Annotated in this window: 853 protein-coding genes, 12 tRNA genes and 9 pseudogenes (2 of these 874 running past the window's edge); 464 read left to right on the top strand and 410 right to left on the bottom strand. The window is 66.4% G+C overall.

Features of this window, described 5'->3' with window-relative positions:
- Both MXA07_RS15890 and MXA07_RS15885 read left to right on the top strand, forming a co-directional pair.
- A protein-coding gene (locus MXA07_RS15890) for a hypothetical protein (protein WP_247729573.1) crosses the window boundary here: on the top strand, window positions 1-107 show its 3' end. It extends 580 nt beyond the left edge of the window; only the last 107 of its 687 coding nucleotides appear in the window; its start codon lies beyond the left edge, outside the window; it ends in the stop codon at window positions 105-107.
- A gap of 409 nt (window positions 108-516) precedes the next feature.
- The gene (locus tag MXA07_RS15885) at window positions 517-3570 is read left to right on the top strand and encodes a helicase-related protein (RefSeq protein WP_247729572.1); all 3054 of its coding nucleotides are present in this window, start codon (window positions 517-519) and stop codon (window positions 3568-3570) included.
- An 11-nt stretch (window positions 3571-3581) separates the two neighbouring features.
- Here the strand turns inward: MXA07_RS15885 and MXA07_RS15880 are convergent, their stop codons facing one another.
- Together MXA07_RS15880 and MXA07_RS15875 are read right to left on the bottom strand one after the other, a co-directional pair.
- Window positions 3582-4928, bottom strand: a complete 1347-nt coding sequence (locus tag MXA07_RS15880) for a DNA cytosine methyltransferase (RefSeq protein ID WP_247729571.1) — start codon at window positions 4926-4928, stop codon at window positions 3582-3584.
- Window positions 4929-4974: 46 nt separating this feature from the next.
- On the bottom strand, window positions 4975-7917 hold the full coding sequence (locus tag MXA07_RS15875) for a DEAD/DEAH box helicase (RefSeq protein WP_425492178.1): 2943 nt from the start codon (window positions 7915-7917) through the stop codon (window positions 4975-4977).
- Window positions 7918-8051: 134 nt separating this feature from the next.
- On the opposite strand from MXA07_RS15875, the gene MXA07_RS15870 reads away from it, so the two are divergent.
- Window positions 8052-9098 (top strand): HNH endonuclease, encoded by a 1047-nt coding sequence (locus MXA07_RS15870; protein WP_247729569.1) that lies wholly within the window; start codon window positions 8052-8054, stop codon window positions 9096-9098.
- Window positions 9099-9494: 396 nt separating this feature from the next.
- On the opposite strand, the gene MXA07_RS15865 is transcribed toward MXA07_RS15870, so the two are convergent.
- Window positions 9495-10466 carry a TIGR02391 family protein gene (locus MXA07_RS15865; protein ID WP_247729568.1) on the bottom strand — a complete coding sequence of 324 codons (972 nt, stop codon included), beginning with the start codon at window positions 10464-10466 and terminating at the stop codon, window positions 9495-9497.
- 577 nt (window positions 10467-11043) lie between these two features.
- Here MXA07_RS15865 and MXA07_RS18320 point away from each other — a divergent pair.
- The gene (locus MXA07_RS18320) at window positions 11044-11373 is read left to right on the top strand and encodes an HNH endonuclease (RefSeq protein ID WP_425492226.1); all 330 of its coding nucleotides are present in this window, start codon (window positions 11044-11046) and stop codon (window positions 11371-11373) included.
- Between the two features lie 130 nt (window positions 11374-11503).
- Complete coding sequence (locus tag MXA07_RS15860; RefSeq protein WP_247729567.1) at window positions 11504-11854, top strand: TATA-box-binding protein; 351 nt, start codon at window positions 11504-11506, stop codon at window positions 11852-11854.
- A 187-nt stretch (window positions 11855-12041) separates the two neighbouring features.
- Here the strand turns inward: MXA07_RS15860 and MXA07_RS15855 are convergent, their stop codons facing one another.
- Entirely contained in the window at window positions 12042-16172 is a 4131-nt protein-coding gene (locus MXA07_RS15855) for an Eco57I restriction-modification methylase domain-containing protein (RefSeq protein WP_425492177.1), read from the bottom strand.
- A 261-nt stretch (window positions 16173-16433) separates the two neighbouring features.
- On the opposite strand from MXA07_RS15855, the gene MXA07_RS15850 reads away from it, so the two are divergent.
- The 3 genes from MXA07_RS15850 to MXA07_RS15840 are packed head-to-tail and all read left to right on the top strand — an operon-like array spanning window position 16434 to window position 23184.
- Window positions 16434-20228 (top strand): helicase-related protein, encoded by a 3795-nt coding sequence (locus MXA07_RS15850; RefSeq protein WP_247729565.1) that lies wholly within the window; start codon window positions 16434-16436, stop codon window positions 20226-20228.
- An 8-nt stretch (window positions 20229-20236) separates the two neighbouring features.
- Window positions 20237-22189 (top strand): hypothetical protein, encoded by a 1953-nt coding sequence (locus MXA07_RS15845; RefSeq protein WP_247729564.1) that lies wholly within the window; start codon window positions 20237-20239, stop codon window positions 22187-22189.
- A gap of 50 nt (window positions 22190-22239) precedes the next feature.
- Window positions 22240-23184, top strand: coding sequence for a phospholipase D-like domain-containing protein (locus MXA07_RS15840; protein ID WP_247729563.1), 945 nt, complete (start codon window positions 22240-22242; stop codon window positions 23182-23184).
- Here the strand turns inward: MXA07_RS15840 and MXA07_RS15835 are convergent.
- Entirely contained in the window at window positions 23181-23963 is a 783-nt protein-coding gene (locus MXA07_RS15835) for an HhH-GPD family protein (RefSeq protein ID WP_247729562.1), read from the bottom strand. The two genes, MXA07_RS15840 and MXA07_RS15835, sit on opposite strands and share 4 nt — an antisense overlap.
- A gap of 176 nt (window positions 23964-24139) precedes the next feature.
- Between MXA07_RS15835 and MXA07_RS15830 the strand changes: the two genes are divergently transcribed.
- Complete coding sequence (locus MXA07_RS15830; RefSeq protein WP_247729561.1) at window positions 24140-26383, top strand: DNA cytosine methyltransferase; 2244 nt, start codon at window positions 24140-24142, stop codon at window positions 26381-26383.
- A 219-nt stretch (window positions 26384-26602) separates the two neighbouring features.
- Here MXA07_RS15830 and MXA07_RS15825 read toward each other — a convergent pair whose 3' ends face one another.
- The 8 genes from MXA07_RS15825 to MXA07_RS15785 are packed head-to-tail and all read right to left on the bottom strand — an operon-like array spanning window position 26603 to window position 38781.
- The gene (locus tag MXA07_RS15825) at window positions 26603-29677 is read right to left on the bottom strand and encodes a type IV secretory system conjugative DNA transfer family protein (protein ID WP_425492176.1); all 3075 of its coding nucleotides are present in this window, start codon (window positions 29675-29677) and stop codon (window positions 26603-26605) included.
- A 6-nt stretch (window positions 29678-29683) separates the two neighbouring features.
- On the bottom strand, window positions 29684-30874 hold the full coding sequence (locus tag MXA07_RS15815; protein WP_247729560.1) for a DUF8128 domain-containing protein: 1191 nt from the start codon (window positions 30872-30874) through the stop codon (window positions 29684-29686).
- Window position 30875: 1 nt separating this feature from the next.
- On the bottom strand, window positions 30876-34238 hold the full coding sequence (locus tag MXA07_RS15810; protein WP_247729559.1) for a VirB4 family type IV secretion system protein: 3363 nt from the start codon (window positions 34236-34238) through the stop codon (window positions 30876-30878).
- A 5-nt stretch (window positions 34239-34243) separates the two neighbouring features.
- Window positions 34244-35440, bottom strand: coding sequence for a TrbL/VirB6 family protein (locus tag MXA07_RS15805; protein WP_247729558.1), 1197 nt, complete (start codon window positions 35438-35440; stop codon window positions 34244-34246).
- Window positions 35441-35442: 2 nt separating this feature from the next.
- On the bottom strand, window positions 35443-36288 hold the full coding sequence (locus MXA07_RS15800) for a hypothetical protein (protein ID WP_247729557.1): 846 nt from the start codon (window positions 36286-36288) through the stop codon (window positions 35443-35445).
- 33 nt (window positions 36289-36321) lie between these two features.
- Complete coding sequence (locus MXA07_RS15795; RefSeq protein ID WP_247729556.1) at window positions 36322-38088, bottom strand: Ig-like domain-containing protein; 1767 nt, start codon at window positions 38086-38088, stop codon at window positions 36322-36324.
- Window positions 38089-38111: 23 nt separating this feature from the next.
- Complete coding sequence (locus MXA07_RS15790; RefSeq protein ID WP_425492175.1) at window positions 38112-38552, bottom strand: pilin; 441 nt, start codon at window positions 38550-38552, stop codon at window positions 38112-38114.
- Window positions 38545-38781 (bottom strand): hypothetical protein, encoded by a 237-nt coding sequence (locus tag MXA07_RS15785; protein ID WP_247729554.1) that lies wholly within the window; start codon window positions 38779-38781, stop codon window positions 38545-38547. Before MXA07_RS15785 ends, MXA07_RS15790 begins: the two co-directional genes overlap by 8 nt.
- A gap of 635 nt (window positions 38782-39416) precedes the next feature.
- On the opposite strand from MXA07_RS15785, the gene MXA07_RS15780 reads away from it, so the two are divergent.
- Entirely contained in the window at window positions 39417-40082 is a 666-nt protein-coding gene (locus tag MXA07_RS15780) for a ribonuclease H-like domain-containing protein (RefSeq protein ID WP_247729553.1), read from the top strand.
- On the opposite strand, the gene MXA07_RS15775 is transcribed toward MXA07_RS15780, so the two are convergent.
- Genes MXA07_RS15775 through MXA07_RS15765 form a run of 3 tightly spaced genes read right to left on the bottom strand, consistent with a single transcriptional unit; the run spans window position 40079 to window position 43090 of the window.
- Complete coding sequence (locus MXA07_RS15775) at window positions 40079-42181, bottom strand: type B DNA-directed DNA polymerase (protein ID WP_247729552.1); 2103 nt, start codon at window positions 42179-42181, stop codon at window positions 40079-40081. The genes MXA07_RS15780 and MXA07_RS15775 overlap by 4 nt on opposite strands.
- Window positions 42178-42432 (bottom strand): DUF8156 family protein, encoded by a 255-nt coding sequence (locus MXA07_RS15770; RefSeq protein WP_247729551.1) that lies wholly within the window; start codon window positions 42430-42432, stop codon window positions 42178-42180. The genes MXA07_RS15775 and MXA07_RS15770 overlap by 4 nt, the downstream gene beginning before the upstream one ends.
- On the bottom strand, window positions 42419-43090 hold the full coding sequence (locus MXA07_RS15765) for a hypothetical protein (protein WP_247729550.1): 672 nt from the start codon (window positions 43088-43090) through the stop codon (window positions 42419-42421). Before MXA07_RS15765 ends, MXA07_RS15770 begins: the two co-directional genes overlap by 14 nt.
- Before the next feature lie 166 nt (window positions 43091-43256).
- Here MXA07_RS15765 and MXA07_RS18315 point away from each other — a divergent pair, with 166 nt between their 5' ends.
- Window positions 43257-43805, top strand: coding sequence for an SHOCT domain-containing protein (locus tag MXA07_RS18315; RefSeq protein ID WP_425492174.1), 549 nt, complete (start codon window positions 43257-43259; stop codon window positions 43803-43805).
- Window positions 43806-44360: 555 nt separating this feature from the next.
- Here the strand turns inward: MXA07_RS18315 and MXA07_RS15760 are convergent.
- On the bottom strand, window positions 44361-44696 hold the full coding sequence (locus tag MXA07_RS15760; RefSeq protein WP_247729549.1) for a hypothetical protein: 336 nt from the start codon (window positions 44694-44696) through the stop codon (window positions 44361-44363).
- A 555-nt stretch (window positions 44697-45251) separates the two neighbouring features.
- Window positions 45252-45448: pseudogene (locus MXA07_RS18310) on the bottom strand (hypothetical protein).
- Between the two features lie 239 nt (window positions 45449-45687).
- Between MXA07_RS18310 and MXA07_RS15750 the strand changes: the two are divergent.
- Entirely contained in the window at window positions 45688-46485 is a 798-nt protein-coding gene (locus MXA07_RS15750; protein ID WP_247729547.1) for a hypothetical protein, read from the top strand.
- 225 nt (window positions 46486-46710) lie between these two features.
- Here MXA07_RS15750 and MXA07_RS15745 read toward each other — a convergent pair whose 3' ends face one another.
- Window positions 46711-48066 carry a class I SAM-dependent methyltransferase gene (locus tag MXA07_RS15745; protein WP_247729546.1) on the bottom strand — a complete coding sequence of 452 codons (1356 nt, stop codon included), beginning with the start codon at window positions 48064-48066 and terminating at the stop codon, window positions 46711-46713.
- A 60-nt stretch (window positions 48067-48126) separates the two neighbouring features.
- A complete protein-coding gene (locus MXA07_RS15740) occupies window positions 48127-48396 on the bottom strand; it encodes a winged helix-turn-helix domain-containing protein (RefSeq protein WP_247729545.1) in 270 nt (89 codons plus the stop codon).
- 529 nt (window positions 48397-48925) lie between these two features.
- Here MXA07_RS15740 and MXA07_RS15735 point away from each other — a divergent pair.
- Window positions 48926-49933 carry a tyrosine-type recombinase/integrase gene (locus MXA07_RS15735; RefSeq protein WP_247729544.1) on the top strand — a complete coding sequence of 336 codons (1008 nt, stop codon included), beginning with the start codon at window positions 48926-48928 and terminating at the stop codon, window positions 49931-49933.
- A 331-nt stretch (window positions 49934-50264) separates the two neighbouring features.
- Here MXA07_RS15735 and MXA07_RS15730 read toward each other — a convergent pair whose 3' ends face one another.
- The gene (locus tag MXA07_RS15730) at window positions 50265-51032 is read right to left on the bottom strand and encodes an NAD(+)/NADH kinase (RefSeq protein WP_247729543.1); all 768 of its coding nucleotides are present in this window, start codon (window positions 51030-51032) and stop codon (window positions 50265-50267) included.
- Window positions 51033-51228: 196 nt separating this feature from the next.
- Complete coding sequence (locus tag MXA07_RS15725; protein ID WP_247729542.1) at window positions 51229-52122, bottom strand: hypothetical protein; 894 nt, start codon at window positions 52120-52122, stop codon at window positions 51229-51231.
- Between the two features lie 369 nt (window positions 52123-52491).
- Here MXA07_RS15725 and MXA07_RS15720 point away from each other — a divergent pair, with 369 nt between their 5' ends.
- A complete protein-coding gene (locus tag MXA07_RS15720) occupies window positions 52492-53739 on the top strand; it encodes an RNA-guided endonuclease InsQ/TnpB family protein (protein WP_247731768.1) in 1248 nt (415 codons plus the stop codon).
- A 115-nt stretch (window positions 53740-53854) separates the two neighbouring features.
- Window positions 53855-54487, top strand: a complete 633-nt coding sequence (locus tag MXA07_RS15715) for a uracil-DNA glycosylase (protein WP_247729541.1) — start codon at window positions 53855-53857, stop codon at window positions 54485-54487.
- A gap of 178 nt (window positions 54488-54665) precedes the next feature.
- Here MXA07_RS15715 and cis13 read toward each other — a convergent pair whose 3' ends face one another.
- A complete protein-coding gene (cis13, locus tag MXA07_RS15710; RefSeq protein WP_247729540.1) occupies window positions 54666-55907 on the bottom strand; it encodes a CIS13 family contractile injection system protein in 1242 nt (413 codons plus the stop codon).
- Window positions 55908-56038: 131 nt separating this feature from the next.
- Between cis13 and MXA07_RS15705 the strand changes: the two genes are divergently transcribed.
- Window positions 56039-58309 carry a CDC48 family AAA ATPase gene (locus tag MXA07_RS15705; RefSeq protein WP_247729539.1) on the top strand — a complete coding sequence of 757 codons (2271 nt, stop codon included), beginning with the start codon at window positions 56039-56041 and terminating at the stop codon, window positions 58307-58309.
- A 5-nt stretch (window positions 58310-58314) separates the two neighbouring features.
- On the opposite strand, the gene cis12 is transcribed toward MXA07_RS15705, so the two are convergent.
- The 11 genes from cis12 to MXA07_RS15650 all read right to left on the bottom strand — a co-directional run bounded on the left by cis12 (window position 58315) and on the right by MXA07_RS15650 (window position 77902).
- Window positions 58315-60450 carry a CIS12 family contractile injection system protein gene (gene cis12, locus MXA07_RS15700; protein WP_247729538.1) on the bottom strand — a complete coding sequence of 712 codons (2136 nt, stop codon included), beginning with the start codon at window positions 60448-60450 and terminating at the stop codon, window positions 58315-58317.
- Window positions 60447-62378, bottom strand: coding sequence for a putative baseplate assembly protein (locus tag MXA07_RS15695; protein WP_247729537.1), 1932 nt, complete (start codon window positions 62376-62378; stop codon window positions 60447-60449). Before MXA07_RS15695 ends, cis12 begins: the two co-directional genes overlap by 4 nt.
- A gap of 2 nt (window positions 62379-62380) precedes the next feature.
- Window positions 62381-65497, bottom strand: a complete 3117-nt coding sequence (locus MXA07_RS15690) for a putative baseplate assembly protein (protein ID WP_247729536.1) — start codon at window positions 65495-65497, stop codon at window positions 62381-62383.
- Window positions 65498-65509: 12 nt separating this feature from the next.
- Window positions 65510-65908, bottom strand: a complete 399-nt coding sequence (locus MXA07_RS15685; protein ID WP_247729535.1) for a GPW/gp25 family protein — start codon at window positions 65906-65908, stop codon at window positions 65510-65512.
- A gap of 4 nt (window positions 65909-65912) precedes the next feature.
- Window positions 65913-66203, bottom strand: a complete 291-nt coding sequence (locus MXA07_RS15680) for a PAAR domain-containing protein (RefSeq protein WP_247729534.1) — start codon at window positions 66201-66203, stop codon at window positions 65913-65915.
- 55 nt (window positions 66204-66258) lie between these two features.
- Window positions 66259-66990 carry a phage baseplate assembly protein V gene (locus MXA07_RS15675; RefSeq protein ID WP_247729533.1) on the bottom strand — a complete coding sequence of 244 codons (732 nt, stop codon included), beginning with the start codon at window positions 66988-66990 and terminating at the stop codon, window positions 66259-66261.
- The gene (locus tag MXA07_RS15670; RefSeq protein WP_247729532.1) at window positions 66987-68009 is read right to left on the bottom strand and encodes a phage late control D family protein; all 1023 of its coding nucleotides are present in this window, start codon (window positions 68007-68009) and stop codon (window positions 66987-66989) included. Before MXA07_RS15670 ends, MXA07_RS15675 begins: the two co-directional genes overlap by 4 nt.
- A 118-nt stretch (window positions 68010-68127) precedes the next feature.
- Window positions 68128-68799: a CIS tube protein gene (locus MXA07_RS15665; RefSeq protein ID WP_247729531.1), complete on the bottom strand. Its 672-nt coding sequence runs from the start codon at window positions 68797-68799 to the stop codon at window positions 68128-68130.
- A 4994-nt stretch (window positions 68800-73793) separates the two neighbouring features.
- A complete protein-coding gene (locus MXA07_RS15660) occupies window positions 73794-74960 on the bottom strand; it encodes a hypothetical protein (protein WP_247729530.1) in 1167 nt (388 codons plus the stop codon).
- Window positions 74961-75515: 555 nt separating this feature from the next.
- A complete protein-coding gene (locus MXA07_RS15655; protein WP_247729529.1) occupies window positions 75516-76553 on the bottom strand; it encodes a DUF7958 family protein in 1038 nt (345 codons plus the stop codon).
- Between the two features lie 5 nt (window positions 76554-76558).
- Window positions 76559-77902, bottom strand: a complete 1344-nt coding sequence (locus MXA07_RS15650; protein WP_247729528.1) for an eCIS core domain-containing protein — start codon at window positions 77900-77902, stop codon at window positions 76559-76561.
- 160 nt (window positions 77903-78062) lie between these two features.
- Here MXA07_RS15650 and MXA07_RS15645 point away from each other — a divergent pair, with 160 nt between their 5' ends.
- On the top strand, window positions 78063-80252 hold the full coding sequence (locus tag MXA07_RS15645) for an ATP-binding protein (protein WP_247729527.1): 2190 nt from the start codon (window positions 78063-78065) through the stop codon (window positions 80250-80252).
- Window positions 80249-80869, top strand: a complete 621-nt coding sequence (locus MXA07_RS15640; protein ID WP_247729526.1) for a Pvc16 family protein — start codon at window positions 80249-80251, stop codon at window positions 80867-80869. Before MXA07_RS15645 ends, MXA07_RS15640 begins: the two co-directional genes overlap by 4 nt.
- Window positions 80870-80896: 27 nt before the next feature.
- Here the strand turns inward: MXA07_RS15640 and cis5 are convergent, their stop codons facing one another.
- The 6 genes from cis5 to MXA07_RS15610 are packed head-to-tail and all read right to left on the bottom strand — an operon-like array spanning window position 80897 to window position 84559.
- Complete coding sequence (gene cis5 / locus MXA07_RS15635) at window positions 80897-81349, bottom strand: CIS5 family contractile injection system inner tube adaptor (protein WP_247729525.1); 453 nt, start codon at window positions 81347-81349, stop codon at window positions 80897-80899.
- A gap of 39 nt (window positions 81350-81388) precedes the next feature.
- Window positions 81389-81622, bottom strand: a complete 234-nt coding sequence (locus tag MXA07_RS15630; protein WP_247729524.1) for a DUF6760 family protein — start codon at window positions 81620-81622, stop codon at window positions 81389-81391.
- Window positions 81619-82155 carry a hypothetical protein gene (locus MXA07_RS15625; protein WP_247729523.1) on the bottom strand — a complete coding sequence of 179 codons (537 nt, stop codon included), beginning with the start codon at window positions 82153-82155 and terminating at the stop codon, window positions 81619-81621. Before MXA07_RS15625 ends, MXA07_RS15630 begins: the two co-directional genes overlap by 4 nt.
- Window positions 82152-82310: a hypothetical protein gene (locus MXA07_RS15620; protein WP_247729522.1), complete on the bottom strand. Its 159-nt coding sequence runs from the start codon at window positions 82308-82310 to the stop codon at window positions 82152-82154. The genes MXA07_RS15625 and MXA07_RS15620 overlap by 4 nt, the downstream gene beginning before the upstream one ends.
- Window positions 82311-82316: 6 nt before the next feature.
- The gene (gene cis1, locus MXA07_RS15615; protein ID WP_247729521.1) at window positions 82317-82769 is read right to left on the bottom strand and encodes a CIS1 family contractile injection system inner tube protein; all 453 of its coding nucleotides are present in this window, start codon (window positions 82767-82769) and stop codon (window positions 82317-82319) included.
- 56 nt (window positions 82770-82825) lie between these two features.
- The gene (locus MXA07_RS15610) at window positions 82826-84559 is read right to left on the bottom strand and encodes a phage tail sheath family protein (RefSeq protein WP_247729520.1); all 1734 of its coding nucleotides are present in this window, start codon (window positions 84557-84559) and stop codon (window positions 82826-82828) included.
- Between the two features lie 339 nt (window positions 84560-84898).
- Here MXA07_RS15610 and MXA07_RS15605 point away from each other — a divergent pair, with 339 nt between their 5' ends.
- The gene (locus tag MXA07_RS15605; RefSeq protein ID WP_247729519.1) at window positions 84899-85498 is read left to right on the top strand and encodes an HAD family hydrolase; all 600 of its coding nucleotides are present in this window, start codon (window positions 84899-84901) and stop codon (window positions 85496-85498) included.
- Window positions 85499-85543: 45 nt separating this feature from the next.
- Here MXA07_RS15605 and MXA07_RS15600 read toward each other — a convergent pair whose 3' ends face one another.
- The gene (locus MXA07_RS15600; RefSeq protein WP_247729518.1) at window positions 85544-85948 is read right to left on the bottom strand and encodes a CBS domain-containing protein; all 405 of its coding nucleotides are present in this window, start codon (window positions 85946-85948) and stop codon (window positions 85544-85546) included.
- A 176-nt stretch (window positions 85949-86124) separates the two neighbouring features.
- Here MXA07_RS15600 and MXA07_RS15595 point away from each other — a divergent pair, with 176 nt between their 5' ends.
- Window positions 86125-86607, top strand: coding sequence for an 8-oxo-dGTP diphosphatase (locus MXA07_RS15595; RefSeq protein ID WP_425492225.1), 483 nt, complete (start codon window positions 86125-86127; stop codon window positions 86605-86607).
- 27 nt (window positions 86608-86634) lie between these two features.
- On the opposite strand, the gene MXA07_RS15590 is transcribed toward MXA07_RS15595, so the two are convergent.
- From MXA07_RS15590 to MXA07_RS15580, 3 genes are all read right to left on the bottom strand, one after another.
- The gene (locus MXA07_RS15590; protein WP_247729516.1) at window positions 86635-87606 is read right to left on the bottom strand and encodes a quinone oxidoreductase family protein; all 972 of its coding nucleotides are present in this window, start codon (window positions 87604-87606) and stop codon (window positions 86635-86637) included.
- Between the two features lie 178 nt (window positions 87607-87784).
- The gene (locus MXA07_RS15585; protein ID WP_247729515.1) at window positions 87785-88171 is read right to left on the bottom strand and encodes a type II toxin-antitoxin system VapC family toxin; all 387 of its coding nucleotides are present in this window, start codon (window positions 88169-88171) and stop codon (window positions 87785-87787) included.
- On the bottom strand, window positions 88158-88385 hold the full coding sequence (locus tag MXA07_RS15580; RefSeq protein WP_247729514.1) for an antitoxin VapB family protein: 228 nt from the start codon (window positions 88383-88385) through the stop codon (window positions 88158-88160). Before MXA07_RS15580 ends, MXA07_RS15585 begins: the two co-directional genes overlap by 14 nt.
- A 122-nt stretch (window positions 88386-88507) precedes the next feature.
- Between MXA07_RS15580 and proS the strand changes: the two genes are divergently transcribed.
- The gene (gene proS, locus MXA07_RS15575; RefSeq protein WP_247729513.1) at window positions 88508-89992 is read left to right on the top strand and encodes a proline--tRNA ligase; all 1485 of its coding nucleotides are present in this window, start codon (window positions 88508-88510) and stop codon (window positions 89990-89992) included.
- A gap of 305 nt (window positions 89993-90297) precedes the next feature.
- A complete protein-coding gene (locus MXA07_RS15570) occupies window positions 90298-90549 on the top strand; it encodes a HalOD1 output domain-containing protein (RefSeq protein ID WP_247729512.1) in 252 nt (83 codons plus the stop codon).
- 135 nt (window positions 90550-90684) lie between these two features.
- Here the strand turns inward: MXA07_RS15570 and MXA07_RS15565 are convergent, their stop codons facing one another.
- The 4 genes from MXA07_RS15565 to MXA07_RS15550 all read right to left on the bottom strand — a co-directional run bounded on the left by MXA07_RS15565 (window position 90685) and on the right by MXA07_RS15550 (window position 95086).
- Entirely contained in the window at window positions 90685-91410 is a 726-nt protein-coding gene (locus tag MXA07_RS15565; RefSeq protein ID WP_247729511.1) for an alanyl-tRNA editing protein, read from the bottom strand.
- A 167-nt stretch (window positions 91411-91577) separates the two neighbouring features.
- A complete protein-coding gene (locus tag MXA07_RS15560; protein WP_247729510.1) occupies window positions 91578-92843 on the bottom strand; it encodes an ABC transporter permease in 1266 nt (421 codons plus the stop codon).
- A 106-nt stretch (window positions 92844-92949) separates the two neighbouring features.
- Complete coding sequence (locus MXA07_RS15555) at window positions 92950-94314, bottom strand: FtsX-like permease family protein (protein WP_247729509.1); 1365 nt, start codon at window positions 94312-94314, stop codon at window positions 92950-92952.
- Window positions 94315-94321: 7 nt separating this feature from the next.
- A complete protein-coding gene (locus MXA07_RS15550) occupies window positions 94322-95086 on the bottom strand; it encodes an ABC transporter ATP-binding protein (RefSeq protein WP_247729508.1) in 765 nt (254 codons plus the stop codon).
- A 265-nt stretch (window positions 95087-95351) separates the two neighbouring features.
- Here MXA07_RS15550 and MXA07_RS15545 point away from each other — a divergent pair, with 265 nt between their 5' ends.
- Window positions 95352-95594, top strand: a complete 243-nt coding sequence (locus MXA07_RS15545; protein ID WP_247729507.1) for an Rdx family protein — start codon at window positions 95352-95354, stop codon at window positions 95592-95594.
- Between the two features lie 148 nt (window positions 95595-95742).
- Here the strand turns inward: MXA07_RS15545 and MXA07_RS15540 are convergent, their stop codons facing one another.
- The gene (locus MXA07_RS15540; RefSeq protein ID WP_247729506.1) at window positions 95743-96078 is read right to left on the bottom strand and encodes a hypothetical protein; all 336 of its coding nucleotides are present in this window, start codon (window positions 96076-96078) and stop codon (window positions 95743-95745) included.
- 376 nt (window positions 96079-96454) lie between these two features.
- Here MXA07_RS15540 and MXA07_RS15535 point away from each other — a divergent pair, with 376 nt between their 5' ends.
- Together MXA07_RS15535 and MXA07_RS15530 are read left to right on the top strand one after the other, a co-directional pair.
- Window positions 96455-98137, top strand: coding sequence for a spermidine synthase (locus MXA07_RS15535; protein WP_247729505.1), 1683 nt, complete (start codon window positions 96455-96457; stop codon window positions 98135-98137).
- A gap of 140 nt (window positions 98138-98277) precedes the next feature.
- Window positions 98278-99057 (top strand): E3 ubiquitin ligase family protein, encoded by a 780-nt coding sequence (locus MXA07_RS15530; RefSeq protein WP_247729504.1) that lies wholly within the window; start codon window positions 98278-98280, stop codon window positions 99055-99057.
- Window positions 99058-99138: 81 nt separating this feature from the next.
- Here MXA07_RS15530 and MXA07_RS15525 read toward each other — a convergent pair whose 3' ends face one another.
- Entirely contained in the window at window positions 99139-100713 is a 1575-nt protein-coding gene (locus MXA07_RS15525; RefSeq protein WP_247729503.1) for an HTTM domain-containing protein, read from the bottom strand.
- Window positions 100714-101077: 364 nt separating this feature from the next.
- Between MXA07_RS15525 and MXA07_RS15520 the strand changes: the two are divergent.
- A pseudogene (locus MXA07_RS15520) lies at window positions 101078-101655 on the top strand (RNA-guided endonuclease InsQ/TnpB family protein); the annotation flags it as partial.
- Between the two features lie 11 nt (window positions 101656-101666).
- On the opposite strand, the gene MXA07_RS15515 reads toward MXA07_RS15520, so the two are convergent.
- On the bottom strand, window positions 101667-102791 hold the full coding sequence (locus MXA07_RS15515; protein ID WP_247729502.1) for a DUF7344 domain-containing protein: 1125 nt from the start codon (window positions 102789-102791) through the stop codon (window positions 101667-101669).
- A 106-nt stretch (window positions 102792-102897) separates the two neighbouring features.
- A complete protein-coding gene (locus tag MXA07_RS15510; RefSeq protein ID WP_247729501.1) occupies window positions 102898-103536 on the bottom strand; it encodes a helix-turn-helix domain-containing protein in 639 nt (212 codons plus the stop codon).
- A 482-nt stretch (window positions 103537-104018) separates the two neighbouring features.
- Here MXA07_RS15510 and MXA07_RS15505 point away from each other — a divergent pair, with 482 nt between their 5' ends.
- Complete coding sequence (locus MXA07_RS15505; protein WP_247729500.1) at window positions 104019-104657, top strand: phosphatase PAP2 family protein; 639 nt, start codon at window positions 104019-104021, stop codon at window positions 104655-104657.
- Between the two features lie 656 nt (window positions 104658-105313).
- Here MXA07_RS15505 and MXA07_RS15500 read toward each other — a convergent pair.
- Entirely contained in the window at window positions 105314-106351 is a 1038-nt protein-coding gene (locus MXA07_RS15500; RefSeq protein WP_247729499.1) for a tyrosine-type recombinase/integrase, read from the bottom strand.
- The gene (locus MXA07_RS15495; protein WP_247729498.1) at window positions 106348-106521 is read right to left on the bottom strand and encodes a hypothetical protein; all 174 of its coding nucleotides are present in this window, start codon (window positions 106519-106521) and stop codon (window positions 106348-106350) included. The genes MXA07_RS15500 and MXA07_RS15495 overlap by 4 nt, the downstream gene beginning before the upstream one ends.
- 510 nt (window positions 106522-107031) lie before the next feature.
- On the opposite strand from MXA07_RS15495, the gene MXA07_RS15490 reads away from it, so the two are divergent.
- On the top strand, window positions 107032-107289 hold the full coding sequence (locus MXA07_RS15490) for an ArsR family transcriptional regulator (RefSeq protein WP_425492173.1): 258 nt from the start codon (window positions 107032-107034) through the stop codon (window positions 107287-107289).
- Here MXA07_RS15490 and MXA07_RS15485 read toward each other — a convergent pair.
- Window positions 107272-108057, bottom strand: a complete 786-nt coding sequence (locus MXA07_RS15485) for a hypothetical protein (protein WP_247729496.1) — start codon at window positions 108055-108057, stop codon at window positions 107272-107274. The two genes, MXA07_RS15490 and MXA07_RS15485, sit on opposite strands and share 18 nt — an antisense overlap.
- 352 nt (window positions 108058-108409) lie before the next feature.
- Here MXA07_RS15485 and MXA07_RS15480 point away from each other — a divergent pair, with 352 nt between their 5' ends.
- The 9 genes from MXA07_RS15480 to MXA07_RS15440 all read left to right on the top strand — a co-directional run bounded on the left by MXA07_RS15480 (window position 108410) and on the right by MXA07_RS15440 (window position 116129).
- Entirely contained in the window at window positions 108410-108889 is a 480-nt protein-coding gene (locus MXA07_RS15480) for a type IV pilin domain-containing protein (protein ID WP_247729495.1), read from the top strand.
- Window positions 108890-109143: 254 nt separating this feature from the next.
- Window positions 109144-109572, top strand: a complete 429-nt coding sequence (locus MXA07_RS15475) for a DUF8023 family protein (RefSeq protein WP_247729494.1) — start codon at window positions 109144-109146, stop codon at window positions 109570-109572.
- A 6-nt stretch (window positions 109573-109578) separates the two neighbouring features.
- Window positions 109579-110133, top strand: coding sequence for a hypothetical protein (locus tag MXA07_RS15470; protein ID WP_247729493.1), 555 nt, complete (start codon window positions 109579-109581; stop codon window positions 110131-110133).
- Window positions 110130-112067 (top strand): Env/VP5 family phage fusion protein, encoded by a 1938-nt coding sequence (locus MXA07_RS15465; protein WP_247729492.1) that lies wholly within the window; start codon window positions 110130-110132, stop codon window positions 112065-112067. Before MXA07_RS15470 ends, MXA07_RS15465 begins: the two co-directional genes overlap by 4 nt.
- 1 nt (window position 112068) lies before the next feature.
- Window positions 112069-112605 (top strand): DUF8063 family protein, encoded by a 537-nt coding sequence (locus MXA07_RS15460; protein ID WP_247729491.1) that lies wholly within the window; start codon window positions 112069-112071, stop codon window positions 112603-112605.
- Window positions 112602-113402 carry a hypothetical protein gene (locus tag MXA07_RS15455; RefSeq protein ID WP_247729490.1) on the top strand — a complete coding sequence of 267 codons (801 nt, stop codon included), beginning with the start codon at window positions 112602-112604 and terminating at the stop codon, window positions 113400-113402. The genes MXA07_RS15460 and MXA07_RS15455 overlap by 4 nt, the downstream gene beginning before the upstream one ends.
- Window positions 113399-114571 (top strand): AAA family ATPase, encoded by a 1173-nt coding sequence (locus MXA07_RS15450; protein ID WP_247729489.1) that lies wholly within the window; start codon window positions 113399-113401, stop codon window positions 114569-114571. Before MXA07_RS15455 ends, MXA07_RS15450 begins: the two co-directional genes overlap by 4 nt.
- A 154-nt stretch (window positions 114572-114725) precedes the next feature.
- Window positions 114726-115109, top strand: a complete 384-nt coding sequence (locus MXA07_RS15445; RefSeq protein ID WP_247729488.1) for a PD-(D/E)XK family putative nuclease — start codon at window positions 114726-114728, stop codon at window positions 115107-115109.
- Window positions 115110-115241: 132 nt separating this feature from the next.
- Entirely contained in the window at window positions 115242-116129 is an 888-nt protein-coding gene (locus MXA07_RS15440) for a hypothetical protein (protein WP_247729487.1), read from the top strand.
- A 70-nt stretch (window positions 116130-116199) separates the two neighbouring features.
- On the opposite strand, the gene MXA07_RS15435 is transcribed toward MXA07_RS15440, so the two are convergent.
- On the bottom strand, window positions 116200-116481 hold the full coding sequence (locus MXA07_RS15435; protein ID WP_247729486.1) for a DUF7692 domain-containing protein: 282 nt from the start codon (window positions 116479-116481) through the stop codon (window positions 116200-116202).
- Window positions 116482-116863: 382 nt separating this feature from the next.
- Here MXA07_RS15435 and MXA07_RS15430 point away from each other — a divergent pair, with 382 nt between their 5' ends.
- Window positions 116864-117526 carry a hypothetical protein gene (locus tag MXA07_RS15430; protein WP_247729485.1) on the top strand — a complete coding sequence of 221 codons (663 nt, stop codon included), beginning with the start codon at window positions 116864-116866 and terminating at the stop codon, window positions 117524-117526.
- A 404-nt stretch (window positions 117527-117930) separates the two neighbouring features.
- Here MXA07_RS15430 and MXA07_RS15425 read toward each other — a convergent pair whose 3' ends face one another.
- The 7 genes from MXA07_RS15425 to MXA07_RS15400 form a co-directional block, all read right to left on the bottom strand.
- Window positions 117931-119703, bottom strand: coding sequence for a DUF7845 domain-containing protein (locus tag MXA07_RS15425; RefSeq protein WP_247729484.1), 1773 nt, complete (start codon window positions 119701-119703; stop codon window positions 117931-117933).
- Window positions 119704-119886 carry a hypothetical protein gene (locus MXA07_RS15420; RefSeq protein ID WP_247729483.1) on the bottom strand — a complete coding sequence of 61 codons (183 nt, stop codon included), beginning with the start codon at window positions 119884-119886 and terminating at the stop codon, window positions 119704-119706.
- 2 nt (window positions 119887-119888) lie between these two features.
- Window positions 119889-120410 (bottom strand): DUF488 family protein, N3 subclade, encoded by a 522-nt coding sequence (locus MXA07_RS15415; protein ID WP_247729482.1) that lies wholly within the window; start codon window positions 120408-120410, stop codon window positions 119889-119891.
- A gap of 287 nt (window positions 120411-120697) precedes the next feature.
- Complete coding sequence (locus MXA07_RS15410; protein WP_247729481.1) at window positions 120698-121483, bottom strand: DUF6884 domain-containing protein; 786 nt, start codon at window positions 121481-121483, stop codon at window positions 120698-120700.
- Window positions 121473-122000 (bottom strand): PD-(D/E)XK family putative nuclease, encoded by a 528-nt coding sequence (locus tag MXA07_RS15405; RefSeq protein WP_247729480.1) that lies wholly within the window; start codon window positions 121998-122000, stop codon window positions 121473-121475. Before MXA07_RS15405 ends, MXA07_RS15410 begins: the two co-directional genes overlap by 11 nt.
- Window positions 122001-122112: 112 nt before the next feature.
- A complete protein-coding gene (locus MXA07_RS18200) occupies window positions 122113-122244 on the bottom strand; it encodes a hypothetical protein (protein WP_282102523.1) in 132 nt (43 codons plus the stop codon).
- Between the two features lie 413 nt (window positions 122245-122657).
- Window positions 122658-122731, bottom strand: a tRNA-Tyr gene (locus MXA07_RS15400).
- A gap of 106 nt (window positions 122732-122837) precedes the next feature.
- On the opposite strand from MXA07_RS15400, the gene MXA07_RS15395 reads away from it, so the two are divergent.
- The 4 genes from MXA07_RS15395 (at window position 122838) to MXA07_RS15380 (ending at window position 126000) form a co-directional block, all read left to right on the top strand.
- On the top strand, window positions 122838-123452 hold the full coding sequence (locus tag MXA07_RS15395; protein WP_247729479.1) for a double zinc ribbon domain-containing protein: 615 nt from the start codon (window positions 122838-122840) through the stop codon (window positions 123450-123452).
- Window positions 123453-123915: 463 nt separating this feature from the next.
- Entirely contained in the window at window positions 123916-124095 is a 180-nt protein-coding gene (locus MXA07_RS15390; RefSeq protein ID WP_247729478.1) for a ribbon-helix-helix domain-containing protein, read from the top strand.
- A 2-nt stretch (window positions 124096-124097) separates the two neighbouring features.
- The gene (gene ftsZ, locus MXA07_RS15385) at window positions 124098-125288 is read left to right on the top strand and encodes a cell division protein FtsZ (protein ID WP_247729477.1); all 1191 of its coding nucleotides are present in this window, start codon (window positions 124098-124100) and stop codon (window positions 125286-125288) included.
- A gap of 175 nt (window positions 125289-125463) precedes the next feature.
- Window positions 125464-126000: a DedA family protein gene (locus tag MXA07_RS15380; RefSeq protein WP_247729476.1), complete on the top strand. Its 537-nt coding sequence runs from the start codon at window positions 125464-125466 to the stop codon at window positions 125998-126000.
- Between the two features lie 45 nt (window positions 126001-126045).
- On the opposite strand, the gene ncsA is transcribed toward MXA07_RS15380, so the two are convergent.
- Both ncsA and MXA07_RS15370 read right to left on the bottom strand, forming a co-directional pair.
- On the bottom strand, window positions 126046-127011 hold the full coding sequence (gene ncsA / locus MXA07_RS15375; protein ID WP_247729475.1) for a tRNA 2-thiolation protein NcsA: 966 nt from the start codon (window positions 127009-127011) through the stop codon (window positions 126046-126048).
- A gap of 296 nt (window positions 127012-127307) precedes the next feature.
- Window positions 127308-128042: an alpha/beta fold hydrolase gene (locus MXA07_RS15370; protein ID WP_247729474.1), complete on the bottom strand. Its 735-nt coding sequence runs from the start codon at window positions 128040-128042 to the stop codon at window positions 127308-127310.
- Window positions 128043-128174: 132 nt separating this feature from the next.
- Between MXA07_RS15370 and MXA07_RS15365 the strand changes: the two genes are divergently transcribed.
- Window positions 128175-128825, top strand: coding sequence for a DUF7095 family protein (locus MXA07_RS15365; RefSeq protein WP_247729473.1), 651 nt, complete (start codon window positions 128175-128177; stop codon window positions 128823-128825).
- Between the two features lie 98 nt (window positions 128826-128923).
- On the opposite strand, the gene MXA07_RS15360 is transcribed toward MXA07_RS15365, so the two are convergent.
- The 3 genes from MXA07_RS15360 to MXA07_RS15350 form a co-directional block, all read right to left on the bottom strand.
- A complete protein-coding gene (locus MXA07_RS15360; protein ID WP_247729472.1) occupies window positions 128924-129736 on the bottom strand; it encodes a class I SAM-dependent methyltransferase in 813 nt (270 codons plus the stop codon).
- An 86-nt stretch (window positions 129737-129822) separates the two neighbouring features.
- A complete protein-coding gene (locus MXA07_RS15355; RefSeq protein WP_247729471.1) occupies window positions 129823-130692 on the bottom strand; it encodes a deoxyribonuclease IV in 870 nt (289 codons plus the stop codon).
- 138 nt (window positions 130693-130830) lie between these two features.
- The gene (locus tag MXA07_RS15350) at window positions 130831-131661 is read right to left on the bottom strand and encodes a lipoate--protein ligase family protein (protein ID WP_247729470.1); all 831 of its coding nucleotides are present in this window, start codon (window positions 131659-131661) and stop codon (window positions 130831-130833) included.
- A 103-nt stretch (window positions 131662-131764) separates the two neighbouring features.
- Between MXA07_RS15350 and MXA07_RS15345 the strand changes: the two genes are divergently transcribed.
- The 3 genes from MXA07_RS15345 to MXA07_RS15335 all read left to right on the top strand — a co-directional run bounded on the left by MXA07_RS15345 (window position 131765) and on the right by MXA07_RS15335 (window position 134673).
- A complete protein-coding gene (locus MXA07_RS15345) occupies window positions 131765-132229 on the top strand; it encodes a nucleotidyltransferase domain-containing protein (protein WP_247729469.1) in 465 nt (154 codons plus the stop codon).
- 642 nt (window positions 132230-132871) lie between these two features.
- Window positions 132872-133771 (top strand): serine/threonine-protein kinase RIO2, encoded by a 900-nt coding sequence (locus MXA07_RS15340; protein WP_247729468.1) that lies wholly within the window; start codon window positions 132872-132874, stop codon window positions 133769-133771.
- Window positions 133772-134136: 365 nt separating this feature from the next.
- Window positions 134137-134673: a hypothetical protein gene (locus MXA07_RS15335; RefSeq protein WP_247729467.1), complete on the top strand. Its 537-nt coding sequence runs from the start codon at window positions 134137-134139 to the stop codon at window positions 134671-134673.
- On the opposite strand, the gene MXA07_RS15330 is transcribed toward MXA07_RS15335, so the two are convergent.
- Complete coding sequence (locus tag MXA07_RS15330) at window positions 134670-135701, bottom strand: M48 family metallopeptidase (RefSeq protein ID WP_247729466.1); 1032 nt, start codon at window positions 135699-135701, stop codon at window positions 134670-134672. The two genes, MXA07_RS15335 and MXA07_RS15330, sit on opposite strands and share 4 nt — an antisense overlap.
- Before the next feature lie 335 nt (window positions 135702-136036).
- On the opposite strand from MXA07_RS15330, the gene MXA07_RS15325 reads away from it, so the two are divergent.
- The 8 genes from MXA07_RS15325 (at window position 136037) to MXA07_RS15290 (ending at window position 147258) form a co-directional block, all read left to right on the top strand.
- Window positions 136037-137035, top strand: a complete 999-nt coding sequence (locus MXA07_RS15325; RefSeq protein WP_247729465.1) for a DUF4129 domain-containing protein — start codon at window positions 136037-136039, stop codon at window positions 137033-137035.
- Window positions 137032-137781: a DUF7269 family protein gene (locus MXA07_RS15320; RefSeq protein ID WP_247729464.1), complete on the top strand. Its 750-nt coding sequence runs from the start codon at window positions 137032-137034 to the stop codon at window positions 137779-137781. The genes MXA07_RS15325 and MXA07_RS15320 overlap by 4 nt, the downstream gene beginning before the upstream one ends.
- Complete coding sequence (locus MXA07_RS15315; RefSeq protein ID WP_247729463.1) at window positions 137778-139025, top strand: DUF58 domain-containing protein; 1248 nt, start codon at window positions 137778-137780, stop codon at window positions 139023-139025. The genes MXA07_RS15320 and MXA07_RS15315 overlap by 4 nt, the downstream gene beginning before the upstream one ends.
- Window positions 139022-140689 (top strand): hypothetical protein, encoded by a 1668-nt coding sequence (locus MXA07_RS15310; RefSeq protein WP_247729462.1) that lies wholly within the window; start codon window positions 139022-139024, stop codon window positions 140687-140689. The genes MXA07_RS15315 and MXA07_RS15310 overlap by 4 nt, the downstream gene beginning before the upstream one ends.
- A gap of 182 nt (window positions 140690-140871) precedes the next feature.
- A complete protein-coding gene (locus MXA07_RS15305; protein ID WP_247729461.1) occupies window positions 140872-141447 on the top strand; it encodes a 50S ribosomal protein L15e in 576 nt (191 codons plus the stop codon).
- 158 nt (window positions 141448-141605) lie between these two features.
- A complete protein-coding gene (locus tag MXA07_RS15300; protein ID WP_247729460.1) occupies window positions 141606-142040 on the top strand; it encodes a universal stress protein in 435 nt (144 codons plus the stop codon).
- Between the two features lie 114 nt (window positions 142041-142154).
- Complete coding sequence (locus MXA07_RS15295) at window positions 142155-142670, top strand: CNNM domain-containing protein (RefSeq protein ID WP_247729459.1); 516 nt, start codon at window positions 142155-142157, stop codon at window positions 142668-142670.
- A 622-nt stretch (window positions 142671-143292) separates the two neighbouring features.
- Complete coding sequence (locus MXA07_RS15290) at window positions 143293-147258, top strand: CARDB domain-containing protein (protein WP_247729458.1); 3966 nt, start codon at window positions 143293-143295, stop codon at window positions 147256-147258.
- A 192-nt stretch (window positions 147259-147450) separates the two neighbouring features.
- On the opposite strand, the gene thrS is transcribed toward MXA07_RS15290, so the two are convergent.
- Together thrS and pyrE are read right to left on the bottom strand one after the other, a co-directional pair.
- Window positions 147451-149397: a threonine--tRNA ligase gene (gene thrS / locus MXA07_RS15285; RefSeq protein ID WP_247729457.1), complete on the bottom strand. Its 1947-nt coding sequence runs from the start codon at window positions 149395-149397 to the stop codon at window positions 147451-147453.
- Window positions 149398-149675: 278 nt separating this feature from the next.
- Window positions 149676-150209, bottom strand: coding sequence for an orotate phosphoribosyltransferase (gene pyrE / locus MXA07_RS15280; RefSeq protein ID WP_247729456.1), 534 nt, complete (start codon window positions 150207-150209; stop codon window positions 149676-149678).
- A 115-nt stretch (window positions 150210-150324) separates the two neighbouring features.
- Here pyrE and MXA07_RS15275 point away from each other — a divergent pair, with 115 nt between their 5' ends.
- Window positions 150325-151125, top strand: a complete 801-nt coding sequence (locus tag MXA07_RS15275; protein WP_247729455.1) for an alpha/beta hydrolase — start codon at window positions 150325-150327, stop codon at window positions 151123-151125.
- Window positions 151126-151189: 64 nt separating this feature from the next.
- On the opposite strand, the gene MXA07_RS15270 is transcribed toward MXA07_RS15275, so the two are convergent.
- Window positions 151190-151735, bottom strand: a complete 546-nt coding sequence (locus MXA07_RS15270; protein ID WP_247729454.1) for a CDP-2,3-bis-(O-geranylgeranyl)-sn-glycerol synthase — start codon at window positions 151733-151735, stop codon at window positions 151190-151192.
- 238 nt (window positions 151736-151973) lie between these two features.
- Here MXA07_RS15270 and MXA07_RS15265 point away from each other — a divergent pair, with 238 nt between their 5' ends.
- Both MXA07_RS15265 and MXA07_RS15260 read left to right on the top strand, forming a co-directional pair.
- Window positions 151974-152813 (top strand): proline dehydrogenase family protein, encoded by an 840-nt coding sequence (locus tag MXA07_RS15265; protein WP_247729453.1) that lies wholly within the window; start codon window positions 151974-151976, stop codon window positions 152811-152813.
- 173 nt (window positions 152814-152986) lie between these two features.
- Window positions 152987-153652 carry a DUF502 domain-containing protein gene (locus MXA07_RS15260; RefSeq protein ID WP_247729452.1) on the top strand — a complete coding sequence of 222 codons (666 nt, stop codon included), beginning with the start codon at window positions 152987-152989 and terminating at the stop codon, window positions 153650-153652.
- A gap of 141 nt (window positions 153653-153793) precedes the next feature.
- Here MXA07_RS15260 and MXA07_RS15255 read toward each other — a convergent pair whose 3' ends face one another.
- Window positions 153794-154414, bottom strand: coding sequence for a phosphoribosyltransferase (locus tag MXA07_RS15255; RefSeq protein WP_247731767.1), 621 nt, complete (start codon window positions 154412-154414; stop codon window positions 153794-153796).
- A gap of 209 nt (window positions 154415-154623) precedes the next feature.
- Between MXA07_RS15255 and MXA07_RS15250 the strand changes: the two genes are divergently transcribed.
- Window positions 154624-155895 carry an MFS transporter gene (locus tag MXA07_RS15250; RefSeq protein WP_247729451.1) on the top strand — a complete coding sequence of 424 codons (1272 nt, stop codon included), beginning with the start codon at window positions 154624-154626 and terminating at the stop codon, window positions 155893-155895.
- Between the two features lie 91 nt (window positions 155896-155986).
- Entirely contained in the window at window positions 155987-157048 is a 1062-nt protein-coding gene (locus tag MXA07_RS15245) for an NAD(P)-dependent glycerol-1-phosphate dehydrogenase (protein ID WP_247729450.1), read from the top strand.
- A gap of 27 nt (window positions 157049-157075) precedes the next feature.
- On the opposite strand, the gene MXA07_RS15240 is transcribed toward MXA07_RS15245, so the two are convergent.
- Together MXA07_RS15240 and MXA07_RS15235 are read right to left on the bottom strand one after the other, a co-directional pair.
- Complete coding sequence (locus MXA07_RS15240) at window positions 157076-157930, bottom strand: ABC transporter permease (protein ID WP_247729449.1); 855 nt, start codon at window positions 157928-157930, stop codon at window positions 157076-157078.
- On the bottom strand, window positions 157927-158910 hold the full coding sequence (locus MXA07_RS15235; RefSeq protein WP_247729448.1) for an ABC transporter ATP-binding protein: 984 nt from the start codon (window positions 158908-158910) through the stop codon (window positions 157927-157929). The genes MXA07_RS15240 and MXA07_RS15235 overlap by 4 nt, the downstream gene beginning before the upstream one ends.
- A 163-nt stretch (window positions 158911-159073) precedes the next feature.
- On the opposite strand from MXA07_RS15235, the gene MXA07_RS15230 reads away from it, so the two are divergent.
- The gene (locus MXA07_RS15230) at window positions 159074-159454 is read left to right on the top strand and encodes a MarR family transcriptional regulator (RefSeq protein ID WP_247729447.1); all 381 of its coding nucleotides are present in this window, start codon (window positions 159074-159076) and stop codon (window positions 159452-159454) included.
- A 78-nt stretch (window positions 159455-159532) separates the two neighbouring features.
- On the opposite strand, the gene MXA07_RS15225 is transcribed toward MXA07_RS15230, so the two are convergent.
- Complete coding sequence (locus MXA07_RS15225) at window positions 159533-161398, bottom strand: S9 family peptidase (RefSeq protein ID WP_247729446.1); 1866 nt, start codon at window positions 161396-161398, stop codon at window positions 159533-159535.
- 379 nt (window positions 161399-161777) lie between these two features.
- On the opposite strand from MXA07_RS15225, the gene MXA07_RS15220 reads away from it, so the two are divergent.
- From MXA07_RS15220 to MXA07_RS15185, 8 genes are all read left to right on the top strand, one after another.
- Window positions 161778-163718, top strand: coding sequence for an ABC transporter substrate-binding protein (locus MXA07_RS15220; RefSeq protein WP_247729445.1), 1941 nt, complete (start codon window positions 161778-161780; stop codon window positions 163716-163718).
- A 114-nt stretch (window positions 163719-163832) separates the two neighbouring features.
- On the top strand, window positions 163833-164789 hold the full coding sequence (locus MXA07_RS15215) for an ABC transporter permease (protein ID WP_247729444.1): 957 nt from the start codon (window positions 163833-163835) through the stop codon (window positions 164787-164789).
- 9 nt (window positions 164790-164798) lie between these two features.
- Window positions 164799-165854 carry an ABC transporter permease gene (locus tag MXA07_RS15210; protein ID WP_247729443.1) on the top strand — a complete coding sequence of 352 codons (1056 nt, stop codon included), beginning with the start codon at window positions 164799-164801 and terminating at the stop codon, window positions 165852-165854.
- On the top strand, window positions 165854-166945 hold the full coding sequence (locus tag MXA07_RS15205; RefSeq protein WP_247729442.1) for an ABC transporter ATP-binding protein: 1092 nt from the start codon (window positions 165854-165856) through the stop codon (window positions 166943-166945). The genes MXA07_RS15210 and MXA07_RS15205 overlap by 1 nt, the downstream gene beginning before the upstream one ends.
- Before the next feature lie 116 nt (window positions 166946-167061).
- On the top strand, window positions 167062-168489 hold the full coding sequence (locus MXA07_RS15200; protein ID WP_425492224.1) for an ABC transporter ATP-binding protein: 1428 nt from the start codon (window positions 167062-167064) through the stop codon (window positions 168487-168489).
- Window positions 168489-169022, top strand: coding sequence for a DUF7974 family protein (locus MXA07_RS15195; RefSeq protein WP_247729440.1), 534 nt, complete (start codon window positions 168489-168491; stop codon window positions 169020-169022). The genes MXA07_RS15200 and MXA07_RS15195 overlap by 1 nt, the downstream gene beginning before the upstream one ends.
- Window positions 169023-169107: 85 nt before the next feature.
- A complete protein-coding gene (locus tag MXA07_RS15190) occupies window positions 169108-170172 on the top strand; it encodes a glycosyltransferase (RefSeq protein ID WP_247729439.1) in 1065 nt (354 codons plus the stop codon).
- 144 nt (window positions 170173-170316) lie between these two features.
- Window positions 170317-171147 (top strand): DUF6498-containing protein, encoded by an 831-nt coding sequence (locus MXA07_RS15185; RefSeq protein WP_247729438.1) that lies wholly within the window; start codon window positions 170317-170319, stop codon window positions 171145-171147.
- On the opposite strand, the gene MXA07_RS15180 is transcribed toward MXA07_RS15185, so the two are convergent.
- The 11 genes from MXA07_RS15180 to MXA07_RS15130 form a co-directional block, all read right to left on the bottom strand.
- Window positions 171131-171385 carry a hypothetical protein gene (locus MXA07_RS15180; protein WP_247729437.1) on the bottom strand — a complete coding sequence of 85 codons (255 nt, stop codon included), beginning with the start codon at window positions 171383-171385 and terminating at the stop codon, window positions 171131-171133. The two genes, MXA07_RS15185 and MXA07_RS15180, sit on opposite strands and share 17 nt — an antisense overlap.
- 384 nt (window positions 171386-171769) lie before the next feature.
- Window positions 171770-172501: a class I SAM-dependent methyltransferase gene (locus MXA07_RS15175; RefSeq protein WP_247729436.1), complete on the bottom strand. Its 732-nt coding sequence runs from the start codon at window positions 172499-172501 to the stop codon at window positions 171770-171772.
- A complete protein-coding gene (gene folP, locus MXA07_RS15170; RefSeq protein WP_247729435.1) occupies window positions 172498-175131 on the bottom strand; it encodes a dihydropteroate synthase in 2634 nt (877 codons plus the stop codon). The genes MXA07_RS15175 and folP overlap by 4 nt, the downstream gene beginning before the upstream one ends.
- Before the next feature lie 107 nt (window positions 175132-175238).
- A complete protein-coding gene (locus tag MXA07_RS15165; protein WP_247729434.1) occupies window positions 175239-175631 on the bottom strand; it encodes a PIN domain-containing protein in 393 nt (130 codons plus the stop codon).
- On the bottom strand, window positions 175628-175840 hold the full coding sequence (locus MXA07_RS15160; RefSeq protein ID WP_247729433.1) for an antitoxin VapB family protein: 213 nt from the start codon (window positions 175838-175840) through the stop codon (window positions 175628-175630). The genes MXA07_RS15165 and MXA07_RS15160 overlap by 4 nt, the downstream gene beginning before the upstream one ends.
- A gap of 126 nt (window positions 175841-175966) precedes the next feature.
- A complete protein-coding gene (locus tag MXA07_RS15155) occupies window positions 175967-176206 on the bottom strand; it encodes a DUF8015 family protein (RefSeq protein WP_247729432.1) in 240 nt (79 codons plus the stop codon).
- 112 nt (window positions 176207-176318) lie between these two features.
- Entirely contained in the window at window positions 176319-179603 is a 3285-nt protein-coding gene (gene carB, locus MXA07_RS15150) for a carbamoyl-phosphate synthase large subunit (protein WP_247729431.1), read from the bottom strand.
- Window positions 179604-179863: 260 nt separating this feature from the next.
- Complete coding sequence (locus tag MXA07_RS15145; RefSeq protein WP_247729430.1) at window positions 179864-180397, bottom strand: DUF5815 family protein; 534 nt, start codon at window positions 180395-180397, stop codon at window positions 179864-179866.
- 139 nt (window positions 180398-180536) lie between these two features.
- The gene (locus tag MXA07_RS15140) at window positions 180537-180953 is read right to left on the bottom strand and encodes a DUF7124 domain-containing protein (protein ID WP_247729429.1); all 417 of its coding nucleotides are present in this window, start codon (window positions 180951-180953) and stop codon (window positions 180537-180539) included.
- Window positions 180954-181009: 56 nt separating this feature from the next.
- A complete protein-coding gene (locus MXA07_RS15135; protein WP_247729428.1) occupies window positions 181010-182014 on the bottom strand; it encodes a M23 family metallopeptidase in 1005 nt (334 codons plus the stop codon).
- Window positions 182015-182162: 148 nt separating this feature from the next.
- Window positions 182163-183401 carry an NAD(P)/FAD-dependent oxidoreductase gene (locus tag MXA07_RS15130; RefSeq protein ID WP_247729427.1) on the bottom strand — a complete coding sequence of 413 codons (1239 nt, stop codon included), beginning with the start codon at window positions 183399-183401 and terminating at the stop codon, window positions 182163-182165.
- A gap of 264 nt (window positions 183402-183665) precedes the next feature.
- Between MXA07_RS15130 and MXA07_RS15125 the strand changes: the two genes are divergently transcribed.
- Complete coding sequence (locus MXA07_RS15125) at window positions 183666-184283, top strand: DUF6149 family protein (protein WP_247729426.1); 618 nt, start codon at window positions 183666-183668, stop codon at window positions 184281-184283.
- Window positions 184284-184309: 26 nt separating this feature from the next.
- On the opposite strand, the gene MXA07_RS15120 is transcribed toward MXA07_RS15125, so the two are convergent.
- Complete coding sequence (locus MXA07_RS15120; protein WP_247729425.1) at window positions 184310-184546, bottom strand: DUF7123 family protein; 237 nt, start codon at window positions 184544-184546, stop codon at window positions 184310-184312.
- 664 nt (window positions 184547-185210) lie between these two features.
- Here MXA07_RS15120 and MXA07_RS15115 point away from each other — a divergent pair.
- From MXA07_RS15115 to MXA07_RS15105, 3 genes are all read left to right on the top strand, one after another.
- Complete coding sequence (locus MXA07_RS15115; RefSeq protein WP_247729424.1) at window positions 185211-186191, top strand: transcription initiation factor IIB; 981 nt, start codon at window positions 185211-185213, stop codon at window positions 186189-186191.
- A gap of 107 nt (window positions 186192-186298) precedes the next feature.
- Entirely contained in the window at window positions 186299-186988 is a 690-nt protein-coding gene (locus MXA07_RS15110) for a type I 3-dehydroquinate dehydratase (protein WP_247729423.1), read from the top strand.
- Window positions 186989-187019: 31 nt separating this feature from the next.
- Window positions 187020-187469, top strand: coding sequence for a zinc ribbon domain-containing protein (locus MXA07_RS15105; RefSeq protein WP_247729422.1), 450 nt, complete (start codon window positions 187020-187022; stop codon window positions 187467-187469).
- Between the two features lie 47 nt (window positions 187470-187516).
- On the opposite strand, the gene MXA07_RS15100 is transcribed toward MXA07_RS15105, so the two are convergent.
- Entirely contained in the window at window positions 187517-188695 is a 1179-nt protein-coding gene (locus tag MXA07_RS15100; protein WP_247729421.1) for a 3-dehydroquinate synthase II, read from the bottom strand.
- Between the two features lie 265 nt (window positions 188696-188960).
- Here MXA07_RS15100 and MXA07_RS15095 point away from each other — a divergent pair, with 265 nt between their 5' ends.
- Window positions 188961-189650, top strand: coding sequence for an HAD family hydrolase (locus tag MXA07_RS15095; RefSeq protein WP_247729420.1), 690 nt, complete (start codon window positions 188961-188963; stop codon window positions 189648-189650).
- Here the strand turns inward: MXA07_RS15095 and MXA07_RS15090 are convergent.
- Together MXA07_RS15090 and MXA07_RS15085 are read right to left on the bottom strand one after the other, a co-directional pair.
- The gene (locus MXA07_RS15090; protein WP_247729419.1) at window positions 189608-190189 is read right to left on the bottom strand and encodes a hypothetical protein; all 582 of its coding nucleotides are present in this window, start codon (window positions 190187-190189) and stop codon (window positions 189608-189610) included. The two genes, MXA07_RS15095 and MXA07_RS15090, sit on opposite strands and share 43 nt — an antisense overlap.
- A gap of 130 nt (window positions 190190-190319) precedes the next feature.
- A complete protein-coding gene (locus MXA07_RS15085; protein WP_247731766.1) occupies window positions 190320-190850 on the bottom strand; it encodes a SprT-like domain-containing protein in 531 nt (176 codons plus the stop codon).
- Window positions 190851-191111: 261 nt separating this feature from the next.
- Here MXA07_RS15085 and MXA07_RS15080 point away from each other — a divergent pair, with 261 nt between their 5' ends.
- A complete protein-coding gene (locus tag MXA07_RS15080) occupies window positions 191112-192050 on the top strand; it encodes a purine nucleoside permease (RefSeq protein WP_247729418.1) in 939 nt (312 codons plus the stop codon).
- Window positions 192051-192578: 528 nt separating this feature from the next.
- Window positions 192579-193424 (top strand): hypothetical protein, encoded by an 846-nt coding sequence (locus MXA07_RS15075; protein ID WP_247729417.1) that lies wholly within the window; start codon window positions 192579-192581, stop codon window positions 193422-193424.
- Between the two features lie 803 nt (window positions 193425-194227).
- On the opposite strand, the gene MXA07_RS15070 is transcribed toward MXA07_RS15075, so the two are convergent.
- The 4 genes from MXA07_RS15070 to trpC are packed head-to-tail and all read right to left on the bottom strand — an operon-like array spanning window position 194228 to window position 198182.
- Entirely contained in the window at window positions 194228-195016 is a 789-nt protein-coding gene (locus tag MXA07_RS15070; RefSeq protein ID WP_247729416.1) for a 2-amino-3,7-dideoxy-D-threo-hept-6-ulosonate synthase, read from the bottom strand.
- A gap of 36 nt (window positions 195017-195052) precedes the next feature.
- Window positions 195053-195913, bottom strand: a complete 861-nt coding sequence (gene trpA / locus MXA07_RS15065) for a tryptophan synthase subunit alpha (RefSeq protein WP_247729415.1) — start codon at window positions 195911-195913, stop codon at window positions 195053-195055.
- Entirely contained in the window at window positions 195910-197292 is a 1383-nt protein-coding gene (trpB, locus tag MXA07_RS15060; RefSeq protein WP_247729414.1) for a tryptophan synthase subunit beta, read from the bottom strand. The genes trpA and trpB overlap by 4 nt, the downstream gene beginning before the upstream one ends.
- Window positions 197289-198182, bottom strand: coding sequence for an indole-3-glycerol phosphate synthase (gene trpC / locus MXA07_RS15055; RefSeq protein WP_247729413.1), 894 nt, complete (start codon window positions 198180-198182; stop codon window positions 197289-197291). Before trpC ends, trpB begins: the two co-directional genes overlap by 4 nt.
- A 219-nt stretch (window positions 198183-198401) precedes the next feature.
- Here trpC and MXA07_RS15050 point away from each other — a divergent pair, with 219 nt between their 5' ends.
- Window positions 198402-198863, top strand: coding sequence for a methylated-DNA--[protein]-cysteine S-methyltransferase (locus MXA07_RS15050; RefSeq protein WP_247729412.1), 462 nt, complete (start codon window positions 198402-198404; stop codon window positions 198861-198863).
- Between the two features lie 483 nt (window positions 198864-199346).
- On the opposite strand, the gene MXA07_RS15045 is transcribed toward MXA07_RS15050, so the two are convergent.
- A complete protein-coding gene (locus MXA07_RS15045) occupies window positions 199347-200351 on the bottom strand; it encodes a CPBP family intramembrane glutamic endopeptidase (protein WP_247729411.1) in 1005 nt (334 codons plus the stop codon).
- A gap of 3 nt (window positions 200352-200354) precedes the next feature.
- Window positions 200355-202967, bottom strand: coding sequence for an ATP-dependent protease LonB (gene lonB / locus MXA07_RS15040; protein ID WP_247729410.1), 2613 nt, complete (start codon window positions 202965-202967; stop codon window positions 200355-200357).
- 189 nt (window positions 202968-203156) lie between these two features.
- On the opposite strand from lonB, the gene MXA07_RS15035 reads away from it, so the two are divergent.
- A complete protein-coding gene (locus MXA07_RS15035; protein WP_247729409.1) occupies window positions 203157-203678 on the top strand; it encodes a nicotinamide-nucleotide adenylyltransferase in 522 nt (173 codons plus the stop codon).
- Between the two features lie 13 nt (window positions 203679-203691).
- On the opposite strand, the gene MXA07_RS15030 is transcribed toward MXA07_RS15035, so the two are convergent.
- A complete protein-coding gene (locus MXA07_RS15030; RefSeq protein ID WP_247729408.1) occupies window positions 203692-204243 on the bottom strand; it encodes an NUDIX hydrolase in 552 nt (183 codons plus the stop codon).
- A gap of 591 nt (window positions 204244-204834) precedes the next feature.
- Window positions 204835-204919: transfer RNA gene (locus tag MXA07_RS15025), tRNA-Leu, on the bottom strand.
- A 119-nt stretch (window positions 204920-205038) separates the two neighbouring features.
- On the opposite strand from MXA07_RS15025, the gene MXA07_RS15020 reads away from it, so the two are divergent.
- Together MXA07_RS15020 and MXA07_RS15015 are read left to right on the top strand one after the other, a co-directional pair.
- Window positions 205039-205545, top strand: coding sequence for a helix-turn-helix domain-containing protein (locus tag MXA07_RS15020; protein ID WP_247729407.1), 507 nt, complete (start codon window positions 205039-205041; stop codon window positions 205543-205545).
- Between the two features lie 112 nt (window positions 205546-205657).
- Window positions 205658-206887 carry an alanyl-tRNA editing protein gene (locus tag MXA07_RS15015; protein ID WP_247729406.1) on the top strand — a complete coding sequence of 410 codons (1230 nt, stop codon included), beginning with the start codon at window positions 205658-205660 and terminating at the stop codon, window positions 206885-206887.
- Between the two features lie 463 nt (window positions 206888-207350).
- Here MXA07_RS15015 and MXA07_RS15010 read toward each other — a convergent pair whose 3' ends face one another.
- Complete coding sequence (locus tag MXA07_RS15010) at window positions 207351-208100, bottom strand: hypothetical protein (protein WP_247729405.1); 750 nt, start codon at window positions 208098-208100, stop codon at window positions 207351-207353.
- Window positions 208101-208117: 17 nt separating this feature from the next.
- Window positions 208118-211558: an outer membrane protein assembly factor BamB family protein gene (locus MXA07_RS15005; RefSeq protein ID WP_247729404.1), complete on the bottom strand. Its 3441-nt coding sequence runs from the start codon at window positions 211556-211558 to the stop codon at window positions 208118-208120.
- A gap of 254 nt (window positions 211559-211812) precedes the next feature.
- On the opposite strand from MXA07_RS15005, the gene MXA07_RS15000 reads away from it, so the two are divergent.
- Window positions 211813-212430 carry a hypothetical protein gene (locus tag MXA07_RS15000; protein ID WP_247729403.1) on the top strand — a complete coding sequence of 206 codons (618 nt, stop codon included), beginning with the start codon at window positions 211813-211815 and terminating at the stop codon, window positions 212428-212430.
- Complete coding sequence (locus MXA07_RS14995; protein ID WP_247729402.1) at window positions 212427-213197, top strand: hypothetical protein; 771 nt, start codon at window positions 212427-212429, stop codon at window positions 213195-213197. The genes MXA07_RS15000 and MXA07_RS14995 overlap by 4 nt, the downstream gene beginning before the upstream one ends.
- Window positions 213198-213287: 90 nt before the next feature.
- Here MXA07_RS14995 and MXA07_RS14990 read toward each other — a convergent pair whose 3' ends face one another.
- A complete protein-coding gene (locus tag MXA07_RS14990) occupies window positions 213288-213467 on the bottom strand; it encodes a hypothetical protein (protein ID WP_247729401.1) in 180 nt (59 codons plus the stop codon).
- 123 nt (window positions 213468-213590) lie between these two features.
- Here MXA07_RS14990 and MXA07_RS14985 point away from each other — a divergent pair, with 123 nt between their 5' ends.
- Both MXA07_RS14985 and MXA07_RS14980 read left to right on the top strand, forming a co-directional pair.
- Window positions 213591-213764, top strand: a complete 174-nt coding sequence (locus tag MXA07_RS14985; protein ID WP_247729400.1) for a protein translocase SEC61 complex subunit gamma — start codon at window positions 213591-213593, stop codon at window positions 213762-213764.
- Entirely contained in the window at window positions 213764-214201 is a 438-nt protein-coding gene (locus tag MXA07_RS14980; protein WP_247729399.1) for a transcription elongation factor Spt5, read from the top strand. Before MXA07_RS14985 ends, MXA07_RS14980 begins: the two co-directional genes overlap by 1 nt.
- Before the next feature lie 333 nt (window positions 214202-214534).
- Here the strand turns inward: MXA07_RS14980 and MXA07_RS14975 are convergent, their stop codons facing one another.
- A complete protein-coding gene (locus MXA07_RS14975; protein ID WP_247729398.1) occupies window positions 214535-214981 on the bottom strand; it encodes a hypothetical protein in 447 nt (148 codons plus the stop codon).
- Between the two features lie 158 nt (window positions 214982-215139).
- Complete coding sequence (locus tag MXA07_RS14970) at window positions 215140-215427, bottom strand: DUF7565 family protein (RefSeq protein ID WP_247729397.1); 288 nt, start codon at window positions 215425-215427, stop codon at window positions 215140-215142.
- A 189-nt stretch (window positions 215428-215616) separates the two neighbouring features.
- On the opposite strand from MXA07_RS14970, the gene MXA07_RS14965 reads away from it, so the two are divergent.
- Both MXA07_RS14965 and MXA07_RS14960 read left to right on the top strand, forming a co-directional pair.
- Window positions 215617-216378 (top strand): PHP-associated domain-containing protein, encoded by a 762-nt coding sequence (locus MXA07_RS14965; RefSeq protein WP_247729396.1) that lies wholly within the window; start codon window positions 215617-215619, stop codon window positions 216376-216378.
- A 360-nt stretch (window positions 216379-216738) separates the two neighbouring features.
- A complete protein-coding gene (locus MXA07_RS14960; protein ID WP_247729395.1) occupies window positions 216739-217263 on the top strand; it encodes a hypothetical protein in 525 nt (174 codons plus the stop codon).
- A gap of 119 nt (window positions 217264-217382) precedes the next feature.
- Here the strand turns inward: MXA07_RS14960 and MXA07_RS14955 are convergent, their stop codons facing one another.
- The 3 genes from MXA07_RS14955 to MXA07_RS14945 form a co-directional block, all read right to left on the bottom strand.
- Window positions 217383-217847, bottom strand: a complete 465-nt coding sequence (locus MXA07_RS14955) for a DUF5615 family PIN-like protein (protein ID WP_247729394.1) — start codon at window positions 217845-217847, stop codon at window positions 217383-217385.
- 98 nt (window positions 217848-217945) lie between these two features.
- Window positions 217946-219721 carry a DNA polymerase/3'-5' exonuclease PolX gene (gene polX, locus MXA07_RS14950; RefSeq protein ID WP_247729393.1) on the bottom strand — a complete coding sequence of 592 codons (1776 nt, stop codon included), beginning with the start codon at window positions 219719-219721 and terminating at the stop codon, window positions 217946-217948.
- Window positions 219722-219847: 126 nt separating this feature from the next.
- The gene (locus tag MXA07_RS14945; protein ID WP_247729392.1) at window positions 219848-220288 is read right to left on the bottom strand and encodes a DUF5788 family protein; all 441 of its coding nucleotides are present in this window, start codon (window positions 220286-220288) and stop codon (window positions 219848-219850) included.
- Window positions 220289-220425: 137 nt separating this feature from the next.
- On the opposite strand from MXA07_RS14945, the gene MXA07_RS14940 reads away from it, so the two are divergent.
- The 6 genes from MXA07_RS14940 to MXA07_RS14915 all read left to right on the top strand — a co-directional run bounded on the left by MXA07_RS14940 (window position 220426) and on the right by MXA07_RS14915 (window position 225874).
- Complete coding sequence (locus MXA07_RS14940; RefSeq protein WP_247729391.1) at window positions 220426-221364, top strand: rhomboid family intramembrane serine protease; 939 nt, start codon at window positions 220426-220428, stop codon at window positions 221362-221364.
- Window positions 221365-221485: 121 nt separating this feature from the next.
- Window positions 221486-222421 carry an endonuclease V gene (locus tag MXA07_RS14935; protein ID WP_247729390.1) on the top strand — a complete coding sequence of 312 codons (936 nt, stop codon included), beginning with the start codon at window positions 221486-221488 and terminating at the stop codon, window positions 222419-222421.
- An 88-nt stretch (window positions 222422-222509) separates the two neighbouring features.
- Window positions 222510-223028 (top strand): winged helix-turn-helix domain-containing protein, encoded by a 519-nt coding sequence (locus MXA07_RS14930; RefSeq protein ID WP_247729389.1) that lies wholly within the window; start codon window positions 222510-222512, stop codon window positions 223026-223028.
- A gap of 5 nt (window positions 223029-223033) precedes the next feature.
- A complete protein-coding gene (locus tag MXA07_RS14925; protein WP_247729388.1) occupies window positions 223034-223480 on the top strand; it encodes a hypothetical protein in 447 nt (148 codons plus the stop codon).
- A 65-nt stretch (window positions 223481-223545) separates the two neighbouring features.
- A complete protein-coding gene (locus MXA07_RS14920; protein WP_247729387.1) occupies window positions 223546-224502 on the top strand; it encodes an SDR family oxidoreductase in 957 nt (318 codons plus the stop codon).
- Window positions 224503-224518: 16 nt separating this feature from the next.
- On the top strand, window positions 224519-225874 hold the full coding sequence (locus MXA07_RS14915; protein ID WP_247729386.1) for a glycerate kinase type-2 family protein: 1356 nt from the start codon (window positions 224519-224521) through the stop codon (window positions 225872-225874).
- A gap of 39 nt (window positions 225875-225913) precedes the next feature.
- Here MXA07_RS14915 and MXA07_RS14910 read toward each other — a convergent pair whose 3' ends face one another.
- Together MXA07_RS14910 and MXA07_RS14905 are read right to left on the bottom strand one after the other, a co-directional pair.
- On the bottom strand, window positions 225914-227236 hold the full coding sequence (locus MXA07_RS14910; RefSeq protein ID WP_247729385.1) for an ArsA family ATPase: 1323 nt from the start codon (window positions 227234-227236) through the stop codon (window positions 225914-225916).
- 73 nt (window positions 227237-227309) lie between these two features.
- Window positions 227310-228410 (bottom strand): pyridoxal phosphate-dependent aminotransferase, encoded by a 1101-nt coding sequence (locus tag MXA07_RS14905; RefSeq protein ID WP_247729384.1) that lies wholly within the window; start codon window positions 228408-228410, stop codon window positions 227310-227312.
- 146 nt (window positions 228411-228556) lie between these two features.
- On the opposite strand from MXA07_RS14905, the gene MXA07_RS14900 reads away from it, so the two are divergent.
- Together MXA07_RS14900 and MXA07_RS14895 are read left to right on the top strand one after the other, a co-directional pair.
- Window positions 228557-229075 (top strand): CinA family protein, encoded by a 519-nt coding sequence (locus MXA07_RS14900; RefSeq protein WP_247729383.1) that lies wholly within the window; start codon window positions 228557-228559, stop codon window positions 229073-229075.
- A gap of 265 nt (window positions 229076-229340) precedes the next feature.
- On the top strand, window positions 229341-229826 hold the full coding sequence (locus MXA07_RS14895) for a metal-dependent hydrolase (protein WP_247729382.1): 486 nt from the start codon (window positions 229341-229343) through the stop codon (window positions 229824-229826).
- A gap of 21 nt (window positions 229827-229847) precedes the next feature.
- On the opposite strand, the gene MXA07_RS14890 is transcribed toward MXA07_RS14895, so the two are convergent.
- Window positions 229848-230783 (bottom strand): cell division protein CdpA domain-containing protein, encoded by a 936-nt coding sequence (locus MXA07_RS14890; RefSeq protein WP_247729381.1) that lies wholly within the window; start codon window positions 230781-230783, stop codon window positions 229848-229850.
- A gap of 246 nt (window positions 230784-231029) precedes the next feature.
- On the opposite strand from MXA07_RS14890, the gene MXA07_RS14885 reads away from it, so the two are divergent.
- From MXA07_RS14885 to MXA07_RS14870, 4 genes are all read left to right on the top strand, one after another.
- Window positions 231030-231311: a DUF5789 family protein gene (locus MXA07_RS14885; RefSeq protein WP_247729380.1), complete on the top strand. Its 282-nt coding sequence runs from the start codon at window positions 231030-231032 to the stop codon at window positions 231309-231311.
- A gap of 2 nt (window positions 231312-231313) precedes the next feature.
- Window positions 231314-232012: a CPBP family glutamic-type intramembrane protease gene (locus MXA07_RS14880; protein WP_247729379.1), complete on the top strand. Its 699-nt coding sequence runs from the start codon at window positions 231314-231316 to the stop codon at window positions 232010-232012.
- 90 nt (window positions 232013-232102) lie between these two features.
- Entirely contained in the window at window positions 232103-232561 is a 459-nt protein-coding gene (locus tag MXA07_RS14875) for a DUF302 domain-containing protein (protein ID WP_247729378.1), read from the top strand.
- A gap of 106 nt (window positions 232562-232667) precedes the next feature.
- A complete protein-coding gene (locus MXA07_RS14870) occupies window positions 232668-233747 on the top strand; it encodes an AI-2E family transporter (protein WP_247729377.1) in 1080 nt (359 codons plus the stop codon).
- Between the two features lie 70 nt (window positions 233748-233817).
- Here the strand turns inward: MXA07_RS14870 and MXA07_RS14865 are convergent, their stop codons facing one another.
- From MXA07_RS14865 to MXA07_RS14855, 3 genes are all read right to left on the bottom strand, one after another.
- Window positions 233818-234063, bottom strand: a complete 246-nt coding sequence (locus MXA07_RS14865; RefSeq protein ID WP_247729376.1) for a hypothetical protein — start codon at window positions 234061-234063, stop codon at window positions 233818-233820.
- Window positions 234064-234135: 72 nt separating this feature from the next.
- Window positions 234136-235440 (bottom strand): DNA repair protein NreA, encoded by a 1305-nt coding sequence (nreA, locus tag MXA07_RS14860; protein WP_247729375.1) that lies wholly within the window; start codon window positions 235438-235440, stop codon window positions 234136-234138.
- Between the two features lie 205 nt (window positions 235441-235645).
- Window positions 235646-236608 carry a transcription initiation factor IIB gene (locus tag MXA07_RS14855; protein ID WP_247729374.1) on the bottom strand — a complete coding sequence of 321 codons (963 nt, stop codon included), beginning with the start codon at window positions 236606-236608 and terminating at the stop codon, window positions 235646-235648.
- A 160-nt stretch (window positions 236609-236768) separates the two neighbouring features.
- Between MXA07_RS14855 and rnhA the strand changes: the two genes are divergently transcribed.
- Window positions 236769-237362, top strand: a complete 594-nt coding sequence (gene rnhA, locus MXA07_RS14850) for a ribonuclease HI (RefSeq protein WP_247729373.1) — start codon at window positions 236769-236771, stop codon at window positions 237360-237362.
- 79 nt (window positions 237363-237441) lie between these two features.
- Here the strand turns inward: rnhA and MXA07_RS14845 are convergent, their stop codons facing one another.
- Window positions 237442-237753 carry a hypothetical protein gene (locus MXA07_RS14845; RefSeq protein ID WP_247729372.1) on the bottom strand — a complete coding sequence of 104 codons (312 nt, stop codon included), beginning with the start codon at window positions 237751-237753 and terminating at the stop codon, window positions 237442-237444.
- 131 nt (window positions 237754-237884) lie between these two features.
- On the opposite strand from MXA07_RS14845, the gene MXA07_RS14840 reads away from it, so the two are divergent.
- Complete coding sequence (locus MXA07_RS14840) at window positions 237885-238598, top strand: DUF7108 domain-containing protein (protein WP_247729371.1); 714 nt, start codon at window positions 237885-237887, stop codon at window positions 238596-238598.
- Window positions 238599-238751: 153 nt separating this feature from the next.
- Here the strand turns inward: MXA07_RS14840 and MXA07_RS14835 are convergent, their stop codons facing one another.
- A complete protein-coding gene (locus MXA07_RS14835) occupies window positions 238752-239111 on the bottom strand; it encodes a PadR family transcriptional regulator (RefSeq protein WP_247729370.1) in 360 nt (119 codons plus the stop codon).
- A gap of 183 nt (window positions 239112-239294) precedes the next feature.
- Here MXA07_RS14835 and MXA07_RS14830 point away from each other — a divergent pair, with 183 nt between their 5' ends.
- Window positions 239295-239828: an inorganic diphosphatase gene (locus tag MXA07_RS14830; protein WP_247729369.1), complete on the top strand. Its 534-nt coding sequence runs from the start codon at window positions 239295-239297 to the stop codon at window positions 239826-239828.
- Window positions 239829-239966: 138 nt separating this feature from the next.
- Here the strand turns inward: MXA07_RS14830 and MXA07_RS14825 are convergent, their stop codons facing one another.
- The 3 genes from MXA07_RS14825 to purS all read right to left on the bottom strand — a co-directional run bounded on the left by MXA07_RS14825 (window position 239967) and on the right by purS (window position 242959).
- Entirely contained in the window at window positions 239967-241874 is a 1908-nt protein-coding gene (locus tag MXA07_RS14825; RefSeq protein WP_247729368.1) for an ATP-binding protein, read from the bottom strand.
- Between the two features lie 162 nt (window positions 241875-242036).
- A complete protein-coding gene (gene purQ, locus MXA07_RS14820) occupies window positions 242037-242711 on the bottom strand; it encodes a phosphoribosylformylglycinamidine synthase I (RefSeq protein WP_247729367.1) in 675 nt (224 codons plus the stop codon).
- Window positions 242708-242959 (bottom strand): phosphoribosylformylglycinamidine synthase subunit PurS, encoded by a 252-nt coding sequence (gene purS / locus MXA07_RS14815; protein ID WP_247729366.1) that lies wholly within the window; start codon window positions 242957-242959, stop codon window positions 242708-242710. Before purS ends, purQ begins: the two co-directional genes overlap by 4 nt.
- Window positions 242960-243216: 257 nt before the next feature.
- Here purS and MXA07_RS14810 point away from each other — a divergent pair, with 257 nt between their 5' ends.
- Entirely contained in the window at window positions 243217-244176 is a 960-nt protein-coding gene (locus MXA07_RS14810) for a formyltetrahydrofolate deformylase (RefSeq protein ID WP_247729365.1), read from the top strand.
- A 37-nt stretch (window positions 244177-244213) separates the two neighbouring features.
- Here MXA07_RS14810 and MXA07_RS14805 read toward each other — a convergent pair whose 3' ends face one another.
- Window positions 244214-245233, bottom strand: a complete 1020-nt coding sequence (locus tag MXA07_RS14805; protein WP_247729364.1) for a phosphoribosylaminoimidazolesuccinocarboxamide synthase — start codon at window positions 245231-245233, stop codon at window positions 244214-244216.
- 316 nt (window positions 245234-245549) lie between these two features.
- On the opposite strand from MXA07_RS14805, the gene cofH reads away from it, so the two are divergent.
- From cofH to MXA07_RS14780, 5 genes are all read left to right on the top strand, one after another.
- Entirely contained in the window at window positions 245550-246977 is a 1428-nt protein-coding gene (gene cofH, locus MXA07_RS14800; RefSeq protein ID WP_247729363.1) for a 7,8-didemethyl-8-hydroxy-5-deazariboflavin synthase subunit CofH, read from the top strand.
- 63 nt (window positions 246978-247040) lie between these two features.
- Window positions 247041-247814, top strand: coding sequence for a DICT sensory domain-containing protein (locus MXA07_RS14795; RefSeq protein WP_247729362.1), 774 nt, complete (start codon window positions 247041-247043; stop codon window positions 247812-247814).
- A 135-nt stretch (window positions 247815-247949) separates the two neighbouring features.
- Complete coding sequence (locus MXA07_RS14790; RefSeq protein WP_247729361.1) at window positions 247950-248654, top strand: CTP-dependent riboflavin kinase; 705 nt, start codon at window positions 247950-247952, stop codon at window positions 248652-248654.
- Entirely contained in the window at window positions 248638-249321 is a 684-nt protein-coding gene (gene ribB / locus MXA07_RS14785; protein WP_247729360.1) for a 3,4-dihydroxy-2-butanone-4-phosphate synthase, read from the top strand. Before MXA07_RS14790 ends, ribB begins: the two co-directional genes overlap by 17 nt.
- Window positions 249322-249457: 136 nt before the next feature.
- Window positions 249458-250387: a branched-chain amino acid transaminase gene (locus tag MXA07_RS14780; RefSeq protein ID WP_247729359.1), complete on the top strand. Its 930-nt coding sequence runs from the start codon at window positions 249458-249460 to the stop codon at window positions 250385-250387.
- A gap of 251 nt (window positions 250388-250638) precedes the next feature.
- Here MXA07_RS14780 and MXA07_RS14775 read toward each other — a convergent pair whose 3' ends face one another.
- Together MXA07_RS14775 and gdhB are read right to left on the bottom strand one after the other, a co-directional pair.
- Window positions 250639-250857 carry a DUF6199 family natural product biosynthesis protein gene (locus MXA07_RS14775; protein ID WP_247729358.1) on the bottom strand — a complete coding sequence of 73 codons (219 nt, stop codon included), beginning with the start codon at window positions 250855-250857 and terminating at the stop codon, window positions 250639-250641.
- Window positions 250858-251308: 451 nt separating this feature from the next.
- Window positions 251309-252604 (bottom strand): glutamate dehydrogenase GdhB, encoded by a 1296-nt coding sequence (gene gdhB, locus MXA07_RS14770; protein ID WP_247729357.1) that lies wholly within the window; start codon window positions 252602-252604, stop codon window positions 251309-251311.
- Between the two features lie 295 nt (window positions 252605-252899).
- On the opposite strand from gdhB, the gene MXA07_RS14765 reads away from it, so the two are divergent.
- The gene (locus tag MXA07_RS14765; protein WP_247729356.1) at window positions 252900-253283 is read left to right on the top strand and encodes a DUF5789 family protein; all 384 of its coding nucleotides are present in this window, start codon (window positions 252900-252902) and stop codon (window positions 253281-253283) included.
- A gap of 103 nt (window positions 253284-253386) precedes the next feature.
- Here MXA07_RS14765 and MXA07_RS14760 read toward each other — a convergent pair whose 3' ends face one another.
- Both MXA07_RS14760 and MXA07_RS14755 read right to left on the bottom strand, forming a co-directional pair.
- Complete coding sequence (locus tag MXA07_RS14760; protein ID WP_247729355.1) at window positions 253387-253977, bottom strand: YccS/YhfK family membrane protein; 591 nt, start codon at window positions 253975-253977, stop codon at window positions 253387-253389.
- Window positions 253974-256478 (bottom strand): penicillin acylase family protein, encoded by a 2505-nt coding sequence (locus tag MXA07_RS14755; protein WP_247729354.1) that lies wholly within the window; start codon window positions 256476-256478, stop codon window positions 253974-253976. Before MXA07_RS14755 ends, MXA07_RS14760 begins: the two co-directional genes overlap by 4 nt.
- A 1104-nt stretch (window positions 256479-257582) precedes the next feature.
- Here MXA07_RS14755 and MXA07_RS14745 point away from each other — a divergent pair.
- The 3 genes from MXA07_RS14745 (at window position 257583) to MXA07_RS14735 (ending at window position 261731) form a co-directional block, all read left to right on the top strand.
- The gene (locus tag MXA07_RS14745) at window positions 257583-259934 is read left to right on the top strand and encodes a BGTF surface domain-containing protein (RefSeq protein ID WP_247729352.1); all 2352 of its coding nucleotides are present in this window, start codon (window positions 257583-257585) and stop codon (window positions 259932-259934) included.
- Between the two features lie 209 nt (window positions 259935-260143).
- Complete coding sequence (dacZ, locus tag MXA07_RS14740; RefSeq protein WP_247729351.1) at window positions 260144-260962, top strand: diadenylate cyclase DacZ; 819 nt, start codon at window positions 260144-260146, stop codon at window positions 260960-260962.
- 1 nt (window position 260963) lies between these two features.
- Window positions 260964-261731 (top strand): mechanosensitive ion channel domain-containing protein, encoded by a 768-nt coding sequence (locus MXA07_RS14735; RefSeq protein ID WP_247729350.1) that lies wholly within the window; start codon window positions 260964-260966, stop codon window positions 261729-261731.
- Window positions 261732-261794: 63 nt separating this feature from the next.
- On the opposite strand, the gene MXA07_RS14730 is transcribed toward MXA07_RS14735, so the two are convergent.
- The gene (locus MXA07_RS14730) at window positions 261795-262634 is read right to left on the bottom strand and encodes a nucleoside phosphorylase (protein WP_247729349.1); all 840 of its coding nucleotides are present in this window, start codon (window positions 262632-262634) and stop codon (window positions 261795-261797) included.
- A gap of 55 nt (window positions 262635-262689) precedes the next feature.
- Here MXA07_RS14730 and MXA07_RS14725 point away from each other — a divergent pair, with 55 nt between their 5' ends.
- On the top strand, window positions 262690-263184 hold the full coding sequence (locus MXA07_RS14725; protein WP_247729348.1) for a DUF488 domain-containing protein: 495 nt from the start codon (window positions 262690-262692) through the stop codon (window positions 263182-263184).
- Between the two features lie 32 nt (window positions 263185-263216).
- Here MXA07_RS14725 and cdd read toward each other — a convergent pair whose 3' ends face one another.
- Window positions 263217-263621, bottom strand: coding sequence for a cytidine deaminase (cdd, locus tag MXA07_RS14720; protein WP_247729347.1), 405 nt, complete (start codon window positions 263619-263621; stop codon window positions 263217-263219).
- A gap of 151 nt (window positions 263622-263772) precedes the next feature.
- On the opposite strand from cdd, the gene MXA07_RS14715 reads away from it, so the two are divergent.
- Together MXA07_RS14715 and MXA07_RS14710 are read left to right on the top strand one after the other, a co-directional pair.
- On the top strand, window positions 263773-264411 hold the full coding sequence (locus MXA07_RS14715) for a hypothetical protein (RefSeq protein WP_247729346.1): 639 nt from the start codon (window positions 263773-263775) through the stop codon (window positions 264409-264411).
- Between the two features lie 20 nt (window positions 264412-264431).
- On the top strand, window positions 264432-265040 hold the full coding sequence (locus tag MXA07_RS14710) for a DUF2238 domain-containing protein (protein WP_247731765.1): 609 nt from the start codon (window positions 264432-264434) through the stop codon (window positions 265038-265040).
- Window positions 265041-265165: 125 nt separating this feature from the next.
- Here the strand turns inward: MXA07_RS14710 and MXA07_RS14705 are convergent, their stop codons facing one another.
- On the bottom strand, window positions 265166-266581 hold the full coding sequence (locus MXA07_RS14705) for a phosphohexomutase domain-containing protein (protein ID WP_247729345.1): 1416 nt from the start codon (window positions 266579-266581) through the stop codon (window positions 265166-265168).
- Between the two features lie 184 nt (window positions 266582-266765).
- Here MXA07_RS14705 and MXA07_RS14700 point away from each other — a divergent pair, with 184 nt between their 5' ends.
- Together MXA07_RS14700 and MXA07_RS14695 are read left to right on the top strand one after the other, a co-directional pair.
- A complete protein-coding gene (locus MXA07_RS14700; protein ID WP_247729344.1) occupies window positions 266766-267491 on the top strand; it encodes an Ntn hydrolase family protein in 726 nt (241 codons plus the stop codon).
- Window positions 267481-268257 carry an archaeal proteasome endopeptidase complex subunit alpha gene (locus tag MXA07_RS14695; protein ID WP_247729343.1) on the top strand — a complete coding sequence of 259 codons (777 nt, stop codon included), beginning with the start codon at window positions 267481-267483 and terminating at the stop codon, window positions 268255-268257. The genes MXA07_RS14700 and MXA07_RS14695 overlap by 11 nt, the downstream gene beginning before the upstream one ends.
- Window positions 268258-268312: 55 nt before the next feature.
- Here MXA07_RS14695 and MXA07_RS14690 read toward each other — a convergent pair whose 3' ends face one another.
- The 3 genes from MXA07_RS14690 to MXA07_RS14680 form a co-directional block, all read right to left on the bottom strand.
- Entirely contained in the window at window positions 268313-269359 is a 1047-nt protein-coding gene (locus MXA07_RS14690; protein WP_247729342.1) for a DUF7351 domain-containing protein, read from the bottom strand.
- Between the two features lie 100 nt (window positions 269360-269459).
- Complete coding sequence (gene moaC / locus MXA07_RS14685) at window positions 269460-270005, bottom strand: cyclic pyranopterin monophosphate synthase MoaC (protein WP_247729341.1); 546 nt, start codon at window positions 270003-270005, stop codon at window positions 269460-269462.
- Window positions 269998-271479, bottom strand: coding sequence for an NAD(P)H-hydrate dehydratase (locus tag MXA07_RS14680; protein WP_247729340.1), 1482 nt, complete (start codon window positions 271477-271479; stop codon window positions 269998-270000). The genes moaC and MXA07_RS14680 overlap by 8 nt, the downstream gene beginning before the upstream one ends.
- Before the next feature lie 111 nt (window positions 271480-271590).
- Here MXA07_RS14680 and MXA07_RS14675 point away from each other — a divergent pair, with 111 nt between their 5' ends.
- Complete coding sequence (locus tag MXA07_RS14675) at window positions 271591-272097, top strand: hypothetical protein (protein WP_247729339.1); 507 nt, start codon at window positions 271591-271593, stop codon at window positions 272095-272097.
- An 89-nt stretch (window positions 272098-272186) separates the two neighbouring features.
- Here MXA07_RS14675 and MXA07_RS14670 read toward each other — a convergent pair whose 3' ends face one another.
- Entirely contained in the window at window positions 272187-272465 is a 279-nt protein-coding gene (locus MXA07_RS14670; RefSeq protein WP_247729338.1) for an acylphosphatase, read from the bottom strand.
- A gap of 163 nt (window positions 272466-272628) precedes the next feature.
- On the opposite strand from MXA07_RS14670, the gene MXA07_RS14665 reads away from it, so the two are divergent.
- Window positions 272629-273636: an MBL fold metallo-hydrolase gene (locus tag MXA07_RS14665; RefSeq protein WP_247729337.1), complete on the top strand. Its 1008-nt coding sequence runs from the start codon at window positions 272629-272631 to the stop codon at window positions 273634-273636.
- Between the two features lie 34 nt (window positions 273637-273670).
- Here MXA07_RS14665 and MXA07_RS14660 read toward each other — a convergent pair whose 3' ends face one another.
- The gene (locus MXA07_RS14660; RefSeq protein WP_247729336.1) at window positions 273671-274573 is read right to left on the bottom strand and encodes a DNA-3-methyladenine glycosylase family protein; all 903 of its coding nucleotides are present in this window, start codon (window positions 274571-274573) and stop codon (window positions 273671-273673) included.
- A gap of 148 nt (window positions 274574-274721) precedes the next feature.
- Between MXA07_RS14660 and MXA07_RS14655 the strand changes: the two genes are divergently transcribed.
- Complete coding sequence (locus MXA07_RS14655) at window positions 274722-275285, top strand: DUF555 domain-containing protein (protein WP_247729335.1); 564 nt, start codon at window positions 274722-274724, stop codon at window positions 275283-275285.
- 270 nt (window positions 275286-275555) lie between these two features.
- Here the strand turns inward: MXA07_RS14655 and MXA07_RS14650 are convergent, their stop codons facing one another.
- The 4 genes from MXA07_RS14650 to MXA07_RS14635 all read right to left on the bottom strand — a co-directional run bounded on the left by MXA07_RS14650 (window position 275556) and on the right by MXA07_RS14635 (window position 278121).
- Window positions 275556-275798 carry a UPF0058 family protein gene (locus MXA07_RS14650; protein ID WP_247729334.1) on the bottom strand — a complete coding sequence of 81 codons (243 nt, stop codon included), beginning with the start codon at window positions 275796-275798 and terminating at the stop codon, window positions 275556-275558.
- A 599-nt stretch (window positions 275799-276397) separates the two neighbouring features.
- Window positions 276398-276577 carry a DUF7836 family putative zinc-binding protein gene (locus MXA07_RS14645; RefSeq protein ID WP_247729333.1) on the bottom strand — a complete coding sequence of 60 codons (180 nt, stop codon included), beginning with the start codon at window positions 276575-276577 and terminating at the stop codon, window positions 276398-276400.
- 95 nt (window positions 276578-276672) lie between these two features.
- Complete coding sequence (locus tag MXA07_RS14640; RefSeq protein WP_247729332.1) at window positions 276673-277647, bottom strand: transcription initiation factor IIB; 975 nt, start codon at window positions 277645-277647, stop codon at window positions 276673-276675.
- 189 nt (window positions 277648-277836) lie between these two features.
- Window positions 277837-278121: a DUF357 domain-containing protein gene (locus MXA07_RS14635; RefSeq protein ID WP_247729331.1), complete on the bottom strand. Its 285-nt coding sequence runs from the start codon at window positions 278119-278121 to the stop codon at window positions 277837-277839.
- A 153-nt stretch (window positions 278122-278274) separates the two neighbouring features.
- On the opposite strand from MXA07_RS14635, the gene MXA07_RS14630 reads away from it, so the two are divergent.
- Together MXA07_RS14630 and MXA07_RS14625 are read left to right on the top strand one after the other, a co-directional pair.
- A complete protein-coding gene (locus tag MXA07_RS14630) occupies window positions 278275-279597 on the top strand; it encodes an FAD-dependent oxidoreductase (protein ID WP_247729330.1) in 1323 nt (440 codons plus the stop codon).
- 178 nt (window positions 279598-279775) lie between these two features.
- Window positions 279776-280888, top strand: a complete 1113-nt coding sequence (locus tag MXA07_RS14625) for a DUF2092 domain-containing protein (RefSeq protein WP_247729329.1) — start codon at window positions 279776-279778, stop codon at window positions 280886-280888.
- Window positions 280889-280921: 33 nt separating this feature from the next.
- Here MXA07_RS14625 and MXA07_RS14620 read toward each other — a convergent pair whose 3' ends face one another.
- The 4 genes from MXA07_RS14620 to MXA07_RS14605 all read right to left on the bottom strand — a co-directional run bounded on the left by MXA07_RS14620 (window position 280922) and on the right by MXA07_RS14605 (window position 285616).
- The gene (locus MXA07_RS14620; RefSeq protein WP_247729328.1) at window positions 280922-281719 is read right to left on the bottom strand and encodes a VOC family protein; all 798 of its coding nucleotides are present in this window, start codon (window positions 281717-281719) and stop codon (window positions 280922-280924) included.
- A 73-nt stretch (window positions 281720-281792) separates the two neighbouring features.
- Window positions 281793-283532: a Na+/H+ antiporter NhaC family protein gene (locus MXA07_RS14615; RefSeq protein WP_247729327.1), complete on the bottom strand. Its 1740-nt coding sequence runs from the start codon at window positions 283530-283532 to the stop codon at window positions 281793-281795.
- 199 nt (window positions 283533-283731) lie between these two features.
- Complete coding sequence (locus tag MXA07_RS14610) at window positions 283732-284430, bottom strand: hypothetical protein (protein WP_247729326.1); 699 nt, start codon at window positions 284428-284430, stop codon at window positions 283732-283734.
- A gap of 73 nt (window positions 284431-284503) precedes the next feature.
- Window positions 284504-285616 (bottom strand): OBG GTPase family GTP-binding protein, encoded by a 1113-nt coding sequence (locus tag MXA07_RS14605; protein WP_247729325.1) that lies wholly within the window; start codon window positions 285614-285616, stop codon window positions 284504-284506.
- A 249-nt stretch (window positions 285617-285865) separates the two neighbouring features.
- Here MXA07_RS14605 and MXA07_RS14600 point away from each other — a divergent pair, with 249 nt between their 5' ends.
- Complete coding sequence (locus MXA07_RS14600; protein ID WP_247729324.1) at window positions 285866-286069, top strand: VNG_1110C family protein; 204 nt, start codon at window positions 285866-285868, stop codon at window positions 286067-286069.
- 155 nt (window positions 286070-286224) lie between these two features.
- Window positions 286225-286947 (top strand): DNA repair and recombination protein RadB, encoded by a 723-nt coding sequence (gene radB / locus MXA07_RS14595; protein WP_247729323.1) that lies wholly within the window; start codon window positions 286225-286227, stop codon window positions 286945-286947.
- 43 nt (window positions 286948-286990) lie between these two features.
- On the opposite strand, the gene MXA07_RS14590 is transcribed toward radB, so the two are convergent.
- Entirely contained in the window at window positions 286991-288148 is a 1158-nt protein-coding gene (locus tag MXA07_RS14590) for a CBS domain-containing protein (RefSeq protein WP_247729322.1), read from the bottom strand.
- 245 nt (window positions 288149-288393) lie between these two features.
- Between MXA07_RS14590 and MXA07_RS14585 the strand changes: the two genes are divergently transcribed.
- The 3 genes from MXA07_RS14585 to MXA07_RS14575 all read left to right on the top strand — a co-directional run bounded on the left by MXA07_RS14585 (window position 288394) and on the right by MXA07_RS14575 (window position 290480).
- Complete coding sequence (locus tag MXA07_RS14585) at window positions 288394-288756, top strand: lycopene cyclase domain-containing protein (RefSeq protein ID WP_247729321.1); 363 nt, start codon at window positions 288394-288396, stop codon at window positions 288754-288756.
- Between the two features lie 95 nt (window positions 288757-288851).
- Window positions 288852-289571 carry a CAP domain-containing protein gene (locus MXA07_RS14580; RefSeq protein WP_247729320.1) on the top strand — a complete coding sequence of 240 codons (720 nt, stop codon included), beginning with the start codon at window positions 288852-288854 and terminating at the stop codon, window positions 289569-289571.
- 96 nt (window positions 289572-289667) lie between these two features.
- The gene (locus tag MXA07_RS14575; protein ID WP_247729319.1) at window positions 289668-290480 is read left to right on the top strand and encodes a YihY/virulence factor BrkB family protein; all 813 of its coding nucleotides are present in this window, start codon (window positions 289668-289670) and stop codon (window positions 290478-290480) included.
- A gap of 43 nt (window positions 290481-290523) precedes the next feature.
- Here the strand turns inward: MXA07_RS14575 and MXA07_RS14570 are convergent, their stop codons facing one another.
- On the bottom strand, window positions 290524-291804 hold the full coding sequence (locus MXA07_RS14570) for a hypothetical protein (RefSeq protein ID WP_247729318.1): 1281 nt from the start codon (window positions 291802-291804) through the stop codon (window positions 290524-290526).
- A gap of 378 nt (window positions 291805-292182) precedes the next feature.
- Window positions 292183-292257, bottom strand: a tRNA-Val gene (locus MXA07_RS14565).
- 172 nt (window positions 292258-292429) lie between these two features.
- Here MXA07_RS14565 and trpD point away from each other — a divergent pair.
- Genes trpD through trpG form a run of 4 tightly spaced genes read left to right on the top strand, consistent with a single transcriptional unit; the run spans window position 292430 to window position 296576 of the window.
- A complete protein-coding gene (trpD, locus tag MXA07_RS14560) occupies window positions 292430-293443 on the top strand; it encodes an anthranilate phosphoribosyltransferase (RefSeq protein ID WP_247729317.1) in 1014 nt (337 codons plus the stop codon).
- Complete coding sequence (locus tag MXA07_RS14555) at window positions 293440-294096, top strand: phosphoribosylanthranilate isomerase (protein ID WP_247729316.1); 657 nt, start codon at window positions 293440-293442, stop codon at window positions 294094-294096. Before trpD ends, MXA07_RS14555 begins: the two co-directional genes overlap by 4 nt.
- A gap of 3 nt (window positions 294097-294099) precedes the next feature.
- On the top strand, window positions 294100-295965 hold the full coding sequence (gene trpE / locus MXA07_RS14550; protein WP_247729315.1) for an anthranilate synthase component I: 1866 nt from the start codon (window positions 294100-294102) through the stop codon (window positions 295963-295965).
- Window positions 295962-296576 carry an anthranilate synthase component II gene (gene trpG, locus MXA07_RS14545; protein ID WP_247729314.1) on the top strand — a complete coding sequence of 205 codons (615 nt, stop codon included), beginning with the start codon at window positions 295962-295964 and terminating at the stop codon, window positions 296574-296576. Before trpE ends, trpG begins: the two co-directional genes overlap by 4 nt.
- A gap of 41 nt (window positions 296577-296617) precedes the next feature.
- Here the strand turns inward: trpG and MXA07_RS14540 are convergent, their stop codons facing one another.
- Window positions 296618-296815, bottom strand: coding sequence for a hypothetical protein (locus MXA07_RS14540; protein WP_247729313.1), 198 nt, complete (start codon window positions 296813-296815; stop codon window positions 296618-296620).
- A 114-nt stretch (window positions 296816-296929) separates the two neighbouring features.
- Here MXA07_RS14540 and MXA07_RS14535 point away from each other — a divergent pair, with 114 nt between their 5' ends.
- The 5 genes from MXA07_RS14535 to MXA07_RS14515 all read left to right on the top strand — a co-directional run bounded on the left by MXA07_RS14535 (window position 296930) and on the right by MXA07_RS14515 (window position 302583).
- Window positions 296930-297808, top strand: a complete 879-nt coding sequence (locus MXA07_RS14535; protein WP_247729312.1) for an amidohydrolase family protein — start codon at window positions 296930-296932, stop codon at window positions 297806-297808.
- A gap of 511 nt (window positions 297809-298319) precedes the next feature.
- Window positions 298320-301433, top strand: coding sequence for an adenosylcobalamin-dependent ribonucleoside-diphosphate reductase (locus MXA07_RS14530; protein WP_247729311.1), 3114 nt, complete (start codon window positions 298320-298322; stop codon window positions 301431-301433).
- A 142-nt stretch (window positions 301434-301575) separates the two neighbouring features.
- Window positions 301576-301722: a DUF1328 domain-containing protein gene (locus MXA07_RS14525; protein WP_247731764.1), complete on the top strand. Its 147-nt coding sequence runs from the start codon at window positions 301576-301578 to the stop codon at window positions 301720-301722.
- A gap of 55 nt (window positions 301723-301777) precedes the next feature.
- A complete protein-coding gene (locus MXA07_RS14520; RefSeq protein WP_247729310.1) occupies window positions 301778-301927 on the top strand; it encodes an HVO_2523 family zinc finger protein in 150 nt (49 codons plus the stop codon).
- A 122-nt stretch (window positions 301928-302049) separates the two neighbouring features.
- Window positions 302050-302583, top strand: coding sequence for a response regulator transcription factor (locus tag MXA07_RS14515; protein ID WP_247729309.1), 534 nt, complete (start codon window positions 302050-302052; stop codon window positions 302581-302583).
- Window positions 302584-302618: 35 nt separating this feature from the next.
- Here the strand turns inward: MXA07_RS14515 and MXA07_RS14510 are convergent, their stop codons facing one another.
- A complete protein-coding gene (locus MXA07_RS14510; protein ID WP_247729308.1) occupies window positions 302619-303323 on the bottom strand; it encodes a VTT domain-containing protein in 705 nt (234 codons plus the stop codon).
- Between the two features lie 114 nt (window positions 303324-303437).
- Here MXA07_RS14510 and MXA07_RS14505 point away from each other — a divergent pair, with 114 nt between their 5' ends.
- Window positions 303438-303791 carry a DUF5830 family protein gene (locus MXA07_RS14505; RefSeq protein ID WP_247729307.1) on the top strand — a complete coding sequence of 118 codons (354 nt, stop codon included), beginning with the start codon at window positions 303438-303440 and terminating at the stop codon, window positions 303789-303791.
- Between the two features lie 108 nt (window positions 303792-303899).
- Here MXA07_RS14505 and MXA07_RS14500 read toward each other — a convergent pair whose 3' ends face one another.
- Window positions 303900-305063 carry a DUF7115 domain-containing protein gene (locus MXA07_RS14500; protein WP_247729306.1) on the bottom strand — a complete coding sequence of 388 codons (1164 nt, stop codon included), beginning with the start codon at window positions 305061-305063 and terminating at the stop codon, window positions 303900-303902.
- Between the two features lie 103 nt (window positions 305064-305166).
- On the opposite strand from MXA07_RS14500, the gene MXA07_RS14495 reads away from it, so the two are divergent.
- A tRNA-Met gene (locus MXA07_RS14495) sits at window positions 305167-305310 on the top strand.
- 127 nt (window positions 305311-305437) lie between these two features.
- Here MXA07_RS14495 and MXA07_RS14490 read toward each other — a convergent pair.
- The 8 genes from MXA07_RS14490 to MXA07_RS14455 all read right to left on the bottom strand — a co-directional run bounded on the left by MXA07_RS14490 (window position 305438) and on the right by MXA07_RS14455 (window position 314460).
- Window positions 305438-306361, bottom strand: coding sequence for a lysyl oxidase family protein (locus tag MXA07_RS14490; RefSeq protein ID WP_247729305.1), 924 nt, complete (start codon window positions 306359-306361; stop codon window positions 305438-305440).
- Window positions 306362-307035: 674 nt separating this feature from the next.
- Window positions 307036-307290, bottom strand: a complete 255-nt coding sequence (locus tag MXA07_RS14485; RefSeq protein WP_247729304.1) for a hypothetical protein — start codon at window positions 307288-307290, stop codon at window positions 307036-307038.
- Window positions 307291-307546: 256 nt separating this feature from the next.
- The gene (locus MXA07_RS14480) at window positions 307547-308734 is read right to left on the bottom strand and encodes a tail fiber domain-containing protein (protein ID WP_247729303.1); all 1188 of its coding nucleotides are present in this window, start codon (window positions 308732-308734) and stop codon (window positions 307547-307549) included.
- 723 nt (window positions 308735-309457) lie between these two features.
- Complete coding sequence (phoU, locus tag MXA07_RS14475; RefSeq protein WP_247729302.1) at window positions 309458-310129, bottom strand: phosphate signaling complex protein PhoU; 672 nt, start codon at window positions 310127-310129, stop codon at window positions 309458-309460.
- Between the two features lie 677 nt (window positions 310130-310806).
- Window positions 310807-311676: a phosphate ABC transporter ATP-binding protein PstB gene (gene pstB / locus MXA07_RS14470; protein ID WP_247729301.1), complete on the bottom strand. Its 870-nt coding sequence runs from the start codon at window positions 311674-311676 to the stop codon at window positions 310807-310809.
- A gap of 2 nt (window positions 311677-311678) precedes the next feature.
- A complete protein-coding gene (gene pstA, locus MXA07_RS14465; RefSeq protein WP_247729300.1) occupies window positions 311679-312569 on the bottom strand; it encodes a phosphate ABC transporter permease PstA in 891 nt (296 codons plus the stop codon).
- The gene (gene pstC, locus MXA07_RS14460) at window positions 312569-313492 is read right to left on the bottom strand and encodes a phosphate ABC transporter permease subunit PstC (RefSeq protein ID WP_247729299.1); all 924 of its coding nucleotides are present in this window, start codon (window positions 313490-313492) and stop codon (window positions 312569-312571) included. The genes pstA and pstC overlap by 1 nt, the downstream gene beginning before the upstream one ends.
- Window positions 313489-314460 (bottom strand): PstS family phosphate ABC transporter substrate-binding protein, encoded by a 972-nt coding sequence (locus tag MXA07_RS14455; RefSeq protein ID WP_247731763.1) that lies wholly within the window; start codon window positions 314458-314460, stop codon window positions 313489-313491. Before MXA07_RS14455 ends, pstC begins: the two co-directional genes overlap by 4 nt.
- Window positions 314461-314828: 368 nt before the next feature.
- Here MXA07_RS14455 and MXA07_RS14450 point away from each other — a divergent pair, with 368 nt between their 5' ends.
- Window positions 314829-315824 carry a phosphate uptake regulator PhoU gene (locus MXA07_RS14450; protein ID WP_247729298.1) on the top strand — a complete coding sequence of 332 codons (996 nt, stop codon included), beginning with the start codon at window positions 314829-314831 and terminating at the stop codon, window positions 315822-315824.
- 68 nt (window positions 315825-315892) lie between these two features.
- Window positions 315893-316447: a GNAT family N-acetyltransferase gene (locus tag MXA07_RS14445; protein ID WP_247729297.1), complete on the top strand. Its 555-nt coding sequence runs from the start codon at window positions 315893-315895 to the stop codon at window positions 316445-316447.
- 68 nt (window positions 316448-316515) lie between these two features.
- Here MXA07_RS14445 and MXA07_RS14440 read toward each other — a convergent pair whose 3' ends face one another.
- From MXA07_RS14440 to MXA07_RS14430, 3 genes and pseudogenes are all read right to left on the bottom strand, one after another.
- Window positions 316516-316887 carry a 30S ribosomal protein S8e gene (locus MXA07_RS14440; protein WP_247729296.1) on the bottom strand — a complete coding sequence of 124 codons (372 nt, stop codon included), beginning with the start codon at window positions 316885-316887 and terminating at the stop codon, window positions 316516-316518.
- Between the two features lie 833 nt (window positions 316888-317720).
- Window positions 317721-318170, bottom strand: coding sequence for an HVO_A0114 family putative DNA-binding protein (locus tag MXA07_RS14435; protein WP_247729295.1), 450 nt, complete (start codon window positions 318168-318170; stop codon window positions 317721-317723).
- A gap of 24 nt (window positions 318171-318194) precedes the next feature.
- Window positions 318195-318532, bottom strand: a pseudogene (locus MXA07_RS14430) (toxin-antitoxin system TumE family protein).
- A 178-nt stretch (window positions 318533-318710) separates the two neighbouring features.
- Here MXA07_RS14430 and MXA07_RS14425 point away from each other — a divergent pair.
- Window positions 318711-319160, top strand: coding sequence for a DUF2240 family protein (locus MXA07_RS14425; RefSeq protein WP_247729293.1), 450 nt, complete (start codon window positions 318711-318713; stop codon window positions 319158-319160).
- Between the two features lie 100 nt (window positions 319161-319260).
- Window positions 319261-319698, top strand: a complete 438-nt coding sequence (locus MXA07_RS14420) for a DUF7993 family protein (protein WP_247729292.1) — start codon at window positions 319261-319263, stop codon at window positions 319696-319698.
- A 35-nt stretch (window positions 319699-319733) separates the two neighbouring features.
- Here MXA07_RS14420 and MXA07_RS14415 read toward each other — a convergent pair whose 3' ends face one another.
- Window positions 319734-320408 (bottom strand): HAD family hydrolase, encoded by a 675-nt coding sequence (locus tag MXA07_RS14415; RefSeq protein WP_247729291.1) that lies wholly within the window; start codon window positions 320406-320408, stop codon window positions 319734-319736.
- Between the two features lie 225 nt (window positions 320409-320633).
- Here MXA07_RS14415 and MXA07_RS14410 point away from each other — a divergent pair, with 225 nt between their 5' ends.
- Window positions 320634-322526: a formate/nitrite transporter family protein gene (locus MXA07_RS14410; RefSeq protein ID WP_247729290.1), complete on the top strand. Its 1893-nt coding sequence runs from the start codon at window positions 320634-320636 to the stop codon at window positions 322524-322526.
- Window positions 322527-322641: 115 nt separating this feature from the next.
- Here the strand turns inward: MXA07_RS14410 and MXA07_RS14405 are convergent, their stop codons facing one another.
- Both MXA07_RS14405 and trkA read right to left on the bottom strand, forming a co-directional pair.
- Window positions 322642-324177 carry a TrkH family potassium uptake protein gene (locus MXA07_RS14405; RefSeq protein WP_247729289.1) on the bottom strand — a complete coding sequence of 512 codons (1536 nt, stop codon included), beginning with the start codon at window positions 324175-324177 and terminating at the stop codon, window positions 322642-322644.
- Entirely contained in the window at window positions 324178-325512 is a 1335-nt protein-coding gene (gene trkA, locus MXA07_RS14400) for a Trk system potassium transporter TrkA (RefSeq protein WP_247729288.1), read from the bottom strand.
- A 199-nt stretch (window positions 325513-325711) separates the two neighbouring features.
- Here trkA and MXA07_RS14395 point away from each other — a divergent pair, with 199 nt between their 5' ends.
- Both MXA07_RS14395 and MXA07_RS14390 read left to right on the top strand, forming a co-directional pair.
- Window positions 325712-327259, top strand: a complete 1548-nt coding sequence (locus tag MXA07_RS14395) for a TrkH family potassium uptake protein (RefSeq protein ID WP_247729287.1) — start codon at window positions 325712-325714, stop codon at window positions 327257-327259.
- Window positions 327260-327339: 80 nt separating this feature from the next.
- Window positions 327340-327759 (top strand): universal stress protein, encoded by a 420-nt coding sequence (locus tag MXA07_RS14390; protein WP_247729286.1) that lies wholly within the window; start codon window positions 327340-327342, stop codon window positions 327757-327759.
- Window positions 327760-327784: 25 nt separating this feature from the next.
- Here MXA07_RS14390 and MXA07_RS14385 read toward each other — a convergent pair whose 3' ends face one another.
- The 4 genes from MXA07_RS14385 to MXA07_RS14370 all read right to left on the bottom strand — a co-directional run bounded on the left by MXA07_RS14385 (window position 327785) and on the right by MXA07_RS14370 (window position 333198).
- Entirely contained in the window at window positions 327785-330166 is a 2382-nt protein-coding gene (locus tag MXA07_RS14385) for an amino acid permease (protein ID WP_247729285.1), read from the bottom strand.
- 203 nt (window positions 330167-330369) lie between these two features.
- Window positions 330370-331656, bottom strand: coding sequence for a cation:proton antiporter (locus MXA07_RS14380; protein ID WP_247729284.1), 1287 nt, complete (start codon window positions 331654-331656; stop codon window positions 330370-330372).
- Window positions 331657-331794: 138 nt separating this feature from the next.
- Entirely contained in the window at window positions 331795-332286 is a 492-nt protein-coding gene (locus MXA07_RS14375; protein WP_247729283.1) for a cation:proton antiporter regulatory subunit, read from the bottom strand.
- A 228-nt stretch (window positions 332287-332514) separates the two neighbouring features.
- Window positions 332515-333198 (bottom strand): twin-arginine translocation signal domain-containing protein, encoded by a 684-nt coding sequence (locus tag MXA07_RS14370; protein ID WP_247729282.1) that lies wholly within the window; start codon window positions 333196-333198, stop codon window positions 332515-332517.
- A 143-nt stretch (window positions 333199-333341) separates the two neighbouring features.
- Here MXA07_RS14370 and MXA07_RS14365 point away from each other — a divergent pair, with 143 nt between their 5' ends.
- A complete protein-coding gene (locus MXA07_RS14365; protein ID WP_247729281.1) occupies window positions 333342-334595 on the top strand; it encodes a cation:proton antiporter in 1254 nt (417 codons plus the stop codon).
- Window positions 334596-334640: 45 nt separating this feature from the next.
- Here MXA07_RS14365 and MXA07_RS14360 read toward each other — a convergent pair whose 3' ends face one another.
- The gene (locus tag MXA07_RS14360; RefSeq protein WP_247729280.1) at window positions 334641-335651 is read right to left on the bottom strand and encodes an ion channel; all 1011 of its coding nucleotides are present in this window, start codon (window positions 335649-335651) and stop codon (window positions 334641-334643) included.
- 112 nt (window positions 335652-335763) lie between these two features.
- Between MXA07_RS14360 and MXA07_RS14355 the strand changes: the two genes are divergently transcribed.
- Window positions 335764-336117, top strand: a complete 354-nt coding sequence (locus tag MXA07_RS14355; RefSeq protein ID WP_247729279.1) for a four-helix bundle copper-binding protein — start codon at window positions 335764-335766, stop codon at window positions 336115-336117.
- Between the two features lie 156 nt (window positions 336118-336273).
- Here the strand turns inward: MXA07_RS14355 and MXA07_RS14350 are convergent, their stop codons facing one another.
- The gene (locus MXA07_RS14350) at window positions 336274-337311 is read right to left on the bottom strand and encodes a M48 family metallopeptidase (RefSeq protein WP_247729278.1); all 1038 of its coding nucleotides are present in this window, start codon (window positions 337309-337311) and stop codon (window positions 336274-336276) included.
- 150 nt (window positions 337312-337461) lie between these two features.
- Here MXA07_RS14350 and MXA07_RS14345 point away from each other — a divergent pair, with 150 nt between their 5' ends.
- A complete protein-coding gene (locus MXA07_RS14345) occupies window positions 337462-337830 on the top strand; it encodes a sensory rhodopsin transducer (RefSeq protein WP_247731762.1) in 369 nt (122 codons plus the stop codon).
- A 133-nt stretch (window positions 337831-337963) separates the two neighbouring features.
- On the opposite strand, the gene MXA07_RS14340 is transcribed toward MXA07_RS14345, so the two are convergent.
- Entirely contained in the window at window positions 337964-339994 is a 2031-nt protein-coding gene (locus tag MXA07_RS14340) for a gamma-glutamyltransferase family protein (RefSeq protein ID WP_247729277.1), read from the bottom strand.
- Between the two features lie 337 nt (window positions 339995-340331).
- On the opposite strand from MXA07_RS14340, the gene pyrF reads away from it, so the two are divergent.
- Window positions 340332-341153 carry an orotidine-5'-phosphate decarboxylase gene (gene pyrF / locus MXA07_RS14335; RefSeq protein ID WP_247729276.1) on the top strand — a complete coding sequence of 274 codons (822 nt, stop codon included), beginning with the start codon at window positions 340332-340334 and terminating at the stop codon, window positions 341151-341153.
- Window positions 341154-341197: 44 nt separating this feature from the next.
- Here pyrF and MXA07_RS14330 read toward each other — a convergent pair whose 3' ends face one another.
- The 3 genes from MXA07_RS14330 to MXA07_RS14320 all read right to left on the bottom strand — a co-directional run bounded on the left by MXA07_RS14330 (window position 341198) and on the right by MXA07_RS14320 (window position 342947).
- The gene (locus MXA07_RS14330) at window positions 341198-341374 is read right to left on the bottom strand and encodes a hypothetical protein (protein WP_247729275.1); all 177 of its coding nucleotides are present in this window, start codon (window positions 341372-341374) and stop codon (window positions 341198-341200) included.
- A gap of 61 nt (window positions 341375-341435) precedes the next feature.
- The gene (locus tag MXA07_RS14325; RefSeq protein ID WP_247729274.1) at window positions 341436-342149 is read right to left on the bottom strand and encodes a metal-dependent hydrolase; all 714 of its coding nucleotides are present in this window, start codon (window positions 342147-342149) and stop codon (window positions 341436-341438) included.
- Between the two features lie 63 nt (window positions 342150-342212).
- Window positions 342213-342947 carry a ferritin-like domain-containing protein gene (locus MXA07_RS14320; protein ID WP_247729273.1) on the bottom strand — a complete coding sequence of 245 codons (735 nt, stop codon included), beginning with the start codon at window positions 342945-342947 and terminating at the stop codon, window positions 342213-342215.
- A gap of 363 nt (window positions 342948-343310) precedes the next feature.
- Here MXA07_RS14320 and MXA07_RS14315 point away from each other — a divergent pair, with 363 nt between their 5' ends.
- The 3 genes from MXA07_RS14315 to MXA07_RS14305 all read left to right on the top strand — a co-directional run bounded on the left by MXA07_RS14315 (window position 343311) and on the right by MXA07_RS14305 (window position 347938).
- Window positions 343311-344972, top strand: coding sequence for a GTPBP1 family GTP-binding protein (locus MXA07_RS14315; RefSeq protein WP_247729272.1), 1662 nt, complete (start codon window positions 343311-343313; stop codon window positions 344970-344972).
- A gap of 755 nt (window positions 344973-345727) precedes the next feature.
- Window positions 345728-346873, top strand: a complete 1146-nt coding sequence (locus MXA07_RS14310) for a methyltransferase (RefSeq protein WP_247729271.1) — start codon at window positions 345728-345730, stop codon at window positions 346871-346873.
- Window positions 346874-346951: 78 nt separating this feature from the next.
- The gene (locus MXA07_RS14305; RefSeq protein WP_247729270.1) at window positions 346952-347938 is read left to right on the top strand and encodes an NAD-dependent epimerase/dehydratase family protein; all 987 of its coding nucleotides are present in this window, start codon (window positions 346952-346954) and stop codon (window positions 347936-347938) included.
- A 53-nt stretch (window positions 347939-347991) separates the two neighbouring features.
- Here MXA07_RS14305 and MXA07_RS14300 read toward each other — a convergent pair whose 3' ends face one another.
- Entirely contained in the window at window positions 347992-348510 is a 519-nt protein-coding gene (locus MXA07_RS14300; RefSeq protein WP_247729269.1) for a double winged helix-containing putative transcriptional regulator, read from the bottom strand.
- 52 nt (window positions 348511-348562) lie between these two features.
- Window positions 348563-349495, bottom strand: a complete 933-nt coding sequence (gene mch / locus MXA07_RS14295; RefSeq protein ID WP_247729268.1) for a methenyltetrahydromethanopterin cyclohydrolase — start codon at window positions 349493-349495, stop codon at window positions 348563-348565.
- Between the two features lie 153 nt (window positions 349496-349648).
- Between mch and MXA07_RS14290 the strand changes: the two genes are divergently transcribed.
- The 4 genes from MXA07_RS14290 to MXA07_RS14275 all read left to right on the top strand — a co-directional run bounded on the left by MXA07_RS14290 (window position 349649) and on the right by MXA07_RS14275 (window position 352403).
- On the top strand, window positions 349649-350605 hold the full coding sequence (locus tag MXA07_RS14290; protein ID WP_247729267.1) for a DUF106 domain-containing protein: 957 nt from the start codon (window positions 349649-349651) through the stop codon (window positions 350603-350605).
- Between the two features lie 102 nt (window positions 350606-350707).
- Window positions 350708-351283 (top strand): (d)CMP kinase, encoded by a 576-nt coding sequence (gene cmk, locus MXA07_RS14285; protein ID WP_247729266.1) that lies wholly within the window; start codon window positions 350708-350710, stop codon window positions 351281-351283.
- Between the two features lie 37 nt (window positions 351284-351320).
- A complete protein-coding gene (locus MXA07_RS14280) occupies window positions 351321-352247 on the top strand; it encodes an RNA-guided pseudouridylation complex pseudouridine synthase subunit Cbf5 (RefSeq protein WP_247729265.1) in 927 nt (308 codons plus the stop codon).
- Between the two features lie 85 nt (window positions 352248-352332).
- Window positions 352333-352403, top strand: a tRNA-Pro gene (locus MXA07_RS14275).
- A gap of 213 nt (window positions 352404-352616) precedes the next feature.
- Here the strand turns inward: MXA07_RS14275 and MXA07_RS14270 are convergent.
- Window positions 352617-353456: an aldo/keto reductase gene (locus tag MXA07_RS14270; protein WP_247729264.1), complete on the bottom strand. Its 840-nt coding sequence runs from the start codon at window positions 353454-353456 to the stop codon at window positions 352617-352619.
- A 477-nt stretch (window positions 353457-353933) separates the two neighbouring features.
- Between MXA07_RS14270 and MXA07_RS14265 the strand changes: the two genes are divergently transcribed.
- The gene (locus tag MXA07_RS14265) at window positions 353934-354134 is read left to right on the top strand and encodes a hypothetical protein (RefSeq protein WP_247729263.1); all 201 of its coding nucleotides are present in this window, start codon (window positions 353934-353936) and stop codon (window positions 354132-354134) included.
- Window positions 354135-354190: 56 nt separating this feature from the next.
- Entirely contained in the window at window positions 354191-354454 is a 264-nt protein-coding gene (locus tag MXA07_RS14260) for a hypothetical protein (protein WP_247729262.1), read from the top strand.
- Between the two features lie 108 nt (window positions 354455-354562).
- Here MXA07_RS14260 and MXA07_RS14255 read toward each other — a convergent pair whose 3' ends face one another.
- Window positions 354563-355879, bottom strand: a complete 1317-nt coding sequence (locus MXA07_RS14255) for a tRNA(Ile)(2)-agmatinylcytidine synthase (protein WP_247729261.1) — start codon at window positions 355877-355879, stop codon at window positions 354563-354565.
- Window positions 355880-356243: 364 nt separating this feature from the next.
- On the opposite strand from MXA07_RS14255, the gene MXA07_RS14250 reads away from it, so the two are divergent.
- The 4 genes from MXA07_RS14250 (at window position 356244) to MXA07_RS14235 (ending at window position 361728) form a co-directional block, all read left to right on the top strand.
- Entirely contained in the window at window positions 356244-357212 is a 969-nt protein-coding gene (locus tag MXA07_RS14250) for a transcriptional regulator (protein ID WP_247729260.1), read from the top strand.
- Window positions 357213-357839: 627 nt separating this feature from the next.
- Complete coding sequence (locus tag MXA07_RS14245) at window positions 357840-358262, top strand: winged helix-turn-helix domain-containing protein (RefSeq protein WP_247729259.1); 423 nt, start codon at window positions 357840-357842, stop codon at window positions 358260-358262.
- A 2-nt stretch (window positions 358263-358264) separates the two neighbouring features.
- Window positions 358265-358534, top strand: coding sequence for a DUF7521 family protein (locus MXA07_RS14240; protein WP_247729258.1), 270 nt, complete (start codon window positions 358265-358267; stop codon window positions 358532-358534).
- Between the two features lie 287 nt (window positions 358535-358821).
- Window positions 358822-361728: an efflux RND transporter permease subunit gene (locus MXA07_RS14235; protein ID WP_247729257.1), complete on the top strand. Its 2907-nt coding sequence runs from the start codon at window positions 358822-358824 to the stop codon at window positions 361726-361728.
- A 19-nt stretch (window positions 361729-361747) separates the two neighbouring features.
- Here MXA07_RS14235 and MXA07_RS14230 read toward each other — a convergent pair whose 3' ends face one another.
- The 3 genes from MXA07_RS14230 to MXA07_RS14220 form a co-directional block, all read right to left on the bottom strand.
- Window positions 361748-361999 (bottom strand): glutathione S-transferase N-terminal domain-containing protein, encoded by a 252-nt coding sequence (locus MXA07_RS14230; protein WP_247729256.1) that lies wholly within the window; start codon window positions 361997-361999, stop codon window positions 361748-361750.
- Between the two features lie 83 nt (window positions 362000-362082).
- Window positions 362083-363558 carry an NCS2 family permease gene (locus MXA07_RS14225; protein WP_247729255.1) on the bottom strand — a complete coding sequence of 492 codons (1476 nt, stop codon included), beginning with the start codon at window positions 363556-363558 and terminating at the stop codon, window positions 362083-362085.
- A 634-nt stretch (window positions 363559-364192) separates the two neighbouring features.
- Entirely contained in the window at window positions 364193-364873 is a 681-nt protein-coding gene (locus tag MXA07_RS14220; protein WP_247729254.1) for a class I SAM-dependent methyltransferase, read from the bottom strand.
- A gap of 381 nt (window positions 364874-365254) precedes the next feature.
- On the opposite strand from MXA07_RS14220, the gene MXA07_RS14215 reads away from it, so the two are divergent.
- Window positions 365255-366031 (top strand): phosphatase PAP2 family protein, encoded by a 777-nt coding sequence (locus tag MXA07_RS14215; RefSeq protein WP_247729253.1) that lies wholly within the window; start codon window positions 365255-365257, stop codon window positions 366029-366031.
- Window positions 366032-366241: 210 nt separating this feature from the next.
- Window positions 366242-367426 carry a sugar transferase gene (locus MXA07_RS14210; protein ID WP_247729252.1) on the top strand — a complete coding sequence of 395 codons (1185 nt, stop codon included), beginning with the start codon at window positions 366242-366244 and terminating at the stop codon, window positions 367424-367426.
- Here MXA07_RS14210 and MXA07_RS14205 read toward each other — a convergent pair.
- Together MXA07_RS14205 and MXA07_RS14200 are read right to left on the bottom strand one after the other, a co-directional pair.
- On the bottom strand, window positions 367414-368292 hold the full coding sequence (locus MXA07_RS14205; protein WP_247729251.1) for an AAA family ATPase: 879 nt from the start codon (window positions 368290-368292) through the stop codon (window positions 367414-367416). The genes MXA07_RS14210 and MXA07_RS14205 overlap by 13 nt on opposite strands.
- Window positions 368289-368960 (bottom strand): class I SAM-dependent methyltransferase, encoded by a 672-nt coding sequence (locus tag MXA07_RS14200; RefSeq protein ID WP_247729250.1) that lies wholly within the window; start codon window positions 368958-368960, stop codon window positions 368289-368291. The genes MXA07_RS14205 and MXA07_RS14200 overlap by 4 nt, the downstream gene beginning before the upstream one ends.
- A gap of 382 nt (window positions 368961-369342) precedes the next feature.
- On the opposite strand from MXA07_RS14200, the gene MXA07_RS14195 reads away from it, so the two are divergent.
- Together MXA07_RS14195 and MXA07_RS14190 are read left to right on the top strand one after the other, a co-directional pair.
- Window positions 369343-370635, top strand: coding sequence for an O-antigen ligase family protein (locus MXA07_RS14195; RefSeq protein ID WP_247729249.1), 1293 nt, complete (start codon window positions 369343-369345; stop codon window positions 370633-370635).
- Entirely contained in the window at window positions 370632-371621 is a 990-nt protein-coding gene (locus MXA07_RS14190; RefSeq protein ID WP_247729248.1) for a glycosyltransferase, read from the top strand. The genes MXA07_RS14195 and MXA07_RS14190 overlap by 4 nt, the downstream gene beginning before the upstream one ends.
- A 48-nt stretch (window positions 371622-371669) precedes the next feature.
- On the opposite strand, the gene MXA07_RS14185 is transcribed toward MXA07_RS14190, so the two are convergent.
- Both MXA07_RS14185 and MXA07_RS14180 read right to left on the bottom strand, forming a co-directional pair.
- Window positions 371670-372680 carry a glycosyltransferase family 2 protein gene (locus MXA07_RS14185; protein WP_247729247.1) on the bottom strand — a complete coding sequence of 337 codons (1011 nt, stop codon included), beginning with the start codon at window positions 372678-372680 and terminating at the stop codon, window positions 371670-371672.
- Between the two features lie 37 nt (window positions 372681-372717).
- Complete coding sequence (locus MXA07_RS14180; protein WP_247729246.1) at window positions 372718-374046, bottom strand: glycosyltransferase; 1329 nt, start codon at window positions 374044-374046, stop codon at window positions 372718-372720.
- A 590-nt stretch (window positions 374047-374636) separates the two neighbouring features.
- Between MXA07_RS14180 and MXA07_RS14175 the strand changes: the two genes are divergently transcribed.
- Window positions 374637-375620 carry a DUF7972 family membrane protein gene (locus MXA07_RS14175; RefSeq protein WP_247729245.1) on the top strand — a complete coding sequence of 328 codons (984 nt, stop codon included), beginning with the start codon at window positions 374637-374639 and terminating at the stop codon, window positions 375618-375620.
- A gap of 68 nt (window positions 375621-375688) precedes the next feature.
- On the opposite strand, the gene MXA07_RS14170 is transcribed toward MXA07_RS14175, so the two are convergent.
- Window positions 375689-376123, bottom strand: a complete 435-nt coding sequence (locus MXA07_RS14170) for a cytidine/deoxycytidylate deaminase family protein (protein ID WP_247729244.1) — start codon at window positions 376121-376123, stop codon at window positions 375689-375691.
- Window positions 376124-376325: 202 nt separating this feature from the next.
- On the opposite strand from MXA07_RS14170, the gene dpsA (MXA07_RS14165) reads away from it, so the two are divergent.
- The 5 genes from dpsA (MXA07_RS14165) to MXA07_RS14145 all read left to right on the top strand — a co-directional run bounded on the left by dpsA (MXA07_RS14165) (window position 376326) and on the right by MXA07_RS14145 (window position 378733).
- The gene (dpsA, locus tag MXA07_RS14165; protein ID WP_247729243.1) at window positions 376326-376874 is read left to right on the top strand and encodes a DNA starvation/stationary phase protection protein DpsA; all 549 of its coding nucleotides are present in this window, start codon (window positions 376326-376328) and stop codon (window positions 376872-376874) included.
- Window positions 376875-376886: 12 nt separating this feature from the next.
- Window positions 376887-377468, top strand: a complete 582-nt coding sequence (locus MXA07_RS14160) for a ferritin-like domain-containing protein (RefSeq protein WP_247729242.1) — start codon at window positions 376887-376889, stop codon at window positions 377466-377468.
- Complete coding sequence (gene dpsA, locus MXA07_RS14155; protein WP_247729241.1) at window positions 377465-378046, top strand: DNA starvation/stationary phase protection protein DpsA; 582 nt, start codon at window positions 377465-377467, stop codon at window positions 378044-378046. Before MXA07_RS14160 ends, dpsA (MXA07_RS14155) begins: the two co-directional genes overlap by 4 nt.
- Window positions 378047-378275: 229 nt before the next feature.
- A complete protein-coding gene (locus MXA07_RS14150) occupies window positions 378276-378440 on the top strand; it encodes a hypothetical protein (protein WP_247729240.1) in 165 nt (54 codons plus the stop codon).
- Window positions 378440-378733 (top strand): amphi-Trp domain-containing protein, encoded by a 294-nt coding sequence (locus MXA07_RS14145; RefSeq protein ID WP_247729239.1) that lies wholly within the window; start codon window positions 378440-378442, stop codon window positions 378731-378733. The genes MXA07_RS14150 and MXA07_RS14145 overlap by 1 nt, the downstream gene beginning before the upstream one ends.
- 202 nt (window positions 378734-378935) lie before the next feature.
- Here MXA07_RS14145 and MXA07_RS14140 read toward each other — a convergent pair whose 3' ends face one another.
- A complete protein-coding gene (locus MXA07_RS14140) occupies window positions 378936-380843 on the bottom strand; it encodes an ABC transporter ATP-binding protein (RefSeq protein ID WP_247729238.1) in 1908 nt (635 codons plus the stop codon).
- Window positions 380844-381121: 278 nt separating this feature from the next.
- On the opposite strand from MXA07_RS14140, the gene MXA07_RS14135 reads away from it, so the two are divergent.
- On the top strand, window positions 381122-382618 hold the full coding sequence (locus MXA07_RS14135; RefSeq protein ID WP_247729237.1) for a sugar transferase: 1497 nt from the start codon (window positions 381122-381124) through the stop codon (window positions 382616-382618).
- Window positions 382615-383868: a glycosyltransferase family 4 protein gene (locus MXA07_RS14130; protein WP_247729236.1), complete on the top strand. Its 1254-nt coding sequence runs from the start codon at window positions 382615-382617 to the stop codon at window positions 383866-383868. Before MXA07_RS14135 ends, MXA07_RS14130 begins: the two co-directional genes overlap by 4 nt.
- Here MXA07_RS14130 and MXA07_RS14125 read toward each other — a convergent pair.
- Window positions 383843-385888: a class I SAM-dependent methyltransferase gene (locus MXA07_RS14125; protein WP_247729235.1), complete on the bottom strand. Its 2046-nt coding sequence runs from the start codon at window positions 385886-385888 to the stop codon at window positions 383843-383845. The two genes, MXA07_RS14130 and MXA07_RS14125, sit on opposite strands and share 26 nt — an antisense overlap.
- A gap of 212 nt (window positions 385889-386100) precedes the next feature.
- On the opposite strand from MXA07_RS14125, the gene MXA07_RS14120 reads away from it, so the two are divergent.
- Together MXA07_RS14120 and MXA07_RS14115 are read left to right on the top strand one after the other, a co-directional pair.
- Entirely contained in the window at window positions 386101-387138 is a 1038-nt protein-coding gene (locus MXA07_RS14120) for a hypothetical protein (protein ID WP_247729234.1), read from the top strand.
- Window positions 387131-387898: a dTMP kinase gene (locus MXA07_RS14115; protein ID WP_247729233.1), complete on the top strand. Its 768-nt coding sequence runs from the start codon at window positions 387131-387133 to the stop codon at window positions 387896-387898. The genes MXA07_RS14120 and MXA07_RS14115 overlap by 8 nt, the downstream gene beginning before the upstream one ends.
- 13 nt (window positions 387899-387911) lie before the next feature.
- On the opposite strand, the gene MXA07_RS14110 is transcribed toward MXA07_RS14115, so the two are convergent.
- Window positions 387912-389042: a glycosyltransferase gene (locus MXA07_RS14110; protein WP_247729232.1), complete on the bottom strand. Its 1131-nt coding sequence runs from the start codon at window positions 389040-389042 to the stop codon at window positions 387912-387914.
- A gap of 177 nt (window positions 389043-389219) precedes the next feature.
- On the opposite strand from MXA07_RS14110, the gene MXA07_RS14105 reads away from it, so the two are divergent.
- Window positions 389220-390575 (top strand): O-antigen ligase family protein, encoded by a 1356-nt coding sequence (locus MXA07_RS14105; RefSeq protein ID WP_247729231.1) that lies wholly within the window; start codon window positions 389220-389222, stop codon window positions 390573-390575.
- A 58-nt stretch (window positions 390576-390633) separates the two neighbouring features.
- Here MXA07_RS14105 and MXA07_RS14100 read toward each other — a convergent pair whose 3' ends face one another.
- The gene (locus MXA07_RS14100) at window positions 390634-391950 is read right to left on the bottom strand and encodes an O-antigen ligase family protein (protein ID WP_247729230.1); all 1317 of its coding nucleotides are present in this window, start codon (window positions 391948-391950) and stop codon (window positions 390634-390636) included.
- 120 nt (window positions 391951-392070) lie between these two features.
- Window positions 392071-393033, bottom strand: a complete 963-nt coding sequence (locus MXA07_RS14095) for a glycosyltransferase family 2 protein (protein ID WP_247729229.1) — start codon at window positions 393031-393033, stop codon at window positions 392071-392073.
- A 282-nt stretch (window positions 393034-393315) separates the two neighbouring features.
- Here MXA07_RS14095 and MXA07_RS14090 point away from each other — a divergent pair, with 282 nt between their 5' ends.
- Both MXA07_RS14090 and MXA07_RS14085 read left to right on the top strand, forming a co-directional pair.
- A complete protein-coding gene (locus tag MXA07_RS14090) occupies window positions 393316-394191 on the top strand; it encodes a homoserine kinase (RefSeq protein ID WP_247729228.1) in 876 nt (291 codons plus the stop codon).
- A gap of 307 nt (window positions 394192-394498) precedes the next feature.
- The gene (locus MXA07_RS14085; protein WP_247729227.1) at window positions 394499-400873 is read left to right on the top strand and encodes an outer membrane protein assembly factor BamB family protein; all 6375 of its coding nucleotides are present in this window, start codon (window positions 394499-394501) and stop codon (window positions 400871-400873) included.
- Between the two features lie 290 nt (window positions 400874-401163).
- Here the strand turns inward: MXA07_RS14085 and pdxS are convergent, their stop codons facing one another.
- Window positions 401164-402072 (bottom strand): pyridoxal 5'-phosphate synthase lyase subunit PdxS, encoded by a 909-nt coding sequence (gene pdxS, locus MXA07_RS14080; RefSeq protein WP_247729226.1) that lies wholly within the window; start codon window positions 402070-402072, stop codon window positions 401164-401166.
- Between the two features lie 172 nt (window positions 402073-402244).
- On the opposite strand from pdxS, the gene MXA07_RS14075 reads away from it, so the two are divergent.
- Entirely contained in the window at window positions 402245-402943 is a 699-nt protein-coding gene (locus tag MXA07_RS14075; protein ID WP_247729225.1) for a DUF1405 domain-containing protein, read from the top strand.
- Window positions 402944-402995: 52 nt separating this feature from the next.
- Here MXA07_RS14075 and MXA07_RS14070 read toward each other — a convergent pair whose 3' ends face one another.
- The 4 genes from MXA07_RS14070 to MXA07_RS14055 form a co-directional block, all read right to left on the bottom strand.
- Entirely contained in the window at window positions 402996-403346 is a 351-nt protein-coding gene (locus tag MXA07_RS14070; RefSeq protein WP_247729224.1) for a DUF7344 domain-containing protein, read from the bottom strand.
- A gap of 275 nt (window positions 403347-403621) precedes the next feature.
- Window positions 403622-406453 (bottom strand): valine--tRNA ligase, encoded by a 2832-nt coding sequence (locus tag MXA07_RS14065; protein WP_247731761.1) that lies wholly within the window; start codon window positions 406451-406453, stop codon window positions 403622-403624.
- Between the two features lie 465 nt (window positions 406454-406918).
- Window positions 406919-407419: a nucleoside deaminase gene (locus tag MXA07_RS14060; RefSeq protein ID WP_247729223.1), complete on the bottom strand. Its 501-nt coding sequence runs from the start codon at window positions 407417-407419 to the stop codon at window positions 406919-406921.
- A gap of 85 nt (window positions 407420-407504) precedes the next feature.
- Entirely contained in the window at window positions 407505-408155 is a 651-nt protein-coding gene (locus tag MXA07_RS14055) for a DUF8102 family protein (RefSeq protein ID WP_247729222.1), read from the bottom strand.
- 126 nt (window positions 408156-408281) lie between these two features.
- Between MXA07_RS14055 and MXA07_RS14050 the strand changes: the two genes are divergently transcribed.
- Entirely contained in the window at window positions 408282-411059 is a 2778-nt protein-coding gene (locus MXA07_RS14050) for an efflux RND transporter permease subunit (protein ID WP_247729221.1), read from the top strand.
- Between the two features lie 32 nt (window positions 411060-411091).
- Here MXA07_RS14050 and MXA07_RS14045 read toward each other — a convergent pair whose 3' ends face one another.
- The 3 genes from MXA07_RS14045 to MXA07_RS14035 all read right to left on the bottom strand — a co-directional run bounded on the left by MXA07_RS14045 (window position 411092) and on the right by MXA07_RS14035 (window position 414017).
- The gene (locus MXA07_RS14045) at window positions 411092-412612 is read right to left on the bottom strand and encodes an NAD(P)H-dependent oxidoreductase (protein WP_247729220.1); all 1521 of its coding nucleotides are present in this window, start codon (window positions 412610-412612) and stop codon (window positions 411092-411094) included.
- A 79-nt stretch (window positions 412613-412691) separates the two neighbouring features.
- Window positions 412692-413606, bottom strand: coding sequence for an HFX_2341 family transcriptional regulator (locus MXA07_RS14040; protein WP_247729219.1), 915 nt, complete (start codon window positions 413604-413606; stop codon window positions 412692-412694).
- A gap of 138 nt (window positions 413607-413744) precedes the next feature.
- Window positions 413745-414017, bottom strand: coding sequence for a hypothetical protein (locus MXA07_RS14035; RefSeq protein WP_247729218.1), 273 nt, complete (start codon window positions 414015-414017; stop codon window positions 413745-413747).
- Window positions 414018-414298: 281 nt separating this feature from the next.
- Here MXA07_RS14035 and MXA07_RS14030 point away from each other — a divergent pair, with 281 nt between their 5' ends.
- Together MXA07_RS14030 and dnaG are read left to right on the top strand one after the other, a co-directional pair.
- Complete coding sequence (locus tag MXA07_RS14030; protein WP_247729217.1) at window positions 414299-415213, top strand: ArsR/SmtB family transcription factor; 915 nt, start codon at window positions 414299-414301, stop codon at window positions 415211-415213.
- 198 nt (window positions 415214-415411) lie between these two features.
- Window positions 415412-416992 (top strand): DNA primase DnaG, encoded by a 1581-nt coding sequence (dnaG, locus tag MXA07_RS14025; RefSeq protein WP_247729216.1) that lies wholly within the window; start codon window positions 415412-415414, stop codon window positions 416990-416992.
- 57 nt (window positions 416993-417049) lie between these two features.
- Here the strand turns inward: dnaG and MXA07_RS14020 are convergent, their stop codons facing one another.
- Window positions 417050-418372 carry a DUF92 domain-containing protein gene (locus MXA07_RS14020; RefSeq protein ID WP_247729215.1) on the bottom strand — a complete coding sequence of 441 codons (1323 nt, stop codon included), beginning with the start codon at window positions 418370-418372 and terminating at the stop codon, window positions 417050-417052.
- Window positions 418373-418549: 177 nt separating this feature from the next.
- Here MXA07_RS14020 and MXA07_RS14015 point away from each other — a divergent pair, with 177 nt between their 5' ends.
- Window positions 418550-419155: an undecaprenyl diphosphate synthase family protein gene (locus MXA07_RS14015; RefSeq protein ID WP_247729214.1), complete on the top strand. Its 606-nt coding sequence runs from the start codon at window positions 418550-418552 to the stop codon at window positions 419153-419155.
- A gap of 104 nt (window positions 419156-419259) precedes the next feature.
- On the opposite strand, the gene MXA07_RS14010 is transcribed toward MXA07_RS14015, so the two are convergent.
- Window positions 419260-419466: a hypothetical protein gene (locus tag MXA07_RS14010; protein WP_247729213.1), complete on the bottom strand. Its 207-nt coding sequence runs from the start codon at window positions 419464-419466 to the stop codon at window positions 419260-419262.
- A 189-nt stretch (window positions 419467-419655) separates the two neighbouring features.
- On the opposite strand from MXA07_RS14010, the gene MXA07_RS14005 reads away from it, so the two are divergent.
- The 5 genes from MXA07_RS14005 to MXA07_RS13985 all read left to right on the top strand — a co-directional run bounded on the left by MXA07_RS14005 (window position 419656) and on the right by MXA07_RS13985 (window position 423223).
- Window positions 419656-420057, top strand: a complete 402-nt coding sequence (locus tag MXA07_RS14005; protein WP_247729212.1) for a DUF5778 family protein — start codon at window positions 419656-419658, stop codon at window positions 420055-420057.
- 302 nt (window positions 420058-420359) lie between these two features.
- Window positions 420360-421679, top strand: coding sequence for a glutamyl-tRNA reductase (gene hemA / locus MXA07_RS14000; protein WP_247729211.1), 1320 nt, complete (start codon window positions 420360-420362; stop codon window positions 421677-421679).
- A gap of 116 nt (window positions 421680-421795) precedes the next feature.
- A complete protein-coding gene (locus tag MXA07_RS13995; RefSeq protein WP_247729210.1) occupies window positions 421796-422104 on the top strand; it encodes a 4a-hydroxytetrahydrobiopterin dehydratase in 309 nt (102 codons plus the stop codon).
- A 140-nt stretch (window positions 422105-422244) separates the two neighbouring features.
- Entirely contained in the window at window positions 422245-422484 is a 240-nt protein-coding gene (locus MXA07_RS13990) for a hypothetical protein (protein ID WP_247729209.1), read from the top strand.
- A gap of 103 nt (window positions 422485-422587) precedes the next feature.
- Window positions 422588-423223: an HAD family hydrolase gene (locus MXA07_RS13985; protein WP_247729208.1), complete on the top strand. Its 636-nt coding sequence runs from the start codon at window positions 422588-422590 to the stop codon at window positions 423221-423223.
- 105 nt (window positions 423224-423328) lie between these two features.
- Here the strand turns inward: MXA07_RS13985 and MXA07_RS13980 are convergent, their stop codons facing one another.
- Both MXA07_RS13980 and MXA07_RS13975 read right to left on the bottom strand, forming a co-directional pair.
- Entirely contained in the window at window positions 423329-423976 is a 648-nt protein-coding gene (locus tag MXA07_RS13980; protein ID WP_247729207.1) for a helix-turn-helix domain-containing protein, read from the bottom strand.
- 188 nt (window positions 423977-424164) lie between these two features.
- Window positions 424165-426195 carry a molybdopterin biosynthesis protein gene (locus MXA07_RS13975; protein ID WP_247729206.1) on the bottom strand — a complete coding sequence of 677 codons (2031 nt, stop codon included), beginning with the start codon at window positions 426193-426195 and terminating at the stop codon, window positions 424165-424167.
- Between the two features lie 141 nt (window positions 426196-426336).
- Here MXA07_RS13975 and MXA07_RS13970 point away from each other — a divergent pair, with 141 nt between their 5' ends.
- The 7 genes from MXA07_RS13970 (at window position 426337) to speB (ending at window position 433427) form a co-directional block, all read left to right on the top strand.
- Window positions 426337-426690: an Hsp20/alpha crystallin family protein gene (locus MXA07_RS13970; protein WP_247729205.1), complete on the top strand. Its 354-nt coding sequence runs from the start codon at window positions 426337-426339 to the stop codon at window positions 426688-426690.
- 74 nt (window positions 426691-426764) lie between these two features.
- Window positions 426765-428381 carry an ABC1 kinase family protein gene (locus MXA07_RS13965; RefSeq protein ID WP_247731760.1) on the top strand — a complete coding sequence of 539 codons (1617 nt, stop codon included), beginning with the start codon at window positions 426765-426767 and terminating at the stop codon, window positions 428379-428381.
- Window positions 428382-428482: 101 nt separating this feature from the next.
- A complete protein-coding gene (locus MXA07_RS13960) occupies window positions 428483-429553 on the top strand; it encodes an enolase-like domain-containing protein (RefSeq protein WP_247729204.1) in 1071 nt (356 codons plus the stop codon).
- Window positions 429554-429675: 122 nt separating this feature from the next.
- Window positions 429676-430788: an aminotransferase class I/II-fold pyridoxal phosphate-dependent enzyme gene (locus tag MXA07_RS13955; protein ID WP_247729203.1), complete on the top strand. Its 1113-nt coding sequence runs from the start codon at window positions 429676-429678 to the stop codon at window positions 430786-430788.
- Window positions 430789-430957: 169 nt separating this feature from the next.
- Window positions 430958-432076, top strand: a complete 1119-nt coding sequence (locus tag MXA07_RS13950; RefSeq protein ID WP_247729202.1) for a zinc-dependent alcohol dehydrogenase family protein — start codon at window positions 430958-430960, stop codon at window positions 432074-432076.
- A gap of 122 nt (window positions 432077-432198) precedes the next feature.
- Complete coding sequence (locus MXA07_RS13945) at window positions 432199-432573, top strand: translation initiation factor IF-5A (protein WP_247729201.1); 375 nt, start codon at window positions 432199-432201, stop codon at window positions 432571-432573.
- Window positions 432573-433427 (top strand): agmatinase, encoded by an 855-nt coding sequence (gene speB / locus MXA07_RS13940; RefSeq protein ID WP_247729200.1) that lies wholly within the window; start codon window positions 432573-432575, stop codon window positions 433425-433427. Before MXA07_RS13945 ends, speB begins: the two co-directional genes overlap by 1 nt.
- Window positions 433428-433493: 66 nt before the next feature.
- Here speB and MXA07_RS13935 read toward each other — a convergent pair whose 3' ends face one another.
- Entirely contained in the window at window positions 433494-433934 is a 441-nt protein-coding gene (locus MXA07_RS13935) for a DUF2391 family protein (RefSeq protein ID WP_247729199.1), read from the bottom strand.
- 120 nt (window positions 433935-434054) lie between these two features.
- Window positions 434055-434999 carry an acetamidase/formamidase family protein gene (locus tag MXA07_RS13930; RefSeq protein WP_247729198.1) on the bottom strand — a complete coding sequence of 315 codons (945 nt, stop codon included), beginning with the start codon at window positions 434997-434999 and terminating at the stop codon, window positions 434055-434057.
- Between the two features lie 194 nt (window positions 435000-435193).
- Here MXA07_RS13930 and MXA07_RS13925 point away from each other — a divergent pair, with 194 nt between their 5' ends.
- The 6 genes from MXA07_RS13925 to MXA07_RS13900 all read left to right on the top strand — a co-directional run bounded on the left by MXA07_RS13925 (window position 435194) and on the right by MXA07_RS13900 (window position 442617).
- Window positions 435194-435496, top strand: coding sequence for a ribbon-helix-helix domain-containing protein (locus tag MXA07_RS13925; RefSeq protein WP_247729197.1), 303 nt, complete (start codon window positions 435194-435196; stop codon window positions 435494-435496).
- 1 nt (window position 435497) lies between these two features.
- The gene (locus tag MXA07_RS13920; RefSeq protein ID WP_425492223.1) at window positions 435498-436010 is read left to right on the top strand and encodes a PIN domain-containing protein; all 513 of its coding nucleotides are present in this window, start codon (window positions 435498-435500) and stop codon (window positions 436008-436010) included.
- A gap of 74 nt (window positions 436011-436084) precedes the next feature.
- Window positions 436085-436852, top strand: coding sequence for a Nif3-like dinuclear metal center hexameric protein (locus MXA07_RS13915; protein ID WP_247729195.1), 768 nt, complete (start codon window positions 436085-436087; stop codon window positions 436850-436852).
- A gap of 117 nt (window positions 436853-436969) precedes the next feature.
- Entirely contained in the window at window positions 436970-439261 is a 2292-nt protein-coding gene (locus MXA07_RS13910) for a PAS domain S-box protein (protein WP_247729194.1), read from the top strand.
- A gap of 226 nt (window positions 439262-439487) precedes the next feature.
- Entirely contained in the window at window positions 439488-440528 is a 1041-nt protein-coding gene (locus MXA07_RS13905) for a DUF7961 domain-containing protein (RefSeq protein WP_247729193.1), read from the top strand.
- A 346-nt stretch (window positions 440529-440874) separates the two neighbouring features.
- A complete protein-coding gene (locus MXA07_RS13900) occupies window positions 440875-442617 on the top strand; it encodes a DUF2254 family protein (RefSeq protein WP_247729192.1) in 1743 nt (580 codons plus the stop codon).
- Between the two features lie 99 nt (window positions 442618-442716).
- On the opposite strand, the gene MXA07_RS13895 is transcribed toward MXA07_RS13900, so the two are convergent.
- Window positions 442717-444036, bottom strand: a complete 1320-nt coding sequence (locus MXA07_RS13895) for a hypothetical protein (RefSeq protein ID WP_247729191.1) — start codon at window positions 444034-444036, stop codon at window positions 442717-442719.
- Window positions 444037-444342: 306 nt separating this feature from the next.
- On the opposite strand from MXA07_RS13895, the gene MXA07_RS13890 reads away from it, so the two are divergent.
- The 3 genes from MXA07_RS13890 to MXA07_RS13870 all read left to right on the top strand — a co-directional run bounded on the left by MXA07_RS13890 (window position 444343) and on the right by MXA07_RS13870 (window position 448254).
- Window positions 444343-445050 (top strand): rhomboid family intramembrane serine protease, encoded by a 708-nt coding sequence (locus tag MXA07_RS13890; RefSeq protein WP_247729190.1) that lies wholly within the window; start codon window positions 444343-444345, stop codon window positions 445048-445050.
- Window positions 445051-445805: 755 nt separating this feature from the next.
- Complete coding sequence (locus tag MXA07_RS13880) at window positions 445806-446321, top strand: hypothetical protein (protein WP_247729188.1); 516 nt, start codon at window positions 445806-445808, stop codon at window positions 446319-446321.
- A 553-nt stretch (window positions 446322-446874) separates the two neighbouring features.
- A complete protein-coding gene (locus MXA07_RS13870) occupies window positions 446875-448254 on the top strand; it encodes a tyrosinase family protein (RefSeq protein ID WP_247729186.1) in 1380 nt (459 codons plus the stop codon).
- A 449-nt stretch (window positions 448255-448703) separates the two neighbouring features.
- On the opposite strand, the gene MXA07_RS13865 is transcribed toward MXA07_RS13870, so the two are convergent.
- On the bottom strand, window positions 448704-449438 hold the full coding sequence (locus MXA07_RS13865) for an aspartate/glutamate racemase family protein (RefSeq protein WP_247729185.1): 735 nt from the start codon (window positions 449436-449438) through the stop codon (window positions 448704-448706).
- A gap of 255 nt (window positions 449439-449693) precedes the next feature.
- On the opposite strand from MXA07_RS13865, the gene MXA07_RS13860 reads away from it, so the two are divergent.
- A complete protein-coding gene (locus MXA07_RS13860; protein ID WP_247729184.1) occupies window positions 449694-449912 on the top strand; it encodes a hypothetical protein in 219 nt (72 codons plus the stop codon).
- A 132-nt stretch (window positions 449913-450044) separates the two neighbouring features.
- Here MXA07_RS13860 and MXA07_RS13855 read toward each other — a convergent pair whose 3' ends face one another.
- The 3 genes from MXA07_RS13855 to MXA07_RS13845 all read right to left on the bottom strand — a co-directional run bounded on the left by MXA07_RS13855 (window position 450045) and on the right by MXA07_RS13845 (window position 453719).
- Window positions 450045-450341 carry an Hsp20/alpha crystallin family protein gene (locus tag MXA07_RS13855; RefSeq protein ID WP_247729183.1) on the bottom strand — a complete coding sequence of 99 codons (297 nt, stop codon included), beginning with the start codon at window positions 450339-450341 and terminating at the stop codon, window positions 450045-450047.
- A gap of 1368 nt (window positions 450342-451709) precedes the next feature.
- A complete protein-coding gene (locus MXA07_RS13850) occupies window positions 451710-452900 on the bottom strand; it encodes a redox-regulated ATPase YchF (protein ID WP_247729182.1) in 1191 nt (396 codons plus the stop codon).
- Window positions 452901-452993: 93 nt separating this feature from the next.
- Window positions 452994-453719, bottom strand: a complete 726-nt coding sequence (locus tag MXA07_RS13845) for a helix-turn-helix domain-containing protein (RefSeq protein ID WP_247729181.1) — start codon at window positions 453717-453719, stop codon at window positions 452994-452996.
- Between the two features lie 75 nt (window positions 453720-453794).
- Here MXA07_RS13845 and MXA07_RS13840 point away from each other — a divergent pair, with 75 nt between their 5' ends.
- The gene (locus MXA07_RS13840; protein WP_247729180.1) at window positions 453795-454640 is read left to right on the top strand and encodes an ABC transporter ATP-binding protein; all 846 of its coding nucleotides are present in this window, start codon (window positions 453795-453797) and stop codon (window positions 454638-454640) included.
- On the top strand, window positions 454637-455389 hold the full coding sequence (locus tag MXA07_RS13835) for an ABC transporter permease (RefSeq protein WP_247729179.1): 753 nt from the start codon (window positions 454637-454639) through the stop codon (window positions 455387-455389). The genes MXA07_RS13840 and MXA07_RS13835 overlap by 4 nt, the downstream gene beginning before the upstream one ends.
- 33 nt (window positions 455390-455422) lie before the next feature.
- On the opposite strand, the gene MXA07_RS13830 is transcribed toward MXA07_RS13835, so the two are convergent.
- Window positions 455423-456322, bottom strand: coding sequence for an alpha/beta hydrolase (locus tag MXA07_RS13830; protein WP_247729178.1), 900 nt, complete (start codon window positions 456320-456322; stop codon window positions 455423-455425).
- Between the two features lie 155 nt (window positions 456323-456477).
- Here MXA07_RS13830 and MXA07_RS13825 point away from each other — a divergent pair, with 155 nt between their 5' ends.
- From MXA07_RS13825 to MXA07_RS13800, 6 genes are all read left to right on the top strand, one after another.
- The gene (locus tag MXA07_RS13825) at window positions 456478-456828 is read left to right on the top strand and encodes a VOC family protein (RefSeq protein ID WP_247729177.1); all 351 of its coding nucleotides are present in this window, start codon (window positions 456478-456480) and stop codon (window positions 456826-456828) included.
- Between the two features lie 94 nt (window positions 456829-456922).
- Window positions 456923-457426 carry an SHOCT domain-containing protein gene (locus MXA07_RS13820; RefSeq protein WP_247729176.1) on the top strand — a complete coding sequence of 168 codons (504 nt, stop codon included), beginning with the start codon at window positions 456923-456925 and terminating at the stop codon, window positions 457424-457426.
- A 175-nt stretch (window positions 457427-457601) separates the two neighbouring features.
- Window positions 457602-459035, top strand: coding sequence for an FAD-dependent oxidoreductase (locus tag MXA07_RS13815; protein ID WP_247729175.1), 1434 nt, complete (start codon window positions 457602-457604; stop codon window positions 459033-459035).
- 98 nt (window positions 459036-459133) lie between these two features.
- Window positions 459134-459766: a DsbA family oxidoreductase gene (locus MXA07_RS13810; protein WP_247729174.1), complete on the top strand. Its 633-nt coding sequence runs from the start codon at window positions 459134-459136 to the stop codon at window positions 459764-459766.
- 147 nt (window positions 459767-459913) lie between these two features.
- Complete coding sequence (locus MXA07_RS13805; protein WP_247729173.1) at window positions 459914-460993, top strand: S1C family serine protease; 1080 nt, start codon at window positions 459914-459916, stop codon at window positions 460991-460993.
- Between the two features lie 66 nt (window positions 460994-461059).
- Complete coding sequence (locus MXA07_RS13800) at window positions 461060-461380, top strand: DMT family transporter (RefSeq protein ID WP_247729172.1); 321 nt, start codon at window positions 461060-461062, stop codon at window positions 461378-461380.
- 56 nt (window positions 461381-461436) lie between these two features.
- On the opposite strand, the gene MXA07_RS13795 is transcribed toward MXA07_RS13800, so the two are convergent.
- Both MXA07_RS13795 and MXA07_RS13790 read right to left on the bottom strand, forming a co-directional pair.
- On the bottom strand, window positions 461437-462150 hold the full coding sequence (locus MXA07_RS13795; RefSeq protein ID WP_247729171.1) for a glycosyltransferase family 2 protein: 714 nt from the start codon (window positions 462148-462150) through the stop codon (window positions 461437-461439).
- Between the two features lie 117 nt (window positions 462151-462267).
- The gene (locus tag MXA07_RS13790) at window positions 462268-462915 is read right to left on the bottom strand and encodes a DUF502 domain-containing protein (RefSeq protein ID WP_247729170.1); all 648 of its coding nucleotides are present in this window, start codon (window positions 462913-462915) and stop codon (window positions 462268-462270) included.
- A gap of 188 nt (window positions 462916-463103) precedes the next feature.
- Here MXA07_RS13790 and MXA07_RS13785 point away from each other — a divergent pair, with 188 nt between their 5' ends.
- The 4 genes from MXA07_RS13785 (at window position 463104) to MXA07_RS13770 (ending at window position 466120) form a co-directional block, all read left to right on the top strand.
- The gene (locus tag MXA07_RS13785; protein WP_247729169.1) at window positions 463104-463793 is read left to right on the top strand and encodes a helix-turn-helix domain-containing protein; all 690 of its coding nucleotides are present in this window, start codon (window positions 463104-463106) and stop codon (window positions 463791-463793) included.
- Between the two features lie 52 nt (window positions 463794-463845).
- The gene (locus MXA07_RS13780) at window positions 463846-464286 is read left to right on the top strand and encodes a DUF7344 domain-containing protein (RefSeq protein ID WP_247729168.1); all 441 of its coding nucleotides are present in this window, start codon (window positions 463846-463848) and stop codon (window positions 464284-464286) included.
- 86 nt (window positions 464287-464372) lie between these two features.
- On the top strand, window positions 464373-465068 hold the full coding sequence (locus tag MXA07_RS13775) for a DUF2270 domain-containing protein (protein WP_247729167.1): 696 nt from the start codon (window positions 464373-464375) through the stop codon (window positions 465066-465068).
- Window positions 465069-465163: 95 nt separating this feature from the next.
- Complete coding sequence (locus MXA07_RS13770; protein WP_247729166.1) at window positions 465164-466120, top strand: hypothetical protein; 957 nt, start codon at window positions 465164-465166, stop codon at window positions 466118-466120.
- A gap of 45 nt (window positions 466121-466165) precedes the next feature.
- On the opposite strand, the gene MXA07_RS13765 is transcribed toward MXA07_RS13770, so the two are convergent.
- Complete coding sequence (locus MXA07_RS13765; RefSeq protein WP_247729165.1) at window positions 466166-466438, bottom strand: DUF3006 domain-containing protein; 273 nt, start codon at window positions 466436-466438, stop codon at window positions 466166-466168.
- A gap of 9 nt (window positions 466439-466447) precedes the next feature.
- A complete protein-coding gene (locus MXA07_RS13760) occupies window positions 466448-467641 on the bottom strand; it encodes a ComEC/Rec2 family competence protein (protein WP_247729164.1) in 1194 nt (397 codons plus the stop codon).
- Window positions 467642-467932: 291 nt separating this feature from the next.
- Here MXA07_RS13760 and MXA07_RS13755 point away from each other — a divergent pair, with 291 nt between their 5' ends.
- The 4 genes from MXA07_RS13755 to MXA07_RS13740 are packed head-to-tail and all read left to right on the top strand — an operon-like array spanning window position 467933 to window position 471330.
- Window positions 467933-469000, top strand: coding sequence for a hypothetical protein (locus tag MXA07_RS13755; RefSeq protein ID WP_247729163.1), 1068 nt, complete (start codon window positions 467933-467935; stop codon window positions 468998-469000).
- Complete coding sequence (locus MXA07_RS13750) at window positions 468993-469502, top strand: hypothetical protein (protein WP_247729162.1); 510 nt, start codon at window positions 468993-468995, stop codon at window positions 469500-469502. The genes MXA07_RS13755 and MXA07_RS13750 overlap by 8 nt, the downstream gene beginning before the upstream one ends.
- 24 nt (window positions 469503-469526) lie before the next feature.
- Window positions 469527-470297 (top strand): hypothetical protein, encoded by a 771-nt coding sequence (locus MXA07_RS13745; RefSeq protein ID WP_247729161.1) that lies wholly within the window; start codon window positions 469527-469529, stop codon window positions 470295-470297.
- Window positions 470298-470313: 16 nt separating this feature from the next.
- Window positions 470314-471330, top strand: a complete 1017-nt coding sequence (locus MXA07_RS13740) for a hypothetical protein (protein WP_247729160.1) — start codon at window positions 470314-470316, stop codon at window positions 471328-471330.
- Window positions 471331-471375: 45 nt separating this feature from the next.
- Here the strand turns inward: MXA07_RS13740 and MXA07_RS13735 are convergent, their stop codons facing one another.
- From MXA07_RS13735 to MXA07_RS13725, 3 genes are all read right to left on the bottom strand, one after another.
- The gene (locus MXA07_RS13735) at window positions 471376-471582 is read right to left on the bottom strand and encodes a DUF2196 domain-containing protein (RefSeq protein ID WP_247729159.1); all 207 of its coding nucleotides are present in this window, start codon (window positions 471580-471582) and stop codon (window positions 471376-471378) included.
- A gap of 94 nt (window positions 471583-471676) precedes the next feature.
- Window positions 471677-472081, bottom strand: a complete 405-nt coding sequence (gene msrB / locus MXA07_RS13730) for a peptide-methionine (R)-S-oxide reductase MsrB (RefSeq protein ID WP_247729158.1) — start codon at window positions 472079-472081, stop codon at window positions 471677-471679.
- Between the two features lie 90 nt (window positions 472082-472171).
- Window positions 472172-472342, bottom strand: coding sequence for a hypothetical protein (locus MXA07_RS13725; protein ID WP_247729157.1), 171 nt, complete (start codon window positions 472340-472342; stop codon window positions 472172-472174).
- Between the two features lie 235 nt (window positions 472343-472577).
- On the opposite strand from MXA07_RS13725, the gene MXA07_RS13720 reads away from it, so the two are divergent.
- Entirely contained in the window at window positions 472578-473525 is a 948-nt protein-coding gene (locus MXA07_RS13720; protein WP_425492222.1) for a phytoene/squalene synthase family protein, read from the top strand.
- A gap of 117 nt (window positions 473526-473642) precedes the next feature.
- Here the strand turns inward: MXA07_RS13720 and cruF are convergent, their stop codons facing one another.
- The 18 genes from cruF to MXA07_RS13630 form a co-directional block, all read right to left on the bottom strand.
- Window positions 473643-474515: a bisanhydrobacterioruberin hydratase gene (gene cruF / locus MXA07_RS13715; protein WP_247729155.1), complete on the bottom strand. Its 873-nt coding sequence runs from the start codon at window positions 474513-474515 to the stop codon at window positions 473643-473645.
- Window positions 474508-474651, bottom strand: a complete 144-nt coding sequence (locus MXA07_RS13710) for a hypothetical protein (RefSeq protein ID WP_247729154.1) — start codon at window positions 474649-474651, stop codon at window positions 474508-474510. The genes cruF and MXA07_RS13710 overlap by 8 nt, the downstream gene beginning before the upstream one ends.
- Window positions 474648-475535 (bottom strand): prenyltransferase, encoded by an 888-nt coding sequence (locus tag MXA07_RS13705; protein ID WP_425492162.1) that lies wholly within the window; start codon window positions 475533-475535, stop codon window positions 474648-474650. Before MXA07_RS13705 ends, MXA07_RS13710 begins: the two co-directional genes overlap by 4 nt.
- A gap of 5 nt (window positions 475536-475540) precedes the next feature.
- A complete protein-coding gene (locus tag MXA07_RS13700) occupies window positions 475541-477145 on the bottom strand; it encodes a phytoene desaturase family protein (RefSeq protein ID WP_282102522.1) in 1605 nt (534 codons plus the stop codon).
- Window positions 477146-477258: 113 nt separating this feature from the next.
- Window positions 477259-477831, bottom strand: a complete 573-nt coding sequence (locus tag MXA07_RS13695; RefSeq protein ID WP_247731758.1) for a hypothetical protein — start codon at window positions 477829-477831, stop codon at window positions 477259-477261.
- A 160-nt stretch (window positions 477832-477991) separates the two neighbouring features.
- Complete coding sequence (locus tag MXA07_RS13690; protein ID WP_247729153.1) at window positions 477992-478573, bottom strand: GNAT family N-acetyltransferase; 582 nt, start codon at window positions 478571-478573, stop codon at window positions 477992-477994.
- A 105-nt stretch (window positions 478574-478678) separates the two neighbouring features.
- Window positions 478679-478909, bottom strand: coding sequence for a hypothetical protein (locus MXA07_RS13685; RefSeq protein WP_247729152.1), 231 nt, complete (start codon window positions 478907-478909; stop codon window positions 478679-478681).
- Window positions 478910-479079: 170 nt separating this feature from the next.
- Window positions 479080-479841: an adenosylcobinamide amidohydrolase gene (locus MXA07_RS13680; RefSeq protein WP_247729151.1), complete on the bottom strand. Its 762-nt coding sequence runs from the start codon at window positions 479839-479841 to the stop codon at window positions 479080-479082.
- Window positions 479834-480853 carry a threonine-phosphate decarboxylase CobD gene (gene cobD, locus MXA07_RS13675; RefSeq protein WP_247729150.1) on the bottom strand — a complete coding sequence of 340 codons (1020 nt, stop codon included), beginning with the start codon at window positions 480851-480853 and terminating at the stop codon, window positions 479834-479836. Before cobD ends, MXA07_RS13680 begins: the two co-directional genes overlap by 8 nt.
- Before the next feature lie 3 nt (window positions 480854-480856).
- The gene (gene cobT, locus MXA07_RS13670; protein WP_247729149.1) at window positions 480857-481891 is read right to left on the bottom strand and encodes a nicotinate mononucleotide-dependent phosphoribosyltransferase CobT; all 1035 of its coding nucleotides are present in this window, start codon (window positions 481889-481891) and stop codon (window positions 480857-480859) included.
- Between the two features lie 106 nt (window positions 481892-481997).
- The gene (locus tag MXA07_RS13665) at window positions 481998-482690 is read right to left on the bottom strand and encodes an NTP transferase domain-containing protein (protein ID WP_425492161.1); all 693 of its coding nucleotides are present in this window, start codon (window positions 482688-482690) and stop codon (window positions 481998-482000) included.
- On the bottom strand, window positions 482675-483493 hold the full coding sequence (gene cobS, locus MXA07_RS13660) for an adenosylcobinamide-GDP ribazoletransferase (protein WP_425492221.1): 819 nt from the start codon (window positions 483491-483493) through the stop codon (window positions 482675-482677). Before cobS ends, MXA07_RS13665 begins: the two co-directional genes overlap by 16 nt.
- 55 nt (window positions 483494-483548) lie before the next feature.
- Window positions 483549-484505, bottom strand: coding sequence for an adenosylcobinamide-phosphate synthase CbiB (gene cbiB, locus MXA07_RS13655; RefSeq protein ID WP_247729147.1), 957 nt, complete (start codon window positions 484503-484505; stop codon window positions 483549-483551).
- A gap of 34 nt (window positions 484506-484539) precedes the next feature.
- Window positions 484540-485166, bottom strand: coding sequence for an HAD family hydrolase (locus MXA07_RS13650; RefSeq protein ID WP_247729146.1), 627 nt, complete (start codon window positions 485164-485166; stop codon window positions 484540-484542).
- A 136-nt stretch (window positions 485167-485302) separates the two neighbouring features.
- Window positions 485303-486508: a M24 family metallopeptidase gene (locus MXA07_RS13645; RefSeq protein WP_247729145.1), complete on the bottom strand. Its 1206-nt coding sequence runs from the start codon at window positions 486506-486508 to the stop codon at window positions 485303-485305.
- A gap of 198 nt (window positions 486509-486706) precedes the next feature.
- Window positions 486707-487849 (bottom strand): citrate synthase, encoded by a 1143-nt coding sequence (locus MXA07_RS13640; protein ID WP_247729144.1) that lies wholly within the window; start codon window positions 487847-487849, stop codon window positions 486707-486709.
- Window positions 487850-487994: 145 nt separating this feature from the next.
- Window positions 487995-488606, bottom strand: coding sequence for a translation initiation factor IF-2 subunit beta (locus tag MXA07_RS13635; protein WP_247729143.1), 612 nt, complete (start codon window positions 488604-488606; stop codon window positions 487995-487997).
- Window positions 488607-489189: 583 nt separating this feature from the next.
- Window positions 489190-489272, bottom strand: a tRNA-Leu gene (locus MXA07_RS13630).
- Between the two features lie 194 nt (window positions 489273-489466).
- On the opposite strand from MXA07_RS13630, the gene MXA07_RS13625 reads away from it, so the two are divergent.
- On the top strand, window positions 489467-489775 hold the full coding sequence (locus MXA07_RS13625; protein ID WP_247729142.1) for a transcription initiation factor IIB family protein: 309 nt from the start codon (window positions 489467-489469) through the stop codon (window positions 489773-489775).
- 26 nt (window positions 489776-489801) lie between these two features.
- On the opposite strand, the gene MXA07_RS13620 is transcribed toward MXA07_RS13625, so the two are convergent.
- Window positions 489802-490284 (bottom strand): phosphopantetheine adenylyltransferase, encoded by a 483-nt coding sequence (locus MXA07_RS13620; protein ID WP_247729141.1) that lies wholly within the window; start codon window positions 490282-490284, stop codon window positions 489802-489804.
- A 140-nt stretch (window positions 490285-490424) separates the two neighbouring features.
- Here MXA07_RS13620 and MXA07_RS13615 point away from each other — a divergent pair, with 140 nt between their 5' ends.
- The gene (locus tag MXA07_RS13615; protein ID WP_247729140.1) at window positions 490425-492671 is read left to right on the top strand and encodes an NADP-dependent malic enzyme; all 2247 of its coding nucleotides are present in this window, start codon (window positions 490425-490427) and stop codon (window positions 492669-492671) included.
- A gap of 381 nt (window positions 492672-493052) precedes the next feature.
- On the opposite strand, the gene MXA07_RS13610 is transcribed toward MXA07_RS13615, so the two are convergent.
- Both MXA07_RS13610 and MXA07_RS13605 read right to left on the bottom strand, forming a co-directional pair.
- Window positions 493053-493643: a hypothetical protein gene (locus MXA07_RS13610; RefSeq protein ID WP_247729139.1), complete on the bottom strand. Its 591-nt coding sequence runs from the start codon at window positions 493641-493643 to the stop codon at window positions 493053-493055.
- A 132-nt stretch (window positions 493644-493775) separates the two neighbouring features.
- Window positions 493776-494249: a hypothetical protein gene (locus MXA07_RS13605; protein ID WP_247729138.1), complete on the bottom strand. Its 474-nt coding sequence runs from the start codon at window positions 494247-494249 to the stop codon at window positions 493776-493778.
- A gap of 123 nt (window positions 494250-494372) precedes the next feature.
- On the opposite strand from MXA07_RS13605, the gene MXA07_RS13600 reads away from it, so the two are divergent.
- Window positions 494373-495896 carry a helicase HerA domain-containing protein gene (locus MXA07_RS13600; RefSeq protein WP_247729137.1) on the top strand — a complete coding sequence of 508 codons (1524 nt, stop codon included), beginning with the start codon at window positions 494373-494375 and terminating at the stop codon, window positions 495894-495896.
- Between the two features lie 125 nt (window positions 495897-496021).
- Here MXA07_RS13600 and MXA07_RS13595 read toward each other — a convergent pair whose 3' ends face one another.
- From MXA07_RS13595 to MXA07_RS13570, 6 genes are all read right to left on the bottom strand, one after another.
- Window positions 496022-496645 carry a ribonuclease H family protein gene (locus MXA07_RS13595; protein ID WP_247729136.1) on the bottom strand — a complete coding sequence of 208 codons (624 nt, stop codon included), beginning with the start codon at window positions 496643-496645 and terminating at the stop codon, window positions 496022-496024.
- Window positions 496646-496774: 129 nt separating this feature from the next.
- Window positions 496775-497161, bottom strand: a complete 387-nt coding sequence (locus tag MXA07_RS13590) for a DUF7268 family protein (protein ID WP_247729135.1) — start codon at window positions 497159-497161, stop codon at window positions 496775-496777.
- A gap of 9 nt (window positions 497162-497170) precedes the next feature.
- A complete protein-coding gene (locus tag MXA07_RS13585) occupies window positions 497171-498091 on the bottom strand; it encodes an ABC transporter permease (protein WP_247729134.1) in 921 nt (306 codons plus the stop codon).
- The gene (locus MXA07_RS13580) at window positions 498088-499101 is read right to left on the bottom strand and encodes an ABC transporter permease (protein WP_247729133.1); all 1014 of its coding nucleotides are present in this window, start codon (window positions 499099-499101) and stop codon (window positions 498088-498090) included. Before MXA07_RS13580 ends, MXA07_RS13585 begins: the two co-directional genes overlap by 4 nt.
- Window positions 499102-499184: 83 nt before the next feature.
- On the bottom strand, window positions 499185-500933 hold the full coding sequence (locus MXA07_RS13575) for an ABC transporter substrate-binding protein (protein ID WP_247729132.1): 1749 nt from the start codon (window positions 500931-500933) through the stop codon (window positions 499185-499187).
- Window positions 500934-501126: 193 nt separating this feature from the next.
- Window positions 501127-504180 (bottom strand): dipeptide ABC transporter ATP-binding protein, encoded by a 3054-nt coding sequence (locus MXA07_RS13570; protein ID WP_247729131.1) that lies wholly within the window; start codon window positions 504178-504180, stop codon window positions 501127-501129.
- A 104-nt stretch (window positions 504181-504284) separates the two neighbouring features.
- Between MXA07_RS13570 and MXA07_RS13565 the strand changes: the two genes are divergently transcribed.
- Both MXA07_RS13565 and MXA07_RS13560 read left to right on the top strand, forming a co-directional pair.
- Complete coding sequence (locus MXA07_RS13565) at window positions 504285-504773, top strand: DUF7529 family protein (protein ID WP_247729130.1); 489 nt, start codon at window positions 504285-504287, stop codon at window positions 504771-504773.
- Between the two features lie 70 nt (window positions 504774-504843).
- Window positions 504844-505752 carry a DMT family transporter gene (locus MXA07_RS13560; RefSeq protein WP_247729129.1) on the top strand — a complete coding sequence of 303 codons (909 nt, stop codon included), beginning with the start codon at window positions 504844-504846 and terminating at the stop codon, window positions 505750-505752.
- Between the two features lie 104 nt (window positions 505753-505856).
- Here the strand turns inward: MXA07_RS13560 and MXA07_RS13555 are convergent, their stop codons facing one another.
- Both MXA07_RS13555 and MXA07_RS13550 read right to left on the bottom strand, forming a co-directional pair.
- Window positions 505857-508085 (bottom strand): CDC48 family AAA ATPase, encoded by a 2229-nt coding sequence (locus tag MXA07_RS13555; protein WP_247729128.1) that lies wholly within the window; start codon window positions 508083-508085, stop codon window positions 505857-505859.
- A gap of 680 nt (window positions 508086-508765) precedes the next feature.
- Entirely contained in the window at window positions 508766-509374 is a 609-nt protein-coding gene (locus MXA07_RS13550; RefSeq protein WP_247729127.1) for a TetR/AcrR family transcriptional regulator, read from the bottom strand.
- 466 nt (window positions 509375-509840) lie between these two features.
- Here MXA07_RS13550 and MXA07_RS13545 point away from each other — a divergent pair, with 466 nt between their 5' ends.
- Window positions 509841-513047, top strand: a complete 3207-nt coding sequence (locus tag MXA07_RS13545; RefSeq protein WP_247729126.1) for an MMPL family transporter — start codon at window positions 509841-509843, stop codon at window positions 513045-513047.
- Window positions 513048-513137: 90 nt separating this feature from the next.
- Here the strand turns inward: MXA07_RS13545 and MXA07_RS13540 are convergent, their stop codons facing one another.
- Complete coding sequence (locus MXA07_RS13540; protein WP_247729125.1) at window positions 513138-513896, bottom strand: hypothetical protein; 759 nt, start codon at window positions 513894-513896, stop codon at window positions 513138-513140.
- Between the two features lie 178 nt (window positions 513897-514074).
- Between MXA07_RS13540 and MXA07_RS13535 the strand changes: the two genes are divergently transcribed.
- The 6 genes from MXA07_RS13535 to MXA07_RS13510 all read left to right on the top strand — a co-directional run bounded on the left by MXA07_RS13535 (window position 514075) and on the right by MXA07_RS13510 (window position 521259).
- Window positions 514075-515040: a beta-ribofuranosylaminobenzene 5'-phosphate synthase family protein gene (locus MXA07_RS13535; RefSeq protein WP_247729124.1), complete on the top strand. Its 966-nt coding sequence runs from the start codon at window positions 514075-514077 to the stop codon at window positions 515038-515040.
- Between the two features lie 138 nt (window positions 515041-515178).
- Entirely contained in the window at window positions 515179-516015 is an 837-nt protein-coding gene (locus MXA07_RS13530; RefSeq protein ID WP_247729123.1) for an RAD55 family ATPase, read from the top strand.
- Window positions 516016-516221: 206 nt separating this feature from the next.
- Window positions 516222-517100 (top strand): hypothetical protein, encoded by an 879-nt coding sequence (locus MXA07_RS13525; protein ID WP_247729122.1) that lies wholly within the window; start codon window positions 516222-516224, stop codon window positions 517098-517100.
- A complete protein-coding gene (locus MXA07_RS13520) occupies window positions 517093-517764 on the top strand; it encodes a DUF8135 domain-containing protein (protein ID WP_247729121.1) in 672 nt (223 codons plus the stop codon). The genes MXA07_RS13525 and MXA07_RS13520 overlap by 8 nt, the downstream gene beginning before the upstream one ends.
- Before the next feature lie 87 nt (window positions 517765-517851).
- Entirely contained in the window at window positions 517852-518175 is a 324-nt protein-coding gene (locus tag MXA07_RS13515; protein WP_247729120.1) for a transcription factor S, read from the top strand.
- A 174-nt stretch (window positions 518176-518349) separates the two neighbouring features.
- Window positions 518350-521259 carry an AAA domain-containing protein gene (locus tag MXA07_RS13510; protein ID WP_247729119.1) on the top strand — a complete coding sequence of 970 codons (2910 nt, stop codon included), beginning with the start codon at window positions 518350-518352 and terminating at the stop codon, window positions 521257-521259.
- Window positions 521260-521298: 39 nt separating this feature from the next.
- On the opposite strand, the gene MXA07_RS13505 is transcribed toward MXA07_RS13510, so the two are convergent.
- The 4 genes from MXA07_RS13505 to MXA07_RS13490 all read right to left on the bottom strand — a co-directional run bounded on the left by MXA07_RS13505 (window position 521299) and on the right by MXA07_RS13490 (window position 526580).
- Entirely contained in the window at window positions 521299-521856 is a 558-nt protein-coding gene (locus tag MXA07_RS13505; RefSeq protein ID WP_247729118.1) for a type IV pilin domain-containing protein, read from the bottom strand.
- A 136-nt stretch (window positions 521857-521992) separates the two neighbouring features.
- Complete coding sequence (locus MXA07_RS13500; RefSeq protein WP_247729117.1) at window positions 521993-522967, bottom strand: AIR synthase family protein; 975 nt, start codon at window positions 522965-522967, stop codon at window positions 521993-521995.
- 114 nt (window positions 522968-523081) lie between these two features.
- Complete coding sequence (locus MXA07_RS13495) at window positions 523082-523552, bottom strand: acyl-CoA thioesterase (RefSeq protein ID WP_247729116.1); 471 nt, start codon at window positions 523550-523552, stop codon at window positions 523082-523084.
- Window positions 523553-523700: 148 nt separating this feature from the next.
- A complete protein-coding gene (locus MXA07_RS13490) occupies window positions 523701-526580 on the bottom strand; it encodes a DEAD/DEAH box helicase (RefSeq protein ID WP_247729115.1) in 2880 nt (959 codons plus the stop codon).
- 572 nt (window positions 526581-527152) lie between these two features.
- Between MXA07_RS13490 and MXA07_RS13485 the strand changes: the two genes are divergently transcribed.
- From MXA07_RS13485 to MXA07_RS13465, 5 genes are all read left to right on the top strand, one after another.
- Entirely contained in the window at window positions 527153-527758 is a 606-nt protein-coding gene (locus MXA07_RS13485) for a DUF2589 domain-containing protein (protein ID WP_247729114.1), read from the top strand.
- A gap of 22 nt (window positions 527759-527780) precedes the next feature.
- Entirely contained in the window at window positions 527781-528518 is a 738-nt protein-coding gene (locus MXA07_RS13480; RefSeq protein WP_247729113.1) for a DUF2589 domain-containing protein, read from the top strand.
- A complete protein-coding gene (locus MXA07_RS13475) occupies window positions 528511-529398 on the top strand; it encodes a helix-hairpin-helix domain-containing protein (protein WP_247729112.1) in 888 nt (295 codons plus the stop codon). Before MXA07_RS13480 ends, MXA07_RS13475 begins: the two co-directional genes overlap by 8 nt.
- Before the next feature lie 47 nt (window positions 529399-529445).
- Window positions 529446-529772 (top strand): hypothetical protein, encoded by a 327-nt coding sequence (locus MXA07_RS13470; protein WP_247729111.1) that lies wholly within the window; start codon window positions 529446-529448, stop codon window positions 529770-529772.
- A gap of 281 nt (window positions 529773-530053) precedes the next feature.
- On the top strand, window positions 530054-530794 hold the full coding sequence (locus MXA07_RS13465) for an MBL fold metallo-hydrolase (RefSeq protein ID WP_247729110.1): 741 nt from the start codon (window positions 530054-530056) through the stop codon (window positions 530792-530794).
- A gap of 459 nt (window positions 530795-531253) precedes the next feature.
- Here MXA07_RS13465 and MXA07_RS13460 read toward each other — a convergent pair whose 3' ends face one another.
- Together MXA07_RS13460 and rqcH are read right to left on the bottom strand one after the other, a co-directional pair.
- Window positions 531254-532321 (bottom strand): mRNA surveillance protein pelota, encoded by a 1068-nt coding sequence (locus MXA07_RS13460; RefSeq protein WP_247729109.1) that lies wholly within the window; start codon window positions 532319-532321, stop codon window positions 531254-531256.
- Window positions 532322-532414: 93 nt separating this feature from the next.
- Window positions 532415-534619 carry a ribosome rescue protein RqcH gene (gene rqcH / locus MXA07_RS13455; RefSeq protein WP_247729108.1) on the bottom strand — a complete coding sequence of 735 codons (2205 nt, stop codon included), beginning with the start codon at window positions 534617-534619 and terminating at the stop codon, window positions 532415-532417.
- A 149-nt stretch (window positions 534620-534768) separates the two neighbouring features.
- Between rqcH and MXA07_RS13450 the strand changes: the two genes are divergently transcribed.
- On the top strand, window positions 534769-535005 hold the full coding sequence (locus tag MXA07_RS13450) for a hypothetical protein (protein WP_247729107.1): 237 nt from the start codon (window positions 534769-534771) through the stop codon (window positions 535003-535005).
- 85 nt (window positions 535006-535090) lie between these two features.
- Here MXA07_RS13450 and MXA07_RS13445 read toward each other — a convergent pair whose 3' ends face one another.
- Complete coding sequence (locus MXA07_RS13445; RefSeq protein ID WP_247729106.1) at window positions 535091-536755, bottom strand: tRNA uridine(34) 5-carboxymethylaminomethyl modification radical SAM/GNAT enzyme Elp3; 1665 nt, start codon at window positions 536753-536755, stop codon at window positions 535091-535093.
- Between the two features lie 194 nt (window positions 536756-536949).
- On the opposite strand from MXA07_RS13445, the gene mbhE reads away from it, so the two are divergent.
- From mbhE to mnhG, 7 genes and pseudogenes are all read left to right on the top strand, one after another.
- Window positions 536950-539325, top strand: coding sequence for a hydrogen gas-evolving membrane-bound hydrogenase subunit E (gene mbhE / locus MXA07_RS13440; RefSeq protein ID WP_247729105.1), 2376 nt, complete (start codon window positions 536950-536952; stop codon window positions 539323-539325).
- A 79-nt stretch (window positions 539326-539404) separates the two neighbouring features.
- Window positions 539405-539869, top strand: coding sequence for an MnhB domain-containing protein (locus MXA07_RS13435; RefSeq protein ID WP_247731756.1), 465 nt, complete (start codon window positions 539405-539407; stop codon window positions 539867-539869).
- Window positions 539866-540252, top strand: a complete 387-nt coding sequence (locus MXA07_RS13430) for a sodium:proton antiporter (RefSeq protein ID WP_247729104.1) — start codon at window positions 539866-539868, stop codon at window positions 540250-540252. Before MXA07_RS13435 ends, MXA07_RS13430 begins: the two co-directional genes overlap by 4 nt.
- 50 nt (window positions 540253-540302) lie before the next feature.
- A complete protein-coding gene (locus MXA07_RS13425) occupies window positions 540303-542003 on the top strand; it encodes a complex I subunit 5 family protein (protein WP_247731755.1) in 1701 nt (566 codons plus the stop codon).
- Window positions 542004-542044: 41 nt separating this feature from the next.
- Window positions 542045-542593: pseudogene (locus MXA07_RS13420) on the top strand (Na+/H+ antiporter subunit E); the annotation flags it as partial.
- 175 nt (window positions 542594-542768) lie between these two features.
- A complete protein-coding gene (locus tag MXA07_RS13415; protein ID WP_247729103.1) occupies window positions 542769-543056 on the top strand; it encodes an MrpF/PhaF family protein in 288 nt (95 codons plus the stop codon).
- Window positions 543057-543059: 3 nt separating this feature from the next.
- A complete protein-coding gene (mnhG, locus tag MXA07_RS13410) occupies window positions 543060-543476 on the top strand; it encodes a monovalent cation/H(+) antiporter subunit G (protein ID WP_247729102.1) in 417 nt (138 codons plus the stop codon).
- A gap of 69 nt (window positions 543477-543545) precedes the next feature.
- On the opposite strand, the gene MXA07_RS13405 is transcribed toward mnhG, so the two are convergent.
- Window positions 543546-545693, bottom strand: coding sequence for an OB-fold nucleic acid binding domain-containing protein (locus MXA07_RS13405; RefSeq protein WP_247729101.1), 2148 nt, complete (start codon window positions 545691-545693; stop codon window positions 543546-543548).
- A gap of 87 nt (window positions 545694-545780) precedes the next feature.
- Entirely contained in the window at window positions 545781-546047 is a 267-nt protein-coding gene (locus MXA07_RS13400) for a hypothetical protein (protein ID WP_247729100.1), read from the bottom strand.
- 240 nt (window positions 546048-546287) lie between these two features.
- On the opposite strand from MXA07_RS13400, the gene MXA07_RS13395 reads away from it, so the two are divergent.
- Together MXA07_RS13395 and MXA07_RS13390 are read left to right on the top strand one after the other, a co-directional pair.
- Window positions 546288-547004, top strand: coding sequence for a metal-dependent hydrolase (locus tag MXA07_RS13395; RefSeq protein WP_247729099.1), 717 nt, complete (start codon window positions 546288-546290; stop codon window positions 547002-547004).
- A gap of 191 nt (window positions 547005-547195) precedes the next feature.
- Window positions 547196-547576 (top strand): OsmC family protein, encoded by a 381-nt coding sequence (locus MXA07_RS13390; RefSeq protein WP_247729098.1) that lies wholly within the window; start codon window positions 547196-547198, stop codon window positions 547574-547576.
- Window positions 547577-547693: 117 nt separating this feature from the next.
- On the opposite strand, the gene MXA07_RS13385 is transcribed toward MXA07_RS13390, so the two are convergent.
- Together MXA07_RS13385 and MXA07_RS13380 are read right to left on the bottom strand one after the other, a co-directional pair.
- The gene (locus MXA07_RS13385; RefSeq protein WP_247729097.1) at window positions 547694-548794 is read right to left on the bottom strand and encodes an SDR family oxidoreductase; all 1101 of its coding nucleotides are present in this window, start codon (window positions 548792-548794) and stop codon (window positions 547694-547696) included.
- Window positions 548791-550374: a succinic semialdehyde dehydrogenase gene (locus tag MXA07_RS13380; RefSeq protein WP_247729096.1), complete on the bottom strand. Its 1584-nt coding sequence runs from the start codon at window positions 550372-550374 to the stop codon at window positions 548791-548793. Before MXA07_RS13380 ends, MXA07_RS13385 begins: the two co-directional genes overlap by 4 nt.
- A 123-nt stretch (window positions 550375-550497) precedes the next feature.
- Between MXA07_RS13380 and MXA07_RS13375 the strand changes: the two genes are divergently transcribed.
- The 9 genes from MXA07_RS13375 to MXA07_RS13335 all read left to right on the top strand — a co-directional run bounded on the left by MXA07_RS13375 (window position 550498) and on the right by MXA07_RS13335 (window position 558503).
- The gene (locus MXA07_RS13375; protein WP_247729095.1) at window positions 550498-550959 is read left to right on the top strand and encodes a DUF5799 family protein; all 462 of its coding nucleotides are present in this window, start codon (window positions 550498-550500) and stop codon (window positions 550957-550959) included.
- A gap of 280 nt (window positions 550960-551239) precedes the next feature.
- Complete coding sequence (locus tag MXA07_RS13370) at window positions 551240-551530, top strand: DUF7545 family protein (protein WP_247729094.1); 291 nt, start codon at window positions 551240-551242, stop codon at window positions 551528-551530.
- A gap of 125 nt (window positions 551531-551655) precedes the next feature.
- The gene (locus MXA07_RS13365; RefSeq protein ID WP_247729093.1) at window positions 551656-552303 is read left to right on the top strand and encodes a biotin transporter BioY; all 648 of its coding nucleotides are present in this window, start codon (window positions 551656-551658) and stop codon (window positions 552301-552303) included.
- 27 nt (window positions 552304-552330) lie between these two features.
- Complete coding sequence (locus MXA07_RS13360; RefSeq protein WP_247729092.1) at window positions 552331-553041, top strand: energy-coupling factor ABC transporter ATP-binding protein; 711 nt, start codon at window positions 552331-552333, stop codon at window positions 553039-553041.
- A gap of 4 nt (window positions 553042-553045) precedes the next feature.
- Entirely contained in the window at window positions 553046-553750 is a 705-nt protein-coding gene (locus MXA07_RS13355; protein ID WP_247729091.1) for an energy-coupling factor transporter transmembrane component T family protein, read from the top strand.
- A gap of 137 nt (window positions 553751-553887) precedes the next feature.
- Window positions 553888-554541 (top strand): helix-turn-helix domain-containing protein, encoded by a 654-nt coding sequence (locus MXA07_RS13350; RefSeq protein ID WP_247729090.1) that lies wholly within the window; start codon window positions 553888-553890, stop codon window positions 554539-554541.
- Between the two features lie 92 nt (window positions 554542-554633).
- Window positions 554634-554951 (top strand): HalOD1 output domain-containing protein, encoded by a 318-nt coding sequence (locus MXA07_RS13345; protein WP_247729089.1) that lies wholly within the window; start codon window positions 554634-554636, stop codon window positions 554949-554951.
- A 188-nt stretch (window positions 554952-555139) separates the two neighbouring features.
- A complete protein-coding gene (locus MXA07_RS13340; protein ID WP_247729088.1) occupies window positions 555140-555280 on the top strand; it encodes a nucleoside triphosphate pyrophosphohydrolase family protein in 141 nt (46 codons plus the stop codon).
- 136 nt (window positions 555281-555416) lie between these two features.
- On the top strand, window positions 555417-558503 hold the full coding sequence (locus tag MXA07_RS13335; protein ID WP_247729087.1) for a PAS domain S-box protein: 3087 nt from the start codon (window positions 555417-555419) through the stop codon (window positions 558501-558503).
- A 198-nt stretch (window positions 558504-558701) separates the two neighbouring features.
- Here MXA07_RS13335 and MXA07_RS13330 read toward each other — a convergent pair.
- Window positions 558702-558775, bottom strand: a tRNA-Thr gene (locus tag MXA07_RS13330).
- A 112-nt stretch (window positions 558776-558887) separates the two neighbouring features.
- Window positions 558888-559886: a class I SAM-dependent methyltransferase gene (locus MXA07_RS13325; protein ID WP_247729086.1), complete on the bottom strand. Its 999-nt coding sequence runs from the start codon at window positions 559884-559886 to the stop codon at window positions 558888-558890.
- Window positions 559887-560048: 162 nt separating this feature from the next.
- Between MXA07_RS13325 and MXA07_RS13320 the strand changes: the two genes are divergently transcribed.
- The 6 genes from MXA07_RS13320 to MXA07_RS13295 all read left to right on the top strand — a co-directional run bounded on the left by MXA07_RS13320 (window position 560049) and on the right by MXA07_RS13295 (window position 565799).
- The gene (locus tag MXA07_RS13320) at window positions 560049-560495 is read left to right on the top strand and encodes a Rieske (2Fe-2S) protein (protein WP_247729085.1); all 447 of its coding nucleotides are present in this window, start codon (window positions 560049-560051) and stop codon (window positions 560493-560495) included.
- A 91-nt stretch (window positions 560496-560586) separates the two neighbouring features.
- Window positions 560587-561570, top strand: coding sequence for an aldo/keto reductase (locus MXA07_RS13315; RefSeq protein WP_247729084.1), 984 nt, complete (start codon window positions 560587-560589; stop codon window positions 561568-561570).
- 248 nt (window positions 561571-561818) lie between these two features.
- Window positions 561819-562982 carry a tubulin/FtsZ family protein gene (locus MXA07_RS13310; RefSeq protein ID WP_247729083.1) on the top strand — a complete coding sequence of 388 codons (1164 nt, stop codon included), beginning with the start codon at window positions 561819-561821 and terminating at the stop codon, window positions 562980-562982.
- A gap of 169 nt (window positions 562983-563151) precedes the next feature.
- The gene (locus MXA07_RS13305; protein ID WP_247729082.1) at window positions 563152-563553 is read left to right on the top strand and encodes a RidA family protein; all 402 of its coding nucleotides are present in this window, start codon (window positions 563152-563154) and stop codon (window positions 563551-563553) included.
- A gap of 53 nt (window positions 563554-563606) precedes the next feature.
- Window positions 563607-564380, top strand: a complete 774-nt coding sequence (gene dph5, locus MXA07_RS13300) for a diphthine synthase (RefSeq protein WP_247729081.1) — start codon at window positions 563607-563609, stop codon at window positions 564378-564380.
- Window positions 564381-564506: 126 nt separating this feature from the next.
- A complete protein-coding gene (locus MXA07_RS13295; protein ID WP_247729080.1) occupies window positions 564507-565799 on the top strand; it encodes an MFS transporter in 1293 nt (430 codons plus the stop codon).
- A gap of 106 nt (window positions 565800-565905) precedes the next feature.
- Here MXA07_RS13295 and MXA07_RS13290 read toward each other — a convergent pair whose 3' ends face one another.
- The 3 genes from MXA07_RS13290 to MXA07_RS13280 all read right to left on the bottom strand — a co-directional run bounded on the left by MXA07_RS13290 (window position 565906) and on the right by MXA07_RS13280 (window position 567364).
- Window positions 565906-566220 carry an MTH1187 family thiamine-binding protein gene (locus tag MXA07_RS13290; protein WP_247729079.1) on the bottom strand — a complete coding sequence of 105 codons (315 nt, stop codon included), beginning with the start codon at window positions 566218-566220 and terminating at the stop codon, window positions 565906-565908.
- Window positions 566221-566367: 147 nt separating this feature from the next.
- On the bottom strand, window positions 566368-566712 hold the full coding sequence (locus tag MXA07_RS13285; RefSeq protein ID WP_247729078.1) for a HalOD1 output domain-containing protein: 345 nt from the start codon (window positions 566710-566712) through the stop codon (window positions 566368-566370).
- 581 nt (window positions 566713-567293) lie between these two features.
- Window positions 567294-567364 (bottom strand) — tRNA-Gly (locus MXA07_RS13280).
- A gap of 297 nt (window positions 567365-567661) precedes the next feature.
- Here MXA07_RS13280 and MXA07_RS13275 point away from each other — a divergent pair.
- The 26 genes from MXA07_RS13275 to MXA07_RS13150 all read left to right on the top strand — a co-directional run bounded on the left by MXA07_RS13275 (window position 567662) and on the right by MXA07_RS13150 (window position 584080).
- Window positions 567662-568537 (top strand): putative RNA uridine N3 methyltransferase, encoded by an 876-nt coding sequence (locus MXA07_RS13275; protein ID WP_247729077.1) that lies wholly within the window; start codon window positions 567662-567664, stop codon window positions 568535-568537.
- Between the two features lie 4 nt (window positions 568538-568541).
- On the top strand, window positions 568542-569564 hold the full coding sequence (locus tag MXA07_RS13270) for a 50S ribosomal protein L3 (RefSeq protein WP_247729076.1): 1023 nt from the start codon (window positions 568542-568544) through the stop codon (window positions 569562-569564).
- A 3-nt stretch (window positions 569565-569567) separates the two neighbouring features.
- Window positions 569568-570320 (top strand): 50S ribosomal protein L4, encoded by a 753-nt coding sequence (rpl4p, locus tag MXA07_RS13265; RefSeq protein WP_247729075.1) that lies wholly within the window; start codon window positions 569568-569570, stop codon window positions 570318-570320.
- Window positions 570317-570571: a 50S ribosomal protein L23 gene (locus tag MXA07_RS13260; protein ID WP_247729074.1), complete on the top strand. Its 255-nt coding sequence runs from the start codon at window positions 570317-570319 to the stop codon at window positions 570569-570571. The genes rpl4p and MXA07_RS13260 overlap by 4 nt, the downstream gene beginning before the upstream one ends.
- 2 nt (window positions 570572-570573) lie before the next feature.
- Window positions 570574-571296: a 50S ribosomal protein L2 gene (locus tag MXA07_RS13255; RefSeq protein ID WP_247729073.1), complete on the top strand. Its 723-nt coding sequence runs from the start codon at window positions 570574-570576 to the stop codon at window positions 571294-571296.
- Window positions 571293-571715, top strand: coding sequence for a 30S ribosomal protein S19 (locus tag MXA07_RS13250; protein WP_247729072.1), 423 nt, complete (start codon window positions 571293-571295; stop codon window positions 571713-571715). Before MXA07_RS13255 ends, MXA07_RS13250 begins: the two co-directional genes overlap by 4 nt.
- A gap of 7 nt (window positions 571716-571722) precedes the next feature.
- Complete coding sequence (locus MXA07_RS13245) at window positions 571723-572196, top strand: 50S ribosomal protein L22 (protein ID WP_247729071.1); 474 nt, start codon at window positions 571723-571725, stop codon at window positions 572194-572196.
- Window positions 572196-573182, top strand: coding sequence for a 30S ribosomal protein S3 (locus tag MXA07_RS13240; protein WP_247729070.1), 987 nt, complete (start codon window positions 572196-572198; stop codon window positions 573180-573182). Before MXA07_RS13245 ends, MXA07_RS13240 begins: the two co-directional genes overlap by 1 nt.
- Complete coding sequence (rpmC, locus tag MXA07_RS13235; protein ID WP_247729069.1) at window positions 573182-573391, top strand: 50S ribosomal protein L29; 210 nt, start codon at window positions 573182-573184, stop codon at window positions 573389-573391. The genes MXA07_RS13240 and rpmC overlap by 1 nt, the downstream gene beginning before the upstream one ends.
- 2 nt (window positions 573392-573393) lie before the next feature.
- A complete protein-coding gene (locus MXA07_RS13230) occupies window positions 573394-573900 on the top strand; it encodes a ribonuclease P protein component 1 (RefSeq protein ID WP_247729068.1) in 507 nt (168 codons plus the stop codon).
- On the top strand, window positions 573891-574334 hold the full coding sequence (locus MXA07_RS13225) for a 30S ribosomal protein S17 (protein ID WP_247729067.1): 444 nt from the start codon (window positions 573891-573893) through the stop codon (window positions 574332-574334). The genes MXA07_RS13230 and MXA07_RS13225 overlap by 10 nt, the downstream gene beginning before the upstream one ends.
- The gene (locus MXA07_RS13220) at window positions 574334-574732 is read left to right on the top strand and encodes a 50S ribosomal protein L14 (protein ID WP_247729066.1); all 399 of its coding nucleotides are present in this window, start codon (window positions 574334-574336) and stop codon (window positions 574730-574732) included. The genes MXA07_RS13225 and MXA07_RS13220 overlap by 1 nt, the downstream gene beginning before the upstream one ends.
- 4 nt (window positions 574733-574736) lie before the next feature.
- Window positions 574737-575093: a 50S ribosomal protein L24 gene (gene rplX, locus MXA07_RS13215; RefSeq protein WP_247729065.1), complete on the top strand. Its 357-nt coding sequence runs from the start codon at window positions 574737-574739 to the stop codon at window positions 575091-575093.
- Entirely contained in the window at window positions 575090-575971 is an 882-nt protein-coding gene (locus tag MXA07_RS13210) for a 30S ribosomal protein S4e (protein WP_425492160.1), read from the top strand. The genes rplX and MXA07_RS13210 overlap by 4 nt, the downstream gene beginning before the upstream one ends.
- Window positions 575968-576501, top strand: coding sequence for a 50S ribosomal protein L5 (locus tag MXA07_RS13205; RefSeq protein WP_247729064.1), 534 nt, complete (start codon window positions 575968-575970; stop codon window positions 576499-576501). The genes MXA07_RS13210 and MXA07_RS13205 overlap by 4 nt, the downstream gene beginning before the upstream one ends.
- The gene (locus MXA07_RS13200; protein ID WP_247729063.1) at window positions 576494-576670 is read left to right on the top strand and encodes a 30S ribosomal protein S14; all 177 of its coding nucleotides are present in this window, start codon (window positions 576494-576496) and stop codon (window positions 576668-576670) included. Before MXA07_RS13205 ends, MXA07_RS13200 begins: the two co-directional genes overlap by 8 nt.
- Window positions 576667-577059 carry a 30S ribosomal protein S8 gene (locus MXA07_RS13195; protein ID WP_247729062.1) on the top strand — a complete coding sequence of 131 codons (393 nt, stop codon included), beginning with the start codon at window positions 576667-576669 and terminating at the stop codon, window positions 577057-577059. The genes MXA07_RS13200 and MXA07_RS13195 overlap by 4 nt, the downstream gene beginning before the upstream one ends.
- 4 nt (window positions 577060-577063) lie before the next feature.
- A complete protein-coding gene (locus MXA07_RS13190) occupies window positions 577064-577600 on the top strand; it encodes a 50S ribosomal protein L6 (RefSeq protein WP_247729061.1) in 537 nt (178 codons plus the stop codon).
- Window positions 577601-577602: 2 nt separating this feature from the next.
- A complete protein-coding gene (locus tag MXA07_RS13185) occupies window positions 577603-578388 on the top strand; it encodes a 50S ribosomal protein L32e (protein WP_247729060.1) in 786 nt (261 codons plus the stop codon).
- Window positions 578385-578834 carry a 50S ribosomal protein L19e gene (locus tag MXA07_RS13180; protein WP_247729059.1) on the top strand — a complete coding sequence of 150 codons (450 nt, stop codon included), beginning with the start codon at window positions 578385-578387 and terminating at the stop codon, window positions 578832-578834. The genes MXA07_RS13185 and MXA07_RS13180 overlap by 4 nt, the downstream gene beginning before the upstream one ends.
- Entirely contained in the window at window positions 578834-579385 is a 552-nt protein-coding gene (locus tag MXA07_RS13175) for a 50S ribosomal protein L18 (RefSeq protein WP_247729058.1), read from the top strand. Before MXA07_RS13180 ends, MXA07_RS13175 begins: the two co-directional genes overlap by 1 nt.
- Window positions 579378-580028 (top strand): 30S ribosomal protein S5, encoded by a 651-nt coding sequence (locus tag MXA07_RS13170; protein WP_247729057.1) that lies wholly within the window; start codon window positions 579378-579380, stop codon window positions 580026-580028. The genes MXA07_RS13175 and MXA07_RS13170 overlap by 8 nt, the downstream gene beginning before the upstream one ends.
- Window positions 580025-580492, top strand: coding sequence for a 50S ribosomal protein L30 (locus MXA07_RS13165; protein WP_247729056.1), 468 nt, complete (start codon window positions 580025-580027; stop codon window positions 580490-580492). The genes MXA07_RS13170 and MXA07_RS13165 overlap by 4 nt, the downstream gene beginning before the upstream one ends.
- A gap of 2 nt (window positions 580493-580494) precedes the next feature.
- Window positions 580495-580983 (top strand): uL15m family ribosomal protein, encoded by a 489-nt coding sequence (locus MXA07_RS13160; RefSeq protein WP_247729055.1) that lies wholly within the window; start codon window positions 580495-580497, stop codon window positions 580981-580983.
- 3 nt (window positions 580984-580986) lie between these two features.
- Window positions 580987-582453, top strand: coding sequence for a preprotein translocase subunit SecY (gene secY / locus MXA07_RS13155; RefSeq protein WP_247729054.1), 1467 nt, complete (start codon window positions 580987-580989; stop codon window positions 582451-582453).
- 430 nt (window positions 582454-582883) lie between these two features.
- Entirely contained in the window at window positions 582884-584080 is a 1197-nt protein-coding gene (locus tag MXA07_RS13150) for a glycosyltransferase family 4 protein (protein WP_247729053.1), read from the top strand.
- Between the two features lie 20 nt (window positions 584081-584100).
- Here MXA07_RS13150 and MXA07_RS13145 read toward each other — a convergent pair whose 3' ends face one another.
- A complete protein-coding gene (locus MXA07_RS13145) occupies window positions 584101-585363 on the bottom strand; it encodes a glycosyltransferase family 4 protein (RefSeq protein ID WP_247729052.1) in 1263 nt (420 codons plus the stop codon).
- Between the two features lie 154 nt (window positions 585364-585517).
- Between MXA07_RS13145 and MXA07_RS13140 the strand changes: the two genes are divergently transcribed.
- Together MXA07_RS13140 and MXA07_RS13135 are read left to right on the top strand one after the other, a co-directional pair.
- Window positions 585518-586330 (top strand): mycofactocin-coupled SDR family oxidoreductase, encoded by an 813-nt coding sequence (locus tag MXA07_RS13140; protein WP_247729051.1) that lies wholly within the window; start codon window positions 585518-585520, stop codon window positions 586328-586330.
- A 146-nt stretch (window positions 586331-586476) separates the two neighbouring features.
- Window positions 586477-587520: a Gfo/Idh/MocA family protein gene (locus MXA07_RS13135; RefSeq protein ID WP_247729050.1), complete on the top strand. Its 1044-nt coding sequence runs from the start codon at window positions 586477-586479 to the stop codon at window positions 587518-587520.
- A gap of 46 nt (window positions 587521-587566) precedes the next feature.
- Here the strand turns inward: MXA07_RS13135 and MXA07_RS13130 are convergent, their stop codons facing one another.
- Window positions 587567-588271, bottom strand: coding sequence for a DUF2270 domain-containing protein (locus tag MXA07_RS13130; RefSeq protein ID WP_247729049.1), 705 nt, complete (start codon window positions 588269-588271; stop codon window positions 587567-587569).
- 206 nt (window positions 588272-588477) lie between these two features.
- Here MXA07_RS13130 and MXA07_RS13125 point away from each other — a divergent pair, with 206 nt between their 5' ends.
- The 5 genes from MXA07_RS13125 (at window position 588478) to MXA07_RS13105 (ending at window position 594710) form a co-directional block, all read left to right on the top strand.
- The gene (locus tag MXA07_RS13125) at window positions 588478-589842 is read left to right on the top strand and encodes an APC family permease (RefSeq protein ID WP_247729048.1); all 1365 of its coding nucleotides are present in this window, start codon (window positions 588478-588480) and stop codon (window positions 589840-589842) included.
- Between the two features lie 46 nt (window positions 589843-589888).
- Complete coding sequence (locus tag MXA07_RS13120) at window positions 589889-590908, top strand: DUF7972 family membrane protein (protein WP_247729047.1); 1020 nt, start codon at window positions 589889-589891, stop codon at window positions 590906-590908.
- A gap of 200 nt (window positions 590909-591108) precedes the next feature.
- Window positions 591109-591897 carry a sugar phosphate isomerase/epimerase family protein gene (locus MXA07_RS13115; protein ID WP_247729046.1) on the top strand — a complete coding sequence of 263 codons (789 nt, stop codon included), beginning with the start codon at window positions 591109-591111 and terminating at the stop codon, window positions 591895-591897.
- Between the two features lie 59 nt (window positions 591898-591956).
- Window positions 591957-593159: a glycosyltransferase family 4 protein gene (locus tag MXA07_RS13110; protein ID WP_247729045.1), complete on the top strand. Its 1203-nt coding sequence runs from the start codon at window positions 591957-591959 to the stop codon at window positions 593157-593159.
- Between the two features lie 360 nt (window positions 593160-593519).
- On the top strand, window positions 593520-594710 hold the full coding sequence (locus MXA07_RS13105) for a Gfo/Idh/MocA family protein (RefSeq protein WP_247729044.1): 1191 nt from the start codon (window positions 593520-593522) through the stop codon (window positions 594708-594710).
- 93 nt (window positions 594711-594803) lie between these two features.
- On the opposite strand, the gene MXA07_RS13100 is transcribed toward MXA07_RS13105, so the two are convergent.
- Both MXA07_RS13100 and MXA07_RS13095 read right to left on the bottom strand, forming a co-directional pair.
- Complete coding sequence (locus MXA07_RS13100) at window positions 594804-596114, bottom strand: glycosyltransferase family 4 protein (protein ID WP_247729043.1); 1311 nt, start codon at window positions 596112-596114, stop codon at window positions 594804-594806.
- Entirely contained in the window at window positions 596111-597526 is a 1416-nt protein-coding gene (locus MXA07_RS13095; protein ID WP_247729042.1) for a glycosyltransferase family 4 protein, read from the bottom strand. Before MXA07_RS13095 ends, MXA07_RS13100 begins: the two co-directional genes overlap by 4 nt.
- A 372-nt stretch (window positions 597527-597898) precedes the next feature.
- Between MXA07_RS13095 and MXA07_RS13090 the strand changes: the two genes are divergently transcribed.
- Entirely contained in the window at window positions 597899-599371 is a 1473-nt protein-coding gene (locus tag MXA07_RS13090; RefSeq protein WP_247729041.1) for a lipopolysaccharide biosynthesis protein, read from the top strand.
- Between the two features lie 60 nt (window positions 599372-599431).
- Here MXA07_RS13090 and MXA07_RS13085 read toward each other — a convergent pair whose 3' ends face one another.
- The 6 genes from MXA07_RS13085 to MXA07_RS13060 form a co-directional block, all read right to left on the bottom strand.
- Window positions 599432-600673 carry an inositol-3-phosphate synthase gene (locus tag MXA07_RS13085; protein WP_247729040.1) on the bottom strand — a complete coding sequence of 414 codons (1242 nt, stop codon included), beginning with the start codon at window positions 600671-600673 and terminating at the stop codon, window positions 599432-599434.
- Between the two features lie 135 nt (window positions 600674-600808).
- Window positions 600809-602164 (bottom strand): glycosyltransferase family 4 protein, encoded by a 1356-nt coding sequence (locus MXA07_RS13080; RefSeq protein ID WP_247729039.1) that lies wholly within the window; start codon window positions 602162-602164, stop codon window positions 600809-600811.
- Between the two features lie 2 nt (window positions 602165-602166).
- Entirely contained in the window at window positions 602167-603936 is a 1770-nt protein-coding gene (locus MXA07_RS13075) for a sulfatase (RefSeq protein ID WP_247729038.1), read from the bottom strand.
- Window positions 603933-604919 (bottom strand): glycosyltransferase family 2 protein, encoded by a 987-nt coding sequence (locus tag MXA07_RS13070; protein WP_247729037.1) that lies wholly within the window; start codon window positions 604917-604919, stop codon window positions 603933-603935. Before MXA07_RS13070 ends, MXA07_RS13075 begins: the two co-directional genes overlap by 4 nt.
- Entirely contained in the window at window positions 604916-605182 is a 267-nt protein-coding gene (locus tag MXA07_RS13065; protein ID WP_247729036.1) for a hypothetical protein, read from the bottom strand. The genes MXA07_RS13070 and MXA07_RS13065 overlap by 4 nt, the downstream gene beginning before the upstream one ends.
- 165 nt (window positions 605183-605347) lie before the next feature.
- Complete coding sequence (locus tag MXA07_RS13060; RefSeq protein WP_247729035.1) at window positions 605348-606328, bottom strand: DUF7972 family membrane protein; 981 nt, start codon at window positions 606326-606328, stop codon at window positions 605348-605350.
- Window positions 606329-606435: 107 nt separating this feature from the next.
- Between MXA07_RS13060 and MXA07_RS13055 the strand changes: the two genes are divergently transcribed.
- Together MXA07_RS13055 and MXA07_RS13050 are read left to right on the top strand one after the other, a co-directional pair.
- Complete coding sequence (locus tag MXA07_RS13055; protein ID WP_247729034.1) at window positions 606436-607941, top strand: glycosyltransferase family protein; 1506 nt, start codon at window positions 606436-606438, stop codon at window positions 607939-607941.
- Between the two features lie 77 nt (window positions 607942-608018).
- Entirely contained in the window at window positions 608019-608936 is a 918-nt protein-coding gene (locus tag MXA07_RS13050) for an NAD-dependent epimerase/dehydratase family protein (protein ID WP_247729033.1), read from the top strand.
- A 74-nt stretch (window positions 608937-609010) separates the two neighbouring features.
- On the opposite strand, the gene MXA07_RS18305 is transcribed toward MXA07_RS13050, so the two are convergent.
- Entirely contained in the window at window positions 609011-609778 is a 768-nt protein-coding gene (locus MXA07_RS18305) for a high-potential iron-sulfur protein (RefSeq protein ID WP_425492159.1), read from the bottom strand.
- Window positions 609779-610025: 247 nt separating this feature from the next.
- Between MXA07_RS18305 and MXA07_RS13035 the strand changes: the two genes are divergently transcribed.
- Window positions 610026-611381: a 4Fe-4S ferredoxin N-terminal domain-containing protein gene (locus MXA07_RS13035; RefSeq protein ID WP_247729032.1), complete on the top strand. Its 1356-nt coding sequence runs from the start codon at window positions 610026-610028 to the stop codon at window positions 611379-611381.
- Window positions 611382-611502: 121 nt separating this feature from the next.
- On the opposite strand, the gene MXA07_RS13030 is transcribed toward MXA07_RS13035, so the two are convergent.
- The 3 genes from MXA07_RS13030 to coxB form a co-directional block, all read right to left on the bottom strand.
- Complete coding sequence (locus tag MXA07_RS13030) at window positions 611503-611766, bottom strand: cytochrome C oxidase subunit IV family protein (protein ID WP_247729031.1); 264 nt, start codon at window positions 611764-611766, stop codon at window positions 611503-611505.
- 291 nt (window positions 611767-612057) lie between these two features.
- On the bottom strand, window positions 612058-614643 hold the full coding sequence (locus tag MXA07_RS13025; RefSeq protein ID WP_247729030.1) for a cbb3-type cytochrome c oxidase subunit I: 2586 nt from the start codon (window positions 614641-614643) through the stop codon (window positions 612058-612060).
- Window positions 614640-615590, bottom strand: coding sequence for a cytochrome c oxidase subunit II (gene coxB, locus MXA07_RS13020; protein ID WP_247729029.1), 951 nt, complete (start codon window positions 615588-615590; stop codon window positions 614640-614642). The genes MXA07_RS13025 and coxB overlap by 4 nt, the downstream gene beginning before the upstream one ends.
- A gap of 405 nt (window positions 615591-615995) precedes the next feature.
- Between coxB and MXA07_RS13015 the strand changes: the two genes are divergently transcribed.
- Entirely contained in the window at window positions 615996-616643 is a 648-nt protein-coding gene (locus MXA07_RS13015) for an adenylate kinase (RefSeq protein WP_247729028.1), read from the top strand.
- A gap of 70 nt (window positions 616644-616713) precedes the next feature.
- Here MXA07_RS13015 and MXA07_RS13010 read toward each other — a convergent pair whose 3' ends face one another.
- The 4 genes from MXA07_RS13010 to MXA07_RS12995 form a co-directional block, all read right to left on the bottom strand.
- A complete protein-coding gene (locus MXA07_RS13010; protein WP_247729027.1) occupies window positions 616714-619173 on the bottom strand; it encodes a DUF7289 family protein in 2460 nt (819 codons plus the stop codon).
- A 234-nt stretch (window positions 619174-619407) separates the two neighbouring features.
- The gene (locus MXA07_RS13005; protein WP_247729026.1) at window positions 619408-621879 is read right to left on the bottom strand and encodes a DUF7289 family protein; all 2472 of its coding nucleotides are present in this window, start codon (window positions 621877-621879) and stop codon (window positions 619408-619410) included.
- Between the two features lie 232 nt (window positions 621880-622111).
- Complete coding sequence (locus MXA07_RS13000) at window positions 622112-624544, bottom strand: DUF7289 family protein (RefSeq protein ID WP_425492158.1); 2433 nt, start codon at window positions 624542-624544, stop codon at window positions 622112-622114.
- A 380-nt stretch (window positions 624545-624924) separates the two neighbouring features.
- Window positions 624925-626436, bottom strand: coding sequence for a DUF7289 family protein (locus MXA07_RS12995; protein WP_247729024.1), 1512 nt, complete (start codon window positions 626434-626436; stop codon window positions 624925-624927).
- Window positions 626437-626706: 270 nt separating this feature from the next.
- On the opposite strand from MXA07_RS12995, the gene MXA07_RS12990 reads away from it, so the two are divergent.
- Window positions 626707-627366 carry a potassium channel family protein gene (locus MXA07_RS12990; RefSeq protein WP_247729023.1) on the top strand — a complete coding sequence of 220 codons (660 nt, stop codon included), beginning with the start codon at window positions 626707-626709 and terminating at the stop codon, window positions 627364-627366.
- Window positions 627367-627464: 98 nt separating this feature from the next.
- Here the strand turns inward: MXA07_RS12990 and MXA07_RS12985 are convergent, their stop codons facing one another.
- Window positions 627465-628481: a DNA methyltransferase gene (locus tag MXA07_RS12985; protein WP_247729022.1), complete on the bottom strand. Its 1017-nt coding sequence runs from the start codon at window positions 628479-628481 to the stop codon at window positions 627465-627467.
- Window positions 628482-628692: 211 nt separating this feature from the next.
- Between MXA07_RS12985 and MXA07_RS12980 the strand changes: the two genes are divergently transcribed.
- The 3 genes from MXA07_RS12980 to MXA07_RS12970 all read left to right on the top strand — a co-directional run bounded on the left by MXA07_RS12980 (window position 628693) and on the right by MXA07_RS12970 (window position 631605).
- Window positions 628693-629757 carry a hypothetical protein gene (locus MXA07_RS12980; RefSeq protein ID WP_247729021.1) on the top strand — a complete coding sequence of 355 codons (1065 nt, stop codon included), beginning with the start codon at window positions 628693-628695 and terminating at the stop codon, window positions 629755-629757.
- Between the two features lie 205 nt (window positions 629758-629962).
- Complete coding sequence (locus MXA07_RS12975) at window positions 629963-630955, top strand: glutathione S-transferase family protein (protein WP_247729020.1); 993 nt, start codon at window positions 629963-629965, stop codon at window positions 630953-630955.
- 179 nt (window positions 630956-631134) lie between these two features.
- Complete coding sequence (locus MXA07_RS12970; RefSeq protein WP_247729019.1) at window positions 631135-631605, top strand: MaoC/PaaZ C-terminal domain-containing protein; 471 nt, start codon at window positions 631135-631137, stop codon at window positions 631603-631605.
- Window positions 631606-631648: 43 nt separating this feature from the next.
- Here MXA07_RS12970 and MXA07_RS12965 read toward each other — a convergent pair whose 3' ends face one another.
- From MXA07_RS12965 to MXA07_RS12955, 3 genes are all read right to left on the bottom strand, one after another.
- Entirely contained in the window at window positions 631649-632281 is a 633-nt protein-coding gene (locus MXA07_RS12965; RefSeq protein WP_247729018.1) for a helix-turn-helix domain-containing protein, read from the bottom strand.
- A 120-nt stretch (window positions 632282-632401) separates the two neighbouring features.
- Window positions 632402-633058, bottom strand: a complete 657-nt coding sequence (locus tag MXA07_RS12960; protein WP_247729017.1) for an HAD family hydrolase — start codon at window positions 633056-633058, stop codon at window positions 632402-632404.
- Between the two features lie 100 nt (window positions 633059-633158).
- On the bottom strand, window positions 633159-634937 hold the full coding sequence (locus MXA07_RS12955) for a MutS-related protein (RefSeq protein ID WP_247729016.1): 1779 nt from the start codon (window positions 634935-634937) through the stop codon (window positions 633159-633161).
- A gap of 681 nt (window positions 634938-635618) precedes the next feature.
- Here MXA07_RS12955 and MXA07_RS12950 point away from each other — a divergent pair.
- Window positions 635619-635831 (top strand): hypothetical protein, encoded by a 213-nt coding sequence (locus tag MXA07_RS12950; RefSeq protein ID WP_247729015.1) that lies wholly within the window; start codon window positions 635619-635621, stop codon window positions 635829-635831.
- A gap of 52 nt (window positions 635832-635883) precedes the next feature.
- Here the strand turns inward: MXA07_RS12950 and gvpM are convergent, their stop codons facing one another.
- The 7 genes from gvpM to MXA07_RS12915 all read right to left on the bottom strand — a co-directional run bounded on the left by gvpM (window position 635884) and on the right by MXA07_RS12915 (window position 639826).
- Window positions 635884-636210: a gas vesicle protein GvpM gene (gene gvpM / locus MXA07_RS12945; RefSeq protein WP_247729014.1), complete on the bottom strand. Its 327-nt coding sequence runs from the start codon at window positions 636208-636210 to the stop codon at window positions 635884-635886.
- A 4-nt stretch (window positions 636211-636214) separates the two neighbouring features.
- Complete coding sequence (gvpL, locus tag MXA07_RS12940) at window positions 636215-637156, bottom strand: gas vesicle protein GvpL (RefSeq protein ID WP_247729013.1); 942 nt, start codon at window positions 637154-637156, stop codon at window positions 636215-636217.
- The gene (locus MXA07_RS12935) at window positions 637153-637512 is read right to left on the bottom strand and encodes a gas vesicle protein K (RefSeq protein WP_247729012.1); all 360 of its coding nucleotides are present in this window, start codon (window positions 637510-637512) and stop codon (window positions 637153-637155) included. Before MXA07_RS12935 ends, gvpL begins: the two co-directional genes overlap by 4 nt.
- On the bottom strand, window positions 637509-637985 hold the full coding sequence (gvpJ, locus tag MXA07_RS12930; protein WP_247729011.1) for a gas vesicle protein GvpJ: 477 nt from the start codon (window positions 637983-637985) through the stop codon (window positions 637509-637511). The genes MXA07_RS12935 and gvpJ overlap by 4 nt, the downstream gene beginning before the upstream one ends.
- Window positions 637985-638776, bottom strand: coding sequence for a hypothetical protein (locus MXA07_RS12925; RefSeq protein ID WP_247729010.1), 792 nt, complete (start codon window positions 638774-638776; stop codon window positions 637985-637987). The genes gvpJ and MXA07_RS12925 overlap by 1 nt, the downstream gene beginning before the upstream one ends.
- A gap of 172 nt (window positions 638777-638948) precedes the next feature.
- Window positions 638949-639203 carry a gas vesicle protein GvpG gene (gene gvpG / locus MXA07_RS12920; protein WP_247729009.1) on the bottom strand — a complete coding sequence of 85 codons (255 nt, stop codon included), beginning with the start codon at window positions 639201-639203 and terminating at the stop codon, window positions 638949-638951.
- Entirely contained in the window at window positions 639200-639826 is a 627-nt protein-coding gene (locus MXA07_RS12915) for a GvpL/GvpF family gas vesicle protein (protein WP_247729008.1), read from the bottom strand. The genes gvpG and MXA07_RS12915 overlap by 4 nt, the downstream gene beginning before the upstream one ends.
- A gap of 261 nt (window positions 639827-640087) precedes the next feature.
- Between MXA07_RS12915 and gvpA the strand changes: the two genes are divergently transcribed.
- The 3 genes from gvpA (at window position 640088) to MXA07_RS12900 (ending at window position 641583) form a co-directional block, all read left to right on the top strand.
- On the top strand, window positions 640088-640381 hold the full coding sequence (gene gvpA / locus MXA07_RS12910; RefSeq protein WP_247729007.1) for a gas vesicle protein GvpA: 294 nt from the start codon (window positions 640088-640090) through the stop codon (window positions 640379-640381).
- 22 nt (window positions 640382-640403) lie between these two features.
- Window positions 640404-641042 (top strand): gas vesicle protein GvpO, halophile-type, encoded by a 639-nt coding sequence (gvpO, locus tag MXA07_RS12905; RefSeq protein WP_247729006.1) that lies wholly within the window; start codon window positions 640404-640406, stop codon window positions 641040-641042.
- Window positions 641043-641244: 202 nt separating this feature from the next.
- Window positions 641245-641583 (top strand): CHY zinc finger protein, encoded by a 339-nt coding sequence (locus MXA07_RS12900; protein ID WP_247729005.1) that lies wholly within the window; start codon window positions 641245-641247, stop codon window positions 641581-641583.
- 42 nt (window positions 641584-641625) lie between these two features.
- Here MXA07_RS12900 and MXA07_RS12895 read toward each other — a convergent pair whose 3' ends face one another.
- Together MXA07_RS12895 and MXA07_RS12890 are read right to left on the bottom strand one after the other, a co-directional pair.
- Window positions 641626-643038: a helix-turn-helix domain-containing protein gene (locus MXA07_RS12895; protein ID WP_247729004.1), complete on the bottom strand. Its 1413-nt coding sequence runs from the start codon at window positions 643036-643038 to the stop codon at window positions 641626-641628.
- Window positions 643039-643154: 116 nt separating this feature from the next.
- Entirely contained in the window at window positions 643155-643649 is a 495-nt protein-coding gene (locus MXA07_RS12890) for a DUF7984 family protein (RefSeq protein ID WP_247729003.1), read from the bottom strand.
- A gap of 359 nt (window positions 643650-644008) precedes the next feature.
- Here MXA07_RS12890 and MXA07_RS12885 point away from each other — a divergent pair, with 359 nt between their 5' ends.
- Entirely contained in the window at window positions 644009-645946 is a 1938-nt protein-coding gene (locus tag MXA07_RS12885; RefSeq protein ID WP_247729002.1) for a beta-CASP ribonuclease aCPSF1, read from the top strand.
- Window positions 645947-645970: 24 nt separating this feature from the next.
- On the opposite strand, the gene MXA07_RS12880 is transcribed toward MXA07_RS12885, so the two are convergent.
- The gene (locus MXA07_RS12880; RefSeq protein WP_247729001.1) at window positions 645971-646945 is read right to left on the bottom strand and encodes an ABC transporter permease subunit; all 975 of its coding nucleotides are present in this window, start codon (window positions 646943-646945) and stop codon (window positions 645971-645973) included.
- A gap of 250 nt (window positions 646946-647195) precedes the next feature.
- Here MXA07_RS12880 and MXA07_RS12875 point away from each other — a divergent pair, with 250 nt between their 5' ends.
- Window positions 647196-648374, top strand: a complete 1179-nt coding sequence (locus MXA07_RS12875; protein ID WP_247729000.1) for an ABC transporter permease — start codon at window positions 647196-647198, stop codon at window positions 648372-648374.
- A gap of 35 nt (window positions 648375-648409) precedes the next feature.
- On the opposite strand, the gene MXA07_RS12870 is transcribed toward MXA07_RS12875, so the two are convergent.
- From MXA07_RS12870 to MXA07_RS12850, 5 genes are all read right to left on the bottom strand, one after another.
- On the bottom strand, window positions 648410-649315 hold the full coding sequence (locus tag MXA07_RS12870; RefSeq protein WP_247728999.1) for an endonuclease III domain-containing protein: 906 nt from the start codon (window positions 649313-649315) through the stop codon (window positions 648410-648412).
- 106 nt (window positions 649316-649421) lie between these two features.
- Window positions 649422-650360 carry a cation diffusion facilitator family transporter gene (locus tag MXA07_RS12865; protein ID WP_247728998.1) on the bottom strand — a complete coding sequence of 313 codons (939 nt, stop codon included), beginning with the start codon at window positions 650358-650360 and terminating at the stop codon, window positions 649422-649424.
- A 101-nt stretch (window positions 650361-650461) separates the two neighbouring features.
- Complete coding sequence (locus MXA07_RS12860) at window positions 650462-650914, bottom strand: DUF371 domain-containing protein (protein ID WP_247728997.1); 453 nt, start codon at window positions 650912-650914, stop codon at window positions 650462-650464.
- Window positions 650915-651025: 111 nt separating this feature from the next.
- Entirely contained in the window at window positions 651026-652369 is a 1344-nt protein-coding gene (locus tag MXA07_RS12855; RefSeq protein WP_247728996.1) for an alkaline phosphatase family protein, read from the bottom strand.
- Window positions 652370-652503: 134 nt separating this feature from the next.
- On the bottom strand, window positions 652504-652641 hold the full coding sequence (locus MXA07_RS12850; protein WP_247728995.1) for a hypothetical protein: 138 nt from the start codon (window positions 652639-652641) through the stop codon (window positions 652504-652506).
- Between the two features lie 166 nt (window positions 652642-652807).
- Here MXA07_RS12850 and MXA07_RS12845 point away from each other — a divergent pair, with 166 nt between their 5' ends.
- Complete coding sequence (locus MXA07_RS12845; protein ID WP_247728994.1) at window positions 652808-653371, top strand: DUF420 domain-containing protein; 564 nt, start codon at window positions 652808-652810, stop codon at window positions 653369-653371.
- A 59-nt stretch (window positions 653372-653430) separates the two neighbouring features.
- Here MXA07_RS12845 and purF read toward each other — a convergent pair whose 3' ends face one another.
- The 4 genes from purF to MXA07_RS12825 form a co-directional block, all read right to left on the bottom strand.
- Entirely contained in the window at window positions 653431-654939 is a 1509-nt protein-coding gene (gene purF / locus MXA07_RS12840) for an amidophosphoribosyltransferase (protein WP_247728993.1), read from the bottom strand.
- 100 nt (window positions 654940-655039) lie between these two features.
- Window positions 655040-656260: a hypothetical protein gene (locus MXA07_RS12835; RefSeq protein ID WP_247728992.1), complete on the bottom strand. Its 1221-nt coding sequence runs from the start codon at window positions 656258-656260 to the stop codon at window positions 655040-655042.
- A 302-nt stretch (window positions 656261-656562) separates the two neighbouring features.
- A complete protein-coding gene (locus MXA07_RS12830; RefSeq protein ID WP_247728991.1) occupies window positions 656563-656739 on the bottom strand; it encodes a 50S ribosomal protein L37e in 177 nt (58 codons plus the stop codon).
- Complete coding sequence (locus MXA07_RS12825; RefSeq protein WP_247728990.1) at window positions 656736-656951, bottom strand: LSM domain-containing protein; 216 nt, start codon at window positions 656949-656951, stop codon at window positions 656736-656738. The genes MXA07_RS12830 and MXA07_RS12825 overlap by 4 nt, the downstream gene beginning before the upstream one ends.
- Before the next feature lie 221 nt (window positions 656952-657172).
- On the opposite strand from MXA07_RS12825, the gene MXA07_RS12820 reads away from it, so the two are divergent.
- Complete coding sequence (locus MXA07_RS12820; protein ID WP_247728989.1) at window positions 657173-657457, top strand: hypothetical protein; 285 nt, start codon at window positions 657173-657175, stop codon at window positions 657455-657457.
- A gap of 40 nt (window positions 657458-657497) precedes the next feature.
- Window positions 657498-658457, top strand: a complete 960-nt coding sequence (locus MXA07_RS12815) for a zinc-dependent metalloprotease (protein ID WP_247728988.1) — start codon at window positions 657498-657500, stop codon at window positions 658455-658457.
- 311 nt (window positions 658458-658768) lie between these two features.
- Here the strand turns inward: MXA07_RS12815 and MXA07_RS12810 are convergent, their stop codons facing one another.
- Together MXA07_RS12810 and MXA07_RS12805 are read right to left on the bottom strand one after the other, a co-directional pair.
- The gene (locus MXA07_RS12810) at window positions 658769-659320 is read right to left on the bottom strand and encodes a hypothetical protein (protein WP_247728987.1); all 552 of its coding nucleotides are present in this window, start codon (window positions 659318-659320) and stop codon (window positions 658769-658771) included.
- 213 nt (window positions 659321-659533) lie between these two features.
- Entirely contained in the window at window positions 659534-660484 is a 951-nt protein-coding gene (locus MXA07_RS12805; RefSeq protein ID WP_247728986.1) for an AAA family ATPase, read from the bottom strand.
- 137 nt (window positions 660485-660621) lie between these two features.
- Between MXA07_RS12805 and MXA07_RS12800 the strand changes: the two genes are divergently transcribed.
- A tRNA-Ser gene (locus tag MXA07_RS12800) sits at window positions 660622-660706 on the top strand.
- Between the two features lie 212 nt (window positions 660707-660918).
- Complete coding sequence (locus MXA07_RS12795; RefSeq protein ID WP_247728985.1) at window positions 660919-661125, top strand: hypothetical protein; 207 nt, start codon at window positions 660919-660921, stop codon at window positions 661123-661125.
- A 1-nt stretch (window position 661126) separates the two neighbouring features.
- On the opposite strand, the gene MXA07_RS12790 is transcribed toward MXA07_RS12795, so the two are convergent.
- Together MXA07_RS12790 and MXA07_RS12785 are read right to left on the bottom strand one after the other, a co-directional pair.
- A complete protein-coding gene (locus tag MXA07_RS12790; protein WP_247728984.1) occupies window positions 661127-661477 on the bottom strand; it encodes a DUF192 domain-containing protein in 351 nt (116 codons plus the stop codon).
- A gap of 121 nt (window positions 661478-661598) precedes the next feature.
- Window positions 661599-664178, bottom strand: a complete 2580-nt coding sequence (locus MXA07_RS12785) for a methyl-accepting chemotaxis protein (RefSeq protein ID WP_247728983.1) — start codon at window positions 664176-664178, stop codon at window positions 661599-661601.
- Between the two features lie 272 nt (window positions 664179-664450).
- On the opposite strand from MXA07_RS12785, the gene MXA07_RS12780 reads away from it, so the two are divergent.
- On the top strand, window positions 664451-665008 hold the full coding sequence (locus MXA07_RS12780) for a DUF7097 family protein (protein WP_247728982.1): 558 nt from the start codon (window positions 664451-664453) through the stop codon (window positions 665006-665008).
- Here the strand turns inward: MXA07_RS12780 and MXA07_RS12775 are convergent.
- Window positions 665005-665202: a DUF5800 family protein gene (locus MXA07_RS12775; RefSeq protein ID WP_247728981.1), complete on the bottom strand. Its 198-nt coding sequence runs from the start codon at window positions 665200-665202 to the stop codon at window positions 665005-665007. The two genes, MXA07_RS12780 and MXA07_RS12775, sit on opposite strands and share 4 nt — an antisense overlap.
- Before the next feature lie 181 nt (window positions 665203-665383).
- Here MXA07_RS12775 and MXA07_RS12770 point away from each other — a divergent pair, with 181 nt between their 5' ends.
- The 5 genes from MXA07_RS12770 (at window position 665384) to MXA07_RS12750 (ending at window position 671011) form a co-directional block, all read left to right on the top strand.
- On the top strand, window positions 665384-666244 hold the full coding sequence (locus MXA07_RS12770) for a polymer-forming cytoskeletal protein (protein ID WP_247728980.1): 861 nt from the start codon (window positions 665384-665386) through the stop codon (window positions 666242-666244).
- A 232-nt stretch (window positions 666245-666476) separates the two neighbouring features.
- Window positions 666477-667340: an electron transfer flavoprotein subunit beta/FixA family protein gene (locus MXA07_RS12765; RefSeq protein ID WP_247728979.1), complete on the top strand. Its 864-nt coding sequence runs from the start codon at window positions 666477-666479 to the stop codon at window positions 667338-667340.
- 2 nt (window positions 667341-667342) lie between these two features.
- Entirely contained in the window at window positions 667343-668917 is a 1575-nt protein-coding gene (locus MXA07_RS12760) for an electron transfer flavoprotein subunit alpha/FixB family protein (protein ID WP_247728978.1), read from the top strand.
- Window positions 668917-670596, top strand: coding sequence for an FAD-dependent monooxygenase (locus tag MXA07_RS12755; RefSeq protein WP_247728977.1), 1680 nt, complete (start codon window positions 668917-668919; stop codon window positions 670594-670596). The genes MXA07_RS12760 and MXA07_RS12755 overlap by 1 nt, the downstream gene beginning before the upstream one ends.
- A gap of 40 nt (window positions 670597-670636) precedes the next feature.
- The gene (locus tag MXA07_RS12750) at window positions 670637-671011 is read left to right on the top strand and encodes a DUF8055 family protein (RefSeq protein WP_247728976.1); all 375 of its coding nucleotides are present in this window, start codon (window positions 670637-670639) and stop codon (window positions 671009-671011) included.
- Between the two features lie 109 nt (window positions 671012-671120).
- On the opposite strand, the gene MXA07_RS12745 is transcribed toward MXA07_RS12750, so the two are convergent.
- The 5 genes from MXA07_RS12745 to MXA07_RS12725 all read right to left on the bottom strand — a co-directional run bounded on the left by MXA07_RS12745 (window position 671121) and on the right by MXA07_RS12725 (window position 673620).
- On the bottom strand, window positions 671121-671315 hold the full coding sequence (locus MXA07_RS12745) for a cold-shock protein (RefSeq protein ID WP_247728975.1): 195 nt from the start codon (window positions 671313-671315) through the stop codon (window positions 671121-671123).
- 285 nt (window positions 671316-671600) lie between these two features.
- A complete protein-coding gene (locus tag MXA07_RS12740; protein WP_247728974.1) occupies window positions 671601-672053 on the bottom strand; it encodes a hypothetical protein in 453 nt (150 codons plus the stop codon).
- Window positions 672054-672308: 255 nt separating this feature from the next.
- Window positions 672309-672755, bottom strand: a complete 447-nt coding sequence (locus MXA07_RS12735; RefSeq protein WP_247728973.1) for a UPF0179 family protein — start codon at window positions 672753-672755, stop codon at window positions 672309-672311.
- An 88-nt stretch (window positions 672756-672843) separates the two neighbouring features.
- Complete coding sequence (locus MXA07_RS12730) at window positions 672844-673071, bottom strand: hypothetical protein (RefSeq protein ID WP_247728972.1); 228 nt, start codon at window positions 673069-673071, stop codon at window positions 672844-672846.
- A 147-nt stretch (window positions 673072-673218) separates the two neighbouring features.
- Window positions 673219-673620, bottom strand: coding sequence for a DUF5820 family protein (locus MXA07_RS12725; protein ID WP_247728971.1), 402 nt, complete (start codon window positions 673618-673620; stop codon window positions 673219-673221).
- Window positions 673621-674187: 567 nt separating this feature from the next.
- Here MXA07_RS12725 and MXA07_RS12720 point away from each other — a divergent pair.
- The 5 genes from MXA07_RS12720 (at window position 674188) to MXA07_RS12700 (ending at window position 682481) form a co-directional block, all read left to right on the top strand.
- Window positions 674188-676263 (top strand): PrkA family serine protein kinase, encoded by a 2076-nt coding sequence (locus MXA07_RS12720; RefSeq protein WP_247728970.1) that lies wholly within the window; start codon window positions 674188-674190, stop codon window positions 676261-676263.
- Window positions 676260-678548 carry a PrkA family serine protein kinase gene (locus MXA07_RS12715; protein ID WP_247728969.1) on the top strand — a complete coding sequence of 763 codons (2289 nt, stop codon included), beginning with the start codon at window positions 676260-676262 and terminating at the stop codon, window positions 678546-678548. Before MXA07_RS12720 ends, MXA07_RS12715 begins: the two co-directional genes overlap by 4 nt.
- Window positions 678539-679861 carry a YeaH/YhbH family protein gene (locus tag MXA07_RS12710; RefSeq protein WP_247728968.1) on the top strand — a complete coding sequence of 441 codons (1323 nt, stop codon included), beginning with the start codon at window positions 678539-678541 and terminating at the stop codon, window positions 679859-679861. The genes MXA07_RS12715 and MXA07_RS12710 overlap by 10 nt, the downstream gene beginning before the upstream one ends.
- On the top strand, window positions 679854-681932 hold the full coding sequence (locus tag MXA07_RS12705; RefSeq protein ID WP_247728967.1) for a SpoVR family protein: 2079 nt from the start codon (window positions 679854-679856) through the stop codon (window positions 681930-681932). The genes MXA07_RS12710 and MXA07_RS12705 overlap by 8 nt, the downstream gene beginning before the upstream one ends.
- Before the next feature lie 159 nt (window positions 681933-682091).
- Window positions 682092-682481, top strand: coding sequence for a secondary thiamine-phosphate synthase enzyme YjbQ (locus MXA07_RS12700; RefSeq protein ID WP_247728966.1), 390 nt, complete (start codon window positions 682092-682094; stop codon window positions 682479-682481).
- A gap of 58 nt (window positions 682482-682539) precedes the next feature.
- Here the strand turns inward: MXA07_RS12700 and MXA07_RS12695 are convergent, their stop codons facing one another.
- Window positions 682540-683046, bottom strand: coding sequence for a hypothetical protein (locus MXA07_RS12695; RefSeq protein ID WP_247728965.1), 507 nt, complete (start codon window positions 683044-683046; stop codon window positions 682540-682542).
- Window positions 683047-683172: 126 nt separating this feature from the next.
- Here MXA07_RS12695 and MXA07_RS12690 point away from each other — a divergent pair, with 126 nt between their 5' ends.
- The 5 genes from MXA07_RS12690 to MXA07_RS12670 all read left to right on the top strand — a co-directional run bounded on the left by MXA07_RS12690 (window position 683173) and on the right by MXA07_RS12670 (window position 688140).
- The gene (locus MXA07_RS12690; protein ID WP_247728964.1) at window positions 683173-683886 is read left to right on the top strand and encodes an SDR family oxidoreductase; all 714 of its coding nucleotides are present in this window, start codon (window positions 683173-683175) and stop codon (window positions 683884-683886) included.
- A 352-nt stretch (window positions 683887-684238) separates the two neighbouring features.
- Window positions 684239-685246, top strand: coding sequence for a branched-chain amino acid ABC transporter permease (locus MXA07_RS12685; protein WP_247728963.1), 1008 nt, complete (start codon window positions 684239-684241; stop codon window positions 685244-685246).
- Entirely contained in the window at window positions 685243-686589 is a 1347-nt protein-coding gene (locus MXA07_RS12680) for a branched-chain amino acid ABC transporter permease (protein ID WP_247728962.1), read from the top strand. Before MXA07_RS12685 ends, MXA07_RS12680 begins: the two co-directional genes overlap by 4 nt.
- A complete protein-coding gene (locus tag MXA07_RS12675) occupies window positions 686582-687439 on the top strand; it encodes an ABC transporter ATP-binding protein (protein WP_247728961.1) in 858 nt (285 codons plus the stop codon). Before MXA07_RS12680 ends, MXA07_RS12675 begins: the two co-directional genes overlap by 8 nt.
- Window positions 687436-688140: an ABC transporter ATP-binding protein gene (locus MXA07_RS12670; protein WP_247728960.1), complete on the top strand. Its 705-nt coding sequence runs from the start codon at window positions 687436-687438 to the stop codon at window positions 688138-688140. Before MXA07_RS12675 ends, MXA07_RS12670 begins: the two co-directional genes overlap by 4 nt.
- A gap of 325 nt (window positions 688141-688465) precedes the next feature.
- Here the strand turns inward: MXA07_RS12670 and MXA07_RS12665 are convergent, their stop codons facing one another.
- Entirely contained in the window at window positions 688466-689704 is a 1239-nt protein-coding gene (locus tag MXA07_RS12665; RefSeq protein WP_247728959.1) for an ABC transporter substrate-binding protein, read from the bottom strand.
- Window positions 689705-690183: 479 nt separating this feature from the next.
- Here MXA07_RS12665 and MXA07_RS12660 point away from each other — a divergent pair, with 479 nt between their 5' ends.
- From MXA07_RS12660 to MXA07_RS12610, 11 genes are all read left to right on the top strand, one after another.
- Window positions 690184-691728, top strand: a complete 1545-nt coding sequence (locus MXA07_RS12660; protein WP_247728958.1) for an acyl-CoA carboxylase subunit beta — start codon at window positions 690184-690186, stop codon at window positions 691726-691728.
- A 13-nt stretch (window positions 691729-691741) separates the two neighbouring features.
- Window positions 691742-692125, top strand: a complete 384-nt coding sequence (locus MXA07_RS12655) for a DUF8022 family protein (protein ID WP_247728957.1) — start codon at window positions 691742-691744, stop codon at window positions 692123-692125.
- A 198-nt stretch (window positions 692126-692323) separates the two neighbouring features.
- Window positions 692324-694165 carry an acetyl-CoA carboxylase biotin carboxylase subunit gene (locus MXA07_RS12650; RefSeq protein WP_247728956.1) on the top strand — a complete coding sequence of 614 codons (1842 nt, stop codon included), beginning with the start codon at window positions 692324-692326 and terminating at the stop codon, window positions 694163-694165.
- Window positions 694166-694469: 304 nt separating this feature from the next.
- A complete protein-coding gene (locus tag MXA07_RS12645; RefSeq protein WP_247728955.1) occupies window positions 694470-695852 on the top strand; it encodes a hypothetical protein in 1383 nt (460 codons plus the stop codon).
- A 187-nt stretch (window positions 695853-696039) separates the two neighbouring features.
- Window positions 696040-696696, top strand: coding sequence for a transcriptional regulator GfcR (gene gfcR, locus MXA07_RS12640; RefSeq protein ID WP_247728954.1), 657 nt, complete (start codon window positions 696040-696042; stop codon window positions 696694-696696).
- 128 nt (window positions 696697-696824) lie between these two features.
- Window positions 696825-698114 carry a mandelate racemase/muconate lactonizing enzyme family protein gene (locus tag MXA07_RS12635; protein ID WP_247728953.1) on the top strand — a complete coding sequence of 430 codons (1290 nt, stop codon included), beginning with the start codon at window positions 696825-696827 and terminating at the stop codon, window positions 698112-698114.
- Window positions 698115-698119: 5 nt separating this feature from the next.
- The gene (locus MXA07_RS12630) at window positions 698120-698803 is read left to right on the top strand and encodes a bifunctional 4-hydroxy-2-oxoglutarate aldolase/2-dehydro-3-deoxy-phosphogluconate aldolase (RefSeq protein WP_247728952.1); all 684 of its coding nucleotides are present in this window, start codon (window positions 698120-698122) and stop codon (window positions 698801-698803) included.
- Between the two features lie 349 nt (window positions 698804-699152).
- Entirely contained in the window at window positions 699153-699497 is a 345-nt protein-coding gene (locus tag MXA07_RS12625; RefSeq protein ID WP_247728951.1) for a glutaredoxin family protein, read from the top strand.
- Between the two features lie 247 nt (window positions 699498-699744).
- Window positions 699745-700326: a DUF7110 family protein gene (locus MXA07_RS12620; RefSeq protein ID WP_247728950.1), complete on the top strand. Its 582-nt coding sequence runs from the start codon at window positions 699745-699747 to the stop codon at window positions 700324-700326.
- 445 nt (window positions 700327-700771) lie between these two features.
- On the top strand, window positions 700772-701008 hold the full coding sequence (locus tag MXA07_RS12615) for a hypothetical protein (RefSeq protein ID WP_247728949.1): 237 nt from the start codon (window positions 700772-700774) through the stop codon (window positions 701006-701008).
- Window positions 701009-701469: 461 nt separating this feature from the next.
- Window positions 701470-703191, top strand: a complete 1722-nt coding sequence (locus tag MXA07_RS12610) for an alkaline phosphatase D family protein (RefSeq protein WP_247728948.1) — start codon at window positions 701470-701472, stop codon at window positions 703189-703191.
- A 66-nt stretch (window positions 703192-703257) separates the two neighbouring features.
- Here MXA07_RS12610 and MXA07_RS12605 read toward each other — a convergent pair whose 3' ends face one another.
- Both MXA07_RS12605 and MXA07_RS12600 read right to left on the bottom strand, forming a co-directional pair.
- Window positions 703258-704475, bottom strand: coding sequence for an aminotransferase-like domain-containing protein (locus tag MXA07_RS12605; RefSeq protein ID WP_247728947.1), 1218 nt, complete (start codon window positions 704473-704475; stop codon window positions 703258-703260).
- A 127-nt stretch (window positions 704476-704602) separates the two neighbouring features.
- Window positions 704603-705259 (bottom strand): phosphate ABC transporter permease, encoded by a 657-nt coding sequence (locus MXA07_RS12600; RefSeq protein ID WP_247728946.1) that lies wholly within the window; start codon window positions 705257-705259, stop codon window positions 704603-704605.
- A 264-nt stretch (window positions 705260-705523) separates the two neighbouring features.
- On the opposite strand from MXA07_RS12600, the gene MXA07_RS12595 reads away from it, so the two are divergent.
- Window positions 705524-706495 (top strand): phosphoadenosine phosphosulfate reductase family protein, encoded by a 972-nt coding sequence (locus MXA07_RS12595; RefSeq protein WP_247728945.1) that lies wholly within the window; start codon window positions 705524-705526, stop codon window positions 706493-706495.
- A gap of 324 nt (window positions 706496-706819) precedes the next feature.
- Entirely contained in the window at window positions 706820-707509 is a 690-nt protein-coding gene (locus tag MXA07_RS12590; RefSeq protein ID WP_247728944.1) for a YqjF family protein, read from the top strand.
- A 35-nt stretch (window positions 707510-707544) separates the two neighbouring features.
- Here MXA07_RS12590 and MXA07_RS12585 read toward each other — a convergent pair whose 3' ends face one another.
- Window positions 707545-708312 carry a hypothetical protein gene (locus MXA07_RS12585; protein WP_247728943.1) on the bottom strand — a complete coding sequence of 256 codons (768 nt, stop codon included), beginning with the start codon at window positions 708310-708312 and terminating at the stop codon, window positions 707545-707547.
- Window positions 708313-708490: 178 nt separating this feature from the next.
- Window positions 708491-709330, bottom strand: a complete 840-nt coding sequence (locus MXA07_RS12580) for an aldo/keto reductase (protein WP_247728942.1) — start codon at window positions 709328-709330, stop codon at window positions 708491-708493.
- A gap of 264 nt (window positions 709331-709594) precedes the next feature.
- Here MXA07_RS12580 and MXA07_RS12575 point away from each other — a divergent pair, with 264 nt between their 5' ends.
- Both MXA07_RS12575 and MXA07_RS12570 read left to right on the top strand, forming a co-directional pair.
- Window positions 709595-710503, top strand: a complete 909-nt coding sequence (locus MXA07_RS12575; RefSeq protein ID WP_247728941.1) for an RsmB/NOP family class I SAM-dependent RNA methyltransferase — start codon at window positions 709595-709597, stop codon at window positions 710501-710503.
- The gene (locus MXA07_RS12570) at window positions 710503-711081 is read left to right on the top strand and encodes a DUF7122 family protein (RefSeq protein WP_247728940.1); all 579 of its coding nucleotides are present in this window, start codon (window positions 710503-710505) and stop codon (window positions 711079-711081) included. Before MXA07_RS12575 ends, MXA07_RS12570 begins: the two co-directional genes overlap by 1 nt.
- Window positions 711082-711201: 120 nt before the next feature.
- On the opposite strand, the gene MXA07_RS12565 is transcribed toward MXA07_RS12570, so the two are convergent.
- Both MXA07_RS12565 and MXA07_RS12560 read right to left on the bottom strand, forming a co-directional pair.
- Window positions 711202-711597 carry a hypothetical protein gene (locus MXA07_RS12565; protein WP_247728939.1) on the bottom strand — a complete coding sequence of 132 codons (396 nt, stop codon included), beginning with the start codon at window positions 711595-711597 and terminating at the stop codon, window positions 711202-711204.
- Window positions 711594-712289 (bottom strand): SatD family protein, encoded by a 696-nt coding sequence (locus tag MXA07_RS12560; RefSeq protein WP_247728938.1) that lies wholly within the window; start codon window positions 712287-712289, stop codon window positions 711594-711596. The genes MXA07_RS12565 and MXA07_RS12560 overlap by 4 nt, the downstream gene beginning before the upstream one ends.
- Window positions 712290-712724: 435 nt before the next feature.
- Between MXA07_RS12560 and MXA07_RS12555 the strand changes: the two genes are divergently transcribed.
- The 3 genes from MXA07_RS12555 (at window position 712725) to MXA07_RS12545 (ending at window position 716214) form a co-directional block, all read left to right on the top strand.
- Entirely contained in the window at window positions 712725-713924 is a 1200-nt protein-coding gene (locus MXA07_RS12555; RefSeq protein ID WP_247731753.1) for an ABC transporter ATP-binding protein, read from the top strand.
- Between the two features lie 9 nt (window positions 713925-713933).
- Complete coding sequence (locus MXA07_RS12550) at window positions 713934-715139, top strand: carbohydrate ABC transporter permease (RefSeq protein WP_247728937.1); 1206 nt, start codon at window positions 713934-713936, stop codon at window positions 715137-715139.
- Between the two features lie 124 nt (window positions 715140-715263).
- Complete coding sequence (locus MXA07_RS12545) at window positions 715264-716214, top strand: carbohydrate ABC transporter permease (protein ID WP_425492220.1); 951 nt, start codon at window positions 715264-715266, stop codon at window positions 716212-716214.
- A gap of 105 nt (window positions 716215-716319) precedes the next feature.
- On the opposite strand, the gene MXA07_RS12540 is transcribed toward MXA07_RS12545, so the two are convergent.
- Window positions 716320-716619 carry a hypothetical protein gene (locus MXA07_RS12540; RefSeq protein WP_247728935.1) on the bottom strand — a complete coding sequence of 100 codons (300 nt, stop codon included), beginning with the start codon at window positions 716617-716619 and terminating at the stop codon, window positions 716320-716322.
- A complete protein-coding gene (locus MXA07_RS12535) occupies window positions 716619-718004 on the bottom strand; it encodes an ABC transporter substrate-binding protein (protein WP_247728934.1) in 1386 nt (461 codons plus the stop codon). The genes MXA07_RS12540 and MXA07_RS12535 overlap by 1 nt, the downstream gene beginning before the upstream one ends.
- A gap of 202 nt (window positions 718005-718206) precedes the next feature.
- Here MXA07_RS12535 and MXA07_RS12530 point away from each other — a divergent pair, with 202 nt between their 5' ends.
- The 7 genes from MXA07_RS12530 (at window position 718207) to MXA07_RS12500 (ending at window position 727827) form a co-directional block, all read left to right on the top strand.
- A complete protein-coding gene (locus tag MXA07_RS12530) occupies window positions 718207-719610 on the top strand; it encodes a nucleotide exchange factor GrpE (RefSeq protein WP_247728933.1) in 1404 nt (467 codons plus the stop codon).
- 368 nt (window positions 719611-719978) lie between these two features.
- A complete protein-coding gene (dnaK, locus tag MXA07_RS12525; protein ID WP_247728932.1) occupies window positions 719979-721919 on the top strand; it encodes a molecular chaperone DnaK in 1941 nt (646 codons plus the stop codon).
- Between the two features lie 350 nt (window positions 721920-722269).
- A complete protein-coding gene (locus MXA07_RS12520) occupies window positions 722270-723802 on the top strand; it encodes a hypothetical protein (protein WP_247728931.1) in 1533 nt (510 codons plus the stop codon).
- A 116-nt stretch (window positions 723803-723918) separates the two neighbouring features.
- Complete coding sequence (gene dnaJ, locus MXA07_RS12515; RefSeq protein WP_247728930.1) at window positions 723919-725088, top strand: molecular chaperone DnaJ; 1170 nt, start codon at window positions 723919-723921, stop codon at window positions 725086-725088.
- A gap of 209 nt (window positions 725089-725297) precedes the next feature.
- Entirely contained in the window at window positions 725298-726059 is a 762-nt protein-coding gene (locus MXA07_RS12510) for a hypothetical protein (protein WP_247728929.1), read from the top strand.
- Between the two features lie 145 nt (window positions 726060-726204).
- A complete protein-coding gene (locus tag MXA07_RS12505) occupies window positions 726205-726708 on the top strand; it encodes a YciE/YciF ferroxidase family protein (RefSeq protein ID WP_247728928.1) in 504 nt (167 codons plus the stop codon).
- Window positions 726709-726897: 189 nt separating this feature from the next.
- Window positions 726898-727827: a DUF7983 family protein gene (locus tag MXA07_RS12500; protein WP_247728927.1), complete on the top strand. Its 930-nt coding sequence runs from the start codon at window positions 726898-726900 to the stop codon at window positions 727825-727827.
- Window positions 727828-727940: 113 nt separating this feature from the next.
- On the opposite strand, the gene MXA07_RS12495 is transcribed toward MXA07_RS12500, so the two are convergent.
- Entirely contained in the window at window positions 727941-729818 is a 1878-nt protein-coding gene (locus tag MXA07_RS12495) for a S9 family peptidase (RefSeq protein ID WP_247728926.1), read from the bottom strand.
- Between the two features lie 139 nt (window positions 729819-729957).
- On the bottom strand, window positions 729958-730914 hold the full coding sequence (locus MXA07_RS12490; protein WP_247728925.1) for an outer membrane protein assembly factor BamB family protein: 957 nt from the start codon (window positions 730912-730914) through the stop codon (window positions 729958-729960).
- A 497-nt stretch (window positions 730915-731411) separates the two neighbouring features.
- Here MXA07_RS12490 and MXA07_RS12485 point away from each other — a divergent pair, with 497 nt between their 5' ends.
- The gene (locus MXA07_RS12485; protein ID WP_247728924.1) at window positions 731412-731807 is read left to right on the top strand and encodes a hypothetical protein; all 396 of its coding nucleotides are present in this window, start codon (window positions 731412-731414) and stop codon (window positions 731805-731807) included.
- Between the two features lie 70 nt (window positions 731808-731877).
- Here the strand turns inward: MXA07_RS12485 and MXA07_RS12480 are convergent, their stop codons facing one another.
- A complete protein-coding gene (locus MXA07_RS12480; RefSeq protein ID WP_247728923.1) occupies window positions 731878-733884 on the bottom strand; it encodes an AMP-binding protein in 2007 nt (668 codons plus the stop codon).
- A 300-nt stretch (window positions 733885-734184) separates the two neighbouring features.
- Here MXA07_RS12480 and MXA07_RS12475 point away from each other — a divergent pair, with 300 nt between their 5' ends.
- Window positions 734185-734763, top strand: a complete 579-nt coding sequence (locus MXA07_RS12475) for a GNAT family N-acetyltransferase (RefSeq protein WP_247728922.1) — start codon at window positions 734185-734187, stop codon at window positions 734761-734763.
- Window positions 734764-734788: 25 nt separating this feature from the next.
- Here the strand turns inward: MXA07_RS12475 and MXA07_RS12470 are convergent, their stop codons facing one another.
- Window positions 734789-735976: a TrkA C-terminal domain-containing protein gene (locus MXA07_RS12470; protein ID WP_247728921.1), complete on the bottom strand. Its 1188-nt coding sequence runs from the start codon at window positions 735974-735976 to the stop codon at window positions 734789-734791.
- Window positions 735973-737247 (bottom strand): potassium channel family protein, encoded by a 1275-nt coding sequence (locus MXA07_RS12465; RefSeq protein WP_247728920.1) that lies wholly within the window; start codon window positions 737245-737247, stop codon window positions 735973-735975. The genes MXA07_RS12470 and MXA07_RS12465 overlap by 4 nt, the downstream gene beginning before the upstream one ends.
- Before the next feature lie 242 nt (window positions 737248-737489).
- Between MXA07_RS12465 and MXA07_RS12460 the strand changes: the two genes are divergently transcribed.
- Window positions 737490-739175 carry an acyl-CoA mutase large subunit family protein gene (locus MXA07_RS12460; RefSeq protein ID WP_247728919.1) on the top strand — a complete coding sequence of 562 codons (1686 nt, stop codon included), beginning with the start codon at window positions 737490-737492 and terminating at the stop codon, window positions 739173-739175.
- A 106-nt stretch (window positions 739176-739281) separates the two neighbouring features.
- On the opposite strand, the gene MXA07_RS12455 is transcribed toward MXA07_RS12460, so the two are convergent.
- A complete protein-coding gene (locus MXA07_RS12455; RefSeq protein WP_247728918.1) occupies window positions 739282-739572 on the bottom strand; it encodes a hypothetical protein in 291 nt (96 codons plus the stop codon).
- A 262-nt stretch (window positions 739573-739834) separates the two neighbouring features.
- Here MXA07_RS12455 and mce point away from each other — a divergent pair, with 262 nt between their 5' ends.
- Entirely contained in the window at window positions 739835-740218 is a 384-nt protein-coding gene (gene mce, locus MXA07_RS12450) for a methylmalonyl-CoA epimerase (RefSeq protein WP_247728917.1), read from the top strand.
- Between the two features lie 327 nt (window positions 740219-740545).
- Here the strand turns inward: mce and MXA07_RS12445 are convergent, their stop codons facing one another.
- Window positions 740546-741469 (bottom strand): hypothetical protein, encoded by a 924-nt coding sequence (locus MXA07_RS12445; RefSeq protein WP_247728916.1) that lies wholly within the window; start codon window positions 741467-741469, stop codon window positions 740546-740548.
- A 253-nt stretch (window positions 741470-741722) separates the two neighbouring features.
- On the opposite strand from MXA07_RS12445, the pseudogene MXA07_RS12440 reads away from it, so the two are divergent.
- Both MXA07_RS12440 and MXA07_RS12435 read left to right on the top strand, forming a co-directional pair.
- Window positions 741723-741844, top strand: a pseudogene (locus MXA07_RS12440) (methylmalonyl-CoA epimerase); the annotation flags it as partial.
- Between the two features lie 72 nt (window positions 741845-741916).
- Window positions 741917-742312: a pyridoxamine 5'-phosphate oxidase family protein gene (locus MXA07_RS12435; RefSeq protein ID WP_247728915.1), complete on the top strand. Its 396-nt coding sequence runs from the start codon at window positions 741917-741919 to the stop codon at window positions 742310-742312.
- A gap of 84 nt (window positions 742313-742396) precedes the next feature.
- On the opposite strand, the gene MXA07_RS12430 is transcribed toward MXA07_RS12435, so the two are convergent.
- A complete protein-coding gene (locus MXA07_RS12430) occupies window positions 742397-743032 on the bottom strand; it encodes a ferredoxin--NADP reductase (RefSeq protein WP_247728914.1) in 636 nt (211 codons plus the stop codon).
- A 275-nt stretch (window positions 743033-743307) separates the two neighbouring features.
- On the opposite strand from MXA07_RS12430, the gene MXA07_RS12425 reads away from it, so the two are divergent.
- The 7 genes from MXA07_RS12425 to MXA07_RS12395 all read left to right on the top strand — a co-directional run bounded on the left by MXA07_RS12425 (window position 743308) and on the right by MXA07_RS12395 (window position 750447).
- A complete protein-coding gene (locus MXA07_RS12425; RefSeq protein WP_247728913.1) occupies window positions 743308-745065 on the top strand; it encodes a 2-oxoacid:acceptor oxidoreductase subunit alpha in 1758 nt (585 codons plus the stop codon).
- Window positions 745062-745925, top strand: a complete 864-nt coding sequence (locus tag MXA07_RS12420) for a 2-oxoacid:ferredoxin oxidoreductase subunit beta (protein WP_247728912.1) — start codon at window positions 745062-745064, stop codon at window positions 745923-745925. The genes MXA07_RS12425 and MXA07_RS12420 overlap by 4 nt, the downstream gene beginning before the upstream one ends.
- Window positions 745926-746094: 169 nt before the next feature.
- A complete protein-coding gene (locus tag MXA07_RS12415; RefSeq protein ID WP_247728911.1) occupies window positions 746095-746325 on the top strand; it encodes a hypothetical protein in 231 nt (76 codons plus the stop codon).
- Between the two features lie 153 nt (window positions 746326-746478).
- The gene (locus MXA07_RS12410) at window positions 746479-747588 is read left to right on the top strand and encodes a pyridoxal phosphate-dependent aminotransferase (protein WP_247728910.1); all 1110 of its coding nucleotides are present in this window, start codon (window positions 746479-746481) and stop codon (window positions 747586-747588) included.
- A 98-nt stretch (window positions 747589-747686) separates the two neighbouring features.
- Window positions 747687-748547 (top strand): UbiA family prenyltransferase, encoded by an 861-nt coding sequence (locus tag MXA07_RS12405; RefSeq protein WP_247728909.1) that lies wholly within the window; start codon window positions 747687-747689, stop codon window positions 748545-748547.
- Window positions 748548-748631: 84 nt separating this feature from the next.
- Window positions 748632-748916 carry a translation initiation factor eIF-1A gene (locus tag MXA07_RS12400; RefSeq protein ID WP_282102521.1) on the top strand — a complete coding sequence of 95 codons (285 nt, stop codon included), beginning with the start codon at window positions 748632-748634 and terminating at the stop codon, window positions 748914-748916.
- A 100-nt stretch (window positions 748917-749016) separates the two neighbouring features.
- Window positions 749017-750447, top strand: a complete 1431-nt coding sequence (locus tag MXA07_RS12395; protein ID WP_247728908.1) for an FAD-binding oxidoreductase — start codon at window positions 749017-749019, stop codon at window positions 750445-750447.
- Window positions 750448-750469: 22 nt separating this feature from the next.
- Here the strand turns inward: MXA07_RS12395 and MXA07_RS12390 are convergent, their stop codons facing one another.
- Window positions 750470-752158 (bottom strand): thiamine pyrophosphate-binding protein, encoded by a 1689-nt coding sequence (locus MXA07_RS12390; protein WP_247728907.1) that lies wholly within the window; start codon window positions 752156-752158, stop codon window positions 750470-750472.
- Window positions 752159-752254: 96 nt separating this feature from the next.
- Window positions 752255-753433 (bottom strand): redox-regulated ATPase YchF, encoded by a 1179-nt coding sequence (locus tag MXA07_RS12385; RefSeq protein ID WP_247728906.1) that lies wholly within the window; start codon window positions 753431-753433, stop codon window positions 752255-752257.
- A 151-nt stretch (window positions 753434-753584) separates the two neighbouring features.
- On the opposite strand from MXA07_RS12385, the gene MXA07_RS12380 reads away from it, so the two are divergent.
- Entirely contained in the window at window positions 753585-754004 is a 420-nt protein-coding gene (locus MXA07_RS12380; RefSeq protein WP_247728905.1) for a DUF2267 domain-containing protein, read from the top strand.
- Between the two features lie 7 nt (window positions 754005-754011).
- On the opposite strand, the gene MXA07_RS12375 is transcribed toward MXA07_RS12380, so the two are convergent.
- The 3 genes from MXA07_RS12375 to MXA07_RS12365 form a co-directional block, all read right to left on the bottom strand.
- On the bottom strand, window positions 754012-754743 hold the full coding sequence (locus MXA07_RS12375) for a bifunctional helix-turn-helix transcriptional regulator/GNAT family N-acetyltransferase (RefSeq protein ID WP_247728904.1): 732 nt from the start codon (window positions 754741-754743) through the stop codon (window positions 754012-754014).
- A gap of 159 nt (window positions 754744-754902) precedes the next feature.
- Entirely contained in the window at window positions 754903-756066 is a 1164-nt protein-coding gene (locus MXA07_RS12370; protein ID WP_247728903.1) for a DNA-methyltransferase, read from the bottom strand.
- A 341-nt stretch (window positions 756067-756407) separates the two neighbouring features.
- Window positions 756408-757007 carry a DNA polymerase V family protein gene (locus MXA07_RS12365; RefSeq protein WP_247728902.1) on the bottom strand — a complete coding sequence of 200 codons (600 nt, stop codon included), beginning with the start codon at window positions 757005-757007 and terminating at the stop codon, window positions 756408-756410.
- Between the two features lie 354 nt (window positions 757008-757361).
- Between MXA07_RS12365 and MXA07_RS12360 the strand changes: the two genes are divergently transcribed.
- Window positions 757362-758036, top strand: a complete 675-nt coding sequence (locus MXA07_RS12360; protein WP_247728901.1) for a hypothetical protein — start codon at window positions 757362-757364, stop codon at window positions 758034-758036.
- A 123-nt stretch (window positions 758037-758159) separates the two neighbouring features.
- Here the strand turns inward: MXA07_RS12360 and MXA07_RS12355 are convergent, their stop codons facing one another.
- Window positions 758160-759083 carry an HhH-GPD family protein gene (locus MXA07_RS12355; RefSeq protein ID WP_247728900.1) on the bottom strand — a complete coding sequence of 308 codons (924 nt, stop codon included), beginning with the start codon at window positions 759081-759083 and terminating at the stop codon, window positions 758160-758162.
- A 114-nt stretch (window positions 759084-759197) separates the two neighbouring features.
- Here MXA07_RS12355 and MXA07_RS12350 point away from each other — a divergent pair, with 114 nt between their 5' ends.
- Entirely contained in the window at window positions 759198-759521 is a 324-nt protein-coding gene (locus MXA07_RS12350) for a ribbon-helix-helix protein (RefSeq protein ID WP_247728899.1), read from the top strand.
- Between the two features lie 85 nt (window positions 759522-759606).
- On the opposite strand, the gene MXA07_RS12345 is transcribed toward MXA07_RS12350, so the two are convergent.
- The 4 genes from MXA07_RS12345 to MXA07_RS12330 form a co-directional block, all read right to left on the bottom strand.
- Entirely contained in the window at window positions 759607-760974 is a 1368-nt protein-coding gene (locus MXA07_RS12345; RefSeq protein ID WP_247728898.1) for a class-III pyridoxal-phosphate-dependent aminotransferase, read from the bottom strand.
- Between the two features lie 230 nt (window positions 760975-761204).
- Window positions 761205-761480 carry a PadR family transcriptional regulator gene (locus MXA07_RS12340; protein ID WP_247728897.1) on the bottom strand — a complete coding sequence of 92 codons (276 nt, stop codon included), beginning with the start codon at window positions 761478-761480 and terminating at the stop codon, window positions 761205-761207.
- A 448-nt stretch (window positions 761481-761928) separates the two neighbouring features.
- The gene (locus MXA07_RS12335) at window positions 761929-762075 is read right to left on the bottom strand and encodes a hypothetical protein (protein WP_247728896.1); all 147 of its coding nucleotides are present in this window, start codon (window positions 762073-762075) and stop codon (window positions 761929-761931) included.
- Between the two features lie 164 nt (window positions 762076-762239).
- A complete protein-coding gene (locus MXA07_RS12330; protein ID WP_425492219.1) occupies window positions 762240-762704 on the bottom strand; it encodes a DUF7528 family protein in 465 nt (154 codons plus the stop codon).
- A gap of 148 nt (window positions 762705-762852) precedes the next feature.
- Here MXA07_RS12330 and MXA07_RS12325 point away from each other — a divergent pair, with 148 nt between their 5' ends.
- Entirely contained in the window at window positions 762853-763575 is a 723-nt protein-coding gene (locus MXA07_RS12325) for a DUF7117 family protein (protein WP_247728894.1), read from the top strand.
- Window positions 763576-763592: 17 nt separating this feature from the next.
- Here the strand turns inward: MXA07_RS12325 and MXA07_RS12320 are convergent, their stop codons facing one another.
- The 3 genes from MXA07_RS12320 to glyA form a co-directional block, all read right to left on the bottom strand.
- Window positions 763593-764210, bottom strand: a complete 618-nt coding sequence (locus MXA07_RS12320; RefSeq protein WP_247728893.1) for a VOC family protein — start codon at window positions 764208-764210, stop codon at window positions 763593-763595.
- Between the two features lie 153 nt (window positions 764211-764363).
- Window positions 764364-765257 (bottom strand): bifunctional methylenetetrahydrofolate dehydrogenase/methenyltetrahydrofolate cyclohydrolase, encoded by an 894-nt coding sequence (locus tag MXA07_RS12315; protein WP_247728892.1) that lies wholly within the window; start codon window positions 765255-765257, stop codon window positions 764364-764366.
- A gap of 213 nt (window positions 765258-765470) precedes the next feature.
- A complete protein-coding gene (glyA, locus tag MXA07_RS12310) occupies window positions 765471-766718 on the bottom strand; it encodes a serine hydroxymethyltransferase (protein WP_247728891.1) in 1248 nt (415 codons plus the stop codon).
- Between the two features lie 118 nt (window positions 766719-766836).
- Here glyA and MXA07_RS12305 point away from each other — a divergent pair, with 118 nt between their 5' ends.
- The 11 genes and pseudogenes from MXA07_RS12305 (at window position 766837) to MXA07_RS12255 (ending at window position 779257) form a co-directional block, all read left to right on the top strand.
- Window positions 766837-769047 carry a hypothetical protein gene (locus MXA07_RS12305; protein ID WP_247728890.1) on the top strand — a complete coding sequence of 737 codons (2211 nt, stop codon included), beginning with the start codon at window positions 766837-766839 and terminating at the stop codon, window positions 769045-769047.
- Window positions 769048-769599: 552 nt separating this feature from the next.
- The gene (gene tbsP, locus MXA07_RS12300) at window positions 769600-770424 is read left to right on the top strand and encodes a transcriptional regulator TbsP (protein WP_247728889.1); all 825 of its coding nucleotides are present in this window, start codon (window positions 769600-769602) and stop codon (window positions 770422-770424) included.
- A 193-nt stretch (window positions 770425-770617) separates the two neighbouring features.
- A complete protein-coding gene (locus tag MXA07_RS12295; RefSeq protein WP_247728888.1) occupies window positions 770618-771319 on the top strand; it encodes an RNase P subunit p30 family protein in 702 nt (233 codons plus the stop codon).
- On the top strand, window positions 771303-772007 hold the full coding sequence (locus MXA07_RS12290; RefSeq protein ID WP_247728887.1) for a class I SAM-dependent methyltransferase: 705 nt from the start codon (window positions 771303-771305) through the stop codon (window positions 772005-772007). The genes MXA07_RS12295 and MXA07_RS12290 overlap by 17 nt, the downstream gene beginning before the upstream one ends.
- A pseudogene (locus MXA07_RS12285) lies at window positions 772004-772351 on the top strand (Rpp14/Pop5 family protein); the annotation flags it as partial. The gene MXA07_RS12290 and the pseudogene MXA07_RS12285, both read left to right, overlap by 4 nt.
- Window positions 772352-772662: 311 nt before the next feature.
- Window positions 772663-773418, top strand: a complete 756-nt coding sequence (psmA, locus tag MXA07_RS12280; protein WP_247728886.1) for an archaeal proteasome endopeptidase complex subunit alpha — start codon at window positions 772663-772665, stop codon at window positions 773416-773418.
- A gap of 246 nt (window positions 773419-773664) precedes the next feature.
- Window positions 773665-774390 carry a ribosome assembly factor SBDS gene (locus tag MXA07_RS12275; RefSeq protein WP_247728885.1) on the top strand — a complete coding sequence of 242 codons (726 nt, stop codon included), beginning with the start codon at window positions 773665-773667 and terminating at the stop codon, window positions 774388-774390.
- A gap of 303 nt (window positions 774391-774693) precedes the next feature.
- The gene (gene hflX / locus MXA07_RS12270; protein WP_247728884.1) at window positions 774694-775995 is read left to right on the top strand and encodes a GTPase HflX; all 1302 of its coding nucleotides are present in this window, start codon (window positions 774694-774696) and stop codon (window positions 775993-775995) included.
- A 74-nt stretch (window positions 775996-776069) separates the two neighbouring features.
- Window positions 776070-777332 carry an HAD family hydrolase gene (locus MXA07_RS12265; protein ID WP_247728883.1) on the top strand — a complete coding sequence of 421 codons (1263 nt, stop codon included), beginning with the start codon at window positions 776070-776072 and terminating at the stop codon, window positions 777330-777332.
- Window positions 777333-777446: 114 nt separating this feature from the next.
- Window positions 777447-778577: an acyl-CoA dehydrogenase family protein gene (locus MXA07_RS12260; RefSeq protein ID WP_247728882.1), complete on the top strand. Its 1131-nt coding sequence runs from the start codon at window positions 777447-777449 to the stop codon at window positions 778575-778577.
- 125 nt (window positions 778578-778702) lie between these two features.
- Window positions 778703-779257: an HAD family hydrolase gene (locus tag MXA07_RS12255; RefSeq protein WP_247728881.1), complete on the top strand. Its 555-nt coding sequence runs from the start codon at window positions 778703-778705 to the stop codon at window positions 779255-779257.
- 98 nt (window positions 779258-779355) lie between these two features.
- Here the strand turns inward: MXA07_RS12255 and MXA07_RS12250 are convergent, their stop codons facing one another.
- Window positions 779356-779595: a DUF5822 domain-containing protein gene (locus tag MXA07_RS12250; protein ID WP_247728880.1), complete on the bottom strand. Its 240-nt coding sequence runs from the start codon at window positions 779593-779595 to the stop codon at window positions 779356-779358.
- 124 nt (window positions 779596-779719) lie between these two features.
- Here MXA07_RS12250 and panB point away from each other — a divergent pair, with 124 nt between their 5' ends.
- On the top strand, window positions 779720-780532 hold the full coding sequence (gene panB / locus MXA07_RS12245) for a 3-methyl-2-oxobutanoate hydroxymethyltransferase (RefSeq protein ID WP_247728879.1): 813 nt from the start codon (window positions 779720-779722) through the stop codon (window positions 780530-780532).
- A gap of 28 nt (window positions 780533-780560) precedes the next feature.
- Here panB and MXA07_RS12240 read toward each other — a convergent pair whose 3' ends face one another.
- Window positions 780561-781346 carry an alpha/beta fold hydrolase gene (locus MXA07_RS12240; protein WP_247728878.1) on the bottom strand — a complete coding sequence of 262 codons (786 nt, stop codon included), beginning with the start codon at window positions 781344-781346 and terminating at the stop codon, window positions 780561-780563.
- Window positions 781347-781641: 295 nt separating this feature from the next.
- On the opposite strand from MXA07_RS12240, the gene MXA07_RS12235 reads away from it, so the two are divergent.
- Complete coding sequence (locus tag MXA07_RS12235) at window positions 781642-781890, top strand: DUF7127 family protein (protein WP_425492155.1); 249 nt, start codon at window positions 781642-781644, stop codon at window positions 781888-781890.
- The gene (locus tag MXA07_RS12230; RefSeq protein WP_247728876.1) at window positions 781887-784148 is read left to right on the top strand and encodes a CDC48 family AAA ATPase; all 2262 of its coding nucleotides are present in this window, start codon (window positions 781887-781889) and stop codon (window positions 784146-784148) included. The genes MXA07_RS12235 and MXA07_RS12230 overlap by 4 nt, the downstream gene beginning before the upstream one ends.
- A 167-nt stretch (window positions 784149-784315) precedes the next feature.
- On the opposite strand, the gene bcp is transcribed toward MXA07_RS12230, so the two are convergent.
- The 4 genes from bcp to MXA07_RS12210 all read right to left on the bottom strand — a co-directional run bounded on the left by bcp (window position 784316) and on the right by MXA07_RS12210 (window position 787571).
- A complete protein-coding gene (bcp, locus tag MXA07_RS12225) occupies window positions 784316-784768 on the bottom strand; it encodes a thioredoxin-dependent thiol peroxidase (RefSeq protein WP_247728875.1) in 453 nt (150 codons plus the stop codon).
- 71 nt (window positions 784769-784839) lie between these two features.
- On the bottom strand, window positions 784840-785763 hold the full coding sequence (locus tag MXA07_RS12220; RefSeq protein WP_247728874.1) for a DNA replication complex subunit Gins51: 924 nt from the start codon (window positions 785761-785763) through the stop codon (window positions 784840-784842).
- Between the two features lie 71 nt (window positions 785764-785834).
- Window positions 785835-787010 carry a DNA primase small subunit PriS gene (gene priS, locus MXA07_RS12215; RefSeq protein WP_247728873.1) on the bottom strand — a complete coding sequence of 392 codons (1176 nt, stop codon included), beginning with the start codon at window positions 787008-787010 and terminating at the stop codon, window positions 785835-785837.
- A 75-nt stretch (window positions 787011-787085) separates the two neighbouring features.
- Window positions 787086-787571, bottom strand: a complete 486-nt coding sequence (locus MXA07_RS12210; protein ID WP_247728872.1) for a GNAT family N-acetyltransferase — start codon at window positions 787569-787571, stop codon at window positions 787086-787088.
- A gap of 185 nt (window positions 787572-787756) precedes the next feature.
- Here MXA07_RS12210 and MXA07_RS12205 point away from each other — a divergent pair, with 185 nt between their 5' ends.
- The 3 genes from MXA07_RS12205 to MXA07_RS12195 all read left to right on the top strand — a co-directional run bounded on the left by MXA07_RS12205 (window position 787757) and on the right by MXA07_RS12195 (window position 791030).
- Window positions 787757-788185 carry an archease gene (locus MXA07_RS12205; protein WP_247728871.1) on the top strand — a complete coding sequence of 143 codons (429 nt, stop codon included), beginning with the start codon at window positions 787757-787759 and terminating at the stop codon, window positions 788183-788185.
- A gap of 148 nt (window positions 788186-788333) precedes the next feature.
- Window positions 788334-789473, top strand: a complete 1140-nt coding sequence (locus tag MXA07_RS12200) for a DoxX family membrane protein (RefSeq protein ID WP_247728870.1) — start codon at window positions 788334-788336, stop codon at window positions 789471-789473.
- 90 nt (window positions 789474-789563) lie between these two features.
- On the top strand, window positions 789564-791030 hold the full coding sequence (locus MXA07_RS12195) for an RtcB family protein (RefSeq protein WP_247728869.1): 1467 nt from the start codon (window positions 789564-789566) through the stop codon (window positions 791028-791030).
- Window positions 791031-791135: 105 nt separating this feature from the next.
- Here MXA07_RS12195 and MXA07_RS12190 read toward each other — a convergent pair whose 3' ends face one another.
- Both MXA07_RS12190 and MXA07_RS12185 read right to left on the bottom strand, forming a co-directional pair.
- Window positions 791136-791348 (bottom strand): hypothetical protein, encoded by a 213-nt coding sequence (locus MXA07_RS12190; RefSeq protein WP_247728868.1) that lies wholly within the window; start codon window positions 791346-791348, stop codon window positions 791136-791138.
- Window positions 791349-791430: 82 nt separating this feature from the next.
- Window positions 791431-792093 (bottom strand): helix-turn-helix domain-containing protein, encoded by a 663-nt coding sequence (locus tag MXA07_RS12185; RefSeq protein WP_247728867.1) that lies wholly within the window; start codon window positions 792091-792093, stop codon window positions 791431-791433.
- Window positions 792094-792288: 195 nt separating this feature from the next.
- Between MXA07_RS12185 and moaA the strand changes: the two genes are divergently transcribed.
- The gene (gene moaA / locus MXA07_RS12180) at window positions 792289-793338 is read left to right on the top strand and encodes a GTP 3',8-cyclase MoaA (RefSeq protein ID WP_247728866.1); all 1050 of its coding nucleotides are present in this window, start codon (window positions 792289-792291) and stop codon (window positions 793336-793338) included.
- Window positions 793339-793392: 54 nt separating this feature from the next.
- Here the strand turns inward: moaA and MXA07_RS12175 are convergent, their stop codons facing one another.
- From MXA07_RS12175 to MXA07_RS12165, 3 genes are read right to left on the bottom strand one after another with little or no spacing between them, the layout of a single operon-like run.
- Window positions 793393-793926: a DUF7519 family protein gene (locus MXA07_RS12175; RefSeq protein WP_247728865.1), complete on the bottom strand. Its 534-nt coding sequence runs from the start codon at window positions 793924-793926 to the stop codon at window positions 793393-793395.
- Window positions 793923-795920, bottom strand: a complete 1998-nt coding sequence (locus MXA07_RS12170) for a DUF58 domain-containing protein (RefSeq protein ID WP_247728864.1) — start codon at window positions 795918-795920, stop codon at window positions 793923-793925. The genes MXA07_RS12175 and MXA07_RS12170 overlap by 4 nt, the downstream gene beginning before the upstream one ends.
- Complete coding sequence (locus MXA07_RS12165) at window positions 795917-796867, bottom strand: DUF4129 domain-containing protein (RefSeq protein ID WP_247728863.1); 951 nt, start codon at window positions 796865-796867, stop codon at window positions 795917-795919. The genes MXA07_RS12170 and MXA07_RS12165 overlap by 4 nt, the downstream gene beginning before the upstream one ends.
- 566 nt (window positions 796868-797433) lie before the next feature.
- Here MXA07_RS12165 and MXA07_RS12160 point away from each other — a divergent pair.
- The 19 genes from MXA07_RS12160 (at window position 797434) to MXA07_RS12075 (ending at window position 810202) form a co-directional block, all read left to right on the top strand.
- Window positions 797434-797517: transfer RNA gene (locus MXA07_RS12160), tRNA-Ser, on the top strand.
- Between the two features lie 73 nt (window positions 797518-797590).
- Window positions 797591-798118 (top strand): 30S ribosomal protein S13, encoded by a 528-nt coding sequence (locus MXA07_RS12155; RefSeq protein WP_247728862.1) that lies wholly within the window; start codon window positions 797591-797593, stop codon window positions 798116-798118.
- Window positions 798118-798639 (top strand): 30S ribosomal protein S4, encoded by a 522-nt coding sequence (locus tag MXA07_RS12150; RefSeq protein ID WP_247728861.1) that lies wholly within the window; start codon window positions 798118-798120, stop codon window positions 798637-798639. Before MXA07_RS12155 ends, MXA07_RS12150 begins: the two co-directional genes overlap by 1 nt.
- A 1-nt stretch (window position 798640) precedes the next feature.
- A complete protein-coding gene (locus tag MXA07_RS12145) occupies window positions 798641-799030 on the top strand; it encodes a 30S ribosomal protein S11 (protein WP_247728860.1) in 390 nt (129 codons plus the stop codon).
- A 3-nt stretch (window positions 799031-799033) separates the two neighbouring features.
- Window positions 799034-799786, top strand: a complete 753-nt coding sequence (locus MXA07_RS12140; RefSeq protein ID WP_247728859.1) for a DNA-directed RNA polymerase subunit D — start codon at window positions 799034-799036, stop codon at window positions 799784-799786.
- Window positions 799787-799908: 122 nt separating this feature from the next.
- Window positions 799909-799993, top strand: a tRNA-Leu gene (locus tag MXA07_RS12135).
- Between the two features lie 54 nt (window positions 799994-800047).
- Window positions 800048-800401: a 50S ribosomal protein L18e gene (locus MXA07_RS12130; RefSeq protein ID WP_247728858.1), complete on the top strand. Its 354-nt coding sequence runs from the start codon at window positions 800048-800050 to the stop codon at window positions 800399-800401.
- The gene (locus MXA07_RS12125; RefSeq protein WP_247728857.1) at window positions 800398-800847 is read left to right on the top strand and encodes a 50S ribosomal protein L13; all 450 of its coding nucleotides are present in this window, start codon (window positions 800398-800400) and stop codon (window positions 800845-800847) included. The genes MXA07_RS12130 and MXA07_RS12125 overlap by 4 nt, the downstream gene beginning before the upstream one ends.
- Complete coding sequence (locus MXA07_RS12120) at window positions 800841-801239, top strand: 30S ribosomal protein S9 (RefSeq protein WP_247728856.1); 399 nt, start codon at window positions 800841-800843, stop codon at window positions 801237-801239. The genes MXA07_RS12125 and MXA07_RS12120 overlap by 7 nt, the downstream gene beginning before the upstream one ends.
- A gap of 12 nt (window positions 801240-801251) precedes the next feature.
- Window positions 801252-801446, top strand: a complete 195-nt coding sequence (locus MXA07_RS12115) for a DNA-directed RNA polymerase subunit N (protein WP_247728855.1) — start codon at window positions 801252-801254, stop codon at window positions 801444-801446.
- Between the two features lie 2 nt (window positions 801447-801448).
- Window positions 801449-801634: a DNA-directed RNA polymerase subunit K gene (locus MXA07_RS12110; protein WP_247728854.1), complete on the top strand. Its 186-nt coding sequence runs from the start codon at window positions 801449-801451 to the stop codon at window positions 801632-801634.
- Entirely contained in the window at window positions 801631-802836 is a 1206-nt protein-coding gene (gene eno, locus MXA07_RS12105; protein WP_247728853.1) for a phosphopyruvate hydratase, read from the top strand. The genes MXA07_RS12110 and eno overlap by 4 nt, the downstream gene beginning before the upstream one ends.
- On the top strand, window positions 802833-803624 hold the full coding sequence (gene rpsB / locus MXA07_RS12100; protein WP_247728852.1) for a 30S ribosomal protein S2: 792 nt from the start codon (window positions 802833-802835) through the stop codon (window positions 803622-803624). Before eno ends, rpsB begins: the two co-directional genes overlap by 4 nt.
- A gap of 136 nt (window positions 803625-803760) precedes the next feature.
- On the top strand, window positions 803761-803889 hold the full coding sequence (locus MXA07_RS18195; protein WP_282102520.1) for a hypothetical protein: 129 nt from the start codon (window positions 803761-803763) through the stop codon (window positions 803887-803889).
- Between the two features lie 96 nt (window positions 803890-803985).
- A complete protein-coding gene (mvk, locus tag MXA07_RS12095) occupies window positions 803986-804972 on the top strand; it encodes a mevalonate kinase (RefSeq protein WP_247728851.1) in 987 nt (328 codons plus the stop codon).
- Window positions 804969-805715 (top strand): isopentenyl phosphate kinase, encoded by a 747-nt coding sequence (locus MXA07_RS12090; RefSeq protein ID WP_247728850.1) that lies wholly within the window; start codon window positions 804969-804971, stop codon window positions 805713-805715. Before mvk ends, MXA07_RS12090 begins: the two co-directional genes overlap by 4 nt.
- A gap of 262 nt (window positions 805716-805977) precedes the next feature.
- The gene (locus tag MXA07_RS12085) at window positions 805978-807330 is read left to right on the top strand and encodes a ribonuclease J (protein ID WP_247728849.1); all 1353 of its coding nucleotides are present in this window, start codon (window positions 805978-805980) and stop codon (window positions 807328-807330) included.
- Window position 807331: 1 nt separating this feature from the next.
- Window positions 807332-808384 (top strand): geranylfarnesyl diphosphate synthase, encoded by a 1053-nt coding sequence (idsA3, locus tag MXA07_RS12080; protein WP_247728848.1) that lies wholly within the window; start codon window positions 807332-807334, stop codon window positions 808382-808384.
- A gap of 99 nt (window positions 808385-808483) precedes the next feature.
- Window positions 808484-810202: a glutamate--tRNA ligase gene (locus tag MXA07_RS12075; RefSeq protein ID WP_247728847.1), complete on the top strand. Its 1719-nt coding sequence runs from the start codon at window positions 808484-808486 to the stop codon at window positions 810200-810202.
- Between the two features lie 63 nt (window positions 810203-810265).
- Here MXA07_RS12075 and MXA07_RS12070 read toward each other — a convergent pair whose 3' ends face one another.
- The gene (locus MXA07_RS12070; RefSeq protein WP_247728846.1) at window positions 810266-810430 is read right to left on the bottom strand and encodes a DUF8014 family protein; all 165 of its coding nucleotides are present in this window, start codon (window positions 810428-810430) and stop codon (window positions 810266-810268) included.
- Between the two features lie 124 nt (window positions 810431-810554).
- On the opposite strand from MXA07_RS12070, the gene MXA07_RS12065 reads away from it, so the two are divergent.
- Entirely contained in the window at window positions 810555-811319 is a 765-nt protein-coding gene (locus MXA07_RS12065) for an SDR family NAD(P)-dependent oxidoreductase (protein WP_247728845.1), read from the top strand.
- A gap of 38 nt (window positions 811320-811357) precedes the next feature.
- Here MXA07_RS12065 and tmcA read toward each other — a convergent pair whose 3' ends face one another.
- On the bottom strand, window positions 811358-813733 hold the full coding sequence (tmcA, locus tag MXA07_RS12060) for a tRNA(Met) cytidine acetyltransferase TmcA (protein ID WP_247728844.1): 2376 nt from the start codon (window positions 813731-813733) through the stop codon (window positions 811358-811360).
- 345 nt (window positions 813734-814078) lie between these two features.
- Between tmcA and rpl7ae the strand changes: the two genes are divergently transcribed.
- From rpl7ae to MXA07_RS12030, 6 genes are all read left to right on the top strand, one after another.
- The gene (rpl7ae, locus tag MXA07_RS12055; protein WP_247728843.1) at window positions 814079-814441 is read left to right on the top strand and encodes a 50S ribosomal protein L7Ae; all 363 of its coding nucleotides are present in this window, start codon (window positions 814079-814081) and stop codon (window positions 814439-814441) included.
- 11 nt (window positions 814442-814452) lie between these two features.
- On the top strand, window positions 814453-814677 hold the full coding sequence (locus tag MXA07_RS12050; protein ID WP_247728842.1) for a 30S ribosomal protein S28e: 225 nt from the start codon (window positions 814453-814455) through the stop codon (window positions 814675-814677).
- A gap of 2 nt (window positions 814678-814679) precedes the next feature.
- Entirely contained in the window at window positions 814680-815162 is a 483-nt protein-coding gene (locus tag MXA07_RS12045) for a 50S ribosomal protein L24e (RefSeq protein WP_247728841.1), read from the top strand.
- A complete protein-coding gene (ndk, locus tag MXA07_RS12040) occupies window positions 815159-815623 on the top strand; it encodes a nucleoside-diphosphate kinase (protein WP_247728840.1) in 465 nt (154 codons plus the stop codon). The genes MXA07_RS12045 and ndk overlap by 4 nt, the downstream gene beginning before the upstream one ends.
- Before the next feature lie 313 nt (window positions 815624-815936).
- A complete protein-coding gene (gene sod, locus MXA07_RS12035; RefSeq protein ID WP_247728839.1) occupies window positions 815937-816539 on the top strand; it encodes a superoxide dismutase in 603 nt (200 codons plus the stop codon).
- A gap of 128 nt (window positions 816540-816667) precedes the next feature.
- Window positions 816668-816979, top strand: a complete 312-nt coding sequence (locus tag MXA07_RS12030; protein ID WP_247728838.1) for a DUF5827 family protein — start codon at window positions 816668-816670, stop codon at window positions 816977-816979.
- Between the two features lie 31 nt (window positions 816980-817010).
- Here the strand turns inward: MXA07_RS12030 and MXA07_RS12025 are convergent, their stop codons facing one another.
- A complete protein-coding gene (locus MXA07_RS12025; protein WP_247728837.1) occupies window positions 817011-817589 on the bottom strand; it encodes an MBL fold metallo-hydrolase in 579 nt (192 codons plus the stop codon).
- 119 nt (window positions 817590-817708) lie between these two features.
- Here MXA07_RS12025 and MXA07_RS12020 point away from each other — a divergent pair, with 119 nt between their 5' ends.
- A complete protein-coding gene (locus tag MXA07_RS12020) occupies window positions 817709-818932 on the top strand; it encodes a helix-turn-helix transcriptional regulator (RefSeq protein WP_247728836.1) in 1224 nt (407 codons plus the stop codon).
- Between the two features lie 64 nt (window positions 818933-818996).
- Window positions 818997-819071: transfer RNA gene (locus MXA07_RS12015), tRNA-Glu, on the top strand.
- Window positions 819072-820275: 1204 nt separating this feature from the next.
- Here MXA07_RS12015 and MXA07_RS12005 read toward each other — a convergent pair.
- Window positions 820276-821868, bottom strand: coding sequence for a PAS domain-containing protein (locus MXA07_RS12005; protein WP_247728835.1), 1593 nt, complete (start codon window positions 821866-821868; stop codon window positions 820276-820278).
- 269 nt (window positions 821869-822137) lie between these two features.
- On the opposite strand from MXA07_RS12005, the gene MXA07_RS12000 reads away from it, so the two are divergent.
- The 3 genes from MXA07_RS12000 to MXA07_RS11990 all read left to right on the top strand — a co-directional run bounded on the left by MXA07_RS12000 (window position 822138) and on the right by MXA07_RS11990 (window position 824179).
- Complete coding sequence (locus MXA07_RS12000) at window positions 822138-822872, top strand: SCO family protein (RefSeq protein WP_247728834.1); 735 nt, start codon at window positions 822138-822140, stop codon at window positions 822870-822872.
- Window positions 822873-822874: 2 nt separating this feature from the next.
- Window positions 822875-823444, top strand: a complete 570-nt coding sequence (locus tag MXA07_RS11995; protein WP_247728833.1) for a TlpA family protein disulfide reductase — start codon at window positions 822875-822877, stop codon at window positions 823442-823444.
- A 63-nt stretch (window positions 823445-823507) separates the two neighbouring features.
- Complete coding sequence (locus MXA07_RS11990) at window positions 823508-824179, top strand: cytochrome c biogenesis protein CcdA (RefSeq protein WP_247728832.1); 672 nt, start codon at window positions 823508-823510, stop codon at window positions 824177-824179.
- 67 nt (window positions 824180-824246) lie between these two features.
- Here the strand turns inward: MXA07_RS11990 and MXA07_RS11985 are convergent, their stop codons facing one another.
- Both MXA07_RS11985 and MXA07_RS11980 read right to left on the bottom strand, forming a co-directional pair.
- Window positions 824247-826835 (bottom strand): heavy metal translocating P-type ATPase, encoded by a 2589-nt coding sequence (locus MXA07_RS11985; protein WP_247728831.1) that lies wholly within the window; start codon window positions 826833-826835, stop codon window positions 824247-824249.
- Between the two features lie 159 nt (window positions 826836-826994).
- Complete coding sequence (locus MXA07_RS11980; protein WP_247728830.1) at window positions 826995-827189, bottom strand: DUF8131 family protein; 195 nt, start codon at window positions 827187-827189, stop codon at window positions 826995-826997.
- Window positions 827190-827288: 99 nt separating this feature from the next.
- On the opposite strand from MXA07_RS11980, the gene MXA07_RS11975 reads away from it, so the two are divergent.
- The 4 genes and pseudogenes from MXA07_RS11975 (at window position 827289) to MXA07_RS11960 (ending at window position 829964) form a co-directional block, all read left to right on the top strand.
- Window positions 827289-827504: a hypothetical protein gene (locus MXA07_RS11975; RefSeq protein ID WP_247728829.1), complete on the top strand. Its 216-nt coding sequence runs from the start codon at window positions 827289-827291 to the stop codon at window positions 827502-827504.
- Window positions 827501-828007 (top strand): annotated as a pseudogene (locus MXA07_RS11970) (cytochrome c oxidase subunit II); the annotation flags it as partial. The gene MXA07_RS11975 and the pseudogene MXA07_RS11970, both read left to right, overlap by 4 nt.
- A gap of 11 nt (window positions 828008-828018) precedes the next feature.
- The gene (locus MXA07_RS11965) at window positions 828019-829761 is read left to right on the top strand and encodes a b(o/a)3-type cytochrome-c oxidase subunit 1 (RefSeq protein WP_247728828.1); all 1743 of its coding nucleotides are present in this window, start codon (window positions 828019-828021) and stop codon (window positions 829759-829761) included.
- Complete coding sequence (locus MXA07_RS11960; RefSeq protein ID WP_247728827.1) at window positions 829761-829964, top strand: hypothetical protein; 204 nt, start codon at window positions 829761-829763, stop codon at window positions 829962-829964. The genes MXA07_RS11965 and MXA07_RS11960 overlap by 1 nt, the downstream gene beginning before the upstream one ends.
- Before the next feature lie 74 nt (window positions 829965-830038).
- Here MXA07_RS11960 and MXA07_RS11955 read toward each other — a convergent pair whose 3' ends face one another.
- The gene (locus MXA07_RS11955) at window positions 830039-830365 is read right to left on the bottom strand and encodes a winged helix-turn-helix domain-containing protein (RefSeq protein ID WP_247728826.1); all 327 of its coding nucleotides are present in this window, start codon (window positions 830363-830365) and stop codon (window positions 830039-830041) included.
- Window positions 830366-830626: 261 nt separating this feature from the next.
- Here MXA07_RS11955 and MXA07_RS11950 point away from each other — a divergent pair, with 261 nt between their 5' ends.
- Window positions 830627-830989, top strand: a complete 363-nt coding sequence (locus MXA07_RS11950; RefSeq protein ID WP_247728825.1) for a CGCGG family putative rSAM-modified RiPP protein — start codon at window positions 830627-830629, stop codon at window positions 830987-830989.
- A gap of 197 nt (window positions 830990-831186) precedes the next feature.
- On the top strand, window positions 831187-832353 hold the full coding sequence (locus MXA07_RS11945; RefSeq protein WP_247728824.1) for a TIGR04053 family radical SAM/SPASM domain-containing protein: 1167 nt from the start codon (window positions 831187-831189) through the stop codon (window positions 832351-832353).
- A gap of 86 nt (window positions 832354-832439) precedes the next feature.
- Here MXA07_RS11945 and MXA07_RS11940 read toward each other — a convergent pair whose 3' ends face one another.
- Window positions 832440-833186: a helix-turn-helix domain-containing protein gene (locus MXA07_RS11940; RefSeq protein WP_247728823.1), complete on the bottom strand. Its 747-nt coding sequence runs from the start codon at window positions 833184-833186 to the stop codon at window positions 832440-832442.
- 116 nt (window positions 833187-833302) lie between these two features.
- On the opposite strand from MXA07_RS11940, the gene MXA07_RS11935 reads away from it, so the two are divergent.
- The gene (locus MXA07_RS11935; RefSeq protein ID WP_247728822.1) at window positions 833303-835852 is read left to right on the top strand and encodes a heavy metal translocating P-type ATPase; all 2550 of its coding nucleotides are present in this window, start codon (window positions 833303-833305) and stop codon (window positions 835850-835852) included.
- Between the two features lie 144 nt (window positions 835853-835996).
- Here MXA07_RS11935 and MXA07_RS11930 read toward each other — a convergent pair whose 3' ends face one another.
- The 12 genes and pseudogenes from MXA07_RS11930 to MXA07_RS11880 all read right to left on the bottom strand — a co-directional run bounded on the left by MXA07_RS11930 (window position 835997) and on the right by MXA07_RS11880 (window position 845908).
- Window positions 835997-836635, bottom strand: a complete 639-nt coding sequence (locus tag MXA07_RS11930) for a hypothetical protein (protein WP_247728821.1) — start codon at window positions 836633-836635, stop codon at window positions 835997-835999.
- Between the two features lie 239 nt (window positions 836636-836874).
- Window positions 836875-837138: a hypothetical protein gene (locus MXA07_RS11925; protein ID WP_247728820.1), complete on the bottom strand. Its 264-nt coding sequence runs from the start codon at window positions 837136-837138 to the stop codon at window positions 836875-836877.
- Window positions 837139-837268: 130 nt separating this feature from the next.
- The gene (locus MXA07_RS11920; protein WP_247728819.1) at window positions 837269-838639 is read right to left on the bottom strand and encodes an LVIVD repeat-containing protein; all 1371 of its coding nucleotides are present in this window, start codon (window positions 838637-838639) and stop codon (window positions 837269-837271) included.
- A gap of 125 nt (window positions 838640-838764) precedes the next feature.
- Window positions 838765-839457 carry a hypothetical protein gene (locus MXA07_RS11915; RefSeq protein ID WP_247728818.1) on the bottom strand — a complete coding sequence of 231 codons (693 nt, stop codon included), beginning with the start codon at window positions 839455-839457 and terminating at the stop codon, window positions 838765-838767.
- Between the two features lie 117 nt (window positions 839458-839574).
- Window positions 839575-841359: a cytochrome c oxidase subunit I gene (locus MXA07_RS11910; protein WP_247728817.1), complete on the bottom strand. Its 1785-nt coding sequence runs from the start codon at window positions 841357-841359 to the stop codon at window positions 839575-839577.
- The gene (locus MXA07_RS11905; RefSeq protein WP_247728816.1) at window positions 841356-841907 is read right to left on the bottom strand and encodes a cupredoxin domain-containing protein; all 552 of its coding nucleotides are present in this window, start codon (window positions 841905-841907) and stop codon (window positions 841356-841358) included. The genes MXA07_RS11910 and MXA07_RS11905 overlap by 4 nt, the downstream gene beginning before the upstream one ends.
- A gap of 4 nt (window positions 841908-841911) precedes the next feature.
- The gene (locus tag MXA07_RS11900; protein WP_247728815.1) at window positions 841912-842061 is read right to left on the bottom strand and encodes a hypothetical protein; all 150 of its coding nucleotides are present in this window, start codon (window positions 842059-842061) and stop codon (window positions 841912-841914) included.
- 166 nt (window positions 842062-842227) lie between these two features.
- Entirely contained in the window at window positions 842228-843106 is an 879-nt protein-coding gene (locus MXA07_RS11895) for an ABC transporter permease subunit (RefSeq protein WP_247728814.1), read from the bottom strand.
- On the bottom strand, window positions 843103-844020 hold the full coding sequence (locus MXA07_RS11890) for an ABC transporter ATP-binding protein (protein WP_247728813.1): 918 nt from the start codon (window positions 844018-844020) through the stop codon (window positions 843103-843105). Before MXA07_RS11890 ends, MXA07_RS11895 begins: the two co-directional genes overlap by 4 nt.
- Before the next feature lie 173 nt (window positions 844021-844193).
- Window positions 844194-844619 carry a DUF7351 domain-containing protein gene (locus tag MXA07_RS11885; RefSeq protein ID WP_247728812.1) on the bottom strand — a complete coding sequence of 142 codons (426 nt, stop codon included), beginning with the start codon at window positions 844617-844619 and terminating at the stop codon, window positions 844194-844196.
- Window positions 844620-844653: 34 nt separating this feature from the next.
- Window positions 844654-845055: pseudogene (locus MXA07_RS18300) on the bottom strand (DUF7351 domain-containing protein); the annotation flags it as partial.
- A gap of 58 nt (window positions 845056-845113) precedes the next feature.
- Window positions 845114-845908, bottom strand: a complete 795-nt coding sequence (locus tag MXA07_RS11880; protein WP_247728811.1) for a LiaF transmembrane domain-containing protein — start codon at window positions 845906-845908, stop codon at window positions 845114-845116.
- Between MXA07_RS11880 and MXA07_RS11875 the strand changes: the two are divergent.
- A pseudogene (locus tag MXA07_RS11875) lies at window positions 845907-846352 on the top strand (universal stress protein). The gene MXA07_RS11880 and the pseudogene MXA07_RS11875 overlap by 2 nt on opposite strands.
- 81 nt (window positions 846353-846433) lie before the next feature.
- Here the strand turns inward: MXA07_RS11875 and MXA07_RS11870 are convergent.
- From MXA07_RS11870 to MXA07_RS11855, 4 genes are all read right to left on the bottom strand, one after another.
- Window positions 846434-847498 (bottom strand): aminotransferase class V-fold PLP-dependent enzyme, encoded by a 1065-nt coding sequence (locus MXA07_RS11870; protein ID WP_425492218.1) that lies wholly within the window; start codon window positions 847496-847498, stop codon window positions 846434-846436.
- Between the two features lie 83 nt (window positions 847499-847581).
- Entirely contained in the window at window positions 847582-848976 is a 1395-nt protein-coding gene (locus MXA07_RS11865; RefSeq protein WP_247728809.1) for an FAD-dependent oxidoreductase, read from the bottom strand.
- Window positions 848977-849125: 149 nt separating this feature from the next.
- Window positions 849126-850049, bottom strand: coding sequence for a universal stress protein (locus MXA07_RS11860; RefSeq protein WP_247728808.1), 924 nt, complete (start codon window positions 850047-850049; stop codon window positions 849126-849128).
- A gap of 39 nt (window positions 850050-850088) precedes the next feature.
- Window positions 850089-850535, bottom strand: coding sequence for a VanZ family protein (locus MXA07_RS11855; protein WP_247728807.1), 447 nt, complete (start codon window positions 850533-850535; stop codon window positions 850089-850091).
- A gap of 429 nt (window positions 850536-850964) precedes the next feature.
- On the opposite strand from MXA07_RS11855, the gene MXA07_RS11850 reads away from it, so the two are divergent.
- Window positions 850965-852221, top strand: a complete 1257-nt coding sequence (locus tag MXA07_RS11850; RefSeq protein ID WP_247728806.1) for an MgtC/SapB family protein — start codon at window positions 850965-850967, stop codon at window positions 852219-852221.
- Between the two features lie 8 nt (window positions 852222-852229).
- On the opposite strand, the gene MXA07_RS11845 is transcribed toward MXA07_RS11850, so the two are convergent.
- The 3 genes from MXA07_RS11845 to MXA07_RS11835 all read right to left on the bottom strand — a co-directional run bounded on the left by MXA07_RS11845 (window position 852230) and on the right by MXA07_RS11835 (window position 853841).
- Window positions 852230-852730: a DUF2267 domain-containing protein gene (locus tag MXA07_RS11845; RefSeq protein WP_247728805.1), complete on the bottom strand. Its 501-nt coding sequence runs from the start codon at window positions 852728-852730 to the stop codon at window positions 852230-852232.
- Window positions 852731-853003: 273 nt separating this feature from the next.
- Window positions 853004-853594: a DsrE/DsrF/DrsH-like family protein gene (locus MXA07_RS11840; protein WP_247728804.1), complete on the bottom strand. Its 591-nt coding sequence runs from the start codon at window positions 853592-853594 to the stop codon at window positions 853004-853006.
- 1 nt (window position 853595) lies between these two features.
- Window positions 853596-853841 (bottom strand): sulfurtransferase TusA family protein, encoded by a 246-nt coding sequence (locus MXA07_RS11835; RefSeq protein WP_247728803.1) that lies wholly within the window; start codon window positions 853839-853841, stop codon window positions 853596-853598.
- A gap of 253 nt (window positions 853842-854094) precedes the next feature.
- Between MXA07_RS11835 and MXA07_RS11830 the strand changes: the two genes are divergently transcribed.
- From MXA07_RS11830 to MXA07_RS11815, 4 genes are read left to right on the top strand one after another with little or no spacing between them, the layout of a single operon-like run.
- Entirely contained in the window at window positions 854095-855336 is a 1242-nt protein-coding gene (locus tag MXA07_RS11830) for an MBL fold metallo-hydrolase (RefSeq protein ID WP_247731751.1), read from the top strand.
- A 20-nt stretch (window positions 855337-855356) separates the two neighbouring features.
- Entirely contained in the window at window positions 855357-855899 is a 543-nt protein-coding gene (locus MXA07_RS11825; protein ID WP_247731750.1) for a YeeE/YedE family protein, read from the top strand.
- Entirely contained in the window at window positions 855899-856435 is a 537-nt protein-coding gene (locus MXA07_RS11820; RefSeq protein ID WP_343217245.1) for a DUF6691 family protein, read from the top strand. Before MXA07_RS11825 ends, MXA07_RS11820 begins: the two co-directional genes overlap by 1 nt.
- Before the next feature lie 47 nt (window positions 856436-856482).
- Window positions 856483-857658: an inorganic phosphate transporter gene (locus MXA07_RS11815; protein WP_247728802.1), complete on the top strand. Its 1176-nt coding sequence runs from the start codon at window positions 856483-856485 to the stop codon at window positions 857656-857658.
- A 26-nt stretch (window positions 857659-857684) separates the two neighbouring features.
- Here the strand turns inward: MXA07_RS11815 and MXA07_RS11810 are convergent, their stop codons facing one another.
- On the bottom strand, window positions 857685-858380 hold the full coding sequence (locus tag MXA07_RS11810; RefSeq protein ID WP_247728801.1) for a DUF2238 domain-containing protein: 696 nt from the start codon (window positions 858378-858380) through the stop codon (window positions 857685-857687).
- A 112-nt stretch (window positions 858381-858492) separates the two neighbouring features.
- Here MXA07_RS11810 and MXA07_RS11805 point away from each other — a divergent pair, with 112 nt between their 5' ends.
- Window positions 858493-859128, top strand: a complete 636-nt coding sequence (locus MXA07_RS11805; RefSeq protein WP_247728800.1) for a metal-dependent hydrolase — start codon at window positions 858493-858495, stop codon at window positions 859126-859128.
- 119 nt (window positions 859129-859247) lie between these two features.
- Window positions 859248-860255 carry a uroporphyrinogen decarboxylase gene (gene hemE / locus MXA07_RS11800; protein ID WP_247728799.1) on the top strand — a complete coding sequence of 336 codons (1008 nt, stop codon included), beginning with the start codon at window positions 859248-859250 and terminating at the stop codon, window positions 860253-860255.
- A gap of 68 nt (window positions 860256-860323) precedes the next feature.
- On the opposite strand, the gene hemH is transcribed toward hemE, so the two are convergent.
- From hemH to MXA07_RS11780, 4 genes are all read right to left on the bottom strand, one after another.
- Entirely contained in the window at window positions 860324-861385 is a 1062-nt protein-coding gene (gene hemH, locus MXA07_RS11795) for a ferrochelatase (protein WP_247728798.1), read from the bottom strand.
- Between the two features lie 153 nt (window positions 861386-861538).
- Entirely contained in the window at window positions 861539-862849 is a 1311-nt protein-coding gene (gene hemG, locus MXA07_RS11790) for a protoporphyrinogen oxidase (RefSeq protein WP_247728797.1), read from the bottom strand.
- 136 nt (window positions 862850-862985) lie between these two features.
- On the bottom strand, window positions 862986-863357 hold the full coding sequence (locus MXA07_RS11785; protein ID WP_247728796.1) for a hypothetical protein: 372 nt from the start codon (window positions 863355-863357) through the stop codon (window positions 862986-862988).
- A 125-nt stretch (window positions 863358-863482) separates the two neighbouring features.
- A complete protein-coding gene (locus MXA07_RS11780) occupies window positions 863483-864322 on the bottom strand; it encodes a universal stress protein (protein ID WP_247728795.1) in 840 nt (279 codons plus the stop codon).
- Window positions 864323-864434: 112 nt separating this feature from the next.
- On the opposite strand from MXA07_RS11780, the gene MXA07_RS11775 reads away from it, so the two are divergent.
- A complete protein-coding gene (locus MXA07_RS11775; protein WP_247728794.1) occupies window positions 864435-865190 on the top strand; it encodes a ZIP family metal transporter in 756 nt (251 codons plus the stop codon).
- A 203-nt stretch (window positions 865191-865393) separates the two neighbouring features.
- Window positions 865394-867037 carry a potassium channel family protein gene (locus MXA07_RS11770; protein ID WP_247728793.1) on the top strand — a complete coding sequence of 548 codons (1644 nt, stop codon included), beginning with the start codon at window positions 865394-865396 and terminating at the stop codon, window positions 867035-867037.
- A gap of 49 nt (window positions 867038-867086) precedes the next feature.
- Here MXA07_RS11770 and MXA07_RS11765 read toward each other — a convergent pair whose 3' ends face one another.
- The 3 genes from MXA07_RS11765 to MXA07_RS11755 all read right to left on the bottom strand — a co-directional run bounded on the left by MXA07_RS11765 (window position 867087) and on the right by MXA07_RS11755 (window position 869086).
- A complete protein-coding gene (locus MXA07_RS11765; RefSeq protein WP_247728792.1) occupies window positions 867087-867647 on the bottom strand; it encodes a DUF1684 domain-containing protein in 561 nt (186 codons plus the stop codon).
- A 46-nt stretch (window positions 867648-867693) separates the two neighbouring features.
- Window positions 867694-868131 carry a thioredoxin family protein gene (locus MXA07_RS11760; protein WP_247728791.1) on the bottom strand — a complete coding sequence of 146 codons (438 nt, stop codon included), beginning with the start codon at window positions 868129-868131 and terminating at the stop codon, window positions 867694-867696.
- 100 nt (window positions 868132-868231) lie between these two features.
- Window positions 868232-869086: a ZIP family metal transporter gene (locus MXA07_RS11755; protein ID WP_247728790.1), complete on the bottom strand. Its 855-nt coding sequence runs from the start codon at window positions 869084-869086 to the stop codon at window positions 868232-868234.
- 221 nt (window positions 869087-869307) lie between these two features.
- On the opposite strand from MXA07_RS11755, the gene MXA07_RS11750 reads away from it, so the two are divergent.
- A complete protein-coding gene (locus MXA07_RS11750; protein WP_247728789.1) occupies window positions 869308-869790 on the top strand; it encodes a cupredoxin domain-containing protein in 483 nt (160 codons plus the stop codon).
- 104 nt (window positions 869791-869894) lie between these two features.
- On the opposite strand, the gene MXA07_RS11745 is transcribed toward MXA07_RS11750, so the two are convergent.
- Complete coding sequence (locus tag MXA07_RS11745) at window positions 869895-870740, bottom strand: universal stress protein (protein WP_247728788.1); 846 nt, start codon at window positions 870738-870740, stop codon at window positions 869895-869897.
- Between the two features lie 474 nt (window positions 870741-871214).
- Between MXA07_RS11745 and MXA07_RS11740 the strand changes: the two genes are divergently transcribed.
- From MXA07_RS11740 to MXA07_RS11715, 6 genes are all read left to right on the top strand, one after another.
- The gene (locus MXA07_RS11740) at window positions 871215-871364 is read left to right on the top strand and encodes a DUF7512 family protein (protein WP_247728787.1); all 150 of its coding nucleotides are present in this window, start codon (window positions 871215-871217) and stop codon (window positions 871362-871364) included.
- A complete protein-coding gene (locus MXA07_RS11735; protein ID WP_247731748.1) occupies window positions 871364-872401 on the top strand; it encodes a sulfite exporter TauE/SafE family protein in 1038 nt (345 codons plus the stop codon). The genes MXA07_RS11740 and MXA07_RS11735 overlap by 1 nt, the downstream gene beginning before the upstream one ends.
- A 111-nt stretch (window positions 872402-872512) precedes the next feature.
- A complete protein-coding gene (locus MXA07_RS11730) occupies window positions 872513-872917 on the top strand; it encodes a helix-turn-helix domain-containing protein (protein ID WP_247728786.1) in 405 nt (134 codons plus the stop codon).
- A 9-nt stretch (window positions 872918-872926) separates the two neighbouring features.
- A complete protein-coding gene (locus MXA07_RS11725; protein ID WP_247728785.1) occupies window positions 872927-873214 on the top strand; it encodes a DUF7967 family protein in 288 nt (95 codons plus the stop codon).
- An 86-nt stretch (window positions 873215-873300) separates the two neighbouring features.
- Window positions 873301-874878: a dihydrolipoyl dehydrogenase gene (locus MXA07_RS11720; protein ID WP_247728784.1), complete on the top strand. Its 1578-nt coding sequence runs from the start codon at window positions 873301-873303 to the stop codon at window positions 874876-874878.
- A 175-nt stretch (window positions 874879-875053) separates the two neighbouring features.
- Window positions 875054-875671 (top strand): DUF2243 domain-containing protein, encoded by a 618-nt coding sequence (locus tag MXA07_RS11715; RefSeq protein ID WP_247728783.1) that lies wholly within the window; start codon window positions 875054-875056, stop codon window positions 875669-875671.
- A 24-nt stretch (window positions 875672-875695) separates the two neighbouring features.
- Here the strand turns inward: MXA07_RS11715 and MXA07_RS11710 are convergent, their stop codons facing one another.
- On the bottom strand, window positions 875696-876862 hold the full coding sequence (locus tag MXA07_RS11710) for an MBL fold metallo-hydrolase (RefSeq protein WP_247728782.1): 1167 nt from the start codon (window positions 876860-876862) through the stop codon (window positions 875696-875698).
- A 329-nt stretch (window positions 876863-877191) separates the two neighbouring features.
- Between MXA07_RS11710 and trxA the strand changes: the two genes are divergently transcribed.
- The 3 genes from trxA (at window position 877192) to MXA07_RS11695 (ending at window position 879110) form a co-directional block, all read left to right on the top strand.
- Window positions 877192-877551, top strand: a complete 360-nt coding sequence (gene trxA / locus MXA07_RS11705; protein ID WP_247728781.1) for a thioredoxin — start codon at window positions 877192-877194, stop codon at window positions 877549-877551.
- 11 nt (window positions 877552-877562) lie between these two features.
- Complete coding sequence (locus MXA07_RS11700; RefSeq protein WP_247728780.1) at window positions 877563-878600, top strand: NAD(P)/FAD-dependent oxidoreductase; 1038 nt, start codon at window positions 877563-877565, stop codon at window positions 878598-878600.
- Window positions 878601-878696: 96 nt separating this feature from the next.
- A complete protein-coding gene (locus MXA07_RS11695; protein WP_247728779.1) occupies window positions 878697-879110 on the top strand; it encodes a hypothetical protein in 414 nt (137 codons plus the stop codon).
- A 48-nt stretch (window positions 879111-879158) separates the two neighbouring features.
- Here MXA07_RS11695 and MXA07_RS11690 read toward each other — a convergent pair whose 3' ends face one another.
- The 3 genes from MXA07_RS11690 to MXA07_RS11680 are packed head-to-tail and all read right to left on the bottom strand — an operon-like array spanning window position 879159 to window position 881485.
- Window positions 879159-879608 carry a universal stress protein gene (locus MXA07_RS11690; protein WP_247728778.1) on the bottom strand — a complete coding sequence of 150 codons (450 nt, stop codon included), beginning with the start codon at window positions 879606-879608 and terminating at the stop codon, window positions 879159-879161.
- 60 nt (window positions 879609-879668) lie between these two features.
- Window positions 879669-880454 carry an ABC transporter permease subunit gene (locus MXA07_RS11685; protein ID WP_247728777.1) on the bottom strand — a complete coding sequence of 262 codons (786 nt, stop codon included), beginning with the start codon at window positions 880452-880454 and terminating at the stop codon, window positions 879669-879671.
- On the bottom strand, window positions 880451-881485 hold the full coding sequence (locus MXA07_RS11680) for an ABC transporter ATP-binding protein (protein WP_247728776.1): 1035 nt from the start codon (window positions 881483-881485) through the stop codon (window positions 880451-880453). Before MXA07_RS11680 ends, MXA07_RS11685 begins: the two co-directional genes overlap by 4 nt.
- A 138-nt stretch (window positions 881486-881623) precedes the next feature.
- Here MXA07_RS11680 and MXA07_RS11675 point away from each other — a divergent pair, with 138 nt between their 5' ends.
- Complete coding sequence (locus MXA07_RS11675; RefSeq protein ID WP_247728775.1) at window positions 881624-882385, top strand: sugar phosphate isomerase/epimerase family protein; 762 nt, start codon at window positions 881624-881626, stop codon at window positions 882383-882385.
- Between the two features lie 163 nt (window positions 882386-882548).
- Complete coding sequence (locus tag MXA07_RS11670) at window positions 882549-882971, top strand: universal stress protein (protein ID WP_247728774.1); 423 nt, start codon at window positions 882549-882551, stop codon at window positions 882969-882971.
- 55 nt (window positions 882972-883026) lie between these two features.
- Here the strand turns inward: MXA07_RS11670 and MXA07_RS11665 are convergent, their stop codons facing one another.
- Both MXA07_RS11665 and MXA07_RS11660 read right to left on the bottom strand, forming a co-directional pair.
- On the bottom strand, window positions 883027-883395 hold the full coding sequence (locus tag MXA07_RS11665) for a winged helix-turn-helix domain-containing protein (RefSeq protein WP_247728773.1): 369 nt from the start codon (window positions 883393-883395) through the stop codon (window positions 883027-883029).
- Window positions 883396-883532: 137 nt separating this feature from the next.
- Entirely contained in the window at window positions 883533-883679 is a 147-nt protein-coding gene (locus MXA07_RS11660) for a DUF7560 family zinc ribbon protein (RefSeq protein ID WP_247728772.1), read from the bottom strand.
- A gap of 198 nt (window positions 883680-883877) precedes the next feature.
- Between MXA07_RS11660 and MXA07_RS11655 the strand changes: the two genes are divergently transcribed.
- On the top strand, window positions 883878-884522 hold the full coding sequence (locus MXA07_RS11655; protein WP_247728771.1) for a helix-turn-helix domain-containing protein: 645 nt from the start codon (window positions 883878-883880) through the stop codon (window positions 884520-884522).
- Window positions 884523-884572: 50 nt separating this feature from the next.
- Window positions 884573-885037: a pyridoxamine 5'-phosphate oxidase family protein gene (locus MXA07_RS11650; protein ID WP_247728770.1), complete on the top strand. Its 465-nt coding sequence runs from the start codon at window positions 884573-884575 to the stop codon at window positions 885035-885037.
- Between the two features lie 231 nt (window positions 885038-885268).
- Here MXA07_RS11650 and MXA07_RS11645 read toward each other — a convergent pair whose 3' ends face one another.
- From MXA07_RS11645 to MXA07_RS11610, 8 genes are all read right to left on the bottom strand, one after another.
- A complete protein-coding gene (locus MXA07_RS11645; protein WP_247728769.1) occupies window positions 885269-885406 on the bottom strand; it encodes a DUF7560 family zinc ribbon protein in 138 nt (45 codons plus the stop codon).
- Window positions 885407-885802: 396 nt separating this feature from the next.
- Window positions 885803-886348, bottom strand: a complete 546-nt coding sequence (locus MXA07_RS11640; RefSeq protein ID WP_247728768.1) for a TlpA family protein disulfide reductase — start codon at window positions 886346-886348, stop codon at window positions 885803-885805.
- A 2-nt stretch (window positions 886349-886350) separates the two neighbouring features.
- Window positions 886351-887124, bottom strand: coding sequence for an SCO family protein (locus MXA07_RS11635; RefSeq protein WP_247728767.1), 774 nt, complete (start codon window positions 887122-887124; stop codon window positions 886351-886353).
- Window positions 887125-887190: 66 nt separating this feature from the next.
- Window positions 887191-887766: a plastocyanin/azurin family copper-binding protein gene (locus MXA07_RS11630; protein WP_247728766.1), complete on the bottom strand. Its 576-nt coding sequence runs from the start codon at window positions 887764-887766 to the stop codon at window positions 887191-887193.
- A gap of 110 nt (window positions 887767-887876) precedes the next feature.
- The gene (nirK, locus tag MXA07_RS11625; RefSeq protein WP_247728765.1) at window positions 887877-888905 is read right to left on the bottom strand and encodes a copper-containing nitrite reductase; all 1029 of its coding nucleotides are present in this window, start codon (window positions 888903-888905) and stop codon (window positions 887877-887879) included.
- A 401-nt stretch (window positions 888906-889306) separates the two neighbouring features.
- Window positions 889307-890956 (bottom strand): heme o synthase, encoded by a 1650-nt coding sequence (locus MXA07_RS11620; RefSeq protein WP_343217241.1) that lies wholly within the window; start codon window positions 890954-890956, stop codon window positions 889307-889309.
- Window positions 890953-891216 carry a DUF2249 domain-containing protein gene (locus MXA07_RS11615; RefSeq protein ID WP_247728764.1) on the bottom strand — a complete coding sequence of 88 codons (264 nt, stop codon included), beginning with the start codon at window positions 891214-891216 and terminating at the stop codon, window positions 890953-890955. Before MXA07_RS11615 ends, MXA07_RS11620 begins: the two co-directional genes overlap by 4 nt.
- 294 nt (window positions 891217-891510) lie before the next feature.
- A complete protein-coding gene (locus MXA07_RS11610; RefSeq protein ID WP_247728763.1) occupies window positions 891511-891744 on the bottom strand; it encodes a DUF2249 domain-containing protein in 234 nt (77 codons plus the stop codon).
- A gap of 155 nt (window positions 891745-891899) precedes the next feature.
- On the opposite strand from MXA07_RS11610, the gene MXA07_RS11605 reads away from it, so the two are divergent.
- Together MXA07_RS11605 and MXA07_RS11600 are read left to right on the top strand one after the other, a co-directional pair.
- Window positions 891900-892571, top strand: a complete 672-nt coding sequence (locus MXA07_RS11605; RefSeq protein ID WP_247728762.1) for a helix-turn-helix domain-containing protein — start codon at window positions 891900-891902, stop codon at window positions 892569-892571.
- A gap of 185 nt (window positions 892572-892756) precedes the next feature.
- Complete coding sequence (locus MXA07_RS11600) at window positions 892757-893740, top strand: deoxyhypusine synthase (protein WP_247728761.1); 984 nt, start codon at window positions 892757-892759, stop codon at window positions 893738-893740.
- Window positions 893741-893811: 71 nt separating this feature from the next.
- Here MXA07_RS11600 and MXA07_RS11595 read toward each other — a convergent pair whose 3' ends face one another.
- The 3 genes from MXA07_RS11595 to MXA07_RS11585 all read right to left on the bottom strand — a co-directional run bounded on the left by MXA07_RS11595 (window position 893812) and on the right by MXA07_RS11585 (window position 895561).
- Window positions 893812-894258 carry a hypothetical protein gene (locus tag MXA07_RS11595; RefSeq protein WP_247728760.1) on the bottom strand — a complete coding sequence of 149 codons (447 nt, stop codon included), beginning with the start codon at window positions 894256-894258 and terminating at the stop codon, window positions 893812-893814.
- A 97-nt stretch (window positions 894259-894355) separates the two neighbouring features.
- The gene (locus tag MXA07_RS11590) at window positions 894356-894907 is read right to left on the bottom strand and encodes a collagen-like triple helix repeat-containing protein (protein ID WP_247728759.1); all 552 of its coding nucleotides are present in this window, start codon (window positions 894905-894907) and stop codon (window positions 894356-894358) included.
- A 318-nt stretch (window positions 894908-895225) separates the two neighbouring features.
- A complete protein-coding gene (locus tag MXA07_RS11585; RefSeq protein WP_247728758.1) occupies window positions 895226-895561 on the bottom strand; it encodes a hypothetical protein in 336 nt (111 codons plus the stop codon).
- A 597-nt stretch (window positions 895562-896158) separates the two neighbouring features.
- Here MXA07_RS11585 and MXA07_RS11580 point away from each other — a divergent pair.
- The 3 genes from MXA07_RS11580 to MXA07_RS11570 all read left to right on the top strand — a co-directional run bounded on the left by MXA07_RS11580 (window position 896159) and on the right by MXA07_RS11570 (window position 900493).
- Window positions 896159-896827, top strand: a complete 669-nt coding sequence (locus MXA07_RS11580; protein ID WP_247728757.1) for a DUF7344 domain-containing protein — start codon at window positions 896159-896161, stop codon at window positions 896825-896827.
- Between the two features lie 858 nt (window positions 896828-897685).
- On the top strand, window positions 897686-899563 hold the full coding sequence (locus tag MXA07_RS11575) for a PGF-CTERM sorting domain-containing protein (RefSeq protein ID WP_247728756.1): 1878 nt from the start codon (window positions 897686-897688) through the stop codon (window positions 899561-899563).
- 375 nt (window positions 899564-899938) lie between these two features.
- Window positions 899939-900493, top strand: a complete 555-nt coding sequence (locus MXA07_RS11570; RefSeq protein WP_247728755.1) for a class I SAM-dependent methyltransferase — start codon at window positions 899939-899941, stop codon at window positions 900491-900493.
- 125 nt (window positions 900494-900618) lie between these two features.
- Here the strand turns inward: MXA07_RS11570 and MXA07_RS11565 are convergent, their stop codons facing one another.
- Both MXA07_RS11565 and MXA07_RS11560 read right to left on the bottom strand, forming a co-directional pair.
- Window positions 900619-901077, bottom strand: a complete 459-nt coding sequence (locus tag MXA07_RS11565; RefSeq protein WP_247728754.1) for a DUF7992 family protein — start codon at window positions 901075-901077, stop codon at window positions 900619-900621.
- A 346-nt stretch (window positions 901078-901423) separates the two neighbouring features.
- The gene (locus tag MXA07_RS11560; protein ID WP_247728753.1) at window positions 901424-901876 is read right to left on the bottom strand and encodes an acyl-CoA thioesterase; all 453 of its coding nucleotides are present in this window, start codon (window positions 901874-901876) and stop codon (window positions 901424-901426) included.
- 178 nt (window positions 901877-902054) lie between these two features.
- On the opposite strand from MXA07_RS11560, the gene MXA07_RS11555 reads away from it, so the two are divergent.
- From MXA07_RS11555 to purM, 3 genes are all read left to right on the top strand, one after another.
- Complete coding sequence (locus MXA07_RS11555) at window positions 902055-903809, top strand: TraB/GumN family protein (protein ID WP_247728752.1); 1755 nt, start codon at window positions 902055-902057, stop codon at window positions 903807-903809.
- Complete coding sequence (locus tag MXA07_RS11550) at window positions 903809-904450, top strand: zinc metalloprotease (protein ID WP_247728751.1); 642 nt, start codon at window positions 903809-903811, stop codon at window positions 904448-904450. Before MXA07_RS11555 ends, MXA07_RS11550 begins: the two co-directional genes overlap by 1 nt.
- Before the next feature lie 139 nt (window positions 904451-904589).
- Window positions 904590-905567, top strand: a complete 978-nt coding sequence (gene purM / locus MXA07_RS11545; RefSeq protein ID WP_247728750.1) for a phosphoribosylformylglycinamidine cyclo-ligase — start codon at window positions 904590-904592, stop codon at window positions 905565-905567.
- Window positions 905568-905625: 58 nt separating this feature from the next.
- On the opposite strand, the gene MXA07_RS11540 is transcribed toward purM, so the two are convergent.
- Window positions 905626-906135: a macro domain-containing protein gene (locus MXA07_RS11540; protein WP_247728749.1), complete on the bottom strand. Its 510-nt coding sequence runs from the start codon at window positions 906133-906135 to the stop codon at window positions 905626-905628.
- Window positions 906136-906231: 96 nt separating this feature from the next.
- Here MXA07_RS11540 and MXA07_RS11535 point away from each other — a divergent pair, with 96 nt between their 5' ends.
- The gene (locus tag MXA07_RS11535; protein WP_247728748.1) at window positions 906232-906399 is read left to right on the top strand and encodes a hypothetical protein; all 168 of its coding nucleotides are present in this window, start codon (window positions 906232-906234) and stop codon (window positions 906397-906399) included.
- An 85-nt stretch (window positions 906400-906484) separates the two neighbouring features.
- On the opposite strand, the gene dpsA (MXA07_RS11530) is transcribed toward MXA07_RS11535, so the two are convergent.
- Complete coding sequence (gene dpsA / locus MXA07_RS11530; RefSeq protein WP_247728747.1) at window positions 906485-907030, bottom strand: DNA starvation/stationary phase protection protein DpsA; 546 nt, start codon at window positions 907028-907030, stop codon at window positions 906485-906487.
- Window positions 907031-907268: 238 nt separating this feature from the next.
- On the opposite strand from dpsA (MXA07_RS11530), the gene MXA07_RS11525 reads away from it, so the two are divergent.
- A complete protein-coding gene (locus tag MXA07_RS11525; RefSeq protein ID WP_247728746.1) occupies window positions 907269-908477 on the top strand; it encodes an aminotransferase class I/II-fold pyridoxal phosphate-dependent enzyme in 1209 nt (402 codons plus the stop codon).
- A 117-nt stretch (window positions 908478-908594) separates the two neighbouring features.
- Here the strand turns inward: MXA07_RS11525 and MXA07_RS11520 are convergent, their stop codons facing one another.
- A protein-coding gene (locus MXA07_RS11520) for a M14 family metallopeptidase (RefSeq protein ID WP_247728745.1) crosses the window boundary here: on the bottom strand, window positions 908595-908652 show its 3' end. 740 nt of this gene lie beyond the right edge of the window; the window shows 58 of its 798 coding nt (coding positions 741-798); its start codon lies beyond the right edge, outside the window; it ends in the stop codon at window positions 908595-908597.

The raw sequence follows: 908652 nt of genomic DNA, 5'->3' as shown, positions 1-908652 counted from the left end.
GTATCGACGCGAGCGGATTCCGTGGAGACGGCACTCCCCCTGAAGAGATGGTTTCTGAACCCCGCGAGTTCCTTCACAAGTCAACTAATGGTTCCCCCGACTGCTGAATCGTCTCGTACTGTGTGTTTTTCAACTTCCATTTTAGTATGTGAGTCGCGCCGCACTTTGGTGCATTCTGGCCACAGTAGTCGATGACGACTGGTCTAAAATATGACGGCATTACGATAGAACGCTGGCTACTATCAAACCTTCTGAATTTGCTATCAACAGGTGCGCCTAGGAAAGACGATCTGAACGTCCCAGGAGATTATCCGTAAACCAGGAATTGTCAATTATAATCTGTTATTTAGCACCGTCCATCATCGTATCATTTCTGAAACCCATTCCTTTCCCTTCTGGAACAGATGGTCCTTTCGGCAATGCAGGCCTCGTTATCATAATTCACCTATGACACCGACGAGTATTAACACACCCCAAATTCAAGTACTCTTACCCCAAAGTTAGAATGATACCTGGATGTCATCTGCATTTGATATAGGGGATCAAGTGGCTTTCTACGGTGGAAAGGGTAACATAATCGATGTTAAAGGTCCAAATCTACAGATACTCACATCCGATGGTACAGTCCGTGAGATTTCTTCGGATCTCCCGATGGTGCGGAAACTGGAGGAAGCAGGTGAAGGAGACTTTGTCCAGTTTCCCGGCGGTCGAGCATGTGTAGTGTCGGTCCAGGAACGGGAGGGCCGCTCCGATCTCCTGTACCTGCGTACTGAGGGCGGCGAACTGAAGAAAGTTCCCGGTGATCTTGCGGGCATCGAACCTGGACGGTCGGTTCCGGACCGACTAGCTTCCGGTGAATTCGATGATCCAGTACGATTCAGCCTTCGTGAGCGGGCAGTTCGGCTGAGTCTGGCATATCGATCGAACCGGTTCCTCTCTTTATCTGGAAACCGGATTCGGATCGAGCCCTATCAGGTCGACGCTGCCCATCAGATACTGACTTCATATGAGCCGCGGTTCATGATTGCCGATGAAGTTGGGCTCGGGAAGACGATCGAGGCGGGAATCGTCATCGAGGAATTGATTGCTCGCGATCGAGCTGACCGCGTTTTAATTATTACTCCTGCCTCGCTTCGGGATCAGTGGCAGCGGGAGATGAAGACCAAGTTCGGCCGTGAGTATGTAACCTACGATCGGGGGTATGTCGACACACTACGCAACGCTCATCCCGGAACTAATGTCTGGACACACGACGACAAAATTGTCGTCTCCATCGATTTCGCAAAGCAGGATGGATTGCTTGACGACCTGCGAAGACTCGACGAACACTGGGATGTCGTCGTATTCGACGAAGCACATCATCTGACAGCTCGTGAGACCGGTGACGGTATCGAGCGGGTTGGACGTTACCGTGTAGCTGAGGCTGTAGCCGGCGACACCGATGCACTCCTCTTCCTGACCGGAACGCCCCACAAGGGTAAACCCGATCAGTTCTTCCATCTACTCAGATTGCTCGACCCGTACCGGTTCCGGGGTCCCGAAGATATCACTCCCGAGGAACTGGAGGACCTGATGATACGGCGGGTAAAGACAGATGACAGTATGATCGCAGCGGACGGAACACCGATGTTCCCTGACCGAGAGATAACCACCCTTCCTGTTTCACTGACTTCCGCTGAACGACGGTTGTACGACGATCTGACGGAGTACATCTCTGCGGTGTACACAGCCAACGCCGAATCCGACAGACATGCAGCGGGATTTACGATGGTAATTTACCAGAAGCGTCTCGTCTCGTCGATCCGAGCCATTGCTCAATCCCTCCAGAATCGTCTCGACGATCTTGAGGAGAAAACAACTGTGGGGAAGGATGTTTCGTCCCAGTTACATACTGTCGACGACACCGTAGAAACAGAGGCCGATGTTCTGGAGCAGTTAATTACGGCGGCAAACAATATCGGTGTCGACTCGAAGGGGAAGCGGCTTCGCGAATTCGTCGATGGCGTCCTTTCGGAAGATCCGGACGAGAAGATCCTGCTATTCACGGAGTACACGGACACACTGAGATACCTTCGTGACGAGGTCCTGTCTGAATACACGACAGTAGAAATCAGTGGCCAGATGGATCAGGAGGCACGGCGTGAGGCCATTGATGCGTTCCGAGATGACGCGAATATTCTTCTGGCGACTGACGCGGCCCGAGAGGGACTGAACCTCCAGTTCGCGCACATCATGGCGAACTACGACCTACCATGGAACCCTATCCGGATTGACCAGCGAATGGGTAGACTTCACCGGTACGGACAGGATCAGACCGTTCAGGTGTATAATCTGTTTGTTAAGGAAACCAGAGAGAGCGATATTCTCCAGTTGCTGGTGGACAAGATCGATCAGATCGAGTCCGACACGGGAATGCGATCTGACGTCCTTGGAACAGTTCTCGATGACTACGATGTCGAGGCTGCAATTATGGATGCGGTGACCGGTGAGCGAAGCTCCGATGCGGTAAAACAGGAGATCGACGCAGCCGTTGAGGAACGAAAAGAGGCCGTCGAGAAAATTGAACGTGAGTTTTTAATTCGAGACAAGTTCGACGCTGACGACCACGAAGCAATAGAGAACATTATCAATCTGAGTGAGGAGAACCCTATCAGTGAAGATGACATCGAGCAACTCGTTCGAGAGTTCTGTAAGGAGTTTGGAGGGCGAGTTACGAGCAGCCAGTCTTCTAAGGGATCTTCAGCTTCGCTTCTCCAGGTCCAAGTGCCCGACATCATCTCGTTGAATACAGAGGTCGATGAACAGTACCGTAAAGTCACGTTCTCACGGACAATCGCTCTGGATGAGCCCGATGCGGAGCTTATATCGCTCAATCATCCGCTCGTTCAGGCAATTACTGAATACTGCCTGGATGGCGACTGGATCGACGGGAAGGTGGCGGCACTGGTTGCGCAGGATCCCTCCAAGACCCCTGGTATCCTCGTTACCTACCGGCTCGGCTATGTGAGTGGGGCTGGTGAGGTGCCTACTGAAGACTACACGCATGTTTACATCGATGCTGAGGGAGAGATACATGCTGAACCTCCCTCGATAGTCGGTGTACTTCCCGCACAGGCCGCGAGCACCGGTCTAGAAACGGGGGAAATAGCAGGGAGAGTTGGTGAACTTCTGGAACAGGCGCGCAATGAAGCCACAACTGTTGTGGAGGGACTGATTGACGGTGTCCGAGAGGAACGGGCTCAGAAAGTGGATATCAAAGAACAACACGCAGAGCGGTATTTTCAGCACCAGATTCGCAAGCACGAGGACCGGCTCCGCAAGTACGAGAAGGACGCTACGGATACCGAGAAGGATATGCAGGTCGCAATCGACAGCACACGGGCGGAAATCCGAAAACTTGAGGAAAAATGGAATCGGGAACAGGAACGCCTCGAGCGCGAACGCCAGATCATCCCTGACGAACCAGAACTCGTGAACGCCGCTTTCGTTACCGAATCAGTTCCCGCCATTGAGGCAGATGTCATCTCCTCACCGGACGACATCGCTGCTGGTTCCTCTCACAATCAGTAATTTTTGAGCGGCTAGTATTCCAGAAGAACATCTCTAATTGCCTTTCCCACGGCGTGAGCTAGCCTCGGTGGCACAGCGTTCCCGACGAGCCGATATGCCTTCGTTCTGCTCTCGGGGAACCAGTAGGAGTCACGGAAGGACTGTAACCGTGCTGCTTCTCGGACAGTGAGTGAACGAGCCTCTGTCGGGTGTATGAACATATGTCCGTCCTTCTGAATATGTGCAAGAATCGTTGACGCCGGCTTCGACGGATCCTGCTTCTTATATTTGTCCGGAAAGACGTCGTCTCGATAGGGCTGAAGCTCCTGACTCACATCCCCGATGTTCCATCCCACACCGTGGCCAAGCAGTTTGTAGATCGAGAGGTCGAGGTGATTGTGCCATCGGCAAGTGTGGTTGCGCAGTACCTGGTCTTCCCAGTCCTCGTCCTCAGGAATGTCGCGTAACCATTTCTGATACGGGGAGACGGGAGGGAGCGTGTATTCAGTCGCTTCGCCTGGCGGCATACCTCCTCCCGGGGAAACCGGAGGCAGGTCCATAATCGCGTCAGCAACAGTCAGGTATGGCAGTCTGGTCGTCTCGCCACGAGTGAAGGGGGGAAGAGCGGGCCCCGTGTCGAACGTGGTCTGAGAGGAATCTGTGAACGCTCCAGGTTCCCTCCGGATTCGCATGGTTCGTTCTTGCTCATTCTTCGGTTCACGGTGGGTTCTCCACTGATCGAGGTCTGGGAGCGTATTCCCGTAACGGACACCAGTGAAAAAGACACGATTTCGATACTGTGGCACTCCAAAGTCGGCCGCATCGACCACCCCCCAATCCGCGTGATAGCCGAGCGCCTCCATCTCCTCAAGAATAATTTCAGGGACGGGCGTCTCCTGACCAACCGGTTTCCCGGGGGATGCTGTATCGGTCGGAAGTGACTGCTGAATCGTATCTGTCTCAACGAGCGCAGTGTCGTTGAGCAGTCCCGGGACGTTCTCCATAACGAAGGCACTCGGCTCGAAATAGTCGACATATCGGAGAAAGTCGCGGTAGAGGACGTTCCGGTTATCATTTTCGGTCGACCTCTCCTCCAGAGATTCAAGTTTCGCTCGACCGATTGTGGAGAACGAAGGGCAGGGCGGGCCCCCTGCCACAAGGTCGAGATCACCTGGCTTGATGTCCGGACCGTCGGTCGCTGGATCGGTTTCACGAATATCGGCTTCGACCACGTGGTCACCGATGTTCTGCCGGTAGGTTTCTACGGCAGCAGCATCGCTGTCAATCGCCCACTGGACGTCGAAGCCCGCTTTCCGGAGGCCCTGACTAAGGCCTCCGGCACCGCAGAACAGGTCAATAGCAGAAGGCCGCGTTTCCATCGTTCAGATATTGACAGGGGATGGGCAAAGCAGTTTGGAACCACTTTCAGCTCTCAAAGGCGTCGATAACAACGGCCATATTGACGAGTTCTGGTTCATCGGGAATTACCTGCCCCTCTTCTTCGAGTCGAGCCAGAGCATCGTCACGCTCATCCCGCAAGCTCTCGAGTTCGCTCCGGGCTTTTGCGATAACGACGCCCATATCCTCATCCGGCTTTGCACCACGTTCCTCGTACTTCTGGATGCGTTCCTCGAGGTCCTCGATACGGTATTCGAAGTAGTTCTGCGTGTGTTCGCGACGAATTCGCACTTCCCGTTCTCGCTCTTCACGTGCCTCATCGGCCAGATCTTCGATAACTTCCCAGGCAGCCGCTTCGGCGCTTTCTACGAATTCGTCGGCACTTGCCGTGATTGCGTCGACGGCAGGATAGTCGTCGACAGCTGACGGTGGCAGCCCACCAGTGAGATCGACCTCGCCAGTTATCGTGTCTTCGTCGGGGGTCACGTATACCTGGGTGAGACGTTCCGTCACGGTGTCGCCGGTCCCAGAGAGGTATCCGACCCGGAAGTGACAGAGCAGTCCAGGAGTATCCAGATTGCGACCTCCGGTCAGAACAGCTGTCTGTCCGCCAACTGCATCGGTGTCAAGACAGAACTGCATCATAGACCGGACGACCGGATGATCGAGGGCGATAAACTCCAGGTCCTCATCAACGACTGCATTCTCCCGGTCGAACGTCGCCCCGTCGTACCGGTCTTTCACCTCTCCTCCCGAGATTGGGTCGGGAACCACGAGGTCGAACACGTCACCACCATCGTCCGCGGGACCCGATCGCGCGTTCACGATACGACCACCAAACTCGTTGCAAACGGTCCTGACGAGGTATTCAACGTCCGCCTCGCTGATCGTATCCTCAGCACTCTCCTCTATGACGTCGAGTATCTCCCGGTCCTGTTCGCTCAGGTCGAAGCGATCGCGAATGAGCAGCTCTTTGTCGACCCGTCTGACAGCCTCCTCCTGATCTTCGACAATCGCGTCTATATCCGCTGCAACCTGCTTTGATCCATCCGGCTGGGCGACCGCCGTCATAATCTGGTCTTCGAGGTTGACGTCCTCCAGAATGAGTCCCAGTACGTCGGAACTCATTCCGAGGGTTTCTTCGATCTCATCGAGCTTGTTCATCAGCAGCTCGAGGATGTCGCTTTCCCGCGTGTCATCGACGAACAGGTTCCGGATCTCGACTGTTCGGTCCTGACCGTACCGGTGGAGTCGACCGATGCGCTGATCGATCCGCGTCGGGTTCCATGGGAGGTCGTAGTTGGCCATGATATGGGCGAACTGGAGGTTCAGCCCCTCACGGGCCGCATCCGTCGCGAGCATGATGTTCGCCTCCTCCTCGAATTTCTTGAGCTGGCGCTGACGTTCCGCCTGGGAGAGGTCGCCGTAAACCTGCGCGATGTCGTGCTCACTGAACACCCGATCCCGTAGGTATTCCAGTGTGTCCGTGTACTCGGTGAACACGAGCACCTTCTCGTCCGGTTCCTCGGCGAGGACACCATCAACGAACTCACGCAGCTGTTCTGCTTTCGAGTCGACGTCTATCGCCTTGGCCTGGTTATAGAGGTCTCGAACGATCGAAAGTTCCTTCTGGACCCTCTCTGGATCACTTGACGCCGCGACCCCACCGAGGTCCTCCTCGACCTTCTCCCGCTGGGCGTCGGTGAGCATATTCGGATCCTCCCGATACTGCGGCAGGAGACTCTTCGTGGCCTGGGAGAGGTCGCTCGGGTCCGCGCCGCCGGCCTGGATGGACTTCATCCGGTTCTTGAGGGATTTTCGGATCGCGTGAATCGACGAGACCAGACGCTTCTGATAGAGAACCATCGCGAACCCAGCTGTGTCATTGTCCTCGCGATGGGCAAGGTTGTAGTGTTCAGTAATGTAGTCGGTGACCTTCTCGTAGAGCTCGCGTTCGGCTGGCGTGAACGTGACTGGCAGCGTCTCGATATTCTTCTCCGGGAACATCTTCGAGCCGTCGGCCTCGTACATCTGGTCCTTCAGCCGGCGGATCATCAGGTCCCGGAGTCCCTCCTTGTTGACGTCGTGCTCGTCGCGGAACCGGTAGGGGTCCAGCAGCGAGATCATGAAGTAGAACTGGTCGCGCTTCCCCTTGTGGGGGGTCCCGGTCAGGAAAATGAGACCATCAGACGTCTTCGACACAGCTTCGCCGACCCTGTATCGCTCCGTCCTGTCGATTCCGCGCTTTCCCTCACGGCGAGCAGTAAGGTGGTGAGCCTCGTCGAACACTGCGATGTCCCACTCCTCCCCAAGATTGTCGAGCGCTGCGAGCATGTCCTCCTGCTTCGCGAAGTCAATGGATGTGATGATGCGATCGTCGTGCGTCCAGACGTTCTTGTTCGGGTGGGCTCCACGCTTCGCGTCGACGTAATCGCGGTCGTATACGACGTAGTTGCTGTCAAACTTCTCGCGGAGCTCCTCCTGCCACTGCGTCGTGAGTGGCGCGGGTGCGACGATCAGGACCCTGTCAGCCTGCCCACGGGCGGCGAGTTCTTCGATGACGATGGCTGCCTCGATCGTCTTTCCGAGCCCGACTTCATCCCCGATCAGGTAGCGGTGGTCGTACGATGTGAGGATGTCGTAGGCGGCTTTCACCTGGTGGGGCGCGATGTCGATCCGGCTGCTCTCCAGGGCGACGAACCGGTCCTGCCGGTGGGCGAGGTCGAGTTCTGCGGCACGAGCCCGGAGATTGAAACGCTCGGGGGTGTCGAACTCACGCTTGGCGAGTAGCGAATCGGTCCCTTCGACCTTCTCGACGACGGCGCTCGGACGTTTCTCCTGTCCAGCGTCGGTCAAGATCGTTACCAAGCACTGTCCGCTTGGTCGGTGGTTTACCTTTGCCACCTCGCCCTCGCCGCCCGCGAAACTAACGCGATTACCGACTTCGAATCCACAACTGCAACTGGTCACTGCTGAAACAGATGGGGCTTGTCCTCTTAATATCTTCGCGGAATTCACATCCAGGAACCGAAGATCGGTATAATTCCGGATATGGGCCTTTTTCGCGGAACCATTTAAGGCAAATACTCCCAATTACTGAAACTATGAGCTCCACATACACTATTGGCAACAGATATCGTGACACAGGGAGTTACAGAAAACAGGAAGATCAGTTCTTGCGCTGGATTCGCGGACCGCTGGATAGTGGGATTAAGAACGTCGGCGGAATTCGCGACCTCGGTACTAACCGTTCCGACATTCCTGCGGCCCTAGTACTCGTCTCGAACGATAAAGGAGTCTCCCAGCACGATGATCCGTGGGAGGATACCCTGGCTGTTGATTCGGGGTACATCAGCTACTGGGGCGATGCGAAGGCGAACAACCCCTACGACGAGTCTGATCAGAATGATAAGATCAAGGAAGCCTTCGACAGGAAAGCCTCGGGGCGGCGCGAAGAAGTACCACCGGTCCTCGTATTCCGAAAGCCGGAGTCGGGGACCGTAGAGTTCTGTGGCCTCTGTGTCCCCGACCATCTGGAGGTGCGTTCGTATCAGGACGATTCGGGTGCCCAGATTCCAAACTACCTTTTTCACTTCTCGATTCTCAACACGCAGTCCGTTCCTGTATCGTGGCTCCACGACCGCGCGCAGACGAACAGCGCCGAGCAGGCACCGGAGGTCTGGAAGCAGTGGGTGAGAACCGGAGAGGTTCAGCAGTGGCCAACCGGGGAGCTGCTCGATCCGGTCGGAGGAAACCTTCGGCGGTACGAACGATCGGAAGTGGTTGTCAGCGATGCGTTCCGGGCTGAAACGTTCGAGCGGTACGGATATGCATGTACCGTGACCGGCATCCAGGAAGAGCCTTTGCTCGACCTTGCTCACATTCTTTCCCGGAGCCAGCGCCCCGACCTCGCCGAACACCCCGAAAATGTATTCGTCATGAACTCGCTCCACCATCGAGCGTTCGATGCAAACCTGTTCACGATCGATAGCGACTATCGAATACGGGTCAGTCCTTCTTTTGACCCTGCACACCCGTTCCTCAAGGAAACCATCGTCAAACAACAGGGCGAACGACTAGCGTTACCTCCTAACGTTCAGATTCGGCCATTATTCCTCGAAGTGCTGAACGCCGGGATTTCATGGCTGTGATGATGTGAATCCGAAACCTGTCACAGGCGCCTTTGACCTGGTGTGTGGCGTGAAAAAGATTCGACTGCTCTTCAGAGCGACGAACCAGCCCTGTTGATGGGCGAGATCGCGTTCCGCGGCACGAGCACGGAGATTTAAACGCTCGGGGGAATCGAACTCTTGCTTTGCGAGCAGCGAACCACTACCTTAAGCTCTGTTGACGACGGTACTCAGGCGCTTTTCCTGCCTAATGTCGGCCAATATTGTTACTAGGCATAGTCCACTCGGTCGGTGGTTTACCTTCGACCTCGCCGCCCACGAAACTCACGGGCCTCCAACTTCGAACCCGCAATCGCAACCTGTCACTAGTAGGTCCGATGTGACTCGCGGATTTCATGTCTTTGTCGGCACAGAACGTTACTGGGCTTCCTGTTCGAGGGTCGTTGTACCGTATTGATCCAGTTTACGGAGCAGGAAGTTGAACAGGCAAAGGATATCTAGTGCATCGCGCTCGTCGATATCGTCCAGATACCGGTTACGGTCAGGGTCGCCTCGCGGATGACTCATTGGATTTCGCAGGGCCATGAACGCACCCGCGTAGAGCTGGTGCAACCCCCTCTGCTCACCATCATTATAGCCCCATTTGAAGACGGGATTGTCTACGTTGAATGTCTGGTTTGCGAGGTCGGTAGCATTGCTTGCTCGCTTCACAATCTCGTCTGAAGCTTTCGCTTGAAGCGTTTCCTCGAGTGCTGTTCCGGCCGCCTGAACCACGCCTGTACAGTCACCGTTGTCAAGACGTTCAAGACAGATTTCTCTGAGGTCAGGATGAACATGTGATTCCGAATCCAAGAGGTACTTCGTTGACTGGAGTACGTCGTCGCTCTCCTGTTCGATTCCCGCCATAAAGACCTCAATAAGGCTATAGAGGCGTTTCAGATGGCTGTTATCCCTGATGGTCTCATCGTGTATCTCTGTGGTGCAAGGGATATGTGTCGCGTTCGGCATTGGTCTGTTTCCCGATGCGAAAGGTAGTATCCGCAGCCCCTGAGAGGTAAATTCGACTTGCAGACGAGAGATTTCGTGATCTGTTGAGCTATCTTTGTATATTCCCTCGACTGGTCGTGTTGTCAGATTAGTCTGCTCCGAGTCAACTTTCTTTAGCCACTCGCCCAGTACAGACTGAATTTTACGTAATGTTTCAGCGTCCATTCGGCTGATCTCGATCCTCGTTAGCTCCTGTGTCTTCCCGTCACTTCCAGTCCGTTCCGTTTCGAGATCGAGTCCCACCTGTTCGCCCTGTTTGTATAAATGAACTCTCGACTTTTCACGCCCGTCCCAGGTCTGGGAATTATAGAAATCACAGGAGACAACATCGGCGATTTCCATCTACCTAGTGAATACCATTCTAAGGTGGTAAAACTATGTCTGCTATTTTAGTTGGCACTTTCGAAACAGATAATATATTAATTGAACAAATATATTGATCTGGTTCTATACATATACTAATATAATTATACTAGGTCGGTGTATCTTCACCACAATTAGGGACAGAACTGAAATTCAACGAAGTACCTGACAGGAAATCATTTGGCCGGCGCGGAGGAGATCTCCGGATTTCGAATTTTAGAAGCCACAGTTTGGAACGGTTGAGTTCTGCTAATCCTGCGTCACCGATTACGTCTGATACGATTCTGTCTAAATAATTCTGATATACCTTTTCCGAAAAATTTCTCACATCTCGATTCTCAACACGTAGTCTGTTCCTGTGTCGTGGCTCCACGACCGCACGCAGACGAACAGCGCCGAGCAGGCACCAGACGTCTGGAAGCAGTGGGTGAGAACTGGAGAGGCCCAGCAATGGCCGACAGGGGGAATTACTCGATCCGGTCGGAGGGAACATTCGACGCTATGAGCAACGGGAAGTCGTTGTTAGCGAGGCGTTCCGGACTGAAACACTCGAGCGATACGGGTATTCCTGTCCCATGACCGGCATCCAGGAGGAACCAATGCCCGACCTGGCTCACGTGCTACCCGGAGCCAGCGTCCTGATCTCGCCGAACATCCAGAGAACGTGTTCGTTCTGAATTCGCTCCACCATCGGGCGTTTGATGCTAACCTGTTCACGGTTGATAGCGACTATCAAATACGTGCTAGCCCGTCATTCGACCCCGGCCATCCATTCCTGAGGCAGACGATTATCGAGCGCCAGGGAGAACAGTTGTCGTTACCTCCTGATGTCCGGGTACGGTCCACGTTTCTAGAAGAGTTGAACGCTGGTCTGTATTGGCTCTAAAAGATCTGTCTTCCTTTGGAGAGTCGTCGGGTGAATATCTGGAGCGAGAGGAGTTCACAGGAAATGCCTCTATGAATTGGAGCAAAGGATGATGGAGATTGTCAACATCGTTTGATCAGGCTCGTTAGACATGGAGCTTGATCTAATAAATCTCGCCAATGATATCGGAGAGTCCGTCGCACGCTATGACCCTAAAAAGTATCCGGGGATGTACCTCCGATTTGGAGATGATGGACCATTAATAACGGTCTACAGGACGGGAAAGTATATTATCACCGGTGCAGATTCAGAAGAGGAACTGTATGCGCTCCGAGAGCGATTCCTTACACAGATCGCGTACTTTGGAACCATAGAGAAACCAGAAGATGAGTGGTTCTCTGTTCAGAACTACGTCTGCACTGGTGATCTGGGAAGAGCCCAGAATCTGACCGCTCTTGCAATAGGGCTCGTCTTGGAGAGGACAGAGTACGAGCCAGAGTAGTTTCCTGGCCTGATTTATCGTACTAACTCTGACGATTGTGCCGTTCTTATTTCCGCAAAGTGACAATTTGAAACCACCCGTGCGCGAGAGCTTGGCATAGCAGAGCAAGCATTTCACCAACTCCAAGATACGCTTTCCAAGCTGTTCCAATACGGTTTATATCAAGAGATTTATGACAGGATCACTTTCACTCACTGCTTGCTGCCCCCTCCACGATTTCAATCTCCTCGTCAGTGAGATTGTAGAGGTCGTAAACAATCTCGTCAATGAGGTGGTTGGTCTTCTCTATCTTCCCATCAAGTTCCTCTGCTCGGTCCTTGTTCTTGATGTAGTGTTCGAGATCGTCCTGAACATCGTCGATATCTGGGAGCATTATGTCCTTCAGGCGATCGATAAGGGAGTTCGTCTTCGTGGCATTGTCGCGGAACCCACCAATTTCCTCTTCGACAGCAACTGGCACGAACGCTTCCACGAGTACAGCTTCCTCATCGGTGAGGTCCGTAAGTGTGAACGCATCGAAGTACTCTGTTTCTGTGTAACCCCACTGGTCCGTCTCGAACGCCTCATCGTTCTTGGGCTTGTACCTCGCCGTCGCCTCAATAGTTACGGCGTGACCGTCACGCTTCGCGTGGACGTTCTCAACTTGGAGCTTCTCATACTCATCTGTCGTTGCATCGAGAATGTTTGGTGATGTCGGCTGGAACTGGCCGATATTTGGGAGCTTCGGACCTTCAGCGTAGTTGCCGAGGTAGTCAATGAGGGAGAGGTTGAGAGAGTGACGGTCGTTCGCCATCTCCGAAATCAGACTTGAGAGCTCCGAGATAATTGCGTGAGCGGCGTCGTCACCAGCCCTCAACGGATTGTTTTCCCGCAGGTATGTTTGAACCTCCGTAAAGTCTCCCGTTTCTTTAATTTGGTCTATCCCAGTAGACAGTTGCTCTGGTGTCTCCTGGTTCTGTACATTGAGAGTGGGAATTGGGATAGCTTCCAAATACTGAGTTGCGATGTGATTATCGACAAAACAAGCCCGAAAGAACTCGTTGATCAGATTTGAAGAGAGTATACCCATTAGGTAGTCAAGACTGAGTGATTCGTCTTCTAGTATAATCGCATTCGTTGTATTCAATCCGATATGTTTGTGATTATCTATAGCGGCGACAATGCGTTGGTCAAGGTGTACGTTCCGTATTTCTTGAACGAGGATCTTTCTTTCCGCCTCCCAGAATTTGGGTTCACGAGGCCGTGCTGCGGGGTCTTTGCTCAGGATATCCCTATCATACATTACCCATGTACCGGACCAATCACAGACGTACCGATCAATGTCCTCGCCTGCGATTGCCTTGCGATAACGCCCGTCTTCTTTCGAGTCGCTCAATCGTTTCGTATTGTTCCCTGTTCTGAGCCCTTGGACGGTGTCGACGAGTTCTCCAAGGAACCTCGTTTCGTCCGTCTCTATAAGTTTCCAGATCCACTCTCCCCCACGAACAACGAATGGATTCCCGGGGAGATTCTCGATTGCCGAGGCAGGGAACTCGGTCAAATACTTCTCTACTACAGCCAGTTCAGACGTCTCGATTAGGGCACCACGTAGAATTGGGGTATTTGACTTCGTATCACTTCTGCGAATACGAAGAATCATCGTCTCGTTGGATGCATCCTCGAAGACTGGCTCAGTAAAGTCAATCACGTCTATCTCATTCGATCTATCTATGAGATAGTGCCGGAGAGCGCCAAAGGAGTTGTTGTTGAGTAGGCTGTGAGGGATTATGTATCCGAATTCCCCCCCGCGTTTTGTTAACTCCATTCCGTATTCGGTAAATAAGCCGTACAGGTCGTATCGGTAATCCCATGTCGCAGAAACCTTTCGGTAATAATCCCGATGGTGCTCGGGGATAGAATCGATGAAGACGTACGGGGGGTTCCCGATGACGGCGTCGAACCCGGCGTCAGATTTCCTCTCACCTTCGTTGTCGTAGAAAGCAACAGGGAACTCAAGCTCCCAGTGGAAGAAGGACTCCTCTTCAGCAATATCTTGGGCACTCTGGAACCAATCTTCGTTCTCAATCTTGCTCCACGAGCCGTCTCGAAGTGCTTCAGCCATTTGCTCTTCGGCGTCTTGGGGGACGTCCAAGTCAAAATGCGCTGAAGTATGAACGTTTGCCATAGCGAGAAGGTGCTGGTAGAGAGGATCGTCACGAACCTCCTCGTATACTTCTTCCATTTGCTTAATGTCCTCGAGGGTCTCGTTGTCGATGCTGAGGAGGTCAGCAAAGCGTTCCATGACGTGCTCGATGGCACGCTGGCGAGCTTGGTCCAACCAATCCGAGAGCCGCGTCTGGCCTGACTGGGCGCCGTCGTTGTCGTTGGAGAGCACATCCTCGATGTCACTACCGACGAGCGAGTTTCCAGTCTTAAGGTGGTGGTCGAGGAACGCAAGCGGTTGCTCGGCAGCGAGGGTACGCAGCCACAGCGACACCTTTGCCAGCTCCGTTGCTAGGGGATTCAGGTCGACACCATAGATACACCTCTGAGCAACTTTTCGACGTGCCCAGTTGATGTCTCTGAGTTCTCCTTCTTCGGTCCGGGGATCGCTGATTGCGTCTTCATCGCCCCTCTTGACTGCTTGCTGATCCTGCCGTTCCTGTGCGTCGATAATCTCTCGTGCGAGGTAGTCGACCCCGTTGACGAGGAAGTGCCCACTACCCATCGCCGGATCGAGTACCTTCAGGTCAAACACGCGCTCGGCGAACTCTCCGGCAAAGCCACCCTCATGATACGACTCCGTTCCGACCAGCTCCTCTCGTATATCGTCGACAAGTGGTCCGAGCGTCTCGTCAACGATGTACTCGACGACATACTCAGGCGTGTAATATGACCCCGTGGCCTTCCGTTCACCAGCGTCCGTACGGAGATACACGTCGCCTTCAGCGACGGCGATGTCGTCATCACCATCAGCAGGGGAGTACTCGCCGTCCTCGACTGTCAATGGCTCATCAGCGACGTCGAGCTTGTACTCGAGAAGACCCTCGTAAATCGATCCGAGATGACGTTCGTCGAGCGACGAGTAGTCGACGAAAACTTGGCCGTCGCCCTCGTCCGAGTCACGGCGTGTCAGGAGGTCGATCACCTCTGCGAGATGGGCGTCGTCGGCCTCGTGAGTCGCGAGGAACTGGGCCTCTTCGCTATCGTCTGGGTCAGGGTTGGTTCGAAAGAGTCCACCGTTATAGGCCGGTATGTAGAGCTGGTCCTTCGGGATATTTTCTCCCTGGCTTCCCTGGTCGATAAGGACGAATAGCTCCTCCAGTCGGTCCCAGAGTTTTGTCTGCCAGTTCTGATAGTGCCGCTTCGTTTCGTCGCGATTGTCGGCAACCATTTGCTTCAGTTCATTCAGGCTGTACCCCTCACTGTAGATCTCGTTGTCAGTGGGTAGTAGGTCACGTCCCTCACTCTCCGCATACAGGACGAAAATGAGGCGATACAGATAGATTAGCGAACTGTCGTGGACTAACGGCAGGTCGTCCTCGCCGAGATCATCGTTCGAGTCTAAGAAACCCTCCGCGAGAACCCGAATCGCCTCATATATGTTGTCCTGAAGGTCCTCACCGATCGCCTCCGCGAAGACGCTCGATTCGTCGTAGACGTTGTCGAGGAAGCAATCACCAGACTGGTCCGGAAGGAACGCTTGTTGTCGGAAGAAGAGATAGAAGTCCTTGAAATCCTCGAGTTCTCCCTCCTCCTCAACATACTGGAGGATTTCCGGCAGATCGATCTCGAAGTAGGAGTCCAGCCGGTGGCTAGTCGGTCCGTAGTAGAGCCGCCATTGCTTGCCGTTAGTCAATACTGCCCACTGAACCGGGGTCTCTTGGAGGTAGGCGTGAATCTGGTAGCTCGGGTTCTCGAAGTCTCGCTTCTCTTCACCACGGGTGTCGAGCTTACGCCCCCATCGCTTGGCGTCTGCAACTGCAACCGCTTCTGCGTAGAAGTCGTCCCGATCAAAGGCGGCGTCCGCCGAATCCGCACTCGGGAAGAACCCGTAGTCTGGGCGGCGAGCGTTTCGCATCACCGTTTCCTCAATCTCGAACGGAACGTCGAGAATTTCGAAGATGGGACGAATAAAGTTTCGCTCCAGCTGGGCCTCGTTGTAGTCTTCTACTCGGCCTTTCTTCTCTTTCCAGAGGTCGCGGATCTCTTCGTAGGTGTCACGGACCTCATCCTGGTCCACGTCCTGCCAGGGTTCGGTCTGCCGGAGATGCTCTGTAAGATAGTGATTTGAAAAGAGGTCTCGGTTCGTTCGGTATGGGTGAGATTGTTGAGCCATCTGTGGTGATCTGGGGCCAGGCAAACGCTACCTGTGTATTACTGTACAACGAACACTACTGCCATATAACAATTGTTGAATATAATCTATCGGGACAGTTTTCGCATAGCGCGTGCGCGAACGCGAACGCGCAGCGCTCGAGCACGCACGTATCCGCGCGAGCGCTACTGTTCAGACCTGCGCCGATTCTACGAATCTAAAAGAGGCGCAGGTCTGACCCGAAGTTATTTAACAAATGGGGTGTATTTTCCTGATTACACTATGCCGGGTCGACAGATCGGTCGGGATGGCGGACCTCCCGACGACGAGGAACGCATCGCTCGTCACCTCCGAAAACGCATCACGGACCGCGTCAGCGGGAATCTCGATGATACACGCATCAAGCGAGACGCCCCGAGTGACCAGTTCTTCGCCGGAGCGCTGGCGCCGAAAGAGAACAGCGAACTCGAAGATAGTGACGATGACCTCCAGTCGAAGATGGAGCCCAGCACCGTTGGGACCATGACTCGCGTCCGAAACGGGTCTGCGGGTGATACACTCTCAATCGACATCACGGGGAGCGTATGGGTGCGTGTTAACCCGACCTACGAGGAGATGGACCGACGCGAGGAGTACGTCTCACTGGCAGATCACGACGATGACGAGATCGAAAACACCACGCTCCTTCCTGTTTTCGAACGTCTCGAACTGGCGGTGCCTTCGATCGAGATCCCCTTCGAGGCCCTCGCCGGCGGTACCCGAACGACCCCGGAAGTCGTTCGTGAGCGCGCCTCCGAAGCGATTCGAACCGCCGTGGAGGATGCTCGCGAGCGGGCCGTGGCACGCGACGATATCTACCTCGACAACGGTGACGAGAAACCCGACGAGGACGTCCCGAACCACGTTCTCGAGAACGAGACCGAGTACAACGAGTACCTCGAGGAACGAGACGGCACACCGGCGGTACCAGACTGGGATCTGTCGATAGAGATCATCGCCACCGAGGACCGGGAGAGTCCTGGTGACGAACTCCTGCTCGACATCGAGGTCACGAACACTGGCACGCAGTCGATCCGGGACTACGTATACACGCTCCGTGACCCAACGCTGTTCGAGGTTCAGCTCGACCTCAAAGCAGACGGTGATGTTGAATTTACTCCATTCACGTTCGACCCGCTTCCCGAAGACTTTCGCTACAACCGGGATCTCTGGGGTCACGGACGGAACTGCACGATCACCGCCCCCGACTACGTGGAGACGCACGGCGGTGCCACGCCAGGTCGATCCGCACCTCGTGCGGACCCGCACACGGACCACCTTCGAACGGAGTTTATCCCCGAGTACCGGCAGCTCGTCTACGAGTCTGCTGATCGGGGGGTGAATCCCGCGTTCAGCGAACTCGCTGACCTCCAGGGTGGCGGCTACGATGTGCTGGAATCGGTCGCGGATGCGATGGACACGTACCTCGAAACCGCCTACCCGGAAGCCCTCAGAGAATACAGCAAGCGCGGCGACTGGACGGACGCCGACCGCGAGGACTTCGAGGACGACAAAGCGTCGTTCGAGCGCGAAATCATCCGATTTCGCCGGGGAATTCGTGTGCTTCGCGAACACCCGGACACGGTCGGTCGCGCGTTCGAACTGATGAACGAGTCCATGGACCGGATGCACGACTTCGACACGTGGCGGCTGTTCCAGCTCGTCTTCATCGTCATGCTCGTCCCCGATATCGCGGGCCGCGAGTACGAGGAGTGGGACGAGATCAGCTGGCGTGACGAGGAGGACCTCTCAGAGCGGTTCGAGGAGGCCGAAGGGGCCCTCGACGTCGTCGACGTGCTGTGGTTCCCGACTGGCGGCGGGAAGTCCGAGGCGTTCTTCGGTGTTGCCGTCTGGAACATGTTCTTCGATCGCATCCGCGGCAAGCACTTCGGGGTGACGACGTGGACGCGATTCCCGCTCCGGCTCCTGTCGCTTCAACAACTCCAGCGGATGTCAGAGACCATCATGTACGCCGATCTCGTCCGCCGTGACCAGGACGTCATCGGTAGCCACCCATCTCGTCCCTTCAGTGTCGGTTTCCTTGTCGGGAAGAAGAACACGCCGAACGCACTTACGGGATACAATAACGACAAATACACCCGATACAAGCAGGATGAGAGCCTCCGAGAGGAATCGAAGGTCGTTCCGAGCTGTCCGGCGTGTGGCGCCCGGGTCGAGATGCGAGTCACTGAAGATATCCGTCTCGCACATGCCTGTACCGGGAATCCATTCGAATGCGACTGGCAAAAGCGCGAGACCACTGCTCAGGAGGTGTATGCTGAGGACGAACTCCCGATTCACGTCGTCGACAACGAACTCTACCGGTACGCGCCGAGCATTCTCGCCGGAACCATCGACAAGATCACCGCAGTCGGTTACCAGCGGAAGATGGCCCATCTTCTGACTGGGGAAATGGAGTACGAGTGTCCGACACACGGCTTTGCCAGCCTCGATGAGTGTACGGAGAAGTACGGCTGTGACATCGACAAGGACGAGTTCGAGATGATGGCATCGCCAATTGAGGTGTATGACCCGGCGCCGTCGCTGATGGTTCCCGACGAACTCCACCTCTTGGAGGAGAGCGTGGGAAGCTTCGACGGGCACTACGAGACGGGCGTCCAGACGCTTCAGGAGATTGTCGATGCCGGAAAGACCAAGGTGCTTGCCCCCACGGCGACGATCACGGCGTACGAAGACCAGGTGTACCACCTGTTCCTTCGGCCCGCAGAGCGCTTCCCGTCGCCGGGCCCCTTCCTCCGCGAGAACTTCTACGCGATGGAACAGCCCGAGACACAGCGTTACTACATGGGGCTCATCCCGCACGGGAAGACGCACATCAACTCCATCATCGACGTCCTCTTCGCCTTCCACGAAGAGGTCCAGGATCTCCTCCTGATGGCGATGGAATCCCCCGAAGACCTCCTCACGGGGGTCGCTCTAGAAGGAACCGACACCAGCGAGGCGTTGTCTACGGACTCCATCGCGGATATCATCGACATTCTCACGCTCTACAGCACGAGCCTCACCTATCTGCTGTCAAAGAAGGATGGTGACCGGCTGGATCAGTCGTTCGTCAGCCAGCTGAACGCCTATTTCCGTGGCGAGGGTCGTCCGCCACTCAACTCCGAGCGCATGACGGGCGGGACACCTTTCGAGGAGGTCCAGACGATCCTGGATCAGCTCGACAACCCGTGGCAAGAGGACGAGGACGAGTCGCTCCTGTACAGTCTTGCAGACGATGACCTCGTCGACGAGGAGGCAATTCCGGATATCATGAAACTCCGTGATGTTCTCGCGGCAGAACTCGATGAGGACAGGACATCGCGGACGGAGTTCCGGGTCGCTCTTCGCGCAGCGTCCTCTGATGTTCGCGAAGGACTCGCCTGGCTACTCGCGTACCGGCCCAATACGGTTACGGCTACCAGCATGATCAGCCACGGGGTGGACGTCGACCGGTTCAACATGATGGTGTTCTTCGGGATGCCGCGCGCCACTGCTGAGTACATCCAGTCCAGTTCCCGGGCTGGTCGCTCGCACCCCGGCCTCGTGTTCAATATTCTCCACCCCATCCGGGAACGCGACCTGAGTCACTACCACTTCTTCGAGAAGTACCACCAGTTCCTCGACCGGCTCGTCGAACCCGTCTCTGTGAACCGGTGGGCGAAGAACAGCGTCAAGCGGACGCAACCGGGGCTGTTCATGTCGCTCCTGCTTAACCACTACATGTACACCGACGATGGGGAACTGATGTACTTCGGTGACCGTGCCGAAGATTTCCTCTCAACAGTTGATGACGTAGACCTCGAGAACCTTCTCGTGGACATGTACGGTGGGTCGGAGGTTCCACCGGAGTTCAGTGACGACGTCAGGCAACTCACCCGCAGTGCAATTTCTGAGGTCCAGCTGAGTGACCGGCAGTGGACGAGCGAACGCCTCCCCGGATCTCCGATGCGGAGTCTCCGTGACGTCGACGAACAGCTCCCAATCGATCCCGAGTGGAAGTACAAGGATATCCTCAACACCTACAACAACCGATAACAATGTCAATGGAACGCAGCAAGTCACAGGTGCTTTACCAGTTCTTGCCCGAGAACACGTTCGACTACAGTGGACAGCGAGGCATCTGGAAGACCACGCGACTTGAGACAGGCGACGCGAGTGGTACCGTCAGCAAAGACTACATACTCGGACGCGTTCTCGCACGCGTCCGAAACTGGGATGGTGGCCAGAACGGGTTCGTCTCGAACAACACCGACCACTATCACTTCGGCGTCCCTGAGGCCGTTCGCGCCGAGCCGTTCCCCACCACCTACGAGTGCCAGAAGTGCGACAAAGTCCACGGGTACTACACCGCAGACGAGGTCAAGGAGGACAATCCCGACCTCACCTGTAAACGGTCTGGCTGCGATGGTGATCTGGAGCAGTATCAGTTCGTGAGCGTCCACACCTGTGGCGAGATACGCCGTCTGTACCCACAGAAATGTCCGACTCACGGTGATCAGCACGTCAGCCTTAATCGCCGGAACAGTCAGCGCGTCCGGAACTTCCACTGGAGTTGTGAGGTCGGAAACTGCACCTGGGAAACCCCGATCCGGAACTATCAGAACTGTAAATGTGACTACAGAGCGCCCGGCGCGGATGAGAACGACGGGATGTACACAACGGTCCATCGGGCAGGGAGTGTCTTCTACCCGCACTACCTCTCAACGGTGAATCTGCACACCGCGGGCATCGGACATCTTCGGAACTCCGAGGACGGCGCAAAGAAGGCGATTGCCAAACTGTTCGGTCTATCCGATGCGCAGTCCCTCCAGGACGTCAGCTTGCACCAGCGAACCGGTCAGGTGGAGGTGGACGATGAGAAGGTCGTAGAAATATATACCACGCACGACGACATTACCACGCTCGACGAGGCGAGAGATTACCTCCGCGAGCAAGGAACGCTGGAGAGTCAGACGATTCTGGAGCGTCTCGGCGAGACACTCGCACTGGATGCAGACGGCGAAACCTCCGAACTCACGGAAGCGGGTGACGAGATCCTTCAGTACGTCCTCAGCCGCGAGTCGCTCACGACGGATACGCTGGCCGAACTCGAGTCGGACGCTCGGGATCGCGGGTTCACGGACAAAGCTGACCGCATCAACAGCTACCACGACGATCTGGAGTCCCTTGGATTCGACGACGTTCGCGTCATCGAGGACTTCCCCGTACAGACGTTCGTCTACGGTTATACCCGTGGTAGCCGTGAAGAAAGCGAAGCACGAATCAACGCGTTCTCTCAGAGCGCAAGTGACGGAGATGGAACCCCGATCTTCGTCGATACGTCTGAAACGGAGGCGGTTCAGTTCGACCTCGATCCCGTGCAGGTTCTGCTGTGGCTCGCGCTCAACATCCCCGGTACGAGTGACCCGAACGCGGTCAACGGAGATATCGTGCTTCCGGAATTACGCAACCGTGACGACGCTGCACTCCAGCATGCCCGAAGCGAGATCGAGTCACTCTCCACCGATGAGCAGTGGGCTTTTCTGCTTAACCATCTCGCGCCCGTCGAACGATACGGAAAGTTCCAGACGGACCTCGACGACTCGGTAGAAGAACAGGTGACAGAACACGTGTTCCAGCTCGTCCACACACTGAGTCACATCCTGCTGAAGCAGGCCAGTACCATCAGTGGATTCGACCGCACGAACCTCAGTGAATTCCTCTTCCCGCGCGCACTCTCTGTCGTCATCTACGCGAACAACCGGGAGGAGTTCAACATCGGAGGAATGCACACGATGGTTGAACAGCAGCTCGATAACCTCCTGGGGCAGGCCGAGACTCACGGGAATGAGTGCGTCTACGATCCTGTCTGCTCCCAACGAGGAGGTGCGTGTCTCTCATGTCTGCACGTCAGTGAGATCAGCTGTTCGTACTTCAATCAGGTACTCTCCCGCGACTACCTGTTCGGGAGTCGGCCAAACACTGACAAGAACATCGATGGATACTGGACGCTATAACGTGTCCCTGATGCTGGACTCGCCAGCTACTCCACAAACATCCCACTGATATGCACGACGACGGATCTGAATCGAACTGGCTGCCCCTGGCAATCGCCGAATACGTGGACCGCGACGAGAAGCTTCTCTCTCAGCTTGAGGGGCTGCTGGTGCTATCCGGAGGCCGTGAAGAAGTGGTAACTCCGGCGGAGATCGCGAATCAAACCGACGTGCCCGTGTCGGCCACGACGGACGTATTTCGCCAGCTTTCTCAGACTGATGCTGTCGAACGGGAATCGTTCGAAACGAACGTCAGTAACAGTTCTTACCGCGCCGATGTCGAGATATGCCGTCAGATTTTCGAGACCGCGCGGTACGCGGCCCGTAGCGTCAATGCCTATCAGGAACGCCAGCCTCCGGCGACCCGGGCCACACCACTGGTCACGTTCCCGTCTGACCCGGCATTCGAGAATGTAAGTCCCACGTCCTTCGGGATGTCGTGGTTGATGCCGGCGCTCACACGACAGATTAAACGATCGGAGGAGTCTATTATCCTGCTGGCACCGTTCTTCGAGGAGGAAGGCTTCTCTCACCTTGAGGAGGTACTGCTCGCTGCCGTGGAACGCGGTGTAGAAGTCAGGGTGGTGTCCCGGTACCTCACCGATTCTGCCTCCTACAACCACGCCGTGCTGAAGTCGTTCGCCGAAGCCGCTCGAGAACGGAACATCGACAGATCCCTGCTCACATTCATCGACTATACCCGATGGAGTACCGGAACTCCACCTGAACAACGCCGGCAGGATGGGGCGACCCCTGCATTCACTCTCCACGCGAAAATCATCCTGTTCGACGACGCCGCGACGTACATCGGGAGTGCGAATGTCACTGACTATGGATTCGAGCACTATCTCGAATCCGGCGTTCTCTTGGAAGGGCCGCCTGTCGAAGGGTTCGTGGACCTCGTGGACTTCTTGCTGAATTCGGAAGGCGCGACGACGGTATCACTACTCGATTAATCACGGTTCGCCGCAGCGTACGTACAGGCTGGTGCCAGAGGACAGTTATTGCAGTCCGGATTTCCGCCAGTACAGATCAAAGCTCCAAGGTCGAGCAATGCCAGGTTGAACGCTCGTGCCAGTGATGGGTCGGCGGGAACGAGTGCATCGAGGAGTCGATAGAAACTGCTACTTTTGTGTGGTTGAGAGGGGAGAGGATAATCGAAAACTCGGCCGGTTATCCTCGCAGTATTGGTGTCAACGATCGCCAGAGGCTTTCCGAACGCGAATATCAAACTGGCACGAGCAGTGTACGGCCCTACCCGCCATGGTCGTTGCAGAGCATCGATATCCTCGGGAACGTCTCCGTTATGCTCCTCGACACAGAGCTCCGCCGCTTCTCGCAGCGTACGTTCCCGATGATTGACGAAACCGAGAGGGCGAACGGTGTCTCGGAGGCTGTCCTCGTCGGCTATAAGAAGAGCTCCGGGATCCGGATACCGCGTGAAGAAATCTGCGTAAATCTCGTCGACCGCGTCGCTCCGCGTCCGTTGTAGTAATATTTCGGTTGCATAAATCCGCCAGGGATCAGTAGTACTACGCCACGGATACTCTCGCCCATGCTCTTCAAGCCAGACGAGTAGTGACGGAAGGTACTCGATGAACGACTCAATTGCCTCTTCGGGATTCGATACGTCAGCTGACAATAGTTCTTCACTGGCAGTCTCAACGTCAATCCCCGCTCTCAGCTCAGCAACGGAAACCCGGGTTCGACCGAATGGGAGATCGACAGTTGACATCACTTCAGATAGGATCTGTTTCCGCTTGAGAGGTCCGGTCTCTGTAAGCGAATACAACATTTCAATCTCTGGTGACTCCCCGCGCCATTTCGGCGGAGGGCTTAGCGGGCCTTTCGTGATTGTCGTGGGCCGCGTGACCAGGAGGTTTAAATCATATCATTGTGAAAGAGACGCTTATGTCTGGATCGGTGCCTTCTTGCAGGTCTCCTTCGGAGCTGGTACGAACTGCGTCAGATGTTGAACGTAATCTTCACAGGCAGCTGGTTCTCGAAAACATCGAGTTTCTTATTGATACGCTGACTGCAGAACACATTCGCGGCCAGCGCTTCCCTCCCGTCGGTTGCCCTCGCTCAACGCCTGAAAACTTGGCGAGGAACCGGTCAAAAAGCGAGAGCTCTTGCCGCTATGAAGCTATCGAACGAGATGGTGGAGAGGCGGATGACGAGTGCCCGTGCAACGATCCTCTTATCGACAGTGATGATCCCCTCGATGCAGTTTCTGCTGTCGTTCTTGGTAGCGACACCATCCCTCCGTCGGAGCGTTTTTTTGACCGGATTCCCCGAAAGACGGTGTCCAATATTCGTGATGAGCACGGTACGTGGGAGGACATCGAAGCGCTAGCACGAGATGACCTTGAAGAAGCGCTTCAGATTGCGAGTCCGAGGAAAGGTATCAGTGACGAACGGGTCGACCGTTTGGAAACTCTTCTCGAAACAGTGCGAGAGACCCATTATACAGAAGGAGTTACACTCCGAGGCTTCTCCAGAGTCCAGTATACGAATTACGTCAAATTCCTCCAAACGGTTCCGGGAATTGAGGAAGGTGATGCATGGTGGCTTCTCCAGACCGCGTTTGACAAACCGGTGTGGCCAGCCGATCCTCTGGTTGATGAATTACTGCTTACTCTTGGTCTTCTCAGTCCTAGGGAGTATGCAGGTTCTCCAGACCGCCGTACCGACCTAGAAGACGAACTCATAGATCGGCAGATTCCCGTACTGTATCGAGCACTGGCGACACATGCAGTCAGTTCAGGAACTGACGCCTGCAGTGAAAACTGCGAGATACGGAAATTCTTGCTCACCCATCGGCTCCGTGAGCAGCGCAAAGAACACGAGGGTCCTAGCGTAGTCGACCTGTTTGCTGGAGCTGGCGGTCTCTCCCACGGTCTTTCTCAGGCTGGGTACCGAATCGACTGGGCAATTGACGTCGAACCCGACGCAGTTGCCACATACCGACTGAATCATCCGGAGATTCCCCATAAGAACGTAGTCTGTGGTGATGTCCGAGAAATCGATCTGCCTGCAGAGATACGGAAGGTGGTTCCGGAGCCCGATCTGATTGTCGGCGGTCCTCCCTGCCAGTCCCTCTCTCAGGCTGGCTTCCGTTCTCGCCGAGCGAAGGACGAAAACTATAGCGTTCTTGACGACGAGCGGACGTCGCTGTACACCAGGTATGTCGAGGCCGTCAGTGAGCTCCGTCCAAAGGCCATCATCATGGAGAACGTCGAAGGGATGGTCAATAAGGTGGGTAATACGGATATCCGCGTTATCGACTTGATAATTGAAGACCTCAACAGCATTGGCGAACAGGGAGAAGGTTACCAGGTCGAATTCTGCTTACAGGATATGACCGAACTTGGCATTCCTCAGGAACGCGAACGTGTCCTTCTCGTCGGTATCCGAGATGATCTTGTCGAAAACGATGATGAGGTCGAAGATCTATTGAACGGACTTTCGAGAACTGGTTCGGAACGATCTATCCTCCATGGCTTATCCGGACTTCCCCGTCTGCGTCGAGGCGAGGGCGGTCGAGTACTTGCAGAAATGGGCCGTGGAAACAGGAGCCACTATGTGAAAGAACATGCTCTTCAGGAGGGGACGGACATCTGCTTCAATCATCAGGCTCGCGAGCATCCAATGGACAAAGATCGCATTCTATTTGAAGAGGGCCTTGACCCGGGCGACACCGGATGGGACATCAAGTTTGACTCTGACGGTGAGTATGCCCAGTATATTGAGTATGACGTTGGAACCGCAGAGAACCCCAGGTTTCGAGATAAATATCGAAAGCTCGTATGGTCGGAACCTTCACCCACGATTGTAGCACATCTCGCAAAAGACGCGAATGGATTCGTACTTCCGGATTATTACGAACAGGCACGCCCAGATCCAGACCGTGCAGACCCGAAGCGGAATCGTGGAATTACGCCACGAGAGGCGGCCCGATTGCAATCTTTTCCTGATGACTACATTTTCCTCGGATCTTTTACTAGCTGGTTCCGACAGATAGGTAACGCTGTGCCGCCAGTCGCTGGGAAAGTGCTCGGCGAGGAACTTTCACCAGTAGTGATGTCAGAGTCGGAATCCACAATTCAGAACACGGGTGGATTGCCCGTGAAAGAAGTTGCATCTGACGATTGAGCCGGTTGGTGACAATCTCGCTGGTTGCCATTCCCGTTTTGGGAGACAATACGATCTATCATCTCGGTCGTCGCTTCTAAGGTTCAATGTCATTCTGGTCGACAATGGTCGCGTACCGTCGCTGAATGCGACACACCGTCAAACAGATCAATTAGCATCTGTACAAAACTCGCACCAGTATTGAAATGAGAAATCGGATTCCGAACTATTGACGAGTAATTAATTGCCCTCAGATTCATGTTTCTTCCGAGCCATCTTACTCACAAACTCCTTGATAATCTCCTTCTGTGAAAGCTTTGTATCCACTCTGGAAGCGTTATCTCGATCCAGAACAGCCTGGTCCTCCATCATTGTCCCCGTACTTCTGCTATCGGAGATTTCTTCATTGGAGTCTTCTTCGCCACTCGCCTCCGGCACATCCCCACCGACAACGCCTCCAGAGAGCACATTTCCAATATCATGTCCTCTATGAAGCGGCCGAATCTCCCCCTTCTTGTAGATCTGTGGCCCGTCGAAGGCATCATTATCGCCATCGGGGAAGACGACGAACGCGAAGTCGTCCTCCGTTGGCATTCGGTCGAATTCGTGTTCGGGGATGAACGGTGCGTAGAGGCGTTTCCAGTCGGCCTCGAGCTCGTCGCGAGAATTGTAGAGACGTTTCTCGCCTTCGGCCCAGACGATGAACTCCCCTTCGGCACGGTCGTACTCGTAGTACGCGGGGAAGGCGTTCGTCGACGGCTCCTCGAGGTCGTCTAGGTCGTCGAACTTGGCGTGGATCGTCCCGCTACTATCCCTGCAAACGACGCCCTCGTCCGTCTCGACCCACTCCAGAGTGATCGAGCGCTCGGTATCGCCATCGTAGGCTGGACGGAGTGCGTATACTCCCTCTCTGAACTCCACGAAGGATGCCGTGTTGTAGAAGTGCCGGTGACCATAGTCGTCGACGGCGCTCGCAAACGTCAGCCGGTCGTGATCGATCGCCGTTTCGGTACCATCCCGCCATGAATCGTAGAGCACTTGCTCGCCCCGTCGTCCCCAGTACGCGAACTCGTCCTTGGTGGCGCTCTCGTCCTTGATAGCGAATACACAGAACCGGTCCGCGTTGACGGCTTTCCGAAGGTTCGTCAACGTCTGCTTCGGCTTCTCGATCGTCGATGTCTCGGCTTCGATGTTGACGGGACGACCCCCGCTCAGCTCCCACAGCGCGGGGTACTCTTCACGGAGTTCGTCGCGACGGGCCTCGACCTCGGCCAGTGTCTCTCCATTCATCGGGTCGATCGGCAGCTCGGCAATCCCATCTGCAAGTTCGGTACCCTCTTGCGTCGGCAGGCTGGTGACGTACCCGAGTTTTGTGAACACCTCGTAGGACTTCTGCAGGATGATCCGATGATCGTCGCTGCCGCCGTTCGCGCTGCTTCCTGTGTCTTGGCCGAAGAGTTCCACGAGGCCAGCGTTGGTGAGCTTCACGACCGACTGCCCGCTGCGACGATCGACCTCGGCGTACTGTCCGTCGTAAAGCGTCTGCTCGATGACGTTCGACAGCTGAGACTTGTAGCCGGTATCGCCCATCCGGCGCTCGATCTCGCGCTTTGCGTCCTCGATCGCGACGAAGCCCTCCTCGTCGACGTCGATCTCCGAACGAATCTGCGCGGCGAACACGCCTTCGAGGATCCGATCGGTCGGGATGCTCTTGTTGTCCGCTTCCAGGTCGCTTCCCTCGTCGTCATTTTCAGCGGTGGCGATCTCGTTGTACTCGCCGTAGATCAGGTTCGACCGGATCTCCTGGTCCGTGAGGACGTCGGCGCCGTACCGCTGTAGACTTGCCTCGATAATCGCGTCGACGGCCTCGTGAGATCGGAGCGGCGGATAGGGCGGGAAGGTTTTGAGCTTCACCGGTTCGGAGTACTTCCCGCCTTCGAGCGGTAGCTTCGTCCATACGGTGTACTGGTCGGTCGATATGAGGTCCTCGGCCGAGTAGCCACGAAACCGCTTCATCAGGATCGAGGCGTCCTCGTCGTCGTTGACGCTGAACGTGACCAGATTGTCGCAGTTGTTCTTCATCGCCTTCACGACCGACTCCTCGAGCTGTGAGGGGTACTGTGAGGCGAGCGTGACCGAGAGACGCATCGATCGGGCCCGAGCGAGCATCGATTCGATGTCCAGGCTCTCGCTGGCGATGTCGTCGAACTCGTCCGCGAACACGAAGTAGGGCTTCGGCGTCTCGCGTTCCTCGTAGGATCGACGCTGGATCGCCGACCAGACGTTCCGCATTACGCCCAGAGTTACCATCTTCTTGATGTCCTTGTTCTCGACCGGCGTTCGGACGATCACGATGCGGTCCTCGTCGACGACCTCGCGGAAGTCGACTGTACTCTCCCGCCGGGCGATAATCCGACGGATGATCGCGTTCTCGACCCAGGACTTGATCCGCTTAGTGAGCGGCCGAACGACGTCGTCTTCCATCTCCGCGATCTCCTGGCAGAACTCGGCGATAAACGGATCCTCGACCTCCTCGGCGAACTGCTGGCGGCGCTCGGCGTTGAGGAGGATGAAGTACATATCGATCACCGAGAACTCCCGTTCGGACTTCATCATCGCCCGACCCATCGACTCGGTAATCGATTCCATGTTGATCCCCCAGTACTCGTCCGTGTCGAAGATCGCTTTCAGGTTCTCGATGCGATTCTCGATCTCGTTCTCGAGGTCAGCTTCGCTCTCCGCAGCCGGCGTTTCGAGGAAGTTGAGTCCGATACTCCGGTCGTGGTCGCTCGACCCTGGCTCGACCCAGATGACGTCTTCGAGGCGATCTTGAGGAAGGCGACGCAGTAGCTCTCGCGAATCCTTCCCCTTGGGATCGAAGTAGACGAACCCGTGGCCCTGGTAGGCGAGCTGGAGCATCGAGTTGACGAGCCACGTCGTCTTCCCGTACCCCGTCGTGCCGGCGATCCAGATGTGCCGGAAGAGCGAGTTGAACTTGATCGGTGCCTCTCGAAAGCCGGTCTGTGCTCCGTCGTCGTACCCGATCCAGATCGGCTTCTCGGGCTCGTCGAGACCGCTCTCGAACATCGTCCGAACGTGTGGGCCTGCGACGAGTCCCTCGTCTTCGGTGCTGGTGATGACGGGCTTGCCGCCGACACGAGTGTGGCCGCTCTCTACGATTTCGTAGGGTTCTCCGGTGATCGTCGTCGGCCCTCCGTCCTCGTTCTCGCTATCCTGTTCTGAGCCCGCCCTCGAGCTATCACTGTCGAGATCATCGTCCTCGTCGTCTCCCTTGCTAGTGAATCGATCGAACATGGTTCTTCACCCCTCGATCGGTTCTTCGGGTACCGACTCACCAGGATCCCCGCTCACCGACTCCTGGGGGTCCTCGGTTACTGATTGGAAATGCTCCTGGACGTCGGAAGCGTCGTCGAAGCGAGCGGCGTCTGCGGGGATTCGGTCGCCGCGCTGCGTGTAGCGCCAGTCGATTTTCGGCGTCTCGATATCGTCGTTCGGGATGTGGGCGACGCCGGCGAGCTCGTCGACGGTCATGATCATGCGCCGATCCAGCCAGTCACGCTCGACCATCCGCTGAATATGATTGCGGAAGCGACGGACACGGAACCGGTCCTGATGGTGCCAGACGGGGTTATCAGTGAGTCCCTGCTCGGTAGTCGCGTTGTAGTACTTCCTGTACATCCCGGCGACGCCGCGGGCCCGGGCTTCGGCTTCGTCCGGACTGTCCGAGATGGCGAGGATGCGAATGTTGACGTGGAACGCCTGTGAGCCACGCTGCTGTTCGATCGTCTTTGCGGCCTCCTTGTCTTTTGCCGTGGCAGGTCGCGTAGTCGGGTTCAGCCAGCCGACCGAGGTTCCCTGCCGAAGACTGTGGGCGAGATCGTCGACGCCGTTGTGTTTGAACCGGTCGCCATCAGTCCAGGTCTGCTTCGCGGGGCGAAAGACGACCTGGGTGACGACCTTGCTCTCCTCGGTCGACAACATCTCGCTGGTGATCTCGCCGTATGGATCCGTCTCCCATCCCTCGGCGTTGTGATGCCGGATCGGATAGTACGGCATCTTCTCCATCTCCATCCACGCACCGGCGACGTACTCGTCGGGCTCGATCACCGGGAACGCGTAGCCGTCTTCGACGGGGAACACCTCGCTGTTGGCGTAGCTGTTTCCGACGCGGCGTCGGAACTTGTCGGCGGCCGCCTCCGTCGCGGCGTGCATGTAGAACGCAATTTTGCCCTGGTCGTACCAGACCTCGAACGAGTGGTGATCGCTCGTGTTCTTCCCGCGGAAGTTCGTCGTCACGTCGTGGACGGACTGGAGCAGGCTGGCGCCGTCGACGACACCCTGGTTCTCCTTGTAGGGGCGAATGCGGAGCAGTGTTCCAGGTGCATCCGCCGGCTGCTGGACGAACGGCTCCTCGAGGTCGAGCTGCGTCGCGACGTACTGCGGCGAGCCCAGGAGGGCACGATTGACCCTGGATGCGAGTTTTCTGATCATACTACTCCTCCCGCTGATCCGCTGCTACGTCCCCATCTGCCGATTCTCCGCCGTCAGGTCGAACGATTGCTGCTTGCCGCGATTCGAGCATCTTCGAGGTGACCGCCTCGACGATATCTTGCTCGGAGATATCGTATTCGGTCAGCTCCGCGACCATCTCTTCGCTCAGGCCGAACCGGTTCTGTAGCGCGTTCCATCGCGATTCCTCTTCCACGAAATCCTCGAATTCGACCAGCTCCTCCGGAACGGTGTTGATCGCCTCCTCGATGATGGCCCGGTCATCGGGCGTGTAGTCGATCACGCGCTTCTCGAACTCGTCGGAAACGACGTGGAGCGGGTACGTCCCGTGTTCTTCGACGCAGACGAGTGCCTGTGAGTAGCCGAGCTCCTCTTTGCCGGCGTCGGCACCCCGGACGTACTGGCGCTGCTCGCGAGTGAGCCCGATCTTGTCGGCCGTCTCTTCGTCGAGGTCGGGGAGCTTGTGGAAGACCTTGATCGGGCACATGCTGATGATCTTCTCGGCCTGGTCGGTCTCGTAGAACTCCTGTGCAGTCTGGGAGAGCAGGACCATCCGGAGGCCAGCGTGGCGCTGGTGGCGGAATGCCGTCTCGAGAAAGTCGAGGTTGGCCTGGTCTTCGAAGAGGTAGTGTGCCTCGTCGATCGCGAGCTCGACGTGCTTGTCGGTCTTCTTCGCCTGCTGGTAGACCGTCGATAGCAGGAGTTGCATCAGGAACGTCTGGCGGTCGATCCCCGAAGCGGTGCCCTCGATCTGTCCGAGGTCGATGTAGACGACCTTGTTATCCCCCTCCAGAATGTCGATCTCCGATCGCTTGGATAGGTTCGCATACGAACCGCCTTCGCGGAACGGCTGGAAGGCGATGGCAAGTTCGTCGGCGTACTGTATCGCCCGCTCCCGAGCGGATTCGGACTCGGCAATGTTGTGGTCGTCGGGGTTCTCTGCAATGTCAGCGAGGACGCGGTGGACGTCGGCCATCGTCGGCGAGTTCTCTGGCGTGTGCGTACTCACGTCATCCTCGACGACACCGGCCTGTCGGTATGCCTCGTCAATGACGTACGAGAGGACACCCGTCTCGGTGCCGAGGTCGATGTCGCGAGCGGTCAGGAAGTTCTCGAGGATGGCCAGCACCTCGTCTTTCTTCGCCGACAGCGGAGAGGTTCGGTCATCGGATTCGAGAATCTCCGCTGGGGTCTCGCGAATCTCGAGCGGGTTCAATCGCGTGTCGCCGCCCACGGTGATCGTCTTCGCGTTGAGCGCGTCTGCGATTCCTTTGAACCCGCCGACGGGATCGACCAGGACGAGCATCGTATCCTGGCGCCGTTTCATCATCCGGAGGTGGCGCATGATCGCGCCGAAGGTCTTGCCAGCGCCGGGCATCCCGACGACGAGTTCGCTGTGGCCCGTCTCGAGTTCCCACGGATCGATCCGCACTGGCGAGCCGTTGTGGCCGTGGTAGCCGTACTCGACGCCCTCGTCCATCATCATGTAGTTCGACGAGAACGGGAACATCGCGCCGACCGCCTGGTTCGTCATCGTCGACATCCGGTCGCGACCGAGTTCGTTTCCACCCAGGGGCGACACGGTTGCCAGTCCCTTCTCCTGCCAGCGGTTAGCCACCTTGAGTGTACTGTTCGCGGGGGCGTCCTTGACGATCGAGCGCAGTCGCGTCGTCTTATTGTCGAGTTCCTGCGGGCTCTCGGCGGAGAGGCGGATGAAGACGCCGCCTCGGTAGAAGGAAGCCTTGTTCGCCCGGACGAGCGAGCGCATGTACTTCCCGCGGTCGATGTCCTCCTGGAGGTCTTCGGCCTGCAGGCTGTTCGAGTCGTGCTGGTTGACCTTGAGGTCCGAGATCCACTCGGCCATCATGTCCTCGGCCGACTGGCTGTCGAACGGGTCAAGGCGGATACTGATGTCCGTCTGGAGGTCGGTTTCCAGGAGCAGGCGCTCGAACATGCCGTCCGGCGGTTCCTCGGGGAACTGCTCGATCCAGAACGTCCGCACGTACGTCTCGTCGTTGATGACGGCGTAGGTGGTTTCCCAGTCGACCGTCGACGGCGCGATCACTGATTGGTGGATCGTCGACGGATCGTTGAGACGCATCTCCGGCGAACTCAAGTCCTGGCCGTCGCCGTCGTCTATAGACTCTTCCGCGTCATCGTCCAGCACTTCGAGCGGAAATCGCCACTCGTCTTCCGACTCGCTCGATTCGTCGAAGCTCACGGTTTGGGTGGCGTCTTTCCCTGCCCGCGGCTTCTCGTCGTCCACGGCGTCGAGGACGTCGTCCGGATGCGGGTTCGACGGAACGTTTTCGCTGATCCCGTGGGCAACAACGGGGAACGTCCCGAGCGCATCGGTGATGTCGCCGTATGTTTCGGGGTGACCGTTCCAGTATTCCGCGGTCACCTGGGTAAGATCGTACGCGTCGACGGTGTGCACCGAACACCGGTAGAGGGACGACCCGCCGCGACGGAGCTGGGCGAGGCGCGATTCCAGTTTCTCCGCTTTCAGTCGCTCGCGTTCAGCGTCGGTGAGACCTTCGGCCTGGAACCGACTGAATAGGCGCCCGAATACTCGCATGTCGGCGAAGTACGCCAGCACACTATCGCCGGTTTCGTCGAACTTCTCGACGTCCCGATCGCGAACGGCGGTGATGATGTAGTATTCGCGTTTGGTGGTCCGTTCGGAATCGACGTCGCCGTTCTCGTCTGTGTTCCTTGCGATGAACTCCTCGAGAAGTCGCCGTAGCACCGGTCGCGTTCGAACGTCTGCGTCACCGAGGCGGTGCTGGTGGTCGCGGACGACGTCGTCCTGGTCGACCTCGCGACTCGTGATGTAGATCTTCGCTGGGAAGTCGATCGTCGCGTTGACGAACTCGGAGAGCGAACGGACCGCCTTCGCCCACGCCTCCTCGTCCTCGAGCGCCATGTTCGCCGGTTCGATCTTCACCGCTCCGACGAGCGCGCCGTCGGTCCGCTCGATCCCGTGTGGATAGACTCGGTTGAGACGGGTCAGGTACCGCACCTCGCTGTCGTCCTCGCCGTGCGTGTACTCCTTGTTCTTTATTGCCCAGCCGAGGCGAGCGGCCAGCCACTCGGTGAGCCAGAGATGTGCGGGCTTGACCTTGTGGAGGATGGCTAAGAGGAGGCCAAGCATCAGGCCGAACCCGATGACCGGAATCGTGAGCGCCGCCGGGACGACGGCGGCTCCGATCAGCGTGACGAACGCCACGCCGATGAAGAGGAGTAGCTCGTCGATCGAGTAGCCGTGGAAGAAGGCGGTCGTACCGCCAAGGGTGTGGTGAATTCGTCGCGCGCTGTACTCGCCGTCGTCAGTGGTAGCTCCCATGTGAATCACCAGCGAGAAACCTTCTTTTTCGTGTTCCTGAACGCCTGCTTCGATCGGGCTTTCGTGATCTTCGACGTCTTTCCTGCGTCCACCTTCGCCTTGTCTCGCATCCGCCCTGTCTTGGTCTTCCGGAGGTTGTTATACCGGACTGCGTTGCTCTTGGCCGACCTGGCGGCGGAGCCGAGTTTGTACGCCTTCGAGCCGTCGCTGCCGAACTTCGCCTGTCCGCTCTTCGTGAGCGCTCCCGTCGCGTTCTGGGCGTATCCACGGTGGACGTTCCGAGCCCCGCGAACGCCCGATCCGACGCCACGCTTCGCGGCTGCTCCCGCTGCCGCTGGGTTCGTGTTGTGCACTCCCTTGTGCGCGATCGCCCGCATCGCCGGCGCGGACCAGTAGACGGTCATGATCGAGGCGATACAGGCAGCTGGAATGAGAGCGAGGCCCAGCAACAGACTGAACAGGCCGTCGACGCTGGCCGTGATGTCCATCTGCCAGCCGATCCGGAAGAGCACCGCGGCTGGAATCCCCGCCAGAATGAGACCGGGATACACGCCTGCTGCCCTTCGAGCGAGTTGGGATGCTGGGGAGACCGGCCAGACGTCCATCGCCCACAGGACCCCCAGTATCGGCATCAGCACCGTCAACAGGACGATGCCGAGCCAGCGGATCGCGAAGATGAACCCGGCGATGAACAGGAAGACGTTCGAGATGATCACGACGAGGAGCACGACGAACAGGCCGCCGACACCGGATTTGATCATCTCCTCGAACCCACCGGACATCTCCTCGATCGGGGCCAGGGCCAGCCCGACGTCGTTGACGAACTGGAGTGGAAGCGAGACGATCGGGAACCAGACGAACGTCCCCATGAATACGAGGCCGATACGCCGGAGCAGTCGCTTTCGTTTGTAGTTGCTAATCGAGCCGGATCGAAGCCCGATGTACGCGAGGGCGACGGTCAACAGCATGATCGTCAGCGGCAGGACGTACTGAAGATAGAAGTCCGAGTAGAGGGAGTCCCACGGGGCGTTGTCCGGTTCGCCGATGACGATGTATCGGGAGTCAGAGATCGGGGCTTCGACGCCGACGATCGGTTCGAGCAACGACGTGAAGAGATCGTCAGCGAACCCGAGGAAGGAGTCCTTGATGCTACCGATGACGCCCTCTATCGCGTCCTCGACCTCGTCTCGAAGCCAACCCACCGTCAATCCCCTCCAGTCGAAGACTCGACCGGGCCGCCGTCGACGATGGACAGTTCGCAGTTGTTTTGCGAACCGCCGTAATCGACCGTTTGCGCGTACGACGGGTTTTCACCTGCTTGGACGATCGCGGTTGCTGTGAGATCGACCGTATCGTACTCTTCGCAATTCAGTGACCCGTACCCTAGAGCGTATGTCGCGTAACTCGCCATTCCGTAGATCGTCGTCGTTTCTCCAGCCGGGAGGAGCGTGTTGTGGTACGATTCTGTCTCTTCCCGATGACCTATTAATGCCAATGGGGAATCGACCCAGCGTACTGATTTGAGATACGACGGCGCCGTTCCAGCGTTCTCGATCTCCAACGCGGCCTGATTCTCCCACCGGGACGAGTCTTTGTCCCAGTCCATGTCCGGATGGTCCGCAGCACGCTTTACGGCCGTAATCGTCAACTCGGGCTCGAGCGAAATCGTCGTCTCGTCGATGACGGATTCCCCGTTGGCCGCGACCAATTGATACTCACCGGGTTCGTAGCCGTCTGCAATCTCCCCGAGCAGCGTATACGACACTTCGGCGGTGTCTTTTGGGAAATCTCGTTTGACGGTTTCTCCGTTCGGATCGACGAGATCGACGTAACCAACGTCGGCGTCGCTCGCGATCGTTACGGTCAGCGTATTGCCTTCCCACTCGATCGTGGGGAACGTATCGGTTTCTCCATTTGACGGATCCCCCGTTGACGGATCGTCGTCACCAGAGGTGGTACACCCAGCGAGGACACTGACGAGCCCACACGCCGTTCCTGTGAGGTACGCTCTACGACCGCTTCTTCGCTTCGTTTGGGTCTGTTGAGTCATTCTGATTGGGTTGGGAGTTGTCTATTGTTCTGTTCACGATGATCGCTCGAGACCGAGTAGCTCGCCGTCGGTCACGTAATCGAGACCGAGAGCGAGGAGGCCAACTGGCAGGAACCACAGTAGGGTGACGACCAGTAGCTGGAGTAGCGACCGAAGATCTGGGAACTCTCCCGGGACGACGGCCGTGGTCTCAGTCGACGCGTAGAGCTGACCTGCTTGCCACCAGGTCTCGGGAACGTACTCGGCAGTGACGGTCGGACCTGGGTTGGTGATCGTGATGGTCGCCATCCCGTTCTCGTCGAGCGGTGCGGATTGATTCCCGATCGCTACGGTTCCTGTGGATACCGGGTTGCCACTGTTCGCATCCAGCACCTCCGCTCGAATGGTCGCCTGCGTGGAGTCCTCCTCGGGGAAGGAGAGCGAGAGATTTGCCTCACGAACTGTCTGCGGTTCGCCCAGTGTCACCGTCTCGGATTGCCCGCGAACGATCCCGGTGACGGTGACCTCCTGGAGTGCGTCCGCCTCGAGGACGCTCGATGTGAGCGCGACCGAGTCTGCATTCGTGTAGGGATCCGCCGTCTCGAGATCGATCACACCGGGGAGCTCTGGCCCAGTTCGTTCCTCGCCCCAGACCTCTTCGATTCGCAGTGGGACGGTCCCGTTCACGCGTTCTGTCGGCACGTAGGGTTCCGACTCGCTCGGGAACGCGTGGACCTGGACGGGACGAAACGAAGACGGCGACGTCGTCGACCCATCCGCCTTGTGAGTAACCATGTCCTGCCAGCCCGGCGTTCCGGCGGCGTAGAACCACCAGCTGCTACGGGCCTCGACGTCGCTATCCACGGCGATCGTCGCCCACTCGGAATCTGGGTGTACGGCGGCGCCGACTAGATCGTCGTCCGAGTCGAATGCAACTCGACTGCCTGTGATGTTCGACAGCTGGTTCACTTCGACCGACTGTGTATCCGAGACCGTCTGCTCGACGGAGATGGTGCGCTCGAACGAATCCCACGCCTCACAGCGCTCTGCAGTCGCATTCCAGTCGCTGCAGATCCCCGTCACCTCGTCTACCTCGGCGGTGATCCTGGCCTCGACCTCGAAGGTGACTGATCCCGAGAGGTCCGAGTATTCGAGTATCGATCGGTGGCCCTCGTCTGTAATCAGTGTCTCTCCATCAGCCTCGAGCGTGACTTGCTCCACCTGTGCCTCGCCGACGAACCAGTCTTCGCGCTTCCTGTCGCTCTCATTTCCTTCGGGGAGGCCGACCCGGAAATTGCTCACTGCCAGGACCTCGCCGTCCGGCGCGATGTACTGCACTGTATCCGTCGAATTCGACTCGTGGAGGATCGTCGACGGCTGGACGGCGGCGATACTCACGAATGCATCCTTGATGTACGGACCGTTGGTGAGCTCGGCGTTCGGAGGAGCGATCGAGGCCGACGAACCTCCTGATTCATAATCTCCGAGGTCGCCTCGAGTCCACTGTTCGGCGGCTTGTGGTGGCGTCGCGAAGGGAATGTCTGTCGACCGCGTGAGCGCACGTTGACCTCGTTCGCGAGGAGGGAGGTCGCCATCCTCGAAGTCACCCTCCGAGACGCTTCGATTGTCGACATCTCCCGACCAGAGCCGGTAGAAGTCACTACTGTTGACGCCGTAATCCGGCCCGTCGGGCGGAATCGTTGACTCGTCAGGGTCGTCACTCCCGGTGACAGCGTGGAGCGGAAGTAGGCCCGTCAAGAGCAGCCCGCCCGTACAGACGAGGACCGCTCCCAGGACGGTGATCGATCTGAGAGCTATCATAGTGGGGTAGCCTGCGGTCGTCCTCAGAACGGTTTCACGCAGTCAGAGAAGCCGAATCCCATCTGGTCACCGACCTTGGAGACCAGCTCCGGCGAAACCAGAGCGAGGACAATGATCCCGAACCCGACGCCGGACATGACGAGCTTCTGCTTCGCGTCGTTTTTCTTCTCGGGGTTTCCGCCCGCTCGCATATAGGACAGCCCAGCTCGCCCGGTGAAGAACGCCGTTGCGGGGAGGCCGAGCCCTGCGAGTGCGCCGAATATGAGCGTGATTCCGGTGTCGACGCCGGTACCACAGTAGACGTCGCCGACATCGCTCTGTGCCATCGCCGGGGTCACGGCGACCAAACACAGTGTCAGACCTGTTGCTAGGGTCAGGATTGCGATTCTTTTCTTGGAGGGGCCAGTAGTCGTGGGGGACTCGGAGGGCGATTCTCCTGCATTCGGTGACGTCGGCTTACTCATTGGATGTGGATTTGGACTGATTGCCGCGATCTTCGATTAGCGCTTCGAGGTCGTCGAGTCCCGTCGTTCGCTCACAGAGCTCCTCGAGGTCGCGGTTCTCGTCTCGGAGCGTTCGCTCGACGAGATCAACGAGTTGGTGTCGGTCGATGTTGCGGTACGACATCTGTTCGGACAGCGCCTCTCGAAAGAGTCCGGACGCGTTGATCCCCGTTGCCCAGCTGAGGAACAACGCATCGGCTGGTCGAATCGAGACTGAGGTTCTAACCGTGGTCCTTTCCATATTAGATCCGTCGCTCGATTATTATCCCGTTTTCAGCTTCTTTCGTCAGCAATTCTGTCCCTGCTGCTTGGAATCGTAGCGGTCGAATTGTCTTACGGTCAGTATCTTTCAACAACTATCACCTGACACAATTAGGGAATTTTATGGGGTATGTAATAACTCTATTTATCTAGCATGTATCCATCAATTTGACTCGGTGGATAGGTGATAAATGCCGCATCCGAGATCAGACGCGTGAAAGCCGCTCATTTCGTGACACGTGCCTCTCGGATAACCAATCTTACCGCGAACCAACCTGAGACGGATTTTTGGATACAGGCCGGGGTTAGCACGTGGATTGTGCGTCAGACTTGGATGTTCGGGGGGAACGTTTAAGAGTCACTGCTACTGAGTAGCCACACTCCAGTATCCTCACTATTTCTTTATCGAGCTTTGTTGAGGGCAACCCAGAGGTTGTAGCGAGTATTGGCCAATCGATCCGTAATACTGCCATACCGCCCCTCTGTGAATTGGATGGGACTGCAGCCAATTGACTGGCAAACTGGTACGATATCTATAAGTTAATCAATCACAACAGAAGTGGCATGCGGATTTCTCACGATGACAACGGGTATGATCGGATTGCGACGATCGACATAGAAACGACGCACTATGACGCCAGTCAGGGTGAGACTGTTTCGGTGGGAATCGGAATTCACGATCGAGGCGACCCGCTCTCTGAAGCCAGTTACGAGCTCTATCACCGATCAGGGGATGACGAATATACCCTCATCAGTTACGCACTTCGAGATCTCGATAACTTGGATGTCGACGGCCTGATCTCGTACCAGGGCCGTGAATTCGACTTCGAATTTTTGGCCGATCGGTGTAAGCATCTGGGGGAACCACCGGTAGAATCAGCGTTAAATACCCCGGCAAGCCACATTGACCTATTCGAAGGGAGAAAAGAGCGGTGTGACAGTACAGGCGAGAAATGGCCTTCATTGGAGGAGTGTCTCGAATCCTATGAACTTCCGACGCCAACAACTGTCTGGGGCGGCGCCGAAATCTCGAATACTCGGTTCGGAAAGGAAGTTGGGCCAGCATACCTCGATGCATTGAACGAGGGTAATAACGATCGCGCTGAGTCGATCAAACGAGCCATCAATCACTACCTCACCACCGACTTGGAGGCCAACATCGCACTCTACTACGCAGATATCGGCGAGAGTATAACACCGTCTCTCATTGCTACGGAACGAGAGTTCTAATACGCACCCAACGTCGACCTCACTCGATCAGAGAGGTATTGATCGATATTCTCTTTGCGCCACCCTAACGGGGACAGAACACTCTCGGCAGCCCGGACGAGTTCCGTCGCGTAGAACACCGCGTCGTAGTTGTCAATCTCCTCGTGCGGCAACTGCACTCGCTCGCGCCCCGATTTCGAATCGTCGACGACCACGTACTCGACGGGTTGTCCAGGTTCGCGACCGATCCCGGCGGCCTCGGCCCGTTCCAGCGCTGCGACCGATCGTGTGGACTGCGTGTACTCCTCCAGGCGTTTCGATGAGCGCACTTCGATGACGAGGTCCATCGGATTCACATCGCCCGATTGAAGCCGCTCTAACTGCCGATCGAGTCGATCGCAGACGGCCTCGGGCGACCGGGTCGAATCAAATATATCGATCAACTCCGTCTGGGACTCGGCGATGAACGCCGGCGTCGAGTGCTGGCGGACCTCGATGCCGCGGAACTTGTACTCGCCGTCGTGTTTCCGGCCGAAGTATTTCGTCAGCGCGCCAGCCTCGCTATCGGCCATTGGGACGAACGCCACCCAGTCGAAGCCTCCCTCGTACTCCAGCCGAATGTCGGCGTCGGCGGTGATCTCGCGAGCGACGTCTTCCAGATCAGTCTTTTCTATCCCCTCGCGAGCCTGCACCCAGAGACTATCGACAATCCCGTGGACGACGCGCCAGCCGTTAGCTTCCAGAGTCTGCTTCGCATCAAGCAGAATCTCGCGAGCGTAGGCGTTGATCGCCTCGTGGCATTCGATACGACCAAACTTCGCGTTCGAGAACCCCTGGTAGCCGAAACAGGAGACGAGAATCCACTTGATCGCGTCCGACTTCTGTTGCAGCGCTTCCTGTCGCTCCGGATCGTCCGTCTCTCGAATTTCGGCCTTGATCGCATCTCTGTCCGAGATCAATGGCTCGAGGACGTCCGCCAGATAGCCCTGCTCGTCGCAGACCGAGTAGCCCAGGCCAGGAACATCGGCCCGACCGTGACAATTACAACAGATCGTCTCCGGACTGATGTTCCGCGTCACGATGATATTCGGGTAGAGACTCGAAAAGTCGAGTTCGTGGACGTCCTCGTGAACGCCGACGTCGGGTGCGAACGTGTAGCCCCCGCGGTCGGCCTCGTGCAGCGTCCGCATCGACTTGAAGAACTCGTGGCGCCAGGACTTCCACGGCGTCAGGACGTCCCGCTCACGGGCCTCCGTAATCTGGATCGCCGTGAGGACGTTCCCGATCGACGCCCACGCGAGTTCCTGCAGCGGCTTCCCCGACCGACGCGCCAGATCGAGGATGCCCTGGAGACCGGATTGGTCGTAGAAGAACGTGTTCGAGCGGTCGATAATCGCCCGTCCGGGGACGTTGTATCGAGCTGGGGAGTGCCCGACTTGGCCGTAGCTCTCGAAGGTCGACGCACCGGCGAGCGTATGCCATCCTGATCGGCGACCCAGCTCGAACGACTCGCGACCACACGTGTCGGCTGCATCGTACAGCGCCGGCACGAGCTCGCTCGACGAGAGGATCAGCACGTCGGGGTCGATACGTTCGAGAGCGCGTTCGACGCCTTTCACGACTGCTTCGGGATCGTCAGTGACCTTCTCACCGTTAATGGACAACGTCGAGAGGACGTCATCGACCATCGCGGTCGCCGGCGCGGTGAGGTCGAGCGTCCGAAGGCCTCGCGCGGGAGCTGGTGTCTGCCCCGTTTCGAGGCAGTATCGGAACTCCCTCGAGAAGTCCACATTGAAGCACTTGACGTCTCCTAGCCGGCCGATATCTCTGAGGTAGTAGGCGAGTTCGTCTACCGCATCGATATCCGGGACGTCGATCCGGAGGACGGGCTCTGGATCGTGCCGCCAGCCGCGCCCCCACGGTTCGAGTTGCATCTCCACCGCGAGCGGATGCGGCTCGAGGCGATCGGCGAGATCTTCGTACGACAGGTCGCCATCCGCGATCGCGTAGATGGTCGGCGTAAACTCGGGGTTCGAGACGGTCTCGAGCCCGTCCGCCGTGGCGTGCCACTCGACGACCTCGCCGTCCAGATAGTCGACTTTGAACAGTCCCTCTGTCATGACTCAAGTTCGTCGAGCCGCTGTTCGAGATCGGCGATGCGTCGCTCTTGAGCGACGTGCATCGAGATGAGCAGCGCCACCATTGGGTCGGTCGGATTCTGGTACCCTGCCGCGTCGGCGTACTGGCGGCCGTGCTCGAACAACCGGTCGAAGTGCGATTTATCTTGCTCGCGAAGGGCGCGCCGGTAGTCGCCCCACCGCTCCTCGATCGCTCGCACCTGATCACGGTAGGTCGGATTAGTCCGCCCCATAGCTCGCCGCCTCCATCGGCGTCGCCGGGTAGAGCGGTTCGCGAGCGCGCAGCACCTCGGCCCAGAACGCCAGCGTTGTCTGGACCCAGCCGTCCTCCTGGGGGTAGACGAGCGTCTCGAACTCCTCGCCGACGAAGCGCGGTCCAAGTTGTGTCGACTCGCACCGCACCGTCTGCGACGCGAGTTCCGATACTGGTTCCGATAGTTCGTCATCGACGAGGCGAGTGACGAGCACCGGACAGTCGTGGCGCCGAGAGAGGCGTGCAAGTCGGGCCAGCGTCCGGAGGAGCAACTCTGTCGCCTCGGCCGATCGAAGGCTGTCGTCGCGGTACTGGCCATCGACGGCCGGCGCGACGACGAGCGACGGGTCGACGCGCCGTTCCGATAGCGTGGCGACGAGTTCGTGGTGCTGCTGGGGCGTGAAGCCGCGCGCGACGTCGATCCGGTCGAGGATACGGTCCGATGGAGAGACGTCCGTTAGCGTGTCCGTGCGGGCGTGACCGTGGCTGTCAATCCAGCACCCGTCGCCTCCATTAATGAGCAGGTGGTCGACGACGAGGGAGTGCAGTGGCGTGATTGAATCGTCGGATTCCAGCAACGTAACGCCGGATGTGAGGTCCGGGAGTTCCGGGATGGTAGGTTTATCGAATCGGTTCATGGTCTACGAGTTTGCCCAGAGGGCTGTATCAATCGGGGCCCGGTTTCCGAACTTTCCGAAAGAGGATGATGACTTACTTTTAGAATGTAATACTGGGGAAAAGATGAAGCCTGAGACAACTCCGATTGAATAACGATGGTCGATTGAATCTCATGAGTCGAGTTCGATGCAAGATCAGTGCCAGTACTGTAGTCGTTCGAAAGTGGTTCCAGTACATGACAAGCGAATTGAGCAGCGCTCCCGACCAGGAAATGCATATCGGAGATTTTGCCTAGCCTGTGACCGGTGGCTTCCGATGTGTTCCAAAGAGTACTATGACTCACACCCTCATCCACACGTACTTCCTATAGGAAGGGATCCTGAGAAGGGCAATATCGTCGAATTGGCCGAGTATGACAATGGAGCTGGACAGTCTGCTCGCTCACCTCAAGAATTGCGTCAAACGGAGCAAATATGTGACGACCTGAATATCACGACAACCTCACTGGACACCAGAGCGAATATCCTAAATTTGCTTGTTTCTTCCAGTGATGATAGCGAGAATCATCGCGTGGGTTCCACAAGTCTACGAATGACTAAATTGGCGGCGTCAAAAACCAGCGACTTTCAATACTCCATAGAACTTCTTCGAGCTCTCAAGAAATTGTATGATGAGGGGGTAATCACCTCTTCCGAATTTAACGGCCAGAAGAAGAAAATATTGAATCGTCTTTGACGCGGCCGAAACCAGATAGCGAGCGTTCATCGAAGCTATCCTAGGTGCAGGTTAGCAGTAGCTCCGCACATTTTTATACTATCACCAGGCCAGACACCCCGATGCAACTCAGCGATTCCGACGCACGTCTCTTGATCGAGGCACTGGCCTATCACTCATTCGGCTATTCTGAGGAGTCTAGACAGGCGATGCGCTGTCGCTCTCTGGTACGCGAGATTGCAGCTGAGCATGGGCTGCCCGATCCGTTCTCGTCGACGTCGCGGTAGGTGGCGATATTCGGCCATTAGTTAATTTCAGTTAGTGACGTCGCATCTGATTCGGCGAGGATACATCACCTACCTGCTGCAGGCCGGTGTGCCGACCGAGTTGTCGGTGACCGGTGTAACGTCCCCCCGAAGGTCATCAACCAGCACTACGACGTTCGGACGGAAGATCGATTGCAGGGATGTCGAAGTGACCTAGAGAGCCCTCTGCGGCGTTATTGAAACTTTTCAAGTTCAAGTTTGCCGTGCTCCATTCAGTCGATGGTTGACGGTCACCCACGAGATCGTGAGATCAACTATCCCGGGTATCACCGGATATCGCCTCTACGATCCCTGTAATGACGTGGCACTTATACCATCCGCTCACTTGTTCGACCTGCTCGACCCACTCGGTGAGTGAATGGGTTCCGAGATAATATGCATCGGACAGCTCGTCGTCGGCGATGACGTAGACTGCACCACCCTCCTCCGTGATGAACTCCCGGTTGTAGTCCTTTACGTAGTGATGAATCCGCCCTTCGACATCAGTTCCGATGACGATATGTGACCGGTAGATCCGGTCGGTCGGGCTGGGACGTTTCGAGATTGGTTCGCCAGTATCTTGGTTGTGCGTTGTATCAGTGCTCATGCTTCCTACTCCGGAAGCGCGGTCAGGCGTGCACCAACACGCCGCGGCCAATTTCTCGACCGACGTCCCGCGCTTGGCAGTTCCAGATATGCACTTGTGCATCTTAACAGTTTTGCATTGGTGCAAATATTTGCAATAGAGCAAACAATATGGCCTCTGCGGGGAAACCTTCATTTGCAATGGCGCAAAACTGGAGGTCGAAAATGGGACGGTATCGTGCGATCATGACGGATACAGACCGGGAATACATCTCAGGCGAGGGCGACCCATCGGAGTCCCAGCGCCTGCAATCCATCTCGCGAGTCCGGTCGCGGATCAACGAGGAGTTGGCTAGAGATATTGAGGTTCTAGAAGAACATCATCCTGAGCTCCTGAATGAACTTTGTGACGTCGTCTGCAAGGAGCGTCTAGCCGACGATTTAGACTAGACCGGTACTTGCAACCGGGATAAAATCGGCGCCAATGGGTTTTTTTTTGTTGGATGAGAATACTGAACGACGAGTTATTTTCATATCACTTTGGCAGAACCAGTCGGTATGTGAGTCTGCGCATCTATCAGAGGCGGCGGTATATCCGGAGAAGAAGCGAAGCAAGCGTTCCGACGCCGGGTACGCGAGACGAGAGGACGGCGGCACCGAGTAAGAAGAGTCCACTCCTCCGTCGGCCCTTCCAGAACTCGAGGGCGGCATTTACAGCGTCGTTGCGGTACTCGACTTCTTGAGCAGTCCCGACTGGGCGCGAGTTATTGACATGGTGTATCTAACACGAGAAGTGCTACCGATAAATCAGAACGGCCTTTACTTGCAAAGCGGAGACGGAGTGGTCGCGCCGCATCCGTCTCCATCTTGATCAACAGGTTGACTGCCAATATTAAGCGTTCGTCACCATTACAAACAGAGTAAAAGCGTGCGCTTTAATCGCGCCTTATAGTTATCAAGATGGGCGACACTCTCAATACGTTTCATTTCAAATCTGGCGATACTGCAGAGACATGCCGACGATCAATAAATACGTGGATGAGGATGGGTACTATATTCTGGCACGTCCCCCCGGTGTTGGGAACATTACGTACAAAATCGAACACGAAGGAAATCCAGTTGTCTGGAAACATGGCCTGAGAGATGGTGATGAGGTTTCGTGGTCAACAATCCAGTCGTTCAAAGCACTCGGGATCATTTATACGGACCAGTCTGGGACGCTTGGACCGGACGATTTCAGACCGGATCCCGATCAACTTGAGAAGACGGAGTTACCTGAGTCTGAGGCGGAGGAACTATTTTCGATTATTACGACTCAGTTTAATCTCTCGCCGGCGGAGAGTGCAGAGATCCGGACGATCCTTGGGCTGCCACCGGAGCAGGACTTCGAGCTGGTCGGAGACCAAATCAGGGCATATCTGGAAGACTATGTGGACAGTGAGGGACTTGCTGTTGGACCCGACCGGACGGTAACGGACGTTGCAGAGGTGGATATTACGACTTGGGTGAACGAGACTGGCTCAGAGGACTTCGATACGTGGGAACTTCATCTTCTGATTATTCCTGAGAATGGTGATGAGGCATATTTCACTGATCACTGTATCCACCTGTGTGAAAAGCATGGGCTGGAACAGTGGCATATTCGGGTTCCGGAGCAGCCATCATGGGATATTAAGCGGGTTGCAATCGTGCAACGCAGCGTGATCTTCCCGCGATTGCTCGATGAACTTCGTGCTGTCCAGTTCGATCTCGGTGATCCATCTGAGATGTTGGCGCCCCTAGTCGAGCGCTTCGAAAACGGATCTGCGTAATAAGCGATCCGCATTTTATCGTTTTTCCACGGACCGATCAGTACTACAGGCACTAATTAATTTAAATCTATCTAATATTTCCATTAAGTAGGATAATTTTGGCAGCAATTAGAGATATTGAAGGCGGTTTTGATAACTGCCTGCCCTGCATGGACCGGTTGATTGGGGCATAGAATGACAAGGTGATTCGAATAGGCTACTACCTGTCTAACACTCTGTCTTGAATTACTTCACAGCCACTGATACCGGCACACTCTTCGCGTCGAAAACGTGCTCATTGCCGGCTATCTTCTGCTCGACCGATGCCATCGCTTCGGCCATTCGCTCGTAGAGCCGCTTCTCTTCGACAGTTGCATCCTCCCTTTCCGCTCGAGTCTTCGCGTAGTGGAGCCGATTCGAGTGAAACACCTCCCAGTACTCCCGTCGCTCAGAACTACTCATTCCGACGGTGTGGTAGTTCTCCAGATCGAGCCAGACGTCCGTGGGCTCGGGTGTCAGTCGCTTCATGTGCGTCGGAAGACGGCGTCCGTGCGTTCGGTCGCTGCTCCCCGGAATGTCATCCGTGAGATCGACGATCCACTCCATATCCTCGTCGGGTGGGTAGTGGAGATGCTGGCCATCCTCACAACTGCGAACGAGCAAACAGCCGCCCTCGCGAACGGCTTCCCATAGGAGCGAGAGGACCGATTCCTGGTTCTGGAGGTGGTGAAACAGATAGGCGGCGAAAACGAGGTCGAACGTCCCGAGATCGGCTTCGGGGAGGTTGTTCACGTCGAGCCAGCGGTACTCGACGTTCGATGCGGCGTACTCCTCTCTGGCGATCGAGAGGGCAGCTCGCGACTGATCGATCGCGACCACGTCGAACCGGCTGTCATCTCCGAATCGACACTGGGTGACGGTTCCGTAGCCACAGCCTGCGTCCAGCACCCGATACGGGGGTTCCAGACCCTGCGCTTCGAGTCGATCGACCATCCGATCGATGTTCCGGACGTCCTGGTCGCGATGGATCTCGGCGGACAGTTGGAGCCGGTCGTGATCGACCTCGACGTCGTACTCGCTTGGTCCCTCGTGTTCCGTCTTCGTGATGTGCTGCCGCCGTGGATCCGCGAGGAGTTCCTCCATCAACAGGGAGAGGGATCGCTTCAGCCGACTCTCGTACTCCTCCAGCGTCGCGTACGTGAAGTAGCCAGTGTTCCGGCATTCTTCTTTGAACTGTTGTACTGCGGTGTACTCCTCGGGATCGAGCTGATGCGTCGGGATATTCTGTTCCGAGAATCCTATTATCGACGGCGTCTCTCCTTCGAGCGAGAGTCGACGTACCGTCTCGGCGAGGGACGTGCCACCGATGCGCGGGTCCTCGATCGTCGTCCAGAACGTCCCCAGGACGGCGTCGATATCGTCCGCGAGGGAGTTCGACTCGAGGTCGATGTGGGTAGCGGATATCGGCTGGAGATGGATATCCTCCTTCCGTCCGTTCGTCGAATTCCAGTCGATCACAACGTCTTTGGCGATCGGACGTTCCTCCTCGACGTCGTCCGGCATCGCGAGAAGGACGCGATAGATGGTTGCTTCGGTCGGCATTCTTGGTTCCAATACTAATCACTGGGTAAAATGGGTGGCGAATCGCTGATCGAATCCGCGTTAGACGTTGTCCGGGTCGAACGCTTTGAGCCGCTCCTTCTCCTCGTCTAACAGGGACTGATCCAGATATCGACGACCGAGGCCCGTGATTCGATAGTACCCGCCGGTCTCGTCTTCTTTCTCTATGAGACCAGCGGCATTAAGGATCCGGACGCGCTGCTGGACCGTTCCTTTGCTGATGTCCATGTTCTTCGCGATTGTGGAGGGCGGCGCGTGGAACGCGTCCAGCTCGTGGCCGTCGAGAAACTCGAGAATCGAGAAATCACTCATCCGCAACCACGCTATTTGCGTACGCATAGGACTGTCTGGATACCCTACTCTGTGAGAGCCTGAGCAAAAAAGCCTCTGTAAAGCCCAGTGTTGAGGCCGAATGCGTACGGGCTGCGTGAGATAAGCGTATACTGATGAATAGATAAGCATACACAATATTTAATACGACCAATGGCAAATACTCGCGACACCAAGGCTGTGAGAAAACTATCCCGCCCGTCCAAAGGGCGGCAAATTGACGAGCGATAGACCTCCCACCGTAGCGGCGTCAGAAAGGGTCCGACTGGACATCCGACCCTTCTGGTCCGAGACGCATATAGATTAACCTCTGTGAGAGGTATCTCCGCGTCTTTCGGGCTCCGAGTAAACCGCACTCCCAGCGCCAAAACGCGGTCAGAGAGCCACGTATGTCAGCAACGGACACCAGAAGAACCCTCTCGAACGGAGTAGAATCGACGACGGGACAACTCGAACCCGTGCGTAATGAAGCACACCGTCACAACTTTTCCGGGACTTCCGGTGACCTGTTGTGACCGATCTACAACCTCTATCACCGGAGGAAGGGGTGGATCGATTTCTCGACTACCGCGAACCGAGTATTCGGGAGACATCGTTTCAAAACGCGAAGCACCGACTCTCGGTATTTCTCGAGTGGTGCGACGAACGTGGAATCGAGAATCTGAACGAACTCGACGGACGGATGCTGAACGACTTCGTCAGGTGGCGACAGCCAGATATCGCCGCGATCACGCTACAAAAACAACTCAGTAGTGTTCGTCAGGCGCTCCGGTGGTGGGCCGATATCGAGGCCGTTGAAGAAGGCCTCTCGGAGAAGCTTCACGCACCGGAGCTACCCGACGGCGCACAGTCCAAGGACGTGTTTCTCGATCCAGAGCACGCCGAGATGGCGCTCGAGTACTACGATCGACACCATTACGGGAGTCGTGACCACGCACTCATCGCCCTCCTGTGGCGAACCGGGATGCGCCGAAGTGGCGTCCGGTCGATCGATGTGGACGACCTGGACGAGAACGACCACGCCGTTCGTGTCGAACACCGACCGGAGACTGGAACGACGTTGAAAAATGGCGACGACGGGAACCGCTGGGTCTACCTCGGGCCGGAGTGGTTCTCAATTCTGTCCGCCTATCTGACCAACCCGGACCGGACGCACGTCGTCGACGAGTTCGGCAGAGAGCCACTCTTCACCACAGATGCTGGATCGCGCCCGGTCGGCAACTCCATCTACAAGTGGACGGTACGGGCCCTCTTCCCCTGTAATTTCCAGGAGTGTCCACACGACAGATCGCCGAGTTCGTGCGAGGCAATCGGCGCGGATGGGACGTTATCTGAGTGCCCCTCGGCACGATCTCCCCACGCCGTTCGTCGGGGATCGATAACCCAGCATCTGAACCAGGACACGACCCCAGAGGTCGTCAGCGAGCGGATGGACGTCTCGCTCAACGTCCTCTACGAGCATTACGACGCCCGCACGGAGCGAGAGAAGATGGCCGTTCGGCGAGACAACCTGCCCTAACCAAGTCCATGAGTGAAATCCACAAAACCGCACGACAGCGTACAGTTTCTCCTTCCCAGCGAGTCCATCAACTTTCTTATCAATATCGAAGGGCCCCGTTAGACGGACCTATAGCGTCTCTATCGGTATTTTTCTCAAATAAGAAAGAGAATGAAAGATGCGATTTTGCGAAGGAGACGAAGGTATTTGATCCACCCCGTCGCTGTCGGGCGGTTTTACCGAGTGAAACAGGGTGGTCGGCGTGAGTCGAGCAGCTCATTTCGATGGAACCGACTCCGACGAACTGCGTCGGCGACGCAACACCCGACTGTCGGGGAGAGTCGAGAGTTGCTCACGATTTCGATGTTGGCGGTCGGACGAGTTCGACGTCTCGGTCGCTTTGCCTGATCGTGATCGGTTCGTTGACCCGGAGTTCGTACAGCTCCTCGGCGTTGTCGCGGGTGAGCACGGCCTCCGACGAGTGTTCGGACTCGATCACTTCGACCGTGACAGTTGCGTCGGGAGAGCAGTGGACGTACCGTGGTGCGTCCATCGGCGTGTGGACGTTGTTGAACGCGACCCCGAGTCCACACGAAACCGTTCCGCCGGTGATCGACCGGTAGTACCCGGTCGACCCGAACGGCGTCGCCACGAGGACGCCGTCGCCGATCAGCCGCTCGAATTCGTAGGACTGTCCCCGGTCGTCGATGCGAACGGCGAAGGTCGCTGCCAGAACGGGCGAGGAGTGATGCAGGCTGATCTCGTTCAGGGCGTGAAACCCGCCCTGGATCTCGGCTCCGTCTCGGTAGGCGGCGATGCAGCGCCGTCGCTCGATTTCGTACGCCTCGCCCCTCCGTCCGTGTTCCACCCGTTCGACGGCGTCGAGCCACTCGCCCGCGTCGAACTGCGTCTTCTCCCCGACCGAATCGCCGGATCGGATCGGTAGAATCGTCGGCCCTTGATATTGCCGCGCCGCGTGGAGGATCGTTCCGTCGCCGCCGAACGCGATGATGATGGCCCCTTCGTGATACGAGTCGTTGACGTCGTATCCTTCCGCTTCCAGTTGCTCCGCGTAGTGGGCTTCGACCGCCGGATCGTTCGACGTGACGAAGTAGCGCACGGGTGTCTTCGACTCGCGCTATACTGCGTGCTCCAGTGGTATGTGTCTGTGGTACGAGAGTCTCGTCGCGGGTGCGTCCCCTTCGGGAGCGCGCTCGCGGTCGCCGGCCTCCGTGTCGTCTCCGCGATCTGCTGCCCCACTGTTGGTCCGTCGACGAAGGTCGGTGCAACGTGACGTCCATCGTGCGCGAGGAGTTTCACGCATCGCCGGGTGAATCTCCGTCGGCGTTCCCGTTTTCTCCCGAGCTACTTTCGGGTTCCTCGCCGCCAGCATCCGCGCCGACGACCGTTTCTTCGCCATCGTCGTCGGGAGCGTCGGTCGCCCGCTCGTCGGCCGTCCCATCGCCGGCCGGCGCCTCGTCGTCGGCTCCGGCTGGTGCCACCGCTCCCTCGCCCGTTCGCTCCGGCGCGTTCGCCGCGCTCGGCTCGGGATCCGTGCCTTCCTGGGCGGGATAGGCCTGTTCGGGGTGCGGCCCGGTCGCTTCGCTGGCCTCGTCGGCCATCGCCGCCGACGAGAGGTCGATCTCGGTCGGTTGGTCGTCGGCGTCGGGGTGGAGCCGCGGATCGTGGGCGGTCTCGTCTTCCAGGTGCGTCCGTCGGTCGCCCGCATCGTCGTCGGCGTCCGCGACGAAATCGATATCGCCCGGTTCCTCGGCCTCGACGTCGGCCCGGTCGGACATCCCGCGCGGGTTGGGCGCCGCCTCCGACTGGTCGGCGCTCGCCGATTCGTCGGCGGTGCGTCCGGCGCCCAGATCGCGGTGGCTCTCCGCGTAGGCTTCGTCGGAGACGCGCTTGTCCCCGTGTTCGTCTCGCGGCGCGTCCGCTCCGGTCTCGACGTCTGCGTCGGCGCATTCGCGTCGTCGCTGTCGCGCGCCGAGTCCGAGGAGCGCGACGGCCGACAGCGCCAGCGGCGTCGCCCGGCCCGCGTTTCGTCGAACGCGGCGCAGCGCCGCCCCGAACGCGACCCCTCCTGCGAGTATCGCCAGCGATCCGTCTCGAGCGCGTCGCTCGATCGCCGAGCGGAGGCGGGCCGCCGTCGTTCGTGAACGATTCGTCGATCCGTCGACGTGTTCGGTGCTCGGTGCGGACATGGGTGGGACCGACGGCGCTCGAGCGCGCCGCGCGGGGGTGCTACACCGCGAAGCCGGTTGAACCTTGGCTCGACCGCCTCGGCGCGAGGACGGTCTCCGCAGGGGAAGCGACGTCGATCCGGGCCCGACGCCGACGCGGGCGTTCGTGAGGCCTCCGCGGCCAGGGTCGCGACGATGCCGGTTTCGGAACGTCGACGGTTGAAGGCGCGTCCGAATGCGCGACCGTGAGCCGTCGCCGTTCTCGAACCGAACGCAACAGCCGTCCTCACGTTACGGAAAATTCGAGGCGAAAGCCTCGGCCTTCAGGCGGGATGAAGCCGACTAACAGTATTCAACCGCCGACGATGGCATGGACAGGTTTCCAACGCAATCTTTAACCCGTCCGACACTTACGAATACCGTGGACAGTACAACGGTGTCGTTGGAAGCGCGACCGTTCAACAGGTCACGCGCAAGAACAGTGAAGTGTGGCGCTCGTTCTTTGCCCTCAAGGAGAAAGGCGAGTACGCCAACCCACCGTCGTACTGGCGCGACGAGGAGGACGGACGCGAACTCCGTACCTACATCCGATGCAACCAGTACACGATTGAGTGGGGCAAGCGTAGTCGTCTCGAAATCCCTGTCGGGCAAGAACTGAAAGACGAATACGGACTCGGCTACCACGAACGACTCCGTCTTGAAGTCCGTGGCAAGCCGAAGTGGAACGGCGAACAGGGTCGTCTGGAACTTGAGTACGACGAGGTGAGCGACACGTTCAGGGCTTTTCAACCAGTCACCGTACCTGATTCTCGACTGGATTCACCGCTGGCTTCGGAAGAAGCCGCCCTCGACGTTGGCGCGAACAACCTCGTCGCCTGTTCCACGACCACTGGGAACCAGTACCTCTACGACGGTCGGGAGTTGTTCGGACGGTTCCACGAGACGACAGACGAAATCACCCGCCTACAGTCGAAATTGTCCGAGAGACGGAGTCCCTCGGAATCAAGCGAAACCTCCGGTTTCGCGGACGTCGCGGAGCTTCGCTCCGCTCAGTCACGGAAGACTTCGTCTTCCGGACGACTCCGAGAGGGACGCTACAGTTCCAAGCGGATTCGGCGGCTGTACCGACAGCGGACGAAACGGCGTGACCACGCACAGAATGCACTGGTGCGCGACCTTGTGGAACGACTGTACGACGATGGCGTGGCGATGGTGTACGTGGGCGATTTGACCGACGTGCTGGAGTCGCACTGGTCAGTCAGGGTGAACGAGAAGACGCACAACTTCTGGGCGTTCAAGAAGTTCATCCACCGCCTCGCGTGCGTCTGTGAGGAGTACGGCATCAGTCTCGTAGTCGAGTCGGAAGCGTGGACGAGTCAGACGTGTCCCGAGTGTGGCAACCACGAGAAGACGTTTCGCCACGAGCATACGCTGACGTGTCCGTGTGGTTTCGAGGGACACGCCGACCTCACAGCGTCAGAGACGTTCCTTCGAGAAAACAGCGATACGGAAATCAGGCCGATGGCACGGCCCGTGCGATTCGAGTGGGACGACCACGACTGGTCGGGGAAACCACACCCTCACGAAAGTCCCAACGAAGTGCGCACAAACCCGCAAGTTGCCTCCGTGGGTCGGTAGCCGAACCCCCAACGGAGGAATCCTCGCGCTTTAGCGCGAGGAGGATGTCAACGGGGCGGACACTCACGCCGAGGGCCCCAAACGAAGGTTATCGAGAGCGGTGTAGGTCGGCGCGATGACCGACACACCGACAACCGACTGGTCGTTCGAGGCGGAATTCGCCGACGCGCTCGCGACCGTTCCGGCCGAGCAGATGGACCCCGAGCGATTCGTCCCCGGCGTCGGCCCGCTCTCGGCCGACGTGATGCTCGTCGGCGAGGCCCCGGGGAAGCAGGAAGTTGCACGGGGAGAACCCTTCGTCGGGCGGGCGGGGTCGCAACTCGATCGGGCGCTCGAATCGCTCGGACACGACCGACGCGACCTCTACATCACCAACCTCGTCAAGGCCCGGCCGCCGGAGAACCGCGACCCCCGCGTCGCGGAGATCGAGGCCTGGCGGCCGGTGCTCGAGGCCGAGATCGAGCGCGTCGATCCGGCCGTTCTCGTTCCCCTGGGGAGCTTCGCGACGGACGAACTCCTCGATACGGACGAGACGATCACCGACCTGCACGGCCGGGAGTTCGACCGCGAGATTGCGCGCTCTACCGATTCAGCGAGCGACGAGGAATCGCAGGAGCGTGCGAATGGATCGCGAACGCGTGAGAGACGGAAGGTCGTGCCCGCGTTTCACCCGGCGGCCGCACTGTACGATCGGAGCAAGGTCGACGCCGTCGAGTCCGACCTCCGGACCGCGCTGTCACTCGCGTGACGCTCCGATCGCCCGATGTCTGGCCGATCGGAAACGCCGGCGCGGAGTTCGATCGCTACGGATCGGCACGGAGCCAGCACTGTCCCTGCTCGCGAGGGACCGAGGGGATGGCCGCGGTCGTCTTCGATCCCGATCCGTCCCGCGTCGCGTTCGTCCGTCGCCGTCACTCCTGCCGTCCTCACCGATCCGGCACGACGTCGACGAGCGGTTCGATCGAATCGGCCGCCTCGCTGAGACTGTCGTCGGCGTCGACGGTGTCGATCAACCGCGCCTCGTCTTCCAGGGCGGCCTGGAGCGTCGAGACCGATTGCAGGTACCGCTCGAGCGATCCTTCGGTCGCGATGCCATCCAGCTCGTCGCCGATCTCGATCGCACGTTCGAGCACGTCGTCGAGCTGGTCGCGGTAGGCGGCTTCGGCCGCTCCGTCTTCGAGGATGTCGTCGGTTGCAGCCTGTGCAACTTCGCGCGCGAGCCGACTCGCCTCGCCGCTGAGGGGTTCGAGTCGATCGCTCAGCGCGTTGAAGAAGCGACGCCGGTCGTTGATCGTCTTTCGGAGCGTGTACTGGACGATCGTCGCCCGATCGTCCGCCTGTGCTTCGACCGTCGCCTCGAGGTCGGCCAGCCGCTCGTTCAGCGCCTCGATGTCGTCCGGGGGTGAGTCGATGGGTTCGGTAACCGGCGTCCGGTGTGGATTGTCGGTATCGGTCAGGTGCGATCCGAGCAGGCCGAACAGCATCGGCAGGTCGTAGACGTACTTTGGCGAGGGTGCGTCCGGCTGGGGGGACCAGCCGCTCGACCCTGTTCGCTGGAATCCACCCAGGTAGACGGCCGGATCGCCATCGTCACCAACGTCCTGTCGGTGGTGCTCGTGATACTGCGTCAGGATGGTCTGACAGATCGACTGCGGATCGGCGCCCTCCTCGATCGCCGCGGTGAGGTCTCCCGCCGGCACGACCGCTGGCTCCGACGGCGGAGACTCTCGATGGGTGACCTCGAATCGTTCGACGACCCGGTTCGGTACGGAGCCGCCGTCGCCGTTGGTTTCGGGGACGGGAACCGGCTCGACCGCCGTCTCGTCGTACTCGAGAAAGAGGTAGAGTTCGTCACCGTCGACGGCCGGCACCGAAGTCGACGTCGGCTGATCGACGACGATCGGTCGGCCGCGGCCGTCGAGGGCGAGTCCGGGTTCGACGGTGACCTCCAGTCCGTCGTCGGTCTCGACCGGTGGGTCGACGCCCAGCCCGCGGACGATCCCCGATCCGAAGAGGTACCGCATCAGCGTGTGCTGGCGATCGGTGAGGTAGCGCCGCTCGTTTTGCATCACCTGCGGCGTCATCAGTTTGCCTTCGAAGAATCGATTCTTGACGAACTGCGAGAGGTCGACGTCACCGCCGGCGGGATCCCATCCGTTTCCGCGCATATTGCGTTGTACATACCTATCTTTGTGAAGTAATAAACATCGCGATTTTGCGATCCGGTGACCCGAACGGGATCGTCGCGTCGGAAGTCGGATCGTTCATGAGCAATGAGATTTACGTAGAACATGTACGAATGAAATGTCGAGTCAAGCCGCTCAAACAGAAGGATGCCGGTCGTGGCCTCGCGGCGATCGATCGGGCGGCGAAGGAGGCGCTGGGGATCGAAAACGGTGATCACGTACGCATCGAGGGCGAGGACGGACCCGCGCTCGCGCGCGTCTGGCCGGGCTATCCGGAAGACAACGGACGGGGCGGACTCATCCGTATCGACGGGGAGATGCGCTCGGCGGTCGGCGTGGCCGTCGACGATCGGGTTACCGTCGAGGCAGTCGATGCGAGTCCGGCACAGGAGGTCGTGATCGCACTGCCGGACTCCCTGCGGATCCGCGGCGACGTGACGCCGATCGTTCACCGAAAGCTACGCGGTCGCGCGGTCCGATCGGATCAGCGCGTGAAGATCTCGCTCGGCGTCGGCCCGGGCTCGTCGAGTACGGCCCAGCGCCTGCCGTTTCGGATCGAGCGAACGGAGCCGGGTGGACCGGTCGTCGTGACTGATGGGACCCAGATCTGCCTCGCGGCGGAGGCGGCCGCGACGGTGAGTGCGTCGCCGTCGTCGGACGGCGAACCGGCAGCGGAGCCGGAGGCGCAGGCAGCCGATCGGCAGCCGGAGATCGTCTACGAGGACATCGGCGGCCTCGACGAGGAACTCGAGCAGGTCCGCGAGATGATCGAGTTGCCGATGCGCCATCCGGAACTCTTCCAGCAACTGGGGATCGAGCCGCCGAAAGGCGTGTTACTCCACGGGCCGCCGGGGACCGGCAAGACCCTGATCGCGAAGGCGGTCGCCAACGAGATCGACGCCTACTTCACCGATATCTCCGGGCCGGAGATCATGTCGAAGTACTACGGCGAGTCCGAAGAGCAACTGCGCGAGGTGTTCGAGGAGGCCGAGGACGAGGCGCCGGCGGTGGTCTTCATCGACGAGATCGACTCGATCGCCCCACAGCGCGACGAGACCGCGGGCGACGTCGAGCGACGCGTGGTCGCCCAGCTGTTGTCGCTACTCGACGGGCTCGAGGGTCGCGGCGACGTCGTCGTCATCGCGGCGACGAATCGCGTCGACGCCATCGACCCGGCGCTGCGTCGCGGTGGGCGATTCGACCGCGAGATCGAAGTCGGCGTGCCCGACGCTGCGGGTCGGCTCGAAGTCCTGCAGGTTCACACTCGCGCCATGCCGCTCGCGTCGGACGTCGACCTCGAGCGCTACGCCGAGCGCACGCACGGCTTCGTCGGGGCGGATCTCGAGCAGGTGGCCAAGGAGGGTGCGATGAACGCCCTGGCCCGGATCAGACCGGAGATCGACCTCGAACGCGACGAGATCGACGCCGAGACGCTCGAGTCGCTGCGGGTCACGGCCTCGGATCTCGACGCGGCGATCGGCGAGGTCCAGCCCTCCGCGTTACGCGAGGTCTTCGTCGAAGTGCCCTCCGTCTCCTGGGAGCAGGTCGGCGGCCTCACGGAGACCAAGCGACTGTTGCAGGAGGCGATCCAGTGGCCCCTCGAACACCCGGACGTCTTCGAGACACTCGCTCTCGACGACTCGACCGGCGTCCTCCTGTACGGGCCGCCCGGGACCGGCAAGACGCTGCTGGCGAAGGCCATCGCACACGAATCCCAGTCGAACTTCATCTCCGTGAAGGGCCCGGAGCTGTTGAACAAGTACGTCGGCGAGAGCGAGAAGGGCGTCCGCGAGGTATTCGACAAGGCGCGGGCGAACGCGCCGGCCGTCGTCTTCTTCGACGAGATCGACGCGATCGCCAGCGAGCGCGGGAGCGCCGGCGCGAGTGCCGGCGTGAGCGAGCGCGTCGTCTCACAGCTCCTGACGGAACTCGACGGGATGGAGACGCTCGAAGACGTCGTCGTCATCGCGACGAGCAACCGCCCGGATCGCATCGACTCGGCGCTCTTGCGCCCCGGCCGACTCGACACGCACGTCCACGTTCCCGTGCCGGACGAACCCGCTCGACGGGAGATTCTGCGCGTTCACGCCGAGAAGCGACCGCTGGCCGACGACGTCGACGTCGACCACCTCGCCGCCGAAACCGACGGCTTCGTCGGTGCCGATCTCGAAGCGCTCTGTCGGGAGGCGTCGATGGCGGCCGCGCGCGCAGCCATCGCGGCGGACGCTGACGACTCGACGCGCGACGCCGTCGAAGTGACGGCGGCGGACTTCGCCCACGCACTCGACGTCGTGACGCCGAGCGTCGACGAGGCGACGCGCGCCCACTACGCCGACGTCGAACGATCGTTCGGTCGCCCGGAACTCGACGCAGACGACCGCTGACCGGCTCAGTCTGCGTTCTCGCCGAGGTACGTCTCGCGACCGAGTCGAGCCTCACCCAGGCCGAACGATTCGGCGCCGAGCGTCGTGTTTCGACCGAGAAAACTCGTCGGGCCCAGGACGAGGTCGTCCGATAGCGCCAGGACCGTGGCGTCGACGTGTGCGGGCGTTTCCGTCTCGACGATGTGCTCGACCGCTCGCTCGTGGCGCGGGTCGTCGAACGGGCCGCCGAAGACGACGAACGAGTGATCCGTCGGCACCAGCGATCGATAACTCGATGCGGTCGGCCCGTCGGGGATTCCGTCGAGGTCGCTCGGTTCGAGGAAGAACAGTCGATGGTCGGTATCGGGGTCGTCGTCCCACGAGTCGCTGGAACCGGCGGCGTGGTGCAAGTAGAGCTCGATCGTCTCGCGCAGGCCCCGTCGCGTCCCCCGTCGGCGATAGCGTTCCGGCGCGCGAGCGAGGTACGCGCGGCGAGCGGGTGCCGGCCAGTCGCGATACTCGTCGGCGGCCAGCCACGACTCGAGCCAGGCGAGGGCGTCCGTCGGCGTCCCCGCCGGATCGAGGTACCGTGTGAATTCGTCGAGTTCGCGTTCGATATCGGAAAACGAGGTCTCGAAGACCGACAGGAACCGTTCGAGGAAGGCGGCCGACGCCTCGTCGCGTTGATACAGATCCGGCAGGTAGCGCAGATACGACGTTCGTGGACAGAACGCGGTCAGCGACTCGACGTGCGGCGTCGCCGCAGCCGTCCCGGTGAGTTCGAGCGCGACGAACAGGTAGCGCCCGGTCGCGCCTTCGAGCAGGGCGTCGGCGTCGTCGAGACGCGCCGTCGTCCAGTTGGCCTCGATCTCCGTCTCGATCGCGTCCATGGCGGCCGTTCTGGCGGTACGGAGCCGCGAACGTGAGAGCGACGTCTCGGCGACGAGCGTCTCAGGATCGGTCGTCACCAGTTCCCACAGACTCTCGAATCCGGCCGCGACGAGTGCTTCTCGTAGGTCCGGCGAGACGTCCGCGGCAACGGTGTCGGCGGTCGACTCCACCCAGACGAACGACTGGCCGGTCTCGGCTCCCCCTGCTGCTGTTTCGGCTTCCTGAGCCTCGGCCGCCAGCGAGAACAGCGTGGGTGAATCGCTCGCGTAGTAGCGCAGCGAGACGTCGGTGTCGATCGAGGAGCGAGCGACCTGGATCGCGATCCGGTGCCACTCGAGCGTCTCGGCCCCGGAGTCGTACCGATGCAGGGCGAGCGCCCGATGGTCGTCCGTTCGGGGGTGGCGCCTCGCCTGACCGTGTTCGACCGCGAGGATGCACTCCCCGTCCGGTTCGGTAATGGCCGCGACGACCGTTCGGTCCTCCGCGTTCGTCCCCGCCGCGATCGCCCGAACCGGCCCATCAACCCTGGTGAACGGCCGCAGCGAGGCTGCCGCGGCGTCGAATTCGAGAACGGCGTGGCCACCCTCGGGCAGGCTCGTCCCGAGGAAGAGTCGATCGTCGACGGTGGCGATGGCCGTCGGATCGATCGGTTCCCCCTCGAAGCGGAGTGGGCCGGCGAGGCGCTCCTCGCCGCCGCCCACCCCGCCCGAGAGCGCCCGAACGTAGGCGCCGTCGTCGTGGCGTTCGAGAACCATCGCGCGGTCTCCGTCGCCGGCGACGTCGCGTGGCTGCCCGCCGGCCGGGGACCCGGATGTACCGGCGTCGAGCGTCCGCACGCCCTCGTCGGTGCGGACGAGCGTCCGCGTTCGCGTCGTGCCGATTCGCGAAATCGGGTCGAGCCCGGTCTCCGTCCGGTCGATCGTCCGCTCTGTCCGGGGACGGATCCTGTGGACGGTACCCGTCGTCTCCGCTATCGCGAGTTCGCCCGCCGCCGCGTCGATCGCGCGGGCCTCGCCGTCGCCGTTCGCGGGGCCGACGGTCCGGTCTGTCTCGCCATCCTGGTCCGTGACGACGACCCGGCCCGTCCCGGTGACGTAGGCCACGTCCCCGTTCCGGGTGATCGCGACGTCGTGACACCCCGTCGCGATCGATCGGGTCGCAACCCGCGTCGTTCGGGCGATGGCGATGCCGCCGTCGCTGACGACCGCATTCTCGAGACCCCAGTCGCTCCAGTCGCGCGCACTCCTGGTCGTGATCGAGGACTCCGTCATCGTGACTCCCTCCCACGCACCATCGTGACGTCGACGGCTTCCAGCGTGAACAGTGCGGTGTCGTCGAGACGAATCGTTCCGTCCCCGGTGGTCCCGGCGCCGTGTGCGGTGATCGAGAGCGTGTCGACGTGATCGACGGCGTCGACACCCTCGATCACGTCGACGAGTGCCGCTTTCGACAGCGGCTGGCCGAACGGCCAGCCCGTGCCGTCGTCGCCGTATAACGGATGAAGGAACGTGCTGACGGCGTCCTCGATGGCGGCTTCGTAGCCGCTCTCTGCGTACTGCGGTCTGACGGTCCCCCGGACGGTGCACTCGAGCCTGGCGTACTCGGGGCCGCGAACGCGAATCCGGTCGGTGATGAGCGTCCGCTCTCGCAGCCGGCTCCGGACGGCCTCCAGAAACGGCTCGCTCGGCGTCGGCGTGGGGACGTCCGCCGGCGCGTGGGGCACGACCACGACGAGCGGGTCCGGTCGATCGACCCAGACGCCGGTCCGCCCGATCCGGAGTCCGGGCGTGGTGGCGACGAGACGACGATAGTCGGACTCGGTGACGGCACGGGCGGGCTCTCGTAACTCCCGACGGACCCGCCGAAACGCCTCGTCGATCGGTTCGGGGTCGCGGCCGCCGGTTGCGGGCCCCAGCGATCGAACCGGTATCGAGGCCGCCGACGCTGCGCCCGGTATCGCACACCCGTCGTCGACGAGTTGCCAGGTGGCCGACCCCGAGACGTTCGCGTCGGCGCCACCACCGGCCACGTAGTCGGCACGTACCGTCGCGCTCGGCGGCGGCACCCGCCCCGCCGCCCCGTCGCCAAACGTGATCTCGCCTCGCTCCCGGTCGAGCACGTAGTGTCGATCGTCCGGTCCGGAGGCGTCGAAGTCCGGTACTTCGCCGTACTCGATGCCGTCGACCGTGATCGTCGCCGACCGCACGGGCCGGTGTTCGAACGCGAACCGCTGGCCATCCAACACCGGTGACGCCCCGCGTTCCTGGCTCGCCTCGATTCGACGCAACGGCTCCGCGTCGACCCGGATCGTATTCGTCACCGTCACGGCATTCGGTCTAATCCCCGCGACCTGCGGTGGAACCTCCCAGCCGCCCGTCCGAACGCGACAGCGAACCCAGGGCCGCTCGGTCGAAATCGCCGCCGGCTCCGATCGCCCGTCGAGCCCCGCATCGGTTCCTGCGGGGGACAGTTCGATCAGCCCGCTGCGATAGAACGCCTCGGTGTCGTCGACCCGAACCGAGAGCGATTTCCAGTCGCCGTCCGCCGATCGATAGGCCCACGCGAGATCGACCGACGGGTCGAACGGCGGCACCGCGGCGGTCGACCCACCGGGTTCCGGGAGATTCTCGTCGTGATAGCTGACCGACAGCGTCAGCGCGTCGGCGCCGGCGAACGGATTCCCGTCGAAGCCGAGATAGAACGTCGCCGATGGGTCGGCCGTCCGACCGAACGGTCGGTAAAACGACGGGACCGTCCCGTCACCGTGATCCGTCACCTCGCCGTCGACGACCGTGAGCGCCCGTTCGATCTCGGCGTCGGTCAGCACGACGTCGCGCTCGGTCTCGAAGCGGTGTCGCGTCGCGGTCTCGTCCGTCACCGCCAGTCTGGTGCCCGCCGGCAGGCGAGTCCCCGCCGCCGATGCCGGCGGACGAAACTGCACCGTCGCCTCGGCCGGCCGCGAGCGACGCGGCCGCTTTCCGAGTAACTGGAGATGCTTCCGTCGGTGAGCGTCCGTAATCTGATCGAGCTGGTACGTGTGCGTCTCGGTAAGCCAGGCCAACAGCTCCAGAATCGTGATGCCGGGATCGTGCGGGTTGAAGTCCGTCCAGGTGTCGGAGTACGCCGGTACGAGTTTCTGCGCTCGCTCGAGCAGGTCGTCGTAGGCTCTGTCGTCGAGGTCGGGAACGTCGATCCCCATCGTCAGGCACCCTCCGTCCGAACAGTGATGTCGTGGCTGGCGCTACAGACCAGCGTATCCTCGGGAAGCGACGGGCGTCCATCCGACTCGGCGAGATCGTACGCCGTCTCGCCGACGCTGACCGTCCCATCGAGGTGGACGATCGAACCGACGGCCTCGAGTCCCTCGACGACGGCCGAGAGCGACGCCAGGTCCGGCAGCGCCTGGAACGACCATCCCTCCCCGTGATTGCCTGCGATCGGGTGCAGGTAGTCGTCCAGACTCGATTCGATCCGATTTTTCAACGCCGAGACGCTCCGGACGCCGGCGGCTCGAACCGTGAGATCGACCGATAGCGGTGCGTATCCCGGCCCACTGACTACGAGGGCCGACTCGTCGCCGGCGACGAACCCGGCCGGGGCGTGTTCGAGGAGCGTCTCCCGGACGCGGTGTTTGAGTGCTCGGGGCGGAACGGGCTTTTCGCGCTCGCTGTCCGGAACGATCAGCACGGTCACCTGCTGGCCCGACTCGCCGGCCGGCCGACACGAGACCCGCGCCAGTTCCGGAAATCTGGCCTGGGCCAGCGCCTCGTAGTCGGTTGCCGTCACCGCGCGGTTGCGATGTTTCAATCGCGTACTCGAGCGGTGAACGAGCGTTTCGGTCGATTCGACGTCCGTGCCACCGTCTGCCGGCAACGGGTTCGTCACCGACTCGACCATGGAAACCGAACTCTTGAGATCGGTGACGGCGCCGGCGTCGACGTTCCCGTCGGTTCCTCCGCCGGTCGTATAGCTCACCTTGACGTTATCGACGCCACGCGGCGGGATTCGACCGGTGTCGCCACCGCCGAACTGAACGGTTCCCTGGGTTCGGTCGACGACGTAGTGGCGATCCTGCGGCCCCGAATCGAGGAAGTCCTCGACGGCCTCCCACCGCACCCAGAACGCTTCGGGCTCGCCCCGCGAATCGTACGCCTCCTCGACGTCGTCCGGCCGGCGCTCGCGGAGCCGGCGTCGTTCGCCCGCAGAGAGGGTTTCGAACTCGTCGACCCACAGCGTCAGTTCGATGATCGGCGCCTGCGAACAGACGAACGACTGGTCGTGCGAGCCGTCGCTGGAACCGAGCACCTCGTCGGTGATCGTCACGGTGTTGTACGCCCAGGCCGTATTCACGGCGACGGTATCGACCGTCGGCGGCGACCGCGATCGGCTGTGATTCCCGTCGGCTGTCGGCGGCTCACTCGCGGTCGATCCCTCACCGGCGTCGAACGCGTCCGTGCTCGCGCGGGCGCGAATCCAGTGTGCCGACCGACCGAACAGGTCGAACGATTCCGTCGGCGTCGCGAGGGTCCACTCGACCGTTCCCCGCTCGGTCAGGCCGTCGGTCCCGTCGTCGAATTCGAGTTTCTCCCATTCCATCGTCGACGGATCCGGACAGTACTCCCACTGAATACCGGGGTCGAACGAGCGCGGATAGATGCGATCGTCGATGGCGACAAACAGCGAGAGCGGCCCGTTCTCGAGCGGGTGATCGAATCCGACGTACAGCGTCTGTTCGTCGTCCGGCAGTTCGGCGAACGGAACGACGGGCTCGCCCGCTGTCGGGCGGGTCGACCGTATCGAGCCGTTGTTCTCGGTGTAGAACCGCTCGAACGGCTGTGGTTCGAGCTCGTAGGCGATTTGGACGCTCCCAAATGCCGGTGCGGACGGCCCACCGACGACGCGGTCTGCGTCCGTCTCGACCGACGGATCGTACTGCGGGCGACCGTAGGTCCCGTCGACGAGCCTGGCCCGGATCCAGACGCTTTCGTGGCCCGAGACGGCCGTCGCTTCGATATCGTCAGGCACTTCGAATTCGACGGTTCCGGCGTGTCTGAACGCCTCGGTCCCGTCTCGACAGTCGGCCAGTCGGGTCCAGCCGTCACCGTTCCAGTACTCCCAGGAAAGCTCCGGTGGCCCGTCGAGGACGCCCATCGAGACCGGATCGGACTCGGCCGCACCCGATTCGTCAGCCCGCTCAGTCGCCGCCTCGGCTGCGCTCTCGGACGCTTCGCCGAACCGAAGCGTCACCGTCGCCCCCGGCTTCGTAAAGGCCTCCTGACACCCGATGAAGCAGGTCGCCGGCGGTTGCGGGAGTCGTCCGAACGGTCTGATCGTCGACGCCGCCGGATCGATCGGGACGTCGTTCGAGAGCATGACGTCCGGTTCACGCACACCGTCGGCGTCAGCTCGGCTGATTTCGATGGCAATCTCGTCGATCTCGATCGCCGGAATCGGTTCGCCGGCCGGAACCCGATAGCGGAGCCATCGAGAATCGACCTCACCGACCGTCGTCGCTACCGTCGGTCCCGGCAGTTCGAACGGCTGGCTCAGGAGGCCGGCTTCTCTCTCCGCCGATTCGACGTGTGAGGCAAACCGTTCGCGCAGCGCCTCGACGTCGACGGCGCCATCCCCAGGAGTGTCGGCGGGAACGCGCAGCCGGTGCCAGCCGGTCGTTCCCGAGTCGTCCTCGCCGTAATACTCCCAGATACCGTCGTCGAACAGCTGCCCCCTGTCGGCGTCGGTCCGAACGTGCAGCGTAAACGTCGACCCGCCCGCCAACTGCAAGCCAGTTTCGTGACTGACGTAGAAGCGATGTCGCTGCTGGTTCGTTCCCTCGAAGAGTGAGACCGCCGCTCCGTCGAGCAAGCGGCCGTGATCGACGATACTGTCGCGCGCCGGGTCGACTGCCATCACGTGCTCGATCGCTGCTGGCGTGGCCTCGAACCCGCCGTCCCGTGACAGTTCGAACTGGACCGTGCCGGCGTCCGGATCGTCTGCGACGGCTGCGGTTCCACCCGGAATCCGAACGTTTCGGTCGAGATCGCCGGAGAGCGAAAACCGCAGCGGCGTCCGGGCCGCCTGTGGAGGACGCCGATCGAATCCCAGCGCATCGAGGAATGCCAGGTGGTGTTTGCGCGGCAGGTCGTTGAGTCGCTGCCGGACGTCGTGTTCGAACGTCGAGAAAATCCGCAAGAGCGTGAGTCCAACGTCCGCGTGATCCGGATCCCACTCCTCGACGTACCGGTCGGTCCGCGCACGTAACTCCTCGAATCGGCGTTCGCGGTCGCTCTCGTCGATCGTGGGTGGGCTCTCACTCATCGGTTTCGGCCCTCATCCATCGCCCTCGGTAATGTGGAACGGATACACCATGTTCGCCAGACTGTTCGTCGTCCGAACGTAGTACTCGATCTCGATCAGAATCCGATTGGGTTCGTCCTCGTCACGGCGGGCGGTGATGTCTTCGACGTCGATCCGGGGTTCCCACCGGACCAGTGCCTCCTCGACGCTACTCTCGATAAGATTGAGCGTCACCGGCGACGCCGTCGAGTAGACGTGCTCGTAGATGTCACAGCCGAACTCCGGGCGCATCACGCGTTCACCCTTGGCGGTCCCGAGGATGATCCTGATGGATTCCTCGATATCCGTCTCGCTCTCCGAGACCGCGATATCGCCCTGATTGTCCGTCGTGACCGGATACGACCAGCCGGTTCCGATAAAGTCGTCAGCCATCTGCCTAGCCGATCAAGACCGTTGGACAGCCGGCGACGATGGTGTTCGGCGGCCCGCTCTCGACGATCGAGTCGCCGAGACGCGTTGCCGGCATATTGTTGATCAACACGCTCGTACTCCCCTTCAATACCGGACCGCCGACGTGCGGAACCGGGCCCGTGGTAAGCGGACAGCTATGTACGTCGGTGATCGACCGCCAGGCCGGGCGCCCGCCGATGAGTACGTTCGGACTCCCCGTTCCCGTAAGCGGCGTCCCGTGTGCGGTCTGATCGCCGAGTCGTGCAGCGGGTTTCATATAGTATTATCTGTATCCAAAGATGAATATATGTTTCTACCTGTGTCCGTCCGATTCAGTTGAGTCGAATAATCGCCCCCTTGACCGACAGCGGCCCCGTCGCGTTCAGTTTCATCACCCCGTTCGAACCGACCGAGAGCTGCCCCTTGGCGCTGAGGTCGACCGCGTTGCGACTCGACACGTCGACGCTGGTTCCGGCGTCGATCGTCACCGATTTGTCGGCCTCGAGTGTGATGTTCTTCGCCGACAGATCCAGGTCGCCAGCAGCCTCGACCGAGATGCTATCCGACGCCCCGTCGAGACAGATCTCGTTCGAGCCACTCTTGTCCCGGAGGGTTATCGTGTCCTTGCCGTCGTCGATGTGAATCTCGTGACCGGCGCTGGTCTCGATTGTGACGGTCCCGTCGTCCGCGTCGTCGAACGCCAGGCGGTGGCCGCTGCGCGATTTAATTTCGCGAGTATCGTTCGCGCCGTCGTTTTTCTGTGGCGGCCGCTGTGTCCCGTTCCAGAGTGCGCCAACGACGTATGGATTGTGAATATCTCCGTTTTCGAACGCGACGAGCACTTCGTCGTCGACTTCGGGGAGGAAATACGTCCCGTACTCCGTGCCGGCCATGGGAACGGCCAGACGGGCCCAGTAACTCTCGTCGTCGGCGTCCCGCCAGGGGAACCGGAGCTTCACGCGGCCGAGGTCCTTCGGATCCTCGTTATCCGTGACGATGCCGACGACGACGCCCTGCATCCCCCCGTCAGGAGTTTCACCGTCGAAGACGCCCGGACGACTCATGCGGCCACCTCCGTCGCTTCGAACGTCGTGCGATAGCCCATCTCTCCCATCCGATGGACGGCTTTGGTGACGTGATACGTCCCGGAGAACTTCTCACCGAGTTCCGCCAACTCGATCGTCTGCCCGGCACGGATCTCCGGGATCCCATCGGCTTCGCCGTGGGCCTGCACGAGGGCCTCCGAGTAGTGGTTCAGTTTGGTCTCTGCGATCTGTTCGGCCTCGTCGCGTGACAGTGCTGGCACTCTGAATACCTCCTTGTGTTTCGCGTCCGAACCGCCCGCGGTCGCAACGATCTCCGATTTGTTGTCGACGTCCCACGATCGGACCTCCACCTCTTGGGTCTCTCGCTGCTGGATCACCTCGCCGAAGAAGTCGTGAAGTTCTTCCCCATACCACAGTTCCGTCACCGGGGTTTCGGTGACCGCAGACGAGCGCGGGACGAACTTGACGGTATCTCGCTCGGCGAAAAACTCGAAGCCGTAGGTACTCGCCAGGTCGTCGACGAACCGGTAGTCACTACAGCCGTTTTGAATCAACTTCTCGCGTTTGACGTCGGCACCGTCGATCTCGACCGTCGCGAACGAGTAGCGTCCGAGCACATCTTTAACGGCATCGCCGATCGTCGTCTCGCTCCAGGAATCGGAGCGGGTCCCCTGCATCATCTCTCTCAGCAACCCGTATCCGGTGATCTGGGTCGACGGGCCCCGATCGACGGTGAACTCCCCGGTGATCGAGTGGATCTTCCCGGTCAGCAACTCGGTTAGCTCCCCGTCGGCACCGTACCCCATCGAAATATCGACGTCGGTTCCGATCTCGAAATCGTCCCACGACAGGCCGGCGAATTTGTCGAGTTCCTCGTCGAACGGATAATTCAACGTAAACGAGAACCGGTCGGCGCCCTCGTAGGACGTTTCGACCACCAGGTCGGCGATTCGGCCACCCGGCTCCTGAAAGGTCTCGCCGCCCACCGAGACGCGGAACCGTGGCGAGTATCGCGGGTGATTGTCGATCTGGCTCATCGGCTTACCTTCCTATTCAGTCGACCCCGGGTACGACCGTTCTGCGTTCTCACTCCGCCCGAATTCGCTACCCCATCACCGCACAGCCACTCGCTCGTCTCGGATGCTCCGCTCATCGTTACAGCGGCGGAAGTTCGAGGCGAGTGCCCGGCTCGATCGCTCGCGGGTTCTCGATGTCGTTGTGCGAGGCGATCGTTCGCCAGTGGGATGCGTCACTGTACTCTTCACTCGCGATCAACCAGAGCGTATCGCCTTCGTTCACCGTCCAGACTTTCGTCTTGTCGGTCGACTCGGGTGACACCTCCGATTTGTGGTAGTCGGCCGTCTTGAACTCCGTAAACACGATGGAGACCCGGGCCCGAATGGGAATCCCACTCGGGAGGAACTTGGTGAACTGCTTGTTCGCACGCTCGACCAGCGCGGTGAAGTCGATTCCGTCGCCCCAGACGAATCGACAGACCGGCGGTGCGTGGAGTTCACCGTCGACCGACAGCAGCAGGTCGATGTAGTCGGTATACTGCGTTCGAACGTCCAGTTGTTCGTTCGACGCGTTCTCCGACCCCATCTTATCGGTCGTATCGAAGAACAGCTCCATCGACAGCGTCTCCGCGTTGCCGTCGACGAACTGCATGATCGATGCGCCCGATCCCGTCGCCTTCAACTCGCCGTAGTTCACACTCTTTTCGAGTGTATACGAGTTCGGATTGAACTTACACTCGATCGTCTCCCCCTGTGCCTTCCCGTTCAGGATGCTGATCTGGGCCTTTTCTAATTTCCCGCCTGTTGTCATCGTTTACCCCTCCGTTCGCGCTCGATGCGCCGTTTTCGTTCGAGCTTTCGATAGAGCCGTTCGACCACGCGATCGACGTCCGCCTCGTAGTGGAACCCGTCGTCCGCGATCCCCACATCACGACGACCCCTGTCGGGTTGCCGTGCGTCCCTCTCGGAGCGAGCCGATTGGCGTTCTGCATCCGGCTCCGTGGCGCGTGGCGACCGCGGTCGATCGATCGACGTTCCGTCGACCGACTGGCGTCCGACCGATGATCGATCGGCGGCCCCATCACCGCGATCGTCCCCGCCTCGCACTTCGTGCAGTCGCCGTTCCCGACGAACCGTTGGGTCGATCGCTGTTTCAGCCGACGCCCCCGGCCCGTGCGCCCGGTCGCGATCCGGATCGATCGTTCCGTCACGCGCATGCGATCGTGCCGGGCTGCCACGGTCCCGATCGGGGCCGGCCGATTGCGGGGTCTCCGATTCGTCCGTCTTGACGGAGCGACTGGCGGAATCCGGGGTCCGGTACACCATCGCGGGCGATCGATCGGTGTTCGTCGTCGTACCGTTCTCATCACGCCCGATTGTGTTATATCTAACCATTTTCGACGTCGTACGAGAGGGCGATTCACCGGGCGACGTGTCCGCAGTCTCCGTCTTCGCTGCGGTGTTCGGCGGCTCGTGGCCGGTGTCGGACACCTGGTCCGCCTGACCCGGTTCGACACCCGCCGTCCGGGCCACGGAACTGCGGGAGGCGACCGCCGCGGCCAACCGCACCCTCGGTCGGTCGGTATCGCTCGCTTGGGCCGGCGCTCCCGATCTCGATGAGCCCGCTTGGCCTGCCTCGCCGCCGTGAGTAGCTGTTGCATTCGATCCACCCGTCCGGACCCGTCGATCCCTGGTCACCATCGGGGAATGCGGACTGGATTTGTCGCTTTCGTCTTCGCGACTGGGCGACGCCGAGGGACCGGTGCGTCGTGGCGTGGGACGGCGTGGGGCGTTCGTGTCCCTCGATCGGGTCGTCACGGCGATGGGTCGAATCATCGAACTCGGACTCCGCCCCATCGACCGGTTCGATTGCGGGGTCGGTGCCATCGGTTCACTCCTCGCTCTGGTCACCGTCGCCGGGCCCGTAGATTCACTCCCGTCCGCTCCAGGGGTTTCCGTTTCCTGTCTACTCGCCGCAGCCTCGATCTGGGTTGTCTCTTCATTCCCGGCTGACACGGACTGTCCCGTCGGTCGGAACCTGTCGGTCGGCGATCCGGATCGGTGGCCGATTCGTCGAGTGGAATCGTCGGTCGACGCTTTCGTCCGTCGGTCGGCGTCCCCTCGTCGGGTGATCCGTCCCGGCCCCGAAGCGTCAGGTCGGTTCGGTGGCCGTGAACCTCCGGTGTCACGAGGGGCCGTGCTATCCGGTGGCGACGGCAGATTGCCGAGGCGACCGCCGCCCCTGATTGGGTCGGTCGATGGGGTGGTGCCCGACCGGACCGCTCCGTCACTGAACGTCGCCGTTTCGTCCCGGTCTCGATCGAGGAGAGTCGGGGGAACGCTCCTTGCTCGGACTCCGTCCCCTGCGGGCCTCGATTGCCGCGTCGATGTAACCGGGTCCCTGCGGCGCTTCCCAGCGCGCCCGGGACCGTCCCCGGCAGAGCGCCCCACCGGCGATTCGGCAACCGAGCCACCACGGTCCCACGACTCGGCGACCGAGCCATCCCTTTCAGGCGAGTCGCTCTCCGCCGTCACGCTAACCGGACCCGCTCGGGACGCTTCGGTGCTCCCGGACAGGCGTTCGTCCACACGGACCCCTCCCAGATCGGTGGTGGTCCCCACCCCGTCCCGCAAGCCGATCGGAGTCTCACGCTCACTCGACGCTCCCCTCTCACTCCACTGAGCCGAGGAACGATCCCGACCGAGTCTCCCACGGCTCTTGTCCGTCGTGGCGCTACTGATATCCGTCCTTGCATCACCGGTGAACGGACGTTCTCCACCGGTGTGAGCGTTGATTCCGGATGCGCCTTCACCACCCGGTTGCCCGTTCGGTTCGGCATGCGTGACACGTCCTGTTTCATCGGGTTTCGTCTTCCTCGATCGATTCGCGATCCGAACGCGGTGGGCGGCTGGCGTATCCGGGTGCGCGGACGACGGTTGCCGTGGCGGCCGAGCGAACCGGTTCGAATCGTCGGCGGGTGGAGACTCTGTCCGGGTACGCATCACTTCAGTTCGCACGTTCTTTTCGCTTCGCGCCGCCTCTCTGGGCGGTCGTGGGAATCGTCCAGTTTCGACGTCTCCTGGGCCGGAAGCTGTCGTTGTAGCCTGCCCCGTCGTGCCGGACTGTGCGAGACGCGCGATCGATCGCCGGCGGTTCGCATTGCTGTGAGTCGTCACAGCCGTCTCTTCGACCACCCGGTCGGGTCCGGCATCCATCGGCGTCCGTTCGGCTGGTGTCGCCGTTCGAACGCCGGCCCATCCGGGCGAGCGGTCGCCTTCTGGTCCGTGGCTCCGTGATGCGTTTCTCGAGCGGAGAGCCTGTGATTCGGACACCGAAACCTCGCCCGCTGAGTCGTTCGCCGAACGTGAACCAGACCGCTCCCCTTCGACCCGGTGGGCGTCGACGCCGCTTCGAGTACCGAGCCGACTGCTTTGTTGGCTTCCCCCGACTGTCGCCCCCGGACGGGAGTCGGTCGGAGCCGTTCCGGACGGTAGCGCCGGGGTCAACTGGCCATCGACGGGACGGCGTTCGTCCGCGACATCGAAGCCCGATAGTGCTCCGACCCCGGTTACGTCGTCGGTCAGACCCGCCGCCGAATCCTGCGTCGTCGGTGTCTCGAGACTACTGAATCTGGCCGGGCGTGTATTCTCGCCGTCGCCGGAGTCCATCCCCGGTTCGGAACTGCTTCGACGTCGCGTCCGCTCGACCCGCTGAGGCGGTCCGTCCCCACGGCCGGGTGCAACGCGGACGCTACTTCGCATCCCGTGACCCGAATTCGGCCGCAACTGTGACCGTCCGGCCTCTGTGTCTTGCCGAACTCCCGAGAGGTGTGCGATCGGCCCTCTTCGCCGCTCAATTCCGCTCCCAGACGGCGATGGGCCCGGGCCTGCTGCGTCGTCGGTGGCGCGTCCACGCCGCGTGCTGTCGGGTCCGCTCGACGCGGTTTCGACGGACGAGGGAGTGTCGCGCTCGGAGCGGGGGACTGTAGTGGTGGTCTCGTGGGCTCCAGATCCGCGAAGGCCCTGAACGGTAGGCCACGTTCCAGTGACCGCGTCAGATCCATCGGGTTTCCTCCGCCCTGTCTGGTCCGCACCCAGCCATCGGTCCTCACCGTGTGTCTTCACGGGGGTATCCATGCTAGTTTCGGCCAGACCGCTCTGGGGAACTGCGTGTGTCCCCGACGGAGACCGACCCGCGGGAGTAGCATTGCCGCGTGTCGGTAGCGCCGACGGTTCGGCGGTCGAATTCACGCTACTGTTGTCGTTCTCCGTCTCGCCCCACCCCGTCTCCAGTGCGGCCGCGGGTCGTGGCCCGACTGCCGGTCGTTCCCCCTGACCGCCAGGGCCGGCGCTCGATGGGGCTCTCCTGGCGCCTGCTGAACGAGTCGTGGGATCCCGCTCTCTCACGTTCATGGACGGGCCTCCGAAACCGTCGGCCGGTACCGTCGACCGGGCCGCGTCGGATCGTCGGTCTCGTTCGACGGGGCCGTCGATCGGCCCGCGATCGAACGTCGCGTTGCGGTCCGCATCGACGCCTGCGGTCGACGTTTGCATCCGCTGCGTGACGTTGGTTTCTAACCGCCGGGTGCGATAGTGGCGTCGCACGAACCCGGCCCCGCCGAGTCTCCGCATACCTTCTCGGCGCCCCTCGTGACCCTGGTCGATCACCGCTCCGAGGTCTGGTCCGGGCGTCTGTGGCGTCTCCATCGACGCATCGATTCGTCGGCCGTCCTCCGTTTCGCGCACCGACCCATCGACGCTCGGCGTCGTTCCGGACCCGTTCCTGCTGGCGCGAGGCGTCGCGTCCGTCGACCGCTGCCGGTCAACGGGTGATACCGGTTCGCTGGTGCGATTTCTCGCTGAAGTGTCTCCGTCGACCCGCGTATCGACTACTCTCGATCGCACCGCCGTCGTTCGCCGATTGGAATCCGTTTTCGTGTTCCGAATCGCCTCTGTCGTCCGGTCCGGCACCCCTCTCGCATGTTCTACTCTATCCGACGCCCAGTTCGACACACGTTTCACTGGCCCTACTGCGTCGGCGCCGGGGGAGTCGCGCGCTGCAGACGAGCCATCACCATCCGGCCCGACCTTCGGGACAAGTTCGGGTGCAGTCCCGGGTTCGCGTCCCGTTTCCCGCTTGTATTCTGCCCCGCCGAGATCGGTCGGCGTCTGTGCGTTCTCACCGGTGGCAACATGCGGATCAGTATGCCGTGCGTTCGACGACGCACTCGAACCGGCGCCGTCTCCTCCGAACGAGTCCGATCGTCCGGTCATCGCTGGCCCGGAGCTGCCCGCAGGTGGGACAGTCGAACCCGAATCGGGTGCGCCGGACCGGACACGAGTCGACGAAATGATGCCGTCGGTCGACGCCGGCGTCGCGGGTCCATCGGTTGGCCCCCACCCTGATAGTAGGTCCAACTGTGCGCCCAGCGGGGCGGCCGCTGTTTCTTCGACGGTTGGTGGCGCCTCACCCTCCGCTGTCGGCGTCGAGCCGGTCCGCTCCCTCCGAACGGCCAGTGAGACGCCGGCCCGTCGCGTGAGTATCCGCTGGGCCAATCGACGGCTCAATGGGTCGAAACTCGCTATCGATCGACTCCGGCGGCCGACTCCTGGTGTATCGTGCCGTGCAGTCGGTCCTTCCTCACTGTCGGACTCGGTGTCGCTGAAATCGGTCACCTGTCGATCGGTCCGGCCCCAGCTCGATCCAATCGAGATATCTCGGATGACTGACTCACTCGGTTCGTCCCCGTCGTCGACTGGCGGATCGCGGTGTCGCATGGATGGTTGGGCGTTCGCGTTCGGGGATTAGTCCTGGCGGACGGGGTCACCGCCGCCCGGTGCGGTTCGATCGGTGCTCGTCTTCGAGCCGCCGGTTGCTCCGCCGACATCCTCGGCGAGATGCGTGGTACTATCACGATCGATGACCGCCGACGCCTCGTCCGTCCACTGGAGGTGGTGGACGACGCTATCGGTCGTGAAAATCGCGGGCGTTTCGGCACCGCGTTTGAGATCGTATCCGAGCGGCAGTTCGATCGCGTCGTGATTCGGCGGGAGTGCGAACGCGTCCGTAATTTCGAACGTCGCGCGCTGGCCCGGCTTGAGCGTCGCATCCAGCTCCGGCCGGTACAGGTTCAAATCCGTATCGCGAATCAGCGCCGAAGAGAGGTCGACCGTCCGTCCGGCCGTGTTCGCCACGGTGAGTTCGGTCGTCTCCCGCTCGGTCGACGGCTGGAGCGATTCGATCGTGAGATCCGTTCGTTCCGCCAGTGCTCCCTCGTACCGGTTGTAGGCAAGCAGCGTCACCACGACCCAGGTCAGACTGGCGATCACGAGGGGGACCCAACGCGTGACGCCTCCGAGCCACCAGTCAGCGAGTTCCGTGACGAGCAGTCCCACTGCGACCGCTGTGAGGATACTGACGATCGCCGCCAGCGTCCGCGGCTCGAGTCCGCGGGTGAGAACGTACGCGGTCCGAACCGACTCCCCGAGGCCCTCTGACCGTGGACTGCGGCGGTACCAGAGAAGCACCAGCCCGACGACGATCGGCCAGGTGAGCAGGATGGCCAGTACCAGCGACGTCACCGGAACGCGACCGAGCGCGACGCCGATCGTGAAATCCGCCGCCACGAGGAGGGCCGAAACGAGGCCGACGACCATCGACTTGACCCATGTCGAGTAGCCTCGCCAGCGGGCAGCAATCGCCGTCCGGTGTCGTCGATACAACAACCCAATCGTGCCGATGACGAGCCCGACGACGAACCCGATCAGAAAGAGCACCGTGGTCGATGAGAGTGGGTACTCGACGACCGGGATGGTAGTCGACGGCACCAGCTCCACCCAGTCCGTTACCATGCCGATTCCCACCGCCAGCAGCGCCACGACGACTCCGACCACGATGACCGGGGCGATCGGTCGCACCACCGCCCGAATCGGCTTGCGAACGGCGCCCCCGAGCCGCCCCATTCCACTCATCGTCGCCCGTCGCCCTGGCGACGACATCCTTCGCCCCCGGCTGCGGGATTCGATCTGAACGCAGTTCGCCCGTGGCCCCCTCGATCGACCGGAAGCCGCCGGCCGTCGTTCTCTTTGTCACACATGTTTCGTTACGGGATACTACTTTCATGCGTGCATAAATACTTTGATTTACTGATGACAGGGCCTTCAGATACTGTCCATATTGGGTTGGACTGATGGTGAATACGGGATAACTGCGATCGATTCGCGCGACTCAATGGTAAATTTGGCTCGATCGGTTTCCCTCGTTTGGCCCCTGGCGAGCAGAGCCTCGGGTGTACTCGTCGAGCCGGGTGTCGAGGGGCTCTCGTGGGCCGTCGTACGGCTCGTCTCGGCTGACGGTCTCGTAAAAGCCGGGCCTGCACTCGGAGGTCCTCGGGCGGCGTGCTGCCACAGCGGATAGCAATCCCGGATCAGACAACGCAGGTTGTAAACCAAAGCCCGTTGGCAGCCGGTGGGAGCGTCGTAGCAGTTGGAACCGTGACGGGGGAGATCACCCAAATCGTTGTCAGCTTAGCCAAGCAGTGACCGGACACTCCCCAGAATCGAGTCGTCGCCGAAGTAGCGGTCGTGTAACTTGCCGTGGAAGGTGCCGTCTTCCTGTGGCATGATGTAGTCCGGGTAGAAATCGACGCGCTCGTAAGCGGCGACCGCCTCGGCAGATCCGGTGCCGAGGACCTGAAAGTCCTCGGGTGGTGTGACGCCCATCCGGACGAAGCAATCGCGGATGCGGCAGATCAGATTCCACTCGACGCCAGCTCTGAACTCCTCGAACGAGTCCCACTCGAGGGGTGGCATCTCGACGATCGCGTCCGGCTCTCTATCGGGACCGATGGCAGTCGTGACCTGTCGGCGACCGTCATGGTCGAGATAGGCAATCTGGAGTTCGGTGATGGTATCGACGTAGGCACCGTCGACGAGATCTGTGACATCATCCTCGCTGATGCGGTCGAAGAATTCCTTGCCGAAGGCGGTCCAGGCGTCGAGACCGTCGGCGGTGAGGCTGGCGACGGGCGTCTCTTTGACGGTGTCCTGGTTGATGCCGAGGCCGTAGCGATCGGCCAACTCACGAGCCTCGGCTTCGTGATCGGTGTCGAAGGGATCGACGCCGAGGTAGAGTTCCTTCCGATAGAGGTGGTAGTCCTCGCCCTGGGAGTCGGCCGGCGCGTGGACGACTTTCTCGGTTCCAGCGTCGTGGTAGCTCTTGAGTTGCTGGTAGAGGTCTGCGAAGTTGGCCTCGAACTCGTCGCGGTCCATCTCGTCGACGGCACGCCAGATGAGTAGGAGGCGTATCGGATTCTCGTACCTGGGTTTTACCGTGTCGTAGCCGCGCTCCTGGAAGACGTAGTACTGGGCGTATCGGCGTGCTTGATTGCTGTATTCGTTCTCTTCAGGCGTCCGTTCAGCAGCCTTGTCGTGGTAGGCTTCGCAGTGGTGATAGACAATATCGTACGACTCTTTTTCAAAGGTAATCTCGTGCTCTGCGGTGTTGTTATCTACTATATCGACACCAATTCCCTCCTCATTTTCTCCCACGATTGTGGCCTCCATTTTGATCACCGAATTCCGTTGATGTCGTTACCACCGAAGTCGTCGCCATCCTGACTCCCACCGAGACTCTTGGGGAGGTGGCTTTTCATCGTCTTACCCCACTCCGAAAGCTTCCCTCCCGACAGTTGATCGGCCGTCTTCCCCATCGCGGAGCCGTACTGCCAGAGTGCCTCGGTGCCGCCCTTGGCGAACATGCCGGCTGCGATAGCGGCGAGCGGGCCACCGAGTCCCATGGCCATGAGGCCGCCACCGGCGGCGATGCCGGCCGTCTTCGAGACGCCTTCTCTGCTCGCGATATTCGCGACCGGTCCGGCCGCGTTCTGTGGTTCGACTTGCTCTGAGACGTACTGGCCGAGCTTTTGAACGTTCTCCTCGAGCGCGGCGACGCGCTCGGAAAGTGACCCGTCGGTCGCGCCCATCCCGGCGTACTCCTGGGCTTCGATCTCTTTCTCGGTCTGCTCGATGTCGCGGTTGAGCTTCACCATGTCCGTCATCGCGCTCAGCGCCGCTCCGGCCGAACTCACGACCCGCTGGACATGGACGTCCGTCCTGCGCATGGAGCCAACGCCGAGATCGCCGCCCTGCATCACCTGGCTCGCGACGTCGTCGGCCTCGCGCTCGGCAGCGGGGTCGGGATCGACCTCCATCTCGACCTGCGTCTTGGGCATCATGGAGATCGCCGCGTCGGGCTGCTGGAGGGTGTGAACGACCTCGTGGGCGATGAGGTGCTGGCCTTCCGGCGAGCCCGGATCGTACTCGCCGGGGCCGAACGCGATGTGATTGCCTACGGCGAACGCGCGCGCGTTGACTTCCTGGCACGCTTCCTGGGCTTTCGGCCCGGTGTGGACCTGGACGTGGTCCAGACTCTGGCCGAGGCGGTCTTCGAGTCCGGCCTTGACGTCGCCGTCGAGGCCCGTGCCCGGCGAGGAGACGACGTCTCGCACCGAACTCGGCACGCCGGCGTCGCCGGCGGCTCCGGTGTCGTACTGGGCCTTCTTGCTCCGGTGAAGCGATGCCTCGTTCTGTTGCTCAATGTCCGTTGGAACTTCGGGCGGGCGCTCGGCCTGGCGCTCGCGGAAGGCCTCCATGCTGCGCGTCGTGCCCATCGTCTCGACGGGAACACCCTCGTCGATCCAGGAGTGAACCTGGGCCGATCCGTGGGTCTTCGCGAGTCGCTGGAGACTGGCATCGACCTCGTCGGCGTATCCGAGGCCGAATTCGGTCGCCGGCGTGGCTGCCACCCCCGCCGCCCCACCACTGTCCGACTTCGTCGTCGGTGACTGTCCCGCCGGTGACGAGCGCTCGGACGCCGAATCGTCGGCGTTCGCCCTGGCAGATTGAAATGCCATCTTGATTGACCCTTCGGCGCGCCCCCATATAACGATTGTTCCTTTCGAGCGGCCGGATAGCTTTGGAGGATCTAAATTCGTAATTATCATTGCGTTGGCTCGTGAGATACACCTGCATCACACTCCAAACCGGTACAACGGGGTGGAACGGTGGGACACTATGACCTACGAGAACGCGACCGAACACCTGCTCGATGAACTCGAGCGAATCGAGACGCTACTACAGCGATACGCAGCAGCCACTGATGGGCAGACACTCCGGCACGAAATGGACGAGGACAGTGCTGGGAACACTACCAGTGTTGATGAACCGACCGAACTGGAATTTGCACTCCCGTCTCGTGATAGAGACGACCTCAGAGAGGCCCAATCGTTACTCGCGGAGAAGCGAGCTCACGCGCGCCAACACGGCGTCGAATTGCGCCTCGAAACCCTCGTCGAGGCCTTCGACCTCGCGGATATGCACCGTGACGTCGTCCTCCTGGCACTTCTCCCGGATGTCGATCCTGATGGAGCGCAGCTGTATCGAGAGGTACACGACGACAGCACGAGATCACGACTGACGGTTGGGCTACTCGCCGACCTATTCGCGAAGACGCCAGCCGAGTTCGTCACCGCGCTGGAATTGGTCGGGCCGGATTCGCCGTTGGTGTCCCACGATCTTCTGGTGCTCGACCAGCCAGCCGACGACGCATCGTCCTCGTGGCTCGAGCACTCGATTCGACCCGATCCGCGCATCCGCTCGTACCTTCTCGGCCACGACGGTGTCGATCCGGTACTGCAAGCGCACCTCGAAGCGCAATCCTCCGGGGACGCCGGCGTGTCCATCGGGACGGTTGCCGCAGGGACGACGCTAGGTGATCTTCTCATCGGGGATGCACTCCAGGAAGAACTGGCCGCGCTGCCGGACGGCGACGAGGGTGGCCGTCGCGTGTACTTCCACGGCCCCGACGGATCGGGCACCCACCGTGCCGTCGAGGCGCTCCGTGATTCGGACCGCTACCTGCAGGTCGACCTCCGGACCGTACTCGCTGCCGACGCGCTGGACGCACTCGTTCGCGAGGCGACCCTGCTCGATCGGCCCGTCCACCTGTCGAACGCCGACGCGGCCACCTTCGACGATCGCGAGACGGACCACTCGCTGGAGGCGGTCCTCGCACGCTTCGCCGATTTCGACGGCGACGTCTACGTCACTGGCCGGCGGGAGTGGACGCCGTCGAACGTCCGGGATTCACCCGTCGACGCGATCGTCGAATTCGACCGGCCGTCGATCGCCCAGCGCCGCCAGTACTGGCACGACGCGCTCGACCGCCTCGATCTCGACGCCGACGCCGAAGCACTCGCGAGCACGTTCGACCTCACGCAGGGCCAGCTCGAGGCCGCGCTGGCAACCGCCCGAGCGCTCGCGGGCGCGGACGATCTCACCGTCGAGCATCTGCGGGCGGGTTGTCGCGCCCAGTCCTCGGATGCCCTCGACGACCTCGCTCAACATATCGAGCCGCGTCACACCTGGGACGATATCGAACTCGACGAGGATACCGAACGCCAGTTGCGCCGGCTCCAGTCCCACATCACCAATCGTGGGACCATCTACGACGACTGGGGCTTTCGCGAGCGCGAGGGCACCGCCGGCGTCGTCGCACTCTTCAAGGGTCTGCCGGGGACCGGCAAGACGATGGCCGCGGAGGTACTCGCCAGCGCGGTCGGGATGGACATCTACAAGATCGACCTCTCCTCCGTCGTCTCGAAGTACATCGGCGAGACCGAGGAGAACCTCGAACAGATCTTCGAGGCCGCCGAGCAGTCCAACACCATCCTGCTGTTCGACGAGGCCGATTCGATCTTCGGCGACCGCGCGGAGGTCTCGGACGCGACCGACCGTTACGCCAACGTCGAGGTAAACTACCTCCTCCAGCGGATCGAAACCTACGACGGTATCGTCGTTCTGACGACCAACTACGCGACGAACATGGACACCGCCTTCGCCCGGCGGATCACCCACTCGATCCGCTTCGATCGACCGGACCAGGACGCGCGGGCGGAAATCTGGGCGAACGCGTTCCCCGAGGACACGCCGATCGAGGACCTCGACACCGAGTGGCTGGCCGGCTTCGAGTACAGTGGCGGGGAGATCAGCAAACTCGCCAAACACATCGCCGTGCGGGCCACCGAGCAGAACGCCGAGACGATCACCCAGCCGCTGGTCGTTCGGGCGCTCGAACGCTACAAGCGCGATCGCGATCAGTCCATCCGGGAGGCCGACTTCGAACCCTATCTCGATCACCTGGCCGGCGAGACCGAACGCGAGCGCAAGGAGGCCATCCACGCCCGGAGGCGACGGTCCAAATGAGTTTTACCGCCATCACCGACGTCAGTTCGCTGCTCGTCGAGGTACTTCGCGAGCGGGCGAGTCCCGAGTGGCACCCGATCGATCCCGCAGGGATCGTGGTGGCCTCGCCGGCCGACGTCGACGACCTCTCGAACGCACAGCTGGTACTCTATCCGTTCCGCATCGAGCGCGACGACCGCGCTGGGTCCGTCAATCCGACCGTCGACGACACCACGCGGGTCGACCCACCGCTGTCGGTGAGTGTGCGCTACCTCGTCGTGCCTCAGCGCGTCGGCGACGACGAGGACGCCACCGACGGTGGTGACGGGCTCGAACTCGCCGACCGGCTGGACACCCTCGGGGCTGCCCTCCAGCTCTTTCACGACCTCGGCCAACTCGACCCGACGGCGGGCACGACCGCGCTCTGGCAGGACGCCCCGCTCTCGGTCAGAATCGTCGACGAACCGCTCGAAGATCTCGTCTCGCTGTGGTCGCAGTTGGGCGACGTCAGTTACCAGTCCGCGGCGACGGTGGACGTCAGCCCCGTCCTGATCCCGTCGCTGAACGAGGAGACGTTCACGCGCGTCGAAGAACGAGAGACGGGCGTCGGGCGACACGCACCCGACGAGGACGCCTGAGATGCTACTCCAGAAGACCAGAGTCGACTACTCCGGGAGCCCCGAGAGGGTCTCGAAGCGTTCGTAGGTCAATTCGATCGTCTCGATGGCCATCCGGCGGTCGGCGCTGATGAGATCGGGGCCCTGCCACCGCGTCGGAAAGGCACCGGTGAACTCCCAGCCCCAGACGCTCTCGCTCTGAAACCCTTCCTGGAGTGTGATCACGACGTCCTTGCGGACGATCTGGCCGCTCATGACGTCCTGAATCCAGCGCCAGAACGACGTATCCTCGGTCATGCCGCGCTGTAAGACCAGATCCGCGTGCGAGAACGTCCCCGGAAGCGAGTGAACGTGATCGTTGACGCCACCCTCCTGATAGGGGACCGTCTCGAGTTGCATCGTGAGGCCGGAGACTTCCGAAAAGCCCGCCACGGGCTCGTCGTCGATCTGCACCTCGAAGTTGAACTGCGAGTACGGCGAGTCGGTATCGGTGTATGACATCTGTCGTGGGTACTTCGTAAGGGACTGCGTGATGGACCGCTAGAGGTCCTCGAGCGAGTTCTGAATGACGCCCTCGCCGCCGAGGATGCTGTCCGTCTCGGCAGTCGCGTCGTCGCTCTCGTTCATCCGTTCGTTGATCGCGCTGATCTCCTCACACCACCGGTGGCGCTCCCAGTGGGGGATGGTCAGTACCTCCTCGCGGCTCCAGCCGAAGTGATAGGCGACGAACGCGACCTCCTCGAAGAGGGTTTCGCGGTCGTAGATGCTGATCACTCGGTCGGATTTCCCGTGGGCGCATCACCCGCCGCGGCGTCTGTCTCTTCGGTTACATCCGCGTCGTCGGTCTGCTCCCCGGCCGAAACGAACGCCCCGTCCATTTCGGCTGACGAACCGTCCTCCATCGCGGTGGTCTCGTCGACATCGCTGTCGAGCAACGGCCTACCAGTCGTGACCTCGACTTCGAAGGCCGTTCCACACTCCGGACAGCCGGTTCCGATCGTGTTCCTGCCCGTATTGTTGATCCGCTCGTACATGGCTTGCAAGTACTCGAGGTCGGCCACGAACAGGTTTTCGATCACCGATCGGTCGACCGTCTCCAGCGTCCCGAGGTCGGTGACGACACGCGCCAGTAGCGTGATCGTCAGATACGACTGATTCGACTGGACCTGCGGGTCCTGTAGCGGCTGGATCTCGTCGGCTGCCGTCGCGAGTCGCATCCGCCCCTCCGAGTGCATGGTGCCGTCGTCGTCGACGTACCCGCGCGGGAGCGTAAATTCGAACTCGGTCTGTAGTGCTTGCTCGGTCATCGGTTGTCGGTTACGTACGTGATGGTAACGCTGTCGACGAGTTCGGCGCCGCTACCGACGTGACGGTACCCCTCGGTGTCGACCCGCCATCGATCGTCGTAGCGAGTTCGTTCGTACGAGTACGAGCGCTCGCTTGCAGCGGGATCGTTACTCATTGCTGATTAGAGCGTCTTGCGCTCCATCTCCTCGAACTCGACGGTGTACTTTTCGACCGCGATGGCCTCGGATCCCCCGCCGGCCTGCGCGTTGAGGGTCGGCGCTTCGTACTCGCGGATCCAGGCCTGGCTGAACTCGTAGCGGATCTTGGACTCGCCGGCCGAGTTCTTGAGGACGACTGCGATCTCCTTTCGTGCTTCCTCTTCTTTGCCCTCCTTGACCGCCTTGTGCCACTTGCGGAGCTGGTCGTTCTTCTCGTCGGCTCCGCGTGCAAGTTGCAGCGGCGAGTAGCGAACGTCGCCGAAGAGCTTTCGGCTGTGCTTTGCCTCGTTGCCTTCGCGGTAGTCGTACTCGTCGACTTCCTGCGTCGGGAGCTTCACTTCGAGGAAGCCCGGGACGTCGACGCCGTCGAGTTCTACTTTGAATTCGGTGCTGCCGAGTGGTCCGTGTCCTGGCATGGTTGTATGGTATATGTGAGTTGGTTTAAGCTATTCGATTGACGATACGAGTGGGGCTATGCATCCCCGGTGTCCTGAGCGATCCGGAAGACGACGAACTCCGCCGGTTTGACGGGAGCGATGCCGATCTCGACGATCAGTCGACCGTTGTCGATGTCGTCCTGCGTCATCGTCTCCTCGCCACATCGGACGAAGAACGCCTCGTCCTGGGTCGAACCCTGGAGACCGCCGTTTCGCCAGACGGTCTTCAGGAAGTTCTCCGTGGACTGACGGATGCGCGCCCACAGGTCCTTGTCGTTTGGCTCGAAGACCGCCCACTGGGTCCCCTCCTCGAGGGATTGTTCGATGTAGAGGAAGAGCCGTCGGACGTTGATGTACTTCCACTCGGGGTCACTCGAACAGGTCCGAGCGCCCCAGACGCGGATTCCCCGGCCCTGGAAGCTGCGGAGGCAGTTGATCCCCTTCGGATTGAGAACATCCTGCTCGCTCTTCGTGAGGGTATGTTGGAGTCCCTGCACGCCGCGAATGACCTCGTTGGCCGGCGCTTTGTGGACGCCGTGGTCGATGTCGCTTCGCGAGTAGATCCCCGCGATGTGGCCGCCCGGCGGCGCGAGCTTTTTCCGGTTCGTCACCGGGTCAAGCGCCTCGACCCAGGGGTAGTAGTACGCCGCGTACGACGAGTCGACGGGCGTCTCCATCTCCTGGGTCGGACCGGCCGTCTGGGGTGATTGCAGGATGGCCATCCGATCCCCCATGTTTTCACAGTGAGAGACGAGCGCGTCGGTCAGGCCGGGGACATCGTTTTCGTCCGGTGCGCAGACGAGCGACACTTCGTCGATCGCCTCGAGCGCCGCGAGCCCGGTTCGCATTCCGGGTTTGTCGACCCCTTCGTAGTCCTTCAGACTAACCTCGTCGTCGGTCTCGGTTTTCTCCGACGGGTCCGAGACGATCTCCAGATCGATCTCCTGTTCGCCGTCGCGAATCGCTTCGAGTTCGTCGATGAACTCCTCGGAGTCGGGATCGGCGTCGGTGTCGATCGGTTCGGCGAGGTCGGCGAGTTCGTCCTCGTCGAGTTCGTCGAGGTTCTCGGGAATGTGAAGCACTTCCTTCTCGATGGCACCGCCGTCGGTCATCAGGATGCCACCGTCCGTCATTACCTCGTGATTGTCTCGCTGGAGCCACCCCAGCCCGTTCGTCGGTCGACCGTCCGCGAGGTACTCGACCGTGACCAGCACGGAACTCGCGAGCTGTTTCTCGTAGAAGTGACTGGACTGTGGATCCGCCGTCATCCCTTCATAGACCTCTTCGACGTCCGGCGCCGGCTCCGGCCGGGCCGAATCGGGATCCATGACGTCGGCGCGGTCGCACGACCAGTATCGAACGATGAGATCGAATTGATCGGCATGCTGGGAGTCACGCACGATGACCGCGACGTTCGATCCCCAGTCGCCTGGTCCGTTGGCCTCGAACTCCATCACGTCGGTCCCATCCTCGTCGACCAGCCGCCGCGTTGCGACGTCGTTCGGGTCGGTTGCTGAGACGCGTGCGACGTAACATCGGCTGCCCCCGTTTTTAAAGAAGCCGTCGATGGCGACGTCCAGATTCGATCCCTTGGGGCTCGAACCGTAGATGCGCTCGAATTCGTTGTAACTCGTGACTAGCTGTGGCTCGACAGGCCCCCTGACGGTTTCGCCCAGGAACCCTGCGACACTCGTACTAACTCCTTCGACCGATTTACTGCCGGTGCTTTGCTCTTCGACGTACACACCGGGTGCCTGATATTCGGGCATTAATTTCCTCCGTCCATGCGCTACATTTCGGTAGAATGTTGATAGGGTATTGTAATTTTCGGTTCGTCCATCCGTTCATCAGAATGCGGCATCGTTCTAAATTCTCCCGGAACTGTATGGGGATAATCGATACGTAGCTGCCGGTACTTTCGGTTGATAGCGGATCCGATACGTGCGGTTACATTCGAACGGTCTGTCCTGGGCCGGTTCCAGTTCTGCTCGAACCCGGCTTCAGTACCCGTTCCCCTCATCAGTAGCGGTAGATCGACATCGTCCGGCGCCGGCTTCGCCAGAGTCAAATTCGGCGTATTTACGGTGGTCCGGGCGCCGTGCTTCGCCATGCGCGCGATCGTCTTCGATCTCGACGGAACGCTCCTCCGCCCGTCGGGTTCGTACGCTGAGGTTCTCACCGCGGCGTTCGAGACGACGACAGGGTTCGTCGACGACGACTGGTTCGAAACGTACGATACGGCCTTCTTCGAGGCGTTCGAATCGTTCGACCCGTCGCCGGTCGAGGCGGCCGTCGCGACGATCGACGGCGGGCCGGACCCCGGGGCGTTCGCCGACGCGCTGCTCGAAGCCGAGATCGAGCGGTTCGAACCGCCCCCTGGCACATTCGCGGCACTCGACCGGCTGGGAGCCGACTCAGAACTCGCGGTGTGTACGAACGGCGTCGGCGACTGGCAGCGGGCCAAGCTACGCGCCCACGACCTGCTCGCCCCGTTCGACGCGGTCGTTACCTCCTACGAGGTCGGCGCGCACAAACCCGACCCGGCGCCCTTTCGGGCGGTCGAAGCCGCGACGAGTGCGGACGCGTATCTCATGGTCGGGGACGGCGACGCCGACGTCGACGGCGCTCGCGCCGTCGGCTGGGAGACGGTTCGCTACGAGGGTGGCGATCTGCCGTCGGTCGCGGATGCGATCGGCCCATACCAGTGAGCGCTCGTCGATCCGGACTCTCCCTGGTCGGTTCGGGTTCCGTCCTCAGACGGCGGACGGGCGTTCGCGTTCGGAGAGGTACGCCGCGAGGTCCGAGGTCGAGACCATGCCGATGACGCCTTCGTCGTCGTCGACGATCGGCAGGTGGTGGACCCCTTCGTCGGTGAGGATGGCGGCGACCTCGCGGACCGATTGCTGGGCGCTGGCGGTGGTGACGTTCGCGGTCATGTACGCCGAGACCGGCGTCTCATCTTTGGGTTTGCGCTCTGCGACGATGTCGACGAAGTCGGTCGAGGTGAGGATCCCCTCGATCGCGTTTCGCTCGTCGACGACCACGACGGAGCCGATCTCCCGCTCGCGCATGGCCCGGGCGGCGTCCTCGACGAGGGTGTCGGGCGAGACGGTGTAGACGTCGGTCGACATGAGTCGGGCGACGAAAATGTCTTCCATACCTGATCCCTTCAGGGGCCCGGATAAAAGGCCTTCCGCAGGTGGCCATATTCGACCGGTCGCCGGCCGACCAGGGCATCGCGTACGGTGGCTGTGCCGAGCGATCGGAATCGACCGGTTTCCCGGCGTTTTTCCGCCGTCGCTCGAATGTGGCGGTGATGGCCGACTGGGATTCGGTGACGGAGGGGACGCTCTGTTTCGTCGTGCGCGACGGCGAGGTGTTACTGATCGAGAAGCAACGCGGGCTCGGCGCCGGCTGGTACAACGGCCCCGGCGGCAAGCGCGAACCCGGCGAGTCGCTGCGCGAGTGTGCGATCCGCGAGGTTCGCGAGGAGGTCGACATCGACGTCGATTCGCCCGCCCTCGAGCGCGTCGGCCGCCTGCAATTCTACCTGGACGGCGATCCGCAGATCGACTGTCACGTCTACCGGACGGACCGCTTCGAGGGCGAACCCGGTCCCACCGAGGAGGCCAGACCCGCGTGGTTCGCGATCGACGAGGTGCCCTACGACCGCATGTGGGACGACGACCACCTCTGGTTGCCCGGCGTCCTCGACGGAAAGTCGGTCCGGGGAACCTTCCACTTCGAGGGCGGCGCCCCCCTGGACGAGGCCGAGTTCGTCGATCACGACCTGACGTGGGACGTCGACATGTCGTAGACCGGTTTCCGTTTCGAACCGGCCGCTTCAGGGCACGAGGACGACTTTGCCGTGACTCTCTCGGTCCTCGATGAACTGGTGGGCGTCGGCTGCGTCGGCGAGCGCGAACGTCTCCCTGACGATCACCTCGAGCTCGCCCTCGGCGAGCGCGGCCGTCAGTTCCGGCACCGCGGCGAGCACGCGACCCGGATCGTGGGCGATCGCCTGGCCGAGGTGGAAGCCGACGACGCGCTTGTTCTCGAACAGCAGGCGGCGGTTCTCCGCGCTGGCGGGGACGCCGCTGGCGACCCCGTAGGTGACCAGCCGCCCGAAGTGGCCGAGCGCGTCGAGGCTGCGATCGAAGACGTCGTCGCCGACGCTCTCGAGGACGAGGTCGACGCCCGCGCCGTGGGTCTCCTCGTCGACGACCTCGCGGAAGTCGACCTCGGTGTACTGGATGGGGTGATCGCAGCCCAGCTCGGCCGCGAAGTCGAGCTTCTCCTGAGTACTCGCGGTGCCGAACACCTCGGCGCCGGCGTTCGAAGCCAGCTGGACGGCGGCCGTGCCGACGCCGCCCGCGGCGGCCTGGATTAGGACCCTCTCGTCCGCCTCCAGCCCGCCCCACTCGAAGAGGCAGTTGTGCGCGGTGAGGAACTGGACGGGAAACCCGGCGGCCTCCTCGAAGCCCATCCCCTCCGGAATCGGAAAGATGGACTGGGCGTCCGCGGTGACGTACTCCGCGTACCCGCCACCGCCGAGCATCGCGACGACGCGGTCGCCCTCGTCGAGATCGATCCCCTCGCCGGTCGCGTCGATCCTTCCCGCGGCTTCCATTCCCGGGACGTAGGGCGTGTCCGGTCCGCCGGGGTAGAGCCCGCGTCGTTGCATCACGTCCGCGAAGTTGATCCCCGCCGCCTCGACGGCGATGCGGACCTCGCCCGGGCCCGGTTCGGGTGTCTCGCGCTCGACGACGTCGAGGACGTCGCTGTCGCCGTACTCGCTCACTTGGATTGCTCGCATAGCCGGTCGTTCGAGAGCCGGCTCAATAAACGGTCCAGAACGTCGGGAAACGGCGGGTCAGTTCACACGTTGGTGGTGCGGGGACCTACTCTCACCGAGTAAACTGGATCACCAGTCTCCGTCTTCGAGGGCAAAAATCGCCACTTTCACCGTGGAGACCAGCGCACATCTTCGTCTGTCAGTCGATCAGTTCCACGTCGAGGTTCTCGACCCGTTCGAAGTGACCGTCTCGGGTGACGACCGTCGCACCAGCTTCACGGGCCACGCCGGCGATCAGGGTATCGAGCGAGTCGATCGGCTCGCCGCTGGCGTGGAGTTCGGCGTCTATTCGTGCAGCTTCGGCGGCGCCACCGATCGTCAGCGGGACTGGCTCGAGCCAGTCGAGATCCGACCGGGCCCGCTCGATGCCCGTCTCGCCCCGAAGCCGGGAAGCGCCGATGAACACCTCGAACAGCGCGGGGACCGGCGCGAACATCGGGACGGATTCGTGCGCTTCGATGAACGCACCCACTGCCGGATCCCCCTCAAGGTAGTCGATCAGGACGTTCGTATCAAGACAGTTCATCGACCCGCTCCTCGAGGTCGGCGTCGAATTCCGTCCGGTGTCCTTCGACCGCTCCGCGGAGGTCGGCTCCCTCCCAGGATCCGAACCCTTTCATCACGTCGCGCTCCGAGCCCGTGATTCGGAGGATCGCCTCGGTGAAACTCTCGTCGTCGCGTTTGTGGGCCTCGAGGCTCTCGTAGGCCTCCTCGGTGACGGTGATCGTCTTCGTACCCATACACGTACTTGTACACGTACTCCTTTAGGTGTGACGCCGGACGCGAGGACGGACGACCGAGAACCGGGTTCGCCCGTCGGTCCTTCGCATCGTTTAAGACCGCGGTGCCTGTCGTTCGAGGTATGAGTGGTGACGAGCAGGACCTCGGGATCACCGAGTCCAAATCGCACAAGCCCGGCGAGTGGTACGCGGAGGTCGTCCAGAAGGCGGGACTGGCCGACTACGCGCCGATGGGCGGCTTCATCGTGACGAAGCCCCGCGGCTACGCCATCTGGGAGAACCTCCAGGACGCGATGGACGGCTGGTTCAAGGAGACGGGCGTCGAGAACGCCTACTTCCCGCTGTTCATTCCGGAGAGCTTCCTCGAACGCGAGAAGGACATCGTCGAGGGCTTCGACCCCGAGGTCGCGTGGGTCACCCACGGCGGCCACGAGGAACTCGAGGAGCGACTGGCGGTGCGTCCGACCAGCGAGTCGATCATCGCACCCTTCATGGCCGACTGGATCCGCAGCCATCGCGACCTCCCGCTGCGGCTCAACCAGTGGGCGTCGGTCGTCCGGTGGGAGGCAACCGAGACCAAGCCGTTCTTCCGCACGAAGGAGTTCCTCTGGCAGGAGGGCCACACCGCCCACGCGACCGAGGGCGAGGCCTGGGAGGAGGTCTGGCTGCGACTCGACCAGTACGCCCGCGCGCTCGAGGAGGTCCTCGCGGTCCCCGTCCTCCGCGGGCGCAAACCCGACCACGACAAGTTCCCCGGCGCGAAGACGACGACCACGATCGAGGCGCTGATGCCCGACGGCAAGTCCGTCCAGAGCGGCACCAGTCACCACCTCGGCCAACACTTCGGCGAGGCGTTCGACATCACCTTCGCCGACGAGGACGAGGACGAGCAGACGGCCCACACCACCTCGTGGGGCCTGTCCTGGCGCGCGCTCGGCGCGATGATCATGACCCACTCCGACGACCAGGGGCTCGTCCTCCCGCCGACGATCGCCCCCACGCAGGTCGTCGTCGTCCCCATCTGGCAGGCCGACACGAAGGACGACGTGCTCGCGTACGCCGAGGGCATCGCCGAGGACCTCGAGGCCGCCGGCGTTCGCGTCGACCTCGACGACCGCGACGAGCGCAATCCCGGCTTCAAGTTCAACGAACACGAGCTCAACGGGATCCCCCTCCGGCTGGAGATCGGCCCGAACGAGGTCGAGGACGAGGAGGTCACCCTCGTTCACCGGCCCGACAGCGAGCAGACAGTGGCCGACCGCGACGGAATCGCCGACGCCGTCGACGCCCACCTCGACGCGATCTTCGAGAAGCTCTACGACGCGGCCGCCGAGAACCTCGAGGAGAACGTCCGCGAGGCCGATTCGCCCGAGGAGATTCTGGGGACGATCGGTCGCCACGGCGGCTACGTGAAGACGCCGTGGTGCGGCGACGAGGCCTGCGAGACGGTCATCAAGGAGGAGATCGCCGCCGAGATCGTCATGCAGCCCGTGGAGAACCAGGGCGGCGCCTCCGCCGGCGACCCGGTCCGCCCCGACGCGGACGCCACCTGCGGCGTCTGCGACGAACCGGCCGACGAGATCGCCTACTTCGCGAAGACGTACTGACGGGACCGCCGCCATCGCTGGCCCGAAGCCGTCCCCGGTTCGCCGCCGCGAACGCGGGATCGATGTCGATCTGGCCAATCGGCTCGGTCCGGAGCCCGCGGATGGGGGAGTTTTCGCGGCGAGCGTACCGGTTCAGATCCTTCGCTGCCATCGCCCCGTTTCAGGCTTCTCCGAACTCGATCGCCCACGATGGGGCAAAGTTGTTCGATTTCAGGCCGGACTTGTGCGTGCCAATTGAACCGATCTGTCAGGTTAACCATCCGTATCCCGGAACGTTTTTGCTCGATTAGCAAATGCCCGGTCGTATGGATACGTCCTCCTCGAGTCGACGAGTCGACTCGGTCGACTCGCCACCGAGTTATCGGATCGCCCGCACGGTGGCGGAGCGAGAAGAGACCGATCCGGAGTCGCTCGACCCGCCGCTGTTCGGCGTGATCGATCCGGAGGCGCTGGACGCGCTCGTCGAGAGCGCCGACGACTCGATGCGACTGACGTTCTCGTACCTCGGCTATACGATCACCGTCGACGGCACCGGCGACGTCGAACTCGATTCCTGAGCGCGTTCGGTGCGGGCGGCGGAGTCTCGCCTGCCTCGATCCGCGTCCGCCAGACTCGATTCACCACCGTCGGCGATCGATGCGGACACGGCTGCCGACCAGCCGTGTCCGCGCGCCGTCCGCACTCGGCGGAGATTACTCGTCGTGGAGCACGAACTCGATGCGGTCGACGTTCTCGCCCTTCGAGGTGCGATCCGTGAGTTCGATCCGGCCGATCTCGCCCAGGCGGTCGACGTGGGTGCCGCCGCAGGGACACATGTCCCAGTCCTCGATCGCGACCACCCGGAGCGGATCGACGTGATCCGGGATGAGCGAGAGCAGCGACCGGCCCTCGTCGACCTCGCGCTCGACGGCGTCGCGGGCCCGGTTCTCCTTCGTGACGGCGAGGTCGCGCTGGATCGCCTCGTTCGCGCGGCGCTCGATGTCCGCGAGATCCGCGTCGTCGAAGTCGGCGGGCTCGAAGTCGATGCGCGAGCGGTCGGGGTGGATCTGGTTGCCCGCGGTCGAGGCGCCGTACTCGTCGAGGACGACCCGCGAGACGACGTGCTGGGCCGTGTGCATCCGCTTCAGGCGCTCGCGACGCTCCGCGTCGACCTCGCCCCGGATTTCGTCCCCGTCCTCGGGCGCGGGCCCCTCGATGCCGTCGAGTTCGTGGCGGACGTCGCCGTGATCCTTCCGGACGTTCGTCACCGTTGCGCCGCCGCCGTCCCACTCGAGCCGGCCGCGGTCGGCGGGCTGGCCGCCGCCCTCGGGGTAGAAGTAGGTGCCGTCGAGGACGACGTACTCGTCGGTCGCCTCGGTCACGGTCGCCGTGAACGTCGTCACGTCGTCGGCGTCGGGGAGGTATCGGAGTTCGGTCATGCGAGCGCGTAGACGCGCGACGACCAAATACGGGGTGGTTGGGGCAACCCGCCGATCGCTCTCCGCGATACCTGATACCCGATCCGATCGGGGGTCGGTTGCCGACGCGACCCGATTCGATCGAGCGCTTCCGCCCGATCACTTCCCGTCGGGCCGCCCAGATCGACTCAGCCGCCGGACTCGAGCCGGTCGACGCTCGCGTAGCGACTCGCGCTGAAGCCCGCGACGAGGGCCGTCGCGCCGCCGACGCCGACGGCGACGAGGGCGCCGGCCGCGTAGACGGTCGGCGGCGTCTGGAGCAAGCCGTCGAACCCGACGAGCGAGGCGACGAACTCGTTCAACCGGCCGACGAGCGGCCCGGTCGCCACGAGCGCGACGGCGCCGCCGAGGAGGCCGATGAGCAGGCCCTGCATCCCGACGAGTCCGGCGAGGACCGGGCGAGCGAGGCCGATCGCCCGCAACGCCGCGAGTTCGGTTCGTTGCTGGTAGGCGACGAGGACGAAGCAGTTGACCGTCAGGCCGATCCCGCCGACGATGGCCAGGCCGACCAGCGCGGCCGCGCTGACGATCACGAGCGACCGGTCGGCGAGCATCGAGCGAAACTGCTCCTCGCCCGTCCTCACGTCGTAGGCGGGGTAGTCGGCCCCGAGATCGTCGCTGACGGCTTCGGGATCCGCGCCGGGTTCGAGGTCGGCGGTGACGAACGCCGCCCGGTCGGCTCCCCGGGCGCCGACGAGGCCCTGGAGTTCGTGCAGTCGCATCACCATCGTCGGCTGCCCGACGAACTCCGAGTAGCGATCGGCCGTGCCGACGACCGATACCGCGCGGGCGCCCGCTCCGTCCGGACCGGGCCCGACGTAGATCGTGTCGCCGGCCCCGACACTGAGTTCCGCGGCGAGGGACGGATCGAGGACGACGCCCGTCGGATCGCTGCGCGCCCCGTCGAGTGCGGTCGGCTCGACGATCGACGGACTCGGATCGATCGACGATTCGACGGCCGCTTCGTCGACGTCGAACCCGGACCCCTCCTCGAACTCGAACCCGCCGTGGGTCCGGGGGAGCCCGACCGACGTGATCGGCTGTAACTCGTCCTCGCTGGCGCCGACGTAGGCCGTGTACACGCCCACCGGCGCGGCCACCGCGACGTCGTCGTGTCGCGTGACGTCGGCCGCGACGCGGTGGGAGTCGACGATCGAGTTCTCGATGCCCTCGCCCCCGACCGCGGTGGAGCTGATCCAGACGTCCCGGTTCGTGTCGGCGACCGACTCCTGCCCCACCGAGACGACGCCGACGCCGAGGCTGACGAACAGCGTCACCGAGAGGACGGCCAGCGCGACCGCCAGGACGGCGAGTGCGGTCCGGCCCGGGCGCTGCCGGAGCTGGGCCGCTGCCAGGCCGAGGATGGCGACGAGCCGCGTACCCCGGCGCGTCACGGCCGCTCACCCCCGAACCGAGGTTGCGGGTTGTGCGGTCGGTCGCGGTGACCGTATCTCCGGCCCGCTCCGGGACGGGTTGGCCCGTCACGGTCGCGAGATCGAGTCATCCCGTCACCTCCGCGAGGACGTCGGTGCGCGCGGCGATCGCGAGCGGGTACGGAATCGCGAGAGCGCCGGCCACCGTCGCCACGGCGACGGCGTACGGGACGAACAGCGGGTGGGCGGCGACGACGCCGTCCCGACCCACGAACGCGGTCGTCAGCCACTCGAGCGCGGCGATCCCGCCCAGACCGAGGCCGACCCCGACGAGCGCACCGCAGAGCACCGTCACGAGCGTCGCGACGGCGACGATCGTCAGACAGCTGCGCCGCGAGAAGCCGACCGCGAGGAGGATCGCCAGGTTCCGGCGATCCTCCGCGACGGCGATCCCCGCGGTGGTCGCGACGAACAGTCCGCAGACGACGACGCCGACGAGCAGGGCGATCGCGCTCGTCGCGAGCGCAAGCCCGCCGTCGAACAGCGCCGTCGGGTGGGCGCCGGTGGCGGCGACGCTCGCGTCCGGATAGGCGGTCTCGCTCGCGGCCAGCGCCGCCGCCTCGTCGCCCCAGACGAGCACGCGATCGGCCAGGTCCGCTTCCGCGGCTCCCGAGTATCGTTGCAGCGTCTCGAGCGGGACCAGCGCGACGGGCGCCCCCCGGTTCGAGGCGGTCCCGTCGGACGACCCGGGCTCGACGGCCGTCACGGGGAGGGAGACGAGCTGGCTGCCGCGACGCACGTAGATCGCCTCGCCGGCGTCCACGTCGAGTCGGTCCGCCGCCGGTTCCGAGAGGACGATCCCCGACTCGGCCGGCGCGGCACCAGACCCGAGCGAACGAATCGGGAGCCCCGCGACCGAGCCGTCGACGTCGGCCGGCTCGACGCCGACGGCCAGGATGCGTCGGGTCTCGACGTCGCTCCCGGCCACCTCGCCACCGTTGCCGGCCCCGGCTGCGGACGAGCCGACCGCGCCGACGGGTTCGACGAGAACCGGGCTCGCGTGCGCGACGCCGTCGCGCGATTCGATCGCGTCCGCACCCGCACTCGCACCCGCGAGTCGGCGCTCCTCGATGCCGTCGACCGAAGGGAACGGCTGGGTGGCCTCCGGTTCGATCTCGACGGCCGCGTCGTGGGCGCTCGCCGGACCACCCGCGGTCAGCGCGAGCGCGAGTCCGGTCACGACGAGCAGGAGCGCCAGCGTGAACGCCACGGCGAGAACGATCGCCCCGGACCGACCCGGTGCCGCGCCGAGCAGCTGTCCGCGAACCCTGGCGGCGGCGAGCCGACAGCAACCGGCCAGCCGGGCTCGTCGAACGCCCGTCGGGAACCCCGGCGACGCTTGGCTCGACGGGTCGGTTCCCGCGCGGCGTGAGCCGCTCGCCTCCGGCTGATCGTCGCCACCGACGCCGTCGCGTCGGGGGTGATCGGTCACGGCTCGATCACCCGCGATCCGCGACGCGGCCGTCGGCTAGCGTGACGATACGGTCGCTGACGGCGAGCGTGGCCGAATCGTGGGAGGTGATGAGGACCGCCCGATCGGAGGCGACGTCGGTGAGCAGGTCGAGGACCCGCCGACCCGTCTCGGAGTCGAGTTCGCCGGTGGGCTCGTCGGCGACGATCACGGCCGGGTCCGTCGCGAGCGCGCGGGCGATCGCGACGCGCTGGCGTTCGCCGCCGGAGAGCTGTCCCGGTCGGTGGTCCGCCCGATCGTCGAGCCCGACGCGCGAGAGCAGCGTCGCCGCTCGATCCCGACGGGCCGACCGCGGGACGCCCAGCTGGACGAGCGGGAGGGCGACGTTCGCCCGGGCGCTGAGCGAGGGCAGGAGGTGAAAGTGCTGGAAGACGATGCCGACGTGATCGCGCCGGAGCGCGAGGCGCTCGCCGTTCGAACGCGCCGCGATGTCGGTTCCGAGGAGGTAGACCGATCCCTCGGTCGGGACGAGCAACCCGGCGATCGCGTGCAGCACCGTCGACTTCCCGCTCCCGCTCGGCCCGGTCAGCCCGACCACCTCGCCGGGTGCGACGGACAGACTGACGTCGTCGAGCGCGACGACCGGCTCGGGTGACTCCCCCCGGAACCGTCCGGTCGGGGCGTCGTAGACCTGACGGACGCCGTCGAGCGCCACGGCCGGCGCCGCCGCTGGCTCGGCTGGATCGGCCGCACGCGACTTCGACCGTCGGCGGGTGATCGGCCTCCGTACCATCGTCCCGACCGTCGGCCGTGTCGGCCATTGTTTTCCCCGCCCTACCCGCGACGCAGGTGCCACCTGTCCGATCGGGGCCAGGCACCCGCCCGTCGCCCGTCGAAACGCGCCGTCGATCGACGCGCGACGAAACCGATCCGTACGCCGGGCGCTCGACCGGTAGGCGTCGATCGTCCTCGCGCCCGATTCGCCGCCGACCGGCGCGTTCGCGGCGTTCGGCCCGGAAGGCGTAGCTTTACGGTCACGGAAGCCGGACCGTCGTCGTATGACGAGGGTCGAGATCACCTACTGCGTCCCGTGCGGCCACCTCGATCGCGCACAGTCGCTGCAGGAACGGCTCCTGTCGACGTTCGGCCGGGAGCTCGAGGCCGTCTCGCTCGTGACTGGCGATTCCGGCGTCTTCACCGTCCACGTCGACGGCGACCTCGTCTTCGACAAGGCCGACGACGAGTACGACCCGGACGCGATCGTCGAGACCGTCCGAGGTCGCGTCTCGGCGGCCGACTGAAACGGTCCGGCGAGGGCCGTCAGGGGTCCCCGATCAGCCGTCGCGGGGACCGGCGTCGGCCGCACGGGGACCGGCGCCAGCCGTCGAGGGTATCGGCCCAGCCGTCGCGGGTACCGGCGGCGGCCGTCGCGAGTACCGGCGGCCACACTCAGCGCCACCCGGGCGCGATCCACTCCAGGTAGTGGTGGTTCTCCTCGAGCCACCGCCGGAGGTCGCGATCGCGCCAGACGGTGGCCGTCCGGTCGAGTCGCCCGTCCCGGTCCACGCCCACGATCGCGAGCGTCGAGGGACCCGCTTCGTCCGCGACCTCGTGGACGAACAGTTCGCGGCCGTCGCGGCGGAACCCGACGACCCTGGAGCCGCGGCCGTGTGCCAGCGCGATCCGCTGGGCCATCCGCTCGACGTCGCCCTCGCGATCGGCGCGGCGCAGGTACCGTTCGATCGTTCCCTGTAACGCTTCGGCTTCGTCCGTGGCGAGTGGCATAAGGTGTCCATTATTTCCCGGACTCGTAAGCTCGACCGTCCGGTTTCCGCTAGTTCCGAAATAGCGCGGCGCCGGGGTACGCGGCGGTCGTGACGGCCGCAGACGCGGTGTCGAAACCGGTTCCGATACCGGCCGACCGCCGTCGGCACCGTCGGATTCGCGGCGGTCGTGATGCGGAGGATTCCGGCGCTCGGACCACCCCGCCCGAACGGGCCGGCGACACCGATCGGGCGGCCGGCCGACCGCCCGAGCGGTTCGAGTCGAACACCGAAGTGCGATCGTCCACCACGTCGGTCCGGGCCTGAACCGGTCACCGGCGTCCCGGGCGCGGTGTGGAAGTCGACAAGTTCTCACGTGTCCCGGTTCACGTCCCGATATGGCCGTCTCCCGGTTGGTCTCCCGGCCGAGCGATCCCGACCTGGCGGTCTTCGTCTCGGGCGTCGTCAGCATGGGCCTGGAGATCCTGGCCGGTCGGATCGTCGCCCCGCAGTTCGGCAGCAGCATCTACACCTGGGGCTCGATCATCACCGTCTTCCTGGCCGCGCTGAGTCTCGGCTACTGGCGCGGCGGCAAGCGCGCCGGCGAGGCGTCGACCCGGCGACTGATCTGGATCCTGCTCGCCACGGCGGCCTACGTCGGCATCGTCGTCTACGGCAGCGACCAGTTGCTCCTCTCGACGGCGCAACTCCCGCTGCCGGCCCAGTACGCCTCGGTGCCCGCCGTCGTCGCCCTCTTCGGCCCGCCGACGTACCTCCTCGGGTTCGTCAGCCCATACGCCGCCGAGCTCTCGGTGAAGGAGGGGACGGGCGAGGCCTCCGGACACGTCTACGCGCTCGGGACGATCGGCAGCATCGTCGGCGCGGGCGCGACGACGTACCTCCTCGTTCCGGCGCTCGGCATCGACGCGATCGGCCTGTTCTTCGGCCTCCTCTGTATCGGAACGGCGGTCGTCCTCGCGCTCGCGCCGACGGATCTCGAGTCGCTCGGCGCCAGCTTCGCCGTCGCGGTTCTGCTCGTCCTCGCCGTCAGCGCCGGGTCCGTCGGCCTCGACCACCGCGGCGACGTCGTCTACCAGACCCAGACGCCCCACCAGGAACTCGAGATCGTCGACGACGGCGACGTGCGGACGATGTACCTCGACGGCGCCCGCCACAGCGCGATGGATCTCGACGACCCCGATCGCCACGTCTTCGAGTACACCCGATACTTCCACCTCCCGATGCTGTACGTCGACGATCCCGCCGAGGTCGAGAACGTCCTCTTCATCGGGGGCGGCGGCTACACCGGCCCGAAGGACTTCGTCCGGAAGTACGACGTCACCGTCGACGTCGTCGAACTGGATCCCGAGGTGACGCGGGCGGCGAAGGAATACTTCGCCGTCGAGGAGAGCGAGAATCTGACGATCCACACCGGCGACGGCCGGCGGTTCCTCCGCGAGACGGACACCACGTACGACGTGATCGTCCTCGACGCCTACCAGAAGACCCAGGTCCCGCTGCACATGACCCAGCTCGGGTTCATGGAACTCGTCGCGGACCGCCTCTCCGAGGACGGCGTCTTCCTGGCGAACGTCATCGCCGCCCCGAGCGGCTCCGGCTCCGAGTTCTACCGCGCCCAGTACGAGACGATCGACGCGGCCTTCGCCACGACGGACAGCTTTCGCACCTCGCCGTACGACGCCGTCCAGAACATCGAGGTCGTCGCCACGAAGCGGGAGATGACGATCACCGAACCCGAACTGCGGGCGCGGAACGAGGCCCGCGACCTCGGGATCGACCTGCGAAGCGCCGTCGACTCGATGCTCCGCCCGCCGGAAACCGACGACGTCCCGATTCTGACGGCGGACCACGCCCCCGTCGACAGCCTCCAGGCCGCGACCGTCGATCAGGAGTACGTCATCGAGGAGACCGACGACGAGGGGTCGAATCCGCCGCGACCGGCCACGGGGATCGGACCGGCCGCCTCGACAGGCCCGGGGTCGGGACAGATCGACGCGATTCGTCCGGCGCCATCGTTCCGGATCGAGCCGAGTCGATCGGGACCCCACCTGGTTCCATAGCACCCGGTCGCAACTGTCCTAGCCAGTCGTTCCATCACCGACCGCTGGCGGAGGGCCCCGACTCCCAGCGGTTGCGGCGCTCGACCGGGGGACGTGATACGAGGTATTTTTGTCCCCTCGGTGAAATTTCCCGCCTGCCAATGATCGAGGGCACTGTCGGTCAGTTCCTTATCAGCGGTTTCAGCGCGGTGTTCGTGGTGGTTGGCGCCTATCAGCTGAACCGCGGCCGAATCGAGCGAGCGAAAAGTCACCGCATCGCACGCACGGAGACCACCGACATTCGGAACCTGCAGCCCGGAACCGCGGAAGTGAAGGGCCGTGTGCGTCCGGCCGAGGACGCGACGACGCTCTCGTCGCCGATATCGGAGGAACCGGCCCTTGCAACCCGCGTCGAGGTCGAAGAGTGGGAGAGCAGTGGCCAGGGTGGTGGTAGCTGGGAAACCACGCACGAGCAACGGAACGCGGTCCCCTTGCTGGTTGACGACGGCACGGGAACCGTGCGGGTGGAACTCCCCGCCGACGGCGAACTGAACGTCGAGAAAACGCGGACGGAGGTGGGGAGCGGGGACGAACCGCCGGCCGAAATCACTCGCTACCTCGAGCACGAGGCGGCGGTCGAGGAGGCATCGCGCCGCTCCATCGGACCGCTGAGCATCGGCGAGCGTCGCCGATACTCGGAGGGGTGGATCGCGCCCGACGAGGAGATCTACGTGCTCGGGCGCGCTCGCGAGGAACGCGGCGGGTGGGGCGAGCGAGCGTACGTGATCGACGAGTCCACCGCCTCGGGTGACTTCATCCTCTCGGATAAGTCCGAGGCCGAACTCGTCCGTGAGGGCAAGCGTGGCGGCCTCGTGACCATCGGAATCGGGGCGATCGTCACGCTCGTCGGACTGTTCGGCATGCTGGTGCCGTGGCTGTGAGGCGTCCGTTCGCCACCCGCTTCGAAGCCGCGTCGTTCCATTCGTCCTTGGATTCCGATCGATGGCCTGGATGGGAACCGGTCACTGGACGAACGGGCCCGCGCAGTCGTACTCGATGAGCGTGTACTCGCCCGTCGCGACGACGGTCCCGTCCGGATCGGTTCGTTCGGACAGGCGCTCGACGGTGACGCGCTCGACGTCCGTCTCGTGGGACCGGTTCCACGAATCACAGAGGTAGTTCGCGAAGTAGGACCGATGGTTCGTGTTGTCGCCCGATCGGACGTTCGAGAGGTACTTTCGCCACCGGGCGGACGGATAGGTCGCGTCGATGTCCGGCGGCCGGTCGAACGTCACCGACCGCTCGTACATGACGTCGATCTCGGTTCCGTCGGCGAGTTCGCCGGGTGCGGCGTGCCAGCTGGTGGTCCGAATCGGATTCGGCGCGAACATCGACCAGGACTGCTCCAGCCTCGCGGTGTCGAGCACCTCCTCCGCTGGATCGGGCACCTCGGCGTAGTCCACCGCCTGCGCGTTCGAGAGCACGACCAGCACGAGGAGGAACCAGGGAAGGACCGTCGCGAACAGCGTCCGACCGCGCCCGGCACTCTCGCGGATGGTTCGCCGGACGGCGCGTCGCGACGCGACGTCGTCGATCGCGATCGTCGGACCGGCGGGGCGGTGACGATCCAGCCCCGCGGCCAGGCGGCTCCCCCGTCGCGTCAGGCCGCGTTCGGTCGCCAGCCGCTCGACGCGGTCCCAGACTGTCGGTCCGTAGAACGGGATGAAGCCGACGATGACGACGATCGGGAAGATGTCGATCCGCATCGTCGCCGCCATGCCGAGGTGCATCCCGACGTACGCCGTGGCCAGCAGCGAGCGTCGCCAGCCCGTACAGACGAGCAACAGCGGCGCCGCGACGAGCAGGCCGAGCCAGGCGACGGTGACGACCCGAAGGAGGCCGTGGAACTCGCCGATGTGGTTGCCCAGGTAGACCGTGAACTGGTCGACCTGCATGATGTAGAGCACCGCCTCGCCCTCCATCCACAGGTCGCCCTCGGCCTTGTGGACCGCGTTCGTCGCGTACATCAGGACGATCTGCAACAACAGCGCCATCGTCGCGACGCTCGCAACCGCGTCACCGGTGTCGGCTCGCTCGCTCGTCGAGCGCACGGCGTCGACCGACCAGCGAGCGCCGAGCGGGAGGAAGATCGCCCAGAGGACCAGCATTCGAAACAGCGAATCACCCCCGTTGAGGACCATCGGGTTGCGCACGTGGAGCGAGTAAAGCAAGAGCCAGGAGCCGAGCGTCGCGATGCGCGTGCGGTATCCCACGGTCATCGCGACGGCGAACGCCGCGGCGATGGCGAAGAGTAGCGCGATCGCCCACGGTTCGCCCGAGAGCGCGTGCAGGGAGTAGACGTCCGAGTAATCGGCGAAGAGGACCTCCCGCGGCAACACGCCGTAATCGGTGTAGAACGCGACCAGCGACCGCGAGCGGAGGGCGAGGTCGACGAGCAACAGCGTTCCGAGGCCGATGCGAAACGCCGCGAGCGCCCGCGGGTCGATCTCGAACCGGCGCGCAATCGCCGCGCTACTGGTATCGACTGCAGTTGCGACGCGCTCCCGCGTCGTGCTGGTGGAGGGCAGGCTGGCCATGGGAACCTGTCGTCTGCTGTGGATTTCTCCCCCCGACACATATAAGCCATCCGTATGGTAAAGCGAGAATTTTACCGACGGCGGTCCCGAACGCGGGTCCGATGCGAAGCGGCTACTCCGACGGATCCGACCGGGTCGTCACTATCGACTCGCTGGTGCCTAGTCTGGACGGTGATCGGCGCGGTCCTCCTGACCGAACGCCGGATACTACGCCGCAAACGCCGCCGAGCGTAGCGAACGGGACCGTCGCGGCGGAGAGCCGGTCAGTCACGGCGGAGCGTGGGACCGTTGCGGGAGCGCGGGGGCTGACTGGCTCGTGGCACCCGGGACCGAGGGCGCTGTACACGGCCAGCCGACTGTCGTTCGCCGTCGCGTTGTGGAGTGTCACGCTGACCTCCGACGGAAGCGCCGCGACTTCTTGCACAAACTCTCGGCGTACTACGCCCGGGAGTACGACCTCGTGGCGGTCGAAGACCTGAACGTGAAGGGGATATGGAGTCACCGTCGAACAGCCGTAACACCGCCTCTGCTGCGTGGCGGACGTTCCTCTCGTTGCTTGAATACAAGTGCGAGCGAGCAGGGACGCATTTCGTGGCGGTCACCCCGAAAGGGACGACCAAGGCGTGCGCGGCGTTCGGTGTCTCGACGGAGAAGCCGTTGTGGGTCCGCGAACACTCGTGTCCCTCGCGCGGGTTCACTGCCGACCGGGACTGGAACGCGGTCGTCAGACTACGTCTGACGGGCAGCAAAATCGTGTGCGATTTTGCGACGGCGTGGAACATTCTTTCCCGCGGTGCGAAACAAGTAGGAGAGGGACGCTCCGAACCAACGCCTGTGAAGACTGCGCTCCCTACGGGAACCACCACGGTTCCTGCAAAGCGCGTCGTGGAAGCAGGAAACCCTACCCTCAAGGAACGAGCCGCGTCAGCGGCGAGTGAGTAGGGGAGGGTAGTTCACAGGGGGATCTGTTCGAGGAAGTCCTCGCTCTGGGCGTCCAGATGATCGAGGCGCGACCCGAGCAGTTCGCGCAGCAGCATGACGAGCGGATCGTCCGCGCCGGCGCCCGTGATGGCTTTCTCCTCGTGGTGGACGCCGTCGCCGGTCCCCTCGCCGAGCGTCCCGAGCATGATCGCTTCGCGGTCGGCCATCACGAGCCGGCCGACTTTTTCGTGCTCCGGCGGCAGGTTCAGCCAGTCCAGCTGCGGTTCCCAGATCGTCGCCTCGGGGACTTCCTCCCGGACGAGGTCGCGGACCTCCCGGGTCTGCGATCCGAGATAGACGTCGACCCCGCGGTCGGCGGCAGCCCGGAGTCGGCGCAGACAGCCATCCTCCAGCAGCCCGGTCGTCGTAAACATCAGGAACAGTTCCGACTCGGCCTGCTCGAAGAGGGATTGGCCGCGAGCGATGACGTTGTCGCGCCCGTCGATCGTCCAGATATCGTCCGGATGGGACGCCGTGGGGACGATGGCGCGCGGCGTTTCGTCCGGCCGGAAGTCCAGCCACTCGTCGTCCAGCGCCGGATGGCCAGTGTACTCGACCGTTTTCGTCTCGGCGTCGTAGCTGACGAGATCCGCCTCCCGGAGCTTCGGCAGGTGAACGTGATGGAGGGCCACCAGCAGGCCGTCACCGGCATCCGGTCCGAGGGGAGCGGAGTCATCGCGCTCCCGGGCGACCACACGTCGTGCCAGTTCCTCGCGTGTGAGCGCGTCCTCGGCGTCCATCAGCGTCGCGAGGATGATCCGGCGGCGCCTGGCGGCGAGCGTGGCCGCGACTGCCTCCCGGCCGGGCGCGTCCGTCTCCAGCAGTTGCTGGAATTTCGGGTCCGACAGCGCGGGGTGGTCCGTCGTGGTTGCGGTATCCATCGTCCGGTCCCAGTCGACGAGCCCCGAACCTTCAAGCTGTGGCAGGTGGACGTGGACGAGATCGGCCTGAATCGCGGCTACTTCGTCGGGCGTGACGTCCACCAGCTCCTGCTCTTCTTCCGCGGCGGCGAGGTTCGTCGCGAGCGCTCGCACGTCGATGGGGGCGGTCCGATCGTGGAGTATCCTGAGGATGTGCTGTCGACGAGCATTCCCCAAACCCGTTAACACGTTGTTATCGGCGGGGCGTATTGGCTTCACATGTGAAAGTCGCCATTGATACGGGTAAGGGGTCGACCTGACGACCTCAGGCTTTTAAGTGTGATCACTCCTCGAGGACGTCATCGTCGGTTACCAGCCTCGTTTCGACGAACTCTTCGATTCCGCGACGCAGGCGTTCGGACGCGGATTGGGTCGAGATGTCGAGTGCGTCCGCAACGTCCTCCATGTTCGCATCGCGGGGGATGGCGAAGTATCCTTCCGCTACCGCGGTAACCAGCGCTTCACGCTGGGGGGCCGTAAGGCCGCCCGCGAACTGTTTGGGGACGGTGGCTTGCGCCAAGTTGTCCAGGCGGAACGCGATTCCTGCGTCGGCGAGGTGGTCGCGGAAGATTTCGAACTGGTCGCGAGAGGCAAAGCGGATGGCGAGTCGCCAGTCATCGTCGACCGTTTCTGCGTGCAGGAGCGACGCCTCCGAGTCCAGCGTGATATCGAGGTGCTGCTTTATCTCCTCGGCCCAATCGATCTGGTAGAACGATTCGTTGTCGTAGTTCCGGGTCGTAATCACATCGTCGACGGTGGGGTCGGATTCGAGCGCCCCGTCGAACGCATCGAAATCACCGCCGGCAGCCCACAGGCACGGCATCACCCAGTGACGGCTGTGAGCCGCGAGCCGTTCGGCTTTCACCTCCATCTCCGGGGCCGCGCCGAGTGCGTGCCCCAGCGCGAAGTCGTCGATCGCCACCGAGATCTCCGCCGTGAACACGACCGGACACACGGGATGGAGCCGTAAAATACGATGACCTGACGACGGTCGACGAAACCGAGCGCGCTGCCGGCCGCACCAGGGACACCCGATCCGTCGTCGGTGCCGGTTCAGTCCCGAGCCGTTTACGGAAATCCTCGGGGTCGATATCGGCGACGCCGCGCGACCACTCGGATAGTCGACTCCGACGTCCGCCGAGGCCGCCGATCCGGGGGTGAACCCAGTTCTGCTTCCTCTTCGCCGGTCGATCCCTCGCCGAGCCCTCAGACTGATTTCTGAAAACACCGCTTACTGCGGACCCGAGTTCCGCTACACGTCGGCGAGAATCCGGCTACATCATCTCGATCTAGGGAGAGATAACCCAGATAGCGCCGAAACGTGCCGTCCTTCGAGCCTTCGACGAGTTCGTCGGGTCGACCTGCCGCGGGCCTTTTTCACTCGTATTACCGTAGGGGGGAACGATGGGGCCAGTATCCCAGACGATGGAGTACTACCCGTACGTCGTCCACCCGATCACCGTCCTCGGGGTCGGTATCGTCCTGCTCGTCCACCACGAGTGGGCCAGGCGGGACCTCGACCGGTCGGTACTCTGGCGCCGTATCGGTGCGTTCGCCGGGATCGGACTGCTCTCGCTCGCGCCCACCGTCGCGTACTTCCTCGTCGTCGGCGGTGGCGTACTCGAGGCGACGGGCGGGAACAGCGTCGTCATGGACGCGCTCGTCGCCAGCGGCCTCCTGATCGTCGCTGGATTGACCTGGCTCGTGTGGCGACGCTTCGACTGGGGGCCGCTCGTGCCGGGTGCGATGCAGGCGCTCGCCGCCGTGACGGTGCCGTACGCTCTCGTCTCGCCGTTCTGGAACATCTCGGGTCACGTCATCATCTCGCTGATGCCCGCGCTCTACCTGACGCTCGTCCACCGGCGGTTCTGGCCGTTGCTCGCCTTCCCAGTCATCATGGTCCCGAACCGCATCTACCTGAACGCACACACGTGGGAACAGTCGATCGGCGGGTTCCTCGTCGCAGCGCTCGTCGTTGGGGGCGTCTACTGGGTGCAGGCCTCCGGGTCGCTGCGACCGGAACTGGGCACGACGACCACCTGAGTGGAAACTCGGTCCCGCCGGGAGCCAGATGAAGGAGAACGCTCGTGGCTTCGCCGCTCGCACCGGCGTGAATCTCGCTCCGCTCGACCCTCGCAGTCCGCCCTCCCCGATTTGAACGCAGTGAGACGTTCCGGGCTGTGACTCGTCTGCTCAAATCGTATCGGTCGAATTTTCAGAGAAGATCCGCTTTCCCCGATTTGAACAGATGCGAGACGGTCGCCTCACTCCGTTCGGCGCTGCGACTCGCGTGTTCGTAATCGGGTCGGGAGAAACTTCTCACTGCTCACTTCGTTCGCAGGAAAACGCTCACGGCTTCGCCGCTCGCAACGACGAGGATCTCGCTACGCTCGATCCTCGCAGTCCGCCCTCCCCGATTTGAACACCGGAAGACGGTTCCGCTCGCTACGCTCACGGACTGCGACTTCCGAGCACGAAATCGGCTCGGTCTGATTTGCAAAGCAAATCCGCCCTCCCCGATTTGAACAGATGCGAGACGGTCGCCTCACTCCGTTCGGCGCTGCGACTCGCGTGTTCAAATCGGGTCGGTTGGACGTGCTTTCCGCTCACCGATTGGTTCGCGGAAAAGCAGTCCGCCCTCCCCGTATAGGGGAACTCGCCGGTCGATACTTCTCCTCGGTCAAGTTGGCTCGTGTCTCTCATAGTTCGAAGAACCTCCGTCGCTGCTCCGCTTTCTGCCGCTCGCTGCGCCTGTCGTAGTGCTTATCGAGTACCTCCTCGCTCGCGTTCATGCGATCCGAGACGAGTGAACGATCTTCGTCGGCGAGCCGATGCGCCGTCACTCGCCCGCTCCGAACGTCGTGCGGCGACCGGGCCGACGGGCAACTGCTCATCTTGGCGTAGTACGTCCACTCGCAACTCTCCGGGTCGCGATCGTGCGGACACTCTTCGCCGCGCCAACAGGGACGCGTCACCCGATACAGGGTATCTCGGCAGGTGGAGATGGCGACCCGGCCGTGACTGGTCGTAATGAGTGCGGCGCGGCCGTGGTCGTCGACGACTGTTTCGCGCGGCCCATCGATGTAGTCCTGGACCGTCGCCGCGACGTGTTCGCTGATCGCGTTCCACCGCTCTCCCCGTTCCTGATTTTTCAGCGGGGTTCCGGTTTCAGGACGGTGAACGAAGTGGACGGCCGGGCCGTCGGCCCGCGGTCGGTTCCCCTCCAGGTCGAGATCTCCCAGGTCGAGCGCGCGAAGCTCCCCGACTCGACAGCCGGTGTGCCACAGCAGTAAGACGATGATGTGGCGTCGGCTCGCGTACTCGAATCGTTCCAGGTAGTCGACGATGTCGACGGCGTGGTCGGGGGAAAGCGTCGAATCGCTCACGTCGGCCCCGTTCGTCCGTGGGAGCGGAACCTGATCGTACAAGTCCTCCGGTACTGCCTCGATTTCCCCACAGAACCGGAGAAATGCCCGCATCGTGGCCATGTCGCCCCGGAGCGTCACGTCGCGTAGTTCCTCCCCGGAGTAGCCGCCCTCTCGTCGCCAGACCCGATAGGCGAACATATCGCGGCCGGAGAGGTCGTTCAGGTTCGCGATGCCCTCCTCGTCGCACCACGTGACGAATGCGCGCAGGCGGTAGTCCTGCGCCTCCATCGTGTTTTCTGCGGCGTCGTCGCGCGCTTCCAGATAGAGGCTGACGGCCTCCTGGGGGCTGATCGGTTCCAGTTCGGTCACTGCCGACCACCGTCTCGACCGGCCCGATCGCAGCGCTCGGCTTCACGATAGGCGCGCTCGATCTCGCGGGCGCAGCTGGTGCAGACGTACCCCTCGGGCGTCACCGTCTCGGCCTGCCCATCGCAGCGGGGCGTATCACACTGACCGCGATCGACGGTCTGGACGCTCATGCGCCCACCTCGCGAGTGTTGCTGATCTGTCTGTTAGCGGTACGCTGAAGGGTCGTGCGCGTGTTTCGTAGCATGGTCTCACCGTGTGGGACCACGGACGTATCCGGGTGCGCTCCTTGCCACAGGATTCGGCGCACCCGGAGGCGGTCCGTCGGTCGATTGACTGCTTGTTGTGATGCCACCATAAGCGCGGGAGTTCGGCGTCCGATATTTCCGATACCGGTCTGAATGTGAGGATTAAATCCCCCGCCAGTCGAGTGAATCATGGTTCTCACGACGAGAGCCACCCGAAACCCGCGCGCCGACGCGGGATGATCACCTTCCTTCCGAATCTCCATCGCGCGAGTTCCGAATGGGCTCTGTCACCGCCATCAAGACAGTCACTTGTATTAAAACTTGACCCTATCTAGGCTCATTATGGCCCCATAAGAGTGTTAGTTGCCGACGTTTACCCTGTTATTATGGTACGAAAGTGTGAGCGCAAACTGAATGCGCCCGCTGGTGTCGTGGATGACTAAATCCGATCCGGTTATCGTCGAATTCTTCGGCGAAGCTGGGATAGCAATGCCCCCAGCGGTTGTCAATTACAATCTAGAAGGAATTTCAAAATCCACGCTGAAGCGAAGGCTTCCAGAGCTCGTAGAACGCGGCCTTCTCGAAAAGGTGGACGAGACCAAGGGCTACTACGAAATCACAGAAATGGGTCGGGACTACCTCGCGGGCGATCTCGACGCCGACGATCTCGAAAACTCAAACGAAGCCGAGTGACTCGGTCGCGGCCTGGCTGAGGATCACGTTCTTTTCGGAAACCCGAACAGGCGCATCGGCAACGTCTGCGATCAGACCGGCGAGGTCGCGTAGGTAGGCGTCGTTTCGTTCTTCTCGAAACGAAACGGTATCGTTGTGCGGCTCAGTCGCTCGATTTTCCAGATAGCATAGCACGAACGTCTCTCGCATCGAGTCGGGCGCCTCGTCGAGATACGCCGGGAGTTCGAGCCACTGCTCGGCCTTCGGACCGACTGGCGCCCCAAGCACCGCAAGGACGCGCCCGAGAACCGACGCGTCCTCTGACGGTCGTGCTTCGTCGGTCCGCCCATCGCGATCGTCGACGATCTCGTACTCGACACCGACCGCGTCAAGTGCGTCGGTGATGTGAAGGTGGCGACGGGTCGGATCGAGCGCAAACGATGGCTGATACCATGCTTCGGCGATCGATCCGCTGGAAAACACGTTCGCAACCAGCGCGTTCAACGCCTCGGCCATCGGTTCCCTGATCTCGACTTCCAGCCAGCCGCACTCCCGAGCCGTCTCGATCCCTCGGGCTGCGTCTGGTGCGCCGCCATCCAGCCACGTTCGAATCCGACCGCGCGGTATTTCGAGTGCGCCGGCGATTGCGCTGGAACCTTTATTTGGATGGCGAGATTTGTATTCCAGGACATCACGGTACTGCTCGACGATTTTCCACGTATCGTCGTAGTAGCCACCATCGTAGGTGCGCGCGAGATCTTTCGGACTGACTAACACTCTGCTGGTCACTATTCGATACAGGAACTGAATTGCCCAAAACCGTTATGGGTTTCCGGACGAGCCGCCAAACCTCCTGAATTCGGAACTCTCAGGGCCTTCAAGCGACCCTTGGAAGACTTCTACGATAGATTGGAAGTACCAATGGGAAACCATTTCTGATACGACGACTGTCAATTTTCCCAGATCGGCAGGAAGCTTTATATTAAACTGGTTACCTCCACATTGTCGTACCCGGCGCAGAACGGAATACCGCTCGGACGGTGTGATCGGGATGTCCCAGTCCCTCGCCCGACGCGTGTGAGCTGTCAAACGCTCACACGATAAGTTTTCCGTTCAGCCGCCGAGGACAGGTGTAAGACCAATGAACGGACAACAGGTGCGCGACAAACTGACCGAATCGGTGGATGAACGCGGGGTCTCGCTCGTCATAGGGGTAATCTTGATGGTTGCGATAACAGTGATTCTCGCAGCCGTGATTGCTGCCTTCGTGATGGGGATCGGGCCCGGTGGCGAAGCGCTAACGGCTTCAGCTGACATTTCTGGGTCACAGACTAGTTCAGTCGACATCGCTGTGACTGAGTCTGGAGAGGCGGATAAACTAGTAATAGTGGATCCAGATGATGGATCAATCGCAGCGGCTAATTCGGATATTAGCACTGGTGCAAATTATAACGTGGTGGCTGCCGGGGGGGACTTCACCGTAGATTCAAACCATAATGGTGGGAGTCTTCAGACGGGTTATGAGTACGATGTCTATGCGATTACTGGAAGTGCCGCAGAGGGAGACCCGCTCGAATCTGCTGAGGGAACAGTCTCCCTCGGGAGCTTCCAGCTGAGCTAATCCCCTCTTAAAATATAATCTTATAGATCGCAACTTATTATCGATTTTATCGATCATTACCTTCGACGTCAGACGGTCGAGCAGCCTCTCCTGTCATAGATGCGATATCAAGGTTGCGATAACCGTAATTAGATACTTTGTTATGGTCCTACGCGATATCCACTAATATGATATTAGTGTTCGATACCTTCCAACCTCGACGAATGTGAGGTATATACCCGAATGTCAGAAACTCGTCGCCTGGGTATCATCCCATGGCAACGAGACAAATTGCGATCGGCGGCGGAACGAATAACAACCAAATCGACCTGCTCGACGTGCTGGCGCTCGTCATCCTTCCGATCAGCTGGGCACTGCAGCTCAACGTGTTCACCTGGCAGATCAACGTCTTCGGCGGTTACGACTTCAACCAGGCGCTCTGGACGATCGGCGGCGTCGCGATCTCCCCGGCGCTGCTCATCACGCTGGCAGCGGTCGCCTGGGTCGTCGTCACGAACCTGCTGAACAGCGAGACCGAACACGGCCAGGAAGAGATGGCCGCGATCGGGACCGCGCTTGCGCTCCCGATCCTGTACGTCTTCGTGCCGGCCGTCGCGGACCTCGTGAACTACCACGACATCACCAAGCTCGCGGCGCTCATGTACGTCAGCGCAGCGACCATGTACGTCTCCTACCGGAGCTGATCGTCCATGCGAATGGACACGCACAACGCGGCGTCTCGGACGATCCTCGTCCTGCTGCCGATCGTCGTGCTGCTGGCGATGGTCGGGATCGGTCTCTGGGCGGCCTCCGGCGCGGCGATCGTCGACCAGGGCAACGGGACCGTCATCACGAACGAGACGGTGACCGTCGACAACACGACGACGACGGTATACGCCGACTTGACGGGCACTGACGCCCTGCAAAACGAGACGGAGGTGACGGCCTGGCTCTACAACGGGACCGACGTGGCGAACGCCTCGGTCGTCGGCAACGACACCGTGACGTTGAACGCGACGGTCAACGAGTCGTCGCTTCAGATCGGGGTCACGAACGCGACCGAGAACCTGACGAGTAGCACCGACTGGGCGCTCTCGATTCGCGGCACGGGCGACACCGCCGAGGTGTCCGTCCTGTCGTTCGGCACGATCAAAGACGGCGGCGGGGGCGGCGCACCCATCTCGAGCGGCGAGGCCGGCGGGATCGCGGCCGGCGTCGCGATTCTGGCCGTGACCGCCTTCGCGATCGCGCGGAGGGGATCATGACGGCGGCCCACAGCCCACAGCCTGACGGGGGTGGCGGCGTCGGCCGGCGCGAGCTACTCCGGCGCGGCGGCACGATCGCGGCCGGCGGGGCCGCGACGGTGTACGTCGGCGATCGGTGGGTGCCGCGATTCTCGCCGGTTGGTAGGGCCCACGCGTTCGGGCTGGTTGCAGGAGCGGTTATCCTCACCGCCGGAATCGGGATCGGCCTCGCGGGGGCCGGTATCGCCGGGATGAACGACCACGATGAAATCCAGGCTCAACGGGCCAAGGAGCTTCACGACCGGGTGTTTCTCGACGCGACCGAGATGGAGATGGCTCAGGCTCCGCTTTTGGAGTCGCTTGCTGGCGATGCCTCCATGATCCGGCAACTGTGCCGGGCTGACGCGGCGTTCGCGATCATGCAGGCGGCGAGCGACGAGGCGGGAGAGACCCAGGCAACGACCGACGCCAAAGACGCGGTGAGCTCGGCTGTCGCTGGAGTCGAGGCTAATTTCTTCGACGCCTGGACCTCGCAGTTCACCCGACTCCGAAGCCGTATCTCGCTTGTCAAAGATAACCCGGACCTCGACCCCACAACGCCGTGGAGTATGGAGGCTTCGAGCGATCCGCTCTCGCCGGGATGGTTGGTCGGAAACTCCGCCAACACCGATGACAACTTTGGCGGCACGGCCTCTGTCACCCTCGTTAACGGTGAGACGGCGCCTTGCGAGATAGTCCTGGGGACGCCTAACACCGGCCAGGGCTACATGATGGTCCCCTGGTCGGGTTCCAAGAGCTATACGCTTCCATCCGGCGAAACCACGACAGAGCCGTCATCTTACGGCAGTCACTATTCCTCGTATCAGGACGATAGTTGGTCGTTCTCGACCTCGTACGGCGTCAAGGCGTTCAGTCGGGAATCCGAGTCCGTTCAGGCGCTCCACTCGCCCGACTGGTGGGCAATTCACAACGAACTGATGACGATCCACAGCGAGGAGCTAACTCATGCCGAGACGATGGCGAGCAACCTCTATCAGCCGGCCGTCGATGGCGAGGTGAATTTCGCCGAGATCGCGAGCGGATCGGCGATCCTCGAAGAAGCGCGCGACGGCGACCTCGGCAACTGGAAACAGGTCGCCGGGATCTATCGCGCCCTGTGGATGCCGGAGGGCGAAAAGCCGGTCGTCGTCTCGCTCGAAAACGGTGTTGAGTTAGAAGGGTTGCTGTTCTGGACTGAGCCGAGTTCGGCCCTGTCGGTCGGTGAGGAGATCAACCCGTCGTCGACGATCGGGCGCTTCTACATGGCGGCCGAGATCAGTTACGTGCCGCCGGTGGAGTCGAGCGACCAGACGGCGACCATCGACGTAACGGTGCAGGATTCGTCGGGGTCGGCGATGACGGACGCGACGGTCGCAGTCAAAGGTCACTCGTCGGACTACACCGTCGACGACCAGGGCGTTGTGACGATCGACGTGCGGCCCGGCTTCCGAACGTTCTACGTGACGGACGCCGATAGCACGTCGAGCGAGACGGCGATAACGATGGAGGTTGCCGACGGCGACGACGTGACCATCACCCACGACGGATCGGACAACACAAGCTATCAGGCCGATCCGTTCGAGAACGAGCAACTGACGCCCGAAGACGAGGGAACGGCACTTCCGGCCCAGATGACCGAGCCGTTCACGATCGAGGGAATCGACGGCGGCGGATCGCAACTGGATTTCGTCAAACCGGACACCGTCGAACCGACCGACGACTTCGACAAGTTCTACCAGATGGTTCAGGACGCCGCCGAAGACGAGCAGGAGACGCGCGAGGAGACGCGCGAGATCATCGTCGAATCGGGCGGGTTCTCCTTCCCGAGTCTCGACGGCGCTGGCGGCGGCATCATCGCCGGCGCGATCGCGTTGATCGGCGTCGCCTGGGGGATCGGCAAGGCTGGAGGAGAGTGAGATGAGGCGGGTTTTCCTGTTTTCCGTCGTCGTAGCCCTGGCGCTGGCGATGGGGATGGGCGCCGTCGCCGCGCAGGGCGAGGCGAACGCGACGGCCGGGAACGAGACAACCGGGCCGACCGGCGAGACCGTCGACGACGAACTCACCATCACTGACTGGCACTTCGACGGCGACGCGTTCGTGCTCGAGCTGCACGCCGAGCGATCGATGGCGGTCACGGCGACACCGAGCCAGCAGATGAGCGAGGGCGCCCAGCAGGTGACGTGGGTCACGAAGGCGATCCCTCGAGGCAACAGCACGATCCGCGTGCCGGCCGAGACGGTCAGCGGCGAGGCGGCCGTCGTCGTCTCGACGCGCGACTCGCGACGCGACGGGCGGGCGGTCCAACTCGCGACGGGATCGGTCGGAGAGAATCCGTTTTCCCCGTTCGGTGGCACCAGCGGTGTCCTGTCGGGCGTCATGCTGTCGATCGGGATGGCCGGCGGCGCGGCCGCCTGGGTACTTCGAAGCGAGGAGTCCGGAGTGATCAAAGCATGAGCGAGCTATCTGCCACGTTCGGCAACTGGAAGGATCGACTGACCTACATCGTCGCGGAAGCCCAATTTCTCGTCGCGGGACTACTCGTCTCGACGGCGATCGCAATCGTCTGGCTCCGGCCGAGTCTGCCGGGCGTCCCGCCGATCGTTCTCGGCTGGATCGCCGCGCTGATGCTGTTAGGACCGCCCGTGTTCGGGTTCTTTGTCTGGCTCGTCCGGAAGCTCAGGATTCGGAATATGATCGCCGTGCACCACATCAACGGCGTCACAGACGAGCGAGAGAAGTATTACGTCGAGCCCGAGATCTGGAAAGAGAAGACCGTCGAGGGACCGAGCCCGTACGTCGTCAACGACGGCGACGCCTACGAGGTACGAGAATTCGAGTGGTTCGACGACCAGGGAGAACTGATCGTCACCGGCTGCCACTTCTCGCAGCTGGCCGACTCGAAGCTCATCACCGTCAAGGCGATGATGGAAGATATTCACGGCCAGCTCATCGAGACCGCGATCGCATACAACAAGCTCCGCGCTCGTATCTCGAGGATGGGCGTCGAGATCGAGAAGGACGTCGTGAACTTCCAGGCCGAAGCCGACGAGCGTGGGCTAATGGGCCAGAGGACGGCCGTGAAAGAACGGTTCGAAGCGGCCGAGAAGGAGGCGCAGGAGTGGGACACCGACGAGATTCGCGACCTCGGCGACTACGAACACGAGTTTGACCCGGTCGAGAATCCGGAGGGAATCGCGATCGACGGCAAGTCCGGCCAGCAGGCCGCCACCGACGGAGGTGCAGACCGGTGACCGACGAACAGGAGATCTTCACGGCGGCGCAACTCCGGGAGCACCAGGACGGATACCAGGCCCGCGAGAACCGAGAAACGCTTCCGCATACGGCGATCGTTCGTGACCCGAAGATCGAGCGGGCGCTGTCCGTCCGAGCGATTCACTACGACCCACAGTCAGCCGACCGGCCCGACCAAATGCCGGGTCACGCGAAGGACCTCGAAAAACATCGCCAGATCCAGTTGATCGAGGGCACGCAGGTAGCCCGCAAAGCGCTCGAAACCGGTGACATGGCGACGGTCAAGCACCTAACCGGTGATACGAACCAACGCGCGGACGTGAGCGGCATCCAGGCGATCGGCAACGTCGACGACCTCGTGACCGGTCCGGCGTCGATCATATACATCTACGCCGAACCGGGGTCGGGAAAGACGGATTTCGCTCTCTTACTCGGCCAGCGCTGGATGCACCACCAGCCGAGGGAGTCACTCGTCGCGTCGAACATCCAGACGCTCGAAGAAACGACCGAGTGGACCGACGGCGAGGGACGGCTTCGAGACGGCTGGATCGCGAACTACGGTGCGCTCGACGAGTGGATCAAACAGGACGGCGAACCCACCGAGAACGAGCAGACGCCGAAGCTGTTCATCTTCGACGAGGCGTCGAGTCACGCCGCTGGTGGCGGCGCACAGGGCTACGAGACGCGCCAGAAGATGGGGCCACTCGTCTACAAGATCCGCAAGTACGGTGGCTCGCTCATCATCATCGGCCACGACGGCGGCGACGTCCATCCGATGGTCCGAGAGCAGGCGAAGGTGGTCAAGAAGGACGGCAAGAAAGAGGCGACAATCTACGACTCGATTCGGAATCGCAAGCCCCAGGGGGAGATTGCGGGCATCACCGGAATCCCGCCGACTGACTGGCGCTTCGACACGCACGAGGCGACCGCGTGGAGTTGGCAGGACCTCCGGAGCGACGACGAGAACGACGGGCTCGACGAAACCGAAGCGGTCGAGCAGGCCGCGATCTACACCGTGATCCGGGCGAAGCAGCAGGGAATGAGCAATCGACAAGTCGCGAAATTCGTCCCCTGGAGCCACGAGACCGTCCGGAAGCGGTGGAACGAATATCAGAACGACGGACTCCACACCGACACGGTTGCCAACGTCGAGGGCGTAATCGCATGACTGCACGGAGGCGACAGCCTGTCAACGGCAACGGACACCCGGTAGATAGGGCCGCGGACTCACCTACTCGGCTCAAATCCTGCGGCCCACGGCTCAGAACCAGTGACAGGCGAGAGGAGTCGATATATAAAACGCGCGAGGCGCGTGATGCGGCGTGAACCGCTCGAAGCGGGCGAACCACTTCGGTACGATCTGCGAGAAGCGGATGGCCGCAAAGCGTCGGTTCGACCTCGAACGGGCGAGCTGGCACGACGCGACCTTCCAGAACGGGACGCCAGTCGAAATCAAGTCGACCATGCTCGAACACAGTGACGGCCAGCCGGGGAATTTCAAAGTCTATCGCGCCTACCACCGAAAGCTACGCCGTCACGACGGCTGGTACTGCTTCGTAGTCTACCGACCACACGGGCGCACCGGCTGCACGATCGTCAACGATCGGATGGTGAGGGCGGCGAATCTGCCGACGCTCCGGTGGCACGGTGGCGGCGATCACCGCGGAACGGAGCAGGCAAAGATCGCGATCGGCGATGTCTTCTAAGACAGTACTATTGAATTCCTAGCCTTCGGACAGATGAGACATGCTGAACACAGAGCGTGAGACCTAAAAATAGATCTACTATATTTCTCGGACCGCCACAACTAAATGGAATTAGTGAGAGAAAAATCGAATATGAGTAAATCAGAATGGAAACAAATAAAGTCAAATTATGACGAATACCTCCGTAGATACCCCGAGGAAGGCAACGTCCAAGGGGTGCTGGAATATCCTCTTCAATCCGCAGCTATTATCCAGGGAGGATATGTGGTAAATACATCCAGCGGGTTAAATCAAAACTTGTTAATTACTTCCGACAATTCATTGCCTGACATACAACAGTTATCTTTAGAAACCCTGGCAAAGCTCTCTACTGAATTGATGAATATTCTAAAAGTACAGATATCAACTGACCATCAAGAATATTGGAAATGGACCATTCAGGCTTTCGAAAAGGTTAACAAACAAATTTCGATATTACCCTCCGAATTAGTGAATAATTTGGAAATACTATTTCGCCTATCTGCTTGCTCCCCAATCCCAAGTCAAGTTGGTGAAGGCCTCTTACACCCAATTCAAGCAAGTTGGGATAGTGAGGGTCATGAAGCATACATAATTTATCGAGCTAAAACCATCGCGGCATATCTATCCTTCCCCCTTCTTGAAGGAGTAATTAAGGGAGTTTGTAGTGACTATATAAAACCAAATGGAGAAGTGAAAGATGGGAAACGCATAAAAAGGTTCTCAGGTGGATATAGCAATAATGTGTGTTATCGTCTTTCAGACCTTTTAACACATTTGGAGGAGGAATATGCAGATGACGAGTTTAAGAATTTGCTACGGGACATGAGGATCATGATTGGAGATTTCTACCATCGGAACCCAAAGAAAGTTTATAGTTTAATAGGCGAATGGCGTAACACTTCATTGCATGGTCAGAACCCACCAGATGCGGAATATGGAACTATCGCCAACATCATTTGTTTGATAATCTGGAACGAGATAAAATCCATTTTACGGTGACAGATACGCTGGTGGATGATTGTACATCAGGACGACTGGCCTGAAATTCCTTGATAATCCTTAGGCGGATCTATCCTTTGCAGGTTACGACCTCGGTCTCGATGTCGAACGTGATAGCACGCGTCGATAGCGTCTCGGCCATCTCCCGACGCTGCTCGGCGGTCAAGTCGTCCCGTTCGAGAACCTGGCGGGCAGCCGCGACCTGCTGCGTAAGATCCTCGCAGGCGTAGGCAACGGCGTCGCTCCGGTTACAGTCGTAGAAGGTGGCGGCCTTCTCGATACAGTCAAACCGCCACTCGTTGCCGTCGTCGGTTCGGATTCGGACGCTCGCCGGGGTCGTGGTTCGGCCCATACTCGTGAACACGGTCCGCAAATCCTAGATTTTTGCGGTCACTGGAACGGGTCTCGTTTAAGTAGCCCATAGCCCACGGCCGCGATCGGCGCGGATCGCGGCCTCGACCGTCGGCCCGATCGGCGCGATATGAACACGGCCGGCTCGCGCTCGTGTTCATATTCGGGAAATAGATTCTCGCAACGCGCAACCCCAAGGACGTGGAGGCAGTTATGGTATCGAAATAACTGACCTCCACAAATGTTGATCCCCTAGTCTCATAAGGTAGTAAGGATATCTCCCTGTAAGACGGATTTCATAAATTCAAGAAATGTCAGCATCACAGACACCGGTGGGGTTTTCGCATAATACCCTTTTGACCCGAATTATACCCGGCTCAATAGTGGTATTGCCCTTTTTGATAAATTTGCATCTTGATTCCTATTTTGCTATTTCTTCTGGTACAACATTTCTACTGGGCGTTGCCCTTACCACTCTTGTAATAGGAGAAGTAATAAACCATCTCAGGTCAGGCTTATTCCGTGTTCCACTGCCCTTCTCATATTTCTTCTATAATGCAACTGGTGAAATTTCTAAGTTACCAAAGTGGTTTCGAATTATTATCAAAATAGACGAAAGGCTTCCAGACAAGTTTAGCATTTTCAATGATGCGCCAGAAGGAACCACACTTGAAACACGCTTCCAATTTGATTTTTTAGATTCTATGAATAATAACTTCCAACTTGATCCGGAGAGAGCGCTCCCCCGAGACTATTATGATTGTCTATTACTAACACTTGCCGAATCAAAGTCCCCGCGGACAGAAAAATTTCGCGAGCTATGGGCATTTCGCCAAAATATTCGGATCGCACTAATGATTTCACTGTTTTTCTACATATGGTATATTGGAATGGAATTTCCAGATGCCACTGCTGTTATACTCCTATTGGCAGCTGGGCTAACCATCTTGCTTGTTGTGGTGATAGATCAGATGCTATCGGGAACTCCCCATTTATTTGTAGAGATGATATTCAAAGAATATTATATGGACCAGAGGAGTGAGTAGCTAACCTACCTCTTGGGGGATCGATATCCTTCTCAGAACATTCAGAAAATGAACTCTCTAAAGGCACATCAATGGTGAGTTTCGATGCTTCAATTGGAGATCGCGCAAGCTGGGGGCTGTAATTTTTTGGCTCTGTCCCCTGGTGACAGGACCGTGATAACCCATCGCCCTTGCTTCGGCTGTAGCGGTGCTGAGGCGTGGCGGTTACTTTGGGACCTTGGCCTTAGCCACACGTTCTAACACGAAAATCGACCCGCAGGGTCGAAGTTCGTCGTCGGCGCGATCGCGATCGGGCCGGCGTCCAGGCCGATCACCTCGGCCCAAACCCCACGGAAACCAGAATATCACGATGATCTACGCGAAACAAAGGGGTTTGAGTAGTGTTGCCACTCACGAGGACCGCGCTACCGGGTCGCGCGGCGTCGGTCAGCGCGGAACTGTTCTAACTCGCTTCGCTCCTCGTCGAGTTGCTGACGGCGGGAACATCGACGTCGACGGCTCTTCCCGATCTCGTCGTGGTCGGGAGCGCTCAGAAAGACCTGACTCAGGTCTCGCCAACGAACGATCGAACCGTCGGCCAGCTCGATCTTGATGTGAACACCGTGGTGTGACGAGAATCGCTCGCAGACCGCGCGATACGCCTCGCGAGCGATTTCTCGGGCGTGGTCTCGGTCGGTGGCCGAGAGTCGGGGCTTCAACAGCAGCCGGCAGTCCTCGCGGTTCTGCTCGATCCCCGCGTCGTACCGAGTTCGCCACGCATCCAGGGCGTCGCTCGCGATTCCCTGGGCGTCCTCGGCGACCTGCATGGTCGCGCTCCCGATCTCGCGCGTGAACTGCTCGGCCGAGGATCTGACCCGCTTGATGAGTGCCTCGGCCACGTAGTCGCTCTCGATCTCGAGCTGGCCGTAGGTGTGACGCACGACGCCTTCGAGGCGATCGACGACTCGAAGCACCGTATCGTAGCAGTATCCGGTCTTCTCGGCAGCGTCGGCCGGCGAGACCTCGCCACCGTCGGACAGTAGCGTCTCGGTCACCGCCCGCCCGGATGGGTTCATATCGCCCCACAGGCGCATCACGGCGGCTTCCTGCTCACTCTCGATCTCCGGCAGCGGACAGTCGACGAGTTTTAGCGTGCGCTGCTCGCGATCGTCCGGGTCGAAGTACTCGTCTTCGAAGTATCGATCTCCGCCGGTGACGTCGAACCCGGCCCACTCCAGGACGTTCGCCAGCGTCTCTTCCAGCTCGCGCCGAAGGTCCTGGCGGTCGAGTTCGTCGTCCTCCCGGTCCCAATACACCGTCTCGTCGGTCACGCTCGTCTGGAACGCGACTTCGAGCTTCGGATGGGACCCAAACTCGTCCTCGTCGTACGTGTCTGGGTCCTTCATGTAGTAGTGCTTGATCTCCTTGCCGAGTCGGTGACCGCGAATCAGTTTCCGCGCTCGGTCACCGTCGACGACCGTCGTCACCATGTCGCCCGGTCGGTCTCGGTTGTCCTCGACGTGCTTTCGGTACCCTGATCGATCGCCTTCGAGCAGACTGTGAATCCGCGCGAGCGGGCCATCGGGCGCGTAGATCGGCCCACTCTCGTCAGAGACGACTCGGGCGTACACTGCGGCGTCTTTGATGTTGCTCGACTCGGCGAATTCGTCGAAGTACCGGCGCGGGACATCAAACGCGGCTGCTGCTTCCGCGAGCAGGTCGGGGTAGCGTTCAAAATCGACGTTCGACGCCTGTACCTGGGCGTCGAGATACGGAACGCCCAGGTCCATGTACCCCTGTACCTTGCTCACCTGGCCCGTCTCGTCGTCTCGCTTCTTCATGTTCGGCCAGCGCGGTCGAATCGTCACGGTCCCGCCCTTCACCCGCTTCGAGCGATCCGCGCGTTCGTCGTCGTACGTCCCGTCGTCGCACACGAAGTATATCCGGTAGAGGTACGCCGAATTGAGGCGGTAACTCGGGTCCTCCCACGGAACGATCGGCTGGTCATCGAAATCGAGACAGGCGTGCCAGGTCTCGCCATCGATCTCGAACGTCGCGGTCGGTTTGCCCGCGTTCTTCCAGTCGTGATCCTTCCGCGTCCGATCCAGTCCGTAGTACGGTTTCAGGCCGTCTCGCACCATGTGAAAGTGGGCGTCGAACTCGTGGCACTGGAACCGAAGGAACTGCTGGACCGCCATCTACAGTCCCTCCCTGTCCCGGAAACAGTCGGGGCAGAGTGCGATCGACTGGCCCAGCCGCTCGCGAACGTCACGCGACCGCTGCCCACAGCCCACGCACTCGGGCCACCGGCTCGTCGGTTCCTCGTCGGTCGCTGGCGGGTCCTGCGGCTCCGTGACCCCGAAGGCCGTCAAGTCGGTCACGGTTAGGCCTCCGGAGTGCTGAAGTCCGCGAGAGCGGCGTTCGGGCTACTCTCTTCGTCAGATTCGTTGCGGCCGACGTCGAGCGTTGTCGGGTCGGGATGGTGGACGATCTCGACGTCGGCCAGCTCCGCGACGATCTCCTTCGTGAGCAGGCGACGGTGACACCAGCGGCAATCCTTCTCCCAACACACCAGCCAGATATCCCGCTCGCTCGCACGCTCGCGTAGCTCCTCGATGACCGCCTGCGGGCCCGGGAAGCTCCGAAGGTAGTTGAGATACCGCGGCTCGAATCTCACCGTCTGCCAGGCGACGTCACTCGGGAACGCGGCGCCGTCGGCCTCGGCACTCGCCTCGACCGTCTTGTAGGCGTCAAGCAGGTTTGCGGGCGGGGCCAGTGCCGGGACGTTCCGGTCGGTCACTCGCTCGACGAAATCCTTCGGATAGCGAACGACACCGATCACCTCGGCGTCGTCGGCGGGCTCGAACTGGCTGACCCCGCCGAAATAAGTCGTGTGGACCGTCACCGCCGCTCACCTCCGAAAGCGCCGCAATTCGGGCAGGCCTCGAAGGTGAACCGTTCGTGACCGCACTCCCCACACTCCGTTTTGTCCGACCCGTTACTCGACACGGGACTCACCTCCGTCGATCGATACCCGCGACCGGGCTGGCAACCGCCTCGGGCTGTACTGTCGCGATCGCGGATAGGCCGTCTGGCAGCCCACGCACAGGGTGAGACCGACGTCTTCGGACGGCGGAACGTACACCGTCGCGCGTCCCGGGTTCACCTGACCGTCGCACTCGGCGCACCGGGTCACGCCGACCACCTCCCGAACGTCGCCTGAATGGCTTCTGGCGGGTGTCCGTCGGGATCGGGTGTCTCGATCTCGACCGACGGGTCGGCCTCTCCCGTCGCCTTCTTGCGGCAGGTTTCGCACAGCCAGGCACCGTCGGCCGTCCACCATTCGGGTGCCATGCCGTTTCCCGGCGACGTGACTCGCCCCGGTTCGTAGACCTCGGCGTTCCGAGCCGCCCGCTCGCACGAATCACAGAACAGCGCGTTCAGCTCCAGGTCGTCGGGGTCGACACCCTGCTCGGCGGCGACCTGTTCTCGCGCCCACCGCATCTGCTGACCGTTCCCGCCCGTGGCGTCGAACGGGAAGCGGACAGTCACGTCGACGGTATCGTAGTCCGCAGCGACGTCGGCGAGTCGATCGCGGAGCGGATTCACGTAGGACTGGGCGTGTAGGACGACGATTTCGATCGCGTCCTCGTCGGTGTGGTAGTGAACTGTCTCGTCGACGTGGTCGGCAACGTGATCAGCCCACTCTGAAACGCTCTCGTGGTTCGGTTCGTCCTCGCCCGTGAACCCGGAGTTGGTGATCCGAAGGTCGTAGGGCTCGATGTAGGCGATCCACGGGATGACGCCCTTTGCCGAGAGAACCGAGTAGAAGTCCCCCAGCCAGACCGCGTAGGCCCGGTTCCAGCGGAACCAGCCCGACGTGTAGAGGTTGTAGGCGAGCGTATTGCGACAGTCTCGCTTCTGACCGCCGCACCCGACGAGGACGTAGCGGTATCGGTCAGTGCCGTTACTCGACACGCCGATCACCCCTGGAGAGGTCGACCGTCGCCGGATCGATCACGTGCGACCACGCCAGTTTCGCGACCGACTGCTCGGAGCGCTCGCCGTCGACATCGTACCATCGCTCCTTCAGCAGTTCGTCGACGAGCGTCGCCGGGACGAGCGCCCGCGCCTGGTTCGGTAGCCCTGGCCGCGGAACGTAGATCGCGAACAGGTACATCCCGGCCGCGTCGACGAGCTGCTGGTGCGCTCGGCGCTTGACGTAGAAGCGCCCGCGCGTCGATCGCGACCCGTTCGACGTCCGGACCTGGCAGGCTTTGATCTCGATCGGCGTCTCCGGCTCGACGACAACGATGCCGTAGAACGGCAGCGACGTCGACGCTTCGAGCAGTCCGGTCGTCTCCGCGTCGTGCCAGGTGGCCGTTCCGTCGCCCACGTACCGAAGCGCGTCGATCGACTGGATGACGTCGGCCTCGATCGCGTCCCCACTGGCCTTCGGGCTCTTGATCTCGCCGAGACTCGCGCGGGAACTCAAAGCACATCACCCCGAATCCGGCGAACCTCGCGAGCGCACGATGGACACAGCCGACGGGTTGCGGCGACGGACGTCTCGCAACGCTCGCACTCGTCGCGTTCAACAACTCGACTCAAGCCGGCTCACCTCCGGCTTTCTCGACTGCCTCGCGAACCTCGATATCGCTCGCCTGATTGGCCGGGTGGACGAGCGTTGATCGCGTCTCGACGTCGTACAGCGCCGAAGCGGGAACGAACGCGTCCATCACCGCCGCTCACCCCCGTCAGTCGCGACGCGTCGCCCGGCCCCGGGAACCAGATTCCGGCGCGGGCAATCCCAGTTGTGACCGACCTCGCGAGTCCCGTCAGTCAGCTGCGTACAGCGGCGCTTACAACTCTGGCACCAGAATTCCCGGCTCTTGTCAGGTACCGGGTGAGCGTAGTGTCGCCGGCGTAGTTCCTCGGCGTCGATTTCTTCGACGAGGGTGGCCAGCGACGTCACGCCGACCACCCCGGTTTTCGACTCCTAATTTCGCCCGACGGCGCCGACCCCCAACTGGAAACCCGTTCTACTCCACTTTTCGCGGTCGATCGCGCGAATCCTGACCCGTCGGTATACGCACTGAGAACAGCGTATACTACGGAATTGGGTACTACTACACTTCGGCGAGAATCCGGATCCGCCCTCCCCGATTTGAACGGGGGACAAGTCGATCTACAGTCGACTGCTCTACCAGTCTGAGCTAAGGGCGGGCAGTAAACTGTAGCAGGGCTTCCCCAAATAAGGGTTGTTATTCGCTGCTGGATCGGTCAGACGGGGAATAGTATTTATACGAGAATGTGGATGGCTGTCATACCGATGGGAAAGATCACGTTTCGCGCGGACGACGACCTCGTCGACGAACTCGAGACGTTCGACGTCTCGAAGAGCGAGGTCTTGCGCGAAGCGCTGCGATCCTACCTCCAGGAGCCCGCGTCCGACGCCGGCGGACCGGCCGGATCCGATTCGGGCGGCCCACCCAGATGTGATTCGGGCGAGTCGGTCGCGTCCGAATCCGAGACTCGGTCCGTCGACGACGTCCTGACCGAACGCATCGACGAAGCGCTCGACGAGCGTCTGTCCCGGGACACGAGCAACTCGACGGACGTCAACCTCCGTATTACGGTCGACCCCGCCGCGAACGGCGGGGTGTCGGCCGAACCCGCGGCGGGAGACGACGGCTGGGCCCAGGGCGCCGGTGCGAACATTTCCGCGGAGTACGACGATCGCGAGTCGAGCGGGTCCGCGACGGGCGGCAGCTGCGGCCAGTGCGGGATGGAGATCGACGCCTCGCACGTGTACTGCCCGAACTGCGGCGAGAAGGCCACCCACCGGGTGTTCTGTGAGTGCGGCGAGGAGGTCCGCTCCGACTGGGCGTTCTGCCCGGCATGCGGCCGACGGACGCCCGCCGCCGACGTTCTGGACTCCCGGTGAATTCGTCACCGCAGGCGGATTTAACCGGTCGACGAGTTCTCTCGCTCTCGTGGCGCCCGTTCGACAACGGTGCGACGTGCTGGCTCCGGCCGGGTCCGTCATCGTGCCGGCCTGCTCCAGCCGTCGCTCCCACACTGACGGGGCCCGGTTGTTCGACGCGGACTCCGTCTCGGCGCCGCGGGCTGATGCGGTCGTGCGACGTCGGAACCAGACTGCTTTTCACCCCGCGCGGGCAACTGCCCCTGCCCGACTGTCACACACGTTCGACCGTCGTAAGACGCGAACGGTCACGCCGCCGGTACATTTATATGGTAACGGAATATTGGTAGCAGGCACGTAAGACGGTCGTCTTACACACCGTCGCAAGTGGTCCAAACGGCCACGTCGGCGGCTCACGGGTGTAAGACGCGGTGTGCAGATGGGCGCACTCCGTCTTACTCGAAGCCAAACGGGGAATACAACAATGGAGCGTGTGACACTGCGAATTCCGAAGCAGCAAATCGACGAGGTCGAACAGCTGGTCGAAACGGGCGAGTTTCCGAACCGGAGCGAGGCGATCCGGTCGGCCGTCCGCGAGATGATCAACGAACAGGCCGAGAGCCGGCCGGAACGCACCGGCAAACGCAACTGGGCGAAGGTGTAACGATGCAAGACATCGTTCAGGACGCCCTCGAAAACGCGGAGGCCGAAGCCCGGGACATGGACGTCTCGATGGACGACGAGGAGTTCGGCGACCCCCGAATCGTCATCATCGGGGCCGGCGGCGCCGGTAACAACACGATCAACCGGCTGTACAACATCGGCGTCGAGGGGGCCGACACGATCGCGATCAACACCGACAAACAGCACCTGAAGATGATCGAGGCCGACACGAAGATCCTCGTCGGCAAATCGCTGACGAACGGCCTCGGCGCCGGCGGCGATCCGTCGATGGGCGAGCGCGCCACGGAGATGGCCCAGAGCACCATCAAGGACGTCCTCGGCGACGCGGACCTCGTCTTCGTCACCGCCGGCATGGGCGGCGGCACCGGGACCGGAGCGGCGCCGGTGTGTGCCAAGATCGCCAAGGAGCAGGGCGCCATCGTCGTCGGGATGGTCTCGACGCCCTTTAACGTCGAGCGCGCTCGCACGGTCAAGGCCGAGGAGGGCCTCGAACGGCTGCGCGAGACCGCAGATTCGATCATCGTACTGGACAACAACCGGCTGCTCGATTACGTCCCCAACCTGCCGATCGGCAAGGCGTTCTCGGTGATGGACCAGATCATCGCCGAGACCGTCAAGGGCATCTCCGAGACGATCACTCAGCCGAGCCTGATCAATCTGGACTACGCGGACATGTCCACGATCATGAACCAGGGCGGCGTCGCGGTGATGCTCGTCGGGGAGACCCAGGACAAGAACAAGACGGAGGAGGTAGTCAAGGACGCGATGAACCACCCGCTGTTAGACGTCGACTACCGCGGCGCCTCCGGCGGCCTGGTCCACATCACCGGCGGCCCCGATCTCACTCTCAAAGAGGCGGAAGGGATCGCGGACAACATCACCGAGCGCCTCGAGGCCAGCGCGAACGTCATCTGGGGCGCGCGGATCCAGGAGAACTACAAGGGTAAGGTGCGCGTCATGGCCATCATGACGGGCGTCCAGTCCGCGCAGGTGCTCGGTCCGACCACGCAGAAACAGGCCGACAAGTCCCGCGCCAGCATCGAGGGCGTCAACGACGCCGACTTCGACGCGAGCAACAACGTCGAGTCCGGTCGCGATCGCGGCCGCGGCGCCCACAGCGACGGCGGTCGCAACGAAGTCGAGCGCAACAACGGCGTCGACGTCATACGCTGACCGGCTCGAGGCGAGTACCGACCGCCGCACGGTTCGACGGTTGCCGGACGCAAACCCGGCCCGGAACCGCGGATAAGTAAGGATAGCTACTACTTACTGAGAATCCAATTCTTTTAGGGGGAACCGGGTCGACGCCTCTCCCGGAGGCTCCTGTCACCACCTTTCGATAGAGATAATGAATACGACCCTTCTATCGCTCGCGATCGCGGTCGGGTTCGGCCTCTTTTTCGTGAGCGAGGGGCTGGTCCTGGGCAAACTCCTCCAGCCGGCGGTGTTCTTTGTCGGCTACGTCACGATTGTCGCCCCGCCGCCCCTCTCGCTGGCCGTGGTGACCGCGGCGTCCGCCCTCGGCGCGACGATCGGGCAGTGGCTCCTCTATCTGACGGTTTCGCCCGACGAGTCGTCACCGGGCGCGACTCGCGTCTCGAGCGACCTGCTCGAACGCGTTCCGGGCATCCTCCGTCGCTGGCTCGGCCGTCGCTGGGTGGTGCTCGTCGAACGGCAGGTCGACCGGTTCGGCGTCTACGGGATCGCGTTCTGTTCGGCCCTGCCCGGCGTTCGAACGGTCGTGCCGATCGTCGCCGGGCTGGGCGCCCATCCGCGACGATCCTACGCGGTCGCCGCCGGCGTCGGAAACTGCTGTTACATGCTGTTACTCGTCGGGGCGGCCTACGGCGTCCTGGGGCTCAGCCGCGTCTTCGTCGGCGTGTGAGTAGATTGCGTTCCGTTTACGGACGATTCGTCCGATCGTGCGAACTCAGGCCAGCGCATCCAGTAGCGCACACTTCCGGCAGCGATCCCCTGCGGCGGAGGTCGTCGACCCACATTGCGGACACTCGGTGAGTTCGACGCTCGACTCTCCGCCGTAGTGATCCGCGGCGATATCGGCCAGTTCCTCGTAGCCGGCCATGATCGAGTGGCGGGTGCCCGGGTGGTTCTCCTCTAACTCGTAGAGCAATTCCTGGATCTCGCCGCGGTAGGCCTCGCTCGCGTGGGGACATTCGGTGATGTGGGCGGGCAGATCCGCGAGGTGGGCGTAGAGGGCGACTTCCTTCTCCGGCACGTCCCGGAGCGGCTTCGCGCGGGCGACGAAGTCGTCCTGGTCCGCGCGATCCTCGAGCGGGCCGAGGCTCGCGTCGAAGTGCTTTGCGATCTGGGCGACGTCGCCCTCGAGGACGTTCATCAGGGCCGTCTGGGCCTCGTCGTCTAAGTTGTGCCCGGTCAGTAACAGGTCCGCACCCAGCTCCTCTGCGTAACGGGAGAGGGCGTCGCGGCGAAAGACGCCGCAGTAGGCGCAGGCGGCCATGTTCTCGGGGTCGTCCTCGACGACGTCGTCCATTTGGACGCCGTACTCGTCCTCGTAGGTGACGAGTTCGTGGGCAATTCCGAGCTCGTCGGCCAGTTCGACGCAGGCCGCGACGCTCTTGTCGCGATAGCCCTCGATGCCCTCGTGGATCGTCAGCCCGACGAGTTCGATCCGCGGATCCGCGGCGAAGGTCTCGTGGAGAATGTGCGTGAGCACGACGCTGTCCTTGCCCCCAGAGAGGCCGATGACCCACGTTTGTGGGTTCTCGGGACTCGCCTCCTGCGAGACGAGCCCGTCCCGTCGAACCCGCCGGCGAACCCGCTTCTCGATCGACTTCCGAAGGTGATCGTCACAGAGGTGCGCCCCCGAGTAGGCCGCGTGCATGACCGCCTCCGCGTCGCATCGATCGCACTCCATCGGATCCGTCTAGCAAACGCCCGCGGAAACCCGTTTCGTTCCGCGCAGCCCGCGGCCTGGCACGACCGGTCGCGGTTGCCCGTCCAACGGTTGTCCGGGTACCGTCCGAACGCCGGGACCGGCTGCGGCGGGTGTCCGACGACAGTTCGACTGTCGTAGGACGCCGGTGGATCGTGTCTGAAACCGCTCGATACCCGTCCGACGCGACGACGGGGCCGCCGAGACGCCTCGAGCGGTGTCCCCTGGCCCGGTGCGATCGACGGCGCGGTTCTCGACACGCCAGCGTCGGGCCGTCTTCAGGCCGGTCGCGCCACCGGGGGCACCGCCGCCCAGTCTTCGACGGCGTCGGCGCCGTCGGTGAGCGCCGAGAGCAGCGGATCGACGTAGCGATCTCGAGACTCGCTGGAGAAGAGTTCGTGGCCGCCGTCGTAGAGGACGACGTGTTCGGGAGGCACGCGCTCGCCGATCGCGGCCAGGTCGACGACGGGGTCGCGCAGCGAACAGAAGACCACGGCGTCGTGGTCGATCTCGAGGGTCGTCCGCTGGGCGTGGAGCGTTTCGCGGACGAACGCCGGCGACACCCACCGCGGCTGGGTCGCGAGCTGGTGATCGGTCGCCTTCGAGCCGAGCGCGTCGCGGTCCAGCCCGCGGACGGGGAGGAAGGGAAAGTCGCTCGGAATCGCCGCGGCCAGGTCGAGCGCCTCGTCGTACCACATCGACCCGTACCCCCAGAACGGGGCGAGGTAGACGTGGTTCTCGGCGCCGTCGATCGCCTGCGCGATCAGGCCGCCGGCGCTGTGTGAGAGCAACTGGTAGGGTTCCAAGTCGTGGACGTACTCCGCGACCGGCTCCACCCAATCGGCTTTGAAATCGTCGATGTCGGTGGGGAGTTCGAACGCGTGGACCCGGTAGCCCGCGTTCGAGAGCGTCCCGATCAGCCAGCTGACGTTCTCGTGCGTGAAGCGATTCCCCCAGCCCATGACGAAGACGAGATCGTCTTCGCCCTCGTCGTTGAACACCCGGTTTCGCATGGTCCCGTCTTCGTCGACCGACCGCTAAAAGGTGTGCGTTCGTCGACCTGCTCCCCCGCGGCGACTCCCGAATCGACCGATCCCGTCCACCGACCGGAACCCGTTTGCCGCCGGCGCACCTAGGGATTCGCGATGGGATTCGAGCGGGCGGAAGCGGTCGATCGCGTCGAACGCCTCGTCGAGACCGTCGAGACCGAGCCGATGCCCGTTCCCGTACGGGAACTCTGGGTATACGGCGATCTGGCGATCGGTCTCGACCCGATCGACCGCCTCGACGTCTACCTCACGAAGGACATCCACCTCTCGAACGACGAGGGGGCTTCGGAGGCGTATTACGAAGAACACGGCGTCCGGGGCGTCGGCACGGCCGTCGACGCCGAGTGGGCCGAAACCCACCCCGAGTACGTGCGGGCGAACGAACACGGCCACGTCGCGCCCGAGCGCTGTCTCGCCGCGCACCTGCTCGACGGTGACGAGCCGATCCACCTCGAAGTCTGCAACGCCTCGTTCGAGGATAACGTCACGCAACGCCTCCGTGGCGCCCGCATGCGCGAGGACTACACCCAGCTGCTCGATCCCCGCGGCGTCTGCCTCTGGATCGACGGCACGCGGTCGCCCGAAGCGTTCGCAAAACTCCGCGAGAGCGCGTTCGCGATGCCGACGCTTTCGGACGCCCTCGAGATGCTCGGCATGGACGAGGCCGAAGCAGAACGCGCCGCGACGGACCTGCGCGACTGGCGAGCGGACCAGGTCGGCGCGACGGTTCGCGGCGACGTCGTCTGAGCGCGACCGTCCCTTTGGCCGGCGCAAACGCCGAAAAAATGGCGTTTACGTGGTGTTCTGTCCCTCGTCACCGTCGTCGGTCGCGACCGGCGAACGCGTCAACCGGCATCGGTCACGCGGCCGATCGTAACGTGAAACGGGACGGTCTCGGTGCGGCGATACTCGCCCTCGCGCATCTGCTCGACGACCGATCGGCCCATCCCGCGCCACGCGGTCCGCAGGTCGTCGTAGCCCTCGGTCGTCAACGAGCCGTCGAGCATCGTCTCGCGGTCGTCGGCCAGACCCGCGCCGGAGACCTTCCGTTTCGCGGCGCGGACCGCGTCGGCATCGTACGGCGGTTCGGTCGTTCTGATCCGGTCGTACCGGGCGGTTTTGATTACCTCGACGCCCGCCGCCTCGAAGACCGAGCGCGCCTTCTCACCGAGGGACACGTCCGTCTCGACGCCGTCGAGGTACGCCCGCCGCGCTCGATCGGCCAGCGCTGACTCCGCTTCGACGCTCGAGTCGATCTCCACCGCGGCGTTGTCCGGTTCGATCGCCGCGACCAACTCCGAGGAGACGCGAGCGAACTCGGCGACGGCTGCGGCCGGTTCGGGAAGGTTGATGAGCAACGCCTGACAGACGACGAGATCGAACGAACCGTCCGCAAACGGGAGCCGCGTGGCGTCGCCGGCGACGACGGGGACGAACTCGGCGGCGCGATCGAGCAAGCCCGCGTCCGCGTCGCAGCCGACTACCTGGCCGTCAGCCGGGACCTCCTCGGCGAGCACGCGACTGAGCTCGCCCGTTCCGCAGCCGACGTCGAGCACCCGCTCGCGGTCGTCCAGCGAGAGCCCGGACAGAGCCGCTCGTGAGTCGTCCCACATGCCCTCGCGCGTCCGGCGAAGGTAGTCGGCGGAGAACTCGCGCACGCTCCTGCGTTGAGGCAGCGTGGACAAAAACGAGTCGGTTATCGGACGGTTCGTCCGACCGCAGCCGATCGTGACGGCGTCGCCGATCAGTCTTCGCGCAACTGCTTCGTCTTCTCGATATTCCAGGCGAAGCCGCGACCGTCCTCGGTGGGCGTCTCGAGGGCGAACGGGAGGTCGCGCAGGTCGGGGTGGTTGACGATCGCGCGCATGCCGTCCTCGCCGATGTAACCCTCGCCGACGTGGGCGTGTTCGTCCTTGTGGGTCCCGACGTCGTGTTTCGAGTCGTTGAGGTGGACGTACTCGAGGTACTCCAGGCCGACCTCGTCGTCGAAGCGACCGATCGTCTCGTCGACCGCCTCGGGGGTCGTGAGGTCGTTGCCCGCGACCAGGGTGTGGGCCGTGTCGATGCAGACCCCGATGTCGGTCTCGGTCCGGTCGATGATCCCCGCGAGGTGGGCGAACTCGCCGCCGAGCTTGGTGCCGCTGCCGGCGTCGGACTCGATCAGGAGCCGGACGCCGTCGGGAACGTCGAGTTCGTCGATCGCGCTCGCCGCGTTGTCGAGGCCGCCCTCGACGCCGGCGCCGGTGTGGGCTCCTAGATGCGTGTTTACGTAGGGGATGCCGAGTTTCGCGGCCGCGTCGAGTTCGGCCTGCAGCGACGACAGCGACTTTTCGCGCAGGTCGTCCTTCGGCGTACAGAGGTTGACTAGGTACGAGGAGTGGATCACCCACGGCCCGTCGAGCTGCTCGTCGCTCGCCTCGCGAAAGCCGGCCGCGGCCTCGTCGTCGATCTCGGGCTCGGCCCACACCTGGGGCGAGGTGGTGAAGATCTGCCCGCAGTTGCCGCCGAAGGCGAGCTGTCGAGGGACGGCGTTGCGAATGTCGTCGTACGGGGGCGTCTCCTCGTCGGAGGAGACGCGCGATCCGGAGATGGAGACGTGTGCGCCTACCTGCATAGCGTACCCTGCGAACGGCGGACCCATAGGCGTATCGAAGCCAGCTACGCCCGCCGGTGGTTCCTCGGGCTGGCGGAAACGGTGCGATCCGCCGGATCCAACACTACGGGCGCACGATCGGGGCGTCGGTGCCGACGATCAGGGCGTCGGCGTCTCGCGGTGTTCGACCCATGCCTCGGCGTCGTACTTCTTCGCTGCGAGTTCGCGCGCCGCCGCCAGTTCGTCCGCCGACCACGACCCCTCGTCGGCGTCGCACCACTCGCCGAGCGCGTCGCCGAGGATCGAGACTGCCTCGTCGCGGACGAGGTCGCACTCGTCCGTAATACAACCGACCCGCTCGTCGAACCGCTCGACGGAGACGTCGTGATCGGCGAAGACGCCGAGGTGGTGCTCGGGTTCGCGGTCGAAGCTGATCGAGCCGTGCTGGATGACGGCGTCGCGACGGCGATACTGGGCGTTCCCGCTGACCTTCAGCGACGGTCCGCCGTCTGCGGGGTGAACGACGACGTCGTGGGCGGGGTTGACGTCTCGCAGGTAGCACGAGGGCCGGTGGATCGAGGCCTTCGGTACCTCGGCGAAGTCCGCGTCCAGCCCCATTCGGTCCAGCGCGTCGAGGATCGGTTCGCAAAACAGGGCGTAACACTCCATCAGGTCGCCCGGCACCTCTTCGGCGGGCGCGACGATCGTGTACGAGATGTCGGCGTATCGATCGTGATAGATGCCGCCACCGCCGGTCTGGCGGCGCGTCACGTCGATGCCCTCGCGTTCGCAGAACTCCCAGTCGACGCTCGAGGCCTCCTGTCGATAGCCCAGCGAGAGGGTGCTCGGCTCCCAGCCGTAGGTCCGTACCGTCCGGACGTCCGCCTCGTGTGCCGTCCGCACCGCGACCTCTTCGAGGGCCATCTGCGTCGCCCCCGGCCGCGGATCGTCCCGAATGAGCCGCCACTCCGGGTCTGCGAGTTCCGTCATGGATGACCGTTCACCCGGTACGGGCAAAGACATTCCGATGCCCATCGCGGTGAACGAATCCGGCACCACCTCTCTTTTCCGGCGACGGAACGAACTCTGTCCGATGACCCGGCTCGATCCTGCGACTCGCGAGGCGGTGCGAACGCTTCGTGATCGCCTCGCCGACGCCTCGATCGAGTGGGCGCTGACCGGTAGCACCAGTTTCGCGCTGCAGGGCGTCCCGCTCGACCCAGACGACGTGGACGTACAGACGACGGAAGCGGGTGCGTACGAGATCGAGGTGCGTTTCTCGGACGCGGTCGTCGATCCCGTCTCGGTCGCGGAATCGTCGACGATCCGTTCGCACTTCGGCGCGTTCGAACTGGATGGCGTTCGCGTCGAGGTGATGGGCGATCTCCAGAAGCGCGTGGACGGCGAGTGGGAGCCGCCAGTGGACGTGAGCGCCCACCGCGAGTACGTCTCCCTCGCCGGCGAGCCGGTTCCGGTACTCTCCCTCTCGTACGAGGCGATCGCGTACGACCGTCTCGGCCGCGACGAGCGGGCCGAACTGCTGCGCGAGTACGCGTAGACGACGCCGGGCTCCCTTCGTCGTCTTCGGTCTCTCACTCCGTCGCCCTTCCGTACCGCCGCTCCAGCGGATCGGAGCGGACCTTGCGAGGCGAATCTCGCGGCATCCGGCGGCACGGCCAGCCTGCCCGGACTCGCCGTCTCCGGATCCGCATCGTCCCTTCGACCGTATCCCCGACCTCCGATCCCCATTTGATATCGCGTTATACGGTTTACATTTGGCGATTCGCCGTCGCTGGCGGTGCTCGGGACGGACGAACCGCCCTCGCCGCGGTGGGCCGATTACGCGCCCACCGCTGCGGAGCTACGCCGCGAGGTTGGCCGGACGGTTCGACCGCGTGACCTCGACATTCGGTACCGGGGCAGCCAGGGTGACGGACGAGCGAACGCAGCTGGTTCTCGGGCCAAGAGGGGGACGGCACCCGGTCGGTCCGGTCGGTCGATCGACCGAGATCGCCAGTATCGGACGACTCGTTCGATGTGAGGTGGCATCGGTCGAACGGTTTCTCCGCCGTCTGAAACGGAACCGGTCAGTGTTGTAGAGGGGCCACCGCCGTCGTCCTGTGGGGTTCGTGGTGGCAGAACGCCTCGCTACGGGCGTTTCGGTCGCGCGCTTTTTACCACTCGGTCCGTTAGGCGCGGTATGGTTCGAAACGTCGCGTCCCTCCTTCCGGAACTCGACGACGAGGACTTCTATCTCCTCTCGGGCGTCGAGCAGGGGATGCGCTTTTCCGAGTGGGTCAACCGCGAGAAACTCCCCGAATTCGCGAGTCTCACGCCCGAGGAGGTGGACTACCGTCTCGAACGCTGTCTGAAACGGGGTCTGATCGAGAAGAAGACGATCCAGTACGAGGGCTATACCCTGCAGTTCGAGGGCTACGACGCGCTCGCGCTCCGCGCGCTGGTCGAACGCGACGCGGTCGCGGAATTCGGTTCGCCCCTGGGAGTGGGTAAGGAGAGCGACGTCTACGAGGTCAAATCCTACAAACCGCTCGCGCTGAAGTACCACCGCGAGGGCTACACCAATTTCCGCGAGGTGAACAAAGAGCGCGACTACACGTCCGATCGCGAACACGTCTCCTGGCTCTACACCGCCAGAAAGGCGGCCGAGCGAGAGTACGAGATCCTGGAGACGCTCTATCCGGACGTCTCGGTCCCGCGACCGATCGAACAGAATCGACACGCGATCGTGATGGAACGGATGGCGGGCGTCGAACTCTCGCGGGCGGCGCTCGAGGACGGACAGGTCGTCGGCGTGCTCGACCTGTTGCTGTCGGAGCTCGCGCGCGCGTACGATATCGGCTACGTGCACGCCGACATGAGCGAGTACAACGTCTTCGTCGACGAGAGCGGCGTGACCGTCTTCGACTGGCCCCAGGCCGTCCCGACCGACCACCCGAACGCCGACGAGTTTCTTCGGCGGGACGTGGACAATCTCGTCGGGTACTTCGAGCGGAAGTACCCGGGTGTGATCCCGGACTGGACGACGGACGCGATCGCGACGGACGTTCGATCCGGCTCGTTCGAATCGATCGCCGGATAACGGTCCGTCGGCGCGACCTGAACGCCGCGGTCCGTTCGAGACGTCGATGCCCGCAGCGAGCGCCGCCGCTTTTGGTGCCGCGGTTTCGCGCCCGTTTCTTTATATGGGGGCGTGGTTCGCCCTTCACATGTATTGAATATCGCTATACAAAATTCACCGTCTCGGGTTCGTTCGGCGTGAGCCGTAATCCGCGTCGAACGGTGGACAGACGCCGCGACGGACGGCGGTCGACCGGCGCCCGGACGCCGAGTCGACCGCTGAAGCGGGATGCGTGGACCAGCCGACCCGGTCACCCCCGACCCCGGTCGCGTCACTGGTGCTGAATAGGTAATCGCTATTTGTCGATCGAACGCGTAGCGACGGACATGAGCATCGATACCATTCCACAGTACGACGGCGTCGGCGTCTGGGGTGGCGGCGTGATCGCCGGGATCGTCGCGGGGATCGCGATGGGCGTGATATTGCACGTGGGGGCGGACCTGATCGCGGTCTTTGCGGGCCTCGCGCCGGTCCCGCTCGATTCGATCGGCCTGGGCTGGCTGATGCACTTGCTCGTGAGCCTCGGATTCGGCCTCCTCTTCGCCGGACTCCTCTCGCGACGGCCGGTTCGTCGAAACGTGACCGCGTTCGTCGACTTTGCGATCGTCGGACTCGTATACGGGGCCTTTATCGGTATCGTCGCCGGCGGCCTCGTGTTCCCGATCGCCATGGAGCGGGCCGGCGTCGCTTCGCTCCCGCTGTCGCTGGTGCCGATTTCGGGGGCTGCGGGCGAGTTCGTCGCGGCGGTCATCTTCGCCATCGGTCACCTGGTCTACGGTCTGGTCCTCGGCGCGACGTTCGCGACCGTCAACGGCGTCGTGCCCGCGCGAGTTAGAAACCGATTGCCGGCGTTCGGGAGCTAGGTCGTCCCGGTTTCGATTCGGCGTACCTGTTCGCGCAACCGATCGATCCGTTTTTCGACGGGCGGATGGGTTCGAATCTCCAGCCCCGACCCGATCCCGCCGGCGGTTTCGGTCGGCACGTCGAAGCCGTACGGGAGGAGACAGAACTGTCGGACGGCGTGGCGTTTGTCGCTCGACGGTCGATCGTCGGCGCGCGCGAGCGTCTCGAGGGCGCTGGCGAGGGCCGCCGGATCGCCGGTCAACCGACTGCCACCGCGATCGGCCACGAACTCGCGACAGCGAGAGAGCGAACCGGCGGTCAGCGCGGTCGCGGCCGCGAGGATCCCGAGGACGACCCCACCGACGCCGACCGTTACCGCCGTTGCGACGAGGAACTGCAGGAACCCGGCGGGCGTGACGACCGGCGCGTCGAGAACCGTTCCGGCGAGGACGGTCGCGAGAAGTGCGAGTGCGCCGACGGTCGCCGGTTTACTGTAACGGGGCAGCCCGTCGAACGGCGAGTACTCGTTGGCGACCAGCGCCGGGACGAACGTCGCGACCGTCATCACGACGGCGTCTCGATTCTTGAGGTGGACGAGTTCGTGTGCCAGCACGGCGTCGAGTTCGTCGTCCGCGAGCGTTTCGAGGAGCCCACGGCTCAGGACGACGGTCCCGGCCCCGAAACCCCCGATCGCCATGCTGTTTCCGGCGGCGGTGTCCGCGATCGCGATCGAGGGGACCGGCATGTCCGCCTGCACGGCGAGTCGGGTGAGCCGTTCCTTGAGCTCGCGGTCGTCCGCCCTGGCCACGCTGGCGTTCGCCTCGGCGAGCAGTTCTCGTCGGGTGTACCGGATCTGCATCGCGACCAGGACCAGGACGACACAGAGCGTGAGCGAGACGAATCCCACCGTCGACGTGATGCCGATTCGCGCGAACGTCGGCGTTACCCACGGTTCCAGCAACACGACGAGTCCGGCCGCGAGCAGCAGGTCGATGGTCAGAACCAGCCCGAGCGTCGCGGCGAGCCGGACCGTGAGGCGATCATTCATGCTTCCAATCTCGTGGCGCGTCCGTCACTCCGCCCGGTCTGTCCCGCTCAGCCGTGATTCCGCCTCGCCAATTGCGAGCCCGTTGCGCCGCGGCGAGTCCCGTTTGGATCGTCGGGTCGCCGGATCGTACGGTGGCGCGGACATCCGTCCGTGCGGTCCGGTCGCCGACGTTCCCGACACCCGCCTCGATGACGCTCCGAGGTACGGTGTCGACGACGGTCGCCGGTAGCCGAACCCCCCTGACTGCAGCCCTCTTCATTTCCATCAATTACTCCCTTCTCGGAAGGTATCGATCCGATACAAATAATTATGTTGGTGCCATTGCAAGACGCACCGTGATCCAGGAGCGTCCCATTCTCGTCTTCGGCCTCTGTCTGGTGGCCGTCGTTTTCGGCGCGAGTTTGTTCCCGGCCGCGGGGATCGGCGGCCTCGACTTCGGCGGCGGCGCCGAACCGATCGACGTGACACCGCCGGACGAACCGGGAGAGACTGAGGGATCGACAGCGAACGGTGAATCGACTGCGAGCGATGAGCCGACGGACGAGTCCGAGGAGGCGGAGAGTCACGACGAGGGGACGGATCGGAGCGAGCGAGACGTCGCAGGCGACGGAACCGACCAGGACCTGGACGGGTCCGACTTGCTCCGCGGGTTCGGTCTGCTGGCGCTCGTCGTAGCCGTGGCGCTGCACGTCGGTCGCAACGGGCTGTCGCGCGACGAGACGGACGGCGGTGCGATCGGCCCGACCGGCCCGCGGGGCCTAAGGTTCCGAATTCGGCGCATTCCGCGGAGCACGATGCTCGCGACCATCGCCGCTGTCAGGGGAGTCGGACGATTCGGCGCCGGGCTCCGGCGGGCGAGTCGCGGTCTCGGACGCCTCGTCGCTACCGGCGTGGGATCCGTCAGCTCGACCATCCGGTGGCCGTCCCTGCCGACCGGCGGGCTGTTTCGCCCGAGACAGTGGCTCACGTTGGTCCGATCGTCCGATCGGTCGAATCGATCGACGACGTCGGCCGGTCGGTCGCGACGGCGGGCGCGATCGACGGTGGATCCGGCCGAGAACGCGTCGGATCGGCCGGCCGAACCGGCCTCGGTCGAGGGGGTGTGGCAGCGATTCGTCGCCGAATTGCCGCTGCGTCGGCGGTCCGTTCGGACGCCGCGGGAGTGTGCGACCGTCGCCGTCGAGCGCGGCTCACCGGAAGACGCGGTCGAGACGCTCACCGAAACGTTCGAACGGGTCCGATACGGGGCCGCATCGGACGGTTCGGCCGATCTCGATCGAGCGCGCGCCGCCTACGCGGCGATCCGGGCGGCGACGGGAGGTGATCGGTCGTGAGGGGGCTCTCGGTGCCCGTCAGCGTGCTCATCCTCGGCGCGGCGGGGGCCGTGCTGGTGGCACCGATCGGTCCGCCGCCGGCGCCGCTCCGGACGATCGGTGTGTACGGTCCCGGGTTGCTCGCGGTCGGACTCGGTCTCTTCGTCTGGGTTCGACACGGACCGCTCGCGTCGCGCGTCGCAGAGACGGACCCTGATGAGCGGGAGCGCCGGACGAGTTTGCGCGGCGTCGTGGGGAATTGGATCGACCAGCGAATTCGGGACGGGACCGATTTCGGGGCTGGAACCAGAACGCGGATCGAGATCAAGGTCGAACGGGCGGTTCAGACGACGCTGGAGCGGGCCGAGGGACTGCCTCCGGCCGCCGCCCGCGAGCGGATTCGCGACGGGACGTGGACGGCGGACCCGCGCGCGGCGACGCTCCTGGCCCGGAGGGATCATCGACCGCCGGCCATGCGCCTTCGCGACTGGCTCACCGGCCGGGGATACCGGCGATGCCTGCGAGCCGCGATCGACGAACTCGACCGACGACGGGGCATCTCGACGTCGAAGACGGCGACCGATGCCGTTCGGCCACGAGCGGGCGCGAGGACGGACGCCGCGTCACCGAACCGATCTCGTGCGCCGGACGATTCCGCCGGGACAGTCGACGCGTCGGGGCGCGTCGAGCCGACGGGCGTCGGGGAGACGGCGACGGACGATTCGGGGGCCGACGCGACATCTCGCTCCCGGGAGGCGATTCGGTGACCGACCAACGGCGGTTCTGGGCGGGTCTCGCCGTCGCGCTGGTAGCCAGCGGGACTGGACTCCTCCTCGGTAATCCGGCGCTGTTCGCCGCCTCGCTCGTGGGGATCACGTACGCGACGTACACCAGCGTCGGAACGGCGTCGTCGCCGGCGCTCGCCGTCGAGCGAACGATCGAACCGGATCGCCCGTCGCCGGGCGAGACGCTCTCGGTATCGCTGTCGGTTCGGAACGAGGGGTCGGCGGTTCTGCCGGACGTCCGGATCACCGACAGCCCGCCCGAGTCCCACGCGATCGACGGCGAGGCGCGGGGGGCTGCCTCCCTGCCCCCCGGCGAAACGGTAACCGTCGAGTACGACGTCAGACCGCGCCGCGGCGAGGCCGCGTTCGGCGACGTGACAGTCGAGACGACGGCCGTCTCCGGCAGCGACTCGACGGTCGAGACGTATCCGGCAGCCCGGACGATCCGGGTCGAAGACGACGTGGAACGCGTCCCGCTCGCCGGCCGGACGATCGGGTACGCGGGTCGACTCGACGGCGAGGCGGGTGGCGAGGGCATCGAATTCTACGGGACGCGCCCGTACCAGCCGATGGATCCGGTCAACCGCATCGACTGGCGCGGGCTGGCTCGCTCCGGCACCCTCTCGACGGTCGAGTATCGCCAGGATCGGGCCGTCGCGGTGGTCTGTCTCGCCGACGCCCGCGCGAGCGCGGCGGTCCGTCGCCGTGCGGGCGAACACACGGCGCGCGCCCTGTGTCGACGGGCGACGCGTGCCCTGGCGACGAGCCTGCTCGACGACGACAATCGGGTCGGTGCGGCACTGTTCGGCGGGCGAGGACACTACCTCCTGCCGGGTGTCGGTCGCCCACAGCGAGCGCGGCTCGACCGATTCCTCGACGGGACGTGGGAGCGCTCGTTCGGTCACTCCGGCTGGCTCGAGAACGGACGTCGAGACATCGAGCGCTGCTGTCGCCACCTGTCCGAGAAGACCCACCTCCTCGTCTGTTCGCCGTTGCTCGACGACGATCCGGTCGCGGCGAGTCGCCGGTTCGCGGCGTTCGGCCACGACGTGACGGTCGTTTCCCCGGCGGTGATCCCGGAGACGCCGGGCGGCACCGTCATCGGTGTTCTCCGGGACGACCGCCTCGCGTCGCTCCGCGAGGCGGGCATCCACGTCGTCGACTGGTCGCCCGACGAACCGTTGCAGATCGCGCTCGATCGCGCGGAGCGGGGGTGGCGCTCGTGAGCGATTCCGGGCTGCTCGCGAGGCCGGCTCGCTCGCCGTTGCTGTTCGTCCTCGTCGTCTGTATCGCGCTCGTCCTCGGCGTCGGGAGCGGTGCGGGGTCGCTCGCACTGCTCGCCGTGGGCGCGGGGGTGAGTTTCGTCGGCGGCTGCTGGCTTCTCGCGCGCGGGCGGATACGCGATCGATTGTTCGGAACTCTCGCGACGGTTGCCGGGCTCCTGGGAACCGGCGCGAGCGTCGCGCTGGTAGTCGGCGGGATCGGCTCGCGCGCCGCCGTCAGCCCGCTGATCGCGTTCGGCGCGGTCGCGACGGCGTCGCTCGCCGTCACTAGTGCGGGCTGTGCGCTCGTCCCGGCCGATTCGTTTCGAGCGGCGCTCTCCTCGAGCGTCCGCCAGGCCGCCCTCGCCGTCGGCCTCCTCACGCCGATCCTCGCACTCGCACTGGCCGGTCACCTCTTCGATGGGGCGCTGATCGTCTTCCGCACCCTGCCCCAGCGAGTGAGTCGAACCCCGTCGATGGCGCTCCTGACGCTGCCAGCCCTCGCCCTGCTCGGATTCGTCGTACTGACGTCGACGGAGACGACTCGCGCGATACTCGCCAGGCGGGGCTACTCGGTCTCGTCGTCGACGGCGTGGTACGACCGGATGCGCGAGTGGTACGTCGTCGTCCCGATAGCTCTGATCGTGTACGGCTATGTCTGGACCGACGCCACGGTTCGGCGTGCGATCGATTCGGCCCTCGTCGCGCTGGATCCGGTCGGCCACCTCGTCGCCGCCGCGCTGACGAGCGGGTGGCCGGTGACGCTCGGTCTCGCGAGCATCGCGGCGATGCTCGCACTCTCGGCGGCCCGCATTCTCGAACCGGGTTGCAGAGCGTGGCTCGAACCGGTCCCGCTGGGGACGCTGGCGGGGGCGGCGGGCGGTGCGATCGTATCCGTCGGGGTCCTCGTGGGGGGACGGACGACGGACGGTGCGACCGTGGCCCCGCTCGCGACCACCCTCAGTGCGAGCGCGTGGATCGTGGTGGTCGCGCTGCGGCTGGGGCTTCCCCGTCGCGTGACGCGGCGGCTCGCCTCGAACGCGTGGCGTCGGCGGCTCGTCGGCCTGGCCGCCTGCTCGCTGTTCGGCGGGACGGTGATCGGCTCGATCGCCGGCCTCCACCCGGTCGGCGTCGTCGCCGGGGTCGCCGCGACGGTGCTCGTCTGGGATCTCGGGACGCACGGGCTGTCGATGCGGTCGGCGGTCGGCGCCGACGCCGGCGTGGAACCGGCCAGGAGCCACGCCGGTCTCACTGCCCTCGTCGTCGCCGTCGGGGGCGTACTCGCCGTCGGTGCGCTCGGCGCGTCGCGAATGGTCGGCTCGGCCGTCGACTCCTCGCTCGCGCCCGTCGCAATCGGCCTGACGGTCCTCGCCGTGGTGGTGCTCGCGGGCGGGTCGCTGCCAGCCGGATCGGTGCGGGGTTCGCTCTCGGGGGTGAGTCCCCTGGCCCGCAGCGTCCAGGCGATGTCACGGCTGCAGGCGATCGCGCTCTCGATCCCGATCTGGCTCGGACTCGCGGCCGCGGTCGACCGCCGGTTCGTGATCGTCGCGATCACGTGTCTCGTCGCGCTGGTGGTCCGTTCGCCCGGTCGGTGGCGTCGGTTCGACGACTGGGTCGAGCGGTACTGACGCGGCGTTGCGCTGGCCGGCCGCGAGCGTCGGTGCTTCGAAGCCCTTATGAAACGACGGTGGGTACTCCCGATAGCTACGCTGGGCGGCGGGCACCAGCGGGCACCCGTTCGACACACGTCACGGGTCGGGATGTGGACCGCGCGTGCGGTCTGAACCAGTGAACGCCCGCGGTGACACACATGGCACGAAGCTTCTACTCCCACATCAAGGAGGCCTGGAAGGACCCCGACGACGGGAAACTCGGGGAACTACAGTGGCAACGCAAACAGGAGTGGCGCAAACAGGGCGCCATCGAGCGCATCGAGCGCCCGACGCGTCTGGACAAGGCGCGCGAACTCGGTTACAAGGCCAAGCAGGGGGTCGTCCTCGCCCGCGTCTCCGTGCGCAAGGGGACCGCCCGAAAGGAGCGCTTTACGGCCGGCCGGCGCACCAAGCGCCAGGGCGTCAACCGTATCGGACGGCGCAAGAACATCCAGCGGATCGGCGAGGAGCGCGTCTCCCGCAAGTACCCGAACCTCCGGGTGCTGGCCAGCTACTGGGTCGGTGAGGACGGCTCCCAGAAGTGGTTCGAGGTCATCCTCCTCGATCCCGAGCACCCGGCCATCGAGAACGACGACGACCTCAACTGGATCTGCGGAGCCGACCAGAAGAACCGCGCGTTCCGCGGCCTGACCAACGCCGGCAAGACCAACCGCGGCCTGCGCACCCGCGGGAAGGGCGCCGAGAAGGTCCGCCCGTCGAACCACGGCGACTGATCGCCGGTATTGCGACGTGATTTTCCCACTCGCTACGTCGACGAGCGGCGGCCGAGATGGGCCGGGAGTGGCGGCCGCAGCGTGAGCGAACCGAGACGCTTCTCGCGACCGTGAAATCGAGACCAGCGTTTATCTCATCGCGGCGCCAACGTGCTAGCATGTCCGACCACGTACTCGTTCCGTTCGACGATTCCGAGCGCTCGAGCGACGCGCTCGACTTCGCGCTCGAGGAGCATCCGGACGCGACGATCACGGTCCTGCACGTGATCGACCCGGCGGATTTCTACGCGGCGACCGGGATGGACGGCGGCGCCATGGCCAACTACGACGCCATCATGGACCAGCAGACCGAACGCTCCGAGTCCCTGCTCGACGAGGCCCGCGACCGCGCCGCCGAGGCGGGTCGCGAGATCGAGACCGACCACGTCGTCGGCAGCGTCTCGCGATCCATCATCGACTACGTGGAGGATCACGACGTCGACCACGTCGTCATCGGCAGTCACGGCCGGACCGGCGCCCGCCGGATCCTGCTCGGCAGCGTCGCGGAGACGGTGACCCGGCGCTCGCCCGTCCCGGTGACGATCGTCCGGTAGCCCGGCGGCACCGGTCCACGGTCGCCTTCGGGCGGCCACGGGAACGCTATCGGCCGCCCGTCCCATCCCACCGTATAGCGACGGGTTGATGGGCCGTCCCGCCAGTGGACGGTCATGAGCAGCGTCCTCGTTCTGACCGCCGGAAGCGTCGCGATCGTGGTGCTCCTCTCGGTGAGCGCGTTCTTCTCGAGTTCGGAGACGGCCGTCTTCTCGCTGTCGCCGGCGTGGATCGAATCGCAGGCGACGGCCGGCGACGACCGGGCCGCGGTTCTCGACGACCTGTACGCGGATCCCCATCGCCTGCTCGTGACGTTGCTGGTCGGGAACAACGTCGTCAACATCGCGATTTCGAGTATCATGACGCTGCTGGTCGCGAGCTACCTCCAGCCCGGACCGGCCGTCGTCGCGACCACCGTCCTCACGAGCTTCCTGATCCTGATATTCGGCGAGATCGTTCCGAAAGCGTACGGCCTCGCACACGCCGAAGAGTGGGCGCTGACGATCGCCGGTCCGGTTCGACTCGTCGAACGACTCCTCGCTCCGCTCATCTCCCTCTTCGACGGAATCACTCGCCGCATCAACGCGATCATCGACGTCGACGGCGATATCGAAACACCGTATCTGGAGTAGCGCCAGTCGTCGGTCGGATCGGGAGGCGATACGGCTGGGTCCAGCCACGCGATCGGGCGGACGGTTCCGGGGTCTCCGATCGGTACCCGTAGTCAGTCCCGTCGACGGTCTGTACGAGGATCACGTCTCAGAATCCGACCGGCCCGCCGGATTCCAGTCGGTGTCCTCGCTCGTCACTGATCGTCGGCCTTCCGACTCCGCCTGCGTGGAGCGGCGAACGTCCCGCCGTCGCTCCCCCGCATACGTCCCGTCGGGCGGCGCCCGCCCGAGTTTTCGCACTCCTCTCTATTTGTTCCAATAGTGGGAAATAAACAAACCTCTCGTTTAAATGATGATTTTGTTATCGGAGTAGTGACTATGAAAGTAAGGGACTCGATACGTTCGACGAGGATGTACGCCGCTTTCGGTCGGTTCTCCGCTGCCTGATGACGCCGAAATTCGCTCCGTACTCGTCTCTCCTCAGTGCTGCACTCGTGGGGGTCGTTGGCCCATGATATTATCTCCCAAAACAATCAAAAAACCTTCCACTTAAGTTAGTTCTAATTAGAATTCTCGATGGATGAAGACTAATAGAGACAGGATATACGGCATTGCAATACTGCTGTTGACCGGCACAGTACTGATGACGGGGTTCGTCGGCGTCGGTCTCGCCGATGTCGACCTCGGCCAGTCCACTGCCCAGGAAGACGTGGCCTCGTCGACGACCGGACCGATCGAGACCTTCGAGGTCGTCGACGAGAGTTACACCGGGTACTACGGCTACGCGCAGTTCAGTATCGACTGGACGGTCGACGCCGAGTCCGGTGACACGGTCCAGGTTACCGTCACGAATCTCGACACCGACTCGGTCGTCGCGGAGTATTCCGGCGCGTCGGGATCGGAATCGCCCGTCGAGTACTACACCGACGGCGATCAGTACGAGATCGAACTGACCGTCACCGGCGACGGGCCCACCCAGTGTCAGCGCTACGTCGGCCCCGCCGACGGCACCGACAACCTCGAGTTCGAGGACTGCAGCGAGGGTGGCCAGCCCGCCATCGAACAGACCGGCGTGACCCTCACCGAGCAGGCGGTGACCGTCGGCGAGGTCGTCACCGTCGCGGCCGACTACGCGAACACCGGAACCGCGGAGGGAACGACGACCGCCGAGTTGCTGGTCGACGGGACCGTCGTCGATAGCCAGCAGCTCACGCTCGCGCCCGAGGAGAATACGACCGTCTCCTTCGATCGGACCTTCGACGCCGAGGGCGAGTACACCGTCGCCGTCGACGGCACGACCGCCGGCACGGTTACCGTCGCCCCGCCCGCGGATGGGCCGGCCATCGACACGCTCTCGGTGACCGACGACAGTGAGGAAGCCGGCTTTATCCGCAACGCCGAGACGAACCTTACCGTCGAGTGGGCCGTCCAGGGTAGTTCGATCACGGACACTACCGTGACAGTCGAGAATCTCCGGACCGGCGACTCGGCCGAATTTTCCGGTCAATCCGGCGTCGACCAGTACATCAAGGAGTTTCGGTTCGACAATCCGATGGCGGTGACCGTCGAGGCAACCACCGCCGACGGCACGACGCTCTGCGAGCAAGCGCTCGGATACAGTGACGGTACGGCCGACTTCACCAACCGCGACTGCGTCGAGAACGGCCAGCCCAACGTTCAACTGGCCGACCTTCGGGCCTCCGATACGGAGATCACTGTGGGCGACGCAGTCGAGGTCACCGCCGAGTACACCAACACCGGCGACGCCTACGACAACGCCACCGTCGAGTTCACCGGCGACGGACTCGACGAACCCGTGACGAAGGAGGTCGCCGTGCTGCCGAACCGGACGCGGACCGCCTCGATCGAACGAACCTACGAATCGGCCGGCACGCAGAACATCACGGTCGACGGCCAGACCGTCAGTATCGACGTGACGCGTCCCGACGAGGCCGACATCAGCGTCGTGAACGCCTCCCTCCCCGACGGGCAGTCAGGTTACATGGTCGGGGAACAGATCGAGGTCCAGGCGACCGTCGAGAACATCGGCTCGGCGGCCGGCACGAAAGAACTGGTGCTGACCGAAGAGGACAGCGACCAGCCGCTCGATAACGCGACCGTCACCGTCGACGCTGGAGCGAAACGGGCAGTGACGCTCGCGACGACCTACGACGAGCCGCAGGTAAACTGGACCTCCCTTCGGGTCAACGGCGTTCTCGCCGGCAGCTTCAATGTCCTCGGATCGGAGGTTTCGATCACCGAGGCGTACGACCTCCTGCCGTCGGAACCCGAAACGGTCGAGATGACGGTCGCGTACGACCTCGGCGCTGCCGGCGACTTCGAGGCGATACTCTCGGAGCTGGACAGCTCGTCCGTCACGATCACCGACACGACCGGCCTGTCGGTCGACGGTGAAACCGTCACCGCCGATGCAGCGACCGAGCAGGCGTCGGTAACTATCCAGAAACAGATCGACCTGAATAAGGATAGTCGGGGGATCACCGCCGACTGGGCGTTCTTCGACGATCTGAACCACGACGAACGAAGCCACGTGTTGGCCGTGAGAAACCGGACCGCGACCACCGACGTGACAGTCGGGGGTGGGTACGTCTACCTCGGTCCCCACGAGCGAGTGAGCGAGACGACCACGAAGCAGACCATCACCCTCGTCGTTGCGGATCATGCGGACATCGAGGAACCGCCCCAGCAGCTGCTGGAGGCGCTGACGACGATGTCTGAGGACTTCGAGGTCGGTACGACCATGAACGTGACCGGGTTCGGCGTCCCGGGCGACGTGAACGGTCCGGGTGGATTAGCGGGCAGCAACAGGTTCTGGTTCAAGTCCGACCCCTCGACCATGATCCACGAGTACGTCCACACCCGTCAGAGTGCGTCGGTCAAAAACTGGGAGAAGGAAGCGATCGCGGAGTTCTACGAGGGCAAGGCAACGTTCAGGTACGGCGGCAAGTCCTACGACGACGCGCGAGCGCACAACCCCGGCAACCCGGTCGATCTGGTAAACGGCGAGTGGTCAGGTATAGGGGGGCCGGATTACACGCACGGGTCGGACGTGATCAACGCCATCGACAGCCGCGTCATCGAGGCGACTGACGGCCAGCGGTCGTTTGAGGACGTCTTCGCCCGGCTGAACGATGGAGAGAACCTCACCGCCGCCTACGAAGCGGTCACCGGCGAGTCCCTCGACAACTTCTACGCGACCTACGTCGAGGGCGAAAACCGGCCGGCCTACGACAACAATCCCGAGAAGTACGACTTCACACAGACGGAGACCGTCTCTGGAACCCTTCCGCAAGTAGCAGTGGACTCTGGGGTCGTGTTCACCAGTTCGGTTTGGGAGCCGTTTGTGCAGTTCAACGCGAGTAATCTCCATCCCGAAACTGGTCTGATAGACAGCGACCCAATCTTCGGGGTTCACAGCTACACGTATCCGAACGCGACTACGTGGTCGACAGACGTCGTCACCGGCGTTCAGAACTCGATCTTCGACCGCAAGACCGGCTGGAACAACTACAGCGTTGGCTTTCTTCAGGAAGCCAGTGGCGGGGAGTCATTCCCGCGAGACGGCATCCCGGACCTGCACGCCCTTGGCACTGCCGAGGCACCTGGTCAGTTACCGACCGACGCGGAGCCAGTGACGATCGATGTCGTCGACGAGAATGGCCAACCGGTCGCCAACAGGACCCTCGCCGTCACGGTGAAACCGGCCCTCGATACCGACAATCAGCGGTTTGAGGTCGAGGACCAGACGACTACTGACGGCGAGTTCGTCCCCGGTAGCCAGCCGGGACTCGAACTCAGCGGCTCCTACCAGATTCGGTATCGGAATACGACCGACTCCAGCTACCGTTTCTACAACTTCGACACGAGCGCGAACGGATCCGAATCGGTCCGAATCGTCGATGGTGGCGTCGAACAGCCAATGGAGAGTTCCGTTGGCCAGTCGACGATTCGGTTGTTCGGGACCATCGTCCCCAACGCGTCCGTCGCTCCCGGTGACGAGGTTACCGTCGAAGCGCTGTACACCGACGCAGACGAGAGCGGATCCATTCCGGTGTACGTCGACGGTCAGCAGGTCGATACCATCGACGTCCAGGGCCCCGTATCGTCCGGCACGACCGCCGCGGTTACGCTGACGCTCGACAACCCCGGCGAACGGTCGATCCGCGTGGGCGACGGGCCCGCCCAGACCGTCACCGTCGAGGGCGATGTCGGCGACGCGCCGTCGATCGAGACCTTCGAGGTGACCGACGAGAGCACCACCGGTACCTACGGCTACGCGGAATTCGGCATCGACTGGGCCGTCGCCGACGCCCAGAGCGCGACCGTGACGGTGACGAATCTCGACACCGGATCGATTATGGCCGAGTTCAGCGCCACGTCCGGGTCCGAGTCGCCCTACGAGTATTACGCCGACGGCGACGAGTACGAGATCGAACTCACCGCCACGGCTGCGGACGGTTCCCAGGTCTGTGAGCGGTTCGTCGGGCCCGCCGACGGCTCGACGGCGACGCTCCAGCGTCAGGCGTGTTCGTCGTCGACTGCTGGTCTCGCGCTCACCGGCCCCGCAACCCTCCGCGGGCCCGCGTAGCGACCGGACCAACCGGTCCGCTTTTCTGAGCGAAGTGGGAGGCTGGCCACTCTGAGAGGGCCGACACAGCCAACCGATCGGCGGTTGTGGCCGCGTCGCTGTCCAGACCGCCGTGCAGGAATTCTCTGCCGGCTCCGGCCGCTCGCGCTGACGTGGATGGCGGGATGTGGCTCACCCCAGCGGGACACTGTCTCAGTCCTGCAAGAAGTCCGGCTCCGTCCGTTTCTCGTCGCGCTCCCCTACGAGATGTGAGCGGAAGTCCTCGATCGCGACGTCCTCCTCCTGGTCCTCGAAACGATCCCGGACCGAGATCGTCCCCTCGGCCGCCTCGTCGTCGCCGACGATGATCTGGTAGGGGACGCGGTCGTCGTGGGCGGCGCGGATCTTTCGGCCGAGCGTGGCGTCGGAGTGGTCGACCTCGACGCGGAACTCCTCGAACTCGTTGGCGACCCGGTGGGCGTAGCCCAGATTGTCGTCTGAGATGGGGAGCACGCGCACCTGTTCGGGCGCGAGCCAGAACGGGAAGTTGCCTTCGTAGTGCTCGATGAGCATCATGAAGAAGCGCTCGTAGCTGCCGTAGAGCGCGCGGTGGATCATGACGGGCCGGTGTTCCTCGTTGTCCTCGCCGACGTAGGACAGGTCGAAGCGCTCGGGCATGTTGAAGTCCAGCTGGACGGTCGGGCCGTCCCAGCTGCGTCCGATCGCGTCCTCGAAGGCGAAGTCGATTTTCGGGCCGTAGAAGGCGCCGTCGCCGGCCTCCAGGTCGTAGTCCATCTTCCGACGTTCGAGGACGGACTCGAGCTGGGACTCGGCGCGCTCCCAGATCTCGTCGCTGCCGACGGACTTCTCGGGGCGCGTGGCCAGCGCCACCTCGTACTCGAGATCGAACGTCGAGAGCACCTCGTCGATGGCGTCCATGATCGCCTCGACCTCGGCTTCGATCTGGTCCGGGCGGACGAAGAGGTGGCCGTCGTCGATCGTGAACGCCCAGACGCGCGAGAGCCCGGAGAGTTCGCCCCGCTGTTCCTTGCGGTAGACCTTGCCGTTCTCGGCGTACCGGACGGGCAGGTCGCGGTAACTCCAGGAGTGGTCCTCGAAGATCGAGGCGTGACCCGGACAGTTCATCGGCTTCAGACCGAACTCGTCGTCGCCGAGTTCGAAGACGAACATGTCCTCCCGGTAGTTGTCGTAGTGGCCCGACTGCTTCCAGAGGTCGGTCTTGAAGAGGTGGGGCGTCTCGACGTACTCGTAGCCCGCGTCCTCGTTGAGTTCCTCGACGAAGCCCGAGAGTTCGCGCAGGATGCGCTTGCCCGGCGGGTGATACAGCGGGAGGCCGGGACCCGTGACGTCCTGGATCGAGAAGAGGTCCATCTCGCGGCCGATCTTGCGGTGGTCGCGCTCTTTGGCCTCCTCGCGGCGTTCCAGGAAGTCCTCGAGGTCGCTCTCGCTCTCGAAGGCGGTACCGTAGATGCGGGTCTGCATCGGGTTGTCCTCGTCGCCGCGCCAGTAGGCGCCGGCGATCTCGAGGAGTTTCACGGCGCCGATCTCGCCCGTCGAGTCGACGTGCGGGCCGGCACAGAGGTCCTCCCACTCGCCCTGGCGGTAGAAGGTGACCGTCTCGCCCTCGTCGGCCAGTTCCTCGAGGAGTTCGAGCTTGTAGGGCTCGTCGGCCAGGCGCTCCTCGGCCGCCGCGATCGAGACCTCCTCGCGTTCGATGTCGTAGTCTGCGTCGACGATCTTCTCGATCTCGGCCTCGAGTTCGGGGAGGTCGTCCTCGTCGACGTCGAGCTCGTCGAAGTCGTAGTAGAAGCCGTCGTCGGTCGGCGGACCGATGGCGAGCTGGACGTCCTCGCCGAAGCGGCGCTCGACGGCCTGGGCCAGCGCGTGGGCGGCGGAGTGGCGCATGACCCGGAGGTACTCGTCGGACCCCTCGGTGACGATCTCGAGGGCCGCTCCGTCGTAGACCGGCTCCTCCTTGGCGACGAGCTCGCCGTCGAGTTTGCCGGCGACGGTGTCGCGCCCGAGGCCGGGACCGATCTCGTAGGCGCAGTCCTCGACGGTCGCGCCGGGGTCGACCGAGAGCTCTGATCCGTCTGGCAGTACGACCGCTATCTGTGGCTGTGAATCTGATGCTGACATGGGACGTATCGGTGTGGTACTTCGGTGAGAAGCCCGGATCGGCGTCCGCGCGGACCGCCCACTGCGACGCGGATTGCGACACAGCGGACGGTAGGTGAGTTAGAAGCGGGCGAACGGCCCTGTAAAGCGGACACCTACCATCGTGACTACGCGTAATTCCGACCGACTTAAAAACATTTTGGTGCCGTCCGCAGGCCGGGCGACCGACGCGCGATCCGATCGGTGTTCGGACCGTCGGCGAGGCCGTCGGACGTCCCGCGGGAGAACTGCTGTGACACCTACTGGCGGTCGGCGTCGGCGAGTAACTCGCTGGCCGTGACGAGGGCCTCCATTTCGACGCCGGCCTCCTCGACCGCCTCTCGGCCGCCCTCCTCGCGGTCGACGACGACGAGCGCGCGCTCGACCGTCGCGCCCGCTTCGCGGAGCGCCTCGACGGCCTCGACCAGGCTGGTTCCCGTCGTCACGATGTCCTCGACCACGACGACCGACTCGCCTTCCTCCAGGCGGCCCTCGATCAGGTTCCCCGTCCCGTACTCCTTGCGCTGCTTGCGCGCGATGACGTAGGGGACGTCCGCGGCGACGCTCGTCGCCGCCGCCAGCGGGACGCCGCCGAGCGCGACGCCGCCGAGTGTGTCGTCCGCGTCCAGCCGATCCGCGAAGGCGTTCGCGATCGCAGACAGACACGCCGGATCCGTCTCGAAGCGGTACTTGTCGACGTAGTACTCGCTCGTCCCGCCGTGGGACAGCTCGAATTCGCCGAACTCGACGGCCTCCGCGTCTCGGAGCGCGTCGATGAGGTCCTGATCCGTCATACGCGAAGCGATTCAGTCGACCGAGATAAACGGTGTGGAACGCACCCGACCGGGGCCGACCACATCTCTCCGTCGGTCGGAACGCATTTCACGTTCTTCTGTCACGAATCGGCACGTGAGCGACGTCACGGTCGACCGGGAAATCCGGTTCAAGCGTACCGAGGAGCGCGACCTGTTCGCAACTACGTACCTGCCGCCGGCGAGTGAGCGACTCGACACGACGATCCTGTTGGTCCACGGCGGTGTCTGGAACCGCGGCGAGCGCTCGTTCTTCGCGGAGCGCGCTCGCGCGCTGGCTGCGCGGGGGATCCCCGCGGTCACGGTCGACTATCGGCTCGCCGGCGACGCCACCTACCCGGCCGCCCTGAAAGACGTCAAAAGCGCCGTCCGGTGGACCAGGGCGGCGTCACCCGCGGGCCGACGACCGAGACGGGTCGTGCTCTGTGGTCACTCCGCCGGCGCGCACCTCGCCGCGTTGACCGCCGCCGCGCCGAACGATACTCCCCCGCCGGACGACGCGTTCGGTGACGAGCGGTGCGGGGTCGACGGTCTCATCGGCTTCGCGGGTCCGTACGATCTCCTCGGCGCGCGCGAGGATGGAGAGACGGCGGAGTTCATGGGCGGTCCGCCGTCGGCCATCGCGGAGCGATACCGGGAGGCCTCGCCGCGCGAACGAGTGACGCCGGACCACCCGCCGGCCCGCCTGTATCACGGTACCGAGGACGAGTGGCTCACGTTGCGCGAGACGCGCGCCTATCGCGACGCACTCCGGCTCGCCGGCGTGGACGTCGAACTCCGGACGCCCTCGGGCGATCACTTCTTCTTTCAGGACGATCCCTGGTTCGAGCGAACGGTCGACGACACGGTATCGTTCGTCGGGCAGCTCCGGATCGACTCGCCCGACTCCGGACGATAGTCCGTCGGAGCTTCCCTGAGACGGTCTCCGTGGAACTGATCGAACGGCCGAACGCCCGGCCTGGTCACCACGGCTCGTCTTTGAACCCGAGCCAGTAGGCGATGACGTTCGTCCCGACGTGCAGGATCGGCGTGAGGACGAGGACGGCTGCGAGCACCTCGATCGTGAACGTCTCGCGGAACCAGCCGGGCGCGGCGACGAACGCGAACGCGAGCGCGAGCACGACGAAGTCGAGCTGGTCGACGACGGGGAACGGGGCGCCTCGCCGCCGCCCGGTCCGGCGCTTCAGGAACGAGGCTGCGATGTCGCCGCACATGGCGCCGAACGGCAATGCGAGCGCGACCGCGAGGGGAAACGTCGGCAGCGTCGTCCCCAGCACCGAACCGATGTCGCCCGCGATCGCGTTCAACACGACCGCCAGTCCGGTCCCGACCGCCGTCCCGACGGCCGTCCCGCGCCAGGTCTTGCCGTCGCCGAGCAGCCTCGACTCGCCCCACGTGCGACCGCCGTCGATCGGACGCCCGCCGCCGGCCAGCACGGCCGCATTGTTCGGCACGTACGCGGGCAGCATCACCCAGAACGCGACGACGATCGTCGAGAGCACTCCCATTACCGGCGACGCACGGACCGCCCCCTCTTAACGGCACTCACTCGCGACGGGACCGATCGCGAGATCCTGACGCCACGTTCGACCAGCGTCGCAAGGGCGGTCCGACGTCGGGTTTCACCGGATCCAGTCCGACGACACGAGACGGCAACCGGCTCGTATCGGTCCGCCGATGCCGTCTCGGCGTCACGCGTACCGCCGAGTATCAACGCACAAATAGCCGGCCTCGAATGTCTCCCGTATGTTACCCCCGATCGCGAGTCGGTTCGTCGCCGGCGAGTCGCCGGAGTCGGCGATCGACCACGCCCGCGAGCTCAACCAGCGCAACGTCTCGGTCATCCTGAACCTCCTCGGCGAACACTACGACGAGCGCGAACCGGCCGAAGCCGACGCCGCCGCCTACCGCGATCTCGTCGACCGGATCGACGAAGCCGGGCTCTCGGCGTGCATCTCGATCAAGCCCTCGCAACTGGGGCTCGACCTCGGCGGCGACGCGTTCCGGGAGCTCGTCACCGACATCGTCGACCACGCCGCCGCGCGCGACGTCTTCGTCTGGATCGACATGGAGGACCACACGACGACCGACGTCACGCTCGACGTCTACGAGGATCTCGCGCGCAAGCACGACGGCGGCGTCGGCGTCTGCGTCCAGGCGAATCTCGAACGGACCCGCGAGGATATCGAACGCCTCGCGGACGTCCCCGGCAAGGTCAGGTTCGTCAAGGGCGCCTACGACGAACCGAAATCGATCGCCCACAAGGAGAAATCGCGCGTCGACGAGGCCTATCGCGACTTGCTCGCCTACGCGTTCGAACACTTCGAGGGCGGGATCGCCGTCGGCAGTCACGACCCCGCGATGATCGACTACGCGACAGACCTCCACGACGAGTACGGCACCGACTTCGAGATCCAGATGCTGATGGGCGTTCGCGAGGACGCCCAGTACGACCTCGTCGATCGGGGCTACGAAGTCTGGCAGTACGCCCCCTACGGCGACAAGTGGTTCTCGTACTTCTACCGCCGGGTTCGCGAACGCAAGGAGAACCTCCTGTTCGCGCTTCGGGCCGTGCTCGGTCGCTGAGTGACCCTGGCGCGCTGCGTACGTTCGGGGCCGCCCTGTCACTGATCGGACCGTCCGCGCTGCGCGCTCGGGACCGCCTTCGAGCCCTGATCGCGCCTGGGCGCGGTGTGCGATTCGGGTCTCCCTGTCACGAAATGGACACGCTCATAGTCGTCGGGTGAGTCCCCTCGGGTATGACCTCGTGGAAGCGAGATTTTGCGAGCGGCCTCGTCGTTCTCGGGCCGGTGCTGATCTGTCTGTTCGTCCTCTTCTGGCTCTACGGCTTTATCGCCTCGGTCACGCCCACGTTCATCGTCTCCGATCAGCTTCTCGAGGGGATCCTCGGCACCTCCGACGCCGCGAGCCAGCTCGCCGACCTCGTCCGCGTGCTCGTGACGCTGTCGGTGCTCGTCATCCTCGTCTTCGCGATCGGGTACCTGATGCGAACGACGGTCGGCGGCCTCGTCGAACGCGTCGTCGACAACCTCGCGAACCGCCTGCCGGGCCTCCGCGTCGTGTACAACGCCTCGAAGATGGCCGCGGAGACCGCGTTCGGCGAACAGGAGAGCTTGCAGGAGCCAGTCAAACTCGAGGTCTGGGAGGGCTTGCGGATGACGGCCTTTCGGACCGGAAAGACGGCCGATGACGGCCGCGAGATCCTCTTCCTGCCGACGTCGCCGAACATCACGACCGGCTTCGTCGTCGAGGTCGAGAGCCACCGCGTCGACGAACTCGACGAGGACGTCGAGGAGGCCCTCACCCGCGTCCTCAGCGCCGGCTTCGGCGATTCGAAGCGCGGGGCCGGACCGGGAGCCGGGATCCCCATCGACGTCATCGACGAGGAGGCCGTCGACGACTGAGGCTGCAGCGTGACCCCGATCGGCGCCGATGCCGTCCCCGTTCGCGAGAGTCGAGCGGGGCACACGCCTTTCTGTCGGCTACCCACTCGACGTCACCGTCCGTCGGCTACTCGCTCGAGGGAGCCCCGTTTCGCCGGCAACTCACTCGAGATAGTCCATCGCTTCGTCGTCACTGACCTGGGGGAACCGCCGGTAGAACTGCCCGACGGCCCGGAAGCTCTGGGGCGTCTCGAGCGCGACGACCGCGTCGGCTTCGTCGGCCAGTTCGTCGGCCGCCCGCGGCGACGAGACGGGAACGGCGAGCGTGACCGAGGCGGGGTCGCGCTCGCGAACCTGCCGGAGACAGGCCCTGGCCGTCGCGCCGGTCGCGACGCCGTCGTCGACCACGACGACGTGTCTGCCCTCCAGAGCCGGCAGGTCAGTCGTGCCGCGATAGCGTTCGAGCTTCGTTCGCGCGGCGTCGGCCTCTCGTTCGCGTTCGCGCTCGAAGTACGCCTCGGAGACGTCGAGCTGCTCGATCAGCGCGTCGTTGCGCCAGACGGCGCCGTCGCTGCCGGCGGCGCCGATCGCGAGTTCCGGATTGCCGGGGGCGCCGAGTTTCGAGGCGACGATGACGTCGAGGTCCGCGTCGAGCCGATCGGCGACGGGCCGTGCGACGGGGAGCGCGCCGCGGGGAATACCGAGGACGACGTCGGCCTCGACGTCGCGACGGTCGAGTTCCGCCGCGAGCCTTCGGCCGGCGTCCGCTCTGTCGTCGAACATCATGTGACTGGCTGCCACGCGGAGCGGCTTGGCCCTTGGGCCGTCGATGGACGACTTTGTGCGTGGCCCGAGGCAGTGCGCCGGGTTCGCGATGGTACGTCGGACTGACCGACTTCGCGACGGTATTCGGGGTTCGTGATGGTGCTCTGCCACCTCCTTCCCCTGCCGCGTTCGATGCCTTTAGGCCACCACACTCGAAGGGCCTGGGCATGGCGAAGGCGGGAGCCGTCGCGCGGTACTACCTGTTCAAGGCGACGGAGGCGGTCGAGTTCTACCGGCCGATCATGTACCTCTACGTTCTCTCGCAGGGCCTGTCGTTCACCCACATCGTGCTCTTCGAGGCGCTGTACAACCTGACGACCGTCCTCGGCGAGATCCCGACGGGCTACGTCGGCGACCGCATCGGGCGGCGCAACAGCCTGCTGGTCGGGACGGTCCTCATCGCCGCGACGCTGGTCGGCCTCGCGCTCGCGAGCTCCGCGGTGGCGTTCGCGATCCTGTTCGTCTGCTGGTCGCTGGGTTACAACTTCCGGTCGGGGACGGAGGACGCCTGGGTGTACGAGACGCTCGCGGACACCGACGAGACGGACGCCTTCACCCGAATTCGGGGCCGCGGCCAGTCGATCGCGCTCGCCGCCGGCGTCGGCGCCTCGCTCGTCGGCGGCTACCTCGGCGGGATCGACCTCGCGCTGCCGTTCCTCGCCGCGGCCGTGTTCACCGGTCTCGGCGCGCTCGTCATCCTCACGCTGTCCGAACCGGAGACCTACCGGGAGAGCGGATCGAGCGAACTGGGGCTGCGGGAGGCGATCGAGGTCACCCGCGAGGCCCTCGGGCAGCGTCGCCTCCGGTCGTTCATCGTGTACTACTTCGTGCTCTTCTCGGCGGTCACCTACCTCGTGTTCATCTTCCTCCAGCCGGTCTTCGAGGCGACCCTGGCTGAACTCGGGATCGACGTCACCCTGGTCGTTCCGTTCCCGGGAGGTGGCGCCTTCGAACTCGCCGTCTCGCCCGAGAACGTCGAGACGCTGCTCGGCGGGTTCTACGCGGCGATCAACCTCGCCTCCGCGGCCGTGAGCTATCGCATCGACCTGCTCCGCGATCGGATCGGGTTGGGCCGGTGGTTCGTCCTCGCGCCCCTGCTCGTCGGCGGGTTGCTCCTGGGGATGGCCGCCGTGCCGGCCCTCGCGTTCGTGGCGCTCTTCGTCGGCTGGGGTGTCGTCGAGCCGACGCGCGTCCTCGCCGGCCAGTACGTCAACGATCGGGTCGAGACGCTCGGCCGGGCGACCGTCCTGAGCGCGATGGCGATGGTGAGCGCGCTCACCGTGATCCCCTTCCAGCTGGGCAGCGGCGTGCTCTCCGACCTCGTCTCGCCGACCGCCGCGCTGTCGCTGGCCGGCGGCGTCCTGGTGGTCGGATCGCTCGCGATCCTGGCCTGGGAGCCGCCGGTCGAGGTGCCGACGGTCGGTTCGACCGGCGAGTGACCGGATCGGCGCTCGGACCAGTGAGGTGCGAAGCTGCCTGCGTCCGCGGACACGGGAAACACGTTTAATGCATCGGTGACTCTGTGGCGGTATGTTCGAGAAGTCCTCGTGGATCCGCCTGCCGCGCAACGTCGTGGTGGGCCACGGCGTGCTCGAGGAGGTCGTCCCGGTCGTCGAGGACCTGCACCTCGACGGCCGACCCCTGATCGTGACCAGTCCGACGCCGCGCGAGGTGGCGGCCGATCCGATCGTCGCGGACTTCGAGGCGGCCGGGATCGACCCGGCGATGGTGACCGTCGAGACGGCCTCGTTCGACGAAGTCGAGCGGGTCATCGAGACCGTCGAGGCCGAGGAAGCCGCGTACCTGATCGGCGTCGGCGGCGGGAAGGCCATCGACATCGCGAAGATGGCGAGTCATCACTGCTCGATCGGCTTTTGCTCGGTGCCGACGGCCGCGAGTCACGACGGGATCGTCTCGAACCGGGGATCTGTGCCGGAGGGCGACACTCGCCACAGCGTCGCCGCCAAGCCGCCGCTGGCGGTCGTCGCGGACACGGGCATCCTGGCGGAGGCGCCCTGGCGGCTCACCACCGCCGGCTGTGCGGACATCATCTCGAACTACACCGCGGTGATGGACTGGCGCCTGGCCCACCGGCTGAAGAACGTCGAGTACTCCGGCTTCGCCGGCGCGCTCTCGGAGATGACCGCCGAGATCCTCGTCGACAACGCCGACTCGGTCCGCCCCGGTCTCGAGGAGGCCGCCTGGATCGTCACGAAGGCGCTGGTCTCCTCGGGCGTCGCGATGTCGATCGCCGACTCCTCGCGACCGGCCAGCGGCGCCGAGCACCTCTTCTCCCACCAGCTCGACCGACTGGCCCCCGGCGCGGCCCTCCACGGCCACCAGGTCGGCGTCGGCTCGATCATGACCGCCTACCTCCACGGCGGCGAGAAGGGATTCTGGCTGGACATTCGCAACGCCCTGGAGAGCATCGACGCGCCGACGACGGCCGCCGAGCTCGGCATCGACGACGAGATCGTGATCGAGGCGCTGACGACCTGCCACGAGATCCGCGATCGCTACACCATCCTCGGCGACGGGATGGACGCCGACGCCGCCCGCGAGGTCGCGAGGAAGACCGGCGTGATCGGATAGCGATTCGATCGAGACGTGGCCGTACCTTCACCCCAGATCCGCACGTTCGAACTGCCGGACGCCGAGGGCGAGCGGGACGACGGTCCAGGCGAGCAGGATCGCGAGTGCGGTCTCGGGCTGGAGGTACCACACCAGATCGGCGGGATCGCCGGCGTTGGGCATGGCGGCGACGAGGTCGTCCGGAAACGCGAGCGTGGTCGAGGCGAGGTACGCTTGCGTCGGACTGATGAGCAATCCGACGAACTGGATCGGCTGGTCGCCGACGCCGAGCCCGAGGAGATCGTTCAACGCGTACTGCAGGGCGCCGAGGATTGAGAGCTGCCCGAACAGGATCAGCAGGTTCGTCACGAAGTAGACGGCGAGGGCGCCGCCCATCGCGCGGGACCGGCTGGCCGTCGTCGCGGAGACGGTGATCGCGATCGCGACGTAGGCGAGCGCGAAGACGATCGTGAGCAGCGACAGGCCGACGAAGACGTCGGCCGGGAACTCGTCGAACCAGACGAGTGCGAGGGCCGCGGCGACGACGAACGCGACGATCAGTGAGACGGCGACGACCGCCGCGCGGGAGACGTACTTGCCGAGGACGACGTCGCGTCGGCGGATCGGCGTCGAGAGGAGGTACTTGATGCTGCCCGACTCGCGCTCTCCGGCGACGGCGAGGTAGGCGGCGACGAGGGCGATCGCCGGGACGAACAGCGCGCCGACGAACGCGAAGTTCCACAGGGCCATGTAGACGCCCGACCAGCCGTCGGGCGGCTGGGCTTCCGTCCCCCAGTAGACGAAGGCGGCCGTGACGAGCGTGTAGAGGCCGGCGACGGCCCAGATGATCTTCGCACGACGGACGTCGAGGATGTCCTTGGAGACGACGTCGGCGACGCTCATCGGCCCACCTCTGCCGCCGTCTCGGCGCCGTTACCGGCGGAATCGGCCGCCGACGAATCCGGCTCCGCCGCGCCGTTGCCGGTGTAGGTGTTGAACAGCTGTTCGAGCGAGGTGTCCGTCGAGCGGACGTCGCGGACGGTGGCCCGCTCGTCGACGCGGCGGATCGCGTCGATCTTCCGGGTCGGGTCGTCGACCGAAACGGTGAGGGTCGTCCCGTCCGCCTCGACCGCGCGGACGCCGTCGACCGACGCGAGATCGAGGTCGTCCGGGACCGCGTCGACTTCGAGGCTGACCGACGCGTCCAGATCGAGGTCGTCCCGGAGCGCGTCGAGCGTGCCGGTCGCGACGAGTCGGCCCTCGTTCATGATCCCGAGGCGGTCGCAGACGGCCTCGACCTCGCCCAGGATGTGACTCGAGAAGAAGACGGTCGTTCCCGTCTCGGCCTCCTCGCGGATGATCGCCCGCAGCTCCTGCATGCCGGTCGGGTCCAGTCCCGAGGAGGGTTCATCGAGGATCAGCAGCTCCGGATCGCCGAGGATGGCCATCCCGAACGCGAGCCGCTGGGCCATCCCCTTCGAGTAGCCGCCGACCGGCCGCGAGCCCTCGTCCGGGGGGAGCCCGACGCGATCGAGCGTCGCGTCGATGTCGACCGTCTCGGCGACCCCGTTCGTTCGGGCGATCCAGGCGAGGTGCTCGCGGCCGGTCAGCCGGTCGTACAGTTCCGCGCCCTCGGGGAGGACGCCGATCCGTCGCCGGATCGCGGCCGATTCGTCCTGCGCGTCGCGGCCGAGGACTCGCGCGCTACCCGCCGTCGGGCGGACGAAATCCAGGAGGACGTTGATCGTCGTCGACTTGCCCGCGCCGTTGGGGCCGAGGAAGCCGAAGACCTCCCCCTCCTCGACGGTCAGGTCGAGGTCGTCGACGGCGACGACGTCCTCGCCGAAGCGCTTGGTGAGTCCGGTCGTCTCGATAGCTGGCATTCGGCTGAAACTACACCGCACGCACCGCTTAAAACCCCTACATTTAGCCGCGCCGACACGTGCGCGAGCGAGGGCCGCCCGCTGGAACCGAGCCGGGGCCGCGTCGCAATTGATGACCGCACTGACCACAACGTCTTTTACATTCTCTTACAAACAGTTACACGTGCCCGTCGACTTCGAGCAGTATCAACCGACGGATCTGCCGCGAGAGGAGACGAACGGCCGTCGAATCCTCGAGTTTCTGGCTGCGAACCCGGAGACGGGGTTCCGAACGACCGAACTCGCCGAGGAACTCGACATTCCGCGCGGTAGCGTCGGCACCACGCTCGCTCGACTCGAGTCCCGCGGATTCGTCCGTCACAAGGGCGTGTATTGGGCAATCGACCCCGACGGTTACGACGCCAACGCCGCGAGCAGTATCGGACTGGATACGGTCGCGACCGAATTCGCTGACGACTACTACGATCGGAATCAGGGCTGGGACGAGGAGTTACCCGACCTCGAAGAGGTGGAAGGAACCGGTGACGGGGCGGAGGAGCACTGATGTACGATCGCGGTGTGGTAGCTGTCGCAGCCGAGACGTGCGGTATCTCGCTCCGACGTAGCTGCATTTCAGCGGCTCCTACACGTGTTCGCCGAGGAAGTCCGACACCTGGGAGTAGGCCTCGATGCGGTTCTCGAGCTTGCTGAAGCCGTGGCCCTCGTCCGGGAAGATCAGCTTGCGGGTGGGAACGCCGCGTTCGCGGGCTTCCTCGACGATCTGTTCGGCCTCGCCGACGGGGACGCGCGGGTCGTTCTCGCCGTGGAGGACGAACAGCGGCGCCTCGATCTCGTCGACGTGGTTGATCGGCGAGATGGATTCGAGGAACTCGCGATCGTCCTCGAGCGAGCCGTACTCCGCCTCGCGCAGCGAGCGGCGCCAGTCGCCCGTGTTCTCGAGGAAGGTGACGAAGTTGGCGATGCCGACGACGTCGACGCCGGCGGCCCACAGGTGGGGGTACTCGGTGAGCGCGGCGAGCACCATGAACCCGCCGTAAGAGCCGCCCATGCAGGCGATGCGGTCGGGGTCGACCGCCGCCTGGTCGGACAGCCACTCGACGCAGGCCGCGACGTCGGCGACCGAGTCCATGCGATTCTCCGCGTCGTCGAGGCTCGCGTACTCGGTACCGTAGCCCGAGGAGCCGCGGACGTTGGGCTCGAAGTAGGCGTAGCCGCGATCGAGGAAGTACTGCTTGACGCCGGAGAAGGAGGGTCGGCGCTGGCTCTCGGGCCCGCCGTGGATGTCCACGATGACGGGTGCGCCGTCCTCGGCACTCGTCCTCGCGTCTTCGTTCGCACCCTGCGGCAGCGTGAGGAAGCCGGGCACCGCGAGTTCGTCGAAGCTCTCGACGTGAACCAGCTCCGATTCGTCGAACGTCTCGCGGGGGATGCCCGCGGTCGGGGCGTCGGTCCAGCGCTCGGCGTCGCCGGTCTCGACGTCGACGACCCAGACGTTCGCGTTGGTGGTGTCGCCCGTCGCCGTGCAGGCGAAGCGCTCGGCGTCGGGATCGAACGAGACGCCGCCGGCGACGCCCCCGGGAAGGTCGGGCTCGGGAAAGGTCTCGAACGCGGTTGGATCCGTATCGTCGAGTTCGCCGACCGTCAGTTCGGTGTAGCCCTCGACGTTGCGCGAGTAGACGAACCGGCCGGAGTCGTCGTCGAGCGCGATCCCGTCGACGTTCCAGCCGTCGCCGTCCTCGAGGACGGTGAGCGGGGTCGACTCGGCGCCGTCGCGGGCCGCGGCGCGCGCTTCGTCGAGGTCGAGGTACGCGAGCGAGAGGGTGTCGGTCTCCTGGTCGGTGACGAGGTAGAGCCCGTCGCCGTCGGGGGCCCAGCTGGCGCTCTGGTAGCGAACGTCGCCGTCGTGGGGCGTGAGGTGGTCCAGCTCTCCCGTCTCGAGATCGAGCACGTGGAGGTCTTGGTCGAAGCTCGCGTGGGCCTCCGAGACGAGCAGGCGCGAGTCGTCCGGGCTCCAGCCGGCGGGCGAGAGCCAGCCGTCGCCTTCGTAGACCATCGTCGCGGCGTCGCCCGTCTCGTCGCGACCCTGGACGTAGACGTCGAAGACGGCCTCGTCGCGGCGGTTCGAAGCGAAGGCGAAGCAGTCGCCGTCGTGGCTCCAGCCGCCCCAGCGGTGTTTGGCGTCCGGGCGGTCGGTGAGATTCTCGATCCGGCCGGTTTCCGCGTCGAGGCGGTAGAGCTGGGCGCGCTCGTTGCCGCCCTCGTCCATGCCGAAGACGAATTCCGGGCGCTCGGGCGACCACGAGGCGAAGGTGACGCGCTCGTCGTAGAAGGTCCGCTGCTCGGGCCAGCGCTCGGGGCCGTCGAGCGTCCACACCTGGTTCGTTCCCGTGGTGTTCAGCAGGAACGAGAGGCGTTCGCCGTCGGGGCCGAACGATGCACCCCCGGCCGATCGGACGTTGAGGTAGCGTTCGATGTCGTAGGCTGGCACGTCTCCTGCCTGGCGACGAACGGCCCTATGTGTTCCGGAGGCGGCGGGTTCGTCGGGTCGGCCGAGCGGTGGCCGAACTCCGCTCGTGGCGGACGGTTCACGCCCGCGCGCCGGGCGGATCGACGTCCATCCCGCCCGGCGATGGGCGCCCGTCGGTCGCTCGATGGAGTGCGTGCGGCCGGACCGTCCGGTTACCGCTGTAAGCGCCCCATACCCTGGCTGTATCGGTTTCGTACGTCATATCGGCCCGGCGTACGCCGGGGTAGGCGCTCCGTTCCGGCAACCCGTGCCGGCGATCGCGACTGTTAAAATATGGGAACGCGCGTTCACGATAAATTTAATTAGATTTACACTACCCGTCGGCCTGTATCGTGGGTGTATGTCACACGGTGGCTTCCTGTCGTCGACGCGGCGGCGGGTACTCGGAATGGTCGGCGGGGCGAGCGTGGCCGGGCTCGCGGGGGTCCCGGGGTTCTCGGCACAGGACGACGGCGACCTCGATCCGGTCCGCGATCGCGTCGAGGTCGATCCGGCGGACATCGTCGAGGGCGGGACGCTCCGGGTCGGCCTCGTACTCGATCCGGACACGTTCGATCAACCTCAGAGCGTCGAGGCGCCGGCCTCGATCGTCCACAACCTGTTCTGGGAGTCCCTGGTGGCGACCGACGCCGCCGGGCGGATCTACCCCTGGCTGGCCTCGTCGTACGAACTCGTCGAGACGCAGGCCATTGATCGATCGGCCTACGAGGAGTACATGACCACCGTCCCGATCGAGGACGGGGCGCCCGTCGCCGACGAGCAGGTCGTGGCGATCCACCCGAACATCGACCTCGCCGAGGACGACGAGGCGCAGGTGCTGACGGTGGACGAGGCGGGTGACGCCGTCGAGGACGGCACCTTCGGGATGCAGTATCGCTACCAGATCCACGTGGGGATCGAGTTCCACAACGGCGAGGAACTCACCGCCGAGAACGTCGTCCAGTCCTACGAGCGCTGGGAGCAGTCCGCGAACGCGGGGCAGGTCTTCGACCAGTTCCTGCACGCCGTCGCGGAGGACGACTACACGGTCAGCATCTACGCGCAGGTGCCCGACGCGGAGGCGGAACTCGACAACATCTGGCCGGTGTACCCCTCGATGCAAACCGACATCCCGCTCGGCGACTGGGATCCGATCGAGGGCAACCCGCCCGTCGGCACGGGCCCGTGGGTCTTCGAGGAGTACGAGGAGCAGAACTTCATCACCGTCTCGCGCAACGAGAACTACTGGATGGAGCAACTCGGCCTCGATTCGAAGGAGTGGTGGGACGGCCCCGACGCGTTCCCGGCGAGTCCCGTCATCGACGCGATCGAGATGGAGATCGTCCCCGAGGACTCGACCCGGGCGGCGGCCCTCGAAACCGGCGAACTCGATCTGACGTACAACCTGACCGCGGATCAGAAGACCAGCTTCGACCGGGCCGACGGCTTTCGCGTCCCGACGACCTCGGGCGGGTCGTACCTGTTCGTCCAGTTCCCGGTCACCGTGGAACCGTTCGACGACAGGCGGGTCAGGCGGGCCATCAACCACCTGATTCCGCGAACGAACATCGTCGAGACGATCGAACAGGGCTGGGCCGAGGAAGCCTGGGCGCCGCTGCCGGAACTCGCCGCTGACGTCGGGACGACCGACTACGATCAGCTCGTCGAGAATCTCCGGCCGTACAACGAGTACGACCCGCAACGGGCCCAGGAACTCCTCCAGGAGGCCGGCGTCGAGCCGCCGATCTCCGTCACCTTCCAGACGAATTCGGACAACGACGACCGCGTCCGGAAGGCCCAGTTCATCGTCGAGTCGCTCAACGCGTCGAACCTCTTCGACGCCACCCTGGAGACGCCCGGCGACCTCACCACGTTCGTCGGCATCCTGTTCGATCCGGAGTACTACACGCAGGGTAACGTCGCGATGGTGGGCCTCTCGGGGACGTTCAACCCGCACAGCTTCGTCGAGGCGATCCACCACCCGAACCAGTTCCTCGAGTGCTGTAACGGGAACATCCCGCCGGGCTCGCTGCCCGAGGACTTCGTCGAGCAGATGGACGCCGCCCAGTACGGCATCGAAATCGTCGACGATCCCCAGCTGCGAGCCCAGCGCTACGACGAACTCTGGCAGCGCTTCGTCGAGATCAACGCGAACTCGATCGTCGACTTCGAACTCCAGACGGCCGCGCTCGACGACGCCGCGCTCTACGGCTACAACATGTACCCGTTCGTCACGGGGCTGCTGAGTTACGGCCTCTGGAACCCGATGGACCAGCAGATAACCTACATCGACCGCAACTGATCGCGCCGCACCGACCCCCGACCACACGACCGAGCGGTCGCGAGCGCCGATCGCCGACGCCTGCGACCGATTCGGATCCGTCCCGACCCCGACCGACGCACACGCCCTATCGACATGAGTCTCAGACGCTTCGTCGCCAAGCGGATCGTCGTCACGATCCCCCTGCTGCTCGGGGTTTCGGTGGTGACGTTCGCGCTCGTCCACCTCACGCCGGGCGACCCGGTGAGTCAGATGGTCGCGCTGAACCCGGACATCACGAGCGCCCAGGAGACCCAGATACGCCGCCAGTACGGCTTGAATCGCCCCATCTGGGTACAGTACGTCGACTGGCTCGCGGGCGTCGTCCGGGGCGACTTCGGGGAGGTGATCGGAACGAACCGCCCAGTTTCGGACATCGTCTGGGCGCGCCTGCCCGAGACGATCGCCCTGGGGCTCTTCGGCTGGGTGTTCGCGATCGTGATCGCCATTCCGACCGGCATCTACGCGGCGGTCAACAAGGACCAGCTGGGCGACGACGTGAGCCGGGTCATCGCCCTCTCGGGCATCTCGATCCCGAACTTCTGGCTCGGCCTCCTGTTGATCCTGATCTTCGCCGTCATCCTGGGCTACTGGCCGGTGCTGGCGCCGCGCGAGCCGCTGTACCACCCGGACATGCTGTGGTACCTGATCCTGCCGGGGCTCACCATCGGGACCGCCTCGTCGGCCATCCTGATGCGGATCATGCGCTCGTCGATGACCGAGCAGCTCAACCGGGACTACGTGACGGCCGCGCGAGCGAAGGGGCTGCCCGAGCGGACGGTCGTACTCAAACACGTCCTCCGCAACTCGCTGATCTCGGTCGCGACGGTCGCCGCCTTCCTCACCGCGAGCATCATCTCCGGGTCGGTCGTCGTCGAGGTGGTCTTCAGCTGGCCTGGGCTGGGCCGGGAGTTCATTACCGCGATCCAGGCGCGCCAGATCGACCTCATCCTGGCGATCACCCTGTTCACCGGCGTCGCGATCATCCTGGCGAACCTGCTCGCCGACATCGCCTACGCGCTGCTCGACCCGCGCATCAGAGACGAGTACTGAGATCACACTATGGCTACCGAACGATACGTTCCGAACGAACGCGGCCGGATTCGAATCGAGGGATTCGAGCCGGAACGCGTGATCGAACGCGAACCGCTCTCGGACTGGAGCGAGGACGCCGGCGAGGAGACGCTCGGTCGCTGGCGACGGGCGCTCCGCCGATTCGTCCGCAACCGCAGCGCCATGCTCGGCCTGTTCGTGGTCCTCGTCATGTCGCTGCTGGCGATCTTCGCCCGCCCGATCGAGGTCGCCGGCGTGACCGTCCAGCCCTACGCCATCGCGCCGTACAGCCCCTCGGACATCGTCGCCTTCTACGGCTCGGACGCGGGCATCTACGCGCCGCCCTCGTGGCAGCATCCGTTCGGGACCGACGAGACGGGTCGGGACCTCTTCACGCGGGTGCTCTACGGCGGCCGGTACAGCATCTCGATCGGCTTCGTCGTCGTCCTCCTGACGGCCAGCTTCGGCATCGTCTACGGAAGCATCTCGGGCTACTTCGGCGGGTGGGTCGACGAGGTGCTGATGCGCTTCGTCGACCTCATCTTCGCGTTCCCCGGCCTGGTGCTGGCGCTGATCATCGTCGCCATGCTCGGCGGGGGCTACTGGCAACTCGTCGCCGCGTTCACGCTCGTGGGCTGGGCCTCCTACGCCCGCATCATCCGCGGCGAGGTCCTCTCGGTCAAGCAGAACGAGTACGTCCTCGCGGCGAAGGCGCTGGGCGCGCGCGATCGGTCGATCATCTTCAGACACGTCGTGCCAAACGCCCTCGCCCCGGTCGTCGTCCAGGCCTCGCTCAGCGTCGGCACGGTCGTCATCGGCGTCGCGGCGCTGGGCTTCCTCGGCGTCGGTTTCGACCCGGGCACGCCCGAGTGGGGCACCATGCTCGACGCGACCCGGGAGACGCTCATCGCCGGGCCGACCGGGTCGATCCCCTGGTGGGCGACGGTCTTCCCCGGCCTCGCGATCTTCCTGTTCGTGATGGCGATGAACCTCATCGGCGACGGGATCAACGACGCGCTCGACGCCCAGCAGGGCGGGGTCGCCGTCCAGGGAGGTGGCGGCTGATGGCCCTGCTCGAGGTGCGCGATCTCTCCGTCGAGTTCTACACCCCGGCGGGCGTCGTCAGTGCCGTCGACGGCCTCTCCTTCGAGATCGACGCCGGCGAGAAATTCGGCGTCGTCGGCGAGAGCGGCGCCGGCAAGAGCGTCACCGCCCTCTCGCTCCTCCGCCTGATCGACGACCCCGGCCGCATCGTCGACGGCGAGATCGTCTTCGACGGCCGGGACCTGCTCGAGTTGAGCGAGCGCGAGATGCGCGACGTCCGGGGGAATCGCATCGCCATGATCTTCCAGGACGCCCAGACGGCGCTCAACCCGGTCTACACCGTCGGCGAGCAGATCGCCGAGTCGATCCGCCACCACCTCGACTACGACCGCGAGGCCGCCAGGGCCCGGGCGATCCGCCTGCTCGACGACGTCGGCATCCCCGAGGCCGAGACGCGCTACGACGACTACCCCCACGAGTTCTCCGGCGGGATGCAACAGCGCGCGGTCATCGCGATCGCGCTCTCGTGCGATCCCGACCTGCTCATCTGCGACGAGCCGACGACCGCGCTCGACGTCACGATCGAGGCCCAGATCCTCGACCTGATCGAGGGACTGGCCGACGAGTACGATACGGCCGTCCAGCTGATCACCCACGACCTGGGCGTCATCGCGAAGGTCTGCGACCGCGTGCTCGTGATGTACGCGGGCAAGCCGGTCGAGAAGGCGACCGTCGACGAGCTCTACTACGATCCCAAACACCCCTACACCGTCGGGCTGATGAGTTCGATCCCGCGCGTCGGCGAGACGAGCGATCGCCTCCAGACGATTCCGGGGACGATGCCCGACCTCGTCGAACTGCCCTCCGGCTGTAGCTTCCACCCCCGGTGTCCATACGCCGAGGAGATCTGTCCCCGGAAAGAGCCGCCGCTGGCCGACGTCGAGACCGGCGAGGCGGCGCCCGCATCGCGCGGCCACACCGCGGCCTGCCTCGAGTACACCGGCGACCTGACCGAGGGCCTCGACTACGAGGTCCACGTCGAGGAGCGACCCCCGGACGAGTCGGAGCCGATCGACGACGCCCGACAGGATCGGGGTGGGCAGAATGGGTAGCGCCGAGGCCGCCCGACGCGAGCGAGGTGGGCGGAATGGGTAGCGCAGACGCGCCCGACCCCGGGCCGGGCGACGAGACGGCCGAGTACACGCTCGACGGGTCCGCCGCCGACGGGATCGCCGATCGAACGGGCGAGGAACCGCTGCTCTCGGCCGAGGGGCTGACGAAGTACTTCGACGCCTCGAGCGGGTTCGTCGACCGCCTGCTCGGCCGCGAGCGGACGGTGAAGGCGGTCGACGGCGTCGACCTCGAACTCTACGCCGGCGAGACGCTCGGCATCGTCGGCGAGAGCGGCTGCGGGAAGACCACCCTCGGCCGCGCGCTGTTACAACTGGTCGAACCCACCGCCGGCGAGGTCTACTACCGCGGCGAGGAACTGACGAGCGCCTCGGACGGGCGGATTCGCGAGCTCCGGCGGGACCTCCAGTACATCTTCCAGGACCCGTTCTCGAGCCTGAATCCGCGCCTGACCGTCGGCGACATCGTCGGCGAACCGCTCGACATCCACGACATCGCCGAGGGGCGAGCTCGAACCGACCGGGTCTACGAACTCCTCGAGATCGTGGGGCTGAACCCGAGTCACACCGACCGCTACCCCCACGAGTTCTCCGGCGGGCAGCGCCAGCGCATCGGGATCGCCCGCGCGCTCGCCGTCGACCCGGAGGTGATCGTCTGCGACGAACCGGTCAGCGCGCTCGACGTCTCCGTCCAGGCCCAGATCCTCAACCTGCTCGAGGACCTCCAGGACGAGTTCGACCTCTCGTACGTCTTCATCGCCCACGACCTCTCCGTCGTCGAGCACATCTCCGACCGCATCGGCGTGATGTACCTCGGCGAGATCGCCGAGATCGGCACGACCGCGGAGGTCTTCGCCCCGCCGTACCACCCCTACACCGAGGCGCTGCTCTCGGCGATCCCGGAACCCGATCCGCGCTGGGAGGCCGACCAGATCATCCTGCCTGGCGACGTCCCCTCGCCGATCGACCCGCCCTCGGGATGCCGATTCCACACCCGGTGTCCGCGCGTCATCCAGCCCGCCGAGTACGACCTCGAACAGCCGGTCTGGCGCGAGGTGATGAACCTCAAACTCCGATTGCGCGACGCCGAGGGGCTCGACGCGGTGACCGCCGTGGAGGATGCCCGGCAGAAGGGGCCGGCCGCAACCGCCGGTGATCCGGCCGCAGAGGCGGTCGAACCCATCGATCCGGAGACGATCTCGCGCGACCGCCTCGACGAACTCGTCCGCGAGGAGTTCTCGCTACCGGCCCGTCTCGAGGACCCGGACGCCGAGGACGCGCTTCGCGAGGCGATCGACCTGCTTTCGGCCGGGGAGCTCGACGCGGCGGCCGCGCACCTCGACGGCGCCTTCGAATCGCCCTGCGAGGTCCACCCGCCCGATCACTATCCGACGGGCGAGATCCACCGGATCGCGTGCCTGCTCTACGACGACCGCTACGACGGCGAGGCGTTCCGCGAGACCGGGACGGACGGTGGCGTCGACGCGGACCGCGAGACCGGGACGGGCGGGGGTGCGACCGACTGATGCGCCGGATCTACGAGTCGGCGGCGGTCGAACGCGACGAGACGCCCTTCACCCCCGGCCGGCGCGAGGCCGAACCGGAATCGTTTCGCTCGATCCCCGCGGCGAGCGCGAGTCGACTGCTCCTCCCCGATCGGCTCCGCTACCGGGCGATCTCGATTAGGGTCGAGGCCGGACGGGACCACGCCGCGGTCGGCGAGCGCCTCCCTTTCGCCGTCACGCTGCGGAATTCGATGCCGTTCCCCGTGACGATACCGACGGTCTCTCCCGTGCTGTGGACGTGGCGCGTCGACGGCCACGAGGGTGCGGCGAGGTACGACCGGGCGGAGCGAACCGACGAGCCGCGGGCGTTCACGCTCGGGCGCGGCGAGCGAAAACGCTTCGTACGCGGCTGGGACGGGCGCTTCCAAGTGAGCGAGTCGGAGTGGGAACCCGCCCCTGTCGGGACGTACGAACTCGGCGTCGCGGTGAACGTCGAGTCGCCGGCGCGCCGGGGCCTCACGGACGAGACGACGATCGAAATCCGCGAGGAGTAGGGGGCGTGCGACCTGGCGCGGCGGTGACCTGTCGGCCGCGACGAATGCCGTGAATTTATGCCCCGTCGCTCCGTGGCCGCCGACAATGCGCGTCGCAGCCGTCTCGCTCAGGACCGTCCACCACGAGCGAACGGCGGCGACTACCCGGTTCCAGTCGGTCCTCGAGTTACTCGCCGACGGCGGGTTCGACGTCCACGTCCTGTGTGCGAGGTGGTGGCCGGACGAGCGCGACGTCGTCGCCGAGGCGGGGATCACCTACCACGGCGTCGTTCCCGACCGCGACGCCGGCCGGTCGTTCCTGTGGCGCCTGCCGGTGGCGCTCCGCCGGCTGGGGCCGGACGTCGTCCACGCCGCCGCTCACCGCCCCAAACAGGTGACGGCGGCCGGCTGGGGGACGACCCTCTCGCGGATCCCGCTGGTCGCCGAGTGGCCGGGCTCGGACGGTCACGGCGACCCGGCGGACTACCGCAAGGCCGCCAGACGAGCGGACGCCGTCGTCACGCCGTCGCGACTGGTCCGCACCTGGGCGCGCGAACGCGGGGCCGACGGCGACGACGTCACCGTGATCCCCGACCCGATCGACCTCGATCGGATCCGATCGGTCGACCCCGCATCCGAGACGGACGTCGTCTACAGCCGGCGGCTCGACGAGGGCGCCAACCTCGAGAGCGTCCTCCTCGCGCTGGCGGAGCTGCGCGATCGCGACTGGACCGCCACCGTCGTCGGCGACGGCCCGCATCGCGAGATGTACGAGGAGATGGTGAGCGACCTCCGAATCGAGGATCGGGTCACCTTCGTCGGCCCGGCCGACCGCGACGAGCGCATCGCCATCTACCGCGCCGGCCACGTCTTCGCCCAGACCGCCGAGTACTGCCTCTTCCCGACGGAACTCGCCTGGGCGCTTTCCTGCGGCTGCGTCGGCGTCGTCGAGTACCACGTCGACTCGAGCGGCCACGAACTCGTCGAGGGCCGCGAGCGGGGCTTCCGGACGACCAGCGAGACGGAACTCACCGACGCCATCGTCAGCGCGGGCGACCTGGAGCGGCGGGACTTCGACGACGGGTTCGCCGAATTCGATCGCCGCGAGGTGCGCGAGCAGTACCGAGGGCTGTACGATCGGCTGCGCGAGGAATGTGGATTGATCGGCTGAGCGAATTCGACTGCGTGTATCTAGCTTCTGCGGACTGGTTTCTACATTCACAGCCTCACCTGCGCCCATCGGGGACACCGCGCTAATCAGGCGCTAGCCGAAGATAGTTTATCTTATGCCAGGGTGTGAGAAATAGCCGGCCGAATGGCCAGGCGCTTCGAGACGTCGCTTCGGTCGACCACACTGGTCATCGTGCTGGTGAACCTGTGTCCGCTGGCGGGATTCGTCGGTCTCGAGTGGACGTTTTACGAGGCGATGTTCGTCTACTGGATCGATATCGGACTCATAATTGCGTTCTATAACGTTCTGCTGGTGTTTGGCCAACAGCCGTCTCGTGTCGCAGATAAAGCGGGGCGAATGCACGCTGGAATGATTCCGTTTCCAAAGCGTGAGGGCTCGCTCAGCATCTTCGACCACTTTCCGCCGATCCGGTATCGAAATCTTCGGCTCCTCCCGCTCAATCTGGTTCTGACGCTCGGATTTTGGTCCCTCACGTCGAGACTGTTTCTCGAATACACGAACCCAGCGGTCAGTCTTCCTGCTCAACCCGAGGTCAGAGCGGTGTTTTCGGCGGTTCGGATGGCGTATTCCCCTGGTGGCCTCTCCGTGGCCATCGTTCTGTTCGTCGTACACGCCGCGGTCATCAGCCGAGAATTCTTCGGCGGATGCCAGTACGAGCGGTTCTCCGCGGCCATGCTCGCCGAGTTTTCGGGACGGGCGAGCGCGTTCTGGTTCGTCGCACTGATCGTTGGAACGTTCCTTACGACGATTCCGCGGCTCACCGGGAACGTGCTATTCACGCAGGCGACCGTCTTCGTCGTCGGCGTCGGCGGAAAGGCGGCCGTCGATGTCGCGCTCCTTCGAATTGGCCGCGGGCAGACAGATGGCTGTTTCACGAAGTGGTTCGTTCCGTACGAACCGGCGCCGCCGGATGAAACCGAGCCGACGGACGCCGAGCCTACCGACGCGACTTGATCGGATCGCGTGCTGCGCCGCTATCGGTTCGAGCCCCTTCGAATACGCTCCTGCAGATTTCTAGCATCCCGATGCCGGCCGCGCAGTCCCCGCAGAGGTGCCGCGAGACGTCCTCGAACGCGTTCGCGCACCGCCCGCCGTGTTCCGCGGAGAGGCGAATCCAGTGGCCGTCGGTGAGCGATCGATCGCACCGGTAGCACGTCCGCTCGTCGGATGGCTCGACTGGTGCTCTCGTCACTGCGATCCCTCCACAAAAACGACGCATCTCGTAGATTTCGAAGCCAGAAACGAGCAGAGCTTTCGCTGTCGGTACCACAACCCGGCGAGACCTTTTTGTCTCGGTAGCGTGTTTGCAATCATGGCGACCAAAATCCCACATGGGGAATTGGAAGCCACGCCCTGGGTGTCCCTGCACCCCGGGCATTTCGTACCCGTTCGGACGCGGCTTCCGTCGTGACAATTATCGCGACATTACATATAGTTACTGGATACTATCGCGGAAAACAATCCCTGGTTTCGGGAAGGTTCCGGGCCTGAAGACGAACTGTTCTACCCTGGTCAGCGATACAACTCTGATTCCGGGTCGAAGGGCTTCGTCACCCTACCGAATCCGATTCCGCGCTCACTCCCGCCGCGCGAGCAGGTAGCGCCACTCCCCGCCGCCGAGTTCGTCGCCGATGGTGCGGGCGTCCGCGACGGTGAAGCCGACCGCTTCGAGCGTTTCGCGGGTCCACGCCGCGTCGTGGAAGCTCCAGCGCATCGCGGCGCCGCCGTCGAGCCAGTCCGGATTCTCGCCCTCCCAGGCGCCGGTGCCGGTCGTCAGGAGGAGCCAGCCGCCCGCGTCGAGCACGCGGGCGAACTCGGCCAGGACGGCCTCGTGTTCGCCCGTCGGGACGTGGATGATCGAGTGCAGCGCGCAGATCCCGTCGAACGAGTCCGTCTCGAACGGCAAGCCCGTCAGGTCGCCCTGGACGCGCTCTGGCACGTTGCCATCCGCGCGTTCCGCGCCGACCTCGTCGAACGTCTCGCTCGCCAGCTCGAGTTGCGACCGGGAGACATCCAGTCCGACCACGCCGGCGCCCAGTTCGGCGAGCGGTCGCGACGCCGCACGGCCGTCGCCACAGCCGGCGTCGAGCACGCGCGGGGCCTGCTCGTCGATCCGGTCGAACAGCTCCTCGACGAGCGCGAGCTCGTCGGGATCCTGGTCGCGCTCGTCGGCGTAGGCGGTCGCCAGTTCGTCGTACCCCTCGCGAACCTGCCGGCGCTGTTCGATCGTGTCGTCGCGTGCGTCGGTGTCGTCGCGATCACCGCGTGCGTCACGTTCATCGCTTCCGTCGTTCGCGTTCGTCGTCATTCCCCGTCACCCCGCTCCCGCCGACGCTCGGCGTAGCCGATCGGATCCCGCGTCGCCAGCGCCGTCTCGACGGCGGCGACGTTCTCGGGGACGTCGTGGACGCGGACGACGTCGGCGCCGCGGTCGATCGCGAGCGCCGTCGCGGCGACGGTCGACTCCAGGCGCTCGCCGGCCGCCCGGCCCACCCAGTCGTACATCGACTTCTGGGAGTGGCCGACGAGGATCGGACAGCCAAGCGCCCGGAACTCCTCGAGTCGATCGAGGAGTTCGAACTCCTCGGGTTTCGACTTCCCGAAGCCGAGGCCGGGGTCGACGACGATCCGCTCGCGGTCGAGACCGGCTCGCTCGGCCAGCAAGACCGTCTCCGAGAGGTCCCGGAGGACGTCCCCGACGACGTCGTCGTAGGTCGCCTCGCGGTCCGGATCGACGGGCGCGTCGAGGCTGTGCATCACGACGAGTGAAGCGTCGTGCTCGGCGGCGACGAAGCGCATCTCGGGGTCGGCCAGCCCGGAGACGTCGTTGACGATCTCCGCGCCCGCCTCGAGCGCGGCTTCCGCGACCGCGGCCTTGCGCGTGTCGATCGAGATGGCCGCGTCGAGATCCCGGGTACGCTCGATGACGGGGACGACGCGGTCGATCTCCTCGTCGATCGGCACCGGCTCCGCGCCCGGCCGGGTCGACTCGCCGCCGACGTCGACGATCGACGCGCCCGCCGCGACCATCGCCTCGGCGCGCGCCACCGCGTCGTCGACCGAGTCGTACTCGCCGCCGTCGTGGAAGCTGTCGGGCGTGACGTTCAGGATACCCATCACGGCCGGTGCCTCTCCCCACGGGTAGGACGTGCCGGTGACGTCGATCCCGTGCGGGTCGGGGCCGCCGGATCTCCCGGCGCCGACCTGGCTGTCGTCGTCGCTGTCCCGTCCACCGTCACCGAACCCGAGCGTCCGGCGAATCTCCTCGCCGAGGGCGGCGAGGCCGTACGGCTGGGCGTCGAGTTTCGCGACGAGGCGTTTGAACTGCGAGAGCGTGGCCGTGCAGACGGCCTCGACGAGTTGCTCCTCGCGCTGGAGGCCGGAGATGGCGCACTCGCCGCCGAGGCTCAACAGCTCCTGTTTGAGGTAGGCGGCCTGGCGCTCCTGTACTCGCAGGCGGACCATCCGGTGGACGGCCTTTCCGCGCATCCGCCAGACGCCCTTCTCGGTCACGTTCGCACGTTCCAGGGTCCGCCGCGCGTCCCTGAGGTCCCGAACGCGGGTCTGGGCGCCCGTGAGCGTGTAGTGCGTGCGCGCCTCGGCGATGGCGTACAGCGAGCCGGCGACGACGACCGCGTCGCCAGCCTTTGCATCCGCGAGCGCCGCCTCGAACGCGTCGCGCACGGCCGAGATCGTCCGCACGTCGGCGACGCCTTCGCGCTCGAAGACCCTGGCCAGCACCGCGGGATCGACCGCCCGCTCGTTGGTCGGTCGGCAGGCGATCGCGGCGTCGGGCGTCGGCAACGACGCGATCATCTCGGCGTAGTCCTTGTCGCTCATCGCGCCGACGACGAGGTGCAGGTCGTCGTAGTCGAACGTCGAGAGCGTCGACGTCAAACGCGCACACCCCGCGGGGTTGTGCGCGCCGTCGAGGACGACCAGCGGCGCGTCGTCCATCACCTCGAAGCGGCCGGGCCAGTGCGCGCCGCGCAGGCCGCCGCGGATCTCCTCGTCCGAGACGGCTGCCAGCTGGCGCGCCAGCGTGACCGCTACGCCCGCGTTCTCGGCCTGGTGGGCGCCGATCGCCGCCATCCGACTCTCGACGGGATCAGCCCGGGGCCGAACCGGATGGTCGGACAGGTCGATCGTCACCGCGGCCTCGACGTGTGAAACCCGCCCGTCGTAGGTGACGTGGACGTCGGGCCGCGCGTCGGCGTCGTCGGACGGGTCGACGCCGTCGCCGACCGTCACCACCTCGCCCGCGACGTCGCGGATCGCCGCGAGCGCCGCGCCGTCGGCGGCCGTCACGAGGGCGTTGCCGTCGGTCGCGTTCGAGTTCCCTGCGTCCCGTTCCTCCCCCGCTCCGTCGACCGACGGGGCGACGTGGGCCACGTCGCGGGCGATCTCCTCGATCGTATCGCCGAGGACGTCCGTGTGTTCGAGTGCGACGCTCGTCACGGCGCCCGCGACCGGGTCGACGACGCTGGTGGCGTCCTTCTCGCCGCCGATGCCGACCTCGAGCACGGCGAAGTCGACGCCCTCGCGCGCGAAGTGCCACAGCGCCATCGCCGTCGTCGTCTCGAAGAACGTTGGCGAGGCGCCGTCCGCGCCCCGTTCCGTGAGGTACGCGCCGCACGTCTCGACGAATTCGGTCACCGCGGCCTTCGGAATTTCGCGCCCGTCGACGCGGACGCGCTCTCGCATGTCCTCCAGATGGGGCGAGGTGTAGAGGCCGACGGTGTAGCCCGCCTCCCGGAGGACGGACTCGAGCATTCGGGCCGTCGAGCCCTTCCCGTTCGAGCCCGCGATCTGGATCGCGTCGACCGACTCGTGGGGATCGTCGAGGTGGGCGAGCAAGTCCGCCGTCGACGCCGTCCCCGGGCGAATGCCGAACCGGCCGAGATCGTAGAGCCGATCGGCCGCCTCGTGGTACTCCATACGGGAGGATCAGTCCAGGATCGCTTTAGCGTGTTGAAATTGAGGCGATTCTCGTCCGAGTAGTTGTGTTTCTCCGGCAGCTCTGTCGAACGCCTCGTCACCGCCGTTCACAGAAAGTCCACGTCGAGTAGGTCGGTCATCCCCGAAACGTCGAAATCGTCGTCACTGACGACGAGTCGGTCGTCGTTGACCAGTGCGAACCCGGCGATAAGCGCATCACGCGCTGCGAGCGGTTGTCCCAGTTCCATGAGTTCCGTTTGCAGTTCGGCCGTCGTTCGAGCGAGTTCCGACGACGCGTTCACGACAGTTACCCATTCCAGTGCCCGATCGACGGCATCGAAATCAGGCGGTCCGGACCGGTATACTTCACCTTGGTACACTTCGAATACGACCAGCGGCGGGCCGATTGCACGGTCGTCTAAATTTGATTCGACGTACGAAAGCGCCTCGGGGGACCCATCGAGGTAGTCGATGAGAACGCTACTATCGTAGACCGTCATCGATTCCCAACGCCCTGCTTCATCTCACTTCGAGCCTCGCGAGCTTTCTCGGCCGCATCGGTCCCTTCCCAGAGGCCTGCACCTTCTCGTACTCGTTCGCGACGCTCTTCCAGTAATCTCGTCAGAAGCGAATCGAACGTTTCGTCTTCGCCCTTTAACGCTGCGAGCGCAGCGTGGGTGTCTTCCTCGACTCGAATGCTCTTGCTCATACTCGTTGTATACGACGCAGTATACAAGGCCTTTGTGCTGGGATGTTCTCCGGACCGGTTCGCAACGTCCGATCGGATCCGAGAAAATCCGTACTGCAGACTTGGGTAGCGATGTTCAGAGCAACCTCACGCTCCCTGTAGCCCGTTCGGCGGGCGCAGGAAGAGACCGTCGAGAAGCGTGAGCAGGCCGATCGCGCTAGCGGCGAGCATCGCCGACTCGAGCGGTACGCCGAACGTCTTGCTGGCCGTCGCCGCGCTGGCGAACGCCAGCGGGATGATCGCCAGCAGCAGGTCCCAGCGGGTGACCGTCTCGACGAACCGTCGCAGTCGCGCGAAACCAGGAAGGGTTCGGATGACTCTCTTCATGTCGATGCTCACCTCCACCCGTCTGTACGGGCGGACGGCTCAAAAAAGTAGCGGAAACGGATCGAAAGGGAACGCGAGTGGCTGCGAAGTGCTTAGAACTAGTCGATTGCCCTCACTCGCCTTTCGGCTGGCCCCAGTACTCGTCGCGCTGCGGACGGTCGCCGATGGCCGCGACGTCGATCGGTTCGTCCCTCAGTTCGCGGGCTTCGAGCGCGGCCGAGGCGGCTTCTTCGGTCGAGAAGTACGGTACCTCCTCCTCGACGGCGGTGCTCAGCAGGTCGCGTTTGCCGGAGACGATCAGGTCGATCTCGCCGCGCTTGGTCGCCTCGATCAGGTCGACCGCGTCCGAGAACTCGTAGTACTCGGTAAAGCCCTCGACCAGGGCTTCGCCGGCCTCGCTGTCGGGGTCGGGGAAGGCGCCGTCGGCCAGGTCGAGGACCATCGTCCCCGACTCGGGGATCTCGTTTCCGGCGGCCGACTGGGCCTTCTCGTAGGCCTTGCCGAACGTGTCGGCGGTCCCCATGACCTCGCCCGTCGACTTCATCTCGGGGCCGAGGCGCGGGTCGGAGCCCGGCAGGCGGTCGAACGGCAGGACGACCTCCTTGATCGAGGTCTGTTCGGGTACCTGCTCGGTGACGTCGAGTTCCGCGAGCGAGTTGCCGGCCATCACCTGCGCGGCGATCTTCGCGATCGGGACGCCGGTCGCCTTCGAGATGAACGGCACCGTGCGCGATGAGCGCGGGTTCGCCTCGAGGACGTACACGTCTTCGTCCTTGACGGCCAGCTGGACGTTGAGCAGCCCGACGGTGTCCAGCCCGCGCGCGATCTCCTCTGCGACCTCGCGGACGCGGCGGTTGACGTCGCGCCCGAGCGAGCGCGGCGGGATCATACACGCCGAATCGCCGGAGTGGACGCCCGCGCTCTCGACGTGTTCCATGATGCCGCCGATGAGGACGTCCTCGCCGTCCGCGACGGCGTCGACGTCCAGCTCGACGGCGTCCTCGAGGAACTCGTCGACGAGGATCGGCTTGTCCGGGCTGACGCGGACGGCCTCCTCGATGTACTCCTCGAGTTCGGCGTCGTCGTAGACGATCTCCATCGCGCGGCCGCCGAGGACGTAGGAGGGCCGGACGAGCACCGGGTAGCCGATCTCGTGGGCGAGTTCGAGCGCCTCCTCGAGGGAGGTCGCGGAGCCGCCGTCGGGCTGGGCGATGCCCAGCTCGTCCATCAGGGCGTTGAAGCGGTCGCGGTCCTCCGCGAGGTCCATCGCCTCGACGCCGGTGCCCATGATTTCACAGTCGAGGTCACGGCGTGCCAGCTCGTCCTCCAGCGGTTCGCCGATGTTGACGGAGGTCTGGCCGCCGAACTGGACCATCACGCCGTCGGCGCCGGTCGCCTCGGCGACGTCGGCGACCTCCTCGGCCGTGATCGGCTCGAAGAACAGGCCGTCGGAGGTGTCGTAGTCCGTTGAGACCGTCTCGGGGTTGTTGTTCACGACGTGGGCGTCGATCCCCAGTTCGCGCAGCGCCTGGACGGCGTGAACCGCGCAGTAGTCGAACTCCACGCCCTGGCCGATCCGGATCGGGCCGCCGCCGACGACGACCACGCTCTCGACGTCCGGATCGATCTCGAGTTCGCTGGCGAGCCGAGAGACGCGATCGTCCTCACTCGGGGTACCGTCGCCTGCGCTTCCCGCACTGCCGGCGCCCGGAACGGCCGCGCTCGCGAACTCCGACTGGCGCGCCGAGTAGTAGTACGGCGTCTCGGCCTCGAACTCGCCGGCGCAGGTGTCGACCTGCTTGTAGGATCGGCCGGGAACCTCCGCTTCGACCGACTCGACGTCGGCGCCGGCGGTCGCGGCGATCGCGTCGTTCGTCCGGCCCGCGATCGCCGCCTCGGCGAACTCCCCGTCGCGGGCGAGCGCGTCGGCGTGGGCGATCCGCTCGAAGCGCTCGACGTACCACTCGTGAATGCCGGTCAGGTCACACAGTTCCTCGACCGAAAAGCCGCGGTCGAAGGCCTCGATCATGGCGTACGGGCGGTCCGGCGACGGCCGTTCGAGGTACTCGGCCGAAAGCGTCGCGTCGTCGACGTCCTCCCAGTCGACGCTGGGTTCGTACTCCGAGGACCTGAGCGCCTTCAGCAGGCTCTCTTCGAAGGTGCGGCCGATGGCCATCGCCTCGCCGGTCGACTTCATCGCCGTCGTCAGCTCGAAGTCGACGTCGTCGAACTTGTCGATGGGCCAGCGCGGCACCTTCGTGACGACGTAATCGATCGCGGGTTCGAAGGCGGCGGTCGTCTGGCCCGTGATCTCGTTTTCGATCTCGTGGAGGCGCTTTCCGAGCGCGACCTTCGCCGTGACGCGCGCGATCGGGTAGCCGGTCGCCTTCGAGGCCAGCGCGGAGGAGCGCGAGACGCGGGGGTTGACCTCCACGACGCGGTACTCGCCGCCGGGCGTGCCGTCGTCGTGCCAGGCGAACTGGATGTTACAGCCGCCCTGGATCCCGAGGTCGCGGATGACGTCCAGCGCCGCGGTGCGCATCTCCTGGTGGCCGTCGTCCGGGATGACCTGGGAGGGCGTGACGACGGTGGACTCGCCGGTGTGGATCCCCATCGGATCCAGGTTCTCCATGTTGCAGATGATGATGCAGGAGTCGTCGGCGTCGCGCATCACCTCGTACTCGAGTTCGATCCAGCCCGCGATCGACTCCGTGATGAGCACCTCGCCGTTGCGCGAGAGGCGCAGGCCCTTGCGCACGCGCTCGATCAACTCGTCCATCTCCTCGACGACGCCCGACCCGGAGCCGCCGAGGGTGTAGGTGGTCCGCGCGATGACCGGGAGGCCGCCGACCGCGTCGACGGCCGCTTCGACGCGCTCGCGGAGGTCGTCCTCGGTGAGCGAGGCGACGTCCTCGCCCTCGTCGAGCGTGATCGTCGTCGAGGCCGGGACGGGCTGGCCGATCGACTCCATGCGCTGGCGGAAGAGGTCGCGATCCTCGGTCGCGTAGATGGTGTCGAGCGGCGTGCCCATGATCTCGACGTCGTACTTCTCGAGGACGCCCTCCTCGGCGAGCTCGGCGGTGACGTTGAGGCCGGTCTGGCCGCCGAGGCCGGCGATGACGCCGTCGGGCTCTTCCTCGCGGATGATCTCGGCGATCGCCTCGGTCGTGATCGGTTCGATGTAGACCCGGTCCGCCATCTCCGGGTCGGTCATGATCGTCGCGGGATTCGAGTTGACGAGGACGACGCGGGCGCCTTCCTCCTGCAGCGCCCGACAGGCCTGGGCGCCGGAGTAGTCGAACTCCGCCGCCTGCCCGATCTGGATCGGGCCGCTGCCGATGAGCAGGATCGTGCGCCCGTCCGGCTCGTCCCCGGTTCGGTTGTGCGCGGATGCCATTGGTCGTCCGTTCGAAGTTCGTACATCGTAATAAGCCCCACGATACGTTACGAAACCCGTAACAGATTTTCGAAATTCGCACGATCCGGGATCTCGCCCGCCGCTCGCTGTCCGAGCCGAGCGTCGCGAGGATGGTGCCGCCGTCCGGTTCGGGGCTGCTCGCTCGCGACCGGGGAACAGGCCGAAGAACGGTCGAGCGAGTCGAACGACGGTCCGGCGGCGCGGTTGCTCGCGCCGGCCGCGAAGCGGAATCTCGCCGGTCACACCCGCCGATCGCCGGGCGAATCGAAATCCCTGATCCCTCGATACTCCTCGACGAACGTCTCCACGTCGAACTGGGCGAGCTGTGTCTCGAACTGGGCGATCGTCGCGTCGTCGTCGGCGTGACTCACCGCGTGGTCCATCAGTTCGACGACGAGTTCGACGACGATCTCGTGGAGGCGGCGGGCGTCGAAGTCGGTGACCCACAGCATCGCGTAGCCGACGCCGCCGTCGCCCTCGGCGTCGTGGACGGCGACCCGGTCCGGGAACTCCTCGAGGACGATCCCCAGCAGGTGCGGCGTGCCGAATGCCTCGAAGTCGTCCTCGGGCTCGATCGTCTCGCGAAGGACGTCGACGAAGGACGACGGAAAGAAGCGCGTCGGCGGGTGGACGTCGAGGACGACCGCGTGGCGCTGCCCGCAGGGACATCGGTACTCGCGCATCCCGAGGTCGACCGCGCCCGGATCCAGGGTCTCGCCGCAGGGCAACTCGAGGCCGTCCGGTTCGTCGCCCGGGACGCGTGGCTGACTCATCGGGTATGGGTTCGGTTGGTGGTCCCGTAAGGGTGACGCTGGGGAACGACGACTGACCGGCCAACGCGGGCAGCGTCGGAGTACGTGGGCTCTCCCGGTGAAGGGCGCCGTCGGCCGATCGCCGCCCGGCGACGGTCGATCAGGGCCAGTCGTCGCGTTTCTCGCCCGCCTCGGTCTCGTCAACGTCATCCTCGACGGACGCGGCGACGGTCCAGTCCGCGGCGTCGGCGGCGTCCTCGATCGAGAGGTACTCCCAGTCGACTTCGTCGGCGAGCGCCTCGTCCGCCTCGCTCGTCCCGATGAAGACCTGTCGTTCGGTGGCGAACTGGTCTTTGACGGCCTCCAGGCTCTCCTTCTTGCCGCGTGGGCCGGAGAAGAAGTCCTGGCGAATGCGGTTCTTGCGCGTGAAGTTCGTCACGACGTACGTCGGTTCCTCGGAGACGACGCCCACGTACGTACTCCACGAGCGGGCGTCCTCGAAGACCTGCTCGGGGTAGGCGAGTTCCTCGAGCGCGGCCAGCTCGAACGCGAGGGTCATGTCGGTGCCGCCGTTCATACGTACGGGTTCGTCGGCCGACGCAAAACCGTGTCGATACGGGCGGTGGGGCCCCGCTATCGCTCCGGGGTCGCAGTCCTCGTTTCCCGGTCGGTACGCGGACCCTCGCGGCCGTGGGAAACGCGCTGGCCGGCCTCGACGTACGCCCGCTCTGCCGTCGTGGTGGTCCCCTCCGTCGGCCGTTCGATCCGGACTCGCTCGAACTCGATCGGAAGCCCCATTCCGAGGTAGAAGTTGGGGTGATCCTGCACGTGAAAGTGGAGGTGGGGTTCCGTCGAGTTCCCCGAGTTCCCGCACCGGCCGATCAGCTCGCCTCGCTCGACGCGCTGGCCCTCGTCGACGGCGAAACTACCCGGGGTCAGGTGCGCGAGGACGCTGTACACGTCACCGTGGTCGATCGTGACGTAGTTTCCGCGGATGTCTCGCTGGAACACGTCGAGCGACCCGCCCGGCCGCGGCCCGTCCCGATGGCCGTCCGCCACGTCGACCACGACGCCGCCGGCCGGTGCCCGGATCGGTTCGTCGAAACAGTAGTAGTCCTCGTTCTCGCGCCCGTCCCCGAGGTGAGTTCGCCCCTGCTCGTCGGTTATCAGGAAGTCGTAGGCGTAGCGCTGGGTGTACATCGACCACGAGTGGGAGTGTTCGCGACGGACGCTCCCGTTGATGACCGTCCAGGTCCCGTCGAACGGGAGGCGGTAGTCGACGGTCTGGGTTCGGTCCTCGGGGCCCGGCAGCCGGAGCGAGTAACGGGCGAGGATCACGAGTTGTCCGCCGATCTGTCCGAGCGAGGCCAGCACCACGTACGGGTTCACCATCGTCGGCAGCATCGTGAGGAAGTACGTCCCGTAATACCGCCGATCCCCGAGCTGGATCCAGTCGGTCGGGTCCTCGGCCGGGGAGGCTATCGACCGCACCGTCGACCCGAGCGGCCAGAACCAGAACAGAAAGAAGAACCCGAATATCGCGAGCGGCCGCAACGAGTCGACGAACCAGCCGAGTGCGGCGAGAAAGCCGAGATATCCGAGGTTCGTCGGGTCGAACCGGTACGAGTCCCAATCCATACGCCGTAAGACGGACGAACGTATATAACACGTTCGTCCAGTCGGTACCTATATGATAAATCCGGTACCGTTCGGTCGACGCCTGCGGGAAATCGCGGGACCGTGCGGCCGCCGACGCCACGGCGTTGCAGCCCGTTACGGCGAGGCGCTACTGCTCCTGTGCGGGTGCGAAGGCGTCGACGTCGATCTGCTCGTCCAGCAGCCGGTCGGTCTGCCCGCGGACGTCGCGCTGTTCGCGCATCAGCTGTTTGAGCGGCCGCTGCTGGGAGAGGTCGCCGATGAGGACGCCGCCGACGATCCGCCCGTCCTGCAGGGCGACGCGGCGCCACTCGGTCTCGCTGTAGCGCTGCTCGACGTGGTCGTCGCCGACCGTCGGGTGGCCGAAGGAGAGGAAGGGGAAGTCGAAGTGCGTGATCGAGTACGAGGAGACCCACTCGAAGCCTTCGGCTTCGTCGTCGGCGGCCATGTTGACGGCGGCCACGCGACCCTGTTCCTTGGCCGACCCCCAGGACCCGTTCTGGGCCTCTTGGCCGATGAGCGTGTCGAAAAAGCGGGTGATGTCGCCCGCGGCGTAGACGTCCTCGACCCCCGTCTGCATGAACTCGTCGACGGCGATGCCGCCGTCGCGCTCGACGTCGGTCCCGCGGAGGAACTCCGTGTTGAACGTCAGGCCGATGGCGACGCCGGCGAACTCGCAGGGGTAGCGCTCGTCGTTCGGGTCGACGGCGGCGGTGACGTGGCCGTCGTCGTCCACCTCGAAGTGATCGACGCCGCTGTCGAAGACGGGTTCGACGCCCATCTCGCGCAGCCCGTCGTGGATGATCTCGGCGCCGTCGCCCGAGAGCGCGTAGCGCCACCAGCGATCGCCGCGCATCAGGTACTTGCCCTCGACGTCCTGGGAGCCCATCACCGCGGCGAAGTCGATGCCCAGCAGACCGGCCCCGACGGCGACGCCCCGCTCGGCCGCCTCGGCGGCCTCCTTGATACCGCGGGCGTCCTGGAACGTCCAGAAGTGGTAGATGCCGTCGGCGTCGGAGTTGGGCACCGGGAGCTGGGTCGGCGTCCCGCCGGAGGCGACGAGCAGCTTGTCGTAGGGGATCTCCTCGCCCTCGTGGGTGCGCACCGTCTTCGCGTCGGTGTCGATCCGGGTGACGTGGGTGTTCAGCGAGAGGGTGATGTCCCGCTCGTCGTACCAGGACTCGTCGTGGATCGAGATCGGCGCTTCGGGCAGCTTTCCCTTGGCGTGTTCTTTGATCAGGATGCGATTGTACAGTGGTTCCCCTTCGTCCGTGATGACGGTGATCGAGGAGTCGGGATCCTCCTCGCGAAGGGTTTCGGCGGCGGAACTGCCCGCGATTCCGTCGCCGATAATGACGTACTCGCTCATGACCGCTGGTTCGAAAGCCGGGTTAAAGTGGGTTGCTATCTGCCGATAGCGAGCCCCCACGGCGCTCGAACCTACGATACGCGGTTTCTGTCCGCGCACGGGCGCTGTAGGGCCGTGATCCGGAATACTTACTGCGACGCGGATGGCCCGGACTGCGACGCGGATAGCCGGCGATGGGGGTTCGGGGCCGTCGGCTACGCGGATGGACTCCGACACGGACGAGCGGTCGAACCCCTGATGTGGCTCGCGACCGAACGGTGACCTATGAAGCTCCGCCAGAACGCGCGTCACTTCGCCTCCCGCAAGGCACTGGAACTCCCCGGCGTTCGAGCGGTGGCCCGTCGCGGCCTCGTCCGCCTCCACACGCGGGTATTCCTCGGGAAGGCCGACCCGGACCACGCCGAGGACCGCCGCGAACACCTCGAGGACCTCTTCGACGTGACGGTGGACAGCTACCTGGCCGCGCTCCGGGCGGGCCACGACGAGGCCGAGGCGCGGGAGATCACGCACCTCCAGGCCAACTTCGACTTCTACAATCACGGCTGGACGGAGATGATGGAGATCCCGTCCGACGAACTCGAGGCTCACTACGAACGGTACGCGCCCTTCTTCGAGGAGCGGGGGATCACGATCGACGATCCTCTCGGCGACTTCGAAACCGGGCCGATCGCGGCGGCGCCCTCGACGCCCGACCGGCTCGACGACCCGGTCCACCCCCACGCCGAGGGCGGCTTCGCGGACGACGCGTACGTCGAAGGCCCGGACGGCGAACTGACCATCGGCGGACGTGCGGAGCCGGAATCGGTGCCGCTATCGGACGCCGTCGGCGTCGGGCAGCGGACGGCTACGGGCGAGGACTCGGACGATTCCTGCCGGGACTGATCGCGAACGGTCGGTCCGCACGTCGATCAGTTGACCTCGACTTTCCAGGTGGTGCTCGAGGAGTAGCCCCACTTCTCGATGTCGATGTCGAAATCGCCCTCCTGCAGGCTGGTGATGTTCGACCCGACCTCCTTCGCGGTCATGCCGAGTTCTTCGCCGATCAGACGAGATTTGAAGTACGTCTTCGTCTGACCGCGTTCGCGGAGGTATTCGAGGATGCGGTGTTGCTTTCCCGAGAGGGTGCTCGCCATCGCGGAACTCATACTCGATGGGTGGACGACGAAGGCCTTGAGGGGTTTGGTACGTGCGGTAAATCGGCCGCAGTCTGGCGGTTTTCCCCGACGGTACCCTCGTATTGGCACCGCGTAGTGACGTATTACCGCTCTCCGCCGCGCCGTTGGTACAGGGAGGTAACCGACGAGTTCGGTCGGTCGTCTTCGCTCCATCGCCCGCGACCTGCCTCCCGCTGGACGGCCGGGCCATCGGCGGAATACTTCGCTGGTGTCGGCTCGGTTCCGTCCCTGGCGAGCGCACGATCGCTCCTCGCGCCCGTGCGCACTTCAGCAGCCGGCCACCACCGACGCCCATTTCTGTTTGTTTACTGTGATCAACTTCTCCGGTAATTGCATTTATAAAACTCCATGATTATATTATTATGCAAACGTAATCGCCGTCCTCGTGGCCGATATCGTCGATTCTGTTGAGCAACTGGCCGTCGAAACGAATCCCGGTCGGGTCGAATCGACGAGCGGTCCATTCTCCAATAAAAAACTTCCGGAATAGAATTCGCCTCCCGCCGAATTTCACGGCGTCCGGCCTCAGCGCCATACGATACCGAAATATTTAAGAGACGCGTCTGGAAACATAGGTAGCAACGAATCTGGCCGCGCGACGCACCTGTTCAGCCGGTCAGGCCACACCTCTCGCATGACGAACGCATCACAGTCCACACGAGTACGACGTAGCGAACAACGAACGACCGAGACCGAAGACGAATCCACCCACGATCACGTCACCTGCCCCGAGTGCAGCGGCCAGCTCGTCGCCGACGACGAGCACGGCGAGACCGTCTGTTCGGACTGTGGCCTGGTCGTCGCCGAGGATTCCGTCGACCGCGGCCCAGAGTGGCGCGCCTTCGACGCCAGCGAGAAGAACGAGAAGTCCCGCGTCGGCGCCCCGACCACCAACACGATGCACGACAAGGGCCTGTCGACCAACATCGACTGGCGCAACAAGGACGCCTACGGCAACTCGCTCGGCTCTCGCCAGCGCGAGAAGATGCAGCGCCTGCGCAAGTGGAACGAGCGCTTCCGGACGCGTGACTCCAAGGAGCGCAACCTGAAGCAGGCGCTCGGCGAGATCGACCGCATGGCCAGCGCCGTCGGCCTGCCGACGAACGTCCGCGAGACGGCGTCGGTCATCTACCGCCGCGCGCTCGAAGAGGATCTGCTCCCCGGCCGATCCATCGAGGGCGTCTCGACGGCCTGCGTCTACGCCGCCGCGCGCCAGGCCGGCGTCCCCCGTTCGCTCGACGAAATCGCCGACGTCAGCCGCGTCGAGAAGAACGAGATCGCCCGCACCTACCGCTACGTGGTGCGCGAACTCGGCCTCGAGGTCCAGCCCGCCGACCCCGAGAGCTACGTGCCGCGCTTCGCCTCGGGCCTGGATCTCTCCGACGAGTCGGAGCACCGCGCTCGATCGCTCCTGAAGAACGCCAAGGAGAAGGGCGTCCACTCCGGCAAGTCGCCGGTCGGCCTCGCGGCCGCCGCGGTGTACGCCGCCGCCCTCCTCACAAACGAGAAGACCACGCAGGCCGCCGTCAGCGAGGTCGCCGACATCTCCGAGGTCACGATCCGCAACCGCTACCACGAACTCCTCGAGGCCGAGGAGACCATCGGGATGGCCTGAGCGGGTGCAGTGACCTCGCCCCTCGGCTCCCCCGATCGCACCCCGTCGCGCCGGGCGACCGACCGCCGATCCGACGATTTTTGCCGGCGGGACCCTCGCATCTCCGTATGAACTTCGAATCGTTCGTCCTCGCGGCCGCCACGGACACGCTGGCCGACGCGTCGGCGCCGGCCGTTCGCGAGCACGCCGACGCCGTCGAGTTTCGGCTGGACCTGGCCGACGATCCCCTGACCGCGCTCCGGTCGTACGACGGCCCGCTGCCGATCATCGCGACCAACCGGGCCGACTGGGAGGGCGGTGCGTCGGGCGGACCGGATCGGCTCGACACCCTCGAACGCGCGATCGAGGTCGAGCCCGTCGCGGCCGTCGACGTCGAACTGGCGGCGATCCGGCGCGGGACGGCCCGCTCGCTCCTCGAACGGGCGAGCGAGCGCGGCGTCGCCGTCATCGCGTCGGTCCACGACTTCGAGGCGACCCCGTCCGAGCGGGCGATGGAGCGGCTGCTGGCCCGCGCGAGCGAGCACGCCGACGTCGCGAAACTCGCCGTCACGCCGGACGCGCCGGCGGACACGCTGGCCCTCCTGTCGGCGACGGCGCGGGCGACCGAGCGCGGCCTGTCGGTCGCGACGATGGCGATGGGGCAACTGGGGGCGCACACGCGCGTCGTCGCGCCCATCTACGGCTCGACGATCGGCTACGCGCCGGTCGACGCGGAGCGCGCGACGGCACCCGGCCAGCTACCGGTCGCCGAACTCGCCGGGCTTTACGAGCGATTGTGTTCGGAACGAGGGAATTAACCCCTTCGAGTGAGAACGGCAACCACTGCCGATGAGCTGGATCCGCGCCCTGGCGGCCGCCGCCCTTTCGCTCGTCTTTCCGGGGAGTGGGCACGCGCTCCTTCGCGACTGGGTACAGGCGTTTCTCTTCGGGACGCTCTTCGTCCTCTCTATTGCCCTGCTGCTGCCCGTCGACGAACTCGCGGCGCTCGCGAGCGACTCACAGATCTCGAGCGTGGCACAGTACCGGGCCTTCTCCACCGAGGTCTCGGCGACGATCGAGGCGAACACGGGTCTGCTCGAGCAATTTACCCTGTCGTTTCTCGCCCTGTTCGCCGCGATTCACGCGGGGATGCGGGGGCTGCAACTCACGGGCGAGCCGGAGTCAGGTGAGGCGACGCCCTCCTGTCCCCACTGCGGAAAGCCGCTCGACGACGACCTGACGTTCTGTCACTGGTGTACGACGCGACTGGACGAGGAGCCCGACCAGCCGCCCGTCTGACCGATCGCGGGGCTTGCAATCGGGCGCACCGAACGCGTCGGCCGCCGCTACTTCTCGATGATCTGTTCCTCGACCGCCTCGCCGAAGTGTCGCGCGGTCTCCTCGTAGTAGAGGGCGATCTCGTCGCCGGTCTCGAGGTCGGTGACGGCCGTGCGCCCCTCGGGCGTGGCGACCGAGACCGTCTCCGCGTTCTGCAACAGGGTTTCGACGCGGTCGCCCGACTCGGTTTCGAGCGCCACGCGGAACATGGGGCGCTGTTCGATCTTGACCCGGCCGACGATCGCCTCGCGGGTCCCGCCGTCGCGGTCGACCACCTGGACGGCGTCGCCGCTCGAGAGCTCGGAGAGGTACTTCGTCTCACCGCCGGGCGTGCGGACGTAGGCGTGGACGGCGCCCGCGTTGACGCGGAAGGGGCGAGCGGCGACGTAGGGTGAGTCGGCCGTCTCCGCCTGGACGAAGACGAGCCCGCGGGACATCGAGCCGACGAGCATCCCCTCGTCGTCGTCCATCAGGCTCCCCGTGTCGACGCAGACGCGATCGGCGGAGCCGATCTGCTCGATCGACCGGACCGTCGCCCACTCCAGGTCGAGCGTCTCGCGGTCGGTCTCGTCCCTGACTTCGACGGTCCGGCGGATCTCGTCGGGGTCGGCGCTGTCGAGGAGGACGGCGTCGGCCCCGAGTTCGAGCGTCTCGAAGGCGGTGCGGGCCTCCTCGGCGTTCGTGACGCCCGCGACGAGCTCGGTCTCCTCGCCGATGCGCGCGATCAGGTTCTCGAGCGGGATGATCGTCCAGTCCTCGCCGATGACGATCGTGTACTCGGCTTCGGCCGCGGCCGCCTCGGCGAAGGCCTCGTAGTCTTCGTTCAGGATGCGGACGTACGCCCCGGCTGGGACGGGCCGATCCCGCCGGAGCGTCGAGAGGTCGGCCGACCCCGAGAAGTCCCCGGGGAGATCGACCGTGCCGTCACCTTCGCCGTTCTTGCCGACGACCGCGACGTCGGGACTGCCGGCCGTCCCGTCGGCCTCGGCGTCGTCGATCAGCGAGACGTCGCCGTCGGTGCGGAAGGCGGCGACGTTGATCTCGCCGAGTTCGCGGACGCGCTCGACGTCCGCTTCGTCGACCAGCACCCAGTCCGCCCCCGCCTCGAGGGCGGCCGTCACGCGTTCGCGCCGGTCGTCCCAGTCGCCGACGCTGTCGTCGGCCTTGACCCAGACAGCTCTCGTCATACCTCGACCCTCTCGCGGTACCGGCTTGAACGTGGCGGAACGACTGACCGTTGCCGGGGGTCGGGAATGGCCGACGAAACCCGGCCGACCCGCGCGCCCGCTCGCCCGGCTGGCGCGGTGACCCCATCTTCCCCGCGGAACTGGTTTGCTGAACCGGGCGTGAGAACGCGTCTGTAGAAACGGGTGGGCGACCGTACCTGCAGAACGAGGTGTGGTAACGCGTCTCCCGAAACGGTAAGGACGGTGACCGGCCTACGAACGTTCGATGCGATACGACGCGGTCTGTTTCGACCTGGATCGGACGCTGTGCGTCTCGACGCAGGACGCGGAGGCCGTCCTCGCGAGCGCGTTCGACCGGGTCGGTTGCGAACCCTTCTGCGGGTACGACGACCTCTCCGCGCTCGTCCCGGAGGTCGCCGACGCGACGACCGATCTCGAGTTCCACCGGAACCTCTTCGAACGCGCCGCGACCGACGCCGGGGTCGATCCCGCCCACTCCCGGCCGCTGGCCGAGGCGTACCTCGACGCCTCCGACCCAGCCGCCGTCGCGTTCCGCGACGGGGCCGAGTCGATCATCGAGCGCGCGCGGGACCGAGCCGACGCGGTCGGGTTGATCACGAACGGCAGCCGGGAGACGCAGTCACAAAAACTCGAGACGCTCGGGATCGCCGACGCGTTCGACGAGTCGGTCTTCGTCGACCCGGACGCCGGCGTGCCGCCGAAACCCGATCCGATCCCGTTCGAACGGGCCCTCGCGGGGCTGGGAACGGAGCCGGAACGGACCATCCACGTCGGCGACACCGTCTACGCGGACGTCGCCGGCGCCAACGCCGCCGGGATGGATTCGGCCTGGCTCTCGCCGCCCGCGGGGGCCGATCAGATCGAGGAGGCGGACTCGACCCACCGCCCGACCTACGAGTTCGCCTCGCTCGACGGGCTCTCGTCCGTGCTGTGACCGTCGGGTGACGGCAATCGATCGCGGTGGACCACGACCCGGTTCTCAGCCCGATCCGTCGTTTCATTGAGCCGAACCAGCAACGAGGCGACGGTCTCGAACGACTCGGGCAGGGCGAACGCGTCCTCCTCGCGCTCGTCGCGGGCGCGGACCGTCTCGACGTAGGCGGCCAGCTCGCCCACCGCACCGAGGGGCAGGTAGACGACGTCCGGATCGTCGTCGAGCAGCGACTCCCAGTGCGTACAGAGCCCCTCGGCGACGTGTCTGGGTCGGTTCACGCGGGCGGCGATCCGCTCCGGGTCGGCCGCCTCGTCGTCGAGCGCGCCCCCGATCGCCTGCGTGAGGGACGCTTCGCGGTCCCCGGCCGCGTCGTCTGCCTCGAGCAGCTCCCTGAGGGCCCGACACTCGGCGTCGGAGATCGCGACCGCGTAGGCGATCACGTGGGTGTCAGTCGAGACGGTGAAGACGACGTCGTCGGGGTCGTAGTAGAACTTGCAGACGCCCGATTCCTCACCCCGTAACCGATCGAGTAGTCCCATACCCGCCGTTTCGAGCGGATCCCGATAAAGGCCGGCGAATGGGGTCGCCCCGCGCGTCGGGAGCGGCCGGCAGGAAGCGTTGGCGCCGGAATCGACGGCGCCGGGACGCGCTCGGCTACACGGACCGTCCCTACCAGTCGGCGCCGAGCGTCGAGCGAGTACTCTCGTAGCCCGCGGCGGACGTCCAGGTGCGCCCGCTCGCGACGTGTTCGACGAACAGGTCGCCGCCGCAGTCGCCGCAGCGGTACCGTTTGGGGTCCTTGATCGGTTTCGAGGCGCGGTGGCGATCGAGCGACCAGTCGCAGTCGCCGGCGCGACACCGTAGTCGGTAGCGCGGATCGGTGAACGAATCGCAGTGGATCGAGACGTTCAGGCGGTCTGCCACCTCGCGAAACCGCGCGCCGTGATCCGACTCGCCGAACGTCTGGAACTCCCAGGCGTGGATGAGTTCGTGCCTGACGACGGCCTCGAACGACGCCCGGTCGTAGGTCTCGTACGCCCGTCGCGAGAGGACGATCGTCGCCACCGCATCGTCGGCGTCCCACTTGCAGACGCCCGCCCGACGCTTCGCCCGCGCCGAGACGGCCCACTCGAGCGCGTCGAGGTCGACGTCGATCTCGTCGGCGACCGATCTCGCGTGAACGCGGGCGTGCGCGAGGATTTCTTCGTCCGTCGGTTCCGTGCGAGTTTCGGCCCGCTCTGATGCGTCCGTCGACCGACCGCCGCCGATATCGGCCTCGTCTTGCCGATCGGTCTCCGGCGGGACGACGTCGCCGCTGTCGCGACCCGACGAGCCGGCCGTTTCGTCGGTCGAGGCCGATTCGCGCGTCACAGGGCCGACCACGCAGGGCGGGTCCGTCACGGTTACGGTCCGCGATTCCGACCGCCACGTTTTCGACGCCGGCCCGCATCTGGCGCAGGTATGACCGGTTCGCTCCCGACGCCGAGGCCGCTCGACCCGACCGCTGCGGTGGAACCCGCGGTTCTCGTCCTCCCCGCGGTCACGTACGAGCCGCCATTCGACGAGCGCCGACGCTGGCTCGACCGGCTCTCCATCCGGGCGGCCTATACGATCCCCGGCGCCGAGAGCCCGCTCTACCTGAGCGAGGACGGCGTCGCGGTCACCACGACCGGTCTCGGGAAGGCGCCGGCGGCGACGACGGTGGCCGCGCTCTGGTGTGCGGACGGCCTCGATCTCGACGCGACGACGGTCATCTCTGCGGGGATCGCAGGCGCTCCGCCGGAACGGGCGTCGCTCGGATCCGTCTTCGTCGCGGACGCGGTCCTCGACTGGGATCGCAAGCACCGCTGGGACCCGGACGAAGTGGCGGACGCCGAGTCAGCAGACGACCAGGGCGACGGCCCCGTCACCGTCGAACCGCTCGCGTACGAACCCGAGGGCTCGCTCCACGAACCCGATCCCACCCTCGTCGAGCGCGCACGCGAGGCGACGAGCGGCCTCGAGCTCCATGTGAACGAGCGCGTGCGAGCGTTCCAGGACCGCTACCCGGCTGCACCGGACCACGGCCCCCGAACCGGCGCCGGACCGACCATTACCAGCGACGAGTTCTGGCACGGAACGAGCGTCGCTCGCGAGGTCGAGTCGCTCTGTGCGGCCTACGGCATCGACCCCTACGTGACGACGCAGATGGAAGACGCCGCGACGGCGACGGCTCTCGCGCGCTTCGACGCCGCCGATCGCTACCTGAGCCTGCGGGCCGTCGCGAACTACGACCGGCCGGCGCCCGACGAGCACGTTCACGAGAGTTTCGAGGGTACCGACGCGTCGGTCGACCTGGCCGCGGAGAACGTGGCGCGTGCGGGGATAGGTATAGTGAATGATTTATTAGGTTTGTTATAAAATACTCTGATGCTAAACTATTAATATGATAATTGAGAAGCGGAAATAGATTAATAACACCTGCTGACGTGGAGCAGATAGAGCGACTTCGTACTGAATTAACTCGGAGATTGTCTGTCGACATGACTTCGTGAAGGATAGATACGAAGATGACACAACTGCTGACACCGTAAAGCGAGAAGGAAAGTACCAGTCAACTGGCCATTGACGGGCCGAGAAGTGGAACATGGACAGAATTAATGGGCTCACTCGGACCCCAACGGCAATCGGACGCCAAATTCAATGTAGCAGATCGCAATTGTCCCATGAAACTCCCCGATGTCGATCAACGTGGATGATGTCGGAACCCGATAGTTGTTGATGGCGAGTTTGGCGTGATGCGCCATCAGAATTTCATTAATGCGTTTCCTTGACAGTTCGCCCACTACTATGATAGCAACCGGTAAACACTCAACGAAATAGACTATAAAAATCATTAAGAGTAATATCATAAGGTTTATACACCCGATTATATTCTTAGAAAATGCAATGTCCAACGAAAATTGCAATAATAGTGAGAAGAGAATGGGGACTTTGGCCACCTCGGCTAATCGACGCATCTTTGTCAAATCAGTAGCTGCAAGTGCCATTACCGCAACGGGATTGTCTACAACGGGGAGTGCCGAACCTGATGATGAGTCGGATACTGCCATTGCTCTTGATGAGGGCGGGGAAAATCCCAACACTGACTTCAATGGGTGCTACGGATTCGTTCTTGAAGGAAAAGAGGATAATACTGAATTTACTATTGTATTTAATGAAAGAATGCGGGAAGTTAGGCGACTACCTGGTTCTTCGTATGATAACCAGATAAACCATGATATGTTATGGGGTAACGCTGATGACGGGGAAGCTCATGGGTTTGTTAGTGAAAATGAGTGGATACTGGACGGAATTATAGTAGATGGTGAGGCAGTGATGCAGCTTGTGGCAAATCCAGAAGATAAAGAGAGTTGTAATATGGTTACTCAACCAGATCCAATTCACAATGTAGAATTCGAATTGGAGGGAAGTGGCGAGTATGCCTTCGGATTTTGGGACGCAAACGGGCCACTTTCCGAAGTGAGCATACCATCAGACGGAGAGTTCCAAACATGCATACCAGCAGGCAAAAACATCATTTGCTATTGGACCAACCATGGTGTTCAAACCGATGAATTTGACAGGGGTCATCCCGGTGATCCGAGTTACTATGATTATGCAGCTGGATCTCCGGATCCCAATGATCCACATATCTATACGGTGAATGGATACTCCATGGACATCACAGATGGCCCATCGTCCTACCACATCCGTGACATGGAAATGTTCTTCGATTGGGATTTTAAGTATTAAACCCATAATAAATAATCACTCTCCTGCCTTGATAGAAGGATAACTATGGCCCCCGTCTAGTTCAGAGCCTTCTCGGCTGGTGTTCGGCCAATCATCGCTTAATTCGGTTGGTGTGATGCCTGAAGCTTTTTATTTAGGGGCATGCGTTGACTGGACTGTCACGTAGAATGTTTGAAAGCGGTTGACCTGCTTGAGATAGTTTCAGACCACTTTTCGAGATGTGTCGGTCGATATTGGCGAGATAACAACTTCATTTGTGGCGTGGGCAGCTAGATAGCCGCAAGTATTGATGGTAATCTCGCCGATGTCGTGTTTCTCGGTTAAACCCTCTAAAAGCGCTACTTTGGGGTAAGGCCATCGGCGGTTGAAGATATTGATTTCGAGTAACAGCTTCAATTCAGTGTCGGTCGCAGTGTACAACCACGACTATTCGTCGTCATTTTAAATAAGATTCTGGTCGACCTCGACGCGCGATGAAGCATCCGTCGGCGAATCGCTCTGATCCTCCGAATATTTGTGCGGTTAGTTCCAGTTTGTTCTATAGGGACGGTTCAGGCGAATAAGTCGAACACGGGCCACGATTCCTCAAACCAATAGTTCATCGGTGTAAATCAATCCAAACATCTTGACGGGTAATGGTGTATACATATTCTCCCTACCCCGTCATAATCCACATCTAAGTTACCTCTGAGTGGGGTGATAGGTCACCGGTTGTCTTCTCGCTAGTATTTGCTCATTCCTCACCCTGAACTAGACAGTATCGGTGGAAATCGTAATATTAGGTGGCAACGTTAACTCGTCATCTAATGATTCACTTCTACCTTTTCTAACGAGGTATCTATTTCTACATTCTTGTGCACCACGGCCGAGACCGCGCGCGTGATCGCCCCGGGATCGTCGTGCTGGAAGATCGACCGGCCCATCGACACGCCCGCGGCGCCCGCGTCCATCGCGCCCCGAACCATCTCGAGCGTTTCGCGGTCGTCCCCGCGGGAACCCCCGGCGATCACGACCGGGAGCGCGGTGTCGTCGATCACCGACTCGAAACTCTCCGGGTCGCCGCTGTAGCCCGTCTTGACCACGTCGGCGCCGACCTCCTCGGCGAGGCGGACGGCGTGGCCGAGCGCGTCGGGTTCGTCGCCCTCGAGGTCCGGTCCGCGCGCGTAGGCCATCGCGAGGACGGGAATCCCCAGCCGATCCGCGTCGCCGGTCAGCTCGGCCAGCTGGGTCAGCTGGTCGGGCTCGTGGTTCGAGCCGACGTTCAGGTGGAAGGAGACGGCGTCGGCGCCCGCCCGGACGGCCTCCTCGACGCTGCAGGTGCGGCGCTTGTCGTTGCTGTCGGGGCCAAGGACCGTCGAGGCGTTGCAGTGGACGACGTAGCCCGCGCCGTTGCGGTTCGGGTGGACCCGCGGGGCCAGTCCCTTCTGGGTCAGCACGGCGTCGGCGCCGCCGCGAGTGACGGCGTCGACGGTCGACTCGATGTCGGCCAGCCCGCGAACGGCGCCGAGGGTGATGCCGTGATCCATCGGGACGATCAGGTACCGATCGTCCGTACGGAGCCGGTCGAGTCGCGCGTCGCGTCCGATCGTCATGCAGGCTCACCACCTCGCCGGATTCTGGTCGCCAGGTCACTCATCGTCTGGCCTCTCCGTGGCATCCGTCGCGGCGCCCGCAACCGCCCCGCGTTTGAGTTCGCGCACCGTCGCTTGGAGGTCGCGTTCGGGCTCGTCGCTCGCGGCCGCCAGCTCGACCAGCGCGCTGCCGACGACGACCCCGTCGGCGCCGGCGGCGACGATCTCGCGGGCGTGTTCGGGTTCGCTCACGCCGAAGCCGACGGCCGCTGGGACGTCCGCGTCCTCGAGGCGTTCGAGGCTCTCGTGGGTCGCCGTCGAGACGTCGGTCCGCGCGCCGGTCGTCCCCAGTCGCGCCTGGACGTACGCGAACCCGCTCGTCGTCGCGAGCAGCGTCTCGAGGCGCTCGCCCTCGGTCGTCGGCGCCACGATGGCGATCAGGTCCAGCCCCGCGGCCTCGCACGCTTCGCGCACGCTCCCCGCTTCCGACGCGGGCAGGTCCGGGATGATCACGCCGTCGAGACCGGCTGCGGCGGCCCGCTCGACGAACGGGGTGACGTCGGTGCCGGAATCGGCCGGGCCGTACTGCATCAGGAGGTTGGTGTATGTCATCACGACCAGCGGCGCCTCGACCGCGAGCGAGTCGACGAGGTCGAAGAACGAGTCGGGCGTCGTCCCCGCCTCGAGCGCGCGGGCGATCGCCGACTGGATCGTCGGCCCCTCCGCGATCGGCTCCGAGAACGGCAGGCCGAGTTCGATCACGTCCGCGCCGCCGCGGTCGAGCGCCTCGACGTAGCGCTTCGTCGCCTCGAGGTCTGGATCGCCCGCGGTGAGGTAGGGGATCAGTGCCGGGTAGCCCTCGCGGATCGCCGCCTCGATCGCCGAGTCCGTCTCGACGGCGCGCCCGTCGGCGCTCATCCGTCGAACACCTCCACGTCGGGCGCGGTCGGGATGTCGCGTTTGTCGGTCTCCTCCAGAACCGTCTCCAGGTCCTTGTCGCCCCGACCGGAGACGGTCACGACGACGAGGTCGCCGAGCGCGTCGTCCCTGCCCGACCCGTCGTCGTCCCTGTCAGACCCGTCGCCGCCGCCCTCGCCCGACGCGTCGGCGTCCGGCCCGCAGGTCTCCTCCAGGTACGCGAGCGCGTGACTCGATTCGAGCGCCGGGATGATACCCTCGAGTCGCGAGAGGCGATGGAACGCCGCGAGCGCCGCGTCGTCGTCGACCGTCGCCGGACGCACTCGGCCCCGGTCGACCAGTTCGGCCAGTTCGGGCCCGACGCCGGCGTAGTCCAGCCCCGCGCTGACGCTGTGGGATTCGACGACCTGGCCGTCCTCGGTCTGGAGGAGCTTGGTCAGCGCCCCGTGGAGGACGCCCTCGGTGCCGGTCGAGAGCGACGCCGAGTTCGGCGCCACGCCGGACGCCTCGTCGATGCCGAGGTCGGAGCCGCCGGCCTCGACGGCGTGGAGGGCGACGTCCGCGGTGGCGTCAGCTTCGGAATCTGCGTCGTCAGGCCGCTCGTCACCAACGAACGCGGCGAACGTCCCCATCGTGTTCGAACCGCCGCCGGCGCAGGCGACGACGTCGTCCGGGAGGCGTCCGGCCTCGTCGCGAATCTGCTCGCGGATCTCCTCGCCGATGACGGCCTGGAAGTCCCGGACCAGCGCCGGGAAGGGGTGCGGCCCGACGACAGACCCGACGGCGTAGTGGGTCGTCTCGACGCTGCCCGCCCAGTCGCGCATCGTCTCGTTGATGGCTTCCTTGAGGGTCGCGCTGCCCGCGTCGACGGGGGTCACCTCGGCGCCGCTCATCCGCATCCGGTAGACGTTGGGTCGCTGGCGGTTGACGTCGACCCGGCCCATGTAGATCTCGCAGGGCATATTCAGGTGGGCCGCGGCCATCGCCGTCGCGGTGCCGTGCTGACCGGCGCCGGTCTCGGCGATGACGCGCTCTTTGCCCATGTACTTCGCCAGGAGGACCTGCCCGAGGGCGTTGTTCAGCTTGTGCGCGCCGCCGTGGACGAGATCCTCGCGCTTGAGGTAGATCTCGCGGCCGTAGCGTTCACTCAGGGCGTCCGCCCGCTGGAGCGGCGTCGGCCGGCCGGCGAAGGTCCGCAGGTGCTCGCGCAGTTCGTCGCGAAAGCCGTCCTCGTTGTCCAGCACGTAGCGCTCGTGGGCGTCGACCAGTTCGGCTAGCGCGGGCACCAGCGCCTCGGGGACGTACTGGCCGCCGTAGGGGCCGAAGCGGCCGTCGGCGTCGGCCACCGCCTCGCGTCGGCCGATCGAGGCGTCGGTCATGCGACGTCCACCTCCGGGTCGCTCCCCGAACGAGACTCCGGGCCGGCGTCAGATGGCTCGTCCTCGGGCCGCCCGTTCCCCGCTCGCCCGGCCTCGACCAGTCGCCGGGTGTTCGCCTCGACGTCGCCGCCCATGATCGCGCTGCCGACCAGCAGGGCGTCGGCCCCCGCTCGGCGCATGCGGCGGACGTCTGCCGGCGTCGAGATTCCGCTCTCGGCCACGAGCGTGACGTCCGCGAGTCCTTCGGCGGGGCCGGACGTCGGAGACTCGTTCGCGGTCGCGTCGCCCCCGGCCGCCCCTACGACCCGTTCGAACGTCGATAGATCGACCTCGAGCGCGGCCAGATCGCGGTTGTTGACGCCGACGAACGCGGCGCCGGCCGCCAGCGCCTCGCGAAGCTCGTCGCGCGTGTGGACCTCGACGAGCACCTGGAACCCGCGCTCGCGGGCCGCCGCGAGCAGATCGGCGAGATCGTCGACGAAGCGCGCGATCAGCAAGATCACGTCGGCCGCGACGCGGTCGAGCTGGGCTTCTTCCAGCACGAAGTCCTTTCGGAGGACGGGGACGTCGACGGCCGAGCGCACTCGTTCCAGCGTCGCCGGCGAGCCGCCGAAGTGGTCGGGCTCGGTCAGCACCGAGATGGCGCTCGCCCCGCCGTCGACCATCCGGCGGGCGAGGTCGACCGGGTCGTCCTCGCGGACGCCGTCGGTCGTCGGACTCGTCGGTTTGACCTCCGCGACGATCGGGACGCGACCGTCGGCGTCGGCCGACGTGATCGCGTCTGGGAGGGACCGGGGAGTCACGGACACGGAGTCGTCGGTCGGCGGCGTTCGATTCCTGGCCGTCTCGAGGATCGATCGGACGGCCGGTGCCACGTTCGAATCAGTCATTATCGTACATCGATGTACTGGTTTGTACATAAGCCTTGCGCGTTACGACCGCGCTCGCCTCGATTCCGCCGGGAAGGCCGACTCACTTTCGATGGGAAGCGAGGCGACGACGGCGCGGTATCGCGGTCCACCGACCGGCGACGAATCGTCTGGCGCGGGGGCGACCGACTGGTCGGGACGAGCCGAATCTTCAAGGCGCTCGCCCGCTTTCGCTCGGACATGGAAGACGCGGGCATCTACGCCGTCGAGTCGCCGTACCTCGAGCGGTACGTCCAGGTGGGCATCGCGAGCGGCCGGGTCATCAGCGTCTCGTTCCCCGAGCTCCCGCCCGAGGACGCCGTGGACGACCACCCGATCCTCGATCGCGTTCTCGAGTACCTCGACGGCGTAGCCGCGGTCGACTTCGACGACGTGTCGATCGCGCTAACGGTCCCGACCGACCAGCGGGCCGTACTCGAACGCGTCCGCGACCTCGAGTACGGGACGGGGATCGACGTCGCCGAACTCGCCGGGCTCACCCCCGGTCTCGACGCCGACGACGAGGACGACCTGATCGTCGTCCGCACGGCCCTCGACGAGAACCCGGCCCCGCTCCTCATTCCCGATCACCGCGTCCGCGACGGTCCGAGCGCCGCGCCGCCCGCGATCGAACAGAAGCTCCGGTCGCTGGAAGGGCTCTAGCGACGCACCCAGACGACGTAGACGTACCCGCCCACGCCCGCGAAGATGGCCGCCGTCGAGAGGGAGTAGAGGATCGGGATGTCGACCCCGCCAAACTGCAGGGCCAGGTCCAAGAGCTGACTCAGCCCGCCGAGCGCCAGCAGTCCGCCGGACGCGTAACACCCGCTCGGTCGGTGGCGCCCGTCGCAGCAACACGACGCCGACGCCCAGCGCGATAAGGCCGAAGAAGATCTCGCTCGCCACGAGCGGCGCCGCCGACTCGGTGACGACCGCGGCGATCCAGACGACGAAGTATCCCACGACCGCCACAGCATCAGCTGCTGGATCCGCTCCGGCGCCTCCTGTAACGTCTGCATACGACGGCGAGTCACTCGCCCCGGTTACACCCGGGTGCTTTGGTCCGTCAGTCCGTCGCTGGGTCGGTCCGACCCAGCCGGGTGCCTTTCACGCACGACGTCGGTTGGTACCCTGCTCGCTCGCCAGTCACCCGAGCGGGTCGACGTCGAACCCCTCGTGGACGACGAACTCGCAGGCGTTCAGGACGTAGTGGGCCACCACGACGGTCAGGAGACTGCCGGTCGAGACGAACACCGCCGCGAGCACGAAGCCGAGGACGCCGGTGACGACGACCCCGGCCCGGCCCTGGATGCCGTGGCCGAGCGAGAAGACGATCGACGACCCGATCGCCAGCACCCAGGGCGAGACGCCGAAGCCGGCGGCGAACGCCCCGATCAACACGCCGCGAAAGAGCAACTCCTCGAAGAGCGCGACGACCGGTAAGACGATCCCGAGGAGCCCCGCCCATCCCTGGGCGCTCGTCGGCGCGAGACTCTCGCGCAACCACTCGTCGTGGTCGACGCCGAGGCGACGAGCCAGCCGACCGCCGACCTCGCTCGCGCCGTACAACCCCAGGCCGGCACCGAGTCCGACGAGGCCATCGTCGGCGCCGCCGACCAGTCCGAGCGATCCGCCCGGAACCTCCGCGTAGACGATCACGCCGACGACGAGGGCGAGAAACAGCGCTTGCGTCGCAGCGACGTTCAACAGCAAACTCCGTCTCGTCACCGGGGTCGGTCCCACGTACGCGACGACCTGCTCTCCGCCGGTACCGCGCCCCCGGCCGGCGGCTCGAGTATTCGATTCGTCGGGTCCGGGCGTCGACTCGTCCGGTCCGAACGTCGGTTCGTCGATCTCGTCGAGGAGAGAATTGGCGGAGACCCCGTCCGGCTCTGGGCCGATCGAGTCAGGACCGTCCGACTCCGCGTCGTTCGAGTCGGTGCCGACGCCGCCGTCACCGGCGGATTCCGAGCGGTCGGTCGGCGAACCGTGGTCGCCGTTCGGATCCGATTCGTTCCTCGCCCGCGGGGATCGTCCGTCGGGATCGCTCTGTCCGACGGGTCGCAACGTCTGCTGGGTCCGAACGGAGAGAAACGCCATCGCAACGGTCAGCAGGGTGACGATCGCCGCGAACGTCACCCAGTCGACCATCCGTTACTGCGGACTCGGATTCGAGCCGCCCCGCCCGCTCACCTGTCCGTCGAAGGCCGTGTTCGTGATCGACTTGAGGCGATCGAGCAGCGAGTCCTTCTCGGGCTCGCCCATCAGCGCGACGTCGAGCACCTCGCTGATGTTCGAGACCGGGATGATCTCGACCATCTCCTCGTACTCGTCCTCGATCATGACGTCCTGCTCGTTCGCCTTCGGGATGATAACCGTCTTGATGCCGGATTTGGCGGCGGCTTCGATCTTGTGGGTCACCCCGCCGACGGGCAGGACGTCGCCCCGAACCGAGAGCGAGCCGGTCATCGCGACCGACTGGTCGACGGGGACGTCCTCCAGCGCGGAGATGACGGCGGTCGCGACGGTGATCGAGGCCGAGTCGCCGTCGACGCCCTGCTGGCCGGCCTGGACGAACTGGATGTGGACGTCCTTGCCGGTGAGCGAGGAGTCGGGGTAGTCGCTCGCCCCGTAGCGATCCTCCTCCCAGCCGGGGACGCCCGTCGAGAGGTCCTCGTCCGAGAACTTCTTGATGATCGCGGAGACGTTCTGGACGGACTCCTGGGCCATCTCCTTGAGCTGGCCGGTCGCGATGACGCGGCCGGGGCCCTGCGCGGGCGTCACTTCCGCCATGACGGGGAGCATGATGCCCGAATCCTCGCCCATCACGGCGAGGCCGTTGACGCGGCCCTCGACGCCGCCCTCGTTGACCTGCAGCTCGTAGTCCTTGCGCCGGTCGATGTAGTCGTCGGCGAGTTGCTGCTCGATCGAGCGCGAGCGCTTCTTCGCCTGGAGGACGTCCTCGCGCGTGGTGTAGTCCCGACCCTCTGCGCGGGCGATGTCGCCCGCGACGCGGACCAGTCCGCCGAGGTTGCGAAGCAGGAGCGTCAGGTGGCCCTTCCGACCCGCCCGGCGCCGAGCTTCGAGCATGACTTCCTCGATCGCCTCGCGATCGAAGTGGGGCAGCCGGCCGTCCTTCTCGACCTCCTGGGCGATGAATCGGGCGTACTTGCGTCGCATCTCGGGCGTGTCCTCGATGGTGTCGTCCATGTACACCTCGTAGCCGTAGCCCTTGATGCGCGAGCGCAGCGCGGGGTGCATGTTCTCCATCGCGTCCAGGTTGCCCGCCGCGATCATGATGAAGTCCGTCGGGACCGGCTCGGTCTGGACCATCGCGCCCGAGGAGCGCTCGGACTGGCCAGTGATGGCGAACTCGCCCTCCTGGATGGCCGTCATCAGCTTCTGCTGGCTGCGGATGTCGAGCGTGTTGATCTCGTCGACGAACAGCACGCCCTTGTTGGCCTTGTGGATCGAGCCGGGTTCGACGCGGTCGTGACTCGGCGTCTCCATGCCGCCGGACTGGAACGGGTCGTGGCGGACGTCGCCCAGCAGCGCGCCAGCGTGGGCGCCGGTCGCGTCCTCGAACGGCGCCGTGCGCTGGTCCGAGTTGTCGATGATCATGTTCGGGACCATCGCGTCCATCCCGCGGGAGGTGTAGCGGAAGAACAGCCAGATGACTACCGCGGCGATGATGCCGAGGAGGAGGGGCCCACTGATGAACGCGTAGATCACCACGATGGCGATGATGACCCACATGAGGATCGAGCGCATCTGTTTGCGCTTTCGGGCTTCCTCTTTGTGGGCGTCGATGATCTGTTCGCCCTTGCCCGCCGGGACGGTCCGGACCTTCGGCTCGTTCCCGTCGTCCGGATTGTGGTAGACGAGGACGTCCTGGAGCTCCTCTTGCGGGAGGAGCTGGCTCATCGCCTTCGCCAGCAGCGACTTGCCGGTCCCCGGCGAGCCGATCATCATCACGTGCCGGCGCTGCTTGGCCGCCTTGATGATGATGTCCCGGGCCTCGTCCTGGCCGATCACCTGATCGACCAGCCGGTCGGGCACCTCGATGTCGTCCGTCGAGTCGATCTGGAGGCCGCCGAGCAAGTTGTCCTCCTCGTCCTCGTCGATCTCGAGTTGCTCGTCGACTTCGACCTCGCTCCCGAGGTCGTCGAGCGTCTCGACCGTCTCGATCTCGTCGTCACCGGTCGGCTCGTCGTCCCACTCGTCGTCGTCCCAGCCGTCGTCCGCGTCGTCGCCGTCGTCGGGCTCCTGGCGCTCCTGCTGGTCGACCGCGGCCCAGACGCTGTCGGCGATCTGCGACGAGGTGGTATCGGACGAGCCGGCGGTCGACTCGCTCCCGCCGTCGTCGGTCTTCGCCCCGTCGTCACCTTCGGCATCGTCGTCGGTGCTGGCTTCGTCGTCCGCCTCGGTGCGGGACTCGCTCACCGAATCCGCGATCCGGATCGAGTCGGACGATTCCGCTCCCGATTCGGTCGATCGGTCGTCCGCTTCGGTCGGTCGGTCAGCCGACGCCGTCGACTCGTCGTCTGATTCGTCCACGTCAGTCTCGTCGACCGGATCCGTCACCGAGCCGTCTGACCCGGCGTCCCTGTCGGTCCTCGACCCGTCGTCGACTGCCTCTGACACTTCGTCGTCGTTGGATGACGCCCCCTGATCTGCGGGAGTCTCGTCACGCACCGGGGCCTCCTCCTCGGTGCGTTCCTCGTCCTCCCCGTCGGGAGGGCCATCGTCGTTCGTGTCGTTACTCATACGGGGCTAGTTGCTACCTGAATCGAGGGGATTGCCACTGATATACTTTCTCCCTCGGGTTCGGCTGTTTACAGCCACCTCCGGCTCTCTAACGGCCGAATTCGACAACCCCGGAGAGCGGGCCGGCCTCGCCACCCTTATGCGAGACGCGCGCATCGGCCTCGGTATGGCGCGGGGCATCTACGTCGCATGAAGCGAGGCATCTACATCGGCCGCTTCCAGCCGTTTCACGACGGCCACTACAGCGTCGTCGAGCGGATCGCCGCCGACGTCGACGAACTCGTCCTCGGCATCGGCAGCGCGGACGCCTCCCACACGGCGCGAAACCCGTTCACCGCGGGCGAACGCATCATGATGCTCACCAAGAGCCTCGCCGACTTCGACCTCGTCACCTACGCCGTCCCCATCGAGGATCTGGAACGCAACTCCGTCTGGGTGAGCCACGTCGAGAGCATGAGCCCCGATTTCGACGTCGCGTACTCGAACAACCCGCTCGTCATCCAGCTCTTTCGCGAGGCGGGCGTCGAAGTGCGCCAGTCGCCGATGTACAACCGGGGCGTGCTCGAAGGCAGCGAGGTCCGCGAGCGCATGACCGAGGACGGCGACTGGGAGTCGCTCGTCCCCGACGCCGTCGTCGAGATCGTCGAGGAGATCGACGGCATCGAGCGGATCCAGATGGTCAGCGACACCGACGCGAACGGCGAGCCCTGACGAACTGGGACGGTTAGGCGGGGCCCACCGATCCGTGCTCGTCGATCGCCCGAAGCAGTTGTTTCGGTCCCGACGCTCGCACCCGCGGCGGATCGTCGACGATCGCCTCCCTGGCGACGAATCGGGCGTCGGCAGCGTCGCCGCCGACCACGATCTCTCCCGTCGTCGCCTCGCGCGCCACGGCGTAGTTGATCGACACCAGCGAGTGCCCGTCGTCGAATTCGAGATACCCCGTTCCCAGAAGTGACAGCGCGTCGGGAGCGACACGAACGCCAGTCTCCTCTTCGAGTTCGCGCGCGGCCGCGTTCGACAGCGATTCGTTCGCGTCGACGTGCCCGCCGGGCAATGCCCACGCGCCGATATCCGCCCCGGCACCCCGCTCGATGAGCAGGACGGATGCACCGTCGACGACCGCGACGCGCGCCAGCGGCACCGGATTGCGAAAGAATCGCCGCTCACACGCCTCGCAGTACGGAACCGAGGAGCCGTCGACGACCGTCGATCCGAGTCCGTCGCCGCAGGTCGGGCAATACGCCGGCCGCGGTCCCCTCGTCGTCCAGACCATCGTTCGAGCGTCGTATTCCACGGTCGAAAACGTACCGACGCCGAAGGCGTATCGACTCCGACGGCGATTCGACGGCGAACGCACCGACCATCCGGACGGGGGTTCGCCGCCGAACTGACGGTGCCGTCGCTGTCCGGGTGACGTCGAGAGTAAGTTGGTGCGTGGGTGCAGTCCCAAGGGACTCCACCTGCATCGACGCTCGGCGGCGTCTCACGGGCGCTTCGCGCCCATTCGACCGAAACGCGGAACCGGAACGGTTCCACGCGCCCCGCCTCGCGTTTCGTCGCCTTCGGCGACGCATGCGATGCGTGGGACCGGATTTGAACTTCCGTCACTCCGCTTTCGCTTCGTGACGACGTTCGCAGTCGCGATCGCGACTGCTCACCGGCGGACCCCGACGGGACAGCGCCGTCGCTGTTCAATATTGCCTTGGTAGGAAGATGGTGCGTGGGTGCAGTCCCAAGGGACTCCACCTGCATCGACGCTCGGCGGCGTTTCACGGGCGCTTCGCGCCCGTTCGACCGAAACGCGGAACCGGAACGGTTCCGCGCGCCCCGCCTCGCGTTTCGTCGCCTTCGGCGACGCATGCGATGCGTGGGACCGGATTTGAACCGGCGGACCCCTACGGGACAGCGCCCTCAACGCTGCGCCGTTGGCCTAGCTTGGCTACCCACGCTCGCTGTGCACTCCGCACCAAATCCTACCCGGGGGTCGATATAAAAACGTGTTCTTTTCCGGGCGCCCCGGGGTGGGTGGAGGCGGGCCATTCAAATGCCGGAGCGCCGAATTACCCGCATGGCCAAGTACTCGACCGGGTCCACCGGGGGCGGCGGTGGAACCACGTGCGAACTCTGCGGGACCGAGAGCGACTCGCTCACGGAGGAGACGGTGGCGGGGGCGCGGCTGTCGGTCTGTCCCGGCTGTGCGACACACGGCGACGGATCCAAGGGATCGACGTCGTCGTCCGGATCGAACGACCGAGACGAGCGGAATCGAAAGAAGAAGGCCGCCCAGAACGTCGCGAAGGCGACGCCCGTCTGGGACGGCGACTCGGAGCACTGGGAGCGCGAGGGGACGAACTACGACGACGACCCGCTGCCCTACCTGGTATCGGAGTACGGTGACGTCCTCGAATCTGCCAGACAGGACGCGGGACTCACCCGGGAGGAACTGGCCGAGGACCTCGGGGTTCCCGAATCCGATCTCCTGGCGATCGAACAGGGGCGAGCGACGCAGGCCGGCATCGGCGGCGGGCTGATCGACGCGCTGGAGGAACGACTCGACGTCGAACTCGCGGAGTGAGCCGGACGAAGCGAGGTGGTGCGCTGACGCCGAACTCTGGTGGCGAACCTGTCTTCCAGCGGAACGGTCGCGGCGAGCAGATTTTTATCGCCTCCCCTCCCACTGAGCAGTGATGAGCCCCCAACGGGCCGCTGCCGAACCGTACGGAACGCGGTTCGAATCGACGGTGGCGGCCGTCGACGGCCGTCGCGTCTGGCTCGAGACGACGCACTTCTTCGCTGCGAGCGCCGGCCAGCCGGCGGATCAGGGGACGATCGGCGACGTCCCCGTCGCCGACGTCCGCTTCGAAGACGGCGAGGTGGTCCACGTCCTCTCGGACGAGCCCCGTTTTCGGGCGGGAAACAGCGTCCTGTGCTCGATCGACTGGGAGACGCGCATGTACTGCATGCGCGCCCACACCGCGTGTCACGTCTGTTACGGCGCGGCCCGTCGCGTCCTCAACGACGTCGCCTACGCGGGCGTCGAGATCGGGGCCGAGCGCGCTCGCGTCGACGTCGAGACGAACGACGCCGTCGACGACGACGCGCTCGTCGAACTCGACGAACTGCTCAACCAGGTGGTCTGGGAGTCCCGGTCCGTCTCCTGGGATTCGATCCCCGTCGCTGAGGCGCGCGAAACGGACGATATCGCCATCTCCGAGGCGACGGACGACGGCGCCTTCGAGAAGGGCCGCGTTCGCGTGGTGACGATCGGCGACGCGGACAGCGGCGGGGCAAACACGATCAACGCGGCGAGTGATACCTGGGACGCCGCCGCCTGCGCAGGGACCCACGTCAGGAACACCCGCGAGATCGGGCCGGTGACGATCCTCGGCGCGACGCAGCCGCGACCGGGGCGGGTCGGGGTCGAACTCGCCGTCGGGCCGCGGGCGATCGACCGGCGCGCGACGGAAAAACGCGTGACGTTCGCCGCGAGCCGCCAGCTCGGCGTCCCGCTCGGCGAGGCCACGGGCGAGCTCTCGCGACTCGAAACCGAACGCGCGGAACTGGCCGACTCGGTCGACACGCTCCAGCGAGAACTCGTCAGAACCAGGATCGAGGGCGCCGAGGCGTTCGAACGCGACGGGCGCACCTGGGTGGCCACGACGGCCGGCGGCGTCGACGCCGACGAAGCGGGCGAGGTCGCGCGCGAGACGGCCGGCGAGGTGGCCGACGTCGTGGTGGTCGCCGGCGAGGAAGAGTCGCCGTTCGCCGTCGTCGCGGCGGGCGAGGACGCGGATGCAGCGGCAATCCTCCGGGCACTGACGGAGGAATTCGGCGGCGGCGGTGGCGGCTCCCCCGAACTCGCCTGGGGCGGTGACTTCGACGTCGAGCCGGAGGAGGTCGTGTCGGGACTGGAGTGAATTCTTGGTTCTTGTCGGGGTGAATTCGAACGAAAAACGTACTCTCGGTTAGTCTCCACACAGCGGATAGTGGCCCTCGTCGTAGAGCGCATCAGGAACGTACTCGCTGTCGACGCGGACGTCGATATCGTGCGTTCGGGCGAGTGCGACCAGTGCACTCGCTTCCCGTGAGACTCGCTGGATTGGTGGGGAAAACCCGACGTCGTTCCCGACGACATCTTCGACGTGAGACTCATTCGGACGTGTATGTTCTGCTTCCCGCTGTGCTGATTTTACGAACCACTATTTCGCCTTGCCCCCGCAGTTTTCACGTCGACGTATTCGGTCTGCCCATTCCGGGTGACGCCCAGGACGTAGTCGCCGTTACCGGGTTCCACCATCACGTCCGCACTGTCGTCCGCGTATCGGACGGCACTTGTGAACCCTCTCGTTACTCGGTGATTCCCCGGGTGCCAACCCTCTCCTAAGTGGACCCCATTCGTTCTCGATATTCCGTAGTACGTTCCGTTCTCGCGATCGGGATGCCGAGATGGTCTGCAACCTCGACACAGGGCGCTAGGCTGGAGTTGCACTGTTTCGGCGGCTCTCGGACGGCGAGGAAGACGCCGCCGGAATCGAGTTCCTCTACGAACCACGCGGGCGCCGATAGTACGCGATCGCGGCCGATCGTTTCGACGGTCTGGGAGTCGAACACGTTGTATTCATAGAGGGGTGGTGCATTGGATGTCGCCAGTTCTCGCACTGTCGAGTCCGAATCCACAGCCAGGTTTCCCCAGCGGCCAAATCCCCAGTTAGGGTCAAGTAATTCTGCGGCATACGCCAGCACCGACACGAACTGAAATCGTCGTCGATGAAACCCCTGATCCACGTCCTCCGTCGAGGGAACTCTGAACGGGTGAACGTGCTCGCTAAACACAATGTGAGGGACATTCGAGAGGCACTCGTCCTCGTGATCTGGACCGATACTTAGTTCGAATGAACCAAACTCGATTGTGACACTTGCCGCGTATCCTTTTCTGCAGGCTCGTGCCGCATCCATTGACGTTCCGACTTGTTTCTCCATACCTCCTGTTTCGACCCAGCACACGATGTCTAGCGAGCTGGCCGCCGAACTGCTATACGGATGCGATGCGAGAGATTCGAAGAGGGTTTCGAGCGCGTCAACTGTTAGTTGCTCCTCGAACACGTACGCAATTTCGATGAAATCCTTCATACTCTACTTCTAAACGTTCAGTCTGCAACGACTTCCCCTATGCTGTCGTCAATAACGCGGAGATCGATGGCCGCGTTGTTCCACTCGCCGCTTTCTCGTACGGTTTTTTCCCACGAGTCAACTATCCGTTGCACGTCGTCGACGTTGTTGACCTCCGCTGCTCGGATAGTTAACGTGTTCCCGTCGAGTTCCGTCGGATCGTGTTTTTTCATGGCCGTGAGTTTCTTCTTAATCTCGTTAAACGTTGACGATGGTTTCCTTCCAAAATTCGGTTTCGTTTCTACGACCTGACCGGATTTGAGTTTGATGTCCAATTCACCATCAACCCCTTTCGGTCCCACCTGGATATTCATTCGTTCGATGGAGTCTGCACCGATATCGGCTGCAACCGCAACCTCACGGAGTGCTCCATCGACGTTACCTCTCGAGTTCGCAGTGATAAAGTCCTTCACGGGACCGCTGTTGATCCCATCGATGTCAGATATCTCGTTGACGTGACGGGCGAACGCTCCGATCTCGTCCGCTGTGGCATATCCATCGGCGTGCTTGCGCGGGAACGCCGATCGCAACTCCGCGGCACGATCGACGTCGAGGTCCAGGACCGCCTGTAGCGAGTCGTCGTTGAGTTCCTCAATCAGCCGGATCCCAGCCCCGTCGGTGTACCACTCGTCCGGGATCGTGCATCGCCGTGACGTGATGCTCGGTCTCGAAGTTGATGCGCTGCTTGGACAGCCAACGTCGAGTGCACGTTTGAGTGCGGATTCGTCGCCACCGCGGGCGAGATACGAGCCGATGCCCTCGCGCTCTGCTGCCGAGAGCGATTCGAGCTGATCGCTATCGATGTCCGAGCGTCGTAACCGGTCGGCAACCTGCACTTGCCGACCGCTCGACCGCACTGGACCGAGTATTTGCTCGCCAATGTGCTGGCCCACGCCGAGTCCGGAGGTGATTCTCTGCGAAATCTGATAGCGCGAGTGACGAAGCACGGACGTCCGCGTGTGATCCGATCTGGAGGCGTACTTCGCCGCGCGCTGAATCTCCGAGGGACTGAGCCGATCGAGCGCGGAGTCGAGTCGATCGACGCTCTTGACCGCCTTCGCCGCCTCGCCAGCCGGGACGACCGCTTCGAACACGAACCACGTGACGTAGCCGGCGTACCAGCCCTCCCGGTAGGCCTGGTAGAGCTCCGGCTGTGCCTCCGAATCGTGCGGGTTGTTCAGTTCCTGCTGCTGGTGGACCTGCTCCGGGAGGGCCTCGATAATCTCGTCGTAGTTTTCGATGGCGTCGACGACCTCCCTGATCGACGGAATCAGACCGAGGGGGTCGTGGTACAGCAATCGGAGCAGATCGATCGTCTCGCCGAGGCCGGTCGAGGCCCCAGACATCGTGCCGAGGTGTCGCTCGATCTCGGGCGTCGTCAGGCCGTGCTCGCTCAGCCGGTGGGAGACGTCGCCGAAGACGTCATTCTGTTCGCGCGCGACCGCCGAGACTTCGTTCCCGTGGTAATCCGCAGCCTCAACGGTGATCGTTGCACCGGTGAACAGGTCCGTGACCGCGTCGACCGGGCCGAGTTCGAGGGTCGTCTCGAGGTCAGCCGTCGTTCCGGGGTCTTCGAAGCTGGCCTCCAGGTCCCCGTCGCGGCGAATCTCGACGGCCTCGATGCCGGTCGGGTCCTCGACGGTGACGTCGATTTGGTAGGAGGCGGAGACGTTGTCCGGCTCGAATGAGGTGTCGTCGACCTCGATCAGCGGCGGGCTCACCTCGAAGAGCGTCGGATCGTACTCGGCCGTACCGGCCTCGACGTCCGGCGACCCGTCGCCCGTCGTATCGTTCGATCGCGGGTCGGTCCCGAGGGCCTGTTCCTCCCTGTCGGAGAGACCGTCACCCGACGTATCGTTCCGGAGAGGATCGGTCGTCACCCACTCATGGGTCATGTAGGTTTCCGACGCTCGGGAGACGGCGCCGAGGTCCTCGGCGTCGCTGACGGCCTCGAAGAAGCCCACCGTGTCGTTGAGCGATGACGTGTACGCGATCTTCCAGCCGACGAGTTGCTCGTAATCGGTGAGTCCGTCGCCCGTCGAGTCGATCCGGGACGGGTGAGCGATCGCGTCGGTGACCGCGGCGTCGACGTGCGTCTCGTTGCCCGCCTCGGTGACCTCCCACTCGATGTCGAGGAGCACGTGATCGTGGATCCCATCCCCGCTCGAATCCCGCACCGTCGGATCCAGCTCGATCGGGTCGCCGGCTACGTCGGACCCGTCCTCGGGCATGTGCAGGTCCGCCGACGCCACGACGTCCGGGATACAGTCGTCGTTCGAGTCCGCCAGTTCGAGGTCCGGACACGGATGAACGTGGCCGAGGGTGCCGTGCTCGACGCGTGACCCGTCGCTGTCCGCCGACCCGCCCGTGTCGAACGCCGTGAGATTCCCGTCGTCGCTACCGACGACCAGGGTTCCGTCGACGACCGTCGGCGACGAGCGAACGGCCTCGTCGGCAGCGTCGAACCGGGCTATCTCGTCACCGGTCGTCTCGTCGACGGCGTACACGATACCGTCGTCCGCTCCGATGTAGACGGTGTCTCCCGCAACCGTCGGCGATGAACTGATTCCGCCCTCGGGGCCTTCGAACGGGAGTTCGCTAAACGCCCACCGGATCACCCCGGTTTCGGCGTCCACAGCGTAGAGGTTCCTGTCGGCTGATCCGACGTAGACGACCCCGTCGTCCACAGTCGGTGTCGACGGGATTGCACCGTCGGGCTGGTAGAACGACCACCGCTTTTCGCCGGTTTCGGCGTCTACGGCGTACAATGACTCGTCGTGCGAACCGACGAAGACGGTCTCGTTGGCGACTGTCGGCGAGGAGAACAGTTCTCCCTCGGGGTCCTCGAATTCCCACTGTTCCTTTCCGTTCCAGGCATCGAGTGCATAGAGCGACCCGTCGAGCGAACTCACGTAGACGGTGCGATTGACGACTGTCACAGACGAAGCGACGGGACCCATCGGTTCTCCATCGGAGCTGTGTCGATCACCCGAGAAACGCCATTCGAGGGTTCCGCTCGCCGTATCGACCGCATACACGGTACTATCGAGTGCGCCAACGTAGACGGTCCCACCGACGACCGTCGGCGACCCGTAGATCCAGTTCGAGGGTCGATCGAATGCCCAGCGCTGCTCACCGGTAGCCGCGTCGATGGCGTACAGCGTCTCGTCGTGAGAGCCCACGTAGACCACCCCGTTGTCGACGGTCGGCGAACCGGTGATCGCTCCGTCCGGTTCGTCGAACTCCCACAGCTTGGTTCCAGTCTCGAAATCGACGGCGTAGACCGACCCGTCACTCGAGCCGACGTACACAGTTCCGTTCACGATCGTCGGCGAGGATTCGATCGCTCCGTCTGCCCCGTCGAATTGCCACGTGGGGTCCAACGGCGTTGATCGATTGTCGTCCAGCCGCCCCTCCATCCCAATCGGCGAGGTGTTGTTATGGTCAATATCCGGCTTGTTGGGACTGATTCCGATATCGTACGAATTCCCTAACTCGCCAGCTATCACCGGTCCAGCCACCGGTGTCATCGCCAAAAGAATTGCAATGGCGACTGCTAGAAACCGATCGCGAGAGTTAATCATTAATGGAGGTATTTACCACAAACTGAAATATGTTACTATATGAAATTCTAAAAAGTAATTTATATAACGAAGCACTCTAAATTGTGGCTATGGGATTTAGCGACTGGAAATGGGTTGGCCAATCGGAACACTTCCACCAGAGCGAGACACGGGCGTTCGAAGGCGATCGATCACTCTTCGTCGATGGACAACGAAACCATTCCGCGAAAAACATGGCCATCCTCAAGCAGTCAATCGACGACTCACCGGCCGAAGCGCAGTTGGAAACACACGCATATTGTGGAAATTATGGCTCGTTCGGGATGGCGTTTAGGTGGCAAGACGAACATAACTTCTATGCTGTCGATTCGATGCGTTTCCTTGACAACTCCACTGCCGATCGAATTGGTTTATATAAGGAAACCAATGGAGATGGCACGACCGTCAAAAAGATTCAGATGCGAAACACCCCAAATCAAAATGGTGAGTGGTTTCAGTTTCGGTGCACGGTGTTCGAGTCGGAAGGCGACGTCCATGTTCGTCCGGAGTTCCGTGAATCGATGGAACATGAGTGGACTCGCTACAATGAGAATGAGGACTTAATCGATTCTAATCCGGGCCTTGCTGATGGTGGAGGCGTTGGTATGGTTTTCTATAATCCCTCGTCAGTGGACGGTCATTCCAGAAATCATTGGTTTGACCGGACGCGGATCTACTACGATAAATGAGGAGCGATGTGTCCAATCGCCGTCGCCGAATCCTAGGGGGTTTCGCTGGCCTCTGGCTCACCGGTACAGGTGCCGGTCAACAGGTATTTTCGGACAGTAACCAGGACGAAGAACCCGTCGAATTTTCGCTAAGCGTCTCGATTCGACAGTCAGAACCAACCGTCGGAGATGCGACGTTCATCGACATTACCGTACCGGACGAGCAGATTGAGGCCGTCGACACGTGGTGGATCGTGTTCGGGGACGGGTCACTCGCTCGTAGCGAGACGATCGACGGAATTGGTCACGAACTCGGCGAATCGGTCCCCGGAACCACGCTGATCAGTCGCTCTCACATCTACAACGGGCACGGTGAATTCCTGCTTCGCGTCTTGGCCGAACTTGATGACGGTACCCGCATCGAGGAGCGTGAAGCCGTGACCGTGAGCCGATACGGAAATCTGGTCTTCGGCGAGGATTGGTTTCCCGATCTCCTCGGGCCATTCGACGATCTGGTCCACGAGGACGGCTGGAGCCCGGACTTGCTTCCGTCGTTTGCCGCGCCAGTACACGAGGAATCGTGGGATGCGGAGCTGACTGACCCGAATATGACGCTGGCTCACGAATCGTCGTGGGATTCTTCGATCGTTCCACCGCTGGACGACCTCATAGCTCAGGAGGACTGGAACGGTATTAGCAGCCCCGCTTTCGGCGACCCAGTTCACCAGGAATCCTGGGAAACTGGGACGGCTCCCGATGGTAATGTCGCTTCGAGGGTTCCAGCGTGACGGACGCCGCGTAATCGACAGATCGAGGTCCCGGTTCGCATTCGAGCGGCTCCGCCGACGTGTTCACCGATCGGGAGGCGATGAAGAGCGCTACTCCGCTTCGTTCTCGCTATCTTCCTCGTCCCGTCGCGGCGCGCTCTGGGTGCCGACCGCCTCGTCGTCGGCGTCGACTTCGTCCGGATCGCGCCCGACGCGTTCGAGTTCGTCTTCGATCTCGGCCGCTCGTTCGGCTTCGAGTTCGTCCGCGCGGTCGGTATCGTCTTGAGCCATGGACCCGCTTCGAGAGCGAGACGCTTGATGGACCGGCAGTCAGGTGCAACGGTCTGGGCCGACGATGCGTCGATCGGCCGACGGAAAGACAGATAAAAGAGCGTCCACGTTGTTGATCCAGCTATGAACGTACCCTACGATCTCACGTCGTACGTCCGCGTGCTGAAGATGGCGACGACGCCGACGAAAGAGGAGTTCTACCAGGTTTCGAAGATCGCCGGCGCCGGCGTCCTCCTCGTGGGAATGCTCGGCTTCATCATCGGGGTGACCATGGGTCTGCTGACCGGTGGCATCTGATGGGCATCTACGCCGTGAAGACGACGGCGAGCCAGGAGCAGACCGTCGCGGACATGATCATCAACCGCGAGGAGGAGGAAGTCCACGCCGCGCTCGCGCCGGACTCCCTGACCTCGTACGTGATGGTCGAAGCCGAGGGCAACGCCGTCCTCGAACGCGTCCTCGAGGACATTCCCCACGCCCGGAGCATCGTCCCCGGCAAGTCTGACATCTCCGAAGTCGAACACTTCCTCTCGCCGAAACCGGACGTCGAAGGGATCGCCGAGGGCGACATCGTCGAACTCATCGCCGGCCCGTTCAAGGGCGAGAAGGCCCAGGTCCAGCGCATCGACGAGGGCAAGGACCAGGTGACGGTCGAACTCTACGAGGCGACGGTCCCGATCCCCGTGACGGTGCGAGGCGACCAGATCCGCGTGTTGGACAGTGACGAGCGGTGAACGGAGTGAACCGCTCGTCGGGGATTGCGAGCGGGGAGTGCGCGGCGCTACGCGCCGCGACCGTCGAGGCGGTGAAACCGCCTCGCAACGCCCGCGAGCCCAGTGACGAGCGCCGACGCGCTCGTCAAGCAGTCAGCGTGGCACTGCCGCGCTGAATATAGCGACGAACGATAGTTCGTCGGACCATGCGAACGGCGCGTCGCGCCGTGAGCAGACAGTGACGAGCGCTGAGGATCTGGCACACGTTTCACAGGCAGCCAGGCCTAACGGATAGAACTGGTGCGATAACGGCGCGGATCCGATAGACGCTTCGAACGCAGGTGTGCGCTCGACTCAGTGCGGTCGGCTTCGGGTCGTTTCGCCCCCGTCGTTTTCTATCACGTGAACGGTCTCCGGCGGTTGGCCATCGAAGGTAACGACGGCACGATATGAAATTTCCTGGTTGATATCTTCACACTCGGTACTCCCGACGTGCTCTCGGGTGACTCTGATCTCCAACCGGTCCGCGGCCTCGTCGTATGCTGGCTCAGCCAGGGTCGGGTTGTAGCAGTAGTTACCGATCGCGTAGGTTCCGATCACGACGATTTCGCCCGCTTTGAACGAGACGATCGGGTCGTCGGCTGTTTCTATAGCTGTGTCCACTCCTGTCTCGAACGTCGTTTGGATCTCCTCCGTCGACCGTTTTCCGGGCGTAGAATCGGCTGGCTCTTGAACGCAGCCGCCAACGCTGGCGACGGCAGCAGCCGTCGCGGACAAGATCGCCTCTCTCCTATATGCCATCGTATTCTAATTCCTGTATCTATCACTAATACGTACCACTTCGATGCCGCGCCTATTTCCATTACGCCCATATTCGAGACGTGGAGGTACACGTCTGCGGAGCCTGTGTCGGTGCGCTCGGAATACTCGCGGTCGAGGGGACGGGACCGTCGGGCGGGTCAGCCGTCGAGGCGGTCCGAGAGCGCTTCCTGATCGACGACGTCCGCGATCTCGTCGAGGAGCGATTCGCGACACCGGACGTCGGAGGAGTCGGCGCCGTAGGCGCGGACGTACTCGGCGCGGCTGTGTTCGGTGAAGGCGTGGTAGATCGCCAGGTAGCCGTCCGGGACGACGGACCCGCAGACCTTGCACTCGCGGCGCTCGTGGTCGCTCGCCTGGTGGACGATCGCGTCTTCGACGGTGTCGAAGCGCGAGCCACAGCCCGCGATCCCGCACTCCCAGACCATTCGAGCGTTGATTTACGGGCGGTCCTATTGGAACTTTCGCCCGTTTCGAGCGGCGAGGGCGTCCGTGTGTCATACCGCCGAACGTGTCCCGTCGAATGTCCGAGAGCGGTTCATCGGGCCACTCCGCGGGTGATCGGTCGCGCCGGGCCGACAGAATCGGAAACGATAACGTCCGGTACGCGAGAACGAGTGAGTGTGTCCGAGGAGTATCGCGTCGACCTCCACGTGAAAGTCCTGGACGAGGCGGTCGTCAGCCGGGCAAAGCGCGTCGGACTCAACGCGCTGGTGTACGCGCCCCACTTCACGCCGCTGGACCGAATCGAACGCACCGCGAGCGAGTACGCCGACGACGATCTCGACGTGATCCCCGCGCGGGAGATATTCACCGGGTCGTGGGCGAACCGAAAGCACGTGCTCGCGCTCGATCTCGACTCGCCGATCCCGGATTTCATCTCGCTCTCGACGGCGGTCGACGAGTGCGTGCGCCAGAACGCCGTCATCCTCGTTCCGCATCCCACGTTCGCGACGGTAAGCCTCGGAGAGTCTGAGCTACGAACCTATCACCACGCGATCGACGGGATCGAGCTGTTCAACCCGAAACATCTGCCGTTTCACAACCGACGCGCCAGTCGGCTGGCCGACCGCCTCGACCTGCCCGGATTCGCCTCCTCGTACGCCCACATCGGACGAACGGTCGGGGCTGCCTGGACCGCGTTCGAGGCCGTCGACGGGCCGGAATCGCTGTCCGACGCTCTCAGAACCGGCGGGCCGCGAACCGTCACGCACCAGCGGGGCGCCGCACGGGTGGCGACGACGATGACCGAACTCGCCCACCTCGGGTGGGAGAACACCTGGACGAAGGCGAAACGCCTCTTGCGCCCCGACCGCGTACCGACGCACCCGGGGAACCGTCGCTACCGCGGTCGCTTCGACGACGGCGCCGTCTACTGAGCAGCCGCCTCCCGCAGCCCGGCGACGGTCCGCGATGGGCGTCGCCCACGTCGGCGGATTTCAGTTGCTCCCGCGTCGATACGGTCGAGATGACGTCTCGGCCAGACTCGGGTCTGTCGAGGCCGCGATGCACGGAGGAATCCGGGACGAGACCGTCGTGCGAGCCAGCGGGCAACGAGCCCCTACTGCGACTGCTGTGAACGCGACGGCGGCACGGGCCGGTGGCGGCGCCGCGGCGGCGTTCCACCCGGTCTCCGGCGGCCGTAAGGAGCACCTGGGTGCTGGTAGGAAGCGAGTGTGATCGTCGGCTGCCGGAACAGGGGCTCCTTAGTAAACTGGCGGGAGGGGGTCGCGATCCATATGGATCGACGATCCGTCATCCTGGGAAGTGGTACCGCCCTCACGATCGCGCTCGCCGGCTGTATGAACGACGACGATGGCGATGCGGAGCCGACCGAGGACGTCCGGACGCGCGGCGGCGACGGGAGCGACGGCGGCGATGGCGGAAGCGGTGGCGACGGCGGGGATGGAGGCGACGGCGGCGACGTGCCGGGGATCGACGTCGACGACCTCAACGATCTCACCGAGCACGTGAAGATCCGGTCGATCAAACTCGACGGGAAGACCCTCGTCGTCACCGCCGACGTCGTTCGGGACGACCGGAAGAAGGCGATGGCCGAACTGGGTCGCGGATTGCAGAAGGGAGTCGATGACGTCGAATCGCTCGTCGAAATGGTCGACTGGCTCGAGGTCACGCTCTTCGACGGCGGTACGCGCGTGTTCACGACCACGATCAACGTCGACTGGGTCCGACGGCTCGTCGAGGAGGAGATCGACCCCGAAGAGCTCGCGGCCATGCTCGAAGACGAGATGGACGCCGACTGAGGGGCCGGCGATCGAGTGACGTCGGTCCGTTCGCGCGCATCGTCGCCGTGTTCGCCCTTCGTTCCCCGCGATTCCGTGGTAGTCACCGTTTCGTCGACGATTCCGTTCGTTCGGCCGGGTTACGCGTCGTTCACGTCCCGTTCGAGTGACGCGAGCGTCCGCCGAACTCGCTCCCAGTGACTTCCCCGCCAGAAGTGCTGCCCGCACTCGCGACAGCGCCAGGTGGATTCGTCGCTCGGGTCAGGCGCGTATTCGGGCGTCGAGTCAGCTGGATCGACCGGGACGAGCGGTCCGTTGCACGCGCCACAGCGGGTCGGCGCTGCGGGAAGGGTCAGGTCGACGCCGGCCGCCGCGAGCGCTTCGAGCTGTCCCGTCACGTCGCGGGCGTCGAGCAGGATCGACGACGCGGCCCGAGACGCGAGTTCGACGTCGCGCGTGAGGACCGTTCGCTCCTCGGCGTCCGCGACGGCGAGGACGTCCGCGTCGGCTTCCAGGCCTCGATCGCCCGCGTAGGCGGTATCGTGGCCGCACATCCGGAGGTAGGGGACGAGCCGCCCGCACATAACGTCGACGAGCAGTCGCACGTTCGGGCTTCGAGCGGAACCGGTAAATCTCCGATGGGTCGAACGGGACGGCGAACGCAGCACCCTCCGTCGGGCCCGGGACGAATCGTCCGTTCGTTTCAGTGGAGGAAGGCCTCGAGATCGGATCGCTCCCAGGTGTTGACGACGTCACCGGGTTCCGCCCAGCCCCGGCGAGCCGTGTGGACGCCCCAGCGGACGTATTCGAGGGTCGCGGGTCGGTGGGCGTCAGTGTCGATCGCGATCGGTGCCCCTTCGTCGATCGCCGCCTGGACGGCGCTCCCCCAGAGGTCGAGCCGGCGCGGGTTCGCGTTCACTTCGAGGGCGGTGTCGCTGGCCGCGGCCGCCTCGCCCAGCGCACCCGCGTCGATGGCGAGCCCCTCGCGTTCGTTCAGCAACCGGCCGCTGGGATGGCCGAGGATGTCGACCGCCGGGTTCTCGATCGCGCGGACGAGGCGCTCGCCCGCGCTGTCCGGATCCTGGTCGAGCGCGCTGTGGGGCGAGGCGACGACGACGTCGAGGGCGTCGATCACCTCGTCCCCGAGGTCGACCGCACCGTCGGCGTCGATATTGGCCTCGATGCCCGCGTAGACGCGGATCTCGGACTCGTCGTCGACGGCGCGGATCGCCTCGACCTGTTCGAGGATCTCCGCGTCCGAGAGGCCCATGCCGCCGACGACGCCGGGGCCCTCGGCGTGGTCGGCGACCGCGTAGTAGTCGTAGCCCCGGTCGGCGGCCGTCTCGACCATCTCCTCGATGGTGTTGTTGCCGTCTGACCACTCGGTGTGGGTGTGGAGGTCGCCGCGGATGTCCTCGACCTCGACGAGATCCGGGAGCTCGCCCGCCGCCGCGGCGTCGATCTCGCCGCGATCCTCGCGGAGTTCCGGCGGGATCCACGGCAGGTCGAGCGCGGCGTACATTCCTTCCTCCGTCTCGCCCGCCACTCGCTCGCCCGCTCGCGGCCCGCCGCCGACGTGAGTGGGGTCGTCGTCTTCGGCCGCGGCGAGGTCGGAGACGTCGAATGCGCCGTACTCGTTGAGCTTCATCCCGCGCTCGATCGCGTAGTTGCGAAGGCGGACGTTGTGGTCCTTGCTGCCGGTGAAGTACTGCAGCGCGGCGCCGAACTCCGCCGGGTCGACGACGCGCAGGTCGACCCGGATCTCGCCGACGCGGACGCTCGCCTTCGCCGGCCCGGACTCGATCTCGTCGTCGACGGAGTCCCACGCCAGGAGGGCCTCGACGACGGCCTCCGGCGCCTCGGTCGCGGCCAGCACGTCGACGTCGCCGATCGTCTCGCGCCAGCGACGGATGGAGCCGCCCACGGTGGCCCGCTCGACCTCTTCGACGTCCCGGAGGTAGGCGAGCACGTCGTCCGCGAGCGGCCGCGCCTCGCCCACCAGGTGGCGCTGGCCGACCGTCCGCGCGAACTCGAGGTTGTCGAGGATGTTCTGTTCGGTCTTCGCGCCGAACCCCTTGACCTCCCGGATTGCCCCGGCCTCGGCGGCCGCCTCGAGGTCGTCGAGCGTCTCGATGCCGAGTTCGCGGTAGAGCGTGCCGACCGTCTTCGGGCCGACGCCCTCGATACGGGTGAGGTCGGCCATGTCGACGGGCAGCTCCTCGCGCAACTCTTCGAGTTCTTCGATCTCGCCGGTCTCGACGTACTCGATTATCTTCGAAGAAATGGCGTCGCCGACGCCCTCGATGTCGTCGATGGCGTCCTCGTCGCCCGACTCGACCGCCTCCGCGATGGGGACGGGGTGGGCCAGGATGTTCTCGGCCGCGCGGCGATAGGCGCGGGGTTTGTACTCGACGTCGTCGGCCTCGAGCAGGTCCGCGAACTCCTCGAAGCGGGCGGCGAGCTCCGCGTTGGTCGTCATGGGCCTCACTTGGCGGGCCCGCCCCTTAGTGTCTTACCGCCCCGAGGGGCGGCCTCCAACTGCCCGGCCGATCACCGCCCGCGCCGGCTCGGCGCGTCGTCCCGATCGTCGTCCGCGCCGTCCAGGTCACCGCCCGCGACGGTTCGCCGCGTCGTCTTCGTTACCTAGCGCCTTCCGCAGGAAGGACATCCAGCGCTTGCGGTCGGCGACGTCCTGGGCCTGCCGTTCGCGTTCGAGGTCGGTCGGGCCGAGGTTCTCGAGCGCGTTGAGCGCGCGATCGATGCCGATGATCGCCCGCGCGAGCTCCTCGCCCTCCTCGAACGTGATGTCTCCCTCCTCGATCAGCTCCATTCGTTCGACGCGCTCTCGGCGCAGGTTTCGCTTCGCCTGCTCCACGCGGTCGCGCTCGCCCGGTGGGATCGTCTCCCGGCGCTTGATCTCGAAGACGAACGATTCGAGGTCGATATCCTCGCCCTGGATCTCGATGCGATCCGGGATGTCGGCGCCGACGGTCGCCCCGTCGCGGCCGACGCGTTCGACGAGCTGGGCGCGCTCGTACGGTTGCACGTTCGTCCCTCGACGGTCCGCGGGCAAAAATGATCCGCCGCACGGTGAATCGGTCCGCGGCGATGCGACGGTCCGAACCGGTTCGCGAGCGGTCGAAACCCCAAACCCCATAGCGATCCGGCGCAAACCCCCGCGCAATGGCGACGTGTGACGTGTGTGGGGCGTCGGTCAGTATGCCGTACAACTGCCGACACTGCGGCGGAACCCACTGCTCCGAGCACCGGCTGCCGGAAAATCACGATTGCTCCGGGCTGCAGAACTGGAACGATCCGGGCGGCGTCTTCGACAGCGGGTTCGACGAATCGGTGAACGGGTCGTCGGCGTCGACGACCGACCGTATCATGGCGAAGCTACCGATCGATACGGGGCCCGGGGGCCCGCTCGCGTACTTCCGCGGCAACGTGACCTACACGATCCTGCTGTTCATGTGGGTGACGTTTCTCGCGCAGTGGCTCACGATCTTTCTGGCTGGGCCGGCGATCCACCGAATGCTGTTCGTCCTTACGCCACAGCATCCGGAGTACGTCTGGACGTGGATCACCTCCATCTTCTCCCACGATCCGTCCAATATATTTCACCTCGTTTTCAATAGCATCGTGATATTCTTCTTCGGGCCGCTGCTGTCGCGGTATCTCAGCGACAAGCAGTACTGGGCACTCTTCCTGGGTGCGGGAGCACTCGCCGGGCTGTCCCAGATAGCGCTTCAGATCCTCACACCCGGTCCGGCCTCGGGCGTGCTCGGCGCCTCCGGTGCGGCACTGGCGATTCTGGGCGTGATTACGATTCTGCACCCGAACCTGAAAGTCTACTTTATGTTCTTCATCCCGATGCCGCTGTGGGTGCTGACGGTCGGCTTCGCGGTGCTGAGCCTGGGACTCGTCGGGTTCAATCTCTCGGGTCTCGGCGGGATCGCACACGGGGCCCATCTGGTCGGCCTGCTCGTCGGCTTCGCCGTCGGCGAGTACGTAAAGCGCACGCAAACGATCCGCGGGCCGAACCAGTTCCAGCTGGGCCCGGGCGGTCCCGGCGGCCCGGGTGGACCGGGTGGACCCGGCGGCGGGCGCGGCCCGTTCTGATACCGTCCCGCGTTTCACCCCGACACTGAAGCCAACCGCTGTCGACGCTGATACCAACCGAAGCCGACACCGGACCTTCCAACCACGACGCTATTATCAGCCGCACCAGACCATTCCACCCATGCCAGCGCCCCGCCCGGACCTCGCACCCGACCCGTCGCTCTCGCGTGACGAAATGGAGACCATGCAGCGCGAAATTGCCCGGAGCGCCGTCTTCGCGGACGACCTTGATTTCGATCCGTCGCTCCTCGGCGACCCGCTCGCCAGGGCGACGGCCGACGCGCAGGCGGCGTCCGCCCGTTCGACCACCGAGTCGCGGCCCGATGCCGACGCCGCCGAACCCGCGGACCCGCCGCTCGTCGCCGGCGTCGACCAGTCGTTCCTCTTAGAGCAGGATCGCGCGCTCTCCGCGATCGTCGTCCTACAACCCGCAGGCTCGGAGTGGGACGTCGTCGAGCGCGTCCACGCCGTGACCCCGCTCGAGATCCCCTACATCCCGGGATTGCTCTCCTTCCGCGAGGGCGGCGCGATTCTGGCGGCGATCGAGGAGCTCTCCGTCGAGCCGGACCTGTACGTCTTCGACGGCAGCGGACGCATCCACTTCCGGCAGGCGGGCATTGCGACGCACATGGGCGTCGTGCTCGATGCACCCAGCATCGGCGTCGCGAAGAGCCTCCTCTGCGGCGAGCCGGTGGCCTCGACCGACGGGCTCGCGGCCGGCGAGCGGGTGGCCATCGAGGCGAACGCGGACGTCGAGGGGCCCGACGAGATCGAGGGAGAAGGTGGCGAATCGGCGGACGCCGTGAACGTCGCCGCGGCCGACGATACCTCTACCGACGATCCCGACTGGCCGACGATCGGTTACGCCGTCCAGACGAAGCAGTACGACTCGCCGAATCGCCACGTGAACCCCCTGATAGTGAGCGCGGGCCATCGCGTCTCCGCGACGACGGCGGCGGACGTCGCCCTCGCGTTCGCCGCCGGGTACAAGCTTCCCGAACCGACGCGGCTGGCCGACGCGTACGCCGACGAAGTGAAAGAGGAGTATCTGCGCTGAGTATTGTCGAGCGGATGTCGCCCACTAGGGGTCCAATAATTTGGGCATGATCCCAATCTATATGGGGAAACGGAATCGATCTATCCGCATGGAATCGTGGAGTGACTCGGCGACGGCCCGAGAACGCGTCGAGACGATCGCGACGACACTCTCGCGGCCGCGGACGGCCAACTGCGTCGCCGACCAGGCGGACGTCAAGTGGGACACTGCCAAGAAGTACCTCGACGAACTGGTCGACGCGGGCGAACTGCTCGTCACCGACTCGGGCGAGTACCTCCCCGATCCCACGCGGGCGTACTTCGACCGATTGCGAGAACTCGTGCTGACGAACGACAGGGAGTCGCTGCGCGGCGAGCTCGAGGCGATCGCCGACCGCATCGACCGCTGGAAACGGGAGTACGGCGTCGATTCGCGCGACGAACTCGAACAATCGCTCGCCGGGGATCTCGACGCCGAGGCGATCCGTGACCGGCGGCGCGTGATCCGCCGCTGGGAGACCAGCGAACGAACGCGGGAGACCATCGCCTCGGCCTTGTCTATCTACGACGACGTGACGACGCTGACCGACGAGTTGCCGGATTCGGCGACGCTCGAAACGGCCGGGTGAGTTCGGTGGGTCCGATACGTGGCGTCTGGGTTCCCTCGGAGCGCAAACTCCTCGAGCGGGTCCACGATCGGTTGGTGCGGACGGCCGGGTGCGAGTCGGTCCGGTACGTTCCGTCCCGACTCGACGCGAACGAGGTCGTCTGTGAGGTCGATCCGATCGTCTTCCTCGGCCGGTCGGACGATGCGCCGGCGAGGCTTCGGGTCGAATTCGATCTCACCGGTGACCGGCCGCACTACTGGATCCAGTGGTGGGAACCGGATCGCGATCGAGGATTCGGCTGGCACTGCGACGAAACGGAACCCGAGCACGGTCCAGTGCACTTCCAGGTTACCCGTTCGGACGGGTCGACAGAGCGCGAGCCGGCACCCCACGTCGAGGACGAACATCCGTACCGGACGTTCAGGCGGCGATTCGCCTCGATCGACGGGCGGCTCGACGACCTCGACTGGTGATGCACCCGGTCCGCCGGCGGAGAAAATCGGCGGGACTTACGTATCAGGGTGTGAAGTGGACGCGTATGACCAGTGCGACGGCGGCCGACGCGCGCGAGTCGGCCGACTCGACGCGAACGGGCCGGACGGAGCGATCGGACGAGCGCGCCGGAACGGACGACCGTGCGCTGACCGAGGAGCGACTCGACGAAGACCGATACACGCGAAAGCGGAGCGTCCTGATCACCGGCTGTTCGTCCGGGATCGGGCGCGCGACGGCCCTCGCCTTCCTCGACGAGGACTGGACCGTCGTCGCGTCGGCGCGCGACCCCGGCGACGTGGCCGACCTCGCCGAGGCGGGCTGCGAGACGATCACGCTCGACGTCACCGACTCGGCGCAGGTGACGACGGCGATCGAGCGCGTGATAGAGGAGACGGGCGGGCTCGATTGCGTCGTCAACAACGCGGGCTTCGCCCAGATGGGGCCGCTGGAGGACGTCCCGACCGAGGACCTGCAGTCCCAGTTCGACGTCAACGTCTTCGGCCCGCACCGCCTGACGCGGGCCGCGCTCCCGCACATGCGCGCCCAGGGCGAGGGCCGGATCATCAACGTCTCGAGCATCAACGGTCGGATCGCCGTCGCCGGGTCCGGCGCCTACGCCGCCTCGAAGCACGCGCTGGAGGCGATGAGCGACGCGCTGCGCGTCGAGGTCGACCCGTTCGATCTCGACGTCGTCCTGATCGAACCCGGCCCCGTCGAGACGGGGTTTACCGAGCGCGTCGAGGACGAACTCCCCGCCGAACGGACGGCGGACTACGCGGACCTCTACGAGGTCCTCGAGGATACACGGCTCCTCGGCGGCAGCGGTCCGCTGGCGAGCGCGCCAGCGGACGTCGCCGACGCGATCGTCCACGCCGCGACCTGTTCCGATCCGCCGGCGCGCTATCCCGTCGGACCGGTCGCGACCTACGGCGCCTACGCCCGCTTCCTGCCGGATCGAATGCGCGACGCGATCTACGGCGTCGTTCGCAAACTCGTCTGACCGCCGTCCCATCCCGATGTTCGAAAACCGCGATCGCCACGCCCGAACGCCAGCCCACGAGGTCGCCCTCGATTGCCTCGAGGCCGGCATCGCCGCCGCCCGACCGGCGCGACTCGTCTCCGAGGCCGTGACGGCCGAGGCCGAGACGCTGCGCGTCGGCGACTCGACGTACGACCTGTCTCGCTTCGACCGCCTGCTCCTCCTCGGCGGCGGCAAGGCCGCCGACGGCCTCGCCCGCGCGCTCGCGGACGCTCTGGGCGATCGGATCGACGGCGGCTCGATCGTGACGACGCCGAAACCGGAGGACGGGCTCGATTCGCCCGCCACCGTCGACGTCGCCGACGGCACGCACCCGGTACCGAGCGAGGCCAACGTCGCGGCCACGCGACGGATCCTGTCGCTGGCGCGCGAGGCCGGCGAGCGGACGCTCGTCGTCGCGATCGTCACCGGGGGCGGGAGCGCGTTGCTCGCGGCGCCGGCGCGCGATCTCGAGCTGTCCGATCTCGAACGAACCACGTCCGCGCTTCTGGAGTCCGGCGCGTCGATCGACGAACTCAACGCCGTTCGCAAGCACCTCTCCGCGATCAAGGGTGGCCGACTCGCGCTTGCGGCCGCCCCGGCGACGGTCTGCACGCTCGCGATCAGCGACGTGGTCGGCGACGATCCGGGCGTGATCGCCAGCGGCCCGACGGTGCCCGACCCGACAACCTACGCGGACGCGCTGGCCGTCCTCGGTCGGTACGGCCTGCGCGACCGGGTGCCCGACGCGGTCGTCGACCACCTCGAGAGCGGCGCGGCCGGTAACCAGGCGGAAACCCCGACAGAAACGGATCTCGATTTCGACGCGACCGACTGGCACTGCCTGGCGAACGGTCGGACGGCGATCGAGGCCGCTCGCGAGGCGGCTCGCGACGCGGACTATCGACCGCTCGTCATCTCGAGTGCGATCGAGGGAGCTGCCGCCGAGGCCGGACGGTTCCACGCCGCCGTCGCATCAGAGTGCGCCGTTCGTGGCGAGCCGATCGACCCACCCGCCGTCCTGCTCTCGGGGGGCGAGGTCACGGTGTCGGTCGACGGCGACGGCACCGGCGGGCCGGCCCAGGAACTCGCGCTGGCCGCGGCGATCGACCTGGCCGAGGCAGACATCGACGCCGTCCTCGCGAGCGTCGACACCGACGGCGTCGACGGCCCGACGGACGCCGCCGGAGCGATCGTCGACAAGACGACGCTCGCGGATCGGATCCCCGACGCGCGAGACGCACTCGACCGACACGATGCGGCGACGATGCTCGATGCCGAATCCGCGCTGGTACGAACCGGCCCGACGGGGACGAACGTCAACGACCTGCGCGTCGTCGTGATCGACGACTGACACCGAACGACGGTTCTCGCGGTGATCGTCGGTCGTTCGTTACCCCCGGAGACACGCCGCGACCACCGACAACATCGACTCGCCGCGGACCTCGTCGGCGAACAGCGGGACGCGCCGGACGTCCGTGCCCCGGAAGAGGTCCTGCGCTTCGGCCAGGGCGTCCTGCTGGACGTCCCACCGCCGTTGACAAAATTCGCAGTCGTCGAGATTCGGGCTCAGGAAGTTCTCGCCCGACACCTCGTCGGTCACGTCGGCCAGCGGCTCCATCACGCGGTTGACGACGACCGTCCCGACCGGTATCCCCGCCGACTGGAGTTGCTCGCGCAGTCGCTTCGACTCGAGGACGCTCATCTCCTCGGGGACCGTGACGATCCGGAAGTCGGTTCGCGACGGATCCTGGAGCGCCTCCCGGAGGCGTTCGATGCGATCGCTCAGCGCGCGGAGCTCCTCGACGTCGAGGCCATCCTGGCCGGATTCGCCGCCGAACATCCCCTTGATCCCGTCGATCATGTTGCCGATCCGCTGACGAACCGTGAGGACCTTGCCCACCATCGAGTCGAGCAGTTCGGGGAGTTCGAGCAAACGGAGGGTGTGACCGGTGGGCGCGGTGTCGACGACGACGCGGTCGAAGCGATCGTCGTCCAGGTACTCGAGCAGGAGCTGGACGGCCGCCGCCTCGTCCGCGCCGGGCATCGTCCCGCCGAGCAGACCCGCCATCGGATTCTCTCCCTCCATCGCCGCCGCGAGCCCGCCGAAGGGACCCCCTTCGTCCCCGAACGGTCCGCCGTCTGCGCTGGCGGACGGTCCGCCTCCCCCTGCGTCGCCAAAGGGACCGGCTCCCCCTGCGCCGAACGGCCCGTCGCCAGTCCCGTCGTTCGCCCCCTCGCCGGCGCCCTGGGCGTCCATCCCGGCGTCGCCGAACGGGTCGCCCGGGCCGCCGAACGCGGTCTCGCCGGCCTCCATCGCGGCCTCCGGGTCGATCTCGACGCCGTAGAGCGGAACGTCCTCGCGCAATCGCTCGGGCGAACTCGGGACGTCCGTCTCGAGCGCGTCCGAGAGCGAGTGGGCCGGATCGGTCGAGACGACGAGCGTGCGAACGCCGTCGCGAGCGCTCGAGATGGCCGTCGCGGCGGCCATCGTCGTCTTGCCGACGCCGCCCTTCCCGCCGTAGAGGACGTACGACGGGCCGTCGACGCCCTCGCCGTCGTCGACCGAGACGTCGATCCGCTGCGTTCCGTCGGCCGATCCGGCGCCGTCCCCTGAATCGACGTCGCGGTCGTCGACCGACTCCGTCGGCGTCACCTCGATTTCGTTGTCGGCCCGTTCGTCCCCCTCGGCCGGTTCGACGTCGAGTCCGCTCATTACCCGACGAAGTCGATCCAGTCACGAGTATGCGTCGGTCGAGGGATGCTGTCGTCGGACCGTCGCCCGCTCGCTACGCGAAGTACGCCGCGAGTCGCTCGGCGGCCTCCTCGAGCCGCGGCGTCACGAGCGCGAACCGGAGCCAGGGTTCGCAGGTTTCGCCGAACGCCGACCCCGGCATGCCGGCGACGCCGGCCTCGTCGATCAGCCGTTCGGTGTTCTCGAGCGTCCCCGGATAGTCCTCGAAGCGCGCAAGGACGTAGAACGCGCCGTCCGGGCGAGTGTAGTCGGCACCCGCCCGGTCGAGTGCGTCGGTGAACGTCGCGACGCGCTCGCGGAGCAGCTCGCGATTGGCCTCGTGGTAGGCCGGATCCGTATTCCGTAGCGCCTGCAGGACGGCGTACTGCGCAGGTCGGCTGCCGGCGACGTTGACGAGCATGTGTCGGCTCTTGGCGTCCTCGACGAGGTGGGGCGGGAAGATCGCGTAGCCGACGCGAAAGCCGGTGATGGCGAACGTCTTCGAGAAGGCGTTGGTGACGATCCGGCGGTCGGAGTCGACCGAGAGCGCGCTGGTGAAGGTGCCCGAGAGGTCGTAGTGGTCGTAGACCTCGTCGACGACGCAGATCGCGTCGTGGGCTTCGGCGATGGCGACGAGTTCGCGGACGGTTGACTCGGGGTAGACCGCCCCCGTCGGGTTGTTGGGCGTGTTGACGACGATCGCGGCGGTGTCCTCGCTCGCGACCGAGCGGACGTCGTCGGGGTCGAGCTGGCCGTCGGTGCCGGCCGAGACGTACCGCGGCCGGCCGCCCAACATGGTCGTCTTCCCGGGGTAGTAGGGGTAGACCGGGTCGGTGAGGACGACTTCGTCGCCCGCGTCGCGCTCTAACGCGCGGGCCATCGCGAGGTAGTTCGCCTCCCCGCCGCCGTTGGTCACCACGACCCGTTCCTCGTCGACGCCGCGCCGGGCTGCGATCTCCTCGCGAAGCTCCCGGAGGCCGTGACTCGGCGGGTACTGAAAGCGGTCGGCGTCGAAGTCCGCGTACGCTCGGAGCCCCTCGCGCAGCGCCTCGGGAGGTTCCCAGTCCGGGTTCCCGCTCACCATGTCGACCACGTCGCGGTCCGCGTCGGCCGCGTAGGCCATCACGTGAAAGAACAGCGGCGTCTCGTACTCCATACGTAAGGTACTGGGGCGACGGGGTCGTGGTTCTTTCGTCGGCGGCGAACGCGTGACGGGTCGCGTCGCTGGCCCGCCGCGACGGAACGACCGACGGGCGACGCCGGTCCACCGGTTTGACTACGGCGGAGGTCGTTCGTCGGCGCATGAACGACGACATCGACCGCGACCTGCCGATGCGCGTCGCCGACGCGCTTCGAGACGCCGAGGAAACCCTGGCGGTGGCCGAATCCTGCACCGGCGGGCTGGTGGGCGCGACGCTGACCGCGATTCCGGGCGCGAGCGACTACTTCGAGGCCGGCTTGACGACCTACGCGTACGGCGCCAAGCGTCGCCACCTCTGCGTGAGCCGCGAGGCGCTCGACGAGCACGGGGCCGTCTCCGACCCCGTCGCGCGGGAGATGGCCCGGGGCGTCCGCGACGCCTGCGACGTCACCTGGGGGCTCTCGATCACCGGCGTCGCCGGACCGACGGGCGGGGCCGAGGATACACCGGTCGGCACCGTCTACGTCGGCGTCGCGTACGCCGGCCCGTGGGGCAGCGAGTCGTCGTTCGCCGACGCGGAGCGCTTCGAATTCGACGGCGATCGGGCGGCCATCCGCGCCGCGACGGTCGAGCGATCGCTCGAATGCCTCCTCGAGACGGCCGATCGCGTCGAGCGTTGACGGTCGGCCGCCGCTGCGCCCTCAGTTCCGGACGGTCCGCGTTCGGTCCGCCCGTCGTCGGACTGCCGAATTCCCGATCCGTTTCCGATTCTGTGCCGGGTAGACCGCCAATAGACGTTAGAAAACCGATCGAAACCTGCTGCTCGCTTTCAACACCCGTGGTAAGTGCCGACTGTAGTCAAATATGGAGAACGAACCCGGTTTCGGTTTCCGATAACGGCCGGAAGGAAAGGTATTCATCCGCGCCGAAACTCCCCTCGTGTGTATGAACAAACGGGACCACGTGATGAACGCGGTCCTCGTCGGCGCGGGGCTGGGCGCGCTCGCCGAGCCGAGCGGCGGCGAGGCGACCGCGCGGGCGATCCTCGAGATCGGCGTGCCGGTCATGCTCGGCGCCCTCGTCCCCGACATCGACACCGTGATGGGCGATCACCGAAAGACGCTGCACAACCTCCCGCTGCTCGCCGGCTTCGCCGCGTTTCCCTACGCGTTCGGCAACCTCCAGTACGTCTGGATCGGGATCGTCACCCACTACGTCCTCGACGTCGCGGGCAACACCCGCGGGATCGCGCTGTTCTACCCGCTGCTCGGTCGCGAGTACGGCCTGCCGGTGGGCGTCCCGGCGAACAGTCACGCGGCCGACGTCGTCACCCTGCTCATCACCGCGGTCGAGCTCTCCCTGGCGGCTGTTATCGTATACGGCGTCCAGGCCGGCTGGTTCGACGCGGTCCGTCCGATACTCGGTCTCTAGCCAGTCCGATTCGCGGTCCACTTACCGGTTGGGTTCCCACGCGTCGCAGGCGTCCATGTCCTCCATGCGCTCGCCGTCGTGGCCGCAGAAGGGAACCATGCCCGACGAATCGCGCCGGTACTCGAAGTGCTGGCAGTTGCCGCAGTAGTGATCCGCCGGCTCCGCCGGCGTCGTCCGGTCGGTCGACGCCTCCGCTCGCGGGCTCGTGATCTCCCGGGCGTCCGTCCCGCCGTCGCTGGTGGGGCGTGGACCCGCCCCGCCGACTATCGATCCTCCCTGGTCCGCACCGGCCGACACCGCCGATCGGGCGGCGCTCGCGACCGAGGACGCGGCCTCGCCGGCGCTCCGCGACGAACCGTCCTCGTCGGGCCGATTGGTCTGGGTTTCGACCTCGCCGTCCGGCGTCCCGCCCATCAGGCCGACGCCGCCCAGGCCGCGGTCGCGCTCGACTTCGACGACCTTCGTCTCGCCGCGGCGGGTGACGTTCATCTCGAGGGCGCCGCCGGGGTCGTTTCGCGTCTTGAAGTTGACCACGACGACGAAGAGACAGACGATGGCGCTGATGAGGCCCAGAAGGTAGACGACGGCGACGTAGAACGTGAGGTCCTGACCGTGGCCGTCCCAGTGGTCCGGGTACGCGTGGTTGAACAGCGCCACCCCGAGGACGCACAGGCTGGCGCTGATCGCTGCCGCGGCCTGGGCGCGGCGACTGGCCGGGAGCACGGTGAAGACGCCGACGAGGACCGCCGGGACGGCGAGCCCGCCCAGGATGCCGGCGGCTTCGCGTTCGACGTACGTCCCGCTGACGGCGAACGTGAATAGGTCGGTCGTCACGACGAGGACCGCCAGGACGGCCAGCGCCGCCCCGGTGAGCAACAGCGCCGTGCCGCCGTAGAGCCGTTCGGGGCTCGTCACCTCCCGTTCGTTTCGCGCGTATACCTCCGAGAGGCTGGTCATACCGTCTCGTTCGCACGCCCGCCCCAAAACAGTACGTCAGACGCGCGGCAGACGCGGATCCCCGAGCGCCCCGTCAGAATCGCGACAGGTGACGCCCTGATCCCGTCGTCAGGGCCCGGATCGTCCGACGCCCGTCGGTTTCGAGTGCCTGCCGGTCGGCGTTCGTCGGTGGGTCGTCGCCACGGGTGTTTGCTGGCCGTGTGCCGAAGCGAAACCTTGAATCGACATCCCGCAGTACGCATCGGTATGAGCGACGACGAGGACGAGGACGCCGGGGTTGAACTGGGCGAGCCCGTTCCGGTCGAGGGCGCGCCCTTGGCCCGCGTTGCGAGTCGACTCCACTGGCCGATCCAGGCGAGCCGGGTCGACGAGCGCGAGGGCGAGACCGTCGTCAGGACGCCGGATGGTCCGGTGGCCCTGGAGGACCTCCTCGCGACGGTCGACGAGACGTACTTCGAGTCGCGCCAGGCGTTCGAACGCGAGATCCGCGACGCGATGGGTGACGGCCCCGTTCGGACGGCGGAGTAATCGTGGGCGTCGACGGCGCCAGCACGGAACGCCGCTCGATCCGCGGCCGGCTGTCGAGGTTGAGCTGGGTCCAGCAGTCGCTCCTCGCCGGCGGCCTCATCACGGTGTGCTGGATGGCGATCGTCCCCGCCGATATCGATCGCCGGCTCGTCGTCGACGTCACCTTACTGATCGGCGGCCCGCTCGCGCTGGGGCTCACTCACGGCAAGCGCGTCGGCTGGCGCGTGACTCGCCCCGCGGTTCGCAACGCCGTCCTGCTCGGCTTGTTCGTCCTGCCGTTCTACGTGGTCGGCTCGACGCTGCCGACCATCCGCGAGTTCTATCCCATCTGGTCGACGGGCACCGCGCCCGGGGAATTCATCCCGCACGCGTTGAAGCTGTTCACGCTCGCGCTCGCCGCGGAGACCTACTATCGCGGCCTCCTCTGCGTCGGCGTCTCGGAGATCGGCATCGGGGCGATCTTCATCAGCCCCGTGCTGTACATGTTCCACCACTGGGGGAAGCCGCCGATCGAGTTCGTCCTCTCCGGCCCGACCGACGCGCTCTTCGGCGGGGTCGACTACGCGTCGAACTCCGTCCTCCCATCCGTGATCGCCCACGGCGCGGGCCTCGTCCTGCTCGACTGGCTGGTACTCCACGACCCGCTGTTCGACCCCCGACCCGCGCTCTCGGTGTTGGAGTGGCTGCCGGTTCCGCTCTAAAGCGGTGCGGACCGCGTGGTGGTCGGCAGGGAGAGCGAGTGCGCGACGATCGAGGGGGAGGTTTTTCATCGCGGACGAGAACCTGGTACTATGGACCTGCCGTTCGACCCGGAGACGATCGACCCGGACGAGTACGGTGAGAAACAGGCGACGCTCGCGATGGATCACGAGGCGGCGATCGAACACGTCCGCTCGGTCTGTACGGACGTCGGATTCGGGATTCCGGTCGAGTTCTCGCCGTCGGACCTGCTCAACGAGAAGGTCGACGCGGACCGCGATCCGTACTACGTGCTGGGCGCCTGTAACCCCGCCGTTGCGGACGAGGCGCTGGATCAGACGTTGCGGATCGGCGGGCTCTTTCCCTGTAACGTGGTCGTCTGGGAAGTCGAGCCCGGCCGCCAGCGCGTCTATCACCTCTCGATCATGAAGATCGCCCACCGCCTCGGTATCGCGCCGGACGACGAGGCCTGGCGCGACATCGTCGATCGAACCGGCGCCCTCGTCGACGAACTGTTCGAGCGACTCGACACCGTTGACGCCGGGGAGTAACGCCGTCCTCTGCGAGTTCTGTAGCCTCGGTTCGGACGCCGCGAGCGGCCGCGGACCTCTCTCCTCGAAGGTGAAAGCTTATGTGAACTTACAGTCAGGGTGATCCATGGACGTTCGGACGAAGTTCTTCGCGGGACTGGTGGTGGCGCTCGCGGTGATCGGCTACCTCATGGTCGCGCCGTTCCTCCAGTACGTCCTCGGAGCGGCGCTGCTCGCGTTCGTGCTTCACCCGTTCCACCGACGGCTCGCTCCGCGGGTCGGCGGCCGGGTCTCAGCGGCGCTGCTCACCGTGGCGGCGTTCGCCGTCGCCGTCGTGCCGCTGGTCGTGTTCTCGTTCCTGCTCGTCTCGTGGGCCGCCGAGTTCGTCGACCGGCTCGGAACCGGCGACCTCGAGGTGATGATCGAGTCGAGTCGGACGTTCCTGGTCGATGAGGTCGGTATCCCCGCGGTGTACGTCGACGACCTCGAGTCGACGATCCTGACGACGATCGAGGACGTCGGGCTCTCGACGTCCGAGTTCGTCCTCTCCGAACTCGTCAACGTGATCAACACGACGCTGCACACCACGGTCGGGCTCATGACGCTGGCGTTCTTGCTCTACTATTTCCTCCTCGACGGCCGGACGCTGATCGCCTGGATGCGACAGGTCGTCCCGTTGCACGACGACGTCCAGCGGGAACTGGAAGACGAGATCTCGACCGTGGCCTGGGCGGTGATCAACAGCCACCTGCTCATCGCGGTCGTGCAGGGGACCCTCGGCGGCATCGGCCTCTACCTGGTCGGCGTCTCGAACGTGACGTTCTGGACGGTCGTGATGATCGTCATGGGCGTCATCCCCGTCATGGGCGTCTGGGTGGTCTGGACGCCGGCCGTCGGCTACCTCTGGTTCACCGGGGAGACCGGCTCGGCGCTCGTCCTCCTCGCCTACGGGGTGGCCGTTCTCTCGGTGGTGGACAACTACCTCCGGGCCATCGTCGTCGATCGCGGCTCCGGGTTGCACCCCGGCGTCGTCCTCGTCGGCGTCCTCGGCGGCATCTACCTGCTCGGCTTCCTCGGCATCTTCCTCGGGCCGGTCATCCTGGCGGTGCTCAAGGCCAGTATGGTCGTCTTTAGCGAGAACTGGCGGGTGACGGACGACCCCGAACCGGAGGCTCCGTCGACCCCCGAATCGATCGCGCAGGACTGAGGTCCCGAGCGGGTCAGCCTACCGTCGCTCGCGACGGTTCGAAGGGTCCGTCGTTCGAGAAGACGCCCCCTCAGGCCGCCTCGTCGCCCGAACCGTTCGATTCTGGGTCGCCCGTTGTTCCGTCCGACGATTCCCGCACCGTGCCCTCCCCGTCCCCGGGTGCCGTTTCGAGGTCCTCGAGATCCCGTTCGGCGTTTTCCTCCAGCCAGGCGACGACGCCGCCGATGACGGCGAGGACGACGATCGGCACGACGATCAGGAGCGTCACGAGGGCGAGCACTTCGAGCACGTGTCGTCCGAGCACCGGCGGGACCATAGTCCGTTCGCCAGGGCCGTCGAGGTGCCGGACAGGAGCGTCGACTCGTCGACAGGAGGTCGACAAGGACGATCAGTCGGTCCGGGTCGCGAACGCGGCCAGGTTCGACTGCAGTCCGGCGGCGAGTTCCGACTTGCGCCGGAGGCGCTCGAGCGAGACCGGCAGGCGCTCGCTCACCGTCGCGATCGCCTCGTGGAACGTCTCGGCGGTGCCGTACTCGCCCTCGAAGGCGTTGCGGACGCTCTCGCGCACCTGCCAGACGCCGACCGGCGCGTAGTACTCGTCCGAGACCTCGCGCAGCACCAGACACTTCGCCTGGCGCCCGATCGACTCGAGGTGTTCGAGGACGCCGAGTCTCGAGGCGTAGTACGCGCCGGCGGTCTCCTTGACGTAGCTCGACCGGCCTTCGTAGCCCTCGCTCGCGCTGCCCATCCAGATGTTCCCGCCCGGCGAGGGGTTCCAGACGCTGCCGGGCGCTTTCATCTCGACGAGTTCGAACTCCCAGGTGCCCGGCGCGAGGATCACCCAGTAGCGGTTGCCGACGTACTCGTTCAGCCAGACCTGAACCTCGTCGACGCTCCGCTCGTTCCTGATCCGCCCGCGGAGGTACTCGCCCACCGCGTCGTCGACGGCGGTGATCGACCACCGCGTCGGCACGAGCCGCCGGTTCTCGGCCTGCCCCAGCGCACCCGCCGAGAGGATGGAGTTGATCTCGTAGACGTCGAAGCCGCGACGGTAGAGGTAGGTCATCGCGCCCTGGGCCTGCCAGTCGTCGTCCTCGAGGGTCTTCTCGACCTGTCGGGGGACGTGGGGATTCTCGCGGAGCTCGGCGTCGCGCGCGGTGGCGCGCGGCCCGCGCGGCGTGGCCACGTCGGCGCCGACGTCGAGATTCAGGTCGGGTTTGCCGTCCAGGCCGATCTCGAGGTCGACCGGCCGGTCGGCGATGGCGACCTCGCGCTGGACGCCAACGAACCCCTCCCAGACGTCGTGGACCGACGGTGACAGCCGCGAGGCGACGCTCGGGGCGTCGACGTTCGCCCGCTTGCTCGAGTTGAGCAGCCCCGTCCGTCGCTGGAGGACGTCGTCGATGCCGTACTCCTTTCGGTACCACTCGCCGTCGGTGACGTAGTCGGCGGCGTTTCCCTCGTCGCCGACCGGCGAGAGCAGGCCGACGGGTACGTCGGGGTACGTCGATCGCCCGACGAAGATCGAGGGCGCGCTCGACCCGACGAGCGAGTCGCCGCTGAGGGCGTCGTCGAACCGGCGCTCGACCGTCTCGAGGTGGTCCGTGATCGCGTAGGACTTCTCCTTGGCGAGGCGCCGCCGCTCGGCTTCCTCGTCGGGCTCTAAGTCCTCGATGTAGTCGTCGAGGCGCATCTACCGTCGGTAAGCGGCGCGCGGTGTTAATGTTGTCCGTCGGCGCGGGGCCCGGTCCGACCCGAACCCGACGGTGCCGCCGACGGACGTCCCCGAACCAGCGGGAGACCGGGTGGTGTCGGGTCGTCGAACGCGGCGGAGGAGTTCGGCCGACCGGACGTCGGCCGGGGAGTGCGGGGCGGTCGTTTCGCGGCGAGTGGGCGACCTAGCCGTGGATGCCCATCGCTTCGATCTGTTCCTGGTACCGGTTCCGGATCGTCACCTCGGTCACCTGGGCGACGTCGGCGACTTCGCGCTGGGTCTTCTTCTCGTTACAGAGCAGCGAGGCGGCGTAGATGGCCGCGGCGGCGTAGCCCGTGGGGGACTTGCCCGAGAGCAGCCCCTCCTCGGCTGTCTTCTCGATGATCTCGTTGGCCTTGGTCTGGACCTCTTCGGAGAGTTCGAGTTCGGAGCAAAAGCGGGGGACGTACTTCTTGGGGTCGACGGGGCGCATCTCGAGGCCGAGTTCCTGCGAGATGTATCGATAGGTGCGCCCGATCTCCTTGCGCTCGACCCGGGAGACCTCGGAAATCTCCTCGAGACTGCGCGGGATTCCTTCCTTCCGACAGGCGGCGTAGAGCGCGGACGTCGAGACGCCCTCGATGGATCGCCCGCGGATGAGGTCTTCCTTGAGCGCGCGACGGTAGATGACCGACGCGACCTCGCGCACCGAGCGCGGAACGCCGAGCGCCGAGGCCATTCGGTCGATCTCGGAGAGGGCGAACTGCAGGTTGCGTTCGCCGGCGTCCTTGGTCCGAATGCGCTCCTGCCACTTGCGCAGCCGGTGCATCTGGCTGCGTTTCTTCGAGGATATCGAACGCCCGTAGGCGTCCTTGTCCTTCCAGTCGATGGTGGTCGTCAGCCCCTTGTCGTGCATCGTCTGGGTCGTCGGCGCGCCGACGCGGGACTTCTCCTGGCGTTCTTGGTGATTGAACGCGCGCCACTCCGGGCCGGGGTCGATCTTTTCCTCCTCGACGACGAGTCCGCAGTCTTCACAGATGAGTTCCCCTCGATCAGAATCTTTCACCAGGTTGTCGGACTCGCACTCCGGACAGGCGCGGACTCCCTCGGACTCCGCTTCCTCCTCTGTCTCGCGCGTGCGCTCCCGCTGGCGGGTGGACCGTGTCATCGCACTTTTATAGTAGTATCTTCCATATATATAAACCTTCCGCGGATGGGCACCGGTTGTAGGCCGATTTTGGCCCCCTCGGGTATTTTACGCCAGAACAGTTCTGAAATTCAGATAGAAACCAGAAAGGTTTTATTTGATATCCGTCTTCGGTCGGTCGATGCCGGTTATCGAGTGCGACGTCGACGCGGCCCGTGAGCGACTGGCCGAGGCGGGCGTGTCCGTCGAGTCCGGAAACACCGACCACGAACGCTGGCGGGCGAGCCACGGCGACGCCACCGCGATCGCCTACGACGGGAAGGTGGTCGTCCAGGGGGCCCGTCCGACGGACATCACGGCCGTCCTCCGCGACGGCGGCGGCCGGGCGCACCTCTACTGGGACGGTGCCGCGCGCGGCAATCCGGGCCCCGCCGCGATCGGCTGGGTCCTCGTCAGCGGCGACGGAATCGTCGCGGAGGGCAGCGAGCGCATCGGCCGCGCGACGAACAACCAGGCCGAGTACGAGGCGCTCGTCGACGCCCTCGCGGCCGCCCGCGAGTTCGGGTTCGACGAACTCCACTGTCGGGGCGACTCGGAACTCGTCGTCAAGCAGGTCCGCGGCGAGTACGACACCAACGATCCCGAACTCCGCGAGAAGCGAGTGACCGTCCGCGAACACCTCTCGGCGTTCGACGAGTGGACCATCGAACACGTCCCGCGCGAGGTCAACGACCGGGCGGACGAACTCGCCAACGAGGCGCTCGACGGGGACTGAAGCTGCGTCGGGGTCGGCCGGGCCCGCCGTCCTGGGTCGCACGTCGACTTTTCGCTCTGGACTCGCCCGTCGTCTGGCCTTACTCCTCGCCCGCGCCGAACCACCGGAGCGCGAGGTAGATCGCGACGCCGGCGACTGCCATCCCGACGACCGTCCGGCCGACCGATCGCCCGCCGGACCCGTCCGCGTCGTCGCCGGGTTCGGGTTCGACCGCCTCGGTCACCGATTCGCTCTCACCGGTCGGTTCCGCCAGGCGCGCACCCGTCGCGCCGCCGGTCGCCTCGACCGCCTCCCGAATGGGGTCGCCGAGCGGGGTTTCCATGGCGAGCGAAACGGCTTCGCGCACGGCGAACTGTACCACGTCGCGCTCGAGCTCCGTGCCTTCGAGCATACCGGACGGTGACGTGACGACGGCCTATAGATCTACCCAACGGACGCACGATCTGCCGACGCGCGATCGACCGCCGGCTCGGCCGGCGACCGACAGGCGCATGTGTCCGACGGGCCAACCGCCGACACCGAATGACTGCCCCCGCAGGAGACGACGCCGATCGACCCGAGGGCGATCGTCCCGACGCCGACGGATCGTCCCCCGAACGACAGACGGCGGAATCCTCGTCGGACCGAGCGACCGACGCGTCCTCGCTCGACCGATTCGCGGACGAAGCGCTCCCGGCCGACGACCTCCGAGCCGTCGAACGGCTGACGCGACTCGCCCGCCGCGCGGTCGACGAGAACGAGCGCGAGGCCTACGAGACGCGTCGCGCCTCGATCCTCGCCGAACACGGCTACACCGCGCGCATCAGGGCCGAGGACGACACGCTCGTCTGTTATCCGACCGACTGGCTCGAGGACGGCGTCGTCCGGATCGACCGGATCGACGAGACCGATCGGGCGGTCGAACTCTCGCTCGCCGGTCCCGGCGATCCGGACGATTGGGACGCGCTCGACGCGGCTAACCGGGCCCGCGTCGACCGCGTTCGCGAGGCGTACGGCGAGCCCCACGCCGAAAACGCCGCGATATTCGCGGACTTCGTCGGCAATCACTACGCGAAACCGATTCCTGCGGCCACGGGCGCGGAGATCGAGGAGTTTCTCGCCGAGTACTACGTTCGAAACGCCTGGCCGACGGCCGCGGCCCGTGCCGCCGTCGTCCAGTCGATCGAACACCTCTTTTCGGTCTGTGACGAGCCGGTTCCCGACTACGACGTGCCGGATCGGATCCCATCCGAGTGATGTCACTGTGCGTTCCGTGGTTCGCTTCGGTGGACGAGACGGCGTCGCCACTCCGGAGCGGAGGATGTCGGGACCGGTAGACGGGCCGTCTTCACCCCGAGGGGGACGACGGCGACACAGCGGCCGTGATCGTCGACGGAACTGGTAGTGGTGTCAGTAGCTGTCGTCGATCAGGGATCGAACCTGGTCGGCGCGGTCCGCGTCGGTGACGACCTTCGAGAGCGTCCACTCGAGCTGGTCGAGGACTGCCTCGAGCCCCTCGTCGGTGAGCTCGTACTGGTTGGTTCGCTTGTCGAGTTCGCTCTTCTCGATCAGGCCGAGGTCGACGAGCTCGTCGAGGTTCGGGTAGAGGCGGCCGTGGTTGACCTCCGTGTCGTAGTAGTCCTCGAGTTCGCGCTTGATCGCGAGCCCGTACATCGGTTCCGTCGAGAGGATGGTCAGGATGTTGTTCTGGAACGCGGTCAGATCTCTGGCGGTGCGTGCATCGTCGGTGATTGATTGTGCCTCTGACATAGTTAGCGTAATGTCACCGAACTATTTAACCCTTTCTTACGGGTTAGTGGGGCGGTCGGTGCCAGACAGCCGCGTCGTCGCCCGGTCCGGGTCGATCGGCCGGCGACAGCGCAGGTGCCTTCCACTTGTTGTTCAGTACGATTACGAAAGTACTTTTTGATACACCACGGATCACGAAGACGCATGACGAACCTCTGGGAAGACCTCGAAACCGGACCGAACCCACCCGAGACCATCTACGCCGTTATCGAGTGTCTCAAGGGCGAACGCAACAAGTACGAGTACGACAAGGACGTCCCCGGCGTCGTGCTCGACCGCGTCCTGCACTCGAACGTTCACTACCCCTCCGACTACGGCTTCATCCCGCAGAGCTACTACGACGACGAGGATCCGTTCGACGTCCTCGTTCTCGTCGAAGACGCGACGTTCCCCGGCTGCGTCATCGAGGCCCGCCCCGTCGCGCTGATGAAGATGGACGACGACGGCGAACAGGACGACAAGGTCATCGCCGTCCCCGACGAGGATCCGCGGTACGATCACGTCGAGAACCTCGACGACATTCCCCAGCAGCAACTCGACGAGATCGACGAGTTCTTCGCGACCTACAAGAACCTGGAAGCCGGCAAGGAAGTCGAAACGCTGGGCTGGGAGGATCGCCAGGCCGCCTACGACGCGATCGAACACGCCCAGGATCTCTACCAGGAACACTTCGGCTGAAACCGGTGCGAACGCCGTCACCGGAGCCAGTTGCGAACTCAGCCGTCAACTACGGCCGGATCCACCTGCGCTTCCGCTCGCGGGCGAAGCGACTACGTCCCGTCCGCGGGCGACGCGACTGTCCTGCCGCGAACTGACTTATCGGTCGCTCCTGGCGCGTCCGTCGGCCGCTGGGAGGTGCAGCTCGACGATCGTCCCGCGCGGCTCGTTCTCCTCGAAGCGGAGTTCGCCGCCGGCCTGCGTGACGACCCAGTCGACCAGCCAGAGGCCGAGCCCACTCGCGTGTCTGAGCTGGGTGATCTCGCGCTCTTCTTCGAGGAGTCGGCGCTCCTCGTCGGGGATGCCGGGGCCGTCGTCGGCGATGGTGATCGTGACCGTCCCCGCGGACGAGTCGCCGGTCGACACCGAGATGTCGATCGTGGGATCGGCCCCGTCGGCGTGCTCGATCGCGTTCTCGATCACGTTGTAGATCGCCTCCGTGAGGAGGTCGTCCGACTGGACCGCGGCGCCCTCGGGCAGCGAGCGGCGGATGGCGGGGTCGTCGTAGGTCGTCCGGACGCGATCGATCGCCGTCTCGACGGCCTCGACCGCGTCCACCGGACCGGTGACGTCGGTTCGATCGAGCGTTCGTTCGACGACGCGCGTCTTCGCGGCGAGATCGATGAGCTCCGCGGTCCGTTCGCGGATCGCCCGGGCGTAGGATTCGGCCTCGGGCTTGTCGGAGAGGGCGGCGAGTCGCTCGGCGCTTCCCTCGATGATGTTCATCCCGTTTCGCAGGTCGTGCCTGAGGACGCGGTTGAGCACCTCGACGCGTTTCTGTCGTTGTTTCTGGTCGGTGATGTCGGTGTAGAGCCCGAAGGCGTACTCGCCCTCCCCCTCGGTCTCGAATGGGACGACCCGGAGCATGAAGTCGCGCAGGCCGTCCGCGGTTCGACGCTTCACTTCGGTCTCGATCACCTCGCCGGCCTCGCCGCGTTCGTTGATGTCACTGGCCTCGTCCCGCCGATCTGGCGGCGTGATGTAGTCGTCGATCGGCTCGCCCTCCAGCAGCTCCATATCGTAGCCGAAGGTCTCCTCGAACGCCGAGTTGACTTCCTCGACGATGAACTCGCTCCCGACGTGGGGACCCATGACGACCGCGTCGGGGACGTTCTCGAAGAGGACAGCGAAGCGGTCGCGCTCGGCGACGAGTTGCGCCTCGAACGCGATCCGATCCAGCGCGTCCGTCGCGTGACTGATGAGTAGCTCCGCGAGTTCGACGTCCCGTTCGTCGAAGGCGCCCGTCTCGTTCGAGATTGCCTGAAAAACCCCGTACTCGTCGATCGGGACGCTCAGCGCGGAGCGATAGCGCGGGTCCTGCGGGCTCGCCTCGGCCGACTCGGCGACGTCGTCGACTCGGATCGTCCGCCCCGTTCGGTAGGTCTTCCCGCCGATGCCGTCGTCGATCGAGCGGCGCCGTTCGAACTGGTCCGGGTCGGTTCCCGAGGAGAGCACTGCGAGTTCCAGCATGGAATCGTCGTACTCGCTCACCACACAGACGTCGAATTGCAGAACGCCTTCCGCCGCGTCGACGATTTCCTCGTAGACCGCTCTGGGCGTCTGGCAGGTTTCGAACCGGGAGACGACGTCGTGGAGGGTGGCGACCTTGCGCTGGTGGGCTCGCAGCGTGCGTTCCATCGCCGTGCGATCACTGACGTCGGCGAGGACGTTCCGCAGGCGCGCTTCCAGTACGCCGTCGCCCGCGTCCGTCGGGACGTAGGCGTCGGCCCCCGCGGCCACCGTCCGCCCCGCGAGCGCCTCGCTGCCCGCCTCCGGGTACACGACGATCGGCGTCTCCGGCGCCAGGTCGGCGACGCGCTCACAGCAGTCGACCGTCGAGCCGTCGATCAGGTCGGTGCCGACGACGACGCAATCGACGTCGTCGAGGCGGTCGCGACAGGCCGCGATCGATTCGACCCGTTCGACGACGACCGACTCGCGTCGATCGTCCCCGATCTCGGGGGCTTCCGGCGATGCGACGTACAACGCGGTGATTGGTGCTGGCATTCGATCGTCCTCGTGCGCGTTCCTCAACGTGGGAATGGGATCCATCCGTCATTAACGTTGTAGCCGATTCTGGTCGCGCTGGATTTTTCCCGATCGGCTCTCGAAGCCGACCGGGGTCCCTCGCCGGCGATCGATCGCCGCTGGCCACGGTTCCGGTGGCCCCTACTCGAACGCTCGCAGGACGCCCCGGCCGTCGGTGCCGTCGACGTGCGGGAGCGTCGCGCGCTCGGGGTGTGGCATCATCACCGCGACGGATTCGCGCTCGCCCAACACGCCGGCGACGTTGCCTCGCGACCCGTTGGGGTTCGCCGCCTCGGTCACCGCACCGTCGGCGTCGCAGTACCGAAACAGCACGCGGTCCCCGGCTTCGAGTTCCGCGAGGCGATCGGCGTCGATTTCGTACCGGCCCTCGCCGTGGGCGATCGGGATTTCGATCACCTGGCCCTCCTCGTAGGCCGCCGTCCACGGCGTGTCGGCCCGTTCGACGCGCAGGTGAACGTGCTCGCACTGGAACCGCGCGCTCTCGTTCGTCGTAAACGCCCCCTCGGTGAGCCCGGCCTCACAGCCGATCTGGGCCCCGTTGCAGATGCCGAGGACGGGAACGCCGTCGGCGGCGACCGATTCGACCGCCGAGAGGATCGGCGAGTGTGCGGCCATCGCCCCCGCCCGGAGGTAATCCCCGTAGGAGAAGCCGCCCGGGAGGACGACGCCGTCGGTGTCCGGCGGTAGCCCGTCTTCGTGCCACACGATCTCGGCGTCGATTCCCAGGTGAGAGAGCGCACGCTCGGCGTCGCGATCGCAGTTCGAACCGCCGAATCGAACGATTGCGACCGTCATCGCTCCGTCACGTCGACCTCGTAGTCGTGAATGGTCGGATTCGCGAGCAGCCGTTCGGCCATCTCGCCCGCCCGGTCGGCCGCGGCGTCGGCGTCGGCCGCGTCGAGGTCGACCTCGAACTGGTCGGCCGACCGGAGATCCTCGAGTTCGAACTCGAGGCGCTCTAAGGCCCGCTGCGTGGTCTCGGCCTCGGGATCGAGCACGCCGTGCTTGAGTCGCACGGTCACCGTCGCGGTGTAGGCTGTCATTACGTTATCGCGCGCGAGCGTTATCAAAAACCCTTTCGTTAGCGAGGTCCCAGCGGAACGAGGACCTCGTATCTGCGAACGGGGAGCGGAGAGCGTAGCGATCCGCGAGCGAGCGGAGCGAGTGAGAATCCCGGGAGTGTTGCCAGGCGATCGCCCGTCGGCGCGGGAGACTTGCGCCGAACTAAAGATTTTTACCGTTGATTCGCCGTGGAACGTGTAGCGATGATGACCGCATCCGGCGAACGTGCGTGGTTTCGATGACGAGCGATCTGACCGAGATCACGGTCATCGGAGACGATGACACGGGGCTGGTCGCACGGGTCACGAGCCTGCTCTTCGAGCGCGGGTGTAACATCGAGGACGTCGATCAGGCGGTTCGCGACGGCGTCTTCCGGATGTCGCTCGCGGTCGACACGGCGGGAATGGTCTGTACGGCGGCGACGCTCCGGGCGGATCTCGAGGCCCTCGGCGAGGAACTCGGACTCGACGTCCAGGTGCGGTTTCCGGCCGACCGCGAGACCCAGCGCATCGCCGTGTTGGTCACCCGGGAGCGACACTGTCTCGAGGCGCTGTTCGACGCGCGGGCCGACGACGAGCTCGGCGCCGAGATCGCCGTCGTCATCGGGAACCACGACGATCTCGAGGGGCTGGCCGAGGCCCACGGCGTCCCGTTCCACGACGTCGGCACGGCCTCGGGTGAGGTCGACGAGGAGCGCCTGCTCGATCGACTCGGCGCGTACGACGTCGACCTCGTCGTGCTCGCGCGCTTCATGCGGATCCTGAGTCCGAACGTGGTTTTCCGGTACGAGGATCGCATCATCAACGTCCATCCGTCGTTGTTGCCGGCGTTCCCGGGGGCGGAAGCCTATCGACAGGCGATCGAGGCCGGCGTGCGCATCGCTGGCGTCACCGCCCACTACGTCACGACGGACCTCGATCAGGGGCCGATCATCACCCAGCGCGCGTTCGACGTGCCGGACGACGCGGACCGGCAGGCGATGCGCGAACGGGGCCAACCGCTCGAGGCCGACGCGCTCCTCGAGGCCGTCCGACTGCACCTCAACGGCGACGTCTCCGTCCACCGCGGCCGGACGACGGTCCGGGAGAACGGCGAGCGGTACCAGCTCGGGCTGCCGGCGGCCGCGAGACGCGCGAATCCGGACGAGCCGGTCGATGGACCCGACGAGCGACACGTCGACGCCGCCCGATCACCGTAGCGACCCAACCGGTTCTCGGCGTCTCGCACTCGAACCGTCACAGCCGACTGACGGCGCCGATCGCGGTCGAGAGCGCGGGGGCGTCGAAGAAGTGGACGCCCGTGTACGCGTTCGTCCCCGCGCAGTACATGTCGCGCGCGGTTTCCAGCACGCTCTCCTCGAGCGGTTCCGGATCGCGCTCGCACAGCGCCTTCCAGTCGGCGCGATCGCGGCGCTCGGCCTCGGCCTTCGCGGCGTCGACGGCATCGACCCACGCCGGTTGCGTGCGCTTGTGGTGCTGCCGGAGGACCTCCTTCGAGAGCTGGGTTCCCTCGTAGCCGAACCGATTCTCGTCGAACGTGCCGACGACGTCGGCCACGCGGATCTCGCCCCGGTAGTAGCAACACTCGATCTTGCCGTCCTGGTGGTCGAGCCCCGCCTCGTCGGCCTGCTCGGTGACGAGCCGGTTCACGTCGCGCGCGATCGATTCCAGCGCGTCGACCGAGGCTGCGCCGGCGATGGTATCGGCCTCGGCGCGATCGAGGTAGCGGTCCGACTCCTCGTACTTGGTCGAGAACTCGACGATCGGTGTCGCTAACTCGACCGCCTCGTCGGGCCACGTCTCGAATTCGAGGTCGTGGTCCGCCGGCGTCGTCCGGCGTCGCAGGCTCGACCCGACCGGTACCTCGTTGCGAAAGACGATCTCCAGGGGGACGAGGTAGTTCTCGCCCGCCTCGTCGTGGTAGGCGTCGTACGCATAGGTCCGCCCTTCGTTGGGTAAGTCGGGGACCTGCGTCAGGTCGATCGCCATCTCGCGCGGCGGTTCGCTGGCCTCGGCCAGTTCGAGGACTTCGCCGCCCTCGACGACCCCGCGGTAGTGAGTTGGAACGCCGGCGGCTTCGAGCCGCTCGAAGTTATATGCGCCCATCGTACAGAGGCTCGCCCCCTTCTGGGGGATCTTGTCCGGCATCTTGCCCCAGTCGAAGACGGAGTAGTCGTCGGTGAAGACGAACGCGCCGCGCCCGAGCTCGGTCTCGTTGGCCGGTTCGTCGATCCGAAACTCCTTGACGCTCGTCATGCGACCACCGTCGCCACGAATCGGCCCGGGACGACGCCGTCGTGACCGCCCGTCGATCCAGTTCGCCCACCAGCGATCCGCAGACCGGCTTGCATATCGAGACGTCTGGGGCCCGACCCCATCAAAGTTTCAGTCCGTATCGTCGGCGCCGTCGTCGAGTACCGATCGCGTCGTCTGTCGACCGCCGCGGGACGCCGGGATCGCTCTCTCCCACGCTTGCGAGTACTCTCTCTCTCGCGTCTCGGATTGGCCGATCGCAGGCAACACCTGCGGCGTATCACCACGTTTTTGCGCACTGGTGGACCTCGTTTCACTGATGGACGGAACAGCGGGAACGGGCGACGTCCCCGGGGGAGCCGACGCCGACGCGCTCGCCGGCGACGAGCCGGACGTCTCGTTCGAGCACACCCCGGAGACCGGTCAGTCGTTCGAGAACGCGCTCGCCAAGGCGCGCGACGGCGTCCGCCTCACCGTCGACGACGCGATCGAACTCCTGACGACCGGCACCGACGACGCGGGGATCGACCGGCGCCGCAAGGAACGCGTGCTCGAAGCCGCCGATCACCGACGTCGGGACGTCGTCGGCGAAGAGGTTACGTTCGTGGCGAACCTCAACAACAACGTCACCACCGCTTGCACCGTCGGCTGTCTGTTCTGTAACTTCAAGGACGCGGCCCACACCTTCGAGACGGATTTCGAGGCGGCGGAGGACGTGACGGTTCCGGGCTTTACCAAGACGCCCGCCGAGAGCCGCGACATCGTCGCCGACGCCGTCGAGCGCGGAATCTACGAGGTCACGTCGGTCTCCGGCCTGCACCCCGCGTTCGCACTCGACGCCGAGCACCGCGAGCTCCTCGAGGCGGCCGTCGACGAGCGCGGACCGGAGGCGGCCTACCGCGATCTGACCTACAAATCACCCGAAGCGTACGCGAAAGATCCGGGCACCTACGTCGAACAGATCGACGCGATGAGCGTCGACGGCGTCCACGTCCACTCGATGACGCCCGAGGAGGCGGCCCACGCCCGCCGCGGCACCGACTGGTCGTACGCGGAGATCTACCGCCGACTTCGCGAGGCCGGTCTCGATACGGTCCCCGGAACGGCAGCGGAGATCCTCGTCGACGAGGTTCGCGACGTCATCTGTCCCGGGAAGATCGACACGCAGGGGTGGCTCGACGCGATGGAGGCGGCCGCCGACGTCGGGCTGGGCCTCACCGCGACGATGATGTACGGCCACGTCGAGACCGAGGCCCACCGCGCGTTGCACCTGAAGCGAATCCGGGACCTGCAGGAGCGCGTCGACGGCGCCATCACGGAGTTCGTTCCGCTCTCCTTCGTCCACCACGAGACGCCGCTGTACGAACACGGCGTCGTCTCCGGCGGCGCCTCGCGCGACGAGGACGAACTGCTGATCGCCGTCTCCCGGCTCTTCCTCGACAACATCGACCACGTCCAGTCGTCGTGGGTGAAGTACGGCGACGAGGGCGGGCTGAAGATGTTGACCTGCGGCGCCGACGACTTCATGGGGACCATTCTTTCCGAGGAGATCACCAAGCGCGCCGGCGGGGAGTACGGCGAGTTCCGGTCGGTCGCCGACTACGTCGAGTTGATCAGCTCGATCGGCCGGATCCCGGTCGAGCGATCGACCGATTACGAGCGGCGACGCGTCGTCGATCCCGACGAGCGGCCGCTCGGGCCGCGCCTCGGTCCGAAGGCTGACGGAACGCCTCTGGTAGAGGAGTAACGGGTGGCTGCCGAGGCGGGCGAGGCCGAAACCATTACCAGGATACGAACCCCTCTCCAGCCCGTGTCTCTGCGCTCCTTTGTCGACCGTGATGCGAACCCGACGACGTCGCTCGCGGTCGTCGCCGCGGACGACGACCCGCTGGGGCGGATGATTGGGGACGTGTTCGAGACGCAGACGATCGAGGTCGAATTCCGGTCCGACCTCGACGTCGACGGTGACGCGCTGGTGGCGATCCGGGACGACGAGATCGTCGCCACCTCGCCGATGACGGCCGTTTACGAGGATCTGCTGGCGGTCAACTCCGACCTGTACGTGACCGGGACGCGCGATCTCGAGGCGGTATCCGTCCCGGACGCCATCCTCGCGCTCGCGGACAGTCGTTTCGAACTTCGTGGGTACCCGCTGGCCCACAAGGAGAAGTTCGTCCTGATCGCCGTCTCGCGCTACATCGAACGGCTCGCTTGGAACGCGGGACACGGAACACTTCGATCGGCGTTCCAGGACCTCGGTCGGATCGAAGACGAACACGGCACGCGATCGGTGTACGAACGGCTCGCGGGAACTGACGTGGACGTCCACTGCTATGGCTTCGAGGGGACGAGCCCCGATCCTCTCACCGGCTCAGGTCCCGATGCGCCCGCCATCACGGTTCACACCGGTTCGACCGACGAGCACCGCCACAGCTGGTTCGTCGTCTTTCGACCGGCGTCCGACGAGCGTTCCCCGGCCGCACTGCTCGCCCTGGAAGCCGAACCGCGGATCTGGCGAGGCTTCTGGACGCGCGACCCCGACCGCGTCGAACGAATCGACGACTACATTGCGGAGGCGCTGTAATTCGAGATCCACCACCCCGGGTGTGGCGCTATCCCGGACAGCAGTAAGCGACGATCGCAGGCCGGCGAGCGTAACAGTATTGGGGACCATACCACATTCGGTATGCTTTTACCACGGGGCCGGGAAGTGATGAGCATGTCACTGACAGCGACGTCGGCCGTGAGCCACGACGAGCGGGCCACGCTGAAGTTACTCGCCCTCATGGGCGGGCTGGAGGGCGACGTCAAGATCTCGTGTGCCGACCTCGCCGAGCGACTGGACGCGTCGAACCAGACGGCGTCCAGACGCCTCCAGCGCCTGGAACGGGCCGGGTTGATCGACCGCGACACCGTGAGTGACGGCCAGTGGGTCGTCCTCACCGACGAGGGCGAGCGGGAACTCCGGGCCGCCTACGAGGAGTACCGCCGCATCTTCGAGACGGCCCCGCAGGTCGACCTCGAGGGGACCGTCACCAGCGGCATGGGCGAGGGCCGTCACTACATCTCCCTGCCGGGCTACCAGCGCCAGTTCGAGGACCGACTGGGGTACGACCCGTTCCCCGGGACGCTCAACGTCGAACTCCGCGCGGAGAGCGTCCGCCGACGGCGCGCGATGGACGCCGTCGAGCCCGTTCCGATCGACGGCTGGGAGGACGAGGAGCGCACCTACGGCCCGGCGGTCTGCCACCCGGCCACCGTCGAGACGGCCGACGGCGAGACCTACGTCGAAGCGCACACGATCGCGCCCGAGCGAACCCACCACGACGAGGACCAGCTCGAACTGATCGCTCCCGAAAAACTTCGCGACGTCCTCGAGCTGACCGACGGCGACCAGGTGATCGTCCATGTCGGAGATCACTGAGATGTCCGGCCACCAGGCCGGGGCGAGCGCCCTCGAGCGCGCGATCGAATCCGTCGCCCGCGGCGACCCGATCTGCGTCCACGACGCCGCCGACCGCGAGGGCGAGACTGACCTGATCTACCCGGCCGCGGCCGTCACGCCCGAGGCCGTCTCCCGCCTGCGAAACGACGCCGGCGGCCTGGTCTGCGTCGCCCTGCCCCACGACGTCGCGGAGGCGTTCGACCTGCCGTTCTACTCGGAGGCCGTCTCCCACCCCGCTGCGGGCGATCACGACCTGGGGTACGACGAGCGTTCCTCGTTCTCGCTCACCGTCAACCACCGCGACACCTACACCGGCATCACCGACGACGATCGCTCGCTGACCATCCGCGAACTGGCCGACGCCGCGGCCGACCCCGACGCCGCCGACTTCGCCGACCGGTTTCGCGTCCCCGGTCACGTCCACCTCCTGAAGGGCGCCCCTGAGGGCCTCGCACAGCGCGAGGGTCACACGGAACTCGCCCTCGCGCTCGCCGCGGCCGCCGACGCCGAGCCCGCGGTCGTGGTCTGCGAGATGCTCGACGACGAGACCGGCGCCGCGCTGACGCCCCAGGACGCCCGCGCCTACGCCGCCCGTCACGACCTCGTCTACCTCGAAGGGAGTGACGTCGTCGACGGGCTGTGCTGATCGTGCGGGTGGGAACCGACGGTCCCGCTGGACCGCCCCGCATACACGGTCCCGACCGATCTGTCTCCGCGCGAGTCCCGGTCCGACTCTTCGGAGAACACGAACACTTAGTACGGACCTCTCCAACCCTGTAGATATGGGATTCGACGAGATGGACGTCGACACGATCTGGATGGACGGCGAGTTTCGCGACTGGGAGGACGCGCAGGTCCACGTCCTCACGCACGCGCTGCACTACGGCAGCGGCATCTTCGAGGGTGCGCGGTGCTACGAGACCGAGGACGGCCCGGCGATCTTCCGCTGGCCCGAGCACCTCGATCGGTTCTACAACTCCGCGAAACCCTACGAGATGGACATCGGCCACTCGCGCGAGGAACTCACCGAGGCGACCGTCGAGCTGATCCGCCGGCAGGACCTCGCGTCGTGTTACATCCGCCCGGTGGCGTTCTACGGCTACAACTCGCTGGGCGTCAGCCCCTCGGACTGCCCCACGCGGGTCGCCGTCGCCGTCTGGCCCTGGGGCACGTACCTCGGCGAGGAGGCCCTGGAGGAAGGAATCGACGTGATGGTCTCCTCCTGGCGGAAACACGCCTCCAGCCAGATCCCGACCAACGCCAAGACAACCGGCCTCTACGTCAACAGCATGCTCGCCGGCGAGGAGGCCCGCCGTCACGGCTACGCCGAGGCGATCGTCCTCAACAAGGAGGGCAACGTCGCCGAAGGCCCGGGCGAGAACATCTTCCTCGTGCGCGACGGCGAGATCTACACGCCCGGCCTCGCCGAGTCCATCCTCGACGGCATCACTCGCGACACCGTCATCACGCTCGCGCGCGAACTCGGCTACACCGTCCACGACGGCGCCACCATCTCTCGGGGCGAACTCCACACCGCGGACGAACTCTTCTTCACCGGTTCGGCCGCCGAAGTTACCCCGATCAAGCGCGTCGACAACGTCGAGATCGGCGACGGTTCGCGCGGCCCGGTCACCGAGGCGATCCAGACTCGCTTCTTCGACGTCGTCGAACGCCGAACCGACGACCACGAGGAGTGGTTTACCGTCGTATAGGCGTCCAGCGGTCTGTTAGATGGTGGACTACCCCATCGCGGAGACTGATTCCGTCACGCGATCGCAGCAATCTCTGATGCACCACCCGAGACGGACTGGGCCACTGTCGACGGGAGCGTGCAGGGGACGCCACCGATGACGGTCTCCATGATGAGGTCTCAGAAGTGCGGTAGACGCTGTACGTCGATGTTCCGGGTAGCGGACACACGCTGCAACGGGGGTGACCGTGGCGCCGATGGATCCACCCGTACTTACAAGAGTCCCCCGATGACGAACAGGGCGCCGAACCCGGCCATGCCGATACCGAGATACTTGTTCAGCGCCACTTTCCAATCGGCCGGCTCGACGTCCGACCACGATCGCTTACTCCCGATCGAGTCCAGCTGTTCTTCGAACCGCGCGATCTCGTACGGCCAGACGGCGGTCGGTACGCCGATAACGAGCAGGAGAATCCCGAGTCCGAGGACCATAATGATAAATACTTGATTAGTAGTTAATAACAGTTCCGGAATTTACGTTGGTTTAAATGCACTGTCATTCCGAACATACATCAGGAGTGAATCGGACTGTACCCATGCTCCGATCCAGCTGTCCGTGTCTCCTCGCCTCGTTTTGGGAGAGTCCGCCCTGCGGAGATCGAGTGGTACCCAACTGGCCACACCGCAGCCTCCTCGGGTTCGTCTGATTGGCATCGTTCGGCGGCAATGATCCTGACGAACCACCCACGGCCGGGAGTGACTCGGCGCTCTGCGCCGATGTCACGACCCGGGGAAAGGTTGGCTTGTTCACGGCTCACATACCGCGAGCGAGGCCGTGGCCGAGCGAGCGGGCCGACGACCCCACCGGAGGTGGGGAGGAGTGCTTTTCATCGAAGTTTTGCCGAGGGCCGGCTTCGCCGGCCCGCAGCGCAAAAGTTCGGTTCTAGGGCCACACGCCGCGGAACTCGTGGGCGGCGGCGATGCGCTTGAGGGCGACGACGTAGGCGGCGTCGCGCCAGGTGAGGTCCTGGCTTTCGACCTCGTCCCTGACGTCGGCCCACGCGGAGAGCATCTCGACTTCGAGTTCCTCGTTGACGCGTTCGAGCGACCAGGCGCGGCGGTTGATGTCCTGGAGCCACTCGAAGTAGCTGACCGTGACGCCGCCGGCGTTGGCGAGGATGTCGGGGATGACCGGGATGTCGCGCTCGGCGAAGATGGCGTCGGCGGCGAAGGTGGTCGGACCGTTGGCGCCCTCGACGATCATGTCGGCGCTGACGTCGTTCGCGTTCTCCTCGGTGAGGACGTTCCCGATGGCGGCGGGGATGAGGACGTCGACGTCGAGTTCGAGGAGGGCCTCGTTCGTGAGTTGCTCGCCGACGCCGGTCGCGGCGGTGACGGCCTCGGGTTCCTCGTCGTGGGAGGGGATCTGGTCGACGTCGATACCGTCGGCGTCGTAGCGGGCGCCGTTGACGTCGCTGACGGCGACGATGTTGGCGTCCCACTCGTGGAGCAGGCGGGCGGCGTTGGCGCCGACGCTACCGAAGCCCTGGACGGCGACGCTCGTCTCGGCGAGGTCGTAATCGTAGTAGTCGCAGGCTTCGCGGGTGATGATGGCGACGCTGCGACCGGGCGCCTCCTCGCGGCCGTAGCTTCCGCCGACCTCCGGCGGTTTCCCGGTGACGACGCCGGGGATGGTCTCGTCCTGCTGCATGCTGTAGGCGTCCATGAGCCAGGCCATCGTCTGCGGATCGGTTCCCATGTCTGGCGCCGGGATGTCCTTCGTCGGCCCGATCGCCGAGCGGATATCCTGGGTGAATCGACGGGTGAGGCGCTCTTTCTCCTTGTGGCTGAGCTGCTTCGGATCGACGACGATGCCGCCTTTGGCCCCGCCGAACGGCAGGTCCATCACGGCGCACTTCCAGGTCATCCACATCGCGAGCCCGGCGCACTCGTCCCGGGTGACCTCCGGATGGTAGCGCAGCCCGCCCTTGTACGGGCCGCGGACGCTGTCGTGCTGAGCGCGGAAGCCGGTGAGGACCTCGACGGTGCCGTCGTCGCGGCGCAACGGCAGTGACACTTCGTGGATCTTGCGCGGCCGCTCGAGCCGTTCGACGACGTTCGGATCGATATCGACGTGCGCGGTCGCGCGAGCGAGCTGGCGTTTTGCGGTTTCTAACGCCGTCTCCGGCTCGCTCTCCTCGGTTCCGGCCTCGCTCTCCTCGGCAACATTTGCACTCATCGGTTACCAGATGGAGTTCATACGGTTTCGTAGTTCCGATCCGCGCGAGGGCCTGGTTTCTGTTATCATTCGACAGTACACGCGTCGTACCCCGACAGTCGACCGGGTGACACCGGCGATCGACGAACGTGTCGCCCGAATGTCGTGGGATCGGTACCGGTGGAGGACCGAAGTTTCTCGCGCGTGGCAGACGCGTGTCGGGTCCGGCAAGCAGTTGCCGTCGGTCGGGAGTTCGCGGCGGTCGCCGGCCCATGCAAGCCCGTGGGTTTCCACTGGCGGAGCCGAACTCGCGGCTATGACCGAAACGCCAGACCGCGACCGTGCCCAGGATCGGATCGGGAAGCGGAAGGCTTCCCGTGCGGAGTCGACCGAGTCGGTACTCGCCGCCGTCGAATCCCACCTCGGCGAACTCGAGTATCCGGTCACCGGCGAAGAACTGTCACGGGAGTACGCCACGGACGCGATGGATCTCCCCAACGAGACTGAATCGCTGGGTAGCGTGTTCGACCGGCTGGCCAACGAGGAGTTCACCTCGGCCGCGGAGGCGCGCGAAGCGATCTACGGCGAGGTGACCGGCGAGGCGGGCGATCGAACGGAGGCGAACCCGGAACGCGACCTCGCGTCCCTGGACGAATCCGAGAGCGAGACCCCGGTCGACTCCGGTGCGGACGACCGATGAGCGATCGGCCCGGATCGACTGTCGGATCGCTCGCGACGGGAACGGTGGCGTCACCGTCCGTCGGTGACGCGCCCGGGGCGGCGTCGGCGCAAGCGCTGGACCGTTACTCGAGCCAGCGAACCAGCGAGCCGAACACCGGGAGCCCGAGGCTCGCTCCGACGAGCACGTAGGTGACCGGCTGCATCTGGAGCGCCACGACCGCCGCGACGCCGCCGAGCCAGGCGGTGAACACGGCGAGGACGAGCCCGCCGAACCCGAACCCGGCGAGGGGCGCGCGAGGGGGCGTCGTGGCGATGAGTCCGACCAACGCGCCGCCGAGCACGAGGCCGAACCAGTGCAGCCAGGCGAACGCGAGCCCGACGGCCGCGGCGATCCCCATCGCGATCCAGTGGTCGCGCCGATCGGTCCGCACGTGTCCGAGCAGTTCGATCGCGGGATGGGACTCCCCTGGCGCGGACGGATCGCCGATCGGGGTGTTATCGTCAGTAGTCGCGCTGCCGACGCCGGTGACCGATCCCGCACCGTCGGCGGTTCCGCCGTCGTCACCGACGGAGTGGTCCTCGTCCTCGGTGGCTTCGCCGTCTCCGCCTGGGATCGATTCGCGCCCGCCTGTGGTCGACCGGTCGCCGCGATCGGCCACCTCGTCGTCGGTGTCGGCCGATCGATCGTCGTCTTCGGGTTCGGCCCCCGTCACGTCGAATCCCCCTCCGATGTGGTGTCCTCGCCGTCGATATCGAGCGGCATCGCTCGATACTCGCCGTCGACCCAGGCCTGAAACTGATCGTCGTAGTGTTCGCCGAACGGCGACCCGGAGTTGCCGCCGGGGAGGATCGCCCGGGCCGCTCCGCCGGGCATCGCGAGCAAGCGGGTGCTCGCGCCGACGGCCGACTCGACCCGGTAGTTGTTGATCGTCGCCCGCGAGCCGCCGATCGGCCGCGGATCGTAGTTGAGCGCCGGGACCTGTTCGCCGAAGGGGTGTTCGATCGGCGCCGTCGTGTTGTAGTCCCCGTAGGTGTCCCACCCCTCGTCCGCCCGTTCGTTGAGCGTCGCCTCCAGGGCGGAAACCATCGTCTCCGCGCGCGTCGCGTCCGCGAAGAACCGGCTCTCCGCCGGGAGCGTCGCGATCGCCCAGTCGCTCGGGTAGTACGACTCGTCGAGCCCCGCCTCGTCGAACTCCGGTTCGCAGATCACTCGCTTGAAGTGCTCGAACCAGCGAGCGAAGAGGAGCGCCCCGGCCGAATCGGGGGTCATCTCGCCGGTCCACGCCGCGAGCGTCTCGGCGGCGTCGACGAGGCGCTCGAAGTCGCCCGCCTCGCGCTCGACGGCGTCGACGAGCGCTGGCACCAGCTGAGCCGCGCGCGGGTCGACGCGGTCCGTCTGGAGGGCGGCGTGGTCGTCGAGCGTCGTCGGCCCGCTCGCGGTCAGGTCGTCGAGCCGATCGTAGATGCGCCCGCCGCGGTACGGTGCGGCGTAGGCCGTCCCGACGTAGTGATCAGGGTCGTCGGCGACGCGCTGGTTCGCGGTCGCGAGGATCGCGGGGTCGATCGCGTGGGGCTTCTCGTCGAACGGGACGAAGCCCTCCCAAGTACTCTCTCCGTAGGGCGTAAAGCCCTCCCACTCGCCTTCGCCGGCGGAGCCGTCGAAGACGCGATCGCCCGGCATCGCCTCGCCGTCGGCCCCCGTCCGGATCGGGAGTTTGCCGGTCGCGTAGTAGCAGGTCCGGCCGTCGGCGTCGGCGTAGACGAAGTTCTGCGTCGGCTCGTCGAAGATCTCGATCGCCGCGAGCGCGTCCTCGAGCCCCTCGCTCCGGCCCAGGGCGTCGACCGCCGCCGAGGTCCGCGTCGCGGTGAGGCCGGTCCAGGCGACGCCGACGTGCTCGCCCTCGCGCTCGAGGAACGGGCCGTGAACGGTCTTGCGGACGGTGACGGTCTCGTCGTCGGCGTCCGCGACCGCGATCTCGCGCTCGTCCGTTTCGAACTCGCGCCACCCGCCCCGGTATCGATACCGGCTGCCGACCTCGTCGACCTCGTAGCGATAGCAGTCGAGGACGTCGGCCCCGACGTTCGTAAAGCCCCAGGCGCCGCGGTGGTTCCGCCCGATGACGACGAACGGCACGCCCGGGAACGTGACCCCGCGGACGTTCCGCGCCGGCGTCTGCACGTGCTGTTCGTACCACACCGGTGGTGTCATCAGCGACAGGTGCGGATCGTTGGCGAGGATGGGCCGACCGGTGTCGGTGTGTTCGCCGGAGACGATCCAGCTGTTCGACCCGACGCCGGCGGGCGATTCGAAGCTCGAGAGCCACGAGAGGAGTGCGCCACCGTCGGAAGCGGGGGCGGAATTGCCGCGGCCCCCGTCGGCGCCGGTCGGTGTCGCCTCGCGATTCGAGAGATGCGACGGTCGATCGATCGCTGGCGCCCCGCTCGGTTCGCCGGCTGGGCTACCTGACGCGCTGGCGTCCGCGTCGACCGTCGCCCCACCCACGTCCCCCAGGTCGCCGCCGGGCCGCAAGATGGGCGCGTCGTGTTCGATGCGTCGGGAAAAGAGCTCCTCGGCGGCGCTCGGACCGAGCGCCTCGTCGACCCGCTCGCGTCGCAGCGCGTCGAAATTTCCGGTCAGGGTCCAGGCGATCTGTTTCTGCATCAGCATCGTGTCCACCGGGGTCCACGGCTCGGGTTCGTACTCTAAGAGCCGGAACTCGAACGGCAACTCGTTGCCCTCGATCGCTTCGTTGACGCCGTCGACGTAGGCCTGGACCCGTTCGGCGTGCTCGGTCCCTTCGAGCGCCGCCCAGGTCGCCTCGGCGGCCCCGACGAAGTCCATCGAGACGTGGAAGCGATCGCTCTCGAGGGTCGCCTCGCCCACGACCTCGGACAGCTGGCCGCGCATCTGTCGGCGCTGCAGGTCGAGCTGGAAGAGGCGGTCGATCCCCTGCACGTAGCCGACGGTGAAGTAGGCGGCCTGCTCGTCGTCGGCTTCGATCTGCGGGATGCCCCACTCGTCGCGACGGACGGTCGCGTCATCGCGGGGGTCGGGGGCCTCCTCGTCCACCTCCCGCGTCGCGGCTCGCCAGGCGTTGCCCGACAGCGGGGCGAACTGGTCCAGACGGGTGGTATCCGCCGTGGCCACGAGGCCGACGGTCCCGGCCCCGAGCACCGACGCCACGAGCGCCCGACGCGTCATCCGGTCGTTCACACTAGTCCGTTGGAGTCCCACCTCTTAACTTTCCGTCTCGAGACGGCCTCGATCGGTCGGGTCGATGGTCGGCTGGGTTTCGAGGTTCTCCCTCCGTGGGTGTGGGAGGGTCCGAGTTCGAATCGATGGCCCGCTTCGCCAGCGTGTGGCGAACTGAGGGCCGCGATCAATCAGCCGAGGACCGATCACCGCGCCGTGCGCTCGCCTTCCACCGCCGGGAGAAGTCGGACAGGTTCATCCCGGCCGCACAGTCTTCACAGCAGTATCGGACCGAGTCCGCGTACTTGCTCGAAAGCCCGGCCGGCGGTTCGATTTCGATCGTGAAGCAGCACGACGATGCTACGGTGCGCCCGCACCGGTAGCACTCGCGGTTTCGAGCTGACTCGCCGGCGCCGCCGCTCGATCGTTCGACGGACCTCATCCGATATCCCTCCGATCAGATCAACCGGACTCGCGGGTGAATCTCGGCCACCCGATCCCGAAATTGAAAGTCAACGGCCGATGGCGATTCGACTCTTCGGACCGCAAGCGTGCGAGACCTTTTTGTCCCGGACGTGTGTACGCAATCATGGCAACCAAAACCCGTTGCTGGGTTATTGGAAGCCACGTCTCGGGTGCCTCTAACACCCGGGGCATTTCTACCCCCAGCGGAGTTCGTGGCTTCCGTCAGGATGATTGACGTGACGGGTAATATAGTTACTGGATATATCTGCGTAAGAATGATGATCGAGCCTGGGTTCTTCCCATTCGACAGGTAAGCAGCATCTACGTCACCGGAACACTGACAATTCTTCTCGCTTCAGGTTTGGCTGTGGACGCACTCGGGACCACCGGTTCGAAGATGATACTTAAACGCTCCAGCACCGCCGAACACTGGTCAGTGGTGATCTCCGGAGTAGCGCCGCTCTCCTTCGGGTAGAAGGGGATTACTCGCTGTGACGACGGGTAATCCGAAACTAGAAAACTTATTACGACCCGTTAGAAAGGATGAATCACCCCTACCCGGGAGGCCGATAAGCGATTCGCCCGCGCCGGGCGGGTCGGATTCGCGAACGTATCCCGGTGAAACGTTCGCCACACGGCGAAACACGACTCAAGATAAACATGACACGCAACACGACATCAACGCGCGAAAAGGGACGTGCAGTGTTCCTGGCCGCGCTGATGGTGCTGTCCGTCTTCGCGATGGGAGCCGCATTCGCCGGCTCCGCCGTCGCGGACCACAGCGACAACGAGAAGGACATCAGCGATGGTGACTTCGCGTATCAGGGAGAAACGATTGTAATTAGCGGTATTACCAGTGTTACCGATTCGGACACTGTTGACCTTTACAGCGGTGTTCCGGGAGGCGACGATGTCTCCTGGGAACGTGAGGTCGACGTGGACACGCAGAACGACACGGTAACCCTCGACACCAGCGACCTCGGTCAGGGCGACTGGTTCATCGAGGAGGACAACGGTAACACCACTGCCTTCGAGATTCGCGTGCAGAATCTCGACGGCACGATGTTCAGCGCCGATCAGGTGACCCAGAGCGGTTCGGTCGACCTCGAGGTCGACTCCAACCGCGGTGGCTTCCTGGCCGAGATCTCCTCGGGTAGCTTCACCCAGGATCAGCTCACCTCGATGCTGAACGACTACAACCAGTCCGCGACGAGTGCACACGACGACATCGTCGTCGTCGACGCTCGTGCGACCTACACGCTCGACTTCAGTCAGGTTGATGTCTCGACCGGTTCGTACAACTTCTCGGTCGAGGCCGCTGACACGACCGCCTCCTCGGAGCTGACGCTCGACGTTGTCAGCGACGACGAGGCACAAGTCAGCTTCGGTAACGAGAACAACGTCGCGACCGGCCCGGTCGGTGACTCCAACACGATCCTCGTCGACATGCAGAACACCGACGAGGCCTATGTCGAACTCACCTGGACGCCGGAAAATTCGGAAGAGGTCATCACGCTCCTCAACGGGACCGTGACGGCTAACGAAAACGCCGACCAGGTCGAGCTCGACGTCAACACGGTGCTGCTGGCCCGCGGTGACGCGAACGTCGTCTCCGCCACTAACGGCAGTTTCAACGCCGATCACCTCGGCACCTGGGATCGCGAGACGCAGCTCGAAGTCTACAACGAGTGGACCAAGAGCTTCAACATGAACCTCTACGATGCGAACGGTGACCGTCAGGACCGCGGTACGTTCCGCGTCACCGACAGCGGCATCGACGAGGTTAACACGTACGTCGTCAGCAGCGACGACACCGACACGCTCGACGAACTCGGCGTCGCGGCCGACGGAACGGTCGCGGCCGGCGACTACGTCGCCGTCGAGATAGTCGGTAGCGGTATCTTCGGCCTCCTCGAGGAGGACCCGGCCAACTACGAAGCGTTCAACATCTCGGTCGTCCAGACGAACCCGCCGTTCGGTGAGGATCCGAAGGACATTACGCCCGCTGTGGGTGACATGACCATCTCCGAGGACGAGAACCGCGTCGTTGCGTTCATGCCGACCGGCGGCAACAACGACGCCCAGGCCAATGAGCAGTACAAGGCCACCGTGAAGACGGTCGCCTCGGCTGACGCCGAGGACGAAGGGATGGACCCCAACCCGTACATCGACTCGACGGACACGTTCGAGAGCTCGTTCACCGTTGAGGAGCCGACCCTGAGCTTCGATCAGGATTCCTACAGTGTCACCGCTGACTCCGGTCAGGAGATCACGGGCACGTCGAACGTCGCGCCCGGCGCCTCGATCTTCGTGCAGGCGGAGACGCCGGACGGAAGCGACAACCCGTTCTACATCCCGACCTACACCGAGGTCGGCGAGGATGGAACGTGGACCGCGACGATGGACTTCAGCGGACAGGTCCAGGACACCGAGTTCTCCCTCTCGGCTGAACTCGAAGACAACGGCGACGTTTCCGACACCGCTGACGGTGTCGTCGGCGAGCCTTCCCCGGAACCGTACCTCAGCGTCACGAACGTCGACGTGCCGGAGGAAGTGATGGTCGACGAGGACGCCTCCATCGAGGCGACGATCACCAACACTGCTGACTCCGGTCCCGCAGAGGGCACGGTCACGCTCACCATCGGCGGCGAGGAGGTCGCCTCGGAAGAGGTCTCCCTCGAGGCTGGTGGAACGACGACCCTCTCCGGTGACTTCGATACGTCCGCCGAGGGCGACATCGAGTGGGCCGTCGAGACGCCTAACGAGAGCGAATCCGGCACCTTGACCGTCTCCGCCGGCGACGACGGCGGCTCCGAGGACGGCGGCTCCGAGGATGGCGGCTCCGAGGACGGCGGCTCCGAGGATGGCGGCTCCGAGGATGGCGGCTCCGAGGATGGCGGCTCCGAGGACGGCGGCGATGGCGGAGACGACGGCACGCCCGGCTTCGGCGTCGCTGTCGCTCTCGTCGCGCTGCTGGGCGCTGCGATGCTGGCCCTGCGCCGTCAGGACTAAGCCGTACTAACTATCAGCGGATCGACCGCTGACCCTGCGACCCGCGATTCATTTTTCGGACGCTACGTCGATTAGCGACAGCTAACGAAGTTTTTCAAGGAGCGGTTTCGCGCTTTGGGCGGAACCCGAGGCGGAAAAGTTCGGTTGTCCGCCAGGCGTCTGACGATACGCCCAAACGCTTATTCGAGCCCACCCGGCTTCTAGAAGCAATGGCCGGTCTCGATGACGTGTTCGGTGACATTTACGAGGATGTCGACGCGATCGTGCTCTTCTCCCCGAGCGGCTCGTACCACGAGCGGTTCACGGAGCTCGACGACGAGGAGCTCGACGTGATCACGATCGGGACGGAGAACACCGTCGGGGCCGACCCGTTCGTCGAGTTGCCGCTCGAGTTCGACGACGTGGCCGAACGGATTCGATTCGGACTCGAGGGCGCGCTGGAGCGGGGCGTCGTCGAGGACGGGGACGTCCTCGCGTGCGCGACGAGCGTCTTCGACGATAGCATCGATACGGTCTCGCGCGTTCGTGCCGAAGCCGACGATCAGCACGGCCTCTACGACCTCTTCGCGAAATCCCGCGCCGATCCGGAGGTGATAAAGGCCGTCTTCGAGGTGGCGATCAACCTCGGCAAGAAGGGCCAGAAGGGAAAGCCCGTGGGGGCGCTGTTCGTCGTCGGCGACGCGGGGAACGTGATGAACAAGTCCCGGCCGCTCTCGTACAACCCCTTCGAGAAGTCACACGTCCACGTGGGGGACCCGATCGTGACGGTCATGCTGAAGGAGTTCTCCCGCCTCGACGGGGCCTTCGTCATCTCGGATTCTGGCAAGATCGTCTCGGCGTATCGGTACCTCGAGCCCGCGGCGGAGGGCGTCGACATTCCGAAGGGGCTGGGCGCCCGGCACATGGCGGCGAGCGCGATCACGCGGGATACGAACTCGATCGCCGTCGCCCTCTCGGAGAGCGACGGCATGGTCCGGGCGTTCAAGGGCGGCGAACTGATCCTGGAGGTCGACCCGGAGGCCTACTGATATGGACGTCCAGGCGTTCGTCGAGGAGCCGGCGGTCGTGGCGGTCGCAGTCCTCATCCTCGGCTTCGTGGTCGGGTACATCGTCGGGAAACTCAACAAGGAGCTGCTGACCGCGGCGGGGGTCCCCGACGCGGTCGAGGGCACGCCCTTCGAGCGCAGCGCCCGGAGCCTCGGCACCTCGACGGTCCAGATCGTCGCCCGGTTGAGTTCGTGGTTCATCTACGGGATCGCCATCCTGACGGCGGTCCACATCGCTCAACTGGTCAACACCGACCAGTTCTGGGCGGACGTGACGCTCTTTCTCCCGCAGGTGTTCATCGCGGTGCTCGTCCTCGTCGTCGGGTTCATCGTCGCCGACAAGGCCGAACTCGTCGTCGGGGAGTACCTCCGGAGCGTCAAGCTCCCGGAGGCGTCGCTCATCCCGCGCGTGGTGAAGTACTCGATCCTCTATGTCGTCATCCTGATCGCGCTCGCCCAGGTCGGCGTCCAGGTCCTCGCGCTGATGATCCTGCTCGTCGTCTACGCCGCCGGCGTCGTCATCGTCGGCGCCTTCGCCTTCAAGGACTTCCTGGTCTCGAGCGCGGTGGGGATCTACCTCCTGCTCAACCAGCCCTACGGCATCGGCGATCGCATCCGCGTCGGCGACCGCCGGGGAATCGTCCAGGAGGTGGACATCTTCGTGACGATCGTCGAGAACGACGGCGAGGAGTACGTCATCCCCAACCGACAGGTGTTCGAACACGGCATCGTGAAGATCCGCGACGAGTGAGCGGTCGCGGTGACGATCGCGAGACGCGTCGAACGCGATCCGCTCGATAGCGTTCGTCACACATCACTCGATCGAGAGGTCGGCGTGCCAGTCCGTAACGCCCGCCTCCGCCTTTTGTGTATCCATCTGGGCGAGTAGAGCGGCCGCGAGCGAGGCGGTTTCGGCCGCTCGCGTCTCGCCGGTGACGCTGAATTCGCCCCCGTTGCGGTCGGCGTAGACGGTGCAGACGGCGCCGGCGCGCAGTCCGTAGACGTTCGCCAGGGTCAAGATCGCGCTGGCTTCCATCTCGACGTTGGTGACGTTGGCCGCGGCGAGATCGTCGAGCAGGTCCTCGGAACCGGCGGCTTCGAAGCCCTCGAATCCGGGCCGGCCCTGCCCGGCGTAGAAGGAGTCGGTGCTCGCGGTGAGGCCGGTGTGGTGGTCGTAGCCGAGGCGTTCCGCGGCGGCGACGAGGGCGGCGACGACCTCGTGATTCGCGACGGCGGGGTAGTCCTCGCGGACGTACTCGTCGCTGGTTCCCTCCTGGCGGACGGCCCCGGTCGTGATGACGAGGTCGCCGACCGAGACGTCGGGCTGGATCGCGCCGCAGGAGCCCACGCGGACAAACGTCTCGCAGCCGACGCGGGCGAGTTCCTCGACGGCGATCGCGGCCGAGGGGCTGCCGATACCGGTCGAGGTGGTCGTAACGGGCGCTCCGTCGTAGCGGCCGGTCGCCGTGCGATACTCGCGGTGCCGGGCGACGTGTTCGTACTCGTCCCAGCAGTCGACGATGCGGTCGATTCGCTCCGGGTTGCCGGGAAGCAGGACGGTCTCCGCGACGTCGTCGGGTCCCACCTCGAGGTGGTACTGGACGTCCGCGTTCGGATCCTCGCTGTCGGCGCGCGCGTCGTCGCCGTCGGTCATGGTGGCGTGGTTTCTCGTCGCGGGCTATATACCTGCCCCGGACCAAGACCGGATCATGTCCGACACCGGGGATGCGGGCGGTTCGGCGGACGCCGCGGATGGGGCACCGGTCGGTGGCTTGCTCTCCGACACGTACGTCGCCGCGCTGCAACATGACCTGGTCGAGTTGCCGCCCGAGACGACCCGTATCGGCGTCGTCCGGGACCCGACGCCGTGGTTCCACGGGTCAGTCGACGAAAACCTCCAACCGCTCGGCCCGCCGCGGGACCTGCTAGACGAGACGAAGCAGGCCGAGACCGACCTGAAGCGCCGCGGCATCTGCGACGAGGAAGCGCACAACGCCGCCTGGGAGGAGACGGACTTCGCGTCGCGGTACCGCGCGCACCTGCAGTCGTCCGACGCCGCGGGCGACGCCGTCGACGACCTGCTCGCGCGCCTCGACTCGGGCGAATCGATCGCGCTCGTCTGCTTCGAGAACACGTCGAACAAGCGGTGTCACCGGACGATCCTGCACGACCACCTCGAAGCCGAACGGCGCCAGGACGGCTGATCCGGGCGCGGTCCCGGCCGAGGCGGGTCACCTCACGCGAGGTCGTCCTGCTCCATCGCGGCCGGGAGCAACTCGCCGAGCGTGTGGGTCGTCACGACCGGCTTCCCGTCGGCGTCGTCGCCCTCGTCGCAGGCCACGACCAGCTCCGCGTCGCAGAACTCCGCGAGCGTCTGGCGACACATGCCACAGGGCGTCACGCCGTCGCGACGGTCGGAACTGACCGCGAGGCGTTCGAACTCGCGGTGGCCCGCTTTGACCGCCTCCGCGATGGCGACCTCCTCGGCGTGGAGGCTGTTCGAGAAGTTGACGACCTCGAGATTGCAGCCGGCGAAGACCGACCCGTCGGCCGTCTCGAGGGCGGCGCCGACCCGGTACTCGGAGTAGGGAACGTGTGACGCGTCCTGCATCTCGCGAGCGCGCGCGATCAAGCCGTTCATACGAGTGTGATCGGGATCGGGCGGCAAGTCCGTGTCGATCGTGATTCGGTCACCGACGCGGTGACTGTATTTTGGGACGGTGGCCAGCGCTGCGGTCGCCGGGAGACTCATCGGCGAAGGTTTATGAGGTACCCGTCTCTCCACGCAAGCGATGGTCGATGAACTGGGGGACTCGGATCGCCCCTTCGTGCACGACGTCACGGACATCCTCGAACGGTTGTTCCGTAGCGGCCGGGCGAACGCGGTCGTCGCGTGGCTGCTCGTCGGCGTCCTGGCCGTGGTGCTTACGGAGAGCGTCCTCGATTGGGACGTTCAGTGGTCCGTGTTCGTCGCGTTCGCGGGCGTCGTCGTCCTCATTCCACCGGTCGCGTACCGGGAGTGGCGGGTGATGCTCCCGTGGGAGCTCCTCGTGATCGCGCTCTTTCCGATCCTCATTCGCGGACTGGTCGGGGGAACGGTCGGAACGTTCGCGACGTACCTCGCGATCGCCGGACTGTCGCTGATCGTCACCGTCGAACTCCACATGTTCACCGCGCTCCGGGTCACCCACTGGTTCGCGGTCGGGTTCGTCGTCATGACGACGCTCGCGACCGTCGCGGCGTGGACGGTCTTCCGGTGGAACGCCGATCGCTATCTCGGGACGGCGTATCTCGTCGACAACGAGACGCTCATGCTCGAGTGGCTGTACGTGATGGCGGCCGGCTGCGTCGCGGGGATCCTGTTCGACGGCTACTTCCGACGGCGGGACCGCCGACTCTGGCGAGCGATCCGGGGGACGGTGAGACGATGACGCGCCTCCCCGGGCCGTCGATGTGGACGCACCGACACGTTACGCGTAGCTTGCAACTCGCCCTCGTCGCGATCGTCGGCTACGGCCTGATCGCCGGCCAGCCGAAGGCGATCACCAACGGCACGGTCGGCCTGCTCGTCACGTTTCTCCCCGCCGTGATGGAGCGAAATTACAGCCTCCCGCTGGATTCGCGACTCGCGCTCTGGATCACGACCGCCGTGTTCTTACACACCGTCGGATCGGCCGGCCTCTACGACCGGATTTACTGGTGGGACCACGTCACGCACGCGGTGTCCGGATCGCTGATCGCGGCCGCGGGGTACACAATCGCGCGAGCGATCGACCTCCACAGCGACGAGATTCACATTCCCACCCGGTTCGCCTTCGTCTACATCTTCGTGGTCGTCCTCTCGTTCGGCGTCGTCTGGGAACTGTTCGAGTTCGCCCTGGATATCGTCGCCAACGCAACTGGCGTGACGATGCCGCTGGCCCAGAAGGGGCTCGACGATACCGTCCGCGATTCGATGTTCAACTCGCTCGGCGCCCTGTCCGTCGCGGCGTTCGGACAGCTCTACCTGAACGACGTCGCCGAAACGGTCCGAGCGCGGCTCGTTTCGGCCGACCACTGATCGAATCCGACGACGGACCGGCGCGCGGCGCGGCCCACTCCGAGGACCGGGATGATCGGTTGCCCGGGTGAGTAGCGGTTGGACGCCGACCGGCTACGGCCTCGGAGGCGGGGTCGGTCCGAACGTCAGACGGTTTCGACCGCCCGCTCGATCGCTTCGCGCGTCTCCGCGACCAGCGACTCGACGCCGTCACTCTCGGCGTACAGCCGGACGTATGGTTCGGTTCCGCTGGGACGCACCAGCACCCACGACGCGTCCGGGAGCTCGATCCTGACGCCGTAGTCGGTGTCGACCGACCCCTCGGGGAAGCGCTCTGGCAGGCGTGTTTCGAGGTCCGCCATCACCCGTTCCTTGATGTCGTCCGGGCAGGGAACGCTCTCCTTGCGGTACGGACGTTCGGCGACGGGCTCGCGGAGCGCTTCGACGTCGCCCGTTGCCGCGACGAGCCCCGCGACCATCGCGGCGCTGGCGACGCCGTCGATCCAGCCGCCGAAGGCCGGGTGGATGTGTTTCCACGGCTCGGCGGCGAAGACGACCTCGGTGTCCGATCCCGCGTCCGATTCGGCCCGCACGCGGGCGATCCCTTCGTGGAGCGACCCGAGTCGCACCCGCTCGACGCGGCCGCCGGCCTCGCGCACTCGCTCGTCGATCCGCGCGGACGCGTTCGGCGTGGTGACGACGACCGGATCCGCGACGGTCGCGGCCTCGACGTAGTGGGCTGCGACGACCGCGAGGATCGTGTCCTCGTGGACGACGTCCCCGTCGGGACCGAGCACGACGAGTCGATCCCCGTCGCCGTCGTGGGCCAGGCCGAGATCGGCGTCTCCTTCGGCGAGGTACGCCGCGCAGTCTGTCAGGGTCTCGGGCGTCGGTTTGCTCTCCCGGGCGGGGAAGTGCCCGTCGACGGTGGCGTTCAGCGCCGTCACGTCTGCCCCGAGTCGACCGAGTACCTGCGGCGTCGCCAACGCGCCGACGCCGGTGCCGCAGTCGACGACGACCGACTGTCCCGCCAGGGGCTCGATTGTCGCCGCGTCGGCGGACTCGTCGCGAGTGTCGCCGTCGGCAAACTGCTCGCGAACGTACCCGCAAACGGCGTCTCGGTATCGGTCGAGGGCGTCCACCCGTTCGATCGATCCCCACCGATCCCACGATTTCGTCGCGGGATCCTCGACGGCCCGCTCGACGGCGCGCTCCGCCTCGCGGTCGTACTCCACCCCGTCGTCGAAGAGCTTGACCCCGTTGTCCGCCGGCGGGTTGTGACTCGCGGTGATCATCGCCCCGCGTCGGCCCTGCGAGGCGAACGCGAGCGTCGGCGTCGGGACCTGTCCGAGTCGGCGGACCGAGGCGCCGCCGCTCGCGAGACCGGCCGCCATCGCGGCCGCCAGCGCCTCGCTGGTCTCCCGGCCGTCGTAGCCGAGAACGACCGTCGGCCCCGTTCCATCGGCGTCGCTCGCGACGGCCTGGCCCACCGCCAGCGCGAGCGACGGCGTCACCGTCCCGGCGACCGGCCCCCGGATCCCCGCGGTCCCGAACAGCGTCATGAATCGGCCTTCCGCGAGCAACTACTTAGTGGCACTGACCCGTCTCGCCGTCGTCGCGGGCCGCGCCGTCGGTTGTCGAAGGATTACGCCCTCACCCGTCGGCGGGCACCCGGCCCATTCGTTCACCGGCCCGGTAAAATATATTTTAGCTAACAATTAATGGCGACTGTCCCCTGGTCCGTGTATGTCCCAGACTCCAGCGGGGGATGGTCAGACGGAGGGGAGAGACCCGCCGAAGGAATTCTCGACCGGAACGACGATCGTCGGTCTGGCCGGCGCCGACGGCGTGGTCCTCGGGGCCGACGCGCGGGCGAGCCTCGGCGGCCGATTCGTGACCAACCAGTCGGTGCGGAAGGTCGAACCGATCGGCGAGCACGCGGCCATCGCGTTCTCGGGCGGCGTGAGCGACGCGCAGTCCTTCGTCGCACAACTCCGGGCCGAACAGCGCATCTACGAACTCGATCACGACCGGCCGATGTCGACCGGGGTGCTGGCCGAACGCGCCGCGGGCCTGCTCCGGAGCGGGCAGTTCCGCGGACTCGGCATCGTCCTCGGCGGCGTCGACCCGGAGCCGGCGATCTACGAGGTCGACGGTGCGGGCGGCGTGCTTCGCGACGACGTCGCGGCGGGCGGCAGCGGCATGCAACTCGCCTACGGCGCGCTCGAAGCCGCGTTCGAGTCGTCATCGACGGTCGAGTCGCTCCGTCTGCTCGCCGCACGAGCGCTCGAGAGCGCCGCGGAACGCGACGTGGCCAGCGGCGACGGCATGACGATCACCGCGATCACGGCCGACGGGCTCGCGGAGCGGCGGATCGACGGGCTCGGCGAGGTAGCCCTCGACGCTGCGAGCGCGGACGGATCCGCTGACGGCGGCGATGCCGACGAGGGGGTGACTCGAGATGGACGGTAACCGACGACAGGCCTACGACAGGGGCCAGACGATCTTCTCGCCCGACGGCCGACTCTACCAGGTCGAGTACGCTCGCGAGGCCGTCGAACGCGGCTCGCCCGCGGTCGGCGTGCGGGCGGCCGACGGCGTCGTGCTGGCCGCCCGGAAGCGGCTCGCCTCGCCGTTGCTCGATGCGGACTCGGTCGCGAAGCTCCACCGGGTCGACGACCACCTCGCGATCGCCTCCGCGGGCCACGCCGCCGACGCGCGCCAGCTCGTCGAGCGCGCCCGCCTCGAGGCCCAGCGCCACCGGCTCCGCTACGGCGAACCCGCACCGGTCGATTCGGTGACGACCGACCTGGCGGATCACGTCCAGGAGTCCACCCAGACCGGCGGCACGCGCCCGTTCGGCGCCGCCCTGCTCGTCGCCGGCGTGGACCCGTCGGGAACTGCCGACCCGTCCGCTGGCCACGGACAGCTCTACGAGGTCGATCCGAGCGGGACGCCGTACGGCTGGCAGGCGGTCGGCATCGGCGACGGCGCCGACGCGATCAGAGGTCGGTTGGAAGACGGCACGGCGTCCCCCGGTGGCGAGACCACACGCTCACTCGAGGACGACGCACTGACGATCGACGACGCGATGACGGTGGCGCTCGACGGGCTCGCCGCGGAAGACGAGGATCCGGACCCGGATGCCTACGAGTGCCTGACGATCGAGCCGGGGCCAACCATCACGAGGCGGACGCGCGAGGAAATCGCGTCGTCACTGCCGGGCGCTGCGTCCTGAGGCGCATCGAATCTGCAGTCCCGTCGCGGCGGACTCGAACCGAACCGCAAACCTGTCAAGCGGCGTCGGCCTCCGGTCGGTCGGCGGGCGGCGCGGTTTCCACACCGCCCCCGTGCTCGATACCCTCGCGAGATTCGTCGACCCGACGCGTTTCGACGACGTCGCCGGCCCCGTCGACGTAGCACTCCAGCGTTTCGTCTTCGAGGGTGACGGCGACGCGGACGGCGATCGGGTCGTGCGAGAGCGGCGTTTCGGACCACTCGGGGCCGACGTTCCAGATCGGGCGCGCCGCGACGGCGGCGTCGTGATCGTGGAAGAACGAGACGACAGCCGGGTGCGAGAGCAGGGTGTGCGCGACGGGACACTGGAGGTCGTAGCCGCAGTGTTCGCAGGCAAACGCGGCCTGGACGGGGTCGGGAACGCCCTCGGCGTCGAGGAACGCGTCGTCGAGCCGATCGGGAGCGACGACCTCGACCGCGCGCTCGACGCGCCCGCTGCACTCCGGACAGACGCCGTCGCCGAGGAGATCGATGCGGTGGCGGTGGTGGCGGTCGAAGGCGGCCGGGATGTCCTCCCCGTGGGCCGCGAAGCCGCCGGGCGGAAAGTCCATCTTGAGGACCGGTCGGTCACACTCGCGACAGGCGATGGTGACGACGGTGTCGGTCACCATCGCTTCGAGTCCGTCGCCCGCGCAGAACGGACACGGATCGTCGATGGGGATGTCGGCTCGATCGACCCGCCGGGTGAAGGTGCCGGATTCGATCGCCCGGGCCACGCGGCGACCGGCCGCGGTCAGCGCGTAGCCCTCGTCCGTCTTCTCGAGGAAGGGGCCGACGAGTTCGTCGAGGTGGTAGGCGAAGCCGGCGGTGGTGTCGACCGACGACGCCTCGAAGAGCGTCGAGAAGGAGACCCGTGCGTCCGGTGGCGCTCCCCCGGACCGGTCTCGAACCGTCTCCAGAATGCTGGTGCGGATCTCGTTGCCGAGCGCCTGGAACGCCTCGCTCGGTTCGGTGACGTGGATCGCGTCGTCGAGGTCGACCGTCGCGAGCGGCGACGCCCCATCGTCGTCGCTCACGGTACCGTCCGGGTCCACGTCGGTCATGACCCGTGGTAGCACGGGAGAACCGATGTACCTTGTGTTCGCGGCAGTCGCCGACGAATCGCCGCCCGTCCGAGACGCGCCACCGCCGGCTGTAAACGCACTACGTGTCGATCGCTCCTTTTCGCTTCTCGACCACCCGGACGTCCTCGATCTGCGTCTCGGGATACTGCCCGTCCTCGTCCTTCTCGGCGGCTTTGACCATGTCCCAGACGACGTTGAGTCCGGTCGTGACGCCCTGGAGTGCCTCCATCTCGCAACCGGTCTTGCCGGTCGTCTCGACGGCGACTTCCAGCCGCACCGCGTCGTCTTCGAGGTCGAACGCGACATCGACGTTCGTGATCGGGAGCTGGTGGCACATCGGGATCGTCTCCCACGTGTGCTTGACGGCCTGGATCGCCCCGACGCGAGCCGTTGCCAGAACGTCTCCCTTGCCGATCTCGTCCGCTCGGATCGCCCCGACGGTAGCCGGCCGCACCCGTATCCGGCCGGCGGCGACGGCCCGGCGCTTCGTATCCGGTTTCGAACCCACGTCGACCATCTGTACGTCGCCCGCCGCGGTCGTGTGGGTCAGCGCCTCGCCGGTCTGGGAGTCGTCCGGGTCAGCGTCGGTCGCCCCGTCGCCGCTCGTCGGCTCGGGCTCACTCATCGGGCTCACCCCACAGAACGCCGGGGATCTCCGTGAGGAGGTCCGACGCGGCGATGCCGAGGCCGTCTCCGTCGCCCCACCGCCCGGCCAGCACCTCGCCGGCGCGGCCGTTGACGTACGCCGCCGCGCAGGCCGCCTCGAACGGGTCGGCGTGTTCGAGCAGACCGGCGGTGATGCCGGCGAGGAGGTCACCGGTGCCGCCGACGGCCATGCCGGGGACGCCCGCCCTCGAAATTCGCGTCCGCTCGCCGTCGGTGATCACGTCGTCGGCGCCCTTCGCGAGGACGACGTGGTCGAGGTCGGCGGCGAACGATTCGATCGCGGCGCACGTTTCGGCCGTCCGGTCGGTCCCCGCGCGAAGTTCGTCGACCTCGGGACCGCCCATCCGGGCGAGTTCGCGACGGTTCGGCGTACAGACCAGCGTCGCGTCGGTGTCGACGTCCGGGACGACCGGGAGCGCCTCCGCGTCGACGACGGCGGGCCCGGCGTAGGATTCGAGGAACTCGCGGGAAGCCTGGAGACTCTCCTCGGCGCTCCCGAGACCGGGGCCGAGGACGACCACGTCGTCGTATCGCTCGGCGGTCTCGACGAGGTCGGGAACCTGCGCCGGCGTCAGTCGCCCGCCGTCGTAGGGCTGGACGATGAGGTCCTCGGCGTAGCCCTGGATCGCGTCGGCGACGACCTCGGGTGCGGCGACGAAGGACAGTTCCATCCCGCTTCGCAGCGCCGCCTGCGCGGCGAGCGCCGGCGCGCCGGTGTAGGGCCCGCCGCCGACGACGTACGCCCGCCCCGTTCGACCGTCGGGCCTGGCGAGCCCGAGGTCGCCGGGGCCGACGAATCGCTCCGCCGCGGCGGGGATCCCGATGTCTGCGACGTGGACCTCGGCGTCGAGCGCATCGAGCCCGGGCTTTTCGTCGTGGAACGTGACGACGTGGTCCGCGCCGACGGGATTTGCGTTCCGCTCCGGACCGCCGGCGTCGAAGCCCGACGGGACGTCGACCGAGACGACGGTCGCGTCGGACTTCGCCATCGCCGCGGCCGCCGTGGCCGCGGGTTCGCGGAGGGTTCCGCTGATCCCCGTGCCCAACATTGCGTCGACGATGACGTCCGCCTCCGGCAGCGAGACCGTCGACGAGTCGGTCACCTCGCGGACGTCGGCGTCGCCGGCGACGAGGGCGTCCCAGTTGTGACGGGCGATCTCGGTGCCGATCCGCTCGGCCCGGCCCAGCAGGATCGTCTCGACGTTGAACGCCTCGCCCTCACCACCGTCGCCGGCCAGGAACCGGGCCGCGACGAAGCCGTCGCCGCCGTTGTTGCCCCGGCCGGCGACGATCTCGACGTCGCCGCCGTCGGGCGCAACCTCGCGGACGACGCGGGCGATCGCGTTCCCGCTCGATTCCATCAACTGGGCTCGCGGGACGCCCAGCGACGCGGCGTTTGCGTCGACCGCGGCCATGCGTTCGCCGGTGATCATACCGCTCGGTTCGGCCGGAGTGGCGAAAAAACGTGCGGGAACCGCCGACCGACGACGCCGTCGATCCGACTCGCCGAAACGCTTTGGCGCGTCCGGGTCCACCTAGTCGGCGTGAACGTCTTCTGGCTGGACGAGGACCCGCGACTCGCCGCGCGCTATCACTGCGACCAGCACGTCAACAAGATGCTGCTGGAAGCCGCCCAGGTCCTCTGTACGGCCGCTCGCGAGAACGGCTACGAGCGGGACTTCCTCTACCGCGCCACCCACGCGGACCATCCCGTCACCCGGTGGGCGACCGAGTCGCGGGCCAACTGGTTCGAACTGCGCGAGCACGCGAGGGCTCTCGACGCGGAGTTTCGCGAACGATACGATCACGAGGACCACCACGCCAGCTGGGACGTGATCGCCCGCATCGATCCCGACGCGATCGCGTTCCCCGGGACGGAGCCGACCCCGAAACCCCAGGCGATGCCCGATGCCTACCGCGATCCGGACGATCCGGTCGCCGCCTACCGCGCCTACTACGCCGGCGAAAAGGCAGAGTGGGCGAGCTGGGAGCACACCGACGAACCACCCTGGCTCGACGCGTATCGCGAGGCGTCGGCGACCGACAACTGAGCGTCCCGGTGGTTCACGCGTCGCCGAGCGATGTGCGACCGTTTCGGACGCTCACGAGCCGGCGACCGGCGCGTGATCGCCCTCGTGACTCAGTACCGGATCTCGAACCCGGTCTCGCCCCGCGGTTCTTCGTCCTCGACGTCGACGTCCTCGACCTCGGCAGCCGGGCTGCCTTCGTGACACCACTCGATCACTTCCTCGACGGCCGATTCGGGTCCCTCGAAGACGGCTTCGACGCGGCCGTCGTCGAGGTTCTTCACCCAGCCGTCGACGCCGGCCTCGCGGGCGGTATCCCGGGTGTTCGCCCGGTAGTAGACGCCCTGAACGGTGCCGGAGACGAACACGTGCGCGCGAGTTCGATCGCTCATGCCCGGACCTTCGTCCCCGGCGACAAAAAATCCACGTCGGCGCGGTGATGCGGTCGCCGTCACCTCGGCGCCGTCGCAGCGACCGCCGCGTGTGACCGGCCCCAAACCGTAGACTGGCGTCGATACCGACAGGCGGACAACCTTCGAGCGCCTACCCCGGTCAGTGTCACGTCGCGTCACGCACCGGGACGGCATCCACTTCGACCTCGACCGCCACGTCGTCGCCGACGCGCGTTCGGCGACTGGCGACGTCAACCTCGTGAGTCACGCCCACGCCGATCACACCTTCGGGTCGAGCCCCGACGTCGTCGTCTGCTCGGCCGAGACGGCGGCCATCGCGACGGCCCGGACGGGCGTCGAGTTTGCGTTCGTCGAGTCGGCGCCCGGCATCGAGCTGCTCCCGGCGGGCCACGTCGTCGGGTCGAGCGCGGCGATCATCGAGGGTGCGGACGGCACCCGATACTGCTACACGGGCGACTTCTCGACGCGCGATCGCGCCTACCTGGACGGCTTCGACCCCGACGCCGTCGAAGCCGACGTCCTCGTGATGGAGACCACCTACGGCCACCCGCGGTATCGGTTTCCGCCGCAGGACGAACTGGAAGCGGCCATCCGCGAGTGGATCCGCGAGCACGACGATCGCCCGCTGTTTCTGTTCGGCTACTCGCTGGGGCGGGCCCAGAAATTGCAGCGTCTGGTCGCGTCGGCCACCGATCGACGGGTGCTCGTCTCGCGGACGATCGCCGAGGTGAACGCGGCGATCGAGGCCACGACGGACGTCTCGTTCGCGGGCGAGCCGTTGGACGGCCGCTCGCTGTCCGACTTGGACCCGGACGATCTCTCCGACGAGATCGTCGTCGTGCCGTCGAACCAGTCGCGACGCGAGTGGATCGACGCGATCGCCGCGGAGACGGGCGCGCTGAAGGCCGGCTTCTCCGGTTGGGCGGTCGAGGATTCGTTCCTGTATCGGGGCGACTACGACGTCACCTTCGCGCTGACGGATCACTGCGACTTCGACGAACTGATCGAGACGGTCCGGACGATCGATCCCGACGTCGTCCACACGCATCACGGCTTCGACGAGGCGTTCGCGGACGTCCTGGCGACGGAGTACGGCTACACCGCCCGGCCGTTGAAACGCGACCAGACGTCGCTCGCGGACTTCCGCTGACCGCGACTCGCCTACGTCGTCCACAGCGTCGCGGTCACGTCGGCGGCTCGACCGGCTCGGCGCCGGTCCGGAGGTGGTGGAAGACGTACGTCTGGACGTAACCCGCGTACTCGCCCCCGAAGCGGTCCCGGATGGCCCGCGACGTGGCGGCGTAAGAGCCGCGGTCGCACTCGGGATACCGGGACGCGATCGCCTTGCGAATCCAGGTGTCGAGCGGGACCGCCTCGTCGAAGCCGAGCGAGAAGAGCAACGCGCAGTCTGCGACCTTCTCGCCGACGCCGACGAATCGGGTGAGGTACTCCCGCGCGTCCTCGTAGGGCATCTCGCGAGCCTCGGCCGGATGCGCTTCGCCGTCGGCGACCATCCGGGCCGTCTCGACGACGTACGGCGCGCGATAGCCGAGGCCGAGATCCCGCAACTCGGTCTCGGTCGCCCGGGCGAGCTGGGCCGGGGTCGGGAAGTCGTGGTAGATCCGGCCGTCGAATGCGATCTCGGTGCCGTACTCGCGGGCTAGGGCGTCGACCATCGAGTTGATGCGTTCGACGCGCATCTGGGCCGAACAGATGAACGAGATCAGCGTGTCGAACGCCGGGTCCGCGACGAGACGCAGCCCGCGGTGGGCGTCGAAGGCACGTTCGACGAGCGGGTCGTCCGGCGCGGCGTCGACGATCCGGTCGAGATCGTCGTCGAGGCGGAGCCTGCGCCGGAGGATGGGCGCCGCGTCGGTCGTCGAGCGCCACTCGAGACCCGTCTCGATCGACCGGACACGGACGACCTCGCCGTCGATGGCGAGTTCGTACCAGGCGTCCGGTGCGCGCCGCCCGCTATAGAGCTCGCCGTCGCTGCGCGTCCAGCGGTAGGTCTGGCCGCTCTCGATCGTGAGATACGGGGAGAACCCACCGGCCAGCTCGTCGGACGGGATCTCGCCGGTTTCCATGCGTCGACGGGAGCGGACGGAGGGGCTTTGGCCTTTCGAACCCGCCGAACACCGGCGGACGTCGGTCGATCCCCGTCCGGCCGGCGATTTCCGGGCCGAGTCGACAACCAGGCGAACCTTCATACTGCATGCGGCCCAATACCGCCGTATGAACTGCAGGGTTGTCGTCGAGGCTGCCGTGCCGGTGTTCGACGTGAGTACGCCGGACGAGGCGATCCGGATCGCGATCTCGAAGACGGGCGAGATGCTGAACCCTGACCTCAACTACGTCGAGATCAACATGGGCGAGCGAACCTCGCCCGCCGGCGAGGAGCTCCCACCTGCGTTCATCGCGGCCGACGAGGCACTCGTCGCCCTCGAACTCGAGATGACCGTGTTCAACGTCGAGCGAGAAGAACACGCCTCGCGAATCGCACGCAAGGAGATCGGCCAGCGCCTGGAGAACATTCCGCTCGAGGTGATCGAGATCGAGACGTTACCCGACGAGGACGCGGCGGCCGAGGCGGAATCGTCGTCCGACGAGGCGACCGCCGACGAGGACACGACGGTCGACGAGTCGGATCCGACGGGTGACGGCGAATCGGTCGACGATTCCGATTCGGCCGGCGACCCGGCCCTGGAATCCGCCGTGGACGAACTCGCCGTCGACACGACCGAGGGCGACACCGACGACGAGGACGTCCTTCCAGAGTTCGAGGACATCGTCGACTGAGTCCGCTCGGGCGGCGATTCGCGCCGCCCACCGCAGTACGTGGCGCGCCGACGTGTGGTGCCCCGAAGTCGTCTGTGCCTGTTGGGACGTCCGTTCCTGCCACGGAGTCGCGGCGCCGCGATCTGCACGGAGTCGTCTCTGCTCGCTGTGAGCGGTTACGATGCCGACAGTTCTGATCGATCCGTGGTGCGCGACCCGTCGTTCGCGAGTACTGTCACTCCGGGCGCTATCGGTGATGAAACGCCGCGTCTCGGGAGAGTAGCAACGAATTCAATCAGCAGTCGCGGCGACCGTTTCGGTTTCGTCACCGTCAGCGTTCATGTGCTCGGTAATGCCGCCCGCCAGCGCAAAAACAGCGTCCTTGTGATCGGTTTTCGATTTGTGGATCGATGTCGGCCGAATACCGAGCGACTCGTACTCTCCGAGGTCGATCGTGCAGTTCTCCCATGTGGCACACTGGTTCGATACCTCTGCAAGAAGGCCGTGAAGGTGAATGAGCTCCTGCTTCTTCATAAGCACCTCACCCTACCAACTGCAGGGTTATATTATTATCCTGAGGGTCGTTACCACGCTACTCGCGACGCCGGCCCAAAGGTATAAGAATTTCGAAGTCAGCTTCTCTCCGCTTCCGAGTGGATAAACGCCGTACGTGACCGACGTAATCGATCGTTTCGTCCCATCGTATCGAGCTCGTATACTAAAGCCGATAGATATTTCAGCCGCGGTGGGTCTCGGGGGCTCCCAGCGCCGTCGATGCGTGGAAACCCACCGCGGCCAGCTCGGCGGGTCCAGTGCTCGCGGTGCGCTCGTTTCACACCCGACGGCTTTTGCGGCGCCCGTCAGTCACTTGTGACCGGCGGTGTAGTTCCGGGCGTTTCGGGACCACCCGCTGCAAACGGTCTCCTTCCGTCGCCGGACGGGAGCCGATCGACGGTCTGGGAAGCCGGGGGCTGCGGCCGGGAGCCAGGAGATTGCGACTGCGGCCGGGAGAAGGCAGCCGGCAGCCGATACCGAGACGTCGACCTCGGGCGCGAAACCGGGACGGATTCGCGAAAGCGAGCGGCGGGTCGCGACAGCGTTGTCCGACTGCCGACTCCTGCCGGAAAGACAGCTCACCCGAGCGTCTTCAGGGTCCGTAAATCGCGGTCGGTTCGCGTAAACTCGGCCGTTCGTCGACTGGCGTGACAGTTCGGACAGTGAAAGAGATCTTTGGGTGCGGGTAGCTCCGTCGGCGAGACTTGCCAGTCCTTGGTGCACTCCGGACAGAGTAATCGCACGGTGGCCTCGTCCATGCCACGTCATTGCACACCGGATTGTAAAAACGTTCCTGCCCGGGTGGGACGTCGCGAGCGGACGATCCGGCCGAGCGGTCGAACGCGGGCCGTTCTCAGGCTGGGGCGGCCATGTCCGAGGCTTCGAGCAGCTCCTTGTAGCGGTTTCGGATCGTCACTTCGGAGATGTTGGCGACCTCGCTGACCTCGTTCTGGGTCACCTTCTCGTTGGTGAGCAGCGCCGCGGCGTAGACGGCGGCGGCCGCGAGGCCGACCGGCGACTTGCCCGAGTGGACGCCGTCGCCGCGAGCCGACTCGAGGAGCTCGCGAGCGGTGCGTTCGGTCTCGTCTGAGAGGTCGAGACCGCTCACGAATCGCGGCACGTAGTGCTCGGGATCGGCGGGCTTGACCTCGAGCGAAAGCTCGCGGACCACGTAGCGGTAGGTCCGGGTGAGCTCCATGCGATCGACGCGGCTGACCTGCGAGATCTCGTCGAGGCTGCGCGGCGTGCCCGCCTGGCGGGCGGCGGCGTACAGCGACGCCGTCGCGACGCCCTCGATCGAGCGACCCGGCAGGAGGTCCTCCTCGAGCGCGCGGCGGTAGATGACCGACGCCGTCTCGCGGACGTTCTCGGGCAGGCCGAGCGCGCTCGCCATGCGATCGATCTCGCCGAGGGCCTGCTTCAGGTTGCGCTCCTTCGAGTCGCGCGTGCGGAAGCGCTCGTTCCAGGTGCGCAGGCGCTGCATCTTCTGGCGCTGGCGGCTCGAGAGGGACTTGCCGTAGGCGTCCTTGTCCTGCCAGCCGATGTTCGTCGACAGACCCTGGTCGTGCATCATCTTCGTCGTCGGGGCGCCGACACGCGACTTCTGGTCGCGCTCGGCCGAGTCGAACGCGCGCCACTCCGGCCCGCGGTCGATCTCGTCCTCCTCGACGACGAGGCCGCAGTCCGCACACACCGTCTCCGCGTGTTCTTCGTCGGAGACCAGCCGGCCGCCACACTCCGGACAGTGCTCCTGTTCGTTCTCGGCGACCGATTCGTTCTCGGTTCGCGTACGTTCCTCCGTGTAGGTTCGGATTTGTGTATCGGTCATGATGGATCGTCACTCGGGGCTGCCGGGTGGGGAAACCAGAAGAAATGCTCCCGGGCAACCAGCTAACGTAGTGTAATCGGCGAGCATACTTAAGTGTGTCGGCTGCAATATAAAATATCCGCCCAAATAGTAAAGTACCTTTCGGAAACTGGAGGATCGATCGTGATAGACTGGCGGGGTGGCTCACGCTCAAACGGTAAAAAGGTGTCCCTCAGTTGGAACCTCGAAAAGGCCGATGCGTGCGCCCGCATCGAGCCAGGCGTGCCCGTACGAAAACGAGGCCAGTGCGTTGACCAGGTCTCCGTCGTCCCGAAAGTGTCTCCCGTCTTCGAGGTAGGAGGCGGCCATCTCGCGACACTCGTCGGCGGCGTCGGCCATGGGCGTGTCCGCCGGCGGAGCCGTCGTCGCCGCTTCGAGTGCCTCCGCCAGTAGCCCTTCGTATCGATCCGTCTTCTCCGCGAGATCTGCGGTCATACTCGGAGGATTGCGAGTGGAAGCCGTAAACACGTTGGGAGCGCTGGAGTGACCGTCCGTACTAGAGCGGGCCGTCTCTGGGACTGAGAGGGGTATACACACCGGTTGCAGCGAACGCAAGGCGTTTAGGACGCCTCCACCAATAGGTTTCACATGAGCGAGCAGCCCCGGGTAGAGATTTACACCAAGGAGGCCTGTCCGTATTGCGAGAAGGCGAAAGCCCTTTTCGACGAGAAGGGAGTCGAGTACGAGACGTACAACGTGACGGGCGACGACGCCCTGTTCGAGGAGATGGTCGAACGCGCCGAGGGCCGACGGACGGCCCCCGAAGTGTTCATCGACGACGAACTGATCGGCGGCTGGGACGAGACGAGCGCGCTGAACGAGACCGGTGCCCTCGACGAGAAACTCGGTCTCGTGACCGACGGCGGCACCGACGAGGTCGTCGAGCACCGACGGCTCATCATCGCGGGCACCGGCATCGCGGGGCTCACCGCGGCGATCTACGCCGCGCGCTCGAACAACGAGCCGCTGGTCATCGAGGGCGACGAGCCCGGCGGCCAGCTCACTTTGACGACCGACGTCGCGAACTATCCGGGCTTCCCCGACGGGATCGACGGGACGGAACTGGTGAACAATATGAAGGAACAGGCCCGCCAGTTCGGCGCCGAAACGCGAAACGGCGTCGTCGACTCCGTCGACGCGAGCGATCGGCCCTTCCGCGTGGAACTGACGAACGGCGACGTCTACACCGCCGACGCGATCATCGCCGCCTCCGGCGCGAGCGCACGCACGCTGGGCATCCCCGGCGAGGACGAACTCATGGGCTACGGGCTCTCGACGTGTGCGACCTGCGACGGCGCCTTCTTCCGCGGCGAGGACATGCTCGTCGTCGGCGGCGGCGACGCCGCGATGGAGGAGGCCACCTTCCTGACGAAGTTCGCGGACACGGTCTATCTGGTCCACCGCCGCGAGGGCTTTCGCGCGGAGGACTACTGGATCGACCGCGTCCGGGAGCAAGTCGAGAACGACGACATCGAGATCATGAAAAACACGGAACTGGTCGAGATCCGGGGCTCCCAGGAGGACGGCGTCGATCACGTCACGCTGGTCGAACACCCGGAGGGCCACCCGACGGACAAACTCGAGGACCCTGCGACCGAGGAGTTCGACTTCGACGTCGGCGCGGTCTTCTTCGCCATCGGTCACACGCCCAACACCGACTACCTGGAGGGCACGGGCGTCGAAACCGACGACGAGGGGTATCTGAAGACGGCGGGCGGCGAGGGTGGCGGCCAGACCGAGACCGCCGTCCCCGGCATCTTCGGCGCCGGCGACGTCGTCGACTACCACTACCAGCAGGCCGTCACGGCCGCGGGCATGGGTTCGAAGGCCGCAATCGACGCCGACGAGTACCTGGAAGAACTGGACCGGGAAGCCGCGAGCGAGGTCGAAGCGGCCGCCGCCGACGACTGAGGGCCGGACCCTGCCGACAAGTACGACCGACCAGGCCGGCCGTTCTGAACCGCTCCTATCCGCGATCGAAGCTGCCGGCCGAGTCGCCTGTCGGCCGGGACGATCGCAGTACGTCGCCGTCGTTCGCACACGAATAGTAACGTCTTTAACTAACCCAGTCATATCTGGCAATTGACTAATGCAGACACTCCGTTCGACCGTCGCGACGCTCGCAGTGGTCACCGTGCTCCTGACTGCCGGCTGTCTCGGTCCCCTCGGACTCGACGATACCGAGTCCGCGGACGAGCCGGCGTCGGACGAACTCTCGGCCGACGAACTGCTGGAACGATCCCAGTCCGCTCACACCGAGCTCGATTCGGTCCAGGCGACGATGACGATGGAGATGGATACCGAGACGATGAATCAGACGGTAACCTACGACCTCTGGCTGGGGCCCGACGAGTCAATCCGCATGGAGTTCGTCAAGGGCGACGGCGCCGCCACCCAGCCGACGGTGATGGTGGTGAACGGATCGACGACCTGGATCTACGACGAGGGTCAGAACCGCGCCATGAAGATGGACCTCGGGCTCGATCCCGAAGAGATGGCTGCGATGGCAGAGAACCTCTCCGGGAGCGTCGACGACATGGACGCCGAACGCGTCGGAACGGACACGATCGCGGGCCGCGAGACGACGATTCTCGACGTGTCGGGTGACGACTCGGCGCCGTTCGCACCGGAGAACATGACCCTGTGGATCGACGAAGAGACCTACTATCCGCTCAAGCAGGTGGTTACGATGAGCGAACCGGCGGAGACCTCGATGACGATGACGATGGAGTCCTTCGAGCCGGACGCGTCGGTCTCGTCGGACCTGTTCTCGTTCGAGCCGCCGGCGGACGCCGAGGTCGTCGACTTCGGTGAAGGGTCCATGACGACGCACGAAAACGTCTCTGCCGCCGACGCGGCCGCTCCGTTCGACGTGCCGAAACCGTCCGTTCCGGAGGGGTACGCGTTCCAGTCGGCGACGACGATGGAGGGTCTCAACGGCGTTACGGCCTCCCTCCAGTACGCGGCCGAGGGTGAGGACCGCCTGACGGTCTCCGTCGCCGAATCCCCGACCGGCGCCGCGTCCGGAGTCGGTGGCGAGTCGATCACGATCGGTGACGTGGAGGCGACGCTGACCAGTACCGAGGTGATGAACATTTCGTCGACGTCAATCCGGTGGACGTCCGACGGCCTCACCTACAGCGTTTCCGGCACTGCCGACGAGGAGACGTTGCGCTCGGTCGCCGAATCGATCGTCGAGTAACGGGCCGCCCTCGAAGTCACTTTTTGTCGACGCTCAGAACGGGAACAGCGAGTCGGCCGTCGGATCGCGTTCGAGCAGTTCGATCTCGTGGCCGTCCTGATCGCGCGTGAACGCGTACAGGTCGTCGCAGTCGGCCGGGTCGCGGTAGTCGTCGGCCTCGCGCGTCTGGAGCGTCTCCCAGTCGTCGTGGAGGTCGTCGACGCGGACGCAGAGGTGGCCCCAGCCGTCGCCCTGGGTGTAGGATCGCCCGTCGTAGTTGTAGGTCAGCTCGACAGCCATGGCCTCGTCGGCGGCGTCGCGGGGTTCGACGAAGTAGTTCGCGAAGGAGTCGGCCTCCCAGCGCCCGACTTCGTCGTACTCGAACTTCCGGGTCCAGAAGCCGAGCGCGTCGTCGGCGTCCTCGACGCGGATCATCGCGTGGTCGATCGACCACAGCGCGCCCTGATCGGGGTTGCGCTGGACGATCTCGATCTCGTGGCCGTCGGGGTCTGTGACGAAGGCGTAGTGGCCGCCGCAGGAGTCGGGGTCGCGGTAGTCTTCGACGCCCTCGTCCATGAGCTGGTCGTAGTAGTCCTCGAGTTCGCCCTCCGGGACGCGGACGGCGATATGGCCCCACGCGTCGCCGATCTCGACGTCGTCGGTGCCGTGGTTGTGCGTGAGTTCGAGCATCGCGCCGTCGTCGTGCATATTCTCGGGCCCGAGGTAGACGAGGGTGAAATCCTCGCCCTCGTGGCGATCCTTCTCCTCGTAGTCGAGGTGGGTCCGGTACCACTCCAGCGATTCCTCGAGGTCCGAGACGCGGATCATGGTGTGATCGACGATGCCGTCCATGGGCGTCCGTACGCGGTCGCGGCGAAAAAACGTGCCGAAGGCGGTGATCGGTCCGCGAGCGTCGTCGCTCGTCCTACTCGGCCGCTTCGTCGCCGGTGCCTGCACCGCCGTCCGTCGTCGGCCCGCCCTCCGCCGTCGGTCCGACGCGATCCCCGCCGACAGGGGTGCCGTTGGCCGCGACGGGATCGACGCCCTTCCGTCGCGCGTCGAATTCCGAGAGGCCGTAGACCAACACGACGAGGAGGAGGACGCCGATCGGGAGCAGGACGAACGGCGTGACGCGCGTGATGCCCCAGACGGTGATCAGCAACGCCGAGACCAGCCCGACGGTGATCGCGTAGGGCAGTTGCGTGCGAACGTGATCGACGAGATCTGCGCCGGTAAAGGTCGCCGAGAGGACCGTCGTGTCGGAGATCGGCGAACTGTGGTCGCCGAAGATCGAGCCGGAGAAGATCATTCCGACGACGGCGGCGATCATCGTGTGGTCGCCGGTCATCGACCACGCGACGGGGATCGCGATCGGCGTGAGGATGCCCATCGTCCCCCAGGCGGTGCCGGTCGAGAAGGCGATGAACGCCGCGGTTCCGAGGACGACGACCGGCAGCAGTGACGGGGGTAAGGTCTCACCGATCGCGTTTGCGACGTAGACGCCCGTCTCGAGCGCGCCGACGGCCGTGCCGATCCCCCAGGCGAGGACGAGGATCGAGACCGCCGTCAGCATCAGGCCGAAACCGTCGATTGTCGCATCGGTGGACTCGCCGGCGTCCATGACGCCGTAGACCTTCCCGAGGACGAAGCCGGAGGCGACCATGGCGAACGAACCGTAGACCAGCGCCGAGGCGTAATTCGCGTTGATGACCGCGTTGTACAGCGTTTCACCCGGCGCTTCGAGGAATACTGACAACGGATCTGCAGGCAGCCCCGTCCAGAGCGCCGTTCCGAGCGTCACGATCAGCAGAACGACGACGGGTGTGAAGAAACTCGCGAGGCGTGGGTTCTCCGCGTGCGGTTCGCCGAGGTCGCTCTGAACGTCTTGCATCGGCTGCGCATCGTCGCGCGTCACCTTTCCGGTCGACCACGACCGGTGCTCCGCGGTGAGCATCTCACCGTAATCACGACCGGTGAGGACGATGATAAGTACCATGACGATCGCCAGAATGGCGTACATGTTGTACGGGATCGATTCGATGAACACCTCGATCGCGTCGGGATGCTCAGCCAGTCCGAGTTCGTCGTACGCGTCTCGAATTTCGGTTAACTGGAACGCGATCCAGGAGGAAATAACGAGGGTGGCGACGGGCGCGGCCGTCGAGTCGACGATGTAGGACAGTTTCTCTCGAGAGACGTGCATCTCGTCGGAAACGTCCTTGATCGACGAGCCGACGATGGCCGTGTTGGCGTAATCGTCGAAGAACATCGCGAGGCCGAGCAACCAGGCAACGAACGTCGTACTTCGTTGCGTGTGCAACCGTTGCAACGCCCAGTCGCGAACCGCGTAGGAACCGCCCAGGTTCCATATCATAGACACCCCAGCGCCGAGCAGCAACGTGAATACCAGAATTTGCGCGTAGAACCCATCGTCGGCGATGATCCCCGCGACGATCCAGTCGAACGTCGTGAAGATTCCGAAACCGTCGGAGACGACGCCGTCGAGCCACCCGATCGGGTCGCCCAGCGGATCCGGTCCGGCGGCGTACAGGATCGCGCCCGACCAGATGCCAAGAAACAGCGACAGCACCGCTTTTCGCGTGACGATCGCCAGGCCGATCGCCAGCAACGGTGGGAGCAACGATAGTGCGCCAAAGTCTGACATGGGTGCAGGTATCAGTACCGGTTATTATAAGATTATGTGTTCGTTCGTCCTTACTGCGTCGGCGATACGGGCTGAATTTCCTGAGGATCGACTGATCGTCGTCACACATTCGGGGCCATCTCCGGGTGCTTCTGGGCGTCGTCGCGCTGTCGCGAAGGCGGTCCCGTCGGGGAACCGATCCGGTCGCGGACCGCCTGTTTCAGTTCTTCACGCGGTAGCCCCCGGCGATCAGTCCGATACCGAACAGGTAGCCGGCCGCAGTCAGGAGTCTCGGCGGCCAGACGTCCCACGCGTCGAGAGCGAACCGGCCGGTCAGTTCGAACGCGTAGTACGAGCCCTCGTGGTCGTACACCCGGCCGGTCCGGACGGCCCGCGGGTCCGTCGTCCGGACCGTCCCGTTCTCGATCGCGCGGCGCTCGGCGTCGGTGAGCGTCGGCGGCGCGCCGAACCGACGGGGTTCCGACGCCAGGTGCGCGAGCGCCTCGCCGTCGTCCCACGGTGCGAGTCGCATCGCCGGATCGTCCCCTTCGGTGTGGGTCAACTCGTAGAACGTCCCGTTCCAGAAGACGGGATCCGGAGTGGAGTGGCCCGCGACCGGCACTGCCTCCACGCGCTCTCCCTCGGCGAGTTGCTCGACGAGGTAGCACAACTGGTCCGCCTCGACGTCGGTGCACGGAACTCCCTCGAGCGTCGGCACGGGGCCGGTCTCGTCGAACTGGGCGTAGGTCGCGGTGACGCCGTCGTCCCCCGGTTCGAGCTCGACGGCGGTGTAGCGGTACTCGGGCCCGTCGGCGACCGCCGGGCCGGGCAGGACCAGCGGCGTCGCGATCAACACGGCGATGCCGACGACGAGGGCCACCGACGGCCCGTATCGCTCCAGCGCGTCTGGGGAGGACATCACCGGCCCTTGACAAAGGTGACAGATAAAATTACTCTTCTCGCGGCGGACCGGCCGCCCGGGTGCGGACCGATCACCGTCGAAGAATCAGCTTCAGGACGTCCTCGTCCTCGAGGACGTGGTCGGTGCCGACCTGCTGTTCGTCGTGGGTTGCGCTCGGCCCGGAGACGCGTGCAAAGCGAAACCGCGCTTCCATTTCGCCGCCGAGTTTCTCGATTGCCTCGCCGATCGTGGTGCCCCGTTCGACGACGAGGGGTTCCTCCCGGTCGACGCCGCGACCGGGTTTGTCCATGTAGACGCGGATGAGCCCGAGGTTCTCCCAGATGCGGTCTTTGAGCGCGTCGAGACCCTTCTCCTGCTCGGCGCTGATGAACGTCACCTCGTCGGGATCGAGGCCGCGTTCGCGGAGTTGCTCGTCGACGGTCTCCTTGTAGTTGGGTTCGATGAGGTCGACCTTGTTGACGCAGGTGATCGAGGGGATGTACTCGCGATTGTCCATGAGGCCGTCGACCAGCCGATCGATGGTGACGTTCTCCTGGAGGTTGACGACGGCGTTGACGTAGCCCTGATCGCGGAGAACGTCCTTGATCGTCTCCTCGTCGAGGTCCTGCTCCGCGCTCGAGGTGATCTTGATGCCGTCTTTGATCTTCGGGCGCACCGTCACCCGCGGGGGCTCCTCGTCGACGCGGATGTTGATGTCGTACAGCTCCTCCCGGAGGCGGTCGTACTGCTCGATCTCGAACACCGAGAGCATGAAGACGATCAGATCCGCGTTGCGGACGACGGCGAGGACCTGCTTGCCGTCGCCCTTCCCCGTCGCCGCACCCTCGATGAGCCCCGGGACGTCGAGCAGCTGGATGTTCGCCCCGCGGTGGTTCAGCATGCCCGGGTTGACGTCGAGAGTGGTGAACTCGTAGGAGCCCGTCTCGCTCTCAGCGTTGGTCAGGGAGTTCAACAGCGAGGACTTGCCGACGCTCGGGAAGCCGACCAGCGCGACGGTCGCGTCGCCGTGTTTCTCGACGGAGTAGCCGGGACCGCCGCCGGAGCCGGATTGCTGTTTCTCGAGTTTCTCCTTTTTCTCCGCGAGTTTCGACTTCAGCCGTCCGATGTGGGCCTCCGTCGACTTGTTGTAGGGCGTCTCGGCGATCTCCTCTTCGATCTCGCGGATCTCCTCCTCGAGCCCCATGCGTTCATAGGTGGCCGGTCGCGTCGAAAAACCCTTTCCATGCGCGTCGATGCGGTCGGCCTGCCGACCGGCCGACGCCCCGGGTATCGCCGAACGTGACTCTCGGAGTTCGACGCCCCCTGCCGCCCGGTCATCCGACTCGTCACCACCGGATGGCGCTGATATTCGGCTCCGGTCGCGCTACCCGTCACGCCACCACTGGAAACGGCGATCGGTACGTATAAACGCACGGTGGCGAAACGGTGAGGCATGCCCGACGCGTCGATGTTGCGCGACAGCACACAGATCGTCGTCCCCCGGGAGACGATCGACCGGCTGGAGTCGCAACTCGACGACCGGTTTACCGTCACGATCGTCGAGGAGTCGGACTCGACCTGCCGGATCATCGGCAGTCCCGTCGTGATCAAAGACGTTTCGGAGTACCTCTCGACGCGCGGCGTCGCGCTTCGGTGACCGCGTTCGACACGGCTCGATTTCTCACGGTATTTCCGAGCGCGGAGCGCCGATATCGGCCGTAATCCGCGGCTCGACCGACGGGCGGACCGACACGACGCGATCGCTCGCGGACTCTCCGGGGGCTTTTTGCCGTCCGGTCCCAAGTGCGCGTCGTGAACGAAGCGGCGATTTCGACCGGGTGCGAGCCGATCGACGAGCTCCTCGGCGGCGGGTTCGAGCGCGGTACGGTGACGCAGCTGTACGGCCCGCCGGCCGCGGGCAAGACGAACCTCGCGCTCGCCGGCGCCGTCGAGGCCGCGGCCGACGGCGGGACGGTCGTCTACATCGACACGGAGGGGCTGTCGGTCGACCGGTTCGACCAGCTCCTCTCGGCGCGCGTCGACGGCGACGCCGACGACGTGGCCAACGTCGAGTCGATCGCCTCCCGGATCGTCATCGAGGAGGCGCTCGACTTCTCGGAGCAAGCGGAAGCCGTCCGCGACGCCGAGGAGTTCGCCGACCGGGCGGACCTGATCGTCCTCGACAGCGCGACGGGGTTCTATCGCTTGGAGCGCGGCGGTGACGAACACGCGGGAGACGCGTTGCGCCAGGTGACCAGTCAGATCACCCACCTCCTCTCGCTCGCACGAAAACACGAGATCGCCGTCGTCATCACCAACCAGGTCTTCGCCGATCCGGACGCCAACCGGACCCGGGCGCTCGGCGGCAACACGCTCGATCACTGGACGGGCACCATCGTGCGAATCGATCGCTTTCGCGGCGGCAATCGCCGCGCCACGCTCGAAAAGCACCGGGCCAAACCCGAAGGCGACTCGGTCCAGTTCCGGATCACGTCGGCGGGCCTTCGCGGCGGCGACTCCGCCCCGCACCCGTAATTTCCGTCGGACGCCGACAGCGCCCTTCAGGGCGCGGCGGATGTCATAGTTCGTTCAGCTTCCGGAGGAGCTGGCCGCGGTACTCCTCGTCGCTCTGGATGCCCTTCAGTTCGAGGACGTTGCGCTCGAGTTTGTCGAGGGCGACGCGGAAGGCGTTCTCGGCGCCGTACCCCTCGCCGGAGCCGGCGACCTGGCTCTTGTTGGTGCGCAGGCGGATCTGACACCGGATGAGCGGCTGGCCGCGGAGCTTCTCCTTGTGCTCGTGAAACCGGACGTGGGCGTGGTGGACCTGCATCTTCGCATACTTGTCCGCCACCTGTTCGATGCTCTCGACGACGTCCGCCCGGCTCATCGCCCCCAGCTGGGAGATGTTCGTGATCTGGACGTCCATCTGGTCCTCCTCGGTGTAGGTCAACGCCCGCAGGACGTCCGTCTTCGTGATCACGCCGCTGATCTGGCGGTCGTCGTCGCTCGGCGTGACGACGAGGCCGGCGTAGTCGTACTCGAGCATCGACTCGACCGCCTCGCGGACGGTCGTCGCCGGCGTCGTCGTCTCGACCGGGCTGTTCATGATGTCGTAGATCGGGACGTCGAGCATGCGCTCGTTGTCGCCGACGCGGTCGCCCTGGGTCATCCGCTGGTTCTTCCTGATGACGAAGTCGGCGATGTCGTGGGTGGTCACCATGCCCGTCAGGAGGCCGCTCTCGTCCAGAACGGGGAGCCGGGAGATGCCGTGTTCTCGCAGTTGATTGATCGCCTTGCCGATCCCGTCGTCCTCGGTGACGGTGATCGCGTCCTCGGTGTAGACGTCGGCGACGGTGATCGCGTCCAGGTTGTCCAGTACCGCTTCGAGGATCGCGTCGTCGGTGATCGCCCCCCAGAGGTCGCCGTTCTCGAAGACGGGCGCGATCTTCGCGTTGCTCTCGATGAGGATCCGCGCCGTCTCGCGTACGTCTTCGTCGCGCTCGACGGTCGGTGCCGGCGCCGACCGGCTCGGCTTGAGCAGCGACGAGACCTTCGCGTCGTCTTCGACGTGACTCTGGAGCACCTCCCGCTCGCTGATGACGCCCTCGTACTCGCCGTCGTCGGTGACGATGATCCCCTTGGGGTTGCCGTTCTCGAACGACGACCGAATCTTCCCCATGCGCGTCCCGACGTCGACCTCCAGGTACTCCGGAGTCGCGATGTCAGCAATATTCATCGGTCTGTTCGATCCTTCCGTCCGGACGGTAATCAACATATTGCCCTCTTCCAGGCCCGAGGGAACGGGATGAATCCCCGGCGACCGTCCCGACGCAGGACTGGCGGGTCGACGGCTGTCGGTTGCTGACCGCTGCCAGCTGGCCGATCGTCGGGATTCCGGCACCCGGAGCCAGCGGCGAATCACTCGTCCCGACGCGCCCGGGTGGAGCCCACCGTTTTCACGCTCGCCGTCGAACGTGCGCTATGGGAACCGACGCGGAACTCCCGGGCGCGGTGCCCGACATCGGCCGTTTCGGTCGGTACACGTACCTCGTGACGGAACTGTTCTGGGGCGCGATCGCGTTCTCGTTGCTTCGACGGGCCGGGGCCCTCCGTCGCGCGGCGATCACGATCGTCGCGCTCTACCCGATCGCCTACCTCTGGGATCGCTACACGCTCGCCGTCGGCGTTTTCAGCATCGAGCTCAGGACGGGGATCGACGTCGCGGGCATTCCGCTCGAAGAGCACCTCTTCATGGCGGTCGTTCCCGGGCTCGTCCTGGGGATCTACGAGACGGTGTTCGGCCCGCCGGCGCGTCGGGACAGCCGGCGCCTACCCGATCGGTAACCGGGTCGAACGGGTGTAACAGACGTTCACTACGGACTGTAAGCGCTCCCGACGACCCACAGGCCAATATACGCCGACTCCCTAGGGCTATTCGGATGGTCTCGTCGAGCGCGACCCCGACGCGCGATCGACCGCCGAACCGAGATCGAGGCGTTCTCGGCGTCCTTCGAGCGCTGTTGACGCTCGCGATCGTCGCACTGCTCGCGGCGAGCATCGTGGTGCTGGCCCCCGGCGTCGTCGAGGAGGTCCTCGACGTGCGGACGCCGATCGAGACGGAGGCGCCGCCACCGGCCGGCGAACGAACCCCGGCGGTCAGACACGCGCAGGACCCGGCGAACTCGACGTACGACGCGGACACCCGGATTCGAAGCGACCACGTCGAGGACTTCATCCACCACGAGGTCAACGAGATCCGATCCGAGCGCGGACTCGAACCCCTCGACTGGGACGCCCGGATCGCGTCCGTCGCCAGGGCCCACAGCGCCGACATGGCGGCGCGCGAGTACTTCGCCCACGAGAACCCGGACGGGCAGAGTCCGCTGGATCGCTTTCAGACGACCGGCGACTACTGCCGACGGTACGGCGAGAACATCGCCCAGAGCTGGGTCGATCGACCCGTCCGACTCGACGACGGCGACGTCGAAACCTACGAAACCGCCGAGGCGGCGGCGCAGGGCCTCGTCGAGCAGTGGATGAACTCGCCGCCCCACCGCGAGGCGATCCTCTCCTCGAACTGGGACCGGGCCGGCGTCGGCGTCTACCTCACCGGCTCGGGGAAGATCTACGCGACGCAGAACTTCTGCACCGAGTGGTGATCGGTCGGTTTCCCGGTCCGTCGGCCGCCAGGCTGCTGTGCTTCGGCGGCTGCGAGCGGGAGGGGAACCTTTCAGGAGTGCCGCCGTAGGTGTCCCATGGTCGTACAGACGGGGCTGGCCGTCTACCGGATCGCGTCCGACCGCGAGATCACGCTCCTCGCGGCGGCGTTCGCCTACTACGCGTTCGTCTCGATAATCCCGCTCGTGCTGCTGGCGCTGGTCGTCGGATCGATCGTCGGCGGCGAGGAGCTCGCCGCCAGGCTCGTCCAGCAGGCCGGCGATGCGATGCCCGAAGCGGGTGAACTCCTCCTCACGGACGCGCTGGCGGCCGAAGCGGGCCGCGCGCAGGCGACCGTCGTCGCCGTGCTGGTCGGCGCGTGGGGCGGGCTGAAAGTGTTTCGCGGCCTCTCGATCGCCTTCGATCGGATCTACGGTTCGGACGTCGAGAAGTCGTTCGCCCGCCACCTCGTCGATGGGCTTGCTACCCTGGTCACCGTCGCCGGCGGCCTGGCGCTGATGGTCGCGATCGGCTACTTCATCGGCGTCACCGCCGCCTCCGTGCCGTTCGGCCGGGTCGTCGGGTGGATCGGCCTCCTCGCCGGGCTCGTGCTGGTTTTCCTTCCGATCTACTACGTCATGCCGCCCGTCGACATTTCGGTTCGATCGGCCGTTCCTGGCGCCGTCTTCGCGGCGGTCGGCTGGACGCTCCTCCAGTTCGGCTTCCAGCTCTACGCCGCCAACGCCGCCCAGTACGAGGCCTACGGCGCCGTCGGCGGCGTGCTGTTGCTCGTGACCTGGCTCTACCTCGCGGGCATCGTCATCCTGTTCGGTGCGGTGATCAACGTGGTCGTCACCGACGAGTTGCGCACCACCGACGGCGGCGCCGTCGTGGCGGCCGGCGGCGACTGACTGTTCGGACGCGGACGAGGTCGACACCGACCCGCGCCGGCGCTCACTCCAGGCCGGCGTCGAGCAGGTCGCGCCGGATCGCGACTCCGAGGCCCATGAGCCCGAGCCCGATCACCAGCAACGCGCCGGACTGCCACGTCAGTAACCCGAACAGCCCGTCGAGGAGCAACTCCACGAATCGTAACACGGGTTCCGGCCCGTCGGCCGAGGCGATGGTGTCCGCGACGGTGCTGCCCCCGACCGAGGCGGCGACCAGCCCGACGCCGCCGACGAGGGCTGACAGGAGGCCGACGACGATCGCGGCGGTCGACGTCGGGAAGAGATAGGCGACGACGCCGGCGGTCACCAGTCCGAGGATCGGCAGCACGAGCGTGAGCGTGTCGGCCGTCGTGGTCGCCGTTTGCGCCGTCTCCATCGAGCGGACCTGCTCCTCGCCGATCTCCTCAGTCAAGTCGATGGTATCGGGCAGTTCCTCGTCGAGCCGGGTTTCGAGTTCCTCGACGGCGGCCGTCCTGACCGACTCCATCGCCCCGTCGATTTGTGCCGTGTACTCCTGGTACTCCACCGCGCCGGTCATCGCGTCGACCCAGGCGGTGCCGATCGTCCGAACCGGCGGTTCGAACGCCGGCTCGATCGCGCCCTCCTCGACGGCCTGATCGATCTGTTGATTTAGCTTGTCGTGCATCTCCGACCGGATTTCGTCGCGGCGCTGCTCGTACGCCTGCTCGGCCTGTTCGTCCGTCATCGGATACGGCGACTCCTCCTGAATCCGATCTTTCATCTGTTCCTCGAAGCGCTCCCGATGGTGGAGAAATTGCGACTCGTTTTCGGCCATCTCCGGGACGACGACGGCCGGGTCCATCTCGAGGTCCTCCGGTGCGAGTCCCTCGAACTGGTCCGCCACGTCCGCCAGTTCGAGTTCGTCGATGTTGTCGTCGACCGATTCGACGATGCCCGTCTTTACCGGCGTGGCGTCCACTTCGAGCCGAAGTTCGTCTGCCTCGCCGTGGAGGTAGGCGTAGAGTCGCTCCAAATTCGCCTCGATCTCGGACTGGACGTGCTCGCTCGAAATCGCGTCGGAGACGAGTTCCTCACTCGAGATTTCGATCGGATACTCCGTTTGGTCGACGTCGACCTGGCCCTCGAGTTCGGCTCGCAACTCGGCGGTGATCTCCTCGTGGAGCTCGGCCTCCTCGGCCGTGTCGGCCGCGTACTCCGCATCCATCACCGTCTGATCGGCGGCCAACAACACGTTCGAGGACAGCACGGCCGCGAAGAACACCAGCCCGAGGACGCCCAGGATGACGACACGCATCACATTCACGACACATGGATGGACGCCACCGCACATAAGCGCTGTTGCCGATCCGTCATCCGTGCTCGAATTCGAGCGGTTCACACCCGTCGCGGCCCCGCCGGCCGTCGTCAGTTCGCGTGGCGAAACGCCCCTTCCACCGGTTCGGAACCATGCCACCTACCGTGGATGTTTGACAGGTCTGGATTACAACCGAGACGCTCCCCGTTTTCCCTCGACGAATGTCGTTTCGTCAGCGAAGGGGGCAGGTTTGAACTGAAGGAAGACAGTCCTGCTCACTCGCTTCGCTCGTTGCGCGGGCTGTGTCTTCCAGGGTTCAAATCTGCCGTCACAATTTTCGAGCGACGTGCTCGTCGCTCTGCTCCTCGCATGTTGTCGCTCGAAAAGTGGGTTGGGGCAGATTTGAACTGCCGGCCTCCTCCATGTCAAGGAGGTGTCATAACCAGACTAGACCACCAACCCGTCTGGCCCGCCTCGCGCCGCACTCGTTCGTTGCCCGCCCCCGTAATTGAAGGTTTCGAATCGGACGGTGGGTGTGAGTCGACCCCACTCCGGGGACGGCGCGCTCCGACAGGGTTAAGTCGATGTACTCATTTGGCCATTGTAAGACAGAAGCGTACGTTGGTGACTCTGAATGAAAGCACACGTCGAACGCGTCACGGACGGAACGGATCTCACCCAGTCACAGGCCAGAGCCGCGGCCACCGACATCTTCGAGGGGGCCACGGACGCCCAGATCGGCGCCCTGCTCGCCGGCCTCCGGGCGAAGGGCGAGACGGAGGCGGAGATCGCCGGCTTCGCGGAGGGGATGCGGGCGGCGGCGAACACGATCGATCCCGACCGCCGACCGCTGGTCGACACGTGCGGGACGGGCGGGGACGACTACGACACAATCAACGTCTCGACGACGAGCGCGATCGTCGCGGCGGGGGCGGGCGTCCCGATCGCCAAGCACGGCAACGCGGCGGTCTCGTCGTCCTCGGGTAGCTCGGACGTGCTGGACGCCGTCGGGGTCGACCTCGAGACCGATCCCGACGCGGTGGAGGCCGCGATCGAGCGCGACGGCATCGGCTACCTGCACGCGCCCGCGTTCCACCCGGCGATGAAGGCCGTCAGCGGCCCGCGATCGGAACTCTCGATGCGGACCATCTTCAACGTTCTCGGCCCGCTGACCAATCCAGCGGGCGCGGACGCGCAAGTCGTCGGCGTCTACGATCCGGACCTGGTTCCCGTCCTCGCGAACGCCCTGTCCCGGATGTCCGTCGAGCGCGCGCTCGTCGTCCACGGCGACGGGACCGACGAGATCGCCATCCACGGCCCGACGCGGGTTGCGGAGGTCGCCGGTGAAGCCGTCGAGAGCTACGAACTCACCCCCGACGATCTCGGATTGGCGCGATCGCCGATCGATGCGATCGCCGGCGGCTCGCCCGCGGAGAACGCGGCCGACCTCGAGGGGATCGTCGCTGGCGCCGTCGAGGGCGCCAAACGCGACGTCATCCTCGCGAACGCCGGCGCGGCGATCTACGTCGGCGGCGAGGCCGAGACCCTCGAGGGCGGCGTCGATCGCGCCCGCGAGGCCATCGAGGGCGGCGACGCGGCGGCGACGCTCGACCGACTCCGCGGCGAGGCGACGAGGACGGTCGGATGACCCGCGTGAAGATCTGCGGCGTGACGACCGAGGCGGACTTGGAGACGGCCGTTGACGCCGGCGCGGACGCGGTGGGCTTCGTCAGCGAGGTGTCCGTCGACTCCCCGCGAGCGATATCCATCGATCGCGTCGCGAGCCTCGTCGCGGCGACGCCGCCGATGGTCACCTCAGTACTCGTGACGATGGCCGACGTCGACCGGACGATCGAACTCGTCGACGCGGCGGAACCGGACGTCGTCCAGGTCCACGGGGAGCAAACGCCGGGGGACCTGGCGTACCTGCGGTCGAAGGTGAACGCGCAGGTCGCGCTCGCGATCGACGCCGACGCGGTCGAGACCGCGACCCGGTACGAGGAGTTGGTCGACGCCCTCGTGGTCGACTCGGTCGACGAGTCGGGCGCGGGCGGAACGGGCGAGACCCACGACTGGGGTCGAACCCGCCAGGCGGTGGCGTCGCTCTCGACGCCGGTCGTGCTGGCCGGCGGGCTCACGCCGGGCAACGTCGCGGCCGCGGTTCGAGCGGTCGAACCCTTCGCCGTCGACGTCTCGAGCGGGGTGGAAGCGACGGGCGGACGCAAGGACGCCGACGCGGTCCGGTCGTTCACCGAGAACGCGAACACCGCCCGCACCGGGGCCGACGCCGTGGAGGTCTGACGGATGGACGCCGTCGCACCGGATCTCGACCGAGCCACGTTCGTCGACCTGGCGGGCGAGGCCGGAGACCGACCGGTCGTCGTCCGGACCGAGTTCGCCCTCGACGCCGATACGACGCCGCTCTCGGCCTACGCCGCCCTCACCGGCCGGACGGCGAATCCCGACGCGGAGCCAGCCGACTCCGGTTCCGGCGCGCCTTCCGGCGGCTCGCACACGGGGTCGGACGGGAAGTTGGCTGCGGCCGAGTACGCGTTCCTGCTCGAGAGCGCGGAGAAGACGGCCTCCAGCGATCCGGACGGCGCGTTTCGTCCCGGCGGCGGCGATCCCGAGCGCCACGCGAGGTACTCCTACGTCGGCTACGATCCGGCGGCCGTCGTCACCGTCGCGGACGGCGAGCGGACGGTCGAGTCGCTGTCCGCGGCCGTCCCCGCGGGCCTCCTCGTGGGCTCGTCCGACGGCGACGTCTTCGACTCCCTCCGGGCGTCCCTGCCCGCGGTTCGCCTCGAGAATTTCCCGGATCGGGAGCGCCAGCACTTCGACGGCGGCCTCGTCGGCTTTCTGGCCTACGACGCGGTCTACGACTGCTGGCTCGACGAGGTCGGCCTCGACCATCCGGATACTCGCGTCCCCGACGCGCAGTTCTTGCTGACGACGAAGACGCTGGCCTTCGACGAGCACGACGGGACGGTGTCGCTGGTCTGTACGCCGATCGTCGGCCCGGACGACGACCCCGGAGCGGTCTACGACGCCCTCGCCGACGAAGCCGAACGCGTCGTCGAGACGCTCTCGGACGCTCGCGATCCCGACACCGGCGGCTTCGTTCGGCGGGACGAGACGGCCGGCTCGCGCGAGCGATACGAGTCGATCGTCGAGGAGGCGAAGGAGCGCGTCCTCGACGGCGAGATCTACCAGGGCGTTCTCTCGCGCTCGCGCGAACTCGCCGGCGAGGTCGACCCGCTCGCGCTCTACCGATCGCTCCGGGCGGTCAACCCGTCGCCGTACATGTACCTGCTCGCCCACGGCGACCGCACGGTCGTCGGCGCGAGCCCGGAGACGCTCGTCTCGGTCCGGGGTCGCGAGGTCGTCGCCAATCCGATCGCGGGGACGTGTGCGCGCGGGCAGAGCCCGGTCGAGGACCGGCGACTGGCCGGCGAACTGCTGGCCGACGACAAGGAGCGCGCCGAGCACACGATGCTCGTCGACCTGGCGCGAAACGACGTGCGCCGCGTCGCAGAGCCCGGCTCCGTCCGCGTCGCCGAGTTCATGAACGTCCTCAAGTACAGTCACGTTCAGCACATCGAGTCGACGGTGACGGCCCACCTCGCGGCCGACGCGGACGCGTTCGACGCGACGCGGGCCGCCTTCCCGGCTGGGACCCTCGCCGGCGCGCCCAAGATCCGCGCGATGGAGCTCATCGACGCCTTCGAGGACGACCCCCGCGGGCTCTACGGCGGCGGCGTCGGCTACTACTCCTGGGGCGGCGACGCCGACGTGGCGATCGTCATCCGCACGGCGACCATCGCGCGCGGCGGCGCGAGCGCCGTCGACGGGCTGGACGAGGCGGCCGAGGACGACGACCTCGTCACCGTCCGTGCGGGGGCCGGCATCGTCGCCGACAGCGACCCCGCGGCGGAGTACGAAGAGACCGAAGCGAAGATGGACGGCGTCCTGACCGCGCTCGAACGGATCGAGTCGACCGACGCCGGAGACGCAGACGTCGGAGGTGGCGACGCGGGCAGGAGGGACGGCGGTGCAGGCGAGCGAGCGAGCGACGCGGACGAGCGTGATGGGGATGCGGGTAGCGGGGGCGATGACGCGGACGAGATGGACGCCGACGCGCCGTCGAACACGGCGGAGGTGTCGCGATGAGCGCCGTCGATGCCCCGGCTGACGGGCCGGGACGGCCCCACGTCTGCGTCGTCGACAACTACGACTCGTTCACCTACAACCTGGTCGAGTACGTCAGCGGCCACGCCTCGACGGACGTCCTGACGAACACGGCCTCGCTCGCGGCGATTCGGGAGACGAACCCCGACGCGATCGTCGTCAGTCCCGGGCCCGGGCATCCGGAAAACGAGCGCGACGTGGGCGTCAGCACCGCGGTCTTCGAGGAGCTGGGTCCCGAGATTCCGACGCTCGGCGTCTGTCTCGGCCTGGAGGCGGCCGTCTACGCCTACGGCGGGTCGGTCGGGCGTGCCCCGGAACCGGTCCACGGAAAGACGTCACCCGTCGAACACGACGGCCGCGGCGTCTTCGACGGCCTCGAATCGGGCCTGCCGGCCGGCCGGTACCACTCGCTGGTCGCGACCGAGGTCCCGGACTGTTTCGAGGTGACGGCCACGACCGACCACGCGGGCGAGGAACTCGTGATGGGGATTCGCCACCGCGAGCACCCGATCGAGTGCGTGCAGTTTCACCCGGAGAGCGTCCTCACCGGCTTCGGGCACGACCTGATCGCGAACTTCCTCGCGACGCGGTAAGGCGCGAGACCGGCGCATCCGGCTCTCGGCACACGCGTTCGTCACCCCAGATAGCCGACGGCGACCAGCGCCCCGAGGACGATCGCGCCGACGAGGGCCAGGCGGACGGCCAGTCCGACGACGAATCGCACGACGGCGATCGTCGCGAGGGCGGCGAGCGCGACCAGGCCGCCGAGCAGGATCGGCGAATCGGACGCGAGCGTCTGGATCCCGTCGACGAGCGGCGCGGGGTCGAGCATACCACGCTCTGATGGCTGTACTTCCCTACTGGTTTCCATCGATTGTCACGATCGGCTTCGCGAGCGACGCGCCAAATCGGGGACGTTTACCTGCAGGGGCTCGAAGCGACTGCTATGACCACGCCGACGGCGCTCGACGCGGTCGACGGACCGCGCGCGATCGACACGCACGCTCACCAGCCGACGAGCGAGTTCCTCCACGACGCGGGCGGGCAGATGATGCGGGATGCGGCCGACCGGTTCGGCGCCGACCTGGAGACCGACACCTACGAGAACATGGTCGCCGAGTACCGCGAGGCGGGCGTCAGTCGGGCCGTGCTGCTGGGCTGGGACGCCGAGACGAACACCGGGAATCCCCCGGTCCCGAACGACTACGTCGCCGAGGTTCGCGACGAGTACGACGACTTCTTCATCGGCTTCGGCTCCGTCGACCCGCTCAAGGACGATTGCGTCGAGGAGGCGATCCGCTGCGTGGCGGATCTCGACCTCTCGGGATTCAAGTTCCAGCAGATCGCGCAGGGGTTCGATCCGTCCGACCCGGCTCACGAGGAGCTCTTTTCGACCATCGAGGACCTCGGCGTACCGGTCGTCTTCCACGGCGGGAACTCGACGCTCGGCGCCTGCTCGGCCGGCGGTCGCGGCCTCAAGGTCAAGTACGGCAACCCGATGCTCATCGACGACGTCGCCGCCGACCACCCCGACCTCCAGATCCTCATCGCCCATCCCGCGTTCCCCTGGGAGAAAGAACAGCTCGCGATCTGTCAGCAGAAGGGCAACGTCTACATGGACCTCTCGGGCTGGATGCCCCGGTACATCGACGACCAGGTGATGCACTACGCGAAGACGCTACTTTCGGACAAGGTCATGTTCGGCACCGACTACCCGATGATCGAACCCGAGCCGTGGCTCTCGCAGTTCGGCGAGCTGGATATCTCCGAAGACGTGCAGCGAAAGATACTCTGGGAGAACGCGGAGGAGTTCTTCGGATTGTAACGAGACGGAATTCGTTCTGGGTCTGGAACTGCTAGACGACGGAACGGCCGCCCGCCGTCGCGACCGACACTGATCGTGAGACCACTGTCGGAAATCGGTATCTGGGACGACCTGGTTCACTTTCACTTCGCTTTGGATACCGTTAAGAGTGATACCGTCCAAGCGGGTGATGAGGCGAGGGACGCTACAGGGATGGGACACGTACCCCACTAACGACCCAGCGGCAGCGCTATCATTCAACCTGATTTTCAGTACAGCAACCGTACTTGTAGTTAGAGTTTTTTGTGTTTGTCGATTTCTGACGTCTACCTTTTAACCTTTGTAGCTTCGGAGACTACATTCTCCTACCACTCCAAAACGAGTCGGCAGGTGTGTAGGAACATATGAAATTCACAGAACCGATACTTTAATGCAGTAGCTACTATACCCATTGGGCGTCTTCAACCATGCAAGTGAGTACCCGGTCCGACTGTAGAATCGCCCCCCGGAGCCACACAGGAGGGGTCTGCGCATGAGCGAGTCCGAGCGCGCGGTCGACGAGATCACGCTCCCCGTCAAGCGCACCGAAGGCGAGACGCTCGAAGATCGCCTGACGGACAACGCCTACGAGAACATCCTTCCCGCGCGCTACCTGCGCAAGGACTCGAACGGCGAGTTGATCGAGAGCCAGGAGGACCTCTTCGAGCGCGTCGGCGAGAACATCGCGCTGGCCGAGGCGGTCTACGAGGCGGACAACCAGGACGTCGAGATCACGGTCACCCCCGACCAGCTCAAGCCCGATCACCCCCGCCGGGACGAGCTGGCCGCTGACGTCTTTGGCGCCGGAACGACCGTCGACGACGACGTCGAGACCACCCTCACCGAGCACAACGTCAACAAGTTCGCCTACGAGACGATCGTCCCCGAACTCCCCGCGTCGGTCCGCGAGCACGTCGAGGACGTCGCGGAGACGTTCATCGAAGGCATGGAGCGCCTCTCGTTCATGCCGAACTCGCCGACGCTGATGAACGCGGGCGACGAACTCCAGCAGCTCTCCGCGTGTTTCGTCATGAGCCCGGACGACGACCTCTCGGACATCCACGAGACGGCCAAGAAGGCCGCGGAGGTCTTCCAGTCCGGCGGCGGCGTCGGCTACGGCTTCTGGCAGCTGCGGCCGTACGGCGACTCGGTCGGCTCGACCGGCGGCATCGCGTCGGGTCCGATCACCTTCATGCGGACGTACGACCAGCTCTGTGAGACCATCGCCCAGGGCGGGACCCGCCGAGGCGCCCAGATGGGCATCATGCGCGTCTCGCACCCGGACGTCGTCGAGTTCATCCACGCGAAGAACAAGGACGTCTCGCTCGCGCACACGCTTCGTCTCAACGACCCCGACGACTACACCTACACCACCTTCTCCGAGGCCCTGGAGGAGGCCCGCGACCTCATCGACGAGGACGGCCGGGTCCCCAAACACCTGCGAAACGCCGTCGAGGGCCACCTGTCGAACTTCAACATCTCCGTCGGCGTCACCGACGACTTCATGGACGCCGTCCGGAACGGCGAGGAGTACACGTTCACCAACCCGCGGACCGAGGAGCCACACGTCGCCACCGAAGAGACCAAGGAGATGTACTCGCGGTACGATCTCGGCGAGCACGTCGAGGTCGGCGAACCCCTCTCCGTGCCCGCCGAACTCGTCTGGGAGCGCATCGTCGAGGGCGCCCACGAGAACGGCGAGCCCGGCGTGATCTACCTCGAACGGGTGAACAAGGAACACTCCTTCGACGTCGAAGAACACCCGGAACATAGAATAAAAGCGACTAACCCCTGCGGCGAGCAACCTTTGGAAGAATTCGAGGCCTGTAATCTCGGACACATCAACCTCAGTACGCTCGCCGCGTCGGATTCTCCGGACTGGCGCGTCTGGTCGGATCGCCACGCCGACGAGTACGAAAGCCGAGAGGCGGCGATCGACGCCTTCCTGCAGGAGGCGATCGACTTCGAGGAGTTCGACGAGCGCATCGAGTACGGCACGCGCTTCCTCGAGAACGTCGTCACCATGTCGGACTTCCCGGTCGAGGAGATCGAGGAGACGGTCCGCGATATGCGCAAGATCGGCCTCGGCATCATGGGCCTGGCCCAGCTGTATGTCCAGCTCGGCGTGCGCTACGGCAGCGACGAGGGCAACGAGATCGCTCGTCAGCTGTTGACCCACATCAATCACGAGGCCAAGTGGACCAGTCACGAACTGGCTCTCGAGCGGGGCTCGTTCAACGACTGGGACGACTCGAAGTACGCCGATCCCCAGGCGTATCGGGACTGGTTCGAGCACCAGACCGGCCTGGCGGCCGAGAAGTACCCGGACGGCTTCCCGATTCGGAATCACAACGTGACGACGATCGCGCCGACGGGGACGACCTCGATGGTCGGCAACACGACCGGCGGCTGCGAGCCGATCTACAACGTCGCCTACTACAAGAACGTCACCGACGACGTCCAGGGCGAGGAGATGCTCGTCGAGTTCGACGACTACTTCCTACGGACACTGGAGGCCAACGACGTCGACGTCGAGGCCGCGAAACGGGAGGCCCAGGAGCAGATGGCGAACAACGAGTTCGACGGCGTCGAGGGGCTCGACACCGTCCCGGACGCCATCGGCGAACTGTTCGTCATCACGTCGGACCTCTCCGCGAAGGAACACGCCGCGGTCCAGTGTGCCTGCCAGGCGGGCGTGGACTCGGCCATCTCCAAGACGGTCAACGCGCCCAACGACTCCACGCTGGAAGACGCAAAGGAGGTCTTCGAGTGGGTCTACGAGAATGGCGGCAAGGGCGTCACCTACTACCGCGACGGCACCCGATCCAAGCAGGTACTCACGACGCGGGCGGACAACGCGGAGTTCGCCGACGAGGACGAGGCCGCCGAGGTCATCGTCGAGCAGATCCGCGAGGTCTTCGGCGGTCTGGAGGCCTTCCTCGAGAGCGATGACGTCCGGGCCGTCGCCGAGGAGGAACTCTCCTCGCTACTTGCCGGCGAAGTCGACTACACCGAGAAACGCCCGCGACCCGACGCGCTGCAGGGCGTCAGCCAGCGCATCGACACCGGCTACGGCAAGGTCTACGTGACCATCAACGAGGATCCGGAGACGCAGGAGCCGTTCGAGCTCTTCGCGAACATCGGCCACTCGGGCGGCTTCACCAACTCCTTCACCGAGGCGCTCGCGAAGGTCATCTCGACGGCGCTGCGAAGCGGCGTCGATCCCCACGAGATCGTCGACGAACTCTGCGGGACGCGCAGCCCGAAGGTCGCCTGGGACAAGGGCGAGCAGATCCAGTCCATCCCGGACGCGATCGGGACGGCCATGCGACGCTACCTCGACGACGAGATCGACAAGCCGTATCCGAAACAGCAGACGCTCGGCGAGACCGCCGACGAGATTGCGCCCGACGCCGACGCCCGATCGCCGGCCGTCGAACACGACGGTCCGGAGACGGACGGCGGGGCCGCGACGCGAGGGACGAACGCGACCCAGGACCTGATCGACGCGGGCGAGTCGCCGGAGTGTCCCGACTGCGGGTCGCTCTCGCTGTACTTCTCGGAGGGCTGTAAGACCTGCGAGTCCTGCGGCTGGAGCGAGTGCTGACGCGGGGACGCTCCGACATTCGGAGAACGGTACCGCCGAAACCCATTCGACCGTCCTCTCGCGTGAGCTCTGTTTGACGAGTAAGCAGGCTACTGTGCATTCATGCGATCACCGGTTCCGACGCGCGCCAGTGACTCCAGACGTGCTCGAACTCGCACTGCTGTTCTTCGTCGTCGCGATCGTCGCGGCGGTGTTCGGCGCGGGTGGCATCGCTGGCGTCTCGATGGCGATCGCGACGTGGCTGGTCCTAGTGTTCCTGGTCCTGGCCGTCATCTCGCTGCTGTCGTGAGGTTGCTCCCGTCGACAGCTACTTGTCGACGCGACCCGCTGGCCCACTCGAAGCGATGGCCGACCGATCCGAACCGCCGCGGCGCGTCGAAACGTCGACCGGCCCACCCTGTCCGCACTGCGAGGCGGGCATGTACAAGCGCCACTGCAAGTACGTCTGCCCGAACCACGGCGTCGTCTACGACTGTTCCGATCCGTTCCGGTGACGGCACCGAGGCGGCGACCGTCGGCGATGATCTCGGCGTCGCGGACTCACCGATCGATTCGAGCGGTGAGGCGGCCGGCAGGGATAGGTGGGTGTCGATCCCTGGTCGGGTCGAACGCCTGTATGGAGTCGAAACCGACGATCCTGATCGTCGACGACGAGCGTGAGCTGGCGGACCTCTACGCGACGTGGGTCGCCGACGAGTACGCCGTCCGGACGGCCTACGACGGACGGAGCGCGCTCGAGCGGGCCGACGAGACGGTGGACATCGTCTTGCTGGACAGACAGCTGCCGGATCTGAACGGGAACGAGGTCCTCGCTCGAATCCGTGACCGCGGGCTCGATTGCTGGGTGATCATGCTCACGGCGGTCGATCCCGGCTTCGATATCGTCTCGTTCGACATCGACGACTACGTGACGAAGCCGGTGAGCCGATCGACGCTGGTTCGCATCGTCGAGAACCTGCGCGTCAAGTCGCGCTACACCGACACCGACCGGCGGGAACTCGCATCGATCTCGAACAAACTCGAGACGCTCGAGGACGCAGAAGCGGTCGACGACGTCGAGGAGACGCGCGCGTATCGCGAACTCGAACGGGACATGAAGCGCCTGAGCGATTCGTTGGTCGAGCGAGCTGACGAGGACGACACTGCGTAGCCCTTCGACCTGCCGCGGCGGTCGTCCGGCTCGCCTTATCCCTCGGTCGACGACCGACCCGTCTCGATCGAGAGGTACCGATAGAGCGGCCGCGAGAGCAAGACGAGCCCACCGGCGAGACCGAGTGCGAGCGCGAACGGTCCCAGGGTCGACGGGTCCGTCGACGTCATCGACGCCGCCGAGGCGCCGACGGAGACGGCCGCGATCGTCCAGGGGAGCTCCCCGAGAGCCGTTCCAGCGAGAAACCGCGGGAGCGAGACGCCGTGAACGGCGGCGGCGACGGTCGCGACGTCGGACGGAATCGGGGCGAGGCGCGAGCCGACGACGCCCCGCGTCGGCCCCGCCGTCGCGTAGTAGCGATCGACGACGGTGCCGGCCCGATCGGCCAGCGATGCGAACCACCGTCCGTCCGCGGCGTCGGCCGTCGTGCCCGCGGCGATCCACCGGGCGAAGACGAACGTCGGGACGACGGTGCCGACGACGCCGACCATCGCGATCGGAATCCCGGCCGTCACGCCGAAGCCGTACCCGACGAGCGCGGCCAGCGGCGTGGTCGGCCAGGCCAAGAGCGGGCGGAGGAGATAGCAGGCGGCGACGGCCAGGCCGAAGCGTCTCGGATCGTCGGCGATAGCGACGATCACCGGCTTCGTCGCCCCTGGGGACACCAGCAGGCCGGCGCCGATCGCGAGCATCGCCACCGCCGCGCCGAGGTGAACGCGGCTGGGAATCCGCCCTGTCATCGCCGATCGTTCGACCGGTCGCGTTGAAGGTTTTGTGTTCCACTCACGCGCCACGGTGCCGTGGAACCCGGCCGGGCGCAATCCTTATTCCGGTCGCCGGTCCACCCGGTGACGATGGACGACCGGGTCGAACGTGGACTCTCGCTGCTCGAACGGCTCGAACACGAGTCGCTCGACCTCGCCGCCGTCGTCGACCGCCTCGAGGCGATCACCGAAGATCCGGCGATCATCCGGACGACGCTCGATACGGCGGAGACGCGCGGAATCATCGAACGCGAGGACGGCACTGTCCGGCCGAAGCGAGGGACGTTCGTCCGATTCGGCCGGGACGTGATCACGAAGGAGGGTGAGTTCTCGTGCCGGCGCTGCGGGTCGTCGCTCTCGACTGGGTACTTTCTGGCCCTGGATGCCGGCGAAATCGGGCCCTACGGCTCGACCTGTATCAGAAAGGTGACCGGCCGCGAGTGACGTTCGAGAGAGTGACTGGAGGGATCGAGCGGCGACGACGGCGAGACCGGTCGACCGCGGCCGGGTCGGTGGGCTCGTCGAGATGGCCAACTCGTGCCATCGGCGCTTTCAGCGACCCCGGCGCAGTTCCTCGATGAGCTGTTCGATCGTGTTCTGCTGGCGTTCGAGGATCGCGGTCTGGCGGTCGACGGTCTCCTCGAGCGCGTCGAGGCGTTCGAGGAGATCCGCCTCGGCGCCGGCCGTGGCGGGTTCGAACCCGCTCGCTCCGAACCCGTCCGAGTCCCCGCTCGTACCGGTCGGTTCGTCACTCGCCCCGGTCGATTCCTCCCGGGTGGCCGCCGTCCCCTCGGACGGCGATTCGATCGTCGACTCGGCCGACGCCGACTCCCTGTCCGGCGATTCCGTCGTCGATGCGGCGTCCGACGCCGATTCGGTCGCCGCCGTTCGTCCGGCACCCGACGAGCCGCCGGCCGTGGCCGTCGGTCCGGCTTCGTCGACGCGGTCGCCGTCGGCAGGGGCGACTTCCGGCTCGGGTTGTGCCGACGCTTCCTCGTCGCTCGCCGACTCGGTGGAGAGCGGATCGACGCCTTCACCGAAGTCGACGCCGGGGCTGTCTACGTCGGCCTCGTCGTCCAGGCCGACCTTCTCGGCGAGGGCGTCCAGCGAGTCGACGTCGTGGTAGTCGAAGACGGCCGCCTGGAGGCGCTCTCTGAGTTCCGGCGCCTGTTCGTTCGGCGCTTTGATCCGCTGCTGGCGGCCGTCGACCTCGACGACGACCTGCGTGGCGACGCTGCCGGATTCGAACGAGAGGCCGGTGACGTCGTCGTAGGGGAACTCCTCGTAATCTTCGTCCCAGACGGCGCTGCCGATGTGCTTGACGAGTCGGTCGCTGGTGACGATCACCGTGAGTTCGCTGAAGCGGAACGTCTGGACGACTTGCTCGCCGGCGTCGGTGATCCCGTTGCCCGCGAGGACGCCGGCGACGACGGGGTGAACGACGGCGTCGGTCGTCCCGGCGGGCACTTTGAACTCCTTCGTGCCGTCGATCGAGTACTCGAGTGCGATGCGAGTCTTGCGTCGCCCCTCCGAGACCGAGAGGCGGTTCGCGTCGTGGGGAAACTCCTCGACGGACTCGTCCGAGAGCAGTCCGTCGCCCCGGTAGAGGAGGGTGCTCTCGGAGGAGACGAACAACTCGTCGTCGCCCCCGAGCGGGACCCGCTCGACGAGGTCCGCCCCGCCGAGCGCCGACTCCACGATAGCGGGTACGCTCATGCCCAGAGGGTTTGGAGCACCGTATGATAAATCCGTGGGTGCGGGCCCCACGCCGACCGGGAATCGGAAGGGTTTAGAAAACGTCCCGACAACGGACGAACGAGCCCGGGTGGCTTAGCTGGACATAGCGCCGCACTCATAGGGTTCAGAGATTCGGTGCGGCACAGCGAGTCCGTGTCCCACGAGGACCGCCGAGCCTCGAACCTGGGACATGCGGAGATCGAGGGTTCGGAGCCCTCCCCGGGCATACTTCTACCGACGCCACGCGTCGAGGACGAGTGCCAACCCTGAGAAGTATGCCCGGTGGTGGTAGGGTGGTCTCCGGTACCGTTTTCCAACGCACCTTTCCACCGGTACAGTTGGTATCGTCGCGCTCAACAGAGCGAGCGAGCGTCAGCAGCAAGCGGCCGTTCGAACGGCGCGCGGGAGCGGTGCTGTGTATCGAGCAGCGTGACCGTTCCGTTTTCGATGCGAAGGTCGACCCGAACGGTGTTGTCGCGGGAACAGGTTTCCTCGAGCGTGCCTTCTGCGTTCGTCGTGGCCTGAAGCGTGTAGTTTCCGTCGGGGACCCCGTCGATGACGAGGTATTGGCCGGGGAGCGACGAGTCGTACACGTCAGCCCACCCTGCGCTGATGCCCTGATAGTCACAATCGTACTGGGGGCTGCTGCTGACGTTCGAGCGCTGCGGGATGCGGAAGTTGTCCCGAAGACAGAACGTCTGTTTCTTTCCCACGTCCATCTTTCCGCCTGACTCGTCGAATAGCGTATACGTATTGAACCCTTTCAGGTGCGCGTGGCCGTGCGAGTCCGAGTGGACGAACAGATCCGGACGGTTCTCGGGACGACCCAATTCGGCATCCGCTGCTCCGACGTTGTAGATTATCATATCGAACCTGAGCAATCGATGTTCACCAGGGGTTACGTACCCGTCCTCGACGTCGGGACTGGACCGGTCGAATTCCTCCGTCGATATGGTGAAGTCCTCGATGCCAGGAACGAAGTTGACCCCCGGCTCATCCCCGGCTCGGTCGTCCGGGGGTTCGGGATCGGGCTCGATGAGCGTGGACGGGGGGCTCGTCGAACTCGCCTCGTCCGCTGGGGTGGTGCCCGCTTCCTCGGCGCCTTCGGTTCCATCGGTCGCGGCGGTGTCGGTGCCACTCCCGGACGAATTCTCCGAGAACGGGTCCTCGATGCCCATACCTACGCCCCCGAGGGCGACCGCGCACGCCACTGCGATGATGAGGGTTCCAACCAGCGCCGCCGCATACGCCCGTCCGTCGCTCCAGTTTCCCTTCATACGTTCGTCTCTGGGTGTGCTGGAGCTACCCGAGAAGGATCATAGTAAGAACTCCGCTGATCGTCCGTAGCCGTCGTCTACCCGATCGAAATCGCGGCCAACCAGCAGCCGACTCCTGCGTTCGTTCGAGGCATACGTAGCGGGGAGTCCTCTATCCGGATCCGGAGGTGATTCACTCGAACGTCGGACGCTATCGTCAGGTGCCCGTTCCAAACTCTCTCACCATCCCGAGTGCGCGACACCACCGCGGGCGTATTCTGCACGGCAGCGCCGTCGATGGTGGCGAACTCGGCGCGCCGGACGTCACCGCGTAGCCGAACACCTCGACGCCGTCGTCCGTGAGGTGGAGTTCGTCGTCCGATACCCTGCCGATTGCCTTCCAGGACGCCCCCGTGAGTTCGGTACTGGACTCCCGGTGACGCCAGACATTGTGGATAGGTCGCTCCGGGCGGTTCGTGAGGTTGTCTCGAAACTTCGCCAGCGGCGCTCGACCGCGTCAACAACTTACAGACTCCGACCGCATCGAACCTGAACCGGCGGTCGGCGACGCGTACGATCGTCTTGCATGACGATTTCGACATCGACAGTCCGCTCGGAAGCCACTCGGGGTACAGCCGACGCTGCGCCAGCGAACGCCGGTTGGGTCAACCGTTGATGGGGGAATCGTGCCGCGGTCAATCCGCCTCGACCGGCGCGGCGAGTCGCCAGAAAAATTGTCCGGCGAGGCGTACGCCCGTTCCCAGTAGCACGACGGTAACGAGTGAGACGACCGCCCAGGCCAGGAGCGGAAACGCGTTACTCGCGAACGCGTTCGTCCGCCCGAACTCCGCGGTCAGCACCTCGAGGAGGGACAGCAAGCCGAGCGTGACGACCAGCACTGCGAGAGCGAGCAGACCGAGGACGGCTCGACGAAACGACTGCTGTTTCATACGGTACCGGTGCGGTCGGATTATATTAATATCGTCCGGTCCGTTGCGTTCTCGCGGTCTAGAGCGCCTGGAACGTCTCCTGCCCGGCCGCCCGAAGGGAGCGATGCCGTGCTCTCACCCCCACCGCGTCCGGTTTTCCCGGCCGCCGGAACCGCGAATCCGCGCGGAACCGACGAGTTCTTCGACGCGAGAGGTCGTGACGGCGCCCCGTAGCGAAATAGGCCGGGGCTGACCGTTCGACCCTCGGGAGCCGCCCTCACTCGTCCACCCGCGACTCCAGCGTCGCGAGTCGTTCCTCCAGCGCGGTGATGCGTTCGGCTTTCTCCCCCAGGGACTCCGCCAGTCCCTGGATCGCGGCGAACGCGACGCCGTCGGAATCGACCGATGCGATGGCGGTTCCGTCCTCGCCGAGGCCGAACGTGTCCGCGAACTCTTCGGCCATCGGCCCCATGTGTCGACCGCTCCCGTTCTCGCGGAACTCCCAGGTGGTGATCGACAGCGACTCGACGCCCTGGAGCGTGGCCTGCGGGTCGACCGGTTCGACGTTCGTCTTCGCCGCGCTGGTGCTCTCGGTGTTGAACGCCGGTGCGTGAACGGGCATCTGGAACCGCGCTTCGTCGGGGCCGGTCGAGGAGATGTCGGTGGTCGTGGCGTCCCCGAACACGACCGCACCGTCGTGCGTTGCGTTGGCGCCCCGACCGGCCGCGAACGAGTGTTCTCCGGCCGCTTCGTTCGAGAATCCACCGGGAACGGTCGCCCGATCACCGCTCGCCGTGTTGTTCCGACCGCCGCCGACTGTCGCGTGGGCACCGCTGGCCGTATTCCCCTGCCCGCCCGTCGCGCCGCCACCGCCGACCGTCGCCCGTCGGGCACTCGCCGCGTTGCCGACGCCGCCGCCGACGGTCGCGTCGACGCCGCTCGCTTCGTTCCCCGCACCGCCGGCCACTGTTGCCGCCTGGCCGGTGGCTTCGTTTCCCCAGCCCGCACCGACCGTCGATCGAATCCCGGTGGCTTCGTTCTCCAGCCCGCCGCCGACGGTCGCGTACTCCGCTTCGGTCCGGTTGTCTTCACCACCGCCGATCGTCGCGTACTGTCCTCTGGCGGTGTTCCACGCGCCGCCGCCGATGAAACTCAGTTCGCCGTCCGCCAGATTGCCGCCACCGCCGTCGATGCCTTCGACCGTTCCGCCGCCAGCGATGGTGCTCGCGGTCCCCGTCGTCCGATTGTTTCGCCCCCCGCCGACGACGCTGTACCGACCGAAGACCGAGTTGTCGTGACCGCCGCTGGCCGTGCCGAAGTCGTCCCCGGTGAGGTTCCGCTCGCCGCCGCTGACGGTGCTCGCCTGTCCGTCGGCCTGATTGTCTTCGCCGCCGCTGACGGTACTTAGATCGCCGTTCGCCTCGTTTCCCACGCCGCCGCCGATCGTGCTTCCCTCGCCGCTCATCCGTTTCCTCCGTCGGTTTCCCGCCGTTCGTGTACTGGTCGATATCGCCCGGTTTCCGTGCGTTGTGTCATGTTCGTTCCCATCGCTCCACCGAGTTATTGCCGCTCTCGGTGCGCATCACCGCTCCTGCGTTGCGTGCTCGACGCGCCGATCTGCCTTACCGACTTTCGGTACTGGCTACCGTTTGTTCCCACGAACAATAGCTAACCACCATAGGAACCTATGTGAACGTACCACATAACCGTATCCGTTGAACTTTCGGCGGTGAGTTCGCCCTCCTTCGGGAAAGTCGTTCACGCGTGGGATCATCGACGTCTCGCTGTAGGCCTCGCCCTCGTCGCAATCGACGCCCGGCTGGATGTAGGACACTGCGCTCGACGGTGGACGCCTCGTCGCCGAAGTCGAGATCGGGGGCGCTCGGCGAGTTGTCGAAGTAGATCTCGTGTCTCGACGCGAGCTGGCCGTGCAGGTCGCTGACGTGGGCGAAGACGGCGTCCGGGGCACCGTCGTCGGCGACGGCTGCGCCGTCGAGGGTTCGTCAGGACCACGCTGGCGAGGTGTCGACGTGGACCTGCCTTGCCGTCGTCCATCAGGCGGCCCTACGGAGATTCGGGGTCGGTCCGGCAGGGACGTGATCGGATCCCTGTCGGTCGGTCAGTGCGGCGTGGCTTCGCCACGGACTGGAACAGTAGCGAAACGACGGCGAACCCGAACCGAGGGCCGTCAGTAGATGAGTTCGTCGTCGTTCTCGACCATGTACAGCGTGCGCGCGGCGATGTTGACGGCGTGATCGCCGATTCGTTCCAAGTCGCGGATCGTCAACAGGAGCCGGGAGACGTCCTGGAGGAGGTCCTCGACCTCGTCGGACTCGTCGAGTTCGCGTTCGATGAGGTCGCGGACGACGATCTCGCTGGCCCGTTCGGCGACGAGGTCGACGTCGTCGTCGCGGGCGGCGAGTTCGCGACAGGCCTCGACGTCTTCGGTGTCGTAGGCCTGGACCGCGTCGTCGACCATCTCGAGCGTCGCGACGCCCATCTCCTGGATGTCGACGTCGGGGAAGAGGTCGCGCTCGGCGTCGATGGTGTACTCGCCGAGGTTGACCGCGAGGTCGGCGATCCGTTCGAGGTCGGTGATGATCTTGAACGAGGCCGCGATGAACCGGAGGTCGCTCGCGACCGGTTGCTGGAGCGCGAGCAGGTCGACGCACTGCTGTTCGAGGTCGAGGTACATCTGGTTGACCTCGTAGTCGCCCTCGATGACCTCACGGGCGAGCGAATCGTCCTTCCGGTCGAGCGCGTCGAGGCCCATCCGAAGGCGTTCCATGACGACTTCGCCCATATAACAGACGTCCTCGCGAAGCGCCGTCAGTTGTTCCTGATAGGACTCTCTTGCCATACTCGCGAATCCGCGTCGAACGGGTATGTAGCTTATGTCTCGGGTCGTTCCGGGGCGCCTCTCGATGGTCCGCGTGCGGTTCGACGGGAATCGGTTCTGGAGCTCGGGTCGTGAACTGCCGATGCCGACCGACGCTGGTAACGGCTGGATCTGGGTCTTCGGAACGCTGTTCTCGTCGTTGTGACAGCTGCCCTTGGTGCGGATGCCGTCGCCAGACCCGGCGGGAAAGGCTTGATGCGGTTGTAACGAGTTGCAGCGGCCTGGACGGGGCTCCGCGCCTGAGTCGTTCACCGCGAGCGAACGAAGTGAGCGAGCGGGCCGACGACCGACCCGGAAAGCGCGGCGCTGCGCGCCGCGGGAAAGCGAGCGGCGAAGCCGCGAGCCAAAGCGCCGCGAAGCGGCGCTGTAGGGGAGCGAGGAGTGCTTTTCATGGAAGCTAAGCGGGAGCGAAGCTCCCGCGGAGGTCGTCGGCGCTTCGCGCCGACTGCTCGAGGGAACTGCGTTCCCTCGCCGTCCAAAAGAGCCGGAGGCTCTTTTGAAGATTTTGCCGAGCGTCGACGGAACGTGCGCCAGCCGTGCTGGCGCCGTTCCGTCAGAGCGTGGTTCGAGAGGCGCTTCGCGCCTCTCGTCATCACGGAAGACGCGAAGCGTCTTCCGAACGACAGCGCAAAAGTTCCTCAACCGAACTTCCCGGTGATGTAGTCCTCGACGCGCTGGTGATCGGGATTCTCGAAGATCTTGTTTGTGTCGTCGAACTCGACGAGTTCGCCGCCGGTGAGGAAGACCGCCGTCTTGTCGGAGATGCGGGCCGCCTGTTGCATGTTGTGGGTGACGATGACGACCGTGTACTCTTCGGCCAGATCGTCGATCAGGTCCTCGATCTTCGAGGTGGCGACGGGGTCGAGCGCGCTCGCGGGCTCGTCCATGAGGATGACCTCCGGGTCGGGCGCGATCGCGCGGGCGATACAGAGGCGCTGTTGTTGGCCGCCGGAGAGCTCGAGGCCGCTCTCGTCGAGCTGGTGGTTCACCTCGTCCCAGAGGGCCGCGTTCCTGAGCGCGGTCTCGACCTTCTGGTCGACGTTCTGATCGTCGCCCTGGACTTTGAGGCCGTAGGCGACGTTGTCGCGGATCGATTTGGGGAACGGGTTCGGCGACTGGAACACCATGCCGATCTTCCGGCGGAGCGCGACGGGATCGACGTCGTCGTCGTAGACGTTCTTGCCGTCGAAGAGCAGGTCGCCGTCGACGCGGGCGGTGTCGACGAGATCGTTCATCCGGTTGATCGACCGGAGGAACGTGGACTTGCCACAACCCGAGGGGCCGATGACGGCGGTGACCTGCTTCTCGGGGATCTCGATGTCGACGTCGGTGAGCGCTTGTTCGTCACCGTAATAGACGCTGAGGTCGCGCGCTTCGAGCAGCGTCCGATCCGTCGTCGTCTCCTGGGACGAGCCGTCGTCCTCCGAGACGAGGTCGGAATCGAGGGTGGTGGCTGGCTGGTCGTCGGCCGATTCGGTCTCCGAGTGGGACATCTGTGCGTGTGTCATTGTCAGGTGGTTCGCTCAAATCGGTTCCGGATGACGATCGCGATCGAGTTGATGGTGAGCAGGATGACGAGCAGGGTGACGACGCCGGCGGCGACGACGCCGTACTGGAAGGCCTGCTGCGGGTAGGACGCCCAGTTGTAGATCTGCAGCGGCATCGCACTCACCTTGCTGAGGAGGCTGTTGGGGACGCCGAAGACGGTCGTCGGCGCGGCGATCATGATCAGCGGCGCCGTCTCGCCGATCGCGCGGCCGAGCGCGAGGATCGTCCCGGTCATGATGCCCGGCATCGCCCGCGGCAGGACGACGTTGCGGATCGTCTGCCACTTCGTCGCGCCCATCCCGTAGGAGGCCTGTCGCTGCGAGTCGGGTACCGCGCGGATCGCTTCCTGAGCGGAGATGATCACGATCGGCAGGATGAGCAGGCCGACGGTGAATGCCGCGGCGATGATCGACCCGTAGCCGATGTCCAGCATCCCGACGAAGAGTCCGAGTCCGAGCAGCCCGTAGACGATCGACGGGACGCCGGCGAGATTGGCGATGTTGAGCTGGATGAACGTCGTCAGCGGGCCGTCGTCCGCGTACTCTTCGAGGTAGACCGCGGCGCCGACGCCGAGCGGGAAGGTGATCAGTGCGATAAGGAGCATAATGGCGATCGAACCGACGATCGCCGGGAGGAAACCAGCCTGGTCGGGGAACGGGTGGGGCGGATTCGTGAGGAATCCCCAGTCAAGCCAGCCGACGGCGTCGACGGCAACGTTCGCGAGCAGGAGTGCCAGCGAGACGATTCCGACGAGCGTCGCGGCGAGTGCGAGTAGTCTGAATGCGACGTCTTTGCGTCGACTGATCCGGCCGAATGCGGAGTCGGAGCGCGCGTCGGTCGATTCGGCCGCCATCAGCGATACACCTCCCTGTAGCGCGAGGCAACGAACTCGCTGATCAGGTTCATGGCGAACGTGATGACGAACAGCGTGAGGCCGACCGCGAAGAGGCTCTGGTACTTGACTCCCTGGCTGACCATGTCGCCGGTCCCGATTTTGACCATTGCGGCGGTCATCGTCTCGATCGAGTCGAGGAAAATCCCGGTGGGGTTCGCGAGGTCGACCATGCGCGGCGTCTGGCCGGCCGCCATCGCGACGATCATGGTCTCGCCGATCGCCCGCGACAGGGCGAGGATGAACGAGGAGAAGATGCCCGACAGCGCGGCCGGGACGACGATCGTCGTGGAGACGGTGAACTTCGTCGCGCCGAGGCCGTAGCCGGCCTGTCGGAGCGAGTCCGGAACCGCGCTCATCGCGTCCTCGCTGATCGAGGATACCATCGGGATGATCATGATGCCGACCATGATCGACGCCGAGAGGGCGTTGAACGTTCCGATGGGGAGGAAGCGATCGAGAAACGGCGTCACGTAGACGAGCGCGAAGTAGCCGTAAACGACCGTCGGGACGCCCGCGAGCACTTCGAGGGCGGGCTTGAGGTAGGCTCGCCGCCGCTCGGAGGCGTACTCGGAGAGGTAGATCGCAGTCAGCAGGCCGATCGGCAGCGCGACCGCCGCGGCGCCGATCGTGACCGTGAGTGTCCCGGAGATGAGTGGAAGGACCCCGAAGGAGATCGGTTCGTGACTCGGCGTCCACCTCGTTCCCGTGAGGAAGTCGACGATCGACACCGACCCGAAGAAGTTGATGGCGTCGACGACGAGCGTGAGGATGATCCCGAGGGTGGTCGCGATCGAGAGGAGCGCACAGAGCAAGAAGAGGTAGCGAAACGTCGTGCCGCGGAGGGTTCGAATGCCGTCGTGTGAAAAGTCGTGCTCGCTCATGCGGTCACCTCGTCGATCTTCGATTCGAGTTTGTCCATGTTCTCCGCCTGTTTCTCCTCGTTCAGCGGCACGTATCCGATCTCGGCGATCAGGTCACTCGTCGTTCGTTCCATGTAGTAGCGGACGAAGTCCCGGACCGTCGGATCGGCGAGGGAGTCCTTTGCCACATAGATGTACAGGTCACGCGTGAGAGGCGCGTATTCGCCTGTTTGGGCGGTTTCGAGCGATGGTTCGACACAGCCGTCGCCGTTATCGATGGCGATCGCCTTGACGGAGTCGGGGTTTTCGCTGTAGTACGAGAATCCGAAGTAGCCCATCGCCGTTTCGGAGCCCTGTACCCCCTGGACGATCGTCCGATCCTGTTCGGTCGCGTAGTAGTCGCTTCGATGATTCGTCTCCTCGCCCACGATCTTTTCTTTGAAGTAGTCGAACGTCCCGGAGGTGGTCGCGGCCCCGTAGAGTTCGAACGGTTCGTCCGGGTAGGAGTCGTCGATGTCGCTCCACTGCTGGGCGCCGTCGGCGCGCCAGATCTGGCGCAACTCCTCGACTGTGAGGCAGTCCACGAACTCCGCGTTCGGATTGACCACGACCGTCAGGGCGTCGGTGGCGACCGGAAATTCGATCGGCGTCACGTCGTTACTCGCGCACTGTTCGACCTCGGCGTCGGCGATCTCCCGGCTGGCGTTGTTGATATCGGTTCGGCCCGCACAGAAGAAGTTCCCGAACCCGCCCCCGGTTCCGGTCTTGCTGAGCGAGATGTTGGCCGTGGGGTTCTCCTCCGAGAACGCGGAGGCGATGGCTTCCGTCACGGGAAACACCGTAGAACTTCCCGCGACGTTCACCTGGTTGTTGGCCGTCGCGAATACCCCACTGCAGCCCGCTAGCGCGCCGGAGATCGCCGCCCCTGTACCCGCGAGCACCGCTCGCCGGCCGAGCCCCGCCGACGGCCCCGTAGCGTCTCTCGACATCATCGAATGTGAGCGGCGGTGCAGGTAAGTAGACTACTATGATTGCTATATAGAGGTATGTATTGTCACAGTAGGTCACGGCCGACGGCGATGGACCGGCGGTCATCTCCGGTCGGTATTGAGTCGTCAGATCGCACACACGCCGCCGTCGCGACCACGCTAGTCGAGGAACAGGCGCGACGATCGGACCCGTCTATTGCCTCGTTCGTCCGGCACTGGCGCGTTCGATCGACACCACCGACCGCAGGAGCGTTTACCCTTCACTGAATCGTTCGTGACTCGACCTTACTTTCGAAGCTGAATACGGAGTTGTGGGCGGATATCAATAGATCGCTGTTTCTTTAGGGTGTGGCTGCAGAGGTGCCGTTATGGAGACGCGCAAAGTGCAAGTGACGGGCGGGTCGACCTACACGGTCTCGTTACCGAAGGAGTGGGCGACGGACAACGGCGTGGAGGCGGGCAGCACCGTCGAGTTCTACCCCGAGGACGGCGCGCTCTTGCTGACGCCGAAGCGGGAGTCGGCCCACCAGGAGGGCGAACTCGACGTCTCGAACCTGACGGGCACCCAGCTCACGCGCGCGGTGATGACCATGTACGTCAGCGGGTTCGACATCATCCGCCTGACCGCCGATCGGGTGACGACCGAACAGCGGCGGGCCATCCGGGAGGCGACGCAGAACCTCGTCGGCGTCGAGGTGCTCTCGGAGACCACCGACAGCGTCGTGATCCAGGATCTGCTTGACTCGGCGGAGCTCTCGATCGTGAACGCGGTCGACCGGATGCGCCTGATCGCCGAATCGATGCTCGAAGACGCCGTGACCGCCCTGGTCGAAAACGACGACGACATCGCGGCGGACGTCATCCAGCGCGACGACGACGTCGACAGGCTCTTTCTGGTCGTCTCGCGCATCTTCCGTGCGACGCTTCGCTCGCCGACGGCGGCCGAATCCCTCGGCGTCACCCGCGAGGATTGCTTCGACTATCACTCGAGCGCCCGCCAACTCGAACGCGTCGCGGACCACGCGGTCAAGGTGAGCCAGCTCGCCCAGAAGCTCGACGACGTGCCCGAGGACGTCGCCGACGCGCTCGTGGCGCTCTACGAGGACGCCGACCGCGTGATCCGCACGTCGATGGACGCGCTCGACGCCGAGGACGCAGACCGGGCGACGGAACTCGGCCACACCGCCCGACAGGCGGTCCGCGAGATCGACGAACACACCCGGAAGATCGACGATCGCCTGCGCGACCTCGATCCGGTCGAGGCCCAGTCGCTCGGCCTCATCGTCGACTCGCTCTCGCGGTGTGCGGACTACGGCGGTAACATCGCCGAGACGGCCCTCCAGAAGGCGGCGCCGCGACCGTAGCCGCCTCGCGTCGATCGGTCGATCCGGTATCGTCAGCGATATGAGCCGGGTGATTCGACGTGAACCCGATGACCGACGGCACCGTCGACGTGACCGTCCGACCGGCACGCCCCGACGAGGCACCGGCGATTCGGACGGTCTGTGCGACCGCGTGGCGACGAGCGTACGACGGACTCCTGCCCGACGCCTACGTCGAGGCGAACCTCGAGACGTTTTACACGACCGACTGGCTCCGGGCGGAGATTCGGGCGCCAACGGACGCGGGCCGGTGGCTCGTCGCCGCCTCGGCCGACGATTCGGCCGCGCCGGCGGTTTGCGGGGCCGGCCGGGGATCGTCGCCGACGAACGGGACGTGCGAGGTGTCGACGCTCTACGTTCACCCGGAGGCCCAGGGACTGGGGGTCGGGAGCGCGCTCCTGGAAGCGATCACGGCGAGACAGCGAGCGGACTGCGCCGGGCATCCCCCGGAGATCGACCAGTGCGTCGAGGTGTTCGACGGACACGCGCAGGCGATCGGCTTCTACGAACATCACGGGTTCGAGCGCGTCAGCACCCGGCGGACCGACGTCGTCGACGGCGTCGATCCGGACCACCGGACCGTCCGGCTGACCCGCGGGTGCTGAGTCGCGCCCGTACCCTGGGTCGAATGAACCCTGACTCGCGAGAACGAGAGCGCAGCGAGACGTGGGTCTCAGTCGAGCAGGACGGCGTTGACCTGGCCGGTCTGGCCGGGTCGCGAGGTGACGCGGGCGGTGCCCTCGCCGGTCTCGATGACCGCGCCCTTCGTGATGATGTTCCGGCGGACGTAGTTGGGGTTGGCCTCGTTCTCGACGACGTTCTCGATCTCGGCAGTGACCGTCTCGCCGCCGGTGTTGACGTGGGCGACGTCGGTCGCGAGCGCGCGGGTCTTGACGTTGTCGCCGCGGACGTCGACGGTCTTGTAGCGCGGCTCGCCCACCTGCGTCTCGGTCGGTTCGCGCCCGAGTTCGTCCTTGCGGTGGTTGCGCGCGTGCTTGAGTCGGCCTCCGGTTCGCTTGCGAGTCGAGCGGACCTGGTCTTGCATACCCGAACGAAACCGGCGGACGATACTTATAAGGCTCGATCCGATCGTTTTGCAACCTCGTCGATCGCTGCACCGAGTCCGCCACGTCAGGACGTATTCAGCTACTCTCAAAACGAATCCACCTATCAACGACGACTTTCAGTCACTACCCGATCTGCGAACTCCAGCATCCCCAATGCCAGCCACGCAGTCGGCGCAGCAAAATCGCGTGGCCGCCGCGAATCGCTCCGACGCGGCGGGCGGCCGGGCCGTCACGCGAAACAGCTGGTCGGTCGCCAGGTCGCGATCGCACCGGTAGCACTCGCGCTCGGCCGTCGAGTCGGCCGACTGGTCACCCCGCACCGCACCGAGAGATTTCATCGGAAATTCCTCCGAACCAGTCGCGTCGTCCACTCGTGACGACAGCGTCCCCACTCCGAACGATCGAAACCAGAAGCGGGACGGCGATTCATCTCTCGATACCGCGAGCGTGCGAGACCTTTTTGTCTCGGTAGTGTGTTCGCAATCATGGTGACCAAATCGGTGATCCGGTTTGGAAGCCACGTCTCGGGTGGCCCTAACACCCGGGGCATTTCTCTGGGCGCATGCCCCCTGCGGCTCGTGTGGAGACGTGAGCTTCCGGTCGGGCGTACACATCGCAGTATATTATATCTGTTGGAAATAAGATTAATTTTGTATCGGGAAACGTTCACTGGATAAAATCTCGATACGTTCTGCCGTTCGCCCGCCAACGGTCGAAGCGTTCGGTTGAGATTGGATACATTTTACATACCTCGAACAGTTTGCGGGGACGGCCGCTTCGTCTTCGGCATCGAGGTCAGCGTCCGGGTGAGTCACGGTGCCGCAGTCGCCGTGTCGCCAGCCTCCGGATCGAATGGGAGAGTGATGACGAGTTCGTCGAACCAGACGACCGGGCGCATTCGCTGTCCCTCCTCCTCGAAAAAGATGATTCCCAATCGAGCGAGCCGACTGAGTTCCTCGTGGACGTTCTTCACGTCTCGGTCGACCACACGTGCGGTCTCGTTGATGCTGGCTGGCCCTTCCCGACGGATAGCTTCGATGAGGTCGAGGGCGCGCGGTGTCAGCGTCTCCATGAGGTCGTCGTAACTCGCGAACGAGAGCGTGGGCGGAGAATTCACCGAGTTCCCGCGTTCGAGCGCCTCGATCCCGTCGACGACGTCGTCGTGGAATTCACGGGACGCCTTCACGGTAACGACGAGCGTTGACTCGGCCCGAAGCTGTTCGCGCTCCATCGGGTGCAGCGGCGGCGTGGTGTCGTTCATTGGTATCACCGTGGTGTGATGGTCTCAGTTAACTTTCAACTCGGATTTCGGAATTTCCCTCCAGAACCGTTCCCACAGTTCGATCATCCCGGGGAACTCGATTACGACCGGATCGGGGTCCGGAGCGACGTGAAGTTCGTGTCCTTTGGTATCCTCGTGCGAGTTATCGTACCGCCGAATCGTCCCATCGTCGAGCGTGCGGGGTGGGTCTGGATCCGTCGTGCCGTAGTGAAGCTTGAGGCCCATCCGGACGGGTACGCGTCACGGGTCGTCCGCATGCAGAACACCCGGATGACGGTTCCGTCGGGGTACTTCCTCCCCTCGCTTACTCCGTCGAGGTCGTCTTCCGTGAATGGGGCCATCCACGATTATCGGTACACGGACCAACGCGATAAGCTTATTGGTGAGGGAACCAATAGACATCGTTTCCGTCTACTGTCGGTTCGAGTAGTCGTAGCCGGTTTTTCTTTGGAGGGCTTTTCCGATCCGAGACCAGCCGAACCGTCAGGATTAATTCCGCCCTGGTGAAACCGGGTGTCGATGAGTCTCCGGGTCGTCGTCGCCGCGCCGTTCGGGCAGCGCGGGACGCGAACGCTTCGCGAAAACGAGTTCGTCGTCGCGCTGTCGATGGATCGCGACTGGTTCTCGCCCGACCAGGCCAAGCGCCTCGTCGACGTGGCGACGGAGGAAGGATTACTCGAACGGACCGCAGACGACCTCGCGGTGACGTTCGACCCGGCCGAGGTGACGGTGCCCGAGGACTTCGTCCCGGACGAGGACCTCCTGCTCGGCCGGTCGACCTTCGAGCGCGTCCTCGACGCGCTGGTCGCCGAGGGGCACCCGAAACACGAGGCGGTGGGGGCGATCAACGCCTGCCAGCAGGAACTCGGCGTGACGATCGAGGTGGCGGCGGTCGTCCACGCGAGGCGTCGCGGCCTGTCGGTCGAGTCGTACCTCGACGCTGCGCGGGCCGCCGCGCTGGAGGACTGATCGGCGACGAGCGGGGGCGATCGAGGCCGGTCGACGGCTCTCGCCCGCCGACCGCCGCCAAACCCGAAGTCGCTTTTTCCTCCCCGTCGAATCGACGCGCATGGTCGAAGAGCGGATCGAGGACGGCGTCCGAATCGCGGAGCTGTTCGCCTCGGAGGTCGACGGGCGGAGCGACGGCCCGCTCGGCGGGCTCGCCGTGACGGACGCGGTGGCCGACGTGGAGCCGACCGTCGACGGCGCTCGCGCGTACGACATCACCCGCGAGTCGTCGACCGCCGAGTCGGGCGAATCCGCGGCATCGGACGCGAACGGGCGATCAGCGCACGGTGACACCATCGCGAGCGTCTTCGTCCAGCCGGATCGCGCGCACGTGGCATTTCGCGAGGGGCCCGACGCGGCCCGCGAGGCGGCGACCGAGCGCGACCTCCGGGCGCGGCCGAAGGCGAGCCGACCGCCACAAACCCTCGTGTTTCTTGACTCCGGCGCGGCGGTCAAACGGGGCGTGGGCGTGCTCGACGCCGTCGCTCGATCGCTGTAAGGTGAGTGGGTGGCTGACTCGAGCCGCTGGGCCGGTTACTCTTGGCGGCGATCCGCCTCGAGTTGGGCGATGATCGCCGGGAGTTCGCGTCCGAGCCGCTCCTGTTCGACGGCGGCGTCCGCCCGCGGATCGGGCGTCGCGTCCCCGACGAGCACCTGGACGACGTCCATGCCGGCGTCGCTCGCGCCCCGCACGTCGGCGTCGACGTCGTCGCCGACGTAGACGGCCTCGTCGGCGGAGACGTCGAGTTCGTCGAGGATCGCGGCGAACGCCTCGGGTTGGGGTTTCCCGGCGTCGAGTTCGCCGGTGACCAGGGCCGCGTCGAAGGCGTCCTCCCAGCCGAGCGCGTCGAGTTTGGCCCGCTGAGCCCGGACGGGCCCGTTCGTCAGGAGACCGACGCGGTAGGACTCCCGGAGGGTTTCGAGCGCGGATTCGACGCCTGGTACCGGCGCGAGCGAGGCGGTGACCGACTCGCGGTAGGCTGCGGCGAACGCTTCCGGGTCGGTTTCGGTCTCGCGCTCGGCGAGCAACTCCGCGAAGATGGGCTCGCGCGTCTCGCTCGTCAGGTTCCGGCGGTGGGCCTCGAGGTAGGCCGCCCGTGAGAGCGGGGGTTCGCCGACCGATTCGGCCGCTTCGGCCAGCAGCGTCTCCCGGTCGCGGTCGGGCACGGCGAGCGTCTCGTCGAGGTCGAAGACCACCGCGCGGTACATCGTCAGAAGCGAGGCAGCGGCGGGTGTTGAAGGTTACCCTCGCGACGCGAACCGCGTCCGGCGGGGTGTGGGCGGCCGCGGTAGTGTGGACCGCGTCGAACGATCCGATCCGGCGCCGCGCTCGCTGCGGCGAGCGACGCTCCGGCGTCGTGGGCGCGTTGTCGATCAGATGCGACCGTCCCGAACCCAAACCCTTCTTAGGATCCGGTAGCCAGTGTTCCGACAATGAGCGGACCGACGCGACCGGACGGCGGTGAAGAGGGAGGTCGAGTGCCGCCGCCGTCGGACGCCAACGAATCCGTCCGGGACGCCGTCGAGCGGTCCCGGAGCGGGGCGCCGGCGGTCGGGTCGGTCGTCCGCGACCGATTCTCGTCGGACGAGGTGTTCCAGCGGATCATCGCGGCGGCCGACGAGGAAGTCACCGAGAGCAGCCGCGAGTTGTACTTCAGCGGCCTGGCCGCCGGCTTCGCCATCACGATCACCTTCCTGCTGTACGCCTCGGTCTCCGCCCAGACCGAGAGCGCCGTCGTTGCCTCGATGCTCTACCCGCTCGGCTTCGTCTACATCATCATCGGCGGCTACCAGCTCTACACGGAGAACACGCTCCCGCCGGTCGCGCTGACGCTCGAACGGCTGGCGAGCATTCCCGCGTTGCTTCGCCACTGGGGGATCGTCCTCTCGGGGAACTTTACCGGCGGCGCCCTGGGGGCGGTGGTCCTGACCTGGGGAGGCGTTTTCGAACCGGATGCCACCAGGAAAGCCATCGACATCGCCCGAAAGGGCGCATTCGAGACGGGCTGGTGGTCGTTGTTCTTCAAGGCTCTGTTCGCCGGGCTGATCGTCGCCGGCGTCGTCTGGGTCGGCTTCGCTGCGACCGACACCATTTCGCGGGTGCTCGTGGTCTACCTGGCGTTTCTGGCGATTCCACTCGGGAACCTCTTTCACGTCGTCGTCTCGTTCACCGAGGTGCTCTTTCTCGTGTTTAACCAGGAGTTGGCACTCTTACGGGGTCTCTCCGGTTTCGTGCTTCCGGTGTTGCTCGGCAACACCATCGGCGGGGTGGTCCTCGTCACCGTCGTCAACTACTACCAGACGAGCGAGGATCGGCTCTCCTCCGCGCGGATCAAGGGGCTGGACCGCCGGCTCACCGTCCCGGAGGTGCTGTTCGGCCGGGTGGCGGGGCGATCGTACGTGCCGATCCTCGACGCGGCGGAGGCCGCCCTCGTCGACGACGACTGCTACCGCGTGATGGTCCCGATCACGAACCCGCGGACCGACGCGGACCTCGTCGAACTCGGCGCCATCATCGCCAGTCAGCAGGAGAACGACCCGACGGTACACGTCCTCCACGTCGTGCAGGCGCCCGACGCCCTGTCGCTCGGCAGCGGGGGTCACGACGAGCGCATTCGCGGCGAGTCCGAGAAGCACCTGGAAGGCGCCCACGAGCTGGCCGATCGCTACGACGTGGACATCGAGACCTCCTCGGTGGCCACGCACCGCTCGTTCGAGGAGATCTTCAGCGCGGCCAGGCGGACGCGGCCGAACATGGTCGTCATGAAGTGGGGCGAGAACCAGCTCTGGACGGCGGCCCGCGCCGAGCGCCCCGTCGAGGAGCTGACGAACCAGCTGCCCTGCGATTTCCTCATCGTCAGCGATCGCGGCCACGACGCCTCGAGCATCCTCCTGCCGACCGCCGGCGGCCCCGATTCCGATCTGAGCGCGGAGGTCGCTCGCGCGCTCCGCGCGGTCGCGGGGACCGAGGTCTCGCTGCTGCACGTCGTCGACGACCCGTCGTACGCGGAGGCCGGCGAGCGGTTCCTCTCCGAGTGGGCCGACGACCACGGGCTCGGAGACGCCACCCTGATCGTCGACGACTCGGGCGACGTCGAGGCGGCGATCGAACGGGAAGCGGAGACCCACTCGATCGTCCTCCTCGGCGCGACCGAACGGGGACTCCTGACACGGCTCCTCTCGGACTCGCTGCACCTCGACGTCGTCGGCGAGGTTGAGGGGACCGTGATGCTCGCGGAACGACCGTCCGAGCGCTCGCTTCGCGAACGCCTCTTCGGCACCGGGCGGCGCGAACACTCGGCCGAGCGCACGCCTGGCGACGACTGAGTCGAGTGACGGATGGCGGTCGAACCGGACCGGGGGAGTGCCTGTCGCTGATCGACCGCAGGCATCCGACCGATGACCGCGGCGCCCGGTAACGGTATCCGCCGGCGCGTCCCGATCAGGACCGCCAGTACGCCCGCGTCAGGAGGACGAGGACGGGGAAGATTTCGAGACGACCGATCCACATGTAGCAGATCATGAGGAGTTTCGACGGGATCGGGAACTCCAGGTAGCCGCCCATCGGGCCGGTGAGCTGGCCCAGGCCGGGGCCGATGTTCCCGAGACTGGCGACCGAGGCGCTGATGACGTCGAGCAGCGTGAAATCGACGCCGGCGCGCGAGGCGTCCGCGGCGAACAGGGCGATGCCGACGAAGAAGAGCACGAGGTACAGGAGGGTGAAGGCGTAGATGCCGCGGACGGCGTCCTCGTCGAGGATGCGCCCGTTCATTCGAACCGGTCGGACGGCCTCGGGGTGGACAGTGGTGAAGAGCTGGCGCCGAAGGGTCTTCAGGATCACGAGCCAGCGAAGGATCTTGATGCCCCCGCCGGTCGACCCGGTCGAGCCGCCGACGAACATCGCGAACAGGAGCACGCCCTTCGCCGGACCGCTCCACTCGTAGAAGTCCATGTTCGCGAACCCGGTCGAGTTGGTCAGCGAGACGATCTGGAAGACGGCGTAGCGAAGCGACTTTTCGATGTTGCCACCGATCATGCCGGTCGCTTCCGTCTCGAGCGAGGAGAAAAAGAGGACGAGCGTCCCGAGGGCCGAGAGCGCGGTGACGACGCCCAGGTAGGCCCGGAACTCCGAATCGCTGACGAGCGACCACGCGTCGCCGGTGAGGACGTGCCACCAGAGGACGAAGTTCACGCCGGCGACGAAGATGAACGGGACGAACGTCCACTGGACGATCGGGGAGAACGCCGCGATGCTCTGGCCCTCCGGCGAGAAGCCGCCGGTCGGCAGCGTCGAGAAGCCGTGGGCGATCGCGTTGTACAGGTTCATCTCCGGTGCAATCTCGAAGGCGCCGAGGATAGCGAGGATGACGATGAACGCCACCGTGAAGAAGACGTAGGCGAGCCAGAGAACCCGTGCCGTCTGGGCGATGTGAGGCGTCAGCTTCGAGACGCCGGGACCGGGCGTCTCCGCGCGCATCAACTGCGCGCCCCCGACGGCCATCTCGGAGAGGATCGCCACCGCGAGGACGATGATCCCCATGCCGCCGAGCCACTGCGTGAGCTGGCGCCACATGAGCATCGCGTGCGAGTGCGTCTCGAGCGAAATCTCGTCCATCACGGTGGCTCCGGTCGTGGTGAACCCGCTCATGCTCTCGAAGACGGCGTTGACCGGCGTGGCGACGGTCCCGTTCCCGGCCAGGACGTACGGGAGCGCGCCGAAGATGGCCGCGAACAGCCAGGTGAGCGCGACGACCATGAACGCCTCCCTGGCCCCCGGATCCGGATCGGGGTCGAGCGTCCGCAGCGCCAGTCCGAACCCGGCGGTGATGAGGAGCGTCGCGACGAACACCCACAGATCCTCGCCGCCGTACGCGAGCGAGACGACGATCGGAACGACGTAGGCGGCCGAGAGCGCCGCCGTGAGCGTCCCGACCAGGCTCAGGCCCGCACGGACGTCGACGCGGAGGTGTGCGTTCATCTATAGGAGATCGATGACCTCGTCGAGGATCGCGGCGTCGACGAAGACGACGACGTGGTCGCCCTCCCTGACGACGGTGGTGCCGCGCGGGGTGACGAGCTCTCCGCCCCGGGAGATGGCGCCGATGACGACCCCATCCGGCAGGTCGCGCGTCCCCTCTTCGATCGTCCGCCCGGTCAGCGTACTCCCGGGACCGACCTCGATCTCGATGACTTCCGCTCGATCGTGTTCGAGCATCGCCACCTTCTCGGTCCGCGCAGCGCGCGTGAAACGAACGATCTCCTCGGCGGTCTCCTCGCGCGGATTGATCACGACGTCGACGCCGACCATCTCGAACAGGGCGGCGTACTCGACGTTCTCGATGACCGCCACGGTGCGTTCGACGCCGACGCGGTGGGCCAGCAGCGCGGCCAGGAGGTTCTTCTCGTCGCTGTCGAGGGCGGCGACGAGGACGTCGGCCTCGTCGATGTGCTCGCGCATGAGAAAGTCGGTATCGGTGGCGTCGCTCTGCAGCACCATCGTGTTCGGGAGGGCTTCGGCGGCCTCCCTGGCCCGATCGGGATCGCGTTCGATCAACCGGAGGTTGTGGCCGTGCTCTTCGAACTCCCGGGCGGCCTGGAACCCGATCTCGCTCGCCCCGACGATGACGACCTCCTTCCGACCGTTGTCGGTGACCGAGGCGACCTCGTTCGCGAATTTGGTGATCGATTCCGGGCTCCCGATGACGACGATGCGATCGCCCTCGCAGATGACCGTCTCGCCCGTGGCGACGAGCATCTCCTCGTCCCGGAAGACCGCGGCGAAGGTCAGCGAGTCGTAGCGATCGGCCTCCTTGACGGTCTGGCCGGCGACGGGACTCTCTTCCCGGACCTCGAACTCCGCCATCCTGACGAGCCCGCCGGCGAACATGTCGACGTCGGTCGCCGCGGGCAGGCCGGTGATGCGGAAGATGGCCTGGGCCGTCAGGAGATCGGTACAGACCATGAAGTCGACGCCGAAGGCGCCCTCCGAGCCCTGCCACGTTTCGAGGAGGGTTCGGCGGCGGACGCGAGCGATGGTGAACGCATCGCTCTCGGTCTTCGTCGCGCCGCAGATTACGACGTTCGTCTCGTCGTTGTCCGTACACGCGATGACCATGTCGGCCTCGCCGATCTCCGCCTCCCTGAGCGTCCCGATCTCGGTCCCGTCGCCGGCGATCGAGAGCACGTCGAGCTCGTAGGTGAGCTCCTCGACGATGTCCTCGTCCTGGTCGATCACGATGACGTCGTGCCCGTCCGCCAGGTTCTCCGCGATCGTCCGGCCGACCGCGCCGGCGCCGACGATCACGACGCGCACGGCGATCCCCCGTGGCTCATTTGCTGGCGATTACTGTGCCACTTTCAAATACGTTCCGTCATCACACTCGCGCCGCCGCGTTCGAACTGAAAATCAGTCGGCCATCGTCGTCAGACGGGGCGAATCCTCGCATCGAGAGCCGAATCAGCGGTCGAGTCGAACACATTATCCCGTCGCCCCCTAGAGGAGTGGGTAGCCAATGCGCATCCGGGTCGACTGGCGGTCGAGTTTGAGCTTCACCGGGACGGTCCTGAAGTGGCTCTCGGTGCCGCTCGCCGCCCCGCTCGCGCTCGCGCTCTTCGACGGGGACGACGTCCTCGCGTTCGGCGCGACGATCGCCGTGACGGCCGTCGTCGGGTTCGCGCTCGAACGGCTGTCGGACGAGCGCGACCTCGACCACCGCGAGGGATTGCTGGTCGTCGCCGCGATCTGGCTCGGCGTCGCGCTGGTCGGCGCGATCCCGTTTCTCGTCGTCGGATCGACGCTGCCGGCGGACGCGTCGGCGTTCTCCCTCGCCGGCTTTCCCCGCGAACTCGGCGGGCTCGTCAACGCCCTCTTCGAGAGCACGAGCGGGCTCACGACGACCGGGGCGACGATCATGACCGAGTGGGACTTCGAGAACCAGTCGCGGGCCATCCTGCTCTGGCGACAGCTCCTGCAGTGGCTGGGCGGGCTGGGCATCTTGATCATCGCGATCGGCCTCCTCTCGAACCTGATGGTCGGCGGCGCCCAGCTGATGGAGACCGAGACGCAGACGAAGAACGTCACCAAACTCACCCCCGAGATCGAGCAGACGGCCCGGATCATCTGGGGACTGTACGTCGGATTGACGATCCTCGCCACCGCCGTCTTCTACGGGCTCAACCTGGTGGGCCTCGCGGACGAGATGACCCTCTTCAACGCCGTCGCCCACGCGCTGACGAGCGTCTCGACGGCGGGGTTCTCGCCCGAGGCCCGGAGTATCGCGGCCTTCTCACCCGCAGTGCAGTGGGCCGTCATCCCCGTGATGCTCGTCGGGGCCACGAACTTCATCCTGCTGTGGTACCTCGTCCAGGGCGACGTCGAACGGCCGCTTCGATCCGAGGAACTGCGATTCTACCTCGGCGTCGTCGCCGTCGCCGCGACGCTCGTGATCGCGATCCTGATCGGCGATCCGGAGATCGGCCAGACGGTCGAGGCGTCGATCAGACACGGGCTGTTCAACGTCGTCTCGATACTCACGACGACCGGCTACGCCTCGGTCGACTACACCGCGTGGGGTCCCGGCGCCCAGCACATCCTCTTTCTGTGCATGTTCGTCGGCGGGATGGCCGGGTCGACGACGTGTTCGATCAAGACGGTCCGCTGGCTCGTCATCCTGAAGGGTCTGCGGCGAAACCTGTTCGTCGCCGCCCACCCGCAGGCGGTCCGGCCGGTCCGGCTCGGCGACTCGGTCGTCGACGAGGAGACGATCGGCGACATCTTCTCGTACGTGATGCTCGCCCTGCTGATCTTCTTCGGGCTGACGGTTCTGCTGGTCGCGGACGCCTCGCGCGCGGCCGACCCCGTCTCGGAGTTCGAAGCCCTCGGCGCCGCGGCCTCGATCGTGCTCAACATCGGCCCCGCGTTCGGCGCGGCGGGACCGATGGGCAACTACCTCGTCTTTCCCACGTCGAGCCGGTTCGTCATGGTCCTCATGATGTGGATCGGGCGGATCGAGTTCGTCCCCGTGCTCGTCCTGTTGCTGCCGGCGTTCTGGCGCGAGTGAGCCGCCTCAAATTGCCGTCCACTTCGCGGTGTGCGAGACCAACGTTTTTCCTCGCACCCCGCGAACGGTCGGGTATCCACATGCACTTTCGACACCTGCTGATTCCGGTCGCCTCCGAGGCCGACGCGACCGTCACCTGTCACGCGCTCTCGGGCCACCTCGACGACGTCGATCGGGTCACGGCGGTCCACGTCATCGAGAAGGCGGGCGGCGCGATCGACAAGGCGCCGCTCGAAAAACGAAAGGACGACTCGGCGGACATCCTCGAGGCCGTCGAAGACGCACTCGACGATCGGGTTCGGGTCGAAACGGACCGATACTACGGCACCGACGTCGCGGAGACGATCTTCGAGGCCGCCGACGACGTCGACGCGGACGCTGTCGCGTTCCGCGCACGCGGCGGCAGTCGCATCGCCCGGCTGTTGGCGGGTGACGTCTCGACGCGGCTCGTGACGGATCCGGCGGTCCCGGTCGTCTCGCTCCCCGAACCGGCCGAATAGTCCGGACGCCGACCGATCTTCTCGGCTACGATCGGCCGAACAGCCGTTCGAAGAGGGACCGCTTCGTCGGCCGCTCGGCCAGCAGGACCGAACACTCCACCTCGTCGACGACGTCGTAGACGAGCGAGCGATCGACGAGCCTGGAGAGCAGTCCGCGCTCGGTCGCCCCGATGAGCAGGAGCGTTCGATCGGCCGACTCGCGTCGGATCGCCGCCTCGACGTCGCCCGTCGTGTCGATGGTGAGGGCGGCGTCGGCCAGTTCGTGCTCCTCGGCCCACGCGGTGAGGAACGCCTCGCCTTCCTCCCGTTCGGACGCGTCGTCGACGACGTACAGGAGCTCGACGTCCGCGTCGGTCGTCCGCTGCAGCGTGCGTGCCACTTCCGCGCTCAGGTCCGAGTCCGGCCCGCCGGCGGTCGGTAGCAAGATGCGTGAGGTGTCGAAGTCCCGGTCGTTTAGCACAAGGAAGTCACACGGCAGGTTGTGCGTGAGTTCGTCCAGCGGACGCTCGGCGCGGCCGGCCGCCCACGGCCGATCCTCTCCCCACCCCATGACGACCGTATCGGCGTCGTGTCGCTGCGCGGCGTCGAAGATCGCCTCGAAGGGACGGTGAGAGACGACGGTCGTCGTTTCGATGTCGACGTCGGATCGGGAGACGCTCTCGCGGGCCTGGTCGAGCAGTTTCTGGGATTCGGCGTCGATACGGTCGGTCATCGCCGCGCCACGGTCCAGTGGCGTCTGGTCCGGCACCTGCACGATGTGGACGGCGTGGACGATGCCGTCTCGGTCCGCGGCGATCGTACTCGCGAGTTCCATCAACGCGCCCTCGGTTCGCGGGTTCGAGAGCGGGACCATCACGCGACTGGGAGTGGCCTCCGACGGTGCCGCGGCTTCGGCGGCCGAAACGGCGGCGTCGGGCATCTCCTCCGAGCGATCGAGGATGTGTTCGCTGAGGACGCCTTGAACTGTCGTGTGCTTGCGGGCGTAGAACCAGTACCAGGCGACCGAGCCGACGACGAACGCCATGCTCAGCGCGATGACGATCCCGTCCATGAAGTAGATGAGCCCGAAGGAAAAGAGCGCTCCCAGGATGGGCGTGATCGGATAGAAGGGGACCCGGAAATCGGGATCGTACTCCGGGACGTCGGCTTCGCGAAACGCGATGAGTGCGACGTTCATCAGGGCGTAGACGACGAGGTGGAGGACGCTCGCCGCGTTGGACAGGATCTTGAGGTCCTGTCCGAGCGCCACGATGAAGAGGATGATGAGGCCGCCGGTCAGCGCGATCGACCGGTACGGCGTCGCGTACCGGGGGTGAATCGCGTTGAGCTCGTCCGAGATGAGTTTATCGCGCCCCATCGCGAAGTTGATGCGCGCCGAGGCGAGGATCGAGGCGTTCGCCGAGGAGGCGGTCGCGAGCAGCGCCGCGATCGAGATGGCGCCGACGCCGACCAGTTCGAGGAGGGGAATGCCGGCGAAGCTGAGCTCGGCCACCTGCGAGACCGGCGTCTCCTGGTGCAGTTCGTCCCAGGGGACGATGCCGACCATGATGCTGACCAGGATCGCGTAGAAGACCGTGACGATCGCGACGCTGCCGATCACGGCCAGGGGCAGATTGCGCCCCGGGTTCTTCAACTCCTCCGCGACGGTGGCGATCTTCGCGTAGCCCAGAAACGAGACGAAGACGAGCGCCGTACCCGGAAGGATCGCCCCGTAGCCGCGGTCGGTCGGCGCGATGCCGCCCTCCTGGAGGAGCGTCGCCCACTCGAACTCGAAGAAGCCGGCGGCGGCGAAGACGGTCAAGATCAACAGCAACATGGAGACGATGATCGTCTGGATGCCGCCGGTTTCCTTCGCGCCGATGTAGTTGACGCCGACGAACGCCACGCCCGCGATCAGTCCACCGATCTGGATGTCGGAGACGCCGAGCGCTGCCGTCCCGCCGAGCAGGGTCGTGCCCAGAAACTCGGCCCCGAAGAGGGATATTTCGGGGAGCGATATCGACGGGAGCGAGAGCGTCCCGAACGAGAGGGAGGGAAGTTCGAGCATCGTTCCTTCGAGCATGCCGGTGAGGTAGCCGCCGAAGCCGATGCAGTAGAACGCCGACGCGAAGGCGAGCCCCATCCAGTCGCCCATGCCCGAGATCGAACCGAACATGGGCCCGAGTCCGCGATTGATGTAGTAGTACCCGCCCCCGGCTTTCGGCATCGCCGTCCCGAGTTCGCTCACGGCGAGCGCGTTGATCATGGCGATGAGGCCGCCGATGACGAACGAGACGACGACGATCGGGCCCGCCTCCCGTGAAGCGATGCCCGGGAGGACGAAAATCCCGGCGCCCATCATGGTGCCGATCCCGATCATCAGCGCCGAGACCAGCCCGAGGTCCTTCGCGAGTTCCTCGTCGCTCATCTGTCAGGAGGCTCCGTCCGCCGGTCGATCGCCGCCGCTCGGTGGGGGACGTTGCAACTCCCGTACGGTTTCGACGCTCAGGTTCATGCTCAATGGCTTCTAGCGACCCACCTTAAGCGTTCTGAGGATCGGTCGACGGCCGGCGAACGGGTTTCGGGACCGTTCGAAACCCGCCAGCGAATCTCGGGCCGTTCGACCCAATATCACTCGCCGCCGGCGCCGGCCGGCGTCGACCCGCCCGGGAGGCGCGGGACGAGCGCCGACTCGATCCGATCAGAGTAGCCCATGAGCGTCGTCCCGAGGATGCTCATCGCGAGCACGTATCCGACGGCCAGCGCGTAGATCTCGTCTGCGACGCCGTTCGGGACGACGCCGTTCGCGCCCGCGGTCAGGGCGACGCTCGCGACGATCAGCGAGAACTCCCCGCGGGTGGTCAATCCGAGCGCCACGCGGATCGACCGCCGCGGCGAGAGACCGTAGACGCGGCCGCCCCAGTACGCGCTGACGAGCTTCGAGCCCGTGGTGAGGACGACCGCGACGGCGATGAGCCCGAGCACCGGCCCGAACGTCGTCGGGTCGGTGAGCAGCCCGATCCAGAGGAAGAAGAGCGCAGCGAAGGCGTCGCGGAGCGGTTCCAGCAGGCGTTCGAGGTCGTGGACGTGGTCGGTCGCCGAAAAGCCCATCCCGACGAAGAAGGCGGCGACCGCCTCGCTCACGCCGAGGGCGTAGGCGCCGCCGGCGATCAGGATCGTGACGCCGAGCGTCCGGATGACGGTGATCTCGTGGGACGCGTCCTCGAGCAGTCGCTGGAAGACGGCGTCGCCGACGGCGACGAAGGCGAGCAGCGCGAGGATGAACCCCATGCCGACGGCGACCGACGATAGCGCCTCGCCGGCGCCGCCACCGCCGGTCGCGAGGGCCGTCGCGATCGCCAGGTAGATCGCGATGAAGAGGTCCTCGAAGACGAGGATGCCGAGGATCGGGTTCGCCTCGTCGTTCGCGATCCAGCCCAGGTCGATCAGCGACTTGGTGATGATCGCCGACGAGGAGATGTAGACGATGCCGGCGACGAGGAACGCGGCGAACGCGCCGTCGAAGAGCACCCAGCCGAGGGCGAACCCGACGACGAAGTTGAGCAGGTCGATCGTGCCGGCCGTGCCGATCTTCCGCCGAGAGGCGAACAGCCGCTCTAAGTTGAACTCCAGGCCCAGGAAGAACAGCAGGAGGACGATCCCGAGTTCGGCGCCGAGTTCGACGAAGCCGGCCGACCCGTCGACCGCGAGGGTGCTCGCCTGCGCGACCAGATCGACACCCGCGACCTCGATGGCGGGCAGGACCTCGGGGGCTCGTCCGAGGACGAACGGCCCGAGTCCCATCCCGCCGAGGATGTAGAACGGGATCACCGACTGGCCGAGCCGGTCGGCGACGACGCCGCCGATCGCGGCCGTGGTGAACAGGACGCCGACCGCGAACAGGCTCACCTCGGCCATCGGACACCCTCGACGCCGTCGCCCCGACCGGTGATACGGCCGTTCCAGCCCTGCACCCAACCAGGTGGCCGCCACCGTTCGCCCGATCGCTCGGGAGCGTCGGCTCGTCGTCTCTGGGGGAGTCGCACGGTCATCTCGTCACTCGCCGTCACCCGAGATCAGCGACTCGAACGCCTGGCAGCCCTCGCGCTCGCCGATGACGACGACCGTGTCGTCGGCCTCGACCACGGTGTCGGGGGTCGGCGGCGAGAGGACGTCGCCGTCGCGCTGGATGGCGACGACCGAGACCCCGGTCCGTTCGCGGACACCCGCGTCCGCGAGGGTTTGCCCGACCAGTACGCCCTCGGGGTCGACGTTGAACCACTCGATGAGCGTCTCCTCGGAGAGCATCGTCTCGACCTCCTGGGTCTCGACCGGCTGGAAGTACGCGCCCTCGAGGATCGTGCCGACCGTTCGCGCCAGGCGATCGGAGAGTTCGAACAGCTTCTCGCCGTCCGAGTCCGGCGTCTCCTTCCGGTAGACCTCCCGCTTGCCGGTGTTGTGCGTGATGACGACCAGCCGCGCGTCGTCCTCGAGTTCGACCTCGTGTTTCTTGCCGACGCCCGGGAGGTCGCTCTCGTAGATGTCCATACCGGAATACGGGAGCGAACCCCCATAAAACGCCTGTCGCGTATCGAGCCGATCGATCGGACGGGCCCTACCAGATCGACCTTCCGGACGACCCGCCGATCGACCTTCCGGACGTCGACCGATCGATCGGTCCGTTGAATGTCACCGATCGGCCTGTCGGAGGTCGATCGTTCGCCCAGCGAGTCGTCGACCGGCCCGCCGAGCGACGGCGCGCTCACCGGCTGCCACTCACTCGTCGGGCTCGACCTCGATGGCCGGCGGGTGGCGCGTGGACTCGATCGTCGTCCAGACGAGTTCCCTGTACTCGCCGGTATCGTAGCGACCCTCGTTGTACGCCACGGCCCACTCGGTGTAGACGACCGCGCTGCCGACGGGGCCCGACGGCGCCTCGCGGATCGTCGTCGTGAGGGCGTAGGACTGGTAGCCGGCCTCGATCAGGGCGGCGTAGGCGCCCGCGATGGCGGCGATGTCGTGGCCCACGCCGTCCGATCGATCGACGTCGGTGACGTACTCGACGGCGAGGACGTCCCGGTCCTCCTCGATCGAGTCGAGACGCGAGACCCGATTCTGGACGACCTCGGTGAAGGCGTTGACGTCGTCGATGGGTTCGGCCGCCGCCGACTCGAGGCGGGCGTCGAATCGATCGGCCCTGGTTTCGAAGGGAAGCGATGGGAGCAGGCCCGCGATCGGCCACGCCCGGTTCTCGGGCAGTTCACTACCGACGTCCTCGGTACAGCCGGCGAGCGCGGTGAGGCCGACGGCGCCTCCGGCTCGGAGGAATCGTCGACGTGACGCGGTCCCGTTCGCCTGTCGTCCCGTCGGCTCGCGGGGCGAACGCGACGACCTTCGCTCGTCTCGGGCGCTCTTCGCGCGGGCCCCGTCCGGCGGCCCGGAGCGCGGATTCGAATCCATGGCGGTGCAAGCGGACGCCGCCAGAACTGCGGCGGGCCTGCGTACGTCGGGCCGGCGGCGTCGCGTCACCTATTCACAGCCCAGAACCCCTCGTACTCGGCGCTGACGGAGATTTTTGTCGGTCGTCGTCGTAGGCCCGGCCCGTGGTCCTCGAACTGTACGACCTGCTGGTGATCGTGGCCGGCGTCCTCCTGTTCGGCATCGCGATCCTGCCCCGCTTCGTGGCCCAGCGCGCCATCTCCCTGCCCATCTTCTTCGTCGGGTTCGGCTTCCTCGTCTTCGGACTCCCGGTCGGACTCCCGCCGCTGGATCCGCTGGAACAACCGGAGACGACCGAACGCCTCTCCGAGTTCGGCGTGATCATCGCGCTGATGGGGCTCGGCCTGAAGCTCGACCGACCGCCGGGACTGAGCGCCTGGGCGTCGACCTGGCGACTGCTCGCCGTCGCGATGCCGCTGTCGATCGTCGGGGCCGCGCTGCTCGGCTGGTGGGTGGCCGGGTTCGCCCTGCCCTCGGCGGTCCTGCTCGGGGCGGTCATCGCGCCGACGGACCCCGTCCTCGCCGCCGAGGTGCAGGTCGACGAACCCCGCACCGGCGATTCGGACGACCCGGACCGGGAATGTGGGGACGACGAGGTAGCGTTCGCCCTCTCCTCGGAGGCGGGGCTCAACGACGGTCTCGCCTTCCCCTTTACCAACCTCGCGATCGCCGTCGCGCTGGTCGGGCTGGCGCCCGCGAACTGGGCCGTCGAGTGGCTCGTCGTCGACGTGGGCTACCGGATCGTCGTCGGCACCGTCCTCGGCGTCGTCCTGGGGTGGCTCGTCTCGCGGCTCATCTTCCTCACGGCGCCGGAGACCAAAGTCGCCCAGTCGGTGCAGGGTCTCGAGGCCGTGGCCGGGACGCTCGTCATCTACGGGCTCACCGAGGTCGTCGGCGGCTACGGCTTCATCGCGGTCTTCGTCGCCGCCGTGACGATCCGCAGCTCCGAGCGCACCCACGAGTACAACGAGTCGCTCCACGAGGTCGCCGAACTCGCCGAGCAGCTCGCGATGGGGGTCATCATGATCTTCTTCGGCGGGGCGATCGCCAACGGACTGCTTGCCCCGCTGACCGCCGAGGCGGCGATCGCCGCGATCGCCATCGTCTTCGTCGTCCGCCCGCTCGCCGGCGTCGTCTCGCTCCTCGGAGTCGGGCTGCCCTGGGCCGAGCGGGCCACGATCGCGTTCTTCGGCATCCGCGGCATCGGCTCGTTCTACTACCTCTCCCACGGGCTGAACGAGGCCGTCTTCGCCGGCGCCGACCTGCTCTGGGCGCTCGTCGGGGCGGTCGTGCTCGTCTCGATCGTCGTCCACGGGATCGCGGCGACCCCGGTCGTCGATCGGGTCGGCGGGTCCTGACCCGGGCCCGGGTGAACTGACGGGCGCGACCCCGCTGGCCGACGGTCAGTCCTCGTCCGCCGTGACCGGCGGCCAGGCCCAGGCGTCGCCCTGGACGACCCCGAGCAGCCGTCGCCGCCGCTCGCGGGCGGCGGCCAGCGCGTCGGCGAACGCGTCGTCGGAGACCGTTTCGATGCCCGCGATGCGGAGGCGCTCGAGTTCCGGCGGCGGCGGGACCTCCTCGGCCGGATCGATGAACGCCTGATCGAGCGTGTGCAGGTACTCGTCCGTGCTCGCGCGGGCGGCCTGGAGGAGCGTCGCGTTCGGCTGCGCGTCCGGATCGACGCCGTGTTCGATGAGGGTCAGCGCGTCGTCGAAGATGGCCACGGCGACCGCCGAGGAGTGTTCGGCCCGCTCGCTGTGGTAGTAGTGCAGGATCGGATACGCGCGGTGTTTGTCCGCGAGCAAGTCTAACTGGTCGGAGAGCGATTCGAAGCGGCGTTCGAGGCCGCCGAACCCGTCGCGCTCGTCGTACCCGTTCCTGACGAAGGCCTCGCTTCGCTCGCCGAGCCCGGTGACGCCGCTGGCGAACGCGCGCTTCTCGGAGACGGCCCCGAGCACCGTGAGCACGTACGAGACGGCGAGGGTCACCAGGGCCATGCCGCTGGCGGTGGTGGCGCCGGCCGCGAGCTGCCAGCCGTCGGCCGTCGGGACGTAGTCGCCGTTGCCCGCGGTGAACATCATGTACCCGACGAAGTAAATTCGGCCGACGAGGTCGGCGGGCGCGCCGGTCTGGCTGGCGACGAGCGCCCAGCGATCGGCGACGAACAGCAGGGTCCAGCCGGCCCAGATACCGACGATCCACAGCGTGAGCGTCGCGACCAGGGTGAGCGGTCCGGCGGTGCTCAACAGCCGTTCGTCGTCGGTCCCGACGCGCCTGAGCCCGTCCCAGATGGCCGTCGTCAGGCGGCCCGATATCGGTCCGGCGCCGCCGTCGACCCACAGCGCCGTCCAGAGGATGTCGATCACCGTCGCCAGGAGGACGACGCAGCCGAGGACCAGGTACAGCCAGCGCATCGAACCCGATTACGCCGCCTAGCTACGTCAAAGGCGGCCGGTGAGGTCGCCCGTTGCCGAGTTGCGTGTGCCAGCGTTCGTTATACGGTTCGCCCCGGTGGAGCGAGCGGTGATGGCACTCAAACAGATCAGCCACGTCGCCGACAGCGAATTGATGGACGAGTGTATCGACAACTGCTCGGAAGCCGCCCAGGCCTGCGAGTGGTGTGCCGACGAGTGCATCGGGATGGGCGAGGAGATGGCCCGCTGCATCCGGCTCTGTCGCGACGTCGCCGACCTGACGTCGCTGCACGCCCGCTTCATGTCGCGCAACTCCGGTTACAGCGCCGAGCTGGCGGAGATCTGCGCGGACGCCTGCGAGGAGTGCGCCGACGAGTGCGAGCAGTTCGACCACGAGCACTGCCAGGTCTGTGCCGACAAACTGCGCGACTGCGTCGACTCCTGCCGGGAGATGGCCTCGGCCTGAGGCGATCGATCCGCGAGCACCCGTCGAACCATTTTTCGGATCGGTCCCGGATCGCGTACCGTCAGGTACCCTCCGCCAGGAGCGACGGCACGGACCGGCGCCGGACTTCCACGGATCGCTCCGCCTGGATCGTTCGGGAGCCCGACTGCGTGCGGCCTATGGCGCCGCTCGCGACGTACGCTCCGGGCCGACCATCGCTCTGAGCCGTTCGATGCGGCGCTCGGTAGCGGGGTGGGTCCGGAGAAGCCGGTGCGAACCCGATCGCTCGGCGGGCGGGAGGATGTCGAGCGCGCTCGTCGATCGACCGTACTCGCGCCCGTCCCGCGTCGGCGGCCCGCGACTATCGTCGAGCGTCTCGAGCGCGCCGGCCAGGGCAGCGGGCGACCCCGTCAGTTCCGCCGCGGCGCGGTCGGCCGCGAATTCCCGTCCGCGCGAGAAGCATCCGACGCCGAGTTCACAGAGGCGAACCTGGGCCGTCGTCACGACGGTCAGGACGCCCCACGCGACGAGGCGGGCGGCGTGGGTGATCGGGCTCATCGAGTGGAGTCGGTTCAGTCGCGGTCGCTCGTCGGCCTCGATCCGCTCGGCGACGAGCATCGGGACGAGCAAGCGGCGCAAGATCTCGCTATCCCCGTTCGCCAGATGCGCCACTTCGTGTGCGAGTACCGCCGTTCGCTCCTCGTCGGTGAGTTCGCGCACCAGACCGCGGGTGAGTACGATCGTCCCGTCGTTCCGGCCCCCGATCGCGTACGACGCCGGCCGCCGACGGTTGACGATGCGGAGGTCTGGTTCCGGAATACCCGCCTGTGCGGCCAGGTTCCTGACCGCCGACGCGAGTTCGGGGTGGCGATCGGCCGCGGGCGCTCCGGGACCGGCGATCGCCCGCTCGAACGCGCGAATCTCGGCTCCGACCGGCCGAACGTAGGCGACGGGGATGGCCGCGAGACCGATCGCGATCGCCGCGAGACCGATCGTCTGTGGCGTGATGTCCCAGAGACGCACCAGCCACGTCCCCTCGAGAATCGGGAAGAACAGTCCCGTTACGAGGGCCAGCACGACCCCGGCGACGAGGAGGACCGCGACACCGACCACGGCGGCCGCGACCAGCGCGATCGTGAGCGTCACGCACGCGACGATCGCGAGGGCGCCGAGACTGCGAACGAGCAGGGACAGGCGGCGTCGAGCGAGCGACATGGCTATCTCCGTTGGTATCCGTCCCTTTTGCGATTACATCAACGTTTTGATTGGTGATACGAACCGCACTGGACGACACGACCGTTCGGCCTGAACCTCCAGGGGATCGCGTTTTCACGGTCGCCGTGGTCCGCCGAACGGGTGTACCCAGTGCTCGGCAAGACGACGTGGGTCATCCCGGAGGGGTACATTCCCGAGGGAAGCACCGGCCCAGCGCCCGAGATGGAGAGTCACGAGACCGTCTGCGCGTTGAACGCCGGTGACGACGACGCAACCGTCGAACTGACGATCTACTTCGCGGATCGGGAACCGGCGGGTCCGTACGTCGTGACGGTCCCGGCGAGACGAACCCGCCACGTCAGGTTCGACGATCTCTCGGACCCGGAGCCGGTTCCGCGCGGGACGGAGTACGCCAGCGTCATCGAGTCCGACGTCCCGATCGTCTGCCAGCACACGCGACTCGACTCGCGCCAGGCCGAGAACGCGCTCCTCTCCACGATGGCCTATCCGGGCGAGTGATCGCCGTCGCGGAGGCCGTCCCGATCGGCGGCGAGGGTGCCGACCGGCCACTCCCGGCGCCGCCCGCCTTCGGTCGGTCCACGCCCGGATTTACGGCCGACCCTCGACGGTTCGCCACTGGCAGGGACCGCAGTCAGTCGGCTGCCCCGGACGGCGAACCGGCCTCGCCGTCGCGCCGTTCGTCGGCCACGCCGACGTAGCCGTCGTCGCTGAGAACGGCCTGGACGTTGCCGATCGCTTCCGTCTCGCTGACGCCGTGGCCGGCGTCGGCGAGCGCCTCGACGGCTGCGTCCGGGACGCCGGGTTCGACCTGCAGCCAGTCACCGGTGGCGGTGTAGATGCGCGGCTCCGCGACCGCTTCCTCGAGGGACAGGCCGAACTCGGCGACGTTGAGGATCACCTGCGCGACCGCGACGATGATCGCGAAGCCGCCGGGCGAGCCGAGCGCCAGGAAGGGCTCGCCGTCACGGAAGGCGATCGTCGGACTCATGCTGCTGAGCGGTCGCTTCTCGGGCTGGACCTCGTTCGGTCCGCCCGGGATCTCGTCGAAGTCCGTCAGCTCGTTGTTCAACATGAACCCGCGGCCGGGGACCATGATGCCCGACCCGAAGAACTGCTCGATGGTGCTCGTCCAGGAGACGACGTTCCCTTCGGCGTCGGCGATCGTGAAGTGGTCGGTGTGACCGTCGATCGGTATCGACCCCGCCGGTCCGGTATCGTTCTTCGGCCCCGGTGACTCGGGCGGCGAACCGGCGCCCGGCGGACCCCACGGCGGTCCGCCCGGACAGTCCTCCCGGGGTGTCACGGCGTACCGATCGCCGGGTTGGTGGTCGAACGGGTCGCCGGGTTCGAGGACGGCATCGGAGACCTCCTCTGGATCGATCAGCGCACGTCGTTCGTCGATGTACGTCTCGTCGAGCAGTCCCTGCCAGGGGATGTCAACGAATTCGACGTCGCCGAGGTACGCTCCCCGGTCCGCGAACGCGAGTTTGAACGCCTGGGCGAGGTGGTGGTAGGTCTCGAACGAGCGCCGATCGAACGAATCCAGCTCGAACGGTTCCAGGATCGAGAGGATCTGGCCGATCGCGTAGCCGCCCGACGTCGGCGACGGCATGGTTCTGACGGTGATCTCCGCCGCCGACCCCTCGTAGGTGACGTGGGTCGGGACCGGCGTCTCGACGGCGTAGTTGCCGAGGTCCTCGACGGTCATCGAGCCGCCCTCCTCGCGGTAGCGGTCCGCTTCCTGGACGGTCGTCGCGATGTCGTCGGCGATCTCGCCCCGGTAGAAGGGTTCGATCCCCTCGTCGCGGATGATCGAGAACGTCTCGGCCAGGTCCGGCTGGACGAGCAGGTCGCCCTCCTCCAGGGGGTCACCCCCTGGTGCGAAGACCGTCATCGCCGTCTTGCTCAGCGACCCGTCGTCGACGTTCTCGGCGATGCTTTCGGCCAGGTGGGCGTCGACCGTGACGGGGCGTTCCGGCCCCGCCAGTTCGATCGCCGGCTGGATCAACTCGGCGAGCGGTTTCGTCCCGAACCGCTTGAGGGCGACGTCACAGGCCCGCAGCGTTCCCGGGACGCCGACGGCTTTGCCGTTCGTGTGCCGTTCGAGAAACGGGACGACGTCGCCGTCCTCGTCGAGGAACATGTCGGGTTCGGCGCCCAGCGGCGCTCGTTCGCGGCCGTCGATGCAGGTGACGTCGTCGCGTTCGGCGTCGTAGACCAGCACGAATCCACCCCCGCCGATCCCCGACGCGTGGGGCTGGACGACGTTGAGCGCGAACTGGACGGCGACCGCCGCATCGACCGCGTTCCCGCCGCGCTCCAGGACGGTGACGCCGACGTCCGTCGCGGCCGCGTGCGACGTCGTGACCATCCCCGCCTCGCTCGTCTCGCAGGCGGCCGGACCGGCGGCGGGACTGTCGTCGTCGCACTCGGATGTGCCGGGCGCTGCGCTCACGCTCGCCGGAATCGCACTCGCGCCGAGTACGGCCATCGATCCCCGGACCGCGTCCCGCCTGGTCGGTCCCGTTGGGCCGGGTTCGCCGTCGGTCTCGCGATCCGTCCCACCGTCGTCGGTAGCAGGGTTCGAGGAACGGTCGGCTGTCTCGTCGTCCGCCTCGTCCTGCCTCGCTGCGTCGCCATGCCGTGCTGTATCGGATGGCATGGCTGCCACGACATCACTTCTCCTAATAATTGTTTGCAACTGGAATCTCGTCGTCGACGGACTGTCAGGCGGCCGTGACGGTTCGAGTCACGTGTCATACGGGCGATGATCGCGGCCGGCTCGGCTGTGCGAGGGTTGGGCGGGTCCGAATGAACCCTGGTCCCCGGGCGCCCCGGGAGGGTGCGGGCTACAACCGGGTACCGCAAGGTCCAGCCCGTCAGCGAACGTCGTCCGAGGAAACGCAACGCGTGGGATCCGGTCGCGTCACGGCGGCGTCGACATAACTGCATCGGCGTCGATAGCAACGCTTTCGGCCGTCGACCCCCGAAGCCGGGGCATGAACTTCTTCGACCGGTTGCACGACCGGATCGTCACGGTCGACAGCGTCGTCTCGGTCGGTCTCGATCCCGACCCGTCGCGGCTCCCGGATCACCTGCAGGATCACGACCTCCCGCGGTGGGCGTTCAACCGGCGAATCATCGACGCGACGCACGAACACGCGGCCGTCTTCAAACCCAACGCGGCCTTCTACGAGGATCCGGACGGGTTTCGCGCGCTGGAGGAGACGATAGCGTACGCCCGCGGCAACGGCGTGCCCGTCCTGCTCGACGCCAAGCGAGCCGATATCGGCAACACGACGCGCCAGTACGCCGAACTGCTGAACCCGGACTCGCCCGGGCCGTCGGCCGACGCCATCACCGTCAACCCCTACATGGGCCGGGACTCGCTGCAACCGTTCCTCGCCAACGAGGAGGCTGGCGTCTTCGTCCTCTGTCGCACCTCGAACCCCGGCGGGGCGGACCTCCAGGCCCTCGAACTCGAAACCGGCGAACCCCTCTACGAGCGGGTGGCCGCCCTGGCCGACCTGTGGAACGAGAACGACAACGTGGGGCTCGTCGTCGGCGCGACCGCGCCCGAGGAACTCGAAGCGCTTCGCGAGCAGGTACCCGACCTGCCGTTCCTCGTCCCCGGGATCGGTGCACAGGGCGGCGACGCCGAAGCCGCCGTCGAGCACGGCCTGGCCGACGGCGTCGGCCTCGTCAACTCCTCGCGCGGGATCATCTTCGCGGGCGAGGATGCCGGGACGGACTTCGACGCCGCTGCCGGGCACGCGGCGAAGCGACTGAAAGAGCGGCTGAACCGGTATCGCGAGGCGTAGCCCCCGTCGGGGCGCGCCTCGGCTACCCGGTTCGAGCCGTGCGATCAGAACCGGTGAATCTCCGTATCCTCGTCCTCGCCGGGACGCGCCTGGGCCGAACAGTCCGCACAGAGACCCAGTCCCCGGTCGTAGTGTTGCTCACAGACGAGCGCGCCGCAGTTGTCACAGCGCTCCTGCGCCTGGCGCGACTCGCAGATCTGGCAGAGCCCACTGACGCTCATACGCGTCGTACGTCACCGACGGGCTTGAAAGCACGGCCGGGTAGTCGGCTGGTGCGTCCGGTCACCGCCTCTCACCCGGGCGCAGTCGATACCGGTGGTCGACCGGCGTGGTCACGGACGCGAGGACGATGTGGACCCCCACCATCACCGAAAGGAACCCCACGTTGATCCACGCGGCGTTGTACCAGATCAGGTCGATTCCGACGGGCTCGGACACCACGGGCCAGAGGGGTTCGATCGGGGTCGAGATATCGGGCGCCGAGAGGATATCGGCGACCAGGTGGCTCAGTCCACCCGCTAGGAACCCCAGGGTCGAGAACACGAACAGGCTGGACGCGTCGAACTGCTCGCCCCCGATCCAGTCGTCTACCTGCTCGCCGAGCAGTCCGGTCAGCACCGCGCCGACGACCAGACTCGCTACCGTCACGAACAACACGGTGTGAGTCACCCCGTGGTGGTGAATCGCGCCGGGAAATACCCTCCTGAGCCACAGATCGATATCCGGAACGAGCGATGCGACGACCGCCAGGCCGACGAATGCGACGCTCGCTCTGTCGTCCCAGACGAACCACGCCGGCAGGGCGAACAGGAGTCCGAACGCGACGTGGCCCATTATGTCTACCATCGCGTCCGAACGGTCCACATCTCTCCGGATAGTACTTTGTGGGTCCTCCGAGGCGGTCGACGCGCACGTCGAGAACGTCTTGCCCGTCGGGAACGTCCAGACGTCCGGCGCGCTCGCGATCATCCGCGGCGTGTGAACGAGCGTCGTCACGGCTTCGCCGACGCGTAACCCGGACTCCGAAAAGGGCACTGCCGACCCGACTTGGCCGTCGCTCTATTCGACGATGAATCCGCTCGCGAGTTCGAGCACCTCCGAACGAGAGCGCGGCTCGTCGAATGCTGTCGGGAAGCCGATCTCGGTGTTCAGCTCTCGGAGGAAGGAAGCGTGTCGCGCCTCGACGCTGTGAATGCTGAGCGCGGGTGGGACGATATCGGGGTTCTCGATCGACGGCGCCGCACCGGCGTAGGCCGAGACGCCGACGTCCTCGAGCAGCGCGCCGGTCGCGATGAACTCCGCCGGATCCTCGACGGCCGTGCCGAAGTCGAACTCCGGGCTCGGAACCGGCTCGCCGCCGAGGGCTTCGACGGTCGAACCGAGCACTTCGGCGTGCGTGACCTCGTGATTTCGAACGACGCGGATGCGATCTGCGACCCGGTCCTGTATCGGTCCCCATCCCTCGAAGTGCTGTGTCAGTCCGTCGTCGCCGATGTTTTCGATCCCCCGCTGGTAGAACGTCGCCTCGAGGAACTCGAGGGTTCGAGCGAAGTTGAGAATGTCGACGTCGCTCTCGAACTCGTTGGGGACGGCCTCGGGCGGCTGCGGGTTCTCGTCCCCGCCGTTCTCGTGCTCATCGTCCTCCTCGTGGGCCGCGGCGGCCGAGACGAACGGTGACCCACCGACCGTGGCTACACCGATTGCTGCGGAGGCCGCAAGCACTCGTCGCCGTGAGGCGGTTCGGTCGGTCGTCGATTCCGGGATCGCGTTCCTGCGAGTATCGTTGGCTGTCATAATTGGGTTCCCGTTGTGAGCCGGATACGACGCATCCGTCGTACGGACTGCGTTCCCGACCCCGGCGTATATGGACCAGTACCGAACACTTATAACGCAGTTCGGACGGGCCGAGAATATCATACTGTCAAACGTGTGATGGAGGTCACAACAGCATTCGTCGTCCAGATCGACGGGCGAATGGGTTCGATGGATGCCGTCGAAAGCATCGGGCTACACCGCCTCGCCAGCTGCTCGTCCGCCTCCCGCTCGGGAGGGATGCGTGACGATACGTCCGCAACGCGGGACGGCTGCCGGGTGATTCGGAGTGCTAGCACGCACCACTGGCGAAGATTTTTGCTGTGTGAGTGGGTAGCGAACCGTATGTCCCGTGACCGGGCCCTGTTGCAGCGGGCCCTGGACCGTGGCGAGGAAGACGGCGGCAGCGTCGAATTCAAGGAGCGGCTCACCCGCGAGGTCCACCTCTCGGAGGGCCGACGCGAGAGTCTGGCCGCGCAGCTGCGCCACCGCGTCCTCTCGGGCGACGGCGAGGCGACGTACGTCGTCGGCGTGACGGACGACGGCGGCCTCGCGGGCATCGCCCCCGAGGCGTTCTCCGAGTCGATGGACGTCCTCTCCCTGCTGGCCGAGGAGGCCGACGCTCACATCGAGGACGTCGAGACGTGGGGCGTCGATGGCACGCTCGACGGTACCGGAACCCGGGCAGCGACCGATTCGGCGGCTCCCACCGACGACAACGGGCTCGTCGGCGTCGCGACGATTCGCGACGGCGCCGTCCTCGAGACCGACGACGAACACGTCGTGATCGGCACGGCGGGCCACGTCGACCACGGTAAGTCGACGCTCGTCGGCTCGCTCGTCACCGGCCGGGCCGACGACGGCGAGGGCGGAACGCGGGCGTTCCTCGACGTCAAGCCCCACGAGGTCGAGCGCGGCCTCTCGGCCGACCTCTCCTACGCGGTCTACGGCTTCGACGACGAGGGCCCGGTCCGCGTCCGGAATCCGAATCGCAAGCAGGATCGCGCCGCGGTCGTCGAGGCCGCGGACCGGCTCGTCTCCTTCGTCGACACGGTCGGGCACGAACCCTGGTTGCGCACGACGATCCGCGGCCTCGTCGGCCAGAAGCTCGACTACGGATTGCTCGTCGTCGCCGCCGACGACGGACCGACGCGCGTCACGCGCGAGCACCTGGGCGTCCTGCTGGCGACGGAACTGCCGACCATCGTCGCGATCACGAAGGCCGACGCCGTCTCCGACGAGCGGGTCGCCGAGGTCGAACGCGAAGTCGAGCGACTGCTGCGCGACGTCGAGAAATCGCCGCTCTCTGTCGCGCGCGCCGGCGTCGACGCCGCCGTCGAGGAGATCGGCGAGCGGGTCGTCCCGATCGTGCGCACGAGCGCCGTCACGATGGACGGGATGGCAACGCTCGACGAGCTCTTCGACCGACTGCCGAAGACCTCGACCGAGGACGGCGACTTCCGGATGTACGTCGACCGCAGCTACGCCGTCACCGGCGTCGGCGCGGTCGCCTCGGGGACGATCAAGTCCGGCGAGGTCGAAGCCGGCGACGAACTGCTCGTCGGACCGATGGCCGACGGCCGGTTCCGCGAGGTCGAGGTGCGCTCGATCGAGATGCACTATCACCGCGTCGACCAGGCCCGGTCGGGCCGCATCGTCGGCATCGCGCTGAAAGGCATCAAGGAGTCGGCCCTGGAGCGCGGGATGGTCCTCCTCCCGGCCGACGCCGACCCCGAGCCCGTCCGCGAGTTCGAGGCCGAGGTGATGGTGCTCAACCACCCGACCCGCATCGGCGAGGGCTACGAACCCGTCGTCCACCTGGAGACGATCGGCGAGGCCGCCGCCTTCTACCCCGACGACGGCCGACTGCTGCCGGGCGATACGGGCCGGACCCGGGTCCGATTCAAGTTCCGTCCGTACCTCGTCGAGCCGGGCCAGAAGTTCGTCTTCCGCGAGGGTCGCAGCAAGGGCGTCGGCACGGTGACCGACGTCTCGCCGATCGAGTGACCGGAGATCACCGCCGCCCGTGTGAGAGACCGCACCAACCGATTTCGCTTCCAGGCGCGAGGAATGCCGCGAGAACCGAGCCCGATTCGGTGAGGACTCGTCCGATGTACAAACGTTTACGTGCCAGCGGTTGCGATATCCGCCCGCATTGAACACGACCTCGGGGTCGAACTGACGGTCCCGGTTCGCCGGCGTCGACGGCTCGCGTCGGTGTACTGATCCGGCGGTTCGGCCGGCTCGCCGACTGTGGACGTCCGGCGGCCCGATCGGAACGCGATCGATCGGCGTTCCGCCTGGCGTCACGCTGTTCGGTACCAGGCTCGCGCTTCGCCGTCAGCGACGCGTGGGTTCGCTTCTCTCCGGTTTCGGGCCGGTAGTATCGTCACTGCGATACATGTGGTACCGATCCACGGGGGTGCAACTCCGAAGCGGTCGACCCAGTAACCTGCGTCGTCGCGAGCGAAGCGCTCGTCTCGTCACCGAATCGAGCGAGCCGCCGACGCCGCGTCGATGTCGTACACTACCCCAAACCCACCCGAACGACCCCGATCGCACCGTTTCACCGAACACGCACGATCGCCGTCAGCGAGTCTGTTCCACCGCTTCGTCGCAGCTAGCTCTCGACGGCGAGTCCACAGCAACGAAACGCGAACGCGCGCCTGCCGGCTGCCGTTGCCTGGGCCCGAATGGGAACGGCCGACCCCGCCCAAGCGGCCACTCCGACCCACGGCGGGACTCCTCCGGCGGTGGTCGCAATGAGCGCGACGACCCCGCCCCTCCAGCTGGAATCCCGCGTCGAGGGAACCCCCGACGTCTATCGATTTCGAACCGCGGACGGCGTGGTCTCCCCGGACGACTTCCGGCCCTCGGAACTGGCGCTCGCGGAGGCCTGTTGGGACCGAGTCGATGGCCACCTCTGCTGTCTGCAGGCGAACTATGGTGTCGCGGCAACGCTCCTCGCCCCGCAGGTCGAGGCGGTGACGATGATCGAGACGAGCGCCCGCGCGGCCCGGCTCTGCCGCGCGAACGCGCGCGAAAACGCCGTCGACGCGACGGTCGCGGTCACCCTCGATCCGGCGTCCGTGTTGGAGCGCTACGAGGCGGTCGTCTACGCCCCGAAGCCGTACACCCCGAACGACGTGGGCGCCCAGCTCGTGACGGCCGGTCTCGATGCCCTGGGCCCCGGCGGCGAGTTCTTCCTCGCCGCGACGAAACGGAGCGGCCGATCCCGATACCGGGCCGTCCTCGAATCGTACTGTGACGACGTCGAGCGAATCGAGACGATCGGCGACGTCTCAGTGCTCCGGGCTGTCCGCCCGCCTTCGTTCGAACCGTCGTGCCACGTCGACACGACCGTCCTCACACCGACCATCCGGGGCGTCGACCTCGAACTCGTGACGCTACCGGGTACGTTCGCCGCGTCGGCACTCGACCACGGCACCCGATTGCTCCTCGAGACGGTCGGCCCCGAACTCCCCGCGAACGGTCGAATCCTCGACCTGTGTTGTGGCTACGGCCCGATCGGCGCGTACGCGGCGGCCGCAACCGAGAGCGACGTCCGGTTCACCGACGATTCTCGGCTGGCCACCTGGTGTGCCGAGCAGACGCTGGAACGCTCGGACGTCACCGGAACCGTGCGTACGGCCGATTGCCTTCGCGGGGTCGCCGATCGCGAGTTCGACGCCGTCCTGAGCAACCCGCCGACCCACGCCGGTGACGGCGTCGTCTCGTCGCTGTTCGCTGGTGCGGCCGACGTCCTCACCCCCGACGGCGAGTGCTGGTTCGTCCACCACCGTCACCTGGATCTGAGCGAACACGCGAGAGCGTTCGACACGGTCGATCGGTGCACGACCGGATCGGAACACGTCGTGTACCGGGCCACCTCGCGCCCCGAGTGGTGATCCGGTTGGCCAGCACCGGCCCCGTGGCCGACCGGTCCGTCGGTCACACTTACGTAAGTTGCCGCGAATATCCCTCGTATGAACGTCTTCGTCGCCGGCGCGACCGGGGTCCTCGGCCGACGACTGGTACCCGAGTTCGTCGATCGCGGTCACGACGTCGTCGGCCTCGTCCGGGACGAGGCAGGCGCCGAATCGGTTCGGGATCGCGGTGGAACGCCCCGCCGCGGCGACGTCCTCGATCGCGACTCGCTCCGGTCGGCGGTCGACGCCGACACCGACGCGGTGATCCACGCCGCGACGGCGATCCCGACGAAGACGAAGCCTTCGGCGGCCGACTGGGAGCGAAACGACCGGATCCGTGTCGAGGGAACGCGACACCTCTGGGACGCGGCCCGGATGGCCGACGTCGATCGGTTCGTTCTCCAGAGCGTCGTCTGGGTGGCGCGACAGCCCGACGGCACCGCGTTCGACGAGGACTCTCCGTCCTACCCGGATCGAACCACCGAGTCGGCGCTGACAGCGGAGCGGTTCGTCCTGTCAGCCGCGGACGATTCGGCCGTCGAGCCTTGCATCCTCCGCGGCGGCTGGTTCTACGCTCCGGACGCCGACCACACTCGACAGCTCGGTGAGGGGCTGCTTTCCGGTCGCATGCCGATCGTCGGCGGCGGGTTGTTGGGCCGGCGGGATGCTCGGCTGTCAGTCGTCCACGCTGACGACGCAGCTACGGCCTACGTCGAGGCGGCCGAGCACGAACTGACGAGCCGGTACCACGTCGTCGACGACCAACCGGTCACGTTCGCGCACTTCCTTCGGACGCTCGCCGACCGGCTCGACGCCGCTGGCCCTCGTCGGGTTCCCGGTTGGCTCGCACGCTTCGTCGTGGGTCAGGACACCGTCCGGCTCCTGACGAACTCCATGCCGACCGGTGCGGACCGTCTCTACGCGGAGACGGACTGGGAGCCGGCGTACCCGACCTGCGAGGACGGGATCGACGCCGTCGTCGAGACCTGGCTGGACGACGGCACGATCGTCGAGACCGACGACGGTTACGAGTGGGTCGGGTGAGACGCGGGATTTTGGAGGGGAGACGGGCCGCCCGACGCGAAGAGCGCGGCGGCCTATTCCGTTCTGGCGCGATAGCCACCGTCCACCCGCTCGACCAGGCCGAACGCGACGGCCCACCGGAGCACCCGATCGATCCGGTCGGTCCAGATCGGTTCGAGCCGGTCACCGTGGCGTCGCCGGGCCGATCGGGGGATCCCGTCCGTCCCGTCGAGCCGATCGAACGCGGCGGCCGCGTCGATCGCCGGTTCGGATCGATTCGGCAGCGCATCCAGAACGTCGGCCGCCCCGACGACCCGATCGCGGAACCTCGCGGCGAGTCGACGGGGTTCGGGCGGCCCGTCGACCGTCACCCGTCGGTACCCCTCCGGTTCGGCGACGGCGAGTTCGAGCGCTCGAAGGAACGTAAGCCAGTCACCCGCCGCGTCGCGAGATTCGACGTCGGTCTGCTCGATAACGCGCGTACAACAGTCGATCTCGGGGTCGGCCTCGGTCGGTAACGCGGCGTGGACGGACCCGACGGTCTCGATCGGGTCCGCGTCGGTCGGCGGCCGGGGAACGGGTTTGAATTGCATCGGCAGGCCGTCGGCGGTTGGTGCTCTCTGTCGCGATTGCTCCGACCGTGGCTTAGAGATCAAACGACTCGACCAGGAGGTCTTCGTCCACGTCGCCGAAGGTGTGCGTCTCGCCGCCGATCACGTCGACGGTGACGGTGGCGGGGCCGAACAGGTCCGCGGGAACCTCCTCGAAGGACCAGTCACGGTCGCCGTATATCTCGGCGAACGGTCGGCCGTACTCCGCGCTCGCGCTCGAAGGAATCTCGTCGAAGCGGTCGAACGGTTCGTCGACGACGAGGTGGACCCGGCCGCCGTAGGCGACGGCGTCGGTCGTCCGCGCGATGGCCGTCTCCTCGTCGTCCGGAACGGGTGGCACGGGTGCGCGCCCGCTCGCGGAGACGATATCCAGCGGATCGTATCCCACTTCGCAGAGCTGGTAGGTTGCCATCTCCGCGGCGCGGGCGGCGTTGGTGACGCTTCCGACGACGCTGGCGGTCGGGAACGCGACGAGGAAGACGCTTTCGGGCGTGACGTCCGCGAAGGCGGCCACCTGGTCCGCGGCGGCCTCGGTCGGCTCCGCGTCGGTCTCGACGACCAGCGCGGTGAGGTCGAAGTGTTCGGTGTAGCCCATCCGCTGGTAGATGTCCTCCTCGGCGACCAGCGCCCGAGCGGGGCCGCTGCCAAGGCCCTCGAAGTCGTCGGTCGCGAGTTCCCAGCCGGCCTTCTGTGAGCCGAGCAGGGCGCGGGCGGGCTGGTCGGTCGAGAGTTCGACGTAGGGTATCGTCGCGTCGCCGAGCCGTCCGAGGTCGCGCTGGATGGTCGCGAGCCCGGCCGTCTGGATCTCCGTACACAGCAGTCCGGCTTCCATCCCGCCGGGAAAGTCCAGTCCGAAGTCGAGGACGGTCGTCCCGGCGTCGAGCTCGAACGCGCCGACGTTGAGCTCCTCGGCGTACTCGAGGGCCTCGTCGACCAGCTCGATCGCCATCCGGTTCAGTTTCTCCATACCCGCTCGTACTGCCTCCCCCTTGAAACAGTTTGCCAGATCCGTCCCCTGGTCGACGCACTGTCGACAGGGAGGCCGGACCGTCGACGGCACCGACCGTCCGGACGAGAGAAGAAAAAGGCTTGTATACCGACCGTGGCTACACTCGGACGAATGACGCGCACGGCGGAGAAAGTGAACACGCTCCTTCGTGAAGACGAGGAGATGGAGGCCGCCCTCGAGTCAATCCGCGAGCGCGCAGACCAGAACGGGGGCGAGGTCGCCTGGGCCGACGTCAGCGACGACCTCACCAGCGGCCAGTGGGGCCGGATCATCGAACAGGGCGTGCTGGTCGACGGCGACGAGGGCTTCGAGATTGCCGACCGGGACGCGCTCGACGAGGCGCTCGACGACGAGCGCGACGAACCGATCGGCGGCGTCGAGATCGATCCGGAGGCCTCGAAGTGGTCGCAGTGGGACAAACTCGCCGGCGTCAGCGCGCTCCTGTTGATGCTCGGCTACTGGACGAACGCCGTGCGAAACGTCGTCGGCGAGACGCTGAACCTCGTGCTCGCGCCGCTCGACGCGACGTTGCCGTTCTACGCCGTCATCCTCTCGGTCGCGCTGTTGACGGGGCTGGCTTCGGCGCTCGTCCAGTCGAACGTGATGGATCCCGAGCGGATGGGCAAGTACCAGAAGCGCATGCAGGCCGTCCAGGAAAAGCGATCCGAGGCTCAGGACGCCCTCGACGAGGCCAAAGAGCGCGACGCGCCCGAGGCGGAGATCGAACGCCTCGAAAACGAACTCGACCGCATCCAGGAGCAGCAGATGGAGTCGATGGCCGAGAACCTCGGGATGTTCAAAGAGCAGGGCCGCATGATGGTCTGGTCGATGCTCTTCATCGCGCCGCTGTTCCTCTGGATGTACTGGAAACTGCGCTCGTCCGGTCCGCAGGCCGTCTCCGAGACGGAGCTGCAGATGATCATGCCGATCACCGGGGAGGTCTCGTTCAACCAGGGGCTCCTGGGTCCGATGCCGGCGTGGATCGTCTGGTACTTCCTCTGCTCGATGGGCTTCTCGCAACTGCTGCGAAAGGCCGTCAACATCAATATGAGCCCGACGACGGACTGAACGGCGCCGATTCGACCCCAGCTCCCTCCGATTGCGGCCGCTGGTTTCGTCCTCGCCCGGCCGATTCAAAACCCCTTTTACCGGCGCCCGCCCACTCCCGGTATGTTACTCACCGTCTCCGGCCCACCCGGGAGCGGAAAGAGCACCACCGCGGCCCTGCTGGCCGAGCACTTCGGCCTCGACCACGTCAGCGGCGGTGACATCTTCCGGGAACTCGCGGACGAGCGCGGCTACACACCGCTGGAGTTCAACAAGCTCGCCGAGGAGAACGACGAGATCGACCGCGATCTCGACCGGCGCCTGCGCGAGGTGGCGATCGAACGCGACGACCTCGTCCTCGAATCCCGCCTGGCCGGCTGGCTCGCCGGCGAGCACGCGGACTTTCGCTTCTGGCTCGACGCTCCGGCCCACGTCCGCGGCGAGCGCATCGCCGAGCGCGAGGCGAAGGATCCGACGGACGCGACCGAGGAGACGCGCGCTCGCGAGGCCAGCGAAGCCCAGCGCTACCGGGAGTACTACGGCATCGACATCGAGGACCTCAAGCTCTACGACCTCTCGGTGAACACGGCCCGCTGGGAGCCCGACGCCGTCCTCGACATGCTCGTCACCGCCGTCGAGGAGTACGACGCCGACGGCGACGACGGAAAGGTCCCCGTCGAGCTCGACATCGCGCTGTGACCGACCGCTACCCGAACCGCGCGCGACGCTTTCGACCATGACGCTCCGCGATCCCCCGGACGACCGCTCGCTCGCCGACCGACTCAGCTTCGGCGTCGTCAACCTCGACAAACCCGCCGGTCCCTCGTCACACCAGATTAGCGCCTGGATACGCGACGCCGTCGACGAAACGCTCTCCGCGATGGACACCGAGTCGATCGATCGCGCGGCTCACGCGGGCACCCTCGACCCGAAGGTCACGGGCTGTCTCCCCGTGATGCTGGGCGACGCGACCAGGCTCGCGCCGGTCTTTCTCGAAGGGGAAAAGGAGTACGTCGCGGTGCTCGAGTGTCACGCGCCGCCCCCGACCGACGTCGAGTCGATCGTCGGCGAGTTCGAGGGGCGGATCTACCAGAAACCGCCGAGAAAGAGCGCCGTCGCCAGGCGGTTGCGCGTCCGGGAGATCCACGCCCTCGACGTCCTCGAAGTGTGCGATCGCCGGGTCCTCCTCCGCGTCCGCTGCGAGAGCGGGACGTACGTCCGCAAACTCTGTCACGACCTGGGGCTGGCGCTGGGAACCGGCGCGCACATGGGCGACCTCCGCCGGACGGCGACCGAGCCGTTCGACGACCGCGACCTCGTCAGCGGGACCGACCTGCAGGACGCGCTCGCGTTCTGGCGCGAGGACGACGACCCCGACCCGCTGGCGTCGATCGTCGACCCGGCCGAACGGATCCTCTCGGAGCTCCCGTCGGTGACGATCGCACCGAGCGCGGCGCGCGAGGTGGCCACCGGCGCGCCAGTCTACGCCCCGGGCGTGCTGAGCACCGACGGCGTCGACTGGGCGTCGATCGGCGACTCCGCGGACGGTCCGCTCGTCGCCTGTTTCACGCCGGACGGCTCCGCGATCTGTCTCGGCCGCCTCGTCGGCGACCCGGACGCGGGGTCGGGGACGGTGGTCGATCTCGAACGCGTCCTCGTCTGAGACCGCGAGCGGACGGGGACTCGCAGCCGTCGGCGCGACCCGTAACCGATAGTCTTAAAGACGAACCGGCCATCCGTTCGAGTACGGGACCGTGGGGTAGTGGTATCCTCTGCGGATGGGGTCCGTAGGACCTGAGTTCGACTCTCAGCGGTCCCATATTCTGTCGCGAGCATCCTCGCGAGCGACAGGACTCTGGATGGCGATGAGATCGAACATGCAAGTCGCAGCGGCCGAGCGACCGACGGGAGCGAGGGCGACCGTCTTGCACCTGTTCGACTCTCAGCGGTCCCACTGCTACGACTGTCTCACACTAGCCGTCGCAGCGACTGTACCGTGTGACTGGTCCGTCGTCCGACGGTCCGCGCACCGTCAGTCGGCGTTCCACGGCGCCTCGGGAACGTCGACCACGCGTTCGGTCCGATCGATCGCGTCGATCCGGGCGACGTCCGCCGGGTCGAGGGCGATCGATCGGGCGTCGAGATTCTCGCGGACGTGGGCCGGAGTCGTCGATTTCGGGATCGGGACGACGCCCTTCGCGCGGAGCCAGGCGAGCGAGATCTGTGCGGGGGTGGCGTCGTAGGCCGCGGCGATCGACTGGAGTTCAGGGACGTCCGTGACCGCACCCTTCGCGAGCGGCGAGTAGGCGACGACGGTGTGGCCGTGCCGGTCGGCCAGTGCCCGGAGGCGCTCTTGCTGGAGGAGTGGGTGGCACTCGATCTGGTGGGCGAGGAGGGGTGCGTCGAGCCGATCGAGCGCGTCTTCGAGCAGTTCGGGTGTGAAGTTCGAGAGGCCGACGTGGCGGATCGTCCCCCGTTCATGGAGCGCCGAGAAGGCGGAAAGCGTCGCCTCGGGATCGTACGTTCGGATGGGCCAGTGGACGTAGAGGAGGTCGATCGCGTCGACGCCGAGGCGGTCGCGACACGCCCGGGCGTGGTCGATGACGTCGTCGGAGTCGAGGTGGCGCGAGTGGAGCTTGGTCGCGACGAACACCGCCTCGCGATCGACCGACGCCCGGTCGATGGCCCGTCTCACCGCGGTCTCCGTGCCGTACATTTCGGCCGTGTCGACGTGTCGGTAGCCGTATTCGAGTGCGGTCGTCACCGCCTGCGTAGCGGCGTCCGGCTCGACGCCGTAGGTTCCGATGCCGAGAGCCGGATCGGTCGGCCAGCCGGTAGCCTGCATCCTACCCGTCGTTTCGGGATCGGTCATCGTCGACCCTCCGGTGGGTTCGAATCGAAGTCGCGGTGCCGGGCGTGGATCATCGCTCGGGCCGTCGTTCGCGCCCCCGGCTGAAGAACATTCCCGGACGAGCGTTATAGTAAGAACACTGCCAGCTCGGCGATCGCCCTCTCCTGGCCGAGGCGAGCGACCGAATCCGGTGCGCTGGACGGTCTCGCGGGCCGCGACTTCGGTCGCCGGCCAGTACACCTAACTTGGGTCGACACCGTCTCTTCGGTGGCGAGGGACGATCGACTGTCGTTGCCGACAGGGGGCTCGACTCCCCTCGCCAGTTTTCGACCGCCGAGCGGGGCGACGGTTATCGAGACCCGGAGTCCGACCGATACGCCCGCTGTCCCGGCCGCCTGGGGCGGTCGCTTCGGCCGAGAAACGAGACATTTCCTCGAGCGTGACGGGTAAACGATAGAAATAGTTTAGTCATCCAACCGAAAGCGATCGGTTACATCCATGCGAAGGCTGAGTCAGCTCAGCGACGAATGTCGCACCCATCTCGAACTGGCACTGGCGGCCGAGGACCCCCAGGAGAAGAACTACCACATCCGAACGGTCATGCAAGCGGGCTGTGTCGACGACGTGCCGGACGAGTTCCGTCCGGACGTCGACTCCGAGGAGGAAGCGGAGGCGAACCGAGATCTGTTGCGTTCCTGAATCGGTTCCCGACCCGGCGGGCGATCATTATTGGGCTCCGCGGTGAAGGACGTGCCGTGACAGAACTCGAGATCCCTTCAGAGGCGGACGCACAGCGGGCCCAGTCGCTGCTCGAGGACTTCGTCGACGTCGGTGCGGCGGTCGAGGTCCGATCCGGAACGCGGACCGACACGGTCGGCGAGACCCCGACTGACGTCCGGGGGACGATCACCGCGTTCGAACACGGCTACCTGGAACTCGACGGCGACTCGCCCGAGTCGACGAGCGTCCGATACGACGAAATCGATCTGGTGACGCGCCTGGACACCGCCGATCGCTGAACTGGATCGGCTCCCGAACCGACCGGTTCGGACGGCGACCGGGACGCTCGATCGACCATCGCGAGTCGGCCCCGGTGACCGGATCAGCCGCGCCGACGGATCGCCCGGTCACCGTTCGGGATGCGTGGGACCGTCGAACCCGCCGCGGACGAGCGGTTTGGCGACGTGTCGCCTGGCGCGCGGGGGCACTTCGTACCAGCCGGACTCGAGCGCCCGGTCGATCGGGACCCGCTCGCGTCCGTCGGCGCTCGTCCCGCAGTCGCGACAGCGATAGCCCTGGTCGCGGCCGGCGCTCTCCATTGTCCGATCGCAGGACGGACACGTCGGGGTCACCAGCTCGCGGGATTCGAGTTCGCGAACGGCGAACTTCTCCAGCTTGATCGTCCCCCGCGATCGCTCGCCGCAGACGGTGACGCGGTCGCCGGGCCGGAGCGCCCGCACCCGGTCGCGGAATCGCTTCGTCGGTTCGAACGCCGCGCACTCGGTTCGATTCTCGCCGTGCTGGTCGACGATCGGAACGAAGACGTGCCCGCCGCGGCGCGTCTCCGGGTCGCCGTCGACGACGCCGTCGACGCGATAGGCGCGGCCGTCTTCGAGCGCCCCGAGTCGCCCCTCGCGGAGGTGGACGTCGGTCCCCTGGTTCGTCAGGAACCGCTCGCTCGCCGCGACCGGCTCGGCCTCGATGCGGTCGAGAACCCGATCGACCGCGGCGGGATCGTCCCCGCGAATCCCGACCAGGACCGGGCCGGGCGTTCGCGGGACGCACACCAGTTCGCCGCTGCCGCGGTCGACGGTGTCCCAGACGGTCGGGTACGCCGCGTTCGCGGCGTCGAACACGGACTCCGCGTCGACCGACCGATCGGTCCCCCGGCGCGATTTTGTCCGGTAGGCGATGCGCTCGTACGTCCACTCGGCGAGGGTGGCCTGTGCTCCGACGGCGGCGAGCGCGCCGATGCGCCCGCGGCCGTTTCCCCTCGCGTCCTGTCGGTAGCCCGCCGACTCGATCCGTCGCTCGGCGTCGGCGATCGTACAGTGGCCTCGGATCGCCTGCACGGTCCAGGCGCTCACGTCGTCCGGGATCGATCGGTCGGCCGCTGGTCCGGTCCCGTCCGTCTCGACGCCGTCCGGGTGCACGCGGTGCGGGGCGACGACGACGCCGGGGTTCGTGTTCGGCTCCGACGCGAGCGCGAGCGAGTCGATCAGTTCCGCGGCGAGCTCGAACGCGCGTTCGGGCTCGACGGACGTCTGGACGGCGACCGCGGCGTTGCCCCGCGTCTTGTACTCGACGGCCGGATTGAGCCTGACGAGCAGGAGGCGGTCGACCGTTCCGACGTCCCGGAGCCGCTCGGCGAGTCGGGCGCCCACGTACGTGGTACACATCCCGTTCTCGCGGGAATCCGTGTCGTCGAGCCCGACGATGGTCATGGTCGGAGTTGGGAGCGTCAGAGGGTACGCGTTTCGGTCGAAACTCGCGTCGACGGCCAACTTCGCATCGGGGGTCGACCTCGCCTCGGGCGGTCGTGCACACCTCCCGGGCGGCCGTGCACATCATCCGGACGGCCGTGCACGTCACCCGGACAGCCGTGCACGTCACCCGGACAGCCGTGCACGTCACCCGGGCGGTCACGTGGATCTCCAGGCCGATGGTTCGACCGGTAGCGAGTTCTTCGTCACCGAACGGTCGCACCGAGCGGACTGTCTCTCGTCGGCGTCTCGAATCCGTGAACCACCAGAAGGCGTTGCGTACCGGGGGGAAAAGCATTTATCCGATGAATGGCTAGGCCCGTGTATGTCTCGGTCCGCACTGGTGGGAAACGTCACTGCGATGCTCGAAGACGCAGGCTTCGTGGTGAGTGACCGGTGTGCGATTCGACCGAAGAGCTTCGACGTGGCGGCCCGCCGGGGGTCGAACGTCATCCTCGTGAAGATCCTCGGTAACATCGACGCGTTCAACGAGGCGACCGGCCACGAGATGCGCCGCCTGGGGACCCATCTACAGGCAACGCCGCTCGTGATCGGCCTTCGCAGTCGCGACGAGGATCTCAAACCCGACGTGGTCTACTTCCGTCACGGCGTGCCCGTATTCAGCCCGGACACGGCGTACAACCTCTTCATCGAGAACGTCCCGCCGTTGATCTACGCGGCTCCGGGCGGTCTCTACGTCAACATCGACGGCGATCTGCTGGCCGACGAGCGCGAGAAGCGCGACTGGAGTCTCGGTCGGCTGGCCTCGGAATTGGGCGTCTCCCGCCGGACGGTCTCGAAGTACGAGGACGGGATGAACGCCTCCGTCGAGGTGGCGATGGCGCTCGAAGAGCTGTTCGAGGACGAGCTGACCAGCCCGGTGGACGTCCTCGACGGCGCCGACGACGTCCACGACGCCGAACCGACGCCGGAGGATCCTGCGGCTGACCCGGACGACGAAGACGTCGTCGCGACGCTGGTCCGAACCGGCTTCACCGTCCACCCGACGAACCGATCGCCGTTCAAGGCGGTCAGTACTGACGAAGGGGACGACGACGAGCCGGTCCTGACCGGCCACTCCGCCTTTACGAAGGCGGCCGAAAAGCGCGCGAAGATCATGTCCTCGATCGGCCACGTCGCCGGAACGCGCTCCGTCTACGTCGTCGAACGCGCCAAGCAAGAGTCGGTCGACGGCACGGCCCTCGTCGAACACGAGGAACTGGAGGCCGTCGGGGACGCCGCGGAACTGCGCTCGCTCATTCGTGAACGCGCCGATCGCGAAGAAGCGGCCTGAGGGACGGGACTGACTCCTGCGTTTTCGCCAATCTCGTTCGACCCCCGCGGCGACTGTCTTTGTAGCTGTTACCAGGACGAGTCGAGACGTTCGGGGTAGCGGCCGATTACGCGACCGGCATGAGTCGATTCCAGGACCCGTCCCGAACGGACGCCGAGCCGACGAGGACCACGCTAGCGGCCATTGGCGACACGCCGATAGTCGAGTTACCGTCGATGCGCCCGGACGAGACGGTCGTCACCGTCGCCTGCGACACCGGATTGACGTAGCTCTCGGACGACCTCTACGAGGGGCTCGAGCGGACACCGTTTTGCCTCTGTTGGCGCTTCGACGGACCCGAGGGCGCGATCCCGATCGCGCGGGCAGGTTGTCCAGCGAATTGGGATTGGACGGGGTCGCTTTAGGCCCCGTTCCCCATCGGTCGAGCGTGCACCGATCGTGTGAGCGCACCGCCGAATCGTGACTCGACCGCGTCCCCGCCGATCGACATCGATGGACCCAACCCGGACGGGTTCGATATCGCGGACAGGCGACCGACCGGTGACGACGCACATGACAGAAACACCGACCGGCTGGGACCGCTGGCCCGTGCCGGGTACTTCACGCCATCGTGATCCCTCCCGACGGATGACGCGCGACCCAGGAGACGACGCCGACGGGGAGCCGTCGCTGGAGGCCGTCCTCGCGAGCCTCGAGGACCGCGACTCCCGACGACTGCTCGCCCTGCTCGACAGCCCGAAATCCGCCGCCGACCTTCGGGCTGAGACCGAACTCCCACGGTCGACCCTCTACCGGAAGCTGGACGGTCTCAGGGAGGCGGATCTCGTCCGGGAATACACGGAGATTCGCCGCGACGGACCGAACGCGACCCTCTACGAGCGCGACGTCACCGGCATCACCATCGAGATCGATGACGACGACGAGTTCGAACTGGAGGTACGGCGCCCGCCCGCCGAAGCGACCGATCGGATGGCCGCGTTCTGGGCGGGCATGAAATCGGAATCGAACCGGGATCGTTCGACCGACGAGGATCGGTCGCGGGAGGGATAACGATGCTAGAAACCGTACTCGTCGTCGTGAAAATCGGCCTCCTCGTCCTCGGGAGTGCCGTTTCGCTCCTGGCCTATCGCGCCTACCGACGGACCGGGATAGACGGCCTCCAGTTCTTCGCCGTCGGCCTCCTGATCATTACACTCGGGACGGCGCTCGTCGGCGTCCTCCACCACGCAGTCGGCATCGGCCTCACCGCCGGACTACTGATCGAGAGCCTCTTTATTGGGGCCGGCTTCGTCGTCATCAGTTACGCACTCTACTGGCGCTAACCTGGCCCGGTCGAAACCGGTTTTCCCATTCGGTTGGACACCTCCGACGAGCCTTATCCGACTATCACCGAGACTGACGTGATGGGAGACCCTATCAGCCAATTCCGGCAGATCAATTCGAGCGATCGAAGGCAGCCGTATCGCGCTGGGCGCGACAGACCGCGGCGGATCATCGGTTTGCGTCGTCGGACGACGGCGCGAACGGAGGGCTGCGGGGGGTGGCTCACCCGGACGACCTGGTGTGATCGACGAGGACGGGCGGGCGAAGGTCGCCGCTGGTGGTTCGGATGACCGGCTCGCGATCGGCTCGGTACGCGGCCTGGATCGTCGAGAACCGTCTTCTCGTCCTGGTGACCGTGTTGCTCTGTACGGCGGCGATCGGTGCTGGAGCAGTGTTCGGTGCGGAGCCCGCGGGCGACGCCGACGAGTTCGCCGTCGAGACGGAGTCGACCGCGGCGCTCGACCGGATCGACGCGACGTACCGGTCCGAGAACGCGATCGTCACGCAACTCGTGGTTCGATCGGACGACGGTGACGTGTTGACGCGGGATTCGCTACTCGAGAGTCTGCGGCTGCAGCGCGAGCTCTCCGAGCGGCCGACGGTGAACGAGACGCTCACCGATCGGCGGTTCCAGGGCATCGAGAACGTCGTCGCCACCGCCGCCGCGATGGAGGATCGCTCCGGTGGCGGCGGTTCCGGTGAGGTCGACGCAGCCGGTCGGACGCCGACGCTCGACCAACAGATTCGGGCGCTCGAACGGCGGTCGCCGGCGGCCGTCGAATCCCTCCTCGCGGACGTCCTCGCCTCCGACGCGCCGACCGGGAATGACTCCGGATCAACGGGGAACGACCCCGTATCGAGCGGAAACGCGTCGGACTCGGCCGGGAACGCGATCGGCGATCCGTACGCCTTCCTCCCGACGTCGTACGAGCCCGGATCGACCAGGTCGGAGTCGCGGATTACGTTCGCGTTTCACACCGACGCGACCGGCGCCGACGGCGAGGCGCTGGCTCACGACGCCCAGTTCGAGATCGAGTCTGCGTTCGAGGAGCGGTTCGCGGGCGGCTTCGTTTTCGGGGCCGGCATCGTCGACGCCGCCAGCGCGAACGCCGTCGGGGACAGCTTCGCGATCATCACGCCCGTCGCGCTGGCTCTCGTCCTCGCTATCCTCGCGGTCGCCTATCGCGACCTCGTCGACGTGGTGCTCTCGCTGGTCGGGATCGTGATCGTGCTTTGCTGGTTCGCGGGGATCCAGGGGTGGCTCGCGATTCCCGGCGGCTCGATGCTCGTCGCGATCCCGTTCTTGCTCGTCGGGCTCTCGATCGATTACTCCCTGCACGTGGTGATGCGCTATCGGGAGGCCAGGTCGGGCTCGCTGGAACGCACCACGGACGAGCGGACCGACGACGGTCGCGAGTCGCCCGCGAACGGGATGCGAATCGGTCTCACGGGGGTGGTCCTCGCGCTGGTGGCGGCGACGATCTCGACCGGGGTCGGCTTCCTCGCGAACGCGCTCAGCCCGTTGCCGGCGATCGAGCACTTCGCGATTTTGAGCGCGGCGGGCATCGTCGCGACGTTCGTCGCGTTCGGCGTCTTCCTGCCCGCGCTGAAGGTGACCGTCGACGACCTACTCGAGCGCCGATTCGGTCGCTCTCGACGGCAGCCGCCGCTCGGGACGGACGGATCCGCCGGCGACCGCGCTCTCTCCGCGGTGAGCGTACTCGCTCGGAGGGCCCCCGTCGCCGTCGTCGTCCTCGCCGTCCTCGTCGCCGCGTTCGGGGCCACAGCGGCGACTGACCTCGACACCGAGTTCGATCGCACGGATTTCCTCCCCGAGGATCCACCCGAGTGGACGGCGTCGCTCCCGGACCCGCTGGAGCCGGATACCTACACCGTTCGCGAGGAAGTCGCTTATCTCAGTAGCAACTTTCAGGACCGGCGTTCGGGCTCGCAGGTGCAGTTCCTGATACGCGGAAACGTGACGGATCCTGCGCTGTTCGACGGGATCGAATCCGCGGCAACTGCGGTCGGTGGCGACACCGGCGTCAGTGGCGGTGCTGGTATCGACGGCGGGTCGAGCGCGTCGGATTCGCTCCGCTCGGCGGAGACGATCGACGTCCGCGCGGACGGATCGGTGGCGATGGAAGGTCCTTCCACGTTCGTCGCGTCCGTCGCGTCGGAAAACGAAACCGTCGCAGCGGCCCTTCACGAACGGGACACGGAGGGTGACGGGCTGCCGGACGCGGACGTCGCCGGGCTCTACGCGCTCGTCTTCGAGGCGGCTCCCGAGCGGGCGTCGTCGGTCCTCCATCGAACGGCCGACGGATCGTACGAGTCGGCCAGACTCACCCTCTCGGTCCGCAGCGACGCGTCGGTCCAGGCCGTGACCGCCGACGCGGAGGCGTTCGCGGCGGCGATCGAACGCGCAGCCGCCGAGTCGTCGGAAACCGGAGTGCCAGTCACTCGCGAATCCGGCGACTCGTCCGCGGCGTCGAGGGACCGAGCGACCGGCTCGGCCGCTTCGCCGATTTCGGTCGTCGCGACCGGCGGCCCCGTCGTCACGGCCGCTGTGCAAGACGCGTTGCTCGAGACGTTCGTCCGGGCGTTCGCCGTCACGGTCGTCGTCGTGCTCGTCTTGCTTACCGTCCTCTACTGGGTTCGCCACCGCTCGCTCGCGCTCGGCGTGCTCACGCTCGTCCCCGTGGTCGCCGCGCTCGCGTCGCTCCTCGGCGCGATGGCGCTCCTGTCCGTCCCGTTCAACACAGAGACGGTCGTGATGACGAGCCTGGCGATCGGACTCGGGGTCGACTACAGCATCCACGTGGGCGAGCGATTCGTCTGGGAAGTCGCGGCGCGTCGGGACGCGGCAGTGCGGGGGAGCGAGGAACGTGCGCGCCGACGGAACGAGACCGATCGTCGACCTGGCGTGGACCGATCGGCGGGTCAGTCGTCGGACGACGTCGTTGAAGAGTCGGTCCGGGCGACGGTACAGGGCACCGGCGGCGCCCTCCTCGGGAGCGCCGCGACGACCGCCGCCGGCTTCGGCGTCCTCGCACTGGCGCTCTCGCCGCCACTCCAGCGGTTCGGCCTCGTGACGGGGTTGAGTATCGTCCTCGCGTTCGTCGCGAGCCTGACGGTACTGCCGTCGCTCCTCGTTCTTCGTGAACGGGTGCTCGATCGCTGGTACCGGTGAATAACCGCGAGAGTACTGTTCAGGCCTTCTCGTACGTCTCCTCCAGGTAGGCGACGATCTCGTCGCTCTCGGCCATCCCCTCGACGCCGTGGGCCTCGTCCGTGATGACCGGAACGCCGGTCTGTCCGCTCACGTCCCGCACGCGAGTGCGTTCGTGGTGGGCCGCAGGAACTTCGACCGTCTCGTAGTCGAGCCCGAGTTCGTCGAGTTTCGAGCGGACGTTCGCACAGAAGGGACAGCCCGGGAGTTCGTAGAACGTGATGTCGGACATAGCGGCGCGTACGTCCTGGAGGCGAAAGAGGGCGTCGGTCGGGGAGACCCGATCGTCGAAATCGCCGGATCGACGGTCGCCGGTTAGAAGGCGAAGTCCCCGGCCTGGACGCTGAAGTAGACGGCGAAGTAGACGATGAACGCGACCGCGAGGACCCACTGCCCGGCCGAGACGTCCCGGCGTTCGCCCGTGGCGAGCTTGATGAACGGGTAGCTGATGATTCCGGCGGCGAGGCCGTTCGCGATCGACGCGGTGAGCGGCATGATCGTGATGGTGAGTCCCGCGGCGATCGCCCACGACGGGTCCTGCCAGTCGATGTCGGCGACGCCCTGGAGCATGATGATCCCGACGACGACGAGCGCGATGTAGGTGGCGAAGGTCGGAATCGCCGTCACGACGGGGACAAGGACGAGCGAGAGGGCGAACAGCACGCCGACGACGAGCGCGGTGAAGCCGGTTCGCCCGCCTTCCTCGACGCCGGTCGAGGACTCGATGTACGTCGTCACCGTCGAGGTGCCCATCACGGCGCCGGCGGTCGTGCCGACGGCGTCGGCCATTAGCGGCTCGTCGATATCCGGCAGATTTCCGTCCTCGTCGAGGAAGTCACCGATCTGGGAGACGCCGATGAGCGTCCCGGCGGTGTCGAAGAAGTCGACGAAGAAGAACGTGAACACGACCAGCAGGAAGACGAGCGGGTCTTCCGTGATCATGCCGAGTCCGTCGACGAATTCGTAGACCAGCGGCGTGAAGTCGTACTGGACGCTCGTCACGACGTCTCCCTCGCTCGGCGTGATCGTCCCGCGCTCGACGAATCCGGCGATGGTCGCGAGCCAGGCGCCGGCGGCGGTCAGCAGGATCCCGATGACGATCGAGCCGGTGACGCCCCGGGCGTACAGCAGGAGCGTCAGGAGGAGTCCGGCGAGGCCGGCCGCGGCGACCGGCGATTCGAGGACGTTCCCGAGCGTGACGAGCGTCTCGGGATCACCGGTGACCACCTGTATCTCCTGGAATCCGAGGAAGAGGAGGAAGACACCGATCCCGGCACCGACGGCGAACTTCACGGGTTCGGGGAACAGTTCGATGATGTACCGACGGGCGCCGACGGCAGTGAGGACGATGAAGACGATCCCCTCGACGAACACCGCGGCCAGCGCGACCTGCCACGGGACGCCCAGCAAGAGGACGACGGTGAACGTGAAGAAGGCGTTCAGCCCCATCCCCGGCGCCAGGCCGAACGGCCGGTTGGCGTACAGCGCCATCACGAGGATGGCGATCACCGACGCGAGTATCGTCACGACGGTGAGCATCTGCACCACCTCGCCGTAGGTGAAGATCTCCCCGTTGATGGTCGTCGTCGTCCCCGGTTCGATCGGGGGATACTCCCCGATGATCGCCGGCGCGATGATCGACGGGTTCACGACGATGATGTACGCCATCGCCAGGAACGTCGTCACGCCGGCGATGGTCTCCGTTTTGAGATTGGTTCCGTACTCCGCGAAATCGAAGTAGTCGGCGATGCGCGCCCCGAGTCCGTCCCCGTCCGTCGACCCTGTTGACATCGTGGACAGGCGCGGCTACTCAGAGGAGGGGTTAAAGCGTTCCTATCTAACCCATCTCGACTTTTGAAACAAAATCACAGTGGCGGATTCGACACAATTCCGGTGAATATTATCGAAACATATCTAAATTAGGAACAGATTCGGAGCATCGATCTTCGGAACAATTCGCAACCAATAGACAGCGAAACCTGAGACGCGTCCGTTGATTTACATCCCGGGGATTACGTTTGCGCACCGCTGGCGGCCGAACAATGCTCTCCGTCCGAGATTTCAGGGCGAACGCCACCATCGTAGGCCGGCTGGTCACCGAACCGCTCGGGGTAGAGCGCTTTCGCGGCCGTATCGAGTCGGAAGCGGTTCAGGATTGGGCCACCGAATCGAACCGCGAGGAGGTGATTCGTCCGTTCTCGACGGCCGAACTCTTCCATGCGACCGGATCGTCTTGGAGGTCGGATTTGATCTCCGTCCAGTTCGTCCCGGGGAACGCCAGTAACGAATGCTCACCGCCACTTCGTGGGCTGTCGACCGTCGCATCTGTTCGACCTTGACGGCGAGTGCTTCCCACCAACGAAACGGATCACGTCAAAACCACACGATCCCAACGGAATCCTCACGCTTCAGCGTGGAGTAACTGTCAGGGTGCGACACCGACGGTCAGCAGCGTCCCCCACGTCCGATAGCGATCGACCATCGCTTCGCGAGTCTCCCATTCGTCGGTCGGGAATTGGTTCTCGGGAGGAATCTCGATTTCTTCGTCCGGAATCGTGTCCTGTACGGCGACGCTCAATCCGGCCTCGCGGAACAGGGTTCGATACTCCTGTCGGCTCCAGAGGTACATCGGGAGATCGATCCGCTCCTGCCACTGATGGGATTGTTCGGATTCCTCGAAGAAGTTCACCGCACAGAAGAACGTCCCGCCGGGGCGGAGCACCCGTCGGATTTCCGAGAGCATCTCGACCGGCTCCTGCGCGAAGAAGAACGCCTCCATGCTCCAGACGTGGTCGACACTGTCGTCGGAGAACGGGAGGTGATGGAAGTCGGCGACCGTGAAATCCAGAGAGTCATCTTGCGCGTACTCGCGCGCGTTCGTCGTCATTTCCGGACTCCCATCGAGCCCAACGCCCCGGGCGAGGTCGTGTATCTCGCCGAGCGCTCGCAGCGCGTACCCCGAACCGGTACCGAGATCCAGGATGGTATCGCCAGCCTCCACCGGCATCATCGCGAGAGCCTGTTTTGCCGTGTGCCAGTGCTCGTCTTCCATCTCACGATCTCTCCCCGACGTCGCCCATCGATCGAATTCCTGTTGAACGCTCATCGCCACTGGTTCCTTTCTTCGAACCTCGTCACATTAAAAGTCATCTCCAGAACACCCCGCACAGTCGATTCCGAACGCTCACCGCGATCTCGATCGGTTACCGGGTCAACGCTCACGGCGTTGTTCGCTGAGGTGCAGTCGAAACCGGGGCGTCAACCGGTGAGCGATGCCGACGATGCCACTGACGGCAGTACCTCGAGAGCGACGAGTCGACAGATTTCGGTGGTCGGAACGACCAGCAGATTTGCTCCGAACCTCGTCGTCGCCCGGTAACCACCCGTCTCATTGCGAATCGTCGTGCGTCTCGTCCTGTATCGTCGTCCCTCTCGTTGCGAACCTCGGCCGACGATTGATGGCACTCGGCGGCGTAGTGGTGGGCGGATGAGCCGAGGAATCGGCGTCACCGAGGCGATCAGAGCCGTCCTGCCCGAGTGGTCGACTCCGCTGTTCGAACTGGCCGCGCTCCCGGGCGACCTCCCCGTCGTCGCCGGCGTCCTCGCCGCGGTCGTCCTCGTGGATGTCCGCGATGCGCTCTCCGACGGGGGCAATTCTCCTCTCCGCGAACCCTCCCGGGATGCTCGAACGACCGATCGCGGGGCTCGCGAATCCGCGGTCGGTCGCCGTTCGCTCCTGCGGCCGCGGACGGCGTTCGTCGTCGGCGTCGTCACCGGCGGGCTCGCGCTGACGCTGATCCTCAAGACCGTTCTCGGTCTTCCCCGCCCGCCGCCGGCTTTGCAGGCGACGGTCCGCGACGGGTACGGCTTTCCGAGCGGGCACGCGATGGCCGCGACGATCCTCTGGGGGGCGCTCGCGTACTGGTGCGATCGACCGCGACCGCGGACCCGGGCGATCCTGGCGTCGCTGCTCGTCTCGACCGTCGCGCTCTCCCGGCTCGCCCTCGGCGTCCACTTTCTGGTCGACGTCCTCGCCTCCGTCGCGGTTGGGCTCGGCTATCTGGGCGTCGCGCGAACCGCCCTCGCGGCTGATCCGCGCCGTTCGATGGGTCTCGCGGCGGTTCTGGGTACGATCGCGCTCGTGATCACGGGCGCGACGACGGACGGACTCCTCGCGTTCGTCGGCACCATCGGCGCCGCGGCCGGCTGGTGGCTCACGACGCGACCGTCCGTCGGTCGGGTGCTGGCCGCTTCGGGCCGGTGAGGCCCGCGTGTCGATGGGCGCGGCGAGTGATCCTGCCTTCGAATCGGGCGCCCAATCGCGTGTTACCGCGACGCGTCGGGCGCGGAGACTCGAACTCTGGACCGTTGTGGCGACTTTCACCGCGGCGTCGGTCGACCGCGATCGGGTAGTGGCGGGTTGGTCCCGAAACGGGAGTCGGTCATTATTGTCCGCGCGGGCCAGGCTTCGACGATGCTTCGACGCCTGGCCTCGCGAGTGCGGTCGGCTGGTGCCGCCGCGTCCGCGGTCGGCCGAGGGGCCGAGACGCCGACGCCATCCCGGGCGCTCGTCGTCGGAACCGACGCCGGATTGATCGAGACGGTCGCCGACGACCTCCCCGTCGAGCCCGTCGGATTCGTCTCTCCTCGACTCGACGATCCGGCGTCCCGTTCGGCCGGGAGGGAGACCGCCGATCCGGACGTCGAGTCGAACCGCGTCGGCGTCGGTCCGTCGGAGCGGATCGCTCGGCGCTCGGTGCTCCCCCTCGACGCGGACGGAGCCCTCATCCGCACGCCGACAGACGGCGTGGTCGCCATCGCCGGGATCGACCGCCTCGGCGGCCTGACGCGGCTCCGGCAGCTGATCCGTCGCGAGTCCGTCGACACCCTCGCGCTGGCGTTCGACGAGGCCGACCGCGGCGAGTTCTTCGGCGTCCTCGCGGTCGCCGCGGATTGCGGAGTAGCCGTACTCGCGCACGAATCGAACGCCGACGGGGTCCTCACGCTCGACGGGCCAGGTTCGCTCGTCACCGTCGAGCATCGCCCCTGGCCGTGGTACTCGCGGCTCGCCAAGCGGCTGTTCGACGTCCTGTTCGCTGGGGCCGCGCTCCTGGCGACGGCGCCGCTTCTGTGTCTCATCGCGGCGGCGATCAAACTCGACTCGCCCGGCCCGGTGCTGTACAGCCAGACCCGGACGGCGGCCTTCGGGGATCGGTTCACCGTCTACAAGTTCCGGAGCATGGTCGCGGACGCGGAGGCCGAACGCGGGGCGACGTTGAGCGGCGAGGACGCCGGCGAGGAAGACCCGCGCGTGACCCGCGTCGGTCGCGTGTTACGGACGACCCACCTGGACGAACTCCCGCAACTCGTCTCGGTGCTTCGGGGCGACATGAGCGTCGTCGGGCCGCGACCGGAACGACCGGTCTTCGACGCCGAGATCGCGGCCAGCGGCCACCCCTGGCAGAAGCGGTGGCTGGTCAAACCCGGACTGACGGGACTGGCCCAGACCAGGGGCGTCACCAGCGTCGACGCCGAACGAAAGCTCGCGCTCGACCTGGAGTACGCCACCAGCCGGACGTTCTGGCTGGACGTGCGCCTCGTCCTGGCCCAGTTCCGGGCGATCGTCCGCGACGTGGGAAACCTGGTTCACTCGGGGTAGCCAGTCCCGCCGTCTCCCGAGGCGGTCGCCCCGCCCCCTCGAACGGGCTCTCCGTCTTCGGTCACCGAGGCCGATTTCTTCCGACCGCTCGGGTTCGATCCGTCCGTCGCTTCGCGCCGGACAGTCCGAACGACTCGTTTCACGCCGGCGTCGAGGGCGACCCGATCGTCGGCTTCGATCGTGCGGAGGAATAGCGTCGGTCGCTCCGCGGCGATGTCGGCCGCGACGGTGCGAACCGTTTCGGTGGTCTCGACCGCGTCCGCCACGGTGGGCGTTCCCGGCTCGGCCGCCCCGATCCGGCTCTGCGGTTCGGTTCTCGCGCCGAGGCGGTCCGCGACGACCTCCGCCGAGGCGCGAACGCAGACGAGAACGTACGGGACCGGCGGAATTGCGGCCGCCAGCCGTCGTCGAGCGAACCCCTTAACTGCCTCGGGCTCCGTCACCGCGATCGACCAGTACGCCTGCGCTATCGCCTGGTCGAAGACCGTCACGCGCGGCCGACGCGCCGACCGGTCGACCGCGCCCGCCGCGTAGAGCCAGTTGAACAGCAGCGACGGTCGCAGGTCGCTCCCCGCGACGGCAGCGTATCGGAGCGGATCCGTCGGTGCGGCGCGGAGGCCGCGACCGACGAACGGGAGTTTCGCGAGCTGGCGTCGCGGCGTCTCGAGCGACTCGTTGATCGCGAGCGTCGGTCGCGCGACGGCCACGTCGTCGGGCAGCGCCGCGAGTACCTCGCGAGCGAGGGTCGTCTTCCCCGCCCCCGGCGCACCGAACGGCTCGACGATCGCGGGGCCGGTGACGTCCCGGCCCGATCCGACGTCGCCGCGGTCGGTACCGACCGATCCGTCGCCGCCTCTCTCGGTCATGACCGGAGCAGGTAGACCCGTTCCTGCGAGAGCACCGGAAGCACCCACCTCGCGTCGAGAACGTCGAACTCGCGGGTGAACAGGTCGCGGGTTTTTGCCGCCGTCTCGTAACAGTGTCCGCGCTCGTCACCGCCGAGCAACCGGTAGCGAAGCCGGCGCCGGGCGGCGTGAAACGGCGATTCGATCCCGGTCGAGACCACGACGTGGTCGGCGACCGCGGCGAGTTCCGACAGGATCCGCCGTTTCACGTCCGTCGGCACGCGATGGAGTAATCGGAGGCAGACGGCAACGTCGAATCGGTTCCCGACCACCTCGGAGACGGACGTCGCGTCGCAGACGGCGAACCGTCGGTTGACGACGCCGGCCCGCGCGTACTCCCGCTCGGCGCGACCGAGCATGGCTTCGGAGATGTCGCAGGCCAGGACCGCCGACCCCGTCTCGGCGAAGACGGGCGCGAGCTTGCCGGTACCCGTCGGCAGGTCGAGGACGGTCTCGCAGGGTACCGCCGACACCAGCGACTCGACGACCGCCCGCTCGCGACTCGCGATCAGCCGATGGCGCCAGTGTCCGTCCTCGCCGTAGGCGTCGTGGTACGACGAGGCGACCTCCTCGGACCGGTAGTACTCCTTCATCTCCGAGGCGTAGTCGAAGGCGTCCTCTTCGGGCATCCCGGCCCACTACCACCAATGCGCCCTTGAGGATTGGCCCGGCAGACGGCGGTAATCGTCGCGTACACGCTCTCGAACCGGACGGCCTGGACGGTGGCGGCCGTCGGGGTTGTCTATCCGTCGACGGCCATCGAGTTCTCGCCATCTCGGTGGCCATCGGGTCCTCTGTATCTCGGTGGCCATCGGGCCCTCTGTATCTCGGTGGCCATCGGGCCCTCTGTATCTCGGTGGCCATCGGGTCTCCCGGACGCCGACGGTGGCAGGTCGGTCTTGTGACATTCGGTTCGACGATGGAGAATCGAATCGCGCCACGCGGGATGGTAATGGCCGCTTTGTGGCCGTACCTTTTTTGGGACGGTTGCGGGTGGTACGACCAGTTCGCATGGCCTGGATCGGTGACACGGCCGACGCCCGGCCGGCGTCCTTTGCCGGCCTCGCGCTCGCGTGCGCGCTGTTCGTCTGTTATCCCTTCCACGCGGTCGTCCGCGAGGGATCGCTCGTCATCAACCTGAGTTTCGGCGACCCCGTCGTCGCGCTGATCGGCGTGCTCTGGCTCCTCGGGGCGGTCGGGTCGCACACGCTCCCACGGTACGCGGCGGTGGCCGGGGGCCTCGTCGTCGCCGCCGTCGGATCGCTGATCGCCGTCTCTTTCGCCGACCCCGCGTACTTCACGGCCGCGGGGGGCGCACTCGCGCTGGCGAAGCTGCTCGGCGCGATCGCGTGGTTGATCGCCGTCTACGCGCTGTACAGCGAGTTCGGTATCCGCGTGCTTCGAGCTGCGCTGGTGGTCTCGGTCGCGGTCGCGACGCTCGTCTCGGTCTGGTCGCTCCTCCGGACGTTCTTCCTGATCGACGGGTTCGACCGCGCGAGCGGGCCGTTCGAGAACCCCAACCTGTTCGGTAACTACCTCGTCCTGCACGCGTTCGTCTCGCTTTCGTTCCTCCGGACCTGGTGGGACGAGCGTCCTCGACGCGAGGTAGTCGCGCTCGCGATCGTGCTCCTCTCGATCGCACTGGTGAGTACGGGGTCGCGAGGGTCGATCCTGGGGCTGCTCGGCGGGCTCGCGGCCGTCGCTGCGTGCGCCGTCGGAACCCGTCGTTCGGTGACCCTGACGCGCCGGTCGGTCGGGGCGGCCGTGGGCGCCGCGTTCACCGCCGTCGCCGTCCCCGCCATCTTCGCGCCGTCGGTCGTCGGGCGCTTCGTCGGGAGCCGAAACGTCGACATTCGCCTCAGGCTGTGGGAGGCGAGCTTGGAGGCCCTCCTGTCCAACCCGATTTTGGGAATCGGCTACGGACAGATTCACACCTACCTGGCGGCGACCATCGGGGAGTATCGCGGGACGCACAACGTCTACCTGCTCGTCGGGGGCGAGACGGGTTTCGTCGGACTCCTTATCCTGTTCGGGTTGATCGCCCTGGTCGCCCGCGACGCGATTCGCCTCGGGCGCCGCGAGGGCGCGTCGCTCTTTCTGCTCGGCGCGTTCGTCGCCATGCTCGTCCAGGGATTCGTCACGGACGTCGACACCTTCCGGTCGTTCTGGATCCTCCTCGGCATCCTTGCGGCCGAACGCTCGCACGCTCTCGGCGGCGGCGCGATCGAACCCGGCGTCGACTGGCGAGGCGAGGGTCGAGTTCGCGAGGCGGCTCGCCCGACGAGACGAGGTGGTGACCGATGACGCGCGTGAGCATCGTAATTCCGACGTACAATCGGGCCGAGACGCTCCCGCGAGCCATCGAGAGCGCGTTCGCCCAGACCTGCGACGACGTCGAGGTCGTCATCGTCGACGACGGCTCGACAGACGAGACGCCCGACCGCGTCGCGACCGTCGCCGATCGAGTCGAGGCCGCCGACGGCGGGCCGCAGGTCGGAACGGACCGGACCGAGACTGTCGCGGACCGACTCGAGTACGTCCGGTTCCCGGAGAACCGGGGCGCGAACGCGGCCAGAAACGCGGGAATCGAGCGCGCGAGCGGGACGTACGTCTCCTTCCTCGATTCCGACGACGAACTCGAACCGACCCACGTCGAGCGGGCCATCGAAGTGCTGGAGGCGGCTCCCGACTCATGCGCGGGCGTCTACACGGCGTTCCGCGTCTACCACGACGAGTCGTTCGTCGACGTCTCCCGCGCCCGGTCGCTGGTCACGCGGGAGGACATCCTCGCCGGGAACGTCATCGGGTCCTTCTCGGCCACGACGTTCCGGCGCGACGCCCTCCGCGCGGTCGGCGGCCTCGACGGGGACCTCGCGGCCGCCCAGGACTACGACCTCTACGTCCGCCTCCTCGAAGAGTACCACGTCCGCGGGATCGACGAGGCCCTGGCGACCGTCTACAAGCAGCCCGATTCGATCGGCTTCCAGCTCGACGCGAAGCTCGCCGGCAACCGCGCGATCAGGGAGAAACACGGCGACGTCCTGACCGATCGCCGGCTGGCCGCCCAGTACTTCGCGGAGGGAATCCTCGCGGGGCGGGCCGGCCGGCGGACGCTCGCGCGCGACCGGTTCGAGCGCGCCCTCCGCACCCGCCCGGACCTTCGAACCCTCTACTTCTACCTCGCGACGACGCTCGGCGAGCGAGTCTTCGACCGGTCCTATCGGCTGGCGACGGGAATCCGCAAGGGTTATCGACTCCTCTCGAGCGAGATCGCCGGGCGTCGGTCGTAATCGAGGTGCGAGCCAACAGCGGGGCGTTCGGATCGCCGTCGGCGCTCACTACTCTCGCCGATCGCCGACTGCCTGCGCCGCCTCGTCTCGCTCGCGCCCGGTCAGCGCAGATTCGACCCGCGGTCGCCACCGCTCTCGCCGTTCCGGTTCCGCCTCGCCGGTGATCCGGGCCCGCAGGCGAAACCCCCAGCGCGTCAGCTTGAGCGCGTACGCGAAGACGTAGAACGCGAGCGCGCGCCCCGTCGGTGTCTCCGACCCGACCTTCGCAAGGAGGTGACCCGGCCGCGGCGGGAGGACGTTGTACGGGTGGTGCCAGGGTCTGACCCACCCGGTCTCCGGGTACAGTCGAGCGATCTGGGCCTGCCCGGTTCCGAGCCGGGCGGCCTTCGAAACCATCTCGCGAACCGTCGTCCGCGCGGGGTGGGAGACGGTGATCTCGGTCGCGCGGTGCTGGACGAACCCCGCGTCGGCGACCCGGCGACCGAACTCGCGGTCGCCGCTCGAGACCAGGCGTTCGTCGAACGGGCCGACGGCCTCGAGGACGGATCGCCGAACGATCAGACAGCACGTCGGCGCGTAGTCGCGCTCGCGGATCGTGACGGCCGTCGAAAACCCGACGGCGGCGTCGTAGGCCCCGACGAGCGTCGACCGCCCGTCCGCGTCGGTCGGCGACCGCCCGTCCTCGACGACCACCTCGACCGAGGGGGCGACGTAGTCCACGTCGCGCTCGTCGAACAGCGCCGCGACGTCCGCGAGGAACGACGGCGGAACGGTGACGTCGGCGTCGACGAACGCCAGGAGATCGCCGCGTGCCCGCGCGATTCCCGCGTTCCTGGCGGCGTAAGAACTCTGAATCTCGTCCTCGACGACCAGCTCGACCGGCTCCGATTCGCGAGCGGCGGCGCGGGCGATCGCGCGCGTATGGTCCGTCGAACCGTTGTCCACGACGAGGAGTTCGTAGCGATCCGGCGGGTACTCGACTCGCTCGAACGACTCGAGCGTCGCCCGGAGCCCGTCGGGATCGTCGTACACGGGCACGATGACGGAGATCTCGGTCACGGTCACGCCCTCCGCGGCCCGACTCGACCGAGTCGATTCACGCGTCGACCCTCCTCGACGGATCGCCCGCTGCGAGCACTCGCTCGTAGCGCCGTTCGAGTTCGTCGTTCAGCGTTCGAACGTCGAAGTTCTCGCGAACGTACCGTCGACCGGCCCGCCCCAGCCGATCGCGTTCGGTCGGCGATCGGGCGAGCGATTCGAGTTCGTCGGCGATCGCGCCCGGCGCCTTCGGCGGAACGAGGCGCGCGCTCTCGCCCGCGCGGACGGCCTCTCGCACCCCGCCGACGTCCGAGGCGACGATCGCCAGCCCGCTCGCCTGGGCTTCGAGCAGCACGAGGCCGAACCCCTCGTGGAGGCTCGGGAGGCAGAAGACGTCCGCCTCGCCAAGCGCCTCGCGGACCGCCGCGTGGGGTTTCGCCCCGCACAGGGTGACGCGATCGCCGCAATCCAGCGTCTCGATCACCGACTCGAGGTGCTCGCGCCGGGGCCCGTCGCCGACGACCCGGTACGTGACGTTGACGGCCGGCAGCCGATCGGCGAGGCCGTCGACGGCCCGGATGGCGTATTCGAGTCCCTTGATCTCGTGGAGGCGCGCGACGGTGAGGATCGCGAGTTCGCGGCGGGCGCCGTGGTCCCCCGCGCGATGGCCGTGTTCGCCCCGTCCATCGTCGAGTGAATCTCCCGGACCGTCGACCGCTCCCGTCCCGCCGTCGACGGCCGCAGCATCCGGCGGGGGCACCTCCGATGCGGTCTCGTCGTACAGCCGCGGATCGATCCCGACGTGGTGGACGTCGACCGCGTCGGGATCGGCTCCCGCGTCGAGCAATCGCTCGCGGACGTGCCTCGAGGTGGCGAGGACGGCGTCACACCGCTCGAAGAGGTCGTCGTAGTTCGCTCGCTCCCTGATCCCCCAGCCGTGAAACGTCGTCACGAACGCCTCGGCGGCGCCGACGCGGTCGAGTCTGGCGGCTTGTCGCCCGACCGGCCCGAAGTGGGCGTGCAGCACGTCGAGATCGTCGGGAAGCACCGTCCGAGCGTGGTAGGTGAACGTTCCCGCGGCGCGGGGGCCGTCGGTCAAGGCCGTCCGTGCGAGTTCGGGCACCGTCGTCGGTCGCCGGATCGCCAGCGAGACGGCGTTTCGCGCGGAGCCGGCGGCCGCGGGACCGAGCGATCGCGGCGGCCCGATGTACGTCGTCCGCCGATCGAGTTCGTACGCGTCGAACTCGGGATGGCGGACGGACTCGTCCGACGGGTACGAGGGGTACAGGCGCACGTCGTGGCCCCGGTCGAGCATGCCCGTGACCTGGTCCAGCACGTACGTCTTCGAGAGCTTCGGGAAGATGTTGGGCAGTACCCCGATCTTCATGTCCGTCTTCGCGGCGGCCGGATAGATAGGGTGCGTCCATCGTCAGTCCGCGTAACCTGCGCTTACGGGTGACACCCGAGCTAGCAGTCGGTCACGAGGCGGAAGAAACGAGCAGTGAACACCTTGTGGGCCTCACCATCCGCCTGTCGAAGACGTTAGCGGTACGGTCACAGCGTGGTGATCGCTCACAAGCCAGTCAATAGATTTGACCCCTCCACTCAGCCGCCGTCCGAGCGGCACGCGAAGAGTAATTGCGCAGATAGTCCCACTGCTTCATCGCGCCGGGCGCTCCGCTCGTCCACCCGGCCGGATCGGCCGATCGGCCGTCTCGTTCGCGTCGTCGACCCCTCCCGGGTTTATCGGGTTCCGGCACGTGTTCACGCTATGGCGTCTCGGACGATACGCGGATGGTCGTTACTCTCGCCGGAATCGCCTTTCCCGGTGACTCCCGCCGGTCCATCGGCCGCGTCACCGCCACCACTCCCCGGGGAGCAAGGTGCGGTCCGCACGCGGGCCGACGTCACGGTTGGTCTGGAACCGTCTTCGGCTGGTACCACAGCTGGATCGTAACGTGTACGATGGAGCGGTCAATGACCGGTTCGTGGACGAGAGACGCCGGCAACCCGGCGACTCGCTGGCTCTTTATTACCGGGCACCGGCTCGGCGTCGCCGCTGCACTCTCAGTCTTCGCCGCCGCCCTGACAGCGCTGCTAATCGAGCTGGACCTTATCTACGTCGGCCCCGGGAGCAACCTCTCGACGGCGCTGTCGAGCGGCCTGCTGTCCGGTCTGCTGACGCTTCTCACGGTCGCCCTCTCGATCAACCAGCTCATCCTCTCGCGGCTGTTCAGCTCGGCAGGGAACCTCTCGGACCAGCTGGACGGAACGCTCGACTACCGGCGTACCGTCGAGGATATCGCTGACGTGGACGTGAGCCCGAACGAACCCGTCGCGTTTCTCGGCCTCCTCGCCGACACCCTGGAGCGTCGCGTCGGCGAGTTCGAACGCGAGGCCGGGATCCGCTCCGTCGACGCGAGTGACGACTTCGGAGCCTACGCCGCTTCCGTCTCCGACTACGCGGACCACCTCTCGACGGTCGAGACCCTCGACGACACGTTCGAGGCGTTAGTCGTCACGCTCGGGACGGACTACGCCGACCACCTCGATACCACGCGGAGACTCGAGAGCAGGTACGGCGAGGACCTCTCCGACGAGGCTGCCGAGGCGCTCGACGACGCGCTGGAGCTGCTGAAGGCCGTCGCGACGATGCGGCAGTTCTTCAAGACGCTCACGCTCCAGCAGGAACTCGCCCTGCTCTCCCGGCGGCTGATTTATACCGGCGTTCCGGCGGTCCTCGTGGCGTACTTCCTGTCCTCGACCTACACCGCCACCCCGAACCTGCCGACCGCGATCGATCCGGCGTACATGCCGCTCGTGGTGGCCGTCGCGACCGCGATCGTCCTTTCACCGCTCGCGGTGCTGGTCGCGTCCCTGCTTCGGGTGGCGACCGTCTCGCTGTATACGGTATCGATCGGGACGTTCATCCCGCCGGAGAAAACGTTCGATAGCGATTGAGTTCGTCGGACGCCGCCCGAGACGTTCCGGGGTTTCAATCGGCCGAACCTGTCCGTTGCGAGCCGCCCTCACCACGTCCGGGTCGGGAGCAGGTCGACGGCGCTGACGACCCGGTTCTCCCCATCGACGGGGACGATGACGCGCAGCTCCTCGTCGTAATCCGCCAACAGCTCCCGGCAGGACCCGCACGGCGGAATGATCCGTGCTTCGGTCGCGTCGTGGGACGGCATCGGGTACGAGACGGCGGCGCAGGTCTCGATCTCGTCGTGGCCGTGCCCGTCGGCGATCGCGGAGCCCAGCGCGACGGGTTCCCCGCACATCGACGCGCGGCCGACGCTCGCCGGTAAACTCACGCCCTCGTAGACGGAGCCGTCGGTCGTCCGAACGCCCGCGGTGACGATGTGGGCGCCGTCGAAGAACTCGGGGTCGAACGTGCGCTCGTTCGTCTCGACGAGGCGTTCGAGCAGCGCTTCGTCGTCGGCCGTCGGCGGAGCACTCTCCATACCGGTTCGGGCCACCGCAACCCGAAGGAGGTTTCGAACCGTCGCTCCCCACGCTACCGCACGGCCGGGCGACGGCCCGACCGCGGCGCTCGGCGGGTCATCCGAGACTTCGCCGCCCCGAGATCGCCGGCGGATCTAGGCACACCAAAAAATATAGGATAGATGAAAGGTATAAGGTGGTCGAGGGCCTATCACCCGTGTGATGAACTCCCAAGAGACGACCGTCCGTCAACGGGCCGGGACCGTCGACGAAAACGCGCTCCGGCTCGACCGGGACAAGGCCGAGCAGATCGTCGACGCGCTGAACTCCGAACTGGCCAACTCGTACGTCCTCTACCACCAGCTCAAGAAGCATCACTGGGTCGTCGAGGGCGCCGAGTTCCTCCCGCTCCACGAGTTCCTCGAGGAGGCCTACGAACGCGTCGAGGCGGGTGCCGACGAGATCGCAGAGCGCGCGCAGGCGCTGGGCGGCGTCCCCGTCTCGGGCCCGTCGAACCTCGAAGAGCGCGCGACCGTCGAGTTCGAGGGCGAGGACGTCTACGACGTCCGCACCATGTTCGAGAACGACCTCGAGATCTACGGCGAGATCATCGAGTCGATGCGCGACAGGATCGAACTCGCCGAGAACCTCGGCGACCCCGCGACCGCCGAGCTGTTGCGCGAGATCCTCGTCGAGCTCGAGGAGGACGGGCACCACTTCGAGCACTACCTCGAAGACGACACCCTGGTCCTCGAGAGCGCCACCCACTGAACTGGTCCCAACATGGCACAGAAACAGGGCCGACTCGTCCGGGAGCCCGAGACGGGCGAACGCCGACAGGCGTGGGGCTCCGTCGCGGAGAACGCGCTCCGGGTCGACCGCGCGGACGCCGACGTGATCGTCGACGCCCTGAGCGTCGACCACGCGGGATCGTTCAACCTGTTCTACCTGCTTCGCAAGCACTTCTGGACGGCGGCGGGCGCCGAACACGAGGCACTCGCAGACTTCCTCGAGGACGCCTACAAGCGCCTGCGGGCGATGAACGACGCGCTCGCGATTCGGATCGTCGAACTTGGCGGGATTCCCCCGAACACGCCGCCGACGATTCAGGAACGGGCCGAGGTACGGCTCGAGGCCGAGCACCGCTACGACCTCCGTGCATCCCTGGAGGGCGACCTCGAGGGGTACGCGACCCTGATCGCCGGGATGCGCGACCACGTCGCGCTCGCGGAGGAACGGGGCGATCCGGGCACGGCCGAACTGCTCCGGGACCACCTCGAACGCCTCGAGGCGGACGCCCACGTCATCGAGCGAGCGCTCGAAGCCGAGACGCTCGTTCGAGCGGAGGTGCTGACGGACCGATGACGAGTACGCCGCATCTCCGGAGTCCCGATTCCGCTCACGTCCGTCAGGAGTGGGGCGCGGTCGCCGACAACGCGCTCGGCATCGAACGGGACGTCGCCGAGGAACTGGTCGCGGCCCTGAACGAGGAGATGGCGGGGCTGTACATCCTCTTCAATCAGGTTCGCAAGCATTTCTGGCTCGTCGAGGGTGCCGAATCGAGGCCGATCGGCGACTTCCTCGCGGCCGCCGCCGACCGACTCACGGAGATGACCGACGATATCGCCGTCCGAATCACCGCACTCGGCGGCGTTCCGGCCTGCGGGCCGATGGGCATCCGCCAGCACGCGCCGCTGTACATCGAGGCGGCCCACCACTACGATATCCGCTCGTCGCTCGAGCGCGACCTCGATGGCTACGCGACGCTCGCGGTGCAGCGGCGCGAACACATCGAACTGGCGGACCGAGTCGGCGATCCGACGACGAGCGAGCTCCTGCGCAACCATCTGAAGACGCTCGAAGCGGACGCGCACGTCCTCGAGCGGTACCTCGCCGACGAGACGCTCGTCGTGCGCCACGCGAACACGGTGTCCCGGCGGTGACGACGGAGGCCGACCCGTCGGCCTTTCCCCATGACGGTTTTGCACCGAGCGAGTTGCGGGCCGCCTGCCCGCAACTGAATGCCGTGGCGGCAACGCCGCCACGCGGTACCGGGTCGTGGCGAGGACCGATCGGAAACGGTTCGGCGGACACGCGCGGTGGTCGGTACGTTGTCGCGACGGGAGAACAGGAAGCTTTATTGGATTAGGCCGGCCTAAATCGCGCACGTCCATGGAATCGCAGGCCGAACCGGAGACCGCCGGCACCGAGACGGACGCCGACGACGAGAGACCGCTGATCACGGCACACGAACTAACGGACCGGTACGTCTTCACCGAGACGGAGAATACGGACGGCTGGATCGCGAGCACGCTTACGATCGACGTTATTCGATAATGGGAGCCGACGAATCCACTGCCGACGGCCCGACGACGATACGACCCGGACGGAACTTCGAACGGGAGTACCGTCTCACCGCGAGCGACGCCGGTGAGTTTCTGATCGAACTGGGCGAACAACTGCGGGACGAGGACACCGTTACGCTCGTCGGCGACGAGTGGGAACTACCGTTCGACTTCGGGGAACCGATCGAGTTGGAGATCGAGTTCGACGGCGTCGAAGACCCGGAACTCGAGATCGAGATGGAGCTGCCCGGCGGCAGCGACGACGAACCGCCGGACGTCGCGTGAAACCAAGCCAATTGGGCACTTCGCGTCCGCTTCGAGGACCCGCTCACCGCCTTCGAGGCGGTGGTTTCTGCCGCGGGCGGCGTTCTTTGCCTCCGACCAGCCGGTCGCTCACCGCCCGGTCGGACCGCCCGATACGACGCGTACGGTCGGTTTCACAGCGACCCCGCGAGCCGTTCTCTCTCTCTCTCTCTCTCGAACCCAATCAGGCCGATTGCATCGCGTACAGCGTCGAGTACGTCCCGTCGGCGTCGACGAGTTCGCGGTGGGGGCCGTCCTCGACGATCCGTCCGTCCTCCATGGTGTAGATCCGGTCGGCGTTGGTGACCGTCGAGAGGCGGTGGGCGATGACGAGCATGGCGTAGTCGCGCTCCATCGCTTCGATGCCCTCGTGGACCTCGCGTTCGAGGCCGGTATCGAGATCGCTCGTCGCCTCGTCGAGGATCAGGAGGTCGGCGTCCTTGAGGAGGGCGCGGGCGAGCGCGACGCGCTGGCGCTGGCCGCCGGAGAGCTTCACGCCCTGGTCGCCGAGTACCGTGTCGTAGCCCTCGGGCAGTTCGTCGAGGAACTCGGTGACGCGGGCGATCCGGGCGACCCGCTCGATCTCGGCCTGGCTCGCGTCTCGCTTGCCGATCGTGATATTGCGACGGAGCGACTCGTTGAAGACGTGCGGGTCCTGGCGGACGATCGAGACGCGATCGCGCCACTCGCTCACGTCGAACGCGTCGATCGGCGTCCCGTCGGCGCGGATCTGGCCTGAATCGGGTTCGTAGAGCCGGGCGAACAGCGACGCGATCGTGGACTTGCCGGCGCCCGAGGGCCCGACGAACGCGACGAAGTCGCCGCGCTCGAACGCGAAGGAGACGCCCTGCAGGACCGACTCGTCGCTCGTCTCGTAGCTGAAGTGGACGTCGTCGAACGCGAACTCGTCGATCGAGACGGGCGTCGCGGTCGCGCCGCCGTCGGGAGTCCCCGTCGCGCTCGAGTTGGACGTCGCCGTCGCGCCCGAGTCCGGGTCCGCCGTCGCGTCCGCGTCAGCCCCCGCCGTCGCGCCCGACGTAGGTTCGCGGTGGCGCTGGAGTTCCTCGACGAACGCCTGCGTGCGGACCAGGTGCGGGAGCTCGCCCTCGACCCGGTAGAGGTAGCGATTCAGGCTGCTCACCTTCGGGCCGAGCTGGAACATCGCGAAGAGGAAGACGCCGAGTTCGCCCACCGACAGCGAGAGGAACGTCAGCGCGACGTAGATGAGGCCGAACACCGAGACGGCGACGGTGAGCTGGTAGAAGTTCTGGATCGCGGCGTCGTTGCGCAGGAGGGCGATGCGGGCGCGCTCGAAGGAGTCGGCCGCGCTGACGAACCCGCGCTTTAGCTCCTCGACCATGCCGAAGACCTTCACGTCCCTGATGCCCTGCGTGCCGGCCTGCGCGTTCGACTGGATCCCCTCCTTCGCGTCGGCAACCTCGTCGCCGAGCGAGTAGCCGCCCTGGAGGACGTTCCGGAAGAGGACGGTCGCGGTCCCGAGAAACGCCGCGGTCACGACGGCCAGTGCGGGCGCGATGACCACCGCGACGGCGAAGTACATCAGGGCGAGCAGGCCCTGTTCGATGGTGTTGATCGCGTAGCGGATGACGCGGCCGGCGTACTCCGCCTGCGTGACGATCGCGTTCAGGATGTCGTCGGAGCCCTCCTGGTCGAAGTACGCCACCTCGGCGTCCAGCGCCGTTGTGAACGCCTCCTCCTGGAGGTGCCTGACGTAGCGCGTCTCGATCGCGGCCCGGAACCAGCCGACCAGGAACGACGTCGTGTAGCGGATCGTCATCACGACGGCCACCCCGGCGACGAGCGAGCCGAGCGTGAAGGGGAGCCCGAGCCGGTCGTACGCCGCGAGGAACAGCCCCACGAGCGCCGACGACTCGGCGGCGTCGGCCGAGCCCTGGGCGACCTCGATGATGGGCTGGATGAACGTGAGTCCGATTCCCTCGAGCAGCGCGGCGACGAGCGAGAGAGCGATCACCCCGGCGGCGAACCAGGGTTGAAACAGCGCGACCCGGTAGAGCGCTCGCCCCTTCTCGCGCCAGCTGAGTTCGACGTCGAGATCCTTCGTATCAGACATGAGAGTGTCGGTCGACCCGAATTGCGAGTGCCTGCTTCGAGCGGAGGAATAAACGTTGGCCAGGCCAACGCCGTTTGGGCCGGCCTACGGGCCGTTCCCCGGCTCATCGCGGCTCGAATCGCGGCTGTAAGCTCGGCCTTCCCGCTCGTCGTCACCGAGGCGCCCGCAACCGCCCGGCATCGCCTGGACCGGATTCGAACAGTAACTCCCGCGTAGGGTGGCGTTGTCGCCGGAACGAGGCTCCGGCATTAAGAGCGGCGAGGGCGACCCCACGACGGATGCACTCGGGCTGGTGGTATCGGGCGGCGAGTGCGATCGGGACGACCGGGCTGGCCGCGGTAGCGACCGTCTGGAGCCTTTACGCGCGGCGAACTCCGGGGTACGGCCCGCCTATCGACCCGACCGCGCTCGATGCGCCCGACGCGGCCGCGATCGTCGTCGCGACGAGTGGGGCTGCCCTCGTGATCGGATTGGCGCTCGAACCGATGTATCGTCCGCGACCGCGCAGAGTGACGTCGCTGCTCGCGACGACGCTCGGGCGACTCACGCTCGCGTGCCTCCTGCTCTGGCCCCTCGGGTCGGGGTACGGACCGCTTTCGCTTCCAGCGGGGGCGCTCGTCCCCGTCTGGGGGATTCTGGCCGTGTCGCTTCCGCCGTACTACTGGTTGCTTCGCCGACGCGAGCGCCCAAATCGAGTCCTCGTCGTCGGTGACGATCGGGCCGTGATCGAGGCCGTCACCGACGACCTGGCCGTGAACCCGATCGGATTCGTGTCACCCCCGACCGGAGTGGACGCCGGACGCACGGGCGCGACGGAACGCGACGCGCCGGGCGGATCGCCAGCGCGACGCGAGCGCGTCGCCGAGGTGCCGACGGCGACCGACGGCGGTCGGGCCGGTGTCGGCGTGGTCGCGAATCCGAATCCCGCCGAGCGACTCGGCGGCCTCTCCAGGCTGGAGTCGCTGGTGCGTCGCCACGACGTGGACACGCTCGCGCTGGCGTTCCCCGAACCGGACCGCGGCGAGTGTTTCGGCTCGCTGGCGGTCGCGTTCGACCACGGCCTCGCCGTCGTGAGTCACGAGTCCCTCGCGGACGACGTGCTGATCGCCGGGGACGCCGGCGGCTCGCTGGTCGAGGTGACCGTCGATCCCTGGCCGTGGTACACCCACGTCTCGAAGCGGGCGTTCGACGTCGCGTTCGCGACCGTCGGCCTCCTGGTGCTGGCACCGGTGGCGCTCGCCCTCGCGGCGACGCTCGCGCGCGAGTCGAACGGATCGATCCTCTATCAGCAGACCCGGACCGCGGCGTTCGGCGGTCGGATTCGCGTCCGAAAGTTCAGGACGATGCGCCCCGAGAGCGAGAACCCGGTGCCCCAGGCCGACCGCGAGACCGAGGGGATCACGCCGGTCGGCCGGGTCCTACGGCGCACGCACCTCGACGAGATTCCGCAGCTCTGGTCGGTCCTTCGGGGCGACATGAGCGTCGTCGGGCCGCGGGCGAACTGGATCGACGAGGAGCGCCTCATCGAGGCGGCCGTGCCCGGCTGGCGGGTTCGCTGGCACGTCAAGCCGGGCCTCACGGGACTCGCCCAGGTCAACGACGTCGGCAGCACGACCGGCCCTCGAAAACTCGAACTCGACCGGCAATACATCGAGAGCCAGTCGTTCGCCCTCGACTGCCGGATCGTCGCCGCCCAGCTTCGCTTCGTCGGGGCGGACGTGACCGACCTCCTCCGCCGGCGCCTTCGCCGGTGGCTCCGCGGGAACTCACCATGAAGATCCTCCGAATCGCACACACCGTTCACCCGGACGTGACCGGCGGCGCGGCCTACCACGTCCACGCGATGAGTCGCGATCAGGCGGCGATGGGCCACGACGTGACGGTCCTGACCATCCGACACGATCCGTCGGCGCCGTCTGTCGAACGCGTGACTGGCGAGGGGCGCGTTGCCGGTAACGGTACCGCGAACGACGACGGCCCGTCGTCCGCGAGCGGGTACACGCTCCGCCGGTACGACCCCACCGTCTCCCCGCTCGGCAACGACGTCTCCGTCGGTCTCGCGCGCCACTTCGCGGGGGCCGACGGGTACGACGTGATCCACGCCCACTCGCACCTGTACTTCTCGACGAACCTCGCCGCTCTCAGGCGAACGCTCGGATCGACGCCGCTCGCGATCACGAACCACGGCGTGTTCTCGCAGAACGCGCCCCGGCGGTACATCGAGGCCTATCTGCGAACCCTCGGCCGCGCGACGCTGGACGCCGCTGACGTCGTGTTCTGTTACACCGACGTCGACCGGAGCCGCCTGCGATCCTACGGGGTTCGCACGCCGATCGCCGTCGTTCCCAACGGCATCGACCGCGAACGCTTCTCGCCCGGTGGCCCCGTGACCGAGCGGATCGCCGGCGAAGGCGACGCGGTGCTCTTCGTCGGCCGTCTCGTCGAGGGCAAGCGACCGGGCCTCGCCGTCGACGCGGTCGATCGCCTGCGGGATCGCCGGCCGGCGGCGACGCTCTACGTCTGCGGCGACGGCCCGTTGCGGTCCGAGCTCGACGCGACCGCGCGGGAAGCGGGCGAGGCGGTCCAGTTTCTTGGCGAGGTGCCGCACGAGGCGATGCCCGCCTGCTATCGCGCGGCCGACGCGCTCGTCCTCCCCAGTCGCGCGGAGGGCGTTCCCCGGACGGTGCTCGAAGCCCAGGCCGCCGGCGTGCCGGTCGTCGCGACCGACCTGCCCCAGCTCCGCCCGGTCGCGACGTCGCGAGATCGACTCGTCGGCGAGGCCGCTCCGGCCGCGTTCGCGGAGGCGCTCGACGCGGCGCTGGCGGAGACGACGGGCGTCGGCGGGCGGCGCTCGATCGATTCCGCCACCCCTGCCACCTCCGCGCTGGCCGGCGACGGATCCGGTGTCGACGCGACCACCGACGGGTCGCCGCCCGAGACTGACCGACCGGGATCCTGGGAGCTGACGGTCGCCCGGACGACGCGGATCCTCGAATCGCTCACCGAGGGCGACGGGTTCGACTGAGCCGTCGCGCCAGGGCTTCGTGGCGGTCCCAGACGCGGCGCGTCCGTCCCGGCCAGTCGACGTCGAGCCGTCCGGCCAGCGCCGCGTCGCGTCGCGCTCGTTCGACGTAGCCGATCGGCAGGAACGCCGCGAGCGCGTGCGACTCGACGCCGATCGCGTCGCCGTAGTCCCCCAGCCGATCGACGAGTGCGCGCGCGGGCCGGCTCTCCCCGCTGACGAGCAGGTCGAGTCCGGCCTCGAAGTCGCCGGCCAGGTGCGCGGCTGATTCGAGCGCGAAGAATCCGCCGTCGACGATCGGGTTCGCGTCCCGACGCGCCCACTCCCAGTCGATGACGCCCGAGACCGCGTAGCCGGGCGTCGACGGTCCTGTGCGTTCACTCGATCGGCGCCGTTCGACCCGCTGGAACGACCGCTCGGCGCCAGTTCGCGGGCCCCGTTCGACCCGCTGGAACGACCGCTCGGCACGCGCGCCGAAGCGTTCCCGACCGGGACTGTCGGCCAGGCCCTGGACGGGGACGTTCGAGCCCGTCGCGACGTAGATGTTGGAGCCGAAGAAATCGCCGTGGGCGAGGACGCGCGGCGGTTCGATCGCGCCCGCGAGTCGCGGCGGATCGGTGAGGCCGAAGCGATCCGCGGTCAGCTCGGCCGCGGCGTCGGCCGGGGTCACTCGCTCCGGTCGGGAGCGGGTCCCCCGTTGGAGGCGTTCGAGCCAGTCGTAGGCGGCGTCGATCGCCCGTTCGGTCGCGGTGGGTCCCGACCCGAGGATCCGATCGAGCGGACGACCGCGCACCGGCCGTTCGACGCGTTCGGGACCGAACGGACCGCCGCGGGCGACCGCGTCCGGGATCGTCGGCTCGATCGATTCGACGGTCGCGGCGGTCTCGGTCGCGTCCCGCGCTCGCCGGTTCGTCACCGCCTGCCGTCGACCGTTCGGGACCTTCCTGAGTCGATCGAGGCGGCCGTCGGCGAGTTCGAAAACGGTCGTCCGGTGCTTTCCGGCGAGCGCGACGAGGGCCTCGTCACGGTTTCCGTCGGGGGAAGCCGACTCGACCGCGCCCGCCGACCGGCCCGGCGGGACCGGTTCGCAGACGTGGAGGTATCGCGGGCAGGACCGCTCGACGAGTTCCGTCCGATCGAAGAGCGCAGCGAGCCGATCCAGCGCGCCGACGCCGGGTAGCCCGGCCGTCCCGTCGAACGACCGGAGGAGCCACCGCCGCGCGTCGGCGCTCCCGAGGGGGACCGAGAGTTCGTTCTCGTGGGTCCCCCGCGAGAGGAGCGCGTACGACCGCTCGCGGACGAGTCCGTTTGCTTCGAGGCGCCGACCGACTCGACCGGGGCGGCTCGCGATCGTCGACTCGATCCGCGACCGAACCCCCGCGCCGTTACTGGCAGCGTCGAGACCGAGCGGGGCCGTCAGCCCCAGTTCCCGCGGCCAGCCGTCGACCACGAGCGCGAGTCGCCCGTCCGACGCGAGGAGCGGTCGGAGGTGGGGGAGGACGCCGTCGAGCGATTTCGGTGCACACTGGACCACGACGAGGTCGAACGCCTCGGGCGGAAACGGCAGTTCGGCGACCGTGGCGTGGAGCGGGCACAGCGCCGTTCCCGTGGCGGTCGCGACGGCGTCGAGCGCTTCGAGCGACGCCGGGTTCACGTCGGCGATCCAGAGCGACTCGGTCACCTCCGCGAGCGCGAGCGCCGCGGCCTCGGTTTCGGCGCCGACGACGAGACACCGCCCGCCGAGGGCCGCTTCGAGTAGCACGCGCCAGCCGATCGGCCGCCGATCGAAGAACCGATCGACGACGGCGGTCGAGAGCCGACCGGCCCGATGGGCCTCGGCGACCGGATCGAGCGACCCGGAGACGTCGAGCGCCGCGAGGTGACGAAGTTCGTCGACTCGTCGATCCCTCTCGCACGCAGCCGTAACGCTGGGCATCCCGTTTCGCGTGCGAATCGACCGATCGCACGCCGCGCACGCGCCGTCGACGACGGCGCCGCGGAGGCAGTACGGACACGTCGGCATGGACGCTCTCGACCGGTCGCTCGACGGCCCGACGGAAAAGTAGTGGCGCGAATGCGTCGGCGGCGCGGCCGGTTTCCGCTCCGGGCTGGTCGACCACCCTCGCACCGTCCTCGCCGGCGGTGAGCGGCCGCCTCCGACGGGACGGTACGCCGACCGTACACCGGCCGCACCCGCAAACCACTATGTCGGCGCCCGGTGTAGCTGGCGGGCGAATGAGCGAGGCCGCAACGCGCGCGCCGGAGGCGCTCGCGGTCAGGTACGCGACCGCCGGCACGACTGACTGGGTCGGGGCGCTCGAGCGCGCCGACGCCAGCGGGACCGCGATCCCCCTCCTCGAGCAACTGTACCGGGCGGCTGACGACGACGTCGCGAACGGCTCGGCGACGCCGCCCGGTTCGTGGACACGCCCCTCTGACCTCGACGACGCGACCGGGCGATATCTCGCCGCCGAACGCCGGCGTCGACAGGCGCGGCTCGACCAGTTTCGCCTCGACCTGGCGCTCGTCGACGACATCCTGGACGGACGCGACGTTCCATACGCGGTGATCAAGACGAACGTCGACCTGCCCTGGCACCCGTGGGACGTCAACCTCCTCGCGGCCGAGCGCGACTGGTCGCGGGTCGATTCGCTCCTCACCGAGAACGGGTGGCGACGGACCTCGTTCCCGGCCCACCCCCTCGCCCGCTCGGAACCCGGCAAGCGGCTGTACGAACACCCGGTTCGTCACCCGATTCACCTCCACCGCGACGTCTCGTGGAACGGCCTCCGGTACGTGCCGGCCGAGCCGGTCCTCGACTCGCGGACCCGGATCGACGGCGTCTGGTATCCGGATCCGACGATCGACGCGGTGATCCACGCCGCCCACGCCGTCTTCGAGAACTTCGCGATGGGCCTTCCCGAGGCGGTGACGATCGTTCGCCACCTCGCCGGCGACCCGGGCGAGGAGCGCGCCGATCGGACGAGCGGGGACCGCGAGCGGGCGATCGAGCGCCACCGGACGATCGAACGCGGCCGCCACCTCGCCGCGATCGAGGGCTGGCCGACGGGGTACGACCTCGCGGTGACCGCGGCCCGCGAGGTGATCGACGACGTCGAGCACCGCCCGGCGACCGTCTCGTTGCCCCGGGCACTGCCCGCGATGGAACTCGCTCGCGCCTGGCTCGAACACGCGCGCTCGCCCGACGGCGGGTGGTACGAACTCCCCCTCAACGTCGCCCTGCGCGGCGCGAAGGTCGTGAGCCGTGACTGAACGGGCTGTGCGTCCGCCGCTCGTGGCGTTCAGCGGGATCGACGGGTCGGGCAAGACCACGCAGGCGCGCCTGCTCGTCCGCCACCTGCGCGGACGGGGCGTCGACGCCCGGTACGCGACCGCCGTCGGACCGAACGCGCGCCCGCTGCGGCTCCTCAAAGACCGGATCGCGCCGCGGTTCCTCGAGCGCGAAGCCGCCTTCGTTCGCGGCGACGCAGCATCCGCAGCCGGCGGTCCGTCCGCCGACGCGGATCCGGCCGATGCCTCGTCCGCCGACACCGATACGACCGACAGTTCGCCCACCACTAGCGGGACGTCATCGAGCATGGTGGGGCGAGCCCTCGGCCTCGGCTTTCTCGCGCGCGGCGTCTGGCAGTCGTGGGCCACGCCGCGCATCGAGCGCGACGGCGGCGTCGTGGTACTCGATCGATACCTCCACGACGACCTGGTCCGCGTGGCCTGGCGCTACGGCTTCGACGAACGGCGGCTGGCGAGGCTCTCGCGGCTCGTTCCCGATCCCGACCTGCACGTTCGACTCCTCGCGGCGTCGAGCACCGCCTGGGAGCGGGAGTCGGACGGGCGAACCGCGCCCGACGAACACGCGGCGAAGAACGCGTGTTACGATCGCCTCTTCGACGCCCTCCCCGACGAGTCGCGGGTCGTCTCGATCGACACCGAGGCGAGCGGGATCGAGGCGACGCACCGTCGCGTGCGCGAGGCGTTCGAGGAACGCGTCGCACCCCTGGCGGGTGCGCCCTGAACACGGGTGGCCGTCACGACGGCTCCACCCTCGCCCGCCCGTCGACCCGTTCGCGCTCGTTTCCGTCCAGACACGCTTCGATGGCGGACTCGAACGCCGAGACCAGCGCAGCCTGCGAGTAGCCGTTCTCGACGATCTCGCGCCCGCGGCCGCCGAACTCCCGGCGCCGGTCGGGATCCGATAGCCGGCGGATCGCGTCGGCGATCGCGTGTGGATCCGCCTCGTCGAGCAAGTAGCCCGATCGGCCGTCCTCGACGTAGGTCGCGGGGCCGCCGACGCGCGTCGAGACGACCGGGAGTTCGCAGGCCATCGCCTCCAGCGCGGCGAGGCAGAGCCCCTCGTACGCGGCGGTGTGGAGGTAGATATCGTGCTCGCGAAGGAGGGCGGGGACGTCGTCGACGTGTCCGGGGAGCGAGACGCGCTGGAGGCCCAGCGCGTCGCGCCGCTGTCGGAGATCGGCGGCCAGCTCGCCCGACCCGGCGATCGTGACCGAGACCGACGGGGCGCCCTCGCGCTCGTCCAGCACGCGCGCGGCTTCGAGCACCGCCCGGTGTCGCTTCGCCGGTACGAGCGACCCGACGGTGACGACCCGGAGTTCGTCGCCGGCCGCGTGGGTCGTCGGCCGGAACTCCTCGAGGTCGATGCCGGCGATCGGGACGGTGCTGACTTTCTCGCCGAGGCCGTAGGATTCGTCCAGCACGGTCGCGACCGCGGGCGAATCCGCGAGGATGCGATCTGAGAGCCCTGCGGTTGCCAGGTAGCAGCGTTCGCGGAGCCCGTTCGCGAACCGAACGCTGTGGTGCCAGTTGACGACCGACACTCCCGCGAGGGTACTCAGCAGTCGGCCGACGATCGTCGCGTGGTAAAGCGAACAGACGAGGACGTCCGCGTCCGCGACCGCGCGGTACAGCGCGATCGGGCCCCGAACCGGCGATCGTCTGTCGAGGTCGATCCGCTTCGCCCGGTCAGGGAGCTCCGGGCCGACGTCGGTGTCTGCGCTGGTGACGCTCGCGACCGTCACGTCCCAGCGTTCCGGATCCAGGCCGTCGAGCAACCGGACCATGCCGGTCTGGGCGCCGCCCGCGGTTCGCGTCGAGACGAAGTAGACCAGCGAGCGTCGTCGGGGCGAACGGGTCCGGTTCATGGCCGTGTATCGGAGCGTCCGGAAAGGTCGTCGACCGGGCCAGTAGCCACTTTCGGCTGTACATGTCGCCTACGGATCGGTAAACCGATCTTACGATCGCGGACGGTTTCGAGGCGGGGGTCGTTCGGAAGGAACCGTCGACGCCCGTTTACGTCGCGCTGTCGAGTGTCGACCGATATGGGGGCCGGCCCACCCCGGGCGGCGATCGGTCCGTCGAGCGGCGAACAGCTCGCCGAACGGCTCCTCTTCGTCCTCTTCGTCGGGTACGCGTTCCTCCTCCCGCTTCGCCACGCGCTCGTCGTTCCCGCGATCGGCGTCTCGATCGGACCGCTCCTCGCGCTCGCGATCTGGAGCGGCTGGGGCCTCCTCGTCCTCGTCAGGGGCTCGATGCGACGACCGCACCCGTTTCACGCGGCCGTCGGCGCGTTCGTGCTCGTCGCCGCGGCGAGTCTCGCCTGGACGATCGATACGTCGATGACGGCGGTCCGGGTCGCGACGCTGGGCTACGTCCTCGCGGTGCTCGTCGTCGCCTGGGACCTCCTCCGGTCGCGGCGACGGATCGCGATCGTGGGTCAGGCGCTCGTCCTCGGCGTCTTCGTCGTCGGGCTCCTCGGCGTGGTCGACGTCCTCCAGCAAGGCGGACTGCTGAGCAGGAGACACGTCGCCCACGGCGTCAACGCGAACGTCCTCGCGCGGTGGCTCGTCCTCGTCGCCCCCGTCGCCGCCGGGCTCTTCGTCGCCGATCGACGCTCCGATCGGGTCCTCCTCGGCGTCATCGACGTCGCCTACCTCGCGCTCCTGCCGTTCATGGTGCTCGCGACGGGGTCGCGCCAGGGGGTCGTCGCCCTCCTCGTCCTCGGCGCGCTCGGTGGGGTCGCCCTCGCCCGCCGCGGTCCACCGATCAAATTCGGACGCCGCCACGTCGTCGGAACCGGTCTTCTCGTCGGGCTGTTCGTCGTCGCGGTTCGGCGAATCGGTTCGCTCGGCGTCTTTCTCGACCGATTGCCGGCCGCGACGTCGCGCCTCGACACGCTCGGCGGACGGACGCCCATCTGGGAGGTGGGGTTCGAGGCGTTCGGCGCTCGCCCGTTCCTCGGGTCCGGGGCCGGTACGTACGGGGCGCTGACGCCCGAGTCGATGTCCGCCGACCCGCACAACACCGTCGTCGGCGTCGCCGCCGAACTCGGGGCCGTCGGCCTCCTCGCGTTCGCCGTTCTCGCGCTTCTCCCCGCCGTCGCGGTACGTCGGAACCCGGGACCCCGATACGCGTCGACGGGCCTCCTGCTCGCGCTGGCGACGTTCGCCCCGGTGGCGATGCTCTACACCGACGTGTTCTACTGGCTCCTCGTGTCCCTCGTCGTGGCATCCCACGCGCGAGGAGTCGAGGAGTGGCCGGTGCCGGTCGCGACGTTCGCGGGGTCCCGCGGGCGCCCGTCGAATTCGGCGTCCGCGCCGACGGCCGAGACCGCCGACGTCGTCGAAGACGGGGGTTCGAGTCGAGGCGACCGGCCGCGCGACGACTCGTCGGAGTGAGCCGATCCACCCTCGCCCGACGCTGTCTGGTCGGTCGCCGCGGATGCGAGCGGTCGTCTCACTCGTCGTTCCGCGCGGTCCAGCCGAGCGCCAGGAGGCCGGCGGCGAAGAACAGCTGGCGGTTCGACTGGAGGTCGAAGGAGAGGCAGGCGTTGACGAGCATGTAGACGAAGAGCGCCACGACGGCGGTGTGCATGGCGCTTCCGCCGCGAACGCGCGCGGCCAGCGAGGCGACGAGCCCCGGCAGGACGACCAGCGCGGCGAGGCCGAATCCGACGAGGCCCAGTTCAGCGAGCGTCTCGACGATCACGTTGTGGGGGTACTCGTGTCCGGTCGCCGTGAGGGCGTCGTAGCTACCGATCCCGTGGCCGAGGAGCGGCCGTTCGAGCCAGAGGTTCGTCGCCTCTTCGAGCATGTGCAGTCGCGTCTCCGTGGCGGAATCCGAGCCGACGGTACCGAGGCGTTCGAGCGTCCAGGGCGTCGAGCCGAGCGTTCGGATCATGAGGAGGGCGCCGCCGACGATGGCGATCGCGGAGCCGACGCTCGCGGCGACGCCCGCCGGCGTCACCCGCCTCGCGGCCGCCGCAGTCAGGCCCTCGACGAGGACGAACGTCCCCAGCGCCGCGAGCAGGGCGACGAACGGACCACGGCCGCCGGCGGTCGCGCTGCCGACGAGGGCGGCGGCGATCATCGCACCGGCGACGAGGCGGATCGCCGGGTGGCGTCGAGCGACCACCACCCCCGAGAGCAACGGCGCGGCGAACCCGATCGCCCGACCGTGGACGAGGTACGTGTCGGAGCCGACGGTGACGAACGCCATCTCGCCGAGGACGTGCGTCGCGTACAACGCTTCCGCGGCGAGCCAGACGCCGATCGCGCCCATCACCAGCGCGAACGCGACGAGTCGGCGACGCGATCGGGCGAGCACGAGCCCGAATCCGAGCAGGAGCGGGCCGAAGAGGGCCAGCCGTTCGAGCTTGTACGTCGCGTACTCGCCGCTTTCGACCGTCCAGCGGAGGCTGAGCGCCGCCCAGGCGACGAACGCGAGCGCGGCGAAGAAGACGGCCGCCGATCGCGGATCGACGCGCCGGTCGCGGCCGACCCCGTACCCGGCTCGCAGGACCGTCCCGAGCGCGAGCAGCGTGGCGAGCGTGATCGCGAGGTAGTAGAAGTTCACCGGCAGGGCGGCCTCGATCGGTGCGAGTCGGTCCGCGCCGAGGTAGACCGCCGGGAACAGCGAGACGGCGATCAGCACTTCGAGAATCGGCACGGCGGCGAGGATCGACCCCCGTTCGAGGGCGGACGCGACGGTCGACGTGGTCCACCCGCTCGAGGTGGTGTCCTTCCTCGACGGCCCCTCGGTCCCGCCGTTCATCGTTCTATCACGCCGGATACTCCGGTCGGGGTACGACGATCCGAGGGGAAAATACCCGCCCCGGTTCCGTCCCGTAGGCGCCCGTTACTGCCGGAATACCGGTTGCGTCAGGCGTGCCCGTCACTCCCGGAGCGCCCGTTTCAGCCGTCGGATCGGGAGGACCGAGTCGAGTCGGTAGAGCGTTTCGTACGTGACCCGCCCGCCCGCGACGGCGAGGAGGTAGCACGCGACCACCGGCCGGCGCGGGTTTCGGCGGAGCGCCGCGAGGAAGTGGCGTCTCGCCGCCCCGTACTCGTCGGCGCGGATCGCGGCCAGCCCGAGGTGGTAGTCGACGGCGGCCTCGAACGCCCGTTCGACGGAGGGGCCGTACCGGGTCGCGACCGGGCCGAACTCCCGTCTGAACAGCGGCGCACTCTCCGCTCGCTTCGTCCGGTAGTCGCCGCTGAGCTGGTCGCCCGCGTTGTGACGGATCGTCAGCGGCTCCCGAACCGCGCAGAACCGGTACGCGTCCGAGCAGCGCAGGTAGTACGCCCAGTCCTGCCAGCTCGGAAAGCGTTCGTCTAACCCGCCGACGGTCTCGACCACCTCGCGGCGTATCACGACGGACGATATCGTCCCGACGACGTTGCGAACGAGCAACGTCTTGGTGAGGTCCCCGTCGTGCGTCGGCCGCGAGACCGCCGTCCGCCCGCCCGAGTCGCCGACCTGGACGACGCCGGTGTAACAGACCCCGACGCCCGCGGGTGCGGCTTCGAGCCGGTCGACCTGTCGGTCGAGCTTCGCCGGATCCCACCGATCGTCGTCGTCGAGGAAGGCGACATAGGCCCCGCTGGCGGCCTCGATCCCCGCGTTTCGCGCGGCCGCGCCGCCGCGGTTGGACTCGAAGCGGACGACCTCGAATCGCTCGATCGGTGCTCCCACCCCGTCGGTTCGTGACTGCTCGATCGCCTCGGCGAGGACGTCGCGAGCCGGGACCCGCGAGGCGTCGTCGACGACCACCACTTCGACCGGGTCGTGCGTCTGTGCGAGGACGCTGTCGACGGCGCGGCGCAGCCCGTCGGGACGATCGTGCGTCGGTATCACCACCGAGACGAGCGGGTCGTCGTCACGTCGGTTCGCCGGTCGCTCTGGGGGACGGTGCCCGGTACACGTGTGTGATGATTCGGCGGACGGCGCCTCTCGCTGGCCCGCGTCCCGGGCCGATGGTCCGTCGTGCACGGGTCGTCCGTCTGGCCTCCACGCCGACGACGAAATATCTCGGGGTCGCCGTCGGCGCGATCCGACCGTAACCGCTGGCTACAGCCTCTCCGTCCGACCTGCCGTCCGTCCCGCTACCTTTTTGCGGTCCCTGGCGCTACGTCGGGCATGGTCACCGTCCGGGCGCCGGCGACGAGCGCGAATCTCGGCAGCGGATTCGACGTCTTCGGCCTCGCGCTCGCCCGCCCGGCGGACGTAGTGCGTGTCGAGCGCGCCGAGACCACGTCGATCGAGATCACCGGCGTCGGCAGCCGGTACATCCCGACCGATCCGGCGGACAACACCGCGGGTGCCGTCGCGGACGCGCTCGACGCACCCGCACGAATCGAGATCGACAAAGGGGTCAGACCGTCGTCCGGCCTCGGGTCGTCGGCCGCGAGCGCCGCGGCCACCGCCGTCGCCATCGACCGCCTCTACGATCTCGGCCACGACGCGGAGACGCTCGTCCGCGCCGCGGCGGAGGGCGAGGCCGTCGTCTCCGGCGAAGCGCACGCGGACAACGTCGCCCCCGCGATTCTGGGCGGGTTCACCATCGTCACTGCGGGCGGAATTACGGCGATCGACGCCTCGCTCTCGCTGGTCGCCTGCCTGCCCGAGACGGTCGTCTCGACGCGGGACGCCAGGGGCGTCGTCCCAGCAAATGCGTCGATGGACGACCTCGTCGAGACGGTCGGCGCGGCGGCGACGCTGACCGCGGGGATGGCCCGCGACGATCCCGAACTGGTCGGCCGCGGGATGCACGACAGCGTCGTCACGCCCGAACGCGCCGCGCTCATCGACGGCTACGAGCGCGTGGGTGAAGCCGCCCGCGAAGCGGGGGCGACCGGGGTCACGATCAGCGGCGCTGGACCGGCAATGCTCGCCGTTTGTCGGCCGGGCGACCGGCGATCCGTCGCGGCCGCGATGATCGACGCGTTCGACGCGGTCGGCGTCGAGAGTCGCGCCTATCAGACGGAGGTCGGCCAGGGCGTGGAAATCTTGTAGTAATTATATCTATTAAAAATTTTCGCAACTATTACTCGTGTAGAGGTCCCCCTCTGCAGACTTTCTCAGAGCCACGATTACGGCCTTTTGACACGGTTCGAGTTGCGTCCTTTTTCGTATCTATCTGTTTCTTAACTTTTTTATATGGCTCTTTCAAAACCCTGGCTGTACATAATATGAATACAGGATTAGGGTATCAAATTCGGGCGGATCGAATTATTCTAAGCAGTAATGGGTGTCAATGATGGGGGGATCGGCAACCAGTTCCGTTCCTGCCCGTTCACGAATCGGTGGCGTTCTCGGTTTCTTGCTCGTCGTCGGCTGTCTGTTCCTCGTCGCTCCCGTCGGCGGACAGCAGGCCGTTACCGAGCCGACCGGGGTTCTGGAACCGCAATCAACCGTGAACAGTTCGGTCGTCGAACAGACCGATGAATACGTCCTCACCGCATCAGACGACGGGACCGTCCGTGCGAGCGCGCCGAACGGAACCGAACTGTGGACATTCGACTCGCCGTCGAATTCCGTGGCCGCAGTGGCGGTCAGTCCCGATGGCTCGTCAGTGTTCACCGGTGGTACCAACGGAAGTGTCCACGCGATAGACGCCGAATCCGGCGCACACGTCGAGCGCTTCGCTCCCTCCGGTACGGACATTCTCGACCTCGCTATCGATTCAGATGGGGAGACGATCTACGTCAGCTACGAAGACGACGCTGGCACCAGCGCCGTGGACATCGACAACGGAACCGTCGACTGGAGCGTCAACCAGGACTGGGACGACGATATGTCCGTGTCTCTCTCGCCCGACGACGCCACCGTCTACGTTGGTCAGCAAGGCGGCGATCTCACGGCACACGACGCCGCCGATGGCACGGTCGAATGGTCAGTTACCCATCGAAACGATGTCTCTGCTATCGTCGTTCATCCCGACGGTCACACCGTCTACACCGCGAGCCAGGACCAGACCGTCCGAGCGATCGACGCGCAGACCGGGGCCACTCGATGGGCCTACGGCGGCCTCGATGCCGGCGTCAACAGCGTGGAGATCGGGCCGGACGGGCATCTCCTCTTCGCTGGTGGGTCCGGTGGCGTTCACGCCATCGACGCGCATTCGGGTGTCGGTCACTGGCAAACCGGCGTCTCGAACAGCGTGACCGATCTGGTCGTCGATCCCGATCGGACGACGCTTCGGGTCGCCCAATCGAGTGGAGAGGTGACGTCCCTCGATCCAGCCTCGGGTAGTGTCGAAGCACTGCAGACACCACACATAAAGGGAATCAGAGATAGTGCCTACGTCGGCGAAGCCACGTCAGCGACGACCGGCACCGTCGAGGGAACCGTCACGGACGGCTCGGGCGACCCCGTCGAAGACGCGCGGGTCTTCCTCTACGAGACCACCGACGAGGCACCAGTCGCCTCGACGACGACGGACGCAACGGGAACGTACTCGATTACGCACGATACTGGCACGTACACGCTCGAAGCGACCGCCTGGCAGCAGGAAGCGACGACCGACGTCACGCTCGAAGCGGACGTATCGGTGACCGCAAACCTGACCGTCGATGGGATCGCGGACGCCACATCCGACCTCCTCTATACCGTCGGTACCGATAACGCGGTCGTCGCCTCGGACGCCAGTTCTCTGGATTCGAGCCTGCCCGAACGCTGGCAGTTCGACGGGCATTCGTCGTCGGTTCGAGCCGTCGCGGCGGGGCCGGACGACGAGACGGTCTTCTCGGGTGGCGACGACGGAACAGTCCGCGCGATCGACGCGGATTCGGGCGTTCAGCGCGCCGAACTCTCCCGCGCGGGCAAGGACGTGACCGATCTGGCGCTGGCGTCCGACGGAGAGACGCTCTACGCCAGCCACGAAGACGACGTCCCGTTGAGGGCTATCGACGTCGAGACCGGAAATGTCCGCTGGACGAAGAACACGGACTGGGATGACGGCCTCGCCGTGGCCGTCTCGCCGGACGGGTCGACCGTCTACGCGGGCCAGCAGGGCGGGGACGTGCTCGCCCACGACGCCGCGGACGGCTCGATCGAGTGGTCGATTCAGCACCGCAACGACGTGACCGATATCGTCGTCCACCCCGACGGCCACACGGTCTATACGACCAGCACCGACCAGACCGTGCGGGCGATCGACGCCCAGACCGGAACGACGCGCTGGGCCTACGGCGGCTTCGACACCGGCGTCAGCAACGTCGAGATGGGCCCGGAGGGTCATCTCGTCTTCGCCGGCGGCGGTAGCCAGATTCACGCCGTCGACGCGCACGCCGGCGTCGGCCACTGGCAGACGGGCACCGCGACCGGCGTCCGCGGCCTGACGGTCGATGCCGACCGCGAGACGCTCGTCGTCGGCCTCAACGACGGCGATGTTCAGGCATTCGATCCAACTGACGGCAGTCCGGCCGTGTCGCTCCCCGTCCACAGCAACACTATCGCTGCCCTCACCTACGTCGACGAACCGACGCCAACCGAAACGGGCAGCGTTGCGGGGACTGTCACGGACGGCTCGGGCGACCCCGTCGAAGACGCGCGGGTCTTCCTCTACGAGACCACCGACGAGGCTCCCGTCGCCTCCACGACGACGGACGCCGACGGCTCGTACGCGATCACCCACGACACTGGTACGTACACGCTGGAGGCGACCGCCTGGCAGCAGGCGTCGACGACAGACCTCACGGTCGAGGCAGATGGATCGGTGACCGCAAACCTGACCATCGATGGGATCGCGGACGCGAAGTCCGACCTCCTCTACACCGTCGGCACCGATAATGCGGTCGTCGCCTCGGACGCCAGCACGTCGGAGTCGAGCCTACCCGAACGCTGGCAGTTCGACGGCCATTCGTCGTCGGTTCGAGCCGTCGCGGCGGGGCCGGACGACGAGACGGTCTTTTCGGGTGGCGACGACGGAACCGTCCGCGCCATCGATGCGGAATCGGGCGTTCAGCTAGGGGAACTCTCGCGCGCCAGCGTGGACGTGACCGATCTGGCGCTGGCGTCCGACGGGGAGACGCTCTACGCCAGCCACGAAAACGACGTCCCGCTGAAGGCGATCGACGTCGAGACCGGAAATGTCCGCTGGACGAAGAACACGGACTGGGATGACGGCCTCGCCGTGGCCGTCTCGCCGGACGGGTCGACCGTTTACGCGGGCCAGCAGGGCGGCGAGGTGCTCGCCCACGACGCCGCGGACGGCTCGATCGAGTGGTCGATCGATCACCGTGGCGACGTGACCGATATCGTCGTCCACCCTGACGGCCACACCGTCTACACGAACAGTCAGGATCAGACCGTCCGGGCGATCGACGCCCAGACCGGTACGACGCGCTGGGCCTACGGCGGCTTCAACAGCGGCGTCAGCAACGTCGAGATGGGTCCGGACGGCCATCTCGTCTTCGCCGGCGGAGCGAGTCAGGTTCACGCCGTCGACGCGCACGCCGGCGTCGGCCACTGGCAGACGGGCACCGCCACCGGCGTCCGCGGCCTGACGGTCGATGCCGACCGCGAGACGCTCGTCGTCGGCCTCAACGACGGCGATGTTCAGGTACTCGATCCGACTGACGGCAGTCCGGCCGTGCCGCTTCCCGTCCACAGCAATACTATCGCTGCCCTCACCTACGTCGACGAGCCGACGCCAACCGAAACGGGCAGCGTTGCGGGGACCGTCACGGACGGCTCGGGCGACCCCGTCGAGGACGCACGCGTCTTCCTCTACGAGACCACCGACGAGGCGCCCGTCGCCTCCACGACGACGAACGACACGGGCGGGTACACGATCACGCACGATACTGGTACGTACACGCTGGAGGCGACAGCCTGGCAGCAGGCGTCGACGACAGACGTCACGGTCGAAGCGGACGAATCGATAGCTACGGATCTCACAATTACAGGAATTCAGGCTGCCCAGACCGAGTCGCTTTACTCGGCCAGTGCGGACAACAGCGTCCGCGCCTTCGGCGCCGGAAATCACTCCACCGGTCCCCTCACCCGGTGGCGGTTCAACGGGCACACGTCGTCGGTTCGAGCCGTCGAACCGGGGCCGAACGGAGCCGTCGTCTTCTCGGGTGGCGACGACGGAACGGTCCGCGCGATCGACGCGGATTCGGGCGTTCAGCTAGGGGAACTCTCGCGCGCCAGCGTGGACGTGACCGATCTGGCGCTGGCGTCCGACGGGGAGACGCTCTACGCCAGCCACGAAGACGACGTCCCGCTGAAGGCGATCGACGTCGAGACCGGAAATGTCCGCTGGACGAAGAACACGGACTGGGATGACGGCCTCGCCGTGGCCGTCTCGCCGGACGGGTCGACCGTCTACGCGGGCCAGCAAGGCGGGGACGTGATCGCTCACGACGCGGCGGACGGCTCGATCACGTGGGATCTGACCCTCGATGCATCGACGACGGCGATCGACGTCAGTCCGGATAGTGCGGTCGTGTACGTGTCGACGACCGACGGAACCGTCACCGCCATCGACTCGACCACGGGGACGGAATCGTGGAACGAAACGCTCGGTGCGAACATCGAGGATGTGTTCGTCGCTTCCGATGGCGAAACGATCTATACTGGCGGTGGGCAGTCGATCTCCGCGCTCGACGCCGAGAACGGATCGATCGACTGGACGAACGACGTCGGGCAGTCGGTCACCCAACTCGAAATGGACGCTGACGACGGCGTGCTGATCGCGGGACTGTCCGACGGGCGGTATCTGACCGTCGATCCGGCCGACGGGACGCCGTCGACCGACCACGACATCCACGACGGCAGGGTAACCGATATCGAGTACATCGGAACCGACGGAACGGTTTCTGCTGTCCTGACGGCCACGCCGGAAACCCCGACCGTTGGCGAACCTGTCACGTTCGATGCCAGCGACAGCGTCGGCTCGATCGCGACCTACCAGTGGGACTTCGGCGATGGAACGACGACCGAAACCGCCGATCCCACCGCATCTCACACGTACGAGGCCGCGGGCACGTACGACGCGACACTCACCGTCACCGATGGCGACGGCACCACCGATTCTGCGAACGTCTCCGTTTCCGTCGAGGTGACAACCGAAAGCGTGTTCGCGATCGAACTCGGCGAGGTTCCGGAGCGCGTCGACGCTGGCGAGACGGTGAGCGCCGATGCGACGATCGAAAACATCGGCAACGAAGCGGGTAGCGACACCGTGACGCTGCTCGCTAACGGGACGGTCGTCGACGAGGTCCAAACTGGAGAGCTGGCACCGAACGAGACGGAATCCGTGAGCCTCTCCTGGGAAACAACCGACGACGAAGCCGGTGACAACACTCTCACCCTCGCCACGAGCGACGACGACGTACAGACGACCGTCACCGTCACTCGACCACCGACGTTCGAGATTCCCGCCCTGGAGTCGAACAGTCCGGTCCTGACGGGCGAGACGCTACTCGTCAATGCGACGATCGAAAACGGCGGGACCGTGGCTGGCAACCAATCCGTCGCCCTCGAAATCGGCGATGAAGTGGTCGATACCCGCACGATCTCGCTCGATGGCGGCGCACGGACCTCGGTGCAGTTCAACTGGACCGCCGATACCGCGGGCAACCTGACTGCGTCCGTCTCGACCTCGAACGAGACAGCATCCCTGCCCGTCACGGTCGAGAAACCGACGAGGTTCCCGGTCTCGATCGAGGCGACGAACGCACCAGTCGAGGTCGGCAATGCGCTCAACGCGACCATCACCGTCGCAAACGACGGGGCGAATCGGTCGAACGCGTCGGTCGACGTCGCTCTGGGCGGCGACGTGACCGCGAATCGGACGCTCGATCTCGCAGCCGGCACAACCCAATCGGTCACGGTGACGCTCGGTACGGCAAATCTCGACGCCGGAACTCACGACCTCGTCGTCGCTACGGCCGACGACCACGATACGACGACCGTCGAACTTGAGGCCGAATCCGGCGGCGGGGGCGGCGGAGGCATCGTTCTGCCGCCGCCGACCGAACCCGCCGACCCGGCCGAGTTCGCGATCACGGAGCTATCGGTTCCCGACGAGGTCGATACCGGCGACTCAATCGGGATCGACGTGACCGTCGAAAACGTCGGCGGTGAATCGGGTTCCGAAACGGTATCGATCGATGTCGCGGGCGATGAGGCTGCTACCGAATCGGTAACTCTCGATGCCGGCGAGACGGCCACCGTTTCGACGACCGTCTCGGTTCCGGCGAACTCGGCAGGAGAGACGATCGAGATCGCTACCGAGGCGGGCGAGGATACTGCTACCGCATCGGTTCAGGTCAGGGAGAACAAGCCATCCGTCGTTCTCGATGACGTGACGATGCCATCCACGGCCGAACCCGACGAGAACGTGACAGCGACGGCGACAGTCACCAACGATGGAAGTTGGGTTATAACTGAGACGATCGCGTACGAGATCGACGGATTCACCGTTGCAACGAGTGCTGTCGAACTCGAATCTGGAACGAGTGAAACGGTCGAGCTAACCGGGCCGGTTCCAACGGACGTGGACCGAGAGAGCGTCTCACAGACTGTCTCCGTCCACGACGAAACGACGACGGAATCGCTCGAAATCAGCACCGATGACGACGCCACTGAGCCACCGGAATCCGGAACCGACGATTCCATTCCCGGCTTCGGACTCGTCGCGGCTCTGTTCGCACTCACTCTCGTCGCGGTGAGACTCCGGCAGTAAGCCATCTGCCGGAGCGGTTGCGCTGCCAAACCGGTGTGGATTCGTCTGATCAGCGGATCCAATCGAACCTCACTCTGACGGCTGGTTTCCCGTGCCTTTCTCGTTCGTACTTCTCGCTCGGTACAGTTGATCTGGTCGGCGAGTAACCGGCGGCCGGGTACTGATCCGAGGATCGACGGCACCGATGGCATCGGACTGGCGATCACCCGACGACTCCAGTCGATCGGCAATCGAAAGACGAGATGACCGGGACGATGTCCTTGCTCCGGTTCGAAAATCGAGTGGCGTTTCTAGACGCCGCGTCCCTGTAGCTTCTCCTCCTCGGGCAGGTCGACGTTCGCGTCGCCTTTCATCCCCTTGCCGAGGTCCTTCGAAATCTCGGCCAGCGTCTCGGGGTCGTCCCAGTTGGTCGTCGCCTGGACGATCGCCTCGGCCATTTCGGGCGGGTTCTCCGCGCCGAAGATGCCGCTGCCGACGAAGATGCCGTCGCACTCGTGGTGCATCATGAGCGCCGCGTCGGCCGGCGTCGCGATGCCGCCGGCCGCGAAGTTGACGACCGGGAGCCGCCCCATCTCGGCGGTCTCGTGGACGAGGTCGGCGGGCGCCTCGATCTCGCGGGCGTAGGCCTCGCGCTCCTCGCGGGTCATCCCCTCGAGTTCGCGGATGGCGCCCTTGATCGTGCGCTGGTGGTGGACGGCCTGGTTGACGTCGCCGGTGCCGGCCTCGCCCTTCGTGCGGATCATCGCCGCACCCTCGTCGATCCGGCGCAGCGCCTCGCCGAGGTCGCGCGCGCCGCAGACGAACGGCGCCGTGAACTCGCGCTTCTCGATGTGGAAGGCGTCGTCGGCGGGGGTGAGCACCTCGGACTCGTCGATCATGTCCACGCCGACGGCCTCCAGGATCTGGGCTTCCTTCGTGTGTCCGATCCGGGCCTTGCCCATCACGGGGATCGACACCGATTCGACGATCTCCGCGACGTCGCCGGGGTCGGCCATCCTGGCGACGCCGCCGCGCTTTCTGATGTCCGCGGGGACGGCCTCCAGGGCCATCACCGCGACGGCGCCGGCCTCTTCCGCGATGCGGGCCTGTTCGGGATCGACGACGTCCATGATGACGCCGCCCTTCTGCATGCGAGCGAAGCCGCGCTTGACGAGGTCGGTCCCCCGTCGAAGCTCCTCGAGATCGGTAGAGTCGGCCATGCTGAGGCCTACGCAACGGCTCCACTTACGCGTGTCCATTCCGTCAAATCGCCCCGCATCGGTGCCGACCACCGTCCCGTCTCCGGGCGAGCTCGAGCTTTCGGATCCGGGACCCATCCCGGACGCTCCCGGATCGCTACCTCTTTGCGGATACACCGAGAGGCCTCGCACGATGGCTCGCTCCGCGGAACTGCCGCGCCGGCGCGCGCTTCCACGCTGGCTCGCGCCCGTGCCGCGGCGCCTCGAAGATCTCGGCCTGCGATACGCCTGGCTCGTCGTCGCGATCAACCTCGCCGGGACGGCCTTCGGGTTCTGGTACTACCGCTATCAGTTCACCGTCACGCCGACGGCCATGTGGCCGTTCGTCCCCGACAGCCCGCTCGCGACGCTGTTGATCGCGCTCGCCATCGCATCGTGGAAACTCGGCCGCGAACGCCCCTGGCTCACGGCGATGGCGTTCTTCGGAAACATCATCCTGGGGCTCTGGACGCCCTACACGTTGCTCGCGTTTTCAGAACAGTACGCCGCGCAGGGGATCCACCCGGCGATGTACGCCTTCCTCTTCGTGAGCCACCTGGCGATGGTCGTCCAGGCGCTGGTCCTCCACCGCATCTCTGACTTTCCGGTGTGGGCGGTCGGCGTCGCGACGGTCTGGTACGGCCTCGACCTGCTGGTCGATTTCTTCGTTCCCGTCGTCGGCGGGACGCCCCACCACACGTTGCTCCCGACGGCCCGCGACACGCAGCTGTTCCTCGGCGCGGACGCGCTCGGGGTCGCCGGCGCCGGCGCGACGGCCTTCACGCTCCTGGCGCTCTTCCTGGCGCTGTCGATCCGGGCCGTCTCGTGCGAGCGCGACGGCCGGGCCGGGTAATCCCAGCCTGCCTGACGAGGGACTGCTCGCCCGCCTCCCCGGGACGGCGCTCTCACTCTTCGGCGCGGGCGAGTTCGAGGAACGGTTCGAGCCTCGTGAGTTCCGACCGGGGGCGCACCTGTCCGGTGTCCGGGTCGTAGTCGACGACGTTCGCCGCGCGGAGTTTCGGGAGGTGACAGTGTCTGAGCGCCGTTTTGCGTTCCATCCGACTCGACGCCGAGTCGCGCGGGTCGCGCCGCTCGATTCGCCTGGCGAGGTCGGTCACCGAAAGTGGCCCTCGGCTCCCGCTCAGACAGTGGAGTGCGTAGCGCCGCTGTCGGTTGGCGAGGAGTTCGAAGACGGTCTCGATGGTGGGTTCCCCGTCGGTTCGCCGGACGTCCCGTGATGAGCTACCTCGGATCATGTCGGTGAATCGGTTTCGACGTACTCGCCTCCCCGCGTTCACCCGACGCAACTCGCCGGCCGACGTCGGTCGAGCACGTTCGTCAACACGTCGTCTTCGCTTATAATTATTGCTGTCATCGAGCCGTCGGCCCACCGAACGAGGATTTTCACGCGTTCACCGATCGGCCGAGCGGTGGTGCCACGTCGGTCGAACCTTCGATCGCGGCCCCACTCGCCGGGGAACCGTCGCGGCGTGGACCGTCTTCGACCCGAGCGACGCGCGGCCAACTCGCCCTACGTCGGTCCTCGGGTCTCGACGATGACGATCGCGTCGTCGGTCTCGACCATCGTGCCGGAACCGTCGTACGTCCGCTCGCGTTCGACCTCGAACAGGTCGCTATCGAGGGTCTCGCCGGCGACGGCGAGCGAGCCGTCGTCGGTCAGGTCGTACTCGCCGGCGTCGATTGCGGCGTCGATCTCGCCGACTTTCGAGCCGTACTCGGGCCCGACCGTCGCGTAGTCGAGGTCGATCGAGTCGATCGCCGTGGTGATCTCCGGTTCGGATTCGAGGCTCTCGAGGTCCGCGACGTGCATGACGTTCGCGATGGCGTCTTCGAACCCGTCGACGTCGCCGTAGACGGCGACGCGATCGAGGTCGCTGTTCAGCGGGAGCTGGCGCTCGCTCTTGTAGCGCCGCAGCGCCGAGATGACGGCCATCGCGGTCTCGCCGGCCGCGAGGTCGGCGTCGTAGCCCCGCGGCTCGGGCCACTCGCGGCGGTGGATGCTCGACGCGTCGATATCGGCGCCCTCAGCGGCGTAACTGGCCTGCCAGATCTCCTCGGTGACGTGGGGCAGGATCGGCGCCCAGAGTTCGAGGAAGGTGCGGTGGGCGGTCCGGAGCGCGTAGGCGGTCGAGGGGTCGTCGGATCGCTCCTTCGCGATCTCGAGGTAGTCGTCGCAGAAGGTGTTCCAGAAGAACGTCCGCAGGCGGTCGCGGGCCTTCGCGTACTCGTGGGCCTCGAAGTGCGCGGTGAGGTCGGCGACCGCGTCGTCGAGTTCCGCCAGCAGCCAGCGGTCGATCGCCGCGAGCTCGTCGGGCTCGTCGGGATCGACGGGCGCGAGGCTGTCGACGAGTTTCGAGGCGTTCCAGAGCTTGCGCAGGAGCTTCTCGCCGGCGCGCAGATCCTGCTCCTGGTACGGGAAGTCGTCGCCGACCGCGGCGCTGGCCGCCCAGAACCGGATGGCGTCGACGGGGTACTCCGCGACGACCTCGTCGGGCGCGACGATGTTCCCCCGCGATTTGGACATCTTCTCGCGGTTCTCGTCCAGAACGTGGCCGTTGATCAGCGTCGCGTCGAAGGGCACCTCGCCGGTGTGCTCGTAGCACTTGATGACCGTGTGGAACAGCCAGAACGAGATGATGTCGTGGCCCTGCGGGCGGAGGTCGAACGGGTACAGCTCCGGGTGGTCCATGGTGAACCCACCTTCGCCACCGTCACCGGCGTCCTCGCCGTTCGCGGGTCGTTGACGCTCCCCGCTCACCGTTTCCAGGGCGCGAGCGCCCTCGCCGTTCGCGGGTCGCTGACGCTCCCCGCTCTCCGCTCCGAGGTCGCTCACTTCGTCTTCTCGCGGGCCGTGCCCGCTCGAACGGTCCGCGGAACTGCGTTCCGCGCTACTTGCGACCTCGCCGTCCCAGTCCCAGCCGGCGTTGATCAGCGGCGTCAGCGACGAGGTCGCCCACGTGTCGAAGACGTCGGCCTCGGGTTCGAACGCCTCGTGGCCGCACGCGGGACAGCTATCGACCGGCGGGTCGTCCGAGAGCGGATCGACCGGCAGGTCCGCCTTGTCGGCCACGACCGGTTCGTCGCAGTCCGCGCAGTACCAGACCGGGAATGGAATCCCCGAGTCGCGCTGGCGGGAGATGAGCCAGTCCCACTCCAGCCCCTCGATCCAGTGCTTGTAGCGGGTGAACATCTTCTCGGGGTACCAGTCCATCTCCCGGCCCGCTTCCAGGTACTCCTCCTTGTGGTCGAGGATCTCGACGTACCACTGCTTGGAGACGCGGAACTCGACGGGCGTGTCACAGCGCTCGTGGACCCCGACTGCGTGGGTGATCTCCCAGCGGTCTCGCAGGTAGCCCTCGTCCTCCAGGTCCTCGACGATTGCCTCGCGGGCCTCCTCGGTCGAGAGGCCCTCGTACTCCCCGGCGAGGTCGGTCATCGTCGCGGTCTCGTCGATGGCGACGCGCAGCGGGAGGTCGTGGGCCTGGTACCACTCGATGTCGTTCTGGTCGCCGAACGTACAGCACATGACGATCCCGCTGCCCTTCTCCACGTCGACGCGGTCGTCTTCGATGATCGGGACCTCGTGACCGAAGATGGGGACCCGGGCCGTCTCGCCGACGAGATCCTGATTCTCGTCATCGTCGGGGTGGACGAAGACGGCGACGCAGGCCGGGAGCAGTTCCGGCCGGGTCGTGGAGATGACGAACTCCTCGCGGTCGGTGCCGTCGCTGGTAATACCGAACGCGATGTCGTTGAAGTGCGAGCCGCGCTCGTCGTCCTCGACCTCGACCTGCGAGATCGCCGTCTCGCACTCGGGACACCAGATCGCGGGCGCCTTCTTGCGGTACTCCCGCCCCTTCTCGTAGAGATCGAGAAATGACAGCTGCGAGATGCGCTGGACCCGCGGCTCGATCGTCTTGTAGGTTCGATTCCAGTCGATCGAGCAGCCCAGGCCCTGCATCTTCTCGGTGAACTCGGCCTCGTACTCCCGACAGACTTCGCGGCAGAGATCCTGGAACTCCTGGCGCTCGTAGTCCTGGTGGCGGATGTCGAGTTCGTCCTCCGTCAGGCGCTCGCTCGCGATACCGTTGTCGTCGTAGCCGAACGGGAAGAGGACGTCGCCGTCGGCCATCCGCTGGAAGCGGGCCGCGAAGTCCTGCAGCGTGTGGCCGTAGAGGTGGCCCATGTGGAGGCTTCCCGAGACCGTCGGCGGTGGCGTGTCGATGGAATAGACGGTGTTCGGGTCCTGCTCCGGGTCGCCCTCGTAGGCGTACGTGTCCGTCTCGACCCACCGGCGCTGCCAGTGGGATTCGATGTCGTCCGGTTCGTAGGTTCCCTCCATGGACGGCGTCCGGTCAGTCGACTCGGTCTCGTCCCCGGCGGCCGTCTCGTCGGTTTCCGCGGCACCGGTCGCGGATCGCCGCCGCTCTCCGTTCGCTCTGTCCGAGGCTTCCCGCTGGTCGGCCTCGTTGCTCGCGGTTTCACCGCTCGCTTCGTCGATGCCTCGCTGGCGCTCGGCATCGCCGCTCATTCTCTCACCGCCCGAAGCGGGCGTCGTCGATACGTCCGTGATCGCTGCGATAGCGTTGGTGTGATCATTGCTGAGACTGGTCGTTACTCGCAAATTCCTGCCGGGGTCAATACATCCGTCGAAACGATGGCTGTGCGGGGCTAGGACGCCCCTACGAAAACGGCGCCCAGCGGACCGTCGGAGCGGCGCGTGGCCGCGACGGGCGATGGCATATCGAACACGTGGGCGGCCGTTCGGCTTCAAACTTTCGCGCCAGCGCCCCGGTCGTCGATTTCGCTAAGCGGAATCCTGCCGTCGTCCGCTCGGATCCGACCAGCCGTAGTCCTCGTGGACCGCTCGCCCCTCGTCGTTCAGGACCGGACCGACGACCGACGTGACGCCGTCGAGGATGTCGGCCGATCGAACGGACGGCTCCGTTCCGCCGGTCATCGCCGCCAGCTCGTCGCCGCCGACGCTGTAGACGACGCGGTCGAACCCGGCCGTGGCCATGCCGCCGGCGCACATCGGACACGGTTCCGTGCTCGTGTACATCACAGTCTCCGCGCGCTCGTCCGGCTCGAACTCTCGACAGGCACGCGTCGCGAGATCGAGTTCCGGGTGACGGCGGATGTCGTCCGCCGTGACCACGCGGTTCGACGCGGACGTGACGACCGAATCGTCGCGAACGAGCACGCTCCCGAACGGTTCGTCGCCGCGGTCGGCGGCCTCGCGAGCGAGGTCGATCGCCCGGCGCACGTGCGATTCGTGGTCGAAGTCGTCGATGGGGGCGTCGCTCACGTCCCCAGGTGGAACGACCGACGTGGTAAGTCCCAGGGTACGCCTGCCGCAGAACGTATCGACACACCGTCGGAACGGTCACGTGCTACCCCGGTCGGATGACGGCTCTCGTCTCCGTTTCGCGAATCAACTCGCCCTCCAAGTACGTCGCCAGGCGCTCGAGGAACTCGTCGTCGACGGGGGATGGACTCGCGTCCACGCCGTCCGGGCTGACGAGCACGATCTCGTCGTGACGAGCCGGGTCGTGATCGCCCTGCATCACGAGCGAGAAGAGTTCCCGCGGGGTGACGGGGTCGCCGGCCTCGAGGCGAGCGGCGACGCCGTCGATCGGCTCCGCTTCGGTCGTCTCGACGTCGAACGTGACGTCGACGGAGACGGTTGCGCCGTCTCGCTTGGCTGCGATGGCCTCCTCGGAGCTCCGCACGGCCGGACCCAGCACCTCCTCGAACGGAAGGCCCTGTTCGCGCGCGCCGACGTAGGCGAACGCGATCATCGCCCGGAGGCCGTCCAGGAGTTCGTCGTCGGTGTGCACGTCGGCGAAGACCTGTTCGCGATCTTTCTTCGCCAGCGTGTGCAGGAGGAGGTCGAAGTCGATGATGCCGTCCCGAATTCGAGAGCGGATCCGCGCCTCGGCGTTTCGGCGGGACTGGTCGTGGCTCATCTCGCGCTCGCCGAGCAGATAGGCCCGGTCGGCGGGGCTCAACAATCCCCGATCCCGGTCGGTGTCCGTATTCATAATCGTATATCGATTATACGTAGTCGGTTGTAACCGAACCTCTATGAATGTGCGGGGAGGAAATCCGACGATGACCGGGAGCCGAGGGGCCCAGTTCGAGGGAAGGGAAACGGGGGTGGCGCGAGCGTGACCGATCTGGCCGACCGCTACGCCGCGTGGCTCGTCGGTCACAGCCGCGCGGTCGTCGTCGCCGCGGTGGTACTCACGGCCGTCGTCGCGGCCGGCGCTGCCGTCGGGGACGCCGGAAGCGCCGGCATCGGCGAGTTCGACGTCGACGCGCCCGAGACGCGGGCCGGAGACTACGTCGAGGACCGCTACGAGACGGACGACCGGATCGTCGCCCAGATCGTCGTCCGCGACGATGGTGGCGACGTCCTCACGAAGGACTCGCTGCTCGACGGGCTGTACTTGCAGGCCGACGCCCGGTCCACGGCATCGATCGACGGGACGCTGGCCGAACCCGGGTTCCAGGGCATCGAGAACGTCGTCGCGACCGCCGCGGTCTTCGAGGACCGCGCCGCGGAGAGTGACGGACCGCCGGAGACCGGCCGACCGACGCTCGACGAACAGATCGATGCGCTCGAATCCCGTCCCGCCGACGAGGTCGAAGCGCTCCTGACGGACGTACTGAGCGGAGAATCGGGTCCCGACTCCGAGGGCACCCCTGCCGGAACCGACCCCACCGCGTTCCTGCCGAGCGACTACGAGCCGGGGACCACCGACGCGGAATCGCGACTCACCCTCGTGTTTCAGGAAGATGCTGCGGGGGAAGATGCGGAACCGCGGACCGTCTCCGAGGCGCAGGTCGAACTCGAATCGCTGTTCGACGAGCGATTCGACGACGGCTTCGTCTTCGGGCAGGGGATCAGTGACGAGGCCTCCTCGAACGCGGTCGGCGACAGTTTCGCGATCATCACGCCCGTCGCATTTGTGCTGGTCCTGTTCATCCTCGGCGTGACGTACCGCGACGTCGTCGACGTCCTCCTCGGGATCGCCGGCATCGCGGTCGTAATGGCCTGGTTGGCGGGCCTGATGGGGTGGCTCGCGATCCCCTCGAGCCAGTTGCTGATCGCCGTTCCGTTCCTCCTGATCGGGCTCTCGATCGACTACTCGCTGCACGTGGTGATGCGCTATCGCGAAGCCCGCGCAGGCGATTCGAAGTCAGTCGACGACGAGGGTGACGCGGACACGCACGCGGGCGGCGAGGGTGTCGGAATCAGGACCGGAATGGCGGTCGGGCTCGGCGGCGTGATCCTCGCGCTCGCGGCGGCGACGTTTTCGACCGGCGTCGGGTTCCTCTCGAACGTGGTCAGCCCGCTCCCGGCGATCCGCGACTTCGCGATCCTCTCGGCCGGCGGCATCTTCGCCGCGCTCGTCGCGTTCGGCGTGTTGATCCCGGCGCTGAAGGCCGAGGTCGACGGCATCCTCGAGAATCGATTCGAGCGCAACCGGGCCAAGGCCGCGTTCGGGACGACGCCAGGGCCCGTGAACCGGGCCCTCGCTGCCGGCGTCGCCCTCGCCCGACGGGCGCCGATCGCGGTCGTGATCGTGACGGTCGTCCTCGCGTCGGTCGGCGCCTACGGCGCCACGACCATCGACACGGAGTTCAACCGGACCGACTTCCTCCCTCGCGATGCACCCGACTGGGCCAAGTCCCTCCCCGGCCCGCTGGCTGCGGGAACGTACACGATCGCCGACGACGCGACGTACCTCGGCGAGAACTTCCGGGCGGGCGGCGAGGGGTCGCAGGCGGAGATTCTGATACGACCGGATGGCGGCGATGGGGGTGTGACCGACCCCGAAGTCCTTCCGGCGATCGAGGGCGCGAGAACCGCCGGTGGCGAGTGGGAGACGATCGACGCGGCGCCGGACGGAACCGCCGCCGTCGAGGGACCGCTCTCGGTCGCCCGCGATCTCGCGGCCGCGAACGACGACGTGGCCGTCGCGCTCGACGAACGCGAGACGACCGGCGACGCCGTGCCGGACGAGGACATCGCAGGACTGTACGACGCCCTGTACGGGGCCGACGCCGAGCGGGCCGGAACGGTGATCGAGCGCACCGACGGCGAGTACGAGTCGCTCCGCCTCGTCGTGAGCGTCCGCGGCGACGCGAGCGCGCAGGACGTCGCGGCGGACGTGGAGGCCCTCGCCGACGAGATCGAAGCCGGGGCGGACGTGCGGGCGACGCCGACCGGGGGCCCCGTTCAGACCGCGGTCGTCCAGGACGCGCTCCTGGAGACGCTCGTCCAGGCGCTGGCCGTAACCCTGGTCGTCATCCTCGTCTTCCTGACGGCGCTGTACTGGCTCCGCCACGGCGCGCCCTCGCTCGGCCCGATCACGATGGCACCGGTCGTGATCGCGCTCGCCTGCCTCATCGGCATGATGGCGCTGCTGGAGCTGCCGTTCAACAGCGAGACGGCCGTCATCACGAGCCTGGCGATCGGGCTGGGGGTCGACTACAGCATCCACCTGGGAGAACGGTTCGTGAGTGAGAAGCGAGGTTTCACCGAAACCTCGGCAAACCGAGCGGCGACCAACGGGAGCCGCGAGAAGCGAGGTTTCACCGAAACCTCGGCAAACCGAGCGGCGACCAACGGGAGCCGCGAGAAGCGAGGATCCGCAGGAACCTCGACGAAGCGAGCGGCGAACGGCGGGGCGGCACCGGTCGACGTCGAGAACGCCTTGATGGCGACCGTAACGGGGACGGGCGGTGCGCTGCTTGGCAGCGCGGCGACGACGGCCGCCGGGTTCGGCGTCCTGGCGCTCGCGCTTGCGCCGCCCCTTCGTCGCTTCGGGATCGTGACGGGGCTGGCGATCATCCTCGCCTTCCTGTCCTGTTTGCTCGTGTTGCCGAGCCTGCTGGTCGTTCGCGAACGGCTCCTGACGCGGTTCCGCGCCGAGTAATGGGCCGAGTTTGTGTCGCCCTGGCGCGATATTCACAGGACCGCCAGCAGCGCGAAGGCTTCGAACCAGCCGATATAGGCGAGCGCCGCGATCATCGCCCCGTCGATGCGTCGCGGACACTCCAGGCCGCGGACCCGTCGGTGAACGACCCGCGTAAGGAGGGCGGCGTGCCCTACCACGCCGACGAGCAGGGGTACGGGTACCGAGAGACCGGTGCCTCCGAACGCGGAGAGGGCGGCAATTGCGGCCAGAATCGTCGTCGCGAACGCGACGATAGCGGCCCCGTCGAACCCGAATCTGACGGCGATCGTGGTTTTGCCCGCGGCCCGATCGGCGGCCCTGTCGGGGATCCCGGCCAGCGTTATCGAGGGCAGAATCGATAGCAGGAGTGGAAGCCCCAGGAGCCATGGAAGCGGATCCTGAACGGACCCGCCGAGGCCGACGTATCCGAGGAGGAGCACGCCGGGACCGTGCGTGACGGCGACGGTGAGTTCGCCGAGCGTCCGGTAGGACAGCTCGAGCGGCGGGAGGGTATATCCCAGCGCCAGTACGGCTAGCCCGCCCGCGATGGCGGTGACCGCCGGTGGCGGACCTGGGCCCAGGAGGGGTGTGGCGAGACCGAACGCGGCTGCGGCCAGCCCGGCGCCGACGGCCCCGATTCCCACGGTTCGAAAATCCAGCCGATCCTCGACCAGGACGCGAGAGCCGCCGGTGAACGGGCCGGCGAAGGTGTTCCGGCGATCGGTCTCGTAATCGGCGTACTCGTTGCTCAGCACGGTCGCGACCTCGAGGAAGAAGATGAATCCGAAGCCGAGCCAGAACGGGTTCGAGGCGAGGACGGACGTCGATTCCGCGGCCGCCAGCGCACCGATCGCGTACGCGATCCAGGCCATCGGGTAGAATTGCAGGCGGAGCGCGCCGATGGCCGTCCCGACGGCTCGTTTGACCCGGTCGACTCGCGAGTCGGGACCCGTTTCGAGGCGACGACCCAGCCGTTCGGCGCGATCCAGCCACGCCCGGCGCTCCTCGACCGACGAACGCTCGACGGAGCCGAAGTAGGCCGTCTCCGTCGTCCGGACGCCCGCAAATCCGAGCGTGGCCCGCTCGACCGCGTTGGTTCCCGGTTCGCGCTGGATCAACCGAAACACCCACGGCGGGACGTCCATCGTCACGAGCAGGTCCGCCGTTCTCCCGTCGAGGAGTTCGCGATGGCCCGCGCCCTCGCCCTCTTCGTAAAAATCGAAGGCGAATCCAGAGCGGAACACGCGATCGAAAAAGCCCTTCAGCAGGGCCGGCATCGTCCCCCACCAGTTGGGGTAGACGAACGCGAGGTGATCGGCCCACCGGATCAGCGACGCGGCCTCCGTCAGGTCGGGTTCCAGCGGCTGGTCGGCCGGCCGTTCCCGCCGCACGTGCGGGTCGAACTCGAGGTCGGCGAGGAAGAGCGTCTCGACGTCGTGGCCGGCCGCGCGGACGCCGTCGCGGTACGAGCGAGCCAGATCCCCGCAGAGGCTGTCGGTCCGGGGGTGCCCGAGGACGACCAGGACGCGCATGCGCTCAGTTCCAGCGACGCCGTGAAAAGGCTGGGTGGGCGGCCCGTTCGGCTGCGGCTCGATACCGGTCGCGCCGCGCTCAGTCGATCTCTCTATCCGCGTGCGTTCGCACCCAGAGTTCGCCGATCGTCGACAGGCGCGTCCGGTGGGACTTGCCGCGCTCGTCGCGCTCGATGAGGCCCTTCCCGCCGGGGCCGAGTCGATCGACGGTGTAGATGACCTTCGAGCGGAAGCTGTCGGTGTACTCCTCGTTGAGTTCGTCCGCGAGCGCCCCCGCGAGCTCCGAGACCGACTCGAACTCGCCGTCCTCGCCGAGCTTGAAGAGGATGAGCTCCTCGAACGGCTTGACGTTCGAGAACGTCGCGACCGGCAGCTCGACCACGTGCGAGCCGTCGATCTCCTTCGCCCCGATGGTGGTGCCGCGTTCGTCGAACTCCGCGAGGAGATCGCGGGCGCTCTCGAGGCGGCTCTCGATGCGCTCGGGATCGATTCGCACCGTGCCGTCCTCGTTAGCGTTCAGCAGCGTCGCGAGCAACTCGCGCTGGGCGCGCAACTCTTCGGCGAGTTCGGTCTCGAGGTACTTCTCCGGGGCCGTGTAGTAGGCGTGAATCTGGTCGCGCTCGTCCTCGCGTTCGACCATCAGCGAGTGGGCGGCGTTCGCGAAGGCGAAACTCACCGTCCGCGGCATCGCCGCGACGTTGACCCAGACCTCGTTTCCCGCGTCGAGCTCGGCCGTGATGAGGTCGTAGGCCTGGGCGAAGGCGCCGTCGTAGTCGTAGACGTCCTCGAGGACGAACCGTTCGGTTTCGGCGCCGAGCAAGTTCTCGAAGTCCGTCTCGAGCTTGCGCGCGAGGTTGCGGGAGTACTCGACGTTGGCCTCGCTCCCCACGGCGCCTTCGAGCAGGATCGCGCGATCGACGGTCCGTTGATCGCGGACGAGCGGCGCGATCAACCGATCGTAGTCGAAGCCGACCGGCACGACGTGCGTTTGCATACCCTCCCTTCGTCGACGGGGTACTCAAACCCGGCGAGTCGCGACGCGGACGATCCGGTGGTCCGCTCCGTGACGGGCGCAGTCGACGTGGCACTCCTGTCGGTCGACGTGCCGTCCCGACTATCGTACAGCCGTTCGTCACCCGGATTCGATCGCGTATCGATCGGCGCCCGTCGCCACGAGCGTCGCCGGTTCTCGCAGACTGACGACGCGGCCCGTCGGATTCGGACGGGTCTCGGCGTCGGCATCGACGCGCTCGAGCGTCCCGAGGAGCGTCGCGGTCGGCGGTTGTTGCGCCGCGGCGCAGTCGTAGATGGTGAGTAACCCCCGCTCCAGCCGCTCGGAGACGACGAGGTGGGCGTGACGGGGGAGTTCCCAGCGTCCCTCGCCAGCCGGCGCGAGCCTGTTCATGCGGAATCGTTCGCGCCCGCGGACCGAAACCGTTACGAACCGGATTTCACCACCGTCCGTGGCCACTATCCGCTCTTGGCGCGGGAACAATGCGCATTTTAGTTGAATATCGGAAACGTAGTGGCCGGTCCATTCCGGCCGATCGTCGTCGAACCGTCGAACTGGTGCGATCCTCGGATCGTGCGGACTCACCGTTCGAGAACCGGGAATTCCGTAGGTAAAATCGATATTTTAGGTTGGGAAAGTCTATAGGTGATACCCGACGAACGTCCGGGTGACGCATGGCTCGGCTGTTCCCACTTCGCTCGGAGGCGCCCTCGACCGACGGCACGCCGCGCGTCGTCGACCTGGACGACGAAGACGCCGACGCGGTGTTCGGTGCGCTCTCCTCGACGACCGCGCGACGAATCTACGCGACGCTCGACGAGGACCCGGGAACGCCGAGCGACGTCGCCGACGCGATCGACTCGTCAATCCAGAACGTTCGCTACCACCTGGAGAAGCTAGAGGACGCCGGTCTGGTCGAGGTCGTCGACACCTGGTACTCCTCCCGCGGCAATGAGATGAGCGTCTACGCGACGGCGAACGGCCCGCTCATCGTCACCAGCGACGAGTCGCGCGCCAGTCAGCTGAAACAGGCTGTCTCCCGATACGTCGGCGGCGTCGGGGTCCTCGCCGCGGCGAGTCTGTTCGTCCAGGCGGCGGCCGAGCGGTTCACCCCCACATCGACCGAGGACAGCGTCGACGGCGAACTGGTGACAGTCACCGGTGACGGGGCCGCACCTCGTGACGACGGCGGCTGGGAAATCGCCGGGGCCGACGGGGAGGATAGCGCCAGCGGCGGGTCCGACGATGCGGCGGATGGCGGCGGCGACGGTGGCGACGGCGGCGGGACGGACGGCGCCGACGGCGAACGAACGGAGGAGGCGGACGCCGCTGACGGCGCCGACGCGTCCGCGGACGCCGCCCGAGACGGGGGTGACGGCGAGTTTCTCGATTCCGCCAACACCTCCGTCGACGATCCGAGTGGCGCCGAGCCGGACGGCGTCGTCGAACTCCTCGACGCGGCGGTCGACGGCCTCTTCTCGGCCTTTTCGCCGGGCTCGCTCTTCTTCCTCGGCGGCCTGCTCGTACTCACCGCCCTCCTGGGCTGGTGGTACCTGCGTACCTACCGGCCGACCGCGGTCGACGCCTGAATCGGACCGTCAGTCGGCCCCTCGACCTCATCCTCACTTTCGCGCTGTCGGCGAGTTGCCGTCGCGGCGAAACAGGGGTCGGCTGGCGGCCACACGGGGTACGGTCGACGGCGAGCGGCGTCGGTCAACAGGTATTAGAGTCTCGCCCACCTCCCTTTAGAAAAGTACCGTCGTTCCGAAACCGGAGCGAAGATCCCAATGGAGGACACCGAAAAATACCTGATCCACGCGGAGGTCACCGCGGCCGGCATCGTCGAGCGGAGCGACGTCGTCGGCGCGATTTTCGGCCAGACGGAGGGCCTCCTGGGCGACGAACTCGACCTCCCCGAGTTGCGACGAACCGGGAAGGTCGGACGGATCGACGTCACGGTCCGCAGCGCCGGCGGCGAGTCGACCGGCGACGTCACGATCGCGAGCAGCCTCGACAAGGTTGAGACGGCGACGCTCGCAGCGGCCCTGGAGACGATCGATCGCGTCGGGCCGTGTCGCGCCACGTTCGAGGTCGCGGAGATCGAGGACGTCCGAGCGGCGAAACGACGGGAGGTCGTCGAGCGAGCGACGGATCTCCTCCAAACGGGCTTCCAAGACAGCGTCATGTCGTCTTCGGAGATCCTGGACGCGGTCCGCGAACGGGTCCGGGTCGCGGACGTCACCGAGTACGCCGGGCTGCCGGCGGGGCCACGCGTCGCCGACGGCGACGCGATCATCGTCGTCGAGGGTCGGGCGGACGTGCTGACGTTACTCTCCTACGGCATCAAGAACGCCGTCGCGGTGGAGGGAACCGACGTCCCGGACGCGATCGCGATGCTGACGACCAAACGAACGACGACGGCGTTTCTGGACGCCGACCGCGGGGGATCGTTGATCCTCGAGGAACTGCGCCAGGTCGGCGACGTCGACTACGTCGCTCGGCCGCCGGAGGGGCGGTCGGTCGAAGAACTGGACCACCACCACGTCTTCAACGCGTTACGGAACAAGACGCCGATCGACTCGGTCGTCTCGGCCGACGCCGTCGATGGTGAGTCCGAGCCGGCGAGCACCGAGTCCGGCGCTGGGGATCGATCGACGATCGCCGCAACCGACGGGAGCGCCACGCCCGCGCCCACGAGTCGGCTCGCCGACGCCGTCTCGACCGACGATCCGACGCCGGACGACGCAGGATCGAACGACGAATCGCCGTCGGCCGTCGACTCCGTGGCGGCCGACGAACCGCTCCCGTCAGCCGAGTCGGTGGCTCCAAGCACCGTCGACGACGCTGCCGTCCGGGAGGGCGCGACCAGCCGGGACGAACCGACGGCCCGGACCGGCGCTCGGGCCGGGTCGGCGGCTGGTAACACCGAGGCGGGTAGTTCGGGGGAATCGACCCGCGAGCCAATCACGCCGACGTCGCCGGCGGACGGCGCGAGCGACGACGGCTCGGTCGAACCGGATCAGTCCTCGACCGATCGCGAGGCGACCGACGCGGTCTCGACGGCGTCGTCGGTCTACGACCACGTCGAGGAGATCGTCGGGGACGATACCGACCGCGTGCGGATCCTCGACGAAGCGGGCGACTCGATCGCGGAGCGACCCGCGGACGAGGCCGTGCCGACGCTCGACGACCTCGAGGACGCGCCGGCCGTCGTCGTGCTCGACGCGATCTGTACGCAGCAGGTGCTCGACGTCGCGGCGGCCACCGGCGTCTCGACGATCGTGGCGGACTCGCTCGGCCAGTTCGTCAAACGGCCGGCGTCGGTCTCCGTCCTGGCGGCCGACGAGGTCGCGGACGAACCGGCGTGAACCGACAACGTCCGGGACGCCGAGTCCGTCCCAGGCCCTGGTCTCGAGGCGGACGGCTCAGAACGGTCCGATTCCGGAGATGGCGACGGCGGCGACGAGGGCCCCAGACAGCGTCGCACAGAAGTTGACGCTCTGGTTGCCGAGTCTCGTCCCTTCGAGCGTCGCTCCCAGGATGCTATCGACTGTCATGCCGACGACGCCGGCCGTGATCACGACGGCGGACCCGAGGCCGCCGATGGCCCCGAAACTCGCGGTCGCGATCCCGGCGACGGTCGCGCTGCCGACGAGTCCGGCGAGTTCGCCCTGCCAGGTGACGGCGCCGTCGGTCCCCGGCGGGACGGGTTTGAGAGTCGTGATCAGGCGCGGATTATCGTAGACGCCGCCGATCTCGCTCGAGAGGGTGTCGCCGAGGGCGGTCGCGAGCGCCCCGGCGAACGCGAACTGGAAGACGGTGGGGTCGATCTCGACGAGCGAGACGAGGCTGGCGGCGTAGCCGACAACGGCGACGAGGGCGACCGCCGAGTTGCTGAAGACGTTCGCACTGCCGCGCGCGCCGTTGTTCGCTTCGGCGACGCCGCGGGCGGCCTTCTCCTGGTATCGATACTTCGTCGAGAGCCCGCCGATGGCGAAAAACGAGATGAGGACGGCGAACCAGCCCCACCCCCCGAGCACGATCGTCACGAGTCCGAGCAGGACGCCGGCGAGCATTCCGGTCACCGACGCGGTATCCAGTCGGTAGGAGGTGTAGCCGAGGACGACCACGACGAAGACCGATACCGCGAGGTCGGCGCCCGAGAGGACGGGTTCGAGCAGCGAGAGGAGCCAGCAGAGTCCGCCGGTCGCGACGAGGACGAGCGGGTCGTCGTACCGCGGCAGTTGCTCGCGCAGGATCGCGGCGAAGAGCGCACCGCTGGCTCCCAGAAAGAGCGCCGTCGGCAGGATCGACTCGATTGCGGTCCCGGCGGCCGCGTGCGAGATCCCCTGTCCCGCGACGGCGGCCGCTCCGCCGACGACGCAGAAGGCTGCGGCCGCGACCGCGCGGTCGGCGCCTCGCCGTCGGACGATGGCTTCACCGAGGTCGCCGTAGCCCAGAAGCACGATCACGCCGACGACGATCGGCCACGGCAGGCTACTCGCGCCCGCGAGCGCGCCGAGGACGACGATCGCGAGGACGAGCAAGAGTAACGAGTTGAGCCGACCGTCTTCCCGGTCGGCTGGAAGCGCGAGCGCGTCGAACACCCTGCCGCGTCGGACGCCGAACCCGACGAGCGTGCAGACGACGACGATCGCACCGCCGACCGACGTCCCGAGCAGTGGAACGCTCAGGGCGAGCGTACTGAGGAACGCGACGACGCTCGCCCGTCGGACGGTCGCTGTCACAGTAGCCGACCCTTTCTGTGGGGGTTACTTAACGGTTCTTGACTGTCTCGAAGGGGCGTGTGAGGGGTTCTGGCTCTGGATTTCGCTCGAACTCACCCGCAACGGGAGCCGCCGACCCGCCTCGATCGAACTCGACGGACCGAAACGGTAAGGAGTGACGACGAAGTGTCCTAGCCCGTGGGGGTCTACGAGCGGTACCTGCGATACCGGATCGCCCGTCACGAGAGCGACGGTCCCGACCACGTGGCGCTCGTGATCACGGAGCGCGACCTCCTCGAACGCGGGGCCTACGAGACGCTCACGTCGTTTTTCGACTGGGCGATGGACGTCGCCGATCGGGTGACCGTCTACGTGAGCGTCCTCGACCGCGAGGCGATCCCGACCCTGCGGCGCGAACTGGAGTCGCTCGAGACCGCCGACGAACTCGCCGTCCGCGGCCCGACGGACCGATCGCCCGCCGAGGCGCCGATCCAGATCGGGATCGGCCTCGGCGGCAAACACGAGTTCACGACGGCGGTGCGGACGCTCTCGGAGGCGGTCGACGCCGGCGAGCTCGAACCGGCCGCGATCGACGCCGAGACGATCGAATCGCGGCTCGTCTTCACGGAGGAGCCGGACCTCGTCATCAAGACGGGCGCGGAACGCCTCTCTGATTTCATGATCTGGCAGTCCGTCTACTCCGAACTGTACTTCACCGACGTGAACTGGCGGGACTTTCGCAACCGCGACTTTCTGCGGGCCGTCCTCGAGTACTGCAATCGCGCGCGACGGTTCGGTCGGTAGCGGCGTCGGACGGTCGGTGCCGCCGATCGGATTTGGCAGGTTGGCGACGACGATCGGATCGTCGGGAGCGGGTGGACCGGCGGGCCGCCGCGCGCCAGGAGAGATCACGTCGCGTCGACGAACGACCCTAGAAGAACCACGAGACCGACGGTTACGCAGACGATGGCCAGCCCGATCGCGCCGTACGCGACGGGCCCGGTCTCGGCGATCGCGTCGACGGGGTGGCGGAGCGATCCGCTGGACTGCAGGCCCAGGAGGCCGACGATGCCGATCGTGACGAGGCAGGCGCCGACAACCCTGCGCGAATCCATGCCGCTCGGTTCGTCGGCGTGGGTGTAAAACCCGTCGACGGAGACTGATCGCGGGGAGATCGGTGCGGCGACGGTGTCCGGTCGGGCGGGCGAGCGTGGTCCGACGCGGTCGACCGCCCGACTCCGTAGCGGCAACCCCTCGGACGGGAATCGTGAGCGCTATCAGGGACGACCGACTGGTAGCTCCCAATGGGACGGATCATCGACGAGGAGCTACACCGCCGAACGCAGGCGTTGCTCGAACCCGGCGAGATCGACCTGAACGGGACGATCGTCCACACGCCGTACGACGGCCAGGAAGACGTCAAGATGATGCAGGCCACGATCGACGTCGGCGACGTCATCGCCGAGGCGGCCGACTTCGACCCGGCCGACTGTTACGTCTACTCCGGCAACGACGACACCGACTTCGCGTCGAACCAGCACCAGGGTCGGACGCTCGACGGCGACGACTTCGTCTGGGAGTGCCAGCAACTCCTCCGCCAGGGGAGTTTCGACCTCGTCTTCTACTACGAGGCGAGCGCGGACCAGGACGCGATCCTCGACGGCGTCGAGGAACTCGGCTTCGAGGCGACGGGCGTGGAGGGCTGAACGGGTATCGACGCACGAACCGAACGCGCGTCGAACCGTACGTCTCGGGATGGACCGAACCGGGGGCTGCGAGCTAACCGAACCGTGTACCGGCCGGTGAGTCACTCGTCTGGCGACACACGGACCGTCAGCCGAACCGAACCCACAATATTGCGGGCTTCCGGGCGGGAACTTCGGTGATTCGTGCCCGCAGACGGCCGTTTTGTCGCCGTCCTTTGGACAGCTTTACGTAGCCGGACTGGCTATCGACGGAGCGTGAACGAGGACGGACCGGACTGGATCGAACTCGGAGGTGGGCCGGCGTGACCGCCCACGGCGTGGTCACGAGCGCTCGCGTCACGCACGAGACGGCGGACGTCGACGACCTCGCCTCCGTGACCCCGCCGTCCCAGCACGAGGGCGTCGGAACGCTCCTGTCGGCGCCGTCGGTGACCGAAGCGTTCGTCCTGGCGACCTGCAACCGAGTGGAGGCGTACGTGGTCGCGCCGACGCCGGCGGACGGCGCCGACGCGCTCGCGGACTTTTTCGCGGCGGCGCCGACCGACGCCGTCCGGCGGGCGACCCACGAGCCGAGCATTCGGCACATCCTCCGGGTCGCGTGCGGCCTGGAGTCGGTCGTTCTCGGCGAGGACCAGATCATCGGCCAGGTGAGCGACGCCTATCAGGACGCCCGGGCCGCGGGCGGCATCGGCGAGTTGCTCGACCCCGTCGTCACCAAGGCGATGCACGTCGGCGACCGGGCGCGCACCGAAACCGAAATCAACGAGGGGATCGTCTCGCTCGGCTCCGCGGCCGTCGAACTGGCTGGCGAAACGATCGACCTCGCCGGGGCGGACTGCCTCGTCGTCGGCGCGGGCGAGATGGCTCAGCTCGCCGCACGCGCGCTGGAATCGAGCGGCGTCGCCTCGATCTCGATCGCGAACCGCACGCTCGAACGCGCCGAGTCGCTCCGGGAGACGCTCGACGTCGAGGGTGACGCGCTCGCGCTTTCGGAACTCGAGGCCGCCGCATCGTCCGCGTCGGTCGTCGTGGCCGCGACCGGATCGCCGGAACCGGTGCTGTCGGCGGCCGATCTCGGCGACCGCGAGCAAGTCGTCGTCGACCTCGGCCAGCCGCGGGACGTCGAACCGGCCGCGGCCGAGCCGGCGTCGGTCACCGTCTACGACCTCGACGACCTCGAGTCGGTGACCGACCGAACCCGCAGCCGCCGCCAGTCGGCCGCCCGGGAGGTCGAGCGACTGGTCGATCGCGAGTTCGAGCGCTTGCTCACCCAGATCAAGCGGGCCCGGGCCGACGACGTGATCGCCGCGATGTACGAGAGCGCGGATCGGATCAAATCGCGCGAGGTGCAGACGGCGCTCTCCCGGCTCGAGGATCGAACCGACCTGCCCGACGACCAGCGCGAGATCGTCGAGACGATGGCCGACGCCATCGTCAACCAGTTGCTTGCGGCCCCGACGAAGAGCCTGCGCGAGGCCGCCGTCGACGACGACTGGGAGACGATCGACACGGCGCTGCGACTCTTCGACCCCGCGTTCGGGCCGGAGCAGGCGGCCGCCGCGGACCCGACCGGCACCGACGGGCCGACCGAGCCGTCGGTCGGCGCCGCCGAGGACGATTGACGCGCGCCGGCGAGCGGACGACCGCCGAGCGCACAACCGTCGCATCCGCCCCGTCTGTCGGGCTCGACGGCCAGCGAGGCACAATCATTATTTCACTGGCCACCCACGGTTGCTTCATGGCTGACCGACTGTCCGACGACGAAATCGACGAGGCGCTCCCGCGAGGCTGGGAGCGCGAGGGCGACGAGATCGTTCGCGTCTACGAGTTCACCGATTACCTCCACGGCGTCAACTTCGCCCAGATGGTCGGCGAGATCGCGGAAGCCCAGTTTCACCACCCGGAGATCGTCATCCGCTTCAAGGAAGTCGAGATCCGGCTGACGACCCACGACGAGGGCGGTATTACGGACGCGGACATCGAGATGGCCGAGATCATCGAGTCCGAACAGGGCGCGTCCGAGACCGCGGACGACCTCGATCACTGAGTCGAGATCGATCGCGGGGTGTCCGGTACTCGTTCGACGAAGCCTCGTGGGCGTCTCGAGCGGTCGATCGGCTCGGCCGACGATAAGCGCTGTATTTGCGCACCCGGGAGCCCACCCGTCGCAGGGAACGAGCTTGCGGTATGCGTCGAACCGGCCGCCGAACCGGCCAACTCACGTCTGCAGCCCTGTTCCCGGGGACGGCCGTCCGGTATCACCACCGGGACGGCGCGGATCTCGCGACCGTTACCGAGGTTGGTGAGGATATCGTGGCGTTCGTCGGTGCGAACTGCGACGGTCGCTTCACGCACGACCAGATCGACCGCCTCATCGAGGCCGGTCGACTCGAGATCGTCCTCGGTGCGAGCGACGCGACCGCGTGACTCCGTTTCCCGTCGACGGTCGGTTCGGTTGCTTCCGCCGACCGCCCGCGACCTTCTGCGACCATAACACCCATATTGTCGAACGCAGTATAGTGTGGTCCGCATGGCGCCGTCGTACGACTACTGGCTCCTCGATCTCGACGGAACGCTGGTCGACGTCGAGTGGGAGTACACCCGCACGGTCTTCGACCGGGTCGGCGACCGGCTGGGTCGCCCGTTCGACGACGAGGAGGCGACGATCCTGTGGCACGGCCTGACCGGGTCCCGCAATCGCCAGCTTCGCGAGTGGGGCGTCGACCCCGAGCCGTTCTGGCGAGCGTTTCACGACGTCGAGGACCCGCAGGTTCGCGCCGAGGCGACCTACCTCTACGACGACGCCGCGTTCGTCGCCGACCTGGAATCGCCCGTGGGACTGGTGACTCACTGCCAGTCGTTCCTGACCCGGCCGATCCTCGAGCACCTGGGCATCGAAGACTGGTTCGACGCCGTCCTGTGCTGTACGAACGAGACGGGCTGGAAGCCGGATCCGACGCCGGTCGAGTCGGTGCTCTCGGACCTCCGGGTCCGTCGGACCGACCAGCGGGGCGTGCTCGCCGGCGACGGCTCGTGCGACGTCGGCGCCGCCTGGAACGCCGGCCTCGACGCGATCCACGTCGACCGCCACGGCCCGGAACGGCGCGGCCACTGCGTCATGGGCGACCACCGCGTCCGCTCGTTCGACGAACTCCAACTGCCGTGAGCCACCCGTCCGGCTCGCGATTCTGGTGGCGACTCGCGGATTCGAGCTGCGCCGATCCCGTCCCGTTTTCTTCCGACGATCGCATCGCCGACCCGCCGAGCGGTCTCAGGGGGCGTACTCCCCGGCGGGCTGGAGTTCCGCGTCGACGAGGGTCTCGTAGGCGCGGCGGAGCCGCTCGGAGAGCGCCTGGTGGGAGATGCCGAGTTCGTCGGCCAGTTCCTCCATCGACGTGCGACGCGGGATCTCGAAGTAGCCGTGCTCGAAGGCGGCGACGAGCGCCTCGCGCTGCTCCGGCGTGAGTCGCGGGTGCGCGGTCGGTCGGCCGCCGAGCTGGGAGACCCGGACGATCTCGATCGCGGTGCCCGCCTCGTCGAGTCGATCGTGCGTCGCGGCCAGCGCGTTCCGGTCGGGAAATCGCATCTCGAGTTGCCACCAGCCGGATCTGCCCGTCGCGTCGAGGACCGTCGCGTCGGCCTCGAGGAGGCGATCGAAACGGGTCCGCGTCTCCGGCGTCGGTTCGACGTCGTAGAGGAGTCGCTCGGGGGTTTCGATCAGGAGCTCCGCCCCGGCGACGGAGTCGTCGGCGGCGAGGGCCTCGGATACCGCCGGCGGCTCGTCCCCGGCGATCCACATGGAGGGGACGGTTCGCGAGATCGAGGACTCGAGCTGGACGGTCAGGTCCGGAATCCGGTCGAACGCGTCCGCGAGCGCCAGGTCGGTTGCGGGGATCCGAAACTCGGCGATTGTCGACATTGGGGGACGTACATCGGATGGACCTAAAAACGCCACACTCAGTTGCAATGAGCGTACTCGGTCGGCGACGGTCACCGCGTCCGACGAGTCGGGGTGCCAGGCGCGACATCCCATCGACTGGCCGGTGCCAGCTATCGCGGCCGATCAATCCGGTCGGTGCCGGGCATCGCGTCCGATCGACCGGGCCCTCACCGCTCCGGATCGGTCGCCGCCAGCGCTCGCGCCCGGTCGGCCAGCCGGTCGATCGCCGCCTTCCCGCGCCGGGCCGGATTCGCGAGGAGCCGAACCGACAGGTCGCCGACCGGGACGAACGCGAGGCCGAGGCGCGCCGCCGTCTCGGCCAGTCCGAGGCCGACCGCCGCTTCGCCCGCCGCGACGCGCCCGGCGGGGCTCTCGTGGCCTCGCAACGCCACCTCGTAGCCGTCGATCGTAGCGGAGGCGTCGCGTTTCTCCCCGCGATCCGTCGCCAGCGCCGCGAGGGCGTCGTCGAGACACCGACGTACGCCCGAATCCGTCGATCGGTTGCCGAAGCGCAAGTCGCGATCGACCAGGTCGGCGAGTCCGGCGACGTCGTCGGGGTTGCCGGCCGGGACGAGCAGTCCCCACTCCCGCTCGAACCGGGCGACTGGTTCCCAGTCGTGTGCGTCTTCCAGCGGCCCGGCCACGACGGCGACGTCCGGAACGCCGGAGCGGAGCCACCCCATCGCCGGTCCGGACCCCTCGGGGAGGTAGCGCGGGTCGTCGATCGCGTCGAGGGCGCGGGTGATCGTCGGATCGTCCTCGCCGACGACCAGCAGCGTCGGCGCCTCGGCGTGCGCGCCGAAGGGCCTGACGGTCACCGTCGAACCGGCGGCCAGGGTGTCCACCGCTGCCGGCATCTCCACGATACCGTCCGCCCGGGCGAGACTCGTCGTCGCGCCGCTCCCCTTGTCGACCGGGTAGACGAGTGCGTCGCCCCCATCGCTCGGCCCTCCCCTGTCGACCGACTCTTCCGCACCCGTCGACTCGTCCACGTCTCTCGACGCGTCCGCATTCAGCGTTTCTTCGCCGCCGACCGTCTCGCCGGGTCCCGGGTCGACGAGGCCGACCGGAATCAGGCGGTGGCGGTCTTCCGCGAAGTCCTCGTCGACGGCCAGGCGTCCGCGGATCGTCGCCTCGGTCTCGGACTCGCCGACGGCGTCGCGAATCGCCGGGGCGACGAACGTCAGGAACACCATCAGCGCCGAGACCGGGTAGCCGGGGAGCCCGACGTAGCCGGCCTCGCCGAGCCGGCCGACGAGCATCGGTTTGCCCGGCTTGACGCGCACGCCGTGGACGAGGACCTCGCCGAGGTCCTCGATCACGCGGTGGACGACGTCCATCGCGCCCGCGCTGGTCGAACCGGACGACAGGACGAGGTCGCACTCGTCGGCCGCCCGCCGCAGAACTGCCTCCATCGCGGCCCAGTCGTCGCCGACGTGGGGAAAGCGGACGGCCTCGCCGCCGGCGTCCTCGACCGCGGCCGCGATCGTCTCGCTGTTGACGTCGTAGATCTCGCCCCGAGTGCTGTCGATCGCCTCGCCCGGCGGGACGAGTTCCTCACCCGTCGGAACGATACCGACGCGGAGTCGCGATCTGACGGGCACCGTTTCGGTACCGAGGGCGGCCAGGAGACCGATTTCGCGCGGCGACAGCGTCGTGCCCGGGCCGAGCGCGCGCTCGCCCGCCGCGACGTCGGAGCCGGCGAACGCGACGTTCTCTCCCGGGTCGACGCTCGTCCGTACTCGCACGGTCTCGTCCGCGTCGGTCCCCTCCGTATCGCCCTCGTCGGCGGTGTCGGTCTCACCCTCCTCCGTCTCGAACGTGCGGTTCGTCAACTCGACGGGAACCATCGCGTCTGCGCCCGTCGGCATGACGGCGCCGGTCGATATTTCGACCGCCTCGCCCGGCTCCACCGCGACCGGGGGTCGCTCGCCGGTGTGGACCGTGCCCACGACCGATAGCCGTGCCGGCTCGCCCTCGTCAGCCCCGTCGGTGTCGCTCGCTCGTAGCGCGAAGCCGTCCAGACTCGCGCGATCGAAGCCGGGGACGTCGATGTCGGCGTCGATCCGGTCCGCCAGCACTCGTCCGGTCGCCTCCTCGAGGGGGACGCGTTCGGTCCCGGCGGAAAGCGCCAGGTCCTGAATGGCCTCGCGGGCCGTCTCCGGCGAGGCCAGGTCCTGAAATTCCGTGAGGTCCATGGCGGCGCTTCGGCGGCGTAGCGTATAATCCCTGCCGCGACGGCCCACCGGAGCGCCGTCGCGATCGGTCCGACCGACCGGTCAGTGCGACCTGGTGACACGATCGCGGCCTTTTTCGTCTCCCGGTTCGAAGAGCGACCGATGGCTGCTCTCCGCGACGCCCTTCGAACCCTCCCCAGCGACGTGTTCTACGACCTGCTCGAGGACGAGGGGTCCTACCTCCTCGTCATCGACGTTCCGGGCGTCTCCGCGACGTCCGTCGACGTCTCCACCGACGACGGGACGCTCGTGATCGAGGCGACTCGCGATCGGACCCACCCCGACGATTACGAGTACGTCGAACGGAATCGCGCCGACGACCGGGAGCTTCGGCTGTCGCTTCCCGACGGCCTCGCGGACCCGGCGATCGAGACGACCGTCGAGCGGGGTGTGCTCCGGGTGCAGATTCCGAAACCCGACGAGACCGAGATCGACGTCGTCGAGGAATCCGAGTAACCGGGGTGAGCACGCTGGGACGACTTCGCGCGTACGGTCGCTTTCTGATCGTCTGCTGGCGATTCCTCCCCCTGCTGTGGGCGTTCGCCCGCGACCGTCGACGATTCGTCCTGTTCGGCCGGCCCCGAACCGTCGCCGCAGAAACGCAGCGCCGGCGCGCCGAGGCCCTGCTCTCGATCCTCTTCGAGCTGGGGCCGACGTTCGTCAAACTCGGCCAGCTCCTCTCGAGCCGGCCCGACGTCCTGCCGCCCGTCTACCTCGACGTGCTCTCGGCGCTGCAGGACGAGGTGCCGCCGGCCGAATGGTCGGCCGCGGAGGCGGTGATCGAGGACGATCTCGGGCCCGTCGCCGATCGGTTCGACTCGTTCGATCGCGACCCGATCAGCGGCGCGAGCCTGGGCCAGGTCTACCGGGCGCGGCTCGACGGTGCGGACGTCGCGGTGAAGGTTCGTCGACCGGGCGTCGAGTCCCTCGTCGCGACCGATCTCCGGGTGCTCCACTGGACGATCCCGGTGTTACAGCGGTTCGTCGACGACGCGCGGGCGTACTCGCTCGAGACGCTGGCCGAGGAGTTCGACCGGACCATCCGCCAGGAGATGGACTACGAGCGCGAGGCGCGGATGCTCGAGACGATCGCCGGGAACTTCGCGGACGACCCGAGCGTCGTCTTCCCCGACGTGGTCGAAAGCCACTCGGGTGAACGGGTCCTCACCATGGAGTACGTCGAGGGAACCAAGATCACCGACGTCGAGACGCTCGACGAGCGGGGGATCGACCGCGTCGACCTCGCCGATCGCCTCCAGCGCGCCTACATGCAGATGGTCATCGAGGACGGCGTCTTTCACGCCGACCCGCACCCCGGCAACCTCGCCGTCGACGACGAGGGCCGCATCGTCTTCTACGACTTCGGCATGTCCGGCCGGGTCGATCCGTTCGTCCAGGACAAGATCGTCGACTTCTACGTCGCGATCGCCAGGCGCGACACCGACGCCGTCCTCGACGCCCTGATCGAGGTGGGGACGCTGAGCCCGGCGGCCGACCGCGCGGTGATGTCCGAGGTGCTCGAACTCGCCATCCAGGACGCCCGCGGCGAGGACGTCGACCAGCGCCGAGTTCAGAACATCGTCGCCCAGATCGAGGACTCGATCTACGAGTTCCCGTTTCGCCTGCCGCGCAACCTCGCGCTCGTCCTCCGGGTCGCGACCGTCGTCGAGGGCGTCTGCGTGACCCTCGACCCCGACTTCGACTTCATCGCGACGGCGACGTCGTTTCTCACCGAGCGCGGGTATCGCGAGGAGACCGCCCGCGCCTACCTCGAGGAGGCCGGCGAGCAGCTCCGCGAGTCGGCGGCCGCGACGGTCCGGATCCCGCCGAAAGCCGAGGCCGCGCTCGACCGCGTCGAGCGGGACGACCTGTACGTGCAGGCGGGCCTGTCCGATCCCGACGGACTCCTCGACGACCTCGCGAGGCGGATCGTCTACGGCCTCTCGTTCGCCGCCGGCGTCGTCACGGCCGGGATCGGCGTCGCGCTCGACGCGATCGCGGTCGCCGTCGTGGGCGGTGGGCTGGTTCTCGTGGCGGCGATCGCGCTTCGTCGGTCCTTCCGGGAGCGCGAGGGGATCAGCGCGCAGCCGCAGTTCACCCGCCAGCGCCTGCGGAGCCGGCGGCGAGAACGGGAGGACGAAGACTGACGCCGCCACCCCGATTTGGCACGGGATCGATCGCCGTCGGGAACGCCTCGAGCCCGATCGACGTCGGGAACGCCTTTGCGCCTGGCCGTCTCAGTGCCCCTATGGACTACGATCGGCTGGCCGACCTGCCGCTCGCGATCGAGGACGTCTCGCTCTCCCGGCGCGAACGCGAGACGTCGAGCGACTTCACCCGGGTGACGACGATCGTCTCGCTGTCGGGCTCAGGCCCGAGCGGCGAGCCCGTGACCGGGCGGGGCGAGGACGTCACCTACGACGCCGACGAACACGATGCGCTCGCGCGGACGGGCCTGCCCGACCTCGCCGGCGAGTACGACTCGATCCACTCGTTCTCCGCTCACGTGAGCGATCTCGATCTGTTCCCGGCCGGCGCACCGACCCGGGACGCGTTTCGCAACTACCGGCGGTGGGGCGTCGAGAGCGCGGCGCTCGACCTCGCCCTCCGCCAGGCGGGGACCGACCTGGCGAGCGCGGTCGATCGCGACCCGGCGCCGATGCACTTCGTCGCCAGCACCCGGCTCGGCGACCCGCCGACGACCGACCGGGTCGACGAGCTCCTCGAACGCGTTCCCGACGTCGAGTTCAAACTCGATCCCACGGACGAGTGGACCGACGACGTGATCGACGCGCTGGTCGAGACCGACGCCGTCCGGATCCTCGACCTCAAGGGCCACTACGAGGGGACCGACGTCGACAATCCGGGCGATCCGGAGCTGTACGAACGGCTCTTCGAGGCGTTCCCGGACGCCGTGATCGAGGATCCGGCCCTCACCGAGGAGACGCGACCCCTGTTCGAGGACCCGGCCGTCCGCGAGCGGGTCTCGTGGGACGCGCCGATCCACGGCCTCGACGACGTTCGCGACCTGCCGTTCGAACCCGCGCGGCTGAACGTCAAGCCCTCCCGGTTCGGCTCGCTCGGATCGCTCTTCGAGACGCTCGCGTACGGCCGCGAGAACGACATCCGGCTGTACGGCGGCGGGCAGTTCGAACTCGGCGTGGGTCGCGGCCAACTCCAGCTGCTCGCCTCCCTGTACTACCCCGACGGTCCGAACGACGTCGCGCCGCGGGCCTACAACCGTCCCACGGTGCCCGACGAGCTGCCGGCGTCCCCGCTCTCGCCGCCGAGTGACGCGACCGGGTTCCGGTGGGCGTGAGTTCGGCGAACCGGGCTCGGTCGCCCCGCCGCTCGGGACTACCCGTAGTCGATTTCCCGACCACCTTTGTTCGCTTGCCCGTGACCGTACCTACTTGCCCGCTGGGACCCGTAGACCCCGACATGCAGATCGAACCGTTCGGCCTCGAACGCTGGTTCGACGAGTACGAACACGACGCGGACGTCATGCTCGCCGAGAGCGGCATCCGCAGCCTCTCGGCGGAGCGCTTCGACACCGATCCCGGCGAGCTGGGGTACGTGATTCCGACCGACGGCGACCCCGACTTCCGGGCCGACGTGGCCGCCCGATACGATCGCGGCCCGGACGAAATCTGTTTCACCTGCGGCACGCAGGAGGCGAACTTCCTCGCGTTTCTGGGACTGCTCGACGCGGATGGTCCCGGTGACGCGACTGGGTCCGGGGCGGCGACTGGCCTCGCCACCGGCGCCCACGCGGTCGTCGTCACGCCGACGTACCAGGCCCTCCACGCCGTCCCGGAGGCGATCGGGTCGGTCACCCGGGTCGACCTCGAGGCGCCGACCTGGGAACTCGACGTCGACGCGGTCGCCGCGGCGGTGACCGACGAGACGACCGTCGTCGTACTCAATAACCCGAACAACCCGACGGGGCGCTACCACCCGCAGTCGGTCGTCGACGAGGTAGCCGAGATCGCCGCCGACCACGACGCCTACCTGCTCTGCGACGAGGTGTACCGCCTGCTCGCCGACGACCCCCTGGAGCCGGTCGCGGCGCGCTACGACCGCGGCATCTCGACGACGAGCCTGACGAAGGCCTACGGCCTGGCCGGGACGCGATTCGGCTGGCTGGTCGGGCCCGAACCCGTCGTCGCGGCCGCGGTGCGCTGGAAGGACTACACGACGATCTCGCCGAGTATCTTCGGCCAGCACGTCGCGAAACAGGCCCTGGGCGAGCGGGAGGACGAGATCCTGGCGGAAAACCGCGAGCTGGCGACCGAGAACCGGGCGATCGTCCGGGAGTTCCTCGCCGAACACGACCTGGAGTGGTACGATCCGGTCGGCGTGAACGGCTTCGTGACCGTCCCCGACGGGTTCGAGAACGGGACGGACTTCTGTCGTACGGTCGTCGAGGACGAGGGCGTCGTCCTCGCGCCCGGCGAGTACTTCGGCCACCCCGAGTACTTCCGGATCGGGTTCGGGTTGCCGACGGCCGAACTGCGGACGGGTCTGGAGCGAGTCGGTCGCGTGATCGGGTGAGACCGGCGCGGTGAGCGGGCCGGATGATCGAGCGACCCGCACGCACCCGAGCGCTCACCCGCAGAACCTCGTCCCGGCCACCCGTAGAACCCCGTCTCCCGGTCACCCGCAGAACCTCGTCCCGGCCACCCGCAGAACCCCTTTACCCGCCCGGCGACGATGCGAGCGTATGCGCGCAGCAGTGCTCGACGACTACGGCGAGGCGCTCGCGATCCGTGACGTCGATCCGCCCGACCCGGCGCCCCACGGCGTCGTGGTCGAAGTCGAAGCGTGCGGAATCTGTCGGAGCGACTGGCACGCCTGGATGGGCCACGGCGAGTGGGCCGACGACCGGGTCCCGCTCGGACAGATTCTGGGTCACGAACCCGCGGGACGCGTGATCGAGGTCGGTTCGCGAGTCGACACGCTCCGGGAGGGCGATCGGGTCGCCGTCCCGTTCAACCTCGGTGACGGTACCTGTCCGCACTGCCTCGACGGTCACGGAAACGTCTGTGAAGACGGGTGGGCGCTCGGATTCGAACCCGAGGCCCCAGGCGCGTTCGCCGAGCGGGTCCACGTTCCTCGCGCGGACTACAACGCCGTCTCCCTGCCCGACGGCGTCTCGGCGGCGTCGATGGCCGCCCTCGGCTGTCGGTACGTGACGGCGTTTCACGCGCTGGACCACCGCGCCGACGTCGGTGCAGGCACCCGGGTAGCCGTCCACGGTTGTGGTGGCCTCGGCCTGGCCGCGGTACAGATCGCCGACGCGCTCGGCGCGAGCGTCGTCGCCGTCGACGTCCGCGAGGAACCCCTATCGATGGCCGCGGCGCTGGGCGCCGACGAGACCGTCGACGCCAGCGGCGTGGCGGACGTCCCCGCGGCGATCTCGCGGCTCGTTCGCGACGACTCCGACCCGTCGGGGGCGCCCGCGGGTGCCGGTCCGGGCCCCGACGGCGGCGTCGACGTCTCGGTCGACGCGCTCGGGCGGGCCGAGACCTGTCGGAACAGCGTTCGATCGCTCCGGCCGCGCGGGACGCACGTGCAGCTGGGAATCACGACCGAGGCCGAACGCGGCGAGATCTCGCTCCCGATGGACGCCATCACGCGCTGGGAGATCTCGGTGCTCGGCTCGCGGGGGATGCCGCCGACGCGGTACGACGAACTGCTCCGCCTGATCGACGCCGGCAAACTGGATCCCGGTCGGCTGGTGACGAACCGCGTCTCGCTGAGCGACGTCTCGGATCGGCTCGCGGCGATGGGCGAGTACGAGATCAGCGGCGTCGAGGTCGTAACCGACTTATCGGCGTGACCGCCTCTGAATACGGCGTTCGCGGCTGTATTCGGGCGTCGCTGACCGCCGCGCCGCGGCCCCGGCATCGGGGGCCGGTCGGATTCAAACCGTTTATGGCGCTCGGTTGGATACGAGCGGGTATGGCGACACAGCAGCAGGAAGTTCGCGACCTCCAGGAAGGTGGCTACGTCATGATCGACGAGGCGGCGTGTCAGATCAACGCCTACTCGACCGCGAAGCCGGGCAAACACGGTAGCGCGAAGGCCCGCATCGAAGCGAAAGGCGTCTTCGACGAGAAGAAGCGCTCGCTCAGCCAGCCGGTCGACGCCAAGATCCGCGTCCCGATCATCGAGCGAAAGCAGGGCCAGATCGTCTCCGTCGACGGCGACGACATGCAGGTGATGGATCTGGAGAGCTACGAGACGTTCACCATGCGGGTTCCCGAGGACGTCGACGCCTCGCCCGACGACGAGATCGAATTCCTCGAGATGGAAGGAAAGCGCAAGATCGTCTGATGTTTCCCGGGGCGACCGCCGAGCGCGGAGACGCGAACTTCGTGATCGTCGGCGCGCCCCTGGACGCGTCGACGACCTTCGAGCCGGGAACCCGCTTCGGGCCCCGGCGCGTGCGCCAGTTTGCGGAGACGTTCGACGATTACGATCACCGGACGGATCAGCACTTTTCGACGCTCGGCGTCGCCGACGGCGGCGACGTCCGCGCCTGGGACGACGTTTCCGAGTACCTCGACTACCTCGAGGGGACCCTGCGCGACGTCGCCTGGGACGAGGCCGTCCCGGTCGCGATCGGCGGCGAACACACCATCTCGCTCGCGGGCGCGAGAGCGACCGAACCCGACGTCCTCGTCTGTCTCGACGCGCACCTCGATCTGCGCGACGAGTACGGCGGCAACCCGCTCAGCCACGCCTGCGTGACCCGCAGAATCCTCGAGGATCAGGACCTCGGGGTGGACGAGGCGATCATCCTGGGTGCGAGGACCGGGTGCGAGGCCGAGTGGGAGCGAGCTGCGGCCGACGACGTCACCGTCGTCCCGCCGGAGTCGGTTCGCGAGTGGCTCGACGAGACCGACGTCGACGCCCTGCTCGCCGATCGGGAGACCTATCTCAGCGTCGACATCGACGGCGCGGATCCGGCCTACGCGCCCGGGACGGGAACCATGGAGCCGTTCGGACTCGCCCCCCGCGAGCTGCGTGAGGCGGTTCGGGCCGTCGCGCCGTCCGCGACGGGGTTCGACGTCGTCGAGGTCAACGATCGCGACGACGGTCAGGCGGCGTCGCTCGCTGCGAAGTTACTCAAGGAGTTCGTCTACACGCACGCGGCTAGAGCCGGGCCGGTCGCGTCAACGCGGTAACGGGTCGGTCGCAGCAGCAGGTGCGGTGCGATCACACTCGGGCCGTCCTCGGTGGGACGCTGTCCCCTATAGCACCGAGTCGGCCGTCGATGCGCCGACGACGCTGAAGATCGAGCCGACGCTGATCGCCTTCGCGGTGGTCTCGAGCGTCGGGGTGGACAGGAGGGAGCCACCGACGAAGACGTCCGGGGCGTCGAGTAGCAGCGCCAGGATCGTCACGGAGCCGAACGAGATGACCATCAGCGAAATGAACCGGAGCGGGATGCCGGCGACTTCGTGCTCTGCGTCTGCATCCCGCTCGTCATTGGCCTTGTACAGACTGGCGTAGCCGATGGCGAAGACGACGGTGACGGTGAGGAGTCCCTGGATCGCGTTCATGCTCGCTGCGAGGTCCCAGACCTCAGCGGTGACGACGAACGGCCCGGCGAGAAGGAAGCCGCCGACCAGCTGCTGGGCGACGTCGGCCAACTTGAACTGCGGGGGCCGACGAAACCGACTCGCATTCATGCGCAGGTCTTCGCAGGGCGCCCTCAAAGCGGTGGTGGTCGACGGTCGGCGAGTCCGTTTGGTCTCGCCGCGGCGCCGTGACCCGTACGTCGACACCGCGTGGGGCCCGCCGAGGCGGCCTCAGAACGGCCCGCGACAGTGCGTCTTCGGGATCGCGTTGCGGACGGTGACCAGCGGGTCGACGACCTGGCTGATCTCCAGCCCGCCGACGAGACTCGAGAACATGTAGGCCTCCGTCGGGTCGAAGCCGTGCTCGGCGGCGAGCAGGTCGATCGCGTCCAAGTTTGCCAGTTCACACGCCGCCTCCATCGTCTCGGCGCTGGCGACGGTCTTCCAGGTCTCGGCGGTCTCGATCAGCGGTCGGTCGAGGTCGACCGCGACGTCGTCGCCGTCGATCACCGCGACGGTGACGTCGATATCGGTCGCGATCTCGGCGCCGGTGCCGCACATCTCGCCGTCGGCCATCGCGGCTTTGCTGTCGCCCATCGCGAGCATCGCGCCATCCTGGAAGACGGGGAAGTAGATCGTGTTGCCAGCCGAGACGTCGGTCGTGTCGAGGTTGCCGCCGTGATCGTGGGGCACGAGCGTGGTGTAGGACTCGCTCGCTGGCGCGACGCCGATGGTCCCGATGCAGGGATCGACCGCGACCTCGTGATCGCCGAACTCGATCACCGTATCGGTGACCGCCTCGGCGTCGGGTGACGTGTCGTCCGCGACCGGTGTGACGGTCGTCCGCGGCGCCTCGATCTCCTCGCGGCCGTCGAGCAGGCCGAAGCCGTCGATCGTGACGACGCGACCGCGATCCTCGGCGAGGCGGACGGCCTCGATCTCGACGGCCAGCACGTCCCCGGGTTCGGCGCCCGAGACCGCGATCGGTCCCGTCGCGGCGTTGACCTCCTCGGGGACCGATTCGATCAGATCCTCGTCCGTCTGGACCGCCCCGTCCAGGCTGTCCCGCGTCTCGATCGTGATCTGGGTGCCCGAGTCGACGGTGGCGATCGGGTCGAGATCCGGCGTGAACTCGTAGATCGCGCCCTCCTCGTGAGAGACTGTCTCGCGTGGCATGGTCGAGGGTTCGACGCGGCGTGTCAAAAGTGGTCGTTTCGCGGAGGTCGAAGCGGCCAGTTTTGGATCACACTGGCGGCGACAGCGGGTCAGATTCTGTGTCAGCGGCAATCGAACAAGTGATTTCCAGAGAAGACGTACTCGAACGACCCTAGCTTTTTCTCCCTGTACGTACAACGTACCCACAACGACCCATGGGAACGACACGAGCTAACTTCCGACTTCCGGAGGAACTCCTCGAAAAGGCCGACATCGCCGCGGAGATTACCCACCGGAACCGAACGGAAATCGTAACGGAAGCGCTTCGCGAGTATCTCTCGGATATCGAGGACGACGAATCGTTCAACGAAGCAGTCGTCGAACTCTACCTCGACGATGAAATCCAATTCGAAACCTTGAGTACGTTTATCGGTCGCCAGGACGCCGAATCCGTCCGCTCGTCGAAGGCTATTCTCGACCAGGGTGACGAGCTGGCTGACGAGATGGCCTCCCTGTAGGATGATCGTCGCCGACACTAGCGCGCTCGTCTCACTGTCCTGTGGTGACGTTCTCGTGATCTGGCTCGACGAATTCGATGTCCACACGAGTCGATGCGTCCTGGATGAACTCGAATCGACGGCGGCGTACGACGATACTCACGGACGAGCGGCGGCAGCTGTGACCGAGAACGTAGAGCGCGTGACGGTACACGACACGACAGGTACCGTCGTCGAGACGTCACGAATCGACCGGGGAGAAGGCACCTGCGTCGCTCTCTGTAACGCACTCGACGCCTCGTTTCTCGTCACCGACGATTTCCGTGCGTTGCCGGAACTCGAACGACTAACCGAGGCGCGGGTCGCGATCTCCCCCATCGTCCTCTCCGCGCTGGTCAAACGAGGACGGCTTCGAGCCGACGAAGCGGATCGACGACTGGAACGGATCGCCGAAGACCGCGATTGGCTCGGACGACCGATCTATCACCGTGCACGAACGCTGCTCGAAGATGATCGGACGGAAGAAACCGAATAGGAGGGTCGTTCTGGTGAGGACACGTATCGGCCCAGATCCAATCGACTAACACGCCCGCCGCCCAATCCACGCCCATGCACCTCACCGAACTCGTCGACCGACTCGACGAGGAGCTGCGAACGGCCGACTACGCGGACCTGGACGCGAGCGCGAACGGCCTGCAGGTCGGGCCCGAGGAGGCCGACATCGAGCGCGTCGCGTTCGCGGTCGACGGCGTCCGCGAGACGATCGCGGCGGCGGCCGACGCGGATGCGGACCTGCTCGTCACCCACCACGGCCTCTCGTGGGGCGGCATCGAGCGCGTCACCGGCCGTCAGTACGGGCGCATCGCGCCGCTGATCGAGAACGATCTCGCGCTGTACGTCTCGCACCTGCCGCTGGACGGCCACCAGGAACTGGGCAACGCCGCCGGGGTGGCGGACGTTCTCGGGCTGACCGACCGGGAGCCCTTCGGCGAACTCGGCCCGGAGTACGTCGGTCAGCGCGGCGTCGCGACAGATGCGTTCGCGCCCGGGGAGCTTCGGGACACGCTCGCAGACGAGCTGGACACCGGTGCGGGAGGCGTCCGGCTGCTCGACTTCGGGCCCGACCGGATCGAGAACGTGGCGGTGCTGACCGGCAGCGGCACCGACTGGCTCGACGAGGCCGTCGCTGCGGAGGTCGACGCGCTGATCACGGGCGAGGGGAAGGGGAAGGTCTACCACGAAGCCCGAGAGGCCGGGATTCACGTCGTGCTCGCCGGGCACTACGCGACGGAGACCTTCGGCGTGCGGTCGTTGCAAGCGCTGGTCGACGACTGGGGACTGGAGACGACGTACCTCGACGTGCCGACGGGGTTGTAGGTACACGGCGGACCGATTCGCTCGGAGCCGATCGTTCACACTCGCGAATCCTGGTCCTGGGACGGGGCGCCGACGAAAAACCGCGCTTCGGCCACGAGACTATTAACGTGGCGCGACGTGACCCCCGTATCCATCGAGATGGTTGAGACCCCCACTACGACAACCGCTCCCAATCGGGACGAGGCGGTATCGGTCCACTACGTCGGCGCCTCCGACGAACTCCCCCTCGCACTGGAACGGGCCGCGGACCGGCTCTCGGTCTCGCGGGCACCCGACCCGGAACCCGTCCTCGAGGCCGTCCGCGCTCGCGAGGTCGACTGCGTCGTCCTCGAGACGAGTTCCCTCGCGAATCCGATCGACGTAATCGAGGCAATCGTTGCGGTCCCCGCTCGAATCCCCGTCGCCGTCGTCACCGACGATGAGTCCCTGGCCGCGGCCGCGATCGATACCGGTGCGATCGTGTGCATCGGCACGGAGGCGGCCGCCGACGGCCGCCGACTCGCGTCACAGCTCTGCCGGGCGATCGATCGCCTCACGGACCGACACGCCCTCGAGCGCGACCGGGCCAGGTTCAGGGCATTCACCGAGGATAGCGACTTCGGCGTGGTGACGATCGACGACCGGAGCCGGATCCGATACGCGAACGAGACCCTCGGTGACATACTCGGGTACGACGCGTCGGCGCTCGAAGGCGAATCGCTCGCCACGCTGATGCCCGACTCACACCGGGACGAACACTTCGAGGCGATCGCGTCCTACCTCCGAACCGGCGAGCGGACGCTCGACTGGTCGCTTGTCGAGCTGCCCGCACGCCACGCCGACGGTCACGAGGTTCCGATCGCCGTGTCCTTCGGCGAGGCGACGGTGGGCGGGACCCACCAGTTCACCGGCGTCATTCGCGACATCTCCGACCGGAAAGCGCTCGAACACGAACGGGACGAGATACTCGATCGCGTGGCCGACGGCTACCTCGCCGTCGATTCGGACGGTCGATGCGACCACGCCAACGACCGCGCTGCGGAACTGCTGGGTCGCCCCGTGGAAGAGCTGGTCGGTGATCCGATCGACTCGATCCTGCCGACCGACGACGGCTCCCTCGCCACCGACCTCGATCGCGTCCGCAGCGGAGGGACGGCCGTCCGGACGACCGAGTACGTCCCGGGGTCGAACCAGTGGCTCGAGATCCGCATCTACCCCGATCGAACGGGCCTCTCGGTTACGCTGTCGGACGTAACCGACCTGCGGCGTGCCGAGCGGGATCTGGAGGCGAACGTCTCCGCCCTGGAGGGGCTGTACGAGGTCGCGACCGATACGGCATCCGATTTCGAGGCGAAAATCACCACGTTGCTCGACCTCGGGCGCGAGCACCTCGACCTGCCGTACGGGTTCGTGACCCGGATCGAGGACGGCACGCAGTCGATCGTGCACGCGAAGAGCGATCACGACCGCCTCCAGCCCGGCGAGAGCTGCCCGCTCTCCGAAGCCTACTGTCGCAAGACGGTCGCGAGTGACGGGATCGTCACCGTCGCCGACGCCGTCGCCGAGGGGTGGGAGGACGATCCCGCCTACCAGGCGTTCGAACTCGGCAGTTACGTCGGATCGACCATCGTCGTCGACGGCGAAACCTGGGGAACGCTCTGTTTCGCCGCGACGGAGCCCCGCGGTCGGGCGTTCACCGACGCCGAACGAACGCTCGTGAAACTGTTCGCCCAGTGGCTGCGCTACGAACTGACCCGTCGGCGGACGATGCGCGAACTCGAGCGCCAGAACGAGCGCCTCGAAGAGTTCGCGGGGGTCGTCAGTCACGACCTCCGAAACCCGCTCACCGTGGCCCGCGGCTATCTCGAGACCGCCCGCGCCGATGGCGACGGCGCGGCCGAACCGCTCGCCGAGTGCGAGACGGCCCTCGACCGAATGGAAGCCATGATCGACGACCTGCTCGCGCTCGCTCGACAGGGCGAATCCGTCGCCGACGCCGAAGCGGTCGATCTCGGCCACGTCGCCGCGGCGGCCTGGGAGATGGTCGAAACCGACGGCGCCACACTTGACCTGTCCGTCGATACAATCATCCGCGCCGACCGCGACCGCCTCCAGGAGTGCTTCGAGAACCTCTTTCGAAACGCGCTCGAACACGGCGTTCCCGACGACGGGTCCACGGCGGAGCTGACCGTCACCGTCGGCGAGACCGACGACGGGTTCTTCGTCGCGGATTCGGGACCGGGGATCCCGCCCGACGAGCGCGAGACCGTCTTCGACGTGGGCTACACCACCGCGAGCGACGGGACCGGCTTCGGACTGGGTATCGTCTCGCGGATCGTCGACGCCCACGACTGGTCGATCGAAGCGGGCGAAAGCGATCAGGGTGGGGCCCGGTTCGACATCTCGGGCGTACGGTTCGTCGAGGACTGATCGCAGACGGCGACAGAGACTTAGGGACTTCGGGCGAAGTCGCGACCGGCCGATGACGACGCACCCGGGCCGAACCGGTCTCGGCAACCGGTGATGAGGAGCCCTATGAGTGCCGAGGCCACCGATTTACATGTACGAACCTCTCTGTGCGAGAACTATTTACTAAAATTCCTCCGAGGCCCGTCAGTGGGTAAGATACATTTGACTAACAGATAATCAAAGTATAATGTATCTCTACACACCGGAAGAAATCGACCGAGCGCGGGCACATCATCAGGCGGTTATTCAAGGCGCAGACGATCGTGACGTCAAACGTATCGGAAACCTCGGTGAACTTGCGTTCGAGCAGTTCTGTCGCGAGTACCTTCCGGTGGAAATGTGGGAGTGGCAAAACGAAGAGGCTATTCGTCGGTGCAATCCTGAAAGCTTCTCCGGGCACGACTTCGAAGTCTTCGGCTACGAAATCGACGTGAAAACGTCGCGCGATGTCTCTGCGTTCCGTCCTGCTGCCCTTCTGGAAAACGACCCGGACGACGACATCATAGTGATGGTCTGGCATCGAGACAACGAGGATGCTCTTATCCTCCTCGGCTGGGAACGGACTGAAACGCTCAAGTCGAAAGTGAAGACGCAGGAAGCGTACTCTGGTGAGGAACCTGAGAAACTGGCCCACCTGGCGGCTCGTCCGATGAACGAGTTACACGATCTGGGACCGAATACCGCTCATCTGAACCAGAAACCCGAGAATCCGTTCACGCCCGGTGACCGGGTTGTGAAGAAAGGCGACGATGATGGGTCGGTCGCGGTCGTCGTTGAGGTGTTACCGCCCGAGAAAAACACCACCGCTTACGGGCAGGAGATGGACGGTGAAGCGGTCAATGTCGCGTTCCCGGATATGCTTGATGAGGGTCCTGGCAACTGGCGCGAAATCCACCCGGCGAAGTTAGCTTCCTATTGTGATGATCAGAATATCAAACTCTACACCTACAAGCACACAAACCTCGAGTACCCAGAGAACCCGTTCACACCAGGAGATTACGTCATCAAGCCAGATTACGATGATCCCGATCTGGCAGTCGTTCTTGAAGCCGCTCAAGATGGAGAGGACGAGCGTGAAATCTCCATTGCATTCCTCAAACACCTCGAAAAGGAATGGGGCGATCAGACGTATGTGGCACCCGCCGATCTCCAGTCGCAGTGCGAAGAAGAAGGTATCAAGTCATACTCATATAAATATAGTGAGATCCGTTTCGAGCACCAGTACTGAACTAATGTTCGTAGGTGAAACGAGACACAGTGGACCGCCCTCAGATGCCAGTTTTTGAAGATGAATTCCAGGTTTTTACGGGTGGATCAGAGGCCCATGAGTACGTAGGATATATTTATTGTCGACCGTCGATCGATTTCCCCTCCGGATTATGAGTCATCAATTCCCGCGCTGTCGCCGTTTAAATCCTATCTGCCATCGTTAATACGGGTTCTAGCGACCAAACACATAATCACACCTACTAAGAATCGGTACTCGTCGTGTTCTCCAGTAGATTTCTCTATTGAACCCGAGGTAGCAAAATACAAGTCCACCGGATGGAAATTCTAGAAAAACCACCCAAATCATGACGCAGATCCTCTCACTTCAGTACTGGAAACGGTTTTTCGGAGAGCTCCCTAACAAATTGCTCTGGTTTTCTGTGATCGTCCCGGTTCTGTTTGCACTGCTTGGTTTGCTTCTCCGGTTTGGTTTTTCTGAGGAGAATACCAGATCCGTCCTGAATGCGCTTGCCACTACTCAAGCGGGTGTTCTTGCAATTGTCTTCTCTGTAACTGTCTTAGGCATTCAGCTAATCGCTCAGCGATATTCTCCTAGAATGATTCACCTGTTCACTGACGCCTCGGTTTTCAGATATACATTTGTGGTGTTTGTCTTCTCTATTGGCGTCGATCTTCTCTTGCTGTACAATGTCCCAGAATCAGCGTCGTCATTTACAGTGGGAGTCTATTTTGCGGGAGGACTTGCGATAGTTGCCGTTGGATCGTTGTACGTGTTCATCACCGAGATTCTAGAAAGGAGTACCCCTGAAGGAATTCTCAAGGCCTTTGCTGCAGACTTACAGCCAAAAAAGTACTATGCACAGGTTGAAGCTATGATAGAGGATGGAGTCGGTACTGTCCATCCCCTCCATCCGCTGTACTCACTTATTATGTCTGCAATCTCATCTAGTGAGTGGACAACTGCAGAGCGGGGGCTCAATCGGTTTGAACACGTGGCAACGAGGACTATCTCCGAATTAAGTGGGACTGGTGATCTTCAACTTAGAGGGAGTACTCAAGAGTCAAAAGAACTTGTCAAGAAGCCTTTAGACGAGTTTCTTCCGGAAATCGCTATTCACGCGTTTGAACATGGAGAGAATGAACTGCTCAAAGAGGCGATTTCAGTAATTACTGAAATCGGTGTTACTGGAGTAGATAATTACCGGAGTTTCATTGCAGCTGATGCAGCTTGGGGGGTATCAAATGCAATCCGTGAGGCGCCTAACGACACTGAGGGGAATTCTTTTCGAAAAGAGGGTTTCAGTGCATTCGCTAAGCTGTTGAAAGCCACCAGTAAACAACCAGATCCAAGAAATTTGAATCGGGTCTTGTCAGCGGCGGACCATCAAAAAGATCTGATTTTCCGCCGCAACCTTGACAAATGGGCGATGGATGATTTCATGCTCAGATACTTCGATGGAACTCTCAAGGATATCCACTCAAATATATTAGACTACTACGGAAGTCACCTACCAGAATTGGATGTCGACTGGACTTGGCAGTTCACTCCTCATGATCGAGCAAATGAGGAGCTGGTAAGAGCCTTTTTAGAGTGGAGGAACAGCTATGTTAAAACATCAAATCAGATACTCAAATACCGAAAGGAGAACGGTGAGTATCCAATTGCTGTTGCAAACTATTCATCCAGTTGGAAGAGGGTTTGTCTTGATGCCGCGAAAACGCCTGCCGAGGAATACGCTGTTCTCCTTTGTCAGGCATTTATTGAGACAGCTTATGAGGACTATTTGATCAATCAAGACACAAAGTGGCTCTGGCCAGACAGGCTTGCTAGAGTTATGTGGAACAGTGATCCAATCGTCGTACAAAAGGCATTTGAGAGATTACAGAGTGAGGGACGGACTGGAGTAGTAACACGGGAAGGTCACGGCCTGCCAAGTCAAAAAGTGGATGAAGGTAAGGCTAAGTATCAAAAGGTGTGTGAGAGTTTTACAGGGGGGAGTCCGCTCGGGTTCAGTGAATGGGTAGCAAACTTTGAAGAGCAAACTAACGACAGGTACTATAGCCTCCTTGACTCTGATGACAAATAGAACGACGCTATACACAGCGTCCATGGTACATGTAAGTTGTTCCTGTTCGTCCACGTAGACCACTACAGAACCCGTAATGATGCCATTTTTATCAAATAATTAATCTGGCGTCCTAAGCACAATTCTATTGGTAACCGTCCATGTTCCCTTACCCCTATCTCTAATTGCTGAATCGCCTTCGCTATCAAGCCGAATCAAAGTCACACAGGCCTCGCCCCCGGATTCATGACCAAGTGCATCAAGATCGATATTTACCGTAATATCAGTTCGAGCAGCACCAACATCGTCAATCTCTTTCAATTGGAACGACTGCAAATTCCAGTCCTCAAACTCTCGACGGATCTCCCCTGCCTCCTCACAATCACCGCTTTTCGGCTTTATTAAGGACTGGGCCATAAACCCATAGTTGGCCTTCTTCCAGTACGTTAAAAACTCTACTAAGGCCTGCTCTGGTGATCCTTCCGGATAGTCCTCGGGCTCACCACTGGAAGGCACATCCTCTCCGACAACCACTTCACGCGGCTGCCATTCATCAATTCCCTGCTTAATTTCCTCAGTCCGCTGAATAGTTCCATAGGTCTCCTGAATCATCTCCCATAAGGTCTGATCCTCTCCATCAGGGGCTTCCAGTTCATTTCTTTCAGCCTTCAACGCCCATTCGCGTAACGCAAAGAGTGCAACCCACGCCTTCGCTGCAACAGCCTTGTTGTCATAACCAAGGTCCATCCCGTGCATGATACCATTCCGATACGGAACATCGATCTTCTCCGTCCGAGTCTTGAAGCGTGACTCCAAATGCAGTTCCTGCAACCGCTCCAAACCCTTACTGTGGCCCACCAGAGAATTCCAGGCCTCTAACTGGGCCTCTTTACTCGACCAGTTCCGGCCATACCCATAAGCCTCCATATAGACCTCCTGCACGAACCCATCCATCAAAGCCAGAACAACAGGCACACAAGCATGATAACGGCCCTCTCTATAATCATCTAAGGCCTTCTCCGCAAGATCCATTCGAGGCCGAAAAGCGTCAACAGCCCGCATCCGTCTCAAATTAAACTCAACCGTATCCGGATCATAATGCGAAATCAGCACCTCCTCACCAGCTTCTATACCTTCGGCTTCCGCCTTCTCAACAGCCTCCTTCGCCTCCTCCAAATTCATATCCGCATAAATGATCCAACCCCGATCAGCAAACAAATCATTAAATTGATCAGGAATCGATCCCAGACCCTCCGCCTTCCGCTTCAACTCCTCAATATCTGCATCGTCCAAAGCCTCCTCAATACTCGCTACATCAACACCCAGCAAGCCCAGAAACGGCTTCAAGACAGGATACAATTTCTCGAATCGTGAAAAATACTGAGCCTGCGTCAACAACTCTTGGATCTGAGGTATATCCTTGATCTTCTGGCCTGACATTCAACTGAAACGCTAGCGAGAATTCGTTATAAAATCTCGTAGATGGTCAAGAGAGTGTTTTACAAATCAACTTGCTCGCCGTAGTGTTGATGGACTTCGGAAATGCGAAAACACCATATAGATAGACTCTATATCAGATAATAATGATACTGGTAAGTAGCTCATTGGTGTCGATTCTTCTTAAATAATAACGTAGTACTGGTAAGTCATTCCTGTTCGAGTGCCGAGGCCGAACTAATACCGAGAATCCGACCTCCATCGGATGGTTATTTTATATGTATGGCCGTGTCTTCCACATAACTGAGAATGTCTGGGAATCGGTCAAAAGTAACAACCTATTTTCAGAACGCTGTACTTTCTTCATCTATAGAATTCCTCGGTATAGCCAGTCGGTTACGGAATCAGGTCATAGCGACGCTCACCCTACTATCGCTGCTCGTGGCAATCTTCCAAGCAGAAGTCTTCGTTGCCAACGCTTTGGAGTTCTCAACATCGCGGGCGCTATTGGAATCGCTCTCCAGAGAGGCGAAAATCTTTCTCGCGGCAACGATCGGACCGTTCATCCACCAAGGACCAAGACACCTGACCGACAACCTTGGCGTCCTGCTTGTCGCTGGTGCCTACTTGGAATACCAGTACGATCGTAGCCGTCTCTACATATTCTACCTCGGAGTCGGCTATGTCGCAGCCTGGGCACCGCTTGCCATGGGATCAGTAGGATCGGTTGGAGCAAGCGGAGTTACATTCGGCCTCACGTCGTGGCTACTTGTCCATTCAATCAGCCGTCTGCTAGAAATGGGATATGGCGGTGCAATTGACTTGAGAACCTTCCACTCTGCCGCCGTCTTCTTTGGCCTCGTCAAAACTCAAGAAGCGGTTGCTATCCTCAGTAGGATGGATGGTGCTGATGACGTTACACACTTCTTCGGTGCCTTTATCGGATTGTTCCTCGGAATCAAATTCGCACTTGACTACCACGATATCAAAACTAGTTGGTCGATGTCGGGATCTTAGCTAGTTACCTTCTATATTAGATGAACAATGTTCTCAACCGGATGTGGTTGTAGCGATGACGGGCATCACCCGTCCTACGGTTCGCCAGTTTGTCGGGAGGTCGCTGCCCACTGCCGAGAAAAGTCGGACAAATTCATCCCGGCTGCACAATGCTCACAACAGTATCGCACGGAGTCTGCGTATTTCTCCGAAAGCGTGTCTGGTGGCACTACCTCGATCGTGAACAGGGACGTCGGTGCCACGGTGCGATCACACCGATAACACTCGCGATTGCAAGACGTCTCTCCGACTCCACCGCCCGATCCCTCGGCGGGTTTCATCCGAGACCACCGCGGTACAGTTCCCCAGGCCAGTTGGTGAACCTCGACACCCAATCCCCGGCTTCCGAAGTCAGCGACGAATAGCGATTCGACTCTCCGTACCACAGGCGTGCGAGACCTTTTTGTCTCGGAAGTGTGTTGCGTAACATGGCGACTAAATCCCCCGCTAGGGATTTGGAAGCCACGTCTCGGGTGTGCCAGCACCCGGGGCATTTCTACCCCCAGGGGAGCGCGTGACTTCCGTGCTGATAGTTGACGTGATGGGTAATATAATTACTGATAGCGCTCGGAATCAACCGCGCCACGACTGCCGTCGGGCACCCGTCGCTACGAGTCTCCCGATGACAAAATGTGGTCGTCCCTGCGGCGAACCCCTTTCAGAACGGTGCAACTGCTGAGTGGTTCTTTTCACCCGCTGTCGCGTAGCTCGCATCGATGCTCGGGACCGACGTTCGACCGACGATGGCTCGCCGACTCCGTCGGCGGCTCGGGCCCGCGATCGACAGGGTCGCAAAGCGGATCGGCCAGCCGGAGTACCACGTCTGGCCGAAGGGCTACGTCGCGACGGTCTCGCTCCCGATCGCGGCGGTGGAGGAGCGACTCCGCGACGCCGGCTTCGCCTGGGACCCGGTGAGCCTGTACCACTACACGCCGGTCGGCAACGATTCGGACGGCAGCTGGACGTACCGATCGTCGTGGCTCGCCGATCGCCAGCTCCACGTCGTCCTCTTCGAGCGGCGGGGCGATCGGACCGACGTCTACGCCCACGCCGAGTACAGCTGGCTCCGTCACCCGCTCAAACACGCCGAACAGGAGGCGATCCGGCGATCGACCGGCGTCGCGGCGATGCGGCGGGTGCTCGAGACGTGGGACGTCGAGTACACGCGCAAGTCGATCGTCACGCGAACCGCGCGACAGGCCCTGACGCGGCTTCGGGACGAACTCCGGTAGTTCTACCCCCGTTTTGAGCTACTCTAATAGGACAAGTACTCGGTCAGTCCTGGCCGTGTTGACGCTCTAATACTGCGCCTAACCACGTTCTCTGTCAGCTATCGCAGTGATGGAGACCGGAATTACCCGTCCGGCGACTCCCCTCCGTCGAGCACCTGCCTTCCACCGCCGGGAGACGTCGGGCAGGTTCATCCCGGCCGCACACTGCCCACAGCAGTACCGCACCCGATTTTCGTATTTCTCCGAAAGCGCGGCAGGAGGTTCGACCTCGACCGCGAAGCACGACGACGGCCCCACGCCGCGTTCACACCGGTAACACTCACGGTGGTTTGGCGATTCACCAGCTTCGCCCCTCGATCGCATCGCGTGCCTCGATCACTTCCCGGGTTCGTCGCACGGTTCCTTCGCGCATTCGGGCGCAGCGGGTAGGGCAGTTCGATCAGGTGATCAGAAGGCGCTCGATTGCCCGTCGGGCGACCGACCTGCCGATAACTCTCCTCCATTTCCACTATAAATATTTAAGACGTAACGGTAAAAATAGTGGCCACACCAGATGAGACGACGGACGTTTCTCGAGACGGGCGGAGCGATTGCTGGACTGGGCGTACTGGGGACGGGGCTGGCTGAGGCGGGGACCGTCCCGAAACGGCGACCGGTGCGGTCGCTTGCCGACGCGGACCCGAACGACATCTTGGGGACGTGGGCCGAGGGGATCGAGACGCTGCGATCGCTGCCGGAGAGCGACCCTCGTAACTGGGACAATCAGGTGCGCATCCACGGGAATTTGAAGCGCTTTCGCAACTGCGAGCACGGCAACTGGCTGTTCCTCGCGTGGCACCGGGCGTACCTCCACTACCACGAGGAGATCATCCGCGAGGTGACCGGCACCGAGGCCTTCGCGCTCCCGTACTGGAACTGGCTCGACCACCAGGCCTTGCCGGCGCTGTTCCGACGCGAGCCGTTCACGAACGCCAGCCGGACGCCGAACAATGCGCTCGACGCGACGATCTCGGGTCGCGAGCGAGTCGCGCCCCGGCTCGAGGATCCCAACTTCCTCCGCGCGATCGGGGGCTGGGCCGGGACGGAAGACAGGCGGGAATCCGTCCGTGCGGGCGCCGGGGCGTTCGAGTCGCCCGCCCACGACTACGTCCACATCCGGGTCGGCGGCGACATGGCGACGGGCCTGTCCCCGAACGATCCGGCGTTCTGGGCCCACCACGGCATGGTGGACCGGCTGTGGTGGGAGTGGAACGCGCGCGGCCATCCGAATCCCGACGACGAGGCGTGGCTCGACTGGACCTTCGAGGAGCACCTGGTCGACAGGCACGGGACCGTCGTCGACGCGGTGTCGGTCCGGGACGTACTCGAGCTGCCCGATCGATCGTACACGTACCCGACGCGAATCGACGGGGCGCCGGCAGCGGTCGACCCGTCGACCCATCGCCGGACGGCCAGCGTGTCCCTCGAAACGCCGACGACGGTCGCGTTCGGGGAGGACGTGACGTTCGGCGCCGACACAACCCTCTCGGGTACGGTCGATCTGGCCACGGTCGAACCGTATCTCACCGGCGAGGCGCCGGGCCGCGTGGTGGTCGCGGCCCGGGACATCGCGATGCCGGAGACGGGGTGGTTTCACGGCCGGGTCTTCGTCGATCCGCCGTCGTCACACCCCGATCCGGGGTCCGACCGCTGCGCCGGCTGTTTTCACTTCTGGATCGCGCCGCCGGCACACCCGCCGCAGAACCAGTTCGTCGACGTCACAGACACGCTTCGGGCACGCCATCGTGACGGCGACCTCGAGGACTCCGTCGAGATCGCGATCGCCGGCGATCGCATGCGAGGCGATGGCGAAGACACCCCGTCGACGCCGATCGAGCGCATCACCCTCGAGGTGACCCGGTCGCGGATAGACGGTGCCGTCGTCGAGTACTGACGTGACGGTCCATCCGACGGCGCCGACGGCGTCTCGTCGCCGCTTCAACCGATGACCTTCGAGACGAGCGCCGCGACGCGACGCTCGATCGAGACCCGGTCGGTGGTCGCGCGCGGACCGGGTTTCTCGCGTCACCCGGGTCGCGAATGGCGTGAGTGACGGTTCCGATCGAATAGTCCGGCCAGCGACCGTGTCTCGTCCCCGTGTCCGGTCGATCCGTTCCTCAGTTCCACGCCGTGGCGAGCCACGGGGAGTCGTCCGGCCGAGCGGTGGCGAGACGGATCGGAACCGTCGGCTCACGCGGGCGCTCTCGACGTCGGCTTCGTCCCGGAGCCTGCGGAAGTTCGTCGTCCTCGATTCGGTCGCAGCTCTCAGCCGGAGGGCGAAAAAAGCTGTCACGATGGGTTCCCGCAGTCGAGCCGACCGGAAGCGTCGTTCCGGTGGGCCAGTCAGTTCCCCCGACCGTCCAGACTTCGTTCGACCGCCCGTTCGACGTGCAACGCCGTCGTATCGTACATCGGCGTCCCGGGCCGGTCGGCCTGCGAGACGAGCAGTTCGATCTCCGTACAGCCCAGGACGACACCCTCGGCGCCTCGATCGACCAGCCGATCGATGCTCTCCAGATAGCGCTCACGGGAGTCGGCCACCACCTCGCCGTGGGTCAGTTCGTCGAAGATGATCCGGTTGACTGCGACCCTGTCGTCCGCGTCGGGAACCAGCGTCTCGATGCCGCGGTCGGCGAATCGGTCGTGGTAGAAGTCCCCGTCCATCACGGCCGCGGTTCCCAGGACGCCGACCGTCTCGAGCCCGTCGGCCCGGATCGCCTCGGCGGCGACGTCGACGATGTGGACGAACGGGATCGAGAGGGCCTCGACCAGTCGGGGCGCGACGCGGTGCATCGTGTTCGTCGCCATGACGACGAAATCGGCGCCGGCGGCCTCGAGGTCGAGCGCCGCGTCGACGAGGAGGTCGCCGGCCCGGTCCCACCGGTCGGTCCGAATGCAGCGTTCGATCTCGGCGAAGTTGATGCTGCGGATGACGAGGTCGCCCGCGTTGTGGCCGCCGAGCTCGTCGGTGATCCCCTCGTCGATTCCCCGGTAGTACTCGCGCGTCGACTCGCTGCTCATGCCCCCGAGGATTCCAACCGTGGCCAGGTCGTCCGGAGGCGCTCGATCGTAACTCATCGTCGTCTCCGTTCCGTTTCACCTGCGCCACCATATATCTCAGAACGGATTTCGAGTCTCGACCACCCCGATCGCTGCCATCGACGCCGCGGGAGCGACCTGGTGGAAATTTTCTTCCAGTCGACGGGATCGTTCGATCGTGGCTTTCGAAGCCGTCGCGGCCGGCGATCCGGCGCGGTCCGATCCTGGACGCAAAACTTATACGCGATCTCACGCTTCACCACGTGAGTGCGTTTCATTAGCATGTGTTCCAAGGTGGCAGCAGATTGTCGGACCGATAGGCGGTACGAAGTCGTCTCGCAGGTCGTTCACGCGGGCGAGACGCTTTCTGTACCCGAACGGGCGACCGATCCGGTCGTCGAACCGACCGGTCGGCCGAACCTCGTCCGGATCACTTACCTGCAGCCGCTCGTCGATCTACCCGTGAGTTCGCCCGCCGAGGGCGAGACGCCGCCAGATCGATACATTCGCTGATCGGACGCGAGACGATCGTCGGGACGGGCCGCGACGGGGCGCGAGCCCCGGCCCGAACGAGACCCGTCGGATCGCGGTCCCTCGATCTCCGACCGACGATACTCACAGCTGGGCCGATCGACGGCGTCGCGGTCAGTGGATCCCGATCTCGCGCTGCTTGGATTCCTCTTTCTTCGGGAGCGTGATGCGACAGACGCCGTTCTCGCAAGAGGCGTCTGCCTCCTCCGCCTCGATGTCGGCGGGTAAGGGGATGGATCGTTCGATCCTGTCCGCGCGTTCGTGCATCACGGGCTGGGAATCGCCGTCGATGTCCGCCGATCGCTCGGCCGTGATGTAGAGGGTGTTGTTCGAGGTACGAACCTTCACGTCCTCGCCGGTGCAGCCCGGCAGATCCGCCAATATCGTGAGTTCTTCGGGGGAATCGAACATGTCGACGACCGCTCCCGTACTCGATTGGCTCCCTTCGAGCTGCGAGGCCGTCGTCCGTTCACCGAGTGCCGATTGTCCGGGCTGGTAGAGTGTCCCCTGCCCGGCTCCTCCTGCGTGGGGCGGAGTCGACCGTTGTTGCGGGGCGTACGATTGCGTCTGGCCCGGGATCGACTGGCTCGACGGCATCGATCCTTCGATACCCGACTGGTAGCCCTGCCATGGAGTCTGCTGGACGCCCGTGTGCGGGACCTGTTCCCCCTGAGTCGGCTCCCGCCGGATCCCCGTTCCGGTCGATTGCTGCGACGGAATCGGTTGTGTGGACTGCGCTCGGACGTCGGGTCGAGACAGCTGCGACGGCGACGATCCGCCGAACTGACGACGGGGGAATTCCATTTGCTGGGATGACTGTTGGCCTCCCGTCTGCGGGCGCTGTTGTATCGTCTGTGGGCTCTGCTGTCCCATCTGTGGTCCTTCTTGGGGCGATCGGTGACCCTGTGGAGCGATCTGGGGGGACCCGTACTGTGGGGCTGATTGCGACGCGGGTCGTGGACCGAGCTCGAACGACTGGGGTGGAATTGCCTGCGACGGCTGCTGCTGTGCCGACTGACCGCCCTGCCGTGGCGAATGCTGGACCGGCTGATTCCCGGTTGTGTGGCCGCCTGTTGGCTGTGGTGAGGACTGCTGCGGTGTTGGGACCTGCTGGGACTGTTGCGACGGTTGTCCCTGCGGGATTTGCTGGGGCGATTGGCCTTGCTGGAACTGCTGTGTTGGCTCTCCCTGTTGGAATTGCTGTGGTGGCTGGAACTGGTGTGGTGGCTGTCCCTGTTGGAACTGCTGTGGTGGCTGTCCCTGTTGGAACTGCGGTGCTGGCTGTCCACGTTGCGAGTACGGCTGCTGAGCTCCGGACGTGTCGTCGTCCCTCATGGTATCTTGCTCCCCCGCGGTAGGCCTACCTTACGCGCGATGGCGCTCGTCGCACCCGATCGGCGTCGTTGACGAGCCGCGCGCTTCCGGACGTAAGCCCACCTTGGGAGTTTCCCCTATTCCGCTGTCGGTGATAAAGCCCCATTCACCCCGCGAGTGACAGTCATTGATACAACTACCGTCGAACGACGAGAAAGCCACCACGTCCGGTACCACAGTCCGTCTGATCGGTCCCGAAGTGGATATCCGTACACGGGGGTTACGGGTCGAAATCCCCTATTTCGGCCCTCGGACACCCGTACTCGACGTCGGATTGTCCAGTGAGTGTGTCAGTCACGCGACCACCGATCGCGGCGCGCGGTCCGAAACGCGGCGGGCCGCTAGCTGCCGGTGGCGACGCCGTCGGAACTGACGTGCGGTGTTTCCACTGGTGCTCTCGGGCCCTCACTGATTCGTCGAGACGACTTCCACGACGTCGCGGTGGTTCAGCACCGTATCGGCGCCGACCTGTCGGTCGTCGCGGCAGTCGATGCCGTGGAGGAACCCGTCGCCGATGTCGGAGTGGAGGTGGTACGCGAAGTCCTCCGCGGTCGCGTCCTCGGGCAGGAGGAAGCAGTCGCGGAACGGGCCCTTCGTCCAGGTGCCCGACGCCGTACCCGGGAAGACGGCTTTCAGGTCGAGGACGTCGAAGATCGCGGTTTCGAGCGCCTGCTGGACGCCGGTGCCGCCGAAGGCGTCGACGAACTCGCGGATCCGTTCGAGCCCGGCCTCCTGGTCGGCGGGAAGGTCGTCCGCCACGATCGAAAAGTCGCCCTCGCCCGGCGTGTACTCGACGACGCCCTGCTCGTTCGCGTTCTTCAGCGCCTTCTCGGCGTGGGCGGAGACGGGGACGAATTCGAGGTGGTCGTATGCGGGATCGGTCGTGACCGCGTCCCAGTTTTCCTGTGCGGCGGGGGTGTCCATCTTGTTGGCCGCGATGGTCATCGGCTTCGTTCGCTTGCGGATCTCGCTGGCGAGGGCCGCCCGCTCCGCTTCGTCCCACTTGAGCGGTGCGACCGGCAGATCGACCGCGAGGATGGTCTGCTTGATCTCGGCCGGCGAGATGCCGAAGGCAGAGAGCTGCTCGCCGAGGACGTCCTCGGGATCGACGTCCTCGACGTGTCTGTCTCCGTATCGCTGGATCCCCTTCTCCAGGATGGCCAGGTACCACGCGTCGAGCTCGTCCTCGAGGAAGTCGATGTCCTCGCGCGGGTCGTGGCCCTCGGTCGCCTCGCCCTCGCTATCGGTCGTCCCCGAGAAGTCGACCACGTGGACTAGCACGTCGGTCTCGTTCAGGTCGGTGAGGAACTGGTTGCCGAGGCCGCGACCCTCGTGGGCGCCGGGAACGAGCCCGGCGACGTCGACCAGCTTGACCGGGACGAACCGGGTGCCGTCCTCGCAGACGCCGACCGAGGGCTGGCAGGTCTCGTCGAATTCCGGCGCGGCGCAGGGCGTTCGGACGTACGCCTCGCCGATGCTGGGGTCGATCGTCGTGAACGGGTAGGCCCCTTCGGGCACGTCGTTCATCGTCGCCGCGTTGAACAGCGTCGACTTGCCCACGGAGGGCTTGCCGACCAGACCGATCCGGTAACTCATTGGCGGGTCGAGGGAGCCGGGCCCTATACGGGTTTCGAGGCGCGAGCTGGCGTGTGAGGTGGTTTCAGGGGGCACGAGGTGGTGCTGGCCGGGCTATTCTGATTCACCCTCGGTTGCATCTCTTCCGTCAGTTGATTGCAGGCCGAATTCGCCCATCGTCTCCCGGACGAGCGTGGCCTCGGCTTTCTGGAGGTGTTCGGTGGCCGTACTCGGGGCGCAGCCCATGCGCTCGGCGACGGTCTCGTGCGTGGCCCGGCGGGGCTTGTCGTAGTACCCGATCTCCAGCGCGATGCGCAGCGCCTCCCGCTGCCGCTCGCTCAACCGCTCGATCACCGTGTCCGGGCGCGGAACCGTCCCGCGGATCTCCTTGACGTCGACGTCGGCGCCCGGCGGGAGGTGATCGATCACGACCTGTATCGCGTCGTCCTCGCCGACCAGGCCCGCGTGGACGGTTCCCTCGCGATAGATGACGGGCTTGCGGACGATCAGTCCCTGCGACCCCATCAGGTCGAAGATCCGTTCGCCGATGCGCGTCTTCGAGGGATCCAGACGAACCAGCAGGGAGCCGGTCGCCTCGCCGATCGCGGTCGCGTTGACCGCCTCGACCTCGGCCGTCTCCGCCAGCGACTCGCGAACGCCGCCGACGTCACCCTCGATCGCGTAGAAGAGGGTGACGTCGTCCCCGCCGACGTTCCACTCCTCGAGGCGCGCCTCCCGGACGGAGTCGGAGTCGGCGATTATTCGGAAGGCCTCGGGCGCGATTGACGGGTCGGGTTCGACCGTCATCCGGAGGTACCGCATCGTGGACGGTCGTGTCAAGGGCGTCCCCACCGTTTAAACCCCCTGTTCATGCGGCGCAGAACAGCTACGCGTCCTCTCCACCTCCCTCCGATTATGTCGCAGACGATATCGACGACAGATCTGACGAAGGAATTCGGCGCCGTCACGGCGCTGGACGGGATCGACCTGGACGTGTCGGGGTCGACCATCGTCGGCGTGGCCGGGCCGAACGGCTCCGGAAAGACGACGCTCATCGAGTGTCTGCTCGGGTTGATCCGGCCGACGGCCGGCGAGGGGACCATCAACGGGACGTCGTCGGGATCGTTCACGGCCGCCGAGCGCCGGCGGATCGGGTACATGCCCCAGGACCGAGCGATCTACGACGACCTGAGTGTTCGCGAGAACGTCTCCTTCTTCGCCTCGCTCTACGACGTCGAACGGCGGGAGACGGCGGTCGACGAGGCGCTCTCCGTCGTCGACCTCACCGACCGTGAGGGCGCGCGCATCGGCGAACTCTCCGGCGGGATGGTCCGACGGACGAGTCTCGCGTGCTCGCTCGTGCACGATCCCGACGTGCTCTTTCTCGACGAGCCGACGATCGGCCTGGACCCGAAACTGCGGGCGAGCATGTGGGAGGAGTTCCGCGACCGCCGCGACGACGGGGTGCTCGTGTTCGTTTCAACCCACTACCTCGGCGAAGCGTCTCGGTGTGACCGCGTCCTCTTCCTTCGGGACGGGCGGGTTCTCGCGATTGACTCGCCGGCCGGGTTCCGCGACCGGACCGGGGCGGAGGACATGGAAGCCGTTTTTCTCGATCTTCTCGACGGCACGGCAGCGACCGGGACCGATAGACGGACGGCGGCGGGCGGTGGTGCGGTCCCGAACGGAGACGGACGGGACTCGAAAGCAACATCGACGGCCGCCCGAAGCCCCCGTGACCGCGGGGGTGAGCGCCGATGAGCGTGGCCAGCCCGCTCGGACGCACCCGACGACCCTTGCGGGGATCGCTGCCGGTCGCGGGGCGCATCCTGCGGACGATGCGCGGCGACCGCCGGACGCTCGCGCTCGTGTTCGTCGCGCCCGCCCTGATCGTCTCCCTGCTCGGGGAGGTGTTCGCGCGACCGGAACCGGTCGCCCACGTCGTCCTCGCGGTGATCGTGTTCTTCCTCACCTACATCCTGACGGCCATCGGGTTCCTCCGGGAACGCACGTCGGGGACGCTCGACCGCGTGCTCGTCGCGCCGGTGTCGCGAACCGGTCTCGTCGTGGGGTACGTCCTCGGTTACGGCGTCTTGGCGGCGGTTCAGTCCGTCGTCCTCCTGCTCGCGGCGGTAGCGTTCCTGGACGTATCGTTCGCAAACGGCATCCTCCGGTTCGTCGGCGTCGAGTTACTGGGTGCGTTCGCCGCACTCGGTACCGGCATCGTCCTCTCGCTGTTCGCCGACAGCGAGTTCCAGGCCATCCAGTTCATCCCCGTCGTGATCACGCCCCAGGTCATCCTCGGCGGGACCTTCCGGCCGGTCTCGGAACTCCCGACCGCCCTCGAGTACGTCGCGCTGGCTATGCCGATCACCCACCTCGTCGGGGCCATGGAGTACGTCGTTCTCGGGGGCGACGCCGGCGAGTTCCGGGTTTCCTCGGCGATACTCATCGGATTCGCCGTCGCGGCGGTCGCGCTGGCGGCGCTCGTCGTTCGACCGGCGAGCTAACCCGATCGCCGCGCCGGCTGAAATCGTGATTTCCTAGAGGTGATCGAGATACGAGAGCGTCCGATGCCAGGCCCGTGCGGCCGCCAGCGAGTTCGCTTCGTACGTCCCGCCGTACTCGTGGGTCTCCCCGGGATCCGTTTCCCCGTCGAATCGATACGGCACCCGGATCGCGTGCCCCGCATCGGGATTTTCGAGGTGCTCGAACTGCCTGGGGTGATCGTGATCGGCGAGTCGGGCGGCCGCGCGATCGGCCATCTCCGCGCACGGCCAGATGGTATCTTGGCCGCCGGAGACCAACAGCACCGGCCCGTCGATCTCCTCGACCGGAATCGCGGCGCGGTTTCGTTCCGCTGCCGTCGAGCGCTCGATCGCCAGCGAGGCCGCGTTGGGTTCCGGAACGCCGAGGGGTTCGTCGATCCCATCCTCTTCCCGGACGTATTTGTCGATCGGCAGGTGGGGGAGGGCCTCGCCGTCGAGGGTCCACGTCGGCTGGTCCTCGCCGACGCCGTCCATCCACGACGGCGCGGGCCAGCGGTAGCAACTGGGGACGTAGGCGACAACGCAACCGACGGCGTCGAACTGCGCGCCGACGACGAGCGAGGCCTCGCCGCCCCGCGAGAAGCCGACGACGCCGACGCGATCGCCGGCGACGTCCGGTCGGTCCAGCAGCCAGTGGGCGGCGTCGCGGAACTCCTCCAGGGGAACGTCGACCAGGGCGTCGCGCGTCCCGGGCGCACCGAAGTACTCCACGCAGCAGACGGTATAGCCGTGCTCGGCGAGCATGGCCGCATAGGTCTGTTCGTACCCGCGAGCCCCGCCGGCGCCGTGCAGGACCAAAACGCCCGGGTGCGGTCCGTCGCCGAGCCCGGAACGGAGCTGCCCGCACGCGCCTTCCGTCCTGATCGTCTCGCCGGAGACGAACGTCTCGTCCATACGGATGTGTTCTGGAGGGACGTGTTCAACGCTCGGATCCGCGGAGCGTGTGATACTGACTAGCAGAATTCGAATCGGGACCCGGCCGCCCGAATTCGAGCGGGTCGTCGCTCGAAACCCGAAGCGGTTAGGATCCGTGAACCGATTCCTCTCGCATGTCCGGAATCGTGTTCTTCGGCACCGAATCGCTCGAAGCCGTCGTCGAGTTCTACGTCGATCGGGTCGGCGCCGAGCGCTGGCTGGAGCAACCCGATTGTACGATCCTGCAGTACGACAACATGCTGTTCGGGTTCTGCGACCGCGACGACGCCGAGACGGACGGGACCATCACGTTCGTCGTCGATTCGAGGGCCGACGTCGACGTGGCGTACGACGACCTCCGGGATCGCGCCGAAGCCGCGCCCGTGGAAAACGAACGCTACCGGATCTACCAGTTCTTCGCCCCGGATCCGGACGGACGGACCGTCGAGTTCCAGACGTTCTTGCACGAGACCGAGCCGGTCTGAGCGGACAGTCGACTCGCTATCGCAGCGTCCGATCGGATCGCCGCTCGGAGTCCGTCCAGCGGATTTAATGGATATCGGTTCCAAACCGCCGAGCATGGCATCCCGACACTGGCTGTACTTCGCCGGAGCCGTCCTCTGCGGTCTCGCGACGGTCGCCGTCGGCCTGCTCGGCGTCGTGGACGCACTTTCCGTCCTCTCGAGTGGCGTGTACGCGGGCGAGGAGTTCGTCCTCCTGGCGATGCTCGGCGAGGCCATCGAGTGGCTCGTCGCCCTGTCCGTCTTCGGCGTCCTCGCGGTCATCTTTCTCGCCGCGACCGTCGTCTCCGTCCTCCGAAACACGTTGCTCCACCGGGACGACCGGCTCGTCACGATCGTCGACAGACTCGAGCGCGAGTACCCGGCCCTCCGGCAGTTCGACGTCGCCTCGACGGTCGAACCCACGACCGAGGATCGGAAAGCCGAACTCAAAGAGCGATACGTCGACGACGAGATCAGCGAGGCGGAGTTCGAACGGGAGATGGAGCGACTCATGGACGACTCGTCGACGGACCACCGATCGCGGTCGCGCACCGAGCGAACCGCCGACCGGGACTGGTAACCGCCGACTGCGGTCGGTCGGGTTCCTCCGATGCGGACCTCCCGCGTCGTTCCCGTGAGTAGTGTACACTCGTCACACGGCTCCCATTCCCACGCCGTCGGCGAACTGGGACGTTATTTGTAGGTCGAGTGCGGACTGTCACTGAAGACGGACTATCGGCCCGGTGAAACTACGCATGAAGGAATACGACCTGGTCATCGTCGGCGGCGGAATCAGCGGGGCATCGTTGCTATACACGGTCGCGAACTTCACGGACGTCGACCGCGTCGCACTCGTCGAGAAGGAAGACGAGATCGCCGCGATCAACTCCCACCACACGAACAACTCCCAGACGCTTCACTTCGGCGATATCGAGACGAACTACACCCTCGAGAAGGCCGAATCGGTCAAGGAGGGCGCCGAGATGGTCGCGGGCTATCTCGAGGCGAACGACCCCGAGCGCGAGCTGCACTCCAAGCGCTCGAAGATGGTGCTCGCGGCGGGCGACGAGGAGGTCGCGTCGCTCGAACGCCGGTACCACGAGGAGGGGTTCGGCGACCTGTTCCCGAAACTCGAGGCCATCGGTCGCGAGGAGATCGCCGAGATCGAACCGAAGGTCGTCGAGGGGCGCGACCCCGACGAGGACTTGCTCGCGCTGCAGACGCCCGACGGTTACACCGTCGACTACGGTCGACTCGCGACGGCGTTCGTCGAGGACGTCCGCGACGATGACGGCGTCGACGTCCACACGGGCACGGCGGTGACGGAGATCTCGGACGAGGACGACGGGTTCGTCCTCGACACCGACGAGGGGCACTTCGAGGCCGACGCGACCGTGGTCGCCGCTGGTTCACACAGCCTCCAGATCGCCCAGCAGATGGGCTACGGCGAGCACCTCTCCCTGCTCCCGGTCGCGGGCAGCTTCTTCGTCGCCGACGAGGGTCTGCTCAACGGCAAGGTCTACACCCTGCAGATGAAGAAGCTGCCCTTCGCCGCGGTCCACGGCGACGCCGAGGTCCACGACGGCGACCTCACCCGCTTCGGGCCGACCGCCAAGGTCGTCCCCGCCCTCGAACGCGGGCGGCTCTCGACGGTCCCGGACTTCCTCGACGTCTTCGGGCTCAGCCCGAGCTCGGTCCTGAGTTACGGGAACATCCTCGCCGACCGCGTGCTCTTTCCCTACGTGGTCAAGAACCTGCTGTACGACCTCCCCGCCGTCGGTCCGCGAGCCTTCCTCCCGCACGTCCAGAAGGTCGTCCCGACGGTCGAACTCGACGACATCGAGCGCGCGGACGGATATGGCGGCGTCCGCCCGCAGATCGTCGACACCCGGACGAAGTCGCTCGATATGGGCGAGGCGACGATCACTGGCGACGGCATCATCTTCAACGTCACGCCCTCGCCCGGCGCCTCGACCTGCCTGAAGAACGCCCGACGCGACGCTCGCCGGGTCCTCGAGTTCCTCGACGGCGACTACGACTTCGACGTCGGGGCCTTCGAGGACGCGACGATCGGCAACTTCCCGCGCGCTGAATCGGCCGGCACATCCGCCCCACCGACCGACGCGTCCGCTCCCTCGGCCGCGGAGACGGGCGAGGACGCCGACCCGATCCCCGCCGACGACGACTGAGAGCGCGAGCCCGGCGCTCGAGCGGTCGGTCCGGCACGATCGGACCCCGGTCTGCCCCAACCCGACGTCTTTTCCGCGCGAGGGCCCTGCGTCCGCGTATGACTCCCGACGTCGATCAGCTCACCGTCTACTCCGATCACGTCTGTCCGTTCTGTTATCTCGGCCGGCGCTCGCTCGAGGCCTACGAGGCCTCGCGCGAGGCGCCCCTCGAACTCGTGTGGCACCCGTTCGATCTCCGTCGGGACAAGCGGGGCCCCGACGGCGAGATCGACCACACCGTCGAAGATGGAAAGGACGAGGCCTACTACGAGCAGGCCCGACGGAACGTCGAACGGTTGCGGGCGGAGTACGGCGTGGCGGAGATGCTGAATCTGGACGACGTCCCGGAGGTCGACTCGTTGCCCGCACAGGTCGCCTCGCGCTTCGTCGCGGAGTCCTCGCCCGGCGACTGGCGCGCGTTCGACGACGCGATTCTGTCGGCGCTGTGGGTCGACGGTCGCGACATCGGCGACGTCGACGTGCTGGCGGATATCGCGTCGTCCGTCGGACTCGACGAAGCGGCCGTTCGCGAGGCGGTCGCAGACGAGGACCGGCGGGCGGCGATCGAGGATCGATTCGACGCCGCCCGGCGGCAGGGGGTCACCGGCGTCCCGACGTTCGTTTACGAGGGCCGTGCCGCCCGGGGCGCCGTACCGCCGGCCCAGCTCGAACGTCTCGTCGAGGGTGAGTGAAGCCGTCCGAACCTTGCCGGCCACGATGTCCCGCCAGGACCCCTATCGTTCGACCCGGCTTCTCGGCGGACCGACTGTCCATACCGACGACTCCGAGGAACGCCGACGGAAAACATACAAGCGATCGCGACCAACTTCTTCGGTGAAATGTCAGACCGTAGCCTCCAACGGAGAGACATCCTCGCACTGGGTGGGACGGCCGTATCGACGGCGCTGGCCGGCTGCAGCCTGAGTACCCTCGGGAACACGAACGCGGCGCGCCCGGCGGCCGACCCGCCGGAGCCGAACGCGTCGGATCCGGAAACGGAGTACACCAGACTCTACCGCGACGCGCTCCCGTCGGTCGTGCTGATCGAGACCGGTTCCGGACGGGGGACGGGCTTCGTCTACGACGACTCGTACCTCGTGACGAACGCGCACGTCGTCGGCCAGGCGTCGACGGTCGACGTGCGGTTCTCGGAGGGCCGGTGGGCGGGCGGCGACGTCCTCGGTCGCGACCCGCACAGCGATCTCGCGGCGATCGCCGTCGACGACGCGCCGGCGAACGCGACGCCGCTCCCGCTGATCGACGGCGACGCGACGGTCGGCCAGGAGGTCGTCGCGATCGGCAACCCCTACAGCCTGGACGGGACGGTCACGACGGGGATCGTCAGCGGCATCGACCGCTCGATCCCCGCGCCCACCGGCTTCTCGATTCCGGACGCAATCCAGACCGACGCGCCCGTCAACCCGGGCAACAGCGGCGGGCCCCTGATGTCGCTCTCGGGCAACGTCGTCGCCGTGATCAACTCCGGCGGGGGCGACAACATCGCGTTCGGGATCTCCGGGGCGCTGACGCGACGGGTCGTCCCCTCGCTGATCGAGACGGGCGACTACGATCACTCGTACCTCGGGGTCTCGTTCGATACCGTCTCTCCCGCCGTCGCCGAGGCGAACGGACTCGAGGAGTCGACCGGATTACTCGTCGTCGAGACGGTCTCCGGCGGCCCGGCCGACGGGGCGCTCCGGCCGAGTTCGAACGTCCGCGTCGTCGACGGCGAGCGGGTACCGGTCGGCGGCGACGTGATCCGCGCGATCGACGGCACCGAGGTCGCGACGAGCGAGGATCTCGGCAGTTACCTCGCCCTCCGAACGCGACCGGGCGACGCCGTCTCGCTCTCGATCCTGCGCGAGGGACGCGAAGACACCGTCGAGGTCGACCTCGGGGTCCGACCGGCGCGGACGTGAGTTCGGCCCTCGGCGCCGCGACGAATCGGAAACCGCTTTGGCCCGTCGGCCGCTGTCGTCGAACAGATGTGGCACGTGCTCGTCCTCGCCGGCCTGTTCGAGATCGCCTGGGCGATCGGGCTGTCCTACTCGGACGGCTTTACGAACCCCCGCGCGTCGATCGCCACCGTGATCGCGCTGGCGATCAGCATGTTCCTGCTCGCTCGCGCCGTCCAGGAGCTCCCGGTCGGGACGGCCTACGCCGTGTGGACGGGGATCGGCGCGGTCGGGACGGCCACGCTCGGCGTCGTCCTCTTCGACGAACCCGCGACGCTCGCGCGGGCGGGGTTCATCGGCCTCATCGTGGTCGGGATCGTCGGCCTCCACGCCGTCTCCGGTGGCCACTGACCGGCGGGCGATTTTCGCCTCGTCACCGCCGAGCGCGACGGGGCCAGCCCCCGGATTCACCCGTTCGTCGAACGGATGCGCCCCCAGTCGAGTCGCGCGTAGTGGACGAGCGTCCCGGTCAGGCCGCGCTCGGCGATGCGGCGACCGGAACTCTCGACGAGCACGGCGGGGCAGTACCCCGTGCGCTCGGTGCGCGCGAGGCGGCGGCTGAACGCGGTGTCCTCGTTCGACACGGCCGGAAAACCGCCGTGCGCGTCGAACGTCTCCCTCCGAATGAGGAAGTTGAACCCCGGGAGAATCGGCCGCGAGAGGCGCGAGAAGACGTGATTGATCGTCGCTTCCATCAGCTTCGCCCGCCGCGGCCCGGTGATCCGACAGCGCGAACTCGCCGCCGCGAGGTCGTTGCGCTCGGCGTACCCGACGAGGGTGTCGAGGTAGTGCTGGCGGACGACCGTGTCGGCGTCGACGAACGCGAGCCACTCGCCGCGAGCGCGCTCGGCGCCGCGATTGCGGCCGGCCGCGATCGACGTCCCCGGCCCCTCGAGGACGGTCGCGCCGTACTCGCGCGCGATCGCCGCCGTCTCGTCCGCGGAGTCGCCGTCGACGACGATGACCTCGTACGACCGGTCGGTCTCGAGCCCGGCGACGCTCGAGAGCGTCGCCGGAAGGTAGGCCGCCTCGTTCCGCGCCGGGACGACGATGGAGACCTGCGGCTCACGGTGCTGCTGGCCGGATGTGCGGGGCTGTGCGCTGCGTTCCGACTCGCCCATCACGAGGTGGCTACGGTCCACCGCACGTAAAACCCGACGCGTGCTAGTTCTCTCGATCGGACGGTCCCGGTAGACCGCACCTCTGGTGCGACGCGTCGATCTCGGCGGGAGGCGCGATCACGCCGCCGAATCAGCGAACTCGCTCGTTTCCGTGGCGACGCCGAGCGTGGCGATCGCCTGGATGGCCGCTTCGACCGTCACGTCGACCTCGTGGACGTTGTCCTCGGGCACGTGCATGACGAACCCGTTCGTCGTCGGATTCGGCCCGAGGGGGATCATGATCGTCTGCATCCGATCAGCGCCGACGGCGCCGGCGATTTCGTCCGGCGTCTCGGCCGTCAGAAAGCCAAGCATGTAGGCGTTCTCGTGGGGAAAGGCCACGAGTTTGACGTCCTTGAACTGGTCGGCGTCGTCCTCGAGGAGGACCTCGCTCGCCCGGCGGATCGTCAGATAGACCGTGCTCACCCCGGGAATCGTCTCGACCGTCCGGTGGAGCGCGCTCGAGAACCGCTCGCCGGGCGTGTGGGACGCGACCGCGCCGACGAGCAAGAAGAACCCCACGAGCGACCCGAGCGTCAGCAGCTGGACCACCGCCCGCGGCGGTTCGTCGTTCCACAGCAGCTCGACGCCGTCGATGACGGGCGACAGGATCCCGAGGACGAAATCGAACACGACGAGCAACACGATCAGGGTGACGACGAGCGGAATCGTGATGGCGATCCCGTTGACGAACCACCGCCTGATCGTCTTCGTGACGTCGACCATGGTACCTGTATCCGTCGCCGGCTCGAAAGCCTTCGGGGAACCGCGCGGCCCGACCACGACTCCGACACGGCCACTCGCCGGCAACGAGCGGGAGCCGATCGCACGGCGTCCGACGGGTGAGATCGGCGCGACTGTCCGCCACACGGATCGATCTCACCGTTTATGGGGGTAGCCTCCCAGAGGCGGATGTGAGTCTCTTCGGCGAATTCCACGTCCCCTCCGCCGCGTTCGCGCTGCACAAGACGCTGACGGCTCTCCCGGAGATGGCGATCGAGATCGAGCGCGTCGTCGTCACCGACGAGGTGCTGACGCCGTATTTCTGGGTCTCCGGGGTGCGACCGTCGCAGTTCGAACGCGCGGCCGGCGAGGACCCGACGATCGAGGACGTCGACAAGCTCGACGAGTTCCAGGACTCCGCGCTGTACCGGGCGTCGTGGACGAATCGGGTCCAGTCGGTCCTGTACGTCTACACCGACCTCGACGCGGTCATCCTCGAGGCCGTCGGCACCGACGAACGCTGGGAGCTTCGCATCCGCTTCGACGAGCGCGACCAGCTCCAGGTCTTCCAGGAGTACTGTCAGGAGAATCGGATCGCCTTCTCCCTCCAACAACTGTCGGAACTCTCCCAGCCGAAGACCGGCGGACAGTACGGGCTCACCCCGAAACAGCAGGAAGCGCTGGTAACCGCCTGGGAACACGGCTACTTCGAGACGCCGCGGCAGTCCTCGCTCGCGGAGATCGCCGCTGAACTGGACATCACGCAACAATCGCTCGGCAAACGCATCCAGCGGGGTCACCAGTCGCTGATCGGCAACACGCTCGTCGTCTCCTCGGCGTACGCGGCTCCCGATTCTCCCGACCCCGATTTAACGCACTGATAGTACAGCCGGGGTCCTCAGGGGTGTCGGTGGTCACGTACGATACGCCACGATGGCCCACGCAATCGACGCGACCGTCGACGACCGATCGCTCGTGCTCAACCGCGTCCGCAGCGGCATCTGCCGGATCCTGGACGAGGAGGGCTCGATCCGCATCCCGGCGCTCGCCCGACGTCTCGCGGATCGACGCGCCGAGAACTTCGCCGCTGGCGGGGACGCCGCTGCTCGACGCGCCGGGGACGATCCGGATACTGGAGACGCCGCTCGCCGCCACGACCCGGACTCCGGAGATGTCGCCGCTCACCGCCCCGAGTTCCCCGCGGACGCGATCGATCGCCTCTCCATCGCTCTCCACCACGACCACCTCCCGAACCTCGCGGACCGGGGCGTCCTCGAGTACCGTCCGGACGCTGGCCGCGTCTCCATGCAGAACGATGTCGACGTCGTCGAGGCGTCGATCGGTGACGCCGTGCGGGTGACCGACGACGGCTGACCTGCTCACGGTCGTTCGCGATGCGATCGGCCGGTCGTCCTCGCAGCTACTTGACCGTCGGCGGCGTGGTTCGATCGTGAGCGCGTATGAGCGATGACTCGAGCGACGCGGGAGACGCGGAACTGGGCGCGGAGATCGACGCGGAGCTCACGCCGATGATCGGCGTCCTGGGCGACGCCTACCGCGGCGAACTGGACCGGGAGACGACCTGGCGGTCGCGCCTCGACCAGACGACGACCTGGACGGTGACGGTGATCGCGGCGATCCTCACGTGGGCCTTCTCGAGCCCGGATAATCCCCACTACGTGTTGCTCGTGGCGATGGTCGTCGCGGCCGTTTTCCTCCTCGTCGAGGCCAGGCGGTATCGGGATTACGACGTCTACCGCGCTCGGGTTCGCCTCTTCCAGCAGAACCTGCTCGCCGACGCGCTCGATCCGGAGAGCGGGGTGACCCACGACGACTGGCGCGTCGAACTCGGCGACGACTACCGGCGGCCCACGCGGAAGGTGTCGATCCACGAGGCGGTTTCAAATCGGCTCCGGCGGATCTACGCCCCGCTCCTGTTCGTCCTGCTCGTCGCCTGGCTCGTCCGGATCACGGCGTTCGCACCCGGCGAAGTGGGCCTCGACGCGGCCGCCGTCGGGACGATTCCGGGCATCGCGGTCGTCGCCGCTATTGTGGCGTTCTACGCGACGGTCATCGGCGTCCTCGCGTGGCCGCGGGAGCGCCAGGCCAAAGAGGAGTTTCGCGACGGCGAGCACGGCGAGTGGAAAGACGCGTGATCTGGCACCGGCGTCACCGGCCGACGCTACCTGACCGGCCACCGCCGTCTGCTGCAGGCAGCATCGGCTTCCCGGAACCGACCGTCGGCCCCCACATGGTTCCACAGCTCACCGAGGCGGACGTCGGCAAGCGCGTCGAACGCCACACGGGCGATCCGATCGGCGTGGTCACGGACGTCGCGGACGAGACCGTCTTCGTCGATCCGGACCCGGACGCGCTCGACTCGATCGCTGCGGCCGTCGGGTGGGCGCCGGGCGACGACGCGGCCGTCCCCGTTCGCCACGAGGTGATCGCCTCGGTCACGGACGAGGCGATCCGACTCGACGCGGACCTCGCCGTGCAAGGTGGGACGGTCGGGACCGCGAGCGGGACGTCGCCGGACGTCGGCGACGAGCGCGACCCGACGGAACCGCCGTCGAACGACCAAACGAGTCGGTCGTCGAACGACTCGGCGGGTCCATCGTCGAACGACGAACCGGACCCGTCGGCAGCGGTCGACGAACCGGCCGCCGATCTCGCCGTCGATCCGACCGAGGCGACGGGCGGCGATCCCGAAGCCGAAATTCGGCGGACGGAGGACGTCGGGTCGCGAACCGACGCCGCCGGTCCGACCGACGAATCCACGACCGCCGACGCCGATATCGAACCGGTCACGGAGCCGCGTCGAACGGACGCCGCGGTCACCTCCGAGGGGACGCCGCGGCAGGACGAACCCGAACTCGAACCCGATCCGGACAGCGTCGACGCCAGTTCGACCCGCGACGCCGCCGATTCATCCGGGCCGTCGCGCGCGACCGACGATCCGTCCCGTCGTCCCGCCGAACTCGCGGAGTTCCGCGACGCGGCCGACCGGCCCGACGAAACGGGCGAGATCGACGAACCCGCCGAGGAGCCGACGACGCTCGCCGACCCCGGCGAGTCGCACGACCGGCCGACAGCGGTCGACGATCTCGACGAGATGGACGCGGAACCGACCACCGACGACGTCGGCTCCGAGGCCGCCGACGCGTCGGCGACCGACGAATCGACCGGTGACGACGCGGACGAGTGACGTTCGTCTCGGCAATCCGCCGCCCTGTCGAACTTCCTCGACCTGTCACTCCTCGCCGAGTCGATCGGATAACTGGTCGAATCGATCCTGCGCCCTCTCGCGCCGATCGCGAGACTCCTCGGGCCGGTACGAGAGCGTTCGTCTCTCGCCGTCGTTCTCCTCGACGCCGTAGACGGCGCCGTCGTGTCGGCCGGCCTCCGGCAGCCGATCGACTGGGAGCGTGATCTCGTCGACGACCTCATTGTCGGCTTCGAGGAGCAGCACCGCCGTCTCGCCGTCGACGATCCGATCGACCACGGCCGTTCGTTCGTCGGTCATCGTGCAGTCTTACGCGCTCGCGGCGTGAAGAATCCCCGCCCGAACCGGACCACCCCCGACACCCATCCGTACCGCGCTGCTGTCGACGTCCGTTCGAACCGAGACGCCGTCACCGGCCAGCCCGTGGACGCTCGGTCGGTCGCCAGCCCCGCCGACGCGCATCGGAGCGGCCGACTCGTCGGCCGGTTTCTCCTCGAGCAACTCCCCGGCGTCCGTCGGGCCGTCGGTCGCCGGCTCCACCGCGATCGAGGTTCCGTCGGTGGCGACGACGACGTCGCCGTGGACGCCGGTCCAGTAGGTCTCGATCTCGCGATCGTCAAAGGCCTGGAGGACCTCGTCGTGCGGGTGGCCGTACTGACTGTCGTACGCGCTGGAGACGACGGCGATCGACGGGTCGACGGCGTCGAGGAACGGGGGCGTCGAACTCGTCGACGAGCCGTGGTGGCCCGCCTGGTAGACGTCGACGTCGAGCGCCTCACCGCGGTCGTCGACCATGCGAGACTCCGCGGCCTCGCCGGCGTCCCCGGTGGTCAGGTACGTGACGTCGCCGTAGGCGAGCCGCAGTGCGACGCTGTTGTAGTCGATGTCGTCCGACGATGCGTCCGCCGGCGGGTTCAGAAATTCGACGTTCGCGTCGCCGACGTCGATCGTATCGCCGTCCTGCACCTCGTAGAGGGTGACGTCGTGGGACTCGATCGCGTCGAGGTAGTTCTCGTAGGTCTCCGTGGTGTGAGCGACGCCGGAGTCGTAGACCGCGCCGACGCCGTCGCCCTCCGTCTCGAGGTACTCGATGAGGTCGGCGTGGCCGCCGATGTGGTCGGAGTGGGCGTGGGTGGAGACGAGGTGGTCGACGCGGTCGATCCCGCGGGCGTCGAGGAAGTCGATGACCGCTTCGCCCTCGTCGTGCCAGTCGCCCGAATCGACGACCATCGTCTCCCCGCCGGGTTCGACCACCACCGTCGCGTCCCCCTGGCCGACGTCGAGGTGGTGGATTTCGAGCACCTCGCCGTCGAGTTCGTCGACGACCGGCGCGGTCGATCCGTCCGCCGAATCCGTAGCGCCGCCGGTCGAGTCGTCGCCCCCGTCACCGGCGGGGTCGGCTTCGCCTTCCATCGACGGGCCGTTCTCGATCCCGTCCGAGAGACAGCCCCCGAGCAGGACGAACGAAACGACGGCGACCAGCAATAGCAGGCGGCGAACCATGGTTGGTGGTCCGCACCCGTCACGAACATAGTTTGTCGAGCATTTCTAAAGTATAGTCCCAGTAATTTACCCCTTCAAAATATTGATGGGCGATTATATTTATAGAAATTGAGATAGGTGCAACTACACTTTGGAATCTTTGGCCGGGTGACGGTGGGCGTTCGGTTGGTGGCGCCGGGGACTGGCCGGGGCCGTCTGCGACGGCCCACGGCGTCGAGTAAACGGGCGCGTCGCACGTGCAAGGCCAAGAACCTGACCCGCAGGCGTTCTTGTCCCAGATGATTCGCTCACATGGGTCCGCCATCGAACGCACAACGGGAAGACGAATCCAGCGCCGGCGAGCAACTTCAGGAATCGTCATCACGCCGGGGAGCGAGAGACGCCGCGGAGCGAGAAGCGTCCGACGGTGCGGAACCGGCCGAGTCGGCCGACGGGGAATCCGGGCACGACCAGGAGCCCCAGTCGGGAGACCGAGAGACGGACGATCAGCGGGGTGAATCGGCGGGGCAAGCGGGTGACCAGGAGTCGGCGAGCGACGGGGACGCCGACATGGGGTCGGTCGAAATCCAGGCGGCCCAGGAAGTGACCATCGAGGAGGCGTCGGAGGCCGGCCCCGACGAGGGATCGACCGTGCTGTCCGTCCTTCTCGAAGGACTGCACGTGAACCTGCTGGGCCTGGAAATCCACCTGCCGGAACTCGACCTGGACGTCTCCGCCGTTCCCGGCGAGGGGCGGCTCCTGGGGAACCTCCTCTCGCGGGTCGCGGGACTCCTGGACGGCGGCGGTGACGGACTTTCGTCGGGGCTGCTCGGCAAATTATCGCCGGGATCGATCCTCGGGAAACTCTCTCCCCGATCGCTCCTCGGTGGGCTGAAAAACAGGGTCCTCGGCATGCTCCCGTTCGTCGGCGGTTCGGGCGAGTCGAGCGAGGGCGAGGAGGCAACCGGCGACGAAGGAGCTGACGACGAATCCGATACCGGGGGATCGAGCGACGAGTCGTCCGGCGACGAGGAGACGGACGCCGGTACCGAGGGTGACCAGGGAGCGGCCGACTCCGACGACGCGGAGTCGAACGGCGAGACGCCCGGTTCCGGCATCCTCGGTTCGATCGGGTCCCGACTCCGATCCGCCGTCGGCAGCCTGTTGCCTTCGCTGCCGATCGAACGGGCCGTCACATGGCTCGTCGAGACGGGCCTGAAGCGCCTGATACGGGCGGCCGACCGGCGCGCTGGCGGCGCGGACGGGTCGTCGAGCGGGGACGAGCGAGCGGAGCAGGCGACGGCCACGGACGGCGGCCGATCCGTCGAGTCGAACCGCGCTGCGAACAACTGCGCCACCGCGGAGGAGTACGATGAGTGAATCCAGTCTCACCGACCGCGTCGACATCGGATCGATCGCCGACAGCATCGATATCGAGGAACTGCTCGAGGGCACCCAGTGGGAGGGCGCGATCGACGAGGACGAACCGCTCGGGGAGGCCCTCGGCGGGGCCATCGGCGCGATGGCCGGCCAGAAAATCGGCGCGGTGCTCGGCGCGACGATCGGGACCGTCGTCGTCGACGACCTCCTCTCGACGGACGACTCCGGCGAGGCCGGGAGCGAGACGGAAAGCGAGGATGAGACGGAAGGCGAGGACGAGGCGGAGAGCGAGGGCGACGAGGCGGCCGGCGAGAGCGAGTCGACGGAGGATGATTCGGACGCGCGTACCGGCGACGAATCCGGCGACGAGGAAGCCGCCGGCGACGCAGAGGGCGAGGAGGGATCGGCGGAGACCGACCGAGACGAGGCGTCCGGTGAGGACGCGCCGGACGACGAATCGGACGCGTCGAGCGAGGAGGAGGCGGCCAGTGTCGAGTCCTGAGGTCCGCGGTGCACGGGTGAGACGATGAGCGAGAACGATACGATGACGGAGGTCGTCGTCGAGGAGGCGACGGAACGGCTCGACGTCCGGGGCCTGGTCGACGGCGAGTCGCTCCAGGACCAGGTCGATTCCGCCCGCGTCGGACGGGCGGTCGGTGCCCGACTCGGTGAGGCGGCCGGGCGCCAACTCGGAGCCGCGGTCGGCCGACGCGTCCACGAGACGCTGGCGGACGTCGATCGGGAGACGAACCCGCGCGACCTCGGTCGCGGGCTAGCGGGGGCCGTCAGGGGCGGCGTCTCGGACGCGGTCTCGACGTCTCGCGAACGCGGCTCCGCGCTCGCGACCCTGGTCGACTCGGCCCGCGACGCCGGCCTCGGGTCGGCGCTCGCCGAACTCCTCGAGGGTGAACCCGGCGAGTCGGAGACAGAGGCATCGAAACCGGACGAGACGGAATCCGAGCCGGAGGGCCAGGAGCCGGACTCCCACGGGGAGACCGACGAGCTGGATTCCGGGGAGGCCGAGCAGGCGAAGACGGATACCGGAGCGTCCGAGGGTGAGGAGACCGACTCTGACGGCGAACCCGTCGAAGACGAGGTCGACGAGATCGACGCCGAGGACGTGGAGGTCGACGACCTCGAATCGTTTCAGACGGACACCCTGCGGGCCTACCTGGAGACGATCTCCTACCGCGACCTCCAGTCGATCGCGAAGGATCTCGACGTCAAAGCGAACCTGGCCCGCGACGAGATGACCGATCGGATTCTCGAGACCGCCGGCGATGGCGACGAATCATAACGACGGTGATCACCCCGTGAGCGACGCATCCCAAACCACGGACGACCTCGCCGCACGGATCCGAGACCTCCTCTCGGAGGCGGCGGCGACGCTCGAACCCGACGCGTCCGCCGACGGATATCTTGCCGACGATATCGACGACGATCGGCGAGAAGCGCTGGGAACTCTCGGGACCGAAGCGTGGACAATCCTGTCGGAGACCGATCCGGCGTCCCTGCTCGCGGCGCTCGGCCTCGGCGGTGCGGACGATTCCGGATCGGTGCCTGCAGCCATTCTGGCGGGCGATCCGGACGACGTGGCCGAACTCCGGGTCCTGCTGTCCCTCTCGCAACTCGCTCCGTCCGAAGTCGACGAGGACGCGGACGAACCGGACCCGGAATCCGTCGACTCCTTCGGGGCGGACGAACGCGACGCGGTGGCGACGATCGCCGACCTCCTCGACGCCGCCGCGGAGACCGACGACGAGGAGGCCGACGGAACGGAACGCGGTGCAGCGTCTGCAACGGCGGACGACCAGGGCGACGGCGGGGACGACCGGGACGAAATCGCGTCGGCCCTGCAGGAGGCACTCGACGCCGTTCGGACCGACGTGGACGACGTGCTCGACGCGGACGGACTGGACGTCGACGCCGCGATGGAGGTGGTGAGCGAGACCCTCGGCGACGGCGAGGCTGACGCGGAGAGTCAAGCAGACGGTGCGGACGGCGGACTCGCCGACGTTGCGGGCGACGTCGTCGACGAAGCCGGCGTCCGTCTCGACGCGGCGCTCGGCGCTGACGCGGACGGCGCCGACGGTGACGACGACCGAGCGGCGGACGAAGCGAAGTCCGGCCGCCCCGACGCCGGTGGGGACGACGATGACGGCGGTCCCTTCGGGCTCGGTGACGGGCAAGACGGCCTACTCGGCGGTCCGGACGATGGCGACCGCAAGTCGGTGAGCGGCTTCGCTCGCGGGACGCACTCGACGATACCGTCGAGGGATCGACCGGACATGACGGGCGTCCGGCGCTACTCGACGATGCCCGACCGGTGACGAGCGCCGGGCGTTCAGGTGTCAGAAGCGATTCGGCGGGACGGTTCAGGCGTCGGTGACGACCTCGAGCACGTGGCCGACGGCACCGCTCTGGAGCTCGACCTCCGGACCGTTCGGGTCCTCGCCGAGCACGGAGACGACCTCGCCGACGATCGGCTCGCGATCTTCCGACCGCGGATCCTGATCGCCCTGGACGAGCCTGACGGTCATGCCCTGTCGCAACTCTTCGGCGCGGGGTCGGTCGCTGGACATGGGCGGACGTGTGTGGGTCCGAGAAAAACGTCTCGTGCCTGCAGTCGCGTGCCGGCCGCCGGCGGATCGGGCGACGACCGACGCGCCGGTCGCTTCAGTCCTCGTCCTCGTAGTCCAGCGCCGCCGAGTTGATGCAGAATCGCTGTCCGGTCGGTTCGGGGCCGTCCTCGAAGACGTGGCCCAGGTGTCCGCCGCAGTTCGCGCACAGTACTTCGGTGCGTCGCATGCCGTTACTCGTGTCGAGACGCGTCTCGATGCGGTCGTCGGGGACGTCGTAGAAACTCGGCCAGCCGCAACCCGAGTCGTACTTGGTGTTGGCGTCGAAGAGGGTCGCGCCGCAGCCTGCACACGCGAACGTTCCGTCGCCGTCGTGGTCGACGTACTCGCCGCTGAAGGGCGCTTCAGTGCCGGCCTCGCGGAGGATCTCGTACTCCTCGTCGCTGAGGCGCTCGCGCCACTCGGCCTCGGTTTCCGGGAGGTCGCTCGATTGCTGACTCATATCTCGATCAACGCGCGGGAGACGCAAGTGTCTGTCTCTCCCACCGACGTGATCGGCCCTGCCGGGGCCGATCGGCACGCGGACAGCCGTTCAACTGATCGAAATACCGGTGACGAGGTTCGTACTCGTACACTCCGGGCACTGGCTCATGCGTCCGAGGCCGGGGACGTCGATCCGATTCCACTCGTCACTCCCGTCGGGAGCACTGAACCCGCAGTTCACGCAGCGCGATCGGGGCCGGTGCTGTGTCGTGCTAGCCATGATCTGGGGTACTGCGTGAATCGAGTAATGGTTTTCCCTGGTTCGCAGCGAGAGTCACGCCGGGCGACCGGTGTCACCGGCTGACTTCGGCTCCGCGAGGCTACCGGCTGCGGATCATCGGCGCCACGTACGGGCCCGCGGCTGGCTCCTCCGTCCGGTTCACTGGCCGCACATCGACGCGGGGGATTATACGGCAGTTCGTGGTAGCATGGGGGGTCGGGGAGTCAGTATTCGCATGGAGACCCACCAGGTCGCGACCGGGCGCGCGATCCAGCGCGCGACGGGGCGGACGTTCCACCTCGCGACGCGACTCCTGCCCGAGCGGGTTCGCCGCCCGACGTACGTCCTCTACGGGTTCTTCCGGATCGCGGACGAGGTCGTCGACGACCCGGGGGGCGCGTCGCCGTCGGCCCAGCGAGAGCGGCTCGACCGACTCCGTGCACAGGCGCTCGGGCGCGAGCCGACGGACGAGCCGGTCGTGTCCGCCTTCTGCGAACTGCGCCGGGAGTACGACGTTCCGGACCGCGAAGTCGAGGCCTTCGTCGACGCGATGCAGCGCGACACGCGGACCGATCGCTACGCCACCCGCGACGAACTCGACGCGTACATGCGGGGGTCCGCGGCCGCCGTCGGCGCCATGATGACGGCCATCATGGAGCCGGACGACCCGGACCTCGCGAGGCCGCACGCCCACCGCCTCGGTGAGGCGTTCCAGCTCACCAACTTTCTGCGCGACGTCGCCGAGGACGTCCGCGAACGCGACCGCATCTACCTCCCGGCGGAGACGCTCTCGGCCCACGGCGCGTCCGTCTCGGACGTCGAACGCCTGACGCCGACGCCCGGCGTTCGAGCGGCCGTCGCCGCGGAACTCGCGCGAACCGAGGAGCGCTACCGCGCCGGCGTTCGGGGCATCCGGTACCTCCCGCGGGATTGCCAGTTTCCCGTCCTTCTCGCCGCGGTGCTGTACGCCGAGCACCACCGTCACATTCGCGCGCGGGACTACGACGTCCTCTCGCGGCGACCGTCGCTCTCGCGGCGCGACAAGCTCCGCTGTCTGGTCCGCACCTGGTGGTACTGGACCCTGCAGCGCGATCCGGTCGCGGTCTTCGAGCGAGCCAGTGCGGTCCCGACGGCGTCCGTCGAGTCCGCGACCGGCTGGCGCCGGCTGCTACCCAGTCGGTGAACTCGCGGGGCGGTCGCCGGCGGCGCTCGGCCGTCGCTCGTCGCCGGATCGACCGTCCGCCGTCGTTCGCTCGTCGCCCGTCATCGGACCGTCCGTCCGTCGCCGACTCGGTCCTGATCACTCGCGCTCGAACACCAGCCGAGCGAGCCACCGCGGCCGGTCGAACCGGACCCGATACCGATCGGTCGAGCACAGCGCGAGACCGATGCCGACAGCGACGATCACCGGCAGAACGTTGCCGTAGAGCGCGTTGATCAGCCCCCAGAGCAGGACGAAACTCACCAGATCGTCGAGGACGAACGCGCAGGATTCGAGCCGGTCGCGAACGGCCCGGTGGTCGAAGCCCAACTCGACCAGCGCGACGGCCACGGTCCCCGAGAGCAGCCAGCCGACGTAGTTCGACGCGGGGACGCCGTGGTACCAGCCGCCGGCGTCGAACGACCAGAAGCCGATCGCGACGGCGGCCGGATCGAGCACGAGGTCGATCGAGACGACCGTCGCGAGCGCGATCGCCGGGCGAGCGATCGTCGCGTCGGTCCGCCCGTCGAGCAGCGAGATCGCGAGCGCGTAGGCGTTCAGGACGAGCGGGACGAAAAAGAGCGGGAGGGCGACCGGCACCGCGTCGAACAGCATCGGCCCGAGGCTGACGCCGTACTCGAAGGCGCCGTAGGGCCACCCGGTCACCACGCCCACGAGTTCGATCGCCCAGGTGAACCCACAGAGCGCGGCGAGCAGGGCCAGCGCGCGCCGGTCGACGGCCGGCGCGAGGCCGACGAGCAACGGCGAGCGCATGACGGCCGTCCCAAAGAGCAACAGCAGCGGCTGGAAGGCGAGTGCCGGCGGCAACAGTCCTTCCGCACTCGCGACCAGGGTGATCGCTCCGATGGCAGGGAAGAGACCCGCGATCGTCAGCCGGTTCTCGGCGACGAGCCGATCCAGTCGCGCCTGCAACTCCGTTCGCGTCGGATCGCGCTCGCCGCTATCAGACATGGATGGAGGTGCCGTCGATTCCGCCGCGAGCGATCGCGGTCACCGCTCCACGGCGGATCGTGGTCACCGTCACGCTGTCGATCGTGCTCACCGTCCCGGTGCGTGTTGTTGTCGTCGGCCCGCGTGCGCCGCTCATCCGTGTACCACCGTCCAGCACCCCCCGATCGTCAGGGCAGCTCCGACGGCGGTGTTGATCGCGGGGAACCACCAGTAGGCCCGCTCGACGGTCACCGACCGCGTCGCGACGACCGCGACGAGCACGGGATAGACGGCCAACAGGAGACCGAAGCGGGGATCGACGAGGCCGAAGGCGACGGCCGCAGCGATCCAGCACGCCGCGCAGTAGGCGTAGGCGCGTTGCTCGCCGAGGACCGTCGCGGTCGTTCGAAGGCCGGCGAGTCGGTCCGGCTCGATGTCAGGGATGGCCGAGAACGTGTGCATCCCCATCGCCCAGAGCCAGCCGGCGAGGACGGCGAGCGCCGGCGGCTGACCCCCGGCGACGGTGACGAACGCCGCTCCGCCGGGCAGCACGTAGAGTCCGTTCGAGAGCGAATCCAGCGGCGGCGACGTCTTCAACCGGAGCGGCGGCGCGCTGTAGGCGCCACCCAGGAGCAGGAAGCCGGCGAGCCACGGCCACGCGCCGGGCGGGACGACGGTCGCGACCGCCGCCACGAGGAGCGCGGACGACCCGACGGCGATCGGGACGATCCGCTGGCCCCGATACCGCACTTCTCGATCGTCCTTCTTCGGATTCCGGGCGTCGGCGTCCCGGTCGTAGACGTCGTTGATCCCGTAGAGGTAGACGTTCGCCGGGAGGAGGAAGGCGCCGAACAGGACGACCGTCGCCGGGGTGACGAGATCGTCGACCGCCGAGGCGCCGTAGGCGACGCCGACGAGGACCGGCCCCGCGAGGTAGAGCCAGAACCGCGGCCGCGAGAGGACGAGCAGGTACCGGGCTTGCTGGAACACCGTTCCATCACCAGCGGTTCGTGCTCGGCCGTCGACCGGCGACTCAGACACGCTGGTCACCGCCCGCCGTCGGGCTCGGCGCTCGATTCCGGACGCGGGGCTCGCGTCGACCGACGCTCGGCCCCGCTCGTCGACGGTCGGTCTCGACCGTAATCGGCCAGCACCTTCTCGGCGACGTGCTCGCCGCTGATGAGACACATCGGCACGCCGATCCCGGGCGAGGTGTACGACCCCGTGTAGTAGAGCCCGTCGACGGCGTCCGAGCGCTGGCTCGGCCGGAAGATCGCCGTCTGGCGCAGCGTGTGAGCCAGCCCGAGCGCGGTTCCGTCGTAGCTGTTGTACCGGTCGGCGAAGTCGCTGACGCAGAACGAGCGCTCGAAGACGATCCGATCGCGCAGGTCCGCGCCGGCGTTCTCGGCGATATCCGCGAGGATCGACTCGCGGAACGCGTCTCTCGCCGAATCGTCGTCCGCGAGTCCGGGTGCGATCGGGACGAGGACGAAACACGCGCTGTGGCCGGCCGGCGCGACGGTGTCGTCGGTCCGGGAGGGCGAGCAGACGTAGTAGGCGGGATCCGCTGGCCAGGCGGGGTCGTCGAAGATCCGCTCGAAGTGTGGGTCCCAGTCGGTCGGCAGGATCAGCGTGTGATGGGCCAGCTCGTCGAGGTCGCCCTCGACGCCGAGATACAGCAAGAACGCGGAGGGGGCGTAGGTCCGCGACTCCCAGTAGTCTTCGTCGTAGCTTCGCCGATCGGGTGCGAGCAACTCGGTCTCGGTGTGGGCGTAGTCGGCGTTCGAGACGACCAGGTCCGCTCCGATCGACCCCGACTCCGTCCGGACGCGAAACCCGCCCGACGCCCCCTCGGCCGCCGCGTCCCCTCCGGTGGCCGCCTCGCCCTCGATGGCGGTCACCGGCCGTCCGGTCTCGTAGGTGACGCCGAGTTCCCGTCCGAGCTCGACGAACGCGTCCATCACCCGGCCGAGCCCACCCTCGGGATACCAGACGCCGAGGTTGAAGTCGACGTGGCTCATCAGGTTGTACAGCGCGGGCGTGTTCTGCGGCGAGCCGCCGAGAAAGACCAGCGAGTACTGGACGAGCTGCTGGAGTTTCGGGTGGTCGAAGTACTCCTCGACGTGTCCCTGCATCGACCCGAGCAGGGTCAGCCCGCGGGCGTTACGCGCGACGTCGAGGTCGAGCCAGTCGCGCAGTCGCGGTCGATCCTCGTAGACGAAGTGTTCCATGCCGACCTCGTAGTTCCGTCGCGCCTGTTCGAGGTAGCGCTCGAACGCCTCGCCGGCGCCCGGCTCGTAGGATTCGAACTGCCCTTTCGTCCGCTCCAGGTCGCCGGTCACGTCGATCCGGTCCCCGTCCTTGTAGAACACGCGGTAGTGGGGATCGAGGTGGGTCAGGTCGTAGTAGTCGCCCGGCTCCCGGTCGAAGTGCCCGAAGAAGCGCTCGAAGACGTCGGGCATCAGGTACCACGACGGGCCCATGTCGAATCGAAACCCCTCGGCCTCGAGGACGCTCGCCCGTCCGCCGAGCTGGTCGTTCTGCTCCACGACGGTGACGTCTGCGCCGGCGTCCGCCAGGTGACACGCCGCCGAGAGGCCGCCGACGCCGCCGCCCACGACGACGATCGACGACCCGTCGAGCGTCTGCATATAGCGCCCTCCTTCGCGAGGCCGTATAAACCTCCGCTCGACGGCGAGTCGGCGTTTCGGTCAGCCACGCCCGGTCGAGCGTGTTCGGTTGCACCGACGCGTCGGCCGATCAGTCACAGGACCCGCTCCGAGTCCGGGTTCTCGAGCTCCCAGAGCAGTTCCGGCAGGAACGCCGGGAGTTCCTCGATCACGCGCCGCTCCGAGACGCCCAGGCCCTCGCAGTGCTCGTGTGCGGAGTCGCGGATATCGACGTGGAGGCCGTCGGGCTCCCGGCTGACCGCGAGCGGGAAGACCGAACACCGGGTCGGCTTCCAGTCGTGCTCGTCGTCGCGCTGGGGCCGACAGAGGCCGTCCTCGCCGAGGAAGGCGCAGGCCTGGCCGTCGTCGGCGACGTGGTCGTCGCGGTCCTTCTCCTCCCGGGTGACGAACGTCTCGCCCCGAAAGCTCGTCGTCGTCTCCGCCAGATTCGCCCGGTCGGCGAGTTCGATTAGATCGGCCCCGTAAAGGAGAACGCCGTGCTGACAACACCAGGTACACTCGGAGACGCACTCGAAGGTGAGGTCGGGGTCGAAGTCGACGGTCACCTCCTTGCCGGGGTAGACCTCCACGCGACGCCCGCGGTCGTCTGCGTCTCGGCCGGAGTCACCATCGTCCGCGTCCCGGTCGGAGTCGCCATCGTCGCTCATTCGCTGGCCGACGTCACCACTCGCCCGCCCGACGTCGGCGTTCTCGGCGTCGCTTCCAGTCGAATCTGTCGTCTCGTTCGATCCGGGGCCGAGTGCGCGGTCGGACACGTTCGTTCCCACTCGCCGCCGGTAGATGGGTCTTTTCACTCCGCAGGACGCCTCAATCGCTCTGGCCGCCTTGTTCGCGCCACGCCCCCGCCAGCAGCCCGTACCGGACGACGTCCACGCGCTCGCCCGCGACGAACGCCTCCTCGCGCAGTGTGCCCTCCCGTTCGAACCCGTTCTTCTCGAGGACGCGACCCGACGCCGGATTCGTCGCGTAGGTCTTCGCGAACAGCTTCGCCAGCCGTCGCTCGTCGAACGCGTACCGACAGACCAGCTCCACGGCGGCGGTGGCGTGGCCCTCGTTCCAGTGGTCGGGGTGGATGGAGTAGCCGATCTCGGCCGTCCCCCAGACGTCGTTCGTCGGCGTCACGCCGATCGTCCCGAGTCGCACGGCGTCCGCGTCATCGGCCCCGTCCGTCCCGGCGTCGGGGCGCTCGCAGACGAGGAAGTGCCAGCCGTCGCGTTCGCCCTGTGATTCGATCCACTCCCGCTCGTCGTGGGCCGTGATCGGATCCGTGCTGCCGATCGACGTCCTGACACGCGGCTCGTTCAACAGCGCTCGACAGAAGGCCTCGTCGTCGGTTTCGATCGGGTGCAGCGACACCCGATCGTCCGAGAGAAAGACCGAACCTGGCATGGCAGTCGATTCCGTTTCGCTCCTGATAGCCGTTTGGATAGCTGGCAGTCCGACCCGGAACGGATGGTCGTCGGTCCGCTATCGGACGGTGGCTCGCCGGTCGTCTCACTCCAGGACGAGGTACGTCCGCCCGCCGCGTCGTTCGAGCGAGACGAGGTGCGTGCCGACGTTCTCGTCCAGGAAGGTCTCGAGCGCGTCGGCCGACAGGTCGGTGACGTCGACCCGACGGCGTTCGGTGCGCGCGACCCTTTGCTCGAAGTCGTCGACGGCGGTCTCGTTCGACGGCGGCGACTGGTCGGCCGTGTCGGCGTCGATGACGATCGCGTTCGTGCTCATACCTCCACGTTCGAACGGACCGTACGTATAAGCGAGCCAGGCGGGGTGAAAGTGAAAGTGCGGGCATGCGACGGGTTCGCCGCCACGAATTTCGCTCAGCAGCATCACGGTCGGTCACATCGGTTCGCTCTCGCTCACCCGTCCTCAAGCGTCGATCGAGGAGTCGCTCTTCACGCGTCGTCAGGGTCGACGGCGAAGACGGTCGCTCGCGCGTCGGTCGAGACGCCGTGTCTGGCCTCCGCGACGGAGTCCGGCGGCGACTCCTCCGCGTACCGAGATCGTAGCGTCGCGCGGAGGGCGCCGCGAACGGCCGCGCGCGTCGCCGCCCCGACGGCCGTCGCGCTGCCGGAGAACGCGGTCTCCGGACCGTTCGGGTCGTGGCCGACGGTGATCGCGTCGGTCGTCGTTCCCGGAAAACCCGTCGCGTCGAGCAGCGTCGCGGCCTTGGCTTCGGCGGCGACGGCGACCAGGTTGGCCAGCGCGCCGTCGGCCAGCGCGCGATCGGTGACGACGATCAGGTTGACGGTGCCCGGCTCCGGGTCCGTGTGGTCGCCGGCATCGGGGAGGTCTCCACCCGACGGCGTCGCCGGTAACGCGGCCGGGTTGGAGAAGCCGGCCGTCGCGACGACCGTCACGGGGCCGCAGGACGCGCCGCGAGCGTGACGCATCGACACGCCGGTCAGGAGGGTCGGGCCGGGCGCCTCGAACCCAGCGTTCGCGAGACGGTCCTCGACGTACGCCGCCAGGTCGTCCGGGTCCCACCCATCCGGGACGGTTACGTTGTACGCGACGTCGGCGTCGACGCGACCGCCGTTCCAGCCGGTGTGGAGCCACTCGGTTCCCGAACGCGCCGCTCGAAGCACGCCGTCGGACCGCCTCGCCTCCGCGATTCGGGTCGAACCCTCGGCCGCCGACGCCGACGGCTCACGCATCGGCCAGGCCCTCCAGCACGCGATCGGTCGTCTCGCGGTCGCGGACGGCGATCCGGACGTGATCGTCCAGCCCGCGGAACGTCCGGGCGTCGCGCAGTGCGATGCCAGCCTCGCTCGCGTCCTCGAGGACGGTCGACGCGTCGCGATCGAGGGGCTCGACCAGGAGGAACGGCGCGTCCGACTGGAACACGGCGAACCCGGCCCTTTCGAGACCGTTCCGAAGTCGACGACGCTCCCGACGAACTCGATCTCGGGTCTCCGCGACGAACGCCTCGTCGCGCATACAGTGGGCGCCGACGCGCGCGGCCGGCGTTCCCAGACTCCACGTCGGACGCGCCCGTTCGAGCGCATCGCCGAGGTCCCCCGATGCGACTGCGAAGCCCGCTCGCAGGCCGGGCAGTCCGAACAACTTCGTGAGCGATCGGGCGACCACCACGTTCGCCCGGTCGCGTTCCGCCATCGATTCGACGCCGGTGAACCCGAGGAAGGCCTCGTCCACGAGGAGCGCGGTTCCCGCCGCCTCGCAGCGGCGGGCGAAGTCGGCGAGTTCGGCCGGCTCGATCGTCTCGCCGGTCGGGTTGTTCGGCGTGCAGGCCACCGCCAGCGCCGCGTCGCCCGGATCGGCCGCCGTCAGTTCGTCGTGCGGGACGAATCGGGGCGAAGCGCCCTGGAGGCGGACTTCGCGGGCGTACTCGCCGAAACTCGGCGCCGGGACCAGAACCTCGTCGCCCGGCTGGACCGACACCTCGAGGGCGAGTCGAATCGCCGCGAGGCCGCCCGCCGTCGGGATCACGTCGCCGGGATCGCAGCCGACGTAACTCGCCGCCGCGGCGCGAAAGTCCGCGTAGGAATCGTCCGGGTAGCGGCGGGCCTCCTCGAGCGCCTCGCGGTAGACGCCGTCCACACCATCCGGCGTTTCGGGATTGACGTTCGCGCTACAGTCGAGGACGCTCGGATCGGACGTCCCGCCGTGGGGAACGCGGTCGGTCTCGCGGACGCTCGCGGGGTCCACGGGTCAGGACACCTCCGAGGGCGATTCCGGCGGCGCGAGTTCTTCGCCCGCCGATTCGTCGACCCCGAGTCGATCGCAGAGGCCCACGAATCGCTCGCGGACGGCCGGGAGGTCGCGCTCGTTGACGAGCGACAGGGCGGCGCCCATCGCGACGCCCTCCTTGACCTCGCCCGCGCAGTACCGCGCCATCGCGACGTGCTCTCCCGCGTCGAAGCCGGGATCCGCGACCACGAGATCGCAGTCGAACCGGTTCGCCGCGTTCGAGAGCTCGTCCCCGCGGTCATCCGCGACGAAGGAGGTCGTCGCGATCGTCAGCGCGCCGTCGACGCCGGCGCGGCGCAACAGGGCGGCGATCGCGAGCTGTTGCGTGCCGCCCGCGAGCGTGACGTCGGTGCCGGACGCCAGGCCGCCGGCCGCGATGCCGGCGACGACCGCCTGGACGGGATCGCCCACCGCCTCGATCGCGGCCAGCGGCGCACCCTCGCAGTCGCCCGGCTCGAGTCCGCTCGCGGAGAGGCCCTTTCGGACGACGGCTCGCTTTCGTTCCAGCGGATTCGACGCGAGCGATGAGGAGACGCCGAACGGTTCGCCGAGCGCCCGCAGCGCGCCCAGGGCCGTGGTCGTCCCCCCGGGGATCGTCTCGCCGATCACGAGCTCGTCGTCCGGAATCGCGGCACCGTACCGACGTGCGCGATCGAAGATCTCCGCCGCGTCGGGAACGGCCCCCTCGCTCCTGAGATCCGCGCCGGGGTCGACGCCGAGGTCGACGGTCGGTGCGGCGGTGTCGACGGCGAGGCCCGCGTCGACGATCGTCACGGGGAAGTCGCGGACGTCGCGGACCGCGCGCGTCACGGCGGCCGGCGTCACGGCCCCCGACGGCGAGACCGGCGTCACCGGCGACGCGACCGGTTCGCCGTAGACCAGAATCTCGGCGTCGGCCGCGGGGGTGTACATTGCGAGCGACGGGGTCGCGCCGGCCGCGCTGATGCCGTCGACGCGGGCCGTCTCGGTCGTTCCCGCGGCGAGGATCAGGCGCACGGTCGTCCCTCCGGTGGCCGGCGTACGCCTGTCACGCGCCGTCGAGGTCGATTTGTTGGTAGATTCGGTGATCGCGATCGATCGGCGGTCGGGGAGCGTTGGAATGTCATTGGTTAGCAATGAAGTGCTGGGCAATTCGGGCATCGTCGACGCGGTTGACGTTGATCGCCAGACCGCGATCGGTGGCTACGTGCACCCGCGGCTCCGTCGCCGCGGCCGAGCCGTCCGATTCGATCCCGTCCGGAGCGTGAGCGGGATCGGCGCCGACGACGTTGAGCCCCGTCGGGACGAGGTCGTCGGCGCCGACCGGCGATTCGTCGACGCTGACGCCGAGGCGTCGCTTCAGCGAGCGCGGAACGCAGACCGTCATCGACGGCGCTGCCGGGCAATTCGGTGAGTCGGTCGCCAGGGGGGCGCCGCGTCCATCGTCGGTTGCCGTGTCGGTCTGTTCTCGATACTCGCGGCAGATCTCGTCGACAATTCCCGCCGAGAGCAGCGGGAGGTCGGCCGCGACGGACACCACCGGCGGCGCGATGCGGTCGTCGACGAGCGCGGTCGCGAGGTCGGCGACGTACCCCTCGCCGGACGTCCGAATCGTCCGACAGTCCGCCGCCCGCAGGTGGCGACGGGTCTCGGGAGCGTTCGGCGAGACGACCGCGTAGATTCGATCGAGGGAGCTCTCCGCGAGCGCTCGCCGGACCCGATCGACCATCGGTTCGCCGGCGATCGGGTACAGCGGCTTCTCGGTCTCGGCGTCGAGGCGACTCCCCTCGCCGCCGCACATCAGGAGAGCGTCCACGCGATCACCCCCGCGTGCACGCCCGCGACACGGCTCAGTTCGTTCGACGCGCCGAAGACGTCGCCGCTGACCCCGCCGAGGGATCGACGCGCCCAGCGCCAGGGAGCGGCCGCCCCGACGAGCGCGCCGGCGAGCGTGGCGAGCGCCACGAGCACCAGTCGCGACCGGCTATCGGCCCACGGCGGCGCGGCGGCGGTCGCGAGGACCGCGACGGAGAGGACGGCGACGATCGATAGTCCCAGCGGGGCGACGACCGACCGCGGCGAGGCGGGTTCGGTAAACCGGGAGCCGAACCCCTCGTGACTCGCCGTGGCGAGGGCCGCCATCGCCGCCATCCCGAGTTTCGCGCCGACCTCCGCGGCGACCGCGACGGTGAACGCGACGGCGACGGGCAGGCCGGCGAGGGCCAGCGCGCCGAGTCCGAGCCCCGCCACGACGAGCGCGACGGCCAGGAGGCCCCCGACGCCGGTCGTCGTGTCTTTCAGCACCGCTCGTCGACGTTCCCGATCGCCGTGGACGACGACCGCGTCGCCCAGGTCCGCCGCGCCGTCGAGGTGGTGGACGCCGGTCAGGAGGTAGACCCCGACGAGGTAGCCGAACGCGACGGTGGGCGCCGGCAGGATCTCGCTCGCGAGCAGCGGGAGGGCGGCGAGCAACCCGAGGCCGACCCCGACGACCGGGAACGCGGCCGGCGTTTTCGTCAACGCCCGCCAGTCGTCGTCGGAGGCGGTCCCCGTCGGCAGGCGCGTGAGGAAGGCGACGCCGCCGCGAAGCGCCCGCAGGAAGTCGACGATCACGGCGATCCCTCCGCGCCGAACGCTGCGATCGCGTCGGCTCCACCGATCGCGGGCGCCGCGATCACGTTGATCCCCCCGCGGCGACGGCCTCCAGCCCGACGTCGAGGCCGATCGAGACGACGAGCGTCGTCGCGATCACGATCGCCGCCGCGCGCCCGACGAGTGCGACGGCCCGCTCGCCCGCCGCGCGGGTCGGCGTCTCGCCCGACGGGTGCAGCGTGTAGACGCCGGGCTTCTCGAGGCGAACGTCGAGGACGGCCGCGCCGACCGCCATCGGCCAGCCGGCGTTGGGCGACGGCGTCGCGCGGGCCCACCGCCGGGCCCGGCCGAGCGAGGCGGGGTCGCCCGCGGCGAGCGCGATCGCGCCGGCACTCACTCGTGCGGGGAGCCACATCACGAGGTCGTCGAGCCGGGCGCTCGCCGTGCCGATCGGTTTCGACGGGTAGCCGAGCATCGAGTCGAGCGTGTTGACGGCCTTGATCCACGTCGCGACCGCCGCCGCGACCGGAAGCGAGTGCGGGGTGAGCAGGACGAACGGGACGAAGGCGGCGACGAAGCCGTCCGCGAGGTTCTCCGTGGCGCTCTCGATCGCGGCGCTGCGAAGGTCCCCGGGCGTCAGGTCGCTCGGGTCCCGCCCGACGAGGCCGCGGACCGACTCGCGGGCCGCGTCGGGCGCCGTCTCGCTCCGGTCGACGACGGTTTCCGTCAGGTCGAGCAACGCGCGCAGGCTCGTCGTCAGAAAGAGGGCGAACGCGGCGAGCGCGGCGGCGGCGACCGGGTGAAGCGAGGCCGCGAGGGCGACGAGTCCGCCGACGACACCCGCTGCGGCGACCGGCACGCAGAGCGCAACGGCGAGACCGACCCGTCGGTGTCCGGTCGGACCGAGCGGCCAGTCCCGATCGAGGTGGGCGACGAGCCGGCCGAGCCAGGCGACCGGGTGGACGCGCGTCGGCGGTTCGCCGATCAGCCGGTCGAGCCCGACGGCGACCCCGACGATAGCGAGTGTCGTCGCCGTCATCGTCTCCACCGAGCGGTGCGTCGAGCGAACGCGCTCACACGGCCACCTCCGCGAGTCGATCCGGAAGGTGTGAGAGCGGCGTCTCCGAGAGAAGGATGGGCGTGCCGCCGACGGCCTCGACACCGCCGTCCGTCGTCGGGTCGTCGCCGACGTGGACGAGCGCGGCCGGGTCGACGTCGAGCGCGTCTGCGGTGGCTCCGAAGATCTCCGGGGCGGGTTTCCGCCAGCCACAGCTCGCGCTGGTGACGATCGCGTCGAACGCCGACCGATCGAACTCGGCCCGGAGCAGCGTCTTCGCGACCAGCTCCGGCACGGCGCAGTTCGAACAGATCGCGACCGGTCCCCGCCGGCGCGCCGCCTCGATCGCCTCGACGGCGCCCGCTCGCGTCTCGACCTCGGGATCGAACGCCGCGATCACGGCCCGCCGCACCGCGTTGTCCGACCAGGAGACGCCACGGCTCGCCAGCGCGGCACCGACGTGGGCCGGGAGCGGAACCTCGGCGGTTTCGGGCGCGTCGACGTGGCGCTCGGCGTAGGCCGCCGCCCAGTCCGACGGGATCGAGACGTCCCGTGCTGCGAGTTCCTCCGAGACCGCGTCGGCCGGCGTCTCCGGCCGGTCGACGGTGACCAGGGTCCCGAAGCAGTCGAACGATACCGCCATATCGCTGTGACTATTCCAAACTGACTTGAATCGGTCGGTGGCACGCGGCGCGGTCGGACCGGCCAGATTCGCCCGGTACTGCGGGTTGTCGAGTCGGCATCGTACCCGTCGACGGGTCGAAGCGGCGCTTCGACCGCTACCGCACCGGAACGGTGTTCGACTCGAGATCCCGCGGGAAGTAGGTGAGCCACTCGATCCCGTCCTCGGTGACGGCGATCGTATCGGAGTGGCGGTAGCCGTACTCGTCCGTGTAGAGGCCGGGTTCGATCGTCCAGACGGTGCCGGGTTCCATCACGGCGTCCGCGGCGTCGTAGCTGGTGTACCCGGCCTCGCAGTGCTCGCCCCAGCCGCGGTCGATGTAGGGTGGTTCGTGCCCGTCGAGGCCGATGTTGTGGCCGACGTGGTGCTGGAGCAGGTCGTCGATCCCCTGCTCCTCGGCGTAGGCCTGCACCGCCTCGTCGACGTCGGCGATGGGCACCCCGGGGCCCAGCGCGTCGATCGCGACGTCCTGGGCCGCCACCATCAGCTCGAAGTAGTGGACCTGCTCGTCGGTCGGCTCGCCGAGGAACATGGTTCGCTCGAGTTCCGAGTGGTAGCCGTCGACGGTCGCGGACGCGCCGGTGACGAGCACGTCGCCCGCCTCCAGCCGGCGATTGGCGGTGTGGCCGTGCGGCAGGCGGGTCTGGGGACCGGTGATGTAGCCCGCGTGGACGGGCCCGGTCCCGCGCGTTCTGGGGACGTACTCGTCACCGAGCGCGTCGAGCATCGCCCGGGAACCGTCCGTCGACGCGCGCTGGCTCACGGTGACCGGGTGCGCTCCGACCTCGGTGTCGTCCGCGAGGTAGCGGTGGGCCAGGTTGGCCCAGCGCGCGGATTCGCGGATTAGGTCGATCTCGGCGTCGGACTTCTCCCATCTCATGCGCGCCACCCACGATTGCTCTGTGACGGAGACGAACTCGGACAGGGCCGGCCCCTGGTAGCCCATCGTCCCCGGGGCGCCGTCTGCGTCGGCCGCCACGGCCTCGACGTCGAGTTCGGCGAGCATCTCAGCCGCAGTCTCGATCGGCCGGCCGCCGGGATAGTCGCGGTAGTGATGCACCGCGTCGATTCGCGGATTCGTGTCGACCCGCTCGACTTCGAGTCGCGGGACCGCGACCGCGTTTTGGTCGGGCGTCACGGCCAGACAGACCGGCCGCTCCGTCTGGATGTGGTCGAACCCGGTCAGGTACTCGATGCTCGTCGCGCCGAACCAGACGCCGGCGTCGGCGTCGGCCGCCGCGATCCGATCGCGAACCAGATCGAGACGGCGCTCGTACTCGGACGCCGGGAGGCGGGTAGCCATAGATGACGCTGTTCGCCGGGGGTAAAAAACGTTCAGGTGGCGCCGCGATCGACCGGTCTCGTCGCGCCGGTCGATTACGACCACGTCACACGGCGCCGGTCCCGGCTATCGTCGACGGAGGCCAGTCTCGGTTTTCGGCGGCCGACGCCGGTCCCGTGCGTCGCCGGCGCTGCCGCCGTGTTCGTGGTCGCCGCGTCGCTATCGGTCGTCGATCGGCGTCCAGGTGCGATCGAATTCGCCGACGTAGGCCGACCGGGGCCGAACGATCCGGTTGTCGGCCAGTTGTTCGAGCGCGTGGGCGGTCCAGCCGCCGATTCGGGAGACGGCGAACGTCGCGCTGAACAGCGCCTGCGGGATGCCGACCCCGCGCAGGACGAGCGCGGTGTAGAACTCGACGTTGGTATCCAGATCCAGGTCCGGGCGGCGGTCCGACAGCAAGTCGCGGGCGACCCGCTCGGTCTCGACGGCCGATTCGTAGAAGGCCTCGTCGCCGCCGTCCGACGCCCGATAGAACGTCTCGGCGGCCTCGGAGAGGACGGCCGCCCGGGGATCGCGCACGTTGTACACCCGGTGGCCGAAGCCCATCAGTCGCTCGCCGGCGTCGAGCTTGGCCTCCAGGACGCGCCGGACGTCATCGGCGTCGTGGGTCTCTTCGAGCATGTCGAGGACGGGGCCCGGTGCACCGCCGTGGAGCGGTCCCTTCAGCGCGCCGACGGCGCCGGTCACCGCGGAGATAACGTCCGATTCGGTCGATGCGATCGCGCGCCCGGTGAACGCCGAGGCGTTGAAGCCGTGATCGACGACCGTGTCGAGGTAGGTCTCGAGTCCCCTGACCTCGCTCTGTGTGGGCTCGTCCCCGGTGAGCATGTAGAGGTAGTTGCCCGCGTGCGAGAGATCCGTTCTGGGCTCGATCGGGTCCGCTCCCGTCCGCGAGCGCCAGTACGTCGCCACGATGGTCGGCAACTGGGCGACCGCGAGCAGCGCGTCGCGCTCTGGATCCTCGCCCTCGTCGGTCCGGGCCAGCGACGCGCTCGCGAGACCCATGCGGGCCGCGTCCATCGCGGACTGGCCGTTCTCGCCGGCCGCCTGCACGACCGCCCGGGTAGCCGGCGCGAGTGCGCGGTTCGCGGCGAGATCACTCTCGAAATCCTCGAGTTCCTCGGCGGTCGGCAACCGATCCTCGTACAGCAGAAAGAGCGTCTCCTCGTACGTCGCGTTCCCCGCCAGCTCGGACAGCGGGAAGCCGGCGATCGTCAACTCGCCCGCGTCCCCGTCGATCGCGCTCAGGCGCGTCTCGTCCGCGACGACGCCGTCCAGCCCCTTCCGTACTGAATTCGCCATACCCCGTCGTAGTACGGTCCCGCTCTTGATTGCTCGGATTTGAACTGTATTCGCCAGGACGGAGTCGCCTGACTTACTGCAGCAGCCGTTGCCACGAGAATAAACCCAGGCCGGCCATCGAATGCAGACGTCACCTCGGCGGCGATCAGGCTTTTCGGGCGAACGCGAGGTTGCCGGAGATGTTTTCGATGTAAATCTCGACCACGTCGCCCTCCTCGGCGCCGGGGACGAAGATGGTGTACTTGCCCTTCTCGGCGACGCCGTCGCCCTTTCGGCCCGTGCCGGTGATCTCGACGGTGTAGGTCTGGCCCTCCTCGACCTCGTCGCGATCCTGCTGCTGGGTCTGACTCTGGGAGCGCTTCGTGACCGGCCGGAACGCGCCACAGGCGTCACACCGGAGCATCGGCGTCCGATCCTCGCGCACCAGTCGCGTGTCCGGCAGGCCGCACTCCGAGCAGAGGACGTACTCGTCGACGTAGGCGTCGATCGCCGCGTCGAGATCCGTCTGCGAGAAGTTCCCGTTGTAGCGCCCGCGGCCGTCCTCGAACTTCCCGCTGGTCCCGAGCTCGCGCTGGATGAACCGGTGTAAGTGCTCCGGCTCTCGCCCCAGCACGTCCGCGATCTCGCTCATGTTCGTAAACCGGGTGAACGCGCCGTCCTTCTGGGGCTGCGGGTCCGGGATGTCGAGGCGCTCGTCCTCGCCGCCGATGTCCGGCACGTTCTCCATCGCTCGGTCGAGACTCGATTCGTAATCCATACGCAACGGAAGTGTCGCCCGACGTAAAGCCGTTCTGCTCTGCGTCGCTGGGGGTGAAACTGGGGCCCAAAAGGGCGCGTCTTCGGTCGTAAACGGTCGCCGATTCGACACCGCCCGGCTCCTCGAATGGTGGCGCTCATACACGCCACTCACGTTCGTTCGTGACGGCGCTCACGGTTCGCTCCGCTCACCGTTCGCAACACCGAGACGCTCACTTCGTTCGCGTCTCGCATGCGCGGGACAGGATTCGAACTACTCCCGAGAACCTGCGCTTCGCGCAGAACCTCGGTATAATTCGAATCCTTCGCGACGCATCCACGCCACTCACGTTCGTTCGTGACGGCGCTCACGGTTCGCTCCGCTCACCGTTCGCAACACCGAGACGCTCACTTCGTTCGCGTCTCGCATGCGCGGGACAGGATTTCGAACTACTCCCGAGAACCTGCGCTTCGCGCAGAACCTCGGTATAATTCGAATCCTTCGCGACGCATCCACGCCACTCACGTTCGTTCGTGACGGCGCTCACGGTTCGCTCCGCTCACCGTTCGCAACACCGAGACGCTCACTTCGTTCGCGTCTCGCATGCGCGGGACAGGATTCGAACCTGCGGAGGTCTACACCACAGCGTCCTAAGCGCTGCACCGTTGGCCGCTTGGTTACCCGCGCGCAGTGGCAACTACCTCGGGTAGCGAGTAAGAACCTGTCGGTCAGAACCGGAGCACCCGATCGCGCCCCGATGCCCGGTTCGGCCCCGTGCCACCCGCGGGAGCGATGACGGTGTCCCTGAACCCGCGCCCTTCGCTTCGATTTCCGTCAGGTGGGGATGGATTTATGCGCCCTGACGCGCTTTCGTGACGTAGATGTACAACGCCCGGGAACGGCTCGCCAACGAGGAGTGGCTCGACGAGTTGGCGGCCGCGGCCGACGCGCTCGACCTGTCGAGCGACGCCCGGTCGACGGCGACCGACCTCTTTCTCTCCGACGTCCCCTCGGAACCGCGTTCGAAGCGCGCCGTCCTCGCCGCCAGTCTCTACGCGGGCTCGCTGATCGCCGGCGACGGCCGAACGCAAGGGGAGGTCGCCGACGCGCTCTCGGTCTCACGGCTCTCGATCCAGTCGCGGTGGAAGGACAGACTCGAAGCCGCGGGACTCGAACCGCCGAGCTGGTGACTCGGCCCGGTTCGACGCTCGGTGGCTCAGGCGGAGTGGTCGGTTTCGTCGGCAACGAGATTTCCGTGTTCGTCGATCTCGCCGTTGACGATCCGGGTGCTGGAGATGATATCGCCGTCTTCGGCCCGGGCGTGGGGGACGACGACGAGTTCGAGCGCGTCGTGGCCGCGCTCGCGCCTGATCTCGTTGATCCGCTTGCCGCCGTCGACGGTCTCCGGCGAGACGACGAGGGCGTCGAACTGCGGTTCGGTCGCGATCCCGGTGGGTTCCTCGAGCGTTCGAACTTCGAACGAGCGATCGCGGGCCTCGGCGATCGCGGCGAGTTCGTCGCGCAGATCCGCGGCGCGCTCGTCGAAGGGGCGGACGTATCGATCGACGTGGCGCGTCGCCGGCGCGAGTTCGTCGCTCGTGAGCCCGACCGTCACGTCGCCGAGTTCGAAGGCGCGTTCGAACAGCCGCCGGTGGCCGTCGTGGATGGGGTCGAACGTGCCACCGAGCGCGACCTGCATGTCTTGTGCCTCACGCCCGGGTCGGCATAAAAGAGTCGAATCAGGGACTTCGTTCCGGCGTCGGAGGCGGGCGCTCTTTCGGGACGGCCACTCCCGTCGCCGTCCACAACCTTTGTAGGTGTACACGCGACTGTGGCGGTATGGGACTGGACGAGGACGCACTCGACTATCACCGAACCGACCCCCCGGGGAAGATCGAGATCTCGACGACGAAGCCGACGAACACGCAGCGAGATCTCTCCCTGGCGTACTCGCCGGGCGTCGCGGCCCCCTGCATGGAGATCCACGAGGACGAAACCGACGCCTACACCTACACGGCCAAGGGCAACCTCGTCGGCGTCGTCTCGAACGGCTCGGCCGTGCTCGGCCTCGGTGACATCGGAGCCCAGGCGTCGAAACCCGTCATGGAGGGCAAGGGCGTTCTCTTCAAGCGCTTCGCCGACATCGACGTCTTCGACGTCGAGCTCGACACCGACGACCCGGACCGGTTCGTCGACGCCGTCTCCATGATGGAACCGACGTTCGGCGGGATCAACCTCGAGGACATCGCCGCGCCGGAGTGCTTTACGATCGAGGAGCGCCTGCGCGAGGAGATGGACGTTCCCGTCTTCCACGACGACCAGCACGGGACCGCCATCATCTCCGGCGCGGCGCTGCTCAACGCCGCGGACGTCGCGGGCAAGTCGCTCGACGAACTCGAGATCGTCTTCTCCGGCGCCGGCGCGAGCGCGATCGCGACCGCCCGGTTTTACGTCTCGCTCGGCTGCGAGCGCGAGAACATCACGATGTGCGATTCGACGGGAATCATCACCGACTCCCGCGCCGAGGAGCTCAACTCCTACAAGCAGGAGTTCGCCCGCGACGTCCCCGAGGGCGATCTCGCGGACGCGATGGCGGGTGCGGACGTCTTCGTCGGCCTCTCCGTCGGCGGTATCGTGAGCCAGGAGATGGTCCGCTCGATGGCGTCGAACCCGATCATCTTCGCGATGGCGAATCCCGACCCCGAGATCACCTATCCGGACGCGAAGGACGCCCGCGAGGACACCGTCATCATGGCGACGGGGCGGTCGGACTACCCGAACCAGGTCAACAACGTTCTCGGCTTCCCGTTCATCTTCCGCGGGGCGCTCGACGTCCGCGCGACGGACATCAACGAGGACATGAAGGTCGCGGCCGCTCGCGCGCTCGCGAAACTCGCCCGCGAGGACGTCCCCGACGCGGTCGTCAAGGCCTACGGCGACCAGCCGATCCAGTACGGGCCGGAGTACATCATCCCCAAACCCGTCGATCCGCGCGTCCTGTTCCGCGTCGCGCCCGCCGTCGCGGAGGCGGCGATCGACTCGGGCGCCTCTCGCGTTTCGCTCGACCTCGACGCCTACGAAGCGCAACTCGAGGCCCGCCTCGGCAAGTCCCGCGAGATGATGCGTGTCGTGCTAAACAAAGCCAAGAGCGACCCCAAGCGCATCGCGCTCGCGGAGGGCGACGACGAGAAGATGATCCGGGCGGCCTACCAGCTCGAAGAGCAGGGCATCGCCGAGCCGGTCCTGATCGGCGAGCGCGCGGAGATCACCGCCACCGCGGCGGATCTGGGCCTCGACTTCGAGCCGGAGATCGCCGACCCGGACACCGCAGATTACGACGCGTACGCGGACCGCCTCTACGAGCTTCGCAAACGCAAGGGACTGACCCGTTCGGAGGCCGCGGATCGCATCGAGCGCGACACCAACTACTTCGGCAGCGTGATGGTCGAACAGGGCGACGCGGACGCGCTCCTGACGGGCCTGACCCACCACTACCCGTCCGCGCTCCGACCGCCCCTGCAGGTCATCGGCACGGCCGAGGACGCCGACTACGTCGCCGGCGTCTATCTCCTGGCCTTCAAGAACCGGGTCATCTTCGTCGCCGACGCGACGGTCAACATGGAACCGGACGAAGAGGTCCTCGCCGAGGTGACCAAGCAGACGGCCGGGCTGGCCCGCCGGTTCAACGTCGAACCCCGCGCGGCCCTGCTATCGTACTCCAACTTCGGTAGCGTCGACAACGAGGGAACGCGCAAGCCCCGCCGCGCCGCGCGAGCCTTGCGGACCGACCCCGACGTCGACTTCCCGGTCGACGGCGAGATGCAGGCCGACACGGCCGTCGTCGAGGACATCCTCCAGGGCACCTACGAGTTCTCCGACCTCGCAGAACCCGCGAACGTGCTCGTCTTCCCCAATCTGGAAGCCGGCAACATCGGGTACAAGCTGCTCCAGCGCCTCGGCGGCGCGGACGCGATCGGCCCGATGCTCGTCGGCATGGACAAACCCGTCCACGTCCTCCAGCGCGGCGACGAAGTGAAGGACATCGTCAACCTGGCGGGCGTCGCGGTCGTGGACGCACAAGAGTAAGCACCGAACTTTTTGCGCGGCGGGTTCGCCGCAGGCGAACCGCGTGGCGGCGAAGCCGCCACGGCATTCAGTTGCGGGCCTTTTGCCCGCAACTCGCTTGCGCAAAAACTTCGATGAAAAAGGGCCGCCTCCGCGGGCGAAGCCCGCTCCGGCGGTGTGGTTCGAAAGAGCGCAAGCGCTCTTTCGTCATCTCGAAGTGCCGGACACTTCGACGAGTCATCGGAAGACCAACGGTCTTCCGAGATGCCGAGAGAGCGAGCTCTCTCGTAGCAAAACGCCTCGCATCGCTCGGCGTACGTAGAGCAGATAGTGAACGACCCGCGGATGGAGCAGGTATCGGTCAGGGTAGTGGGCTACCGAACCGGCGATAACGGATGTACGTCAGTCGGCTGCGACCAGCTGAACGAGGGCAATACAACCGATCCAATTGTCGCCGTTTTCGGGGTCAGGAACGCCGAGTTCCGCCGCATATAGCGCCGGCTCAAGTGTCGGTTCCTCCTGAATGGAGTCCACCACCTCCGTAAACGACCACGAATGTGTCTCGTCTGGCGATATAGTCAGGTGTCCGGTAACCGATAGTTCCTGCTGGAGCTCCTCCCATCCATTTCCCGAATTGTACCATACGCTCCAACTATATGGATTGAACGTGAGTTCAGTAGCGGACTGATTATAGATGGAAAGTAGGATCTCTTCGACCGGCGTTCCGTCATCGAGGGTGCTGTGCTCTGTATGCGGCTCGATATACACTGATACCTCGTCTGAGCCGACCGTGTGAGAACAGACGGCACTATCGCGTTCGGTTTCGTACGGGGGGCAGGGCTGATCACCAATATCGGGGTTTTTCGCATCTGCTCTCCAATCTGATTCACCGCTGGCTTCCTGGTTAGAATGCGTCTCGCCATCTCCTAGGCAACCAGCGATACCGACGATTGACCCGAATTCGATGTGTGCGATGAGGGTGCGCCGGTTCATGAGTAACACGAAACTATCCAGGGATAAAGCGGATCGGGAAGCTAAAACATCGCTTTGACCGGACCGACAGGGTCGTTGTGCGCGGTGACCGATTCCGCGTTCCCCGCGAGATCACGTGGAAAGGATGCTGCCCTACCCGCCCTCGAGCCGCTCCATTTCCGCGTCGGTCGACGCGGGGCCGCCGGTGGCGACGAACTCGCGCCAGTGGCGCACCCCCCAGATGCCGAGGCCGGTACAGATGATGCCGGCGGCGAGGAAGACGACGACGAGGCCGGTCTGGAAGACCTCGTAGGGCTCGTAGAGGGTGTAGGCGGCGCCTTCGATCGCCAGGCCGAAGATGATCGCGGCGACGAGGCCGATCCCGGCGGTGGCGACGAGGATCTGCGTGCCGTCGCGTTCGCGGTTATCGAGTTTGAGCAGCGCGAAGATGAACGCGATCGCGAACACGAGGACGTAGAACGGGAGTCGCGACGTCACGTTCGCGACGATGCGGCCCTCCCAGAGGACGGCGAGGCCGACGAAGGCGAACGTCAGCAGCACGGTCGAGCCGGCGACGGTGAGAAAGACGCGGCTGCTGAGCCGCTCGACGATGCGCTCTCGGTTCATGCGCTACCCACTGCACCGCTCCGACAAAAACGTTGAGGGGTTCGTGACGTTCGTGACAGCCGACCGATCGATCCTCGGACAGGAAGCATTTATGGACTGACTTCGTAGCGGGGAGCGAGCGATATGGCCGAATCGATCGAGCGCTTCGCCGTCTCCGAGAAGGGGTACTCGCTGCCGATCAACGACGTGTTGACCGGTCGCGGGTTCGTGACCGGCAAGTCCGGGAGCGGGAAGTCCAACACGGCGAGCGTCGTCGCCGAGGAGTTACTCGATCGCGGCCTCGGCCTGATGATCATCGACACGGACGGGGAGTACGCGGCGCTGAAAGAGCGCTACGAACTCCTGCAGGTCGGCGGTGACGACGCCTGCGACCGGGAGATCACGGCCGAGGACGCGCCGTTGATCGCGGATCTCGCCCTGGAGGAGAACGTCCCGATCATCCTCGACGTCTCGGGGTACATGGACGAGGAGGTCGCGGACGACGTGATCCACGCGGTCGTGCGCGAACTGTTCGTCGCGGAGAAGCAACACCAGAAGCCGTTCCTGCTGTTCGTCGAGGAGGCCCACGAGTTCATTCCCGAGCGCGGCGGTGGCGACGACATCCACAAGATGCTCGTCCGCGTGGCAAAGCGCGGCCGCAAGCGCGGACTCGGCATCGTCGCGATGTCCCAGCGGCCCGCCGCGGTCGCGAAGGACTACATCACGCAGTGTGACTGGCTGGTCTGGCATCGGCTCACCTGGGAGAACGACACGAAGGTGGCCGGCCGGATCCTCGGCGGCGACGCGGCCGAGAGCGTGCAGTCGCTTGACGACGGCGAGGCGCTCGTGATGACCGACTGGGACGAGAAGCTCTCGCGGGTGCAGTTCCGGCGGAAGAAGACCGTCGACAAGGGGTCCACGCCGACGTTACAGGAGGCCTACGGCCCGCCGTCGGATCGCGAGGACCACGTCACGCAACCCGTCGACGAGGCGGAGCAAACCGGGGACTCCGCGGAGTCGGGCGGATCGGCGACGGACGCCGACGGTGCGGAGGCGGCCGCCGGCGATTCGACCGGGTCGGAATCCGACGCGGACGGGACGAGCGGATCGGTGTCGGACGCCGAAGACTCGACCGTCTCGGAGCAGAACCGGCCGGCACCCCAGCCCGGATCGAACCAGTCCCGGGCGAGTAACTGGGATCTGGACGACGTCGACATCGAACCGCGACAACCGACCCTCGAGGGCGGTCGTCCGGCCGAGTCGAGCGGCAGTGCGACCCGATCGCTGCCGGCCTCGAACGACTCGACCGAATCAACGGCGCCCGCCGTCACGACCCCGGAGGCGGCCGGTGGTCAGCAGCGAACTGGCGGGGCGCCGCCGGTCGAGGGCCCTGACGAGTACGACCCGCTCTGGGAGATCGCCCAGTTGATCGTCTACACGTACGGTCGGATCCGGGATGCGCACTGTCGATTCCACGCGCGCTGGAAACGTCGCTACATCGCCGCGGCGGTGTGGGTACGCCGATCGACCGTCGGTTCGTATCGACACGGCGATCCCGGCCGGATCGCGTCGACGCTCGGCTCGGTCCTCTCCGTGTCGACGATTCTCCTGTGTTACGCGCTCGCCGTACTCACGCTCGGAGTCCTCCTGCCGACGTGGATTCCCTGACGGTTGTACGTAGTCGGGACGAAGGCTGGGCCTGTGACCGTGCCTCTATCCACCGAAGCACCAGATGGGTGGACCGGATTCGGTTGCCGGACGCGGTGCCCACATCCGTTTTGGATGGCCGACCGTCAGTCGCTCGCGTTGCGGTCGGCTCGCGAGGGTGGCAGGTAGCCGCGAGATGGCGGTTCGACGGGAGTTGGCCGCACGCACCGCGGTGATTCCCGACGCAGGTGTTCGTACTGGTCGGGCGTGTTCGCGAGCGGGTGCGCGGGATTCTCTCGACTGTCGATCCGGGCGGCACGGACGTCGCCGAACCCGGTGAGTCGGGCGCGGATTCCCCGCCAGTGATTCGCGCTCGCAGCGGGGACGTCGACGGGGTGCGGTGGCCGTCGGTCCGGGTGCCGACGCGCGAGGACGGCCGCGTTGAGGCTACTCGCGAGCGTGTCGTGGTCGACGAGAACACCCACGCTCGCCTCCGGCGGCGCTCGCGCGGCGAGGACGTCGAGCCCCAGGTGGAGCGCCCGAACCTCCGCGACGTTGTTATCCGGCGGCGTATCGGCGTGGGCGAGCCTGGCGACGACCGTGCCGTCGCGGGTTTCGATCACCGCACCCAGCCCGCCACCTGACGCTCGATAGGAGCCGTCTGTGGCCACGTAGAAGTCGCGGTGGTGGGTTCGAGGCGGATGTGCGATGTGCGGTGTCGGCGACTCGTCGAAGAGATCCCGAAGGGCGGGACGGCCGTGGAAGGCCATATCTACCGGTCGGTGTTCGATTGACTTAAGCGTACGGGCGTTTATCATTGCGGGCCGTACGCGGGCGTTTCCCAATCCGGACGCTGTTCACGATCGGATCGGAAACCGATCGGTAAACGGCCGACGGCACTACACGTCGAGGAGGATGGATGTGAGTGCAGCCGCGATCATCCACCCCGCGCCGGTCCAGGAGAGGACGAAAAACGCCCGACGCGCTCCGGCGTTCGTCCACCCCGAGTTATTGCCGAGGTGTTGCTGGAGCCCTTCGATCGTCTCGCCCAAGCCGACGGTCGACGACCAGGCGGTCACCCCGAATCCGCAGACGAGCGCCCCGAGGGCGAAGGCGGTATCGGTCGCACCTTTAGGTGAGAACACGACGAGCAGGCCGAGCGAGAGCGCGACGCCGATCGCTGCCCCGAGGCCGACCCAGCGCGAGGCTGCCAGCGCGAGCTGGCGTGACCAGCTCGGAAAGTCCGAGGCCCGATCATCGTTCGTGGCCGGTCCCGAATCACGCATGAGTGATGCTCACACGGCGTCGCGCATTCGTGGGTCGAGTGCGTCGCGCATGCCGTCGCCGAGGAGGTTGAACCCGAGCACGGTCAGGGCGAGGAAGAGGCCGGGGAAGAACGACCACCACCACGCGCCCATGAACAGCCCCTTCTCGACGCCTTCGGAGAGCATCATTCCCCAGGAGGGATCGCCCGGGGCCGCGCCGAACCCGAGGAACGAGAGCGCCGCGATGTCGATGATCGCGAGACCGTAATTCAGCGTGGCCTGGACGGTAATCGGCGCGAGGCAGTTGGGAAGGACGTGTCTGACCAGTAGGCGTGCATCGCTCGCGCCGAGGGCCTGGGTCGCATCGATGAACTCGTCTTCCAGTACCTTCAGCGCCGCGCCGCGGACGACACGTGCAAACCGCGGCGTGTAAACCAGCGTGAGTGCTGCGACCGCGCGCCAGAGTCCCCAGGAGTCCGGGAAGATGGTGATGAGCGCGAGCGCCAACAGGAGCGCGGGGAACGACAGGAGGATATCCATCGTTCGCATGATCACGTTGTCGGTGAGGTCGCCGTAGTACGCCGCGAGGACTCCGGCTCCAATGCCGAGTACCGTCGACGCGAGGACAGCTGACGTCCCATACAGGAGTGCGAACCAGGCTCCATAAAGGACCCGTGGGTAGATGTCCCGCGCCTGGCCATCCGTCCCGAACCAGTACTCAAAACCCGGCTCGCCCCGGTTCGGATTCTGACCGAACATCGTCCGGGTTATCGTTTCCAGGTCGTAGGTAAGCCGGGCGTAGACGGCGACGACGAACATCGAGAGAATAATCGCCAGTCCGAAGACGGCGAGACGGTTCGAGAACAGTTCCACGAGGAACTGATTGGCCCGAAGCCGGTCGACGATGCTCCGATTTGCGGCCGCGGATTCGGTGGTGGTGGTCGTGCTCATTGGTTGATTCTGGGATCGAGTATGGAGTAGGTGATGTCGACGACGAGGTTAACCAACGTGTACATCAGGGCGAAGACGAGCACCGTCGCCTGGACGACCGGATAGTCGCTCTGTTGGATAGCCGAGACGAGGAGTGTGCCGATGCCGTTGATTTCGAATACCGTCTCGGTGAGCACCGCCCCGCCAAGCAGCGAGCCGAACTGGATGCCGATGATGGTAATGACGGGGATGAACGCGTTTCGCAATCCGTGCTTCAGGATGGTTATCTTCGCGCCCTGGCCCTTCGCTCGGGCGGTTCGCATGTAATCCTGGCGAATAACTTCGAGCATCGACGATCGCATCATCCGAGAGATAAAGGCCATCGAATACACGCCGAGCACCGCGATCGGCATCGCGAGATGACGGGCGGCAGAGATGAACGCATCCCAATTCCCGACGAGCAACGAATCGACGAGAATGAATCCGGTTCGGGTTTTGACGAAGTACGTCGAGCCGATTCGCCCGCTCACCGGGAGGAGATCGAGGTAGACGGCGAACACCAGGATGAGCAGTGGACCACTCCAATAGATGGGAATGCTAATGCCGGCCAGTGCCCCGATACGGGAGACGTGATCGGTGATCGAGTCCTGCTTGACGGCGCTCAAGATCCCGAGTGGGAGGCCGAAGAGTAATCCGGCGATCAGACCCAGTACGGCGAGTTCGATCGTGATCGGGAGGCGTGCGGCGAGAACATCTGTGACTGCCGTCCCGCGATTGACCTTGTAGGACTGGCCGAACTCGAAGTTGACCGTCTCCCAGAGAAAGCTGAGATACTGCTTCCAGAGTGGCTCGTTCAACCCGAGTTCGACCCTGATCTGTTCGACGAACTCCTTACTGGCCCGGGTGCCCCCGATCGTGACCGCCGGATCCCCGGGCGAGATATGCAAAATCGCGAAAACGAACGTTGCGACGCCAAAGAGCACCGGCCCCAGCAACAGAAGCCGTTTCGCGATGAACCGCTTCGACACCATATGATTAAAGGAATCTTTGGAGGTGTTAAAATGTTCCTATGCGGAAGTCAGTCGATCCGTCGGAGCACCCCGACTGTCGAACGTTATTCGACCGACACGAGGTGGAGGTGCGGACCACTGATGGCCGAGACGGTATAGTTGCTCACTTTGTCGTGGACACCGCGGATCTCCTGGGCGTAGTCGATATAGACCCACGGCGCCTGCTCGTGGGCGATCTCTGCGGCCTGATAGTACAGCTCTTGACGCTCGTCCTGTGCGGCGGTCTGCTGGCCCTGTTCGACGAGATCCATGAACTCAGTGTTGGCCCACGCAGTGCGATTCGAGGTGTTGTATCCCTCTACGTCGAAGCTGTCGATGTAGTCCTGGCCTTCCGGCGGTTCGACCTGCGGGTGCAGCAAGGCGTAGTAGAAGTTGTCGGGGTCTGCGTTGTCGGTGTACCAACCCAGCGTCAAGGCGTCGTGGTTGCCGGCCCCCGTGTACTCGAGGAAGTCGGCGAAGGGACGATCGTCGATCGTGACGTCGATACCGACGTCGCTCAGGTTCGTCCGAATCGTCTCGGCGGTCGACGTCGGCGCCGGGTTGTATCCCCGCGAGTTCTGGAACGTCGTCAGGGTGAACGAGAAGCCGTCGCCGTAGCCTGCCTCCTCTAGCAGTGACTGTGCCTTGTCCGTGTCGTATTCGTACGGGCTGAGATCGTCGTTGTGCCCGAACGTGATCGCCGGCGGGCACGGTTGACTCGCTTGATCGGCGATACCGGAGTACACCTCGTTGACGATCGCTTCGGTATTGATCGCGTGGCTGATGGCCTGGCGGACCCGCACGTCGCGGAACTCCTCGACGCGGGACAGGTTGAACCCCATGTAGCCGATGTTGATTCCCTGTTGACTCACGACCGAGGCATTACCGGCGCCTTCGACGATCGAGATGGCGCTCGGATTGAGCGTATCGACGATCTCGGTCTCGCCCTCGGCGAGCGCCTGGGCGCGCGTGTTTGGTTCACCGTACTCGAGAAACAACAGTTCGTCGACGTGCGGACCCTCGCCCCAGTAGTTCTCGTTGGGGACGAGACGGATCCGCCCGTTCGCGTCGTCGAGCTGGTCGAGCTGGAATGGGCCGGTTCCGTTCGCGTCGGCATTGAAGTCGAAGCCACTCTCGATACCGTCCTTGGGGAGGACGGCGGTAGCGAACATCGCGAGGTTGCGCAAGAACGGTGCGTAGGTATTGTTCAGTGTAATATTCAGCGCGTAGTCCCCGTCCGCTTCGACGCTGTCGATCCAGTTTCCGAGCATTAACGAGCCGTAGGCCGACGCCTCTGGGAAGTTGTACTCGTAGTCCTCGTCGACGAATCGCCGGTACGTCGCGATGAAGTCCTCGGCGGTGAACTCGGTCCCGTCGGCGAACTGGGCATCCTGCCGCAACGTGAGCGTAACCGAGTCGCCGTCCATCTCCCAATCGGTCGCGAGACTCTCGACGAGCGCTGACCCACCGGGTTCGAAGCCGAGCAGGCCGTCGTAGATCTGGTTCGTGACTTTTGCAACCTCGCCGCTCGTCGAATTCTGCGGATCGAGCGTTGAGGAGTGGGCACCGCGTCCGTATCGCAACGTGCCGCCGCTACTTCCGCCGTCACCGCCGTCTTCACCGTCGCTACCATCATTGCCATCTTCGCCGTCATCACCGTCCTCGCCATCTTCGGGCTGGTTACTCATACAGCCGGCTGTGGTTCCCACCGAAGCTGCCACCACGGCCGCCGTGCCAGTTGTCTTCAGGAAGCTCCGCCTGGAGGCGTCGTCGTTGTCAGCACCTTCCATGCTAAGTGGCGTTAATTTCGACATAGATAAACGTACCGATGTGTGATATCCTTTCTCATTCTTTATCGAATGCATACGTAAGTAAATCCGTCACTACCCGTCGGCGGTATCGTGATCTGGCAGCCGTCAATGCGGATAGGATCGATTTCATTGGCCCAACCGCCGGCATAGCGCCGTAAGATGGTCGAGTTCCCGCCAGCGGTGTTGGGCTCGCGCGTTAGGACCCGTCTCCCATCAGGTGACAGGCGACGGGGTGTGCTCCCTCACCTTTGTCCGGGTGTTCGCGTTCGCAAACGCTCTCGAATGTGTCGCGCAGGACGGCCTCCGCGGCCTCCCAGTCGCGTTCTTCGAGGTGAGTGAACGACTTGGTAACGGCCGTCTTCGCACGGCCCGATAGCGGACTGGAGAAGAACTCTTCGCGAAGGCCAGCGTGCAAGGGATTACCGCCGTCCGCGACCGCACTCTCGGACGACGTCGCCACGGGATTGTCGGCCTCGAGGGCGTCGAGGTCGATGTCCCTGGACTCGACGCGCTGGCGATAGAACATCACCTCCCGGTAGCGCTCCTGTTCGATGTCGAGGTCCTCGGGCGGGATGACGACCGGACAGCGCGTCCGGAAGTGACAGCCCGACGGCGGATCGATCGGCGATGGCACGTCGCCCTTGAGGATCGTTCGGTCGCTCGTGTCTGCGAGCGGATCCGGTTCTGGAATCGCCGAGAGCAGCGCCTTCGTGTACGGGTGCTGGGGATCCGCGAATAACTCCTCGGTCGCGGCGACCTCGACGATTTCGCCTAGATACATTACGGCGACCCGATCAGAGATGTGGCGAACGACCGAGAGATCGTGGGCGATGAATAGGTAGGTGAGCCCAAACGAATCCTGAAGGTCCTCCATGAGGTTGATGATCTGGGCCTGTACGGAGACGTCGAGCGCCGAGACCGGCTCGTCGGCGACGATGAAGTCGGGGTCGACCGCTAATGCGCGCGCGATGCCGACCCGCTGGCGCTGCCCGCCGGAGAGTTCGTGCGGATACCGGTCGTACTGGCTGCGATCGAGCCCGACCTCTTCCAGGAGCTGGATCACGCGGTTCTTCCGGCGCCGTCGGGTCGACTCGCCGGCGGACACCGACACGTGAACGGCCGTGATGCGCCCTCCATCGCGTGTGACGTCCGTCGCGACGTCGAACTCGCCGTCGACATCGACGCGGACGCCGTCCGCATCGACCGAGACGGTTACCGGGACGATGCACTCCCCGTTCTCACTCCCTAGGAGTGCGTCGGCATTGTCTGCGACGTCGACGGTAACGGCGTCCGATGCGATCCCGGACACCGAGAGTTCCGCTCGGGTCGAAACGTCTGGATCGCTCTCCGGGAGCCCGTGGATCTTCAGCGGCTCCATGACCGTACTGCCGACGGTCATTCGTGGATCCAGGCTTGACATCGGATCCTGAAACACCATCTGCATGTCCTTTCGCGTCTCGCGGAGTTCGGTCTTCGAGAGGCCGCCGAGGTCGTCGCCGGCGAAGACCACGGTCCCGTCAGTCGGCGGATCGAGGTGCAATAACGCCCGTCCGGCCGTCGACTTCCCGCAGCCGGATTCGCCGACGAGCCCGAGGGTCTCTCCTTTACGAACCTCGAAGCTCACCCCGTCGACGGCCTTGACGCTCGGCCGCTCCCCGGGGAAGAACCGATCGAGGAGCCCGTCTTCCTGTTCGTAGTACTTGCGCATCCCGCTCACTTCGACGAGCGACCCGCCGATATCCCGAGAGCTGGTCGAGGCGACGCCCTCGGTACCGTACTCGTCCGTTTCGAAGTCCCCCAGAATGCACTTCGAGCGGTGGTCGACGGCTTCGGGGCCGTGCTGGAGAAACGGTATCTCGCCGTCGCGGCATTCGGGCTGGGCCCACGGACAGCGATCCGCGAAGTGACAGCCGTCGGGCATGTCAATGAGGTCGGGGACGTTGCCCTCGATTGGCGTCAGTCGGTCTTTCTCCTCCGTGGGAATCGACTCCAGCAGCGTGTAGGTGTAGGGGTGACTCGGATTGTGGAAGATCTCCTCGACGGGCCCCTCTTCGACGATCTCGCCCGCGTACATCACGGCGACGCGGTCGCAGGTTTCGGCGACGACCCCGAGGTCGTGGGTGATCATCAGGACCGACATGCCGAACTCTTCTTGCAGATCGTCGATCAGGTCGAGGATCTGGGCCTGGATGGTAACGTCGAGGGCGGTCGTCGGTTCGTCCGCGATGAGGAGACTCGGCCGGCACGCCAGCGCGATCGCGATGAGCACGCGCTGGCGCATGCCGCCGGAGAACTCGTGTGGATACTCCTCGAGGCGGGTCGTCGCCTCCGGAATGCCCACCTCGGTCAGGATCTCGACGACGTCTTCGGTGACCTCGTCGTCGAACTCGCGGCCACCGATCTTCGGCAGGATCTCCCGAATAGCGTTGCGCCAGTTGTCGGGCTTGCTTTCCCCGTATCGGTGGAGTCGCAGCGATTCCGCAACCTGCTCGCCCACCGTCAGGGCGGGGTTCAGTGACGTCATCGGATCCTGAAAGATCATCCCCATCGACCCGCCCCGAACGGAGCGCATCGCCTCCTCGGGCGCCGCAGTCAAGTCGACGAGGGCGTCTTCGAGGACGATCTTGTTCGCGTCCATCGACCCGTCATCGACCGCCCGGTCGTAGACTGTCGCTGCCTCGAACGCGATCTCGTCACCGCCGACCTCCAGGTACGTCGCCAGCGCCCGTTCCTCCAGAAAGACGAAGCCGTCCGTCGCGTCGTCGATGGCGGAATCGAGCGCCTCGGCCGCACGACCAGGTGCCCCATCCTCGATGGCCGCCGCGGCCGTCCGGAGTTGCGCCGCGAGGTCTGCCGGGTCCGCCCGCGTCTCGAGGTCGCCGGCCAACCCGCGCAGTTCCGTCGGGGCGGAATCGATTCCGACTCCGTCGTCGATATCGGCGGCGACGTCCCACAGTGCGTCGACGAAGCTCGCCGGGTAGTAGGCGACGGACCCGTCGAACGAGTTGGCCAGGTTGGCCGCGACTGCGGGTTCGCGAAGCGTCACCCGGCCCCCGACGACTTCCCCCGGGTCGTCGATCAGGTCCATCGCCGACAGCGCCGTTACGCTCTTGCCGGACCCGGATTCGCCGACGAGACCGACAGTTTCGCCGTCTTCGACCGTGAGATCGACGCCGTCGACGGCCCTCACCGCGCCTCGATTCGTATCGAAGTGCGTCCGCAATCCGGAAATGGATAGTAGATCCGTCACTGGCCGTTACTCGCCGGCCGGTGAAGAAATAATTTGTGGAGCGCCCGTTTCGCCGGACGAATCAGTGAGAAACGTTTATGCCCGGCCCTCTCCGCGAGTGACACATGGACGATCCGGCAGGTGACGTCCCCAGAAACATCGTGGGGACTGATGGCTGGCAGTCGGTCCTCGCGGACATGTCGGCGACCGCCGATTCGTACCGGGACCGTGGCTGGAGCGCTCTCGAACTCCATCCCGGCGACGCGGTCCTCGTGGACACGGACGACCGGACGGGACTGGACGTCTTGCTCCCCGGCGACGAGTACGAGGAACTCGAAGGATTAGTCGACGAGAACTCGTTCGGTGACGTCGAGGTCTTTGCGGCCGAGAGCGGGGGTGTCATCTACCTCCTGATCGTCGAACGGGACCCAGTTTCCGAGACCGCCGTCTTCGTCCCGGCGTACTACGAACGCTCCGATCCCCGGGGAACCCTCGAGACGATTCGGACGAATGGCCGACTTCGGGTGTTCTGTCGGCGGTTGAACAACGACTACGTGGTGTTCGAACACACCGATCTCGGCCCGTTCCTTCCCGACGCCGTCGCGGACGAGTAGCCGCGGGTCACCGCTCGGCTCGTAGTATCGAATCGAAACCAATACCTACCGAAGGGTCTCACTCCCGGCAGTGAGCCAGTATCGATCCGTTGGGCTGTTTCTCGTCCTGGCGTTCGCCTGGGGGTCCGCGTTCGTCGCGATCGACGTCGGCCTCGGGTACCTGCCGCCGATCCTGTTCGCGGCGATCCGGTACGACATCGCGGGACTCCTCATGCTCGGCTACGCGGCGGTCGTGGTCGAGGACGTGATCCCCCGCGATCGAGCGTCCTGGTCGGCCATCGCGGTCGGCGCACTCTTGATGATCGCCGCCTACCACGCCTTCCTCTTCGTCGGGCAGCGCAACACGACCGCCGCGGCCGCGGCCGTCCTCGTGAGCCTGTCGCCGGTCCTCACGACCGGTTTCGCCCGGGCGCTGGTTCCGCAGGACGCCCTGTCGCCGGTCGGCGTGGTCGGGGTCGGGGTCGGACTCGTCGGCGTGCTCGTTATCGCCCGGCCCGATCCGTCGAACCTGCTGGCGACGGGGACGGTCGCGAACCTGCTGGTCTTCGCCGCCGCGGCGGCGTTCGCACTCGGGAGCGTCCTCACCCGTCGGATCGACGCGGACCTCCGCATCGAGACGATGGAGGCGTGGTCGATGCTCGGCGGCGCGCTCGTCCTCCACGTGCTGAGCGCGGGCCTCGGCGAGCGCTTCGCCGTCGACGATTGGCTCGTCGGGGAAGCCGTGGGCGCGATCGCGTACCTCTCGATCTTCGCGAGCGCGATCGGCTTTCTGATCTACTTCGACTTGCTCGAACGACTCGGCGCCGTCGAGATCAACATGGTCTCCTACGTGGCCCCGATCGTCGCGGCGGTCGTCGGCTGGGCCTACCTCGGCCAGACGGTCGATACGCCCACGATGGTCGGATTCGGACTGATCTTCCTCGGATTCCTCCTCGTCAAACGCGACGCGATCCGTCGAGAACTGACGCGCCGTGACTAGGCGACGGTCGGCAGGAGACGATGGCGGCGGTCGCGGACGGAGGGTTGTCGCCGATACTCCGATGGGCCCGTGGGAGCGAAAGTGCGCTGAGCCCGGTCGTCGGGTTACTGGAAGCCGATGCGACTGCCGCGTCGACCGGTGACGGGATCGCGAGTGGTGCCGCCGCGGAACTCCTCTTCGATCTGTTCGTAGTACTCGAGGATGTCCTCGGTGATCGTCGGCCGGACGTTCTCGAGGGCCTGTCTGAAGTGGCGCATCTCGACGACGTCGGCCTCGTCGTCCTCGCGCAGCGCCTCGATCGCGGCCTCGCGTCCGATGGATTCGAGGTCGGAGCCGACGTAGCCGTCGGTGATCTCGGCGATCTCGCGGAGGCTGACGTCGGCGGCCAGCGGCGTGTCCTCGGTGTGGATCTCGAGGATGCGCTCGCGGCCCTCGGTGTCGGGTTCGCCGATCATGACCAGCCGGTCGAACCGGCCCGAGCGCAGTAGCGCGGGGTCGATCATGTCCGGGCGGTTGGTCGCGCCGATCACCATGACGTCGCCCATCTCTTCGAGCCCGTCGAGTTCGGTCAGCAGCTGGTTGACGACGCGCTCGGAGACGTTCGAGCCGACCTCGCCGCCCCGTCCGGGCGCCAGCGCGTCGAGTTCGTCGAAGAAGACGACGGTGGGCGAGACCTGCCGGGCCTTGCGGAAGGTCTGGCGGATCGCCTTCTCGGACTCGCCGACCCACTTCGAGAGCAGCTGCGGGCCGCGAACCGAGATGAAGTTGGCGTTGGTCTCGTTCGCGACCGCCTTCGCCATGAGCGTCTTCCCGGTACCCGGCGGACCGTAGAGCAGGACGCCCGCGGGCGGGTCGATGCCCAGCCGGTCGAACTTCTCGGGGCTGTTGAGCGGCCACTCGACGGCCTCCTTGACCTGGTCTTTGGCGTCGTGGAGGCCGCCGACGTTGTCCCAGGTGATCTTCGGCAACTCGACCAGGACCTCGCGCATCGCGGAGGGTTCGACCTCGTTCAGCGCGCCGCCGAAGTCGTCGCGCTTGACGATCATCCGGTCGATGAGCGTCGGCGGGATGTCCTCCTCGTCGAGGTCGATCTCCGGCAGGTACCGGCGCAGCGCCTTCATCGCAGCTTCTTTCGTCAGGCTCTCGATGTCGGCGCCGACGAAGCCGTGGGTCTCGTCGGCCAGGTTCGAGAGGTTGACGTCGTCGGAAAGCGGCATGCCCCGCGTGTGGATTTGGAGAATCTCTTCGCGACCGGCCTCGTCGGGGACGCCAATCTCGATCTCCCGGTCGAAGCGGCCCGGCCTGCGCAGCGCGGGGTCGACGCTGTCGACGCGGTTGGTCGCCGCGATGACGATCACCTGCCCGCGCGCCTCGAGGCCGTCCATCATCGTCAGCAGCTGCGCGACGACGCGCCGTTCGACCTCACCGGTGACGTCCTCGCGCTTGGGCGCGATGGAGTCGAGTTCGTCGATGAAGATGATCGCCGGCGACTCCTCGCTGGCGTCCTCGAAGATCTCGCGTAACTGCTGTTCGGACTCGCCGTAGTACTTCGAGATGATCTCCGGGCCGGCGATCGAGAAGAACGACGCCGACGTCTCGTTGGCGACGGCCTTCGCGAGCAGGGTCTTGCCGGTTCCCGGCGGGCCGTGCAGCAGGACGCCCTGGGGCGGCTCGATGCCCAGCTTCTTGAAGATCTGGGGGTGTTTCATCGGGAGTTCCACCATCTCCCGCACCCGCTGGATCTCGTTCTGGAGGCCGCCGATGTCCTCGTAGGTGATCCCGCCGCCGGTCTTCTCGAAGCCCGAGATCGGCTCCTCGCGGAGTTCGACGTCGGTGTCCTCCGTGATGAGAACGACCCCCTCGGGCTCGGTCTCGACCGCGATGAGCGGGATCGCCTGGCCGGGAGAGCGCATGAACGGGTGGTTCGTCGAGGACATGACGGGAACGATGTCGCGGCCGACGACCGGCCGCTTTAGGATCTGGCGCTTGACCATCCCCGCCGCGTCCGAGCCGAACTGCACGGAGGCTTCTTCCGGCGGCGCGAGCACGAGCGAGTCGGCCTTCGTCGCCTCGGCCTTCCGGATCGTCACTCGTTCGCCGATACCGACCTCCGCGTTCTGGCGCGTGAAGCCGTCGATGCGGACCGTCTCCGTGTTCCAGTCCTGCCGGTCGGCTCGCCAGACCTTCGCGGCGGTCGTGTCCGCGCCTTCGATCTCGATGATGTCTCCGGGACTCAGCTTCAGGTGCAGCAGCGTATCCGGATCCAATCGGGCGATCCCCCGCCCCGAATCGTTCGGGTACGCCTTCGCGACCTCCAGTTGCACTTCGTTCATAGATTGTGGTGGACGCTGTCTGTGTTCCGGCAGCCCGCCGGATAGCTCTTTTGCTCACTGTCCGCTCCGTTCGCGCTCACGACCCGTACTCGGTTACGAACGCCCTTAGCGTTATTGCCCTCACGTGCTTCGTGGGAAACGGTCGCGATCGAACGGCGGCACCCGTCCATCGATATCGGACGAACCGTTCGGTACCGGTTGGGATCGTTCTCCAGCACGCGCCCCGCTCGCGCGAAGTACTACTCGGGAAACTGGGAACGTCTTCTCGGTAAACCGGTGTAACCGATCGCTGGCTTCTGATCGTCGCACCCGACTCACTGCCCGGGCCGGTCTCCGTAAAAAGCGTTGTACCCGCGGCCGCGCGACCCGAGGCGATCACGGCGACTCCGGTCGTGCTCGCGGACCGCCGACTATTTATATGGGGTCGGTTATGTTGGACGCGTATATGGCATAGTGCTATATAAAATTCTGGCGCGTCAGTGATGCCCTGTTACCGTGTACGTCGCCGGTAGCGACGCTCAGGCGGTGGTACGGTACGAGTTTGCCGTCAGCGGTCGGTTCCACGGCCGCAGTGAGCGGGTGCGCTCCGTGATTCGCAGGTTCCCCGCCGAACCGATTTCCTGGAGGATCGGCGGCTATCGTATCACTTCCCCTGGAGCGGCTTCACTCGCCGTGGGTCATCAGTCGTCGGCGAGGAGACACTCGCGGACGTACCGCTCGAACTCGGCGCGAGCATCGGTGAGGACGTCGTCGTCGGTCGTCGCCCGCTGGGTGATCGTGCCGACGAAGACGATCTGGAAGAGCGCCGCCGTCTCGGTGGGTGACACCGTCCGAAAGACGCCCTGTTCGATCCCGGAGCGGATGGTGTGGGCGACGTGTTTGCGGACGAACTGGTCGCTGCGGGTGAAGTAGGCGCGGAAGTCCTCGTCGTGGGCCGCCTGGGACCGGAGTTCGAGAATCGCGCGCACGAAGTCGTCCGTTTCCGCGTCGCACCCGAACGCGAACGTCTGGTCGACGATGTCGTCGATGTACCCGTCGACGCCGCCAGCCTGATAGGTCGGCATCTGTTCTTCGACCTGCGCCAGCATGAATTCCAGAAAGTCGAGCAGGAGTTCGTCCTTGCTGTCGTAGTGATGATAGAGCAGCGATTTACTCTTCGAAAACTCGTCACCGATGCCCTGGATCGTCAGGTCGCTGTAGCCGTGCTCGCAGAGGGCGACGTACGTCGCGCGCATGATGGCCTCTCGAGTATCATCCGGGTCCTCGAGAAACGACGGTGGCCGGCTCATCGTGGATTCGACTCACCCGCCTGGCGCACGCCGACTGGCGCAATCCCTGCTCGCATCCTGTAACGCAGTACGGCCCCGATCCATAAAAATCGATTGAATAATCAGTCACCTTGCCGGTACCTTCGTCGCACGCCTCGCCCGCTGTTCGTGCGGCCGGCAGCAGACGATCGATCCGGACGAAATAGGTGGGACACGCCACTCTGCGGTGCCGTTCGGAACACGGTACTTCGGTATCGGCGTCCCTCGCGGTGTCACACCGGACGGACGAGTCGAACGGACTGGTTGACGTGGTCGGTCCACACCGGTGGCGCGCCGCGCCACGCGTCGCGGTAGGAAGCCCCGCGCCGGTGGTCCGATCGACCGAAGTGAGAAACTTCTTACGTGCTGATTGACTATTCAATCACAAGATGACTGACGAGAGTCGCGTGCGAACCGGAGCGGTGGCCGATGGGGGGTCGGTCGCGATATGAGCTGGGTGGACCGACTTTCGGGGCGGATCGTCGATCACAGCCGGGCCGTAATCGCCGTCATGCTCGTTCTGACGGTCGTGATGGGCGCCGGTGCGGGGATGGTTACCCAGGAGTCCTCGCTCGACGCCTTTCAGAGCGACTCGCCGGAGCAGGCGGTGCTGGAAGAAGCGGGGGAGAACTTCGGGAGCGGGGAGGATAACACCACGTCGGCGCAGGTGATCGTGCGGGGTGACGAGAACGTCCTCTCACAGGACGCGCTCGTCTCGCAACTGGAACTGCAACAGGCGTTCAGAACCGACGAAACGATCAACCGGACGCTCTCGACGGAGCAGCCGACGGTCGGCGTGGCGAATCTCGTGGCGCTCACGGCGATCAGGGGCGAGCAACAACGCGAACTCCGGCAGCAGGCCGCCGAGGTCGAGCGGCTGAACGCGAGTGTTCAGGCGGAATCTGCGGCGCTGGAGCAGCGAGGAGCCGAACTGAACGCGACTTCGGAGTCGCTGCGCAGCGCGCTCGAAACGCTGCAGGCCGATTCGTCCGCGACGCCGCAGACGCAGTTCGAGCGGGCGAATCAGGCCTCGCCGGTCGAGCTAAACGAATCGCACTTCGCCACCTTCGAGCGGGCGGTCGAACTGCTGCGAACTGCCGAGAACGAGTCCCAGGTGTCGCAGGCCTACCAGCTGGGAACCCAGGGCGTGCTCGAAGCCGAGTACGAGGCGCTCTCGGAGCGCCGATCGGCACTCGAGTCTGAGGCTGCTCGACTCGAGGAACTGGGCCAGGAGCTGCGGACCGAGCGCGCAGCGCTGGAAAACGCGTCGACGCCCTCGCTCGGCGAACAGATCGAGGCGATCGAATCGATGAACGCGTCGTCGTACGAACACGCGCTCGGAACCGTCCTGAGCGAGGATTCATCGAGCCGGTTGAACGGATTGGCGTTCGTGCCGACCGACTACGAGATCGGGTCGATGGAGGCAAACGCCACGATGCTGCTCGTCACGCACGAGACCAGCGGCGGCGGTGGTGGCGGCCAGGGTGGCATGACCACGTCGGATGCGATCATCGACGCCCAGCTGGCCATGCAGTCCGTCGCGGACGAGGCGGTGACCGCGGAGGGTCTCGACGTCATGATCTTCGGCGGCGGGATCATGAGCGAGGAAATCAACAACTCGATGGTCGATAGCCTCGCGATCGTCGGCCCGCTCGCGCTGTTGTTCGTCGTCCTCGCACTGATCGTGGCCTACCGCGACGTCCTCGACATCCTCGTGGGCGTGTTCGGCATCGTGGCCGTCCTCGTCTGGACGTTCGGCTTCATGGGCTGGGCGGACATCTCCTTCAACCAGATCTTCATCGCCGTCCCGGTCCTGTTGATCGGGCTCTCGATCGACTACGCGATCCACATCTTCATGCGCCACCGCGAACAGCGCCAGGCGGGTGGCGAATCCGGATCGGGTGACAGCCGCGGATCGATGAAGGTGGCGCTGGCCGGCGTCGGCGTCGCGCTCGTCTGGGTGACGGCGACGACGGTCATCGGCTTCCTCTCGAATTTGACGAGTCCGGTCCCGCCGATTCAGGACTTCGGCGTCGTCAGCGCCGTCGGCATCACGGCGGCGCTGCTCATCTTCGGATTGTTGATCCCGGCGATGAAGGTGGAACTCGACGACTTCTTCGAGCGCCACGGCTACGACCGCCGGAAGCGCGCGTTCGGGACCGGCGGCGGCCGGTTCAGTCAGCTCCTCTCGGTCGGCTCGAAGGCGGCCAGGCGAGCGCCCATCGTCGTCATCGTCCTCGCGCTCCTGTTGAGCGCCGGTGGCGCCTACGGCGCCTCCCAGGTCGATACGACGTTCGACCAGGAGGACTTCATCGCCGAACAGCCGCCGGAGTGGACGGACAACCTGCCGGGACCGCTCCGGCCGGGCGAGTATACGATGAAGGAGAACCTGGCCTTCGTCAACGAGAACTTCGTCCGGGAGGATTCGCAGGCCCAGATCGTCGTCGAAGGGGAGGGCGTCACCGATCCGGCGACGGTAGAACGCCTCGCCGACGCCGAGCGCGCGGCGGCCAACAGTTCGGTCGTGGTCACGCTGTCGAGCGGCGAGGCGGACCTCCGGAGTCCGTTGCGAACGATGCGGGAGGTCGCGGCCCAGAACGAGTCGTTCAACGCGACGCTCGCGGCCGCCGACACCGTGGGGAACGACGGCGTCCCCGACCAGAACGTCGAGCGGGTGTACGACGAACTGTTCGCCGTCGCCCCCGAACAGGCGTCGAACGTCATCCACCGGTCCGCCGACGGCGAGTACACGGACGTGCGGATGGTCATCTCGACCAGCGGGGCGGCGGACATGGGCACCGTCACCGCGGAGATGCGAACCATCGCCGAGGGCATCGAGGGGCCCGGCGTCCGGGCGACGGCCACCGGCCAGACGATCCTGTTCCACATCGTCTCCGACCAGTTGATGGACACGGTCATCGAGAGCCTGCTGGTGACGTTCGTGGCCGTCTTCGCCTTCCTGATGGCCACCTACCGCATTACGGAGGGCAGCGCGACCCTCGGCGCGGTCACCCTGTTGCCGGTCCTCCTGAGCGTCTCGTGGATCCTCGGGACGATGTACCTGCTCGGGATCCCCTTTAACGTGATGACGGGGATGATCACGAGCCTCACCGTCGGGCTCGGCGTGGCCTACAGCATCCACGTCAGCGAGCGCTACAACCTCGAACTCGAGCGGACCGGATCGGTCTGGGAGTCGATGACACGGACGATCACCGGGACCGGCGGCGCCCTGCTCGGCTCGGCGGCGACGACGGTCGGCGGCTTCGGCGTGCTCGCCTTCGCCATCATCCCGCCGCTCCAGCAGTTCGGCATCATCACCGGCATGACGATCATCTACGCCTTCCTGGCGAGCGTGCTCGTCCTGCCGAGCCTGCTGGTCGTCTGGACGCGGTACCTCGGACCGGACATCTCGTTCGACGAGCCGTCGGCCGAGGAATCGACGGCGGGACCGGCGGGCGTGGGCGCCGACGACTCCCCCGCCGGATCCGCGGGTCGGGAGGGGGCGCAACCGGGTGACGCCGCGACCGGCGCTGACGGTGCGGACGGCGTCGGATCCGACGGATCAACGGGTGGATCGGTGGGCGACGGCGACGAGGTCGGACAGCCGACGGTCGACGAGAGCCGTGACAGGTTCTCGCCGGGCGAGGACGACTGACCCGGTCGGTGGTCGTCGCACTCGGCGCGGGTATACTCGGTTTCGGGATCCGAACCGATCGAAATACGGATAGGAGGCGTTCGCTCGTTCTCAGCTGTCCTGCTCGTCGGCGCGGGTCTCGCGGTGGGCCTCGAGGGCTTCGTCGATGGTGAGTTCGCCGGCGGCGACCCGGCGAGCAAGCGACTCGTCGATCGAGCGGTTCGAGTCGCCGGATTCGCGCGAGCGATCCTTGATGCGCTGGAGTTCGCCGGCGGTCGGGTCGATCTCGCGTTCCGTGATCGGTTCGCCCTCGATGCGGGCGATGTTCGCGGCGGCGATCACGTCGCCCATGCCGCGCGCGCCGGTGCCGAGGTACGGCGTCGTCCCGGTCTCGTCGACGAGTTCGACGCGGACGTCGTCCGGGAGGTCGTTGATCAGCGTGCTCCCCTGCAGGCGCGCGCCGTCGCCGATCCGTACGATCGGCTCCGTCGCTTCGTCCAGTTCGCTGAGTATCGTGTCGACGGCGTCGGCGAGGGGCACCTGGAACGCCGCGACGACGACGTCGTCCGCGAGGACGGCGATGCCCGGCCGGCGGCCCGGGTCGACGCCGACGGTCGTCCGCCCGCCCCCGGCTCGCGTCAGCGCGAGCGCGCGATCGACCGCCAGCCGCGGTTCGTCCGGTTCGCCGACCACGACCGGGGCGTCCGCGTCCGCGAACCGAGCCTCGGTCTCGGCGTCGGTGATGACGACGGTCGCGGCCTCGGGGAGGTCGGCGTCGGGTTCGACCGTGGTGAAGGTGGTCTCGCGCTCGCGAAGCTCCGTGACGACCTCGTGATAGAGCTCGAAGTCATCGGTCGCGACGACGATCACGCTCCACGTTGGGCCGCTGGCGGAATAAGTGTGCCTGGCCCGGTCGATGGCGGACCGGTCGCCGGCGAAACCCCATCTGCGTGGCGCTGGGCTTGATCCATCGATCCCGCTGGGGACGTCTGCAGGCGTTGCCCGCGCCGAAATCCCCTTTACACGACCCGCCGTACGTCGATATCCGATGGTGACGGTCAGCGCCGGCGCGCGGCTGCACGTGGGCTTTCAGAACCTCTCCCTGACGCACGAACGCCTCTACGGCGGGATCGGCGTCGGACTCGCAGAGCCCCGCGTTCGCGTCGGGGCGAGTCGCGCCGACGCCGTCTCCGCGCCGGACGAGGTGACCCGACGGTACGCCGAGCGGGCCGTCTCCGTCCTCTCCGTCGCGGGCGTCGACGTGTCCGTGGAGCGACGACTGCCGGCCCACGTCGGCCTCGGCAGCGGGACGCAGCTGGCCCTGGCGATCTACGCGGCCACGGCGCACGCCTACGATCTCGAGCCCCGGGTTCGCGAACACGCGCCCGAGCTGGGCCGAGGCGGTCGAAGCGGGGTCGGCGTGGCCACGTTCGAGGCGGGCGGGTTCGTCGTCGACGGCGGCCACCCCACGTCCCGCTTTACGGCCGAGCCGCCGGCGACCGGCGAGTGGAACGTTCCGCCCGTCGTGGCGAGACACGACCTGCCCGCGGACTGGCGGTTCGTCGTCGCGTTGCCCGCGGCCGAAACCGGCCGGAGCGGCGACGCGGAGGACGACAGCATCCGGCGCGTGGTCGAGAGCGGCGACCCGGCGACGGCCGACGAGATCGCGGGCGTCCTCACGCGGCGGCTGCTCCCGGCGGCGGCGGAGGGCCGGCTCGACGCCTTCGGGGACGCGATCGGTCGAATCGGACGACTGAACGGGAGCTGGTACGCGGAGACGCAGGGCGGCCTCTACCGACCGCCGGCCGGCCGCCTCGTCGACGCGCTCGAATCTGGGTCGGTGCTTTCGGGACTCGGCCAGTCGTCGTGGGGCCCGGCGGTGTACGGGGTGACCGACGAGGCACGCGCCGCGGAGGCGGCGGCCGACGCGCGCCGCGTGCTCGACGAGCTCGGACTCGAGGGATCGGTACTCGTCAGCGAACCGGCCCGGTCGGGTGCGCGCGTCGATTCCTGACGGGCCCGCTGGCTACTCGTTCTGGCCCTCCTGATTGTGTCTCACTGGCCCGTTACCGTCGGCGTCGGCCGACGCCGCTCGCGATAGCGCGACCGGGCTGCCACAACTGGTTTATCGTCGCTCGGGTATGGACACTGCATGGATCGGATCCCCTTCGGCATCTCGCGGCTCGACGCCACGATCGGGGGCGGCGCGCCCGCGGGGAGCGTCGTGTTGCTCACCGGTGACGTGGGGGCCGGGGCCCGGGAGTTCTGCTACACGAGCGCGGCGCTGAACGCGCTCGCGAGGGCGGACCGGACGCAGTTCGAGCTCTACTACGGCGACCTCGAGCCCGCCGCGACCCGCCCCGGCGCCGTCCATTACGTCACGTTTACGGACCAGTCCGACGCGGTGCTCGACGAGATGCGGTTCGCGATGGAGGACGATCTCGTCGACGCTGCGGCGGCCGAGATCGGCGTCGAGGACCTCTCGAAGCACTACTTTCAGCTCACGCCCGTCCCGACGGAGTGGTACTCCGAGACGACGCCGGACATCAGAAAGCTCGGCGAGAACCAGCAGCGACGCGAACTCCTCGAGGTGCTCGGCGAGTTCTTCACCGAACACGCGGCGGGGAACCTCGTGATCGTCGACTCCGTGACCGATCTGCTCGACGCCGCCGGCGGGCGAATCGGCCCGACGAAACTGATCTACATGCTGAAGGGACTCTCGCGAGCCGCCTACCAGTGGGGCGGGCTCGTGCTCCTGCTCGCCAGCACGGCCTCGATCGATCCGACGACGCTGGGCCGGCTCAAGGACGCCGTCGACGGCACGCTGGCCTTCGAGTGGGAGAGCGGCGGCTCAGAGCGGGCGCGGACGCTCGTCGTCGAGGAGTTCCGGGGCGTCCTCTCGCGCATCGAGAGCGAGGATATCGTGCGCTTCGAGACGGAAATCAGGGAGAGCGGCTTCGACATCAGCAACGTCAGGAAGATCAGGTGAGGACCAGGGTCTCACCATCACTCGCTCTCTCGATGGGTCCTCCGTCGTCGGGTCACACCGGACGCCGAACCCCTCGGTTCGACCCTGCGGCGGGGCTTGTCGACCCGGGCGATCCCGCCGGAATCGGATCCGCGGCCGCGACGCGGTCGATACGAACGCTGAGTTGGGAACAACGGTTAAGGAGAAACCGCCACAAGGTAGGCTCGATGGCGAGCGAGCCCTGCGAGGACGGGACGGTCGCGGAGTCGTTGCCCCCCGAGGTCACTCGGTGGGTCAACGAGCAAGCCGACCGTCACGGGGAGCCTCCCGAGACGACCTGTCGGCGACTGATTCAGGCGGCACACGTCTTCGCGAGGGACGACGTCGACGCCGAACTGGCGACGGCGAGCGATCTCGAGGCGCTCGAATCCAGACTCGAGGCCCAGCGCGAGGAGTTCGTCGATCACGTCGAGGACGTCCGCGAGCGCGTCCTCCAGGTCAAGCGCGAGGCCGACGCGAACGCGCCGGCCGACCACGACCACGAGGCCTATGCCGAGCGCGACGCGATCGCGGCGCTGGAATCGTCGCTCGCGTCGATCGAGGCCGAGCTCGAGGCCCTGGAGTCGCGAACGGACGAGGGGTTCGAGAACTTCGAATCGGTGTTCGAACACGTCGTCGACGAGACGGAGACGCTGACCGAGCAGTCCGCGACGCTCGCGCGCGCGATCCTCGAACTCCGCGACTGGCGGGCGACGGTCGTCGCCCGGGAACGGCGGCGCAACGCGACCGAACGCCTCAAGCGAACGGCCAATCGCCACGGGATCGGGAACGCCGACTGCGAGGCGTGTGGCGCGAGCCTCGAGATCGCGCTGCTCACCCGCCCGACCTGTCCGCACTGCGAAGCCGCGTTCGTCGACGTCGAGCCCCGAAGCTCGATCTTCGGCTCGCACTCGCTTTCGGTCGGGGAACACCCCCAGCTTCCCGGCGACGACGAACCGAGCGAACCGGACAGCGCACTCCTCGACGCGGCCACCCCGGACGAAACCGAGTCGGAGCCCGTCCTCGGCGAGACCGACGGCGAATCCGGGGTGAGCGACGATGCCTGAAGACGCCTCCGATCGCGAGGTCGGGACCGACGCGGACGAACCGGAGGCGTCGGTCGACACCGACGAAGCCGCCGACGCGGACGACGGAGACGTGATGGGACGGGATGGCGAGGGTGCGGGCGACGGAGCAGAGGCGGACGATGGAGCGGCTTCGGTCACCGGCGACGACGGTATCGACGGTGGCGACGCGTTCGTCTTCGACCCCGCATCCGACGAGACGCCGTCCGCTCGTCCACCCGACGAGGATGCGTCGGCGGATACACCGGCCGGGGACGCCGACGCCGCGCCGTTTTCCGGGCTGGCGGAACGCGTCAGGGCTAGCGCTCGAGCACCGACCGAGGGCGACGCGGACGACGAGGCGGCCCCGGATTCGGACGCGACGGCGCTGTTCGATCGCGAATCCGTGACCGAACTCGACGCCGAGCGCCTCTGGGAGCGCCTCGAACGCGATGACAGTGCGCCGACGAGCGACGTCCAGGAGCGAACGATTCGCCAGATTTCGAAGCGGGCCTACTGCGAGGGCTGCGAACACTTCAGCGACCCGCCCGAGGTCGCGTGTTCCCACGAGGGGACGACGATCCTCGAACTCACGGACCTCGAGACGTTCACCGTCGCCAACTGTCCGGTCGTCCGCGAAGAAGAGGCGATCGAGGACGCGACGTAGGTGCCGTTCCGGGACCCGGGCCGCTGGTACCTCCTCGATGCGCGACGCGACGGGACGTTTTTGCCCGTCGCCTCCGTATCGGCGCGCATGCAGTTCTGTGGGGAGTGCGGCTCGATGATGAAGGCCGACGGCGACCGGATGGTGTGTTCGAACTGCGGGGAAACGACCGAGCGCGATCGCGACCGGGAGGCCGCCTTCGTCACGACGGAGTCCCAGTCGACCGACGACGTGATCGAGTCCGACGAGTCGGCCAACTTCGAGGGGAAACCGATCGCGACCGACGTCCGTTGTGACGACTGCGGCACCGAGGAAGCGTGGTACACGATCAAGCAGACGGGCTCGGCGGACGAACCGCCGACGCGATTCTTCAAGTGCACCGAGTGTGGCTATCGCTGGCGCGAGTACAACTGAGACGAGTGTGGATCGAACCGGAACTGGCGGGACGCGGGACGAACTGATCCGGTACGAGGTGAACCGGTCCGCCCCGATCACGAACCCCTGGTACGATAACCGCGATCCGCTCTCGGTATCGGAAACGGAAACGGGACCGACAGCGTTTTTCCGGTTCCGGCGGAGGTACTCCCCGTGAAGTTACGCGGGCGGGTCACCGGCGACGTGTCGACGCGAACCGTCTCGACGAGCGGGGGAAAGCGGGAACTGGCGGAGGTGACGCTGCGGGATGTGACGATCGATCGGTCGGCCGACGACGCTGCATCGGCGGCGGAACTAGGGCAGTTCGACGACGGGGACGCCGAGCCCGTGACGACGGTGACGCTGTGGGGCAAGTGGACGGAGACGGCGTCGCTGCTCGAATCGGGGATGGAACTCGTCGTCACGGAGCCGGCGGTGGAGGAGTATCGCGGCGAGATCCAGTACTCGACGACGGGCGAGTCGTACGTCGTCGTCGAACCCGACTACCTCGTCGACGTGACCGACGTCCGCTCGTGGGTCGAGTGCCCGCGGCTGTACTACCTCAACAAGCTCTCCGGCGTGCCGCTGAACTATCCCGTCCTCAAGGGGACCCTCGTCCACGAGGTCTTCGGCGACCTGCTCCGCGGTCGCGACCTCGAGGAGTCGATCGACGCCCGGATCGAAGAGCGGGCGCTCGAACTCGGCCTGCTCGGCGAGGACGCCGAGTCGGTGGCCGAAGACGTTCGGGAGAACGCCGCCGCGATCGAGGGCTGGCTCGCGCAGGGCCGGTTGAGCGACGACGACGAGTGGCGCTCCGAGCAGTTGCTCATCAGCGAGACGTTCGGGTTGAAGGGGCGGGCCGACGCCATCCGCCGGGGCGCGCCGGTCGAACTCAAGACGGGCAAGAACCTGAAGAAGGAACCCCGGTTCAAGGACAAAGTCCAGGCCGCGCTCTACGCGCTCGTCCTCGAAGAACACGGCGGCTCCGTCGACACCGCGACGCTGCTCTACACCAAGAACTCCGCGCTCGATCGCAACGAGGAGACGGGCGATCTGACGCCCGCGAAGGACTTCTCGGTCGGGCGCGGCCTGCTCGCGTACGTCCTCCGCCTGCGGAACGAACTCGCCGCGATGGCGGTCGCGGGGACGACCCCGACGGGGTACGAGGCCGACGCGAAGTGCGAGTACTGCTTCGAGCGCGACACCTGCATGGTGGTCTCCGGGCGGCTCGACCAGGAGTCGAAAGCCGGCCAGATCGGCGAGGCGCTCCCGCCGGAAGAGCGGGCGTTCTTCGAGCGATTCTACCGGGGGATCGAGGCCGAGCGACGCGAGGTCCACCGCGAGTACGTCAAGCTCTTCGAGCAGTCGGCCGACGAACGCGCGGACGACGATCGAGCGATCATCGACCTGACGTTCGCCGGCGCGACCGAACTCGAGGGCGGTCGCTGGGAGTTGCGCGCCGAGCGCGGCGCGGTCGACTCGACGAAGATCCGCGAGGGGGACCTGGTGCTCGCGAGCGACGGCGATCCCGTCGGCGGCAGCGCCGAACTCGCCCGGATCGAGCGCCTCGACGCGGACGAACTCGTCCTCACCGCCGACGAGCGCGTCCCCGTCGAGCGCGTCGACGTCTACCCCAGCGAACTCACGACCGACCGCCTGCTCACCGCGTTGCACGACGTCCTCCTGACGAGCGACGAGCGCCGCAAGGACGTCCTCTTCGGCCGGGCCGACCCCGAATTCGACGATCCGGACGAGACGTTCGTCGACAACAACGCGGCCCAGGACGAGGCGGTCGGACTCGCCGTCGGCGCGCGCGATTACGCGCTGATCCACGGGCCCCCGGGGACCGGCAAGACCTACACGATCGCGAAGACGGTCGAGGCGCTCCTCGATCGCGGCGAGCGCGTCCTGCTGTCGGCCTTTACCAATCGCGCCGTCGACAACGCGCTGGAGGCGCTGCTCGACGCGGGCATCGACCCGGACCGGATCGCCCGCATGGGGACCGAACGCGGCGTCCGAGAAGATATGCGCGACCTGCGATTCGAACGCGAGGGATCGCCGGCCGAGCGCGTCGCCGCGCTGAACGACTCCGACGTGGTCGCGGTGACGACGGCCACCTGCGGCTCGCGGGTCATGAAAGAGCAGTCGTTCGACGTCGCGCTCGTCGACGAGGCCGCCCAGCTGACCGAACCAGGCACCTACGCGGCGATCCACCTCGCGTCCCGGTTCGTCCTCGTCGGCGACCACCAGCAGTTGCCGCCGGTCGTCCAGGCCGAGACGTTGCCGGCGCCCCTCTCACAGGACGAGTCAGGAGAAGCCGGGTCATCGGCTGGGGACCCGGTCGCTTCCGGTGGCGATCAGGTCGTCTCGGACGGCGCCGGCGAGTCCATCGAGGGGACCCCGTCCGGCGACTCAGTCGAGGCGGCCCCGTCCGCTGGCACCGTCGACGCCGATGACGGGGCGAATCCGCTCACGGTCTCGCTGTTCGAGCGCCTGGCCGACGCGACACCGGAGGCGGGCGTTCTCCTCGACCGCCAGTACCGGATGAATCAGCGCATCCAGGCGTTTTCCTCCACCGAGTTCTACGACGGCGCGCTTCGACCCGCGACGCCGGCGGTCGCCGGCCGCACGGTCGACGACCTCGACGGCGTCTCGCGAGAGCGGCTGCCGGCGGACCTCGTCGATCCCGTCACCTTCCTGCACGTCGACGGCGACGCCGCAACCTACACGGACGCGATCGAGGCCGATCGAATCGCGTCGGTTGTCGACGCGTACGCGTCGGCGGGGCTCGACCCGGCCGACATCGGCGTCATCGCACCCTATCGCGCCCAGGTCGGGGAGATCGAGCGCGCCGTGCCGTCGGCGGTCGCCGTCGACACCGTCGATCGGTTCCAGGGATCGAGCCAGGAGGTGATCGTCGTCTCGTTCGTCGCCAGCGACGACCTCTCCGGGCCGATCTTCGAGGATTATCGCCGGCTCAACGTCGCGATCACGCGCCCGAAGCGGGCGCTCGTCCTGGTGGGCGACGAGGCCGCCCTCGAAACCGATCCGGTCTACCGACGGTTGCTCGAGTGGGCGGCGTAAGCAGTGAAACGGGGTGCGTTCGGCCCGTTCGCGACGCTTTCAGTCGACGTAGGTCGAGGCCAGTTCGCTCGACGCGTACGACCCCTGCCAGACGAGCTTCGCTTCCGTCAGCTGGTCGTACTCGACGTCGACGAGTTCGGCGACGACGACGCCGCGCTCGAGGGGCTCGCCGTCCGGGGCGAACGCGATGACGGCGGTGCCGTTCGCCGCGGTCCCGTTGACCCGTCCGTCGACGACGACGGCTCCCCTGACGAGGCCGACGGTGAGCGTACTGCCGTTGCGGACGGGCCCCCACGCTGAGAGCGTGGCGTTCGCCGCGAAGCGACCGGTGCCGTCGAGTTCGAGCCGGAGCTCGCTTCCGGAGACGACCGCGCCGCCCGCGTGGGCGAGTTCGAGCCGTTTGTCGGCGCCCGACCCGGATTGGGACCACTCGAACGTTGCGTCGGGCCCCGGCTCCTCCGCGATCGCGCCGACCATGACGCCGACGGAGACGGCCAGCACCAGAATCAGGACGATGGCGATCGCGAACCCGAGCGCCGGCGAAACCCCGCGCTCGTCGAGCCGGCTGGCACCCGCGAACGTCGTGTCTGAAGCCATGTCGGAAGCGTCCGGGCGGTCGCTGTCTGTCGGTCGGCGTATCCGAGGCAGCACATGGAGAAGTACGTTCGCTCCGTTTCGAGCCGTGAGTCGTCGATGTCGGCGCGGGCGGTGGCCGGGCCGCTATCGGCTGGCGTCAGGCGTCGGCCGCCTCCCAGAGCGGGTAGAGGTCGTCGGTCGGGACCGCCGTCAGCCGCTCGCCGTCGAGGTCGACGGCGCCGTCTCCGTTGTCGGTGACGACGCCGATCTCGGCGGCGTCGATCCCGGCTGCCGCGAGGGCGTCGAGGCGACCGTCGACGGCCGCCGGCGGGACGGTCGCGAGGAGGGCGCCGGAGCCGAAGATCCGCAGCGGATCGACGCCCGCCGCCCGGCAGAGCGCCGCCGTCTCGGCCCTGATCGGGATGACCTCACGATCGACGTCGACGTCGACGCTCGACGCCCGGGCGAGTTCGACGAGCCCCGCCGCCACGCCGCCCTCGGTCGGATCGTGCATGGCCGACGCCGACTCGCGCAGGATCTCGGCGGCCGGAGCGACCGAGAGTTCGTCGAAGAACGACAGCGCCGACTCGACGGTGTCGTCCGGAACCGAGTATGCCTCTGCGAAGTCGCTCGCGAGGATGGCGGTTCCCTCCAGGCCGGCGGGCCCGGCGAGGACGATCCGGTCGCCGGGCGTCGCGCCGCCGGTCGGCACGAAGCGATCCGCGAATCCCATCGCGGTCACCGAGAGGATCGGTCGCTCCAGCGCGTCGACGTACTCGGTGTGCCCGCCGACGATCGTCACGCCGTGCTCGCGAGCGGCCGCGTCGAGGTCGGCCGTGACCGTCTCGAGCGCGTCCTCGTCGTCGGTGGGGAGGAGACAGACGACGGTCAGCCACCGCGGGTCGGCGCCGGCGGCCGCGACGTCGTTACACGCCACGACGACGCCCAGGCGGCCGACTTCGCTCGCGGCGAGCGAGATGGGATCGGCGCTCACGACCAGCGTTCCGGCCGGTACGTCGATGGCGGCCGCGTCCTCGCCGAGCGCGGGGCCCTGTCGGACGCGATCGTCGCCGCTCCCCGTTCGCTCGAACACGTGTCTGGTCAACTCCGCGGGTCCGACCTTGCCGGGCATACCCGGGCCTGCGTGGACGCCGCCTTTGAACGTATCGCTCGGACGTCGACAGTTCCGCCCGCCGGACCGGTTCGCCCGTCGATCCGCCGGCCGCGCCGGTAATTGGCGTCTCCGTCACTCGCGTCCCTGAAAGTCGCGGACGGCGTCCCGGAACGAGGCGGGGACCCGTCGCGGTTCTGTCGTTGCCTTGTCGACGACGACCTGGGTCGCGGTCCCCTCGGCGAGGCGCCGCCCGTCGGCTTCGCGACACACCCGGTAGTCGAACGTGATCGAGGTCTCGCCGATCCGCCGAACTCGCACCTCGTTCTCCAGGACGTCTTCGAAGCGAGCCGAGTCGCTGTAGGCGAGGTCGGTCGCGACGATGCGTGTCGTCCAGTCCGCCTCGTCGACGAACGCCCCGCCGAAGCCGATCGCCCGCCGGTACGACGCGATCGCTTCGTCCTGGTAGGTGAAGTAGGTACCGTAGAAGACGATCCCCTGCCGATCGGTCTCCTGGAGCCGGACGCGGTTCTCGAAGACGGTCCGGAACGCGTCGTCGCGTCCGTCGTACGCCGTCGACCCCGAATCGTGATCCTCGTCGCTCATACCCTCGATCGGTCGAGCAGGCCGAAGTGGCTGTTGGGTCCTGCCGGTTGCTCGTCGCGAGTCGAGTGCTGGGCGGTGCGGGTTGCTCCCGGTGGAGCCGGGACCTGATTCCGCACCGGCGGAGCCTACGAGCGCCCCGTCGACGCCGTCAGTCGTTCGTCGCGACGCCGCGGGGCGGATCGTCGTCGATTTCGGCGACGACGCGGTCGTGAAAGGACTGCAGGGCGGCGCTCTCGTCCTCGGCGAGGACGACGTCGCTCGCCGAGAGCGTCGCCAGGCCGAACGCGCGCGGCGACGGCGAGTCGAGCAGCGATCGCTCGACGGCGAGGTCGCCGGCGTCGATCCGATCGACGATCGACTCGATCACGTCCACGGCGAGTTTGTCCTCGAGGATCTCTCGGTAGGTCTCCTCGACGACGGCGAACTCGTCGAGGTCCTCCGCGAAGCCGAGTAACATCTCGCTGGAGACCTGCTGTTCGCTCGCGGACTTCTCGTAGCCCTTGTAGCGCTTGAGGATCATCAGCGAGCGCGTGGCGTTGATCCGGAAGTACCGCTGGAGGAGGTCCGTCCCCGAGAGCGCGTCCCGGAGGTCCTCGCGGACGGCGGCCGGATCCAGCCCCTCGAGGATGCCGGGGACGTCGACCTTGCGGTTGAGCGGCATCGAGAGGACGAAGCCGTTGTCCGCGACGGCGACGCGGACGTTCGCGGTGGCCGCCTGCGAACAGTGGTACGCCAGCAGCCGCGAGAGGCCGTCGTTGACCCGGCGGCCGTAGTTCGAGTGGACGTAGTAGTGGCGTTCGTACTCGTCGCGGTCGCGTTCGACCTCGATCGCGAGTCGGTCGGGCGTCGAGACGCTCTCGGGACCCGCGTACTTGAACTGGTGGTCGAAGAGCCGGGCCAGCGCTCGCGCGCTGTCGTCGTCCATCGGGAAGTCCCGCAGCCAGGCGCGCACGCGGGCGGCCCCGCCGTCCGCGTAGTGATCCAGAAGCTGCGCCTGGAAGTCGAGGATCTCCCGGCCGAGATCGGTCGAGAGGGGCAGCCGTTCGGAGTACCACGAGGGGACGGTCGGTCTGGCGCGCGTAGGGTCGACGTAGACCTTCGAGCCCCGGCGATAGCGGTACTCGTAGTGGTTGCCGCCGAGGACGAAGACGTCGCCCTTCTCCAGGGTATCGAGGTAGTCCTCGTCGAGCTGGCCGACCCACTCGTCGCCGGCGCGGGTGTGGACGTTGCAGGTGAACGAATCGGGGATCGTCCCGATGTTCGTCATGTAGATGACGCGGGCGAGGCGGCCGCGCTTGCCGATCAGCGTCTCGCCGACGGGGAAGTCGGCGTAGTGGTGCTCGCCCTCGGGCGGGTCGTTCTCGTCGCGCCAGATCTTGGCGTAGACGTTGCGATCCTCCAGGCCCGTGTAGGCGGCCGTGAGGTAGCGGAGCAGCCGCTCGTAGCGTTCGTCGTCGTACGCGCGGAACGGATGGGCCCGCCGGAGGATGGCTTTCACCTCGCGTTCGGGCCTGATCTCGGCGATCGCCATGCCGTAGACGTGCTGGGCGGCGACGTCGTGGGCGTTCTCGGGGATCGATACCGAGTCGACGAAGCCCTCCTCGGCCTTCGCGAGCATGACCGCGCACTCGACGAGTTCGTCCCGGTCGAGCGCCATCACGCGCCCGGTGACGGTCTGGCCGACGCGGTGGCCGGCTCGCCCGACGCGCTGGAGGAGCGCTGCGACGCTCTTCGGCGAGCCGACCTGGACGACCAGGTCGACGTGGGGCATGTCGATGCCGAGTTCGAGCGACGTCGACGAGGTGACGATGTCGAGCTCGCCGGACTTGAGCTTCGACTCGACGTCCTGTCGGACAGCCTTCGAGAGGCTGCCGTGGTGACAGGCCGAGTTCGACTCGTCGTAGCCGGCGGAGACGTTCCGGCCTGCCTCGCCGTCCGCGCCGCCTCCACCGTCCCCGCTGGCTTCGCGGCCGGCGGCGTCTGCACCATCCGCGCCGCCTCCGTCCCCGGGGAACCGCTCGCGTAACTCGTGGAGGACGCGTTCGGCGCCCGAGCGCGTGTTGGTGAAGACGAGCGTGTTGGTGTGTTCCTCGATCAACTCGTGGAGGCGCTCGTAGAAGCGCGTCTGGACGACGTCCCGGGGTGCGTTGATGAGGTCGTCCGTCGGACACTCGAGCCGCAGGTCGAAGTCGCGCGCGAAGCGGGCGTCGACGATCTCGTAGTCGCGCGGCTCGGCGGGAAGCGACTCATCGGTCGCGTCGGTCGCCAGCTCGCGGCCGACGAGAAACTCGGCGACGCCTTCGAGCGGGTCGATCGTCGCCGAACAGCCGATGCGGGTCACGTCGCCGCCGGTCATCGTCTCGAGTCGCTCCAGACTCACCGAGAGGTGGGTCCCGCGTTTCCCCTCGGCGAGGGAGTGAATCTCGTCGACGACGACGTACTCGACGGTCCGGAGCTTCTCGCGGAACTTCGGGGAGTTGAGCAGGATGGCGAGCGTCTCGGGCGTCGTGTTGAGGATGTGCGGCGTCTCCTCGAGCATCGCCTGGCGCTCGGAGGAGGGCGTGTCGCCGTGGCGGATGGCGTGGCGGATCTCGCCCACGTCGTCGCCGCGCTCGTCGATGATCGACTCGATCCCCTCGAGCGGCACGGTGAGGTTGCGGTGGATGTCGTTGGCCAGCGACTTCAGCGGGGAGACGTACAGGCAGTAGACCGAATTATCGAGGCCCTCGGCTCGCTCGCGATCGCGCCGAAAGAGCTCGTCGATGATCGCGCTGAACGAGGCGAGCGTCTTTCCCGAGCCCGTCGGCGCACAGACCAGCGTGTTCGTCCCCTCGTGGATCTTGGGGATGGCGCCTCGCTGCGGGGGTGTAAAGAAGCCGCCGTTCTCGGGGACGAATTCGCCGAATTCGCGGACCCACCATTCCTGCACCGCGGGCTCGAACAGTTCGAGCACGTCGCGGTCGACGGGGTCCACGTCGGAATCGATCGACGGGCGCGCGTCGCGGTCGACCGACTCGGATTCCTCCATCGAGGTCTTCTGGGTCGCCAGCAACAAAGAGGGTTGGGTCAGCGCGGTGAAAGTGAATAAGTGCGGGTAACCGCGCCGGCGAAGCTGCGACGATCCCCCCACGGCGCCCGCCGAACGAACCGTTGTAGTTCCCATTGAGCGGTCCCGACGTCCCCTCGACCGTCTCGTACGTCGCCGAGTCCGGTCGCCGCTCGTCCGGTGTAAAGTCGCCGCTCGCCCACGATGTTTCCCAGCCGCCCCAGAGAGTCCCGGCCGCCCCCGGAATCGGGGGGGTGGTCGCAGGCGGGGTCTCGTGGGCGGTCGTAGAAGCGCGGGCCGCGACCGGTGGCGCCGATTGACGACATCGGTCGTCAGTTGAGGTTTCGGTACCGTTCTCGAATCCGCGCGGCCGATTCCGGCGGCATCCACTCGAACAAATCGAAAGTTACGAATCAATATCTACTAATAATTCTTTTCATCGGTTTCCATCCTAGGTAACTATGTATGTGTGCGATTCTAACCAATTTTATTAAAAGTAATAACTGGACGAGTATATTTATCGGTGATGGGTACACATACCAACTTGGGACAGTATGCCAAGACCAGACTTCCCGAAGGAACTCGGGAATATTCCGTACAGCAAGATCCTCGGCGCGCCACTGAACGCGGCGGTCGAGGCGAACGCGGAGGCCTCCGAGACGGCCGCGCAGTTCATTCAGGATGTCGCGTTCAAAGAGAGCGAGGGGTTCGATACCTTCGGCGCCCAGCGGGAGCCGGTGTACGTCAACTTCCACTACCGGAAGGATGCGACGAACGCGGAGGGGGAGGTCGAGACCCAGGAATTCCAGATGAAGATTCCGCTGTTGCTGTTGCTCCACGTGCCGTACTTCGAAGTGAACAACGTCACCGTCGACTTCAACGTCTCGCTCAACTCAGTTCACGCGAAGCGAGTCGAGACCGAGGGCGGCGGTGGCGGGAGCGTCGGCGGCCTGCTCGGCGGCATCATCGGGTTCAACGTCGGCGGCAGCTACCAGCGGACCGAGAAGCGCCAGCAGAAGATCGAACGCAAGTACGATCAGTCGGTCCACATCGAGGCGGGCTCGATCGAGGCCCCGACAGGTGTAACTCGATTACTGGACGTGCTCGAGCAGACGATCACCGAAACGTCGGAGGAAGAGGCGTCGGGCGGCGGCGAATGATGCGTTTCGGATGTGAGAACTGGTGACGAAACAACTCGAGGATCTCCCGCTGTCGGCGCTGTTCTCGGGGCCGCTGATCGCGGCGATCGACGCGAACGTCGCCGCCCAGACCGAGACGGTCGAGCTTCTCCGGGAGTACGGCTACGACGAGGACGGCAATCTCGTCACGGTGAGCTTCGGGTACACGACGACCGAACCGGATCCAGAGACCGGCGAGTCGCGTCGGGTCGCCAGGGAGCTGGAAATCCCCCTCCTGCTCTTTCTGTCCGTCCCGAACCTCGTCATCCACGAGATCGAAGAGGAGTTTTCCGCGAAGATCACGACCGTCGAGGAGCCGGATGACGACGAAGCCGACCAGGCGTCGCTCGCGACCGCCAGCAAGCCACGGTACCCGATCCGCCCACTCAACCCCACCCGTCTCAAAGTCACGCCATCGACACGTGAGACGGCCGTCGACCGGACCAGCCGATCGAGCTACGACCTGAACGTCCGGATGGTCGCGGAGGTGACGAACCAGTCGGCGGGGATGGACCGCCTCGAACGCGTCGCGTCGACGATGACGAACGACCGGATCGACGAGGAACGGACCGAACGTCTCAACGCGGAGCAGCGAACCGAATCCGACGGCGGTCGACCGACGGCTCCGTCGCGAGGGCTCGGACGGACGGACCGCGCGTTCGAGGCGACGCCGAACCCGTCCGACGAGATGGTTGAACCGCCGACCGAGGACGGAGACGGAGAGGAACGAGACGATGACTGAACTCCGAACCTTCCTGGAGGCTCTCTACGAGTCGTTCTCCGAAGCGGAGGTCCAGGCGGTCGAGCACGGTCGGGCACGGTATCTGGAACTCGTCGAACGGGGCGCGATTCCGCCGGACGGCTCCGTCCCCGTCTACCACGCCTCCGACGTCTCCGTCTCGCTGGACGTTGGCCTCGAGGCCGAACCGACCGAAGACGGGGTCGAACTCTACGTTACCGAGTCCGACTCGGATGACGAAACCGGCCTGTCTCTCTCGGTCGAACTGTTCGACCTGGTCGACGCCGACGACTTTCCGGACCTCGAGTACGAGGAGATCGTCGACGGGCCGTTCCCCGGTCGACCCGGCGGAGGTGACGGGCTGCCCGAAAGCCAGTCGGTCGACGCGGTCCGGGGGATCGGACCGCAGTTCTCGGCTGATCTCGAAGCCGCGGGTATCGAGTCGATCGCCGACCTCGTGGCTCACTCGCCCGAGCAACTCGCGGAGGTCGTGAGCGCGGAGGGGGCGGTCGTCTCGGCGGATCGGACCCGCGACTGGATCGAACAAGCCCGCGGCATGATCACCGTCCTCTCCGGCGGGGCGCAGCCCGTCGAGTTCGTCGACGACATCGGCCCGACGTTCGGCAGCAGACTACGGGAACACGGCGTGGAGACGCTCTCGGACCTCGTCGAGCGCTCGCCGGACGAACTCGCGGAGCTGGTCAGCACCGGGTCGCGCGGCGTCTCGACCGAGCGGGCGGCCGAGTGGCTGGACGAGGCGGACAGCTTACTCGCCGAACTGGAATCCGCGGGCGAATCGACCGACGGGACCCGACCGACGGATGAACCGACGCGAGAGTCCAACGACACCGACGAGACCGACACCTCGGGCGATGACCGATGAGACGACCGTGGACCGCCAACGATGAGACGACCCACGATTCACGATAGATGACACCGAACCTCGACACCTACTTCGAACGCTTGACGATGCAGGATCGCGCGGAATTAGAGACCAGACTCGAGCGCTATCGCGACCAGCTCGAGGCCCAGGGCTACGAGGCGACCGTCGCGGCCGGCGAGAACGGCTTCTTCGCGGGCGTCCTCGTCATCGACGACGACGGCGGCCGCTTCGGCTTTCTCGAACCCGACGGCAGCGTGAGCTGGATCGGCGACGAGAACGGCGGGATCGGCGCGCTGGGGACCGCCATCGCCCAGAAACCGACTGAGGAACTGACGCCCGATGGCGACGGTCTGGAGGGCGTCGACGTCGAGTGACGGGCGCTGACCGACGGCCGTAACGAGCGGACGGTCGATCGTCGCCCGTCTCGAGCGGACGGTTCACATGCCGGTCGGAGCCACCGGTGACAGACGGCCGACGGACCGTCGATCGGACGTGGGGCGGCGAGTGAGGCGTCCGTCCGACGCGGCGGACGACCGGTCGAGAGCAGCAGTCGCACTGTTGGCTGTCACCACCCGTCACGGTGCGAGTCCGCTATCGACGGTCCGCTGATGGGCTCGTCGCAACGTTTTTCCACGAACCCCGTGGAGGGCAACGTATGCAGGTGACGTTTCTGGGAACCGGCGCGGCGATGCCCACCGGCGACCGGTATCAGGCGGGGATCGTCGTCCAGGAGGACGATCGAACGGTCCTGCTCGACTGCGGATCGGGCGTCCTCCAGCGCCTCCAGCAGTCCGGCATCGGGTACGAGGCCGTTTCGTCGGTGCTCGTGACCCACCACCACCTCGATCACGTGGCCGACCTCCTCCCGTTGATGAAGGCCCGCTGGCTCGCCGGCGAGGAGCACCTGGAGATAGTGGGCCCGCAAGGGACCAAGGAGCTGGTCGACGGCCTGCTCTCCGTCTACGAGTACATGGACGGTCGGATCGACCTCCGGGTTCGCGAGGTCGTCGCGGGTGAAGCGTTCTCCGTGGCCGGGTTCGACGTCGAGGGCTACGAGACGCGCCACTCCCTTCCCTGTCTGGCCTACCGGTTCGACGATCGCTTCACGTTCAGCGGCGACAGCGAGGCCTTCGCCGGCCTGGCGAACTTCGCCGACGGGTCGGCCATCCTGGCTCACGACTGCTCGTTCCCGGACGACGTCGACGTTTCGAACCACCCGACGCCGAGCGAACTCGGGCAGGTTCTCGCGGGCGTGGAAATCGGCCGTGTGTATCTGACGCACCTCTACCCGCACACGAGCGGGCGACAGGAGGAGATGCGCCGCTCGATCGGCGAGCACTACGACGGCGACGTGCGATTCGCGGAGGATTTACAGCGGGTCTCGATCTCGTCGTAAGCGAGCTCCCCGGAGTGACGAAGGATAGCGAGGTGCGTTTTCTCCGGCTTCGTCGCCCGTATCGCTAGCTGATCCCTGTCGCCGTCCGGATCGGTAGTCTCATGACTACTGACGGAGGGTCGTCTTGAAAAGAAGTCGCGGATCAATTTGCGATACGGCGCTCTGTTTCGGAAGGGTTCGCCCCCGATATCGTCAGTCCTATTCGTCTTCTTCGGCACCTCCCTTGGTTCGGTTCTCGTCGCTCGCTGGTTCTGCTGATTCGTCAGTTTCTACGTCGACGTCCTCGCCGGTCATCGTCAGGTCCGCTTCGAACGCCTCGGTATCTCCGTCCTCGACCGGCCCGAGGCGGCGGTCGGCGACTGACGAACCGTTTTGGTATCGTAACCCGATCGCTTCGACACCCGCTCGGCCAGATGCGGTCCGGCAGGGGCCGCATCCGCAACCGGTCGACCCCGTCGATCACTGCACGCGATATCGCAACAGGGCCGCGATCCCCCCGAGATTCGAGAGCTGTTGGCCCGGCGGGAACTCGCTCGAAAAGACCGTCACTTCGCCGCCTTTCTGTTCGGTCGTACGGACGAGGTCGTCGACATTGACCGCCCAGTCGCCGTCGGGTCCGCGCTCCGTCCGGAGCCGATCGTCGACGATCAACAGTTCCTCGATGGCGCCGTACTCGGCGGCTTGCTCGACTTCTTCCGGGCCGTAGGCGGCCTTCGCCCCCTCGGCGATCCGGCGAGTCAGCTCGTCGATCGCCTCGGCCTCGGCCTCGATGCGGGTCTCTTCCTGGACGTCCGCGACGGCGCCGCGTTTGAGGACTTCGTGGACGCCGCGATCGCCGACGCTCGCCGTGTCGACCATCGTGATCTGGTCGGCGACATCGGGCGCCTCGTCCTCGAGGTACTTGTAGGCGTCCTGCTTCGTGAAGCCGGGCCCGGCGAGGATGATCGCGTCGACGTCGAGGCGACGGAGGACGTCGGTCAACTCGGAAAAGAGCGCGGTACGATCCTGCGCGTCCTCGTTCTTCCCGGTCGAGCCCGTAACCGTTGCCCGCTCCTCGGTGCCGTACTGGGCGACGCTGTGGACGTGGGCTCGACCCTCCTCGACGGTGGCGATGGCGACGTCCGGGTTTTCGGTCGCCTCTTCGGCTTCCTCGAGGCGGCGTTCCTGATCCGGTTTCCAGTACTTCTCGATCGAGAGTTCGTCTCGCTCCTCCACGTTGAGCGTGTGGTGAAAGCCGAGTTGATCCTCCCGGGAACAGGCGACGATCTCCCCGGACACGCGCAGCCGGTTCGCGAATCGGTGGAACTCCACCTCGTCGACCGCCAGGGCGACCCACATGTGCTCGCGCTCGCCGCCCGTGTCGCGCATTTTGTCGTCGTTGCGCTGGATGCGCCGGGTGGTGTCGCCGGCCACCCGGTCGCCGGGTTCGAGGACGTACTGGAGGTGCCAGAGGTCGTCGACGCTCTCGGGGACCACCGTCAGGCGCTCGCGACCGCCGTCGAGCGGCTCCCGGTCTCTGACCTGCATGGGCGAGTGTTTCCGTGGGAGGGGTAAGTGGGCACCGATGTGAGGGCGTCAGGGCGAGCGCGTCCGGAGTGGGCTGCGGTTCGAGACCGGCGGTCAGTCGTCTTTGATTCGGCTCCCGCCCGGGGGCAGGAAGTGCTGAATCCGGTCCGGGCTGGCAACCTTCCGAACGAAGGACTCGTCGGCGAAGCGCTCGCGGAGTTCGCGATAGATCCGCTTCGCGACGTCACCCTGGGCGTAGCGGCCGGGTTCGACCGCGATCGTCGTCACCGATCGGTCGGCGATGGCCGCCGGCGGGCCGCCGATGACCCGGGTCCAGGGCTCGCACTGAACGCCGATCGCGACGCCGACGGGCGTATCGCGGTGGTAGGTGCGATCGCCGCGGATCGCGAAGCCGCCCTTCTCGAGGTACTCACCGCTCTCGGGCGTCTTCGTCACCTGGTCGGCGTCGACGGCGTAGACGTCGCCGGCGTAGCGACCGTCCTTCCAGACCGACGCGTAGGAGACGGCGAACTGCGCGGCCTGCTCGATGCTCGTGTCGGGAAATTCGATGTCGGGCCGCGAGGACTCGCCCGGATCGGTCGCCTTGAGGACGGTGACCGGGCCGCCGTGGGCCTGCGTGTGGAAGACGCGATCGCCCGGTTCGAGGTACTTGTTCACCAGTTCCTCGTTCTGGTCGGCGTTGCGCCCGCCGATGACGAGGAAGTCGTCGCTGGTGTGGACCCAGCGGAAGCGACCGTACCAGGGTTCGTTCTCGCGGATGGGGATCGAGGAGCGGGCCAACCAGTCGATCTCGCGGTCCTCGTCGTTCATTTCCTCGTCCGCGCCGTCGTCTGGCCCCTCTCCGGCCTCCCAGGCGTCGCGGCGGGCTTTCAGATCGGCGAGCGCCTCGCGGGTATCCTCGATCGCCGCTTCGGCGCCGGCTTTCTTTTCCTCGATCCGTTTGGCCTCCGTGTAGAGGCGATCGGCGTTCTTCTCGACCCCCGCGTCGGCCTCGAGCGGGATCCGTTCGCCCTCGACCTGGACGGTGACGCGACCGTTCGCGCCGTCGACGTCGACGACGGCCGCGGCCGCGTCGATGCCCTGGTCGGCGCCCTCGGAAAAGCGGGCGTCGATCTCGTCCCACGGCGTCCCCGACTCGCGGGCCTGTCGAACGGTCGAGAGGATCTCGTCGACGAGTCCGTAGTTGGCGTAGAGCAGCTCCGCGCGCTCGCGCTCGGCCTCGGCCTCGCGCTCGAACTCCTCGATGGCGCCCTCCTGCTGGTCGATGATGCGCCGTTGTTTCTCGATCTCGGCCTCGAAGTCCGGGCGCTGGCTCCCCGGCTCGTCCTCCTGCTCGTCACGTTCGAGTCGGTGAAAGTACTCGTCGAGCGCGTCGAGGAACGAGTCGCGACCCTCGGGTTCGAGCCCCGCGGCCTGGTGCTCCTCGAGCGGGAAGGGCGTGACGTCGACGACTCGTCCGCCGGAATCGCCCGCTGTACCGTCGGTCTCGCCGTCGTCGCTCGACTCGCCCGCGTCAGCGGCCCCCGCCGATTCGGCCCCGTCCGAATCGCGTTCGACGTAGATGCGCGGGTCGAAGGCGCCGGTCCTGACGTCGATCGCCAGTCGCTCGACGGCGCCGTAGAGGCGTTCGTACTCGTCGTCGCCCGCCTCGGCGATGTCGAGCGTCTTCTCGACGCCGGCGCGCGTGCAGATCTCCTCGGCGTAGAGCCCGCCGAAGTTGAGCTGGGTCGCGAGCGTCCGGACGACGTCGGTGTCGGAGTCGGCCATCTGGCGGTCGAACGTCTCGCGCGAGACGGTCAGCGGGTCGACGCGCGATTCCGGAAATTCGTAGCGCGAACCCGGTGCGACGGTCCGGGACTTCAGCCGGACGGTCTCCAGCGAGTCGACGACCTCGTACTCGCCGTCCGTGACCGCGACGTTGCCCTCGCCGAAGAGCTCGACGATGATCCGCGTGGTCTCGTCGTCGCGGTCGAAGACGAACTCGAGGATCCGGTCGAACTCGTACTGCGAGACCTCGACGAAATCGGCGCCGGAGAGCCGACTCCGGAGCATCTTCGCGAAGTGGGGCGGGCGGCCGGGTGCGTCCGGAACGCGCTCGGGCGCGACCGTGTGGACGCGCTTGGTCTCGCCCACCTCGACGAACAGTTCGACGCGACCCCGATCGAAGTCGCGCATCTTCAGCCTGAGCAGGTCGTCGCCGTAGAGGTAGACCTTGTCGACCTTCGCGCCGTCGTAGGCCGACAGCTCCGCGACGACGGCCGCGAGGTCGACGCTCGAAAGCTCCCGCTTCTGGTCCATACTCCAAGTGCCGGACGGGCCCCAAAAGGGGTATCGCTCCGGTCCGGCTGCCGCCCCACCGCAGTCGTCTCTCCTCACGGATGCGGACTGTTCGGTCGACCACCCGTGCCGGCGACGGAGTTAGGTCCGTGCGGTCCCTTGCGGTGTTCGTGACAGATCCAGACGACAGCGATCCGGCCCCGCCCGGTTTCGTCGGCCCGTACCGGGTCGAAACGCTCGACGATCCCGAGCGCGGGATGCGCGTCGGCTGCGAGCGACACGACGAGTGGCAGGTGTTCGACCCCGGCCGCCGGTCGGTGGTGTTTTACTGCCCCGACTGTAGCATGGAGGTCGAAGTGGCGCTCCACGACGATCTCGACGGGCGAGATTGGGGCGAGCGCTGCTAGATCGCAACCGGATCACGGTGAGATCGTCGACGGTTCCACTGGTGATCGTCGACGCTTTCGGGCGAACGGACGAGTCGACGCGCCGTTAGAGCCCTTTGCTCACGTACGGGCCGTCCTGGTGGTAGCCGAGTTTCTCGCGGTAGTACTCGCGGGCGCCGATGCCGGAGATGACGCTGAGCTTCTCGTACCCGGCGTCGGCCGCGAGCGACTCGGCTCGGCCCATCAGCTGCCGGCCGTAGCCTCGATGCTGGTGCTGCCCGCTGTCGCCTTCGGCCGTGCTTCCGACACTCACCTCGCTGCCGTAGACGTGCAGTTCCCGCACGAGCGCGGCGCTCTCGAGTTCCGGTCGGACGGGATCGTTCGGGAAGCGCAGCCGGCAGAAGCCGATGAGGAGATCCTGGTCGAAATCTTCGATCGAGATGAAGTGTTCCGTGCCGCCGCAGGCGTCGTACGTCATGACGTCCAGGTCGACGGAGTCGGGCTTCGCATCGTTCATCCCGACCTCCCGACAGCGAATGCAATCGCAACTCCAGCCGTGTTCGTCCATCCGCTGGCGGGCGAGCTGTCGGAGGTTGGACTTCCAGACGCCGGCGTCGATGAAGTCCGCGGGGATGTCCCGCTGGACGCGCTGAAGGCGGGTGTACCGCGGGATCATGTCCTTGATCTCGGCGATCAGGTCGGCGGCCTCGTCGTTCGTCAGGGGGTCGTACTCGTCGCGGTGCCACCAGTCGTAGGTGGCCGTCCCGCGCACGACGAGCGTGGGGTAGATCTTCAGGTAGTCGGGCTTCCAGGCCTCGTTGTCGAAGAGTTCGCGAAAGTCCTCCAGACACATCTCCTTCGACATGCCGGGCTGGCCGGGCATCATGTGGAAGCCGACCTTGAACGCGGCGTCGCGCAGCCGCCGGTTGGCGTCGATCGACGCCTGGACGCCGTGGCCGCGGTGCATCTCGCGGTTGATCCGCTCGTAGGTGGTCTGGACGCCGACCTCGACCTTCGTCCCGCCGAGGTCGAGCATGCGGTCGATCTGCTCCGGATCGCACCAGTCGGGCTTGGTCTCGAACGTCGTCCCGATGTTGCGGATCTCGTTCGTCTCGTTCTCGGCGACGACGTCCTCGAGGTAGCGCCACTCGTACTCGTCGGGCTCCTGAGCGAAGCTCTCGCCCTCCGCGGGTTCCGGCTCCTTCTCGACGTCGTAGTCGTTCATCGCCTCCAGGGCGCGCTTGACGAACCACTCCTGGTAGTCGTGGCTGCGCGCGGTCATCGTCCCGCCCATCAGGATCAGCTCGACCTTCTCGACGGGGTGGCCGATCTGGCGAAGCTGCTCCAGTCGGAGGGTGACCTGGCCGTAGGGATCGTAGTCGTTCTGGACGCCGCGCGCCGCGGCGGGCTCCTCGCCGGTGTAGCTCTGCGAGGAGGAGAACTCCGAGTCGGGTCCGCCCGGACAGTACAGACACTTGCCGTGGGGACAGCGCTCCGGCGAGGTCATGATGGCGACGGGCGAGACGCCCGAGGCCGTCCGGACCGGCTTTCGCTGCAGGACGGGTTCCAGCGCCTCGCGGTGTTCCTCGCCGGCGTGATCGAGCAGCTCCGAGTTCTTCGGCACCTTCGGCGCCGAGTGCTCCGAACACGCCCGTAACTTCGCGGATTCGAGGTCGTCAGCGTCGATCTCGCCCGAGAGGATGCGCTCGACGAGCGTCTCGCAGACGCGCTCGAAGGCCGCCGTCTCGGTCGGATCCGCCCCGGTACTCATCGCCAGCAATTCACCGCGCACGGCGGTTAAGCGTGTCGTCTCGACACCCGGGATGGCGGCAGTCGATGGACGACCGGTCGGTGGGACAGGTGCTCCTCGAGTGTGCATCGTCCCGACTCGGGGGTGCCGGCCGGGCTCGCCGCCCGCGAGGCGCCCCTTTTATGTCCGATGTGAAAGTAGGTGGGAGAAACTGAATGGCTCCCGAGTTGTCGGTTCTACTCGCCGCTGTGGCGTTGCCCTTTCTCGCCGCCGCGATCACCCCGCTGGCGGCCCGCCTGCTCGGCGAGCGGATGGCCTGGGTCGCCGCAGCGACTGCGCTGGCGAGCTTTCTCCTGCTGGCCTCCCAGTACGGCCGTGACGGAGCCGTCGAACTGGAGTGGATCCCGTCGCTGGACGTCACGCTCCGATTGTACGTCGACGGCTGGGCGCTGCTCTTCGCCCTCCTGGCCAGCGGTGTCGGCGTCCTCGTGTTCGCGTACTCGCGGTCGTACATGCACGACGAGCCGAACCTGGCCAAGTACTACGCCGCCCTGCTCACGTTCATGGGGTCGATCCTCGGCGTCGCGCTCGCGGCCGACCTCGTCTCGCTCTTTACGTTCTGGGAGCTGACGAGCCTCAGCTCGTTCGTGCTGATCGGGCACTACACCGACGACGCCGAATCGATCTACGCCGCGCGGATGGCGATGTTCGTCACCGTCGGCGGCGGGCTCTTCCTGCTCGTCGGCTTCCTGTTTCTCGCGTTCGCCGCGGGGACCACGCTCGGCGGGTCGGCCTTCGACCTCACCGCGATGCTCGCCGATCCGGGGCCGGTCCGGGCGCAACTCCGCGAGAACGACCTGTTCGTTCCGGCGCTCCTGTTCATCGCCATCGGTGCGGGGAGCAAGTCCGCACAGGTGCCGCTGCACTTCTGGCTGCCGAACGCGATGGCGGCGCCGACGCCGGTGTCGGCGTTCCTCCACTCCGCCACGATGGTGAAGGCGGGCGTCTACCTCCTCGGCCGGCTCCGACCGCTGCTCGCGAGCCCGGAGTGGACCTACCTGTTCGCGACCGTCGGCCTGGTGACGATGGCCGTCTGTGCGCTGCTGGCGGTCGCCTCGACCGACATCAAGGAGCTACTGGCGTACTCGACGGCGAGTCACCTCGGGCTGATGGTCGCGGGCTTCGGCCTCGCGCCGACGGTCGGGGCCGACGCCGGCGTCTTCCACCTGTTCAACCACGCGCTGTTCAAGGCGGCGCTGTTTCTCGTCGCCGGCATCGTGGCCCACGAGGCGGGGACGCGCCGCCTCGCGGACCTCGGCGGATTGGGCCGGGACATGCCGATCACCGCGGCCGTTACCGGGATCGTCGCGCTGAGCATGGCCGGAATTCCGCCGTTCAGCGGCTTCTACTCGAAGGAACTGTTGTTCGAAGCCGCCCACGACTCCGTCGGCACGCTCGGCGTCGCCGGCTTCCCGGTCGGCTGGCTCTACGTCGCCCTCGCGGTCTTCGCCAGCATCTTCACCGTCCTGTACTCGCTTCGCTTCCTCGGCCTGTTCCTCGGCGACCAGCCAGAGGAACTGCGCGGTTCGATCCACCGCGCACCGGCGCTGCTGCTCGTCCCGCCTGGAATCCTCGCCGTGCTCACGGCCGTGGTCAGCGTCGCCCCGGGAATCGCGGTGGATGCGATCGTCCAGTCGGCCGCTGACGCGACCGCCGTCACCCCCCACGAGATGCACTACGGGCTGCCGACGTCGTACTCGCCCGCCGTCGGGATGAGCGCCGTCGCCATCGGACTCGGTCTCGTCGCCTACCCCGCGTACGGCCGGATTCACGACGCGGTTCGAACCGCGTCGGCCGCCACGACGGTGGTGAAACCCGGTCAGTGGTACGACGGGATCCTCGTGGGTCTCGTTCGGACGAGCTGGTTCGTCGACAGGCACCTCCAGAACGGCCGGTTGCGAAACTACGCCACGTGGACGTTCGGCGTGACGTGTGCCCTGGCACTGGCTGGCTACCTCGTAGCCGGGGCAGCCGTATCGCTTCCGGCGGGACTCGTCCCGACGCCGGACGGCTCGCTGGCGATCTCGCTTGTGCTGGCCGTCGCCATCGTCGCCGCGCTCGCCGTGGTCCGAGCGCCGACCCACCCGGTCGGCGTCCTCACGCTCTCGATCCTCGGATTCATGGTCGCGATCGTCTACATCCTCGCGAGCGCGCCGGACCTCGCGCTCACGCAACTGGTCGTCGAGACGCTGATCCTGGTCATCTTCCTGCTCGTCATCGAGGAGATCCCCGACCGCGAACAGCTCGACGCTCGGACGCGCGGGCGCGACGTGGCGCTCTCGTTCGTCGTCGGCCTCACGGTCTTTCTGACCGTCGTCCTCGCGACCGACGCCCGGCCCGAGGGCCGGACCGACGTCGCCGAGTTCTACGCGGAGGAGGCCGTCCCGGGCGGCGGCGGGACGAACGTCGTCAACGTCATCCTGACGGACTTCCGCGGGTTTGACACGATGGGCGAGATCGTCGTGGTCGCGATCGCGGCGATCTCGATCATCACGCTGTTCGTCATGCGAACGCGGGGTGAGTCGCCGTGAGCGGACGTCGCTCGTTCGCGTCGGGGCTCTCGACGTCGCCGCCCCCGTCCGTCCCCTCGCCATCTCGGAGGTGGGGCGCGTGACGACGGTCATCATGCGGACGATGGCCCGGGCCGTCGTGCCGATCATCCTGGTGGTCGCCGTCTCGCTGTTCGTCGAGGGTCACAACCTTCCCGGCGGCGGGTTCATCGCGGGCGTGCTCGCGGTGACGGCGTTCGGCCTGCTGTACGTCGCGTTCGGCCTGGACTACCTCGAACGGGGCGTCCTCGACCGGGACGTCGAATCGGGAAAGGAACCGTCGCGGGACCGCGTCGTGCCGGGCTACCGCCGGCTGTTCTCGTTCGGCCTGGCGCTCGCGGTCGCGAGCGGCCTGGCGCCGCTGCTCTTCGACCGGCCGTTCCTCTCCCAGACGTACGTCATCGTCGAGGGCCTGCCGATCTACCACCACGTCGAGGTGGCGAGCGCCCTGGCGTTCGACCTCGGCGTCTTCTGCGTGGTCGTCGGCGGCCTCCTGACGATCCTCTCGGTGGTGGGCGCCGAATGACCGACTTCGTCTTCGCGACGGTCGTCGGGGCGCTGTTCGCCCTCGGAACCTACCTGGTGCTCCAGCGCGATCTGGTGCGGGTCGTCTGGGGGCTCGCGATCGTCAGCCAGGCGGCGAACGTCTACCTGCTGGTGATGGGCGGTATCGCGCCGGCGTCCGCGGACGCCGTCCCCGTCCTCGCCGGCCACGGAGCGCACGTTCCCGAGACGGCCGACCCGCTCGTGCAGGCGCTCGTCCTGACCGCGATCGTGATCGGGTTCGGGATGACGGCGTTCGCGCTGGTCCTGAGTTTCAGGGTGTACGAAGAACACGGCACGCTCGACCTTTCGGCGCTGGAGTCCCCGGAGACCGACGAGGATGGCGACGGAGGTGACTCGGAGTGATCGACATTTCGTTCGGTCCGCTCGTCACTTTTCTCCGGACGACCGCAGTCGTGTCGTCCGTCGACGTCGAGTTCGGTCCCCTCGGCACGCCGGGTGCCGACCAGCTCGTGATCGCGCCGCTGCTGGTCGTTCTCGTGACGGCCGTCGTGACCCTCGCAGCGCGGCCGTACCCCGACGCTCGCCGCGTCATCAGCGTCGTCGGTGGCTTCGCCTACGCCGCGAGCGTCGCGGCGCTGGCCTGGCACGTCGTCTTCGCGCCCTCGGCGGCCGGAACCGCGACCTACCAGGTCGGCGGCTGGGAGACGCCGTACGGCATCGCACTGGTCGCCGACGGCCTGTCGACGTTCATGCTATCGATGGTGGCCGTCGTCGCGGTGGCCTCGCTCGTCTCCTCGGCCCGGTACGCGCCGAACTACGACCGGCGGACCTTCTACATCCCGCTGTATCACTTCCTCCTGCTGGGCGTGACCGGCTCGTTCCTCGCCGGCGACCTGTTCAACCTCTTCGTCTGGTTCGAGGTGCTGCTCATGGCGAGTTACACCTTCGTGGCGTTCTACGGCGAGGCCGAGCACACGCGCGCCGCGTTCTGGTACGTCGCGCTCAACCTCGTCGCCAGCGCCGTCTTTCTGCTCGCCATCGGCGGCCTCTACGCCACCGCGGGGACGCTCAACATGGCCGAACTGGCCAGGCGCATCGCCGAGCCCGCGGCGTACGGCATCGACCCGACACCCACGGTCGGATTGCTCGGCCTCCTCCTCTCGGTGTTCGCGCTCAAGGCCGGCCTCGTCCCCTTCCAGTTCTGGATCCCGGCCGCCTACGCCGCGGCCCCGCCGCCGGTGACGGCCCTGCTCGCCGGCGCCAGCAAGAAAGTCGGCATCTACGCCATCATCCGCATCTCCTTCACCGTCTTCGGCGGGTCGCAACTCGCGGTTTCGGTCCCCGGCACCAGCCTCGCCGGCGAGTCGCCCGTCGCGTTCGTCGGAATCGCCCTGTTCGCGATGGCCGTCGCGAGCATCCTGCTCGGCGGGCTCGGGGCGATCGAACGCGACTCGATGGAGGGCGTCCTCGCGTACTCCAGCATCGGCCAGATCGGGTTCATCGCGATCCCCGTCGCCATCGCGGCGGTCTGGCCCGACCTGCGACACCTGGCGATTCTCGCCGCCCTGGTGTACGCCCTGAATCACGCGGTCGCGAAAGGACTGCTCTTCCTCGTCGTCGGCGCCGTTCGCGACGCGACCGGCACGAGTCACTTCGTCGATCTGAGCGGGCTGGCCGGGCGAGCGCCCGTCCTCGCCGGCTCGTTCTTCGTGGGCGCGCTCGCGCTCGTCGGCATTCCGCCGTTATCCGGATTCTTCGGCAAGTTCCTCGCGTTCGACGTCGCGGTCCGAGTCGGCGAAACGGCGCCCGCGGCCGCCGTCTCGCTCGTCGTCGTCCTGCTCCTCGGCTCGCTGCTGACGATCGCCTACACGACGCGGACCTGGAACCGCGGGTTCTGGGGCGGGCGAACGGACAGCGTCGAGGGCGCCAGAACGGATCCGGTTCTGATCGGCGTCGTCGTCGCGCTCGCGGTCGTCGTGCTCGCGATCGGTCTCGGGTTCGAACCCGTCCACCGGTTCGCCGACGCCGCGGCCGAGTCCGCCCTCGACTGGGAGGGCTACGTCGACGCCGTCGGCGGCGAATCGACCCGGGTTGCGGTCCCCGGTGGCGATCCGACCGCGGACGCGGCGACGCTCTGGGGTGATCGTCCGTGACCGCCGGATCGACGGCCGTCGACGACGAGCCCGGCGGCTGGGTGGTCCGGGCCTGGCCGGTGGTCGGCGTCGGGTTCGCCGTCCTCTGGCTGTTCGTTCGCGGCGTCGCCCCGACGGTCACCGCCGTCACCGGCCAGTTCCTGTTCGGACTCGGCGTCGGACTTCCGGTGGCCTTCGTCGTCCGCCGGCTCTACCTCGACCGGATCGACCTCGCTCGACTCGCCCGCGCCGTTCCCTACGCCGTCCGCTACGTCGTCGCGTTCGGCTACGAGATCGCGTGCGCGAACCTGGACGTCGCCTACCGGGTCCTCCGGCTCGAGCCGGCGATCGAACCGGAGGTGATCCTCGTCCCGCTGCGGGTCCGGACGCCGGTCGCGATCACGCTGATCGCCAACTCCATCACGATCACGCCGGGGACGATCACCCTGGACTACCACGCGGAGACGAACGCGCTGTTCGTCCACGCCATCGACGGCCGCGACCCGGACGCGATCGTGGCGCCGATCCGGTCGTGGGAGGACTACGCCCTCGAGATCTTCGACGAGGAGCGGTCGCCGACCGACGAGGCGCCGGCGATCGTGATCGAGGGGCCGCTGCCGCCGGCGCTGAAGCGAGCGGGCGTCCAGACGGACGAGGCCGCAGATCGAGGGCCCGTCGAGGCGGACGACTCTGCCGCCCGACGCGATGTCGAACGGGACGACTCCGGCGAGCCGACCGACCGGGGCGACGTGGACCTGGACGAACCGACCGATCGAGGCGAGACCGATGAGTGACCCGGGGACGCTGCTCGACGTCACGGTCCGGGCCGCGCTGATATTGGTCGCCGCGCTGTGCGTGCTGAGTAGCTATCGCGTCATCCGCGGCCCGACGATTCCCGACCGCGTCGTCGCCCTCGACGCGATCGCCACCAACGTCGTCGCGATCGCCGTGCTGTTCGCCCTATTGACCGGCCGGGGTCTCTTCATCACCGTCAGCCTCGTCCTCGCGATCATCGGCTTTATCGCCACCGTCGCCGTGGCGAAGTACGTCGACCAGGGAGATATCATCGAGTGAACCATGATCGGGACCGCCATCGTCGCCGTCGAGATCGCGCTGATCGTCGTCGGCTGTTTCTTCCTGACCGTCGGGACGATCGGCCTCCTGCGCCTGCCCAACGTCTACAACCGGATGCACGCGACCAGCAAGCCGACGACGCTCGGCGCGGCGGCGATCTTTCTCGCCGCGTTCGTTCGCTTCGGCCCCGGGAACGAGGGTCTGACGGCGCTCGTCGGGCTGTTCTTCCTCTTTCTCACGGTCCCGACCGGCGCGCACATGATCGCCAGATCCGCCGAGCGGATCGGGGTCCCGTTTCTCGGGAGCGTGACCTGGCCCGGTCGGTCCTCGGCGGCGATCGCGCCCGACGACCAGCGCGACGACGCCGCCGAGACGCGTCCGGCGGGCGCGGACGAGGATCGCGACGCGACTGAGCGCTGATTTATCGCACGCCCCGTCGATCCGGAGACGGGCCGTTCGTTTCGAACCGCAGGATAGCGCGCGACCGCCCTACTCGAGCAGGTCGCCGAGCGCGTCGACTGCTGCGTCCTGGACGGCCTCGCGTTCGCCCTTGAGGAACTCGACGGTCCCGTCGGCGCCGCCGACGACGGTGACGCCGGCATCGGGGACGGCCGTGGCGATCGCGTCGCCGAGGTCGCGGACGTCGACGAAGTCGGTCGTCCGGACCGAGAGTTCGGCCTCGTCGACGCCCAGCGTGGCGAAGGGGCCGTCGGCGCGGTCCCGTTCGCTGCGGTGGAGCGCGTCGAGCAGGAGACCGGTCGGCGGGAAGTCGTAGCGGTGGGTGAACTGCGCGGTGTCGAGTACCGTGACCGTCACGTCGCCCGTGCCGCTGACGGTGGTGTTCTCGCGAGCGGTCGCGAGCTCGGTCTCGAGCTTCTCGCGGAACTGATCACCGACGTGGCCGGCGAGCCCGCCGTTCGAGTCGAACAGCAGGTCGGCGATCAGTTCGCGCTTGTCGTTGTAGGACTGGTAGTGTGCCTCCAGCGCGACCGCGTTGCGCCGATCCGCGAGCGCGTCGGCGTCGAAGCCGGCTTCGCTCGCGAGGTCGACGTAGGACTCCGGCGGCGACTCCCAGTAGCTCAGCGCGGGGAGGTGCCGGAGGTCCTCCCGGACGTCCGCGTTGACGGCCGCGGCGAGCGTCGCCGCGATCGCGGTGGTCGTCAGCGTCTCGTCGCGGTCGCCAGGGGTGACGGCCGTGCGGACCGTCTCGCTGACGGCCGAATCGGCCACGTTCGCGTCGACGACGAGCCGGTCTGCGCCGTACTGGGCGAGCAACTCGTAGGCGTCGGTGGACTCGATCGTCGACCCCGCGTCGACGACGACCACGAGCGGGAGCTGTTCGCCGTGGCGATCGCGGGCGTCGAGCATGTTCGAGACGTCGCCGGTGGCGTCGTCCATGTCGTAGACGGTGCCCTCGAGGGGCCGCCGGGTGACGTAGTGGTAGATCGCGTCGTCGCGCGTGTGCTTGTCCTCGATCAGGGGCAGCAGGGCGTGCTCGATCGCGGCCCCCGCGACGTAGCCGTCCGCGGTGTCGCTGTGGCGGACGACGATCGGACGGGCCTCCATGACGGCGCGGCGAATCGTCGTCGCGGCCTCGGTCAGTTCGTCAGTGAGACCGTCGACGGTCTCGTGCCCGCCGAGCGGGTCGACGCTCGCCGGCCGGGCCTCGTCCTCGATGGCGGCTTCGTGCCGGTCGAGGACGGCCTGGCGTTCGTCGTCGGTCAGGACGGTGAGCGACTCGGTCTCGATCTGGAGATCGCCGTTGTGGCGTTCGACCTCGCCCTCGATCGAGACGACGTCGTCAAGGTCGACGTCCGGGTACGCGCGGACGCCCGCCTCCTCGAACGCGGCGCACTCGATGGTGCCCGTCTCGTCGCGCAGTTCGAAGATGGTCGGCCCCGTCGTCTGCCGGACGCCGGTGACGACGCCGTCGAGCCGGACGATGGCGCCGACCTGGTCGGCCAGCGCGTCGACGGTCGTGCGCGCGAGTTCCGCGTCGGCCGCCGCCTCGGTCGATTCGTCCGATTCCGCGACGACGGCTGCGGTGCCGCCGTTCGTCGAGCCGACCGTCGCGCCGTCGCCGGCGGCTTCGTCCGTTCCGGCCGACGACGATCCGGTGGCGGCCGACTCGTCGGCCGAATCGGTCCCGGTGGTCGTCTCCGTCTGTTCGGTCATCCCCGTCGACTCGTCGTCGGTCTCGGCCGACGCGGGGGTCGTCTCGTCGGCCGACCCGTCGGGCTCGTCGATCGAGTCCGCCTCGTCCAGGCGACGCTCGCCGTCCGGATCGTCGACGACACAGCCGCGGAACTCGTCCCGTCCTTGCCGAATGGACCAGCCGAGGTCGACGTTTCCGTTGTCTCTGACGTCGAGCACCTGGACGAAGACCGTATCGCCGGGTTCCCAGTCGAGACTCTCGAGCCGTTTGTCCAGTTCGCTTCGGTGCAACAGACCGGTGACACGCGGGCCGATGTCGACGAAGACGCCGAAATCGGCGTAGCCGTCGACGGTCCCCTCGTAGTAGCGGCGGGGGGTGAGCTGGGAGGCGTCGGTACCACGGAAGAGGAAGCAAACGTCCTCCTCGTGGAACTCGCACACCTCGCCGTCGACGGGCGTGTCGCAGATGATGCAGGTACCCATCTATCCGAGTAGAGTGCGTTGAGCGTAAAACGGTTGTCGAAACGCCGCGGCCGCGTCGAATACGACAGAATTGGCGTACTGGGTGCTCTAGCCTTCGAAAACTGAGGATTCGTCTTCCAGGGTTTCGATCTCCTCGACGAGCGCGCGGACGGTCTCCGGGAACAGGGCGACCTGCACCTCGTTGCCCTCGGCGTCGTCGAACTCGAATTTGACGCGCTTGTCGCCGAACGCCCTGACGTCGGCGGATTCGACGTCGAAGAGCTTCGCAGAGGCGGATTTGTTGGTCGGACCGACGTTCGAGAGCGATCCCTCCTTCAGTTCGACCGTGAACGGCTCGATGTCGAGTGCGAGCATACGCCCCGTTGTCCCCGCCGTCGTAAAACTCCCCTCCGTCGATCCGGCGACGGCTCCTGCTAGCCGGGTCGGCGGATCGCCGGGCGATTGGTGCGACTCGATTCTCGTCGGGCATCCAGACGGCCCTCGGGTGTGTCGCGTCCCGGCGCGGCTAGTCGTCGATCACGTTCGGCGCGCGCAGGCGCTGTGGGCCGAAATCTCGAAGCTTTAAGGGCAATTCTCCCGAATCCTCGCGTGCGCATGGAACTCACCTGGCACGGTCACTCGACGTGGGCGGTAACGGTCGGAGAGACGCGCCTGCTGATCGACCCGTTCTTCGACAATCCGAAGACGGACCTGACGCCCGAGGACGTCCCGGAGCCCGACTACGTCCTCCTTACGCACGGCCACGCTGACCACGTCGCGGACGCGAGCGCGTTCGCGGACGCGACGCTCGTGGCGACGCCAGAACTGGCCGCCTACTGCGAGGACGAGTTCGGCTTCGACGACGCCGTCGGCGGCATGGGAATGAACCTCGGCGGTACCGTCGCGTGCGGCGACGCGCGGGTGACGATGGTGCGGGCCGATCACACGAACGGCATCGTGACCGACTACGAGTACGACGCCGGGATGCCTGCCGGCTTCCTCGTCAGCGACGACGATCCCACCGCAGCCGGCGCCACGACGTTCTACCACACCGGCGACACCAGCCTCATGTCGGAGATGCGCGACGTGATCGGCCCGCACCTCCGGCCCGACGCGGCGGCCGTCCCGATCGGCGATCACTTCACCATGGGGCCCCACCAGGCCGCCATCGCCGCGGACTGGCTCGACGTCGATCACGCGTTCCCGCAGCACTACGACACGTTCGGCCCGATCGAGCAGGACCCGGCCGATTTCGAGGCGGCGGTCGACGAGGTCGGTGCCGACGCGTCCGTCCACGCGCTCGCGGGCGACGAGTCGTTCGACCTCTCCTGATCGTTCGACTCGCCGTCCGACGGCTCGGTCCGTCCGGCGATCGTCTCGTCGGCGCCGACTCGATCCGTTCGCCGGTGTCAGCTCGGTGCTCGTGACGCCCCGCCGTCGCTCGAACGCATCTGTGCGGACGACTCCCAGTCTCGCGACAGAGAACAACGTTTACACGCCGGGACGTCGTCGTACCGACTGCCATGTCAAAGAACGTGACCACGACGTCCGAGGAGGGCTACGTCGCGACGAACCAGATCCGCGACTTCGAGGTGACGATCGACTCCGGCGGCGAGGAGGGCCCCGACACGCTCGAGAGCCTGCTGGCCGCCTACGCCAGTTGCTACGTACCCGCGCTGCGCGTCGGCGCAAAACAGCGCGACGCCGGCGAACTCGGCGAGATCGTCATCGACGTCACGGGCGAACTCAACGACGACGACAAACTCGAGTCGGTCGCCTTCGACGTCGAGACCGACGCCGACCTCGACGGCGACACCGCCGCGAACGTCGTCGAGCGCGCGAACGAACTCTGCAAGGTCCACGACGCCGTCAAGCCGTCGCTGGAAGCGGACGTGTCGCTCTAAGACGGCCGCAGACGGTGGCCCATCGACCCATTTTCCGTGATCGCGTGCGCGTCTCGTCCGCGATACCGGCTCCAGAGCCAGCGGTCCGGGCGCCCGTTCGACCGGAGTGTCGGCCGGTCACCGCATCGCCGAATCGCGCAGGTCCGGGTGTTCGCGGACGAAGTCGACGAGCGCGTCGACGTACGACTCGAACGGCGGCACCTCGACGGCCGTATCCGCGAGCGCCCGCCGCGTCTTCGGACACGCGTAGCGAGTTGGATGATCGAGGTAGTCGAGCGTGGCGGGTTCGACGCTCGCGCCGCGCGATTCGAGCCAGTCGAGCCCGCGGCGCGCGATCGACTTGGGGACGGGTAGGGGCACCGTCCGGTGGTCGATCGCGTCCGCGAGCACCGCGGCGAACCGCCGGACCGGGAGCGGCGCCGGATCGCAGAGCTGGTACACCTCGCCGACGGTGTCCGCCCTGGCGCTCAACGCGTCGATCGCGTCGACGACGTAATCCCGGGGCACGACGTTCAGCTCCGCCGAGCGCGCGCCGGGGACCGTCACGGAAACCGAGAGCCACTCGGGCTGGGACAGGAGGTGTCGAAGCTGGTAGTACGGCCCGTCGTACTTTTCGGTCTCGCCCGTCTCGCTGTCGCCGACGACGATCGCCGGCCGGTAGACGGTCGCCGGGAACCCCGCGGCCATGCGGCGCTGTACCGCCACCTCGGCGCGGTACTTCGTCTCCTCGTAGTGATTGTTGAACGACTGGCCCTCCGCGAGATGGGTCTCGGTGAAGACGCCGTCGTAGCGCCCGCTGACGTAACACGTGCTCACGTAGTGGAACCGATCGACGTCGATCGACGCGGCGAATTCGAGGACGCGTTCCGTCCCGCGGACGTTGACCGCCTCGGCCGGTTCGAGGTCGACGCCGAGGTCGTAGATCGCCGCGAGGTGGTAGCACGACTCGATGGCATCGAACGTCGCCCGATCGACCTCGAGCCCGAGGTCGGGATCGGTAATGTCGCCGTCGTACAACCGGATGTCGATGCGATCGTCGCCGACCGCGGGTGCGTCGACGGCGTCTACGAGTTCGCGCGCCCGGTCTTCGGCCTGTGCCCGATGGTGGGGCTGGACGAGGCAGGCGACCGGCCCGTCGCCGCGTTCGAGCACTCGTTCGATCAGCGCCGACCCCAGGAACCCCGGGAAGCCGGTCAGGAATACTCGCGGTGCGGTCATCGGCCCCACCCGAGTAGCCGGCGTCGGAGCGCCGTCAGCGTCGACAGGCCGCGAACGAACCACTCCGTGGGTACGAAATCCGGCGGGACGAGGGGCCCGGTGCGCGACGTCGCGATCGTTTTCGACTCGGTGAAACGCCGAATCCCCTCGGGGCCGTGGCGGCGACCGATGCCCGAGTCACCCATCCCGCCCATCGGCGCGTCGAGCGCGGCCCAGCCGGTGAGGTACGTGTCGTTGATGCAGACGGTGCCGCAGTCGATGCGGCGGGCGACCTCGCGTGCGCGGTCCGTATTTTGACTCCAGACGCTCGCGTTCAGGCCGTACGGCGAGTCGTTCGCCGCGTCGATCGCGCTATCTGCGTCGGGAACCGGCGTGACGGTGACCACGGGCCCGAACGTCTCCTCGCACGCGACGTCGGCGTCGGGCTCGACGTCGGTCAGGATCGTCGGTTCGTAGCAGTACGGGCCGACGTCGGGTCGACGTCGACCGCCGGAGACGAGCGACGCCCCGTCCTCGACCGCCGAATCGACGGTGTCGGCCACGCGCGTGTGCTGGGCGTCGTCGATGAGGGAGCCGACGTCGGGCCCGTAGTCGAACGTGTGTCCGAGCGAGAGCGACCGCGTCTCTCCGACGAACGCGTCGAGGAACGCCTCGAAGCACGATTCGTGGACGTAGATTCGCTCGGGCGCGAGACAGAGCTGGCCGGCGTTCGTGAACGCCCCCTGGGCGGCACCGCGGGCGGCTTCCTCGACGTCCGCGTCGTCGAGGACGACCAGCGGGTTCTTCCCGCCGAGTTCGAGCGAGCAGTCGATCAGGTTTCGTCCCGCCCGTTCGGCGACCTGCCGGCCCGTCTCCGTACTCCCCGTGAACGCGACGTAATCGACCCGGTCGATCAGCGCGGGGCCGACGGTCGAACCCTCCCCGGTGACGATCTGCAGGACGCCCTCGGGGAGCCCGGCTTCTTCGAGCATGGCGGCGAGTTCCAGCGCGACGAACGGCGTCTTCGCGTCCGGTTTCAGCACGACCGCGTTGCCGGCGAGCAACGCGGGAACGGCGTCGGCCATCGAGAGCGTCACGGGGTAATTCCACGGCGAGATGACCCCGACCACGCCGACCGGATCGCTCGTCACGCGCGCCGTCGAGACGAGCGGAATCGGGTCCATCCGCCTCGATTCCGAGATCGCGTCGGGGCCGACCGCGGCGTAGTACGAACACGAAAGGGGGACGTCGAGTACCTCTTCGAAGCCGTGTCGCCGTGACTTGCCGGTCTCGAGCTGGAGGAGGTCGAGCAACGGTTCGCGCCGCTTGGCCACCAGCCTGCCGAAGCGTTCGATCACCGCGGCCCGCTCGCCGATCGGCGTCGCGGCCCACCGGGCCTGGGCCCGCCTGGCTCGTTCGACGACGGTCTCGACGCCGTCCGCGGTCGCGTCCGGGATCGTCCCGATGACGTCGTCGGTGACCGGCGTCCGGACGTCGATCGACGACTCGGACTCGGTGCCAGCCAGCCGATCGGTCAGTCCGTCGAGCCGGGCCCGCGTGACGCCGGCGGATTCCAGGATCGCGGGCGAGGATAGTGACATATCTCATCCTTACAGCCTGTCCCCCAGTAGTTTTTGCTCCGGTTCGGGGCATTCCGCGGTTTCCGAGCCCCGTCGACCGGCAAATGGGAAACCCTCATGGCCGTTCCGACGGAAGAACCGGACATGACAGAGACGTCGTGGACGGACCAGATCGTCGGCGAGCGGATGGCTGTCGATCGAGAGTTCGCCGATCAGGTCGCCCAGTCGCAGTTTTCGAATCAGGAGTGGTCCCTCGTCATGACCGCGACGACCTTCGAGATCACCGATCCGGCCGATCCGGACGCGGCGACGCTCGTGGCCAACACCGAACAGGTCGAGCACGTGTTGCCCGAATTCGAGAACCTCGAGGCGGGCGTGGCCGGAATGGGCGGGCAACCCGCGGCTGGTTCGAGCGGCGGCGGGCTGCTGGATTCGCTGAAGTCGGCGATCGGGCTCGGCGGCGACGAGGACGTCTCCGAGGCCGACCTCGAGGCGGCCGACGCCCTCGCCCAGGAGTACGCGAGCGAACTGCAGGATCGCCTGGAGGAGACGGGCCGCTGGGGCGAGGTCCGCGAGCTCGCCGCGGCCGACGCCGACCGTTCCTGATCCCGTCCGGGTTTGATCGCCCCTGATCCCGTCCGGCTGTCTGATCCGATCCACTGCCGAATCGGCGCGTTTCGCACGGTCAGCGGTGGTGCGATCCACGATCGATTCCGTATCGAGGGCCGGCTCGTCGGCCCGACGAAGCCGGTCGTAATGCCCCCGACGGCACCGCTCGAACTGCCACCCGACGAAGCCGGTCGCAATGCCCCCGACGGCACCGCTCGAACTGCCACCCGACGGGGCCAGCCGCAGGACCTTTAGGGGCAGGCGCGAGTGTTTCGGTATGGACGAGTCGGTTCCAACAACGACGTTCAGCATCGAATCCGAGTCGGGCGACGGCGACGACGTCACCATCCCGAGCGGCCTCGTCTCCCTCCTGGCGGAGGGCGACCAGTCGCAGGCCGAAACGGTCGGTGACATCACCCTGCTCTCCTTTGCGAGCCGGGCTCACCACCTCGTCCACCACGGCGAGGACGCCGGCGAGGAGGTCGCCGCCCAGGAAGAAGAGATCATGGACCTCTTCGAGGAACGATTCGGCGTGAGCTACGCCGAGGCGACCGGTCACCACCACTGAGCCAGCTCCCCGACGCTGAAGACTGATCGCTTCCAGCAGTTACGTTGACACGATTTCCAAAGGTCAACCCCGTGACTGTTTTGTAAACCGAAGCAATTACGCCGGTTTACGAGAGCGGTTCGAGTATGTCGACCGAGCAAACATCCGTCTCGCTGGTCTCGGCGGACGTCATTCGGCCGTTCGCGAGAGCCGCGTTACTGGCAACGCTGATGGGGGCGACTGCCCCACTTTCCATCCCGATTCCGTTCACGACGGTGTCGGTGACGCTGCAGGTGTTGTTCGTCTTCCTCGCTGGTATCTACCTCGGCCCGCTGTGGGGGACGGCGTCGATGGGGCTGTATCTCGCGGCCGGTGTAAGTGGACTGCCGGTCTTCGCCCATGGTCGGACGGGTATCGGTCCACTTTTCGACTATACGGCCGGGTTCCTCTGGTCGTTCCCGGTTGCCGCGTGTCTGATCGGCGTACTCGTCCACGCGCGTTTCCTCGGCTCTCGCCGTGGGGCGGAACCGAGCGATGTGTCGCTCGAATCCGCCAGGTTCGTCGATCGGTTTCGCCGCCGAAACCCGTCGACGGTCGGCACCCTCCGCCTGGTCGCTGCGCTCGTCGCGGGTACCCTCCTCATCTACACAATGGGCGCGGGCTACGCAATGCTGTTACTCGATCTGTCTCCCTCCGAAGCGATAGCCGGGTTCGTCGCCCCGTTCGTCTTCTTCGAACTCGTCAAGATGGCGGCGGCGATCGGCGTCGTCCGTAGCGACATCGTCCCGGCCTGAGACTGACCGCCACTCGGAACCACTCCCATGATCGACTATCGCGACGTCACCTTCGCCTACGGCGAGACCGACGTGCTTCACTCGGTTTCGCTCTCGATCGCCGACGGCGAGTTCGTCCTGCTCGTCGGCCCGAACGGGAGCGGCAAGACGACGCTGCTGCGCCACGCCAACGGCCTGCTCGAACCCGAGGCTGGAACCGTCCTGGTTGACGGGCGACCGGTCGACGAGGACCTCGTGGCGGCGCGCTCGGCGATCGGGATGGTGTTTCAACACCCGCGCGACCAGTTCGTCGCCGCGACGATCGCCGAAGACGTCGCGTTCGGCCCTGAAAACCTCGGCCTCGACCGGGCGACGATCGACGAACGGGTCGAGCGCTCGCTCGCGGCGGTCAACATGGACGGCCGCGGGTCGGAGCAGATCGACGAACTCTCCGGCGGCGAGCAATCCCGCGTCGCCATCGCCGGCGCACTCGCGATGGAACCCACCCATCTAATTCTCGACGAACCGTTCACGGGCCTCGACGTACCCGCTCGCCGGTCGGTTCGCGAGCGCCTGGCCGCACTCTCGGCCGAGGGGACCGGCGTGATCGTCTCGACGCACGACCCCGACGCGGTCTGGGACCTGGCGGATCGCGTCGTCGCGATGGCCGACGGCGAAGTGGCTGTCGACGCGGACCCGGAACGGGCGAAAGAGGCGCTGAACACGTCGTCTATCGGCGTGCGAGCGCCGACCGGGTGATCGCGTGCTCGCGTACGAACCCGACGAGACGCTGGCCCACACGCTCGATCCGCGGTCCAAGTTGGCGTTCCAGGTCGCATTCGCCGTCGCCGCCCTCGCTCATTCCTCACCGTCCGCGACTGCCGCGCTCTCGCTCTTGGCGCTCATCGTCGTGATGGGTGCAGGCGTCGCACTCGGGCGAACGCTGTACGCCTACCGGTACGTGTTCGGCTTTCTGTCGATCAGCGTGATCCTCTCGGCCGTCACCCGTGGACCGCCGTGGATCGACGTGGCCGACGCGATCGCGACGGCGAGCGCGAGCTACCGCGTCGTCCTCATCCTGCTGGTCAGCGCGGCGTACGTCCGATCGACGCCGGTTCGCGATTCGGAGGCGGCGTTCCACCGACTCGTCCCCGGTCGCGTCGGGCGACTGCTCGGCCTCGGCGTCTCGCTCGTCTTTCGCTTTCTCCCCGTCTTGCAAGCCGACATTCGCACGATTCGGAACGCGATGGCGACCCGCCTCGGGACCGAGCGATCCGCCCACGATCGGGCGGCTCGAATCGGAGCGCTCGGGCTCTCGCGTGCCTTTCGGCGCGCGGATCGACTCTCGGTCGCCCTCCAGGCGCGCTGTCTCTCCTGGAATCCGACGCTGCCGCCGCTCTCGTTCGGCCGCCGCGACCTCCCCGTCTTCGCGATCGCGCTCGGCCTCGTCATCTCGTCGGTGCTGTGACGGTCCCGGACGAGCTCTCGACCTCGCCTGCGGGCTCGATACTAACCGCTCGGCCGCGGCCGAGCCGATCCGTCTTGAAGCTGGCCCTTGCCGTCCCCGATGAGTTTTACCCGTGGTCGTGGTAGGTCCCCGCGATCGTGAGCTTCATCGCCGAGTACACGCTCGACAGCCCGATCCTCGCCGCGGCTCGAGCCGAGAGCCCGGGCGTCGAGTACGAGGTCGTCGACGAATTCGTGACGGCGGACGAGCCGCCGGTGCTGACCGCCTGGGCGAGCGGACCGGACGCGGCGCTGGAGCGCTTCGACGCGGCCGTTCGATCGGATCCGACGCTCGCATCTGCGACCGTACTCGCCAGCGTACCCGACCGTCGGCTCTACCGGATCGAACTCTCTCCGGAGGGGGCGTGCGGGATGACGTACCCGGTCGCGATGGAACACGGGATCACCTTTCTCGAGGTCAGGGCGACCGGCGAGGCTGTCCACTACCGGGCCATGATTCCGAATCGGGACGCCCTCTCCGCGTACCGGTCGGCCTGCGCGGAACGCGACCTCGATTTCACCCTCGATCGGCTCTACCGGAGCGAGGGCGCCCCTTCGGCCGCGTCGGCGTTGACCGACCGCCAGCGAACGGTGCTGCGCGCGGCGTTCGAGGCGGGCTACTTCGACGTCCCGCGCTCTACCTCGCTCGACGCGCTCGCCGACCGGTTCGACGTCTCCGAACAGTCGCTGTCGGCGACGCTTCGACGCGCGCAGTCGAACCTCTTCGCGGAGACGTTCGATCCCGATCGCTGACGGGCCGGCGCTGTCCTCGCGTACGTAAAAGGTTTCGTGCTCAACCGCCGGGCCTACCCGTCGACCGGGCGTATCACCGAACAGAATTCTCGATGTCAGCCGCACCCCCGAACGACTGCTGTGCCACTCAGGATGGACCGATCACCCTCGACCGATCGACGTCGCAACCGAGCAGCGAGGCCGTCCTCGAGGCGGTCTCGTCGGTCACCGGCCGTCCGGCCGTCCCGACCGAAGCGGGGTCACCGCTCCCGCCGCTGTACCACGCGATCGATCCGGAGGCCCTCGACCAGCTGGTCGACCACGCGGCGGCCTGCCAGACCGACTTCTCCCTCTCGTTCGAGTACGCGAGCTGCGAGGTAACCGTCTCGGTCGACGAGATCGCGATCGATCCACGCCCGGACGCGAACTAGCGTTCGGCCGGCCGGTCGACCCCGGCCCGGCGCGCTACTTCGCCGACATATTGCTGGACGGGCCTCTCCAACGCTCCATCCGGTTGCCCCACCTGTGCCGGCCCGCGAGTGGACCCTTACCGTCGGCTACGGACGGCGCCGTCCGAATGGAGTGCCGGTCGAACCGATTTTCGCTCGCCGAAGAGCGTGTGAGCCGCGTCCCGCACGTTCGCGATCGGCTCCCGGAGATCGTCGAGCGAAACGGCGAGACGCCGATCGCGCACGCGGCCGGTGACGACGAGCCCGCTCGGACCGGACCTGCTGGCTCCATAGATCCCGTCGATATCTGACGTAGTTGGAGCTGTGTGCGGCCTTTTTGACTCAGGGAGCGCCGCCATCGCGGCCCGGCGCGACTCCGTTCTCGGCGGTAGGTTTCCCGCGACCAGTGCACGGCATTTATCCGACTTGCTGTCGACCCCCTCCGATATGAGCGACGGTGGGGGGACCGCAGAGACGGAGTTCTGGGGGACGGCTGACGATACCGAGGCGTGCCGGCAGTATCGCACGCTGGTCAACGCCGTCGAGGACGGCATCTACCAGCTCGACGCCGCGGGCCGATTCGTCGCGGTCAACGACGCGATCGTCGAGGCGACCGGCTATCCCCGCGACGCCCTGCTCGGCGAGCACGTCTCCCGGCTCGTCGCCGAAGACGACGTCGAGCGAATCGAACGGGAGATCGCCGCGCGCCTCGAGGCGGGTCGGCCGCGCGTCGAGACGTTCGAGCTGTCGATCCGGACGGCCGACGGCGGGACCGTCCCGTGCGAACTCCGGATGAGCCTGCTGGTCGAACGCGGCAGCCTCCGAGGAACCGTCGGCGTGGTTCGGGACGTGCGCGACCGCGAGCGCGCCGGGCCGATCGCCGACCACAGCGAACTGGAACGGGAACTCCGCGAGCGCGAACGGCGGCTCTCGTCGCTGATCGACAACGTGCCGGGGATGGTCTATCGGTGTCGGAACGACCGCGACTGGCCCGTGGCGTTCGTGAGCGACGCGTGCGAAGACGTAACGGGATACGCCGCCGAGGCGCTGGAACGCGGCGACGTGAACTGGGGCGCGGACGTGATGGTGCAGGCCGACCGGGAGGCGGTCTGGGAGGCCGTCCAGCGGGAGGCGGGCGAGGACGGGACGTTCGCGGTGACCTACCGCATCGAGACCGCGACCGGCGAACGGCGGTGGGTCAGCGATCGCGGCCGTGGCATCTTCGAGGACGGCGAGCTGGTGGAGATCGAGGGCATCATCTCGGACATCACCGATCGCAAGCGCGCCGAGCGGCGGCTGGCCGAGGAGCGGGACATGTTCGCGGACGGCCCCGCGGTCGTCTTCAGGTGGGAGCCCGACGACGAGGCGGGGTGGCCGGTCGAGTACGTCTCCCCAAATGTCGAGGACGTGTTCGGCTACGCGCCCGCGGAACTCGAGTCGGGGACGGTTCCGTACACCGACCTGCTCTTCGAGGAGGAGGTGGACCGCATCGCCCGGGAGGTCGAAGCCAACAGCGACGGGACGACCGAGCGCTTCAGCCACGAGCCGTATCGCGTGCGGACCAATGGCGGCGAGGTCAGGTGGGTGAAAGACACCACCAAGATCGTCCGGGACGACTCGGGCGAGATCACGAATTATCTCGGGTACCTGGTCGACATCACCGAGCGCAAGGAGCGCGAACGCGAACTCCAGCGCTACGAGACGGTCGTCGAAACCGTCAACGACGGCGTCTACGTGGTCGACGACGAGGGCCGGTTCACGATGGTCAACGACGCCTACGTCGAGATGACTGGCTACGATCGCGACGACCTGATCGGGGCCCACGTTTCGCTGGTCGTCGACCAGGCGGTCGCCGAGCGAGCGCAGGTGACCGAGGCCGAAATGCGCCACGGCGGTTCGAACGGGTCGACGGTCGAGGCGGAGCTACGGCGGGCCGACGGCGAACGACTCCCCTCGGAGGCGACGTTCGCACTGCTGGCGAGCCCCGACGAGCCCGACCGGCGCGTCGGCGTCGTCAGGGATATATCCGACCGACGGGAGCGCGAGCGGGAGCTGCGGCGGAAGGAACGCCGGTACGAGGCCGTCTTCGAGGATCCGAACATCCTCGTCGGCCTGCTCGATCCAGACGGGACGGTTCTGGACATCAACGGGACGGCCATGGAGTACGTGGACGCCGCCCTCGCGGACGTGACCGGCGAACCGTTCTGGGAGACGCCCTGGTGGGGCGGCCAGGCGGGCGTCCAGTCGGACGTGAGGGAGTGGACCGAGCGAGCGGCCGACGGCGAGTACGTCGATTTCGAGGCGGATCTCATCCGACCGGGCGGCGACCGGTACACCCTGAGCGGCTACTTCCGGCCGGTCACGGACGAGGACGGCGAGGTCGTATCCATCATCGTCTCGGACCGCGACGTCACCGAGCGCAAGGAACGCGAACAGGCGCTCCAGGAGAGCCGGAACCAGCTCCGGGCGCTCATCGACGTGCTCCCGGTCGCCGTCTTCGTCGCCGAAGCCGACGGCGAGATCGTCGAGTGGAACGAGGCCGCCGAGGCGATCTGGGGCGGCGAGGTCGCCGAATCCGAGTCCGTCGCCGAGTACGAGGCGTACGACGCCTGGTGGGCGGACACGGGAGAGCCCGTCGAGCCCCACGAGTGGCCGCTGGCGCGTGCGCTCCGGGGCGAAGAGGTGACCGATCCGGACGAGATCGAAATCGAGGGCTTCGACGGGGAACGCCGGATCGTTTTGAACCACGGCACGCCCGTTCGGAACGCGGACGGCGAGGTGACCCGCGCGGTCGTCACCCTCGTCGACATCACCGAGCGCAAGGAGTACCAGCGCAGACTCGAGGCGTCCAACGAACGCCTCGAACAGTTCGCGTACGCGGCCAGTCACGACCTGCAGGAGCCGCTACGGATGGTGTCGAGCTACCTCCAGTTGCTCGAACGCCGGTACGGCGACGAACTCGACGCGGACGGCCGGGAGTTCGTCGAGTTTGCCGTCGACGGCGCCGAGCGCATGCGCGAGATGATCGACGCGCTGCTTGAGTACTCCCGCGTCGAAACGAAGGGTGAGCCGTTCGAACCCGTCGATCTCCAGGCCACCCTCGACGACGTGCTGGACGATCTCCGGCTACAGATCGAAGAGAGCGATGCCGAGATCACGAGCGAGTCGCTACCCCGCGTCGAGGGTGATGCGAGCCAACTTCGCCAACTCTTCCAGAACTTACTCGACAACGCGATCGAATACAGCGGCGACGAGCCCCCGCGGATCCACGTCGGAGCCGAGCGCGACGGCGACCGGTGGCAACTGACGGTCAGCGATCGGGGGATCGGGATCGATCCGGACTACCAGGACGACATTTTCGAGGTGTTCAACCGCTTACACGGCCGCGACGAACACGCGGGCATGGGGATCGGGCTGGCGCTCTGTCAGCGCATCGTCGAGCGCCACGACGGCAAGATCCGGGTCGACTCCGACCCCGGCGAGGGGACGACGTTCACGGTCACGCTACCTGCGGCAGGCGAGCCCCAAGAGTGAGCGGGCGGCGATCCTACCCCTCGTTCGAACCCCTCCGAAGGCGATTGACTGCTCGCGAATTGTCCGCAGCAACAAGCCGGTGGAGGGATTGTGAACCACGGTCGATCGCTTCCTCCCTCACTGCGTTCGCGAGACTGCGCTCTCCCTGATTCAAATCCCGCAACGCCTGTTGCTGCTCACGAATTGTTTGCAGCAACAAGCCGGTGGAGGGATTTGAACCCTCGACCTAATCCTTACGAAGGATTCGCTCTGCCAGTCTGAGCTACACCGGCACGCTCGCGTCGTTCGCGCACCATTCTCGGCGAAGCGCGTTCGCCGGGCCCGCGTTCACTCACACGTAGGGCCGATACCAGCCATAAGGATTGCGAATCGATCCGGGACGGGTCACCGGGTCAGGCGAACGTCGAGACAGACGTTGCACTCGTGGGGCGCGTAGGATCTGACCACTCGTTCGGTCTCGACCGAGACGTCGTACTCGGGCTCGGCGACCTCGCGAATCGCGCGTTCGCCGGGGCCGAAAGGGTCGTCCTCGTGCTGAATGTCGTAGTAGTGGATCGTACAGTCGTCGCCGGCGATCGCGACGGCGGCGTCGAGGAAGTCGTCGGCGCTGTGGGGCAGGTTCATCACGATGCGGTCGGCCCAGCCCGCGTACTCGGCGGCGACATCGCGCACGTCCGCGTCGATCGCGGTCACCCGATCGGCCACGCCGTTTCGCTCGGCGTTTTCGCGGAGGTACTCGATCGCGCGCGGGTTGACGTCGACGCCGACGACGTCGGCGCCGCGGGCGGCCATGGGGATGGCGAACGGCCCGACGCCGGCGAACATGTCGACGACGCGGTCGCCGGCCGCGACCTGCTCGGCCACGCGGTGGCGCTCCGTCGCGAGACGGGGCGAGAAGTAGACCTCGGCGACGTCGAGGGCGAACGCGTGACCGTACTCGCGGTGAACGACTTCGGTACTCGCTCCGTCGTCGGATCCCTCGCCCGCGAGGACCTCCCAGTCGCGCACGCGCGTTTCGCCCTTGACTTTCGAGGCTTTGTTCAGCACCGTCTCGACCGGCAGGTCCGATTCGACGATCGCGGCCGCGATCTCGCGCGCGCGGTCCGTGTCGTCCTCGTCGAGGATCGCGGCCCGGCCGAGGCGCTCGTAGGAGGGTTCGAATCCCAGCAGCTCCGCCGGCGTCGTCTGGGTCTCCCGTTCGGGCGCCTCGCGATCGACGAGGTCGAGGTCCGCAGGCACCGCATGCGCGTCGGTCACGGGGATGTAGAGCCAGCCGTCCTCGTGGGTGATCTCGAACGTGTCGGCCACGAGATCTTCGGCGGCAAGTCGGCGACGCGTCGCCTCGCCGTCCTCGCGGCGCACCCGGACGCACGGCACTTCCATACCCGCTCTCGCGGGCGACCGTCCCTAACGATGTCGCTTCCGACCGCCGCGGCTTCGATCCGACGCGACACCGTTCGATCTACCGTGCTCGGCGTCGCGGGACGATCTCGCCGTCCGGTCCGAGTCACGGACGTTATAGGTGATGGACCGAAACGGGCGTGCATGACCGACGGGACGCGTTTGACGACGGTCGACACTGTCCACGAGGAGGGCTCGTGGCTGTTCACCGTCCGCGATTCCTACGGCGAACTCGACGAAGTGATCCTGGTGCCCTGCGAGGACGGCGTCGAAGGCTGGATCAATCGCTGTCCGCACGAGTCCCAGCGCCTGGACGTCGGCCGCGGGGCGGCGATCCGCGACGGCGAGATCGTCTGTCCGCGCCACGGCTCGACGTTCGACTCGTGCGCCGGCGACTGCGACAACGGCGACGCCGCCGGGACCCGACTCGTCCCTGTCGAGACGACGGTCGAGGACGGTGCGGTCTACCTCTCCGATCGGAGCGTCTCGTTCGCGAACGAGGGCGGGATCGACGCGGCCGAGACCTCCCCGGCGGACGACCTCGACGGCGATGACGACGTACCGTCGTCGACCTCGCATATCGGGTTCTGACGCGGCGACCGATCGCATCGGGCCCGGTCCTCATTTCAGTGGCCCTTCCGGAAGGTCGAGAGTTTTGGTCCTGGCGTCCGCGATACTCCTCATGGAGTACACCACGCTCGGTGACTCGGGCCTGACCGTCAGTCGCATCGGCCTCGGAACGATGAACCTCGGCTACGACGGGAGCGGCTGGAAGCTCGACGCCGCGGAGAGTCGCGAGATCCTCGAACGCGCGATCGACCTCGGCATCACCTTCATCGACACGGCGAACGTCTACCGCGACGGCGAGAGCGAGTCCCTCATCGGCGACGTGCTCGCCGACTACGATCGCGACGAGCTCGTCGTCGCCTCGAAGGTGTACTTCTCGATGGACGACGACGATCCGAACGCGCAGGGACTCTCCCGGAAGGCGATCGAGCAGGAACTGTCGAACTCGCTCGACCGACTCGGGCTCGATACGCTCGACCTCTACCAGATCCACCGATGGGATTACGAGACGCCGATCGAGGAGACGCTCCGCGCGCTCGACGACGCCGTCCGGCGCAACCAGGTGCGCTACCTGGGCGCGTCGTCGATGTGGGCCCACCAGTTCGCAGACGCGCTTCACACGAGCGATCGGCTCGGGCTCGAGCGCTTCGTCTCCATGCAGAATCACTACAACCCGGTCTATCGCGAGGAGGACCGCGAGATGCTCCCGCTGTGCGAGCGCGAGGGTATCGGCGTGGTTCCGTGGAGCCCCCTGGCCCGCGGCTACCTCACTCGCCCCCACGACGAGTTCGACACGACGCCCCGGGCCAGGCGTGAGAACGAACGGCGACCTGATCGCCACGCCATCTACCGGGCCGGTGGCGGCGAGGAGATCAACCGACGCATCGAGGAACTGGCCGCGGAGTACGGCGTCTCGATGGCCCAGTTCACCCTCGCCTGGCACCTCCATCGCGAGCCCGTCACCGCGCCGATCGTCGGCGTTTCGAGCGTCGAACACCTCGAGGAAGCCGTCGAGGCGGTCGACGTCTCGATCTCGGACTCCGATCTCGAGTACGTCGACGAACCGTCCGAACCCGTTCCGATCGAAGGCCACGAGTGAGTCGGAACTTCGACGAGCGGCTCAACCGCTATCAGTCACCGCGCAGGTGATGGTCGAGCGACCGCAGCGCTGCCGGTCTACCAGTCCGAGACCCTGACCGACACGCCCGGTAGACACTCATTACCGGCTGAACGTAACGGCTCGCAGTGAGTCACGATCGCGTACGTATCGCGTAACGAAGGGGAGAGCGGTTGCGGCATCCATCGCACGCGGGCCGCAGATCGACGCGGGTCGCGGATCGAGAGACCATGAAACTCGCACTCATCGGATTCGGGCAAGCAGGGGGAAAGATCGTCGACCGATTCCTCGCGTACGACGCCGACCGGCGGAGCAGCTTCGTCGCCGACGCCGTCGCGGTCAACACCGCCGCGGCCGACTTGGCCGGCCTCGAGCGTATACCGGAGGAAAAGCAGGTCCTCATCGGGCAGTCCCGGGTGCGCGGACACGGCGTCGGTGCCGACAACGAACTCGGCGCCGAGATCGCCTCGGCAGACATCGACGAGATTCAGGCGGCGATCGACTCGATTCCGGTCCACGAGATCGACGCGTTCCTGATCGTCGCCGGCCTGGGCGGCGGAACCGGTTCCGGCGGCGCGCCCGTCCTCGCGAAGCACCTCAAGTACCTCTACACGGTCCCCGTCTACGGGCTGGGCGTCCTCCCGGCGACGGACGAGGGCGGGATTTACACCCTCAACGCGGCCCGTTCGTTCCAGACGTTCGTCGACGAGGTCGACAACCTGCTCGTCTTCGACAACGACGTCTGGCGCCGGGCGGGCGAATCGATGGAAGGCGGCTACGCGGCGATCAACCGGGAGATCGTCGAGCGCTTCGGCGTCCTCTTCGGCGCCGGCGAGGTTCACGAGACGGGTGCGGTCGCCGAGAGCGTCGTCGACGCATCGGAGGTGATCAACACGCTCTCGGGCGGCGGCGTCTCCACCGTCGGCTACGCGACCGAGACGGTCGAATCGTCCGGCTCGCTGTTGGGGAAACTGACGGGGAGCGAGTCGGTGACGGACGGGGCCGCCGCGACGAACCGGATGACGAGCCTGGTTCGCAAGGCCACGCTGGGCCGGCTGACCCTCCCGTGTTCGGTCGACAGCACCGATCGCTCGCTCGTCGTCGTCTCCGGTCCGTCGGAGCACCTCGATCGGAAGGGCATCGAGCGCGGCCGATCGTGGCTCGAGGACGAGACGGGCAGCATGGAAGTTCGCGGCGGCGACTATCCGCGTCCGACCGACGACACCGTCGGGGCCACGGTCCTCTGCTCCGGCGTCACCGACGTGTCCCGCATCGACCAGCTTCAGCAGGTCGCCATCGAGACGCAGGATCGCGTCGCGGAGATCGACGCGGCCAGTACGGACCAGCTCGACGCGCTCGTCGACACCGGCGGCGAACTGAACGCCCTGTTCTGAGACGGGTCGCCCGTCGTCTCACCCAGCCACTGTCGATTCGGCCCTCCCCGTTGAATCGATTCGTCGCATCCACGCTCGTCCGCCACGTCGAACCGATCGAATCCGATCGACCGGGTTTCGCCCGCGGTCACACCGGCAGCGTTTTCGACCCGGTTCGCGACGTTCGCGTATGACGCGACCGCGTCAACGGGTTTCGAGCGGCACCGAGTGGGAGGACGCCGTCGGCTACTCGCGCGCCGTCCGCGCGGGTGACACCGTCCACGTCGCGGGGACGACCGCGACGGGCGAAGACGGCGCGGTCGTCGGGGTGGGCGACCCCGGCAGGCAAACCCGGTACGCGCTCGGCCTCGCGATCGAAGCACTCGAAGAAACCGGCGCGACGGCGTCGGACGTCGTTCGCACGCGGCTGTACGTCACGGACGTCGACGACTGGCCCGAGATCGGTTCGGCCCACGCCGAGTACTTCGGCGACGTACGACCCGCAGCGACGATGGTCCAGGTCGAGCGCCTGATCGATCCCGACCACCTCGTCGAGGTCGAACTCGAAGCGATCCTGTCGGACGAGACCTGAACCCCGCCACCGCGGATCCGTTCGCCTAAGACGCTCGACCGCGAGGTGGGGGTATGCTCACCTTCGTCGGCCTCGGCCTCTACGACGAGCGCTCGATCACCGTCGAGGGCCGCGAGGCGATTCGAACCGCCGATCGGGTCTTCGCCGAGCGCTACACCAGCGAACTGATCGGCGCGAGTTTCGAGGCGCTTTCCGCCCACCACGACGTCGAGATCGAGGTCCGCGACCGCGCCGGCGTCGAGCAGGATCCCGAGCCCATCCTCGAGGCGGCGGCATCCGACGACGTCGTCTTCTGCACCGCCGGCGACACGATGATTTCGACGACCCACGTCGACCTGCGGTTGCGCGCCGAGGAGCGCGACGTCGACACCCGAATCATTCACGGCGTGACCGCACAGACCGCAGCGAGCGGCCTCACCGGCCTCCAGAACTATCGCTTCGGCCCGTCGACGACGCTCCCGTTTCCCTGGGCCCACGGCGCCGACGGGCTGCCCGCGAGCGTCACCGACACGATCGCAGAGAATCGCGAGCGCGGGCTCCACACGCTCGTGTTTCTGGACATCAAGGCTGCGGAGGGCGAGTACATGCGCGGCGACGTGGCGGCCGATCTCCTCTCCGAGGCGTACCCGGATCTCGTCGGCGTCGTCGTGGCCCGGGCGGGCTCGCCCGATCCGGTCGTCGACGGCGGACGGATGTCGGAACTCGCGAGTCGCGAGTTCGGGGACCCGCTGCACCTGCTCGTGATCCCGGGCGAGTGTCACCTGCTCGAAGCCGACGCACTCGCGCGACTCGCCGGCGTCGATCGAGAAGCGCTCGACCTGGCCTGAACCGTGCGGTTTCGGCCGGAGGGCAGCGCCCCGTCGACCGGGCGCGGTTATCCGTCAACCGGACTCGACTGCCCGATCCACAGGTGCTAAGTACCGTCGAGCGAGCCTCTCAGTCAGACCGAATAAATGGCCCTCGATCGAAACGATCGCGCGATCGCCGCGTTCACGATGACCGGCCACGGCCTCGTCCACTGGTTCGAGACGTCGATCCCGATCTTCCTCGTCGTCTGGCTCGCCGAGTTCGACGTCCCGACGGTGCTCGTCGGACTGATCGTCGCGCTGGGCTACGCGCCGTTCGGCCTCGGCGCCCTGCCGGCCGGCGTGCTCGCCGATCGATTCGGGCCGAAACGGCTCGTCGTCGCGTGTCTGGCCGGGATGAGCGCGTCGTTCGTCGTCCTCGCGCTCGCCGGATCGCTGGCCGGGATCGCGATCGGCCTCGTCTGCTGGGGCACCGCCGCCAGCATCTACCACCCCGCCGGCCTCTCGCTCATCAGCACCGGCGTCGACCGGCGCGGCCGCGTCTTCGCCTGGCACGGCATGGCGGGGAACGTCGGCATCGCGCTCGGCCCGTTCGTCGCGGCGACGCTGATGGTCGCGGGCCTCTCCTGGCAACGGGCTGCGCTCGCCCTCGCCGTTCCGGGCATGATCGCGGCGCTCTACGGCCTCCGGGCCGACTTCGATCCGACGGCGGCGGTCGACCCGGACGCCGACGCCGGACCGGACGAGGCGCTCTCGCTCTCTGACTTGCTGGGCGACACGCGAACCCTCTTCGCGAGCGCGTTCGCGCTCGTGTTCGTGATCGTGACGTTCGAGGGACTGTTCTACCGCGGCATGCTGACCTACCTGCCGGAGTTACTCCACAGTTCGGCGGCGCTCTCCGGATTCGACCCCGGCCCGACCCTGCAAGGGATCGAACCGGGCGATTACATCTACGTCGGCTTGCTCGTCGTCGGCATCGCCGGCCAGTACGTCGGCGGGACCCTGACCGACCGAATCAGTCCGAGCACCGGCCTGGCCGCGTTCTTCGCCGTCCTCGCCGCGCTGGCTCTGACGTTCGTCCCGATCCTCTCGCTCGAGGTGAGCGGTACGGTCGGCCTCGTGGCGGTGATCGCGCTCAGCGCCACGTTCGGCTTCGTCCTCTTCGCGATTCAGCCGTTCTACCAGGACGCCGTCGCCGTCTACACGCCGCCGGGGTCGCGCGGACTCTCCTACGGCTACACCTACCTCGGCGAGTTCGGGTTCGGCGCCACCTCGATCGCGATCGGCGGCTACGTCCTCGGCGTCTCCACGCCGGCGTTCTTCGTCACGATGGCCGCGTTCGCGATCGTCGGGACCGGCCTGTCGATCCTGCTCGCCGTCGGCCTCGGTTCGGTCTTGGGCGGCCGTTCGACGAGTGGATCCACGCGTGCGAACGAGTGACGGCCCGGCGGCTCGTACAGCGCTGCCGTGCCGGTCGGCGGGGTGCGTCAACGGCGAACCGGATCCGCTGGCGGCGACCGATCCGCCCCCGCAATTCGGTAGTGCTTCAGTTCCGATCGCCGCGCGCCTCACGACCGAGGTGATCCTCCACGGCCGCCACCTTCTCGCTCGCCGATTCGTCGCTCGTCCGCTTGTCGTCGACCTTGAGGAACGTACTCACGCGATCCGCGTCGATCGACTCGTGGGCCGCCTCGACGGCCGCGAGCAATTCGCCCATCGAGTCGGCTTCGATCGTCGTCCCCATCGGTCCCGTCTCGTAGGCCAGGCCCGTCTCGTCGATCGCTTCGATTGCCCCTGCAACGGCTTCGGCCATGCTCTCGTCGGTCGCCGGTGCGGTGCTAAGAAATCCGATTACGGTCATACCCAGCCATTCGTGCCGACCGGTCCTAAAACCGGAGGTGTCGTCGGTCGCCGTCGCTGTGCCCGCTCGGGGCCGCCGCCGATAAGTCGGCGTCGCTCGCGGCGATCTGAAGCGGGACGGACGGCTCCGATCGAAGCCGAGGCACGATCAGTTCGGTCGCTGGACCTGTGGCGGCGGGTGGATGTAGATGTCGCCGTTCGCGTGGACGTATACTTCACATTCGAGGGCGGTGAAGGCGACGTGGCCGCCCGTGCGGGCCTCGCCGTCAGCCTTCGGGCTGAAGATCCGTTCCAGCGCGTCGGGGTCGACGCTGTCGTAGAGTGAGAACTCACCCTGGGAGACGTCGACGTCGACGACCGACGTCAGACCGTGGACGATCGTCGTGAGGAGCGTCGCGCTCCCTTCGGGATCGTAGGAGAGCTCGAACCGGTCGTTGGCCTCGTCGTAGTGGAGTTCGTCAGTTTCGGTAGTGCGGGTAATTTCAGTTTGCATTGGCGGTGCGGGACCTTCGGTCGCTCGCTTGCTTGTAGCCTCGCTGGGTACAAAAGGTAATCGGCTGTGACACGTATTGAGAATCGTGACTATCTTGATTTGGTATGGATTTACCGTCCGGGAGTCTTCGACCGGGTCGACAGAACCCACCGCCCCACGGCGTTTGCTGCTTGGCGTTGCAGTGGCTGGGTCCGATATCGCGACCGGTTGCCCTGCCGCGGCGATCGGTTCGGCTCTTTTGGCAGGGGCCTCCTACCGGTGACCAATCCACTGTTTCTCACGACTGGGGAGTCGATCACTGCACCGTACTCGCAGGCCAACGCTGAATCCCATGGCTGGCGCTCGCGAATTTACTCGCGGCAAGAAGTTCGCCGACTGGGATCACGGATACTCGCGACGCTACGCGCCGCTCGCGATATAGCGCTCGGAGAAGTGCGCTGGCTGGGATTTGAACCACCTGAAGACGGTCTCACTCGCTTCGCTCGTGAGCTGGGTCTTCCGTAATTCAAATCAGGGCGACTTTTCCGAACTCCGGTGTTCGCACTGCTACGCAGTGCTCACGAACGTTGAGTTCGGAAAAATGCGCTGGCTGGGATTTGAACCCAGGTTGTGACCATGGCAAGGTCACGTGATACCACTACACTACCAGCGCCCTGTTGCACTCCCATGTAGGCCGCGATGGGGGTATAAGGGTTGCGAAAGGCGGCCGTTTCGCCACGCCGTGACACGGTTTCGGCCATCGGAGGAGGATACCGGTTGACGGGCCGATTCTGCCCGTTTTCGAGCCGTCACTCCGGCCGAACAGTATATCGCGACGTACTGTGTCCCCGACTACCACGTATTCGCGGGTGACAGGCCGTCTCAGTCCCGAACCGTTTCGCCACCCTTTTAAGACCTTGTCCGCAAGCAATCGCTACAGTCTAGTGACGAGGCGCCGAAGCGCTACGGTATGACCGTCAGCGTACTCGTGCCGTCGTCGATCGCTCGCGAAGCCGAGGACAAACGCGAGGCAACTCGCAAACTCGGATACGTCGCCCGCGCGGCGACGATCTTCCGGGCGGATCGGCTGGTCGTCTTCCCCGATCGGGAGGGCGAGACCGGTCGATTCGACGGCGGGTTCGTCGAAACCGTGCTGCGGTACGCCGCGACGCCCCCCTACCTCAAAACCGAGGCGTGGGGCAAGCGGGACGAACTGGAGTACGCGGGCATCCTGCCGCCGCTCCGCGCGTCGTCGCAGACCGGCTCCGAATCCAACGGTTCGGGGTCGTTAAGACGAGGGATCGTGACCGAGGTCGGACCTGAAGGCCGCGTCCGGGTCAATTGCGGACTGCAACACCCGATCTCCCTCACCGCACCGCCGAAAATGGCGGTCGAGGAGGGGGAGCGCGTGACCGTCAGGATCTCTTCGCGACGACCGGTCCGGGCGAAGCTCGAAGACGAGCCCCTTCCGGGGCTATCGATCGAGCGGACGGACCTCTCCGGGGCACTCGGCCGTGAGGACGCCGGCGTTCGCATCGCGTCGTCCCGCTACGGTGATCCGCTCACCGTCGGACGACTCGAGACGCTGGCCGGACGCGTCGAGCGCGACGGCATGACCGTCGCGTTCGGCTCGCCCGACAGAGGGCTGCCGGACATCCTCGGAATCGAGGAGTCACGAGTCGGCTCGGCGTCCACCGCGGACGGCGAGGCGACGGACGGAGTCGAACCCAGCGCCGATCCGGGGTTCGACCTCTGGCTGAACACGGTTCCGGACCAGGGCAGCGAGGTCGTGCGAACGGAGGAGGCTCTGTTCGCCACCCTCGCCTGCCTCTCACTGAGAGCGTGATACGATGCCACAAGCAAACACACCACGCAAAGGCTCACTCGGATTCGGCCCACGCAAGCGGGCGACCAGCGAGGTCCCTCGATTCCGCTCGTGGCCGGATGACGACGGACAGCCGACGCTCCAGGGCTTCGCGGGCTACAAGGCCGGCATGACCCACGTGGTGACGGTCGACGACGCCGCCAACTCGCCGACCGAAGGGATGGAGACGACCGTCCCGGTCACCATCGTGGAGACGCCGCCGATGCGCGTCGCGGCGCTGCGAGCGTACGAGGAAACGCCATACGGACAACAGCCGGTCGCCGAGGTCTGGGCGGACGAGCTCGACGCGGAACTCGAGCGCACGCTCGACCTGCCCGGCGACGAGTACGACAGTGACGCCGCCGCGGACGAGTTCACGGCCGCCCACGAGGAGGGCCGGGTGGACGACGTCCGCGCGATCACGTACACCACGCCGGCGGAGATCCCGTCCGTGCCGAAGACCAAACCCGACGTCATGGAGACGCGCGTCGGCGGCGGTTCGGTCGACGAGCGCGTCGAGTACGGACTCGAGCTGCTCGCCGAGGACGGCGGCGAACACGCGATGAACGACGTGTTCCGCGCCGGCGAGTACGTCGACTCCAGCGGCGTCACGAAAGGGAAGGGCACCCAGGGCCCCGTCAAGCGCTGGGGCGTCCAGAAGCGCAAGGGCAAACACGCCCGCCAGGGCTGGCGCCGACGCATCGGCAACCTGGGCCCGTGGAACCCGAGCCGCGTTCGCTCGACGGTTCCCCAGCAGGGCCAGACCGGGTACCACCAGCGCACCGAACTCAACAAGCGCCTGCTCGCCATCGGCGACGGCGCCGACGCGACGGTCGACGGCGGCTTCGTCAACTACGGCGAAGTCGACGGCCCGCACGCGTTGATCAAGGGCTCGCTCCCCGGGCCATCGCAGCGACTCGTTCGCTTCCGCCCGGCGATCCGACCCGGAGACCAGCCGCGCCTCGATCCCGAGGTCCGGTTCGTCTCCACCGCATCGAATCAGGGATAATCTATGGAGGCAACAGTACACGACCTGGACGGCGACGACGCGGGCACGGTCGAACTCCCGGCGATCTTCGAGACGGCGTATCGCCCGGACCTGATCGGCCGCGCCGTGACCGTCGCCCAGGCGAACCGAACCCAGGCCCACGGCGCCGACGAGTTCGCGGGCATGCGAACCTCGGCGGAGAGCCCCGGCAGCGGCCGGGGGATGGCCCACGTCCCCCAGCAGGGCGGCCGCGCGCGGCGCGTCCCCCAGGCTGTCGGCGGACGCAAGGCCCACCCGCCGAAAGCCGAGGCCGACCCGACAGAATCGATCAACACGAACGAACGAAAGCTCGCGACGCGGAGCGCGATCGCGGCGACGGCCGACGCCGAGCTCGTCGCCGAACGCGGTCACGCGTTCGACGACGGGATCGACGTCCCGGTCGTCGTCGACGACGAATTCGAGTCGCTCGAGAAGACGAAGGACGTCGTCTCCTTCCTGGAAGCGACCGGGCTCGACGCCGACGTCGAGCGCGCCGAGGACGGCCGCTCCGTGCGCGCCGGTCGCGGGACGACCCGCGGGCGCAAGTACAAGCAGCCCAAGTCGATCCTCTTCGTGACCTCGAGCGACGTCGGCCCGTCGCGGGCCGCGCGCAACATCGCGGGCGCCGACGTCGCCACGGCGGCGGAGGTCAACGTGGAGGACCTCGCGCCGGGCGGTCATCCGGGGCGACTCACCGTCTGGACGGAATCGGCCGTCGAGGAGGTGAGCGAGCGATGAGCGGACTCATCGACTACCCGCTCGTGACCGAGAAGGCGATGAACGACATGGACTTCGAGAACAAGCTCCAGTTCGTCGTCGATCCCGACGCGACGAAGCCGGAGATTCGCGACGAAGTCGAGTCGCGCTTCGACGTCTCCGTCACGGGACTCAACACGCAGGTAACGATGAAAGGCAAGAAGAAAGCAATCGTCACGCTCGACGAGGCCGACGACGCGCAAGAAGTCGCCTCGCGAATCGGGGTGTTCTGACGATGGGACGACGCATTCAGGGGCAGCGACGCGGGCGCGGCGGTCCGACGTTCCGCGCGCCGTCGCACCGATACAAGGCCAACCTCGAGCACCGGACGCTCGAGGATACGGACGTCGTCAGCGGAACGGTCGTCGACATCGAGCACGACCCCGCCCGCTCGGCGCCGGTCGCGGCCATCGAGTTCGAGGACGGCGACCGTCGCCTCGTCCTCGCACCGGAAGGCATCACGGTCGGCGAGGAGCTCCAGATCGGCATCTCCGCCGAGATCAAGCCGGGGAACACGCTCCCCCTCTCGGAGATTCCGGAGGGCGTTCCGATCTGTAACGTCGAGGCCAAGCCCGGCGACGGCGGGAAGTTCGCGCGCGCGTCGGGCGTCAACGCGGACCTGATCACGCACGACCGCAACGCGGCGGTCGTCCAGCTGCCGAGCGGCGAGACGAAGCGCCTCGACCCCAGCTGCCGCGCGACGATCGGCGTCGTGGCCGGCGGCGGCCGCACGGAGAAGCCGTTCGTCAAGGCCGGAAACAAGTACCACAAGATGCGCGCACGGGGGACGAAGTGGCCCCGCGTTCGTGGCGTCGCCATGAACGCCGTCGACCACCCGTTCGGTGGCGGCGGTCGCCAGCATCCCGGTCGTCCGAAGTCCGTCTCGCGGGACGCCCCGCCGGGGCGGAAGGTCGGCGACATCGCCTCGCGCCGGACCGGCCGGGGTGGTAACAAATGAGTCAGGAGTACAGAACCGGCCGCGAAGGTGAATTCACCTACCGCGGCTACACGCTCGACGAGTTGCAGGAGATGGATCTCGACGAGGTCGCGGAACTGTTGCCCGCACGCAAGCGGCGAAGCATCGAGCGCGGGCTGTCCCACGAGCAGGAGAAGCTGCTCGAGAAAGCTCGCAACCGAACCGACGAGGAGACGGCGAACGACCCGATCCGGACGCACCTGCGCAACATGCCGGTGCTACCGGAGTTCGTCGGCCTGACCTTCGCCGTCTACGACGGCCAGGAGTTCGGCCGCGTGCAGGTCGAGCCCGAGATGCTCGGTCACTACCTGGGCGAGTTCCAGCTCACCCGCACGTCCGTCGAACACGGACAGGCCGGTATCGGCGCGACCCGCTCCTCGAAGTTCGTACCACTGAAGTGATCCACGCATGGGAATTAGCTACTCAGTCGACGCGGATCCGGACACGACGGCGAAAGCCATGCTCCGGGAGCGCCACATGAGCCACAAGCACAGCAAGGAGATCGCCCGCGAGATCAAGGGCATGTCCGTCGGCGACGCCCGGGAGTACCTGGAAGCCGTCGTCGCGGGCGACCGCTCGGTCCCGTTCAAGTCCCACAACACCGGCGCCGGGCACCGCTCGGACGTCGACGGCTGGGACGCGGGCAAGTACCCCGAGAAGGCGGGCGGGGCGTTTCTCGACCTGCTCGAGAACGTCGTCGCGAACGCCACCCAGCAGGGCTTCGACGGCGAGTCGATGCTGATCGACCACGTCGCCGCCCACAAGGTCGGCGAGTCGATGGGGCGCAAGCCCCGGGCGATGGGTCGCGCGACGGCCTGGAACACGCCCCAGGTCGACGTCGAGATCGTCGTCGCCGAGCCCGAGACGGAGGGTGATGCCTGATGGCGGACGAACACGAGTTCATCCAGAACGGGCTTCGTCGCTCGCAGATCGACGAGTTCTTCGCAGAGGAACTCGGCCGCGCCGGCTACGGCGGGATGGACGTCGCCCAGACGCCGATGGGCACGCAGATCGTCCTCAAGGCCGAGAAGCCGGGGATGGTCATCGGCAAGGGCGGCGAAAACATCCGGAAGGTGACGACGGCCCTCGAGGAGCGATTCAACCTCGAGGATCCGCAGATCGACGTCCAGGAGGTCGACGAACCCGACCTCAACGCCCGCATCGTCGCGGATCGACTGGCCAACGCCTTAGAGCGCGGCTGGTACTTCCGGAAGGCGGGCCACACGACGATCGACCGCATCATGGACGCCGGCGCGCTCGGCGCCGAGATCGTCCTCTCCGGAAAGGTCACGGGTGCGCGCTCGCGCGTCGAGAAATTCAACCGCGGCTACATCAAGCACAACGGCGAGCCCGCCGACGAGGTCGTCGACCACGGCCAGGGCGTCGCCGTCATGAAGCTCGGCACGATCGGCGTCGACGTGAAGATCATTCCGCCGGGTGCCGAACTGCCCGACGACTTCCAGGTTCACGACGACCTCGATCCCGAAGAAGTCGTCCCGGACGCCGTCGAGGCGAACGAAGGCGTCGAGGAACTGCTCGAAGGCACGCCCGAGGAGGGCGAGGCCGACGGGGCCGATGCCGCCGCGGACGAGGCCGCCGAGCCGACCGACGAAGAGGCCGAGGAACTCGACGAAGAGGTCGTCGAGGAGGCCATCGAGGAAGCGGTCGTCGAGGAGACGGTCGAAGACGAGACCGACGCCGACGAGGCCGAAGCCGACGCCGCTGCCGACGAGGTCACCGAGGACCTCGACGAGGAGGTCGAGGCCGAAGCCGAGGAACTCGTCGCGGAGATGGAGGGCGAGGAAGGAGCGGACGACGAATCCGAGGCGGCTGCGGATGCCGACGAAGACGAGGGAGGTGACGCCTGATGGCGATCCTCCACGTCGAGGAGATCCGCGACATGACCCCGCCCGAGCGCGAGGCCGAACTCGAGGAACTCGAGACGGAACTGCTGAACCAGAAGTCCGTCCTCGCGGCCGGTGGGGCCCCGGAGAATCCGGGTCGCATCAACGAGCTCGGCAAGACGATCGCGCGGATCAAGACGGTTCAGCGCGAGGAAGGCGATTTAGAGGAGTAACCATGCCACTGACACCCGAGACGCTGCCGCGACACGAACTCACCGGCCTGCCGGTCAGGGTCGTCGAGAGCGACGACCCCGGCCGCGTGGGTATCGAGGGGCGAGTCGTCCTCGAGACGACTAACACCCTCCGGATCGAGTGCGTTCCGCTCGAAGCGGAACCGGGAGGCGACGAGCCTGCCGACAGTCGCGACGGCGAGACTCGGGTGGTCACGGTACCGAAGGCGGGAACGACGTTCGAATTCGCGATCACAGATGACGCCGCCGGGGACCGGAAGGCCCCGGGGACCGCGTCCAAACTGGCCGACACTCAACCCGAATCGGACGACGGATCGTCCGATTCGGACCGAGCTGGCGGCGATGCCGCCAGCTGTCGCGGCGACGGCCCCGATGGGGACCGCCCCCGCGCCGCCGGCGAGGGCGTGGCCTACGTTACGGTCGATGGATCGCGCCTGCAGGAACGACCGGCCCGCCGTACCGAAACGGCAGGAGATTCACCATGGCAATAGGACTAGATGTAGACACCCCTCCGGAGCCGGAGAACCCGGAGGAATACGACTACGAGACGTGTCCGTTCTACGGCGACCTTCCCGTTCGAGGCCAGGTCCTCGAAGGGCAGGTCGTGTCGACGGACATGGATCGGACCGTCGTCGTCGAGCGAGAGTACGACGTGGCCGTACCGAAGTACGATCGGTACATGAAGCGTCGCTCGCGCATCCCGGCACACGTGCCGGGCGTGCTCGAGCCGCTCTCGGTCGGCGACGCGGTCAAGATCGCAGAGACCCGACCACTGTCGAAGACGAAATCGCACGTGGTCGTCGAAGTAACCCAGGAGGCGTCCGAAACCGACGTCGCGGACCTCACTCGCGAGTCCGAACCGGATCGAGAGCTCTCGACCGGCGACGTCACCGAGGCGTCCGAAGTCGAGGCAGGTGAGCAGTGATGGAGGCGATCAAGGCCGACGTCACGCAGGGACTCAAGAAGGGGTCGCTGGTCACCTGTGCCGACAACACGGGCGCGCGCCAGCTGAAGGTTATCAGCGTGGCGGGCTACCACGGCACGAAGAACCGCCAGCCGCGAGCCGGCCTCGGCGACAAGGTGACCGTCTCCGTCACGAAGGGGACGCCCGAGATGCGCCGTCAGGTGCTCGAGGCCGTCATCGTCCGCCAGCGCCAGACCGTTCGGCGCCCGGACGGGACGCGCATGAAGTTCGAGGACAACGCGGCGGTCATCATCGACGAGAACGAGGAACCCCGCGGCACGGAGATCAAGGGACCGATCGCCCGCGAGGTCGCCGAACGCTTCGGCGCCATCGCGAGCACCGCCACGATGATCGTATAGAACCATGAGCAAGCAACCACGCACACAGCGAAATCAGACCGAGCGCGCCCCGCTGCACCAGCGCGGCACGCAACTGCACGCGACGCTCACCGACGAGCTCCGCGAGGAGTACGACGCGCGCCGCACGCGCGTCAACGCCGGTGACACGGTCGAAGTGATGCGCGGCGACCACGCCGGAACGGAGGGCGAGGTGCTCTCCGTCTCGCTTCGCGACGGCGTCATCCACGTCGAGGACGTGACGATCGAGACGGCCGACGGCGAAGAGGTGCCGCGACCGCTCGACGCGTCGAACGTCCGCATCACGGAGCTCGACCTGAGCGACGATCGCCGCGAGGCGCGCCTCGAAGGTGATACCGAATGAGCAAGCACCAGAAACGACTCTCGGTACCGAACTCCTGGCCGGTCGAGCGAAAGACCGACACCTTCACGGTGAAGGCCGGGGCCGGACCGCACGGCGAAGACGGCGTTCCGCTGCTCATCCTGCTGCGGGACGTCCTCGCGTACGTCGACAACCGCAAGGAGGCGCGCTACGCGCTCTCGAACGACGCGGTGATCGTCAACGGCGACGCGATCAACGACGAGGAACGCCCGATCGGGATGTTCGACATCGTCGCGTTCCCCGATCGTGACGAGTACTACCGCGTCTTCCCCGACGAGGGCGGTCGGCTCGCGCTGACCGCGATCGACGCCGAGGCGGCCGAGAGCCGCCTCGGAAAGGTCGAGGGCAAGCGCCAGGTCACCGGCGGAGTGACTCAGCTCTCGTTGCACGACGGTACCAACGTCACCGTCGACGACGAGGCGACCTACGGCGCGACCGACTCGATCGTCGTCGACAACGAGGACAAGGAGATCGTCGCGCACTTCCCCTACGAGGAGGGTGCGCTCGTGACGGCCGTCCGCGGGAATCACGCGGGCAAGGTCGGCCGGATCGCCGAGATCGAGGTCACGGCCGGCAGCGGCTCCAACATCGTCCACGTCGAACCGGCCGCGGAAGCCGCGGCGGACGACCCGTTCGAGACCGTCGAGGAGTACGTCGTCGTCATCGACGAGAACTTCGTCGACGACGATGCAGCGAGCGCGTCGGACGAGGCGACCGTCGATACCGGCTCCGAGGATGACGATACCGGAACCGAAGCGGCCGACGCCGAATCCGGCGAGACTGCCGAGACCGAGGACGTCTCCGACGACGATACCGAGGACGCCTCGGCCGACGAGGCGGACGGAGGTGAGGACGAATGAGCGACGCCGAATCCGCGGCCGACTTTCACGCGATGCGCGAACCGCGCGTCGAGAAGGTCGTCGTGCACATGGGCGTCGGGCAGGGCGGTCGCGAGCTCGCGGACGCCGAGGATATCATCGAGGACGTCACCGGTCAGGAGAGCGTTCGCACGCTCGCGTCCGGGACGGAGCCCGACTTCGGGATCCGCCAGGGCGAACCGATCGGGACGAAGGTCACGCTGCGCGGCGAGGCCGCCACCGACTTCCTCGAGACAGCGCTGGCGATCGCCGACCTGTCGGCGAGTCAGTTCGACGAGACGGGGAACTTCAGCTTCGGCGTCGCCGAGCACACGGACTTCCCCGGTCAGGAGTACGATCCGAACATCGGAATCTACGGCCTCGACGTGACCGTCAACCTGGTCCGTCCGGGCTACCGCGTCGCCAAGCGCGACCAGGCCAGCCGATCGATTCCGTCGAACCACCGACTGACCCCCGAGGACGCGATTTCGTTCCTCGAGGCGACCTTCGACGTGGAGGTAGACGATGAGTGAGAGTGAAACCGAACAGACGGGCGAGCACGCCACAAAGCGCACCGGCCAGCGGGAGGCCTGCCAGCGGTGCGGACGTAAGCAGGGCCTCGTCGGCAAGTACGACATCAACCTCTGCCGACAGTGCTTCCGGGATATCGCTCGCAGTATGGGATTCAAGAAGTACCGATGACAGGAAACGATCCGCTCAGTAACGCGCTCTCGGGCATCGACAACGCCGAGAGCGTCGGTCACCTGAGTCACGACGTCAGGCCCGCCTCGAACGTGATCGGCCAGGTGCTCGAGGTCTTCTACGACCACGGGTACATCGACGGCTTCGCGCACGTCGACGACGGCAAGGGCGGTCAGTTCGAGGTCGAATTGAACGGAGCGATCAACGAGTGCGGCCCCGTCAAGCCACGCTACAGCGCCGGCGCCGACGAGTTCGAGAAGTGGGAGAAGCGCTTTCTCCCCGCTCGGGACTTCGGCGCGCTCGTCGTCACGACGAGCGAGGGCATCATGAGCCACTACGAGGCGCGCGAGCGCGGTATCGGGGGTCAGGTGATCGCGTACGTATACTAGCACAATGGCACGAACAACACTCACCATACCCGACGACGTAACCGTCGAGGTCGACCACCTCGACGTGACGGTCGAGGGTCCCGAGGGGACGGTCAGCCGTCGCCTCTGGTACCCCGACGTCACCGTCGAGACGGATGGCGACCAGGTGGTCATCGAGAGCGACGCCGACGACGCGAAGACGAACGCGACCGTCGGCACGTTCGAGAGCCACGTCCGCAACGCCTTCCACGGCGTGACCGAGGGCTGGGAGTACGAGATGGAGGTCTTCTACTCGCACTTCCCCATGCAGGTCACCGTCGAGGGCGACGAGGTCGTCATCGAGAACTTCCTCGGCGAGAAGGCACCGCGACGCACGACGATCCACGGTGATACTCGGGTGAGCGTCGATGGCGAGGCCATCACGCTCTCCGGGCCCAACAAGGAACACGTCGGCCAGACGGCCGCGGACATCGAGCAGCTGACGCAGGTCAGCGGCAAGGACACCCGCGTCTTCCAGGACGGCGTCTACATCACCGCCAAACCGCAGAAAGGAGGTGCCTGACGATGGCAGACGACGAACCCGAAAACGCAGACGAACTGGCCGAATCCGAAGACGCGGACGAACCGGCCGGCACCGAGACTGACACCGGTCCCGAGACCCTCGAAGACATCAGCGGCGTCGGCGAGAGCAAGGCCGACGCGCTCCGCGAGGCCGGCTACGGCGCCGTCGACGACGTTCGCGAGGCGTCCCAGGACGACCTGGCCGACGTCGAGGGAATCGGCATGGCGCTGGCCGCACGCATCAAGGCCGACGTCGGCGATCTCGAGGTCGAAGCGGAGACCGAGGCCGAGATCGAGGACGAGGCCGAACCCGAAGCCGAGGAACCGGCCGAGGCCGAGGACGTCGAGACCGAACTCCAACCCCGCGGGCTGACGGAGAAGGAGCCGGAACTCTCCGACGAGGAGGCCGAACTCCTGACCCGACGTCGCCACGAGGGCAAACCGCAGTTCAAGCGCCAGGACTACCACAAGAAAAAGCGCACGCCGGAATCCTGGCGTCGACCGCGCGGCGGGCTCTCGAAGCAGCGCCGCGGCGTGAAGGGCAAAGGCGACAAAGTCGAGTCGGGCTACCGGACGCCGACGGCCGTCCGGGGCAAGCACCCGAGCGGCTTCGAGGAGGTCTACGTCGAGAACACGGACGACCTCGAGGGCGTCGACGGCGACACCGAGGCCGTCCGCATCGCCGGCTCCGTCGGGGCTCGCAAGCGCGAGCGCATCGAGGAGCAGGCCGAGGACGCGGGCATTCGCGTTCTCAACCCGACCTACGTCGAAGTGGAGGTGGACGAATGACGGACCTGAGCGCGCAGAAACGCCTCGCGGCGGACGTCCTCGACGTCGGCAAGAACCGCATCTGGTTCGACCCCGACGCCCAGGGCGAGATCGCTCAGGCGATCACGCGCGAGGAGATCCGCGAACTCGTCGACGAGGGCACGATCCGCGCCGAGGACGCCCGCGGCAACTCCCGCGGTCGCGCCCGCGAGCGCAACGAAAAGCGCGCGTACGGCCATCGGAAGGGCCAGGGCAAGCGACGCGGCAAGGCGGGCGCCCGCCAGGACGAGCGAGAACAGTGGCGAAATCAGATTCGGGCTCAGCGACGGAAGCTGCGCGAACTGCGCGACTCGGGCGAGCTCACGCCGACCGAGTACCGCGAACTCTACCGGAAGGCCGGTGGGGGCGAGTTCCGCAGCGTCCGCTACATGCTGACCTTCATCGAAAACGAGTACGGTGACGCATAATGGCAACAGGACCACGATATAAGGTACCGATGCGACGTCGCCGGGAGGTCCGGACGGACTACCATCAGCGGTTGCGCCTGCTGAAATCGGGCAAGCCGCGCCTCGTGGCGCGGACGTCGAACGCCCACGTCAGGGCGCAGCTGATCACTCCGGGCCCCCAGGGCGACGAGACACACGCGAGCGCACACTCGGGCGACCTCGCCGAGTACGGCTGGGAGGCGCCGACGAGCAACCTCCCCGCGGCCTACCTGACCGGCCTGCTGGCCGGCACCCGCGCCGTCGAGGCCGGCCTCGAGGAGGCGGTCCTCGACCTCGGCCTGCACACGGCGACGCCGGGGAACAAGGTGTTCGCGGTCCAGGAGGGCGCGATCGACGCTGGCCTGGACATCCCGCACAACGACAGCGTCCTCGCGGACTGGTCGCGAACGCGCGGCGAGCACATCGCCGAGTACGCCGAGTCGCTCGAGGACTCGCTCTACAGCGGCGACTTCGACGCGACGGCGCTGCCGGCGCACTTCGACGAGGTACGTGAGGCGATCAGCAATGAGTAACGGCTACGACGACGGGTGGGAACCCGTCACGCGACTCGGACGGATGGTACAGGACGGCGAGATCGACTCGATGTCGGCGGCGCTGAACTCCGGGCTCCCGCTGAAGGAGCCCGAAATCGTCGACCAACTCCTCCCGGGGCTGTCCGACGAGGTGCTCGACATCAACATGGTCCAGCGGATGACCGACTCGGGGCGGCGCGTGAAGTTCCGCTGCGTGGTCGTCGTCGGCGACCAGAACGGCTTCGTCGGCTACGCCGAGGGCCGCGACGACCAGGTCGGCTCCGCGATCCAGAAGGCGATCGGCATCGCGAAGCTCAACATGATCGAAGTGCCCCGCGGCTCGGGCTCGTGGGAGGATCGCTCCGATCGGCCCCACTCGCTGACCCACCGAACGAACGGGAAGGCCGGCTCGGTCGAAGTCGAACTGATCCCGGCACCGGAAGGGCTCGGGCTCGCGGCGAGCGACACCGTTCGCGCGGTGCTCGAACTCGCCGGGATCGAGAACGCCTGGACGAAGAGTCACGGCAACACCCGGACGACGGTCAACCTCGCGAAGGCGACGTTCAACGCGCTCGAGAACGCCTCGCAGTCGCGGATGCAGGCCGGTCCGGCCAGCGCCGACGTCGAGGTGGCCGAGCGATGAAGGCCGTCGTCCAGTTGCGCGGCACGGTCGATCGCTCCGACGCGGTCGACGATACGCTCTCGATGCTCAACGTGCCCGAGGTGAATCACGCGACGCTCGTTCCGGACACGGACGCCTACCGCGGCATGCTCACGAAGGTCCACGACTACGTGGCCTACGGCGAGCCGAGCGCGGAGGTGCTCGCGCGGATCCTCGAGAACCGGAGCGAGCCCGAAGCGGGGCGCCAGGCCGACGTCGACGAGGCCTGGCTCGCCGACCACACCGACTACGACGACTTCGAGGCGCTCGCCGAGGCGCTGATTCAGGAGGAAACGACGCTTCGCGAGGAGGGACTCTCGCCGACGCTTCGCCTGCACCCGCCGCGGGGCGGGCACGCCGGTATCAAGAAGCCGACGGGAGAGGGTGGCCAACTCGGAAAGCATACAACGGAGCAGATTAACGACCTGCTAGAATCGATGCGCTAACCATGACGAGTAAAAAACGACGCCAGCGCGGCTCGCGAACCCACGGCGGCGGGACGCACAAGAACCGGCGTGGGGCCGGCAACCGCGGCGGACGCGGCCGTGCAGGGCGATCAAAGCACGAGTTCCACAACTACGAACCGAAGCACAAACACGGCTTCAAACGGCCCCAGGACGCACAGCCGACCGTCGCGGAGGTCGACGTTCGCGAACTCGACGAGGACGTCCCGTTGCTCGTCGACGACGGCCTGGCCGAGGAGACCGAGGACGGCTACGCCATCGACGCGCGAGACGTCGTCGAGGACGGCCACGAGGTCGACGTCGTGAAGGTCCTGGGTTCGGGACAGGTCTACGAGGCGCTCGAGGTCACCGCGGACGCGTTCTCCGACGGCGCGAGCGAGAAGCTCGAAGCGGCCGGCGGGGCAGCCGTCCTGTCCGAGCGCGGCGAAGAACTCGCTGCCGAACCGGACGAAGACGAGGAGACAGAGGACTAATATATGGGCTGGAAGGAAGTCGCCGAACCGGTGCTGACGCGAATGCCCTCGGTCCGCAGACCGGAGGGACACGTTCCCTTCAAGCGCAAGCTCATGTGGACGGGGGCGATCCTGGTACTGTATTTCTTCCTGACGAACATCGCCATCCTGGGGTCGGCCCAGGGCGGAGAGGACCTCTTCGGCCAGTTCCGCGCGATCCTGGCCGGCCAGCAGGGCTCGATATTGCAGGTCGGGATCGGCCCGATCGTCACGGCGAGCATCGTCTTGCAACTGCTCGGCGGGGCGAACCTGCTCGGGCTGGACACGGACGACCCGCGCGATCAGGTCCTCTACCAGGGCCTCCAGAAGCTGCTCGTCATCGTAATGACGGCGCTGACGGCGGCGCCGATGGTGTTCGCGGGCGGGCAAGGTGGCTTCCTTCCGGCAGTGTCGCAGCTCCAGCTGGGCGGGATGACCTTCGGGTCGACCGGCGTCCAGGTCATCATGTTCTTACAGATCTTCGTCGGGGGGATCCTCATCCTCTACATGGACGAGGTCGTCTCGAACTGGGGCGTCGGCAGCGGGGTCGGCCTCTTCATCATCGCGGGGGTCAGCCAGCGGCTGGTCGCCGGCTTCCTCGCGTTGAATCCCGACGGGTTCTTCTACAGCTGGTATCAGATCGTCACCGGCCAGTCCGATATCGGCTCGCTCGCCACCAGCGACGGACTGTACTCGTTGCTGGTGACCGAAGGACAGATCATCGCGTTACTGACGACGGTGCTCATCTTCGCGATCGTCGTCTACGCGGAGTCGGTCCGCGTCGAGATTCCGCTGAGTCACTCGCGGGTGAAAGGCGCCCGCGGTCGGTTCCCGGTCAAGCTCATCTACGCGAGCGTCCTGCCGATGATCCTCGTTCGCGCGCTGCAGGCGAACATCCAGTTCCTGGGCCAGATCCTCAACAGTCAGGGTTGGCTGCCGACCTGGCTGGGCCAGTACGGCAGCAACGGCCAGCCGGTCAGCGGCTTCTTCTACTACACGGCGCCGATCTACCGGCCGGAAGACTGGATGTGGTGGGACCCGGGCGTCACGCAGGAGACCTGGCAGGTGCTGATCCGGCTGAGCGTCGACCTGACGTTCATGGTCCTCGGCGGCGCCATCTTCGCCGTCTTCTGGGTGGAAACGACCGGCATGGGGCCGGACTCGACGGCCGAGCAGATCCAGAACTCCGGGATGCAGATCCCCGGCTTCCGCCAGAACGTCGGCGTCGTCGAGAAGGTCATGGAGCGCTACATCCCGCAGGTGACCGTCATCGGCGGCGCGCTCGTCGGCCTGCTTGCGGTCTGGGCGAACATGCTCGGCACCATCGGCGGCGTCACCGGGACGGGCCTGCTGCTTGCGGTCTCCATCACCTACAAGCTCTACGAGGAGATCGCCGAAGAGCAGATGATGGAGATGCACCCGATGATGCGCCAGATGTTCGGCAAGGAGTGAGGATCAGCTTCGCTTATCTCTGTTCGCCGTGACGTCCGGGCCGTTTCTTTCCAATACTATCGTACCCAACGCTAGATGCTGGCTCGACGGCCCGTACCCTGTCGGTGACGGCGATTTACCGTATCGACTCTGTGAATGCGCTGGCCCGAAACCAGTGGCCGATGCGCCGATGGGAAGTCGCCGCCGGAGGATCCGTCGCGGGTACGGACGGCGTAACTCGGCGGCGTATCACGCTGACCGAATTCGGCCTCCGGCTCTACGGCTCCCGAGGGTTCGAGAGATCGCCTTCCAGTAGGGAGATGCTTCTCACCTGCAATTGGTGCAAACGCTGGTCCGTTCGCATCCGTCGAGCTCCCAATGTCCCCTTTACGGAGAATTCGCGCACAAGGGCTTTTGACGCCGCCATCGGGGATTGTGATGGCCGATATAAATGGCGAAGATAGGAGTCGTCCACATGGACCTCGGTTCGAAGGGTGGTGGAGAGGCGGTTTGTATGAACGTCCTCGAATCGGTACAGGACGGCCACGACGTCACCCTCTTGACCCTGACCGAGCCGGATCTCGACGCACTCAACGCGTACTTCAACACGGCGGTCACCGACGTCACCGTCGAACGGGCGGGCACCATCGCACCGTGGGTGCACGAGCGATACGGACTCACATACTACATCCTCCAGAACGCCTTGCTCGGGCGGTACGCGAGGAACCGCGCCGCCGAGTTCGACCTGCTCGTGAGCACGATCAACGAACTCGGCCTCGGCCCGGACGCCGTCCAGTACGTCCACTTTCCGTTCGATTGGACGGTCAGCCTCGACAATCGCGAGCACATCTTCCACCCGACGGTGGAGGCGGATTCGTTCTACGAGCGACTCTGTACGACCGTCGGCGAGATCGACCTGGCGGAGCTGCGCGAGTGTACGCTGCTCGCGAACTCGACGTGGACCGCCGAGGTCGTCGCCGACGCGTACGGGGCGGAGCCGCGAGTGTGCTATCCGCCCGTCGATACCGCGGAATTCGACGACGTTCCCTGGGGCGAACGCGAGGACGGCTTCGTCGCCGTCGGCCGCATCGAGCGGAGCAAGCGGATCGTCGAACTGATCGAGATCGTCGACGGCGTTCGCGATCGCGGCCACGACGTTCACTTCCACGTCGTCGGGCCGACGGTGGACGAGGAGTACCGCCGGGAGGTGGCTGCGATGGCCGCCGACCGCGAGTACGTCATTCTCGAGGGCGAACTCCCTCGCGAGCGGCTGGTCGAGCTGATCTGTTCGCACCGCTACGGGCTGCACGGAAAGGAGTACGAGCACTTCGGAATGGCCGTGGCCGAACTCGCCGCCGGCGGGGCGATTCCCTTCATCCCGGCCAACGGCGGGCAACACGATATCGTCGGCGACCGTTCCGAACTCGAGTACGAGTCGGTCGCCGACGCGGTCGAGCGAATCGACAGGGTGCTCTCGAACCGGGCACTGCAGCGGGAGCTACGCATCGATCGGGCGGAGATCGAGCGACGGTTCGGCCGTGAACGATTCAAGGACGAGATTCGAGCGGTGGTTGCCGAGGCCCTCGGCGAACCGGTTCGAGAGACCGAACCGGTGAGCAAAGCCGGCGCCAGCGAACGCGGAGAGTGAGACCGAGTGCGCGGCAGCGATCACTTCGAGAGCAGTTCGTACCGGCGTTCGAGTTCGCGCACCGTCCGTTCCCACGGGTAACATCGCTCGACGTATCGCCGACAGGCGCGACCGGCGGCGGCGCGGTCCGCGTCGGACAGCGCCCGCCACTCCGCCATCGCCGCCGCGATCGCGTCTGCGGTGACGGAGCGAACGATGGACGGGCCGGAAAAGTCCTCGAGCCCCGACAGACCGCCGAGAACCTCCGGCGTCGCTCCGACCGGCGTCGCGATGACCGGCGTTCCCGAGGCGAGGGCCTCAAGCGTCGCCAGGCCGAACCCCTCGAGTTCCGTGGTCGGTAAGACGAACGCGTCGGCCGCGGCGTACGTCGCGGGGAGGCGACTGTCGGGGACGTAGCCGAGGAACGTCACCGCGTCGTCGACATCGAGGTCGACGCTCCGGCGCTCGAGGCGGTCCCGCAGCGGGCCGTCGCCCGCGAGGTAGAGTCGGGCGTCCGGGTACCGCTCGCTGACCGACGCGAACGCCTCCAGGAGGAGCGGATGGCCCATCCGCTCGGCGAGCCGGCGGACCGTCAGGAAGGCCGGATCGCCCGGTAGTGAACCGTCCCGTGCGCCGTCGGCTGAGACGCCCGCCTCGCCGGGAACCCGGGCCGTCGGACCGGTTCCCGCCGCGTCCGGCGAGTATCGTTCGAGGTCGACGCCGCCGGGAATCACGACCGGCTCGGGGACGCCGTCGTACGACCGCACGATTCGGTCGCGGACGAACGCGCTGAGCGCGATCACCTCGTCGCAGGCGGCGAGGGAGCGCCCCTCGACGATTCGTCTGAGGGCGGCGTTGAGCCCCCGTCGGACGGCGCTCCGTCCGGACGAGCGCGTTCGAATGCGGTATTCGGTCGGCCAGGCGCTGTGGAAGGTCAGGGAGCGCGGAATCCGGTCGTCCGCGAGCGCCGAGAGTAGCGGGCCGGTCACCGGCCCCTGGAGGCTGAGAACGTCGGGCGGTCGACCCGACTCGATCGCCCGAACGTGAGCGCCGGCCTGCGCGAGCGAACCGGGCAGTCGTCGTCCGATCGTCGCCGCGTTGCGGTTCGCGATCTCGAGATCGTACCGGTAGACGGCCGTTCCGGCGACTCGCTCGCGTTCCGGGACGTCGCCCCGCCGACGCGTGAGAACGGAGACGTCGTGCCCGCGATCGACCAGTCGCCGCCCGATCTCGAAGACGTACCGTCCGGACCCGCCCGATCCCGGATCCGGATAGAGGTCGTGGGCTGCGATCGCGACGTGCACGGTGGCGTACTGTCGACGATGGCCCTCATATAACGCGTGCGAGCCCGACGCGGAACCGTCGGTGTACGCTGTCCCTACTGCGGGTGATCGACCGATTCGGTGTCGCGTCACGTTCAACCATTTTGGTGGTGGCGGTCGTGGGTGATCGGGTTCGATGGTTCGATACGACTTCGACGGGAAGACGGCGCTGGTGACCGGCGCGGCGCGGGGCCAGGGGCGATCGCACGCGCTCAGGTACGCCGAGAACGGGGCGAACGTCGTCGCGACGGACGTCTGCGAAACCGCCGACCCCTCGACGTACGACCTCTCCGGCCGAGAGGAGCTGGACGAGACGGTCGCGCTCGCCGAGGAGCGAGGGGCGACGGCGATCGGGCTCGAGCTGGACGTGACCGACGAGTCGGCGGTCGAAGCCGCCGTCGAGGCCGCAGTCTCGACGTTCGGCGGGATCGACGTCCTCGCGAACAACGCGGGCGTCGCGCCGGTCGGGGAGCTCGTGGCCCTGGAGAGTGAAACCTGGGATCTCGCCCTCGACGTCAACCTGAAGGGGATGTGGCTCACCGCCAAGCACGTCGGCCAACACATGATCGACCGCGGCGACGGCGGACGCATCGTCAACACGTCCTCCACCGCGGGATTCGTCGCCTCTCCGGGCCTCGGTCACTACACGGCCGCCAAGCACGGCGTGATCGGCCTGACGAAGACGCTCGCGGTCGAACTCGCCCCGCACGATATCACGGTCAACGCGGTCTGTCCCACCGCGGTCGACACGCCCATGACCGGCGGTATCGTCGAGAGCATCGACGAGGACGTCGCCGAAATCGCCGAACAGTCGGGCTCGGATAACCTTCTCGACGAGATCCTCCAGCCGGAGGACGTCAGCGCCGCGTTCATGTGGCTCTCGAGCGACGACGCCGAGTTCGTCACCGGAATCGCCCTGCCCGTCGCGGCGGGAGCGACGGCGCTGTAGCGCGAGCGATCGGAACGCCACGAACGTGGTCGCCGGGCGGGATCCCTTCTCCGTTCGTCTATCACGCTTCCCGGCGAACGGTTCCCCACTTAATGGGTGAACAGGTGGGCGCCAACCCGTTTTTGCCGGTGATGCCGTGATGGAGTATGACTCCTTCGGTAGCTGTCGTCGGCCTCGGCGGCCTCGGTCGGGTGCTCCTCCGATCGCTCGCGGACCTGAACGCCGACGTCGTCGCCGGCGTCGACGTCTCGGCCGACGCGCGCGACCGATTCGAACGGGCGTACGATGCACCGGCGTCCGCGGACATCGGGGCCGTGCTCGAGGCCACCGAGCCCGACGCCGCGGTGATCGCGACGCCCCACGCGCTCCACCACGAGCAGGCGATGGCGTGCCTCGAGGCGGGCCTCGACGTGTTCGTCGAGAAGCCGATGGTGACCGACGTCGCCGACGCGGTCGAGCTGGTGACCGCCGCGGACCGTCGCGACCGGACGCTGGCGGTCGGCTACCAGCGTCACTTCCACCCGGCGTTCGTCGAGGTCAAACGGATCGTCGATTCCGGTCGGATCGGCGACGTCCGCGCCGCCGCCGCTCACCTCTCGCAGGACTGGATCGACGTCCAGCGCGGGACCTGGCGGACGGACCCCGCGCTCTCGGGCGGCGGCCAGCTCTACGACTCCGGTTCGCACCTGCTCGACGCGCTCCTGTGGACGACGGGGACGACGCCGCGATCCGTCTCGGCGCAGCTGTCCTTCGACGAACCGGGCGTCGACACGGACGCCGCGCTCGCGATGGCGCTCGAGCGAGACGGCCGCCCGGTGACCGCGAGCGTGTCGGTTCGCGGCGACGGCGTCGACGGCGAACCGGCCGAGGGGTACACGATCTGGGGCACCGACGGTCGGCTCGCCTTCGATGGCGCCTCCCTCCGAGTCACCGAGCGCGACGGGCCGACCTACGACGGTGAAATCGCGGACGGCGCCGACTTCGAGACGCTGACCGACCGGAAACTTTCGAACTTCCTCGACGCGGTCCGCGGCGAGGCCGAACCGGCCGTCCCCGGCGACGTCGGGCTCCGGATCACGGCGCTGACGGAGGCCGCCTATCGCGCCGCCGACGAGGGGCGGACGGTCGACGTCCGTGCGACGATCGACGAGGCCGAACCGTCGACGACCCCGCCGTCGCCGACCGAATAGCGCGGGTTATACCGCCCGGCGGCCGTCGGTTTCGTCTCGCCGCCGGTCACCGGTGCTCGCCCACCGCTCGGTGGTGCAGTTCGTCCTCGGCCTGCCAGGTTCGCGGGCGGAGGCCGATCACGACGGCGGCGAGGTACCAGAGCGCGACCAGGCCGGTCACGACCGTTCCCGGAACGTCGCCGACGGCCGCGCTGGCCGGCCAGGAACCGTCGGCGAAGGCGGCGACCCGAACGATCCACGCCGCGAGCGTGATCGTAAACAGCGCCAGGTAGACACGTCTGAGTCGGTGGGCGATCGCCTCCTCGGCGGTGATTTTGATGGTCGGCTGGCGGTAGTCCTCGCCGAGTTCGCGTCGCCACGCGCCGTCGGCGACCCCGAGCGACGGATCGAGCCCGTAGGCGAAGACGTTGCGCTGGAGGGTGCGCACCCGACCGCGCCAGATGTCGTAGCCGCGGTAGCGCCGCGCCTCGATGACGAGGAACGTGGTCAGGGCCGCCGCTCCGATCAGCAGGAGGTAGTGGGGCCGATCCCGACTGGCGAACGTCCACGTGAGCACGCCGCTCATGATGACGATCGCCCAGTAGGTCGTCTGGTCGAGGCGTTCGCGCCAGAACCGCATTCGGTGGATCTCGCCCCGATAGAGGTGGGCGACCGCCGAGCTCGGTCCCATCTCGCCGGTCAGCAAGCCGCGGCCGATCTCGCGGTGCTCCTCGTCGGTCGCGTCGACGTCGTCCGCTGACTCCGTAGCCATCGTGGTGGTGCACGACGGTGATCGTGGTAAAACGGCGGTGACGATCCGTTCAACTGGATCGGAACGTCGAATACGCCCGGAGGGGCTGGCCTGGAGCGGTATCCGCGCGGGTCGCGCTGACGGGTCGAACCGGCGAACCAGGGTCCGATCGCCGGGTTGCGGTCGCGAGGGCATGTTATAACTGCCGCGGCGGCGTCGAATCCGCCGTGAGCGACGGGAGCTTCGGGCTCACGGAGGCCGTTTCGATCGCGCTCGGCGGCATGATCGGCGGCGGGATCTACGCCGTGCTCGGGGTCGTCGCCGAGATCACCCACGCCGCCACCTGGTTCGCGTTCGTCCTCGCCGGCATCGTCACGAGTTGCGCCGCCTATTCGTACGTTCGATTGAACGAACTCGTCGGGAGCGAGGGCGACGGCGGCGGTGGGTCTGTGACGTTCGTCCAGTCGTTCACCGGGAACTCGACGCTCGCGGGGATGATCGGGTGGACGCTGCTGTTCGGGTACGTCGGTTCGATGGCGATGTACGCGTTCGCGTTCGCCGAGTTCTCCGTCACCCTCCCGGCGGTGCCGGAGTCGATCGGCGGTCTCGCGCTCCGACCGTTCGTCTCCGTCCTCGTCGTCGCGGGGTTCGTCGCGCTGAACCTGCTCGGAGCGCGCGCCACGGGGTCGGCGGAGAATGTCCTCACCTCGGTCAAGGTCCTCGTACTCGTCGCGTTCGGGCTGGCCGGCGTCGGCTACGCGCTCACCGTCTCGTCCGACCCCGTCTCGGTCGGGGCGTCGCGATTCACGACGGTCAGTCCGATCGTGGCGGCCGCCGTCTCGTTCGTCGCGTTCCAGGGCTGGCAGTTGCTATTCTACGACCAGGAGAGCGTCGTCGACCCGCTGGAGACGATCCCGAAGGCGATCGCCCTCTCGATCCCGGCCGCCGTCTCGATCTACGTCCTCGTGGCGGTGGTGACCTACAACCTCGCGCCGGAGGCCGTCCAGACCAATCCCCACACCGCGCTGGTCGACGCCGCGTCGACGATGGCGGGGCCGGTCGGGTTGGCGGACGCGGCCGCCGTCGTCATCTCGCTCTCCGCCCTGTTCTCGACCGGGAGCGCGATCAACGCGACGATGTTCTCGGCCGGCTACTTCGCGAAGGGGCTGCTGACCGACGACCTGCTCCCCGACCGGGCGGGCGACGCGAGCGCGAGCGGCGTCCCGACCAGGACGTTGCTCATCCTGGGCGCGGTGACGGCGGCGTTCACCGCGTACGGGAGCCTCTCGGCCATCACCGCGTTCGCCTCCCTCTCGTTCATCGTGGTCTTCAGCGGGATGAGCGGGCTCGCAGTTACCCAGCGCGCGTCCGAACGAATCACCGCGATCTGGCCGGCCGTCGGGGTGATCGGCGGGACCCTCTCGTTCGCCCTGATGCTCTATCACCTCTACACCGCCGAGCGGGGCACGTTCGTCACCGTGATCCTCATCGCCATCGCGGTGTTCTTCGTCGAACTCCTCTACTTCGAGCGCGAGATCCTGGAGGAGGAAATCCCGTTCCTCGACCGCGACTCCGGACCGGACGTCGAGTGACGGTCCGTCCCACCAGCGTTTTTCCCGATTCTCCCGTACACGGACCATGGCTCCCACGGGAATCGATGGCCTCGCGCGGCTCGAACGAGGACTGCAGAAGTTCCGCTCGTCCCCGGCTGCGTGGTTTACGCTCACCGGGAACCGCCTCGTTCTCGCCGGCCTGTTGGCGGCCGTCTTTGCCCTCTTCGTCGTCGGCCTCCAGTATTCCGACATCGTCATCGTAACTAACACGACGCGGATGCTCTACCTCTTTCAGGGACTCATCGCGGGTAACGTGGCCCTGCTCACGATCGTCCTCTCGATCAATCAACTCGTGCTGTCCCGGGAATTGAAGACGCCGAAGGAGCTACGCGAGCAAATCGACGCCGTCATCGAGTATCGGGCGCAGGTCGGCGAGACGACCGGCGAACCGACGGTCCCGGTCACGCCGACGGGCTTTCTCACGGTTCTGCTCGCCGGCACCCGAGACACGGCACGCCGATTCGACGGCACCGTCGCGAGCGCGGACGATTCCGAACTCGCCGCCGACGTGGCCGATCTCGTCTCCGAACTCGCGGCCCGAACCGCTCACATTTCTACGATCGTCGAGCGCTCTCAGAGCGGCGTGTTCAGCGCGCTCGCCGCCACGCTGGAGACGGATTTCTCCCGACAGCTGAACGAAGCGTTGCGGATTCGCACGGAGTCCGCGGACGCACTCCCGCCCGCGGCGACCGGGGAACTCGACGACCTCGTACGGTGTTTGAAACAGGTCGACATCGCCCGGCAGTATTTCAAATCGATTTACGTCCAGTCCGAACTCGCCCGGTTGTCCAAACTCATGCTCTACGTCGGAGCGCCGGCGGTCGGGAGCTCGCTCCTCCTCCTGTTGATTTATGCGAGCACGGCGGAACCGCCAGTCACGGCGAGTCATCTCGACGTTATCGTTCCGGCGGTCCTGATACTCGGAATCCTTCCGCTTATCGTGCTCTTCTCGTTCGTCTTGCGCATCGCAACGATCGCCCAACGCACCGTCGCTATCACGCCCTTCTCGACGGAGGAGCGAGAATCCGACATCGATATCCAGTAGCTGTGAGACCGTCCGGTCGTGTACGGACGGCGGGCCGAGATTCGGTGAGTGGGCGGCTGCTTCGTTCGTCCGATCGTCGCGGGTCCCGTTGCCGGACTGTGTCCCCAAACGGACGCAGCGTTCGAGATCTGGGACGATGAACGTCCAGATCGAGTGAGAGACCGCCACCGTTCTTTCTTCGTCGATCGAGTACCGCCACTATGGTTCGAACCGCGGTCCAGTTGTACACGCTCCGAGCGCTCGGGGAATCGCTTCCATCGCTGCTGGCCCGAGTCGGCACGACCGCGTTCGACGGCGTGGAGTTCGCGGGGTTCGGGGAGACGTCGGCAGAGCGGACGCGGTCCGTTCTCGAGGCGGAAACCCTGACTCCGGCGGGAGCCCACGTCGGCGTCGAGTCGCTCGAAGATGATCCCGACGGCGTCGCCTCGTTCTACGGCGCGATCGAGTGTCGCCGGTTGGTCGTCCCGTACCTGGACGAAACGCACTTCGAGAGCGCATCGGCGGTGTGCGAGACGGCGGCACGGCTGGAGACGCTCGCGCGGCGATGGGAGAAGCGAGGCTTCGACCTCGCGTACCACAACCACGACCACGAGTTCGCAGCGCTCGACGGAGGCGAGGAGGCGGGAGGCGTCGCGGCGAACGAGGACGAAGAGGGCCGAAGCGCGTTCGAACTGTTCGCGGACGAGAGCGGTCCCGCCCTCTCGATCGAACTCGACGTCGGCTGGGCGGTCGCGGCCGGCTACGACCCCGTCGAACTGCTGGAGCGCCTCGACGGACGCGTTCCGCTGGTCCACCTGAAGGACGTCGACGCGGCCGACGGACGTCCGGTCGAACTCGGTGAGGGCGACGTCGACCCGTCCGCCTGCGCGGCGGCCGCTCGCGACGCCGGGACCGAGTGGCTGATCTACGAACACGACGACCCCGACGATCCGGCGGCGTCGCTCGAGCGGGGAGCCGAGGCGCTCGACGCGCTTCGCGACGGTTCGTGATCCCTCGCCGTCGCTCGCCGGCCCACACCTTTGCCCGTCGCCGTGGACGTCGCCACCAGATGGCCCGTATTGCCGTAGCCCACACCGACCTGGCGGCGAAAGGCGGCGGGGAGGGCGTTTGCATGACCGTCCTCGAGGCCCTCCAGGACGGCCACGAGGTCCACCTCCTCACCCTGACGACGCCGGACCTCGAAGAACTGAATCGGTACTTCAACACGGACGTCGACCCGCTTCCCGTGCGACGAGCGCCCGTCGTCGATCGGGCCCTGGACCTGGTCGACGTTCCCCTGTACAATCTGCGCAACGCCCTGCTCAACCGACACGTCGCCCGTCACCGCGACGAGTACGATCTCGTCGTGAGCACCGACAACGAACTCAGTCCCGAACCGCCGGCCGTCCAGTACGTCCACACCCCGCGGTTCGGCCGGCTCGTCGTCTCCAAACGCGTCGGCGAAGACGGATTCGTCGACCACCTGTACGATCGGCTGAGCTACCGCGCGGGCGGCTACGACGCCGAGCGGATCCGCCGGGGGAGACTCCTCACCAATTCGCGCTGGATGGCGAACGTCGTCCAGGACGTCTACGGCGTCCGCCCGCGCGTGGTCTACCCGCCGGTCGATACGAGCGGCTTCGACCCGCTGCCCTGGGACGAACGGGAAGACGGGTTCGTCACCGTCGGGCGACTCGCCCGGTACAAGAACGTCGACGAGACGATCCGCATCGTCGACGAGGTTCGCGAGCGGGGCCACGACGTACACCAGCACGTCGTCGGTCCGTCCTACGACCCCGACTACCGTCGCGAGCTGGAGGCGATGGCCGCCGATCGGGACCACGTCACCATCGAGGGGGAGCTTCCGCGCGCGGACCTGGTCGAATTACTCTGTACGCACCGGTACGGGCTTCACGGGAAGCGTCACGAGCACTTCGGGATGGCGGTCGCCGAACTGGTCGCCGCCGGCGCCGTCGCGTTCGTCCCCGATAACGGCGGCCAGCGGGACGTCGTCGACCGTCGCGACGCACTCTGCTATCGAACGCCCGGGGAGGCAGTCGAGCAGATCGATGACGTGCTCTCGAATCCCGATCGGCGTCGCGAGGTTCGCCTCGATCCGGCGCGGGTGGAAGCGCGCTTCGGTCGCAAACGGTTCCGCGAGGAGATGCGCTCGATCGTCAGGGAGGCGCTCCGTGACGACGAGATCGATGCCGATCGTTCCGCACGGAGCGACCGACGGGCTCGCCGTCGGCACGACCGTACCGAGGCGTGATTCCCGTCTACCGGCCGTCACCGCCCGATCGAGAGCGGCTCGTCCGGTCTGGGACGAACGGCGGTGAGCGAGGGCAAGTGCCCACGCGCGGTGCGATTCGGCGCCCCCCGCCGCGAGTGGACGACCGGTTCGGCGCCGGTGAAGTACGAACGCCGTTTGCGGTGTCGGCCGAGCGAGACGCACCCCTCGGTTTCACGTCGAGTTCTCAACCGGTGAGACCGAACTGAGGACTGTGTCTTCGGAGGGGGGACGTGCTCACCGGTAACTCGTCGCTATCGCTTCGCCTCGCCGTCGAGGGCCAGGAGGGACGCTGCCACTGACGGGGCGGTCTATTTCGGTCGGAGGGTGGTCGCTTCCGTTATGGCGCTCGGGACCGCCGTCATCGGCACCGGCATCGTCTCGCGGAACAACCACCTTCCCGCGCTCGACCGGAACCCGCGAACCGAACTGGTCGCCGTCTGCGACCTCGAGTACGAACGGGCGCGGGAAGCCGCGACGGCGTACGGCTGCCGGGCCTACGCGGACGCCGACGACCTTTTCGAAACCGAGCGTCTCGATTGGGTGCACGTCGCGACGCCGGTGCAGACGCACGCGGACCTCGCGTCGCGAGCGATCGAGGCGGGCGTCCCCGTTCTCGTGCAAAAACCCGCCACCGAAACGGCCCTGGAACTTGAGCAGCTCCGATCGACGGCCGCCGACGCCGGCGTGCCGATTTCGGTCGTTCACAACTGGCTCTACTATCCGGTGATCCGCGACGTGCGCCGACGCGTCGCGACCGGTGAGATCGGCGACGTGCGGGCCGTCGAGGTGACCGCGGCCGGCGAGGGATCGCCGGACGAAACGTACCGCGGCGCGTGGGTCCTCGACCTGCCCGGCGGGGATCTGGAGGAGGGATTACCGCATCCGCTCTACCTCGCGATCGGGCTCGGCGGCGCCCCGCGAACGCCGGAGGGCATCGATGCGCGGACCCGCACCTTCGGCGAGTACGACGGTGGTGACGGGGCCGAAGCGCCGGGCGTCGGTGCCGGCGGCGGGGACGGGACCGAGACGGAAGCTGAGGGCGAACGTTCGGGCGTCGCCTACGACGGAGTGACGATCCAGTACGTGACCGAGCGCGACGTCCTCTGTTCGATCACCGTTCTCAGCGGGTCCGCACGGGACAACGGGGTTCGGATCTACGGCACGGACGCCTCGTTACACGTCGACGTTCCGACGATGACCGTGGACGTCCACGACGCGGCGGCCGGGCCGTACCACTTCCAGAACGAACGAATTCGGCGCCACCTCGAGAAGTTCCGGTTCGCGATCGAGGGTGCCGGGAACGAGGCCGTTCGCTACGCGAAATCGCGGATCGAAGACGACCTCGACGTCCACCTCGAGACGAGTCCGGACGGTCACTACTACCTGATCAACGAGGCCGCGAAAGCGCTCGAACGGGGCGAACAGCCGCCGGTCCCGCTTTCCCAGAGCGCCTGGACGCTCGAGTTGATGGAACGCGTTCGCGCGGCGGTGGGGCGGGAAGTGGCGGGCGGACGCGTCGAGAGCCGATAGCAGCGCCCGTGCGTTCGCGTTCCGCATCACGTTTCGCGGCGGGGTGCCGGATCCCGAGTTCCGATCGGCACTGAACCCGACGGCAGATCTCCGTTAGACGCCCAGTGCGGTCTCGACTTCGGGCGCGACTCGGTCGATCGAGTATCGCTCCGCGATCGTCCCGCGAGCGTTCGCGGCGACGCGACGGCGCTCGTCGGCGTTCCGCAGGAGCGAGACCGTCGCGTCGACGAACTGGTCCGCGTCGCCGGCGACGAGGAGGTCCTCACCCGGCGAGGCCGCCACGCCCTCGAACCCGGCTTCGGTCGTTACGACCGGGAGGCGCCAGGCCATCGACTCGAGGACCTTGATGCGGACGCCGCCGCCGACGCGGAGCGGTGCGACTACGACGTCCGCGCTGCGGACGACCGATTCGAGATTCGCGACCTCGCCGCGGAAGGTAATACCGGGGCGATCGCCGAGAGACTCGATCCGGTCGTTCGCGCCGCGACCGGCGAGTTCGAGTTCCGCTTCGGGACGTGCGTTTCGAATCCGGGGGAAGATCCGCCGGCCGAGGACGAGCGCCGCGTCCTCGTTCGGGAACCAGTCGTACGAGCCGAAGAAGAGGAGGCGATCGGGATCCGACCCTCGGGCGGACTTCCCTCGGTGGCTCGAACTGCGTCGAGCGTCCGCACCTGGGTCGTGCCGGTCTTCGACGACCCCGCCGTTACCTGCGGGCGCCGGTCCGGGCGGCAGGGGTGCCGGCTCGTACGAGTCGACCGGGAGACCGACCCGCTGGCGCGAGACCGGGCCGACGCCGCGGCTCCGCAGGCGCCGCTCGTCTTCCGCTCCCAGAACGATGGTCAGGTCCGACGCCCGGTAGGCGGCCAGTTCCGCGCGTCGGAGGCGCGGGACCTCCAGGGCCAGTTCGGCTCGCGTCCGGAGGTCGTCGGCGAACTCCCGGCGGCGCTCGTGGGCCGCGTACTCTAACACGTGCGCGTTCGTCACCAGCTGCGCGCCGACGTCTCGCGCGGCGTCGCGGACCGACCGCTCCCGAAAGACCTGCCCGATGTAGGGGTGCTGGGCGAGGACGGCGTCCGGTTCGACGGCCGCGACGCGGCGGGCCGTCGCCTCGCGAAATGTGGACGAGTCGAACATGGCCATCACGTCCGACCGTCCGCGCGCCGCCTTGGCGAGCGTTCTCGCCGCCGGGGGGAGCGGAGACGATGTTCCGGGAATGCGGACAACGGACTCGCAGTGCTCGCGAAGCTCGGCCACGTCCGCGAGCGACTCGCCCGACCTGTAGGTCAGAACGTGCACCTCGTGACCGCGCTCTGCGAGGCCCCGAACGTAGCCGTGCGTCACGATGCGGTCTCCCGCGTTCGGCGGGTACGGGAGTTCGCGGGTGAGAATGAGGATCGAGCTCATGGGTCATCCCGGTTCGTCCCGTACGGGTTCTCGCTTTCCTCCGCCGCGTCGGCTCCGGCGGACTGCCTCCCGCCGGATTCGTTTCGCCCTTCGGGTCGTCCGCCGGACTCGTCGCTCCCGTCCGCTCTAAGCTGCTCGCGGTAGAGCGCCAGCAGTTCGGTCGCGTGGTCGTCCAGCTCTGTCGGCGGTTCGACGCCGGCCCTGAGCCGCCGGACGAGTTCGGGATCGACGGCGAGGCGCTCGAGCGCCTCGGCGAGCGCGTCGACGTCGCCTACGGGGACGGTGAGGCCGTCGTCGCCGTGGGTAACGAGTTCAGCCATCCCGCCGCGATCGCCGGTGACGACGGGGACGCCGGCGGCGAATGCCTCCTGGATCACCAGCGGGCTGTTCTCGACCCAGATCGAGGGCAGGACGAAGACGTCGAGCGCGTCGAAGACGGCGGGCGCATCGGGATAGCTGCCGTGGAACCGAATCCGATCCCGCTCCGCGCTCCCCTCGATTCGCCTCGCGGCGTCCCGAAGGCTCGCGTGGTACGGCTCCTCGTCGGGGGAGAAGCTGCCGTGGACGTGGAGGTCGACGTCCGCCGAGATGTGATCAAGCGCTTCCACGAGCAGGTGGACTCCCTTCGACTCGGCGATTCGGCCGGCGTACCCGATCTGGAGCGGCGTGTCGGCATCGAACGTCGAGCCGCGAAACTCGTCGGTTCGGATTCCGTTCCGTCGATGCACGATTCGAGCCGAATCGAATCCGAAGTCGACGAAGACGTCCCGCAGATACCGGGACGGCGACACGAGGCGGTCGCAGTCGCCGAGCGCTCGGCGGAGGCCGCGCGTTCGGCGCGCCACGGCATCGGCGAAACCGGACTCGAGGCCGGGGCGGATCCGCTCCGCGTCGGTCCCGTCCGACGATTCGGCCGCGAACCGCGCGACCGCGTCCGCGTAGCACTCCGCGCACTTGGCGATCGACGTCGGACCGGAACACGGCGTGCCGTCGGGTTTCCTGAGTTGCTCGCGGTGGCAGAGCGTCCAGAAATCGTGGAGCGTCGCGATGCACGGGACGCCGCGGTCGGCGCACAGGGACGGAATTCCCGACGATAGTCCTTTGAAGTGCTGGAGGTGGACGATATCCGCCGTCGAACTGCCCTCGTCGAACAGGGTCGAGACGGCGTCGTCGATTTCGGGTTGCTCGACGCCCGCGGCGCGGGAGAGGCCGACGCCGTCTTCGGGTCGAGGGGCGGCGTCCGGGAGTTCGACGACGGTGGCCCCCTCGACGGTGGCGTCCGCACCTCGCGGTGCGGCGACGGTCACGGCGTGTCCTCGGGCGGCGAATTTTTCGGCGAGGCGGACGGTGTACAGTTCGGTTCCCCCGCGGGTAGCCGGCGGGAGGGCGTGGGCGGCGAGCAGGATTCTCATGGGAACGAAACCCGTCCGTCGTCGAACTCCGTCCCGGCCCCGTTCGTCTCCTCCCTCCGCAGTTGCTCCGTCGACGGAGCTGACGGAACGAACGCCATGGCCACTCCACGCCGTTCGATCGCTTATAGCTGTCACGCCCCTCTCCGTTCCTGAACGAACTCGTCGCTCAGAACCCGTTCCGTCGGACGCGTGATGGGTAACGCCGAATTACCTGTCTAACGTCGGAACGTGACCGACTCGCACGGCCGACGGTGACCGGAAAGTTCTCAACGGGCATCCCCCGAGGTGGGGTGTGCCGCGCACCGATTCGTCGACGGTAATCAACCGCTGTCCCGGAGTAGCGGATCGTTGGCTCCGGGCAACGAGGCGATAATGACCACGCCAGACGACGTTTCGTTCGGCCGCGAAACGCTCAAAGGGGTAGCTGCGAGGCTGGCGATGTACCTGTTCGGCTTCGCGGCCACCGCGTACTTCGCCCGCGAGCTCGGTCCAGCGGTGTTCGGGGGCTTCTTCCTCCTGCTCTCGGTCGTCCAGTTCGCGAACCGCGTCCCGCACGGCCTGGGCGGGGCGTGCCAGAAGCGCCTCGCGGAGGTGGACACGTCGAACGAGGAGCTCCTCGGGCTGACCCTCGGCGCGACCGTCGCCTGCGGGACCGTCGCCGCGACCCTCGCGTTCGTCGGTCGCGACCTCCTGATCGCGTACACCGGGATCCCGAACGCGCCCGTCCTCGCCGTCGCGCTCTTCGTCTCGATGTCGACGTTCCTCCCGCTCCAGTTCCTGCTCGCGGGAACGGGACGGTTCGGCGTCACCCACTGGATCGACCTGGGTCGGGAGGTGCTGAAGACCGTCCTCCAGTTCGGACTCGTCGTCCTCGGCTTCGGCGTGACGGGGATGACCGCGGGATTCGTCGTCGCAACCCTGTGTTTCCTGCCCGTCCTCTTCTGGCTCCTCGGACTTCGACCTGCGGTCCCGACCCGGGCAACGGCGGTCCGCGTCTGGGAGTACGCGAGGTACAACGTCCCCACGAACATCGTCGGGAAGGCCTACACCCGGTTCGACGTCTTCCTTCTCGGGTGGGTCGGATTGACGGCGTCGGTCGGCTTCTACGAGGTCGCCCTCTCGGTGACGGGACTGGCGACGCTCGTCTCGGGCGTCGTGATGGACGGGCTCATCAGCAAAGTTAGCGATCTGTCGAGCAGGGATCTCGCGATCGGCGAGACCGTCACGGCCGCGATCTCCTACACGAGCGCGATCGCGATCCCGCTGCTCGTGATCGTCGTCTTCCTCGGCGACGCCGTCGTCGAGGCGATCTACGGCTCGGCGTACGCGGCGACCGTCCCCTTGCTCGGGGGGATCGCCGTCTATCGGATCCTCCAGACCCAGCGAGAACCCCTCGACAGCGCCGTCAAGGGGATGGGGCGACCGGACACCGCCTTCAGAATCTCGGCGGTGACCGTCGCCGTCAATTTCGCGCTCGGGGTCCCCCTCGTCCTGACCGTCGGTCCGATCGGCGTGATCGCGGCGACGATCGCCGCGGAGTCGCTCCGCTGGGATCGCCTCCACAGGGCGCTCCGCCGGAACGGTGCGACCGTCCCTCGATTCCCCGACCCGCTCCGGATCCAGTTTCGAAGCGCCGCGGGGATGGCCGCCGTCGTGGCCGGACTCACCCGGCTCGGCTCCGCCCCCGGGCCGGGTGAAGTCGCGCTCGTTAGCGCTCTGGGCGTCGCCACGTACCTGACGCTCCTGCTGGCCCAGGACCGGCGCGCTCGGAGGACCGTCGTCGCGGCCGCGCTCGCCGCTCGCGGCTTCCTCGGCGCCGACGAACCGGTCCGGGCGGTGCACTAGCGGGAGGACGAACGAACCGACGATACGACCGCCCGTTCCCGCCGCCCGTCGGAACCACCGTCAATCGGTTCGCGCTTCAGGGGACGGCAACGGTTCGCCGGGACGCTCCCCCGTCCGCTCCTCGACGTACTCGGACAGCATGTCGAGCTGTCGGGAGAGGTCGTGCTCGTCGACGTCGACCGGGGCCTTGAAAAACGAGGCGAGGTGGCGCTGGAGGCCGGACTCGCCCCGCTCGTCGGCGTGGGAGAGCAGGCGCGCGAGGTCGAGCGTCAGCGGCGCCGCCAGCGCCGAGTCGGAGCCCTCCCACGTGAACTGCATTTTCATCTCCGTCTCCAGGAAGCCCTCGAAGTGGACGTAGTCCCAGGCGGTCTTCCAGTCGCCGAGCGACGGCGTGTAGTCGATTCGAACGCGATCGTGGTCGATCTCCGGGAGTATCCCGTCGAGAATTCCCCCTTTACTCGCCAGTTTTCCGGCCTTGTTCCGATCGTCTTCGAGGACGTGGCCGTCCGTGTTCCCGAGGACGTTGTGGGCCTCCCAGCTCATGACGCGCAGATTCCGCCCGGCGAACATCGGGGCGAGCGCCGCCTTCACGAGCGATTCGCCGGTTTTCCCGTCCGCGCCCGTGTGGGGGACGTCCTCGTCGACGGCGAGTTCACGCAGCCCGCCGAGGGAACTGCCGGGACTCGGCGTGAAGTTCGCGTAGGGGTGCCCGTCGGCGAGCGCGGCGTACGCGTAGAGCGAACTCGCGGGCAGCTCGCGGTCGTCCGCTTCGATCGCCCGTTCGATCGCCGCCCGATCGGCGTAGCGTTTCGGGTTCGACAGCTCGGGTTCGGTCGAGGCGACGTTGACGACGATCACCCGATCGAGATCGTGGCGGTCGCGAAACGCGGCGTAGTCGTCGCGGAGCCGTTCGACGATCTCGGCGACCGATCGGTCCGCCTCGAGCGGGGGACCGTCGGCCAGTTCCCTCACCCGGGGCCCGCAGTTCAGCGCCGTCCCGCGGCACACGCGCTCGTCGATCGTCTCGAGTTCGTCCGCGACCGCCTCTATCGTGTCGTTCGACGGAACGCCACCGCCGGCTTCGAGCCGTTCGGCGGCGTCGCGGAGGCTGCGATTCCGAATGTCGTGACCGGCGAAGGTCAGGTCGCCGACGTCCGGCAGGTCGAGCGTCTCGCAGGGCGGTCGCTCGGTGACCATCCCCGTCGTGGCCGTTTCGCCCCGGGCGATGGCCAGCGCGCCGACGATCGCCGTCGTCGCGATGTTCCCCCGAGCGCCGACGAACCAGACGCCGACGTCGGTCACCGCCGGTCACCCCGTTCGACGGATGCGCTCGCTCGACCGGTCGGATCGATCGCCGATGCGCGACGACTTTGCTCCGTCGACCGAAGGCTCGGAACGAAATCCATGCGTACGTCGACACCGCGCGTCTGTAAATAGCTACCACTTGCTTTCGTGAGGAGGCGTCGTTCCCTCCTCGTCGGGTGGTCTCTGGCCCCAACGAACCGCTTCGAGCACTTCCAGGTACGCCTCGACCTGCGCGTCGAGGGTGAAGCGATCGCGAACCTTCTCGCGGCCGCTAGCCCCGCAGGCGGACGCGCGATCGGCGTCTCCGAGGATCGGCCCGAGCGCGTCGGCGAGCGCCCGCACGTCGCGCGGATCGACGATTCGTCCGTCGACGCCGTCGTCGACGAGTTCGGACGCGCCGCCGAACGCCGTCGTCACGACGGGCGTCCCGGCCGCGAACGCCTCGAGGTTGACGGTCGGGAACGGATCGAGGTAGACGGCGGGCGAGGCGACGACGCGAGCCGACCGCAGCGCGGTTCGGAGGGCCGGTCGGGGGATCCACCCGGTCGCGACGATGCGATCGGCGGCCGGACCGGCGATGCGGCGCATGTCCGCCACGTAGCTATCGTCGCCGGTCACGAGGAGCCGTGCGTTCGTGAGGCCGTTCTCGCTTTCGGCTCCTCGGTTCTCGACGAGGTCTGCGAACGCGGCGGCGAGGTGGGCCGCGCCCTTCTCGTAGCTCGTTCGGCCGGCGAAGCAGACGAACGGGCCGTCGCCGAGCCCGTGTCGGCGGCGGAACTCGGCCTCCGCGGGGGCCGCGACGTCCGCTTCGCGATCGAACCGTGCGGCGTCGACTCCGTTGTGGATCACCCGCGAACAGTCGACGCCGTTGACGGCCAGTCCTCGTCGGAGCGCCCTGCTGACGGCGATCCCGACGTCGACGCACCGGGAGAGGCAGCGACGGTTGGCAGGGTTGCGAATCGGGACGTAGCGGAGCTTCTGTTCGAGCGCCTGCTCGACCGGCGAGACTTTGTACGCCGAGTCCGGGAGCGCCGGAGCGTCGGCGTCGTCCGCGAATCCGTCAGGGGCGCGGTCGGCCACGGTCGTGAGTTCGCCGTAGGAGACGGTTCCCGCGTCGTGGAACGTCTTCACGACGGGGAGGCCGCGTTCGTCCGCGATTCGGAGGCTCTCGTTGGAGAGGTAGTGGACGTTGTGCGCGTGGACGACGTCGGGTGCGATGTCGGTGAGAAGCCCCGGAAGCGCGTCGGCGACCAGCGGATTTCGTAGCGTGAGGTACGGGAGTACGCAGCGCGGCCGGGGCGTCCACACCCGATGGACGACGACGCCGTTCTCGATCGATCGACCGCGGTCCGCCCGGTCGTCGACCGTCGTGATTACGTGTGCGTCGTGCCCGTTGTCGACGTACCCCTCGGCCAGCCGGGCGGTGATGGTCTGGGCACCGCCGGCATCCCACGGCGGGTAGCCGTCGGAGAGCAGACAGATACGCATCGTCACCGGTACCCGAGTTGGGAGAGGCGATCTTCGACGCCGGCGGGGATATCTCGCTCGTCGGCGTCCCCCGCGTCGGATCCGGTTCGATCAACGGCAGCGTCACCGCCGCTTCCCTCGTCCGCCGACTCCGCGTCGTCCGTCGCGCTGGCGTCGATCGTCCCGAGCGCGTCCTCGAGACGGGTTCGGACGTCGTCTGGGATCGCGTCGAGGGGCACGGTTTCCGCCTCGTTCGCGCCCCAGTCGATCCGACTCGCACGGAAGCGAGCGCTGTCGCCCGTTCCGGCCGATCCGACGGTTCCGGTCGTCGCGGTCGACTCCGACGGTCCGGACCGGTCGCCGACGACGAGATCGAGTTTCCACCGGCCGAGAACGGCGGTTCGGCGCCGACGAAACAGCTTCTCGGTCGGGACGCCGTCGGGCGGGTGCGATCGCACGACGCCCTCGTACGACGCCCGGGCGACGCTCCGGTGATCGTCGTCCGGTAGCAACGACCGCGACGGATCGTACTCGAGCCCGGCGAGCGCCCGGACCGTCTCCGCCACGTAGTGGGGTTGTACGAGGTCCGTCCGCTCCCCGCCGTCGAAGACGCCCGGGTAGCGCGCGACGAGGGGGACGCGCAAGAGGGGAAGGCGGATCGACGCCTGATGGTCGAGGAGGGTCCGCTCCGTCCCGTCGCGGGTTCGTTCTGTCGCCTCGGCGCCGTCGCGGGAGTCGCTCGCGACGACGCGCTCCCCGAGGTGTTCGCCGTGGTCGCCGGTGAGCACGACCACGGTCCGGTCGGACAATCCGCGCTCGTTCAGGGAGTCGAGCAACCGCCCGACCGCGCGATCGGCGTACCGAACCTCGTCGGCGTAGCGCGTTCGCAGGTACGTCACCTCGTCGGGCGAGAGGCGTCGGTCACCGGTGCGGATCGCCCAGAGATCATCCATCAGCGACGCCAGGTACCGGCGTTCGTCGGCGTAGTCGTCACAGCCCGGCGGGCGCACCGCGTCCGTCCGGTGGTCCGCCGGGACGTAGAACGGCAGGTGCGGGTCCATGAGGTGGACGTACATGAAGAACGGCCGACCGTCGGGATTCGCGGCCGCCTCGGCGAATCGCTCGTCGGCGAGCCGGACCGCCCGCTCGGACGCGCGGACGTCGTCCAGCCAGGCGTCCCCCGTCGCCTCCGACAGTTTGAACGCCGCGGCGTTCCCGAGGCTGCGCAGCGGTGCGTCGGCGGCCAGCGCGCGTCGGATCACCGTCGCGTACCACCGAGGCCCGCGGGCCACGCCCCGGGAGAGCTCGCGGACGTCTCGGCCGCCCTCGAAGCGGCGGTGGTCGGGCCCGGTGAACTCGTCGACGCGATCGAATCCGGACCCCTGCGGGAGCCAGTCGCCGATCCACGTTTTGGGCGAGAGGTGGATCGTCCGGTAGCCCGCCGAAGAGAGGGCCTGCTGGAGGGGGCGGCGCCCGCGGTCGCCGTCGTACTCGTAGCGCAGCGAGGTTGCCCCGTGTTCGGCGGGATCCAGCCCGGTGAGCAGGCTCGTCGCGCTCGGCAACGTCCACGGAGCCGGGGAGATCGCGCGGCGGAAGACGGTCCCGCCGGCCGCGAGCGACGCCGCCGCTGGCGTTTCCGCGGGGCGATGCGAAGCGTCCGATCCCGGCTCTCCCCGGCGGTCGAATACGCTTGCGCCGTACGGCCCGAGCGCGTCGGCACGACAGGCGTCGACGACGATCAGGAGGACGTTCGGTTCGGACGGAGGTGGATCCGGTCCGGACGGGCCCCTCATCGACCGATCACCCCGTCGGACGCCTCGACGCCGGCTCCGACGAACCGGCGCAACCGCCGTTGGAAGGCGTACACGCCGCCCATTCCGGCCCCGTACGCGGCGTCCGAGCCGGTGAGCGAGAACAGGTACGCCGCGATCGGATTCAACCGGGTCGGGTCGAGGCGCACCGCTCGAGCGAGGTACCGCCGTCCCTCCCGGACGCCGCCGGACTCGCAGTACGTCGCACCGACGTCGGCGAGTAGCCGCGCCCGCGCGTCGCGCGGGAGGTCGTACCGTGCGAAGAGTCGGTCGACGGCGATCGCGAGGTTCGCGGGGTCGGCCGAGACGTTCTCGCCCGGCGTCTCGGCCCCCTTCTCGACGAGCGGTTCGTCCACGTACGCGAACGCACAGTCGCGGGAGAGGCGCAGACAGAGCTCCCAGTCCTCGAAGCACGGGAGCGATTCGTCGAACCCGCCGACGCGTTCGAGTGCGCCCCGCCGCGCGAGGAGCGTCGAGGTGTACGTCGGGACGGCGAGGTGGCGAAGGTCCTCGCGCACGTCGCCGGACGCGCCTGCGCGGGCGATCGGCTCGCCGTCCCGCTTCCCGATGCCGCAGTACGCGACGCCGTACTCGGGTGGGCTGCCTCGCAGCGCCGACACCTGCTCTCGGAGCTTCTCCGGGCGCCAGCGGTCGTCGGCGTCGACGAAGGCGACGAGGTCGCCGTTCGATCGGTCGATCCCCAGGTTTCGCGCGGCGCTCACCCCTCGCGGCGAGTCCCGTCGGACGTACGTCAGGTGCGGATCCTCGACGGACTCGACGACCGCCCGCGTCCCGTCCGTGGACCCGCCGTCGACCACGATCAGTTCGACCTCATCGTACGTCTGGTCGAGGACGCTGTCGATGGCCCCTTGGAGCGCGGGTGCGCGCTCGTACGTCGGAAGGACGACGCTCACGAGGGGCTGGCCGGCGGACGGCCCGTTACGGTCGTCGACCTCGTCGGTCATGCCGCGTCGCGATTCACGAGCTTCGAGAACCGACTGTCCTCCTCGTAGACGAGCGCGAGGTCGCTGTCCTCGAACTCATCGAAGAACTCGTCCCAGGATAATTCCTCGAGGTCATCGTCCTGGTCGCCGAAGTCGATTCGGAGGAGCCCGCCGTCGCCGTCGCCCGTTCCTTCGACGCGCGCGGGGCGACCGCCGCGCTCTTCCGCCCACTCCCGGATCGTCTCGTGATCGGTCGTCGTCTGACTAGCTTCGTCGTCGGTCACGGTGTCTCACCGCTGCTCCCCGACACGGGTCGTGCACTTAGTTCTGCAGCGAGCAGCATCCGGGCCGCCAGCGGGATCCGTCGGAGCCTCGCGATTTCGAAACCGAGCGTGCGTTCGATGGCGACCCGTGACCACTCGTCCCGTCGCGCGAACCACGCGCGAGCGTCACTCGTCCGATTCGGGGACGAACGGACCGTACGCGGCCGTCCGACGCGCGATCGTCGCCACCTGGAGCACGTACGCGCTGAGGACGGCGAGCGGGGCGAGCGTCGAGACGACGATCGTTCCCGCGACGGCGACGAGCGCGACGCGCGGCAGCGTTACGCCCGCGATGTCGCGGTAGGTGAAAATGCCGACCGCGGCGACCGTCACCGCCGGAATCCCGGTGTAGACGAGGTACCGCGAGAGGCGGGCCAGCTGCCGTTCGACGACCACCGTTTTGAGGAACTGTCGCGCGGCGTCCACCTCGAGGAACAACTCGTACATTCGTTGGAGGCCGTCCGTACCCCCTTCTCCGCGGTCGGAAGATCGCTCTCGCAGCCGTCTAATTTCGTGAAACTGGTGGCTATTTCTGTAGAAGAGGACGACGAGCAACGTCCGGAGCATGCTCTCCCCGTTCGCATCCAGCTCCTCGTTCGCACGATCCGCTTCGCCGCCGATCGATTCGGCGATCGACCCTATTTCCGGCGTCGTCCGCCCTCCTTCAGGCGGGGCCGACCGGTGCTGGAGCTCTTCGGCCGTCGCAGAGATCGCGGAGAGCAGCGTCTGAAAGAACGTCGACGCGTGGGGCGAGGCCACGCCGGTTTCGGCGAGGTCCTCGACGCGCTCTCGAAATTCCGTGACGGTCGTACGCCGCTCGCGGAGGTCCTCGATCGATCCGAATTCGTGGGAGAGGACGATCTGGTTGACGCCGACCGTGATGGGAATCAGCGTCAACAGTCCGTTGACGGCGCCGTTGAGGAACCACATCATGCGCCGGGGAGTGGTCACCGTCGCGAGCTCGAGGATCGCCACGACGACGAACGCCGAACCGACGCCGAGCAGGAAGAGGAGCGAAACGAGGAGTCTGTTTCCGGTGAGCAACAGCCACCGCGTCCCTCTGGCGGTGAACCCGTCACCGGTCGACGCGCCGTACGACTCGTCCATGCGGTTCTACGAAGTATGCGAGCGGGCGACATAATCGCCGACGGTGACAGTGCAGCCCTCGTCCGTGGAAGGTGTAAGCCCCTCCTCGTAGTAGGGCCCGGAAACCGATGCGGATACTGTTGATCCCGGAAGTGTACCGTCGCGACGACCTCTCCGCCAACGGCACGGTCAACGACGCGATCGCCTGGGTGAGCGCGTGGCTCGACCGGGATCCGCGCGTCCACGTCTACTGGCTCCTCCCGCCGCGCGAGGCGGCCGACTACGACGCGGCCGACGTCCACGCCGATCGGGAGCGGGTGACCCTGCTGGAGGCCGAGCCGGCGGGCGCGGAGCTGGAGCCGACGGCGATGTTCACCGAAGGCGGCTACAGCGACGCCGAACTGCAGGCGATCGAGCGGGAGATCTACGAGCCCGGCGGGTTCGTCGACGTCGTCGTCGACGGCCGTCGCGTGGGGCGTCGAACGCTCGTGAAGTGGTTGCTCGAACGCGTCGACCAGTGGGCGGCGCGCGTCCGGCCGTTCGACGTCGTCGCCAACGTTCACGACCTGCAGATCCCCAGGAAGTACCGCTACTGCTCCTATCGGAACGCCTACCAGGGACGGATGGAGCTGTGCGAAATCGCCCTCGCTGACGGGGCCTGGTTCACCGCGCCGGTCGACGCCCGCGAATTCCGCGAACACGCCGCCGACTTCCTCCGCCCGGACGTCCTCGAGGCGACGCTGGACCGGAGTCGCGTGATTTACAGCCCCGTCGAGTTCGACCGGTTCGAGGAAACGTACCCCGACGAACCCGAGTGGCTCCACGTCGCCGGCTCGCTCTGGGAGAAGAAACGCGCGGACGTCGTCTTCGACGTCGCCGAGACGCTCCGCGAGCGGTTCGGAATCCGGACCCTCGTGACGAGCGTGGAGGATCTCCCCGCGAGGTACGCCGAGCGGGAGTGGGTCGAGGCTCGTCCGCGCGCCGACCGCGAGACGTACGAACGGGCCCTCGCACGCGGGGATCTCGCGATCTGCGCCAGCGAGTACGAGACGCTCGCCCGGACCTGGTTCGAGCAGGCCGCGAGCGGGCAGGTGCTGTGCCTGCGCGACGAGCCGTGGGTGTACGACTGCGTGCCCGACGACCACCCGCTGGTCGGGCCGATCGAGGACCTCGAATCGCTCGTCGTCCGGGCGGTCGAACGGTGGGACGACGCGGTCGCGGCGAACCGCTCGCTCGTCGAGCACCTCCGGACCGTTCGGTCGCCCGAGCGCGTCGGCGCGCGGACGCACGAAGACCTCCGTCGGCGGATCGACTCGAAGGTCCAGCGGTACTCGCCGGGTGACTCCGCGGCGGACGGTGAGCGCGTCGAAACGGATGGTGATGGGCTCGGCAGCGAAAGCGGTTGCGGTGGAGCGGTTTCGAGGGTTGCAGCCGCGATGCACCGAATCGACGGGGACCGAATCGCGCTCGACGAACTCCTCGACCGGATCCCCGGGACCGCCGGCCTCGAGCGGGACGAACCGTACTCGGCGGTTTCGACCGTCGACGCGATCAACGCGCTCCGCGCGCTCGGCTGGGCCGACGCGGCCGATCCGGGGACGCCGACGTTCGTGCGGACGTCGCGCGGGTTCTGAGCCGTCGCCCCGTCCGTCTCGAGGGCCCGTCACTCGCATGTTCGGGCACTTTCCACGATGCCACCGTCTACGCGCCCATGCGGAACACTCGCGTCTCCGTCACGGGCGGCGCCGGCTTCATCGGGTCGAACCTCGCAAATGCGCTCTCCGCAGAACACGACGTGATCGCCGTGGACGACGAATCGCTCGGAACGCCGGCGAACCTCGAGCCCGCCGTCGAGTACCGGCGGCGGAGCGTCCTCGAGGACGACCTCCCGACCGACGTGGACGTCGTCTTTCACCTGGCAGCACGCTCGTCGTACCCGATGCACGAAGCCGATCCGGCCGACGGCGCGCGCATCAACGTCGAGGGATTCGCGAACGTGGTCGATCAGGCCCGTCGAGACGGTTGCGATACGGTGGTCTACGCGTCGACGTCGTCGATCTACGGGAGCCGGACGGAGCCCACCCCCGAGGACGTAGCCGTGACCGCTCGGACGGGCTACGAGGCGTCGAAGCTGGCCCGCGAGCGCTACGCCGAGTACGTCTCGCACCACTACGGCATGAGCGCGGCCGGTCTCCGCCTCTTCTCGGTCTACCAGGGCTACGACGGCGCCGAGGCGCACAAGGACCAGTACACCAACGTGATCGCGCAGTTCGCGGCCGACATCGCCGGCGGGGAGCCGCCGGAGCTGTACGGCGACGGAAGCCAGACGCGGGATTTCACGCACGTCGACGACGTCGTTCGCGCGTTCGAGCGTGCCGCGGAGCACGAACTCGACGGAATCTACAACGTCGGAACCGGACGAGCCACCGACTTCGAAGCGGTCGTCGCGATGATAAACGAGGCGCTCGGTACCGCCGTCGATCCCGAGTACGTCGAAAACCCGATCCCGGCGGACGTCTACGTCCACGACACGCTCGCCGACGCCGGTAAACCGCGTGCGGCGACGGGGTGGCGACCGACCGTCGATCTGGAATCGGGGATCGAGCGAGTCTGCGAACCGTACTGCTGACCCACGACTGGCGAGCGACTCGGTCGGTTGGAATCTCGATCCCAATTACCGGTGGCGGAGCAAGCGAGCGTCCCTCACGCCAGATCGATCTCTCCGACCATCGTGTTCGGGTGGACCTCGCAGATGTAGGTCACCATCTCGCTGTTGGCCTCGAACTCGAGCCACTGATCGTCGCCGGGATCCTCGACGATCGGCGTTTGCAGACCGTCGATGACCTCGTTGCTGTCCCCGTAGATCGCGATATTGTGGGGGGCGCCGTCGCCCTGACTCCAGCCGATCTCGTAGGATTCACCGTCGTGGAGGACGAGCGACGGGTTCGTCAGGCCCTCGATCGAACTCGGCGCGATACCGACCCAGCCGGACGTCTGGCCGTCGAATTCGATGCGCGTTCCGGGTTCGATTTCGACGGATTCGGCCGCCTCGTCCGTCGCGATCTCCTCGCGCGGCGCCCATAGCCCGCACCAGTCGACCGATCGAACCTGCCCGGCCACTTCCGTGCAGGCGCCGATGGCGTCGCCGTTCTTGTCGTCGATGTAGAACCGACAGTTTCCACAGAGATTACCGTCGACCGCGTGGCACACGTAGCCAGCTTCCTGTTTCGAAGTGAGTTCACCCGGGGGTTTTCGGTCGATTCCGCTGATGCTCAGCGACGTCCGCTCGCTCTCGGGGACGTCCTCCTCGAGGTCGTCCAGGCAGTAGTCCGCCGGCGGCTCCCGGTGGGCGAGTTCTCCGTCCGCCGGCGGCAAGTTGAGACACCCCGAGAGCCCCGCGATGGACCCGCCCGCTGCGAGATAGAGCAAGCGCCGTCGCGATGGGGGCGCGGACTCGTCCCGGTTCTCCATGGCCCGCCTCTACACCGTTCGCCGTTATAATTCCCCGCCTGCACGCCGGGATCCGTCGACGCCGGCCGGGAGCTCGTCGAATACCGGCGCGATTGACCGGTTTCTCAGCCGGGATACGGTTATATAGGGATCGTTGTTGAAAGCCGCCACGAAAGGCTATGTCAGGGTTCGTCGTGCGCATTCGATCGGGAGGGTCGGCAGCATCGATCGACGGCCGCCTCGCGGAGGATCCGGATGGGGGATCGCAATGACCGAAGTACCGTCCGGATCGGACGAAGCGGACGAAGAATCCTTCCATCCGATGGGAGCCGAGTGGGAGGCCGAACTGGAGGCGATGCTCGAAGAGACCGAGTACGACACCCAGCTCGGAATGGAGATGGCCAGGGACGCCATGAAGGTCACCGAGGGCGAACTCTCGGAGGCCGCGTTCCACGACCGCTACCACGAGGCGGTCGAAGCCGAGTTCGGACGGGACGACCGCCCCACGCTCGAGGCCTACGAAACCGCCGTGGACGCTGACGACGGAGCCGGTCTCTTCGGCGACGACGTCGACAGACGCGAGGTCCTCAAGAAGATGGGCGCCGGCGGGGCGTTCCTGGGCCTCGGTGCGCTGGGGACGGTCGACGACGAAGCGGACACGGCCCAGGCGGCCACAGCAGCCGAAGACGGGGACGAGTCCGGCGTTCAGTGGGGAATGAGCCTCGACGTCGAAGTCTGCGACGGCTGTCTGGCGTGCATCCAGGCGTGTCAGGAGGAACACCGGTGGGATCCCGGCATGAACTGGATGTACGTCCTCGACTGGGACGACCCCGAGGCGGAACTCAACTCCGGGCAGGGCAGACTCATCAGGCCCTGTCAGCACTGTACCGACGCGCCCTGCGAGAAGGTGTGTCCGACGACGGCCCGTCACACGCGCGCGTCCGACGGGCTCGTGCTGACGGACTACGACGTTTGCATCGGCTGTCGCTACTGCCAGGTGGCCTGTCCCTACGGCGTCAACTACTTCCAGTGGGACGAACCGAACGTTCCGCTGAGCGAGATCGAGGAGGATCACTACTACGACGCTCGCGGTCGCCCGGTGTCGAGCCGGGCGCCGCGCGGCGTCATGAGCAAGTGCACCTTCTGTCCGTCACGTCAGGACGGTTCGCGCGGCGAGGAGTTCATCGGGCGTACCGCGTGCGAAGATGCCTGTCCGCCGGGCGCCATCCAGTTCGGCGATATGAACGACCCGGAGAGCGATCCCCGACAGTACCTCGAGGACGTACCGCTATCGCGGCTCGAGGCGGCGGAACCGCCGAACGAGGAACTGCAGACGGCGATCGCCATCCTCAGAGGCGAGCAGGAGCCAGCCGCGGACGCGGCGGATGGCATGACCGAGGAGGGCGCCAGGGAGCTTGTCGACACCGCGGCCGGAACCAGCGTCTCGACGTGGCAGCTCCTGGCCGACGTCGGTACCGATCCGAATGTCATCTACGTCGGGGACGAGCCCGGGCCCCACGCTCACCAGGTGCCGGGCCCCATCTCGTACGAGGCGGCCGGCCTCCTCGATAACAACATGAACCGAACCGAGGAGGGAACCGTTCGCTTCGAACTCTCGGGGTGAGCCGATTTTGGCGCGCGAGCGCTGACGCGCTGCCCCGTCGGTCGAGGCCGCCCCCGAGCGCGGCCGGTGGGCGGCCAACGAGCAAATACGAACGGTCGACACGTTCGTCCGTGCGCGCGGTTTACTGGATCGAGTACCCGGCGGCGAGTACGAGCAGGAACACCATGAACACCGAGAGGCCCATCGTGTAGGAGACCGAGCGGGGCTCGTCCTTGAGATGCTGGAAGAACCCGGCGATGAGCAGGACCTTGATCAACGCCAGTACCAGAATTCCGCCGATTGCGAGATCGTGCGGAATGGCTGATATCTCGGTGAAGAGGAACTTGCCGGTGCCGGCTGCCAGCAACAGCGCGTAGATGATGGTGTAGTTCCTGACGCTCGTCATTGCTGTATCGTCGGTGAGGCGGTCACTTATAGCTTCCTCATGCGAATCGTCCGGTCGTCTCCCCCGTCGAATGTAACGCCGACCGGTCGCATCCGGGGACGCCGATCGGAACCGATTGCGTGGGGCCCGGGTCGTCAGCGATTGCCAGCCGAGCCAACGTGGACGGGTGTGAGAGAGAGAACGCTGTCCTGCTGGCCCTGAATCCGCGAGCGAGACGCTGATCGATCGCACGGACCGGTCGTCGGATACTGATCTCGTATCGGGAACCCGAAAAATCGAGCCCGTCCGGGTCTACAGGAGGTAGAACAGCGGGAAGAGGATGACCCAGACGATGTCGACGAAGTGCCAGTAGAGGCCGAAGTACTCCACGGGCCGTTCGTCTTCGAGGTAGGCGCCGATCGTGTAGACGCGATAGAGCATGAACCCGCCGACGAGCAGGCCCAGAATCACGTGCAGCGCGTGCAGGCCCGTTGTGACGTAGTACAGCGAGTACTCGAGGCCGTGGAACCAGTAGTCGCCGTCGGCGAACTTGCCGGTCCACTCCCAGGCCTTCACGCCCATGAACGCGAACCCGAGCAGGATCGTGGCCCCGAGCGAGGCCATCAGCCCCTTCTTGTTCGAGCGTTCGGCCATCACGAGTCCGAGGATGACCGTGAAGCTCGAGGTGAGCAGGATGTAGGTGTTGAGCAGTCCGGCCCAGGTGTACTCGGGAATCGGACTGAAGTTACCCCAGCCGGCCCAGATGCGCATGAAGAGGTACGCGCCGATCACGGCACCGAAGACGATGACGTCCGAGGCGAGGAAGAACCAGACGCCCAGCTTGGTCGTGCCGATGTTCTCGAACGGCCAGCGCTCGGCGATCTCCATCGTCGGCGCGTGGAACTGCTCGCGGCCGAACTGGAAGAGCGAGATCAGCATGAGGCCGATGCCGCCGACGAAGAGCCCGCCGAAGACGTAGTTTGTCGTCGTGAGGGCCGTCGATTCGCCGGTCGTGCTCTCGATGACGGATTCGGCGGAGACGGACGGCGCGGACAGGCCGTCGGTGCCGAGGTGGGCGATAATCTCGTCGCTGAGGAAGTGGACCACGATCTCGTTCATGCCGGAGAGGCCGATGAACATCACGAACGTGCTGAAGCCGATCAGCATCGGCCAGATGCTCGCGTGGTCGGCGTGTACCGCCCCGTGGACGTCCTCGGCCTGGTCGTGCGCCACGGCTTCGTCGGCCGTGGCCGTCCCGCCGTCGGTCGCCGCGGGTCCGCCGTCGGTCGCGGTGTCGGCCGTCGTGGCGTCGTCGACGAACTCGAGCTTGCCGGTGGCGTAACTCGGTCGGCCCGGCCAGTTGTCGAGCGGCGGCGGCGAGGGGATCGCCCACTCCGCGGTGCGGGAGAACTTCCACGGGTTGTCCGGCGCCTTCGGGCCGTAGACCAGACTCCAGGCGAAGTTGGCGAACAGGAGCAGGAACGAGAAGCCGAAGACGTAGGCTCCGACCGTCGCCGCCTGGTGCCAGATCTGGTCGCCGACCGGGTAGTGGAAGACGCGTCGCGGCGTCTCCCATGTGAGGAACATCGGGAAGTACAGCAGGTTGAATCCGACGAAGTAGGCCACGAAGTGGAGTTTACCCAGGAACTCGTGGTACATGCGGCCCGAAATTTTGGGCCACCAGTAGTAGAGCCCGCCGACGAGCGCCGTCACGCCGGCGACCATCACGTAGTGGAAGTGCGCCACGACCCAGTAGGTGCCGCGGAACTCGTAGTCAAGCACGACCGCGCCGAGGAAGACGCCGGTGATCCCGCCGAGGATGAACAGCACGAGCGCGCCCAGCGAGAACAGGAACGGCGTCGTGAACCTGACCCGGCCCTTGACCATCGTGTAGATTAGCGCGAAGACCATCAGGTCGAACGGCAGCGAGATGCCGATGGTCGTCGCCATGTAGAGCGTCTTGACCTCGAGGTTGATCGTCGTCAGGAACATGTGGTGCATCCAGACGAGGAACGACTGGACGGCCACGAGGATCATCGCGATGATGATCCACTTCCGGCCGACGAGGCGCCGACCGCAGAAGGTCTGGAACGCCTCGAACATGATCCCCAGCGCGGGGAAGAAGACGATGTACACCTCCGGGTGGCCGAAGAACCAGAAGAGGTGCGCCCACAATAGTGAGGAGCCCTGGTCGGTCGCGAAGTACTGCGTGAGCATCACGTGGTCGGTGACGAGCAACAACAGCGCCGCCAGCAAGGCGGCGAACGCGAAGAGCATCATCCAGACGGTCAGCAGCCACGACCAGGTGAAAAGCGGCATGTTCCACAGGCCGAGCCCCTCCGCACGCATGCGGTGGATCGTCGTGAGGAAGTTGACCGTCCCGAGCGTGATCGAGAGGACGAACATCGTCAGGGCGATGAGCGCCATCGTCCCGCCGATGGTCGGTTCGCCGGGTGCCGGCGGCGTGTACATGGGGACGTTCAGCGGGGCGTAGATCGTCCAGCCGCCGCTCCAGGAACCGCCCATGAAGAACGAGATGAACAGCATGACCCCCGAGAAGAGGTAGAACCAGTACGAGAGCGCGTTCAGTCGCGGGAACGCGAGGTCCTTCGCCCCGATCTGTAACGGTACCAGGTAGTTCGCGAACCCGGTGGCGATCGGCGAGAGGAACCAGAAGACCATGATCAGCCCGTGCGTACTCACCGACTGGTTGAACTCGGCGTGACTGAGCAGGCCCGTGCCTCCCGCCTCCCAGAGCTGGGCCCGGAAGATCAGCGCGAGGAGTCCGCCGAGGAGGAGGAAGACGAGCGCGGTGCTCAGGTAGAGGATGCCGATATCCTTGTGGTTGGTCGTGACGAGCCAGCGCTTGAGCGATCGACGGGGCGGAAGGTCACTCATCGATCGACACCTCCCGCGGCGATCCGGTCACCGGATCCAACGCGTGCACTTTCGTTGCCCGATCCAGCGTCGGTCTCGTTGCCCGAGCCGGCGTCGGTCTCGTTTCCGCCATCGGCTGTGGTCTCGTTTCCACTACCGGTGTCAGTCTCGTTACCGGTGCCCGTATCACTCTCTCCATCGGTTCCGTCCTCCGATTGCTGTTCCGCGATGAGGTTCTCGAACTCGTCCGGCGAGGCGTCGGCGGCCAGGTCGCCGTCTTCGATCGCACTCGCGAGGTCGCCCACGGCCTCTGCTTCGACCGCCGCGTCGTACAGCGACGCTTCGACGACCACCAGGTTCGACCCCATGGCGCTGTGGCCGGGTCCGCAGAGTTCGAAACACTGGACGGCGTTCTCGTAGTAGCCGGGCTCGCTCGGCTCGAACCAGGTTACGTCGTATTCACCGGGGAGCGCGTCGGCTTTTACCCGTTCCCTCGGTATGCCGAACGTGTGCCAGACGTCGTTCGAGGTCACGTTGACCTGCACCGGTCGATCGGCGGGCACGACGAGGTTCTGCGCGGTGGTGTATTCGGTGTCCAGGTAGTCGTAGTTGTAGAGGAACGTAAACGCCGAGGCCTCGACGTCGATCTCGACGGCGTTCTCGTCGTCGAGCTGGTCCGGTCCCTCTTCGACGTACAGCAGCCAGCTGTAGGTCCAGATGATCAGCGAGACGACGATGATCGCGCTGACGATGAACGAGAGGAAGAGTTTTCGGCCGCCCTGCCCGCCCACCGGTAACTCCCCAAGTACGGGGCGTTTTTCGGGCGTCGGATCCTCGATGTGTTCGGCGTCGCGATACTTGTACGCGTTGTACATGATGTACGACACGACGACGATACCGACGATCGTCCCGAGTCCGAGAAAGACCAGGAAGATCAACTCGAACACGTCGGCGCGTGTCGCTTGCATCGGAGTCACTAATTCGGCGTAAATTGTATTCACCTCGGTTTATCGGGGCTTCTTATCGGACGATGTCGACCGGGTATACTTATCTATTTGGGAACGGTCCGACGACGGCCTCCCAGCGTCGCTCGAGTGCCGGCCCTCGTCGGGATCGCCGGCCATTCCGCTTGTCCACGGACGTCACTTCGAGGGCCAGCCCTTGGTTCTATCGTTCTCGCTCCGACGGTCGTATCGGTAACGCCGAATTCGTTCGGGTAACCGTCCGTTGCACCTCGGGCCTTCCGAGCGTGACGTTGCGACGACCGCAATCGCGCAGCGATAGTCGACCGGCCCTCGATGCGACGAACCCGACCGACCTGCTGGACGACGCGTTTCTTTAAACCTTTATGCGGGCCCGATGAACGCCCCGGTATGGCAGAGCCACGTATTCTCATCCTTGGAGCGCCCGGGGCCGGAAAGGGGACGCAGAGTGCGAATATCGCTGAGGCGTACGACGTCGAGCACGTGACGACGGGGGACGCCCTGCGAGCGAACAGCGAGATGGACATCTCGCACCTCGACGTTGCACACGACACCCCGCGCGAATTCATGGACCGCGGCGAACTCGTCCCGGACGAAGTGGTGAACGAAATCGTCGCGCAAGCGCTCGAGGCGGCGGACGGGTTCGTCCTCGATGGCTATCCGCGTAACATGGATCAGGCCGCCGAACTGTCCGAGATGACGGATCTCGACGTCGTGCTGTACCTCGACGTGACTGAATCCGAACTCGTCGACCGGCTGACGGGCCGACGCGTCTGTTCTGAGTGCGGCGCGAACTACCACGTCGAGTTCGATCAGCCCGACGAGCCGGGCGTCTGCGACGAGTGCGGGGGCGAACTGATCCAGCGCGACGACGACACCGAGGAGACCGTCCGCGAGCGACTGCGCGTCTACCGCGAGAACACGGAACCAGTAATCGACTATTACGACGAGCGCGGCCAGCTCGAACGCGTCGACGGCGAAGGGACGCCGGATGAGGTCTGGAGCGACGTGCAGGCGACGATCGACGCCGCGACGTAACCCACCGCATCAGCGAGTTCGACCTGCTGGCGTATTCGATTCCTGTGGGGTGAGAACGGATCCGGTCTATTCAGGAGATTTCGATGACGCCCGGCCCGGACGTAATCGTCGGGCCTGGCGGGTCGTAGTCGTCGCTATTGCTGACGACGGTCGGAGAAACACCCGATTTGTCGATTCGGTAGTCCTCCAGGACCCCGTCGAGATCGATGTAGCGCCCGCCGCCGTCGATCTGGACGACGCCGATGACGTCGTTGTAGTTCGGATCCATCGAACTATCATCTCGATAGTTCTTCACGATATCCCAGGCCGCGAGGTTCAGTTCCGTCTGATTGTCCGTGTAGAGGTCGTACGGCCCGTCGTACTCGTGTTCGTACTCGTCGATCAACTGTTCTCGATCCATCGTCGCCTCCATCATGAACGCGAAGTCGTTCTGTCCGAGCTGGAGGTGATTATTTTCGAGCGTGATGTTGTTTGTCCCGTCCTCGAAGACCTCCTGGACGCTTCGCTGTCGCGGATAGCCCGGCGGAATGTCGGGCACGTAGTTGCGCTCGGAATCCCGCGTCATGACGAAGCCCGAATCCGAGGTCGCGACCCCGTCGTTCGTGTCGACGGTGGTGGGCTCGCCGTAATAGTAGCTGGGACAGTCGTAGTGCCAGTCACCATCGGCCTCTTTGTAGACGATGTTCTCACTGCTGAAGTGGTTGTTCTGACACTGCCATCGCGTGGCCTCGATCGTCACGGATCCCGACGTCATGTTCGTCTCGAAGTCGTACACCTTCCGCTGGGAATCATAGGTGTTGAGATCGTAGTCGTCCATCGTTTTGCCGTCCGGCGTGTAGTGGGGCTGGTCGAGCGGAATTTGTTCGACCGTGCCGTCCGGCTTGAATCGATAGCGCTTGTCGCCGACGACGGCCGAGGCGGTCACCGGATCCCAGTATTTGTCGTAGTAGCCGCTCCAAGTTTCGCGCTCGTTGGAAATCTCGGTCCCGATAATGCTCACTCGGACCTGCGTCGGTTCGGTGACGATGACCTCACCCGGATCGCCCACGACGCCGTCCTCGATCCGGAACGTGCCCGATCGGGTACAGGCGTCGGGGTAGTTCGAACACACCGTCGCGGCGTCGCCCTCGTTGTGCAACTCGAGCGTGTAGGTGTAGTTGGCGTCGGGCAGCACGCTCTTGTTGAGCGAATACTCGAGCGTCGATTCGTTCCAGGGCCCCGTCGAGAGCGTGTGCTGATAGGTTTTGACCGGATCCGGGAGTTCGTCGCTGTCACTATCGAGGGTCAGGGTCGTATCGATGGGCGCTTCGACTTCGCCGACGTTGCGGACGTCCGCGGTGATGTTGACGAAGGGCTCATCGATCGTCCGGGCGAACGACTCGATGCGATAGAGGGCTTCGTCCGGGAAGCTCAGGTAGAACGATCCCTGTGCGGATCCGTCGCTCGTCGAGACGGTGTACTCGTAGTTATCGTACGCGTCAACGTCGAGCGTTTCCGGGCTCGGCGAACCCGACGGAATCCGCTCCGTCCCGAACGACACTTTCTTGGTGACCGATTCCCCGGGGTTCAGGGTGCCGGTCGAGACGGTTTTCGTTCCGTCGTCGGCTTCGGGCACCTCGAGAACGATGGTTTCGGACCCGGACGCGGTACCCGTATTCGTCACGGTGACGTTGACGGCGAAGGCCTCGTCGGGTCCGTAGGGAACGGCCCAGTCGGCTGGGGTGACGTCGGTCACCTCGAAATGAGGCTGCTGTGGTTTCGCGTTCTGGATGGTGACGGTCGCCGTCCCTGCGGTGGCATCGTCCGCGACGGAGACGTTACTGTACGAATCGGCGTAGAACGCCTCACGGAGGTGTACGGCCCAGCCCTCGTGATAGCGGCTCTCGACGGTGATCTCGATATCGCGGTACGGTTTCTCGAGCGCAGCGGCGAGCTCGTCGCTCGCGGCGGTGGAGCGTTGCTGGTCGTGACGCATACGCGTGAACTTCCCTCCCGGCCGTGATTCGGTCATGTTGAGAAAACCGAGATCGAGCGACTGGTTTTCGAGGGAGTGACCGGAACCGAATCCGAACCCGACGTCGGGGGCCCGGTGAACGGTGACCGAGCCGTCGCGCAGCAGAAAGACGCCGCCGCTCTGATAGCCGACGGTTCGACTGTCGAGGTCGTACTCGAAGGCGCCCAGTTTGTCGATCGTGACCGTTTCGAGCGCGGCCCCGTTCTCGTCGAGCAGTCTGATCGTGACGGTGCCGTCGTCGGTGAACGTCGAATCGCACGGAATCGACTCCAGTTTGTCCGCACGCAGCAACGTCTCGACGCTGTGATCAGTCCGATCGAGGCAGTCGAGCGCTCGTTCGGTTTCCGATTCGGTCTCGAGCGCGTCGATCATAATCACTCCCGACGACGCTACCACTGCGGCGCCGACGAACACCATCCCCAGTAGCAGGATGATGCCGACGACGGGCGTCACCCCGTGGTCGCCGCTTCGATACCTGCCGCTACCGCGACTAACTTCGAACCCCCGGTCCCCCATATTCTATCGTACTATTGCGCCTTCAATCTAAAAGAGTATCGGCCGAATGCCGATTCAATCCGAATCAAAATAAATAATATCGGTCCCTATTTTCAACAGCAAAAATTACATGTGGTAATGGTTGGGGTCAATTGGATTCCCGACTAGCGCTCGACGCCGTCTCCGCAACACTGGCTGGCTCCGTTCCGACAGCGAACGGCTCCGGTCGGTGCCGGTCACCGGTCGCCTCCGGACTTAGCCGATGATCAGTTCGCCGGACCCGACCTCGACGGAGGGGCCGGGATCGATCGTCTCGTCAGAGTCGGCCGGATCGCCGGGTCCGAAGGGCGCGTCGAGTCCGTTTCCACCGTCGAACGTCCCCCGGAAATCGTACGGTTCCGGGTCCATCGACTCGACGTCGACGTGGACGAGCATGTCGTTGAAGTCGGGGTCGTTCGGGCAGTCGAACGCCTTTTGCCAGTACTCGTCCGGTGAGACGGACGGATCGACATAGCAACCGGTGCCCGTCATGCCCGGGTAGTGAGTCAGTTCGAAGACGAAGATGTACTCGTTGTCGTCGAGGTCGAGTTCCGCCGAGCCGTCGGGCAGTTCGGTGACATTGATATCCACTTCCGGGCGTTCGAGGAGGTCTTTCGCACTCTGCTGTATCTCGATACCGGGATCGAGTTGCGGCAGGACGTTGTCCTCTTGACTCAGGACGCGGACGTTCGTCTTCTCGGCACCGGCGTCAGCCTCGATTTCGACCAACGGGTCGTACTCTAACCCTGTTGGACAGTCGTAGTGGTGATACAGCGTCGAACCGATCGTCGTCGAGTCGCTGTACTTGTGCCCGCCGTAGCTGTTCGGGCCGCCGTACGAACACGTGTAGTACGATCGGGCCTGGAACAACAAACTGACGCGCTCTTCCGTCGTGAAGGAGTGCGAAAAGATCGTTCGGTGATCGTCCCACCGGTTGAGGTTTTGATCGTGCCACGGGACGCCCTCGACCCGCTCCGCCGGGCCGGTCGGGTCGATCGAGTCCCCGACGAAGTCGCCCGACTCGACGGGCTGGGTGTAGATGCTGCCAAACGCGGCCCCCCAGCGCACGTTGTTGTTCGCGTCGGCCTCGGTCCCGATCTCGGTCCCCAGCACGGAGACGTTGACGTTCGACCCGCCGGGCAGTATCAGTTCCGTATCGCCGACGTCGGGGCCGTTCTCGTTGGCGAATGTCCCACCGTCTTCACCGTCGGGATCCGTATTGTCGACCGCCGAGACCGTAAAGTCGTGTTCGGCGCCGAGCAGCGACGTGCTATTGATGGTCCACCTGACTGGTGCGGATGCACCGACCGTCCGATCGACGGTGAAGGGGTCCATCTCGGTCAGGTTGTACGGATCGTCGAAGTCGTACTCCGGGAGCTCGAGCGAGAGCGCGATCTCGCCGTCGGTCGCGTTCGATCCCCCGGTGTTCGTCACATCCGCCTCGATCACGATTTGTTCGTCCGGCCCTGGCGATGCCACGGCGGACCGTTTCGTCGCGGACGCGTTCGTCACTTCGAGGCGCGGGCCGGCGGACTCCGCGACGAAGAACGACCCCTCGGATTTCAGACCAGTCCCATCCTCGACCGTGATCGTATAGTCGTAGGATTCGCCGGTCGAAAGCCCGTTTATCTCCCCGTACGGGACGTCGAAGGTGACGTTCTTCGAGTCGCCGGGTGCGAGGTCGTCGACGGTCGTCTCCCGATCGATGCCGGCACCCAGTACGTCGAACTCGACGGACGTCCCGCCGATCGTGCCGCCGACGTTTTCGATCTCGGCCGTGAACTCGACGGTGTTTCGACCGGGCGCGCCCCCGGGCGGGGTGATGACGTGATTCGAGACGAGGCTCCCCGAGAGGCCGTGGTCGGCCGCGACGACGAACGACGCCGGCTCGCGTTCGTACAGATCCGAAACGTCGACTCTGACGGCGCGGTTGTCGTCCACCCTCGGGAATTCGTCGAGGTCCGTCGAGACGTCCGCCGACCCGTTCGTCATCGCCCGCTGGAAGTGTTGTTTCCAGCCCCGGTGATAGGAACTCTCGACGACGATCGTCAGGTTCGAATACCCGCGTTCGTACGCCTCGCGCTGGGCTCGCTGGATCTTCGCCCCGATGGTGCCGTCCCTGTTCCGATCCAGACGCTGTGGCCCCGACGAGCCCGGTCCGTCGTCGATCGCGATGACGTCGGCGCGCAACTCGTCGGCGTACTCGAACGGCGGCGAGGCCATCGGTCGAGCGTAGCCGTCGGCGACCGTCCAGGTACCGCCGCCTTGATACGCGTACGTGCGCGCGTCGTTGCCGAACTCGATCGCGCCGAGCGGATCGACGTGGACGGTCGTGTCAGCGTAATCCGCCGGAAGATCCGTCGATCCGCCGGTGTCGTTGTGCCAGACGAGATAGAGCTGACCGTCCGGGACGTACGTCCCGCCCTCGCAGGGCACTTCCTCGGCCGTGCTGTAGGACAGCGCCGTCGAAGCGCGCTGATTCGTCTCCTGCAGACAACTCCGAAGCTGTTCTCCCTCCGAGTCCGTCTCCAGCGTGTCCATCAGCGCCATGCCGGAGACGCCCAGCACGACCGCTCCGGCCGCTACCATCCCGAACAGGAAGATGACGCCTACGACCGGCGACACGCTCCGCCGGTGCTCGTCACTCCTGTCGGTACTCGTCCCCCGTTCGAACCCCCGATCCCCCATGTTCATTCAACATATGGGCCTTCGAAGTAAAAGACTATCGGCTATCAAGGCACATTGAAAAAAGAAATAGGGGTGGTAAGATTAGATTGCAATATCGGTGGTGGGTCGCCGTGGCGAATACGTCAGTGCGACCGGTGTCCGCTCGAGATGAGTTCCGATAGTGCTGACGAGCCGCTGGCTATCGGACTTTGAGCGACCGCGAAAATGAGGGGAGTTCGGGAAGTCGAGCGCGTTACCAGATGATCAGTTCGTCGGAGCCGACGCCGACCTCGGGCGGCTGGTAGTCCGACCCGTCGTCGTCACCGCCGTCGCCGGGGCCGAACGTGGCGGTGTTCCCGTTGCCGTCGTTGAAACGACCTTTGAATTTGGGACTCTCTGGATCGTTCCGGGTGATGTCGACGTGGACGAGCATGTCGTTGAAGTCCGGGTCGCCATCGCAGTTCAGCGCTCTATCCCAGTAGTCCTCGGGATCCATATCTTCAGGGAAGTCACAATTTTCGTCGGGATGCCCGTCGCCCGGTTCGTGAGATAGTTCGAAAACGAACAGGAATTCGTTTTCGTCGAGATGGATTTCCGCGGACCCGTTTTCACGTTCCGTGACATTCACATCCACTCCTTCTCGATCCAATAATTCCTTTGGGGTGTGTTGTACTTCGACACCCGGATCGAACTCAGGAAGAATGTTATTACGCTCGTTGAGGACGCGTACATTGGTCTCCGGGTTGTTGGGATCCGCTGATGCTGTAATCCATTTTTCCTCCTCCTCTCCAGTTGGACAGGAATAATGGGCATGCGTTCCGTCGGAGCCCACTTGCTCGTACGAGCCACATTCTTCGTACGATTGGCCCTCAACCATCAGTCTAACAGATTCACTCGTGGTGAAGTTGTGCGAGTAAATGGGGAGAGGGTCGTCCCACTGGTTGAGGTTCTCATCGTGCCATTCGACGCTTGGAACCGGTTCGGGGTTCGTCTCGCCCTCTGTCTCTTGGCCACCGATTTGTAGTGAATCGCCTTGCTGGATCGGTGCAGTATACAACGTAGCGAAGGTCGGTGCCCAGTCGACTCTATCCTCCCATCCATACGGATTCGTTCCGAGTTCCGTCCCAACGACCGAGACGTTGACTTCCGTGTTCTTGGGAATTTCGAGATCGCTCTCACCAGGGGCGACGCCGACACCGTCACCGATAGTGAACGATCCGGATACGGATTCGGACGATCCCAGGGCAGTGAGCGTGAAGTCGTGGTCGACGGTGAGCAATTTGGTTTTATTCACCTCCCAGGATACCAGGGCGGATTCACCGACATCCCGAGTGACGTCTTCCTTCTGTGGGCTGTAAGCGTCTTCGTACTCGTCGGCCTCGATGTCTAGCTTCAGTTTACCGTTAGTGGCGTTCTCTCCGCCCGTGTTCGTCACCTTGGCCGAGATGGTAAGGTGCGTGGCACCCGGGTTAGTATTTGTTTGTAAATCTGTAACCTCCAGATACGGACCACTCTCCTCCGCGAGGAAGAACGAGCCCGTCGCTTTGAGCGCGTTCTTGCCGTCGATCTGGTAGGTGTAGTCGTAGGACTGACCGGTCGTCAGATTATCCCTGAGGTTACTGTACGTGAATTCAAACTCCACCGACTTACTCGAATCCGCGTCTAGATCGGTCACGGATTTCGTCTCCGTGACAGTCCCGTTGTCGATGGATAACGTCACGTCCGTGTCGCCGGTCTGTTCGCCGACGTTTTTCACCTCGGCTTCGAAGGTGGCCGTGTGATTCGGGGTACCGGCGTTGGAACCGTTGCCGGCCGGTTTCACGATGTGGGGGTCCTTCACCGCCGGCCCGTCGAGTCCGCGATCGGCCTCGACGATGAACCGGGCCGGATCTGGATCGAAGACGCCGGCGACATCGACTCTGACGGTCGAATTGGAGTCGAGGGGCAGGTCGGAGACGTTCCGCGAGACCGTCACCGAACTGTTCGTCATCGTCTCCTCGAAGTGGCGTTCCCAGCCCTCGTGATAGTCGCTCTCGACGGCGATCGTGAGGTTCCTGTAGCCCTGCTCGTAGGCCCGCTGGCTCGCGGCCTCGATCTCGGCCGCGAGCGCCCCGTCCGGATTCCGGTTCAGTTTGCGCAACTCGTCGGCGTTCGTGTCCTCGTCGATCGCGATGACGTTCGCGCGCAACTCGTCGTCGTACTCGAACGGCGGTGCGGTGAGCGCCCGGGCGTAGTCGTCGGTACGTTCCCAGATGCCACCGGCCTGGTAGGCGTACGTTCGATCGTCTGTCTCGAATTCGAGCGCGCCGAGGGTCGCATTGACCGAGGTGTTCGCGTACCGCGATGGGAGGGTCTGCCCCGACGTCGCGTTTCCGTCGTGCCAGATCAGGTAGATCTCCCCGTCGTCGACGTACTCGCCGCCCTCACACGGGAGTTCCTCGACGTTACTGTAGGTCAGGACGGTCGAGATCCGCTGATCGGTCTCCTGCAGACAGGTCTCGAGTTGCTCGCCCTGCGATTGGGAATCGAGCGAGTCCATCAGCGCCATGCCCGAGACGGCGAGTACGGTCGCCCCGACGAAGACCATCCCGAACAACAGGATAATGCCGATAATTGGGGAAACGCTACGGTGTCGCTCCCCGATCGATCCACTTCCCCCGACGGATGGTTTCCCGCCCTCGCTCATGTTGCCATCCTCTACAGACTCGGATACTATAATATTATCTTATCTAACCTTATCAGTTAATATTCTAATTCTTGTGGGCGGTTTTTACGCCCTCATTCGGGGAAGACGCCCTATTAATTTGGTAAACCAAATGTGGGCGAGGTTCCACCTGGATTAATAAAAGTAGCGGCCAGATTGATTCGCCGAATCGGTGTCGAACTGGCGTCTTCGGTCCGGATTCGTTACAGGCACGGGTACCTTGATCCGGTCTGTTCGCCGTGTCCGACCCGTGGTTGTCTCGGGTCACGTCGAACATCGGGGCCGTTCGATACGCGCCGAGCGGAACTGCTATCCGGAATCTGGGGCGCAGGTGGTCGCCAAGCGGAATCGGCTCGTCGGAGCTACTTGTTGGTGACGTCGAGTTCGTAGAGGGCGACGTTCAGGTAGGTGATCCGGGGTGGAATACTGTAGCCAGCCGGATAGGGATCGATATCCGCGTCGTTCAGCGAGTCGTGATGGGAGAAACTGTACGAACTGCTCTGGCCGCAGACCGTTGCGGCGATCAACGAACCGGTGAAGTCGCTGTCGGCCTGGAACGCGACCTGATACTCCTCGGACTTACAACGACCCTTACGATTGTCGTAGTCCCACCGATCCCGATCGCTCGCGACGTAGATGACCCCCTCGTACCGAGGGCTCCCCTGATTGATGTTCACCGTCGATGTGGACGTCCCGTAGACCTGAATCAGCGAGGCGTCGACGTCGTCTGCGCACGGATCGACGCAGATGTTCCCCCCGTTCTGGATGTCGAGGTCGCCCGTCATGTAGAGTTTCAGCTGGTGGTCGTCGCTGTGGTTGGTGACCGTGATGAACTCCGTCACGCCGTTCGAGGCCACGTCGCCGTCGACGAGGATCGTCACGTCACCGGTGCCGAGGTCGACCGTGTGCGATCCACCCTCGATTTCGTCGGCCAGGTAGGTGCCGTTCGTGAACGTGACGTCGGAGTCGATATCGCCGTAGGTCCGATCGACGTCGAGCGACCCCGACCGGGCGTCGGCGAGCAACTCTTCGATGAGGGGATCCATCGGCGGAAGGTGCCCGATCTGACCGTTCTCGCTGATTTCTCCCGGGTGATTTCCGCCCGGTTCCGTGGTGTACGTCGCCCCTCGATCGATCGCGTCACCCAGTTCCATCTGGCCGAAGGAGACCCTGACGGACTGGTTCGCGTGGTCGACCTCGCGGACGGCGCCGTCGCCGCCCTGGGATCTGAAGAACCGCTCCCAGCCCCGGTAGTACGGGCTCGTCACCGTCAACTCGACGGTTTCGTTCTCGACGACGTTCGCCTTCGGGACCGGGTCCGTTTTCGCGTGTCGGATCGAGACCGGTCCGTTGGTGAGTTCGTTCTCCTCGCTCACAGTCGTGAGCGGGAGGGTGAGCGTCTCAGACTCGAAATCGTAGTCGATCCGGGGACTCGACAGCATGCGCGTTTCGTTGCCGCGCTCGGCCCAGACGCCACCCGCCTGGTAGGCGACGATCGATCCGTCAGCGTGCTCGTACTCGATCGCACCGATCGTCCGATTGATGTGTTCCCGACCGCCCCAGGAGATGGAGACGTGCCCGGCCTCGGTCTTCGTGATCGCCCCCGAGTTCCCCGCGTCGAAGTCGACTTCCCGGCCCATCTCGGCGTCGACCGTCGACGACGCCATCACGTTGCTCAGTTCGACGAAGGACTGTTCGATCCGCTCTTTCTCCGCGTTGGATTGGGTTTCCGAAACGACGCTCCCCCCGACCAACAACAGCCCGATCGCCGTGATCATCACCAGACCGAGCAGCATGACGACGCCGAGGACTGCTGACTGGCCCCGAACCGAGGTTCCGTTCGACGCGCTATCGCGATCGGTGTGGGGGTCCATACTACCGATACTGGTACCCAGAAGCATAAGTCATATGCGGGTTACATTTTATTTCAGACGTTGAAATTATCCTGATACACAGAATAATATGGTAAATTGGCCCTATTAATCTTTAATTTCCTGCCTAAGCCCGGTCGAACCCCGTCTGCTGGCGTCGAGGCGGATCGACCGCCGGCGGGTCGGTTGGCGAGGGGAGTCGACGGCACGTCGGTACCTCAGACCGACACGACGGCATAAACCTATATGCGTGACGCTACCGTATCCCGTGGCATGCGGGTCATCGTCGTCGGATACGGCCGGGTCGGTCGTCGCACCGCCCGGATCCTCTCGGAAGAGGGTCACGAGTGCGTACTCGTCGAGCGCGATCCCGATCGAGCGGAGCGGGCGCGCTCGGCCGGATTCGAGGTGGTCGAGGGCAACGGCGAGGAGGAGTCGGTCCTCCGCGAGGCCGGCGTCGAGTCGGCCGACGCGGTCGGCGCGTTCACGCCCGACCTCAACGCCAACTTCGCCGCCTGCATGGTCGGCGACCACCACGGTTGCCGGACCGTCCTCCGGATCGACGAGGATTACCGGGAAGAGATCTACGAGAAGTACGCCGAGAACGTCGACGAGATCGTCTACCCGGAACGCCTCGGCGCCGCGGGGGCGAAGACGGCGATGCTCGGCGGCGACTTCAACGCGATCGCGGATCTCGCGGCGAACCTCCAGTTACGCGTCCTCGAAGTCGCCGACGGCGCGCCGGCCGTCGGCCGTCGGCTGAGCGAACTCGACCTCCCCGAGAACGTCAAGATATACGCTCACGGACGCGATCCGGACGCGCTGACGATCCCGCTGCCGGGAACGGAACTCCGGGCGGGTGACGAACTCGCGATGATCCTCGACGTCGAGTCCGCCGACGCGGTCCGGAGTCAGTTCTCGGCCGCGACCTGACCTGTCCGGGTCGACCTTACTGGTTTGCTGACGCGGATCGACGGCCGGTCGGATCGAGCCGAACGGCGAAGCCGCTCGAACACGGCCGACCGGCGCTGTCAGTCACCGTCGTTCTGGAACACGAGGACGTTCTGGTGGACCATCGAGGGGACGAACGCGTAGGGGTAGCCGTAGACGTGCAGATCCTTCAGGGGGTCGTACCAGATCAGGTTCGCCTTGAGCGTCAGCGACGTCTCCCGTTCGAGACGGCGAGCCAGGTCCGCCGAGAGGAACTCGTAGGACTGCTCGCGGTACATGTCGCCGATGAAGACGACGGCGTAACCGTCGGTGACGAGCGCGTCGGTGAATCGATCGAACCAGGTGCCCATGTCGGCCAGCCAGTCGTCCTTGTCCGCCCACGCGGCCGGGCCGTCCTCCGTTTCGTCGAACGAATCCAGCTTGCTCTCGCGCGTTTCGTTTCGGTTTCTGGTCTGTTCGAGTTCGTCCATGTGCCAGAACGGCACGTCGGTGAGCAGGAGGTCGACCGCGTCGGCCGCGACGTCGTCGATCAGCGTCGCACAGTGGCCGTGACGGAGGTCCTGTTCGGCGAGCGGTTCGTCTCCACGCTCACGTCGCTCCGCGTTCTCTCGCTCCAGCACGGTCCGGAAGATCTCGATCCACCGGGCTGTTCGTTCGAACCCGATCGCCTCGCGCCGGCCGGTCCCCTCGTGTTCGCAGAGGCTCGCGCCGAGGAGGGTGCCGCCGACCCCGGCGAACGGGTCGAGTACGCGATCGCCGGCCTTGCTGAATCGCTCGATCAGGTCGGCGCAGAGCCGCGGGGGCTTCTGCCCGCCGTGTTCGCTCCGCAGGTCGTGCTGGAGATCGGGCGGGTACCGCTCGGTGATGACCGACTTGGTGGCGAACTTCCACTCGCGGCCGGTGAGATCGTTGACCCGGTTCCGTTCGTCGTAGATCCCCCGCCCCTCGAGGTAGGTCTGGTGATCGCTCAATTCGTCGGTATCGACGTCTCCGCCGTCGGTGACGGGGAGTGCGTGTTCGCGCCGGCCCGTTTCGGTCGCCGATCGATCGGTCTCTCCGGTATCGCGACGCGCCTGGTCGCGCTCCCCCTCGTCCATACCCCGTGTGGCGGCGCATCCGCTAAAAACGCTGCGTCCCGGCGGCCGCCGGTTACGGGACGCTTCGATTCTGGCCATCCGCGATTGGCAGTCCTTCGATCGCGGGGACGCGATAGCGTCGACGGGCGCGAGCGAATCTGGCTGCGAGTGGGTGATCTCGGCCGGTCGATGGATCACTGGTTTTAGGTTTCTGTCGCTCGGATCGCCCGATATGCCTCGGGCCGTTACCGCACTCGTCGCGGAGTCACCCCGACCGGAGGCGTTCACTGACGAGTTGCTGGCCGGCCTTCCCGAGGATCTTCCCGTCGAGTTCGGAACGCCGCGGGAGGCGTCTGCCGGGCGGATCCGACTCGAGGTTCCTCGGTGGGCGGAGAACTTCTTCACGGAGGTGCTGGAGGACGGAACGATCGGTCCAGTCGACTGGAGCGTCCTGATGTGCGCCCTCGACGAACAGGTCGGCGTTCACGCGTGGATATACGACGGCCACGAGCGGATCGATACGTTTCGAGGGGACGAAGCTCTCGCCGGGCTGGATACGGAAGCGTACCTCGAACGGTTCCACGGCGTCGTGGTCGACTCCGCGGGGCCGTATCTGTCACGAGCACCGTTCGAGCCGGCTCGGGCGTTCGCCCAGATCGAGCCGCCGGAACGAGCGCTCGTGGATCAGCCACCGGAACCCCCGTTCGTCGTGAGTGAGAACGGATTCTGGATCCGTCTCGTCGTCGAAACTGACGACCCCGACCGCTTCAAAACGTGGCTCGAGGACGAACTCGCCGACTCGGGGCTGCTTCTGGATCCGGATACGCCGTTACTCGATCGCCCCTGGGTGACCGACGGACCGATCGGCGTGACCTACGAAGAACCCGCCGCCGAGGCGGAGACCAGTGTCCGGGCGACACTCCCCCTCAGAGGCGACGGAATTACCAACCGCGGAGTGTCGCTCCCGTTCGGGCCGCGAGCGTTCGACGGCGACGTCGATCTCGTCGTGGTCCTCGTCGGAAACGAGATGGAAGGGACGGTAACGGCCCAGGTGTTTTTGGGCCACGAAGAACGCTTCTCACCCGAGTTTGTAGCCGACGGCGTGTCGGGCGAACGCGGCGGTCGTATCGCCGCGTACTTCGATAGATATTACGGGAAAGCGATCGGTCCGATCCCGGGATGGGAACCCGGCGCGGGGGACGCCGAGTTCGACCTCGATGACGCGGCTCCTTCGGCGTACCAGACCGAGAATTTTGAAGAACGCGGTATCGATGTCCCCTGGGATCGAGACGCCTGACGGGTCAGTTCGCCGCCAAGTCTCGGTAGTCGCCACCGCTCCGGTGTCTTCGCGAGCGCAGCGAGCGAACGATTCGTCCCGATCGACGCGAGTGACGGCATCTGCTCGAAGCGGGGGACGACCGACCCCTCGCGAACGCTCGGTCTCGACCGGTTACATCGATGTTCCTCGGGTGCCTATATGCGTCGAGCCCGTATCCCCGTCGATGAACATGCTCGTCGACGGCGAGTGGCGAACAGACGCGTTCGAAACGACGGACGAATCGGGCTCGTTCGAGCGGCAGACGACGTCCTTTCGCGACCGGATTCGCGACGATCCGGACGCGCAGTTCCAGCCAGAGCCGGGGCGATATCACCTCTACGTGTCCTACGCCTGTCCGTGGGCCCACCGGACGCTGATCACGCGCACGCTGCGCGGGCTCGAAGACGCGATCTCGGTGTCGGTCGTCGACCCCTTTAGGGACGACGGCGGCTGGCAGTTCACCCCGGAGAAGGACGGCTGTACCGTCGATCACGTCCACGACGCCGACTACCTGCGCGAACTCTACGTCCGCGCCGACCCAGCGATGACCGGGCGCGTGACGGTCCCCGTCCTCTGGGATACGGAGACGGAGACGATCGTGAACAACGAATCGCGCGAGATCATGCGAATGCTCGACACGGCGTTCGACGAGTACGCGACGGCCGACCGCACGCTCCTCCCGGACGCCAGCGAGGAGCGGGTCGACGAAATCCTCGACGAGATCTACGAGCCCATCAACAACGGCGTCTACCGCGCCGGCTTCGCCACCGAGCAGGAGCCCTACGACGAGGCCATCGACGACCTCTTCGGGGCGCTGGAACGCTGGGACTCGGTCCTGGCCGACCGGCGCTACCTCGCCGGCGATCGCCTCACGGAGGCCGACGTCGCGATGTTCACGACGCTGATCCGCTTCGATCGGGTCTATCACACCCACTTCATGTGTAACGTCAAGCGGATCGTCGACTACGATCACCTCTGGCCGTACCTCCGCGACGTCTACCAGACGCCGGGCGTCGCCGAGACGGTGCGCATGGACCACATCGCGGAGCACTACTACACGACGCACCCGAACGTGAACCCGCACCGCATCGTCGCTCGCGGGCCGGACCTCGACCTCGAGGCCCCGCACGACCGGGACCGGCTGGCCACCGACGAACCGCTCGCACCCTCGGCGTAACGCGTCCGGGCACGCCGGCGGTCGGCACCCGGGGTGATTTCGCAGCCTCGAACGCCCGCTGGTCGGCAGCGGCGGTAGTTTCCCGGCCTCGGACGGACGGTTGGTGGGCGCCGGCGGCCGTTTCACCGGCCGCAGAGGTTTCGGCAAGTATTATCACGGCCGGAGAATTCTGTCGAGACATGCCGTACAGCTACGAACCCCACTACTTCGAGGATCTCGAGGTCGGCCAGACGTTCGAGAGCGCCGCGCGCACCATCACCGAGTCGGACTTCGTCTTCCACTCGATGTTCACCGGCGACTGGACGGAACTGCACACGAACGCCGAGTACTCCGAGGACGGCCCCTTCGGCGCGCGCATCGCCCACGGGCCGATGACGTTCATCGTCGCGACGGGCCTGTTCCAGCGGACGGGGATCGTCGAGCGGACGGTCGTCGCCTTCCTCGGGATGAACTACATGGACATCCCGAACCCGATGTACATCGACGACACGATCAGCGGCGAGTACGAGGTGACCGAAAAACGCGACCTCGACAGCCGCGACGACGCCGGCTACGTCGAGATCGACGCCACGATGACGACCCAGGACGACCGCTCGGTCTTCGAGGGCGACATGAAGTTCCTGTTCAAACTGCGCGAGGCCGACCAGTAAGTCGGGTTCGGGCGATTTTCGGTCCGACTCCCCGACGCTCCAGTCACTCGAGGGCCCGTTCGAGCAGCGTGGCCTCAGCGCGCCGGAGGCGCTCCAGGAACGCCGATTTCGACACCCCAAGCGCGTCGGCGACGCTCGCCGCGTCGTTCCGACGCGGGACCTCGAAGTACCCCATCTCGTAGGCGGTTTCGAGCGCCTCGGCCTGGCCCGCGGTCAGGTTCCACCGCGAGACGACGGGCGTGTCGTCGGTCTCGCCCAGCGGCGTGAGCCGGACGAGCTGGACGCCGACCGTCTCGCCGGCCGTCTCCAGGACGTCCTGGAGCACCGCCTGGCCGACGACCGCACCGACGAGGCGCTCGGTTCCGTCGCGGTAGCGGATCGATTCGACGAGGAAGCCGCGGTCGATCAGCCGGTGGACGACGCAGCGCTCCGTCGCGAGACACCGGAACGTGACCGTCTCGTCGCCCGCGCGGTGGAGGTAGCGGATCCGGTCGTCCGCGTCGAGGACGTCGGCGACGGCGCCGTCGGTCGTCGAGAAGCGAAGCAGCGCCGTGCCGTCGGCGCGCGCGAGCGGCGGCGCGGCGTCGATCGGCGCGTCGACGGCCGCCGAGGCCTCGGCGAGCGGGCACTCGTCCCCCGTCACCCTGAACTCGACGACGAGGCACTCGGCGATCATACCCGGACGTCGGGTCCGGCGGCTATGAATCCCACGTCTCTTTCCGTCACGCACTTCGTCTCTCTGCCGTCACACCCTCGTCTGCACCGCACTGCTTCGCTCGCGTCTCGAACGGCCGTCTCAGTCGGCGACCAGCCGGTCGAGTTCGGTCAGCGAGTCGATCTCGTGGGCCGGGACGTCCTCGAGCTCGTACCCGCGTCGGTGCTCCCGGCGGACGAACGCGGCGTCGATCCCGACCGCGTTCGCGGCGGCGACGTCTACTCTGCTGTCGCCGACGTAGAGCGGATTTGCCGCGCCGAGGCGTTCGACCGCCCGATCGAGGTAGTAGGGTCGGGGCTTCTTTCGCCGGATCCCCTCGAGCGTCGGCTCGCGACCGATCCAGGGCTCGAAGTCGTGGAGCTCGAAGTGCTCGACGATGTTGCCGATCGTCTCGTGCTGGTTGTTGCTGACGATCGCCCGAGGGATCGAGAGCGATTCGACCGCCGCGACGTCGTCGTAGAGGTGCTTCTCGCCCGCGCGGATCGCCTCCAGCTGGGCCTCGATGGCCGCCCGCTCTCGGGCGTTCCAGAGCTCGTCCGGCTCGACCGCGTGGGTTCGGGCGATCTCGTGGAGGGAATCGACCGTCGGACTGATGAGCGTCTCCAAATGATCCTGCGGCGGGTCCGCGACGCCGACGCTGTCGAACGCCGTCGCGATCGCGCGTTCGAGCGTGTCGTGATCCGTCGGGGTCGTCAACACGCCGTCGTTGTCGAAGATGAGAGCGTCGTACGCCTGCATTCGGACGCGTCTAGAGCGCGGAGGTGTATCGGTGTTGCGGCGCTCGCCGAGCTGACGGCGGAGTCCTCGAGCGACCCACTCCGGCCGAACCCGACCGCGCTCAATCGCCTTCCGCGGCGTCGTGCCACTTCGCGTCGGCCAGGGTTCGCTGGACGACCTCTCGCCCGACGGCCTCCGCCAGCGTCTCGAAGCCGGCGCGCTCGCTCCGGCCCCCGGCGTTCGCGACGAGGCGGGAGACGATGAACTCGGGCGTCGAGCGCCCGATCGTGTCGAACCGGGGCTGGTAATCGACGCGTAACTCGAGGTCGGGATTCAGTCCCTCCGCGAAGATGCCGTCGACGCGGGCGGCCTCGGGGAGCGGTTCGAGGTCCTCCGCGAGGTGGGTGACGAAGACGCCCAGTGCGTCGCGGTCGACTGTGAGCCTGACGAGCCCGTGGAGCAGGTCGGCCGCGCTCCCCGGTTCGGTGATGGCCTCGAACTCGTCGACGAGCATCAGGGTCCGCCCGCCGTCCGACAGCGGCGGGACGATCGACTGCAGCGTGGACTCGAGCACGCCCGCGTTGAAGCTGGCGTGGCGGCGGTGAAAGACGATGGCGTCGACGAGCGTCACCGTCGCGCGCTCGGCGGGGACCGGCAGGCCCATGCTGGCCAGGACGTGGATCTGACACAGGGTCTCCAGCAGCGTCGTCTTCCCGCCGCTGTTGGCCCCGGTGAGCACCGAGACGCGTTCCTGCCCGGGTGTCCCGGCGGTCTCGGGTCCGGAGTCGACGTCGTGAGCGCCGAGCGCGTACGTTATCGGCTGGACGGACCCGTCAGCCGCCGCCAGCCGGAGGTTTCTCGCGTCGACGACCGAGACGGCCGGCGCGTCGGCGTCGGCGAACGTCGGGCGCGTACAGTCGTACGCGATCGCGAAGCGGGCGAGCGAGAGCGCGAGGGCGATTTCGTCGACGATTTCGACGGCCCGATCGATCGCGTCGCGCGATTCCTCGATCGTCGCTCGCAACTCGGCGCCGATTCGCTCCTCGCGCTCGTCGACGCGTTCCTGGAGGTCGATCCGCAGCGAGCGAAGCGTTTCCGCGACGAAGTCGCCGGCGTCCGTCGCGTCGCGGGGCATCGCCTCGCGCACTTGCTCGATCGTGACGTCGGTCTCCGAGAGGATGCGATCCTCGAACGCGTCGCGAAAGCCGTCGACGTCGTGGACGCCCTCGGACCGCAGTTCTTCGACCAGCTCCGTCGCGCTGGCGTCCAGATCCTCGACCGCGCCGAGGGCCGAGCGCAGTCGATCGAGCTCGTCGTCGGCGCCGGTCCCCAGTCGGTGGCCGTCGACCGCGCCGAGGGCGTCGGCGGCGGTTTCGAGGGTGTCGGCGTCGAGGGACGCGAGCGGTTCGAACGGGCCCGCTGCGTGGTCGAGTTCGCGCAGTTCGAGCGCCGCCTCGACCGCGGCCTTCTCCGTCCCGTCGTTCGCGTCGTAGCGCTCGTAGGCCTCGCAGATCTCGGCCTGCTCGGCCTCGTCCAGCCCGTCCCAGATCTCGACCGCGTCGAAGACGTCGTCGAGGCGCCCCGCCATCGCCTCGCGGGTCGAAAGCGGTGTGAGAACCCGGATCCGGTCGGCGGCGCGCTGGGTGAGGGCGTGTTCGACGACGACTTCGAGAACGTCCTTGTACGCTTCGCGGGCGTCCGGCGTGGCGAGCGTCTCCATGCCGGCGCCGCCCGTGGCTCGACGGAGAATGTGTGTTGCGCGCCCGCGCGTGAGGCCGGCGTCGGTCAGCGCGCGGACGTCACCCCGTTCGATGGCGCTGCTGGCCCGCTCGGCCCCGAGTTCGTCGACGAGTCGAGCGCGGGTTTTCGGCCCGACGCCCCAGTACTCCTCCAGTCGCATGCCCGTGGCTACGGGCGTCCTGGTACAAACGTGATTGGATCCGTCCGCGGCGGTCGGCGTACTGACGCGGCTCGTCAGCGGCACCGGGCGGGTCGGGGAATGGGCGGGTTGGTGCCCGCCCCGGCGTGAGAGACATGAGCGCACTCGAAGCGGGGGGCGAGTCCACTTTGAGCACCTGGGTACGGACCCCTGGCGGGCCGGTGGGCGCATGGTGGGCGGAGCCGAGGTCGCACCCGACGCGGGGCATCCGCCCCGCACGCTGTCTCATTCCGGCCCGCCCTATTGTTATGAGTCGGCTGGTGATTGCGCTCGGATCGTAGCCGACCCCAACCGACGCGCTCGCTCGTCTCTCCCTTCTCGGTCAGCCGACCGCGTTCGGTTCCTCGACCGTACCGCGTCCCGATTTCACCCGAATCGATCCGTTTCGTCTCCGTTCCACGCCAGCCGATAGCGCCGCCACGCCGACTGCGCGAGTAGCCGACCGTTTGTCGTCGGTATGCGGTCCATAGCCCCGCCGCGTAACGGGCGACCGTCGATCGGCGCTGGGACCGGTGTGACGCGGGCAGAACCGGGATCGGACCCTCCTGCGGGCTCCGGAGTCGCCGGTAATCGCCCCCTTTCGCCCGACCGCGCGGGCGTACCCGGGGGATAACTACGTAGCGAGTCGGCCTCCATCCTGCCATGATCGAGTGTACGAACTGCGAAACCGCCCAGTTCCTCCAGATCGTCAGGAGCCGGGTCTACTTCGAGGACGGGGAGGTGATCAACGAGATCTCCGAGCGCTACGAGTGCACCCTCTGTAACGCGACGGGGACCTACGAACGCTCGAACGAGAACGACGTGGAGGTCTCGGGCGAGATCACGGTGACCACGGAACGACCAAAGTACGCCTGAAACGGCTCCCGCACGGTTGCCCCGAGTTACGTGTGGCGGCCGCGTACGGCGATCACGTCTCGTTCCGGTCCGCGCCGCTCGGCCGCGGCATGACTCCCGTCGTCCCGTTCTCCCTTCGTTGTTGCCTTCTCTGGTGGCGTGGCCGCCCGTTGTCCGTGTACTGACGCCTCGCGACGACCCTCGCCCGCTTCGAGCCGTCCCACTCCTCGAACAGCCCGTACTCGTTCATCGTCTCCATCCCGGCGATTGCCGCGGACAGACTGATGCCCACCAGCGGGACGTCCGCGACGGTGACGATCACGTCGGCCCTGAGAACGGCCCCGTCTCGCAACAGCACGTCGACGAGATCGACCAGGGCGTCGTCGCTCGTCGGCTCCACGGCGCTAGGTCACCCCCTCCTCCGATCCGAGCGAGGGGACGAACGAGTACGGTGGCCAGGGGCCGGTGAACCGGACCGTGATGCCGTCCCGGTCGGCGACCGTGTCGAGGTACGATCCCAGGTCGTCGACGCCCTCGTCCGTGGCGAGGACGGCGAAGCGACAGACCGGTTCGCCGGTATCGGGGCCCGAGTCGCCGGTATCGTCTCCCGCCTCGTCCGGCCCGGAGCTTGCCCCCTCCAGGCCTTCGAGGGAGATCGACGGCGACGGCTCGAGCGGTTGTACCGCCTCGACGAACTCGTCGATGCCCGCCTCCACGTCGGCCGCGAGGGCGCGACCCCGTTCCCGACGGCGCTTAGCGAGTCGTTGCTCGAACTGCTTCTCGAGGAGGTGCGCACGCCCCTCGCTGGCGTCGTCGATCTTCGTCTGAAGCGCCTGAAGGTCGTCGTCGCCGTCTACGATCGCCGATTCCGGGATCGGATCGGTTCGCACGACGTCGATCCGGTACTCATGGGTTCCAGCGAGCGCCTCGAGCGCGTCCCGAAGCGTCTCCCGCTCGGACCGTAACCACTCCCGGACGCCCTCGTCGCCACCGCGCAGGATCGTGTCGAACTGGAACGGAATCGGCGTGCCGAAACGCTCCGTGGCCGCGTCGACGACGCGCTGGTGCTGGACGAGCCACCGCTTGACGAGCCGCGGATCCGCGGCGTCGTACAGTTCCGCACAGTCGTGGACGACGGCAGCAATTTGCTCCGGGCCGGCCGGATCCCCGTCCGCCCGCTCACCCGCGGCCGCGAGTACCGAGACGGGCTCGTCGTCGACGCCGTCCGTTTCGAGCGTGGGCGCCTCGTCGGCGCAACCGAGCCCCACGACGCAGTAGAGGTACCGGCCGTCGGAGAGATCCGGGGTCGTCCCCTCGGCCGCGGGAGTCTCCGCCCGATTGCTCACGGAAATTCACCTCCCGTGAATCGGTCCGCGGGGTGATCGGTTTCGGCCTCGCGTCGCTCGGCCGCTGCCCCTTCTTCCAGCCGCTCGACGGCGTTTCGAACGATGCCGTCGAGTTCGCCGCGGAGGTCCGCGACGTCCTCGGTGATCTCCTGGTCGCCTTTGATCGCCTCGAGCTGTTCGTCGATCGCGGCGAGCTGGCGGCCGAGCCGGTCGACTTCCTCGTCGGTGAGGCGGCCGGACTCCATCCGCCTGATCGCCTCGCGCTCGAGCGCGTCGACCAGTATCTCGACGACGGCCACGACGAGCGTCAGGAGGCCGTCGGCTGCCGACTCGCCGTCGACGTCGATCGTCGTCATTCCTCGCCCTCCGCGGAGGGCTCGTCGTCGGCGGCTCCACCCTCGTCTCGCTCCGCGACCGCAATCTCGTCGAACTCGTCGAGGCGCGCCGACTGCTCGTCGCGGGGGAGATCGCCGTCGTCGGCGCTCTCGGACGTTTCGGCGGCTTCCTCTGCCGGTTCGGCGTGCCCGCCGGGCGTCACGTTCACCCCGCGAGTCGCGTCGACGGGGATGTTTGGTCGATCGCCCTCGGCCAGTTCGGGCTCGTCGACCGCGGCGGCGAGGCGCTCCACGTCGGTTCCCTCCGGGAAGGCGAGCCCGTACTTCGCCGCCGTCTCGAACGAGGCGATGGCCGCGCGCAGTTGGACGCCGAGCAGTTGCGTGTCGCCGATCGAGACGGCGATGTCGGCGTTGATCACGATCCCCTTCTCCAGCAGGAGTTCGAGGACGTCGGCCAGGTCGGCTTGCTGCCGACTGGGCTGAAAGTCGCCCATTAGTCGTACCCCCGTTTCTCGCGCTCCCGTCTGAACCGATCGCCGTAGATGTGCGTCCGCGTCGGCGCGTCGGAGTGGCGAACGGGTCGGGGCATCGTGGCGTAGTTGGGGACCGACGAAACGTCGGATCGACCCGAGGGGATCGTCGAGACGGCCGTCGGATTCCGGGAGCTGGGTTGGCGATCCCGCTGGCGCATCCGCTCGCGGTTCGCCTCCACGATTCGCTCGAACTGACCGTGCGTTCGCAGGAGCGCCTCGCGGAAGGCGTCGACGCCCTCCATGGCCCGCTGCTGGATCACCGCCTGATACGCGGCCATGTCGCCGCTCCGGACGTCGACGCCCTCTTTCAGCTCCTCAGCGGCGACGTCCATCGCCCGGTCGAGATCGGCGTCGGTGAGGTCGCCGTCCGAGTCGTCGAGCTCGTCCGTCGCGTCGTCGATCGAGCGCGTGGACTCCCAGACGTCGGTGACGTCCATCGATGCGAGCGTCTGGCCGAGATCGATCGCCCGGATCACCCGTCTGAGTTTGACGACCACGGCGTTCTCGTCGTCCCGGAGCGCGTCGGGCACCTCGCCGACTTCGATGGCCTCGCGGACCTGATCGGCGTCGACCGCTTCGGGAAGCTCCGAGACGTCGATCGCGTCGATGATTTCCTCCGCCTCCTGCAGCATGGTCACGACCGCCCCGACGTCGTCGCCCAGCGAGCCGTCCTCGTTCGAGTCGTCGCCGCTGACGGCCGCGGCGAGTGATTCGACCGCCGATTCGTCGGTGTCCGTGCTGTCGTCCGTCATTGGTCTCGTTCCTCGATCGATCGCGGTGGTCTTGGCCGGTGAGCGTCAGCCCGGCCGGTCGTCGCCATCTCGATTCGGTCGGCAGCGACCGGCAATACGCCTCGGTCGTCGGTCGCTCGCAACGCGCCACGATCGTCGGCCGCCGACGAATCGCAGAGCGAGGCGATTGCCATCACGTCTTCACCTCCACGCGGCCGCCCGAAATCCACTCCCTGACTTCGCGGGCGGCCTCGAGTTCCGCTTCCAGTTCCTCCCGCCTGCGTTCGTACTCCTCCTCCGACCGTTCGCCGAGCTCGTAGAGCAGCCGATTTTCCGACAGCTCGTCCTGGATCTCCTCGACGTCGTACAGTTCGTTCAACGCGGTCGCGTGCAACGCGTTGGCGATGCTGACGATCGGCCGGAACAGGAGGTCGTCGACGACGATCATGCCTGCGCTCCGATTTTCACGTCGACGAAGCTGTACGGCGCGTAGGGGCCGGTGTAGCGCACGATGACGCCCTCGTGGCGGTCCTCGACCCGGCCGACCGCTTCGTCGAACTCGCCTCGCTCGTCGCGCGCGACGAGATACGATCGATTGAGAACCAGTCGGTCGCTGAACAGCCCGTTCTCCGCGACGTCGCGGGCGAGGCCGTCCAGTTCGTCGGAGACGGTGCTCCGGATCGCTTCGTCGTCGACCGGCCCCTCCGGCGGGCGAACCACCGAGACGCCGAGTTCTTCCGCCCCCTCGATCTCCGCGAGCGACGCCCTGAACGCCGACGCGGCTCCGTCGAGGACGTTCCGCACCGTCTCCGCGTCCCGGAAGACCATCCCGTAGCGCATCGGTACGACGGTCCGGCCGCCGTCGGCGGTCATCAGCGCCCGAAGCACCTCGTCGTGGCGGCGAACGTTCTCGTCGGACCGATCCGGTTCGGCCGTCTCGATGTCGGAGACGAGCGCCGCGATGGCCCCGTTGTCGATCGGGTAGACGCGATCCCCGTCGCCGACGCCGTCGACGGAGCGCTCGATCGTCTCGTCGATATCGACGACGCCGTAGGCGTAGGGGCGGCTCATCCGCCACCTCTCGCCGATCCGTCGCGCGAGCCGATCGGCGAATCGCGACCGTCCCAATCGTGGCGTCGATCCGGCTGACTTCCGTGGCGAACGTGACGTCGGTTCATCTGTAAGGGCCGCCTCGGTGATCGCCCCGGCGAATCGCCGGGGCGGAGCGGCTGGCGGTGAGTCACGGGCAGAATCCCACGTGACGGCCCCTTACCATACTGCCTGCAATCGCCACGTCAACGATCATACGGTCGGCTGGGGCAGTTGTGATGCATGGCATCCCCCCAGCGCCGGCCTGATTCGTCGAGTCTCGCGGAAGTCCTCGACCGGATTCTCGACAAGGGCGTCGTCATCGACGTCTGGGCGCGCATCTCCGTCGTCGGGATCGAACTCCTCACCGTCGAGGCTCGCGTCGTGGTGGCCTCCGTCGATACGTTCCTCCACTACGCCTCGGAGATCGCCAAGATCGAGCGGACGGTCTCCGAGGGCGAGCTCGCAGATATCGAGGAACTCGAGATTGCACGCCGCCTTGAGTCCTCGCCGAGGCCGCCACCGGAGACGTCCTGATCCGTTCGGGGGACACGCAACAATGGCACAGACAGCCGCGTCGGACGATCGCTGCATCGCGCTCACCGCGGACGGTGAGCGCTGTGGGCGTTCGGCGGGCGAAGACGACTTTTGCTACCAACACGACGACAGTGATCCGACCGTGAGCGACGCAGAACAGCCCGAAGCGGAGGAATCGAGCGAAAAGCAACGTTCGGGAGAGCGTCTCAAGGAACAGGAGGCGACTGAACAGGAGCGGGAAGGGAGCACCGAGGCGGACCGAGAGGGGAGCACCGGGGAGGATCTGGAGGGGAGCACCGGGGAGGATCTGGAGGGGAGCACCGGGGAGGAGACGCGTTCGGACGAAGTCGACCCCGAACTGGACGAGGTCGAGGTCACCGCCGACGTCGACGACGAACAGATCGAGGGGATCCTCTCGATTCGCCGGACCGTCAAGTCGACCGCCTCGGACCTCGTCGGCCACCCCTTCGACGGCGTCTCCGAGATCACCGCCGACGACGACGGCTGGCAGGCCGTCGTCGAGGTGGTCGAGCGCGAAGCGGTCCCGGACACGCAGGACGTGATCGGCCGATATCGGATCGATCTCAATGCGGACGGGACGGTCGTCGGGTACCGGCGGATCGATCGCTACCGCCGCGGCGATACGACCTCCTTCGAATGAGGACAGTGGTCGGGCGAGCCGCGAGTGCCGTCCGCGTTCGGTTCGCGGCGGTGGCGGCGTCCGGGCCCTGCCGGGCGGTGAGCGAGGCGACGCTACACCGCTCGCGTACTATCGACGGCCTGTTTTTCCGAACGTACGACACCGGTAGATTCAGGGATCGCGCCCGTCACGCTCCGGGCATGATCGACGCGGGTGGCCGAGCGTGATCGACGTCGGCGGCGTCACCGTCGACGGGGTCGGCCTGGACGACGCGACTCGCTGTGCCCACTACGATAGCCCCCGCGACGTCGTCGCGCTCCGGTTTGGCTGCTGTGATACCTACTTCGCCTGTCACCGCTGTCACGACGAACGAACCGAGCACGAATCCGCGCCCTGGCCTCGCTCCCGGTTCGACGAACCGGCCGTCCTCTGTGGCGCCTGTGGGAGCCAGTTCACGCCGCCGACGTACGTCGAAGCCGATCACCGGTGTCCGGCGTGTGCGTCTCCGTTCAACCCCGACTGCGCGTCGCATCGCGATCTGTACTTCGAGCCCGAGGACTAGCCGCGAGTGCGTCACTGGCGTCCCGTCCGTCTGCCCGGCGGGTTAATCGGCGCCTTCGACACCGACGGGCCTGACACCGTCCACCGACGGTACGCTATGTTCGTGGCCGACCCGTTCGCGGTAGGCCGCTTCGACGCCCGGCGCGAGTGCGTTGACGATCGTCCGCCCCTCGCGGGTTCGGGTGAGCAGTTCGTCGTCAGCCAGGGCGGCGACGTGGTGAGAGATCGTACTCGGATCGCGATCCAGCCGGTCGGCGAGTTCGCCGTTCGTCATCGGGCCGTTCGAGACGAGCGCCTCGATGAGGCGGGCCCTTGCGGGCTCGTCCATCGCCGCAGCGAGGTCGCGACGCTCTGAGGCGACCGGATAGAAGCGGCGCTTGCCGTTTCGCTTCTCGGCGACGATCAGCGACTCCGCCTCGAGGACGTCGAGGTGGTGGCGAACCGTCGAGAGCGAGACGTCGGAGTCGGCCTCGATCGCCGAGAGGTACCGACCGGGCTCCGCCTCGATCGTCTCGTAGATCGACCGGCGCGTCTCGTGGTCGAGCGGGTCGGAATCGTCGTACCGGCTGTACCGGAGGAGCGAGAGCGGGAGCTTCTTCGCGAGGAGCGACGTGAGCGAGCCAAATTGCCCCAGGATGTGCAGGAGGCGACCGAGAACGGCCGGCGATCCGGCGGCCGCCCCGGAACCGCCGCCCACCGCCGACGCGCCGCCGGCGATGGCGCTCACCCCCAGAACGCCGACGAGCCCCGCGGTGATCGACGAGCGAGTCTCGGCGTGGTCGGCCGCGACGCCGCGTTCGTCGTCCGTATCGTCCGGCGCCGCGGATTCGTCACGACCGGTCCGTTCCTCGGGTGCGTCGGCCGAATTCGACGCGTCGAGTTGCAGCCGAGGCGACGTCGGGTCGGCGAGGTCGACGCGAAGCGTGCTTTCGGTACCAGTACCGACCAGGAGCGTCGCGTTCGAACCGACGACGAATCGAACGGACAGGGTGGATCCGAACCTGGATCGAACCCCGGTATCGTCCGTTTGATCGACCCGAGCAGCGGAGCCGTCGATCCGGTCGGTCACGGAACCGGAGGGGACAGCCGGTTCCTGCGTCCCCTCGGAGTCGGTCAACGGATCTAGCCCACCGTCGCGTCCGTCCGGGGCGTCGATCAGGAGCTCCCCGGATGAACCGTCCGTCGGATCGAGGGTCGACGCTCCGTCGTCGGCGTCTCCGTCGGTTTCGTTGGCGTCCGTCTCACCGGCGTCTTCGGCCGTCTCGTCGCCACCGGAATCGAGTTCGTCAGTCGCGTCGTCGACGAGGTCGGCGGGGCGCTCGATCGTCGAGCCGTCGGCGACCGCGGTCCCGGTGTCGCCGGTTGCGGTCGCGACGCCGGCCGTGAGCAGGGTGCAACAGGCGAGGAGCACCACGAACGGGCGGACGATCTCGAAACCCAGTAACGCCCGAGACATGACTATCGAACCGACGTTCTCCATCACCCCTAAAGTGCTTTCTGCTATCGCGTCCCGGTGGAGTGGCGGTATCGTCGCCGTCCGACACGGTTCGCGGGCGCAGGGGGATGGGTCGGTTAGTCTCGACCCGGCTCGAGGGCGAACGGACTCTCCGTCGCCGTCCACGACCAGCCGGGCAGTCGCGTCTGGAAGCCCGCCGCGAGGGCGGCGTCGAGGTCGTCGAGGCCGGCCGCGTCGCCGTCGGTGCCGCGGGTTCGGACGTCGGCGTAGTGGAAGGTCGCCTCGCCGAGCGTTCGAAGCGGTTGCGTGCCGGCGATGGTCGCGGCTAGCTCCCGACCGAGCAGCTCGTCGACGACGAATCCGGGGTAGTCCCCCTCGACGTCGAGGGTTCGCAACAGCCCGACCAGCGCGGCGACGTTGACGGCGCGGTCGCCGTCGGCGAAGACGTCGTCGACGGCACTGCGGTAGGTTGATTCGTCGACCGGCTCGACCTCGGTCTCGAACTGGGTGGTCAGGTCGGCGCGGACCTCGTTGATGAGCGCGACCGTGCGCGGGGCGCGCTCGCGGATCCAGTCGCGTTCGGCTTCGACGCGGGCCGGCGTGAGTTCCATGCGCGTGGGTCCGTGCCGAGGGCTCCTCACGTTTGCGAAGGCTTTTATAGGACGGGTTGACTATCTCCGGTAAGCGGGTTCTCGTTCGTCCTCCCGTGCGGAAAGGACCGAACCCTGTGAACGTATTCGTCACCGTTCGACGATAGTGACACGATGATTCGAGAAGGGTGCACTGACGTGGCGTCGGCTTCGTCGGCGCCGCGTCGCTCCGACACCGCCCATCCCGTTACGATCCGTCCACCGCGGATCGGATCCGCACGATCGCCCGGATACCCGTGCCGGCGGCCCCGCCATCGGGCGAGGGTCGACCGCGATTCCGGGATCGCCGTCCCGCCCCTATCAACCGAATACCTGCGACTATGAGTACTGTAGAGCAGCAACTCGACGATCTGAAAGCAGAGATCACCAGCGAGATTCCGGACGACATCTCGGTCTCGTCGGTGAAGTACGAAGGCCCCGAACTCGTCGTTTACACCCACGACCCGAAGAAGTTCGCCAGGCAGGGCGACCTCGTCCGCAAACTCGCGAGCAAACTCCGCAAGCGAATCAGCATCCGTCCCGACCCGAGCGTCCTCTCGCGCCCCGACGAGGCGCGCTCGAAGATCCACGACATCATCCCGGAGGATGCCGGCGTCGAGGATCTCGACTTCCACGAAGATACCGGCGAAGTCGTCATCGAGGCGGCCAAGCCGGGGATGGTGATCGGCCGCCACGGCTCGACGCTGCGCGAGATCACCAAATCCGTCGGCTGGACGCCCGAAGTCGTGCGGACGCCGCCGATCGAGTCCTCGACCGTCTCGAACGTCCGGAACTTCCTCAAGCAAGAGCGCGAGGACCGGCGCGACATCCTCGAACGGATCGGTCGCCAGATCCACCGCGAGGAGATGTCGGACGACGAGTACGTCCGCATCTCGACGCTCGGGTGCTGTCGCGAGGTCGGCCGCGCCGCCTTCATCCTGTCGACCCCGGAGACGCGGATCCTCATCGACTGCGGCGACAAACCCGGCGCCGAAGGCGAGGTCCCCTACCTCCACGCGCCGGAGGCGTTCGGTGCCGGCCCCCAGAGTATCGACGCGGTGGTCCTCACGCACGCCCACCTGGATCACTCCGCGTTCATCCCGCTGCTCTTCAAGTACGGCTACGACGGTCCGATCTACTGTACGGAACCCACGCGCGACCTGATGGGCCTGCTCACGCTCGACTACCTCGACGTCGCGGCGAAGGAGGGTCGCACGCCGCCCTACGAGTCCGAACAGGTCCGCGAGGCGATCAAACACTGCATCCCGATCGAGTACGGCGACGTCACCGACATCGCGCCCGACGTCAAGGTGACGTTCCACAACGCCGGACACATCCTCGGCTCCGCGGTGACGCACTTTCACATCGGCGACGGCCTCTACAACGTCGCCTTCTCCGGCGACATCCACTACGACGACACCCGGCTGTTCAACGGCGCGGTCAACGACTTCCCGCGCGTCGAGACGCTCGTCATGGAGTCGACCTACGGCGGGCGGAACGACTACCAGACCGACCAGGCGGATTCGGAACGCAAACTCACGGAGGTCATCAACGAGACCTACGAGCGCGACGGCAAGGTGCTGATCCCCGCGTTCGCTGTGGGGCGGTCCCAGGAGATCATGCTCGTCCTCGAGGAGGCCATGCGTGAGGGCGACATCCCGGAGATGCCGGTCCACCTGGACGGCATGATCTGGGAGGCGACGGCGATCCACACGACCTACCCCGAGTACCTCCGCGACGACCTGCGGGATCGGATCTTCCACGACGACGAGAACCCCTTCCTCGCCGATCAGTTCAATCACATCGACGCCGGCGAGGACGAACGCCAGGACGTCGCCGACGGCGGCCCCTGCATCATCCTCTCGACCTCGGGGATGGTCACCGGCGGCCCGATCATGTCCTGGCTCAGCCACCTCGGCCCCGATCCGGATTCGACGCTGGTGTTCGTCGGCTACCAGGCCCAGGGGACGCTCGGTCGGCGCATCCAGAACGGCTGGGACGAGATTCCCGTCTCCGACATCGGTCGCCACGACCGCGGGGCGAACGGACGCGGCACCCTCTCGCTCAACATGCACGTCGACACCGTCGACGGCTTCTCGGGCCACGCCGACCGCGCCGGCCTCGAGAACTTCGTCAAGACGATGAACCCGCGCCCGGAGAAGGTCCTCTGCGTCCACGGCGACGAACGCTCGGTCCAGGACCTCTCCTCCGCGCTCTACCACGAGTACAACATGCGGACCTTTGCACCGAAGAACCTGGAGACGTTCCGCTTCCTCTGAAGCGTCGACGGTTCGCTCGCGATCCTACCCCGGCCCGTCGGCTCCCAGGCGGGGATCGAGCGTCTCCGCGAGCAGATCTTCCGCGAGATTCGCCAGGATCGTCGCGGTCGAGAAGCCCGCCGTGAGTACCATCGCCAGTTCGATCTCCCGATTACGGATTGCCTCGTAGGTGAGCAAGCCGATGCCCGGCACTTCGAAGACGACCTCGATGACGAAGACGGCGACGAGCAAGATGGCGATCATCTCCGCGACGAAGAGGCTCACGAGCGGCAGAGCGACGCTTCGGAAGACGTGTCTCGCGGTGCGCACCGGCCCGCGGCCTTTCGCCTTGACGAGCGTCACGAACTGCGCTTCGAGCGTCTCGCGCGTTTCGGCGCGGGCGTACCGGAAGAAGCCGGCGACGAGGTGGGTCGTCAGGACGAACGTCGGGAGGGTGAGCCAGAGCAGATTCGACGGATCGAGCGGCGAGCCGCCGGCGTACTCCGAGGGAAACCAGCCGGGATCGAGGTCGCGCAACGTGAAGGCGATGAGGGCGGCGAGGAAGAAGTTCGGCAGGCTGAAGAGCAGATACAGACTCGTCGCCGAGAAGCGCGTCCCGATCGAGCGCGGTCGGTTGGCCGCGACGTAGCCAAGTCCCAGGGCGAGCGCGAACGCCAGGATCGCCGACGGAACGACGTACGCGAGCGTCACCGGCAGGGCCTCGACGACGGCTCCGACGTTCGACCCGTCGGACCCGATCAGCGGGTCGCTCGTCCAGCGAGCTGCCGTCTCCGACGTTCCCCAGTCCAGTCGCAGGAACGATCCGAGGAACTCGACGTACTGCTCGTGGACCGGTGGCGGGTTGAGAATATCCGGCGGCGGTGGCCTGTACCCGCGCGCTTCCGGGGGTGTCGTGTGATAGATCAGGACGAACATCGCGGAGACGACGACGAAGACGAGCCCGAACGCCCAGAGTACCCGGCCCACGAGCGACGACAGGATCGATCGCAGCCGCGTCATCGATCCTACTTGCGTCATATTTCGTAAATATGTGTCGGTGTCACGGGTGCCGCCGTGGCGACCGACTGACGGATCGGCGGCTGAGTCGCTCCCCTGCTGCTCGATTCGCCCGGACGAAGGGATTCGCGCCCGACCGATCTCGCAAATCACGCCACCGGCGGGTGATCTGCTGGCATACTATCACCGTGAATAACTGCTCAACCTACAGAACATATTTATACCGTGAGCGGCCTCGCTCAATCGGACGCGAATGGTAGACGTGACCGACGTATCGGACGAGATGTTCGAGGATCCGGGGGTGGGACGCGTCCGTTCGGCCGCCCGTCCGGCGCTGATCGTCGCGACCTACGCGGCCCTCCTCGCGAGCATCCCGATCTGGTACGATCCCGAGACCGAGAGCGTCGTCGAGCTCGGTCTCGTCGAGGTCGCGTTACTCGACTGGCTCACGCTGTGCTCGCTCGCGATCGTGGCGCTGGTGGTTGTGCCATCGGCGCTTCGAAATCCGGCTGCCGTTCGGTCGTTCGCGGGGCGATTCGCCCGGGATCGGCTCGCCCTCCTCGGCCTCGTCGGCCTCGCGGCGTTGACCCTCGCGGCGCTGTACGGGGAATTCGTCGTGGGGCGGGCGGTGGTGTTCGATCCCGCGGTGATGGACAACCCGCCCTACGGCTTCTCGGCGGAGTTCTGGATCCCGAACGACTGCGCGGGGACCCTGACCGACGAGCGGTGTTACGGGACCCTCGAGTACCCCCTCGGGACGGACAGCTCCGGTCGCGATATCGCCCACGCGGTGATGCAGGGGACGCTGACGAGCCTGCAGGTCGGCCTCACGACCGCGGTCGTCGCCGGCGGCCTCGGCACGGCGGTCGGCCTCGCGGCCGGCTCGTTCGGGGGCTGGGTCGACGCGGTTTCGATGCGGCTGGTCGACGTCGTGAGCTCCGTCCCGGCGTTTTTCGCCTACGCGCTGACGATGCTCGCGCTCGGAACGGGTCGCGCCCACGTCCTCCTCGTCGCGCTGTTCGGCCTGTTCAGCTGGGGCGGCCTCGCGCGGCTGATCCGCGCGGAAGTGAAACAGGTCCGGACCGAAGCGTACGTCCGGTCGGCGCGGGCGGCCGGCGCTTCGCCGTGGTTCATCGTCCGCCGGCACGTGATCCCGAACGTCGGCGTCGGCGTGTTCGTCCCGCTCGTCACGCTGATCCCCGTCTACATGCTCGCGGAGGCCGCGCTCTCGTATCTGGGCCTCCTGCACACCCAGATGTACACCGTCTCGCTGGGCGAGGAGATCGCGACGGGGTTCGACCAGCCCTACGGCAAGTGGTGGTACGTCTGGTGGCATCCCGTCATCCCCGCGCTCGCGCTGACCTCGTTGATCCTCTGTCTGTTCCTCGTCGGGGATCGGATCGGCGAGTTACTCGACCCGCGAGCGGAGTGAGTTCCGCGGCCCCGCGCGGCGGTGGGCCCGTCGCGTCACGTCGACGAGCCGGCCGCCGCCGGGTCGACGACGGTCCCCGCGTCCGGGTCGACGCCGACGCGGTCGCACTCCTCGTACAGCGGGCAGGCGTCGGGGCCGTCTAGACAGGCGGGCGCACGGGCCGAACAGTACTCCCGCCCGAACTGGATCACCGCGGTGTGGCCGAAGCCGCACTTGGATCCGGGGACGTCGCGCTCGAGCGCCTCGCGAACGCCCTCGTGGTCGGCGTCGGCCGGGGCGAGCCCGAGCCGCCTGGCGATCCGGTGGACGTGCGTGTCGACGGGGAAGACGCCCGCTCGACCGCCCGCGAACAGCAGGACGCAGTCGGCCGTCTTCGGCCCGACGCCGCGGACGTCGAGCAGATCGGCGCGAACGGTCTCCGCGTCGGTTTCGGTGACGTAGTCGTCGAACGCCGCGGCCGACCCGAATCGGTCGAGGACCCACGCCGCCGCGTCTTGGATCATCCGCGCCTTCTGATTGTAGAGGCCAGCGGGGCGGATCGTCTCCGCGAGTCGTTCGCGATCGGCCGCCGCGAGCGCGTCCGCGAGGTCCGACGACGGATCGTCGTAGCGTTCCATGAGCGCGTCGTAGGCCGGCTGGCTGGCGACGTCGCTCGTGTTCTGACTGAGGATGGTCCGAACGAGACACGGGAAGGCGTCTCGGCCGCCGTAGGTCTTCTGCCAGTACAGTTCGCCGAGCCGGTCGACGACCCGTTCGGCGTCGGTGTCGGCCGTCACCGGCTCGAACCGGTCGGGCGACCCGCCACCCGCCTCGCCCCCGCTTATGTTCTCGGCGGGTTCGGTCGCCGCGTTGTCGTGAGATCCGTCTCCCCGGGTCGACGATCCATCGTCCGTCTCGGCCGCGCCGTCGTCGCCGGTTCCGGCCCGCGGCTGTTCGCTCATACCGGCCGGAAGGGCCCCGAGGCCAATGGATGCTCCGCTCTCGATCGGGCGGGAGCCGCGAGGTCGACTGCCGTCGCGACGGTGCGGCGTCTTCCGTTTTCGGCGCTTACCTGCCCGGCGACGTCGACCCGCCCGACCGATCGAGCCCGTCGTCGCTCGCGTCTTTCCACTCGCCGACGCCCGAGGGGTCCAGGTGGACGTGGACGTCGCCGACGGAGTCGAGCGCCCGGGTCTGTGTCACCAGTTCCGTCTCGATGTCGTGGGCCGCCCGGAGCGGCAGGTCGCCGTCGACCTCGACGTGGGTCTCGACTTCGAGATCGGTCCCGTCGTAGAAGACGACGAGATCGTGGACGCCCTCGACGGCCGGGTGTGCCAGAAGCGTCTCCCGAACGCGCTCGCGGAGGTCCTCGGGCGGGGCGGCGCCGGCGAGGTACTCGAGGTTCTCGCGGGCGATCGAGATGCCCTGGTAGACGACGAGGCCGCTCACCAGGGTGCCGGCGATCGGATCGAGTATCGGAACGTCGGCCATGAGCCCGACGATGCCGACGAGCGCGGCGACCGAGGTGTAGAGGTCGTTCCGACAGTCGGCGGCCAGCGCCGCCAGCGCGGTCGATCCCAGCGACGCGTTCATCGCCACCGTGTACCGATAGGTCGCGTACATCGAGACGAGGGCGAACGCGATCGCGCCGAGCAACACGTAACTGAACGTGCCTTCGGACGTGGTGAGTAACCCCTGGATCGATCGGTAGAGGAGACTGCCGCCGAGGACGACGATCGTCGCCCCGACGAAGAGCGCCGTCAGGGGTTCGATCCGCTCGTGGCCGTGGGGATGATTCGCGTCCGGATCCGCGAAGCGGCGGTCGCCCCAGACGAGCACCACCACGCTCGCGACGAGGTCGCCGACCGAGTGAGCCGCGTCGGCCAGCAAGGCGACGCTCCCGAAGGCGAACCCGGCGACGCCTTCGACCACGATCTTCGCCACGTTCGCGAGGACGTTCGCCCACGCCGCCCGGACGAAGCGCGTTCGGGCACCGTCGCTGGTCATGATGGCATTAGATCCAATCTAAACTTGAATCTTGTCGTTCGCCGGTCGGTCGAACGGGCCGGTCGCGGCGGGCCCGCCTGCGCGCTGGCGACGAGCGCGGCTCATCGTTCGACGGCGACGGACGCGCGGGCCGCGGCGCCGTCGGCGAGCGCGTCGACGAGGGCGCGATCGAGATCGGCCGCCGCGGCGTCGGCCTCGACGAGGATCGTTCGGTCGTCGACGTAATCGCTCGTCCGGCAGACGGCGCTCCGGTCGCTCTCGAACGACAGCCGCGGATCGCCGCGACCGGTGATCGTGGTTTCGTGCCCGCCCGCGGCGACGGTCACCGTGATCGTCGCGCCCTCGTCCCGCGCCGCCGCGACGAACGCGGGGTCGAAGTCGGCGGGCGCGCGATCGGCCTCGATGGCGAGGATGCAGTCGCCCGCCGGGGTGAGGAAGTCGTCCGTCGTGATTTCGAGCGTACTCGCGTGGCGGGCGGTGACGTGTTCGTGTCCGCGCGCCCGGATCGTCTCGGTCGCCCGTCCGTCGCTCGCGGCGTCCGCTGGATCGCTCATACCACAGCCTGCGACCGGCGAGGGGAAAACGAAATCGATGGCAGTCGCGGACCGAATCACTCGCCGTCGTCGATCGATCTGAACGTGGCGCCCGCGGCCCGGACGGCGGGATCAGACCAGGCTGGCGCCGTCGAATTCGCCGCGGCGGAACTCGACGTCCATCAGGTCGAGGATCGTGGGGGCGATGTCGAACAGGTCCGCCTCGCCGATCGAGGCGTCCGGGTCGTCGATGTAGAGCGACGCGTCGTCGAAACTGTGCATGCCGATTCGCGGGCCGGTGTCGAAGACGGGCCCGTCGCCGTTGAACCCCGACTTGAGGTCGAAGCCGTTCGCCGGGATCGCGACGAGATCGGGCGCGATGGCGTCGTGATCGCCGCGGAACGCCGACTCCTTCTCGACGACGCGCTCGACCACGGCCTCGCCGTTCGGCCCCTCGAGCGATTCGAGCATCGCGGCGAGTTCGTCGCGCACGTCGTCGTACTTCTCGGGCGACACCGTTCCGCGCGGTTCGCGGCCCTCCAGGTTGAGGTAGAACCGACCCGGAATGAACGAGTACGCGCGCGACTCGTCGGCGATGTCGTTCAACTCCTCCGGGTCGTCGGTGCGGTAGCTGAGCCAGCCCTCCTCCTCGAGCCACCGGTTGCAGTGGACCTCGTAGTCGAGGCTGGTGAAGCCGTGATCCGACGCGACCACGAGGGTCACGTCGTCCGGGAGGAGCTCGCGGATGCGCCCGACGTACTCGTCGACTTTCTCGTAGAAGGCGAGAAAGTCCTCGACGTACTCGCCGTCGCGCTCGTAGTCGCGATACAGGAAGTGATTGACGCGATCGGTCGTCATGAAGACGCCCATGAAGAGGTCCCAGTCGTCGGCCGAGAGGTAGTGATCGAACGCCTCGAACCGGGCGTCGAGCGTCTCGTGAGCGTCCTCGATGAACTCGGTCTTGTCGTCGTCGTGCCCGAGTTTCGGGTCGACGTCGATGCGGTACCCGATCGATTCGAGGTAGTCGGCCACGTCGTCGGGGTAGGCCGCGGCGTCGAGTTCGGGAGAGAGAAAGCCCGAGACCATCCGGTCGACGTTGCGCTGCGGCGGGAACGTGACCGGGACGTTGAACACGTTCGCCGACCGACCGTCCTCCGTGACGCGATCCCAGATGCGGGTGGCCTGGACGTCCTGGCCCATCGGCACGTAGGTGTCGTACGTTCCCGTTTCGCGGTCCTGAAAGCCGTAGACGCCGGTCGAACCGGGGTTGACGCCGGTCGTCAGCGACGGCCAGCAGGCGCTCGATTCGGGCGGGACGATACTCGAAATCTCGCCGGCCGACCCTTCGCGGGCGATCGCCGCAAAGTTCGGGAATCGATCGGGGTGTCCGTCGAGCAGACTGTACGGCACGCCGTCGATTCCGATGAAGGCGACCCGCGGATCGCCGTCTCCTCGCAACCGGTCGAACAGACCCATGCGGGGGCGTAGTTCGACCGGCTACAAGAAGGTTCGTCTCCGGAGACTGATTTCGAGAATCGTAGTTGAGTCGGTCCGAGGTCCCGGCGGTGTCTCGTCCGAAGCGACGTCGATTCTTGCCGGAATCGATCCCGTCACTCGTCGTCCGACGTTCGAGACGACGGTCCGTCGAAGTTCGTCGGGACGACCGTCGGGTGGGCCATTCCCGCCCCGTCCGCCGGTTCGGGCGGCGATTCTGGACCGGACGCGGAGGGTCGCTGGTTCGTCGCCATGGAAGACGGTACGCACTGGGTCCCCAAAAGATTACCCATGCTCATAATGTATGTCGGGCCGACGGGCGATAACTCCGAGGTATGGCGAGGCCGCCGGCGTGGCAAGCCGGGGACCGCTCGAGCCAAACGGCAACGAATTTGGCCGTTCGACCGCAGGTTCCACCCGATGACACGTCTCGCGCCCCGTCACGTGCCCGCGCTCGCCGCGCTCCTCTCGATTTGCTCGCTGGCGCTGGTGGTCGCGGCCGCCGGCGGTCGCATCCCCTCGTCGACGGTGCCCGCAGCACCCGAAGCGCTGCTGTCGGCGATTCCGACCGCCAACGTCGCCATTAGCGCCGTGGCGATCGGGACCATCGCGGCAGGCTGGCGCGCCATCCGTCGCGGTGACGTCTCCCGGCACCGCCGACTGATGGGCCTCTCGGTCGCCCTGTTCGCGCTCTTCCTGTCGCTGTACCTCTACCGGCTCGTCGCTACCGGCGGCGCGGCGGGGTTTTCCGGCCCGGAGGCCGTCTACCGGTCCGTCTACCTGCCGATCCTGATCGGTCACGTCGGCCTGGCGATGGTGTGCATTCCGCTGCTGTACTACGCGCTACTGCTCGCGTTGAGCCACGAGGTCCGGGCCCTTCGCGAGACGGCTCACGCCCGGGTCGGTCGCGTCGTCGCGCCGCTGTGGATGGTATCGTTCGGTCTCGGGATCGTCGTCTACCTCCTCAATCGTGTGCTCTACTGACGGCCGGACGCTGAGACCGAAACAGTGAGGCGGGTTGCGGGTCTGCCCGGCCGACGGACTCAATCGTCCGCCGGCGCGCTCGTCCCGACGGACGGCCGAACGACCTCGCGGTCGGTCTCCTCGCCCTCGATGTCGTAGGGGTACTCGCCGGTGACACAGCCCATGCAGAGGTCCGATCGGGACGATTCGAGCGCGTCCGCGATGGCGCCCGTCGAGAGGTACGCGAGGCTGTCGGCGTCGATGGTCGCGGCGATCTCCTCGACGCTCTTCTCGGCCGCGATGAGTTCCTCGCGCGTGGCCATGTCGATGCCCATGTAGCAGGGCGCGACGATCGGCGGGGCGCCGATGCGCATGTGGACCTCTTCGGCACCGCAGTCTTTGAGCAGGTCGACGAGCTGCGTGGAGGTCGTCCCGCGGACGATCGAGTCGTCGATCAGCGTCACCGTCTTGTTCTCGACGGTACTCTTGATCGGGTTGAGCTTCAGGCGGACGGCTCGCTCGCGCTCGTCCTGGGTCGGCATGATGAACGTCCGGCCGACGTAGCGGTTCTTCATCAACCCCTCGGCGAACTCCGGACCGGTTTCGCCGTCTCCGCGCCCGTTGCCCGCCGGCGTCGTCTCGGTCGCCGCCTCCGCGTAGCCGCTCGCGAACGCGCGCCCGGAGTCGGGTACCGGCATCACGACGTCCGTCTCGACGCCGCTCTCGGCCCACAGTTGCCGGCCGAGTTCGCGACGCACCTCGTAGACGAGGTGACCGTCGATCACGGAGTCCGGACGCGCGAAGTAGACGTGCTCGAAGAAGCAGTGGGCGGTGTCGTCAGCGTCGACGAGCTGGTAGGAGTCGAATCCCGAGCCGTCGGGTTCGAGGACGATCAGCTCGCCCGGTCGGACGTCCCTGACGAGGTCGCCGTCGAGGGTGTCGATCGCCGCCGACTCGGAGGCGAGCACGTAGCCGTCCTCGACCGCTCCGATACAGAGCGGTCGATTGCCCCGCGGATCGCGCACGCCGAGGACGGTGTCGTCGTGACAGATCGTCAGCGCGTACGAGCCGTGGATCCGGCTCATCGTCCGCTTGACGGCGCGGATGAGGTCCGCCTCGAGCAGGTTGCGCGCCAGGTCGTGCGCGATGACCTCCGTGTCGCCGTCGCTGGTGAAGGCGTGGCCGAGTCCGGCCAGTTCGTCGCGCAGTTCGTCGGCGTTGACGAGGTTGCCGTTGTGCGAGAGGCCGAGCGACCCGCTCTTGAACGAGACGGAGAAGGGCTGGGCACAGCCCTTGTCGACGCTCCCGGCGGTCGGGTAGCGCACGTGGCCGATGCCGGCCGAGCCCTTGAGGCCGTCGAGATCTTCCTCGTCGAACGCGTCGCCGACGAGGCCCATCTCCACGTGGCTGTGTTGCTGGAAGCCGTCGTGGGTGACGATTCCGGCCGACTCCTGGCCCCGGTGTTGCAGGGCGTAGAGCGCGTAGTACAGCGGACGCACCGCAACGCGATCGTCGAGGCTCACTCCGACGACGCCACACTTCTCCGTCGGTCCCGCCCGGAGGGGTGTCTCGCCCCGCCCGTCAGTCATACGAGACCCTTGCGAGTCGAGGCGATAAAAGGCTCCGTATTCGGCCCGGCCGGTTCGCTGCTCCCGGCGGTGACACCTCGATACGGTTTGGATTCTCTCCTCAGCCGTCGCCCTCGTGCTCGATATCGAGGATTTCGAGACGTATTCCGTACCACACGCCGTCGTCGACGTCGATATCCGTCAGAGCCGCACGACCGGGTGCGGTCGTCGACTCGCCCGGTTGCCAGCCGCGGGTGCCGGCCCCGTACTCCTCGACTTGCTCCTGGCCCCAGGCTCGAGCCTGGGAGGTCCCGCCCCAGTACTGCCCGTGACCGGCCTCGTACACGCCGGTTCCGAACCCGAAGTGGCCGTCCGTCGGTTCGTCCGTGAACCAGCGAACGACCGGCGTGGCCGCGTCGTCGCCCCCGGTCCCTTCGTGGCGGAAGCGAGCCCCCAGTCTGTCCCCGACCTCGACGGAGGACGGATCGAAGGCCGGTCTCGCGACGGCACTCGTGGCCGTTCCGACATCGATCTCGAGGAGCTTCGATCCGGCGAGGGCCCGGTCTTCGTCTTCGATCACTGTGAACTCGGCGGGATCGCCCCCGTCACCTTTCGTGATTTCCCATTCCTCGGCGTCCTCGAGCGGTCCGGTCGGTACGTCCGTGAAGTCCTCGACCATCTCATCGTTCCGGGTGAGTCCGTCGACGTAGACGGTCCCCTGGTCGTACGCCGGCCCGGAGCACTGCACCTGGAGGTGGGGACCGAGTTCCATCCACCCCGTTTCGAACGTCGTTTCCTCGACCGGGTCCGCCTGTATCGTCGCCTCCGCGGCGATTTCGAACCGTCGTTTCCCGAGTTCGTCGCTCTCACCCGTTTCCGTGACGGTGAGCGTGTACTCGCCCCAGCCCTGGGCGTCGTGGACGAGGATACCGACGTCCGTCTGACCATCGAGGTCGGATTCGATCACTTCGTCGTCACTCGGTCCGGTGGACCGATCGTCGTAGTCGCCTGTGGTCGGTTCGCGCCCGTCGTAGGTAACGTACAGGTCGACGTTCGCGAACTCACCCGGCCCGTCGAGTTCGATCTCGATGCCGCAGGGCTCGCTTGTGGTTGTCGAATACGTGTACACGTCGCCCTCGTTCCACCACGAAAGAAAGCCTGTTTCGGTGGTCGTCTCGGTTTCGTCGCCACACTCGCCACCGGCCTCGTCGGTGGTCGACCGGCTCGACCGGGCGCCAGTCCCGGCTGCGGCGGCAGTCGTGCCGCCGATCCCGAATACGGTACCGGCGGCGAGCGATCGTAACACCGTTCGGCGGGTCGGGACCTGCTGTGATGGTGACATATACAAGACAGTATTCTAATTCGTTTGGAATAAATGTTTCTATTGCTAACAATAGGATATTATTACTCACCGAGGTGGATGCCGGTTTTCCGGGTTGAACCGGGCTACTTCTGAGGCGGAACATATGCTGCCGGTGAACATCCGTATAGAGCGTGCTACAGGCCGGTCCGGACGAAGACTGAACCGGTACGGAACCGACGACCGTCGAGTAGAAACCGACGGATGGGTGAGCGGCTCGGACAATCGTTCGGCCGCGGTAGAAGAGAACGGGTCGTTCGCGCGACTGCGAGAAACAGCCCCGTTCAGTTGTCGCCGGCCTTCGATTCCCAGTTGTAGTCCCGGCGTTTGGCCGATTTGCCGAACCCACAGGCCGAACAGCGTTCCTTTTTCGTGTGGTACGAGGCTTCGCCACAGCGACGGCACGTCACGTGAACGGTCTTGTTCTTCTTGCCCTGACTCGGGGTTCCTGAACCAGTCATGGAGTGATCGACACGACGTTATCGCCGCGTATAATCGTTGTGTCTTCGCCCGATGCGTCCGCGTCGGTCGTCCTCTCGCCGCCCGAGAGCACGAGGTTCATGTGCTGGTCATAGCCCGTCAGTTCGCCGGCGTACTCCTCGCCGCTTTTCAACCGGACGGTGACGTGTTCCCCGAGTGCCGCCTCGAGGACGTCGAGTGGTCGGCCGCTCATACCCAACAGGGCATGTACCGGTCACTTAACGATACCGGTCGACACCGGTCGAAATTTCTCCACCAGCGTTCGATTTCGGGCGGGAGGACCGATCGAAGACGCAGATCCGAATCCTCGAGGATTCGACACCGCGGACCGTCAGGGTTCGTTTTACCCTCCCGGTCCGTGCGGACGCTCGAACGAACAAAACGGCTAAGTTCCTCTCCATTGACCGGCTGCGTATGGGTGAAACGAAGGTCACTCTGTTCGAGTTGCACCTCGACGGCGACACGCAGTTGGGCCCGCGCACCCTCTCGAGCGTGGTCGGCACCGACGACGAGAGCGACGTGGAGGCGGCCGACGCGAGGTCGTCGACGGCGGAGGAGTCGGAATCGGACGGCGGTCGATCCGTCCTGGCACTGCTCGTGGGACTGGTCGCGCTCGCCGGGCTGGCCGTCGCCGTGAAGAAGGTTCGCGGGACCGACGAGGAACCGACCACCGAGGATCGCGAGGTCGTCGTCGGCTGAGTCTCCGAACCCTTTTGAGAACCCTCCGCGTAGCCAGGGTGTGAATCTGTATCGAACTGCTCGCGTGGTCGCGAGCGCGTCCGGGAACGGCGCGATCGACTGGGCGGCCGCGGCGGACGCGGCGAAATCGGCGACGCCGCCGGGCGCGATCGACCTCGAGCCGGGCGAACGCGACGGCTATCGGCGCGACGTGCGCGCGGCCCGCGCTGGCATCGAGCGCGTCACCGCGATCGACGTCGACCTCCCCGACGCCGTCCAGATCCAGAACCGCCACCACTGGATCGACGCGAACGTCGAGACGTTCGGCCGGGTCATGTCGCCGGTCGAGCGCCACGTCGGCGGCTTCCCCCAGCTCTCCCGGACGATCAACACGGGGACGATGACCGTCCTGCTCTCCTATCTCGGCCGGAACGTCCTCGGCCAGTACGACCCGCTCCTGCTGGCGGAGCGCCCGGATCGGGCGCACGCGCTCTACTTCGTTCGGCCGAACATCGTCCGCGTCGCCGAGGAACTCTCGATCGACTACGACCGGTTCCGCCGCTGGATCGCGTTCCACGAGGTCACCCACGCGGCGGAGTTCTCCACCGCTCCCTGGCTCACGGACCACCTCGAACGCCACGTCGAGGCCGGGATCGAGTCGCTGTCGACGGGCTCGTTCGACACCGACGCCTTGCGCACGCTCGATACCGCCATGACCGTCGTCGAGGGCTACGCAGAGTTGTTGATGGACCATGCGTTCGACGACGAGTACGCCGACCTCCGCCGGAAACTCGACGAGCGTCGCTCGGGCGGCTCGCCCCTGCAACGGCTGGTCCGTCGGCTACTCGGACTCGGTCTCAAGCGCCGCCAGTACGAGCGGGGCAAGCGCTTCTTCGAGACGGTCGCCGAGCGCCGCGACCTCGCGTTCGCGAGCCGCGTCTGGGAGGGACCCGACCGATTGCCGACGACGACCGAACTCGACGATCCGGTGGCATGGATCGACCGACTGGAATCGACGTGACGGCGTTCGAGGCGGCGTGACGCGCCCAGAATCCGGTTTCCTAAACGATTAGGTGGTACTACTACGTAGTAGAGGGGCTTAGACGTATCTGGCACCAGTAGTGGGGTGCCTGCCTCTGACATCGGCGGGATACAACCCGCCATTTTTCGACGAATCCTGCCGTCAGAGCGGCAGCGCTGTCGACGTCGCCCGCGGTGACTGTCGACCGCTCGGACTCCGTCGATTCCCGCGCGCCGCACGATCCCCCCGCGACCAGCTTCACGCTCCGCTACGGGATCGGTCGTCGCCTCTCCGGTCGGTAGAGACGCCCGTCACATGAAGCCGCGATCGACGTCGTCGGTCTCGATCAGATCGTCGAGTTCGGCGTCGAGGAGGTCCTCCTCGTCTTCGAACGTGTCGCTGAGTTCGTCGAGCTCGTCTGGTCGGTCGAACTGATCGTAGTCCATCGGGCCGAACGCCGGGCTCTCGACGGCGTCCATCACGTCGTCGAAGAAGTCCTGCGGCGTCGTCGGCGCGTCGGCGTGGGTCTCGATCACGGTCTGGAGGCGATTCGTGACGGTTTCGGCGTGGGATTCGTCCTCCGGCGGCGTCTGGACGGCGAAGCGACCGCCCGGGTCGTCGGCGGGAAGGTAGTCGTCGATCTCGTCGTCGATCCGACGGGCGACTCTGGCGCCGTAGCCGTCGACCTGGTACGGGTTCTTCGCGTACGTCTTCAGGAGGTAGACGCCGGCGTCGGGGTGCGCGAGGTAGAGATCCTCCCCGATCCCGCCGGCGCGATCACCGGCGACGGCGCGCCAGGATCCGGGTTCGACCGACCGATCGGTGACGTCGGCCAGCAGGTCGTTCCACTCTCGAATCCGCATACGTTCGCCTTGGAATCGGCGACGAATGAACGTATCGGTACGGGCGAACCCGAAGCCGGGGGTCGAGTGCTCCGTTCGATCGACCGTGTTGGAGTCCGGCGACATTTCCGCCGGCGGAATCTCCCGCCGGCGTTGCGGGTCGGCGACGCGATGGCCCTCGGTCCTGCCGGCGCCTTGCGGGACGATCGGCAGGGTCGTCCGATTCCGTCTCCCTCAATCGACGGTCGGGACGGGGACCGACTCCAGGACGCTCTCGATGATCTGGGCTTTCTCGACGTCGCTGACCGTCGCGTCCGGTGTGAGAACCAGTCGGTGGGCCAGCACGGGCGTTGCCACGCGTTTGATGTGGTCCGGCGTGACGAACTCGCTCCCGACGATGGTGGCGTAGGCGCGGGCGGCCTCGAAGAGCCGCTGGGTCCCTCGCGGCGAGACGCCGATCTCGACGCGGCCGTCGCGGCGCGTTTCGCGTGCGAGGGAGGCGATGTACTCGAGCAGGTCCGGGTCGACGCGGACCGATTCGGGGACGCGCCGCAGCGTCTCGACGTGCTCTCGCTCGAACACCCGTTCGACCGAGGGGCTGCGCGCTTCGCGATCGGCGCGCCGTTCGAGCAGTTCGACCTCGCCGTCCGCGCCGGGATACCCGAGCGAGGTTTTGACGAGGAAGCGATCGACCTGGGCCTCAGGGAGCGGGAACGTCCCCTCCTGTTCGACCGGGTTCTGCGTGGCGATAACGAAAAACGGCCGGGGCAGCGTCCGCGTTTCGCCGGCGACGGTGACCTGCCCTTCCTCCATCGCCTCGAGCAGCGCCGCCTGGGTCTTCGGCGGTGCGCGATTGATCTCGTCGGCGAGGACGATGTTGGCGAAGATCGGTCCCTCGGTGAACTCGAAGCTGCCGTCGCCCTCGTCGTAGATGTGTGTCCCGGTCACGTCGGAGGGCAGCAGGTCCGGCGTGAACTGGATCCGCGAGAACGAGAGGCCGAGCGCGTCCGCGATCGAGCGAGCGGTCAGCGTCTTCCCGGTGCCGGGAACGTCCTCGAGCAGCACGTGACCGCGGCCGACGACGCCCAGGAGTACGTCTTCGAAGAAGCGCCGGTCGGAGATCACCGCCTCGCCAACCCGCTCGATGACGGTTTCGCACTCGGCGCTCGCCTGTGAGACGTCCATACCGGCCGATCGGAGCGTTGACAGATATTCCTTCCGATTCGCCAGGTTCCTAACCGAACCCGGATCCGGCGACGGCGAACCGGCCGACCGCGTCGAATCGAAACCAATAACATCCGGAGTCGACTACGTCAGCGTGAGCCGAGATAGCCTAGCCCGGCCAAGGCGGCAGATTCGAAATCTGCTGTCCTCACGGACACGGGAGTTCAAATCTCCCTCTCGGCGTTTTCACGGTCCCAACCGACGAGCGGAGCGCGTCGCTGAACCGCGAAATCCCCCACGGAGATTTGAACCAGGGACGTCCCAGTCCCCGAGCACGGCGAGGGCGTCGTCTGCCCGTGGTTCAACTCTCCCTCTCGGCGCGTTCCGGAAGCTATTCCGTCAACGACGCGATCGGAATCGATCCTTTTTCGCCGACCGACTCGAAACGCTCCGTCATGGAACCGCGAAAGCGAGTGATCCTCGCCGCGCTCTGGTTCGTCGTGGCGGCCCTGATCGCGACGACGGCGACGGGCGGCGTCGATTCGACGATCGAATTCGGGGCGCGCGTCGTCGCGATCGGGCTGTCGGTCTTCCTCGGATTCGTCTACCTGCTCGACCCGTGGGGGGTCGCCAGCCGGAATCCGTTCGAATCGAGCGAGTGACTCAGGACTCGAGTTCGACCGCGTCGCCGGGTTCGACGTCCGCAGCGGCCCCCGCGGGGAGTTCGACGATGAGGTCGCACGCTTCGCGCGCGTAGCCGCGCCACGGCGGGAGCCGTTCGACCCGTTGGACGACGCCGTCGGCCACCCAGACGACGTCGAGCGGAACGAAGACGAACAGCATGTGGACGTCGCGGGCCTTGACGGCGTCGAACCGGAACGCCAGGGCGTAGGACGCGGGGAGGGACCGTCGAAACATCAGTCCGCGAAGTTTCCGCATCCAGCCGTCGGCCGTCTCGACGTCCGCCGCGAGCGTCGTCGGCGCTCCCGATTTCGGTTCGTGGACGAGGCGCACACCGATCGATCCGGCCGCCGATCGAATAAACGTACTGTCCGTCTCCGGTACTCGGTTGCCGTCGGTCCGATACGTGCGCCGAATCGAAGACCGCAAGCGTCGGTCGTCGGTTGCGGCCCCGTCAGCCGTCGAGCGAGAAGGTTTCTCCCTCGTCGTCGTCCGCGAGTTCCCAGGTCGCCTCGCCATCGTCGTCGGCTGGGTCGTCCGACGCTGATTCGTCTCCGGTCGCGTCCACCTCGTCGGCGTCGGCTTCGGCGTCAGCGTCCGCGTCACCGTCGGGCGAGTCGGTCTCGGTCGCCGTCGAGGTCTCGAAGGAGAACGTCTCCCCGTCGTCCGGTTCGTCCGCGCTGTCGTCACGTCCGTCGGGTTCGAGCGTCGACGCATCCGGATCGGCGTCCGTCTCGAATCGATCGAGGGCCTCCGAGAGCGTCATCGCCTGCTCGGTGAGCTGATCCGCGGAATTGGACACCTCGGTCATCGCGGTCGTCTGCTCCTCCGCGGCCGCGGCCACGCTTTCGGCCTCTTCGGTCGTCTGCTCGGAGATCGTCGCCACCTCGTCGACCATCGCGACGACCTCCTCGGTCGAGGCGGCCTGTTCTTCGGTCGCCGCGGAGATCTCCTGGACGCCGTCGTTGGTCTCCTGGGCGTACTCGGCGATCTCCTCGAGCGCGTCGACCGTCTCGCCGACGAGGTCGCCGACGCGCGTGATCTCCTCGCTCGTGCGTTCGACCTCGTCGGCGGACCGTTCGGTCTGGGTCTGGATGTCCTCCAGTTGCTCGTCGATCTCCTCGGTCGCCGCCTTGACGTCCTGGGAGAGCTCCTTGACCTCCGCGGCGACGGCCGCGAAGCCGCCGTCGTCGTCTCCGCCGGCCGACCGGGAGGCCTCGATGTTGGCGTTGAGCGCGAGCATGTTGGTCTGCTCTGCGATCTCCGAGACGCGATCGACAAGCTGGTCGATCTCGCCGACGTCGGACCTGAGCCGTTCGAACTCCTCGACGACGGATTCTCGCTCCGCTTCGAGTTGCTCGACCGCGTCGATCGCCTCGCGGGCCGAATCGCGGCCCTCGCGGCCGGTTCTGGCCGTTCGCTCGGCGACGTCCGCGACCTCGTTCGAGGAGGCGGCGATCTCCTCGGTCGTCGTCGAGAGGTTGTTCATCTCGTTGTCGACCGACCGCAGCGAGTCGTACTGCTCGCTCGCGCCGTCGGAGATCTCCTGGACGGACTCGCTGACCTGCTCGCTGGCCGAGCGAACCTCCTCGCTCGAGGCGGTCACCTGCTCGCTGGCCGTCGCGACCTCGCTCGCGAAGCGGTTGAGGTTCTCGACGGTCGCCTCGATCTCGGTGAGCATCGCGTTGAAGTCGCGACCGATGTCGGCCATCGTCTCGTTGTCCGTCTCGTCCGGATCCATCCGAACGGTCAGATCGCCGTCCGATGCCTCGGCCATCACGTCGCAGTAACTCGCCGCCGTTCGCTGGAGGTCCTCGTTGATCGCCTCCACGCGTTCGCGTTCGGCCTCGGCCTCGGCTCGCGCCTCCTCGGCTTCGGTGATCTGGGATTTGAGCTGGTCGCGCATCTCCGCGAAGCCGTCGTAGAGCCGTCCGATGTTGTCGATGCGGGGACTCTCGAATTCGACGTCCAGGTTGCCGGACTCCATCTCTGCGACCTTGTCCGTCAGCCGGTCGATCGACGTCGCCGTGTTGCGCCCGAGGACGACCCCGAAGAGGCCGATGAGCAAGACGCCGCCGATCGTCGCGTAGAGGCCGTAGGTGTTGACCGTGTCGACGAACCCGTAGGCGCTCTCCGTCGGCGTGTGCGTCAGGACGGTCCAGCCCATCTCGGTCCCGTGATAGGCGCCGACGTACTCGTCGGAGGTGAAGTTGTACGGGTGGCCCTGCAGCGCGCTGCTCCCGCTACCGCTGTAGACGGCGGCCCCGCTCCGGTTTGCGGCGTCGCCCGCCGTCGCGTCGGCGAGGAAGTCGTCCGGATCGTCGTACGCCCGGAGGAACGCCGGGTACGTGAGTTCCAACTCCGACTTGCTCCGGTCGAACCCGGGCAGGAGATCGTCGGCGACGATGCGGTTTTCGTCGTCGACGACGGTGACGACGGTATCGTCCGACGTCTCACTGCCGTAGTCGGCGAGGTTCATCGTCACGATCAGGACGGCGTCCGACCCGGTGATCCCGACGTGATAGGCCACGACGGGCTGCGGGTCTTCGTACTGGCCCTGCGGATCGTTCATGTATGGCTCGGTCCGTTTCACGTTGAGGGTCTCGCCCGGGGCGAGCGCGGACGACGCCGTGAAGTTGATGTCGTCGAGCGTCTCGGCGCTGGACGTCGTCGAGGCGAGGATCTCGTGGGTGGTCCCGTCGACGTAGTGTGCGCCCTCGAAGTCGAACGTCAGTTCGTCGAGGAAGTCCTGGATGGCCGCCGGATCATCGGATTGCAAGACTGGCGTCCGGGCGATGTCGTACGTTACCTGGGAGTTTTGCTCGTCCCAGGAGTCGAGGCGCATCGCCTCCTGAGCCGCCTGTTCCTCCTGCGTTTGCAACGTTCGTTCTTCGACACTATCCGTGATCATCGTCGTTCCGACCAGCCCGATCAGTCCCACCGAGAGGCCGAGAACGAGGAGTGCGATTCCAAATTTGAGTGCATAGCTCCGACGAACGGGCGTCGGAACGACGGTACGTAACTTTCCGATCATGAGTCCCCCAGTATACTGATTGGAGGAGGTTGTTTCAAGCATGAAAACGTTTCGGCCAATAATTTCCGGAATGCCGGAATGTTGCGGCCGTTCCGGTCGAATTTCCGCCTCCTACGAGGACGTCATCGGCCGACTGGCACGCTCCTCCCTCACATGTGTAAGGAATTTTTCCCTTTATCGCCGCCGGGAACGGATCGTCGGGGCTCGGAAGCAGTGAACGGATCGACCGACGTCGAAACGAAGATAGGCGTCGACGGCGAACGCGTCGACGAATGAAGAAGACGCCACGGGGGACGTCAGTCGGCGTCGACGACCCCTACGCGTTCGTCGATCGGTGCGATCATCTCACCGACGAGGGGCGGTGTCGATTGGCCGTCGAACGGCCACAGCGGGACCCGTCGTTCGCCCGCGACCGCGCGGAAGCGGAGTACCAGTGCGTCTTCGCCGACGAGCAGGACGCGACGGCGACGGACGATGACGACGCCGAACCGGAGTGGGAGCGGTGTCCGCACTTTCGCTGTCGGCGACGCGATCGCGTCTGCGTTCGTTGCGGCCTCGAGGAGCATCGCGACGCCCACTCCGACGAGCGCCCGCTCCTCGAGGAACACCACCTCTCCTACGACACCGGCGTGGAAACCGATCACGAGATCACGGTCTACCTCTGTCGGTGGTGTCACGCCAAAATCCACGACTCGTGGGCCAGACTGACCGACGACGTCAACCCGGATCCCGAGGCGATCGCGGCGCGGGAGGACCGCCGCAGTCGCGAGCAGGCGGAACTGTCCTTCGAGTCCGCGGCGACCCGACGCGAGGAGTCCGGATCGAACTAGTCGAGGATATCGCCGATTCGGCGCGGCTCACCGCCGAGGTCGGGATGCTCGGCCACCATCTGCAGCACTTCGTGGTCGGTCACGTCGTGATAGGATTTCTCGGTCGCCTCCTCGATCAACGACTTCTCGAGGCGGAACTCGGTTCCCTCGTAGACGACGTCGACGCCCTTGTCGTCGAACGCGAGCGAAGTCATACCGCCGGCTATGGGGGGTGTGGTGAAAAACCAGTCGTCTCGGCGGGCCCACCGGGAGCGGGCCGCCATTCCGTCGCCAGTACTCTCGCCTGACCGGGTTCGGCGGGTCCTCGAACCCCTCCTGCTGCGTCTGCCGGGCGTCTGACGGGCGTTTAAGAGGACCGACGCACTCCGATCGACTGTGACTCGCCACGGCGATCCGCTCGAGACGCTGGTCGTGCCCGACGGAACGGAGGCTCAGGAGCGCGATCTGGTCACCGAGGGGGACGTCCTCGTCGGCGGGCGGGCGACGATCGAGTTCGGGATCCGTGGCGGGACCGTGGTCGCGGGCGAGGGCGTGCGATTCGGCGGCGGGATCGAGGCCGAGGGCGATTGTCGCCTCGACATGTGGTGCGACGTCGCGGAGTCGGTCCTCGTCGGCGGCGACGCCTACCTCGGCGAGCGCGTCCACATCGGCGGCGAGTTGAAAGTGGCCGGCGACCTCGACATCGGCGACGACGTCGACATCGAGGAGGGGTTCGAGGCCAACGGCTGGATCGTCATTCGGAACCCGATGCCGACGATCGTGCTGCTGTTCGTCTACCTGAAACACCTGCTCGTGGTGGGCGACGAGGAAGCGGCCCAGCGCTTTATCGACGAACTCGTCGACGACGAATCGAGCGACGAGCCGTCCGTCGACCCGCTGGTCGTCCCCGCCGGCGCGACGGTCAGCGACGACGCCTGGCGGGTCTCGACCCCGGCGACGATCGGCGACGACTGTCGGCTCCACGGCAACATCCGCGCGACGTCGATGACCGTCGGCGAGAACACCGAAATCTTCGGGAGCCTTCGCGCGCAGGACGACATCGAGATCGCGGCGGGAACGACCGTCCACGGCGACGTCACGACGAGCGAGGGGACCATCACGCTCGGCGACGACGTGCGCGTCCTCGGCGACCTCTCCTGTGGCGCGCTCGAACTCGGGACGGAAGCGGCCGTCGACGGCACGATGCGGGCCGCCGGCCGGATCACGATGCAGACGGATCCCGGACGGATGGAGTGAGACGGGCTGGCGACGGTTGAGCGACGGGTTTTCGTCGTCGGGAACTGTCGGTCTCCGAAGAGTTCTGGCGGGTGCGAGTCGATTCGTGGATCGGACGAAGCCGTTTTTGACGATTCACCCGCGAAAACCCGTTCGGTGAGCCGATTGTCACCCCCGTATCTTATTACCGATTCCTCCGAACGTGGAGGATGAACATGGGACAAGCGAACACGGATCGAACGAGGTGGGCGTGATGCGATCGGTCGTGCTCACGAAGGGCGTCCCCGACTTCAGCGAGGGGGCAGTCTCGTTCAACGAGGAGGGCCACCTCGAACGGGGCAAGACGCCGACGGTGATGAACCCGAACGACGCGTTCGCGCTCGAGGCCGCGCTGCAGACGCGCGTCCGCCACGGCGGGACGGTCTCCGTGATGAGCATGGGCCCGCCGGGGTACAAGGAGGTCCTCGAGGAGGCGATGGAATCGGTCTACGCCGACGAACTCTACTTGCTGTCAGACCGCGAGTGCGCGGCGGCCGACACCTGGGCGACTGCCATCACCCTGAGCGCCGGTCTCGAGAAGCTCCAGGAGGAGGTCGGCGAGATCGACCTCCTCTTTGCGGGCTTCAAGACCGCCGACGGCGAGACGGGCCACACCGGCCCGCAAACGGCCTGGGCGATGGGCTGGCCGATGATCACCCACGCTGCCGCGCTCGACATCGACCCCGACGACGGTCGGATCCGCGCGAAACGACTCGTCGAGGGCGACGTCGACGAGATCGAGACCGTCGAGGGGCCGACCCCGAGCCTGGTCGTCGCGGATCCGGAGTTCGAACCGACCTATCGCAAGGCCTCCCACCGACTCGAACACAAGCGCCTCCGACGGGAGACGCGCGAACGTGCGGCGAACTACGAGGATCACCTGACGGTGTGGGACCACCAGGACCTCAACCTCGACCCGGACTACATCGGCCTCGACGGCTCGCCGACGATCGTCTCGTCGGTCGATCCGATTCCGAAGGCGCCATCCGAACGCGAAGCGACGATGGTGGATCCGGCGGACCCGGACGGGATGTCGCAGGTCGTCGACGAAATGGCCCCGTTCGCGGGGGGTGAGTGACGATGGTGGACCCGGATGACCACACGGTCTCGGAGCTTCGAGACGCGCTTTCCGACGTCGACGACCTCGACGAACTGGCGGACGTCCTCGACGCCGAACGCGAGGGACAGGACCGCAAGACGGCCCGCGAGGCGATCGAGGCGCGGATGGACGAGCTTCGCGAGGCGGGCGAGGTCGACGAGTCGGAGACCGAAGGCGAGTACGAAGAGACGGCCGAAGACACGGGCGAAGACGCTGAATCCACCACAGGTGGAGACGATGCGGAGGACGCTACCGAGGACGAAGGGGACGCGGACGACGAGGCCGACGCGCCGGCGGATGACGACGCCGACGAGGAGGACGACGGCCTTTCGCACCCGACGCGAGACAAGAAGCACGTCCGGGCGCTCCAGGGCGGCGACTACGCGGACATGTGGGTCTACTGCGAGACCCAGCAGGGCGAACTGCTGGACGTCTCGAAGGAGATGCTCGGGAAGGCCCGCGAACTGATGGACCAGTACGCGGCGGACTACGGGGACGAGGAGAACGTGGTCGCGGTCGTCATCGGTGACGAGTGTGCCGATCTCGCCGAGGAGACGATCCACTACGGCGCCGACGTCGCACTCTACCACGAGGACGACCGTCTGGATCGCTTCCTCAACACGCCCTATACGGAGATCATGGCCCGGATGGCCCGCGGCGAGGGTAGCGCCGAGAGCACGGACTGGCGGACGTACGACAAGCCGCGGTACGTCCTCTTCCCGGCGACGAACAACGGCCGCGACCTCTCGGCGACCGTGCAGGCGGAACTGGACTCCGGGCTCGCCTCGGACTGTTCGGACCTCTTCATCGAGGAAGAGGAGATCTCGAACCCGGTCAAGACCGGCGAACCCGGCGTGAAGAAGGTGTTCGATCGGATCTTGCACATGAAGCGGCCGGACTTCTCCGGGTTCGAGTACTCGACGATCCTCTGTATCGACAACCCCGACCGGGACTTCCACCCGCAGGGCGCGTCGGTCATCCCGGGGACGTTCGACGTCCCGGATCCGGATCCCGGTCGCGAGGGCCAGGTCGTCGAACATGAACTGGACCTCGAGGACGAGTGGTTCGTCGTCTCGGTGACCGAGCACGACACGCTGGCGGAGGGCGTCGACCTGACAGGCCACGAGGTGGTCGTCTGCCTGGGACGCGGCATCGGCGACGACCCGACCGAGGGAATCGAACTCGGGCTCGACCTGGTCGACGCGTTCGACGACGCGGCGTTCGGCATCACCCGGGGGATCGTGACCTCCTCGTACCAGTTCGACGGCCACGTCGAGGACTACACGGCCGAGGAGCGCCAGATCGGCGAGACGGGCCAGGTCGTCGCGCCCGACCTCTACATCGCCGCCGGCGTCTCCGGCGCGGTCCAGCACAAGGTCGGGATGGACGAATCGGACACGATCGTGGCGATCAACACGGATCCCGACGCCCGGATCCGCGACTTCTCGGATTACTTCATCGAGGGCGACCTCTTCGAGGTGTTACCACGGGTGACCGAGGCGGTCGAGCGCGGCGAGTTGGAGACCGAGGCGATGACCGACGGAGGTGGGGACTGATGGCCGGAAACGGCGAGTACGAGCACTACGAGGCGCTCGTCGTCGGCTGCGGCCCCGGCGGGGCGGCCGCCGCGGCGCGACTCGCGGATCACGGCGTCGAGACGCTCGTCCTCGAACGCGGCGTCGAGGCCGGATCGAAGAACGTCTCGGGCGGCCTCATCTACGGGGAGGAGTCCGCACCATACACCATCGACGACCTCTTCGACGGCTTCCGCGAGGAGGCCGCCGAGCGGCCGGTGACGGAGTACGAGATCCACAACATCGCGGGCAACAAGGTCAAGTCGTTCCCGCTCACCGACCTCCACGAACACGACACCGACTGGTGCGACGCCGTCTTGCGCCGGAAGATGGACTCCTGGCTCGAAGCGCGGGTCCACGAGCGGACCGCCGAGACCGGCGGCGGGGTCCTGACGGACGTCCGCGTCAACGGCCTGCTGCGCGAGAACGGCAAGATCGTCGGCGTCACGTGCGACGAACTCGATCCGATCACCGCCGACGTGGTCATCGCCGCGGACGGCGTCAACTCGGAGCTCGCGCGCGACGCCGGGTTGATGGACTGGGAGGAGCCCGACGAGTGGTTCCAGGGGGTCAAGGCCGTCGTCGAGATGGACCCCGAGGTGATCGCGGATCGCTTCGACGTGAGCGAGGACGAGGGCGTCGCGCACCTCTTCTCGGGCGACCTCTTCGAGGACGTCCGCGGCGGGGGCTTCCTCTACACGAACGAGGAGTCGGTCTCCATCGGCACCGTCTTCCACCTCGACAGCCTCGTCGCGGAGCAGGCCGAACCGCACGAGTTACTCGACTCGCTGCTCACCCACCCGCTGCTCTCGCAGTGGCTCGGCGAGGACTACCGCGAGCGAGAGTACAGCGCGAAGCTGGTACCCGACTCGAAGAAGGTCGCCCACCCCTCGCCCTACCGCGGTCGCCTGCTGCTCGTCGGCGACGCGGCCGGGCAGATGCAGGCCCAGGGCCCCATCATCAAGGGGATGAACCACGCGGTCACGGCGGGGGCGCTCGCGGCCGACGCGTTCGCGACCACGCGTTCGAGCCCCGCCGTCGGCGCGGCCGGCGAACGCTACGTCGACATGCTCGAACAGTCCGGCACGATGGGCAAGCTGCGCCCCCGGCGCTACCGGGCGACGAGCGTCCTCGCCGAGCGCGACCTGGTGACCCGCGTCGTCGACGGCGTGCTCACCTCGCGCGTCGGTCGCTTCGCCGCGACGAATCGGCTCTCGCGAAAGCTCCTCGAGCGAGCGTACAACTCGCCGTTCATGGTCGGAATGTTGCCCGACACGAAGACGGGGTACGTGACGCTGCCGACGGTTCTCGGCGAGGAACTCGGCCGGACGATCCAGTGGGAGAACGAGGTCGAACCGCCGAGCCTCGAGGAGCGCATCGGCGACCTCACGTACGACACCGACGTCGGCAATCCGCACATCGAACTCGTCGATCCGTCCTACGAGGAAAGCGGCGCCGCCGTCAGCGCGTGTCCGGTCAGCGCCGAGGACTTCGGCGGCGGCTGCTATCGCTCGGAGGTCGTCGAGACCAACGGTTCCAGCGAGCGACTGGTGAGTCTCGACACCCAGCCCTGCGTCGAGTGTGGCACCTGCGCCATCGTCGCCGACACCGAGTGGGAGCACCCGAGCGGCGGCAAGGGCGTCGAGTTCAAGCAGGGCTGACGGCGGGACCGTTCGCCCGCACAACAGTCCGCACGTAACCATGGAACGGACCGGAGCACGCGTACTGGCGCTGGCTCGGCAGGCCGAACGCGATCGCGAGCGGTGCGAATCGTCCCCCGGCGAGGCGGCCGACGACCCCGAACGGACGTACTTGCGCGAGGGGGCCGGTCGAGCGATCTGGCTCTACGTCGAGGGTCGTACCGGCGGACGCTTCGTCCAGTTCTCGCCGGCCGAGTACGACGCGCTCGAGGGCGCGATGAACGACTGGCTCGCGTGTTACGCGCGGGCGACGGGCGTCGAGCTCGACGCGTCGTTTTCCCTGCGAACGGCCGCCGAGCTGTTACTCGAAACGCGGAACGTCCACGACGTTGGCCAGTTGCTGACGGGCGTTCCGGACCGGACGGCGGACCCGTAGCTGGCTGCCGTCCGGACGTCACACTACCGTCGTTTCCGTCGAGTGCACCAGCCGTCGCTCGCCGGTGGTTGAAAATTGAAGATCGCGTTAAACGCTCAAAGCGGCCGTATTACAGGCGTTCGACGTTCGTCGCGCGGGGGCCCTTGGGGGCCTGTTCGATACTGAATTCGATCTCTGTGCCTTCTTCGAGGTCCGGGCCGCCGACGTCTTCCATGTGGAAGAATACGTCATCGTCCGCGTCGTCCGTCGAAATGAAACCGTAGCCGCCTGTGTCGTTGAAGAAATCAACGTTTCCTTTCGCCATTGCAACTATAGAGAGCGGTGGGACACGTATAAGGGTTCCGTGAGTGGGACGGGCGTGTGAACACAACCCACGATCGCGTCCCGAACCGCGATCTCGACCGCTCCTCGAGGTGCCGGAGCAGCGGAGATTCGGCCGAAGGCGGAAGATTGGTCCGTCGACAGCGATGGCAGGGCGGCGGTCGGCCGACGCTGGTGCGGTGCGGTCGACCGGACGGGGGAAGCGAAGGTCGGCGATTCGATCGGACGAGGGGGCCACAGGTCGGCAGCGCCGTCCGGGTGGCAGTCGTCAGCGGGGAGGGGTCGCGTCAGCGGGGCTCGGGTCGGCGGATCGGATATCCGAATCGATCGCGCGGCGTGCGTAGAAGGCGACGGCAAAATCCTGGGGGCTCGGAATCGCGCAGGCCAGCCACCCGACGATCCCACCGAGGAGGAGCGGCTGCTCGAGCGTCGGCGCGACGCCGAGGGAGCCGAGCGCGAAGGGGGGCACTGCGAGGACCAGCGGTGCCAGGGCGGCGAGTCGGAGCGAGTGCGGACTCGTCGACTCGGTCGGCCGCGGGTGGACCGCGGCCAGGGGGATCGCGAGCCGGCGACCGGTCGAGTCGTGACGGGGGGCGATCGTCATCGAACAGGCGGTACCGGTCGCTCGGAGGACGACGGCGTGGACCCCCTCGTGAGCGAGGAGGCCGGCGCCGACGCCCCCGGCGAGCGCGACGAGCAGGAGGGCGACGTCCGGGATCATGGGGCTGCGGCCGCGGGGTCGGTGTCCACGTCCCGCGGTCCGCGTAGATGGCTGGTCGAGGTATCGTGAAACAGATCGGGGTGTCCAGCTTTCGGGTTTAAGTCAGCCGACGGGCGGGAATCCTCCCGGGATGGCGAGCGGAGACGGGTTGAAACCGCGGTTCATACCGTGCCAGGAGGTGATCGAATTTGAGCGGCGTGACCGAGATTCGGGAGGAAAAGCGCTGTTGGAAATCGAGACGGGAACGGGCGACGGTCAGCCGTCGGGGTCGAGTTCGACCGTGGTCAACGATCGGTCGAGGTGACAGACGTCGTGGGGCGGGTCCCCCTCGACGCTGGCGATCCGGGCTCGCTCGCCCTGCTCGACGCCGTTCGGTTCACAGAGGCTGTGGCTCGGGCACTCGACGTGGGGACACGAGCCCGCGAGCGTCGCCTCGCTGCCGGCGAAGGCCCCGTCGCTCGGGACGTTCGCCCGGACGGTGGCCGGCTCCACCTCGACCGCTCGGACGCCATCGTCGTGGAGCGCACACTCGAGCAACTGGCCGTTCTCTCTGACGTCGGTGATACGGTAGCGCCGGCCAACCTCCAGATCGAGGCACTGACTCCGGTAGGGACAGCCCGCGCACCCGTCGGCTTCGCCGTCGTAGACGAACTCGGTCCCCGGCGCCGCGAGGCGATCACCGACGAGGGTGATCGTCGACATGTACTGTCGTAGTCGTCCCGAGCGGTTAAGCACAGTGGGTCGGGCGCGGGTCACGCCCGCCAGCGCGGGCCACGCATCGACTGCTGGGTCAGGCGACGCGTTCGCCCGGCGTCGCCAGCAGGCCGTAGCCGAACGCGAGGAGCGCGACGAACCAGCAGAGAACGCCCGCAGGCGTCACGGCGTAGAGCAGCGGGAGGCCGATCGCGAGACAGACCGCCCCCGCGTCCATCGCCGTCCGGCCCGGATTGTAGCCGCAGGCCGGGCAGGCGTCGGCGTCGGGGGCGACCGGGTCGTCGCAGCGGGTGCATCGGTACATGATGGGACAGATTGTGGATCGAGCCCTCGGAAGCACGCGTCTCCGGGATCGGGCGTCGATTCGCAGCTTCGGTCAGGGACCGGCCGGCCAGTTCGTCGTCGGTGGAGCGATCGGTCGGGCGCGACCGATCAGTCCTCGCCCGATCGGTCAGTCCGTCGTACGGTTGGTCAGTTCGTCGAGCCGGTCGAGGTAGCGCTCGCGGGGCACCTGATAGGCGTCGCGGTAGTCGAGCTCGCCGGTGGCGAAGCGCTCGGCGAGCTCGAGTGCGAACGCCTCGGCGTCTGCACGCGCCGCGAAGCGGTGGACGTCGCCGACCACGACCTCGGGCTCGAGGTAGAGCGTGACGAACCAGTCGTCCGTCGTCGTCCGACTCGCGGGGTGGCGCCCCGGCCGGCGGGTCCGCTCGCCGCGTGTGAGATAACAGACCGGCAGACAGGGTGCGGGAAAGTCGGCGGCGTCGAAGACGTCCGGACGGAAGGCGTAGATGGTTCGATCCGCCTCGTCCGACCAGACGGTCCAGCCCTCGGGCGGGTCGGCGGCCTCACTCATGCTAACGCCTACCTGCTCGCGTCCTATAGCGACTCCGGTCGTGGGGCGAGCGGTCGCGACCGAGTCGATCACGCCGGTCGGCCGATCCAGTCCTGCTCGGATGGCCGGATTGCGGCGAGTTCTTTGGCCCCGCAGGAGACCGAAACTCGTCCGCGCGCGAGCGAACCTTGCCGCTGCAGGCGCCCGGCTTTTACGCGTGTATCTGATTGACGAAAGACGGATGACCGACCCGGTAGAAATGTCGGCGAAACTCGCCGCCGAGTAGTCCTAATAAATACCTTTTGGGGTTAAGCTTATGCCATCTGAATACAACCATATTAAACACCATCGGAATCGTTTGCCGACTGGTACCGATCCCCGCTGCGGGCCGACGCCCGGGGGATGGCCGATCAGCATGGACCGTCAACCGTCGCACGCGCCGTCGTCCGTCGCAGGTGGAGTTCCTGCGCCGGAGGTCGGTCGACGAGCGATCCGCCTCGATCGACCGAACCCGGGCGCGGCGAACCGTCCGGGCCCGCTCCGTTTCCCGCGATCAGCTCCGATCGACGACCCACCCACCGTGATAGCATGACCAGTGACACCGACACGCTCGAACAACTCAGCACCGCTTACCAACAGTCGATGCCGGCCGACCTTCGCGAGGCGAAGTCCTTCGACTGGTATCTCGACGAACTCACCGCCGATCCGAAGATCGCGCGCAACGCCCACCAGCGTGTCGCGGACATGTTCGACTACTACGGGACGACCTACGACGAGTCCCGCGGCGTCGTCGAGTACCACCTCGCCTCGCTGGACCCGCTCGGCGACGGCGAGAACACCTTCTACGGTCGGGTCGTCCACCAGGCGATCCACGAGTTCGTCAACAAGGTTAAATCCGGATCCCGCCGGCTCGGCCCCGAGCGACGGATCAAGCTCCTCCTCGGCCCCGTCGGCTCCGGGAAGTCCCACTTCGACCGCCAGATCAGGCGCTACTTCGAGGACTACACGATGACCGAGGAGGGCCGGATGTACACCTTCCGCTGGACCAACCTCTGCGACGTGATCAAGGACCAGGATCCGGCCGACGACGTCGTTCGCTCGCCGATGAACCAGGATCCGCTCGTCCTCCTGCCCCTCGAACAGCGCCAGGAGGTCGTCGACGCGATGAACGAGGCGCTGGAGGCGCCCTACACCATCCAGAACGAGCAGGCGCTCGACCCAGAGAGCGAGTTCTACATGGATCGCCTGCTCGCCCAGTACGACGACGATCTGAAGGCCGTCCTCGAGAACCACGTCGAGGTCGTCCGGTTCGTCGCCGACGAGAACAAGCGACAGGGCCTGGAGACGTTCGAGCCCAAGGACAAGAAGAACCAGGACGAGACCGAGCTGACCGGCGACGTCAACTACTCGAAGATCGCCGTCTACGGCGAATCCGACCCGCGCGCGTTCGACTATTCGGGGGCGTTCTGTAACGCCAATCGCGGCATCTTCTCCGGCGAGGAGCTACTGAAACTCCAGCGCGAATTCCTCTACGACTTCCTGCACGCGACTCAGGAGCAGACGATCAAGCCGAAGAACAACCCGCGGATCGACATCGACCAGGTGATCGTCGGGCGGACGAACATGCCCGAGTACAAGGACAAGAAGGGCGACGAGAAGATGGAGGCGTTCAACGACCGCACGAAGCGGATCGACTTCCCGTACGTCCTCTCCTACGAGGACGAGTCGCGCATCTACCAGAAGATGCTCGACAACGCCGACGTCCCCGACATCCACGTCGAGCCCCACACCCTGGAGATGGCCGGCCTGTTCGGCGTCCTCACCCGGATCGAGGAGCCCGACTCCGACCGCGTCGACCTGCTCTCGAAGGCAAAGGCCTACAACGGCGAGATCGACGAGAGCGAGGACGTCGACGTCAAGAAACTCCGCGAGGAGGCCGACCAGGTCGCCGAGATCGGCGAGGGGATGGAGGGCGTCTCCCCGCGCTTCATCGGCGACGAGATCGCCGAGGCGATCATGGATTCGAAACACCGGAGCCGGGGCTACCTCTCGCCGCTGACGGTGTTCAACTTCTTCGAGGAGAACCTCGAACACCACGGCTCGATCGCCGAAGCGCAGTTCGAAACGTACTACCGCTACCTCGAGCAGGTCCGCGAGGAGTACCGCGAACGGGCCATCGAGGACGTCCGCAACGCGCTGGCCTACGACGTCGAGGAGATCAAGCGCCAGGGCGAGAAGTACATGGACCACGTCATGGCGTACATCGACGACGCCACCATCGAGGACGAACTCACCGGCCGCGAGCAGGACCCCGACGAGACGTTCCTGCGAGCCGTCGAGGAGGAACTCGACATCCCCTCGGACCGCAAGGACGACTTCCGCCAGGAGGTCTCGAACTGGGTGTCCCGACGCGCCCGCGAGGGCGAGGCGTTCGACCCGACCGACAACGAACGGCTGCGCCGCGCCCTCGAGCGCAAGCTCTGGGAGGACAAGAAGCACAACATCAACTTCTCGGCGCTGGTCAGCGCCGGGGAGATCGACGACGAGGAGCGCTCGGCGTGGATCGACGCGCTCGTCGAACAGGGCTACTCCGAGGACGGCGCAAAGGAGGTGCTCGAGTTCGCGGGCGCAGAAGTCGCCCGCGACGAGATCGAAGAGCAATGAGCCGCGGAACCGACTACGTCTCGGCGGCCGACCGCACCCTCGAAGAGACCTACGAGGAGCCGCGGAGCCTCGAGGCGTTCGTCGATCACCTCTTCGAGCAGCCGACGGTGGGCGCCCACGCCTCGAAGTACCTCCTCGACGCGATCGAGGCCGCCGGGACGCGGACGGTCCTCGAAGAGGGCGAGCACCGCGAGCGCTACCGCTTCTTCGACGATCCGTACAACGACGGCGAACACGCCGTCCTCGGCAACACGCCGGTGTTGAACGCCTTCGTCGACGACCTGCGCTCGATCGCCGCCGGCCGCGGCAAGGAGGAGACGATCGTCTGGTTCGAGGGCCCGACGGCGACCGGCAAGTCCGAGTTCAAGCGCTGTCTCGTCAACGGGCTCCGTGAGTACTCGAAGACGCCCGAGGGGCGTCGGTACACCGTCGAGTGGAACATCCGGACGGCCGGCGCGGAGGAGCGGGGTCTGAGTTACGGCGTCGACCCGACCGCGACGGACGACGAACACTGGTTCGAGAGCCCGGTGCAGACGCACCCGCTCTCGGTCTTTCCCGAACCCGTCCGCGAGGACCTCCTCGCCCGACTGAACGACGCGAGCGACGATCACGTGCCGATCCGGGTCGAGGCGGGGCTCGATCCGTTCTCGCGGGAGGCCTACGAGTACCTGGAGGAGAAGTACCGCCGGCAGGGCGCGGAGTCCCTGTTCTCGTCGATCACCGACGAGAGTCACCTCCGGGTGAAGAACTACGTCGTCGACGTCGGGCAGGGCATCGGCGTCCTCCACGCCGAGGACGACGGCACGCCGAAGGAGCGCCTCGTCGGCTCCTGGATGCACGGCATGCTCCAGGAACTCGACTCGCGCGGGCGGAAGAACCCGCAGGCGTTCTCCTACGACGGCGTCCTCTCGCAGGGCAACGGCGTCCTGACGATCGTCGAGGACGCCGCCCAGCACGCCGACCTGCTGCAGAAGCTACTCAACGTCCCCGACGAGCGGACGGTCAAGCTGGACAAGGGCATCGGGATGGACGTCGACACGCAGCTGCTCATCATCTCGAACCCGGACCTGGAGGCCCAGCTCGACCAGCACGCCGACCGAAACGGCATGGATCCGCTGAAGGCGCTGAAGCGCCGGCTCAACAAACGGCGCTTTCACTACCTCACCAACCGCTCGATGGAGGTCCAGCTGCTCCGGCGCGAACTCACCGACGAGACGCGCGTCTGGACGACGACGGACCCGGAGGCGATCGCCCAGAAGGTGCGCGAACCGCTCTCCGTGACCGTCTCCGACGGGTCGAGCGGCGGTCGCGAGCGCGAACTCGCGCCCCACGCGATCGACGCGGCCGCCCTCTACGCGGTGGTGACGCGACTGGCCATCGACGACCTGCCGAGCGACCTCGACCTCGTCGAGAAGGCGTTGCTCTTCGACCAGGGCTACCTCCAGCTGGGCGACGAGCGTCACGAGACGGACGACTTCGACTTCGACGACGAGGCCCCCGACGGGACGCACGGCATTCCGGTGACGTACACCCGCGACGTGATCGCCGAACTCGTCCAGGCCGAGACCGACCGGCACCACCCGGAGTTAGCCGTCGAGGACGTCCTCCTGCCGCGGGACGTGCTGGACGCGATGGTGGAGGGCCTGGCCGACGACCCGCTGTTCTCGACGGGCGAGCAATCCGAGTTCGAATCCCGGATCACGCCCGTGCTGTCCTACGTCGAGGAGCGTCAGGCCGAAGACGTGCTAGAGGCGATCATGCACGACCACCGCGTCGACCGCGACTCCGTCGAGGAGTACGTCGCCCACGTCTACGCCTGGGAGACCGGCGAGTCCCTGACCGACGAGCGCGGCGAGGAGATCGAACCCGATCCGCTGAAGATGAAGCTCTTCGAGGTCGAGGAACTCGGAAGCTTCGACGAGACCGAGTACGCGGGCAACCAGCCGAGCGAGGCCGTCGAGTCGTTCCGCCGCGAGAACGTGATCACGGCGCTGAACCGCTACGCCTGGGAGCACCGCGACGAGGAGTTCTCGGCCGCCGACGTCGATCTGACGGAGATCCCCGTCCTGACCGACGTCTTAGAGCGGACCGACTGGGACGACGTCCGCCGGCACTACCCCGACTTCGACCCCGACGCGTGGGACGATCCGCCGAGTTCGACCGAGACGGAGCGCGTGAAGGAGAACGCGATCGAGCGACTGGTCGACTCCTACGGCTACACCGAGGCCTCGGCCGAGCTGACGAGCCGCGAGGTGATGAACCGGGTGAGTTCGAGATGGGACTGAGAGACGACCTCGAGCGGTTCCGGATGGTCGGCGAGTCGAACCGCGAGGATCTGTCCGACTTCATCCAGTACGGCGACCTCGGCCGGAGCGGCGCCACCGACATCAAGATCCCCGTCAAGATCGTCGACCTCCCGGAGTTCGAGTACGATCAGCGCGATCGGGGCGGCGTCGGGCAGGGCGACGGCGACACGCCCGACGTCGGCCAGCCCGTCGGCCCGCCCCAGCCACAGCCGGGCGACGGCGACGAGGAGGGCGAACCCGGCGAGGAGGGCGGCGAACACGAGTACTACGAGATGGACCCCGAGGAGTTCGCCGAGGAACTCGACGAGGAACTCGGGCTCGACCTCGACCCGAAGGGCAAGACCGTCGTCGAGGAGACGGAGGGTCCCTTCACCGACCTCACGCGATCCGGTCCCGACAGCACGCTCGACGTCGAGCGGATGTTCCGCGAGGGATTGAAGCGAAAGCTCGCGATGGCGTTCGACGAGAACTTCCTCCGGGAGCTCTGCAAGGTCGAGGGCATCACCCCGCGCGAGGTGTTCGAGTGGGCCCGGGACGAGCGACTCCCGGTCTCGATGGCCTGGATCGAACGCGCGCACGAGGAGGTGGCGGACGAACGCGGCGCCTGGGACTCGATCGCCGAGGTCGAGGCGAACGTCGAGCGCGAACCGGTGAGCCGCCGGATCCGTCGCGACGGCATCGACCACGTCCCGCTGCGCCGAGAGGACGAACGCTATCGCCACCCCGAGATCATCGAGGAGAAGGAGAAGAACGTCGTCGTCGTCAACATCCGCGACGTCTCCGGTTCGATGCGCGAGACCAAGCGCGAACTCGTCGAACGCGTGTTCACGCCGCTGGACTGGTACCTGACGGGCAAGTACGACAACGCGGAGTTCGTCTACATCGCCCACGACGCCGAGGCCTGGCGGGTCGACCGCGGCGACTTCTTCGGCATCCGATCGGGCGGCGGGACGAAGATCTCGAGCGCGTACGAACTGGCCGACGAGGTCCTCTCGGAGTACCCCTGGAGCGACTGGAATCGCTACGTCTTCGCGGCGGGCGACTCCGAGAACTCCTCGAACGACACGGAAGAGCGCGTCATCCCGATGATGGAGGAGATCGACGCCAACCTCCACGCCTACGTCGAGACCCAGCCCAGCGGGAACGCGATCAACGCGACCCACGCCGAGGAACTCGAGAAGCACTTCGGCACCGACGCCGAGGACGTCGCCGTCACGTACGTCAATTCGGCCGACGACGTGGCCGACGCCATCTACGAGATCCTGAGCACGGAGGGTGAGACGGATGAGTGAGACCGACGAGACCGACACGACGGACCGAGACGCGACTACCGACCGAACCGAGACGGCGCCGCTTTCGGACACCGTCCGCAAGCGCGCGATCGCGACCGACCTCGAGGAGCCGGTGTCGGCCGCGCGAGCCCTGGCGACGAAACTGGGCCTGTCACCCTACCCCGTGCGGTACTGGGTCGTCGACTACGACGAGATGAACGAACTCATCGCCTACGGCGGGTTCCAGCGACGCTATCCGCACTGGCGCTGGGGGATGCAGTACGATCGCCAGCGCAAGCAGGATCGCTACACGGGTGCGCGAGCCTTCGAGATCGTCAACAACGATAACCCGTCCCACGCGTTCCTCCAGGAGTCGAACGCGATGGCCGACCAGAAGGCCGTCATCACCCACGTCGAGGCCCACGCCGACTTCTTCGCGAACAACGACTGGTTCGGCCTCTTTACCGAGCGCCGGTCGGGCGACGACGCGGTCGACGCCGCGGCGATGCTCGAACGCCACGCTCGCACGATCGAGAACTACATGGCCGACCCGGAGATCGACCGCACCGAGGTCGAACGCTGGATCGACCACGTCCTCACCCTGGAGGACACGATCGACCAGCACCGCGTGTACCGCGACCGGCTGGTTCGCGACGCCGACGACGAGGACGTGGACGACGACCTCCGCGAGAAACTCGACGAGCTCGAGATATCCGCGGAGGTGACCGAGCAGGTCTTCGACGACGAGTGGCTCGACGCCCGCGAGGCCGAAGCCGAACGGGGGCCCGACTCCGCAGCACCAGAGTCCGACGTGCTCGGGTTCGTCCGCGAGTACGGCATGCAGTACGACCGCGAGGAGGACCGGGCGGTCGAGATGACCGACTGGCAGCAGGACGTTCTGGAGCTGCTGCGCGAGGAGGCCTACTACTTCGCGCCCCAGAAGATGACGAAGGTGATGAACGAGGGCTGGGCCGCCCTCTGGGAGTCGCGGATGATGACCGACGAGGCCTTCGCCGGCGACGACGAGGTGCTGGCGTACGCGGACCACATGGCGAAGGTGCTCGCCTCGCCCGGTCTGAACCCGTACAGCCTCGGGTTCGAACTCTGGCAGTACATCGAAAACGTCACCAACCGCCGCGACGTCCTCGAACAGTTGCTCCGCGTCGAGGGCCTTACCTGGCGGTCGCTGCTCGACGACGTCGACTTCGCCGACGTCCTCGAGCGCCTGGAGCCGCCCGAGGCGATCGCGTCGATCTCCGCCGACTCGCTCGACGCCCTCGAATCGGTCCCCGACGCGTGGGTCGATCGGGAGGCGCTGGAGGCGGCCCGCGCGGGCGAGGTCGACGTCGATCGGTATCCCTGGCGCGTGCTCACGTACGAGGGTCTGGCCCGCCGGCACTACTCGTTGGTCAAGCGGGCCAACCGGTCGGTCCTCTCGCGCGTCTCGCGCGACCAGCTCGAACGCATCGATCGCTACCTCTTCGAGGACGACCGCTACGCCAGCGTCGAGGAGGCGCTCGATAACGTGACCTACACCGCGGGCTGGGACCGCCTCTACGACGTCCGCGAGAGCCACAACGACGTGACGTTCCTCGACGAGTTCCTGACGCCCGAGTTCATCCGGACGAACGACTACTTCACCTACGAGTACTCGCGGGCGACCGGGGAGTTCCACGTCGCCAGCACGGACCCCGCGGACGTCAAACGCAAACTCCTCTTGCAGTTTACCAACTTCGGCAAGCCGACGATCACGGTCGCCGACGGCAACTACGCCAACGCGGGCGAACTCCTGCTCGAACACGAGTACAACGGCATCGAACTCGACTTCGCCCAGGCCCAGGACGTCCTCGAACGCCTCTTCGAACTCTGGGGGCGCCCGGTGAACCTGCTGACCATTCGCAAGGAGATCGACGACCACGACGTGGAGGTCGCAAAGCGTCGCAACCGAGAACCCGAACCGGAGGAGCGCGGGATCAAACTCCGCTACGACGGCGAGGAGGCGAGTGCGGAGCGGGTCTCCTGGGACGAGGTCGAGCACCTCGCCGCGGACGACGTCGACTACGACACCAAGCCCGAGGACTGGCTCGCCTGACCCGCACGACGCACCGGTTCGACGGTCCGACGACTCGTCGGGAGCGTCGAGTCGCCACATGAGGCGCGGAATCGGCCGATCGCCGTTACGACGACGGGTCCGTCGTCGGACCACCGTTCCGGCGGAACGAATTTGTGCGTGGGAGTCGCCGGCAGCCGTATGGAACTGCGGGTCGAGACCGACGCTCGCACGACGACCGTCGACGTCACCGACCGGGTCGCCGACGCGATCTCGCCGGACTGTGATACGGGTACCTGTACGGTCTTCGTCGAGCACACGACGGCGGCGCTCGCGATCCAGGAGAACGAACCGCGGCTACGCGAGGATATCGAGGGGTTTCTCGCCGACCTCGTCCCCGACGAGGGCCACGCCCACGATCGACTCGACAATAACGCGGACGCCCACCTGCGCGCGACGATACTGGGACCGTCCGTCTCCGTGCCGATCCGGGACGGATCCCTCGCGCTCGGCACCTGGCAGTCGATCCTGCTGGTCGAGTGCGACGGCCCGCGCACGCGACGGCTGTCGCTCACTGTCCTGGAGGGGTAACGGGTGGCGTGCGATCTCGGCGCGCCGCCCTCCCGGTGCGGGACCGCGAACCGCGCCGTCATTCGAGGAGATTATTCTGGAAATCGGTCATCTCGGTTCCCGTCGCGAACGCGATCGGATCCTCGACGTCTGCCGCACCGATGACGACGGCGAGCATCTCGTCGTCCGGCTTCTCGATGGTCGCCGAGACCGAGGCCGCGGATTCGCCATCCACCTCGTGGCCGTCGGCCAGGGCGACCCGCACGTCGTAGGTACCCGCGTCGGTCCAGACGTCCTCGAAGACGCTGGCTCCATCTTCGTCGGTCGAGGCCGTCGAGCCGTCACCGTTCTCCCCGCCGGGCGGCAGGTCGAAGGTGGTGTCGAGCGCGGACTCGCCGCTCGGGGCCGTGATCACGATCGAGCCATCGAGGCGATTCGTCGTCTCGTTGAAAACGTTGACGTCGCCGAGCACCTGATCGCCGATCCAGTTGACGAGGTCCGAGCAACCGGCCACGCTACCGGCCGCAACGGTTGCGACCCCGCCGAGGAGTCGACGCCGATCGACGGCGGCGCTGTCACATCCCATACTGACGGCGAGATGGTGTAATATAATCAACGTTTCGTTGTCCGTCTCACGTCATCGGTGGTCGTCCGCGTCGGCAGTGAGGGCGGACCCCCGATATTGATGCGGCCGAGCGCCCTACGTCCACCCATGCCAGGAACCGCGAACTTCGACTTCGAGGAGACGGTCGCGATCGTCACCGGGGCGACGGGCACGCTCGGCGGTGCCGTCGTCGATCGCTTTCACGACGCCGGCGCGACGGTCTGCGGGATCGACGTCGCCGAACCGGACCCAGCGGATGGGACGTTCGAGGGCGATCGCCGGCACTTCTATCGAGCGGACCTGACCGACGAGGCCGCCGTCGAACGCGTCGTCGACAGGGTCGTCGACGACCACGGCCGACTCGACGCGCTCTGTAACGTCGCCGGCACCTGGCGCGGCGGTCAGCCGATCGACGAGACGCCGCTCTCCGAGTTCGACCTCCTCGTGGACGTCAACCTGAAGACTGCGTTTCTCGCGAGCAAACACGCGTTGCCGGCGCTCCGGCAGACGGACGGTGCGATCGTCAACGTCAGCGCCCGCTCCTCGCTCGAAGGCGGCGAGGGCGACGGCCCCTATCGCATCTCGAAGGCCGGGATCCGGCTGCTGACCGAGACGCTCGCCGCGGAGAATCGTGGGACGGTGCGGGCGAACTGCGTCATGCCGAGCGTCATCGACACGCCGACGAACCGCGAGATGATGCCCGACGCGGATCACGAATCGTGGGTCGATCCGAGCGAGATCGCTGACGTGATGGCGGTGCTGTGCAGCGATGCGACGACGGTGACGAGCGGAGCGGCGGTACCCGTCTACGGCAGGGCGTGAACACGTCGCGTTAGTCGCTTCGATGCCCGATTCCGGTCCCCTCTCGAGGGAGCGGGCTCAGTCCGGTGTGCAGGCCTCGTCGTCGAGTGGCACCGCCTTTAACCGTCGAGTGATAGCGAGTGGCGTGGGTTTGGGTTGCTACCATCAACAGCAACCTGCCACCTACCGCGGAATATTCAGTTCGATTTACACGGCGGTAGCGTGAAGTATAATACCCATCGGCATAGACACGCAGACAGGCATGGGTGTGAATCTCAGTGAGGGTCGATTTTCGGACAGCGCATCCGCTGTGCGGGATCGGCTTTCACAGACATCTGGTGCGGACATCGTCGGCCTCTTCCTGGGCCTGCTGATGGGAGTACTGGTGCTCGATCTGGTCCGCCAGTTGGTGATCGGGACCATAACGGCCACGTCGTTACTCGAGTACCTCTGGTGGGGGATCAGGGATTCGATGTACATCGGTCTCGCAGCGGTCGGACTCTCGATGACCTACAGCATCCTTCGATTCGCGAACTTTTCGCACGGGGACCTGATCACCACCGGCGCCTTCAGCGGTTGGGCCGCCGCGTATCTCGTCGGCGGCTGGGGCCTTGCCAGTGTCGGCGAACTAGTACTGGTTCGTGCGAAATCGGGCGGCGTCTCACCCGGGGATGTCGGGTTACAGGTGTTCGCGTCGCCGCTGGTGATCCTGTTCGGTTTACTCGTCGCCGGTGCGATGACGGTGCTCGTCGCGCTGGCGATCGATCGACTCGTCTACAAGAAGATGCGAGATCAGGGCGGCATCTCGATGCTCATCGCGAGCGTCGGCGTCGCGCTGGCGCTGCGGTACCTCCTCGCCGTCATCTTCACGAATAGAAAGCGCGGTGTAACCGCGAGCACGCCCGATATCGGCCCGTTCACGGCCCACGAGTTGACGCTCGTCGTCATCGCGGTCGTCCTCATCGTCGGCTTGCACCTCCTGTTACAGCGGACCAAACTCGGGAAGTCGATGCGCGCGATGGCGGACAACAAGGATCTGGCGTTGATTACGGGGATCCCAACGGAACGCGTCATCACGGCCACGTGGATCATCGGCGCGGCGTTCGCCGGGATCTCCGGTTACCTCATCGTCCTCGACCGGGGTTCGATCTCGATCAACCTCGGCTGGTTACTCCTGTTGATGATCTTCGCCGCCGTCATCCTCGGCGGAATCGGTTCGATTTACGGGGCGCTCGCCGGGTCGCTCGTCATCGGGATCACGGTGAACATGTCGTTAATCTGGATTCCGTCGGATCTCTCGAAGGTCACCGCATTCGTCCTCATGATTCTGATACTGGTGTTCAAACCGAACGGCTTGTTAGGGGGTGTGGAGACGGCATGAGTTCCGAAACTGACGCCGACGCGGACGGCGAAGAAAATGCGCCGACGCCGATGGTCCGTCCGAGCTGGTTTTTGGACCTGGGCAGGATCACCGCCGTCGTCGCGATCACGTACGTATTTTTCTTCGGCCTCGGCTTACTCGCCGGGCTGGATGTCAACTTCATTATGAGCTTTCTCCAGCGTATCACCTTCTACGGGGCGATCTTCGCTATGGGCGCCCTCGCGCTGAACCTCCACTGGGGGTACACTGGCATGTTCAACATCGGCGTGATCGGCTTCATGGGCGTGGGGGCCTACTCGATGTCTGTCGTGACCGCCTCGCCGAGCGGCTCGCCGGCCGGCCTCGGCCTTCCGATTCCCGTCGGAATCCTCGTCGGGTTCCTGGTAGCCTGTCTCGCCGGGTTTATCATCGCGCTCCCCGCACTGCGTGTCCGCGCGGACTATTTCGCGATCGTGACCCTGGGATTCTCGGAGATCGTCCGATTACTCGTGCTCTCCGATTCGCTCAGTAATTTGCCCGGTGGACTGGGGACCGGTGGCGGCCAGGGAATCAGCGCCCCGAGAACCGACAGCGTGGTCTCGTGGTTACAGGGGACACCACTGATCGGGGACGTCATCGATTCCATCATCTCGGTCGGGGTTAGGCTGGGCGGGATTCCGGACTCCGTGATGGAGAACTACATCTATACGTTCATCCTGATCGGGTTCGTCATCGTGATCTTCCTGTTGCTGACCAGAATCGCGTACTCGCCGTTCGGTCGGGTGTTGAAGGCGATTCGCGAGGACGAACTCGCCGCGAAGTCGCTCGGGAAGCGGACGGATCGAACGAAGATCGTCGTGTTCGTCCTCGGGTGCGGGCTGATGGGTATCGCCGGCATGCTCTGGCTCGGTCAGCGGACCCTCGTCACCCCGAACCACATCCGCCCGATCTGGACGTTCTACATCTTCGTCGCGCTGATCGTCGGCGGTTCGGGGTCGAACACCGGCAGCGTCATCGGCGGCTTCGTCTTCGCCGCGTTCGTCAACGACGGCCCGCGATATCTCCAGCGCGTCATCGAGTCGTACAGAGATCAATCCGCCCCGGCAACCCTCGCCGACGCGGTCGCCTCGCCCGATTCGCTGGCGCTGCTCGATTACCTCGTCAACGCGATGGACGAAATCAGGTACATCATCCTCGGTGTTGTCCTGATCCTCTTGATGATATACCGACCGCAAGGACTGCTCGGCCACCGCAAAGAGATCGCCGCCGCGGTCGATCTCAGCCGGCACGACCCTGCCGGTGGCGTGGGTGGACCCGGCGAGCCCGTCAGCAGTGAACCCGCCGGAGGTGAGCCGGATGAATAGCGTAGAATCCGGTAACACTGACCAGGTTTCCGCTCACGACGAATCGGCAGCGGTAGCGGAATCAGCGCAGTCGGTCGACGAGGCGGTCCTCGAAGTGTCGAACCTCCGGAAAACGTTTGGGGGAATCGTCGCGGTCGATGAGACGAGCTTCTCCGTCGAGCGCGGCTCAATAACGGGGTTGATCGGACCGAACGGTGCCGGCAAGTCAACGACGTTCAACTGTATTACGGGCGTCTACGAACCGGACGGGGGATCGGTTACGTTCGACAGCGAAGACGTCACTGGCTGGGAACCCCACCAGGTCGCAAATCGGGGCCTCGTTCGGACGTTTCAGATCGCACGCGAATTCCCCGAGATGACCGTCCTCGAGAACATGATGCTCGCTCCAAAAGGCCAGCTCGGTGAACATCTCTGGCGATCGGTCCTCCCGGGAGCGCGCTCGGCCGTCGTCGAACAGGAAAAAGCTCTCAGGGATCAGGCCTGGGAGATGCTCGAATTCTTCGAGATCGATCACCTCGCCGAGGAGTACGCGATGAACCTCTCCGGCGGGCAGCGGAAACTGCTCGACCTTGCACGCGCCCTGCAGACGGATCCGGAGATGCTCATGCTCGACGAACCGATGGCAGGGGTCAACCCCACGCTCGAGGAGAAGATCCTAGACCGGATCCACGACCTTCGCGAGGACGGCTACACCTTCCTCATCGTCGAACACGATATGGACCTGATCATGGAGAACTGTGAACACGTGATCGTGATGCACCAGGGGAGCGTCCTCGACGAGGGGACGCCGGAAGCGATCCAGTCGAACGAGCAGGTTATCGAGGCGTATCTCGGAGGTGAGGTCGAATGACCTTACTGAACGTCTCGGACCTCGACTCGGGATACGGCGATCTGCAGATTATCGACGGCGTCGATATGCGAGTCGAGGACGGGGAGTACGTCACCATCGTCGGCCCGAACGGTGCCGGGAAGTCGACCGTCATGAAATCGGTCTTCGGTCTCACGACGTACATGGGCGGTTCGATCGAATTCAAGGGCACCGAAATCAGCGGGTATCGCCCGGAGGACATCATTTCGACCGGTATCGGGTACGTTCCGCAGAGCGACAACGTCTTTCCGTCGATGACGGTGATGGAGAACCTCGAGATGGGCGCGTACATTCTCGACGAGGTTCCACAGGAGCGCGTCGATCGGATCTTCGATCGATTCCCGATTCTCGAGGAGCGGTCCGACCAGACCGCCGGCGACCTGAGTGGCGGTCAGCAGCAGATGCTCGCGATGGGTCGAGCGCTCATGCTAGATCCCGACCTCCTCCTGCTCGACGAACCGAGCGCGGGCCTCGCGCCGGATCTCGTCCAGGACATGTTCGATCGGATAGATCGCATCAACGATGATGGGACGGGCGTTCTGCTGGTCGAGCAGAACGCGAAAGAGGCGCTCCGCAGGTGTGACCGCGGTTACGTGCTCGTCCAGGGCCAAAATCGATACGAGGACACCGGAGACGCGTTACTCGCGGACGAACAGGTTCGGCGAGACTTCCTCGGCGGATAACGGATCGTCGCTGTTTTTGTGACCTGCGGACCGGCGCGCAATCTGCGCGCGTCAGGACACGAGTAACCGCAACCCAACCTGGAGCGGGCGCGAGCGACCCGCCCGTTTCGACCGATCTTCGCGGACGTGATCTCGTCGCGCGTCGGCAGTCGAGACGAACCGCCGCACCCAGACGGCGGTGACGGATTTGGCCCTCCCCGGACGCTGCCCGGGTCCGTCGAAACCCTCATTGCCGAGTACCCGGCCTTACGTACTCCCAGTCTCACGGGCGCGGCTACTGCACATCCGAGCTCGTCGCGAAAAATTGTCGAGTTACGAGGCGCCGTCAGGCTTCGTAGGTGACGCTACGATCGACGGAGTAGCCGTCCATGGTGTAGCTGCCGATCTCGTACGTAACGGCGGACGGGTTACCGTTATCGAGGAAGTCGACGGGACCGGAAGCGCCCTGGTAGTTCAGCGCGTCGCCGTCCTGGGCCATCTCGACCGCTTCGGGGAGGTTACCCGGGCCGACCTCCTCGCCGTCGGGGTTGGCCACCTCTCGGACGTTTTCGGAGATCGTCGGACCGTCCACCTCACCGCCGTAGAGGGTGGCGAGAATCAGGACGGCGCTCGCGTCGTACGCTTGCGCGTTGAAGACTCCAGGCGCGGTGTCGTACTCGTCTTCGTAGAGGCTCTTGAAGGAATCGATGCCTTCGCCGCCTGCACCGGGGGCCGTCCCGATGACGTTTTCCAGCGGATTGTCCACGTTCGAGGGGAGATTGTCGTCGATGAGCCCGTCGGGAACGAGAATCGGCATGTCGTTGTCGTAGTTCTCGTAGAACTCGCGGAGGATCACCTGTCCGGCCTCAGGGTAGCCGACGATCATCAGCATATCGGGATCCGTTCCGGCCGAATTCTCCAGCTGGGACGTAAACGAGGTATTGCTCGAGTCGAAGGAGACTTCGGCGAGGATTTCGGCACCGCGCTCCTCGCAACCGGCGACGAATTCGTCGTTGAGGCCCTGCCCGTAGTCGTTGTTGAGATAGAGCGTCGCGATCGTACTCGCGCCCTGATCGTTGACGGCGATCTCCGCCATCGCGTCGCCCTGCCAGGCGTCGCTCGGACAGGTTCGAAGCAGGTAATCCCCGTTCATGCCCGTGATGTCCGGACTGGTACTGGCCGGCGAGATGCCGACGACCTCGTTCGGGATGAGGATGTCGTTCGCGACGTTGATCGTGACGGACGACGACGCAGCCCCGGTGATCGCCGGGTACCCCGAGTCGACGAGCGTCTGGGCCTGACTCACGCCGACTTCGGGTCTCGTCTCGGTATCTCTTCGACCGACGTCGATGGTGAGGTCGGTTTCGGATTCGAGCTGCCGTGCTGGCAACTCTGCGCCATCCGCGATCGGCGTCCCGAGCGATCCCAATTGGCCCGATTCCGGCTGCAGAATACCCAGCATCGGTTCGACATTCCCACCGCCGTTCGACCCGCCGCCGAGCGCATCGAGACACCCAGCAAGTGAGAGCGTTCCAGTTGCACCTATCCCCCCGAGCACCTGCCGCCGATTCAGCTTGCGTGCCATAGGGTACCATATAGCGGTCCATTATAAAGTACTTATGTTTTTATTTCAATTAGCAAATATGAGTCAAATTTACCCTCCTTCAGTTATATACTGCCTTGTAATTCAAACCAGAGGGTCGAATAACGTATGTTATTCCATATTGATCTCGTTCCTCTTCTCGAAATCTAAGCATCTCGATTGAGCGGACCCTCGCTCGGTCTCGGATAGTGGGCGATCCCGACTAACTGTCGTGAGTACCAGCCCCGGGGTCTCGATATATTCTTTGATCGCAGACCGTGGTGTGTGGAGCGCTTCGGTCGTGGTAGAATCTGACCGGTTGGATTCGTTCGCCGGACCGGTGCGATTCGTGGCGCAACGCGGACCTCGATTGCGACCCGTTCACCGGGTGAACGTGCACCCGTTGCGTCTTCAGAATACTTTTTGCCCGGCTAGTGCATCCTCCCACCAATGAGCGTCGGACGGAGGGTCGACGGATGACGATGGAAGAGCGAATCGAGGAACTCGAGTCGCTTCGCGAGGAGGCGTTGCTCGGCGGCGGCGAGGAGCGCATCGAGCGCCAGCACGAGAAGGGGAAACTGACCGCCCGCGAGCGGATCGAGTACTTCCTCGACGACGGAACGTTCACCGAGTTCGACCAGCTGCGAACCCACGAGGAGACGAACTTCGGAATGGACGAGAAGCAAATCAAGGGCGACGGCGTCGTGACCGGCTACGGCGAAGTCGACGGTCGACACGTCTTCGTCTTCGCGCACGACTTCACCGTCTTCGGCGGGTCGCTCGGCGAGGTGTTCGCCGAGAAGGTCTGTAAGGTGATGGACACGGCGATGGAGGTCGGCGCGCCGGTCATCGGCCTCAACGACTCCGCGGGCGCGCGCATCCAGGAGGGCGTCAAGAGCCTCGCGGGCTACACCGAGATCTTCCGCCGGAACCAGCAGGCCAGCGGCGTGATTCCACAGATCTCCGCGACGATGGGACCCTGTGCGGGCGGCGCGGTCTACTCCCCGGCCATCACGGACTTCATCTTCATGGTGAAGGACACGAGCCACATGTACATCACCGGGCCCGGCGTCACGAAGACCGTCACCGGCGAGGACGTCACGCACGAGGAACTCGGCGGGGCGATGACCCACGCCGGCGAGACCGGCGTCGCGCAGTTCGCCTGCGAGTCCGAAGAGGACGCGCTGGACCAGATTCGGCGCCTCCTCTCGTACCTTCCGCAGAACAACGTCGAGGATCCACCGCGGGTCGATCCCTGGGACGATCGGGATCGGCGCGACGAGGCGCTCGAATCGATCGTTCCGGACAACCCACAAAAGCCCTACGACATGACCGACGTCGTCGACACGGTTGTCGACGAAGGTTCGTTCTTCGAGGTCGCCGAGAACTACGCGAAGAACATCGTCGTCGGGTTCGGCCGCCTCGACGGCCGCTCGATCGGGCTCGTCGCGAACCAGCCCCGGGTCAACGCCGGGACGCTGACCGTCGACGCCTCGATGAAGGCCTCGCGCTTCGTCCGCTTCTGCGATTCGTTCAACATCCCGATCGTCACGTTCGTCGACGTCCCCGGCTACATGCCCGGGACGGATCAGGAACACCGCGGGATCATCCGCCACGGCGCGAAGCTCCTCTACGCCTACTCCGAGGCGACCGTCCCCCTCCTCACCGTCATCACGCGCAAGGCCTACGGCGGCGCCTACTGCGTGATGGCCTCGAAGAACCTCGGCGCGGACGTCAACTACGCCTGGCCGACCGCCGAGATCGCCGTCATGGGACCGAAGGGCGCGGTCAACATCCTCTACCGCGAGGAACTCGCCGAGGCCGACGACCCCGACGCGCTCCGGGAGGAGCTCATCGAGGAGTACCGCGAGGAGTTCGCCAACCCCTACACCGCGACGGACAAGGGCTTCCTCGACGACGTCATCCGCCCCACCGAGACTCGCCCGCGGCTGATCTCGGACCTCGAGATGCTCCAGTCCAAGCGCGAGGAGACGCCCGACAAGAAACACGGGAACATCCCGCTGTGATGGGGCCCGATCGATGAGTCGAAACGAACCTCCGAAATCGGCGGACGGCGACGGTGAAACCGTAACGAACGACGCGAGCGGGGACCAGCCCGGCGCGGCGAGCGCGGAGCGAGCGGCCGAAACCGACGCCGCGATTTCGCTCGCGGAGGACGTCTCACTCTCGATTCCGTCGTCCGCGACCCCGGCGGAAGCCGCCGCCATCGCGGTCGCGATCGGCGCGCACTTGCGCGATCGCGAGCGGGCGGCAGCAGCGACGGAGACGGACGGCGAATCGTGGGATGGCAGACGCTGGGCGTTCGCCGGCCGTCTCGCGGCGATATCGAGCAGTTCGGGCCGCGTCCCGTCGGCCGCTCCGACGGATCCGTGGACGGCCGCGGGCCGGTCGGATCGATTCTGAGGTCCGCTCGCGAACTGCCGCGAGGTCCGGGCAGCGGGCGTTCGACCCCGGCTGCCGGGGTTCGACAGTCGTCGGCGGTCGCGTGGGCGTGTCCGGACGCTTTCACTTCCCGCGGCGGGTCCGTCGCCGTCCGCACGTTCGTGTGCCGACTCAATTGCGAAAAAGTAAGGTACGGCCCTTACGAGCGTTCGAGCAGGAATGTTTCGGAAGGTTCTGGTAGCGAACCGCGGTGAAATCGCGGTCCGCGTCATGCGGGCCTGCGAGGAACTGGGCGTCGAGACCGTCGCGATCTACTCGGAGGCGGACAAGAACGGCGGGCACGTCAGGTACGCGGACGAGGCGTACAACGTCGGCCCGGCCCGCGCGGCCGACTCGTACCTCGATCACGAGGCCGTCATCGAGGCCGCGCAGCAGGCCGACGCGGACGCGATCCACCCCGGTTACGGCTTCCTCGCGGAGAACGCCGCGTTCGCCGCGAAGGTCGAGGAAACGGAGGGTATCACCTGGGTCGGCCCCTCCAGCGACGCGATGGAGAGCCTGGGCGAGAAGACGAAGGCGCGGACGATCATGGACGACGCGGACGTGCCGATCGTCCCGGGGACGACCGATCCGGTCGACACCGCCGAGGCGGTCGAAGAATTCGGCGAGGAACACGGCTTCCCGGTCGCGATCAAGGCCGAAGGCGGCGGTGGCGGTCGCGGGATGAAGGTCGTCGAGTCGGCCGACGAGGCCGCCGACAAGCTCGAGAGCGCCAAGCGCGAGGGCGAGGCCTACTTCGACAACGACTCGGTCTACCTCGAGCGCTACCTCGAGAACCCGCGTCACATCGAGGTGCAGATCGTCGCCGACGAGCACGGCAACGTCCGGCACCTCGGCGAGCGCGACTGTTCGCTCCAGCGCCGTCACCAGAAGGTCGTCGAGGAGGGTCCTTCGCCGGCGCTGACCGACGAAATCCGCGAGCAAATCGGCGAGGCGGCCCGGCGCGGCGTCGCCGCAGCCGACTACACCAACGCCGGCACCGTCGAGTTCCTCGTGGAGGAAGACCCGGACCGCGACGGCCTGCTGGGTCCCGACGCGAACTTCTACTTCCTGGAGGTCAACACCCGGATCCAGGTCGAACACTGCGTGACCGAGGAGATCACGGGCATCGACATCCTCAAGTGGCAGCTCCGGATCGCCGCGGGCGAGGAACTCGACTTTTCGCAGGATGACGTCGCGTTCGACGGCCACGCGATCGAGTTCCGCATCAACGCGGAGAACGCCGCGAACGACTTCCAGCCCGCCTCCGGGGGCACGCTCACCACCTACGACCCGCCGGGCGGCGTCGGCGTCCGCGTCGACGACGCGATGCGCCAGGGCGACGAACTGGTCACCGACTACGACTCGATGATCGCGAAGCTGATCGTCTGGGGCGCGGATCGCGAGGAGTGTCTGGCCCGATCCCAGCGCGCGCTCGCGGAGTACGACATCGAGGGCGTGACGACGATCGTCCCCTTCCACCGGCTGATGTGCACCGACGAGCGCTTCGTCGAGGGCACCCACACGACGAAGTACCTGGACGAGCACATCGACCGCAGCCGGTTCGAGGAGGCCCAGGAGCGCTGGGGGCCGGACGAGCCGTCGGCCGAGCCCGAGGACGTCGACGTCGTCGAACGCGAGTTCACCGTCGAGGTCAACGGCAAGCGCTTCGAGGTCGACCTCGAAGAGCGCGGCGCCGCGCCGCTCGCCAACGGCGGTGGCGGGGGCTCCGCGCAGGCCCAGCGACCGTCGCAGGGGTCCGGCGGCGGCGCAGACGCCGGCAGCGAGACCGCCGACGTCTCCGGCGACGGCGAGTCGATCGCCGCAGAGATGCAGGGGACCGTCCTCTCCGTCGAGGTCGAGGCGGGCGACGAGGTCGCCGCCGGCGACGTGGTCCTCGTCCTCGAGGCGATGAAGATGGAGAACGACGTCGTCGCCTCGCGCGGCGGCACCGTCGGCCAGGTGCCGGTGAGCGAGGGCGACAGCGTCGACATGGGCGATACGCTGGTCGTGCTGGAGTGAGGGTACGGAACCGGCGATGGCCGTTCTCGCGGTCGGTTTCTTGACCGAGCCGTCTGCATCCAGCCGGCTGGGGAGCGGCCGGACGATTCATCGGTCAGTCGGGGTGACCGTCGTCTGTCGTTGGAGAACGGCCCGTCTGGTCCGCTCGATTTACCAGCAACCGACACGATACCGACAGAGTTCGAGTTTCCTCATTCTTTTGGGGTGATCTTCAGCTCCGTCGTGCTGGGATCGAGCGGTCGGGCCGTGGGCCGGGCCACTCAGAAGTTATTTCCTTCCGGTTCGCGATGGGTCGATATACCAAATGTCGGACGCGTCTCCACCGGAGAGAGCCTCGGCAGATCCGGAAACGGGTGGAGCGGAATCGCCCGCGCCGACGATCGAGGATCTCTTCGCGGGACTGTCCGATCTGGCGGACGACGCGACCGGCTCCACCGCGCGAGACGAACTCGGAGATATCGAGCGGTTGCTCGTGGAAGCGCACGATCGGGGGCTCATCGACTCGCGAGAGCGCGAACTCCGGCTGCGCGACGTGGCGGAAGCGTTCGTCGGTAGCGTGATCTTCGCCGCACCGCTTCTCGTCGAGGACGGCGTCTTCGACATCGCCGACCACCTCTTCGCGTCCACCGTTCACGGTATTCCGGTATTTCTCCTCGCCAATACGCTGTTCGTCGTGCTCATGACGTACGCACTGGTCGAGTGGACCGGGCGAAACACGATCGAGACGGTGGTTCCCTTCGGAATCGTCCCGCTGCGCGTGGTTATGACCCTCGCCGTCTCGTTTCTCGTCGCCGTGGTCCTGATGACGGTCTGGGGTCGCGTCGGCGGATGGACGTCTCCGATGGAGGCGGTCGCCCGCATCAACGTGATCTGGACCGTCGGATCGCTTGGTGCCGCCCTCGGTGACATCCTCGCTGATGGAGCCGACTCACGGGCTCCCATCGCTTCGGGTGAAGCGGCGGAGAACCGTCTTCCCGGACTGTCTCCGATCGACGTACCGTCGGGCGACGATTGGAGGGACCCACTCCACCAGATTTCTGACGGTGAACTGCTGGACGCACTTCACCGGGAGTTCGCCGACCTCGAATCGGTCTTCGGCGACGCTGCCGACCGGCGGGATGCCGACCGACTTCGGGAACGGACGATCCGGGCAGCGTTCGACGATGCGTCCGACGACACGATTCAGAAGTACACCTCCAGAGACGTCGCAGAGGCGTTCGTCGGCAGTATTTTCTTCTCGATTCCGTTGCTGGTCGAGGACGGCGTGTACGACGTGGCCGATTTCTTTCTCTCGTTCCGGGTCGGATTCGTCCCGATCTACCTCCTCGTCAACGCCGTCTTCGTACTCCTGATGATCCTGGCACTCGTCTACTGGGCTGGTCCACAGGACGTTCGAATATCACGCCCCATATTCGGCGTTGTCCCCCGTCGGCTGGTCGGGATCGCGCTCGTTTCCTTCCTGACGGCCGCGGCCCTCACGACGATGTGGGGTCGCGTCGCACACTGGGACGACCCGGTCGTCGCACTGGCCCGGATCAGCGTCGTCTGGACCGTGGCGTCGTTCGGTGCTGCCCTCGGCGACATCCTCCCCGGTGAGAGCTCCGGCGCCGACATCAACGACGAGCTGGAGGCCCTCGGCGACGCGGCGAGAGATCGAGCGGCCGCTCCCGATTCGCGCGATAGTTGAATCGATCGATTCACTCCGACGTGGCGATCTCGAAGGACGACGCCGTTGCAGCCTCGATGGGTGGACGAGCGCGGTCCGGCTCCGGACTGCGGACGGACGACCGGTGGGATTGGCCGGTCAGGAAAAGTGGTCGAACTCGATCCGGCCCCGTGTTAGCCCTTTGAGGCTGTGCGACGTAGCCGGTCGCATGAAGAACGTCGACGATCTGATCGAGGGTGCGGCCGAACTGGCCGAGCAGGGCCTCTCGCGCGGCGAAATTGCGGACGAACTCAACGTCTCGCGCGAGACGGCGAGCTGGCTCGTCGAACGCAGCGGAACGGATGCGGTCGATGCGGGGTCGACAGCGGCTACGGGAGCGGACGCCGGGAGCAGTCCGCAGGACATCCACGTCGACTGGTCGGCGATCGGCCGCGACTCGCGTCGACTGGGCGCGATCGCCGTGGCGATGGCCGATCTGCTCGCGAAACACGGCGAAGACGTCGACCTGACCGTCGGGATCGAGAAGGCGGGCGGCCCGGTCGCCGCCCTCGTCGCGCGCGAACTCGAGACCGACCTGGCGACGTACACGCCGGCGAAGCACCAGTGGGAGGAGGGCGACATCGACGAGCTCGCCGGTTCGTTCAGCCACAACTTCGCCGGGATTCGCGATCGCGAGTGTTACGTGGTGGACGACACCATCACCAGCGGGACGACGATGGGCGAGACGATCGAGGCGATCCGGGCCGAGGGCGGCGAGCCGCTGGCCTGCGTGGTACTGGCGGACAAACAGGGACTCGACGAACTCGACGGCGTGCCGATCTACTCGCTGTTGCAGGTGATCAGCGTCGGCCGGGACGACGCCTGAGTTCGTCCCGACGTCGCCGTCGTTCTCGGCGAACCCGAAGGGACCGTTTCGCACGGAACAGATCCGCGTTCCGACCGGTCGCGTTCGCTGAACCAACAGCTACAACGGTCGACGTGCTTGGACGCCCCATGGGAATCGACTACAGCGCGCTTCGGGATCCGAACGCCGAGTACACGATGCGCGATCTGGCGGCCGACTCGATGGGACTCTCCGCCGAGCGCGGCGGCGGACGCGACGTCGAGATCACGGACGTCCAGACGACGATGGTCGACGGCAACTTCCCGTGGACGCTCGTCCGGGTGTACACCGACGCCGGCATCGTCGGGACGGGCGAGGCCTACTGGGGGGCCGGCGCGCCGGAGTTGGTAGAACGGATGGTTCCCTTCCTCCGGGGGGAGAACCCGCTCGACATCGATCGCCTCACGGAGCACCTCGTCCAGCGGATGTCGGGCGAGGGCTCGATCGGCGGCGTGACGGTGACGGCCATCTCGGGGATCGAGGTGGCGCTGCACGATCTGGCGGGGAAGATCCTCGAGGTGCCGGCTTACCAGCTGCTCGGCGGGAAGTACCGCGACGAGGTTCGGGTCTACTGCGACTGCCACGTCGAGGGCGACGGCGAGGCGGGGCCGCCGACGGCGGCCGCGGCGGGCGAGAATCCGCCGCCGGCCGAACCGCTCGCCCAGGCGGAGGAAGCCGAACGCGTCGTCGAGGAGCTGGGCTACGACGCGTTGAAGTTCGACCTCGACGTGCCCTCCGGCCACGAGAAGGACCGGGCGAACCGCCACCTTCGCGACGCGGAGATCGAGCACAAGCGCTCGATCGTCGAGGCGGTCACCGAGGCCGTGGGCCACCGGGCGGACGTCGCCTTCGACTGTCACTGGTCGTTCTCGGCGGACAGCGCGAAGCGACTGGCGAGAGCCCTCGAACCGTACGACGTCTGGTGGCTCGAAGATCCCGTCCCGCCGGAGAACCACGACGTCCAGCGGGCGGTGACGCAGTCGACGAGCACGCCGATCGCCACCGGCGAGAACGTCTACCGCACGCACGGCCAGCGCCAGCTCCTGGAGGAGGGCGCAGTCGACATCGTCGCCCCCGATCTCCCGAAGGTCGGCGGGATGCGGGAGACGGCGAAGATCGCCGACCTCGCGGATCTCTACTACGTTCCCGTGGCGATGCACAACGTCTCCTCGCCCGTCGCGACGATGGCCAGCGCCCAGGTCGGTGCGTCGATCTCGAACGCGCTGGCCGTCGAGTTCCACTCCTACGAACTCGGGTGGTGGGACGATCTGGTCGAAGAGACCGTCATCGAGGAGGGGTACATCGAGATCCCCGAGGAACCGGGTCTCGGCGTCACGCTCGATCTGGACGTCGTCGCCGAGCACGTGGTCGAGGGCGAAGAACTCTTCGACGAGGCCTGATTTCCATGTGCGCGTTCGACGCGGACGACGGGAGGGAGCGCAGTCGACGGCCGCCGCTCGGCACCATCGTCGAAAGCGGCGTGGTGGCCGTCCTCCGCGGGGTCGACCCGGAGTCGATCGTTCCGGTCGCGGCGGCGCTTGTCCGGGGCGGCGTCCCGGGGATCGAGATCACGGCCGACGATCCGGGCGCGGCCGAGAAGGTCTCGCGGTTGCGAGCCGAACTCGACGGGACCGACGCGGTGATCGGAGCCGGGACGGTCCTCGATCCGGCGACGGCGAGCGCGGTCATCGACGCCGGGGCGTCGTTCGTCGTCACGCCGCACACGGCGCCCCCAGTGGTCGAGACGTGCAACCGTCGGGGCGTGCTGTCGATGTGCGGCGTTCTCACGCCCACGGAGGCCGTGACCGCGCTGGAGGCCGGGGCCGACGTACTGAAGGTCTTCCCCGCGAGCAGCGTGGGGCCGGGCCACCTCTCGGCGCTCGCCGGGCCGTTCGGTGACGTCGACCTGGTCCCGACCGGCGGCGTCACGCTACAGAACGCCGCCGACTACCTCGACGCGGGCGCATGTGCGGTCGGCGTCGGGAGCGACCTGGTCGACGGCGACGCGATCGACGAGGGCGACTTCGACGCGATCGAGCGACGCGCCGAGAAGTTCGTCGCCGAAGTCGCCGACGCCCGTCGGGAGTGAGGGTATCGATTCAGTTCTATCGACGGCACTTCGGTGGAGCGAAGATCGTGAGGCGTTTGTAACCGGACATTTTTCGCGACAAGTTGGAACCTTGCCGTAGAGACTGTGTACATACCATCGGAAAGTGTCCGCGAGCGCAGCGAGCGGTTTGCTACGAGAGAGCTACGCTCTCTCGGCATGACGAAAGAGCGCAAGCGCTCTTTCGAACCACACCGGTGGCGAGGTCTGTGACCGAGCCACCGGCCTTTTTCATCGAAGTTTTTGCGCCGAGGGTGAGCGAGTGTCGCGAGCGAACCCGAGGGGTAAAAAGTTCGCAAGGCATATGCGGCCGAGTGCCCATGGATTGGGTATGGACTTCCCGCCGAACCAGGGACTCGATCAGGACGAGGTCACCGAACGGGTCGACGCCGCGATCGACGAGAACGAGGTCGTCCTCTTCATGAAGGGAACCGAACTGATGCCGCAGTGTGGCTACTCCCGCAAGGCGCTCGGGCTCATCTCCCAGCACCGCGAGGAGTTCGAGACGGTCGACGTCCTGGATTCGCTCGACGAGTTCCGGCAGGCGCTCTCGGCCCACAGCGGCTGGGAGACGATTCCCCAGACCTACGTCGACGGCGAGTTCGTCGGCGGCAGCGACATCCTCGAAGAGCTGGACGAGCGCGGCGAGCTCGCCGAAACGCTGGCTGGCGAGTAAAGGCTCCCGTCGTGAACCCAGTACACCGCGGTTACTGACTGCGAGGCGGACTGGAGAGCGCGCTCGTATCACCGACACTCGCGGTCGGCCCGATGCCCGTCGGTTAATTAGCCGTTGACGGATCAGTTTCATCAACCGTCGTCGCGGATTTGATTTGTACGCGCGGAACCGGCGGGTATCGAACAGCAGGTCATTTAAGCGCCGCCGTCGTATGTGGTGGTAAGCGACCAGTCCACCTACCTTCACCATGTCCAACGAGGAATCCAGTCACGTGTATCGATTGCACTCGACGCTCGAACTGCCGCTCGAGGATCTGCAGGATCATCTCGACGAAGCGACATTTCCCGACGGCATCGCCGACGTCGAACTCACTCGGCGCAACAACACGCTCATCCTCAAGGCCGACGCCGAGGACGAGAGCGTCAGCAAGTACACCCCGTCGGCCCAGCTCAAGGCGAGCGTCACGGAAAACCGCGTCTACGAGGAGGACCCGGAAGAGCACCGGAACGCCTTCCGCTGGGAGGACGAGGAGGAAGAGGAGATCGAGTCCGAACTCGTCGAGTACGCCGCGTTCAAGGGCGATCGCGAGACCGTCCTCCAGAACTCGCTCCTGCAGTACGAGATGTTCCTCGTCCTCTGTGACATCGCCGAGCAGTCCGAGAAGGGGACGCTGACGGCCATCTCCGACAGGGGCGGCGAACTCGAAGCGACGCGCATCGTCGACGGCGAGGTGCGGCCTGCCGACGTCGAGGTCGTCGAGGGCCCGCGCGACTCGACGGGGTCGAACGGCGGCGTCAACTGGCGCGACAACAAGTTCATCACCGACTGACCGGTATCTTCGGAATTGTACGACGGTCTAATGGGACCTTGTTCAGGCCCGGATGCCCCGTCTCGCGGATTCCTGCAACCAACGGTCGATCGGTTTCGCCGAACGGGCTCCAGGACCTCGAGGTGGCGCACTGTTCCGACCTCGAGCCGTTGATTCCAACTAATAATTAGTAACTATATTACCCATCACGTCAACAATCAGGACGGAAGTCACGTCCGAACGGGCATGAAAGTGTCCCGGGTGCTGCCACACCCGAGACGTGGCTTCCAAATCCCGAAGCAGGGATTTTGGTCGCCATGATTGCGTACACACTTCCGAGACAAAAAGGTCTCGCACGCCTGCGGTTTAGAGAGTTGAATCGCTATCCGTCGTCTACCTTCGTTTTCGGGGATGGGGGCCCGAGCGCCACCGGGTGGTCCGCCAGACTGTACCGTGGTGGTCTCGGATGAGGGGCGTCGACGAATCGAGCGGCGGCGCCGGCGATTCGCCTCGCGACCGCGGCTGTTACCGGTGTGATCGCACCGTGGCGCCAACCCGCTGCTTCCGGGTCGAGGTGACGCCGCCGGATCCGCTGTCGGAGACGTACACGGTCGCCGTGCGATACTGCTGTGAACACTGCGCCGCCGCGATGAACCTGTCGGCGTTCTCGGAACGGGTGAAAGCGCGCGCCGGTCGACCGTAGCGTGCGGACGGCGAGGGGAGCGTGCGACCGGCCGACCGGAGCACGCAGCCGGCGGACCGAACGTGCGGACGGCCGATCGGAGCCGGTCGCCGAGCCCACGACGGTGGCCCAACGGAGCACGACCACCGCGTCGGAACGCCGCGCTCGACCGGCGAGTCGGTCATCCCGCGAACGCGTCGAGATCGCCCTCCAGCCGGCCTCGACGCCGTCCGAATCGCCCGTCGCCGAGCCCGTCAGACCGTCCGCGTTCGTCGATAGGGCCGATCCGTCGTCGCACATGCCATTGATCCGTCGTCGTCGACGGCGCCGACCGCGTTCGCGGCCGCTCGGTTGTCACTGCTGACTTGCTATGCTAATAGTTAACTCCACTCAAGACTAATCACACAGTATGCCCGTCGAGTCGCACTCGCGGTCCCTGACGAACCCCGGGGCTGGTCTCGAGCCATCGGACCGGTGACACGATGGTGACGGTCACCATTCGCCAGCCGGTCGACGCGGCGGACCTCGTCGTGGGTACCTCGCTCGAAGATACGGACCTCGATCGGACGGACGACCGTCCGGCGGACGTGTTTCCCCAGTCCGTCGCGAGCGGCGGGCCGACGCCGACGGGGATCGTCCTCTGGACGCGGATCCATCCGGATCGGTACGATCCGACCCGGTCGTTGCGCCTCGAGGTCGCGACCGACGAGTCGTTCGACGATCCGGTGGTCCGAGCCGTCCTCCCGGGTCCCGGCGTCAAACCCACCGACAACTACACGCTTCGGGTCGACCTCGACGGCGTCCTCGAGCCGGATTCGGTCTACTTCTATCGATTCGGGTACCGGGGCGTCCGGAGTCCGACGGGGCGGTGCCGGACGCTCCCGGGCGAGGATCGGTCGCCGGAGTCGGTCACGTTCGGCGTACTGAACTGCCAGCACTACCAGCACGGCCGCTTCGGGGCGATCGCGAACCTCGCGGCGGCGGACGTCGACTTCGTCCTCCACCTCGGCGACTACGTCTACGACGACGTCGGTGATGGGCCGTACGACGATCGTCGAATCGAGCTTCCCGACGGCGAGACGCACCCGATGAGTCTGGACGACTTCCGCCACCTCTACGAGGTCTACAAGGCGGAACCCAGCTTGCAACGCCTGCACGAACGCCACACCGTCATCCAGACGTGGGACGACCACGCGATCGCGAACGATCGATACTGGGACTACGAGCGCGACGCGCCGGTGTTTCCGGACCACCCGTGCGGCGACGTGCCGGCGTTCACGCGGTACCTCACGCGCGCCGGGATCCAGGCGTGGTGGGAGTTCGTCCCCGCGCGCATCACGTACGATCCGACTGCCGACCACCTCCACGACTCGTTCGAACTGTACACGGCCACGCGGTTCGGCGACCTCCTCACGCTGGTGCTGACAGACGAACGCCTGTTTCGGAGCCGGCCCCACTCGCGCAGGGATCGCGTGCTGCCCTGGGATCGGGCGGATTCGTCGCACACGATCCTCGGCCGAACCCAGCGCGAGTGGTTTCTCGACACGCTTCGCGGGAGCGAGACGCGGTGGACGGCGTGGGCGAACGCGGTGCTGTTCGCACCCCTCGTTCGCGGTCTGTGGAAGGATTCGTGGGACGGGTTCGCGGCCGAGCGGGCGACGATCGCCGAGACGATGGCGGCCGTCCGGGACCAGACGTCGGTCGTCTTGCTCACCGGCGACATGCACATGACCCTCGCCACCCGCCTACGGGCGGCCGAGGGAGACGGCGTCATCGGGGTGGAGTTCATGACGCCGAGCGTCACGAGCGTGACGCTCAGCGAAACGATCGACGACTGGATCGCGGGTACCGTCCGGAACGCGATCGAACGCCTGCCCGCAAGCGGGCGGATCGGCGCCGATCGAGCGGTGCCGGACGGAGTCGGAGCCGCCGGCGCGCGACTGGCGAATCGGATCGCGACGACCGCGCTGCAGCGGTTGCTGGGCTTCGCGCTCGCCGATTGTGCCAACTGGGGGTACTCCGTCGTCACGTTCTCGCGAGACGCCTGTACGTGGGACGTCTACTGGGTGGACAAGACCGTCGACGCATCGGAGGCCGAACCCGAGCCGGCGTATGGCGTCGACGTTCCGGTCAGTCGGCCCGAGCTCCGTGAGCGCCACGAGTCGGTCCCGACGGTTGCCGTCGCGCATTCGAACCCCGAGTAGCCGGCTGGGATCCGGGCGACCGCTCCGTACGCTCTCGCACCGAACTCCCGAGCGCGGGGTACGACGTCAGGCCCGCTCGTATTCGTCGATCGCCGCTCCCAGCGCTTCGATTCCGGCCTCGATCTCCGCCGGACCGGCGTAGGAAAAGGAGAGTCTGAGCGCGTTCGCGCCGCGGTCGTCGGGATAGAACGTCGAACCGGGCAGGAACGTGACGCCGGCGTCGATCGCCGCGTCGAGCAGGTCGCCGGTGTCGACGGTCGCGGGCAGTTCGAGCCAGACGAAGAAGCCGCCGTCCGGTTCGCTCCAGGTCGCCTCGGGCGGCATGGTTCGGTCGAGCGCGGCGAGCAGCCGATCCCGGCGCTTCGCGTACGCCGCCCGGAGATCGGGCAGGGCCGCGTCGAATGCGCCCTCGGTGCAGTAGTGGCCGACGGCGCTGCGGGTGAAGGTGTTCGTGCCGCCGGCCGCGAGGGCGCCGATCGCCTCGCGGATCGGCGTCGGCGCGACGAGCCACCCGAGCCTGACGCCGGGCGCGATCGTCTTCGCGAACGACTCGATGCGGATCACGCGCCCGTCGTCGTCGAGCGCGGCGAGCGGGGGCTCCGGGTCGCCCGCGTATCGCAGGTCGCCGTAGGCGTCGTCCGCCACGATCGCGAAGTCGAACCGCTCGGCGAGTTCGAGGAGCCGTTCGCGCCGGTCGCGAGGCAGCGTCGCCCCCGTCGGATTCTGGAAGTTCGGAATCGTGTACACGAGTTTCGGGATCGGTCGGCCCTCGCGGCGACGGCGGTCGAGTCGATCGGCCAGCACCTCGACGTCGAGGCCCGCCTCGTCGAGGGGCGTTCCGACGACGTCGACGCCGAAGTTCTCGAAGACGCGGATCGAGCCCATGAACGTCGGCGCTTCGACGGCGACGACGTCGCCCGGTTCGAGGAAGGCCCGACAGGTGCTGTCGAGGGCGTGGGTCGCCCCGTTGGTCAGCAGGACGGATCGCGAGTCGAGGTCGATGCCGCGATCGAGCGCCCGCGTTTCGACCCACGATTCGAGACGATCCGCGTACCTCCCGCCACCGTACTGGAGCGCCTGCGCTCCTTCGTCGTCCAGGACGGCGTCGACGGAGTTCGACAGCGCCTCGATCGGGAGGGCGTCCGGCGACGGGAAGCCGAAGGCGAGCGAGACGGCGTCGGCCCCGGCGATCGCGCGCCACGAGCCGTAGCCCGATCGGTCGAGTGTCGATCGCGCCCGCGGCGTCAACAGCGAACGCAATCGATCGGCGCTGCCGGCGGTCATTTCCTGCGTCTACTTCGTGGCGATAGTAAAACGTGCCCATCCCGGCCACACCGACCGCGTCTCCCGACCGACTTCGTCGTCGGGACGGCGAAACTGCTCCGCTCAGCGTCGCCCGCTCAGTTCCGGATCAGCCCTGGGCGGTCGAGTCGCGTTTCTCGTCGCCCATGCCGGCGCCCGGGAACCGGCGCACCAGCCAGCTCGCGTAGCCGAGCTTCAGCAGGCCGACCTGGAGCCCGATGCCGACGGCGAACAGCCCGAGGAAGATCGGGTCGGTCGTCTCGAACAGTAGCGGGTCGATCGTCAGTTCCGACTGGGCCGTCTGGACGTTCTCGAACGTGAGCGAGCGACTCACCAGCGCGGCGCCGATGAACGACGTGAGCCCGATCATCGTCAGGTGGGTAAAGACCATGCCCGCGGCCGCGACCGCGAGGCCGATGGCCAGGCCGGCGCCCAGCTCGACGTACCAGGCGCCGTCGACGAGGATCGGGGCGAGGACGGTGAGGCCGAAGTAGGAGCCGACGCCGAGGCCGATCATCCCCACCGCGAACTTCAGCAGCATGTGGGCGGCGAGGACGCCGACGACGATGCCGATCGCGATGCCGATGGCCGATCCGGCCGTCGCGCCGACGCCGACGGCCGACGCGACGGTCGGTGCGCCGAGGTAGCCGGCTCCGGCGCCGACGAGCGCACCCATGAGCGCGATCCCGTAGCGCGACAGCGTGGCACCGACGACCAGGAGCAGCAGGCCGATCAGGACCGGTGCGATGACGAGCGGATCTAGCATATCTTGACGTTCGTTCACAGCGGCAAGTACTTTGCGTCAGACGCGGTCGCCGCCCCGCCTCCGCCGCTGGAGCGGTATCGAACTGCCCGAGACCCCTCCGGGGCGGACGTGTCGGTCGATCCGGGGCGTTCGCGTCCGATTTTCGATCGGTGTCAGTCGCTGCGAGTCGGGCGAAGGTACGTGACGCTCGCCGGCGACGGTTCGGTCGAACCGCCGCGCGATCAACCGTGGGTTTTACCCCGGATAATTACATCTCATTAGACAATGCCGACCGACAACCCAGTCGCAGTCGACGTCGATTACGAGGACGGCACCGGCGAATCGCCCGAGACGTACCCCTCGCTGACCGCGAAGATGGAGAAGGCGATCGAGGTCACCAGGGAGGCCCTCGAGACCTACGAGAACCCGGCGGTGATGTGGACCGGCGGGAAGGACTCGACGCTCACGCTCTACTTCATCAAGGAGGTCGCGGACCGCTTCGACCTCGACGTGCCCCCGGCCGTGTTCATCGATCACTACCAGCACTTCGACGCGATCCACGACTTCGTCGACCGCTGGGCCGACGAGTGGGACCTCGAGGTCATTTACGCGCGCAACGATGACGTCGGCGAGTACGTCGACGAGCACGGTCTCGATCCCGGCGACGAGATCGAGATATCGGAACTCTCGGAACACAACCGGCACCACGTCAGGAACATCCTCGAGTACGAGGAGGACACGTTTCCGTTCCTGCTCGACACCTACGTCGGCAACCACCTGCTGAAGACGGTCGCGCTCAACGATGCGCTCGAGGAGTACGACATCGACGGCGTTATCAGCGGCGTCCGCTGGGACGAGCAGGAGGCCCGCGCGGACGAGACGTTCTTCTCGCCGCGCCACGACCCCGACATCTACCCGCCCCACGATCGCATCCAGCCCATCCTGCAGTTCGACGAGGCCGCGGTCTGGGACGCGTTCTGGAACTTCGCGGTTCCGGATACCGTCGAGGCGTACCCCGACGACGGCTACGTCCCGCAGGCCGACGACGATCTTCCCGAGGGCGTCTCGCAGGAGGACATCCCCATCTCGCCGAAGTACTTCGCCGGCTTCCGCTCGCTCGGCAGCGAAGTCAGCACCGAGAAGGCCGACGAGGAACCCGCCTGGTTGCAGGATCTCGAGTCGACGACCGAACGCGCCGGCCGCGCCCAAGACAAGGAGGACCTGATGGAGCGCCTGCGCGACCTCGGATACATGTAGGAACCGAACTTTTTGTGGTTCGGGTTCGCCTACGGCGAACCGCGTGGCGGCGGAGCCGCCACGTCATTCAGTTGCGGACCGGAGGCCCGCAACCCGCTCACCAGAAAAACTTCGATGAAAAAGGCCGCCTCCGCGGACGTCGTCCGCTCCGGCGGTAGAACACGATTTCGTGGTTCGGCCGACACCGCTCGCTATACCGAGGATTGCGTGAGCGATAGCGAACAATATCCACGCAACTCGCGAGTCACACCGTCCTCCAATCTGGTCCCGCCCCGGTCTTTGCCGGTGGGAAAGTGATTTTTACCCGGACAGCAGCGTCTCCGTATGGTCGTTCCGCTGGCGATGGGGTGGCGTCACCTCCTGTTCGAGAACTGGCCGATCGAGCCGGCGGTGATGGACGCGCACCTGCCGGACGGGCTGTCACCGGACCTGTACGATGGGTCGGCGTGGCTCTCGATCGTCCCGTTCACCAACGTCGCCGTCCGGCCGGCGGGCGTGCCGGCGTCGCTGGGCGTCCGACTCCCGGAGCTCAACGTCAGGACGTACGTCACGCACGCCGGCGTCCCGAGCGTCTACTTCTTCAGCCTCGACGCGCAGGGCCTCGCGAGCGTCCTCGGCGCGCGGCTCTTCCACCACTTGCCGTACTACTACGCGCACATCCGGCTGGAATCGGCCGACGGGCGGCTCAGCTTCCGGAGTCGCCGTCGGCACCCCGGCGCCAGGCCCGCGCAGTACGAGGCGACGTATCGAGCGAGCGGGCGTCCGTTTTCGGCCCCCGACGATCCGTTCGCCGCGTTCCTGGTCGAACGCTACCGGTTCTACGCGGAGGCCACGGACGGGTCGATGCGATACACCGACGTCGAACACGAGCCCTGGACGCTGTACCCGGCGACCGCGACCGTCGAGACGAACACGCTGTTCTCGGCCCACGGGTTCGCGGAACCCGACGCCGAACCCACGTACTACTACAGTCCGGGACTCGACGTCGTCGCGTCGCGAAGCGAACCTCTGTAGCGGACGTGACCGCCAGGGCTGGCTGTCGGGGATCGTCACTCCTCGTCGCCGTCGTCCGGCGAGGGTCGGACGAGGTTCGCCAGCGAGACCAGCAGGCCGAAGAACCAGCCGGAGGTGACCGAGAAGCCGAACCACATGGCGGCGTAGGCGCCGCCCTGGAGCTGGTAGTTCTCGCGGAGGTAGTCGTTGATGTCGCCGACGACGAGGACGTTGTCGAGCAACCAGGCGGCCAGATCGTAGCTTGGTTCGAGGACGTACGGTTCGAGCGACGGCGTCACCAGCGCGGCGACGACGGGCGGAAGGAATAACGCCGTCATCGCGAACGGGTAGGCGAGCAGCACCGTCACCGGGCGGCCGCCGTACTTCGAGGTGACCGTCGCCAGGGCGGCGGAGACGACGGCGACGCTGCTGGCCGCCGCGATCGCGAGGAACGAGTTCCAGGGCAGTTCGACGTAGGCGAGCAGGCTCAACAGGCCCCAGACGACGACGGCGACGCCGGTGACGCCGACGATGCCGAGGCGTGTGGCCGTCGAGTCGAGTTTCGAGGCGTAGAACCTGGTCGCGAGGCCGATCACGGCGAGCGGATACAGGGCGAGCAGTCCGAGGGCGCCGACGAGGTACCAGCCGTAGTACGCGATCGCCTGGGGAAGCGTCTCCGGCTTCCACTTGCCCATCACGGAGTGGCCGCGCCCGCGCTGGCGGGGGAAGAAGATCTCCATCCACGCCCCGTGGAGCCTCGCGAGGTCGAACTTCACCGCGCCGACGAGCCCGGTGCGGTTCGACGATCGAGCGTGGGTCGACATGTCCGATCCCTGCGGCCGACGTACCGTAAACTTTCCTGTGTCTTCGTTCATCCGACCGGTCGGCCGGGACGCCCTCGGTGGGCGGGAGCCGTCCGCTCCGGTCACGGTAGAAGCCGTCCTGCGCTCCGATTCGCCGGATGCACACCGATTCGCCGGACCCGGTTCGCGCACGAACCGATTACTGGTTCCAGGGGCCGAAGTCGGGATCGACCTCGCGCTCGCCGCGATCGACCGACGCGATCCGTTCGAGGTCGGCCTCGTCGAGCGACAGCGAGAGCGACGCCCAGTTGTCCTCGATGTGGGCTCGCCCCGTCGCCTTCGGGATGGCCGTCGCCCCCATTCCGCGCAGCCAGGCGAGGCTGACCTGCGCCTCGGAGACGTCGTACTCGTCGGCGATCGCCGAGAGGGTCGGCTCCTCGAAGACCGCCCCGCGGGCGAGCGGCGAGTAGGCGACGAGTTCGACGCCGAGATCCGCCGCCGTTTCGCGGAGTTCCGGTTGCTGCAGCCGCGGGTGGAGTTCGACCTGGTTGGCGAAGACGGGCGCGTCGCACAGCTCGACGGCCTCCTCGAGCTGTTCCGGGAGGAAGTTACTCACGCCGATGCGCCGGGTGACGCCCTCGTCGACGAGTTCCTCGAACGCCGCCAGCGTCGTCTTCGGGTCGTACGCCCCGGCGGGCCAGTGAACGTAGAGCAGGTCGACGGCCTCGACGCCGAGCCGATCGACGCTCTCGCGGGCCGTCCGTTTTACGTCCTCGGGGGCGAGGTTGTCGGTCCAGACCTTCGTCGCGAGGAAGACGTCCTCGCGCGGGACGTCCGCGCGCTCGATACCCTCGCCCACGGCTTCTTCGTTGCCGTAGGCCTGTGCGGTGTCGATGTGGCGATACCCGCACTCCAGGGCCGTCCGCACGCTCTCGGTGCACTGGGCCGGATCGGTGTTCTGCCAGGTCCCCAGGCCGAGCATCGGCATCCCGTTCGCTCGTGGACAGTCCGTCGGATCGATCGTCTCCGGATCGCTCATGTATCGACTGTGTCCATCGAGCGGGTAAGGAATTCCGTTTGCGGAGACGAACCGGGGGTTTCGACCTCGCCCGAAGCCCTGCGATCGTCCGTCTTCGCCCTGCAGTTCGCGCTGGAGGTCGCTTACGCCACTGCGTACGGCGTCGCCACGGCCGTTCGCGTTCGAAGGCGGCGCTCGCGGCGATGATGCGTTCCTCGTCGAAGCGTCGTCCGCGGATCCCGAACTTCGAAACGCACTAACCGGGGGCGGCCGAATCTCGGTCAGATGGAAGCGCTCGAGCGCTATCGGCCGATCGTCGACGATTTCGAGGCGTTCCGCGCCGCCTGCGAGCGCCCGCTCGGCTCGACGGTGCGGGTCAACACGATCAAGGCGTCGCCCGAGCGCGCGATGGCGGCCTTCGACGAGGAGGACGTTGGGTACGAACAGGCCGACTGGGACCCGCGCGTCCTCCACCTCGAGACGGACTCCCCCGGCTCGACGTGGGCGTCGTTTCACGGCTTCACGCACGGCCAGGAGGCGGTCTCGATCCTCCCGGCGCTCGTACTCGACCCCGAACCCGGCGAGCGCGTCTGGGACAGTTGTGCGGCCCCGGGCGGGAAGGCGACCCAGCTCGCCGACATGATGGACGACCGGGGAACCGTCGTGGCAAACGACAGCAACCTCGGCCGACTCTCGGCGTTGCGCTTTAACGCCGAACGCCTCGGCGTGACGGCGCTCGCGGTGACCAACGCGGACGCGCGAAACTTCTCGATGCGACCCTTCTCCTTCGACGAATTCGACCGCGCGCTGGTCGACGTGCCCTGCTCCTGCGAGGGGACCATCCGGAAGAACCCCGACGCGCTCGACGAGTGGTCGGAGGGTCGCGTCCGCTCCGTTGCGGGCGTCCAGAAGGGAATCCTCTGCCGGGCGATCCAGGCCACCCGCGTGGGCGGCACCGTCGTCTACTCGACGTGTACGTTCGCGCCGGAGGAGAACGAGGCCGTCCTCGATCACGCGCTGGACGAGGAAGCCTGCGAGATCGTCTCGTTCGACCTCCCGATCGATCACGCGCCCGGAATCACCGAGTGGGGCGAGGAGACGTACGACCCGTCCGTCGAGCGCGCCGCGCGCATTTACCCGCACCACAACGACACCGGCGGCTTCTTCGTCGCGAAACTGGAGGTGACAGGCTGATGAGCGAGGACGAGTCGGCTCCCGGCGACGCCGGGGGCGCGGACGACGCTTCCGTCGCGGAGGACGGCGACTCCCTGGACGCGAACGAGGGCGAGCGCTTCGACCGCCTCCCCGAGACGCCCGCCGACCGCACCGTCGAGGGTCGCGTCTCGCGCGAGGAGCTTCTCGAGTACTTCGCCGATCGCTTCGCGATCCCGCCCGAGACGTTCGACGCGTACACCTTCTGGGAGAAGGGCGCCGGCAAGATCTGGATCTACTCCGGCGAGGCCCCCGATCCGATCGAAATCGAGGCGCTCGGGATGACGTGTCTGCGCACCCGCCAGGAACACTGGAAGCCGACGACGGACTTCGTCCAGCGCTTCGGTCATCGTGCGAGCGAGTGCGTGATCGACCTCGACGAGTCGGCCGCAGCCCGCTTCGTCGCCGGCGAGGACCAGGAACTCGAGTGGGACGGCGACTGGGGCTACCTGATCGCGGCGCACGAAGTGGCCGGCGAACGAGCGCCCCTCGGGATCGGTCTCTACGTCTACGGCGAACTCCGATCGCTCGTGCCGAAAGGTCGTCGTCGCGACCTGTGACGGGTGCGCCCGATCTGGTTGTGCCGTCCCGCGCGACTCGCCTCGAACTCGGTCGTCACAGAGCGGTTCCCCTATCGATCGCCCCGGACCGGTTCCTCAGTCGGTCGCCTCGGTGTCGCCTCAGCCGATCGACCCGACGAGTCCGGCGCCGAGGACGGCTCTGACCGCGACGCCGATCACGAGCGTGTAGGTGACGTTGACCAGCGTCCCGGCGAGGTAGAAGAGGCTGTTGTTCTTCATGTCGTCCGAGCGAACGATGCTCTTGGCGGCGAAGACGATCGCGAGTGCGGAGTACGCCCCCGCCAGGACGAACGTCAGCAGGAGGACGTTTTCGGTCTTGCCGACGATTGTCCCGATGTCGCGATCGGTGTCGGTGACGGACTCCGCGTAGCCGTCGTCGGCCCACGCCAGTGCCGACGTCACGACGATCCCGCTCGTGGCCAGCACGACGGCGTAGCCGGCGAGGCCGAGCAGGACGGTGACGAGCGTCTCGGAGAGGGCGACGTGTGGAATCATTCGGCTTCGCCCCCGGCTGCGGCGTTGCCGTCCGGTCCGTCGTCGCCCCACCCGATCGCGAGCGTCTCGCGGAGCCGATCTTCGATCGTCTCGATCAGCGGCCAGGACGCGCTCTGGAGGACGTTCGAGACGGCCTGCTGGCTGATGTCGAGCTCGCTCGCGACCGCCTGCTGGGTCGCGGCCCGCTCGTAGCGGGTGACGACCTCGCGCTGGCGGTCGGTCCAGCCCTCGCGCAGGTGCACGAGGAGGTTGATCTCGTCCGCGACGGCCGTATCGAGCGGCCGGGTCCCCGTGTCGAGCCCGAAGCGAAGCCCGTCGCGCTCGATTCGCTCCAGCAGTTCCGTCGCCCGGTGGAACGCCTCGCCGTCCATGTGCGCGACCGAGCCCGTCTCCCCGACGGAGATCTCGCCGCTCGCGACGGCGAGCCTGATCGCGTGGGGGTGGAGTTCGTGCTCCAGCGTGCGGACGACGTCGTATATCGGTTCGAGCGTGGAGACGACGGCGCCGAGTTCGTCGATCCCCTTCAGGACGGACGGCCCGGCGACGAACGCGGAGTCGTACGATTCGGTCAGGCGTTCGCGAGCGTCGGCGAACGTCTCGCGAAACCCGTCGCGGTCCGTTATCGCCCGCGAGTCGACGACGTCACCCAGGACGACGTATCGGTCGCCGGTCGCTCCTGACTGTGCGGTCATTGCTCAGCCGATCGAATGGACAACGGAAAAATGTTGTTATCCGCGCCACAATAGTGTCGGATTGTGCACCGCCCCGGGCCGACGGTGGGCGAACGAGCGCGGCTACGCCGGTCTAAATACGACCGGGAGGTCACCGCGGATCGGCTGCCGCCGCTGATGCGGCGATGGATCGTGACGGACCGATCGTTGGAAAACTACCGCAAACCTGCCGGGCTCCCCCCTGGATCGGGCGACGACGGAGCAAGTAATGACCCATAAACAACCTATATAGATTGTAAACGTAAATACAATCACTGAAAGGTGTGTCACTCGTCCGATGAATAAGTTGGAACTACTCCTGCCAGAGGGGAGCGGTGACGTATCATGGTTCGTGATTGTTACGCAACAATAATGCCGCTGAGCGCCGTGGTATCGTGATCGATGACCCGCATCGCGATGCGCGACGTCAGCAAATATTTCGACGGTGGCGAGACCGTCGCGAACTATCGGCTGAACCTCGACGTCGAGGACGGCGAGTTCGTCGTTATCCTCGGTCCGTCCGGGTGCGGGAAGACGACGGCGCTGCGCCTGATCGCGGGCCTGGAACAACCCTCGGAGGGGGAGATCTACTTCGACGACGATCGCGTCGACGGCTGGTCTCCGAGCGCGCGCAACGTCGCGATGGTGTTTCAGAACTACGCGCTGTATCCCCACATGAGCGTTCGCGGGAACATCGAGTACCCGCTGAAGGTCCGCGGGATGGAGCCGGCCGAGCGGGATCGCCGGATCGACGAGGTCCTCTCGCTGCTACACATCGAGGACCAGGCCGACAAACCGCCCTCGGACCTGAGCGGCGGGCAGCGCCAGCGCGTCTCGCTCGCGCGCGCGATCGTCCGCGAACCGTCTGTCTTCCTGCTCGACGAACCGCTCTCGAACCTCGACGCGAAGCTGCGCCAGGAGATGCGCGTCGAGCTGAAGCGGCTCCAGGACGAACTCGACATCACGACCGTCTACGTTACGCACAACCAGGAGGAGGCGATGAGCATGGCCGACCGGGTGGTCGTGATGAACCGGGGGACGATCCGCCAGATCGCGCCGCCCGGCGAACTCTACGAGCGGCCGCGGACGGCGTGGGTCGCCCGGTTCATCGGCTCGCCGCCGATGAACCTCCTCGAGGGCGTGCGAACGAACGGCGCGATCGACCTCGGCGACGCCGGTACCGTCGAACTCGACATCCAGGGTGGGACGGGCGGCCAGCGGCCGGAACCGGAGACCGGGTCCGTGACCGCGGGGGAGCCGGCCGAACCCGAGCCGGTGGCGGCGACGGACTCCGGCGAGTCCGGCGGAACAGTCGTCGCCAGCGGCGGCGAGGTGACCCAGGAACCCGAGCGCGGGGCCGACGCGGTCTCGCTGGGCGTTCGTCCGGAGGACTTCTCGCTCGCCGCGGACCCGCCGTCGAGCACGAACGCGATCGAGGGCGAGGTCGACACGGTCGAGCCCCTCGGGGAGTACGCCCTCGTCAACGTGACGGTGAACGACCGACTGGTCACCGTCAAAGAACCCGAGACGCGACTCGGACGCGGCGACCGGGTCTACCTGACGTTCGAGGACGCCGACGCGTACGTCTACGACGCGAACGGCGAACTCGTCACCTGATTCGAGACGATGAATCTCCGAAGGGTCCTCCAGGCCGCCGGACTGGATCGCCGCTGCAACCGGACTGGCGAGGACGATGAACGGACTGGCGAGGACGATGAACGGACTGGCGAGGACGAAGATGGACCGTCGGAGGACCGTGCGGGCGCGGACGAGCGCGCCGAACCGACGCGAACCGGAGCAAGCACGGACGACGGCGCGAGCACCCGCTCGCCTGCTGGACCCCGTCCGGACGGCGGTGTAGCCGACAACTCCGGACGCGAGCCGCCGAGTGCGGCGAAGCGGAGCCGGTTGCGGACCGTCAGCGACCGACTCGGCGTGGATCACGAGAAGGTCGTCGCGATACTGGTCTTTCTCGTCCCCGGGATGACGCTGTTCGCGATCTTCTCGATCGGGCCGATCGCCTACTCCGCCGTGGGAAGTTTCTTCTCGTGGGACGCGTTCACGATGGAGTCGTTCATCGGCTGGGACAACTGGGTCGAGACGTTCCGCGACCCGCTGATCATCAACTGGGACAACCTGCGCGAGTTCCGGTTCCCGATGGGGGCGCTCCCGCAGAACCTGCTCTGGGTCGTGATTCACGTCCCGCTCAGCACGCTGTTCGGGCTCGGACTCGCGCTGCTGTTCGCGGACCTCAAGGGCCGGCGCATCCTGCGGTCGATGGTCTTTCTGGGCTTTACGACGCCGACGATCATCATCGGGATCGTGATGCTGTTCGTCTACGATCCGCAGGCGGGGATCTTCAACGAACTCCTGCGCGTGGTCGGGCTGGAGGGACAGGTCAGAAACTGGACGCAGGAACCCCAGATCGCGATCTACGCCCTGATCGCCGGTGGCGTCTGGGTCCAGACCGGCTTCTCGATGTTGCTCTACAGCTCCGCGCTGGCGGCCGTCGACCCGTCGCTCATCGAGTCGGCGAAGATCGACGGCGCCGGCCGGGTGCGCCGGTTCGTCGACATCATCTGGCCGCAGGTCAAGCCCGTGACGGCGGTCGTCGTCATCATGGGGATCATCTGGGTCCTCCGGATGTTCGACATCGTCTACGCCGCGGGCGGCACCTCCGGCGGGCCGAACCACGTCTACTCGGTGCTCGGCATCGAGGTGTATCGCGCCGCGTTCGAACCGCCGCTGGAGTACGGCCACGCGATGGTGATCGCGCTTATCGAACTGCTCATCGTCGCGCCGCTGGCGCTCTACATCGCACGAATGAGGTAACATGGTTTCAGACGATTCCGCCGACGAACCCGACACGACCGCCCATCCCGAGAGCGCGACGGCGAGCACAGACGGCGCCGCATCAGACCGACCGGCGACCGACGGCGGGACGTCGGACCGACGGATGACTGACGGTGGGGTCCCGGACCGTCGGGCGACCGACGGCGACGCCTACGTCCCGGCGACTGAGATCCCGCCGAGCAGGCCGGAACGTGATCGCGACCTCGTCGCCTGGCTGGACGACCACACGCCCTCGCTCTGGCGCGGGCTGACGTACGTGGTCGCGATCACCATCGCCGTCCTGTGGATCGTCCCGTTTCTGGGTCTGTTCATGGCCTCGCTTCGCCCGCTCTCGGAGATCCTGAACGGCTGGTGGGAACTCGAGGGGATGACGCTGACGCTCGAGAACTACGAGCGCGCGTGGACGTACCAGACGGCGCCGTTGCGCCGAGCGCTCGTGAACACGTTCATCGTGACGCTCCCGTCCGTGCTGGTGGTGATGTTGCTCGGCGCGATGGCGGCCTACCCCTTCGCGCGCTTCGAGTTCCCCCTGAAGACCGCCCTGTTCTTCCTGATCCTGCTGGTGATGGCCGCGCCGCCGGAGCTCGTCGCGATGGGGAACTACAACACGCTTCGCAACATCGAGCTGTTCGACACCTACATGGGGCTCATTCTGATCCACATCGGCTGGGGGCTGGGCTGGGTCGTCCTCTTCCTGCGGAACTACCTGCTGGGCATCCCGGAGGAACTGGAGGAGGCCGCCCGCATCGACGGCGCCTCGCGCTTCCAGATCTTCCGGACGATCATCCTCCCGCTGTCGGTCCCGGCGCTGGTCTCCGTGGCCGTCATCCAGTTCACCTGGGTCTGGAACGCCTTCTTCTTCCCGCTGGTCTTCATGCGGTCGCCGGAACGCTACCTCGCCCCGCAGGTGCTGCCGCTCATGCGCGGGCGCCTGCAGGTCGACTGGGGGCTCGTCGCCGCCGGCTCCATCATGACGATGATCGTCCCCATCGTCCTCTTCCTCCTGCTGGAGCGCTACTACACGCGCGGGATGGTCGCCGCGGTCGCGGACTGAGGCCGTCGACGACTTCCCGCCTCGTTCGAACTCGGTGTCGATCGCTCTGACACGCCGTCGATCCCGGCCACGATCTGGACCGCTGCGCCGGCTATCAGCCGATCCTCAGAACGGCACGTAGCCGGCTCGCGTGGCCACGACGGCCAGGGCGATGGCCAGGAGATTGGTGACGAAAAACGGTAGCGACGACCGGAGCGCGAACAGCAGGAAGGCGACGAGCGGCCCGGCGGCGATCACGGCCGGCCAGAATCCCTCCATCGCGAGGATCGTCAGAAATCCCGTCGTGAAGAGGTAGAACGCGTCGATCGCGAGGGCGTTCGCGTTGCGTCGCCGGAGCTCCTGGACGGCGCGCGAGACCGTTCCCACAGGCGACCGTCCGGTCCCGTCCGAAGCGGCGTCCGCCATCAGCTTCCGTCGCCGTCGGATTCGTTTCCGCCGTCAGCGTCGGATCCGTTTCCGCCGTCACTGGCGGACTCGTTCCCGCCACCGTCGGACCCGTCGCCGTCGCCACCGCCGGATCCGCCCTCGGTGACCGATTCCTCCTGGACCTGGGCCAGTTGTTCGAGCATCGACTGGACGTCCTGGTCCGGGTCGGCCCAGAGACCGGTGAGTTGCGACCAGTACTCCGACTGGAAGGGGTCGCCGAGCGTGTCGTCCAGGTCCGGGACGAGTTCGACCTCGTCGGCCCGTTGGGAGAGGTTCTGCATCACCTCCAGGTCGTACGCGTCGCTCGGCACCTCGGGACTCGTGGCGATGAAGCCGCCGCGTTCGGCCCACACCGCCTGGGCGCTGGGGCTGACGAAGGTTTCGACGGCCGTCCGGGCCGTCTCGACGTCGTCGACGTAGGTCGGGACGGTGAACCAGTTCTCGGCGGCGACCATCGACTCCGCGCCGGGGACCATGAAGTAGTTCAGGTCCGACGGGTCCTGGATCGCGTCGAAGGCGGTGATGAACGAACCCTGGAAGTAGAGCGGGATCTGGTTGTTCCAGAGGTACTCGAACTGGACGCCGAAGTCCCGCACGGTGCTGAAGTAGCCCTCCTGGATGAGCTCCTGGATCTCCTGGTGAGCCGTCGCGACGCGGTCGTCGGTCATGGACGCCTCGCCCGAGATGAGGTTGCGCTGGAGCTGCGCGCCGTCCTCCTGGCGCTGGATGAACCCCTCGGTGACGTCGCTCAACGGCCAGCCCACGCCGTTTCCGGACGCGATCGGCGCGTCGACCCCCTCGATTCCGTTGAGCTCGTCCAGCAGGCTCATGAACTGGTCGTAGTCCTCCGGGTGCTCGAGATCGTGCTCCTCGAAGAAGGACTGGCGGTGCCAGAACCCCGGTTTGAGGTCCATCTTGAACGGGGCGGCGTACTGTTCGCCGTCGACGGTGACCGATTCGGGCGACGGTGAAAACTCCCACTCCTCCCAGACGCCGCTCATCGGCGCAAGGTGGCCGGAGCGGGCGTCCGAGCGGACCCGTGCCGGCGAGGGGATCACGACGATATCGGCCGTCGCGACGCCGGCCTGATAGTCTATCAACGTCCCGGTCAGGATCGCCTCCGTGCTTCGCGGTTCGTACGTGATGTCGATGCCCGTCTCCTCCTGGACGTGGTCGATGACGGCCTGGAAGTTCTCCTCCTCGGCGCCGGTCCAGACGCCCGTGACGGTGATGCTGCCGCCGCCCTGCGCGGCGGCGTTGCTGTTCGATTCGATGACGCCCTGACAGCCCGCGAGTGCGGCCATGCCAGCGCCGGTCGCGCCGATGACGGTCCGCCGGTCGACGTGGTGCGTGGTCTCACGCATGCGTGGTCCTGCCACCGACCAGGGGGATATCCTTATTCCACGGAATCGTGAATACAACGGCGGAAAGGAACGACTCTCTCCACAATCGGGCATTTGGGCGCCACGGTGCTCGGGATCGGTCGGGACCGCCGCGATTCTGGCGTCCGGTTCCCCGGATCTCCGGACCTCAATCCTTTTATTTCCGGTCTTCCTTGACATCGATATGAGCGATGACGAGGGTGCGGACGCTACGGCCCAGGGGGTTCGGCCGGAGGGCGGCCCCGACGCGGACGAGGACGCGTCGCCGGGAACGGACGACTCGGACGTCGAGCCCGCCGGGGAGGGAACGGACTCGCGCGAACGGACGGAGGACGCTGATCCGACCGACGACGGCGAGTCGTCGGTCGGCGAGGGTGAGTCGACCGACGAACGTGGCGACGCGGACGACGGCCGTGACGAGACCGCGGAGCCGACCGAGCCGACCGAGGCGGCCGACGAGGCCGCTGAATCGGCCGACGCGTCCCGGACGGGGCCCGACACGGCGGCGGAACTGCAGGACCTGATCGATCGCGTGGCATCGCACGACGAGGGCCTCGCCGAGCAGGTGACGAGCGTGGTCGAAACGGCCAGAGAGGTCAACGAGACGCTCGATCACCAGCGCGAGGAACTCGCTGACCTCCGCGAGCGAAACGACGAGCAGGCGGGGACGATCGAGGACCTCCAGGCCAAGCTGGACGACCGCGAGACCCGTATCGAGGACCTCGAAGCCGAACTCGAATCGCGCGAGGAGCGGGTCGAGGAGCTGGAATCGGCGCTGAAACGGAAGCAGGCGGACTTCCAGAACTACAAGAAACGCGCGAAGAAACGCCAGGAGCAGCTCAAATCCCGCGCGACGGAGGATCTCGTCGCCCGGCTGGTGGGCGTCCGGGACAATCTCAAGCGCGCGCTCGAGGAGGGTGGCGACGACGCCGAATCGCTCAGGGAGGGCGTCGACATGACGCTTCGCGAGTTCGATCGCGTCCTCGCGGACGAGAACGTCGAGGAGATCGAGCCGGATCCGGGGACGGACGTCGACCCTCAGCGCCACGAAGTGATGGTCAAAGTCGACAGCGAACAGCCGGAAGGAACCGTCGCGGAGGTGTTCACGCCGGGCTACGAGATGGGCGACAAGGTCATCCAGAACGCCCAGGTGACGGTGAGCAACGGCGAACTCGACGGGGCGGACTCGAGCGATCCCGACGACGCGGCTGATTCGGTTGAGGACGCCGACGAAGCCGACGCCGAGGCGCTCGCCGGTGCCGACGGCGAATCCGACGCGGACGGGACCGACGTCGACGAGCCCGACCCTGACGCCGGCGGCGAGCCGGCCGCTCCGGCGGGCGCTGACGATGACGACGAATCCGACCCCGCCGGGGGGCCCGACGAAGCAGCCGACGAACGGGCGGCCACGACCGAGGACGACGCAAGCGACGGTGCGACGGACCGCTCGTCGGACGACGACCGAGCGGATGCGGCCGAGGGGGACGACGCCATCGAACTCGGCGGCGAAGTCGAGGAGTCGACCGACGATCCGTCCGACACGATCGAACTCGGCGGTGAAATCGCCGACGACGAATCCGACGAGTAAGACATCGGTCGGCTCGACCGTTCGACCGTCGACGTCGGCCGGCACGACGGCGACTCGTTCGCGGCGGCACCGGTTGACTGTCCACCGTCGGAGTGTGTCGGGGATCCTGACGAGCGTGACGTGCCCCGGTCGGAGGTCCGGGATGCTGAATCGAAACAGTATCGATTCGACGCCGGTTCGAACCGGCCGCGTCGATGGTGTCGGTACCGATCGGCCGTTGACGTTTCCTTTCACTGACGCTGATTACAGGACGTCTCCCGCTGTAGAGACCCGGATCGCCCCGGCTACGACGGATAGAAAGAATAATACAAAGTAAATCTGCTCGATCGCACAAAGATTTAAAACAAAGTGTTCACAAGGGAATCGTGATGGCGAGCAACAAGATACTCGGTATCGACCTCGGGACGACGAACAGCGCGTTCGCGGTGATGGAAGGGGGCGACCCGGAGATCATCGTCAACGCCGAAGGTGACCGGACGACGCCGTCGGTCGTCGCGTTTACGGACGACGACGAGCGCCTCGTCGGGAAACCGGCGAAGAACCAGGCGATCCAGAACCCGGAGCGGACGATCTCCTCGATCAAGCGCCACATGGGCGACGAGGACTACACCGTCGAGATCGACGACGAGGAGTACTCGCCGGAGGAGATCTCGGCGATGACGCTCCAGAAGATCAAGCGCGACGCCGAGGACTACCTCGGCGACGAAATCGAGAAGGCGGTCATCACGGTGCCCGCGTACTTCTCGGATCGCCAGCGCCAGGCGACGAAGGACGCCGGCGAGATCGCCGGCTTCGAGGTCGAGCGGATCATCAACGAGCCGACCGCGGCGGCGATGGCCTACGGACTCGACGACGAGTCCGATCAGACCGTCCTCGTGTACGACCTCGGTGGCGGGACCTTCGACGTCTCCATCCTCGACCTGGGCGGCGGCGTCTACGAGGTCGTCGCGACCAACGGTGACAACGACCTCGGCGGCGACGACTGGGACCACGCGATCATCGACTGGCTGGCCGACCAGTTCGAGGAGGAGCACGGCATCGACCTCCGCGACGATCGCCAGGCGCTCCAGCGGCTGAAGGACGCCGCCGAGGAGGCCAAGATCGAACTCTCCTCGCGCAAGGAGACCGAGATCAACCTGCCGTTCATCACGGCGACCGACGACGGCCCGATCCACCTCGAGGCCTCGCTCACCCGCGCGAAGTTCGAGTCGCTCACGTCGGACCTGATCGAGCGCACGGTCGAACCGACGGAGCAAGCGCTCGAGGACGCGGGCTACGACAAGGACGACATCGACGAAATCCTCCTCGTCGGCGGCTCGACGCGCATGCCCCAGGTCGTCGAGAAGGTCGAATCGCTCACCGGCCACGCACCGCAGAAGAACGTCAACCCGGACGAGGCCGTCGCGCTGGGCGCGGCGATCCAGGGCGGCGTCCTCGGCGGCGAGGTCGACGACATCGTCCTGCTCGACGTCACGCCGCTCAGCCTCGGGATCGAGGTCAAGGGCGGTCTCTTCGAGCGCCTCATCGAGAAGAACACGACGATCCCGACCGAGGAGTCGAAGATCTTCACCACCGCCGCGGACAACCAGACGTCCGTCCAGGTTCGGGTCTTCCAGGGCGAGCGCGAGATCGCCGAGAAGAACGAGATGCTCGGCGAGTTCCACCTGACCGGCATCCCGCCGGCCCCCGCCGGCACGCCGAAGATCGAGGTCTCGTTCTCGATCGACGAGAACGGCATCGTCAACGTCTCCGCGGAGGACAAAGGCACCGGCGAGTCCGAGGAGATCACGATCGAGGGCGGCGCCGGCCTCTCCGACGAGGAGATCGAGCGCATGCAGCGCGAGGCCGAGGAACACGCCGAGGAGGACAAGGCCCGCCGCGAGCGCATCGAAGCGCGTAACACGGCCGAGGCGACGATCCAGCGCGCCGAGACCCTCCTCGAGGAGAACGACGACGTCGGCGACGACCTCCGCGAGTCGATCGAGGCCGCCGTCGACGACGTCGAGGAGACCATCGACGACACCGACGCCGACGCGGAAGCCATCGAGGAGGCGACCCAGGAGCTGAGCGACGAACTGCAGGAAGTCGGCAAGCAGGTCTACCAGGAGGCCGCGGCGGCTGGCGCCGAGGGCGCGGGCGCAGCTGGCGGCGCAGCCGGTCCGGGCGGTGCGGCCGGCGCCGACGTGGGTGACGGCCCGAACCCCGGCCCCGCTGGCGGGGCTGCCGGCGCCGAGGCGACCGAAGAGGAGTTCGTCGATGCGGACTTCGAGGAAGTCGACGAGGACGACGAAGACGAGGCGGACGAGTAGAGCCACCGCTCCGCCGTCGCAGGCCGACGCCCGGTCGCTGCCCGCCGCTCGTCGACGAATCGAACGGTGACGGAGGCGGACGCAATTTTCCCCGACGTTGTTCGCGACACGGTTGATTACCATCGGTAGTAATTCGATACTAGGCAAACGAGTGGCGTCCAGACCTGGTCGAGACCCGCTGGTTCGCCGCCGAGACGGATCGGCGCCGGTAACGCGATATTGGACGGCGGCGATCGCGGCCGAACGAACGACGGCCTCGCGATCGTCGGGCGGGCGACCTGGAAATCACCTACTATCGCCGAAACGATTGGGGCCGTTTAGACGGTCGACGCCCGACCCTAGAAAACGCTATGAGTCGAGATTCCGCCGATGACCGAGCGGGCCGACTGTCGACGGATCGGGAGACGATTCGCGACTGGGCGGACGAGCACCGGGCGACGCCGGTCAGACGCGCTGGCGAGGGGACGACCGCGGAGTCGACGGAGTACCGGATCGTCGACGAGTCGGACGTGGGCGACTCCCACGAGCGAGCCGAGTGGGATGAGTTCTTCGACCACCTCGACGAGGGCGACCGGATCGTCGTCTATCGGGGCGCCGACGCGGACGAACCGTTCGAGGTGACGAGCCGGGACGAGGCGATCACCCGGACGGGCCTCTCGGAAACGGAACTCGAAGAGCGCCTCATCGAGGGCGAGACGGTGACGAGCGAGATCCAGGAGACGACCGTCGTCGAGAGCGTCGTCGTCGAGGAGGCGACCGTCGAGAGCGAACTCGTGGAAACGAGCCTGGTCGATCAGGAGGTGCTCGACGTCGAACTGGTCGAGCGCGAGTGCACCGGCTGCCGACTCGTCGACGACGAGTCCGTCGAAGGCGGCCACCGCGACTGGTTCGACGAGGAGGGCTATTTCGGATCGGTCGAGCGCGCGGGCTCGATGGAGCGCGGGTCGACCGCGACGGGCGACGAGTCCGGTACCGGGACGATGGACGACGAGTCAACGATGGGCGCAATGGACGACGATACGGGTCCGAGCACCGAATCCGGCGTAACCGATGCGGAGCGTCGTGCGATCGATACCTCGACGGTGCCCTACGCCGCGTCGTTCGACGTCGAGGAGGTGTGGTCGGTGACCCGGGGGTTCGTCGAGCGCTTCACCGTCGAAAGTCGGGTCTCCGAGACGGACGTCGCAGAGACGGAGACGGTCGAAGATCGCGACATCGACGTCGAAGGGTTACACCGATCGATCGCGACGAGCGACTTGCTCGACGTCGGACTCAGCTCCGAGGACGTCCTGAACGAGTGCGAGATCCAGACCGAGTTCGACGAAGACGATCGCATTCGGACCCACTTCGACCGCGAGCGCGTCGTCGAAGACGAGGTGGTCGACCGCAAGCGACTCGAGGCGGACGTGACGGGCGGCTCGGTCCTCGAGATGGAGGTCCTCGACACCCGGGACGTGGCCACGGAAATCACCGACGAATCCGCGGCGGACGCCGGGACGGCGACCGGTGCCGAGCCCTCGACCGAAGCGGCCGGCGGTGGGGCGGCTGGCCCCGAATCCGGCGACGCGATAGGCGATTCAGCGGGCGTCGAACCGGACGCCAGCCCCGGGCGCGTGACCCTCACGGACGACGACGTCGGGAAGACGGTCGTCGACGCGACCGGCGAGGAGGTCGGGATGGTCTCGACCGTCGAGGAGAACGGCGAGGTGATGCGCGTCGACGCGCACCCGGGGATCACCGATCGGATCAAGGCGGCGCTGGACTGGGGCGACGGCGGCGAAGACGACTACCCGGTCGAGATCGAGCAAATTCGACGGATCACCGACGACCAGGTGGAGTTGAAAGGCACCGACGAACTGGGCGGCCTCGATCGCGCCGATTGATCGGGTCGGCGCCCGCTCCGGCCGGGACGGCGGACGACGGACCGGTTCTCGACGCGGTGGCGGCGCGGGCCGAACGGTCCCTTGAAGTGGCTCAACGCGTTATCGGTGGGTAACGAATGAGCGAGGACTTCTACGACGTACTCGGGGTGAGTTCCGACGCCTCCGCCGACGAGATCAAGCGGGCGTATCGGAAGAAAGCGACCGAGTACCACCCGGACGTCTCGGACGATCCCGACGCCGAGGAGAAGTTCAAGAAGATCCAGAAGGCAAAGCAGGTCCTGACCGACGAGGACAAGCGCGACGCCTACGATCGGATGGGTCACGACCGGTACGAACAGGCCGAGAAACACGGCTTCGACGCCAGCGACGGCGGCGCCGGCCCGTTCGGCGGTGCCGGTGGCGTGGGCGGCGATCCGTTCGGCGGCGCCGGCGGGATGGGCGGCGGCCTCGGCGACATCTTCGAGCAGGTCTTCGGCGGTCGCGGCGGTGGCGGTCGACGACGACCGCGCGCCGGGCGCGACCTGCGGACCGAACTCGAGATCACCCTGGAAGACGCGTTCGAGGGGGTCGAACGGCAGTTCACCGTCGAGCGACCGGCCGAGTGCGACGAGTGTGGCGGCTCCGGGCATCCGCCGTCGGCCGACGCCGAACCGTGTCCCGAGTGCGGCGGGCGCGGCCAGGTGACACAGGTCCAGCAGACGCCGCTCGGGCGCGTCCAGCAGACGACGACCTGCCGGCGCTGCGAGGGCGAGGGAACGCTCTACTCCGAGACGTGCGGGGAGTGTCGCGGCGAGGGCTACGTCCGCGACGAGGTGACGCTGACCGTCGACGTCCCCGCCGGGATCCGCGACGGCCAGACGCTGCGGATGGAACGCGAGGGCGCGCCGAGCCCCGAAGGCGGTCCGCGAGGGAACCTGCTGATCGACGTCTCCATCGCCGACCACGAGGCGTTCCGGCGCGACGGCGACGACCTCCACTACGACCTGGCGGTGTCGTTCCCGCAGGTCGTCTTCGGCGACACCGTCTCCATCCCGACGCTCGACGGCTCGGTCGAGTTCGAGATCCCCGCGGGCACCCAGAGCGGCGAGACGATGCGCCTGCAGGGCAAGGGCATGCCGCGGCTGCGCGGGCGCGGCCGCGGCGACCTGTTCGTCACGACCCAGGTCGTCACGCCGGAGTCGCTCAACGAGGACCAGCGCGAGGCGCTCGAAGCCTACGCCGAGGCGGGCGGCGACGAGATCGAGGTCCAGGAGGGCTTCTTCGACCGGATCAAGCGCGCGTTCTGACGAGCCCGCGACGCTGCGATTTCGCGAGGACGTCGCGTGGACACCCCCGGTATCGCGAGCCGACACCTGAGACTGCAAGTCGGCATCCGGGACCGCGAGCCGCCGCCCGAAACCGGGGTCAGCTCGTACGGTCCCCGCGTCGCCGTCGCGACGGATCCGGATCGCTTTTCGGTCCCGGGTCGAACGGTCCCGTATGAGGGTGAGTCCGCGTGGCGACCGTCGATGAGTGGCTGACGCGCGACCGTCGATCGGAGCGACCCGCGCTGGTGGACGCCAGCGGCCGGACCTACGACGCCCACTGGCTGTGCACCTCGGCCTGGAAGGCGGGTAACTTCCTCCGGCACACGGGTGCGCGCCGGGGCGTGACCGTCGGCATCGACGGCCGAGGTCCGCTCGCGATCCTCTCGTTCCTCGGAACCGCCCTGCTCGAAGCTCGCACCTGGTTCGAGCCGCCGGCGGGGGCCGTGGCCGACGGCGCGATCAGGACGCACGTCGCGCCGGCCGACGCGCTGGGCGATTCCGATCGCCCGTCGACGGTCCAGGCCGTCTGCTACGACGGGGAGCCGCCCGCACCCGACGTCCACCACCTCGACGCCGGCCTCTGGAGCGAGAACCCGTCGTTTCCGCCGGTCGATATCGACCCCGCGACGCCGCTGCTGGCCGCCGATGGCGGCGACCGATCGATCGCGCACGCAGCCGCGGTCCGAGCGGCGGAGACGGTGGCGACGGGACACGAGATCGACCCCGGGACGCGCGTCGGTGTCGCGACCTCGTTCGCCGATCCTCGCGCGGTCGTGGCCGGAATCCTTGCGCCGCTCGTCTCCGAAGGGGTGACCGTGCTCGACGGCGAGGCGTCGGGGTCGAACGTCGACGCGATCGTCACGGACCGGGACCAGAGCGCCGATTCGACCGACCTGCCGTCGTCGGTTCGCCGAATTCCGATCGACGCCGTCGAACTCGAACCGGTCTGACCGCACGCCCTCGGACGGTTGTCCAGTACGCAGCCGCGGTGGGTCGCGCGTGGCGGTTCGAACCGACCCCGCCCGCATCGCTTGCACGTCCGTGGGTCGTGACTAAGCCGCTCCTCGATGCACCTCACGGTGCGGTGATATTGTCATGAACTCGCTCGAAGACATGTTCGAACACAAGCTCCGACAGCTGTACTACGCCGAGACGCAACTCGTCGACGAACTCGACCACATGGCCCGCCGGGCCGAGAACGACAAGCTGAGCGACGGGTTCGCCGACCACCGGGAGGAGACGCGCGAGCACGTCTCGCGACTCGAGTCGGTCTTCGACGAGATCGGTTCGACGCCAGCGCCGACGGAGGACGCCGTGATCGACGGGATCAAACGCGAGCGCGAGTCGATGGACGACTCGATCGACGACCCGGGGATGCGCGACATGGCCTACATGACCGGCGGCAAGATGACCGAGCGCGTCGAGATGACGAGCTACGAGGGGCTGCTGCTGATGGCCGATCGCCTCGACTACGACGACGCCGTCACGGACCCGCTCGAAGCCAACCACGAGGAGGAGAAGTCGGCCTACCGCGAACTCGACGCGATGGCGACCGGCTCGGAGATGAAGTCCTTCTGGGAGAAGATCGTCCCGTCGTAATCGGAGCGGCCAGCCGCTCTCGGTCCGGGATATCGTACCCTCGCGGTTCGGGTCCGCGTCCGGTCGTCCCCGGAGATGATCATCCGCCCGGACGCCGGGAGCGCCGTCGGCTCTCGATCCGGTTCGTCGCGACTCTCCGCGGACCGTGCCTGCGGACGTATTTTGGTGCCGCTCGTCGTCGCGTTTCGTATGGTCGACGCCGCCCGCTGGTCGGACCTGCGAACCCGGGTCGAGGCGCTCGAACCCGGAAGCCAACTCGAGACGCCGGTCTCGGATCGCCGGTTCGCGATCGAATCGATCGCCGACGACGGCATCGACGTCAGCTACGTCGACAGCGGCGAGAGCCGAACGCTCTGGCGCGAGCAGTTCGACGTCCTGACGGAGCGACTGGACGACCACCCGATCCACGTCGACTCGCTCCAGCCGGGCGTCGAACCCTACGCGGCCGTCCTCTCGCTCGCCCCGGACGTCCGCCTCGCCGGCGACGAGCTCGTCTACGATCCGGACGAGGCGACGGCCGGCGAGAGCCCCTACGTCGTCTCCCCCGCAGAAGCCAGGGCGCCGCCGACGCGCCTCCGCGACGACGCGCTCTTGCTGGCCGACCACGTCGAACGCCTCGACCTGTCGGACCCGGCCGAACTCGAGACCGTCTCGCTGACCGACGCCTACGTCGTCAGCTCCGACGTCCAGCACGGGGCCAACCGACTGCGGAAGACGCTCCGCGACGAACTCCTGGCCCGACTCGGCCCGGACCAGCAGCTCCACGGTCGGTTCGGGACGGTTCGACGGACGACGCGAACCCGGCGCTCCGTTCGCGACGAGGAGACGGTCTTCGAGGCCCTCGACGAGCGCGGGATTCCCCGGGAGTGGGTCCTCGGCGTCGATCGGACGAAGCTCGACGTCGTCCTCTCGGTGACCGACCTCGATGAGTCGGACGTCTACGACGTCGACGAGAGCGTCTACGTCCAGAAGATCGACGTCGACGAGGACGAGAAGTTCGAGTTGCTCGCCGGGATTCGTGATCGGCTCGACGCGCTCGAAGGCGCCGAGGGCGAGGCGATCAGAGAGGAATTGACGGACATCGAGTCGCGCATCGAGGACGCGCTGGCCGGCGATTGACCGGTCCGTCGAGCTGACTTCGCGGGGCGGAGCCGCTCTCTGGACGCGACGATCTCGTGAGCACGACAGGTTCGATCGCGTCGAACGCTCGAACCACCCGCTGCGGATCCCGATCAGACCCGCCGCTCGAGGAAGTCCGCGAGCAGCCGAAACGTCCGGAGCTTCTGGGCCTGGTCGGAGGAGGCGTGACCCTCGTCGCCGAGTTCCTCGTACTCGAAGTCGCCGTCCGGGCCCTCTTCGTAGCCGGCCTCGAGCAGGGCGTCGCGGAAGATGCGCGCCTGTGAAACGGGGACGCGGTTGTCGTTGACGCCGTGGGCCATCAGCAGCGGTGCGTCGAGGTTCGTGACGTGCGCGACCGGGCTTCGCTCCTCGTACAGTTCTGGGTTCTCCTCGGGCGTGCCGAGGTAGCGCTCCATGAGACCGGTCCGGTAGTGGTCGAACGTGTTCTCGTGCATGTCTTCGAGGTCGGTTACGCCGATCCAGGCGATGCCGGCGTCGTACAGCTCGGGGTACTGGACCAGCTGCCAGTAGGCGGAGTAGCCGCCGTACGAGCCGCCGAAGACGACGGTCCGGTCGTCGTCGATCCACTCGCGCGTCTCGACGACGCGTTCGACCGCGGTCGCGACGTCGCCCTGCTCGGCGCCGCCCCAGTCGCCGATCAGCCGTTCGACGAACTCGCGGCCCCGGCCGGTCGAGCCGCGGTAGTTCACCTGCAACACCGAAAAGCCCAGCGAGACGAGCAACGGGGGCAAGAGGCTGAAACGCTTCGTGTCTCTGGCGCGCGGACCGCCGTGGGGCGCCACCACCAGCGGCGACGGTCGCTCGCCCGAATCGTAGAACAGCGCGTCGATCTCCAGTTCCTCGTACGGGTCGTGATCGACGGCGGCCGGTGACGTCTCCGGGATGCCGTTCGACGTGAACGTGAAGTGCTCCGCGTCCGGGAAGTCGGTCCGGTCGAACGGGCCGTACTCGGGTTCGAGGAGGACCTCGTACGAGTCCGTTTCGAGGTCGTAGACCAGTAGCTCCGGCCGTTTCGTCGGCGTCGTGTGGCGAACGACGATTCGCGAGTCGTCGAGCACGCACGAGGGCGCGCTCCAGGTCGCCCCGAGGTCTGAGACGCCGTCCGGGACGTCGAGCTCGCGAGCTCGACCGGTCTCGAGGTCGTAGACGACCGGGATCGACCGCACGTCTCGCAGGCGGTTCGCGAGCACCCTCGATCCGTCGCCGACGAACGCCACGGCCCGTTCCTCGTACGGACCGTCCTCGTACCACGCGACCGCGTCGGCCTCGAGGTCGTAGACGCCGAACCGCGCGAGGTCCGTCGAGTCGTCGCCGAGCAGCAAGCGCCGCCCCTCCGGCCCCCACGCGATCGGGACGGTTTCCGCACCGCTCTCACCGACGTCGAGTCGTCTGGGGTTCGAGCCGTCGACGGCCGCGACGTAGGCGTCGCGGTTCGTCAGGTCGTCGGTCTCGTTGGCCGCGTAGGCCATCCGCTCGCAGTCGGGGGCGAGGATCCCGTTCCAGACGGCCAGGTCGTAGTCGGTCACCTTCGTCGTCTCACTCGTCTCGAGATCGTGTCGGAAGAGGTTCATCTGGCCGTCCCGGTTCGCGGCGGCGAGCAGCGTCCGACCGTCGTCGCCGACGTCGTGGATGACGACCTGCCCGTCGAGTTCGACGATCGGTTCGGCCGTCCCGTCCGGCGAGAGCGCGTAGATGTCGTTTTCCTCGTCACCACCCTCGTCGCGGTGGTAGAAGATCCGCTCGCCCGTCGCGTCCCAGACGCCGAACCAGCGGGCGCTCCGCGGGACGGTGCCGTCGGACCACTGATTCATCTCCCCCGTTTCGGCGTCGACGACGTGGAGCTCGTTTCGACCCGTGATATCGTAGAAGCAGGCGACCGCGTCACCGTCCGGCGAGGTCGTCGGGTGGGCCAGCGTCGGCAGACTTGCGAGTTCCTCGAGCAGCTCCTCGGTCGACAGCTCGACTGTCATACCGGAGGATTCCGTGCAGGGTTTGTAAAACATATCGAAAATAACCAGTTCGAATCGTGCTCCGTTCGCTTCCCCAGTCGGGCGAGCAACACGGGTGTTGATTCCGCCGCCGGAGTTTGTCGCTCGTAACCGAACCGGATTACGATACGTCAAACGCGTACGTGTTCGCCTCCGTCGACGCGTACAGGTACGTGCCGGATTCGACGGCTTCGACATTCGGAACCGCCGCCACCTGTATCGTGCCGCCGTAGTGCACCGCGTACACCTTCTCCGGCGTGAGCGCGAGGAGTCCGTCCTCGAACCTGTCGAGTGTTGTGATCTTCGCACCCTCTAGCTTGATCGACCACGCCTCGTTCCCGTTCGCGTCGAGGGCGACGACCGAATCGCTTGCTACGATTGCCGTTCCGTCGACGGTCACGGCGTCGACGTTCGGGTAGCGCCACCGAATCGTGCCGTCGCCGGCGTCGCGTGCCTGAAGCGTCCGGCCGCGGGTAACGTAGACACGGTCGTCCACCACACCGTGTAGTTCGATCGGCTCGTCCCCGCTAACGCTCCACCGTTGCGTACCATCTTCGAGCACCCGTAGGTCGCCGCCGGAAATGTACAGCCGCTCGTCCCGCGCTAGCAGGTCGTCACCGAAGCCATTTTCGACCGCCGCCTGCCACTCGAGCGTTCCACCGTCCATCCCAACCGCCCATGCATTCTCAGCTGCCGTGCAGTACAGGGTCCCATCGCCTGCGGTAAACGAGGTCACCAAATCATTCGCATCGACTCCCGGTAGCGAACGCTGCCACTCCGTTCGGCCAGTAGCGCGGGAAAATGCAGAGACGACTCCAGTGGTCCCGGCCACGACCACGGATTTGTCGGTCACGATCGGCGGAGCGAAAACTCCACTCGTCTCGTCGGTCCATCGCCTGGTTCCGTCAGAATCGAGGGCGACGACGCCGCCATTACTCGGCACGTCCGACACCCAGCCGTAATACGCCCGGTCGTCGATCGAAGGATACATGGAATCCGTCCAGCCGCTACGTACCTGCCACAGTCGAGATCCGGTCGGTCCATCGAGTGCAGTGAGACCTTCCCCGCGAACGAACACGGTTTCGTTGCTTTCACCGAACGGCGGACCGCCGATATCCGCCGACCACTCCCGGTCGAGCTGCTGTATCGGACCGGTCGGTTTCGCCGGTGGGTCCGGACCATCGCTCGACGCGGGTTCGGACTCGGTTTCCTCGCTCGCTGCGTCGCCATCGGATTGCCCGCTGTCGCCCTCGGAACCGGGCGCGGTACTGTTTGGTTCGACCTCCGAGTCGTCGTTCTTCGGTTTGCTGGCGGGGTCCTCGTCGCGGATCAGTCCGGTACAGCCCGCGATTCCGAGCGACAGCCCTGCGATTCCCATTTCGGCGAGGAGGTGGCGGCGATCCATGCGTGCCAGTAGCGATAGCTGAAACAAATACGTTTCTGTGTATACACGAACCGGGCCGAATAATTCCATTCGGCACACCACCGGCGGTCAGTCCTGATCCACGATAGCCGGTGCCCACCGCACATATTCCGGCAGCGTCCCTATCCATCTTCGAAGCGGATAGTCCAACTATGCCAGCCACCCGGTTGTCTCGGTTTCGTCTGGATCCCCCCGACTCCCGCCACCTCCGTCGGACGTATCACCTGCTGTGGCTGATCGACATGGTGACGGCCGTCCTCCTGATTACGGTCCCGTACGCGAGCGAGCTCAATCCGGTGACGATCTACTTCTACGGCCTGCTCGGCTATCCCGGCGTCGCGCTCGCGGCGATCACCTACGCGGCGGCGGTCGTGGTCGTCGGACACTACCTCTCGCACCCGGTCGATCTCGTCTTTCTCGTCGCAGTCGTGGGGTTCTACTTGCTCTTCGTGTTCAACAACGTCGTCGTCCTGGCGTTCGACGAGACGCTCGCCTCCGCCCTCGAACTCCTCGCCGAAGGGTCGATCGACCGCACGGCAGCGACCTGATGACGGCGGATCGATCGAGCGCGGGTTGCAGGTACCGGACGCGAGGGCGGACCGAGAGTGTGGGGTGCGATTACCTGGCCGCTTCGAGCGCGTCGAGCGCCCCGGGGTTCTCGATACTCGAGAGGTCGCCCAGGTCCTCGCCGGTGTAGGTGGCCTCGATCGCGCGGCGGATGATCTTGCCCGACTGGGTCTTGGGAAACTCGTCGACGAAGAGGATCTCGCGCGGGCGGAACGGCTTGCCGTGTTCCTCGCCGACCTGCTCGCGCAGCTCCTCGCGCAGCGCCTCGGACTCCGACTCGCCGTCCTCCAGGATCACGTACGCGACCACCGCGGTCCCGGTCGTCTCGTCCGGGGCGCCGACGGCCGCGGCCTGGTTCACCGCCGGGTGGTCGATGAGCGCGCCCTCGACCTCGGCGGGTCCGACCTTGCGCCCGGCGACGTTGAGCGCGTCGTCGGCCCGTCCGTGGAGGAACCAGAAGCCGTCCGCGTCCTGCTGGGCCCAGTCGCCGTGGTCCCAGAGGTCGTCCCACGTCGACCAGTACTCCTCCAGGTAGCGCTCGTCGCCGGACCAGAGCGACTTCGTCATCGACGGACAGGAGTCGCGCGCGACGAGGTAGCCGCGCTCGTGGTCGTCGGCGACGGACTCGCCGTCGGCGTCGACGATGTCGACGTCCATGCCGAGACCGGGACCGCCCAGCGTGCAGGGTTTCAGCGGCTGGTCGGGCATGGGCATGAGGAAGCAGCCGCAGATCTCCGTTCCGCCGGAGATGTTGACGATCGGGCATTCCTCGCCGCCGATCGTCTCGTAGAACCACAGCCAGGATTCGGGATCCCACGGCTCGCCGGTGGAACCGAGGATCCGCAGCGAGGAGAGGTCGTGGCCGTCGACCCACTCGTCGCCGTGCTTGCGCAGGGCCCGGATCGCGGTCGGCGAGATGCCGAACTGCGTGAGCTTGTGGCGGTCGATCAGCTCCCAGAAGCGATCGGGCTCGGGGTGGTCGGGCGCGCCCTCGTACATGAAGACGGTGCCGCCGAAGGTGTGGACGCCGATGAGCGTCCACGGCCCCATCATCCAGCCGATGTCCGAGACCCAGAAGAACCGATCGGCGGGTTTGAGGTCCATCCCGAAGTGCAACTCCTTCGCGCACTGCACCTGGACGCCGGCGTGGGTGTGGACGATCCCCTTCGGTTTGCCGGTCGTCCCCGACGAATAGAGGAGCATCGATTCCTGATCCGAGGGGAGCGAGCGGGTGTCGTAGGCGGGTTCCTGCGTGGCGACGGCGTCGGCCCACCACTCGTCGCGATCGTCGTCCCACGGGATCTCGATATCGGTGTCGGGGTCGCTGGCGCCGAGTCGATCGAAGACGATGGTGTGTTCGACGTGGCCGGCCTGCCCGATGGCCTCGTCCCCGGACTCCTTGAGCGTGATAGGGTCGCCGCGACGGAGGAAGCCGTCGCCGGTGAACAGGACGGCGGGCTCGGCGTCCGCGATCCGCGTCGCGATCGCGTCCACGCCGAAGCCGGAGAAGATGGGGACGGCGATGGCGCCCACCTTGAAACAGCCGTAGAGGATCGAGACGACCTCGGGGACCATCGGCATGTAGAGGCCGACGGTGTCGCCGACGCCGACGCCCCGTTCCGCGAGGGCGTTCGCCACCCGGTTGGCCTGCCGGTGGAGGTCGTGGTAGGTTACCTCCCTGACTTCGCCGTCTTCGCCCTCCCAGATCGTCGCCACGGTGTTACGCTGGGGCGAGTCGAGCGCGGCGTGGCGATCGAGAACGTTGCGGGCGATGTTGAGTTCTCCGCCGGGATACCAGTCGGTAAACTGCGGGCCGTCGGAATCGTCGCGGACCGCGTCGTAGGGCTCGTCGAACTCGATGTCGAGGTAATCGACGAGCTCGTCCCAGAACCACTCGATCCCCGAGGCCTCGACGCCGTCGACGTCGGTCGTCGTGCGCTCGATCAGTTCCTCGTAGTCGTCGATGTCGTAGGTCCGCATGAACCGCCTGACGTTCGTCGACTCGGCGAACGCCGGCGACGGTTCGTGGACCACCTCGTCGATGTACTCGCCCGTCATTGTGCTCGCCCGACGGTTTCACGCACACCCCGAAGAAATTTGCCATCGTCGCCGGGCGGAACGTATCCCCGCTCGTCGGGTGGGAGACGACAGCCGCGGTGATGCCACCGGGCCGTCGTAACGGGTTTCGGCTGTCGCGGTTGCTGCCGTGACCGGTCGGCCAGCGGCCTCGACTGGCACCGACCGAGAACCGGGGGTGAACGAGTCTCCACCACTCTCAGCCCTCGAGAGCCGCGCGGGCCGCGGGCCGGGCGGCCGGAGACCCCAAGCGCTATTGCGTCGGCGAGATTAGGGGTTCGTATGTACGTCCGGGACGCGAAGAACCGAGAGGAGGTGTGGCTTCTCGATCGGATCGAGGAACTCGGATTGGACGACACGGCGTTTCGGTCCCGCGATTACGTGGTCGCGATCGACGAGGTCTCGAACGAGAAGGCGGGCTTCGGACGCATTCGGATCCACCGACCGGACGACGGCGATCCCGTCTGCGAACTGACGAGCATCGGCGTCCTCGAGGCCTGGCGCGACCAGGGCGTCGGTGCCCACGTGGTCGAGCGACTCGTCGACTACGCGAGCGACCAGGGGTTCGAGCGCGTCTACGCACTCACGAGCGAGGGACCGTACCTCGCCCGATTCGGCTTCGAGTCGATCGACGTCGACTCGCTCCCGGCCGTCTTGCAGTCCCGGCTCGAGGCGAAGCGCGACGGCGTCGATCCCGACGCGAAGCCGCTTCGCGTCGCCGTCGACGACTTTACCGTCCCCGACCGACTTCGGGACGCGTTCAAAGCGGCCAGCAAGGAGGAAGCCGCGGGCGACGACGAGACCGATCCGGAGGAGTTCGGCATCGACCCCGAGACGGCCACGTACAAGTACGAGACGTGACGGTAACAGGGTCCATCCGGGCTCCTTACCGTTCCAGTTCGAGGGACTCGACGTCGGGGCCGGTCGGATCGGGTTCGGCGGCCGTTTCGGTCGCCTCCGACGCGAGCGCCCGTAGCGTCGCGGGCAGTCCGAGGACCGAGAGCACGTCGCCGGCCTCGAGCCGCCGGTCCGGATCGGGAATCGTGACGAGTTCGCCGGTCCGGGTTCGGATCGCGACGATCGTCCCCGGCGCGTCACGGACGGACCGGCCGACCAGCGGGCTCTCCGCCTCGATCGAAACCTCGCTCGTCGTCTGCTCCGCCCGACGCAGCGCCGTGACGAACTCCCGATCGATCCGCGAATCGGCCGGCAGCGTGACCAGGCGGTACGACGCCGTCGGATCGACCGCGTCGAAGGCTCCCTCCACGCCGACGAGGGTGACGGTCCGTCCGGCGGTCGCGCGCACCTCTCCCGAGGCGACCCGCTCGCCCGCTCGCCAGAGCTGGATTGCGTCGCCCGGCGAGGCACTCCGTGGTGGATCCGCGGTCACCGCTGTTACCTCGTAGCCCGGCGGGATGGTGGGCGCGAGACCGGCGGCGCGCTGGCCGACGGCGAGGTACTCGACCGTGCCGTCGGCGGTGATATCCGCGTCGACGGTGCCGACGTCGTATCTGGCTTTCAGCCGCGTGGCGAGTTCGGCTTCGAGTTCCTCGACCGTGAGACCGCGCGGGAAGTGAAGCGTCGTCCCCGCGATCGCGGTCCGCGTCTCCTCGGCGACCGGATCGTAGCCCTCGATGTCTGCGACCACCTCCGGCAGTTCTACGGCGATCGAGCGGCCGGTCGCCCGGACGAGCGGACTCAGATCCCGTGCGAACCCGCCGGAGCGGAAACGATCCGACTCGGCCACCTCGGTCCCGAAGCGCCCGCCGGCGAGCGCGGTCATCGCCGCGGCGCCCAGGACGACGAGGTTCGAGGCGGCTGCGCTCAGCGTCACCGGATCGCCGCCGTCGCCGAGGAACTGGACGAGCGCGACGCGCGTGTTGAGGTAGATGGCCACGCTCCCCAGCCCGACCAGCAGCGCCGGCCCGTCGGGGAGCGACTCGCCCCCGTAGCGCGCGAAGAAGAACGCGGCGACGGCGGTGACGACGCCGGAGAGTATCGCCAGGCCGAGAACCCGCAGCGCCAGGACGACCACCGCGTTCTCGAGGACCAGCCCGACGGCCGACGTGCTCATGCGACCGCCTCCTCGAATCGATCGAGCGCCGGCGGGTTCCCGACGACGAGCACCTCGTCGCCGGCGCGGAGCCCCTCGTCCCCGGCGGGCCCGACGATGCGCTGCCCGGCGCGTCGAATCGACAGGATGGCGACCTCGAATGCGTCCCGGACCGCCGCCTCGTCGATGGTCACCCCGTCGAGGTCGCTTCCGGCGGCGATCGAGATCCGTTCGAACCGGTTGCCCGCCCGCTGGAGGAGACTGACCAGGGCGAACTCGCGGTGGCTGCCCCCGGCCCGGACGGTCAGCTTCGCCGCGTCCGACGCGAGAATTCGACCTGCGTCGCCGGCCGGGAGCGACACCGAGACCTGTCCGCGTCCGCCGGTCGTCGTCCCGGCGCTCGGCGTCGCGATCGGTCGGTCACCGGGCGCTTCCGGTTCCGTGTCTCGTTCGGACGGCGGATCCGGATCCTCGTCGGGTGGTCGCCCGGTCGGATCGGTGTCCGCGTTCGGTCGCCCCGGTTCGTCGTCGTCAGTTTGTGCGCCGACGACGGCGCCGGTAACCGTCTCGTCCTCGCCGACGGTGAGCGCCACCTCGTCGCCGCGCGCGAGCCCCGTCGGCAGGAGGGTGCGGACCGTCACCGCCCGGTGTCCGGGCCGAATCGATCGCGACAACCCCGCGGTGGCGGGCGCGGCGGCGAGTTCGACGTGTCCCCGCCGGTCGACGGAGACCGATACCTCGGCCACGTCGAATTCGCTCGAGATCTGCTCGGCGAGTTCCGTCTCCAGCTCCGACAGCGATCGATCGGCGGGGAGCGTCCAGGTCGACGCGCCGAGGGCCTCCCGGAGTTCCGCCGGCAGGGGCGGGTAGCCCTCGATGCTCTCGACCTCCCCGATCGGTCGCAGGCGGATCTGGCCGAAGCGGTCGATGTGTTCCGCGAGGTCCGGCGCCAGGCCGCGTCCGCGGAGCCCCGAGAGCGTCAGCCGCCGGGGAAGGCGCGCCCCGAGCGTGTCGCCGATGCTGTGGGCCCAGAGACAGACCATCAGGACGACGAGCAGCGCCGTGATCCCCGCAGGCGTCCCCGCGACGGCCGGATCGAGCAGTCCGAGAAGCCCGCCGGAGATCCCGGCCAGGCCGCCGCCGAGGACGACGACACCGAGGCCGGGGACGGTGACGCCCGTCACGTACTTGAAGACGAAGCCGAGCGCGAACGCGATCAGGGCGGGGAAGATCGAGGTGAGCACCCCGAGGTAGAGCCCGATCACGACGTCGGCGGCTAGATCGGCATCCATGAACCCCTCTGGCCGCCGGATCCATATAGGCGTGGCGCCACGAACCGACGGACTCGGTCGCGCCGTCTTCGTCCGATGGACCCGGGCGCGGCGGTACTCGAGCACCGCGATTCGGGACCGCTCCGGGCGTCCGACCAGCTCGACCCCCGATCCCGTGGACCGGCGAGCGCCGTCGCACCCCTCCCGGGCGAGGTTGGCGGATTTCTCAAGTTTCAAGCCCCGCGACCCCGTTCCCTCCGACAATGTTCGACCCCGACGACCTCGAGTCGATCCGCGAGGGCCGGGCGGAGTGGCGCGAGGAAACGGTCGAACCGGTGGTCGACCGGTTCGGCGAGCGCAAGGAGACGTTCACGACGGACACGAACGGCCAGGAGGTGGATCGCCTCTACACGCCCGCGGACGTCGCCGATCTCGACTACGAGGAAGACCTGGGATATCCCGGCGAGCCGCCGTACACGCGCGGCGTGTATTCGACGGGCTACCGCGGCCGTCTGTGGACGATGCGCCAGTACGCCGGGTTCTCGACGCCCGAGGACACCAACGAGCGCTATCACTACCTGTTAGACCAGGGCCAGACGGGCCTATCGATGGCCTTCGACCTGCCGACCCAGATGGGCTACGACTCGGACGCCGAAATGGCCGCCGGCGAGGTCGGCAAGGCCGGCGTCGCCATCGACTCGCTGGACGACATGCTCACCGTCTTCGACGGGATCCCGCTCGACGAGGTCTCGACCTCGATGACGATCAACGCGCCCGCGTCGGTCCTGCTCGCGATGTACATCGCCGTCGGGGACCGCCAGGGCGTCGACCGCGAGCAGTTGCGCGGGACGATCCAGAACGACCTCCTGAAGGAGTACATCGCGCGCAACACCTACATCTACCCGCCCGAGCCCTCGATGCGGATCATCACGGACATCTTCGACTTTTGCGCCGAGGAGACGCCGAACTTCAACACGATCTCGATCTCCGGCTATCACATCCGCGAGGCCGGCTCGACCGCCGCCCAGGAACTCGCCTTCACGCTCGGCAACGGCATCGAGTACGTCGAGGCGGCCGTCGACGCCGGGCTCGACGTCGACGAGTTCGCACCGCAACTCTCCTTTTTCTTCAACGGCCACAACAACATCTTCGAAGAGGTCGCGAAGTTCCGGGCCGCCCGGCGGATGTGGCACGACATCATGGAGGAGCGCTTCGACGCCGAGAACCCCAAGTCCAAGCAGCTCAAGTTCCACACCCAGACGGCGGGCTCGATGCTCACCGCCCAGCAGATCGAGAACAACGTCGTCCGCGTCGCCTACCAGGCGCTCGCGGCCGTCCTCGGCGGCACCCAGAGCCTCCACACCAACGGCAAGGACGAGGCCCTCGCGTTGCCCACGGAGGAGTCGGTGCGGACCGCGCTGCGCACCCAGCAGATCCTCGCACACGAATCCGGCGCGGCCGACACGATCGACCCGCTGGCCGGCAGCTATTACGTCGAGAGCCTCACCGACGAGGTCGAAGCCGACGCCTACGACATCCTCGAGGAGGTCGACGAGCGCGGCGGCATGCTCGACGCCGTCGAATCACGGTGGGTCCAGCGCCAGATCCAGGACACGGCCTTCGATCGCCAGCAGGAGATCGAGAGCGGCGAGCGCGTCATCGTCGGCGTCAACGAGTTCGAGACTGACGAGGCGGGCCAGGAGATGGACGTCCAGGAAGTGACGGCGGAAGACCAGCGGCGCCAGATCGAGAGTCTGGAGGACGCTCGCGCGAAGCGGGACGCGGAGGAAGCGGCGGCGACCCTCGAAGCCGTTCGCCGGGCGGCTCGCGGCGACGACAACCTCATGCCCTACATCATCGACGCGGTGAAGGCCCACGCCACGGTCGGCGAGATCTGTAACGTCCTCCGCGAGGAATTCGGCGAGTACCAGGGCGGCGGTACGGTCTGATTCACCCGCCGGTGACGGGAACCCGACTCGCGGAGGATCTCGACCTGGGGGGTGAATCGACGAATCGGCGTCGATGGGGCGTCCGGACTGCGCCAGCGTCGGCCCGTCAGTGTTCCGCCTGTGGTGGGGATGTCTCGCGAACCTCGGCCTCGAATTCGTCGGGCACGTCGACCCGGCCGTCGTCGGTTTCGATCGTCATCGTCTCCGGATCGATCGCACGGGTCTCGGAGACGAACGGCGGGACGACGGTAATGCCTTCGTCCAGGACGGTGCGCATCTCGCCGGAGACGTACAGCGCTTCCTTCTCTCCGTCGGCAACGTGATGCACCGCGCTGTACAGGACGAGAAGGACGGCAAGCAGGACGAACCCCGCACCCGTCAGAACCGACAACTCCATACGCTCTCGTTCGCTCACGAGACCGTGTATCTTCCGATTACGTTTTGGCAGAATTCATCGGGAGGCGACGAGGCGAATCCGTCCGAGGCGATGTCGTTCGGTACCCCACTCGGTGACCGAACGGGGATACGTCGGACCCGAATCGACGGACGGTCCGGCGGAGCGGTCATCGTCAGATCCCCCGATCCGACCGGTCGGTGGGAACCGACGGCCCGTCACGGAACGCAACACTCTCCCCGATTCGGGACCGACCCACCCGACGATGCGTTTCGATCACGCCGGAATCGCGACCGAGGACGCGGCCGAACTGACGGCCCTGTTCGGGGACCTCTGCGGGTTCGAGGTGGCCCACGAAGAGACGTTCGACGGGATGCGCGTCGTCTTCCTCGACGTCGGCGGCGGCTATCTGGAACTACTCGAACCGACCGAGGGCGGGACCATCGCCCGGTACCTCGACGAAAACGGACCCGGCATTCACCACCTCGCGTTCGAGACGGCAGACGTCGCCGCCGCGCTCGCGACCGCTCGCGAACTCGAAATCGGGCTGGTTGACGAGGAGCCCCGCCCCGGCGCCTGGGGTCACGACGTCGCCTTCCTCCATCCGGCCGATACCGGCGGTGTCCTGATCGAGTTCGTCGAGCACTGAGCGACCGAGAAGTACCGGCTCGCGAACCGGACGCGGTCGGCGAACCTGCGGTCGTGGGCCTCCGTAGTGCGCGCCGGAACTGTGTGGGCGTCCACAGCGCACGCCGCGGTCGAGGGCATCCGCAGTTCGCGTTCGGAGCCATCCGATCCGTCGGTCGCGAGCCCCGGCGGGATCGGGGAGTGGAGGCGAATGGACGGTGGCGTCAGCAGTCGCTATCCGTGGGCACCGGCGAGGGCTGTGGAGCCGCGTCGATGCTGGAGGGCCTGACGGCAGCGAACGGAACTTGCGTCTTCGGGTGGAGTGGTTCAGGGCGGTTGCGGGAGCCGATCAGGGCGACTCGCCGTCGCTCGCACCGAGGGTCGTTCCGTTCACGTCGGCGTGTTCGACGTCGACGCTGCCCGGAAATCCCCGCTCGAATTCGACGGTCGCCACGTACTCCAGCGCGGCCTCGCACTGGATGCATCCGCCGTCGCCAGAGGGCTCCCGGGAGGCGACGGTCACCTGGAGGTCGTCGCGACCCGCGTCGTAGGTGACGTCCTGGAGGGTCACGTCGTGACACGGCGTCGGCGCGATGATCGTCCCCTCGATCACGACGGCTCGCTCCGCACACGAGATGGACGTCCGACCGTCGAATCCGGGGCGGTCGTTGGACTCGCCGCCGGCACAGCCTGCGTCGGTGCGCTCGACCGTCGACGACTTCACGCGCGGGGTCCGGCAGGCGACCGACGTCGAAAGTGAGCGAACGTCGACGCCGCTCGACTCGACCTCGGCCGTCGTTTTCGACTCGTTGCAGTCGAACCACGAGTGACCGATCCGCTCCACGACGCGGTCGTCGTCCGTGCCGAGGTCGATCACGTACGTTCCCGGTTCGTGCAGCACCACGCGGCGCGTCTCGGTCGGATCGAGGTCCGCGGTCGCCTCGAACGACCGGTCGCGGTCGCCGTCGTCCGCGGAAACCGCGACCGAAACCCGGCGAGACTCGTCGGATCCGTTTCGAACTTCGACCTCGTGCGGCGTATTCCGGCCGGGGAACGGGACCTCGGCCGGATCGCCGACTTCGTGGGTTTCGCCCGTCCACTCCCGATCAGCGGGCACGGCGTTGCCGTCCTGCGTCTCTGCCGAGCGGGATTCGGCCGGCCGACCGCTCGAATCGTCGTCGGTGTCGCCGTTCGATCCGTCCGCCAGGCGACTCGCTACGATGGTGCCGGTTCCGACCGTTCCGAAAGCGCCGAGTATCTCTCGTCGTTGCATGGGCGAGTGATCCGGGTCGAACGATAAGAACGTCACCGTAGGTGAAACGGTCGTTTCACCGTGCCGTCCGTCGGTTTTGTGCGCTCCTGATTTCGGTTCGGTCGGGTCTTTCGGTCGGAAGAATCGGATCGATCGAACCGAACCCCCGTGTCGATTTATCTATTGCCGTACAGCTAGTCGAATTCCGAATGGATGTACACGGGTTCGGCCGGGTCGGCGATGGCGAACCCGGCCGACGCTGGGGCGAGCGGTCGCCCGCGATCTCGACATCCGATTGGTCGACGCGGAGCCGCGACCTGGCGTGCGGGGTCACGACGTCGCCTTCCTCCATCCGCCGACACCGGCGGCGTTCTGATCGAGTTCGTCGAGTACTGACCATCGAGGGCCGACTGGTTCGGGCGACGTCGTGCCCCAGAGTCAAATGGGAGGCGGCCGAGCGTGAACGCGATGGCTCAGACGCCGATCCCGGAGGAGTACCTGGACCTGTTCGAGAAACGCACCTTCGCGCACGTCGCGACGCTCACCGAGGACGACGATCCGCACGTGACGCCGGTCTGGATCGACTACGACGCCGACGCGAATCGCGTGCTCGTCAACACCGAGCGGGGGCGACGCAAGGAACGCAACGTCGCCCGGGATCCGTCCGTCGGCATCAGCATGACCGACCCGGACGATCCGTACCGCCACCTCTCGATCATCGGTGAGGTGACCGCGGTGACGACCGACGGCGCCCGCGAGCACGCGGACGAACTCGCCGGTCGGTACACGGGGACCCCGGAGTATCCGTCCGAGATCCGGACCGAACGCGTCCTCCTGAAAATACGACCGACCGAAGTGTTCTGAAGTGCGGATCGGAGGCACCGATAACCGGATTGGGGCCGTACCGCTGCGTGATATGGCCCCGGCTGCGCTCTCCGTCTCCCCCGATCAGCCGAAGTTCTCGATCAGCGCGTCGTCCGAATCGCCGCCCGCCTCGTCGATGGCGTCGGCGACCGTCCGGACGAAGTCCGAAAAGCCGAACGCGTAGCACTGGCCGTCGTCGACGTGTTCAGCGATGGCCTCGCGGAGCCCCTCGTCACCCTGTTCGAGCACCGTGACGGGCACTCCCGCGTCCGCGAGCGCATCGAGGCGATCGCGGTGGGCCGGTTCGTCGTCCTGGTAGATGACGGCCGCGTCGTGGCCCGCGTCGCGCGCCGCTTCGGCGATGGCGACCGCCGGGCCGACGCCGGGACCGCCGGCGATGGCGACCACGTCGCGGTCTCGGTCGTACTTGATCTCGCCGAAGGGTCCCTCGATGTGGACGACGTCGCCCGGTTCGCGGTCGGCGAGCCAGGGCGAGAGGTCGCCTTCTGGATCGACACCGACGGTCACCTCGAACGTCTCGTCGACCGACGGCGACGAGAGCGTGTAGTGGCGGGCGATCTCCTCGTCGTCCGGACTCGCCCGGAGCAGGACGAACTGGCCGGGGAGCGCGTCGAACCCGTCCGGCGTCTCGAGATCGAGCGCGACGGTACCGGGCCCGACGTCGCGAACGGCCGCGATCGTCACCGATTCGCGTTCCATATCCGTCGTTCGACCGTCGGCGGTAAATGAATTCGCTTGTGTCGCCGATCGGTGCGACGGGTGTATCGCGTCGGGGTGTCGCCCGGTCGTCCGCCTCACGACGGTGTAGTGTCGGCCGACTTCGACGGTCGAGAACGGCCCGAACGGGCCCGTCGCGCGGGCGATTGACATGGTCGAATATGTACTATACACCCGGTCCAGAGGTTCACGCGGCCGGAACGTGACCGGGGGTTTCAGAACCCTTTTCTGCTCCCCCGGGTAAGGGCCGCTAGAACATGGCTGCAGACCTCAACTGGGCCATCGGCGGCGAGGCCGGGGACGGTATCGACTCCACCGGCAAGATCTTCGCCCAGGCGCTCTCCAGGGCGGGACGGCACGTGTTTACCTCGAAGGACTTCGCCTCGCGCATCCGGGGCGGGTACACGGCCTACAAGATCAGGACGGCCGTCGAGGACGTCCAGAGCGTCGTCGATCGGCTCGACATTCTCGTCGCGCTCACCCAGCGCACCATCGACGAGAATCTCGACGAAATGCACGACGGCAGCGCCGTCATCTACGACGGCGAACGATCCTGGGACGCGGAGATCCCGGAGGAGATCACGGCCGTCGACGTTCCGCTGAAGTCCCTGGCCGAAGAGGCCGGCGGGGCAATCATGCGAAACATCGTCGCGCTCGGCGCGGCCTGTGAGATCACCGGCTTCGACGTCGAGTACCTCGACGAAGCCCTGGAGAAGCGCTTCGGCGGCAAGGGCTCGAAGATCGTCGAGAACAACAGGGAGGCAGCCAGACTCGGCCAGGAGTACGTCGAGGAGCACTACGACCTCGATCGCCTCGGCTACAATTTGGAGACGACAGACGAGGACTACGTCCTGCTGAACGGCAACGAGGCGATCGGCATGGGCGCCATCGCCGCCGGCTGCCGCTTCTACGCGGGCTACCCCATCACCCCCGCGACCTCGATCATGGAGTACCTGACGGGCCGCATCGACGACTACGGCGGCCACGTCGTCCAGGCCGAGGACGAACTCTCCGCAATCAACATGGCGCTGGGCGCCGCTCGCGGCGGCGCGCGTTCGATGACGGCGACCTCCGGGGCGGGGATCGACCTCATGACCGAGACGTTCGGCCTCGTGGCGACGAGCGAGACACCCCTCGTCATCGCCGACGTGCAGCGCTCCGGTCCCTCGACGGGGATGCCGACGAAGCAGGAGCAGGGCGACCTGAACATGGTCCTCTACGGCGGCCACGGCGAGGTCCCGCGCTTCGTCGTCGCCCCGACGACCGTCACCGAGTGCTTCTGGAAGACGATCGAGGCGTTCAACCTCGCGGAGAAGTACCAGACGCCGGTCTTCCTCGTCTCCGATCTGGCGATGTCGGTCACCGAACAGACGTTCCCGCCGGAGGCCTTCGACATGGACGACGTCGAGATCGACCGCGGGAAGATCGTCGACGAGGACGACGTCGAGGCGTGGCTCGACGACGAGGGTCGCTTCCGCGCCCACGCCGCGACCGACGACGGCATCAGTCCCCGAGCGCTCCCGGGCACGCTCGACGGCGCGCACATGAGTACCGGCCTCGAGCACGACGAACTCGGCCGCCGGACCGAGGAGACGGACGTTCGCGTCCAGCAGGTCGACAAACGTAACCGGAAAGTGGAGACCGCCAGGGCCGAGGAGGACTGGGACTACCGCGAGTTCGGCGACCCGGACGCCGACGATCTCGTCATCTCGTGGGGGTCGAACGAGGGTGCGATCGTCGAGGCGCTCGACCTGCTCGACGAGCGCGACGTCTCCGTCCGCGTCCTCTCGGTCCCCTATCTCTTCCCGCGTCCGAACCTCTCCGACGACGTCGAGGCGGCCGACGACGTGGTCGTCGTCGAGTGTAACGCGTCGGGACAGTTCGCCGACGTGATCGAACACGATACGCTGACCCGCGTCAAACGCATCAACAAGTACACGGGCGTTCGCTTCAAGGCGGACGAACTCGCAGACGACATCGAGGCGGCGCTCGCCGCGGAGGTACCAGCACAATGAGTTCAGACGTCAGATTCACCGACTTCAAGTCCGACAAGCAACCGACCTGGTGTCCCGGCTGCGGCGACTTCGGGACCATGAACGGCATGATGAAGGCCCTGGCGAACACGGGCAACGACCCCGACAACACGTTCGTCGTCGCCGGCATCGGCTGTTCGGGTAAGATCGGCACCTACATGCACAGCTACGCGCTCCACGGCGTCCACGGGCGCGCCCTGCCGGTCGGCACCGGCGTCAAGATGGCCCGGCCAGACATCGAGGTCATGGTCGCCGGCGGCGACGGCGACGGCTACTCGATCGGCGCCGGCCACTTCGTCCACGCCGTCCGCCGGAACGTCGACATGTCCTACGTCGTCATGGACAACCGCATCTACGGGCTGACGAAGGGCCAGGCCTCGCCGACCTCGCGCTCGGACTTCGAGACGTCGACGACGCCCGAGGGCCCCCAGCAGCCGCCGGTCAACCCGCTCGCGCTCGCGCTGGCCTCCGGCGCGACGTTCGTCGCCCAGTCGTTCGCCTCCGACGCGATGCGTCACACCGAGATCGTCGAGGCCGCGATCGAGCACGACGGCTTCGGCTTCGTCAACGTCTTCAGCCCGTGCGTGACGTTCAACGACGTCGACACCTACGACTACTTCCGCGACACCCTCGTCGACCTCGAGGAGGAGGGCCACGACCCGACCGACTACGAGAGCGCGAAGGAGGTCATCCTCGACGCCGACAAGGAGTACCAGGGCGTGATGTATCAGGACGAAACGTCCGTCCCGTACGACGAGCAGCACGGGATCGACGCGGACATGTCCGAGATTCCCGACGGTGCGCCCGAGGACGCGATGGACCTCGTCCGCGAGTTCTACTGATCTCCGCCGACGATTTTTCGACCGTCCCCTCCTGTCAGCGTCTCGGTCCTTACGGTTGGATGCGAGTTCCACGCGGATCGAGTGTGGGGTCCACCGGCACGCTCCCGGCGAGTGGGAACCGCCGACCTGGTTCATGTGTGGTGGTAGCATAGATATAGATAGAAGGCCGATGACAACCGCACAGCGTCGAGCACCGACGCAGACCGTACCGTCCGTCGATGCGGCGACGAGACGCGCCGCCGATGCGCTCGAATCGGCCGGGTACGATGCGATCGAGGTTTCGCTCCCCCACCGGACCCGATCGACGTGGATCGTCCCGGCGACGACGGCCGCCGGCCGAGTGCGGGTGCACGTCGATCCGCGATCGGGTGCGACGCGAATCGTCGACGCCGCCGAGTGAGGGCACGCGCAACCAGCTGTTGGGCGAAACGGTCACGAGTCGATCCGCACCCGTCTCGTGGGCGCTGCGATCTCACATCCGTTCAACAAATGGCCGTTTCGTTCGTCGCCCGCACCAGCAAGAGTTATCGGGTTCCGGTCCACCCTGTCGAGTATGACGGGGTTCTCGACGCGAGTCGAAAACGTCTCGATCAGCGGCATTCGCGAGGTGTTCGAAGCGGCAGGCGAGGACGCGATCAACCTCGGCCTCGGGCAACCGGACTTCCCGACGCCCGAGCACGCCTCGCGGGCGGCGATCGAGGCGATCGAGTCACACGAGACGGATCCGTACACGTCGAACAAGGGGACGGAAGCGCTGCGCGAAGCGATCGTCGGCGCCTACGACCGCTCGATCGACCCGAGCGACGTTATCGCGACGGCCGGGGGAAGCGAGGCGCTGCACCTCGCGCTCGAGGCCCACGTCGATGCCGGTCAGGAGGTCGTCTTTCCCGATCCCGGCTTCGTCGCCTACGACGCGCTGACGAACCTCGCCGGCGGGGTCCCGAAGCCGGTCGCGTTGCGCGAGGACCTCACGATCGACCCGGCTGCCGTCGAGGATGCCATCACCGACGACACCGCGGCGTTCATCGTCAACAGTCCCGGGAATCCGACGGGTGCGGTCGCCTCCGAGGACGACGTGCGCGAGTTCGCCCGCATCGCCGACGAGCACGACGTGCTCTGCATCTCCGACGAGGTCTACGAGCACATCGTCTTCGACGGCGAGCACCACTCGCCGATGGCGTACGCGGAGACGGATAACGTCGTCACGATCGGCGCCTGTTCGAAGACCTACTCGATGACCGGCTGGCGGCTGGGCTGGGTGACGGGGTCGCACCGACGCATCGAACGGATGCTGCGCGTCCACCAGTACGTCCAGGCTTGCGCCTCCGCACCCGCCCAGTACGCGGCCGAGGCGGCCCTCTCCGGGCCGCAGGACCCGGTCGAGGAGATGGTCGCCACGTTCGAGGATCGTCGCGACCTCGTGGTCGACGGGCTGGAGGACGCCGGGTTGACGGTCCCGACGCCGGCGGGCGCGTTCTACGCGATGCCCGAGGTCCCCGAGGGCTGGTGCGAGGAAGTACTCGATCGCGGCGTCGTCGTTGTCCCGGGCGGGGCGTTCGGCGAGCACGGCGAGGGCTACGCCCGCCTCTCCTACGCGACGGGGACGGAGGAGCTGAAGGAGGCGCTCGAAATCATCGACGACGCGACGCGAGCGGTCCGGTAGCGATCGGACGGGGACGCCGTCTTCGACGCCGACGGGAGCGCCACCACCGACGTCCGACACACCCCGTATATTTTCAGGCCGTTCGTGGTGGGACGGGTATGGCCGTCGCTCGCCACGGAACCGGCGTCCGATCGGGTCTCCGGGCGTTCGCCTCGCAGGTCCACCCGGTGTTCATGCTGCCGCCCGTCGCCGCGTCGCTGTTCGGCGGCGTTCTCGCCGCCGGGACCGACCCGTTGGCGGCCGCGTTACACGCAGTCGCGATCTTCGCCGCGGTGTACACGGCCCACGTCAAGGACGGCTACGTCGACTTTCACCTTCGCGACGAGGACGACGATCACCCGCTCACCGTCACCGGCTGTCTCCTGGGACTCGGCGGCGCGACGGCGCTCTTCGGCGCCGCGCTGCTCGGGCTGGCTACGCGCGTCGATCTCGTCGCCGCCGGATTGACGCTGCCGACCTGGCTGATCGCGTACCTCCACGCGCCGCAGCTCGACATGCACCCGATCGGCGCGACGATGGGGTATCCGGTCGGGATCGGCCTGGCGATCCTCGGCGGCTATTACGTTCAGGTCGGCGTCGTCGGATCGCTCGCGCTCGCGTTCGCGGCCGTCTTCGTCGTCGTCCTCACCGGGATCAAGGTGGTCGACGACACGACCGACGTCGCCTACGACCGATCGATCGGAAAGCGGTCCGTCGCCGTCGCCGTCGGTCCGCGGCGAGCGATCGAACTGGCGTACGGGTTGATTGCGGCCGGCCTGGTCGGCTGTCTGGGATTCGTCGCCATCGGTCTCTTCCCGCCGGGAAGCGTCGTCGCCGTCGCCGTCCTCGCCGCCGTCGCGCTCGTCGCCCGGCGCGGCGGTCCCGAGATCGCCACGATGCTGTTGATCCGGGGCTGTTACGTCTTCCTCGCGGTCCTCGTGGCGGCGGTCTGGTTCGAACCGCTCGGGCGCGTTCTGTAGCGGCGTGCCCTTGGATCAGTATCCGTCCGAACCGTGGTATCGTGCCTCCCGCCCATTTATACGTCCTGACCGAGTAGGGAGGGTGTGAGTGAAGAATCCGGGCGGCGGAACCTCCGCATGCCCTCGAACGACGAAGTTTTCGCGGTGGTCACCGACCACCTCGGAGGCAACCACGTGCAGCTGCGCTGTGCTGACGGTGTCGAGCGACTCGGTCGGATCCCCGGTCGAATGAAGTACCGGACCTGGATCGAAGAGGACGACGTCGTCGTCGCGGAGCCGTGGGACTGGCAGGACGAGAAGGCGACCATCGAGTGGCGCTACACCAACCAGGACGCCACGCAGCTGCGCCGCGAAGGCCACATCGACTGACGTTTCGTTCTTCTGCTCGCGACCGGGTCCGTAGCGGCGGCACCGCGCTGACTTCCCGCTCCGCAAAAACGTTTATAGGCAGTATGCGTGACGGTCACGTATGAGTCACGACACGTCGTTCCTCTCGGCCCTCGATCTCGCGGACGACCAGGTGTCGGTCGCCGACGGTCGCCGCGAGTCCCACGCGGCGGACTGGGGCGCGTCGCAGCTGGACGAAGGCGTGCTCCCTGACGCTGTCGTCTACCCCGAATCGACGGCCGACGTCTCGGCCGTGCTGGCCGCCGCGACCGAACGCGACGTCCCGGTCACCCCCTACGCCGCCGGAACCGGTCTCGAGGGAAACGCCGTGCCGGCCCACCGCGGCATCAGCCTCGATCTGACGCGGATGGACGCCGTGGTGGCGTATCGCCCGGACGACTTCCAGATCGACGTCGAGCCGGGGATCATCGGCTCGGCGGTCGACGACCGGGTCGCTCGCGACGGACTCTTCTTCCCGCCGTTGCCGTCCTCGGGCGATATCTCGACGATCGGCGGGATGATCGCGACGGACGCGAGCGGCATGCAGACGGTCAAGTACGGCGAGATCGCCGACTGGGTGCTCGGTCTCGAGGCGGTCCTGGCCGACGGGACGGTGATCCGGACCGGATCGAAGGCCGTCAAGACCTCGAGCGGGTACAACCTGACCGACGTACTGGTCGGCAGCGAAGGGACCCTGGCCGTCGTCACGGAGGCGACGCTCGAATTGGCAGGACGTCCCGCCCAGAAGCGCGGCGCCCGCGCCATCTTCGAGACGCTCGACGCCGCCACCGAAGCCGTCTCGGACGTCGTCCAGTCGGGCGTCGACGTCGCCCGCATCGAACTCGTCGACGGCTTGAGCGGGATGATGGCCAACGAGTACCTGGGAAGCGACCTCCCCGACGCGCCGATGGTGTTTCTCGAATTCCACGCCAACCACGGCGTCGACGAGGAGGTGGCGCTCTGCCGGACGATCTTCGCGGAGTACGCCCTCGACCGCTTCGAGACGAGTGCCGGGGAGACCGAGATGGCCGACCTCTGGGCGGCGCGGCGCGACCTCGCCTACGCCGTCGCGAGTTACGACGCTGCCCTCGATCCGCTTCACCCGGGCGACGTGACGGTCCCGATTAGCGCCTACCCCGAGATCGTCCACGAGGCCAAGCGCCTCGCCGACGAGGCGGACCTGCTCGTGCCCTGCTTCGGCCACGCCGGCGACGGCAACCTCCACTACAGCGTTCTCGTCGACCGCTCCGATCCCGAGATGGTCGAACGCGGCGAGGAACTGTACGCCGCGATCGTCGAGCGGGCGATCGATCTGGGCGGGACGGCCACGGGCGAACACGGGATCGGCCGGGGAAAACGCGAGTACCTCGATCTCGAGCACGGGTCGGGCGCGGTCGAGGCTATGCGATCGATCAAGCGCGCCCTGGATCCGACCGGCACGCTGAATCCGGGAAAGATCTTTCCCGAGACCGTCGATGGCGGACGGGTTCGCGATCCGACGAGCGGCGAGTGAGCACGAGTGGTACCCGAACCACTCAATCGTGGACGAGCACGTCGAGCACGTCGGGGCCCTCGCGGTCGAGGGCCTCCTCCAGCGCGGATTCGATCTCGTCGGGCGTCTCGACCAGGTTACCGCGCGCGCCGTGGCTCTCGGCGTTGGCGGCGAGGTCGACCGGTGGGTCGAAGTCCATGCCGGGGAAGGCGTAGTCGTCCTCGTCGCCGCCCATGAGATCGAGCGTGTTGTCCTTCAGGATGCGGTAGTTTCGGTTGTCCGAGACGACGACGGTGAGGTCGAGGTCGTAGCGGGCCGCGCTGTAGATCGCGTGCGGGTAGTAGAGGTACGAGCCGTCGCCGACGAAGCCGACGACGTCCCGGGGCTCGTCGCGGTCTCGTTCCGCGAGGGCGGCCCCGACCGCGGCCGGGAGCCCGTATCCCAGGCCGCCGCCCTTGTTGGAGATGTACCCTTCCGGTTCGAACGACCACCGCGTGAGCATCGCGTACTTCGAGGTGACGCCTTCGTCGACGACGAACGCGTCGCCGGCGACCCGCTCCATCGCGTCGACTAGCTGGGCCTTCGACGCCCGGGGATCGTCGGGCCGTTCGTCGCTTGTCATCGTCGCCATCTGGGCCTCGACCATCTCTGAAACGGCGTCCACGTACTCCAGGCGCTCCTCGCGGACGTCGTCGGAGAGCCCATCCGCGACCCGATCGGCGATGGCGGAAAGCGCCTGACCCGGATCGCCGACGACGGCGACGTCGGCGGGCTGGTTCTTGCCGACCTCCCAGACGGCGTCGCTGACGTGCAGGCAGGTCGCGCGGTCGGGGACGAGCGGTTCCTCGTGGCGGGTCAGGGTGGTGTTGGTCGAACAGCCCGCGAACAGGACCGTCCCGGCCGACAGCAGGGTCGAGGCGAGCTCCTCGTCAGGCGGCACGTGCGAGATCCACTGCGGGTGCGCGGTCGGGAAGTTCACCTCGCAGGAGAGGATCTCGCCGTGGACGCGTGCGCCCGTCGCCTCCGCGAGGTCGACCGCGGCCTGGACGGCATCCGCGCCCGCCCGGGCGACGTGGTCGCCGACGACGATGACCGGGTTGTCCGCCTCGACCAGCGCGTCCGCCGCGGCCTCGATCGCGTCGGGGTCGCCGGGGCCCGCGGTCGGGATGGGCCCGAGCCGCTCCGGTTCGGCCTCGGTTTCGGCGAGCATCACGTCGAGCGGAAGGCCGAGGAAGACCGGTCCCGTCGGCGGTTCGAGCGCGACGCGGAACGCGCGCCGGAGCATCGTCGGGAGGGCGGCGACGTCCAGCACCTCGTCGGACCACTTGCAGAACTGGTCGGCCATCGCAGCGAGGTCGCCCGAGAGGATGGGCTCCTCGTGGCGGAAATCCGTGCCGTGGTTGCCCGCCGTGACGACGAGCGGTGCGCCGACCATCTTCGCCGCGTAGAGGTTCCCGAGGCCGTGAGCGAGGCCGGGCGCGATGTGGAGGTTCGCCACGCCGACCGGCGTGACGTTCGGGTCGTGGTGCGCGTGATACCGCCGCGCCTGGGCGTAGCCGCCGGCCATGCCGACCGCGACGTCCTCGTGGAGCCCGAGGATATAGTCGAGGTCGCCCTCGCTGATCGCGTCGACGACCGGCAACTCCGTCGTTCCCGGGTTCCCGAAGACGTACTCGACGCCGTACCCCTCGAGGGCGTCGACGAAGAGGTCGGCGCCCGTGGTCTCGGTCATGTCCTCCCGTCTGGGGCGAATTTACATCAAGGTGTGTGCCGGTCGCAGCGAACGCCCGCTCCCCGCAATTCGTCTGGGGCTCCGGTCCCGACCGGTTCAGGCCGTCGACACGATCTTGATCACGTCGCCCTCCTCGAGTTCGTACTCGTCGGAAATTTCGCGCGAGGAGCGCGCGTCGACGGCGTGGAGGTATCCGTCGCCGATGTCGGAGTGGACGGCGTAGGCCAGGTCGACCGGGGTCGAGCCGTCGGGGAGCAAGAACGCGTCGGGGAGGACGTTGCCGCTTCCGTCCGACCACTTCGCCGCGTCCTCCACCGGGTAGGCGGTGAGGTGGTCGAGCAACTCGTAGACCGCGTAGTCGAACGCCGCCTGGACGCCCGTCCCGCCCCACTCGGCCATCGTGTCGGCGAGGTCCTCGAGCGCCTCCCGCTGGGCGTCGTTGACGCCGTCGCCGATGTCGATCGTCTCGTCGCCCGGATCGTAGTCGACGAGGTCGTTCTCGGCGGCCCGTCTGAGCGCGAGTTCGCCTTCTGCGGTCGTCGGGACGACCGGCTTATCGAGGTCGAGCAGGCGCTCGACGTTTTCCTGCGGAGCGACGTCGATCTTGTTCGCGGCGACGACGATCGGTTTGGTCGTCGCGCGGACCTCGCGCGCCAGGTTCTCTCGGTGCTCGTCGTCCCACTGGATCGGGTCGTCGGGGTACTCCAGGTCGCGCAGGATCGTCGCGATCTCGGTCGGCCCGGCGCCGAATCCCGACAGCATCTCCGCGAGTTCGTCGTCGAGGTCGAAGTCGGGCGAGCGGGAGGCCCGCTCGACGCCTTCCCAGTTCCGATCGACGATCCCGGCGAGCCAGAGGTCCATCTCCTCCTCGACGAAGTCGATGTCCTCGAGCGGGTCGTGCGAGCCGACGTCGACGGGTTCACCCTTCGCGTTCGTCCCGCCGGAGGCGTCGACGACGTTGACGATCACGTCGGCGTTCGTGAGCGCGTCGAGGAACTGGTTGCCCAGGCCCTTCCCCTCGTGGGCGCCGGGGACGAGCCCGGCCACGTCGATCAGCTCGACGGGGACGTAGCGCTTGCCGTCCTCGCAGTTGTCCGCGTTGCAGCGCTCCTCGCGCTCGAGGCAGGGACACTCGGTCCGGACGTAGCTCACCCCGCGGTTCGCGTCGATCGTCGTGAACGGGTAGTTGGCGACGTCCACCTCGGCCATCGTCGCCGCGGTGTAGAACGTCGACTTGCCGGCGTTCGGCTTCCCGGCAAGCGCGATCGAAAGCATGCCAGTCCCTTACCGGATCACGGAGAACTGTCTTTCGATATCCCGGATTCGGCCGGGCGGATCCGCGGCGGACGATATCCTCGTCCGAAACCGATCCGTGCTTTCGCTTGACGGTAGCAGACTGACGGAAGCCACCGCTGAACGTCCGACTATGCAGTACGACGAATTTATCGGCGACGTCCAGCACCGAGCACAGCTCGACTCTCGGGAAGCCGCCCTCAGCACGACGCGGGCGACGCTGACGACGCTCAGCGAGCGGATCCAGCCCGGGCAGGCCGAGAACGTCGGTGCGCAACTTCCCGAGGAGATCGGTCGCCACCTGGAGAAGGTCGACGAGGTCGAATCCTTCGGCTGGGACGAATTCGTCGATCGCGTGGCCGATCGGGAGCAAGTCGGTAGCGAGGACAGAGAGGACGTGATATACCGCGCCCGCGTCGTGATGGAGGTGGTCGACGAGGTCATCCCGGAGAGCTCGATGGAGAAACTCAAAGACCAGCTCCCGGCCGAGTACGAGGACCTGTTCGTCCTGCAGGAGACCGAGGCGACGGCCGGCCCGAATCCGGAGGAGTGAGCCGGGATCAGAGCGAGACGGCCATCATCACTTCGTCGACGTACTCGCCGTCGATCTTGTAGTGGTCCTCGCGGACGGCTTCGGTCTCCCAGCCGTGGGATTCGAGGAACGCGACGGCCGTTTCGTTCGTCGATGGCACGCTGTTGTAGACCCGCTCGTAGCCGTTCGTCCCCGCCCACTCGAGCCCGCGGGCGAGCAGGTGAGAGCCGATCTCGTGGCCGCGATACTCCTCGATGACGCCGACGGTGAGTTCGGCGGTGTGGCTCAACTTCTCGAGCTCCGGCGCGTTGAGGTGGACCCAGCCGACGACCTCGTCCTCGATCGTCGCCACGAAGAACATGCGCGATTCGAGTTCGTTGTGGCGCAACAGGGCCTCCTGGTGGTCCACCTCGTCGGCGACGCTCTCGGCGACGATGTAGGTGCGCTCCTCGGCCACCTGCCGGATCGCCCCGACGATTCCGGCCAGGTCCTCCTGGCGAGCCGGTCGGATGTGGAAGGCGAAGGATTCGGCCTCGTACTCCTCTTCGGCGCCCGCGTCGAGGGCGACCTGATAGGTGCCGTCGTCCTCCTCCAGGTAGCCGTCGCGCTTGAGTATCGCGACGTGATGTCTGAGTCCGCCGGGGTCGACCGACAGGGACGATTCGAGTTCCTCGAGCGTGGCGGTCCCGTGCCGTTCGACGTACTGGTACACTCGCTCTCGATCGACGTGCCCGAACGCCAGGCTGTCGGAAATTCCCATGCTACTCGATAACCCACCTCAATACTTAACTGTTTGCAGGTCCGGCGTGGAATTGACGCGACCCGACCGGTCAGCGACGCGGTTGATCGGTTCGACGAACGAGTCGTCGTTCGACCCGTCGGTACGCGCCGTCTGATCCGTCATCCCACCGTGGCCGTCCTACTCGCCGGTACCGGCCGCGTCCTCGGAATCGGTGCGATCGGTCGAGCCCGCCGAACCGCCCGCGTCGTCGGCGTCGATCGAATCGTCGGCGTCGATCTCCGCATCGACCGGCCCGACCGGTTCGTGCGTCGCACGATAGGTCACCGCCGTCCCGTCGTCCTCGACGTCCACGTCGTCGACCGCGTAGAATCTGATTTGGCGTTCCTGTTTCGTCCGCACCGGGACGTCGTAGTGAACCGACTGGTAGGCGAGCGAGTCGCCGTCGGCACGGCGATCGGCCACGAACGAGCGGTGGCGTCGAAGCCGACGCTTCGTCACCGACGACGAGAGCGCGGGTGCGCGGTCGACGCGGTCGTCGAAGTGCTCGACGAACCCCGGATCGAGTTCGTAGCCGACGGAGTGTCGGCCCGCACACAGCGCGGCGAGCGACGTCGTTCCGGTGCCGAAGAACGGATCGAGGACGGTGTCGCCGTAGGCGCTGTACATACAGCAGAGGCGGTACGGAATCTCGAGCGGAAACGCGGCCGAGCGCTCGCGATCGGGACTGCCGGGCAGTTCCTGTAACTCGCCGCGGACGTCCGTCCAGAGGTCCGAGAACCACCGGTTTCGCTCCTCCCAGAAGTACGCCGCCTCGTACCGGCGGTCCGCGCCGGGCTCGAACGAGCGTCGACCGCCGCCCTTGCGGACGATCAGGATGTGCTCGTGTTCGAGCGTGACGTATGCGTTGGGCGGTAGCATGCCGCTGCCCATGAACTTCGCCGCGCTGTTTGTCGGTTTTCGCCACAGGACGTCCGGGAGGAGGTCGTACCCGCGCGCGTCGAACGCCTCCAGGATGCGGGCGTGGTTCGGGTAGACGCGGAACGTGCCGTCGATCGTGCGCGTCGCATCGCCGACGTTGATACAGGCGATGCCGCCCTCGACCAGGGCGCGATCGACCTCCGCCCAGACTCGATCGAGCTGGGCGTGCATCGCGTCGAACGCCGCCCGGCCGTCGCCCGCCTCGAGCGCGTCGCCGATCGCCGGATCGAGCTCGGCGAACAGCTCGTCCCACATCTCGATCATCGGGTAGGGAGGCGACGTGACGACCAGCTCCACCGAGCCGTCCTCGATCGTCTCGAGCGCTCGCGCATCACCCGTCACGACGCGATGGGTCGTCTCCATCGGGCAAAGCTGTCGCCGTCTCCTCCTTAGCTCTATCGTCCCGTCGGACACCGACCCCGGTCCCGCTCTGGCACTTCCCGGACCTGCCGCTGCGTCTCAGCGCTTCAGCTGACAGTATTGCACGGAATCGCCAACTCGGCAAATCGTCCCCCGGACTGCGCAGGTAGCTTCGCTACCGAGTACGTGGGTGGCCTCGCTACGGGCCGGGCGGGTGGATCCGCCCCGGACCGTTCGCTGATCACTCTGACTGCGCAAGCGGGATCTCCGACCAGCACACGTGGTATGTCGCAGACTCGGTTCGGGAGCCGCCGCGGACTCACCGACGTCGCGGTCGCGTCGACTTACTCCTCCGTTTCCTCGTCCGCCGACGTCTCGTCGGCGCCGGTTTCCTCGCCGTCATCGGACTCCATCCCCGCGTCCCCGTCTTCGTCCGTCTCTTCCTCGCCGGAGACGTCGCCCCCTCCCTCCTCGTCTCCGGTCACGGCGGCTTCGACGTCCTCGCCGACCTCGTCGACGGCCGAATCGATCTCCTCGACCGGTTCCCAGCCCTCCTCGGACTCGCTCCGGCGGCGATTGAGGTACGCGACCCCGGCCGCGACCGCCAGAAGGGCGAGGAGTTTGCCGAGCCGGCCGCCACCACCGTCCGTCTCGCGCTCGCCCGCTTCCTCGCCCGGTGCCACCGATTCTTTCGCCGGCAGGTCGACCGGGACTGACTCGCCCTCCGGCCGCGGGGTGGCGACCTCCTGCGTCCCGAGCAGATAGCCGATGCCGGCCCCGACCGCCAGCGCCCCGCCCACGAGCGGGAGCACGCTCGACGGTCCGCGCCCCTCCGCCTCGTCGACGGCGTCCAGTATCGAGTCGCGCATCGGCGACTCGAGCCCCATGCCGACTGCTTCTTTCACGATCGTCTCCGCCATGCTGGAACCGCCCTCGTCAGTCATACCCCGCCGTTGTCGGTGCCGAGACATAGTTTTGTGCCACGTTTCGACCTCCGTCCGAGTGAAACGGCTCGTTACCGACGTCCGGATCTGCCGTAGGCTGCCCGTACCACCGACGAAGTGCGGCCGGGACGAACCGCTCGGTTCCGGTTTCGAGACGTGCCGGATCGCCGGGTGAGACCGTCAGCCCTCCCGGAGATCGGTCGAAACCCGTCGTTCGGCTCGATTACCCGGACTCGCCTTCGAGGCGCCGTCCACACGGCCAGCGTTGCCCGGCGGACCGAACGAACACGCGTTCGACCGTATCGGGACCGGTACGGACTGGGTAACGAACGTGTTCCGCGTGGTCGTGGTCGCATGAGCGTCATGCGCGGCTCGCGCGTCGGCGAGTTTTCCGGTCGGCGCGGACTCGCCGTTCGCGCCGCGATGGTCGTCGGGCTGGTCGACGCCCTGCTCGTCGGGTGCTGGTTCGCCCTCGTCGCCTTCGAACCGCGACGACCGTACACGGTGCTTGCGGGCCTGACGGTTCTCGTCTTCGGCGCGGTGATTCGAACCGGCCTCATCGGCGAGACGGCGGGCCCGACCTGGACGATTGACCGGCCCAGTCCACACCGCCTCGTCGTCGCCACGTGCTACGCGATCGTCTGGCTCGGGTGGCTCGTCGCCGTCGAGACGTTCGCGTTCGCACCCGGCCTCGCGGTGTCGACCATCCTGCTCGGCGGCGGCCTCCTCGCCTGCCACCTCCTCCACTGGTCGGTGCTCACGCGGCTACGGACGACCGATCGATCGATCCGACGCCACTCGCAACGACTCCGCGCCGCGACGATTCCGGCCCTGCTGTACAGCCTGGCCGGGCTGTTTCTTGGCCTGCTCGCCTGGTACGACGGGCCGGCGTTCGTCGCGACGTCGATCCCGTTCGGCGAGCTGATCGTTCGCCTCGAGGTGCCGATCGTCCTCTTCGGGCTGTTCGGTCTCTGGTGCTGTTCGGTCCTCGGGACACACCGGTTCCTGCGAGCCGTTCCGACTAGCTAAGTCGAACGACACGTTCGAGTTGGTGCAGTGATCGGCTCTGCCGAGTCGCTGCGCCGGGGGATCCTCGCGACCACGCAACCCATCACGATCCGTCCGGCGGGAGGACTCCGTTCGGAACCGTCGTCACCGTCGCAGGCGAACCCGACCCTCGTCGTCACCGTCGTCGACGTCGACCAGTCCGTCGTCCGCCAGATCCGAAAGCAGATCGCGGAGCCACGCCCGCCCGCGGTCGCCGTCCGGCGCGTAATCGACCCGGACCCGGTGGCCCAGCGTGTCGATGTCCAGCGGCCCGTGCTCGCCGAGCGCGCGCACGACCCGTCCGCGCATCTGGCGGCGGCTCCCCTCGAACTCGGGTTGCGTCGGCACGTCCGGGGCCGTGAAGTCGCCGGTCCGGTAGGCGTGACACCACTCGCGCCACGGACAGTCGGCCTCGTCGCAGCGCGGCGTCTTCTCGCAGGCGACCCCGCCGAGTTCCATGATGGCGTTGTTCCACACCCGCGACCGGCCGTCGGGCATGAGCCGTCCGGCCGTCGCTTCGAACGCCTCGTCGTCGTCCGGGACGTCGAATGCGCGGTAGAGGACGCGCTTGACGTTCGTATCGACGACCGCGTCGCCCGCGTCGAACGCGAAACTCGCGACGGCGTTCGCGGTGTACGGGCCGACGCCCATCAGCTCCTCGAGTTCGGCGGGCGAGTCGGGGAACGACCCGTCGTACGCCGAGACGACCTGCCGGGCGGCCTCGTGGAGGTAGCGCGCCCGATTGTTGTAGCCGAGTCGCTGGTCGCTCCAGAAGCCGACGACGTCGGCCCGGTCTGCGTCGGCCAGCGAGTCGACGGTCGGCCACCGATCGAGGAAGGCCTCCCATGCGTCGACGACGCGATCCAGTTGCGTCTGCTGGCTCATCACCTCGCAGACGAGGATGGCGTACGGATCGTCCGTCTCGCGCCAGGGAAACGCTCGGTGATCGCGCTCGTACCACTCGATCAGCGCCGTCCGAACGGCGTCGGTCTCTTCCGGCAGGGCATCGGCCGCGGCGGCGTCGCTCATCCGGCGGTCCGTTGGGCCGACGCCCGTTTAGGCGTGATGGTCCGCGGCGAGCGTTTCACGCAGCCCTGTGGTCCGAATCGCGAAACCCATTAGTCCTCGCCTCGTGCTCCGGGTATGGGCCTCGACGATCTGACGGACGCCGTCGAATCGAACTACGGTGACCTCGGCGGGGAGTGTGCGGTCTCGCTCGACCGGGAGACGCGAACCGAACTCGCCATGCTCGAGGCGGCGCTCGACCTCGAGGAGACGGACGAACTCCTCCGGCGCGCGGTGCACATGCTCTTTCAGACGACGGTCGAGACCGGTCGGCTCGACTTCCACCTCCGATCGGGCTTCGACGTCACCTACGACGAGTACCTCTCCGGGATGACCTACGACGAGATGTCGGGCGCGGACCAGTATCCCCAGCTCGACGACGAGCGGCGCTATCAGTTCTGATTCGAGCGCGCAGAACCCGACGATCCAGTGTGGCCGTCGCCGCGCCGGACGGACGGTCGATCGGAACGGCTCCCGTCGGACGGGTTCAGGTCCCGCCGTCCGCGGACGCGACCGGCTTCGTCTCGGCGACTGACTCGACGGCCGACGCGAGCAGGTCGGCGCCGAGCTCGATCTCGCGCTCGGTGACGTCAAGCGGCGGGAGCAACCGGAGCGTCTTGTAGCCACAGCCGAGGGTGAGCAGTCCGCGCTCCATCGCGGCCTCGACGACGGCCTCGCGTCGACCTTTTTCGTCGAACTCCACACCGACCATCAACCCGGGACCGCGAACGTTGACGACGCCCGGCAGGTCGGCGTCGACGATGGTCTCCGTGAGCTGGCGCCCGCGCTCGCGGACGTTCTGAAGGAGATTCTCCTCGTGGATGACGTCGATCGTGAGTGCACCCTGGAGACTCGAGACGAGGTCGCCGGCGCCCCACGTCGAGGAGATGCGACCCGTCTCTTCGGGGAAGACGTCGGAGCGGGAGATCGTCGCGCCGACGCGCAGGCCCTTCGCGCTCGTGATGACGTCCGGCGTGAGATCGAGGTGGTCGACGCCCCAGAACTCGCCCGTCCGTCCCAATCCCGACTGGATCTCGTCGGCGATGACGGCGACGTCGTACCGGTCGCGGATGGCCTCGATGTCGCGCGCAAACTCGGGGTGGGCGGGCCGATAGCCCCCTTCGCCCTGGATCGGTTCGAGGATGACGTAGGCGAGTTCGTCGGCGTCGATGACGCCGCGCTCGGGGTGGAGTTTGTCCGCGAGGACGTTGCCGCCCGGACCGTCGGTTCGCCAGCGTGACTCGTAGACCTCGTCGGTCGAGGGATAGGGGATCGAGACGATGCCGGGAACCTCCGGGTAGCCTTTTCGGTGCACCGCTTTCGAGCGGTTGAGTGAGAGCGCACCGAGGGTACGCCCGTGGAAGGCGCCCTCGGTGGTGACGCCGCGGTGGCCGCCGCGAGCGTAGCAGATCTTGATCGCGTTCTCGACCGCCTCGGCCCCGGAGTTCGAGAGGAAGACGGTGTCCATGTCGTAGTGATCGGTGAGCTGGGTGAGCCGATCCATCAGTTCGCTGGGGCCGGGCACCTCGCTCGACTCCGGCGGCCAGTCGCTGCTGACGTAGAAGTCCTGACCGGCGATCTTCGTCGGATCCGGCAGGTCGATCGCGTCGAGCTTCGACTGCAATGTCGGGTTGTTATAGCCCAGGGGCGACGCGGCGACGTGGCTGGTGAAATCCAGCAGCACGTTGCCGTCGACGTCCGTGCAGAACGGCCCCGTCGCGTCGGCTGTCGAATCCCAGACGAACTCGTAGACGTACGTACTCGGCGCCGCGAACCGGTGGTGATATTCCGCCCACTGCTGCGCTCGCGACCCCGGCACGTCGTCCACGACCGGCTCGACCGTATCACGATCCATAGTCGAGATGGGTGGCCCCGGTGCAAAAAACGTTCGTTGTCGGCGTCACGTTCCAGCGGATCCGGTCGGTGCCTTCGATGGACGACGCGATTCGGAGTGAGACAGCCCTGACCCGCGACCCGACAACCGATTCCAGGCGAACCTCGCCGGCTGTGACGAACCGACCCTCCCCGTCGTTCGACGATCGACCCGACTGCACGCGCCGAGGAACCTCCTCGATTGAACGGCCGCTACAGGTCGACGTACTGGCCTTCCCACTCTCGCCTGGCCTCGAGTTCGCGTACGCCGCGACGGGTGACGGTGTAGTAGTTCGTCCGCCGGTCTCGCTGCCCTTTTTCGACGAGGCCCTTGTCGACCAGCGTGTCGAGATTGGGATACAATCGCCCGTGGTGGATCTCGCTCTCGTAGTAGGTCTCGAGCTCTTCCTTGATCGCGAGCCCGTGCGGTTCGTCGTTGCCCCCGATGACGTACAGCAGGTCGCGCTGGAATCCGGTGAGGTCGTACATGGATAAGTACTACCCCCACTTATTGTCTGAATTAAATAAGTTTATCGGATCTGACCCTCCGATCGTCGGGTGAATGAAACCGCTTCTGTCAAAATACTTATGGAGGTTTACAGGCACCGCTGTTCGATAGCTTGGTCGAAACAGGAAAGCGAACCTCGCGACCTGAAAAGGGTCGCGAGATCGCTTGCCGCCCTGAATTGGTCCCCGCTGACGCTTCGGCCCTCCAAGCGAAGCGTCACGCTAGCAAAGTCCGTCGTTCTACTTAAATGTATCGACATTGTCCGACGGCGGTGACGGTTCCGTCGCCCGAATTGTAGGTGATGCGGAAGGTACCGAGGACCCGGTCGGTCAGTGCGGACGATACGTCGTCCGACGAATCGATTATCAGACATGTATGTCGACGACGTGTCATTCGTGGTATCTATCGAATGCGCCCCGGTTCCAGCAGTCACATGTGTTCCTCTTCGAGGACCCACCCCAGCGCTCGTTTGTAGTAGGTGAACATCTCTTTGACGCCCTCGTGGCGCATTTCCTCGCTCTCTAAGTGTTCTGCGAGGAACTCGTACTGTTCCCGAACCTCCGATTCGTCTCTCATCGGTCTCCCCTCCCGGTGGCAGACCCCGCCGCGGTCAGCTCGGCCGTGGTCGAGTATTCGCGCATGTGTCACCGGAAGCTACCCGCTACGACGATGTTAAACGTCGGGGTGCGGGCGTCCGGGTTCGGCCCCGACCGCAGTGGCAGGTCGACGGGTACCGACCGCTACTCGACTCGGTCACCCCGCTTTACGACGGTGAGCGGTTGTCTCGCGATTCGATCACACTCGAAGGCCGGGTGCTCGACGAAGTGCCAGAGGACCGCGTGTCGTCGACTCCCGGTCAGGCCGTCCCGGTCGAGGTCCGACGCGCGGACGCGTTCGGGAAGCGATCGGTACAGCGACCGAAGGGCCTCGAACGAGTCGAACACTTTGCGGTGCCCGCTCGAACTGGCCCCGCGACGCTCGACGACGTACGTCCCGTCGGACCGGTGCCGACCGACCGTCCTGGCGAACTCCCGTTTCTCGCTCAGCGCGTCCGCGAGCTCGGCGCGCAACCGTCGGGCACAGGCCGCTGTGAGCGTGTGTTCGGTGGTGCCGAGAGCGAGTTCGACGGCGTCGCTGCCATTCGAGCGATCGACGGCGACCGGTGGATCGGTCGGTGTGCTATCAGCGGCGGAGAATTTCTCGATCAGGAGTGTGGGCGCTCCGTGTCATCGACGGCACCTATCGTTCGCGGAGCGTAAAACGATTGCCCAGTCGGGACGGTCGGCTCGTCGGTTGGTCGGGCGCCCACCGCCGGTCGGGGCACATTTCTGCGTCCCGGTCCTACGGACTGGCATGAAGGTGCGCGGGAAACGGGAGTGTCGCGAGTGCGGAACGCGCTGGTCCTACGGCCGGACGGGCGAGATCGCGTGTCCGGCGTGCGGGAGTCCCCGGAGCGTCGCCACGGACGACCCCGAACTGCAGACCGACGCGGCGGCGACGCTCGACTTACAGCCCATCCGGCAGGACGCCGCCGAGTCGTCGACCGACGAGCTGGCGACGCGAGCCGGCCAAGCGTGTCGGGAGTACGTCGCCCGCCGGGGATTCGTATCGGAGGGAACGGTACGCCCCGTGGACGAGACGTACGTCGGGGCCCTCGAACTGCGCTACGCCGCCGCGATCGCGTCCTCGAAACGCACGCTGACGGAAGACGAGGAACTGTACGTCCTCTCCTTGCTCCGCTCGGTCGATGCGGGCGAGCGACCGCCGGCCGACGAACTCCCCGCTTCGTTCGCCGGCGCTCGCGGCCTGGCCGTCGCCCGGACGGTCCGTGACTACCGCCGCGACATCCGGAAGTGGACCGCCGAGCGGTCGGCCGACCCGGCGATCACCGACCTCGCACAGCGCCTCGACGACCACGCCGTCAGGGTGGACCATCTCGACGGCGAGATCGACCCGGAGACGGCCGAACGGTTGCTGACCGCCTGTCGGACCCTCGGGAGCGCGATTCGAGGGGACGGGGGTGCCACCCTCGCGGACGTCGAAGCCGACCTCGAAACGCTGTCGGCGACCCTGTAATGCCGTCGGTCGTCGCCTTACTCGACGCCGCCGACCCCGGTCGCCGCGTCGGGCAGTTCGTGGCGCGTCACCTCGATGCCGAGCTCTTCGAGGGCGGCTTCGAGGTGGCGATCCATCGCGTAGTCCGCGCCGTCTTCCTCCCTGAGTCGCTGGGCGGTCGCCAGGACTTCACCCCGGCGGTCGTCGGGCACCTCGTACTTGTCGGTGGTGAGTTCGATCACCAGGCCGTCCTGGTCGTGGGTGTACAGCGACTGGAAGATGCCCCGGTCGAAGACGTTGTAGCCGCGTCCGACGTCGTCCAGCGCCGCCATGACCTCCTCGAATCGCTCCGGGTCGAACCGGAACGCGAGGTGGTGGACCGAGCCGACGCCGCCGCCCTGCCGTCGTGGATTCGAGGGCCGATCTCCGACGAAGAACGTGATGATGCGACCGTCGCCGGTGTCGAAGAACAGGTGCGTCTGGGAGGGGTCGTCGAGGTTGGGCTGGCGAAGCACCAGCGGCATCCCCAGCACGTCGCGGTAGAACGCGATCGTGTCCTCGGCGTTCGATCCCCAGATCGTGACGTGATCTGTGCCGGTCGTCCGCATCGGGCTCTCTGGCGGCTCCGCACTGACGGGTATCGATTCGTCGCTCATACCCTCTAGTGGGGCCCGAAACGGGAAATAGCTGTGTTTGCCGGAACGCTGTCGGCCGACCGACGCGGTCGGCACCCGGCTACCCGGCGACCGGTGCCGGCTACGATGACGCCACGACGGTAGCGACGACCAGCGTTGCCGGACGGGGCGGTGTCAGGGCAGGTCGACGGCGACACCCTCCTGCACGCTCGCGGCCTTCACTGTGTTGTAGAGTAACATCGCGCGGGTCATCGGCCCCACACCGCCGGGAACGGGCGTTATCAGGCTCGCCTTGGATTTCACGCTCTTGAAGTCGACGTCGCCGACGAGTTCGTAGCCCTTCTCGGTGTCGTCCTCGACGCGGTTGATCCCGACGTCGATCACGACCGTTCCCTCGCTGACCATCGGGCCGTCAACCAGTTCGGGAACGCCGACGGCGGCGACGAGGATATCCGCGTTGCGCGTCTTCTCGGCGAGGTCCTCCGTTCGGGAGTGACAGACCGTCACGGTGGCGTTGCCGTCGTCGGCCTTCTGGACCAGCAGGTTCGCGAGCGGCTTGCCGACGATGCGCGAGCGGCCGACGATGGTCACGTCCGCGCCCTCTGTCTCGACGTCGTACGCCTGGAGGAGCTTCTGGACGCCGTGGGGCGTGCAGGGACGAAACCGGGCGTCGCCGGCTACCAGTCGGCCGACGTTCTCCGGGTGGAAGCCGTCGACGTCCTTCTCGGGGGCGATCCGGCGGATCACGTCCCGGTAATCGACGTGGTCCGGCGTCGGATCCTGGACGAGGTAGCCGTGAATATCGGGATCGTCGTTCAGCGCGTCGATCTGCTCGTACAGCCTCTCGGGCGGTGCGTCGCCGTCGACGTCGACGTGGCGCCCCTCGATGCCCACCTCCTCGCAGTCACGCTGTTTCATGTTCACGTAGGTCTGACTCGCCGGATCGTCGCCCATCAGGACGGTCGCGAGTCCGGGCCGCGCGCCCGCGTCGGCCAGGGTTTCGATCGCGCCTTCGAGCCCCGATTTGATCTCGTCGGCGACCGCGTTCCCGTCGATGATATCCGTCATACTAGGGCGGCGGACTGGCACGGTAATGATACTGTCGAAGCCCCGTCGAATCGGCGGGCGACCGGCTCTCGCGTTGGCATCGGTTCGTCTCGGACCTCCGTCTGATTGTGACGACGGAGACCGAACACGGCGACGGAGACCGAACGGAACTCGTCGTGGCCGACTCATCCGTCGCGACCGTACTACCCGTCGGAGCCGCCGTTCAGACCCGGATCACTCGTAGAGCGGATTCTCCGCACAGAGCGTCTCGACGTCCTCGCGGACCGACTCCCGGACGGATTCGTCCTCGGGGGCGTCGACGACGCGGGCGATCAGGTCGCCGACGAGGCGGGCGTCGTCCTCGTCGAACCCGCGCGTCGTAAGCGCTGGGGTGCCCGCGCGGATGCCGCTCGGGTCGAACGGACTGCGCGTCTCGCCGGGGACCGTGTTCGCGTTGAGGACGACGTTCGCCGCTTCGAGGGCGTCCTCCGCGTCGCCGCCGGAGGTATCTGGGTGCGAGTCGCGGAGGTCGACGAGGACGAGGTGATTGTCCGTGCCCCCGGAGACGAGCGAGAAGCCGCGCTCGGAGAGCGACTCGCCGAGCGCCCTCGCGTTGGCCACGGTCTGTCGGGCGTACTCCTCGAACTCGGGTTCGAGCGCCTCGCCGAAGCCGACGGCCTTGCCCGCGATGTTGTGCATGAGCGGTCCGCCCTGGCCGCCGGGGAAGACGGCCGAATCGACGTCGTCGGCGTACGCCTCGCTCGTCATCACGATCCCGCCGCGACCGGCGCGGATGGTCTTGTGCGTGCTGCCGGTCACGAAGTCCGCGATCCCGACCGGCGAGTCGTGGACGCCGGCGGCGACGAGGCCCGTGATGTGGGCGATGTCGGCCAGGTGGAGCGCGCCGACCTCGTCGGCGACGGCCTGGATCTCCGTCCACTCGACCTCGCGCGGGTACGCGGAGTAGCCCGAGACGATGATGTCGGGTTCGAACGCGGCCGCCTGCTCGGCCAGGCCGTCGTAGTCGAGGTAGCCCGTTTCGGGATCGACCTCGTACTGCTCGACCTCGTAGAGCTGGCCGGTGAAGTTCGCGGGGTGGCCGTGGCTGAGGTGGCCGCCGTGATTGAGATCGAGCGAGAGGATCTTGTCGCCGGGGTCGAGCATCGCGTAGTAGACGGCCTGGTTGGCCTGCGTGCCGGAGTGGGGTTGCACGTTGACGTGCTCGGCGCCGAAGAGTTCTTTCGCGCGCTCGATGGCGAGGTTCTCGACCGTGTCGGCGTGTTCGCAGCCCCCGTAGTAGCGCGCGCCCGGGTAGCCCTCGGCGTACTTGTTCGTCAGGACGCTCCCCTGGGCGTCGAGCACCGCCTCGCTGACGTGATTCTCGCTCGCGATCATCTGTAGCGACGAGCGCTGGCGATCGATCTCTGCCTCGAGCGCGTCGGCGACCGCCGGATCGGCGGTCCTGGTGACCTCGTGGTCCATAGTCGAACAGCGACCGGGCCGCTCCATAAGTGTACCTTTCGACGGGCTTTCGAACGGTTCGAACGGTGAACCCTTCTTCGATACAACTAATTGTCTCCGATTCCATGGATGCATCCGAATGATCGAGTGGGAGGTGGCAGCCGACTCCCTCCGCATCGTCGACACCGACACGACGGAACTGCTCGTCAGCGGCGATCTGGGCGACGTTCGGTCGACCGACGCGGAGATTCAGCGACCCGTAGACGCTGTCATCGAGGCCACGGCCTCGGAGCTACGGTTTCCCCACGCGGTCGTCTACGTCCGCTCGCTGGAGACGGGCACGCAGCACGAACTCGACCCGGCCGGTCGCTCGCTCGAACTTCCGAGCGGGGAGTACCTGATCGACGTCGACACCGAGATCAAGACCTACGTCCGGGTCGACGGCGGCCTCCGCATCGAACGGACGCCGGACTACGAGTCGGTCGTCGTCTCGCTCGATCGATCCACCTCGCTGCTGCTCGGATTCCGGAGCCGTCACGAGTTCCCGGCCGGAACGATCACGATCCCTGAGACGCCTCCCGGGCTCGCACGCGCGATCTCGTATCTCTCGTCGTCGCACAAGACCCAGGGTCCCGATCGGTCCTACCCCACGCTTCGCGGGCACCCGCCGTTGCTCGAACTCGGCGACTCGTTCGACGTGCCGGAGTCGATCGCGACCCACCGGCCCGCGCCGGGCGTCGAACTGCTGGTCCCGGAGGCCTTCGACGCCATCTTCGTGACGGCGCCGCTCGCCTACTACGTGCAAGCGTCGGTCCGCACGGCCGCGGTGGACCGACCGCACCTCCGGCTCCCGGAGCAGGATCGCGAACTCGCCCTCTCGCCGCTCCCCGACCTCGAGCGGGACGTCGAACGCCTCCTGCGAAAGATCTTCTTCCTCGACTGTCTGGTCCGAAACGTCGGCCCCTACGGGACGAACCTGACGGAACTTCGATTGCTCGACGCGCTGGATCTCGAGACGGAGCGGCTGTACGCCGCCGAACCGGCGGACCGACTCGACGCCTACCTGGACGTGCCCTACGAGGCCCTGGAACACCGGTTGCCGGAGTGGCATCTCTCGATGTACGTCGACCCCGATCCGGCCCAGGCCGACGTTCTTCCGTTCCTGCTCGATCGAATGGGGTTGTGTTTCCTCCCGCGCACGTCCGCGCTGGAGGGCCAGGAGCTCGTCGAACGATCGCTCGACGACTTCTATCGAGGCGACACCGCTTCGAACCTATCGGGAGGCGACGAACCCGGCCAGCCGGCTGCGGACGGTACGAACCCCGCACCGACGAGCGCTCGGGACGACACCGGATCGACGGCTGGGGGCGGCGACGCCGCTGGACCGACGGCAGCCGACGGTGGCGGGTATCGGTCGGCGGGCGAGGTGGCGTCCGTAGACATCGTCAAACCCGAACTCCGTAGCGGGAAGACCCACGGCTGGCTGGCAGCCGGTGTCCCGATCGACGTCTTCAAATCCTCACCCCAGGCCTACTACAACCGGCTCGAATTTCTCGACACTCCGAGCGACGAGACGGTCATCTACGTGATCCTCAACGACCCGGAGATGGCCGGCGAACACGCCGACGTCTACGACATTTACCGGAATCGATCGGAAGACCTCTCTATGGACGTTCGCGTGCGCGAGGGCTGTTCGACCGAGGATCTTCGGTCGATATTCGAATCGAACGTCGATTTCGTCCACTACATCGGTCACTGCGAGCAGGAGGGGCTCCGATGCCCGGACGGATACTTCTCGACGGCGACGCTCGAGGACTGTAACGTCGAGACGTTCTTCCTCAACGCCTGTGGCTCGTTCCACGAGGGGCGAACGCTCGTCGAGAGGGGAAGCGTCGCCGGCGCCGTGACGTTCACGCAGGTCCTCAACGATCACGCCGTAAAGGTGGGATCGACGTTCGCGAAGCTCCTCGTCAACGGTTTCGGATTCGAGCGAGCGATGGGGCTCGCTCGCAGGCGGATCATGATGGGAAAGGACTACGCCGTCGTCGGCGACGGGACCCACACCCTCACGCAAGGTGAGCATCGGACCCCGACGACGATCACCCTCGAAGCGCTGGACGACGCCGACCGGTACTTGCTGACGCTCTCGTGTTATTCCTCACAGCTTACCGGTTCGTACTACTTCCCGCACACGCCGGGAAACGAGTACGCGTCGCTCTGCGGGAACGAGTCGAACTTCGTCCTCGATCGGGACGAACTCGTGACCTTCCTCGCGGAATCCGAAGCGCCGGTCATCTACGACGGCGACCTCTACTGGTCACAGGATCTCTGGCCGAAACTGACGGAGTGAGTAGCCGACGCTCGTCGGTCGATGGAGAACGGGTGGCGGAAATCGCGGTAAGAGTCGCCGATTCACCGCAGAAGCGTCCGTGTCCGTCCGTGCGGCGCGACGCTAGACCCGTTCAGGGACCGCCGTACGAACTAACCCGCTTCGCTTCGAGGGGTGGAACTGACGCATCGAACGCGTCGCCGGACGGCGAGCGCAGCTTCCGTACCGGCACTCGGTCGGCGATCCGGTCGATACGGCGGTTCCACCCACGTACGTGCTCCATACCGCGTTCGAGCACGTGATAGTCGTTGGCACCCATGCGAGCAGAGCATTTGGCCGTAACACATATAAAACTATCCGATAGTGTTACCTTCTTGAGTCCAACAACGTTTTATTATCTTACTAGAATCTTTGATTCGACGACCCGTCTGCTATTCTCTTTCCAGTTACTATCGGAATTTAGGACTGGTTAGTAGTAACCAATGGAACGGTACCTTTCATTGGTAACCGAGGGAGTGTTGCCGCTTGAGAGCGGCCATCAAAATTAAGTAGGGCCCTATCTTTTACTTCTGTATGGCACCGAGCTCGAATTTACTGAACACCCAGATCGACGATATCGTGAAAACTGTCCTAGAAGATGCCACCGGGGACGTCTACATGGTCAATCCGTCGCGTGACGCCATCGAGGACTTCGTCTCGGTCGCGACGGCCGACGATGACGACCTGCCGACGGTTCACATGCTCGCCGACGAGCGAACCCTCAAGGACGTCATGGACGACTTCATCGTCGCGAGTAACGCGGCCGATCTGATCGACGCCGGTCGCCTCGAGCTGCGAACGATCGAGGAAGCCCCCGAGAACTCCCTGCTCGTGACCGACGACGCGGTGGTCGCGATCGTCCACGCGGCCGATCGCGTCGGCGGACTGGTGGCCGACGACGAGGAGTTCGTCTCCGCGACGGTCGAGACCTACGCCGGCCGCTGGGACGACGCCGAACCGTTCAGCCTCCGCACGCCGCCGATCACGCGCGTGCGAAACACGCTCTCCGAGGAGATCAGTCCCGAAGCCGAGGACGACTTCACGACGATCCTCGGTTCGCTCGAGACCGCACGCGGCGACGGCGACGGCCTCGACGAGGTCACGATCTCGCTGCTGTTCGCCGCGCGGAACGAGGCGCTGCTATACGACATCAGCAAGTGGGGCGAGGACGTCGGCATCGCCTCGAAGGCGACGTTCAGTCGGACGAAGACCAAGCTGGAGGACATGGGACTGATCGACACCGAGAAGGTCCCGATCGACGTGGGACGGCCGCGGCTTCGCCTGAAGATCGGCGACGAACGCCTCGCCGACGCGGACAACGGGCAGCTCGCGACCGTCGCCCAGAGTATGCTGAACTGAATCGACGCGCCAATTCCCCGGCACCCATCTCACTTCTCCGTCTCTCGCCCCGCCTCTAGTTCCATCTCGCCGGACCGTTCTCCGTGATCGTGGGGCCCCGCGACCGTTGCAGGACATACCGGTCGACGGCCCGCGCCTCGAACGCGGCCGGGAAGTGAAAATCACCAAGGCGCTTGGGTTCCGACGGACCCGTATGTACGAGGCCGTCGCGATCGACCCGGACGACCCAGCGGCCCTCGAAGCCGCGCTCGAAACGGCGACGACCCTGGGATACGACGGGCTGATCCTCCGTGACGGCGCTCGCAATGCTGCCGTCGAAGCCGCGCTCGAGGCCGTCGACCCGGCGATCGACGTCGTTCCCGGCGTCGAGATCGACGCCGACTTGCCGCAGCAAGCCGGCGGCTCGATCGGAAACTACCGTCCCGAGGTGACCGTCCTCTCGGTCGCGGGCGGGACGCCGGCGATGAATCGATTCGCGGTCGAATCCGAGAAGGTGGACGTCCTCGCGCGGCCGATGGCCGACGAGGGCGATCTGAATCACGTCGTGGCGAAGGCGGCGGCCGAGAACGGCGTCCGGATCGAGGTGGACCTCGGGCCGGTGTTGCGGGAGAGCGGCGGACGGCGTGTCCGCAGCCTCCAGGCCCTTCGGAAACTCGTCGAATTGGTCGACCACTACGACGCGCCGTACGTGGTGAGCGCCAACGCGGCGGCACGGTTCGAGCTTCGATCCCCGCGCGAGCTCGCGGCCCTTGGCGAACAGATCGGTCTCTCGACCGACTGGATCGAGGCCGGCCTAGCAGAGTGGGGGACGATCGTCGCGCGAAACAGACGCGTCCAGTCCGAGTCGTTCATAGAACCGGGGGTCGAACGTGGTCGACATGAACCGGACGGTTGAGGAACACGCAGAGCGCTTCGACGACGCTGCAGCCGACTACGACGGCGCCGACCACTCGCCGACCTACCACGACTGCGTCGATCTGGTTATCGAACACGCGCGCGCCGACGGCGCGACCGTCCTCGACATCGGCACCGGGACGGGTGCGATCGCGCTGGCGCTCGCGGCCGACGCCGATCGCGTCATCGGGCGGGACGTCAGCGACGGGATGCTCGAGGTTGCGCGCGAGAAAGCGGCCAATCGGGGCCTCGACGCCGTCTCGTTCGCCAACGGGTCGTTCGTCGACCCCGACTGCGACGCCGACGTCGACGCGGTCGTCTCGAACTTCGCGATGCACCACCTCACGGACGAGCGAAAGCGCACCGCTATCGAGACCATCGCCTCGCTCGAACCGGATCGGGTCGTTCTCGGAGACGTGATGTTCTTCGGCGAACCCGATCCCGACGAACCGTTCTACAGTCCCGAGGTCGACGATCCCGCCACGGTCGGTCACCTCGTCGACGTCTTCACGGACGTCGGCTTCGCCGTTACGGCCGCCGAACGGGTGCACGATCAGGCCGGCGTGCTCGTGGCCGAGCGTGCCGACACGGCCGGCGACGCGGTCGGATCGACGGGAACCGATCGTGCACCGACCGACGCGGCGACTTCCGGTGACGCCGACGGCCCTGCCGGGGGCCAGTCTCCATGAAACACCTCCCGAAGCACCTCCGCCCGCGATGGCGCTACCTCGCCGTCGGCCTCGAATCCCGTGCCGACGCGGCGATCGATCGGCGAAGCTTCCAGCGCGAGTGCTGGTACGCGGCGCAGAACCTCCTCGGCGACCCCGGGAGCGCCGACGCGGACCTCACCGTCGTCGAGTACGAGTTCGAAGCCGGTCGCGGCGAAGCACTGGTCCGGGTTCGCCGGGACGAGACTGGGCCCGCACGCGCCGCGCTCGCGTGTGTCGACACCGTCGACGGGGCGCCCCTCGGCCTGCACGTCCGCGGGACGAGCGGCACGATCCGCGCGGCGACGGAGAAGTTCCTCGAGCGCGACTGACTGAGTGATCGTTCGGCGAAGTGCGGCCGGGTCCCTCTCGGTGTCGATTTCGCGACGGACACGACCCCGTCGATCGACCTGGTCCGGCGATGGGGTCCGTAAACACCCCGTTTTAGCCGATCGGTGATCCCCGGCCGAGGCGGATCGCCGTCGGGTCCGGTAAGTAAACTATTTAGGACGCCGTGGGCAATTCGTGACCGAGAGAAACGTCGTGTTCGGACCCGACGGCGTCGACACCTCGTCGAAGCCGCCAGTCGAAGTGCGGTTCGTCACCGACGCGACAGACCTCGATCTAGCGTGATACTATGCAGGGACAAGCCCAACAGCAGGCGTACGACCGCGGCATCACGATCTTCTCACCTGATGGGCGCCTCTATCAGGTCGAATACGCCCGCGAAGCGGTCAAACGCGGGACGGCGAGCATCGGCATTCGAACGAGCGACGGCGTCGTCCTCGCCGTCGACAAACGGATCCCCTCCCCGCTGCTCGAGGACTCCTCCGTCGAAAAGATCCACAAGGCCGACGACCACATCGGCATCGCCAGCGCGGGCCACGTCGCCGACGCCCGCCAGCTGATCGACTTCGCCCGCCGCCAGGCCCAGGTCAACCAGCTTCGCTACGGCGAACCCATCGGCGTCGAGAGCCTGACGAAGGAGATCACCGACCACATCCAGCAGTACACGCAGGTCGGCGGCGCCCGTCCGTTCGGCGTCGCGCTGATCGTCGGCGGCATCGAAGACGGCGAGCCGCGCCTCTTCGAAACCGATCCGTCGGGGACGCCCTACGAGTGGAAGGCCCTGGCCGTCGGGGCCGACCGCGCGGAACTGCAGGAGTACCTCGAATCGAACTACGACGACGAGGCGACGATCGACGACGGCGTCTCGCTCGCGCTCGACGCCCTCGCCAGCGTCAACGAGGGCTCGCTCCTCCCCACCGAGGTCGGCCTCGCCACCGTCGACGCCGAGACGGAGACCTACCGGGTCTTCGACGACGAGGAGATCGGTTCCCGCCTCGAGGAGACCGACCTGCGCGAGACGCCCGGCGACGAGGACGACGAATAACGCGGCGAACGGAGGATCGGTCGCGCCATCTCGGGCCGCCCGCTCGGTGGAGATCACTGCGATAGCCGCGCCGCCGCAAACCGATGCGCCGGGAACGCATTCGTGCGGTTCGGTCCGGTCACGGATGGGACCGACCCCTCGAGGTCTGGAACGTCGACGGCCTCGATCGCGTCGACCAGCTTCTGGATGATTCGACCCGCACCGGTCGGGAAACACTCTTGTGAGCGCCGGGGAAAGCTATCGGGTATGATATCACTCGACGAGGCGGTGACGGCCCAGCTCGAATCCCACGGCGAGCGATTCGAGGTCCTGGTCGACCCGGACGCGGCGCTGTCGATAAAGCGCGGGGAATTCGACGGCGAGCTGACGGACGTCATCGCCGCCGAGGACGTCTTCGAGGACGCTTCGCGCGGCGACCGGCCCGCCGAGAGCGCGCTCGAGGACGTCTTCGGGACCACGGATCCGCTCGAGATCATCCCGGAGGTGATCGAGCGCGGCGAGATCCAGATCACGGCCGACCAGCGCCGCGAGATGCAAGAGCAGAAGCGAAAGCAACTCATCAACCGGATCGCCAGGAACGCGATCAATCCCCAGATGGACGACGCGCCCCACCCGCCCGAGCGCATCGAGACGGCCCTCGAGGAGGCCGGCTTCCAGGTCGATCCGATGGAGCCGGTCGAACAGCAGGTCGACGACGCGCTCGAGGCGCTGCGGCCGGTCATCCCGATCCGATTCGAGGAGGTGACGGTCGCCGTCCAGCTCCCGGCCGAGTACGCGGGCAGCGCGCAGGCGAAAGTGCGCCAGTACGGCGACCTCGAGCGAGAGGAGTGGCAGGCCGACGGCTCCTGGATCGGCGTCGTCACCTTCCCCGCCGGTCTCCAGAACGACTTCTACGATCTGGTCAACGAGCACACGAGCGGCGAGGCCGAAACCCGGATCGTCAAGGATAAAGACGACCTCCGCACCCGGTAACGTCTCGATCGGTCGGCCGCTCGCGCGGCCGGCGCTCGAACCGTCGCTCGACGGGCCGCTCCCGATTCGCGGTTCACTTTCACCCGCCGCCCGTCGCTCGCCACGGGATTCAAGATGGTCCGGCCCGTAGTGATTCGCATGTATCGATCCGACGAACTCGGGGTGAACCGTTCCCATCCCTGAACCGACCGCACGCACGCATCCGCCGCGGTCGCGCTATCAGGTCAGTCGTGACCGTCCGTCGGACGACCGGCGGACCGAACCGGCGCGGTCGGTGCCGATCGAGAGCGAATCGATCCGACCATGAGAGCCGTCATCGCAAAGCGCGTCGATGACGGTCCCGCCGACACGAGCGAAATTTCCGATCTGGCCCGAGCCGCGGGCTACACGGTCACCGGGGAGGTAACTCAATCCCGACGGGCCGACGCGGCCCTCCAGCTCGGCGAGGGGAAGGTCGACGAACTCGCCCGGGTCGTCGCGGACACCGACGCGACGACGGTCGTCTTCGACAACCGCCTCGGGCCCTACCAGACGTACAACCTCGGCCAGCGACTGCCGGAGGGCGTCGAGGTGATCGATCGATTCACGCTCATCCTCGAGATCTTCGGCCAGCGCGCCCAGACGCGAAAGGCCCAGCTGCAGGTCGAACTCGCGGAGTTGCGCTACGAACTCCCCCGGGCGGAGGCGAAGGCCAGCCTCGCCAAGCGCGACGAGCGACCGGGGTTCATGGGCCTGGGCGAGTACGACGAGGGCCGCGAGGAGGACATCAAGGCCCAGATCAGCCGCATCCGCGACGAACTCGACTCTATCGAGCAGACCGAGGCCCAGCGCCGGGAACGACGCCGTGACTCGGGCTTCGACCTGGTCGCGCTCGCGGGCTACACCAACGCCGGTAAATCGACGCTGCTCCGCCAGCTGGCGACGGATCTGGACGTCGACGAGAACGCGGATCTCCACCCGGATCTCGATCCCACCGCCGAATCCGAGGATCGGCTGTTCACGACGCTCGGAACCACGACGCGCCGCGCCGACATCCCGCCGCGGGACGTCCTGCTGACCGACACGGTCGGCTTCATCTCCGATCTGCCCCACTGGCTCGTCGAGTCGTTCAAGTCGACGCTCGATTCGGTCTACCGGGCCGACCTGGTCCTGCTGGTCGTCGACGTGAGCGAACCGGTCGAGGAGATTCACGAGAAACTCGTCACCTGTCACGACACGCTCTACGAGCGCAACGAGGCGCCGATCGTGACGGTCTTCAACAAGACCGACCGCGTGAGCGACGACGAACTCGCCGACAAGCGCGAGGCGCTCTCGGGGCTGGCACCGAACCCGGTCGCGGTGAGCGCACGCGATGGCACGAACGTCGACGCGCTGCTGGATCGGATCGACGTCGAACTCCCCGACTGGGAGCGCGAGCGCCTCGTCCTGCCGATGACCGACGAGACGATGAGTCTGGTGTCGTGGATCCACGACAACGCCCACGTCGAGGACGTCACCTACGGGGACGAGGACGTGCAGATCTCGTTCGAGGCTCGACCCGCAATCGTCTCGAAGGTGCGAACCCGCGCCGGCGACCTGGAGCCGACCGTGCCGGAATCGTCGTAACCGGCTCGGGGCCGGCTGGCAACCGTCGGCCCCGCACACAAACCGTTTTGGCGCCAGTCGGTGCCCGTTGGGCCATGGTCGATCACGACGTTCTCTACCGGCTCTACGACGAGTACGACACGGCGACGCTTCGCGCGTACCAGGCGTTCGTCGACGTCTTCCCGCCGGTCGATTCGCGGGTGGCCCTGGAGAACTGGGAGCGCGCCAGCGGCGAACTCGAGTCGCGCAAAGCCTCGATCCGCTCGTCGTTCGCCGCGGGGGAGACCCTCGCCGGGATCGCCGCGCGCGCGACGCGGAACCAGGCGTTCACGGCGCTTGACCTGTACGCGACCCACGGGCGGGCGGTGAACGTCCTCGTCCTCGACGTCGACGAGACGCTCCGATCGGCCGCCGGCACCGACAACGAGATCCCCCGGGAGACGCTGCACGCCCTCACCGAGTTCCACGAGGCCGGCGTTCCGATCGTCATCTGCACCGGCCAGACCCTGGAGAACGTCAAGGGCTTTGCCATTCAGGGGCTGGGCAGCAAACTCGTCCACTCCGGCGAGCTGTCGATCGTCTACGAGTCGGGCACCGGCGTGTTCACCCCGGGTCACGGCGCCGAGACGAAGCAGTTGCTCTACGAGGAACTCGACGAACCGATCCGGACGACGTTCGAGGACGTCCGCGCGCGGGTGTTGCCCGAGGCGCCGACCCGACTGCGACGCGGCTGTCACCTGCAGGGAAACGAGTTCAACGTGACGCTGAAGCCGAACTTCGAGATCGGTTCTGCGCAGGCGCGGGCGTTGATCGACGAGGCACTGGTCTACCTGGTCGACCTGCTCGCCGACGCCGTCGCTCGCCGGATCGACGGTGCGAACGGCGACGATGCTGGCGGCGGGTCGATCCGCGATTCGACCCGGGCGTATTACGCGAGCGAGGACGCCGAGATCAGGGGCGTACTCGAACGCGAGGGTGCCTATCCCGATATCGATGCCCCGGAGACGGGGACGGCGCTTCGGGACATGCTCGAGCGGATCGACGTCGCGTACTACGAGGCCGACGCGGCCGAGATCGGCAGCCTCGAACTGAACAAGGCGGCGGGTGTCGACCGGGCGTTCGCCGTCCTGGGCGTCGAAGACCCGTTCGCGCTCGTGATGGGCGATTCGAAGAGCGACCTCCGCGTGATGCGGTGGCTCGACGAGCGCGACGCGGGGATCGCGGCGGCGCCGGGCCACGCCTCGGAGTCCGTCCTCGAACACGTCCTCGCGACCGACGAACTCGTCTTCGACGAGGGCCAGAGCGTCGACGTCCTCCGAACGATCGACGCGATGAACCGGATCGCCCGCCTCGAGTGAGCGGGTGCCGAACCCCGATCGACGCCCCCGGATCGCCCGCTGGCGCGCTCGGGCGGATCGCCGATGCCGACCCGGATCGCCGTCCTTTATGCCCGGGCCCTCGAATCGTGGAATATGACGCTCTCGGACGAACAGCGCGCGATTCGGGACGTGGTTCGCGAGTTCGCGCGCGAGGAGATCCGCCCGGTGGCCCGCGAGGCCGACGAGACCCAGACGTTTCCCGAGGGGATCTGGGACGGCCTCGCCGAACTCGATCTGACGGGGTTGACCGTCCCCGAGGCCTACGGCGGGTTCGACGCCGATCCCGTGACGGCGAGCGTGGTCAACGAGTCGGTCGCTTACGGTTCGCTCGCGGTCGCGACGGCGCTGTCGGTCCACGGGCTCGCGACCTCGTGTCTCGCCACCTTCGGCTCGGAGGCCCAGCAGGAGCGTTGGCTCCCCGAGATGGCGGAGGGGCGGCCGGTCGGCGCCTTCGCGCTCTCCGAGCCTCACGCCGGGTCGAATCCGCGGGCCATGTCGACGGAGGCCCGCCGGGAGGGCGACGAGTACGTCATCGACGGCGAGAAGCAGTGGATCACGAACGGGGAACGTTCGGGCGTGATCGTCCTCTTCGCGAAGACCGATCGCGACGATCCGGACACCGTCACGCAGTTTCTCGTCCCCAAGGACGTCGACGGCCTGTCGGTCGGCGAGAAGGAGGACAAGCTCGGCCTCCGTGCGAGCGACACCACGTCGCTCACCTTCGACGACGTGCGCGTGCCGGCGGAAAACCGCCTGACCGAGGAAGGGCGGGGCCTCTCCGCGGCGTTCGAGATCCTGACGGGCGGTCGCGTCGCCATCGCCTCGCAGGCGGTCGGCCTGGCAGACCACGCGCTCGAGGAAGCGGTCGCGTACAGCCAGGAACGCGAGCAGTTCGGCGGCCCGATCGCCGACATCCAGTCGGTGCGACACAAACTCGCGGAGATGGCGGCCCGGACCGAGTCGGCCCGCCAGCTCACTCGCCACGCCGCCAGGGAGCGCGCGGCCGGCAGCGACGACGCGCCGATGGCCGCGAGCATGGCGAAGTACGTCGCGAGCGAGGCGGCGATGGACGTCACGAACGAGGCCGTCCAGGTCCACGGCGGCTACGGCTACGTCACCGAGGGCGAGGTCGAACGACTCTACCGGGACGCGAAGATCACGGAGATCTACGAGGGGACGACGGAGATCCAGAAGACCGTCATCGCACGGCACCTCCTCGATTGAGATCGTTTGCGGCTCGGACCGAGTATCTATCGGGCGTGTCGGTGATGCGAGCGACGACTCGGTCGACGGTTGGTCGCGACGACGCGAACGATACGAATTTTCCGCTGCGGTTCGAACGGGGTGCCGTGACCGGATACGACGCCGTCGTCTACGATCTCGACGGCACGCTCGTCGATCTCGACGTGGACTGGACGGCCGTGGCGACCGACGTCCGCTCGATCTACCGGCGGGACGGCCTCGAACCACCGGAGGAGCGATCCTGGGCGATCCTCCGGGAGGCGGGGACGCCCGAGCGACGCGCGGAGATCGACGCGACGATCGCCGAGCACGAACGAGCGGGTGCGAGAACGGCCAGCGCGCTCGACCTCGCGTCCGTCGTGGTCGAAGAGCCCGTTCCCGTCGGCGTCTGTTCGCTCAACTGCGAGGCGGCCTGCCGGATCGCGCTCGAGCGTCACGGCCTGGCGAAGGCCGTCGACGCGGTCGTCGGTCGCGATAGCGTACCGACGATGAAACCCGATCCGGAGCCGCTGCTCGCCGCCATCGATCGCCTCCCGGGCGAGTCGGCGAACCCGCTGTTCGTCGGCGACTCCGAGAGCGACGCGACGACGGCCGAGCGAGCAGGGGTGGCGTTTCGGCCCATCGAATCGCATCTGGAGACGGGTCGCCCGGAAACGGGGTGAAAAGCGCGGCCGCCGGAACGCGCGGATACGACGGCCAGTGGTCCGGACTGACGGCAGTCGGCCGGTCCGAAGCCGAAACTCGACCGATCGGGTATCGGCTACGACTCCGCCTGTGTTCGTTTCGCGTAGGCGAAGACGGCGAGGGCGGTGACGAGCCAGACGACGGCGCCGACCCGGATGGCGAACTCGACGCGTTCGCCCCAGGTGGGAAGCGTCGCCGGTATCGAGAGGAGGGCGACCGCGGGGGCTCCGACGACGATCGTAAGGACGAAGGTGACCTGCATCACCCAGCCGTAGTCGAGGCCGTCCGGATCGCTCGTTTCGACGGGTTCCGGCACGGCGGAGGGTCGGTCCCCGCACGTCTTAAAGGCGCCGTCACGCGAGCGAGCGGTCGGGGCGCTCATCGACCGGGACCGTCGGTCGAACCAGTGGGGTTTACTCGCTCGAACCGAAGGTCTAGCCATGGTGAGCGTCCGAGACCTGCGGGCGAAAGCCGGTGAAGAACCGATCACGATGTTGACGGCCTACGACGCCCCCACGGCCGAACTCGTCGACGACGCGGGCGTCGACGTGGTCCTCGTGGGCGACAGCGTGGGCAACGCGATGCTGGGGTACGAGACGACGGTGCCGGTCTCGTTCGACGCCATCGCCCACCACACGAGCGCCGTCGCGCGAGGGGTCGAGGACGCGATGGTCGTCGCGGATATGCCGTTTCTCTCCTTCGGAAGCGACGAGGCGACGAGCGTCGAGAACGCCGGCACCCTGCTGAAGGAGACGGGTTGCGAGGCGGTCAAACTCGAGTGCGGTCCGCACACGGTCGACCTCACTCGCCGACTCGTCGAACTCGGCATCCCGGTGATGGCCCACCTGGGGCTGACGCCCCAGCACGTCAACCAGTACGGCGGCTTTCCGCGGCAGGGGACCGACGCGGAGAGCGCCGAACGTATTCTCGACCTCGCGCGCGAACACGAGGACGCTGGCGCGTTCTCGCTCGTCCTCGAACACGTCCCGTCGAACCTCGCGGCCAGGGTGACCGAGACAATCGACATTCCCACGATCGGGATCGGCGCCGGCCCCGACTGCGACGGCCAGGTGCTCGTCTTTCACGACGCGGTCGGGCTCAGCGAGTGGTCGCCGTCGTTCGCGAAGCGCTTCGGCGACGTTCGCGGCGAGATGGAATCGGCGGTCTCGTCGTACGTCGAGGCGGTCGAATCGGGATCGTTCCCCGCCGACGAACACAGCCACGAGGAGGCGGAGCTGGACGATCTCTACTGACGGCCGCCGCGAGCGGTCAGTTCGAAGGTTACAGCAGGTTCCGCGTTTCGAGGAAGTCGATCAGCACCTCGTTGAAGACCGCCGGGCTCTCGAGCATCGTGAGGTGGGCGGCGCCCTCGATCTCGACGAGCGTCGCGTCCGGGAGGTGGTCCGCCAGGTACTCGTGGAACCAGGGCGGCGTCAGTTTGTCCTCGCTGCCGTAGACGACGAGCGCGGGACCGTCGATCGCGTCGAGGTCGCCTCGCACGTCGAAGCGGTGGCACGAGAGGAAGTCGCGGTGGGTGACGGCGCGGCCCGTCTCGGTCAAAATCGCCCGCGATCGCTCGCGAACGTCCGGGTCGTCCGTCTGGACCAGGTGTCCCGGTTCGACCAGGAAGTCGACGGCGCGCTCGAAGTCCGTCCGCAGCCAGGTGAGCAGGTCGTCGAGGACCCCCAGGCGGGCGCCGGTACCGGCCAGGACGAGGGCGTCGGCGTCGAGGTCGCGTTCGATCGCCAGGTGCATGAGCACCGCGCCGCCGAGCGACGAGCCGACGAGGACGCGGTCGTCGGTCTCCTCGAGCACCGCGAGCACGTCGTCGCCGTAGGCGGCGAACGTCTGGTAGCCGGCGTCGGCGTCGATGTCGTCCGAGTCCCCGTGTCCGCTCAGGTCGAGCGTCGTCACCGGCGTTCGGTTCGCGAGTGGCAGTTGTCCGTTCCAGAGCCGGCCCGTGCCGCCGCTCCCGTGAACGAAACAGAGTCCGGGTCCGCCACCGTCATCTGTGCGATCGACGTGGCGGTAGGCCGTGGTGCGTCCGTGGTGTTCGACCCGCTCCATGCACCGTATTGGACGAGGCGTGCCATAAGCCTGCGGCGAGAGCCCAGCCGACGCGAACCCCGGGGACGTGGACCATCGAGTGAACGCATCGGACTGCAGTCGGGAGGACCGAGCGCAGCTACTGGGAGACAGGGTCTACTGATGGCGGCGGTGTAAGCCGCGCCGATGTGCATATGAGCGCTGGGGACGTTCGATGTGAACCGCGAACAGTCCTCTTTCGGAAAACCGGGAGACACGGGACCTCATCTTTAGAAAGCTTTATATAGTATCGGCGCTTACCTTGAGTTAGTCGAATATGACTCAAACCACCCGTACCGTCGGAGACGAACCGATGGTCAGAACCTACGAGTACGACGACGAACGCGTCGTCGTGGCCGACCTGCCGACGGTCGAGACCGATCCCAGCGTCGACGTCGTCGACGGGACGGCGATCGTCGTGACCGGCGACCGCCAGTTCGAGATCGAGCTTCCCGACGGCGCGAGCGACGCGCACACGTTTATCAAAAACGACGTGCTCAGCATCGAAGTGGAGGACACGCGATGAAAGTCACCGTCAAACCACTGAAACAGAAGGACGCGGGTCGCGGACTCGCCGCCATCGATCGCGCGTCGATGCGCGAGCTCGGACTCGAGAACGGCGATTACATTCTGCTCTCCGCGAGCGGCGAGGGGCGATCCGTCGCGCGCGTCTGGCCGGGCTATCCGGAGGACGAGGGCAAAGGCATCGTCCGGATCGACGGTCGCCTCCGCCAGGAGGCGGGCGTGGGCATCGACGACCGGATCGAGGTCGAACCCGCCGACGTCAACCCGGCGTCGTCGATCACCGTCGCGCTGCCGCAGAACCTGCGCATCCGCGGTGACATCGGCCCGCTCGTCCGCGACAAGCTGAGCGGCCAGGCCGTCACCGAGGGCCAGACCGTGCCGTTCTCGCTCTCGTTCGGACCGATGGCGGGGTCGGGCCAGTCCGTCCCGCTGAAGATCGCCTCGACCTCGCCCTCCGGGACGGTCGTCATCACCGACTCGACCGCGATCGAGATCTCGGAGACGCCGGCCGAGCAGATCCGCTCGGGCGGCGAATCACCCGAGGGCGTTCCGAACGTCACGTACGAGGACATCGGCGGCCTCGAGGACGAACTCGACCAGGTTCGCGAAATGATCGAGCTGCCGATGCGCCACCCCGAGCTGTTCCAGCAGCTGGGCATCGAGCCGCCGAAGGGCGTCCTGCTCCACGGCCCGCCGGGGACCGGCAAGACGCTGATGGCGAAGGCCGTCGCCAACGAGATCGACGCCCACTTCGAGACCATCTCCGGGCCGGAGATCATGTCGAAGTACTACGGCGAGTCCGAAGAGCAGCTGCGCGAGGTCTTCGAGACCGCCGAGGAGAACGCGCCCGCGATCGTCTTCATCGACGAGATCGACTCGATCGCCTCCAAGCGCGAGGAGACCAGCGGCGACGTCGAACGACGCGTGGTCGCCCAGCTCCTCTCGCTGATGGACGGCCTCGAAGAGCGCGGTCGCGTCACCGTCATCGCCGCGACCAACCGGGTCGACTCGATCGATCCCGCGCTGCGACGCGGCGGCCGGTTCGACCGCGAGATCGAGATCGGCGTCCCGGACAAGGAGGGACGCAAGGAGATCTTGCAAGTCCACACCCGCGGGATGCCGCTGACCGAGTCGATCGACCTCGATCAGTACGCCGAGAACACCCACGGCTTCGTCGGCGCGGACCTGGCGACGCTGACCCGCGAGGCGGCGATGAACGCCCTGCGTCGCATCCGACCCGAGCTCGACCTCGAGTCCGACGAGATCGACGCGGACCTGCTCGAATCGTTGCAGGTGACGGAGTCCGACTTCAAGGAAGCGCTCAAGGGGATCCAGCCCTCCGCGCTTCGGGAGGTCTTCGTCGAGGTGCCGGACGTCACCTGGGCCGACGTCGGCGGCCTCGAGGACACCAAAGAGCGGCTCCGCGAGACGATCCAGTGGCCGCTCGACTACCCCGAGGTCTACGCCCAGATGGACATGCAGGCGCCGAAGGGCGTCCTCATGTACGGTCCGCCGGGGACGGGGAAGACGCTGCTCGCGAAGGCCATCGCCAACGAGTCCCAGTCGAACTTCATCTCGATCAAGGGGCCCGAACTGCTCAACAAGTTCGTCGGCGAGTCCGAGAAGGGCATCCGCGAGGTCTTCGAGAAGGCCCGCTCGAACGCCCCGACCGTGATCTTCTTCGACGAGATCGACTCGATCGCGGGCGAGCGCGGCCGGACGACCGGCGACTCCGGCGTCTCCGAGCGGATGGTCAGTCAGCTGCTGACCGAACTCGACGGGCTCGAGGAGCTCGAGGACGTCGTCGTCATCGCGACGACGAACCGACCCGACCTGATCGACCCGGCGCTGCTGCGTCCCGGTCGGCTGGACCGCCACGTCCACGTGCCGGTCCCCGACGAAGCGGCCCGCCGGAAGATCTTCGAGGTCCACACGAAGGACAAGCCGCTGGCCGACGCGGTCGACCTCGACTGGCTCGCGGCCGAGACCGAGGGCTACGTCGGCGCGGACATCGAGGCCGTCACTCGCGAGGCCTCGATGGCGGCGACCCGGGAGTTCGTCAACTCCGTCGACCCCGAGGATATGCCGGACACGATCTCGAACGTCCGCATCTCGAAGGAGCACTTCGAGCAGGCCCTCGAGGAGGTCTCCCCGAGCGTGACCAGCGACACCAGGGAACGCTACGAGGAGATCGAAGAGGAGTTCGACGCGGCCGAACCGGCGACCCAGAAGGATCAACTCGGTCGGACCTTCCAGTAGGACCTTTTTGTCGGGTCTCGCTCCCTTCGGTCGCGTTGACCCGACAAAAATCTCCACCAAAAACCGCACCGCGTCGGAACGAACCGTTGTGACGGATACGCTCTCTCCGCGATCGGTTCCCTCCGTTTTTGACCGTGTGTCTCCGATGGACGGCGGACAGCCCGTGGTTACAGCTCCGCCAGGACCTCCTCGGCGTGGCCCTCGGGCGTGACACCTTCGAAGGCCGCCTGGATCGTCCCGTCGGGACCGACGACGTACGTGTTGCGAAAGACGCCGTCGAACGTGTTGCCGAACATCTGTTTCTCGCCGTAGGAGTCGTAGGCCGTTGCGACGCTGCCGTCCTCGTCCGAGAGCAGGTGGAAGTCGAGGTCGTAGTCGTCGGCGAAGTCGGCCAGGTCCTCGACCGGGTCGTCGCTGATGCCGAGGACGACGGCGTCGTGGTCGTCGAGCCGCGGGCGGGCGTCGCGGAATTCGCAGGCCTCGACGGTGCAGCCCTCGGTGTTCGCCCGCGGGTAGAAGTAGACGACGACCGGCCGGCCGGCGAAGGATTCGAGCGAGACGGACTCGCCGTGCTGATTCGGCAGTTCGAAGGACGGGGCGTCGGTTCCGACGTCGAGCATATGCGGCCGTTGGGTCGAACCCAACGTAGAGGTGTCGGTAGCGGACCCGGTGTCACCCACAGCCGTGCTCGTCACTCGAGCGGCTCGGCCGCGTCCCGCTCGATGAGGGGCGTCGCGTTCGCCTCGGGGAGCGTCACCACGTCGTCGCTCGAGAGCGTGTACTCCCGATCGTCGACGCCGAGGATGGCTCCGACGTCGCTTTTGATCTGGACGGTGACGCGATCGACGTCGCGATCGGACACGCTCGACTCGTCGGCGGCGCTCCCGTCCGGGTCGCCGTCGCTCGGACGGGTCGGCGTCCCGTCGGTCGACCGGTCCGACGAGTCGCCGGCCGCTCGATCCGCGGTCCCGTCGGGTGAGCCGTCCGATGTCTCGCCTGTCGATCGATCCGTTCCTTCGTCGACCGATCGGTTCGCGGACTCGTCGCTCCTCGAATCGTCGCTCGCAGCCGGCGAGTCGCCGGCCATCACGTCGGCGGCCGAGACGCCGCCCTCGTCGACGGTCGGCGACGTCCCGGTCGGATCGTGCCCCTCTTCCGGCGGTGCTGGCGGCGCCTCGGTCGCCGACGGCGGCTGCGAACTGTCGGGCGTCGGTCCGTCGGCGACGCCCTCGCCGTCGAGCACCGAGAGAATCTCCGCCTTGTTCGTCTCGATCCGTTCGACGAGGTCGGAAAAGAGGGCTCGCTCCTCGTCGGTGAGCCCCTCCGAATCGGCGTTCAGCCCGGCTGCGGCCAGGCTCGCCTGTTTGACGAGCTTGCCCATGCGGCGCTCGTAGATGGCCTCCGCGACGTCCTTCGCCGTCTCGATCTCGTTCGTCAGTCGCGTCACGTCCGGGGAGGCGAACGGGTCGTCGCTGGCCGCGGCGAGGTCGTCGCGCTCGGCCTCGAGCGAATCGATGTACTCGCCGACCTCGCGGTAGAACGACGGGCGCAGGTCCTGGAGACTGTCGCGCTGGCGTTCGGTATTGCGCACGGAGCGGAGTTCTTCCAGGTTCATAGTGCGTAGCAGTCGTCGTTCGTTCGGCCGCGGCCGCAGGTCGATCGCGCGTTACTCGCCTGCCGCGCCGATCACTCGCGTTCCTTCTCGGCGCGTCCGCGCGCCATCAGGAACAGCGCGACGTACTCTGGTAGTGACTGATCTCCCTCGGATACTGTAAAGCTGTCGCCACCGAGTTCGACCACACCGGGTCCGGTTACCTGGACCGAAATCTCGTGGCCGGTGAACGTCTCCGGGACGGCGTCGACGAGCGGGTCGAAGTCCGCCAGTGCGTCCCGGTCGATCCGGCGGACGGCGAGGGCGCTACCGCCGTGGAGGCTGCCCGGTAATCGGATGAGCCGATTGGTGTCGGTCGTCACGGGTTCGTCGATGGGCGCGTTCTCGGCCGCGACGGTTCGCTCGGCGAATCGCTCCGCCAGTTGCGCCACTGCGGTGTGGACGGTGACGTTCCCGGCGTCGATCGCCTCCCGGTTCGTCCGCGCGGCGGTGAGCGCGGCCTCGGCTCTTCCCTCGCCGATGCCGTCGAACGACTGGAGTTCTTGGATCGCGTCGGCGTCGTCCATCGCGAGGACGTCGTCGAGGTAGTCAGTGAACCGGCGGTGGATCCGCGCTCCCCAGCCGCCCGCGGTGGTAAGCGTTCGCCGCTCGGTCGGCGTCTTTCGGCCCATCCCGGCGACGGTCTCGGTCTCGATCAACTCGTCGTACTCGAGACCGATCCCCCGGACGTAGTCGACGATCTCGCGACGGTGTTCGCGTTCGAGGTGGCGGACGGCGTCGTCGCGCACGTGAACGTGATAGCCGCGACCGCCCGAGAAGACGATCTGTAACTCCTCGAACCCGAAATCGTCTTCGAGAAAATCTAGCAGGCGATAGAGCGCATCTTTACAGGTGGCGAGCATCTCGGCGTAGGAGTCCTCGCCGAGCGTGACCCCGGGGAGGTGATCCGCGTCGAGGTCGAATACGAGGTCCGCGTCGCGCCACCCTTTCTCGTCCATCGACCCCGCCCCCGGGTCGTCGTACCGGCCGGCGGAGAAGTAGACGTGCTGGGGCCGTTCCCGCTCGAGGAAGGTCTCGACGTCCCCGAGATCGAGCAGGGACCGGTGGCGGATCATGCGGGTGTCGGGTCCCGCCGTCCAGGGGATGTAGCCCCACTCTCGTGCGTTCGCGTCGGGCGGCGGCGTGATCGACGCTCGCCGGTAGTAATCCCGGAATCGACCCCGCAGATAGGCCCGGGTTCGCTCCTCCATGCGCCCGCTACTCGCCGGGCCGAGTGTATAACTGTATTGGGACCGTGATCCCGTGACCGTCGATCGATCCCGCAGTCACCGACGCACGAAGTCCGCGAGCTTGTCGGTGAGGCCGACGTCGGTATTCAGTTTGAGGTAGTAGGCGTCGCCGCCGTCCTCGTAGTAGTTGTCGATCCGCCGGGTAATCTCGAAGCCGAGGTGCTCGTAGAACTGGAGGGCGTTCTCGTTTGTCGTCCGCGCGTGGCAGGTCACCGAGCGGTGGTCGGAGACGACGGTGCCGACGAGTTGCTTGCCGATACCTTCGCCGCGACAGTCGGGATCGACCGCGAGAAAGAGAATGTAGCCGTCGCGCCGAACGGTGACGAAGCCGGCGAGCGTGGTCGACTCGTGGTCGGTGAAGATGCAGTGGACCGTCGAGCGGCGGTACGCGTCGGTGAAGAAGTCCCGGCGTTGTTTCAACACCCCCTCCCGCTCGTGGATCGTCTCCTTGAGCTCCCACGCCTCCGCCACGTAGTCGTCGGTGCCCGCGGGGACGGTCCGGCGGTCGATGTTGACGCTCACTGGGTGGAGATACCATCGTCGACAATATAATTCCACCGGCAATCGGCGACCGATTCGACCGCTCGGTCCGTCGACGTGACGGTTCGACGCGGTGACCGCAGCCGGGTTCACACCGTCTTCGAGGTGAGCGCCGAATCCGCCCGGGACCGATGGACCTACGGCGGGCGCCGGCGAACCGTCGACCGATGCCGTACGAGCTTCGCGAGCACACCGCCGACGTCGCTGTCGAGGCGACGGGCGAGACGCTCGCAGCCGTCTTCGAGGCCGCGGCGGAGGGGCTCGCGGCGGCGAGTTGCGAGGCGATACCCGCGGGCGGGGATCGATTCTCCCTCGCGGTCGCGGCCGAGTCGCGCGAGGCGTTGCTCTTCGAGTACCTCGACGAGCTCATCTACGAACGCGACGTCAGAGGTGTCCTTCCCGTCGACCACGCGGTCGAGATCGACCGACCGGGCGAGACGGGCGACGCCGACCCGACGTGGTCGCTGGAGGGTGCGGCGCGGGGCGTGCCGCTCGAATCGATCGCCGCTCGCGAGGTGAAGGCCGTCACCTACGCAGATATGCGACTCGAACCCACCGATGACGGCTGGATCGCGTACGTCGTCTTCGACGTGTGACTCGGATTCGGCGTCCGTGACGGGCCCTCGACTCCCACGGTATCGACATCCCCACCGCGATGACGCACCGGTTCGCACCGACCGCCGGGACCTCGTGCTGCGTGGACCGTCGGTGGTCGTTTTTCACCGAGTCCGTGGTAACCGGGATATGTCGAGTGACTCGTCGGCCGGCCGCGCAACGTCACCCGGTCGCGTTCACCCGTTCGGCCGGCTGGCTGCCGCCGCGCTCACGATCGGGGCGGTGGTGCTGTCCAGCGGTATCGGGCGCGCTCACGAGGAGTACGTCACGGACGAGCGCGAGGACGTCGAACTGGCGGCGTTCTATCGGGAGGCACTGTCCGACCCGGCGGTCGTCGGCCCGTTGCTCGTCGCGGGCGTCGCGCTCGCGCTCGCGATCGGGGCGTACCTCTACGGGCGGCCGGTCCGTCGCGACCTGCTCGCCTTTCGGGTCGCGATGAGCGAGTACCGCGAGTACGTCCCCTGGTTGCTTCGCATCTCGTTCGGTATTCCCCTGATCGGCGCCGGTTTCAGCGGCTACTTCGTCAGTCCGGCGGTCGCGGCCGACGTGCGACTCCTCCAGGTTCTGCTCGGGTTCCTGCTGTTGTTCGGCCTCACAACCCGTCTTGCCGCGATCGCGGCGCTCGTCGTCTACGTGGTCGGGCTGGCGTTCGCCCCGGCGCTCTTGCTCCAGTTCGAGGTGGTCGGCGGCGCGCTCGCGATCGCGATCCTCGGGGGCGGGACGCCGAGCGCGGATCACGTACTACTCCGGCTCGCCGAGACGGAGGGGACGATCACCGGCCGGTTCGACACGGTGGCTCGGTTCGGCCACGCGATCCAGGCCCGGGTCGCGCCGCTTCGCCGGTACGTCCCGACCGTCTGTCGGATCGGCCTCGGCCTGACGTTCGTCTACCTCGGCGCGAGTCAGAAGCTCCTCGATCCGGGACTCGCCCTGGCCGTCGTGTCCCGGTACGATCTCTCCGGGGTTCTTCCGGTTCCGCCGGAGCTGTGGGTGCTCGGCGCCGGACTGACCGAAATCCTCCTCGGTCTGGGGCTGCTGGTCGGGGCGTTCACCAGGGCCGTCTCGGTCACCGCACTGGTCGTCTTCACCGCCACGCTGTTCGCCCTGCCGGACGATCCCGTACTCGCTCACGTCGGGCTGTTCGGGTTGGCGTCGGTCCTCCTGATCACCGGCGCCGGGCCGTGGTCCGTCGACGCCCGGCTCTCCCGGCACGATCCCACCGTTCACGTTCCGTCGCCCGGTGACCCCGTGCCGACGACGGACGACTGACGGATCGACCGACGGGTGGGAACCGACGGCCGGTCACGTCGCGGAATCGCGCGTGCCAACGTCTTTTAGCGACCCCGGCCAAGGTCACGTATGACCACGTTCGACGCCGGCGAATTCGAACTGGAGCGGGTTCGCGAGCACGTCTGGGAGCTCCCCCGAACGGGAGAGATGCGCGTCCCCGCGCGCGTTCTCGCGAGCGAATCGCTGCTCGAAGAGATATCGGACGATAAGACGCTCGAACAGCTCCGGAACACGACGCACCTCCCGGGGATCACGAACTACGCCATCTGCATGCCCGACGGCCACCAGGGCTACGGCTTCCCCGTCGGCGGCGTCGGGGCGATGGACGCGGAAACCGGCTGTATCTCGCCCGGAGCGGTCGGCTACGACATCAATTGTGGGGTGCGAATGATGAAGACGAACCTCACGTACGAGGACGTCCAGGGTCGCGAGCGCGAGCTCGTCGACTCGCTGTTCGCGAACGTGCCGTCGGGCCTGGGCGGCGGGGGAGTCGTCGAATCGGGGATCGACACCGTGGAGGCGGTGCTCGAACGGGGCGTCGACTGGGCGCTCGAGCACGACTACGCGGTCGAGTCGGACCTGACGCACTGCGAGGACGAGGGGGTCAGAGCGGGCGCGGATGCCTCGCTCGTGAGCCAGAAGGCGAAGGATCGAGGGAAGAACCAGCTCGGCTCGCTCGGCTCCGGGAATCACTTCCTCGAGGTCCAGCGCGTGACCGACGTCTACGACGACGCCGTCGCCGACGCGTTCGGACTCCGGGAGGACCAGATCGTCGTCCTCATTCACTGCGGCTCGCGCGGCCTCGGTCACCAGACCTGTAACGACTACCTGCGGAAGATCGAACAGCACCACCAGGGGCTGCTCTCGCAGCTTCCCGACAAGGAGTTGGCGGCGGCGCCCGCCGGCTCGCAACTCGCCGCGGAGTACTACGGGGCGATGAACGCCGCGATCAACTTCGCCTGGGTGAACCGCCAGCTGATCATGCACCGGACCCGGCGCGTGTTCGAGCGCGTCTTCGATCGCGATCGGGAGGCCATGGAGATGGACCTCCTCTACGACGTGGCCCACAACATCGCGAAGAAGGAGACCCACACGATCGACGCGGACGGAACCGAACGGGAACTCTACGTCCACAGAAAGGGCGCGACGCGGGCGTTCCCGGCCGGCCACCCCGAGGTGCCAGCGGCCTACCGCGACGTCGGCCAGCCGGTCATCATCCCCGGCAGCATGGGCGCGGGCAGCTACGTCCTCCGCGGGGGCGAGCGCTCGATGGACCTGACGTTCGGCTCGACCGCCCACGGCGCCGGCCGGCTGATGAGTCGGACGCGGGCGAAGAACGAGTACTGGGGCGGCGACGTCCGGGACGAACTCGAGCGGGACCAGCAGATCTTCGTGAAGGCCCAGTCGGGCGCGACGGTCGCCGAGGAGGCCCCGGGCGTCTACAAGGACGTCGACGAGGTCGTCCGCGTCTCGGACGAACTCGGTATCGGCGACAAAGTCGCCCGGACGTTCCCCGTCTGCAATATCAAGGGCTAGCCTCCGTCGGGCCGTCCCGCGGGAGTGGTGTCGCGCTCGCACAACCGACGGACGAGCCTCGTTCAACCGACGGACGGCGCTCGCCCGTTGGTTGACGACGCTCGCTCAATTGATCTTGAACGGGCTGTCGTCGTCCCCGTCGTCGCCCTCCTCGTCGGTGTAGGGTTTTCTCGCCGTGATCGTTACCGAGGCTTCGGGGTCGTCCTCGTCGGCCCAGGGGCTCTCGTAGGCCGTGAGCTCGAGATCCGTGACCTCCCAGCCCTCGGCTTCGATCAGTTCGACCAGATCGCACTGGTCCGTCAGCATCTCCGAGTCCATACGTCCGGTCTCCACGGGGAATGGCGTAGGTTTTGTGCCGCAACGGGCCGGGTGTGGCGACGGGAGCCGGATCGGTAGACGGTCACTCACCGTCGTCATCCGCGTCGAGCGCTTCGGTGACGAGTCGGCGGTGGGCACGGCGAAGTCGCTCCGAGAGCGCCTGGTGAGAAATCTCGAGGTGGGTCGCGAGTTCTTCCATGTCGACCGTGCGGGGGATCTCGTAGTAGCCGTGTTCGAGCGCCTGGATCAACGTCTCGTGTTGCGCGTCCGTGAGCCCGTACCGACTCCGTTCGTCGGACTCCATCTCGTGGACCCGAACGACGTCGAGCGTGAGCCCGGCCTCGGTGGCCGCGTCGTACGTTCGAGACAGGTCGTCCCGGCGGGGGACGAGGAGTCGAAACCGCCAGTGGGTGTTCTCGGCGGTCGCCTCGAGGATCGACGCGTCCGTCTCGGTCAAGGTTCGGACCGTCTCCGTCACCGTCGGATCCCACTCGATTCTGAACCGACTGGTCTCGTCTCCGTTCGTGAGTGCGGTGGCCTCGCGCACGCTCGGATCGGCCGCGAGCGTCGATTCGAGCCCGTCGACGTCCGCTCGCTGGCCGCGAAACGTGACGTAGGGCATCACCCGCGCCGGGTCGGTGGCGACGAGGGGTTCGATCCCGGCGGTGAGCGACGACGCTTCCGAGAGCGTGTGGGCGAGTGCGAACTCGCTGGTCGGCATGACGAGTTCCGCGGTTGTGCCCATACTCCCTTCCAACGACCCGGAGTCAAATGAGTGGTCTGCAGGCTGTCGTGACTGTCCGCACGACGGGACGATCGACGGCCCCGGCGCTGGAGTTCGGTTCGCGACCGTCGTGCCTCGACGTCTAGTTCGAGCGGGGCCGGTGCGCGGACCCTGCCATTGCGGTGTTTTATACGCGCTCGGTTCCCAGATAGTCCCGTGCTCACCGACGATTTCGGGCGGGAGGTGACCGGCGTTCGCGTCTCGCTCACCGATCGGTGTAACTTCGACTGCGTCTACTGCCACAACGAGGGGCTGGGCGACACGCGAGGGCCGATGGCGCCGCGGGACGACGAGATGGACGCCGACGACGTGGTTCGATTCCTCGAGATCGTCCCCGAGTTCGGCGTCGACTCCGTCAAGTTCACCGGCGGTGAACCGATGTTGCGGTCGGATCTCGAGGAGATCGTCGAGCGCACGCCCTCGGAACTCGAGATCTCGATGACGACGAACGGAACCTTCCTCCCCGGTCGCGCCGCGGATCTCGTCGAGGCGGGCCTTCAACGGGTCAACATTTCCCAGGATGCCATGGACCCCGAGACATTCGCCGCCGTGACGAAGTCGGGCGCGTACGACGCCGTCCTGGCGGGCGTCGAGGCGGCGCTCGAGGCCGGGCTCCAGCCGGTCAAACTCAACACGGTGGTCTTCGAGCGAACGGCGGGCTACGTCCCCGAGATGGTCGACCACGTCGCGGCGAACCCCGGTCTTCGACTCCAGCTCATCGAGTACATGCCGGAGCTGACGGGCCACCCGGAGTGGCGGATCGACATCGAGCGCGTCCACGACTGGCTGGCCGAGCGGGCGGTCGCGATCGAGACCCGCGAGATGCACGATCGAACCCGGTACTGGATTCGGGCGGCCGACGACGATGCGGCGGAGAGCGATGGTGCCGATGGGGTCGCGCCGGAATCGCCCGACGCGATCGACGGGCCTGCGGGGATGGTCGAGGTCGTCGATCCGGTCGAGAACCCGACGTTCTGTGCGAACTGCCACCGGGTTCGAGTGACCCCCGACGGGCGCCTCACGGGCTGTCTCAACCGCACCGACGATCACCGCTCGATGGGTGCGATGACCGAATCGGAGATTCGCGAGGCGTTCCGGACGATCGTCGAGACCCGGGTTCCCTTCTACGGCGAGTACATGGTTCGCGACGACGACGGCGGCTGGGAAGTCAACGAGGAATACGTCGACGCGCCCGTCTCGGAGTGAACCGCGTCACCGGGCGGTCGCTGGCGACACGCGAGTGCGGGCCCGCGCGGCCGATCAGCGCAGCACGCCGACGCCGCCGTCGCCCCAGTCGAAGCGAGCGCCGAGCGCCAGCGTCGCGAGGACGCCCGCGAGGAGCAGCAACACCGCGGCGTCGAGCGAGAGTCCACCGCCGGCGATCGTGTAGGCGGCGTAGGCCACGGTGCCGGTTCCGGCTCCGACACCCACGCTCGTGACGACGTACCAGAGTTCGAGGCGCGTCGTCTCCGCCGCCCGGCCGACCTGGTGGCCGAGCCTGATCGCCGCGCCCCCGAGGTCCCAGGAAACGATCGCGGCCACCGCGCCCACGAGCGGCCACGCCGGGTGCGCCCCGGCGGCGCCGACCGCGACGGCGGCGATCGCGACGAGGCCGCCGACGTCGAGCACCGGCCGCGATCCGATCGAGAGCGCCGTCGCGACGAGCAGCGCGGCCACGATCGCGAGCGGCGCCGCGGGGACCGGGTTTGCGAGGGTCGAGCCGATCACGCAGACCGCCGCGAGCACCGAGACGACGCTCGCGAGCCGCGTCGGTCGCCGATCGAGGTCGGTCATCGGACGACACCCCGGTTCGCGTACCGTTCGAGCAGCGCCTCGATCCGTTCGTCGGCCGGCCAGTCGAGGACGGGAATCCCGTTTCGCTGGAGATCGTCGCGACGCAACGTCCGACAGAGTCGTGCGAGCTGCGTCTCGGGCGTCGTCTCGGTCGTCGGGTCGGGGCTGACGACCGTCACGGGGTGACCGCGCGAGGCGAATCGCCTGGCGATGAGCACGCTCCCGAAGTCCGAAAGCGGCGTAAAGAGGATCACCTGGGTTTCGCCCCGGAGGTGCTGCCTGAGTTCGCCGAGCTGGGAGATCCACAGCCGCGACGCGGGCGCGGGAACGGTCGAGAACTGCGGGTGGCCCGTCAGCGCGGTCCGGAGCGACAGCCGGTGGTCGGGGCCGGCCGCCGGCGGGATCCAGCAGGTGTTCTCGATAATCTCGTCGCCGTCGGCCGATTCCCCGCCCGATCGCGTCGTCGGGCCGATCGCGGAGAGGCCGACCGCGTCGCCGTCGTCGAGCAGGCTCGCCGCGATCCGGCCGGCTGCGCCCACAGACCGGTCGACGGCGTGCATCGCGGACGGCGTCGGCGCGACGTAGGCCTCCCGCCGCGAGTCGATCACGAGGAGGACGCGGGTGGCCCGCTCGGTGTGGAACTGGATCGTCGCCAGCTCGCCGGTCCGCGCGTGTCGATTCCAGTCGATCCGGTTGATCGGGTCGCCCGACTGGTAGGCCCGCACCGAGTGAAAGTCCGTCCCCGACCCGCCCTCCCGGATCGTCAGCTGCCCCGTGCGGCGGATGGCCGACAGCCGGAGCGGAATCGCCGCCTCGGCGGGCTCGAGGCGCGGTCGACACGCAATTGTCGTCGATTCCGGGACGAGGACCGCCACCTCGCTCGACCGCGAGGCGTCGCCGACGATCACCATTGCGGGGTCGAACGCGTGCGTGCCGGGCCTGGCCTCGACCTCGTAGGTGACCGTGACCGACGCGCCTGCACGAAGCGGGGTCGCGATCCGCGGGCTCCCCTCCTCGACCGAGAGTGCGCCCGGCACCCCGTCTATGAAGCGGACGTCGAACAGCGTCGGCCCCCGATTCGTCAGCGTGGTTTCGACGGTGACGCGCTCGCCGGGATCCGGCTCCTCGGGAGCGACGGTTCGCTCGACATCGAGTTTCGGCTCGTCCGGCGAACTCGATCGGGCGAAGCCGGCGTAGCCGACGGCGACCGTTCCGGCGAGCAACAGGCCGGGTAACTCCGCGATCGCCCCGAGCCCGATCAACCCCAGCGCGATCGATCCGACGCCCCACCAGTGGCCGGTCTCGACGCGGGAGGTCGGTACGGACTCCTCGAGCGCTCGCGTCGTCGTTCGCGTGCCCACGTCGCCGACCGGACGGTCGTCGTTCGAATCCTCGATCGTCGTCCGGTCGTCGATCCGACCCGCCTCGCGCTGGATCGCGGCGATCGCGTCGACGGTTCGCTCGACGCGAGCCCGCATCGCGCCCCGCCGCAGCCGGTCGCGACCGGTGGTGAATCGTTCCCGGATCGCGAGCCCGGCGTCTTCGACCGAGGACTCGTCCGTCGCGAGGTAGCGAGCGGCCGTTTCGTCGTCCGTCCACGCGCCCGCGTCGATCGCTTCGGTCGCACTCGCGTCGTCGTACTTCGTGTAACGCGACAGCGTTTCGGCCGCGATCCGACGGAGCGCGATCCAGGTCGTGTACGCCTCGTTGCGGTCGGTGTCGGCCCGCCCCTCGAACTCGGAAAGCGCCTCGGCTGGCGACGTTTCGGGCACCGTCGCCTCGACGCGGCGTTCCGGGACGGGCGTCGACGGCGTGTCCGGTCGATGGCGGGCGTCGGAAAGGCCCGAGGCGGCGCCCGCGAGTGCCAGCGCGCCGAGTCCCGTCAACAGGGCCGTCGACGCGTTGAACGTGACCACGTCGAACAGGACGCCGATCGCGAACGCGAGCGAGGCGAGCGCCAGCGCCAGCACGATCGACTTGATGGGGGCACTCATTCGCGCTCACCCGGAGCGGCCTCAAGTTGTCCGTCCGTATCAGCGGCCGATTCGATGCGTCGCATGATGGAAATGGCACGGTCGGTCTCGATATCTGTGGCGTCGGCCGGCCCGTAGCGTACGGCCTCGAAGAGCGAGGTGAGTTCGCCGACGTCGTCGGGATCGAAGCCGGCGTCGATCGCCGCGTCGGCGAACTCTCCCGGGGTACTCGATGCCGGATTGTCGACCGGGAGTACTTCGGTCATCCGCTTCCACGCCCGGAACACTTCGTTCTCGACGGCCCCGTTGACGTCGGACTGAATGCGGTCGGCCGTCGCTCCCGCGACGTCGGCCACCTCCTCCGCGGGCGTCTCTTCCGGGAGCGTCTCCCCGACCTCCCCGTCATCGCGTTCCAAGCGCCGTTTGAGGACGTAGCCGATCGCCACGACGGCCAGCAGGACCACGGCGAACAGCAACACGTCGTTTACGGAAAGCAGATTCGAATCAGTGTTTGACTCCCCCGAGTCGCCCGGGGCGGGGCCCGCTTCCCCGGGTCCGGTTCCGCCGCCGGTTCCCGTCATGTTTTCCATCGGCCCGAGTTCCGGCGGTTCCATGACCGCGACGACCACCGCCAGCAAGATGGCCACGACGACCGCCACGCCTGCCATCCGCCTGAGTAACGCGAGCAATTCCCGGCGGTCGTAGAGTACCATCCAGACGATCGCCACGACGAACAGGCCGAGGAGCCCGGCGACGATGAGTCGGAGGAACAGCACGTTACCGGGATTGTCCGGGGCCGGTTCCGTCCCGGATACGTTCGGCTGGCTGGTCCCGCTGCCGTCGGAGACGCCACCGCCACCGCCACCGGCCGGCTCGATGACGTCGGGGAGGACCGACGCGACGACTGCGAGAGCAAGAATCGCCACGATCGCTGCGGTGAGCCGGAGGGCGGTCTCTCTCGAGGTCACGGACCGACACCCGGTACTGTCACCGAGAACCACCGTCCCGAGGTAGTGCGTCACTCGTCGCGGTCATGCATGGTAGCAGTTCCGTCGTTGTAGATAACATTTCGATCGTGGAGTCTCTCAGTTCGACGGGAGACACCGTTCGTCGACCGGCGAGCGCGGACCAGCGAATTCCCGCTCGCCGTGATCGCCGATCCGCCTGCCGGGGTATCACGCCGGACCGATTGTGGATTCCCTGTCACGTCGACGTAGTTCGCCGTTCACATAATTCGGTTTCGATACGGACGAAAGTCGATCTCGCCGACCGACGACGAGCGCTTCAGCGCCGATCGATTATCGACCCTCCACGGTCGCCGTGTTTCGAATCGGCCTCGGCCGCGCTGTGAGCCGACCCACCGGTTCGTCGTCGGGCGTCGGTGGCCGATGCGCTCGCCGTTCGTCCCTCGATCGCCCCGGCGTTGGTTGCAGGCGTTTCGTTGCCCTTATGTACCCGACGGGGTGTAATTTCGGGTACGCTACGCTGCAGGGAGGTCGGCTCCCGAGTCCACACGGGCGACGATAGATCACGGGTCGTGGTAGCCAAGCAGGCCCAAGGCGCATGGTTGCTAACCATGTGGCGTCAAGCCTCCGGGGTTCGAATCCCCGCCACGACGTCCGTCCGATCGCAGACCAACCGCCGGACCGGCCCAGCCGGTACCGTCGGTGAGACAGAGACAGACACGATACATGAGCGAGGAAACACCAGACGAAACCGAGACAGACGAAGACATCCAGTACTTCGTTCGGATCGGGCAGACGGACCTCGACGGGACGAAATCCGTCGAGCGATCGCTGACCGAACTCCAGGGGATCGGGCGGCGAACCGCCCGACTCGTCGCGAACGAAGCCGATGTCGACCGGACCGCGACGTTCGGTGCCCTCGAACAGGAGACGATCGACGAGGTCGTCTCGCTGGTCGAAGGGATCGCCGAGGAGGTTCCGGACTGGCTGACCAACCGCCCGGGTGACTACTACTCCGGCGAGACGAGCCACGAGATCGGCAACGAACTCCAGCTCACGCGCCAGCAGGACATCAACCGGATGAAGATGATCGACTCCTACAAGGGCGCCCGCCACAAGCGCGGGCAGAAGGTCCGCGGGCAGCGGACGAAGTCCACCGGCCGGACCGAGGGGACGATCGGCGTCAACGTCGAGGAGATCCGCGAGGAACAGGCCGAAGAGGAAGCGGCCGCCGAAGAGGAGGGTGGTGAATAATGGCGCTCGGCACCGACACCAAACACTACGAGACGCCGAACCACCCCTACCAGGGCGAGCGCATCGCGAACGAGCACTCGCTGCTCGATCGCTACGGGCTGACGAACAAGGAGGAACTCTGGCGCGCCCAGTCCGAGCTGCGCTCGTACCGGCGCGAGGCCCGCGACCTGCTCGCACAGGCCCAGGACGACCCGGTCGTCGTGCGCCGAACCCGTGAGTTCCTCGGTCGACTCAAGCGCGTCGGCGTCCTCGACGAGGCAGACGGCCTCGGCGACGTGCTGAGCCTCGAGGTCGAGGACGTCCTCGAACGCCGACTCCAGACCGTCGTCTACCGCAAGGGGCTGGCCAACACGCCCCAGCAGGCCCGACAGTTCATCACGCACGGCCACGTGACCGTCGGCGATCGGCGCCACCGCGTGCCGTCCTACGTCGTCGACGTCGACGAGGAGGCCGACGTTTCGTTCGACGAGACGAGCCCGCTGGCGGACGAACTGCACCCGGAACGCGCGGAGGGACAATAACATGAGCCAGGACGACGAGAAGTGGGGTCTCGCCCACGTGCACGCATCGTTCAACAACACGATCATGACCGTGACGGACCTCACGGGCGCGGAGACGATCGCCAAGTCCAGCGGCGGCACGGCGGTCAAGCAGAACCGCGACGAGGCCTCGCCGTACGCGGCGATGCAGATGGCCGAGGGCGTCGCGGAGGAGGTCAAGGCCGCCGGGATCACCGGTCTGCACGTTCGCGTGCGCGGCCCGGGCGGTAACCTCCAGAAATCCCCGGGCCCCGGCGCGCAGGCGACGATCCGCGCGCTCGCCCGCTCGGGCATCGAGATCGGTCGCATCGAGGACGTCACGCCGATCCCGCACGACGGATCGCGAGCGCCGAAGGGCAAGGGCGGGTTCTGACCGATGACGACAGACTACGACGTCGAGTTCGTCGAACGCGGCGATCGCGAGGCGCGGTTCCTCGTCCGCGGCGTCACGCCCGCGTTCGCCAACGGCATTCGCCGCGCGATGATCGCCGACGTGCCGACGCTCTCGATCGACACCGTTCGGTTCATCGAGAACTCGTCGGTGATGTTCGACGAGCAGCTGGCGCTCAGGCTGGGACTCGTCCCCCTGACGACGCCGGAACCCGAGGAGTTCGGTGACGACGACGTGGTCACGCTCTCGATCGACGTGGAAGGGCCGGGAACGGCCTACTCGAGCGACCTCGTCTCGAGCGAACCCGACCTCGTCCGGCCCGCCGAGGATAACGTCCCGATCATCCACCTCAAGGACGGCCAGCGCCTCGAGGCGGAGGCCGACGCCGCCTACGATCGCGGGAAGAACCACGCCAAACACCAGGGCGGCGTCTCCGTCGGCTACCGGCACCTGCAGCGGGTGACGGTCGACGGCGACCTGCCCGAGTTCGAGGACGAGGAGCCCCAGATCGTTCGGGGCGTCATCGAGGACGACGGCGAACTGATCCCGTCGAGGGAGTTCGACCACGACCTCACCGAGCGCTACCCCGGCAAGGACGTCAGCGTCGAGGACGTGCCGAACGCGTTCGTCTTCCACGTGGAGACGGACGGCTCGTTCACCGTCGAGGAACTGGTCACGCGCGCGGTCGATACGATCGACGAGCGCGCGGCCGAACTGGAAACGGCCGTACAGCTATAGACAGATGCGAGCCCACTCCCCTTCGACCGCGGCGGACGCCGGAGCCGGCACCTGCGAGTCAGGCGTCGATCCTGCGGGGATCGAAAGCGGTTTGAAGGGGCGGTGGGTAGACGGAAGTGCACGCAGGGATAGCCAAGTCAGGCCAACGGCGCAGCGTTCAGGGCGCTGTCTCGTAGGAGTCCGCAGGTTCAAATCCTGCTCCCTGCATCACTTCTGTCCGACCGAAGCGGACACGCAGTTACCACCTACTGGAGGATATCAATGAGTACGAAGACCAACCCGAGGCTCACAGACCTCATCGCCGAGTTGAAGTCCGCGTCCCGATCGCGGGACGCGGACGTCTGGCGCGACATCGCGGACCGCCTCGAGAAGCCCCGGTCGAACCACGCGGAGGTGAACCTGGGGCGCATCGAGCGCTACGCCCGCGAAGACGAGACCGTGATCGTTCCCGGCAAGGTGCTGGGCAGCGGTCGCCTGCGCAAGAACGTCACCGTCGCCGCCGTCGACGCGTCGTCGTCGGCCGCGACCAAGATCGATCAGGTCGGCGAGTACGTACCGATCGAGCAGCTGCTCGAAGAGAATCCGGACGGATCGAACGTGCGGGTGATCGCATGAGCGTCGCCGAGTTCGACGCCGACGTCGTCGTCGACGCCCGCGATTGCATCATGGGCCGGGTCGCCAGCGAGGTGGCCCAGCGCGCCCTGGACGGCGAGCGCGTCGCCGTCGTCAACGCCGAAGCCGCCGTCATCACCGGCGACAAGGAGGACATCTTCGAGACCTACCGGACCCGGGCCCAGCTGGGTTCCGATCGCGGTCCGAACTACCCGAAGCGCCCGGACACGATCCTCAAGCGCTCCGTGCGCGGCATGGTTCCGTACAAGAAGCCCCGCGGTCGCGAGGCGCTCTCGAACGTGCGCGCCTACGTCGGGAATCCGTACGACGGGGACGACGACCACGAGGCCGAGGTGCTGGAGGGAACGTCGCTGGATCGCCTGTCGAACATTCGCTTCGTCCACCTGGGCGAAGTCGCCGACCAACTGGGTGCAAACGTCACATGGTAACGAACACGAGCGGCAAGAAGAAGACGGCCGTGGCGCGGGCCACCGTCACAGACGGCGAGGGCCGCGTCCGGATCAACGCACAGCCGGTCGAACTGGTCGAACCCGAAATGTCGCGGCTCAAGATGCTCGAGCCGTTCCGCATCGCGGGCGACGAACTGCGAGACGGCGTCGACATCGACGTTCGCGTCGAGGGCGGCGGGATCAGCGGGCAGGCAGACGCCGTCCGCACCGCGATCGCGCGCGGCATCGTCCAGCACACGAACGACGCCGAACTGCGCGACGCGTACATGTCGTTCGACCGGTCGCTGCTGGTCAACGACGTGCGCCAGTCCGAACCCAAGAAGTGGGGCGGCCCCGGTGCGCGGGCTCGCTACCAGAAGTCCTACCGCTGAGGTGACCCAAATATGATGGTACCAGTCCGGTGTTTCACGTGCGGCAACGTCGTCGCCGAGCACTGGGAGGAGTTCGAAGATCGCGCTCGCGACGGCGACGAGGACCCCGCGGAGGTGCTCGACGATCTCGGCGTCGACCGCTTCTGCTGTCGACGCATGCTCGTCAGTCACACCGACCTCGTCGACGTCGTCTCGCCGTACCAGTAACCATGCAACAGGAACGACACAATCGCTACGAGAAAGCCCGGATCCTCGGTGCGCGCGCACTGCAGGTGTCCTACGGCGCCCCGGTGCTGATCGAGACGGACCGGACCCAGCCGATCCTCATCGCTGCCGAGGAGTACGACGCCGGCGTCCTGCCGTTTACGATCAATCGGGGCTCGAAATCGACATGACGCTGATCACCGACGTCCGGCTCCGGGAGATCCTCGACTCGCGTGGCGATCCCACCGTCGAGGCCGACGTCCTCACCGAGAGCGGCGGGTTCGGCCGGGCGGCGGCACCGTCGGGAGCGAGCACCGGCGAGTACGAGGCGATCGAACGCCCGCCGAGCGAGGCCATCGCGGCCGCCCGCGAACGGGTGATTCCGCGACTCGTCGGTGAGGTCTACGCCGGGAACCAGCGCGACGTCGACGCGGCGCTGCGCGCGGCCGACGGCACCGAGAACTACGCCGAGATCGGAGCCAACAGCGCCGTCGCCATCTCGATGGCCGCGGCGAAAGCCGGCGCCGACGTTCTCGGTGCGCCGCTGTTTCAGCATCTCGGTGGTACCTTCCGTGGCGACACGTTCCCCACGCCGCTGGGCAACGTCGTCGGCGGTGGCGAACACGCCGCCGACGCGACGGATATTCAGGAGTTCCTCGCCGCGCCCGTCGGTGCGCCGAACGTCCAGGACGCCGTCTTCGCGAACGCGGCCGTCCACGCGGCCGTCGCGGACATTCTGGACGAACGCGACGAGCCGGCGGGGAAGGGCGACGAGGGCGCGTGGGCGCCCTCGGTGACCGACGCTGAGGCGTTCGAGATCGTCGACGACGCGGTCGGGCGCGTCGCGGACGAGGTCGGCTTCGAGATCGGCTTCGGGCTCGACGTCGCCGCGTCGGAACTGTACGACGCCGACGCTGGCGCGTACGTCTACAGCGACGAAACCCGCTCGACCGACGAGCAGATCGACTACGTCGCCGACCTCGTCTCGCGGTACGACCTCGTCTACGTCGAGGACCCGCTCGACGAGGACGATTACGACGCCTACGCGACGTTGACGGACCGAGTTGGAGACGCGACCCTCGTCTGCGGCGACGACCTCTTCGTGACGAACGTCGAGCGCCTGCGGACGGGTATCGATCGCGGCGCGGCCAACAGCATCCTGATCAAGCCGAACCAGATCGGGACGCTCGCGGACGCGTTCGACGCGATCGAACTGGCGACCGCGAGCGGGTACGAGTCGGTCGTCTCGCACCGATCGGGCGAGACGGAGGACGTGACGATCGCACACCTCGCCGTGGCGACGGACGCCTCGTTCATCAAGACGGGCGCCGTCGGCGGCGAGCGAACCGCGAAGCTAAACGAACTGATCAGAATCGAGGACGACGCTATATGACAGAGAACGATACACAACAGGAGGGCCTCGACGCCGCCGAGGAGGAGATCGACGAGGAGCCGGCCGAGGGTGCCGGCCCCGCCGCCGAATCCGAGGCCGACGTCGAACCCGTAGACGACCAGCCGGCCGAGGCAGCCGCCGAGGCCGAAGAACCGGACGAGGAGGCGAGCGGGCCGTCGCTCGACGACGACGTCATGAGCGACGAGGAGGCCGACCTGCTCATCCCCGTCGAGGATTACCTGGGCGCCGGCGTTCACATCGGCACCCAGCAGAAGACTGCGGACATGGACCGGTTCATCCACCGGGTCCGGACCGACGGGCTCTACGTCCTCGACGTGGGCAAGACGGATGGCCGGATCCGTACCGCCGCGGACTTCCTCGCGAACTACACCCCGGAGCAGATCCTCGTGACCTCGAGCCGCCAGTACGGGCGCTTCCCGGCGGAGAAGTTCGCCGAGGCCGTCGGCGCCCGCGCTCGGACGGGCCGGTTCATCCCCGGCACGCTGACGAATCCGAAGTACGACGGCTACATCGAGCCCGACGTGCTCGTCGTCACCGACCCGATCGGCGACGCCCAGGCCGTCAAGGAGGCCATCACGGTCGGCATCCCCGTCATCGCGATGTGCGACTCGAACAACCAGACGGGCAACGTCGATCTGGTCGTCCCCACGAACAACAAGGGACGAAAGGCGCTGTCGGTCGTCTACTGGTTACTCGCGAACGAGGTCCTCGACCGCCGCGGCGCCGAGCCGTCCTACGCGCTCGACGACTTCGAGAGCCTGGTCTGAATCGACGGGTTTGGAGTTCTTCTTGCGGCTCCGTCGCGGTGGCCAGCGGCGAGACGGTGTCGCCCGTCGCGACGTCGTGGCCCGGTGGCCGAGCGCACAGGGAAAGGATTACGTCGGCACCGGCCAACCGACCACTATGAGCGATCTCCTGTTCACCTTCGATGAGGAGCACATACCGCGCGTCGTGTTTCTGGCGGCCGCCATGCTGATCGGCGTGTTCGCGCTCGGACTCGTCTACCAACTGCTCGCGCTCACCGTCCTGTGACGGGCTCGTCTCGATCGGACTCCCCACCGGTGGGTGGTCGTCGGGTCGGCGGCCGAGACGATAGCGCTTAAGCCGCGAGGCTCGAATCGTCGGGGTATGACCCGGTCGAGCGCTCCCGGGAAGGTCTACCTCTTCGGGGAGCACGCGGTGGTGTACGGCGAACCCGCCGTCCCGTGCGCGATCGAGCGGCGGGCGCGCGTCGGCGTCGAGCGGCGGTCGGACGCCACGTTGCGGGTTCACTCGGACGAACTGAGCCTGGACGGCTTTACCGTCGAGTATTCGGGGTCGACCGCGGGGACGCCCGACATCGACGCCGACGAGTCGCTGGTGAACGCGGCCATGGGCTACGTCGACGAGGCGATCGCCCAGGTGCGCGAGGTCGCCGGCGAGACCGACGCGGGCTTCGACGTGACGATCGAGAGCGACATCCCCCTGGGCGCCGGGCTCGGGTCGTCGGCTGCGGTCGTCGTGGCCGCCATCGACGCGGCGACCCGCGCGCTGGGCGTCGAACTCGAACCGGCCGAACTCGCCGAGCGCGCCTATCGGACGGAGCTGGCCGTTCAGGACGGGCAGGCCTCCCGGGCCGACACGTTCTGTTCGGCGACGGGTGGCGCCGTCAGAGTCGAAGGCGACGATTGCCGGTCGATCGAGGCGCCGGATCTCCCGTTCGTGATCGGGTTCGACGGGGGCGCCGGCGATACGGGCGCGCTGGTTTCGGGCGTCCGATCGCTTCGCGATGAGTACGACTTCGCCGCCGATACGATCGGTTCGATCGGCGACCTCGTCAGGCGTGGCGAAACCGTCCTCGAGGCGGGTGAACTCGACGAACTCGGCGATCTGATGGACTTCAATCACGGTCTCCTCGCGGCGCTGGGCGTCTCGTCGCGATCGCTCGATAACATGGTCTGGGCGGCACGGACGGCGGGCGCGCACGGGGCGAAGCTGACCGGCGCGGGCGGCGGCGGCTGCATCGTCGCCCTCGACCCGACCCCCGAGACGGAGACGGCGCTTCGCTACCTTCCGGGCTGCGAGTCGGTGTTTCGGGCGGAACTCGCCGAGGACGGGGTGCGACGGCTCGAATGACCGTCGTCCTGAAGCTCGGCGGCAGCGTCATCACCGAGAAGGACCGCCCCGAGACGCTCGACGGGGCGGCGCTCGATCGAGCCGCCGACGCGATCGCGGAGGCCCGGTCGGCCGGCGACGTCACGGACCTCGTACTCGTTCACGGCGGCGGCAGTTTCGGGCACCACCACGCGAGCGAGCACGGCGTGTCCACGACGAGCGGGAGTCACGACGTCGACGCGGTTCACGCGATTCACGGAGCGATGACCACGCTCGATCGCTTCGTGCTGGATCGGCTCGTCGAGCGCGACGTGCCGGCAGTGCCGATCCATCCGCTCTCGACGGCCAGTCGACGCGCCGACGGAACCCTCACGTTCCCGACGGGTCAGGTCGAAACCCTCGTTGGCGAGGGGTTCGTCCCCGTCCTCCACGGCGATCTCGTCGCCCACGAGACCGAGGGTGTGACCGTTCTCAGCGGCGACGAACTCGTCGTCGAACTGGCGCGGGCGCTCGCGGCGGAGCGGGTGGGTCTCTGTTCGGCCGTGCCGGGCGTCCTCGACGAAGACGGGACGGTGGTCGAGCGGATCGATTCCTACGATGCCGTCGCGAGCGCCCTCGGCGAGAGCGACGCGACGGACGTCAGCGGCGGCATGGCCGGGAAGGTTCGATCGCTCCTCGAACTCGAGTCGAGTGCGTCGATCGTCGGACTGTCCGACTTGCGGGCGTTTCTCGCCGGCGAGCGGCCCGGAACGACGATCGAGTGAGCCGTCAGTGCGGTCGCAGGTGGGTCGAACGTGCGGTCGATCGGCCGCGTCGTCGACCCGCGGAGTTTATACGCGATGGCTGTGTAGGACGAGGTAGCGAGACCCGCGGGCAAGTGCGGCCGCCCTCGGAACTGGGTCACGAGACCCGCCGAGACCGGCCGCATAGCGGGATGGCCGACGCGCGGAAACCGTCGAGGCCGCAGGAACCGGGAGTCCGCGGACCGTTACCCAGAGAGCCCCGACCGGCTCTCGGTGTTTACAAATGGAAATAGAAATCGCAACGATAGGCGGTTACGAGGAAGTCGGACGGCAGATGACTGCCGTTCGCGCGGGCGACGACGTTGTCATCTTCGACATGGGACTGAACCTTTCGCAGGTTCTCATCCACGACAACGTCGAGACCGAACGGATGCACAGTCTCGACCTGATCGACATGGGCGCGATCCCGGACGACCGGATCATGTCCGATCTGGAGGGCGACGTGCAGGCGATCGTGCCGACACACGGTCACCTGGACCACATCGGCGCGATCTCGAAGCTCGCCCACCGGTACAACGCGCCGGTCGTCGCGACGCCGTTTACGATCGAGCTGGTCAAACAGCAGATCGAGAGCGAGCAGAAGTTCGGCGTCGAGAACGACCTGGTCAAGATGGACCCCGGCGAGACGATGTCGATCGGCGACAGCGGGCAGGTCGAACTCGAGTTCGTCAACGTCACCCACTCGATCATCGACGCCATCAACCCCGTGTTGCACACCCCAGAGGGGGCCGTCGTCTACGGGCTGGACAAGCGCATGGATCACACGCCGGTCCTCGGCGACCCGATCGACATGGAGCGCTTCCGCGAGATCGGTCGCGAGGGCGAGGGCGTCCTCTGTTACATCGAGGACTGTACGAACGCCAACAAGCAGGGTCGGACCCCGTCCGAGCGCACGGCGCGGGAGCATCTCCGTGACGTCCTCTACAGCATCGAGGACTACGACGGGGGGATCGTCGCGACGACGTTCTCGAGTCACATCGCTCGCGTCTCCTCGCTCGTCGAGTTCGCCCAGGACATCGGCCGCCAGCCGGTCCTGCTGGGCCGCTCGATGGAGAAGTACTCCGGGACGGCCGAGCGACTCGACTTCGTCGACTTCCCGTCGGATCTCGGCATGTTCGGCCACCGCAAGTCGGTCGACCGGACGTTCAAGCGCATCATGAACGAGGGCAAGGAGAACTTCCTGCCGGTCGTCACCGGTCACCAGGGCGAGCCGCGCGCGATGCTCACCCGGATGGCCCGCGGCGAGACGCCGTACGAACTCGACGACGGCGACAAGGTCGTCTTCTCCGCCCGGGTCATCCCGGAGCCGACCAACGAGGGCCAGCGCTACCAGGCCGAGAAGCTGCTGGGCATGCAGGGTGCGCGCATCTACTCGGACATTCACGTTTCGGGCCACCTCAACCAGGAGGGCCACTACGAGATGCTGCAGGCGCTGCAACCCCAGCACCTCATCCCGGCCCACCAGGACATGAAGGGCTTCTCCGGCTACGTCGACCTCGCACGGAGCGAGGGGTACAAGCTCGGACGCGACCTCCACGTGACGTCGAACGGCAACCTGATCCAGCTGGTCGAGTGAGATGACGACCCCCGAGGCACGCGAACAGGCGGTACTCGAGGCCGTCCGGGAGCGCCGCGAGCGCGTCAACGAGGCGATCCCCGACGAGCTCCCGATCAAGCGCCCGGAACGGCTCTACGAGGCCTCTCGCTACCTGCTCGACGCGGGCGGCAAACGCCTCCGACCGTCGGTATTGCTCGTGACGGCCGAAGCGCTCGCGGACGTCGAACCGCTCTCGACGGAGTACCGTTCGTTCCCCACGCTCGACGACGGGGACCCCATCGACGCCCTCGCGGCGGGGGTGAGCGTCGAGGTGATCCAGTCGTTCACGCTGATCCACGACGACATCATGGACGACGACGACCTGCGCCGGGGCGTGCCGGCCGTCCACCGCGAGTACGACGTCGAGACGGCGATCCTCGCCGGCGATACGCTCTACTCGAAGGCCTTCGAGATCATGCTCGACACCGGCGCCACGACCGACCGGACGGTCCGCGCGCTCGACGTCCTCGCGAACACCTGCACGCAGATCTGCGAGGGCCAGTCGCTGGACGTCCAGTTCGAGGAGCGAGCGCACGTCACGCCGGACGAGTACCTGGAGATGGTCGAACAGAAGACGGCGGTCCTCTACGCCGCGTCGGCCGCACTTCCCGCGGTCCTGATGGGAGCCGACGAGGAGACGGTCGACGCCCTCTACGGCTACGGCCTCGACATCGGCCGCGGCTTCCAGATCCACGACGACGTCCTCGACCTGACCGTCCCGAGCGAGACGCTCGGCAAGCAGCGCGGCAGCGACCTCGTCGAGAACAAGCAGACGCTGATCACGGTCCACGCCCGCGAGCAGGGCGTCGACGTCGATTCGCTCGTCGACACCGACGACGTCGACGCGGTCACCGAGGCCGAGATCGACGCCGCCGTCGCGACGCTCGAGGATGCGGGAAGCATCGAATTCGCCCGAGCGAAGGCGCGCGAACTCGTCTCGCAGGGGACCGAACGGCTGGACGTCCTGCCGGAGAACGAGGCGCGATCGCTGCTCGAGGATCTGGCGGATTACCTCGTCGAACGCGGTTACTGACCGGGTCGTGCTCGGCGTCGTCGCCGTGCTGGCGTCGGGGCGTCCGATGGCGAGCGAGATCCGCGGCTGTTTTGACCGACCCCCGCGAACACCCGTCCAATGGACGACGAGATGCGCGAGCGCGTCGAGCGCGAGGCCGAGAAGCACGCGCTCCTGAACGCAGTCAAACACGAAAGCGAGGCCGACGTCGGGGCGATCATGGGCCCGCTCATGGGCGAGAACCCCGAGTTCCGACCGCACGGGGACGAGATTCCGGGCGTGATCGGGTCCGTCGTGAACGAGGTCAACGACCTCGAGGCCGCCGCCCGCCGAGAGCGGATCGAGGAACTGGCGCCGGAAGAACTGGCCGAGATCGAAGCCGAGGAACCCGGGGACGATCGTCCGCTCCCCGACCTGCCGAACGTCGACGACTACGACGAGGTCAGGATGCGCTGCGCGCCGAATCCGAACGGACCGTGGCACGTCGGGCACGCCCGCATGCCGTCGGTGATCGGCACCTACCGCGATCGGTACGACGGCTGGTTCTGCGTGCGATTCGACGACACCGATCCCGAGACGAAGCGACCCGATCTCGATGCCTACGACGCCATCCTCGACGCCGTCGCGTACCTCGGATTCGAACCCGACGCGGTCTATCGCGCCAGCGATCGGGTCGAGACCTACTACGAGCACGCTCGCGAGTTGATCGAACTGGGCGGCGCGTACACCTGCACCTGTCCCGCCGGCGAGTTCAGCGAACTGAAGAACGCGGGCGAGGCCTGCCCGCACCGCGAGAAGGACCTCGACACGGTCGGCGAGGAGTTCGAGGCGATGGTCGACGGCGACTACGACAGCGGCGAGATCGTCCTGCGGGTCAAGACCGACATCGAGCACAAGAACCCCGCGCTGCGGGACTTCGTCGCCTTCCGGATGGTCGATACGCCACATCCCCGCGAGGAAGCCAGCGAGTACCGCTGCTGGCCGATGCTCGACTTCCAGTCGGGGATCGACGACCACCTGACCGGCGTCACCCACATCATCCGCGGGATCGACCTGCAGGATTCGGCGAAGAAGCAGCGCTTCGTCTACGACTACTTCGACTGGGAGTACCCCGAGGTCGTCCACTGGGGCCACGTCCAGCTCGACGCATACGACGTGCCGATGAGCACCTCCTCGATCAAGGAACTGATCGACGCGGGCGAGCTGGACGGCTGGGACGATCCGCGCGCACCGACGATCGCGAGCCTGCGCCGCCGGGGGATCCGCGGCGAGGCGATCACCGAGGCGATGGTCGAACTCGGCACCTCGACGTCGAACGTCGACCTCGCGATGAGCACCATCTACGCGAACAACCGCGACCTGATCGACGACGAGAGCGACCGACGCTTCTTCGTCCGCGACGGCACCGAGGTTCCCCTCGGCGGCTCGCCGCCTGACGAGGCGACTCCGCCGCGCCACCCGGACCACGAGGACCGGGGCGTCCGCGAGATCCCCGTCGGCGACGCCGTGCTCGTCGAAGCCGACGATCTGCCGGCGCGCGAAGGTCGGGTTTGGCTGAAGGGTCTGGGCTGCTTCCAGTACACGCGAGATACGTTGCAGTACACCGGCGAAACTATTCAGGTGGTCCGCGAGGGCGACGTCGAGGTCGTCCACTGGGTGCCGGCCGACGCGGCCGTGCCGCTCCGGCTGCGGACGATGGACGGCGACGTCTCCGGCCACGCCGAACCCGGCGTGGGGTCGATAGCGCCGGACGAAGTCGTCCAGTTCGTTCGCGTCGGGTACGCCCGGATCGATCGCCACGACGACGCGGAGACGGTCGCGTACTTCACGCACCCCTGATTCGGCAAGCGATATCTCCCGCCCGATTCGCCGTGTGGGTTCGTTCACACGGTCACAGTCGACCTAATCCAGCAGGTCCTCACCGGCGTCCGGCTTCGGATCCGCGACGACGCCGTCCTGACGCCCGAGAACGCGGGCGTGAGCCGCACAGACCAGCCGGTTGTCGGCCCACGGGATGTGGAGTTCGACGGAGGCGGGACGATCACATCCGTCCTCTGCACAGCGCATGCCCGTCCCTAAGGAGTGGGACTGGTCATGCTTTTGGTTCCCACGGCGGCGGACGGTTCGTGATACTACTGGCAGCCGGTATCTGGCCGGGTCGATTTTATCACTGCGTGGGAAACGCCGGTGTATGACACGCGGTGCGATCGTCGTCGGCGCCTCGTCGGGCATCGGGGAGGCGCTGGCGCGACGACTCGCGGCGGACGGCTACGAAGTCGGACTGGCCGCACGGCGGACCGACCGATTGCGGGCCATCGGCGAGGCGCTGCCGACGCGAGCCTACGTCGCGACGATGGACGTCACGGAGACGAGGACCGCTCGCGAGGCGTTTTTCGAACTCGCCGACGCGATGGACCGCGTCGACCTGGTCGTGGTCAGCGCGGGTACCGGGGCGCTGAATCGCGACCTGGAGTGGGGACCCGAGCGCGAGACGATCGCGGTCAACGTCGACGGGTTCACGGCGATCGCGACCGCCGCGATCGAATTCTTCGAGGAGCGGGCCGGGTCCGAGGCGGGACGCGACGCGCCGGACGGCGATCTCGACGGCCACCTCGTCGGGATCTCCTCCGTCGCCTCCCGCTTCGGCAATCCAGGCGCGCCCGCGTACAACGCCTCGAAAGCGTTCGTGAACAACTACCTTCGGGGGCTTCGACACCGTCAGCACGCCCGGTCGGCCGATATCGCCATCACGACGGTCGAACCCGGGTTCGTCGACACCGACATGGCGATGGGCGAGAACCTGTTCTGGATGGCCTCGCCGGAGACGGCCGCCGCCCAGATCCACCGGGCGATCGAGAATCGCCGGCGCCACGTCTACGTCACTCGCCGCTGGCGCCTGATCGCCTGGCTGTTCGCCCTCCTCCCGGAGTCGATCGCCCGTCGTCTCCTGACGTGAGTCTACGGGACGAAACCGACCGCGCTAGGTCGGGTGGCCTATCGGAACCGATCGCGAAGTGTACCAACCTCGCTGGCGGCCGCGTCACCGACGTTCGCTTCGTCGCGCCCGTAGTGGTCGACGAGCGGCGTGATGGCGTCGCCGAACGATCGCATGCACTGGCCGGGCGAGTGATACTCGAGTTCGTCGGCGACGGCGGGCCACGGCCGGGCCTGGAGGCCGCGGCGGACGAACAGCCGTTCCTCGCGGTCTGTCGGTTCGTCGTCGGCCGACGCACCTTCCGGATTCGACGACCCATCGGCATCCGGATCCGGTCGCTCGATCAGGTACCGGACGAGCAGCGGGCGAAACGGACCGGGATCGACGTCGAACAGCCCCGGGCCGTAGGCCGCCCCGGCGATCGTTCGCCAGTCGTGAGGATCGTCGGAGAGTTCGGGGGCCGCGTCGACCGGCACCGAACGCAGAATGGCTCGCGCGGTATCCGGATCGAGATCGGAAAGCGCGTCGCCGAGGATGGCCGGGGCACGCCGGGCGAACCACCGAGCGTGTCGGTCGCGGAGCGCTCGACCGCGATCGCTCGTCGGCCGGAGGACGATCGCGGAGTACTCCCCGCTCCGGTCGTTCCGAGTCGTCGAAGCGTGCACGGTCGCGTAGCCGTTTCGACGCCAGAACCGGAGGAGGGCGGGCGTCGCGCCGAAGCCGGAGCCGAGCCAGTCCGCCTCGTCGGCGAACTCCGTCTCGAGTTTCGAGAGGAGGTGCGATCCGAGCCCGCGGGAGCGAACCGCGTGGTGGGTGGCGATGCGGACGACGCGGTAGCCGACCGCTTCCCCCGCCGACTCGTCTCGAAGCTGGCTCGTCAGCACGTCGGGGATCATGTTCCCGCGGATGCGCGCGCCCTCGTACATCGCGGCGCGCGTCGTCGCGCCGAGTCCACCTTCGCGGGCGAGCATCGCGACGCCGACGACGTGACCGTCGTGTTCGAGCGTCCGGACGGTCACGTTCGGCGCGTCGAGCACGCGCGCGAGGTCGGCGGGCTCCGTCCGGTAGTGTGCCAGGACGAGCAGGCCGAAGGTCTCGCGGAGTCGGCGTTCGTCGGTCGCGAGTTCCGCGGACTCCGGCCGTTCGTACGTCACCGATTCCGGCGTCGCATCCGTGACGAGTTGCGCCACGGGCGGTCGCGCGTCGAGCGCGAGGACGCGAAACGCCCAGGTCTCGATGGGGTCGCCCGCCGCGTAGCGAATTGGTTCGACGAGCGTCAGCGACGTCACCGCGTGGGGCCCCTCGTCGAGTCGATCCCGGAACCTGACCGAAAAGCCGCGACCGGTCCCCTCGTAGCCGTGGACCGTCGTCGCGTAGGCGACGTCGTCCGCCGCCAGCGTCGATTCGAGGATCGAGACCGGGAGGGCGGCGGCCTCGTCGACGATCACCGCGTCGGCGTCGTCGACCCACGATTCGACCGCCGTGGCGGACTCGAACCGGACGCGGCCACCGGAGGGGGTCCGGACGTCGCGGCTGTCCGGTTTCCCGTCGGCCGGGCGGTCGTCTGGCGCCCCCTCGACCGTCGAGACGAGTTCTCGCGCACGGGCGAACACCTCGGCACAGCTGTCGACCGACGGGGCGGTCACGACCACGTCGCGGCCGGCTATCGCGAGCGAGCTCGCCGCCAGGCCGGCCGCGCTCGACTTGCCGCGGCCCCGATCCGCCTCCAGGACGACGGCGCGAGGTTCGTCGTCGCGCTCGAAGGCCTCGAACGCCGCGAGCGCGTCGCGTTGTTCGTCGGTAAGGCAGGCCTCGTAGGCGGCGGCTGGGAACGGTTCGCCGTTCGGTTGCAGCTGTGCGGTCGATTCGGTGTTCGGTCGCCGCTGAACGGTTGAATCGGCATCCAGTCGCGGGGCCGGATTCGTCAGGCCATCCCGGACGACCCGATCGGCGTCGACGTCGACGATCGCGATCCCGGGGTGGGCAGCCAGCGATTCGACGAGCCGGGCCCGAAAGTGACCGGTCACCTCGTCGACGGCGAACGGCGGGGCGGCGAGCGTCTCGTCGAACTCGTCGCGTCGATCCGCCCACTCCTCGAGCGGTGGTGCGAGCAGCACCAGCAGGCCGCCGCCGTCGACCGCGCCGACGACCCGCCCGAGCGCGTTCGGTCGGAGGGCCGCGTGGGCGTCGAGGACGACGACCTCGCGCGTCACGCCGAGGAGCCGGTCCGCCGTTGATTGCGTGCGGTGTTCGCAGCGAAGGCGATCGTCCGGACCGACGAGCGTCGTCGCCGAGATGGGGACGTCGAGGTCGTCGAGTAGCGCTTCGAGGTGTTCGTAGGCGGCGTCCCGATCGCCGGCGAGGACCAGCAGTCGTCGCTCGTCGACGGCGCTCGCCTCGGCCCGAAGCGCCCTCGCGACCGACTCCGAGTGCATGGGCGCTCGATACGTACCCGGTCGGGGTAATTCCACCGTTCCGCGCGGAGGGATCGACGGTGCAATATCGTAGCGGACGTATCGAATAGCGGATTTCGTCCGGCGCGGTCGCCGCGCCCTCCGGTATCTTTCGAACGTGCGCCTCCGTGTCACCCCGAAGAATGTTTGAACACGCTTTTATGGGGGGCACCGCTACGTGGCAGTACACCCTACGCGGGGTTGATGATGCTCCTAGCCGCACAGGAACTCCGCCGGGGCCGGTCCGACGACCGGCGCCGGTACGGGGCACCCAGCGCCCCACCGGCAGGGGAGCGCGAGCCCGCGCGTAGGAGAGGTGAACAACCAATGTCAGTCTACGTCACGATCGACGTCCCGGCCGACCTCCAAGAGGACGCCCTCGAGGCCCTCGAAGTCGCCCGAGACACCGGACGCGTAAAGAAAGGAACGAACGAAACGACCAAAGCGATCGAGCGCGGCAACGCCGACCTCGTCTACGTCGCCGAAGACGTCTCCCCCGAGGAGATCGTCATGCACCTGCCGGAACTCGCAGACGAGAAGGGGATCCCCGTCGTCTTCGTCGGAACGCAGGACGACGTGGGTCACGCCGCCGGCCTCGAGGTCGGCTCCGCCGCGGCCGCGATCGTCGACACCGGCGAGGCCGAGGACACCGTCGACGACATCGCCGGGAAGATCGAGGATCTCGAGTGAGGTGGTGAGAGATGAGTGCTGAAGAGGGCGAAGGCGGTTCGACGCCCGCCGAAGTCATCGAGATCGTCGGCAAGACCGGCATGCACGGTGAAGCCATGCAGGTCAAGTGCCGGATCCAGGAAGGCGAGAATCAGGGTCGCATCATCACCCGCAACTGCCTCGGGCCGGTCCGCGAGGGCGACGTCCTCCAGCTGCGCGAGACCGCCCGCGAGGCCGACTCCATCGGAGGGCAGTGACCATGGTCGAGAAACGAACCTGCGACTACACGGGCGAAGAGATCGAGCCGGGGACGGGTATCATGTACGTCCAGACGGACGGTACCATCCTCCACTTCGTCGACTCGAAAGCGGAGAAGAACTACAAGCTGGGTCGCGAACCGCGCGACCTCGAGTGGACGGAGCAGGGTCGCGCGAACAAGGGCCCCGCCCAGGCGGAGACGCCCGCGGACGAATCGACGGAGACGGGCCGGCAGGCTCGCGCCGACGCGGGCGCGGATCAGGTCCCCGAACGGGAGGTCGCTGACGAGCCCGACGCCGAGACCAGCGACCGCGTCGAGGCGGAGACGGAACCGCAGGACGAGGTCGCCGACGAGGACGGTGCTGCCGAATCCGACGATACCGGTCAGCAGGAGGTGCCGGCAACTGATGCCGACGACGTGACGGCCGAGGACGAAGAGTCGCCGGCCGACGACGTCGAAGCCGAAGAGGGGAGCGAGGTATGAGCGACCGCGAGCGGACCTTCGTCATGGTCAAACCCGACGCGTTCGCACGCGGACTGGTCGGCGAGGTCGTCTCCCGGCTCGAAGACCGCGGGCTGAAACTCGTCGGTATCACCGTCGAGAACATGCCCCGAGAGCGCGCCGAGGAGCACTACGCCGAGCACGAGGACAAGCCGTTCTACGACGATCTCGTCGAGTTCATCACGTCCGGTCCCGTCGTCCCGATGGTCTGGGAGGGCCAGGACGCCACCCGGCAGGTCCGGCAGATGATCGGTGCGACCGACCCGCTCGAGGCCGACGCCGGCACGATCCGCGGCGACTACGCGCTCGATCTGGGTCGCAACGTCGTTCACGCCGCCGACCACGAGGACGAGGGCGCGAACGAACGCGAGATCGCGATCCACTTCGACGAGGACGAACTGATCGACTACGATCAGCACGACGCGACCTGGCTCTACGAGTAACGAGGACTCGCGATCCCGACGACTCGCGATTCGACCGTCTCACTTTTCGACGCTCGGTTCCTCCCGATACGAGCCGCCGCGCCTCGAACCGTCGGTTTCAGCCGGTACAGAACGAGCGGATCGATACCAGCTTCCCATCGATCCACCCGGTTTCGGGAGAAACCGTTAACACGTAGATCGTGGTTGGTGCCAGACGGAGGAGTATCGGTCGCGCGCGAACGACGGCGCCGATACGTTCGCGATGCGGCGTGTTATCGTTTCACTCCTCAACGTTTAACAGTCGCGATATCGAACACGAGAGCGGGTGTCCACAATGACCGAACACGAACTTCCACCACTTCCGTACGACTACGACGCGCTCGAACCGTCGATCTCCGAACAGGTTGTGACCTGGCATCACGACACACACCACCAGGGCTACGTCAACGGCCTCAACAGTGCCGAGGAGGAACTCGCGCAGAACCGCGAGGCGGGCGACTTCGAGTCCACCCCGGCCGCGATGGAGAACGTGACCCACAACGGCTGCGGGCACTACCTCCACACGATGTTCTGGGAGAACATGTCGCCGAACGGCGGCGGCGAGCCGGAGGGCGACCTGGCCGACCGCATCGAGGAGGACTTCGGCTCCTACGAGGCCTGGAAGGGCGAATTCAAGGCTGCCGCGGGCGCCGCCGGCGGCTGGGCGCTGCTCGTCTACGACCCCGTCGCGAAGCAGCTTCGCAACCTCAAGGTCGACAGGCACGACCTCCACGCCCTCTGGGGTTCGCATCCGATCCTCGCGCTGGACGTCTGGGAGCACTCCTACTACTACGATTACGGGCCGGACCGCGGCGACTTCATCGACAGCTTCTTCGACGTGATCAACTGGGACTCGGTCGCCGACGAGTACCAGACGTGCATCGATCACTTCGAGTAAGCCGGCAGCGTCGATTTTTTCACGTCCCCGTGTTCCAAATGCGAGCTCTCGCCTGTCGAGTGCATTCAACGCAGATCTGGGTCCCGATGCCGGGAGTTTTAGGACCCGTTCGTTCGTACGGGACAGACATGCCACGTCCGAAGTCGACGTTCGATTCGATCTACCCGTGCGATTTCTACGAACCGAGCGATCTGTTCGCTCCGAACCAGATGTACACCGTCTACGAGATCGCCCGGTTGCTCCAGGGACTTGAGCCCAACGCCGAACTCGATCGCGACACCGAAGACATTCTCCTCGACTGGGCCATCCCGTGGATCATGAAGAACGCGGACGACCTCGTCGTCGCGGAACCCCAGGACGAGGGCGAACCCGGATACTACGGACTGGCCGACGACGGTTCGGCCGACTCGCCGGATGCGGCCGATTCGGCCGACGCCTGACCTGGGTGACACACCGGGGTAGCAGGCCCGCTCAGTGCGAGCGTGCCATCCGCGCCGCGAGTTCGATGTGTTCGACGGGTCGCTCCCGGATGCTCGGCCCGTGTCCGACGTGGAGGACCGAGAGCGACGGTTCGACTGCCTGGAGCAGGCGATCGATACTCTCGACGAGCGTGGCGCGGTCGCCCTCTGGGAGGTCCGTCCGGCCGAAGCCGCCGTTCTGGAAGACGAGGTCGCCGCCGAAACAGACGGCGGGTTCCGGGGCGTACAGACACACGTGATCGTCCTTGTGGCCGGGCGTGTGGATGACCCGGTAGCGATCGTCGCCGATCTGGATCCGGTCGCCGTCGGCCAGCCCGTGGTCGATCCCGTCGTGACCCTCGTCGAAGCCCCAGACATCGACGTCGAAGGCGTCCACGACCGCCGGGAGGGCGCCGACGTGGTCCGGGTGCGTGTGCGTGAGGACGACCGCGTCGAGACCGCCGGTTCGCGACTCGACCGCCGAGACGGCGTCGAAGTTCGAGCCGGTATCGACGAGGACGCGGCGGGTACCGTCGACGAGGAATGCGTTACTCGTAAAGGCCGTCACGTCGGCCGCGATGTTCTCGATCATCGTTCGTCGTATGCGGATCGCGGGTTTGTGTGTATCGTCCCGTCGATCATTGGGATCGATCGCCTCTCGCTCCCCGTGACTCAAAAACTCTTTGAGGTCGCCGACCGACGTGCGTGTACATGCAACGGTCGTCGGTCACTTCGGTCGCGGCGTTCGCCGTCCTGTTGGCCGCGATTAGCGTCGTCGCCGTCCTCGGCGGCGCCGGGTTCGGCGCGTCCCCGGTAACCGACGAGATTGATGCCGGCAAGGCCGCCTCGATCGATCCGGACTCGGCCGCACCTGCCTCGACCGAGACCGGATCGAGCGTCCTCGCCGCCCAGCCCGACTTCGATCGAACGACGTTCAACGTGACGGTCGCTGCGGACGGCTCCGCCAGGTGGACGTTCGAGTACGAGCGACCGCTCGAGTCGGCCGAAGCCGTCGAGGAGTTCGAGGCCTACGCCGAAACCTTCGAGGCGGAGGAGACCGACCTCTACGCCCAGTTCACCCAACAGGCCGAGACGCTCGTCGCCACGGGCGAACGTCACACCGGTCGCGAGATGTCGGCGAGCGACTTCACTCGGGAGGCGACCGTCGAGGGCACGATCAATCGCGTCGGTGTCGTGCGAATGTCGTTTCACTGGGAGGGGTTCGCCGTCGTCGAAGACACCACCGTCACGGCGAGCGACGTCTTCGAGGGCGGGTTCTACATCATGAGCGATCAGTCCCTGGAGTTCAGGGCCGGCGAGGGGCTCTCGTTCGAGACCGTCCGACCCGAAGCCCAGTACGCGGGGACGCTCGAAACGGCGCCGTCGGTAACCTGGTCCGGCGAGCGCGACTTCGCCGATCGCTACCCGTACGTCGTCTTTACCATCGACGCCGCTGCGGGGGCCTCGGACGACCAAACGAGCGTGATCCCCGGGTGGATGCGTCTCGTCGGCGGGACGATGGCCGTGTTACTCATCGTCGGCGGGGTCACATTTCTGGCCCGCCGGTCGGAAACCGCACCGGATCCCGTCGCTGTCGTTCGGTCGCTGACGGACGGCCGGCCGACGGGCGCGACGACGACCGAACCCGATCCGGCAGCTGGCGAGGTGGGCGACGAGACGGCGGCGGAGAACCATCCGGTCGACCTCGTCTCCGACGAGGACCGCGTCACCGCGCTCATCGAGGAGAACGGCGGGCGCATGAAGCAGGTCCAGATCGTCGAAGCGACCGACTGGTCGAAGTCGAAAGTCAGCATGCTCCTGTCGGAGATGGAGTCCGACGGGCGGATCAGCAAACTCCGCGTCGGCCGCGAGAACATCATCAGCCTCGACGGCTTCGAACCGGAAGCGGCGCGGTCGCCGCACGACGACGAGTGACCGGACGGGCGGTGCCGTCGAAACGGAACGCTTAAACACCGGACGGCGCAACTGCGTACTGTACGCTCCGTTGGTGTAGTCCGGCCAATCATCTTGCCCTCTCACGGCAAGGACCAGGGTTCGAATCCCTGACGGAGCACTCTTCTGAACGAACGCGGTGAGTGAAGAGGGAAGCGCCCGTTCTGGGATTCGAATCAGATCAGTCGTGCGCAGCGAAGCGAGCACGTCTGGACGTGGTTCGAATCCCCGACGGAGCATTCCGCTGCGAACGATACCCGAGCAGCAAATGCGATCCAGGGTTTGAGCCCTGCCAGTCCCACCGCGACGGAGTGAGCGAGATGTTCCGGCAAGCCACGCGCACGTGGAGCAACACCCGAGGTGGCGAAGCCACAGCTGCGAGCGTAGCGAACGGACCGTCATCACGCGGCACAACCCTTGAGGGAGCAGTTTGCTGCATGCGAGTGGCGAGTCCGTGTGCGTACCATCCCGTGTCGAATCGGCAGGGTGGACCGAAACCGCCCCGGCGGAGTTGCGGGCCACCGGCCCTTGTTTCCTGTCGGGCCGTTCCGGACGCCGCGTTTCTCCGAGGGACCCGCGACCGCCGTCGGCGGACGGCGTCAGGGCCGAACGTGACCGTCTCGACACCTCACCATTCGATAGACAAGATGGCTGACGCCGTGCTCAGCGAGCGGTCGGGCCGTGGCAACCGAACCACGCGAACACGACCGTACCGAGACGCCGGACGGGACGTCGCTCCCGAACGTGATCACCCTGTTGGACGGGAACTCCCGTCGAATTTCGAACTCGCCGGCGCCGGTGGCCGCGAACTCGTCGGTGAGGATCCGCGCCGCGAGGCGATCGTTCTGTCGAACGGCGTTACGGCGGGCGCGATCGACGATGGCGTCTATCGATTCCGATCCTCCGGCAATCAGGTCAACGTCCGTCGTCGATTGGAACGGAGTGCCAGCGGTTGACTCACTCCACACCCCAGACGTCCACGTCGAGTACAACCTCCCGGGAGCGTCGGCCCGCTGTAGCAGGTGAGCCGTACCGGAGGGGCGCCGAATCACCCCCTGGATCGCTGAGGCCGGCTTCGTGGGGCGGGTGAAACGACAGCTCTCGGGGATCTTCGTGGAACGCGTCTGACGACGAGCGCCGGAACACGGCCGGCCGGCTGGTTCTGGACCGGCAGGTTGCACGGAAGTGATTCGGTTCGTCAGACGTATCACTCGGTGCCTACCCGAGCGACGGCGATGCCGTCGATCCCGATTCGCGGATCGGACGGACGCGACATCGAGCGCCCGAGTCGGACCCTCCCACTATCTGTGCCGAAACGCGGATGATTACCCGTTGTCGAGGTCGGTAGCACCGTCGGCGTCGTCCGCGCGGCGGACGTCCGTGATGTCGATCGCGATGCCGGGGAATCGGACCGGCGTCCCGTCGTCGTCGGTTTCGACGCGACCGCGGGCGTAGATCCACCGGGCCGGCTCGCCCCGCGGGGTCGCGAGTCGGTACGTTTCTTCGTACTCGCCGCCGGAGGCGATCGCGTCTTCGATCGATTGGACGACCCGCTCGCGATCGGCCTCGCAGATCGCCGCCGTGAATCGCTCGATGGAGACACCCTCGCGCGCCCGGTCCGGGTCGATGCCGAAGGTCCGGGCGAACGCCGTGCCGGCCGTGATCGTGTCCGCCTGCACGTCCCAGATCCACGTGCCGACGGCGCCGGCTTCGACGGCCGTCTCGAGTTCCGCCTTCGCGGCGCGCAACGCCTCTTCGCGCTCTCGCTGGTCGGTGATATCCTGAATGAACCCACGAATTCGCGGTCCCTCGTCGGTGACTTCGACGCGCCTGGCACGGGTTCGGACCCAGCGAGTCTCTCCGGCTGGTGGATCGTGTCTCACCTCGAGGTCGTACGGCTCGCCGGTCGTTCGAGCGCGTTCGAGCGCTCGTTCGAGGCGTTCGCGGTCCTCGTCGGCGAAGAACGGCAGGACGTTCGACTCGCACGGGTCGTACGAGTGATCGACACCGTGGATCCGATAGCAGCCGTCAGTCCAGTTGACGCTGCCGTCGGGTTCGAGTTCCCACGCACCGAGGTCGCCCAGGTCTTCGGCCTCGCTGAAAAAGTCACGGATCCGTTCGAGTTCCGCTTCGCGTTCGCGACGTTCGGTGATGTCGCGGGTGTAGCCGACGAGCCGACTGACGGCGCCGTCGTCGTCGAAGATGGGCTCACCGCGAAGGTGGATGATCCGGCCGTAGTCCTCGGCCTCGTTCACGCGAAGTTCGAGTTCGACGGCCTCGCCGTCGGAGAGTCGGGTGGCCGCGTCCCTCGCTCGCTCGCGGTCGTCGGGGTGAATCGCCTCGAAGAACTGATCCGGCTGCTCCTGCAGGGCGCCGATCTCCTGGCCCCAGACGTCCTCGTACCGGGAATTCAGAAAGAGGTGTTCCTCCCAGTCCGGGCTGACCATCCAGAGGACGTCGTTGGCGGCGCTTGCGACCTCGCGGCTGTACTTGGCCTTCTTCGCTGCGTTTGTGGCGGCGCGGTGATCGGAGATCGCCGCTGTCGCGCGCTCGACGAGATCGGCGGCCGGACGCGACTGGGGAAGATAGTCGGTTACGCCGGCACCGATAGCGTCGCTGGCGAGTGATTCGCTGCCATCTGCGACGTAGAGGACGACCGGAAATCGCTCGTCTCGGGAGCGAACGTACTCGAGGATCGACAGCGGATCCGTCCCCGTGTCCGTTACCACGAGGCAGTCCGCCGCCTCGAGATCGAGCGTCTCGAGGTCACGCTGACCGACGGCTCGGTGCGTGATGGTCACGTCGACCGTTGCCGCCTCGAACGCCGCTCTCACCGACTTCGGCGGCTCTGTGGACGCCACGAACACGATCCGATACGGCGACGTGCCGATACCGCTCTCCGACGTTAGTCCATCCATCGATCCTCGGACTGCCGACCGCGTTCGGTTTGCTGGGATTCGGTAGGGGTATTCATTGCGTATCGATGTAGATCCGGACCTTTCCTACACTTACCTTCGAACGCGTTCGAATTAACTGTGTGGGATCGGTTCGGTTCCGGACCGGCCGCAGGTGGTCCGCGGATCACCGCCGGGCTGTCCGGTCGAATCGCTGTTTCGATCGGCCCGATTCCCAACTGGAGGGAACGAATACGGGGTGGTTTAGTATCCTGGATACCTATTCCCGGTATATGAAGCGGCGCACGTATCTCGGTCTCGCGTCGGCCGGCGGGCTGTCGGCCACCGCCGGCTGTCTCGAGACGCTCGGACTGGGTTCGTCGGCGACGGTTCTCGACGCGCCCGAGAAGCGCGGCGATCCGTCCCATCCGATTCACGGGGAAGAGATCCCGTCGTTCTCGGTGACGGACGTGCTATCCGGCGAGACCGTCTCGAACGAGACGTTCGAGGGCGAGCGGACCCAGTTGTACACGTTCGTTTACACCAACTGCCCCGACGGTACCTGTCCGGCTCTCCTCCAGCGACTCTACACGCCCAGTCAGGCCATTCGCGAGGCGGGCCACGAGTCCGACGCGGCGTTCGTCCCGATCACGTTCGATCCTCGGCGGGACACGCCGGAGGCCATCGCGGACCACGTCGAGGCGTTCAACATCGACCCGGATTCGGAGATGTGGTACTTCCTGCGACCGAGCCCGCAAGAAGCGGCCTACGAACTCGTCTTCGACGACTTCGGGTTGCCGATCAAGGAGCAGCGCCCCGGCGAGGACGACGGACACGACGGGCACCAGCACTCGAACGAGACGGTCCCCGGCTCGAACGAGTCGGACGTCTCGGACTACACGTTCACCCACTTCGCGCTCATCCTCCTGGTCAACGATCGCGGCGTCGTCGAACGGTCGTACCCGCGGGCGACGAGGTTTTCTCCGGAGACGATCCAGGAGGACATGCTCGCGGTGATCGAGGGGTAACCATGAATCGACGGGAGGCGCTCGCCGGAATCGCGAGCCTCGGGGCGCTCGGAACCGGCGGCGTGATCGCCACGACCGGACTTCCGTCGCTCGGTCCGGGAGACGACGCGTCACCGCCGCAGCTGGAGGAGTCGACGACGGTCGAGACGTTCGATCTCCCCTGGACCGACGGCGAGCCGGTCACCGTGCCGCAGGCGGGTTCGGTGCTGTTACTGGAGTTCTGGGCGACGTGGTGTTCAGTCTGTCAGGCTCACCTGCCGAAGGTGACGGCCGCTCACGAGCAGGTTGGAGACGACGTCCAATTCCTCTCGATCACCTCCGAAACCGTCGGGCCCGACGCCCAGGTGACGGTCTCCGACATCGAGGCCTGGTGGCGCGAACACGGCGGCGGCGAGTGGGCGATCGGTTACGATCCGACCGTTCGCCTAAAAACGCGTCTGGGTGCCCTAGCCACGCCGGGATACGCGGTCATCGACGCCGACGGCGTCACGCGGTGGGTCGACCAGGGCCGCGTTCCGACGGCGACCCTCCTCGAGGAGATCGAGGGCGCCGGAGGCACCGTCGATGCCTGAGGGACCACCGCTCCCGGCCGCAGTTCCCGGCCATCCCTCGACGGGATCCGGTGGTGGGTCCCCGTGACGGACCTCTCGACGCTCGGCGGGATCGGGTTCGCGCTCTACGCCGGGGTGCTCACGTTCTTCTCGCCGTGTGCGTACGCGCTCCTGCCGGGCTACGTCGGGTTCTACGTCGGACGGGCGGAGGGCGAATCGACGCTCTGGGGCTCGTTCGCGCGCGGGATCGTCGCCGGCGTCGGTGTGCTGGTCGTCCTCGGCGGCTTTCTCGGGTTGACGTACGTCGTCGGCAACCGCGTCGTCGACCTCCTGGCCGTCGTCGAACCGGCCGTCGGGCTCGCGCTCGTCGTTCTCGGCGTTCTCATAGTCTTCGACCGCGCGCCCTCGCTGTCGATCCAGTTACCCGAGCGCCGAACCGGACTCCTTGGGTTCGGCATCTTCGGCGCCGGGTACGCCGCGGCCTCGGCCGGCTGCGTCGCGCCGGTCGTCCTCGCCGTCGTCAGTCTCGGCCTGTCGACGTCGGCCGCCGGGGGGCTGGTCGTCCTCGGCACCTACGTCGCGACCGTCTCGATCCTGATGGTGTCGGTGACCGTCGCGGCGGGAACCGGCCTCTCGGCGGGCAGGGAGTGGGTGCTCGCGAACCGCGGCCGGCTCGAACAGGCCGCCGGCGTGCTCCTCATCCTCGCCGGCGCCGGCCAACTGTACGTGGCCTTCGCCGTCGAGTACTCCCTCTAACGCCGGGGCGATCGCTCAATGCGAGCGCCACGCGACCGACGGCTCTCGGTGGACGCGTCGCCGATCGCTACGGATCCATCGACCGGGCGGAGTTGAGTACGACCAGGGTGCTGCTGGCGGCCATCGCGAGCGCCGCGGCGAGCGGGTTCAGGACGTCAAGCAGGGCCAGGGGGATGGCGATGGCGTTGTACAGGAACGCCCAGCCCAGATTCTGTCGGATGCGGCGGTTCGTCTCCCGGGTCAGTCCGAACACGTCGGGGACCGCCCTGACGTCGTCGGTCGTGAGCACGGCGTCGGCGGCGTCGCTGGCGAGGGCGGTCCCGCCGCCCATCGCGACGCCGAGGTCGGCCGCCGCGAGCGCCGGCGCGTCGTTGCTCCCGTCGCCGATCATCGCCACCGAGCCACGCTCGCCGAGTTGGCGAATCGTCGCCGCCTTCCCCGCCGGCGGGACGCCGTCGAACACTTCGTCGACGGCGTCGGTCGCGCGATATCGATCGGCGCTCGCGCCGTCGTCGCCGGTGAGGACGACGACGTCACGGCCGGACGACAGCGCCTCCACCGTCCCGCGCCACCCGGACCGGGGTTCGTCTCCCACCGCCACGACGCCGCGGGCCGCACCGTCCCAGCCGACGACGACGGGTACGTCGCCCGCGGCGCGGATATCGTCCACTCGACCGACCAGCGACGCGCGCGTCGACCACGCCCCATCGTCGAACAGCGCCGGGTGGCCGACGACCGTCGGCTCGCCGGCCACTCGCCCCCGGACGCCGCGTCGGTCGTGTTCGACGTCCGTCGCGCGATCCGGGTCGGGTGTCGTCCCGTCGGCCTCGCCCGCGTGGGCGACGATCGCGCCGGCGATCGGGTGCGAACTGTGGCGTTCCAGGGCGGCCGCTCGGTCCAGCAGCGTCTCTTCGGAGACGCCGTCGACGGTGTGGACCGATCTGATGCCCATCTCGCCGGTCGTGAGCGTCCCCGTCTTGTCGAAGACGACGGTGTCGACCTGGGGCGCCGTCTCGAAGACGTGTTCGCTCGCGAGGACGACGCCGCGCTCGGCCGCCGACCGGACGCCCGACGCGATGGCCAGCGGCGTCGCCAGTCCGAGCGCGCAGGGACAGGAGACGATGAGGACCGTCAGTCCGAGGAGGAGCGCGTCGGTACCACCGTCGCCGACCCACAGCGAGACGCCGGTGGCCGCGGCAGCCAGGACGAGCACGAGCGGGACGAAGATCGTCGCCAGCCGATCGGCCAGCCGCTGGGCGCCCGGCGTCGCGCTCTGGATGGTCCAGAGCAGTTCGACCAGTCGGTCGAGACTGCTCGTCGCGTCGTCGCCGACCCGCACGACGAGCGAAGCGTCCGTGACCAGCGTGCCGCCGTGGACCGTATCGCCGGGTTCGACGCCGACCGGGATCGCCTCGCCCGTGAGCAACGATTCGTCGACCGATGCGCGCCCCGATGCGACGGTCCCGTCGAGCGGAATCCGCTCGCCTGGCCGGACGAGCAGGTGATCTCCGGGTTCGACCGACTCGATCGGGACCCGGTCGTCCGCCTCGTCGTCTTCGGCTGTCACGTCACGTTCGGCCGGTTCGTTGACTTCGTCCACCTCATCGCCGAGGTCAACATCGCCGTCCGCGTCCGCATGGATGTCCCGCACCCCTCCAATCACCCGCGCCGTGTCGACGCGCTGGCGGGTGAGGTTCCGGAGGAGATCGAGCGACCGTCGCTTGACACGGTCCTCGTACCACGTGCCCGCGGTGACGACCAGGATGATCGCGACGGTGACGTCGAAGTAGAGGTCCGTCCGCCCGAGGACGATCGCCAGCGTGCTGTAGCCGTAGGCGGCCAGCGCGGCCGTGGCGACGAGGAGGTCCATGTTCGGGCGACGGGCGCGGAGGCTCACCCAGGCGCCCCGAAGGATGGGAAACCCGGTGTAGCCCAGCACGATCGAGGTCATGAGCCAGATGTTCCAGAAGAGGTACTGGCCGGCGTAGCCGCCCAGGTCGAACAGCGGGTCGAAGCCGAAGTACGTCGGGTACAGAAACAGGACGTACCAGACCATGACCATCATGCCGAAGAAGCCGCCGCCGACGAGAAATCGCGCGAGCGCCGCGTCGGCGGCGGGCGAGCCGTCGCTCTCCTGCCGGTCGTGGGCCTCGTATCCGTAGCCGGAGAGTCGGTCCGGCAGGTCGCGCTCGTCGAGTGCCTCGGGGTCGTACGTCACCCGGATGGTGTCACCCGCGTAACTCGCGACGGCCTCGTGAACGCCGTCGATGGTCTCGGCGCGAGCTTCGAGAAACGCCTCGCAGGTGGCACAGTGCATGCCGTCGACGGCGAGAAAGGCTCGCTCGGCGTCCGACAGCGCGTCAGGCTCCTCGCGACCGGTCGTCTTTCCAGCCGGTTCGTCGTCGGCCGACTCCGGCGCCGATGGATCGGTCCCGTCCACTCGCATTCGAATCGCCTCCGCATCGACGTCGTTGACGGAGCCCAGCGCCCGCGATACCGACAGGCAGCCGCGACAGCAGAACGAGCCGTCGACGTCGCTGGCGGTGATCGGCGAGTCCGGCGTCGGCAGGTCACAGAGCGAACACCGACCGCCGGGTTCCTCGTCGGACGCGTTCGTCTGATCGCTGGCCGTGGGGACGTCCTCACTCCGTGTCATGGGCGGGTGTCCTCGCCTGCTATGCGGACGTTCTCGCCGGGTCCGGTCACGATCGACAGGTTTCGCCCCCGGAACCGACCCTCGTCCGGATCCATCCGACCCCGGTGAGGGGAGCCGAACCGCGTTGACCGCGACTCGACGTCGTCATCGGCTCGACCGTCAGTGGGCGGCGTCGTCGCTCCGGACGTCGTGGGGCCCCATCGCCGCCCAGAGCGCGGCGACGATGAGGACGACGTTGACCGCGGCGACGGCGGCGACGGTGCTGGGCCGGCCGAGGACGTACCAGGCGGCCGGGAGCAGGGCGACCGCGCCGACGATCGCGACGTACCGCGGCGCCAGTGAATCGAGATCCATAGCGGGGGTTTCGATCCACACCTATTAAGGTTGCCCTGACTTCCCAGGTCCGTAGAACGGGCTCGACGGTCTAACACCCTGCTGTGTCTGCCCTCTCGTATGAGTCAATCGACCGATCACACCGACCAGTCGGTCCCGGCGTCAGACCCGGCCGTCGAGCTCGGTCACGACGAGTTCGATCCGATCGGGACCGTCGTCCTGATCGCGATCTACTTTCTGATCCTCGTCGGTATGTGGATTTTCACGTACTTCGTCGAGTTCCTCGGGAACGATCCGTCCGTCGTCGGGCTGCTCGCCCCGGTGATCGTCGGATGAACATTCACACCTACGAGAAGGCGTGGCTCGGCGTCGCGCTCGCGCTCATCGTCTTCTTCATCGCGACGATCGTCTACGGGACGGTCGGCGCCGGCATCGCGATGGTCGACGACTCCGGCGAGGCGATCGACCCGAACGAACTCTCCGATCACCCCGATTTCGGTGATCCGGGCGTCGAGCGGGTCGGCGAGAACGAGTACGAGGTGTACGTCGTCGCCCAGGCGTTCTTCTTCAATCCCGGCACCGAACGCGTCACGGGCCCGATCGAAGTCCCCGCGAATTCGGAGGTGACGTTTTACATCACCAGTGCCGACGTGATTCACGGGTTCAGCGTCGCCGGGACGAACGTCAACACCATGGTGATCCCCGGCGAAGTCGCCGAACTCACCGTCGAGTTCGACGAACCCGACAGCTACGGAATCGTCTGTAACGAGTACTGCGGCGCGAACCACCACAACATGGAGGGCATGATCGAAGTGGTCCCCGAAGACCAGTTCGAACTGGAGGGCGAGCGATGAGCGCGTACCTCGACCAGTTCCCCCGCGAAGCGCGGCTGGTGAAGGCGTCGATGTTCTCCGCGTTCGTCGCGCTGGCCATCGGGGCGACGTTCGGCTTCGTGCAGGTCCTCCACCGGGCGGACGTCCTCCGTATCTTCAGTTCGGCGGACTACTACACCGTCCTGACCGCCCACGGCGTCCTGCTCGCGATCACGTTTACCATCTTCTTCCTCGTCGGCCTCTTCACCTGGGGCGTGACGACGAGTCTCGATCGGGGACTCGAGGATATGCGCCTGTCGTGGGGCTGGTACGGGATGATGGTGGTCGGCGCGCTGCTGGCGGTGATCGCCATCTTCGCCGGCTTCATGGACGCGCCGCCGGAGGTGCTCGGCTCCGAGCTCCAGGCCAGCGTCCTCTTTACGTTCTACGCCCCGATGCAGGCCAATCCCATCTTCTACCTCGGGCTGGCGCTGTTCGTCGTCGGGACGTGGATCGCCGGCCTCGACTGGTTCCGATCCTACTGGGCCTGGAAGCGCGAACACCCCGGCGAACGGACGCCGCTGCCGACGTTCATGGCGCTCACGACGATGCTGTTCTGGATTCTCTCGTCGGCCGGCGTCGCCGTCGCGATCCTGTTCTTCCTACTGCCGTGGTCGCTGGGGATCGTCGACTCCGTCAACCCGCTGCTCACCCGGACGCTGTTCTGGTTCTTCGGCCACGCCGTCGTCTACTTCTGGCTGATGCCGGCGTACATGCTCTGGTACATCCTGTTGCCGAAACTCTCGGGCGGGAAGCTGTTCAGCGATCCGCTCGCGCGCGTGGTCTTCGTCCTCTTCCTGCTGCTCTCGACGCCGACGGGCATCCACCACCAGTACATGGACCCCGGCATCGCGGAGGGATTCAAGTTCATCGTCATGGTGAACACGATGTTCCTCCTGCTGCCGAGCCTGCTGACGGCCTTTACCGTCGTCGCGAGCATGGAACACGGCGCCCGCCAGCGCGGCGGCACCGGCTACGTCCGCTGGCTCGGCAAACTCCCCTGGCGCGACCCGACCTTCACGGGGATGGCCCTGGCCGGCCTCCTGTTCGCCGCCGCCGGCTTCTCCGGGATGATCAACGCGGGGATGAACATCAACTACCTCGTGCACAACACGTTCTGGATCGTCGGGCACTTCCACCTGACCGTCGGGACGGCCGTCGCGCTCACCTTCATGGCGGGCGCGTACTGGTTCGTGCCGCAGGTGACGGGCAAGCCGCTGTGGAACCGCTCGGTCGCGCTCGTCCAGACCGTGCTGTGGTTCCTCGGGATGGTGTTCATGTCCAACGCGATGCACCGCGGCGGTCTGATGAGCATCCCCCGTCGGACGGCCGAACCCCAGTACAACTTCGAGTTCGAGGGATCGGTCGGGAGCGTCGCCGAACTCGACGCGCAGGTCGTCCTCGGCGGGACCATCCTCACGATCTCGATGCTGCTCTTCCTGGTCGTGATCGCGATGACGCTGCTCGGGAGTCGGGGCGAGGTTCCCGACAACGAGTACGCCGGGACGCTCTCGGGGCCGGAACACTCGCCGGCGATCCTCGACAACCTCAAGCTCTGGACGGCGATGGCGGTCGTCCTCATCGTGCTGGCCTACTCGCTGCCGCTGGCGGCGATCGTCGAGCGACACGGCCTGTTCGGACCGGGAATCGAAGGGATCACGCGCGTCCTGCCGATGGTCGACCCGATCCTCGCCCGTCTCACGTCGGTGGTGATAGCCTGATGCGGATCGATCCGGCCGTTCTGCTGGTCGTCATGGCGCTTGCGATCCCGCTCATCGTCGAGCTGCGGACCGTCGCCGCCTGGGTCGGAATCGACCTGACGCTGGTCGAGACCGCCGTCGTCGGCGTCGCACTCCTCGGTGCGATCGTCGCCTGGGCGCTCTCCGGCGACTCGGGCGAGAACGGCAGCAAGCCGACCGGCTGACCGGCGCGACGACCGTCCGCTGAACGACGATCGACGACGGCCCGTCCGATCACCCGAACGAGAGCCGTCGATCGCTACCGCTCCCCGCCCGACGGTCGATTCGACTCGATCGCTCGAACGGCGTCGAGGCCGATCGTTATCTCGTCGACCGTCCGGACGTACCGCGTCGCCTGACTGTAATCCGGCAGGATCACGTGGCGACGTTCGACGAGGCCGGCGGCCCGGAGCCGGTCCAGTTTCCGGTAGACCGTCGACGAGGAGCAGTCACAGGCGCCCGAGAGGTCCGTCGCCGACGTCGGCTCTTCGAGCCGTTCGAGGATCGAGCGACACGTCGGGTCGTTCAGCGCGTGACAGACCCGCGCGACCCCGTCCTCCGACCCTGGGCTGAGCGTCTCAGTCATCCGAGGTTGTCCCCCGTTCGGCGTGAGCCGCGCGGTGGCGGGCGGGTAGGGTGTCGGGCCCCGCGGCCCCGGTTCCAGCGCGAACCATCTGGTATCGACCCGTAGTATGCGGGGGCAACTTTACCAGCGACACCCCGAACTGGTTCGTCCGTCGCCGGGAACGACCGAATCCGCACGTGGCACTCGCCGACGCCGTCGCTCGAGGACCACCCGAATTGGTTCGGGGCCACGACGAGGGTGCCGGGTCGCGTACGCCACGGCATGAGTTCAGATCCGACGGCGGACGACGAATCCCGGTCCGTCCCGGCCGACCGTTCCCCCGGCGACGGTCGCGAGCCGATCACCCGACGCGTTCACGAGAACTCCTGGTCCGCCAACCTCGAAGAGCCACACCACGCGGACGACCCCGAGCGCATCGTCGAGGAGGCGATCGACGCCATCGAGGCGACGGCGCCAGGCTACCACGTCAACCTGGTGACCCACGCGGCCCACGGGCACCCGGAGGGCTACCTCTGGCCGGCGCTCGAATCCTACGTGGCCGAGTCGGACGCACGACCGCTCGAATGGGAGTACGTCGACCAGTGCGGCTGCGGCGGCCACGTCACGCGCGTACGGGTCGAGTGACGAGGAGGTGGGAGTCGATTGTCAGTCGACGTGTGGACGATCGTACTGGCAACATCTTCTCGGTCGGTTCAGCGCATCGCGGATCCTCGTCTGTCGGCTCACCTGGGATAGGTCCTGCGCCGAACGAGTACGGCCGAGTTCTCCGTCGCTGGGAACGTCGACCGGGCTAAAGGACCTCCGAAGCCGAGTACCGCCTGATGCAACCCCGGAGCGTCGACACCGCCGACCGACCGCTCGTTCTCATCTGGGAGCTCACGCAGGCCTGTCATCTCGCTTGCGAGCACTGCCGCGCCGAGGCCGATCCCGGCAGACACCCGGAGGAACTGACGACCGCGGAGGGAAAGCGACTCCTCGAGACGGCCGCGGACTTCGGGGACGGACAGCTGGTCGTCCTCTCGGGCGGCGATCCCCTGGTCCGGGACGACGTCGAGGAGCTGGTCGCCCACGGGACCGACCGCGGCCTCCAGATGACCATCACGCCGAGCGGCACGCGCTCGCTCACGAACGACCGAATTCGAGGTCTCGCCGACGCGGGTATCAAGCGGATGGCGGTCAGTCTCGACGGCGCGACGCCCGAGCGCCACGACGCGTTTCGCGGCGAAACGGGGAGCTTCGCGGAGACGATGCGAGCGGCTCGCGACGCGAAGGCCGCTGGCATCCCGATCCAGGTGAACACGACGGTCTGTGCGAGTACGGTGTCCGACCTGCCGGCGATCCGCGACCTCCTCGAGGAACTCGGCGTCGTCCTCTGGAGCGTCTTCTTCCTGGTGCCCGTCGGCCGGGGGCGAGTGCTCGAATCGATCTCGCCCGAGCGAGCCGAAGCCGTGATGGAGTGGCTCGACGACGTCAATCGTGACTCTCCGTTCGGTCTCAAGACGACGGAGGCGCCGATGTACCGCCGCGTCGTCGCCCAGCGAGCGGCCGATCGGCGGGCCGATCCGAACGGGCCCGAGGGACGACCGTCCACGGGCAGCGAGGCTGACGGTCGTCCGTCGGCAGCCACGACCCGCCGCGGCGGCATCGTCGCGGGCGACGGCTTCTGCTTCGTAAGCCACACCGGCGAGGTATTCCCGTCGGGCTTCCTCCCGGAATCGGCCGGCAACGTCCGGGAGACGCCGGTCACCGAAATCTACCGGGAGAGTGACCTCTTCCAGTCGCTTCGCGACCGCGAACAACTTACCGGCAAGTGCGGCGCCTGCGAGTTCCGCGCGCTCTGTGGCGGCAGTCGCTCGCGGGCGTACGCGACGACCGGCGATCCGCTCGCCAGCGACCCGCTCTGTTCGTACGTCCCAGAGGGCTACGACGGCCCGATGCCGTGGGACGAGGCCGATCGGGTCCCCGGGGCGGCCGGCGTCGACTCGTAATCGGGACGAACCAATCGATCTCGATCGGCTAGCCTGCGGTCCTCGCGTCACGGTGAGACGATTTCGACCCGCCGTCCATCCAAGGTCTATCGCGCTTCCAGAATCGCGTCGAGCAGCTTCGACTGGGCGGCGCCCAGGTGTTCCGCGAACGTCGAGCCGCTGATGCCGAGCGCGTCGGCCACCTCGCCGGCGTTCGCCCCTTTCGGGTACTCGAAGTAGCCGAGTTCGTGGGCCGTCTCCAGCACTTCCTGCTGGCGCGCCGTCAATCTCGCGCGATCGACGAGGACGAGGTCGCTCTCGTCGGATTCGGCGTGTCGGGTGAGCTCTCGCAACGAGACGCCGTCGAAGCGCGCCTTGAGGTCGGTGATCGTCTCCGAGAGCGAGTCGAGGTCCGGCCCGGTGACGCCGACGTGCAGTGCTCCGTCGACGGCTCGAAGCGAGTTGACCGGGTTCCCGGCCCCTTCGACGACTTCACAGACGCAGTCGTCCGACCAGCTCCTGGTGAAGCGATAGGTCCGGGTGGCGCCGGCGCTGCCGACCGGCGTGAGGGTGACTGGATCTTCCGCAGTCCCGTCCGTACTATCGGCCAACTGGTGATTCTCGGACGTATCCGCCGCTGGCGCTGCGCTCGCGGTCTCGGCCGGTCCACGGGAGAACTGGCCGGCCAGTTCCTCGTTCGGATCGTCGACGGTAAACTCCTCGACGACGGTCTCCGCGTCGCGAAGCGAGGATCGCGAGACGGATTCGACCGTCGAATCGCGAGCGTCGGCCGCCAGCGCGACCGGACAGCCGCCGGGGTCGTCGACGACGATCGTCGCCTGGTAGCCCGTCATATCCGGGCTTCGGGCCGCCGCCGGCTTAACCCCGCGTCGTGGTTCTCAGGGGCTGGGGAGCCGGGCGAACGGGTTCGGCGCCAATCCTTCACGGACGTCCGTGAAACGTCCCGGCAATGGCCCCCTGTTCGCTGTGCGGCCTCCCGACGCCGACGCCGCCGGTGGCCGACGCCGACGGCGAGGGATCGTACTGCTGTCGGGGCTGTCTCGAGGTCGACGCGGCGCTGGGCGGGTTGGACGACGTCGATCGCGGCGACGTCCGCGAGCGGACCGTCGAGCCCGGTGCGGACGATTCGGCGGAGCCGACGATCCCGGACGACGCCGACGTCGCGTTCTTCGACGTCGACGGCATGCACTGTGCGACCTGCGAGGGGTTCGTCGCGCTGCTGGCCGAGCGCGTCGACGGGGTGTGCGGAATCGAGGTGAATTACGCCACCGAGACCGCCCGCGTCGGGTACGATCCCGCGGTGACGGACCCGGAATCGATCGCGGCGGGGATCGCCGGCCACGGCTATCGCGCTCGTCCTAAAGGCGAGTCCGCAGCGGACGATGATGGGGCGGATCGGTCGCGGGCGGCGGAGGACGACCTCGCGACGCGGCTGCTCGTCGGCGGCTTTCTCACGTTTCTCATCAAGCCCTGGTACCTCTTTTACTTCTACCCGAGCTACGTCGGCCTCGAAACGGGGATCCTCGACGTGGACGCGACGACTGCGGCCGGGCGGTACGTTCCGATGGTCTCGATCGCGGTCATGACGACGATCGTGCTGTGCTACACCGGCTACCCCGTCCTGCGCGGGGCCTACGTCAGCCTCCGGGTGCGCCGGCCGAACATGGACCTGCTCGTCGCGCTGGCGGCGGTCTCGGCGTACGGCTACAGCACGCTGTCGCTGGTCACCGGCGGCGACTATCTCTACTACGACGTCACGGTCGCCGTCGTCATGGTGGTGAGTCTCGGGCGCTACGTCGAACGAAAGCGCCGTCGCGCGGCGACCGACCGGCTCTCCTCGCTCGCCTCGGCTCGCACCGACGAGGCGAGACGACTCACCCCGGACGGCCGCACGGAGGCGGTCTCGGTCGACGCGCTCGAACCGGGCGATGTCGTCCGCGTCAAACCGGGCGAGCGGATCCCGATCGACGGCACCGTCGCGTCCGGCACGGCCGCGGTCGACGAGTCGGTCCTGACGGGGGAGTCGCTTCCCCGGACGACGGGCGAGGGCGACGACGTGGTCGGCGGCTCGATCGTGACGGACGCCCCGATCGAGGTGACGGTCGGGGCGGACGCGGCGAGCACGCTCGATCGGATCGCCGAACTCGTCTGGTCGGTCCAGAGCGGGACGCCCGGCATCCAGCGATTCGCGGATCGCCTCGCGACGGTCTTCGTGCCGCTCGTCTTCACCCTCTCGATCGGCGTGACGGCCTTCCTGCTTGCGACGGGTGCGTCGCGCTCGAGCGCCCTGCTCGTCGGGCTCGCCGTCCTCGTCGTCTCGTGTCCCTGCGCGATGGGCCTGGCCACGCCGCTGGCCGTGGCGTCGGGACTGCGCGACGGGCTCGAACGCGGGATCGTCGTCGCCAACGAGTCGCTGTTCGAGTCGGCACCGGCGATCGAGACGGTCGTCTTCGACAAGACGGGGACGCTTACGACCGGCGAGATGACCGTCCGGGACGTCGATCCCGTGGCCGGAGAGACGGCCGAAGCCGTGCTCGAGCGGGCGGCCGCGGTGGAACGCTACGCCGAGCATCCGGCCGCGAACGCCATCGCGGACTACGCGGCCGACCGTGGTGTGGACGGCCCCGAACCGAACCCCGTTCCAGCGGACGAACCGCCGCACTCGACCGCCGAATCCGCCGAGAAGGAAGCGCCCCCGACCCGACCAGACGGCGGGTCGACCGCGAAGGGTGCCGATCGGTCTGACCGGGTGGGTTCGATCACAGACTTCCGCAGTCATCCCGGGGAGGGCGTCAGTGCGCTGGTCGACGGCCAGCGCGTCGCGGTGGGGACGCCGGATCTCGTCGAGCGGGAGATCGGATCGATCGGGAACGCGCTTTGCAATCGGGTCGAGGCGGTTCGCGAGGCCGGCCACCTTCCCGTCGTCGTAGGGTACGACGGCGCGGCCAGGGGCGTCATCGCGGTCGGTGACGCCGAGCGGGCGGAGTGGGACGACGTCGCCGCGGCCGTCGGGGATCGCGAGGTGATCGTCCTGACCGGCGACGACGAGCGCGCGGCCGAGAAATTCAGCGATCATCCCGCCGTCGACCGGGTGTTCGCCGGTGTCCCGCCGGACGGCAAGGTCGAAACGATCCGCCGGCTGTCGGCCGCCGGGCCGGTGGCGATGGTCGGCGACGGGACGAACGACGCGCCCGCCCTCGGCGCGGCCGACCTCTCGATCGCCATGGGTCGCGCCACCGCGTACGCGACGGACGCGGCCGACGTCGTCCTCACGCGCGACGATCTCCGTGACGTTCCGGCCGTCTTCGATCTGGCCGGTCGGACGCGCCGGCGCATCCGCGAGAACGTCGCCTGGGCCCTGACGTACAACGCCGTCGCCCTCCCGCTCGCGGTGACCGGCCTGATCAACCCGCTGTTCGCCGCGGTCGCGATGGCGTCCAGCAGCCTCTTCGTCGTCGCCAACTCCGCGCGGTCGATACTCGACGACGGTGACGAGTGAGGCGGCCGGGGTTCGACCCGACACAGGCGATTCGGACCGAGTCGATCGTCCGCAGATTCGCTCGTCGTCGGCTCCGAACGCTGAGTTCGTTCTTCGAGTCGGTTCGGCGAACCCGTCTCGTTCGATACCGAGCATTCAGGTCCGTCAGCACGTGCCGCCGCCCGCACCGCTGGCGGCTCCAGCCCCGGCACAGCTCGCGGCGCTCGCGCCCGCACCGGCGGCGGCTGCCGTCCCGGCGACGATCAGCGCCGCGTCGTCCGTGTGGCTGTAGTCCTTGCAGGCACCCCACGCGACCGGCGCGATCTCGTCGTCGATGTCGTCCGCCGCCTCGACGGCACCCCGGAGGTCCGCGAGCGAAAACCCGGCGTCGGTCGCGTACCGATCGACGAGCTGGTCGGTGAGCGCGATTCGCCGGCATTCTTCGGCCTCGAAGAGTTCGTCGCCGTCGAACGTGAACTGAACGTCGTAGTGGCGGACGAATACGTCGTCGAACGGTGCGTGGACGGCGTCGATCGCTTCGCCCACGAGGTCCCAGACGCGATCCATATCGGGCGTTTCGACGTCCTCACCGAGTGAAAAGCGGACGATAGGGACGACGACGGGCTCTCCGTCCGGCCCTTCGTTGACGACAGCGACACCGGTCACGCCGCAGTCCTCTACATCGTCGGTGCCTCGCTCGACGGCGTCGCGGAGCGTCTCGTCCGCGTCGCTCTGTCGCGCTTCCAGGTCGACCTGTTCGTCCGGCGTGTCGTCGCCGAGCAGGCGTTCGAGCAGCGATCGCATCCTGTCACGAAGTACTGACCGATCGACCTTCGGTATTGCGGTGGCGGGCGATCGATCCGATCGGTCGACTGGCCGTCGGGAGGCCTCCACGACTGGATCAGACATGACCGTTCCGCTCATCGAGCCCTCGTTGCCTGATGGGAATCGGGGACTCCGGAGGCCAATACCGCCCTTCGATCAGCGTGCCGGGTTCCTCGCGTGCTATCGACGCGTGGGTTTTCGAGGGTGCGTACCCACACTCACCCGTCGGCGAGTTGTATCCCCCGCGCAACGACGTACATCAATACGATACCGGCTCCGACGGCGAGAACGAATTGCGAGATGACGGTGAGGAGTCCTCCGAGCACCGCGTTGCCGGCGACCAGCAACGCGATCACGAACACGAGCAGCGCCGTCCCGCCGAACAGGACGACGAGCCCGGCAAGCGGGAGCGCTTCCGCTCGGATTTGGCCGACGTCTAACTCTCCCGATTCCGGATCGACAAATGGCGGTGACGACGCCATAACACGATACCCTTTGACCGTATCACAAATCTACCTTCCTATCGTACGTTCGGCGAGCGGGCTCATCCAGTGTTCGCAGGGACGTCCATCCGTTTCGAAACGGATCGGCCCACGAACACGCGGACGGTACTCACTCTGCCCGATCGGCCGCCGCGAGCGACGGCGGGTCGTCCTGCTCGCCCGGTCGGTTCGGGAAGGTGTAGATCGCACCCATTCCGTCGCCGTCCCAGCCCATGCTGCTGGCGACGACCGTCGACTCGTCGGCGAGCTGGGCGGTCCAGAACGAGGTTTCGTCTGGGCGGCGCCACCACGCGAGTTCCGTCGGATCGGCCGGATCGCCGATATCGTGAATCTTCACGCCGCCCTGGTACCACGACGTGAACAGGCGATCGCCGGCGAGCTGGAAGTTGTGCGAGGTCGTCCAGACGCCGTCGCCGATCGCGCCACACTCGTGGCACTTCGTGTGTGGGAGCACTGGGTCGGTTCGCGCCCCGCCGGACCCGGCCGCGAGCGGCGATACACTGTAGGTCGGATCGGGCGTCGGGGGCGGATCGATCGTCGCCAGGTGAGTAGGTGCCGACGGATCGCGAACGTCCCAGAGATCGATGCCGCCGGGTCCGCCGTCGCCCGTCGCGTTCGCCGCCCAGGCCTCCTCGTTGGTTCCCAGGACCGTCCCCGCCTCGTTCGATGTCGCGTAGTGGTGGTTTCCGGGGAGCGCGATCGTCTCGTCCTGGACGGCCGACGACGGGATCGACGCCAGTTCGTCGATCGACCGGCCGCCGACGTTTCCCACGGCCGTCGGATCGGAGGGATCGCTCACGTCGACGAACCACGTGCCGGCGTCCCAGAGGGCGAGAAACGCGAGGTCGTTTCGAACGTGCACGTCGTGGAGCCAGCGGAGTCGCGGGTCGACATCGCCCCACCCCGTATCGTGGTCGAGCAGCGACCAGCGCCCGACCTCCTCGGGACCGTCCTCGCGCACGTCGACGATCACGAGCGGCTCCCGATCGCGGTCGTTTCCGGTGAGGTACGCCCGGCCGTCCCGGATGGTCGCGTTGTGGATGGGGAAGTCGGTCTCGTGAAACGCCACTCGCCTCGGCGCGGCCGGCTCGCTCACGTCGTAGAGGAGCAAGCCTTGGATAGCGTCGCCGCCAACCGGGTTCGCCGGCCCGGCCACGAGCAGTCGATCGCCGTCGATCGCAACGTCCCACAGCTGTTCCATCGGACCGCCGGGCCGGTCGGCCAGGAGGCCACGCTGCTCCGCGAGTACCGTCGGGTCGGCGGGATCGCTCACGTCGACGGTGGCGATGCCGTCCGCGACGGCGGCGTACGCCACGCCGCCGTCGACGACGGCCTCCTTCGCGTCCGCCAGCGGGACGCGACCCAGCGGGCGATACGGCGTCGACTCTTCGCCGCCGCGAATTCGATCGACCGCACGATAACCGCCGATCGAGACGGCGACGCCCCCGAGGGCTCCCGCGAGGAGTGCTCGTCGACGCATGTCTGCCCCGACCTATTGCCCGAGAACGCTTAAAGGCGAGCCGGCCCGTGTCGGCCGTGGCCGGGGGCCACCGGCAGGGCCGACCGGGACGGTCGCGTGGCGGCGAGTCGTCGACGTTGTCCTCCTCAGACGACCGACCGCCTGAAGACGCCGACGCGATTCCCGTCGGCGTCGTAGAGTCTGACGGTGTACTGCTTCTGGCCGACCACCTCCTCGAGTTCGTCTTTGCGTATCTCGAACGTGGCGGCGGGGTCGTCGATCGTCTCGAGTTCCGTCCCGCCGGTGGCGACGACGATCCTGTCGACGCCCTCGGCGTCGGTGAGCTGGCAGGTGACCAGTTCCTCGCCGGTCTCACAGCGCAGGTCGGCGGCGACGTCGGCGCCGGAGTCGTCCTCGAACGCGCTCTGGAAGTCCAGTAGCATGGGCGAGAACTGGATCGTCGCCAGGACGACGACGATCGCGACGAACGTCGAGAGGTTGACCTTCGAGCCGTGTCTGGCGAACCAGCGGGTCACCGGATGGTCCGCCGTCCGTCGCAGTCGGATCACGAGCGGGACGACGACGATGTGGGTCAGCGGCCCCCAGCAGATCAGCACGAAGCCGTAGGCCATCGTGTAGTAGAGGAACGTCCACGACGGGCGATACGAGAGGAGCAGGGAGCTGGCCGACCAGCAGAAGAACCCGAACATCAACAGTCCGACGCTCTTGAGGAGGCGCCAGACGACCGTGTTCGCGTAGTAGATGCTCTTCAGGTCGCGCCAGCTCTGTCGCACCAGTCGGCCGGGAAGCGAACGCGTCGAGGCGGAGTGGTCGGACATGTATTGGAGTGGACCGTCGTGTTCTCGAGGTGATCTCGGGGGTCGTGTGCGAGCGTGGGGTTCTATGGTCGATCGGACGATTCGGATCGGTCGAACGGGGTTCGGTCGGGTCGGAAGTCAGACCCCGATCGACCAGAGCTGCGTGAGCAGGTACCAGTTCAGCGCGTAGGTGATCACGAATGCGGCCATGAAGACCAGACAGATGATGAACGTCCCGCGCATCTCGTAGGCGTGGACGGGGTCGTCCGGGTCGTCGGCCATCGCGAGGTGGGCCGCGGGTTCGTCGCTCTCGGCCGCGGCGGCGTGGCCGCCGTCTGCGACGAGGTCGGCGTTACCGCCGGGCTCGATCCGGTCGCCGAAGAGCACCGAGAGCGCCGAGAGCGCCACGAAGAGCGCGCCCCCGACGATCGCCAGCATGGCGACGATCCCGAAGATGGCGAACAGCGGGCTCGCGGCCTCGAGGCTGAAGTCGTACCCCGCTCGGGGGATGTTGCTGACGACTTCGGGCGTCCGTCGCGGAATGCCGTACAGGATGCCGAGGTACATCATGATGAGCGTGGTCAGGCCCATCGCCCCGCCGAAGAGGAACGGTTGGCTGGAGACCAGCGAGGCGCCGACGAACCGACGCCGGAACATCGTCCGGATGACGAAGTAGATCAGCCCCATGAACGTCAGCGTCGTGCCGAGGACGACGGTGGCGTGGAAGTGCCCGACCGTCGCGAACGTGTTGTGCCAGGCCATGTTGAGCTGCATCTGGCCCATCAACACGCCGGTGATGCCGCCCAGGAAGCCGAACAGGATGATCGCCAGCACCGGCGCCGAGAACGTCGGGTTTTTCCAGGGCGCGGAGGTGAGCCAGCCGAAGAGCCCGCCGCCCTTGCCGCGCTTGCGCCGGCCGGCCTCGATGCCCGCCGGGATCGCGAAGGCGTGGATGAGGCTGGCGAACGTCGCGCCGTAGAACGCGTAGGAGGTGTTCCAGATGCGCCAGCCGGCCGAGATGCCGGGGTCGACCAGCAGGTGGTGGGCCGCGCCCATGTTGATGAAGAAGAGGTAGAGGACGAACGCGGTGCGCGAGACCTTCTCGCTGACGACCTCGGCCCCGCCGACGACGTGGGTCAGGAAGTACCAGACCGTGATCATCGCGAGCAGGTTGATCTGCTGGGTGCCGTGGCCGATCGTCCAGAACCACATCCGGTAGGAGGCCGGATCGAACTGCATGAGTTCGAGCCGCCAGAGCAGCGCGCCGCCGAACGCGACGAGGCCGCCGAGCAAGGCCTCGACCGCGATGATGCCCGTGATGAACGCGCCGAAGACGACCAGCGGCAGCGATCGGGTGCCGTGGACGCGCTTTTCGCGCCAGATCGTCAGGAAGAACGGCACCGACGCGATCACGACCCCGAGGATGAAGACGATCGCCCCGGCGTAGTACTCAGGTTGCGAGGGAAGCGGGACGTACGAAGTCAGCATCGGCGCCTGGTTGGGCTCACTCGTCGTCCAGATCCCGTAGTAGATGGTGAGCGCCCCCGCGAGCATCGTCGCGTAGCCGAGTTTGGCCAGTTTCGAAAGCGGCAGTCGTCGGCCGAGAACCATCGGCCCGCCGACGTAGAGGATCGCCACTTCCATGAAGACGATCCAGAACAGCAGCAGGCTCCAGGCGTGCATGCTGACGTGGATGTAGAAGTCGCTCGCGTCGAGGAGGCCGATCAGCTCCCAGCGGGTGAGCGCGATAGTGATCGCGAAGAACCCGCCGACGATCATGAACAGGAGCGAGGTCAGCCCGAAGAGCTTGACGTGATTTTCGACCGATCGGTGGATCGAGAGGCCGGTGACGCCGCACGTTCGAAAGCCCTCGTCGTCGTAGTCGTTGTCGAACAAGTCGAAGACGTCGAATCTGTGGCTCATTGTTCGGGATCCTCCACGTACAGGGTACCCGCCATGGTTTCGTGCCCGTCGCCGCAGAACTCGTTACAGAGCACGCGGTAGGTCCCCGGTTCGTCGAACGTCATCGGGATGATCCACTCGTAGCCGGGCAGTACCTGCAGGTTGATCTGCTTGCTCAGGTTGTCCTCGGCGCGGATGGAGAAGCCGTGCTGGACGTCGTAGGACCCCAGGTGAATGTCGTACTCCGTTCCCGCTTCGAGGACGACGGGTAACCCGTCCCACATGTACGTCGTCGCGCCGATGTAGACGTCGTCGCCCGGCGGGATCAGGGCGCCCTCGTCGTTCTCCTCGGCCGATCCCTTGTAGTCCTGGACGGCCTGCATGTACTCTTCGGGTTCGAGCCGGTACGTTTCGCCGATCGGGTTCTGGTCGCCGACCCGGGTGAAGGTGCTCATCCACCCGAAGAGGACGACGGCCCAGGCGCCCCCCAGGGCGAGCCAGATCGACTCGCGGCGGTTGATCGGCTGGTTCCACCAGTTTCCCTCCGGCGGTTTGAGCGGTGACGTCATGATATCACCGCAGTGGCACCGTGAAGATGTCCAGCAGCCCCCAGCCGACGTAGGAGACGGTAAAGAAGACCAGCGCCAGCAGGGCCAGCAGCCAGACGTTGTCGTAGAGCCGTTGCATGAACGGACGGTCGTCCCCGGAGCGAGTCGTACTCATGGCACACGGGACCGAATCGTCACGTGGACCCGGTAGCCATTGCCCCGCACCCGTTCGCCCGCGTTCTTACTCGCTGGGAAGACCTTCGCCCGGACCCGTCATATCGTGGCTCAGTATGGCCCGTGGAATCGATACGGGGACGACTCGGCCCGGAGGGGAGATCCCCTTACAGGTCCGCGGCGTCGAATCGCCGGTAGCCGACGAGCAGCGCAACGGCGAACCAGAGCGCGAGGACGACGAGCCCGATCTCCGGGGAGGCGAAGATGGGTTCGGCCTCGCCCGTACTCACCTCGACGCCGGCACCCGCGCCGCCGGGATCGGCGTCGGCCTGCGACGCGACGTCGGGTAACAGCGCGACGAGGCCCGAGAAGTAGGCCGCGGAGGGCGAGAGTTGCATCACGGTGAACGCCCACTCGGGCATCGTCGCCGGGTTCGGCAGCGAGAAGCCGCCGGCGACGTAGAGAATTCCCATCACGACGGCGTCCCACAGCAGTTCGAACGCGACGAAGAAGCCGAGCGCGAGCGTCGTGGCCCGCGCCGTCGACCCCGTCGTCGCCGAGAGCCCGACGACGATCGTCGCGTAGACGGCGACGAACGCGAGCGTGAGTAGTACGAAGATCGATCCGGCGACGACGTCGACGTGGCCGAGCAACGCCGCGCCGAACGCGAGTCCGATCACGAGTCCGACGCCGAGGCCGAACCCGAGGACGCCGGCCCGACCGAGCACCTTCCCGACGAACACCTCTCCGCGCGTGGTCGGGAGCGAGCACAGCAGTTTGATGCTCCCGAGTTCGCGCTCGCCGGCGAGGGACTTGTAGCAGACGACGATGGCCAAAATGGGGACGAACAGGGCGGCGAGGCCGGCGGTGAAGAAGAGCAGGCCGCCGAAGGTCGCGCCGCCCGGCTCGCCGAAGGCCTCGGGCACCTCGACGTAGGCGTAGGACGCGACGAGCGAGATGACGACGAAGGTCCCGACGAGCGCCCACAGCGCCCGCGACTGGACGGCGTCCCGGAAGTCCTTCTTCGCGACGACGAACCGGGTCATCGCTCGACCTCCTGTTTTTCGGTAGTATAGCGGACGAACAGGTCCTCGAGCGACGATTCGACGACCGAGAAGTCCTCGACGGCCGTGATCTCGTCGATGGCGTCGAGCACGTCGAACTTCGAGACGTCCTCGAGCGCGACTCGCAGCCGACCGTCGTCGATCGCGGCCGAGGCGACGCCGTCGAGATCGGCGACCGCGTCGCGCACCCCCTCGTCGAGGGTGGCGACGGCGACGAACAGGGTTTCGCCCGTTTCGGTGGCGTCGCGCAGGGCGTCGATCGTATCGATCGCGACGAGGCGCCCGCGATCGATGATGCCGACGCGATCGCAGACGGCCTCGACCTGCTCCATGATGTGACTCGAGAAGAAGACGGTCGTCCCGCGGGCGTTCTCCTCGCGGATGATCTCGCGCATCTCGCGGGCGCCGTTCGGGTCGAGCCCGGTCGAGGGTTCGTCTAGCACCAGCAGGTCGGGGTCCCCGACGAGCGCCATGGCCAGCGCCAGCCGCTGGCGCATCCCCTTCGAGTAGCCGCCGGCCTTGCGACCCGCGGCGTCGGCGACGTTGACCCGCTCCAGCAGCGCGTCCGGATCGTCGTCGACGCCTTTCATCTCGATGGCGAACTCGACGTGCTGGCGGCCGGTGAGTCGATCGTAGACGTGGTAGGCGTCGGGAAGGACGCCCGTCCGCCGGCGGACGGCCCGCCCCTCGCGCTGGGCGTCGTGGCCGAGGACGGTCACCGACCCGCTCGACGGGCGCACGAAGTCGAGGAGGATGTCGATCGTCGTCGACTTCCCGGCGCCGTTCGGGCCGAGGAAGCCGAATATCTCGCCGTCCTCGACGACGAGGTCGAGATCGTCCACGGCGACGACGTCGCCGAATCGCTTCGTCAGCCCGTTCGTCTTAATCGCCGCCATTCGACTCCCCTCCGCAAACGGGCACGGCTCCGTCGGACGTGGCTGGTTGCATAGAGACCGTTGTTCGCTCCGATCAGTTAACTATTATCATCATTGCAACATACTGGCGACCAAGCAACTCAAACAACTTTGAACACCGCCCGTCGAGCCGTTCTGTTCGGATCGCCGGCCGGTCACGGCTGGGCGTGGACGGTCACCGCTCGACGCGGTCGCTCGGTTCTGCGATCGATATTGCGCCACTCGTCCGTTCGCCTCAGCCCCCCCAATTCCGCGGTCGAGACGGTGTAGCTCTCGTCCATCGACAGTTCGAGTGGAGTGTCGTCGAACGAGAGCGCTATTCGGGCGTCGAGCGGGTGGGTCGAGGTGACCGCGCTCGTGATAGCGCCGTCGGTGACGAACCCGAAACACTCCCACAGCGGCGTATTCCGCGGCGAGATATCGTTCTCCCAGAGGTAGCCCACGGCCGCCGTGTGACGCGCCGCAACCGCTTCGAGGGGAACGGTCAGCACGAATCCGCACTCGTGACGCGTGTTGACGTGGCCGTACAGCCGGTCGCCGGCCCGGTCGAAGCCCTCCCCTCGTCTCGACGCGACCGGCACACTCCGGATAGAGGACCGCGCGTACCTGGAGGACGGCGCTCCGGATGCGACGGCCGAAACTCTCCACGATCTCGGCGGAACGTCGACCGGCGACCTGACTCTGCGGGAAGCCGTCGACGACGAGGATCGACCCGCGGTCGTCGCAGCGGATCCGAAACCGCTCGTCAGCGAGCGCGGCGGTGAGCGATCCGGCTTCGCAGCGGATGCAGACGCCGTCGACCGCGCTATCCGCGAAGGTCGACGCGCTCTCGTAGAGACCCGCGCGGATCCGGCGTCGCCGATCCGGGTCCGCCTCGACGAGCGCGAAGAGTATCTCGAGGCGACGCTGATCCGCGAGGGCGCCCTTCGCGTCGGCGACGTCGCCGCCGTTCAGCTCGCTCGAATCATCCGACGACAGCTGGCTCGATCGTTTCGAGTACCGCTGAGGAGTTACCACTTTCGTCGAAGAGCGCGTGTGACATCCCTCTGTGGAGGATGTCGATCGAACGGTCCCGTCAGTCGGAGACGGCGATCCCGCCAAACGCGGCGAACCCGGTCACCACGAGGTCGACCTCGTCGCGGATATCGTCGGTGCGTGCCCGATCGTCGGCCGCACCGGCCAGGATCGGCAGGACGTCTAGTTGCACGTTCCACTCGCGGGGGACGATGATATCGACCCCGCCGAAGAGGGCGACGGCGTTGATCCGCGCCGGCCGCTCGCCCACGGTCGCGTCACGCAGGTCGAGTTCCGCTCCACCGAACATCGCAGTCAGATCAGCCCCTCGGAACTGCTGAGAGGTGTTTCGTTTCTCGACGCCGCCGAACGCGGCGAAGGTCGAGGTGTGGGCACCCTCGACCTCGGCGGCGCTCGATCGGTACTGACCGAGCACGATCGAGAGTCCGAGGACAATCACCAGAAGTGGCCAGAAGTCGACCATTCGATCGACGGATACGACGTCGAGAGCCACGAGCTGCCAGGCGACCGCGACGCCGATCAGGACGACGGGACCGACGAGGTTTCGAAAGCGACTCCCGACGAGCGCCCAGATGCCCACGAGCACGAACAGCGAGGGGGCGAACTGCAGCAGGCTCTGCGTGGGAGCGACGCCCGTCGTATCGAGCAGCAAGATCAGTCCGACCAAAACCACGAGTAGGCCGAGCAAGAACTGACTGGTGGGAACGCGGCGGGAAGACCCTCCAAGCGTCATGATTCCGTATACTCCCACCGAGGCAAATAAACCCTGGCGCATCCAGCCGATCAGAAACTGCCCCCGATCAGTTGTGCGTCCGTGCCGCACCTGTTGGCGCATGTACGACCGGATTCTGGTGACGACGGACCTGAGCCGCGGCGCCGACGACGCGATCGAACACGCCATCGACGCGGCCGATGCGGACGACGCCACGATATACGTGCTATCCATCATCGATCCAGACGAACACAGTTCATACCGGTGACGAGCACGTCCATGAGATCGAGGGGCTGGAATCGGCGCTCGAGCAGGCCGGACAGGATGCCGTGGACGCGATCGTACAGCGGGCCGAAGGCGCAGGCGTGGAACGACGCCGTCCTCCGCCGGGGCGTTCCGCACGAGGAGATCCTCGCGTTCGCGGACGAAGCGGACGTCGATCTGACCGTCGTCGGGTCGAAGGCTCGAACGGGAGAGCACCGCCGACAGCTCGGGAGCGTGGCCGAGCGCGTCACTTCGATGGCCGAACGACCGGTAACAGTGGTCAAGACGCCAGTGGACGGTTAAGTGTCACCGGCTATTCCTCCGCCTCCCTCGCGAACGGTTCACCGGCGGGCGGGTACTCCCCAGCATCGAACCGGACCAGCATCAGAGACTCCGGTCCAGCGCCTCGTGCAGGGCGTCGACCTCCCCCTCGGTATTGACCGCGTGGACGGACGCGCGGATCGCGTCCGGTTTCGGCAGCGGACGAACGACGATGCCCTCGTCCCGGATGCGCTCAGTGACGGACTCGGGGTCGTCGACGGCGACGGTTACCAGCCCCGACTCGGGATCGGCCGGGCTCAGGAGCCGCTCGTCGGGGATCCCGTCGGCGAGTCGGCCCGCGAGGCGTTCGTTTCGGGATTCGATCGTCTCGAGACCGATCGACTGCATCGATTCGATAGCGGTCCGTAGCGCGACGTGCGGGGCGGGATTGATCGTGCCGATCTCGAAGCGCGGCGCACCCGGTTTGAGCTCGTACCGATTCGCGGTCGCTTCGGCCACGCCGCGGTAGCTGATCGCCCCGGGCGTGAGGGAACCGACGACGGACCCCTCGACGTACAGAAATCCGCCGCCCCACGTCCCGAGCAACCACTTGTGGCCCGCCGCGGCGACGGCGTCGGCGCCCCACTCGGTCACGTCGAGCGGGACCTGACCCGGCCACTGGACGGCGTCGACCAGGACGAGCGCGCCGGCGTCGTGGGCGATCCCGACCAACTCGCTGACCGGCAGGCGCGTCCCGTAGTTCCAGGTGATCGCGCTGAACGTCACCAGTTTCGCCCCCTCGACGGCCTCGCGGTAGGCGTCCATATCGAGTCGACCGGCCTCGCTCTCGACGACGCGGACCTCGACGTCCCGCTGGCGCTCGAGACGCTCCCACGGGAGGATCCCGGCCGGGTGCTCCACGTCGGTCCGGACGACGACGTCGCCGGGCTCCCACTCGAACGCGCCGGCGAACCGATTGATGCCGTCGGCCGTGCTCTGGGTGAGCGCGATCTCGGCGGGAGCGGCGCCGACGAAATCCGCGACCGACTCGCGAACGTCCTCGTACGTCTCGAACGCCGCGGGGTACATCCCCTCGCCGCCCGGCGCGTCGAACTCGTGATACTCGAGGAACGCCTCGGCGGCCTCGACGACCGGCCGCGGACTCGGTCCGCTGGCCCCGAAGTTCATGTAGGTCACGTCGTCGAACGCGGGGATCGTCTCCCGAAGCGCGTCCGGCGTCTCGGGGGGCTCGGGCGGCTCGATGCGATCCGTCACCGGATCTCGTCCTCCATGCTACCGCCGAGGACCTTCGCCGCCGTCACGATTGGGTCCCAGACGGGGCTAAACGGCGGCGCGTACGCCAGGTCGGCGTTCTGTAGTTCCTCCACGGTCAACTCGCCCTGGATCGCGGTCGCGACCGCGTCGATCCGCTTGACGCCGTCGCGGCCGACGACGCTGGCGCCAATGACGCGCTCGCTCGCGGCGTCACCGACCAGCGTCACGGTGAGTTCGGTCGCGCCGGGGTAGTAGTGCGGCCGCGTCGGTGCGTCGATGGTCACCGAGACTGGGTCGAAGCCGGCCTCGCGGGCTCGTTCCTCGTCGATGACGCCAGTTCGGGCGGCGCCGAGTTCGAACGCCTTGACGATGGCCGTCCCGGCCGTGCCACCGGTTCGCGTCGGGTCGCCGCCGACGGTGGCGCCGATGGCGCGGCCCGCGCGGTTGGCCGTCAGCGCGAGCGGGACGTGATCCGGTTCGCCGGTGACGACGTTCGTCGCTTCGGCGCAGTCGCCGGCCGCGTAGACGTGCTGGACGGTCGAGCCGTCCGTCGCGTCGAACGTCCGCCCGTAGTCGTCCGTCGCGATCGCGCCGGTCGGCCCGAGTTCGATCCCCGCGTCCTCGGCGAGGTCGGTGTTCGGCGCGACGCCGACCCCCACGATCACGAGGTCCGCCCCGGCGGACGCCGTTCCGCCGCCTTCCTCGTACGTCACTCGCTCGACGCTCCCGTCGCCGGAAAAGCCCCGAACGGCCGTCTCCAGGCGGAGGTCGACCCCCTGATCGCGAAGGTGGTCCTCGACGGTCCGGGCCGTCTCTTCGCCGAACGGCTGCAGCGTCCGGGGCAGCATCTCGTACATGGAGACGTCGAGCCCGCGCGCGTCCAGGGCCTCGGCCATTTCGACGCCGATGTACCCGCCGCCGACGACGGCTGCGGACTCCGGTTCACGTTCGCCCACGAAGCGATCGATGGCGTCCGCTTCGTCCATGTCGTGGATGGTGAAGACGCCCTCGAGGTCGAGGCCGTCGAACGGGGGCTCGATCGCGCTCGCCCCGGTCCCGATCAGCAGGTCACCGTAGGACCGCTCGATCGCCTCGCCGGCCTCGCCCTCGACGGTCACCGTTTTCGCGTCGGTGTCGATGCCGACCACCTCGCGACCGGTCCGCAGATCGACGTCGCGCTCCTCGCGGAACTCCTCGGCCGTCACCGCGACGAGATCGTCGAGTTCCTCGACCGTCCCTTTCACGTAGTAGGGCATCCCGCACGCGGCGTAGGAGACCCACTCGCCCCGCTCGAAGACGATCACCTCGCGGCTCGGGTCCTCGCGCTTGGCCTTGCTCGCGGCGCTCATCCCGGCTGCGTCCCCGCCCACGACGACGAATGGATCCGTCATGGGAAATCGTAGGACGGCCAGCGGTAAAGTAATTTGGAATATGCACAATACTGCACCAGCAGTTCATCGGGGGGCGGCGGATACGGTCCCGACCGATCGGTTGTACTCCTCGTGTTTGCGGCGATACCGTCGGTGTCCGACCGCCGCTCTCACTCGTCGTCCGGCAGCGGCACGCAGGCGATCGGCACCGCGGCGTCGCGAACGACGTTTTCCGTCGTGCTCCCGAGGAGGTGCTGGCCGATGCTGGAGCGACCGCGAGTCCCCATCGCGACGAGGTCGACGTCGTGTTCGTCGACGGACGCGAGGATCTCGTCCACAGCGGGGCCGTGCGCGACCGTTCCCTCGACGGTGCACCGACGATCCCGCGCCCGTTCGCGAACCGCCTCGAGGGCGTCCTCGCCCTCGCGCTCGAGGTGCGCGAGGGCGCCTTCCGGGTCCGACGCGGCTGCCATCCGGGTCGATTCGACGGAGTAGAGCGCGCGCACCGTCGCGTCGACGGCCGCGGCGAGGTCGATGGCCCACTCGGCCGCGATCTCGGCCCCTTCGCTTCCGTCCGTCGGAAGCAGGAGCTCCTCGACACCGTCGGCAGTTAGCGACGCGTCGCGCGCCCCGGGCGGGACCGCGACCACCGGCACCGACGCGGTGCGAAGCACGGTCTCGGTGACGCTCCCGAGCACGACGCGGTCGAGTCCCGACAGCCCCTTCGTCCCCATCGCGATCGCGTCGACGTCGTTCGCGTCGGCGTAGGCCGTGATCTCGTCGGCGGGGGATCCCCGTTCGACCGTCGTTCGAACCGCGAGCCCCGGACCGTATTCTTCGGCCAGCCGTTCGACGGATGCCACGGCGTCCTCGGCCGCCGCGATCGGACCCGATCCGTTAGCCGCGGCGCTGTCATCGGCATCGCCGTCGCCATCCGCGGGCCCGTCGATCCAGTTCTGGTCGACGACCGCCAGCACGTGGACCGTCGCGCCGACGGTGGCGGCCAGTTCGAGGCCCCGATTCGCGCCGACGAGCGAACCGTCGCTTCCGTCGGTCGGTATCAGTATCGAGTCGATCGGCGCGGGCGGCGTCATCGGACGCCCGTTCGACGGCTAGCGGGTTAGAAGGGGGCCTCACGTGTTGGGAATCCGTTCGGTCCGACGGGCATCGTTCGCCGAGGTGACCGACTCGATACGTCCCGGTCGTCGTCTCGCGGATCCCCTCGTTCCCCACAAGACGCCGATACAGGCCCCGGACACTCCGGCGACGACGTCGGAGCGTTCGTGAGCTCGACCCGGGACGTACCGTTGCACTCGCCCGGTCCCGACCGCGATTCCCGTCGCGGTTCCGACGGTGAGCGCTGCGCGCAGGACCCAGCCCACCCCCTCGACGGAAAGCGCCTCGTCGAGCGCCGCGGCGAACCCTGCGTAGCCCAGGAAGTGCGCGAGCGTATCCGGGCCGGCTCCCTCGAACGACGGGTGTCGTTCGAACGGCACCGGGAGCAACGAGCCCCCGACGAGGGCCAGCGTCGCGAGCGCCACGGTAACCCAGCGCGACGGTGCGCGACAGTACGTCGTCATACGCGATGGACGACCCGCGGATAGTTGATATCGAGGGTCACCCGGGAGCCTGGTCGAGTCGATCCCGATGGCCGGTCCGACTCCGCAGATCGGGTGATCCGCGATCGATACGACGATCGTCCTCGCCCCGGAACCTTCGGCGAGGACCGTCGACGGCCGCGGCCTGTGCATTCTCGCCTCGTTCAGCAGGTGACGAAGGTTTTGGGTGTTGGCGGCGTACGCGGGGCGTATGTCCCGGCGAACAGAGGCGACGTCCGGCGGCGATCGCTCGACCATCGCCGTTCCCGACGAGCCCGAAGGCGGTCGAGTCGGCGTCTCGTCTCGTTCCGACGCGGCTGTGATCGATTCGGGGTGGCGGTCCCTGCTCGCTCGTTCGCCTGCCTCGACGCGGCGCCGACCGGAGCGATCGCCGCGCGGGCGTGATCGCCGATGATCGAGGGGGTCGCGGTTCCCGACCTGCTCGGACAGGTACTCGTCGCGATCGCGACGGGCGGGCTGATCGGACTCGAGCGCGAGCGCCTCCCCCGACGCAAGTACGCGGGCTTGCGGACGATGGCGTTGTTGTGCGGCGCTGGCCCGATCGTTGTCTTCGTCGGCGAGCGGACTGGAGCGCCGGTCTCCCTCGTGACGCTCTACCTGGGCCTGGCCGCGACGGTCGCCGTCCTGATCGCGTACCTCCGCTTCGCGATCGACACGGCCGACGTCGGCTTCACCACCTCGATCACGGTGTTCCTGGTCGCGTTGCTCGGCCTCCTCGTCGGTTACGGCGAACTCTTCGCGTCGACGTCGATCGCCATCGTCCTCGTCGCGGTGCTCTCCGAGCGGGATCGGTTACACCGCTACGCCTCGGTCATTACCGACAGAGAACTGCAGGACTCGCTGACCCTCGGCGCGCTGGTCTTCATCCTCTATCCGGTGTTGCCCGCCGAACCCGTCGATCCCTACGGCGTCGTCTCGCCGCGGGAGGTACTGCTGTTTACGATCTTCGTCCTGGCCATCCAGTTCGGCGCCTACGTCTCGATGCGCGGGTTCGGCGGCTCGCGGGGGCTCGCGCTCACGGGATTGCTCGCGGGCAGTGCCAACTCGCTGGCGGCGGCGGGCGTCCTGGCGCGCTTCGCCAAGCAAACGCGCGAGGCCGTCGACGCGGCCTCGGCCGCCCTGCTTCTGGCCACCATCTCGATGATCGGAAGGAACGTCGCGATCGCGGGCGTTCTCGGCGCGGGAATGCTCCGTTCGCTCTGGCTTCCGACCGCGGTGATGGTCGGACTGGGTCTCGCGATCGCCGGAAGTTTCTGGCGGTTCGGTGAGGTCTCCGACGGCTTCGATATCGATTTCGGGTCGCCACTTTCGCTCGCTGCCGCGGCGAAGTTCGCCGCCGCGTACGTCGCGATTCTGGTCGTCTCGGTCGGTTCTCAGGAGCTGTTCAGCGACCTCGGACTGTACGCGGCGGCGTTCGTCGGCGGTCTCGTCTCGTCGGCCGCCGTCTCGGTGACCGCGGCGACGGTGCTCACCGGGGGTAGCGTCACCGCGGACGGGGCCGCGAGCATGGTCGTCTTCGGCATCGTCGCGAGCCTGTCGGCGAAGGTCGCGCTGGTCGAACTCGTCGACGGTCGATTGCGCACCCGCGTGGCGCTTCCGCTGGTCGCGATCGGGATCGCCGGACTGGTAGCGCTCTGGATCGGGTGAGTCGGCGATCACTCCTCGAAGGGTGCGTTCGGCTCGTCCCCGCCCGGCGTGGTAGTCTGGGTGTCTCCCTCGGTCTGTCCTTCCCGAGCCCCGGTCCAGCCGCCCGCGTCGACGATCTCGAAGAGATTCCGCCAGTTTCCGTCGTCCTCGCTCTCGGGGAGCTGGTCGCGAAGCTCCTGGAAGTCCGAGCCCGGAACCTGCTCCGCAACGAGATCGACGACGACGCGCGCGTGATACGCCGCCTCGGCATCGTCGACGGCATCGCCCTCGATTTCGCTGACCCGCGAGAGGTACTCGCTCCAGTCGAAGCGTTGGCCGTGATCGATGACGGCGCCGGTCAGGTACCACTCGATCTCGAGGGGTAGGCTCGCCGCCAGATCGTCGGCGTTCCCCTCGGGAATCCGCTGGCCGAGGGGCATCAGCGCGGCGCGGATGGCCCTGAGCGTGCGGCCGGTGTCGGGAAACTCGAGTCGGTGCTGCACTTCGCCGGTGAATTCGTCGAAGTTCATACGGGAATCGGCCACGACCAGCACCGAAAACCCCGGTGGTGCGTATCGGGGTGCCCGAGTGTCACACCCGCCGGCCGTTCGGCGGGATCGCCGCGACCGCAGGCCCGACCAGTCGGGCCGTTCGATCGGTGCCGGCGACGGTCCCGTTCGAGTCCGTCGAGCGCGATCGTAGAACGGACCGGAGTGTGGGCTCGTGTGCGGGGTGGCCGACACGGCTCGGAGCGAGGCGGTGCGGGGTGTAGCGTCCCGCGGGTGTAAGGGGTTCGTGGTCGGTTACACCAGCAACTGGACGTCGGACTCGGCCATGTGCTGGATCGCGGTGGCCGCGCCGACGCCGGTCGTAACGCCGTCGTAGAAATCGTCCTCGTCGTAGTCCATCAGCTCGATGGTCATCTGGCAGGCCTGGAGGTCGACCCCGCTCTCGAGCGAGAGATCGATGAGTTCCTCGATGGTGGCCGTGCCGTTCTCGTCGATACGCTTTTGCATCATGCGTGTCGCCATCGCGTCCATCCCCGGGAGCGCACCGATCGCGTTGGGGACGGGCAGGTTCGGGTTGCCGACGGCCGAGAGTTTGAGGTCCTTCGAGTGCTCCTCGTGGAGGATGTCGAGGCCCCAGAAGGTGTGAAAGACCACCACGTCCCAGCCGAAGGCGGCGGCCGTACTCGCCAGAATGAGCGGCGGGTAGGCCATGTCGAGGGTGCCCTGCGTGGCCACGACGGTCATCTTCTTGCCGTCGTCGACGGTTTCGGCCCCCGTGATCGCCCTTTCGAGCTCCTCGACGCGCTCGCGAAGCGCCGCAAACTCCGCGGGGTCGATCTCCGGGTCGGTGACTCCAGCCGCCGACGGTTCGTTCTCCGTGCTCATCTTACGCGGTCTTCTCGACGTAGTGCTTGTAGACGGCGTCGCCCTCGGTCTGGTCGAGGAGGGTCACGCCCTCTGTTCCCTCGGCCCAGCCCGCGAGGTCGCTCGTGCTGCCGGAGTCGGTCGCGACGACTTCGAGGATCTGGCCCTCGTCGAGGTCGTCGATCGCTCCCTTCGTCTTCACGACGGGCATCGGGCAGGACTGTCCTTTCACGTCGAGCGTCTCGGTGATGTCGTATTGGGAACTCATACCGTATCAGTGCTCTATATTGGAGCTACCACACAATATTGTTCCGGCCCATAAAAGAATGTCGATTAGTGTGGCGGATACGAACAACCGCCATAACTGGAATGGGATATCGAGGAGCAATAGCGCACTATCGAGCGCGATTACGTGTGAATACTAGTATCCGCCGGGCGTGAAGGCGAAATAGTATTGTGTAAATTGGGGAATTCTATGAAAACCCTTATGTGCGAGGGTCCGGTACGAGGCTGTGTACGAAATGACCGACATGGACCTTCCCACGCCGGACGTGGCAATAGGATCGATCGAGCCGAGCGAACTGAAAGCCCGAATCGACGACGGCGAGCGGATCACCCTGCTCGATACGCGCATGGAATCGGAGTACGACGAGTGGAAGATCGACGGCGAGACCGTCGACTCCATCAACGTCCCCTACTTCGAGTTCCTGGACGACGCGATCGACGACGACGTCCTTGCACGAATTCCCGACAACCGTGAGGTCACGGTTCTCTGTGCGAAGGGCGGCGCCAGCGAGTACGTCGCCGGCGTTCTCAACGAACGCGGCTACGAGACGAATCACCTCGAAGACGGGATGAACGGCTGGGCACGTATCTACGAGCGCGTCGAGGTCGACCGCTACGACGGCCCCGGCACGCTGTACCAGTATCAGCGTCCCTCCAGCGGCTGTCTCGGCTACCTCCTTGTCGACGGTACCGAGGCCGCGGTGATCGATCCACTACGGGCCTTTACCGACCGCTACGTCGACGACGCCGCGGACCTCAGTTCCGCGGACTCTCTCTCGCAGGCTCGACAGGACGCCGACGAACTCGGTGTCGACCTCACGTACGCGTTCGACACGCACATCCACGCTGACCACATCTCGGGAGTTCGGTCGCTAGCGGACGAAGGCGTCGAGGGCGTCATCCCCGAGGCCGCCGTCGACCGCGGCGTCACCTACGCGGACGAGGTCACGCTGGCCGCCGACGGCGACGAGTTCGGGGTCGGCGACGCGACGATCGAGACCGTCTACACGCCCGGCCACACCTCCGGGATGACCTCCTACCTGCTCGGCGACTCACTCCTGGCCACCGGCGACGGTCTGTTCGTCGAGAGCGTCGCCCGGCCCGACCTCGAGGAGGGCGACGACGGCGCTCCCGAGGCCGCCGCTCAGCTCTACGACTCGCTGCAGGAACGCGTCCTGTCGCTGCCCGACGACACGCTGATCGGCGGCGCTCACTTCGGCGACGCGGCCGAACCCGCCGAAGACGGAACGTATACGGCACCGATCGGCCAACTCGAGGACGAGATGGACGCCCTGACCATGGCGCGGGACGACTTCGTCGACCTGATTCTCTCGGACACGCCGCCCCGACCGGCCAACTACGAGGACATCATCCCGACGAACCTCGGCCAGCAGGACGCCACCGACGACGAGGCCTTCGAACTCGAACTCGGCCCGAACAACTGCGCGGCCAGTCAGGAATCGCTCGCCGGTGACTGATCGCCGTGATCGACATCGCAATGCCCGCTGATCTCACACCGCTGCTGGCGACCGGGTTCGCCCCGCTACACTCGGCAGCCGAGTTCGCTCCGCTCGCCATCCCGGCCGAGCCGTTTCCCAACGGTATCAGTCGATACGCCATCGGGGGACTGCTCGTCGGCCTGGGCGCGGTGATCATCTACCTCGGGACGGGGATCATCGCCGGTGCGAGCACGTTCCTCGAGTCGACGCTGTCGTACGTCTCGGAGCGGTCGCGCTTTGCGAAGTACCGGTACGACCGGGACTGGCGGGTCGTCTTCACCGCGGGGATCGTCCTCGGTGGGGCGATCTACGCCGTCGTCTGGCAGGGCGGCGCCTGGGCGACCGACGTCCAGCCCTGGCGACTGCTCGTCGGCGGCGTGTTCGTCGGTATCGGGACCCGCACCGGGAAGGGCTGTACCTCGGGCCACGGCGTTTGCGGCGTCGGCTCGGCCTCGAAGACCTCGATCGCGGGCGTGATCACGTTCCTCGCCGTCGCGATCCTGACGGCCCAGGCCGTCTCCGCGCTGGGGGTGAGTCCGTAATGAGCGAGACGCGAGCGGAGCGAGGGTCTCGGAACGACGAGCGGGGCGGGTCCCGCCCCGCGAGCGCCGGCGCACCCGACCGAACCGAGCACCCGCTGTTCCTGCCGCTGATCCTCGTCGGTGGCCTGTTCTTCGGGTTCGGACTCGCCTACAGCCGGATGGCCCGACCGGAGGTCGTGCTCGACTTCCTCCAGTTGGAGGACTTCGGACTGGTGTTCGTGATGTTCGGTGCGGCGGTCGTCACGGGGATCGCCTTTTTCCTCGTCCCGCGTCTGCGCGACCGGGCGCCGATGACCGGCGACGCCTACGAACGCCGCCTCAAGCCGTTCGACCGCAACGTGCTGATCGGCGGCTCGATCTTCGGCGTCGGCTGGGGACTCTCGGGCATCTGTCCCGGCGCGGCCTACGCCAGCATCGGGATCGGCAACGGCACCATCCTCTGGGCGATCGCCGGTATGTTCGCCGGCGCGCACCTCCAGGGCGTCTGGCGCAGCCGCTCGCAGGATGCCGACGCCACCGCGGCGACGGCCGACTGACCTATTCGTTTCCAACTGCATTCGACCATACAACGCCTCCACGATAGATGGAACCAGCGACCGTCCTCATGTTCGGCGTGGCCGCGCTCGCGAGCCTCTTCATGGCGTGGGTCATCGGCGCCGGTTCGAGCGGCGCGACGCCGTTTGCCCCCGCAGTCGGGGCCAATGCCATCTCGACGATGCAGGCCGCCTTCGTCGTCGGCATCCTCGGCTTCGCCGGAGCGGTCACCCAGGGCGGAAACGTCTCCGAAGCCGTCGGGCGCGGCCTCGTCGACGGCGTCACGCTCCCGCCGACCGGCGTCATCGTCGTCTTACTGATCGGCTCCGGTCTGATGGCGGTCGGGATCGCGACCGGTTACCCGATCGCGACGGCCTTTACGGTCACCGGGTCGGTCATCGGCGTCGGGCTGGCTCTGGGCGGGACGCCGGCGTGGACGAAGTATACCGAGGTCGGCGCCCTGTGGCTCCTCACGCCGTTCGTCGGCGGCGGGATCGCCTACGGGATCGCGAGTGTACTGCCCCGCCCGTCCGTCCCCGAGGCCCGGAGCGTTCCGGTTCTCGCCGGCCTGGTCGGGGCCGTCCTCGCGAATCTGGAGGTTTCGTTCCTCGAACCGGGCGGCGGCACCGCCGCCGGTGGCCTGCGGTGGGCGCTGCCGTTCGACGGCGTCGCGGCGACCGGTGCGATCTCGCTCGCCGTCGGGGCCCTGGCCGCAGTGGTCGTCCGGTGGGACATCCGCCGGGACGTGACGGGTGGACTGCGGCGGTTCGTGCTCGCTCTCGGGGGCCTCGTCGCCTTCTCCGCCGGGGCGAGCCAGGTCGGCCTCGCCGTCGGCCCCTTGCTCCCGCTGCTGTCCGACGCGTCGATGGTGACCCCGACCGCCGTCCTGCTCGGTGGCGGCCTCGGAATCCTGGTCGGGTCCTGGACCGGCGCGCCGCGGATGATCAAGGCGATCTCGCAGGAGTACGCCTCGCTCGGCCCGCGGCGATCGATCGCGACGCTCGTTCCCTCGTTTCTCATCGCCCAGACGGCGGTCCTGCTCGGCGTCCCGGTCTCGTTCAACCAGATCGTCGTGAGCGCGATCGTCGGCAGCGGCCTCGCGGTCGGCGGCGGGGCCGCCGTCAGCCCGCACAAACTGGCCGTGACGGTCGTCGCGTGGGTCGGTTCGTTCGTGCTGGCATTCGGCATCGGCTACTGCGGGATGACACTCGTACCACTGCTATGACGATGCGGGGAACCCTTCGACCTGCTTCAGAGCCGACGCCCGACCAGCGCGACCGCCGCCGAACCGATCGATATCGCCGTGACGGCGCCGATCGACCAGTGTAGCAGCGTTCGCGTCACCGCCGGTGTCGGCTCGAACAGGGGCAGAAACATTCGTCCGTCGACCGCGACGACGAGAATCGCGCCGAGGCCGTCGAACGCCACGTCCATCGGCGTGTCGTAAGGGCCGTAGCGCTTGAGCACGTGCTCGACGCCGACGCGTTCGCTGACGGCCCTGGCGGCGTGTTCGAGCAGTTCCCAGGCGATGCCGGCCGCGAGCGTGAGTCCGATCGTCGCCGTCGCGACGGACGTCCCGAGCGGACCGGGAAGGGCGCCCGGACCGGCAACCACCACCCACGCGTAGACGATCGCCGCGACGAGGGCCGCGGACGCGACGTGGGTCACGTGGTCCCACCACCAGACGGTGTCGTACCACCCCAGCATGCCGAGCATGTGGAGGATACCGGCGATCGCGATAGAGAGCGGCAGGACGGGCCCGAAACTCACGGCGCCGCCCTCGAGGCCGACCACCACGGCCTCGACGGCGAGCGGGCTCGCCACGGCGGCCAGCGAGGCGACCGCGTTGACGGCGATCGCCGCGTCGTCGCGACGGACGCCGATCCACAGCGTCGCCAGAAGAACGCCGACTGCGGCTGCGAGGCCGAACGTCGCCGCGATCGTCATCGTGAATTCACCCGAATCCGTCGTGTACTCATCGCTCCCTCGCCCTAACCCTTCCCTTCCGACGGGCGTGCGCGAAACGGCTATATGAGCCGACTGCCTAGAGAACCGAACGATGATGGCGACGACCCACGCGCTCGTGGGCATGGCGGTGGCGCTCCCGGTGATAGTCGGCGCTCCCGAACTGGCGCCGGTCGCGATCCTGGCCGGCGCCGTCGGCGGGTTGCTTCCCGACCTCGACCTCTACGTCGGCCATCGCAGAACGCTTCACTACCCCGTCTACGGGTGGCTCGCGGCCGGCCCCGCGATCGGCCTCGCGCTGCTGTCACCCTCGACGGTGACCGTCGGCCTCGCGGTCGGACTGACCGCCGCCGCGCTCCACGCGGTGACCGACGTCGCCGGCGCCGGCCTCGAACTCCGACCCTGGCAGGCCGGCAGCGACCGGGCGGTCTACAGCCACTACCACGGCCGCTGGCTCCGCGCCCGCCGCTGGGTTCGCTACGACGGCGCCCCGGAGGACCTCGCGCTCGCGAGCCTGGCCGGGGCGGGCGCGATCACGGTGGCCGGCGAAGCGGCGGGGCTGGTCACCGTCGGTCTCGTCGGTGGACTCCTGGCGATCTCGACCGTCTACGCACTCCTCCGGCGGTCTCTGGCCGATCTCGCGGTTCGGCTCGTCGGGTACGTGCCCGCCTCGATTCGGATGCACGTCCCGCAGCGGTACTGCGAAACCGACCCGTCCGGGAGACGCTGACCGATCGAGCCGCCGCGTTCGACCGTCGCTGCCGCGCCGTCGAGATCGATCGCGTCACCGTGCCGGCGAGGCCGACGCCCTTCACAACTGTTAGGCGGAGCCGTCTCGAACCCTCGGGCATGAGAGACCTGTTTCTCCGGGCGGCCCGCGGGGAGCGAACCGAGCGCCCGCCGGTCTGGATGATGCGCCAGGCGGGCCGGTACCTCCCGGAGTACCGCGAACTGCGCGAGGACTACTCGTTCCGCGAGGCGATTTCGACGCCGGACGTCGCCGCCGAGATCAGCCTCCAGCCCTACGAGCGATTCGAACCGGACGCCGTCGTCATGTACTCGGACATCCTGACGGTGCTGGAACCGCTCGGGTTTGCATACCACCTCGAATCTGGCGTCGGACCGGTCGTCGAGAACCCGGTCGAATCGCCTGCGGACGCGGACCGAACCCCCGAGGACGTCCGCGAACACCTCCCCTACGTCGGCGACCTCCTCTCCCGACTCTCGGCCGAGCTCGGTTCCGACGCGGCGACACTCGGCTTCACCGGCGGCCCGTTCACGCTCGCGGCGTACGTCTGCGAGGGCGAACCGTCGCGGACCTTCATGGCCGTCCGCCGCCTGCGCGCGGAACACCCCGACGCGTTCGAGCGACTCCTGCGAGCCTTCACCGACGTCGTCGTCGACTACGTCCGGTACCAGGTCGAGGCCGGTGCGGACGCGATCCAGCTGTTCGACACGTACGCGGGCCTGCTCTCGCCGGCGGACTACCGCGCGTTTCTCCTCCCGCTGCACCGGGAGATCGTCGAGGCCACCGACGTCCCGACGATCGTCTTCGCCCGGAACCTCTCTGGCAATCTCGACCTGCTCGCCGAGACCGGCGCGGACGTCGTCGGCCTCGACTGGACGGTCGACATCGCCGCGGCGCGCGACCGACTGGGCGATCGGCCGGTGCAGGGCAATCTCGACCCAGCGCTCCTCTACGGTGATCCCGACGCCGTCCGCGAGCGCACGCTCGACATCGTCGACGCAGCGGGTGAGGCCGGCCACATTCTGAACCTCGGTCACGGCGTCGACCGGTCGGTCCCCGTCGAGAACGTCGCGGCGTTCTTCGAGGCGGCGAAGTCGGTCTCGCGGTAGCGAAGTCGGCCTCGCGGTCGCGAACCCGATTTCGCAGGAGTCGAAGCCGCTCGCGAAAGATAGTTACGTCACTCCGGCTGCACGCCGGCGTTCAGACAGTACGTGCCGGGTTCCGGCCGACACTCGCACTGGCGAAGCTGGTAGTAGGCCGGATCGAAGTCGGCACAGAACGGTTCGAGGAGGTCCGCGAGCAGCGTCGCGAAGCGCGGATCGTCGTGGGGGACCGGGACGCGGTGGAGATCGAGCCCGACCGCCGCGGCGTCTTCGGCCAGGTCGACGTCGAGTTCGGCGAGCGTCTCCGACTGCTCGTGCATGAAGCTCATCGGCTCGACGACGACGCGGTCGGCTTCGTCGCCGAGGCGCTCGACCACGTCCTCCGTCTCGGGCTCGGTCCACTCGATGTCGCGGTTGGCGTGGTTCTGGTACCCGATGTGGTAGTCCTCGAGGCCGAGCAAGCGAGCGATCGTCGCTGCGTGCTCCTCGACGTACTGATCGTAGCGGCTCCCCGCGTCGAGGTACTTCGTCGGCGTGCCGTGCGCGGAGAAGACGAACGCGGTCTCGGGATCGTCGAGGGATACTCCTTCCTCGTGGAGGAAGGCGTCGATGCCGTCCGCCCGCAAGCGGTTGTACGCCGGCACGCGGTGCCAGCCGGTGATCGAGGCGAACGCGGGGTCGTAATCCTCCAGCTCAGCGATCGCGGTCTCCAGCGCGTCGATCGAGGCCACCGTCGTCGAGGGGCCACACAGCGGGTAGATGGGAAGCGCGACGACGTGGTCGACCCCGTCGTCGGCGAGCTCGGCGGCGACGTCGGGGATCAGCGGCTCGGTGAACTGCATCGCGTGGCGAACGGTCACGTCGTGACCGCGGTCGGCGAGCGTCTCGGCCAGCGCGTCGGCCTGTGCGATCGCTTGCTCCTGCAGCGGCGAGCCGCCGATCTCCTCGTACTCCGCCATGATACTCGGGAGCCGTCGCTCGGCCAGTTCGCGCGAGCGGTCTCTGGCCGCTCGCTCCGAGTCGGCCGCCTCGAGATCGGCGTTGTCGTAGAAGATCCGCGTCAGGTACTCGAGGACGGTCTCGCGGTCGGGCGTGGCAGGTTCGCCGAAGTTGAGCAGGACGATCCCGGTCTCCATAGCGGGGCTTGCCGCGGGAGCGGTTTAGCAACTTCGGAGGCGGAACCCGGAATATCGCCCGCGAGTCGCCCGAATCCCGGACATGTTCGACCTCGGTTGGCGAGCGACCGAATCCCGGTTCTGGTCACCGGTCCGCGGCCGTGATCCGCTGGCTCACTCGCCGACCAGGTCGTCGGCGAGGCGCTCGGCGTTGCGAATTCGGCCGGGGATCCCGGGTCGGCCGACGTAACTGGCACAGAGGTGGATCCCGCTCGGTAGTTCGAGGTCGTCCATCGCGGTCCAGGTGCGGTCGTAGGCGGGCATGCCGGGCTCCCAGCGGTGGACGTGGATGACGTCCGCCGCCGCGCCGGTGATGCGTTCGAACTCCCGCGCCGCGATCTGCCCGAGTTCGCCCTCGGTCGCCTCAAGGAGCGGCGGGTACGACAGCGGGTCGATGTAGGCGGTGTAGAGTCGGTCGCGTTCGAGGATACTCGCGTTCCAGGTCAGGCCGCTGATCGAGACGTCGTCGGCGTCCGGCGGGACGAGCGTGCCGAGGCCGCGACCACCGAAGCCGGAGTCGAGAAAGACCATCCCGATCGGATTGTACGCGAAGCGATCGAGGGTCGCGGCGAGGTCGCCGTCGACCGGTTCCAGCAGTTCGGCCGCCGTCGGCGCCGGCGTCGTCACGACGACGTCGTCGACCCGTTCGGTTCCGTCGGCCGTCTCGAGTGCGTAGCGGGTGTCCTTGTCACCCTCTCCGTCGTCTCCAGGGTCGTCGTTTCCGGCAATCGGCCTGATCGACTCGACCGGGGTCGCCAGCCGGATCGACTCGGCGTGGGCCTCGTAGAGCGCGGCGACGAGTTCACCGATCCCGTCGTCGAAGGAGACGATCGGCGGCGTCTCGCGATCGGACCTGATCGATTCGAGGACCTTCAGGAGGATGCTTCGCTCGACGCCTCGTTTCTCGAGGACGCGGCCGAGCGAGTACTCCATCAGCATGTTGCGCGGGTCGGTCCCGTAGAGCCCGCTGTACAGCGGGCCCGCGTACCGGCGGGCGGCCTGCCGACCGAACTTTCGGACGAGGAACTCGTCGACGGTCTCGCCGGGTCTCGGGGGACCGAACAGCGGCTCGAGGAGCATCCGGAGCTTCCCGAGCGGCGTGATGAGGTCGGTCGTGATCGCCTCCCGGACGGACAGCGGCGCGACCTTCAGCTCCCCGTCGTGGTAGACGTATATCGGCTGGTCGTCGGCGCCGTAGCGCAGTCGGTCGTGCAGGTCGAACGCGTCGATCATCGACCGGATACCGGGGGTCAGGCGCAGTCGTTGCGGCCCGAGTTCGAGGACGCGGCCGTCGACCGCGCGGCTCTGGACGACGCCGCCCGGTTCGTCCCGGGCCTCGAACGCCACGACCTCCTCGCCGCGCTGTTCGAGCGCTCGCACGAGCGCCAGTCCAGACATCCCAGTGCCGACGACGCCGACGGTCATGCCCGAACGGTTTCGAGTCGATGCATATCGGTGTGTCGGGATCAGCGCGGCCGTGTCGCCGTCTCGCGCGACACGTCACGGAGCGTTCCGCCCGATCGAGGACTCGATCGAGCCGCCCGTGGCGAACGCTTCGGTCTCACTCGTCGTCTCCCGTGTCGGGGTCCGTGATGGGGTCGACGCGAAAGACGTAGTCGGCGTACGCGCCGTCGAGGTTCGTCGGCCCTTCCTCGGCGGTGTGGTCGCGACACAGCGCCGCCGTCGCCTCGACGGCGCCGTGACCGGTCTCCTCCTCGTAGCGCTCGAGAACGCGGAACGCCGCCCGTTCGTCGCACCCTCGGCGGTGACACGTCGGCGGGTCCGCGGTTTCGAGGGGCACGGTATCATCCGACCGATCGTCCGCCGGCTCGACCTCGTCGCCGCGTTCGAGCGCCTGCTCGAGATCGCGCTCGCGCTGGCGTTCGTCCTCGTCGTGGGCTCGTTTGTCTCGGCCGCGTTTCGTGTCCGCCATACTGAAAGCAACGAGGTCGAGCGTGATATGACTGTGCGTTCGGTTCACGGTACCGACGCGATCGCGGCGGTAACGAGCGGGGCGACCGGTGGCGTGAAACCGTCGAGCGATCCGCCGAAGCGCCCTCAATCGTCGGCCTCGGACCCGGTCGTCAGCACTGGGACCGGTGCGCTCCGGAGGACGCGATCGGTCGTCGAACCGAGCAGTCGCTCGTTGACCCCTTGTCGGCCGTGGGTCCCCATGACGACCAAATCGGCGCCGACGTCCGTCGCGACCGTCCGGATGGTCTCCGGCACGGCGCCGGTCTCGACGTACGTCTCGACCGGGACGTCGTCGATTTCGGTCGCTGCAGTCTCGAGGAGTTCACGGGCGGCGTCGTCACCCGTCGACGAGCCGACGTCACCGAACGTGGGCTCGTCGACGACGGCGAGCAGGTGCAGCGTCGCCCCGGCGTCCGCGGCGGCGGCCGTCGCCAGGGAGAGCGCGTCGCGAGCGTGCGGACTGCCGTCGAACGGGACGAGAATCGCCTCCGGCGGGTAGGTCCTGGTCCCCTTCTCACGGACGGCCAGCACGGGAGTCTCGGTCTTCCGCACGACGTGCTCCGTGACGCTTCCGAGCAGGTAGCCGTCGAGCCCGCTCCGGCCGTGGGTCCCCATCACCACGAGGTCGGCGCCCTCGGCCAGGGCGACGATCTCGGCGCGCGGATCTCCCTGGACGATCTCGTCCCGGACCGGGACGCCGCTCGCCTTGGCCCGTTCGCGCGCCGATTCGAGCACCCGTTCGCCCTCCCGCTCGAGCACGTCGACGACCGCGCCCTGATACTGCACCTGGCTCGGCTTGTTGGTGTCCGCGACGTACAGCAGATCGACCGTCGCGCCGTGGACGGCCGCGACCTCCAGCGCGTACCCGAGGGCGACCGTCGACGGGTCGCGGTCGTCCACGGGAACGAGGATATCGTCGTACATACGGTCCCGTACGTCCGTGTGCATGAAAGAAGTACCCGTCGTTCCTGACGGTTGTACCGTCGTCGGAACTCACAGGGGTTATTGCGCGTCACTCGAAATCCCCGGTATCAATATGGGTCCGCTCGGCTGGATACTACTCACGACAGTCCTCATCAGCCTCTTCGCCTGGATCGGCGTTCTGACGCTCTATCTCGCGGACCACCTGGTCGAACGATTGCTCCTGTGGCTCGTGGCCTTCGCCGCCGGCGCGTTACTGGGTGGGGCCTTCTTCCACCTGCTTCCGCGAGCGATCGAGACCCGCGGCGAACTCCACACGCGCGGCCTGTTCGTCGCGCTCGTCGTCGGGTTCTGTTTCTTCTACGTCTTAGAGCAGTTCATCCACTGGCACCACCACCACGGCACCGACCACGAACACGAGCCGATGACCTACCTCGTGCTGGTCTCGGACGGACTGCACAACTTCATCGACGGCATCGTCGTCGCCGGGGCGTTCCTCATCGACGTCGAGGTCGGGCTCGTCACCGCGTTCGCGATCGCGCTGCACGAGATCCCCCAGGAGATCGGCGATTACGGCATCCTCGTCTACGGCGGGTTCGAGAAGGTGCGCGCGCTCGTCGTGAACTACCTGACCGCGCTCACGATCGTCGTCGGCGGGCTCGTCGGCTACGCGCTCTCGGACGTCGTCGGGGAGCCGCCGGTCGCCCTCCTGACCTTCGCCGCCGGAAACTTCATCTACATCGCCAGCTCCGACCTGATCCCGGAGATCAACGCGGAGGCCGACGTCGAACACCGACTCGGCTACTTCCTCGTTTTCGTCGCCGGCCTCGGCGTGATGTACGGGATCGCGGCCGTTAACCCGCTCCACTGAGACCGACCGTGTCCGGCGCAGGCATCGCGTCGACCCGGTCGGACGTACCCGGGTGGGATCGACGATCGGCTGCGTTCCGATGCTACGCCAACCGGTCGGGCGGCTCCGAGCGGGTCGCGGTCGGCGCCCGATGGCACGCCGCTGTTCCAGCGCTCGGGGACGAGGCCGATATCGGTAACTCCGTGCGGTGACCACCTGTTCCTATGTCGCTGCTCAGGTCCCGCCGGATCGGCTACTACCTGCTTCTGCTGGGCGTCACCGCCGCCTTCTTTACGCTCCTGTACATGTACGGGATGGCGGCGTGGGAGGGGCGCCCGCGATCGTGGTACCGCTCGCTCGAGGTCGTCTTCCAGTCGTTTACGACCACCGGCTACGGCGAGGACGCGGGCTGGGATACCCCCCAGATGAACTTTCTCGTGATCGCGATGCAACTGGCAGGGATCGGACTCATCCTCACGGCGGCTGACGTCTTCGCGGTCCCGTGGCTCCGTCGTGCACTCACCGAGAACCTGCCCACGGCGGCGCCGGATGCCGCCGAGCACGTAATCCTCTGTACGTACTCCTCGCGCGGGGAGGCCTTCCTCGCGGAACTCGACTCGCGCGGTCGCGACGCCGTCGTCGTCGAACCGGACGAGGACCGGGCGCGCGAGTTGCATGACGCCGGCCGAACGGTCGTCCACGGCGATCCGGAGTCGATCGACGTCCTGCGCGACGCCGGGATCGAGCGAGCCGCGGCCCTGGTGTCCGACGCGGCCGACGACACCAGCGCGAGCATCGTCCTCACCGCACGGGAAGCCGACCCCGACGTCGACATCGTCACGCTCGTCGAGGACGCGCAGGTCGCCGACTACCATCGGATCGCCGGCGCCAACGACGTGCTCTCGCCCCGGCAACTGCTGGGGGAGAGCCTCGCCCACCAGGTGCCGACGAGCGTCACGACGACCGCCAGCGGGGGCGTCGAACTCGGCGACGACCTCGAACTCGTCGAACTCTCCGTCGAGCCGGGGAGCGACCTCTGTCAGCGTCGGGCCGGCGCCGTCAACCTCGACGATCGATTCGACGTCGACGTCGTCGGGGCCTGGATCGAGGGGGCGTTCGAGAGTCCGATTCCGCCATCGGTCGAATTCGACGAGGACGTCCGGCTGCTCGTCGCCGGCGCGCCGGATCGGATCGCCGCGCTGCGGGAGGAGGTGACGTCGTCCGTCCGGTCGCTGTCGGAACGGCGCGTCATCGTGGCCGGCTACGGGGAGGCGGGCGCGAGCGCGGCCGCGACGCTCGAGGAGACGGCCGCGACGGTCACCGTGATCGATATGGAAGACGGACCGGGCGTCGACGTCGTCGGCGACGTACGCGATCGGACGGTCTTCCAGGAAGCCCGCGTCGAACAGGCGTCGGCGGTGATCGTCACCGTCAACGACGACACGACCGCGATCCTCGCGACGCTCGTGCTCTCGGAGGTCGCGCCCGACGTCGAGGTGATCGTGCGGGCGGACGACACCGGGAGCGAGCCCAAACTCTACCGGGCGGGCGCGGACTACGTCCAGTCGCTGGCCACGGTCAGCGGCCGGATGCTCGCCTCGACCGTGCTCGACGACGAGACGGTTCTCGCCTTCGACGCGCGGATCGACGTGGTGGAACTGCCTGCCGGGTCGCTCGCGGGCCGCACCGTCACCGAGACCGACGTCCGGGCCCGAACTGGGTGTACGATCCTGGCGGTCCGACGCGACGACGAGACGATCACGTCGTTCGATCCCGCCGCGTTCGAGATCGAACCCGACGACGCGGTGGTCCTCGCGGGGACCGACGAGAGCGTCCACCAGTTCGAAGAGCTCTTTCTCGACGGATAGCTGCTGGTGGTGGCGTGCGACCGGCGCGCGTCGGAACCCTTCGCCCGTTTCAGATCGGCCGATCCGGTTGGCGATCGTACGCGCGCTCGCCGGCTTCGATGGGTACGTCGAGCCAGTTCTCCGTCGGCGGGAGCGGACACTCGTACTGATCGGAGTAGGCGCAGGTCGGGTTGTACGCCTCGTTGAAGTCGAGAATCCACTCGCCGTCGGTCGTTCGGTGGGACTCGGGTTCGAGGTCGAGGTACCGGCCGGCGCCGTAGGTCTCGTCTCCGCTGGTCTCGTCGCGGAAGGGCACCCACAGCCGGTCGTCGTTCGGGTCGGCCTTGTACGCCTGGATGACGGCTGGCTCGCCGTCGATCGTGACCGTGAACTCGCCCCACCGATAGTAGGTCTGCTCACCGTCCGTACTCGTTCCGACGGTGATCGGCTCGGGGTCGTCGTATCGATCGAGTGGGACTTCGAACCGGTAGTCGGCATCGATCGCGAAGTACGACAGCCCGTCGAAGTCGTCCCGTTCGTCCGGCGGAATCGGCGAGCGTGGGTGCTCGCCGAAGTACCGCGCCTTCTCCTCGCGCTGGGCCTCGATCGCTCGCTTCCAGTGTTGGTTCATTGGTCGACGTGATGTGAGTGGGGTTGCAGTCGGTCGTCGTGGTCGATTACGTGTACTGACCGATCAGTCGGTCGAGCGTGGCGCGATCCTGGACGCCGCTCGTGCGCTCTGCGGGTTCGCCGTTCGCGTAGAGCACGAGCGTCGGAACGCCGCGAACGCCGTGTTGCTGGGCCAGTCCCTGGTGGGCGTCGATGTCGACCGTCGCGACCGCGGCGTCACTCTCGGCTGCCAGCGCTTCGATTGTGGGTTCGAGCATCTGACACGGACCGCACCAGTCCGCGCGGAAGTCGACGAGGACGACGTCGTGCGTCGTGACGACCTCGGAGAAGTGATCGGGACCGTCGACGTGGATCGGCTCGGTCGGCGTCCCTGTCGAGTCGCTCTCGACGTCGTCGAGATTGCCGCCGGTTTCGAGGCGCTCCTGGAGTTCCCGTTTCTTCTGCTCGCGGATGCGAGCGCGTTCGTCGTCGAGTGATTCGCTCATCGGCTCCATCTACGGACTCGAGCGGCATAACGGTTGTGCGCAACCTATACAATACATCCTCGGTCACCGCCGCGACGGCGATCCCGGCGAAACGGGTCAGTTACCCCAGACTCACGTCGAGATACAGCATGACGATCACGCCGGCCATGACGCCCATCGTGGCGATCCGCTCGTGGCCGCGGGTGTGGGTCTCGGGGATGATTTCGTCGGAGATGACGAAGAGCATCGCGCCCGCGGCAAAGCCCATCGCGTAAGGAAGCAGTGGTTCCATCGTCGCGACGGCCAGCGCGCCGAGCACGGCGAGTGGGATCTCGACGATGCCCGCACGTAGCCCGGCGAAAACGGCGTAGATCCGTCGATCGAGCCCGGCGTTGATCGCGGCGACCGAGACGGCGAGGCCCTCCGGGATGTTCTGTATGCCGATCGCGAGCATCAGGGCGATGGCGTTCTCGACGTTACCGGAGCCGAAGCCGACGCCGACGGCCAGTCCCTCCGGCATGTTGTGCAGCGTGATCGCCAGGATGAACAGGATGACGGGCGCCAGGCGCTCCCGGTGAAGCCGTTCAGCTTCGGCGTCCAGCGCCGACTGGTCGGCTGGATCGCCGACGTCCGGCCGGCGCCGGCCGGTCAGGAGGTAGTGCGCGTGCGGGACGATGACGTCCGCCCGGTCGAGGAACGCCGCGCCGAGGACGACGCCGACGAGCGTCGGAATCGGGTCGCCCCCGGAGTACTGCTCGATCCCGGGGATGATGAGGCTGGTAAACGCCGCGGCGAGCATCACGCCGGCGGCGAATCCGAGCGCCCCGTCGAGGGCGCGCTCGGAGGGGTTCCGCCAGACGAAGATGAGCGACGCGCCGAGCAGGTTCAACCCGGCGATGACGATCCCGCCGGCGAGCCCCTGGACGATAGGGTTCTCGCCCACGACGCGGACGAAGAGTTCTACCAGCGATGCCATCGTCTCGAATCCGCACCTGCTCGGCCGATCCGACGCGCCCGCGTCGCGGTGATTCCCTGTAACACGTCGTACACGGTTGCCAGCCGGAAAAATGGGGTCCGATACCAAATACGTCCGCATTTTGAACTCGGTACGAAGGCGGAGCGACTTCCCCCTCGGGAACGTGAGTGTCTGAGCGGGTGTGACAATTATTTATCAAACTCCCCAGCGTCGAGTGCTCTATGTCGGATGGGTTCTCTCGGAGGCGGGCGGTACGTACCGGCGCCGTCGGGATCGCGATTACGATCGCGGGCTGCGGGAGCAGCGAAGACGGGGACGACGGTGATGGAGGCAACGGTGGCGACGGCGGCGAGGGCAACGGAAGCGGTCCGATCGAGCCGGGTACGCGGATCGATTTTGACGGCATCACCGCCGGTTGGGAGGGGCTGGCACCCAGTGCGATCGAGGGATTGTCGAACCCGACTCTCTCACTCGTGGAGGGGGAGCCGTACGAGATGGGATGGAGCCAGGGCGACGGCGCGACTCACAACATCGCCATCTACGACGAGTCCGATGCGGTCGTCGACGACCTTCAGACTGACATCGTCTCGGAGCCCGGCGACGGCCAGTGGCTCGAGTTCGAAGCCAGCGGCGAGATGGTCACGTACATCTGCGAAGTTCATCCGACCACGATGATCGGCGACATCGAGGTTCAAAGCGAGTGAGGCGGGAATCGACGCTGTTTCGGGTCCGAATGCGACTGCGAAACCCGGGCCGGGACCGTCGATCTCTGGCGGTCGGTTCGTCCCCCCTCTCCTCGTGCAACGGCTCACATCTGCGCGCCCGGCGGCACGATCAGGACGTTTCCGTGCGCGCGAGCTACGATGTCCTCGGAGACGCTGCCCAGCAACAGTCTGCGAAGTCGGCTGTGGCCGCGAGAGCCGAGCAGTATCGTCGCCGGTTCGTATTCGGCCTCTGCGGCGATGATCTCGTCGGCCGGGTCGCCGGACCGAACATCGGTCGTCGTCTCGATTCCCCACGCTTCGAGCCGGTCGGCACGCTCGGCCAGGCGCGCCGACGGATCCGTTTCCTGCGGAAGTTCCGGGTCCTTCGGCGTCAAGACGTGAACGAGCGCGGCCTCCCGGGTGGCGGGTTGCAGCGTCGAGAACACTCCGAAGGCGTGATCGGCGTTCTCGGAGAAGTCCGTCGCAAACAGCATCCGGCGGAACAGGTGCGACTCGAGCACGTCGGGGTCTTCGGTGTCGCGTTCGACCCGGTTGACGAGCAGCGGCGTCTCCGTCGTCCGAGCGAGATTTCGCGCGGTCGACCCGATGACGCGGTTTTCTAGCGGGCTCTTCCCCCGCGAGCCGACGACGGTGAGGCCGGCTCCGATCGTCTCCGCGATGCCCGTGATACGGCGATGGGGCGTCCCGCGAACGACGTGTGCCTCGACGTCGAATCCGGCCGTCTCGATGACCTCGCCGTAGCGATCGAGCGCCCGCTGGCGACGTCCGTCGAAGTCCATTCCGGGCATGCCCGCGTGCACGTTCGACGGGATGACGGTGACCAGGTGAATCTCGTCGATCCCGATCCGTCCGAGACACTCGAGGCAGGTCTCGTTGTGGATCGTCGCCTCGCTAGCGGCCGAGAGGTCGGTTGCGATGACGGCTTTCATGGATGGTCCTACGGGCGCACGATATAATATTGTTTGGATAAATCAATACTGACGCCGGTTCCGTCCGTCCCGGACCAGCGGCCCGTCCCGCATTCCCGGTTCGGCGCGTCGATTCTACTCCCACGGAGTACGGTTCACCGTCGGTCCGCGGAGTGGGTTACCCCGAACGGTGCGTCGAAGGTCGTCCGTCGGTGACTCCGTGGCCGCGTTCGTGACAGTCACCGGGTTCCGTTGCGATCCGTCGAGTCCGGGACGGCGAGTTCGGTCGAGCGCGCGCCAGCCCGAGTCGCGATCCGCTCGAGCGCCCTGATATTTGGAAAACGTACGGGGATATTCGCGTCGGTTAGCCGTTACATACTCGGCAGTAATATTGTGTGGTAGGCCCAAAAGCATTATACGTCCTCCTCGGGTACGATGAGACGAGTAGAATCCCATGATTCGCGCACAACCGATAGGCGTGCGGGGTCGATATCAATGATCGACGTACCCACACTTTCGCCGGACGTACAGGCAGCCGTCCTCGTGGCCGTCGTCCTCGTCGAGGCCGTCGTCCTCTACGGCGGGTACGGCCTCCTCGAACGGATCGCGGCACCACCCCTCATCGACGTGATCAAGGACGTATGATGGAGCTATTCGGAATCGCGCTCACGACGCTCTTGCTATTCGTGAGCTTCGGGTTCCTGGTCGGCGTCCTGTTCGGCTTCTTCGGCATGGGTGGATCCTTCCTCGTCACGCCGGCACTGCTCGTGATGGGGTACGACACCAGCGTCGCCGTCGGGAGCGGGATGGCCTTCGTCTTCGGGACGGCCGTGATCGCGACGCTCAAACACCGTGATCTCGGGCAGGTGGACTACAAACTCGGCGCCCTGATGGTCGCCGGGACGACGGCCGGCATCGAGGTGGGCAGTATCCTGGTGTACTCCCTCGAAGACATCGGCCTGGCAGGCAGCGTCATCGGCATCACGTACGTCTTCCTGCTGGGTGCGATCGGGCTGTTCGTCACCTACAACGCGCTCGCGTCCGAGGGATCGGCCGACGGCGGCGGCCACCACGAGGCTGCTGACCAGGAGCTCGACCCGGACGACATTCCGGACGTCGCCAGGAAGATCCAGTCCTACCGCGTCCCGCCGATGATGACCCTCTCCGGGGGCATCCAGGTCTCGCTGTGGATGATCCTCGGCGTCGCGTTCGCCACGGGACTCCTCTCGGGCTTTCTCGGCGTCGGCGGCGGCTTCATCCGCATGCCCGCCCTGTTCTACCTGATCGGCGTTCCGGTGCCCATCGCGGTCGGGACCGACCTGTTCGAGATCGTCATCTCGGGCGGCGTCGGTTCCTACATCTACGGGATCGAAGGCGGCGTCAACCTCACGATCGTCGCGCCCCTGCTGGCTGGCAGCGCCCTCGGCGCCCGCATCGGTTCGGCGGCGACCAGCATCGTCGACGAGGAGGACATCAAGATCTACTTCGGGCTGATGCTCCTCGGTGGCTCGGTCGCGGTCGCGTTCCGGCAGGTCGCCGGTCCACTCGGGATGCCCGTGCTAGAGACAGTCGCCTTCGCGTTGATAATGCTCTCGGCATTGCTGGTCAGCGGCGCCGTGCTCTACAGCACGATCACGACCATCCGAGCGAACGAACGAGCGGCCGCAGCCGCCGCGGACTGAGCGCCCACCTCGATCGTCGGCGTGACGCGCGCGGCGCTGACCGGTTCAACGAGATTGTACAATACCCACACAATTCTTTTATCGCTGCGGTACCTCGATTCACACGGACAGATGGCACGGTCTATGGCGGAGCAGCTTCAGCAGGACATGGAGTGTGAGGGTCTGCTGGAGTGTATCCACGGCCTCAAACAGCTCGACAAGGAGTGTTTCAGGGTGCTCGTCGAGAGCGACGAGCCGCTGACGATCGACGAGGTGGCCGAGCGGGTCGACCGCGAGCGCTCGACGGCGTACCGATCGATCCAGCGGCTGCTCCAGAGCGGATTCATCCAGAAGGACCAGATCAACTACGACCAGGGCGGCTACTACCACGTCTACCGCCCGACCGATCCCGAGCAGATCGCGAGCGACATGCAGCGAAAGCTCAACGACTGGTACGCGAAGATGGGCCAGCTCATCCAGGAGTTCGAGGACAAGTACCGGACGACAGAGGACATCGCTGCCGCCGCCGACGGGTAGAGGGCGGGCATGGCTGGCCGAACCCGACCCGACGAGGTGCGCGTCTGGCTGGTCGAGCGCACGTACTCCGACGACGAACAGAACCTGATCATCCTCGTCTACGCGACGCCGGACGGCGAGCGCTACTTCCGCAAAGAGCGGGCGCTGACGAGTAACGCGGACGTCCGCGAGACGACGGCGGCCCTCGATGTCGAGCCCGGCAATCTCGGCGACGTGCAGGACGACGAACTGCGCGAGCAGTACGCGACGGAGGCCTCGCGCATGGCCGACGAACGCGACCCCGACGACACGATCTAACGGCGGCGGGGCAAGCTGGCGACCGACGCGCCATCCCCGACGGCGCCGACTGGGTGGTTCTTTTCCCTGGCCGTGGTCCGTTCGCCATGGCGTCCGAAATCGAGACGTTCGACTTCCTGGTAATCGGCTCGGGATCCGGCCTCGACGTGGCGAACGCGATGGCGAACCAGGGTCGCTCGGTCGCCGTGGTCGAGTCGGGACCGCTCGGCGGCACCTGCCTCAACCGCGGCTGTATCCCCTCGAAACGGTTGCTCTACCACGCCCACGTCTACGAGACGATCGACCGCTCCGGTGCGTTCGGCATCGACGCGGCGGTAAACGACGTCGCGTTTTCGGACATCGTTCGCGAGGTCAACGAGGACGTCGCGGGGAGCGCCGACTCGATTCACCGCGGCCTCGAATCGTCGGATTCCCACGACCTGTTCGAAGGGATGGGCCGGTTCGTCGACGATCGGACGATCGAGATCGTCGAGGGCCCCGACGTCGGTCGGCGCGCCCGCGCCGAGACGATCCTCGTCGCGGCGGGGACGCGACCCTCGATCCCGCCGCTCGACGGGATCGAGGACGTCCCGTACCTGACGAGCCGTGACGCGTTGGAACTCGAGACGCTGCCGGACCGCCTCGTGATCGTCGGCGGCGGCTACGTCGCCGCCGAACTCGCACACTTCTTCGGCACCTTCGGGAGCGACGTGACGATCGTCGGGCGCCGGCCACGGCTCCTTCCCCAGGCCGACGAAGCCGTCGCGCAGTCGTTCACCGAGCGTTACGCGGACCGATTCGACGTTCACGTCGGCTACGAAGCCGTTTCGGTTGCCGGCGGCGGATCGGACCCGCTCGACGGCTCGGACGTGACCGTCGAGGCCCGGCCGTACCCGCCGGCGTGGGACGACCCGGACGAGCGCGACGACGTGGTCGTCTCCGGCGACGCACTGCTGCTCGCCGCCGGTCGACGGCCGAACTCGGACACGCTCGCCCTCGACGTTCCCGGCGTCGAGACCGACGACGATGGCTTCGTCGAGACGGACGAGTACCTGCGCACCTCCGCGGAGGGCATCTGGGCGCTCGGCGACATCGTCGGCGAGTACCTGCTGAAGCACAACGCGAATCACGAGGCCCGCACGGTCGCTCGGAATCTGCTAGGTGATGAACTCGAACCGATCGATTACGCGGCCATGCCGTTCGCCGTCTTCGGATCGCCCGAGGTCGCTGGCGTCGGCGCGACCGAGCAGAAACTCCGCGAGGCCGGTCGCCAGTACGCCACCAGTACGTACGACTACCAGGATACCGCCCGCGGGAAGGCGATGCAGGCCGAGGGATTCGTCCGCGTCCTGATCGATCCGGAGGGAAGAATCCTCGGCTGTCACATTATCGGGCCGGACGCGTCCGCGCTGATCCAGGAAGTCGTCGTCGCGATGAAAGCCGGCACCGGGACCGTCCGCGACGTCCGCGAGTCCGTCCACATCCACCCGGCACTGCCGGAGGTCGTCGACCGCGCGTTCGCCGGCCAGTTCGTCCTTGCCGGCGAGCACGCGCACGATCACGGGAAGGGACGCGACCACGGCGACGGACACGACCGTGGCCACGATCGTGGGAGCGAGCATCCCCACGACGAACACGAACAGGGATACGGCGCCCACGAGAGCGAAACTGGCGAGACGGAGTGAGGGTGCCCACTACCGATGGTGGCGCGCCTCCGACGGCGGGTGGAGAATACGGCCCGACGGCGGGTGACCGAGCTGCGGCGGGCCAGCGCCGCCAGGACGGTTGGCTGCGATTATCGATCCGGGCTTGCACCGTCACGTTCGATATTGATTGCTCCCACCGACGTTGCATCGACCGATGAGGGACGATTCGGCGTCGGAAAGTGCGGTCGAGACTGACTCGGGCGATCGTAGCGAGGCGGCGCCGGCGAACGAGACGGTCGCCGAGGCGTCCGGTGGAGACGGGGGTCAGCCGGCGGATGCAACCTGGCTCGGATTCTCCGAGCGTTCGCAACCGCTGGTCAAAGCGGGCGTCGTACTCGGGATCGGGCTGGGTGGCTTCGTCGACGGGATCGTCTTACACCAGATTCTCCAGGTCCACCACATGGTCTCGTCGCGCGTCGCCCCGACTGACCTGGCCGGGATGGAAGTGAACGTCCTGGCCGACGGCATCTTTCACGCCGCCACGTACCTGTTCACGATCGCCGGTATCGTGCTTCTCTACCGCGCCTGGCAGTCGCCGTCCGCGCCCGTCTCCGGTCGGACGCTGTTCGGATCCGTCCTGATGGGGTTCGGCCTGTTCAACGTCGTCGAGGGCGTCGTCAACCACCACCTCCTCGCGTTGCACCGCGTCTGGCCGGCGGGCCCCGGGCCGGCGATCGCCTGGGACGTCGGATTTCTGCTCTCCGGTGTGCTCCTCCTCGCAGGCGGCTACGCGATCGTTCGCGGCGATGCGTCCGCGAAACCGGCCGGATAAGTCGGCTTGACGCCGTCGACCGTCTCAGTTCGCCGCGCAGTTGTTCGGCCCGAGTTCGAGCGACTTCGCCTCCTCGGTCAGCGGTTCCTCGCCCCAGTTGATCGCCTTGATCCGATTGTAGTTCGCCGGCTCGTCGGAGAGGCCCCCGACGATGGTCTCGACGAACGCGTCGCGATCGTCCTCGCCGAACAGCTCGTTGTCGGCCTCGAGCTCGCCGAGCGTCGTCGCGAGCGGCCGGATCGTCTCGTCGCTCATGTGGCCCGGCAGGACGACGGTGTCGTCGGGGAGCGCGGCGAGGCGCTCGAGACTCTCGAAGAGCTCGGTCGCGCCCTCGCGGACGTCCGCGTCCGTCTCGCCTTCGAGATCGGGCCGACCGACGCTGCGGATGAACAGCGTATCGCCCGAGAGCAGCCCGTCGCCCCACCGCAGCGAGACGCTGCCGGGCGTGTGCCCGGGCGTGTGCAGCACCTCGAGTTCCCGGTCGCCGACCGAGATCGCGTCGCCGTCCGCGATCGGCTCGAACTCGTCGAGTTCGCCACCGTCGCCCCCGTGGAGGTAGTACGGGACGCCCCACTCCCGGGCCATCACGCGGCCGCCGCTGACGTGGTCCGCGTGGGCGTGCGTGTCGACCGCGCCGACGACGTCGACTCCGCGCTCGTCAGCGAGATCGCGGTACTCCTCGACGTAGAGGCTCGGATCGACGACGATGCCCTCTCCCGCGCTTTCTACGAGGTAGGAGACGCATCCCGTTCCCGGGCGGACGATCTGGGTGACGCCGTCCACCGCCGGCCCGCCCCGAGTGGGTTCGCTCGCGTCGGCGACGCGCCCCGATTCGCCATCGACGTCGTAGGTGACGTGGAGCCGGCCCCAGCCGTTCATGCCGTCGGCCATCGAGCGCGCGTCGTAGCCCCGTTCCCTGAGGAATCGCGCCGCGTCGGCTGACGTGACGCCGGCGACGCAGACCACCGCGATCTCCCTGTCCTCGGGGATGTCCTCGAGCGCGGCCTCGAGACCGCTCGTGTCGCCGTCGAGCAGTTCGTCGTAAATGGGGAGGTTGTAGCTCCCAGCGACGCGCCACTCTTCGAAATCGTCCTCGCGGCGGACGTCGAGGACGAACAGTTCCTCGTCGTCGCGTCGCGCCGCCACTTCTGCCGGATCGATCGTCGGATCGGACCCGATTGTCTTGCTCATGTAGCACAATACAGTTATCGGTGGCCTTAACTCTGCTGGTGATCGTCGCGTCCCGCGATCGTCTCCTTCGATGATGGGTGATGTGCGTCTGATAGCGCTGCCGGACCGAAATATTTCAGCTTTTTCGGGCGATCAGCCCACCTCGGCAATGTATTCGAAGTACAATTCGCCGCCGGGGGCGTCGTGACGCCGTAATGCCGAGCCGCGATCCCGCGACCGATCGGACGTCGGCGGTTTCGGACTCACACCCGCGAATCGGCGATCCAGCAATTCAGTATTGTATAATAAGTACAAAACCTTTAAACCCTCTCGGTGCATACTCGGGAGTGATGACAACCGAACCAACCGCGACGACCGAACCGTCAACCGACGAACCCGTCCATATCGACGGCCAGACGCACCTGGACGACGTCGTCGCCCGCAACGACGTGGTCCTCACCGACTTCTACGCGGACTGGTGTGGACCGTGCAAGATGATCGAACCGGTCCTGGAGGACCTGGCCGCCGAGACCGACGCCGTGATCGCGAAAGTCGACGTCGACGCTCACCAGTCCCTGGCCGCCGAGTACGGCGTCCGCAGCGTTCCGACCCTCGCCCTCTTCGCGGACGGCGAGCAGGTCGAGCAGCAGACCGGCGCGCTGCCGGAAGACAGACTGCGCGACTTGATCGAGGGCCACACCGGGGAATGAACGGCGAGACGATGAGCGAGCTATCCGACGCGACCGACGAGCCGGTCCGCGACGTCGTCATCGTCGGCTCCGGGGTCGCCGGCCTCTCGGCCGCTGTGTACGCCGCGCGCGCCGACCTCGACCCGCTGGTCCTCGAAGGCCCCGAGCCGGGCGGCCAGCTCACGCTGACGACCGACGTCGAGAACTACCTCGGCTTCCCCGAGGGCGTCGACGGGATGGAACTGATCCAGCGCGGCAAAGACCAGGCGCAGGCGTTCGGTGCCGAGTTCAGCCACGACACCGTCGAGAATGCGACGCTCTCGGAGCGACCGTTCACGCTCGATCTGGCCGCCGGCGACCGGCTCCACGCTCGCGCGCTGATCGTCGCGACCGGCGCGAGCGCCCGCTGGGTCGGTGCCGATGGTGAGGACGAACTGATGGGCTACGGCCTCTCGACGTGTGCGACCTGTGACGGGGCCTTCCACCGCGGCGACGACGTCCTCGTGATCGGCGGCGGCGACAGCGCCATGGAGGAGGCGCTCTTTCTCTCGAAGTTCGCCGACTCGATCACCGTCGTCCACCGTCGCGACGAACTCCGCGCGTCGGACATCATGGCCGAACGCGCCCGCGAGAACCCGGACATCTCGTTCCGCTGGAACACCGAGCTCGTCGAAATCCGCGGCTCGCAGGAGACCGGCGTCACCGGCGCGACGCTCGTCTCCCACCCGCAGGGCTACCCGACGGACCGCTGGCAGGACGGAGATCCCGACGTCGCTGAAGAGACGGTCGACGCGGGCGGCATCTTCTACGGCGTCGGTCACGTCCCGAACACGGACTTCCTCGCGGACACGCCCGTCCCGCTCGCGGAGTCAGGCCACCTCGAGACGCTCACCGGCATGACGACCGAGACGGCCGTCGAGGGCGTCTTCGGCGCCGGCGACGTAATGGACCCCGACTACCGACAGGCGATCACGTCGGCCGGAACCGGCAGCATGGCGGCGCTCGATGCCGAGGCCTGGCTCGACGCGCTCGACGCCGAGCGGACCGAGGATCCACTCTCTGCCGGCTGATACGGGTCTCGCGGAGAGTCCCGTTCTGGTGACGCGATGCGGGTCGGCCCTGATTCGAACCGCGCATTTTACGGTTACCCCACCGAACGGTCCGGTATGGCGACCGATCGACCCGGACCGGCTCTCTGGCTCTTACTCGTCGTCGGCCTCGTCGGAACCCTCTTCACCCACCTGCGATATCTCCCGCGATACGGACTGGACGTCTCGCTCGACGGGCTCCCGGTCGTCGTCACCGGCTGGCTCTCGTTTACGCTCCTCTTCTACGCGCTCGGACGCGTCCTTTCGGACCCGCCGGAGTTGCCGAGCATGCGCGGTGCCGATATCGGCGTCGGCCTCGTCGTCCTGGCGCTCCTGTTCGCCGGCGGCCTCTCGAATTACGGTTTCACGCCGCGAGGCGTCCCGGGCGTCTACGTCGCGATCGGGGTCGGTTTTTACGCCGGACTCGCCCTCGTGGGCTGGTCGCTCGGCCAGCGCACCCGCGCGGTGAACCGAATCGTAGCGACCCAGTGATACACCGCGGCGAGCCGATTTTACGATACCAGTTCGTCTCGGAGCGGGCTACGACCGCTCCGTCTCAGTGTCTGCGTCGACGACCATGACGCGGACGTCTCCGAACCGGATGACGTGATCCGCGACGCTACCGACGGCCATGCGGTGGAGGCCCCCGCGGCCGCGGCTCCCCATCACGACCAGGTCGGCCGCGACGTCGTCCGCGTACGCCAGAATCTCTGCCGGTGGCGGTCCCGTTCGTACCGTGCCGACGGCGTCGATTCCCGCATCGCCTGCGCGCTCGAGTCCGTCGTCGACGAATCGCTCGGCGCGCTCGCGAATTGCCTCGCTCGGACGTGCAGCTTCGCCGGGGAGCCGAATCCCGCCCAGAAGCCCGCTATCGGCCACGGAGAGAACGTGGAGCGTCGCGCCCTGGTCGGCGGCGAGGTCGATCGCGTCCGCCATCGCCGCCTCGGCGTGCCGACTGCCGTCTGTCGGCACCAGTATCGTCTCGAACATATCGGTCGCTTCGAGCCACGCCGTCCTGAAGGTTGTTCTCGTTCCCGGTCGTCGGGACCGTTAGATGTCCCGTCGAGCGAACCACCGTTGGGCGATCGCGACGAGGCCGATCGCGCCGAGCAGGAGGATACCGGCGTCGACCAGATCGTAGGAGCTCTCGAGGAGGATGGCGTTCGGATCGTAGTAGTGCGTGGGGGAGATGACCCCGACGATCTCGTAGTCCGTTCCCTCGAGCAGGTTTTCGATCATGAACAGTCCGAAGACCACCCCGAGTGCGAGACGCTGGGCGATCGCGGCCCGATCGACGACGACAGAGGCGAGCAGCCCGATCGCCGCGCACGCGTAGAGGTACGGGATCGACAGCGCGTGGACCGCGAGCAAATCCGCCACGTCCAGCGTCTCGCCGATCGCCACGGCACCGGCGTAGATCACGACTGGCGTGACGACGTTGACGACCACGATCGGCACGGAAAACGAGAGGTACGTCTCTGCGACGACGCGCGCTCGCGATAGTGGGAGGGTGAGGAGGATGTCCGCTCGGCCACGATCGACGTCGTCCGCGATCGAGCCGGCGGCGAGGTAGGCCAGATAGAGCCCGAGGAGGATGACCCAGCCGAAGGTGTAGAGTTCGAACGTCAGAAAGCCGGCCAGCGTGTCCATCGTCTCGATGCCGAACAGCGCGAGGAGCTCCGGCGGATAGGCCTCGAGGAACTCGTCGCCGCTGAACGACGCCGAGAACGACGGGTAGACCCAGATCACCATCGCGGCGAGCAACGACATCCCGATCGCGAGGTAGATGCTCCCCCGTACCCGCTTTCGACCTCGGTAGCTGGCGATCTCCATCATCGTCGATCACCGCCCCGGCTCGCGGGCTGTTCGGGAGGAGTCGGCTCCTCCTGGTCCCCGTAAAATCGAAGGAAGACGTCTTCGAGCGGGGCTTCCTCGATGGTACAATCGTGCAGCGAGTACTCGCCCAGCGCCGCCAGCAACGAGTCGACGTCACCAGTGTACGTGAACGTGTACTCGTGGAAGCGACCGGTCTCCCGGCCGTGCGCGTCCGCATCGTCGCTCGTCTCCTGTCCGATCTCATCACCGGCCGGGACATCCACGTCGGGCGTCGGTCCGGCGTGGCCACCCTCCAGATCGTGGACGCCGTCGAGGTCGCGCGCCAGCGCCTCGCCGGGGATCGCCTCCGCGGCGACGAGCCTGACGACCTTCCCGCTCCGTTTTAGCAGCGATTCGACGGGTTCGACGGTCACGAGTCGCCCCTGGCGGATGATCCCGACGCGGTCGCAGAGTCGTCGAACCTCTCCCAGGATGTGCGAGGAGAAGAGCACGGTCAGTCCTTTCGACCGTTCCTCCCTGAGAAACGACCCGAAGCGCTGGGTGATGAGCGGATCGAGGCCGCCCGTCGGCTCGTCGAGGATCGCGAGGTCCGGATCGTGCATGAACGTCGCCACCAGGCCGAGCTTGCGGACGTTTCCGTGGGAGTACTCGCGGACGGGCCGGTCGAGCGGCGGATCGAACAGGTCCAGGAGGCGGTCGCGCTGCACGTCGCCTTTGACCGAGGCGTGGAAATCGAGGATCTCCCGCCCGGTCGCGGATTCGTCGAACGCGGGGTTGTCCGGCAAATAGCCGATGCGTCGGCGCGCGTCGATGAGCGCGCGTTCGTCGCGGACGTCGGCGCCCAGCACCGTGGCGCTCCCGGCAGTGGGGGTAAGCAGGCCGAGGAGCATTCGGATCGTCGTCGTCTTCCCGGCGCCGTTCGGACCGAGGTAGCCGAAGATCTCGCCCCGCTCGACGGCGAAGCTCACGTCGTCGTTCGCGAGCACTTCGCCGTAGTCCTTCGTCAGCCCGTCCAGCTCGATCGCGTTCATACCGGCCATTTCGACGGCCTACACGTAAAGTAGATGGTCGGTTGTGCTGGAAGGCCGGAAGCGATCCGCGGTCGACGCTGGGCATCCCCCGATTCGAAATCGACCGACCTTTTTCTCGGTCCTGTCCGTAGCGACCCTATGACCGGATCGCTCGGACTCACGGTCGGTGACTCGCTCGATCGGCTGGCGGCGACGACGGCGGCCGTCGACTTCGCTGAACTGTCGATCGGCGACGATACCGCAGTCGGGCCAGGGGATGTCGACCGAATCGAGTCGGCGTTCGAGGCGACCTCGCTGGACCCGTTCGTCCACCTCCCGTTCGAGCAGGTCGTGGCGACGGGCGTGCCAGAACTGGACGAGGCGATCGTGACCTACCAGTCGCGGTTACTCGAGTTCGCGGGCACCGTCGGGGCCGAGAAGGCCGTCCTCCACGGGACGGTCAGGTTGACCCAGGATACGGACCTGCGGCCGATCTTCGTCGATCAGCTCGCGGCGATCGACGCGGCCGCCGACGCCGAAGGGGTCGAACTCGTCGTCGAGAACGTCGGCCACCAGGCCCGCGGCCTCCCGCTCTCGGTGCTCGGCGACCTCGCCGACGAGGCCGGGACGGCGGTCTGTTTCGACGTCGGGCACGCCTACGTGGAGGACGGAGCCGACGGCATCGATCGCTTCCTCTCGGCGTACGCCGACAGCATCTCCCACCTGCACGTCCACGACGTCCGGGGTCGCGGCGACACGCACCTGCCGGTCGGTGCCGGCGAGATCGCGTTCGACCCGGTGGCCGAGCCCCTCACCGACTTCGACGGCTCGATCGCGATCGAGGTGTTCACCGACGATTCGAAACTCCTCGAGGATACCGTTTCGCGAGTACGGGCACTCTTCCAGACGGCAGAAGCCTGACGTACCGAACGCAGAGATCCCGGACGGCTGCCGACACGGACGGCTGGCGACGCGGCAGTTGAACGCTGGGACGGAGTCGCGAGAACTCCCGATACGGTATTTCCTCGCATTTCCACCGGGAATCAGCGTCCAGTTTTATACCACTTCGAACGAATACCCTGGTATGTACCGGGTACTGCTGCCGGTCGATATGAACGATGATCGCGCTCGAACGCAGGCGAGGTACGTCGCTGGCTTGCCTGACGCGAGCGAATCGGTCGAAGCAATCGTCCTGTTCGTCTTCCAGGGCGAGGGAGAGGAACTCCCCGAAGAGCTCAAGGGGTTCAACTCGGCGACACGGATCTCCTCCGTCCGGACGGCGACGGCCCGCCTCGAGGAGGCAGGCGTCGATTACACCGTCGTCGAAGACAGCGGCGACGCCGTCGAAGACATCCTCGGGGAGGCCGAGTCACACGACGTGGACGCGATCGTCCTCGGCGGACGCAAGCGTTCGCCGGTCGGCAAGGCCCTCTTCGGGAGTGTGGCGCAATCGGTCATCCTCGAGACCGACCGGCCCGTCGTCGTGACCGGTGGCGGCCCGGAGTGATCGCTCGGTTCCGGTGACCGGTCGCGGCGACGCGATCGATCACTCCGCTCTGCCGTTACCTGGTGACGGAGATCGTGACGCCGTCGTCCGCCGTGACAGAGACCACGAACTCCTCGAGCCGAGCGCTGTACTCGCTGGTGTGCTTGCCCGAGCGTCGAATGCGAATGCCCTCCTCGAGGAGTCCGGCGTCGGTGAGGCGGTCGAGTTTCCGGTACGTCGTCGAGAGGGGCAGGTCGCAGTCCTCGGCGAGTTCGCTGGCGGATCGAGCCGACTCGGTGGTGGCCGTCAGGATCGACCGGCAGTCGGGATCCTCGAACGCGCCGAGAACGTCGTTCACGTCGGCTTCGGTGTCGAACGGGTCGAGTTCGGCGCGCGTCCGATCGATCCGCGTCGTCCCGGCCGTCGTCATCGTCGATTGGCTCATATAACACCAATCGCACCGAACCGGGACCAATCCACGCCACCGATATTGTGGGTGGTTTATACGTGCGGTTCGAATTAGCTGCCTCGTACGCCATATACGGTCGATACGACTGGCACTTCCCGGCCGATCGCCGACGGTCAGGCGCCCCCGATCGCCGTTTCCGGCACCGGACCGGCACAGAGCGGACAGCCGTGATCGACGAGCGCCGCTTTCGTCGACTCCGAAATCGGGAACGACGCCGCACAGGTCGGGCAGGTGAACGCCTCGGGCGCGTGCGATCGCATACCGATGCGTAGGTCACCGGTGGGGAAACCACGGTCGGTCGTTCTCGCGTCGCTGGAAGAGTCGAACTGGTTCGGTCGTCCGGCTGCAGCCGGTAGGTGGGACGCTGGTCGCCAGCTCGGCCTGCGCGCTAGGGAACCCCTGGGCCGGTCCACCACCGGACTAAAGGGGGCCGGATCCGAACCCGCAGGTGACGACGAATGGCTTCGGGAATCCGCGTGACGGTAACGTTCGAGACGCCGTATGGATGCCCGATCGGTCGATTCTCCGAACGCGCCGACGGGAGCGTCGACCAACCTTCGACGAGCGTCTCGGACGGCGAGTCGGGCGCGGTCGTCACGGAGTTTCTCGCCGACGCCGACGTCGATACTGCCGATCTCCCCTGCGAGGCGGTCTTCTCCTACGGGTCGCGCACGCTCTATCGAACGCCCCACGGCGAGTTCGACTGTCCGTGTACCTGTCTCGGCACCTACGGGTGTCCGATGCATCGATACGCGGCCGATGACGGGGAGCTGACGCTCGTCTTTCACGCGGAGACGTTCGAGCGCCTGCAGACCGTGATGGCCGAGTTTCGCGAACGGTATCCCTCCGTCGACGTCAGGCAGATGCTCCGTCCGCCGCTCGAAGGGACGCGGGAGGAACGGGTGTTCGTGAACCGGGCCGCGTTGACCGACCGACAGCGCGAAGTGCTCGAGACGGCCTACGAGCGGGGCTACTTCGAACGGCCGAAAGGTGCCAACGCGACGGAGATCGCCGGAACGCTCGGCATCTCCCAGTCGACGTTCACCGAACACCTCGTCACCGCCCAGCGCAAGCTCCTCGACGATATCTTCGACGGTGCGTGAGCGGCGGTGGGAACGACTTAAGAGACCGCGGGCGCACAGACCGAACAGGAATGTCTCTCGCGGAGGAAACGGAAATGACGGCGGACGAACTCGACGCGTTTCTCGGTCGGTGCGAGACGGGCGTCCTCTCGCTCGCCCGCGACGACGAACCGTACTCGATTCCGATCTCATACGGCTACAACGCAGACGAGCGCGTCTTCTACCTGCGGCTGGTCTCGACACCCGAGAGCGAGAAGCGATCCTATCTCGCCTCCTCGCCGCGGGCGCGACTCGTCGTCTACGAGGAGACCGACGGCGGGATGACCTACCGCAGCGCCGTCGCGACCGGCTCCCTCGTGGAGATCTCGCCCGACGAACTGACGGTCGACCACATCGAGCAGTACGGCGAGGCGAAGCGCCCCCTGTTCGAGATCTGGGCGAATTCGAAACCCGACCTCAACATCCGGCTCTACGAACTCGACCCCGAGGAGGTAAGCGGCCGGCGCACCGAACTCGAACCCGAACTCATCGAGTGACGTCACGGCGGATCGTCCCGCCGGAGTGGCGCGTCTCTGGTGGCTCCGTTCGACACGAATCGATTACGAAGTCGGCCTGACACGTCTTCGGACCGAGTCGATTACGAGGACGACGTAGCGCCGTGGACGGAACACGGGGGAAGTGTGGTACGGAATCATACTGCGGAGCCACGGTGGTTGGACGTATCGCCGAGGGGCGTCGGCCCCGGGTGGGGTAGAGCCAGGCGCGTCTCAACAGGTGGAGAAACTGTCGGCGTCGACCGGTCCGGAACAGATCGGACAGCCGTTGGTCAGGATGGCCTCGCGCATCGGGCCGTTGATCTCGATTTGCTGTCCGCAGTCGGGACAGGTGAACTCGTACTCGGACATTGCTGGCATCGGATCGCTACGTGTTGATTCGCCACACACCGGGATAGGGATGGGCCCTCGATATCTGGGCCGATTCAAGTGCGGTGGGTGATCGACGATCGTGCGCTGAGTTGGATAATCCAGTCTCGAATCTTTACCCTTTCGTTTGTGGCCCGATCACCGGCGAGTGAACGCGTCCGGAGCGCCGGTGACCGACTCGGTCGCTGTGGGAGGGGCTCGGTCGGTTGGTAGCGATGTCGCACGCAGCCGATGCGTCGATGACCGCCGCAGAAATTCGAGTACGGTCGTCGAACGGGCCGCCAGCCGGCGAATATGAGAGATGGCATCCGTCCGAGCGTTGGATTCGACTCCCACGAGTCACCCTCGACGCGCCTGTGTTGCTCGAACCGGCGCACGCTACGCGGTGTGCTCGTCGCCCAGGACGGTCTCGATCGCGGACCGGAGTTCCCCCTCGGCGGTGAATCCAGTCTCGTTCCACGTGACGACGTTGCGCTCGTCGAAGACGAGCAGCTGCGGGACTTCCGCCCCGCCGACACGTTTGGTCAACTGGAACTCCGGATCGCGTGCGAGTTGCCACGCGCCGCCGTGTTCGCGCCACCACGCCGCGACGTCCGCTTCAGTCGTCGTTCCGCCGAGGGGTTCGTTCGTGACGGAGACGAACTGCACCTCGGCGCCGAATTCCTCGTGAACGCGCCCCAGCGGCTCCATCGTGGCCTCGCAGACGCTACACCACGTCGCGAACAGCTCGAGGACGGTGACCGAGCCACGCTCCGGCACGACGACCGGCCCGCCGACGCTTCCCGGCGCCTCGATCCCGGGGAGTTCGACCGCCTCGATTGACTCCTGGGGGTCCCACGGTTCGAAGTCGCCGATCGCCATCGCGGCGCCGCCACCGAGGACCGCGAGCCCGGCCGCGCCGGCGAGCAGGTCGCGTCGGCGCACGATCATCCCTCCTCGACGACGGTTCGAACCGTCTCGAGCAATCGGTCGGGACGCGGCGGGCCGCCGGTGTAGGCGCGCTCGACGAAGCCGGCACGATTGACGAGCAGGATCAACGAGGTGTGTGCGAATCGGCGCTCGTGCCCGTCGTGCGACTCGCCATCTGAGTGACCCTCGTCGTGCTGTTCGCCGCCAGTCGTGCTCTCGTCGGCCTCGCCCCGTTCGAACGCCACGCCGAACGTCTCGGTCACGACGTCGCGGGCGGCCTCCGGCGTCGGCGGTCGGAGGAAATACCAGTTCCCGACGTCGAAATCGACCCCGAGATTCTGGCCGTACGAGCGAAGGACGTCCGGCGTGTCGTACTCGGGATCGAACGTGACCGTCTGGAACGCGATTTCGTCGGCGTAGCCGCGTTGCGTGGCGTCGGCCTGGACCCGGCGGAGCGACGAGGTCAGACCGGGACAGACGGTGGTACAGGACGTGTAGATGAACGTCAGCATCGTGATGCGCTCGCCGACGAACTCGGTCGTCGTCACCGACCGATCCGACAGCGCGGCCGGCACCGTCGCCTCGGGCAACGCCTCGCCGTAGATCGGGATGTCGAGGTCGGCGTCGGCGAGCCGGTCGTGGTTCTCCGGCGGCGAGAGGACCAGGTCGTCGCGATCGTCGCCGGACTCGAAGCGCTCTAGACAGCCAGCCGTCGAGCCGAGCACCGCCGTCGAACCGGCTACTGCGAGGAATCGTCGCCTGTCGATGGCGGTGGAGCGTGTCTGGATCATGCTGTATCGTAGTCTGTCTGGACGACGCGCAGGTCGGCGTGGCCGACCGGACGTTCGTCGATCGTGTTAGTCAGGTGGCGATTCGAGGACCGGACGCGATTCCTCGTTGAACATCCGCAATGCGCGCGCGGCGCGATCGGGCATCGACTCCGGCGGGTCGGCCATCGCGGGCTCGGCGTCCGGATCGGGCCAGCCGACGACGACGCGACCGATGTTGCCCGCGACCTCGTGTGAGGTACAGACCTGCTGGGTGTCGACGTAGTCGTAGATCCCCTCACGCTCGAACGTGTGCTCGAAGGTCGCACCGCCGCCGGTGAGCCGGTCGCTTCCCCACGGGTCGACGCCCTCCGAGGTTCTGTGCGGCGGGTGGACGTCGCGGTGATAGGCCGTCACGTCGTGGCGGCCCGTCTCGACGAACCACTCGACGGTCCCGCCGACCGCGAGGTGGACGATCTGCGGGTCGAACTCGGGGAACGGCCGTGAGGTCGTCGTGACGGTGATCCGGTCGGTCGGCGAGCCGAGCTCGCCGGTCCCGGTCGCCGTCGGATCCTCGTCACGGCCGAGACAGCCCGCCAGGGCGAAACTGGCGACCCCGGCGCTGGCGCCGAGGAGCTCGCGTCGGGTGAGGCGGTAGGGTGGCATGGTGAACGCTCGCTGTCGAGTCGCAGTACTGTGCGGCCTGTAGAGTGACGGCCCGTCAGGGCCGATCAGTCGGGTCGCTCGGTCACCGGCCGAGCGGGCGCGTCACCCGCTCAGGGGTCCGGGTTGAAGATCTCCGGTTCCGGCTCGCCCTCGACCTGGATCACGCCGAGCATGCCCTTGCGGACGACCCGGCTGAGGGCGTGGTCGACGAGTTTGATCGGGCCGGGGACCGGCGTGTCGATCTCGGCCGCGGCGACGGAACCGGGAACGACCGGCGTCGTCTCGACGTACCGGTCGGGTTCGGAGGCAAGCGAGCCATCGCGGTAGAGCTTGCTCCAGACGTTCCCGATGGCGTGCCAGGAACTCATCAGGTTCGGGCCGCCGTTGGCGTGGAAGATGCGGACCGTCTCGCCTTTCTGGACGGTGACCGGTCCGTACCCGTTCTCGGTGAACGCGTAGGCCTCGCCGTTGAGGGTGACGTAGGTCGGCTCCTCGTTCTGCATCGCGTCGTAATCGAACGCGTGGTGGCCTTCCTCGCCGGGCGCGCCGTTCGTGTAGATCTCGTTCTGCCCGAAGTACAGCTCGCGGTCGACTTCGGGGAGACCGTCCTCGGGCTCGACGAGGATCGCCCCGTACATCCCCGCGCTGATGTGCATGTCCATGTCCGGGACCGCACAGTGGTAGACGTGGACGCCGGGGTACATCGCCGTGAACTCGATCGTCGCCGACTGGCCGGGATCGACCATCGTGTCGTCAGCGCCGCCGCCGGGTCCGTAGACGGCGTGGAGGTCGATGTTGTGGACGACCGCCGATTCCGTCGAGTTCGTCAGGGTGAGCCGAATCGTGTCGCCGCGGCGAACGCGGATCATCGGGCCCGGGACCTGATCGCCGAACGTCATGTAGTCGAAGGTGACGCCCGGCTCGATCTCGGCGGTCCGCTCGGTCGTCTCGATTTCGAGCTCGTGGGTTCGCGGCTCCGACCAGTCGACCGGGGCCGGCACGTCCGTCGGATCCGCCGCGATCCGGTCGACGTCGACCGACTTCGCCGACTCGAGTCCGCCGTCTTCCTGTTCGCCGTCGCTCGGTTCCTCCTGATTGCCCTCGTTGCTCGAGCTGCCGATACACCCTGCGGCTGCCATCGCGCCGGTTGCGCCCACTGCAGCTAACATCGTCCGCCGGTTGATGGGTGCGGTCATGTTACATCTACAGATAGGAGGCTACACTTGTTCAAAGGGGCATACGATTCCTTGTGATTGGGAACGATACGAAGCTGTTCGGAGGGATATCTACACCACTGTAATAAAACCCCCAATATAAATGGGTAAATTCGATCTGGTAAGGGGGGTCGTTCGGCGATCCCGTCATCGTAAAAACCATTTGAAACAACCGATTTCGGTGGCGGATGACGGCCGTTCGACCGATGGCACCGCTGCGGAGAAAGTCCAACCCGGGGTGGAAGCTGAACGGGGGCGACTCGAGCTGGCCCGGTCGGGGACGGCGAAACGAGGAGAACGCCCACGGCGGCAGCCGTGGAAGAATTTCAGGCGGCGGCCAGCGCGCTCTCGACGACGATCGCGAGGAGGACGACCCCGAGGTACGCGTTCGAGACGTAGAACGATCGGAGGGCCCGCGCCGTCGTCGGATCGGCGTACTGCCGCCGGACGGATCGGAGGAAGAGCGCGCCGAAGGCGACGGAGGCGATGGCGTAGAACAGTCCCAACCCTGCGATCCAGCCGAGGAGACTGACGGCGAGCATCGTCGCGCCGAGGTAGCCGACGATGTGACGTCGGGCGATCAGATCGCCGGCGACGACGGGGAGCATCGGAAAGCCGCCGCGCGCGTAATCTTCACGATATGCGATCGCGAGGCTGTAGAAGTGGGCGGGCGTCCAGCAGAAGATGACCAGCGCCAGGACGACCGCGGGCCAGTCGAGCCCGCCGGTGACCGCCGCCCAACCGATGAGCGCGGGGATGGCGCCCGCTCCGCCGCCGAGCACCGTGTTCCACTTCGTGTGCGGTTTGAGGACGACGGTGTAGCCGATCGCGTAGTAGACGATGGCGACGAGAGTCAAGATTGCGGCCAGGCCGTTCACCCAGGTCACCAGCACGACCATCGAGGCGAGCGTGAGGAAACCGACGAACGCGTACGCGTTACGCGCGCGGACGCGATCGCCGACGAGTGCTCGATCGTCCGTCCGCTGCATCCGTTCGTCGCGGTCGCGCTCGTAGACCTGGTTGAACGCCCCGGCCGCGCCGATCGCCAGAACGCCGCCCGCGAGCGTGGCCACGGCGGTTCCCAGGTGGACGGCGTGACCGGCCGTCGAAGCGAGCGCCATCCCGGCGACTGCGACCAGACAGAGGAGCCACATCAGGCGCGGTTTGGTGAGGGAGACGTACGCCCACGCTCGTCGGTGGACGCGTTCGAACCACGACGTCGAACCCGCGGACCCGGTGGCAGGCTCGCTCGACGATTCCGTACCGGCCGAGGTCGCCGCATCGATGGTCGCGTCCGGGTCCGTCGTGACTGCGCCGGGGTCCCGGTTCTCGGTCGTCGCGGCGACCGCGGACGGGTCGTTCGCCCGACCGTCACGCGGCGAACCGGCCTCTAGCGTTCGAACCAGGGCGACCAGCAGGCCGGCGAAGATCGTCATGGCCAGCAGCAGGTGGACGGTTCGGGCGGTATTCGACCCCTGGCCGACGAGCGTGGCCCCGATGGCGACCTGCACCGGAAAGAGGAGGGCGGCCAGGCCGATGGCGGCGCCGGTGACTCGATCGACGCCGGTCCGGACGGCCGTCCACGCCGTCCAGACGAGTGCCAGCCCGGCGATCAGGGCGGCCAGGCGATGCCCGACGTAGAGCGCCAGCCCGTCGGTCACGGGGCCGATCGTCCACGCCGAGTCACAGCCCGGCCAGGTGGTGCAGCTCTCGGCGGCCCCCGTCGTCGAGGCGGCGGTTCCGAGGGCGATCAGGACGTACGTGGCCATCGTCGAGAACAACAGCAGCCCGACGAGGCGGGATCGATCGTGGTCGGTGGACATGTGAGACGGTTGTGGTGGGTGATTGGTGTTCGTGCGATCCGGCGGGCGATCGTCGAACGACGCTTCGATTTCGGTTGGATCCTCGAGTTCGGCTCGTGCGGCGACCCCCTCGCCCGGATCGAGCGCGGCGGCCGCGACCGGGAGGCGGCTCACGGGTTCCAGATAAGGGTGATGACGTCAGCTTCGCGTTCGACCGATTCGTACACGTAGCCGCGATCGTCGAGTTTCGGGAGGAGAAACTGCGGCACCCGATCGTTTCGCTGGACGAGTACCGTTTCGTCGGACAGTTCGGGCAGGAGTTCGAGGGTCTTCGCCAGCGGATTCGGCGGGCCGAGATCCCGGACGTCGAGAACCTCGCGCGGTCGGTCCGGCGGCGCCGCCGTCTCCTCGAAGACCGCCTCGATCGAATCCATACTGGAATCTCGCTACTGCGGCGTCCTATCACTCCCGCCGAACGGGTTCGGGTGGACGAGCGGAATCGGTCGACTGGAAGGAAACAGCCGGTTCGGTAGTCGATACCGCTCGTCTGCCCGGAGGTGTACCCCGAGGGGACGAAACGCCTCGATCGAGTGGGATGAACGGATGCGGCGAGTCCGCGTTCAGCGTGTGCGTTCTCGCGGACGCGACCGCCAGGTGGGATATCGAGACAGGGGGACGACGAGACGACTGCCGTACCGAGCGGGCGGGTGATCCCCGATCGAACCCGCTCAGGCTTCGACTTTCGGAAAGGTAGCCCGGAACGTCTCGGCGTCGACGCGCTCCACGTCGTAGCCGTCCGCGTCGAACGTCTCGACCTCCGCCTGGAACTCGTAGAACAGCGGCTTCGGTTCGTGGTCGTTCACGATCGTGAGCGCTTCGCCGGGTTCGAGATCGTCGAACGCGTCGTGGATCTTCGGGTGGCGATTCATCGGCGGGATATCGCGGACGTCGAGTTCGGTCATCGCAGGTAGCCCGTGGTCGCCCGGCCACATCGGCATTTGGCCGAATCCATTCGGCCGATTCGCTGGGCCCGACCGACACCCCCGAGCGGCCGAGAAGAACTGGCCGAACGAGTTCGGCCCAAGGGTTAACCGACTCTCGGCCCGAACGTGTTCGTATGGCTCACGCGACGCTCGCGGTGACGCTGCCCGAACACGTCTGGATCGCACAGCTCTCGCGGGCGAACCCCGAGGCGACGTTTCGCGTACTCGCGGGCGTTCCGGGCGAAGAGAGCGGCTTCGCGCTGGTCCGGATCACCGCCGAGGACCCGGAAGCGGTCGTCGAGTCGATGGCCGAACACGAGCAGATCACCGAACTGACGCCGGCCCAGGTAAGCGAGGGAGAGGTGACGGTCCACTTCGAGACGACCGCGCCGCTCCTGCTGTTCTCCTCGCAGGAGTCGGGGCTGCCGATCGAGCTGCCGATCGACATCCGCGACGGCGAGGCCGAGATCGACGTGACGGGCTCGCGCGAGCGTCTGTCGGAACTGGCCGACCAGCTCACCGCGTTCGGGCTGCAGTACCGCGTCGAGCACGTTCGCGAGCGCCTCCACGAGAGTCAGTTGCTCTCCGGACGTCAGCGGGAAGTCATCCTCGCTGCCGTCGAGGAAGGCTACTACGACACGCCGCGGCGGTGTACGCTGACCGAGCTGGCCGACCGGCTGGACATCGCCAAGTCGACCTGCAGCGAGACGCTCCACCGCGCGGAGGAGACGGTCATCAAGCGATTCGTCGAGGAACTGCCGGCGGCCGAGTCCGAACCCCCGATCGAGGCCACGCTCGGCCAGTAGGCCCTCGATCGAGGCTACGTTCGGCTGTAGCACCTTCGACCCAGGCCACGTTCGGCTGGTAGCACCCTCGATCGTGACGACGGTCGGGCGTTGGTAGCTGCGGCCGGTCCAGTGCACCCTTCCCTGATCGGCCCTGACGGGCGCGGTTCGAGTCATTCAAACCCTCGCTCCCGGTATCGTTCGCCATGGACCCATCCGATTCGCGCGATCACGTCGTCCCCGGGACCGACGAGGAACTCGACGGGGCCGACGTCCGCGGGTACGACTTCCGCGGCGACGTCGACCTGACAGCACTGCTCGAGAGTTACGCGACGACCGGCTTCCAGGCGACGCACCTCGCCGACGCCATCGACATCGCCGACCGGATGCGAGCCGACGACGCGACGATCTACCTCACCCTCACCTCGAACGTTATCTCGTCGGGGCTCCGCGAGGTCGTCGCCGCGCTCGTCCGCGAGGGGTACGTCGACGTCCTCATCACGACGGCGGGGTCGATCACCGAGGACGTCATCAAGACCGCCAAACCGTTCAAGATGGGCCGGTGGACGGCCGACGAGGCGGCCCTGCGCGAGCGCGGCATCAACCGCCTCGGCAACATCTTCGTCCCCTCGGACCGCTACGTCTGGCTCGAGGAGTACCTCTACGACTTCTTCGACGACTTCTTCGCCGAGGACGCGATCCGGACGCCCTCGGAGTTCGCCCGGGAACTCGGCGAGACGCTCGACGACGAGGACTCGGTGCTGAAACAGGCCGCCGAGCACGACGTCCCGATCTACTGTCCCGCGCTCACCGACGCCGAGGTGGGTAACTTCCTCTACTACTACCGCCAGCGTCCCGACACGGCCGACGTCGGCATCGAGATCGTCGAGGATTACGACTCGCTGATCAGCGACGGCATGCTCCGGGACACGACCGGGCTCATCGCGGTCGGCGCGGGCGTCCCGAAGCACCACGCGATCATGACCAACCTCTTCCGCGGGGGCGCGGACTACGCCATCTACATCCAGACCGGGATGGAGGGCGACGGCTCGCTTTCGGGCGCGCCGCCGAACGAGGCCGTCTCCTGGGGGAAGATCAAGGCCACCGACGAGACGAACTACACCGAGATCAACGCCGAGGCGACGCTGGTCTTCCCGCTGCTCGTCGCGGGCGCGTTCTTCGCGGACTGATCGACGGGAGCGCGTTCGCCGCTCCACTCATCCGTCGTCGAACCGGGTCGCGCGCCGGAACCGAGCGGGCGTCAGTACTGAATCACGGAGTCGTCGGATCGGTCCGGCGTCTCGTCGGGATAGGTGACCGTCGCGCCCGTCGTCGCCTCGACGTAGCGAGCGACGGATTCCGGACAGTGGGTTTTTCGCAGCGACTGGCCCTCCATCAGGACCTCGCAGCACTCGCTCGCCGAGACCTCGTCGGCTTCCTCGGGGCCGTAGCGATGGGACGATCGGAGGACGAACGCCGCCTCCTCGCCGCGACCGGCGAAGATCCACATGCGGAAGTCCAGCGGGTCGGGGTCGCGTGCGACGACGTAGATATCCGGAATGGACTCGGACGATTCGGCGGGAAACGTCCAGACGCGAAAGTCCTCGGTCGTGGTATCCGGCGATCCTCGCGGCTCGCGCGGGGCCTTGTCGTCGGGGCCGACGTCGTTCGGCTCCCCGTAGGAGTCGAGATCGTCGATCAGGCTCATCGTGTTCACGACGCCTAGGCGGGCGAGGTGAATATACGTTGGGAGATGCGATGGCGACGATCCAGCCGGGACACGGGACTACCGAGAAGCGCCGGCGTTACTCGTCCTCGCCATCGTCGATATCGATCGAAACGCCGCTTGCGTCGATCGAGCCGATCGATTCGCCGAGTGCAGCCCCGCTCTTCGTCGTTTGGGATACCGTGATGTTCGTCGACGCGGCGCCGGGTTCGCCGTCCTCGCCTGGCTCGCCCGCGACGCTGGCGCTCCCGTCCGTCCCGTTCTCGCCGTCCCATCCGGGCTCGCCGCTGGCGGACACGATCGTCGTCGAACTGGACTGCGAGCCGTTTTCGCCGACCGTCCTCACGGAGAGGGAGACGTTTTCCTCGGCGTCGACGATCACGGTGACGTCGACGGCGCCGGTGTCGGAATCGTTCTCGTGGCGGACAGCACCCCACTCGAACGAGTCGTATTCGGCGTCTTTCTCGGTTTTTCGCACGCGTTCGCTAGCATTTGGCACCGAGATGGCCGATACGGAGGCCCCTCCCTCGGATTCGACGGTGACGTTCACGTCGAGCACCGTTTCGTCCGCCGATCGCTCGCTCGTTACGGTTCCCCAGTCGAACGTTGTTTCGTTCGTGGCGTCATTCATCGAGCGGTCCGGTTCGCCGCCGAGACCGTTCGAACCGTCGCCGATGCCCGCTGTCACGGCTGCACCGGTGATGATGGTAATCGCGACCAGGCCGATCGCCAGACCGGTTACCGATCGTCGAGCACACCGTGACGGGAAGGGAGGTTGGTGCATTGGTCCCTGGTAATCGCTTTCCTTGTGTGGTGTGTCTCGTGTCGGACAGCGTCGCTTTAGCAGAATAGCTATCGTCCGACTATCGGCCCGTTCGGTGCTCAATTTCACCACACTGGGTTAGAAAATATGGGATGGAACTATTTTCAGTGAGTCCTCAATCTACAATCACGTTATGGGCAACGTGATGGTGGAGTTATCGAAGTCGATGTCGAAACTGCTGTTACCACCGTCACCACCGTCACCGCCGGAGGCGTCGGCGGTAACGGTCGTGTCCGCGGCATTGACCTGGGTGCTATCCTGGACGTTGATCACGCCGGCGTCTCCTTTCCAGGCCTGAGCGTTCCCCGCCTGGTTGTTGCTGTTCGTCTGCTCGACGTCTGAATCAGCCCAGGCGAAGCCGCCGTCACCGCCGTCGCCGCCGGATTGGTTCCAGTCGACATCCTGTGCGGCCGCGCCGCCCGCGAATCCCAGCATGAACAACATGCCGATCGCTACTGCCATCGTCAGTGTAACCGTGAGTGCTCGTTTCATCGTATTGACCTCCGTTGTTCGATGCGCGTGCTGCGGTTGCGAGCTGATCTCGACCGGATAGCACGCACACTCCGTTGGCCGACGGGCGTGACATTTGTATTAGAGGTGTTTGCCGGAGCGGTTCGATCAGGTTTCCGGTCGCAATCACGCGTTTGAACCGGTAATGCCTGACGGTAGTTGTCGGTTGGCGCACTCGGGTACCGGATCGATGACGCTCAATTCAGTCGGGAACGCAGCCCCGCGACTGTTTCGGACCGTTTCGCCGTGTTTCGACGCCGTAGCGTATCTCTACGACGTGGCGGGTGTTGATCTGAGAACTGACGCATCCGCGGGTGCGTGCCGGCTACCGGGCGTGGGCCCGACGATGCGGGATGGTCAACTGACCGCAGCCGCGTGGATTCCCGACTGCGCGACTGCGGTGTGTGCCAGCCCCGTTCTCGTTCGTTCGGTCTCTCCGCCAGACCGCCTGATACCCCCGCAGCGGGGGACAACCACCGATATTGAATACTCATGTTGCCGACCAAACACCTTTACTATCCCGGTCGGTGCCAGTTCGGACCGAGACCGATGGGACCCAAGACCTCTGACCGGACGGACCACCCGATCGCCGACGGACCGACAGGTGTGTCGAACGAGTCACCCGGTCACTCGGTCGGCGGCTCTCGGGCTGCACGGTCGGCGCCGACCGACGGGGACCCTCCTTCGAAAGACGAGATCTACAAGGTGCTCGGCAATCGCCGCCGACGGTACGTCATTCACTACCTGGAGTGGCGCGGTCGGCCGGTCAGCCTCGACGAACTGGCCGAGCGGATCGCAGCCTGGGAGAACGACGGTTCCATCGAATCGATCGGGGCCGCGGAACGAAAACGCGTCTACACGGCGCTGCAGCAATTTCACCTGCCCAAACTCGCGGAGGCGTCGCTCGTCGCGTACGACGAACGCGCCGGCGTCATCGACCGAACCGCCGTATTAGACGACCTCGACGTCTACCTGGACCTGATTCCGGCGAACGACGTTCCCTGGAGCGTCTTTTACGCCGGCGCGTCCGTGGCCGGCCTCGTCCTGACCGGACTGAGTGCGATGGGTATTTCGATATTCAGTCTCGTTTCTCCCGTCGCCTGGGCGAGCACGATCCTTCTGATCGTCTGTCTCTCCGCAGCCGTTCACGCCCGCGGTGACCGACGACACCGCCTCGGCGTGGGGGAGCGACCACCCGAAGTCGCGTTCGAGCGATGAGAACGCCGAATATGACCGGACGCCTTCCGGACCCATCCTTCGATCGTTGGTCCGGCCCGGCGATGCTTCCGATCGGAACGCTCCCGGGAATAAAACCGAACGCGCCCCGGCGAAACCTCCTGATCGCGCTCGCGTACCTCCTCGCCGCTGGCTCGCTCTACTGGCTGGTGTCGACGGTGGTCAGACTTCTTGGAGTCGCTTTCGAGGCGGTTTTTCACGTTTCAACTCAGCGGTCGGGTCCCCGTTCGTCGCTGATCGCTGGTGAGTGAGGTCGCCTCGATCGGTTTCCGGTGCTGTCAAAGATCGTCGTCCGTGCGTGGCGGTCACCATCCACTCCGTCGTCCCCCGTGACGCCGTATCCGGTCCCTGCCAACGGGGCGTGCTGATCGAACTGCACCTGTCATCCGCGATCGAGCCTCCGGTCCGATCCTCAGCGGTCCGACCGGGCCCGTCCCGTCGGCGGTCGGCCTCGTCTTCGGACGGCTGGACGCCACCATAAGCGCTATTCGGGATAGTAATGGCCTTCTACCCCGGTTTATCGGAGCCGTTACCGGAGTCGGCTTCGAATGCGAACAGTGGCACGGATTCGTGTTCAGCGCCCCTCGACGGTTTGCAGCGCCGTCGACGGGCGATGCAGCCACGCTCTCGCTCCGGCCTCGGATCGCCACGACGCGTCCGACAGCCGTAACTGCCAGTCCGGGTCGCGGTAGGTTCCGCTGAACGGGTTGACGTCAGTTTACTCTGTTCGGAAACCGACAGATAACAAAGCAAGTCATCAGGATATGGAGGTTCGAGTCGCGAAGACTCAGCAAGAAACGACCCTCACGGGTTTCACGCAAATCGATCACGAACCTTCCAATGTCAGCACAGTCACGATTCACGACGATACTGATCGCCTGTATGGTTGCACTATCGCTGGTTACGGCGGCCGGCCCGGCCGCCATCGCCGGCGAGGACAGTTCGCCGACACAGACGATCGAGACGCTAGAGAACGGAGAGGACCTCTACCTCGCCTTCGGCGCGGACCTGGGCGATATGAGCCTCGACGAGTACATCGAGCAGCACGCGGGCGACGGCGCCGACGGGACCGGTTCCGGCGCGCAGGTCATCCAGTATCAGGACGTCGACCAGGTGAACGTCGTCGAGGAGGGCGAAGCCGTCTCCGTCGCCATCGGCGGCGGCAACGCGATCGCCGTCCAGGACGTCACCCAGGATAACGCGAACACGCAGGACGGTTCGGCGACGGCGGTGAGCCAGCCGGCCTCGAGTCACGAGTCGATCTTCGAGGGCGTCGACGACGTCTACCTCGTCGTCGGGAACAACGGCGACAACGCTTACGACGGATGGGCGGTCGCCGGCGACGACGGCGACGTCACCGCCAGCCAGACGGCGGTCGCCGGCGTCACCCAGAATCAGTCAGTCGAGCAGGCCAACGTCGCCCAGAACACGACCGCGTTCGCGCTCGCGGAGGACGACAGCGACGCCACCGCGGTCCAGTACACCGAGCAGGCGAACTACAACCTCCAGGAGGGCGCGGCCAACGCGTCGAACGTCCTCGCGGCCGATCTCGACGAGGACGACGACCGGCACACGAAACACAAGAAGGGTGACCGCCGGGGCATACTCGTCGACCAGACGGCGAACGCGACGATCGAGCAGTCCCAGGCGGTCGACCAGGTGAACACTTTCGAACAGGGTGCGGCGGTCGCGATCGCCGTCGGCGAGGACTCGACGGCCATCGCGGTCCAGATGACCGAACAGACGAACCTGAACGAGCAGCTCGCGACGGCCGAGGCGGTCAACGCCGTCATGGAGTCGGCCGGCATGAACGTCGCCATGGCGTCGATCGGTGCCTCGACGCCGGTGGTCACCCAGGACGCCTTCGAGGAGGCCGAACCGAAGGAGAAGAAAGACGGTGACCACGGAGACGACGTCGAACAGGTCGCAGAGGCCAGCGTCGTGCAGTACCAGAGCGCCCAGCAGGCCAACATCCACCTCAACAGCTCGGCGACGGCGATCGCCACGAACGGAAGCACGGCCGAAGCCGTCCAGCTGACCTTCCAGCAGAACGTCAACGCCCAGGTCGCGAGCGCCGACGCCCTCAACATCTTCCTGGAGGAGGGCGAGGAGCTGCCGAAGCAGAAGGGCCACGACGGCGGGGACGGGATGCCCGAAGCCGGCCAGAACTTCACCGGCGCGACGCTCACGGAGTCGACCGCGCTCACGCTCGGCGGCGAGCAACTCGTCGACGCCAACCGAACGACGTTCGACTACGAGGGGCCCGCCGATCAGTACAACGACGTCGAGCAGTGGTCCACCGCCGAGGTCGAGCAGAGCCAGGAGGTCGTCCAGATCAACTTCCACTCGAACAACGCCATCGCGGTGGCGAGCGACGACGGCGACGCCTCCGCGCTGCAGGTCACGATCCAGGAGAACGAGAACGCCCAGGTCGCCAACGCGAGTGCGACGACGTACAACGAAGGCCAGCTCGACGACGGGCAAGCCCACGAGAAGAAGGGCGACCACGAGGAACCAGACGAGAAGAAGAGCCACTCCTCCGATTCGGGCGCCGGCACGGCCCAGACCGGGTCCGACTCGGTCGGCTCCACGACGGAGGCCGCGGACGCCGAACCCGAGGCGAACGACGGCGATGACGGTATGCCAGGCTTCGGCGCCGCCGTCGCCCTCGTCGCCCTCGTCGCGAGCGCCGCCATAGCGGTTCGCGCCCGTCCCTGAACCCACATCCGCCTTCGCCGACCGACGACTCCGTTTCTTCTCGCAGTTCCGTTCGCGAACGGACGGGTGTTCAGCGTCGGTCGTGGCTCCGATTCGTTCGGACTGTAGTGGTCCGTCGCTTGTCGGCTGGTTTGCCGATCGTCCCGGGCGGTCGGCGTTCGAGCGTTCCAGTTCTGGCATCCCAACCGGGGCACCGCCCGAAGCCAACGACTTTGGCGGTTCCGGACGATGCCCACCTATGGAATCGACCGACGCTTCCCTGTCGCCTCGGAGTCTCGCGAACGAGAGTTTCGACCGCGGCCGACCTCGGGGCAGGCTGTTTCGTGCTCCCGAGCACGATGAACTGACCCGCACAAACGGGAGGGGCCGTCGATAATGGGATTTCACACCTTCCCCATCGACCGCGCCGACGCGTTGCGCGACGCGTCCCGGTATCGCTACTGTTCGCGCGAGGAACTCCTCGAGGGGCTGCCGACCGACGGGGACGTCACCGTCGCCGACCTGGGTTCGGGGACCGGGTTCTACACGGACGACGTCGCGCCCTACGTCGGCCGGTGCTACGCGGTCGACGTGCAGGAGGCGATGCACGAGCGCTATCGCGAGGAGGGGGTTCCATCGACCGTCGAACTCGTCACGGCGGCGGTCGATTCGCTTCCGTTCGCCGACGACGAACTCGACGGTGCGTTCTCGACGATGACCCACCACGAGTACGCGAGCGAGGCGGCGTTCGCGGAACTCGCCCGGGTGATCCGACCCGGCGGCCGACTGGTCACCGTCGACTGGAGCGCCGACGGCGACGGCGAGGACGGTCCGTCGGTCGACGAACGCTTCAGCGCCGAGACCGCAGTCGATCAGCTGGAGAGCGCCGGCTTCTCGATCCAATCGGCGCGGGAGCGTCCGGAAACCTTTCACCTGATCGCACGACGGTGAGGGTCGTCGATCGGAGCGGTTGCATCAGCGGTCGCGCAGAATCGGGGGCGGCGGTGGCTGGACCGGCGTAACGGGACGCGGAGAGCGCCGCGTCCCGGTTGTCCGCTGTCGAGGTCGCGGGAGACTCACTCGAAATCGGGGAGGTCGTCCGGCGGCTCGTAGTCGGATTCCCACTCGATGTAGTCGGCTTTCAGCACCTCACACACCGTCTGCCCGAGCTCCGTGAGCTCCGCGTTGATCGACGAAACGGTCCCCCACGAATCGAGGTCGGGGTGATACTCTCGCTCTTTCCAGTCTTCGGGGATCCCCGGTGCGTGATACCCTACCCGGTCGGCAAAGGAGTCCCAGAAGAAATCGTAGTGCTGGATCAAGTCCAGATCCTCTGTGATCGCCAATTCGCTCTCCGTCAGGTCGGTATCTTCCGCCCAGGTGTCCCAGGCCTGTTGCCAGGCGCCCGCTTGCAGTAGTGTCGAGATCTCGTCGCGCTTGTAATCCGTTTCCCCGACTACTTCGGCGTCGTCGTACTCGTTTGGGTCGACATCCCGTAATTCGGGCGGATTCGGAGGTTCCACGTCCAGGGTCATACCGTTCGATACGCAAACAGTGCTGATAAGCGTGGCGTGGTCGGCTTCGGTACCCTGCACGGGTCGGAAGGTATTCGGGGTGAGCCTCCTCGGTTTCCGCGAGGACCCTCCGGGTCGGAGCCGTTCGATCGAACCACCCGGAACGACCCACTCACTTCGGCCGGAGCGCGGACACACCCCTCGTCGATCGAGACTGCGCAGCGAGGACGGCCGATGCAGGCCGGGATAGCCGGAGACCGCGCGGCGACTTCGACGATCGATTCGCCGCACTCCGACGGCATTCGAACGCGTGCGATTCGTGCCACTTGCCTACGAGTGTCGTCGGCGGACCGGTTTTCGTCGATGGTCAGGGGGCGCGTTCCCCACCTTCTCGGTCGAAGGCGCGTGATTGCAGCCGTTCGCCGTCTTCGGTCTCGACGGAGAGCGACGGGACGGCCGTCGGCGTCTCGTCCTCGTCGATGGCGACGAAAACGAAGAAGGACTCGGTCGTGAACTCGCTCTCGCCGGTGCGCAGATCCTCGCGTTCGACCGTCACGCGGGTCCGGACGCTCGTCTCACCGGCGTCGTAGACGTAGGCGCGGACGAGCGCGGAGTCGCCGACCTGGATGGGCCGTTCGAAGTTCATCCCTTCGACGCGCGCCGTGACGCAGGATTCGCCGGCGAAGCGCATCGCCGACATCGCGCCGACCTCGTCCATCCACTTCATGACGTTGCCGCCGTGGGTCTTGCCGTGCATGTTCGTGTGGTTGGGCTGGACGAGTTCCCGATTCTCGATGAACGTCTCCATCAGTGTCGTCATGTGCGAGGCGAGGGGCCCCCGGGAGAAGATGGTGTTGATCGTCGCTGACGGGCCTCGATGCCGAGATCATGGGACGGAGGGTGGACCGGACGACGGGTGTGCGAGCCGAATACGCTTCGCGTGCGAGCCGGTCACGCCTTCGACATGCCTAAAACCCGTCGCCTGTTGTCGACGGGTAATGAGTGATAGGCGCGACGACGTGGTGGCCTCGCCACCGGAGCCACCGGTCGGTGCGGGCGAGGTGACGGTCGTCGGGACGGCCCACGTCTCCCACGATAGCGTCGAGCGGGTGCGCGAGACGATCGACGAGGAGCGACCGGACGTGGTGGCGGTGGAACTCGACGAGGGTCGCTACCGGCAGATGCAGGGCGGCGCGCCCGAGGACATCGAGGCGGCCGACCTCCTCTCGGGCAACACGGTCTTTCAGTTCCTGGCCTACTGGATGCTCTCCTACGTCCAGTCGCGCCTGGGCGAGCGCTTCGACATCGAACCCGGCGCGGACATGAAAGCCGCGATCGACGCGGCCGAATCGCACGGCCTCGGCCTCGCGCTCGTCGATCGCGACATCCAGGTGACGATGCAACGCTTCTGGGCCAGACTCTCCGTCGGCGAGAAGGCGAAACTCGTCGGCGGGCTCGCGTTCGGCGTGACGAAGCCCCGAACCGTCGGCCTGACGTTCGGGGCGGTGTTCGGCGCCTTCCTCGGACTGGCGTTCGCCGGCATGATCGCGCCCTGGCTCGGCCTCGGTGACCTCCTCACCCTCGGGATCACGAGCGACGTGGCGCTCCAGTACGTCGGCGCGCTCGGCGTCGGCCTGCTCGGCGGATCGCTGCTCGGACTGCTCCTGCTCCCGTCGCTTGGGTCGTCGTCGAGTTCGATCGGCGGCCCGACCGGGCGACTCGCGCTCGGCGTCGGAATCGGCGTGGTCGGGCTGGTGGCGTTGGTCGCGACGGGGACCTCGTTCGGGCCGCTCGCGCCGGAGTCGCTCCAGGGAACCGGAGCGCTGGTTCTCCGCGGGGCCGTCGGTCTGTTGTTCGGCGCCGGCGTGGGCGGCGTGCTCGGGCTGCTGCTCGGCATCGCGATGACGCCGCCCGAGGACGAGATCGAGTCGATCGAGGACTTCGACATCGAGGAGTTGACCGACGGCGACGTCGTCTCCGCGATGATGGAGGAGTTCCGCCGGTTCAGCCCCGGCGGCGCGCAGGCGCTGATCGACGAGCGCGACGCCTTCATCGCCCACCGGTTGCACGCGCTTCGGTCCGAGGGCTACTCCGTGGTCGCGGTCGTCGGGGCCGGTCACCGGGCCGGCATCGAAGGCTACCTCGCCAACCCGACGACGTTGCCACCGATCGAGGATCTCTCGGGGACCGACGGCGGTCGCCGGTTCTCGATCGCGAAGGTCGTCGGCTACGCCGTGATGGTCGGCTTCGTCGCCTTCTTCGGGCTCCTCCTGATGGCCGGCGTCCAGAACACGCTCCTGCTGCAGCTCTTTCTGGCCTGGTTCCTCATCAACGGCATCTTCGCGTTCTCGCTGGCCCGGCTCGCCGGCGCGCGCTGGACCAGCGCCGGCGTCGGCGGCGGCGTGGCCTGGCTGACGAGCATCAACCCGCTTCTGGCACCCGGCTGGTTCGCCGGCTACATGGAACTGCGCCACCGACCGGTCAACGTCGGCGACATCCAGCTGCTCAACGACCTGATCGACGACACGGAGCGGCCGCTCGACGAACTCTTCTCGGAGATGCTCGACGTGCCGCTGTTCAGGCTGATCGTCATCGTCGCCATGACGAACGTCGGGAGCATGATCGCCTCGTTCCTGTTCCTCGTCGTCGTGGTCCCCTGGTTCAGCGTGGAGATCGGCGGCAGCCAGGAACTGCTCGCCCAGCTCCTCCAGGGCGCGCACAATACGCTCGAGGCGCTCTTGGGTGGTAGCTGATGAGCTACGCCAGTCGCTCGGGGCTGTCGTTCAGCCAGCGAGAGCTGCTCGACCTCGCGATCGCCTGGGCCGGCCTCAGCGTCGCGTTCGCGCTCCTGCTGACGCGCGAACCCGGAACCGGCGGGATCGACCTCGCCGGCCTGCCTCGCATGGCGGCGTTGAGCCTGGTTACGGTCGGCGTCGCGTTCCTCCTGCACGAACTGGCCCACAAAGTCGTCGCGGTGCGCTTCGGACAGGTCGCCGCGTTCCGGGCCGACTATCGCATGCTCTTTCTCGCGATCATGAGCGCGCTGATCGGATTCCTGTTCGCCGCGCCCGGCGCCGTCTACCACCGCGGCCGCCTCACGAGCCGACAGAACGGACTCATCGCCCTCGCGGGGCCGCTGACGAACCACGCGCTGGCCGCGCTGTTCCTCCCGCTCTGGCTCGCCCCGGACCTGGTCGGTGCGCCCGCGCTGGTCGGCGAGATCGGCCAGCTCGGCGTCTGGATCAACGTCTTCCTCGCGGCCTTCAACCTGCTCCCGTACGGACCGCTCGACGGCAACAGCGTGAAGGACTGGAGCGTGACCGTCTTCGCGATCGTCTTCGTCCCGAGCCTGCTCGCTGCGCTGTACGTCATCTTCTTCGTCGGCATGCGGTGAACGGGTCGGGTTTCGGTGCCGACAGCTGCGCGGGGTCATTCGTGGGGCCCGTGGTCGACAGACTCGGTGGACGATTTCGTCGCGGGGTTGGCCGCTCCGGACCGGTGACCTTTTGCCGGGCCCCCGCGGTCGTTGGGATATGACCGACGAAGCCGAGGGGCTCACCTACGCGGAGACGGGGGTGGACATCGAGGCCAGCGAGGACGCCACCGCGGCGTTGCTTTCGGCCTTCGGGAGCGACATGCGGACCGAGTACGCGGGGCTGCTCGACATCGGCGATCGCTACCTCGCGCTCGCGACCGACGGGGTGGGCACGAAGCTGCTGGTGGCCGAGGCGATCTCGGACTTCTCGACGATCGGGATCGACTGCATCGCGATGAACGTCAACGACCTGATCGCGGCGGGCGTGGAGCCGGTCGCGTTCGTCGACTACCTCGCGATCGACGAACCCGACGAGTCGCTCTCCGCCGAGATCGGCGAGGGTCTCGCCGTCGGCCTCGAACGAGCGGATCTGACGCTGCTTGGCGGCGAGACGGCGGTCATGCCGGAGGTCGTCGACGGCTTCGATTTGGCGGGGACGTGCGCGGGTCTGGCGGGGAAAGACGAGGTCCTCGACGGCGAAGCGGCGGTCGGCGACGCGATCGTCGGCTTCCCCTCGAACGGGATCCACTCGAACGGGCTCACCCTGGCCCGCGAGGCGGTCACCCGTGAGCACGAGTACGACGATCCGTTCCCGCCGATCCCCGAGCGCACGATCGGCGAGGAACTCCTGCGGCCGACCCGTATCTACGCGGAGGTACTGGAGTCCGTTCGCACGTACGACGTGAGCGCGGCCGCCCACGTCACGGGCGGCGGCTGGACGAACCTGCTCCGGATGGGCGAGCGACGCTACGTCGTCGACGACCCGCTCCCGGCCCAGCCGGTCTTCGAGTTCGTCCAGGCGGAAGGCGGCGTCGACGACGAGGAGATGCACCGCACGTTCAACATGGGGACCGGATTCGTCATCGCGCTCCCGGACGACCAGGCCGCGGACCTCGCCGCCGAGTCCGACGCCTCGGTGATCGGCCGCGTCGAAGCCGGCGATGGCGTCGAGATTCGCGGACTCACACTCTCATGAACGGGTCTGTGTCGGCCCATCGGTCGATGGGATCCGTCGGCGGCGGTGGCTGGCGGCGTTATCCGTCGTGGTGGTCGGGGACGGCCTCGCGGATGATCTCGTACTCCTCGTCGCTGTAGGCGATGAGTCGAACGTCCGCGAGGTTGTCGGGATCGAACGCGTCGATCTCCTCGGCGATGTGGCGGGCGCCGTCGGCGAGGTCGTATCCCGCGACGCCACAGCCCAGCGCGGGGACGACGAGCGATTCGCAGCCGAGTTCGTCCGCCCGTCGGAGCGCGTTCCGGGTGGCCGAGCGGATGCTCTCTTCGGTCGCCTTGCCGTCGCCGTGGTGGGGCATCGCCGCGGCGTGGATGACGTAGTCCGCGTCGAGGTCGTACGCGTCCGTCACGGCGACGGCGCCGAGATCGATCGGGCCCTTGGCCATCGCGGCCTCGTTGAGGTCGCTCCCGGCCGACCGCCGGAGTGCGCCGGCGACGCCGGACCCCATCCGCAAACTGGTCCCGGCCGCGTTGACGAGGGCGTCCGCGGTCTGTGCGGCGATATCGCCCTGGTCGATGCGATAGTTCATCGGTGCAAATTCCTACAGTCCGTTGACAGATAAACCGTTCGTTCGACGGCGCCGAACGCAACGCTTATGTTTTTAGGCCTGCCTAATTCCGCTCGAATGGACGCCACCACGCCGACTGACCCGACCGAGACGAACACTCCCCTCGAATCGAGCGACCGGACGGTAACGTGCCACAAACCGCGTCCTGGCCGATTCGTCTTCGTCGAACGCGACAACGTGGACGGCTGGATCGCCACCGACGCGTGCGTCGAACTGACGAGATAGGAATGCTCGCGGTCGTTCGAGGTGGAATGCGGGTTCGGGGCGGGGTGGACCCTGTGTCAGCGCCTCGGTGCCCCGCGGCAGCGGCTCAATGCGTGGCCTCTTCGAGCACCAACGTATCGTCTTCCAGGTAGTGCTCGAAGTGATGTGCGTCCTCCTCGAGCGTCACCAGAATCTCGCGGAGGATCTCAGCCGTGGCGTAGTCGCCCAGGTTGTCCGCGAGTTCGATCGAGTCCCGCATCGATTCGATGATCTCGCCGTAGATCTCGAGATCGTGTTCGAACATCGTCCGGACGTCGTAGACGTCCTCCCCCTCGAACTCGACGGTCGCTCGTCGCTCCTGAACCGTCGGGCTGGAGACGGGGACGCCCCCGAGGGCCTGGGCGCGTTCCGCGATGACGTCCGCGCCTTCCTCGACGTGTTCGTAGGCCTCCTCGGTGAACTCGTGAAGGGGGAGGAACTCGGCACCCTCGACGACCCAGTGGTGCTTCTTGAGCTGGTGGTAGAGGACGTACGCGTTCGCCAGCTCGGTGTTGAGCGCGTCGACGATCTGCTCGGCGCGGTCCGTATCGATCCGCAGGCTGTTCTCCTCGATCGCGTCGGCCGATTGCCGAACATGTTTCTGGGTGCTCATACACGCCGTCCTACGCCACCGAGACAGATAAATATTTCACAACGCGAAATATTGTTCGTGCTTCAACAACGTTTATTCGTGTGTATTGGGCGGTTACGAGTCCGCCGATCGGTCGATTCCGCCGGTACGAGCCGCTACGCGCCGAGGTGGCCGAATCTATTCGCCCGACCGACGGCCGACAGTGGTGTCGCGTCGAAACCGTGAGAGTCAAATTGGCGGAGTGGGAGGGTTCTTTCAGATGGGTAACAGGGGCTTCGACCCTGTCGCACGGGTGACGGCGCTGTCGAACGGGCGCGGCGAGAGCCGGCTCGCCCCCGTGGATAGAATCGCCGAACGAGCGTGCAGGGCCCAGCCGGCCGGCAGCACGTTACCGGTGCTGGGTGAGACGGAGGCGCTCGTATTCGCCTCGGCGAACTACCTCGGATTGACGGCCGACGAGCGCGTCCAGCGGGCCGCGGTCCAGGCGGCGCGAACGGTGGGAACCGGCTGTGGCGCCAGCCGGACCGGCGTCGGCGACACGCTGGTCCATCACGACCTCGAACGCCTGCTGGCCGAGACGGTCGAGACCGAGCGGTCGCTGGTCGTCGGGGATCGGGACGTCGCCTATCGGGGCCTCCTCGAGGCGCTCGCCCCGACCGTCGTCTTCGTCGAGGCGTGCCTCGAGGACCGAGTGGAGCGGGCGGTCACGTCGCTCGACGGGACGGTCGTACCGTTCGCTCACGGCGAGCCGACGTCGCTCGAACGGGCGCTCGAGGACCGTGCGTCGTCGGATCCGTCGAGCGAGGAATCCTGGCTCGTCCTCACCCCCTCGGTCTGTCCGTCCGACGGGCACGTGCGTACGCTGTCTCGGTTCGCGTCGCTCGCAACCGAGTACGGCGCCTGGATCGGGGTCGACGAATCCCACGCGATCGGGCTGTACGCGGAGGGTGGCGGCATCGTTCGGGCGGAAGACTGCGCGGACGCGATCGACGTCCAACTCGGGTCCCTCTCGACGGCGCTCGCGAGCCAGGGCGGGTTCGTGGCCGGGAGCGGCGCGCTCGTCGAGGCGATCGTCAACACGACGACCGTCGACCGGGCGACCGCCCTCTCCCCGCCAGCCGCCGCGACGGCGAGCGAGGCGCTCCACCTCGCCCGGTTCGACGACGTTCGAGAGCGACTGTGGGAGAACGTCACTCGCTTACGCGACGGGTTCGAGACGATCGGTCACGGCGTCGACGGCGAGTCCCACATCCTCTCGTTCCCCGTCGCGGCCGACCGGACGCCCCGTTCGATCGCCGACGAACTGGCAGAGGAGGGCGTCCTCGTCGGAATCACGCACCCCCGACAGGCCGAGGACGGGATGTCTCACCTCCAGGTGACCCCGATGGCCAGACACGACCCGGACGACATCGTCGCCTGCCTGGAGGCGTTCGCGACGCTCCCGCCGTTTACCCCGCGACCGAACTGAGGCAGATCCGGTTCGGGAGGGCGAGGGGGTTGTGCGGGTCCGGCGACGGGCACACGCTCCGGTCGAGGCGATCACCGGCCGACGGCGGTCGGGCGAGGCGAGTTGCCGAGTGCGACGTCACCGGTCGAGCGGCGCTGGATCGAGCGCCCCGATTTTCTTCGCGGCGTACCCGAAC

It is taken from the genome of Halovivax limisalsi (assembly GCF_023093535.1).
In the GTDB taxonomy this organism is placed as follows: domain Archaea; phylum Halobacteriota; class Halobacteria; order Halobacteriales; family Natrialbaceae; genus Halovivax; species Halovivax limisalsi.
The sequence above is the reverse complement of the archived record's forward strand: the minus strand, read 5'-3'. Positions and strand labels throughout refer to the sequence as shown.

Excerpts from the sequence above, each read along its gene's own strand:
- MXA07_RS13735 (WP_247729159.1), bottom strand. The coding sequence starts at position 471,582 with ATGTCCAGCGACCGACCCCGCGCCGAAGAGTTGCGACAGGGCATGACC.
- MXA07_RS12875 (WP_247729000.1), top strand. The coding sequence starts at position 647,196 with ATGGTAGACGTGACCGACGTATCGGACGAGATGTTCGAGGATCCGGGG.
- MXA07_RS12580 (WP_247728942.1), bottom strand. The coding sequence starts at position 709,330 with ATGAGCGATCCGGAGACGATCGATCCGACGGACTGTCCACGAGCGAAC.
- MXA07_RS12895 (WP_247729004.1), bottom strand. The coding sequence starts at position 643,038 with ATGTCTCGGGCGTTACTGGGTTTCGAGATCGTCCGCCCGTTCGTGGTG.
- MXA07_RS12005 (WP_247728835.1), bottom strand. The coding sequence starts at position 821,868 with ATGGATGGACTAACGTCGGAGAGCGGTATCGGCACGTCGCCGTATCGG.
- dnaK (WP_247728932.1), top strand. The coding sequence starts at position 719,979 with ATGGCGAGCAACAAGATACTCGGTATCGACCTCGGGACGACGAACAGC.
- MXA07_RS12970 (WP_247729019.1), top strand. The coding sequence starts at position 631,135 with ATGCCGTACAGCTACGAACCCCACTACTTCGAGGATCTCGAGGTCGGC.
- MXA07_RS14415 (WP_247729291.1), bottom strand. The coding sequence starts at position 320,408 with ATGTACCGCGCGGTGGTCTTCGACCTCGACGAGACGCTCGCCGTGCCC.
- MXA07_RS12735 (WP_247728973.1), bottom strand. The coding sequence starts at position 672,755 with ATGTCGACGATCACCCTCGTCGGTGATCGCCTCGCGGCGCCGGGGACC.
- MXA07_RS14010 (WP_247729213.1), bottom strand. The coding sequence starts at position 419,466 with ATGGATTCGCGCAGGGTTGTCGGCGCCTGCCTCGTCACGATCGGCATC.
- MXA07_RS12495 (WP_247728926.1), bottom strand. The coding sequence starts at position 729,818 with ATGACAGTCGAGCTGTCGACCGAGGAGCTGCTCGAGGAACTCGCAAGT.
- MXA07_RS15600 (WP_247729518.1), bottom strand. The coding sequence starts at position 85,948 with ATGGAAGACATTTTCGTCGCCCGACTCATGTCGACCGACGTCTACACC.
- MXA07_RS15000 (WP_247729403.1), top strand. The coding sequence starts at position 211,813 with ATGGGATTTAGCGACTGGAAATGGGTTGGCCAATCGGAACACTTCCAC.
- MXA07_RS12195 (WP_247728869.1), top strand. The coding sequence starts at position 789,564 with ATGACCACGTTCGACGCCGGCGAATTCGAACTGGAGCGGGTTCGCGAG.
- MXA07_RS13855 (WP_247729183.1), bottom strand. The coding sequence starts at position 450,341 with ATGTTCGATTCCCCCGAAGAACTCACGATATTGGCGGATCTGCCGGGC.
- coxB (WP_247729029.1), bottom strand. The coding sequence starts at position 615,590 with ATGCAAGCGACACGCGCCGACGTGTTCGAGTTGATCTTCCTGGTCTTT.
- gvpO (WP_247729006.1), top strand. The coding sequence starts at position 640,404 with ATGGCACAGACAGCCGCGTCGGACGATCGCTGCATCGCGCTCACCGCG.
- MXA07_RS13990 (WP_247729209.1), top strand. The coding sequence starts at position 422,245 with ATGCGTCGAACCGGCCGCCGAACCGGCCAACTCACGTCTGCAGCCCTG.
- psmA (WP_247728886.1), top strand. The coding sequence starts at position 772,663 with ATGCAGGGACAAGCCCAACAGCAGGCGTACGACCGCGGCATCACGATC.
- MXA07_RS15105 (WP_247729422.1), top strand. The coding sequence starts at position 187,020 with ATGAGCTGGATCCGCGCCCTGGCGGCCGCCGCCCTTTCGCTCGTCTTT.
- MXA07_RS12020 (WP_247728836.1), top strand. The coding sequence starts at position 817,709 with ATGCAACGGTCGTCGGTCACTTCGGTCGCGGCGTTCGCCGTCCTGTTG.
- MXA07_RS12375 (WP_247728904.1), bottom strand. The coding sequence starts at position 754,743 with ATGGGAATTTCCGACAGCCTGGCGTTCGGGCACGTCGATCGAGAGCGA.
- MXA07_RS12170 (WP_247728864.1), bottom strand. The coding sequence starts at position 795,920 with ATGAGTGCCCCCATCAAGTCGATCGTGCTGGCGCTGGCGCTCGCCTCG.
- MXA07_RS12550 (WP_247728937.1), top strand. The coding sequence starts at position 713,934 with ATGAATCTCCGAAGGGTCCTCCAGGCCGCCGGACTGGATCGCCGCTGC.
- MXA07_RS15330 (WP_247729466.1), bottom strand. The coding sequence starts at position 135,701 with ATGAATGATCGCCTCACGGTCCGGCTCGCCGCGACGCTCGGGCTGGTT.
- MXA07_RS13365 (WP_247729093.1), top strand. The coding sequence starts at position 551,656 with ATGTCGACCGAGCAAACATCCGTCTCGCTGGTCTCGGCGGACGTCATT.
- MXA07_RS13195 (WP_247729062.1), top strand. The coding sequence starts at position 576,667 with ATGACAGGAAACGATCCGCTCAGTAACGCGCTCTCGGGCATCGACAAC.
- MXA07_RS12980 (WP_247729021.1), top strand. The coding sequence starts at position 628,693 with ATGCCTCGGGCCGTTACCGCACTCGTCGCGGAGTCACCCCGACCGGAG.
- MXA07_RS14805 (WP_247729364.1), bottom strand. The coding sequence starts at position 245,233 with ATGACGAGCGTCAAGGAGTTTCGGATCGACGAACCGGCCAACGAGACC.
- MXA07_RS12385 (WP_247728906.1), bottom strand. The coding sequence starts at position 753,433 with ATGCTTTCGATCGCGCTTGCCGGGAAGCCGAACGCCGGCAAGTCGACG.
- pyrE (WP_247729456.1), bottom strand. The coding sequence starts at position 150,209 with ATGACGGATCAGGACCTCATCGACGCGCTCCGAGACGCGGAGGCCGTC.
- MXA07_RS15885 (WP_247729572.1), top strand. The coding sequence starts at position 517 with ATGTCATCTGCATTTGATATAGGGGATCAAGTGGCTTTCTACGGTGGA.
- MXA07_RS14070 (WP_247729224.1), bottom strand. The coding sequence starts at position 403,346 with ATGATCCGAGGTAGCTCATCACGGGACGTCCGGCGAACCGACGGGGAA.
- MXA07_RS15685 (WP_247729535.1), bottom strand. The coding sequence starts at position 65,908 with ATGGCTGACGACTTTATCGGAACCGGCTGGTCGTATCCGGTCACGACG.
- MXA07_RS15845 (WP_247729564.1), top strand. The coding sequence starts at position 20,237 with ATGGAACGCAGCAAGTCACAGGTGCTTTACCAGTTCTTGCCCGAGAAC.
- MXA07_RS13950 (WP_247729202.1), top strand. The coding sequence starts at position 430,958 with ATGCGCGCAGCAGTGCTCGACGACTACGGCGAGGCGCTCGCGATCCGT.
- purS (WP_247729366.1), bottom strand. The coding sequence starts at position 242,959 with ATGACAGCCTACACCGCGACGGTGACCGTGCGACTCAAGCACGGCGTG.
- MXA07_RS12785 (WP_247728983.1), bottom strand. The coding sequence starts at position 664,178 with ATGATCGGAAAGTTACGTACCGTCGTTCCGACGCCCGTTCGTCGGAGC.
- gvpJ (WP_247729011.1), bottom strand. The coding sequence starts at position 637,985 with ATGGGCGACTTTCAGCCCAGTCGGCAGCAAGCCGACCTGGCCGACGTC.
- MXA07_RS12570 (WP_247728940.1), top strand. The coding sequence starts at position 710,503 with ATGAGCGAGGACGAGTCGGCTCCCGGCGACGCCGGGGGCGCGGACGAC.
- MXA07_RS14355 (WP_247729279.1), top strand. The coding sequence starts at position 335,764 with ATGGCACTCAAACAGATCAGCCACGTCGCCGACAGCGAATTGATGGAC.
- MXA07_RS13305 (WP_247729082.1), top strand. The coding sequence starts at position 563,152 with ATGACGCGACCGCGTCAACGGGTTTCGAGCGGCACCGAGTGGGAGGAC.
- MXA07_RS14650 (WP_247729334.1), bottom strand. The coding sequence starts at position 275,798 with ATGAAGAAGCAGGAGCTCATTCACCTTCACGGCCTTCTTGCAGAGGTA.
- MXA07_RS13695 (WP_247731758.1), bottom strand. The coding sequence starts at position 477,831 with ATGAGCGACGATGGCGACTCCGACCGGGACGCGGACGATGGTGACTCC.
- MXA07_RS13545 (WP_247729126.1), top strand. The coding sequence starts at position 509,841 with ATGAGCTGGGTGGACCGACTTTCGGGGCGGATCGTCGATCACAGCCGG.
- MXA07_RS13975 (WP_247729206.1), bottom strand. The coding sequence starts at position 426,195 with ATGGACCTCACGGAATTTCAGGACCTGGCCTCGCCGGAGACGGCCCGC.
- MXA07_RS14370 (WP_247729282.1), bottom strand. The coding sequence starts at position 333,198 with ATGGATTCGAATCCGCGCTCCGGGCCGCCGGACGGGGCCCGCGCGAAG.
- MXA07_RS15690 (WP_247729536.1), bottom strand. The coding sequence starts at position 65,497 with ATGAGTGAGAGCCCACCCACGATCGACGAGAGCGACCGCGAACGCCGA.
- secY (WP_247729054.1), top strand. The coding sequence starts at position 580,987 with ATGGGCTGGAAGGAAGTCGCCGAACCGGTGCTGACGCGAATGCCCTCG.
- MXA07_RS13980 (WP_247729207.1), bottom strand. The coding sequence starts at position 423,976 with ATGTCGACAATCGCCGAGTTTCGGATCCCCGCAACCGACCTGGCGCTC.
- MXA07_RS14100 (WP_247729230.1), bottom strand. The coding sequence starts at position 391,950 with ATGAACGGCGGGACCGAGGGGCCGTCGAGGAAGGACACCACCTCGAGC.
- MXA07_RS14320 (WP_247729273.1), bottom strand. The coding sequence starts at position 342,947 with ATGACAGCCAACGATACTCGCAGGAACGCGATCCCGGAATCGACGACC.
- MXA07_RS14940 (WP_247729391.1), top strand. The coding sequence starts at position 220,426 with ATGGCGACGTGTGACGTGTGTGGGGCGTCGGTCAGTATGCCGTACAAC.
- MXA07_RS15210 (WP_247729443.1), top strand. The coding sequence starts at position 164,799 with ATGGCTACCGAACGATACGTTCCGAACGAACGCGGCCGGATTCGAATC.
- MXA07_RS13050 (WP_247729033.1), top strand. The coding sequence starts at position 608,019 with ATGCGGAACACTCGCGTCTCCGTCACGGGCGGCGCCGGCTTCATCGGG.
- dpsA (WP_247729241.1), top strand. The coding sequence starts at position 377,465 with ATGACGAGTACGCCGCATCTCCGGAGTCCCGATTCCGCTCACGTCCGT.
- MXA07_RS14190 (WP_247729248.1), top strand. The coding sequence starts at position 370,632 with ATGACGCGCGTGAGCATCGTAATTCCGACGTACAATCGGGCCGAGACG.
- MXA07_RS13775 (WP_247729167.1), top strand. The coding sequence starts at position 464,373 with ATGAGCGATGACTCGAGCGACGCGGGAGACGCGGAACTGGGCGCGGAG.
- MXA07_RS15810 (WP_247729559.1), bottom strand. The coding sequence starts at position 34,238 with ATGGGAGCTACCACTGACGACGGCGAGTACAGCGCGCGACGAATTCAC.
- MXA07_RS14735 (WP_247729350.1), top strand. The coding sequence starts at position 260,964 with ATGGACGTCCAGGCGTTCGTCGAGGAGCCGGCGGTCGTGGCGGTCGCA.
- MXA07_RS15490 (WP_425492173.1), top strand. The coding sequence starts at position 107,032 with ATGACTAAATCCGATCCGGTTATCGTCGAATTCTTCGGCGAAGCTGGG.
- MXA07_RS12415 (WP_247728911.1), top strand. The coding sequence starts at position 746,095 with ATGACAACCGCACAGCGTCGAGCACCGACGCAGACCGTACCGTCCGTC.
- MXA07_RS11815 (WP_247728802.1), top strand. The coding sequence starts at position 856,483 with ATGGAACCAGCGACCGTCCTCATGTTCGGCGTGGCCGCGCTCGCGAGC.
- MXA07_RS13795 (WP_247729171.1), bottom strand. The coding sequence starts at position 462,150 with ATGGGCGAGTCGGAACGCAGCGCACAGCCCCGCACATCCGGCCAGCAG.
- rpl4p (WP_247729075.1), top strand. The coding sequence starts at position 569,568 with ATGGAGGCAACAGTACACGACCTGGACGGCGACGACGCGGGCACGGTC.
- cofH (WP_247729363.1), top strand. The coding sequence starts at position 245,550 with ATGGACGGAACAGCGGGAACGGGCGACGTCCCCGGGGGAGCCGACGCC.
- MXA07_RS12540 (WP_247728935.1), bottom strand. The coding sequence starts at position 716,619 with ATGGCGGACGCCGCTTCGGACGGGACCGGACGGTCGCCTGTGGGAACG.
- MXA07_RS12990 (WP_247729023.1), top strand. The coding sequence starts at position 626,707 with ATGCGGGTCATCGTCGTCGGATACGGCCGGGTCGGTCGTCGCACCGCC.
- MXA07_RS11665 (WP_247728773.1), bottom strand. The coding sequence starts at position 883,395 with ATGAGCCAATCGACGATGACGACGGCCGGGACGACGCGGATCGATCGG.
- hemG (WP_247728797.1), bottom strand. The coding sequence starts at position 862,849 with ATGACCGTCGGCGTCGTCGGCACTGGGATGTCTGGACTGGCGCTCGTG.
- MXA07_RS13475 (WP_247729112.1), top strand. The coding sequence starts at position 528,511 with ATGACTGAACTCCGAACCTTCCTGGAGGCTCTCTACGAGTCGTTCTCC.
- MXA07_RS12345 (WP_247728898.1), bottom strand. The coding sequence starts at position 760,974 with ATGGATCGTGATACGGTCGAGCCGGTCGTGGACGACGTGCCGGGGTCG.
- MXA07_RS12175 (WP_247728865.1), bottom strand. The coding sequence starts at position 793,926 with ATGACCGACCTCGATCGGCGACCGACGCGGCTCGCGAGCGTCGTCTCG.
- MXA07_RS11740 (WP_247728787.1), top strand. The coding sequence starts at position 871,215 with ATGATCGACGTACCCACACTTTCGCCGGACGTACAGGCAGCCGTCCTC.
- MXA07_RS14390 (WP_247729286.1), top strand. The coding sequence starts at position 327,340 with ATGCACTTTCGACACCTGCTGATTCCGGTCGCCTCCGAGGCCGACGCG.
- MXA07_RS14215 (WP_247729253.1), top strand. The coding sequence starts at position 365,255 with ATGAGCCGAGGAATCGGCGTCACCGAGGCGATCAGAGCCGTCCTGCCC.
- MXA07_RS13170 (WP_247729057.1), top strand. The coding sequence starts at position 579,378 with ATGAGTAACGGCTACGACGACGGGTGGGAACCCGTCACGCGACTCGGA.
- MXA07_RS12050 (WP_247728842.1), top strand. The coding sequence starts at position 814,453 with ATGAGTGCTGAAGAGGGCGAAGGCGGTTCGACGCCCGCCGAAGTCATC.
- MXA07_RS13535 (WP_247729124.1), top strand. The coding sequence starts at position 514,075 with ATGGTGACGGTCAGCGCCGGCGCGCGGCTGCACGTGGGCTTTCAGAAC.
- MXA07_RS13610 (WP_247729139.1), bottom strand. The coding sequence starts at position 493,643 with ATGAACCGGCGCACCCTCATCGCACACATCGAATTCGGGTCAATCGTC.
- MXA07_RS12205 (WP_247728871.1), top strand. The coding sequence starts at position 787,757 with ATGCCGTACGAGCTTCGCGAGCACACCGCCGACGTCGCTGTCGAGGCG.
- MXA07_RS14510 (WP_247729308.1), bottom strand. The coding sequence starts at position 303,323 with ATGACAGGGCGGATTCCCAGCCGCGTTCACCTCGGCGCGGCGGTGGCG.
- MXA07_RS12430 (WP_247728914.1), bottom strand. The coding sequence starts at position 743,032 with ATGGAACGCGAATCGGTGACGATCGCGGCCGTTCGCGACGTCGGGCCC.
- MXA07_RS14045 (WP_247729220.1), bottom strand. The coding sequence starts at position 412,612 with ATGCGCGTCCTGGTCGTCCTCGGGCACCCCCGGACCGACAGCCTCTGC.
- MXA07_RS14835 (WP_247729370.1), bottom strand. The coding sequence starts at position 239,111 with ATGTCAGAGGCACAATCAATCACCGACGATGCACGCACCGCCAGAGAT.
- MXA07_RS14730 (WP_247729349.1), bottom strand. The coding sequence starts at position 262,634 with ATGACCGACGGCGACGACGCGCGCGCCGACAGCGAGGATCCGAACGCG.
- MXA07_RS13850 (WP_247729182.1), bottom strand. The coding sequence starts at position 452,900 with ATGAGTTACCGGATCGGTCTGGTCGGCAAGCCCTCCGTGGGCAAGTCG.
- MXA07_RS12410 (WP_247728910.1), top strand. The coding sequence starts at position 746,479 with ATGACGGGGTTCTCGACGCGAGTCGAAAACGTCTCGATCAGCGGCATT.
- MXA07_RS12780 (WP_247728982.1), top strand. The coding sequence starts at position 664,451 with ATGAAGAAGACGCCACGGGGGACGTCAGTCGGCGTCGACGACCCCTAC.
- MXA07_RS14615 (WP_247729327.1), bottom strand. The coding sequence starts at position 283,532 with ATGTCAGACTTTGGCGCACTATCGTTGCTCCCACCGTTGCTGGCGATC.
- MXA07_RS14585 (WP_247729321.1), top strand. The coding sequence starts at position 288,394 with ATGGGAACCGACGCGGAACTCCCGGGCGCGGTGCCCGACATCGGCCGT.
- pdxS (WP_247729226.1), bottom strand. The coding sequence starts at position 402,072 with ATGGCCGACTCTACCGATCTCGAGGAGCTTCGACGGGGGACCGACCTC.
- purF (WP_247728993.1), bottom strand. The coding sequence starts at position 654,939 with ATGACTGACGGGCGGGGCGAGACACCCCTCCGGGCGGGACCGACGGAG.
- MXA07_RS14290 (WP_247729267.1), top strand. The coding sequence starts at position 349,649 with ATGACGCGCACGGCGGAGAAAGTGAACACGCTCCTTCGTGAAGACGAG.
- MXA07_RS12260 (WP_247728882.1), top strand. The coding sequence starts at position 777,447 with ATGACGCTCTCGGACGAACAGCGCGCGATTCGGGACGTGGTTCGCGAG.
- MXA07_RS12350 (WP_247728899.1), top strand. The coding sequence starts at position 759,198 with ATGGGCCTCGACGATCTGACGGACGCCGTCGAATCGAACTACGGTGAC.
- MXA07_RS11720 (WP_247728784.1), top strand. The coding sequence starts at position 873,301 with ATGGCGTCCGAAATCGAGACGTTCGACTTCCTGGTAATCGGCTCGGGA.
- MXA07_RS15155 (WP_247729432.1), bottom strand. The coding sequence starts at position 176,206 with ATGAAGAGAGTCATCCGAACCCTTCCTGGTTTCGCGCGACTGCGACGG.
- tmcA (WP_247728844.1), bottom strand. The coding sequence starts at position 813,733 with ATGCACTCGGAGTCGGTCGCGAGGGCGCTTCGGGCCGAGGCGAGCGCC.
- MXA07_RS15235 (WP_247729448.1), bottom strand. The coding sequence starts at position 158,910 with ATGCCAGCTATCGAGACGACCGGACTCACCAAGCGCTTCGGCGAGGAC.
- MXA07_RS14900 (WP_247729383.1), top strand. The coding sequence starts at position 228,557 with ATGAACGACGACATCGACCGCGACCTGCCGATGCGCGTCGCCGACGCG.
- MXA07_RS15095 (WP_247729420.1), top strand. The coding sequence starts at position 188,961 with ATGCGATACGACGCGGTCTGTTTCGACCTGGATCGGACGCTGTGCGTC.
- MXA07_RS12340 (WP_247728897.1), bottom strand. The coding sequence starts at position 761,480 with ATGTACGACCTCACCGGATTCCAGCGCGACCTGCTGTACGTCATCGGG.
- mnhG (WP_247729102.1), top strand. The coding sequence starts at position 543,060 with ATGATCGGGACCGCCATCGTCGCCGTCGAGATCGCGCTGATCGTCGTC.
- MXA07_RS14620 (WP_247729328.1), bottom strand. The coding sequence starts at position 281,719 with ATGGACGGCATCGTCGATCACACCATGATCCGCGTCTCGGACCTCGAG.
- cis12 (WP_247729538.1), bottom strand. The coding sequence starts at position 60,450 with ATGACGGAGTCCTCGATCACGACCAGGAGTGCGCGCGACTGGAGCGAC.
- msrB (WP_247729158.1), bottom strand. The coding sequence starts at position 472,081 with ATGAGTCAGCAATCGAGCGACCTCCCGGAAACCGAGGCCGAGTGGCGC.
- MXA07_RS15015 (WP_247729406.1), top strand. The coding sequence starts at position 205,658 with ATGAGCCCCCAACGGGCCGCTGCCGAACCGTACGGAACGCGGTTCGAA.
- MXA07_RS13870 (WP_247729186.1), top strand. The coding sequence starts at position 446,875 with ATGAGACGACGGACGTTTCTCGAGACGGGCGGAGCGATTGCTGGACTG.
- gvpA (WP_247729007.1), top strand. The coding sequence starts at position 640,088 with ATGGCATCCCCCCAGCGCCGGCCTGATTCGTCGAGTCTCGCGGAAGTC.
- MXA07_RS12445 (WP_247728916.1), bottom strand. The coding sequence starts at position 741,469 with ATGCAACGACGAGAGATACTCGGCGCTTTCGGAACGGTCGGAACCGGC.
- MXA07_RS12360 (WP_247728901.1), top strand. The coding sequence starts at position 757,362 with ATGAGCGTCATGCGCGGCTCGCGCGTCGGCGAGTTTTCCGGTCGGCGC.
- MXA07_RS14330 (WP_247729275.1), bottom strand. The coding sequence starts at position 341,374 with ATGAGCGTCAGTGGGCTCTGCCAGATCTGCGAGTCGCGCCAGGCGCAG.
- MXA07_RS12125 (WP_247728857.1), top strand. The coding sequence starts at position 800,398 with ATGAGCGTCGCCGAGTTCGACGCCGACGTCGTCGTCGACGCCCGCGAT.
- cis1 (WP_247729521.1), bottom strand. The coding sequence starts at position 82,769 with ATGCCAGGACACGGACCACTCGGCAGCACCGAATTCAAAGTAGAACTC.
- MXA07_RS12085 (WP_247728849.1), top strand. The coding sequence starts at position 805,978 with ATGGAAATAGAAATCGCAACGATAGGCGGTTACGAGGAAGTCGGACGG.
- MXA07_RS15190 (WP_247729439.1), top strand. The coding sequence starts at position 169,108 with ATGCGCGTCGCAGCCGTCTCGCTCAGGACCGTCCACCACGAGCGAACG.
- MXA07_RS13470 (WP_247729111.1), top strand. The coding sequence starts at position 529,446 with ATGACACCGAACCTCGACACCTACTTCGAACGCTTGACGATGCAGGAT.
- idsA3 (WP_247728848.1), top strand. The coding sequence starts at position 807,332 with ATGACGACCCCCGAGGCACGCGAACAGGCGGTACTCGAGGCCGTCCGG.
- MXA07_RS14695 (WP_247729343.1), top strand. The coding sequence starts at position 267,481 with ATGGACGGTAACCGACGACAGGCCTACGACAGGGGCCAGACGATCTTC.
- MXA07_RS15185 (WP_247729438.1), top strand. The coding sequence starts at position 170,317 with ATGGCCAGGCGCTTCGAGACGTCGCTTCGGTCGACCACACTGGTCATC.
- MXA07_RS12155 (WP_247728862.1), top strand. The coding sequence starts at position 797,591 with ATGAGCGAGGAAACACCAGACGAAACCGAGACAGACGAAGACATCCAG.
- ribB (WP_247729360.1), top strand. The coding sequence starts at position 248,638 with ATGTCGGAGATCACTGAGATGTCCGGCCACCAGGCCGGGGCGAGCGCC.
- MXA07_RS12130 (WP_247728858.1), top strand. The coding sequence starts at position 800,048 with ATGAGTACGAAGACCAACCCGAGGCTCACAGACCTCATCGCCGAGTTG.
- MXA07_RS13010 (WP_247729027.1), bottom strand. The coding sequence starts at position 619,173 with ATGGGGGACCGGGGGTTCGAAGTTAGTCGCGGTAGCGGCAGGTATCGA.
- MXA07_RS12265 (WP_247728883.1), top strand. The coding sequence starts at position 776,070 with ATGGTCGATCACGACGTTCTCTACCGGCTCTACGACGAGTACGACACG.
- MXA07_RS15860 (WP_247729567.1), top strand. The coding sequence starts at position 11,504 with ATGGAGCTTGATCTAATAAATCTCGCCAATGATATCGGAGAGTCCGTC.
- MXA07_RS13515 (WP_247729120.1), top strand. The coding sequence starts at position 517,852 with ATGCAGTTCTGTGGGGAGTGCGGCTCGATGATGAAGGCCGACGGCGAC.
- MXA07_RS13720 (WP_425492222.1), top strand. The coding sequence starts at position 472,578 with ATGGAGACCCACCAGGTCGCGACCGGGCGCGCGATCCAGCGCGCGACG.
- MXA07_RS11830 (WP_247731751.1), top strand. The coding sequence starts at position 854,095 with ATGACCGACATGGACCTTCCCACGCCGGACGTGGCAATAGGATCGATC.
- MXA07_RS11825 (WP_247731750.1), top strand. The coding sequence starts at position 855,357 with ATGCCCGCTGATCTCACACCGCTGCTGGCGACCGGGTTCGCCCCGCTA.
- MXA07_RS14490 (WP_247729305.1), bottom strand. The coding sequence starts at position 306,361 with ATGAAGGGAAACTGGAGCGACGGACGGGCGTATGCGGCGGCGCTGGTT.
- MXA07_RS11805 (WP_247728800.1), top strand. The coding sequence starts at position 858,493 with ATGATGGCGACGACCCACGCGCTCGTGGGCATGGCGGTGGCGCTCCCG.
- MXA07_RS14775 (WP_247729358.1), bottom strand. The coding sequence starts at position 250,857 with ATGGTCCTCGGACTCGGGATTCTCCTGCTCGTTATCGGCGTACCGACC.
- MXA07_RS14210 (WP_247729252.1), top strand. The coding sequence starts at position 366,242 with ATGCTTCGACGCCTGGCCTCGCGAGTGCGGTCGGCTGGTGCCGCCGCG.
- MXA07_RS12290 (WP_247728887.1), top strand. The coding sequence starts at position 771,303 with ATGAACCGGACGGTTGAGGAACACGCAGAGCGCTTCGACGACGCTGCA.
- MXA07_RS12320 (WP_247728893.1), bottom strand. The coding sequence starts at position 764,210 with ATGAGCGACGAATCGATACCCGTCAGTGCGGAGCCGCCAGAGAGCCCG.
- MXA07_RS13625 (WP_247729142.1), top strand. The coding sequence starts at position 489,467 with ATGTACAACGCCCGGGAACGGCTCGCCAACGAGGAGTGGCTCGACGAG.
- MXA07_RS14745 (WP_247729352.1), top strand. The coding sequence starts at position 257,583 with ATGACACGCAACACGACATCAACGCGCGAAAAGGGACGTGCAGTGTTC.
- MXA07_RS15660 (WP_247729530.1), bottom strand. The coding sequence starts at position 74,960 with ATGAGTGGAATGGGGCGGCTCGGGGGCGCCGTTCGCAAGCCGATTCGG.
- MXA07_RS13915 (WP_247729195.1), top strand. The coding sequence starts at position 436,085 with ATGCACCTCACCGAACTCGTCGACCGACTCGACGAGGAGCTGCGAACG.
- MXA07_RS14605 (WP_247729325.1), bottom strand. The coding sequence starts at position 285,616 with ATGGGGCTCGAGGAGGAGATCCGCGAGATCGAAGAGGAGATCGCCGAG.
- MXA07_RS12370 (WP_247728903.1), bottom strand. The coding sequence starts at position 756,066 with ATGGAGACGACCCATCGCGTCGTGACGGGTGATGCGCGAGCGCTCGAG.
- MXA07_RS11980 (WP_247728830.1), bottom strand. The coding sequence starts at position 827,189 with ATGGATCTCGATTCACTGGCGCCGCGGTACGTCGCGATCGTCGGCGCG.
- MXA07_RS13825 (WP_247729177.1), top strand. The coding sequence starts at position 456,478 with ATGTCCGGAATCGTGTTCTTCGGCACCGAATCGCTCGAAGCCGTCGTC.
- MXA07_RS13100 (WP_247729043.1), bottom strand. The coding sequence starts at position 596,114 with ATGAGCTCGATCCTCATTCTCACCCGCGAACTCCCGTACCCGCCGAAC.
- MXA07_RS15590 (WP_247729516.1), bottom strand. The coding sequence starts at position 87,606 with ATGCGAGCAATCCAAGTGAGCGAGTACGGCGACAGCGACGTCCTCGAC.
- MXA07_RS13935 (WP_247729199.1), bottom strand. The coding sequence starts at position 433,934 with ATGAATGCGAGTCGGTTTCGTCGGCCCCCGCAGTTCAAGTTGGCCGAC.
- MXA07_RS11760 (WP_247728791.1), bottom strand. The coding sequence starts at position 868,131 with ATGAGCGAATCACTCGACGACGAACGCGCTCGCATCCGCGAGCAGAAG.
- MXA07_RS15045 (WP_247729411.1), bottom strand. The coding sequence starts at position 200,351 with ATGGTCGACTGGGTGACGTTCGCGGCGATCGTCACCCTGCTGACCGTT.
- MXA07_RS11685 (WP_247728777.1), bottom strand. The coding sequence starts at position 880,454 with ATGATGGAGATCGCCAGCTACCGAGGTCGAAAGCGGGTACGGGGGAGC.
- MXA07_RS12590 (WP_247728944.1), top strand. The coding sequence starts at position 706,820 with ATGGTCGTTCCGCTGGCGATGGGGTGGCGTCACCTCCTGTTCGAGAAC.
- MXA07_RS14970 (WP_247729397.1), bottom strand. The coding sequence starts at position 215,427 with ATGGTCTGGGAGTGCGGGATCGCGGGCTGTGGCTCGCGCTTCGACACC.
- MXA07_RS13395 (WP_247729099.1), top strand. The coding sequence starts at position 546,288 with ATGGAACTCACCTGGCACGGTCACTCGACGTGGGCGGTAACGGTCGGA.
- MXA07_RS13315 (WP_247729084.1), top strand. The coding sequence starts at position 560,587 with ATGGAGTACACCACGCTCGGTGACTCGGGCCTGACCGTCAGTCGCATC.
- MXA07_RS14980 (WP_247729399.1), top strand. The coding sequence starts at position 213,764 with ATGGGCATCTACGCCGTGAAGACGACGGCGAGCCAGGAGCAGACCGTC.
- MXA07_RS15165 (WP_247729434.1), bottom strand. The coding sequence starts at position 175,631 with ATGACGGTCTACGATAGTAGCGTTCTCATCGACTACCTCGATGGGTCC.
- MXA07_RS12720 (WP_247728970.1), top strand. The coding sequence starts at position 674,188 with ATGACCAGTGACACCGACACGCTCGAACAACTCAGCACCGCTTACCAA.
- mce (WP_247728917.1), top strand. The coding sequence starts at position 739,835 with ATGCGTTTCGATCACGCCGGAATCGCGACCGAGGACGCGGCCGAACTG.
- MXA07_RS15795 (WP_247729556.1), bottom strand. The coding sequence starts at position 38,088 with ATGATAGCTCTCAGATCGATCACCGTCCTGGGAGCGGTCCTCGTCTGT.
- MXA07_RS13175 (WP_247729058.1), top strand. The coding sequence starts at position 578,834 with ATGGCAACAGGACCACGATATAAGGTACCGATGCGACGTCGCCGGGAG.
- MXA07_RS15125 (WP_247729426.1), top strand. The coding sequence starts at position 183,666 with ATGAAGCTCCGCCAGAACGCGCGTCACTTCGCCTCCCGCAAGGCACTG.
- MXA07_RS15395 (WP_247729479.1), top strand. The coding sequence starts at position 122,838 with ATGGGAAAGATCACGTTTCGCGCGGACGACGACCTCGTCGACGAACTC.
- MXA07_RS13810 (WP_247729174.1), top strand. The coding sequence starts at position 459,134 with ATGACTCCCGACGTCGATCAGCTCACCGTCTACTCCGATCACGTCTGT.
- MXA07_RS11605 (WP_247728762.1), top strand. The coding sequence starts at position 891,900 with ATGGCTCACGCGACGCTCGCGGTGACGCTGCCCGAACACGTCTGGATC.
- MXA07_RS15295 (WP_247729459.1), top strand. The coding sequence starts at position 142,155 with ATGAGCAGCGTCCTCGTTCTGACCGCCGGAAGCGTCGCGATCGTGGTG.
- hemE (WP_247728799.1), top strand. The coding sequence starts at position 859,248 with ATGAGAGACCTGTTTCTCCGGGCGGCCCGCGGGGAGCGAACCGAGCGC.
- MXA07_RS13190 (WP_247729061.1), top strand. The coding sequence starts at position 577,064 with ATGGCACGAACAACACTCACCATACCCGACGACGTAACCGTCGAGGTC.
- MXA07_RS13385 (WP_247729097.1), bottom strand. The coding sequence starts at position 548,794 with ATGACCGCACCGCGAGTATTCCTGACCGGCTTCCCGGGGTTCCTGGGG.
- MXA07_RS13405 (WP_247729101.1), bottom strand. The coding sequence starts at position 545,693 with ATGGGTACCTGCATCATCTGCGACACGCCCGTCGACGGCGAGGTGTGC.
- MXA07_RS13895 (WP_247729191.1), bottom strand. The coding sequence starts at position 444,036 with ATGTCAGGCCAGAAGATCAAGGATATACCTCAGATCCAAGAGTTGTTG.
- MXA07_RS15305 (WP_247729461.1), top strand. The coding sequence starts at position 140,872 with ATGGCACGAAGCTTCTACTCCCACATCAAGGAGGCCTGGAAGGACCCC.
- MXA07_RS13930 (WP_247729198.1), bottom strand. The coding sequence starts at position 434,999 with ATGCCACGCGAGACAGTCTCTCACGAGGAGGGCGCGATCTACGAGTTC.
- MXA07_RS12710 (WP_247728968.1), top strand. The coding sequence starts at position 678,539 with ATGGGACTGAGAGACGACCTCGAGCGGTTCCGGATGGTCGGCGAGTCG.
- MXA07_RS11670 (WP_247728774.1), top strand. The coding sequence starts at position 882,549 with ATGTACCGGGTACTGCTGCCGGTCGATATGAACGATGATCGCGCTCGA.
- MXA07_RS12000 (WP_247728834.1), top strand. The coding sequence starts at position 822,138 with ATGAAGCGGCGCACGTATCTCGGTCTCGCGTCGGCCGGCGGGCTGTCG.
- MXA07_RS12535 (WP_247728934.1), bottom strand. The coding sequence starts at position 718,004 with ATGCGTGAGACCACGCACCACGTCGACCGGCGGACCGTCATCGGCGCG.
- MXA07_RS11840 (WP_247728804.1), bottom strand. The coding sequence starts at position 853,594 with ATGAGCACGGAGAACGAACCGTCGGCGGCTGGAGTCACCGACCCGGAG.
- MXA07_RS13210 (WP_425492160.1), top strand. The coding sequence starts at position 575,090 with ATGAGCAAGCACCAGAAACGACTCTCGGTACCGAACTCCTGGCCGGTC.
- MXA07_RS15075 (WP_247729417.1), top strand. The coding sequence starts at position 192,579 with ATGTCCAACGAAAATTGCAATAATAGTGAGAAGAGAATGGGGACTTTG.
- MXA07_RS13000 (WP_425492158.1), bottom strand. The coding sequence starts at position 624,544 with ATGAGCGAGGGCGGGAAACCATCCGTCGGGGGAAGTGGATCGATCGGG.
- trpB (WP_247729414.1), bottom strand. The coding sequence starts at position 197,292 with ATGACCGACGCCTCGATCGGCCGACGCGAGGCGGTGGCCGACGCCGAC.
- MXA07_RS12845 (WP_247728994.1), top strand. The coding sequence starts at position 652,808 with ATGACACGTCTCGCGCCCCGTCACGTGCCCGCGCTCGCCGCGCTCCTC.
- MXA07_RS12995 (WP_247729024.1), bottom strand. The coding sequence starts at position 626,436 with ATGGACCCCCACACCGATCGCGATAGCGCGTCGAACGGAACCTCGGTT.
- MXA07_RS15335 (WP_247729467.1), top strand. The coding sequence starts at position 134,137 with ATGAGCATCGATACCATTCCACAGTACGACGGCGTCGGCGTCTGGGGT.
- MXA07_RS15215 (WP_247729444.1), top strand. The coding sequence starts at position 163,833 with ATGAGTCTCAGACGCTTCGTCGCCAAGCGGATCGTCGTCACGATCCCC.
- MXA07_RS12695 (WP_247728965.1), bottom strand. The coding sequence starts at position 683,046 with ATGGGATGTGACAGCGCCGCCGTCGATCGGCGTCGACTCCTCGGCGGG.
- MXA07_RS13760 (WP_247729164.1), bottom strand. The coding sequence starts at position 467,641 with ATGGTTCGCCGCCTGCTATTGCTGGTCGCCGTCGTTTCGTTCGTCCTG.
- MXA07_RS11880 (WP_247728811.1), bottom strand. The coding sequence starts at position 845,908 with ATGCGCCAACAGGTGCGGCACGGACGCACAACTGATCGGGGGCAGTTT.
- MXA07_RS15005 (WP_247729404.1), bottom strand. The coding sequence starts at position 211,558 with ATGGAGGGGCGGCTGGACGACAATCGATCAACGCCGTTGGACCCCACG.
- MXA07_RS11850 (WP_247728806.1), top strand. The coding sequence starts at position 850,965 with ATGATCGAGGGGGTCGCGGTTCCCGACCTGCTCGGACAGGTACTCGTC.
- MXA07_RS15760 (WP_247729549.1), bottom strand. The coding sequence starts at position 44,696 with ATGAGCACTGATACAACGCACAACCAAGATACTGGCGAACCAATCTCG.
- MXA07_RS13505 (WP_247729118.1), bottom strand. The coding sequence starts at position 521,856 with ATGGCTTCAGACACGACGTTCGCGGGTGCCAGCCGGCTCGACGAGCGC.
- MXA07_RS15255 (WP_247731767.1), bottom strand. The coding sequence starts at position 154,414 with ATGTTCGACGACAGAGCGGACGCCGGCCGAAGGCTCGCGGCGGAACTC.
- MXA07_RS11985 (WP_247728831.1), bottom strand. The coding sequence starts at position 826,835 with ATGACACGGAGTGAGGACGTCCCCACGGCCAGCGATCAGACGAACGCG.
- MXA07_RS14360 (WP_247729280.1), bottom strand. The coding sequence starts at position 335,651 with ATGCGCTGGCTGTACCTGGTCCTCGGCTGCGTCGTCCTCCTGGCGACG.
- MXA07_RS15565 (WP_247729511.1), bottom strand. The coding sequence starts at position 91,410 with ATGACCGAACTCCGATACCTCCCCGACGCCGACGACGTGACGACGTTC.
- MXA07_RS11955 (WP_247728826.1), bottom strand. The coding sequence starts at position 830,365 with ATGACTGAGACGCTCAGCCCAGGGTCGGAGGACGGGGTCGCGCGGGTC.
- pstA (WP_247729300.1), bottom strand. The coding sequence starts at position 312,569 with ATGGCGGCCGAATCGACCGACGCGCGCTCCGACTCCGCATTCGGCCGG.
- MXA07_RS13780 (WP_247729168.1), top strand. The coding sequence starts at position 463,846 with ATGGCCCACGCAATCGACGCGACCGTCGACGACCGATCGCTCGTGCTC.
- MXA07_RS12295 (WP_247728888.1), top strand. The coding sequence starts at position 770,618 with ATGTACGAGGCCGTCGCGATCGACCCGGACGACCCAGCGGCCCTCGAA.
- panB (WP_247728879.1), top strand. The coding sequence starts at position 779,720 with ATGGTGAGCGTCCGAGACCTGCGGGCGAAAGCCGGTGAAGAACCGATC.
- MXA07_RS14700 (WP_247729344.1), top strand. The coding sequence starts at position 266,766 with ATGTCCCAGACTCCAGCGGGGGATGGTCAGACGGAGGGGAGAGACCCG.
- MXA07_RS12500 (WP_247728927.1), top strand. The coding sequence starts at position 726,898 with ATGGTCGACGCCGCCCGCTGGTCGGACCTGCGAACCCGGGTCGAGGCG.
- MXA07_RS15220 (WP_247729445.1), top strand. The coding sequence starts at position 161,778 with ATGTCACACGGTGGCTTCCTGTCGTCGACGCGGCGGCGGGTACTCGGA.
- MXA07_RS13805 (WP_247729173.1), top strand. The coding sequence starts at position 459,914 with ATGTCAGACCGTAGCCTCCAACGGAGAGACATCCTCGCACTGGGTGGG.
- MXA07_RS15495 (WP_247729498.1), bottom strand. The coding sequence starts at position 106,521 with ATGAGCGTCCAGACCGTCGATCGCGGTCAGTGTGATACGCCCCGCTGC.
- MXA07_RS11865 (WP_247728809.1), bottom strand. The coding sequence starts at position 848,976 with ATGACGGATCCATTCGTCGTCGTGGGCGGGGACGCAGCCGGGATGAGC.
- MXA07_RS12325 (WP_247728894.1), top strand. The coding sequence starts at position 762,853 with ATGAAGGTGCGCGGGAAACGGGAGTGTCGCGAGTGCGGAACGCGCTGG.
- MXA07_RS12520 (WP_247728931.1), top strand. The coding sequence starts at position 722,270 with ATGAGTCGAGATTCCGCCGATGACCGAGCGGGCCGACTGTCGACGGAT.
- MXA07_RS18305 (WP_425492159.1), bottom strand. The coding sequence starts at position 609,778 with ATGGAGAACCGGGACGAGTCCGCGCCCCCATCGCGACGGCGCTTGCTC.
- MXA07_RS13140 (WP_247729051.1), top strand. The coding sequence starts at position 585,518 with ATGGTTCGATACGACTTCGACGGGAAGACGGCGCTGGTGACCGGCGCG.
- MXA07_RS13150 (WP_247729053.1), top strand. The coding sequence starts at position 582,884 with ATGGCGAAGATAGGAGTCGTCCACATGGACCTCGGTTCGAAGGGTGGT.
- MXA07_RS12765 (WP_247728979.1), top strand. The coding sequence starts at position 666,477 with ATGCGATCGGTCGTGCTCACGAAGGGCGTCCCCGACTTCAGCGAGGGG.
- MXA07_RS12890 (WP_247729003.1), bottom strand. The coding sequence starts at position 643,649 with ATGGAACTCACGCCGGCCCGCGTCGAAGCCGAACGCGACTGGATCCGC.
- pstB (WP_247729301.1), bottom strand. The coding sequence starts at position 311,676 with ATGACACACGCACAGATGTCCCACTCGGAGACCGAATCGGCCGACGAC.
- MXA07_RS13600 (WP_247729137.1), top strand. The coding sequence starts at position 494,373 with ATGGCCGAATCGATCGAGCGCTTCGCCGTCTCCGAGAAGGGGTACTCG.
- MXA07_RS13530 (WP_247729123.1), top strand. The coding sequence starts at position 515,179 with ATGGATCGGATCCCCTTCGGCATCTCGCGGCTCGACGCCACGATCGGG.
- MXA07_RS13640 (WP_247729144.1), bottom strand. The coding sequence starts at position 487,849 with ATGGCGAATTCAGTACGGAAGGGGCTGGACGGCGTCGTCGCGGACGAG.
- MXA07_RS13075 (WP_247729038.1), bottom strand. The coding sequence starts at position 603,936 with ATGAGGGGCCCGTCCGGACCGGATCCACCTCCGTCCGAACCGAACGTC.
- MXA07_RS15610 (WP_247729520.1), bottom strand. The coding sequence starts at position 84,559 with ATGCCCGAATATCAGGCACCCGGTGTGTACGTCGAAGAGCAAAGCACC.
- MXA07_RS15765 (WP_247729550.1), bottom strand. The coding sequence starts at position 43,090 with ATGAACCGATTCGATAAACCTACCATCCCGGAACTCCCGGACCTCACA.
- phoU (WP_247729302.1), bottom strand. The coding sequence starts at position 310,129 with ATGGCAAGAGAGTCCTATCAGGAACAACTGACGGCGCTTCGCGAGGAC.
- MXA07_RS12595 (WP_247728945.1), top strand. The coding sequence starts at position 705,524 with ATGCCGACCGACAACCCAGTCGCAGTCGACGTCGATTACGAGGACGGC.
- rpl7ae (WP_247728843.1), top strand. The coding sequence starts at position 814,079 with ATGTCAGTCTACGTCACGATCGACGTCCCGGCCGACCTCCAAGAGGAC.
- MXA07_RS13400 (WP_247729100.1), bottom strand. The coding sequence starts at position 546,047 with ATGCTCGCACTCGACATCGAGCCGTTCACGGTCGAACTGAAGGAGGGA.
- MXA07_RS13550 (WP_247729127.1), bottom strand. The coding sequence starts at position 509,374 with ATGAGCCGGCCACCGTCGTTTCTCGAGGACCCGGATGATACTCGAGAG.
- MXA07_RS14140 (WP_247729238.1), bottom strand. The coding sequence starts at position 380,843 with ATGTCTGATACGAAGGATCTCGACGTCGAACTCAGCTGGCGCGAGAAG.
- MXA07_RS11650 (WP_247728770.1), top strand. The coding sequence starts at position 884,573 with ATGTCTCTCGCGGAGGAAACGGAAATGACGGCGGACGAACTCGACGCG.
- MXA07_RS12685 (WP_247728963.1), top strand. The coding sequence starts at position 684,239 with ATGGGAGTACTGGTGCTCGATCTGGTCCGCCAGTTGGTGATCGGGACC.
- MXA07_RS14535 (WP_247729312.1), top strand. The coding sequence starts at position 296,930 with ATGACCACGCCGACGGCGCTCGACGCGGTCGACGGACCGCGCGCGATC.
- MXA07_RS14480 (WP_247729303.1), bottom strand. The coding sequence starts at position 308,734 with ATGAGCGGCGAGGGAAGCACGATCGGCGGCGGCGTGGGAAACGAGGCG.
- MXA07_RS15035 (WP_247729409.1), top strand. The coding sequence starts at position 203,157 with ATGAAGCGAGGCATCTACATCGGCCGCTTCCAGCCGTTTCACGACGGC.
- MXA07_RS12045 (WP_247728841.1), top strand. The coding sequence starts at position 814,680 with ATGGTCGAGAAACGAACCTGCGACTACACGGGCGAAGAGATCGAGCCG.
- MXA07_RS14250 (WP_247729260.1), top strand. The coding sequence starts at position 356,244 with ATGTCTCGGTCCGCACTGGTGGGAAACGTCACTGCGATGCTCGAAGAC.
- MXA07_RS11965 (WP_247728828.1), top strand. The coding sequence starts at position 828,019 with ATGAGCGCGTACCTCGACCAGTTCCCCCGCGAAGCGCGGCTGGTGAAG.
- MXA07_RS14600 (WP_247729324.1), top strand. The coding sequence starts at position 285,866 with ATGCCCGACGCGTCGATGTTGCGCGACAGCACACAGATCGTCGTCCCC.
- rpsB (WP_247728852.1), top strand. The coding sequence starts at position 802,833 with ATGACAGAGAACGATACACAACAGGAGGGCCTCGACGCCGCCGAGGAG.
- MXA07_RS15370 (WP_247729474.1), bottom strand. The coding sequence starts at position 128,042 with ATGCGAAACCGGGTGTTCAACGACGAGGGCGAAGACGATCTCGTCTTC.
- MXA07_RS12115 (WP_247728855.1), top strand. The coding sequence starts at position 801,252 with ATGATGGTACCAGTCCGGTGTTTCACGTGCGGCAACGTCGTCGCCGAG.
- MXA07_RS12545 (WP_425492220.1), top strand. The coding sequence starts at position 715,264 with ATGACTGACGGTGGGGTCCCGGACCGTCGGGCGACCGACGGCGACGCC.
- MXA07_RS12075 (WP_247728847.1), top strand. The coding sequence starts at position 808,484 with ATGGACGACGAGATGCGCGAGCGCGTCGAGCGCGAGGCCGAGAAGCAC.
- MXA07_RS12665 (WP_247728959.1), bottom strand. The coding sequence starts at position 689,704 with ATGGCACGCAAGCTGAATCGGCGGCAGGTGCTCGGGGGGATAGGTGCA.
- MXA07_RS14840 (WP_247729371.1), top strand. The coding sequence starts at position 237,885 with ATGACTGCCCCCGCAGGAGACGACGCCGATCGACCCGAGGGCGATCGT.
- MXA07_RS14395 (WP_247729287.1), top strand. The coding sequence starts at position 325,712 with ATGCGCATCCGGGTCGACTGGCGGTCGAGTTTGAGCTTCACCGGGACG.
- thrS (WP_247729457.1), bottom strand. The coding sequence starts at position 149,397 with ATGTCAGCATCAGATTCACAGCCACAGATAGCGGTCGTACTGCCAGAC.
- MXA07_RS14105 (WP_247729231.1), top strand. The coding sequence starts at position 389,220 with ATGGGGGCCGGCCCACCCCGGGCGGCGATCGGTCCGTCGAGCGGCGAA.
- MXA07_RS14895 (WP_247729382.1), top strand. The coding sequence starts at position 229,341 with ATGAACAAACGGGACCACGTGATGAACGCGGTCCTCGTCGGCGCGGGG.
- cdd (WP_247729347.1), bottom strand. The coding sequence starts at position 263,621 with ATGAACGGCTTGATCGCGCGCGCTCGCGAGATGCAGGACGCGTCACAC.
- MXA07_RS13960 (WP_247729204.1), top strand. The coding sequence starts at position 428,483 with ATGGACTACGATCGGCTGGCCGACCTGCCGCTCGCGATCGAGGACGTC.
- MXA07_RS11775 (WP_247728794.1), top strand. The coding sequence starts at position 864,435 with ATGGGTCCGCTCGGCTGGATACTACTCACGACAGTCCTCATCAGCCTC.
- MXA07_RS15545 (WP_247729507.1), top strand. The coding sequence starts at position 95,352 with ATGACGAGGGTCGAGATCACCTACTGCGTCCCGTGCGGCCACCTCGAT.
- MXA07_RS15270 (WP_247729454.1), bottom strand. The coding sequence starts at position 151,735 with ATGGGAGTGCTCTCGACGATCGTCGTCGCGTTCTGGGTGATGCTGCCC.
- MXA07_RS12725 (WP_247728971.1), bottom strand. The coding sequence starts at position 673,620 with ATGAGTGAGGCCGCCGACCCGCCCGAGGGCTGGACCGTCTGGTCGGAC.
- MXA07_RS14410 (WP_247729290.1), top strand. The coding sequence starts at position 320,634 with ATGAGCGGACCGACGCGACCGGACGGCGGTGAAGAGGGAGGTCGAGTG.
- MXA07_RS15725 (WP_247729542.1), bottom strand. The coding sequence starts at position 52,122 with ATGTCCGCACCGAGCACCGAACACGTCGACGGATCGACGAATCGTTCA.
- MXA07_RS12745 (WP_247728975.1), bottom strand. The coding sequence starts at position 671,315 with ATGGCGAAAGGAAACGTTGATTTCTTCAACGACACAGGCGGCTACGGT.
- MXA07_RS13490 (WP_247729115.1), bottom strand. The coding sequence starts at position 526,580 with ATGGAGGAATCCGAGTCGGTCGACCGCGACGCGCGCCCGTCGATCGAT.
- MXA07_RS14220 (WP_247729254.1), bottom strand. The coding sequence starts at position 364,873 with ATGAGCGTTCAACAGGAATTCGATCGATGGGCGACGTCGGGGAGAGAT.
- MXA07_RS13635 (WP_247729143.1), bottom strand. The coding sequence starts at position 488,606 with ATGGATTACGAATCGAGTCTCGACCGAGCGATGGAGAACGTGCCGGAC.
- MXA07_RS15425 (WP_247729484.1), bottom strand. The coding sequence starts at position 119,703 with ATGGCGGTCCAGCAGTTCCTTCGGTTCCAGTGCCACGAGTTCGACGCC.
- MXA07_RS15535 (WP_247729505.1), top strand. The coding sequence starts at position 96,455 with ATGGCCGTCTCCCGGTTGGTCTCCCGGCCGAGCGATCCCGACCTGGCG.
- lonB (WP_247729410.1), bottom strand. The coding sequence starts at position 202,967 with ATGAGTAACGACACGAACGACGATGGCCCTCCCGACGGGGAGGACGAG.
- MXA07_RS12880 (WP_247729001.1), bottom strand. The coding sequence starts at position 646,945 with ATGACGCGGCTGCGATCGATCCTGTCGTCGCTCGTGGGCCGGGTACTC.
- MXA07_RS11580 (WP_247728757.1), top strand. The coding sequence starts at position 896,159 with ATGGGACCCAAGACCTCTGACCGGACGGACCACCCGATCGCCGACGGA.
- proS (WP_247729513.1), top strand. The coding sequence starts at position 88,508 with ATGAGTGGTGACGAGCAGGACCTCGGGATCACCGAGTCCAAATCGCAC.
- MXA07_RS14610 (WP_247729326.1), bottom strand. The coding sequence starts at position 284,430 with ATGTCCTCCCCAGACGCGCTGGAGCGATACGGGCCGTCGGTGGCCCTC.
- MXA07_RS13270 (WP_247729076.1), top strand. The coding sequence starts at position 568,542 with ATGCCACAAGCAAACACACCACGCAAAGGCTCACTCGGATTCGGCCCA.
- MXA07_RS12605 (WP_247728947.1), bottom strand. The coding sequence starts at position 704,475 with ATGACCGCCGGCAGCGCCGATCGATTGCGTTCGCTGTTGACGCCGCGG.
- MXA07_RS13835 (WP_247729179.1), top strand. The coding sequence starts at position 454,637 with ATGAGCGTGGCCAGCCCGCTCGGACGCACCCGACGACCCTTGCGGGGA.
- MXA07_RS12235 (WP_425492155.1), top strand. The coding sequence starts at position 781,642 with ATGACTCAAACCACCCGTACCGTCGGAGACGAACCGATGGTCAGAACC.
- MXA07_RS11690 (WP_247728778.1), bottom strand. The coding sequence starts at position 879,608 with ATGTTCGAGACGATACTGGTGCCGACAGACGGCAGTCGGCACGCCGAG.
- MXA07_RS15160 (WP_247729433.1), bottom strand. The coding sequence starts at position 175,840 with ATGAGCAAGAGCATTCGAGTCGAGGAAGACACCCACGCTGCGCTCGCA.
- MXA07_RS14780 (WP_247729359.1), top strand. The coding sequence starts at position 249,458 with ATGGGATTCGACGAGATGGACGTCGACACGATCTGGATGGACGGCGAG.
- MXA07_RS14580 (WP_247729320.1), top strand. The coding sequence starts at position 288,852 with ATGGTCTCGTCGAGCGCGACCCCGACGCGCGATCGACCGCCGAACCGA.
- MXA07_RS13680 (WP_247729151.1), bottom strand. The coding sequence starts at position 479,841 with ATGCGTGAGCCGTCGGCGTCGGCGGCCGAGGGTTCGACCCGAATCGCG.
- cruF (WP_247729155.1), bottom strand. The coding sequence starts at position 474,515 with ATGTCTGATAGCGGCGAGCGCGATCCGACGCGAACGGAGTTGCAGGCG.
- MXA07_RS13495 (WP_247729116.1), bottom strand. The coding sequence starts at position 523,552 with ATGAGCGACGAGGATCACGATTCGGGGTCGACGGCGTACGACGGACGC.
- MXA07_RS13055 (WP_247729034.1), top strand. The coding sequence starts at position 606,436 with ATGCGGATACTGTTGATCCCGGAAGTGTACCGTCGCGACGACCTCTCC.
- MXA07_RS12760 (WP_247728978.1), top strand. The coding sequence starts at position 667,343 with ATGGTGGACCCGGATGACCACACGGTCTCGGAGCTTCGAGACGCGCTT.
- mvk (WP_247728851.1), top strand. The coding sequence starts at position 803,986 with ATGACCCGGTCGAGCGCTCCCGGGAAGGTCTACCTCTTCGGGGAGCAC.
- MXA07_RS12755 (WP_247728977.1), top strand. The coding sequence starts at position 668,917 with ATGGCCGGAAACGGCGAGTACGAGCACTACGAGGCGCTCGTCGTCGGC.
- MXA07_RS11890 (WP_247728813.1), bottom strand. The coding sequence starts at position 844,020 with ATGGCGGCGATTAAGACGAACGGGCTGACGAAGCGATTCGGCGACGTC.
- MXA07_RS11585 (WP_247728758.1), bottom strand. The coding sequence starts at position 895,561 with ATGGCAGTAGCGATCGGCATGTTGTTCATGCTGGGATTCGCGGGCGGC.
- MXA07_RS13985 (WP_247729208.1), top strand. The coding sequence starts at position 422,588 with ATGGCGCCGTCGTACGACTACTGGCTCCTCGATCTCGACGGAACGCTG.
- MXA07_RS12355 (WP_247728900.1), bottom strand. The coding sequence starts at position 759,083 with ATGAGCGACGCCGCCGCGGCCGATGCCCTGCCGGAAGAGACCGACGCC.
- MXA07_RS11700 (WP_247728780.1), top strand. The coding sequence starts at position 877,563 with ATGAGCGAGCTATCCGACGCGACCGACGAGCCGGTCCGCGACGTCGTC.
- MXA07_RS14265 (WP_247729263.1), top strand. The coding sequence starts at position 353,934 with ATGCGAAGGCTGAGTCAGCTCAGCGACGAATGTCGCACCCATCTCGAA.
- MXA07_RS11570 (WP_247728755.1), top strand. The coding sequence starts at position 899,939 with ATGGGATTTCACACCTTCCCCATCGACCGCGCCGACGCGTTGCGCGAC.
- MXA07_RS12835 (WP_247728992.1), bottom strand. The coding sequence starts at position 656,260 with ATGTCACCATCACAGCAGGTCCCGACCCGCCGAACGGTGTTACGATCG.
- MXA07_RS15260 (WP_247729452.1), top strand. The coding sequence starts at position 152,987 with ATGACCTCGTGGAAGCGAGATTTTGCGAGCGGCCTCGTCGTTCTCGGG.
- MXA07_RS14135 (WP_247729237.1), top strand. The coding sequence starts at position 381,122 with ATGCACTCGGGCTGGTGGTATCGGGCGGCGAGTGCGATCGGGACGACC.
- MXA07_RS12935 (WP_247729012.1), bottom strand. The coding sequence starts at position 637,512 with ATGACGACGATCGACGTCGACGGCGAGTCGGCAGCCGACGGCCTCCTG.
- MXA07_RS13685 (WP_247729152.1), bottom strand. The coding sequence starts at position 478,909 with ATGAGCACGAACGCGATCGTCATCGACGCCGACACGGCCGACCAGTCG.
- MXA07_RS14705 (WP_247729345.1), bottom strand. The coding sequence starts at position 266,581 with ATGACGCTGTTCGGGACCGCGGGGATCCGGGGGCCGGTCGCCGGGACG.
- MXA07_RS13430 (WP_247729104.1), top strand. The coding sequence starts at position 539,866 with ATGACCGACTTCGTCTTCGCGACGGTCGTCGGGGCGCTGTTCGCCCTC.
- MXA07_RS14935 (WP_247729390.1), top strand. The coding sequence starts at position 221,486 with ATGCCAGCGCCCCGCCCGGACCTCGCACCCGACCCGTCGCTCTCGCGT.
- MXA07_RS13465 (WP_247729110.1), top strand. The coding sequence starts at position 530,054 with ATGCAGGTGACGTTTCTGGGAACCGGCGCGGCGATGCCCACCGGCGAC.
- MXA07_RS14450 (WP_247729298.1), top strand. The coding sequence starts at position 314,829 with ATGGAGACGCGCAAAGTGCAAGTGACGGGCGGGTCGACCTACACGGTC.
- MXA07_RS15470 (WP_247729493.1), top strand. The coding sequence starts at position 109,579 with ATGCGAATGGACACGCACAACGCGGCGTCTCGGACGATCCTCGTCCTG.
- MXA07_RS11575 (WP_247728756.1), top strand. The coding sequence starts at position 897,686 with ATGTCAGCACAGTCACGATTCACGACGATACTGATCGCCTGTATGGTT.
- MXA07_RS15130 (WP_247729427.1), bottom strand. The coding sequence starts at position 183,401 with ATGAGCGAGTACGTCATTATCGGCGACGGAATCGCGGGCAGTTCCGCC.
- MXA07_RS15145 (WP_247729430.1), bottom strand. The coding sequence starts at position 180,397 with ATGAGTCAGCCACGCGTCCCGGGCGACGAACCGGACGGCCTCGAGTTG.
- MXA07_RS13220 (WP_247729066.1), top strand. The coding sequence starts at position 574,334 with ATGGAGGCGATCAAGGCCGACGTCACGCAGGGACTCAAGAAGGGGTCG.
- moaC (WP_247729341.1), bottom strand. The coding sequence starts at position 270,005 with ATGAGTGAGCCCGAGCCGACGAGCGGCGACGGGGCGACCGACGCTGAC.
- trpC (WP_247729413.1), bottom strand. The coding sequence starts at position 198,182 with ATGACTGATTCGAACGTGGCACCGGCCGTCCGATCGATCCTCGAGACG.
- MXA07_RS15070 (WP_247729416.1), bottom strand. The coding sequence starts at position 195,016 with ATGACGATCGGACGCGACGCGCGACTCGACCGGCTCCGTACGGACGAT.
- MXA07_RS12795 (WP_247728985.1), top strand. The coding sequence starts at position 660,919 with ATGGAACCGCGAAAGCGAGTGATCCTCGCCGCGCTCTGGTTCGTCGTG.
- MXA07_RS13485 (WP_247729114.1), top strand. The coding sequence starts at position 527,153 with ATGCCAAGACCAGACTTCCCGAAGGAACTCGGGAATATTCCGTACAGC.
- MXA07_RS15390 (WP_247729478.1), top strand. The coding sequence starts at position 123,916 with ATGGAGCGTGTGACACTGCGAATTCCGAAGCAGCAAATCGACGAGGTC.
- MXA07_RS18315 (WP_425492174.1), top strand. The coding sequence starts at position 43,257 with ATGCAAGATCAGTGCCAGTACTGTAGTCGTTCGAAAGTGGTTCCAGTA.
- MXA07_RS11940 (WP_247728823.1), bottom strand. The coding sequence starts at position 833,186 with ATGACGGGCTACCAGGCGACGATCGTCGTCGACGACCCCGGCGGCTGT.
- MXA07_RS13325 (WP_247729086.1), bottom strand. The coding sequence starts at position 559,886 with ATGGAAGTGCCGTGCGTCCGGGTGCGCCGCGAGGACGGCGAGGCGACG.
- MXA07_RS11820 (WP_343217245.1), top strand. The coding sequence starts at position 855,899 with ATGAGCGAGACGCGAGCGGAGCGAGGGTCTCGGAACGACGAGCGGGGC.
- MXA07_RS15840 (WP_247729563.1), top strand. The coding sequence starts at position 22,240 with ATGCACGACGACGGATCTGAATCGAACTGGCTGCCCCTGGCAATCGCC.
- MXA07_RS12565 (WP_247728939.1), bottom strand. The coding sequence starts at position 711,597 with ATGATTCCACACGTCGCCCTCTCCGAGACGCTCGTCACCGTCCTGCTC.
- MXA07_RS13180 (WP_247729059.1), top strand. The coding sequence starts at position 578,385 with ATGACGGACCTGAGCGCGCAGAAACGCCTCGCGGCGGACGTCCTCGAC.
- MXA07_RS12200 (WP_247728870.1), top strand. The coding sequence starts at position 788,334 with ATGTCGAGTGACTCGTCGGCCGGCCGCGCAACGTCACCCGGTCGCGTT.
- MXA07_RS14315 (WP_247729272.1), top strand. The coding sequence starts at position 343,311 with ATGTCCCGTGACCGGGCCCTGTTGCAGCGGGCCCTGGACCGTGGCGAG.
- MXA07_RS15815 (WP_247729560.1), bottom strand. The coding sequence starts at position 30,874 with ATGATCAGAAAACTCGCATCCAGGGTCAATCGTGCCCTCCTGGGCTCG.
- MXA07_RS13620 (WP_247729141.1), bottom strand. The coding sequence starts at position 490,284 with ATGCAGGTCGCGCTCGGTGGCACGTTCGACCCCATCCACGACGGCCAC.
- priS (WP_247728873.1), bottom strand. The coding sequence starts at position 787,010 with ATGGAGGAGCGAACCCGGGCCTATCTGCGGGGTCGATTCCGGGATTAC.
- MXA07_RS15865 (WP_247729568.1), bottom strand. The coding sequence starts at position 10,466 with ATGGAAATCGCCGATGTTGTCTCCTGTGATTTCTATAATTCCCAGACC.
- MXA07_RS15465 (WP_247729492.1), top strand. The coding sequence starts at position 110,130 with ATGACGGCGGCCCACAGCCCACAGCCTGACGGGGGTGGCGGCGTCGGC.
- MXA07_RS15050 (WP_247729412.1), top strand. The coding sequence starts at position 198,402 with ATGGAAGACGCGGGCATCTACGCCGTCGAGTCGCCGTACCTCGAGCGG.
- MXA07_RS13255 (WP_247729073.1), top strand. The coding sequence starts at position 570,574 with ATGGGACGACGCATTCAGGGGCAGCGACGCGGGCGCGGCGGTCCGACG.
- MXA07_RS15835 (WP_247729562.1), bottom strand. The coding sequence starts at position 23,963 with ATGTCAACTGTCGATCTCCCATTCGGTCGAACCCGGGTTTCCGTTGCT.
- MXA07_RS15380 (WP_247729476.1), top strand. The coding sequence starts at position 125,464 with ATGAATACGACCCTTCTATCGCTCGCGATCGCGGTCGGGTTCGGCCTC.
- MXA07_RS13025 (WP_247729030.1), bottom strand. The coding sequence starts at position 614,643 with ATGAGTGACCTTCCGCCCCGTCGATCGCTCAAGCGCTGGCTCGTCACG.
- MXA07_RS14915 (WP_247729386.1), top strand. The coding sequence starts at position 224,519 with ATGTTCGAAAACCGCGATCGCCACGCCCGAACGCCAGCCCACGAGGTC.
- MXA07_RS14790 (WP_247729361.1), top strand. The coding sequence starts at position 247,950 with ATGTCACTGACAGCGACGTCGGCCGTGAGCCACGACGAGCGGGCCACG.
- MXA07_RS14630 (WP_247729330.1), top strand. The coding sequence starts at position 278,275 with ATGAGCGAGCAGCCCCGGGTAGAGATTTACACCAAGGAGGCCTGTCCG.
- MXA07_RS13575 (WP_247729132.1), bottom strand. The coding sequence starts at position 500,933 with ATGTCGAAATTAACGCCACTTAGCATGGAAGGTGCTGACAACGACGAC.
- MXA07_RS15435 (WP_247729486.1), bottom strand. The coding sequence starts at position 116,481 with ATGGGCCGAACCACGACCCCGGCGAGCGTCCGAATCCGAACCGACGAC.
- MXA07_RS14280 (WP_247729265.1), top strand. The coding sequence starts at position 351,321 with ATGACGCTCCGCGATCCCCCGGACGACCGCTCGCTCGCCGACCGACTC.
- MXA07_RS12025 (WP_247728837.1), bottom strand. The coding sequence starts at position 817,589 with ATGATCGAGAACATCGCGGCCGACGTGACGGCCTTTACGAGTAACGCA.
- MXA07_RS11680 (WP_247728776.1), bottom strand. The coding sequence starts at position 881,485 with ATGAACGCGATCGAGCTGGACGGGCTGACGAAGGACTACGGCGAAGTG.
- MXA07_RS11755 (WP_247728790.1), bottom strand. The coding sequence starts at position 869,086 with ATGGCATCGCTGGTAGAACTCTTCGTCCGCGTCGTGGGCGAGAACCCT.
- MXA07_RS11765 (WP_247728792.1), bottom strand. The coding sequence starts at position 867,647 with ATGAACCAACACTGGAAGCGAGCGATCGAGGCCCAGCGCGAGGAGAAG.
- MXA07_RS14855 (WP_247729374.1), bottom strand. The coding sequence starts at position 236,608 with ATGACACGGTCCACCCGCCAGCGGGAGCGCACGCGCGAGACAGAGGAG.
- MXA07_RS14405 (WP_247729289.1), bottom strand. The coding sequence starts at position 324,177 with ATGAACGCACACCTCCGCGTCGACGTCCGTGCGGGCCTGAGCCTGGTC.
- MXA07_RS12070 (WP_247728846.1), bottom strand. The coding sequence starts at position 810,430 with ATGCGCTGTGCAGAGGACGGATGTGATCGTCCCGCCTCCGTCGAACTC.
- MXA07_RS15640 (WP_247729526.1), top strand. The coding sequence starts at position 80,249 with ATGAGTTTTACCGCCATCACCGACGTCAGTTCGCTGCTCGTCGAGGTA.
- cmk (WP_247729266.1), top strand. The coding sequence starts at position 350,708 with ATGTTACTCACCGTCTCCGGCCCACCCGGGAGCGGAAAGAGCACCACC.
- MXA07_RS15570 (WP_247729512.1), top strand. The coding sequence starts at position 90,298 with ATGGATACGTCCTCCTCGAGTCGACGAGTCGACTCGGTCGACTCGCCA.
- MXA07_RS14440 (WP_247729296.1), bottom strand. The coding sequence starts at position 316,887 with ATGCAAGACCAGGTCCGCTCGACTCGCAAGCGAACCGGAGGCCGACTC.
- MXA07_RS12860 (WP_247728997.1), bottom strand. The coding sequence starts at position 650,914 with ATGAGCGATCCAGCGGACGCCGCGAGCGACGGACGGGCGACCGAGACG.
- MXA07_RS15195 (WP_247729440.1), top strand. The coding sequence starts at position 168,489 with ATGCGCCGGATCTACGAGTCGGCGGCGGTCGAACGCGACGAGACGCCC.
- MXA07_RS14125 (WP_247729235.1), bottom strand. The coding sequence starts at position 385,888 with ATGCCGACGTGTCCGTACTGCCTCCGCGGCGCCGTCGTCGACGGCGCG.
- MXA07_RS14245 (WP_247729259.1), top strand. The coding sequence starts at position 357,840 with ATGACGCGCGACCCAGGAGACGACGCCGACGGGGAGCCGTCGCTGGAG.
- MXA07_RS11715 (WP_247728783.1), top strand. The coding sequence starts at position 875,054 with ATGAGGGACGATTCGGCGTCGGAAAGTGCGGTCGAGACTGACTCGGGC.
- MXA07_RS13250 (WP_247729072.1), top strand. The coding sequence starts at position 571,293 with ATGAGTCAGGAGTACAGAACCGGCCGCGAAGGTGAATTCACCTACCGC.
- mbhE (WP_247729105.1), top strand. The coding sequence starts at position 536,950 with ATGGCTCCCGAGTTGTCGGTTCTACTCGCCGCTGTGGCGTTGCCCTTT.
- MXA07_RS14810 (WP_247729365.1), top strand. The coding sequence starts at position 243,217 with ATGACGAGCGATCTGACCGAGATCACGGTCATCGGAGACGATGACACG.
- MXA07_RS13690 (WP_247729153.1), bottom strand. The coding sequence starts at position 478,573 with ATGCCAGGTTCGGTCTTTCTCTCGGACGATCGGGTGTCGCTGCACCCG.
- MXA07_RS15480 (WP_247729495.1), top strand. The coding sequence starts at position 108,410 with ATGAACGGACAACAGGTGCGCGACAAACTGACCGAATCGGTGGATGAA.
- MXA07_RS12865 (WP_247728998.1), bottom strand. The coding sequence starts at position 650,360 with ATGACCAGCGACGGTGCCCGAACGCGCTTCGTCCGGGCGGCGTGGGCG.
- MXA07_RS12390 (WP_247728907.1), bottom strand. The coding sequence starts at position 752,158 with ATGACCGAGACCACGGGCGCCGACCTCTTCGTCGACGCCCTCGAGGGG.
- MXA07_RS12150 (WP_247728861.1), top strand. The coding sequence starts at position 798,118 with ATGGCGCTCGGCACCGACACCAAACACTACGAGACGCCGAACCACCCC.
- MXA07_RS12305 (WP_247728890.1), top strand. The coding sequence starts at position 766,837 with ATGATCGAGTGGGAGGTGGCAGCCGACTCCCTCCGCATCGTCGACACC.
- MXA07_RS14655 (WP_247729335.1), top strand. The coding sequence starts at position 274,722 with ATGAACTGCAGGGTTGTCGTCGAGGCTGCCGTGCCGGTGTTCGACGTG.
- MXA07_RS12110 (WP_247728854.1), top strand. The coding sequence starts at position 801,449 with ATGCAACAGGAACGACACAATCGCTACGAGAAAGCCCGGATCCTCGGT.
- MXA07_RS13135 (WP_247729050.1), top strand. The coding sequence starts at position 586,477 with ATGACTCCTTCGGTAGCTGTCGTCGGCCTCGGCGGCCTCGGTCGGGTG.
- MXA07_RS11655 (WP_247728771.1), top strand. The coding sequence starts at position 883,878 with ATGGCTTCGGGAATCCGCGTGACGGTAACGTTCGAGACGCCGTATGGA.
- MXA07_RS11730 (WP_247728786.1), top strand. The coding sequence starts at position 872,513 with ATGGCACGGTCTATGGCGGAGCAGCTTCAGCAGGACATGGAGTGTGAG.
- purQ (WP_247729367.1), bottom strand. The coding sequence starts at position 242,711 with ATGACGGTCGCAATCGTTCGATTCGGCGGTTCGAACTGCGATCGCGAC.
- MXA07_RS13290 (WP_247729079.1), bottom strand. The coding sequence starts at position 566,220 with ATGACCGTAATCGGATTTCTTAGCACCGCACCGGCGACCGACGAGAGC.
- MXA07_RS11610 (WP_247728763.1), bottom strand. The coding sequence starts at position 891,744 with ATGACCGAACTCGACGTCCGCGATATCCCGCCGATGAATCGCCACCCG.
- MXA07_RS11675 (WP_247728775.1), top strand. The coding sequence starts at position 881,624 with ATGACCGGATCGCTCGGACTCACGGTCGGTGACTCGCTCGATCGGCTG.
- MXA07_RS13185 (WP_247729060.1), top strand. The coding sequence starts at position 577,603 with ATGGCAGACGACGAACCCGAAAACGCAGACGAACTGGCCGAATCCGAA.
- MXA07_RS11895 (WP_247728814.1), bottom strand. The coding sequence starts at position 843,106 with ATGACCCGGTTCGTCGTCGCGAAGAAGGACTTCCGGGACGCCGTCCAG.
- MXA07_RS14200 (WP_247729250.1), bottom strand. The coding sequence starts at position 368,960 with ATGCCCGAAGAGGACGCCTTCGACTACGCCTCGGAGATGAAGGAGTAC.
- MXA07_RS14270 (WP_247729264.1), bottom strand. The coding sequence starts at position 353,456 with ATGACCGATCCCGAAACGACGGGTAGGATGCAGGCTACCGGCTGGCCG.
- MXA07_RS12775 (WP_247728981.1), bottom strand. The coding sequence starts at position 665,202 with ATGACTTCGCTCGCGTTCGACGACAAGGGCGTCGACGTCGTCTACGAG.
- MXA07_RS15605 (WP_247729519.1), top strand. The coding sequence starts at position 84,899 with ATGCGCGCGATCGTCTTCGATCTCGACGGAACGCTCCTCCGCCCGTCG.
- MXA07_RS13035 (WP_247729032.1), top strand. The coding sequence starts at position 610,026 with ATGACCGAAGTACCGTCCGGATCGGACGAAGCGGACGAAGAATCCTTC.
- MXA07_RS11735 (WP_247731748.1), top strand. The coding sequence starts at position 871,364 with ATGGAGCTATTCGGAATCGCGCTCACGACGCTCTTGCTATTCGTGAGC.
- MXA07_RS15705 (WP_247729539.1), top strand. The coding sequence starts at position 56,039 with ATGAAATGTCGAGTCAAGCCGCTCAAACAGAAGGATGCCGGTCGTGGC.
- MXA07_RS12645 (WP_247728955.1), top strand. The coding sequence starts at position 694,470 with ATGTCGGACGCGTCTCCACCGGAGAGAGCCTCGGCAGATCCGGAAACG.
- MXA07_RS12560 (WP_247728938.1), bottom strand. The coding sequence starts at position 712,289 with ATGACCGCACAGTCAGGAGCGACCGGCGACCGATACGTCGTCCTGGGT.
- dacZ (WP_247729351.1), top strand. The coding sequence starts at position 260,144 with ATGGCCGGTCTCGATGACGTGTTCGGTGACATTTACGAGGATGTCGAC.
- MXA07_RS14540 (WP_247729313.1), bottom strand. The coding sequence starts at position 296,815 with ATGCTCGACCCCGCGCCGCTCGTCGACGGGATCCAGACGCTCGCGTCC.
- MXA07_RS15870 (WP_247729569.1), top strand. The coding sequence starts at position 8,052 with ATGAGCTCCACATACACTATTGGCAACAGATATCGTGACACAGGGAGT.
- MXA07_RS13995 (WP_247729210.1), top strand. The coding sequence starts at position 421,796 with ATGGCTGACCGACTGTCCGACGACGAAATCGACGAGGCGCTCCCGCGA.
- MXA07_RS14660 (WP_247729336.1), bottom strand. The coding sequence starts at position 274,573 with ATGGAAACCGGCGAGATCCCGTCCGACGAGCTGGCCGGTGGGTTCTCC.
- nirK (WP_247728765.1), bottom strand. The coding sequence starts at position 888,905 with ATGGCAGCCGCAGGGTGTATCGGCAGCTCGAGCAACGAGGGCAATCAG.
- bcp (WP_247728875.1), bottom strand. The coding sequence starts at position 784,768 with ATGCTCGACGTCGGAACCGACGCCCCGTCCTTCGAACTGCCGAATCAG.
- MXA07_RS13770 (WP_247729166.1), top strand. The coding sequence starts at position 465,164 with ATGGTTCCACAGCTCACCGAGGCGGACGTCGGCAAGCGCGTCGAACGC.
- MXA07_RS13120 (WP_247729047.1), top strand. The coding sequence starts at position 589,889 with ATGGCTCCCACGGGAATCGATGGCCTCGCGCGGCTCGAACGAGGACTG.
- MXA07_RS12950 (WP_247729015.1), top strand. The coding sequence starts at position 635,619 with ATGATCGAGTGTACGAACTGCGAAACCGCCCAGTTCCTCCAGATCGTC.
- hemH (WP_247728798.1), bottom strand. The coding sequence starts at position 861,385 with ATGGAGACCGGGATCGTCCTGCTCAACTTCGGCGAACCTGCCACGCCC.
- MXA07_RS11600 (WP_247728761.1), top strand. The coding sequence starts at position 892,757 with ATGGACCCATCCGATTCGCGCGATCACGTCGTCCCCGGGACCGACGAG.
- MXA07_RS14065 (WP_247731761.1), bottom strand. The coding sequence starts at position 406,453 with ATGGAGGGAACCTACGAACCGGACGACATCGAATCCCACTGGCAGCGC.
- MXA07_RS11525 (WP_247728746.1), top strand. The coding sequence starts at position 907,269 with ATGGGTAACAGGGGCTTCGACCCTGTCGCACGGGTGACGGCGCTGTCG.
- MXA07_RS13520 (WP_247729121.1), top strand. The coding sequence starts at position 517,093 with ATGCCTGAAGACGCCTCCGATCGCGAGGTCGGGACCGACGCGGACGAA.
- sod (WP_247728839.1), top strand. The coding sequence starts at position 815,937 with ATGACCGAACACGAACTTCCACCACTTCCGTACGACTACGACGCGCTC.
- MXA07_RS13755 (WP_247729163.1), top strand. The coding sequence starts at position 467,933 with ATGGGTCCGCCATCGAACGCACAACGGGAAGACGAATCCAGCGCCGGC.
- MXA07_RS18195 (WP_282102520.1), top strand. The coding sequence starts at position 803,761 with ATGAGCGATCTCCTGTTCACCTTCGATGAGGAGCACATACCGCGCGTC.
- MXA07_RS13130 (WP_247729049.1), bottom strand. The coding sequence starts at position 588,271 with ATGGCTACGGAGTCAGCGGACGACGTCGACGCGACCGACGAGGAGCAC.
- MXA07_RS12485 (WP_247728924.1), top strand. The coding sequence starts at position 731,412 with ATGCCAGCCACCCGGTTGTCTCGGTTTCGTCTGGATCCCCCCGACTCC.
- MXA07_RS13500 (WP_247729117.1), bottom strand. The coding sequence starts at position 522,967 with ATGCCCGGCAAGGTCGGACCCGCGGAGTTGACCAGACACGTGTTCGAG.
- MXA07_RS15460 (WP_247729491.1), top strand. The coding sequence starts at position 112,069 with ATGAGGCGGGTTTTCCTGTTTTCCGTCGTCGTAGCCCTGGCGCTGGCG.
- MXA07_RS14300 (WP_247729269.1), bottom strand. The coding sequence starts at position 348,510 with ATGCAATTCAAACCCGTTCCCCGGCCGCCGACCGACGCGGACCCGATC.
- MXA07_RS14870 (WP_247729377.1), top strand. The coding sequence starts at position 232,668 with ATGGACGTTCGGACGAAGTTCTTCGCGGGACTGGTGGTGGCGCTCGCG.
- MXA07_RS15020 (WP_247729407.1), top strand. The coding sequence starts at position 205,039 with ATGGCCAAGTACTCGACCGGGTCCACCGGGGGCGGCGGTGGAACCACG.
- MXA07_RS14515 (WP_247729309.1), top strand. The coding sequence starts at position 302,050 with ATGGAGTCGAAACCGACGATCCTGATCGTCGACGACGAGCGTGAGCTG.
- MXA07_RS13790 (WP_247729170.1), bottom strand. The coding sequence starts at position 462,915 with ATGGTCGACGTCACGAAGACGATCAGGCGGTGGTTCGTCAACGGGATC.
- rnhA (WP_247729373.1), top strand. The coding sequence starts at position 236,769 with ATGCCGGTTATCGAGTGCGACGTCGACGCGGCCCGTGAGCGACTGGCC.
- MXA07_RS15650 (WP_247729528.1), bottom strand. The coding sequence starts at position 77,902 with ATGGCATTTCAATCTGCCAGGGCGAACGCCGACGATTCGGCGTCCGAG.
- MXA07_RS14030 (WP_247729217.1), top strand. The coding sequence starts at position 414,299 with ATGGCTCGGCTGTTCCCACTTCGCTCGGAGGCGCCCTCGACCGACGGC.
- MXA07_RS14910 (WP_247729385.1), bottom strand. The coding sequence starts at position 227,236 with ATGAGCGGACTCGACGTCGAACCGGCCGAGGGGGACGAACGGGCCGAC.
- MXA07_RS14920 (WP_247729387.1), top strand. The coding sequence starts at position 223,546 with ATGACCAGTGCGACGGCGGCCGACGCGCGCGAGTCGGCCGACTCGACG.
- pyrF (WP_247729276.1), top strand. The coding sequence starts at position 340,332 with ATGAACTTCTTCGACCGGTTGCACGACCGGATCGTCACGGTCGACAGC.
- MXA07_RS13605 (WP_247729138.1), bottom strand. The coding sequence starts at position 494,249 with ATGAACCGAGAGCGCATCGTCGAGCGGCTCAGCAGCCGCGTCTTTCTC.
- MXA07_RS13295 (WP_247729080.1), top strand. The coding sequence starts at position 564,507 with ATGGCCCTCGATCGAAACGATCGCGCGATCGCCGCGTTCACGATGACC.
- MXA07_RS12965 (WP_247729018.1), bottom strand. The coding sequence starts at position 632,281 with ATGATCGCCGAGTGCCTCGTCGTCGAGTTCAGGGTGACGGGGGACGAG.
- MXA07_RS12435 (WP_247728915.1), top strand. The coding sequence starts at position 741,917 with ATGGCTCAGACGCCGATCCCGGAGGAGTACCTGGACCTGTTCGAGAAA.
- MXA07_RS15645 (WP_247729527.1), top strand. The coding sequence starts at position 78,063 with ATGACCTACGAGAACGCGACCGAACACCTGCTCGATGAACTCGAGCGA.
- MXA07_RS13415 (WP_247729103.1), top strand. The coding sequence starts at position 542,769 with ATGAGTGACCCGGGGACGCTGCTCGACGTCACGGTCCGGGCCGCGCTG.
- MXA07_RS11695 (WP_247728779.1), top strand. The coding sequence starts at position 878,697 with ATGGCGACCGATCGACCCGGACCGGCTCTCTGGCTCTTACTCGTCGTC.
- MXA07_RS12240 (WP_247728878.1), bottom strand. The coding sequence starts at position 781,346 with ATGGAGCGGGTCGAACACCACGGACGCACCACGGCCTACCGCCACGTC.
- MXA07_RS15505 (WP_247729500.1), top strand. The coding sequence starts at position 104,019 with ATGGGGCCAGTATCCCAGACGATGGAGTACTACCCGTACGTCGTCCAC.
- MXA07_RS14425 (WP_247729293.1), top strand. The coding sequence starts at position 318,711 with ATGAGTCTCCGGGTCGTCGTCGCCGCGCCGTTCGGGCAGCGCGGGACG.
- MXA07_RS14420 (WP_247729292.1), top strand. The coding sequence starts at position 319,261 with ATGGTCGAAGAGCGGATCGAGGACGGCGTCCGAATCGCGGAGCTGTTC.
- MXA07_RS14875 (WP_247729378.1), top strand. The coding sequence starts at position 232,103 with ATGGACCTGCCGTTCGACCCGGAGACGATCGACCCGGACGAGTACGGT.
- MXA07_RS14150 (WP_247729240.1), top strand. The coding sequence starts at position 378,276 with ATGGAATCGCAGGCCGAACCGGAGACCGCCGGCACCGAGACGGACGCC.
- MXA07_RS13840 (WP_247729180.1), top strand. The coding sequence starts at position 453,795 with ATGTCGCAGACGATATCGACGACAGATCTGACGAAGGAATTCGGCGCC.
- MXA07_RS13230 (WP_247729068.1), top strand. The coding sequence starts at position 573,394 with ATGCCACTGACACCCGAGACGCTGCCGCGACACGAACTCACCGGCCTG.
- trpD (WP_247729317.1), top strand. The coding sequence starts at position 292,430 with ATGAAAGCACACGTCGAACGCGTCACGGACGGAACGGATCTCACCCAG.
- MXA07_RS14235 (WP_247729257.1), top strand. The coding sequence starts at position 358,822 with ATGACCGGCTCGCGATCGGCTCGGTACGCGGCCTGGATCGTCGAGAAC.
- MXA07_RS13445 (WP_247729106.1), bottom strand. The coding sequence starts at position 536,755 with ATGAGTACCGGGGCGGATCCGACCGAGACGGCGGCCTTCGAGCGCGTC.
- MXA07_RS12185 (WP_247728867.1), bottom strand. The coding sequence starts at position 792,093 with ATGGGCACAACCGCGGAACTCGTCATGCCGACCAGCGAGTTCGCACTC.
- ncsA (WP_247729475.1), bottom strand. The coding sequence starts at position 127,011 with ATGGAGTGCGATCGATGCGACGCGGAGGCGGTCATGCACGCGGCCTAC.
- MXA07_RS14305 (WP_247729270.1), top strand. The coding sequence starts at position 346,952 with ATGAACGTCTTCGTCGCCGGCGCGACCGGGGTCCTCGGCCGACGACTG.
- ftsZ (WP_247729477.1), top strand. The coding sequence starts at position 124,098 with ATGCAAGACATCGTTCAGGACGCCCTCGAAAACGCGGAGGCCGAAGCC.
- MXA07_RS15770 (WP_247729551.1), bottom strand. The coding sequence starts at position 42,432 with ATGGGGCGGACTAATCCGACCTACCGTGATCAGGTGCGAGCGATCGAG.
- MXA07_RS12690 (WP_247728964.1), top strand. The coding sequence starts at position 683,173 with ATGCCAGGAACCGCGAACTTCGACTTCGAGGAGACGGTCGCGATCGTC.
- MXA07_RS11900 (WP_247728815.1), bottom strand. The coding sequence starts at position 842,061 with ATGAGTACGACTCGCTCCGGGGACGACCGTCCGTTCATGCAACGGCTC.
- MXA07_RS11745 (WP_247728788.1), bottom strand. The coding sequence starts at position 870,740 with ATGAAAGCCGTCATCGCAACCGACCTCTCGGCCGCTAGCGAGGCGACG.
- MXA07_RS13650 (WP_247729146.1), bottom strand. The coding sequence starts at position 485,166 with ATGGCGGTATCGTTCGACTGCTTCGGGACCCTGGTCACCGTCGACCGG.
- MXA07_RS15665 (WP_247729531.1), bottom strand. The coding sequence starts at position 68,799 with ATGACAACAGGCGGGAAATTAGAAAAGGCCCAGATCAGCATCCTGAAC.
- MXA07_RS13110 (WP_247729045.1), top strand. The coding sequence starts at position 591,957 with ATGGCCCGTATTGCCGTAGCCCACACCGACCTGGCGGCGAAAGGCGGC.
- MXA07_RS12470 (WP_247728921.1), bottom strand. The coding sequence starts at position 735,976 with ATGAGCACGTCGGCCGTCGGGCTGGTCCTCGAGAACGCGGTGGTCGTC.
- trpA (WP_247729415.1), bottom strand. The coding sequence starts at position 195,913 with ATGAGCGCCGACGGGCGCGCCGTCGAGACGGACTCGGCGATCGAGGCG.
- MXA07_RS11780 (WP_247728795.1), bottom strand. The coding sequence starts at position 864,322 with ATGTACGACGATATCCTCGTTCCCGTGGACGACCGCGACCCGTCGACG.
- MXA07_RS12120 (WP_247728856.1), top strand. The coding sequence starts at position 800,841 with ATGGTAACGAACACGAGCGGCAAGAAGAAGACGGCCGTGGCGCGGGCC.
- MXA07_RS12555 (WP_247731753.1), top strand. The coding sequence starts at position 712,725 with ATGCGCGACGTCAGCAAATATTTCGACGGTGGCGAGACCGTCGCGAAC.
- MXA07_RS13090 (WP_247729041.1), top strand. The coding sequence starts at position 597,899 with ATGACCACGCCAGACGACGTTTCGTTCGGCCGCGAAACGCTCAAAGGG.
- MXA07_RS13370 (WP_247729094.1), top strand. The coding sequence starts at position 551,240 with ATGGACGAGTCGGTTCCAACAACGACGTTCAGCATCGAATCCGAGTCG.
- MXA07_RS11750 (WP_247728789.1), top strand. The coding sequence starts at position 869,308 with ATGTCGGATGGGTTCTCTCGGAGGCGGGCGGTACGTACCGGCGCCGTC.
- MXA07_RS14710 (WP_247731765.1), top strand. The coding sequence starts at position 264,432 with ATGTGGACGCACCGACACGTTACGCGTAGCTTGCAACTCGCCCTCGTC.
- MXA07_RS15580 (WP_247729514.1), bottom strand. The coding sequence starts at position 88,385 with ATGGGTACGAAGACGATCACCGTCACCGAGGAGGCCTACGAGAGCCTC.
- MXA07_RS12405 (WP_247728909.1), top strand. The coding sequence starts at position 747,687 with ATGGCCGTCGCTCGCCACGGAACCGGCGTCCGATCGGGTCTCCGGGCG.
- MXA07_RS14170 (WP_247729244.1), bottom strand. The coding sequence starts at position 376,123 with ATGGAGAGTGCTCCGCCGACGGCCGACGACGAAGCGCTGCTCGAACGC.
- MXA07_RS14670 (WP_247729338.1), bottom strand. The coding sequence starts at position 272,465 with ATGAGCGATCGAACTCGCGCGCACGTGTTCGTCTCCGGCACCGTTCAG.
- MXA07_RS13525 (WP_247729122.1), top strand. The coding sequence starts at position 516,222 with ATGGCGAGCGAGCCCTGCGAGGACGGGACGGTCGCGGAGTCGTTGCCC.
- MXA07_RS15625 (WP_247729523.1), bottom strand. The coding sequence starts at position 82,155 with ATGACCGAGCAAGCACTACAGACCGAGTTCGAATTTACGCTCCCGCGC.
- MXA07_RS14625 (WP_247729329.1), top strand. The coding sequence starts at position 279,776 with ATGCAGACACTCCGTTCGACCGTCGCGACGCTCGCAGTGGTCACCGTG.
- MXA07_RS14225 (WP_247729255.1), bottom strand. The coding sequence starts at position 363,558 with ATGTCAACAGGGTCGACGGACGGGGACGGACTCGGGGCGCGCATCGCC.
- MXA07_RS12670 (WP_247728960.1), top strand. The coding sequence starts at position 687,436 with ATGACCTTACTGAACGTCTCGGACCTCGACTCGGGATACGGCGATCTG.
- MXA07_RS15240 (WP_247729449.1), bottom strand. The coding sequence starts at position 157,930 with ATGAGCGTCGCCGACGTCGTCTCCAAGGACATCCTCGACGTCCGTCGT.
- MXA07_RS14985 (WP_247729400.1), top strand. The coding sequence starts at position 213,591 with ATGAACGTACCCTACGATCTCACGTCGTACGTCCGCGTGCTGAAGATG.
- dpsA (WP_247729243.1), top strand. The coding sequence starts at position 376,326 with ATGAACTCCCAAGAGACGACCGTCCGTCAACGGGCCGGGACCGTCGAC.
- MXA07_RS15090 (WP_247729419.1), bottom strand. The coding sequence starts at position 190,189 with ATGGGACTACTCGATCGGTTACGGGGTGAGGAATCGGGCGTCTGCAAG.
- MXA07_RS14130 (WP_247729236.1), top strand. The coding sequence starts at position 382,615 with ATGAAGATCCTCCGAATCGCACACACCGTTCACCCGGACGTGACCGGC.
- MXA07_RS12615 (WP_247728949.1), top strand. The coding sequence starts at position 700,772 with ATGAGGGGCGTCGACGAATCGAGCGGCGGCGCCGGCGATTCGCCTCGC.
- MXA07_RS14160 (WP_247729242.1), top strand. The coding sequence starts at position 376,887 with ATGGCACAGAAACAGGGCCGACTCGTCCGGGAGCCCGAGACGGGCGAA.
- MXA07_RS14090 (WP_247729228.1), top strand. The coding sequence starts at position 393,316 with ATGGTCACCGTCCGGGCGCCGGCGACGAGCGCGAATCTCGGCAGCGGA.
- cis13 (WP_247729540.1), bottom strand. The coding sequence starts at position 55,907 with ATGCGCGGAAACGGATGGGATCCCGCCGGCGGTGACGTCGACCTCTCG.
- MXA07_RS11860 (WP_247728808.1), bottom strand. The coding sequence starts at position 850,049 with ATGACGCCGCCCGCGCCGATCGACTCGATACTGATACCGACCGACGGA.
- MXA07_RS12820 (WP_247728989.1), top strand. The coding sequence starts at position 657,173 with ATGGGTGAAACGAAGGTCACTCTGTTCGAGTTGCACCTCGACGGCGAC.
- MXA07_RS15455 (WP_247729490.1), top strand. The coding sequence starts at position 112,602 with ATGAGCGAGCTATCTGCCACGTTCGGCAACTGGAAGGATCGACTGACC.
- MXA07_RS11550 (WP_247728751.1), top strand. The coding sequence starts at position 903,809 with ATGAGCTACGCCAGTCGCTCGGGGCTGTCGTTCAGCCAGCGAGAGCTG.
- MXA07_RS18200 (WP_282102523.1), bottom strand. The coding sequence starts at position 122,244 with ATGGACGCGTTCGTTCCCGCTTCGGCGCTGTACGACGTCGAGACGCGA.
- MXA07_RS11930 (WP_247728821.1), bottom strand. The coding sequence starts at position 836,635 with ATGCGATCGCTGCTCGAACGCCTGCTCGGCGACGACACGCCGGACGAA.
- MXA07_RS15715 (WP_247729541.1), top strand. The coding sequence starts at position 53,855 with ATGACCGACACACCGACAACCGACTGGTCGTTCGAGGCGGAATTCGCC.
- MXA07_RS14175 (WP_247729245.1), top strand. The coding sequence starts at position 374,637 with ATGACCGGTTCGTGGACGAGAGACGCCGGCAACCCGGCGACTCGCTGG.
- MXA07_RS13615 (WP_247729140.1), top strand. The coding sequence starts at position 490,425 with ATGGGACTGGACGAGGACGCACTCGACTATCACCGAACCGACCCCCCG.
- MXA07_RS15300 (WP_247729460.1), top strand. The coding sequence starts at position 141,606 with ATGTCCGACCACGTACTCGTTCCGTTCGACGATTCCGAGCGCTCGAGC.
- nreA (WP_247729375.1), bottom strand. The coding sequence starts at position 235,440 with ATGCGCCTCGACGACTACATCGAGGACTTAGAGCCCGACGAGGAAGCC.
- MXA07_RS14960 (WP_247729395.1), top strand. The coding sequence starts at position 216,739 with ATGGATCGACGATCCGTCATCCTGGGAAGTGGTACCGCCCTCACGATC.
- carB (WP_247729431.1), bottom strand. The coding sequence starts at position 179,603 with ATGGCATCCGCGCACAACCGAACCGGGGACGAGCCGGACGGGCGCACG.
- trxA (WP_247728781.1), top strand. The coding sequence starts at position 877,192 with ATGACAACCGAACCAACCGCGACGACCGAACCGTCAACCGACGAACCC.
- MXA07_RS14990 (WP_247729401.1), bottom strand. The coding sequence starts at position 213,467 with ATGGCTCAAGACGATACCGACCGCGCGGACGAACTCGAAGCCGAACGA.
- MXA07_RS15355 (WP_247729471.1), bottom strand. The coding sequence starts at position 130,692 with ATGCAGGTAGGCGCACACGTCTCCATCTCCGGATCGCGCGTCTCCTCC.
- MXA07_RS13245 (WP_247729071.1), top strand. The coding sequence starts at position 571,723 with ATGGGAATTAGCTACTCAGTCGACGCGGATCCGGACACGACGGCGAAA.
- MXA07_RS13890 (WP_247729190.1), top strand. The coding sequence starts at position 444,343 with ATGTCTGGGAATCGGTCAAAAGTAACAACCTATTTTCAGAACGCTGTA.
- MXA07_RS11855 (WP_247728807.1), bottom strand. The coding sequence starts at position 850,535 with ATGACGACGTACTGTCGCGCACCGTCGCGCTGGGTTACCGTGGCGCTC.
- MXA07_RS12960 (WP_247729017.1), bottom strand. The coding sequence starts at position 633,058 with ATGCAGGCGTACGACGCTCTCATCTTCGACAACGACGGCGTGTTGACG.
- MXA07_RS14455 (WP_247731763.1), bottom strand. The coding sequence starts at position 314,460 with ATGTCGAGAGACGCTACGGGGCCGTCGGCGGGGCTCGGCCGGCGAGCG.
- MXA07_RS13580 (WP_247729133.1), bottom strand. The coding sequence starts at position 499,101 with ATGGTGTCGAAGCGGTTCATCGCGAAACGGCTTCTGTTGCTGGGGCCG.
- MXA07_RS14255 (WP_247729261.1), bottom strand. The coding sequence starts at position 355,879 with ATGACCATCGTCGGGCTCGACGACACGGATTCCCGCGAGAACGGGATG.
- MXA07_RS13555 (WP_247729128.1), bottom strand. The coding sequence starts at position 508,085 with ATGAACGAAGTGCAACTGGAGGTCGCGAAGGCGTACCCGAACGATTCG.
- MXA07_RS12705 (WP_247728967.1), top strand. The coding sequence starts at position 679,854 with ATGAGTGAGACCGACGAGACCGACACGACGGACCGAGACGCGACTACC.
- MXA07_RS14145 (WP_247729239.1), top strand. The coding sequence starts at position 378,440 with ATGGGAGCCGACGAATCCACTGCCGACGGCCCGACGACGATACGACCC.
- MXA07_RS12190 (WP_247728868.1), bottom strand. The coding sequence starts at position 791,348 with ATGGACTCGGAGATGCTGACGGACCAGTGCGATCTGGTCGAACTGATC.
- MXA07_RS15680 (WP_247729534.1), bottom strand. The coding sequence starts at position 66,203 with ATGAAACCCGCTGCACGACTCGGCGATCAGACCGCACACGGGACGCCG.
- MXA07_RS12145 (WP_247728860.1), top strand. The coding sequence starts at position 798,641 with ATGAGCCAGGACGACGAGAAGTGGGGTCTCGCCCACGTGCACGCATCG.
- MXA07_RS13390 (WP_247729098.1), top strand. The coding sequence starts at position 547,196 with ATGTCAAAGAACGTGACCACGACGTCCGAGGAGGGCTACGTCGCGACG.
- MXA07_RS14975 (WP_247729398.1), bottom strand. The coding sequence starts at position 214,981 with ATGGCATATAGGAGAGAGGCGATCTTGTCCGCGACGGCTGCTGCCGTC.
- purM (WP_247728750.1), top strand. The coding sequence starts at position 904,590 with ATGACCGACGAAGCCGAGGGGCTCACCTACGCGGAGACGGGGGTGGAC.
- MXA07_RS11785 (WP_247728796.1), bottom strand. The coding sequence starts at position 863,357 with ATGGCGGACACGAAACGCGGCCGAGACAAACGAGCCCACGACGAGGAC.
- MXA07_RS14590 (WP_247729322.1), bottom strand. The coding sequence starts at position 288,148 with ATGAATATTGCTGACATCGCGACTCCGGAGTACCTGGAGGTCGACGTC.
- MXA07_RS14205 (WP_247729251.1), bottom strand. The coding sequence starts at position 368,292 with ATGACCGAGAGAGGCGGCGACGGATCGGTCGGTACCGACCGCGGCGAC.
- MXA07_RS14075 (WP_247729225.1), top strand. The coding sequence starts at position 402,245 with ATGGCTCGCTCCGCGGAACTGCCGCGCCGGCGCGCGCTTCCACGCTGG.
- MXA07_RS12915 (WP_247729008.1), bottom strand. The coding sequence starts at position 639,826 with ATGAGCCGCCCCTACGCCTACGGCGTCGTCGATATCGACGAGACGATC.
- trpE (WP_247729315.1), top strand. The coding sequence starts at position 294,100 with ATGGACGCCGTCGCACCGGATCTCGACCGAGCCACGTTCGTCGACCTG.
- MXA07_RS13800 (WP_247729172.1), top strand. The coding sequence starts at position 461,060 with ATGTGGCACGTGCTCGTCCTCGCCGGCCTGTTCGAGATCGCCTGGGCG.
- MXA07_RS12455 (WP_247728918.1), bottom strand. The coding sequence starts at position 739,572 with ATGGAGTTGTCGGTTCTGACGGGTGCGGGGTTCGTCCTGCTTGCCGTC.
- MXA07_RS14905 (WP_247729384.1), bottom strand. The coding sequence starts at position 228,410 with ATGGAGTACGAGACGCCGCTGTTCTTTCACGTGATGGCCTACGCGGCC.
- MXA07_RS11535 (WP_247728748.1), top strand. The coding sequence starts at position 906,232 with ATGGACGCCACCACGCCGACTGACCCGACCGAGACGAACACTCCCCTC.
- MXA07_RS15695 (WP_247729537.1), bottom strand. The coding sequence starts at position 62,378 with ATGGGGATCGACGTTCCCGACCTCGACGACAGAGCCTACGACGACCTG.
- MXA07_RS11995 (WP_247728833.1), top strand. The coding sequence starts at position 822,875 with ATGAATCGACGGGAGGCGCTCGCCGGAATCGCGAGCCTCGGGGCGCTC.
- MXA07_RS14530 (WP_247729311.1), top strand. The coding sequence starts at position 298,320 with ATGAGCGAGTCCGAGCGCGCGGTCGACGAGATCACGCTCCCCGTCAAG.
- MXA07_RS15620 (WP_247729522.1), bottom strand. The coding sequence starts at position 82,310 with ATGAGTAACGATCCCGCTGCAAGCGAGCGCTCGTACTCGTACGAACGA.
- MXA07_RS13745 (WP_247729161.1), top strand. The coding sequence starts at position 469,527 with ATGAGCGAGAACGATACGATGACGGAGGTCGTCGTCGAGGAGGCGACG.
- MXA07_RS14765 (WP_247729356.1), top strand. The coding sequence starts at position 252,900 with ATGACCGAAACGCCAGACCGCGACCGTGCCCAGGATCGGATCGGGAAG.
- MXA07_RS12275 (WP_247728885.1), top strand. The coding sequence starts at position 773,665 with ATGATATCACTCGACGAGGCGGTGACGGCCCAGCTCGAATCCCACGGC.
- MXA07_RS15030 (WP_247729408.1), bottom strand. The coding sequence starts at position 204,243 with ATGGTCTGGACGACGAGGGGACCGCGGCCGGCGTATTGCCCGACCTGC.
- MXA07_RS11845 (WP_247728805.1), bottom strand. The coding sequence starts at position 852,730 with ATGAACTTCGACGAATTCACCGGCGAAGTGCAGCACCGACTCGAGTTT.
- MXA07_RS14445 (WP_247729297.1), top strand. The coding sequence starts at position 315,893 with ATGACCGACGGCACCGTCGACGTGACCGTCCGACCGGCACGCCCCGAC.
- MXA07_RS12625 (WP_247728951.1), top strand. The coding sequence starts at position 699,153 with ATGGACTTCCCGCCGAACCAGGGACTCGATCAGGACGAGGTCACCGAA.
- MXA07_RS13030 (WP_247729031.1), bottom strand. The coding sequence starts at position 611,766 with ATGACGAGCGTCAGGAACTACACCATCATCTACGCGCTGTTGCTGGCA.
- MXA07_RS15365 (WP_247729473.1), top strand. The coding sequence starts at position 128,175 with ATGGGATTCGAGCGGGCGGAAGCGGTCGATCGCGTCGAACGCCTCGTC.
- MXA07_RS15830 (WP_247729561.1), top strand. The coding sequence starts at position 24,140 with ATGTCTGGATCGGTGCCTTCTTGCAGGTCTCCTTCGGAGCTGGTACGA.
- MXA07_RS12505 (WP_247728928.1), top strand. The coding sequence starts at position 726,205 with ATGAACTCGCTCGAAGACATGTTCGAACACAAGCTCCGACAGCTGTAC.
- MXA07_RS15010 (WP_247729405.1), bottom strand. The coding sequence starts at position 208,100 with ATGAAGGATTTCATCGAAATTGCGTACGTGTTCGAGGAGCAACTAACA.
- MXA07_RS13830 (WP_247729178.1), bottom strand. The coding sequence starts at position 456,322 with ATGGACGAGACGTTCGTCTCCGGCGAGACGATCAGGACGGAAGGCGCG.
- MXA07_RS11915 (WP_247728818.1), bottom strand. The coding sequence starts at position 839,457 with ATGTCCGACCACTCCGCCTCGACGCGTTCGCTTCCCGGCCGACTGGTG.
- MXA07_RS13645 (WP_247729145.1), bottom strand. The coding sequence starts at position 486,508 with ATGGCTACCCGCCTCCCGGCGTCCGAGTACGAGCGCCGTCTCGATCTG.
- MXA07_RS11905 (WP_247728816.1), bottom strand. The coding sequence starts at position 841,907 with ATGACGTCACCGCTCAAACCGCCGGAGGGAAACTGGTGGAACCAGCCG.
- MXA07_RS14500 (WP_247729306.1), bottom strand. The coding sequence starts at position 305,063 with ATGAGCGTACCCGCTATCGTGGAGTCGGCGCTCGGCGGGGCGGACCTC.
- MXA07_RS14350 (WP_247729278.1), bottom strand. The coding sequence starts at position 337,311 with ATGTCGCTCGCTCGACGCCGCCTGTCCCTGCTCGTTCGCAGTCTCGGC.
- cis5 (WP_247729525.1), bottom strand. The coding sequence starts at position 81,349 with ATGTCATACACCGATACCGACTCGCCGTACTCGCAGTTCAACTTCGAG.
- MXA07_RS11920 (WP_247728819.1), bottom strand. The coding sequence starts at position 838,639 with ATGCGTCGACGAGCACTCCTCGCGGGAGCCCTCGGGGGCGTCGCCGTC.
- MXA07_RS13240 (WP_247729070.1), top strand. The coding sequence starts at position 572,196 with ATGGCGGACGAACACGAGTTCATCCAGAACGGGCTTCGTCGCTCGCAG.
- rplX (WP_247729065.1), top strand. The coding sequence starts at position 574,737 with ATGAGCAAGCAACCACGCACACAGCGAAATCAGACCGAGCGCGCCCCG.
- MXA07_RS11770 (WP_247728793.1), top strand. The coding sequence starts at position 865,394 with ATGTCGCTGCTCAGGTCCCGCCGGATCGGCTACTACCTGCTTCTGCTG.
- MXA07_RS14825 (WP_247729368.1), bottom strand. The coding sequence starts at position 241,874 with ATGCCAGCACCAATCACCGCGTTGTACGTCGCATCGCCGGAAGCCCCC.
- MXA07_RS13115 (WP_247729046.1), top strand. The coding sequence starts at position 591,109 with ATGGTTCGAACCGCGGTCCAGTTGTACACGCTCCGAGCGCTCGGGGAA.
- MXA07_RS14645 (WP_247729333.1), bottom strand. The coding sequence starts at position 276,577 with ATGGACGAGGCCACCGTGCGATTACTCTGTCCGGAGTGCACCAAGGAC.
- MXA07_RS14575 (WP_247729319.1), top strand. The coding sequence starts at position 289,668 with ATGGTCGTACAGACGGGGCTGGCCGTCTACCGGATCGCGTCCGACCGC.
- MXA07_RS14230 (WP_247729256.1), bottom strand. The coding sequence starts at position 361,999 with ATGTCCGACATCACGTTCTACGAACTCCCGGGCTGTCCCTTCTGTGCG.
- MXA07_RS12655 (WP_247728957.1), top strand. The coding sequence starts at position 691,742 with ATGAGTCGAAACGAACCTCCGAAATCGGCGGACGGCGACGGTGAAACC.
- MXA07_RS15790 (WP_425492175.1), bottom strand. The coding sequence starts at position 38,552 with ATGAGTAAGCCGACGTCACCGAATGCAGGAGAATCGCCCTCCGAGTCC.
- MXA07_RS14040 (WP_247729219.1), bottom strand. The coding sequence starts at position 413,606 with ATGCAAACGCACGTCGTGCCGGTCGGCTTCGACTACGATCGGTTGATC.
- MXA07_RS14120 (WP_247729234.1), top strand. The coding sequence starts at position 386,101 with ATGAGCGAGGCCGCAACGCGCGCGCCGGAGGCGCTCGCGGTCAGGTAC.
- MXA07_RS11645 (WP_247728769.1), bottom strand. The coding sequence starts at position 885,406 with ATGTCCGAGTACGAGTTCACCTGTCCCGACTGCGGACAGCAAATCGAG.
- MXA07_RS12635 (WP_247728953.1), top strand. The coding sequence starts at position 696,825 with ATGGGAATCGACTACAGCGCGCTTCGGGATCCGAACGCCGAGTACACG.
- MXA07_RS12315 (WP_247728892.1), bottom strand. The coding sequence starts at position 765,257 with ATGACGGATATCATCGACGGGAACGCGGTCGCCGACGAGATCAAATCG.
- MXA07_RS13905 (WP_247729193.1), top strand. The coding sequence starts at position 439,488 with ATGTATCTCTACACACCGGAAGAAATCGACCGAGCGCGGGCACATCAT.
- MXA07_RS11710 (WP_247728782.1), bottom strand. The coding sequence starts at position 876,862 with ATGAGCAAGACAATCGGGTCCGATCCGACGATCGATCCGGCAGAAGTG.
- MXA07_RS12230 (WP_247728876.1), top strand. The coding sequence starts at position 781,887 with ATGAAAGTCACCGTCAAACCACTGAAACAGAAGGACGCGGGTCGCGGA.
- MXA07_RS13725 (WP_247729157.1), bottom strand. The coding sequence starts at position 472,342 with ATGGCTAGCACGACACAGCACCGGCCCCGATCGCGCTGCGTGAACTGC.
- MXA07_RS15245 (WP_247729450.1), top strand. The coding sequence starts at position 155,987 with ATGTTCGAGAAGTCCTCGTGGATCCGCCTGCCGCGCAACGTCGTGGTG.
- hflX (WP_247728884.1), top strand. The coding sequence starts at position 774,694 with ATGAGAGCCGTCATCGCAAAGCGCGTCGATGACGGTCCCGCCGACACG.
- MXA07_RS12975 (WP_247729020.1), top strand. The coding sequence starts at position 629,963 with ATGAACATGCTCGTCGACGGCGAGTGGCGAACAGACGCGTTCGAAACG.
- MXA07_RS13105 (WP_247729044.1), top strand. The coding sequence starts at position 593,520 with ATGGCGCTCGGGACCGCCGTCATCGGCACCGGCATCGTCTCGCGGAAC.
- MXA07_RS12750 (WP_247728976.1), top strand. The coding sequence starts at position 670,637 with ATGGAACGGACCGGAGCACGCGTACTGGCGCTGGCTCGGCAGGCCGAA.
- gvpG (WP_247729009.1), bottom strand. The coding sequence starts at position 639,203 with ATGATCGTCGTCGACGACCTCCTGTTCCGGCCGATCGTCAGCATCGCC.
- MXA07_RS11630 (WP_247728766.1), bottom strand. The coding sequence starts at position 887,766 with ATGCCACCCTACCGCCTCACCCGACGCGAGCTCCTCGGCGCCAGCGCC.
- MXA07_RS13345 (WP_247729089.1), top strand. The coding sequence starts at position 554,634 with ATGTCAGCCGCACCCCCGAACGACTGCTGTGCCACTCAGGATGGACCG.
- MXA07_RS12090 (WP_247728850.1), top strand. The coding sequence starts at position 804,969 with ATGACCGTCGTCCTGAAGCTCGGCGGCAGCGTCATCACCGAGAAGGAC.
- MXA07_RS13360 (WP_247729092.1), top strand. The coding sequence starts at position 552,331 with ATGATCGACTATCGCGACGTCACCTTCGCCTACGGCGAGACCGACGTG.
- MXA07_RS11810 (WP_247728801.1), bottom strand. The coding sequence starts at position 858,380 with ATGACGATCGCGGCGACGTTCGGCCTCGCAGCCGCAGTCGGCGTTCTT.
- tbsP (WP_247728889.1), top strand. The coding sequence starts at position 769,600 with ATGGCACCGAGCTCGAATTTACTGAACACCCAGATCGACGATATCGTG.
- MXA07_RS13900 (WP_247729192.1), top strand. The coding sequence starts at position 440,875 with ATGACGCAGATCCTCTCACTTCAGTACTGGAAACGGTTTTTCGGAGAG.
- MXA07_RS15350 (WP_247729470.1), bottom strand. The coding sequence starts at position 131,661 with ATGACGGAACTCGCAGACCCGGAGTGGCGGCTCATTCGGGACGATCCG.
- MXA07_RS15775 (WP_247729552.1), bottom strand. The coding sequence starts at position 42,181 with ATGACAGAGGGACTGTTCAAAGTCGACTATCTGGACGGCGAGGTCGTC.
- MXA07_RS13815 (WP_247729175.1), top strand. The coding sequence starts at position 457,602 with ATGAAGGAATACGACCTGGTCATCGTCGGCGGCGGAATCAGCGGGGCA.
- MXA07_RS13710 (WP_247729154.1), bottom strand. The coding sequence starts at position 474,651 with ATGAGCGGCGCACGCGGGCCGACGACAACAACACGCACCGGGACGGTG.
- MXA07_RS14725 (WP_247729348.1), top strand. The coding sequence starts at position 262,690 with ATGTCCGACACCGGGGATGCGGGCGGTTCGGCGGACGCCGCGGATGGG.
- MXA07_RS13335 (WP_247729087.1), top strand. The coding sequence starts at position 555,417 with ATGAGCGACGGTGGGGGGACCGCAGAGACGGAGTTCTGGGGGACGGCT.
- MXA07_RS11590 (WP_247728759.1), bottom strand. The coding sequence starts at position 894,907 with ATGAATGACGCCACGAACGAAACAACGTTCGACTGGGGAACCGTAACG.
- MXA07_RS14715 (WP_247729346.1), top strand. The coding sequence starts at position 263,773 with ATGGTCGATGAACTGGGGGACTCGGATCGCCCCTTCGTGCACGACGTC.
- MXA07_RS15855 (WP_425492177.1), bottom strand. The coding sequence starts at position 16,172 with ATGGCTCAACAATCTCACCCATACCGAACGAACCGAGACCTCTTTTCA.
- MXA07_RS12855 (WP_247728996.1), bottom strand. The coding sequence starts at position 652,369 with ATGGGTCTGTTCGACCGGTTGCGAGGAGACGGCGATCCGCGGGTCGCC.
- MXA07_RS15530 (WP_247729504.1), top strand. The coding sequence starts at position 98,278 with ATGATCGAGGGCACTGTCGGTCAGTTCCTTATCAGCGGTTTCAGCGCG.
- MXA07_RS15340 (WP_247729468.1), top strand. The coding sequence starts at position 132,872 with ATGGTTCGAAACGTCGCGTCCCTCCTTCCGGAACTCGACGACGAGGAC.
- trpG (WP_247729314.1), top strand. The coding sequence starts at position 295,962 with ATGAGCGCCGTCGATGCCCCGGCTGACGGGCCGGGACGGCCCCACGTC.
- MXA07_RS13095 (WP_247729042.1), bottom strand. The coding sequence starts at position 597,526 with ATGAGAATCCTGCTCGCCGCCCACGCCCTCCCGCCGGCTACCCGCGGG.
- MXA07_RS15140 (WP_247729429.1), bottom strand. The coding sequence starts at position 180,953 with ATGAACGGCGGCACCGACATGACCCTCGCGTTCGAGCTGGCCGCGCTC.
- MXA07_RS12675 (WP_247728961.1), top strand. The coding sequence starts at position 686,582 with ATGAATAGCGTAGAATCCGGTAACACTGACCAGGTTTCCGCTCACGAC.
- MXA07_RS13585 (WP_247729134.1), bottom strand. The coding sequence starts at position 498,091 with ATGAGCACGACCACCACCACCGAATCCGCGGCCGCAAATCGGAGCATC.
- MXA07_RS14890 (WP_247729381.1), bottom strand. The coding sequence starts at position 230,783 with ATGACCAGCCTCTCGGAGGTATACGCGCGAAACGAACGGGAGGTGACG.
- MXA07_RS14005 (WP_247729212.1), top strand. The coding sequence starts at position 419,656 with ATGGGACGGATCATCGACGAGGAGCTACACCGCCGAACGCAGGCGTTG.
- MXA07_RS12395 (WP_247728908.1), top strand. The coding sequence starts at position 749,017 with ATGAGTCACGACACGTCGTTCCTCTCGGCCCTCGATCTCGCGGACGAC.
- MXA07_RS12425 (WP_247728913.1), top strand. The coding sequence starts at position 743,308 with ATGGCTGCAGACCTCAACTGGGCCATCGGCGGCGAGGCCGGGGACGGT.
- MXA07_RS14690 (WP_247729342.1), bottom strand. The coding sequence starts at position 269,359 with ATGACCGACGTGGACCCGGACGGTACCGTGAGCGACGACGATGGGGCG.
- MXA07_RS13945 (WP_247729201.1), top strand. The coding sequence starts at position 432,199 with ATGGCGACACAGCAGCAGGAAGTTCGCGACCTCCAGGAAGGTGGCTAC.
- MXA07_RS11560 (WP_247728753.1), bottom strand. The coding sequence starts at position 901,876 with ATGACGACACTGATGGAGACGTTCATCGAGAATCGGGAACTCGTCCAG.
- rqcH (WP_247729108.1), bottom strand. The coding sequence starts at position 534,619 with ATGGACCAGAAGCGGGAGCTTTCGAGCGTCGACCTCGCGGCCGTCGTC.
- MXA07_RS13205 (WP_247729064.1), top strand. The coding sequence starts at position 575,968 with ATGAGCGACGCCGAATCCGCGGCCGACTTTCACGCGATGCGCGAACCG.
- MXA07_RS11725 (WP_247728785.1), top strand. The coding sequence starts at position 872,927 with ATGGCTGGCCGAACCCGACCCGACGAGGTGCGCGTCTGGCTGGTCGAG.
- MXA07_RS15780 (WP_247729553.1), top strand. The coding sequence starts at position 39,417 with ATGCGGATTTCTCACGATGACAACGGGTATGATCGGATTGCGACGATC.
- MXA07_RS15880 (WP_247729571.1), bottom strand. The coding sequence starts at position 4,928 with ATGGAAACGCGGCCTTCTGCTATTGACCTGTTCTGCGGTGCCGGAGGC.
- MXA07_RS12925 (WP_247729010.1), bottom strand. The coding sequence starts at position 638,776 with ATGACGGACGACAGCACGGACACCGACGAATCGGCGGTCGAATCACTC.
- MXA07_RS13750 (WP_247729162.1), top strand. The coding sequence starts at position 468,993 with ATGAGTGAATCCAGTCTCACCGACCGCGTCGACATCGGATCGATCGCC.
- MXA07_RS15250 (WP_247729451.1), top strand. The coding sequence starts at position 154,624 with ATGGCGAAGGCGGGAGCCGTCGCGCGGTACTACCTGTTCAAGGCGACG.
- MXA07_RS15825 (WP_425492176.1), bottom strand. The coding sequence starts at position 29,677 with ATGTTCGATCGATTCACTAGCAAGGGAGACGACGAGGACGATGATCTC.
- MXA07_RS12715 (WP_247728969.1), top strand. The coding sequence starts at position 676,260 with ATGAGCCGCGGAACCGACTACGTCTCGGCGGCCGACCGCACCCTCGAA.
- MXA07_RS12810 (WP_247728987.1), bottom strand. The coding sequence starts at position 659,320 with ATGCGGATTCGAGAGTGGAACGACCTGCTGGCCGACGTCACCGATCGG.
- MXA07_RS13005 (WP_247729026.1), bottom strand. The coding sequence starts at position 621,879 with ATGGGGGATCGGGGGTTCGAACGGGGGACGAGTACCGACAGGAGTGAC.
- MXA07_RS15675 (WP_247729533.1), bottom strand. The coding sequence starts at position 66,990 with ATGAGTCGTCCGGGCGTCTTCGACGGTGAAACTCCTGACGGGGGGATG.
- MXA07_RS15205 (WP_247729442.1), top strand. The coding sequence starts at position 165,854 with ATGGCCCTGCTCGAGGTGCGCGATCTCTCCGTCGAGTTCTACACCCCG.
- MXA07_RS12480 (WP_247728923.1), bottom strand. The coding sequence starts at position 733,884 with ATGACGGGCGAGTACATCGACGAGGTGGTCCACGAACCGTCGCCGGCG.
- MXA07_RS15135 (WP_247729428.1), bottom strand. The coding sequence starts at position 182,014 with ATGGATTGGGACTCGTACCGGTTCGACCCGACGAACCTCGGATATCTC.
- MXA07_RS13200 (WP_247729063.1), top strand. The coding sequence starts at position 576,494 with ATGAGTGAGAGTGAAACCGAACAGACGGGCGAGCACGCCACAAAGCGC.
- MXA07_RS14640 (WP_247729332.1), bottom strand. The coding sequence starts at position 277,647 with ATGACCGATACACAAATCCGAACCTACACGGAGGAACGTACGCGAACC.
- MXA07_RS12585 (WP_247728943.1), bottom strand. The coding sequence starts at position 708,312 with ATGTCGACCCACGCTCGATCGTCGAACCGCACCGGGCTCGTCGGCGCG.
- MXA07_RS13595 (WP_247729136.1), bottom strand. The coding sequence starts at position 496,645 with ATGGCCTTCCACGGCCGTCCCGCCCTTCGGGATCTCTTCGACGAGTCG.
- MXA07_RS11960 (WP_247728827.1), top strand. The coding sequence starts at position 829,761 with ATGCGGATCGATCCGGCCGTTCTGCTGGTCGTCATGGCGCTTGCGATC.
- MXA07_RS15110 (WP_247729423.1), top strand. The coding sequence starts at position 186,299 with ATGAACTTCGAATCGTTCGTCCTCGCGGCCGCCACGGACACGCTGGCC.
- MXA07_RS14110 (WP_247729232.1), bottom strand. The coding sequence starts at position 389,042 with ATGAACCGGACCCGTTCGCCCCGACGACGCTCGCTGGTCTACTTCGTC.
- dnaJ (WP_247728930.1), top strand. The coding sequence starts at position 723,919 with ATGAGCGAGGACTTCTACGACGTACTCGGGGTGAGTTCCGACGCCTCC.
- MXA07_RS14385 (WP_247729285.1), bottom strand. The coding sequence starts at position 330,166 with ATGAGCGACGAGGAACTCGCGAAGGACCTCGGGCTGGTCTCGGCGCTG.
- MXA07_RS12805 (WP_247728986.1), bottom strand. The coding sequence starts at position 660,484 with ATGGACGTCTCACAGGCGAGCGCCGAGTGCGAAACCGTCATCGAGCGG.
- MXA07_RS12530 (WP_247728933.1), top strand. The coding sequence starts at position 718,207 with ATGAGCGATGACGAGGGTGCGGACGCTACGGCCCAGGGGGTTCGGCCG.
- MXA07_RS13700 (WP_282102522.1), bottom strand. The coding sequence starts at position 477,145 with ATGCAGACGCTCGACGGGTCGTCGATCGTCGTCGTGGGCGGCGGCGTC.
- MXA07_RS13275 (WP_247729077.1), top strand. The coding sequence starts at position 567,662 with ATGACCGTCAGCGTACTCGTGCCGTCGTCGATCGCTCGCGAAGCCGAG.
- MXA07_RS12465 (WP_247728920.1), bottom strand. The coding sequence starts at position 737,247 with ATGGATGCCGATCTAGCCGCCGACGTCGTGATCGGGCTCTACCTCGGG.
- MXA07_RS13015 (WP_247729028.1), top strand. The coding sequence starts at position 615,996 with ATGGCAGAGCCACGTATTCTCATCCTTGGAGCGCCCGGGGCCGGAAAG.
- MXA07_RS13925 (WP_247729197.1), top strand. The coding sequence starts at position 435,194 with ATGGGAACGACACGAGCTAACTTCCGACTTCCGGAGGAACTCCTCGAA.
- MXA07_RS12885 (WP_247729002.1), top strand. The coding sequence starts at position 644,009 with ATGAGTACTGTAGAGCAGCAACTCGACGATCTGAAAGCAGAGATCACC.
- MXA07_RS12825 (WP_247728990.1), bottom strand. The coding sequence starts at position 656,951 with ATGAGCGGCCGACCACTCGACGTCCTCGAGGCGGCACTCGGGGAACAC.
- MXA07_RS15120 (WP_247729425.1), bottom strand. The coding sequence starts at position 184,546 with ATGAGTTCCGCGATGGCGAGCACCCTCTCGGGAAAGCAACACCGCATC.
- MXA07_RS12630 (WP_247728952.1), top strand. The coding sequence starts at position 698,120 with ATGTGCGCGTTCGACGCGGACGACGGGAGGGAGCGCAGTCGACGGCCG.
- MXA07_RS11835 (WP_247728803.1), bottom strand. The coding sequence starts at position 853,841 with ATGAGTTCCCAATACGACATCACCGAGACGCTCGACGTGAAAGGACAG.
- dnaG (WP_247729216.1), top strand. The coding sequence starts at position 415,412 with ATGGAGGACACCGAAAAATACCTGATCCACGCGGAGGTCACCGCGGCC.
- MXA07_RS13460 (WP_247729109.1), bottom strand. The coding sequence starts at position 532,321 with ATGCAGGTCAGAGACCGGGAGCCGCTCGACGGCGGTCGCGAGCGCCTG.
- MXA07_RS13565 (WP_247729130.1), top strand. The coding sequence starts at position 504,285 with ATGGACGATCCGGCAGGTGACGTCCCCAGAAACATCGTGGGGACTGAT.
- MXA07_RS11660 (WP_247728772.1), bottom strand. The coding sequence starts at position 883,679 with ATGCGATCGCACGCGCCCGAGGCGTTCACCTGCCCGACCTGTGCGGCG.
- MXA07_RS13225 (WP_247729067.1), top strand. The coding sequence starts at position 573,891 with ATGGCAATAGGACTAGATGTAGACACCCCTCCGGAGCCGGAGAACCCG.
- MXA07_RS15585 (WP_247729515.1), bottom strand. The coding sequence starts at position 88,171 with ATGAACTGTCTTGATACGAACGTCCTGATCGACTACCTTGAGGGGGAT.
- rpmC (WP_247729069.1), top strand. The coding sequence starts at position 573,182 with ATGGCGATCCTCCACGTCGAGGAGATCCGCGACATGACCCCGCCCGAG.
- MXA07_RS15540 (WP_247729506.1), bottom strand. The coding sequence starts at position 96,078 with ATGCCACTCGCCACGGACGAAGCCGAAGCGTTACAGGGAACGATCGAA.
- MXA07_RS13165 (WP_247729056.1), top strand. The coding sequence starts at position 580,025 with ATGAAGGCCGTCGTCCAGTTGCGCGGCACGGTCGATCGCTCCGACGCG.
- MXA07_RS12620 (WP_247728950.1), top strand. The coding sequence starts at position 699,745 with ATGTCCAACGAGGAATCCAGTCACGTGTATCGATTGCACTCGACGCTC.
- MXA07_RS14520 (WP_247729310.1), top strand. The coding sequence starts at position 301,778 with ATGGCCGACCGATCCGAACCGCCGCGGCGCGTCGAAACGTCGACCGGC.
- MXA07_RS12870 (WP_247728999.1), bottom strand. The coding sequence starts at position 649,315 with ATGAGCGAACAGCCGCGGGCCGGAACCGGCGACGACGGCGCGGCCGAG.
- MXA07_RS12065 (WP_247728845.1), top strand. The coding sequence starts at position 810,555 with ATGACACGCGGTGCGATCGTCGTCGGCGCCTCGTCGGGCATCGGGGAG.
- MXA07_RS14680 (WP_247729340.1), bottom strand. The coding sequence starts at position 271,479 with ATGATCACCGGCGAACGCATGGCCGCGGTCGACGCAAACGCCGCGTCG.
- polX (WP_247729393.1), bottom strand. The coding sequence starts at position 219,721 with ATGACGACCAACGCGGAGCTCGCCGCCCGCTTCGAGGAGTTCGCGGAC.
- MXA07_RS15475 (WP_247729494.1), top strand. The coding sequence starts at position 109,144 with ATGGCAACGAGACAAATTGCGATCGGCGGCGGAACGAATAACAACCAA.
- cbiB (WP_247729147.1), bottom strand. The coding sequence starts at position 484,505 with ATGACGGCGACGACACTCGCTATCGTCGGGGTCGCCGTCGGGCTCGAC.
- MXA07_RS15550 (WP_247729508.1), bottom strand. The coding sequence starts at position 95,086 with ATGGTACGGAGGCCGATCACCCGCCGACGGTCGAAGTCGCGTGCGGCC.
- MXA07_RS11540 (WP_247728749.1), bottom strand. The coding sequence starts at position 906,135 with ATGAACTATCGCATCGACCAGGGCGATATCGCCGCACAGACCGCGGAC.
- eno (WP_247728853.1), top strand. The coding sequence starts at position 801,631 with ATGACGCTGATCACCGACGTCCGGCTCCGGGAGATCCTCGACTCGCGT.
- MXA07_RS11935 (WP_247728822.1), top strand. The coding sequence starts at position 833,303 with ATGGCCCCCTGTTCGCTGTGCGGCCTCCCGACGCCGACGCCGCCGGTG.
- MXA07_RS14930 (WP_247729389.1), top strand. The coding sequence starts at position 222,510 with ATGGAATCGTGGAGTGACTCGGCGACGGCCCGAGAACGCGTCGAGACG.
- MXA07_RS12740 (WP_247728974.1), bottom strand. The coding sequence starts at position 672,053 with ATGATCCCGGACGTCGCCCTCCTGCTCGTCGCGCTCGCCGGGGGCGTC.
- pstC (WP_247729299.1), bottom strand. The coding sequence starts at position 313,492 with ATGAGCGAGCACGACTTTTCACACGACGGCATTCGAACCCTCCGCGGC.
- MXA07_RS13955 (WP_247729203.1), top strand. The coding sequence starts at position 429,676 with ATGCAGATCGAACCGTTCGGCCTCGAACGCTGGTTCGACGAGTACGAA.
- MXA07_RS12680 (WP_247728962.1), top strand. The coding sequence starts at position 685,243 with ATGAGTTCCGAAACTGACGCCGACGCGGACGGCGAAGAAAATGCGCCG.
- MXA07_RS12730 (WP_247728972.1), bottom strand. The coding sequence starts at position 673,071 with ATGTACCGATGCACCCGCTGCGACGACCCGGTCGCCCCCGACGCCGAC.
- MXA07_RS12380 (WP_247728905.1), top strand. The coding sequence starts at position 753,585 with ATGCAGTACGACGAATTTATCGGCGACGTCCAGCACCGAGCACAGCTC.
- MXA07_RS12475 (WP_247728922.1), top strand. The coding sequence starts at position 734,185 with ATGTACGTCCGGGACGCGAAGAACCGAGAGGAGGTGTGGCTTCTCGAT.
- MXA07_RS14375 (WP_247729283.1), bottom strand. The coding sequence starts at position 332,286 with ATGGACATCTACGAGAGCGACCTCCCGGGCGTCGGCAAGAAACACGAG.
- MXA07_RS12460 (WP_247728919.1), top strand. The coding sequence starts at position 737,490 with ATGTTCGACCCCGACGACCTCGAGTCGATCCGCGAGGGCCGGGCGGAG.
- MXA07_RS13160 (WP_247729055.1), top strand. The coding sequence starts at position 580,495 with ATGACGAGTAAAAAACGACGCCAGCGCGGCTCGCGAACCCACGGCGGC.
- MXA07_RS11950 (WP_247728825.1), top strand. The coding sequence starts at position 830,627 with ATGAGTTCAGATCCGACGGCGGACGACGAATCCCGGTCCGTCCCGGCC.
- MXA07_RS14845 (WP_247729372.1), bottom strand. The coding sequence starts at position 237,753 with ATGCTCGAAGGCACGGAGCTCGAGCGCGACGTGGTACAGTTCGCCGTG.
- MXA07_RS15115 (WP_247729424.1), top strand. The coding sequence starts at position 185,211 with ATGACGAACGCATCACAGTCCACACGAGTACGACGTAGCGAACAACGA.
- MXA07_RS14310 (WP_247729271.1), top strand. The coding sequence starts at position 345,728 with ATGAGCGCGACGACCCCGCCCCTCCAGCTGGAATCCCGCGTCGAGGGA.
- MXA07_RS13060 (WP_247729035.1), bottom strand. The coding sequence starts at position 606,328 with ATGGACGAGTCGTACGGCGCGTCGACCGGTGACGGGTTCACCGCCAGA.
- folP (WP_247729435.1), bottom strand. The coding sequence starts at position 175,131 with ATGGAGTACCACGAGGCGGCCGATCGGCTCTACGATCTCGGCCGGTTC.
- MXA07_RS12830 (WP_247728991.1), bottom strand. The coding sequence starts at position 656,739 with ATGACTGGTTCAGGAACCCCGAGTCAGGGCAAGAAGAACAAGACCGTT.
- MXA07_RS12955 (WP_247729016.1), bottom strand. The coding sequence starts at position 634,937 with ATGCGACTGGAGGAGTACTGGGGCGTCGGGCCGAAAACCCGCGCTCGA.
- MXA07_RS14180 (WP_247729246.1), bottom strand. The coding sequence starts at position 374,046 with ATGAAGATCGGGGTACTGCCCAACATCTTCCCGAAGCTCTCGAAGACG.
- MXA07_RS13865 (WP_247729185.1), bottom strand. The coding sequence starts at position 449,438 with ATGAGTTACGATCGAGCGCCTCCGGACGACCTGGCCACGGTTGGAATC.
- MXA07_RS12700 (WP_247728966.1), top strand. The coding sequence starts at position 682,092 with ATGGAACTGCGGGTCGAGACCGACGCTCGCACGACGACCGTCGACGTC.
- MXA07_RS13765 (WP_247729165.1), bottom strand. The coding sequence starts at position 466,438 with ATGACCGACGAACGAACGGCCGTGGTCGATCGGATCGTCGACGGCGAG.
- MXA07_RS11910 (WP_247728817.1), bottom strand. The coding sequence starts at position 841,359 with ATGAGCCACAGATTCGACGTCTTCGACTTGTTCGACAACGACTACGAC.
- MXA07_RS15290 (WP_247729458.1), top strand. The coding sequence starts at position 143,293 with ATGACGGGGTTCGTCGGCGTCGGTCTCGCCGATGTCGACCTCGGCCAG.
- MXA07_RS12335 (WP_247728896.1), bottom strand. The coding sequence starts at position 762,075 with ATGAGAGACGAATCGGAGGTTCGGGAACAGTACGAGTTCCTCGCAGAA.
- MXA07_RS12610 (WP_247728948.1), top strand. The coding sequence starts at position 701,470 with ATGGTGACGGTCACCATTCGCCAGCCGGTCGACGCGGCGGACCTCGTC.
- MXA07_RS11615 (WP_247728764.1), bottom strand. The coding sequence starts at position 891,216 with ATGGATTCGATCGAGGCGGTCTTCGAGGAGACGGCGGCGCCGCCGGAC.
- gfcR (WP_247728954.1), top strand. The coding sequence starts at position 696,040 with ATGAAGAACGTCGACGATCTGATCGAGGGTGCGGCCGAACTGGCCGAG.
- MXA07_RS11595 (WP_247728760.1), bottom strand. The coding sequence starts at position 894,258 with ATGAGCCTGATCGACGATCTCGACTCCTACGGGGAGCCGAACGACGTC.
- MXA07_RS15745 (WP_247729546.1), bottom strand. The coding sequence starts at position 48,066 with ATGCCGACCGAAGCAACCATCTATCGCGTCCTTCTCGCGATGCCGGAC.
- MXA07_RS12420 (WP_247728912.1), top strand. The coding sequence starts at position 745,062 with ATGAGTTCAGACGTCAGATTCACCGACTTCAAGTCCGACAAGCAACCG.
- MXA07_RS14865 (WP_247729376.1), bottom strand. The coding sequence starts at position 234,063 with ATGGTCCCGCCGGTGCTCGGACGACACGTGCTCGAAGTGCTCGCCCTC.
- MXA07_RS13970 (WP_247729205.1), top strand. The coding sequence starts at position 426,337 with ATGGCTGCTCTCCGCGACGCCCTTCGAACCCTCCCCAGCGACGTGTTC.
- MXA07_RS12600 (WP_247728946.1), bottom strand. The coding sequence starts at position 705,259 with ATGCTAGATCCGCTCGTCATCGCACCGGTCCTGATCGGCCTGCTGCTC.
- MXA07_RS11945 (WP_247728824.1), top strand. The coding sequence starts at position 831,187 with ATGCAACCCCGGAGCGTCGACACCGCCGACCGACCGCTCGTTCTCATC.
- MXA07_RS15800 (WP_247729557.1), bottom strand. The coding sequence starts at position 36,288 with ATGACTCAACAGACCCAAACGAAGCGAAGAAGCGGTCGTAGAGCGTAC.
- MXA07_RS14195 (WP_247729249.1), top strand. The coding sequence starts at position 369,343 with ATGGCCTGGATCGGTGACACGGCCGACGCCCGGCCGGCGTCCTTTGCC.
- MXA07_RS14485 (WP_247729304.1), bottom strand. The coding sequence starts at position 307,290 with ATGAAACAGCAGTCGTTTCGTCGAGCCGTCCTCGGTCTGCTCGCTCTC.
- MXA07_RS15080 (WP_247729418.1), top strand. The coding sequence starts at position 191,112 with ATGACCGGTTCGCTCCCGACGCCGAGGCCGCTCGACCCGACCGCTGCG.
- glyA (WP_247728891.1), bottom strand. The coding sequence starts at position 766,718 with ATGGACCACGAGGTCACCAGGACCGCCGATCCGGCGGTCGCCGACGCG.
- MXA07_RS15740 (WP_247729545.1), bottom strand. The coding sequence starts at position 48,396 with ATGAGTGATTTCTCGATTCTCGAGTTTCTCGACGGCCACGAGCTGGAC.
- dpsA (WP_247728747.1), bottom strand. The coding sequence starts at position 907,030 with ATGAGCACCCAGAAACATGTTCGGCAATCGGCCGACGCGATCGAGGAG.
- MXA07_RS15345 (WP_247729469.1), top strand. The coding sequence starts at position 131,765 with ATGACCCGGCTCGATCCTGCGACTCGCGAGGCGGTGCGAACGCTTCGT.
- MXA07_RS12850 (WP_247728995.1), bottom strand. The coding sequence starts at position 652,641 with ATGGCGACGAACCAGCGACCCTCCGCGTCCGGTCCAGAATCGCCGCCC.
- MXA07_RS15670 (WP_247729532.1), bottom strand. The coding sequence starts at position 68,009 with ATGAGCCAGATCGACAATCACCCGCGATACTCGCCACGGTTCCGCGTC.
- MXA07_RS13260 (WP_247729074.1), top strand. The coding sequence starts at position 570,317 with ATGAGCGGACTCATCGACTACCCGCTCGTGACCGAGAAGGCGATGAAC.
- MXA07_RS15175 (WP_247729436.1), bottom strand. The coding sequence starts at position 172,501 with ATGACGACGAACGCGAACGACGGAAGCGATGAACGTGACGCACGCGGT.
- MXA07_RS13375 (WP_247729095.1), top strand. The coding sequence starts at position 550,498 with ATGACAGAGACGTCGTGGACGGACCAGATCGTCGGCGAGCGGATGGCT.
- ndk (WP_247728840.1), top strand. The coding sequence starts at position 815,159 with ATGAGCGACCGCGAGCGGACCTTCGTCATGGTCAAACCCGACGCGTTC.
- MXA07_RS14505 (WP_247729307.1), top strand. The coding sequence starts at position 303,438 with ATGGACGACCGGGTCGAACGTGGACTCTCGCTGCTCGAACGGCTCGAA.
- MXA07_RS11975 (WP_247728829.1), top strand. The coding sequence starts at position 827,289 with ATGAGTCAATCGACCGATCACACCGACCAGTCGGTCCCGGCGTCAGAC.
- dph5 (WP_247729081.1), top strand. The coding sequence starts at position 563,607 with ATGCTCACCTTCGTCGGCCTCGGCCTCTACGACGAGCGCTCGATCACC.
- MXA07_RS13590 (WP_247729135.1), bottom strand. The coding sequence starts at position 497,161 with ATGCGTGATTCGGGACCGGCCACGAACGATGATCGGGCCTCGGACTTT.
- MXA07_RS14995 (WP_247729402.1), top strand. The coding sequence starts at position 212,427 with ATGAGGAGCGATGTGTCCAATCGCCGTCGCCGAATCCTAGGGGGTTTC.
- mch (WP_247729268.1), bottom strand. The coding sequence starts at position 349,495 with ATGGAGAAACTGAACCGGATGGCGATCGAGCTGGTCGACGAGGCCCTC.
- MXA07_RS12140 (WP_247728859.1), top strand. The coding sequence starts at position 799,034 with ATGACGACAGACTACGACGTCGAGTTCGTCGAACGCGGCGATCGCGAG.
- MXA07_RS12030 (WP_247728838.1), top strand. The coding sequence starts at position 816,668 with ATGCCACGTCCGAAGTCGACGTTCGATTCGATCTACCCGTGCGATTTC.
- MXA07_RS14035 (WP_247729218.1), bottom strand. The coding sequence starts at position 414,017 with ATGAACAGGCTCGCGCCGGCTGGCGAGGGACGCTGGGAACTCCCCCGT.
- MXA07_RS13080 (WP_247729039.1), bottom strand. The coding sequence starts at position 602,164 with ATGCGTATCTGTCTGCTCTCCGACGGCTACCCGCCGTGGGATGCCGGC.
- MXA07_RS15265 (WP_247729453.1), top strand. The coding sequence starts at position 151,974 with ATGTTACCCCCGATCGCGAGTCGGTTCGTCGCCGGCGAGTCGCCGGAG.
- MXA07_RS12220 (WP_247728874.1), bottom strand. The coding sequence starts at position 785,763 with ATGAACCTGGAAGAACTCCGCTCCGTGCGCAATACCGAACGCCAGCGC.
- MXA07_RS14055 (WP_247729222.1), bottom strand. The coding sequence starts at position 408,155 with ATGAATACGGACACCGACCGGGATCGGGGATTGTTGAGCCCCGCCGAC.
- gdhB (WP_247729357.1), bottom strand. The coding sequence starts at position 252,604 with ATGAGTGCAAATGTTGCCGAGGAGAGCGAGGCCGGAACCGAGGAGAGC.
- MXA07_RS11555 (WP_247728752.1), top strand. The coding sequence starts at position 902,055 with ATGAGTGATAGGCGCGACGACGTGGTGGCCTCGCCACCGGAGCCACCG.
- MXA07_RS12575 (WP_247728941.1), top strand. The coding sequence starts at position 709,595 with ATGGAAGCGCTCGAGCGCTATCGGCCGATCGTCGACGATTTCGAGGCG.
- MXA07_RS14635 (WP_247729331.1), bottom strand. The coding sequence starts at position 278,121 with ATGACCGCAGATCTCGCGGAGAAGACGGATCGATACGAAGGGCTACTG.
- MXA07_RS15850 (WP_247729565.1), top strand. The coding sequence starts at position 16,434 with ATGCCGGGTCGACAGATCGGTCGGGATGGCGGACCTCCCGACGACGAG.
- MXA07_RS13880 (WP_247729188.1), top strand. The coding sequence starts at position 445,806 with ATGCTCGGGACCGACGTTCGACCGACGATGGCTCGCCGACTCCGTCGG.
- MXA07_RS15750 (WP_247729547.1), top strand. The coding sequence starts at position 45,688 with ATGCCGACGATCAATAAATACGTGGATGAGGATGGGTACTATATTCTG.
- MXA07_RS15525 (WP_247729503.1), bottom strand. The coding sequence starts at position 100,713 with ATGGCCAGCCTGCCCTCCACCAGCACGACGCGGGAGCGCGTCGCAACT.
- MXA07_RS13070 (WP_247729037.1), bottom strand. The coding sequence starts at position 604,919 with ATGACCGACGAGGTCGACGACCGTAACGGGCCGTCCGCCGGCCAGCCC.
- MXA07_RS14240 (WP_247729258.1), top strand. The coding sequence starts at position 358,265 with ATGCTAGAAACCGTACTCGTCGTCGTGAAAATCGGCCTCCTCGTCCTC.
- MXA07_RS11565 (WP_247728754.1), bottom strand. The coding sequence starts at position 901,077 with ATGACCCTGGACGTGGAACCTCCGAATCCGCCCGAATTACGGGATGTC.
- MXA07_RS15440 (WP_247729487.1), top strand. The coding sequence starts at position 115,242 with ATGAGTAAATCAGAATGGAAACAAATAAAGTCAAATTATGACGAATAC.
- MXA07_RS12985 (WP_247729022.1), bottom strand. The coding sequence starts at position 628,481 with ATGGACGAGGGGGAGCGCGACCAGGCGCGTCGCGATACCGGAGAGACC.
- MXA07_RS13310 (WP_247729083.1), top strand. The coding sequence starts at position 561,819 with ATGAAACTCGCACTCATCGGATTCGGGCAAGCAGGGGGAAAGATCGTC.
- MXA07_RS15100 (WP_247729421.1), bottom strand. The coding sequence starts at position 188,695 with ATGACGAGAGCTGTCTGGGTCAAGGCCGACGACAGCGTCGGCGACTGG.
- MXA07_RS12660 (WP_247728958.1), top strand. The coding sequence starts at position 690,184 with ATGGAAGAGCGAATCGAGGAACTCGAGTCGCTTCGCGAGGAGGCGTTG.
- MXA07_RS15655 (WP_247729529.1), bottom strand. The coding sequence starts at position 76,553 with ATGGAGGCCACAATCGTGGGAGAAAATGAGGAGGGAATTGGTGTCGAT.
- MXA07_RS13820 (WP_247729176.1), top strand. The coding sequence starts at position 456,923 with ATGGCATCCCGACACTGGCTGTACTTCGCCGGAGCCGTCCTCTGCGGT.
- MXA07_RS14340 (WP_247729277.1), bottom strand. The coding sequence starts at position 339,994 with ATGCCATCCGATACAGCACGGCATGGCGACGCAGCGAGGCAGGACGAG.
- MXA07_RS14885 (WP_247729380.1), top strand. The coding sequence starts at position 231,030 with ATGAGCGACGACGAGGACGAGGACGCCGGGGTTGAACTGGGCGAGCCC.
- MXA07_RS12365 (WP_247728902.1), bottom strand. The coding sequence starts at position 757,007 with ATGACTGACGAGGGCGGTTCCAGCATGGCGGAGACGATCGTGAAAGAA.
- MXA07_RS14380 (WP_247729284.1), bottom strand. The coding sequence starts at position 331,656 with ATGGCCGAGGTGAGCCTGTTCGCGGTCGGCGTCCTGTTCACCACGGCC.
- MXA07_RS13320 (WP_247729085.1), top strand. The coding sequence starts at position 560,049 with ATGACCGACGGGACGCGTTTGACGACGGTCGACACTGTCCACGAGGAG.
- MXA07_RS13380 (WP_247729096.1), bottom strand. The coding sequence starts at position 550,374 with ATGTCACTATCCTCGCCCGCGATCCTGGAATCCGCCGGCGTCACGCGG.
- MXA07_RS11925 (WP_247728820.1), bottom strand. The coding sequence starts at position 837,138 with ATGGCGTCGTCACCGCCATTTGTCGATCCGGAATCGGGAGAGTTAGAC.
- MXA07_RS14830 (WP_247729369.1), top strand. The coding sequence starts at position 239,295 with ATGACGAACCTCTGGGAAGACCTCGAAACCGGACCGAACCCACCCGAG.
- MXA07_RS12650 (WP_247728956.1), top strand. The coding sequence starts at position 692,324 with ATGTTTCGGAAGGTTCTGGTAGCGAACCGCGGTGAAATCGCGGTCCGC.
- MXA07_RS14435 (WP_247729295.1), bottom strand. The coding sequence starts at position 318,170 with ATGAACGACACCACGCCGCCGCTGCACCCGATGGAGCGCGAACAGCTT.
- MXA07_RS14555 (WP_247729316.1), top strand. The coding sequence starts at position 293,440 with ATGACCCGCGTGAAGATCTGCGGCGTGACGACCGAGGCGGACTTGGAG.
- MXA07_RS11870 (WP_425492218.1), bottom strand. The coding sequence starts at position 847,498 with ATGAACTTCGGGGCCAGCGGACCGAGTCCGCGGCCGGTCGTCGAGGCC.
- MXA07_RS13920 (WP_425492223.1), top strand. The coding sequence starts at position 435,498 with ATGATCGTCGCCGACACTAGCGCGCTCGTCTCACTGTCCTGTGGTGAC.
- MXA07_RS13285 (WP_247729078.1), bottom strand. The coding sequence starts at position 566,712 with ATGCAAACTGAAATTACCCGCACTACCGAAACTGACGAACTCCACTAC.
- speB (WP_247729200.1), top strand. The coding sequence starts at position 432,573 with ATGTTTCCCGGGGCGACCGCCGAGCGCGGAGACGCGAACTTCGTGATC.
- MXA07_RS11635 (WP_247728767.1), bottom strand. The coding sequence starts at position 887,124 with ATGATCCAGACACGCTCCACCGCCATCGACAGGCGACGATTCCTCGCA.